Raw genomic sequence first — 842,178 nt, 5'->3', positions numbered from 1 at the left:
CGGTAACCCTCTTCGCGCAGCGCCTTGCAGGCCTGGGCCCCGGAGTAATCAAACTCGCACGCCTGCCCGATCACGATGGGGCCGGCGCCCAGGATCAGGATGCTTTGGATGTCGGTACGTTTTGGCACGCTTCCCTACTCAGATTACAAACAGCTCCACAAATTCTTGGACCGGGGTATTCTCCAGTGTTTGCTGGTCCTTACATAGCTTGAAGATAGCGCTACATCGATGTGCTGGGAAGCGGGTTGCCAGGTTTGTACTAAATTTTTTCTCAAGCAGGGGCATACCCTCTTTTCGCCTTCTGCGATGACCGATCGGGTATTCAACTGCAACATTGTCAGTACTGGTGCCGTCGTTGAAAAACACCTGGATCGCGTTCGCAATGGAGCGTTTCTCGGGTTCAAGGTATTCCTGCGTGTACTTCTTATCTTCCACAACTTCCATTTTATTACGCAATTCATCAATGATTGGGCTTGACTCGTGAAAACTGTCTTCATAATGCTCCGCAGTGAGGCTACCAAATGCCAGGGGCACTGCAGCCATGTATTGCAGGCAATGATCCCGGTCCGCGGCGTTCGCCAGCTTTCCGACCTTAGAAATGATTCGAATCGCCGATTCATGGGTAGTGATGACGATTTTCTTAATGTCCTTGAGCCGGTCTTTCACTTCGGGGTGGAGTGAAACTGCCGCTTCGGCCGCAGTCTGAGCATGGAATTCTGCCGGAAAGGAGATTTTGAACAGGACGTTCTCCATCACGTAGGAAGCGAACCCCTGTGGTAGTGAGAATTCACGTTTTCCTTCCGGTTTGAGTTTCTGGTCTTTGTTGGATTTACTGAACAGCACATCGTAGAAGCCCCACTGCGGAGCAGTGAGTACACTTGGAATGCCCATCTCACCCCGCATGGCGATGTCAACCAGCCGCACGGCTCGGGATGTTGCATCGCCCGCTGCCCAGGACTTCCGTGAGCCAGCGTTCGGGGCGTGGCGATAAGTTCTAAGTGACTGGCCATCTACCCATGCGTGCGACAGGGCCGACAACATTTGTTCGCGGTCTGCTCCCATCAGTTTTGCGGTAACGGCTGTGGAGGCAACCTTCACGAGAACCACATGATCCAGCCCCACCCTATTAAATGAGTTCTCCAGTGCCAGAATGCCCTGAATTTCATGGGCCATAATCATGGCCTCCAGAACGGTTCGCATGGTTAAGGGTTCTTTGCCTTCGGCAACCCGTTTCTGGGAGAGATGGTCCGCGACACCCAGTATGGCACCGAGATTATCGGAGGGGTGGCCCCACTCCGCAGCCAACCAGGTGTCGTTGTAATCCAGCCAACGAACGATACAACCGATATCCCAGGCTGCTTTAACTGGATCAAGCCGGAAAGACGTTCCGGGCACCCGGGCACCATGGGGCACCACGGTCCCATCAACAATGGGACCAAGGTGTTTCGTGCACTCCGGGAAGCGCAGAGCCAAAAGACCGCACCCTAGAGTGTCCATCAGGCAATAGCGAGCGGTGTTCCAGGCTTCTTTGCTGGTTATTTCATAGGTAAGGACATAGTCCGCGATTTTCTGCAAGACTTCGTCGTAGTCGGGACGTTCGTTAAGATCAAATGTTGCAGACATAAGGGAGCCTCCTTGCCCCCACTATAGATTCCGTCAGAAGCTATCGCCAGGCACCCTAACCCAACCTTCCATCAATACTCGCGCACTTCGGCTCATAATGGCTTTGGTTGCGGTCCACTGACCATCGATTTCCTTCGCTTCCGCGCCCACACGCAAAGTGCCGGAGGGGTGACCAAAGGTCACATGAGTTCGGTCGCCACCGCCAGCGGCCAGGTTCACCAGGGTTCCCGGAACGGCGGAAGCGGTAGCGATAGCGACTGCAGCCGTGCCCATCATAGCGTGGTGAAGCTTGCCCATGGACAGAGCACGAACCAGGACGTCCACATCCCCTGCCCCGATGCTCTTCCCGCTTGAGGATACGTATTCAGACGGTTTTGCCACGAAAGCCACTTTCGGAGTGTGCTGTCGATTGGCGGCTTCTTCGATGTTCTGGATCAGGCCCATCTTCACCGCACCGTAGGCCCGGATGGTTTCAAACCTGGCCAGGGCTTTGGGATCGGAGTTAATGTCATCCTGCAGCTCCGAGCCTTTGTAGCCGATATCCTCGGCGTTCACGAAGATGGTCGGGATGCCAGCATTGATCATGGTGGCTTTCAGGGTGCCTTCGCCCGGCACTTCCAGGTCGTCCACCAGGTTGCCGGTGGGGAACATGGAACCTTCGCGATCGGCCGGGTCCATGAATTCCACCTGCACCTCGGCGGCCGGGAAGGTGACACCATCCAGCTCAAAATCGCCGGTTTCCTGCACCTCACCATTGGTGATGGGCACGTGGGCGACGATGGTTTTGCGGATGTTGGCCTGCCAGATGCGCACGGTGCAGGTGCCGTTCTCCGGAATCCGGTCTTTGCCGACGAAACCGCCGTTGATGGCGAAGGCGCCCACGGCTGCTGTCAGGTTGCCGCAGTTGCCGCTCCAGTCGACGAACGGCTTGTCGATGGAGACCTGCCCGAACAGGTAGTCCAAATCGTGATCCGGCTGGGTGGGCTCCGCAAGGACCACAGTTTTGCTGGTGCTGGAGGTGGCGCCACCCATGCCGTCCGTCTGCTTCTGGTAGGGATCTGGGCTGCCGATCACGCGCAGCAGGAGTTTGTCCCGGGCTTCGCCCGGGCTCTGGCAGGCTTCCGGCAGATCCTTCAGCCGGAAAAAGACGCCTTTTGATGTGCCGCCACGCATGTAGGTGGCGGGGATTCTGATTTGTGGCTTGCGTGTCATGCCGCACCTTCCGATTGCAGGAAATCCTCGGCAAACCGCTGCAACACACCACCGGCGCTGTAGATAGACACTTCCTCAGCGGTATCCAGGCGGCAGACAACCGGAATGCGCTCGGTGCTGCCGTTCTTCCGATGGATCACCAGCGTGAGCTCGGCGCGGGGCGCCGGGGTGCCCTCTACGTCGTAGGTTTCGGTGCCGTCGATGCCAAGAGTCTTACGCGTTGTGCCTTCCTCGAACTGCAGGGGCATTACACCCATGCCGATCAGGTTGGTACGGTGAATCCGCTCGAAGCCTTCAGCCACAATCGCTTCTACACCGGCCAGTGCGACGCCTTTGGCGGCCCAGTCACGGGAGGAGCCCTGCCCGTAATCAGCACCTGCGATGATGATCAGCGGCTGCTTGCGCTCCATGTAGGTTTCGATGGCTTCCCACATGCGGACAACTTTGCCTTCCGGCTCGATTCGGGCCAGGGAGCCCTGCTTCACGTTGTCGTTTTCGTCCCGGACCATTTCGTTGAACAGTTTCGGGTTGGCAAAGGTGGCACGCTGGGCTGTCAGGTGGTCGCCCCGATGGGTGGCGTAGGAATTGAAGTCTTCCTCCGGTACACCCATTTTGTGCAGGTACTCACCGGCGGCGCTGTTCATCATGATCGCGTTGGATGGCGACAGATGGTCAGTGGTGATGTTGTCCGGCAACACCGCCAGCGGACGCATGCCCTTGAGGGTTTTCTCACCGACCATGCCACCTTCCCAGTACGGCGGGCGACGGATGTAAGTGCTCTGCGGGCGCCACTCATATAGCGGGTTGGTGTTGGCCTGGGCATCCCGGGTGATGTCGAACATCGGGATGTAGGTGCTGCGGAACTGTTCTGGCTTCACGCTGGACTTCACGATGGCATCGATTTCCGCGTCATCCGGCCAGATGTCCTTAAGGGTGACGGGTTTGCCGTCCTGGTCGTAGCCCAAGGCATCTTTTTCGATGTCGAAGCGGATGGTGCCAGCAATGGCGTAGGCAACCACCAGCGGCGGCGAGGCCAGGAATGCCTGTTTGGCATAGGGGTGAATCCGGCCGTCAAAGTTCCGGTTACCGGACAGCACCGCAGTGGAAAACAGATCGCGATCCATGATTTCCTGGGCGATTTTCGGATCCAGGGCACCACTCATGCCGTTACATGTCGTGCAGGCGAAGGCCACCACGCCGAAGCCGAGTTGTTCAAGCTCGGGCAGCAGTTTGGCTTCTTCCAGGTACATCTTGACGGTTTTGGAGCCCGGAGCCAGGGAGGTTTTTACCCAGGGCTTGCGGGTCAGGCCCAGCTTGTTGGCGTTACGGGCAATCAGGCCGGCAGCCACCATGTTGCGGGGGTTACTGGTGTTGGTGCAGCTGGTGATGGCTGCGATGATGCACGCGCCATCCGGCATTTTGCCTTCTTCCTGCTCCCATTCACCGGCAATGCCGCGTTCTGCCAGCTCGGAAGTCGGCAGATGCGCATGGGGGTTGGATGGGCCAGCCAGGGTGCGCGCCACTTTGGACAGATCAAACTTCAGCACGCGCTCGTATTCGGCGTTTTTCATGCGGTCGGCCCAAAGGCCGGTTTCCTTGGCAAAGGTCTCTACCAGGGCAACCTGATCGTCTTCACGACCGGTCAGCTTCAGATAATCGATGGTCTGGCCGTCGATGTAGAACATCGCTGCAGTGGCCCCATACTCCGGAGTCATGTTGGAGATAGTCGCGCGATCGCCCACGCTGAGGCTGTCTGCGCCTTCGCCATAGAACTCGAGGTAGGCGCCTACCACTCTTTCCTTACGCAGGAATTCAGTGATGGCGAGGACCATATCGGTACTGGTGATGCCCGGTTGGAGTTTACCTGTCAGCTCAACGCCAACAATGTCCGGCAGACGCATCATGGAGGCACGCCCCAGCATAACGCTCTCGGCTTCCAGACCACCCACGCCCACGGAAATAACGCCCAGGGCATCCACCATCGGGGTGTGGCTGTCAGTGCCAACACAGGTATCCGGGAAAGCAACGCCATCGCGGTTCTGAACCACCGGAGACATCTTTTCCAGGTTGATCTGGTGCATGATGCCGTTGCCGGGAGGAATCACATCCACGTTCTTGAACGCGGTCTTGGTCCAGTTGATGAAGTGGAACCGGTCGTCGTTACGGCGATCTTCGATCTGGCGGTTCTTCTCAAACGCGTCCTTCTCGAAGCCGGCGTGCTCCACGGCCAGCGAGTGATCCACGATCAGCTGTGTGGGGACTACCGGGTTGACCTTCGCAGGGTCGCCGCCTTTCTCGGCAATGGCGTCACGCAAACCTGCGAGATCCACCAGAGCGGTCTGGCCGAGGATGTCGTGGCAGACCACACGGGCCGGATACCAGGGGAAATCCAGGTCACGCTTGCGTTCGATCAGCTGCTTAAGGGAATCCGTAAGCACCTCAGGATCACAGCGACGAACCAATTGTTCCGCCAGTATTTTGGAGGTGTACGGGAGTTTGTCGTACGCGCCGGCCTGGATGTCTTCCACGGCCTGGCGGGTATCGAAATAGTCCAGGTCGGTGCCTGGGAGCGGTTTGCGGTAGTCGGTGTTCATGGGCGCTCCTCAATCGGTACCCACTTCGAATCCGCCGGGCCGGTGTAATCGGCGCTTGGGCGGATGATGCGGTTGTTCTCACGCTGCTCTTTCACGTGGGCGGTCCAGCCCGACACACGAGACATCACAAAGATCGGGGTGAATAGCTCGGTCGGGATGCCCATGAAGTGGTAGGCAGACGCGTGGAAAAAATCGGCGTTACAGAACAGTTTCTTCTCGCGCCACATAACGGCTTCACAGCGCTCGGATACCGGATACAGCACGGTATCGCCCACTTCTTCCGCCAGCTTCTTGGACCACTGCTTGATGATGGCGTTCCGCGGGTCGGACTCTTTGTAGATCGCGTGGCCGAAGCCCATGATCTTTTCCTTGCGCTCGAGCATGCCCAACAGGCCTGATTCAGCTTCCTCTGGAGTCTGGAAACGCTGGATGAGCGCCATAGCGGCTTCGTTTGCGCCACCGTGCAGCGGGCCCCGCAGGGTGCCAATGGCACCGGTAACGCAGCTATGGATGTCAGACAAGGTGGACGCACAGACGCGAGCAGTGAAAGTGGAAGCGTTGAATTCGTGCTCCGCATAGAGAATCAGGGAGACGTTCATCACCTTCTCGTGCAATTCGCTGGGCTTCTTGCCGTGCAGCAGCTCCAGGAAATGGCCGCCGATGGAGTCCACGTCGCTTTCGGTTTCGAGCCGAACGCCTTCGTGGGCGAAGCGGTACCAATAGGTAATGATGGATGGGAACACCGCCAGCATGCGGTCGATCTTGTCGTCCTGCTCGCTGAAGTCTTCTTCCGTCTCCAGGTTCCCCAACATGGAGCAGCCGGTGCGCATTACATCCATCGGATGGGCGTCTTTGGGGATCTGCTCGAGCACGGTTTTCAGGGCAGCCGGCAGGCCGCGGAGGCTCTGGAGCTTTTTCTTGTAGGCGTCCAGTTCCTGGCGATTTGGCAGTTTACCGCGCAGCAGCAGGTAGGCGATTTCTTCAAACTGGGCTTTTTCGGCCAGATCGGCGATGTCATAGCCACGGTATGTCAGGCCGGCACCGCTTTTGCCAACGGTACACAGGGCGGTTTCGCCAGCTACCTGGCCACGGAGGCCTGCGCCGCTCAGTTTTTTTGCTTCAGCCATTGTTGTCTCCCATCTTTATCTTGTTTGGAGTGTCGGATTACGGCTTTGCCTAATCCGACCTACTGATATTTTGCTTGATATTAGGGCGCCTGTCGGATTATGCCTGCGGCTAATCCGACCTACGTTACCAATGCCGGAATTTCTGTAGGTTGGATTAGCCGAAGGCGTAATCCAACAAACCAAGTTAACCCTTGCTCTGCTGGAACAGCTGGTCCAGCTTCTGCTCGAAATCGTGGTAGTTCAGGAAATCGTACAACTCCATCCGGGTCTGCATCATGTCAACCACGTCTTTCTGGTCACCCTTCTCCAGAATGTTCTGGTAAACCGTCAGGGCGGCCTTGTTCATGGCGCGGAAGGCGCTCAGCGGGTACAGAACCATGTCGGCGCCGGCTTCGGCCAGTTCCTTGCGGTTATACAGCGGCGTGGCGCCGAATTCGGTAATATTGGCCAGGATGGGCACGTCCAGGGCTTCCGAGAAGGCCTTGTAGTGCTCGAGCTCCGTAACCGCTTCGGCAAAGATGCCGTCGGCGCCGGCTTCGATGCAGGCCTTGGCGCGCTCAATGGCGGCTTCGAGACCTTCTTTCTGGAACGCGTCGGTACGCGCCATGATGAAGAAGTCTTTGTCTTCTCGGGCATCCACGGCGGCTTTGATGCGATCGACCATCTCCTCCTGAGATACGATTTCCTTGTTCGGGCGGTGACCACAGCGCTTCTGGGCAACCTGGTCTTCAATGTGGACAGCGGCTGCACCGGCACGTTCCATCTCGCGGATGGTGCGGCCAATGTTGAAGGCGCCGCCCCATCCGGTATCGATGTCCACCAGCAGTGGCACGTCGGTAGCTGCGGTAATGCGTCGAACGTCCTCGACCACGTCGTTCATAGAGGTCATGCCCAGATCCGGCAGACCGTAGGAGGCGTTGGCAACGCCGCCACCCGAAAGATAAATGGCCTGATGACCCACTTTCTCGGCCATCATGGCGGCGTAGGCGTTGATGGTGCCGACGATCTGCAGGGGCTGGTTGTCTTTGAGCGCCTTACGGAAGCGGGCGCCGGGGCTGAGTTTGTTGGACATGGTGTTGGCCTCTTTCGTTAAATGGAGATTTCGCCTTCCTGGATCTTTTTCTCGATGTTCTGTCTTGCTGCGTTGATATGGCGTTTCATCAGAAATTCGGCGAGTTCGCCGTCGCGCTGGGCGATGGCCTCGACGATACGGCGGTGTTCACCGAGAGCCCGCTGGGGGCGCCCGGTAGAGGTACTGAGACGGTATCGGTACATCCGTACCATGTAATAAAGATCACCCAGCAGCATCTGGGCAAGTTTGGTGTTGCGGCTGCCGGTCGCGATTCTGTGGTGGAAGTCGTAATCCCCTTCGGCCTGGTAATAGGCTTGGCCCTGGGCCTCATCGATCATGCGTTCGTGGGTGTCGAGGGTGGCCTGAAGGTCGGCAATTTCCTGGTCGGTCATGCGCTCGGCGGCCTGTCGGGCGGCTAAGCCTTCCATCACTTCGCGGATGCGGTAGAGCTCCATCAGCTCGGAGGCGCTGACTGAGACAACCTTTACGCCGGCATGGGGGCGGCGCACCAGAAGGCCCCGGGATTCAAGACGGCCGAGTGCTTCACGCAGAGGACCGCGAGTAAGATCGAACCGTGAACACAGTTCCAACTCGCCGATCTTTTCGCCGGGCGCCAGCTCACCTTTCACGATTGCCGTTTGCAGACAATCAAAAGCCTCATCGGCACGGGTGTAGGTAGTAGACAGTAACTCAGCCATAGGTTGTCAACAAAACCGGGTTTATTTTGAGCAAAGCTACGCCCGAGCGGTCATATTGTCAACAATATTGGCTAAATTGAGCTGAAGATTGTTTACAATAGATAGAACCAATCAGTAGATCTGGCGTTCGGAGACCGTTGGCGGAGTGTACTGATATAGCCAGGTCTCCGTCAGCGGCTCGCCGCCCAGCCTGAGGTACAGGCGGATATTGATAGGTTCAATGGAATCATCTGGCACAAGATCAAACATGGCCCGGTAGCCGTCGATTGCAGACAATGGTCTTGCGGAAGTGATTTCAACCTCTCCGCGGCTCACAGCTATGACCGGCTCCACCTCTGCATCCTTGGCGAGCATTTCAAGCGCGCCGCCGGCGAAATCAACTGCAAAGCGCCAAGAGAAATAGGTGCGCTCCTGGCCCACGACACCGCCCAGCCCAGTCCTGGTTGCCTGCACCGTGGCTAATTCATAAGGTCGCAACGGAGCGTGCTCGCCCCAGTGCAGGCGGTAGCTGTAGAGGTATTCCCGGCCTGGCAACAGAGGTTCCTGCGGGTGCCAGAAGGCGACGATGTTGTCGAAGGTTTCATCCACGGTCGGGATTTCCACCAGATCAACACTGCCCCGCCCCCAGTCTCCCCGGGGTTCCACCCAGAGGCTGGGCCGGCGATCGTAAAACACACCATCATCCTGGTAGTGGTCGAAATCCCTGTCCCGCTGCAGCAGGCCAAAGCCGACGGGATTGTTACCCTGAAAACTGTTGAACTGGAGATTGACGGGATTTACCAGCGGCCGCCACAACCACTCGCCGTTGCCGTTGCGAATGGCCAGGCCGTCAGAATCGTGAATTTCCGGACGCCAGTCGTAGCCCATGCGATCATCATTTTCGCCCACCTGGTACATGCTGGTCAGCGGTGCAATGCCTGCCCGGGCGATTTCGGTTCTGGGATAAAGTGCCGCATCGACATCCATGACCATATTGCGACCCGGATCAAGCACAAACGCGTAGGCACCAGTGATACTGGGGGAATCCAGGAGCGCCCATACCCGGAGTAGCTGGCTGCCCGGTGCCGGCTTCTCCAGCCAGAACTCAGAAAAACGGGAAAACTCTTCTTTGCGGTCCATGCCGGTATCAATGGCCAGCCCCCTGGCCGACAGGCCGTACTGCATCTCCGAACCCACCGCTCGGAAGTAACTGGCGCCCAGGAAGGCAGCCAGATCCAGGGCGAAGTTGTTGTGGTAGTGAACCCGAAAACCGGCGTAGCCCAAATCCTCTGGCAGATCGCCGAGGGGCTGTTCTCCGCCGTATCGGAACAGATCCTGTTGATAGGCCAGTTCAGTTGCCTCGCCATCAATGACTTCATGAATTTTGACGGGTTGCTGGAAGTACAGACCAAGATGGAAGAGCTGGACCTGGAAAGCGGTATCGTCGTCGCGCCAGAGCGCCCGATCGGCCCGGAAAGCGATGGCCTGGTAGTCATCCCAGGAAATGGATTTCAGAGATTGGGGCAGTTCACCGTGATGGGAGACATATGCCTCAGCTGCCAGTGCCCGGGCCCGACCTTTGAGCCAGGCGTAGCTAAAGGCACGGGGACTGCTTCCAGATACTTTTTGGAGGCCGGCACCGTTAACCAGGGGCGACAGTGGTAAGGCGCCGGCACTTACCAGTGCTCCCAGCCCCTTGATCAGCGTTCGTCTGTCCATTGTTCTCGCCCCTCCTGTAACGGGCTATAGATTGCCATAGAGAAGATCACGTGGACTATGTACGAACAATAAAAGCTAGAGAGCCTATTCGGGCAGGGAACCTACGCTGGCCGAATCGCACCAAATAGGTGCAAGGAGGCAAGAGGGATCGCACAAACAAACCTCTGATCAGAGAAATTTTCGGTGTTGATGACCTTGAAGAAACCCTCCCCTAGCAGGCCACAGCTCTTTGCTAGACCTTACAATTTCCAACACGCCCCTGCATTTGTCGTTACAACTTGGGTAAACTCGGCACACTTTGTGATAGAACAATTGTTCATACGCTTACGCAGAGACGTTGAGCAGCCCACAGGCCGTGAAACCGACCATCAAAGGACGAATGATATGATCAAAAAATGCCTGTTTCCCGTCGCCGGCTACGGCACCCGTTTTCTTCCGGCAACCAAGGCGATGCCCAAAGAAATCCTGCCGGTGGTGAATAAACCCCTGGTTCAGTATGGCGTTGAGGAGGCTGCCGAGGCCGGTATTCACGAATTTGGCTTTGTGACCGGTCGGGGCAAGCGGGCCATCGAGGATCATTTCGACATCAGCTACGAGCTTGAGCACCAGATTGCCGGCTCCGGCAAAGAAGACCTGCTGAACTCAATCCGTGAACTGATCGATCACAACAGCTTTGCCTTTACCCGACAGAATGAGATGAAGGGCCTCGGCCACGCCATCCTCACAGGCCGTAACCTGGTAGGTGACAGCCCATTTGCCGTCGTGCTGGCCGATGACTTCTGCATTGGCCCCGATGGTGAAGATGGCGTGCTGGCGCAGATGGTGAAGCTCTACAACCAGTTCCGCTGCTCTATTGTTGCCATCGAAGAAGTACCGGCTGATGAAACCCACAAGTACGGGGTGATTGCCGGTGAATCCATGAAAGATGGCCTCTACCGGATCACTGACATGGTAGAAAAGCCGGCTCCGGAAGATGCGCCCAGCAACCTCGCAATTATAGGCCGCTATATTCTCACGCCGGATATCTTCGACATTATCGAAAAGACCCCGGCGGGCAAGAACGGTGAAGTCCAGATCACCGATGCCCTTCTCGAGCAGGCGAAAAACGGTTGCGTGCTGGCCTATCAGTTCAAAGGGCGCCGGTTCGATTGCGGCAGCATTGATGGCTTTGTGGAAGCCACCAACTACGTTTACGAGAATATCTACAAGAAAGGCAAGTAAGAAACCCGGGGCGGGATCAGCTGCCCAGGATTTGCAGAATCATTCGCCGGTTTTCCGCACTTGTCCTGCGGAACCGGCGAAGAAGCTCCACTTCTTCCGTGGTCAGTTGGACCTTCTCGAGGACTTGCTCCAGCTCATCCAGCGATTCCAGAAGTTCGTCGCTCTTATCCAGGGCAATACCGGGCAGTTCAAGTTGCCCATGGTCCTCAGGCTTTTCTGGCTCCCAGTGCTGAATGGGTTGCGCATGCTGCATGGCCACTTACCTCGTCATCCAAGCCGGGATACTGGTCCCGATAATGCCCTGCGAAGTGAATCAATCTGGAAATGTAACGTACATATAGCTTTGCACACAATCTGCCTATACTGAAGATGGCAACAACCAAACAGGCTATTTATGGCGGCAAGAACCCTGGATATCGACTCGGCATGGGAGTTGGTGCTTAGCGCAGTTAACCGCAGCAATGTGACACTGCCATTGCCGGGAACCGACAAAGAAGCGGTAAAGCTCAACGGCCACGGGGCGTGGCACCTGATGCAACCGGCCACGGGTGAGGCGAAGGATCTGCTCTCGGTATTCCTACCCCTTTGCCGGCCCGTGCCAGACAATGGCAGCCCAAAAGTTATTGGTCAGCTGGGCCAAAGCCTGGACGGACGCATTGCCACAGTTACCGGTCGCTCCCGTTTCATCAATGGCGACGATGGAATTACCCATCTGCACCGGATTCGCGCAGTGTCGGATGCGGTTGTTGTCGGGGCCGGAACCGCCACCACCGACAATCCCCGTTTGACCGTTCGCCGCACCAGTGGCCGCAACCCTGTGCGCGTGGTCATTGACCGTCACCATCGCGTACCGGACAGCCATCACCTGTTCACCGATGGCGAAGCTCCCACCCTGCGGTTGGTGGCAGGTACCTACGAGAAAGCGAAGAATCCATCAATCGGTCCCGGGGTTACTGAGATTCCCTGTCTCGGGGATGCCGAATCCGAAGATGCCGTCGATCCGAGAGTGATCCTTGAGGTTCTCGCAGACCTGGGGCTAAAAAAGGTCTTTGTGGAAGGGGGTGGTGTTACCGTTTCGTGCTTCCTGAACGCTGGCTTGCTGGACCGCCTGCACGTGATGGTCGCACCCATGATCATCGGCAGCGGCAGACCAGCCTTCTCGCTTCCGGAGATCGATTTTCTGGATGATGCCTTGCGGCCCCGCGCCCAACTTATAAACCTCGGCAGCGATATGCTGTTCGACCTCGATTTCACCCGACATACGTAGGTCGGATTAGCCGAAGGCGTAATCCGACAAACAATCCGAATTCACCCCTTCTCCGGCCGGCCAGGGAACAAAAAAACCGCCCCGGGCAAACTGGAAATCAACACCAATGCCCCATACCCCACACTCAGTGCTACGCCCTGCTCCGCAGGCAATCCCGCCATCGGCCAGAGTACGGCTGCAGCGCCCTCCCGGATGCCCCAGCCGGCAACCGTCAGCGGTACCACCATGCTCAGCAGCAGGATACTGCCCAAACTGACTATGATGGCCGCCGACTCGGTACTTTCGATATAGCCCGCGCCCCAGGCCAGGCAGAGAAACACCCCAAGATAGCTCGCCAGCACCAGTAAAGATGAGCCGACCTGAACCGGCAACACCCTTCGGTTTAGCAAAGACTCATAGAGATCCCGCCTAAGCCGCTGCAGATAGACCGCCAACCCGGTCTTCAGGGCCAACCAGAGAGCGAGAACCACCGCAATAACGCCAACGCCCAGCCAGAGCCCACCATTCCATTGAACAGCCGTGACCCTTCCCGAACCGAGTAGCCAGCTGACCGAAATGACAACCACCAGCGCCAACACCAGTTGGCCCGAAAGTCGCTCTATGGCCACCCCGTGCACAGCTGCGAGGCGCTCTCCCGCGCCACTACCATGTCGCCAGGCCCGGTTTACGTCTCCAAGCACACCTCCCGGCAACACCTGGTTCAGAAACGTGGCCAGATAATACTCCCGCACGGCTCCACCATAGGCCAGGGGTAGCCCGAGCCGCTCCACGGTGTACCGCCATCGCCAGGCAGACAACGCCACCTGAAAGACCGTAAGCGCCAGCGCGGGCACCAGGAAATAAGGAGAAAAACGGGCAAGCTCCTGCCAGAGCACCCCTGCATCGATCGAGCGGATCACGAATCCGATAACAAGGACCGTTAAAAACCAACGGGCCGCCAGCCGCATCTGCTTTTGACGCAATTCGGTCAAGGCAATGCCTCGGGCGGCAGCGCCAGCAGATCCAGATGTCTCACAACAATCGTCAGATTCCCTTCAGATAACTGGTGTTTGCGTGTCTCCAGCCAGCGTGCCAATCGGTCCGCCTCATGAGGTGACTGCTCAACGGCCGCGTCGATCCAGCCCCGCATCAGCATTTTGGCCAACGCGTGATCCACGCCATCCAGCATCCAGGGAGATTCCGCCAGTTCAACCCGGTAACCTTCGGCAACCAGCAGGTCTTTCAACACACTGCTGGCTTCGGGCCCGAGCGCGGCACCAATTCCCTTGTCGCCGTGCTGATCCCGATTCACCAGGGTCTTCACCAACTCATCATCGGGATGCTCGGGAGACAGCTCAAAGTGCCCGGCGTAGCTCAGAACAATGAGCATCGCGGACTTTCTTCCTGCGGCTGCGAGGGCTAACGCGTTCAGCCATGGCTCTGAAACCAGATCAATGAGTGCCGACGCTGTTATCAGATCCGCCTCACGGGGCAGTTGTTGCTCCATGTTTTCCGACGTCAGCTGAGCCGTGCGGGTTTCAAGCGGCACATCCAGAGAGTCCACACGCTGTCCGGCTTCCCGCAATAACGCAGAATCCTGATCCAGTGCCAGCCAGGTTTGCGGCACCTGCAGCGCAGGCACCAGGAAAAGCGCGTTGGAGCCACGACCGGTTCCAATGTCGACAATTTGCATGGGGTAGTGGCTCTCGGGCGACAAGCCATCATAGCGATTCAGTAACCATTGATTGAGCTGATCGGTCAGCCCTTGTGATCGAGCCCGGTGATCCGCTGCTTCCCGGGCGGCCAGCCACGTGCTCTCGAATTCCGAATGCTGGTGCAGATGCGTGGAAAGGCCACTGAAGTAGTGCAGTGCTTCTGTGACATCTTTGCCGGTATCCGCCCATGAGCGGATTCGGCGGGATTCCCTGGCGGCAAGCTTACGGGCGTGCTCAAGCTGTTCCGGGTGTTCCAGCCAGTTCCTGAGGCGCGCCTCAAGGGCCCTGACATCGCCCGCACAATACTGAACCACACCAGGCCTGGCAGACGTGTTGGCAAGGGCGCCGCCATCGGAGGAGATAACGGGGAGCCCTTCCGCCAGTGCCTCATCGATCACCATGCCATAGCCCTCGTACAGGGAGGGTAATACAAAGAGATCCGCCTCTCGGTAGAGGTCCGCCAGCCCGGATTCTTGCACTTCTCCTGCCAGCGCAATCCTGTCGTCAAGACCCGCGTCTGCAATCGCCCGACGAACCTGTTGGCTGTATTCCGGATCACGATTGTCAGATCCTGCCAACGTGCATTGCCACGGCACGCCCCTTAAGTTTTCCAGCGCCTCCACAAGTTGGTGCTGGGCCTTTCTCGGTGACAGATGAGCAACGCACAGAATATGAGGGATATCGGTTTGCGACGACTCATCACGGCCTCTTGGGGTTGCGGCTCGGGTGACGCCCGGCTCGGCAACCCTGATCATCTCAGCGGGCACCTCGTAATCCGCCAGACGGGCGGCCGTGTGTTGGCTGGTGGTGATCACCCCGTTTACAAATCCGAGCGCGCGTTTTTCGGAATCAAAAAACCACTGCCTGTTGGCTTCGCTGATACCTGTTTCGTCAGCCAAGGGGTGGTGTACAAGCGCGATCAGGTTGAGGCGTTGGGAATGCTTTTCAACAATCTCCGGCAGCCCCCCCATGGCAAGACCATCGAGTGCCACAGAAGTGCCATCAGGTAGGCTCGCGAGTTTCTTATCCATCCCATTATGGGCGACCCTGTCCGGGCGTGGGAACTGCCCGGGCAAACCACTGACCCGGGCATTGCAACCCGCCTCGCCCAGGGCATCCACCAGCTTACGGACATACCGGTAGCCGCCCGTGTTCTGTTCCGGATCACCCGGAACAAGAAACTCCAGGAAGCCCGGTTTGTCAAATTTCGGCATGGTAGCTCGCCCAGGCAATGTGAGATTCCGAGAGGGTGACTTTCAGGCTGGCGATCCCTTTTCCTGTCTCGCCGAGACGGCCACCATGAATGGCTGCCGCCATACGATCGAAAACCAGTTTGGCCATGAATTCAGTGGTGGTATTCCGGCCACGCAGTTCCGGCAGCTCGTCCAGGTTCTGCATATTGAATTCGGAGAGAATGTTTTTGAGAAGCTCGGACGCCAGGCCGATGTCGACGACCAGGTCGTCCTTATCCAGTTGGTGACGCTCAAAGGTCACGTCGACCACATAGGTGGCACCATGGACCTTCTGCGCAGGACCGAAGATCTCTCCGTTGAAGCTGTGGGCAATCATCATGTGGTCCCGGACCGTCAAACCGAACATAGTCTCTCCTTAGCAGGCAATTTTGGATTATCAGTAAACAACGCGATGGCACAGAGTATCCCGGCCATCAATCAGAATTCGCGCCATGGATTTAGGCAAATCATCAAACTTGCACTCGCCGGTAATCAGCGCATCCAGGGTATCGTCCTGGAGCAGCTCCAACGCCAGTGCCAGGCGTTTGCCGTAGTCCCATCGGGGCACTCTGGAGGGCGCAATCTGGCCCACCTGACTGGATTTCAATGTCAGACGTCGTGGATGGAAAGCCGCACCGAGAGGCGCGGATACCAGCTGATCTCCGTACCAGCTCATTTCCACAATGGTCGCCTCCTGCCCTGCCAGTCCAAGGGCGGTCTCCAGGCCCGAGGGGTGGCCACTGGCATGGATAACGAGGTCGTGATCATCAGCGGCCGATTCGTCACTGAAGGTCAAACCGAGCTGCTCGGCAACCGCTTGCCTCTCTGTGTTCGTGTCGATTGCGGTAACACGGGTTCCCGGGATACGACTCGCCAGCCAGGCGACGAGCAGGCCAACCACACCGAGCCCAACCACGGCAATGCGGTCACCGACTGCTGGCGCTCCATCCCAGAGGCCGTTTACAGCGGTTTCCATGTTGGCGGCAAGTATTGCTCGCTCGGCGGGCAGGTCTTTGGGCAAAAGCGTCAACGCCGACGCCGGCACCCGGTAGCAATTCTGGTGCGGATAAAGGCAGAACACCGTCTGCTCCACTAACTCGGCAGGCCCTTCCACAACTTTGCCGACGCTGGCATAGCCGTACTTTACAGGCCAGGGAAAATCACCCTGCTGAAACGGCGCCCGCATTGCAGCGTATTCGCTCTTTGGAACCCGGCCGTGGAAAACCAGTGATTCCGTGCCCCGACTTATGCCCGAATACAGCGCCTGAACCGTGACCAATTCGTCTTTCTCATCATCACCGGAGGTCGCCAGTGGCCTTTCCAGAATCTCGCCCTTCCCGGCGCCGGTTACCCACCAGGCCCGGACCATCGATTCGGTGTTCGGTTCATCAGGGTCGCGATGCAAAAGGAGCTCCTTTTTGGCAGTCTTCTCAAACGTACTGGTCGTCGCCCTTCCCGGGCTGAACCTTCAGGTCTGAACACGGTCAATGCTCGTAAGCATGTTCAGCTGTATCAACTATAGTCAGTGTACAGCGCATTCGGGGTCTTTGATGCCTGCAAACCTATACGCTGGAGTTCAGTGATGGATTCTAACGGCCATTCAGCTTCGCAAAGGATGCCACTTACCCTGGATCTCGTCTGGGGCTTTGGGCTTGTCGTCCTGTTCTGCGCAGCCACCGGCTGGTTAACCCAGCCCCCCGTTCTTTTCTACTTGCTGGCAGCGGCGCTTTACCTGGCGGTTTGTGCCCTGATCATCCGGTTCTGGCCCGAGGCCCGGGATTTCGGGTGGGCAAATCGGGCGACTCTGCTGAGAGGCAGTCTGGTGATAGTCCTGGTGGCTATGGCCCCCTTTGCTGACCACGTGACTGACAGCCTCTGGCTCTATGGCTGGATGGCATTGCTGGCGCTGATTCTGGATGGCGTAGACGGCAAAGTCGCCAGAGCCACCGGCTCCCAGAGCGAATTTGGTGCCCGCTTCGACATGGAGCTGGATGCCCTGTTTATTCTCGGCCTCAGTGTTGCTGCCCTGGCACTGGGCAAGGCCGGTCCCTGGGTTCTGGCCCTGGGCCTCATTCGCTATGCCTTCGTTGCTACCAGTCACTTCCTCGATTGGCTGAACGCCCCGCTACCGGACAGTTTCAGACGCAAGACGGTCTGCGTTTGGCAGATCGTTACCCTGCTGGTGGCCGTGTTGCCGCCGTTCAATGCGCTGTTCGCCAGTATCACACTTGCAACTGCTCTCGCACTGCTTGTGTGGTCGTTTTTCCTGGATATTCACTGGCTTTATCAAAGGAGACATCACCATGATGTTCATTAACCGGAAAACCCTTACCCGCTCCGCTATTGCGCTCCCTGCTGCCCTCGCATTGAGCCCGGGAGCCATGGCCGAGCCGAGAAACTTTGTCGTCGACGACGAACACTTTTCAATGTTCTTCGAGATCATGCACATCGGCTACGCCCCGGTGATGGGGATGTTCCGCGAAGTCGAGGGCAAGTTCGTTTACGACGAGCAAGCCAGGGAGCTTAAATCCGGCCAGTTGGTGTTCCAGAGCGACAGTGTGTACACCAACCACAAGAAACGTGACGAACACGTTCGCAACGAGGATTTTCTCGACGCCGACGAGTATCCGGAGATTACCTTCACTGTTACCGACTTCGAAACGACCGGCGAAAACACTGGCAAAGTAACGGGCGATCTGGAGTTACTTGGCCAGACACGGCCCGTGGTGCTGGATGTGACCCTCAACAAGGCAGACATTTACCCCTTTGGTCATGAGGAATACACGCTAGGCATCAGCGCTTCCACCACTCTGAAACGCAGTGAATGGGGCATGACCTACGGCATTGATGGCGCGATGGTCGGCGATGAAGTCAAATTGCATTTTGGCTTCGAGGCCATCCGGGAATCCGGCATTTTCTGATGACTGGCTAATTGGAATGTGACCCGCCGCACAACGCGGACACATTCTGTTACACAAAGAGCCCGGATTTTTGGGGTGCGGCGGAAATCCCGTTATCTTTAAAGCTACAACAATAATCGAGGGAACTGCCGCATGCCGGGCAAGGTCGCTCTTCTTCTGACACTTGTAACCGCTGGCGTGGCTGGCACGGGGTATCTGCTCTCCGCTGACAACCACAAAAATTTCAGCTGGTTTACGAAGGTGGCTGACTCGGCCGAGACGGCTTCCGTTCAAAACGCAGGTCCGGCAAAGCAGTCTTCTGCCGATCCCTCGGCTGAGCCGGAACCACCCTCTGATAACGCCCTTGGGTTCATGCTGGCCAGCGTTGCAGATCAATACGCTGAATCTACGCGATACCCGCCATGGTCTGTACCTCTCTCCCCGGAACAGGCGAACGCCTATCGTGGCAATTACTACGAGCCGGTCAGTCTGCCCCTGGAAGGAGACGGGCAGTTCACCGTAACGCTGGAAAAATACCGGTTTACAGCGGGTGAACAAATTCTTGTTGCAGCGGCTATCCAGGGTTCACAGGTGGTCGGCCGCTCGCTGTCTGCAACGCTGGAGAGGCCAGAAAGCCGGGATGCCGTCGCCAGCACCGCATTGGAAGAGGCGGGTTCCCCGGGTTACTTCGAGGGCGCTCTGTCCGCCGACGAATCACCGGGTGAATATCGGCTGATCGTCGAGGCCCGGCTTGATGGCAAGCCGGTTCGCCATGTCTCAACACTGGCCATTGAACCCTACCTGGGCGAATTCGAGGGGCTTGGCGATGCCCGTATCCAGGGCAACAACCTGATAATTCCCGTTCGTTTCTCCCCGGAAGATTCCGGCTATTACGCGCTTGCAGCGCAGCTGTTCGTTGGCCAACGCCCGGTTGCTCAACTGCAGATGGAGAAGAGGCTGGACAGCACCTCGAACACGATCAATCTGAAGGCACACGGCACAGTGTTGGCCAATGAGACGGTGGACGGCCAGCTGCAGCTGAAAAACCTGAAAATTCGCCAGCTTCCCGCCCAGCCGGGTGACCGGACCAATTACGCCTTCGGCCCCGACGAGGGCTACGCTTTCACACCGCCGGATCTCGGCAGTCTTACCGATACACCGGCGGTGAATCCCGAATCAGAACAGCGCGCGGCTCTGCTGCGGCAGCTTGCCGACAAGTTCTGATGGCAGGGCGCAAGCTCTGCGCCGGCTAACGCCGGGCTGTACCGCCACAAGTGGCGGATAAACGTCTTGTGACAACAATAAAGCAGCAAAGACGGAGCAACTATGAAAACAACAAAGATCGGAATTGCCTGTAAGGCCGCCTTGGCGGTCGCTATCACCGGCAGCTTGTTTGCCGGCACCGCCCAGGCTCAGCTGGCCGGGCACAACGTGATCCTGGTTCACGGATTCCAGCAAGAAGACCTGGCCAACCCTCCTGCCAATCTGCAAGACGTGAAGACTGCCGGCGAGGACTATTGGCGTACTTTCTGGCTCTCCCGGGCCGAAGCCCGTATCGACTGGGGCAGTGATGGGCGCGTTGAAGGGGGTATTGCCCAGCAGGCCTATGAACAGATGCGTCAGATCAGTCAGCAAGGCCTGTGCAATGACTTTTGCATCGTCGTCTCTCACTCCACCGGGGATCTCGTTACCCGGTATCTGCTGGAAAACCAGGCACGCTGGCTTCAATCCGAGGGCCTTCAGCCGCTGAAAATCCTGGCAACCCTGGATTACTCCGGCGCCGGCGGTGGCACTGAACTGGCCAACCTGGCACTCAGCCTTGCCTACAACGACAGTTGGTACAACTGGCCCCTCCGAGCGGCAGTAGAAGCCTTCACCGGCATCGAGCCGGAACCGGGCAAGCTGGGGGTGGTAAACGACCTGCAAACCAACGCAGCGCGTAACCTCGCAGTGAGCCCGAATGGAATCCCGAGACTGCGTTTCGTGGCGGGTGGCTCGTCTTATGGCGGCATCACCAAACCGTTCATCGCCGGCACGGACGATGGCGTGGTACCCACGCATTCGGCCTGTGGTGCCACCTCCGCCGCCGGGATCGATTCCTGCTCTTCCAGCATCAGCCTGGCGGGCAAGGTAACGAGTCAGGATGGCCCGGCCGCTCTTTACTTCAACCACTATCCGGTACTGATGAACGAGGGCGTCACCCACAGCGGCGTGCTCGGCTCCGAGACGGGCAACATCTCCGTGCCGGTGGTCAACAACACCACACTCGGCGGTTTGCAGGTGGATTTCGCCAGCCGCACCTACAACAAGCGCGCCTGGTGGCAATGGTGGGGTTCCGGTGACCGGTACATTGAAGTGCCCGGCTCAGATCAGACGGATATGTCGAATCTGGTTTACACAACCCTGAATAACTGAACGTACACCGACAAATACTGCAAAGGGCTCAGGGAAGAGCCTCTTCTCACCTCGGTAGTTCTACCCATCTTTCCTTTTTAGTTCGCAAACTATACATTGGTTCGCTTTCGCCATTCGATTCAACCACTGCCGCCAAGCGATATCCGATGTCTGATACTCACAAATCCGATCTTCTACTGGTTGTTGTCACCCTGTTCGCAGCCATCAGCTGGATGTTCTCCAAGGAAGCGGTACTGCTAATGCCGCCTCTGATGTTCATGGCGGCCAGGTTTCTAATCGCCGGCACGGTACTGGCGTTTTTCGCTCGTCGCTCGCTGATGAACCTGAGCGTGGATCAGCTTCGCCGAAGTGTGGGTGTCGGGCTGGTGTTCGGCACGGCCATGACCTGCTGGGTGATGGGACTGGTTCATATAACCAGTTTGGGCGAAGGCGCCTTTTTGACCAGCCTGGGTGTGGTGATAGTGCCTATTATTGCACGTCTGGTGTTCAAGGAGCCCCAACCGCCAAGTACATGGCTGGCCATTCCGATTGCCGTTGCCGGGCTCGCGCTGCTTTCCCTTGAAAACGGATTTCGTCCCGAAGCAGGCCAGATTTTCTTTGTCATGGCAGCGACGATTTTCGCCCTGTATTTCAATCTCAATACCCGGGCAGCCAACCAGAGAACGGTGATAAACCGGCTAGGCAAGACGGTGGAAAAGCACCGCGTACCCGCCCTGCCCCTGACAGCCATTGCGCTGCTGACGGTCGGCATACTCACCCTGGTTGAATCCATGATTACGGAGCCCTGGCGGCCCACCCTGAATAACCTCTCATCAATGCTGGTCTGGTGGGTGGTGGCCAGTGCCGTGATTGGCACAGCCGGTCGTTTCCTGCTTCAGACTTTCGCCCAGAGCCTGTCTGCAAACAGTCATGGCGTGGTGATTCTGGTACTGGAGCCGGTGTGGGTTGCTCTGTTTGCGGCAGGATGGTTTGGCGAGTCTATGACCGGCATTCAACTGGCCGGCTGTGGCCTCATCTTTGCAGCCCTGATCGTCAACCGCTGGGCCGTGCTGAGCAAAGCCATCAAGGAAAAACTCCGCAAGCGGAAAACCGCATAAAAGTGGTTGACCAGCATCGGCTGAATCAGTATATTTCGTCCCCGTTGCAGGACATAGGACCATAGCTCAGTTGGTTAGAGCGCTACCTTGACATGGTAGAGGTCCCCAGTTCGAATCTGGGTGGTCCTACCAATTCTGCAAGAAAAAGAGTCACTCAGAGCGAAAGCCGAGTGGCTTTTTTTGTGTCTGGCCATCTGTGCCGTTGCGCTAGGAATTTGCCGCCATTCTCACCCTGGCGGGAACGCCTATGCCAGTTCGCGGCCCGCCGTTGCTTAGAGGCGCCACAATCAAACGTCGCTGATCGTGGCGCCACTTCTTGCCATGCCTCAGTTACCGTCGAAAGGCTCTGTGTCGATCGAAGAAATGCCGAATTCCGCCGGCGGTACACCACCGAGCCACTCTTCCACGACTTCCGGCATCGGCACGTGCAGCGCAATGAGAATAATCCGCTCGTGCTCAATGTGTTCGAAGGTAAACGGTGCCTTGAAACTGTTCATATGGCGCAGAATGCGTAGCCCATATTGACCGCCATCGGGAATATTGTACTTCTTCCTCAGTTTGCCGATTTCCTCCTCAAAATCAATCATTTGCCTCACGATCGGGTTAGCGCCCAATACCTTCTCCACCAATTGGTCGATGGGGCCCCCGAGGAAGCTCACCTTGGCGCTGTGCCAGTCGTTTTCCACCGGCGCCATTGGGGCGTTGTCGAGGTTCAACTCCAGCCAACTGGTCCAGTTATCACGCTGGGATGTGCCGAGGGTGATAGACTTGATGAGCTGGCCGCGCAGCACACCTTTGACCAAAGGCCCATTCTTGGTCTCACCGTCGACGTCATAGACACCGTAGGCTTCGAAATCCACTTCGCCGTACTGACTGACTTTCAGGATATCTTTCAGCCCCTTGGGAATGGCGAGCTCCGGACCCGAATCCTTCTTGGGATATAGCAGACGCATGCGCCATTGATCGGTAGGGTTCTTCCAGTAAGGGGCTGATGCATCCACCTGGCGCAGTTCCGGAAATTCGGAAAGCTGGATGACTACGCCTCTGTCGTAAGGATTTTCAGTCGGCAGGTCATCTGGCACCTGGTAGCCACGCTCGCGCAGGTAATCCGCCAGAGAACGGGCTTCACCGACGGCATTGATACTGAAGCTGGAGAACTCAGTACCATCAATCTGTACATCTGGTATCCCAAAATCACGGATGCCGTCCAGAGTCGACCTTGCGCGCTTCCATGAGAGTTCCGTGTTATAGGCATCTGAACCTGTTTTGCTGGTATAGGCAGCCGTTGAGTATGTGCCCAGAGCAGTGTTCTCTGTCATCAGGTGGCTGGCTGCTTGCAGGCCTTCCTTGTGGCCTGGTTTTAGCTTGCCGGATTCCACTGCAAAGTTGATCAGTATCAGCTCCCAAGCCCCGTAACCCAGCTCAGCCAGGAAGTAATGCGGTGCCTGGGATTCCAGTCTCCTCTGCTCTTCCACTTCTGCTGCAGTTGGCTCCGATGCGCCGGGCGTGGTGCCGGCTTGGCCTGATTCTCCACCCTTGTCAGGGTTCTTCACAGTAACGGTTCTGGAGCCGTCGGCGTCTTGCTCTGTGACGGTGACATCCTTGTCCTTGCCAAAGTTGTCGACAATGGATTTTGCACGGTCAGAGACGCCTTTGGCGGTTTTCTTACCCATCTCCGCAGCTTCTTTGCGCAGGGCTGCCTCGCCGTCTTCTTTTGAAATGGAGCCTTTTTCGACAGCGCGGTCTACAGCAGCGCGCTTCTTGTCAAAGTTCTTGCCGGCATCGCTTTCGGCCTTGAGCTCGGCAAGGCGCGCCTGAAGCGCAAAGCCACCAAATTGGCTGGCCAGGTTGGAGGCTGCATTCATGGCACCGAGGGCGTTCTTTTGCGTGCCTTCGAGGCCAGCCATGTCCCGGAAGGCACCGCTGCTGCCCAGAACACCCATGATGTCGCCAAAGCCCTGCGGTGCAGGAGCCGCCGGGGCATTCTGAAGATTGATGATAGAATCCGGCATGTCGGTAGGCGTCAGATTCTGGGGCTGACTACGGCGGGAGTCGAAGAAGTCACTGGGGAAATCTGCCAGTGCCGGATCTTTATCGTTTAATACCCAGTCGGTGGATCCCTCGTGCTCCTCGCAGGCATTGCACTCGTCCATAATAGCCTGGGCATAGAGACCATCAGTCGGCAGGCTGATGCGCATGGGCGCACTGGGCGCACCCTCGCCCTTGTAATAGTTGAAAGCCTCCTCGTAGCTATCGTGCCCATTCACTCCCAGGAAGGCCCCCGCTGCCACACGGAATACCAGGGCATTGCCCATGATGGCGATGGGGTTGCGCTCAACCACGGAGGCAATGGAGCGACCGTCGCTGGCGGAAATGGAGAAACCGTCCAGAAGCATGTAGAGCTCGTCGCGGTCCATGGTCCACCAGATAACCTTGTGGTAGTAATGCAGGTTGTCATTGATGTGCTCCAGAATCTTGCGATTTGCCTTTTCCGCTTCCCGCCGCATGTCCTGGTCTTCCCAGTTACTGGCATTGAAATCAAGCGTGGCTGTTTCGGTTGGGGCTGGTCGGGTTGTCTCATCGTCATTCCAGGCGGGCGGTGAAATGAGGTCGTGGGTGCCTCTCGGAGCTCTGACCCGCCGTTGATAGTGAGTCGTGCGGAAGTTAATGGTTGCGCCCGTGACGTTTGCGACAGAGCCTTTGGGCAGGTGCTCAGTTGCCGAGAGGATCAGCTTTTCAATTTCGGTACGCTTGGTGTCCGAAACTGAATCTGACGGTACGGTAAAGTCGATTCTTACGGTCCGGTTAAAGCGGTATTCACCCACCAGTGTAAAGTCCGCGCCCTCCAGTTGGCCGCTATCGTTATCAATCCGAAGGCGGTCGGCCCAGCGGCGGGCCATGGCAGGGGCAATCTCTTTCTGAAAATACGTGTCTCGCTGAGCGGCAGAATAGCTGCGAATTCGAGCCACAATCTGCCCGACCGGGAATGGGAGCAGGCCGGCGTAGGTCTGCCAGACCTTGGTGGTAACCCGCTCACCCACGGCGCCATCTTCAGAAAGCTGGTCGTCTATTTCACCGGAGACCACTTCATCCCTTGGCCGCTCGATGCCCAGCTTGATATAGATCGACCCGCTCAGGCTTTCCAGAAATTGATCCTTTCGGGGACCTGCTGGAACTTCCGAACCGTTCCATCCGTTTATGATGTCGTCTGAGTATTTCAGGGCCCAGCGAAGCTCCCGTTTTTTCAGATAGCGCTCAAACACGTCTCGCCAGCGGGCCACCCGAGAGAAGGTGAATGGGCGTATTGAAAAGGGTACAAAAAGACATTCGCGCACCCCCGCCAACACCGTGTCCACACGAATGTGGCGCAGTATTTCGTGGTAAATAACCGTCAGCGAATGGCAGTAGTTAGAGTTGCGAACCACTTCAGAAACGCCCTCAACGGTTTCCTCCTGGCTAACCTCCGTGACCACGGTGCTTTCGAACTGGCGCAGAGAATCACCGAACTGCCTGACTGAGTCTCTCAGGCTTTGCTCTTCGGCGGCGGCGACGCTGCGCCCCCCCTTTTGCCAGCTGCTGGAACTGGCGCGACCATGGGCTGCACCACCGCCGATTACGACAGGACCCATGGCAAAGCCAATACCCCCGGCGACGCCGGTTTGCTGGGATTTGCTACCACCCTTGCTCCATTCATTCAGGTTGGATCGTACGGCGTCACTGTAATCGCGCTCGCTAAACGTGCCTTGCTCTACCTGTTCCGAGAACTCAGTTCGCTCGCTGCGGGAGCTTGCCTCACGGCGGCGCCAGTCCATTTTCACAATGCGCCGGGTTTGTCGCGGTGCCAATGTGAGCGTGTGGGCCACATCACCGAGGGAATAGCCATTTGAGCGCCATTGGAGGCGCCATTCCATTATGTGACCGCCCGCCACAGACAGCGCCTGGTATTGAGTGGAATCTCCGTCCCAGTCGATAGGGTTGTCTGGCCCGACAGGTTCCCGGCGATTTTGCCAGATCAACCCAGGTAACGGGAGGAAATCAATGGCTTTAACCGGTGGCATTACCGAGGCTCTGTCTCTCGGAACGAAGCGGTTAAAGCCACGGTCGTTATAGACATCAAGCGGCCCGATCGCGTTGTTCGCCATGGTGGCACGGCCAGTATTATCAACCATTGCACTCATCAGAATGGTATTGCCGAATGAGTCTTTGGGATGAATCAGCCCTTTGTAATCGGGTTTGTTGTTAGAGGTTGATTCAATTTCCGGTTGCTCGACGCGAAAGACTGTATGGAAGCGACGCTCACCCAATATTCTGGCGGGGTTACTGAATGGCCGACAATAGGACCCCGGATCATCACCAAAAAGATCAGGGTCGTGCAGCAGACTGTCTTCATCAACATCCAGCGGTGGATTGCCCGATGCCGCATCGGAGGATGAGGAATCCACATCTTCGTCAGCGCCTGGCTTGATGTCCTGCCAAGGCAGCATGATCCGCAGGCCATTCAGGGGCTTTGACAGAGAAGGATCTTCACGGTAACCGATAATGAGATCAGGGCCATTCAAGAGCCAGGCCCAACCCTGTGCTTCGGTGCGACTGTTAAAGGGGCGCTGGATGTGGAAAGAGCCATCAAACTTGAGGTCGGCGCCGGTAAGAGAAAAAGCACCGAGCTCTTCAGCGGACGCAGCATCCAGTGGCGCGTGTCCGGCATTATTTGCCAACTCACGGTCAGGGTTCAGTCCCATAAGGGAACGAAGCGCAGATGCTTTAGCAGCCGAGTCAACCAGATCCACACTGAGAGTGTAGTTGTCAAAGCGCCTTTCCGGCTGGCCCAGGCTTACAAATCGGCCAGACCGATCCAGCACAGGTTGTTCCTCTGGCGAGTTTCTTTCCAGTGCGGGTTTTAGATCTGCGGCGGAAATAGTAAGCGTGGCTGGCTCGCCTTCAGCAGCATGACCGATGTCGATACTACCAAGTGGGGCCAGTTCCAGGCCCTGGCGGTTCTCCAGAACGGCCGTAGCCGGCTTGTTGAGAGCAATGGGCCTAATGGTGACTTTTGCGCTAGCCCTGGAATCAAGGCGCACGAGATGGCTTGCCGGACGAAAGGAGACTTCCTCATCTTCGTTCTGAACCGGAATTTCATAGCTGATTCGAACCTGAAGCGACTCAGCACCACTAGCCTGGGGGGCCTGTTCGGGTTCGATCTGGAGTTCGAGCTGGTCTGACATGGTCTTGGCCTGTGGTTGCTTTGCGTCCCAGTCGCCCTAAGCAAACGCACCGGGGATACTCTGCATGCAATACAACCAGACTCGACCAATGGCAGGCCATTGGGGTGAGACAACCTTGTCTGTCAGGGCATCAGCGTGTCGTAATGGCTTGTGCCAGCGACTTCCTGAGGCGAAACTTACTTCCTTACAGGTAACAGTCTTGTCGCTAAACCTTCGTTTGTAAAATCTAAGATTAAACGGGATCGTTGCGAATTTCGCCGATCAGAACGTAATCCGGAGCCAAGCGAAGCATGGCCTGGGTGGCTCGGGCATAGTCAAGATCATGAGACAGGCCGACCTGCATCTCTATTCCGCGAGGGACTGGTCGACAATAATCAGTTCCTCCAAATCAAACCCCTCTGCCCCGGCCCGATCCTTGAACGCCTCAATCGCCTCCTCACTAACCTCCGGGGTACGCGAGAGAAACCAGAGGTAGTCGCGGTTGTAGCCGGTCACATAGGCATAGGAATATTCATCCTTATCCAGCTCGAACACCACATAAGAGGCGTAGAAAGGTCCGAAGAAAGACACCTTCAGGTGGCCCGTGTTTTCATCCTCCACAAACACCGCTCGGCCGTCAGCCTCCTCCCATTTCTCTTTTTCAAAGTTATAACCACGGTTGATTACCTCGATGCTGCCGTCATCGCTACGATTGTATTCGGCGCGCACATTGCTCAGGCCTCGCTCAAAGGAATGGTCCAGACGGGCGATTTCATACCAGGTGCCCAGGTAGCGATCACTCTCAAAACCGGAGACTGGCTCAACACCCTCTGGAAGACCGGTGCAGCCGGTCAGGCCAATAAGCACGGCTATCAGAAACCATCTTTTAAACACTGCCATCATCGCCAATGCTCCATTTTCGAGTCCCAGATACGAGAAGGGCCAGCAGTTGCTGGCCCTCTTTTATACGTTGTAGAAGTCCCGATACCAATCTACAAACCTGGCAATACCCTCCTCTACGGGGGTAGCTGGCTTGTAACCCACATCGTCGATCAAGTCATCGACATTGGCGTAGGTGGCCGGTACGTCGCCCGGCTGCAACGGAAGCAGGTTTTTCTCGGCCTTCTTCCCGATTCGCTGCTCGATAATTTCGATGAAGCGAGACAGCTCAACCGGGTTGTTGCTGCCGATGTTGTACAAGCGATAAGGCGCTTTGCTGGTACCGGGATCCGGGGTTGCTCCGCTCCACTCGCCGTTGGGCTCGGCAACGTGGTCCAGCGTTCGAATCACGCCTTCGACGATGTCGTCGATGTAGGTGAAATCCCGACGGTGGTGACCATGGTTGAAGACGTCGATGGGCTCCCCGGCAAGGATTTTTTTGGTAAAGATAAACAATGCCATATCCGGCCGGCCCCAGGGGCCATAGACGGTAAAAAATCGCAGGCCGGTGGTTGGCAGGTTGTAAAGATGGCTGTAAGTGTGGGCCATGAGCTCGTTGGCCTTCTTGGAGGCCGCGTAGAGACTCAGCGGATGATCCACGTTGTCGTGCACCGAGAACGGCATGGTCTCGTTGGCGCCATACACCGAGCTGCTGGAGGCATAGACGAGGTGTTTTACCCCGTTGTGCCGACACCCTTCAAGGATGTTCATGAACCCAACGAGGTTGGCGTCCACATAGGCGTGGGGATTCTCGATGGAGTACCGGACACCCGCCTGGGCCGCAAGGTGCACTACCCTCTCAGGTTTGTGCCTGGAAAAAACCGCTTCCATGGTGGCCCGGTCAGCCACATCCTCACGGACTTCGGTGAAGCCTGCCTTGCCAGTCAGCCGCTGCAGCCGGGCTTCCTTCAGGTTCACATCGTAGTAATCATTGACGTTATCAACGCCAATGACTTCATCACCCCGGTCAAGCAGACGATGAGCCAGGTGTGAGCCGATAAAACCGGCAGTTCCGGTAACAAGAATCTTCACGTGTCTCTCCCTGAAAAGACTGCCGGCCTCAGAACGATACTCCGGCACTCACAAACGGTCCGCCAATCTCTATATCTAGACGGTCATTGCCGTCTTCGTAATCAATGGACATCTGCCGGTAGCCCGCACGGAACTGGATCAGTGAGATCTCGTACTGACCGTAGGCGTTAAAATCGTGCAGGGAATCGCCGTCGAAGCTAATGAAGTTGCCCTCAGCACCCACGGAAACACCGGTGAGCGGCAGGTCGAAACGCGCTGCCAGATAACCCATGGGAATAACCGCATCGACCGTTGTTTCGTTAGATGGCGTACCCGTTAAGGCTTCTTTGACAATAAGCTCTCCGGACAGGTTCCGAGCGGTAAGGCCCAAGTCCAGGTTCACCCAATTATCAAGAACCTCGTAGTAAAGAGTCAGGTCCAGTTGCTCTAGGTCGAGATCAGACTGAACATCGAGTCCACCAAAATTCACGCCGCCAAAGTTGCCATTTACCTGACCACGACCACTCTGCTGAACCAGAGTGTAGTTCAATCGAACATTGGGAAGCACCGGAATCGGATGCTCGAAATACAGGGACGCATTGGCATTCGAATCGCTATCGAGGTTGAGGTCATTTTCGACATCAACCACGTCACCATTGTCTGCAGCCTGGCCGGAGAGATCGGAGTCCCAGTAACTCACGCTGGCACCCAGACCAACGACATCTGCCTGTGACACAGGCGCCACCAGGAACAGTGAACCACCTACAGCAAGCATCAGTTTACGCATGACACACCTTTTGAATTTGTTATCAGTTTCAGTCAGTCGAACTGGATTCCCAGACGGCGGCCGACTTCTTCGTACGTTTCGATCACTTCACCAAGCCCCTGGCGGAAACGATCCTTATCCATTTTCTTGCGGGTTTCCTTGTCCCAGATCCGGCACCCGTCCGGACTGAACTCGTCACCCAGAACGATCTTGCCTTCGCAACGACCGAACTCTAACTTGTAGTCGACAAGCAGCATGCCGGCCTCGTCAAACAGGGCCTTGAGCACATCGTTAACCCGATAGGTCAACGATTTCATCTGCTCCAGCTCATCCGCTGCGGCCCAGCCAAAGCTGACGGCCAGGGATTCGTTGACCATGGGATCGTGGAGCGCGTCGTTCTTCAGGAACAGTTCATAGGTGGGCGGATTCAGTTCCTGCCCTTCTTCCACCCCAAGGCGGCGGCAGAGGCTGCCGGCAGACACGTTGCGAACCACGCATTCAACCGGAATCATGTCCAGCTTCTTGACAAGAGATTCGGTGGAAGACAGCAACCCTTCAAAATGGGTCGGTACACCTGCCGCTTCCAGCTGCTCCATGACGAATGCATTGAACTTGTTGTTCACCATGCCCTTGCGATTGAGCTGTTCCTTTTTCTCACCGTCGAAGGCGGATGTGTCATCACGGAATACCAGCACGAAACGTTCGGGGTTGTCGGTACGGTAGACGGATTTTGCCTTGCCGGCGTAGAGTTCTTCGCGTTTTTCCATTGGGGTCTCCGAAAAGCGGCCGCCTCTGGCGGCCTCTTCCTGAATCAGTATAGGTAATCGAACAGTTGCTCGAGCAGATCCGGCGTCGTCCGGCTGCCAGTGTAACCCGGAACGCCCTCTGCAGAGATGACAATGGCGTCGCTCTGCTGGCTGAGGTTGACTGTGTGGGTATGCTGCGGTGCGTCCTTGTCGCTGAACCAGCTGAACCAGCCCGGATCCCGCTCGTCTTCGGTGCGGAAATCAACATGGAACCAGCCTTCGCTGCGGTTGAGATCGACAACAGGAATGCCGGAATCTGTGAGCGCACGGCTGACTTCTGCCCAGGAGCGACCGTAATCAAGTTCCATGCGGATCGCGACGGCTTCATCGTTTTCCGAGATCAGACGAACCAGAGGGTCGCTGACCATTCCGGATGCCGCCCGGGAAAAGGACTTGGTTTCTTCCCGCGCCCTGAGAAAGTCACCCAGATCGGAGAGCAGTCGCCTCTGCAGTTCCAGAGCCTGTTCGGAGGGATCAGAAACGCCGGTCCAGGGAACCAGCTCGTCCGGCTGGTCTTCAACGTTCAACCGGCGTACCTGCACCTCTGTGGTCTTGCGTCGCACACCGGGGGCCATTCGAACTTGAAGAACAACTTTCTGCTCGCCGGCAGAAGGGTTATCCGACAGCTCCACAAGGTTTCGGGCACGCTTGCTGAAATTGGCAAGTTCGGTCTGCAGGATACCCAGTTGGGGGCTGTCGAAGCCAACGCCAAGGCCCCGCTCGGACAGGTAGCTGTTTACCGCAGGCCAGATTCTGCCTGGCACGTCGTTGACCAGCAGCCAGAGCCGACCATCCAGCTCTTCGATGACGTAGTTTTCATCGAGGATGTCCGATGTCATGTCAGGCGGACTCGGAATATCGGACGGATACATTTTGCTGGCATCGGCCGGCCGGACATCACGGATGGGCATGGTCTGACTGAAACGGGAATCGTCGGCGGTCTCCGGCAATTCCAACGGTTTTCCTTCCGTGGCATTCACATAACGTTCGGAGCGGTCTTCAACCAGACTGCAGCCCGAGGCTGCTGCCAGAAGCAACAGCCCGGATGCGAGCAAAACGGGTTTGAACATCAGGGTACTACCGGTTCCTCTTAGAACCTGCATCAGGTTACTCCGGTGATGGGATGATTTAAGCAAACTCAGAGTACACCTGAGGCCTTGAGGGCATCTTCCACTTCGCCATGGAACTTTTCGCTGAGTACGGTCAGCGGCAGGCGGATGCCTTCCCCAATCATTCCCATATGATGGAGCGCCCACTTCACCGGGATAGGGTTCGCTTCAAGAAACAGCTTCCGGTTGAGGGGCATGAGCAGTTCGTTCAGACGCTCGGTCTCTTCGCGATTTCCGGCAACGGCCGCGTCGCACAGCTGGGACATTGCCTTCGGAGCGACGTTCGCAGTGACGGACACGTTGCCCTTGGCACCGGCCAGCATCAGTTCCGCTGCCGTAGCGTCATCACCTGAGTAGACAGCCAGACGGCCATTCAACGCTTCGATCAGTTCGGCGCCTCGGGGAATGTTGCCGGTGGCGTCTTTGATGCCCACGATATTCGGAATATCGGCAAGCCGAAGCACGGTCTCGTTCAGCATGTCGCAGGCGGTCCGGCCGGGCACGTTGTACAGCATCTGGTTCATGCCGGGGACGGCTTCGGCAATCGCCTTGAAGTGCTGATACAGGCCTTCCTGGGTCGGCTTGTTGTAGTAGGGAACAACGAGCAGGCAGGCATCTGCGCCAAGCTTGTGGGCCTCGGCCGTCAGCTCAATGGCCTCACGGGTGCTGTTGCCGCCGGTGCCCGCAATAACCGGGATGCGACCATTAACACGTTTGATGATGTGGCCAATGGTCTGGCAATGCTCTTCCGGGTCGAGCGTTGCGGATTCGCCGGTGGTGCCCACAGCAACGATGCCGTGCGTGCCGTTTTCGATATGAAAGTCTACCAGCTTGTCCAGATCCTCCCAGTGGATGTCACCGTTTGGATGCATGGGCGTGACCAGTGCGACAAGGCTACCCGTAATCATAAAAGCTCCGTCCGAATAAAACCGATATGGTAATGTTGGGCACGAACTGACACAAGGGAATTAAAGGAGATGTCATGCCATCCGTTGAGTTAAACAAACCGGTTCCGGATTTTGAAGCACCCGCCACCGGAGACCAGACCATTCGTCTGGACGATCTGAAAGGCCAGAATGTAGTGATTTATTTCTATCCGAAAGACAACACCCCTGGCTGCACCACCGAAGGCCAGGACTTTCGGGACCGGATGAAAGAGTTTGAAGAGCTGGATACAGTCATTCTCGGGGTATCACGAGACGGCCTGAAAGCCCATGAAAACTTCCGGGCCAAGCATGAATTTCCCTTCCACCTGATTTCTGACAAGGACGAAGCCCTTTGCAACCTCTTCGACGTTATCAAGCTGAAAAAGCTCTACGGCAAGGAATACATGGGCGTCGATCGCAGCACCTTCCTGATCGACAAGGACGGCGTATTGAGCGCTGAGTGGCGCAGCGTGAAGGTCAAAGGCCACGCCGACGAGGTCCTGGATGCTGTAAAAGCGCTCTAAGCGCTTTTCAGGCGTCGCTGGTTTCGGTCAGCGGCGCAGACTCCTTCACCGGCCAGGCGGCAAACACGGCCTTGAGCATCGTTGCCAGCGGAATGGCGAAGAAAACGCCCCACAAGCCCCAGATTCCCCCGAAGAACAACACCGCGACAATAATCGCCACCGGGTGAAGGTTGTTCACCTCCGAGAAGAGAATCGGCACCAGAACGTTACCGTCCAGAGCCTGGATGACGCCGTACACCACCATGACCCAGATGAAGTGACTACCCCAGCCAAAGGCGAACAGGGCAATCACCGCAACAGGAATGGTCACGACAGCGGCGCCAATGTAGGGAATCACCACACTAAGACCCACCAGCAGTGAGAGCAGCGCGGCGTAGGGCATGCCCAACAGTTTGAAGCCAATGTAAGTAGCACCACCAACGATCAGAATCTCGACCGCCTTGCCACGGACATAGTTGGCACACTGAAGATTCACCTCGTGCCAGATCTGCAGCATCATCGGGCGCTGGGGTGGCAGCAGTTTGGCGATGGAGTTGAGCAGCACCTCCCTGTCCTTCAGGAAGAAAAACACCAGGATGGGCACCAGCACCATATAGATCAGTAACGCCACCAGATCGGGAATACTGGACAGCGAGAAAGACACCAGCCATTGGGTCATGTGGCCCACTTCGGTACTTACCTGACTATAGACCGTGCTGACGGCCTCTCCGGAGATCAGATGCGGATACTGCTGCGGCAGCAGCTCAAGATAAGACTGCAGCTCTCGAATAATTCGCGGCGCCTCACCGGCCAGATTACTCAGCTGTGTCCAGATCAGCGGAAGCAGGCCGAACAGGAACCCCACAAGCACACCAAGGAACACCAGGAAAACCCCGATGATCGAGATCGTTTCCGGCACACCCAGCTTGTTGAGCTTGGTGACCAGACCCTGCAGAATAAAGGCGACAATCAGCGAGGCAATGGCCGGTGCAAGCATGGCACCGAACCAGATAACAAAGATGGTTCCTGTCACCAATATCAGAAACAGGATGACCGCTTCTTCATCCGAGAAGTATTTGTGCGCGAGACCGCGTAATGTCCTGATCATTTACAGCTCCGAAACCTTAACCGCCGCACTTTATCACAAACCGGTACTGCCCGGCGGTTTCAGAACTGCTCATCAACTTGTGATCGGACATCTGCAGAAAGGCCGGAATATCCCGGGCGGAACCTGCGTCTGTCGCAATCACCTCGAGTTCTTCACCGGGCGCCATGCTGTTCAGCTCCAGCTTTGTCTTCAGCAGCGGCATCGGGCAGCGCAACCCTGAGGCATCAAGCGTTCGATCAACCATACTAGCGATACACCATCACAAAATAATAAGCGGATTTAACAAGCAGGCATTATGCCGACAGTGATAATGTATTGCATCACAATCCTCTTCAACCAGGGGATCAGAACTTTTTATCGTAAACCGCTGTCAAACCGGCGATTCAGACCACAGGCACCCGGCTCTACATGATTGCTATCCAACCCAGATCCCGAACGCTACCGGCAATGGCCATCACCGCCCTGCTGGCCCTGTTGCTCGTTACAATGCCGGGCCACGCTCAGGAGAGCAGGCTGCCGAGCATTGGCGGTACCGGTGGGGGCCTGATTGCGGGTCAACAGGAATCGGATATCGGCCAGCAAGTGATGGTATCTATCCGCCGATCGGCGCCCAGGATCAGCGACCCCCTGGTTTATGACTACCTGAGCGCCATAACCTATCGCCTGGTGCCCTCGGCTCCACTCCAGAATCGGGACCTGACCCTGGCGTTGATCGACAGTCCTGCTATCAACGCATTTGCCGTGCCCGGCGGCATTGTAGGCGTCAACGGCGGTCTGTTTCTCAATGCTGCGACCGAGCAACAATTTGCGTCCGTTCTCGCCCACGAACTGGCCCACCTCAGCCAGCGGCATTTTGCACGGCGCATGGAGCAGCAGGAAACCAGTGCGCCGCTCACACTCGCGGGCATGATTGCCGGCATTGTGTTGTCGGCGGTCACCCAGTCTGATATCGGTTTTGCCGCCATTGCAGGAACCCAGGCGCTGGCTGCACAGAACATGCTCGCCTACAGCCGCTCCCACGAACAGGAAGCCGACCGGGTCGGTCTGGACATTCTGGCCAGCGCCGGGATGGACCCGCGTGGCATGCCGGAAATGTTTGAAATCATGATGCGCCAGAACCGCATGCAGGGAAATCGACTGCCCGAGTATCTCTCCACACACCCGTTAACCCAGAGCCGGGTGGCCGACACCCGGAATCGTGCCGAACAGTATCCAGACGAAAACATCCGGGACGGCCAGGAATACCATCTGATGCGCAGCCGGCTGCAGGTGCATTACGCGCCCTCCCCCGACGTAGCCGTCGAAACCTTTGAAGCCTACCTCGATCGACCGGATGCCCGGCGAAACGATGCCATCCGGTATGGCTTGTCGGTGGCCTACCTTGAGGACCGGCAATACGAGAAGGCAGTGGATATTCTGAACGACCTGCTGGCCAACAACCCGGGCAGAATCACCTTCCAGGTAACCCTCGCAGAAGTCAGGCTTGCACAAGATCGTATGGACGAGGCTCGATCCATTCTGAAAGACGCGCTGGCGAGAAATCCGGGAAACTATCCGATCACCCACACTCTCGCCCTCACGGAAATAGCCGATGGCAATGGCGCCGCGGCGGCTGAGCACCTGAAACAGCTGACCCGTCAACTGCCCGGACAGGAGCATCTGTGGCTGAAACTGGCCGAGGCCGAGGGCATGGCAAGGAATATTGTGGGCGTGCATCGTGCCCGGGCAGAATACGATGTTCTGATGGGCGATCTGGAGTCTGCCCAGCGTCAGCTAAGGCAGGCTCAGGAGAAGTTACCCGCCGGCGCCCCTCAACGGCAGATCGTGACAGAGCGACTGGCGGAAATTACCAGTCGCCTGCACGCGCGGGCGAACAGCTGATCATGCGTTACCGGCAGCCTTCAGGTTCATGTTCGCAGTGAAATCCAGCATGCGCTGCAGCGGCTGCAATGCCTTTTCTCTCAGCTCCGGGTCCACAAGCACTTCCTGATCGCCCTGCTCCAGCACCTGAAGAAGATTCTTCAGGCCGTTCATGGCCATCCACGGGCAGTGGGCACAGCTTCGGCACGTGGCACCATTGCCGGCCGTAGGCGCCTCAATCAGCGTTTTATTGGGAGCCAACTGCTGCATCTTGTAGAAGATGCCGTTGTCGGTAGCCACAATGAACTTTTCATTGGGCAAGTTCTGGACAGCGTGAATCAGCTGCGAGGTTGAACCCACAACATCCGCCATCTCAACCACGGCATCGGGTGATTCCGGGTGGACCAGTACCGCCGCGTCCGGATAAAGAGCCTTCAAATCCTCCAGCCCGCGGGATTTGAATTCCTCATGGACAATGCAGGAACCGTCCCAGAGCAGCATATCAGCACCCGTGGTTTTCTGGACGTAGTGCCCCAGATGCTTGTCCGGCGCCCAGAGGATTTTTTCGCCGCGGGTGTCCAGATCTTCAACAATTGCCTGGGCACAGCTTGAGGTAACCACCCAGTCTGCCCTCGCTTTCACTGCAGCTGAGGTATTGGCATAAACGACCACCGTGCGATCCGGGTGCTGGTCGCAAAACTCGGCGAACTCATCCGCAGGACAGCCCACATCCAGAGAGCAGGTTGCTTCAAGCGTTGGCATCAGAACACGCTTTTCAGGATTCAGGATCTTGGCAGTTTCGCCCATGAACCTCACGCCGGCAACCACGATGGTGGAGGCCGAGTGTTGGTTGCCAAACCGAGCCATCTCGAGGGAGTCCGCAACACAGCCACCGGTTTCCTCGGCAAGACGCTGGATATCGGGATCGGTGTAATAGTGGGCCACAAGCACCGCATCCTGCTTCTTCAGAGCCGATTTGATACGAGCCTCCAGCTCGGACTTTTCGTCCGCGCTGAGCGGCTTTGGCTCGGCAGCATGCGCCAGGTGCTCTTGAACAAGGATACGGTCTTCAGCGTATGTCATTACTGCGTCTCTGTATTGCGTGAACCCGGGCATTATAACATTCATGCCCGGGCTTAATGTTTCTGAAACAGTGCTATCACAAAGTTGTGTTTGCTTTGTCTGTTACCTGTTTACCTAGGTAAGAACGTATACGCAAAAAAAAAGAGCCCGGAGGCTCTTTTTTCACAAAAACCCGCAGGTTTCTGTTATTTGGTGGGTCGTGAAGGATTCGAACCTTCGACCAATTGGTTAAAAGCCAACTGCTCTACCAACTGAGCTAACGACCCGCAACTGGCGACCGAAGCCTTGGCTTCAATCAATACCGAATGACTCAGCCCACCCGGTATTTCGTGATTGGTGGGTCGTGAAGGATTCGAACCTTCGACCAATTGGTTAAAAGCCAACTGCTCTACCAACTGAGCTAACGACCCAAACGAGGCGCATATAGTAATGATTTTTGGCCGTTGATCAACCCCTTTTTCTCAGGTTTCTCAACATTTTTGCCGCGCCAGACAATCAGCCGTTCTGGGACTCGAGAAACTTCCGTGCGAGGTCAGCAGCACTGCTGGACGGGTAATCCTCGATCACGGTTTGCATGCTGCGCCGGGCCTGTTCCTTTTCGCCGAGGCGATCATGAGTCACGCCCAGCTTGTAGACCGCATCCGGAGCCTTGCGATGGTCGGCAAAACGGGTAGCGACAATCGTAAACGCCTGTTTCGCCTGTTCGAGCTGCGGCTTGACCAGATAAACCTCGCCGAGCCAGTAATAGGCGTTAACAGTCAGATCCCCTTCCGGATATTCATCGATAAATTCGTATATCCGGCTAATGGCCTCATCGTATTTTTTCTGATTACGAATCAGGTCCTGGATCTGCTCGTAGGCCTTACGCTCTTCCGCATCGGGCTGTCGATATTCCCTGGTCTCCCGGGCCTGGCCTGAAGCAGCAGAGCCAACACCATCGCTGGCCTCGGGAGCCGGCTGTGATGCCACCTTTTCGGAGAGGTCCAGAATACGCTGGTCCAGATCGATATAACGGTCGCGCCCTTGCTGCTGCAGGCGGTTAATCAGGTGCCTCTGCTCCTCCACTTCGCCCTGGAGCCGCCTGACTTCACCCTGAAGCTGCTGGATCATATAGAACAGTTCCGCCGTCGCCTGGCTGCTGTTGGCGTTGCGCTGACCGTCCTGGGCTGATTGCGCCAGAGTGACTCCCGCCTGCCCGAGGGCAAGCGGGAGCACCACTGTCGCCATGAGGATTTTTCTCATGGTCGTTCCTGTGTGATTACTCAAATACGAGTTCTACACGACGATTCTGGGCCCAGGCACTCTCGCTGGAACCCATCACGGCCGGCTTCTCTTCACCATAGCTTACGGTTTCAAGCTGGCCACGTGAAGCGCCATTGACGATCAGGAAGCGCTGTACCGCGTTGGCGCGACGTTCGCCCAGAGCCAGGTTGTATTCCTTGGTGCCGCGCTCATCGGCGTGACCTTCGATACGTACGCTCTGACCGGGGTTGTTGGCGAGAAAACGGGCATGGGCCACCAGGACATCGCGGGCTTCCTGCTTGATTTCAGCCGTATCGAAATCAAAGTAGAAGGTGGTGATTTCACGCAGTGCCTGTTGTTCGGCTTGCTTGCGAGCTTCCATACGCTCTTCTTCGGTCATGGCTGAAGAAGAAACACCACTCTGATCGTCACCACCGTACACAGTAGATCCACCTTCCTGATCTACAGCAGCCACGTCGGAACCATACTCGCCGCCTTCTTCTGAGGTACTACCGGTAGAGCTACAGCCCGCTACCAGACCGACGGACAACAACAGTGCGAAAGCTTTTGATTGAGCTGAAAAATTCATGTTTTCTTCCTTTCAGTTGAGTGACGTAATTACTTGAACAATGGCCAACACCGGAAAGCTCCGGCAGTCAGCGAACCAAAGGTCCCCAGGCGGGCTCACGGACATCGCCCTCGGATGCCGGCAAGCTGTACGCTGCTCCACCATCCGCGGAAATAACCGTGAGCACGTTGCTGCCATTCTGTCGGGTAGCGTAGATCAGCATCCGGCCGTTGGGCGCAACACTGGGAGACTCATCAGACTCGGTACGGGTAAGGATCGTTTCCTCCCCGGTTTTCAGTTCGGTACGGGCAATATGAAATGCCCGATCGCGCTGGTGAACGTAATACACATAGTTACCGTCATTGTCGGGCCTGGGTCGGGCGTTGTAACGGCTGCCGAAGGTGATACGACGAGGCTCCGCACCCGGTGTATCCATGTGGTAAATCTGAGGCCCTCCGGACCGATCCGACGTAAAGAAAATGCCCTTGCCACTGGCGTCATAGCTCGGTTCGGTATCAATAGCCCAGTGGTTGGTAAGCTTGGTCAACTGCCGGGTATCCAGGTTCATCCGGTAGATCTCGGCGTTGCCGTCTTTCGAAAGGGTCATCAGCAACGATCGGCCATCGTCCGACCAGGCCGGCGCCGAGTTGAGCCCCGGAAAATCTGCCACTTTGGTGCGATTGCCGGTTGCAAGCTCATGAATAAAAATCACCGGCTTCCCGGTTTCGAACGACACATAGGCCAGCTTTTCCCCGTCTGGCGACCATGCCGGTGACAGGATGGGCTCCTGGCTTTCAAGCCGGATTCTGGCGCGCTTGCCGTCCACGTCACTGACCTGCAGACGGTAACGGGGTTTGCCATTGGCGGTATCAAGCGTGATGTAGGCCAGTTTCGTTGAGAAGGCACCGGGCACGCCCGTGATGGCCTCATATACCTTGTCGCTGATGTGGTGAGCGAGCGAGCGCATATTGGAGGCAGGCGCCGCCGCAGTTTCACCGAGAATCCGCTCCTCGCGGTTTACATCGAACAACTCATACCGGGCCTGAACACGATCACCGCTTCGGCTGAGTGCCCCCACCAGGACATAGCGCTGGCCGAGCAGGCGCCAGTCCCGAAAATACACTTCCTCCCGACTGGATGGCAGGCTCAGCATCTTCTCCGGAGGCAGGGTCCGGAATTCGCCCGTCATGGTCAGATCCGCCTGGACAATGCTGCTGACCTTGTCTCCAGCGGGCATCTGTCCAGACTCGGCGAAAGGCACCACTGCAACAGGAATGGCGGAGTCCGCGCCTTCAGTAATCCGGATCAACAGCTCCGCCCGGGCTGCCGAGACCGCGAAAAGGATCAAGGCCGTGGCGGCAAGAAGCGTTCTGGACGGTTTGTACCAAATCCGATGTGTCATGGTGTTATCCGCATCCTTATCTCAACCGGCGTGGGTTGAATTCAATCGTAAACTGTCGGAAATACCGTTCAAAGGTATCCCGATCATTGGGTATCGGGTAACGACTCAGGGAACGCACCGCGCCCAGAGCGGAGTTATCGAACGCGGTATTCCCGCTGCTACTGACCAGCCGCACCCCGGCAAGCTCACCCGTCGGTAACAGGGTAATCTGGAGCCGCGCGGTCATCTCTTCAGTAGCCGAACTCGGCGGATACCACGCCTGGCTCAAGCGCTCACGAATCAGAGCCTGGTACTTCTCACTCTCCGACAGCATCTGGGCTTCTCGCGCTTTCGCAGCAGCCGCCTCTCTCTGACGCCGCGCTTCCTCTTCCCGCGCCCTTTGAGCCGCGTCAGCCTGGGCCTCAAGCTGCTGCTCCCGGAGCTTGCGCTCTGCCTCGAGGCGCTTGCGCTCAGCTTCCTGGCGCGCCAGTTCCTCCTGGCGCTTGCGTTCGGCCTCTTCCCGCTTTCGCTGCTCTTCCTGGCGCCGTTTCTCTTCTTCAGCTTTTCGTTTTGCCTCTTCCTGACGGCGTTTTTCTTCCTCAGCTTTCTGCCTGGCCCGCTCCTTGGCTTCCGCTTCCGCCTTCTGACGGGCAGCCTCCGCATCACGGGCTTTGCGGGCTTCGAGTTCTTTCGCCTCTGCTTCCTGACGCTCCTGCTCTTTCTGCTGCTGAAGCCGTTTTTGTTCTTCCTGCCGCTTCTGCTCTGCAATACGACGGGCTTCTTCCTCCTGCCTTTGTCGTTCTGCTTCTTCCTTGCGACGCTGCTCTTCAGCCCGGCGTTCTTCGTCCCGCTTTTGCTGATCGACCGGCTCTACCACCGGGCTCGGTTCCGGCTCCTGCTGGGTAATCAGCCGGGCCGATATACTCCTGGGTGGCGGCTCGTGATCGGTGCTGGTCCATGACCAACCCGCAAGCGCGATACCCAGAATCAACAGGTGCAGCGTTACCGAGAGCGCCACCGGTGATTTCCACGGTGGCACGCCAGTTGTGGTTACTTCGCGCTGGTGATCTCTCACAACACTCCTGCCCGCACCACTGTCAATTGTCGTCCCGGGGTGATTCGGTGATCAGGCCGATACTGCTGGCCCCGGCACCCTGCAATTCCGCCATCAGCCGAACAACTGTGCCGTAGGTAACATTTTCATCGCCGCGAACCAGAATCTCACTGGAGGCCCGTTGCGAGAGGATCTTGGAGACCTGGGCCCGCAGGTCAGACAGCGTCATGGGATCACTGCCCTCGTCTCCGATCTCGACGTAGTACGCTCCGTTCGCATCAACCGAAACAATAATGGACTCAACATCCTTGTCAGCCTGAATAGGATCGGAAGTCGTCTGGGGCAGATCAACCTTCACCCCTTGCGTCAGCATCGGGGCGGTGACCATGAAGATGATCAGCAGCACCAGCATCACGTCAATGTACGGAACCACGTTAATCTCCGACATTGGCTTGCGCCGGTTTTCCGGCATCATTCCCATGCCTTTCATAAAGCTGTGCTCCTAGGCTGATTCCTGCCTCTGATTACCGACCGCATCATGCAGCGCCTTTGTCGCTTTGGTGGACGCGGCGATGAAGGATGCTGGAAAACTCATCCGCAAAGGTTTCATAGTTCTTCAGCAGGGCATCAGACATGGCCGAAAAACGGTTATAGGCAATAACCGCTGGTATTGCGGCGAACAAGCCCATGGCCGTTGCGATGAGGGCCTCAGAGATGCCGGGCGCCACCGTGGCCAGCGTCGCCTGCTGAACCTGAGCCAGCCCCCGGAACGAATTCATGATGCCCCAGACGGTACCAAACAGGCCGACGTACGGACTGGTGGAGCCAACCGTTGCCAGAAACGGCAGGCTGGCCTCCAGTCGCTCGTGCTCCCGGGAAAAGGCCACCCGCATTGCCCGCTGGGTACCTTCCATGACCGCATCGGCATCCCGGCTTTGCTGGCGCAACCGCGAAAACTCCTTGAAACCGGCCCGGAACAGGGATTCCATACCGGAAAACGGTGTTGGATCGGCGTTCACCTCCCGGTACAACTGCCCCAGATCCATGCCGGACCAAAAACGCTCCTCAAACGCCAACTGGGCCCTCTTGGCCTTCCGGAATACCTGTAGGCGCTGGAAAATCAGGGCCCAGGACATGATTGACGCCAGGGCCAGCAAAAGCATGACCAGCTGTACCAAGACACCGGCATTGGCAATGAGGTACCAGACTGAAAGTTCTGAATCCACTTCTTACTCCTGGCTCGTTCTGTTTAACGTTTCGGTGGACTGGACATTCCTGGCCAGCAATTCCTGCATATTCGTCGGTAACCGGCGGGGACGACCGGAATCAAGCGCTACGCAGGCTACCCGCACATCACTGTCACTCAGCAACTTTCGGTCTTCAGCCCGCATCACACGCTGACGGAAATCCATCCAGACCCTACCAAAAGCCACCGGCTCCGCAGTAACCAGCAGTTCGTCATCAAGCTTCGCCGGTACCGCATAATGAATGGTCAGCCGCTGCACCACATAACTGATGTTGTCTGCCAGACCCGCCCTGAGGCCAACGCCGCAACTGCGCACCCATTCGGTTCTGGCCCGCTCCATGTAATGGAGATATTTGGCGTGAAATACGATGCCACCGGCGTCGGTGTCCTCAATATAGACCCGGATCGGCAGTTCGAACCTTCCCTCTGGCGCCTGTTCAACCAAAAAGATCGTCCTCCCTCCCCGACTTCGGCGGAATCACGCCGAAGTGCTGATAGGCATTGGAGGTCACCATCCGCCCTCTGGGGGTCCGGACCATATAACCCTGCTGGATCAGGAAGGGCTCAAGCACATCCTCAATGGTGCCGCGCTCTTCACTGATTGCCGCCGCAAGGCTCTCGACCCCCACTGGGCCACCGTCGAACTTTTCGATCATGGCCAGCAGTAAACGCCGGTCCATATGGTCGAAACCCTGGTTATCCACTTTCAACATATTCAGGGCCTGATCGGCTATGTCGGAAGTGATCCTCCCGTCGGCGCGGACCTCCGCAAAATCCCGCACACGGCGCAACAGGCGGTTGGCGATACGCGGGGTGCCCCGGGACCGGCGGGCAATTTCGAACGCGCCTGCCTCATCGACGGCTACCGAAGACAATCGCGCGGAGCGCAGAATGATGCTGGTGAGATCTTCAGTGTTATAGAACTCCAGCCGCTGCACGATGCCGAAGCGGTCCCGCAAGGGCGATGTCAGCAATCCCGCGCGGGTTGTAGCCCCGACAAGGGTGAACGGCGGCAGGTCCAGCTTGATGGAGCGGGCAGCCGGGCCCTCACCGATCATGATATCTAGCTGGTAATCTTCCATCGCGGGATACAGCACTTCTTCGACTGCCGCGCTGAGACGGTGGATCTCGTCGATGAAGAGAACGTCACCTTCTTCGAGATTAGTCAGCATGGCTGCCAGGTCGCCGGCTTTTTCAAGCACCGGGCCAGACGTTGTCTTGATGGATACGCCCATCTCGTTGGCGATGATATTGGCCAGGGTTGTCTTGCCCAGACCGGGCGGGCCAAAGATCAGAACGTGGTCCAGCGCTTCCTGACGACCCCGGGCGGCGGATATGAAAATATCCATCTGCTCACGGACCGTGGGCTGGCCAACATACTCGGCCAGCAGGGTCGGGCGAATGGCCCTGTCCTGTACTTCCTCATATTCACCGGCCCGGGCCGAGATCAACCGGTCGGATTCGATCATGGCATCACCCATAGTGTGGGAATCAACATCGTGCCTCACGTTTGCCCGCTATTCCAGCGCAGCCCCAATTGTACAAAGGGGTTAGCAGGTGTCACGTTACGCTCTCTACAGGTTCTGACGATCAGGCCGGGATCATGTTTCGCAGGGCCAGACGTATGAGCGTTTCACTGCTCATGCCCTCCTCGGCCACTTTGCTGATCGCCTTGGCAGCCTCCTGTGGCTTGTAACCCAGAGCAATCAGTGCGGCTTCCGCCTCTTCAGTGGCCGCCGGCCCGCCAGCGGGGCCTTGTCCGCCCGACTGCCCCACGCCTGTCGTCTCGGGCGACGTTGGCACAAATTGCCCTTCAAGTTGCCCTATCCGGTCCGCCATTTCAATAAGAAGCCGTTCTGCGGTTTTCTTGCCAACGCCGGGGAGCTTGACCAGTGAGGCCAAGTCTCGGTTCTCGACGCAGCGAATGAACTGCTGTGCGTCCAATCCGGAAAGAATGCCAACTGCCAGCTTCGGACCAACCCCATTGACCTTGATCAGCAAGCGGAACAGGTCCCGGTCCAGGCTGGAAGCAAAGCCGTAGAGGCTCTGGGCGTCTTCACGGACGGCAAAATGGGTGTGCAGGGTAACTTCATCGCCGGTTTCCGGCAGATGAAAGAAGGTGGTATAGGGGATGTCGACTTCGTAGCCCAGACCGGCGCACTCAACCAGCGCCTGGCCCGGAGCCTTTTCGACCAGAATACCTCGGATACGACCAATCAAGCTGAATCTCCTGTCGCTCCTGTGAGCGGTTTATTGTTGTCGCACGCGACCGCTTCGGACCTTTCCGGCGCCACTGGCCACCCGCAGAATACTCTGACTCATGTGGGCATGGCACATCGCGATGGCGAGCGCATCGGCCGCATCGGCCTGAGGTTTGCGTGAGAGCGAAAGCAACACCTGAACCATGTGCTGAACTTGGGATTTGTCAGCGCCGCCCTTGCCGACCACCGCCTGCTTTACCTGCCTCGCCGAGTATTCATGAACCGCCAAACCACTGTTGGCGGCACTGACGATGGCCGCGCCGCGGGCCTGGCCGAGTTTCAGAGCCGAGTCGGGATTGCGGGCCATGAACACCTGCTCGATGGCAAACTCTTCCGGCCGATACTCTCCGATCAGGGTGGCAAGGCTCTGGAAGATGGTCTGAAGGCGTTCGGCCATGGGCTTCTCGCCCACCCGGATACAACCACTGTCGATGTACTCGATGTGTCGACCATCCGCCCGGATAACGCCGTAACCGGTAATTCGTGACCCCGGATCAACGCCCAGAATTATCGCCACATCAATGCTCCTGACTGGTCAAAGCGATTCCATGATCTCGCCGGAGATATCCGCGTTGTGGTAGACATTCTGAACATCGTCCAGATCTTCGAGCATATCAATGAGCTTGAGGATGGTTTCCGCGCCGTCCCGATCCAGCTCAACCCGCGTGGATGGAACCATGGTTACTTCGGCATTGTCCGGTACCAGTCCCGCATTGACCAGCGATTCCTTGACGTCCAGAAACTGCTCGGGTGTGGTTACGATTTCCCAGGAACCGTCTTCCTGGGCCGCAAGGTCTTCGGCACCGGCGCTGAGCACCGCTTCCACCAGTCTGTCTTCTTCCCACTCCGGACCGTAGCTGATGATGCCCTGCTTGCTGAACAGGTAGGCTACCGATCCGTCGGTACCGAGATTGCCACCCATCTTGTTGAACGCATGGCGAATTTCGGCCACAGACCGGTTTTTGTTGTCGGTCATGACTTCCACGAATATCGCCACACCACCCGGGCCATAGCCTTCGTAGGTCAGCTCTTCGTAGTTGTCATCATCGCCACCACCGGCGCCACGCTCAACCGCGCGCTCGATGGTGTCTTTTTTCATATTGGCGGTGAGCGCCTTGTCGATGACCGCGCGGAGACGGGGATTATCGTCTGGATCCCCCCCGCCCTGACGCGCGGCCACGGTCAGCTCACGAATGATTTTGGTGAAGATCTTGCCCCGCCTGGCATCCTGTGCCGCTTTGCGGTGCTTGATGTTGGCCCACTTACTGTGACCCGCCATACAGCTCCTCCCCTAAATCACTGACTTACTCGTTGCCCTCTCCGGCTTCCGCCTTGTTGCCTTCAACCGGCTTTGACGGCTTGCGCAGGCGGATGTGCAACTCACGCAACTGCTTCTCGTCCACTTCGCCGGGCGCCTGGGTCATCAGGCAGGTGGCACTCTGGGTTTTCGGGAATGCGATGACGTCACGGATGGACGTAGCACCAGTCATCAGCATGACCAGTCGATCCAGGCCGAACGCCAGACCACCATGGGGCGGGCAACCAAATTTCAGGGCATCCAGCAGGAAGCCGAACTTGGCCCGGGCTTCTTCCTCGCCGATACCCAGGATGCGGAACACCGCTTCCTGCATTTTCTCATCGTGGATACGGATTGAACCGCCGCCCAGCTCGGTACCGTTCAATACCATGTCGTAAGCACGGGACAGTGCATTGGCGGGATCTGCGGCCAGATCTTCCGGGCTGCAGGAAGGCGCGGTGAACGGATGGTGAATCGCGGTCAGGCCGCCGTCCGGGGTTTCCTCGAACATCGGGAAATCCACAACCCAGAGCGGTGCCCACTCGGACGTCAGCATGTCCAGATCGTGACCGATCTTGATTCGCAGTGCGCCCAGGGCTTCGTTGACCACGTTGGTTTTGTCTGCACCGAAGAATACGATGTCGCCGTCTTCAGCACCCACACGCTCCATGATCGCCAGGGCCACGTCATCACCCAGGAACTTGATGATCGGAGACTGCAGACCCTCTACGCCCTTGGACAGATCATTGACCTTGATATAGGCAAGACCCTTGGCACCGTAAATACCGACAAACTTGGTGTAGTCATCAATCTGCTTGCGGGTCAGCTCACCACCCTTCGGCACACGCAAAGCCGCCACACGACCCTTTGGATCCTTGGCGGGACCGGCGAAGACCTTGAAGTCCACGCCTTCAACCAGATCGTTCACGTCCAGCAGTTCCAGCGGGATACGCAGATCCGGCTTGTCGCTGCCGTAGCGCTGCATTGCCTCGGCATAGGGCATCTGCGGGAAAGACGGCAGTTCAACATCGAGTACATCCTTGAACAGGGAACGAACCATATCTTCGTTCAATCCCATCAGTGTCTCTTCGTCAATGAAGGAGGCCTCAATGTCCACCTGGGTGAATTCCGGCTGACGGTCCGCACGCAGATCCTCGTCCCGGAAACACTTGGCAATCTGGTAGTAACGGTCAACACCAGACACCATCAGCAGCTGTTTGAACAGCTGGGGCGACTGCGGGAGCGCGAAGAAGGAACCTTCATGAGTGCGGCTTGGCACCAGGTAATCCCGCGCACCTTCCGGCGTGGCGCGGGTCAGGATGGGGGTTTCCACATCCATGAAGCCGTTGCTATCGAGGTAGTTACGGATATAGCTGGTTACCCGGGAGCGGAAACGCAGGCGGTTGATCATCTCGGGGCGACGGAGGTCCACAAAACGGTAGCGCAACCGCACGTCTTCGCCAACGTCTACGTGCTCGTCCAACGGGAACGGCGGCGTTGCTGCGGCATTCAGGATGCTCAGCTCCTTACCCAGAAGCTCAACCTGCCCGGTCGGCATGTTGTTATTCTCCGTGCCGGCAGGACGACGACGCACTCGGCCGGTAACCTTGATCACGAATTCGCTGCGTACTTTTTCCGCGAGCGCAAAGCTCTCAGGGGTATCAGGGTCAACAACCACCTGAGACATACCATCCCGATCCCGCAGATCCAGGAAGATAACCCCACCGTGGTCACGGCGGCGGTGTACCCATCCGCAAAGTGTGACTTCCTGATCGATGTGGGATTCGTTGATCCCACCGCAATAATGACTGCGCATACCGGTTCCCGTTACGTTTAATGTGTTCAAATATGGTGCGTGTTCTGGATCGCTTGAAAAATGGAGCGACCATAGCGGAAAAGCCGCCCATTATAAACACAATGACTCCGAAAATCAGGCGTGCTGACACGCAAATCAGGCAGTCGGGTGACTGCTGGTTAACCGGCAGCTAGAATGCCGTCTTTCATACCAAACAGATGGAGCCTGAACTTGGCCACCAGAGCGGAACAGAAACTGAAAACCCGTCGGGCGCTTATGGATGCCGCACTCTCGCAGCTAAGCGCGGACCGGGGGTTTGGCAGTCTCAGTTTGCGGGAAGTTGCCCGGGAAGCCGGGATCGCCCCTACCTCTTTCTACCGGCACTTTGCCGAACTCGATGAACTGGGTCTGGCTCTGGTGGATGAAGGCGGCGTTGCCCTGCGGCAACTTATGCGACAGGCCCGCAAACGGATTGCCCGGGACGGTGGCAGCGCTATTTCGACATCCGTGGAAACGTTCATGGAGTATCTGGGCAACAACGCAAACCTGTTCCGGCTGATGCTACGTGAGCGGACGGGGGTGTCGAAGCCCTTCCGGACAGCGGTAAAGGCCGAGATTGATCACTTTGTCACCGAACTGGCGGATGATCTTCGGCGAATCGCCGATGAACAGAACAAGCCACTTTCGGAGCCGAGACTGGTGGCCGAAACCATGGTAACACTGGTTTTCAACCAGGGGGCCGAAGCATTGGATGCAACGCCCCCGGAGCGTGAGGAGCTGAAGGCCAAGCTAAAAACCGAACTCAGAATGATACTGGTCGGCTCACAGACTCTGGCAAAACGGCACTAACCTGCCCTAACGACTAAACTCCTGCCTGAAGCTCGGCAAGCACCGGCGCCAGTCGTTGTCGAACCTGCTGCAGCTCCTCCTCGGAATAAGGTACCGGCGCCTGCTTGCCCCACACCGGGCCCGGCCAGGCCGGGTCGCCCTCGAAGCGCACGATATGATGGAGATGGAGCTGAGGCACCATGTTGCCGAGAGCGGCGACGTTCATTTTGTCGCCGCCGAACGCGTCCATCATGGCTTCACTGAGCACCGACGACTCACGGACCAATTGGTGCTGCTGATCCGCCGACAACTGATAAACTTCCCGAATCCCGGCCACCGCCGGCACCAGCAGCACCCACGGCCAGGTGCTATCGTTCATTAATCGGATCTCACACAGCGAGGTGCTTCCAAGGCCCACAGTGTCGGCCTCCAATCGCTCATGTAACCGAAAAACCACCGGCTCACTCATGATCCCCTCCCGTTATCCGTATATCACTCCGAGTGAAACTGGGTGCGGCCACGGCCGATGGCGTAGTAGATAAGCCCGTAGCGCTCCAGCATTTCCGGCTCGTACAGGTTGCGGCCGTCAAAGACCACAGGCTCACGAATGGCCGCGGCAATGGATTCAAAGTCCGGCGAACGGAATTCCTTCCACTCGGTGCAGATAGCCAGTACATCCGCACCCTTGAGCGCCTGCTCCTTAGTGCCGCAAAGAGTCAGGCCATCCTGATCACCATAGATACGCTGGGCTTCTTCCATGGCCTCCGGGTCAAAGGCCTGGACCCGGGCGCCAGCCTTCCAGAGATCTTCCATCAGGGTACGAGCAGACGCTTCTCGCATATCATCCGTATTTGGCTTGAACGCCAGCCCCCAGAGCGCAACGACCTTGCCGCTCAGATCGCCGCCGAAATAATGGCTGATCTTGTCAAACAGCACGTGCTTCTGGGCGTAGTTCACCGATTCAACGGCATTCAGCAAGTGTGCGTCGTAACCGCAGTCGCTGGCGGTTCGGGCGAGGGCCTGAACGTCTTTCGGGAAACAGGAACCGCCGTAGCCACAACCGGGATAGATGAAGTGATAACCAATCCGCGGGTCGGAGCCAATGCCCCGGCGCACGGCTTCGATATCAGCGCCCAGTCGCTCTGCCAGGTTGGCGATTTCGTTCATAAAGCTGATCTTGGTGGCCAGCATGGAGTTGGCTGCATACTTGGTGAGCTCTGCGGACCGCAAATCCATAAAGATCATACGGTCGTGACTGCGGTTGAACGGGTAATAGACCTCTCTCAGAAGCTCAACCGCCCGCTCGCTATCGGTCCCGACAACAATGCGATCAGGCTTCATGAAATCGTTGATGGCCGCCCCTTCCTTGAGAAACTCCGGGTTGGACACCACATCGAAATCCAGTTCCAGGCCACGACGATCCAGCTGGGCGCGAACCGCAGCCCGGACCTTGTCGCCGGTGCCGACCGGCACCGTGGACTTGTCGACAACTACCTTGTAGTCCTCCATGTGTTCACCAATGGAACGGGCTACAGCAGTTACATACTGGAGGTCGGCAGAGCCATCTTCGTCCGGGGGCGTGCCCACGGCGATAAACTGGAGTGTGCCGTGACGAACGGCCTCTTCGGTATCTGTCGTGAAGGACAGGCGGCCCGCCTCAACGGTGTGCTTTACGATATTATCGAGGCCCGGCTCATAGATGGGAATCTGGCCATTCTTGAGCTTTTCAATTTTGCCCTGGTCCACGTCCATACAGAGAACGTCGTGGCCAACATCCGCCAGGCAAGCACCAGTCACCAGGCCAACATAACCGGTTCCAAAAATCGTTATTTTCATCCTTTAAATCCCGATACAAATACAGAAAAGTTATTGGGTGTCGTCAGCTTTTTTCTTCTGCCAGATTGCTTCCCACGCCAGCGCCGTGCCAACAATGGTATCCAGATTGTCGTAGTCCGGCTGCCAGCCCAGGGTCTGGCGAATAAGCGTGTTGTCCGCCATCAATGCTGCCGGGTCGCCGGCGCGGCGGCCGGTTTCGGTGACCGGAAAATCAACGCCGGATTGCGCCTTGACCACATCAATCACTTCCCGGACCGTAAAGCCGCGACCATAACCGCAATTCATGACCTTCGAATGACCTCCATCTGCCATGTAGTCAAGCGCCATCACGTGAGCCTTGGCCAGGTCTTCCACGTGGATGTAGTCGCGAATGCAGGTGCCGTCCCGGGTATCGTAATCGGTGCCGAAGACACTCATACCTTCGCGCTGTCCCGTCACGCACTCGCAGGCCACCTTGATCAGATGCGTGGCCTCAGGTGTGGCCTGTCCCAGCAGCCCTTCCGGATTCGCGCCTGCCACATTGAAATAACGGAGAATTACATAGTTGAGGCTGGAGGCTGCGGCCAGATCCATGATCATCCGCTCGCTCATCATCTTGGACGCGCCATACGGGTTGATCGGCGCCAGCGGCAGATCCTCGGTGAGCACCGTTTGCTCAGGCATGCCATAAACCGCCGCAGTGGATGAGAACACCATGTAGGGCACCTGGTGCTTTTCGACCGCTTTCAGGAGGTTCAGGGTATTTCGGGTATTGTTGCTGTAGTACTTCAGGGGGTTGGCGACAGACTCCGGCACCACAATATTGGCCGCGAAATGCAGAACCGCCTCAAACCGGTGACGGGAGAACAGAGCCTCGACTGCTGCCTCATCAGCCAGATCCCCGACCACCAGTTCGCCGGCGGTCACCGCCCAGCGGTAGCCTGTGGAGAGATTATCGAACACCACGATATCGTGACCAGCCTGGCCAAGCTGACGAACCACATGACTGCCAATATACCCGGCTCCGCCGGTAACGAGGACTTTCATAGGCGAGAACTACTCCTTCCCTGAATTTCGTTTGCGCAGACGCCGGATTTCTGCCCGCCGCCGGCTGAAAAACTCACTGATCACCTGACTGCACTGGTCTGAGAGAACACCGCCAACCGCCGTCACATCCCAGTTAAGATGGGGCTCCTCAAGCGTTCGGCGTGCAGACTCTATTGCACCGGCCTTGGGCTCACTGGCCCCGTAGACAAGACGACTGATGCGGCCATGAACGATGGCACCCACGCACATGGTACAGGGCTCCAGAGTAACGTAAAGCGTGGCATCGGGCAGCCGATAATTGCCCACCCGGGCGGCGGCATCGCGCAAAGCCCGGATTTCCGCATGGGCCGTGGGATCACAACCGGAAATCGGCGCGTTAAAACCAGCGCCGATTTCCTTGCCATCAAGGACCACGACAGCACCAACAGGCACCTCTCCCTTTGCTGCAGCCTCAACAGCCAGCTGGAGCGCGCGATTCATCCAAAATTCGTCAATTTCATTACGGTCAGGCATTGAATGCGGCATTCCGTCGATTATTCACAATCGGCACTATTTGACCATGCCCTGTCAGGCAACGGCAGAATACCGTCCGCCTTTCCGGATTTCCACTTGAATACAAAATTCGATTGGCCAGCCGTCGCTACCTTGAATAAGCTTTCGCCGACGCCTTCGGAACCAGCCCTTCCCGCTATTTACGTTTGCTGCGCCTGCACCATGTGCCGTAGCCACCTAAAGGCGTCAAGCGGGCGGGCGATCACCTAGCCCCAGCCTCTTTTGCCCGCCCCAATCGCTTTGCCGCCGATCCTGTTTCGTGCGGATTCACGATAGCGAAGCAATTTCCTTCCGCCCTAGAATCAACGCTCACGCAATCCAGCGTCGAACTGTGTTGTGAAATATCTTGACCATGCCGAATAAGAGATCGACCTATCACAGCAGACTGGATGAAGCGCTTGCCTACATCGCACGACACATGAAAGAAAGAATCCAGCTCGGTCATCTTTCTGAAGCGTCTGGTGTAAGCAAGCGAACGCTCGGTTATCTTTTTCTGCGCACCTATGGCATCACACCAATGGCCTTCTTAAAACGGGAACGTTTGAGAAAAGCCAATATGCTACTTCAGCATGCCGAACCGTCTATCACCACAGTTTGCAGTGTCGCGCGCGAGTGCGGCTTCGCACATATGGGCCAGTTTTCGCTCGACTACAAGCGGCTGTTCGGAGAATCACCTTCCGATACCTTGCACCAGAGCCAGACAGGTGAGGAGAGCCCGGAGCGTTCATAATCGACTGTCGACGCGCCCGTTCCGATAACGCTATGCGCTTTCTTGATAGCGTCCGTACAGCTATAGAGGAATAGTCAGACTATGAACATGGAGGATGACCTTGGGCTCGAGAAGTCGAAAGCATCAATTCCGTAAAGCTTGACGTTGGGGTCTCGAAAAACAGCTATTAGGGCGACTTGGATTGGCAATACGAAGGCGCTGGCATACCTCAGATTCGATTTCTAAGAGCTGTATTCGATTAAAACGAGTGCCGGAGCAGTTTTGATTTTCACACCGGATGTTATCAACTTCACGAGGTTCGATTGATGAAAAGCTTCCAACAACTTTCCTTAGCTGGATTGGTTTTCTGTGCCAGCCTGGCTAGTTTACCCAGCCAGATCGCCACTGCGGCAACTCCGAGCGACGGCTCAGTATCAGCAAGCGTTACAAAACCCTCGTTTTCGGCCAGCCAGACCCGGACGGTCAGAGCTGTCGTAAAATCCATTAACTACGAGACTCGTGAAATCACCCTGATCGACGACATGGGTGAAACGCAAACGCTGATCGCCAGTGACAGTGTCCGCAACCTGAAACAGGTTTCACCCGGAGACACTCTCGTTGCAGAGCATGTCCGAACCATTTCCATTGAAGTCATGGCGGGAGACGGTCTTGGACCAGATCAGGCCGAAATACTGGCAGCTGCACGTGCCGATGAAGGCGAGATGCCGTCAGGCATGGCTGTGGATTCCGTTGTCATTGTTTCGGTCGTAAAAGCCATCAATCTTGAAGATAACACCTTCATTCTCGAAGGGCCTGACGGAGAATTGCAGGAATATGTTGCGAGAAATCCCGAGAACCTCAGGCGAGCTGAGGTCGGCGATATCGTTGCGTTAACGATTACTGAGTCTCTGGCAGTCGCCGTAGAGAAGGCCAAATAAGAGTCACGAAAACGCCCGCTAAAACCGACTGGCGCAAGGATTACGCATACACCCTCGCCGGAGAACCGATGAAGAATTCAAAGCTACTTCTGCTAGCCCCCCTGGCCTTTCAAAGCGCAATGGCAGGCGAAGTCACTGGTGATTGGCAATTTCAGTTAACGCCCTACCTTTGGTTGCCAACGATCAGCGGCAAGCTGAACTATGACCTCCCCAGCAACAACAATAATGGTGGGTCCGCACGGGTTGATGTGGGACCGACCGACTGGCTTGACCTGCTGAACGGCGCGTTCCTCCTCCAGGGAGAAGCCCGAAAAGAACGCTTCCTTATTTTTTCAGATGTTATTTATCTGGGGCTGGAATCGGATGACGACCGAGTTGTGTCAGTCTTGTCAGGAACAGGCGACCGTCTTCCTGTAGATGCAAGCACAAACCTGAACACCAGGACCGACATCGATGGCTTCGCTGTGACTCTGGCAGGTGGTTATAACCTGCTCAAGGATGCTCGCTCATCGCTCGACGTTTTTGCAGGTACCCGTTACTTCAGCATTGAAGCAAAAACCAGCTGGAACCTCAGCGTTGACGTTGAGTTGCCAGGCGGAGGAAGCGTTTTGGATCGACAAGGATCCGTCGATTCCGACCAGGAATTCTGGGATGTGCTCGTTGGCACCAAAGGTGCGACCAACATTGGTAACGGCAACTGGTCTTTGAATTACTATCTTGATGTCGGAACCGGCGATGCTGACCTTACCTGGCAAGCACTGACCGGCGCATCCTACGCATTCGGGTGGGGAGGCCTGATGATCAGCTATAGACACCTGGAGTATGATCTCGGTTCACAGGGTCTTATGCAGGATTTCAGTTTTAGCGGGCCCATGTTTGGCGCCCGCTTCTCGTTCTAGCGACGAACCCTCGAACCTCTGGTAGGGACAGCAAATTCCGCTCCAGTATTAAGGCACGATCATTCCCACTCAATCGTTGCCGGCGGTTTGGAGGAAACATCATATGTCACCCGGGATACACCGGTGATCTCATTGATGATCCGGTTCGAAACAGTCTCAAGGAGATCGTACGGCAGATGCGCCCAGCGTGCGGTCATGAAATCGATGGTTTCCACAGCGCGGAGAGCCACCACGTATTCGTAGCGGCGGGCGTCACCTACCACGCCCACCGACTTGACCGGCAGGAACACCGCAAAGGCCTGGCTCGTCTTGTGGTAGAAATCCGCCCGATGAAGCTCTTCCAGGAAGATGGCATCTGCCTTACGCAAGATATCGGCGTATTCCTTTTTCACTTCCCCAAGAATACGCACCCCAAGGCCCGGTCCCGGGAACGGGTGCCGGTAAACCATGTCGTACGGAAGGCCAAGCTCAAGGCCGATCCGGCGCACTTCGTCCTTGAACAATTCGCGCAGGGGCTCCACGAGCTTCATCTTCATGGTTTCCGGCAGGCCGCCCACGTTGTGGTGGGATTTGATCACATGGGCCTTGCCCGTCTTGGAAGCGGCAGACTCGATGACGTCGGGATAGATCGTACCCTGGGCCAGCCAGTTGACGTCCCGGATGTTGGCCGCTTCGTCGTCGAACACGTCGATAAAAGTATTGCCGATGATCTTCCGTTTCTGCTCGGGATCATTGACGCCTTTGAGCTTCGACAGAAACAGGTCTTCGGCATCAACCCGAATTACCTTAACGCCCATGTTGCTGGCGAACATGTCCATCACCTGATCGCCTTCGTGCAGCCGTAACAGCCCATTGTCCACGAAGACGCAGGTCAGCTGATCACCGATCGCGCGGTGCAGCAGCGCAGCCGTCACCGACGAGTCGACACCACCGGACAGGCCAAGCAGTACCTTGTCTGTGCCGACCTGCTCGCGAATCTGCCGAACCGCGTCATCAACGATCTTGGCCGGTGTCCAGAGAGCCTCGCACTTACAGATAGTCAGAATGAAATGCTCGAGAATCCGCTTGCCCTGGAGGGTGTGGGTGACTTCGGGGTGGAACTGAACGCCGTACAGGTTCCGGCTGAGGTCCTGCATCGCAGAAATTGGTGCGCTCTCGGTGGAGGCCAGCAGCTCGAAGCCTTCCGGCATCGCCACCACCTTGTCACCGTGGCTCATCCACACGTCCAGCAATGACTCTCCAGCCGGAGTCAGATGATCGGTGATATCCGCCAGCAGTGGACCCTTGGCCCGGACCTTAACCTGGGCATAGCCAAACTCGCGCTTCTCGGAACTGGCAACGCGGCCCCCGAGCTGCTCCGCCATGGTCTGCATGCCATAACAGATGCCGAGAATCGGAATGCCGCGGTCAAACAACCCTTCCGGCGCCCGGGGACCGCCCAGTTGAGTTACCGACTCCGGACCACCTGCAAGAATAATCCCTTTGGGATTGAACTCATTGAGCTCTTCATCGGTGATATCGAACGCCTTGATCTCACAGTAAACGCCGATCTCGCGAACACGGCGGGCAATCAGCTGGGTGTACTGGGAACCGAAATCGAGAATCAGGATGCGGTGGTCGTGGATGTTCTGGGCCATGGAGTCCTCGGGGCTGAATAAACAACGCGGCCCTCTGGGGGCCGCGTCTGGTAGGGCAATGGTTAACCGATACGGTAGTTGGGCGATTCTTTGGTGATGGTCACATCGTGTACGTGGCTCTCACGCATACCCGCGTTGGTGATGCGCACGAATTCAGGCTTGGTGCGCATTTCTTCCATGGTAGCGCTACCGGTGTAGCCCATGGCAGCCCGCAGACCACCAACCAATTGGTGAACGATGTTGCGCATCGGACCTTTGCAGGCAACGCGGCCTTCGATACCTTCCGGGACCAGTTTCTCGATACCTTTACTGGCATCCTGGAAGTAACGGTCGCTGGAGCCCTGGCCCATCGCGCCGATGGAGCCCATGCCACGATAGGCCTTGTAGCTGCGGCCCTGGAACAGCTCCACTTCGCCAGGTGCCTCATCGGTACCTGCCAGCAGGCTGCCGATCATGACGCTATGGGCGCCAGCGGCAATGGCTTTGGCGATATCACCGGAGAAACGGATGCCGCCATCTGCAATTACCGGGACTCCGTGTTCCTTAAGAGCTGCTGCCACGTTGGAAACCGCGGAAATTTGGGGCACGCCAATACCCGCCACGATGCGGGTGGTGCAGATGGAACCGGGGCCAATGCCTACCTTGACAGCATCCGCGCCGGCTTCGGCCAGGGCGAGCGCCGCGTGTGACGTGGCGATGTTGCCGCCAATCACCTGAACATCGGGGAAATTCTTTTTGATAAAGCGAACGCGTTCGATAACGCCACGGGAATGACCGTGAGCCGTATCCACCACGATCACGTCGACCCCGGCTTCGGCCAATGCCGTGATTCGGGCCTCGGTGTCGCCACCGGTGCTGACGGCCGCGCCGACTCTCAAACGGCCCTGGTCGTCTTTACACGCCAGCGGGTAATCTTTCGCCTTCTGGATATCCTTGACCGTGATCAAGCCGCGCAGCTCGAAGTTATCGTTGACGACCAGAACCTTCTCGATCCGGTGGCGATGCAGCAGCTCTTTCACTTCCTCGAGACAGGCGCCTTCCTTGACCGTAACCAGCTTTTCCTTCGGTGTCATGATATCCCGAACCAGCGTGTCCATCCGGCTCTCAAAACGGATGTCTCGGCCGGTTACGATGCCGATCAGGTCGTGGCCATCCACCACCGGAAGACCGGAGATGCTGTTCGCCATGGTGATATCAACCAGTTCGCGAACGGTTGTTTCGGGCGAAACGGTAATCGGATCCTTCACGACACCACTTTCGAACTTCTTGACCTTACGCACAGCCGCCGCCTGTTGCTCAACGGTCATGTTCTTGTGCATGATGCCGATACCGCCTTCCTGCGCCATGGCAATGGCCAGCTCTGCATCGGTAACGGTATCCATTGCAGAAGACAGAAGAGGGATATTGAGAGTGATACCCTTGGTCAACTGGGTCTGCAGGCTGACCTCATGGGGCAGGACTTCTGAATATCCGGGAACCAGCAGAACGTCATCAAATGTGAGGGCTTCTTCGGCAATTCGCAGCATTGGGATCCGCCTTTTGATCGTGCTAAGTTGGGAATTTCCGTGCCGTACCCGCGGCGGTACGACAAAGCAAAATCCTTAATCGATCTATTATAATGGGGCTCTCGAGGACAGTAAACCGGCCCTTTTTTAAGGTTCGATTGCATCTTTTTGAAATTTGGCTATTTTTACCCTCCCTCTTTTCGGCTATTGCGTATGTATAACGACGGATCAGGACCGGCGACGCCGCATCTTCAGGACACCCGCCCCCGGGCACTCAGCGTTAGCGAGCTCAACCACCAGGCCAGACACCTTCTGGAGTCGAGCTTTATGCAGGTGTGGGTGGAAGGTGAACTCTCCGGATTTTCTCGCCCCTCTTCCGGCCACTGGTACTTTTCCCTGAAAGACCGCAAATGCCAGGTGCGGTGTGCCATGTTCCGGGGCATGAACCAGCGCATCCGCACACCGCCGAAAGAGGGCGATCAGGTACGGATCCGCGGCAAGGTCACCCTTTACGAGAACCGCGGCGACTTCCAGATTATCGTTGAGCACATTGAGCCAGCGGGGCTCGGTGCCCTCCAACAGGCCTTCGAGGAGCTCAAACGCAAACTGCTGGCCGAAGGGCTGTTTGACCAGGCCCGCAAGAAACCGCTGCCCTCACTGCCCAGGCACATTGGCGTTGTCACCTCGCCCACCGGCGCTGCGATCCACGACATACTCACCGTTCTCGCCCGGCGGTGCCCTGCTATACCCGTAACGCTCTACCCCACTGCCGTTCAGGGCAAGGCGGCTACCGCTGACATCGTACGAGCCATCGAAGCCGCACAGAACCACGGCGTTGCCGATGTTCTGATTATTGGCCGTGGCGGTGGCTCCCTGGAGGATCTCTGGTGCTTCAACGAGGAGGCGGTCGCCCGTGCCATTTCCGCTTGCCGGATTCCCACGGTCAGCGCGGTTGGTCACGAGGTGGATGTGACCATTGCCGATTTCGTAGCGGATCTTCGGGCTCCGACACCTTCGGCTGCCGCTGAAAAGATTTCGCCAGATCAGTCAGACTGGCTCAAACAGCTGCAAGAACGGGAATTCCGCCTGTCCAACGCCATCGGGCTCGCCCTGAAGCGTCTGCGCACCCAGGTCGGACATCTGAGCGCCCGGTTGCGCGACCCCAGAAGGGAGCTTCTGGAGAAAGCACAGCGAATGGATGAGCTCGAGATGCGCCTCCAGAAAGTCATTCGCCAACGCCTGACAACCGTTGGCGTGCGCAATGATCATCTACGCCAGAGACTGGTAATGCAGTCACCCCGCCGCCAGCTTTCGGACAGTCAGGACGCTCTGCGGCGCGTAAGCGAGCGATTGGTTTCTGTGATGCAACACGAACTGAAACAGCGCCGCGACAATCTGGAACACGCAGCGCAGACTCTGAATGTGGTCAGCCCCCTTGCGACGCTTGGACGAGGGTATTCGATCGTACGCGACAGCGAAGGACAGATTCTGCGGGATACCTCAAACGTTAACCCGGGCGACACCATCTCAGCCCGCGTTGCGCAGGGTGAAATGACTGCGAAGGTGACTTCAGTCAAATCTGCAGAAGAAACTGGCCCCTAGACCCCCAAGACTAAGCCAATGGTCTACTAGTCCATGATTTCAAACGGCCTAAAGTTGTCAGGAAAGGTATTAAAACAACAACAGGCACGATGAGGTGGAATGTATGGACTACCACTCAGAGTTCCGGCGGTCGATAGACAAACCGGACGACTTCTGGCGTGAACAGGCGGAAAAGATAGACTGGATTGAACCGCCGAAAACCATCTGGCAGCCAACCGACAATGGCCACGGGCAGTGGTTCCCCGACGGTACCCTGAACACCTGCGATGTCGCGCTGGATGCCAACATCCGTGCAGGCCGTGGTGACCAGAAAGCCCTGATCTACGACTCTCCGGTTACCGATTCCCAGCGCTCCTACACCTACAACGAACTGACCGATGAAGTGGCCCGTTTCGCCGGTGCCCTGAAGGAACGCGGTATCACCAAGGGTGATCGGGTCATCATCTATATGCCTATGATCCCGGAAGCCGTCATTGCGATGCTGGGCTGCGCGCGGATTGGGGCTATTCACTCTGTGGTCTTTGGCGGCTTTGCTGCCCACGAACTGGCCGTACGCATTGATGACGCCAAACCAAAGGCCGTGATTACCGCCTCCTGCGGTATCGAAGTCGCCCGGGTGATCGAGTACAAGCCTCTGGTCAACAAGGCCATCGATCAGGCCAACCACAAACCGGAGACCTGCATCGTTTACCAGCGCCCACAGGCGAAGGCCGACCTTCAGGCTGGCCGTGACTACGACTGGAACGAGTTGATGGGAACGGCCGAACCGGCCGACCCGGTGCCCGTCAAGTCAACAGACCCGCTCTATATTCTTTACACTTCGGGTACCACCGGTAAACCCAAAGGTGTGGTGCGCGACAACGGTGGTCACGCGGTTGCGCTCAACTACAGCATGAAGCTGGTCTACGATGCCAAACCCGGTGATGTTTACTGGGCCGCCTCTGACGTTGGTTGGGTCGTTGGCCACAGCTACATCGTTTACGCCCCATTGTTTGCGGGTTGCACCACCATCATGTACGAGGGCAAGCCGGTGAAAACGCCGGATGCCGGTGCCTTCTGGCGGGTGGTTCAGGACCACAAAGTGAACATGCTGTTCACTGCCCCGACCGCATTTCGGGCCGTCCGCAAGGAAGATCCGGAAGCAGACCAGCTGTCACGCTACGACATCAGTTCACTGAAACGACTGTTCCTGGCCGGCGAGCGGCTCGATCCGGCCACCTATGAGTGGTTGAAGGAGCACACTGGCCTGCCGGTTCTCGACCACTGGTGGCAGACCGAAACCGGCTGGGCCATTTGCTGTAATCCGGTGGGAATCGAGTTAATGGCGACCAAGCCAGGCTCGGCAACCGCACCCTCCCCCGGCTACAACGTTCAGGTAGTAGACATGAACGGCAGTCAAATGCCCGCCGGCGAGCAGGGTCAGATTGCCGTAAAACTGCCACTGCCACCCGGCTGTATGACGACCGTCTGGGGCGACGATGAGCGCTTCCGCAAAACCTACCTGGAACCGATATCGGGATTCTACAGCTCCGGCGACGGGGGCTTCATTGACGACGACGGGTACGTGTTCGTCATGGGCCGTACCGATGACGTTATCAATGTCGCCGGCCACAGGCTTTCCACCGGCGAGATGGAGGAAGTGGTCGCCTCCCACCCGGCCATAGCCGAATGCTGCGTTGTGGGTGCGCACGATGATATGAAGGGACAAATCCCCATTGGACTGGTTCTGATCAAGGACGGCGCAACCATCGACCATGACGAACTGGAAGACGAGCTGGTGGAGATGGTTCGAGACAAGATTGGTGCCATCGCCTGTTTCCGGCGCGCCCTGGTGGTTGATCGCCTTCCCAAGACCCGTTCCGGCAAGATCCTCAGACGGGTTATCCGCCAGATCGCCGATGGCGAGGAATACTCGGTGCCCAGCACCATTGATGACCCTGCCATTCTGGAGGAAATCAGCGAGCAATTCCGTCGCTGACAGAGCCGCCCTGAATGCTGCCCGCCCCTCCTGGACCGGGGGCGGGCAATTTTTGCCCAATCAAATCCCAACCTGTTGTTTTTGACGGCAATAAAACCTTCACGAAAGGTGCAAAAATTTCGTTGACGCCCCCCAAAGTCGGTCTATACTGAAATTGCTGTGAAAATACAGCGGTATTTGGTGAATGCGTTTCAACGTCCTGCCGAAGTGCTCTTCGTTGCCCCTTCCTCAGTACTCTCTGGATTTCTCAGCAACGATTCCGTGTGGAATTTTGAAGGTCCCGTGAGGGCAAATTACAGAAAGACAGGAAAGATCAATGTCCGATACTAAAACCGGCCACGTTAAGTGGTTTAACGAGTCCAAAGGCTTTGGCTTCATTGCTCAGGACGGTGGCAGCGACGTGTTTGTTCACTACAGCGCAATCAATGCAAGCGGTTTCCGCACCCTGACCGAAGGCCAGCAGGTGCAGTTCACCGTAACACAGGGCCCGAAAGGCCCGCAGGCGGAAAACGTTACCCCGGTCTGAGGGTCTACGCTCCGTCCTTTGCCCCTCACGGGCATCGGAAAACCAACAAGCCGGCATTCGTGCCGGCTTGTGTCGTCAGGACGGCAGGTTTTCAGGCACCCGCGGTTTCAGGCTCCGCTTCCGCCTCAGGCATTTCGATACCCACTGCCTGGGCGACTGCCGAAAACAAGGCCTGCAAGGTGGCAGACGTAGTGTCTTCTGCCAGGGCCGCAGCGCTGCAATGTATTCCGCTTGCGGTCAAGCGAATACACGCCAGTGCGTTGGCATTGGTGCCCTCACCCAGCGCAAACTCGTCATAAGCCTCGACTGCAATGGAGATACCAAAACGCTTCTCCAGCGCCTCCGATACGGCCTCCACAGCGCCCAGCCCATGGCCATCCAGACGAACCGGCGACGCATCGCGACCGACCGACACTTCGGCGTGCACACCCTCTTCGTCCCGATGCAGGTCGTAGGAGCGCAGCGCCCAATCGTCGTGGACTCTCAAATAGCGATCCTCGAACAGGCGATGAATGGTCAGTGAGTCAATCTCGCCGCCGTTGGTTTCCGCCTCTCTCTGGACAACCTTGCTGAACTCGATCTGCAACCAGCGTGGCAGGCTGATGTTGTAATCCCGCTCCAACACATAGGCGACACCGCCCTTGCCAGACTGACTGTTGATGCGAACCACTTCCTCATAGCGGCGGCCGACATCGAACGGGTCGATGGGTAGATACGCGACATTCCAGGTTTCTCCATCCTTGCGACGGGCCAGACACTTGCGAATGGCGTCCTGATGGCTGCCTGAGAAGGCGGTGAAGACCAGTTCGCCAGCGTAAGGATGACGGGGGTGGGTGGAAATCTCCGTACAGGCCTCGACCACCTCGGTGATCTCTGCCATGCCGGACAGATCCAGCGTGGGATCAATGCCCTGGGAGTATAGGTTCATGGCCATGGTCACCAGATCCATGTTGCCGGTGCGCTCACCGTTGCCCATCAGGGTGCCCTCGACCCGGTCGGCTCCGGCCATGACCGCCAGTTCGGCAGCGGCCACGGCGCAGCCACGATCATTATGGGTGTGCACACTGATGCTGATGTGTTCACGGCGCTGGATGTTGTCGCAAATCCACTCGATCTGATCCGCGAACACATTCGGTGTCGCCATTTCAACGGTGGCAGGCAGGTTGATGATCATCGGCTGACCCTCATCCGGGCGCCAGACCTCGCTCACGGCATCAATCACTTCTGCGGCGAAATCCAGCTCGGTACCGGTAAAGCTCTCCGGTGAATACTGGAACGTCCACTCGGTCTCCGGGTGGCGGGCGGCAATGTCGCGAACCAGTTTGGCACCATTGACGGCAATGTCCCTGATGCCGTCCCGATCCAGACCAAATACCTGCTCCCGCTGAACCGTGGAGGTGGAGTTGTAGACATGCACGATTGCCTTTCGGGCGCCGGCCAATGCTTCATAGCTGCGCTCGATCAACTCGGGACGGGCCTGGGTCAGCACCTGGATCTTCACATCCTCGGGAATGCGGTTTTCTTCAATCAGCTTCCGGCAGAAATCGAAATCCGGCTGGCTGGCAGCGGGAAAACCGATCTCGATTTCCTTGAAGCCCAACTTCACCAGCAATTCGAACATCCGCGTTTTCTGTGCGACCGACATGGGCTTCACCAGTGCCTGATTACCATCCCGAAGGTCTACGGCACACCAGGCTGGCGCCTTATCTATGACCTTGTCCGGCCAGCGGCGGTCGGTTTTGGCAACAGGTTTGAACGCAACGTATTTGCGATGATCGAAAGCCATGCGTGTAATTCCTTGCGGTTTCGGGAATGAATTCTTCTATGGGTACAGGTTAACGCGATAAAGCTGCTATTTGATTGCGAACTTAGATGGGAAAGCGTATTTTCTAATCTATAAATTGCCCGATAAATGGAATTCTTGGAATTTTATGACCGAGAAACAGAAAACACTCGCCAAAATTGACAAGATGGACCGTCGAATCCTCGAACAGATCCAGCAGGATGGCTCCCTGACCAACCAGGAACTGGCAGAGAAAGTTGGCCTATCTCCTTCACCCTGCCTCCGTCGTGTGCGGGCGCTTGAGGATGCCGGTATCATCGTCAGAACCGTCACCATTCTGGACCACAAGAAACTTGGCCTCTCACTGACGGCGATCATCCTGATTGGCATGGACCGGCATACGCCCGAGCGTTTCGCCGCGTTTGAAGAGCAGGTTGCAGAGTACCCAGAGGTGCAGGAGTGCTATCTGATTACCGGCCAGGACGCCGATTACATGCTCAAAGTGGTGGTACCCGACATGGACCACTACCACCATTTTCTGTTGAACCGCATTACCCGCATTCAGGGCGTCAGCGGAGTGCACTCCAGCTTTGTACTCCGGCGAGTCATCGACAGTACTGCCCTGCCACTGGGGTACCTTTCCTGATTCAGGCGACAAGCTCTCGGACGTAAGCCCTTGCCATACATTTAAGCTCTTCCACCAGTTGCCGACCCTGGGCGTCGGGCAGAGTTACCGCCAGCCGAAGTACAGTGCCGGCGGACCGTGGCAGCAAAAGGCTTGCGGTCCAGCGTCGATCATCAGGAATCCGGGGACACTCCTCTTTGAGTTTCTGGTCCAGATCGCGAGCGTTGGTGTAAAGCTCTCTCAGATCCAGCTCCCTCAACTCCGGCATTGCCTCCACGCCACTCCAGATCGCCGAGTAGGCGGGCTCATGACGGTAGAACTCGTAAAACTGATCAATGAGAACGTCTACCGCATCGCTAAGGCTCAATTCCTGCAACCGTTCCCGCAGAGCCTGCTCCATCTTTTCCACGTGTTGTTCGGCAATGGCATGGACGATGGCCGCCTTGTTAGGAAAATAACGGTAGAGGGAAGCGAGTGACATGCCCGACTGTCGGGCAATGGCTGACATGCTCGCGGCATCGACACCGGTCTCATGAAAAATGGCGGCGGCATGGCGAAGGATGGTGTTGACGCGCTCCCGGCTGCGTGCCTGAACCGGCCTACGCCGCGGTGCGACATCAATAGATTCGTCGGTCATCATCTGTACCTTGTGCAACAGGCTCCGTACAATAATGGCCACTTTACGACAAATAAAGGCTCCGGCGGGCCAACCGCCGCCTGTCCATTAGTCTAACACTTCAGATTTATTACAAACGGAAGACACGATGCGAGCAAGCCGCTACCTGATTGCCACCCAGAAAGAGACCCCCGCCGACGCCGAGATCATCAGCCATCAGTTGATGTTGCGTGCCGGCATGATCCGCAAACTGGCCGCCGGGTTATACACCTGGTTGCCGATGGGCCTGCGCACCCTGCGTAAGGTTGAGCGAATCGTTCGCGAAGAAATGGACAAGAGTGGCGCTCAGGAAGTGTTGATGCCTGCGGTCCAGCCGGCCGAACTCTGGGAGGAATCCGGACGCTGGACCCAGTACGGCGGCGAACTGCTGCGAATGAAAGACCGTCATGGCCGTGATTTCTGTTTCGGACCGACCCACGAAGAGGTCATTACCGACCTGATCCGGAATGAGATCAGCAGCTACAAGGAGTTGCCCGCCAATTTCTACCAGGTCCAGACCAAATTCCGGGACGAGCGTCGCCCCCGGTTCGGCGTTATGCGCGCGCGGGAATTCCTGATGAAGGACGCTTATTCCTTCCATCTGAACGCCGAATCCCTGAACGAAACCTATGAACTGATGCACAGCACCTACTGCGCTATCTTCGACCGGTTTGGCCTGGATTACCGTGCCGTACAGGCAGACTCCGGCGCCATTGGTGGCAGTGCATCCCACGAATTCCACGTACTCGCGTCCTCCGGCGAAGACGACATCGTGTTCAGTACAGAAAGCGATTATGCGGCCAATATCGAGAAAGCAGAGGCGGTAGCTCCGATTGGCACCCGCCCTGCTCCGGCTGAGGAGATGAAGGAAGTCGCTACTCCGGATCAGAAAACCATTGAGGCGGTGTCAACGCTGCTAGGCATTGATGCTACCCGCACGGTCAAGACCCTGCTGGTGAAGGCGGAAGCTGACGAAGATGGCAATTCCGGCCTGGTTGCACTGGTTCTGCGTGGCGATCACACCCTGAACGAGATCAAGGCCGAAAACCTGGCCGGCGTTGCCGAGCCTCTGACCATGGCCACCGATGAAGAAATCGAACAGGCCGTTGGCTGCAAGGCCGGATCGATCGGACCGTTAAAACTCAACGTGCCCGTCATTGTCGACCGCAGTGCCGCGCATCTGGCCGACTTTGTCTGCGGCGCCAACCGGGAAGGTTTCCACCTGACCGGGGTGAACTGGGAGAGAGACGCAGCGCTTGAACGGGTGGAAGACCTGCGCAACGTGGTTGAGGGAGACCCCAGCCCGGATGGCAAGGGCTCTCTGGAGATCCGGCGCGGCATTGAAGTGGGCCACATCTTCAAACTTGGAAACAAGTACAGTACTGCCATGAACGCCACGGTTCTGGATGAGAACGGCAAGACCGTGACCATGGAGATGGGTTGCTACGGCCTGGGCGTGTCCCGGGTTGTTGCCGCAGCCATTGAGCAGAACCACGACGACAACGGCATCATCTGGCCCGACGCCATTGCGCCTTTCCAGGTGGCTATCGTCACGCTTAACGCCCACAAATCACCCACAGTTGCGGAAGCCGGCGAAAAGCTTTACGAGCAGCTCCGCCAGGCCGGTTATGATGTGCTTCTGGATGACCGCAAAGAGCGCCCGGGTGTGAAGTTCGCCGATATGGAACTGATCGGTATCCCGCACAGGTTCGTGGTGTCCGAGCGCGGTCTGGCCGCAGGAACCCTGGAATACAAGGGTCGAAGGGATGCGGAAAAACAGGATATTCCGGTAGCCGAAGCGCTGCCATTCCTGGTGAACGCCTCGCCCCGCAAAGGGCTCTGAAGCCTATCCCCATTTGAAGACAACCCCTGGACGGCACTGGCGTGAAGCCGTGTCGTCAGGGATTTTCCCTTCCTGAACCACCCACGATGCCTGGCTCCATTTCCAGGGTTATGCCGAACCGCTCAACCACTGATTGGCAAACCTCTTTGGCAAGCTCGAGTATGTCGGCACCTGTGCCGCCCGAGTGGTTAATCATAACCAGCGCCTGTCGGTTATGAACGCCCACCCGGGCATTCCTGAAGCCTTTCCAGCCACTTTGATCGATCAGCCAGGCCGCTGCCAGTTTGACACCATGCACCTGGGGATAGGCCACAATATCCGGGTGTCGCTCTCTAAGTGCCTCGAACGTCTCTCGGTCAACCACCGGGTTCTTGAAGAAACTCCCGGCATTCGGAATCATATCCGGGTCCGGCAACTTTCGTCGGCGAATAGCCATCACGGCCTCTGCTACCTGCAGCGGGTCGAGGGCGGTTTCCGCCGAATCACCGAGGTACTCCCGGAGATCCCTATATCCGAGCACAAGAGGACGTGAGCGGGACAGACCCAAACGGATTTCGGTGATCACATAGCGGCCCGGCGTCTGCTTGAACAGGCTGTCGCGATAGGCAAAACGGCACTCGGCATTACTGAGAGCAACCAGCTCACCCGAACTGCGATCCAGTGCGGTGACGGATTCCAGACAATCGCCGAGCTCGACACCGTAGGCACCAATATTCTGCACGGGCGCCGCACCGGCCGTCCCCGGGATCAACGCCAGATTCTCGATGCCGCGATAACCGGCCCGGGCCGCATACAGAACCGCCTCATGCCAGTTCTCACCGGCTCCAAGCACCAGGGTGGCCCTGTGGCCTTCGATGTGCTCCCAACGGCGGCCACGAATGGCCAGACGGACCACCAGCCCCGCGAAGTCACCCGCGAACACAAGATTGCTCCCGCCACCCAGAATCAGCACTTCCTGATGCTCCAACGAGGCCCATTCCAGAGACTGAGAGAGCTCATCTGCGCTGTGAACCTCGGCAAAAAAACGGGCTCTGGCCGGCACGTGCAGGGTGTTCAGCGCTTCCAGCTCGATGTTTTCCCGAATTTCCGGCTGCTGACTCAAGCCAGACGCCCCCGGATGTCCGCCAGCAGGCCCTCGCCGGCTTCCTGAATCAGGTCAAGCACGGTTTCGAAACCGTCATCACCACCGTAATAGGGATCTGGCACCTCCTGATGGGGCGACTGGCCGTACTCCAGAAACAAGGCCGGCCGGGTGCCGCCATTCTGATGCCATGCGTCCTTGATGTCCGCCAGGTTCTGGCGATCCATCACCAGCACGTAGTCAAAGGTTTCCAGATCGTCCGGACTGAACTGGCGGGCCCGCAATCCACTGATATCGATGCCCCGGCGACGGGCAGCCTCCTGGGAGCGGCCGTCGGGACTCTTGCCAATGTGCCAGTCGCCGGTGCCACAGGAATCGATGTGGACCTGCTCTGCCAGGCCCGCCTGCTCTACCAATGAGCGAAACACACCTTCGGCACTGGGCGATCGACAGATGTTACCCAGGCACACGAAAAGAACGTTTACCGGTTCAGTCATTCTCGTTTTTCCTCCTCTCCAGCCAGCTTCGGACCCGTTGCAAATCCGCGTCGGTATCAACGCCGCCCGGCGGGTTCACGGCAGCCACATCCACGTGGATACGGGCACCATTATAGAGTGCCCTCAACTGTTCCAGAGATTCGGTAACCTCGGTTGGAGCAGGCGCCCAGCTGACAAACTCGGCCAGGACGGAAGCACGGTAACCATAGATGCCGATATGCCGGAAATACCCGACATTATCCGGCAGGGAGGTATCCAGTCCCGTCAAAGGTGTGCCCTCTCGCCACTGATCCCTGGCCCACGGGATCGGCGCACGACTGAAATAATGGGCGATCCCCCGGTGATCGAACACAACCTTGACCACATTGGGATTGAACACGTGCTCCGGGTCGTGGATCCGCTCACACAGGGTGGCAATGGCAGCTTCCGGGTAAAACTCCAGATTGTCCGCCACCTGGTTGATCAGTTCAGGCGGGATCAGGGGTTCGTCACCCTGGACGTTAACTACCCGATGATCAGGCCCGAAACCCAGCACCCGTGCCACCTCCTCGAGGCGGTCGGTGCCGCTGGCGTGGTTGGGTGATGTCATGACCACTTCTGCACCAAAGCCTTCGCAAGCAGTCCGGATCCGATCGTCGTCCGTGGCAACAACTACCCTGTCTGCCCGGCTTTCAGCAGCACGCTCACAGACATGCTGGATCATCGGCTTTCCGGCAATGTCTGCCAGAGGCTTGCCCGGGAGGCGGCTGGAAGCATAGCGGGCCGGAATCACAACGGTAAAAGACATGTGGTAACCACCTGGCTGACTTGGATTTAGCGCTTGTGCAGACGCTCATCGGTGGACAGGGTCCGGGCTTCGGTGGCCAACATCACGGGAATCCCCTCGCGGATCGGGAACGCCATGGCGTCCTGATAACAGACCAGTTCGGTTCTGTCCTCGTTGAGTTTCAGGTCGCCCTTGCAGACCGGACAGGCCAACAGCGCCAACAGTTTTTTATCCATGTTGCTTACTCACTTGATATCAGGAAGTTAACGGCTCGGAACATTGGCGAACCCGGGCCAGAAACGCGTCACGGAACGGCCCCGGCAATCTGGCCTCAACTGTGAGGCTCCAGGCATTCTCGGGCGCAAATTCCCGGCATTTCACCGCGTCTTTTGCCGTCATGACTATCAACTCATCGGTATCACTGGTCAGATCCTCAGGGCGAAAACGATGGTGATCCGGAAAGGCCGCCTCGGCAACATCCGCGCCCAGGATTCTGAGTGTATCGAAAAACCGGGCCGGGTTTCCGATCCCGGCCACTGCCCTCACGGCCTTGCCCCTGAGATCGCCAACTGCCCTCGACTCCCCTGTTCTGAGGTGAACAAGGGTTGCAGGCTCAAGAACCATGGAAAATATGGCGGGGTGGTCAACACCGACAAAACTTTCCAGGGCCTGCTCTGAAAGCTCTTTGTCATTTACGATAACAAAATCCACAGAAGCGAGTCGCGAAACCGGCTCCCGCAGCGGGCCAACGGGGATCAAGGCGCCGTTACCGATGCCCCGTTGCCCATCAAATACCGACAGTTCCAGGTCTCTGGGCAACTTGTAGTGTTGAAGGCCATCGTCACAAATCAGCACATCACCCAGGTTTTTCTCAAGGGCATAGTCGGCGCCCCGCCGGCGTCGGGGATCAACAACAACCGGACATCCGGTGCTCAGCGCCAGCATGACAGGCTCGTCGCCGGCTTCGGCAGCACTCGTCTCTGCCGTGACTTCCAGTGGGTATCGGCCAGCATCACCACCATAACCCCTGCTGAGAATGACCGGCCGCCAGCCATCGGATGCCAGTGCAGAAACCAGCCAGGCGGTAAGCGGAGATTTGCCAGTTCCACCAGCAGTGATGTTGCCAACAACAATGACCGGAACCGGGAGCGACGCATCCCTTGCATCCCAGGCGGCCCGCCGGCGGGCTTCTGCGATGCTCCGGTACAGCCATGACAGCGGTGCGAGAAAGGCCAGAGGGCGCTTGCTGCTATACCAGAGACGCTCAACCAGCGAACTCATGGCAGATTGCACCGCACTCATGACTGCTCGCTAAACTGCATCTGGTGCAACTGAGCGTAGGCGCCGCCAGCGGCAAGGAGTTCGTCGTGGCGGCCGGATTCGGCGATGCGGCCATTGTCCATCACCAGGATTCGGTCCGCTTTCTCGATGGTGGACAGGCGATGCGCAATGACCAGAGTGGTGCGGCCCTGCATAACCGTTTCCAGCGCTTCCTGGATGTGGCGTTCAGATTCCGTATCCAGAGCCGAAGTGGCCTCATCAAGGATCAGAACCGGAGCGTTCTTGAGCAGCGCCCGGGCGATGGCGAGCCGCTGTCGCTGCCCACCGGAAAGCATGACCCCGTTGTCACCGATCATGGTATCCAGGCCCTCGGGCATACGATCAATAAATTCGAGCGCATGAGCCTTGGCCGCGGCCTCGCGGATTTCCTCCGGTGTACAGTCTCTCAGGGCACCATAGGCGATATTGGCAGCGATGGTGTCGTTGAACAGGACAACGTTCTGGGTCACCAGAGCGATCTGTTTACGCAGGGCCTTCAGAGAGAAATCGCGCAACGAGTGCCCATCGATTCGGATATCGCCGCCGGTGTACTCATAAAACCTCGGCAACAGGCTCACCAACGTCGATTTACCGCTGCCGGAACGCCCAACCAGCGCCACACTTTGCCCGGCAGGAATGCTGAGCGATATGCCTTCCAGAACATTGTCCAACTGGTCACGGTACCGAAACGCCACTTCGTCAAACTCGATGTCGCCTTCAACGCGATCCGGCGAATACGTACCCGGATCCTGCTCCGGCGACTCGTCGATGGTTTCGAACACATCGTAAGCCGCGGCAACGCCCTTCTGGATCTTGGCGTGAACAGAGGTTACCTGGCGGATCGGTTTTGCCATGGTCGTCGCTGCTGTAATGAATGCCACCAGCTGACCGGTGGTCATTTCACCGCGAATTTCCGGCGCCAACATCATCCAGACAAGTCCGGCAATGGCGATGGCCACCAGCACCTGAATCACCGGAACGCTGATCGCCTGCGTCGATGCCATCTTCAGACTTTGCTTGAGGTTTTTATTATTAACCTCTTGAAAACGCTGGCGCTCATAATCCTCCCCACCAAAGGTACGAACAACCCGGTAGCCGGTAATGGATTCGGAAGCCACGTGGGTGATATCGCCCATGGAACCCTGGATACGCTTGCTGATCTTGCGGAAGCGCTTGCTGGCATAGCTGACCACTGCGGCAATAAGCGGTCCCACTGCCAGAAAAATCAGCGTCAATTTCCAGTTGGTGTAGAACATGTAGCCCAGCAAACCGACGATGGTCAGACCTTCCCGGAGCGTGATGGTCACGGCGTTGGTCGTCGCCTCCGCCACCTGCTCGACGTTAAAGGTAAGCTTGGATACAAGGCGTCCCGCCGCATTGTCATCGAAATAGCGGGAGGGCAGCGTCATCAGTCGATCGAACACATCATTGCGAAGCGCATTGATGACCTGCCGACCGACATAGCTGATGAAGTACTGGCTCAGGAACGTGCCCAGCCCACGGAATGCGAAGACGCCAACGATAACCAGCGTCAGCATCAGACGATTCTGCTCGGTCGGGTTCTCGATCGCCGCAATGACGTATTCCATGGCTGCCGCCATACCGGTCGATGCAGCCGCATAGATAATGTTACCGAGTACCGCGAGGGAGAAGGCCAGCATGAAGGGCTTAACATAGGCGAGCAGGCGCTTGTAGGTATCCCAGCTGCCCGCCGGCAGGCCGGCCGCGGGGTCTGGTAAAGGCTCGGGTACCTTCACTGGTTCTCAGCCTCCCGCTCAGTGGTGATGCTCAGCTTGGCGAACCCCAAACGTCCGGCAACGTCCATGGCACGAACCACAAACTCGTGAGGCGTGCGGGCATCAGCGGTGATGATAAAGGGAAGCGAATTGTTGCCTTCAGCCAACTCACGCACACCCCGTTCCAGCGTCTCGCGCCGGTTATTGACCAATGTCCGGTCATTCAGAATGTACTGCCCCTCGGCATTGATCACCACGTCGATCTGCTGCACCTCCGACGCCGGCGCGGGCTCGCCACTGGCTTCGGGCAATTCAACCTGCAGATGGCTCTCGCGGGTAAAGGTCGTGGAAACCATAAAGAAAATCAGCAGCAGAAACACCACGTCGATCAGTGGTGTCAGGTCTACCCCGACTTCCTGGCTCCTCTGGCGCTTGAACTTCACGGCGTTCAGGCTCCTTCCACGTCGATTTCGCGGTCTCCGTGCACTACCTCAACCAGCTTGATGGCTTCCTGCTCCATGCCGACGACCAGCTCATCCACTCTGCGGATAAAGTAGCGGTGGCAGATAAGTGCCGGGATAGCGACGCTCAGGCCAGCAGCCGTTGTAATCAGGGCTTCGGAAATGCCACCGGCGAGGTTGCCGGCGTTGCCAACGCCAGCCAGCTGGATCTCGGCAAATACCTTGATCATGCCGATGACGGTGCCCAACAGACCCAGCAGAGGAGTGATCGTCGCAACCGTGCCCAGCGGATTGAGGAAACGCTCCAGATCGTGGATGACCTGGCTCGCCTCGTGCTCGATGCTCTCTTTCATGATTTCGCGGCCGTGCTTGGCGTTAAGCAGGCCACCGGCAAGAATCCGGCCCAGGGGCGATGACCCCTGCAGGGCTTTCAGTTTCCGGCCATTGAGTTCTTTCTTCTTGATCCAGCGCCATAACTCATTAATGGTCTGGGGGGGCGCGACCCTGGAGGCGCGGAGGGTCCAGAAACGCTCCAGAATGATGGCCAGCGCCAGAATGGAGCAGGCAACAATTGGCACCATCAGAATGCCACCGGCTTTCAACAGCTCGAACACGCTTGGTCTCCCTGATTGTTTGCAAGCCGCGCTACTTTAGCATAGCTACCGGTGGAGGCCACACCTGCAATGTCACGGTATTTTACATTGGTCACGGGCAAGCCCCGGACCACCGATCCAGAACGACGAGCCATCCCGCATTTCCTTGAATGCCAGCTGTTTACCGACAACGGTCATCACGATGCTGCCTGAACATGCAGTGTTCAGAGGAATCGCTCCGACCCCGGCGTAGCGGGCGGTGACCGTCGGGTGGGGATGACCGTACCGGTGGCGATAGCCAGCGGTATAGATGATCCGGTCTGGACTCAGTACGCGGACCCAGGGTTCGGAAGATGAGGTTTTGCTGCCGTGGTGCGGCGCAACGAGCACACGGATTGAAGGAACCGGAACATCCGCGCGGCCAGCCATGTAAGCCAGATACTCTGCCTCCATGGGTTCGGTAATATCTCCCGGCAAGAGCCACTCAGCTCCGGAGTCAGGGTGGTAGATACGCAACACGCAGGAGGCGTCGTTACCCTCTTTTGCGCCCTCACCCTGCCAGAACTCGAGGACCAACCCTCCCAGCCTTTCTTCAGTCTGCTTGCAGGCTTGCACGGGCAGTTCGGCAACCTGCTGCCTGACCGCCGAGGGCTCGCCAGCAATTACACGCCCGATCCTGACGTTCCGGGAAAGCTCCGCGATGCCCCCCGCATGATCGCTGTCGGCGTGGCTAATCAAGAGAGTGTCAATACGCTTGATTCCTTCGGCCGCCAGATTGGGCAAAAGCGTGGACTCGACAGCCGAGAACACGCCCGGGACGGCGGGACCCGTATCGTAGACAAGAACCTCGCGTCCGTGCCGGACCAGAACCGAAAGCCCCTGCCCAACATCCCATACTCTTATCACTGGCGCTGCCACATAAGAGTTCCTTTCTGGAGAAGGGGCCGGATACACCAGCCACAACACGGCCGAAAGAGCCGCCACAAGGCGGAACATGGCGAACGGCATACACAATAACGCGATGGTCAGCAACGCCCAGCCTACAATCTCCGGGACGCCGGCCGAGATATCCGGAGCCTGCCACTGCGCGAGCCACATCAGCAATTGCCAAAGCACACCGAGCGTGAGATCAAACAATGGTACGAAGAGCTGAGCGGCATCTGGCAATGCCGCGGCAAGCAACCCACCCGTGACAAGCACTGGCATTACCACAAGGGATACCCAGGGAATGGCGACCAGGTTGGCCAACAGCCCCACCAGGGGCTGACCCTGCCCCAGTATTTCGAGGATTGGCCACAATCCGCCAAAGACCGCGAGCTGGGCCAAGACGAGTCCTTTCAGCCACCCGGTTCCAGCCAGCCGCGCCGAGAATACAGTGATCAGCGTGCCAACCGCAGCGAACGAAAGCCAGAACCCCTGATCCAGGGGCGCAAAGGGATCCAGCACAAGAACGGCAGCCAACGCGGCCAGAAAGGCGTGCCAGACCGGGGCCTGACGACTCATCAAGACCAGCCAGCCACCGGCCACAACCATCACCAGAGCTCTCCGTGTCGGAACGGTAAATCCTGCCGCCAGGGCATAAACCAGACAACAGAGGATAACTGCCACGAAGACGAACCAACGCCTGGAGCTGTCACTGACTATCTGTGCCGGAAAGATCAGCAACAGGCGCCGGCACAGAAACCCTGCCCCCAGGGCGATCAGGCCCAGGTGAAGGCCCGATATCGCCACCAGGTGAATGGTGCCGGTCGCCTTGAGCACATCCCAGTGCTTCTGTTCCATGTGGCCGCGATGACCTATCAGAAACGAAGAAACCAGCGGAAAATGACGTGCAACGCCAAATTGCTCGATGGTCCATTGGTGAAGCGAGAGGTGCAGTTCCCGGTACTGGCAATGGACGAAACACCCGACATCCCGGTCAACCTTGAGACTGCGGACGCTACCCGTGGCCCGGTAACCTTTGCGAAACAGCCAGTCCTCGTAGCGAAAGCCGGCGGGGTTCAGGGTGCCATGGGGGCGCTTGAGCACAACTTCCAGACGCAAACGGTCACCCGGGAGCTGGTCCATTCCGTGACCGTACCAGGACAACCTGAGCAGGTCCGGCATCCTTGCTTCCTCTCCGGTCGGGATGGGAAGGTTGTGCCACTGGGTGACACAGAAACTGAAACGTAAACTGTTGAAGCTTCCGGGTGAAGGAATGTCACACAGGTACCCCGAGACGGAAAGACGCTCGCGTTCCAGGCTCGCCGGCAGAACAGATGAAAGCCGATCATTGGCATGCCACGATGCCCAGGAGAGTCCGACGACGAGGCCAAGCGCAGATACGAATGCGAAGCTGGCAAAGGTCGCGGAATAGAAGATCCGGCCGAACGCCAGCAGAGGTATCACGGCGACCAACCACGCGGGAGGTGGCAGTATCGACAACCAATACAGTAAGATAACGCCACAAGAGAAGGCGATAACGCCCAGCGCTTCGGAACCGGAGTCGCCCGAAGGGCGCACCGGTCTGTTGATACTTCCGGACAATCCTTGTCCTCCTGTATGTCACAAACACCGGCAACATCCGATGGGCCGGTCTACTAACTCCGTCTAAAGGCAGAACTTCCAATGCCAAAGAAGTTCATGAAACGCTATCTGCCCTCACCAGAGAAGGTGCAAGCGATGCAGTCGCTGAGCTTTCTGGGCGATATCCTTCATGAACCGAACCTGTGGCACATCAACCGTCACAGTGTTGCGCGGGCCTTTCTCGTCGGCATCTGGTTCTGCTTTATTCCCATGCCCTTCCAGATGCTCGCTGCCGCCTTTTTTGCTATCTGGTTCAATGCCAATCTGCCACTGTCGGTGGTTCTGGTCTGGATCAGCAACCCGGTGACCATGCCGCCGATGTTCTATTTCAACTACAAAATCGGGGCCTGGGCCCTGGACCGTCCGGTGCTCAGTTTTGAGTTTGAACTGTCCTGGTCCTGGATCAGCGAGCGATTACTGGATATCGGTATTCCCCTTTACCTGGGATCCCTGGTGGTCGCAACGATTTCCGCCTGCGTTGCCTACCTGATCATCCAGTATCTCTGGCGCCGGAAGATTCGCTCTGACTGGCAGGTGCGGCGGACCAATCGCGTAAGACGCCGCCGGTCCGCTGATCAGACTTCCTGAATCAGGCGACCCTGCTCAAGCCGCATGACCCGACCCAGGCTTCGGGCCATTTTCATGTCATGGGTGACCATGACAAAGGCAATACCCAACTGATCCCTCAGGGACTCTATCAGCGCCTGCACGCCCTCGCCGGTGTGTTCATCCAGGTTGCCCGTCGGTTCATCCATCAGCACGCAGTCCGGCTCGTTGACCAGTGCCCTGGCAATGGCCACCCGCTGGCGTTCGCCACCGGACAGCTCGCCGGGTTTGTGGTCCAGCCGTTCGGCAAGGCCAACCCGCTCCAGCAAGCTGCTCGCCTTGTCCCGGGACTTCGAGACCGCCATACCACCCAATGCACACGGCATCATCACGTTTTCCAGAGCGGTAAACTCCGGCAACAGGTGGTGGAACTGATAGACAAACCCGAGATGGGCATTCCGGAACCGGGCGCGCCGCGCCTCGGAAAGCCGGTGAATGTCTTCGCCACAAATGGAAATCTGACCGGAAGACGGCTTGTCGAGCCCGCCCAACAAGTTGAGCAACGTGGTTTTTCCGGCACCGCTACTGCCCACAATGGCAACGGTTTCCCCCTGGGCAACTTCCAGCGAGATATCCGAAAAAATGGTTAGCTTTCCGGGGCCCTCGTTATAGGTCCGGGTAACCTGACGGCAGTCTATTACCAGCGCACGGGGTGCCATTGCGGATTGTTCCTTACTCATAACGAAGCGCCTCCGCCGGATCCACTCTGGAAGCCCGCCAGGCCGGATAAATGGTTGCCAACAGACTCATGGCGAGGCCGGCGCCACTGATGATAAACACGTCCTGCCATTGCAGCTGGGAGGGCAAATAGCTGATGAAGTACACGTCCGCGCTCAGGAACTGGTGGCCAAGCGCCCCCTCCAGCCAGGAAATAAAGGCGCTGATGTTGAGCGCTCCGAAAACGCCCAGCGCGGTGCCGACAATGGTTCCGAAGATACCGATGACCGCCCCCTGAACAATAAAGATCCGCATGATGCGGCCCGGCGTTGCCCCCATGGTCCTGAGGATGGCGATGTCACCGGTTTTATCGGTAACCACCATCACCAGCGTGGACACGATATTGAAGGCGGCGACAGCCACGATAAACATCAGCAACAAGCCGATCATGGTTTTCTCCATGCGGATGGCCTGGAACAGGTTGCCGTGGGTGCGGGTCCAGTCGGATACGTAATACCGGCCGCCCAGAGACTCAGCAGCCTGCTGCGACACCTTCGGCGCGGCAAAGAGGTCATCCACCAGCAGGCGAACACCCTCGGCCTTGCCCCCGGTCCGCATGAGCTTGGCTGCATCATCCATGTGAATCAGGGTGTAGTTGCCATCCAGTTCTGCCCCGACACTGAAGATGCCCTTGACGGTAAAGCGTTTGAGCCTGGGCAGGACCCCAGCCGGCGTAACCGAAGCTTCCGGCAGGACCACGGTTACCTTGTCACCGATCTGAAGTCGCAGGCTGGCCGCCATCAACCGACCGATGATGATGCCGAATTCGCCCGAAACCAGATCGTTGAGACTCCCTTCAACCATATGGTTCTCAATGATGGAGACCGTACGCTCCTCGTCAGGAAGAATGCCGTTAAGCATGACCCCACGAACATTTCCGCCGCCGGTAACCATACCCTGCCCCTGTATGAAAGGCGCAGCAGCCAGTACGCGGGGATGTTGCTGCACCCTCGCGTCGATTGATTGCCAGTCGTCAAGCGGCCCGGCTCCCTGAATGGTCGCGTGGGGCACCATCCCGAGAATTCGCTGCTTGAGCTCCCGATCGAAACCGTTCATGACCGACAGCACGATAATCAGAACCGCAACCCCCAGCATCAGCCCGATCATGGAGGTCAGGGAAATAAAGGAAATGAAGTGATTGCGGCGTTTGGCGGCCGTGTAACGCAAGCCAATATAGAGTGATAAGGGTCTGAACATTGAGAGGTGCCTGTTGCTACCTTCCGGTCTGTCGTGGTCTGGTTTTCCCGGGTACCTTCCAGCACGACGGGAAACTGCTAAACTGTTCTGTACCAAATAAAAATTCAGCCTTCCGGAGCCGCGATGCAGTCGTCCGACATCCCCAACGAACCGGTGGACTATTCACCCGAACGGCGGGACTTTTTCCGCATTGAAGACCGGATCGGCCTGGAGATCCGCAAGCTGGCGCCTGGCACCGCAATGGAAGAAGATGCCTTCGACGGCGACCATCTTGAGAGCCTGAAAGCTGAATTCAGACGGCTGGATCAGGACGTAAAATCCCAGCTTGCCAGCCTTGCCGAAAAAGACCGGCTGCTTATCGGACTGATCAAATCCCTGAACGGCAAGCTGGACACGCTTGCGCGCATTATGGCCTTTGAGCAAAATCCGTTGCAACCTGAGGACTGGCAGGAAGTAACCCTGAGCGAGGGTGGGCTGTCGTTCTCAAGTAGCACCCCTGCCTGGCAGCCGGGAGACCGGCTCGCTGTTCGAATGACCCTCCCCCCCGAACTTTTCCAGCCCCGCGCGATTGCCCGAGTTATCGAGGTACACCCCGATGCGTCAGGCGGAGCAAGGGTCCACACCGAATTCGCCCGGATTGATGACAGCGATCGCCAGCAAATCGCACGACATGTGATGCGGTGGCAGATTCGACAGCGTCAAAAGGAGTAGACTGGGGAAAAACGGGTGACTTTTGCTAATCTTTTTCGGATATTACGCTTTATCCATGTCCTTCCGAGGACATCAGTTTTCATGGAGACCCATCAATGAGCAAACAAACTACCCTGTTCGGCGCACTGGCAGTGACTGCCACACTGGCCCTTTCCCCGATGATGTCCGCGGTAGCTGAAGAGGTCCGCGTGCCAGTCGGCACCCAGGCCGATCGCGACCTGGCCAGCTTTCCCGGCTCCGGCATGAGCCAGTCATCGGTGCGCGCTTCCTGGGGTGCACCTATGGAAATTGAAGGTCCGGTCGGCCAACCGCCGATCACCCAGTGGCACTATCAGGGCTTTATCGTGTATTTCGAAGGCGACCGGGTCATCCACACCGTTCTCAAGCCGAATCGCTGAGGGCCCGAGGGGCCTTTCCACGCTGGAAATTCCCTTCCCATGTCCTGACGTTCAACCAATCGTTGGTTAGAATGGCGTCTTTTATGATTCAAGGTGACGTAGTGACAACCAAACGAGTGTTGCCCGCAGAATGGGCGCCCCAAAGTGCCGTCGTGCTGACCTGGCCCCACCCGGGAACCGACTGGGCAGGGTTGATCGACGAAGTTGAACCGGTGTTCCTCGACATCGCGAAAGCCGTCCTCAGATACCAACACCTTGTCATCAGTTGCGAACACGTCGTCCGCCTGCAGGAGCTGGAACGGGACCTCAATCGCTACGCCCGGGACAATGGTTTTCCGGGCCGTGTGAAATCGGTTCCGGCACCGGCAAACGACACCTGGGCCCGTGACCATGGACCAATCACCATTCTCACCGATGAAGAACCGACACTGCTGGATTTCAGGTTCAACGCCTGGGGCGGAAAGTTTCCCTGGGAAAAAGACGACGCGTTAAACAATCACCTGCTCAATGCCGGCGTCTTCGGCACGACCAGGATGCAGCAGGTTGGTTTTGTGCTGGAAGGGGGTTCCTTTGAATCGGATGGCCAGGGCACCCTGCTGACCACATCCGAGTGCCTGCTGACGCCTACCCGAAACCCGGCCATGGATCGCACGGCGATTGAACAACTGCTTTCCGAGGTGCTGGGAGTCCAGCGGATTCTCTGGCTCAACCACGGCTACCTTGCCGGGGATGACACCGACAGCCACATAGATACCCTGGCCCGATTTTGCGCCCCGGATCACATCTGCTATGTGGCTTGCCCCGACGTGGCGGATGAACACTACAGCGCGCTGGCGGCCATGGAAGAGGAACTTCAGGAGTTCCGCCAGGCCGACGGCACTGCATACAAGCTGACACCCCTTCCCTGGCCCGATGCCATTCATGATGAGGACGGTGAGCGTCTTCCGGCTACCTACGCCAACTTCCTGATCATCAATGAGGCGGTTTTGCTTCCCGTTTACGGCGTTGATCAGGATCAGGACGCTATCGCTGTCATGAAAGATATCTTCCCGACACGAGAAATAGTGCCGATCAATTGCCGGCCCTTGATTCGTCAGCATGGCAGCCTTCACTGTGTGACCATGCAAATTCCCGCCGGAGTAGTCAGTTGATGAGCAGTGAATTGCGCAAAAGCCAAATCAATGTTGCCGCCATCCAGCAGGCCTGCAGCAGCGATAAGGCCGCCAGCCTGGCCACTACCGAGAAACTGGTCCGTGAAGCCGTAGCCAGTGGCGCCAACCTGGTGGTCCTCCAGGAACTTCACGCCACCCTGTATTTCTGCCAGACCGAGGAAACGTCTGTTTTCGAGCTGGCAGAGCCGATTCCCGGCCCTACCAGCAAGCGCCTGTCTGACCTGGCCCGGGAACTGGGTATTGTTCTGGTTGGATCCATTTTCGAACGTCGTATGAACGGCGTGTACCACAACACGGCAGTTGTGTTTGAGAAAGACGGCTCCATGGCAGGGCTGTACCGGAAAATGCACATTCCGGACGACCCGGGTTTCTATGAAAAATTCTACTTCACGCCCGGTGACGCCCAGTTCAACGATGGCCGCAGCGGCTTCACGCCTATCGATACGTCTGTCGGCAGGCTCGGCGTGCTGGTTTGCTGGGACCAGTGGTACCCCGAGGCCGCAAGGCTGATGGCCCTGTCTGGTGCCGAGATACTGATATACCCCACTGCAATCGGCTGGGATGTAACGGATGACCCCGATGAACAGGCGCGTCAACTGGACGCCTGGGTCACCGTGCAAAGGGGCCACGCGGTTGCCAACAACCTGCCTGTCGTGGCTCCGAACCGGGTAGGCACGGAACCCGACCCCTCCGGGCACAGCGACGGCATTCGTTTCTGGGGCAACAGTTTTATCTGTGGCCCACAGGGCGAGTTGCTCGCCCGGGGCGATGACAGCTCCGAATGCATCCTTGCCGTTACCCTTGATCGCAACCGTAGTGAATCGGTTCGCCGTATCTGGCCGTATTTGAGAGATCGCCGAATAGACGCCTACGGCGACATCCTTAAACGCGTAAGAGACTGAGCCCCGCATGAAAAAACTGGTTGATACCGTCGTCAGTGAGCTGAACCAGATACTCCTGGGTAAAGACCAGCAGGTCCGCCTGGCCCTCTGTGGGCTGCTGGCTCGAGGGCATCTGCTGATTGAAGATATCCCCGGCATGGGCAAGACCACCCTCTCTCACGCCCTGGCCAAGGTGATGGGGCTGACTTACCAGCGCATCCAGTTCACCAACGACCTGCTTCCGGCGGATGTGCTGGGCTATTCCATGTACGACAAACAGGCTGGCAGCCTGGTATTCCATCCCGGCCCAATTTTCGCCCAGGTGGTACTGGCCGATGAGATCAACCGGGCCTCTCCGCGGACGCAGAGCGCACTGCTCGAAGCCATGGAAGAACGGCAGGTATCCATCGAGGGCGAGACCCGCCCACTGCCGCACCCATTCTTTGTTATAGCCACCCAGAACCCCATCGAACAGGGCGGCACCTACCCCCTGCCCGAATCGCAACTGGACCGGTTCCTGATGCGATTGCGCCTGGGCTATCCGGACCCACGGGCCGAGCGCGAACTGCTGGAGGGTGAAGACCGTCGCATCATGACGGAGAAACTCCCTACCCTGCTCTCCCAGGCCGATCTGAAAACCCTCCAGGAAGGCGTCACACGAATAACCGCCAGCCCGGCGTTACTGGATTATGTGCAACGATTGCTGGAGCAGAGCCGGAGAATGCCCGGCCTTCTTTACGGGCTTTCGCCTCGGGCGGGATTGGGACTGGTACGGGCCGCCAAGGCCTGGGCCCTGATGCAGGGACGTCATCACGTACTGCCTGACGATATCCAGGCCGTGTTCCCTGCAGTGGCAGCGCACCGCCTCGAGCAGGGCGAATCCGGCAAAAGCGCGGAGCGTGTGCGCCAGCTACTGGCAACCGTTTCCGTGCTTGAGTAAATAGCAAGGTTTTATAAGCGGAATTGGCCAAAACGAATGGCAGACCGCGCCTTTCATGTTAGCCTTTCCACCTTTCCCCGAAGCGTCTGGCCCTGAAAACGGGCCCGGCAACGTACGGCTTTTTCAGTGAGAGAATTCCCAATGAGCGACACCAAACATTCCCGACTGATCATCCTCGGTTCCGGCCCCGCAGGCTACACCGCTGCTGTCTACGCAGCCCGCGCCAACCTGAACCCGACCCTGATTACCGGTATTGAAGTCGGCGGCCAGCTCACCACCACCACCGACGTCGACAACTGGCCCGGCGACAACGACGGCGTTCAGGGCCCGGAGCTCATGCAGCGCATGCTCGCACACGCCGAACGCTTCGAAACCAGCATCGTCTACGACACCATCAACGAAGCTGACCTGCGTAACCGCCCCTTCCGGCTCAAGGGCGACGGCGGTGAATACACCTGCGACGCCCTGATCATTGCTACCGGCGCCTCCGCCATGTATCTCGGCCTCGAGTCTGAAGAGAAATTCAAAGGCCAAGGCGTCTCCGCCTGCGCCACCTGCGACGGTTTCTTCTACAAGAAGCAGAAAGTTGCCGTTATTGGCGGCGGCAACACCGCTGTCGAAGAAGCTCTGTACCTCTCCAACATTGCCGACGAAGTCACCCTGGTGCATCGCCGCGACAGCCTGCGCGCCGAAAAGATCCTGCAGGACAAACTGTTTGAAAAAGCCGAAAACGGCAACGTCAAGATCGTCTGGGACCACACCCTCGACGAAGTCCTCGGCGATGGCACCGGAGTCACCGGCATGCGTATAAAAAGCACCAAAGACGACTCCACCCAGGAAATGGACCTGGCCGGCGTATTCATCGCCATCGGTCACAAGCCCAATACCGACCTGTTCCAGGGCCAACTGGACATGGAAAACGGCTACATCCGCATCCGCTCCGGCCTCGAAGGCATGGCCACCCAGAGCAGCATTCCCGGCGTATTCGCCGCCGGCGACGTAGCCGACCATGTTTATCGCCAAGCTGTCACCTCCGCCGGCTTCGGTTGCATGGCCGCCCTGGATGCGGAAAAGTTTCTGGATCAGCAAGACTGATTGTGCTTGAGTAAAGGAAAGGAATGCGAACTCAAGAGTTTGCATAGGCCGGCGGGAACCCGCTTCTGAAACTGTGCGGAGCCATGGATGGCGGAGCCAAGCCTACATGGATGTATTCACGGCGTGTTTCAGAAGCGGGTTCCCGCCGGCCGAAACTCCCAAGGCCCGAAACACTGCAGTAATTGCCGGAGAAGGATGACCTCACTACCCTGGCTAGACCCGGACCAACTCTGGTTCCCCCCCGCCAACGAAGCCCTGGACGACCCGGACGGCCTTCTTGCCCTCGGCGGCGACCTTTCCACCGAGCGACTCATACTGGCCTACCGGAACGGCATCTTCCCCTGGTACAGTGACGACCAGCCCATTTTGTGGTGGTCACCGAATCCGCGGTGCGTCCTGTTTCCGAACGAAATCCACGTTTCACGGAGCCTGCGCCGAACCCTGAACCAACAACGCTTCCAGGTAACCGCAGACAGACACTTCGGACGAATCATCCGCCTGTGCGCCTCAACCCGTGCCGAAGGTACCTGGATTACCGAGGAAATGATTGCCAGCTACTCAGAGCTGCATCGCATGGGCGTCGCCCACTCCATCGAAATCTGGAACCAGCGTGGTGAATTGGCCGGTGGCATGTACGGACTGGCCATTGGCCGGTGTTTCTTCGGTGAATCCATGTTTTCTCTGGAAACCAACGCGTCCAAAGTTCTCATGGTTCACCTGGCGCACCAGTTACAGCTCTGGGGCTACCGGATCATGGATTGCCAGGTAGAGAGCCGGCACCTGCTTACCATGGGCGCACGGACTATTCCACGGGAAGAGTTTTTATCTATACTCAGGATGAGCATCGATCAGAAACCGGATCAGACCGACTGGACCTTCCGATGGCGTTGGCCCGGGCCGGAGGCGTGAATGAGCAATCTCAGAACCCTGGTGTTCTTCGCGACACCACCGCACGATTGCAGCTACCTGCCAGACCGCGAGGCCACCACCATGTTCGTGGATCCGCGGGCTCATATCGACAAAAAGCTTTACAGCCAACTCACGGCTCTCGGCTTTCGCCGCAGCGGATCCCACTACTACCGCCCTCACTGTGAGCAGTGCAATGCCTGCATACCGGTTCGATTGAAAGTTGATGATTTCAAGCCGGACAGAAGCCAGCGGCGGGTTCTCAGGAAAAACATGGATCTGCGGTGCACCATGGTGCCCGCCACCTTTGCGGAGAGGTATTACCAGCTCTACGCCAATTACATCGAAAAAAGGCACAAGGACGGCGATATGTACCCGCCGACCCGGGAACAGTTCACCTCGTTTCTGGTGGAGGGGGCAACCGATTCCTGGTTTCTGGAAATCCACCAGGGTGACCGGCTGGTAGGACTGGCAGCCGTGGATCTTCTGGATGATGGCCTTTCGGCCATCTATACAGTTTTCGACCCCGATCTGGAGGACCGCAGCCTGGGCACCTACGCAATCCTCTGGCAAATTGAGGAAGCCCGCCGCAGGGGGCTGCCCCACCTGTACCTCGGTTACTGGATCAAGCAGTGCCGAAAAATGAACTATAAAACACGCTTCCGACCCATCGAGGCACTGAGAGACGGGCACTGGCGTGAACTGGACCCAGGCTAACTTTGCCAAACGCCGATAAATCAGGCAGAATTGCGCAATTTAGAATTACGAGAAGCATATCCAAACGAGGTTTCTACTGAATGCCGAAATCAGATGCCATTGAAATGGAAGGCGTTATTATCGATACCCTTCCAAACACCATGTTCCGCGTTGAGCTTAGCAACGGCCATGTTGTGACAGCCCATATCTCCGGAAAGATGCGCAAGAACTACATCCGCATCCTGACAGGTGACAAGGTCAAGGTTGAGCTGACTCCCTACGACCTGAGCAAGGGCCGGATCGTATATCGCGCCCGTTGATGCTCCCATGACATCTAAAAGCCCCTTCGGGGGCTTTTTTCGTCAGGGCACAAAAAAACCGCTGCTGGTTACCCGGGCAGCGGTTTTTCTTTAATCGAGCACGTCAGACCGCCTCTGCAGGCTCGTCCTCATACTCGAACACCAGCTCATCATCACGCAAGTGGATGAAGACATCCCCGCCCTTCTCTGAAAGGCGCCCGAACAGGATCTGCTCGGCCAGCGGCCGCTTGATCTTGTCCTGGATCAGACGGGACATGGGACGGGCACCCATGGTGACGTCGTAGCCCTTCTCGGCCAACCAGGCTTTCGCCTCATCATCCACATGCAGAACGACATGCTTCTCGTCCAGCTGCGCCTGCAGCTCGGTCAGGAACTTGTCCACCACGTGGGTGATGGTGTCGATCTGCAGGTCGCCGAACTGGATGATACCGTCCAGGCGATTGCGGAATTCCGGCGTGAAGGTCTTGCTGATGATTTCCATGCCATCGGTGCTGTGATCCTGCTCGCTGAAGCCAATAGAGCGACGGGCCATGCTCTCGGCACCGGCGTTGGTGGTCATCACCAGAATCACGTGGCGGAAATCTGCCTTGCGGCCGTTGTTATCCGTCAGCGTGCCATGATCCATGACCTGCAGCAGGAGGTTAAACACTTCCGGATGAGCCTTTTCGATCTCATCAAGCAGCAATACACAGTGCGGATGCTTGTTTACCGACTCGGTCAACAGGCCGCCCTGATCGTACCCAACGTAGCCCGGCGGCGCACCGATCAGACGTGATACGGTATGGCGCTCCATGTACTCCGACATATCAAACCTTACCAGTTCGATACCCAGCACCTTGGCCAACTGCTTGGTCACCTCGGTTTTACCGACACCGGTCGGCCCGGCGAACAGGAAGGCACCCTCCGGCTTCTCGGGCGCTTTCAGTCCGGCACGGGCCAGCTTGATGGCGGTGGACAGCGATTCGATGGCCGGATCCTGGCCAAAGACAGTCATCTTCAGATCCCGCTCCAGGTTCCGCAGCAGATCCTTGTCGCTGGTGGACACGTTCTTCGGCGGAATGCGGGCAATATTCGCGACCACATCTTCAATCTCGGTGACATCAACGGTCTTCTTGCGCTTGCCCTCCGGTTGCAGCCTTTGGCGCGCACCCGCTTCATCAATGACGTCAATGGCCTTGTCCGGCAGATGACGGTCGGTAATGTAACGGTCGGACAGCTCTGCGGCTACCCGCAGGGCCTTGTCGGTGTATTTGAGATCGTGGTGCTTCTCGAAATTCGGCTTGAGGCCTTTCAGGATCTGATAGGTGTCCTCAACGCTAGGCTCATTTACATCAATCTTCTGGAAACGGCGAGCCAGGGCGCTGTCCTTCTCGAAAATTCCCCGGAACTCCTGGAACGTGGTTGAACCAATGCAACGGATCTCGCCCGAACTGAGCATGGGCTTCAGCAAGTTCGACGCATCCATCACGCCACCGGAGGCAGAGCCTGCTCCGATGATGGTGTGGATCTCGTCGATGAACAGAATCGCGTGGTTTTCTTTCTTGAGTTCGGCAAGCAGACCTTTCAGACGCTTTTCGAAATCACCGCGATACTTGGTTCCGGCAAGCAGAGCACCCAGATCCAGCGAGTAGACCACCGCGTCGGAAATAATATCGGGCACCTGTCCGTCGACAATACGCTTGGCGAGCCCCTCCGCGATGGCGGTTTTGCCAACACCGGCCTCGCCGACCAACAGCGGATTGTTCTTACGCCGGCGCACAAGGATCTGCACCACCCGCTCGACTTCGTGTTCACGACCGATCAGCGGGTCAATGCGGCCCTGACGGGCCTGCTCGTTCAGGTTGGTGGCGTAGCTTTCAAGGGGCTTGGACTGACCGCCTTCTTCGCCAGCCTCATCATGAGATGCCTGGTCAGGGCTCTCCTGGTCCTCAGCGCCCTGTACCCGGGAGATACCGTGGGAAACAAAGTTGACTACATCAATGCGGGCAATACTCTGTTTCTTGAGCACATACACCGCCTGACTTTCCTGTTCACTGAAGATGGCTACCAGCACATTAGCGCCGGTTACCTCTTTCTTGCCCGAGGACTGCACATGGAACACAGCCCTTTGCAGTACACGCTGGAACCCCAATGTTGGCTGGGTTTCACGCTCGCTGTCGCTGCTGGGAATCAAAGGTGTGGTGGAGTCCACGAATTCGACAAGCTCTTCCTGAAGCCGCTTGAGGTCTGCACCACAGGCTTTCAGAACGCCCACTGCCGATTCATTATCCAGTAGGGCCAGCAACAAATGCTCCACAGTCATGAACTCATGACGCTTGTCCCGGGCATTCTTGAAGGCCGTATTCAGCGTAATTTCTAGATCTTTGCTCAGCATGGGCCACCCCAACGTCTATCAGTCCGCACGTTCAATCTCGCAAAGGAGCGGATGTTCGCATTCCGAGGAATACTGGTTCACCTGTGCCGCCTTTGTTTCCGCGATGTCCCGGGTATATACCCCGCATACAGCTTTTCCCTGTGTATGGACGAGCAGCATCACCTGCGTCGCCTTTTCTTCATTCATTCCGAAGAACTTCATCAACACATCCACCACAAAATCCATGGGCGTGTAATCATCGTTCAGAAGCACCACCCTGTAACGCGCCGGGCGCTTGAGAGCAGGCTTCTCGGGAGCAACGCTGAGGTCATCCTGTCGCCCCGGTTGTTCGTCCTCCCCCTGATTGAATACTAGTAGAGAATTTTCGATAGTCCGCATCATTCCTTACCGGTTTATCGGTGCTCCTGTTAAATGTGGATGTCCGCCCCGGGGTTTTCAAGCGGGGCATGCGATATTTATCAATACGAACATGATACCGCTTCCAGACTGCGTTCAACCACACATTCCCGGCATAGAAACTATTGACTCATCGCCATGATTGGTCGAAAGTTAAGTTGCAATGTAAAATAATGTAAATCCATGCAAGATTTGTGTAACAGGATTCGGACCGGCTGTGCGACGGCGCCGATAGGCACACAAAGAACCAATAAGAACAGAGACAGCAAAAGAACAGGGGAGTTCATCATGCCAAGAGGCAAGGTCAAGTGGTTCAACAATGCCAAAGGGTACGGATTCATCATCGAGGATGGCTGCAGTGACGACCTGTTTGCGCACTTCTCTTCGGTGCAAATGGACGGCTACAAGACCTTAAAAGCCGGCCAGGCCGTAACCTTCGACAAAAAGCCCAGCGACAAGGGCATTCACGCAGTCAACATCGTTCCCGACGAGTTGCCTGCCAGCAAGGCACAAACTGACGCCAGCAGCGACTCTGCCGGAAAATCAGGCCAGCAGGAATCAGGCAGGGACGGCTATCCGCCCCGTGCAGTCAACGCCTGATCTATCCTGGTAACGCAAAATCACACCCACCGGTCGTCTGCTGGTGGGGCTCTTTTTTTTTGCCCTTCAAAAAACTTCGCATAACAGGTTTCCTCGGTCGCTGGCGTCCGCTCGACTTTGCCAGCCTTCCTGTTTGCAGTACGCTGCACTGCTCAAAGACAGCGGATATCCGGGAAAAGACCAGCGCATGGCCGAACTCGTGCTTTTCAACAAACCCTTTCAGGTTCTGAGCCAATTTACCGACGATGGCGCTTCCGGAAGCAAACCACCTCGCGCCACCCTGGCGGATTACGTGCGCATCCCGGGTATTTATCCAGCCGGACGCCTCGATTACGATTCCGAGGGTCTGCTCCTGCTGACCGCTGAAGGCTCCCTACAACACCGCATAGCGTCACCATCGCTGAAGATGCCAAAGACCTATTGGGTGCAGGTAGAGGGAGACATTTCTGAAGAAGCACTGAGACACCTGGCTGCCGGTGTGCAGCTCAAGGATGGTCTGACCCGGCCGGCAAAAGCCGACAGAATGGCTGCCCCGGCGGTCTGGCCGAGAGTGCCTCCGGTGCGACATCGAGATACCATTCCGACGAGCTGGATTGAACTGACTATAACCGAGGGCAAGAACCGGCAGGTACGTCGAATGACTGCTGCCGTGGGGTTTCCGACACTTCGCCTGATCCGGTACCGGATCGGTGACTGGACCCTTGACGGTCTGGAATCCGGGGCCCATCGAACGGTCACCGTCAATCTGCCCGCTCCGCCAAAACCAACCCGCCGCGGCAACGCCGCCGGCGCCCGAACCAGGAGAAACCGGAAATCATGACCTGGACACCCCATGCTACCGTGGCCGTTATAGTCGAGGATGAATCCGGCCGTTACCTGATGGTTGAAGAAGTCAGCGGCGGCAAGGTTGTTTTCAACCAGCCTGCTGGCCACATCGAGGAAGATGAAGCCATTCTGGATGCCGTTCGGCGGGAAACCCTTGAAGAGACGGGCTGGAACATAGAACCCTTACACTTCCTTGGCATCTACACCTACAAGGCTCCGGCCAACGGCGTTACCTACTATCGTTTCTGCTATGCCGCTCGTGCTCGCGACCGGGTCACTGAACAACTGGACGATGGCATCATTTCTGCCCACTGGCTAACCCTGGATGAAATCCGCGCGCTGGGGGACAAACTGCGCAGTCCGCTGGTCATCCAATGCATAGAAGATTACCGAAACGGCCGGCAATACCCGCTGGACGTGGTGGTGGACGCGCAGACGGCGCCCTCAGAAAGATGATAAACTCGCGGTTTTTTAGCCGGTAACGAAGCTGTCATGACCAACGCACCCGAAGCCTCCTCTCCAAACAGCAACGCCAGCACGCGCGTGATCGTCGGCATGTCCGGCGGCGTGGACTCTTCAGTGGCCGCCTGGCTTCTGAAAGACCAGGGCTACCAGGTTGAAGGCCTGTTCATGAAGAATTGGGACGAGGATGACGGCACCGAGTACTGCACGGCCATGACAGATCTGGCCGACGCCCAGGCCGTAGCCGATGCCATCGGCATCAAACTTCACACCGCCAGTTTTGCGGCCGAGTACTGGGACCGGGTTTTTGAGCACTTCCTCTCCGAATATCAGGCCGGACGAACCCCCAATCCGGATATTCTTTGTAACAAGGAAGTGAAATTCCGGGCTTTCCTGGACTATGCCATTACCCTTGGTGCCGACTATATCGCAACGGGCCACTACGCCCGGCAACGGCCGATTGCTGGTTCCGCGGGCAAGGCCCAACTCCTGAAGGGACTGGATCCGAACAAGGACCAGAGCTATTTCCTGCATGCAGTCTCCGGCGACCGCATAGCGCGGACCCTTTTCCCGGTCGGCGAGCTGGAAAAACCCGAAGTCCGCCGTATTGCCGAACAGCAGGCTTTCGTTACCCATGATAAAAAAGACTCCACCGGCATCTGCTTTATCGGAGAACGCAAGTTCAAAGACTTCCTGAAGCAATACCTTCCGGCCCAGCCCGGCGATATCGAAACACCGGACGGCCAGATAATTGGCCGGCACCAGGGTCTTATGTATCACACCATCGGCCAGAGACAGGGCCTGGGCATTGGCGGTCTCAGTGAATTCGGGGACGAGCCCTGGTATGTGGCGGAGAAAGACCTCAGCCGCAATGTGCTTGTTGCGGTTCAGGGCAAACACCATCCCCTGCTCTTTTCCCGTGGCCTGGTATCCGGCCCGATCGACTGGGTTGCCGGAGCAGCACCTGCTGGACGTTTCCGCTGCAAGGCCAAGACCCGTTACCGCCAGCCGGATCAGGATTGCCAGGTTCTGTTGATCGACGGCGGTGTCCGCGTCGATTTTGACGACGCCCAGCGGGCTGTCACGCCCGGGCAGTCCGTGGTTTTCTACGATGGCGAGGTATGCCTCGGTGGCGGCGTTATTGAGCAGACCTGGCGTGACGGGGAACCGCTTCCAGCCCGTCTGACCGGCACCCGTTCCGAGGAACAGACCGTATGAGCCGCTCACTCAAGGATCAGACCCTGGCGTTGGCCGGGGTATTCCAGGCCGCCAACCTGGTCCAGCAGATTGCCCACAATGGCCAGTGCAACGAAGCCAGCCTCGAAACATCTATCCAATCCCTGTTTGCCACCAACCCCGAGAATACACTGGACGTCTACGGAGGCGAGCTTCGCGACATCCGTGAAGGCCTCGTCACCCTGTCGTCGGTGCTCAGCCAGCAGTCACGGCAGCAGGACATCGAGGTTCTTCGCTACGCTCTCAACCTGATCCAGCTCGAATCCAAACTGAATCGCCGTTCTGACATGCTGGACGTGATTGGCAGCCGCATTGATCAGGCCAGGCACACCGCCAGCCACTTCGGGTACACACACACAAACCTGATCAGCAATCTGGCCTCCGTCTACGCCGATACCATCAGCACATTTCGCCAGCGTATCCAGGTGAGCGGCAACCCCTCTGTGCTCCAGCGCGAGGAGAATGCGGCGAAAGTCCGGGCACTGCTGCTGGCGGGTATCCGCTCTGCCGTGCTCTGGCGCCAGACCGGCGGCCGACGCTGGCAACTGATCTTTGCCCGCAAGAAAGTGATCGGACTTGCCGGCGAGCTGGCCGAAGAAGCCAATCGCTCCCTCTACCACTGACGCGCTGATTCAGAGCCAGCGGTGGTGTATGATGTCCACCCCTATTTTCTTTTTGATCCGATTCTTTGATGACTTGAGAGGTTTTCGATGGAACTCACCGCCCTGACCGCCATTTCCCCGGTCGATGGACGCTATGGCAACAAGGTCAGCGTCTTCCGTGAAATTTTCAGTGAGTATGGCCTGATCAGGAACCGGGTGACCGTCGAGATCCGCTGGCTGCAGAAACTGGCTGCTCACCCCGGCGTGACCGAGGTTCCCGCGTTTTCCGCCGACGCCAACGGCTTCCTGGACCGTCTGGTGAGTGAATTCAGCCTGGAGGACGCCGAGCGCATCAAAGACATCGAACGCACCACCAATCACGATGTGAAAGCGGTGGAGTACTTCATCAAGGAAAAAATCGCCAGCGTTCCCGAGCTGCACGCCGTCACGGAATTTGTTCACTTCGCCTGCACCTCTGAAGACATCAATAACCTCTCCCATGCACTGATGCTGCGGGAAGGCCTCGACCACGGCCTGCTCCCGGCCATGGACCGTGTTGTCGATAAGCTGGCGCAGCTTTCTCATGACCACGCCGAACAGCCGATGCTGTCGCGCACACACGGCCAGACCGCCTCCCCCACGACCGTGGGCAAAGAGCTGGCGAACGTCGTTCACCGTCTGCGTCGCCAGGTAAAACAGATCCGGGAAACCGAGCTGTTGGGCAAGATCAACGGCGCCGTGGGTAATTACAACGCCCACCTTTCCGCCTATCCGGAAATCGACTGGGCCCTGAACGCACGGGAGTTCATCGAGAGCCTCGGGCTCGACTGGAATCCTTACACCACCCAGATCGAACCGCACGATTACATTGCCGAGCTGTATGACTCTGTCGCTCGCTTCAACACCATCCTGATCGACCTGGACCGTGACATCTGGGGCTACATTTCCCTAGGCTACTTCAAACAGAAAACGGTGGAAGGCGAAGTGGGCTCTTCGACCATGCCCCACAAGGTCAACCCCATTGATTTCGAGAACTCCGAGGGCAACCTCGGCATCGCCAATGCGCTGTTCAGCCACCTCTCCGCCAAACTGCCGATATCACGCTGGCAGCGCGATCTGACCGACTCCACCGTGCTGCGCAACCTGGGTGTTGGCTTTGCCCACAGCCTGATTGCCTACGAAGCCTCCCTCAAAGGCCTGGGCAAACTGGAAATCAATCCGGCCAGACTGGATGAAGACCTGGACCATGCCTGGGAAGTGCTTGCCGAGCCGATTCAGACCGTGATGCGCCGTTACAACATTGAAAAGCCCTATGAAAAGCTCAAGGCATTGACCCGTGGCAAGGCAATGACGCCGGAAGTGATCAAGAATTTCGTTGAGAGCCTCGATATTCCGGAGCAGGCCAAGGCCGAACTGATGGCTTTGACGCCGGGCCGTTACATCGGTAACGCAGTCGATCAGGCACAAAACATCTGAAACCGGGAGTAACACCCATGGACATGCTTGGCGGACTAACACCCTCTGAATTTCTGCGGGACTACTGGCAGAAAAAGCCGCTGGTTATCCGTCAGGCGTTTCCCGATTTCCAGTGCCCGGTCAGCGCCGATGAGCTGGCCGGCCTGGCCTGTGAGGAAGGCGTGGAATCCCGGATTGTGATCGAAAATGACGATGGCAAGCCCTGGCAGCTCCACAACGGCCCCTTTTCGCCGGATCGGTTCAGCAGCCTGCCCGACCAGGACTGGACGCTGTTGGTGCAGGGACTGGACCACTGGGTGCCTGATATTGCAGATTTGCTTGAACACTTCCGCTTCATTCCCAATTGGCGCCTGGATGACATCATGGCCAGTTTTGCCCCGAAAGGCGGCAGCGTTGGCCCCCATTATGACCAGTATGATGTATTCCTCCTCCAGGCCCAGGGCCACCGCCGGTGGACGTTTGGAGGCCATTGCGACCATAGCTCGCCCCGGGTGGAGGGCACTCCGCTGCGCATTCTGAGCAGCTGGGATGGCGAAGAAACCGTTACTCTGGCACCCGGTGACATGCTGTACCTGCCGCCGGGTATCGGCCACCATGGAGTGGCCGAGGATGACTGTATCACGCTGTCGGTGGGCTTCCGTGCACCCACCATGGATGACATTCTGACCGGGTTTACCGACTTCCTCTGCAGCCAATCAGACGCCTCGGCTCACCTGAACGATCCGGACCTGGAGGTACAGGACAATCCGGGCACGATTCAGCCGGATGTAGTTGATCGCCTAGAAACCGTTATCCGGGAAAAACTTGAGGACCGCCGGCAACTGGCCCTCTGGTTTGGCCAGTTCTCAACGGCGCCCAAGAGCATGGATATTGTCGTGCCCGCGGAGGAGCCAGCGTCCACAGGAGACGTCGCCGAAGCAATACACGCGGGCGAGCAGCTGCGCTGGAACGAAGGCTCCCGTTTCGCCTACTATGAGTTTGCCAGTGAAACCGCCCTGTTTGTGGACGGCGAGCAGTTCCTGCTCAAGGGCGATGCCCAGCCGTTTGCTCCGCTTCTGTGCTCGGGGGCCCGCGTCGATATGGCGACCCTCGCCCGGCTCTCCGAAGACGAAGCATTGCTTGGGCTTCTGACCACGCTCTACAATCAAGGCTCGGTTTACTTCGAATAGGCGTTATGAGCATCCGGTTTCGCAAATACAGCTGGCAACTGGCCCCGGCATCCATACGGGATATCCGCCAGCAGGTGTTTGTTGAAGAACAGAAAGTCCCGCCGGAGCTGGAGTGGGATGAAACCGACGAAATTGCCGATCACTATCTGGCAGTGCTGCCAAACAACACCCCCGTTGGGGTAGCCCGGCTGTTTTCGACCCTGGAAGAAACCGGCCACATCGGTCGCATGGCGATTTTGCCTCGGTACCGTGGACAGGGTATCGGGGAAGCATTGCTTAGACACCTGATTGCAGAATCCGCCGACCGGTTTTCCGAGCTCAGGCTGTCTGCCCAGGAGCACGCCATCCCCTTTTACCAGCGCTCAGGCTTCCACATCTGTTCGGGCGTTTATGACGACGCTGGCATTCCCCACTTTGACATGCGCTGCCTGGCACCGGATCTTGCCGCCGAGAGTCTCGGGGCCAAGGACCAGCCGATGATTCTGGGCAGCGACACGGACTCCTGGCTGTTTGATACCGAGGCGAGGCTTCTGGGGCTGATGGATTCGGTGGTTGGCCAGGCCGGCCAGCGTATCTGGCTGTATGACCGCCTGCTCGAACATGATCTGTATGACCGGCATCGTTTCCGGGAGCTGATCTCCGCCCTGGCCCGTCGGCACCGGCTCAGCGAAGTCAGGCTGCTGATCCATGACGACAAGCCGCTGGTGAAACGTCGACACACACTGGTCGAACTGATGCGACGGCTGCCGAGCCGCATGGAACTTCGACTGGTCAACGAGGACTACCCGATTGAGGACCAGCCCTTCATTATCGCGGATCGTGAAGGCGTGGTGTACCGACACGACTTCTACAAGCCCGAAGGTTTTGCCAAGTTCTCGGACGGTGGCCGCGTAAAGCTGCTGTCGGAAAGCTTCCAGCGCATGTGGGATGCGGCACGCCCTTCCCTGGAACTCCGGGAACTACCGCTCTGAGTGATGGGCCTGGGGCGCATCCGGCGCTTCGAACCTGGCCCCGAACGGAGCAAACTCGGTATCTACCTCGGTGGCCACCTCAGCAATCAGTTTGCGCAGCCATTGGTGATCTGCATTGTGCTGCAACAACGGGCTCCAGGCCATTTTCAGTTCAAACGGCGGAATCTCGAACGGCGGTACCTTGACCACGAGGTTCGGATTGTCTTTTTGCAGCCAGGCTGCCCGGGATGGCAGCGTGGCAATCAGGTCGTGTTGCTCGGCAAGCAGCATCGCAACCTGATAGTGACGGGTGAATACGGAAATCTGACGCTTGCGACCCATTCTGGAAAGCGCCTCATCAACCCAGCCCAGCCGCTGGACATCCTTGGGGTTTACACCAACACCAACACCAAACCCGGTCTTGCTGACCCAGATGTGACTGGCGTCCAGATAGGTATCCAGGGTAAACGGCTCTCTCAGTACCGGATTACGGGCGTTCATCAGACAGGCAAAGTACTCGGTCCAGAGGGTCTTCTGGTGAAAGGACTGCGGGATCTTGTCGAACCGGTTGATGGCCATGTCGAGGCGCCCCTGCTCGACATCCAGAAAGCTGACGTCACTGGGCGTGAGCACGTCCAGGGTTACATGGGGCGCTTCCTGGCGGATCCGGCGCAGAACCCGTGGCATCAGACAGGATTCGGCATAGTCACTGGCCATGATCCGGAACACACGCTGGCTTTCCAGAGCCGAGAACGGTGTTTTCTCCTGCACTGCCTGTTCAATATCCGACAGGATTCCCCGCACCAGCGGTTGCAATTCCCGCGCGCGCTCTGTGGCCGTCATACCCTCACTGGTGCGAACCAGCAGAGGGTCACTGAACAGGTCGCGTAACCGCCTCAGACCATTGCTCATGGCGGGCTGGGTAATACCCAGGTGGTTGGCGGCCTTGGTCACATTGCGCTCACGCAGCAGCACGTCCAGGTAGACGAGCAGATTCAGATCAACACGGGAAATATCCACAAAAACTCCGGAACGCCAAAAAAACAGGAAAAGCGAGGCTCATTCACGAGAGCAATATACATGATAGCGAGGATTCACGTAATCAATCAGCAACACGAACTTTCACATTTGAAAACGGATCTGGAGCGGTATTTCTGCTAGTCTTTCGGATACTTGCTGAATAATATCGGTGATTTGAGGCCGGTTGATACACCCGCCATCATTTGATCCTGAAGCCGGAGTCGTTACTGACAAAATGAATACCACTACGATCGTCCTTCTGCTGGCGGCCATCGTTACCGTCTCGATTGTCGTTATTGTGCTCAGCCAGATGCGAGAGCGCGCCCGTATTGAGCGGACGCGCAAGATTACAGCCCAGGAAGATGCTTATAAAAGGGCCAACCGACTGCTGACCGAAATTCCGGGCCAATACCTGACGGCCGATCTGAAACTGCTGTTGATCAAACGCATGGAAGAGGCCTGTGCGGCGCTGGCCAGCCTGAAATCAGACCTGCCGGTCAAGGATTGGCAGAACTCCGCCGCCGAGCTGAAAACACAGATCCTTGAGAAACGAGACACAACCACCCCGGTTAAAATTGATTCCGCCGAAAAGTCCAATTACGTCAAGGAATTGCTTCAGAATCTGTTCAAGATGATCGAAGCCATGCACAAGAGCGGGCGGATTGATTCGGCCAGCGCCAAGAAAAACCTCAAGTATGTGCTCTTCCTGGTCCACAAGACCCACGCGGATCTGCATGTGTTTCAGGCCAGGGACTATGTTCGTCAGAACCAGATCCGGAAGGCGATCCATGCCTATCATCTGGCCAGTACCGAAATGGGCAAATCCCGCGACAATCCCCTTGCCATGAAAGCAGTGAAGAGCTTCCGGACGCGCATTCAGGAACTTGAGGCCATAAGTGCAGAGGGTAAGGAAAGCCCGCAGGGAGAGTCCAAACTGGACCGTGAGTGGGATACTTTTCTCCACGACGACGAGTGGAAGAAAAAGGCCGATTACGACGACTGAAGGTACCGAACGGGTCGCTATAAAAGGCCCGTCAACAGGGACAGTGCAAACCCGTGAGCAACGGCTTCAAACAACGGCTTTCCTATCGACTGACTCGAGACACGGTACTGGTTGCCATGGCCCTCGGGCTGGTGCTGAATGTGGTCCAGATTACCCTGGACTACTTTAGCGCGAAGGATTCCATGGAGAAGGAAATCCATGCGCTGATCGACATCAGCAACAGCCCGGCTTCCCAGATTGCCTACAACATCGACGTCCGTCTGGCGGAAGAATTACTCGACGGCCTGCTTCGCCATCCCGCTACCATTGATGCCCGGATTACCGATAATGACGACGAGACCATGGCAGCATCCAGCAAGAGCAGCCCGGTCTCGCCCTATCGATGGGTCAGCGATCTCCTTTTCGGCCCGGATCGCGTATTTCGACAGGAGCTCCGGGTTCCTCAGCTTGAGGATCTGCCACTTGGGCATCTGATCGTCACCATTGACACTTATCACTATGGGGCGCTCTTCCTCCAACGAGCCGGATACACTCTGATCAGCGGGCTACTGAAAAGCCTGACCCTGTCTGCAGCACTCCTTGCCATTTTCTATTTTGTGCTTACCCGCCCCATGCTTAATGTGATCAGTGCACTGAGCCAGGTGCGGGCTACCTCTCCGGAAAAGGTAAGACTTCCGATCCCGGCAAACCATCGGGAAGATGAGATCGGGACCATGGTAGGTATCATCAACCAGCACCTCGAAACCATCGATTCGAGCCTCGCCCAGCTCCGGCACGCCGAGAGTGCCATGAAGAACTACTCCACCCAGCTTGAGCAGGAGGTGGCAGACCGTACCCGGGAAATCTCCGAAAAGAACGACGCTCTGCAACGTGGTAATCGCGCCCTGGTCAAAGCCAAGGAAGATGCGGTTCGCCGGGCACGGGCACGCGCCAATTTCCTGGCCAGCATGAGCCACGAGATCCGAACCCCGCTCAATGGCGTTCTCGGGATGCTTGGCCTGGCACTTGAGGGCGAGCTGGACCCTGCCCAGCGCAACAGGATGGAAATTGCCCTGAACGCCGGTGAAAGCCTGCTCGGGTTGCTTAACGACATACTCGACATCTCGAAAGTCGAGGCTGGCAAACTCAGCCTGGAAAACATCCCCTTCAGTGTCCGACACCTGATCGAGGAGTGCGCGACACTCCATGCCCAGCAGGCGGGCCTCAAGCGCATTCACCTGGTCACCGAAATCGATCCGGACCTGCCTGAAGACTTTCTGGGAGATCCAACACGGGTACGCCAGGTGCTCAATAACCTCCTGAGCAATGCCATCAAATTCACGGACGAAGGCAGCGTGAAATTAAAGGCAGCCTACTCCGGGGGTAGCCTGAGAGTCGATGTCGTTGACACCGGGATCGGTATGTCCACCGAGGGCCTGCACCGAATTTTCTCCCCCTTCTCCCAGGCTGATGCAGAGACTACGCGGCTTTATGGAGGCACAGGTCTTGGCCTGACTCTCTGCCGTCAACTCGTCGAACGCATGCATGGCCAGATTCTGGTGGACTCCCGGGAGGGCAGCGGCACCCACTTCACCGTTACCTTGCCACTGCCGGTTCATGAAGCCGGCGCAGAACGCGATCTGCCCCGCATGGATTCCCGGCTCAAGGACATTGGTATAGCGATGGCAATACCACCGGACAACCCACATCGGCCTGTGATCGAAGCCCAACTTCGCAAGTGGGGCATCCCGATACGCGGCGCGAGCAGACACCCGGATGGAATTTTGCTTGCACTTGCCAACGCCGGGGATGAAGAAACCCTGGCATTCGTCGGCAACTGGCAAGGCGCCGGCGTCGTGCTTGTGGACTCTTCCGGCACCATGCCCCCCGCCTTGGGCCAGCAACAGCTGCTCTCGTTGCCATTGCGACGGGATGAATTGCTACGCTGCCTCCTTATGGCCGCGGGGCTGCTGAACAGCGACGAACAACCTGCTAACGCCGTGGAAGACCTTGAGCAAACCGGCACGGAGGCTTCCTTGACCATCCTTCTGGTAGAGGACAATCAGGTCAACCAGATGGTGGCCGCCAGCCTGCTCAAGAAACTCGGCCATCGCACAGATCATGCAGAGAACGGCCTCAAAGCCATACAGGCACTGGAACACAATCACTATGACCTGGTGCTGATGGATTGCCAGATGCCGGTTATGGACGGCTACGAAGCAACACAGAGGATTCGGCAAAACCCGGAATGGAAAGACCTGCCAATTATTGCTGTTACCGCGAATGTGATGCAGGGCGACCGCGAGGACTGCCTTGCCTCAGGCATGAACGACTACATTACCAAGCCGTACAAGCGCGAAGAGCTTCGGACGGTCATCGACCGCTGGCGCCCCGCGATTTGACCGTGGCCTTCAGGCCGGTAACAGTTTCTCGATGTCGGCCCGAATGTCCTCCGGCTTGGTGGTGGGCGGATAACGACGTACGACCTTGCCATCGGGAGCCACCAGGAACTTGGTGAAGTTCCACTTGACCTTTTCCGACCCCATCAGTCCCTTGGCCTCATGCTTGAGAAAGCGAAACAGTGGGTGGGTGCCATCACCGTTGACTTCGATCTTGGAGAACATGGGGAAGTCGACCCCGTAGTTAAGACTGCAAAACTGGCTGATCGTATCCTCGTTGCCCGGGTCCTGATTAAGGAACTGGTTGCAGGGAAAGCCCAGAACCTCAAACCCCTTACTCCCCAATTCGTTGTGAAGGGACTGCAGGCCTTCGAATTGTGGCGTGAAACCACATTTACTGGCGGTGTTCACGATCAAGAGCACCTTGCCCCGGTACTCTGCCATGCTTTTCTCATTACCCTTGATATCCCTTACCGTAAAATCGTAGACCGTCTCACGTGCCATGGGGACTCTCCCTTTGATGTTTGCGTTAGTCGTAACTCCATTGTTCACAACACAGACCAAAAAACCATGGCAATGCAGGCACCACGGCGATCATTTTTAAAAACCGGTTCAGGTTTGTGGGCTAAATATGCCTTAACACGACACAATTCATCATAATTCCCCTGTTGCCGCCGGCCCTCGCTCCGCTAGAATAAAGGCCTCTCGTATTGGCAGGTGCCATTTTTCGATCTCAAAAGAAGGACGTCCGGGTCTTATGCAGAACTACTACAAATCCGCCAAGCTGGATAACGTGTGTTATGAAATCCGTGGCGTGGTTCTGCGGGAAGCACGCCGGCTCGAGGAAGAGGGTCACCGGGTACTCAAGCTCAATATTGGCAACCCTGCAGCGTTCGAGCTGGATGTCCCGGAAGAAATCCAGCAGGACGTCATCTACAACATGCACCAGGCCCAAGGCTATGTGGAGTCGAAGGGGTTGTTCTCCGCCCGCAAGGCGGTCATGCACTACTGCCAGCAGCGGGGTATCGACAAGGTCGATATTGACGATATTTTCCTGGGCAACGGCGTCAGCGAGCTGATCGTCATGACCATGCAGGCCATGTTGAATACCGGCGATGAAGTGCTGATCCCGGCGCCCGACTATCCCTTGTGGACCGCAGCGGTCACACTTTCCAGCGGCAAGCCCGTACACTACCGCTGCGATGAACAGCAGGACTGGTTTCCGGATATTGACGATATCCGCAAGAAAATCACCCGGCGGACCCGCGCCATTGTGCTGATCAACCCCAACAACCCGACCGGGGCGGTGTATTCAAAGGAGCTTCTGGAACAGGTCATTGAACTTGCCCGCAAACACAACCTGATCATTCTTTCGGACGAGATCTACGACAAGATCCTCTACGATGGTACCCAGCACATTTCCACCGCCTCACTGGCCGACGACGTGCTGTTCTTTACCTATAACGGCCTGTCCAAGAATTACCGTGCAGCGGGTTACCGCTCTGGGTGGATGATCGTCAGTGGGGCAAAACACCGGGCGAAGGATCTGATCGAGGGCATCGACATGCTCTCCAATATGCGCCTGTGTGCCAATGTTCCGGCGCAACTGGCCATTCAGACAGCGTTGGGAGGCTATCAGTCCATCAACGATCTGGTGGCGCCGGGCGGACGTCTTTACGAGCAGCGGGAAACCGCCTGGCGTATGCTCAACGACATTCCGGGGGTGAGCTGTGTCAAACCCCAGGGGGCGCTGTACCTGTTCCCGAAACTGGATCCCAAGCACTTCCCCATCGTGAACGACGAGAAACTGGTTCTGGACCTGTTGTTACAGGAGAAAATCCTGCTGGTGCAGGGGTCTGCTTTCAATATCGATGACAGGCAGCACCTGAGAGTCGTGTTCCTGCCCAGGGAAGATACCCTCGAGGACGCCATGGGCCGGCTCGGCAATTTCCTTGGCCAATACCAGCAATAACGGGGAAAACCATGGCGGATATTCACGTCGAGGAATTCTACAAGGATGCGGCCATTGGCCTGGTGCAGTTATACGGCGCCTTTCCCAGGCGCATCAACCTGTTCGTTGAGGACATTGCCGGTCCGGATGAGCCGGACGAATTTGGCCTGCACAGCAAGCGACACATGGCCTGTTTCGGCGCCCTGCTCTGGCTCGCAGAGGAAGGCCTGCTCCGGTACGTCGACACCATCCGTCAGGAAGCATTGGACCAGGCGGTTCTTACAAGAGACGCCTTTATCCGCCTGAGCGCGCCGGCGCCAAAGACTCTGACCAGCGAATTCGGAATCCCCGAGGAAACTGCTGCCAGTAATCTGCCTCCTTCCGTTCAGGAGGATCTTTCTACCCACATCCACCTGATCCGCAAGGCGCTGCGCGGGGGGAACTCCGCCCGAATCAGCCAGATCATGCAGGCAACCTTTTTTGCCGACCGCGACAATTATTAAATCACCGTAAACTCGTTGATTGATTGAACCGCGACCGCATATAACGGTCTGAATAGCGGCTTTATTTTCTTTGACGAACTGATCAGGGAACCAACATGCGTATTCTGCTGTTTCTGGCAACCAACCTTGCTGTCATCCTTGTCGCCAGCTTTACACTGCGACTGTTGGGCGTGGATAGCTACCTCGCCCAGAATGGTATTCAGTATGGCTCTTTGCTGGCCTTCGCGGCGGTCTTCGGATTTGCCGGCGCCATCGTGTCTCTGCTGATATCCAAACGAATGGCCAAGTGGAGCACCAAGGCCCGAGTTATTGATTCCCCGAGAACACCTGCCGAGCGCTGGCTGGTGGATACCGTAGCCGAGTTGGCGAAGAACGCCGGTATCGGGATGCCGGAGGTGGCCATTTTCCCGGCGTCCCAGTCCAATGCTTTCGCAACAGGCTGGAACAAGAACGATGCGCTGGTGGCTGTCAGCGAGGGCCTTTTGCATCGTTTTAACAAGGATGAGATCCGGGCGGTCTTGGGCCACGAAATCGGCCACGTTGCCAATGGTGACATGATCACACTGGCTTTGATTCAGGGTGTGGTGAATACCTTCGTCATCTTCGCGTCCAGGGTCATCGGCTCCTTTGTCGACCGGGTGATCTTCAAGAATGAAAGCGGGCACGGCCTTGGGTTTTTCGCCGTCAGCATCGTTGCCGAGATTGTCCTCGGCATCCTGGCCAGCACGATCGTGTTCTGGTTCTCCCGTCGCCGGGAATTCCGGGCGGATATCGCCGGTGCCCAGCTGGCGGGCCGTTCAGCCATGATCAGTGCACTGGCGAGGCTGAAGCAGGAAAGCGAGGTGCCGGATCAGATGCCGGACTCCCTCCAGGCATTCGGCATCAATCGCGGAGCCCGGGGCGGCCTGAGTGCCCTGTTCATGACGCACCCGCCCCTGGAAGACCGGATACAGGCATTGCAGCACGCCAGGTTATAAGAAAAACGGGGCCCTGGGGCCCCGTTTCCTGTTGTACAGTTGTGACTTGTTCAGATCTTCAACTTGAATCCAATGGCCCGGAAACTGTCCTGCAGCGATTTGCTGGTTCCCTTGAGCTGAATCTTGAGACTGGAGCACTCCCGACGTACCGGGTAATCACGACGCAGCCGGTCAAAGGCCGCACCTCGCTCTTCAACGGATCCCGTCATGGCATTACGCAGCCGGGCATCGTCGGGACGAGGGTCATAGCAGGCCCTCAGCGCAATGCGGATAGCATCTTCTTCGTCGGCCGAGCTGGTAAAGGAAATCTTGCTAAGCGCCGGCTCGGGTAGAAACTGGCCGGCTTTTTTGCGAACCGGCAAGCCCAGAAACTGGCTCAGAGCCTGGTAGATCATTTCCGTTCCCTGAACCTTGCCTTCCAGGCTGTACCCGGCGATGTGCGGTGTCGCCAGCCAGACCCGATCAACCATTTCGGGCTGAATCCTCGGCTCCTGTTCCCAGACATCCAGCGCCACGGCAGGCGCATTGCCCTGCTCCAGCCGGGCCAGCAATGCTGACGAGTCGATGACTTCTCCACGACCAGCATTTATGAGGAGCTGGTTTGCACCCAGAGCCTCAAGCTCGCGATGACCGATCATATGCAGAGTGGGATGGTCCCCTCCCCGGGTCAAGGGTGTGTGCAGGGACACCACATCACACTTCATGGCTTCTTCCAGCGACACAAACTCCTGGTCGTCGTCTTCCCGGTCCGCCCTGGGTGGATCACAGAGGCGCACATCAAATCCAAGGCGCTCCAGCTTGTGGGCCAATTCGCAACCAACATTACCGACCCCAACAATACCAACGCTGAGCTGGGACCAGTCAGCCAGGCCACGCCGCTCGGCATGCAGTGAAAGCACGGACAACACGTACTCGGCAACACTGTTGGCGTTACAGCCCGGCGCCGCCGAGAATCGAATACCCGCACCCTTGAGCCAGTCGAGATCGACATGGTCGGTACCGATGGTGGTTGTGCCGACAAACCGGACCCGACTGCCCTCCAGGAGCTCACGGTTTACCCTGGTGACGGAACGAACCAGCACGATATCGGCATCCCGAACATCCTCATTCGACATGGAACGGCCGGATACCCGGCGAATCTCGCCGATATCGCCGAAAAAGGAATCCAGTAAAGGAATGTTTTCGTCTGCTACGATCAACATGGTGATATCCGGCCCTGTCAGTTCCTGCGCTGACGCTGATTGCGCCCACCCTGACCACGTCCACCGCCCCCCTGCGGGCGACGACCGCGCTTGCGGGTAATTGGCGGATTGTCCATCGGCGCCATGAGCGCCTCATCGGGCACGGCAGTCTTCAGCTTCTGGCTGATGTAGGTTTCGATGGCTGGAAGCGCGAACGAGTCATCCTCACCGGCGAAACTGATGGAAACCCCATGCTTGCCAGCCCTGCCTGTGCGGCCAATCCGGTGCACATAATCTTCGGCATTATCAGGCAGATTGTAGTTGAAAACGTGGGTGACGCCGTTGACGTGAATGCCTCGGCCAGCCACATCAGTGGCCACCAGGACCTGAATGCTGCCTTTTTTGAACTGGTCCAGGGTTTTGAGGCGTTTGTTCTGGGCGATTTCGCCCGACATCAGAGCCACCTTGACGCCCTGATTCCTCAGGTCTTCTTCCAGGTCGCGGCACTGGTCCCGGCGGTTGGCAAATACCAGCGCCTTTTCCACTTCCGGCCGCTTCAGGAAATTGACGAGCACCGGCAGCTTTTCATCGTCGCCCACCAGGTAGACGGTCTGCTCAACCCGCTCCGCCGTTTTTTGCTCCGGCTCAATTTCGACAAACTCCGCGTTGCTCGTCCACATGGAAGCGAGGTTCAGCACGTCCTGGTTGAACGTGGCACTGAACAGCAGGGTCTGGCGTTCCTCTTTGGGTGTGCATTTGCGGATAATCCGCTTCACATCGGGAATGAAGCCCATGTCCAGCATGCGATCAGCCTCATCAAGGATCAGGATGTCGAGCTGGTCCAGAAATACGTCCTGGGATCCGAGGAAATCGATCAGGCGGCCCGGGGTGGCAACCAGAATGTCAACGATCTCATTCTGCAACTGATCGCGCTGCTTGTCATAGTTCATGCCACCCACAACTGTTACTACGTTGTGACCGGTATGCTGACACAGTTGCTCAGCGTCTTTCGCGATCTGCATCGCCAGCTCCCGGGTTGGCGCCAGGGCCAGAACCCGAGGCTCAGAGGCAAAACGGTCCTTTTCGGGAATCGGGGTTTCCAGCAAACTCTGGATCGCCGTAATCAGAAACGCAGCGGTTTTGCCGGTGCCGGTCTGCGCCTGACCAATCAGATCTTCGCAGGCCAGTGTCCAGGGCAGTGTTTCCGCCTGAATGGGTGTGCAGTATTCAAAACCAATGGCCGTAATGGCATCCAGCAAACGTTTGTCGAGGTTCAGATCGCTGAATCTCAGATCGCCGGTGTGTTTTGGGTCAGATGTCATAAAGTCTCAGTTTTCCTGGGAATGTCCTGATTCAGAATATAGCGGAGCGATACGTCGGGCATCTTCATGCCAGCGTTCTTCTAGGATTTCTCCGGTACCGTAAAATGTGGCCAGCGAGTCAAAAAATCTTTGGGCCCGGGGCGGCAACCCCCGTTCCAGATACTCACTTGCCTGGTCTCTGACGCCCTGCCGGAACCGCTCTTCATCGGCGGCGCCAACGCCGGAGAGGTTGTCCACGCTGATGTGAAAACGGGACCCTGCAGCCACCGAAAACAACCACTCAATGGCCTGGGGCTTGACCTCAACCTGCTCGAACGCCTGTTGCTGCTGCAGTGTCCGGCCATCCGGACAGTACCAGTAACCATAGTCACGAAGTGTGCGCCGGTGCTCACCAGCAATACACCAGTGGCTTATTTCATGCAAAGCACTGGCATAATAGCCATGAGCGAAAACGACCTGTGCGAGACCTTCCGGACCGCTGGCAGGCAAGTATTCAGGTTCATCACTGCCTTTGACCAGAACTGTCCGGTATGCTTCCCGGAAAAGGTCATTAAACAGCATGATAAGATCATTTGGACTGTGATTCATTGGGTGGCTATTGTGCGACTTTACCGCCCCCAATACCAGAGGGAACTTTGACAGTCACGTCGTGTCCATGGCTGGCGTGCGCCGGCGCCGATTGCGGTGTAACAGTCCCACTTGAAAAGACTCTGAACAGAGAGACACCAACCGGGAAATCTTACAATCAATGATGGCTTTTGCTGCAGTAACGACGATAAAACGCCAATGGGTAAATCCACTGAGCCTGATTCTGGCACTCACCCTGGTGTGTTTGACTTCTCCCTCCGCCTGGGCACTCGGCGGCAATGGGGGCTCGCTTTTCGGTGGCCAGGGTAGCGACTTTCTGCCTGTCGACGAAGCGCTGCCCTTCAGTTTTTCGACCGACGCTGACACTGTGGCTCTCTCCTGGAATATCACGCCCGGGCACTACCTGTATCGCGACCGGATCAGTATCACCGCTACGAATCCCGATGTAGGCCTGGGCGAACCGGCTTTCTCGGCGCCAGGCACAGTGACCGAAGACGAGTTCTTCGGCAAAACCACCGTTTTCTTTGATCCCGTTGAAGCCCGCGTGCCGGTCACACTTCCTGCTGGCATCGGGGAAGCCGAACTTCAGGTAACCTACCAGGGCTGCGCCAAAGCAGGCTTGTGTTACCCGCCCCAGACCCGGGATGTACTCTTCTACCGGGGTAGCGGCGGATCCGGCTCTCAGACCGCCGCAACAGCGGGTTTTGCGTCAGGCGACAGTGTTTCCGTCGACACGGAAACCGCCACCGGCCTGGCCGGCTTTCTGGCCCAGCAATCCACCCTGGTCATTGCCGGTGTATTTTTGCTCCTCGGGTTGGGACTCACCTTCACCCCCTGTGTACTGCCCATGGTCCCGATTATTTCCTCGCTGGTTTCCGGCAGAAACACCCGGACGACCGGCCATGCCCTGCTCCTGTCCGGTAGCTATGTGTTGGGCATGGCACTCACATACGCTGCGGCCGGCGTGCTGACTGGCTTGCTGGGGGCCAGCTTCAATCTTCAGGCGCAATTGCAGTCACCCTGGGTTCTGAGCGTCTTTGCGCTGCTGTTTGTCGTTTTCTCATTGTCTATGTTCGATCTGTTCGAAATCCAGCTGCCTCGCTTTATTCGCGAACCACTGAATGATGCCAGTCACCGGCTTACGGGGAGTCGGGTATTCAGTATTTTCGGTATCGGCGCCCTGTCAGCGCTGATCGTATCGCCCTGCGTATCGGCGCCACTCGCCGGCAGCCTGCTGTATATCTCGACGACCCAGGACGCCGTAATCGGCGGGGTTGCTCTGTTTGCGCTTGGACTTGGAATGGGCATTCCGCTGATTCTGGTGGCGGTGGGTGGCCGGAAACTGCTACCAACGACCGGCCACTGGATGACCGCCGTGAAGCACTTCTATGGTGTGATGTTGCTTGCCGTAGCCATCTGGCTGGTTGAACGCCTGGTGCCGGGTTGGCTGGCACTGACCCTGTGGGGTCTTCTCGTCGCCATTACCGGCGTTCAACTGGGAGCCTTTGACGCTGCCAAGGCGGGCTGGGAGCGCACTCGTAAAGGTCTGGGCCTGGTCCTCTTCGCCTATGGTCTGGCGTTGCTGGCGGGCGCCGTGGGTGGCGCCAATGACCCATTGAAACCTCTGGCGCCATTCACCATCGCTTCAGCGTCGTCAGGTGGCATCGGGACCGCTGGGATCCAGCACGCGGATTTCGTGCGGGTCGAACGGCCGGCGGAAATTCAGGCGATGCTAGAACAGGCTCGTGAGCAGGGCCGGCCCGTGCTTCTCGATTTCTACGCCGACTGGTGCATCTCCTGCAAGGTGATGGAACGCAATGTGTTCAGCAAACCGGATGTAATCCAGGCGCTCAGCCCCTTCACCCTGCTTCAGATCGACATGACGGATAACACCCCTGAACAGCAGGCCATGCTGGACGAACTGGGCCTGTTCGGGCCGCCAGCCATACTATTTTATGGCAGCAGCGGGGAAGAACTCGCCCAACGACGAGTGCTGGGCGAAATGGATCGGGAGGAATTCCTTGGTCACCTGCAGACGCTGCGGCCGGAAGTGTGACCGGCAAGATCGCTATTGCCCCCGACGTATCAGGTAGATAAACAGGTCATCTTCCTCCACCTGTTTCACCAGTTCGTGGCCTAGAAACTGGCAGAATCTGGGTATGTCTCGGGTGGTAGAGGGGTCGGTCGCCACAACCCGCAACACGCCACCGGGCTGAACATCGTTGATGCGATTGTGAAGCATCATGACCGGTTCCGGGCAGAAAAGGCCGCGGGCGTCCAGCTCAAGGTCGTAGTCGGTTGCGGTCACACTTCGTCTCCTGTCAATGAACCTGATTTTTCGTGAAAACCTGCTAAATTATTGTTTATAACAGTTAAACCACTTGGAGGTTTCTCATGATCCGGGTTCTGATCGAACGCCATATTGCCGAAACCCTTGAAACAGCCTACGAAGAGCGGTCGCGCAAGGTTCTGCAGCAGGCTGTCAGTGCCCCCGGTTTCATTTCCGGCGAAACCCTGCTCGACAGCCACGACCCCAATCACCGGATAACACTGGCGAACTGGCGCTCCGAAGCAGACTGGGATCGATGGTTTCACTCCGATGAGCGCCGTGAGCTCATGCTGGAGCTTATCCCCATGATGGACGAAGAAGAGCACATTACAGTGCTGGAGCAAAGCGCCTTTTAACCCGTCCGCTCGATGAAACAGGTTATTTCTTCCCTGTCATGGTAAAGGTGGCGGGCTTTAAGGCGAAAACCAATGCCCGCCTCTTTCAGGCCGTTAACGAGAATGTCCCGGCAGATCAGCCACTCGTCATAGCGCTTTTTCATGGGCAACTTCAGGTTGAAAACCGTGTAACGGCAAAGACCTTCACCAAGCCAGGTCACAGCCAATTTTGCCGTTTTCCGGGGCTGATCCACAATGTCGCAGACCATCCAGTCTATGCCGCGCCTCGGCCGCCAACCATAGCCATCCGCCTCCACATGCTCCACCTGCCCAGAGGCCATCAATTCGGGATTCATTGGGCCATTGTCGACTGCGGTTACCATCATCCCCTGACGCACAAGCTGCCAGGTCCAGCCGCCCGGGGCGGCTCCGAGATCCGCGGCCTTCTTGCCACCTCCGAGGTAGTCCAGTTCCTGTTCCGGAGGCAGAAACACCTTCCACGCCTCTTCGAGCTTGAGGGCAGAGCGACTGGGTGCTGATGCCGGCAGCCGCAGGCGCGGGATGCCACCGACATACCGTGCCCGGTTATCCGCCAGACTGAAACCGACGACCGCCGACGTAAAATCCGGGAGAAAAACCTCCAGACGCGCCGGCGCAGGAGCATTCTGGTCAGCCTTCAGGAGGCCGGCTCCGCGCAAACCGCGGGAGAGCGGAGACACCCACTTGCGGGCAAAGTTTCCAAGGTCTCCATCCGCGTTGTTTTCCGGTAGCCGGACTTCCAGCCGCGCACAACCCGGAAAACCGCGCCCAAGTCCACGGATTCCCTCGATAACGGCACCGACCCTGTCAGTCTCTGGCAAGCTGAATTGCCCGAGAACGACAATCCAGTCACGGACGAAGACCAGTTCCTCGAGAGGCAGACGAGCCATTACATCATCGGCGGTTTCCGGAGCCGCCGGGTAGAAGCGCGCCAGACCCTGGTCTTTCAGGGGCTCGAAATACCCGAAAATACCTCGCTCCGAGGCTGAGTCGGTCATTTCACGGCCGGCTTCGGTTTCAAAGCCTGGCCTGCAAAACACAAGAATCTGTTCCATGCATGTCCTGAATCAGGGTCGGAAACCAACCCGTAAAAGTTGAAACTGTTTAACAGCTTAGATTGTCTTCTCTGGCTACACTTCCCGCTCTGATAACCGCGGGAAGCCATGAATGTCGTTCGTTTTGCGCTTGATTGCCATTCTCTGCCTTTTGCTGGCCCCTGCCCTGGCGCTGCCAGACACGGGTGCGGTGCCGTCGGACTGCCCTGTGCTTGAGGCCACCGATACTGCTGCCCGCGCCTCCCTGATGCAGTACGTGTGCTATTACAGTGCGCCGCCGGGGGCGCCCGGACATGAAGCAAGGAATCCGGACCAACTCCCCCGAAATATCGAGTGGACCGCGGCAAACGGCCGGGACCTGGTATTCAGCCACACCAAATCCGTTTACTGGGTACACCTGCACGTCAGGAACTCAGGCGCTGAGCGGGCCGCCTGGTACCTGAAACTCAACTACCCCCTGCTGGACGAAGTCACATTCTGGCAGGCGGGTAATGATACTACAGAGACACTGGTTACCGGAGATCAGCGGCCTTTCCGGTCCAGGGCGGTAGACTACCGGTACTTTCTGCTCCCCGTCACACTGGATGGCGGTGAAACCCGGTCTCTGACGATCCGCATCCACAGCAATGGCGCACTGAACGTGCCGCTCAGCTTTGAAACCCCGGCGGAGGTCATTGCCCGCAGTAATCATCTGACGCTGACCCACGGGCTATTCTACGGCGCGCTCCTGGTATTTGCGGTCTTCAACCTTCTGCTGTTTTTCAGCTCCGGGACCGGCTATTACTTCTACAACGCGTTTTACCTGGCAGCACTCGGACTCTTTCTTTTCGCCATGGGCGGCTTCGCAAACCAGTACTTCTGGCCAGACAACCCAAGCTTTGCCAATACATCCATCCCCCTGTCTTTGTCGCTTTGCGCCCTGGCCATGATCCTTTTCGGCCGGTCCTTTCTGGAAGTAGATCGCGGAACCATCTCGGAAACGGTCCTCAAGGGGCAGGCCTGGTTCTGCATTGGCTTCCTGGGGCTGACACTGATTCTGCCCTACAACAAAACCATTCTGCTCAATACCGTTCTTGCGCTGACGGTTATTTCAAGCCTGTTCATCATCGCAGCGGTTAGATGGAAACAGGGGTATCAGCCGGCCATGTGGTATCTGCTGGCATGGCTGATCATGCTGGTTGGTGGTCTGATCTATGCACTGGCGGCTTTTGGCTATCTGCATGACTTTCTTGCACGGGAGGCGCTGATGCAATCAGCAGTGGGGGGACAGGTGATCCTGCTGAACTATGCGATGGTGCAAAGATGGCGCCTGCTGAACCAGAAGCTTCTGGACGTGGAACACAATGCAAGGACAGAACTGGAATTCAAGGTGCATGAACGCACCGCGCAGCTGCGGAACACCATGCGGGAACTGGAAAAGGCCAACCGCAAGCTATCGACACTGAGCCTGAATGACGCCCTGACCGGCCTTTACAATCGCCGGCACCTGAACAACATATTCCCCGAGCTGTGCGCCGAAGCGCGGCGCACGTCCCAGCCACTAACCCTGGCGCTGGTCGATGCCGACCATTTCAAGAACATTAACGACACCTGGGGCCATGGCTTTGGGGACAGCTGTCTTCAGTTCATCGCCGAAATGCTGACCCGGCACGTAAAACGCCCCCGGGATGTCGCCATCCGATTCGGTGGTGAAGAGTTTGCATTACTCTTGCCCGGAACCGATGCGACTGGTGCTTTCAATGTCTGTTCCGCACTTCTGCAAGACATCGCCAAGAAGCCACTACTCTCCCCGGACGGCAACAAAGTGAGAATAACCCTCAGCGCAGGTATCGCATCGCTCAACTCCGGCGAGACCCAGAACCAACTGTTCGAACGAGCAGATGAGGCCCTGTACTGTGCAAAAAGCAAAGGCCGCAACCGGGCTGAGCTCTCTGAGGCTATCGGGGTCCAGTAGAGATCAGGCTCAAAGCCGCTCATCCACAAAGATCCGGGTTTCCCGGGCAGCCGCCGCGATCAGTTCACTTTGAGTCTGTACCTGGCTTTTCAGCGGCTGGAAATCGTGATTGCCCCCTTCCAGCCAGTGCAACCGGATTCCCTCCAGCTCCTGCTCATGGCCGGCCATCTCGGAAGGCTTCCCAAAAGGATCCCGGGTTCCCTGAAGCACCAGCATGGGGCAGCTCACATCCTGGAAATGTGCGGTACGCCAGCGGTCGAGCTTCCCGGGCGGATGGAAGGGATAACCAAAGCAGGCGACACCATCAATACCTTCCCGGCGGCTGGCCAGGATGCTGGCCATGCGTCCACCCATGGATTTGCCACCCACCAGAACCCTGCAGGCAGCTCCGCAATCTGATCGCACCTGGTCAACCACCCGGGTAAAGCAGTCCAGCAACACGTGCTCTCTGTCGGGCGGTCGCTTCTTTCCATCCAGACGCCTTTTCTGCATGTACGGGAACTCAAAACGTACCGTCGCAATGCCCTCACGCTCCAGCGCTGCCGAAAGCTCTTCCATGAAAGCCGAATCGGCCGGCGCACCGGCGCCGTGCGCCAAAATCAGTGCAACTTTGGACCCATTCCCATAGCCTTTGGTCTTAATCAACTCCACAGAATTCACCTCATCCAGTTAAGCGACTATCATTGCTCTCAGGCAACACACATTCCCTACGCTGAAATAACTCCAATAACGGCACTGAAAAGGAAGCCATGTTGCTGATTTCGGCGCATTTGACGGATGTCAGGAGTTGACCTGAGTCATTGCAAACAGCTAATCCTTTCTCCATACTTGCGCCCGCATATTTCCCCACTTTAAACCCATTGGTAAGGCTATGAGCACAGTAAATGCAAACCTGACATACAACTACAAGGTGGTGAGACAATTCGCCATCATGACGGTGGTATGGGGTATTGTAGGTATGTCGCTGGGTGTGCTGATTGCAGCGCAACTGGTATGGCCATCCCTCAACCTCGACCTGCCCTTTACCCACTTCGGCCGAATCCGGCCGCTGCACACCAACGCCGTCATCTTCGGCTTCGGTGGAAGTGCCTTGTTCGCTACCTCCTACTATGTTGTGCAACGGACCTGTCAGGCGCGCCTGATTTCGGATGGCCTCGCTGCATTCACATTCTGGGGTTGGCAGGCGATTATTTTGTCGGCCGCCATCACGCTCCCGCTCGGCCTTACCTCCTCCAAGGAATACGCTGAACTGGAATGGCCAATTGATATTGCCATCACGGTTGTCTGGGTAATCTACGCTCTGGTGTTCTTCGGAACCATCACGAAACGTAGCACCCCACACATCTATGTGGCCAACTGGTTCTACGGTGCTTTCATCATCACGGTTGCTGCCCTGCACATCGGTAACAACCTGGCGTTGCCAGCCACTGCATTCAAGTCCTATTCCGCCTATGCAGGTGTCACCGATGCCATGATGCAGTGGTGGTATGGACACAATGCCGTAGGTTTCTTCCTGACCGCAGGCTTCCTGGGCATGATGTACTACTTCGTCCCCAAGCAGGCCAACCGTCCGGTTTATTCCTACCGCTTGTCCATCGTTCACTTCTGGGCGTTGATTGCGACGTACGTCTGGGCCGGCGGTCACCACCTGCACTACTCTGCCCTGCCAGACTGGGCCCAGACTGCAGGCATGGTTATGTCACTGATTCTGCTCGCGCCTTCGTGGGGCGGCATGATCAACGGCATGATGACCCTGTCGGGTGCATGGCACAAACTGCGTACCGATCCAATCCTGCGGTTCCTGGTGGTTTCTCTGTCCTTCTACGGCATGTCTACCTTTGAGGGTCCGATGATGGCCATCAAGACGGTTAACGCGCTGTCTCACAACACTGATTGGACCATCGGCCACGTTCACTCCGGTGCTCTGGGCTGGGTCGCCATGATCAGCATCGGTGCCATGTATCACCTGATCCCCAAACTGTGGGGTGTGCAAGCCATGTTCAGTACGAACCTGATCAACGTTCATTTCTGGCTCGCAACAGTTGGTACTGTGCTCTACATCGTAGCGATGTGGGTCAACGGCATCATGCAAGGCCTGATGTGGCGGGCTGTTAACCAGGACGGCACTCTGACCTACAGCTTTGTAGAAGCGCTGGAGGCCTCTTATCCGGGCTATTTCGTTCGGTTCATTGGTGGCGCCATCTTCCTGAGCGGTATGCTTATCATGGCCTACAACGTGTACATGACCATACGCCAGAAGGAAGCGGTTGCGCAGGATAATGCGGCGACACAGCCTGCGTAACGGGAGAGAGATCAAATGAAGCACGAAATTGTTGAAAAAAATATTGGTCTGATGATCGTCTTGATCATCCTGACTATCAGCGGTGGCTTTCTCGCAGAGATAGTGCCTCTTTTCTTCCAGAAAAGCGTGAATGAGCCTGTGGAGGGCCTTGAGCCTCTCTCGGCTGTTGAACTGGAAGGTCGGGACATTTACATCCGCGAAGGCTGCCACGTGTGCCATACCCAGCAGATTCGTCCTTTCCGGGCGGAAACTGAGCGGTATGGTCATTACTCCGTTGCGGGCGAATTTGTTTATGACCGTCCGTTCCTGTGGGGATCCAAGCGTACCGGCCCGGATCTGGCTCGCGTTGGTGGTCGGTATTCCGATGCATGGCAGCGCCAGCATCTGTACAACCCACGCAGTGTAGTTCCCGAGTCAAACATGCCGGCATTTCCCTGGCTGTTTGAAGATCGGGTAGACCATACCAAGACCGCCGCGAAGATGGAGACCCTCCAAACACTGGGCGTGCCCTACACTGACGAGCAGATTGCAGAAGCTTCGGCTCAGGTTGAAGGCAAATTCGAAATCGAGGCTCTGGTCGCGTACCTGCAACAACTTGGTACCGTGATATCAGAAAGACGGTGAACTAATGGATATTAATGAGTTACGCGGCATTCACACACTTCTGGTAATGGCGGTTTTTTTTGGAATCGTCTGGTGGGCCTACAGCGCTCACCGCAAGAAAGCCAACGATGAGGCAGCGCACCTGCCTTTCGATGACGATGACGTGGAACAGCGTACGCTCGAACAGGAAAAAACGGAGAATAAACAATGAGTACCTTCTGGAGCATCTGGATCAGTGTGATCGTGCTCGGTACAGTGTTTGGCTGCTGGTGGCTGCTGTGGGCGACTCGAAAGAGCCAGACGACCGATTCCGAGACCGATCGCACAACAGGCCATTCCTTTGATGGCATCGAAGAGTATGACAACCCGCTGCCAAAGTGGTGGTTTTACCTGTTCCTCGCAACCTGTATTTTCTCGCTTGGCTATCTCGCCCTCTACCCGGGCCTTGGCAACTTCAAAGGGCTTCTGGGCTGGACTTCCACGAATCAGTGGGAAGCCGAGGTTGCGGCAGCCGAGGAGAAGTATGGCCCCATTTATGCCCAGTACGGCCAGACTCCGGTTCCCGAGTTAGCAGAAAACGGCGATGCCATGAAAATTGGCCAGCGTTTGTTTGCTAACAACTGTGCGGTCTGCCACGGCTCGGCGGCTCGTGGTCAGGTTGGCTTTCCCAACTTGACTGACGACGACTGGCTTTGGGGCGGCACGCCGGAAGCAATCCTGGAGACCCTGCACAACGGTCGTATGGGCAACATGCCTGCAAAAGGCACCATGCCCAGCATGACCAACGAGCAAGTCGATCAGGTTGTTAACTACGTTTTGAGCTTCAGTGGTCGGGAAAAAGACGCCGAAGCCGCCAAGGCTGGCGAGCAGGTCTTCGCACAGGCCTGCGTGGCCTGCCACGGTCCTGAGGGCAAGGGTATGCAGGCCCTGGGAGCTCCCAACCTGACAGACAATACCTGGCTTTATGGTTCGACCTATGAATGGATCAAGGAGACCGTGATGAACGGTCGCCAGAACCAGATGCCTGCCCAGGATCGTCTGCTTTCAGACGATCAGATTCAAATTCTTGCGGCTTACGTATACAGCCTCTCGAACTGAGTCAGCCGGCCGGGATATAGCCCCGGCCCGGTCTTTTCAACCCTGTGTCTGCGATGCGGGCACAGGCTTAAAAAGATCAGCAGCCTAACGGCCTGTTGCCCCGCATTATCATTTTTCTGGAGGTAACGATGAGCAGTGAGATTCCGGTCAAACAGGTTGACCCATCCTCTGACCCCTCCGACAACAACAATAAATCCGGAACCGTCGAGCTATACGCCAGCCGCAAGAAAATTTACGTGAAGGAAGTCAAAGGCTTCTTTCAGCGTATCCGTAATGTCAGTCTTTTACTGTTGATGGGCATGTACTTTGCCTTTGTCTGGTTCACCCTGGACGGACAACCGCTGATTCATTTCGACCTTCCTGCCCGTGAATTCCATCTTTACGGAGCGACTTTCTACCCGAAAGATTTTATCTTGCTCTCGGGAATGCTGATCATCAGCGCTTTTGGTCTGTTTTTTATTACCACGCTATTTGGCCGGGTCTGGTGTGGCTACACTTGCCCCCAGACCGTGTGGACCTTCATATTCATGTGGGTTGAAGAACGGATCGAAGGAAGCCGAAACAAGCGTATGAAGCTGGACAAGGCCCCGCGATCCACTGAAAAGGTTGTCAAAAAATCCGCCAAGCATGCGGTATGGCTGCTGATCGCGTTGGCCACTGGTCTGACTTTCGTCGGCTATTTCTACCCCATTCGCGAATTGATTACCGATCTGTTCACCCTACAGGCCAATGGCTGGGCCTATTTCTGGGTTGCCTTTTTCACCGTAGCCACCTACCTCAATGCCGGATGGATGCGTGAGCAGGTTTGTCTATACATGTGCCCTTATGCACGTTTCCAATCGGTGATGTTTGACCCCAACACCCGTGTGGTCTCCTACGATCCCAACCGCGGCGAGCCCCGGGGCGGACGCAAGAAAGGCGTGGATCCGGCGGAGGCCGGGCTGGGCGACTGCATCGACTGTGGCCAGTGCGTTCAGGTATGTCCGACTGGTATCGACATCAGAGACGGGCTGCAGTACGAGTGTATCGGCTGCGCCCTGTGCATTGATGCCTGTGACGAAATCATGGACAAAATGAATTACCCCAGAGGGCTGATCCGTTACACCACAGAGAATGAGTTGGAGGGCAAAACCTCGAAGCTCCTGCGGCCCAGAACCTTTGGCTACGGCGCCGTGCTGTCGGTTATGATTGCTGCGATTATTTTCACGATTGCCACCCGGGTTCCCGCCCAGATGGATGCTCTGCGTGATCGCGGCGCGCTGTTCAGCTTCAACGGTGAGGGTCGTATCGAGAATTCCTACACCCTCAAAATCGCCAATATGACAGAGGTTCCTCAAACCTTCTCCCTGTCGGTAACCGGACTGGAGGGAATTCGTATCCTGACTGACAACTCGGTGACCGTAGAGAGTGGTGAAAACCGTTCGTTGCCGACTGTTGTCGATGTGCCACCGGAATCCATTGCCGAATCCAATAACGACATTCTGTTCAGGGCTCAATCAGAGTCAGATTCTTCGCTGAACCTGGAAACCGAAAGTCGATTCGTCGGTCCAACGCGCTGATCAGCGATCGCGTGCGGATCCGAACGTTTAAACGAGATAGAGATATATGACTACTGAAACACCCGTTGCCCCGTGGTATCGCCAGCCCTGGTTCTGGTTCCTCCTGATTTTCCCGGGTGCGTCAATTATTTATTGCGCCATTGCAATCACCATCGCTATCAACACGGAAAACTCAATGGTGACGGACGACTGGTCCAAGGAAGGCCGCGGGATCAATATGTCCATCGCGAGGGACCAGAAAGCATTGGACCTTGGCATGGAAGCTCAGATTGACTTTCAGAACCGGAACGTCACGGTCAACCTGAATACCGTGGAAGGTCCGGCTGACTTCCCATACCTGATTCTCAACCTTTTCCACCCGACACTCTCGGACAAAGACCGCACTATCCAGTTCCAGCAGATCGCCCCAGGGCGATTTGCCGGGAAACTTCACAGCGACATCGACGGCCGTTGGTACTATGACCTCCGGGGCCCGGCCAATGAATGGCGCCTTAAAGGTGAAACCTGGTTACCCACTGAAAGCGGCATTACCATCAAGGCCGGGGAGTCTGCCCAAGGTTGACGCACCTGGATTGCTTCCACTGCGGTGAACCGGCAGACGGTGAGCCGCCCATCACCCTTGAGCTCGATGGCGCAATCCACCACTTCTGCTGCCAGGGCTGCAAGGCGGTTTGCCAGACCATCCATAGCGAGGGTCTGACCGGTTTTTACGATTTCCGGACCAAGCCGGCTGTCACACCAAAGCAACTGACAAACGCCGAAGTGAACCGCCTGAGGGAGCTGGACCATCCCCTGGTTCAGGAATCCTTTGTCGCCCCTGTCAAAGGCGCACAGGAAGCCCAGTTGCTGATTGGAGGTATCACCTGCGCTGCCTGTATCTGGCTGCTTGAAAATCACATGAAGCAGCAGCCGGGTGCCGTGTCTTTTTCGGTGAATCACACCACACAGCGTGCCCGTCTGATCTGGTCCCAGGACCAGGCGCCGCTGAGCGACCTTCTGATTGCCATCCATGAGCTCGGCTATTCGGCCCGACCATACCAGGCAGACGAGGCAGAACAGGCTCTAAAGGCAGAGCACCGTTCCATGCTGATCCGGGTTGCCATCGCGGGCATAGGCTCGTTCCAGAGCATGATGCTGGCATTCCCATTGTACTTTGAACTGGTCAATGACCTGTCAACGGAGTTTATAAGCTTTTTCCGCTGGTTCAGTCTGCTGGTCGCTACCCCTGTGGTTCTTTATAGCGCCGCCCCCTTTTTCCGCAACGCCCGCCGGGATCTCCTGAGCCGGCACCTGACCATGGATGTACCGGTTGCCATTGCAATCGGGCTTGCCTACCTCGCCAGTGCCTGGGTTACGATCGTTGGTGGGGACGAAGTCTACTTCGAGTCCGTGTGCATGTTTACGTTCTTCCTGCTGCTGGGTCGTTATATCGAAGTTCAGGCCCGCTACCGTGCCGGGCTGACCGGTAATGCCCTTGCGGGGTTCCAGCCGACCGTTGCCACACTGGTGAGCGGTGATGATACGGACATCGTCCCGTCCCACCAGATTCGGCCCGGCGATGTCGTTCGGGTTCGGCCCGGTGAGACTCTGCCAGTGGATGGAGAGATCGTCCGGGGAGAGTCCACCCTGAACGAGGCGGCGTTGACGGGAGAATATCTGCCAGAAACCCGTTATCCCGGGGACACGGTTCATGCCGGCAGTGTGAACGGCGAGAATCCTCTCGATGTCCGTGTGGTAAAGGCGGGCGCGCAAACGCGGCTTTCAGGCATTCTCAGGGTATTGGACCGGGTACAATCCGAAAAGCCCCAAGTCGCGATGATGGCCGACCGGATGGCGGGGAAATTTGTCGGACGGGTACTGATACTGGCACCCGTCGTCTGGATCGGCTGGTGGCTGGCCGGCGCCGACAACGCCTTCGATATCACCCTGTCGGTACTGGTGGTAACCTGCCCCTGCGCTCTTTCGCTGGCAACGCCGACCGCGATCACCTCCGCTACCGTCAGGCTGCGCCGTCTCGGGTTTCTGCCCACCCGGGGCCATACCCTCGAATCAATGAACACCATCGATACCGTAGTGTTCGATAAAACCGGAACATTGACGCGCGGCGAACTCAGCCTCACCGGTGTCGACATTGTTGGCAGCATGGATAAACCAACCTGCCTGAAGCTCGCCGCCGGGCTCGAGAAATATTCCGAGCACCCCATTGCCCGTGTATTCCATCGGCGCACCACTGCCGCCGTCGAGAACGTGCAAAACCACGTCGGTGGGGGTCTCTCTGGCCAGCTGGAAGACAGGCCGGTTTTCATCGGCCACCGGGGTTTTGTCCAGCAGCACATCAGTGCACCCGCGCCCAGCGCCGAACCTCATCAGGGCATGGAGATCTGGCTGGCATCGGATCGCGAATGGCTGGCCTGCTTTCGGTTGGACGACCAGCCCCGAGCCGACGCCCGTGCGGCGATCAGAGCTCTTCAGGACGCTGGTATTCGCACATTGCTCCTGAGTGGCGATCGGTCCGGACATGTTGAGCAGGTAGCAGGCATGCTGGGCATTGACGAAGCGATAGGACAGGCCTCTCCGGAGGAAAAACTGGCGGTACTTCAGAATTTTGAATCTGAAGGCAGGCGCATCATGATGGTCGGCGACGGGCTGAACGATCTTCCGTCCATGGCCGGGGCGGGAATCTCGGTCGCCATGGGCACTGCTGCGGATCTGACCCAGCTCAAAGCCGATGCGGTACTTTTGAATGGCCAATTGCTGCAGTTGGTTGAGGCTCTGAAAACCAGCCGTCAGACCCGGCGCATCATCCGCCAGAATCTCTGGTGGGCCCTTGCCTACAATGTCTGTGCGCTGCCCCTGGCTGCCGCAGGCATGGTGCCACCCTGGCTGGCAGCGATCGGGATGTCCCTCAGTTCCCTGGTGGTAGTGTTAAATGCGCTTCGGCTTGGCAAAGCGCCTGACCAACCGCATCAGGATAATCCCCCGGTTGGCGCACAGGCCTTGTCCTGATACCGTAGTTTTATACTCATTTTTTGAGGGTTCGCTGTGAAAATCGTAATGTTCCTCGTTCCGGTGATGCTCATCCTGGTAACTCTGGGCGTCGTGCTTTTTTCATGGGCGGTCAAGAACGGCCAGTACGATGACCTGGAAGGCCCTGCCCATCGGATACTTTACGATGATGACAAAGATATGATTCCGGACGATGCTCGCACTGACAAGACGGCCACAGAGAACTCATCCCCAGAGCAAGCCGTTCACGTCAGCGAGGCTGACAAGCCGGATGAGGATAAACCGCAAAAAGGATGAGCCCGGAACTTTACCTCAGCTATCCGAGCGCCTTCCTCATAGGACTCCTTGGCAGCACGCACTGCCTTGGCATGTGCGGTGGCATCAGCGCTTCCCTCTCAATGGCACTGCCTGTAGGCCGGGGTTTCCGGTTACGACAGACGGTCATGCTGCTGGCATTCAACTTTGGGCGCATCGGTAGCTATGTGTTGATCGCCACACTGGTCGCGCTGGCCAGTACCACGGCGGCCAGTCAGTGGAGCACGGCCGGTCTTGTGCTTCGTAGCCTGGCCGGGGTTTTGCTGATCTTCATGGGATTGTCCATGGGGCAATGGTGGCAGGGGATTCGTTACGTCGAACGGGTCGGCGCTCCAGTCTGGGCTCGTCTCTCTCCACTGACGCGTCGCTTCCTGCCGGTAAATCACGGAGGACAGGCGCTTGCCCTCGGAGCGCTCTGGGGCTGGCTGCCCTGTGGTCTGGTCTACAGCACTCTCGGGTGGGCTGCGCTACAACCGACGGTGGGCTCGGCCGCACTAACCATGCTGTTTTTCGGGCTTGGCACCCTTCCTTCCATGCTCGCAACAGGTTTTGCGGCCAACTGGATCCGAGGCTTGCAGAGCCACCAGTTGTTCCGGAAGGTCACCGGTGGGCTGCTTATCCTCTTCGGGCTATGGACCCTGCCTTTCCTGCATCTGTTCGGACACTAGTGTCCCGTCTGGTTAATTCGCTGACCTACTGAGCCACTGAGAGCCTTGAGAGCAAGGCGCGATGGCGAAGGTTTGGTGGTTCCAAATCGAGTCAGCGCAACGCGGCTATCAAGGCTCTCAGTGGCTCCCGAAGGGCGCGGCGCTGAGGCCCCTGGCCGGGTGTTGCCAGCACTTGATGTGGAACCACCACACCTGCGTACTGGCGCCTTGGCCAGGGGCCTCAGCGCCACGCAGTAGGTCAACGAATTAACCAGACGGGACACTAGCTACCTAGATATTCAACACGTCCAGGCGACCGAAGTCAGCAGTGGCCTCAGGTTCGGCAGTGTGAACGGCCTGGCGTTTACCGCCGAGGCGCCTTCCTTCCCGAAAATCGTAGAGGTTGGTATCAGCCAGGTGCGACGGCTCCACATTGCACATGGCCCGGAACATGGTCTCCAACCGGCCGGGGTGCTGCTTGTCCCAGCTCTGGAACATGTCCTTGATAACCTGGCGCTGCAAATTCTCCTGTGAACCACACAGGTTGCAGGGAATGATGGGGAACTCTCTCAGACCGGCGTAGCGGGCGATATCCTTTTCGCGGCTGTAAGCCAGCGGCCGGATAACAGTATTGCGGCCATCATCACTGTGCAGAACTGGCGGCATGGACTTCAGTTTGCCGCCATAGAACATGTTCAGGAACAGGGTTTCCAGCATATCGTCCCTGTGGTGACCCAGCGCAATCTTGGTCACTCCGTGCTCTTCGGCGAAATTATAGAGAATTCCGCGACGTAGCCGACTACACAGACCGCAGGTAGTCTTCCCTTCGGGGACTTTTTCCTTAACAATACTGTAAGTGTCCTTTTCGATGATGTGGTACTCGATACCCATGGCAGACAGGTATTCGGGCAACACCTCTTCCGGAAAGCCGGGCTGTTTCTGGTCAAGGTTGACGGCAATCAGCTCAAAAGAGACAGGGGCGCTCTTCTGCAGGTTCAGCAGGATATCGAGCATGGCGTAAGAGTCTTTGCCGCCGCTGAGGCAGCACATGACTTTGTCACCGGCCTCAATCATCGAAAAATCGGCAATTGCCTGCCCGACTTCGCGGCGCAGACGTTTCTGCAGCTTGTTCAACTCCAGCTTCTGGCGGCGCTCCCGCTCTGGGTTGAGGGATTGTTCGGCACTGGCGATCATTGCTTCGGACATACCAACTACGTTCATAGGTTAAATGGACGTGGGATTATACGCGTCACATGGATTCAGGGACAGGATACCAACATGGATACGTTGCAATCGAGTGAAGAGGCCGCAGGTAAACGGGAACAGAACCGCATCCGGAACCGGAGAGCTATCCTTCTCGCGGCAAGGGAATGTTTTCGCGAGCGGGGGTACGAAAAATCGACCATCCGCGACATCGTACGCCGAACCGGTCTTGCCGCCGGTACCTTCTACAATTATTTCTCCAGCAAGCAGGACATCTTCGCCGCCCTGCTCACTGACTTCCTGACCAATCTGAACGACAACCTCACCCGCCACCGACGTGCTGCGGACACCACAGAAGATTTTATCCACTACGCCTACATGGCTTTATTCACCGCGACCGCCCGGGATCCACTGGTTTACGAGCTCGCGCACCGAAATGATCGAGCGCTACGGGAGCTGTTTGGTTCGGATATTCTCGGTCTGACCATGCTGTCACTGGAAGACGATGTTCGCGAGGCGATGGCGCGGGGGCTACTTCCCCGGATCGATCACGAATACCTGTGCGCCGCTTTCTTCGGCGTCGCCTATGAGACCAGCCTGACGCTTGCCAGGCGAGCCCACAGGAACCCGGATTCAGCGGAGGCTGAAGCGATGACCGCAACCAAATTCTCTACCGCCCTGTTTATGGGCGGGCTTCCCCGACTGGCTGCACTTCCCTGATGGCCGGGAGTGCCCTACCATGGACTCCATGACCGAAAGCCAAGCCCCGATCAAAACGTCTTACCCTGGAGCGGTGAACGAAGATGACTGCCTGGAGCAGCAGATTCAGCACCTGCTGGTGGCCGTTGAGCATGAAATCCGGTCAACGCCAGCGGGTATGAACGAGCTATCGCTGATCAAGGCGCTCCAGGGGCAACCGTGGGAGCTGCTCGGAGACGTTGTTTTCAGCGAACCCGAAAAACTCTATCCGGTTCATTTTCTGCTATTCCACGTGCTCTACCGTCTTCGGGACCAGTTGTCCGAGGCCGGCGAAAGCCTCCAGATATCGCCTCTCAATATACGTATCGAAGAGCAGACTGTGGTCAGTGGCGAGGGTGTTCCGGACAGTATCGACACGCTTCGTCAATTCTACCTGGATCTCTCCCAGTACCGTCTGCCGGAGGAAGCGATCCAACAGATGATGAATGATTTCTGGGCCGGCGCTCCCGGGCAGGCACCGGCGCAGGCCGAAACACGGGAAGCAGCGGAAATACTGGGCTTCCAGGCTGTTCCTTCTGATTTCCCGACCGTCAAGAAGCGTTTCCGCCGGGCAGTTATGAACGCTCACCCGGACCGCGGAGGCAAGACCGAAACCATTCAGGATCTGAATCAGGCCTTTGCCGTACTCAAAGCACACTTCCGTCACAGCATCTGACCGGCCGGTTTGATCGGGCCGGAGCGAAGAAACACAGGAGACGATATGCCGCTCAAAGCATTCCTGAAAATTTCCTTGGCCGTCGTGGTTATGTCGACCGCGACCTCAGCCCGGGCAGACCTCGTTGTCCTTCAGTATCATCATGTCAGCGATTCCACACCGCCAGCGACCAGCACGTCTGTGTCCCTGTTTGAAGGCCAGCTGGACATGATTTCGGATCTGGAACTGGACGTTGTGGATCTGCAGAAAGGTACTGAATCAACACTGGCTGGCGCAGGTGGAAAGGGCAACCGCATTGCGATTACGTTTGATGACGCCTATGACTCCGTCTACCAGACCGCGGCACCGCTGCTTGCTGAAAAAGCCTACCCTTACACAATTTTTGTCAACACCGAAGCGGTTGGCCGTAAGGGCTATATGACCTGGGAGCAGATCAGGGAACTCGCCGAACGACCGGGCGTAACCATTGCCAATCACAGCGCCGACCACGATCATCTGGCGCGTAAACCGAACGAAAGCGAAAGCCACTGGCAAGCCCGGGCGACCAACAGCCTGGATGCGGCCCAGGAGACCCTTGTCCGTGAGCTGAAGGCGCCTGCGCCCATGTTTGCGTACCCTTATGGAGAGTTTGATGCAGCTTTGGAGCGGAAAGTCGCAGAACGCGGCTGGTACGGTTTCGGTCAGCAGTCAGGCGCGATAGGGCCCAAAACCGCGAACACGCGATTGCCCCGCTTTCCGATGGCGAACGCCTACGGCCAGTTGGGAAGTCTTGAAAACAAACTTCGCAGCAAAGCATTTCCGATTGATACGGGAAAGCTGCCCGACGGCGTGATCTCCGAGAATCCGCCCACCCTTACTTTCCCGCTGGTTGAATCCATTGGAGCCGACCGGCTGACGTGCTTTGCCTCCGGTCAGGGACGCATCGACTTTGAGGTGGTTGATGGCGCCGTTGAAGTGCAGGCACCTGCGGCGTTCAGCAGCCGTCGATTCCGTTACAACTGCACCCACCCTGCAAGCGATGGTAGCTACTACTGGCTGTCGCAACAGTGGCTGGATCTTAGCAGGCCAGAGGACTGAAACCTCATTCCTCCGCCTGCATCAGGCCGATTTCACCGTGCCTGCTGTGGGGGATTTTGCGGGGGCCGGCGTCGGTTTCGATAACGGTCTGACCGTTCAGGTCTTCATCTCGTGTAAACAGAACCAGCCAACGCTCTTCCTGGCCCGGGAAAGCGGGAACCCATGCTTCCAGGTAGCCCCGCCGATGCCAGTTTTCCGGGGTAAAATCCATCACCAGGTCTGTTACCAGCCTCAACGGCGCCATTTTCTCATCCAGAAACACCAGCGAGGGCACGAACACACCGTCTTTGGCATAGGAGCGCAGGCGGATGACCAGACTGCGATGCATGTCCGCGTCCGGGAGTTCAATCAATTGATAGGGGCTGGTGCCGGTGACAAACGGGTGGCTGGCTGAGTCGTCAGAGAGGGTAACGCCGAATTCCCTTCCCGATTGCCAGCTTTGCCGATCAGGGACGTCCATGGATTCACAACAGCTGGCTGAAAACCGGGTAAAAAAGTCATCGGTTTGAGCTTCAATACCCAGTATCGCGAAGGCGTCCGGGTCATACCCCTCTACTGGAGCTGCGCCCTCTCCAGCGGGGCCTGCCTGGTAAACGCTGGCTTCAGTGATCTGAACCGGTGGTTCAACCAGCCCTTTCTCAAGGTCAGAGCGGGTATCCGGCCGGTAATAGCTGACCCGGACATTGCCCTCGGCGTCACGCCAGGTGAAATAGGGTTGCCGCTCTCCCGGCCGAACGTAGCCGTCTTTTTCAAGCTCCCCGGCATCCGGATAGTTTTCAAGTGTGTACTCGTTTTCTTCCTTCAGGCCCGACCCAGGGCTGGCCCCATCATCTGACTGCGTTGGCTCTTCCGCGGACCCCGAATCGCTGAGCGCTCCAGCATCCTTGGCAGTCTTATTATTCGCGGCTCCTGCGATGGGGGAATACCGCACCCTGCCCTGCTCGTCTACCCAGGTAAAATAGCCCTCTCGCTCGGATACCGTGGACCCGCCAACCTGGCAACCTACCAGAACCGCTACCAGAAAAAGACACAAGGCTAATTTCAGTAAAGAGCCGCTAATCACTGCGAATGACTACCCTTTGGTTAATGGCACCACTCAGAACTTGGTCCGGAAACTGAGGCCCGCCATGACAACCCGTAGCGAGGTTTTGACATCCAGACCTGCATAGGGGTTGTAGATAATGTTAGTGATGTTGTCGCAGTTCAGGTTACAGCTGGTGTCCGCGGGAATCGACTCTACCGAGTGAAGGTAGCTGAGATTCATGTCAATTTGAGTGTCCTTGTCCCACTGGTACCCCATACCGATGCTGTACAGATTTGCCCCACCGAACGGCGCCATTACCTGTCGCTGATCATCCGGGATAACGGAATCCCGGATTTCCACACCGGCACGCAGGTCCAAACGGGAAGACGCATGAAACTCCATGCCAAACGCCCAGTTCCACTGGCTCTTGAAACCCAGCGGCAGCCTGAGGGTATTCGGCGTGGCATTGTCCGGTGACAGGATCCGCGCCGCATTGAGGAACTCCAGGTTGCGGTCGAACCGGAAAACGAAGGCATCCCACTGTTCGTAATCGGTCCAGCCGATGTCGGCGTTTAGGGTCAGCTTTGGATGCACATCAACGCTGATGCCGGTCTGGAAGTGTTGAGGGTACACCAGATCCATACTGACGTTGCCGGATTCCTTGGGCGCACCGGACGGAAGACTCAGGATCGCCGAGGTAATCGCACCCAGTACGGATCCGTTGACGCTCTGCCAGAAGCCAGACCAGTCGTCGGTGTACTGGATTTCGAAGGTGCCCTTCATGTTCATTTCAGCTTCTGAGGTGTAACTTGCGCCCCAGCTGAACCAGTCCGTCGGCTCCCACATGACGCCCAGTGCATAGGTGGGGGACAGGGTTTCCTGGACGTTGATACTCAGAGCACCGATATCATCCCAGGGGCCGACGTTACCGCCGCAAAGCGCCAACCAGGGCTGGAGGGGCTCGTCGCCGCTTTCACAGTTGAAGGCGTCCTGAAGCACTTCCGCGACACCCAACAGCAGGTTGGGCGCGCGCATGTATTGGTCTGCCGCGATACCCATATGGGACAGGTGGATACCGGCACCCACGGACCAATCGTCGTTGATCTCGTAACCAACCGTGGGTGAAAGATAAGTCGTACGTTGCAGCGCCGTGGCCTGGGGCTGGTAACGGCCAGGGTCGTCCTTGTCGCGATAAAAGCCGGCCGCCAGCGGCAGGTAGAACGCGTTACCAAAGGTCAGTTTCGAGCCCGGCGGGTTGATACTGATCCCCGCTGAAGGGGCCAGGGCCGGTCCGGGAGGCGCGCGAAGAATACCGTATCCGGGCAAATACAGAGCGACGTTGTTGGTGTGGCTGTGAGTATTGGCAACCGGGTCCCGTTGCTTTCCGGTCAGTGGATCCGTTTCGAGGCCATCGATACCGAAAATTTCATACCCTTCCGGCGCTGTGAAGTCCGCGTCAATGTCGAGATAGACGCTCATCAGGTTTACTTCCAGCTGGCGCCCGTCCAGTTTGGTCAGGCCCGCTGGATTGTAGTGAATCGCCATGATCCCGGGCGGATCGGCTGTGACGGCATTGCCGAGCGCCAGCGCCTTGGGATGAATGGTCAGGTTCTGCGCCAGCTGGGCCTGGGCACCACACGATAGGGTCGTGGCGATCAGCGCCGCGAGAATCTGACGGTTGTGGCTTCTCTGTCCCATGAAATCCTTCCCTTCCCGTAGATCGTTAACGACACCAATCACTCTTTGAGACCGGAGAAGTTAATGGGTAGGGAGACCCCGAGGGAAAAGTCCGGAGCGTCCTCGGTGAGACCAATCCCGAGACTGGTATTCACTATGGTGGTATCGCTGACACGGGTACCCAGTGACATACTCAGGAAACCGGTCATCTGGTCCTGGGCAACGGCCTGGTCGCCATTAGAGAAGGTCAGAATGGTTTCATCGCTGTAGCTGAGCTGAGCGGAAATACTCAGTGAAATATCGTAAGACAGGGAATAGGCAAAACCCGCCGAACCGGACAGCCCGAACCCTGGATCCACCTCTTCAAGAAGCCGTGCGCCCCTTACCTGCTGCAGGTTTTCGGCCGGCAAGTTATAGGTGGCACTGACCGATCCGAAGATCACCACCGGATCGAGGACTTTGGAAAGGCTTGCGCCGCCACCGATCGAATAGTAACCGCTACCAGTAGACAGCTGCTCGTTGATATCGATCTCGTAGGGGCTGACGCCGGTCTTGGTGGACAGGGTTCCAAACAGCGTGGTCGACATCTTGCCGGGGACATAGGCGAACGGCTGCCAGCGCCCGGTAAATGAGATATCCCCAAAGTCATAGACGTTGAGCTCATCCTGAGTGTCGTATTTGACCACCAGCGGAATTCGGGTTCCGACCGTCAGGTTGTCCAGCAGGCCATAATCGTAGGAAAAGGAATTCGTAAAACTGTGGGTCGCCGATGGCACCACATCCAGATTTCTCACCGATCCATTGGTAATGGCCAGGTCAAGGCGCTGGTCCGCGGTGTAGGAATAGTCGAACGAGTAATTCAGGGAATGAGAGCCCTTTTTCTGCAACGAATAGTTCTTCTCGGCAGCCTGGAACACTTCCTCCAGTTGTTGCGAAGCATCTTCGTCGCCTTCTTGTTTGGCCAGGGCTTCCCGCGCCTGATCCACACTCCCTTCCTGCGCCAGGGCCATGCCCGGAAGCAGACCTGCCGTGGAAACAAGGATAAAACCTCGCACAAACCAACGATTCATCCTGACTCCCTTATTTTATTTGTAGTGTTCCTGACCCGGGACTACCCGGTGAATTAGTTCCGACGGTAGTGCAACTGCTTGCGGGTGTTTTCCACACTGCCGTCGGGATTGTTTTTCTGGCGTTCGAGCAGATTCTGGATCCGCCGCTGGGTGGACTCGTGAAACGCCGGTATTCTTTCCAGCGCCAGAAGGGTCATTGTCTGGTCATCCACAAAGCGAAGGTCTTCTTCCTTCAGCTCGAGATTGTCCAGTGGCTTATCGCTGCCCGGGAAGACGATGAAGAGCACATTGTCGTCCCACTTCTCCTCGAACTGGGCCAGCGTGAAGGAGATGTTGCCTACCGAGGGGTCTGCCAGATAGGCACGTCCGTCACGAATCGTCCTCAACACCACGAAATGTTTGAAACCCGCGTGATGGATGGGCACGATCGCCGGGTGGTCAAGATCCTTGAGGTCATCAATCGTCGCCCGGAAGCCGCCTGAGGGATAACCGAGCGCTGTCACCAGTCGCTTCATATCCAGCATGGAAAACGCGCGACGTTCCACGATGCGTTCGCTTTCGCCGTAATGAAGCAGCCCCTCCATGACCTGACGTTCCGACAGGGTCCGACCCAGGTAGAAATTCAGCACGGTGGTCAACGCCGCACTGCCGCAGCTGTAGTCATAGGCCTGACGAACGATGTTGCGGAACTTCTGCTCCACCAGGGGCTCGACCCTGGCATCCGATCGCAACTTTATCGGGCTCGAATCTACGTCCTGCTCAATAACAATCTGACCCTTCTCAAAAGGCTCCACCACGGTGGCTTCCTGCACCATGGTGAATGTAAGAATGGATCCAGCGAGCACCAGCAGCATGTCAGACGAAGTCCCTGTTTTTATTGGCCACGTTATTGAGCGGGTTACATGTTGTTACGGTAAGATACCGAAAAGCCTGCGCCCTTAAAGATAACTGTGCCTCAAATCTGTCGCTGCAGGAGGGGCCTTACGGAGGGGAATTGAGAACTGTTTCATGACATCGGTGGGAATCGGGATGCAGGCCCGGTTGCCGGGCCTGCCACTCAGAGGGTAAAGACTGCCCCGAGTAACAGATAGCTCAGGACAGTCACTACAACTATACCCGCGAGGTTCAAAGCAAAACCGGCTCTGATCATGTCACTGATCTGCATATGGCCACTGGAGAACACGATGGCATTGGGTGGCGTAGCCACCGGCATCATGAAGGCGCAACTGGCGGCAATTGCAGCCGGCACTGTCAGCAGCAACGGCGACACCCCCTGACTCAGGGCCAGCGCCCCCAGCAACGGCAGAAACGCCGCTGCAGTCGCCGTATTGCTGGTAACTTCCGTCAGAAAAATGATCACGCCCACCACCAGCAAGATCATGACGAGAGTCGGCAGGGTGCCGGCCACTCCAAGACTTTGGGCGATCCACTCTGCAAGGCCGGAACTGCTGATCACGCCCGCCATGGCCAGCCCCCCGCCAAAAAGTAGCAGTACGCCCCAGGGAATACCCTTTGCGGTTTCCCAGTCCAGCAGAAACTCACGGTTGCGGGTATTCACCGGGATCATGAACATGGCGATGGCCGCAGCAATGGCAATGCCGGTGTCGCTTAGCCAGGGCATCAATCTGTCGGATAATAAAGGCCTGAAGATCCAGGCACTTGCAGTGATAAGGAACACCAGCGCCACAAGTTTTTCGCCCTTGCCGAGCGAGCCCAACGCATCAAGCTCTTGCCGTATGGCCTCGCCACCATCGCCAGAGCTGCCAAGACCGAAGTCCCGGCGGGTCAGCCACCACCATGCCAGCACCAGCATTACGATCGTTACCGGAACGCCAAGAAGCATCCATTGGGCAAAGCCCACGGAGACCCCCTGATTTTCGCTCAGGTAGGCGGCCAGCAAGGCATTTGGCGGTGTGCCAATGAGTGTGGCAATGCCACCGATGCTGGCAGAATAGGCGATAGCCAGCAGCAGGGCCGTGGCATAACGCCGAACGCCCTCGGGGTTATCATTGGTATCCATCATGGCTACCACCGACAGACCAATCGGCAGCATCATAATGGCGGTTGCCGTATTGCTGACCCACATGCTCAAAAAGGCCGTGGCCAACATGAATCCGGCAATCTGGCGTCGGGGCTTGCTACCCACGGCCTTTAGCGTCATCAGGGCGATTCGCCGGTGCAAGTTCCACCTCTGCATCGCAAGCCCGAGGGTAAATCCCCCCAGGAACAGGAAAATGATTGGATTTGCATAGGGCTCGGTGGCTTCACCAACTGTTCCAAGCCCGAGCGCGGGAACCAGCACGATCGGTAACAGGGCGGTGGCGGGGATCGGAATGGCCTCGGTGGACCACCAGGTCGCCATGAGCAGCATCAATCCCAGGGCGGACCATGCTTGCCCAGACATGGTTTCAGGAGGTGGAAGGATAATAGTCGCCAGAAGAAACGCGGCTCCGAGGGTGAGCCCGATCACCTGGCTGCGGGGCAATCCCTCCGATTGGTTGTCAGCATTGAGTTCTTCCGACATACAGTTCTTTTCCATTAATCAGGCTTTCCACTCCAGCTGGCGGCACAGCGTTATAGCTCCTGAAGCTGACGATCATGAAAACGCCCGAGCAGGATAAGGGCCAGGATGGCCCCGGACAACGCCCAGGCCATATCCGACTGAGTGTCCCAGACATAACCCTGGGTGCCCAGAAATGCCTCGGCGGCTTCGTCGCTGAGCAACGCCACCCACCATTCGATCAACTCGTAAAAGGCGCTTACCGCGAGACAGAAGCAGACAATAAAAAACGCAGCCCAGCGGCGACTCGAGAACACCTCGAAACGAATGACCACTTCCCTGGCGACCATTGCGGGGATAAAACCCTGCGCCAGATGGCCAAGCTTGTCGTAGTTGTTACGCTCCCAGTCAAACCATTCCCGAAACCAGTCGAACAAAGGTACTTCCGCATAGGTATAGTGCCCGCCAACCATCAAAATGATGGCATGCACCAGAATCAGGCCATAAACCAGCGGCGTGAGTGGGTAACGGAAGAAACACCAGACAACCGCTGCGAAACCAATGGCGGCAGGCAGCACCTCCAGAACCCAAGTAGCCCGATCTTTTGGCTCAATCGCGGACCAGATAAATACCGCAAGGAAGACCAGTACCCAGGCCGAAGGCGCTAATCGCAGGCTCATGCTTTTCCTCTCGTGCACAACGATCAAGCCGTGCCGGATCGAAGGAAACGACCGTAGCCGGGCTTCCTGCCCAGATCGGGTTCCACCTCGCCGCCCGTCACTGCCGGCCGTCCATTGATCAACACCTCTCTGACACACCCGGGCACCCGGTTAACCATTCGTTCCAGCCCGAAGTTTTCCATCTCGCCCCATTCAACCTGTTCCAGATCCTGATCAAGGCCACGGGGGTCAAGTATCGTTATATCGGCCCGGTCCCCTACCCTGATATGACCTGCATCAACACCAAGCCAATCTGCCTGTTCGCCGGTCAATCGGTGCACGGCACGTTCGAGGGACATGATCGGCTCGCCCTCGCCGTGGCTTTCATTAACCAGCTTCAGAAACCGAAGCGGCAGGTTGTAGAAGGCCATATTCCGGATGTGCGCGCCGGCATCGGAGAAGGTGATCAGCGCGCCCGGATTGGTCACCATTTTTCGGAGCCTATCCTTTCTGTGATTCCCCACCGTGGTAAACCAGCGCAGCGAACGTCCATGGGCGACCACCATGTCGAGGAAGAAATCGACAACATGGATGCCGCGGTCTGCCGCCAGTTCAGCGAAGTTTCGCCCGACGACACTCTTGTCCGGGCAATCGAGAATGACAGCATCACCGAAATCCCGCTGCCAAACGCGCGGAGAGAGCTTCTCCTTATAAAATTTCCGGAATTTCCGGCGGTACTGTTCGTCCTTGAGGAGTTCGTTACGCTCGAGCTGATCCCGGATATCCAGGGCCATTTCACCGGCACCGAATTCTTCGAACAGCACGATATCCATGCCATCGGCATAGACCGTGAACGGTGTCGGCAGCAGCTGCCAGCGAAAATTACCGCCAAAGCTGTTGGCCAGCCATCCCACCAGACTGGCCATGGGTTTGACCGTGGGGTTACCCTTAAGGTCGATCATCGCAATCAGGGTTGTTTTCAGGGGCTTTCTCAACCAGCCCAGGGTTTCTTTCAGGTATTGAGTTACCTGCAGCGGATTGGCCGCATTGGGGGCGCCCTGGTGCACCCGCCCGTAACGGCGCAAGATGGCATTCAGACGGCTGACCTCCCGCCAGCGGGCGTAAGTGCTCGGCAGGCTCTTGGACCACTCCCGATCACCGTCCACCTTGTCCCATTTAAGGCACATGGTGGAAAGACCGAGGAACCCTTCCTTCAGGGCCTCCTCCAGCAAAGCCTCCATTTTTTGCTGTTCTTCGGCAGTTGGCGTCACGTTCCTGTCGGTGGCGCGATGAAGACCCATGACGGCGGTTCTCAGATCACTGTGGCCAAGAAAACTGATTACATTAGGCCCCAGTGGATGCTGATCCATGAACGCCACCCACTCTTTTGGTGTCTGCCAGGACTTGTGCTGCTTCAGAATGGGTAGCACTTTTTCTCTCGGGACCGTTTCCACCCGGGTAAAAATATCCGAGGCGTCCTCCGGATCGGAACAGATCATGCTCAGGGAACAACTACCGATCAGCACGGTGGTGACACCGTGACGCACGGATTCAGACAGGGACGGCGCTACCAGCAACTCGGCATCGTAATGGGTATGAGTATCAAGAAACCCCGGCGTCACCCAGCAACCGCTGGCGTCAATCGTGCGCGTCGCAAGGCCGGGGTCGGGCTGCTCATCAAAGACTCCGGCAACCCGCCCATCTTTGACGCCAACATGGGCTATGCGTGAGGGTCCGCCGGTACCGTCAAAGTAGCGACCACCGACAATAAGAGTATCGAACTGGTTCACCGTGCCAGTCTCCTTTTTGTTTTTATCTGCCGTCAGTCTAGCCAGCCAAACGTGATATGTCCTCTCATTTTAGCCCGCGGATCTTGCAATGCAGGCCATTAACGAAGTCGGATTCGGCTGCCGTCTTCAAGTTGACGGTCCGGGTGTCGGACGACGCTGTCTGCCTCGGTCAATCCTTCCTGGATCACTGTATGAAACCCGTTTGTGCGACCGACCGACACGTCTGTCAGAACCGCAATGTCATCGACAACGCGGAATACCTGATGCTGCCCATCAGTGACAAAGATGGCGGATTCCGGAACCTGAAGGACATTGTCGGAACGCCAGAGCAGAAACTCGGCGTCCACCCGATAGCCGTCCCCCAGGCTTTGCCAGGCATCAGCGGGACTGGTGATATCCGCGACCACCTGTACCCGTCTTTCTTCCACGCCCAGAGCCGACACGTCCTCGAATCCAACCGGCTCAACGCGCCGGACGGTAGCGTCAAGAGTGCCGCCACCCCACCCAGTGAGACGCGTCGCCATACCGGGTTGGAGATTCACGGCATCAAAACTCAGAACATCCACAACCACCTCTAGCGCCCCGGGATCCCCCAGTTCCAGAATGGCTTCACCGGCCTGAATCACACCCTCGCTTTTCCTCACAACTCCCAACACAGAGCCGTTTACAGGGGACCTGACCGACACACGTTCAACGGGTCCATCACCATTCGCCCGCGCGGCAGACACCTCAAGGCGGGTTCGGGCCGCTGCCAGTTCGTGGGCCATCACTTCTTCGTCAAAGCGTGCGGAACGCAGAATGGCTTGGGTTCTGGCCGCAGCGGCCCGGGCCTGCTGCAGACGCTCGTCGGAAACAAAACGATCATCACTGAGAGCCTGTAGGCGGGCCAGCTCACGAACGGCGAGGTCTGCTTCAGCCTCGGCGGCCGCCACTTTTTGACGAGTGGAGTTCAGCGCCGAACGGGCCGACTTTACCTTGGCCTCCGCTTCGGCCCGACTTCGGGCATCAAGGGTACTGGCAGGCATGGGGTCTACCTCCGTCAGCAGCTCTCCCGGAATCACCGGATCCCCCACTTCCATCAATACCCTATGTAAATAGCCGGCAACCGGTGATGAAACCACATATCGGTCACGCACCCGCGTTTTGCCTTCCTCCTTGATGGTGATTTCCATGGGTCCACGGGTTACCGGCGTCAGATCCACCCAGACCGGATCGGGTCGGATCGTGACCACAACTGCAAGACTGGCGAACAGAACAAACACCCCCCAGAACAACCATTTTCCGGCAAACCCTTTTTTCGCCATAATCCCTGTTCACTCCCCGGTTGCTCTCGCACCTATTCCCGTGTTTTCAACACCGCTACCAGATCCAGCGCTCTCAGGCGCCACCAGGCAATAACCCCGGAAGCGACCGCCGATACCACCACGACCAACGCGGACATGCCAAGCGTCTGGCTGGTGATCGTCAAGGGCACCCGGTACAGCTCGGTTTGCATGGCAGTAACAATCATTAGCGCCAGACCCTGGCCTATCAGCCAACCGAGAGGAATACCCAGAAACAGCAAGAGCGCAACCTCTCCCAACAATATATGCGCAACTTCGTTATGGGTGTATCCCAGCACTCTCAGGCTCGCCAACTCCCGACCTTTTTCCGCCAGGGAAATCCGGATGGTGTTGTAGACCACTCCAAAAGCGATGATTCCGCCCATCAGGCTATTAAAAAAGGTGAACGTCAGGAAGGTTCTCGCCAGGGTGTCGTAGAAGCTGTCGAGCATGGCCTGCCGGATGCTCAGGCCAAGCACTCCCGGGGTTTCACGAAGACTGTTATAGACTTCCGAAGCCTTGTTTTGGTCCAGGTTTATCAGGACCTGATTGATCAGCGGCCCGTCCCCCAGTGCCCGGTTCAGGGCATCCAGATCCATGTAGGCACCGACCCCGAGAAACTCGCTGGTGATACCGGCGACCGGAACCATAACCGTTCGCCGGTCACCTTCGAGCAGCTCCAACTGCAGAACATCCCCTGGACCGACACCAAGCTCATCGGCCAGGTAGTCGGTTAACAGCAGCCCTTCGTTTGGCAGCGGCACCGGTTGAAGATCACTGTCGATGACAAATTGCAGCCGGGCATGGGCGGGTATTCCCGTGACCGCACTTCGCCACTCCCGATGGCCGAAAACCAGACGTGCCGGCACCGAGCGGCGACCCTCAACGTACCGGATCCCGGCCTGCCTCTGTAAGCCAAACAGAGCTGCGCTATTCACCGGTTCAATAAAGGTCGCGGCCAGATCCTGCTGCTGCACCCGTGCAAACTGCGTGTGCACCATCAGGGATACCGAATCGAACTGGAAGTTACCCACCATCACGATAGCGGTGGCCATGGCGACCCCACTCATTGATAACAGGGTCCGGACCGGACGACGGGAGAGTTGGCGCACGATCATTCGGGAGGGCTGGGCGAAACGGATTCCCGAGAGCAGCTTTTCCACTATGGTCACCCGGTATCTGGCCGGCCCCTCAGGCCTCATGGCTTCAGCGGGAGGCAGTGCCGCTGCCTGCCTGATGGCTCGCCAGGCACCGAGCCAGGCGACCACAATCGTCATCAGGCCCAGCAGCACAACCCATACGGGGTCAATGCGAAACAACAGCCCCGGAAAGCGGTAATAATCCATGTAAAGTTCACCGAGAGAGCGTCCAAGCCATAGGCCAAGGGCAAGCCCGGCCAGCAAACCGATGACGGCGATCACGATGACCAGTTTGCTGTAATGCCAGGCAATCTGACGGTTGCTATAGCCGAAGGCCTTGAGTACGGCGACGATATCCCGTTGGGTGCTGATCAGACGACCAATCACCACATTCAACAAAAACATGGCCACACTCATGAAAATGAGGGGGAAAACCGTCGCCATGGCTTTCAGCTGATTGAGCTCGTCACTCAGAAAGCGGTGGGAAAACTGGTCGTCCCGACCAAAAGCCCCCGTTGCCCCATACCGGGCCAGCAATCGATCCAGAGCGTCAATGACAGAAGCAACAGAATGGCCCGGTTTGAGCGTCACCACCAGGCTGTTGAAAGCGCCCCGCATATCCATCGCGGATTCCAGGGCCTCCCTGTTCATCCAGAGCACGCCATACCGCTGATAGTCCGGCAGCATACCGCCCGGAGGAATGACATAGATAAATTCCGGTGACTCAACAATGCCGATTACCGTGAGAACCTGCCGACGGCCGTTGATAATGGCTTCAAACTGATCCCCCAGAGCCAACTCATGCGCGTCGGCAAAGCTTCCGATAACTGCGACCTCCTGGCTTCGACCAGTAGCCGGGAGCCGTCCCTGACGAATAAAAAGGCGGTTGACTTCAGGCTGACCTTCCGGCGGAACAGACACCAGGCGAGCCGACACCGGATCCGGGAACCCGGGTATTGCCAGTTTCGCAGCGCCTTCGACCCTCCCCTCGTACCTGGCGATACCAGGCAGCGCAGCGATGTCCTTGAGAGTATGACGTGGAGCCCGTTTAACCGGCGCAAAGACTTCGGCAAACTCGTGTTGGTCGTAATACTGGGCTCTGGTTGCCAACAGCGATGAATAGTTCACAAGAGACATCACGCACACGCCCACGCCTCCGGCAATAACCAGTGCGATGGCCACTACTTGACCGCGCATCTGCCAGAGTTCCCGCCGTAACTTTACGTTCAGAACCGTGTTCAATCCCTTCGGGAACATCGCTGTTTCTCTTCAGTGCCGTTACCAGGACAATGTGCGAGGATCCTGACGACATTCATTAAGGCGCTCACCGCTGATATTGCCGTCCGAGAGCGTTATCACGCGATCCGCCATGCCGGCGATGGAAGCATTGTGGGTAATGATGACGGTAGTCGTGCCCGTCTCCCGGTTGGCTTTGTCCAGTGCCTCGAGCACCAGTACGCCGGTGGCGGAATCGAGGGCGCCGGTTGGCTCGTCGCAAAGGAGTACATCCGGTCGTTTGGCAATAGCCCGGGCAATGGCAACGCGCTGCTGTTCACCACCGGAAAGCTGGGCCGGAAAATGGTCAATGCGGCTCTTGAGCCCAACCAGTTCAAGTGCCTCTTCCGGTGTCATTGGATTGGTCGCTATCTCGGTAACAGCCGCTACATTTTCCCTGGCGGTAAGGCTGGGAATGAGATTGTAGAACTGGAACACGAAACCAACGTGTTCACGGCGGTAACGGGTCAGTTCGCGGTCGCCGGCAGCACTGAGATCAATATCCCGATACCGGACCTCGCCGGTCGATGGCACATCCAGCCCGCCAAGAATGTTAAGAAGTGTGGATTTACCAGAACCGGAAGCGCCCAGCATGACGACCATTTCGCCACCATAGAGATCCAGATCCACGCCACGAAGCGCATGAACCTGAACCTCCCCCTGATCATAGGTTTTCGTCAGGCCCCGGGTCTGGAATACGGCTGAGCCGGTCCTGGATGCCTGCAATGGCTCCATGGTGTCACTCAGTCTGCGGCACAGTCCACGCAAACCGTGGTATACGGCAGAACCTGCAAGCGGCGTGGGTCGATGGCCTCGCCGCAGGATTCGCATTGGTCGCCCACGCCGTTATCGATCCGAGCCAGTGCATGTTCAATCTGAGCGAGTTCAGAACGGGTTTCGGTTTCCAGCGAGTCGACCACTTCGTCGTTCTGGGTCTGGGTAGCCTGCTCCTCGAAATCCTTGTCTAACGCGCCCCCTTCCCGATGCTGATGCGCCTCATAACGGGAAAGCCTGGCCGTCAGGTCGGCTCTCAGTGTTTCAAGTTCGGATTTCCGGTCAGTCATATGGCGCCTCCTGCCTTGCCGGGAAAACATGTTCCTACAGTAAAGCATAAGCTGAACCCGGGATTGATGCTTGTCAAAATTGCGTCACGCAGGATGAGGCAGAATAGAATTCCATCAAACCTGTACGCAAAGGAGTTGTGACCATGAACACCGAGCTTTTCGAAAAAGCGACCCGCCTGAACGAGACCCTGTTCGAGCAGTTTGGCAAGGCTGCGGAAATGCAGATGAACGCCTTCCGACGTTATGCCGATGTCACCATGGAGCAGGCTAAAAAGGTGTCCGAGGTCCGCGATCTGGAGAGCCTGAAAAGCGTGACCGGCGACCAGGCGGAAACCCTGAAATCACTGAGCGAGCAGTTCACCGCAGACTGGAAAGCCTGGCAGGATTACTTCAACGAAAGCAGGGAGCAGATTCAGAAGGTGTTCGAGAAAGCACCTGAGGCATCGGCCAAAGCCGGCCCGAAAACCGCCAAATAAGGGATAGTCATGTTCGGTCTGGATACGCTCGGGAAAGCCGTTGGTCAGCTCGTCAACGGCTTCGAAACCAACGTCCGTAAGGGACAGCAACAACTGGAGAAAGCGTTGGGAGATGCAGGCGTCCTGGATGCTGCAACGCTCTCCACGATAACGGAAATGTCCGATGCCTACCGCACGATGGCGGAGGACCTGCTACTCCACCCGCTCCGATTTGCAGGAGCGGAACTCGATCTTGCCCGCAAACATTCCGCGCTGGGGTATTACACCCTTGCCCGGCTCGTGGGCAAGGACAAGAAGCCCGTTGTCGAACCAGAGCCCGACGACCGACGTTTCCAGGCCGAGGACTGGCACAAGCATCTGCCTTTTGATGTTCTCCACCAGGCCTATCTGATCAACTCACAGGCCTTTCTGAACTGGGCGGCCGGCATGGAAGGGATTCCCCCGGCAGGACGGGACCAGATGCTGTTCTACGCCCGGCACCTGACCAGCGCACTGTCGCCGTCGAATTTCCCCGCCACGAATCCGGAAGTGCTCAGGATTACCTGGGAGCGCAAAGGGATGAACCTGATCGACGGTGGACGGCAGCTGATCGAAGACCTGCGCCAGAATCCTTCCTTGTTCAATGTTGGGATGACCGATCGCTCTGCCTTTGAGGTAGGACGTAACCTGGCAACCACCCCGGGCAAGGTCGTGTTCCAGAACGAACTGATGCAGTTGATCCAGTACTCGCCAACAACAGAAACCGTCAGCAAACGCCCGTTGCTGATTGTTCCGCCCTGGATCAACAAGTATTACATCCTGGACCTCACCGCCAGGAACTCCTTTATCCAGTGGTTGGTCAACCAGGGACAGACTGTCTTTATTATTTCCTGGCGAAATCCCGGGCCCTCCCTGCGGGACAAAGGCTGGGAAGACTACATGGAACTCGGGCCACTGGCTGCCATGAATGCGGTTACCGAAGCCACCGGCGAAGATCAGATGAATGTGATCGGCTATTGCATCGGTGGCACCCTGCTGGGCTCAACACTGGCCTGGCTCAAGAAAAAAGGCCGTAATCCGGTAGCCAGTGCTACCTACCTGACGACACTTCTGGACTTCTCCGACCCTGGCGGAATCGGTGTCTTCATCAACGATCACTCGATCCGGGGCATTGAGAAAATGCTGGAGCGCAAGGGCTACCTGGACGGTCGCGCTATGGCGTTCACGTTTAACCTGTTGAGGGAAAACGAGTTGTTCTGGTCGTTCTGGACCAATAACTACCTCAAAGGCCAGAAGCCTGCGGCTTTTGACCTGCTGTACTGGAACACCGATGGCACCAACCTGCCAGCACGAATGCACAGTTACTATCTGCGCCAGATGTACCTCAACAATCGTCTGGTACAGCCAGACTCCCTGAGCCTGCTCGGCGAGTCCATCAATCTGTCCGAAATCGATGTGCCCTCTTTTTTCCTGTCCGCCAGACAGGATCACATCGCTAAATGGAAAACTACCTACAAAGGGGCGCTGGCCCACGGCGGTGATGTCCGCTTTGTGCTCTCCGGCTCCGGACATATCGCTGGCGTAATCAACCCGCCCTACAAGGAAAAGTACGGCTACTGGACCAATGACACCCTGGTGCCGGATGCAGACGCCTGGTTCGAGGGGTCCGAACACCATCCGGGATCCTGGTGGCCCCACTGGCTCGAATGGATTGCTCGCTTTTCAGACGGCGACGTGGATGCTCGCATCCCCGGCGAAGGGAAACTTCCTGCGATTGAGGACGCACCCGGCAGCTACGTCAAAGTCAAAGCTTCGGAGGCTCTGAAGCAGTAGACCTCTGGGTGGCCCGCGTTCCTGCGGGCCACCGGATCTCGCCCCGCCTCCGCCGTTGTGGCACTATTGCCCGCTCGATGAACGGCGGAGAACCTCCCGATGTTTTATACCACTCTCGCGGCGATTGCGGTCGCCATGATCCTGTTTGCCTGGCTCGGACTAAGAGCCCGTCTCGCCGACGGCGGACTGGATGACTATGTAACGGCAAGGAACAGTCAGGGAGCCAGGGCCCTCGGACTTTCTTTCCTCGCCTCCGGCATGGGCGGCTGGATTCTGTTTGCCCCGCCTGAGGTGGGCGCACTGGTCGGCCCGCTGGCTCTGGCTGGCTATGCCCTGGGTGCCGCGTTGCCGTTTATCGTGTTCGCCTTCTGTGGCCCCGCTATTCGCCGCTTCCTGCCCGAGGGACGCAGCATCGGCGAGTTTGCCAACGCCTGTTATGGCAATGGCGTACGTCGCTACGTTTCGATGATCTCGGTGCTCTATATGCTTTGCTTTCTCACCGCGGAGCTCACTGCCATTGGTGCCATAACGTCGTTGCTTTCCGGTATCGACGGCGGCGTTGTGGTCATTGGCGTTGCCATAACCACACTGGTGTACACCGCTGTCGGTGGTCTCAGGGCCAGCATCGTCACCGACCAATGGCAGGCGCTGTTACTGATTGGCTTGCTGGCTATCGTCAGTTTTGTTGCCGTAGGCAAGCTGCCGGACGCAGCACCCGCAGCCCTGCCGGATATCCCCGCGTCGGCGGCCCTGAGCGTGGCGCTGACCCTGGTGATTGCTGTCACCGCCGCCAACCTGTTCCACCAGGGATACTGGCAGCGTTTATGGTCGGCTCGCGATACGGACGCTCTGAGCCGCGGAGCGTTGCTGGGCGGCGTGGTTACCATCGCCGTTGTCGCTGTGGTTGGCGGGCTGGGAATACTGGCGGCCATGAGCGGCGCCGACCTTGGCAGCCCGCCAATCCCCTTCTTTGCCTTGCTCGCGGATGCCCCGGCCTGGCTGGCTTTACCGGCCCTGATCCTGGCCATCACCCTGGTCGCTTCCTCGGTGGATACCCTGCAGAATGCGCTCGCTTCCCTGGCGGTTACCGAAAAACAGGGGTTGTCCATTGTCAGTGCCCGATGGTTTACCGTGCTGCTGATGATTCCTGTGGTTCTGGTGGCACTTCAGGGGATTTCCGTACTGCGGCTATTTTTGATCGCCGACCTGCTTTGCGCCACGGCGGTTCTGCCTGTACTGATGGGGCTTTGGGGAAAAATATCCACGAGGGCGGCGATCCTGGGCTGTCTGGCGGGACTTTTCGGGGCGATTCTGCCCGGATGGATTTCCGGTGGCAGCCTGATAGCCGGCCTGGAAGCTGCAAGCTTCCCCGGCAGCATTCCCACCCTGATGCCTTTCGTTGGTGCCCTGGCGGGCTCCGGACTGGTCAGTGTCGTGGTCGTGGTCGCGGCCACGACCCGGAAACGCTAAGCGGCATCCTTGCTGTCCAGCTCTTTAGCTGGACAGCAATTCTATCGGATAACGGATCTTGGTTTGGTCAACGCCCGGTCGGGCCCCGAAATCTACCAGCCTCAGACGATTGCAGATCTTGCTCTCCAGTGCTGGCTCATTGAGTGTAGATTCCACCACCGAGCAACTCGATACCGCACCGTTCGGCTCAATAACCAACTCCGGGGTAATACTTCCCTGCAGCGATGGTTTGCGCCGAAGCTCCCGGTTGTAGATGCTGTAGATGGCGGATTTATTGGCATCCATGGTCCGGCGCAACTCTTCCTTGCTCCGGGTTCTGGCAGCGGTTTCCTGCTGTTCCTTGCGTGCTGCCTCTTTGACCGCAGCAACCCTCTCTGCTTCCGCAACTTCCGCGCGCTGGCGCTCGGCCAGAGCAACCTGACCGGCCTCCCGATTGAGCACTTCCTCGTTCACCCCACTGCTCTTCGCGCTCGCTGTTGCGCGGGAGGCCAAAGTATCACCGGTTTTGCGGGCAATAGGCTCCGCTGTATTGGCAACCGGGCCATCCAGCTTGACCGACTCCGCCAGCGAACTGAGTTTCTTCAGTTCGTTTCCCATTGCCAGAATACCGGTGTTCTTTGCCTTTTCCCGCGCCTTGGCGACCTCTTCGGGCTTGGGTTCTGGCTTGGGCTCCGGTTTTTCGGCTACCTGAGGCTCCGGCTCGGGTTCCGGCATCACCGGTTCAGGAACCGGCTCCGGCTTGGGCTCAGGTTTAGCCTGTTCCACCGGCTTCTCCTCAGGCTTCGGCGGTTCGGGCTCCGGCTCGGGCAACACCGGTTTTGGCGGCTCCTTTTTCTCGATGATCAGCTTGGCCAGCTGAGGCGGCAGGGCTTCCTGTTCCTGCCTGTCACGTTCTGGCAGCTCTATCCAGCTGACATAACCTGCAAATACGAGGAATAATGGCACCACAAAAACAGCGGCGACCAACAACCGCCTACGTTCACCACGCTCCTGATTCCAGGGCAATCCGTACCGATAATCCATCATGATCAGGCTCCCTGTTCCGCACGCTGATTAACCGCCAGGGAAATACTGGCGTAACCGGCATCCACACAGGTGGACATGATTTTTTTCAGCAGCTCATAGGGCAATTCGCGGTCTGCAAGAATGGTAATGGGTCGCCCCGCATCCGGCGCAGGTGCCGACGAGCGACTGGCCTGATAGTCCAGTTCCTGCTTCAGGGAAGGCTCCACCTGTCCGTCAAACGTCTGGAACGCGTCGCGTTTCACGACCAGCCGACCGTTTACCAGGATATCCCGGTCCGTGACGGTCAGGGCCAAGACATCACCAGGAGGTTGCTGAGCGGTGGAATCCGGCAGTTTGATGGTGTTGTTCTGGTTCAATACCTGTACGTCGGAGGAGGAGTTCACCATCAGGAAGAACACAAGGATGGTGAAGATATCCATCAACGAGACCAGGTTCATCTTTCCCTGGCTTTTATTGCGCCGGTAATGGCGTTTCTGGCGGCGGGCCTTGGCAGATTCTTTCATGAACTCACCTCCGCGGATCCCGAAGGCTGGGCGGGCGCATCGCCGAGAGAGATCTCTGGGAACAGCTCCGCTTCCACCACACTACCAGCCACCACCGCCTCGTATGAGCGCACCGTGTCCATTACCGAGACCAGAGACTGATAGGACGTCTGCCGGGACGGCATAATAATGACATCCTTCTTGTCCGGCACACGGCTCTTGATTTCCTTCATGACATCCTTGAGCAGAACGAAATCATACTCGCCCTCGCGCTGGGGGATATTCTTGATAACGCCGCCCTGGTTGTCCGCAACGACCAGGCGATCCTCATAGATCACCACCTGGATCTGCAGCTCTTCCGCCTGCTCGGCCGACAGGCTCTCACCGGTCGGGAAGTTGAGTTCCAGAACGCTGGTGTGGGCGAACACCATATTCAGCAGCAGTACCGGCACCAGCACAATCATGAGGTTCATGAAGGGCGTGATGTCGAGATCGGCCTCACTTTGTAGGCGACGATGTTTCCGTCTCATGGCCTGACATCCTTCTGGCTGGTTATCAGGCCGGGCTACCGGCCGGAGTCGCTACCTGTGCCGGCGCAGCGGCATTCTGTCCCTGTGGTTGAGCTCCGGTCTTACTGCCGGAACCATCGCTGAGGAGGTTCAGGACCTTGATGCCCGCCATCTCAAAGCTGTCGACGATCTCATTGGTCTTGGTCTGCAGCAGTGAGTGGATCAGCAGCATTGGAATAGCAGACATCAGGCCGAAGGCGGTGGTGTTCATAGCAACCGAGATACTCTGGGACAGGAGGCTCGCCTTCTGGGCCGGATCCGCTGCAGCTACCGCCGTAAACGCTGCAATCAACCCGATAATGGTACCCAGCAGACCAAGCAGCGTGGCAATGTTGGCCAGCGTTGCCAGATACTGGGTGCGCTTTTCCAACCGCGGCATCACATCCAGCAACCCCTCTTCCATCGCGTATTCGATCTCTTCACGACCCTGGCGGCGGGCCAGGCGCTGGAGGCCGAAGCCGATCATGGTCGACATGGCACTACCGGATTCCTGGGTGTAGTTCAGGGCGCCCTTCAGGTCACGCTTGGCGATCATCTGATGCAGGCGGTTGAAGTCCCGACGGTTGGTCAGTTTCTGGGCGGAAAGGTAAACGTAACGTTCAATGGCAACAATGAGTCCGACAATCAGCACAACAGCAATCGGAAACATAAAAAAGCCACCTTCCTGGAAGAAGCGAACGGCGGTATCGATCATTTTCTGGGCACTCCATGGTCCGGTTTTCAGATCAGTTTAAGCGCGTCACTCCCCTGCAAGGGTAAGTTCGCGAAAGTCTGTGTGAGGGTTTGTTTAATCTTGCGCAGGAACACACTCAGGACGTGACAGGCATCACACTCTACTGCCCTGTGTTGGCCTGGGTCTGTTTGATGAACGCTTCGTGATACTTGATAAAACGCTGGAACTCATAGCGCTCCAGTGGCCGAAGGCCCTGATCAACCATCAGGCGCTCTTCTGGCGCACGCAACTCGTCCACTTCCGGTGGCTGCCAGGGCACCAGATACATCACCGTGGGCACTTCCTGATCACCACGGATTCGCGTGCCCTCAATAGTAACCACACCCGGGGCGTCCTGGGCGAAGACCATCGGCGCCGTGGGCAACAGCGCGGAAACTGCCAGAGCGATCAGCGCAAGACGTTTCATATCACATAGTCCACATCAGATTCTGTTTTTGGCATCGAAGATCCAGTCTTCCAGTCTGGGGTGCGGCTCGCTGGCCGCCGACTGATAACGCTCATAAAGGTCAACCGCCTCGGCAGGTTTACCCAGGTAGATATCAAGCAGGAAGGCCAGATTAAGGATCGCAGGCGCGTAATTCGGATCAGCAGACAGTGCCGCGCGATAATACCGTTCTGCTTCATCGAATTCTCCGGCGCTCCGGGCAATCACTCCCAGATGATTCAACGCCTGGACATGTTCAGGACTCACCGCCAGCGCGCGTTCAAACCAACTTTTCGCGGTCTCGGTATCCTCTTCCTGGAAAGCAATAATGCCAAGGTTGGCCATGGGGCCGGCTTTTCCGGGATAGTCGCTCGCCAGTTGCTCGAACCGGGTTTTTGCTTCGGCAAGACTTCCCTCCTCCATGGCACTCACGGCCTTGGCGAATGACGCTTCCAGTGCAGCCTGCTCAACTTCTGCCTCAGACTCCGGCGGCGCCGGCGCCGTCACACACCCTGAAAGCGACAACATCACGAAAAGACAGAGTCCGCAGGCCTTAATCGAGCTCATAGACAACCCCCTGGGTAACTTCTTCTTTCCGGTAACGTCCGGGCAACAGGGCTTTCAAGGCCTCGTAGCTGCGTTTGACCCATTCATCGAAAATGCCCTCCCGGGCCCGCCGGATATTCTGCTCGTGGATGTCGATGGCGTTGTCTTCAAACGGGTAGGCCTGCTCTTCCAGGAGAAGCTCGTACTGCGCGAGTTCAAGCTCGCTCAATCCGGTGGGCCGCTCCGAGTCCATGAGATCGGCACCCAGGCGCGCATAGATGTGGGCGATCTGGTAACCGGCTTCGGTTGCAAACGATGAAAGGCCATAGCTGGCCGTCTTCTTGTAAGCGTTGACCGCTCTTTCAAGTGCATTGGTCTTCGCTGTCATACTCTGGTTGAGTGGCAAAGTCAGCCTGATGCTGTCATACCGGGCAAGGGCATCGCGGGCGAGGATTGCAGAGGCTGACGCCGCAAGGTACCGCATGCGATCGTCCGCGGCGTCCGGGTCCCGGTCCACCGTTTCCATCTGCTTTCGCAACCAGTAATCCCTGCTTTCGGCATCCCCGTCTTCCTGATAGAGCTCAGCCAGCCGATTGGCCGCTTCCATGTAGACGTCCGTCGGCTCGGGGTGGCTGTTGGCGTAATTTCGCCAGGTATCAATCGCCTTTTCCCGGTTACCGGCCTGATCGTAGAGCTCTGCTGCAATCAACAGATTTTCCCTTCGCTCTTCCGGCGTTTTAGCGAGGGATACCATTTGCTGGAGTTCGTCGGCGGCTCGCTCCCACTGCTCAGTTTCACGGTAGGCCAACGCCAGTTTTGCAGGGACTGTGTCAATCAGCTCGTGGTCCGGGAAAGACCGCCTGAAACTGGTCAGCACACCGATGGCCTGCTCCCAAAGATTGGCAGTGATAAGAAGCGAGGCAGCATCGTATTCGGCGTTTGCCCGCAGAGCGGATTCTGGAACGGCCGTGCCGACTCGCAGGAATTCGCTCACCGCAGCCTCCACATCTCCGGCATCAGCTAACTGCTCCGCCTGTCGATAGACCGCGGCGGCCAGATTTTCACGCACGCCGCTTCTGCGTTCATCGTCTTCGGCCATTGTTGCGAGGGCGTCACGATAAGCCTGTTCCGCCTCGGCGTATCGGGCCAGTTCGGAGAGGCTGTGCCCGGATAACAGCAAAGCTTCCGTCGTCAATTCAGCCGGAGGAGTGGGCTGCCAGGTAACAAGTCGCGCCGCCATATTGACGGTCTCTTCCCAGTTGTTCAGGTCAAATTCACGCTGCAGCGCAATGTAATACACCGCAGGTGCCCGGGCGTCGCCGGGGAACGCATTTGCAAACCGCAGCCGGTTCAGTTGTTGCAGCTCCTGATAGGCCATCCACTCCGATACCGGTTCACTCTCCCAGGTTTTCGAGTACTCACGGAATGCCAGTACCGAGGCATACCCGGCTTCAGCTGCCCGCTCGGCCACAGCGTCCTCAGGGTAGTCATAGGCCACGCGTTCGAAAGCTGCGATTGCTGCCGGCCAGTCTTCCAGCTCCAGATAAGTCTCACCCAGAAGGAACAGACGCTCGGGTGTGCGGGGATGGTCCGGGAAGGTAGCCGCAAATTCGGCGTAATAACTGGCGGCATTGCGGTAATGATCGTCCGCCTGCTGATCATCCGTCGCCTCTCCTGCCAGCAGGTACTGGCGGTCCGCCAGTTCCGGCAACAGTTGTTCCAGTTGTTGCTCGATAAAGCCAATCGCGTCGGGGCCCGCTGACTGCCAGTAATCGCTGTAAATTCCGTAAAGGCTGACAAAGCCGGCCTTTCGTTCAGGGATCGTACGGGTGAAACCGGCCAGCTCAAGGGTATCGATGATCCGGATGTGGTAGCGCGGCGCCCAGGGACTCGCCGGATGGTCTTCTATGTAAGCCTCGAAGACATCGATGGCATCACTGTATTGCTCTCTCTCGAGCAATAGCTCGCTATAGCGGTCGTAGACCAGTATTTCGTATGGGCGACCACCCGTTTGGCGGAAAAGCGCCTGGAGGGTTTCCGCTCCGTCAAGGTACGACAGGGACAGCCCTACTACCCTGAACAGATCCTCGATCAGCGTCTGGCTCCGCTGATCCACGTCCGCCACCGGCTGCCCCTCAGGCATCACAAGATCAAGCACTTCTACGTAACTGAAGAGCGCTTCCTGGTATTGCGCCTGCTTAAACAGACTCCAGCCTTTCATGTAATGCGCGTTCACCAGGAACGAGGCATCGGCCCTGCGTTCCTGGCTGGCGAGGGTGACCTCGTCGAAGGCCTGCTCCGCTTCCCGGTATCGGCCATCGATAAACAAAAGATCGGCGCGGCGGAATTGGGCCTCAATCCAGTATTCCGAATCCGGGTAGCGGCGGACCAGTGTATTCAGGGCATCGAGCTGCTCGGGTGTCGCACCCCTAAGCTCCCAGGCTCTGGCAAGCTGATAATAGATCTGGTCATTGCCCTCGCGCTCTGGGTATTCCGACAGAAGACGCTGGTAGGCATCGATGGCTCCGGAAAGTTCATCGACAGCCGTATCCGCCATTTTCCGCTCCGCCCGCTGGAATTCCAGATCGGCCAACCGATGTCTGATGGTAACCTGCTTCCGGGGATCCTCTACGAGTGGGAAGAGCGCCTTGTAGCTGTCCATCACTGTTTCAATGGAAACATCTTCCGCGGGGCCGCTGCCGGCCTCTACATCTGGACTTTCCTGCCGCGTTTCGATCGCCGGAAGCGCAGCCAGAGTGCCCTCACGGACTCCCGGCATTTCTTCGCCACCGGCAGGCATCATCGACTGCAACATCTGGCAGCCACTGGCCATTACAAGGGCCCCAACAATGAGAAGGCCTTTGACAGTCTTACCGGCCATCCGATTATTCATCACCGGCACCTGCATTTTGCGATGCGCGGAACAACTGGTCTGCCAGCCTCGCCTGGGCGTGGCGCGAGGCCAGCAAGTATCCATTAAGCTCCTTTTGCTGGGCCGCCAGCATCCCGTCGACCTGAGCCAGGAGTATTTGCCGGGCACTGCCTAATGCCTCGGACACCTCTGTTCCAAGGGTCGCGAGCTCCCGTTCGCTGGCAGCGATGCGCCGAGCCAGTTCCGCATGGCGGGCATCATCGGCCATCAGGCTTTCAACCCGTTGCCGCTGGGCCTGAAAGCGCTCCATCTCGCGATCCAGTTGCATGAGCTGTTTTTGCGCCGCCCAGCGATTGATTCCATAGTCATCCGCAATCCACCAGTCGAAGTAGGCACGCATCCGTCGATAGGTCGCACGCTGGCTGGAGGTCGTCGCGTCGTCGGGCAAATCCGCCAGAGTTTCCTCAACCTCATCGAGCTTGTCTCTGAGCGCCTTTTGTTGCGAGGTCATGAAGAACCCCGCATCCTCGTCTGCCAGCGCCGAGGAAATCCTGTCCGTGAAGCCCCCATGCAACTGCTGCCACTGGTCTGCCTGTTGGGTTTCGAGGGCCCTACGGGTCTCGGCAATACGAATCTGCCGTTGCTGCTCACGGGTCTCCAGCATGATCCGGAACGATTCGAACCTGGACTGCCGCTCGGCGATGAAGGACTGCATTCGGTAGAGTTCGTTCAATTCAGCAAGCGCCTGCTGGAACGTCTCCGAAGCCAGCACTTCCGCCATACCAGAATCGACGGGCTGCACGCGCAGCCGCCCATAGGAATCTGTGAGAATCCCGTCGCTGTCACGGCTGAACTCGAGCTGGGCCATCAGATTTTCTTCATTGAGCCGATCCCGGATATTGTCGAGCTCCTTGATACGGGCCTCGTAATGGTCGGCTGCCTGTTTAAACGCGGGCAATGCTCGCTGCGGAGTATTCATCTGCTCAAGAACATAGGCCCGGGCAAAGGGAACCTGCTGGCGCCAGGGCAAAAACAGATCACGGCTCGCGAGAGTATCAAGGGCGTCGAGTGCCCTCTCCGGCCTGCCCTGGCCCGCCGCGGCAACGGCGTAGTCAAAGAGAGCCTGATCGGCGAACACTCCGGTCAGGGGCATGGCTCCCAGGACCTCCAGAGCTGCCTCAAACTGGTTATCACGCAGATACAGACCCGCAAGCGAGAGGCGAGCGCGGCCCAGCAGGCCCTCCCGTTCGGCATCTGGCTCGACGGAGTCAATGGACTCGTCGAGGATGGCGATGAGCTTTTTCAGTTCCTCTTCGGCGGCAACTCCGTCTGCCGCATCGAGAGCGGAGACCGCTGAATTGTACCGGAGGTAAAGGGACCAGATGTCCGTTTCGTCCAGCTGCTCCCTAAGCGAAGCCAGTTCGGGTTCATCATCAGGGCGGGCAGACATCATGACCAGCCGGGAGCGCAGATAAATCCATTCGCGAAAAAGATCGTGGTCGGCCTCGGCCAGTATCTCGCCATCGACACGATCGAGGTTCTCACGTGCGAGCGCCTGATTCCCCTCGAGGTAGAACACCTTACCGAGATAGAACCAGGCCTGGTTGCGAACATCAGGGGACAGATTACTGCCGGCGCCATCGGCCCCGAGTAGCTGCCTAAACAACCTGCTCGCCTCTCGGGTCATCCCCCAGGACAGCATGAGCCCGCCCTCGACGAGAGCCGGATGATCTCCGTGTCCTTCGATGCCGCCCCGTTCGCGCGCCACGGCCAGCTGGGTCAGAGCCTCGAAGGCGTTACCCTGATGGTATTCGTACAGCGCCCAACCATAACGAAGGTCCTTCGCCCGCTCGGGTTGCGCCTCGTCGGCATGGACCGGGGCTATCATCATCAGCCACAGTAGGGCACCCGCGTAAATGAACGGGCGTCGAACTGACGGCTGGCTTGCTTTCAATCCCACGACGCGGCTTACTCCCACTCCACGATGGATACGGAGGGTTGGTAGTTGGAGGAGCGATCTTCAACACGGATTTCCAGAGCGGCTGTTCCAGTGCCCTTCTCAAACTCCAGGGAGGCCGCCTGCTTGTATGGCCGCTGATCCGGCCCGATCCCTTCAACGAACGCCGTCATCTCATGGACTCCGGTTTTCAGGTTGCCGACGTATAGCCGCTGCATGCCGCCGCGCTCCAGGGCGGTCACCTGTCGCTCCGTATACAGGTGGGAAGCAACAATCTCGTCGTCGACTTTCAGTTTGACCGCATTCAGCTTCAGAAACTTCCCGGCATCAACGCTTAGAAACACCGCGACCTGGGTATTGGCCGGAAACAGCAGATCCTCCTCGAGGATAAACAGATCCCGGTTCAGGCGGATCACCTTCTTTTTGAGCGCCTCCACCTGCTCGGCGACTGCGGAGTCATCGGTCTGCGCCTCAGGATCCGTCTGGGCAAAAGCGGAGGCTGTTAAAGCGAGGGTCAGTGCCGCCAAAAACGCCGGAAATCGATGGGTCAAGCAAGTGGCCATGGTCGTTCTTCCTGCATGCTCAGTATTCAAGAATCAACGACGCCCGGGTTACGTAGGCATCGAAGGAATAAAGGGGTTCTTCGCCAGGGAGAAAATCCCCGGCTGCGGTGACATCCCGGAAGTTGTCATATTCAAAATTCAGCCAGTCCACCAGTAAGCTGAACTGCAGGCGATCGATCCCGGGAAGCGACGTCTGCTTCCATTCGTACACCGCGCCCACCGCCAGGGTTGTCCCGGAAAGGGAGCTGAGTTCCTTGTCACGGGCCAGGTGTGTCTGGGAGTTCTCGAATGGGAAAAGATCGCTGTAAAAGTCCGCCTCGCTCTGGCTGTAGTAACGAATGGAACCCTCAAGGGTCCAGTGCTGGTTCAACCCGTGCACATATCCCAGCTCGACCGTATGGGCGTTGATGCCCCAGGTATCGGAAAAATAGCGGTATTCACCGCGTATTGAGGCGCGATACGGCAGATAGTAAAGGGCGCGCAGAGCCACGGAGGTACTGGTTCGGGTTTCCGGATAACGCTCCGGTTGATACAGGAACGCCGTGGAATCGTTGGGATCGATGTAGCGGTTTTGTCGGTAAGGGTTCTGCAGGAAGCCCTCATCCGTAACCACCTCAAGATCCAGGCCTACCAGACTGTTGCGGGTGACGACCTGGCTCAGTCCAAGCTGATAGTTCCGACGATCGGCTTCCTCGCTGAAGGAATCGTTACCAACCCGGCCCACTTCGTCCCAGCCGCTGGCATAGCCCATGGTTACTGTGGACATCCCTCCGAAAAACTCCTGGCTGAGCGAGAAGTAAACGGTATTGGCTTCATAGTCGTTTTCGGTGCTGTTGGTGAAGCCCAGGCTCAGAATGGATTTATCGTGCAGGTAATCGACGCCGAAGGTGTACTCGTTGCGCTCTTCCTCATAGGGGCTCGCCGTGGCCAGAACGTCTACCGAGGCAGCCGAAACGGAGTCGACATAGTACTGGCCGGAAAACGAAACCTGGGAGCCGATACCCTTGCGCACCAGAACTGATGGGCCGTCAATGACCATGCCACCGCCATCATAGCGGTGGTAGAGAACATCCACGTTATCCACTGGCAAGGTCGCCGCAATCGCCTGTTGCCCGATCACCATCAGCGCGAACAGAACGCAAGCGGAGCGCACTAACCTTTTGCCGTCAGTTACAGCCACAACCACCCCCAGAACCGCCTTCTGCTCCCCGCGCAGACTCCCGGGACTGATAGACGTGATGCATGTAGGAATCGGCTTTGCCATGACGGCTGAGACTCATGACCGGATCCGCCAGATTATCCCGTTCATAGGGTTTCACCCACGGCTTGATTGAGCTGCATCCAGAGATCGTGAAGGTCGCGACCAAAAGAGCAGAGGCAGTGACGATCGACAAATTACGCATAAACGTTCCGTCCGAAAATTACTCGCGCACCAGCTCGCGAATCTGCTGTTCGTACTCGTCTTCGTAACCCGGCTGATAGCCGTAGTGGAGATACCGGGCATTACCATCGCGATCGATCATCACGGTCGTTGGCATGGCCTGCACTTCATAAAGCTCGCTCACCGAACTCTCCGGATCGTAGAGAATCGGGTAATTCACGGGCACCTTGTCCAGGAAGCGATGAGCCTCTTCCCGATTTTCATCCACATTGACCGCCAGAATCGTGAAGCCGAGATCCTTGTACTGGCTGTACAGCTCATCCATCAGCGGCATTTCCTGGCGGCAGGGACCACACCATGACGCCCAGAAGTTCAGCATCACCACTTCGCCACGATGGTCCTCCAGCCTCAGATTTTCGCCGGAACGGCTCTCCAGAGTGAAATCCGGGGCCGGCACATTGATGGCCTCGGCGCCCGCCATGGGGCTAAGACAGGCCAGGACGCCCGCCACCGCCAGTGATTTTATGGATGCTTTCATAAACAATGCTCCTGTAATCAGAAAAAGACCGACAGGCCAGTGCTGACCTCGGTGTTCATGGAGGTTTTCTCGGCCCCAAGAACATCTATTCGGTAATAGTGCTGCCGCACACCAATCTGAACTGCAACGCTGTCCGTCAATAGAACCTGATAGCCCGCACCGGCATTCAGTGTAAACCGGGTATCTCCCGCAAAATCGGTAGCGCCAGCACCTGCGATCAGGTAGAAATTGGTGTTGAACGCATAGTTCTCGGTGAGGAAGGCCTCGCCCGGAAGCACGTTGTAACCCAGGTTGATGTTGTAATAGCTGTAATCCCGCTCACTGTCGGTGAGCACCTCGACGTTACCGGCCAGCTTCTCGAAACTTGTTTCGCCGCCCTCCGCGAAGCCGACTCCGGCCTCGAAAAAGAAGGACTCGCTGAGGTGGTAGGTGAGCTTGCCGCCATACAGCAGCGACGACTCGAAGTCCTCGATATTGAGCACGCCCATAAAAGCGCCGATTTCAAAGTTCTCGGTGTCAATCAGCGCCTCGGTGACCGGCACCGGGGTAACATCCGGCTCGATCAGCGGCCGATCATCCTGGGCCTGGGCGGCCGCGGCTGCGCATAGCCCTGCCCCGAGGCACAGCGTTTTCAGAAAAAGATGCTTAGTCCGATTTTCCATTCTGTCGCTTCTTCGTTGGTGGACCGGGTAGTGAACACTTTGTAGTCCTTCACTTCGGCACGGATGAAATATCGATCGGTGATGTAGGCGCGGATACCAAGCCCTGCATGGCCAATACTGTTATCCCGCTCTTCGGGCTGAGCCAGAGTGGCCTTGGGATCAACCCAGATATGCCCGACCCCGAGGGTAAAAAAGGGAGATACCCGCCAGTCAGGAAATGGCTGATGCACCAGATTCGCATTGACCATTCGAATTTCCGAGGCGCTGCCCAGAATCTGAGAAGCCCAAAGCTCGGCGGACAGGTTCCGGGTCATCCAGAAGCCGCCGTAGCCTGCCGTTACAGCGGCACCATCAAATTCTCCCATCATCAATCCGGCTTCCACCCGCCGGCTTCCAAAGGACTCAAAATCGGGCACCTGAAGATCCACACGATTACCCGTGGCATCCACCGTTTGTGCAATATCCGCAACCGCTATCCAACCCTCCCGGCCACGGGTATCCGTCACTTTGATCCAACTTGTCTTGCGCTGAAGAATGGTCAGCCATTCCCCTTTTTCGCTGGTATGAAAAACCGGATAGCCCGTTGCCGGTCCGGTTCGCCAGGAGACATAGGGCTCCATTACCTGCACTTGCAATGCATCGTCTTCGGCCTGCCCCCACAGCCAGCCAGCCCAGCTCTGGGTCGGTAGGAACAAAAGAAACATAAGAATGGCGATGGGCATGGCGCGAGTTTCAGTCCTTGGATCAGTCTTCCGGGGCGTCGAACGGATTGTTGAAATACTGGCCGCCGATATCCAACCACTCTGCGATCAGTCGCAGTTCGGCGGGCGAGAGGAAATCCCTGTGTGAACCGTCGTCGGCGAATACGTCGAAGAAACTACTGGCACCGGCGCCGTTGACGGACATCGAGGCCTGCACCGGCACTGTTACCAGGATCGGTTGCTCGTCTCCGTTGGCATCCAGAATGGGATTGCCTTCTTCGTCCCTCAAAACCTCCCCGGAGTCCACGAGCACATCGATCAGTGCGCCGTTCACGAGTTCCTGCTCGCTGTCCGGGAAGAGCAGTTCTCTGTAGGCGTTGAAGTGTAGCGGTTCATCGGGTGACGGGCCATCGCCCAGATCCAGTTGTCCAGCCGGCACTTGCTGAGCGTCTGCCGCATCGGTGTCGGTATGGCAACTGGTACAGGTGTAGTCATCCACGACCGCCATGGTGTCCGGGTCCAAAACCTCCCGATTGACGCTCCACAGCGGATGAATATGCTGCTCGTAGTTAATCACGATCCGGCAATTCGGCGCCCAGTCGGTGGCACAAACGCCGGATATAGGGGGCGGAGTCTGCAGATCGGCGTAGGCGTATGCAAAACCCTCTGGTTTGGGGTCTACCACAGCACCGGACCACTCATCGGCATAGATCACATCCGGCGTCGGGCGACGAATTTCGTTGATGCGGGCGAACACCTCGGCCATGGTTTCACCCATGTCGGTAAAAAGACTGGAGTCGGTATTGGGGAACGCAGTACCCGTAGTTGCTGCCCCGCCCCACACAGGTTCCGGGCCAGCATCTGGTCTGCCGTGCGGTGTCGGATTGTTCGGGTTATGGCACCCTGAACATTCGAGGGTCTCGCCCGGGCGCACCGTGAGCCAGTTCTGATGCCGGTTGCCCATAGCGCCGCCAACACGCTGCCCCTTCTCATCGAGAATACTAATGGCAAAAGCAACATTGGCGGGCACCGCCACCTTCACTGAACCATCGGGCTCTATCGGCACATAGCCCAGTATCTCCCGCATTAGCTGAGCCCGGCTGCGGCCAAAGGCGCTGTTGTCGAAATCCCGGACGTTCTCATCGGGGATGGCCACGGGCTTTTCCAGTCGAAGGAATCTGGCTGGGCGATCCTCCGGTGGCGTTTGCAGCGGATCGGCCATTGCAGCAATACCAGCCGGTGTGGTGTCCAACCCGTCAATATCGTAGACACTGCGAATGTGCAGAACTCCGTAGCCGGCATCGCCGAGGGCCCCCTCATCACCCGTGAACTGAGATTCCGGAATGAACCCTTCCAGGGGCCGTTCCTTCATCAGGACTGCCTCATCAAACTGAACGCCCTCTACCGGCGGGACCACCGGCCGCTGGGTTTCGCTGTTGATATCCAGAAGCCACAAACCGTAAACGGGCTCTGCGGGTTGATAGTCTTCGGATTGCAGGCGATCTTCCGTGCAGTTCACAATCCGGTCGGTCGCTGTTTCACGCAACCGGCAGGGTGTCCAACTGACCAGGTAGCGGTTGGTACCATCAAGCAGTGGTGAAATCGATGCGTAACTGCCTTTCAGCGACAGCTGCCCATCCAGGCCTACACCGGGCACAAGCGAGCGCTGACCAGAACCTTCGGTCCCATCAATGCGCAGATTCGCCTCAACAAACTGCTCAATATCCACTTCCGCCAAGACCGACGCGTAATCGTCGGTCTCGAAGGGCCTTAGCTGCACCAGCAGATTACCGCTGTCTGATTTGCGTGGCTGCAGATACTGGATGTCGTTGGATTCCGGCACCGAATCGTGGGAGTGCCGACCGTAGAGATAGCTCAGGCCGGTGCCATCAGGGTTCACGCGATAGAGGTTTACACCGTTGTTGCGGGTCTGGCCCGCATTGTCCCAGCGACTGAACACGATGGTGCCGTCGTCTGCCACCATTGGGTCGAGGTCGTGGCTCTGGTTAAACGTGATCTGCTCAATGTTCTGGCCATCGTCGTCCATCACATGCAGAACAAACCCGGGGCTGTCACCCTCCTCGTCCAGACCGGAATACTGGGGCTTGCCTTCATCAAGCAGCACCGCCTTGGAAATCCGCTGACGGGTTGAGGAGAAAACGATCCTGCCATCGGGCAGATAGGCTGGCGCAACGTCCTGCCCGGCCCGGGCAGTGACGTCTGAATCGATGATCCGGCGCAGGATGTCGGTACTAACGTCGTATTCCCAGATATTCCAGGTTGGCTGATCCTCGTCGTCTGCGTCCTCGATTTCCGGCGCACGCATGGCGAAAAGCAGTCTGGAGCCGTCGTGGGAAACGTGGAGATCTTTCACGTCGTAACGCAACTGGCCACTGTCATCGAGGAATTGCGGCCCCGCGAATGCTCTGGAGGCAATATCCCGCGTCTCGGCGTCTGCAGTGGCACTGGCCTTCAGAAACAGCCGCGCTCCGGGGCGGAAAGCGCTCGGGTCGGCCAGGTTGTCCTCGACCAGGGCCCCGGTGTTTTCGTCAAAAAGCAGAGCCCGTTCGACATAAGCCACAGGGTTCTCGACGACAACCGGATCCGCCTGCTGACTGTCGCTGCTCGAAAGACAGCCAGACAGAACAGCAAGCGAGCCGAGTGCGATAGCCAGGCGAGCACAGCGGGAGATGTTTAGATTGGGCGACTTAATTTCCAACGTGAGAAACCCTGTTTCGGATGACATTCCATGACATAAATTAAGTCGGTTCCGCTGGCAGGCTCCAAGGGTTTTACGTAACGCAATGTAATAACGTGGCCCACGGCTCAAAACGAAGGATATAGCAAGCCGTAAACTTTTAACAATTGTCAAAAAGCATTAATGTGCACATGCTATCGATCACCGAGGGAAAGGACATGACCGCCCGGAACAGGATCAGAAGCCTGCTTTGCAAGGCTTGCAGTACCGCAGTTCTCGTCGCACTGATATCTGGACAGGCAAGCCTTGTTCAGGCCGGGCCCAGGGAGCAGGCCAAACGAATTCACGACCGGATCGCCGGCGTGCCCCCTTCCGGCGACGTTCTCGACGAAATGGAAAGCGATATCATCTCGGGCAACACGATTGATGCCGCCTTCACTGCCATGGAAGACAGCGCTTTCTATGACGTCACCCTGAAGAATTTTGCAGCACCCTGGACCAACGAGGCGATGTCAAAGTTCGTGCCCCTTAATGATTACATCGCCACGGTTATTGGCCTGGTGCGAGACGGGGAAGATTTCCGCAAAGTTTTGTATGACGATATCCTGTACATCGGAGATCCTGCCCTGAATCTGCCAAATTACTCCACGAGCAACAACAATCATTACGAATCTCTGGAGAACAGCGGCGTCAGCCTCAAAAACAACCTGGTGAGCGTAAATCAGTCCACCTACACCGGCCTTCCCCCCTCTGCTACCGCCGGCGTGATCACATCAAGGGCTTCAGCCCGGGCATTCTTCAGTGCCGGCACCAACCGGGCGATGTTCCGCTTCACACTGATCAACCACATGTGCAACGACCTGGAGCAGGTTGCAGACGTTACTCTGCCGCCGGACCGCATTCGCCAGGATGTTTCCCGCAGCCCGGGTGGTGACAGCCGGGTATTCCTGAACAACTGCGTTGGCTGCCACACCGGCATGGACCCCATGACCCAGGCGTTTGCCTACTACGACTACGAGTATGACGCGAATACCGACCCCGATGGAGAACTGGGTAGGTTGGTCTACAACGCCATTGGCGAAACGGACCCGGAGACCGGCTCCAGGGTTCAGGCCAAGTACCACATCAATTCTGCAACCTTCGAGCAGGGCTATGTGACACCCGACGACAGCTGGGATAACTACTGGCGCCAGGGCGCCAATCGCCGCCTGGGATGGGATTCCTCACTCCCGGGCTCCGGCAGCGGTGCCAAGAGCCTGGGTATGGAATTCTCGCATTCCGAAGCCTTCGCAGAGTGCCAGGTCAAGAAGGTGTTCGAGAATGTCTGCCTGCGACCTCCCTCCAACAGTGCAGACCGTTCGCAGGTAAGCAGTATGGTTGCCAGCTTCGCAAGCCAGGGTTACGACCTGAAGCAGATATTCGCAGAATCCGCCGTGTATTGCATGGGGGAGTGAGGACGCTATGAAAACACTTAAAGGAATTTCCATGAGCTCCCTCAAATCAGCCATCGCAGTCACTGCCCTGGCTTTCCTGCTTTCAGCCTGCGGCGGCGAATCCACGGAACAACTGCCGAATACCTCACAAAATTCAGGCACGGTTACCTACAACGGGCCGGTTCCCTCGACCGATGACGTGGCCAACTTCAAACGCACGGTGTGGGACAACCTGGTCACCCAGGATAAATGCGGCGCGTGCCACGGCTCCAACGGCCAGGCACCGACATTCGTCAATGAGCAGGACGTGAACCTTGCTTATGCCCAGGCGGGCTCTATTGTAAACCTGTCTGATCCATCCCAGTCCACAATGGTGACCAAGGTAGCCGGTGGCCACAATTGCTGGCTCCAGAGCACGTCAGCTTGTGTGGACATTCTCACCACCTATATTTCCAACTGGGCAGGCGGCTCAGAAGGCTCTGCCAAAACCGTAGAACTGCGCGCTCCAGCGCTCAAAGAACCGGGCGCCACGGTTGCCCTACCCGACGACACTGGCCTGTTTTCCACCACGGTATACCCCGAACTCAGAGAGTATTGCAGCGACTGCCATGCTGATGGTGGCCAAACCCCTTACATTGCCAGTGCCGATGTCACCACTGCCTACGATCAGGCGAAAAGCCGTATTGACCCTATGAATCCGGGCGCATCCCGACTGGTTGAACGTCTGCGCTACGACTTCCACAACTGCTGGGATGACGACTGCGAAGCCTCAGCCGATCTGATGGAGCTGAAGATTCTTGAAATGGTCCAGGACCTGAGCGCCCAACCCGTAGACCCGGCAATGGTTGCCAGCAAGGCACTCAACCTACAGGCAGACGGCCTCCTCGCAAACTCCGGTGGCCGGTTTGAAGACAACGTGATTGCCCTCTACGAATTCAAGTTTGGTGAAGGTCAGACCGCTTTCGATACCAGCGGCGTATCCCCAGCGCTGGATCTGACCCTGAGCGGAAACGTTGACTGGGTTGGCGGCTGGGGCATCGACCTTGGCCCGGCGGGCGAAAACGAGCAGGGCTTCATGATCCCTGCCGGCAAAGCCCAGGGCAGCACCACCGCCAGCCGAAAACTGCATACCCTACTGACAGGCTCTGGCGAATACAGCATCGAGGCCTGGGTTGCCCCTGGCAACATCACCCAGGAGGATGCCCGGATCGTGACCTATTCGGGTTCATCCACCACCCGCAACGTCACGCTCAGCCAGTCGCTCCAACGTTACGAGGTACTGCATCGCAGCACCACCAGTGACGAAAATACGCCTTTCGCGACCCAGGACGCCGACATGCTCCTGCAGGCAACCCTCCAGCACGTGGTGGTTAACTACACCCCGGCGACCGGGCGCCAGATCTTTGTGAATGGCGCTCCGACTGGCGATGTCGACCCGGACGACGGCGGACTGCTGACCGAATGGGACGACAGTTTTGCCCTGGTCCTGGGCAACGAGACCGATGGCAACTCGCCCTGGCAGGGCGCGATCCGGATGGTCGCCATCCACAATCGCGCGCTGACACCGGAACAGGTCCAGGCCAACTTTGAGGTGGGCGTTGGCCAGAAGTTCTATCTTCTGTTCGGGGTCTCTCACCTGATCGACGTGCCCGAGAGTTTTATCGTGTTCGAAGTCAGCCAGTTCGATAGCTACGCCTACCGATTCACCAGCCCCTTCTTCATCAGCCTTGATGACTCCGCCGAGCCATCGAACATCCCGCTGCGTGGCATGCGACTGGGCATCAATGGCAAAGAAGCGACCGTCGGACAGGCCTGGGCCAACCTGGACGTTGTCCTCGACAGCGGCAGTTATGAACCTGGCACCGGACAAGCGCTCTCCTCTCTGGGTACCATCATTGCGTTGGAAAACGGGCCCGGGAACGACGAGTTTTTCCTGACGTTCGACCAGCTGGGCGGCAACAACTTTGCCCGCTCCGAGCCGTCGCTGCCGCCTCAACCGGAGCCAGCAGACCTGCCACCGTCATCGGAGATCGGCTTGAAAACTTTTGACGAGATAAACGAGTCCATGTCGCGGATGACCGGTGTTCCCACAACCAACCAGGCTGTATTCAACACATACACCACCGTAAAGCAGCAATTGCCCACGGTAGAGACTATCCAGGGTTTCCTGTCTTCCCATCAGATGGCGGTTACCCAGATGGCCATCCAGTATTGCGATGCTCTGGTCTCAAACCCGCAGCTTCGGGATCAGATGTTCCCTGGGTTCGATTTCTCCGCCCCGGCCAGCACCGCCTTCGACCACGGTGGCAAGAGCCTGGTTACCGGGCCATTGCTGTCGCGGTTCGTAGGCAGCAACCTGGCATCACAGCCTGGTGACAGCGAAATTGAAACGGAGCTCAGCGAGCTCGTGGATAGGCTGACCAGCTGTGATGCAGGGTGTGAGCCTGACCGCACAGAAACGGTCGTGAAAGCAAGCTGTGCCGCCGTGCTTGGCAGCGCCACCACCCTGGTTCAGTAGAGGAAGCCGATCATGTTTATACGCAAATCACGTAAGAAGCCTCTGGCCAACGGCAGCCCTCTGCTCCATGACGACCATGGCAAGCCGAGGACACGTCGCGAGTTTATCGCGCAAGGCCTGATGGCTGGCTCTGCAACTGTGTTCGGAGCCTCTCTGTTCAGTCTGTTCGGCAATCCAAGAATGGCGTCCGCGGCGCTCTCCTCGGACCTGGAAACGCTGAAGTCAAGCTGCGGTATCGCTGTTCAGGGTGCCGGCAAGATTCCTTTTATCTGCTTTGACCTGGCAGGGGGGGCCAACATTGCCGGCTCCAACGTGCTAATGGGCAAATCTGGCGGGCAAATGGACTTTCTGAGCACCGCAGGCTACAACAAGCTCGGCCTGCCGGGTGACATGCTGCCCAACGATCCCTCGTTCGTGAACACGGAATTGGGCCTGGCGTTTCATTCCGACAGCGCCTTCCTGCGAGGCATCCTGCAGAGCACCAGTGCCGGCACTCGGGCGGCAACCGATGGCGCCATTATTGCCGCCCGTTCGGAAAACGATACCGGCAATAACCCACACAACCCGATGTATGGCATCCATCACGCCGGGGCCGACGGCTCCCTGCTCTCTCTTGTCGGCTCCCAGAGCTCAGAATCCGGCGGTAATTCACTGGCACCGATGAACCTGATTAATCCAGAGGTACGCCCCACCAAAATTGACCGGCCATCGGACGTTACTGGTCTTGTGGACGTAGGCGACCTGATAGGCATTCTGGATCAGCAAGATGCTGTCGCCGTCATGGAATCCATCCAGCGCATCAGCGACGCCAAGATGAACCAGGTCAATACGGGCATCTCTACGGATGAAGTCGTCAAAGACCTGGTTCGTTGTGGCTACGTAAAGAGCGCCGATCTCGCCGACCGATTCGGCAACCCGGCGGATCTCGATCCGGAGCTGGATCTCGAGATCGTTGGCCCCACCGGCATCTTCAGCCGCGATGAATTCAACAACAACCGCGAATTCCGCAAGACCGCATCCGTGATGAAGCTGGTGCTGAGCGGCTACGCCGGTGCTGGCACAATCACCATGGGCGGCTACGACTACCATACGGGTGAGCGCGGCACCGGCGAACGTCGCGACGAGCAGGCAGGCCGCTGCATGGGCGCCTGTCTGGAATACGCAGCCCGGGTGGGCATGCCGTTGATGCTCTATGTGTTCAGCGACGGCTCGGTGTCGAGTAACGGCCGGATTGACGATTCCATGGACGGTCGCGGCAAGGGAGAATGGACTGGCGACAACCAGCAGACGGCTGCCTCCTTCTTCATGGTTTACAACCCGGCGGGTCGCCCTACTCCGATTCGCAGGCAGATCGGCTTTATGCGCTCTGATGCGTCCGTGGAAACGGCCTCCAGCCCTGCGGCCAACAACGTCAACCAGCTGGTCCAGACCGTGTTGCTCAACTACATGGCATTGCACGGTGAACAAAACCAGTTCGGCACCCGTTTCAACGGGCACGGGCTGGGCAATGGTACCTCCCAGGACAGCCTGATTGCGTTCTCCAACGTGGTGAACGGCACTATCGGAAATTGACCGAAACCACTCGTTCCGCCCCTAGTCTGATTGGGGCGGAATGAGGCCCTCTGAAACGTGCATCATCCGCTGATCATCGATAACCACAACATCGATACCTTTTAAACGCTCGATCATCTCCAGTCCCTTTTGGGGTCCGAGCACAAAAACCGCCGTGGAAAGGCCGTCGGTTGTCAGCGCATCCTCGCCGATAATGGTTACGCTTTGAACACCCTGAACCGATTTTCCGGTCTCAGGCGACAGAATGTGATGGACCCTTTCTCCCGCTTCATCCACGAAGAACCGCTCGTAGTCGCCGGAGGTGGAAACCGCCACGTCCTCCAGCGGCAGAACCACCGCATTGCGCCGTTCTGAACGGGGGTCCCTGATACCCACGTACCAGGGGCGGCCCCGCTTGTCACCCAGCAGCCGCATGTCGCCGCCGGCACTCAGCCGGGCATGGCGAATGCCAAAACTGACCAGACGCTCGATTCCCAGATCAACTGCGTACCCTTTGGCGATGCCACCGAGGTCAACCAGAATCCCTTCTTGCCGGTATACGATCGTCTGATCATCCTGATCGAGAATCACATCCCGGAAATTCACCCGCGGCAAGCCGGATCGAAGCTCCTCGTCCGTGGGCTTTTTGCCGGCTCTGAAGTCATACAGGTAACCCACTGAGCCAAAGGTAATGTCGAAGGCGCCGTCGCTGAGTAGCGAAACCTCCCGTGCTTTCTCGATCACCTCGAACAACCCGTCACTGACTTCTACTGGCCCGCTGGGGGCATTGCGGTTGAGCCTGGAAACCTCCGAATCCTCCCGGTAGCGACTCATCTGTTCATCAACCTGATGAAAAACCGCCAGTACCTCTTTCCCAACCCGGTCCGCCAGCTCTTCATCTTCCGCCCAGAACTCCAGTTCGATAGGCGTGGTCATTGCAGTATCCGAAAACCGATACCACTCGGCGCTCGCCGACATCGGGACGATGACAAGCCCCATTGCCGCCACGAGAGACGAAAGAGTCGATCCTAGTTCGAATTTGCAATGCTTCATAGTTACCAAAACCCACAAAACTTCATTGGCTGCAGCGAGGCCCAAACCGGGCAATTCCGGAAAGTATATCCATTTCTTCGACTGCAGCCGAACCGATTCGTCGGGGCAACATGGACCAGACTAGATCCAGATCACTAACCTACAATTTGTTACCCAAAATTCCACTTTAGTCCCATTGTTGGCTCCATAATCAGCAGGGACACTAGCTGTGCTTAACAAATAATCAAAACAATGATTGGCAGCCCTTTTCTCCATTGGCGCTGCAATTCCGGAGGCCAACCTGAATGAACGTCAGAAAAGTGCTCTTTTCTGCTTGTCTGCTGTTGCTGGCGAGTACCACTGTGTATGCCGAAACTCTTAAAATCGGCCTGAATTATCCACAAACCGGTCGTTACAAGGATCAAGGTCTGCAACAGCGTCTTGGTGCCTTCCTGGCGGTTGACGAAATCAACAAGGCCGGTGGCGTGATGGGTCGCCAGCTGGAACTGGTGATCAGGAATACACGAGGCGAACCGTCCCAGGGCGCGGAAAACACTGCAGAGCTTATCGACCGCGAAGGCGTCCAGATGGTGTTCGGCGGAGTCTCCAGCGCCGTTGCCATTGCCTCTGGCAAAGCTGCTCGGGATCGTAACCGGATCTACTTCGGCACGCTCACGTACTCGAACGCCACCACCGGCGCCGAAGGCCATTCACATATGTTCCGTGAGCCCTACAACGCCTGGATGACCGCAAAGGCACTGAGTCAGTATCTGACCACCAATCATGCAGACGACGACTACTTCTACATTACCGCCGACTACACCTGGGGCTGGTCTGTGGAGGAGTCTGTTCGCAAGTTCTCGGGAACCGAAGACACCGACCGCCATCAGGGCGTCAAAACGCCTTTCCCCCGGGCACTCATTACCGATTTCAGGGAGGCGCTAGAGCAGGCAGACGCCAGTAATGCCAAGGTCCTGATGATGGTCCTGTTCGGCGACGACATGGTGCGAGCACTGAATGTTGCCTACGAAATGGGCCTCACCAAGAAAATGCAGATTGTTGTGCCCAACCTGACCCTTGGCATGGCTAGGCAGGTCGGCCCCACCATTATGGAAGGCATAATCGGCGGATCGCCCTGGGTCTGGAACGTGCCCTACGAACTCAACTACCCCCGGGGCAAGGAATTTGTCGAGGCCTTCTCAGCGCGGTATGAAATGCGGCCCTCTACCGCTGCGGCCTCAGCCTACAGCATCGTCTATCAATACAAGGATGCAGTGGAACGTACCGGCACCACCAATACCGCCAGCCTCATCAGGGCTCTGGAGGGACACAGATACACGTTCCTGAAGGATGAGCAATACTGGCGGGAATTCGATCACCAGAATGTTCAGACGGTGTATGTGGTCAAGGTGAAACCACGCAACACCATCATTGCTGACGAATACAGTTCCGATTATTTCAGCATCATTGATTCCATGCCCGGTGATCAGGCCGCCCAAACCCGGGAAGAATGGGAAGAGCGGCGCCAGGAGGCTGGCAAGCCCCTCCGGCTCTGAACCCGTCAAGGAAGATCCGGCAATCAGAACAGGTAGTCGGTTGTCAGGATCTTCGAGCATCTTCCGCGGACGATACCGGTCACCAGGTCCCTGTTGCTGTCACTGGACTTGGTGGCCACCGTTGTGCGGATTGAGAAAACCCTAAGGGCATCCGATACCGACAGCGTACCCTCAGCGGAATCCTTTCGTCCGTTAAACGGCAGGGTATCCGGCCCCCTCTGGCACTGGGCATTCAGGTTGATCCGGCCGACCTGATTGGCAAGCAGATCAATCAGCCTGCCCACTGTGTCGGAATCCGAACCGAAGATACTTAGCTGCTGGCCGTAGTTGGAATCCCGAACGTGCGCAATTACTTCCTGCTCGTCGGAGAAGGCAGCAACAGGAATGACCGGACCGAACTGCTCCTCATGAAAGATGCGCATATCGGCGGTTACCGGGTAAAGGACGGCAGGGTGAAAATACGTGCCGTTGACCTCACCACCGCCCTCATTGATCACCGATGCCCCCTTGGCAACGGCGTCATGCACCAGTTCCCTGAGGAACCCGATCTTGCCCGGCTCAGGCAATGGCGTTAGCGATACGTCCTGCTCCCAGGGCATTCCCGCAACCAGATCGTTAACGCCTACCGATAGCTTCCTGACAAAGCTGTCCGCAAGAGACTCGTGAACAAACAGCAACTTCAGTGCGGTGCAGCGCTGGCCATTGAAAGACAGCGCGCCGGTAACGCACTCGCTGACGGCAAGCTCCAGGTCCGCATCCGGCAGCACAATCGCCGGATTGTTGGCATCCAGCCCCAAGACAGCCTTCAACCGATGCGGCTTCGGATGCATCTGTTTAAGCGCTGACGCGCCCCGGTGTGTTCCGATAAAGGCGAACATGTCGACTTTGCCGCTTTTCATCAACGGCCCAACCGTATCCCTGCCCCGCCCGAAAATAATGTTGATCACTCCGGGCGGAAACGACTTCCGGAATGCTTCCATCAGAGGGCCTATCAGGAGCACACCGTACTTGGCGGGCTTGAACACCACGGTGTTGCCCATGATCAACGCCGGAATCAGCGTCGTGAAGGTTTCATTCAGCGGGTAATTGAACGGCCCCATGCACAGGGCTACACCTACCGGTAAGCGACGCGTCTGCGCTACCACGCCACCGACGATTTCGAATCTTGATGACCGGCGATCGAGCACCTTCAGCTCATGGATCGTATCGTTGATGTAGTCGCAGGTCCGGTCGAATTCCTTGCAGGCATCTTTCCGGGTCTTGCCGATTTCCCACATCAGCAGTTCTATCACGGCCTCTCGATGGTTGCGCATTTCCACGAGGAATTGCTCCACGTGTTCGATTCTCCGTGCAACGGAAAGACTCGGCCAGTCGCCGCTGCCCTGACCGTAGGCCTGTACCGCCGCATCGAGGGCTTCCAGTGCTGCGGCCTCCTCCATCAGCGGCGTTCGGCCAATCAACAGAGGCTGAGGCGCGTCTTCTCCCGGCACCGTTGTGCAGATCGGACTTCTAACGTCCGCATAAGCCCCTTTCCAGGGACGCAGTTCACCACCCACGAGAGTGTGATTCAGTTCCACGCCGCCCTGGCGGAAGTGTTCGGGCACGTGAGCGTCTTCGGGGAAAAACTCCCTTTGCATCCAGCGTGTTTGCTGCATCTACATCTCCATCAATTAGTTTCACATTCGCCGGCCAGAATGCCGGAAGCCTCAGCCAGGGCTCCGGCGATCGTTCCGAATTCATCCGCGTGCAATGAGGCACCGCCAATCAAGCCACCATCAACGTCGGCAAGACTGAACAGCTCATAAGCATTGGCAGCCTTGACGCTGCCCCCGTATATCACTCGCAGCTCCTTGCTGATGTCGTCGGATGCCTCAGGTGCGCTTCTGGCAATGAACTGGCGGATTTGCTGATGCACCTCGGAAACCTGCTCCGGCGTTGCGGTTTTGCCCGTTCCGATAGCCCATACCGGTTCATAGGCGATGACTCCGTTCGCCATCGCCGCCAGGCCGACCTCGTCAATCACCGCCTGAAGCTGCTGTTCGATAATCAGACCGGTACGGCCGGACTCTCTGTCTTCAAGAGTCTCACCAACGCAAAGCACCGGTGTAAGCCCGGCGGCAAGAACCGAGCGATAGCGCGCTGCGACCTCCTGGCTGCCTTCTCCAAACAGTAACCGGCGCTCGGAGTGCCCTACCAGGACATAGCGGCAGCCCATCTCCTGGAGCATGGTGGCGCTGACCTCGCCGGTGTAAGCGCCGGAGACAAATCCGGACGCATTCTGGGCACCCAGCATGATGCCGGTGTAGCCCAACAGATCCCGAACCTGAAACAGGTACGGATGTGGGGGACATACGGCCAGATCAATGGACTTTCGGAACATCCTCAGACGGGGCAGCACACGGACCATCAGAGCCTGGTTGGCCTGCAGGCTGCCGTTCATCTTCCAGTTTCCAATCAGAATCGGTTTTCTCATGATGTTTCTCCCGAAAAGCGGTTTCAGGTGTCCAGGGCGCAACGAATCGCGCCGACACCGGGATAAAACGCGTGAGCGCCAAGGTCCTGCTCGATACGCAGCAGGCGGTTGTACTTGGCAACCCGGTCTGATCGGCAGAGAGAGCCGGTTTTTATCTGGCCTGATCGCGTTGCCACGGCCAGATCGGATATGAAGGTATCTTCGGTTTCGCCGCTACGGTGGGAAATCACCGTGGTGTAGCCGGCATCCTGAGCCATGCCGATAGCGTCCAGGGTTTCGGTCAGGGTCCCGATCTGGTTGAACTTGATAAGCACCGAATTGGCAATGCCCTTCTTGATACCCTCAGTGATGATCGCGGTGTTGGTCACGAAGAGGTCGTCGCCCACCAGCTGTACCCGTTCGCCGAGTTTCTCGGTCAGCAGTTTCCAACCGTCCCAGTCGCTTTCATCCATGCCGTCTTCAATTGAGGCGATGGGGTACTTCATGGCCAGGTCGAGCAGGTAATCCGAGAACTCTTCGGACGTAAACTGCTTTCCAGCGCCCTTCAGGTTGTAATGGCCGCCTTCATAGAATTCCGACGCGGCGCAATCGAGGGCAAGGACTACATCGGATCCGGGCCGATAGCCCGCCTTTTCGATGGCCGCCAGAATCAGATCGAGGGCTTCCTCGCTGGAACGCAAATTTGGCGCGAAGCCACCTTCATCGCCAACCGCGGTGGAAAGGCCGTTTTTGCGGAGCAACGCCTTCAGGGCATGGAAGGTTTCCACTCCCATGCGGAGCGCCTCACTGTAACTGGGCGCCCCGACGGGCTGAATCATGAACTCCTGGATATCAACGTTGTTGTCTGCATGGGCGCCGCCGTTGATGATGTTCATCATGGGCACCGGCAGGATGCTGGGGCCGTTGCAGCCGTATAGCTCGGCAAGATACCGGTACAGAGGCTGTTGCCGGTAATTGGCCCCGGCGTTGGCCGTGGCCAGGGACACGGCAAGAATCGCATTGGCGCCAAATTCTGCCTTGTTGGGTGTGCCATCCATCTCGCACATGAGCCGATCCATTACCAACTGATCAAACACCACGCGCCCCTCAAGGGCCGGTGCGATGCGCTCGTTAACAATCCGAACAGCCTGCAGAACACCCTTGCCATTGTACCGGCCGTTGTCACCGTCCCGCTTTTCCAGCGCCTCCCGGGTACCCGTGGAGGCCCCGGACGGCACCCGGCCCTGTCCGACCACGCCGTTACGGAGTTCAACGTCCACTTCCACTGTGGGAAATCCCCGGGAATCCAGAATTTCCCGGGCCGTCACTTTCTTTATATGTTCCATAGTGTCGTTCCTGTCACGTCATTGTTGTTTGCGAATTTATTTTTTGATAACGAACATTAATTCCATCTTAATATTCGTAAACGAACATCTTCAAGCGAAAACCACCGACCAATCAGACAATTTTGTTATATGGAAACGAAAGTTACTTGGTCAGGGGGTTGGTCAATAAATGACAAAGAAAGCCGTCAGTGACTTTAGATTTGTGGAGCCAATGCCCGACAAAAGACTTTCAGGGATTCAAAAAGGGCCGGCAGGGTTGGCCCCGGGAGGGGCTACCTTGAAATGCTTGAAAGGGGGGAACTAAAAGCAACCGGCCAAAACCCACCGTGACAACGGCGCTCTGCCTGCCGCGACCAAAGGGGGTCCTGTTGCGGCAGGCATTGCTCTTCAGGAACTCAGCTCGCCTTAGCGCGCCTCTTCCCAAGTTTTCAGCAGCTCGTCATAGGCAACGGTTTTGCCCTGCGGCTTCTCGTTTGCCAGCTTCGGCTTGGGCGCACCCGGCTGGTCCAGCCAGTACTGCGGATCGCGCGGATCGTTCAGCTTCGGACCACAGGTCGGCTGCACGTTGGCCCGCTCAAGGCGCTCCATGACCCGGTCCTGTGCCTGGGCAAGGCCGTCGAGGGCTTCCTGCGGAGTGGCTTCACCACTGGCGGCCTGGGCGATGTACTGCCACCACAGCTGAGCCAGCTTCGGATAGTCCGGCACGTTGGTGCCTGTCGGGGACCACTGCACCCGGGCCGGGCTCCGATAGAACTCAACCAGACCACCGAGTTTCGGAGCCATTTCAGTCATCGCGTCAGATTCGATATCAGACTCGCGGATCGGAGTCAGACCGGCGATGGTTTTCTCCAGGGACACGGTCTTGGCTACAGTGAACTGGGCGTACAGCCACGCTGCAAGACGACGCTTCTCGGGCGTTGAGTCCAGGAAGGTCCAGGAGCCCACGTCCTGATAACCAAGCTTCATGCCTTCTTCCCAGTAGGGACCACGGGGAGACGGTGCCATGCGCCACTTGGGCGTGCCATCTTCATTCACAACCGGCAGTCCGTCCTTGATCATGCTCGCGGTAAAGGCGGTGTACCAGAAGATCTGCTGGGCAACATTACCCTGGGCAGGAACCGGGCCGGCCTCGGAGAAGGTCATGCCCTGGGCTTCGGGTGGCGCATACTCACGCAGCCAGTCCACGTATTTCTCGGTGGCATAAACGGCAGCGGGACCATTGGTTGCACCGCCACGGCTGACGCTGGAGCCGACCGGGTGGCACTCTTCAACCCGAATACCCCATTCGTCTACCGGCAGGCCGTTAGGCAGGCCCTTGTCGCCAGCACCCGCCATGGAGAACCAGGCATCCGTAAAACGCCAGCCCAGAGACGGATCTTTCTTGCCGTAGTCCATGTGACCGTAGACGCGCTCACCGTCAATTTCCTTCACGTGAACCGAAAAGAACTCGGCAATATCCTCGTAGGCTGACCAGTTAACCGGCACACCCAGATCGTACCCGTAGATTTCCCTGAACTGCTTCTGCAGGTCTTCACGCTCAAACCAGTCGGCCCGGAACCAGTAGAGGTTGGCAAACTGCTGGGAAGGCAGCTGGTAGAGCTTGCCGTCAGGCCCGGTGGTGAAATCGAGCCCGATGAAATCGTCGAGATCCAGGGTGGGCAGGGTGAGATCTTTACCGGCACCATTCATGATGTCCTCAACCGCCACCACCTTGCCGTAACGGAAATGGGTGCCAATCAGGTCTGAATCGTTCACGTAGCCGTCGTAGATGTTACGTCCGGACTGCATCTGAGTCTGGAGTTTCTCGATGACATCGCCTTCCTGAATCAGCGTGTGGGTAAGGTTAATCCCGGTGATTTCGGAAAACGCCTTGGCCAGAACATTGGACTCATACTCATGAGTCGCTATGGTTTCGGAAACCACGTTGATGTCCATGCCACGGAACTGCTCAGCGGCTTTGGTGAACCACTCCATTTCCTTGAGCTGCTCTTCCTTGCTCAGAGTAGAGTTCTTGAACGCTTCATTAACCCACTTTTCAGCCGCTTCACTGTACTGATCGGCGCTGACATGCAGGCTCAAACCCATGCTCGCTACACCAACGGCGGCGCTCAGCAACAGGGTTCTCGGATATTTATTGTTGTTGAACATATCCAACCTCGTTCGTCTTTTTATGAATGGAACGAAACAGCCGGGTTTCGTTTCCGCATTTATAGCGCTCTGGTCGCTATTCTCTTCACCGGAATCATCGATGATCGATTCCGATCATTAAAGTAAAAATAGTTCGTTTGCGAAATCATTACAAGTTTCTTGGCGATTTTTTAGAGCCAAATGTTCGCGAAAAAAACATAACGAACATCCGGTTCCAGATTCACCCCCAGCGCAACAACACCAGTAGCCAGGCCACCGATACCGCAAGCGCCACCCAGAGGGTGATATCGCTGACCGCCAGGAAGGTCAGATGTATGTACGCAGCCGATAGCAATCCGATAAACAACCGGTCACCGCGAGTGGTGGCAATCGGCAGAAAGCCCTTCCTCTCGGTGCACGGGGAGACAATTTCGAAAACCGTCATTACCGCCAGAATCCCCGCAATCACTGCAAAGAAGATGGCGACGGTGGGCGTCCAGTTCATCCAGGCAATCATAAAACGTCTCCTTACACGCGTCCGAGGGCGAAACCTTTGGCAACATGGTTACGAACAAACCAGATCACCAGCAGGCCGGGAATGATGGTGAGCGAACCGGCGGCAGCCAGAACACCCCAGTCGATACCACTCGCCCCTATCGTTCGGGTCATGATCGCTCCGATCGGCTGGGCATCCACGGACGTCAGCGTCCGGGCCAGCAGCAGCTCCACCCACGAGAACATGAAGGCAAAGAACGCCGTCACACCGATGCCGGAGCGAATCATCGGCAGGAATACCTTCACGAAGAATTTCGGAAAACTGTAGCCATCAATATAGGCCATCTCGTCATACTCCCGGGGCACCCCGGACATGAACCCTTCCAGAATCCAGACAGCCAGGGGTACGTTGAACAGGCAGTGAGCCAGTGCCACCGCAATGTGGGTATCAAAAAGGCCAATGGATGAATACAGCTGGAAGAATGGCAGCAGGAAGACGGCCGGTGGCGCCATCCGGTTGCTCAGCAGCCAGAAGAAGAGGTGCTTGTCACCCAGGAATTTGTAGCGGCTGAACGCATAGGCCGCTGGCAACGCCACGAGCAACGTGATGACCACGTTTATGGACACATAGATCATCGAGTTGATGTAGCCGTTGTACCAGCTGGGATCGGTGAAGATCACAGCATAGTTATCGAGGGTGAAATTCTGGGGCCACAGGGTGAGCCCCCCGAGAATTTCCTGGTTGGTCTTGAACGACATGTTCAGCAACCAGTAGATCGGTGTCAGGAGCAACAGAATGAACAGTGTAATCCCGACATTTTTTGAACGTGTCTGTCTCATCACACTCTCCTTATTTTTCTTTGTCGGCGTGCGTAATGGCGGTAAAGAAGAGCCATGAAATCAGCAATACAATAAGGAAGTAGATCATCGAGAACGCAGCCGCGCGCCCCAGATCAAACTGCCCGATTGCCATAGTCGTCAGGGTCTGGCTCAGGAAGGTGGTGGAGCTACCCGGGCCGCCACCGGTTAGCACGAACGGCTCAATGTAGATCATGAAACTGTCCATGAAACGCAGCAGCACCGCGATGATCAGAACACTTTTGAGCCTCGGGAGCTGAATATACCGAAACACCGCCCACTTTGAGGCGCGATCAATTTCCGCCGCCTGGTAGAAAGCTTCCGGAATTGCCCGCAACCCGGAATAGCAGAGCAAGGCAACCAGCGGCGTCCAGTGCCAGACGTCCATCAGCAGAACCGTCAGCCACGCATCGAGGGTGTCGCCGGTGTAGTTGTAATCAATCCCCAACTGGTTGATGCCCCAGCCGAACAGACCGATGTCGCCACGGGCGAAGATCTGCCAGATGGTGCCAACCACGTTCCAGGGAATCAGCAGCGGGATGGCCAGCAGAATCAGGCAGAGCGATCCCTTGATGCCGGATTTGGGCATCATGAGGGCAACTCCGATCCCGAGGGGGATCTGAATCAAGAGGACCGCGCCAGAGAATATGAACTGGCGAATCAGGGAATCCTGCAGGCGCTCGTCGGTCAGCACCTCCCTGAACCATTCCGTGCCTACGTAGAACGCCTGGCCCGGGCCGAAGATATCCTGGACCGAATAATTCACGACCGTCATCAGCGGAATCAGTGCCGAGAAGGCAACGAGCAGAAATACCGGCAGCACCAGCCACCAGGCTTTGTTGTTTTGTACCTTTTGCATCACTGTTGCTCCTGTACCAGGAATTCATCCACATACAGCTTCAGCCATTGCTTCGGGAACGAAAGATGAACCCGGCTGCCGATCGATGCGGCGAACTCCTCGCTCTGCCGGACTTTCATGTTCTCGTGGTCAAGCTGAACGGTAACAATCTTGTAGGTGCCAAGATCCTCCACATCCAGAACCTCGGCCTCGAAGGTGTCATCCGAGGCAACGGATGACACTTCCACAAACTCCGGCCGGATGCCGATCTTGATATTGGTGGATTTGGTCCGCTGGAGGACATCAACCTGCCAGGGCTCAAGTGCCACAACTGTGCCCCCGAAACACACGCCCCGGGGACAGCGCTGCACCTCGATGAGATTCATGCCGGGGCTGCCGATGAAGAACCCCACAAAGGTGTGGTTGGGCTGCTCGAACAGTTCGGTTGGGGTGCCAAACTGGACAATTTGCCCGCCGTACATCACGGCTATCTTGTCGGCAAAGGTGGAGGCCTCGAGCTGGTCGTGGGTGACGTACACCATGGTGATGTCGAACTGCTCGTGAATCTGCTTGAGCTTGCGACGCAGCTTCCACTTGAGTTGCGGATCGATCACTGTCAGGGGCTCGTCGAACAGAATCGCCGAAACGTCTTCCCGAACCAGACCCCGGCCCATGGAGACCTTCTGCTTCTCATCCGCGGTCAGATTCTTCGCCTTCTTGTAGAGCTTGTCCTCGATTTCCAGCACTTCGGCGATCTCGTGAACGCGGGCCTTGATCTTGGACGCGGGCACCTTGTTGTTCTTGAGGGGAAACGCCAGATTGTCGTAGACGGTCATCGAGTCGTAAATGACCGGAAACTGGAAAACCTGGGCAATATTCCTGTCTCTCGGCGACAGCTCGTTAACACGCTTGCCGTCGAACAGGACATCCCCCTCGGAGGGCTGAACCAGGCCGGAAATGATGTTCAGCATGGTGCTCTTTCCGCAACCGGACGGCCCCAGCAATGCGTAAGCCCCGCCCTTGTGCCAGACGTGGTCGAGCTGACGGATGGCGTAATCATCCGGCCCTTCCGGCCTATCACTGTAACTGTGGGCAAGTGACTTCAATTGAATTTCAGCCATCAGACAGACCCTCCTGATACCTGGGACGGTGTGTGCACCAGTTGCTCGTCGTTGTCGAAAACGAAAAGCTTATTGATTGGCAGGTAAACCTTGATGGGTGAACCTGTGTGGTACTGATGCACGCCCATCAGTTGCAGCACCATTTCAAAGTGGCTGTTCTCAACGTGCATGAAGGTCTCAGAACCACTGATCTCACTGAGCTCCACCTCCATGGACATCTCCAGATCATCATCACTGGTGGGCACCAGACCGATATGACTGGGACGAATCCCGAACCAGTAGTCACCCGGCTTCAGCTTCGCCAGTTCTTGCGTCAGTGCGTGATGGGAGTATTCGTCGAAGGTCACCTCGGTTTCGGAAACCCGGCCCCGAATCATGTTCATCGGAGGCTCGCTGAACAACTGTGCAGCCAGGGTGTTCACCGGTGCCCGATAGACATCCATCACCGGGCCGGTCTGCACGACCTGCCCCTCATGTAGCAATGTCGTCGTACCGCCCAGTGCGAGGGCTTCATTGGCCTCAGTCGTCGCGTACACCGCTATACACTGACGCTCGCGAAACAGATCCCGAAGTTCCGCCCGAAGCTCTTCCCGCAGTTTGTAATCGAGGTTGACCAGCGGCTCATCGAAAAGCACCAGGGTGGCATCTTTAACCAGCGCCCGGGCCATAGCGGTTCGCTGCTGCTGACCACCTGACAGCTCCAGGGGGTAGCGTTTCAGCAGCGGGTCAATCCGGAGCATCGACGCAGTTTCCTTTACCCGGCGATCGATTTCGGATTCGGTCATCTTCGCCAGTCGCAGGGGCGAGGCAATGTTCTCGTAAACTGACAGATTGGGGTAGTTGATGAACTGCTGATAGATCATCGAAATATTACGGCTCTGCACGCTCTGCCCTGTGACGTCCTCGCCGTTGTAGATCAGACGGCCGTTATCGGGCTTGTCCAACCCGGCCATCAATCGCATCAGCGAGGTTTTTCCGGCCAGTGTCCGGCCGAGCAGAACGTTAAAGGAACCTGCCTCAAAGGTGAGGTTGGCATCCCGTATGTAGTCGACACCGTCGACCTCACGGGAGAGATTCTCCAGTGTTAAGGACATAGGCTTTCCTTTTTGTTCTTGTGGAAACGCGCTTCGAGACCGGCGTACACCGACCACGAAAATTCGATTTCGAATCCACTAACGCAAACGGTATACCAGTTCTTTATTGTTCATAAGCACCTCTACCTATAACACTGTTTTTTAAGTATTTTTATTTATCTCGCGATTTCCTATCCGAAAAAACAAATGTTCGTTTACCAATACTTTGTTCAAAATGAACATTGACGTGAACAGCATTTGCACAGATGATTGAGCAGCAGAAAGGACACATTTGCCCGACTTAGCCGCTCGAATCGTCAACCAGAACAACAAACGAAAACCTGAGTGACGCCTGATGAGAAAAAACGAATATTCGGATTATCGAAGCGTGATTGCCGATTCCTGGAACCGCTGTATTGCCTGGGGCCTTGATCACGATCATGAGCCGGCACCGTTGAAACCGGAGCCGGCCAGGCTGGAGGAAATAAACCGACAGCACAGCGAACTGCTTTCGGTGACCGAAGCGGAAGTCTTGCCCTATTACCGGAACGTACTATCCAACAGTCGGTGCCTCATCCTGCTTGCCGATCAGCACGCAACCGTACTCAACAGCTGGGGTGATGAACGCATCACCGAGACCCGCCTCAAACCCTGGTTCCAGACCGGTGCAAACTGGCAAGAGCAGAACTGCGGTACCAACGCTATTGGCACATCGATTGCCGTGGGGGCCCCCGTTCAGATTCAGCGTAATGAACATTTCCTGAAAACAAACCGGAGCATCATCGGCTCTGCCGCACCGATATTCGATGCTCACCGGCAGATAGCCGGTGTTCTGAGCGTGTTCAGCGACGCCTACCTGCCTCAGGCCCACACATTAGGCATGGTGCGACTGCTGTCCCAATCTGTGGAAAACCGCCTGATCAATCGTCAGTTCGGGCCGGATCACTTCCAGATCACCCTGAATACAACGGCGGACAACTTCGATAGCCCCTGGTCCGGCATTCTTGTGTGTGATGATTCCGGTCAGGTGATCGCCAGCAACCAGAGGGCAGACCAACTGCTGGGAATGAACACCGTCGAAGCCAGGCTGGATGAGCTATTTACCCGCCACCGGAATCACATCCTCGGCCACCCTGAAACAGAAACCCTGCAACTGACCACCCGGAGCAAGGTCCGTCTTAGCGCCCGGATCAAACGCCCCACCCGAATCCCCGAGGCCAACGGAAAAACAGAGCCGTCTCCAGTACCGGAGGACCTCCGACAATCCGCCCAACCGCTCGATATCGACAACCTTGATTACGGCGATTCCGCGGTCAAGCGCTGTGCTACGCAGAGTCTCAAGGTTCTGGAGCGGGGTTTACCGGTACTCATCACCGGCGAGACGGGGGTCGGCAAGGAAGTTCTGGTGAAAGCTCTTCACCGCGAATCCCACCGCAAGGACCAGCCGCTGGTCGCGGTAAACTGCGCAGCCATTCCACCGGAGCTGGTCGAATCGGAATTGTTCGGTTACGAAGCTGGTGCTTTTACCGGCGCAAGAGCGCAGGGATCACTGGGGTTCATACGAAAAGCGCACAAAGGCGTTCTGTTTCTCGACGAGATCGGCGAAATGCCTCTTTCGGCGCAGTCACGGCTATTGCGGGTTCTCCAGGAACGGGTCGTTACACCGGTGGGATCCACCGACAGCGTTCCGGTCGATATCCTGTTGGTTACGGCAACCAATCGACCGCTGACTAACCGTATCGAGAACGGCCACTTTCGGGCCGACCTCTACTACCGGATCAACGGGTTGTGCGTGGAACTCCCGGCCCTTCGAAACCGCGCGGACAGACGCATGCTGATACAAAGCCTGTATGCCCGGCATCGCGACCCGGGGCAGTCCGCGCAGCTATCGCCCAAAGTCCTTTCGGCTCTGGAGAACCACCCGTGGCCCGGTAACATCCGCCAGCTGGTGAATGTTCTGAGGGTCGCCATCGCAATTGCGGACGGCGAGGAGGTGCAGGTCTGGCACCTGCCGGAAGATTTTCTTGCAGAGTTCGAGGCCAATCCGGTTGAAGAAAGAGATCCACCAATCCCGGAACAACCTGTTTCCGGATTCGAAGTAGAACCTGAGGACACCCTCGCGAGAACCCTGCAGGTTTACCGAAAATGCACCGGCAATATCTCGCAGGCAGCCAGAGAACTGGCCATCAGCCGTAACACCCTTTACAAGCGCCTGCGAGAGCTGGGCGTTCGTTAACGTCCGTTGCCGCGATGGCCCTGTTGTGTCAAAGCTTTTGAACCGCCTTGCTCCAGCCGTCGTAGAGCTTGTCCCGATGCTCTTTGGTCATGACGGGCTCAAAATTCCGATCGCACCGCCACAGGTCCGAAAGCTCCTCAAGAGAGCCATAGACCCCGGCTTCCAGACCTGCCAAGTAGGCGGCGCCCAGTGCTGTGGTTTCAATCAGTGACGGGCGATCCACCCGGGCGCCGAGAATGTCTGCCAGGAACTGGAGTACCCAGTTATTGGCCACCATACCACCGTCGACTCTCAGGTTGACCGGGCGAATGCCGTCCTTTTCCATGGCTTTTTGCAGATCCTTGGTCTGATAGCAAACCGATTGCAGACCTGCCGTGACAATCTCTTTGATACCGGTGTCACGAGTCAGGCCGAATATCGCGCCTCTCGCATTGGGGTCCCAATACGGTGCCCCGAGCCCGGTAAAGGCAGGCACCAGATACACGCCGTGATCGACCGGGGTCCCCTCAGCCAGAGGCTCCGTTTCGCAGGCATCCCGGATTAGCTGAAGTCCGTCCCGCAGCCACTGTATGGTGGCCCCGGCGATAAAAATACTGCCCTCGAGGGCATAAGTAGGCTTGCCATTCACCCGGTACGCCACCGTCGTGAGCAAACGGTGTTTTGACTGCAAAGCCTTGTCGCCCGTATTGAGCATCAAGAAGCAACCAGTGCCGTAGGTGCTCTTCGCCATGCCAATACCAAAGCAGGTCTGACCGAACAGGGCCGCCTGCTGATCGCCGGCCACGCCCAACACCGAAGTACCGTTGAGTGCCCCGCCCTCGGTAATCTGCCCGAACTGATCGGCGGAGTCCATCACCTCCGGCAACAACGATTCGGGAATGTCAAAGAGCTCCAGTAGTTCTGGATCCCATTTCTGGTTGTGTATGTTGAACAACAGCGTACGGCTGGCATTGGTAGCGTCAGTGCGATGCTCACGGCCACCGGTCAGTCGCCACAACAGAAAGCTGTCAACCGTCCCGAACGCGAGCTCTCCTCGCTCCGCCCGCTCCCGCACTCCAGCGACATTCTCCAGTATCCAACGGAGTTTGGTAGCGGAGAAATAGGGATCAATGAGCAATCCCGTCTTGCTGCTGACCCACGGCTCAAGCCCCTCACTCTTAAGGGATTCGCAGTAGGATGCAGTTCGTCGATCCTGCCAGACGATGGCGTTGTAAACGGGTTCTCCGGTTTTACGATCCCAGACTACGGTGGTCTCGCGCTGGTTGGTAATGCCCACGGCAACCACTTCACCGCGATCACCGCATTCCTTGGCCATGACCTCATCGCAGGTCTGCTTAACGGACGACCAAAGGTCCTCCGGGTTATGCTCAACCCAGCCACTGGCCGGGAAATGTTGCGGAAACTCTTGCTGGCGGGTGGCGTGTATGTTGCCCTGCAGGTCAAAGAGTATGGCTCTGGAACTGGTGGTTCCCTGATCAATCGAGAGTATGTACTGGCTCATAGAGTTTCGACCTCGGTTTCTTATTTTTTCGTATTTTTACTTTTTTGAACATAAATGCCAAGTGATTTTCACGACAAGCGCGCATACGCTCAACCAATCCGTGCAAAAAAGCTGCATAACCCGCTGAAAACCACTAAACTTTGGGATTGTTTTCGGACGCACAGTATTTCGCATGAGAAAAATGACAGCGCGGAGGAGGTTTTAATGGCACAGCGCCGCCGACAGGATCTGATCATGGAGCTGATCCAGCAGAACGGTTTCGTCACAACCGAACAGCTGGTAGACCAGTTCAAGGTAACGCCCCAAACCATCCGCCGGGACCTGAACGAGCTTGCGAAACACAAAAAGCTCCGTAGACACCATGGTGGCGCAGGCATCGACTCCAGCACGGTCAACACCGCTTACCAGGCTCGGAAGATCATGGACCTGGAAGCCAAGGAGCGGATTGCGGAAGCACTGGTAGCGCAGATTCCGGATAACTCTTCGATGTTCATCAATATTGGTACCACCACCGAGACCATCGCCAAGGCTCTTCTTGAAAAGAACAACCTGCAAATCGTTACGAACAACCTCCATGTGGCATCGATCCTGTCGGCAAAAGAAGACTTCCATGTAATCATTGCCGGCGGTGAAGTACGCAACCGGGACGGCGGCATTGTTGGTGAAGCCACGAGGGACTTCATTAACCAGTTCAAGATGGACTTCGGCATCATCGGCATCAGCGGCATCCATAACGATGGCTCCCTGCTCGATTTCGATTACCGCGAAGTCCGCGTCGCCCAGGCAATCATTGCCAACTCCAACCAGGTTCTTCTTGCCGCCGACCACTCCAAGTTCGGGCGCAACGCCATGGTGCGCCTCGGTAGCATTTCCCAGGCTGACCACGTGTTTACTGACCAGCAACCCCCGGTCGAGATCCGCCAGTTGCTAACCGAACACAACGTACAACTTCATATCGTCTGATTTCTTTTCGATCCCCTCCTATCCGAAAACGTGAACGCCTCGCTCTTTTCGTTTTTTTTCTATTTTTTCCTTTACGAATATCTTTGCCTTTCGCATAATAGTTCTATACCGCATATTGAACATTGAAAAGTGCGCATCACAACAAAGCGTCTTTTCCAGTGGCGTCAGGAGATGACCAACAATGACTATGGAGCACGAACAGTTTGACGTTATTGTCGTTGGCGGCGGAGTCAACGGCACCGGCATTGCAATGGACGCAGCCGGGCGAGGTCTGAAAGTCCTGCTTTGTGAAATGAATGATCTGGCTTCGGCCACCTCATCCAGCAGCAGCAAGCTGATACACGGCGGACTTCGGTATCTGGAGCACTATGAATTCCGACTGGTCCGGGAAGCACTGGCCGAGCGCGAATCCCTGCTTCGTAATTCACCCCACATCATGTGGCCAATGCGCTTTCGGCTGCCCCACCGCCCTCACCTGCGGCCGGCCTGGATGATCCGCACCGGCCTCTTTCTCTATGACCATTTGGCAAAGCGCGAAATCCTTCCGGGCTCACGCTCGATCAAATTCGGGGCAGACGATCCGCTCAAACCCGATATCACCAAGGGCTTTGAGTACTCAGACGGCTGGGTCGACGATGCCCGCCTGGTGGTTCTGACCGCAAAAAAAGCCCAGCAGTTCGGGGCGCAGATACTTACCCGCACCAAATGCGTTAAGGCAGAACAGGGCGCGAAGGAATGGAAGGTCACCCTTCGTGACATGACCACCGAAACCGAAAAAACGGTGTCGGCGAAGGCCATTGTGAATGCCTCTGGCCCCTGGGTAAGCAAACTGTTCGGCGAGACTCTCTCAATGCCGGCGCCCAAGATGATTCGGATGGTGAAAGGCAGCCATATTGTGGTTCCGCGCATGAACAAGGGTACCGAGGCCTATATCCTTCAGAACGAGGACGAGAGGATCGTTTTCGTCATTCCCTACGAGGACGAATTCTCACTGGTAGGCACCACCGACGTGGACTACGAAGGGGATCCGAAAAAAGCGAAGATTTCGCCGGAAGAAACTGACTACCTGCTGAACATCGTGAATTCCCACTTCAAGCGACAGCTGGAACCATCGGATGTTGTCTGGTCCTATTCTGGCGTCCGTCCCCTGATGGACGATGAGCAGGAGAATGCCCAGAAAGCGTCACGAGACTATTCCTTTGAAGTCAACAGTGAAAAAGGCAAGGCGCCGCTCATTTCCGTTTTCGGGGGGAAAATCACCACCTATCGGAAGCTGGCCGAAGCCGCCACTGACAAGCTGTGCCAGTTTTTTCCCGAAGCCGGCGGGCGCTGGACCAAGAAAGGGGTTCTACCAGGCGGCGACTTTGCCGACCACGAGGCCCTGGAGGAAACCCTTCATCGCGAATTTCCATGGCTCTCCGAGAAGGTCATCAGCCGCTATGTTCGCACTTACGGCACAACCAGCTATGACATTCTCCAGGATTGCACGTCTATGGAAGACCTCGGTCTTCATTTCGCCGGAACTCTCTATCAGCGTGAGGTCGAACACCTGATCAAGAACGAGTGGGCCATGACGTCGGAGGATATTCTCTGGCGCCGGACCAAGCAGGGGCTTTACGCAACCGAGTCCAATGTGGAAGCCCTGGAACGTTTTCTGATGAAAACGGTCACTACCGATACCCGCAAGACTGGTCTCCACCACAGCGCCTGAAGCTCTCTCAGGCATCTTTGCTCCGGCCGGATAAGCTCCGCCCGGAGCTTTTTTACGTTGGAGTATACGGACAGGGGGAGGAAGCTTTGTGCATAACCTCAACAAAAAAAGGTCGAGGGAGTAAACCTCAACCTTTTTTGCACCGGCTTTCGAGGGTGCTTGCCTCTGTTTGAGACAATCAGAACGTCAGCTGCGAACCAAAGATGATCGCATCGTATTCGCCCTGCCCGTTACCGGTACCCAACGTGGTGTATTCAGCCATCAGGGTCAGATGATTGGTTGCCGCATAGCGGGCAAACAGCATGGTCAGATCGGTATCGTCACCGTCGCCTGCGATGAAGTCATCCTCGCCTTCACCATAACTGACACCCAGTGTGGTCCGGTTGATCTCATAGGTGGTTTCAACATACCACTGGCTTGCGTCTTCTTCGTTCGGGTCCAGGCGGGCGGCAAACACACCGTTGCCTGTGCCCTGGGTGATGCCGTAGTTGCCACGAACACTCAAACCACCGAGCGAGACGGAACCACCGAAATCGATACCGGACATGGTGTAGTTATCGAAGGTGCCGGTTTTTGAGTCCACATCCTGGGTAAAGCCACTGGACCAAAGGGAGAAGTTGTCGCCGGAATAGACCACGTTCGCTTCGATGCGGGGCATGGTGTACTCGGCATCAGTAACGCCGTCCACTTTTGAAGGGCTAAACAGACCAACCTTGAATTGCAGGCCACCCAAGTTGTTGGAGGTGTACATCACGCGGGGTGTGAAGTCGGCGTAGAAGTAGCCGTTACCGATGCGCCCGGCAGTGGCCGCCACCTGGTCAGGGCCGCCGATCAGGCCGACACCCAGTGCGCTGCCGTTATCGCCAATGGCGGGAACCCCATAGATACCGAAGCCTTTACCGATATTAACCTTGCCAAACTCACCGGCTACGGCAATCTCCGAGACCCGACTGCGGAACTCCGTATTGGCATCACCGGGCGCAATATTGGCATTCATCTGGAAGTGGCCTGACACCTCCAGGCCGTTCTGGGTTGGCGCATAGATGTTCGTTTGCAGTGTTGCGGGGTTAAAACCGGTCGTGATGGTGAAAGAATCCTCATCGGTTGGCTCGTCATAGTTTCCGAACACCGCAAAGATCGGAATATGGCCGTTGAAGCCGGCCTTCCACCCATTGTCGGACTCGAAAGAAACTTCCGCCATGACTGGCGAGGAGACGCCTGCCACCAATAGCAGTGCGGCTGCCAGTGGAGCTTTCCGGAAAGAACGGTTGTTGGACGACATAAAAACGTTGTTATTTTCGATCATGTTAGTTTCCTGTTTTTGTTAGCGCTGAACTTTAGCCAGCCGACCGAAACGCCTCACCAAAAGCCTTGGCCGCGGCCAGGCGCGTGGCAGCCAACTGCGTTAACGAACCGATTTATTTTCGCTTTAAGCCAAAACAGTTCGAAACAGCACAAATCTAGCGCCGAAAATTCCAAATGAAAAGTTTATGATCGAAAAAATTTTCGTTTAGTCCAAATAAATAAAAGCAAAAAACTGACAAAAAAATGCTAACAAGCTGTCTTTATTGGTCTTTTAACCACTTAGAGTAATTTCTAAATTTTTCGTTGACGAACCTTTAAACGAACCATATGATCGTAAATTGTACGAAAAGCAACAAAAACAAGAGACGATCATGAACAAACTCGCGTTGTTAATCGGCCTGGCACTGCTGATTGGCCCACCGTTAACCGCCGGGCCTCTTTTCGAATCGCTTTCTGTGGAGAAGCAATCGCAGATCCGCGCGCTCATCGAAGACCATTTCCCGGATTCGACCCTGTCCGAGGATGAACAGGCGGAAGAGCTGGCCTGGTTTGCCCATGCGGCCTCTGAGCTACAGGGAACAAAGATCTCGGTTCTGTCCGAACAACTGCCGACCCATGACTACGAGGCAGAAGTCCTGGCACCTGCATTTTCCGAGCTGACGGAGATTCCGGTAACACACGACAGAAAGCCAGAGGGCGAAGTCATTCGCCAGATCAACCTCCAGCGAATCATGGCAGCCAAGGGCCGATACGATGCATTCGTTAACGACTCAGACATGATCGGCACTCACTCCCGCAGCGGCTGGGCTCTCGCGCTCAGCGATTACATGGAAGACGCTGGCAAGGCATTTACGCTGCCCACCCTGTCACTGGAGGATTTCATTGGCCTGGAATTCGTCACTGGGCCGGATGGCAAGATTTACCAGCTACCCGATCAGCAGTTCGCCAACCTGTACTGGTTCCGATACGACTGGTTCCAGCGACCGGAACTGAGAGCTCGGTTCATGGAACGTTACGGTTACGAGCTTGGCGTGCCCGTGAACTGGTCCGCCTATGAAGACATCGCGGAGTTTTTCACGGTACATGTACGGGAAATTGATGGTGAACGGGTTTACGGCCACATGGACTACGGCAAACGTGATCCCTCCCTGGGATGGCGCTTCACCGACGCCTGGTTTTCAATGGCGGGCGCGGGTGACCGGGGTATTCCCAACGGACTGCCCGTCGATGAATGGGGCATTCGTATGGAGGGCTGCCATCCTGTTGGCTCTTCTGTCAGTCGCGGCGGTGCCACCAATAGTCCTGCGGCGGTCTACGCACTGGAAAAATACATTGACTGGTTGCAGCGCTTCGCGCCTCCGGAAGCCGCGAACATGACGTTTTCAGAAGCCGGGCCCGTACCGGCCAGAGGCCGGGTAGCACAGCAGATTTTCTGGTACACCGCCTTTACGTCCGACATGGCGAAAGAGGGCTTGCCCGTCGTTAATGAAGACGGCACACCGAAGTGGCGCATGGCGCCCTCACCTCGCGGCGCCTATTGGCAAGATGGAATGAAACTGGGATACCAGGACGTTGGCGCCTGGACCATCCCCCGGGCCATGGGTGCGAACCAGCAGAAAGCAGCCTGGCTTTATGCCCAATTTACCGTCTCGCGTACGGTGTCACTCCAGAAGACCCTCTACGGGCTCACCCCGATTCGGCTCTCAGACCTGGAATCGCCGCAAATGCAGAAAAAAGCGCCGGCACTGGGAGGCCTGGTCGAGTTCTATCGGAGTCCTGCGAGGACAGCCTGGTCGCCGACCGGTGTGAACGTGCCAGACTACCCTCGCCTTGCCAAACTCTGGTGGCCAAACATCGCCGATGCGGTAACAGGCAAAGTCACCCCTCAACAGGCACTCGATAACCTGGCCGCGGCGCAGGACAGGACCCTTTCGGTCATTGAGCGTAATTTCCTCGCCGGTGATTGCGGCCCGAAAATGGCAGAGGAAGAGCAGGTAAAGGGTGCTGACTGGTGGCTGGCCCAGCCCGGTGCGCCCAAGCCACGCCTGAGCAACGAGAAGCCACCGGGCAAAACCATCCGCTACGAAGATCTACTCAGGCAGTGGAATGTTGCTGCCAAATGATCACGGGCCAAATGATGGCTCCTGCGGACGTTGCCAGCTGAGAACGCCGGCTATCCGCATTCGGGCTCAAGAAGACGAGCCACCCGGCGCTGAAGTTCGGGCACGACCTCACTTTCGAACCATGAGTTGCGACGCAACCACAGGTTATTCCTGGGGCTCGGGTGAGGCATCGGCAGAACGTCCGGCCAATATTCCCGCCAGTGCTGAACATTGGCTGTTACTGACTTACGACAGTCAGGAAGGTGCCAGGCATGGGCATACTGCCCAATAACCAGCGTAAGCCCAACATGCGGCAGACGATCCAGCAGCAGGTTACGCCAGGCTGGCGCGCACTCCGGCCGCGGCGGAAGGTCGCCGGACTTGCCTGTGCCCGGATAGCAAAATCCCATCGGCAGGATCGCGAGCTTCTGCTCGTCATAGAAGGTATCCCGGGTAACCCCCATCCATTCTCGAAGCCGATCGCCGCTGGGATCGTTGAAGGGTAGCCCGGTTTCATGCACGCGCCTGCCCGGAGCCTGCCCGACTACGAGAATTCCGGCGCTTTCAGATATCTGTATGACCGGCCTCGGCCCGCGTGGAAGAACGTCGGCGCAAATCGTACACGCCCGCACGCGCCGAACCAGGTCATCGAGGGGAAGCCGGGAAAGGTCCTCTGTCATGAGCGTTCCGTTATAAGGGTGATTGCATATACCGTCATTTCCCGTAACGATAGAGGCACAATCACGACACAACAAGTCTCGAAGGAAACATCATGAATGCGAAAGCAGGCTCTCTCCCGCTGCCGGAAATCGATATCGAAGAGTTCCGGAAAGTTGTTCGCACGCGCCGCTCCATCAGGCGCTTCACCGATGAGCCGATTCCTGAGGCAGTGCTTGAAGATTGCCTGGAACTGGCAACCCTGGCTCCCAATTCCAGTAACCTTCAGCCCTGGGAATTTTTCGTTGTTCGCACTCCGGAGCTCAAGGCAAAACTCGCCCACGCCTGTCTTGGCCAGAATGCAGCGAAAACCGCCGCTGCGCTGATCGTAGTGGTTGCCCGACCGGATAGCTGGCGGGCTCATGCACGGCAAGCGCTGGAGGACTGGCCGGAAGAAAAACTGCCGCCGATCGTTGAAAAATACTACCGCAAAGTCGCCCCCATTCATTACAACCAGGGACCGCTCGGTATTCTGGGTTTAGCGAAAAAAGCGGCAGGCCTTGCGGTGGGAATTACCCGGCCGGTGCCCCGGGGGCCCTACTCCAATTGCGAGATGAAAATCTGGGCTACCAAATCCACAGCTCTGGCTGCCCAGAACCTGATGCTCGCGCTCCGGGCCCACGGCTATGATTCCTGCCCCATGGAGGGTTTTGACGAGCATCGCGTTAAGAAGCTGATTAATCTGCCAGGGAAAGGACTGGTAACCATGGTGCTGGCAGCAGGCCGACGGGCAGAAAACGGCGTGTATAACCTCCAGTACCGTTTCGATCAGCGCCAGCTGGTGCATTACCTCTAATCCGGCAAGGGCAATCCGGCGTCATACCTCCGGATTACCCAATGCCTCAGCAGCCCCCAGCAGACCGGTGTAGGGCTCACTGACCACGTAAACCGGTGTAAATTCCAGCAGCGGCCGCATTCTTCCTTTATCTTCGAAGCCGTTACGGAACGGGCTTTCCAGAAAAAACTCGAGGAAGCGCGGCAGGATTCCGCCGCAAAGGTAAACCCCGCCGGTGCTCCCGAGGGTCAAAACCCCGTTGCCGGCTACCCGGCCCAGGATTTCACAGAAGTGGCGCAGCGTGTGATGAGCCAGGCTATCGGTGTTTGCTACCGCAGCCGCGGTGATTTTCTCCGGTGCATCCAATGGAGCGGCCACACCCTGAATTTCTGCGTGGGCCTGATAGAGATTGAGGAGGCCCTGGCCACATAGAATCCGCTCTACCGAAACCCGGCCAAATCGCGCCTTCAGAATCCGAAGAACTGCCATTTCGGTTTCATCTGTCGGGGCGAAATCCACATGGCCACCTTCAGTCATCAGAGGTACCCAGCCATGCTCGATGGGCACCAGGCCTGAAACACCGAGCCCGGTTCCAGGACCCATAACCAGTCGTGGTCGACGGCTGTCACCCGGGCCGCCACAAACATGAACCAGATGGTCGTCCGCAACGTGGGGGACGCCGAGGGCCATAGCGGTAAAGTCATTGATCACCTTGAACCTGGACCAGCCAAACTGTGCCCGGACTTCTTCGGTATCAAAACGCCAGTGGTTGTTGGTCATCCGAACCTGGGTACCGCGAACCGGCGAGGCAACTGCCAGGCAGGCCCCATCCACCTCCGAAACCCCAACCCGAGCCAGGTAATCTCGCACGGCGTCATCAAGATTCGTGTATTCCCCGCACGGGAGAACCTCGATAGCACGAGGCTGCACGTTGCCCTGCTCTACCAGGGCAAAACGCGCATTGGTGCCGCCAATATCGCCGACCAGTGAGTACTGCGCTGCTGTCATGCCTCATGATTCCAGAAAAAGCTGGCCCCTTCCTCGGGATTGCTGGCAGCGCGACGCATCCAGCCAAACAACTCCCGACCGTAGCCGTGATGATAACCGGTCAGGTCGGCTTTTTCAGATTCCCGGCCGGCGAACTCCTGTTCATCCACGCGGATGGCAAGAACACCGCTTTCGGCATCCAGACAGACCGGATCACCATTCTTGACCTTCGCCAGGGGACCGCCATCCAGTGCCTCCGGGTACACATGGATCGCCGCGGGTACCTTGCCCGACGCGCCGGACATCCGACCATCGGTCACCAGGCCCACCTTGAACCCGCGATCCTGCAACACGCCAAGGTAGGGGGTGAGCTTATGCAGTTCCGGCATGCCATTACTCTTCGGGCCCTGGAAACGGACGATCACAATGCAATCCCTGTCCAGGTCGCCAGCCTCAAAGGCTGCCTTGAGTTCGTTCTGGTCGTTAAACACCACGGCCGGTGCTTCAACTTTTCGATGTTCCGGGGCAACGGCAGAAACCTTTATGACGCCACGACCAAGATTGCCATCAAGCACCCTCAGCCCCCCATCCGGTGCAAACGGTTCCGCGACCGGGCTGAGTACATCCGGGCGAAGGCTTTTTTCCGGCGACGGCTTCCACACCAGCTTCTCATCCACCAACTCCGGCATCTCGGTGTAGCGCTCCAGACCATAGCCAACCACCGTGTTCACGTCATTGTGCAGGTACCCACCGCTCAGCAGCTCTCTGATCAGGAACGGGGTTCCGCCGGCCTCGTGGAAGGCATTCACGTCTTCCTGTCCGTTGGGGTAGATCCGGGTCATGGACGGAACCACGGAAGAAAGCTCGGCATAGTCGTTCCAGTCGATGATGATCCCCGCGGCTCGGGCAATAGCGATCCAGTGAATGGTGTGATTGGTGGAACCACCAGTAACCAGCAACGCCACCAGGGCATTGACGATGCTCTTTTCATCAACCATGTCGCCCAGGCCGAGCTCGCCACCGTGAGGCTTCGACAGTTTGATCACCTGCTCGGTCGCAGCACGAGTTAGCTCATCGCGCAGCGGCGTATTGGGATTTACAAACGCCGACCCCGGCATGTGCAGACCCATGACCTCCACCAACAGCTGGTTGCTGTTGGCCGTGCCGTAAAACGTACAGGTGCCCGGGCTGTGATAGGACTTGCTCTCGGCCTCCAGCAGTTCGTCCTTGCCAACCTTGCCCTCGGCGTAAAGCTGGCGAATCCGCTGCTTTTCCTTGTTCGGCAGCCCTGAAGGCATGGGGCCTGCAGGAACCAGGATGGTGGGAAGGTAGCCAAAGCTCAGCGAGCCAATAAGAAGGCCCGGCACAATCTTGTCACAGATACCCAGGAGCAGCGTGGCATCAAACATGTTGTGACTCAGGGCCACGGCGGCACTCATCGCGATGGTGTCCCGGGAAAACAGGCTCAGCTCCATACCCGGCTGGCCCTGGGTTACACCATCACACATGGCGGGCGTGCCACCGGCCACCTGAGCCACGGATCCCATGCCCCGGGCCGCATCCCGAATAAGATCCGGGAACTTTTCGTAGGGTTGGTGGGCCGAAAGCATATCGTTATAGGCCGTTACCATGGCCACGTTGGCCTTGTTCATGAACTTCAGGGTGTCTTTGTCGCCCTGATTACAGGCCGCAAAACCGTGGGCCAGATTGCCGCAGGACAGAGAACTCCGGTGCGGGGATTGGGCTTTGAGAGCATTCATGCGGTCCAGGTAGTCCTGCCGCGTTGAGCGACTGCGCTCGATAATTCTCTGGGTAACCTTGTCTACGGTCGGGTGCATGGTGGGCTCCATTGCATGATTTATTAGAGTGGTCGCTTTTAGACGTAATTTTACTTCCTTTTTTTGGTATTTCCACCGTTGAATCGTTCATTTCTTCTTTTTTTGTTGTTATATTTACTACATTACTAAGGTTGAACGAACAAAAAACGACCACCCAAGGAGTCAGACGATGACAATCCGCATCGCAATCAACGGTTTTGGCCGCATCGGTCGCAATGTTCTCAGAGCATTGTATGAAAATAACTACCGGAGCCAGCTCCAAGTTGTTGCTATCAACGACCTTGGCGACGCCGAGACCAACGCCCATTTGCTCAAGTATGACAGCGTTCATGGCCGATTTAATGCCGACGTCAGTCACGACGCCGAATCCCTGACCGTCAACGGGGACAGGATTGCCATTACCGCTCTTCGCAATCCCGAAGAACTGCCCTGGAACGATCATCGTGTTGATGTTGTTTTCGAGTGTACCGGCCTTTTTACCAAACGCGACAAGGCAGCGGCACACCTGAAGGCCGGCGCCCGCAAGGTCATCATCTCGGCGCCCAGCCCCGATGCGGATGCAATGATCGTTTACGGTGTGAACCACGAAACATTGACCGCCGACCACGACATCATTTCCAACGCGTCCTGCACCACGAACTGCCTGGCACCGGTTGTTGAAGCCCTGCAAAAGACCATTGGCATCGAGAGTGGCCTCATGACCACGATCCACTCCTACACCAACGATCAGAAGCTGAGCGACGTTTACCATTCCGATCTCTATCGGGCACGCTCTGCCACCCAGTCGATGATTCCAACCAAGACCGGCGCTGCCGCCGCCATTGGCAAGGTTATTCCGGAGCTCGAGGGCAAACTTGATGGCCTGGCGGTTCGGGTACCCACCATTAACGTATCACTGGTGGATTTCGGCTTCATTGCCAGCCGGGAAACAACCGCAGACGAAGTGAACGAAGCGGTCAAAGCAGCCGCCGAGAAAAGCCCGGTTCTTGGCTATAATGTGGAGAAACTGGTCAGCGTCGACTTCAATCACAACGCGCTGTCCAGCATCTATGACGCCAACCACACCCGCGTTCTGGGTCGTCACGTAAAAGTCATGGCCTGGTACGATAATGAATGGGGCTTCTCGAATCGCATGCTGGATAATGCCCTCGCCCTCATCAAGGCCGGCCAGTAAATCTGGCCGTTTCGGCTGATTCCGCTACTCTGTTCGAGACCATTTTTAAGAATCAAAGGACACCAACCATGCTCAGGCGTACCAAGATTGTCGCCACCCTCGGCCCGGCCACCGACTCACCGGAATCCCTCGCGGCTATTATCGCCGCCGGTGTGGATGTCACCCGACTCAACTTTTCCCACGGCAGCGCCGAAGAGCACATCGGCCGAGCCCGCCGCGTTCGAGAAGCCGCAGCGGCTCAGGGTCGGTTCGTCGCACTGCTGGCCGATTTGCAGGGCCCCAAGCTGCGCATCGCACGGTTTTCGGAGAACAAGGTCACCCTCAAGGCAGGCCAGACGTTCATACTGGATGCCGCTATGGACAAGGAAGCGGGTACCGAAGAACGTGTTGGTATTGACTACGAGCAGCTGATACAGGATGTGGAACCAGGAGACATTCTGGTTCTGGACGATGGCCGCATCGAGATGGAAGTTCAGTCGGTCAGCGACCACAGCATCACCTCCACCGTTCTGATCGGCGGCCCGCTCTCAAATAACAAGGGTCTGAACAAGCGCGGGGGCGGCCTGTCCGCCGAGGCGCTGACAGAAAAGGACAAGCAGGACATCGTCACGGCCGCCAAATTGGGCGCGGATTACGTGGCCGTCTCTTTCGTCCGCACCGCCGAGGATATGCACATCGCCCGGCGCCTGCTGAAAGAGGCAGGCTCCGACGCCGGTCTGGTCGCAAAAATTGAGCGCGCGGAACTGGCCGACGATGTGGAAGCCCTGGATGCGGTAATCGAGGCATCCGATGCGGTCATGGTTGCCCGTGGCGACCTGGCCGTGGAAATCGGCGACGCCCAGCTGGTTGGCGTACAGAAGCACATCATCTCCCGGGCCCGCGTGCTTAACCGTGCGGTAATCACAGCCACGCAGATGATGGAGTCCATGATCACCAGCCCTATGCCAACGCGAGCCGAAGTCTCAGACGTTGCCAATGCGGTGATGGACTACACGGATGCGGTGATGCTGTCTGCGGAAACCGCTGTGGGTGATTATCCGAAAGAAGCCGTGGAAGCCATGGTTCGGATCTGCCTGGGTGCAGAGAAGCATCCGTCCATGCACCAGTCCAAGCACCGGATTCACGAGAGCATGGAAGCGGTGGACGAGGCCATTGCCCTGTCGGCCATGTACGCGGCCAATCACCTTGAGGGTGTCTCGGCCATTATCTGCATGACCGAGACGGGTGCCACACCGAGGTTGATGTCCCGCATCAAGTCAAGCCTGCCAATCTTTGCGTTTTCGCGCCATCACTCCACTCAGCATCGAGTTGTCATGTTCCGTGGCGTTCAGACGGTTCCTTTCGATTCAGCGAAGATTCCGAACGAGCGGACCAATGCGTTGGCGGTGTCGGAATTGGTGAACCGTGGGGAGGTCAAGGACGGTGATCTGGTGGTGATTACCAAGGGTGATTATGTGAATGCCCAGGGTGGTACCAATACCATGAAGATTGTTCGGGTTGGGTCGGATATTCGCTGATTGTAAGCCTTCTTTCCAGCCCTTAGTCGATTGGCGCATGGCCTTTTAGCCTGCGGCAATGTGCGAATCGGCAGTGGGGTCTCCCTTTCCAAAAACCGCTACGAGCACATCCATGTGCGCTTGGCTGTGGCCATCCCTGGCCACAGACATTTTTGGAAAGGGAGACCCCACTACCTCCTTCAGAATGTTGCAGTTATCTCAATCTGACTGCTTCTCGAATATTAAGACAGTAGGATGTAGGTCGGATTAGCCGCAGGCGTAATCCGACGGACGTCTCTTGGCTTTCCGAGATTGATTGTCGGATTACGCCTGCGGCTAATCCGACCTACGAAGTTACGACGAATACTCGCGTTATCGGTAGTTTTGCCAAGCCCTGCCCCAAAGAGCGAAAACTCCCAAGAAGCAGGCTACGCGGGCAATTAACACAATCAGAGGTCAGCGAGGCTCCCCCGCGCAATCTCCGTAACCTGCGACCAGTCTTTAGCCGCCACCACATCCGCAGGGGTCAACCAGGTGCCACCAACGGCCTGGACGTTGCCCAGGGCCAGATAGTCTGCCGCGGTGTTGCGGCGGATGCCGCCGGTGGGGCAGAAGGTGACGTCCGGGAATGGTCCGCTGAAGGCTTTGAGGGCCGGGATGCCGCCGGCGACTTCGGCGGGGAAGAATTTGAAGTCGCGGTAGCCGAGATTGTAGCCGACCATCAGTTCAGAGATGGTGGCAATGCCCGGCAACAGCGGGGCTTCGGAGGTTACGCCGAATTCGAGGATGGCTTCGGTCACACCCGGGGTGATCACGAACTGAGCGCCCGCGGCCTCTACCTCGCGGTATTGGGCAATGCTGGTGACGGTTCCCGCTCCGACCCACGCATCCGGGATGGCCTTGCGGACTTTTTCGATGGCTTTAAGGCCGTGTTCGGTCCGCAGGGTGATTTCCAGGACGTTGATGCCGCCATCAACGAGCGCCTGACACAGCGGCACGGCGTCTTCGAGATCTTGAATAGCGATCACAGGCACCAGGGGTGAGGATTGCAGTACTGCCCTGACGCGCTCACGATGGTAATCGGAAAGTTGGTTCATGATTTTCTCCATAACAAAGGTCAGGCGTTTCAGGGGCTCCAGAACACCTGGAGGCCAGGCTTCAGGAAAGCTCTGATGGGCATTTCGAGCACCTTGTCCGGTTCGGACATGGCCCGCTCGAGCGTATGCAGCTTGTCCTCGCCCTTCAGATGCAAGGCGGTGAAGCTGGCATCTCTGAGTGGTGGCCAGGTCAGGGTGATGCGTTTTTGGGGTTGCGACACGGGCGTGGCGGCCGCAACGATTTCCTGACATTCCGGATCCATGGCACCCTCCAGCTCCGGTGCGTCCGGGAACAGCGACGCCGTGTGGCCGTCGTTGCCCATGCCCAGAATAAGCACGTCGATGGGCAGGGCCAGATCCGCTAGCTCGGCCTTCACCCGCTCAAGCCCCTCGGCAGGCGTAGCGCCGGGCTGTTTGAGGGACAGGAAGCGGGCCGACGCAGCCTTGTTCTGCAGCAGATGCTCGCGAACCAGGCGGGTATTGCTGGCGTCGTCGTCTTCATCCACCCAACGCTCATCCGCCAGCAGAACGTCTACCCTGCCCCATTCCAGATCCTTGCCCGAGAGCGCCTTGAAAAATGGCAGCGGCGTAGAGCCTCCGGATACCACCAGGCTCGCCCTGGGCGCCTCTCTCAGGCGGACAGCCAGGAACTCGGCGACCGCATCCGCAAGATTCAAGGCCACGCTCTCGGGCGTTTCTCCTGAACGGTCGCTGACCCCCTCTGGCAAGCGAAGATCAAACATCTTCATACCAGCTCCTCCCGTCCCGGGTAATCATGGCAATGGAGGCAACTGGCCCCCAGGTTCCAGCGGCGTAGCGCTTGGGTGGTTCGCCGCTGTCTTTCCAGTTCTGGATAACCTGGTCTACCCAGCGCCAGGCATATTCCACCTCATCCCGGCGGACAAACAGGTACTGGTTGCCCTTCATCACCTCCCACAGCAGACGCTCATAGGCGTCGGGAATTCGGTCGGTGGCAAACGTCTCTGAAAAAGTCAGCTCCAACGGGCCCTGGCGAAGGCGCATGCCCTTGTCGAGACCCTGATCCTTGGTGAGAATCTTCAGGGCCATGCCCTCGTCCGGCTGCAGACGGATGATCAACTTGTTGTTGGCCAGGTGTTTCTGGTCCGGATCAAAGATGTAGTGCGGCGCAGGCTTGAAGTGGATGATAATCTGCGACAGTTTCTCGGGCAGGCGTTTGCCGGTACGGATATAGAAAGGAACCCCGGACCAGCGCCAGTTGTCGATCTCGGCCTTGAGTGCCACAAAGGTCTCGGTGGCACTGCCCTTGTTCGCACCCTCCTCTTCGAGGTAGCCGGGTACCGGTTTGCCGTTGCTGGTCCCGGCCGTGTACTGACCGCGCACAACATAGCTGTCCATCATGTCCGGCGTTACCTGCTTCAATGCCTTGAGCACTTTTACCTTTTCATCGCGAATGCTGTCGGCGGATAGATCCGAGGGCGGGTCCATGGCAATGAGGCACAACAGCTGCAGCAGATGATTCTGGATCATGTCGCGAATCTGGCCGGCCTTGTCGAAATAACCCCACCGGCCCTCAATGCCAACACTTTCAGCAACCGTAATTTCCACGTGTGAGATGTGGTTCTGGTCCCACTGGGAGGCAAACAGGTTATTGGCAAAACGCAGAGCGATCAGGTTCTGGACCGTTTCCTTGCCCAGATAATGATCAATACGGAAGAGCTGGTTCTCGTTGTAAACCTCCCCCAGCTCATCGTTGATAACCTTCGACGACTCCAGATCGTGACCGATCGGCTTCTCGACCACCACCCGTGTCTTTTCGGTACAGCAACTCGCGGAACGCAGGTTCCGGGCTATGACGCCATACATGGACGGCGGGGTTGCCATATAAACAATAAGCTGATTATTGGCGTCATCACGCCACTCGTTGAGCACACCGAAAGCGTCGGGTTGGTTAAAATCCAGAATCTGGTAATCAACCCGCTTCAGAAAGGACTTGGCCAGCTCGGCATCAAACTCTTCCGGCTTTACATGCTGCTTCAGCCTGTCAAACAACTGCTGGCGCACAGTCTCGGTATCGGCCTCTGTGCGGGCAATGGCAAGCACCCGGCTGCCATCGGCCAGAAGGTTGGCGCGCTCCAACTGGTACAGCGCCGGAAACAGTTTTCGCTGGGCAAGGTCACCCAACGCTCCGAATAGCATCAGGTCACAACGGGTGTTGATCTTGTTGACCATTGGTTCCTTCTCTCTGGTGGGCAGTCCGTCGCAAAAACTCGACGACAGGACTCAATGTAGTAATTTTAAACAAATAATGACATCCAAGAATCGATTTTCCAAGAAAAAACTGCATTTTGTGATACTTTTACTACCCCAAAACCGGTAAAAAAGCGGTATAATCACCGCGTTTTCAAGACAACGACCGCCCATGATTCAGGGAGTACCATTGATGGCCGCGAACCAGGCGCACCGTGACGACAATCTGCTTGAGGACATCCAGTCCAGGCTGGAGACCCTTAACAAATCTGAGCGGAAAGTGGCCGAGGCCATTCTCCGCGATCCAAGTGCAGCCACCCGTTACAGCATAGCTGCCCTGGCCCGCGCCGCCGACGTCAGCGAACCCACAGTCAACCGTTTCTGCCGTGGCTTTTCAGCCACAGGCTTTCCGGATTTCAAGATACGCCTGGCGCAGAGCATTGCCACCGGCACCCCCTATATCGGACAGAACGTAGAGCCGGACGACACCGTTGCCGAATTCGCCGACAAGATCATGCTCAGTACCATTGCCAGCCTGGATAAAGCACGGCAGGCGCTCGACCCGAAAGCTCTGGCCACCGCGATCGATTACCTGATCCAGGCCAAGCAGATCAACTTCTTTGGCATGGGCGGCTCTGCTGCTGTGGCTATGGACGCCCAGCACAAGTTTTTCCGCTTCAATATCCCGGTTATGTCCTACGACGACGCTCTGATGCAGCGCATGGTTGCGGCCGGCGCAAATGTGGGTGATGTTATCGTGCTCATTTCCTACACGGGCCGCACCCGGGAAACCGTGGATATCGCGCAACTGGCGCGAGCCAACGGTGCTACTGTGATTGGCATCACCAACCCCGATTCCCCCCTGGCGGAAAGCTGCACGGTGGTGCTGGGCGTCACCGCTCCGGAGGACACTGAAGTCTATATGCCAATGTCCTCTCGCATCATTCACCTGAGCGTTATCGACATCCTGGCAACCGGGGTAACCCTCAAACGCGGCGCAGATTTCCTCGGGCACCTCAAGAAGATCAAGGAAAGCCTCAAGCCTACCCGCTTCCCGCCTATCTGAGCCTCAGTGTCACAATAGAAGGGGGACGCAGATACAAGAAAGCCCGGGCAGTCGCACCGGGCTTCTCGTTGCTCGCACGGCGCCATTCGGCGCCTTTTTCATGAGGCGGATATCAGGGTCTCTCGACCTCCGCACGATTTCGCAGGAACTGCTGATAAGCGGCGTATTCCCTTTGCCCTTCAAGAGATGCCAGGAATTCGCGAAGCTGGTTCAGTTCGGCGCCATCTTCTGAGACCTGCCCGTCCGTGACCGCGTCCAGCGCAATCACCGCGGCAGAATCGGCCGTCACAGCTTTGCCAAACCGGGCGCCATCCGCCGGGCGCGGCAAAGAAAACACCTGCTGCAGAATGGCGGGACCTGCCTCGGAGGCATTCCTTGCCAGCCCTTCATAGCTGGACCACTCACCGAAACCCTCAAGACTCTCGCCTGACTCAAGGTCAGCGATAATCGTGTCAGCCCTCTCAGAAAGAGCTTCCCGTGTCTTGCGCTGCTCCAGCGTCGCCCGGATCTGAGCGCGAACCTGATCCAGCGGCAGCTGCTCGGCCTCATGGTATTCGCGAACCCGCGCGACAACGGACACATTGTCACCAACATCAATCAACTCGGTATTGTAGCCGGCTTCCAGCACATCCTCGGAGAACAACTGACGTACCAGACCGGCGTGGTCGAACGGGGCCTGGCCACCGTCACGGGTAACGCCGCTGGCCTCGCGCACCTCAAGCCCGAGCTCTTCGGCAGGGCCGGCCAGATCATCGGCGGCATACGCGGAGTCGGCAAGCTCTGCCCGGACTTCTGCAAACTGTTCACGGGCTTTTTCACGGGCCAGCTCACGACGTAGCTGGTCTTCCATTTCGTCCAGAGACGGCACCTCTGACTCCCTGACATCCTCCAGGCGAATAAGATGAACCCCGAAAGACGTTCGAACCGGCTCGGAAATTTCACCTTCCTCAAGGGCAAACAGAGCGTCCTCGAAGGGCTCGGCGTAAATTCCACGACCGGCATAGCCCAGGTCGCCGCCGTCCTCGGCCGAAACGGTATCAATGGAATACTCCCTCGCCAGGTCAGCAAAGGACTCCCCGGCCGCCAGACGTTCCTGGATCGTTGCCATGGTGTCGTCCGCGTCACTGCCCTCTTCGATCAGGATGTGGGACGCCCGACGCTCCTCACTGGCCAGATCAGAGGCCTGCTGCTCGTAGTAGGCCTGAAGCTCCGCATCGTCAATTTCAATGCTCTCGGCAAGGGCACCCAGCGAAAGCGTGATGTAGGCAGCGTCTACGCGCTCTGGCTGCTGAAACGCACCTGAGTTCTCTTCATAGAAGGCTTCAACGTCCGCATCAGTAACCGATACCGTGTCCGCCACTGCGCTGGCAGAAATATCCAGCACCCGGAAACTGCGTGTCTGGTTCTGAATCTGGAGCAGCTGCTCGGCATTCTCATCGGCGACCAGGCCACTCTGAACAATACCTGCACGGATCTGGTTTACCACATATTGCTTTCGCATGGCCTCGCGAAACTCGCCTACGCCCATGCCCATATTCCGGACTGTGGCCACAAAGCGGTCGCGATTGAACTGGCCGTCCACCTGGAACTGCGGCATCTGGGTAATCAACGCATCGATATCAGCATCATTGAGTTCCAGTCCCTGAGCGTTGGCATCCTGAATCAGGACCTGCTCCTGGATCAGAGAATCCAGCACGTCTGTGCGAATCTGGTCTTCGTCAAGCATCGAGGGGTCCGGGTTTTCCATTCTGGACAGCCGACGCTGGCTCTCCATCTGGACCACGCGGAGAAACTCCCGCTCGGTAATATCCTCGCCGTTGACGGTTGCCACCTCGGGCTCGCCGGAGAAGCCGCCAACAATGGCGTCCATCCCCCAGATGGATAGCGACACAATGAGAAGACCAATGATGACCTTGGCGATCGTGCCCTGGGCATTGTTCCGAATATCTTGAAGCATGTTTCTCCCGGATCCCTGTTCAAGGTGGTGCAGTGTTATTCGTTTCAGCGCGCGGCGACGGGCGGACCTAACGTAAAAAGGCGCACCCGGTGTGGAATGCGCCTTGAATTCTTCTTGGGTGGCTTCCTGCGACAGAAGCCACCGGAGAAAGAACCGTTACTTAACGGCGTCTTTCAGGGCCTTGCCTGCTTTGAACCCAGGCACTTTGGAGGCCGGAATCTTGATCTCGGCACCAGTCTGCGGGTTACGACCAGTACGAGCAGCACGCTCTTTAACGGAGAAGGTACCAAAACCGATCAGAGTTACCTGATCGCCTTTTTTCAGGGCACCGGTGATGGAGTTGGTCATTGCGTCCAGAGCACGGCCAGCGGCGGCTTTGGAGATATCTGCGGACTCTGCAATTGCATCGATAAGTTCGGACTTGTTCACACTAAACCCCTTCGATTTCAGGTTGAAGATGTTATAGGTTGGTTTGTTTTTTCTCGGACGTTCTCGACTATCGCATAAGCGGTCGGAGAATTCCATTCTTCACTTTTCTTATTCCTTTCGGCTTTAAACCGGCATTCGGAATAGGCACTAACTGCGCGGGAGCCCTTGGTATTGGCTGCTTCACGGCGAAACAGTTATACCAATGGGCTCTCAGGCATGTCAACAACTCATCAAGGCTTTAATGTGTATTTATGCGCTCTGCCCCGTCGCCTTCTTCATCACGCGGCTTGCCAGAACCCGTTTCCGGAGAGGAATCCTCGGTCCTGGGCTCGGGTGGGTAGGCCAGTGCAATATCCAGCACTTCGTCAATCCACTTCACCGGGCGAATCTCCAGCGATTCCTTGATGTTTTCCGGTATCTCTTTGAGATCCCTGACATTTTCGTCCGGGATAATCACTGTCTTGATGCCACCGCGATGCGCCGCAAGCAGCTTTTCCTTCAAGCCACCGATGGCAAGAACGCGGCCACGCAGGGTAATTTCACCGGTCATCGCAACGTCGGCACGAACCGGAATCTTGGTCAGTGAAGAAACCAGCGCTGTGCACATACCGATACCGGCACTGGGGCCATCTTTCGGTGTCGCACCCTCCGGAACGTGCACGTGAAGATCGTGCTTCTCGTGGAAATCATCAGCAATTCCAAGGCCGGGTGCCCGGCTACGTACCACCGTCAACGCCGTCTGGATGGACTCCTGCATGACATCACCCAGAGAACCGGTCTTGACGACCCGGCCCTTGCCCGGCGTGAGGGCGCACTCAATGTGCAGCAATTCGCCACCCACCTGGGTCCATGCCAGACCGGTCACCTGACCAATCTCGTTCTTTTCCTCGGCGAGGCCGTACTTGAATTTCTTGACCCCCGAGTAATCTTCGAGCATGTCCTGCGTGAGGGTGACCGAGACCTTCTCTCCACTCTCCACATGGTCACGTACCACCTTGCGGCAGATCTTCGCAATCTCGCGCTCCAGACCACGCACACCCGCTTCACGGGTGTAATAGCGGATCAGGTCGCGAAGGGTGTCCTCTGGCAGTTTGAGCTCGTCCTTGCGCAGGCCGTTGGCCTTGATCTGCTTGGGCAACAGATACCGCAGCGCAATGTTGACCTTCTCGTCCTCCGTATAACCCGGGATACGGATGATTTCCATCCGGTCCAGCAGGGCTGGAGGAATATCCATGGAGTTGGAGGTACACACGAACATCACATCAGACAGATCGTAATCCACTTCCAGATAGTGATCATTGAAGGTGTGATTCTGTTCCGGGTCGAGAACCTCCAGCAATGCTGAGGCCGGATCACCACGATGGTCCATGCCCATCTTGTCGATTTCATCGAACAGGAACAGCGGGTTCTTCACGCCCACCTTGGACAACTTCTGCAGAAGCTTGCCCGGCAAGGCACCAATGTAGGTTTTCCGGTGGCCGCGGATCTCGGCTTCATCCCGAACGCCGCCGAGGGCCATGCGGGTGTATTTCCGGTTGGTAGCACGGGCGATGGACTGCCCGAGAGAGGTTTTACCAACACCGGGAGGCCCAACCAGGCAAAGAACCGGGCCTTTGACCTTCTTCACACGGCTCTGAACCGCAAGGTACTCCAGAATACGCTTCTTTACCTCATCCAGACCGTAATGGTCCCTGTCGAGGATTTCGCGCGCTTTCTCTATGTCGTGACGGACACGGCTGCGCTTCTTCCAGGGAATGGCCAGCATCCAGTCGATGTAACCACGTACCACGGTCGCTTCCGCAGACATCGGCGACATCATCTTGAGCTTGTTCAGTTCCGTTTCGGTCTTCTTGCGGGCTTCTTCCGGCAGTCCGGCTTCTTCGAGCTTCTGCTCGAGTTCCTCGAAGTCGTTGTTGCCCTCACCCAGGTTACCCATTTCCTTCTGGATGGCCTTCATCTGTTCATTCAGATAGTACTCGCGCTGGCTGCGTTCCATCTGCTTCTTCACGCGGCCACGGATGCGCTTCTCAACCTCGATCAGGTCGATCTCGCCATCCAACTTGCCCAGCAGCAGGTCCACGCGCTTGCGGATATCCAGCGCCTCAAGAAGCTCCTGCTTTTCCGGAATACGCATTTCCAGGTGAGCGGCCATGGTGTCGGCCAGGCGCTCAAGCTCTTCAATACCGGTGAGCGCATTAGAGACTTCGGAAGGGACCTTTTTGGACAGTTTCACGTACTTCTCGAACTCGTCCATCAAGGCCTTTACAAGAACCTCCTGCTCGCGATCTGGCAGCCCTTCTTCATCCATCAGGACAGCGCCGCCAGACAGGTACTCACCCTCGGAAATATCGCTGATGGTGGCTCTAGCGTTGCCTTCTACCAGCACCTTGACGGTGCCATCGGGCAGGCGAAGCATTTGCAGGACCGTAGCCAGGGTGCCCATATCGAACACATCCTTCGGACCAGGCTCATCAGTAGAGGCGTCTTTCTGGGCTACCAGGAGGATTTCCTTACTTCCTTCCATCGCGGCTTCCAGAGCCTGAATGGATTTTTCTCGGCCCACGAAAAGCGGGACCACCATGTGCGGAAACACCACTACGTCACGCAGCGGGAGCAGCGGGTATTCTTGCACGGCATTTTCGGGTATACGGGTCATTGGGAATCCTCTGACGGTATTTACTTCAGCATATCACCCTTCATTGGGGCGCCCGCAAAAATTGCAATCTTTTTACCAAACGAAACAGGGCGGGAATATCGCGATACAAAACGCGAAAAGGGGCGTTGCCGCCCCTTTTCATTTCAACCGCTAACCTAGACTCAATCCTCGGGCACAGCCTTGGCGTGATCACTGCTGGCGTAGATCTTGAAGGGCTCGGAGTCCCCGCTGATCACGCTCTCGTCGATCACCACTTTGGTCACGTCATGCTCAGAGGGAATCTGGTACATCGTATCCAGAAGCGTCGCCTCCATAATGGAACGCAGACCACGCGCGCCTGTCTTCCGCTCCATAGCCTTGCGGGCGACAGCCCGAAGCGCATCGTCGCGAAAATCGAGCTCGACCCCTTCCATATCAAACAGTTTCTGGTACTGCTTGGTAAGAGAGTTCTTGGGCTCGGTCAGGATCTGCACCAGCGCCTCTTCATCAAGTTCGTTGAGGGTTGCCACTACCGGCAAACGACCAACAAACTCCGGAATCAGACCGTATTTCACCAGATCCTCGGTCTCGACGTCCTTAATAACGTCGCCGGTGTTCTTGGCATCGTCCTGGCTGGCCACCGAAGCAGAGAAACCAATGCTGTTCTTCTCGGTACGCTCGCGAATCACCTTGTCCAACCCTGCAAAGGCACCACCGCAGATAAACAGCATATTGCCGGTATCAACCTGCAGAAATTCCTGCTGCGGATGCTTGCGACCACCCTGCGGCGGAACCGACGCAACGGTACCCTCGATCAGCTTCAACAGCGCCTGCTGAACACCCTCACCCGAGACATCCCGGGTAATCGAAGGGTTGTCAGACTTGCGGGAGATCTTGTCGATCTCGTCAATGTAGACAATGCCCCGCTGGGCCTTGTCTACATCGTAATCGCATTTCTGCAGAAGCTTCTGGATAATGTTTTCGACGTCTTCACCAACGTAACCGGCTTCAGTCAGCGTAGTGGCGTCGGCGATCGTAAAGGGCACGTTCAGCATCCGCGCAAGAGTCTCGGCCAGCAAGGTCTTGCCACTACCGGTCGGACCGATCAGCAGAATGTTACTCTTGCCCAGTTCAACATCGCCCTTTCCTTCTCCGTAACGGAGACGCTTGTAGTGGTTGTAGACCGCCACTGACAAGACCACCTTGGCGCGATCCTGACCAATCACGTATTCATCAAGGGTATTGCGGATCTCGGCCGGTGTAGGAAGGCGATCGCTCGGCTCTTCCTGTGCATTCTCCTGGATTTCCTCCCGGATAATGTCGTTGCACAGGTCGACACACTCGTCGCAGATGAAAACCGAGGGCCCTGCAATGAGCTTTCGGACTTCATGCTGGCTCTTTCCACAAAACGAGCAGTAGAGCAACTTGCCGTTATCGTCGCCCCTGCCGTTTCTTTCATCTGCCATTGAAATACCTCTGATCTCGTTTTGCCGGCGTCACTGCCTGATACGCCGGCCAAGTATGATGCGATTACTTCCAGTATTATTTATTCGGTACGCGCTTATCAAGTATTGAATCAATCAGCCCATACTCTTTCGCCTGAGCCGGATCCATGAAGTTGTCACGGTCCGTATCCTTGGCGATAGTCTCAAGATCCTGACCGGTATGATGGGCCAGGATGGAATTCAGGGTATGCCTGATCTTCAGGATTTCACGGGTGTGAATCTCGATATCCGTTGCCTGACCCTGATAGCCACCCAGCGGCTGGTGAATCATCACTCGGGAGTTTGGCAGACACGCCCGCTTCCCGGCAGCACCACCAGCCAGCAGGAAGGCACCCATGCTGGCCGCCTGGCCAACACAGAGGGTGGCTACATCCGGTTTGATGAACTGCATGGTGTCGTAGATAGACATGCCTGCAGTGACCGAGCCGCCCGGGCTATTGATGTACAGATGGATATCCTTGTCCGGGTTTTCAGACTCAAGGAACAGGAGCTGGGCAACGATCAGGTTCGCCATGTGATCCTCGACCGGACCGACCATGAAGATAACCCGCTCTTTGAGCAGACGGGAGTAAATGTCGAACGACCGCTCGCCGCGAGCTGTCTGCTCGATAACAATCGGTACCAGTCCGGAATTGGTAACCATTGCGGGACCATCGATTGGTTTCTGCGTCATGATGCGCCTGAACTCCTTATGGACAATGGGTCGTGGACTCGCGCCACGGCAGTTTCAATAATGTTGCACCCCATACTTTGCCAGCAGCGGCCCCAGATGAAAACAGCCGGGCATGCCGGCTGTTCTCGGGGTCGGCCTTCGGGACCGGCTTCTACTCCGATCCCGGGCAAAATCAGCGCTGGGGCTGACCGGCCTGAACGGCCTCTTCGTACTTGACCTTTTTCTCTTTGACCTCGGCCTGCTCCAGCACATGGTCAACAACTGCATCTTCCAGGACTGAAGACTCAATCTGGGACTTCTGCTCCGGATTGCTGTTGAAGTGTGCAACAACTTCCTCAGGCTGTTCATACGTAGACGCGATCTCCTGGATCTTTTCGTCTACCTTCGCCGGGTCGGCTTTCAGGTCGTTCTTCTTGACCACTTCCTGGAACAGCAGGCCGGTCTTCACGCGGCGCTCAGCTTGCTCCTGGAAAATTTCCTTCGGCAGCTGCTGGAAATCAACCTGGCCGCCGAAACGCTGGACGGCGTCCTGACGTAGACGATCGATTTCCTGGTCAACCAAAGCAGCCGGAATATCCAGCTCCGTGGTTTCCAGCAGTCCGTCAACAACGTCGTTCTTGACCTTGTTGGAGACCGCCTGCTTGAGCTCGCGCTCCATGTTCTTTTTGACTTCTTCACGGAAAGTCGCTTCATCTTCGGCATCGATACCGAACTTCTTGAAGAATTCGGTGTCGAGTTCCGGCAACTGCGGCTCTTCGACCTTGTGAATCTTGATCTCGAACTTGGCCGGTTTACCTGCCAGATCTTCGTTGTGGTAATCCTCCGGGAAGGTAACCTCGATTTCCATGTCTTCGCCGGCCTTACCACCAACGATGGCCTTCTCAAAGCCTGGAATCATCTGATCAGAGCCCAGGGTCAGACGATGGCCTTCAGCGGCTCCACCTTCGAATTCCTCACCGTCTATGAATCCTTTGAAGTCAATGGTCAGCACGTCCTTGTTCTTGGACTTGCGCTTGACTTCTTTCATCGTGGCCTGCTGACGACGCAGGTTGTCGATCATGTTGTCGACGTCTTTATCGGTGATCTCGGAGGTCAGCTTTTCAACAGAGATCTTGCTCAGATCGCCCAGCTCGATTTCTGGCAGTACTTCGAAGATGGCGACGAATTCGAGATCCTTGCCCTCTTCCATGGTCTTAGGCTCAAACTTCGGCCAACCTGCCGGATTGATATCCTGTTCCTGCAGTGCCTTGATGTAGTTGTCGCGCATAACCTCGCCGACGATTTCCTGACGGACGCTGTCACCGAAACGACGCTTGACCACGCTCATGGGCACCTTACCCGGACGAAAACCGTTAAGGCGCACGGTACGCGCGGTTTCCTGCAGGCGTTTCTGAACCGCCTGATCGATTTCTTGGGCGGGCACACCAATCGTCATGCGACGCTCGATGTTGGAGGTCGTTTCAACAGACACTTGCATGGAAGATCCTCAAATTACAGGTTCAGTATGTGAATGAATTTAAAATAAAAGTCCGTTTCCGGGCGAATTCCCGCAAAAGGACCGAAAATTAAAAGGCGGTAGTTTATCACGGTTTGACCCGCTGAGAGAATCACCAGCTACAGACGGCATCGTTGGATTCTTATCACACCGCTTTATCATCCGGAAAAAGAGATGGGGACTAAAATCAAAAAAGAAAGGGGCGGAAACCCTCAATGCCCCAAGGTATGCTCTTGGACCCTTCCATTAGCCACAAAAAAACCCTCTCAGGGATACTGAGAGGGTTTTCGTATTGGTACCTCGGGAGGGACTTGAACCCCCACGCCTTGCGGCAACAGGACCTAAACCTATCGTGTCTACCAATTCCACCACCGAGGCTTTTAACCAAAATTCTAAACTTGTCGCTGAACAGACTCAACAACCAGCTTTACCGATTCCCATGCTTGTTCATGAAACGTCGCAGGGTTACGCCGTTCTGAAATTCAACAGAGTCGCGAATCAAAACAAGGGGAAAGTGGGGTGGACGAAGGGGATCGAACCCTCGACCGCAGGAGTCACAATCCTGAGCTCTACCAACTGAGCTACGTCCACCACATCAGGACATACCTTTCGGTATTTTCATAACATCAACTTTGCTGGTTACGGTCGCTCCGGCGCGGACCAAGCCAACGACTTGATGGCGCGCCCGGCAGGACTCGAACCTGCGACCACCCGCTTAGAAGGCGGGTGCTCTATCCAGCTGAGCTACGGGCGCTTGACCGTTCGCCCACCTGAACATTCAGAATTTTGGTCGGGGTAGAGAGATTCGAACTCCCGACATCCTGCTCCCAAAGCAGGCGCGCTACCAGACTGCGCTATACCCCGTCTGAACTGAACAACAAGTGCCTCAGCAAAGTTGGCGCGCATATTACCGGCGGCGGAGGGTCCCGTCAACACGTATTTCGAAATTCCCTGAAACAACAGCCTTTTCAGTGACAAAGCGCCCTCACGAAAGCTCCGGCGCACCCCGCCCAATCAACCGTCCAATTGGAGTTCCGATGGAAGCATGAGACAATGCCCAACCTTCAATTTACCGACGCCCAACCGACAAGACGAGACATGACCGCCAAACTGATCAACGGAAAAGAAATTGCCGCCGAAGTAAGACAGCAGGTCGCCGCCGGGGTAGAAGCACGAACACAACAAGGATTGCGCGCTCCCGGACTGGCCGTGGTACTGGTCGGCAACGATCCCGCGTCCCACGTGTATGTAGGCAACAAACGCAAGGCCTGCGACCAGGCAGGCATCCTCTCTCTCTCATACGATCTGCCGGAGGACACCTCCCAGGAAGCCCTGGAAGCGCTGATCGATGAACTGAATGAAAATCCGACCGTGGACGGAATCCTGGTACAGCTTCCATTGCCCGCTCATCTGGACGCAGATCCGATTCTGGTCAAGATTCGCCCGGACAAGGACGTTGACGGCTTCCATCCCTACAACATTGGCCGCCTGATGCAGCGCAAACCGACCCTGCGCCCCTGCACACCGGCTGGTATTATCACCCTGCTGGACAGCATAGAGACTCCCTACAAAGGCCAGCATGCGGTGATCGTGGGCGCTTCCAACATAGTCGGGCGCCCCATGAGCATGGAGCTGCTATTGAAGGGCGCGACCACAACGGTCTGTCATCGATTCACACCGGATCTGGAGAAATTTGTTCGTGAAGCGGACATTCTGGTTGCTGCTGTCGGCAAACCGGGCCTGATCAAGGGAGACTGGGTAAAACCGGGGGCAACCGTCATTGACGTAGGTATCAACCGGATGGAAGACGGGAAACTGCATGGCGATGTGGACTTCGCAGCCGCTTCTGAACGCGCCGCCTACATAACGCCGGTTCCCGGCGGCGTAGGGCCGATGACCATCGCCACCCTGCTGCAGAACACCCTGTACGCTGCTGACGTGCTGCACAAGGACTGAATTCGACAAGCCACAAAAAACCCCGCCGAAGCGGGGTTTTTTATGCGCAGAGCTTACTGCCCGTACTTGGCTTTCGCCTTCAGACGGTAAGCGTGCAGCAGCGGCTCGGTGTAGCCGTTCGGCTGCTCGCGACCCTTGAGGACCAGATCCAGCGCTGCCTGGAACGCGACGCTGTCATCAAAGTTCCCGGCCATTGGGCGGTAGGCCGAATCACCGGCGTTCTGTTTGTCGACCACTGCAGCCATGCGCTTCATGGTTTCCATGATCTGCTCTTCGGAGCAGATACCATGGTGCAACCAGTTGGCCAGCAGCTGTGACGCGATACGCAGAGTTGCACGGTCTTCCATCAGGCCGACATCGTTGATGTCCGGCACCTTGGAGCAACCAACACCCTGGTCGATCCAGCGCACAACGTAACCGAGGATACCCTGGGCGTTGTTGTCCAGCTCCTGCTGGATCTCTTCGGCGCCCAAGGAAGCCGGATCATCCATCACTGGCACTGCCAGGATGTCTTCCAGCGCTGCACGGGTGCGGCTTTCCAGCTGCTTCTGGACGTCAGCCACGCTCACCTGATGGTAGTGAGTGGCATGCAGCGTGGCGGCAGTCGGAGACGGAACCCACGCGGTGTTCGCACCGGCCTTCGGATGACCGATTTTCGCCTCCAGCATGCCGGCCATAAGATCCGGCATGGCCCACATGCCCTTTCCAATCTGGGCAACACCACGGAAACCAGTTTCCAGGCCGATGTCCACGTTCCACTGCTCGTAGGCGTTAATCCAGGTCGCCTGTTTCATCGCACCTTTGCGAATGAACGGTCCCAGTTCCATGGAGGTGTGAATCTCGTCACCGGTGCGATCCAGGAAGCCGGTATTGATGAACACGGCGCGCTCTTTCGCGGCGTGGATACAGGCTTTCAGGTTAACTGTGGTGCGACGCTCCTCGTCCATGATGCCGACCTTCAGGCTGAAGCGCGGCAGGCTCAGTGCATCCTCTACACGACCGAAAAATTCGTTGGTGAATGCCACCTCTTCCGGCCCGTGCATCTTGGGCTTCACGATATACATGGAGCCTTTGGTGCTGTTCTGGAACTTGCCGTTACCCTTCATATCGTGGATGGCGATCAGTGAGGTGATCAGACCGTCCATCAGACCTTCCGGCACTTCGTTGCCGTCTTTCAGAAGGATGGCCGGGTTGGTCATCAAGTGACCAACGTTACGGATAAACATCAGGCTCCGGCCTTTCAGGCTAAGCTCGCTGCCGTCTGCCGCGGTGTAGGTGCGATCCGCATTCATCTTGCGGGTCAGCTGCTCGCCACCTTTTTCGAAGGTTTCCTGCAGGTCGCCCTTCATCAGGCCCAGCCAGTTACGGTAAGCCAGCGCCTTGTCGTCGGCATCCACGGCGGCTACCGAATCTTCGCAGTCCATGATGGTGGTCAGCGCAGACTCCATCAGTACGTCTTTGACGTTGGCGCCGTCGTCTTTGCCAATCGGGTGACTGGCGTCAATCTGGATCTCGAAGTGCATGCCGTTCTTGACCAGCAGCACGCCGGTAGGCGCATCCGCGGCACCGGTGTAGCCAACAAAGCCGGCCTCGTCTTTCAGGCCAGTGGACTCGCCGTTCTGCAATTTGACGACCAGCTTGCCACCTTCAACCACATATTTGGCGGCGTCTTTGTGACTGCCAGACGCCAGCGGCGCTGAGCTGTCGAGGAGATTGCGGGCCCACTCGATGACTTTGGCACCGCGCACCGGGTTATAACCACGCCCTTTATCAGCGCCGTTTTCCTCTGAAATGGCATCGGTACCGTACAGGGCATCGTACAGGCTACCCCAGCGCGCGTTCGCCGCATTGAGGGCAAAGCGGGCATTCATGATCGGAACCACAAGCTGCGGGCCGGCCATGGTTGCCACTTCCGGGTCGACATTGGAGGTGGAGATCTTGAACTCGGAAGGCTCGTCAACCAGGTAACCGATGTCTTTCAGGAAAGACTTGTACCCGGCCATGTCCAGCTTCTGGCCCTTGTGGTCGCGGTTCCAGCTGTCCATTTTTTCCTGGATAGCATCACGCTTGGCCAGCAACTCACGGTTGCGTGGCGCCAGCTCGTTCACGATCTTGTCAAATTCTGCCCAGAATTTATCGGCATCGATTCCGGTGCCCGGGATCGCTTCGTTGTTCACGAAATCATACAGATTCTTTGCGACCTGAATGCCGCCGACTTGTACGCGTTCTGTCATCGTTGTCTGCCTCAGTGGGTTACGTTTCCCGACTCCCCCTTCATCTTGAGGGGGCATTCTAATTTGAGCGCCGCATTGTAAGGGAAAATCCTTACAAGATCATGCCTGCAGCCGCAAAACTGGTCTGACCAACCAGCAGCTCCCCGAAATTCAGGCCTTACGCCAGGTCGTCCCCTCCCGGGAATCGTCCAGAATAATACCTTTTCCGAGGAGCTCGTCGCGGATCCGGTCGGCCTCGGCAAAATTCTTCGCCTTGCGGGCATCAGCCCGGGCCTGGATCAGCGCTTCAATGTCCTCGGCACTGAGCTCGCCACCCGTATCCGCCTGGAAGAACGCCTCGGGGTCCTGCTGCAGCAGGCCAAGCACTCCGCCAAGTCTTACCAGAACCGCGGCACTGCGCTTCGCGTCTTCTTCACGACCGTCCCGACGATGCTGATTGATCTCGTTGGCCACAGCGTGCAAGACGGCAATGGCACCCGCGGTGTTGAAGTCATCGTCCATGGCCTCGGCAAACCGCTGGTCGTGCTCGGATTCCGGCACATCAGCTGCCTTGGCAGGCACAACTCCGCGCAGCGCGTGATAGAGCCTGGTCAGCGTGCGGCCAGCCTCAGCCAGGTTTTCCTCGGAATAGTCCACCTGGCTGCGGTAGTGGCTGGATACCAGGAAGTAGCGAACCACCTCCGCCGGGTAGGTCTCCATGATTTCGCGAATCGTGAAGAAATTGCCCAGAGATTTGGACATTTTCTCCTTGTTTACCCGGATGGCACCCGCGTGCATCCAAGTGTTCACGAAGGTATGGCCGGTGGCGCATTCGGATTGGGCAATCTCGTTCTCGTGGTGCGGGAACAGCAGATCCGGGCCACCACCGTGGATATCAAAAGTGTCGCCGAGGCAGCAGGTGGACATAGCGGAGCACTCGATGTGCCAGCCGGGACGACCATCGCCCCAGGGCGAGGGCCAGCTGACCTCGCCCGCCTTTGCCGCTTTCCACAGCGCGAAATCCGCCGGGCTACGCTTGGCTTCCTGGACGTCTACCCGCGCACCCGCCAGCAAATCTTCCAGCTTTTTCTTGCTGAGCTTGCCGTAGCCATCAAAGGAATCAACGGCAAAGTAGACATCACCGTTATCCGCCGCGTAGGCGTGGCCGCTGGCAATCAGCCTGTGGATCATCGCAATGATTTCGTCAATAAATGCGGTGGCCCGGGGCTCGTCATCCGGAGACAGCACGCCGAGGCGGGCTTCATCCTCATGCATGGCCTTGATCATACGATCAGTGAGCTCGGTGTACGGCTCGCCGTTCTCATCGGCACGACGCAAGATCTTGTCATCAATGTCGGTGATATTGCGGACATAGTTCACTTCATAACCGTGATGGCGCAGGTAACGTGTGATCACGTCAAATGCCACCAGAACCCGGGCATGGCCCAGATGACAGTAGTCGTAAACCGTCATGCCGCAGACATACATCCGGACCTTGCCCGGCTCGATCGGCCGAAACTCTTCTTTCTGCTGGGTCAGCGTATTGTAGATGCGGATCACTTGCCCCCCTTACCCCAGGAATCCCTGAGCGTAACCGTGCGGTTGAATACCGGTCGGCCAGCGGCTTCAGTATGAGCCTCATCACAGAAGAAGTAGCCTTCCCGCTCGAACTGATACGGCAGATCCGTAAGGGGTGAGGCCAGGCTTTTTTCGACCCGCGCGCCTTTCAGAACCACCAGCGATTCCGGGTTCAGATGATCCATCAGATCACCTTCCTTGTCGCTGTCCGGCGATTCATGGTTGAACAGGCGGTCATACAGGTTGATGTCCGCTTCCACGCTATCGGTGGCCGAAACCCAGTGGATAACACCGTTGGGCTTATAGCCTTCAGGATTGACGCCCAGAGTGTTCGGGTCGTATTCGCACTTGAGCTCCACAATCTCACCGCTGTCGTCGCGGATCACTTCCCGACAGGTCATTACGTAGCCACCCCGCAGGCGCACCGCCTGATCCGGTGCCAGCCGCTTCCACTTGCGCGGCGGCTCCATTTCGAAGTCCTCCCGATCAATGAACAGGGTCTGGGTCCAGGGCACTTCACGCTCGCCCATCTCCGGGTTTTGCGGGTGAACCGGCAACGTCAGGGTTTCGCCCTGGTCAGTCGGGTAGTTAGTCAGCGTCACCTTCAGCGGGCGCATTACACACATGGCCCGAGGCGCACGACTGTTGAGATCTTCCCGGATGGCATGCTCCAGCATGCCCACATCCACGGTACCACCAGCCTTGTTCACCCCGATCATGTCGCAGAAGGTACGAATGGATTCCGGCGTGTAGCCGCGCCGGCGCATGCCGGAAATGGTTGGCATGCGCGGATCGTTCCAACCATCAACCACACTTTCATCCACCAGCTTCTTGAGCTTCCGCTTGGAGGTGATGGTGTAATTCAGGTTCAACCGGGCAAACTCGATCTGACGCGGATGGCAGGGGCCGGAGATGTTATCCAGAACCCAGTCATACAACGGCCGGTGATCCTCGAATTCCAGGGTGCACAGGGAGTGGGTAATCCCTTCCATGGCATCGGAAATGGGATGGGTAAAGTCATACATCGGGTAGATGCACCACTTGTTGCCAGTCTGATGGTGTTCCGCGTAACGGATGCGATAAAGAATCGGATCCCGCATGTTGATGTTGGGAGATGCCATATCGATCTTGGCCCGCAGCACCAGCTCACCGTTCTGGTACTTGCCGTCCCGCATATCGCGGAATAGCTGCAGACTCTCTTCCACCGGCCGGTCCCGGTAGGGGCTGTTTCTGCCCGGCTCTTTCAGGCTGCCCCGGTACTCGGCCATTTCATCGGCCGTCAAGGCGCACACATAGGCCTTATCCCGGGTGATGAGCTCCTCGGCAAATTCATAGAGGGCATCAAAGTAATCGGAGGCGTAACGCACCTCTCCTGCCCACTCGTAGCCAAGCCACTCAACATCCTGCTTGATCGCGTCGATGTATTCCTGGTTTTCCTTTTCCGGGTTGGTGTCGTCAAACCGCAGGTTACAGTCGCCGGAAAAGGTCTCGGCGATGCCAAAGTTCAGGCAGATCGATTTGGCGTGACCAATATGCAGGTAGCCGTTGGGCTCCGGCGGGAATCGGGTGACCACCTTGCCGGTATGCTCTCCGTTGGCGATGGCGTCTTCGATCAGGCTCTGGATAAAGTTGTGGGCTTTCTTCGACTCGGCGCTCATACAATCTCTGTTAAAAGGGGAGTGAATCTTAAACCGCGTATTATACTCACAAATCCTTGCCGGACTCATGCATAGCGGGAAACTCTTGAGTACAATGGGCGCGTTAACGTACCTAACCTTTCTGAACAGGAAAACCTGATGATTCTGCTGACAACGAACTACGGTGACATCAAGCTGGAACTGGACTACGACAAGGCACCGGAAACCGCCAAAAACTTTGAACAGTACGTTCGCGACGGTTTTTACGATGGCCTGATTTTTCACCGTGTGATCAGCAATTTCATGATTCAGGGCGGCGGCTTCGAGCCGGGCATGACCCCACGCAAAACCCGCGATTCCATCCAGAACGAAGCCGATAACGGGCTGAGCAACATGCAGGGCACCATCGCCATGGCGCGCACCATGGACCCGCATTCTGCCACCGCGCAGTTCTTTATCAACGTCGAGAACAACGGCTTCCTGGACCACACCGCCAAGAACGCAGAAGGCTGGGGCTACTGCGTGTTCGGCAAAGTGATCGAGGGCATGGACACGGTCAACGCAATCCGTGCGGTTCGCACCACCATGCGCGCCGGCCACCAGGATGTGCCCGCCGATGACGTGGTCATCGAGAAGGCCGAGGTTCTGGAGGACGCGTGACCACGCTGTTTATTTCAGACCTCCACCTCGAAGAATCCCGCCCGGATATTACTGAGGCGTTTCTGGGATTTCTCGACGGAAAAGCGAGCGGTGTTGAACAGCTGTATATCCTCGGCGATTTTTTCGAGGCCTGGATCGGCGATGACGAGCGCACGCCGCTCCAGGAGCAGATTGCGGCTGCCCTGCGAAAACTGAGGGACAGCGGCACCGGGATTTTTCTGATGCACGGCAACCGGGACTTTCTGATCGGCCAGGACTTCTGCGACCGGGCCGGCGCGACGCTGCTGGACGACCCGACGGTGATTGATCTGCACGGCACCCCTACCCTGCTGATGCATGGCGACAGCCTTTGCACCGCCGATGTGGAATACCAGAAGTTCCGGGCCAACATGCGCAACCCGCAGTGGCAGCAGATGATACTCCAGCGTCCCCTTGAAGACCGCCAGCAGATGGCCCGCCAGCTTCGGGAAATCAGCATGGCGAAAAATCAAGGCAAGGAAGAATTCATCATGGACGTAACGCCCGAGGAAGTGGTCAGGGACATGGAAACACACGGTGTCCAGCGAATGATCCATGGCCACACCCATCGCCCCGCGGTGCATGAACTGACTGCTAACGGGGCGCCTGCGAAGCGCATTGTTCTGGGGGACTGGGACAAGAATGTCTGGTGGCTGGAGGCGAAGCCGGGCGAAGAGCCCGAGCTGAACAAGCAGCCGTTGTAAAAAAGCCGGGCAAATGCCCGGCTTTTTTAGCCTTGGCTTCAGTGCGCCAGTATCTGCTGGAGGAACTTCTGAGTCCTGGCTTCCTGTGGATTTGTGAAAAACTCGTGGGGTGGCGCCTCCTCCACAATCTCACCTCCATCCATAAAGATAACCCGGTCAGCTACCGTCTTGGCAAAACCCATCTCGTGGGTTACGCAGAGCATGGTCATACCGCTTCCCGCCAATTCAATCATTACGTCCAGCACTTCCTTGATCATCTCGGGATCCAGCGCTGACGTTGGCTCATCGAACAGCATAATCTTGGGCTTCATGCATAGCGCCCTGGCGATCGCCACACGCTGCTGCTGACCGCCCGAAAGCTGCCCCGGGAATTTGTTGGCCTGGTCCGGAATCTTGACCCGCTCCAGATACTCCATCGCCGATGCTTCCGCTTCCTTTCGGGGCGTTTTGCGCACCCAGATGGGCGACAGGCAGCAGTTCTCGAGAACCGTCAGGTGTGGGAACAGGTTGAAGTGCTGAAACACCATGCCGACTTCCCGCCGAACCGTATCAATATGGCGGACATCATCGGTCAGCTCGATACCATCAACAATGATTTTGCCCTGCTGATGCTCCTCCAGCCGGTTGATGCAACGGATAAAGGTGGATTTTCCCGAGCCTGATGGCCCACAGATGACAATTCTCTCGCCCTGATCAACGGTCAGGTTGAGATCTTTGAGAACATGGAAGTCCCCGTACCACTTGTGCATGCTCTCAACCCGGATGATGCCAGGCTTTTTATCCGACTGGTCCTTTGGCGGGGTCTGCATTTCTGAGGTTTGTGTTTGGTCTGTCATAGGATTACCCATCAGGTCTTATGACCAGTGTCGAGTTTTCGTTCAAGGTTCTGGCTGTATCTGGAGATGCCAAAGCAGAAGACCCAGAAACAGAACGCCACAAATACATAGCCTTCAATGGCAACATTCTGCCAGGCGGGATCGGTAACCGTGGACTGGACTGTGCCGAGGATATCGAACAGGCCGATAATCAGCACCAGCGTGGTGTCCTTGAACAGGGAAATGAAGGTGTTCACGATACCCGGAATAACCATCTTCAGAGCCTGTGGCAGGATGACCAGCCCCATTTTGCGCCAGTATCCCAGACCCAGAGCATCGGCAGCCTCATACTGGCCCCTGGGAATGGCCTGCAGGCCACCGCGAATCACTTCCGCCATGTAAGCGGACTGCCACAGGGTTATACCGATCAGCGCCCGTGCCAGTTTCTCGAAGTTCACACCCTCCGGAAGGAACAGTGGCAGCATCACCGAGGCCATGAACAGAACCGTAATCAGCGGCACCGCCCGCCATACCTCGATAAAGACCACACAGATCCCACGGATGATCGGCATCTCGGAGCGACGACCCAGCGCCAGCAATATGCCAATGGGCAAGGACGCAATGATACCGATGTAAGCCAGGATCAACGTCAGCATCAGGCCGCCCCATTTCGAGCTCTGCACTTCTTCCAGGCCGAAACTGCCACCGGGAATCAGAAAGTAGCCAACAATGGGTAGACCAAAGATACCGAAAAGCCCGAGCCATTTGCGGCCGGGGAATCGCTCAATGAACTGGGGAATAAAGGCAACGGCCAACAGCAGGAACATCGTATCCACACGCCACTGCAGTTCATCGGGGTAGAATCCGTAGATAAAGAAGTTCAGCCGCTGACTGATAAAGAGCCAGCAGGCACCAGCGCCCGTGCAGTCGCTCGCGTCACTGCCAACGAAGTTCGCGTCGAGGAAAAACCAGTTGAGCAAAGGCCCCACACTGGTCACAAGCAGATAAGCCACACCCAGCGTCAACACCGTGTTGAACCAGCCTGAGAACAGGTTCTCCCGCATCCACTTGACCGGCCTGAGCGCCTTCTTGGGTGCTTTCATGGTTGACTCGGTCATCATCGCTCCTTAATGGCCACAGCCCGGTTGTAGATGTTCATGAACAGCGAGATCAGCAGACTGATGGTGAGATAGACCGCCATGGTAATGGCGACAACCTCTACTGCCTGCCCCGTCTGATTCAGCGTAGTGCCCATGAATACCGCCACGAGATCCGGATAACCAATGGCGGTGGCCAGCGACGAGTTCTTCACCAGATTCAGATACTGGCTGGTGAGAGGCGGAATGATGACCCGCATGGCCTGTGGTATCACCACCAACCTGAGGGTAAGGCCGTTGGGCAGTCCCAGAGCCTTCGACGCCTCGGTCTGGCCCTTGCTCACCGAGAGAATACCGGAGCGCACAATTTCAGCGATGAAGCTGGCCGTGTACAGAGACAGTGCAATCCACAGCGCTGCCAACTCGGGAATGATGGTAATGCCGCCACCAAAGTTGAAGCCCCTGAGTGCCGGCAGATCCCACTCCAGAGGCCGACCGGCCACGAGATAAGAGATCACCGGTGCGAGCACCAGAATAGCCACGCCAACCTTGAAGGTCGGGAAAATCTGCCCGGTCGCCAACTGGCGTTTTTTGGCCCATATCCGGATACCAACGACAGCGGCGATGGCAAGCAGAATACAGCCCCAGACAAAGCCGAACCCCTCCTGTGTGACAGGATCAGGCAGGTAAAGGCCCCGGTTATTCAGGAACAGTGCGCCGCCGACATCAACACTCTGGCGCGGTGACGGAAGGTTGCTGAGTACGGCAAAGTACCAGAAGAAAATCTGCAGAAGCAGCGGTATGTTGCGAATCACCTCGATGTAAACCAGCGCCATTTTGGCCACCAGCCAGTTACTCGAGAGTCGCGCAACACCAATGATGAAACCGAGAATGGTGGCGGCAACGACACCCATTGCGGAAACAAGCAATGTATTGGTCAAACCGACCCAGAAGGTTCGGCCATAAGACATGGTTGCATCATAAGGCACCAGATTCATGATGATCCCGAACCCGGCGGTTTCATCCAGAAAACCGAAACCGGTGCTGATGCCACGGCTTTCCATGTTGGAAAGCGTGTTATCGACGAGAACCCATCCGCCCCAGAACACGAGGGCAATGGCTACCGCCTGAAAGAAGAGTGAGCGGACCCGGGGGTCGTACCAGGGCTTGGGCCCTGCAGGTCGGGTATCGATTGTTTGTTTTTTCATGGAGTATCCTGAAGAGCTTCCCTGTGGTTTACAGCATCAGAGATAACGGCGAAGCCTCCCTACAGGAGACTTCGCCGTGTGCCTTCAGGTCTTATCGGACCGGCGGCGCATACAGAACGCCACCATCAGTCCATAGCGCATTGATTCCGCGATCCAGACCCAGCGGGGTATCCGGTCCTACGTTGCGCTCATACATTTCGCCGTAGTTACCTACCAGCTTGATTGCCTGATAACCAAAGTCATCCGGCAGTCCAAGCTTGGCACCCATGTCACCATCAGTACCCAGCAGGCGCTGGATATTCGGGTTGTCGGACTTCAGCATGTCATCGGCATTGGCGCTGGTCACGCCCAGCTCTTCGGCGTTGATCTGCACGGAGAGCACCCACTTGACGATGTTGAACCACTGATCGTCACCCTGGCGAACGACCGGACCCAGCGGCTCCTTGGAAATGGTGTTCGGCAGGATCTTGGCTGAATCCGGATCAGAAAGCTTCGACCGAAGTGCCGCAAGCTGCGAACGGTCCGAGGTCAGAACGTCGCAACGACCCGCTGCAAAGCCCTGAACGGTTTGCTCTGAGGTATCGAATACGATCGGCTTGAATTCCATGCCCTTGGCACGGAAGTAGTCCGACAGGTTCAGCTCGGTGGTGGTACCGGCCTGGATACAGATGGTGGCACCGTCCAGTTGGGTGGCATCGTCCACGCCAATACCTTTGTTGATCAGGAAGCCCTGACCGTCGTAATAGTTCACGCCGGCAAAGTTCAGACCCAGGGAAGCATCTCGAGTCAGCGTCCAGGTGGTGTTACGGGAGAGCATGTCGATTTCGCCGGACTGCAGGGCGGTGAAACGCTCTTTTGCAGTCAGCGGTGTGAACTCAACCGCGCTTGCATCACCGAAGATGGCTGCGGCTACCGCTCGGCAGGTATCGACGTCGATACCGGTCCAGTTACCTTTTTCATCAGGCTGCGAGAAGCCCGGCAAACCACTGGTCACGCCACACTGCAGGTGGCCCTTCTCCTTGACGTTCTCCAGAGTCGTGGCTGCCATGGCACCAGTCGCCGTGAACGTACCTACGGCCAGAGCAATCCCCAGGGCAATCGATTTCGTCTTTCTCATTGTCTTTTCTCCGAACATCAGTTGGTTTTATCGCGACGAGTGTAATCAGCAATTTGCAAGCCACTCGGCGTAACCCGATGATTTATATTGTTTTTATCAATCACCGGTGCGTTTCAGGCGAATCTGGAACGAAGTAATACCACTTCATGCACCAACTCGGCGCTTTCGCTCCAGGCCCATGCGCCAAAAAAAGGCAGACCAAGGGCCGCGCCTATTAAAAGTAGAACAAGGTTCGGGAAATGAACTAGTTTTTATGCAAAATTATTTGGAAATTTTGAAGACGGGGGGCTCTTTGTAGGTCTCGAGGCGCTTCAGCCAGCCCGGCAGCCAGCGCTCCCGCTCGATCGGATTCTCTGCGTTTTCAGCTCGCCGCGTCAGAACGTTGCCGGCGGCTTCCCGAAATTGCACGAGGGCGCTCTGATCTGGCGAACCAGACATTTCCAAAAGCACCTGCAGCAGACCCCAGCCCTGATCGTTGTAGCGCTCCGTCGGCGAAAGCCCCTCGCCCTTGAAATTCACATAGTCGATGATGGCGTAAACGCCGCCAGGGGTCTGACTCAAAGCATCCAGCCTGTCAGCCACTTCTGAGGTTCGACCATCCGGAGCCGCCTCAACAATGCTTCCGAGCGATTGCCTGGCGCGACGGAAAATAAATTCGGCCTGGATACCCTGAGTTCCTGCCAGAAACTCCCGCAACTCTGCCACTCGGGGCGAATCGTCTACGGCCAGAAAGTCTGCTTTTTCACTCCAGGGAGCATCAAAGGGCTCCAGCGCTCGCAACCACTCGGGCATGTTAACCTGACGTTGCTCCATGTACTCCATCAGGGCCGGGAAGCTCTCGACGAATCGCCCCTCAACGCCCTCCGGATACCAGATGAAGTGCCCAATTCCAAGCGACGGGAACGCCTCACCATCGTTCCAGTGGACCAGGCACTGGAAACGACTGGCACACTCGTTCCGGAAAATCTGTTGGCCTACCCAGTCCAGTTGGGCGGAAGTCAGTGCCAGGGAGACATCGACATCCGGGCCCGTGGGTGAAATAAGATGCGGGCTTTCTGATCCGGCTGCCTTGTCCTCATCGGTGGAATCACAGCCAGTAAGTGCGAAAACACCCATCAGAGAAAACAGTACAAAGAATTTTCCAAACACCGGCGCCTCCGGGAGAGTCAGAATTGTGCGCGATCACTCTACCGCATGTTCGGTCAGCCTGGCTTTTATGTCCCCCGGGATCGGCAGCGCTTTCTCGGTTTCATAGTCGAAATGGATCAGCACGGCAACACCCCGGGCAATCTGCTTACCCCCCTGCCAAGCCTCCTGAACCACATGAAACGAGGAATTACCGATCTTACCGATGCCTGTTTTGATCTTGACCGGAATATGCCAGTAGCTCTGTGCCATCAGATCAATCTCCAGCCTGGCAATGATCAGCGGCCACGTCTCGGCTTCAAGAGTCGGATGAAAAATACGGAAAACCGGCGTCCTGGCCTGCTCGAACCAGACCGGCAGAGTGGTATTGCTGATATGCCCGAGGGCATCGGTATCGCTGAAACGTGGTTCCAGTTCCAGATGAAACATAGCGGCTTCCCTCTTTCTGAAAACCGCCTACTATACACCGGCCGGGCCCAAAGACCCCAGAACTGAGACTAAGGCAGGATACGCAGAATCCGTCCATCCGCACTGTCAGTGAGCAGATACACTGCGCCATCAGGCCCGGTAGCCACATCCCGGACCCGTTCGCCAAGCGCTTGGAACAATGTCTCCACGTCGCTTGCCTGGGGGGCTTTCAGCATGACGCGGTGCACGCTTTTATCAGCAAGGGCGCCTACCAGGAGGTTTCCCTGCCAGTCCGGAAACAGGTCACCCCGATAGCGGGTCATGCCTGAAGGGGCAATTGAAGGAGTCCAGTGCAACAACGGTTGCTCCATACCCTCCCGCTCAACAAACGGCGTGATCATCGCTCCGGTGTAGTCGATGCCGTGAGTGATCACCGGCCAGCCATAGTTGTGACCCGGCTCGATAATGTTGATTTCATCCCCACCACGTGGCCCATGTTCATGGGCAATCAAGACGTTTTCGACGGAATCGAACACCAGCCCCTGAACGTTGCGGTGCCCGTAACTGTAGATTTCCGGCAGAGCGTCTTCCCTGCCAACGAAGGGGTTGTCGGCGGGAACACTGCCATCCGGGTTCAGCCTCACGATCTTGCCCAGATGACTGGACAGGTTCTGCGCCTGCTCCCGATAGTCAAATCCGTCTCCCAGGGTCACGATCAGCGTACCATCCGGAAGCCAGGCCATTCGGCCACCATAATGGGCGCTGCCTTCCTTTGCAGGCTTGGCACGGAATATCTCGACAACGTCCGTCAAGGCGTCCGCCTGCAGCTGACCACGGGCCACGCACAGGTGATTCGCAGAGGCAGTTCCGCATGCGTAGGCGAGAAAGACCAGCTGATCATTCTCAAAGTCCGGCGACAGCAGCACATCGAAAAGGCCTGCCTGGGCATCATTGAAAACGGGCGGAACCCCAGTAATCGGCGCCGGGCCCAGCTCCCACTCCCCTGAAATCTGCCGCAATCGCCCTGCCCGCTCCGTCACAAGGGCGCCACCGCCGGGAAGAAACGCCAGAGACCAGGGATGCTCCAACCCGGAGGTCAACGTCTCGACGATATAGTCGTCCGAAGACTGGGCCTGTGCCGGACCTGGCAGCGAGCCGAGGCCCGCTGCCAGGCAAAAGACCAACAGGGGGCCCGAGGCGCGGCTACTGACCCAGGTGACCGGCCTGGCAGTAAGTCTGGCGAACAAGGCGCCGGCAAATGCCGCAGTTAACAGCATAGCGAGCAGACCTCCCTCGGTTCGGGTCGCCGCAATAAGCGTTGGCATAGGTGCCAGGGCATTGACAGTCATTAGCGAAACCCACAGCCCGGCGGCCCCAGCCAGGGCGAACAGTGTTATCCGAAGTCCACGACCCACAAAACGGGAAACGGCCGCGGCGGCGCCCTGGGAAACAAGGAAACTGACCCCGAAAAGGATCAGGTAGAGCGGCGCAAAAGAGACCAGATCATGCCCGGTGGCGGAAACGCGGGCGTCAAGCCCAACCGCCACCCCCATAGCCTGAAGGGCCCACAGGTTTAGCTGGGTCTGAACCACGGTGCCAAGAACCACCCCGACCGCCAGAGCCACCAAAAAGCTGATGATGTTTTTCTTCGTTAACTGCCGCCCTGTCATTGCTCCGCCTCCAAAACCCTTTGCCGTTTATACGACCAATCCTTCCAGATACAAACATAAAAAAGCCGGAGCATCACGCTCCGGCTTTTCTTCGAGGCGGATTCAGCCCGCAAACTCACTGCTCCACAAAGGCCCGCTCAATCACATAATGGCCCATGTCGCCACCGCGGGCTTCCTTGAATCCCATATTGTTCAGGATGGCGCAGGTGTCCTTGAGCATACTTGGGCTGCCGCAGATCATGAAACGATCGGTCTCCGGATCAAAATCCGGCAGGTCCAGATCACGGGTGATTTTTCCGGTCTCCATGGCATCGGTCAGCCTCCCCTGGTTGCGGAACTCTTCCCGCGTCACAGTCGGATAGTAGACCAGCTTGCCTTTGACCATTTCGCCGAAGTATTCGTTCTCCGGCAGCTCCTCGATCTCCGTCTGATAGGCCAGCTCGGAGACGTAACGAACGCCGTGGGTCAGAATAACCTTGTCGAACGCCTCGTATACTTCCGGGTCCTTGATGATACTCATGAAGGGCGCCAAACCGGTGCCGGTGCTGATCAGCCACAGGTTCTTTCCGGGCAGAAGGTTGTCCAGAATCAGGGTACCTGTCGGCTTGCGGCTCACCAGAATTTCATCGCCTACCTGAATTTTCTGAAGACGGGATGTCAGTGGGCCGTCCTGGACCTTGATCGAGAAAAACTCAAGCTCTTCCTCATAATTGGCACTGGCGATACTGTAGGCGCGCATCAAAGGCTTACCCTCGGTTTCCAGGCCGATCATGACAAAGTGCCCGTTCTTGAAACGGAACCCCGGATCCCGGCTCGTGGTAAAGCTGAACAGGGTATCGTTCCAGTGATGGACGCTGGTAACTTTCTCTTTGATCAGGTTGCTCATGTAAACCTCTTGCCTGTTCGTTACGCTTTTTTACGGCGAATGATTCAACTTTGGATTGCGCTCAGTCTAACCCGACACTAACCTATCGGGAAAATGGGATATTCTCATAACCTTATTCGAGTGAGCCGATTAAGAGCGAAAAGTTATGAAGTACAGTTTTCGACAGCTGGAAGTTTTCCTGGCAGCCGCCCAATACCAGAACATTACCCGTGCTGCCGAATCGCTGGCCATGTCGCAATCGGCGGCCAGCAGTGCGCTGAAAGAACTGGAAAACCAGTTCGATATCCAGCTGTTCGACCGTGTTGGCAAACGACTCCAGTTAAACGAGCTTGGGCGGCTTTACCGCCCCAAGGTGGAGGCCGTCCTCGCCCAGGCCAATGAACTGGAGCAGGCGTTCAGCAAGCACACCGAAGTGGGCGCCCTGAAAGTGGGTGCCACGCTTACGATAGGAAACTATCTGGCCGTAGGTGTCATGGCCCAATACATGAATACCCCTACCCGCCCCAGAGTCTCCCTCGAAGTCGCCAATACCAGCACCATCGCAAAACGTGTGAGGGACTTCGAGCTGGATATTGGCCTGATTGAGGGGGAACTTCAGTCGTCCGAGCTGGATGTGCTGCCCTGGCGAGGTGATGAATTGGTGATGTTCTGTTCACCCAGCCATCCTCTGGCCAGCAAAGCGTCCCTTTCAGATGAGGACCTGCGCAACGCCACCTGGATCATGCGTGAGCAAGGCTCAGGGACGCGCCAAAGCTTTGAGCGAGGCATGCACGGCCTGCTACCGGATCTGAACGTGCTACTGGAACTGGAACACACCGAAGCCATCAAGCGGGCGGTAGAGGCAGACCTCGGCATTGGCTGCCTGTCGGAGGTAGTCTTGGCCGACGCGTTCAAGCGAGGCAGCCTGGTTCCGCTCACGGTCCCTGCGCACCGACGGTTTGATCGCCAGTTCTACTTCATCCTGCATAAACAGAAATACCGCAGCGCTGGCATTGATGCGTGGATAGAGCTGTGCCGGCAGCTACGCTGAAATCGGCCCACTGTGGAACCGGAACTCGGTATCCGGATTCTCGATCAACGCTTTCTCAAGCGCCAGAAAATCACCCACGCGCGCCTCGATCGGCCCACCGGCGGCCTGCTCTGCCAGAGTCAGATAATCCTGATAATGCCTCGCTTCAGATTTCAGCAAACTGGTGTAGAAATCCGCCAGCTTCTCATCCAGGAACGGAGCCAGGGCGGCAAAACGCTCACAGGAGCGCGCTTCGATAATGGCGCCCACAATCAACACATCCACCAGACGCCCGGGATCTTCTGCGCGGACTTCCTGTCTCAACCCTGCGGCGTATCGGGCCGGGGTAAGGTGACAATAGTCCACGCCGCGCTTGTTCATGATCGCGAGCACCTGCTCGAAATGCCGGAGCTCCTCACGGGCCAGCCGGGACATCTTGTTCAGCAGATCGGTGTTGTCCACGTACCGGTACATCAGGCTGAGCGCGGTGGAGGCGGCCTTTTTCTCGCAATGGGCATGATCGATCAGCATCAGGTCCTGGTTCGCCAGGGCATTGTCGATCCATTGCTGTGGGGTCCGGCACGGCAGGAAGTTGTGAATCTCTTGCAGGGCGTCGTTCATGGTCGAATACAGTTGTTGGTTTGCGGCCGGCGAGTATAGCGCACCTAACAGATCTCTCCGACCTCTGTCCAACTTAACTTTATAAGGGGTTTCCTATAGAATGCAGCGCCAGAATAAGGAGTCTCTGAATAAACCCTGAAACCCCATCGGTGATTTGAGGCATTATTCAGAGGCTCCTGCGGCCTTTCCGCCAAAACCTCCCGCCAAGGCATGAAGCCAACGGCGCGGGACATTCCAACTGATGAGGGTCCATATCGTGTTAGAAGCCTATCGTGAACACGTTGCTGAACGTGAAGCCCTGGGTATTCCTCCCAAGCCCCTGAACGCCGAGCAGACCGCTGCTCTGGTCGATCTGCTCAAAAATCCGCCGGCCGGCGAGGAAGATACCCTGGTGTATCTCCTGGAAAATCGCGTACCGCCGGGTGTCGATGAAGCCGCTTATGTAAAGGCTGCGTTCCTGACCGCCATCGTAAAAGGCGAAGCCTCTTCTCCGCTGCTGGACAAGCAGACAGCGGTCAAGCTGCTGGGCATGATGCAGGGTGGCTACAACATTGAGACCCTGGTTGACCTTCTGGACGACTCCGAACTGGCCGAACTTGCCGGTGAGCAGCTGAAGCGCACCCTGCTGATGTTTGACGCCTTTAACGACGTGAAGGAAAAGATGGACGCAGGCAACCCGGTTGCCAAGGCAGTCGTCGAATCCTGGGCCAATGGCGAGTGGTTCACCAACAAGAAGAAGGTACCCGAGAGCACCAAGATGGTGGTGTTCAAGGTCACCGGCGAAACCAACACCGACGACCTGTCACCGGCTCCGGATGCCTGGTCCCGTCCGGACATCCCGCTGCACGCCCGCGCTGCCTACAAAATGGAACGCGACGGCCTGAAGCCGGAAGAGCCGGGCGTAACCGGCCCGATGAGCCAGATCGACGAGATCAAGTCCAAAGGCCTGCCGGTTGCCTTCGTGGGTGATGTTGTCGGTACCGGTTCTTCCCGTAAGTCGGCCACCAACTCCGTTCTGTGGTTCTTCGGTGACGACATTCCGGGCGTGCCGAACAAGCGTGCCGGCGGTGTCTGTATCGGTAACAAGGTTGCTCCCATTTTCTTCAACACCATGGAAGATGCCGGCGCCCTGGTTTTCGAAGCTCCCGTCGACGACATGAACATGGGCGATGTTATCGAGATCCGTCCGTATGAAGGCAAGATCCTGAACGAGGCCGGCGAGACTATCTCCGAGTTCAAGTTCAAGTCCGAGGTAATCCTGGACGAAGTTCAGGCCGGCGGTCGTATCCCGCTGATTATCGGCCGCGGCCTGACTGCCAAGGCTCGTACAGCACTGGGCATGGGCGCGACCGACCTGTTCCGCCTGCCGAAAGATCCCGAAGCCGGCACCAAAGGCTTCACCCTGGCCCAGAAGATGGTCGGCAAAGCCTGTGGCCTGGAAGAAGGCAAAGGCGTTCGTCCGAACACCTACTGCGAGCCACACATGACCACCGTTGGCTCCCAGGACACCACCGGCCCGATGACGCGGGACGAGCTGAAAGACCTGGCATGTCTGGGCTTCCAGGCCGATCTGGTCATGCAGTCTTTCTGCCACACCGCTGCCTACCCGAAGCCGGTTGACGTGGAAATGCAGCACACCATGCCGGACTTTATCCGTACCCGTGGCGGTGTTTCCCTGCGTCCGGGCGACGGTATCATCCACTCCTGGCTAAACCGCATGCTGCTGCCGGACACCGTGGGCACCGGTGGTGATTCCCACACCCGGTTCCCGATGGGTATTTCCTTCCCGGCCGGCTCAGGCCTGGTGGCGTTTGCCGCGGCTACTGGCGTTATGCCTCTGGACATGCCGGAATCCGTTCTGGTTCGCTTCAAGGGCGAAATGCAACCGGGCATCACCCTGCGCGACCTCGTACATGCCATCCCGCTTTACGGCATCAAGCAGGGCATGCTGACCGTCGAGAAGAAAGGCAAGATCAACGAGTTCTCCGGTCGCATCCTGGAAATCGAAGGTCTTGAGCACCTGACCGTTGAGCAGGCGTTCGAGCTGTCCGACGCTTCCGCTGAGCGCTCTGCTGCCGGTTGTACCATCAACCTGTCTGAAGAATCCGTGGCCGAGTACCTGCGCTCCAACATCACTATGCTGCGCTGGATGATTGCCGAAGGTTACGGCGATCCTCGCACCCTGGAGCGTCGCGCCCAGCAGATGGAAGAGTGGCTGGCCGATCCGAAGCTCATGCGTGCCGACAAGGACGCAGAGTATGCCCACGTTGTGGAAATCGACCTGGCCGAAATCAAAGAGCCGATCGTTTGCTGCCCGAACGACCCGGACGACGCCCGGACTCTGTCCGAAGTGGCCGGCGACAAGGTAGACGAGGTATTCATTGGTTCCTGTATGACCAACATCGGTCATTTCCGTGCCGCCGGCAAGCTGCTGGCGCAGAACAAGGAACCCCTGAAAACCCGCCTTTGGATGTCACCTCCCACCAAGATGGACCAGGCCCAGCTGATGGAAGAAGGCTACTTCAACATCTACGGCACCGCCGGTGTTCGCACCGAGATGCCGGGCTGCTCCCTGTGCATGGGTAACCAGGCCCGTGTGGCAGCCAAGAGCACCGTGCTGTCAACCTCCACCCGTAACTTCCCGAACCGTTTGGGCGATGGTGCCAACGTGTACCTGACCTCCGCGGAACTGGCAGCGGTTGGCGCGGTACTGGGCAAACTCCCCTCCGCCGAGGAATACATGGAGTACGCCAAGGACCTCAACAGCATGTCGAAAGAGATCTACAAGTATCTCAACTTCGACCAGATGGAGAACTACACCAAGAAGGCTGCTGAGGCGAATGTTGCCTGAGCACTAACCTTCAGGGTTTAGCTCCTCGGAAACGCCGGCCTTCGGGCTGGCGTTTTTTTATGCGCCATTGCCTACCCGGGATGGGCCCGTGCAATCCTTCCCGACAATTAGTAAATAATCAGCCTCACCAGAATCGCCGCCACCATGACCAGGGTAATCCCCTTGATCCAGCGTGCTCCGCGCTTGCTCATGTTGACACGGGTAGCAATGAAAGCGCCGGTAATGTTGCCCAGTGCCAGGGTCAGACCCACACCCCAGCGAACCTGATCGTTAAGGGCGAACACCACCAGTGCTGCAAATGTAAACGGCAATACAATCGAGACCTTGAGCACGTTCACCTGGCGCAAGTCGATCTTGAGCATGTGGTACAACACCACAAGAAAAAGTACCCCGACACCGACCTGGATGAATCCGCCATACATTCCAACGACAAACATCGCCAGATAGACAGCCGGACCGAGACGCTCGGGCGTTAATGGACGGGTATTGAGTACGGGCTGTGGCAACAGCATGAAGACCGAGGCTCCGATCATGGCCGACACCAGCACCCATTCGAACACCGTGTCAGATACCCAGGTAGCGACCCAAGCACCCACCAGAGAGCCCAGAACCGCCGGTAACGCCAGGTGCAGGCTGACTATCAGATTGCCATGACCCATCCGGTAGAAGCTGCCGACGGCAGTGATACTCTGCAGGGTTATCGCCACCCGGTTTGTGCCGTTGGCGACCTGTGGCGGCAGACCCAGAAACATCAACAGGGGCAGAGTCAGCATGGATCCGCCAGCTGAGAGAACATTAATAAACCCGGCAATGCCGCCGATCGACAGTAAAGCCAGGATTTCCGGAACAGTCACTCATCGCGCTCCATCGGAGATTGGAGGATTCGAAAGGAGGAGACCCCCGATCCGGAATCATTATGACCAAAAAAAGGACTCCCGGAGGAGTCCTTTTCACTACATTTGACGGGTTTCAATCGTTCGTCTTTACCGCTCGATATGCTGATACTCACCAGCATCGGCAGTGACACTGCTCACCACCAGTATCGCGATCATGGAAGCGATGAAGCCTGGAATGATCTCATAGACTCCGGGGCCACCCATGAACTCGCCGTTCCAGCCCAGTGAAATCCAGATCATAACGGTGGCGGCACCAATCACCATACCCGCGATGGCTCCGGCGCCATTGGTACGCGACCACATCAGCGAGAGGATAATCAGCGGACCAAATGCGGCACCAAACCCTGCCCAGGCATTTGCGACCAGCGCCAGGACCTGAGAATTCGGATCGGAGGCGATGACGGCAGCGACCAGGCCGACGAGGACAACGCACACACGGCCAATATTCACGCATTCCTTGTCGCTTGCTTCCTTACGCAGGAACAGGCGATAGAAGTCCTCTGTCAGCGAAGAAGACGACACCAGCAACTGACTGGAGATGGTACTCATCACCGCCGCCAGCAGGGCCGCATACAGGAAGCCTGTAATCAGCGGATGGAACAGCATGTCTGACAGGATAATAAAGATGGTTTCCGGATCCTGTACGTCCATGCCATTGCGGATGGCGTACGCGCGGCCGAACACACCCAGTGAAATCGCGCCGATCAGAGAAATCAGCATCCAGCTCATACCGATGTTCCGGGCCACCGGTACATCTTTCAGGGTGCGGATGGCCATGAAACGCACAATGATGTGCGGCTGACCAAAGTAACCCAGGCCCCAGGTAACCGCAGAGAGCCAACCGATGAAGGTTAGCCCTTCCGTCCAGGACAGCAGTGTGGGATCCACTTCATTCAGGGTTTGCGACGCCTGGGCAAAGCCCCCGCCGCCTTCACCGAAGAGTACAACCGCCGGCATGATAACCAGCGCCAGCATCATGATACAGCCCTGAACAAAATCGGTCAGACTCACGGCCAGGAAGCCGCCCACCACGGTGTATGCCAGAACCACACCGAGAGTGATCACAATACCTACGGCATAATCGCTCAAACCACCAAAGTTGAAAATTCCGGAAAACGCGCTTTCGAACAGCTTGCCACCGGCAACGAGGCCGGATGCCGTATAAACCGCGAAGAAGATAACGATGACGATGGCCGAAACCGTACGCAGGGACATGGCCTGTGTCGGAAAGCGGTTCGCCAGGAACGATGGAATGGTAATCGCGTTACCGTAGTGAACCGTCTGTTCGCGAAGACGCGGCGCGACCAGCGTCCAGTTGAAGAATGCCCCCACGAGCAGACCAATACCGATCCAGGCCGACCCCAAACCCGACGCAAACAGCGCCCCGGGCAGACCCAGGAGCAACCAGCCACTCATGTCAGAAGCGCCAGCCGAAAGTGCTGCCACCTTTGGACTCAGGGCGCGACCGCCCAACATATAGTCCTCAGATGAAGACGTCGCTCTGCGCATTGCGAAAACGCCAATGGCAATCATGAGCGCGAAATATAAAAAGAGACTTATCCAAACACCAATAGCCATAGGGGCTCCTCCGGTTTAATGAGTCGGACTAGGTCCGCTCGCAAAGCACATGGCTGACCTGACGCCAACTCGCTGTACTGTTCTTCTTTTCTTTCCGAGGTCCATCTCGATTGAAGCAGGAATTTTCCATGTAACAACTTCCTGAACCTGAGCACGCAAAGAAGGTTTGCGACTCGCACCCCGCACGCATGGCGTGAGACCGGGCTTCAGTCGCTATAACTTAGTATTAGTACGGATTCCGGGCTTACGAAATCCTACGATTCTTTTGCACAATCCTACGGGACTGTGGAGCCGGCAGGCCAAATCAGGCCACTCGGTCGCCAACCTGCAATCGTGAGGGCGTAGTCCCTTTGTATTTCCGAAGTGCATTTGTCAATGCGCTTTGAGACGAGAAACCGGTTCGGTAACTGATTTCAGAGACCGTAAGGGTCGTTGCAGTGAGGAGGGTGGCGGCCTGATCGAGACGTGTCTGTAACAGGAACTGGTGGGGCGTAATACCAGCCACCTCTCTGAATACCTCATGGAAACGGCTGACACTCAGGCAAGCCTCTCCTGCCATATCTTCAACGGTGATCTTTTTGTGGAGATTTTTGAGAATATAACGACGGACTGCTTCAGGGCTGATGGCATTCCGGTTTGAGGGGAACGAGCGGCTCTCGGTGATACGATCGGCCATGCAGTACAAAATGCTCGAAGCAAGGTGCTGTTGAAGCGTAATATGATCTGGGGCGCGGTCAAACTCGCCGGCCGCAAACTGGACCAGCCCGTGCAAACGACTGTCCATTTGCAGGGTCCGCGGCTTTTCAAAAACCCGCATCATGCGCTCGTAATCGGCGTGTGCTGGCGAGTTGACGGCCGGACTAAGCGGATCAAGATTGATCACAAGAACATGGTTCTTGTCGTTACCGCGATAATCGTGGCAAGCTTCCGTGGGCACCAGATAAGCTCTCCAGGTGTCCAGTTGAGCCCCAGCCCCATCGACGCTTAACTCGGCTTCGCCACGCACCCCAATGACAATCTGGTGGTGTTCATGCCGGTGCTGGTGCGCGGCCATGGGAAGCTTCAGAAGTTTCGCGTTAACCATTAAAACTGCCAGCGTTTAACTGAGAATGTTCCTCAATTAAAGCAGAACATTACAGAAAGTGCACGAATGGAACTGAAACTCAACGGAAAACCCACAGTTTTCAGTCAGCCTCTGAACGGCTTAACCAGTGACTCAACAATCCCGAAACCTGCCCGGAAACCTCGGCCAGCGGGCGGGCAGCGTCAATCACGTGATACCTGGAGGGCTGGGCCATGGCGCGAGCGAGATAGGTCTCCCTGATTCGCTGAAAGAATTCCATATCCTCCTGTTCAAAACGATCGAGGTCGCCCCTCTTTCGGGCTCTGACCATCCCGGTGTCCACGGGGGCGTCCAGGACAATCACATGGTCTGGACGGATATCACCCTGAACCAGTGTTTCAAGCAGGGCAATTCGCTCCTCCGGAACACCGCGCCCCCCGCCCTGATAGGCAAAGGTCGCATCGGTGAAACGGTCGCATAAGACCCACTGGCCCTGTTCAAGCGCAGGCAGGATTCGGGTATGCAGATGCTGGGCCCTGGCGGCAAACATCAGCAGCAACTCGGTGATTTCGTTGACCGGTTCATCCCGGGGCGCCAGCAAAAGCTCGCGAACAGCCTCAGCCATGGGCGTGCCGCCCGGCTCACGGGTGACGATATAATCGACGCCCAGTCCAGCGAGCGTGTCGGCTGCATTCGTCAGCTGGGTCGATTTACCAACCCCTTCCGTGCCTTCGAAGGTTATGAACTGCCCTCGCACTGTCATCCGGCATCCTCATCAGAATCACTGTTTTTTGGCGCCGGTGAAGAGCGGTAGTCTTCACGCCTGTTTAACTGAAACTCACGTACGGCTTTCTGATGCTCTGCGAGCGTGCGCGAGAATTTGTGGGTGCCATCCCCCCGGGCAACGAAGTACAGGGCGTCACCGTCATCCGGGTGCAGGGCCGCATGAATAGCTTCGCGGCCAGGCAGGGCGATGGGAGTCGGAGGTAAGCCATTGATTCGGTATGTGTTGTAGGGCGTGTGCGTGCGCAGGTCCTTACGCCCAATCCGGCCCTGATAGCTGTCACCCATACCGTAGATAACCGTGGGGTCGGTCTGCAGTCGCATTCCCTTCTGCAAACGGCGGACGAACACCCCTGCCACCTGCTCCCGCTCATGGGGCGCACCGGTTTCGCGTTCTACGATAGATGCCATGATCAGGGCTTCGTAGGGATTGTCATAGGGCAGCCCCTCTTCCCGAGCCGCCCATTCCTCGGCCAGTACTGTCTCCATCCGGTTGAAGGCCCGCTTCAACAAATCCAGATCGGTCTCGCTACTGGTAAAGGCGTAGGTATCGGGGAAGAATCGACCTTCGGGATGCTCACCCTCGGCTCCAACAGCCGCCATGACCTGCTCGCTGGTCCACTCGCCGGTGACCTTCTGAAGTCGCTCGGCCTGCGCCAGAGCGGCTCGCATATCCTTGAAGGTCCAACCTTCTATAAACTGGACGTACCAGTGCTTGGTGTCTCCCGACACCATGACACCGATCATGTCCCTGGGGCTCATGCCATCAAGAAGCTCGTACTGACCGGCCTTGATCCGCGTCTGCTCGGGCTCCAGCCGACCGTATAACCTCAGCCAGAGCCGGTCTGAAACCAACCCCTCAGCTTCGAGTCGACCAACGACTTCAATAAATGAACTGCCCTGGGGAACATCAAATAGCAGCGGTTCTTCAAGCACCACCGGCTTTTTCAAGCCTTGCAGCCCCTGCCATACCCACAGCCCGGTTCCCGCAGAGGCGAGGACGGCGACACAAACGCACGCAAGCAATAACTTCTTGAGCAAACGATTTATTCCAGTGTTTCGAGAGGATTAAAGATTGTCGCAAGTCCGCTATCCGCAGGCAAATGATGGCCGGCAATAGTGAGAACCGGAACAATTCCCAGAACGCTGTTCAGGAGAAACATTCCCTGACAATCGGGACCCAGTACATCGGGCACAGTGACGGGACGCTCTGTTACCGGTTCGCCTCTCTGCCTCAGACGCTCCAGCAGCCACTGCCTGAGAACACCTGCAACCGCCAGACTCGACGCCGGCGGCGTCACCCATCCATCAGCCTGCCGCAGCAGGATATTGGTACGAGTGCCTTCGACCAGGTTTCCCTCACGATCAGCCATGATGACCTCGAACAGCGATGGCTTGAGCTCTGCGGCCGCCAGGACCTGCTCCATCCGGTTCAGCGACTTGACCCCGGCCAATAACGGATTAACCGCCAGAGTTACCTTGGAGAAATCAACGGCGACACCATCCGGGTCCGGTGTCGGCGGCAAAGCCGATGCCGAAACCAGCAAATTGGGCTCCATCCCCGGATCAGGGCGATACCCCCGACCGCCACTGCCGCGGGTCAGGGTCAGCTTCAGAACCCAGCCGTCGCCCTTGAAGCGGTCCGCAAAACGTTGCCCCGCCTCGACGCAAACGCTGGCAAGCTCTTTGCGCGACACCTCGATACCCAATCGGCCGGCATCGCGCGCCATTCGTTCCAGGTGGCGGGATAGCAGAACCCCCTTCTGACCGGACATCCGAATGGTTTCGAACAGCCCGTCTCCATAGGCCAGACCCCGGTCATTGGCGGGCAAGCCACCGTCGTCAGCCCAGAAAAGACGAAACACGGCGAGGGTCAGCCTTCGTAGCGACGGAAAATCAGGGTGCCGTTGGTACCACCGAACCCGAAGGAGTTGGATAGGGCTACCCGCACATCCGCCTGACGGCTCGTGTGGGCGACGAGATCCAGATCGCATCCTTCATCCGGATTGTCCAGGTTGATGGTGGGCGGCAGGACGCCATCCCGAATCGCCAGAACAGAGAAGATCGCTTCGACGGCGCCGGCAGCTCCAAGCAGGTGACCTGTCATGGACTTGGTGCTGCTCATGGCCAGCTTTTCGGCATGCGCGCCAAATACCCGACGAACAGCGGCCACTTCGGCCACGTCACCCACCTGTGTGGAGGTGCCATGGGCGTTGATGTAGTCAATTTCTTCCAGATCAAGGCCAGCGTCACGTACTGCGTTGGCCATGGATCGGGCTGCCCCCTCACCATCTTCGGGCGGCGCTGTAATGTGGTGGGCATCATCACTCATACCAAAACCAACAACTTCGCCGTATATGGTGGCGCCCCGCTCCTTCGCGTGTTCGAGCTCTTCAAGAACCACGACTCCGGCACCATCGCTGAGCACAAAGCCGTCCCGGTCTTTATCCCAGGGGCGGCTGGCCTTTTCCGGTTCGTCGTTGCGGGTAGACAGAGCCCGCGCAGCCGAAAACGCAGCCATACCGGTACGCGTCGTCGCCATTTCCGAACCACCGGCCAGCATGACATCGGCGTCGCCATAGGCAATCGTGCGTGCCGCGTAACCAATGTTGTGGGTGCCGGTAGTGCAGGCTGTCACGATCGCAATGTTCGGGCCACGGTATCCGAAACGGATCGCGGCATTGCCGGAGATCATGTTGATGACAGAGGCAGGCACGAAAAACGGAGAGACCTTTCGGGGCCCCGACTTGTCCATGGTCAGGACGCTTTTCTCTATGTACTCAAGGCCGCCAATCCCGGAACCGATAGCAATACCCACTCGCTCCCGATCAAGCTTCTCAAATGACTCCAGGCCACTGCTGTCAACGGCCTGCTGCGCAGCAATCAAGCCATAATGGATAAAGGCGTCAAGCTTTCTGGCATCCTTCGGGGACAGGTAGGATTCCATGTCCAGATCCCGGATGGCCCCACCAATTCTGGTGTTGTAGGCAGACGCGTCAAAGCGGTCGATCATACCGATCCCGCTGCGCCCGGCCTGAATCGCTTCCCAGGACGACTCCACGCTATTGCCGACTGGAGACAGCATGCCCATACCTGTGATGACAACTCGCCGTTTAGTCATAACCTGTTGCACCTGATCTTGTCCGAATGAATCTGAACGCCGATTGAACCTGATTTTCGGCCAATAAAAAAGCCGTCCCTCGCTATTTCACAAGGACGGCTTTTTGCCTGGCTTTCTTAAATGCAGAGTATCAGGTGTGCGCGACGATGTAGTCGATCGCGTCCTGAACACTTGTCAGCTTCTCGGCTTCCTCGTCAGGAATCTCGGTTTCAAACTCCTCTTCAAGTGCCATAACCAGCTCAACGGTGTCCAGTGAGTCAGCGCCAAGATCCTCTACAAAAGAAGATGAGTTCTGAACTTCGGACTCTTTAACGCCCAACTGTTCACAAACGATCTTCTTCACGCGCTCTTCAACTGTACTCATAATGTCCTCACTTTGTGTGTCAACCAAGCAACTCAAGTGCTGCCAGTTTAGTTTAAACCCTACCTGCAAACAAGCAGGGATTCTGATAAACATGTTGTGCGACAAGGAGTTGCGCACAGACCCCGACTGGGGCTTATCCCATGTACATTCCGCCGTTCACGTTGATGGTTTCACCCGTCACGTAACCGGCTGCATCTGATGCCAGGAAGGCAACCACGGCTGCCACTTCTTCCGGCTCACCCAGACGACCCGCGGGTATGATTTCCAGCATAGTCTCGCGCTGCTTGTCGTCCAGTTTTTTTGTCATATCCGTGTCAATAAATCCGGGAGCCACACAATTTGCGGTGATTCCCCGGTTCGACATTTCTTTGGCCAGGCTCCGGGTAAACCCTTCAACCCCTGCCTTGGCAGCGCAATAGTTGCCCTGCCCCGGATTGCCCATACCGGCAACCACGGAACTGATATTGATGATCCGACCCCATTTCGCCTTTGCCATACCGCGAAGCACTGCCTTGCTGGTGCGGTAAACGCTGGACAGATTGGTCTCCAGGACTGACGCCCAGTCCTCGTCCTTCAAACGCATCAGCAGGTTATCACGGGTAATGCCGGCATTGTTGACCAGAATCAGCGGTGCGCCGGATTTTTCCGTCAGCGCCTTCAGACCCGCGTCAATGCTGGCGGGATCTGCAACGTTCATGACCATGCCATAGCCTTTGTAACCGGCCGATTGGAGATCATTGGTGATGGACTCGGCACCGGCCTCACTGGTCGCCGTACCGACGACTTCAGCACCCTGCGCAGCCAGCGCACGGGCAATCGCCTGGCCAATACCGCGGGTTGCACCGGTTACCAGTGCGGTTTTACCTTCCAGAGACATGAATAACTCCCTTTCGTTTCAGGACTGGCCGAAGGCGTCCAGCGCCTTCGCCAGCGAATCCTGGTCTTCGATACTGTGAACGGCCAAAGCCCGGTCGATACGTTTGGCAAGCCCTGCCAGGACCTTGCCAGTACCGCACTCAACGGCGACTTCGACATCATTGGCAACGAGAGTACGCACAGAATCCGTCCAGAGGACCGGTGAATAAAGCTGCTTGAGCAGATTGGCCTTCAGTGTAGCGGATTCGGTCTCGGCGGCAGCGTTAACATTTTGTATAACCGGGATGACAGCATCATTAAAACGCACATCTTCCAACGCTTTTGCCAATTCCTCGGCAGCGCCCTTCATCAAAGCGCAGTGGGAAGGCACGCTGACCGGCAGTGGCATGGCCTTGCGGGCGCCTTTTTCCTTGCAGGCGTCAATGGCGCGCTCAACCGCGGCTGCCGAGCCAGCAATGACGACCTGGCCGGGCGCATTGAAGTTAACCGCAGAAACCACATCACCTTGCGCAGCGCTTTCGCAGGCCGCAACAACGTCATCGTCCTCAAGACCCAGGATAGCGGCCATTTTTCCTTCCCCTGCCGGCACGGCATCCTGCATAAGCTCACCGCGCAGACGAACCAGTTTCACGGCTTCAACAAAGTCGAGGCTCTCGGCAGCAACTAGGGCGCTATACTCGCCCAGACTGTGACCGGCAAGGAAATCCGGCGCACTGCCACCCGCCACAAACCACTGCCGCCACAGGGCTACACTGGCCGTAAGCAGCGCAGGCTGGGTAACCATGGTTTTATTGAGCTCCTCGGCCGGGCCCTTCTGGCAGAGCGCCCAGAGGTCGTAGCCAAGCACATTGGAGGCTTCAGCAAAGGTTCTGTTGATAATGGGCCAGGCTTCAGCGGCAGCCGAAAGCATGCCCACTGATTGCGACCCTTGTCCTGGAAAAATAAAGGCTGATTTCATAAGCGGGATCTTATCGTCATTGGGTGGTTACGTGAGATTAGCCAATAGTACAAGTTAGGCCAATTATCCGCGAACGCGTGACCAAACCGGGACAGACTTTAGTCTCAGGCACTCAAAGCATGAGATCGTCGAGACGCTCATTGATACGGCGAGGCACTTCCAGCTCCACTTCCCTGACAGCCTGGCGAATGGCCGACAGCATAGCGCGTTCGTTGGCGTTGCCATGGCTTTTGATCACCACGCCCTGGAGGCCGAGCAGACTGGCACCGTTGTGCCGGGAAGGATCCATCAATTGCAGAAGCCGACCGATAATCGGCCGGGCAAGCAGGCCAACCAGCCTGCCGTAGAGGTTTCGGGTAAAAGCCTGCTCCATCAGCTCAATCAGCAGTCCGGCAACGCCCTCGCCGGTTTTCAGGGCAATGTTGCCGACAAAGCCATCACAGACCACCACATCGGCCACGTCCCGGAACAGATCACTGCCTTCCACATAACCGATATAGTTGATGGTATCGCACTGGGCCAGCATATGAGACGCCAGCCGGACCTGCTCATTGCCCTTGATCTCTTCCTCACCGACGTTCAGAAGAGCGACCCTCGGTTCAGCCTGGCTGCAGATCGCAGAGGCCATCAGGGATCCCATCAGGGCGTACTGATAGAGGTTCTCGGCGGTTGAGTCGACATTGGCGCCGAGATCAAGGACGTGACAACGCCCCCGAAGCGAGGGAATCAGTTTGGCAATGGCCGGGCGCTCGATACCCGGATACATGCGGATAATCGTACGGCCGAACGCCATCAATGCACCGGTGTTACCGGCACTGACACAGCCTTGGGCTTCGCCATCGCGAACAAGGCTGAGAGCGATGGCCATAGAGGAGTTCTTCTTGTGGCGAAGGGCGTGGGAGGGGCGCTCGTTCATCCGAACCACGTCCGCCGCCTCGACAATGCGAATTCTGGCGTGCCCTTCACGCAACAAAGCCTCAAGCTCGCTCCGGATTCCCACCAGAACGATGCTCAAGGCTTCGTTTTCGCGCACTGCCCGCAGCGATGCGGCAACCACGACGGCAGCGCCGCGGTCGCCACTCATTGCATCAATCGCGATGGTGACCGGCTTCACCGTTCTGCCATCTGATTCGGGGCGGTGCATAGCGGCAACGAGATTACTCGTCGCGTGCTTCGATTACCTGCTTGCCGCGGTAGAAGCCGTCCGGAGACACGTGGTGACGACGATGAACTTCACCGGTAGTCGCGTCGGTGCTCAGAGCAGCGGCGCTCAGGGCGTCGTGCGAACGGCGCATGCCACGCTTGGAACGGGTCTTTCGGTTTTGCTGTACAGCCATGATTATGCTCCTGACCTGTTAACGTAAACTTGTATTGCTCAATAAGTAACGTCTGTTCGTTAAATGTGCGCCGGTCTCCCGAAGGACAACCCACGCCCGGTTAATGCTTTGTCTTCTTGAGATCCGCCAGGACACTGAACGGATTCTCACCCGACTTTCTCACCGGCTCTGCCCCGGAGCTGTCAGGCTCGTAGGCTTCCAGATCTTCCCGGGCAGGACACTGGTCCCGTTCGTGAAGCGGAAAAGGTGGCAACACCAGCAACAGCTCGTCTTCCACCATTGACCAGAGGTCCGCCGTAAAATCATCGGTCAAAAACGGCTCAAGCTCTTTCGGCAGCTGTTGCGCCTGCTCGTCACTGGTAACAAGACCCAGCTTGAACTCGGAGACCAGAGTCACGCTCATGGCGCCCATGCACCGCTGACACTCCAGATCAACCGGAACCGCCAGCTCGCCCGAAACAACGCGACGACGCTCACCATCCATGAAAAAAGACAGTTTGACCCGGCACGCAGCGCCTTCCGAAAACCCGAGGACGGCTTCTCGAAAACGGCCAAGCCCGCTGATGGGAATCACTCCCTCCAGTGTGCTGTTCTGTTCCGCTAACCGGTAAGGATCAACAGATTTGGGCAACTCGGCGTTGGACGCGTTTGACATAGGCGCGCAATTTTAGGGGCGCAGCCCGCCGCTGTCAAAGACTTCGTTGCTTTTTAACGGGGGTTCCAGTGCAGATAGGTGTAATTTACGATAAACGCACAACAGATGCACCGGCCAGGCACTTAAAGGACTCGACCAATGCCCCCAAAACCGCTTTTACTGGCATCTTCATCACCGTACCGGAGAGCGCTCCTGGAACGGCTTGGCTTGCCGTTCACCTGCGCCAGCCCGAATATCGACGAATCACCCCATCCAGGCGAGACCGGAGAAGCCCTGGCGACACGTCTGGCCGAGAGCAAGGCCCGCGAATTGGCGGACCGGTTCCCCGACCACTGGATCATCGGCTCGGACCAGGTCGCCTGCCTGCCCGACGGCTCGGTACTGAGCAAGCCCGGCAACCACGAAAGGGCGACAGGACAGTTACGCCAGAGCAGTGGTCACAGGGTACTGTTTCTTACAGGCCTGGCGCTGCTCGACTCCGATTCCGGCAAAATCGACAGCCTTTGCGAGCCGTTTAACGTCAGGTTCCGGGAACTGGCTGATGAGGAGATAGAAGCCTACCTACTGCGGGAGAAACCTTACGACTGCGCCGGCAGCTTCAAGATGGAAGGCCTCGGTATTACTCTGTTCGAGGCCCTTGAGGGCCGGGACCCGAACAGTCTGGTAGGCCTCCCTCTTATTGCCCTGAACGATCTGCTGAGGCAATGGGGCCGGAATCCCCTGCTGGAAAACCGGCCTGCCTCATAAGGCATTACCGAAGCTCGAGCCGGGACTCGACCAGTTGACTGGCGAAACCCTCGCCAAAGGCGACACCAAGCTGATCAACAATATCCTGGAACGGCGATTTGCGACGGCTGTAGTCCACCAGTTCCTCCTGACCTATGATCTGCCGGGCAACGTGTGATGCGCTGCCGAGCCCATCAGCCAGGCCAAGTTCAACGGCCTGCTCGCCACTCCAGACCAGCCCACTGAACAGGCGCTCATCATCGGCCAGGCGATCACCACGCCCTTGCTTGACCGCTTCGATAAACTGCTGGTGGGTGTTTTCAAGGACACTCTGCCAGAACGTGACTTCCTCTTCCTGCTCCGGCGAAAACGGATCAAGGAACGCCTTGTTCTCACCGGCCGTATAGAGACGGCGATCCACGCCGATCTTCTCCATAACCTCGGTAAACCCGAAACCGCCAGCCACCACCCCAATCGAGCCGACAAGGCTGGCCCGGTTGGCGTAGATTTCATCCGCTGCCGCAGCAATGTAATAGGCACCGGAAGCGCCGATGTCCGAGATCACGGCGTAGACCTTTTTCTCGGGATATTCTTCCCGCAGGCGCTTGATCTCATCGTAGACGTACCCTGACTGAACCGGGCTGCCACCCGGGCTGTTGATGCGCAAAATCACGGCTACCGAGTTTGGCTCTTCGAAGGCTGTTCGCAGAGAACCTACAATATTGTCGGCACTGGCCAGTTCGTCGGCAGCGATCGGACCGTTTATCTCTACCAGCGCCGTGTGTTTTCCGGTTACACCCTCCAGTGATTCACCCAGGGGAAACTTGATCAAAAACAGCAATGCGATCAGGTAACCAAACGTCAGGAACTTGAAAAAGATGCCCCAGCGCCGGCTCTTGCGCTGCTCAGACTGCAGCGACATGACGAGTTTTTCGATGAGCTTCCAGTCACGTCCTGACTCGGGCGGAAGCTTCGGTGACTTGCGCCCGAAAAACGGCTTGCTTTCTTTTTCAGGCTCCACCGGTTTGTCACCCCAATCGGCAGACTTGTCAGATTCCCAGTCACTCATGTGCGCATCCTGTCAGCAACGTCAATGAATTCGGTCTGTTTACAGCCCCAGCACCCGCCGGAGGTCTGGCACGGATTCAACAATGGCATGGGGCGAATAGTCACCCAGCACATCCCGCTTGTGCACACCCCACTCAACGCCGATGGAGGGCATACCAATACGCCGGGCCATTTCAAGATCGTATCGGGTATCGCCAATCATCACTGCTTCGTCGGGCTCAATACGATAGAAACGAAGAATCTCCTCGAGCATGGCCGGATCGGGCTTGGACCGCGTCTCATCGGCACAACGGGTGATCTCGAAGTGGTCACCAAGACCGCTGGAAACCAGGGCAAAATCCAGCCCGCGCCGACTCTTGCCGGTTGCAACGGAACAAATGCGACCGGATCCTCGCAGATCCGCGACCACATCGGCCATACCCTCGAACACGTTTTGGGGTGTTGTCACCTTGCTGAAGAAATAGCGTCCGTAACCGTCGCGGATTCTGTTCATTTCTTCCCGACTAATGCCCGGATAAAGCTTCTCCAACGCCTCGACCATGCCAAGCCCAATGATATCCCGGTAAGCCTCACGCTCCAGGGCCGGAAAGCCCAGCTCGGTTGCTGCCTGATGCAGGCTGTCAGCAATATGCTCAACCGAGTCCACCAGGGTGCCGTCCCAGTCAAAAATTACTACTCTGACGTTCATTGATCGTTTCCTTTAAGACGCCCGGAAAGCTTCCTGAGCACGTCATTGAATGCATCGTCGTAAGGCGCTTCGAGGCGCATCGCTTCACCCGAGACCGGCAAGGTAAATTCCAGGGCCCGTGCGTGCAGCATCAGCCTTTGCCCGCCAATGGACCGGAACGCCTTGAGGCTGACATCATCCATATACTTGTCGTCACCCGCAATCGGATGACCGGCCCAGGCGCTGTGCACGCGGATCTGGTGTGTACGACCGGTAATTGGCGACGCCTCGACAAGGCTGTAGCCCGCATAATGCTCGAGGCAGCGGAACGTCGTCAGGGACGCCTTGCCGGCGGTATCAACCTTCACCCGACGCTCGCCATTGGGCATCTCGTAACGCAGCAGAGGCACATCCACGCGGTCAACGCTTGCCGGCCAGTCGCCGGCAACCAAGGCATGATAATACTTGCGGATTCGTTTCTGCCGCAGCTCATCCTGAAGATAACGCAGCGCCGACCGCTTCTTGGCCACCATGACCAACCCGGACGTATCCCGATCCAGACGGTGAACGAGCTCCAGAAACTTTGCCGAGGGGCGAGCGGAACGAAGCACCTCGATCAACCCGAAACTCAGCCCGCTGCCGCCGTGAACGGCGATACCGGACGGCTTGTTGACCACCAGCATCTGCTCGTTCTCGAAAACAACCGCTGATTCCATCACGCCCTGCACCCGGGACCCGGGCGCCACCTGATCAGGCTTTTCCTTTCGGGTGATCGGCGGGATACGCACCTGATCACCAGTTTTAACCCGGGAATCCGGCTTGACCCGACCTTTATTGACCCGCACCTCGCCTTTGCGGATGACGCGATAAATAATGCTCTTGGGCACACCACGGAGCTGGGCAAGAAGGAAGTTATCCACCCTCTGACCGTCGTTGTCTTCGTCCACAGTCACCCACTGGACGCCCTGACGGACTTCTCCACGAACAGCCTGACTCTCACTGCCGGCCCTGCTGGGTTTTTTTGCCCTTTCGGGCTTTGGTCGGGCTGACTTTCTGCTCGCAGACTTTCGAGTCATGAACTTCCTTGGCTGCTGGAGTGACTGCAGGATTGAACGGCTGCATGAATACTGTTATATTCCGGCGTGATTTGCCGTTTGTCTACGGCCTGACCAACTCAAGTCAGAAGCCGGAGCGGCAGAAGTATACCGACACTATTCGAGAGTTTGAACGCCGTGCACCCAATCACTACCGGGAACGGCGAGAGAAATGCTCCCGGAGGATCAGGACAGATCTTCAAAAGACTGCATCCTGTACCCGGGGGAGAGACAAACCGCGCGGAAAACCGCGGGCGACATCGCGAAGAATCACTGCCACCCAGGGCCGGGCCGTCCAGCATACGAATACGACGTGAGACCCAGGCACCTGAGTGAACCTGAAAACGGATAACATGCGTCAACAGACACGAACCTTACACGACCTCTCCCTGCTCACAGGCAGCCGGATCGTCGGCGTTGGTCTCAGACCTAAAGGATCAAACCCCAGAAGGGTCTGATTCGTCTGGCCGCCGGTCCGCTCTTGAAGTAACAGGGCCCGCGGCACGCACATCCTGCTTCGCTGATGCGATCCCCTCCGGTTTTCTGTCAAATTAAACGACAGGAACTCTTTCTTTCCATGAAAAGAATGCTTATCAATGCAACTCATCCCGAAGAGTTGCGCGTCGCCCTGGTTGACGGCCAGCGTCTGTTCGACCTTGATATCGAATCCAGCTCCCGCGAGCAGAAGAAAGCCAATATCTACAAGGGCCGCATTACCCGGGTCGAGCCCAGCCTTGAGGCCGCGTTTGTGGATTTCGGCGCCGAGCGCCACGGCTTTCTGCCGCTGAAGGAAATTTCCAAGGAATACTTCAAGAAGTCGCCTGGCCAGATCGAAGGCAAGATCAACATCAAGGACGTTGTTTCCGAAGGCCAGGAAGTGATTGTGCAGGTCGACAAGGAAGAACGTGGCAACAAGGGCGCAGCCCTGACCACGTTTATCTCCCTGGCTGGCCGCTACCTGGTGCTGATGCCCAACAACCCCCGTGCCGGCGGCATTTCCCGCCGCATTGAGGGCGATGAGCGGGCGCAGCTCAAAGAAGCGATGAACGATGTGCAGGTGCCGAAATCCATGGGCATCATCGTTCGTACCGCCGGCATTGGCCGTACCACCGAAGAACTCCAGTGGGATCTGGACTACCTGGTGCAATTCTGGGAGGCCATCACACAGGCCGCCGGCGAGCGCAAGGCCCCTTTCCTGATTCACCAGGAAAGCAACGTGATCATCCGTGCGGTTCGTGACTACCTTCGCCAGGATATCGGCGAGGTTCTGATTGACGCCAACGGCGTCTATGAAGACGTTGTGAATTTCGTTCGTGCAGTCATGCCCACCTTCGAAAACAAGATCAAGCTGTACAAGGACGAAATCCCCCTGTTCAGCCGCTACCAGATCGAAGGTCAGATCGAGACCGCCTTCCAGCGGGAAGTGAAACTACCCTCCGGCGGCTCCATCGTGATTGACCCTACCGAGGCTCTGGTTTCCATCGACATCAACTCTTCCCGCGCCACAAAAGGCCAGGATATCGAGGAAACGGCTCTCCAGACGAACCTGGAAGCGGCAGAGGAAATCGCACGCCAGCTGCGCCTGCGTGACATGGGCGGACTGATTGTCATCGACTTTATCGATATGACGCCTGCCAAGCACCAGCGCGAAGTCGAGCAGAAGATGCGCGAGGCCCTGGAAATCGACCGGGCCCGGGTTCAGGTCGGCAAGATCTCTCGCTTCGGTCTGCTGGAAATGTCCCGTCAGCGCCTGCGCCCCTCCCTGGGCGAGACCCGTAGCGAAGTGTGCCCCCGCTGTGAAGGTCAGGGCACCATTCGTGGCATCGAGTCACTCGCCCTGAGCATCATGCGCCTGATCTACGAGGAATCGTCAAAGGACAAGACCGGGGAAGTACGAGCCGTTGTCCCGGTTTCCGTCGCCACTTTCCTGCTCAACGAAAAACGCAAGCAACTGGCCGACATTGAAGCCCGCCAGGAAGTAAGCGTGGTTGTGGTGCCGGTTCCGCACATGGAGACACCACATTTCGAAATCATCCGGATGCGCCAGGATGAAACAACGCCCGAACACATTTCCAGCCATCAGGTGGCCCAGGAATACAGCGAGCGCGAAGAGGAAATCTTTGAGGCCCCGACCCCTGAGAAGCCGGCACGCGAACAGGCTGCGGTGAAAGCCATCCGGCCCAGCGCACCCGCGCCTGCCCCGGCCGCACCAAAGGCTGATGAAACCGTCGAGCAGGAGGAAGGCCTCCTCCGCAGACTCGGTCGCAAGATCTCCGGCTTCTTCAGTGGCGAGGAAGAGCAGAAGATCGAGAAAGGTGAACAGAGCCAGAGCCAACGCGAAGATCTTCGTAATCAGGGCCGTCAGGACCGTCGCAAATCCCGGGTAGCCCGTGGCGATGACCAGCGTGCAGGCGGCAACCGCAGTGGCAACGACCGTCGCCAGGGCGGCCAACAGAGCCGTGGTGAGGACAACCGTGGCCGCGGGCGCAACCGCAACGACGACCAGAACCGTGGCAATCAGAGTCGCCAGGCATCCGAAAACAAAGGCCAGGATAATCGCGGAGGCGACAACAAGAGCGCCGACAACAAAGGCTCTGACAATCGCCGTGACAACCGTCGCGACAACCAGGGCCGAGGCCGCAGCAGGCCCCAGCGGGACCAGAAGGATAACCGCGATCAGACTGACCAGAAGGATCAGGGCCCGCAGGATAATGCGGCCAAGTCCGGGCCAGCAGACAAGACCGGTTCAGAAGAGAAGCGCAGAAAGCCACGTCGCCAGCGCAACCGCGACGGCTCTCCTTCGGAAGCACCGGCGTCCGCTCCAGCTGATCGAAAAGCCGCTCGTAGCGAGAGGCATCAGAAGGACACACAGCCGGAAAACGGTGGTGACGATGCCAAGCCCGAGGTGAAAGCCGAGCAGGCGAAGGAAGCCGTCAACATGGCGTCTGACAAGCCCGAAACCAGAGCCGATACTGCGCCGGCGGCCATCGAAGCACCGAAACCCGCGGCTGCTCAGAAAGAGCCGGCAAAAGAGGCACAAGAGCAGAAGCCCGAGAAGGCATCCGCAGACAAAGCGCCCTCGGCCAGCAAGCCCGAGGCTCAACCGGCAACGGACACAAAACCCGCTGCCGACAGGCCAGCTAAAAAGCAGGAAGCTGTTCAGGCGCAAACTGAAAAAGCCGAGCCGGCCAAGGCAGAACAAAGCTCAGAACCTCACCAGAAGCCTGAGGAAAAGAGCGAAAAAGTTGCCGACCAGGCTCAAGAAGCAGCCGCAGACAAAGGTCCTACCAAGAGCACCGCGGCCACTGATGAGCCAAAGCCGGTGACGGACCAGGCTCCCGAGAAAGAGGCAGCTCCGAGGCCAAAGCCGGAATCCAGGGCCACGGCCGACGGTGAACAAGCGCCGCGGGCGAAGAAGCAGCCGGCGAAGCCCAAGGAAGCGCCAGCCGCCAAGGTAGAACCGGAGGAGGCACCACAACCCGAGAAGGTCGAAAAGCCAGCGGATGAGAAGGTAGCACCCGAGCGCAAGAATCCCGAGGCTCAACCGGAACCAAAGCCGCCGGAAGCAGCTCAGGCCAACCCCGAAAAGGCCGAGCCCAAGAAAGCCGAGCCCAAAACAGCAGAGCCCGCGAAGGAAGAGAAGGCCTCCGCTCCGGAGGCAATGGCCAAGGACAAGCCTGCGGACGCCCCGGCAGTCGACGTTCCGGTAACGCCAGGCCGCGCTTACAATGATCCTAGAGAAGTCCGCAAGCGCCAGAAGGCTGCGGAAGAGGCCAAAAAGGCCGGGAGTAACTAACTGATGCTATCGAACTCCGACATAGAAGCGCTGGAAGACATCCTCTTTGCCGAGCCCTGGGGCGATGATGCCCTGGATTTCTTCGGTTTCCATGGGGTAGTCTGCGCCAGCGTCGTCGGCCCGGCTGAAGTGAGCGCGGAAGAAATCTTCCGCCTCGCCACGGGCACCGATCAGGTGCCCGATACCGGGATACCCGAGGTGTTCAGGCGCTGCTCGGCCCAGCTGGCCAATGACATGGCCCATTCCCTGGACATGGGGCAGGCCCTGGAACTTCCGGAGCCGGAGGATGGCGACCCGATGAACGCACTGGAAAACTGGTGCGCCGGGTTCGTGGACACCTTCCTTGAACACGAAGAAGAATGGCTCGAAGCGGCCAGCGAAGAAGAAGCGGCCGATCTGATGGTGCCAATGCTGACACTCTCAGGACTGTTCGATGACGAGGATTTCCAGAAGGTTCGCAACAGTGACAAGCTATCCAGGCAGATGGCAGAAGCCATCCCGGACTCACTGACGGATCTGTACCTGCTATTCCACGCGCCGGATTAAGCCGGCGCCGAACTCAGAACAGGTTGTCTGAACGAATGCCAGACCGGCTCGAGCCCGTCTGGCATTTTCATGATGCGGCCAAGCTCACACCAGGGAGCGCCGGGAAAGTGGAAATCACTGCCCTGGGATGCCAGCAATTTCTCTTTCCAGCACAGCTCTGCAAGAAAACCCAGATCACCACTGGATTGGCCTGAGGTAGACACCTCAATTGCCTGCCCCCCTGCCCTTCGGAAATCCGCGGTCAGTTCCCTGAGTTTGGTTGCTGTAAGCTGATATTTTCGGGGATGAGCAAGAACCGCAACGCCACCCGCCTCGGTGATCCAGCGTACGACTTCTGGAAGCTCCGGCCAGAAAGCCTTTACATCACCGGGCTTACCGTTACCCAGATATCGCTTGAATGCCTGTGCAGCATTGCGAACCACGCCAGCCTCTGTCAGAACCTGGGCAAAGTGGGGCCGTCCGGGCACGTCGCCACCGGCCGCCTCGGCGGCCTTACCGAGAAGATCATCAACACCAAGCTTGCCCAGGCGCTCCGCGATCATTCGAGCACGAGCCCAGCGATTGTCGTTCTGCTGCTCCAGCGCCTGCCTGAAACCAGCCTGCCCGGCATCAAAATCCAGGCCGACGATGTGGATGGTTCGGCTTTTCCAGAGACAGGAAAGCTCAACCCCCGGAATCAGGACGATACCCTGCGCTTGCGCTGCCGCTTCGGCTTCGGCAAGGCCCGCGATGGTGTCGTGGTCAGTCAGGGCCAGGTGGGTGACACCCCGACCGGCAGCGCGTTCGACCAGCGCTGCCGGTGATAGCGCGCCATCGGAAGCCGTGCTGTGGCAATGCAGATCAATGCACAAATGCGGGTCTTGCGGTATAGTCACAAAATATCCTGAATCTTCAGATAACTGGCGGCTTGCCAGGGTTTAACAGTGTACCAGCCAACCCTTGCACGACACGACCGCTGATTGTCTGATCAACTATCCTGTCTTTGAAAACCAGTTCGGAGAGCTGAATGTACTACGCCATTATCAGTGAAGATGTCGAGAACAGCCTGCCGTTGCGTCAGTCCGCGCGTCCCGCTCACATCGACCGACTTCAGGCCTTGAAAACCGAGGGCCGATTGCTTGTCGCTGGCCCTCATCCGGCGCTGGATACTCCAGAGCCCGGCGATGCCGGCTTTACCGGTAGCCTGGTAATCGCAGAATTTGACTCGCTGGAAGCGGCCCAGGCCTGGGCGGATGCCGATCCTTATGTGGAGGCAGGCGTCTATGAAAAGGTTGTGGTAAAGCCTTTCAAAGCTGTCCTCCCGTGAGCAGGCCTTGGGGGCCCATGAGTTTATTGTAATGATGGCGCGCTTGCACGGCGGGGCATCTGTGACAAAATTGCGCTTTTAATCAGACTCAGATTTCAACCGCAGAATTTCAGGGAACGTAACCAGTGACGCTTTTTCGTCTCGCAATCAGTGTGTTATTCGCAGTGTCCTCCATTGCTGCTGCCCAGGCCAAGACTGTCTGGGTTGACGACCAGTTGTACCTACCGGTGAGGTCCGGCGCAGGTTCTCAGTTCCGGATCATCGAAAACGCGGTTCCCAGTGGCACGCCGCTGGAAGTCATTGAGGCCTCCGATTCCGGATACACCCTGGTTCGCACCCCCAAGGGCACCGAGGGCTGGGTTTCCAGCCAATACCTGAGCGAGACACCCATTGCCGCAGATCGCCTGCGCACGGCCAACCGTCAGCTGGAAGAAACGCGCGCTGAGCTCGCCCAGGTAAAAGAACAGTTGTCTAACGTCGTCAGTGAGCGCAACTCTCTGGAAACCTCCGAGGCCTCGCTTTCTGACCGTTCACAGGAGCTCCAGGAAGAGCTACAGCGGATCAAGAGTATCGCCGCCGATTCCATCAATCTGGAACGTCGCAACCGCGAGCTGCGGGAAGAGAACCAGAAGATTCGCAACGACCTTGAAGTGCTCACGGCTGAAAACGAGCGTCTGGAAGCCAGCAAGGAATACGATTTCATGTTGCTGGGCGCCGGCCTCGTTCTCGGAGGCGTTTTGCTGGCACTACTCATTCCGATGCTCAAACCGACAAGAAAAACCGACAACTGGGCCTGATGCCATGAAGGATTATTCGGAGAAACGCGATTTCCACCGTATGCAGGTGAATTCGGAGATCGAGATCAGCGACAGCCAGGGCAACCGCTTCAAAGGGATCTGCCGTGATCTGAGCGCGACCGGCATGCAACTCTACGTTGAGCAGGCCGTGAGCGTTGGCGAGGAACTTCACACGGTTCTTCACTCCAGCAGTGATCAATTCCCGCCGCTGGAGACTGTGTGCGAAGTCATTCGCTGCGAACCGGAGGGAGACGGATTCCTTCTGGGAACGAACATCAGCGAAGTCACTCGCTGAACGAAAAACGGCGGCCATTGGCCGCCGTTTTTGTCTCTTCCGGGAAAAGCCTCAAACCAGAGGCTTCTCAGAAACAATGATGCCGTTGTTATCGGCATAGACATAGTGTCCGGGGTGGAAGGTAACGCCGTGGAAGGTGACCGGAACATTCAGGTCCCCCAGGCCACGCTTCTCGCTCTTTCTGGGATGGGTACCAAGGGCCTGCACACCCAGGGCGGTGTTGCCAATCTCATCCACGTCGCGCACGCAACCATAGATGATCAGGCCGGCCCAGCCGTTGCTCGCAGCTTTCTCCGCAAGCATGTCGCCCAATAGCGCATGGCGCTTTGAAGCGCCACCATCCACGACCATTACACGACCGTTCCCAGGCTGGCCAACCTGCTCTTTCACCACGGAGTTATCTTCAAAACACTTCACGGTCACAATCTCACCGCCAAACGCCTTGTTGCCACCGTAGTTATTGAAGCCGGGTTCCACAACCAGCACTTCCGGAAATTCATCACACAGGTCCGGGGTAATTATCGTAGTCACGTTGTCGCTCTCCTTATCCTGGAAATAAACTCAGTCGATTTTTTCGTCGGCCAGGAAGAACCAGGTGTCCAGTACCGAATCCGGGTTCAGTGACACGGTATCAATGCCCTGATCCATCAGCCACTTGGCAAGGTCCGGATGATCCGATGGCCCCTGCCCGCAGATACCGATGTACTTGCCGGCCTTCTTGCACGCCTGGATGGCGTTGGAAAGCAGTGCCTTGACCGCATCGTTACGCTCATCGAAGAGGTGCGCGATGATGCCCGAATCCCGGTCCAGACCCAGGGTCAGCTGAGTCAGATCGTTGGAGCCGATGGAAAAGCCGTCAAAGTGCTCCAGGAACTGATCCGCCAGCAGCGCATTGGCCGGCAGCTCGCACATCATGATGACCCGCAGACCGTTGTCACCACGCTTGAGTCCGTTCTCCGCCAGGAGATTCACTACCTGTTCCGCCTCACCCACAGTGCGCACAAACGGGACCATGACTTCCACATTGGTCAGGCCCATTTCATTACGTACTTTTTTCAGGGCGCGACATTCCAGCTCGAAGCAGTCCCGGAAGGTATCGGAGATGTAGCGGGAGGCCCCCCGGAAACCGAGCATCGGATTCTCTTCGTCCGGCTCGTACAGGGTGCCGCCGATCAGGTTAGCGTATTCGTTGGATTTGAAATCCGACAGCCGCACGATCACTTTCTTGGGCGCGAACGCAGCCGCCAGGGTAGAGATGCCCTCCACCAGCTTGTCGACGTAGAAATCCACCGGCGAACTGTAGCCGGAGATGCGCTTTTCGACGGTCTGCTTGATATCACGGGGCAGCCCGTCAAAGTTCAGCAGTGCCTTGGGGTGGACACCGATCATCCGGTTAATGATGAACTCCAGCCGCGCCAGCCCCACGCCCTCGTTCGGCAGCGCCTGAAAATCGAAGGCGCGGTCCGGGTTGCCCACGTTCATCATGATCTTGAACGGGATGTTGGGCATGGAGTCGACGGTGTTCTCCCGTAGCTCGAAGTCCAGGGCACCCTCATAGATCATGCCGGTATCACCCTCGGCGCAAGACACGGTCACTTGCTGGCCGTCGGTGAGCAACTCGGTGGCATCGCCGCAACCAACCACGGCCGGAATGCCCAGCTCGCGGGCAATGATTGCAGCGTGGCAGGTACGGCCACCACGATCGGTAACAATGGCGGAAGCCCGTTTCATGACTGGCTCCCAGTCCGGATCGGTCATATCCGTTACCAGCACATCGCCGGCCTGAACACGGTCCATTTCCTTGATGCTGGTGATGATCTTCACCGGGCCGCTACCGATCTTATGGCCGATACTCCTGCCTTCGACCAGTACTTTACCGGTTTCATTCAGCAGGTACCGCTCCATGACATTAGCGGATGCGCGGCTTTTAACGGTTTCAGGGCGGGCCTGAACGATATAGATCTTGCCGTCATCACCATCCTTCGCCCATTCAATATCCATGGGGCGCTGGTAGTGCTTTTCGATAATCATGGCCTGGCGGGCCAGGTCTTCCACCTCCGCGTCTGTGATGCAGAATCGGTTACGGTCTTCCTGCTCAACCTTGACCGTTTCCACGAACTCGCCTTCACCGGGCTTGGTGTGATAGACCATCTTGATGGCCTTGCTGCCCAGATTGCGCCGCAGGACGGCTGGACGATTGGCTTCCAGAGTAGGCTTGTGTACGTAGAATTCATCAGGGTTTACAGCACCCTGAACGACGGTCTCACCCAGACCGTAAGAGGCCGTCACAAATACCACGTCCCGGAAACCGGACTCGGTATCCAGCGTGAACATCACGCCACTGGCCGCCGTTTCGCTACGCACCATCTTCTGGATGCCCGCTGAGAGAGCGACCATCTTGTGGTCAAAACCGTGGTGCACGCGGTAGGAAATAGCGCGGTCATTGAACAGCGACGCAAACACTTCCTTTACAGAGGTGCGTACCTGCTCGAGGCCCACGACGTTCAGGAAGGTTTCCTGCTGGCCAGCGAATGAGGCGTCCGGCAGATCTTCCGCCGTTGCGGAGGATCGAACAGCAACGGCCATATGCTCGTTACCATCCTGTAGCGCTGCAAAGGACTCTTTCAGCGCATTTTCCAGAACGTCCGGGAATGGCGTTTCAATAATCCACTGGCGAATCTTCGCCCCAACCCGGGCGAGTTCGTTGACATCGTTGATGTCCAGGGCATCCAGAGCCTCGTCGATCCGGCCCTTCAGGCCGTCGGTAGCCAGAAATTCACGATAGGCGTGCGCTGTGGTGGCGAAGCCACCCGGAACGGTAACACCTGCGTTGGCGAGATTACTGATCATTTCGCCGAGTGAGGCGTTCTTCCCGCCTACCCGATCGACATCGGACATTCCCAGGTGATCAAACCAGATAATGTAATCTTCCAAAGCATGTCTCCCTTGAGTCTGTAAAGCTAAGAGCAAAATCGGGCCAGCGGTATCAAGCAGTAAAAGCAGACAATATCCACTGCGGAGTCTCGAACTTGGCGTGTATGATACTGTAACCTGCGGAAATTACCTAGGCCACCAGGCCAGGAATAAAGGAACCAAGGAACCGGACGATACAGCATGAAACGCACTGCTTTTTTCATTTCTGATGGCACCGGCCTGACAGCCGAAGCACTGGGGCACAGTCTTCTGGCCCAGTTCGAAAAGATCGAATTTGAACGGGTCACCGTTCCCTATATTGCGGATGAAGAAAAAGCCCGGGAAATGGTCACACGAATCAACAAGGCGGCCGAGACAGACGGCGCACGGCCGCTGGTGTTCGATACCATTGTAAACAGTGATATCCGGGAAATCATCGCCACCGCCGAGGGTTTCATGGTGGACATCTTCGGTACCTTTCTCAGCCCCCTGGAGCAGGAACTTCAGTCCTCCTCTTCTTATACCGTCGGTAAATCCCATGCCATCAACAATGAAGGCAGCTATGAACGCCGGATCAATGCCGTCAATTTCGCGCTGGATAATGACGATGGCGCACGCACCCGGCATTACGATGAAGCAGACCTGATCCTCGTTGGGGCCTCTCGAAGCGGGAAAACCCCCACCTGTCTCTATCTGGCACTGCAATATGGCGTGAAGGCGGCGAACTATCCGATTACCGAAGAAGACCTGGCAGACCAGCAGATCCCGAAAGCCCTGAAACCTTACAAAGAGAAAATTTTCGGGCTGACTATCGAGCCGGAGCGGCTGGCAACCATCCGCAACGAACGCAAACCAAACTCTCGTTACTCATCCATCAAGCAGTGCATGTACGAGATTGAGGAAATCGAGTTGATGTATCGGCGTGAGCGGATTCCGTACCTGAATACCACGGCCTATTCGGTTGAGGAGATCTCCACCCGAATCATGGTGACAACCGGTCTGAAGCGGCAACGCTAGAGGCAGAGAAGGCTAGAGGGCGTCATCGGGGCAAAATAAGAAATGACTCACGCTAAAAAGAGGCCAGATGAGCATTTCATCTGGCCTCTTTTTATATCGGTTTTACAGTTCCTGAATGGTCAGACCAAGCTCCTCGGCCCTGGCCCGGTTTTCCGGGCTGGTTACCACGGCCGTACTGGCTTTCTCCGGCACCAGCCAGGTTCTCGCCACACGCTTCAGATCATCCAGTGTGACCGACAGCACACGCTCCCGGAACCTCGCCCGCTGTTCCGGGCTGCGGCCAAACAACTTGTTGTGGAAGGCATGACGAGCCGCACCCGCCGGGGAACGGGGCCTGTCGAGTTGACCAATTACACCAAGAATCGACTCTTCGAGCTCCTGATAGTCGTGGTCATTGTCCTGAAGCCACGCAAGGGCCGCGTCGAAATCGTCCAGCGTTTCCTCCAGGCGCGGATCACGGTAGGAGAAGAACCGGAACGTGCCGTTCACGCTGTCCTGCCCGGCGCCGCCGCCGTAGGCTCCACCCTTCTCCCGAATGGCGCGGTGCAGGTAACCATTACGCAAGAAACCACCCAACACCGTCAGTGCCGCCGCATCGGGATGATCGACAGCGACAGTGCTGTAGGCCCTGGAACAGAAGTTGACCTGAGTGGAGGTCAGCCACGCCTCACGGGTTGTGTAATTGACCGGTTCCATTTTCCAGCCTGCAATCCCCGCTTCCGAGGCATCACGCCAGCAGGATTTCAGATCATCAACCATCGCCGGGAGCTGATCCTCTTCTCCAATCACCAGGAACTCCCGCCCCTGTTTGCCGATCTTCTCGTGCAATGCAGAAAGCTTGTCACAGAGCGCCGTCAATTCCTCTGGATCTTTCAGGGCCTGATCCAGCTGCTTGGTGCCGCGAATACCGGCGAGACCACCCAGCCGGAAAGAAAGCCAGGCGCCTGGGCTCATACCCTGTGAAGCCGCGCCCATGGCCAGGGCATGGCCACTGCCGGTTACGGCCTGCTCGCGACGGGCCCGGATCTGCGCAATGATCTCCCGGATTCGCTCTTTCTCATCAAAGCGGGCATTGGTGTAGACATCCCGTAGAAGACGGGTCAATTCACTGCGGTTACGGGCCAGTGCCTTGCCGCTGAAGATGATGTGTCCTGACAACGCCTGAACATCATCAATACGGCCTTTGGCGCTGAACGCTGCGCCGATACCACCAGACTCCGCAGAGATACGGTCCTGCATCTGCAGGTAGTCCAGATCACCGCAGCCCACTTCGGAAATCAGGGTGGTGTAGTAAGGCACAAGCAGCAGCTCCTCTTCGGTCAGAGCCGGCACCGGGACAACTATCTGCTCGTAAACCAGACCATTGGTACCACGTGCATAAACGGTCGCTGAAATGTCGCCGTCATAACGCCCGTCCGGCTCAGGCATCTGCAGAGGCACATCAGATAAATCCACCTTTGGCAGAATGGAGTCATCGTCCTTGTGCATCTGGCGCTCTTCCAGCGCCCTTGCCCGGTCAACAATCATCCGGACCTCGTCATCGGTCAGCTCGGCCTTGCGACGGGCCAGCGCGTCACGGATGGCTTCCTGCCGGCGAGATTCGAGCTTTTCATCCGGCCGCAGGGTCAAGGTGACCCGATGCGGGTTCTCAAGAAGCTTACGGCGGATCAGATCCGGCACGTACTGCGGGTCCCGGATTTTTTCCCGGAGCGTTGCCAGGACAGGCTCCAGATCGAGCAATTCAACAGGATCACCGCCGTGCACCATGGGTGCGATGGCGCTCATGATCAGCTGCAGGCCATATGGGAACTGGTCACCAGCAATTTCCCGCTGGTGCAGTTCGAGCTGATGCAGGATGGCCTCCAGACGTTCCTGGCTGACGCCGTCCTCCATCACCTTGAGCAGCGTGGACTCAAGCAGTGCTTCCAGATCCTTGTGTTTGTCCGGCTCACTACCTTCGATGCCGCAAACAAAGGTCATTTCACGGTTAGAGTCTTCCAGACCACACATGGGCGAAGGTGCATGCCCAAGGTCCGTGGTTTCCAGGGCTCGCATCAGTGGTGAAGCACTGTTTTCCAGCAGTACCGCAGAGAGCAGCTGGCCCTCCAGGTTCTCCTGCAAATCAAAGCTGTGGCCGAGCAACCAGCCAACAACGATGTGGGTCTTGTTGTCGGTATCCTCGCCTTCGTTGACCGCATAGCCCTGCTCTACCCTGACCGGAGCGAACATGCGCTTCTCGTCGCGAACCGGAAGATCGATGTCCAGCCGGTCGAACCGTTTCAGCGCCAGCTCTTCGAATTTCTCATGATGCTCATGAGCCGGGATATCGCCGTAGGTAGCAAATATCGCGTTGCTGGGGTGATAGTGGTGGCGGTAGAACTGCAGCAGGTCATCGTAGCTCAGGTCCACAATGTGATCGGGCTCGCCGCCACTGTTGTAGTGATAGGTAGTGGTCGGGAACAGGTGACTGCTGAGGTTCTGCCACAGCTGGGAAGTAGGCGAACTCATGGCGCCTTTCATCTCATTATATACAACACCCCGGTATACCAGATCCGTGGACGGGTCTTCCGGCTTATCGAACTCAAGGCGGTGACCTTCCTGCGCAAAATCCAGCGGATCGAGCTTGGAGAAAAACACACAATCCAGGTAAACCGACAGCAGATTGTCGAAATCCTTCCGGTTCATGCTCGCAAAGGGATAGGCCGTCCAGTCGCTGCTGGTGAAGGCGTTCATGAACGTGTTCAGTGACCGCCGAATCATCATGAAGAACGGGTCGCGAACCGGGAAACGCTCGCTGCCACACAATGCCGTGTGTTCCAGAATATGAGCCACCCCGGTGGAATCCATCGGGAAGGTACGCAGGGCCACGAAAAACACATTCTCGTCGTTGTCGGCTGCCAGATGCAGATGGCGGGCGCCAGTCTTCTTGTGGCGATACTCCTCGACCTCGAGGTTGAGTGTATCGATCCGGTGACTGCGAAGTTTCTCAAAGGCCGGATGGGTTGCGTTGTCGATCACTGCAGCCATTCAAACTATCCTGTCTTTAAACAATTGGAGAATTGTAGGGTAACACGTAGTATCGCTTATCATGCATCACTCCAGAAGCTATAGGGTACCGCGCCGTACATGACAACACCTGCACCCCAACCTAAGGCCGTTGAGGCCCCGGAAGTAGCCGCCTACTGGGCAGAACGTCGGCGCTACCTTGAGCGGATCCGGAAAGTACCGGAAGTCAGACAGCGCTTCTGGCGGGAAGTTGCGCTTTATCTGCTCCGCCGATTGCTCTGGTCATTCGGGTTCTTCCCGATATTCATCGCCTTCTGGGTGCCACTGGTGATGGCCAGCTTCAACCCCGTTGCGATGGCATCGGATCTGATTCCGGTGTTGCAGAATTTCGTCAACTCGAACCCGGAGGTACAGGCAACGACCATCAGCACCCTGGCCATCGCCTGGGCCTCCATCGGATTTTTCTTTCTCGTCTTCGATTTCGTGCTAACCCCTTTCAAATCGCCTTATCAATACGAAGCCGACGTGTACATGAGATCATGGGAGCAACTCAACCATGACCAGCTTCCGGATAAAGTGTGATTTGGCCTGCATTCTCGGTAACTCCCCGTCACTTTCTGTTACATAGCGTTGCACTCACTGGGTAAGATGAACCGGTAGACAGAATTCCAAGAATGCAGGATCAAGAGGTTCCGTCATGGTCGATTTCAGACCGCTTCTGTTCGTAAATGCCCTGGCACTCATGCTGCTCGTGACCGCCGGGTTCGCCTCGGTTCGGGAAGACCTCCAGATGGCAGAAGCCTTCGAACCACCCTCTACAGATCAAGTTGTTGCCTCTATTACTACCGAGCCCGAGCCGGCCCCTGAACCTGCTCCGGAGGCATCCGCCAGAACCGAACAGGCTGCCCGGGATTCGCGCCCACCCGTGGTGGAGGCCACTCCGTTTACCGTTCCATCCATGCCGGAAAACCCGGAGGTTCTGGCGGTGGCTGAACCGCCATCGGTAATGGCGACCGGAACAGACATCGCCCCGGCAAATCCGCAAAAACCGGAAAAACAACAGCAAACGCAGCCACCGACGCAGGCGCTGCTGGTGCTACGCTCAAACGTTGTCGGCGATCAGGTCACCATCAACGGCAAGGAATATGGCGCGACCCGCCTGGATCTTGAGCTGGATCCGGGCCGCTACGAGGTCACTATCACCAAGCCGGGCTTCAAACCCTGGAACCGCTCCATTGCCCTGGAAGCCGGCAATGAGAGGACCCTGGTGGGCGAACTGGAAGCTTTGACCACGGTGAATTTCCGGGACGGGATCTGGGTCGGCGGCGTGAAGACCGGCGATGGCACCTACCAGGACAAAGAAGGACTGCGCTACGAGGGCCATTTCGTGGACGGCGAATTCCACGGCCAGGGCACCGCCTGGTATCCCGACGGCGGCCGCTACGAGGGAGGCTGGTCTGCAGGCAACCGCGAGGGCGAGGGTGAATGGCGCAGTGCCGACGGCTCGCGCTACTCCGGCGAATTCCGGGACAACCAGTTCAACGGCAAAGGCACGCTTACACTGGCAAACGGCGACATACTGACCGGCCACTGGAAGGACGGACAGCTTAATGGCCACGGTTCCCTGACCACCGCGGATGGCATGCTCTACGTCGGCGGGTTCCGGAACGACGAATTTCATGGCACCGGCACGCTGACCTACCCCGACGGTCGACATTATGAAGGCGAATTTTCCAACGGCGCCTTCCACGGCACGGGGGCCGAGGTCTTCGCCAGCGGCAAGAAATACGAGGGCGAATACATTGAAGGAAAGTTCCACGGCAAGGGCTTGCTCAAAAACCCCAACGGCAGCTCGATCGAAGCCACATTCCGTCATGGCGAGCCTTACGGACAGGTACGACTGACCACAGCGGCAGGGGAGATTTTCACTGCCCGAACCACTGAACCCGGTGTCTGTTATCGGGACAAGAGCTACCGGGCCACAGAGTGCCCGAAACTGGAAGGCTGGTAATCATAACGGCCCGATAACAAACGCGTTTGCAGTAAACGATTGAGGTAGTGACATGGCGATCAAAAACGCTCTGCTGGTAGACGACTCCAAGGTGGCCCGATTTGCCCTGAGCAAACTGCTGGAAAGTCGCGATATGGAAGTCAATATGGCTGGCTCGGCCGAGGAGGCCCTGGATTTCCTGAACAGCCAGGGGCGTCCGGATGTCATCTTCATGGACCATCTGATGCCGGGCATGAACGGCGTGGAGGCTACCAAAGCCATCAAGGGCAATCCGGAGACCGCCGGCATCCCCATCATCATGTGTACATCCAAAAAGTCGTCATCCTTCATGGAGGAGGCCAGGAACTTCGGTGTTTACAACATCCTGACCAAACCACCGCAAACCGAGGGTCTCAAAGACGTTCTGGACCAGCTGGCCAGTGATGTCACAGGTGGAACCTTACCGGAGCCACCGGTCCAATCTGAGCCCTCTGCCGCGGAGGAGGACGAACTGCTGAACGTACCTGCGGATGCATCAGTGGAACTGTCGCCCAAGGCTGGCGATTCAGCAAGCCGGAGCAACCCGCAAGCCAATGTGGTGCCCTTGACCAGCGAGCTGATTGAGCAGATCGCCCGTTCCGCGGTCAAAACCCACATCAACAACCGCCTTCACGAACTACTCAGTTCCCTCTTTGACGAGCAGTTCGATCACCTGAAGCGGGCTCTGGATGAATCCCGCAGCAAACAGGACGCGGTGATCGAGGAACGCCTGAACGCCGTCACCGAGATGGTCGACGAGCGGACCAAAAATCTGCGTGACGAAGTTGCCGCAGAGGTCAACCTGAACCTTGGCAGCGAACTTGCCGTGCTCAGGAAGGAGCTGACAAAGAATTCCGGCTTCACGAGCGAGCATATGGCCGAGCTGAAAGATCACATCACGAGTGTGCAGACGATTGATACCGAGTTCTGGCAAACCCTGCAGTCCGAGGCTATTCAGCAAGCCCACGAGATCTCGAGGGAAACCGCCGAAGATATAGCCCAGCGCACAATCGACCTTTTCGTTTCGCAGCAGCGCTCGGCATCTTCCCGGGTCTACACCATTGGACTTGCCATAAGTCTCGGCATTTTCAGCGTCGGGATTGCCTGGCTGTCTGGCCTGTTCGGTTGAGCAGCGCCCTGATCCTCTGCCAGTCTGCCGGGGTGTCCACATCATCGTGGATCCCCGGAATATCTACCCGGGTTGCCCGCACCTCTGCCAGCAATCGCCCGGCGCCCTTATCCCCCTCCAGATCCAAAACCAGCGGCCAGAGCCATCTGGGCAAATAGGCGGGCACACCCGGCCGGCCACCATAATCTGCGGCAATGGGCTGGTCCGGTACACACCGTGCCGCCTTGCCAAAGGCCTTCAGGGCGTTCAGATCCAGTAACGGCTGGTCCGCCACCAGAACAAACACGCCTTTTACGGCTGGACCCAGGCTGCGAAGACCCGCTGACAGCGACGCCGACATGCCCTCCTGCCAATCCGGCGCCCGCAACCAGGAAGAAGGTTGTCGCCGACAACGAAAGCGTATGAGGGGGTACCAGGCGCCACACACCACCCGAACGTCCGGACTGAGAGTCCGGGCCTGGGAAATGGCGGCGTCCAACAGCGTACGATTCCGGGAGTCCGCATCCGCCCCATCACCAGAAGCCAGCGGCAGGAGGGTTTTCGGCCGACCAAGGCGGCTCGAGGCACCGGCAGCCAGTACCAGTGCCGGAAATTGCTGATCGAAGTGCGAGTCGAGGTTTAAAATGATAAGTCCGATAGCAAAAAGAAATGAAGCAGTGGCCAACCGCCAGACTGCTGTATTCGGTGATTTTTGCTAGAATTCGGCCATCAATCAACCATACCCGCCTGGAAATTTGATGAACCATCTGTTTGTAGACAACCTGACCGTTATCGATTTTGCCTACCTGGACCCCACCCGTGGGCTGGTGGGTGAAAGCTGGATCGCGGATGTGGTGCTTGGCGGGGAGCTGGACGAACAGGGCATGGTGTTCGACTTCAGCAACGTGAAACGCACCATCAAGAGGGTGATCGATGAGCGTGTCGACCATCGCCTGGTGATTCCCCGTGGCTATCAGGGGCTCTCCTGGGCCGAGGAGCAACCGGACACCTTCACCTGGGCACTCACAGACGGCAGCCAGATTGTTCACCGATCGCCCGACGAGGCCATTGTCTGGTTGTCCGCTGACCGGGTTGTGCCCTCGGCCGTGGCATCCCTGCTGGAACGGGAGATCAAGGCTGTGCTTCCGGCCAACGTGATTTCCGTAGAGATCAATCTCCGGGAGGAGGAAATCGACGGCGCCTACTACCACTACGTGCACGGACTGAAGAAGCATCTTGGCAACTGCCAGCGCATTGCCCATGGCCACCGCTCACCGATTCGTATCGACCGGAACGGTCACCGTGATTATGACCTGGAGCGTCGCTGGGCAAAACTCTGGCGGGATATTTACGTGGGCTCCGAGGAAGACGTGATCCGGCGCCACGTGGGCGAGGACGGCGTTCGATACGTCACCTTCGAATACGAGGCCAATCAGGGAGAGTTTGCACTGACCCTGCCAGAAGAGCGCGTATACATGCTGGATACCGACACCACGGTGGAGCTGATTGCCGCCCACATTGCCGATAAGCTCAAGGTGGAGTTTGCGACAGACACCATCCGGGTGAAGGCTTATGAAGGTGTTGGCAAGGGGGCCATTGCTGAGCGATGAGAGAAAACGGGGTCAGATGAACTTTTCATCTGACCCGACATTCAGGCACAAAAAAACCGCCCGAAGGCGGTTTTTTTGATGGCTTTCCGGTGGACTAAACCGTCAAGCCGTATTGGCGTCCCCTAGGGGGTTCGAACCCCTGTTGCCGCCGTGAAAGGGCGGAGTCCTAGGCCACTAGACGAAGGGGACTAGAAATTGGTGGAGCCAGGCGGGATCGAACCGCCGACCTCAACACTGCCAGTGTTGCGCTCTCCCAGCTGAGCTATGGCCCCTCAACGGCTGCGTATATTAAGGATCCGCCCTATGGCCGTCAACCTCTGAAACACACTTTTTTTCAGTTTTCTGAACATCCCTGTTCAAGCCGTTTATTAATTCACCAAAGCGGTCAATGAATACCCAGAGCGCCGTATTCTTTTTCCACCTTCTTGGTTTCCTTCTTGGAGAAACCGCCCATCACTTCCAGCGCATGCCGAAGCCTTGAACGGGTCATGTCCGGGCCCAGCAGTGCCATGGAGTCCATCACGGACCAGGAATTCGGCGTGCCGGCAATCGCCACAAAGATGGAGAACATGAAGTCACCCATCTTCAGGTCCATGGCTTTGGCCAAAGCCTTGATGTCCGCGAAGATAGTCTCCTTGCTCCAATGACGCTGAGCTTCAAGCTTCCAGAGCGTAAACTGCAGAACCCGCTTGATCTGTGCTTCTTCCAACTTGTTGTGAGCAAAGTCTTCCGGCTTCTGGTTGAGCATACCGGAGAACATGAACTGGGCCATGGGTGCCACATCCGAAAACACCTCTGCCCTGCCCTTGATGTGTGGCACCAGAGCACGCAGGGCATCCTCGTTGAACCACCACTGTCGCATGCGTTCCATGAACTGCTCTTCGGTGAGCTCTTCACGCAGCCACTGGCCGTTCAGCCAGCGAAGCTTCTCCACGTCAAACACCGGGCCACCAAGGGACACACGCTGGATATCGAAGTTCTCGATCATTTCATCCAGGGTGAACTTTTCCCGCTCGTCCGGCATGGACCAGCCCATGCGCCCGAGGTAGTTGGTGACGGCCTCGGGCAGAAAGCCCATGCGCTCATAGAAATTGATGCTGGTCGGGTTCTTGCGCTTGGACAGCTTGCTCTTGTCCGGGTTGCGAAGCAGCGGAAGGTGACACAGCACCGGCATATCCCAGCCAAAATACTGATACAGCAGCTTGTGCTTGGGCGCCGAGTTGATCCACTCCTCACCACGCAGAACGTGGGTGATTTCCATCAGGTGATCATCAACCACGTTCGCCAGGTGATAGGTGGGCATGCCATCGGACTTCAGCAGAATCTGGCAGTCCACCTGAGCCCAGTCGATCTCAATGGTGCCCCGAAGCATGTCGTCGATCTCGCAGACTCCCTCATCGGGCACTTTCATACGAATCACATATGGCTCGCCTGCGTCGAGGCGGCGCTTCACTTCGTCCTCGGGCAACTCCAGATTGCCCTTGATGCCCGGATTCATACCCTGGGCCTTCCGCTCTTCCCGAATGGCTTCCAGCTCTTCCGGTGTGCGGAAGCAATAAAACGCGTGCCCGGCCGTGACCAGGTCCTCGGCATACTGGCGGTAGGAGTGCTTGCGCTCGGACTGGCGATAGGGGCCGTGACGGCCACCTACATCGGGACCCTCATCCCAGTTCAGACCGAGCCAGCGCAAAGCCTTGAGAATGTCCTGCTCGGATTCTGCGGTACTGCGGGCCTGGTCGGTGTCTTCGATACGCAGGATGAACTGGCCGCCGTGCTGGCGGGCAAAGCACAGGTTAAACAGGGCCACGTAGGCGGTACCAACGTGAGGGTCTCCAGTGGGTGACGGAGCAATTCGGGTACGTACAGTCATGAAACCTTCCTGAAAAATCGGTGGCCGTTTGATAAAGCGGGCATTATACCGGCCAACGGCAGGTTTCGCATGATCAGGAAGTTAACGAACACACCAGAAATTGCACGTAGAAAGTTTCTTTTGCCGCCCTCGGCCTAATTTGTTACATTATAACATTACACATTGACATCGCAGGATCTCATTTATCATGCGCGTTACCGGAAAAGCACTTACTCTGGCATTCGGCGCCGGCACCCTTTTGTTTCACAGCGCTCTGCAGGCCGAGACCCGTATTGTTACTTCCATCAAACCGGTTGAACTGATCGTCAGTGCGATCGCCACGGAAGACATGCAGACGACGAGCCTCGTACCGCCCGGCTCCAGCCCCCACAACTACACCATGAAACCTTCCCAACGACGGGCACTGGAAAACGCCGACGTCATATTCTGGGTCGGGCCCGATATGGAAACCTTCCTCTATCGACTACTTTTGGGCGAGGAATTCAGCAGTCGAACGGTCGCCCTCATGGATGCCGGGCACGAATCCGGAGAACCCTCGCACGATGAGCCTGCGCATGGTGAACAGACAGAAGACCATCATGAGCATGCTCATGGAGAGGAGGCCATGGAAGAGGAAAGCCACGAAGAAGTACACGGACACGGCCATGATCATGGTGACGGCGAAGACCCGCACATCTGGCTGGATCCCGAGTTGGCTATCGAAATGGCCGAAGAGATCCGCGACGCCCTCTCGGCATTGCAGGGCGTTGATGCTGCCGTATTAAACAAGAACTTCGAGCAGTTCAAAGCCGGCGTTCGAGCAACGGATGCCAATATTCGGCAACGTCTCACACCGGTTGAGGACATCAGTCTGTTCGCCTACCACAACGCCTTTACGCGGTTTGCTGAACACTACGATCTGAAACTCGAGGGCGTTCTGACACTGAACCCGGAGCTGTCGCCGGGGGCACGGCATATCGCGGAAGTGCAGGAAAAACTGCGCAACGCCAACCGCCCATGCCTGCTTACCGAACCGCAGTTCAACCGGCAGTGGTGGCGCTCGATCACGGAGAACCTGGACGTTACCTTCAGCACATGGGACCCTCTGGCCACGGACATTGAAGCAACGCCGGAGGGTTACAACAACTTCCAGCAAAGTATTGTCGACGCGGTACTCGAATGCCTACCAGAGAATACTGAGCATTAACGGTATGGTGACGATGGCCAGCAAGGTCTGGCCACTGATGATGCCCGCCATCAGGGGGGCATCGCCACCAAGCTGGCGAGCCAGAATGTAAGCAGAGGTGGCCGTGGGAAGCGCCGCCAACAGCACCGCCACCTGCACCATCATTCCCTCAAGCCCCAGCAACAACGCCAGCCCCGCAGTCATCATCGGAAATCCGACCAGCTTCAGTGCGGACGAAACAATAAACGGCAGTGAGGCGCCTCTGAGGGCCTTGAGCTGAAGCCCGGCACCAACTGTCATCAGCCCCATCGGTAACGCCAGATTACTGAGAGGCTCGAGAATTCCGCCGATCAACGGATGAAACCCGATCTCGAAGAAACTCCAGACCACGCCAATCACCGAGCCTACAATCAGAGGATTGGTCACAATCGCCTTGAACACCGGCACCAACCTTACCGGCCCTTCCGTGGCCACCAGCGAAAACATCAGTATGCAGAGCAGATTCAGCAACGGCACCATGATGGCAACCGCAATCGCCGTGAGGGACAGACCCTGATCGCCGAGCAGCATGCCGCCAGCCGCCAGACCCACATAGGAATTGAACCGGATAGCTCCCTGGTAAACCGAAGAGAAAACCGGACCAGACCAGCGCCAGAACCACTGGGCAATCGCCAGGACCAGCGTCATCGCCATCAGCATGGAGCCGATCAGCAAAGCAATATCGCCATAGGCGGAGGCTGGCAATCGAGCCTGCCCCAGTTTGAAAACCAGCATGGCCGGAAACAGCACGTAGTAGGTAAACCGCTCCGCCTGTGGCCAGAAATCGCCGCCCGGGAAGTCAATGCGGCGAAACACATGCCCCAGCATGATCAGGACAAATACCGGCAGCAGGGCCTGTATCATCAGCGGCATACGTTCAGACTCCGGGTAAAGTTGATAGGTCCGGCTTTACGGGACTACAGTTAGAGAAGCACAAAAGCATAGCAGAAGGAGTGCCATTGCTTCAGGGAGGTTTGTTCTATGGACGCGCCAAAGCCGAAGCTTTGCAGACTTATTTATTTCAGCAGCGTTTCTCCACATCTGGAGGAGTCCGATGTGGAAAATATCCTTGCGGAATCCGTCAAAAGAAACGAACAATGCGGTATCACCGGCCTACTGGCCTATGACCAATTCAATTTTATGCAAGTTTTGGAGGGTGAAGAGGATGCTGTCAACAAGCTCTATCTCGACATCGCAGCTGACGCCCGCCATTATGATGTTCGGCTCATTCAGTACGAGCAAATAGAGAAGCGCCAGTTTGAAGATTGGGCAATGGCGCTTGCGAAACTTCCCGAGGTTCCCGGCAATTACATCAACAAACTCTATGGGGGATTCAAGCCGCAGCTGTTCACCACCCGCGACGCTCTTATCTACTTCAATTATCTCCGCAACTATTTAAAACGCGCGGCCTGATGCCCTGCATGCTGTCCGCAGGTTTGCTCCAGTTAATTAGTTCGGCACAGTAACTCCCAACCAAGCCGCCCCCCGAACCCCACTGGAATCCCCGTGAATCGCCCGCCTGATCGGGGTCTTGCATTCACCGCCAAACACGTAATCAGATAGGCGACCCGGGAGTTCTTCGTAGATTTGCTCGGCATTACTCATTCCGCCACCCAGCACAATGATATCGGGGTCCAGCACGTTAATAACAGCGGCCAGGCCACGAGTCAGGTGCTCGAGGTAACGGTTCATTGTCTCGCGGGCCCTGGGGTCGCCTTCGCGGGCCTGCTCAACGATTCGGCGCGCTGAATGTTTCTGGCCAGTCATCAGCCGGTGGGTGAGAGATAGTCCGGTTCCGGAGAGGAAGGTTTCATTGCAGCCATTGCGACCGCAGAAGCATGGGCGCTGTTCCAGTTCTTCCTGCGATATCCAGGCCAGAGGGTTGTGACCCCATTCACCGGCCACGCCATTAGGGCCTTCGAGTATCTGGCCGTTGATACTGACGCCAGCGCCACAGCCTGTCCCCAATATGGCTGCAAATACCGTGTTGTGATTCGTTCCCGCGCCGTCTGTCGCCTCGGACAATGCAAGGCAGTTGGCATCATTGGTGAGCGTTACCGGCCGCTGTAGCAGTTCCCGAAGATGCTGCTGCATAGGTTGGCCGTTGAGCCAGGTGGAGTTGCTGTTCTTAATGCGCCCCGTAACCCTGGACACACTGCCGGGTATGGCAATCCCAACGGGCAAGCAGCCCTCGCCAGCTTCTGTTTCGGCCTGAAGCACGAGTGCCCTGATAGTTTCCAGGGTAGCCTGGTAATCACCGGCGGGTGTCGTTAAGCGCGTCCGGAAGTGCTCTGTGCTTTGCCGGTCCATGAGGATCACTTCGGTTTTGGTGCCCCCCAGGTCAACGCCTACAAGCCAGTTAGTGTTCATCCAGCCCTCTGTTCAGAGAATTTGACTAAACATACGGCTTTGTCGGCTCCAAGGAAACTCCGCCACAGACAAGTAGCGTTGCGCAAGGTAACGCATTTCGCCAAAGCCCTACGGAAATCGGAGGCCGATGCCTGTTAAACTACCAGCCACTTTTCGCTGTAACGATTTACGCAACACGTTTTTGGTTGATAACAGGTACCGTAATGTCTGGAACACCATCTCAGGACACCATGCTGCACAACTCCGGCCCTTCACGCCGCTTCTGCGTGGCCCCGATGATGGACTGGACCACCAGTCACTACCGTTATCTGGCGCGCCAGCTTAGCCGGCATACCCTGCTCTACACCGAGATGGTCACTACGGGCGCGCTGATTCACGGAGATACTGCACGCTTTCTGCGCCACGATGAGGCCGAGTACCCTCTGGCCCTTCAACTTGGTGGCAGCGATGCCGGCGAACTTGCCCACTGCGCCAGGCTGGCCCAGCAATATGGCTTCGATGAGGTTAATCTGAACGTCGGTTGCCCCAGCGACCGTGTTCAGAACAACATGATCGGTGCCTGCCTGATGGGCCATCCGGACAAGGTGGCAGAGGGCGTGCGAGCCATGATTGAAGCAACCGATCTGCCGGTAACGGTAAAACACCGCATCGGTATTGATGGGCGGGAGTCCTGGGAGGATCTCTGCGAATTCGTGGAAAAAGTTTCAGAAGCTGGTTGCCGGACATTTATCGTGCACGCCCGGATCGCGATTCTTGAAGGCCTGAGCCCCAAGGAGAACCGGGAAGTCCCTCCGCTTAAATACGACTGGGTCTACCGGCTGAAAGCGAAATACCCGCATCTCGAAATCATCATCAACGGCGGCATCAAGACCTTCGATGAGTGCCACGAACATCTCCGGCATACCGACGGCGTGATGCTGGGTCGGGAGGCGTACCACAATCCCTGGCTGCTGGCGGGGGTTGATCCGGAGTTTTTCGGGCAGGCGGCACCGGTGGAAACCCGACATCAGGCACTTCGTGCCATGCTTCCCTTTATCCGGAGCGAACTTGAGCGCGGCGTATTCCTGACCCACATGTCCAGGCACCTTCTCGGCCTGTTCCATGGCCAACCTGGCGGTCGGCAGTTCCGTCGTTATATCAGCGAGAACGCCCATAAATCCGGTGCTGGCCTGGAAGTGATCGAAACAGCTCTGGAAAAGGTACATGAACCGGCGGCGCCGGAGATTGCCGAAGCTTAATCGCAGGCAATTGCTACCATACCTTTTGTTGTCTTGTTCCTGTCAGAGCGGCCCGTTATTGTAGGCATATAGCCAGAGCCCGGGATTCGGGCGCACCAATAACAGATCAACCGGGACGACAGGACGAATGACCAGCAAGCTCGACCAACTGAAGACCATGACCACGGTAGTGGCAGATACCGGCGATATCGAAGCCATTGCGAAGTGGCGGCCGGAAGATGCCACCACCAATCCATCCCTGCTGCTCAAAGCTGCCGCTTCCGACGCTTACCGGCCGATGCTGGACAAGGCTGTGGCAGAAGCCAGGCGGCATGGCGGCTCAGACGCCGAGCAGCTGACCATGGCCACTGATATGCTGGCCGTACTCGCCGGGCGAGAAATCCTGAACCTGATTCCTGGTGTGGTTTCGACAGAGGTGGATGCCCGGTTGTCCTTTGATACCGCAGGTACGCTCGAGCGCGCCCGCCGCCTGGTTGAGCTGTATGACAAACAGGGCATCGACACCAGTCGCGTACTGATCAAGATCGCGTCGACCTGGGAAGGAATCCGGGCCGCCGAACAACTGGAGAAGGAAGGCATTCATTGCAACCTGACGTTGCTGTTTTCTTTCATTCAGGCCGCTGCCTGTGCCCAGGCCGGGGCGTTCCTGATCTCGCCCTTTGTTGGTCGAATTCTGGACTGGCACCTGGCCAGCACTGGCCGGGACAGCTACCCGGCTTCAGAGGACCCGGGGGTGCTTTCAGTCTCTCGCATCTACAATTACTACAAGGCCAACGGCTTTAAAACGGTGGTGATGGGTGCCAGTTTCCGAAACACCGGCGAAATTGAAATGTTGGCTGGCTGTGACCGTTTGACCATCAGTCCCGCCCTGTTGCAGGAGTTGCAGGATGACCATGGCGATTTGCCCAGGCAACTGGTCGCTGAAACGGCCAGCTCACCGGATCGGTTTGGCACCATCGACGAGAAACTGTTCCGCTGGGAATCCAACGAGGACGCCATGGCGACCGAGAAGCTGGCCGATGGCATTCGCCGGTTCACAGCCGACCAGATCGAACTGGAAAACCGGGTCCGGCAGCTGGCCAAGGCCGCCTGACGCAAAGCTTCAAACCAAACATAGAAGTGGGACTGTCCGATCATGATCGAGAGCCTGAAAAAACTGTTTGCGGCACCGGAAGCTGAGAGCGAGAAACCCGATAACCATCAGCTCGCTGTGGCTGCCACGGCATTGATGGTTCAGCTTTCCCGTGTCGACCAGGATGAAGACGAGCGCGAACTTCAGGCCATCGTTGATGGCGCAGTGAAGGCACACCAGGTAACCCGGGCTGAAGCCGAGGAAATTCTGGAAGACGCCCTCGGCCACGCAGACGATGCCACTTCGCTCTATGAATTTACCGGCCAGATCAACGAGTACCTGGACCAGGAAGGCAAACAGGCCCTGCTTGAGAGTATCTGGCGCGTGGCCTTTGCGGATGGTCGCATCGACAAGTACGAAGAACACCTTATTCGCCGCATGGCAGACCTGCTGCACCTCAATCACCGGGAGTTCATGCAGGCGCGGCACCGGGCGCAGGAAGCCGGTTCTTAAAAGGAGACTGTATGCTAGCCATTCTTCATCCGAACACCGCTCTGGACAGCGAAGAATATCGACAGACCATGCACTACCTCGAGAATCTTCCGAACGTTTCGGTGCGGGTTCACGAGGTTCAGGGCGCCACCCAAAGGCTGACCGAAATCTATCTTCTCGGGGACACCAAACCCCTGAACAAGGAAGAAATCGAAGCCCTGCCTGCGGTCGAGCGGGCCATACGCATTTCGGACGACTACCGTATTCTCGGCCGCCACCGGGACGACCGACGGCAAAGCGGCTTCACCTACAACGGTGTCGAGTTCAGTCAATCCAATCTGAACATCTTTGCCGGCCTGTGCGCGGTTGACGTGCCCGAGCACGTCGACATGATGATGCAGGCCCTGGAAGACAATGGTGAAGTCTGCACACGAATGGGCGCCTATAAGCCGCGCACCAACCCCTATTCATTCCAGGGCCACGGCAAGGGTTGCCTCCCCTGGGTGTTTGAAAAAGCGGGCAAACACGGCATTAAGGTGATCGCCATGGAGATCACTCATGAGAGTCACATTGAGGAAATCGATAACTGCCTCGAAAAGCTCGGCCGTCCCACCGGCGTAATGCTTCAGGTGGGCACCCGCAATACCCAGAACTTCGAGCTGCTCAAGGCCATTGGCCGCCAGAGCACCTATCCGGTGCTGCTCAAGCGCGGGTTCGGGATTACTCTGAATGAATCCCTCAACGCCGCCGAATATCTGGCCAGCGAAGGCAACGCCAATGTCATTTTCTGCCTGAGGGGCATGAAAACCGAGGCCGGCCAACCCCATCGGAACATGGTGGATTTCGCCCATGTACCGGCGGTTAAGCGCCTCACCCGTATGCCGGTCTGTGTGGATCCTTCCCATTCGGTTGGTAGCCGCGAGCAGTCTCCGGACGGCATTCTTGATGTCATGCACGCGACCGCCCAGGGCGTCGTCGCCGGCGCCAACATGGTGCTGGTGGATTTCCACCCGAAGCCGGAAAAAGCCCTGGTGGACGGCCCCCAGGCCCTGCTGATGGACGAACTGCCGGCGTACCTCGAAGACATACGCCTTTGCCATGACACCTGGAAGAAGCGCCAGGCCATTTACCAACGCTTGAAGGATGATGTAGCGGAATGATTGTCTACGGACACAGAGGCGCGAAGGGAGAGGCCCCGGAAAACACCCTTCCGGGATTCATGCATGCCTACCGGCATGGTATCCGGCATTTTGAACTGGATCTGGTGCTGTCCAAAGACGGCAAGCCGGTACTGGTGCATGATCTTTCGGTAGACCGCACCACCAGCCAGAAAGGCAGCATCAGCCAGTACACCGCTGCCGAACTGGCGGCTATGGACGCCCGGCGCAACACCAGCTCTTGGCCCACTCCCACCGGCATTCCGACACTCGAAGACCTGCTGGATCAGTTCGACGACATCGAGCATTTGCAGCTGGAAGTCAAAAAAGACAGTCGCCAGCGGCTCAATATCCTGTGTAACCGGCTGACCGAGGTCATTCAGCGCCGGAACCTCTATCAGACTGCGGCAATCACCTCTTCAGACATCTGGTTTCTGAAGCAGATACGGCGGCGCAACAGGAACATCCGCCTTGGCCTGGTAGCCGAACGAAAATTCCCACGGCCTCTCAGTATGGCAAGCCGTTTGGGCTGCGAGTATCTCTGCATAAACTGGAAGTTGTGTTCAAAAGCGCTGGTGGAACAGGGGCATCGACGTGGCATGCACGTGTCCACGTGGACTGTGAACCGCATTCACGACATGCTGCAGCTGGAAGAGATGGGGGTGGACAGCATCATTACTGACTACCCCACAAGTACCCGTATCTTTTTCGACAACAGGGCGAGGTCCGCCCTGTCCTTGCCCCAGAGCCGAGAATCAACCTCTCTCAACAGTGAAGCAGTGTCTACTAGCTGAAATCGCGGGCTTGGGGTCAGATGAAAACATTCATCTGACCCCGTTTTCGTAGATGGCTCAGAAGATCCGGTTCAGGCCGTTCAGTGCCGCGACCCGGTATGCCTCAGCCATGGTCGGATAGTTGAACGTGGTGTTGATGAAGTAGTTCAGAGAGTTAGCCTCCCCTTCCTGATTCATGATCGCCTGGCCGATGTGGACGATTTCTGCTGCCTGGTCACCGAAACAGTGGATGCCCAGAATCTGGCGGGTCTCCCGGTGGAACAGGATTTTCAGCATACCTACTGCCTCTCCAGTGATCTGTGCGCGTGCCAGATCCTTGAAGAAGGCCTGCCCAACCTCATAGGGCACCTTGGCTTCTGTCAGTTCGCGCTCGGTTTTGCCAACGGAACTGATTTCCGGAATGGTGTAGATACCGGTCGGCACGTCGGACACAAAGCGGAAGTATGCATCGTCCACAATGTCCGAAGATGCAGAACGGCCCTGGTCATAAGCGGCGCTTGCCAAACTCGGCCAGCCGATCACATCGCCCGCCGCATAGATGTTTTCCACCTCGGTGCGGTAGTGCTCGTCAACGGCCAGTTGCCCACGGCCATTGGGTTCCAGACCGATATTTTCGAGGCCAAGCTTCTCGGTGTTCCCACTGCGACCATTGCACCACAGGAATGCATCCGCACGGATTTTCTTGCCCGACTGTAGCGACAGCACCACACCGTGGTCATCACCCACAACCGACTCGTACTGCTCGTTGTGGCGAACCAGAACGCCGTTATTCCGTAGGTGATAGCTGAGAGCGTCGGAGATCTCGTCATCAAGGAACGACAACAGCCGGCTACCCGGGTTGATCAGGTCGACTTTTACACCCAGGCCCGCAAAGATCGAAGCATACTCTGAACCTATGACGCCAGCGCCATAAATAATCAGTGTGCGGGGCGTGTGAGACAGGTTCAGAATGGTGTCGGAGTTATAGATCCTGTGATGGCGGAAATCCACATCGGGCGGCAGATAGGGTCTGGAGCCGGTGGCGATGATTGCCTGCTTGAAGTGCAGAGTCTCGGAGGACTTGCTGCCACGGACTTCAATACGGTTCTGGTCGACGAAAAAGGCTCGACCGTTGATCAGATCAACCCGATTGCGGGAGTAGAACTGAGTCCGGAGCTTGACCTGCTTGCCAATGACCTTTTGGGCATTCTGAAGCACTCGAGGAAAAGAGAACCAGCGGGGTTCACCGATATCCCGGAACATCTGGTTGGTGTTGAAGGTGATGATCTGTTTGACGGAGTGACGCAGCGCCTTGGACGGTATGGTGCCCCAGTGTGTGCAGTTCCCGCCAACGGTAGGCTTGTCCTCGATGATCGCGACACGTTTGCCGTGTTTCGTCGCATTCATCGCCGCGCCTTCGCCGGACGGACCGGCGCCGATAACGACGACGTCGTAATGATGTTCTGCCATGCGCGCAGTGACTCCTTATCTACGTCGTGAAAAGATGGTTCTGGTTGTCAGAAACAGATCAGTGCTTGCTGGTCTGGCTGGCGTCGTAAGCCAGAGCCTCGGGCTCTTTACCTTCACTGGCCAACCGTTCGTTTTCTTCTTCGCACTTCTGGGTATTACCACCGCAGATATCACAGGACTGGCTGATTCCGAGCGCGCCAATCCCACCGCAGGTTCCACTGATGGGCTTACGCCCCAGAATTACGCCGATGGACATGGCTGCAACCAGCAGCACCACAATAAACAAAACCAAAAGAAAGGTACCCATTTTGCCCTCCCCTCATTGAGTCACGTAGGACGAAAAGGCCGGCGTCTGGTGCGTCTCGAAGCCTTCATCCGTCCTGACAATAAAATAGGCCGGGATATTTTCCCTCACCGCGAGCTCATTGGCCCGCTCGTAGCCCATCACATTAAAACCGGTTGCCAGAGCATCTGCTGTCATACAATCGTCCGCGATAACGGTGACCGATGCCAGTTTGTGAGCAATTGGCTCACCCGTTTCCGGATCTATTGTATGGGAATAACGACGCCCTTCCGATTCGTAATAGTTACGATAATCACCGGATGTTGCCATAGCGCGTGATTCCAGCGCCACGACGCGGTTTACTGCGCGCCCCTCGGCCATCGGCTGTTCTATGGCCAGGCGCCACGTGCTGCCATCAGGTTTACGGCCATTGACGCTAACCTCTCCGCCAATCTCCACCAGGTAAGCTTCGACGCCTTCCCTCTCGAGAAAACGGGCAACCGCGTCGACGCCGTATCCCTTGGCGATGGCCGACAGATCCACATATTGCGTTGGTGTCGCACGCACGGCGGGCGGATCCACGCGCAGCTCGAGCTTCTCGAAGCCAGTCGCAGCAAGAGCCCTGGAGAGAGATTCTTCTGATGGAATCTGCTCCGGGCGTGCCTGAGGGCCGAACCCCCAAAGATTTACCACCGGGCCGATGGTCACATCGAAGGCGCCATCGGTCATCGTTGAGATCTCTTCAGCCTTCTGAAGAACCCTGAGCAAGCCCGCTGACACCGGAACCCACCCGGATTGATCGGATAGTTGATTGAAACGGGATAACTCCGAATCCTCGCGCCAGGTCGACATTGACGCATCAACCCCCTCGAGCACCTCATCAATACCGCTGGCCAGAGTTTCAAGCCTCTCCTGATCCTCGGTCAATACGACATTGATGTGGTAACTGGTGCCGAAGACAGGGCCGGAGATTTCCCAGATTTTTTCCTCTGGCTCAAACGAACAACCCGCCAGAACGGCAAAGACCAGCGCTGTAAAAGCGCTGGCCAGGGCCACCCTGGCGGGTCGTACCATGCTGAATGTCATCAGAACTGCTTAGCCTCCAAAGTCATCCAGCATAATGTTTTCATCCTCTACACCCAGATCTTTCAGCATCTTGATGCAGGAGGCGTTCATGATTGGGGGCCCACACATGTAGTACTCACAGTCTTCCGGAGCCGGATGGTCCTTCAGATAGTTCTCGTACAACACATTGTGGATGAACCCTGTGGGGCCTTCCCAGTTGTCTTCCGGCAGTGCATCGGAAAGAGCTACGTGCCACTCGAAGTTGTCGTTCTCTTCCTGCAGCCCGTCGAAATCTTCTACGTAGAACATCTCGCGAACGCTTCGGGCACCGTACCAGAAGCTGATCTTGCGCTTGGAGTTCAGGCGCTTGAGCTGATCGAAGATATGGGACCGCATGGGCGCCATACCCGCACCGCCACCGATGAATACCATTTCAGCGTCAGTCTTCTTGGCGAAGAACTCACCGAAGGGCCCCATCACGGTCACCTTGTCACCCGGCTTCATGTTGAACACGTAGCTGGACATGATGCCCGGATTGTGGTCGGTGCCAGGAGGCGGCGTAGCGATACGGATGTTGAACTTGAGAACACCCTTCTCTTCCGGATAGTTCGCCATGGAATAGGCCCGGATGGTCTCTTCCTTGTTGACCGCCTTGTAGCGCCAGATGTTGTGCTTGTCCCAATCTTCGTGGAACTCTTCCTCGATATCGAAATCCTTGAAGTCGATCTCGTAAGGAGGACACTCGAGCTGAACGTAACCACCGGCCCGGAAGTCAACTTCCTCGCCTTCAGGCAGCTTGAGCACCAGCTCTTTGATGAAGGTGGCCACGTTATGGTTGGAGATAACCTCACATTCCCACTTCTTGACCCCGAAGAACTCCTCCGGCACTTCCACCTTCATATCCTGTTTGACAGGAACCTGACAGGACAGGCGCCAGCCCTCTTTCTCTTCACGGTTGGTGAAGTGGGTCTTCTCCGTTGGCAGCATGGCACCGCCGCCGTCGAGAACCTTGCACTTGCACTGGGCGCAGGTACCACCGCCACCGCAGGCAGAGGACAGGAAAATACCACTGTTTGCCAGAGTACCGAGCAGCTTGCCGCCGGCTTCGGTCTTCAGCGTGTGTTCTGGATCATCGTTGATCTCAATGGTCACATCACCGGTGCTTACCAGCCTGGACCGGGCCGCAAGAATCACTGCGACCAGGGCCAGAACGATAACGGTGAACATGACCACGCCGAGAATAATTTCTGTATTCATGGTCTCGCCTTTTCGTTAAACCGAATCACCGGGTGAATTACAGTGAGATACCGGAGAAGGACATGAAGCCCAGGGACATCAGACCAACGGTAATGAAGGTGATACCCAGGCCACGCAAGCCTTCCGGAACGTCACTGTACTTCAGCTTCTCGCGGATACCCGCCAGGGCAATGATTGCCAGGGCCCAGCCGAGGCCGGCACCGAAGCCGTACACCACACTCTCGCCGAAGGTGTAGTCACGCTCCACCATGAACAGCGAGGCACCGAGGATGGCGCAGTTCACCGTAATCAGTGGCAGAAACACACCCAGAGCGGCATAGAGCGCCGGGATATACTTGTCCAGTACCATTTCCATGATCTGGACAATCGCCGCGATTACCCCAATGTACGTCAGCAATCCGAGAAAGCTCAGGTCAACGTTCGGCAGACCTGCCCAGTCCAGGGCACCTTCGCGCAGAATGCTGTTGTACAGAAGGTTGTTCACCGGAACGGTCACAGTCAGTACGACCACGACGGCGATGCCAAGACCGGTTGCTGCCTCGATCTTCTTGGAGATTGCCAGGAAGGTGCACATCCCCAGGAAGAAGGCCAGCGCCATGTTTTCAACGAAAACAGCCTTCAGAATCAAGCTGATATAATGTTCCATCAGAAGGCCTCCTTGGCGACATGGCGGGACATTTTGTAGTCCGGCTCTTCAACCTGCTCCGGCTTCCAGGTCCGCAGACCCCAGATCGCCAGACCGATAATGAAGAACGCGCTCGGCGGCAGCAGTAACAGACCGTTCGGAATGTACCAGCCACCTTCGTTCACCACCGGCATCAGGGAGACACCGAACAGGGAGCCGGCACCCAGCAGTTCACGGAAGAAAGCAACGAAGATCAGGAGTACGGAGTAACCCAGACCGTTACCAACGCCGTCGAGGAAGCTCAGCCAGGGGCCGTTCTTCATGGCGAAGCCTTCCGCGCGGCCCATGACGATACAGTTGGTGATAATCAGGCCAACAAACACCGACAGCTGCTTGGAAATCTCGTAGGCATAAGCCTTGAGTAACTGATCAACCACGATTACCAGTGAGGCGATAATGGTCATTTGCACGATGATCCGGATACTGCCCGGAATCTGGGTACGTACCAGCGACACCGCAAGGTTGGAAAATGCGGTAACGGCAATAACCGCTGCACACATAACAAGAGTAACGTTCATGCTGGTGGTTACCGCCAGCGCTGAACAGATGCCCAGGATCTGCAGGGCAATCGGGTTATTGCTGAAGATCGGTTCGAAGAGAACCTGTTTGGCTGATGCATCTGCCATGATCAGACCTCCCCTTCACGAAGTTTTTGCAGGAACGGCGCGTACCCGCGGTCGCCCATCCAGTAGTTGACCAGTTGCTCAACGCCGCGGCTTGTCAGCGTAGCACCGGACAGAGCATCAACCTTGTGCTCCTTGTCCTGTGCATCGGCGCCAACACCGCCCTTGACCAATCGCACCTGGGGCTCGGAACGGTCTTCGTTGTAGACCTCCTTGCCAACCCACTGGCGCTTCCAGCGCGGGTTGTCCACTTCACCACCAAGACCCGGAGTTTCTGCATGTGCATAGAAACCCAGACCTTCGATGGTGTTCAGATCACCCTCAAGAGAAATGAACCCGTAGAGCGTGGACCAGAGACCGTAACCGTGGATCGGAAGAACCACGCGGTTGATCTGGCCGTTCTCGCTCATAGTGTAGACCTTGGCAACATTCGGACGGCGCTTGATACCGGCCTTGTCTTCAGAAGACGGAATGTTGGTGGACATCTCGGGGTCCGAAGCAGCCTTGTACATGTCGTACTTCATGGGGTCCTGGACACCCACGTCGGAAGGCTCGACGAATTCACCCGTGTCCAGGTCAACCAGCCGGACATCAAAGCGTGCGAACGCCTCTTCGATCTCCTCTGCGCTGGAGCCAGACTCCAGCATGCCGGCCGAAGACAGAATATTGGTCTTGATATCCAGGTTCTGGTTCTGGATCTGGGCCGGTCGAAGCAGTACCGCTGCAGTGGACACCACCACAGAGAAGGCAATACTCAGAACCAGCGCAACAACCAGAGTGCGGGAGACGGTTTCTTTAGCTTTAGCCACGAGCGAGCCTCCGTTTGATGTTGGCCTGGACCACGTAATGGTCCATCAGCGGCGCAAACAGGTTGGCGAACAGAATCGCCAGCATGATGCCCTCGGGGAAGGCCGGGTTGATGACACGGATCAGGATTGTCATGACCCCCACCAGAATGCCGAAACACCAGCGACCAGTGTTGGTCATCGCCGCGGACACCGGGTCGGTTGCCATGAACATCATACCGAAGGCAAAACCGCCCATAACCAGGTGCCAATGCGCAGGAATTGCGAACATCGGGTTGGTCTCGGATCCGACGACATTAAGCAGCAAGGACATACCGATCATACCAATCAATACGCCGCCGACAATCCGGTAGCTGGCAATCTTCATGACCAGCAGTATCAGGCCGCCTATCAGCACCGCCAGGGTCGAGGTTTCACCCATGGAGCCCTGAATGGTTCCCACGAAAGCGCTCATCCAGCCAATCTGGGTTTCCAGGGCTTCCAGACCGCCACTTGCGGCCCAGCTCAGCGCCGTAGCGCCACTGAAACCGTCGACCGCGGTCCAGACCGTGTCACCGGAGATCTGCGCCGGGTAGGCAAAGTACAGGAACGCGCGACCTGTCAGGGCCGGGTTCAGGAAGTTCTTGCCGGTACCGCCAAACACTTCCTTGCCGATTACGACACCGAAGGTAATACCCAGCGCCACCTGCCAGAGCGGGATGGTCGGCGGGCAGATCAGTGCGAAGAGCACCGATGTAACGAAGAAGCCTTCGTTCACCTCGTGACGACGCACCGTGGCAAACAGCACTTCCCAAAAACCGCCCACGATGAATGTGACAGCGTAGATGGGAATAAAGTACGCCATTCCATATATGAAATTATCCAGAACGCCAGCACCTGCTCCGGTAGAGGCGAGTGCGGTTATGAAAGCGGTACGTAAGCCGCCATCACCGACCATGGCATCCGGAGTGGTTGCCAGGTAGCTGTTAGCCTGGAAACCAATGTTCCACATACCGAAGAACATTGCCGGGAAGGTACACATCCACACCGTGATCATGATGCGCTTCAGGTCCACCCCGTCGCGAACGTGAGCAGTGGTGGAAGTCACCTTACCTGGCGTATAGAAAATGGTGTCTACGGCTTCGTACAACGCATACCAGCGTTCGTACTTGCCACCCTTTTCAAAGTGATGCTCGATTCCATCGAGAAACTGTCTGATAGCCATCGTATTAGCCCTCGATCTCGATTCGGGTCAGGTTCTCGCGGAGAATCGGACCATATTCATATTTGCCCGGGCACACGAACGTGCACAGCGCCAGATCTTCTTCATCCAGCTCCAACGCTCCGAGCTTCTGTGCCATCTCTGTGTCACCGACAATCAGCGAACGCAGCAGCTGCGTCGGAAGAATATCCAGAGGCATGATCTGCTCGTAAGCGCCAACCGGAACCATCGCCCGCTCACTGCCATTGGTAGTGGTGGTAAAGTTGAAAAGCTTCCCACTGGTCAGCTTGGACAGGTAAATGTTCAGTACCGAGAACCGGTTCGGGCCCGGAGACAGCCATCCCATGAACTCACGCTTGTTGCCCTCTTCAAGTACCGATACCTGATTGGCAAAGCGGCCAAGGTAGGCGCATGGGCCATCGCCGCGGCGACCACCGAACACAGACCCCGAAATCGGCCGGATCTCGCAATCTGTGGCAACTTCGCCCTCCAGAAGTTCCTCGAGGCTGGCACCCAGACGGGTACGAACCAGGCGCGGCTTCAGGGCCTTGGGGCCACCAATCGCGACAATACGCTCCACCGGGACTTCTCCGGATTCAAACAGTTTGGCGATGTCGATGACGTCCTGATAATTGATGCTCCAGACCGTTTTGCTGCCGGACACAGGATCCAGGTGATGGATATGGGTACCAACGTTGCCCGCCGGATGCTTGCCATCAAACTGGTGCACCTCAACAGCGTCGGATTTGGGAACCGCCACGTTGGATCCGGGCTTGCCGGTAACAAACACTTTGCCCGTGGTCAGCTTGGTGAGGAGCGTCAGGCCTTTTTCAAACGCCTGGCTGTTCTCGCCAATGATCACCGTCGGGTCCGCTGCCAGCGGGTTGGTGTCCATAACCGACACGAAAATGGAGTGAGGGGCGGAGTCGATCTCCGGAACCTTGCTGTAGGGGCGCGTTTTGAACGCCGTCCACAAACCGGATTCCACAAGATTATCAACCACCTGCTGGCGTTCCAGGCCGGCAAGATCCGCTTCGCTGTAGCGGGCAAATGTCTCAGCCTCGTCGCCATCAATTTCGATAACGATCGACTGGAATACCCGACGCTCACCACGGTTAATCTCTTTCACCACGCCTGCAGCGGGTGAAGTATAACGAACGCCTTCGGTCTTCTTGTCCGTGAACAGCAGCGTACCGCGCTTGACACGGTCCCCCTCTTTCACAGCCATCGTCGGCTTCATGCCGATATAGTCAAAACCGATCAACGCCACGTGGCGAACGGGTTTGCCGTCTGTAATGGTCTGTTCGGGAGCGCCGCTGATGGGAAGATCCAGGCCTTTTTTGATCTTGATCATTAGCCTCATCCAATCATCAGAAACTTTTCAATGGATTCGTAACGCCCGACACCTGCGGCCCAGAAAAACCATGAGAAACGTAGTGCCAGACGTACCCAAAATCGCGCCAATTATAGAGATTAAGGAATCCTATTTCCACCAGAAACCGGAACGGGTTACGCGCTGGCAGCTAATCGAGCCGACCAACTGGCCATAAAAGCAAAAACCCCGGCAGCGGTTGCTGCCGGGGTTTTTTAATTACCGTTACCTCACCAGATCGGCGCGTTCCGGTCAGTCTCTCGCACGTTTGGGGAAGATCGGGTAATTTACGCCCGCCATCTGGTTAACCACGCGCACGACCTGGGCGCTGTAGCCGAACTCGTTGTCGTACCAAACGTACAGAATCAGGCGTTTGCCACTGGCGATAGTTGCCTGGGCGTCAACAATGCCGGCATGGCGGGAACCGACAAAGTCGGTAGAGACCACTTCCGGGGAATTGACGAAGTCAATCTGCTTCTGCAGCTCTGAATGCAACGCCATATCGCGCAGATATTCGTTTACGCCTTCCACATCAACGTCTTTCTTGAGGTTGAGATTCAGGATCGCCATGGACACGTTCGGCGTCGGCACGCGAATGGCATTACCGGTCAGCTTGCCCTTGAGCACCGGCAGCGCCTTGGCGACGGCTTTGGCTGCGCCTGTCTCGGTAATTACCATGTTCAGGGCGGCACTGCGTCCGCGACGACTACCCTTATGGTAGTTGTCGATCAGGTTCTGATCGTTGGTGTAAGAGTGAACAGTCTCAACGTGACCGTCTTCGATACCGTACTCGTCCTCAATCGCCTTGAGCACCGGCGTAATGGCATTGGTAGTACAGGACGCTGCTGACAGGATCTTGTCGTCGTCAGTGATCCAGTCGTTATTGATACCATAAACGATGTTCTTGATATCACCCTTGCCCGGAGCGGTCAGGATAACGCGGCTGACACCCTTCGATTTCAGGTGCAGGCCAAGCCCCGCCTCGTCACGCCACTTGCCGGTGTTGTCGATCACAATGGCATTATTGATGCCGTACTCGGTGTAGTCCACCTTGTCCGGACCATCGGAATAGATAACCTTGATGTAGTTGCCGTTGGCGATCAGGGCTGATTCTTTTTCATCAACCGTGATGGTGCCATCGAACGGCCCATGCACAGAGTCACGTCGCAGCAGGCTGGCACGCTTCTCGAGATCGTTTTCCGCACCACCCTGGCGAACGACGATCGCACGCAGGCGCAGGTTGTTACCGCCGCCGGCTTTCTCAATCAGGATACGCGCCAGCAGACGACCGATACGGCCAAAACCGTAAAGCACAACGTCTTTGGTGTCGTTATTGGCGTCTTCCTCGGACTGCGCTGCGTACTGCCCCACCACCGAGCCAATTTCACGCTTGAGGAAATCGGTCAGGTCGCCGCCTTCCTCTTTGAATTTAACTGCAAGCTTACCGATATCCACATGGGCACGACCAAGATCAAGCTTGTCCATAGCCTGCAGGATCGGCAGGGTGTCATGAACAGAGAGCTCGCTGTCTTCAACCTGGCGCACAAAGCGGTGGGCGCGGATGATGTCGATAACCGACTGGTTGATGATGGCGCGGCCGTATACAGAAGTAACCACATTATTTTTGCGGTAGAGGCGGCCGATCAGCGGAATCATGGCTTCCGCGGTGGATTCTCTTTCTGTCCAGTTGGACAGGTGCTGATTGATCTGTTCGTGACTCACGCTTGGACCTCTGCAATTGGCACTTGGAATTTGGGGCGCACATTATCCAATTTAATCCGGTCGACCGCAAATACGGCGCCCCCTGACCTTCGTATAGGACGCGCCGGTCAATTACGCAAACGCCGACCGCGGCGCCGGCGCCATGACAGTGACGGGCGCGAGCGTTAGAATACGCGCCTCACCGCCTCCCGGACATCCACAGCAGGAGAAACAGACCGCCCATGAGCCAAGGTGCCAGCACACGCCCGTCACCCCTCCCCCTGATTGCCCCCGAATTTCCGACTCGGCCGGCCGATCACCGAACATGGGGTCAACTGCACGGCAGCAGTGAGGCGCTGGCCATCTGCGAAAGTGCGCGCGCCCACAAGGGGCTGACTCTGGTCATAACCCGCAGCACCGCCGATGCCATCCGGCTTGAGCAGGCCATGCGCTTCTTCCTCGGACTACCCCCGGAAGAAGACGGCCCGGCGGTCAGCGAAGACGGGCTGGAACTGCTTTCGCTGCCCGACTGGGAAACCTTGCCCTACGATCTGTTTTCGCCCCACCAGGACATTATTTCCCGGCGAATCCGGACCCTGCACCGCCTGCCCGCAACCAGCCATGGGGTTCTGGTGGTCCCTGCACGCACGCTGATGCACAGGCTGCCGCCGGTAAATTACCTCCAGGGCAACACCCTGCTTCTGGAAGTGGGACAGTCCCTGGATATCGAGAGCTGGCGAATGCAGCTTGAGGCGGCGGGTTACCGGCATGCAGAGAACGTTTACGAGCACGGCGAATACGCGGTCCGGGGCGCCATACTGGACATTTTCCCCATGGGTGCCAGCCAGCCCTACCGGATTGACCTGTTCGATGATGAGATCGAAACGCTCCGCACCTTTGACCCCGAGACTCAGCGCTCAATCGACCGGATCGAACGCATTGAACTGCTGCCCGCGTTTGAATTCCCCTGGCACAAAGAGGCGCGCTCCGGATTTCGTAGCCGCTGGTTCGAGCAGTTCCCGGATGCAGACAAGGACACTCCGATATACCAGGACGTGACTCACGGCATCACCCCGCCCGGCATTGAATACTATCTGCCCCTTTTCTTTGACGAGACGGCAACTCTATTCGACTACTTGCCCGGAGCAACCCATGTTTTTACCGCCGACGGTCTGAACGATGCGGTCAGCCACTTTGACAGTGAAACCCGCAACCGGTACGAAGACCGTCGTCACGATCGCCTGCGGCCGATTCTGCCACCCACGCGCCTGTTCCTGCAGCAGGAAGAGCTGTTCGGACAGCTGAAGGCCTTCCCGAGGGTAACCGTCTCCGCCGAGCCAAAGGATGCCGCGGGAGCGGTTAACTGCCCCACGACAACCTTGCCGGATATCGCCATGGACGGTCGGGCCGCAGACCCTGCCGGTCGCCTCAAGCGGTTTCTCGGAGAGTTCGACGGTCACGTGCTGATTTGCGCCGAATCGTCCGGTCGGCGCGAGGCACTGATGGAGAACCTTGGCGAGCAGGGTGTGGAATTGAAAACCCTGTCCGGCTGGCAGGCTTTTCTCGACGAAAAGGAAAGCCCCGTGGCCATTACCATTGCTCCGATGGAGCAAGGCCTGGTGCTGCCCGAGCATTCCGTTGCCCTGATCACCGAGACGGCCCTGTTCGGCGAGCGGGTACTGCAGCGGCGGCGCCGGGACAAGCCTACGGAAACCGACGATGCCGGCTTCCGGGATCTGTCGGAATTGCGGATTGGTGCGCCGGTGGTTCATATCGACCACGGTGTTGGCCGTTACCTGGGCCTGGAGACCATCACGGTAGAGGGCGAGGCGAGCGAATTCCTGATGCTTGAGTACGCCGGGGGCTCAAAACTGTATGTGCCAGTCTCCAGTCTGCACCTGATTTCCCGCTATGCCGGCAATGACACCGAACACGCGCCGCTTCACAAACTCGGGACGGACCGCTGGAGCACAGCGAAACAGAAAGCCCTGGAGAAGATCCGTGATACTGCCGCCGAGCTGCTGGATGTGTACGCCCGCCGGGAGGCGCGCAAAGGCTTCAGCTTCGAGGATCCGAAGGAAGCCTATCGCGCCTTTGCTGCCGGTTTTCCGTTCGAGGAGACACCAGACCAGCAGGTTGCTATCCAGTCGGTGTTCGAGGACATGACCAGCGAACAGCCAATGGATCGCCTGGTCTGTGGCGATGTGGGCTTCGGGAAAACCGAGGTTGCCATGCGTGCGGCGTTCCTGGCCACATGGTCGGGCAAACAGGTGGCGGTTCTGGTCCCCACTACCCTGCTCGCCCAGCAACATTACGAATCCTTCCGGGACCGTTTCTCGGATACCCCTGTACAGATCGAGCTGCTCAGCCGGTTCCGCACCGCTGGCCAGACCAGCAAGGCGTTGGAGGCCGTGGAGAACGGTAGGGCCGACATCGTCATCGGCACCCACAAACTGCTGCAGGGCGACATCAAGTTCAAGAATCTTGGCCTGGTCATCATCGACGAAGAGCATCGCTTTGGCGTTCAGCAGAAGGAGAGACTCAAAGCGTTGCGGGCAGAAGTGGACATGCTCAACCTGACCGCCACCCCGATCCCGCGGACCCTGAACATGGCCATGGGGCATCTGCGGGATCTGTCAATTATCGCCACCCCTCCGGCCCGGCGGCTCTCAGTGAAGACCTTCGTGCGCCAGAAAGACAACGCCATGGTCAAGGAAGCCATACTGCGGGAAATTCTCCGCGGCGGTCAGGTCTACTTCCTCCACAACGATGTGGCCACCATCGAGAAGACGGCCGAGGATCTTCGTTCACTGATTCCGGAAGCCCGGGTGGGCGTCGCCCACGGGCAGATGAGAGAGCGTGATCTGGAAAAGATCATGTCCGACTTCTACCACAAACGCTTCAACGTGCTGGTGTGCACAACCATCATTGAGACCGGCATCGACGTTCCCAGTGCCAACACCATTATTATCGAGCGGGCAGACAAGTTCGGTCTGGCACAGCTGCATCAGCTTCGGGGCCGTGTCGGCCGATCGCACCACCAGGCCTATGCCTACCTGCTCACGCCACCGCCAAAATCCATCACGGCGGACGCCAAAAAGCGTCTGGATGCGATTTCGGAGGCGCAGGACCTGGGCGCCGGCTTCATGCTGGCCACTCACGACCTGGAAATCCGCGGTGCCGGGGAGTTATTGGGGGAAGAACAGAGCGGGCAGATCGAAAGCATCGGCTTTACCCTTTACATGCAGCTGCTGGACGAGGCCGTCAAGGCCATTCGCGAGGGCCGAACCCCGAACGCCGACCTGCCCCTTAGCCACGGCACCGAAATGAACCTTAGAATCCCGGCCCTGATCCCCGAGGATTATCTGCCGGATGTCCATAACCGCCTGATGCTCTATAAACGGATTGCCAGCGTGGACAGCCCGGAAGCATTAAAAGAACTTCAGGTTGAAATGATCGACCGGTTCGGATTATTACCGGATCCGGCCAAAAACCTGATCCGCCAGACCGAACTTCGATTGCGGGCAGAAGCCCTGGGCATCGCGAAAGTCGATGCCGGCAAGGAATGGGCGCGGCTCGAGTTTGGCGGCTCGACACCGGTGGATCCCCTGGTTCTGGTTAAAAAAGTGCAATCCGCACCCGACCAGTACCGGCTCGAAGGTGCCAACAGCTTCCGTTTTCGGCTGAAGGATGCCACAACCGGTGGTAAACTCGACGGCATTTCCCGGATGCTTGGCGAGCTGGAGCCAGCAAAAAATGACGCGTCCGGCTCATGAACGGCCGACCAACATGTGGAGTACGACCCTTGCAAATTGATGGAATTCGCTGGTGCCGATACCCGACCCGGGCCATCCTGGCAGCTCTGCTTCTGAGCTTTTCTCTCACAGGCGCCGCACAGCAGCCTGACAGGGCAACCTTGCCGATTGCGCCCGGCACGCCGGTTCCCGATGACTATTACCGGGCCGAGTTTGTCATTCTTGAGCGGATTGTAGAGCCGGAAGCTGTGAACGAGCGGATGTCTGATCGCTCGGTAGAGCCGCCCGTTGAAACCGAAGAGGTTCTCTGGTCATCGCTGGAGGATGGCACCACGGAAACCACCATGGAACTGGCGCCCCAAAAGGATCTTCATCTTGCCAGCGCCGCGGCCAGACTTGAACGCAGTGGCCGTTACCGTGTGCTTGTGGCTGCCGGTTGGTACGAGGCGTTTCCACCGGATTACGAAGGCACACCCTTGCGGGTTGAAGCAGGCGACTGGCTGAACGAGGCTCGCACCCGGGAAGTTGAGGGGCACATCACCATCGACCGGCAACGCTATTTGCACGTCAATGTTCATCTCAACCACTGGCAACTGGCGGAAGAGTCATCGGAGCTGCCTGCAGAGGCTGAGACCGACCTCTCTCTGGAAACACCCTCCGCTGCGGACGCACCTGACGCCAATGACTCCGCCCCAATGTCAGCAGCAACCGGAGAAGCAGCCAGTCAGCAACTGCCCATTCTGGCTGAACCCGCGCCCCTGGAATTGTTGACCTGGATTCGGGAAACCCGCCGGATGCGCAGTGAGGAAATCCACTTCCTGGATTCCCCCACGATCGGCGTGCTGGTGTTTTTCAAGAAGATTGAGGCAACGGAGTAAGCACCCCAAGGCCAGCCATCGAGACTTCGAGGATCCGTTTGACCCCGGACATTCCCTGCTCGATGGCCGCCTCAATCTCTTCCATGGTGATAATGTGGTCGGACTTTCCGGCCGCCCAGTTCACCACCAATCCGAGACAGACATAACGCATTCCAAGTTCCGCCGCCAGAGCCGCTTCCGGCATACCGGTCATTCCCACGAGATCGCAGCCATCCCGCTCCATTCGAACGATCTCCGCCGCGGTTTCCAGCCTCGGGCCCTGGGTTGCGCCGTACACTCCGAAACCGGAAAACGGCACGTCTTCTGCGCCGGCGGCATCGATCAGGATCTGACGCGCACTCTCATCGTAGGGCCAGGTGAAATCAATGTGGGTCGCCGAGTCCAGGCTGCCCTCGAAAAAGGTGCTGGCACGCCCCCATGTGTAGTCAATAATCTGATCGGGAATAACCACATGGGCAGGCCCCATATCTGCATGAATACCGCCCACGGCGTTGACACCAACCACCGTTCGGACACCGGCGTCGTATAGGGCCTTGAGATTCGCCCGGTAATTCACCTGATGGGGTGGAATACGGTGTGGGTTACCATGGCGCGACAGGAATATCACCGGCTGATCACCCAAGCGCCCCTCAACCAATGGCGCGGAAGGCATGCCCCAGGGCGTTCCGGCTTTATTCTCGCCGGTGATTTCCAGGCCAGACAATGTGGTCAGGCCTGTACCCCCGATAATCCCGACAGGGTGCATTTTCTCCGGTGACGTCATTCTGAATCTCCTGAGTCTTCCACATCTCCGGTTGTCTGGCGATTCTGCGACTTCTCTGCGCTTTTTCCGGAGGAGGCTTCCCCACTCTGATCTGCCGAACCATCGGATTGCGATCCGGACAATCGAACCCCCTCGGGCAGGTGCAGAGTCCGGGTCGGGAAGGCCACCTCGGCTCCGTAGCCTTCAATAATATCGCTGATTTTCAGCAGCACATCCTGTTTGATTTCATGGAACGGGACCCACTGGGTTGTCTTGGTAAAGGTATAAACCATGATATCCAGTGACGACGCATTGAAGGCCAGGAAGTTCACAATAAGGGTTTGATCGCTGTCGATGTCCTCATGCTGCTGCAGCATGCTCTTGATGTCCTCGACAATGGTCGCCATCTGACCGACATCGGCATACCGGATGCCTATCGTTTCGTAGATCCGACGATTGGTCATGCGGGAGGGATTCTCCACCGCGATGGTAGTGAACGCAGCATTCGGGACGTAAAGCGGTCGTTTGTCAAAGGTACGGATAGTGGTCAGACGCCAGCCAATATGCTCAACCGTGCCCTCAATATTGCGATCCGGTGAACGCACCCAGTCCCCTACTTTAAACGGACGGTCGAGGTGAATGATGAATCCCCCGAAGAAATTGGCCAACAGGTCCTTGGCGGCGAAGCCGACTGCAATACCACCCACGCCACCGAATGCCAGAACCCCGGAAATGCTGTACCCGAGGGATTGCATGGCAATCAGCACCGCCGTAATGATAACCACCGCCCGGGACAACTTGCTCACCGCGTTAACGGTGGTGTAGTCCATGGGCTCTTTCATTTTTAGGGGCGATACCAGAATCCCCTCGGCCTCCTTGACCAGGCGCAGAACCGACCACACCAGAACAAATATGAAACCGATCTGCAGCACAGACTCATTGGCCTTGAAGATCTCTGCTTCCGAGTACCTGTGAGCCACTTCCGCAGCCCAATAGACACCCTGAAGCCAGACAAAAGCCACAACCGGTTTGCGTGCTGCATGCAATAACGCGTCATCAAACAGGTTTTTGGTCTGGCTGAATTTTCGCTCGAGGGCACCGATGATATGACTGACGATGTAGGCCACCGTCGCGGTTCCAAAAACCAGCGCAAAGACAACAATTCCAACGCGCCAGGCTTCAGACAGCAGCCCGAAATTCTCGATCCAGCCATTCACCATGGCCATAACATCCCCGATCATCGGATCCCTCTGGTCTAGACAGTTTTATCGAATGGAAACGGCCGTTCCCGGCCTGACGCGATCAAACAGATCAATAATGTCTGCGTTACGCATCCGCACACAGCCATGGGACAACGGCACGCCCATGGGCTCGCTGTCCGGTGTGCCGTGAATGTATATGAAGCGGCGGAAAGTATCGACACCCGGGCCCCTGTTTTTGCCCCACTCGCGACCGCATAGCCAGAGAATCCGGCTCAGTATCCAATCGCGATCGGGATGAAGCCGGGCGAGATCCACGCTGTAGGTTTCGCCGGTGGGGCGCCGGGCACGGAATACCGTTCCAACATTAAGACCGGCGCCAATACTGGCCCGAACATAGTGTTCACCCCGCGGAGTGCAGCCACTGCCATCATTCTCTCCCGGCCCGTTCAGGCCGGTGGAAATCGGATAGGAGGCAACAACCTCTCCGCCTTCGCTTTTCAGCTGCAAGCGCTGGAGGGTCAGGTCAATATCGATTCGAACAGATGCGGAGTGCGTCAAGACCGGCCAGGCTCCCTTGGAGGTTCAGAGGGAAGCCTAACCGAGAGAGAGGAATTCAGGCAACCGAGACCTTGCTGCCAGTTGGCGGGATCAGCATCGCGTCTTCGGCCTGCATGCCGGCCGCCAGGAAAGGTACCAGGCGGGCAGCAATTTCCTGGACGGTGGTTTCCACGCCCAGCTTGTTCTGAAGAATATCGCGAAGCGCATCGCTGCTGGACATGGTGAACGCCGTTGCCCCCAGCATGAACTGGATTCGCCAGTAGCGATCCACCGAGGAAAGCTGAGGAGTCGCTTCCTTGAGCAGCCGCATGAATCGGCTGAACGGCTCGCTGTACTCTTGCTCGAGGAACTTGCGCAGATGGCCCTGTGACTGGGTATAGGCAAGCCCCAGCAGGCGCATAAATATCGAGATACCCTTTTCGTTGCGCTGGGGCATACGCACCGCGCTCTCCGTAAGCGCCCAGAGCGTCTGGTTCAGGGTTGGCGGTTTGCCGCTGCAGCGCTCTTCCAGCTCATCAAACGCGTTTTCCAGTGTGGCGGAAAACGGTGTCAGAAAGCGCGCGAATACCGCATGAATCAGTGCGTTCTTTGAACCAAAGTGGTAATTGACAGCGGCCAGATTTACTTTAGCCTTACTGGTAATCATTCGGAGCGAGGTTTCCGAAAAACCCCGGTCAGCGAACAGCTCTTCGGCTGCATCGAGAATCCGGTCAACGGTATCAGACTGCGCCATTTTGTTATCAATGCCTCTAGCAAACGTCTGTTTGAAACATACGTTTGAAGCGCATCTGTGTCAAGTTCTCGGCTCAGGCTCTGCCGCGACCCCTTCCCAGCCCTGATCAATCGCCTCCTGATTACCCTCAAAAAAGGCTTTCTGAACGCGACTGTACGCCTTCTCTGCCTCCAGCAGGTAAATCAGGTAAAGGCGCACGTGCTCCCGGCGAGTCAACTGCCGCGAAAGGACCCGGTTCTCCGACAACCTCAACAGGTGGCCGAAACGCGTATTCTTCAGCGCAGGGTTAAAATCCGCCATCCGGGCACATTGCCAGATAAGGCCATCCGAACCCTCCAGGTGGGCAACGTGCTGTCTTGCCTCACGGAGCATCCGTTGCCGGGTCATGATCAGGTCAAGATAGGAGGGTTTTGTTGTGTAGATTCGGCGCACCGCCGGTATTCCGAGCAACAGAATGATCACAAACGCACCGAAGCCGCCGCCTGCAATCCAGGCAGGCACAAACCCGGTCAGCCCACTCAGAAAGATGGCTGCCGCAATCAAGGCACTGAACAACCAGAGGTCTCGCCCCCGACGCGCCTCAGCCATCGTAAAGTTGTCCGGCCAACCGTTCATCGCCAGCAGGTCAAAGTCCATCAGCAGCACCCGGTCGCATTGACGAAGCATCAGCCGGAGTTTGCGTTGCCGGGATTCCGCCAGAATCCTCTCGGGTTTGCTGCTGCCAGCGTCCTGATGCTGATCCCTGCCTGAGGCTGCCTCGGAACCGGTTGCGGTATCCGGCACCTGATCAACGGGCGGCGTTTCCGCGCCTTTTGCGGCGTCCGCACCAGCAGCCGGCGTCGAAAGCTGGCTTCCCGTCTCCAGGGGTGCCGGCACAGGATCAGCCGCCCGACCAGGGCGCAGCACAGGGGCCTGCGCCGGGCCGTTTGCCTGGGTGGCAGCCTTACTCTGATTTTCAGCCATGGCAGATTGTCCGCATTCAGGGGTTATAAAGAGTATCGACCATTACGCAGGATACTTGAATGTCTACCCCTGCATCCCGACATCAGTCGGGCCTTGGCATCAGTCAGCCCGCTCGCTATCCTTGGCGCACCTGCCGCAAAGGCACCCCATACCACATTGAATGAGGTCAGGCTTATGTTCACAGGCATTGTCCAGGGCATTGCAACCATTGAAGACGTCACTGCAGAGCCCGGGCTGAGCACTTTTGCTATCCGCCTCCCGGCAGATAAGGCAGATGGCGTGTCCATCGGCGCCTCGGTGGCAATCAACGGGACCTGCCTGACCGTCACACGCCAGGAAGACAGCGTGCTCTATTTCGATGCCATGCAGGAAACCCTGAGACTTACCACGCTGGGTGAGCTGACAACCCGGGACCGGGTCAATTTCGAGCGCGCCGCCCGGATTGGGGATGAAATTGGTGGCCACCTGCTCTCCGGCCATATACACACGGCGGCCAACATCGTCGAAATCCTGCGTACAGAAAACAACGTCACGCTGTGGTTTGAGGTGCCCGAGGAATGGGCCCGCTACATCTTTCCCAAAGGCTACATCGCCATCAATGGCGCCAGCCTGACCATCGGCGAGGTACGGGGCAACCGGTTCAACATCCATCTGATCCCGGAGACCCTACGGGCCACAACCTTTGGGTCCTGTGAAGAGGGCCAACGGGTGAATATTGAAATAGACAGCCAGACCCAGACCATCGTGGACACCCTGGCCCGACTCGGGTATGACCGCCCGGCGCCAACACTGTAATCCCGGAGGTTCTTCAGCGATTGCCAGCCCGAAACACCACGAACTTGGGGCTGGCGTCCAGCTGTTGAACTGACGAAAAGTACCGACCCAGACTCCGGTGATAGCCAAGGTGGCGATTTCCTACCAGGAGCAGGCGACCGCCCGGCCTGAGGTGTTGCGAAGCCTGTTCGAATAACCGAAGGGCGATGTGATCACCGACCACACCACCTTCGTGGAACGGCGGGTTCAGAAGTATCAGATCAAAACCTCCCAGGGCGGAATCAATGCCGTCACAATGGGAGAAAGTTGCACTGGCATCCGGAAACGCTTTTTCAACGTTACGGCGGGCACTGAGCACGGCCTGGCTTGAAACATCGCTGAAAACCAACTGCAGATCCCGTCGCTCCGCCAGCGCCGCCAGGCCCAGTACGCCATTACCGCAGGCCAGATCAAGCACCGAACCGCCAGCCCTGGCCGTCGACACCTCGTTGGCCACATGCGGCAACACCAGGCGGGTGCCGATATCCAGCTTTTCCCGGGCGAACACCGCCGGCAATGCCGCTATGTCCACATCACCTTTTCGGTCGCCCAATGGGTAGCCTTTCCAGGTCGCTGACCAATCCGTCAGATTCGCAGTACCCTTGGCACAACGAATCACCCGCGCCTTTTTTCGCGCCGGCAGTACCTGCTCTGTTTGCACCGCTTCGGCGAACACATCAACGCTTCTTGCCGGAAGATGCTTGATCATGCCGCCTGCCAGCAAGACTCCCGAGTCTGCCATCACGCAATTGAGCCAGCGCAGCAACCAGGCCAGATAATCGGCCTGGCGGGGTATTCTCAGTACCACCAGGTCAAACGGGCCCTGGGGCGGACTTATCCAGGTAAAAACAGATTCAGGTGGAGCGACTTTCGGGTTCAAAGAAGCATTGCGTGCCAAGGCAACAGGCAACACAGCACTGTCGGCCACCACGGTCGGCGAAAGCGCTGAGAGTCCCAGTGACAGGGACCCGAACTGGTCATCCACCACCAGAACCCGGGGCGCACCCAGGGCTGATGCAGCGCCAATGGCTTCCTCCAGCAGAAGTTCGTCAGCCGCATCCCATGCCCTCAGCGTCGGATCACCGGTGCCAGGCCGGGCAAGAATCAGCGAGCCTTCGGAGAAATCGAGTTCGGCAGTTGTCATTTCGGGCATGCTGGGGGCCTTTTTTCACAAAAGCGCCATTCTAGGCTGTTTATTCTAGAAATTAACCCTAACGTGAAAGGTGTTCACGCTGAACATCCCTTTTCCGGTTGGCTCCGTTGTTCTGGACGCGAACCTCTTGCCCCTCACCCCAGGGGCTTTTTTCGTTCAGGAACGCCGAAAAGCGCGATAAACGGTAAAACGCTGATTCTCCCGCAATCGTTCAACCGGGCCGATACAGCGCTTCATCAATGGCTCGTAGGGCAGAAAGCTGTTCGCCACCAGGCGCACCTCACCACCCGGCGCCAGATGACGCACCACCTCCCGAAGAAAACGCTCGGTCATCGACAGGTCTGTTCTGACACCGGAGTGGAAGGGTGGATTACTGAGAATAACGGGCCATGTGCCCTCGACGCCCGGAAGGCCGTCCGAGGCCATGATCCGCCCGGAAACGCCGTTGCGCTCATAAGTGGCCCGGGCACAGATAACCGCCTGGGACTGAACATCAATTCCATCGATCGTTAATTGGGGAAAGCCCTGCCGCTCTTGCCAGCGATGGAGCCAGGCACCAAGAACACCCGCACCACAGGCAAAATCCAGAATCGGGCCAGACCGTATAGGCGCCCCGTCCAGCGTTTCCATCAGCAAGCGGGTACCGTCGTCCAGCTCACCAAGACTGAAAATACCCGGCAGTCCGGCAACATCCAGATGAACCGACTGGCAGTCAATCCCGGTCCAGGTCATCCACTCCCGGAGCGAGAATTCTGGAAGAGGTTCGATATTCTCTGCGCACCAGACCTGGCAATGCCGGGCGCTGTCGGTCTTGTTAGCCTGCGGCGCCACGGCCTTGAGTTGTTTCACTGCCCCGGCAATGCCTTCTTTCTTCTCACCTACGAGCACCAGTAGAGCGCTGGGGGCTGCCAACCAGCGCGCCAGGGCAAGACGCAGGTCAAGCTCCGCCCGGGCCTTGGGAAGAAAAACCACAAGTGTGTCAAAGGTACCGGCAGCCAGAGCAGGATCGTCGTAGCCAAAACAGACCTGCCAGCCGTCTCGCCCGCCGAGCGAGGCACACACACCGGCATGCTCACTCATTGCCATACCGCCAGCGGGCAAATCCGACAGCAGCTCACCAGCGGATACGCCCAAAAGGGCCAACCTCCCCTGCAAAAGGTGGCGGTTTCGCAACAGGACTTCATGAGAATTGGGCAATGACATTGATGGGCTTATCCCGAGTGGGTAATTCAAAGACGGGATATGCTAACCGGAATGAGCCCTCGCGTCTCCCTTGAAAGACGGAGAACGAAGGGCTTTCAGAGGGCAAATACCATGGAATTCTCAATCACTTGTAACGGGCAACCGTTCCAACCCTCAGAGCGTCCTCCGGCGACATACCCCAGTCCTCGGACCGACCGGCATCAGACGATTTCCGACTCCGTCCCCGTGGTTCCGTGCTGGCCGTGGCATCTTTCCGCTGGTTCAGAGCTGTCAGGGCTTTTTGCATCAATTCTTTCATGGTCACACTCCTCGCTTACTGCAGGATCTACTCTAGCAAAGCGTGAGGTGACCAACTGTGATGACGCCGAGGGTCAGGAAGTGACGCCCTTCACGAATTTTTGACGCAATTTTACATTTTTCACTGCCTGGTTTTCTGACGCCCAGAGCGTACCGGTCTCTGAACCAGCTCATCAATGCTGTTCTGCCGCACCCGCTCACGATCTTCCTCGCAGGCTACCGACAACCCCATATCCCGCAGAACCCCATCCGAGACATCGTAGACAAAGCCATGAACCGTGAGGGGCTGCCCCCGCCGCCAGGCTTCCTGGACAATGCTGTTCTGGCAAACATGCCCCACCTGCTCAACCACGTTGAGTTCGCAGAGGCGGTCGACCCGATCCTGGACGCCCGGCAGGGTGTCCAGTACTTTCTGATGCCGGTCACGGACATCCTGAACGTGTCGAAGCCAGTTGCTGATCAGTCCGAACCCTTCATTGAGCAATGCCGCCCTGACGCCGCCACAGCCATAGTGGCCAACCACCAGGACATGTTTGACCTTCAATACGTCGATGGCGAACTGTAGTACCGACAGACAGTTAAAATCCGTGTGGACAACCACGTTAGCCACGTTCCGGTGAACAAAAAGTTCCCCCGGCAGAAGATCGACGATCTGGTTGGCGGGCACGCGGCTGTCTGCGCAACCAATCCACAGGTATTCCGGTGCCTGCTGATTCGACAGGCGGGTAAAAAACTGCGGATCCTGGGCCTTGATACCGTCTGCCCAGGCCCGGTTTTTTTCCAGAAGATGGTCAAGCTGACCCATTATCCCACTCCGTTTGATGATTCCCGTCCGGCGATTGAACGGGAATACGCATCCCAAAGCAATACTCAGTTGGTCTGCACATCCACCTCCGCATGGGGCTGATGCATGGTGCTCTGAGCCAGATCCAGCAATTCACGCAGCGCCACCGAGAACATGGCGTACTCTGGCTCACGCACACCCTTGAGCTCGGAAAGCATGGATTTCCAGCGATCGATCATGTGCTGATGGCGGGACAGCCACGCCTCCACGCTGGCCGGCACGTCGTCCGGCTTTTCTGCCAACTTCAAGACACCGGTGGTTAGCGCCCGCTGCTGCCAGTCCAGGTCTTCACGGAAACTCTCCCTGGCCAGGGCCTGCCAGTGTGAGGCAGGTTGCAGCGCTGCAATGGCGCTCGCGAACCAGTTCAGATCGAGGCGATCACCCAGCTCATAGTAGAGGTTGGCCACGGTCTTCAGTGGCATGCCAGAGGCTTCATGGGCCTCGATGATACCCAGAGACGAGTACAGGTGACCGGTACCCGAAACCACGGACGCCAGCTCTGAGGGCAGCCCGGCATCCACCAGAGCCTGATGCCGCTTTTCCCAGGTGGTTTTGGCCTGGTCCCCAAGATACTCGGGCAGCCCCGCAGTAATTGCCCAGACGCTGTCGGCAAAGCGCTCCATGTGGTGCTGAATGCTCAGCTCCGCCCGACGGTTGCGTAACAGCCAGCGCACCGAACGGCGCATCAGGCGCATCAGGTCCTGCATCAGCTCCATCTGTAGCTGGGCTGAGACATGGAAATCCAGGGCTTCAATCCTGTCCCACCAGTTGTCAATGCGGAACACGTCACGGGCAATAATCCAGGCCAGTGCAATTGAGGCCGCATCGGCCCCCGTAGACTGGTTCAAACGCTCCACAAAGGTGATCCCCATGTGGTTGACCATGTCGTTGGCAATCTGTGTTGCGATGATTTCACGCCGCAGCTGATGCTCTCCCAGCTCCTTCGAGAATTTCTGGGTCAGATCCCTGGGAAACACCTTGTACATTTCACCAGCCAGTAAGGGATCGTCAGGCAGGGTGCTGTCGATCAGGGTCTGCTTCAGATCGCCCTTCACATAGGAAATGAGAACCGACAGTTCCGGCCGGGTCAGCCCTTTCTTGTCCAGCTTGCGCTCGGACAGGGTTTCGTCATCGGGCAGGAACTCCAGGGCACGGTTGAGCTTGCCCTCACTTTCAAAGGTATTCATCAGCCGGCGATACTCTTCCAGCCGGGTCGCCGCATCCTCGCTGGCAATACTGATGGCCTGGGTCTGCCGGTAGTTGTTCTTGAGCACCAACTCCGCGACGTCATCGGTCATCTCCTCAAGCATGACGTTGCGTTGCTTGTTGGTGAGATCGCCCATGACAACGGCCCGGTTGAGCAGGATCTTCATGTTGACCTCGTGGTCAGAACAATCCACACCGCCGGAGTTGTCAATAAAGTCAGTGTTCAGGCGCCCGCCCTTGAGCGCAAATTCAATGCGACCGAGCTGGGTAAGACCAAGGTTGCCGCCCTCACCGACTACCTTGCAGCGAAGATCCGAACCGTTGATCCGCAGACCGTCGTTGGCCTTGTCGCCGACATCACTGTGGGATTCACTGGCGGCTTTCACATAGGTGCCAATGCCACCGACCCAGAGCAGGTCGACCTGGGCTTTGAGGATGTGCGAGATCAGCATGTTTGGTGGCACCCGATCCGATTTGATACCCAGCAGTTTCTTCATTTCCGGGCTGACCGGGATAGATTTCGAATTCCGGCTGAAAACCCCGCCTCCCTTGGAAATCAGCTTGCTGTCGTAATCGGTCCAGGCGGATCGCGGAAGTCCGAACAGACGCATACGTTCCTTGTAGCTCTTCTCCGGATCCGGTGAAGGGTCGACAAAGATATGCACGTGGTTGAAAGCGGCCACCAGTTTGGTCTTCTCTGAGCACAACATACCATTGCCGAAGACATCACCACCCATGTCGCCAATGCCGATGGCGGTGAACTCATCCAGCGCCGGGTTGATGCCCATTTCCCGGAAATGCCGCTCTACAGAGACCCAGGCACCCCGGGCCGTGATGCCCATTTTCTTGTGGTCGTAACCATTACTTCCACCGGAGGCGAAGGCATCGCCCATCCAGAAACCGTATTCAGCGGCCAGACCATTGGCAATGTCCGAGAAAGTTGCCGTGCCCTTGTCAGCCGCCACGACCAGGTAATGGTCGTCGTCGTCATGACGAATCACCCGCTCCGGCGGCGCAATGCCGGCATCCACCAGATTGTCGGTGATATCCAGCAACCCCCGGATAAATGTTTTATAGGCTTCGATGCCCTCGGCCTGGAAAGCCTCCCTGTCCGACGGATCCGGCAGGCGCTTGGCCACAAAGCCACCTTTGGCGCCGACCGGCACGATAACCGCGTTCTTGACCTGCTGGGCCTTAACCAGCCCCAGAATCTCCGTGCGGTAATCCTCAAACCGGTCTGACCAGCGCAAGCCGCCGCGGGCAACCTTGCCACCCCGCAGGTGTACGCCTTCGACGCGCGGCGAATACACGAAAATCTCGAACATCGGCATGGGCAATGGCATGTCCGGAATCCGGGATGGATCGAACTTCACGCTGATGTATGGCTTGGGGCCACCGGACTCGCCATGCTGGTAGTAGTTGGTACGCAGGGTCGCCTGGATCAATTCCAGGTAGAGCCGAAGCACCCGGTCCTCACTGAGGTTCTCCACATTTTCGAGACCGGCATTGAATTCGATTTCCAGTTTCTGCTGCGCCGCCTGGCTCTTCCCGGAGCTCTGGTAACGCTCCGGATTGAAACGTATTTCGAAAAATTCCAGCAGCAGGCGAGTCAGTTCAACGTGGTTCACCAGCGTGTTGGAGATAAAGGTCTGACTGTTGGAAAAGCGTATCTGACGCATATACCGGGCGTAAGTCCGCAGCAGCGCGATTTCCCGCCAGCTCATGTAGGAAGAGAGCAGCATCCGGTTGAAGGCGTCGTTTTCCGCTTCTCCGTACCACACCCGGCGGAACAGCTCCTCAAAGATCGGGCGGATACGATGAATATCGACAACAGTCCCCTGGTGAGCCTGGAGCGTGAAGTCGTGAATCCAGACCGTTTTGTTGTGCCGGTCGATGACCTCGAAGGGGTGTTCGCCGATAACCCGGAAGCCGAGGTTGTCGAAGATCGGCATCACATCGGAAAGCGGCAACGGTTCGTCCGGGTAGAAAAGCTTGAAATGCAGCGTGCTCTCGTCTTCTTCCAGAGCCCGGTAGAAGCTCATGGCAAGGTCATGATTGTTCGCCGATGAAGCGATATGCTCCAGGTCGATCGCAGCTCGCCTGGGCGAGAACATATCGGTGTAGCTGGCCGGAAACCCGCCCGCCCACAAGCGATAGAGCTCATTGCCCTGCTCTTCGCCCCAGGCCTCGCTCAGGGCTTCGGACAGCCCATCACGCCAGGACTGGGCAAGCTCGATAACCTTCTCCCGGATCTCCGCCGTGGGCAGTTGGCGGTTCTCGACCTGGGGTACCCGGATAGTGAACTGGACCCGCGCAAGGACCGACTCGGAGAAGTGGGTGACAAACTCGACGTCTTCCGCGCCCAGCCGGTCAACCAGCACCTGCTCGACTTTCAGCCGTAGTTCGGTGTTGTAGATGTCCCTCGGAAAGAACGCCAGACAGGTAACGAACTGGCCATAAACGTCTTCCCTCAGGAATAATTCGATACGGCGACGCTCCTGAATGTACAGGATACTTTTGGCCACCTTGAGCAGTTCGTCCTGCTCGATCTGGAACAGTTCGTCCCGGGGATACACTGTCAGGATCTGCTCGAGTTCTTTACCGGCGTAGTCGTCACGCAGAAAACCGGACCGTTTCATCACGCTCTGGAATTTACGGCGCAGCAGGGGAATCTCGTCCGGCCGCTCGTTATAGACGCGGGCGGTGTAAAGGCCCAGGAACCGCCGCTCACCGACCACCTCGCCTTTGCTGTTGAATTTCTTGACTGCGATGTAGTCCGGGTAGGCGGGCCGGTGCACCCGCGAGCGCTGGGCCGATTTGGCGAAGATGAAAATATCATCGCTTCGGGTCATCTCGTGGCGCGTGCGCTGGGGCAGTTCGTTCAGGCGAACCCGGTCCGGGCGCTCGTTGTTGACCCGGAGGATACCCAGTTCGGAATTCTCTACCCGACGCACCACCATGCCGCTCTTGTCCTTGGCAAAGTCGTACTCGTCGTAGCCGAGGAACGTAAAATGGTCCCGGGCGAGCCATTCCAGAAACGCCCTGGCCTCTTCTTTCTGCTCTTCGTTAATGCCCGCCGTGGTGTTGTCCAGCTCACCAAGAATCTCGTTCACCTTCTCGGTAACTACCGGGAAGTCGCTGACAGCGACCCGCACCTCATGAAGCACGTTCTGCAGGGTGTCTTCCAGATCACGGAGATCCTCGGGATTACTGTGCCGATCAATCTCGAGGACAATGAACGCCTCGTAGTCAGAGCAGGACGCTTTCTTTTTCGACGTATGCAGCTTATTGAGTTTGCCATCCTGGTCGCGTTCCACCTGCAGGATCGAGTGCTGGATGGAATGGGTACCGATCTCACGCTGGTTAATAGCAATGCGCAGGGAATCAATCAGAAACGGAATGTTCGGGTGCAGGATAAAAACAACGGTATGGGTCGATTGCCAACCGTCACTCTCCAGGTCGGGGTTGAAAACAGCAACCGAAGTTTCCTCGGCAGACCGCTTCTGCAGAAACTGCCAGGCTGCCAGAACGGCACCGTAGGTATCCGCAAATCGTCGACTGACCAGCTCTTCGAGGGGAATATGAGCATAATGCTGCTTGGCAAATTCGCTGATTTTTTTGGCTTCGGTTTTGGAAATCTTCTTTGCGAAAGCGTCAGCCAACTGTTCAAAGAATTGATCCTTGCTGGCCACTGTCAGCGCATTCATGGTCGACCTCAGTTAGTGTGAAATAAACGTAATCGGCGTATCGTCACATAAGCATAGTCAAACCCTTGATTTTTGCCGGCCAGACGCCAAAACTTCGGCAACTACCTACGCACGATACGGGTTTCTCCGGAAAATCCTCAGATACAGAGAGCAGTCATTTCCAATGTCGCTACAGCATACGTTCGGTGAGTTACGGGAACAGTTAGCCAAACGGATAATCGGGCAGGAAAAACTGGTGGATCGTCTGCTGATCGCGCTCCTTGCCGACGGCCACCTGCTTGTCGAAGGCGCCCCGGGGCTGGCAAAAACCACGGCTATCAAAGCGCTTGCCGACCATCTGGAAGGCGACTTCCACAGAATCCAGTTTACGCCGGACCTGCTGCCCTCCGACGTCACGGGCAGTGAAATCTACCGCCCGGAAACCGGGCAGTTCGAATTCCAGCGCGGCCCCATCTTCCACAACCTGGTGCTTGCGGATGAAATCAACCGTGCGCCTGCCAAGGTGCAGTCTGCCCTTCTCGAGGCCATGGGCGAACGCCAGATCAGCGTGGGGATGCGTACGTTTCCGCTGGACCGGTTGTTCCTGGTGATGGCAACCCAGAACCCCATCGAGCAGGAAGGTACCTACCCGCTGCCCGAAGCCCAGCTGGACCGCTTCCTGATGCATGTGGTTATCCACTACCCGTCGGCGGAAGCGGAGAAGGCCATTCTGCAACTGGCCCGGAACGATTATCGTCACGGCCTTCCGAAAACGGACCTTCGCCTGACGCCAGACCAGGTGTTTGATGCCCGCGCGGAAGTCGCGAACATCTACATGGCGGAACCCGTCGAGCAATATTTGTTGGCCCTGGTGCTGGCAACCCGCGACCCGGCGGCACTGGATCCGGAACTGGCCCGCTGGACAGCCTTCGGCGCCAGCCCCCGTGGCACCATCGCCCTGGACCGCTGTGCCCGGGCGCTGGCCTGGCTAGATGGCCGGGATTACGTAACGCCCGACGATGTCCGAGCCATGGCCTTCGACGTGCTGCGACACCGCATCCTTCTCACGTTCGAAGCAGAGGCCGAAGGCATGACCGCTGACACGGTTATCGAACGGCTGATCGAACGTGTTCCGGTGAGCGCCTGAAGCCATCGACGGAAGCAATACACGGGAGCCGTCAGGCATGGGCAACACCGAAGCAATAACGCACATCGGCCTACCGGATCTGATCCGCCTGCAGGCAGACGCACGGGCACTGAAACTGCCCTCTGCTCGCCCCGTGCGAACGCGCCAGGCCGGCTTGCAGCGCTCGCCGCAACGAGGCCGGGGCATGGCGTTTGCCGAAGTACGGCTGTACCAGCCCGGGGACGACATCCGCAGCATCGACTGGCGGGTAACGGCGCGGCGTCAGGAGCCCCACACCAAGCTTTATGAGGAGGAACGGGAACGGCCCGTGCTTCTTCTTTGCGACCTCGGCCCCAGCCTGTTTTTTGCCAGTACCGGCGCCTTCAAACAGGTTCGTTGCGCACAGATTGCCTCCATTCTGGCCTGGCTGGCACTCTGGTCAGGTGATCAGGTGGGTGGCATTGTCTTCAACGGCGAGACCCTGAGAGTTCTTCGCCCGGCGCGGCGGAAGAAATCAGTGCTGCGACTGCTGGACACTCTTGATGAACTGCAAAGAAGGGATAATCGAGGGCCGGAACAAAACGAGCCGTCCGATCAGAGCCGCCTGGACATGGCACTGACCGAGGCTCGCCGGGTGGCCCATACCGGCAGCCGGATTTTCGTGATCAGCGATTTCCTGGATATCTCACAGGAGACCGGCACCCTGCTCGGCGCGCTCGCCCGCCATAACGGCGTCAGCGCCCTGAGGATCGTGGACCCATTGGAAAAAGAGCTGCCCAAAAGCGGACGCTTTGCGGTGGCCGGCCCGGACGGACCGGTGTGGTTCGATGCCGGAAACCCCCGGTTCCAGAGGGCCTGGCACGAGAAAGTCACCAACCATGAACACCGGCTCGCGGAGTGTTTCCGTACCTCCGGCGTTACCATGGCAGAAGTGTCCACGGCGAACGACCCCGCAGCGACCCTCAAATTGCTGCTGGGGCCCGGAGGCCGGATCGGATGAACCCGCAGGATCCACTCAGCAAGTTACGGGACATTCACCTGCCTGAAACGGGTGGCCTCTGGCCTCCGGCACCGGGCTGGTGGGTTCTGGCAATCCTGCTCATTGCTGTTCTTGCCGTCCTGGTCTGGCTGTTTCTCCGGCGGAGACAAAGAAACCGCTGGTTCCGCTCCGCGCGGGCCGAACTCGCCAGACTGGAACGATCAGCATCCACTACCCCCGCGTGGTTCGCACAACTGAACACCCTGCTGAAGCAGGCCGCCCGGGAGCGCTACCCGGAACAGCACCCGGAAGCACTGACCGGCGATGCCTGGGTGGAATTCCTGTTAAAGACTGTCCCGAAGGACCGGGTTGCCTCCAGACCGGTTGCCGAAGCGCTGGTTCACAGTGCCTGGCGACCTCAGGTTTCAACCAAGCCGGCCGACGCCCTGGCGTTCGCCCGACTATGGCTGGGAGGTCAGAAATGCTGAATCTTGCCTGGCCCTGGGCACTGGTTATGGTGCTGCTGCCCCTGATTCTCAAATGGCGTAAACCCGGAGCGCAATCGGTCGACGCGCCCGTGTTGCCGGTTGGCCACTGGCTGTCGGACCTGCCCGGTGTCAGTCGTCGTGGCAATGCCGTGCCGCTCTGGCAGCAGCTGTTGCTGTTCCTGATGTGGACGCTTCTGGTGATTGCTCTGGCACGGCCGCAGCATGTGGGCGAGCAGGTTCAGATGCCGGTTTCCGGCCGGGATCTCATGCTGGTCGTCGACATCTCCCCCAGCATGGACGAGCAGGATATGGTCCTTCAGGGCCGGAGCATTAATCGATTGCAGGCGGTCAAGCGCGTGCTTGATGACTTTATCTCCCGCCGCCAGGGTGACCGGCTCGGTCTGATCCTGTTCGGCACCGAGCCCTACGTGCAGGCTCCCCTCACCTTCGATTTGGAAACCGTCAGAACCCTGATGCGTGAGGCGGGCCTTGGCATGGCGGGGCGAGCCACGGCCATTGGCGACGCGGTGGGCCTGGCAACCAAGCGGTTGAGAAACCGGCCCCAGGACCAGCGCGTTGTGGTACTGCTGACCGATGGCGCCAATACTGCGGGCGAAATCACCCCCGACAAAGCCACCGAAATCGCCGCGGCCGCCAGCATTCGTCTGTACACCATTGGCATTGGCGCCGAGTCCATGGTGCAGCGTGGCCTGCTGGGATCGCGCCGGGTCAACCCATCCAGGGATCTGGACGAAAACCTGCTGACCCGAATGGCCCAGCAAACCGGCGGGGAGTATTTCCGAGCGCGCAGCCTACCCGAGCTGGAGCTTATCTACGAAAGCATCGATCAACTGGAACCGATCGAGCTTGAAGGCAAGTTCTATCGACCGGTAACCGAGCTCTATGTCTGGCCCGCGGGGCTTGCGATCATTCTGTGGTTGGCCCTGTTCCTCGTCCGCCACGGGCGGGAACTTGTTGCTGAAAGCCGCCGGAACAAGGAGGAGGGAACCCATGTGGGCTGACTTCCATTTACTGCGCCCGCTCTGGCTGCTGTTAATCCTGCTGATACCGTTACTGTACCTTGCATTCCGGCAACTTCGCATGGGCGACAGCGGATGGTCCCGACTTATTCCCACCCGCCTGCTCTCGCCACTGATTCGCCACAACGGCAGCTCGGGCCAATCAAACAAATCACCTCTGGTTCCGGCCACTGCGGCCCTGATCATTCTGGCCCTGGCCCTGGCCGGGCCGGCCTGGCGGGAGGCACCGACACCGCTGAAACAACCCGGTGACAGCCTCGTGATCGCACTGGACCTTTCAATGTCCATGCTGGCAACGGACGTGGAACCTGATCGCCTGACCCGGGCCAAACGGAAAATCCGGGATATTCTCGAGCTTCGGGAAGGCAGCCTGACCGGCCTGCTCGTCTTTTCCGGCGATGCCCACGTGGTGACACCGCTGACCGACGATGGCCGTACCATTGAGGGCATGCTCAACGTGCTGGACCCGGTGATCATGCCGGCGACAGGCAACCGGGCGGATCTCGCCGTTGCCCGCGCAAAGGCATTGCTTGAACAGGGCGCGCCGGGCGAAGGTCGTATCCTGTTAATCACAGACAGCATCAACGACGACTACGAAGGAACCATCCGGGACACGCTTTCCGGCACCGGATACGCGCTGAATACCCTGGTCGTCGGCACCGAGAACGGTGGCCCCATCCCCCTGGCCCGGCGCGGTTTCATACGGGAGAACGGCGACATTGTCATCAGTCGCGCCAACCCGGAAGCGCTAGCGGCACTTGCCCGCAGCACCGGCGGCCAGAGCCATGAGCTGACCCTGGACGACACTGATATTGGAGCGCTCGACCTGAGCCCGAGGGACAGTGACGACTGGCAGGATTCCGAGGACGGCCTGACAGTCAATCGCTGGCAGGATGACGGCTACTGGTTGCTCTGGCTCGCCCTGCCACTGGTTTTGATGGGCTGGCGCCGGGGAGCTTTCAGTGCCCTCGCGTTGATCCTGTTGCCGGTCTGGCCGCAGCCGGCTGCCGCCATAAGCTGGGAAGAGCTCTGGCAAAGGGAAGATCAGCGAGCTCCCGCCTTGATTCAGGACAACCCTGAAACAGCCGCCCGCCAGCTTGAAGACCCGGAATGGCGGGGCTCCGCGCTCTATCGTTCAGGCAAGTTCGAGAGCGCCGCCGATGCGTTTTCCCACAAGCAGGGCCCCCGTGCCAGCTACAACCGGGGCAATGCCCTGGCCCGCGCCGGAAAACTGGAAGAGGCCCTGGCCGCCTATGATGCGGCGCTGGACAAAGCGCCGGACATGGAAGACGCCCTTCACAACCGGAAAATTGTCGAGGAACTTCTGAATCAAAAGCAGGAGGGCCAGGACGGCAACCAGAACAACAACCAACAGGATTCCCGGGACTCCCAGGGCGACGGCAGCAATCAGCAACAAAACCGTCAGGATCAGAACGGAAACAGTGAAAGCGAGAATCCCGGCAGTCAGGGGAACAGTCAGCCGCAGAACCCTGAAAACAGCGAGTCGTCTTCCGACACGGAGAATCCGCAAGGCAGCCAGACGGCTGAACAGAATCAACAGCAGGCGGGCGAGCGCGGAGATCCCGAGCAGGCTTCCGGGGAGCAGGAAACCCGGTCCGGCCAGTCACAGGCACCCGCCCCTATTTCTGAAACGCCGCTGACCCAGAGCCAGGAGCAGTGGCTCAGGCGGGTCCCCGACAATCCGGGCGGCTTATTGCAGCGCAAATTCCTGCAGCAGTATCAACAACGCCAGACTCCATCCGATGAGGGCGATACACCATGGTAAAACGGCTGATGATACCCGCCGTCTGTCTGTTTCTTCTGACGGCACTCTGGCTGCCGGCCCAGGCACAAACCCATACACAGGCACGGCAACTGACGGTCGAACCGGACCGGACCCGTCTCTACGAGGGTGAGGTCCTGACACTGACGGTAAAGGGCAGCATGGAGATAGATATCAATCTCGGAAACCTGTTTGACTTCGACATGACCAGCCTGCCCAAGCCGGATATCGAGAAGGTGGAACCCGATTTTGAAATCCTGGCCCAGAACCAGCAGTACAGTATCCGCACCGTAAACAGTCAGATGGTGGGTGAAATCACCTGGACCTACCAGCTGGCACCGAAAACCACCGGCGAACTGACCATTCCTGCGCTCACCTTCAAGGATGCTGTTTCGGAGCCGGTTAACGTGGAAGTCGTCGACGGCTCACCGCCGGACCAGGCCGCGCCTGGACGGGACAGTTTTATCGAGCTGTCCGCCGACAAGGATGAAGTCTATGTGCAGGAGCAATTGATCCTGACAGTGCGGCTTTTCTTCAGGGGCAACCTCATTCGCGGCGAGCTGTCTGAGCCGACCCATCCCCATGTGATTATCGAATCCCTGGGCAGGCAGCAGGAATTTTCACGCTATCGCGACGGTGTGCGATACCGAGTGGTGGAGCGGCGTTACGCGATCTTCCCCCAACGACCCGGAACCTTGAAGCTGCCCCCCGTACGCTTCGAGGGACAGGCCAGAGATGCCTCTGGCAGCCTCCGTTTTCTGAGGGACAGTGAGGAGCTTTTTGAGGTGCCGGTCAAGGATGTCCCTGCCCAGTTCAGTGGCGATACCTGGCTGCCGGCAACAGGTTTGTCGCTTGAGGAGTCCGGGCTTCCTCCGTCACTGGAAGTCGCGACCGGCGAAAACATTACCCGAGAGATCAGGCTGACGGCGGCGGGCTTGCCCGGGGAGGCGCTGCCACCCTTACCCGATACGGTCCCGGACGGACTGAGAAGTTACCCGGAAGAGCCAGAGCGGCAGACCGAAACAACGCCGGCGGGCCTGACCTCCTCGCTGAAGCAATCCGTGGCTCTGGTACCGGTTGAGGCTGGACAGATGACGTTGCCAGCCATTCGCATTGACTGGTGGGATACCGCAGCGGATCAGGAACGTGTTGCCGTCATTCCGGAGAAAACCCTGACGGTGACAGACCCGAATGCCGTCGCCGCCGAACCGCCGCAACCCATTAATGGAGAATCGGCCCCTGAACCGGACACGGCCAGCCCGGAATCATCAACTGATCCGACATCACGGGAGGCCGGGCTGTGGCAGTGGCTCACTCTGGCGTTCGGGATACTCTGGGCCGGAACTTTGATGGCATGGTGGTGGTCGCGCAAAAGCGCTAAGAACGCTCCCGACTTTACTCAGCACAATGACGATGAGGATGCCGCCTTCGACCGCCTGATCACGGCCGTGAGAAGCGGCTCAGCCCGGACACCGGAGCTGCTGGTGGCGTGGGCCAATCGCCACAGACCCGGCGAACACTTCCGTTCTGCGTCTGACGTTGTCCACCACTTCAAGGACGAGACCATGGCAACCGAGCTCGGGAAGCTCCAGGCCCGGTTTTTTGCGCCAGACCATGGCAACGAAAACTGGGATGGACGCCCGCTGGCCCGGACTCTTGAGGCCAGCCGGAAGCGAAAACAGACGCGCGCAAATGCCGATCTGCCTCCGCTTTATCCCGAGGGCCTGTCCTGAGGGTCAGTCAATCAGTTGCTGATCGATCACCACCGCTACCGGCGCTTCCTGGCTTTCGCTAACGGCTACAGGAACGTCGGTGCTGCCCTGCCAGTCTCCTGCCTGGGCGGCCACATTGCCGGAACGACTGAGACGGGCTGTTACAACCACCTCGTCAACACTGGAAATGGTGGCTTGGGGTGACATGGCGTACCTGTCGTCCAGCCGGATTTCCACCGGCAACTGGTCTGCCGTCAGCCGCGCTACTGCCAGAGGCGGACCCTGCTGGACATTGGGCTGGCGGGCAAACAGGAACAGCGTGGTATCTGCAGGCACCTGATTCTGGAAGTCCTCGGAAAGCGTTACCCGAACCGTAACCCCAGCACCGGAAGTTTCGGGTGCGGCCACCTGTGCTGGTGGTTCCTCGCCGAGACGGGTGTAGGCTTCACGAATCCCTTCCTGAATGGAGCCAATCTGGGGGTGGTCCGGTGCGACGGTTTCGATTCGTTCCCAATACTCGATGGCTTCCCGATAGTTCTGCTGGCTGAAGGCGTTGATCCCCAGCAATCCGAGGGCATTCACTTCATCCGGGTTCAGCTCACGGGCCTGTTCAATGGCCGCCGTAACCTCTTTCGTCATGGCGCCCTGGCTACCGAAGAACAGCGCCTGGGCAGACAGACCATAGGCAACGGCTCGCGCCCGGCTATCGTCATTTACACTATCGGCCAGTTGCCGGAATGCCCAAGCCGCATCGTCGTAGCGCTCCAGACGCATGTAGGTGCGTCCCAGCATTGCCCAGCCTTCCGGGTTATCCGGGCTGGCTTCCAGCCGCTCCCTGAGCTGTCCGGAAAGCTCTGTCATCTGGGCCTGCCTGGATCCTTCAGTAGTTCCCATCTCCTGCATGGTAATGAACTGTTCAACCCGGTCCATTGCACCCCAGCGCTCATACAGATAAACGGTGGCTGCGGGGATCAGTAGAATCGATACCAGAGCGACTGCCATGGCACTCCTGCGGCCACTGATCACGGGCCTCACCTGGTCCTGCTCTGGAACGTCATCGAGCATGCTTCCTGCAAGCTCTTCCTTGAGTTGCCGGTAATTTTCGTCGTCCAGAATACCGGCCTCGTATTCGTTGTCGAGCTCCTTCATCCTGGAGCGATAGGCCATCAGATTCTGGTTTTTCAGGTCTGTCTGCTTCCTCGCGCCGAGCCGATGGAAAAAGACCGGGTACAACACAAACAACAGGGCAAGAACGATCAGTACCGTTGCGGCAATCCAGAAAATGTCAGTCATGGAGTTTCAGTCACAGGTTCAGAATTAAGAATGAGGTAGCGGCCAGGACATGCCTGAAAATGCCGGCTTCAGGACGATCTGTCCTGTTCTGCCAGCATTTTGTCGACACGGGCTTTCTCTTCAGTGCTCAACGCCGGGCCTGACGGCCCCGCTCGCCGGGAACGGATCACCACACCGGCAACCACCAGAAACCCGCCGAATACCGCAATGGCAGGTGTCGCCCATAGCAGGAACGTCCGGCTGTCCAGCTCGGGTTTGTAGCGAACAAACTCACCAAACCTGCCAACGAGAGACTCAACGATTTCCTCGTTACTGGACCCGTCTTTCATCATCCGGTAGACGACATCCCGCATGTCCTTCGAGATAGGCGCGTTGGAATCGGCAATGTTCTGGTTCTGGCATTTCGGGCAGCGCAGTTCCGAAATCAGGTTCTGGTAACGCTGCTCCTCGGCCCGATCCTCAAAATCGTATACGTCAGCTACATCGGCTGCAGCAAATCCGGAAAACAGAAGCGCAAAAACCAGGTAGAGGATCCGGAGCATCAGCCATTCCCCCGAACGTCTTCGATGACCGGGAGCAACTTCTCCTCCCAGACCGTTTCATTGACGACCCCCACGTGGCGATAGCGGACAACGCCGCCGGCATCAATCACGAAGGTCTCCGGTGCTCCGTATACCCCCAGATCGAACCCGAGCGTGCCGCGGGGATCATAGATGGTCTTGCGGTAGGGATTGCCCAGGCGGTCAAGCCAGACCAGTGCATCCTCGCGGTTATCCTTGTAATTGAGACCGATGATATTGACGCCTTTCTCTTCGGCCAGCCAAATCAGGTCGGCGTGCTCATCCTTACAGGCGGGACACCAGGTTCCCCAGACATTCAACAGGCTGACCTGGCCGCGGAAAAGGCTCTGGTCCAGCATGGTCTCAGGGTTGTGCAGGTCCTTCAGGCTGAATGCCGGCACTGGCTTGCCGACCAGCACCGACTCCAGTTTGGTGGGATCCTTGCCAATACCCGCGAACAGCACCACACCGACTACAAGGGCGATCAGCAGCGGCAGAAAGAGCAGGAACCGCTTCATGAAGTTGCTCCGGCGGACGTCGCAGAGCCAGGCTCAGGCACCGCAGGTCCGGCCTGCACCTTCTGGTCGGCGCCCTCCCGGATTCGATACCGGCGATCCGAGATGGCCAGGAAGCCTCCGGCCGCCATAAACAGAGAGCCCAGCCAGAGCCAGCGTACAAGGGGCTTGTATTGCAGGCGAATGGCCCAGGCGTCGTCAGTGATGCGTTCACCAATAGCCACGAAGATGTCCCGGAACAGGCCGGCGTCGATGTCGGCCTCGGTCATAACACTCATGCCGACTGAATACTGGCGCTTTTCAGGATGGAGCACGGAAACTCGCTCGCCATCCAGCATGACATCAAAGGTGCCGTATTGAGCAGTAAAGTTGGGGCCCTGACGCGCACCTATGTCCTGGAACACGAACTGATAATCCCCGACGGTCGCGACATCACCAGGCACCATGCGTACATCCCGCTCAATACCGTAGTTCGAAACCACCGTTGCACCGGCCATGGTAATAGCCAGGCCAAGATGCCCGAGCACCATGCCGAAGTAGCTGCGGGATTGGCGCTTGAGCCCATGGATGCGGCCTTTTCGGGAAGAGGACTTGTCCCAGAGATCCCAGAAGGTGGCAACCGTTACCCACATGGCGGAGAAAATGCCCAGGAACGCCCAGGGCTTGAAGCCGCCGTAACCGATCAGGACGGCCGTGGTAGCCACAATGCTGATTGCCAGGGGCCAGAGCAGCTTTCGCGCCAGCCAGCCACCATCGGTTTTCTTCCAGCGGGAGAAGATGCCGGCACCCAACAACAGGCCCGTCGCCACCGCCAGCGGACTGAAGGTCAGGTTGAAGAACGGTTCCCCGATCGACAGCTTGCCCAGATCCAGGTAATCAAGGACCAACGGATACAAGGTACCGACGGCAACCAGAAGCGTCGCTGATACCAGGAGCACGTTATTGAGCAGCAGGAACACTTCCCGCGATAGCGAGCCATAACGGGAGCGGACGTGCACCACAGGTGCCCGGAATGCGTAGAGCGCAAGACTTGCGATCACTGTTACTGCAAGCAGGCCCAGCAGGAAAGTGCCCCGCTCCGGATCAGAGGCAAAGGCGTGAACCGAGGTCAGCACCCCGGATCGAACAAGGAACGTGCCAAGCAGGCTGAGAGCAAACGTGACAATCGCCAGCAGCACTGTCCAGCTTTTGAACACGCCGCGTTTCTCTGTCACTGCCAGCGAATGCATCAACGCAGTACCGGACAGCCACGGCAACAGCGAAGCGTTCTCCACCGGATCCCAGAACCACCAGCCGCCCCAGCCAAGCTCGTAGTAGGCCCACCAGCTTCCGAGCGCGATGCCAAGGGAGAGAAACGCCCAGGCAACCGTGGTCCACGGGCGCGACCAACGGGCCCAGGCAGCATCAAGCCGGCCATTGATCAGGGCGGCGATTGCAAAAGCGAAAGCCACTGCAAAACCGACATAGCCCATGTAGAGCATCGGCGGGTGAACAATCAGCCCGAAATCCTGCAGCAACGGGTTAAGATCCGCGCCATCGGCAGGCACATTGGGCAGCAGGCGGTCGAATGGATTCGAGGTTAGAACAATAAACAGCAGGAAGCCCACACAGACCATACCCAATACCGAGAGCACCTGGGAGATCATCACCGCTGGCAGGCGGCGGCTGAACACAGCGACCGCCAGTGTCCAGCCAGCCAGCATCAGTATCCAGAGCAGCAGTGAACCCTCGTGACCGCCCCAGACCGCACTGAATTTGTAGTACCAGGGCAGCAGGCTGTTGCTGTTATTGGCAACATAGGCCACCGAAAAGTCGTCGGTCACGAACGCGTGGGTCAGAACTGCGAAGGCAAGACCGATGAAAACAAACATGCCGGACGCCAGCGGCCTGGCAAATGCCTGAAGATTGTCCCTGCCGGTCAGGGAACCGGCGAGGGGGACTACGGAAAGGAGCACTGCCAACAACAGCGCGAGAATCAGTGCAAGCTGTCCGAGTTCGGGATACATCAAAGGCCTCCAGAAACCAGGCTGTTAGATAAAACGGTTAGTAGGATACGGTTTCCGCGCTGCCACTGGCTTTTTGCTGGCCCTTCGCGGCCTTCTCCAGCGCATCCGCAACTTCCGGCGGCATATAGTTTTCGTCGTGCTTGGCCAGGACCTGATCGGCCACAAACCGACCGTTACTGTCCAGTCTGCCCATGGCGACCACACCCTGCCCTTCGGCAAACAGGTCCGGAAGAATACCGGTGTACTGGATCGGCACGGACGCGTTGAAGTCGGTCACCTTGAACTCAACCATCAGGCTGTCCGGATCACGGAGGACCGATCCCTCCTCGACCATGCCACCGGCGCGGATTCTCACATCCACCGGCGCCTCGCCTGCGGAAATCTGGGTGGGGTCGTAGAACAGATTGATGTTCTGGCGCAACGCGTAGGTCGTAAGACCCACAGCAATGCCCAGTCCCACCAGGAGGAACAGGACGATTGTCAGTCGCTTTTTTCGGATTGGATGCATCAGCTATCTGCCTTTCAGTCTTGGGAAACCTTGACGCGGGTGAAGGATGCTGCCGAAGCCGATGCAGCCTGCTGGTCCTTCCGCCCGGCCTGGAACTCGTAACCCCGACGGCAGGCCTCAATGGCCGCTTTTCGACGGCGCAGGGACCAGACCATCAGGCCAATCATCAGCAGGAAAAACGCAGCATAACAGGACCACACATAGGGCCCGTGGCCTTCCATCACAATAAATGCCGAAAAGGAATCAAACGCCATACTTCAGACCCTCCCGGCCAACACGTAATCTTTAACCCAGCGCGTTCTCTGTTCGCGTAACAGAATCTCTGTCTGCATACGCAGACAGGCAAGCCAGCCAAACAGCAGATAAAGCCCCAGCACGGACAGGAGCAACGGCACCCACATTTCTGCCGGCATGGACGGCTTCTCCGTCAGTTTGAACGTCGACGGCTGGTGTAGCGTATTCCACCATTCAACGGAGTACTGGATAATCGGTATATTTACCACCCCGACCAGCACAAGCACCGCTACCGCCCGTGCCGCAGACTTTTCATCATTGATCGCCCTGTCCAGGGCAATTACGCCGCCATACAGGAACAGCAGGATCAGCATTGACGTCAGACGCGCATCCCACACCCACCAGGTTCCCCAGGTAGGCTTACCCCAGACGGCGCCGGTAAACAGGGAAAGAAAGGTGAGTACCAGGCCAACTGGCGCAACCGACTTCACGAACACATCAGCCAGTTTCATGCGCCAGACCAGAGTGACAACACCTGCCACAGCCATCATTACGTATACCGACTGGGCGAGAAAGGCCGTGGGCACGTGAATAAAAATAATGCGGTAGCTATTACCCTGAAGGTAATCTTTCGGCGCAAAGGCCAGCCCCCATACAATGCCCGCCATTAACAGCAGGATGCCGCCTACCAGGAGCCAGGGCATCAGCCGGGCCGCAATCCCGAAGAACCATTTGGGAGAACCCAGCTTGTGAAAAATTTGCCACATCAGATGGTCACCGTTCTACCGTTACCTTGATTTACCCGTTAGACAGGCTGATACGCAGCGCCGCTGCCGATGCGAAGGGCGCCAGAGTCAGTGCCAGCACCAGGAATGCCCCCATCAAGGCGACATACGCACCCACAGGCGCGCCCTCCGCAGCCGAAGCCACCGTGCCCGTCCCAAAGATCAGGACGGGAATGTACAGCGGAATGATCAGCAGGGACAAGAGTACGCCCGCTGACCGTAATCCAAGTGTCAGTGCCGCGCCAATTGACCCGATCAGGCTCAACACCGGTGTACCGATCAGCAGCGTTAGACACAAAACTCCGATGGAGTTCCCGTCAAGATGAACCATTACGCCCAAAACCGGCGTCAGTACCACCAGCGGCAAGCCTGTTAATACCCAGTGCGCCGCCGTTTTTGCCAATACCAGCAGAAAAAGGGGCTGGGGCTGAAGCACCAGTTGCTCGAGCGTGCCGTCATCAAAATCATGGCGAAACAGATGGTCCAGTGACAACAACACCGACAGCAAAGCCGCCACCCAGAGGATACCGGCTCCGGCCTCCCGCAGGAATGACACTTCCGGGCTAACCCCCAGAGGAAAAAGGGTTACGACCATGACAAAGAACAAGAGCGGATTGAGCAGATCCTGCCGCTGCCGGAAGGCCACCTTCATATCCCGGGCGAACACAGCCTGCATCGCCGCCAGCACTCCGACGGCGTCCTTCTGCAAACTCAGCGCCGGCCGGCAATCAGCATTCATTGATCGCACCTCCACCCAGAACAATACGCTTCATACCGGGTAAATTGAGGTCGTGGTGGGTTGTTACGACCACCGCACCTCCCTCCTGGGCTCGCTGTTGAAGCAGTTCCTCAATGGCGCTGACACCGCCCGAATCAATGGCCGTAAAGACCTCATCCAGCAGCCAGAGCGGCTCATCGGCGATCAACAGGCGTGCCAGGGCCACCCGTCTTTGCTGACCTGCGGAGAGATTCCGGCAGGGAACATCCTGAAAACCGGTCAACCCTGTACCGTCAAGCGCCTCGCGCAGAACCGGATCCGGCAGCGGCCGACGACCTGCGGTCAGTGCCCGGAGATTTTCCAGGGGCGTCAGCAACGGTTTGATGCCCGGCCGGTGGCCAAGATACAGGGTATTACGGAGGAATTCTTCACGCTGCCCGGACCTGGGCTTGCCACACCAGAGCAGGTTGCCGGACCAGGCATCATTCAGACCGGCCAGCATCCGCAGAAGAGTGGTCTTGCCGGTGCCGTTCGGGCCCTCGACACGGGTGACCGTACCGGGCAGTATGGAGAACGACAGGTCACGGAACAGGATACGTTCATCCCGTTCGCACTGCAGATCGACAGCCTGTAATAACGGCTCAGACATCAGGGCCCCGTAACCAGGACGATGCGCGTGAAGACGGCATCGGGTGCATTCGTGACAGCGGCGGCCATGAACATTGTTCGCTCGTGACCTGCCGGCGCGGCGTATTATAACGAAAGCGCCGGCGGATTACTCTTGTCCAACATCAAATCAGTGACGATGAAACTACCCAGCGGACAGCAGCCACCGACACCTCCTGCCCAGCCTGCAACGCAGACTTCCCGGCCCGCGGTCACAACCGAAGCGGCCCGAGAGCCTGTGGCCGCCTCAGCCCGGCAGCTGCTCGACCAGATGCAGTTGGCCAACAGGGAAACCACCCTGGCCCGGGTCGCGGAGATCATCAACCGCCAGGGCGGCAACAACGCGGATCTTTTGCTGGACATCCGGGGCAAATCGCTTCTTGTACAGGCCACTGTCGGCAAGACCGAACTGGGGCCCGGTGACTGGGTAAAAGTGATGCGTGCCGGCAATGAACTGCAGCTGATGGGTAAACTGGCGCCTGCACCCGAGGCCGGGATTGCCCGTGCCCTGGCCCAACGTCTTCCCTGGCAGCAAACTCTGGACGGCGGCCTGACCAGACTACTGGGCACACTGACACAAGGCTTGCGTCAGGAACCACTACCGGGGCAACTGCCGTCATCGCGAAGTCCTCAACCACTTCCGGAAGCCGCCAGGCAGGCCATTGAACAATTGGTGTCGAGACTGCCTTCGGGAACCAGCCTGACCCCCGGTTCAGGCGGCCAGGACGCAACACCTCAGCAGGTCCGCCAATGGCTATCGGAAAGCGGCCTGTTCGCCGAGTCACGCCTGGCCCAGACACCGTCTTCCCAGCTACCCGATCTCAAGCTGGCGCTGGGCAGGGTGATCACCGCATTGCTTGCCCAACAGGGAAGCACTCCGGAACAGTTCAACCGGCTGACGCCGATTTCAACGCCGGAGCTGATGCAGGCGCCACTGCAATTTCCCCAACCCCTGGCAACACCCCAACCCCCTGGCAGCGGTGACGCGCCCACCGTGGGGCAAATGCTTCGCCTGCTGGCTGGGATGCTCAACCGGATCACCGTCAATCAGTTGCACAGTCAGGTACTCACGGCAAGGGGTGGTGGCGAGGCTCCGGGCCCGGCGCCCGCGTCTACCCTGGTACTTGATCTGCCTTGGCTGACCCCCCAGAACGAACCGAGACTGGCTCAGGTCCGGATCGAACAGTATCCCGAAGACAGAGAGTCAGAAACCAGGTCCGCGAAAACCACCACGGCCGAATGGCGGCTGTCACTGACCATGGACCTGGATGAGGCGGGCCCCCTGCACTTCGATGTTTCCCTCCGCCAACAGGCGGTCAGCGCAAGGGTCTGGGCCGAAAAGCAGTCAACCCTGCGCCAGGTGAACCAGGAGCTTCCCGCATTGCGGCAAAGCCTGAGCGATCTGGGCCTGGAAGTCACTGATCTGGACTGCCGCCGTGGCACTCCCCAGAGCAGTGTTACCCGACTCGAACACAGACTGGTGGATACCCGGGCATGACCTCAGAGACAGAGCAGCAAAGCAGAGCCGCCGTTGCGCTCAAGTACGATGGCGAGAAAGCGCCAACCATCAGCGCCACCGGCACCCATGAGCTGGCGGAAGAGATCATCCGCATCGCCCGGGAGCACAACGTTCCCCTCTATGAAAATGCGGAGCTGGCCAGCATTCTGGCGCGCCTGTCACTCAACGAAGAAATTCCCGAGTCGCTGTACCGGGTGATTGCCGAAATCCTGGCGTTTGCCTTCCACATCCGGGGGCTGGCTCCCGAAGATCGGAAACCGGGGACGCCACCGGATGGCTCAGTGAATCAGTGAGCGCAGCGCCCAGGCCTGCTGCCAGTTATCACCACGCCTGGGCGCCACGGTGGTTTCAAAGTAATGACGCAGCCGGCGCCGGTCCTCGGGCTGGTCCTTGAGGGCTGAACCGATGATGTGGTGCATTAGCTGCTCCACCGTGATACTGCCCCCGCCGTAATACCAGGCGTTCAGGCTGGCTGCGTGGGCCACAGAAACCGCTTCCGCCGTCGACAGCGCCGAACCTGCGAGACGGTCGGTACTGCGTCCATCAAGGGTCTGACCATTGCGCAGCTCATGGAACATGGTCACCAGTATCTCGATGACCGATTCTTCAAGGGCCACCTCAATCCCGGCCCGGCTGTTGGCCCTGCCAACCTCCCGGAGAACCACATCCATCTCGTCGGCCAGATTGCGGATCGGGCGGATTTCCTCGAAGTCCATGCGCCGTTTCAGGGCGGCGCTCATCCGGTGCACGCCCTCATCGATACTGTTGGACGTGGCGATGACGTTGAAGCCTTCCCGTGCAAGCACCACACCGTCGTCGCCCGCCAGCTCGGGAATCACCACAACCCTGTCGGACAAAACCGAGAGCAGCGCATCCTGGAGCGCCTGTGGACAGCGGGCGATCTCTTCAAACCGCACCATTCGCCCCTCCATCATGCCCCGCAGCAACGGGCTAGGTACCAGCGCTTTCAGACAGGGGCCCTCGGTGTGCAGAACTGCCTCGTTCCAGCTGTACAACAGTTGCCCGACGCTGCTCACCGCCCCGCCCTGCAAGGTTAACGTGGAGCTTCCCGAAATGGCGGCAGCCAGCAATTCCGACAACCAGGATTTGGCGGTACCCGGCTCGCCGACCAGAAGGCAGCCGCGACTGGTGCACAGGGAAATGATGATCCGGACTACCATGGCCCGGTCGGCAACGAACTTCCGTTCAATGCCGAGCTTCTCATCCCCCATAACGAACTTTTCCACCGCCCGCGGCGACATCTGCCAGCCGGGTGGCACAGGGCCATGATCCATCCCTATCAGTTTGTCCAGCTCAGCGGCATAGACCACTTCTACCGGTTCCCGCTGGGCTGCCTTTGTAACCGATTGCTTGTTGCTCATTCCTGACTCCTGCGGCCGCCGCGAATTTCCGGTGCCATGCGCTCTCTCGGGAGAATACGGGGCAGTTCGGACAGTGGAATTATGCCTTCAATCACATGGTCCAGGGCACTGTCCCGCATGGTCACCAGTCCGGCATCGAGAGCGCGCCAGCGAAGCTCACCGATGGGCGGTTGGCTGGAAATGGCATTCCGGATGTCCGAATCAACCTCCATATACTCGACGATCGCCACTCGCCCCTGGGTGCCACGGCCGTTGCACTTATCGCAACCGGCGCCCTGAAAACACCGGAAATCCGCGGGCGGGCCGTCGGGAAACACCTCGGACAGAATCACCGGGTCTGGCTCTGCAGGCTGGCTACAATGCTTACAGATGCGCTTGGCCAGCCGCTGGGCGATGACAGCCAGCAGCTCACCGGCAATGGAATTCGGGTGGATACCCAGATCATACAGGCGCTGCAGTGAATCCACCGCGTCGTTGCAGTGCAGCGTGGACAGAACCACGTGGCCGGTCTGAGAGGCCCTTATCGCTTCCAGAGCGGTTTCCTGGTCGCGGATCTCGCCCACCAGAATCACATCCGGATCTTCCCGGACAAACGCCCTCATGGCATCGGCGAAACCGAAGCCAATTTCTGATCTGACCCGGGTTTGTTGAATGTTGTCGATGGAGTACTCGATGGGGTCTTCCACCGTGATAACTTTCCGGCGGCCATCATCGGCAAGGGTCTGCAGCCCCGCATACAGCGTGGTGGACTTGCCTGACCCGGTCGGACCGACCACCAGCACCAGTCCGGCCGGGTTATCCAGCAAGCGCTGGTAACGGGCACCGATCATGGATGACATGCCAAGTTCGGCAATGGTCATGGCGCGGCCGGTCTGCGGCAGCAGACGTATAACGGCATGTTCGCCATGGAGCGAAGGCTGGGTCTGGATCCGCAGATCGTAGGCCATATCGCCGAGCTGCAGCCGGGACCGCCCACCCTGGGGCAGCCGGTGCTCGGCGATGTTCAGCTCTGCCCGCAGCTTGATGACGTTAATCACCCCTTTCATCTCCCGGGCCGACAACTGATACTGGGGCAGATCATGGAGATCGCCATCCACCCGAAGGCGAATGCGAATCCGGTCACCGTACTGTTCTATATGGATGTCGCTGGCTTTTTCGCTCACAGCGTCCATCAGAATGGCTTCGTAGACAGACACCAGGTAGGGGCTGACGTGCTTGTTTTTCGGATCCTTTCCGAGAAGCTGGTCCTTGCTGCCAGCCGGGTCCGACGCCTGGTCCGGGGTTGGTTCCAGATCTGCTGCAAAGCGGCGCCCTTTAGCCGTCAGATCAAGAGCTGACCAGAGTCGGCGAAAGTCTGTCGGTGTAACCAGCAGGCAGTCAACCACCTGGTTAGGACTCAACCGCTCGAGCTGATCGGTGCGCGCATCTGGATCGTCGGTCACAACCGTGATTCGGCCATCTTCCTCGGCGATGGGTATAAGTCGTGAGAGATCCAGAAACGTTCGGGAAAATCGCCGGAACAGCGCCGGATGGAGATCTGGCAAAAGCTCGTCCGCGTCGGTGAAGGTCATGCCCCGCTGGCGGGCAAGAGAACGGTAGAGGTCAATCTCTTCAAGATTCAGTTTACGCCGGAGCACATCCAGCAGCCGGCAATTCTGCTTCGCTGCCTCCGCCTTTGCCTCGGACAGGATCGCTTCGTCCACGAGGCCCTGATCAATGAGAATCTGCTCGACGTTACGGTTGAAATCGACCCAGCCCAGGGTGCGCACCCGCTTGAGCTTGGCACCTTGTTTTTCGAACATGGCCAGACTCGGAACGGGTCCCGCCCGCCCCTCAAGACAGACCAGGTGGCCACCCTCACGAACCAGGTGCGCCAGAGCACTCTGGTCCCTGATAAACGAGGTGCACAGCACGAGATCACAGAGTGGATCAGGCTCGGGCGCCCCTTCCGCACTGGCAACAACGACATCCACATTGTGCATACCCAGACGGACAAACCGCTCTCTGGCAGCCTCGGCGACAACGGCATTCCGCTCCACGTACAGGACCCGATGGGCCAGCCCTGACAGCACAGCGGCAAAATAGCCGGAGCCACCGCCCACGTGCATCACCATCTGATCCGGTTCTATTTCCGGAAGCAGAGAGAGAATGTGGCTAACGGTTTCTTCGCGGGGAATGGAGTGGCCGGTTATAGAGGCAACCAGGTCGGAACCGGAGACAAAATCATGGCGGGATACAGATCGAAGGGCCTCAAGGGCCCTCGGATAGACTCTCTTCATTCAACAACGTCCGTAACGGCATGGTATCAGGCCGCCTGACGTTTTCTGAGTGCTGACACCAGCTCGGCCTCGGGACGGGAAATTCCGCACGTGTTCATAAGATCGTCGATATCGGCGCCGAGATCAACCAGTCGAGACGCTTCATCGTAAGAGATTCGCAGCGGATCGTTCTGGCGCATTTCATCGAGCGTGGTCCTCAGTTCGTGCAGCTGACGCTCACAGCTGACCAGCCGCTGCCCCACCCCCATGCTGCCACTGGTGGTGGCATGCAGTTCCCGGCCAAGGGTATCACAGCGCTCTTTCAGCGTTGCTCTCAGGCTGCGCACCTGGCGACCGAGAACCAGACCCTGGACGAAAACCAGGGACAAGGCGGCAACGGTCAGCGCCCAGGGGAGGTATGAAGGAATTTCTGCAAACATGACGGATGTCTCCCGTTAATTGCCACGGAAGGCATCCATCTTGAGGCCTGCAGCGGGTTGCCCCGGATCACAGTGCCGCGATTTCAGCCCACTCGTGGTCTGACAGCATCTTGTCGAACTCAACCAGAATGATCAGTTCGCCATCCTTGTTGCACACGCCCTGGATAAACTTGGCACTTTCCTCGTTACCCACGTTCGGTGCAGTCTCAATTTCGCTGGCTTTCAGATACACCACCTCGGCGACGGAATCCACCAGAATGCCCATTACCTGGTTGGCAGATTCCATAACCACAATCCGGGTGGCATCGGTTACTTCCGCATCCGCCAGGCCAAAGCGCCGGCGGGTGTCGATAACGGTAACCACGTTACCCCGGAGGTTGATGATACCAAGCACATAATCCGGGGCCCCCGGTACCGGAGCAATCTCCGTGTATCTCAGCACCTCCTGAATCTGCATAACGTTCAGACCGTAGGTCTCATCATCCAGCCGGAAGGTAACGTACTGCAGTACCTGATCGTCCTGGGCCTGATTGGTTTGTCCGCTCGGGGATGCCATAGCGATGTTTCTCCTCTTGGGCTGCCCGGCGGGCAACCTGATCGTCAAAAAAATATCATCAGTGCCCAATACTATAGTTAAGGGCACAAACCGTGCCAGCACGGCTCGGTTTCATTCAGTAACCATTGTTTGCGTCAGCTCAGATCCAGATGGTGCTCTCTTTCCGCCCTCACCAGCAAGTCTGCCATGGTGCGCACATCAATCAGCGCGCACATGTGGTCAATCACCGTGCCGGCCAGCCACGGACGCTTGCTGCGGGCTGTGCGCCAACGCACTTCGTCCGGCCGGAGGGTGAAGGACTGGGCGACGTCATCGCAGGCCAGTCCCCAGTCGCTGTTATCCAGCCGGATCACGAACCGATAGTTGTCCCGGGCATCGGGCGGCACCCGCCCTGCCATGATCCATTCGGCGGTATCCACCACCCTCAGGTTCTGATCCCGGTCCGGGCGGATCCCCATGTACCAGCGTGGACTTCCCGGGATGGGCCGAATCTCTTCTTCAATGCGGTGAATGGCTCCGAGCAGAATCAGAGGCACCGCCAGCTGCAGACCGGCCACCGTAAAAATGAGGCACTCAAAGGGCTGTTCTGACCACTCCGGACGGGACGGCGGCGCGGCCGGCTCGGGCGCAGGCTGAGCTTCAATCCTTGCCTTCGGCACCGGCGCTTCCGGCGACTGTCGCACCACTGGCCGCACTGGTTCCGCAGGCGTTTCCCGGACCCGTTTGGGCGGTTCAGGTCTTGCCGCCGGTTTTTCGACGGTTGGCACAGGAGCCGGTTTCGTGCGCGCTACCACCCGCGGTTCCGGAGGTGCAGGTTTCACCGGTTCCGGCGCTTCGATTTCCTCCCGGAGCGCCGTATCAGTGGCCGTATGCAGCAATTCGTCGAGATAACTGGCAATGGCGGTTTCCGGATCTGCCAGCCGTGTCAATTTATCGTCAGCCATGCTGACGCTCCTTCACCCTGCCGACCCGGGCCATGAGATCATCCAGCAGATGACTGTAGGCGCGGACACCGTGGGTTTCGGCATCCAGCGCGGACGGCGTTATTCCACCCTGACTGGCATCCCGGAACTTGGTGTCCACCGGAATCGCAAACTGCCAGAGGGACTCGCGGTAAGTCTTCCGCAACAGGTTCAGGCTCTTCACCGATGCCTGAGTCCGACGGTCATACAAGGTGGGCACAATGGTGTAAGAAAGTTCGTTTTTCTGGGAACGCATGATCATCTTCAGGGTATGGAGCATGCGCTCCAGGCCCTTGATGGCCAGAAATTCGGTTTGCACGGGAATGATCAGATGCTGCGCCGCTGCGAGGGCGTTGACCATCAGAACCCCCAGAGAGGGAGTATTGTCCAGCAGGACATAATCAAAGTCGTCCCAGAGCTGAGTCAGGGCCCGGGAAATGATCAGCCCCATTCCCTCCACGCCGATCATTCGCCGCTCAAGGGTGGCCAGGGCGGCACTCGCCGGCAAAAGGGACAGGCCCTTACAGCTGGTCTCCGTAATCAGTTGGGCAGGTAGCCCTTCCGGAACCTTGCCCTGGTGCTGGAACAGGTCGAAAACACTGTGCGCGATAGTGTCCGGATCGTACCCGAACCAGCTGGTGAGCGAGCCATGAGGGTCCAGATCCACAACGAGAACACGCTTACCGCGTTCGGCAAGCAAGCCGCCCAGGGCGACCACACTCGTGGTTTTACCGACACCACCTTTTTGATTGGCTACTGCCCAGATTCGCACGCTTTGATTCTCCAGAGAATACATCGGTGTGGCCGGCAATTAACCTTTGCCACAGTCCCGTTTATCGGCCATTCCCCGGGCAACTTGAACCAGTCCTCGGAAAATTCGGCAAGCTGTTGCCGGCGCCTTTTGTTAACGGGGAGTAATACAGGAACCATGCCAATGGCTCTATACGCATCTGCCGACGATCGGGTCAGCGCATGGCACCGCGAATACTGGCGTCACGGGAAATCAGCAACACCACCCGGCGGTTTCTGCGGCGCCCTTCTTCGGTGTCATTCCGGGCAACCGGCTGATACTGGCCATAGCCGACGGCCGCCAGACGTTCCGGCTCGATGCCCTCCATCACCAGCATCCTGACCATGGCAGCCGCCCGGGCGGCTGACAATTCCCAGTTTGACGGAAAACGGGAGGTACTGATCGGCTGATTATCGGTGAAGCCTTCAACTTTGACGGCGTTGTCCCGGTTGTTCAGAACCGTTGCGATTTTATCGACTACCTCGAACGCATCGTAGTGGGGCTCGGCATCGCCGCTGCCAAACAACAGACTGTTGGGCAGATTCAGCTCCAGCCACTGGTCGCTGGTCTCAAGCGATACCACGCCCTGGTTAATCAGCTCATCAAACTCCATCGACAGCTGGTCAGCCATGGCTCGCAGCGCTTCGGTCCGCGCCTGAGCATCCATCTCCGGATTTCGGGGCGCTTCGGTTACAGCCGGCGGGATAACGTTCTCGGCAGGCGCATTCAGTGATCTCTGGGGCTGGTCGCCAATCTCGATCGGCTGGAAGGAGCGCTGGGGCGCATTGAACACACCGGTCAGGGTTTCAGAAAGGACTTTGTATTTGCCTTCGTTAACGGACGATACCGAGTACATCACGACAAAAAAGGCGAACAGCAGGGTGATGAAATCCGCGTAGGAAATCAGCCACCGCTCCTTGTTGTGCAGATCGTCCTGGGGTTGCCTACGGCGCCGCATAAGTTGGCCTGCGCATACTTACTGCAGGAAGCCCCGCAGTCGCAATTCGATGGATTTCGGGTTTTCACCCTCGGCGATGGCAATCAGACCATCGATCATCATGTCCTCATAGCGGGTGCGCTCCCGCACGATGCCGCGCATCTTGTTGGCAACCGGGAAGAACAGAAGGTTGGCGAGCGCCACACCGTAGATGGTCGCTACAAAGGCGGTTGCGATCCCGCTACCCAGGGACTGGGGATCCTCGAGATTGGTCATTACCTGGATAAGGCCCATGACAGCCCCGATGATGCCGATGGTTGGCGAGTAACCACCCATGGCCTCGAACACCTTGGCCGACTCCAGATCCCTCTGCTCACGGGATTCCAGGTCGACTTCCATGATGCCCCTGATGGTCTCGGTTTCGGCACCGTCGACCAGCAACTGCAAACCCTTGCGGGCAAAGGGCTCCGGCTCCCGCTCGGCAAGCCCCTCAAGGCCCAGCAAGCCCTGCTTCCGGGCTTTGACGCTCCAGTCAATGACCTTGCCGATGCCGTCTTCAAGGTTGATAAACGGCGGGAAAAAGACCCAGCGTACCTGAGTAAAGGCCCGTTTGAGCATGGGCCAGGACGTCTGCAGGATGGTCGCTGCCAAAGTGCCACCGATGACGATGATGGCTGCCGGCCCATTGAACAGTGAGCTAACCGCTCCGCCCTCCAGCAGGTTACCGCCAAGAATCGCGGCAAAGGCCAGTATGACCCCGAGCAGGCTCAGTATATCCATCAGCAGACACCTTCGGCGAGGCGTGGCCCGATCTCGTCCAGGGACAATACGTCATCCGTCAGACCTGCCTTGGCAACTGCCATCGGCATGCCGTAGATCACAGACGATTTTTCATCCTGGGACCATATATCCGACCCGCTCTGCTTCATCATCCGACAGCCTTCTTTGCCGTCCGAGCCCATGCCGGTAAGGATGACACCCAGGGTCTTGCCCGGAAAGCTCCGGGCAAGGGAACCGAAGGTAACGTCCACGCAGGGTTTGTAGTTGAGCCGCTCGTCTCCGGGCAGGATACGGATCCTGGCCTGTCCGCCCCGATTCTCGACCATCATCTGTTTGCCACCGGGCGCCAGCAAAGCCAGACCGGGCCGCAACACATCACCATCCTCAGCCTGCCGGACTTCAATCCGGCAGAGTTTGTTGAGGCGTTCGGCGAAGGCCGGCGTAAAGCTCGCTGGCATATGTTGCACCAGAACAATCGGTGCCGGAAAGGTCGCGGGCAACACCGTCAGTACCCGCTGCAGGGCAACCGGGCCGCCGGTTGAGGTTCCGATACCAACAACGGCGTAATGCTTGGCCGGCCCACGGCGGCCATGGCGCCTGGGAGCCTCCGCTTCGCCCGGAGCACTTGCGGGCGCTGCCGGCGCTCGGGTATCAGGACGCTGACGCGGTGCTGGTTCCGGACGCGGGCGCCCTGCAGGAACCGGCGCCCGGGAGGCCGGAGCTGACGGTTCCGCGCGGGAAGGCGCAGGAGCACGGTTACCGGGGCGACTGCCGGCCACATCCAAAATCCGCTCAATCAGGATTTTCTGCAGCTGACTGTTGTCCCGGGCAATTTCTTCGAAATTCTTGGGCAGAAAATCAACGGCGCCAGCCTCGAGCGCATCCAGTGTTACCCGGGCGCCCTCATAGGTGAGCGATGAGAACATGAGCACCGGTATCGGATGTTTGCGCATGATTTCGCGCACGGCGGAGATGCCATCCATGACCGGCATCTCATAATCCATGGTGATTACGTCGGGACGCAGTTTCTCGGCCAGCTCAACGCCTTCCCGACCGTTGGTCGCAGCACCCACCACTTTGATCTGGCCGGAGCTGGTCAGGATTTCCGTCAGCCGTTTGCGAAAAAACCCTGAATCGTCAACGACCAGGACAGAAACTGTCATCCACTTCTCCTACCCAATCCATCGTTCTTCGGCCTTCTCTGGCAAAAATCGCCGCAAGGTCCGGCTCAGCCGTAATGTTGCAACAGGCTTGGAACATCAATAATCAGTGCAATCCGGCCATCACCAGTGATGGTGGCACCGGCCATGCCCGGCGTACCCTGGAGCGCTCGACCGAGGGGCTTGATAACCACTTCTTCCTGACCAACCAGCTGGTCGACCACGAACCCGACCTGCTTGGTACCCATGGCAACAATGACAACATGGGCGTTATCGCGCACCTCCTGGGCAGTGCCGCCACGAACCAGCCAGCGCTTGATGTGGAATAGCGGGAAGACTTTATCCCTGACCACAATGCATTCGCGCCCATCGACGATGTTGGTCTTGGTCAGATCCAGATGGAAAATCTCGACCACGTTTACCAGCGGCAGTGCGAAGGATTGATCGCCCAGCATGATCATCAGGGTGGGCATGATGGCGAGCGTCAGCGGAACCTTGATGACAATGCGAGAGCCCTTGCCCAGTTCGGATTCGATACTCAACTGACCATTGAGCTGGCCAATCTTGGTTTTCACCACATCCATGCCGACGCCACGACCGGAGACATCGGAAATCTGCTCCTTGGTGGAAAAGCCGGCGGCAAAAATCAGGTTGTAGCACTCCGAATTGGTCAGCCGGTCCGCGGCGTCCTGGTCGTAGATACCCTTTTCGACGGCTTTGCGGCGCAGGACCTCCGGATCCATGCCAGCCCCGTCATCCTCGATGAACAACAGAATATGATCTCCCTCCTGCTCGGCAGACAGGGTAACAATGCCCTGGCGGGGCTTCCCGGCTTTCTCGCGGACGTCGGGAGCTTCGATCCCGTGGTCCACCGAATTCCGCACCAGGTGAACCAGCGGATCAGACAGTGCTTCAACCAGGTTCTTGTCGAGATCGGTTTCCTCGCCATGCATCACCAGGTTCACCTCTTTTTTGAGGTTTCTGGCAAGATCGCGCACAACGCGGGGGAACCGGCCGAACACCTTTTTGATCGGCTGCATGCGGGTCTGCATGACGGCGGACTGAAGATCGGTCGTAACCACATCCAGATTGGATACCGCCTTGTGCATGTGTTCATCTTCGCTTTCGGCACCCAGACGCTGCAAGCGGTTACGCACCAGCACCAGCTCACCCACCATATTCATGATGTCGTCGAGTCGCTTGGTGTCGACACGAACCGTCGTTTCCGCTGCCGGAGCGTGCTCGCGGGCAGGCATCGCCGGTGCGGCCGCGCCTTTGGCTTCCGGCTTCTCGGCCGGCTTCGACTTCTCGGGCTGTGGCGTGGTTGCTTTCGGCGTAGCCGGCTCTTTCGGAGATTCAGGCGGTTTGGGAGCTGCAGGCTTTTTCGGCACTGAGGGCTTTTCAGGGGCTGAAGGCTCACCCCCCGCAGTCGGACTTCCGCCCTTGCCGTGAAGATCGTCCAGCAGTTTCTCGAATTCGTCGTCGGTGATCAGGTCATCGCTGCCACTGCCTTCCGCCTTGGCAGCCGGCTTGTCTTCTTTGCTGACGGCCTCTTCCTCGCCAGCTGGCGCACCCGCAAACTGCCCTTTTCCGTGCAACTGATCCAGCAGCGCCTCGAATTCGTCGTCGCTAATTTCGTCGTCCCCAGAACTTTCCTGTTCACCGCCGGCCGACCCGGCGCCTGAAGCCGAGGGAGCCTCCTCCGATTTTTCGTCCTGCAATGCGTCCAGAAGCTGCTCGAATTCGTCGTCGGTGATGTCGCCACCGTCTTCTGCCGGTTCGCTCTCTTCCTGCTCAGGCTGAGCGGCAGCGGCAGGTGCCCCCTCGCCTTCCGGCTGGGCCAGGGCGTCCAGACGGGCAATCAGTTCGTCCGGGGCCGGCGTCAGCTCCTCATGATTGCGGACCTGCTCAAACATGGCATTGACGTGGTCGAGGGCTTCGAGAACCACGTCCATCAGTTCGGAGTCCACCTTGCGCTTGTGGTTACGCAGGATGTCGAAGACGTTCTCGGCGGAATGGCAGCAGTTCACCAGGGCTTCAAGCTGAAGGAAGCCGGCACCGCCTTTCACGGTATGGAAACCACGGAAGATGGCGTTGAGCAGATCACTGTCGTCAGGATGTTGCTCAAGATCTACCAACTGCTCTGACAGCTTTTCGAGGATCTCGCCGGCTTCTACCAGGAAGTCCTGCAAAATCTCTTCATCAGCATCAAACGCCATGCGTTACCCTCATTGTTCAGAAACCGAGACTGGACAACAGGTCGTCTACGTCGTCCTGTCCCGAAACTACATCTTCACGCTCATCGGCCTTGATCTGGGGCCCGACGCCCTTCTCTGCAGACTCTTCTTTTTCTTCAATCTGGTGCACCGTGCCCGTGAGCTGGTCCACATGACTGGCCATCACCACCAGGCTGAGCATCTGCTCCTCAACCTCTTTCACCAGGGCGGTGACCTTCTGGATGACCTGCCCCGTCAAATCCTGATAGTCCTGAGCCAGCAGTATTTCCGACAGGTTGCTGTACATGGTGTCGGCATCGGTCGCCATGCTGGCGAAAAATCGATCAATCCGGCCGTACAGCTCGCGAAACTCGGCCGGCTGCATTTCCCGGCGACGCAGGCGCTGCCACTCATCACGCAACGCGGCGGCCTCGTCTCTGAGGGCATTGGCCAGCGGCATGGTTTCCTCAACCAGATCCATGGTCCGGTTGGCTGCCTCGCCCGTCATCTGCACAACGTATTCGAGACGATCGGAGGCATCTGTCATCATGGACAGTGCTTCCTGCTGTTCGGCGTTACGGGGATCAATCTGGAAGTTCCGGATTGCTTCGTGCAGGCTCCGGGTCAATCGCCCTACCTCACGATACAGACTCTGATCCCTGACCTCGCTGAGTTCATTGATCAGGGTCATGGCTTTGGCATAATCACCCGCATCAACACTCTCGGCCAGTTCTGCTGCCTGCCGCTGGAGCTTTTCCGTCACCTCCGGTTCAAGGCCCCGATGGTTCTTTCTGCTATCGCTCATGAGAGCCATCCGACCTCTGGTTACTGGATTCTTTCAAAGATTTTCTCAATCTTTTCCTTGAGCACGGCAGCGGTGAACGGCTTGACCACATAACCGTTCACGCCCGCCTGGGCAGCGGCAACGATCTGGTCGCGCTTGGCCTCAGCGGTTACCATCAATACCGGCAGGGTTTTCAGATTCTCGTCCGCCCGAACGGCCTTGAGAAGATCGAAGCCTGACATGCCCGGCATGTTCCAGTCGGTCACCAGAAAATCGTATTTGCCGCTTTTAAGCATTGGCAGCGCTGTGTTGCCGTCGTCAGCTTCATCGGTGTTGGTGAAGCCCAGATCACGCAGCAGGTTCTTGATGATCCGTCGCATTGTGGAGAAGTCGTCCACAATGAGGATTTTCATGTTTTTGTCCAATGGGACCTCCAGTTAGTAACACCCGGAATTCGTTTGACCTTTGCGTTCAAAGTCTAGCAGGCCGCTGTTTTAACCGCTTATTGTCAGACCTTTGCTTCGGTTGTAAAGCATCGGTTACCAAAAACTACAGACTACCTCGTTGCCGACACAGACTGAACGCTGTCAGCTGTCCGATTCCTGGCGCCAATCCGAGAGCCGGCCTCGAAGGCGCAGGGCTGCCTGGCTGTGAATCTGGCTTACCCGGCTCTCACTGACCCCAAGCACCGCACCAATCTCCTTGAGGTTCAGTTCTTCCTGGTAGTAAAGGCTCAACACCAGCTTTTCCCGCTCCGGCAGGTCTTCAATCGCCTCAGCGAGGCTGCGCCGGAAGGCATCGGAGGACAATCCCTCTAGGGGATTATCCTGCGTCTCTGTTTGTTCTATCGGCAGCTCTCCGGATTCATTGAGCTCGTCGAGGCTAAAAAGTCGACCGCTGTTGGAATCGGAAAGGTAGGAGTGATATTCGGCCAGCCCCATACCCAACTCTTCGGCCACTTCCTGGTCCTGGGCTTCTCGGCCGAGTCGATCTTCAACGGCCTTGATGGCCTGGGAAATGCGACGGGCGTTGCGATGCACAGAGCGTGGCACCCAGTCACCCTTGCGGATTTCGTCCACCATGGCACCGCGAATCCGGATACCGGCGTAAGTCTCGAAGGTAGCACCTTTGGTGGAGCTGTAACGCTGGGCGGCCTCGAGCAGACCGATCATGCCGGCCTGCATCAGGTCTTCAAGCTGGACGGACGCCGGCAGGCGGGCCAACAGGTGAAGGGCAATTTTCTTGACCAGCGGCGCGTGCTGCTCAATGAGCTGAGCCGGCTTCTGCGCACTTGACTGGTTATAGATTCCGAGGTTTTTCGCCAATGTCATGTATCCGGTTTTTTGTTTGACTGGATCCGATTCAGACTTCGACGAGCCGCTCCACAAAAAATTCCAGATGCCCGCGGGGAGAGGACGGCAACGGCCAGCTATCTACCTTGTCCGCCAGCGCCTTGATGGCCAGTGAAGCTTTCGCCCTGGGATAGGCATCCAGCACCGCACGCTGTCGCTGAACGGCTTTCTTCACAGCCTCATCGTAGGGGACTATTCCAACGTATTGTAGTGCCACATCGAGGAAGCGCTCGGTGACCCGGGTCAGTTTTTCAAACAGATGCCGGCCTTCCTGCTCATTCCGGACCTGATTGGCAAGAATGCGGAACCGATTCGTACCGTACTCGCGGTTCATGAGCTTGATCAGGGCGTAACAGTCGGTAATGGACGTGGGCTCGTCACACACCACCAGCAACAACTCCTGGGATGCCCTGAGAAAACTGACAACCGATTCGGAGATACCGGCAGCGGTATCCACAATCAAAACATCAATCTGGTCCCCAAGCTCACTAAACGCGTTAATCAACCCGGCATGCTCCATGGGGCTAAGCTGGGTCATTCTCTGGGTACCGGAAGAGGCTGGGACAATCTTGATGCCGCCGGGACCATTCACCAGAACGTCCTTGAGATCACAGTCGCCTGCCAGAACATCCTGGAGGTTACGGTTGGCGGTAATGCCCAACAATACATCGATATTGGCCAGCCCAAGGTCGGCGTCGAGCAGCACCACTCTCCGGCCTTTCTGCGCCAGGGCAATTCCGAGGTTAACCGACACGTTACTCTTGCCGACACCACCCTTTCCGCCGGAAACTGCTATCACCTGTACCGGATGTGCTCTGCTCATACTGTTTTTGGTCTCTCGCCACGTTTCGCCGGCTGTTTCTCCGACGCCTGCTGTCAATCTGTCCGGTCTCAGGCGTGCTCTTTCAGGCCCTCTGCGACCGCTTGCTGTTGCTGGAGTGTTTTCAGCCGATCCACGGCCAGCCGCACCAGCGGAACGGCTTCTGCGTGGTGCAGGTCTTCAGGAATCTTCTGCCCGTCTGTGTAATAGGCTACCGGCAGACCGGTTTCCATCACAAACCCGAGAGACTCGCCCAGCGTCAGGGCCTCGTCGATTTTGGTCATCACACAGCCCGCAAGATTTGCCATCTTATAGCAATGCCAGACGGATTTCATGATGCGAGGCTGACTGGTTGCCGAGACAACCAGATGGGTCTTGATATTGTGATGGCTGCGAGCCAGTTCGGCCAGCTGTTCCTGATAGCCTTTGTCCGCACTGGTCAGTCCGGCGGTATCAATCAGCACCAGATGACGGTCTGACAGCTCGTCCAGAATATCGTCCAGACTGTGGCTCTCATCCACGACCCGAACCGGCACATTCAGAATGCGACCGAACACAAATAACTGCTCGTGCGCCGCCACCCGATAGCGGTCGGTGGTAACCAGGGCCACGGAATCGGAGCCATGCTTGAGCACGTAGCGAGCGGCGAGCTTGCCGATGGTGGTGGTTTTCCCGGAGCCTGTCGGACCCACCAACGCGTAGGCGCCGCCCTCATCCAGCCACTCCATGCGAGAGGTCCGGACGCCCGTACACAGCATTTTGAGGGACTGTTTCCAACCGTCTTCCAGTCGCCCCGCCTTGTGACGACGGGAAATTGACCCCGCCAGATCATTGCCGAGGCCGAATTCCTGCAAGCGTTCGGCAAGCCTTTGCTGCACGGCGGTGGTCGCAGAAACCTCCGGCTCTGGTTGCGGCTTCCGGCCCTGCATCATGTCTCTGAGCGAGCTGATCTCGGCCCGCATCTGCGCCAGCTCATCGGAATAGGCTTCTCGAGACGCCTGCGGCAGAGGTTCAATGTCACCAAAACCACCGCTCACCTCTTCCTGAACGGCAGCGAACGACGAGCCGGCGTAGCTCGTGCCCTGGGATGCCCGCTTTTCCCGGACTTCACGGATGCGATCCCGGGACCGGCCCAGCTCGTCTTCAAGACGCCTATGCTGGTCGGCCTGCATCTCGGCAAGGCGGGACCCGTTGGTGGCTTCTTCCGCCTGGTTGCCCAGTCGCTGGCGCGCCATGTTCTCGTCATAGTCCAACGCCGTCACGATTTCGACGCCGCCATCGACCCGACGGTTGGAAAGGATCACGGCGTCCGGCCCCATCTGTTCACTGACCTGCTTGAGCGCCTCGGCCATGGTCTGAGCAAAAAACCGTTTTACTTTCATGATGCCTCTTCCTCCACCGGCAACGCCGTGCCGGCGCTGTCCGCTCTGTCATCCGCGCCGTTACTGGCCAACGGACGCCACGATCGTAATCTGTTTGTTATCCGGAATTTCCTGGTACGAGAGCACATGCAGGCGCTCTACACCGTAGCTGGCGAACTTCGCCAGCACCGGCCTCAGGGGCCCGGACACCAGCAGAATGGCCGGCTTGCCGAGCATTTCCTGACGCTGGACGCTCTCCTGAAGCGAGCGCTGGAGCTTTTCAACCATATTCGGCTCCAGGACCAGGCCAATATCTTCCTGTCCGCCGGATTGTTGACTCTGCTGAACTGACTTTAGCAATAACTGTTCCAGATCCGGGTCCAGGGTGATTACCGGTATCTCCGATTCGTTGCCGCAGATACTCTGGACAATCATGCGGCGCAGGGACTGCCGCGCAACGGTGGTCAACAGTTTCGGATCCTGACTCTTCGGATGCACGTTCACGATGGCCTCGGCAATGGACCGCATATCCCGGATCGGCACTTCTTCCTTGAGGAGGTTCTGGAGCACTTTCAGCAGCAGACTGATGGAAACGGTGGTAGGCACCAGCTCCTCGGCCAGCTTCGGAGAAATCTTCTCAAGCTGATCCAGCCACTTCTGGACTTCCTCGTGGCCCAGCAGCTCGTGGGCGTGTTTCTGCAGTACCTGGTTCAGATGGGTGGCGACCACCGTACTGGCATCGACCACGGTGTAGCCGAGCGTCTGGGCCTGGTCTTTCTTGTCCGGCTCAATCCAGCTGGCATCCAGACCGAACGCCGGATCCTTGCCTTCAATGCCCTCTATCTTTCCGAATACCTGACCGGGGTCGATGGCCAGTTCGCGGTCCGGATGGATTTCGGCCTCGGCAATGGTCACGCCCATCAGGGTAATGCGATAGACGTTGGGCATCAGATCGAGGTTGTCTCGAATGTGCACCGAGGGCATCAGGAAGCCGAGATCCTGGGACAGCTTTTTACGAACACCCTTGATACGGCTGAGCAACTGGCCACCCTGTGACTTGTCCACCAGCGGAATCAGTCGGTAACCCACTTCCAGACCGACAATATCGACAGTGGAGACGTCGTCCCAGCCCAGCTCCTTGGTCTCTCCGGGGGCCGGTAGCTGACGACCCTGGTCGCCGCCTGCATCGCCGCCTGGCGGCAGATCACGCCCCGCCGGTCGTGGAGCCGCACCGCCAGCGCCCCGCACCGGGAATGCGCCCTCTTCCTCAACGGTCTGTCTCTGATGCTTCCAGATATACCAGGCAGCGCCGCCAGCCAAGGCGCCCAGGCCAAGGAAGGCCACGTGGGGCATGCCAGGAATCAGGCCAAGGATAATCAGGATCGCAGCAGCAATGGACAGGGCCTTGGGCGCGCTGAACATCTGCTGGAGGATCTGGCCGCCCATATCCTGGCTGGAGGTTACCCGGGTAACCATGATCGCAGCGGACGTGGACAACAGCAGCGAGGGAATCTGTGCCACCAGACCATCACCAATGGTCAGCAGCGCATAGCGCTCCACCGCCAACCCGAAATCCAGGCCGTGCTGGAGCATGCCGATGGCAATACCGCCGATGATGTTGATGGCAAGAATCAGCAGGCCGGCAATGGCGTCGCCTTTAACAAACTTGGAGGCACCGTCCATGGAGCCGTAGAAATCCGCTTCCTGGGCAATCTCGGAACGACGATGCTTGGCCTCCTCCTGATTGATCAGGCCGGCGTTCAAGTCCGCATCAATCGCCATCTGTTTGCCGGGCATGGCATCCAGGGTAAAACGGGCGCTCACCTCGGACACGCGGCCGGCACCCTTGGTCACTACCAGGAAGTTGATGATCATCAGAATCGCGAACACCACCAGACCCACGGCGTAGTTGCCGCCGATCAGAACGGCGCCGAAGGATTCGATCACTTTACCGGCTGCGTCACCGCCTTCATGGCCGTTAAGCAGCACAATCCGGGTGGAGGCTACGTTCAGGGCGAGACGCAGAAGTGTGGCCACCAGCAGGACTGTGGGAAAGGACGCAAACTCCATCGGCCGCAAGGCGTAAACACACACCAGCAGAATGACAATCGACAGGGTAATGTTGAAGGTAAAGAACACGTCCAGGAGGAACGCCGGCATGGGCAGAATCATCATGCCCAGCAAGCCCATCAGCATGATGGGAATGCCCAGATTGCCCCGCGTCAGGGTTTTGACGTTATTGAGGACTAAAGCTCTGTCCATGCCGGATACTTCTCCGATTGGCCGCGCCTGCAGGCGTTTTGAAGGTCGAAAATCTGACACCGGAGCGTCGTTTGGAAGGGTTATCGCAAGATCCGTACCACCCCTTAGGGGATTTCCGTTAAGAAGCCATTTGCGGCCTGACTCGCCTTGCCAGATGCGGTATCCTTGCGCCATTTGATCGCGACGCCAAAACTCCAACCAGACACACAGGTGACCCCATGCCAATCCACGAGGTAAAACACCCTCTTATCCGCCACAAGCTCGGCATCATGCGCCGTGCGGATATCAGCACCAAGAATTTCCGGGAGCTGGCACAGGAAGTCGGTGCACTCCTGACCTACGAGGCCACCAAAGACTTCAATCTGCAGGAAAAGACCATCGAAGGCTGGGCAGGGCCGGTTAACGTGGAGCAGATTCACGGCAAGAAAGTCACCATCGTTCCAATCCTGCGGGCCGGCCTTGGCATGCTTGACGGTGTCCTCAGCCTGATTCCGGTGGCCCGGGTCAGTGTTGTCGGCCAGATCCGCAATGAGGAAACCCTCGAGGCCAGCACCTACCTTGAAAAGCTGGTGGGCGAACTGGACCAGCGCATGGCCGTGATCGTCGATCCGATGCTCGCCACCGGTGGCTCCATGATCTCCACCATTGATCTGCTCAAGAAAGCAGGCAGCACCGAGATCCGGGCCCTGGTTCTGGTCGCAGCGCCTGAAGGTGTTGAAAAGGTGCTTGAGAAGCATCCGGATGTATCCATCTACACCGCCTCCGTTGATGAGCGCCTCAATGACAAAGGCTACATCCTTCCGGGTCTCGGCGATGCCGGAGACAAAATCTTCGGCACCAAGCAGAAGGACGTTTAAGAATGCAGGACCAATCCAACGATCCGATCTGGAAACAGGCCATTGCCGGCTCCCAGATGCTGCTGGTGGCCTTTGGCGCGCTGGTTCTGATGCCACTAATTACCGGGCTGGATCCCAACGTGGCCCTGTTCACCGCCGGGCTCGGCACCCTGATCTTCCACGTGGTGACAGGCGGCCAGATCCCGATTTTCCTGGCGTCGTCCTTCGCCTTCATTGCTCCCGTGATTGCTTCCAAAGGCAAATTCGGCATGGAAGAAACTCTTGGCGGCCTGATGGCGGCGGGTATTCTCTATATTTTCCTCAGCGGACTGGTCCGGCTGCGGGGCACCGGTTTTGTCCGCCGCCTGCTGCCGCCGGTGGTTATCGGCCCGGTGATCATGACGATCGGTCTCGGCCTGGCACCGGTTGCCGTTCACATGGCCTCCGGCCGCACCGGTGATGGCGCAAACCAGCTGATTCCCTACGACACTGCCATCTGGATCGCCATGATCTCTCTGGCCGTAACCATCATCATGTCGGTCTGGTCCAAGGGCATTTTCCGGCTGATTCCGATCATGTTTGGCGTTATCACCGGCTACGTCCTCTCCGCGTTTGCCGGCATTGTCGATACCACGCCAATCCAGGAAGCCGCCTGGTTCGCCGTTCCCAACTTCGTTGCGCCGGAATTCAGCTGGGGCGCCGTGCTGTTCATGATCCCCGTAGCCATTGCCCCGGCCATCGAACACATTGGTGATGTGCTGGCCATCGGCAACGTGACCCGCAAGAACTATCTGGAAAAGCCGGGCCTGCACCGCACCCTCCTGGGTGACGGCCTGGCCACTAGCGCTGCCTCGCTGCTCGGCGGGCCGCCCAATACCACCTACTCGGAAGTCACCGGCGCGGTTATGCTGACCAAGAACTTCAACCCGAAGGTCATGTGGTGGGCTGCCTGCATAGCCATCGTGCTGGCATTCGTTGGCAAATTCGGCGCAGCACTGCAAACCATCCCGGTGCCCGTCATGGGCGGCATCCTTTGCCTGCTGTTCGGCTCCATTGCCGTGGTTGGCCTTAACACACTGATCCGCCACCAGGTGGATCTGTCACAGTCGCGGAATCTGGTTATCGTGGGCGTTACCCTGGTGTTCGGTATCGGCGGCATGGTGCTCGGGCACCTGGAAGGCATCGCGTTGTGTGCAGTGGCTGCCATCATCCTGAACCTGATACTCCCCGGCAGCCGCGAGGCATGGGGTAAAGCCGTTTATGAGCAGAAAGCCGACTGACAGCTCCGGCATCAGTTTTACCGCCCTGTATACCGGTGCCGTCTGGCACCGGTACGGGCTTTCTGACGACACCCTCGTCACGGAAAAAGGCCGCTGGCTCTATCGCCTGATGACCCCGTTCGAAGCCGCCAGTCAGGCGGCCATCGGCGGAAACATCCGCACCTTCCTGCTGCAACGACATCTGATTATCGACCACCTGATTGATCAGGCCATCCGCGACAAGGGCATTACACAAGTGCTGGAAATCGCCTGCGGCATGTCGCCCCGGGGGATTCGCTTACGGCAGAAACACCCCCTGCTCCACATGGTCGAAGCCGACCTGCCCGACATGGCGGCTCGCAAAGCACTGCGCCTGATGGCCACGGGCCGCCTCGGCGACCACCATCAGGTTACACCCATCGATATCCTCGCCGACTATGGCGAGTATCAGCTGGAAAAAGTGATCGACCGCGTATTCGAGAACAGCCAGCCGGTGATCATCGTCACCGAAGGCCTGACCAGCTATTTTTCACTGGAAACGATTTCCGATTTCTGGCGCCGGCTGGCCGCCGCCATGGCCAAACGCCCGGGCTCGGTTTACCTCTCCGAAAGCTACTACCAGCCCCGCCAGCCGTTCCTGAACACTACCCTAAAAGCACTTGGTGGCGTCCTCGGGGCCGTCACCCGCAGCGAGGTATCTTTCCACTTCAAGACCGACGAAGAGGCAAGGGAGCATTTCCTGTCCTGTGGGTTTGCCTCCGCCACAGTGCACGATCCGCGATCCTGGTATGGGATTCTGCCAATCCCCGAAAGTCGCGGAAAGCCGATGGTTCGGGTTATTGAGGCTGGCTGCTGACTTTCTGGAATTGCAGCCTGCTAGTTTGAGGGATGCGTGGTGGTGAAAGGCCTTTCCAGGACACGCTACGAGCACATCCATGTGCGCTTGGCTGTGGCCATCCATGGCCACAGACAGTCCTGGAAAGGCCTTCCACCACCACTTGTCATAACCTCCAGATATCGCTCTGGATTTATTTTTGCCTGGTTGAAAGTCTCGCCATTAACCAGGATTAAAACGCAGGTTGGATTAGGCGCAGCCGTAATCGAGCCTACGATTCTCGGTTTTAATGCGATATCGAATGGCTCAGAAGCGGGTTGTCGGGTGGGCCTCCCAAAAATGTCGGCGGCCATGGATGGCCGACGCCAAGCGCACATGGATGTGCTCGTAGCGGTTTTTGGGAGGCCCACCCGACAACCCGCCAGCACCCAAACCCGCAGGCTACTTTCAGGAACCCAACTCCAAACTAAACGTCGCGCCGCAAATCCGAGGGAATCGGGAACTCCGGCATACCAGGCTTAGGCCCACGCCCCTTGCGGAACTGCCGCAGCTGGAAAACATAGGCGAGCACCTGGGCAATGGCCATGTAGAGGCCATCGGGAATCTCCTCGCCGATGTCGGTGTTGTGGTACACCGCCCGGGTCAGCGGCGGCGTTCTCAGGATCTCGACTTTGTTCTCCCTGGCAATCTCCATGATCTTGAAAGCAATCTCATCGGCGCCTTTGGCGACAACAATCGGCGCAGCATTGGCTTTCTGGTCATATTTCAACGCCACGGCGTAGTGGGTCGGGTTGGTGATCACCACATCTGCGGTGGGCACGTCCTGCATCATCCGGCGCTGGGCCATTTCACGCTGGAGCTGGCGGATCTTGCCTTTGACCTCCGGCTTGCCCTCGGTGTCCTTGTACTCGTCTTTCACTTCCTGCTTGGTCATGCGCAGTTTTTTCTGGTGATCGTAGATCTGGAAGGGTACATCGATCGCCGCGATGATGATGGTGGCGCAGGACAGCAGGAAGAAGCTCCAGGCGATGGTCCAGAGTACATGTTCCATGGCCGGCACCACCGGTTCTTCGGCGATAGCCAGCAGATCTTCGGTGCGAAGATCGAGAATGAGGATGGCCAATACCATCACGAGACCGACTTTTGCGATAGCTTTGACCAGCTCGATCAGGGAACGCAGGGAGAACATGCGACCCAACCCCTTGAACGGATCCATACGATTAAGCTTGGGCGCGACGGCCTTCCCGCTGATCAGCAGGCCTCCGATGCCGATAGAGCCGAAGATGGCGGCAATCAGCAGCAGCAGAAGTATCGGCGAGAGAGCCCAGGCGGCTTCCTTGGAGGATTCGATGAGCTGGACGCTCATGTGGCGCATATCGAAGATGGCAGAGCGTTCGATCACGAAGCTGTCACGCATAATGGCTTCTAGCGACGCACCGAGGCTGGCGCCAAACACGAGCATGCCGCCGGCGCCGGCCAGGAGCACTGCCATGGTGGCCAGCTCCTTGGAGCGCGCAGTCTGGCCGTCCTCCTTGGCTTTTTCGAGCCTTCGGGGGGTGGCCTCTTCCGTTTTTTCCTGACTGTTATCGTCTTCTTCGGCCATGAATCTTTACGGTTGCCCCTGCAGTCCCCGCATGAAATCAAAAGTCTCCCGGGCGTACTGATCGAAGTGCGGCAGAAAATTGGCGTGCAGCACCCATATGGCAAACAATCCAAAAATCAGGCCAATCGGGAAACCGAGGGCGAAGATGTTCATCTGGGGTGCAGCACGGGTCATGACGCCGAAGGCGATGTTCACGATCAGCACGGCCGTAACCGCCGGCAATGCGAGGAGCATCGCCGAGGCAAACATCCAGCTGATTCGGTGGGCCAATTCCCAGACCCCGGCCTGGCCCAGGCCTTCCATGCCGATGGGCAGGGTCCGGAAGCTTTCGATAAAGACTTCAAAGGCAACCAGGTGGCCGTTCATGGCCAGGAACAGCAGGGTGATGGTGATGGTGTAAATCTGGGACAGCACGGGGACATTCACGCCGTTGGCCGGGTCGACCATTGACGCAAAGCCCAAACCCATCTGCATGGCGATCATCTGGCCGGCAATCACGAACAACTGCCAGAGTGCGGTCAGCGCAAAGCCCATGCCGACGCCAATGAGTATCTGCTGCAGAGTGATGACCACGGCATCGGCGCTCAGGGCTTCCACCTGAGGAACGGGCGGGATCATGGGCGCGATGAGTATGGTCATCAGCAAGGCCAGCCCGAGACGGACCCGGGCAGGCACCAACTGGGTACCGAAAATGGGGATCACCATCAGGAAGCTGGCCAGACGGAACAGGGGCCAGAGGTGCTGACCGACCCATTGGCCGATCACATCCGCGCTGATCTCCGCCGGTATCATCCGTCAGCCGATCAGGTAAGGTATGTTGCCGAACAACCGGTTGGCATGATCCAGCAGCTGAGTGAGCATCCAGGGTCCCCAAACGATGATGACGATCAACGTAACCAGCAGGCGCGGCAGGAAGCTCAGGGTCTGCTCGTTTATCTGGGTGGCGGCCTGAAAGGTACTGACCACCAGACCAATCACCAGCCCCGGGCCGATGATGACTGAGGCTAGGAGAACAATCATCCACAAGGCTTCGCGCAGGATGTCGATAACGGTTTCCGGAGTCATGGGGCCTCCTATATTCCGTAACTGGCGGCGAGTGTGCCCATGATCAGGGCCCAGCCGTCCACCAGAACAAACAGCATGATCTTGAACGGCAGCGAGATGATGATTGGTGACAGCATCATCATACCCATGGCCATGAGAACACTGGCCACCACCATGTCGATAATCAGGAACGGGATGAACAGGATAAACCCGATCTGGAACGCGGTCTTGAGTTCACTGGTGACGAATGCCGGCATCAGTATCCAGAAGGACACGTCCTGCGGCGTTTCGTACTGCGTGTCGGAGATCCTCATGAACAGGGCCAGGTCACTCTCGCGGGTCTGTTCCAGCATGAATTTACGGAACGGTTGGCTGGCCAGCTCGACCGCCTCCAGGGAGGTCACTTCCTCCTGCATGTAGGGTTGCAGCGCCACCTGGTTGGCCTCCTCCAGCACCGGTTTCATGATGAAGATGCTGAGAAACAGAGCCAGGCCGAGAAGAATCTGGTTCGACGGCGTGGATTGCAGGCCAATCGCCTGACGCAGGATGGCAAACACAACGATGATGCGGGTAAAAGACGTCATCATCATGAGCATGGCCGGCAGGAACGTCAGCGCTGTCATCAGCGCCAGGATCTGCAGGGTTACCGAGTATTCCTGAGCGCCCTCGCCTTCTCCGGGCGTCACGGTGAAAGCCGGTATACCGGGGATGCCGGAAGGTTCCTGAGCCAGCGCCAGTGGAGCCCAGACAAAGCCCGCCAATAAAATCAGGGATGGAAGCAGTCGCTTGATGGTTGCCGCAAGCATTAGGCTAGTCGTTCCTTGTCGGGGAAGTCCAGGATTTGCCGATCATGCCCTGCAGTCGCCGGGCAAAATCACTGGAGCCGGCACTGCCAGCCTCGACAACCGGCTCGTCAAACACATGCAGGGTCCGGATCGCCGATGGGGTAATACCCAACAGGATCTGCTGGCCGCCCACCTCAATCAGGGCGATACGCTCGCGAGCACCGATGGCCATCACCGACACCACCTTGATGGCGTTGTTATTCATGCCGGTCATGCCGTTCATACGGCGAATAATCCAGGCGCAGCCATAAATGACAGCAATCACTGCCACCAGCCCCAACCCCAAACTGACAATGGTGCCGAGGGTATCCGGCGCACGCACAGGGGAATCAGGGGCAACCGTCTTGGCAGTTTCCTGGGCAAAGGCCGGATTGATCAGCAGCAGCGCCAGTACCGCAATGAATTTGGACCACATTTTACTTCTGCAACCGCTTGATACGTTCGCCCGGGCTGATCACATCGGTGAGACGGATGCCGAACTTTTCATTCACCATGACCACCTCGCCATGGGCGATCAGGGTACCGTTTACCAGCACGTCCAGGGGTTCACCCGCCAGGCGGTCAAGCTCGATAACCGAGCCCTGGTTCAGTTGCAACAGGTTCCGTATCGGAATCTCAGTGTTACCCACCTCCATTGATATGGTGACCGGAATATCAAGAATGACGTCGATATCCGGAGCCGGACCACCACCCTTGGCGGGCTCGCTTCCGTTATCAAATTCCTCCATGGGCGCTGCCTGAACATCGTCCTCGGCTTCACCGGTTTCGCCGGCCTCTGCCATTGCAGCGGCCCACTCGTCCTCGCGTTCGCCCTCATCCCCGGACTCTTCCATGGCGGCTTCCCACTCGGCAGCCAGCTTTTCGTCCTCGCTGAGTTCCTGCTCGTCTTTCTTGTCGTCGTCAGCCATTGTTTCCCACCTTGAATTGTTTCTTCACCTTGGGCCTTGATGCCCGCTCATGAATCCGCAGTGCCAGTTTCCCGTCACGAGTCCCCAGAGTTGCCTTGTAAACGGGGATGCCGTTGGCGGTGACCGTCAAATGCTCGGGCACCTCCACTGGGATAATGTCGCCAGCCTTCATCTTGGCGATATCCCGCAGTGAGATACGCCGACGACAGACCGTTGTGTTGATCGGTACGTTGACCTCTTTGATGTCTTCCTGAAGCGCGTTCACCCAGCGCTCATCAACATCGTCAATATCACTCTGAACCCCGGCATCGAGCACGTCGCGGATGGGTTCGATCATGGAATAGGGCAAGGCAAAGTGCAGTTCACCGCCGCCACCGTCGAGCTCAATGTGGAAGGTGCTGACCACAACCACTTCACTGGGACTGACGATGTTGGCCATGGCCGGGTTCACTTCCGAGCTCAGGTACTCGAAATCCACCTTGAGTACCGCGTGCCAGGCTTCCTTCATATCGTGGAACACCTGATCCAGAACCATCTGGACGATGCGGGTCTCGGTCGGGGTGAACTCGCGACCCTCAATCTTGGCGTGCCGCCCCTCCCCACCGAAGAAGTTGTCCACCAGCTTGAAAACCAGCTTGGCATCCAGCACGAACAGGGAGGTGCCTCGAAGCGGGCGAACCTTACACAGGTTAAGACTGGTGGGCACGTAAAGGGTGTGAATATACTCGCCGAACTTCATGATCTGGACGCCGCCGGTGGAGACATCGGCGTTGCGACGCATGAGGTTGAACAGGCTGATCCGGGTGTAACGGGCAAAGCGCTCGTTGATCATCTCCAGGGTCGGCATCCGGCCCCGGACAATGCGGTCCTGACTGGCAAGGTCATAGGACTTTATACCGGTGTCATCGGTCTCTTCGTAGGTATCAATGTCACCGTCGTCCACCCCGTGGAGGAGCGCATCGATTTCGTCCTGTGACAACAAGTCCTGCATACTTAGTCCTGCCCCTGACGTACCGTGGCCCGTGCGCTATTGCACGACAAAATTTCTGAATAACACCCGCTTGATGGCGGGCTCGCCTTCCTGCTCCAGCACCTGATTCACCGTGGTCAGCATCCGCTCGGCCAAGCCACTCCGGCCCTCGGGTGTCTGCAGCTCGTTGAAGTTACTGCTTCCCAGGACTGTCACCAGCTGGCTTCGAATCAGAGGCATGTGCAGCTTGGCAGCTTCAAGCGCCTGTGGGTCGGTGGACTCCAGCGCCAGATACGCCTGGGCGTAGCGTTGGCGACCCTCGGCCTGAACCGTGGTAACGATGGCTTTTTCGATCAGGTAGTAGCTGCTGGGAATAAAGGTTTCCTCGGCAACCTCGGTTGCGTCGCCCTCTTCCTCACCCATGCCCGGAAGACCGCCGCCCAGGAACCACAAGGTACCCACCACAGACAGCACAATGGCCAGGATCACCACCACAACCAGCATGATGATCAGCTTCAGTTTTCCCTTCTTGGCAGGAGCCGCTTCAGAATCGTTATTTTCAGCCATAATGTTCGCTTTGCCAGAAATCCGTCACGGGGAGTAATTTTCCGCGACTTTTCAGGATTGGATGCAAAGGGCGGGCCAGAACACCCAACCTTCCCGTTCAGAACAGCAGTTTAGCGTTGCCGGGAAGGATGGGCAAAGGAGATTGGAAGAGAATATCGAAGGGTATCAGGCGAAGATGTCTACTTCGCCTTTCCAGCTGAGATCAAGGCTGCCGGAGCTAATGCCTTCATCGTCCTGATCGCCAGCAATCAGCGATGCCGAGCCGCCACCGGAGCCATCATCATTTCCAGCGCCCTGTTCGCCGGTCTGCTGGTGAGGCGAATCGGAAACATCGAAGCCCGCCAGGGACAGACCCTGCTCACCCAGCATATCCCTGAGCCGGTGGGAATGCAGTTCAAGCTGGTCACGGACCACGGGATTGGCCGAATGGACCGTAATATTCGCCTGTTCGTTCTGCACCCGGACCTTGACCTCCATGGGTCCCATGTCCGGCGGTGTCAGGTGGATTTCGGCAACCGACATGTTGCGGGCGGTCAGCCAACTGAGCTTGCCTACCAATTTGTCACCCCACTCTGCATGGCCAACCGGCACATCAATGGACGTAGCATAACCTCGCAACGGTGCAGCGTTCTCGGCCATCAGTTTCGCTGCCCCATTGGCATTATTGGCCGCTTGCTGGGACACCAGATCCATGGCGGACTGGAAGCGGCCAGAATTGATCAACGAGCCGGAATCCGCATTGCGGCCCGTCTCGGTGAGCACTGAGGCTTTCATCGCGTCTGTCAGTGTGGCATCGCCGGTGACACCACCGGATGCGGACTGAGCTTTCTGACCCGGGGCCCCTGAGAGAAGGCCACTGAACACTCCGGCAACCGAATTCGTTTGGCCCGAACCACCGCTGGCAGCGTTGGCGCCAGCTCCCGGCACTGTAACTGACATGGTGGACTCACCAGCACCTCCGGCTTTTGGGTTCAGCCAGGACTGCAGCTCGACAAAGGTAAGCGGAAGCGCCGTCGGCTCTGATTTGCCATCACCGGCAACAGCGGCCTCGCCCGCTTCCCGTGATTCAGCATCCGTGGCAGCGTCGGCTTTATCGCCACCCTTTGGATCAGCGTTCGCGTTTGCTTCGGTTTTCGTCTCTGAAGACGTGTCCCGGGCCGCCCGGGATTCATCGGCAGATTTGGCCTCGGCGTTCCGGTCCGCCTTCTGGCGATCGAGCCGCTTTTGCTCCGCCTGGGAGACAGAGTCAAAATCGTTTTTCCTGTCAGCCGGATCCCGGCTGGTTCCGGACTTGGACGGGCCGGGATCTTTCTGCGTCCCGGGCGCGGGGGTTTGGGGAAGAACCATCTGGGCCATGGCAACCTCTTGCCGCTTTTATCGCATTGTCGCCCTCACCTTGCCGAACCTGGCCGGTGCATGGGCGGTGAATCCACTCAATGCGAAGGACAAAGCAATTGTGATGCCAGCGCACACCTGCTTCGTCTGACAAACGGCCTGAATCAATCTGATTCACCCCACCATCAAACCATCCAGGCCCACGATTACCTGTTCGAATTCCCGGGTGATGTCATCGAGCAACCCCGAGGCATCGTCCAGCCGGGACTCCTTTCCTGCCATTTCCGCCTTCAGGCAGAGATGGCCAAGCCGTGGGGCGCCAATATTGATACAACTGCCCTTGAAGCTGTGTGCCGTCTTGGCAAAGGCGTCACTATCGTCAGCTCTCAGGGCTTCTTGCAGTCCCCGAATTCTGTCCCGGGAATCTGCAACATAGGTCTGTATCAGCACTTCGAATTCGTCCTCCATGACGTCTCGAAGCTCAGCCAGTGCCTCCTCGTCCAGGTGTGGTTTATCAGTCATTTCGATTCTCCGCTGTACGGGCGAACTGCCAATCATAGACAATTTCAACATGATTGCCCTGTTCATGAAACCTGATGGTCTCCGCCAGACGTTTCAACAGCAGCAGGCCCCGCCCCGCATAGCGCCCGCTCGTCGTTGGGGAACTACCGGGGGCCACGCTGGGATGATTGCGGAAATCAAACCCCTGGCCGCTGTCCTCACAGATAACACGAAGCCGGCCTCCATCCGGTTTCAGGGAATGGTGCAGTGTGAACCGGATGTAGTGGCCCTCCACGTCGGCCAGGCGCCGATTGCGCTCCGCGTAGTAGCGGCCAAAGCCCTCCGGTGAGTGTTTCCATTCTGATGGGAGCTCCAGGACACCGTGTTCCAGCGCGTTGTTGTAGAGTTCCGCCAGCAGGGTATAGATTTCGCCGCTCTTCCGCCGGAGGCCCGGCACCTCCATGCAGATATGAAGCAACAGAGGTAGGGGGCTGAACTCTCCGAGGGTCCTTTCCCGAATTTCATAGGTGCACCGCCATTCCGCCGGCCCGGCAAGAGCAGACGGTGCGGCACGATCTGGCAGGGTAGCCAGACCCGCCTCGTCCATCATTTCCAGACAGCAGAGCGTCAGGTCATCGCCATCCTCAAAGTTGCCGGTAAAACGGTGAACCGCGGACACCATGGCATCAAACGGATGGTCACCACGGTCGAGCCGATCAAGCGTGCCGGTAACGCCCTGCTCACCGAACACATTGCTGGCGCTGTCGGCAGATTCCAGAAAGCCGTCGGTCATCATCAACACCCGGTCACCGGGGGCGGCACCAACCCTCTCGAAATCGGCATTGAACTGATCCGGCGCGAGGATACCGAGGGGAAGATGCCGTGATGGCAATGCCAGCTGCTCTCCCGAGGTCCGGATCAGCCAGCCATCGGGCAGACCGCCGTTCCAGATCTGCACCTGATTAAGCTTGAAATCCGCCTCGATCATGGCGCCACAGCAGAACATGCCCGTGGGCAGAATCCGTTTGAGTTTCTGGTTGATCTCGCGTAACACGTCCTGGCCATTAAAGCCCTTATTGGCCATGCCGTAGAAGATCTCTGCTACGGGCATGGCGCCGATGGCAGCCGGCAGACCATGGCCGGTGAAATCCCCCATGAAGATCAGCATCCCGCCCGCCGGCCGAGGCGAGGCAAACAGCACATCACCATTGAAAATGGACTGGGGCGAAGCGTGATAGCGAATATTGGGGGCATCAAGGCAGCCGGAATGGGCCACGTTATCGAAGACCCGCTTGGCGATTTCCTGCTCTTCGGTGAGTTGTCGGTTCCGCTCACGGATGAGATCCCGCTGATCGGAGAGGGTCCGGTGCATCAATCGCATTCGGTTGAAGGCCTTGATCTTGGCTTCAATGATGATCCGGTTATAGGGCTTTCCCAGAAAGTCATCGCCACCGGCCTCCAGGCATCGGGCCAGGGCCCCGGCTTCAGACAGGGAGGTCAGAAAAATCAGGGGGACCAGCCGTTCGCCGGCCAGGAGCTTGATCTGACGGGCCGCTTCCATGCCATCCATAACCGGCATCAGGGCATCCAGCAGCACCAGATCCGGCGCCTCCCGCTGGAAAACAGAGACCGCATCCAGCCCGTTTGCCACATCGAGGACCTCATGTCCCAATCGCTTCAGCAGTGTTTTGAGGATCAGGCGATCGCTGTCTGAATCGTCAGCGATAAGTATTCTCAGGGGACGGCTATGTTCTGCAACGGAATCATCCATGAGTACTCCGGCAGTCCGCGAGCATCAGCGGATATTGAAAAGTTGCTCGAAATTGGAGATGGAAAGAATACGACGGACATCGTTATTGCAGTTTTCGATGACGATTCGGGCACTGTCGCCTCCGGCGTAATCACGGAGCAACAACAGCATTCCCAAGGCCGAGCTATCCAGGTAGGTGGTGTCAGAAAGGTCCACAATGTAATTCCGGATGTGCGGATCACCGTGCTCGTAGGCATCACGGAACGCCTGATGGGTACTGAAGTCGAAACGCCCCTCTATCCTGATAACAAGAGTCTGACCGTCATCATCGCGGCGCGTCTGGATCGGCATTCCAAAACCTCCCGGGCTATCAAGAGCAGCATTTGACCGGCGTATTACACCAGCCCTACATCCGATAAGGATAGCTGAGTGGTCTGATTTTGCATCTGTATTTGCTTGATGCGAAGCAAGATTCAACGTCGACGTTGGTTGAAGGCCCGGCCCGCTGCCTCGTCGGAGAGCTTCTGCTCCCGGAGATCCTGCTCCCTCTGCTCCTGCTGGCGGCAGGTTTCGATGTACTTTTCCATGCCCCGCCGACGCTCCCAGGCCTGCTGCCATTCCTTTTTGCGCGCCTCGAAGACCTTTTCCGCCTGCTCCAGCTGCTTCTGCTGCTGCCGGATTACCTGATCCAATTGCGCAATAAAAGCCTGCCACGCCTGGAGTCTGGACACCTGCACAACGCCCTGCTGGCTGTTGCGAATCTGATCCCGATACTCCTGCTGGTAGCGATTCAGGTTCTGGACCTGTTCGCGCTGCTGCTCCGCCAGCGTTCTGGCCTCGCCCATTCGCTCCAGGGCTTCCTGCTCCTTGCGCTCCTCCAGGGAGAGAACCACTTCCAGGCGCCGGGAACGCAGCATCAGGCATCACCTCCGCCACCGGCTGCCGGATTCGGCACGGCCGACTTGCGCCGATCGGGGGAGCGACGCTCTGGCACCACCGCCAGCAACTGGTCGACGCTCTCCTTCAGCGGTGCACTCTCATTCAGCCCCTGCTGCAGGAACTGGCGCATATTGCCGATGTGAGTGATGGCGAAATCGGTCTCGGGATCGGAACCCTTCACGTAAGCGCCGACAGAAATCAGATCCCGGGCCTGCTGGTAGCGGGAATACACCTGCTTGAATCGCTGGGCCCTGGCAAAATGTTCGGTCTCGGTAACCTGCGGCATCACCCGGCTGATCGACGCCTCCACATCAATGGCGGGGTAGTGTCCTTCTTCAGCAAGCCGGCGGGAAAGTACGATGTGGCCATCCAGAATCGCCCGCGCAGCGTCTGCGATCGGATCCTGCTGGTCGTCGCCTTCGGTAAGCACGGTATAAAACGCTGTGATAGAACCACCTCCGGGACGGCCATTGCCGGTTCGCTCCACCAACTGGGGCAGTTTGGCGAACACCGAGGGCGGGTAGCCTTTGGTCGCCGGCGGCTCACCCACGGCAAGTGCAATCTCCCGCTGGGCCTGGGCGTAACGGGTCAGGGAATCCATCAACAGGAGCACGCGTTTGCCCTGATCCCGGTAATACTCGGCAATCCGGGTGGTCAGCATGGCGGCGCGCAACCGCATCAGTGGCGAATCGTCCGCGGGCGCGGCCACCACCACCGAGCGGGAAAGGCCCTCTTCGCCCAGGATGTCTTCGATAAACTCCTTGACCTCACGGCCCCGCTCACCAATCAGGCCGACCACGGTGATGTCGGCATCGGTAAAGCGGGTCATCATGCCCAGCAACATACTCTTGCCCACGCCACTGCCGGCAAACAGACCCAGGCGCTGACCCTGGCCGACGGTCATCAACGCATTGATCGCCCGAATACCAACATCCATCGACTGCCGCACCGGGGCGCGGTTCAGCGGGTTGATAATATCGCCGGTGAGCGCGACGCGGGCTTCGGCCTGCAAGGGGCCTTTACCGTCCAGGGGCTCGCCACTGCCATCGACCACCCGGCCAAGCAACTGGGGGCCGACCGGCACCCGGCTTGCGGCAGACAGAGGCACAACTCTGGCACCGGGCTTGAGTCCCTCGATTGCTGTCAGGGGCATCAGATACACCCGGTCGTCCTCGAAGCCCACCACTTCCGCCTCAACATTACCGGTGTTCTGGCCAAAGATGACACAGCGGTCACCGACCACCATGGGGCAGCCGACACATTCGAGGGTGAGGCCCACCATGCGGGTCAGTCGGCCGGAAAGTTCAGGTTCGGGCTCGTTTCCCAGGAAGCCCTGAAAGCGATTGAGGCGATCAGCGAGGCTCGATGTCATCACCGTCACCTGTATTTTGCGCCGGCTTCGGATCGTCTGAGGGTTCCCCGGTCTCCGTGGAATCCAGCACGTCCCGATGGAAACCGGTCAGGTCTTCCATCATGGAATCCAGTTCCTCGGTTTCTCCGCCCTCACTGTCGCTCATCTGCTGGTCCAGCATGCTCTGCACGGCCCGCTGGAAGCGTTTTTCGACCGTGAAATCCACCAGGCTATGGCGGGTTTCCACCTTGCAGCCACCGGGCAGAACACTGGCGTCTTCAATGACGGAAGCGGACGCTTCAACGCGGGCGGTCACCTCGCGGACCATTTCACAGTCTTCCGGATTTATGTGGATGCGGATGTTTTCAGCGGTGGAGGGTAACGCCTCCATGGCGCGGCGAACCACGTGAAGGATCTGGGACGAGTCGATGGTCAGTTCACGATAAACCACCGCCCGTGCCAGAACCGTGGTCAGGTTCACCAGAGAGGTTTCAAGTTCGTCCTCGTGGCGTTTGATCGGCAGCAGCAACTCACCGAGCAGATGTTCGAGACGGTCAAGCTTGGTGTCGATTTCCTTGCGTGTATCGTCGTAGCCCTGGCTTTTGCCCTTCTCCCTGCCTTCTGCCAGGCCGGTTTCCAGCCCCTCCTGATGACCTTCCTCCTTGCCGGCCTTCAGGCCATCCTGGTAACCCTGTTCCCGGCCCTCGTTATAGCCGTCTTCCCGGGCCGCCTCGCGGATCTCGTCAATGTCGGCGGCGGTCAGGGGTTTGACCTCGCGCTCCTCTTCCCGCGCTACTTCATTGCCACGGGCATCCAGCAGGGGCAGCTCCCACCGTTCATAGGCGGTCAGCTGTTCCTTGGGAATGCGATTGACGTCACGGGTGGAATCTTTCATTACATCATTTCTTCGCCGGCACCGCCGAGGGAGATTTCACCGGCCTCGGCCATACGGCGTGCAATGGTGATGATGTCTTTCTGGGCGGATTCAACTTCGCTGACCTTGACTGGCCCCTTGGCCTCAAGATCATCCTGCAGCAATTCCGCAGCGCGTTTCGACATGTTCTTGAAGATCTTGTTCTGAACCTCCTCGTCGGCGCCCTTGAGGGCCACCACCAGCACTTCCGAGGACACTTCCCGCAACAGCGCCTGGATTCCGCGGTCGTCCACTTCCTTGAGGTTGTCGAACACGAACATCAGGTCTTCAATGGTGCTGGCAAGGTCCGGATCCATATCCTTTATGGAATCCATCAGATTGCCTTCGATGCTCCGATCCATGAAGTTCATGATGTCCGCTGCCCGCTTGACCCCGCCAATGCGGCTGGTCTGGGAGGCGGCGCCACCCGAGAACTGCTTCTCCAGGATATCGTTGAGTTCCTGCAAGGCCTGGGGCTGGATACTCTCCAGTGACGCAACACGCATCATCACATCAAGGCGGACCTTTTCGTCCAGGGTGCCAAGAATTTCAGCGGCCTGATCCGGATCCAGGTAGGAAATAACAATGGCCTGGATTTGCGGGTGTTCATAGCGAATGATGTCGCCAACGGCCCGGGGCTCCATCCACTTGAGGGTGTCGAGGCCGGTGGTATTGCCGCCAATCAGGATGCGGTCGATCAGGCTCGATGCCTTATCGTCGCCGAGCGCCTGGGTGAGCATCGTCCGGATATACTCGTCATTGCCTACGCCAAGCCCGGTCTGGCCACCGACGGCATCAACAAACTGGTTCATCACGTAGGTGACTTCGTCCTTGCTGACATCTTTCATCTGGGCCATGGCCACACCCACACGCTGAACCTCTTTTGGGCCCATGTGCTTAAGGATTTCTGCGGCATCCGCTTCGCCCAGTGACATGAGCAGAATCGCAGCCTGCTCCACACGCGGAATTTTCCGCTGCGGCTTTGACGGCTCACCGCCACCCTGTTGATTGGCTTGCTCAGTCATCGACGTTCACCCACTGGCGCATTACCTGTGCGACCCGCGCCGGGTCTTCGGCAATCAGCCCTTTCAATGCGTTCAGCTGCCTATCATAACCGTCTGTAGCACCCGGCAAAAGCAGATCATCCTGGGCGGACATGGCCTTGCGAAGCTCATCTCCGCCCTCGATGTCATCAAGGCCGCCGTAACCGCCGCCACTGCCTGAGCCGGAATCCAGGCCGCGTTCCCGCTGGCCACCGCCGGACAGGCTTTTGAGCGTCGGGCGCAGCAACCCCAACACAAGCACCAGAATCACCAGGCCTGCAAGCACTTGCTTCATCAGATCCCAGAACCAGGGCTGCTCCCAGAAGGCCGGTGCCTCGAATTCAACGGATTCTTCCGGCGCAAATGCGGTATTCATTACCGTAACACTGTCACCCCGGGCAGCTGAATAGCCCACAGCATCCCGAACCAGCATGCTAAGCCGTTGTAACTCCTGCTCCGGCCAGGGCTCGTAGCTGACGTCGCCCGTCTGCGGATCCACCACTTTCATGTCGTCCACCGCCAGAGCCACGGTCACTCGTTTGACTCTGCCGAGCTCCTGACGTCGGTAGCTGACGGTACGATCCATTTCGTAATTCCGCGTGGATTCACGGCGCACGTTGACCGGTGCCGGCGCGGCCTGCTCACCATCACCCCCGGCAGCCTGTTCTGGAACCGTTGCATCGGCCGGCGGCTGGTTTGCCAGCGCTCCGGGAATGCCGCCCTGGGCGCCGGCAGTGCGCTGCTCGGTAAGCTCGCGTTCACTGCGGACCGCCTGCTGTTCAGGGTTGAACAATTCCTCTGCCTGCTCCACCGAGGAAAAATCCAGATCCGCCGACACTTCTGCACGATAGCGGCCATCGCCCACTATGGGTCCGATGAGAGAGGCAACCCGACGTGTCAGTCGCTCCTCAACTTTGGATGTGTACTCGTACTGGTCCGCCATCTGATCGGCGTTACTCTGGCTTTCCTTGCCGGTCAAAAGATTGCCGTTCTGGTCAACTACAGTCACGTGCTCCTTGCTCATCATGGGAACGCTGCCGGCAACGAGGTTCACAATGGCGTTGATCTGCTCCTGTTCCGGGCGCCGGCCAGCAAACACTTCAAGAAAGACCGAGGCAGACGGATCGCGGGCATCGCGAACAAACACGGAGCGCTCCGGGATTGCCAGGTGCACGCGGGCATTCCGAACGCCACGCATGCTGGCAACGGTGCGCGCCAGCTCGCCCTCAAGCCCGCGGCGGTAGGAGATGGTTTCCATGAACTGGGAGGTACCCAGACCACGCTCCTGGTCCAGCAACTCGTAGCCCATGGTTTGACGATCTGTGACCCCCTCCGCTGCCAGTTTCAGGCGCGCGTCATAGACCTGATCGGAGGGCACCAGCAACGCGCCGGTGCGGGGATCCATCTTGTAGTCGATTCCGCTGCTGTCGAGGATACTGGTGACGTCCTGCGGGTTATAGGAAGACAGATCGCCGACCACCGGCTGGTAGTTCGGCTCCTGAGCCCAGAGCACGACCGCCAGCCCCAGCGCCACGCTGGCGGCAAGCCCAACCATCAGGCCGATCTGGCGCAGCAGGTTGAGCCGGTTGAACCCCATAAACAGGTCGCTACGACTCTCTGGCGCGTCGCCCTCGCGGGCCGCCGGCATGTTGGAGGCGTTGGTTTCTGCAGGTACGCTGGCCATGACTCTGCTCCGTTATCAGATCGGCATGTTCATAATGTCTTCGTAGGCCCGAACCACCCGGTTACGTACCTGGGTCAGCGCTTCGAAGGAGACAGAGGATTTCTGGGCGGCAATCATCACGCGGGTAATGTCCACGTTCGGATCGCCCATGTCGTATGCGGTTCGCAGATCCCCCGCCGTTTTCTGGAGGTCGTTCACGTTGTTCACCGCGTTGCTCAGCATGTCATTGAAGCTGGGCGTCTCCTGGGTTTCCTGAACCTGGCGAGGGCCGTCTATGCGACCACGAACCGATTGATCCTGCTCGACCCGCTGGTTCTGCATCATCTGTGAACGCAGGGACCGAATATCGGACAAAACACTGTTGATGTCGGCACGCTGAACCATAACTCTCTCCTGGCTCCGCCCTCCCAGGGACGGAATTGCTCTTGGGATGATCTTAGCTTCGATTAAGCAATTGGCAGGCCAATTAGATTTTAGTTATTAATATCAGCTAGTTATGGATATGAAAATGGAGTCATGAAAGTTCCATGACGGACTTTTGACGACAGACAAGATGCCCGCACAGGCATGGGGAACGGAAGTTAAAAAAACGGCACCCCGAGGGGTGCCAATGAAGGAGTTCGTCTTGCAGGGGGTCAGACCAAGGCCATTTCGGCGTCCAGATCGATTCCAGCGTCGCGCATCTGGGCCAGCTTATACCTGAGTGTGCGGGGGCTTATCCCCAACTGCTCTGCGGCCCTGTTGCGACGCCCACGCTCTTTCCGGAGGGTCTGAATAATAATACGGAATTCCTGCTGCCTCAGATCATCTCCCAACGAAACCGCGCCATCCGGATCGTCACCCTGCCCTTGAGACGGCTGTTCGAAAGAGGAACTTCTAGAGTCTGAAATGTCCGCCTCGCCTGTTGTGCTGGCAACGGTTTCGGGTTGCGAAACCGGCTCCAAGCTGCGTATATCCGGACGCCCGGTGATGCCCAGCTCCAGACACAGATCGCCGGAATGAATGACATTACCCTGGTGCAGCACCAGAGCTCGCTGGATGGCATTATCCAGCTCGCGGACATTCCCCGGCCATTGATGGTGCATGAGTGCGCTCTTCGCATCCTGGGCGAAGGTAATCCCGGTCAGCTTCATTTTACGGCAGTGCTTTTTTAGCAGCGACGTGGCCAGCGGCATAATATCCAGCGGCCGCTCCCGAAGCGGCTGCCAGTGCATCGGGAACACTGTCAGACGGTAGTAGAGGTCTTCCCGGAACTTCCCCTCTCGCACGTAGTCCGCCAGATCCCGGTTGGTGGTCGCTACGACACGGACATCCAGACTGATGGTCTTGCGACCACCAACCCGCTCCACTTCCCGCTCCTGCAATACCCGCAATAGCTTGGACTGAAGCCCCAGATCCATCTCCGAAATCTCGTCCAGCAGAATGGTGCCGCCGTTGGCCTGCTCGAATTTGCCGGGTGAGGAGGCGACGGCACCGGTAAAGGCACCTTTTTCATGACCGAACAGGATGGCCTCCAGCATGTTTTCCGGTATTGCGGCACAGTTGATGGCCACAAATGGCTGCTCTGACCGCGGGGACTGCTGGTGAATAAACCGGGCAAGGACTTCCTTGCCGGTTCCGCTTTCCCCCGAAATCATGACGGTGGAGTCGCTGCCGGCCACTTTAGTCGCCAGCTGGAACATCCGCTTGCTGATGGGGTCTTCTGCCACCGGCTCATCACTGGCTTTCTCGCGCCCACCGCCAACAACCTTGCTAACGGCATCCACCAGAAACCGAGGTTCGAATGGCTTCACCAGATAATCGATAGCGCCGGCCTGCATGGCCGATACCGCATCGCTGATCTGGCCATAAGCCGTGATCAGCATCATTGGCAGCCCCGGATAGAGACGCTGAACCTCAGCCAGCAACTGATGTCCTGACAGACCCGGCATATTGACATCGCTGACCACCATATCCACCGGGGACTCCGCCAGTCGCTCTAGGGCTTCGCTGGCATTCGACGCTTCCCGCACCCGGAATTTTGCCAATTCAAGGGTGGTTACCAGCGCTTCACGCAGGTCATGGTCGTCCTCAACAATCAGAATCTGGGCCTTGGCCATGGTTGCCTCCGATCAGTGTCTGTTACGTAATTGCGGCAAACGCAGGGTGGCAACAGCACCGCCCTGCTCCGGCGATTCAATGGAAAACCGTCCCTGGTGCGCCTTGATAACGGCCTGCACCACAGCAAGGCCGAGACCCGTGCCATGAGACTTGGTTGTATAAAAAGCTTCGGTCAGCCGGGCAGCGTCCGAGGACTCAAAACCCGGGCCGTTATCCACAACCCGAATCACCAGTTCCCCGCTTTCCTCGGTTACCCGAATTGCAACCTGGGTAGCGCCGGCCTCAAGGCTGTTATTAACGAGATTGGTACAGGCGCCAACAAGGGCATCCCGATTACACATCAGCCGGCAGTCGCTGGAGATTTCGTTCTCGAGATTCACGTTTGCGCCGGGAGCCAGCTTCAGCCCCTCGACTGCCGAAGCCAGTGCCGAGACCAATTTGCCGGCAGACAGCTCCTCTGCCAGCCGGGTCTCGCCGCGAGCGAAGATCAGCATATCCCGCACCTGCTGCTCCAGGTGGGTCAGGCGAGACATCAGTCGGGAAGCACAGCGCTGACGCATTTCTTCGTCCAGGTCTTCCTGGCTTAAATGACCACCGTACAGAATGGCCGCGGACAGCGGGGTACGGATCTGGTGGGCGAGGGACGCAACCATCTTGCCCATGGCAGACAGACGCTGGGCGTGAGCCAGCTGCGCCTGCAGATGCCGGGTTTCGGTGAGGTCGGTCAGCAAAATCAACTGGCCGGGCTGGTTTTCCATGGTCCGGATCTCGATGCTGACCCTGCGGCCATCCTTCAGAGACACTTCGTGACCATCGTCCCGCCGGGGCGCAAAACAGCGATGGATGACATCAACCCAGCGGGCACCGTCGAGGGGCTCCCCGAGAAGCGCAATGGCTGCCGGGTTGGTCTGCGTTACCACGCCCTGACTATCCAGAACCACAACGCCGGCAGGCAGTGCGTTCAGCAAGGTAGACAGACGATCTGCCAGCTGTTCTTTTTCTTCAAGCTCCTGCTGACGCTGGAGCGATTCCTGGTTCAGCTCACCGGAAAGCTGGTTGACCCGGGATTCGAGGGTCCGGTAGGAGTCAGTGATCTGTCGCGACATCCGGTTGAACAATTCCAGGGCGGTATCCACCGCCTCATCGTCCTGCTCCGGAAACAGGGCGGTAACCTTGTCGTTGACGTCCGCCGCCGCGTTGGTCTTTGTGCCGCCCGCGCCGGACTGAAGAACAAATTGTGCCTGACTCATAACCTGACTCCCCGATCGGCCCGTCGGTTCGGGCCTCATAGTTCGGATACTTCGTTTGCAGGTTGTTAAGCCAGCACCGTGCCAACTTGATTTTTTCTATATATTTCAGGAGGAAAGAGAATGCAGCAAGAGAGTGATGCCAATTTTACGTCGGTCAGAAACGGGAACGGCGCCTCAGGTTACGAACCTTTGACGCCGCTACAGGAGCTTTAAAATCCGGACGATCCGGCTCAGGACTCCTCGGATTCCTCTTCCCTCAGCCCGTACTTGCGAACCTTCTCTACCAGAGTAGTGCGTCGGATCCGCAGCTTCTCGGCAGCCCTGGCCACAACGCCGCCGGCCTCGTCGAGCGCCTGCTGGATCAGCTGTTTCTCGAGGTTGGAGAGATAATCCTTCAGGTCGATACCGTTCACCGGCAGCAATGCCGGGGCATCCAGGCCCACCAGGCCAGGAATACCGGAAGGCATCCCGGTGTCCTCCACCGGGCGGTTCTCATCATAGTCGTCAACGTAGCGAAACTTCTTGGGCAACTCCTGCACGCCGATGACACCGTAGGGATGCATGATCGACAGGCGTTCGACAAGATTCGCCAGTTCACGCACATTGCCGGGCCAGTCGTGCCGGCACAGGCTCATGATGGCTGCGGAATTCATCCGCAGCGATCCACGCTTCTCTTTTTCCATCCGGGAAATGAGTTCGTTAATCAGCAGGGGAATGTCTTCCACCCGGTCACGCAGGGCCGGCATCTCGATGGGGAACACATTCAGGCGATAATAGAGGTCTTCCCTGAAATCCCCGGACTCAATCATGTCTTCCAGGTGCTTATGGGTGGCGGCGATTACCCGTACGTCTGCAGACAGGGTGCGATTGCTGCCCACCCGCTCGAAGGTGCGCTCCTGCAGAACCCGGAGAATCTTGACCTGCATGTTAAGCGGCATGTCTCCGATCTCATCGAGAAACAGGGTGCCACCCTCGGCCATCTCGAAGCGCCCTACCCGGGCCGTGATGGCTCCGGTAAAGGCGCCTTTTTCGTGGCCGAACAGCTCGCTTTCCAGCAGCTCCGCCGGAATGGCGCCACAGTTCACCGGTACAAAAGGCTTATCCCGTCGGGAAGAATGGTAATGCAGATTTCGGGCGACGACCTCCTTGCCGGTACCGGACTCGCCGGTGATAAGAACGCTGACGTCCTTATCCGCCACCTGCTCCATCAGCTGGCGCACCTGCTGGACTTTTCGACTGGTTCCCACAAGGCTCCGGAAGAGCTGCAAGCCGCGCTGCTGGCCACGCTCCCGGGAACGGCTGAACTGATCCCGATAGATCTGGGCACGGTAGAGCGAATCCACGAACTTGGTGTAATTGAGCGGCCATTCCATGCGAGCGATAATGCGGCCGCTAGCCTCGTCGGACAGCCCCTTGAGCTCAGGGTGATCAACGACCAGAAACGGAACGCCCTGAACGGCATCACACACAGCGCTAATCGCCTCGGTGACTCCTGCATCCTCGCCGTTCACCACCGCGACTGCGATATCTGCAAGGCTTTCCTCATCACCACTGCTCAAAAGTGCCCTGGCTTCATCGCCGGCAAGGACCTGCTCCTCGCCAATGAAATCAAGAATGGTGACTATGTCCCGCAATCTTGAATCATCCTCGCTCAGCACCAGCACTTTGTTATTTTTAGACATTCAACCGAATCTCTTGGGGGATTTGTGCGGTATTTAAGACTGTAAGAACCCCAGAGTCAATTTTATGACGCTATTTTGGTCGATTCGAAGAAACGTTCTGGTAGGCCTTGGCCGCACTCCGGTTCCTGTTTACACCCTTCAGGCCATCTTCCGCCTCCTTGCGGGCCATTCTGGCCGATTCATCAGCTGCGTCAATAAACTGCTGCAGCTCCTGCAAGCGGAGCCTCACCGGCTCCGCCTCGACCTCTCCCGCTTCCAGCGCAGCCATCAGGGGCTCGACTGCCGGCTTCACCTTCTCGTTAAGACTGGTCATCGCTTCCCAGTTTTTGTCTGCGAGAGCGCGACCAAGATCGGCGATCAGCTGATCGAGATGATCAAGGTGAGTGTGCGGGTCTGCCATGTCGGTCTCCTTGGGAATCAACGGCGGGCAGCACGACGGGCGGCTGAGGCAGTAAATTCACTGCCCCGGAACCCGGGGGCGAAATCGTACGCCGGGAATCCATCATCAAGTCCATCAACGTAATAACGCTCCGCCTTCAGGTCATAGGTCATTTCCATGGTAGTCCAGAATACCGGCTCACTGTAATAGCTGATGTTGTGAGCTTCCGACACCCGCCACAGGTTCCCGTCTGCATCGTATTCCTCGGACGCCAGGATCTGCCAGCTGTCTTCATCCAGGTAGAACACGCGGCGGTCGTAAATGTGACTGATACCAGTACGGCGCTTTGCTTCGACCACCCAAACCCGATGCAGTTCGTAGCGGGTAAGCTGCTGGTTGATATGGCCCGGACGGATCACGTCGTCGGCTTCGATTTCCGGCCCGTGCAGCTTGTAGGCATTGTAGGGCACGAACAGCTCTCGCTTGCCTTTGAGTTCCCAGTCGTACTGGTTGGGCGCACCGTTATACATGTCTTTTTGGTCGACGGAACGCAGTGAGGATGAATTCGGCAGGTCGGTTTCGTAGGCCAGGTTGGGCGACCGGCGAAGACGACGGGAACCGGAATCGTACCGCCACGCAAGACGCGGCGACCGCACCTGATCAAGCGTTTCATGCACCAGCGTGATGGTGCCGGCCAGTGACGACGGCGAGATAGTGTCCGTCTTCAGGTAAAAAATCTTGTTATCGATTTCCGCCAGCTCCGCGCCCCTCTGGCTGTAGGCGAAGAAGTAGTCGTAATCATTGACCACAGGGTTGTAGGAGCCATCCCTCTGGGGCGTTGCGGACGCACTACGCAGCGAAATCTCTTCGCCCCGATAGCGCAGGATATGGTTCCAGATAACCTCCAGACCATCCTTTGGAATCGGGAAGGGGCTGGTCATGATGGTGTCGCGAACGCCGTTACCGTTATCCAGCAAATGCGCTGTCAGAGCGTTCTCGCGAAACTTGTCGTAGACATGCTCGGGAAACGCGGCGGTCCGTCGGGTCTGGTAAACCGGCATGAAAAAGTCGGGCCCATACTTCTCCAGCATGGCAATGTGACCGTCTGAAAGCTTGTCCCTGTATAGCTCCAGGTTGTCGGAGGTAATAACGAAAAGCGCCTCATCTTCGGGAAACGGGTTAATTTCCACTTGCCCTTCACGCCAACCATCCGGCGGTGTGGCCATACCTCCGGTCCATTCGGGTATGCTGCCTGAGCGGTTGCCCGCCTTTTCGGCTCCGACCGGCGTGAGTTCACCACCAAGCCGTTGGGCCTCGGCGGCCGTGACCTTGGACAGAGCCTGTCCGGAAAACCCGAGAAAAACCAGTGCGACACCTGCAACAAGTTGGCTTCGCATCCCTTACACCTCCAGAAGTTCATGCTGTTGGGCAGCCGGCACGAGCAGAACTCGCACAGCCGGGCGCCTTTTTGCCAAATTGAAACGGTCGTTTCAAGTGATTGTTTGTATTTTATTGTGAAACCTGCCCGCACAGACAGTGGAAGAAATTTGATACCGAAAATGGTAGAGTGAGAGATTAATTTTCCGGGGTTACACCCGCGCTGGGGGATTGAAGGTATTCCATGGCCTCGCAATGGCACTCACTGGTTTCTCAAAAACTCTTTCTCGCCCGCACGCTGCTTCAGCCACTCGACCGGCCCACAGCCGAGGGTCAAGAACAACGTCCCAACGAAGCGGAGCAGGCGCTGCGCCGAGAAGCCGCTATTCAGGGATCGATCGAGCTGCTTCTGCGGTCTCGAAAACTGTTGCTGGTCATGATCGCCAGGCTTTACCAGAGAAAATCAGAGGAGCCTTCAACCCTGGATGAGCTGGTCGCTCTTATCGGGCCAGAACCGAGTGAAATTGGCCGCCTGAAGGAGCTGGAGCAGCGATCAGGAAGTTGGTGGAACCATCTGGTGCAACTCGAACGCTCTCAAAGCAGACCCCCGGCGACCAAAAAAACCGTGAGCGAAGAGAACATCATTGCGGTGTCAGCCGACTCCGGCCCGGATCGATCGTCGTCCGCGTTGATGAAAACGCTGACTGCCGTCAAACATTTTGCCGATGATCTGGAAGAGCAGCACAGCGAGTGGTAAGCCACTCCAAGCTCCGGTTATTCAAATCGTATTAACTTGAAGGTTTATTGAATGTCACCATCGTTTTTTGAAATCGTGCAATTGACCAATGGCGATTACGCCCTGCGCCGCATTGATGATGACAGTGCGCCACTGGTAACAATCTCTTTTTCGGAAGAAGCCCGGGAAATGATGGAAGACCGGGATATGTCGGTTGCCAAAGCAATGATTGCCGCTGGCATTGAGGCCGTAGGCAATGTTGCCCACGATATCGACTGGGAAGATGACGAACTGGACGCCTCAGACGCCCAGCCCTCCTACACTCTGCATTGATCGGTTAACGCTGCCTGAGAACAACGCCGTGGCTATTACCCTCGGCCGAGGCTCTTTGCAGGGATTCGAAGGCAGTGCGGCCCAGTTTACGGGTCCACATAACCACCGCGTGACAGGTACCGGCACTGAGGGCTCGCTCTGCCAGGTCCTGGGCGGGATAATCCGGTGTTGAACGCAGCACCAGCAATTCGCCGGCGACAATCCCGTGCATTTTTTGCCACTTGCTGACCAGCGCCTGAGGCGGATCGATCCAGGCCAGCCAGCGCTTCTCCTGATTCAGCTGGGTCAGCATTGGCAACAGCAGCTGGAAATTTTCTACCTGACCTTCCGGCAGAATGATTTCCGTCACATTGCCACAGACTTTGGGTTCTCTGGTTTCCGGAGAGCGTCGGGCGCGAATGACGGAACGTCGCTCGCGGGCGGCGGTTGCCGGCACTGAACAGGACAGAGCATTGGGATTGTAGGCCAGATTCTGATTAAAGCTCATTTGTTCCATAATTCACCCGTTATTCAATCTATCTGAGGCTATCCGAACCGCTCAGTGCAGGTCAGAGCGGCGGATAACACCAACACCCAGACCCTCGATGAACAGCTCCTGTTCGGTCAGGTCCACTTCGATCGGTGCGAATTCTTCGTTCTCGGCAATCAGGTAGACTTTCGAACCTTCCTTACGGAAGCGTTTTACCGTGACCTCATCGCCAACCCGGGCAACAACCACCTGGCCGTTGTGAACATCCTGGGTGCTGTGAACTGCCAGCAGGTCGCCATCGAGAATACCGATATCCTTCATGCTCATGCCCCGGACCCGCAGAAGATAATCTGCAGACGGCGAAAAGAATTCCGGCTGCAGTGTGCAGTGATCCTCGATGTGCTCCTGAGCAAGTATCGGACTACCGGCTGCAACCTGACCAATAACCGGAAGACCCAGATCCTCCTCCGCCTCAGGCAAACGGATGCCGCGACTGGCTCCCGGCACCATCTCGATGGCACCTTTCCTTGCCAGAGCCCGAAGATGCTCCTCCGCGGCGTTGGCCGAACGGAAGCCCAGTTCTGCCGCGATTTCAGCACGAGTTGGCGGGTAGCCGGTCTCGTCGACGTATCGGCGTATGATATCCAGTACCTGGGACTGTCTTGCTGTCAGCTTCATCAAGCTACTCCGCTATATCGGGATCGGGCCGCTGCAAACATTTTCGTCTCGGAAGAGTTGTTCCAGCCGCCCTGTTTTTTTATACAGTAAACTGACTATATACAGTGTTTTATCCAGTGTAAAGTCAGCTCCCTGATTTTCTTGCATCTGCTTAATAATGAGGATCAACAGCGGTGTGATATGGTTAGGGCACGATTCCTCACGAACCAGGGAGCACCATGACCCAAGTCAGTGCCTGCAGGATGCCTGACATCCTAGAGACGAACGAAGGGAAGGAACGCCGGGTTGGCGTCGAGATCGAACTGTCTGGCCTGGGCTACGATGAGCTGGTTACATTGGCGGCGAAGATGCTGGAGGGCACTCCCGAACTAAAGTCACGCTATGTAACAACTTTGCAGACAGCCCTTGGCGACTTTACGGTTGAGCTTGATTCCGATCCGATCAAGGATCTTGATCTGGCGGATGAGCGCCTCCCCGAATCCATTCGTGAACTCGGTGGACAGGCGATGGATGTGATCGACGCCGCGGCCGAGCGCGTGGTACCCCTCGAGATCATAAGCCCGCCTCTGAAGTTTTCCAGCGTCGAGGTGATTGAAACTCTCGTCGACAAGCTCAGAAACGCCGGCGCCCTGGGCAGCCGCGATGCCATCTATTTTGCGTTTGGCCTGCAGCTGAATCCCGAGTTGCCCGATCTCAGCCCGAAGACCCTGGTTCGTTACTTCCAGGCGTTCGCGGCCCTGTACGAATGGCTCAAGCACCGGCATCAACTGGATGTCAGCCGCAAATTCACCACCTATATTGAACCCTGGCACGGCCGCTACACCGAGCTCCTGATGGAAGACAACTATCATCCAAACATCGGGGAGCTCATGGAGGATTACCTGGAGTTCAATCCCACCCGCAATCGCGCGCTTGACTTGCTTCCGCTGTTTGCCCACCTGGACAAGGAACGCCTGGAACGCCATGTTCAGGATCCCAGGATAAAAAGCAGGCCAACCCTGCATTACCGGTTGCCGGATTGCGACATCGACAATCCCGGCTGGCATTTCTCAACCGTGTGGAACGACTGGGTCGTTCTGGAGCAGTTGGCCAACAACCCCGACGACCTGGCCGACATGCGTCGGCTATTCCGGGAAAGGCGGAAACTGAATCTACACAACCTGACCCACAGCTGGCGGGAAACCACCGACGACTGGTTGGCCAAGAACGGGTATGTCTGAAGAGTCCAAAGAACAGGAACTTGAGGTTCCGGGCCTGACGATCGGCATCAGCGGTCCCGCTCGCAAAAGCCTTGCCCATCGCCTGATCAGCCTTGGCCTGCGTCTCCACGGTGCCCGAACCCACTACATTCGCCCCGGGGCGCGGGTCGCCGTGGCCATGCTTGATGGCCTGGTGCTGTCAGGCGGCACCCACGTCCATCCGGAGCGTTATGGGCAGGAGCCGCAGGTGACCGCAAACTATGACCGCAAGCGGGATAAAACCGATCAGTCGCTGCTTGAGCAAGCTGAGGCCATTGGCATTCCCGTACTCGGGATTTGCCGCGGCGCCCAGCTCATCAACGTTTTCCACGGCGGATCCCTGTGCCAGAATGTGACACCACTGAGGGTCAATACCCGGCATCGCCCGCTGCTGTTGCCCTTGCAAACCGTGCGTCTGGTAACGCACAGCCGGCTTGAGCAAGCCATGCGCTCCCCGGTGATCGGCGCCAACCGGATTCACAGCCAGGCCATCAAGCGCCTGGGCCGAAACCTGCGTGTGACTGCAGTGGATAATGATCTGTTTGTACAGGCTATTGAAAGCACCGGACGCCAATGGCTCACGGGCATCCAGTGGCACCCGGAATACCTGCTCTACCATGGCGGACACCGACGCATCTTTGGCCAGTTTGTGGATGCCGCCCGCCGATACAAACTGGCGCGTCTGGAACCGGATTCCAACAACGCCTGACCCACCAACGGTTTCCAAAGGAGGCACTACCATGAACGGACGGAATCGCAAGCTCCGTTTAAACCTGAAGTCCGGCTTTCTTCTCCCTCTCGCTCTCACAGTACCTGCCCTGGCAATGGCGGGCGAAGTGACGCTCACCGGCGAGGGCAGTGTCCGATACGAGCCCGACAGCGCCAGACTCCAGTTCACAGCAAGTGCCGAGCACGAACTTCCCCAGAAGGCCACCGAACGGGTAGCGGCTCTGATGGAGCAGTGGCGCGAGGGGATTACCGAGTACCGGGATCAGCTCAATGACTACTCAGACGCGTCGGTGAACCTTTACACCCGAACTCTGCCCGCATCGCAAAGGGAGGAGGAGCCCCGCAAGCAGGCCGTCGCCTCCCAGACCATCAGCTTCAGCATCAGTGACCTTACTCTGCTCAATCCCCTGCTTCAGCAGGCCCAGGCTGTGGGCCTGGATTACCGTCTCGGCCCTCACCAGTTCTTCCACTCGGATGAGCCAGGTATGGAACAGGAAGCACTTGCCAGAGCTATCGCAGACGCCCAGGCCCGGTGCCGATTCGTGGCCAGTCAGCTCGATCAGACCTGCGGTGATGTGGTCACCATCAATATCAATGGCGGACACCGCCCGGCACCCATGATGATGGCGGAGGCAAAGTCCATGTCGGATACGGTTTCAAGCGTGGGTGAGCGGGAAATCCAGGCCTCAGTGAGCGCCACCTTCGAGCTGGACTGAACTCAGAAATCCCGGGTGTAGAAAATATCCAGGGAGGCCGCCAGCCCGCTGGCAGCCTCCAGATAGAAGTAGCGGCCCAGATCGTAGCGAAGAGCGACCGTAGTGATCGGCTCGAAGATGCCGACACCATAGCGAACACTCAACTCATCCGTCAGATAGCCACTCGCCACCACCGAGGTTTGATCGCCGGAGCCCTCCGCTTCCAGGGTTAGCTGGCGAATGCCAAACTCTTCGCCAATTTGCCCCGTCACCTTGTTGGCCTGGGTCAGCCCCAGTGACAGCGCCGCACGGCTCATCTGGCCCTCATCGCCCCGGCTCTGGGGCGCCCTACCAAGAATGACATAGGAAAGCGCGTCCGTCTGGGGCATATCGGGGTTGGAGAATACTTCCGTCTGGGGCGACTGCACAGGGCCGGTCAGACGAATACCGGCAACAACGGTATCCACGGTACGGACGGCCTCGATGTCCAGATAGGGTTGGGTAAGGTTGCCCACGAACAACAGTCTTGCCCGCCTGAGCTCGAGCTCCTGGCCATAGGCTTCATACTGGCCATTGACCAGCTGGAGCGTGCCGCGGGTATCCATGTCATTGCCAATGCGAAGAGACCCCTTCAGATCACCGGTCACGCCGAAGGCGGCAAAGGTCACCTGATCTTCTCCAACGACCACGGTCACATCCATGTTCAGCGATCGCACAACGGGCTCTTCCCGCTCCACGCCGACAATGACCTCGTCCTCCGACACCGACACGGCCTGCTCGGGCAAACCTTGAATCTTGATGTCGCCTCGTGGCACTCCGACCTGTCCGGATACCTCCAGGGCACCCTCACTGAAAACGATGGTCAGGTCCGGCTCCACCTCAAGCTGCGCATAAGGCTCCAGGTTGAATGGCACACGGCTGCCGGAAATCGTGATTTCCCCCCGGGGAGACTGTTGCCAGTCAATTTCGCCATCCACTATGGTCTGGCTTCGCGCATTGCTCCGGATCCTGCCACTGATCTCAGCCGAGTAGCCGGCGAACTGAACGCTTGCGATCATCTCCTCGATCGGTACCGGCAAGCGGGGATCGGAAACACGTCCATTCACAAGGTGCAGTTCGCCGGTTACGGCCGGCTTCATCAGCGGGCCGGAAAGCTGGCCCTGGCCGTTCACGCGACCGGCAACTTCATCCAGCCCCGAAAGCAGCCCTGCAAGGGCAATATCCAGACCCTCGAGACTGAAGGAACCCATGACGTTGCGGTCCTCCGAGTTCGGATCCAGCTCCATGTCCAGCGTGAAATCGCCAAGCTCCGGGCCGGAAAGACGGACCGCAAGATCGGCTTGTTTCGGCTTCAGGCCGACCTCGGTCGTCAGGGTATTGTAGGCGAGAGACTCCCACTCCCCGTCCACCAGCAGCTGGAATTGTCCTTCGCCAGCGTCCAGGAAAACGCGTCCGTCCGGGCCGTAGCCGGTGGTGGTGAAATCAACCTCTCCGTTGATCCGGCCGTCCCAGCGCAAAGTCTCTGGCAGCAAGGGTGCCAGGGCCACAGCAGGGAAACGGTCGATACGATAGGCAATGCGGGGGACCGGGAGCAGTGTCTGGTCCTCAGCACAAACCGTACTCTCGTCCCAGCGCCAGCAATGATTGCCAAATGTGAGTTCACCATCGGCTTTGTAAGCCAGGGTCGCCGGGGCCTGCAGCCGCCATTGCTGGGACTGTTCCGGAAGGTCAATCACGCCCCGAGACAGCTCTCCCTGCCAGGTTTTCCAGTCTGCGTCGGCCCCTCCTGCGAAACCCAGCTCAAGGTCAGCCTCGGCATGACGTGCTCCGATGCTCACGGTGTGCTTTCCCTGGGTGCCATTGGCTTCCAGAGTGAGCGTTTCAAGCTCTTGCCCGAACCCTTTGAGGCTTTCCGCCTGCAAACGGCTGACAAGGCGCATCCCCTCCTGCAGGTCGGCCTCAAGACTCAGGGTTTCAAGGGCAAGCTCATCCTGCCAGGCCAGGTTTTTGCCATTCGCTCTCAGCTGTCCCGTCGGGCGCTCTGGTGTTCCCTTCGCCGTCAGACTGGCTTGCAGGTTCCCCGTCAGGCCGGGCAGAACAATCTCTGGCGCGGGCAGATTCAGAGCCAGATCACCACGCAGCACATCGCCCCAGGTACCGTTGCCCTCAATACGGTTTTCGCCCACCAACAGCCTCAGGTCGGATAGTTCCCAACTGCCGGATGAGGTATCAAGCCGGCCCTGCAGAGACGCCGGATTGGAACGCCACTCGCCCTCAAGATCCCATCCGGCGTTCATGGCGGGTACCGGACCATCCCCTAGCTGTCCCTCGGTCGTCACATCACCGCTGAGACTTGCTTCCAGAACAGGTACCCAATAACCGGGATTGAAATCCTTGAGGCTCAAGGCCGCCTGCCAGGAAAGCGGTCCGGAAAAGTTCACCGATCCGTTTCCGGTAAGAGACCCCGCGCCTGTGCTGACGGTCAGGTTGGTCAGTGTGGTCTGCCCGGTATCACCATCCACCGTGGTGGCCAGTTCCGCGCTGCCCTGAGGACCATCGACACCGGCTTCAAGTTCTGCGTGGTAGCTCCCCTCACGCCAGGACACGGTGCCATCCAGGGAATGAAGGGTTACCACTGGCGGCTCGAGACCCGGGATCAACGTATACCAGGGAAATCCGCGCAAACGGATATCGGCACTGGCTTCGAGGCCCTGGCTCCAGGAAACATTGCCATTGGCCACCACAGTGTCCTGCCCGGCCCCGCTCTCCCGCCTCGCGGCCAGCTCGATCCGGATGTTCTCGGCCGCGCGAGTCGTCGCCAGGCCCTCCAGCGTCAGCCGTACCGGGCCTGCCGTGCCCGGAAGTGTGGCTTGCCCCCGGGTACGAAAACCCTCCTGCAGGCTACCCCGGGCGTCCACAGACCAATCATTGAGCACAAGGGTCTCAGGCAGCGCCTGCGCTGCGCGGAACTGATCCGAGGTTAGCCTCAACTGTGCCGGCAGGGCTGGATCGAGCGGCTCCACTTCCCCCGAGAGTTCAGCATTCAGGTAGCCACGACTGGATGCAGCGACCATCAGATCCCTAACGCTGCCGGAGAGTCGGGCATCAATAAGCCACTCATCTCCATAAGGCGGCGGTATGTCGGCTTTGACTTCCAGATTGACAGGCCAGTCCCTGCGGGTTTCTATCCGGCCAGCGGCGGACACCGTGTACTCGCCCAACTGATACCAGGCGCGCGTTATGTTCCAGTCGGCGCCCGATCCCCCGGCGTCCAGCTCAAACCGGTCCCAGACTCTGTTGCCGTTGAAGGTAAAAGGCCCTACCCGGACGCCACCGATATTCAGCGCCAACGGTAGGTCCACGCCAGGCAGTGTGATGGGGCTGCCGCCTTCGGATTTGTCAGCCGGGGGTAACTGGGTGACTTCGAGCGTCTCTGCCTCCAGATTCTCAATACACAGCTGTTTTTTGAACAGGCAGGAAGGCGACCAGTCCACGAGTGGCGACTCAACAACCACTTCAACCCCGTACCCCCGCCACTGCAGATGGTCTGCCTGCCACTGACCAAACAGCGATCCCCGGTCATTTTCCACCTGAAGGCCTGGCACCTGTTCTATAACCCAGGCTGTCCCCGTCTCGGAGCGCAGGGCCAGCAAAACCGCGGCCACCACAAGAACAGGCACGAGAATCAATACCGCCAGCCCTACCAGCAGCCAGAACCGAAGGCGGCGCGGGCGTGCCGGCTGCTCGTGCGGCCTGTCGTCTGATGTTTCCTGTGTCCTCGTCACAGCTCAGGCCCCATGGAAAAGTGAATGCGCCAATCCCCGCCAAATTCCTGATCCAGTCCTTTGGCAATGTCCAGCCGCAGCGGCCCGACCGGGCTGATCCAGCGTATGCCGACACCGGCGCCGGTGGCCAGCGGGTCGCTCAGGTTGTTGATCGCGTTGCCATGGTCGACGAACACGGCGGCGCGCCATTTATCCGCAAACTGGTACTGATACTCGCCACTGCCAACCATCAGGAAGCGGCCGCCCACCGGCACGCCATTGTCGTTCTCTGGCGATAGGGTCTCATAGCCATACCCTCGCACGCTCTGGTCACCGCCAGCGAAGAAACGCAAGGATGGAGGCACATCTGAAAACCGGTTGGTTGCCACAGCCCCCGCCTGCAGACGGCCCAGAAACCGGTGCTTGTCCGCCAGCGTAAACAGTCCCTTGACCAGGGCGCTTACATGGAGGATATCCACATCGGACAGCACCGCCCGATGCGAACCGGTGACATCGAACTGCAAGCGATAGCCCCGGGATGGGTCCAGTGGGGAGTCTGCGTGAATTTTAGAGTAGCCAGCGCCCGGGAGCAGAAGCGTGCTTGTACCTTTCTCGTCGTTACCGATGTTGAAACGCTCGCCTTCCCAACTAAGCGACAGGACCTGCAGCCAGCCGTTGTCCAACTGATGCTGCCACTGCTGCCCGAACGTCAACAGTTCTGACTCGACATTCTCTATGTCTTCCCGCTGATAGCCGGCGGTGAGCCGGATCAGATCAGTCATGGGCGGATCCAGGGGCAACTCGTACCAGGTACTCAGGTTCTGCCTGGGTACCGAGAGTTCTGTCTCGGCGCCCCGCTTGTGTCCCATGGGATTGATCCAGTGTTCCCGCCAGTTTCCACGGAATCTGGGCCCGACGTCAGTCGAAAAACCCACGCCCGCCGCCACGGAGCGGGCCTCTCGCCTGGTGAGATCAACGCGCACGGGAATCACGCCGTCCTCGGCACTGCCCGGCGATGCATCGATATCCACCACACTGAAGTACCCGCTGTTCTGAAGATCCCGATTCAGTCTGGCCACCTCATCTGAATGGAAGGGAATGCCGGGTTCGAACGTGACGAACTGCTCCAGGAGGCCAAGCTCGAACCAGTGGCCTTCCTGAAAGGTAACCTTTCCAAGACGATACCGCTCGCCACTTTCATAGATCAGAGTGACGGTAGCACTTCGGGTTGCCGGATCCACTTCCAGGGTGCGGGTAACAAATTTGCCGTCAAAATAGCCACGCCGCCTGGCACGGGTCTGGATGGTGTCGCGGAGATTGGCATATTGGCCATGATTGAGAATATCCCCTTCGGCAGGCTGCGCAGGGAGGTTGGATGTAAACCGGTCATCATCGGCTGCCGGGCCCCTGATCTCAACGACACGGGACTTGACCAGCACCGGCTCACCGGGGGTAATCGACAAGATCAGCGTGGCGGTAGAATCCGAATCGCCCTGCTCGAGACGCCAGTCAATCATGGGACTGTAATAGCCGAGAGCCCGCAATGCCCCCCGGGCTTGGTCCACAGCCGTGGAGGCGTAACGCCTGAGGTTGCCCGCACTTCGACCTTCAACCTCACCTATGAACGCTTCGGCATTTGATTTCAGATTCGGATAGTCTCCTTCCATGTTCACAACCACCTGTTGCGCGCAAACCCAAGCAGGCATGCAGCACAGCAAAGTAATCAAAAGCCGGACCCGGCCCGAATTCAAGACTTGGTGTATTGATGGCATCCGGCTATTTCAATGTTGGTGGTAACAAGAAGGAATTCCATTCAAGCGTGGGAGTTTAATGGCAGACGGTCAAGTTAATCCATGGTTGGCCTTTCGGCCTGCTCTGGGCGGCTCGAGGGCGAGTCGTTTGTGGCGTTGAAATAAGCTAACCTGTCAGATACTTAGCAACAGACCGGACCCTGGCGAATGCTGAAGATAAATCGAGAAAACCTGAAATCCAGCCACCAGCTTGTCTGGTTCATCATTGATTTCCTGATGCTCGGCCTGCTGATCATCAACCTGGCGTTCATCATCTGGGACTCGATCTATAACTTTGTGGCCGTTCAGAATCTGATGAAAGAGCATGCTCCGGCCATACAGTCGGCCTACCATCCCATCCACGAACGCTTCATTTTTTACGATCTGATCTTCGTCAGCATATTCCTGACCGAGTTCTTCGTCCGCTGGGGTTACGCTATCAAGGCGAAAGTCTACGACCGCTGGTACTTCTACCCGTTTATTCACTGGTACGACCTGGTGGGCTGCATCCCGGTGGGAAGCTTGCGTTTCCTCCGTATCCTGCGGGTGATCTCCATCATCTATCGCCTGCATCAGTACAAAATCATTGATATCACGAATACCAAGATCTACCGCTTCGTGAACTTCTATTACGAAGCCTTTATGGAAGAGCTCTCCGATCGCATCGTACTCAAGGTACTCAGCGGCGTACAGCAGGAGGTCAAACGGGGCTCTCCCCTGTTCGACAAGATCCAGGAGGACATTCTCTACCCCCGGCGAGACATGCTCTCAGACTGGATCTCCAAGCGGGTCGCCGAGGCGGCCCAGGAAGGCTACGTGCCCAATCGCGGCGCCCTCAGGAGCTATCTGGAAGACAGGGTGGACAATGCCCTGAAACAGAATCTGGAACTGTCACGACTGAAGTATCTTCCCGTGGTGGGTCCAACGATCCAGGAAACCCTGGAAGAAGCCGTCGGCGACATCGTTGCCCACGTTATTCACCAGATTCTCGAAGACCTGGCTTCTGCCTCTAACCACGCCTTCATTGAGGACATCGTGAACGTATTTCTGCCTACTCCGGGTGGAGTAAGGGCCGATGATGCCCAGAACGAAGCGCTGATCAATCTGATCCTTGAGATCATCGATGCAATCAAAGGGCAGGTAAAGGTAAAACACTGGCGATCCGAATTGCCCTGATCTGGCGATCTTTCAAAAACCAACAACAACGAGACCATCCATGGATGCATCGCAATTGCCACTGCACTATCAGTCTGCCCATGAACTCTTGAAACAGCTTGAGGCTGGCACCCTGACCAGCGAGGCACTAACAACGGCCTTGTTGAAGAGGATCCGCGAACACAATCCGACTATCAATGCCGTCGTGACCCTCGATGAACAGCGGGCGCTCGACAGCGCCCGGAGAGCTGATGAAGAACGTGCAGCCCGCTCGGTAAGGGGCCCCTTGCATGGCCTGCCCCTAACCCTGAAAGACACCTGGGAAGTGGCGGGCATGACCTGTACCGCGGGAGCCCCACCCCTGAAGGATCACAAACCTGACCGCCACGCCGATGTCGTGCAGCGGCTGGAAGACGCCGGAGCCATTATCCTGGGCAAGACCAATGTGCCCATCTACGCCACCGACCTCCAGAGCTACAACAAACTGTTCGGGGTAACCAACAACCCCCACAATCACGCGCACACCCCCGGTGGTTCCTCAGGTGGTGCTGCAGCCGCCCTGGCCGCAGGCATGACGCCCCTTGAAGTGGGCAGCGACCTGGCCGGCTCCATCCGCATACCCGCGCACTTTTGTGGTGTGTTCGGCCACAAACCAACCCGCTCACTGGTGTCGTTTCGGGGTCACATCCCGGGGCCACCGGGAACCCAGTCCCGACCGGACCTGGTCGAGGGCGGCCCGATGGCGCGCAGTGCCGGCGACCTGGAGCTCCTGCTGAGAGTCATTGCCGGCCCCCGGCCAGCCGAGGAGCGCAGTTGGGCCCTGGCAATGGCACCCTCGGAATTAAACAGCCTCGATCAGGCCCGAGTGGGCATGTGGCTGGAAGATCCCTTATGCCCGATAGAGCAGGAGCTGACCGAGGGTTATCAGAACCTGGGCAAAGCATTGTCTGAACGGGGTGCATTGGTCACTGAGGCCCGCCATCCTTTGCTGAGCCTTGAACACACCCTCCCGGCTTATTTCAATCTGCTCGGGGCCCTGCTAAGCACCTCACTGAAACCCGCCCAGCGCCGACAGATGAAATGGATTGCCCGGCTGGAACCCTGGCTTAAATTTCTAGGACCGATGACGCCTTTCATTGGTGAGTACGGACGAGGTGTGAACCAGCCGGTCTACCAGTGGATGGCCTGGAGCGAAATGCGCGAGAAGATGCGGGCTGAGATTGAATCGTTATTTCAGGAAGTGGATGTTCTGCTGACACCGGTGACACCGACCACCGCCATCCGGCATGACCACAGCCATCCAGTCTTCAAACGCCGAATCACAGTCGCCGGTCAGCCAAGGGCGTACATGGACCAGTTCTGCTGGATCGCCTTCGCCACCCTGCTGGGCCTGCCCGCCACCTCCGTACCCATCGGACGGACGAAAGAGGGCCTGCCATTCAATGTTCAGGTGATTGGTGCGCCGGGGATGGATCTGACCACGATCGGGTTTGCGGGACTACTGGAAGACGCCGGGCTGGCTGGGTTTGTTCAGCCGGAAGGATTCTGAAAAACGTGGAAGCGAAAAAAAGCCGGCACATGGCCGGCTTTTTTCAATGATGGTAGCGGGGGCTGGATTCGAACCAACGACCTCCGGGTTATGAGCCCGACGAGCTACCAGACTGCTCTACCCCGCATCAAACTGGTTGTTTCTCAGGGAACCCCTGATCAACGTGGCGCGCATGATAAGGGGTGTGATCGACACTGTCAAAGGAAAGTTTCGGATTTCCGAAAACTCACCTCTCCAGAATCGCAGTGACCCCCTGTCCGCCCGCGGCGCAGATCGAAATCAGGCCTCGACCGCTGCCCTTCTCCTCAAGCAACTTGGCCAGAGTCGCAACAATTCGGGCGCCGGTGGCCGCAAAGGGGTGACCGGTTGCCAGACTGCTGCCTTTTACATTGAGCTTGTCGCGGTCAATGCTGCCCAGAGGCTTATCCAGGCCCAGACGCTCCTTGCAGAAGGTCGGATCCTCCCAGGCCTTCAGGGTACAGAGGACCTGTGAAGCAAAAGCTTCATGGATTTCGTAAAAATCGAAATCCTGAAGGGTCAGCCCCGCCTTCTCCAGCATCCGGGGCACCGCATAGGCAGGTGCCATCAGCAGCCCCTCTTTCTTGTCCACAAAATCCACCGCCGCATTTTCAGAAAACGTCAGCCAGGCTTTCACCTCGTGATTGTTGGCCTTCGCCCATTCCTCACTGGCCAACAACACGCAAGAGGCGCCGTCCGTCAACGCCGTGCTGTTGGCCGCGGTCATGGTGCCGTTTTCCCGATCAAAAACCGGCTTGAGCGTGGCCAGCTTCTCCAGAGTGGTATCCGGACGCAGAATATTGTCCTTCTCCAGCCCAGCCATCGGTGTCAGCAAATCGTTGAAGAACCCCTCGTCATAGGCTTTGGCGAGTTTCTGATGGCTCTCCCAGGCCAGTTTGTCCTGATCCTCCCGGGCAATATCCCACTCCTTCGCGGTCACCTGTGCATGCTCGCCCATCGACATTCCCGTGCGAGGCTCGCCATTCTGAGGCACCTCGGGCTTCAGATGTCCGGGCCGAAACCGCCCCAGAATCTTCAGCCGTTCACCTGCGGTCTTGGCCCGGTTCAGATCCAGCAAAATCTCCCGAAGCCCCTCACCCACGCCAATCGGTGCGTCGGACGTGGTGTCGGTTCCCCCGGCAATGCCACACTCAATCTGCCCCAGGGCAATCTTGTTGGCCACCAGAATCGCCGCCTCCAGCCCGGTGCCACAGGCCTGCTGGATATCGTACGCCGGCGTCTCCGGCGCCAGCCCACAACTCATGACCGCTTCCCGGGTCAGATTAAAATCCCGCGAATGCTTGATAACCGCCCCCGCAGCCACCTCACCCAGCCGCTGACCCTCCAGACCATACCGATCCACCAGACCCCTCAGCGCCGACGTCAGCAACTCCTGGTTACTGATCTTGCTGTAGACCGTGTTCGACCGCGCGAACGGAATCCGGTTACCACCCAGCACCGCAACGCGACGAATCGCCGAAGGGGCGGCGCTGGTCTTTTTTGACGTAGCGGTTTTCTTTTGAGTCGTTTTCGGTGCCTGTGCCATGATCAATCCATTCCTTTTGTGAGATATCTGAGATGTCCAAAGGAGCAATGGGGTTGGGCTTCCCAAAACCGTAGAGCGCCAGGGATGGCGCGACCGAGCCCTACAGGGACGTATTCACGGGCGTGTTTTGGGAAGCCCAACCCCATTGCTCCCTGCACCCAACCTGAAAACAAGTTTAGCGAGAACACCAAGTGCCTCATTGGCACCCCTGACAACACCCTACAGGCATTGAGTCAATCCAAAAACTATCCGATTCTTTACCCTGTAGGACGATTCGCATCCAGCAACCCGAATGCAAACACAAGGAAGCCAACCATGTCTGACCTCTATCTTAGAATAGTTAATACCCCGGTAGGTAAAACCGCCGCACAATCCCTGGGCCTGCCAGCACCCGTGCCCCTAAAGCGCCTCAAACGCACCGACCAGCCATTTATCGAAGGCGACGTACTCGTTGGTGCAGCCGGCGGAGGCAAAGCCATCGCGGCAATAGGAAGCACCCTCAGCGCCAGTGCAGCCACATTGCACCACGCCAGCGGGAATGAACGACTGAAAGACTCATCCAAGGCCGGCAACAAAGCCCGACCCATGGACCTGAATTCGGAAATCGACTGCAAATTCTCGGCCCTGGTGTTCGACGCCACCGGGTTAAAAGGACCCGACGACCTCCGGGCCCTTTACGATTTTTTCCACCCCACCATCAAAAAACTCGGCGGCAACGCCCGGGTTCTGGTCATTGGTCAAAACCCCGCCACTTGCAGAAAGGCGCCCCAGGCCGCTGCCCAACAGGCCCTGGAAGGCTTTGTTCGCAGCATCGGCAAGGAAATCGGAAAGAAAGGCTCTACCGCAAACCTGCTATGGATGGCACCGGGCGCCGAGCAGCAACTGGAATCCAGTGTCCGGTTTTTCCTCTCCGCGCGCTCTGCCTACGTGTCCGGCCAGGTGGTCAAGATCGGCAAAAGTGATTCATTACCTGCAACCAACCCCGTCGCTCCCCTGACTGGAAAAGTTGCCCTGGTTACCGGGGCCTCCCGTGGCATCGGCGCAGCTATTGCAGAAACCCTCGCAAGAGACGGCGCCACGGTTATTGGACTCGACATTCCGCCTGCCATGGAAGATCTGCAAAGAGTCACATCCGCCATCAACGGCAAGGCACTGGCTTGCGATATTACTGACGAAAAGGCGCCGAAGCTCATCGCCGACTTCATCGATGAACATTTTGGCGGAGTGGACCTGGTCATTCACAACGCTGGGATTACTCGTGACAAAACCCTTGGCAATATGCCCGAGCACTTCTGGGATATGACCATTGCCGTAAACCTGTCCGCCGAGGAATTGATCGACGAAGAGCTGGCCAAGCGAGAACTGATGAAAGAGAACGGCCGCATCGTCTGCATCTCCTCCATCAGCGGCATTGCCGGGAATTTCGGGCAGACCAACTACTCAACCGCCAAGAGCGGCGTGATCGGCTACGTGGAAGCCATGGCCCGGCAACTGAAGAATGGCGTAACCATCAACGCTGTTGCCCCGGGTTTTATCGAAACCCAGATGACCGCAGCCATGCCGGTGACCATCCGCGAGGCCGGTCGCCGGATGAACAGCCTCTCCCAGGGCGGGCAACCCGTTGACGTGGCCGAAGCCATCGCCTGGTATTGCAGTCCTGCGTCCAACGGGGTGAACGGCAACGTGGTGAGGGTCTGCGGCCAGTCGTTGATTGGCAAATAAAAAAAGGGCCGATCCTTTCGGATCGGCCCTTTTCGGAATTTTGGTGGGTGGTACTGGGATCGAACCAGTGACCCTCGCCTTGTAAGGGCGATGCTCTCCCAGCTGAGCTAACCACCCGGGGATACTGCTTAAAAATGGCGGAGCGGACGGGACTCGAACCCGCGACCCCCGGCGTGACAGGCCGGTATTCTAACCAACTGAACTACCGCTCCGCATCAATTCCGACCCTCGGGCCCGAACCTGAAACCGGATGGGGTTATCCGGTGATGCATTTGAAAGTGGTGGGTGGTACTGGGATCGAACCAGTGACCCTCGCCTTGTAAGGGCGATGCTCTCCCAGCTGAGCTAACCACCCACTTTCAAGCCTTTCAAAGGCGCTCACTTGCCTGGCAGCGATGCTGTCTCAACCAAGTGAGAGGCGCATTTTAAGCATTTGGCTGGCGGTGTCAAATATTTTCCCGGAATTTTATAGAAAAACCTGCAAGCCATTAAAAAGCGTACAGTTTTTAAGCAAACCTACTTCCTTGCAGCGGTCTTACGCGTCGCTTTTACAGCCCGCGGGGCCGGGCGATCCTGCCCCGCCTGCTGGGCCTTCTCCTGCAAAGAAAGTTCGCTGACACGGCTGCGCCGGTCGTCCGGAACCGCTCGGTTGGCAAGAGAGCAGTTCAGATCGTCCAATCGTTTCTGCAGGTCACCCCAGCTATCCAGCAGCTGGGGAACGACATCATCCGCCAGTTTTTCGAATCTGAGTCGAAGAGAATCCTTGAGAGCCATTGTTTTTAATTTTCCCGAGTCATTCACCTGCCATCAGTGTAGTCAGCACTCAGAAAATCCACCAGCCGCCTCCAGATTCTGCTTCTTCTTTGCGCTCTCGCTCCATCTCCAACTCCGCGTATTCCTGCTCCAGCTTCTTAATCTTGCGATCGGCTTCAAGTGGCACGGCTGGGCCACCACCGAACGGCCAGAACCAGGAAGTCGATTCGTACTTGCCCTCCTCCTTCAGGCGCTCGATCTCGAGCTCACGCTCCTCCTCCAGCAGCACCAGTTGCCGCTCGTAATCCAGGTCTTCATTGACTTCGACGATCGAGGTAGCTGCATGGTTCGGCGCCAACAGATCACTGTTAAGAAAACGGGTGGAAACAATCTCCTCTGCCTGCATGGCATATTCCCGCGTCACCAGTTGGAGGTCACCTTGCGCCAGAGGGTGATCCGGATCCAGATCCGGATGCCGTTGGCCCGGTTCCGAAAGCTCGTTATAACGCAGGTAATAGATCTGGCCTGGCTCAACGTCCAGCGTGGCATCGGCGATCAGGCTCAGACTGAAGGAGTTCATACCCTCCAGGCCCAGCAAAGGTCGGCGCATAGCAATGTGGCGCTCTCCGGGGCTTACCTCCAGCCAGGTGAAGCTGTCGTTACGGATGTTGAAATAGTGGGTGTCGTCTATGTAAACACTGGGCGCTTCGATTTCATCAGCCGCCCATTGGGAGTGTGTCCTGTAGAAGTACAGCACCGCGTTGCGACGATCCCAGCTATCGTTGTCGATATGAACGAAATCATGCCCGGAAACCGGATGCAGGAACGACCCGACGCTTTTGCCGATGGACTGATAAACCGTACAGCCCGACAACGCCAGCAACAGCCACACCACCGCCAGCAGCCGGGGAACGAGAAAAACGGAAGGCACTCGGGTTTTCATTGTTGTTAACTCTTCATCCTGATTGCGAGTTGCCTGATCTTAACAACTGCACAAAAACAGAAATGAGAGCTACCGCAAGGGATGGCTACAAACCGTTACAAAACCCGAAATGCCGATTACTGGAACGCGCTACCGGCCAATTACTGCCCGCTGATCTGGCTCCGCAACTGATTCACTTCTTCAGACAGCCGAACCAGACGGGAGGTCAGTTGCGACCGCGAGGCATCGATAGACTCAACCGTGCGCTTGAGACTGGCCACCTCATTACGAAGTGCCTGAGCCCGGCCATCATCGGCCAGCTCATCGGTCTCCCGCTCCAGGGCCGAGATCCGGCCCTCCATGCCGCTGATTCCCAGCTTCTGCTCCTGCTCAAAACGCCGGATACGGCTCTCGATCACCTGATCCACATCCGCCAACTGCTGACTCAGTTTCGTCAACTGATCCGTCGCCTGCCGGTTGGAATCCTGCAGCGCTGCAATCGACGTCTCCGTTTGTTGTTTCAGGGCTTCCATATCGGCGGAAAGCGACGACCGGACCTTTTCGACAGACGCCTCAAGCGAACCAATGGCCTGTTTGCCCTCCGCAAGGCCGGATTCCAGCGCGGCAATCCGCTCCTGCTGTTCATCCAGGCGCTTCTTGTTGCGTTCATTGGCAATGGCCCAGAGTTTCCGGATCTCACTGTCCGCCGTATCAAGCCGCTTGGTGTGTGCCGCTATCTGCTCCTCCAGGGTCGCTCCCCGTTCCTGCAGATTCTCGCCCGTCTCCGAAAGCTCACCCTCAAACCGCGCCAACGCCAGCTTACTCTGCCGCGCCCAGTAATCCGCCTCCTCGAGCTGTCCTTCCAACGCCTGAACCCGTTGCTCCTGCGAATACCAACCAGCCCCGGCCGCCACGGCCAGCACGATCAACAGCACCCACAGCATCGCCGAGCTGCCGCGACCATTGCCGCCGCTACCCCCGTTACCGCCCTTGCCACCTTTGGGAGGCTGCGCAGGCGCCGACGGTTCGCCTTTCCTACTTGAAGATGGCCTGGGCTTTCTCTCTGCCGGCTTCTTCGGCTCGGCACTACCAATCGGTCGTTCAGCCCTCAACTCATCATCATCTGGACGGATGGGTTCCATTACAGCTCCTGACTATGGACGGTTAAAACAATAAGGTCTGATAATACCTGTACTTACTCGCAGGTAAAAATGAAGCTGCGCTCATGCCGAATCTCCCAGAGCGCTCGGGGCGGAGTTGTGAGGCCTTTTCCGGAAATGTCTGAAGCCAAGGATGGCTTCAGACAAGCGCACAGGGATGTGCTCGTAGCGGTTTCCGGAAAAGGCCTCTCAACTGCGCCTTCCGCCGAGCTTTGTTGCATGGTAAGTAGGCAAAACATACAATGGCCGGCTTTCCAATTATCACAGGACTGTTGCATATGCAGCCGCTTGTAGGACTCATCATGGGCTCCAAATCCGACTGGCCCACCATGGAACACGCCGCCACCATGCTCGAAAAACTTGGCGTGGCCTATGAAACCAAAGTCGTCTCGGCCCATCGTACCCCGGATCTGCTGTTTGACTACGCCAAATCCGCCGCAGACCGCGGTTTGAAAGTCATTATCGCCGGCGCCGGCGGCGCAGCGCATCTGCCCGGCATGGTTGCCTCACAAACCGCCCTGCCGGTCCTGGGAGTACCTGTTCAGTCCAAAGCCCTGAACGGCCTGGATTCACTGCTTTCCATCGTCCAGATGCCAGGCGGCATCGCTGTCGGCACTCTGGCCATTGGCAAAGCCGGCGCCACAAACGCAGGCTTGCTGGCAGCACAGATTATCGGCACCTCAGACGACAGCGTACGCAAAGCTGTTGAGCAGTTCCGGGCCACACAGACCGAAACGATTCTGGACAACCCTGACCCGCGGGACCAGTAAGGCAATATTCGAGCAATGCCTGGCACAGGCAGGAGACCACACATGAGAATTGGTGTACTGGGCGCCGGCCAACTGGGACGAATGCTGGCACTGGCCGGATACCCACTGGCCAAGACCTTTGTTTTCTATGACATGTCCGGCAGCCCCAGTGCCGGCCTTGGTGAAGTCATCATCGATCGCGAGGGCCAGTACCTGGATGATTTCCTCTCCCGGGTCGACCGCGTTACCTATGAGTTCGAACACCTGCCGGTAGACGTGGCCGAGAAAATTGCTGCTCATAAACCGGTTCACCCCTGCCCCCGAGCGTTGCAGGTGTGTCAGAACCGAGAAGCGGAGAAGACCCTGTTCGGCGAGCTTGGCATCCCCACGCCAGAATGGAAAATTGCCGATAGCGCCGCCTCATTGAAAGCTGCGGCCGAGGAACTTGGCTGCCCGGTGGTAGCGAAGTCCAACACCGAAGGTTATGACGGCAAAGGCCAGGCAGTCCTCAAATCGCCTGAGGAAGCCGAGGCCGCCTGGGCCTCCATCGGCCACCCTAGCCTTATCGTGGAGAAGTTTGTCGACTTCCACCGGGAAGTGTCGATTATCGCCGTTCGCGCTGAAGACGGTGAGCTGGCGTTCTACCCGATGGCGGAGAACACTCACCATGAGGGGATTCTGCGCTACTCCATTGCGCCTGCTCCGAAGCTCGAGAAGCACGTTCAGGAAGATGCGGAGCGGTACATCAAGGCACTACTGAACGAATTGGACTATGTCGGCGTACTAACGCTTGAGTTGTTCGAGACAACCGATGGCCTGGTAGCCAACGAGATGGCGCCCAGGGTTCACAACTCGGGGCACTGGACCATCGAAGGCGCGATGACCAGCCAGTTCGAGAACCACATCCGCGCGGTAAGCGGGCACCCTCTTGGCAATGTTGCGCCACGTGGTTTGAGCTGCATGATCAACATCATCGGAGAGCACGGCGACATCGAGCGAATCCTCGAACTGCCCTATGCCCATGTTCATCTCTATAATAAAGGTGAACGTCCGGGCCGGAAGCTGGGCCACGTGAACATACTGGCCGACAGCTACGAGGAGCTTGTATGGCGGGTAAAGAACTGCGCGCAGTTCCTGCCTGGCAGCCCCGAGTTTAAAAGTTCTTTAACACCAAAGGGTTGATCTGACTCAAATCGACCCTATATTGGGGTAACGCACATCAACATAAACAGAGAGACAGGGAGAACGACCTCATGGCATTTGAACTTCCCGCACTGCCTTACGAAAAGAACGCACTGGAACCGCACATCTCTCAGGAAACGCTTGAGTACCATTACGGCAAGCATCACAACACCTACGTCACCAAGCTCAATGGCCTGATCGAAGGTACGGACAACGCCAACAAATCTCTTGAAGACATTATCAAGAGCGCCAGCGGCCCGCTGTTCAACAACGCCGCACAGGTTTGGAACCACACCTTCTACTGGCATTGCCTGAGCCCGAACGGCGGTGGTGAGCCCACCGGTGCTGCCAAGGAAGCCATCGAGAAGGCTTTCGGATCTTTCGAAGATTTCAAGAAAGAATTCAATGACAAAGCCGCCAACAACTTCGGTTCTGGCTGGACCTGGCTGGTGAAAAAAGCGGACGGCACCGTTGCCATCGCGAATACCAGCAATGCTGAAACGCCGTTGACCGGTGCCGACAAGCCGGTACTGACCGTCGACGTCTGGGAGCACGCGTACTACATTGACTATCGCAACTCCCGCCCGAACTACCTGGAAGCTTTCTGGAACCTGGTGAACTGGGATTTCGTAAACGAAAACCTGGCCTGATCCCGGCCTCGCTTCCAGACACAGTCTAAAGCGACTGTGATCAAGCGCCCGCTTCTGGCGGGCGTTTTTGTGTCTGCATTACCCAAGCAATTACAATTTGATACAAGCACACTCTGAAATCTTTGGAAAAATCGCCGATACTCCATGAAGATATCGCGAACCTGAACCATACTTGGAAACAACAATCAGGGTGAGCCCCCACGCACATCACCCAAAGTGCGACACCTTTGCCCTGAACCTTGCAGACCCAGCGGCTCTGCAAAAACCGGAACAAGACAGGCTTGAATGCAAAACTCCTTCGAGGTTGAACATCGCCTGGGCTATCGAATCTTACGGTGGATTCTTGTGGTGGCCCTTGTCAGTGGCGTCGTTGTCAGCGCCATACAGGTCATCCTGGACGCCCAACGTGTGTCCAGAGGATTGGATAGCGATGCCAAGCAAACCATCGCGATGGTGAAAGACGCAGCCACCCAGGCAGTGTTCAGCATTGACGCCGAACTTGCACAACAAGTCGTGGACGGCCTCTTTGCCAAGGAGGCCGTCTATATGGCCCGCATCGTCCACCCTGACGGCGACCCGCTGGGAGATCGCAGCCGTCCACTCCAGGAAACTGCTTTCCGCCCGGTAACCGATCCGATTTTTGACGCCGATCGGCTCTATCGGGAACCGCTTTTCCGTGAGGGTAACCCGGAAGACGTCTACGGCTTTCTTGACGTTCACTACGACACCGCGGCAGCAGCCCGCACCTGGCTGGACAGGGCTGCTGTCACTTTCGCTTCCGGCATAGCGACAGCTCTCATTCTCGGGATGGTGTTGTTCTATGTATTCCACCTGCTTCTGACGCGCCCCCTCCTCAGAATTGTCAATTCCGTGAGACAGGTGGATCCTGCCCACCCAGATGACCGCCTGGTCACCACGCCATCCGGCCACCAGAGTGACGAACTTGGCCTCTGGGTCAACGCAACGAACAACCTTCTGGTCGCCATTGGCGACAGCCAGAAACGCCATCGCGAAGCGGAGGACCGGGTAAGCCGTCTCTCACGTTACGACCAGCTCACTGGCCTGCCCAGCCGGGATACCTTCATGGAGTTGCTGGTGCGAGATATTGAGGACGCCGCCAAGCGCAACGCCCAACTGTCGCTGATCGTCTGCGGCATCGACGATTTCAAGTCGGTGAACGAGCAGTGCGGTTTCCGGTCCGGGGACCTTATTCTACAGAGCGTTGCCGACCGGCTGACCAACAAACTGGATAATGCCCGCTTCACCATTGCACGCCTCGGCAGCGACCAGTTCGTGGTTGTCCAAAAAGGGCTTCGGGACGGGTTCCAGGCTGCAGATACAGCTGAGCGAATCCTGGCCTGTGTCAATGAGCCCATGCTGGTTGAAGACCAGAACATCTCAATCAGCGCCACCCTGGGGGTCGCCCTGTATCCCTCCGACACCAGCAAGGCGGACCGACTGCTTCAGAGTGCCGAGCAGACCATGACGCTGGCCAAGCAGAACGGCCACAACCACTTCCAGTTCTATGTCGCCAGCATTGACCAGGAAATCCGGGACCGGAAGCAGCTGGAAAAGGATTTGTCCCAGGCTCTTGGCAATCACCAGCTTCACCTGGTTTACCAGCCCCAGATTAATCTGGAGAGCAAACGGGTAATCGGGGCAGAGGCATTGTTGCGTTGGGAGCACCCGACTCGTGGCACGGTCCCCCCCGACTTCTTCATTCCAGTGGCCGAAGCAAACGGCTCTATCGTAGAAATTGGCCAGTGGGTTCTGGACCAGGCCTGTTGGCAGGCGGCGCGCTGGGCCTCGGACGGCTCGCCGCTTCGTATTGCTGTTAATCTCTCGGCCGTTCAGCTGCGCCAGGAAAGCATTGTCGATGATATTCTCGATACCCTGCGACGACACAAGATACCGGCCGGTCGGCTGGAGCTGGAGGTAACAGAAACCAGCTTCATGACGAACCTGTCAGACGCCGTAGCCAAACTCCACAGGCTCAACAAGGCGGGGATAAGCATCGCGGTGGACGACTTCGGAACCGGCTATTCGTCCCTGACCTACCTCAAACAGATGCCGGTACAGCATCTGAAGATCGACAAACAGTTTATCCGGGATCTGCTGGTCAATGAGGAGGATACCCGAATTGCCAACACCATCATCGATCTAGGCAAGAGTCTGAATCTGTCAGTGGTTGCTGAAGGGGTGGAAACGGCAGAACAGGAATACTACCTGAGTCAGCGCGGCTGCCAGCTGGCCCAGGGTTATTTCTTCAGCAAGCCATTGCCGCCGCGTGAATTTGAGACCTTCGTTAAAGGTTTTCACGAGCAGATCGTGGAAAATAACCTCTGAACCACTACCTCTAGGAGTTGCCATGGGAACCACCGTTATCGGCCTGATCGTTATCGCCGTCGTTGTTTTCTACCTGGTCTTTATCTACAACCGCCTGGTTTCCCTGCGCAACCAGTTCAAAAACGGGTTTGCCCAGATTGATGTTCAACTGCAGCGTCGGCACGACCTTATTCCGAACCTTGTGGAAGCGGCAAAAGCCTATCTGACCCACGAAAAAAGCACCCTCACTCAGGTGATGGAAGCCCGCAACAATGCGGTCAGCGCCCAGAAAGATGCCGCCAAGGACCCCGGTGACGGAACCAAGATCCAGCGCCTGGGCAGCGCCGAAAATCTGCTCACCAAGGCGCTCGCAAATTTCTACGCCGTAGCTGAGAACTATCCGGAGCTGAAGGCCAACGAAACCATTCAGCAACTGATGGAAGAACTCTCCAGCACCGAGAACCGGGTCGCCTTTGCTCGCCAGGCCTATAACGACGGCGTCATGAGCTACAACATTTTCCGGGAGCAGTTCCCCAACAATGTTGTCGCCGGCATGTTTGCGTTCAAGGAAACGTCGCAACTGGAACTGGAATCGCCGGAAGCCCGCCAGGCACCGAAAGTGGCCTTCTGAGGCCCTGAGGTATGGCTCATCCCGGTTTCTTTCAGCGCCAGGCCCATGCCCGGCGCAACACCACTCTTCTGGTATTCCTTTTCCTGACGGCGGTCGCGTTCATTACGCTCGCCGTCTGTCTTGTCGGTTATTTCGTGACCCGCAGCGAATCTTCGGGCCTCGCCTTTCACCACTGGCTGCTCTCCAACCATGGCCTGCTAACGGCCGTTACCGTGGTGGCGCTCATTGTTCTGGGCTCTCTGCTCCGTTGGGTTGACTTGGCCGGCGGTGGCGACCGGGTGGCCAAAATGGTCGGCGCCAGGCCCATTGACCCCGACACCCGGGACAGTGACGAACGCAAGCTGCGCAACATCGTTGAGGAAATGGCCATTGCCAGCGGTGTCTCGGTACCGGAACTCTATGTGATGGATCAGGAGACCGGCATCAACGCTTTTGTCGCGGGCTATACGCCGGGCGAAGCCGTTATGGTCGTCACCCACGGCGCTATTACCCAGTTGTCGCGGGACGAACTCCAGGGTGTGGTCGCTCACGAGTTCAGCCATATTTTCAACGGGGACATGCGGCTGAACGTCCGTCTCATTGCCTTGCTCGCCGGCATCCTGATGATCGGACAGATTGGCGGCTTCCTGCTGCGCGCTTCCTTTTACCGCGGCCACCGGGTGGGCCGATCGCGGGACGGACGGGCCCAGGCGGCCATGGGCATCATTGGCATCGCCCTATTCGTGATTGGCTATGTGGGGGTATTCTTTGGCCGGCTTATCCAGGCGGCAGTATCCAGACAGCGGGAGATGCTGGCAGATGCATCCTCAGTGCAGTTTACCCGCAACCCCGAGGGTATCGCCGGGGCCCTGTTCAAGATCGGTATGAAGGGCGGTTACCTGGACACCACCAGCCACGCCAGTGACATGAATCACATGTGTTTTGGCGAAAGTGCGCGGATGAAGTTTACCTCTTTGCTGGCATCTCACCCGCCGATTGATGAGCGAATCAATGCCATTCAGCCCGGCATGCTGGCCAGATTACGCAGCCGGCTCAGGGATACCGAACCAGGCGCCGACCTCTACCGTGGTGGCTCTGCGCCAGCACCGGAAGCAGGCGCTTCGGGGTTTACTGGCGCGGCAACCGACATCCTCGGGCCGGTTACCGGCCGGAGTGGCAGAACCTCACCGCTTGCATCCAGCCCGGAAAAGACCATAAAGCCTGCCCGGAAATTTTCAGATCAGGTCGGAACTATCAACCGGCAAAGCGAAGATTTCGCTCTGCGTTTTCTGGAGCGCCTGCCAGCCACCTTCCGAAACCTGCTGTACACCCGGGCCGGGGCCACGCAGCTCTGCTATGCCATGCTGATCAGTGAACTGCCGAGTCCACAGCAAACGGAACGGCTGAACCTGCTGCCGGCACACCCGGTATTGGGCAGCCAGCCGGATTTACTTGAGAAACTGCTGCCGGCACTGAAAACCATCGGCGATGGCGTCCGTTTCCCTGCCCTGGAACTGGCCATGCCTGCCCTTCGCAAGCTGGACCCGGAAGAGCGGGAGTTGCTCATTACCAATGTCCAGAAACTGGTGGCGGCGGATAACCGGGTTACCCTGTTTGAGCTTGCCCTGACAAGCTTCCTGTCACGCCATCTGGGCGACGAAGCGGCCAGGGTGGTACCCGTGCGTTACAAGAGCTACAAACCGGTCATGCCGGCCCTGAAGAGGCTCCTGAGCCTGATGGCAAGGGCTGGGTCTGCGTCCCAATCTGACGCCGAGAAGTTGTATCGGGAGGCCATGGCCGGCTTCATGAATGCCAAGGATGGAGTGGAGCCGGTTCTGGAGAAAGTCACCATGCGCCAGCTACGGGAAGCGTTGACTGCGTTGAACGGTCTCTCACCGCTGCTGAAACCGGCAATCATTGATGCCTGTGGGCACTGCATTACCCGCGACGGCAAAGTGGAAACCCGGGAGTACGAACTGATGCGGCTGGTGGCGGACCAGATGGATTGCCCGATGCCGCCACTGGCTCTCTGAGCGCTTACTGTACCCGGGTGCTACCGTCTTCAAACAGGGCGTCCACTGTCGGACGCTGCTCTTCGGTGGGGATGCCGAGCTTCTCCCGGATGTTCAGATTGACATCCCACAGCTGATTGAACTTGTCGGAGGTAGCCGCAACGGCCTCTTCCTTGCCCAGCATGATTTTGGGCCGCAGGAACACCAGCAGGTTGCGCTTAACCCGGCGCTCGGATTCCGAGGAAAACAAACGCCCGATAAACGGAATGTCACCCAGCAGGGGCACCTTGCTCTTGTTGACCTGATAATCATCCCGGGTCAAACCGCCCAACACAATGGTCTCGCCATCATCCGCCAGTACGGTGGTCTTGATTTCCCGCTTGTTGGTGACGATATCCGAGGCGTTCTCGATGCTGTCTGCCACGCTTTCTGTGGTCTGCTCTACCACCAGACGTACCAGGCCATCGGCACTGATAGTCGGGGTTACCTTGAGGGTCAGGCCGATATCGCGACGCTCGATGGTGGTGAACGGGTTGGTGGTGCCATCGCCGGTGACGGTGGACTGGCCAGTGCGGAAAGGCACGTTCTGGCCAACGATAATCTCGGACTCCTGGTTATCCAGGGTAATGATGCTTGGCGTGGACAACAGATTCGCTGCGGCGGACGTGGACAGCGCCTGGAGGAGGACTCCCCAGCTCACACCATTTTCGTTCCGTTGGCCGGCGCCGACCGTGATGCCGCCGGTGGCAGGTGTAATGGCTGAGCCGGTCAGAATTGCGCTCAGCACCTCGCCGAGGCTGCGACCCACATTACCAAAGTTGGAACCGATCACCGGCGTGGATTCACCAGACTCGTCAGCCACAGCAATCTGTACGCCCAGATCCTGGCCCAGTTCGTCACTGATCTCGACAATGGCTGCCTCAATCATCACCTGGGCACGACGCACATCCAGCGCTGCGACAATCTGTTCGGCCTCCTGCATCAGAGACGGCTCACCGCGAACCACCAGCGCGTTCAACCCCTCATCCGCAAACACGGCAAAGCTGCTTTGCGGTTTGGCGGCACCGCCGCCTCCCGAACCTGTTCCCTCTTTAACCAGCTCACCCATGACACCCTTCAGAATCTCAGTCAGGTTTTTGGCATCGGCGTGTTTCAGTCTCAGGACCTTGGTGGTGCCGCCGGTGGCAGACGGCTGGTCCAGTTGTCGAATCAGGCCGCGCATCTTTTCGCGGAAGGTCTCATCGCCTCGCAGAATAAGGCGATTGCTGCGCTCATCTGCGGTGACGCTGTATTTTCTGGCGGCATTGTCACCGCCGGCCCGGCCGAGTTCATCCGGAGCCAGTTCCTGCAGCAGGGTCACCATATCACCCACCCAGGCTTCCTGAAGCTGGATGACTTCCACTTCGTATTTGGACGGGCTATCCAGCTCCCGGACAATCTGTTCGATACGCTGAATGTTGGACGAATGGTCGCTGATGATTAGCGCGTTGGCGGCGGCCACCCCGGCCAGATGGCCGTATTTCGCCACCAGCGGGCGCAGAATCGGCACCAGCTCCAGAGCGTTGGCGTTGTCGATCTGGATAACCCGCGTGATCAGCTGCTCGGAGGGGGTTTCGGGAAAGCGCTCCAGACTCTCCGCCGACTGTTTGGCATCAACCTGCTGAACCACCTTGATCACTTCCTGTCCGGGGATGGCGGTAAAGCCGTGAACATTCAGAACCGCCAGGAACAGATCGTAAATTTCGTCCTTGTTCATGGGCGCGCTGGAAAGCACCGTCACCTTGCCCTTCACCCTTGGATCCACCACAAAACTGTAACCGGTAATGTCGGCCACCTGGGTCACGAAAGCCCGGATATCGGCGTCTTTCAGGTTCAGCCGCCATGTCTCGGCTTCCTGCCCATGCGCCATGGACATAAAGGGAAGGAGAACAAGCAGGACAATGGCCCGCAAAACATTGATCTTGTGGTTATACATCTGGCGATTTCGTCCTGTTTCGATGAACCCGGTCAGCGCCACTGCTCGGGTATGGCATAACTGATGGTGAGGATGGATCCGTCACGCTCGATTTCTATCTCCAGCTGGGCCTGGCCGCGCCAGTTCTCAAGCAGGGCCTTATCCTGGCTGATATCGCCCAGCCGCTGTCCGTTGATAGCCGTTATCACGTCTCCGGCCTGCAGGTTGACGGCGTTGAGCATGGCGTTAGAGCCGTCGTACACATAACCGGACATGCCGCTGTTGTCCACCGGGCTCAACCCGAAAGGCGCCAGCGCGGCAATGCCCTGGCTATCAATCTGTTCACGGGCGCTGGCCAGGAACTCATCCGGTGATGATTCTGCCGGCTCCTCGGTCACTTCTGCAACCAGTTCGGACGACTGTTCCTCGAAAGTCAGGGATTCGTATCGCCCACCCCGACGAATCAGAACACGCCCGGGTTCCACTTCCGCCAGCTCGGCATTGCCGGGTAACACTTCCCCAACCCGGTAATACGCGGTTTCACCATTGCTTCCAGCAACTATAGCACCAGAGTCCTCCGGGCGCTGTGCTACCAGTACCCCTTCCAGTCGAAGCCGAAGACGAGTCTCCGGGGCCGAGCGGCGAACGGCTTCAGCCACCTCGACCGGTCGCTCAGACCGCCCGAAGAAATCGTAAACGGCCATGGACGTCGTCAAACGGCTACCGCCGGGCAGACTGCCTGCCCCGGCTGCGACCGGAGCGTCTGGAACCGGCCTGTCATCCCAGGCATACAACCAGGTCATCCGGGCGAGAGTAATGGCCAGATAAACCACCAGCACCAGCAGCAACAGATTGGCCAGGATCCGGGAAATGCGGCCCTGGGCCGGAATACTCAACAACGCCATATCATCGCGCCCCCGGTATGAGAGGCTGGCGTACCCGGAATACGACATCGCCGGGGCTGGCAGAATCCGGCCAGGGCTGGCCCGCGAGATCCACCATACGCTTGTAGACACGCAGTTCCATCATTCCGTTCCAGAACACGGTGGCATCTGCTGCCGGCCCCTCCCCGCCCTGCTCGGACACGGTCAGCGCCACACCACCCTGGGAGGTATCCATCGTTGCCTGCATGGGCGGAAACTCGGCCTGCCCCCGCTGATCTCCCATAGGCCAGGTCACCAGGCCGCCATCCCAGCGACCCAGGCCTTCCGCCCGGGTAATCCGGTTATCGGCCCATGCCATAGTCAGCCGGTCGATCATGACGTCGCCTTCAATCATGGCGCCGCCGCTCTTGCGGATCAGTTCTTCAAACTCGGCCACCGTGACACGTCCACTGGCATCAAGCTGGGCACTCGCCGGCCAGCCGACCGTAACATCGCCTTTGAGCGAGGACTGCGATGATTCCAAAGAAATTCGGGCTGGCCATTCGAGGCTGGTGACCGACGGCATATGAAGACGCCAATCGACACGCACCGGGAAACCGGCGACCACAACCCCGGCTTCGCCATCCCAGAGTTTGCCGGCAACCTGCTGAACTTTTACCTGGGGAGGCAGAGATACATGGGCAGAGGCTTGCTGCCAGACCCATCCCGCAGGTACCAGAAAGACCAGTGACAGCAGATAAACCAGAGCGCCCAGCAGCAGGAGCAGAAATACCTTGCCGGGGCGGAGAAAGGATTTGGGTTCAGCGTCACTCATTCGGCGTTGCACAGATAATGGACCGGAAGCCGAGTCTAGCAAAGGCATGGGGCAAGTTCATGACAAAAAAACAAAAACCCCGCGTTAGCGTGAACCAACGCGGGGTTTTTTAGGGGCCAGGATCAGGCCGGCATTACATCATGCCGCCCATGCCTCCCATGCCGCCCATTCCGCCCATGTCCGGCATACCGCCGCCGGCAGACTCGTCCTGCGGCTCGTCCGCAACCATCGCCTCGGTGGTGATGATCAGGGAAGCAACAGAAGCAGCCGCCTGCAGCGCGGAACGGGTCACCTTGGCAGGATCCAGGATACCCATTTCCAGCATGTCGCCGTAGGCCTCGGTCGCAGCGTTGTAGCCGAAGGAGCCTTCGCCGTCGCGAACCTTGGCAACCACTACAGAAGACTCACCGCCTGCGTTGTATACGATCTGACGCAGGGGAGCTTCCATGGCACGGCGCAGGATGTTCACACCGGCTTTCTGCTCATCGTTGATAGCATCTACCTTGTCCAGAGCCGCGATGGCACGGATCAGGGTAACACCGCCGCCCGGCACAATGCCCTCTTCTACCGCAGCGCGGGTAGAGTGCAGCGCGTCTTCAACGCGGGCCTTCTTCTCTTTCATTTCCACTTCGGAACCGGCACCAACCTTGATCACGGCAACACCGCCAGCCAGCTTGGCAACGCGCTCCTGCAGCTTTTCCTTGTCGTAGTCGGAAGAGCTGTCTTCGATCTGCTTGCGGATCTGCTCAACGCGAGCTTCGATGTCCGCTTGTGCACCAGCACCGCCGATGATGGTGGTGTTTTCCTTGGTGACGTTAACGCGTTTGGCTGTGCCAAGGTCATCCAGGGTGGTGTTCTCAAGAGTCAGGCCGACCTCTTCAGAAATCACGGTGCCACCGGAGAGGATCGCGATGTCCTGCAGCATTTCCTTGCGACGGTCACCAAAGCCAGGCGCCTTAACGGCGTTGACCTTCACAATGCCACGCATGTTGTTCACTACCAGAGTGGCAAGTGCTTCGCCTTCGATATCTTCTGCGATGATCTGCAGTGGCTTACCAGCTTTGGCAACAGATTCCAGCACCGGCAGCAATTCGCGGATGTTGGAGATCTTCTTGTCTACCAGCAGGATGTACGGGTCTTCCAGCTCGGCAGACATGCTGTCTTGGTTGTTAATGAAGTACGGAGACAGGAAGCCACGGTCGAACTGCATACCTTCAACCACGTCCAGCTCGTCTTCCAGGCCGCGGCCTTCCTCAACAGTGATCACGCCTTCCTTGCCAACCTTCTGCATCGCATCGGCAATGATCTTACCGATGGTCTCGTCGCCGTTGGCAGAGATGGTGCCAACCTGAGCGATCATCTTGCTGTCGTCGCAGGGCTTGGCCATCTCGCGGATTGCCTTCACAGCTTCGGTAGTGGCCTTGTCGATGCCACGCTTCAGATCCATCGGGTTCATGCCGGCAGTAACTGCCTTCACGCCCTCGTTAACGATGGACTGAGCCAGAACGGTTGCAGTAGTCGTGCCGTCACCAGCTGTATCGTTGGCCTGGGAAGCCACTTCTTTCACCATCTGGGCGCCCATGTTCTCGAACTTGTCAGACAGTTCGATTTCCTTGGCGACGGAAACACCATCTTTGGTGATGGTCGGCGCGCCGAAGGACTTTTCCAGAACCACGTTACGGCCTTTCGGGCCGAGGGTCACTCTAACCGCGTCTGCCAGTACGTTGACGCCTGCGACCATGCGCTTACGTGCGCTATCACCGAATTTAACGTCTTTTGCTGCCATGTCTTCTATTCCTGTTCGTTAAACCGAAGTTCTTGAATCAATCGGATTAATGAGAGTTCGTGCGATTCGCCTCAGCGATCACTCAAGCACGCCGTAGATGTCGCTCTCGCTCATGATGAGGAGCTCTTCGCCGTCGATCTTGACGGTGTTACCGGCGTACTGGCCGAAGACCACGGTGTCACCCACCTTGACCGCCAGTGAGCGGGTTTCGCCGTTATCAAGGATGCGACCGTTACCAACGGCAATCACCTCGCCCTGGGAGGGCTTCTCTTTGGCGTTACCCGGCAGCACGATGCCACCTGCAGTTTTCTCTTCTTCTTCCTTACGGCGCACGACAACACGATCGTGTAGCGGACGAATTTTCATTGCTCGGCTTCTCCAATAGTCAGATTAATGTGGCAATGACATTGTTGATGTAAGTCGGATCAGCTAAGCCTGATCCGACAAATTGCCCGGCTGGATAACCAACTGTTTTCAGTGGAAATCAGCCCGCAGCGAACTTGTGGTTTCTATTTGGGGTAGCTGGTAGGTGTTTTCAACACCCGGGAAAGAAATTTTTTCACTTTTTTTCGATCCGGTCCCGATCGGTTTCGGTCTCGTCCTGATACTCGCCTTCGATGATGTCGCCATTGCTGTCCCGATCAAAAGGCCGCTGCCGGCCGAACGGATTCTCCTGGCCGCCAAACGGATCCTGCCCGAACGGATTGGAACCGCCGCCGGCGCGAAAATAGAAGCCGCTGCCACGGCTTTGACCCGCAACGACCATGCGCTTGAGCGCCTGTGCTGCGAGCCAGTGGCGAGTGCCCGGGATCAGGCACAAAAACCCGACCGTGTCGGTAATAAAGCCAGGTGTTAGCAACAGTGCACCACCAATCGCCAGAATCAGACCTTCGGCAACCTCTTTGGCCGGCAATTCGCCACTGTTCAGACGCTGATTGGCCTTCAAAAGCGTTGCCAACCCCTGCTGACGAAGGAGCCAGGCACCGATCACTGCAGTCAACAACACCAGCCCGACGGTATTGAGCACACCAATCATGCCACCCACCTGGATCAATACCGCCATCTCGGCGATTGGCATGATAATGAAGAGAAAAAGGAAAACGGACAAAGTGCCTCCATTGGTTCAGATACTGTCGGGTGACGCTTCGCTAACCCGACAAGGATAAAACCCCACCATAGTCGTATTTGATATACTCCGCGCACAAAAATAACCGCACAGACGCACAGCAACCGTAAAACCACCTGATAACAGTAGTTAGGGCAAAACATGAAACTTCAAGATTCCGTGATTGCAATTACCGGCGGCGGCCAGGGCCTGGGCCGCGCCATGGGTGAATACCTTGCGGCCAAAGGCGCAAAAATCGCGCTGATCGACCTGATGCCTGAGAAGCTGGACGAAGCCGTCACCGCCTGCGTGGCCGCGGGCTCAGAGGCCAGAGCCTACGTCTGCAACGTGGCCAAAGAAGAAGACGTTGAGAAAACCTTTGAAGCCATCGTAAAAGACTTCGGCCACCTCAACGGCCTGGTCAACAACGCCGGCATTCTCCGAGACGGCCTGATGGTCAAAGTGAAGGATGGCGAAGTTGAGCGCCGCATGGAGTTGTCCCAGTGGCAGGCCGTTATCGACGTCAACCTCACCGGCGTCTTCCTCTGCGGCCGCGAAGCCGCCACCCAGATGATCAAGAATGGCGATCAGGGTGCGATCATCAACATCGCCTCCATCTCTCGCGCCGGTAACATGGGCCAGAGCAACTACTCCGCTGCCAAGGCCGGTGTCTCTGCCCTGGTTCCGGTGTGGGCCAAAGAACTCGCCCGCTACGGCATCCGCTGCGCCGGTATCGCCCCCGGGTTCATCGAAACCGAAATGACCGCCTCCATGAAACCGGAAGCCCTGGAAAAAATGGCCGCCGGCATTCCACTGAAGCGCATGGGCAAGCCCGAAGAGATTGCCTCGGCTGCGGCGTTTATTTTCGAGAACGACTATATGTCCGGGCGGATGCTTGAAGTGGATGGGGCTCTGAGGCTGTAACCTGGTAGCAAGGCTGAGCGACAAGTGTCGGATTACGGCTTCGCCTAATCCGACCTACTCTCAATCCAATTTATGGTTGCTTTGCCTATTCCGGCCTACGGTTGCCATTGGAATCGGCGCATGGGGACTCGGCCATTGGTGACCTCCACGCCCTCACTCTTCAATCTGCCAACCTGAGTTTCATAGGCATCCGAGCGTTCCGGAAACGCGATCTGGCCGTTGCTGCGGATAACCCTGAACCACGGGATATTATGACCGGCAGGCAATTTTCCAAGGGCCCGGCCTATGTACCGGGCCTGGCGACCCAGGCCGGCCATGGCAGCTATCTGGCCGTAGCTGGCTACCTGGCCAGCCGGGATTGCGGCGACGACTTGCCAGATTTTTTGGTCCTTTGTTGGTTCGGACATGATTTAGGCGTCTCGTTTCTTGTCGGATTACGCTTCGCTAATCCGACCTACTTTCTGCTTCTGCATCAGGCTTTGATTCATGCCTTGGCGCCAACACATCCAGTCGATGGCCATTTCGGATCATGAAAATGGCCAACAGAATGGCAGGCACGCCCATTATGCCGGCCACCAGGAAGAATTCCGCATAACCGAAGCCCGCCACAACAATGCCGGAGAAACCACCCAGAAACTTGCCTGGCAGGGTCATCAGGGAACTGAACAGTGCGTACTGCGTGGCCGTAAACGAGGCACTGGTCATGCTGGAAAGCCAGGCAATCAGGGCAACATTGGCAATACCGCCACTGAGGTTATCGGCGCTCACTACGGCGGCCAGGGTAACGATGTTGGGCGGGTATTGGGCCAGAACGACAAACAGAAGGTTGGTGGCGGCGGTCATGATCGCCCCCAACAGAAGAATCCGGCGAACCCCGTAGCGAACCACCATAACCCCGCCAACCAGCGAGCCGGCAATGGTCATGAAGAAACCGAAGATCTTGGTCACGTCCGCGACCTGGGTTTTGCTGAAGCCCATGAAGTCCAGGTAGAAGGGATTGGCCATAACGCCCATGGCGATGTCGGAGATCCGGTAAACGGCAACCATGAGCAGGATGACCAGAGCCAGCTCCTTGTACCGGCGAAAGAAATCCAGGAACGGGCCAGCCACGGCGGCGTAGAACCAGCCAACCAGCCTCGCCAGGCGGTGATTCAGATGGGTGCGTTTGGCGGCCTCCTGCTCGATCTTGTGAGCAATGTCCTGGGCGGCGGCAAAGTGGTTCACGGTCGGCTCGCGAACGATCAAAACCGTCAACGCCCCAACGCCCACGAGGGCCGCCATCACTTCGTAAGAGACCTGCCAGGACCAGAATTCCGCCAGGTACAAAGCACCGGCGCCCGCCACCAGAAGCGCCAGACGGTAACCGAAGATGTACGTCGCAGCCAGGGCGGCCTGGAGCCGCTCCTCGGCAATCTCGATGCGATAGGCATCAATGGCCACATCCTGGGTGGCGGACGAAAAAGCCACCAGCAAACCACAGAGGGCCATCATTTCCGGCGCTGCCGTGGCATCCACATGGGCCATCAGATACAGCCCCGTGGCGATCCCCGCCTGCGCAAAGATAATCCAGCTTCGTCGTTTGCCCAGCAGCCGGTCGAGCAGCGGCAGTTTCAGGCGGTCCACAACCGGCGCCCAGAAAACCTTGATGGAATAGGTAATACCAAGCCAGCTGAAAAACCCGATAGTGGCGGTTTCCACCCCGACATCCGCCAGCCGCGCATTCAGCGTGGAAAACACCAGCAGGAACGGCAAACCCGCCGAAAAGCCCAGGAATAGCAGGGCAATCACCTGCCAACGGGTGTAGGTGTGGAGCGTGTCCCGGATCAGGGTCAGGCGGGTGCCGGTTAAGATGGCGAAGCCTCCGGATCAGTCGCGGAAATTATTGAACTGCAGCGGGATATCCAGCTCAGCTTCCCTGAGCATGGCAATGGCTTCCTGGAGATCGTCCCGCTTCTTGCCGGTCACTCGCACTTTGTCGCCCTGGATACTGGCCTGGACCTTCATCTTCTGGTCCTTGATCATCTTCACAATCTTCTTGGCCATATCGGTTTCAATGCCCTGCTTCAGCAGCAGGTGCTGTTTGACCAGCTTGCCGGACTTGCTGTCGCCATCTTCCGCCAGGGCACGGGCGTCGATCTTGCGTTTTGCAAACGCCATCCGCAGCATGTCCATCAACTGCTCCAGCTGAAACTCCTGCTCCGCACTAATAGTGATGCCCTTGTCATCCAGCTCGATATTCGCCTCGACATTCTTGAAGTCCCATCGGGTTGCCAGGTCTTTCTTGGCCTGATCCACCGCATTGGTCACTTCGTGCATATCGATTTCTGAAACAATGTCAAAAGAAGGCATGGTCGTTATTCTCCGTTAAGCTAAGCGGGTATACTGACAAATTGCTGAAAACGGGGTCAGATGAAAGCGTTCATCTGACCCCACCTTCGGCGCCCGATTGATTTGCAGGGAATCATACCAACCTGCAGCATACACCGCACCTGACAACGGACTGCTAAAAGTAGATAACAATGCCAAATCTGGACCTTCCCATCCTGGTAGTAGACGACGCGAAATTCAGCAGTATGGTGGTTGGCCGCACGCTGCGAAATGCCGGATATCGCGACGTACGCATCGTGAATAACGCACCGGAAGCCCTGCAGTTAATCGAACAGCGCCCGGTAAGCGTTCTGATTGCCGACTGGCTGATGCCCGAGATGGATGGCCTTGAGCTGACGGACCAGGTGCGACAACAGGACGAGCAGAACAATCACTACACTTACGTGATCCTGCTCACTGCCCGGGAAAGCGTCGAGGCCCTTTCGGAAGCTTTCGACCGGGGCGTGGACGACTTCATCTACAAGTCCGACATGACCAAGCAACTGATCCCCCGCATCTTTGCGGCAGACCGAATGGCAGACCGCCAGAACACCCTGCTCCGCGCCAACTCGCTGTTGATCGAGAACAACCGGGAACTGGAATCCACCAACATCATTGATCTGGAAACCGGCCTCTGCAACACCAAATACGGTCGCGAGCGGCTGACCAAGATGCTGCGCCACTCTGAATCCCGCGGCGGCTGTTCTGCCTATGTACTGTGCGGCATTCGCAACTGGCAGGAGCTCAAGCGCAAGCACCCGCCTACGGTGATGAGCGAACTGGCCATCGGCATTGCCCGCCGACTGAGCACCCTGATTCGCCCCATAGATGCCCTGTGCCGCGTTGGCGACAACCAGTTCGCCATCATTGCCTACTTCCCCACCAGCGATCACTGCACCACCACCGCTTTCCGGCGCGTGTTCGATGGCATCAACCACAAGGCCCTGAAAACCACGGCCGGCTATATCTCCGTGGAAGCCGGCATGGTGCTGTGCAAAGCCGACGCCCAGAACGGCACACCCTCGATCCAGGATATGGAGCGGGCAGCCGTGCAGGGGCTGGTGGATGCCTATGATACGCGTCGGTTTACCGAGACTGCGCCAGAAGTCAGTGCAACGGCATAATCTGACTGTCGGATTAGCGAAGCGTAATCCGACATCAACGCTCCATTTTCGCGACACACTCCGTAACACTGATACACACTTCACAAACAGACAGGAAGGCACGCAAGCTTTATTCTGCAATTGTGGATTTAAGCAGTATCCCCCATGGTGGAGGAGCCGAGTAGTACCTCCGCCGCCATATGGGGAATCGAATCCACCGGATTAACGAATTTTTCAGGCACTTTCGTTCTTTCCTTGTTTTTTTAGGCCAGCTTTTTAGCTGGCCTTTTTATTTTCCGCTCCAGACGTTTCCGCACCAGTTCCGTTATACTCCAACGATAACGACTCCAAAAACAGTGCTGTAACCATGAAAACCCTCGGAACCGCATCCGTCGCCGCCCTTCGCCAATACGTTCGTGCTGCCGAATCTGCCGGCGTGGATATCAATCGCCTTTTCGACCAGGCCGAACTGGACCCGAACATCCTCGACACCGATGACGGCCGCATCAACGGGGAGCAGTTCCAGCACTTTATCCATTTATTGTGCGAACAAACCGGCAACCCGATCCTGGGCCTGGAAACCGGCGACTTCGTTCAACCTGGCTCCTACAGCGTACTTGGCTACATCACCATGAGCTGCGCCACCCTGGGCGAAGCCGTGGCACGCATTGCGCCGTTTGAGAAACTGGTGGGGGATATGGGAACCACCAGCCTCGCCATGAAAGGCGAAGACATCAGACTGACCTGGAACTGCAACTACACTGATCCCCTGGTCCGCCCGCAACTGGTCGACAACGTCTTCGCCTCCTGGGTGAACTACGCCCGCTGGCTGGCAGATAACCAGGAGGCGTCGCCAAGCTCCGTAAAACTTCGCCGTGCATCTCCGGGTTCAAAGTTTGAAAGGGCCTACCAGGAGCGCTGGCAGTGCCCGATCACTTTTTCAGCCGATGAAGACAGCATCACCCTCAAGAAAAGCCTGCTGGAAACCCGACTGAGACAACCCGATCCCCTGCTCCGAAAAACCCTGGAAGCCCATGCCTTGAGCCAGCTGGCCTCCCTGGATACCGACAGCGACTTAACCTCAAAGGTCCGCCATAGCATTCAGCAACAGCTGATGCACGGCATTACCAGACAAGACATGGTGGCCGAAGATCTGGGCATGACCAGCCGGACTCTCCAGAGAAAACTCGGCCAGGAAGGCGTGTCTTACCAAAAATTGTTGGATGAGGTGCGGCAGAAAATGGCTGAAGACTATCTCCGCAACAGCGAGCTGGCCATTCCGGATATTGCACTGCGGCTGGGATACAGTGAAACCACATCGTTTCACAGGAAGTTCAAAGCGGTAACGGGGAAGACGCCCGGAGAATTCCGGGCGTCCGTAGAGCAGACTTAAAGCTTGCGGCCTTTGCCAGCAGCAATCCGCAGACGCAGAGCGTTCAGCTTGATAAAGCCTTCCGCATCCTTCTGATCGTATGCACCCTGATCTTCTTCAAAGGTAGCAATCTTCTCGTCAAATAGAGAATCCTCAGACTTACGGCCAACCACATCCACATTGCCCTTGTAGAGCTTCAGACGAACGGTACCGTTCACATAGTGCTGTGTCTGATCAATCAGCGCCTGCAGCGCCTCACGCTCTGGTGACCACCAGTAACCGTTGTAGATCACCTCGGCGTAGCGCGGCATGATACTGTCTTTCAGGTGCGCCACTTCGCGATCCAGGGTGATGGACTCAATGGCACGGTGGGCACGCAGCATGATGGTACCGCCCGGGGTTTCGTAACAGCCGCGGGACTTCATGCCCACGTACCGATTCTCGACGATATCCAGACGGCCAATGCCGTTGGCACCCGCCAGCTTGTTCAGGGTTTCCAGAACCACGTGGGGCTTCATGTCCTGACCGTCGATGGCAACAATGTCGCCCTTCTTGTAGGTCAGCTCAACGTAGGTCGGCTCACCCGGCGCGGCTTCCGGAGAGACACTCCAACGCCACATATCTTCCTCGGCTTCCGCCCAGGGATCTTCCAGGTTGATGCCTTCGTAAGAGATGTGCAGCAGGTTGGCATCCATGGAGTACGGGCTCTTGCCCTTCTTCATTTCCACCGGGATATTGCGCTCTTCGCAGTACTGCAGCAGCTTCTCGCGGGAATTCAGATCCCACTCACGCCAGGGTGCAATCACCTTTACACCCGGCTTCAGCGCGTAGGCACCAAGCTCGAAACGCACCTGATCGTTGCCCTTGCCGGTTGCACCATGGGAAATGGCATCGGCGCCGGTTTCATTGGCAATATCTATCAAGCGCTTGGCAATCAGAGGACGGGCAATCGATGTACCCAGCAGGTACTCACCTTCGTAGATGGTATTCGCGCGGAACATCGGGAACACGTAATCGCGCACAAACTCCTCGCGCAGGTCCTCGATGTAGATTTCCTTAACGCCCAACGCCTCGGCTTTCGCCCGCGCCGGATCGACTTCCTCGCCCTGGCCGATGTCGGCGGTAAACGTTACCACCTCACAGTTATAGGTATCCTGCAACCACCGAACGATGACGGAAGTATCCAGGCCACCGGAATAGGCCAGCACCACCTTTTTGATATCAGACATGCCCTTGCTCCAGACTGAACAGAATGGATGTGTTGAAAATAAGGGCGGTATTGTACGGGAGAGCGGGGGGAATGGCTATTGGGCCGAGGTATAACGCAAACCTCGCGATGATAACGGGACCAGATGAAAGCTTTCATCTGGTCCCAACTTCAGAGAAGCAGATAGACCGGTTTAGACAGCCTGTTGCTGGCCAACAGCTTCTTCACGAATACCATCCCAACCTTCTTTGATGGCACGGAGCAAATCAGCAACTTCATCAAGCTTGGCGGCATCATTCTTGGCATTCGCCTCAAATAGAGTGCGCTCCATGTAGTCATAGAGACCTTCCAGTCGAACGGCCAGATCACCACCCTTCTCAAAGTCCAGGAAACTGCGCAAGCCGCCGATAATCTCAATCGCCTTGGAGATCAGCTTGCCCTTGCCTTCGTAATCCTTCGCCTGCATACGCGCCTTTGCCATGTTAATGCGTTCAAGAGCACCGTTGTACAAAAGCTGAATCAGCTTGTGGGGATCGGCATCGGTGATGCTGGTTTGGGTGTTTACGCGCTGGTATGCCTGTAAACCGTTCATATCAGACCTCTTCGTTCGCTAACCGGCTACCGCCGATCAGTTGTTGTTCCGGTTGTTTTGGGGTGCAAGCGCGGCAAGCTGCTGGCTTACGTAATCCTGGGTACTGTTCAATCGGGCAATCAGTGAGTCTGCAGCCGAAAACTGGGCTACCAGGCGCTCACGATAAGACTCAATGCGTAAATCAAGCCGAGCCCTATCCTCCGAAATACGCTCAAGATCTTTTTGGAGACCGTTTGTCTTGGCTTCGAGAGAACCATCCAGGCCAACAATACTGGAAATCAGATCGACTGAACGATCACCGACGCCTTGAATGAAGTTAATATCTCCTCGGCTTCCAACAGATCCACCGGTAACCCGTACCTGCATGCCGGCAGCACCGCCGGTGCCTTCCACAAACAAGACCCGGCCTTCCCCGGTTGCACGCTGTCCATTGACGGTTCCGGCAACATCCTGGCCCGCAGTACCAGTCGAAACATCCAGCCCCAGAATAGCGGCGGAATTAGTATCCACGGAAGTGAGGCTGACATTAGACTCGCTTCCAAAGGCTTCGGACCTAAACTTGAAGGCGCCAGCACCTGCATCAAATTCAGCCGTCACCGAGCGCCCAGTTGCCGCAAGTGCGGAACTGTCATTCAACTGCGTCTGAATTTCTGCGGCCAGGGCCTCCCGCGTATATGTGCCAGCCGTCAACTGGATAGATACTGAAGTCTCACCATCTACCCGAAAGGTCAGCTCATCGTTGTCGGCATCAATCGTTACATCACCAGTACCAACATTTGAGCCGGACAGTGAACCCTGGGTTGCCAATTGGGAGATATTTACTGAATAGTTGCCAGGCTCGGTATTGACGCCGCTGCGGATGAACTCGATTTGTTCGTCAGAAGCACGCCCCTGTTCCGCAAAAAGGGCCGTTACATCGTCCGGGTTGGCCTGTAGCTTTTCGGTAAATTTGGCACGATCAAAATCAAGCCCACCCGTTTCGTAATTCGTGGTGATGCCAACATCCGCAAGGGTTCGTACAGACGCGTTCTCCAACCCGGGCACAACACGCCCCATAATCTGGCGCATCTGATTCTGAATCCCACGGATGGCCGAATCGCCCGAGAGAATGCCTCCCTGACCGGTTTCCGCATTAAACCCGGAAAGCCCTTTGATCGTCTGCTGGAGCGCGTTAAATTTTTCAACGAACGCTCCAACCCGATCTGCAACCTTGCCAAGATCCTGACTCACCTTGACCGTAGAGGTGACGCCCGCCTCAGAAACCTCGAGTGAAACGCCATCAATTAGGTTCTCGATACTGTTCGTCGGCCGGCTGATAGAAATGCCATTCACCTGAACGACCGCATCCTTTGCTTCAACCGTTTCGCTAAGATTGTTGGTGACGCCATCAAAGGCGAACTGCGACAGGCCGGCAGTATCCGTGTTGTTCCCGTCGGCATCATTGACGGCTATCGATATGGCATTGTCGGCCCCGGTCTTATCAGATGACAGAACCAGCCTGTAACCATTACCTGTATCTATAATGCCTGCGCTGGCACCGGTATCTGCATCATTGATAGCTTGCGCGATGCCTTGCAGCGTGTTGTTGGAGCTGTCGATTTCCAGGGTGGTGGTTTTGCCGCCAACAGAGATCGTCAACGAACCACTACCGACTGCCGTCGAGTCACGATCAGCAAAGTTGCCGGATGCAAGAGACTGAGCTTGGGCAAGACTGTCTACGGTGACCGTGTAGGTACCCTGGCTGGCATTCGCTGAATCAACGCTAACACTCACACCATCGTTGGACGAAGAACCAGAAAATGCCTTGAGGTTATCCGGAGCACTGAGCTGCCGCATCGGCAAGCGGAGATCGGTGATCGCACTCTTCAGCGTTCCATAGGCAGAAATCAACGCCTCAGTGCGCTGCTGATTAAAATTGAGGCGCTGTTCCGTCGGTTGGCGCTCTGCCGAAACCAGCTGATCCACGAGGTCCGAATTAAGAACCCCGGATCCAATGCCTAATGAAGATATTCCTGCCATAACTATGTCTCCTCAAGGGAGCAAACTTGTCTATTGATCAATGTATCGGCAGAAAGCGGCAAAACTTTGCCCTTTTCCCTCGCCGATTTGTAACAACTTGTAAAACGCTAAAGTAATCCATAAAGCAGAACACCGCCGGACCCTCTCGGGTGCGGCGGTGCTGAAAAGCCATTGTTTCATCAACGCAAAAGCGGCAAGGCTTTACACTTTGATGTTAAACAACGTCAGCGGTTCATCCTGCAGCAAGTTCTCTGCCAACCTCAATGCCACTTCGTCCGGAATCTGGCGAATCACTTTCTGAGTCTGCTGATCAACCACCTTCACGATCGTCTGCCCCAGATCATTATCCACTTCAAACTGCAGATCCCGCTGCACATTCTGAACAAAATCGTTCAGCTGACTGACCGCTTCATCCAACTCTTCTCTCTGTGCTTCGTTCCGTACCTGCAGCTTTTCAGCCTTGGATACTTCTGAAGCGCCGTGTGAGTTTTGAGCCCGGCTTGCGGCGGCAGACGAAACAGCAAGGTCGGAGGCATTCCTGCCTTCGGCCTGAGATGACGAAATTGCCCGAGCCGGAGATTGCTCACTGGAGCGAACCAGCTTCAGATCCGGGTTGTTCAGGTTAACGTCATTCATAGCTCACCTCGCTATCCTTTACGGCGTACAGCCGGGACCCGAAGGTCCCGGCCATTACCGCTAGCCCCTTACTGCAGGAGGGACAGAACCTGCTGCGGACGGGCGTTCGCCTGTGCCAGAACAGAGATGCCAGCCTGCTGCAGAACCTGAGCTTTGGACAGCTTGGCAGTTTCTGCTGCGAAGTCTGCGTCCAGGATACGGCTCTGGGCTGCAGAGAGGTTCTCGGAGGTGGTCGCAATCGCTTCAATGGTAGAGGTGAAGCGATTTTGAATGGCACCGAGATCCGCGCGCTGGCTGTTGATGGAAGTTAACGCAGCGTCGATGGCCTCAATTGCAGAATTCGCTCCACCTGTAGTAGTGATGTCAATCGCAGCCACACTTTGCAAGCTTCCGCTCTCTCCCCCACTGCTAACAATCTCATCATTGTCACCGACCAGGGAGAAGGCAGAACTGGAGCTGAATGTCACCTCGCCCTGCACCAGAGTGCTATCGTTGCCGGTAGTCAGCAAACTTGCTGTGGATCCGTCGCCAGATGTGACCGTTACGTTCGCGTTTGCATCAGCAATTCCGATGTCATCCCCCGCATCGCTTCTCAACAGAACGTCGCCAGATTCATTGAGCTGTGCTGTAACGCCTGTGGTTGCGGAGGCATCATTAACGGCCGCTACCAGAGCGCTATTGTCACCAGCTTCAACAGTGGCAGAAATCGTTACTGCACTACTATTCTCTGCAGTCAGGGCGAACGAGAACGTGCCAGCGCTCAGGCCAGAGATAGTCGCTTCAGTAAATGCATCGGCGGAGACACCTGTCTCGGCAGTCAGCTCGTTAACAGCGCCAGCAATATCGCCCGCAGTGGCATTAGCTCCATAGGAAGCAAGCTCGGTCGCACCATTACCGGAAATCGTAATGTTTGCTTCAGAAGTCCCATTGCCGGCAGGCACATCAGTAGCGGCAGCCGTCAGGTTGCCCGACAGCGTACCGTTATCGGTGTCAGCAGTGTAGTTACCGATATCAGTTGCCCGGGCACTACCCAGTGTCACGTTGATAGTCTGGTTGGCGTTGGCGCCAACCTGGAACTGGGCGTTGGTGAAATCACCATTCAGAAGGGTACGCCCGTTAAAGTTCGTGGTGTCTGCAACGCGATTGAGCTCAGCCTGAAGCTGGGTAACTTCTGCCTGCAGTGATTTACGATCCGTGGATGAGTTCGTATCGTTAGCGGACTGAACGGCGAGCTCACGAATGCGCTGAAGAAGATCACCAGCTTGGCCGAGTGCACCCTCTGCCGTTTGGGCAAGAGAAATGCCATCATTGGCGTTCCGCTGCGCCACGCCCAAACCTCGGACTTGAGCTTCGAACCGTGAGGAAATTGCCAGACCTGCCGCATCGTCTTTTGCGGAGTTGATCCGCAGACCAGAAGACAAACGCTCCAGGGCCTGATCAGACAGAGACTGAGACTTGGTCAGATTATTTTGGGCAGACAGAGATGCCACGTTGGTGTTAATTCCGAGAGCCATATTGCTTCCCCTTTCGACATTTGTCGTCTTTGCATGGAAAAGGTCTGGCGCTCTTTCTGATTGATGGAAGCGCCGCCCTGTACCCGATTTAACGGCACCCCTGCGGGTACCTTTAGGAAAAGTGAGAAAAAAATTGTAAATGAATGTAAAAACGGCAAATTGGTGCCAGGAAACCGGCAACAGCCCACATTCATGATTTATAAACCATCCGGAAAATCAGCCCAACCAATTGTATTTAATGATTTATTTAACACTGGCACAGCATTCGCTTTGCAATCCGCAAACGAGCAATCTTTGCCGGTACTTGATCCCTTTTAAACAATCGAGCATCGGTATCTCAGAGCTGGGAGAAACGCCATGCCACAAATTATCAATACCAACATCGCTTCACTGAACGCCCAACGAAACCTGAATGCGTCACAGAGAGACGCAGATACAGCCCTTCAAAGGCTGTCATCAGGTTTGAGGATCAATTCGGCAAAAGACGATGCTGCAGGGCTGGCAATCTCCGAGAGATTTACCTCCCAGATCCGCGGTCTTAACCAGGCGCAGCGAAATGCCAATGACGGCATTTCACTGGCCCAGGTTGCGGAGGGCGCCCTTGATGAGTCAGGACAGGTGCTGCAAAGAATTCGAGAACTGGCGATCCAATCGGCAAACTCGACGAACTCAGCCTCTGACCGAGCTGCACTTCAATCGGAGGTAAACCAGCTCAAGCAAGAATTGCAGCGGATCGCTGAGACCACCGAGTTCAACGGTCTCAAACTTCTTGACGGCTCTTTTCAGGCTCAAAGCTTCCAAGTTGGAGCAAACGAGAATCAGACAATATCCGTTTCAGTGACTGGTGCAACAAACCAGGACCTGGGCAACTATGAGATCAGGGAGTCAAGTTCCGTAGACAATGTCGGGGCAGGGTCGCCTTCCACAGCCGAATCCAATCTGACCGTAGCCCAGGCGAACCATCCAGTAGGCGCGCAGAATCTCACAGTAGCCAGCGCCCTTGGTCAGGAAACCTTCGCGATAGACGCCGGATCAAGCGCGAGGACCATTGCGGCAGAGGTAAACGAGCGATCTGAAAGCACTGGCGTTTCCGCAACCGCCAGGACTACCGCGGAAATCTCAACCGATGCGGCCGGAACGATTTCCTTCGATCTGGTGAGTCCCAATGGAGAATCATCACGGATTACCGCGACGGTCTCTGATCCTGACGACCTGAGCGAACTTGCTTCAGTCATCAACAGGGCAGCCGGACAGACCGGCATCAATGCAGAAGTTGACGAAGGCACCATCAAACTGACCCAGGATGGTGGCGATGACATTCAGATCGACAACTTTACGCACAGTGGGCCGGGCAACCTGACGGTTTCGGGAGCTGAGGGGAGCGGTGCTTCTACAGACCTGATCGGGGATGATCCAGCTCAGGATGCCATGGTCGTAACGGGTGTAGTGGACTTCTCCTCATCGGATGCATATACCGTATCTTCCGATGCTGAAAACGACGCTACCGAGAAGTCCATTTTCAATGTCGCCGCTGACACGCCTGTTGGCTCTGAGAAACTTACCGTTGCTACAATAGACATCAGTACCGTTGATGGAGCTGGCGCCGCAATATCGGTTGTCGATGGCGCGCTTGCTGTTGTCAATGGAATCAGAGCAGATCTGGGTGCAGTTCAGTCAAGGTTCGAGTCTACCATTGCCAACCTGAGTACTACCTCGGAAAACCTCAGTGCAGCAAGATCCCGGATTCAAGATGCCGACTTCGCCGCTGAAACCGCTGAACTGGCAAGGACTCAGGTGCTCCAACAGGCAGGTCTTTCGATCCTTGCACAGGCAAATGCTCGTCCTCAGCAGGTGTTGCAGCTGCTACAGGGCTAAACTTTGTTCGCGTGTAGCCGGGTGCCATGATCACCCGGCATACGCTTACTTATCAGACTTCGAGGCTTTAACAACGTGTCAATTTTCTCTCTGGAGCAAAAAGTCCTCGTACGAGATGATGCAGCGTTTAAAGAAGAGTTTTTTGAACTACTGGATGAAATAGAGCGCGGAAAACTGGTCATGGGAGGGCAACGACCTACCAATAATGGAAGCGCCCATCAATCATCAGGAATATACCCGTTAACGCTTGACGCCTCGTTTTTTGATAACCAGAACGCCGTTCAGCGCTTGGCCACGGCAATCACGGCTCTTTTATGCTCGCCCTCTCTGGAACTGTCCGAACAGGAAATCCGAAAGCTACTGTTTTATAAGACACACCTGACTGACATCTTCTATTTATCCGACTTCGGCAACATGGATCATATCCTGGCCTACCGGAACCTTTGGCGTCATGACACTGGCCTGACCCTCAAATCCGACTCCGATATCTTTCTACTGCTGATATGCTGGACAATGAACAGTCATATCAAACTGCCCTTCAGCGTGTTGCTAGAAAAAATCCCACAGCAGCTATTTTTTACACTTACGGCCGCGCTCTACCAATTCGAACAGGTTCAGACCAAGCAGGGCTTCGATAATTTTCGTGAAGTATTCAATCAATTCCTTGAGTTACCCGAAGCCATTGATCTGTCTGCCTGCCAGGTGATGTTGGTCAACATCTGGATGGGCTGCTCGTACTGGGACATACCTGACCGACACGAGATTAAGAAGAAAATCAATTTACTGATTAGAGCAAACTTTCATAACATTGAAGATGTAACTCCGGGAAAAGTATCTGATCGACCGCGAATTGCCATCTTGGTTGAGCGCTACCGCTCAGATCATGCGATGTACCGTTGCTTTCACACACGGATCGCTGAGCTCAAACAGAGTTACCGCACCTGCCTCTTCTCGGCAGAGGGCGATGTCGACGATATCAGTCGGAACGATGCGCATGAATGCATTGTTTTTGATCCGAAACAGGAAAATCTCGGCAGAATCGCAAAGCGGGTAAAAAAATTTCAACCCGACATTATCCTTTACCCGTCACTGGGCATGAATATCTGGACTGTCTGCTTGGCAAACTTCAGACTCGCTCCAATACAGGTTATGGGGTACGGTCACCCAGCTTCCGCTCATATAGACAAAATTGATTTCGGTCTTCTCGTTGGGTTTATCAATGGGCCTGACTACCAAAAGTTCTGTACCGAGCAGGTGATTCAATTCCGTACGGACGAAGAAGGAGATCTGGGCCTGCATCCTCAAAGCGACCTCTGTCTGTTTTCACCGCCGATAACCACGGAGGACGAGGTAATTCGGATCGCGGTAAACAGCTCCTTGATGAAAATTAGCGACCGCGTACTTCAAATCTGTAAATTGCTGATGGATAGCAGCACGCGACGCCTGGAGTTCCATTTTTTCCCGGCGCACCGCAGGGGCTTCAAGCTTCTGGCTTTCCAGCGCAAACTGATGGGCATTTTGGGCGACCAGATCGTCGTTCATGAACCTTACCCGTATCCCATTTACCAAAAAGCGCTGGCACGATGTCATTTTGCTATCGGGTCAACACCATTTGGTGGCACCAACACCAACACAGACTCGGTACTCCTCACCCAGCCCAAGCTCTACATTCTCGGCAAGGCTGAACTGGCCGAATCCACCGACTACAACGATTTCTCCCGGTACAATGAGTCGGCAGGATTCATGTTCACAACCGAGATAGAGTTGATTGCTAAAGCCATTATGTGGATCCACAATCCCCATGAATTTGGCGACGCCAAACGCATGGCTGAAACGATGCGAGAGACTTTGCTCAATGTATTGAGCTCTACTTCAGAAAAAGCAACGACTAGGCAGAATAATCTGACCTTCCTGAGGGGAATCGCAGCACTTTCTTCCGGGAAGCAGGTGGAGAATTTGATTTAAGCGTAAGCCTTGAACTTTGGCAAAACCAAACTGCAAGAGGTTAATCAATGGATCCAGTTCAAGATTGGTTGAATAAACGCGGATGTTATTAAATGAGCCCTCTCCAGAAATTACTCATTTTCCCTATCGACATGCCGCAGGCCGAAGAAGTCGCACGAAATGCAAAAATTCTCGGAATGCAGGTCCTCGGCGCAAGTTCAGAGGCGAGCCAATCTCATTGGGTGGACAAGGTCATCTATCTGCCTTACGTTACTGCTTCCGATTTTCCATCGGCCCTTACAGCTGCATTAGAAAAACATCGCATCGATCAACTTCACACCGATCATCCTGCCGTCTGGTCGTTTCTGGACAGTTGGCGCCACCAATTGGCTCAGAGAAACGTTCGTTTCAATTCCGCTTACCCCTACGACAACCTCACGCGACGTTACGAGCCAAGTTTCATCTGGGCAGAACATACCGCCGACTGGGATTTATTTGGGCACGCTGATATCGGCCAGTCAGAACCGAGCTCGGACAAAATCCATAAACTGGCCGGATTACATTTCTTCTACAACTGTATTCCTGGCGAAAGTGATGACGCTAAACTCGCCACACTGTACAAGCTGGCGTTTAAAGTACCTGCAAATTCCGATTGGGTGGAGATAGGATCGTTGTATGGAAAGTCAGCCTATGCACTCGGCTGGCTGGCGAGCAGAATTGGGCAGCATTCACTCGTTTGCGTCGACCCTTGGGCAACCGACAAATCCGAAGACCAAGGCCAGCAAGCAGACCTCATCAATCGTCAACGCACTCGTTTGGATACCGAAAGCGTTTTTAACATTTTTCTCGCCAACGCCTCTCAATTAGAGAATGTGAGTCATATTCGAAGCACCTCCCAGAATGCCGCCTCCGATTATCGACAGATGTCTGAAGAACCCCAAGGAGACAACAGGCCCGGCAACAATAGCGGCGCTCAGGTTCGAGGACGGATTGGCCTCCTTCATATTGATGGCAACCACAGCTATGAATCAGCCAAACTAGACATCGAATGTTGGGCGCCTTTGATGGCAAAAGGCGGTTGGATGATTGTGGATGATTACCGCTGGAGTTTCGGGGACGGGCCTAAAGTCGCTGCGGACGAGTTCCTGGAAAGTGGCCGAGCAGATCTTGCGTTCGCTGTTGGTGACACCCTTTATATGCGAGTACTGTAATGAGGTCCTGTTCAAACCCCATCAACTGAAAAGCCCTCTCGCTGAAAGTTCCCGCACTGTGGAGTAATAGCCATAGGTCAGATTGGGATAGGATGCCCTGCTCCGCATCAAGCGGCTGAGCTTGCCCAAATTGTAATAGGGAACTCCGGGGTACATATGGTGCTCGACATGGTAATTCATGCTCGCATAGAAGAATTCAAACACTGGACCAAGCTTAACGGTGCGACAGGAATTCAAGAAGTCTCGAGGACCCTGTGAGCGCAGATCATAATGCTGGCTGATTGCCAGCATGCGATTGAAAAACGTTACGCAAAATGGAGCCAAATTTACCGCCAGGATCAACCAATATCGTCCCAGCATGGCAAACGTGAGGAATAACAGTGCCTGAACCAGAAGAACCGTTCTCGCGCCCGCGATCAGTTCGGCTTTTTGGCGACTTCCCTCAGGAAACATTGAGGCACCTGCTCTGCCGCCAGGGACAGTCCCCAACGCGTTAACAGAAAGAATTCGCAAACGTCGGAAAAAACCAGGTGCATCGAAAGTTAATAACCAAAATATCCCTATTAAAGAGATACTGGGGTGCTTTTCTCCCTCCGCATCATCTTTCTCAAGGGTATGCCGGTGGTGGTACGGATGACTGACCTGAAAGTAGGCGAAGTTATTCCAGGTCAAAACGGAGAACAGCCTAAAGAAGAACGTATTCACCCGTCGGCTTTTAAAAACCGAATTGTGAAATAGCTCATGCCCGATCCCAGCCCACCCGAGAAAGACCATCGCCGCACAATGGGGTGCCAGTACCAGCAGTCCCAAAATAACGCTACCGCTATTAAACAGATACATGCTCGCCACGACAAAAATGACATGAAATAATAATCGCAAGGTTAAATGCGTTGCGGCAATACGGTTATTGCGCCGTTTAAACGCCAAAATTTCATCGCGGCTGATGAGTTCCATAATGCACTCTGAGTCTAAAATGGGCTGGTCCTGCTCTTTATTGCTCGCTCGAACCAACGACAAGGAAATCGTCACGACAAGATCCGAATAGCGCAAATGCCAGCATGGTGTGCTGCACGTGCAGCACACCATGCGCGTTTGCATAAGTCTTCAAAAAATCCGTAACATCCGAGTGAATCCCGGATGCGAAATCATGCCATACAATGACACCGCTTTTACCAATCATTTCCTCTGCTTTGCGAGTATCGGAAACAATTGTTCCCATATCGTGTCCTCCATCCACAAAGACAAAGTCCACCGTGCCTTCAAGGGCATTTGCAGCAGTGTCCAGCTTTCGACTGTCGCCATGCAGTAAGTGAAGCCTTTCTTCTTCCACCTCCGACAAGGTACGAAGATAATGCGGACCACGTGTGCCTTGAACGTATCTCAAATAATTGTCGTTCTTCTCATCATCTGTCACTAAATCTTGTCGTGAATAGCTGCCCGCATCCGTGTACTGATCCACTTCGTCACCCAAGTCTATAGAGTACACCTCAGACTGGTTGGGGGCATTTCTGACAAAAAGCGCAGTCGAATAGCCCAAAAAGGTACCGAACTCAAAGATCCGTTTCGGGCTCGTAAGCCGAATCAGTGACACAAGAGCCGACGCTTCCAGTAACGTTATACTGCCGATACCACTTGAGGGAACCTGCAGCTTCATGTCCGTGGGCTCCGGGAATGCAAACTCAATCTTGGAGAACAACACTTTGGGTTTGATCGTGAAAATGCCATTCGTTTTTGAACGGAGCGCGTTTGCCAGTTCGACCGGTGTTTCAATCACTTCTTCTGGTTCGCTTGTGGGCGGGATAGACATACAGAGTCCTCAAGATTAAACGGGCTAAATCCGGCAAAAGCTATGGAACAAAATACATGACAGATTCCGACCAGCCCTCGGTGTAATGACGCAAATAAACCTTGTAGTCCGGGTGAAGTGACAGAACGAACTCGGGGATCTGCCAAAAATCTGAAATATGATGGTAGACCGCTATCGCGAGTATCGGCTTGTCGTTTTGGATGTGACGCTCCGCGCCTTTTAAAGCTCGGCTTTCCCAACCTTCCAAGTCCATCTTGACGAAAGACAATCGATCATCAGTATAGTGGTCCAACGACACCAAACGGATTTGCGAATCTCCCACGTCAGACACCGCACAGGCGGAACCTGAGCCAGAATCGAAATTCAGGACTTCCTCATGGTCAGATACACCCAGAGGTACGAATTCGATGTCCCGCACCCGATCCAGCCGGGCTTTGGCTTTGTCGATATTCGTAGCAGAGGGCTCGAAAAGAAAGACCTTCCTGTATTGGGGGTAGCGACGGACGAACTCCTCGGTGGTGTCACCATCAAAGCCGCCACAATCCACGAAAGTTGAGTCATTCAGCGCTCCAAGAAAAGGCTCAAAATACTGATCGCTCAGGCGGGTAACATAAGACTCCATAAACCGGTAATCACCGGTAAGCCTATATGACATCAGATCATTGAAAACCCGACGGGATTCAGCGTCTGAAAGCGACGAATGGACCCATCGCAACTCCACTTCTCGATCGCTCAACTCTGCCCGTGCTTCACGTACAAAATCCGGTGGAGCCACCGGGGAGCCACTTGGTCGGTACAGATCCGCAAGCATAACGCAAGAGACACCCGGGACTGACCGGATTCGCCGGTCCGCACTAACAGGGCTTATAGACGTAGAACAGTTTACAACACAGGCACCGGGCGGCAGCTCGCATGAACTGATAACCGGCAAACCACGCCATCTCTCCCCCAGCGCACCAAAATCATCTACAACGCCCAAAATGCCAACGTGCTCAGTTAACGCCAAAGTGTCTTCATTCCGACCCATAGCATAACAGGACACTTCATGCTGCCGATTCAACAACGCAGTCACTTCTTGCGGTGCAGCTGGTTTATCGGAATGAAAGTTACTGATAATCCGTTGAAAATCGATTAAGGCGCCCCTTCTATCAGCTGACTCTTTCACGCCAACTTGTCGCGATACGCCGGCTCCTCGATCTTTAAATGTCATAGTTCCCAACCCCGATGCGACTACTCGCTCCGCTGATCCAGGATAATATCGGCAAGACCACCCACAGTGCTGAAACCAGCCCGATTGAAGTCTTCGTCCTGAAACATCAGTTCGCATTTGTTTTCAATTTCGGTGATGAATCCCAACAATGCCAGGGAATCGATTTGCCCCGACGCAATGAAGTCAAATGACTCTAACTCAGCTCCCTCGGGCAAGGGGCCTTTTTTTTCAAGCTCTGCCACAATGACGGCCACCACCTCGGATCGCGATAGTTCAGTCTCGGTTTCGTTCCGGATCATCATTCTGTCCCTCCTGCGGTTGTATATGGATCCATTTCTCCTCCCGAGCAGAGCACACAATAGCTTCCAGAAGTGTCATGCCCGCAGCGGCATGACTAACACCAAAAACATGGGGAGAATTTGAAGGACGGCCATTGCGAAAAGCCAGTACCGCGTCTGCCAGATCAACGTAGAGATTACCGAAAGCTTCGATAAAACCGGCAGGGTGGCCCGCCTTGAAGCGTTCATATCGGGACATACCGGAAAGACGCACGCTCCCGGCCCGATCCAGTATTTCTCGCCGACCGTCAGTGTGATTGACAAAGAGCTCCTCAGGATTCGTCTGCAACCATTCCGCACTACCTCTTCGCCCAAACACCCTCACTTTCAGGCCATTCCGATACCCCAGAGCTGACTTGCTGTACCACATGTGACCCTGCATACCATCGTCATAACGCAGCATGCAGGAAACATTATCTATCACGCCATCGAACCAGCCGTGACTGTCCTGATCGGCCACCACCTTTACCGGGTGTCGACCTGTCAAAAAATAGTTGAGGTGGTGGAGATGAACCGCAAGATCGAGATAAATAGTCGGGATGGTCCCGTCCTGCAGTCGCCAGGACTGTGGTTGTGGTCGCTCACCGCCTGCACCCGTACGTATAAAACCTTCCTGTGGCATCTCCACCAGGATCTGCAGAATCTCCCCCAGATCGCCGGCCTGGATTTTCTCCCTCAACTCACGGAGCATGGGGTAGCCACTGTAATTATAAGTGACCGCCAGAAAGCCCTCAGCGGATTCCACGACCTTCTGAATACCGAGCACCTCCTCTCTGGTGGTCGCCAGCGCTTTCTCGCAAATCACCGGGAAGCCTGCCCTCAACGCAGCTTTAACAATCTCGGCATGGGAGGGCGTCGGCGTCAGAACCACCACTGCATCCACCCGCCCCTTTTCTTTACGAAGCAGTGCCTGCCAATCCGCATAGACTCGATCTGGAGATAGCCCCCAACGCTCCCCTGTCTCCTGATTGATCACCGTCCGCGTACTGAAGCATCCTGCAACAAGTACCCAACGGTGGTCCATCTGGCTAGCGACATTGTGGGTATAGCCCACCGCAGAGGCAATCGAACCGCCTATAAAGGCTAATGACAAGGGTTTTGGCTGGGGTTGCGACACACTCATACCTCAAAGACAGGTTTCATCTGACCAGCGATTTTCTCAATGGCTCGTCGGTCCACTTTTGAAAGACCGCTGCGGGGAATCACTTCAAACCGGTAAAGTCTGCGGGGCTGCTGGTAGTCACTGAGTTCACGAGCGCAGAGAAGGCGCAGTCTGCGAATCAGGCGGGAGTCGAGATCATCAGCGACCACCGCAACAGCGACGGCCTCACCCAGAACCGGGTCCGGGACAGCAAATGCAGCGCAGTCACGAACATCGGGATCACTGCTGACCAAATCCTCGATATCGCGGGGGTAAACATTGATGCCACCCGTGATGATCGTATGTTTCTTGCGCCCGAGGAAATACAAAAAGCCGTCCTCATCAAGGTAACCCAAATCTCCAGTCCGGAAATAGTCTTCATGATGCGCGGCAGCCGTCTCTTCCTGTCGCTCGTAATAACCACTGAACGCCAGGGGAGTGCGGACCTCGATCTCCCCCGATTCACCAACTGAAGCCACGTTTCCTGCGGAGTTCACAACTCGGAGATCCACTCCCGGCATTGGCAACCCTACTGAGGCCCATTTTTCCGGATTAGCATTGGCATTCAGATCCGACACTGTCGCCACTTCTGATGCGCCGTAACACTCGTGAAACTGGCCATGGAACAGCCCCAGAACGCTGATCTTGCTATCCACAGATAGTTGCTCTGAGGAGGACACCAAGGTTCTCAGGGTCGCCGGGAAACGGCGACCACTCGCCTGACAATGTTCGAGAATGCGTCTCACCTGGGTCGATACAATGATTGAGAATGTCACCCCATATAGCTCAACATCGTCTAGCCAGCGCTCGGCCGCAAAGTGAGGCTGGAGCACACAGGTGGCGCCGGTCATTAGCGGTAATAACACCAGCCGCTCAGCAAGGGAATGGTAAAGTGGAGTAGCTGCCACAATGACATCTTGCTCGGTGAGCCCATAGGCCTCGATTGCACTCTGGGCCCGGGCAATCTTGGTTTGCTGGCTTAAGACGATCGGCTTGGGGTCACCCGTGGAGCCAGACGTCAGGGTCAGGATGTAGGAAGTGTCGTCGTCATCCTGACTGATCTGGGGCACGTGGGCTGGTTCTGCCTCACTCTCTCCCTCAAGCTCCAGGTACGGATACCCCTCCTTTTGGCCCCCTACCACATACCAGGCAAGCCCACTTCCCTCGAAGGCTGACTCCAGGTCCCGTAGGCGAGCGTGCCAGATCACGCAATGCCGAACTCGTGTGTGTTCGAATACTGTTGATAGCGCTCGGGCTCCGAGGCTCATGGAGTGAGGAACCAGTACTAGCTCCATACGAGCAGCGGCCAACATCAGAACAACAAACTCTCGGCAATTCGGCAATAACACACCAAGGTGATCACCCTTCTGAAGCCCCCAGGCGGCAAGCTGCACGGAACATGCTTCTACCGCCTGGTAAAGCTGCCGATAGGAATCGGCCCCGCCAACGGCAATCAGAGCAGTTTTGTCCGGCTGACGCACTACTTGCTGCAGAAACCGGCAGTAAATCGGACCGCTCATACCACCCCCAGCAGTCTAAGAAAGGTTTCGCTTCTGAGACGATGCTTGATTGCCCGCTCAGACAGAAACACGGCTCCTTCAGATGAGCTGTCGGCAAGAAAAGTGTTAGCGGCCACGAACGTTTTTTCTCCCACACTGATTCCATGTGCTGCTGAGGCATTCATTCCGAACACACAGCCGTGCCCCAGCTGCACCTCACCACCGATGGCAACACCACTATTGAGCCAACAACCATCCGCCATCAAGGTGCCATGCCCGAGATTAACGTTGCTTCCGATAAAATTTGCAGAGCCGACCTGGCTGCCCGGATGCAACACCGCATACTCCAGAATCACATTGTTATCACCGAGATCCGTTGAGGGGTAAAGACGTGCTGTTTTATCAATATGGTTGATAAGTTTGTAGCCTCTAGCCCGTGCCGCAGCTGCCCGCTCCAAGCGAATACTGTTCATCCCCACGTAGCCGACAGCAATCAGCATCGAGCATCGCGCAGGTGGAAATAAAGTTTCGACCCCATCGAAAGGCACGAGAGGAAGACCGCAAAATTCAGGTCGAGAAATCAGCTCCCTGTCGACAGTAAAAGCCACTGTTTCATAGGACGACGACACGATCTCTGCCAGCATCCGGGCCATATGGCCGTTCCCGTAAATGACCAGTTGAGGACGTTTCACAGAACAGATTCCAGAGTTGAAGGAGTGGAGCTAACAACATCGCAAATATGGTCAACCTGAGTGGTCGAAAGACCAAAAAAGATGGGAAGACAAAGAATTCGGTTCGCGAACTCAACGCCAGCTTTTGTGATTTCTTTGGTATACAGGCCGAGTGACCCCAGAGCGGGCGAAAAATAGGCACGGCTTTCTATGCCGTTTGCTAGCAGGTGGCGCTGAACCCTTTCCCTATGGCCCGCATTCCGGCATAGCACCGGCATATAGGCGCCGTTGGCACTGGCATCGGCCGAAAAGACCGGGAGTTCTATTCGTCCTGAAAGCCGTTTACGGTAATGGTCCTGAATAGCCATTCGGCACTCAATGATTTCGTCGATAGCCTCTAGCACCGCCAAACCTACAGCAGCATGCATCTCACTCATTTTGGCGTTGATTCCAATCCTTACGGGCGCACCATTATCAAGACCAAAATTAATCATTGAACGAGCCTTTTCCAGAAGTTGTGGATCCCGGAATACGATGCCACCGCCTTCTGCTGTGTGAAAGAGCTTGGTTGCGTGCATGCTGATAGTCGCCGCATCCCCCCAGTTCAGAAGACTCTGACCGTTAAGCTGCACACCAAAAGCATGGGAAGCATCGTAAATCAGTGGCACGCGAATTCTGTTCGCCAGCATTCTGAAGCTTTCAACATCACAGGGATTTCCGTACGTATGGACTGGCAATATGACACGGGTATCTCGAGTGACTGCCTTTTCAGCAGCAAGCGGATCTAAGTTAAGCGTATCAGGATCGATTTCGGCATATTGAGGCTCCACTCCCTGCCATGCGAGAGCTGAGCTGGTCGCAGGAAATGTGAAAGGGGTAGTCAGTCCTCTTCCTTGCTTTATTCCGAGGGTCGTCAAAGCCAGCTGGATTGCCAAGGTCCCATTTGCCACCAACAACAAGTTTCTGACACCAAGGTAATCCTCAAGTCGTTCAGTCAGCTCTCGCACGAGCGGACCCTCATTAGTAAGCCGGCGAGAAGCGTACACCCTGTCTAGATAGTGGTTCAAACGGTCGCGGGGAGGTAGGTAGGGCTCAGTGACTTGAATCATATTCTGCCACAATTTCTCTGACATACTGGCCATAGCCATTACCGGCAGCAAAAGCTGTAGACTCCCGCAAATAATCGGTGGAAATCCATCCTTGATTTAGAGCGATTTCCTCCAAACATGCAATTTTAAAGCCTTGCCGTTTTTCTATGGTTTCGACGAACTGGGCCGCCTCCAGTAAACTCGCATGCGTCCCGGTATCGAGCCAGGCAAACCCTCTAACCAGTCTCTCGACCACCAGTTTTTCTCGTTCAAGATACACTTGGTTGATGCTGCTGATTTCCAATTCCCCCCGCTCGGATCGCTCCACATGCCTGGCTATGTCGACGACATCGTTATCATAGAAGTACAGCCCAGTAACTGCGTAGCTTGAACGAGGCCGTAGGGGTTTTTCCTCAATAGATATTACCCGCTGCTCTTCATCGAATTCCACTACCCCAAAACGCTCTGGATCACGCACCTGGTACCCAAAAATTGTCGCGCCCACTTCCCGAGCTGCAGCATTACGCAGCTTTGGCGAAAAGCCCTGACCATAGAAAATGTTGTCACCGAGAACAAGGCAAACTCTATCCCCACCAATAAACTCCTCCCCTATCAAAAAGGCCTGCGCCAATCCCTCTGGCACCTTTTGTACAGCATAGGAAAGCCGAATTCCGAATCCGCTACCGTCGCCCAGCATGCGTTCAAAGCTCTTCCGGTCCTCCGGCGCAGTAATGATCAGGATATCCCGTATACCCGCAAGCATTAACACGGACAAAGGGTAGTAAATCATCGGTTTGTCGTATACGGGCAGAAGCTGCTTGGAAACACCCGTAGTAATTGGATACAGGCGAGTCCCGGTGCCGCCAGCCAGAATGATACCCTTCATACCCCGATATCTCCGCCAAGTCCCAGACGCTCACCGTTCGTCTCTTTGGCTTCCAGCCATCGGAAGTTAGCCAGATACCAGCGGACCGTATTCTCCAGCCCGCTTTCAAACGATCTGAGCGGCCTCCAGCCCAGCTCTCTCTCCAAGCCACCCGGATCAACCGCGTAGCGGCGATCATGCCCCGGACGGTCACCCACGAATTTGATCAGACCTTCGTACCCGTTTTCCCTCGGCTGGCACTTTTGAAGAATCTCACAAACACCCCGGACGACCTCAAGATTGGTTCGCTCTGCACGCCCACCAACGAGATAGGTTTCGCCATTCCGACCGTCAATCATGATTTTCTCGAGAGCGAGGGCGTGATCCTCCACATAGAGCCAGTCACGAATCTGTTGGCCATCGCCATAGACTGGCAACGACCGACCCGTCAGTGCCCGCATTATAGTTAGAGGAATCAACTTTTCAGGATACTGGTAGGGACCATAGTTATTGGAACAGTTACTAACAACGAACGGCACTTCGTATGTACGCCCCCAAGCCCTGACCAAGTGGTCCGCACTGGCCTTGCTTGCTGAGTAGGGTGAGCTCGGACGATAGGAGGAATATTCGCTGAACGGCACATCTTCCAGACCGAGATCACCAAAAACCTCATCAGTGCTCACATGATGAAAGCGACGAAGCCGGCCCGTTTCACGCTGATATCGAAGCGCAACATCAACCAGATGAAAGGTGCCCATTATATTGGTCTGAATACATGTCTCGGGGCCATCAATGGAGCGATCCACGTGGGATTCCGCAGCGAGGTGTACCACCATATCCGGCGCATGCTCAGCAAATATCCGCGTTAAACTCGCACGATCACAAATGTCGACCTGTTCGAACATATAATCCGGAGACCCACTGATGTCGGCCAACGAATCAGGGTTTCCCGCATACGTCAGCTTGTCGACATTCACAACCTGATAGCCCCCATCACTCATCAGGTGACGGATGAATGCAGAGCCTATAAACCCAGCTCCACCAGTTACGAGAACTTTCATAAGCGACGGCCATTTGACGGTAAAGTGACATCTTGAACTCTATACGCAAATAACATGCCTTTTCCACACTCGGTATCTTGGCACATCTTTCGCAACGCCACCCTCAAAGCACGGCAAACAGTCTAAAAAACTGCAGACCTTTGCCGCTTCCAACTGCGGCTGTATCCACGAGGTGTCCCATGCAAGCCAAGCATCAAGTCCAGGTATCCCAATCCCAACAGGCCCAGGTTGCCCGCCTGCTTCTGCAGGCCAATCTTGCCTATGGGGAGTCCAACAGCAACGGTCTCAGCCATATCCAGCGGCTGAAGGCCCGGCAGGAATGTCGGGGTTACCTGAACGAAGCGCTGGCTCTGGAGCCGGAGAATGCCAGTGGGCTGGGGTTGCTTGGCCGCGTAGAGATGGACGACGGGCAGCTTGAGAAAGCCCACACCCTGTTTAATGCCAGCCTCGACCATCAGCCGGGCCAGGCGCAGCAGTATTGCAACCTGGGCTACTGGGCCCTGAAAACCGAGCGGCCGGCGCTTGCGGAGCAGTATTTCCTGCAGGCTCTGGACTGCGAGCGGCAATCTGCCGCCGCTTTCTGCGGCGTTGCCCACGCCAAGCGGTTGCAGGGCCAGTTCGATGTGTCCTACCTGCATTACCGCAAGCTGTTGGAAACTGGCGCCGAATGGGATTCCGTCTACAGCGGCATGCTGACCTGCGCCCAGCACCTGGAAGTAAACAAGGCGGATTCCGCCCTGGCCCAGGATGCTATCGCCCTTCTCCAGCGGGATGGTCTGCCGCATCAGGAACTGGGCAGGTTTGTCGGCGCGATCATTCATCAGCAGTACGGCCTGGATAACCCGGACGCACAGATTTCCCTTGAGGTCGCCAGTGAAGACGATCTGCTGATCCTTGCCCTCCAGAAAACTCTGATGCCCAATCCTGCGGTGGAAGAGCTGGTTACCCTGCTGCGCAGGGCGATCATTGCCGAAGTCGCACAAACCGTTGAACTTCGCGACGAGCTGCAGCGCCTGACACTGGCCATCGCTCAATACGCCGACAGAACCGGCTATGCCCTGGCAGCAGAAGACGATGAAGAGCGACTGGTCTCAGCCATCAACGACAGCATCCAGGCCCAGTTCGCACTCGGCGAGGAGCAGGACGGACTCATCGGCTCACTGATGATCAGCGCCATGTATGGCGCCCTCTTTCATCAGCCGTTCGCGGTTCAACTTGGCCAGTGGAACCTGGTGGACTGGCCTCTGGCATTGCAGCCAGTCTTGGCCGCCAGCTATTACGACCGGGCCGAAGAGGAAGCCATCAAGCAGAATTTCGATGAGAAGGCCGAGGAACTCTGTCTGGATAAGACCGATGTTCCCCAGGCTTGGCCGTCCTGGTCTCGGTTGGCCTACCGCACCGAAAGCGGCCTTAAAACACTGATGGCCACTGAACTGGGGCTGGACACCGAAAATCTCCCGGCCACCCTTCGCATCATGGTGTGCGGTGCCCAGTCGGGCCAGCGGGCGATGGAACTGGCCAGTTATCTGGACGATGTGGAAGTGATCGCGGTGGATGAATCCCTGGCCAACATCGCCAAAGCCACGCGCATGGCGACCGAGATGGGTATGGACAACATCGTGTTCTGGCCCTGGTCCATTGCCCAGCGTTTCGTGGCCGATGGCCACCAGGTTCACTGGATCGAAGTCGGTCGCCTGCCCTCACCGGCCATGACCACCCTGTCTCTGGCGGCTCTGGTTAACCAGGCCACCGGCTCCGGCGCTGTGGTGCACATGCACACCGCTATTGCCGAGCAAACGTCCGGCGACAAACAGATTCGCAAACTGGTTGCCGAGCATAAGCTTCAGCCCACTCGTCAGACGCTGCGCCAGCTCCGCCGAATGGTCCTGGCCAACCGAAACGATGCCGCCTGGCAGGAATTGACCGCCGACGCCGATTTCTACAGCCTCGGCGGCTGCCGCGACAGATGGTTCCGGCCGCAGGACACAGCCCAGTTGAAAGAGCTGATGGCCATGGCGAGTAACGAGGTGGAATGGAAGCTCGTGAAAGCCCGGGATGTGGATGGCCACAGTCTGGCAACCGGGCCGGTTCAGCAGCAGATTCAGGCGGAGGCACTGGGGAGCGAGGTGCAGAGTCTGATGGGGCAAAATTTGAGCGTTTATTTCGTGAAGCGGCGGTGAGTGAGTTCCAGGCTTGGGGGTCGGATTAGGCGAAAGCCGTAATCCGACAAAAAGCGCCTTCTCTTGCAGGCGAAGGCGCAGTAAACAATGGCGGCTCCAACGGAGCCAACATCCTTATCAGATATAAGGAATCAAAGACTCCCCATACAAATGCAAATCCTCAAGAATATGCCGCCTCTCCGGCGTCAATTCCGGGTCTGCTGCCAGGCGCTGTAGTTCCTGGGCATAAGCCTCCAAAGACCGCCAGCCCTTCTTCGGGTGCATTAACCTTTGGCTGCGAAACTCCTCCCATCGCTCCAGTTCCTCACCCATCAGGCTGCCCGGATAGTTCCGCGCCCGATAACGAAACAGCAGCTCCTGCAGGCGATCGTCTTCAAAGGTCACCTCCAGCTCGCCAAGCGTCTCAATCGGCTGTTCCAGCACCCAGTTCATCTTCTCCCGGTCAGTTTTGCTGATAAAGCCACCTGCATAGAGCTGTTCATCCGGGTCTGTCAGGTCGCTTTCGTGGGGCTGGTCGAAGGCCTCGGCAATTCTGGCGGGCAAATCCGGCGCCTTGCGCAGCATGGCCAGGTTGGCTCGCAGCGTATCCCCGTCCAGGGCCAATTCTTCGAGGCGCTCCGGAGAAAGGGTGGATAGCATATTCGCCGGCGCCAGCACCGGGCACTTGTTCAATTGCACGCCTTTCAGAGGAAAGCGACTGACGCCCTCCCCTAGTTCCGCCTGGGAAGTAAACACCCGCTCACGAATCTGCTCAGGGCTGGCGTTGATCAGCTCGGAGGGGTCTTCACGCAGGTCGTAGACAATCACCAGGTTCTTGTTGGTGGGGTGCTCGGCCACCGGGGCCACCATCGCACAGCAACCCCGGCTGGCCGGGTACTTGGCGGATATGTGGAAGACCGGCTTCATGGTGGCGGTGTCCAGCATGGTGCGGGCGGAATGTTTGTCTTTGTTCTGCAGAACAAAATCAAAGAGCTTTGGCTGTTTCTCCTTGATCAGTTTGGCCACCGCAATAGTTGCCTCAACATCCGACATGGCATCGTGGGCCGCTTCGTGAGCGATGCCGTTGGCAACCGTCAGTTCCTCCAGTTTGAAACTGGGGCTGCCATCTTCCTTGCGGGGCCAGTTGATACCTTCGGGGCGCAGGGCGTAGGTCAGGCGTACCATATCGATGATATCCCAGCGGGAATTGCCGTTCTGCCATTCTCGTGCGTAGGGATCGCGCAGGTTGCGGTAGAGGGTGTGGCGGGTCACTTCGTCGTCGAAGCGCAGGCTGTTGTAGCCCACCACACAGGTGCCGGGCTGGCTGAAGGCCTCGTTGATCTGGGCAATAAACTCGGCCTCCGGAAAACCGTCTTGCAGGGCTTTCTGAGGCGTAATGCCGGTGATCAGGCAGGCCTCTGGCGCTGGTAAGTAGTCATCGGCAGGCTTGCAGTAGATTACCAGCGGTTCTTCGATGATATTGAGATCCGCATCCGTTCGCACGCCGGCAAACTGGGAAGGCCTGTCGTGAACCGGGTCTACCCCGAAGGTTTCGTAATCGTGCCAGTAAAACGAGCGGATCAAGGGACTAAGCTCCTGCCGAATGGGTTAAACACTGGCAGGAGTTTAGCATTTAAAACAATTGGGTACCCATATCGTCCCGATGGGTCTGTAGCCGATCCACGCCTTGGGTAATCAATTGGCTCATATCCACTTTCATACTCGTGGGCAGATTGATAAACACGCCTTTGCCAGCGTTGATGACATTGGCACCGTCCGGGCTCTGCCAGTCCACCCCTTCGCGCTGGAAACCAATAAAGAAATCGCTGGTGAAATCGGTCACGCCATCAGCGCCCTCCTCGCCCACGTACAGCGACTGCAGGTGGGTCAAGGGTGCGCAGTTGGTGCCCGAGGCACAGTCCGCCGTTCCATCGTCGATGCCGATATGGCTGGCCCGGTAATTGGTGGCCTGAGTGTTCGCATCAAAGAGCGTGGCATCGTACTCCTGGCCGCCACTCATCAGTTTCAGACCGATATCGCCACTGAAACTGCTGGTCAGCGAGGAAACCGACCCTCTCGCCTGTCCAAACCCCATACGAAAGCCGGAAAGCTTCCCCTCGGCGGGGTCTTCCGCCAGCTCGATGTAAGGCTTGAACGCCTCGAAATGAACGGTGTCGTCGGCACTGTAGGTGCGGCCGTTGAATTGCTCACCGTCATTACGAGCAATATGGCCCAACGCCACGTGCTGTGCGGCAAAGTCCACGCCGCCATCAATCTCGCCGGCTTGCACGTCATCCACGTTCATTCGGGTTTCCACATCCATGGTCAGCGTCATGCGCGTGAACTCATGAGGATTACCCGGTATATCCTGGATGTTCTCGATCTGCATAAAAGCCTGCCCGGTCACCTCACCCATTGTTTCCTCAGAAATGGGCTTCAGCTCGGCCTGGGCAACGGGCGCAATACCCAGGCAGAACAGGGTGACGGCAGCGTATCCATACGCTCGCTGTCTCATATTGTTGCGTCTCTGAAGTAAAATTTTAGAGCCAGTTTCCGACGCCCGACCCTACTGCAGCCCGGATTGTTTTTGGTTTTCCCGGTGCTCACAGGCGGCAGTGTTTTACATTATTTTTTATTTGCCGCAGACACACTATAACCAAGGCAGATCGGCCAATAGAGTGAGCAGAGTCACATTCGCCGTTTACAATTCAGTAATACTCAACCAACTTTGAATACAGTCACAAAACCTTTGGCTTAAAATACTTACAACGCCTTACCCATTGTTACGAATGCTGTAGCAAACGTGTACATAACAAATACTACTGGTATACTTTCGCACCTTATGACCAACCCTCTACGGCCCCATCAATGACCACCCGCATTCTGATCTGCGACGATTCTGCCCTTGCCAGAAAGCAAATGGCCCGGGCGCTGCCGGAGGGATTGCGCGGAGTCGTCAGCTTCGCAAAGGACGGTGTGGAAGCGCTGGAAAAATTGCGCGGGGGCGAGGCAGAGCTGCTGTTCCTGGATCTGAACATGCCAGAGATGGATGGCTATCAGGTGCTGGAGCAGGTTCGAAAGGAAGACCTGCCGGTCATGACGATTGTTGTTTCCGGCGATATTCAGCCCGAAGCCCGGGAGCGGGTCAAAAAGCTTGGCGCCCTCGACTTCATCAAGAAGCCGACAGAAACCTGCACCGTGCTTGATCTGTTGGTGGAATACGGGGTGTACCGCCCTGGTGAACTCGAAGATTCGGCGCTGCAGGACACCAGCCTGAAGAACACAGGCAGCGCCGCTCCGGAGCTCTCCGTTTCCCTGAACGACTACCTGCAGGAAATCTCCAACGTCGCCATGGGCCGGTCCTCCGATCTGCTGGCTCGGTTGTTACGTGTTTTCGTCAAGCAGCCGATTCCCAAGGTCGCCTTCCTGGCCAACTCCGAACTGCACATGGCCATTTCCTCGGTCAGCGACAGCGACACGTATTCGGCCGTGTGCCAAGGGTTCACCGGCGCCGGTATCGCCGGAGAGGCTCTTCTTCTGTTCGCAGACGCCAGCTTCCGGGAAATGGCGGAAATGCTTCACTACGACACCCTTGAGGGTGAGGCGGTGAATGTGGAAGTGCTGATGGATATGTCCAGCATACTCTTCGGCGCCTTCCTCAAAGGCATTGGCGACCAGTTGGACCTGAAACTTGGCCTTGGCCACCCCACGGTGCTGGGGCAACACCGCCAAATTACCGAATTGCTGGAACACCACAGCGCCCGTGAAGAACAGCTGCTGTGTATCGAAATCTGCTACGCCCTGGAAGACCGGGACATCGAATGCGACATGCTGATCCTCCTTACCGAGGATTCAGTGCCTTTTCTCGAAGATCGCCTGCAATATCTGGTGGACTGACTCATGGCCATAGAAGAATCTGAAGCCAACTCCTTTCACTGGCTGATGGACATGCTGGAATCCGTGGAAGTCGGCCTGGTGGTCCTGGATCTGGATTTTAGAGTTGAAGTCTGGAACGGATTCATGGAGAACCACAGCGGAATCACGGCAAGCAGGATCCAGGGTCAGGTATTGTTCGATGTATTCCCGGATATCCCCCAAGCCTGGCTGACCCGAAAAGTAGACGCCGTGGCCTTACTTAACACCAAAGCGTTTACCTCCTGGGAGCAACGCCCTTACCTGTTCCAGTTCCGCAATACCCGGCCCATCACCGGCACCGAAGAGTACATGTTCCAGAACCTCACCATCAGCCCACTCTCCGGCACCACGGGCGAAGTCAACAAAGTGTGCCTGATGGTTTACGACGTTACCGACATTGCCAGCAGCAAAATGGCCCTGGAACGGGCCAACGAACAGCTGGCCAAACTGAGCATGACAGACCGCCTGACCGGCTTGCTCAACCGGGGCACCTGGGAAAACCTGGTGGACGCCGAGTTCGAACGTTTCCGCCGCTACGGCCACACCACCAGCCTGGTGATGTTTGATATTGACCACTTCAAGCCGGTTAATGACACCCACGGCCATCTGGCAGGGGACGAAGTGATCAAACACACCTCTAGTCTCACCCGCAATGCCATCCGCCAATCCGACAGCGCTGGCCGCTACGGTGGTGAGGAATTCGGCATCATACTTCCGGAAACCGACGCCGAAGGCGCACGCATCATCTGCGAACGGATACGGGAAAGCATTGAACAGAGCGTTGTGGAAACCAGCGTGGCACCAATCCGCTATACCATCAGCATTGGCATTGCCCAGTTAACGGAAGAGCCTGAAAACTATATGCAGTGGATGCAGAAGGCGGACGAGGCGTTGTATGCGGCAAAGGAAGGTGGTCGAAACCGGGTTGTGGTTGGTTAACAGCCCCTCTCCCTGAAAGGAGAAGGGCCAGCTGATATCAGTCCTGCTGCCAGCTCTGTACAGCTTCCTTACCGTGCTTCTGACGCCATTCGTTCAGCGTCTTGTGATTGCCACCACGGGTCTTGACCACTTCACCGGTGTGCGGGTTCTTGTAAGTCTTCATCGGGCGCTTCGGGCGGGTGCCAGCGGTTGAATCGGCCTTCGCCCCAGACACTGAGGGATCAATTGCAGAAAGAATCTGCAGTACGTCCTTCGGTGACTTGTCATACTCCTTCATCAAGGCACGAACCTTGTTTTCAAACTCCAGTTCACCTTTCAGAGCCTGATCTTCTTCAAGCTTTTCCAGCTCTGCAGCAAGCTTTTCCATAAGCTGTTTTTTCTGGTAATAATCGTTAATCTTTGCCATGGAATTAAAACCTTATTCAAATAGGGGTTTTAAAAACTTAATTGGAGTTGACCAAAAGTCCGGAAAATAATAAATGAATAGTCCGTGCATCGCAAAGTTTATTTATTTAAGAGTCATTAACTCCGAAAATCCTGGAATTGATTTAACTGTCAGCAGGAATCAAAACATTGGAGTATCCAAGTCTGTCCAGCTCCTGTTTAAATATATGCTTGGCGCTTTTATCTCCGTGAACAATGCGGATTTCACTTGGGCCTTGTGAAATACTCTTGATAAACCGGAGCAAATCCGATTGCCCCGCATGGGCCGAATATCCGCTTACTTGATGAATCCGAGCCTGGATATCATACCGATCACCATCGAGCTGAACCCATCCGCCTCTGGGACCGTATTTCAAAATATCACGCCCTGGAGTACCTGCAGCCTGATATCCCACGAACAACACATCGTTTCGCTTATCACCCAGCATCACCTTGAGGTAATTCATTATGCGACCGCCCGCACACATGCCTGAGCCGGCAAGAACCACGCAGGGACGATGGGAGCGGGTCAGATAATCCACAGCATTCAGGTGATCTTGGTGAGAATTGATGACCGTAAGTTGCTCAAAAGAGAGCGGATGCCGGCCTTGGCGCACCAAGTCTGTAGCCTCGGAATCCCAGTAGGGCTTCAAATCCCGATATATCCGCGTGAACTCTGCGGCCAGAGGTGAATCCACGACTATTTCCAGGTTATTCCAAAGCTCTCCGCCAAACTCATGAATCAGACTTTCAATCTCATAAAGCAGCTCCTGCGTCCGGCCAATACTGAACGCAGGCACCAAAACCGTCCCACCATCTTCAAGGGCATGCTCCAATACTCCCTTCAACCGGTAACGGCGCGTTTCCCGGCCCTCGTGATCCTTATCGCCATAAGTACTCTCAATCACCAGCCGATCCGCCCGTTCCGGCGATTGCGGGGCTGGTAACAATGGCGCGTGAGGCGCTCCAAGGTCACCGCTGAACACAACCCGCTCCTCAATCTCCCCTTCATGGGCATCGCACTCCACATACGCAGAGCCAAGAATATGCCCAGCTCTCTGAAGCCGAACCGACAGCGAGCAATCACCCTCAGCAAACACCGAATGCCACTGGCCATAAGGCACCGGCACCAGGCGGGAACGAATCAGTCCCAGAACCCGTTCAATCAATTGCCGGTCACGGGTGAAGCCGATTTTCAGGGCATCTTCCAGAATTTCCGGCAGCACAATGGCCGAGGGTTCGGAACAAATGATGGGGCCGTCAAACCCCGCTGCCAGCAAATAGGGGATGCGCCCGACATGGTCGATATGCACATGGGTGACGACCAAAGCCCGGATATGATCAATGGGGAAATCAATGGAAAGATCAGAAGCGGAAGCCCCGCGGCCCTCGTCCTGGCCCTGAAACAGGCCGCAGTCGATGAGAATGCCACTCTTTTTGGAACCCTTAGCCAGGGACAGCTCATGGCACGAGCCGGTTACGCCGGAGGTGGCGCCGTGATGGGAAATACTGATCATTTTGACATCCTTGTCGGGGTTGGCTTCCAAGCCAGTAACGGTTTTACCAGGTACCTCTGGTATCCACGATAATGCCTTGCTGTGGCCTCACCCGCTTGAACTCCGCGTGATCAACCAACAGAACGTGTATATCTGCCTCTTTCAGGGCGTGATCGACGGTAACCAGCTTTTCTCTGGCGAGCCACTCGGGGAGCCTTCGTATATTTGGCTCCACCAATTGAACAGGGCCACCGTGCTCAGCGAGCAAGGCCCGGGCAATGTTCAATGCCGGACTTTCACGCAGATCATCAATATCAGCCTTAAAAGCCAAGCCATAACAAGCCACGGTCACATCGCGGATGCTCTTATCGGGATTATCACGCAGATAATCAGCAATCGAAGCTTTGACCTGGTCGATCACCCATCGCGGCTTGTCATCATTCACGTGACGGGCAGTCGTAATAAGGCGGCTCTCTTCAGGCGCGCTACTCACAATAAACCAGGGATCAACCGCAATGCAGTGCCCACCAACACCCGGGCCGGGCTGCAGAATATTGACCCGGGGATGTCGATTCGCCAGCCGAATCAGTTCCCAAACGTTTATATCCAACGCGCCACAAATAACCGATAGCTCGTTGGCGAAGGCGATATTGACATCGCGGAAGCTGTTTTCAGTGAGCTTACACAACTCAGCGGTGCGCGCAGTGGTGAGTACGCATTCGCCTTTAAGAAACACTTTATAAAGATCGGCGGCTGCAGCGGCACACCGCGTTGTCATGCCACCAATAACCCGGTCATTCTGCACCAACTCACGCAAAATCTGGCCAGGCAAGACACGCTCCGGGCAATGGGCCACGCGAATATCGGAACTCTCACCAACTTGCTGGGGGAATGTCAGGTCTGGCCTTTCCTCTGCAAGCCAGGCGGCAACCTGTTCTGTTGTGCCCACAGGAGAAGTGGATTCCAGAATAACCAAATCCCCTTTCTTGAGAGCTGGCGCAATCTTTCTGCTCGCGGCTTCCACGTAGGAGAGATCTGGATCGTGACGATCGCCCTTGAAGGGCGTTGGCACCGCAATGAGAAACGCATCCGCCGGCTCTGCCTCAGAAGTGGCCCGCAGATACCCCTGCATTACAGCGGCATTCACCACCATGTCCAGATCGGGCTCTACTATGTGAACCTCACCCCGGTTTATCGAGTCCACCACCTCCTTGTTCACATCCAGACCAAAAACCTTGAACTTTCGGGACGCAAACACGGCCGCCGTAGGCAGGCCTATATACCCAAGCCCTACAACGCAAATCGTACCAACCGCCATATCTTTAACCTCTCTACCATTCCCTGTGTGACAGGACTTCTACAATGCGATCACTGGCCTTGCCATCCCCGTATGGGTTGTGGGCAAAAGCCATTTCCTTGTACGCCGCCTCGTCGGTCAGCAGGCGCTCGACCTCACTTACAATCAAATCGACATCAGTACCCACCAGACGAACCGTGCCCGCATCCACCGCCTCAGGGCGCTCTGTGGTTTCACGCATCACCAGAACCGGCTTGCCAAGAGAGGGTGCCTCTTCCTGTATACCGCCTGAATCGGTCAGGATTATGTGAGACCTATTCATTAAATAAACAAACGGTAAATAGTCCAGCGGCTCAATCAACCGAATGTTATCAATGCCCCCAAGCAGCCGCCGTACAGGCTCCTGGACATTGGGATTCAAATGAACCGGATACAAGATCTGGCAGTCCGGGTATCGTTTCGCTACTTTCGCAAGCGCCTGGCAAATTCGCTCGAACCCTCCGCCGAAGCTTTCTCGTCGATGGCCAGTAACCAGAATCAGCTTCTTATTGCTGTCCAGAAAATCGAAGCGCTCTTCAAACCCCGAACGCAACTGGTGATCAGCATCCACGCGCGCAACCACTGTCAGGAGCGCATCGATGACCGTGTTTCCGGTAACCTCTATGTGGGAAAGTGGAACACCTTCCCGTGTAAGATTTTCAGCCGATTTAGGCGTGGGCGCAAAATGTAGCCGTGTGAGCACGCCTGTCAGCTTACGGTTCGCCTCTTCCGGCCATGGCGAATAGAGGTTGCCCGTGCGCAATCCCGCCTCCACATGTGCTACCGGAATCTGTTGATAATAGGCAGCAAGTGAAGCCGCGAAAGTAGTAGCCGTGTCGCCGTGAACCAGCACGATGTCCGGCCGAGCCTTCGAGAGAACGTCTCGCATTCCCGTCAGAATACCTGTCAGCACATCGGTGAGATCCTGCCCGGGCTTCATGATGTTCAAATCAAAGTCGGGCTGAATGCAGAAGAGTTCCAGCACCTGGTCCAGCATTTCCCGGTGTTGGCCAGTTACACAAACGCCCGCATCAAAGCGGGCGTCGGCGGCTAGTTTAAGTGCAAGCGGAGCCATCTTAATGGCTTCAGGGCGAGTTCCAAATACACAAAGAGTTTTGATCTTATCCATAATCAAGCGATGCGTTCCAAAAGCGAACATCTGCCAGCAACGACTGCCAGTCCCTGTTCAGTTACCTAACGAACTCACTGATGAAGCTGTCTCACCTTTTCTACTTGAAAGGGTATGACATCTTTGGCGCCATTGCACCACACAAGATCGGCAACACTTCCATTTGGCGCAAAACCAGTGGGCGCATTTTTCAGGATATCGACAATGCCCTGGCAATCGAATTCATGACTGGCCCGAATCAATCCGTTGAGCGTCTGCTCCACTTCCTCCCACGGCATAGAAGCTTCTCGAGCCATCATGATTCGGGGATGGGCAGTGCCTTGAGGATTATCGCCAATCAACAACTCCTCATACAGCTTCTCTCCCGGCCGCAGTCCGGAGAACACAATCTCAACATCTCCATCCGGTCGGTCATCCGTCTTCTCCACGAGACCCATAAGATGAATCATTTTGCGAGCCAGATCCGCAATCTTCACGGGCTCGCCCATATCCAGCACAAACACCTCTCCACCCTGGCCCATACTGCCAGCCTGCAAAACCAACTGGCTCGCCTCCGGGATGGTCATGAAATAACGAATGATGTCCGGGTGCGTTACTGTTACCGGTCCGCCGTCACGAATCTGGTCTCGAAATAATGGAACCACAGAACCGGATGAGCCGAGGACATTCCCAAAACGGACCATAGAGAAAATGGTCCCGGACTGTCTTTGAGCCAACCCCTGAAGCACCAACTCCGCCATCCGCTTGCTGGCACCCATAACGTTGGTCGGGCGCACTGCCTTGTCCGTAGAGATCAGGACGAATCGGTGCACTCCAGCTGCGATTGCAGCCTCCGCCACGTGGAAAGTACCGAAAACATTATTCTGAACACCCTCAATCACATTATGCTCAACCAGTGGCACATGCTTGTAGGCAGCGGCGTGGTAAACCGTTTCAATGCCAAAGCTCCGCATGACCGTTTCACAACGCCTGCGATGGGTAACACTTCCAAGCAAGGGGTTTATCTCCACCCCTAACCCCTCAATGGAGTTCAGTGCCTGCAGCTCACGCTCGATGGCATAAAGTGAGAACTCCGATTGTTCAAAAAGCACTAAACGAGCCGGCCTGTGACGAATAATCTGCCGACAAAGTTCGGAACCGATGGAACCACCTGCACCCGTAACCAATACAGACCGGTTATACAGGCTTGCAGCCACCTGGGCGTTGTCTGGCTGAACGGGATCCCTGCCCAGAAGGTCTTCTATCTCCAGATCCCGGATATCGTTGATTCGTGCCTGTCCTGCCACCAACTCTGACATGGTGGGAACGGTCTGCACAGGAATGGCCAGAGGCTCAAGCCTCTTGAGTAACCGCTTGCGATCAATGCCTGAGTCAGCATCCAAGGCCAACAGTAACCTTTTAATTCGGTGATCTTTTACAACGCGCTCAATATGGCTGATGTCGTAAACCGGGATACCATTAACAAGTGCTCTGTGATTCGCCTTCAAAAGAGAGATAAACGCGCACGGATGGTACTCCGTGCCCTGGTCAAGCGCGTTAGCGAGCTGGAGCCCGGTTTCTCCGGCACCCACAATGCCAACATACTGCTTATTATTGTGCTTCGGTCGGTTCACCAACATGCGCACTGTCATGCGAGTACCGCTCACGAAGATAAACGCCAGTGCGCCGTAAATTATGGGAACGGAGCGAGGCACCAGCACCTCAAGCCAGTACCCAAGCAAAATCAGGGTAATCGCAGATACAAAGACACCAGTGATGACCGTGATAAAAGCCCGGTCGCTCAGATAACGGATCACCGCCCGATAAAGACCCAGCTTAACGAATACCGCAATGGTAATAGCGACGGTGAGACCCGAGACGATGAGCTGGCCCCGGTCGGGCACCCAGAACTGCTGGTCCAGGCGAAGCGAAAACGCTGCCCAAAGAGCAAAAAACAGCACGGCGACATCTGCGAAGACCGAAATCAGTCTCTTGTGAACCCGGGAAAGATTCAGAAATCTCTGGAACATGGTTTTCCTTTACCAGCTAAAAAATACAAGGCACTCGATATTATAAGACACAAGGAGCGCAAACGATGCTTTGAACCAGCCAATCAGTGTTTTCCGGGCACCCTGTCTCCGGCGCCCTTCCCTGAAACAGTCATCAAAATATATTTGAAGTAGGCCGACACAGTCAGATTCTGAAGCATTTTCTGATCCGTCTCTGCCAGGAGTGTTGGCGTAGACATATCAATGTCGTTCACCTGGGCAAGTCCAGTAATACCCGGCCTGGCTGCCAAAACACCGCGTTTTTCACGCTCCATAATGAGCTCTTCCTGATTGAAGAGACACGGCCTCGGGCCCACAAGGCTCATTTCGCCTTTCAGCACATTCCATAACTGCGGCAGTTCATCCAACTTGGTTCGTCTCAGAAAGCGACCGAATGGTGTAATCGCAGCAGGGCTGGCAAGGTGACTGGCTACAGACAGTGTTTCTTTGCTCATCGTGCGGAATTTAACCAGGGTGAACGGCTTTTTGTTTCGGCCCACCCGCTCCTGCATGAAAACAGGCGAGCCCGTGTCAAAGAGCCCGACAACAACCAGTAGAAGCAGCAAAGGAAGGCCAACAACCAAACCTAGTAGCGCAAAAAAAACATCGAAAGCACGAATCACGTAATCTCCTTGGTGACGGAAGGAACAAGCTCCAATCGGTTCTGTTCCCGATTAATCACTGCCGAACAAATCGCGAGTGTAAACTCTATCTTGAATATCTGATAATTCCGGCACCATGCGATTGGAAATGACTACATCGCATCTTTGCTTAAATTGATCCAAATCGTTTACGATCTCCGACCCATAAAACTGATCTTCATCAATCACCGGCTCATAAACGACTACCTCAATCCCTTTGGCCTTGATCCTCTTCATAACACCCTGGATCGCCGAAGCTCGGTAATTGTCCGACCCTGACTTCATGATCAAACGATAGATACCAACACAGTTAGGCTGTTTCTTTATTACGGCCTCCGCAATAAAGTCTTTTCTCGTGGTGTTGGCATCTACTATCGCCTTGATCAAATTCTGAGGCACATCCGAATAGTTAGCCAGCAATTGCTTTGTGTCCTTTGGCAGACAATAGCCTCCATATCCGAATGAAGGATTGTTGTAGAAGTCGCCAATCCGTGGGTCGAGGCATGCTCCATTGATAATCTGCCGACTATCCAACCCATGCGTCTCCGCATAGGTATCCAGCTCATTAAAAAAAGCGACTCGCATGGCGAGGTAGGTGTTGGCAAAAAGCTTGATGGCTTCAGCTTCTGTAGATTCTGTAAATAGTGTTGGGATGTCTTCCTTCAGCGCACCATCGCAAAGCAACTTGGCGAAGATTTCAGCCCTCTCCGAGCGCTCGCCGACGACGATCCTTGAAGGGTATAAATTGTCGTAGAGGGCCCGACCCTCTCGCAGAAATTCGGGAGAAAAGACGATATTTTCCGTTCCGTACTTCTCTCTAGCCATCGCGGTAAAACCTACCGGAATAGTGGATTTGATTATCATCAGCGCCCCCGGATTTATTTCGAGGACATCCGAAATCACCGACTCCACGGTTTTCGTGTTGAAATAATTTGTTTCAGGGTCGTAATCTGTCGGCGTCGCAATTATGACAAAATCGGCATCCTCATAAGCGAAGGTCTTTTCGGTGGTGGCCTTGAGGCTGAGCTTTTTGCTTATCAAAAAAGACTCAATTTCTGGATCCTCTATCGGCGACAGCCTCTCATTCACCATGCCAACGCGCCTGTCATCGATATCCAGAGCAATGACATCGTTCTGCTGAGACAGCAAGACCGCATTTGATAAACCAACGTACCCTGTGCCAACCACTGCAATTTTCATTTTCATTTGGGTCCTAATTCAAAATTCGTTTCGATCACTGAGACTCGTAAAAGAGTTTGCCGACTGTCTCCAGTTCTGACCTGGTATTTTCGCAAGGAGCCCATCCAGCAAGCCTTCTCGCCTTCTCATTGTCGATCTCCAAATCGCAGAAAAGCTGTGTGTACATTTCTCGCTTCCCTAACAACCTCAAAGCAATAGCCACAAGCGACGCCGGAACGGGAATGAGCCTTTCGGACCTATTCATTCCACGCCTCAGAGCCGACACGATATCTGCGGTTGAGACGGCTGAGGAATCCGCTACAACGAAGGCCTGGTTTCCAGCTTCGGTGCTCTGAATGCAGGCAATAAGGAAATCTGCCAAAGTCGCCACAGATATCAGACTGCGGCGGTTTGAACACTTACCAAAAGGGAGCGGAGCAGGAGAATTCGCGAGCCGAAGAAGACTTCCAAAGTTCCCCGGCGCTTTCGCGCCATAAACAAGCGGAGGGCGAACAATTGCAAGTTCAGAAGAACCAACGCCATCGAAAAGGCGGACTAGCTGCAGCTCTGCCTCCATTTTTGATTGCGTATAAGGAGAGGCGGGGCTAAATGGCGTGTTCTCAGATATTGCCGCCCCCTTGGTCGCCGTCCCGTGCACGCCAATCGAACTGACAAACACGAAACGCCGAACACCGGCTTGAATCGCTGCCTCGGCGAGCCTGATCGTCACATTCACATTGGCTCGCCTGAAGCCATCCAGTTCCTGACGTTCGCTACCGCCCTTCCCATGTGCCTGGCCAGCCAAATGAACAACCGCATCGATACCCCCTGAAAACAGGTGTTGCAGATCGTCCGTTTCCAGATCCAACTTTCGATATGCCAAACCTGAGAGGCCTTTTAAGTCGCCGCCGCGGCCAACCGCCACAACGTCCTTTCCAGCAGACGCCAGTCGGGCGCATAGCTCCCGCCCGACGAATCCCGTAGCACCGGTAACGAGAACCCTATTTGTCATGGAACAACTCAGTCCAGATCTTTAATTGAGAGCAAATCATCGAAATAGGTAATTGTTTTTCGCAGGCCGTCATCAAGCTTAATCGCAGGTTCCCAACCCAGTTCGGCACGCGCAAGTTCAATGTTCGGCTGACGCTGTTTTGGGTCGTCTTGTGGGAGGGGTTTGAAAATCAACTCGGAAGACGAACCAGTCAATTCAATCACGCGCTCCGCGAGCTCTCTAATAGTAAATTCACCTGGGTTACCCAAGTTAACCGGGCCGGTGAAGTCTTCCCGTGAATTCATCAAACGAACGAAACCATCGACCAGGTCATCGACATAGCAGAAGCTGCGGGTTTGCTGCCCTTCCCCATAGATCGTTATGTCTTCTCCTTTCAACGCCTGAACAACGAAGTTACTGACGACACGTCCATCGTTGGGATGCATCCGAGGACCATAGGTGTTGAAAATCCGGGCCACCTTAATTGGAAGGTTATGCTGCCTGTAGTAATCAAAGAACAGCGTTTCTGCGCATCGCTTCCCTTCGTCGTAGCAGGACCGTATTCCGATTGGGTTAACTTTACCCCAATAACTTTCGGGCTGGGGGTGTACCTCCGGGTCGCCATACACTTCGCTGGTAGACGCTTGGAAAATCCTCGCTCCCAATCGTTTTGCAAGACCCAGCATGTTGATCGCGCCGTGAACACTCGTCTTCGTAGTCTGTACCGGGTCGTGCTGGTAGTGTACCGGAGAGGCGGGGCACGCCAGGTTATAAATCTGGTCGACTTCTACATAAAGAGGAAACGTAACGTCGTGCCTCATCACCTCAAAGTATGGATTACTCATAAGATGGGCAATATTTCGTTTTCGCCCGGTAAAGAAGTTATCCACACACAATACATCGTGCCCCTCCTGAAGCAAACGTTCACACAAATGAGACCCCAAAAATCCAGCACCACCAGTAACCAAAATTCTCATGCTACATTCCTTTTTTAAAAAACCTGAAATACACGCCGCCCAAAACATGGGACGCCGTAAACAAAAGCGATGTAAGAGGTCCTCTACCTTTAAAATTATTGTGAACCATGAAAACCTTCTTCATCATCCTGAGCTTTGATCCAGATATCTGGCCTTCACTTCTTCTATAATAAAGAAGTGGTTCTTTTATCTTTTTACAACGAATACCTGAATTTAAAATACGAAGCCAACAGTGAAAATCTTCAACTGCTTTATAATCCGGAGATTCTTCGAAAGGAAACTTTTTGAGCAGACTTTTGGACACCAGAACACTCGAAGTCGGAATCTTCGCCCGCAAAGATTGACTTATAAACCTGACACTTTTAACAGTAATTTCAGATACGTCCTGAAACGCGATAACCGAATCATCCACAAAATCGACCATTGATGAACATGAAAACGTTTCCTGACTTGAATCGACAAGCTCAATTTGCTTCTCAAGTTTCTGAGGGTGCCAAATGTCATCAGAGTCCAAAAAAGCGATGCAATCAAAACGGGCATTCTGAATCCCAACATTTCTAGGCCCAGCCGGCCCCCCAAAATTCTTGTTTAGTCTCACCAAACGAATGCGACTATCCTCTTTAGCAAGCGCCTCAACGAGCTCACACGTCTCATCAGAAGAAAGATCGTCAACGACTATCAGCTCCCAACCATGAAAGGTCTGATTCTGAACTGAGGAGATAGACCGAACAATGAATTTGGCAGCGTTATAGGCCGGCATTATGACACTAATCATTCCCATACCAGTCGAACCTTTCACGAATTAACATAAAACTGACGACAATCAGAAGTTTTTCGCCTAAAGAAAATATAAAAAACTATCATGTAGAACCCATAGTCAAATAAATTGAAAAAATAGACCACATCGAGGACGCTTCGCAAATAGACAACAAAAAACAATGACAAAAACAAAAATTTTCGATCTTTTATCAAGAAAACCAAAGAAAGAGCGGACAATAAAAAAACAACAAAAATGCTAAAACCCAAATGACTGTGAAGACGAAGCAAAGAATTGTGAGGATTGCCATCATATATTTCATACTCCTCAATCAAACTCAGATCCCTACCAAAAATAACCTCATATACATTAATCGTATGAAAGTAGGCTAAATTTAACGCCACCCTCGGCGTTTCAAAACCAGACTCAAAATTCGTATTTGAGGCGATGTAGACTAAAATTTCTGAAAAAAAGTAGGCGGATCCAAAGATAAGTACCAATATCGAAAAAATAAGAAAAAGAATTCGCTTCTCCGCGATTGCCACTATGAGAAGAATCAGAAGACTTATAACAATTCCAGTCCTCCCAAAAAGAAAGAAATTTGCGACAACTTGACCGATAATGGGTAGCAAATTGACCTCGCGCCCACGGACTCTTCTGCTCACTATGTACCCAATAGTCAAAGCAATAAGTATCGCCGACAACACATTCCTACTTGAGCCTGCCAGAAAATCGTTAAAGCTTTCTGGATCGTAACCAAAGAAAGCACCTAAGACAATAATCCATACCAAAAGAATATAAAAAGGAAGCTCTAAAGCTAAATATGAAACTCTCGCATCAATAATTGCATACACAACAATAAAATTAGATGCCATCACCAGAAAAGTAAAAAGGGACTTAAAATTTGTGGAATACCAATTGAAAGACGAAAATATAAAACAAATTGCAACGAGAAGAAGAAGCAAAGACTGATTATTAAATCTCAATCTTCTACCGAATACAGAAAAAGTTGTTAATAGAATTACTACGGAAAGTATTGCAGCAACCCTAAAATATAACTGCCCCCAAAAAAAGGATAAGAATGCCAAGGTGACGTATAGAAGCAAAGTTACGATCACACTGAATCTAAATATATTTACTTTAGACACCGCCTTGGTCACCGCAACCTCATTAAGCGGCCACCAGCTTCAACAGCATTGCATAGCGTTTCCTGAATTTTCAAAGCTTCATATACATGTACAACACTAAAAAACCGCTTTTCATCAAACGACTTGCAACCCGTAATATCAAAATAAAATACATCAACTCCATTGAATTTTTCTAGAATAAGAAATATCGCGGTAGAATAAAATGAAGCAACGACCTTTGGGAAATTGTCAAGCCGCGACTCAAGGAAATCCTCAACACTATTTTCGCTACGCATGATAGAAACATCCCCATTAACTAGAGGGACATATTCTTCACGATGAGGAAAATAAAATATATTTGAAAAACCTTTTTCTTTTAACCCCAAAACAACCTCTTCAATACACAGCTTATGATCTTCTTTCGAAAGAACACCGCATTCTGAGAGTGGAGCTCCGACGATAAGGGCATAATCCGAGAATTTGGCGTTATTTTTAATAAACGGAAAATAAATTATATTTTCCGACTTTTCGGCTAAAATCCTGAATCTAGTTATCCAAGTAGCACCTTCATCTTTTAAACCATCAACTTTTTGTAAAGCCGAAAAGCTATACGCCCCATCATCAACAAAATAGAGTGGGCCGCTCAATATAGGTTTGACTAAACGATAAATAATGCTCCTCTGATCACCAACGACCACGTTACTCGCACGAGTAAAGTAAAAACTGACGATCGCTAACACATATATAACTAAGAAACCTTTTGAAAGACCCTTCTTCGGTAACCTGACAGCCGTATATTTGATTCGGTTCGCTGTCGCTACTTGGAGCATTTCGTTATCATTCTTTTTCACACCATTCAACCGAATGATGTAATGACAACTCGAAATGCCTCGACTCGATAAAAAATCGAGCGCATTTCTTAACTGGAAAGCGGACTCTACATATACCGACCAATCTAACAAATCGTTTTTCCTTTCCATAACAAAAAAAGCTTAGCGAACACGAGCATCGTCAATTCAACTGAATGAGGAGTGAGCCCATATAAACCAGAAACAGCATCTTTCATTGCAATAGCTAAATCTATTTCTTAGAGAAATTGTTAGCTATCACTTCAGCTAACTGAAAGTCGAGCTCTGTATCAATATCTATTGAGTTTATAGACTTCATGATATAAGCCTTCGACTTTATGCCTTCACTATATATCTTGCCTAGCTGCTTAGCCACGGAGGATTTACAAAAATAAATTGCTCCGTTCAAGCGATAGTAAATATCAAGCTCTTGGGATCTCTTAATGTCAATAGATTTAACGAAACCGGTTAGAGAATGGTCAGGTGGAAGCGTGTTACACAATTGAATCGGATGCTCCATTTCACACACCGAAACTACGGCATCTAAGTTTTCTGATGTCAAAAGCCTCTCTGAATTAATAATATCCCCAGCTGTCCGCAATGGCGAGGTAGGTTGCAATAGACATACATAATTGACCGTACATCCCTCTGTCTTCTCAAAGACATCGATAAAATTGGCGAGTGCGCCCGCTGTCGTCGATGTATCTGAGGCGAACTCTGCCGGGCGCATGAACGGCACTTCGGCACCAGAGCGCAAAGCGATGTTTGCTATTTCTTCGCTATCAGTACTGACGCAAACTCGATCAAATACCTTACTCTCTACGGCAGCATCAATGGTCCATTGTATAAGAGGCTTTCCACCAAGTAATTTAATATTCTTGCCGGGAAGACGTTTACTACCCCCTCTTGCTGGAATCACAGCCAATCTCATAAGCGATCCACTTCTTTCTGCGCCCGTCTGAAGTCGTCCATCCTTCCTATATCCAACCAATATTCATGTACCGGGAACATGGATACCTTTTTTCCAGCAGCCATCTGTTTTTCGAGAAGTGTCGGCATATCGACCCGCTCTCCTGGATTGACTTGCTTTAATAGTTCAGGGGAAACCACGTAAATGCCAGCGTTGATAAAGCACTTCTGAACGGGCTTCTCCTCCATGCTCCGGATATAGCTACCATCTGTCTGCACAACACCGTATGGGACTTGGTGCTCATACTCCCGTACGCACATTGTCGCCACGCTGTTATGTTCTACGTGAAAGTCGAGGAGGCCTCGGTAATTTACGCTTGTGAGTAAATCACCATTCATCATGATTAACGGGAGATCAACCTCATGCTTCGGCAACAAGCCCAAAGCACCTCCTGTCCCAAGTGGATCCTCTTCATGAACGTACTCTATATTAACGCCCCACTGGGAACCATCGCCGAAATGATCTCGTATCATTTCAGGTAGATAATGGGTGGAGATGAAAAAGCGATAAAATCCTGCGTTAGCCAAGCTTTCAAGAATAAGTTCCAGAATTGGCTTATCACCGACCTTGAGAAGGGGTTTCGGGCATTCATTAGTCAGAGGCCTCAGGCGCGTCCCAAAACCGCCCGCCATTAGGAATACCGGATTGGCAACCGTTCGTCTCTCCATCAATCCGTGCAATGTTTCTAGACCGACCACACGATGTTCTTGGTCTAGCAATGGGATCTGGAGCAATTCTAAGTCTTCCATTACGGCGAGAATTTTCTCTTTAGACCAACCTATCTCTGCAACGTGAGGCGTCGAACACATTACCTCGCTAACAGGCGCATCCAGCCGCACATGCTTTAACAGGGCGCGACGGATATCCCCATCGGTCAGAGTACCCTTTAGCCGCTCAGCCTCATCCACTATCAAAGCGATTCGAAGTCCGCCTCTATCGAGAACGGCAATGGCGTCTTCGAGCGGTAAATTCGGCTGAATTAGAATGTTCTGCCACTTTTTCATGTGTCAAGTAATCCGTTTGCAAAATAATGTTGGTGTTGCGGTGCTTAAATAACGTCTTTGGCTGTCAAAGACCCGGCTTTGATAAATGTTCTTGGCGCCACGGTCACTCCGTGGGTAATCGTTGCGCCGGCACCAATAAAGCTACCGGCACCAACACTTACATCGCCACAAAGGGTAGCGCCGGGAGCCAGGTGGCAATGCTCCCCTAGACAGGAATCATGGTCGACGGAACTGCGGGTGTTAATGATCGTATTAACTCCGACACGTGCGCCCGGCTGTACAACACATCCCGCCATAAGCTGAACGCCATCGCCCAGGGAAGCGTCGTGAGACAGCCAGGCAAAAGGATGGACGAGGGATGGGAAGTGAAAGCCCATTGCTGTAAACCGCTCGAACACTCCCTGACGAATGCGGCTTCCTGGCATCATCCCAATTCCATTGAGTAACAGAACTTTTTGAGGGTTTACCTCGGACAGATATTCATCCCCTCCGAGAGCCTTCAAACCATTCCAGATCTCGTTGCATGCTCCCTGAAACTTCGGATCGCAGACGCCGAGAATATTGGCACCGCACAGTTCAGCCAGTTCCCGAACAACCTTCGCATGCCCGCCCGCCCCGATTAAAATACAATCTCTCGACGTGAGGTCGGCTGCCAACATTTGGGTCACTCTGGCACATCTCCCTCTGAGTGGGATTCTGAGGCAACTTTGCCCACCATATCCCAAAGCCCCATCGGAGAAACCCCTCGTCCACAGCGGGCCGTGGATAATGCGCCTCGCTCGATTTTTTCGCCTTTTCTAACTGGCTCGCAAAAAATCACCTGCTGCCGTGCTGCCTCGCGGGTATCCCACTCGCTGGGCTGCGGTTTCTTAATACCGTTACCGAGGGCCCGCTCAACATCTCGTACGGTGCGCACCAAATCGCAAAGCTCATCCGGCTCAAGAGAAGCCCTGTGATCCGGGCCTGGCAATGTGCGGTCCAGCGTGAAGTGCTTCTCAATAATGGTTGCTCCGAGTGCTACGGCAGCTGTAGGTACAACCAGGCCCTGCGTGTGGTCAGAGTAGCCAACAGGCAAACCGAAAGCGTTTGCGAGAGTCCCCATTGCTTTGAGGTTTACTTCCTCCATCGGCGTGGGGTATTGCGAAGTACAATGAAGCAACGAAACCTTGCCTTGCAGAGACGCCTGAACCTCCGGATTGCTCCAGAAGCGCCACACCTGCTCAAGGCCTTCCGGCTCTTCTTCGTGAGCATAGCCAAATGCGACGATGGCAAGCGCCTGCTCAATTTCGCTCAGCGTCGCCATGCCTGTAGAAATGATCAGTTCCTTGCCAGTTTGGGCAAAAGCCAGCAATAGCGGACCATTGGTAATCTCCCCAGAAGGGATCTTGTAATAGGGAAGGTCCAGTGTTTGCAGAAAAGCCAGGCTCTGGAGATCAAAGGCCGTTGATATAAATGTTATATCCAGTTCCCGTGCGTAGCGCTGGAGCTCGAAATGCCACTCGGTTGGCAATTCCAGTTTTTTCAGCATAGCGAACTGGCTTTCGAGCGCATCCGTGGTCGCTTGCTGATATTTCGCCTTTGGCGCCGTAAGGGCGGCCAATCGTTCCGCGTTGAAGGTCTGGAATTTTACGGCATCGGCACCTGAATCTGCTGCCACTTTGACCAGCTGAAAGGCCATGTCGCGATCGCCGTTGTGGTTAACTCCTGCTTCTGCAATTACTCTTACCATTCAAATCATTCCTCATGGGCCCAGGAAATGTCATGAAAGCGTTTCGCCCCAGTGGCCCGCTGACTTTTCAGAACATCGACAATCCTCGTCGAAGTATCACCACTGCCATAGGGATTCTCGCAAGTCTCTGAAGTCTTCTTGGCTGAAGGTGAAAGTGCCTGACGGATAGCCCCGATAATGCTATCTCGAGATGTTCCAGAATGAATGACTGAGTCTGCTGCAAGCCTTCCTTTTTGACGCACACCAATATTCACCGTGGGTCTTTTGAGAGAGGGAACCTCAATGACACCACTGGAAGAATTTCCGATCACACCGTCGCTAAGGTCAACCGCGCTCAGGTAGCACTGCATACCAAGCGAGGGTACCGCGAACACTCTGTCGGGGTGCGCAGTAGCGAATTGTTCGAGCATCTGAATCAAACGGTGCCCGCCATTGTCGGAATTGGGATAGGTGAGCAAAACCTGATGATCCGGAAATTCGTCAAGGGCTGACAAGAGGTTTCTGAAGGTATCTTCGCTATCCTCATTCCCCGCAGTTACCGGATGATACGTCACGAGGAAAAACGGCTGTTTGAGATCAGTCTGAAATTTCTGGTTAATGGTGTTCAACGGAACACGCGGGACCGTGCAGATATTCTCAATTCCCAATGCTCCTACGTTCCAAACGTGCGCGGGGTCCTCGCCCATCTGAATGACCCGTAGCCTGTACTCTTCGGAAGCGGCAAAATGAAAATGAGACAGCTTGGTAATCGCATGCCGGATCGGGTCATCATACGCGCCCTCCGTTAGCTCGCCCCCATGGAGGTGAGCAATTGGAACGCGCATCACCGCAGCCACTTGCGCAATTGCAAGCGCTTCATAGCGATCACCCAGAATCACCAGGCAGTCAGGCTGGAGTCGCTCCAACGCATCTGCAAACCCAAGGACCCCGACACCCATAGATTTGGCAACGCCACAGCTGGTGTCAGATGCCAGCAACATTTCTATCTTGGCATCAATAGTAAACCCATCGTCCTCTATCGTTCGCCAGGTCTCTCCAAACTGAGGTGAGAGGTGCATACCGCTTACGATCAACTGCAAGTGCAGCTCTGATTGCTGCTCCAGTTTTCTGAGTAAGGGGTACAGCAAGCCATACTCTGCCCGGGTTCCGGTGAATACTGCGATCTTTTTCATTTCTGAACCGGCTTGACGCTGCTGGGAAGATTAACCAGGCGCTCGGCGATGCTCCTTGAGGTGCGCAGATCTCCCCGAGTGCAATGGGCGTACATTGGAAGGTCGCACATGAGTTGCCAGACTGGGCGGGTCATTACGTTGCTGGCATTAGTAAGCTCAAGCAGGTGATCTCTTGATGACTGGTCCGGACAGAGCACCGCGTTCAACCAGAAGTTGCTCCTGCATCCATCCGGCTCGTCTACAAACTGAAACTCGGTGTCTTTGAGGAGCTGTCTATACTCCCCTGCCAGGGCCCTCTTCTCAGCCAAAAACTCCGGTAATTGCTCCATTTGGGCAACACCCAACGCAGCATTGATGTTGGGCAACCGATAGTTAAAACCTACCTCATCATGAACATATTCATAGGGGTGCGGCTTTTTGGCGGTTGTCGTGAGATGCTTAGCTCGCCGGCCTGTTTCCGCATCACAGAGAATCATGCCACCACCACCGGTAGTAATGATCTTGTTTCCGTTAAAGCTCACCGCTGCCAGTTTACCGAAGGAGCCGGTGTGACGGCCCTGGTAAAAGCTTCCCAGCGATTCTGCAGCATCCTCAACCAAGGGAATGCCCCATTCTTCGCACACGCGCACCAGTCCGGCGAGGTCAGCCGGGTGGCCGAAGGTGTGCATGGGCATGCATGCGGAAATCTTCCTGCCGGACGCCCGAACAATGCACTCCTCCGACTCATTCTTGCTGGCGAAGTGTTCCAGCCAGCTTTCTAGAGCAGCAGGACTGAGCCCGAGAGTCGCCTCATCCACATCTATGAACAGTGGTTCTGCATCGCAGTAGCGTATGGCGTTACACGTGGCGACGAAGGTCAGTGCCTGAGTAATTACAAGGTCTCCCGGTGAAACGCCAGCCAATCGGAGGCTCACGTGGAGTGCTGCGGTTCCATTTACTGTAGCGACCGCTGCTTCTGTGCCAGTGTAAGCAGCCATATCCTGCTCAAAGCGATTGACAAACTCCCCAACACTGGAAACAAATGTCGAATCGATTGTGCTGGCAACATAAGCCTGCTCGCTTCCCTTGAACACCGGCGCGTGCAGCGGAATGAATTCGTTGGTTCCGTAGTGGTTCTTCACGAATTCAACAAGCCGATTTACCGACACTTCAGACATTATAAATTCCAGCCTTGTAGTGCTTCAGATTGTCCGGGTTTGTAAACCACTCTACGGTTTTCCTCAAACCCTCCTCAATTGAATGCTCGGGGGTAAAGCCGGTCAGATTTCGGATCTTGGCGTTCTCTCCCCACAGACGGAACACCTCCGATTTTCCCGGGCGAATTCGCTGTTCATCGGTAATGAATTCGACATCGCTTTGCATAATCTCGCGAATCAGCTTCAGGGTATCGCCGACCGAAATCTCGAAGTTCGAGGCAATGTTAACCGTTTCACCGATTGTTTTCTCAGAGTTCGCCAGCGCCAGAAAGCCCCGGCAGGTGTCTTCCACATAATTGAAATCCCTGGTGGGCGACACATCGCCGAGCTTGATTGACTTCTGGCCAGCAGCAATCTGGGTAATAATAGTGGGAATCACCGCTCTGGCGGATTGCCGCGGACCATAGGTGTTAAATGGGCGGGCGACAGTCAGCGGCAGGTCAAACGCATTGTAGAAACTCATCGCCATCGCATCAGCGGCGATTTTGGATGCACTGTAGGGAGACTGAGGCTGAACCGGGTGTTTCTCATCAATCGGAACATACTGGGCAGTGCCATACACTTCACTGGTGGAGGTGTGAATCACTCGCTTCACACCATTTTCAAGCGCTGCCTGGCAAATATTCAGTGTTCCTTTAATGTTAGTATCTACATAACTATCCGGTGCTACATATGAGTAGGGAATCGCAATCAATGCGGCCAGATGGTAAACAATATCTACACCCTTGGTGATATGCTTGCAGTAATGTGGGTCACGAACATCACCGTTAAGCACCTCTATCTGGTCCAAGCAATCGATATTCTCAAGCCAACCCCAGTAATTGAAGGAGTTATATTGAGATAAAGCCTTTACTTTATAGCCTTCTCGAACAAGAAGTTCAGTAAGGTGAGACCCGATAAACCCATCAGCGCCGGTTACCAAGACAGTTTCTTTCATCATAATAAGGATCCAATTCCGAGATTCCAGAAGCAAGCTTTATGCGAGCAGAAGTTCTCTGCGCGTAGCGAGCCATTTCCAATATTTCAGGGCTGTTGCAGTAGCACTCCCAACAAGCATTGCAACAGTGACAGCCCAATATTCAGAGTGCGAAGCCAGTAGGAATAGTGTCAGTGCCGCAACTATTAAACCTGTAACGTTTGCGGCAATGATGCTGCCATCCCTTGTCGTAGTGTAGAGCCCATACTGAAATACATAGCCAATGATAAAAATGGCCATTGCAACGATCACTGCTGCGAATAAAGGAAGGTTTTCAGCGTAGACTCTTTCCTCAAGGAGAGGAAAAACTGTAATTCCCGCCAGCCCGGCACCGGCCGTCAAAACCGCAAGCCATAAGACCGACTGCCTTGCCAACTTTCGGTACGACACCTGAAACTCTCCAAGATTTTTCTCTTTGTACGCCTTCATCATTCTCGGGTAATAGAAAACAAAGACACCTGACTCCATAAAAGAGAGCATCGCGGAGGCAACTCCCATGTAGACACTGTACGCCCCCAGGAGCGCTAACCCGTTCAGCGCCTCGAAAGCATAGCGATCGAAAGTAAACAAAGACCTGACGGCAACTGAAGACAAGAGCAAGGGGACCGCAATGATCACCCCGGTTCTTACCCAACGCCAATCTAGCCTGGAGAATGCCCCCGTCCAATCGAGCTTCAACAGTGGCCACACGCCAATAAGTATGCTGCTGAAAGTACCTATAATCCAGAACAGCAGCAGATCAGAAATATTTCTGAATTCCGGGTCCAGCCACATGGCGAATGTGAAGCATATCGCCCAAAGTGCCTGCTTTATAAAGATGATCAGAGTTGCCAATAAGGGCTTTTCAATTGCAACCAGCAGCCGCATCAATTCGGTTGAAAGATGCTCCAGAACGATCAGAAAGACGAAAGACGCCATCACTGCCCAGGGGAGCATTCCCATCACAAAAAGAATGCTAGAGGCTGGCAGGACGACAAGATACATCAGGCAAAAGAAGGCCAATTGACTAGTCAGTAGACCCGACCACTCGGACTTTGGCCTCGCGACCATGTCGCGGGTACTGTATGCATAAAACTCGAAACCTACAAAGTAAATGGAATAAAAAACTGTGACTGTAATCAGGCCGTACAGTCCGACTTTTTCGGGTGGTAGAAACACGGCCAACGACAGAATAAAAACGAACTTTACAGCTAATGTCAAAGCCCTAAGGCTCAGATTGAGCAGACGGATCCTCATGCGTGCTGATCGGTCTCTCTAACCGTCTGTCTTGGTCCATTCGCTACAAAAAAATACGCAAAAACCATAACGACGCCCAACATCGCCCCTAACATCACCGAAAGCACAACAATCAGACCGCGTTTTGGCTCACTCTTCTCTTCGGGAATAACGGGAGGATCGACGGTCTCAAATACATATTCTTTCTGAGCATTTGCCAACATCACCGTGCGGGTTTCACTCTCGATCAACTGGTAAAACACCTGCTGCATTCCAGCAACGTTCGTATCATTCAATTTGTCTTCGAGATAGGAAATCCTCGCGTTCGATTCAGCGACATCTTTGCGACGCATGTGCTCATTGATATCCGCAACCAGCCACTCAGCCCATTGCTGCGAAGCTACCGGAGATAGACTTCTCACTTTTAAGGTGATCATTCCATTATCTTTATTTTCGCTGACACCGATATGCTCCTCTTTAAAGACTTTCACAAGCTCCCAGTCACTGGGCTTGAACGTTTTTCCTGATTCATCTGCGAGCCACTGGTCGGTGTCAGGATCGTACACATCTCTGTCGTAGATCCAGGATTTACTGGTTTCACTCCAGCCCAAGGTACCGAGCAGAGGTACTTCAAGCTTGTGACGCTTTACAAAATCAGTAAGAAACGCCCTCGATTGCAATACCTCTTTTGCAATCACTGTCTGGTTTGAACTGCCACTACCAATGTTTATGCCAGCGAGGCTGGCCAAACCACTCAGCTGACCGCTGATACCGCTTAAAGACCCTTCCTCATTCGCAGGTGCCAGCAAAACGCTGGACTGATATATGTTGGGTTTGTAAAGAGCATAGGCAATGCCTGCAACTGCAAAGACCAGAGTAACCCCGAGGATTAACCACTTACCTGCCCAAAGCGTTGTAAAGACGACGCGAAGGTCGATTTCATCATCTCCGCGCGGCCGTGCCTCGGGTGCCTCTTTTATTCTTTCATAGCCAGACATTACAAATTCCCCACTGCTGCAGCACCAAGAGCCATCTGGTAAACGATTTGGCTAACATTGGACCAAAGTTCAAGCTGATTCAGACGGTCTACGTCAATCGGCATGATAATCGTATCCCCCGGTTCCAACTGCTGGCTCCGGCTTCCGAACCATCGGCTTTTCTCAGGAAGCATTACCGACCCGTCTGCCTTCACAACGTACACCCTGCTCTTATCGGCCTGGCGCGTCGGCCCGCCGGACCGATCAAGGTAGTCATCCACGGTCAGGCCGGCCTGGTGCAGGTGGCTGGTGGGGAATTGCACCTCTCCGAATACGGTGACTGACTGGGGAATCGTTGGAACGGTCAACGTATCGCCGTCCTGAAGGCGGATCGCCTGATAGCCCTCGTCGCTCACAACCGCCTCAAGGTCAACCACCATGCGGCCAACCGGGCGGCTGCTTTGAACATCTTCAAGCAGTTCCTCAACCTGCTGCGCCCGGTCAGCACTCTGGCCACTCAGCCCATCGCCTTCAAGCTGAACACCGAGGAGATCTCCTTGCAGGCGCTCTTCCGCCTCACGCAGTCGCTGTGCTTCCAACTGACGCAGCTTGGCCCGGGTAAATACCGCGCCTCTCGGGAAGGCGTTGTCAGTAAGGCCGCCAGCACGTTCAATCACTTGTTTCAGGGTCTCCCCATCCCGGAATGTGTATTCGCCCGGGTAACGTACCTCACCTTTCAGCTCAATAGTGCTAGTTTTCGCGAACTCCGGGATAGATTTGATCAATATCCGGTCGCGACTCTGGAGGACAAGGGTGCCATTACTGTCCATGGCATCGGCCAGATTCACGTTGAGGATCTTGGTCTTGCCGATGCCATCGTCATCGGTGGTGTAACGCGCCACTTCTGCATTGGAGAGCGATGCCGAGTCCTTCAAACCTCCGGCTACGAAAACTGCATCCGCAAGCTGCCTGGAGGCTGGTAGGGGATATTCACCAGGATATCGAACGGGCCCTGTTATCTGAATGGTCCTTTGTGGCGATGAAGGTGTTGCTTGGCTCTTCAAGCGACGAATCACTGGTTCAAAAAGACGTTCACGAGTGAACTCGCGCCGTTCTTCATCCTCGATCTCGTCGCTCTTCTCGGGAAGCTCCTCTTCGCGCTCCACTTTTCCAGCATCGGAGAAGATCAGCAGCTTATCTTTTTCCTCCAGCTGGAAATCGAACTCACTACCCGGATTTTGGACGGCTTTTCTCAACCTCAGGTTCAGCACTGAAATCGTATCAGTGGATTTGTCGGTGCGAACAATAGCCGCGTAACGCTTGTCAGCCATGGGGGTCAGATCCGCATCAATATTCCTGATAACTGAACTCACCCGCATACCGGGCATCCAGGCAAAACGGCCCGGGCGCGTGACCGCACCGGCGATCTCAACGTATTGACCAGTGATATCGGAGATTGACGGAATATTCACTCTGTCACCGGCCTGGATTCTTGCTTTCTTTCCTTTGGCAACTGTGTAATCGGCCTCAGCGATGATCCTGAGAAAATCTTCGTTAGTCCGCTCTATATTTATGCGCTGGGGATAGGCCTGCGAGGTAAGGCCACCGGCCATGCCAACGAGGTCCGCCAGAGTGTTTTCGTTTTTTAGCTCGTACAATGCGGGGCGGTATACTTCACCATCAATGCCAGCGCGCTTGCCCACCGGTGGGATAAAGATTACGTCGCCCGGCTGCAGGCGGTTATCGTTGGAACTGTCACCCTCGAGCAGTAACTCATAAAGATCCAGCGTGCCCACAAGCTTGCCGTCGCGTTTGTGTTGAAGGTTCCGCAAGGAGCCGGTTTGTTTGATGCCACCAGAGACGTACAAGGCATTGGTAATGGTAGAGAGAGAACTGACTGAATAGGAACCGGGGTTACGGGCCTCCCCAAGCACGAACACCCGCATGCTGCGCAGTTCGCCCAGGGAGACACTGGCCTGGACACCAATGTATTGCTCAGATACCTGCTTGCGGATTTGCTGCCGCGCTTCATCAAAGCTTAGCCCTGCTACGCTCATGGGGCCGGACTGGGGGAAGCTGATGGTGCCATCCCGGCTGATGGGCAGGTCCAGACTCTGGTTTTCCTTACCCCAAAGCTGGATTCGCAATACGTCACCCGGGCCGAGTGTGTACTCGGAAGGAACAGGGATCTCTGTCACCGGGGCGAACGTGGTTGGGCTGCCTCTGAAGAGGTCATAGCCGAATGGTTTCAGGCCTCCGTTTTTATCCGCAGCTTCCTGCTCATTCTCCTCCTCTTCTCTATCTCTACTCGCCCGACCCCTCTCCTCGTCCGTAATACTTGCAACCGGCTCTACTACCTGAACGTCTCGAGGGCGCTGATTGCGCTGCCCCGAGGATTGTATCTCGTCCAGATCGACACCGTACTGCCTGGCCAGCGCTTCCTGCTGGGCCCGGGGCAGGCTTTGGAACTGTTCGATCTGGGACTGGCTGATGGACTGGGCGGTTGCTGCTACGGGGAGCAGCATGGCCAGGGGGAGTAAGAGATTCTTAAGCTTCACAATTAGAGATCCGGCGTTTTGGTTCAATCAGTTTAAAAACGGTAAGTCCAGGTCGCGCCGAGAGACCATTGGTCTTTCTCGCCACCCAGGTACTGAATTTTTTTGTCGGTGGCCTGGAGGTTCAGGTCCAGCCAGCCGCTAAGCAATCGCGTTCCGTAGCCTACATCGAGGATGGTTACATTCTGATCAACGTCGGGCACGGCATAAAAGATATCGTCGTTCGGCACCACAATGCTAATACCGCCCTCTTTGTTGAGCCGTGCGAAACTGACTTTAGCACTGAGATTCGTCCCGTTGTCGAAGAAGTTGAAGGCCCCGAGAGTAACGGCTTCGGCGTCACCATCAAAGCTGGCACCCATGCTGCGGCCGTAATAGCGGTAGCCGGAACGGTAACGGGAATGTTCGTAAGTAATGTTGGGCATGGATTCACCCAGGAAATCGTCAGCCAGGGTATTGGTGTACTCAATAAACCATTGCTGGTCGGCTTCGAACAGCTGAGTGGTCCAGTCTGCGCCCAGCAGCCAGGATTTTCGGGCCGGGAAGGCGCCGGCTTCGTCCTCACCCATCATCTGGCCGTATAAGCCCATGGATTGTTCACCAATCGCGAATCCGTAGCGCGCGTCGATGCCTGCAAGCTGGTTGCCAGGGTCGTTTTCCTCAAGCTGCCCGTTATCACGGCCTATCAGGGCGTTCCAAATGGTAGACGCGCCTTCCGGCCGCCCTTCTCCGCCAAACATGATCGCGCGGGAGAGACCGATATCCAGGCCATCAATGGGGCGAAAGGTGAAGCGCATGCCAATGAGTTTGGCATCGGGAACTGCGCGATCACTTTCATATTGACCGGCAAGCGTTGTGAACTGCCAGGGGCCGATCCAGCTCAACCAGGGAGTTTCAAAGGCGTAGGTGTTGTTGCGATTAACCCAAAGCGCCGGCATCGGACGGGCGTTGTTCGAATAAATCAGGCTGGACTGCCAGCCGGGGCCCCACCAGCGGTCAATGGCGCCGGCACCAAATACCCAGTTGCCCGCCGTTGCCGCAAGATAGGAGCCATCCAGGCGCAGCTCGTCATCATCATCAGGGTTATGGGCATAGGCGGGGTTGAGCCCAAGGGCCCAGACTTCGCCCTGCCATTGAAGGTCGATTGCGGTTTCGGCCTTCGCCAGGGAATTCTGATCAAACCCCCGGATACCGGGAATCTCGCTGCTGCCATACAGACTGAACTCACCGCGAAAGCCCGGCTGTGCCTGCTGTTCCTGCTCGAAACGCAGATAAGCCGCGGCGGCACCCACAGACGCTTGATCCGAACTCACACTGGGCTGAACACCACTGTGAACCGCACTCCACATCAGTGGCCAGGTGCTAACAGTACGGTCCATATGGCCACGATCGGCCAACTTCTGAGCGGCAAACCTGGCCCGCGAATCCCCCGGCTCAAGCCAGGGCGCCGCAGAAAGGAGAGAACTGCTTAAGCACGCTACCGCCCCACCGACCAGGGCCCAGTGTTTTAAGGTCATAGAATAAGATTATCTGAAAGGTGACAGGGAAACGGCAATACGAATGGGAACAACTGAATCCCAACTATTTCCTTGTCGGTAGATGAATGTTCTGTTTCAGAAGCGTGACGATTCTACGGGATCGCCTGTGACAAGCAAGTGACAAAAAGTCTGACAGATGCGGTTTCAGGGACTTACTGAGGTAAAGAATTGTTAAAGCATCGGAAATGCAAGGGAATCGCCTACGAATCAGTCACTCTGGCCTTTACAAGGCTCGCGAACTCTACGAAAAAACTAAGAAAGACTCCCCCCATCAAACCAAGCATGCCGGCCAAAGCAATTATCAAGCTTCGCGCAGGCCCATTGGGCTCTGATTTTTTTCGGCTTGAAGCAAGAACCTCCATTGGCAGAATCGAGTCCAACGTCGCCTCGAGAGACAAACGTTTTTCAACTGCTGCGGCGATTGCTACGCCGGCATCCTCGTAACCCTCAAGCACCTCAACCATCCCCGACAGCGATTCAATCCGCCCCTTAAGATTCTGTTTCAAGCTCGACACGGCAGCCGATTGTGCTTGCTCGAGCTCTTCTATTAATTGCACATGGGCGTTTTCCACCGCATCAGACTGGCCAACTGATGCCTCTGAAGACACTCGAATCAAAGCCGTACTCTCCGGGTTTTCAAAGCGAACCTCAAACGGCATGACTTCATTGTGTTCCGCGTAATAAACGGACTGATACTCTGGAAGCCAGCGATTTTCCAAAGTCGCAATCACAGTAATTGGCTTCTCGATAGGAGTGCCAGCATCCTTCTCAGCAAGCTTGACGAGGCTGACGTAATCGTATTTCTGCGGCATAAAAAAGGCGTAAAGAAGCCCTAGCGATAGTACAGAGATGAATACAATGTAAAACACCCTCCGATGCTTAAGAAACGTTGAGATCAAATCTACTAGACTGATCTCGTCATCGGATTCTGGCTGGGGCTGTCGATGCATCTCCGTCATCTATACTCCGTTTTTGTTATTCCAAATCAGTGAGAGTTAGGACCTTCCATTTGAAACAACTGATTGCAGATCGGCTCAACCAGCCCACTCTACTATTTCCTTATAGCAGATACTGGAACTTTCACTCTCTGCTGCATCTGCATAAAGTTAATAAGCACAACAGCCCGTTCTTCGCCGTCGTAGGCCTGAAAAATTGCGTTGATGCCTTCAAACGGACCTTCACTCAGGTGAACCGACTGCCCAGGCTTGATGCCGCCCTGCTCTGCTACGGAATCGAGACTATCCTTTATATGCTGGATCACATCGTCACCGATGGCCGCAGGCTTGTTGGCAAAACCCACAACCCTCAACACACCGCGAGTAGAGCGCAGCTTTGCCCACATAGGATCAGTTTGTTCCAAATTCACGAAGAGATAACCGGGGAACAAGGGCTCCAGTTTTTTGGTGCGCTTGCCGGCTTTGATCTTCTCTACTGTGATTTTCGGGTAGAAGCAGGCAATGTCCTGATTCTGGAGGTGCGTCAGGGCGCGGTCACCCTGGGCGGGTTTGTGTTGGAGTGCGTACCATGTCATGGCTCGGGAATATACCAGCTTCCTGTAGCGATGAAATACGGATTTAACACATCTTGTTTACCGTATTTCAACGGCTTGCCATCCAGCGTTTCCACTTTTCCGCCAGCCGCCATCAAAACGGCCTGCGCAGCACCGGTGTCCCACTCACAGGTAGGCCCCAGGCGGGGATAGGCGTCGGCATGGCCTTCGGCGATACGGCAGAACTTGAGAGAACTGCCGGCCTGAACCAGCTCATGGTCACCGAGCTTTTCCGTAATGAAAGCTTTCGTTTCCTCGTTCAGGTGGTTTTTGCTTGCCACTACACGCTTTACCGCTTTGGGTTCCGTCACCCGGATCCGGTGAACTTTGCCCGTGCGGTCCCGCATATGGGCGCCTTCTCCCACGATTCCCCAGAAAGCCTCTTTCAGGGCAGGCGCGATGACGACGCCCATCACTGGCTGGCCATCTTCGATCATGGCGATATTTACCGTGAACTCGCCAGTGCGCTGGGTAAAATCCTTTGTGCCATCCACGGGGTCCACCAGCCAGAAGCGCCGCCAGTGTTTGCGCTCTTCCCAGGGAATGTCCTTGCCTTCTTCGGAGAGGATTGGGATATCCCGGCTGATGCTGCGCAGGCCGTGAGTGATGATGTCGTGGGCGGCAGTGTCGGCAGCGGTGATGGGCGAATGGTCTTCCTTATAGTTCACCTTGAAGTCGGATTGATAAATATGCAGCACTCTCTCGCTGGCCTGGTCGGCCACTTTGATGACATCCGGGAGGATCGAGCTGTAATGCATGTGATTCGCTTCCTGCTTCAGGTCAATTCGTTATGAACTATGATAGGCCATAGTAACACTCCTTAAATAAAGAACGAGAAGGATGCCCTTATGAAACTTCGCTTCCTTGGCGGCACAGGAACCGTTACCGGCTCGCGCTACCTGCTCTCCGACGACAAGCACCGGGTACTGGTGGACTGCGGCATGTACCAGGGCGTGAAAACCCTGCGCAAGCGCAACTGGGCGAAGTTTCCGGTGGATCCGTCCACCATTGATGCGGTGGTGCTCACCCATGCCCACATTGACCATTCCGGCTACCTGCCTGCCCTGGTGAAGAACGGATTTAAAGGCAAGGTCTACTGCACCAAGGCGACCCACGAACTATGCAAGGTTCTGCTGCCAGATGCCGGCTTTTTACAGGAAGAAGACGCCAAGTACGCCTTCCGCAAGAAATTCTCCAAGCACGAAAACCCGGAACCGTTGTTTACCGAGAAAGACGCCTGGGAAGCACTCAAGCATTTCGAATCCCTGCACTACCATGAAACGTTCGAGCCGGTGAAAGGATTCCAGGTAACGTTTACCCCGGCGGGGCACATTCTGGGCTCTTCCTGCGTGCATGTTCATCACAAAGGTGCCGACCGAACGGTTGTGTTCAGTGGTGACGTGGGGCGGCAGAACGACATCATCATGCGCCCACCTGAGCCGCTTCAAAAAGCGGATGTGCTGTTGTGTGAATCCACCTATGGAGATCGCGCCCACGGTGAGACGGATCCGGAGGCCGAGCTCGCAGAAATCATCACCAAAACGGCTGGTCGTGGCGGCATCGTGCTTTTACCGGCGTTTGCGGTGGGGCGCGCGCAAATGCTGTTGTACGTGATTCACAAGATAATGGGCGAAGGGAAAATCCCCAAACTGCCTGTGTTCCTGAACAGCCCCATGGCAATCAAAGCCACAGAGATCTTCTGCAAGCATCACAAAGAACACAAACTCAGTGCGGCGCAGTGCGAGCTGATTGATGAGAAAACCAATTTTGTGCGCAAGGTGGAGGAATCCATTGAGCTGGATGCAGTGCGCTACCCCTGCGTGATTATTTCCGCCAGTGGAATGGCCAGTGGTGGACGGGTACTACACCACCTGAAAACGCTACTACCCAATCCCCGCAACAGTGTGGTTTTTGCTGGCTTTCAGGCACCGGGTACTCGCGGGGATGCATTGGTGAATGGTGCAGAATCGGTGAAGATTCATGGTGAGTACTGGCCGGTGAAGGCTGAGATTCATAACCTGGACTCGCTATCCGCGCACGGGGATTACAACGAGATCCTGGCGTGGCTGGAGCAGGGCTCATTAAAGCCCGAGAAGGTTTACGTCACTCACGGGGAGATGGTTGCGAGTGACGTCATGCGGAAACGGATTCGCGAGAAATTTGGCTGGGATGTTGAGGTGCCGGAGTTGTTCGAGGAGGTGGAGGTTTAAGGCTGGGTTGCCCTCAGCCTCTCAGCCATCGCTTCCTTGGCATTCTCGATCCTGACTCCGGTCAGGGTCTTACCCCGAATGGAAAGCCCTTCCTTGATGCACGCCTGAAGCTTCGGCAGATCTGATGTCGCAGCCAGCCCTTTCTCCCGAACGTGGTCGATCATGAAAGGCGCCGAACCAGGATATCGGCGAGCCGTTTGTGTCGCTACATTACAAGCATCTTCCAGTCTATCGGCCATCAGATATAGCGAGTATTGGCGCAGCATTACAAGGTCACGTGCCTGCCAGTGGGCAACCCGTTCGACTTCGTCCAGTTGACCTTCCAGATCTACGGTAACAGGAGCGAACTCTCGATAGCGCCAGAGTGATGTGTAGGGGCCAAGTAAGCCATGCTCGCTCAAAACCATTATCTGCATGAAGTCATCAATGTCATGGTCTTCCTTCAAAGCAATACGCGCGAACGAAGCGTAACTGGTGCCCACGCTGATAAACATTATCAGGGTAATCAGGAGACACACCCCACCCACGAAGGGTTTGGTTCGCGAGCTGTCGTTTTCGAGCAGACGGTTCTCATAGAGAGGCAATAACAAAAGCCCGAACAGCATTAAGAACCAGGCATACCAAAGCGGAAATTCAAGGTTACTATGTATCAGGAGCAGGCCTACGGCTCCCGCCAAGAACAACCTGTTGGTATCTACAGGGCGCTTTAGTACCTGCCATCCAATCGAGACAAGTATGGCCAGAAAAACCGCCAACCCGATAAAACCGGTCTCAATAAAGAGCATGATGAAGATATTGTGAGCATTACCCCAAGTGCCATTATCCAATGACTCAACCGAGACCCTATGATCGTTTTCTGAAGAAAAGCGAGCGTATTGCCCTGGGCCAACGCCCACCAGCAGTTCTTTTACCGACATTTCCGGCACGGCTGAAGCCGCTTTCTGCCACTCCGATGACCGGAACTTGTCGTTCAACGCATCCCGCTCCAGCAAGGCTTGAGTGGTGCTCCGGTTTACAATTCCCTGCTCCGTCAGCCATTGGTTGAGGGGCGCGTTAACAAATGGGGTTAAAACAAGCAAAGCCACAACAGCGAGCACCGAACCCGCCAATAATTTTCTTTTGGGCAAGGTTTCGGACAAGCGAAAAGGTGGCAGGCTCGCGCAAATCACCCACAACAAAAGACCTGCCGTAAACAACCACGACACGCGCGAAGCGGAGCAGGCAATACCCCAACCAAACAAGAGTACCGAGCCTGCCAGCTTCCAGCGTTGTTGCTGCCAACTGCAGCAGAAAACTGCCGCCAGCAGGCCTAGCCACAAGGTGATGTTATTCAGGTTGGCTTGAGTCCACATACCCCCCATACGCTCCTCGGCCGGCTTAAGCGAGGGGATCACTCCCTGGAGGGCGCCGTAATATCGTAGCAAGCTGAAAATGGCGTAGAAGGTTGCACCGTACCAGAGAACGCGCATTAACAGCGCGACAAATTGATCGGTACCTAACTGCTCAAGGGCCTCAGTCATACCGAAGAGAAACAGCGCCGAAAAGCCAAGGAAAATGAGGTACCAGTGCCAGGCTGCGGAGACAGCATAGCCGTTAACCGCAATGGATAACCCCAGCGCCAGAATAAAAAGGAGAAGCAATCCTAAGGCCGGCGATAGTGCGAAACGGCTGGCGTCTGAGCGCAACAGCATGACGCTACCCAGCAGGCCTCCCATCAACAAGGCGAGCCCGTCGGAAAACGCAGCCGCTATCGGCCAAACCTTCACCAACAAAGCCGAGGGCACCAGCATAAAGAGCAGCAATAGTACGCTTATTGTTTTCCTACTGCTGCGATACTCCATTCCGTCAATAAATCCCTCAGTAGTCAAGAATCAAGACCAGCGCCAACCTGGCACTGTTCATCGGTAATAGGTGCTACCCCAGTCATTACATAGTTAACGGTGCCGGTGTCTTCAACAGTCGCAACAAGGTTACAACCTTCATTTATCATGGTGATGGCAGAGGTTGTGCCAACCGCTGCACTCGGCGCGATGCTCAGGTCTGCCTCCGCTGCGATCTCCGAGTTCAACGTTTGGCAACCGTTGCCTGTTTGGGTGCACACCTGCAATTTAATCACAAAGGGCGTCGCCGACTTCATCGCCGCACCGCCATGTGCGCTTGCCACATAGGTCTGGTACGCAGGTATTGCAACCGCCGCCAGGATGCCAATAATCGCGACCACGATCATCAGTTCGATCAGGGTAAAACCACGGTGTTTGTTCATGAGCAGGAACTACTCCACTTCAGATCAGGACTAAAGTGAATGCTGCAAACTCCGCGCCAATTAGCTTTTTGCAGTAAAAACAGTACGGTTGCGCTACATCAGTCTGCAACTTGCTGTCGAGGAAAGTCACCATGTGACCAAAATCGGGGTGAATAGATCGATCCTTGGCCCTTATAGGTCAATCGGTCTTCCATGTTGTCTTGATAGTAGCGCCAGACCTCCTGCATCCACAGGGGACCAACAGCCAACACTACCAGTAACGCGAGCCCCGCTGATAACCGGACCATTGGGCGAGCTGGAACAGACGAGCGCGGAGAGTCACCCTGTAGCGGCGCCTGGAGCAAGGCCAGGAACAAGGTTAGAACCAGAAATCCTGTGAGCATGGATGCCGGCGCCATAAACACTGCCGAAAAGCCACTATGCACACCGGCAGCCACGACCGATGCGGTAAACCCAGCCATAACCGTGGCATTCCGGCCTTTTTCGACGTAGGTCGAACTGCGAACCAGCAATGACCTCATAATGCCTGCGACCGCGATAGCCAGAGCCGCGAGACTGATCCATCCGTATTCGGCAGCCCATAGTAAATACATATTATGCGGATGACCGTAGGATTTTGAGTTGGCGTATGCATCGCTAATGATGGAATGCGTCAGCCATGACTGAGGGCCCAACCCAAACGGGAAATTAACCAGGCTCATTTCCCAGGCTTCCCGCCAAAGAGGCATCCGGCCAGCCGAGTCAGCATCAATTTCTCGTAGGTCGGCAGCCCCAAAAAAGAACCAGGGGAGAAGCACGGTCAATACCAGCCACAGAGTCCCACCACCTAGCAGTTGGATACCAAGCGAACGCAGCCAGCCCAGTGTATGCCGTTTGAAAAGCACAGCTACGATCAGCGATCCAACCAGAAGCCCGAGGGCAGACCCTCTGGCGGATGTAGAAAATAGCATCCACCACCACAGCGATCCGGCAAGCACAAACATCCCCCGGACAACAGGCAACGTCGACAGGCTTCCGGAACGCTGCGCAGCAGCAATCAGCGGAATCAACCATGTGGCCAGATGGCTCCAATACCTGATATTAGGGAAACCCCATGTCACCGTTGTGTCGATATCCGTATTGCCATCACGTAGTGCAAGACCGTAGTTCATGAGCGCAATGAATCCATAGATCAGCGCAAGGAACGCAATAACTGTGAGAATTCTACCCGAGTGCTGCCAAAGACTTCCCGACTCAGACAGGTGGCCGCTGAACAGGCAACAGCCCAGAAATAAGAAGGCGAACATCAGGGGCTCGACGTGGTAAACCGCTGGGTAGAGTTCACCGGACAGGAACACAAGAATGAAAGGAAGCAACCAGGGCAGCCACCCAATCCTCGCGGTCTGGTGGCGATGGGCGACGATCTTGGCAAGACAAAGGCAAACTGCCAGCCAGATCACTAAACACAGGAGAAAACGCTGCTCAGCATAATTGCCAGCGCCAGCCGGTATAAGGCCTGAAAACAGAGAAAACCCGACCAGTAGGAGGCTAGAGGCAACCAGGATCATATACATTGCTCCCAAATAAAAAAACCCCTGTGTTATCACAGGGGTTTTTTACAACCTTGACTCTTTGCGATTTTCTATCGCATCCGTCAGCCGACCTTAGCTATCGAGGCCAGCACCTTCTTCACACTGCGCTGTCGTGACCGGGGCAACACCGGCCATGCTGTAGGTAACGCCACCGGTAGTCCCGATCGTAGCGGTCAGCGCGCAACCCTCGTTGGTCCAGACCAGATCACCGCCAGTGTTAATGTCGAAGGTTGTGGCGGAGCCAGCCATCGCATCTTCCGCACCAATTTCGCTATTCAGGTTGGTACAGTCAATGCCAGTTTGAACACAAACCTGCGCCTTGGAAACGTACGGAGTAACACCCTTCATGGTAGCGCCACCCTGGGAGGTGCGCACATATTCCTGATAGGCAGGAATCGCTACCGCTGCAAGGATACCGATGATCGCTACAACGATCATCAGTTCGATAAGAGTGAAACCCTTCTGAACTGTTTTCATATTTTATCTCCGAAAGATGGTCAGTCTCGCCCTGGACGCAGAGCGGCCTGCCATGTAACAAGCAGACACCGTGCCAATCTTTAAGCACCGGAATTTTTCACTTTAAATACAATCCCGTAGGCAACAAACATCACACCAACATAGAAGCGCCACTTCCGTTTGCCTAGTCGCAATTGGTCACTCGGTGACAAATTTTGTCAGCTGCAGGTTAATTACATGCATGCTTTCCAAAGACATCCTGTGCATCTAAACTCTGCTTTAATCACTCTGAACGCCGTTTCAGCAACTTATAAGACACTCTTGAACGTTCCTATGGCAACTGACAGCAGCAAAGTTACCCTCACAGGCTTGGCCAGACGCTTTGTGGATGACGGACTTCTGGACGAGGCAACTGCGAAAGATGCCTTTCTCCAGGCCTCCCATAACAGAATCCCCCTGATCACCTATCTTGTTCAGAACCAGTTGGCAGATAGCAGCGGGCTGGCTTTCTCCGCAGCCATGGAGTTCGGGGTCTCGGTTCTGGACCTCTCCGCTTTTTCCACGGAGATGATTCCCGAGAAGGTCGTCGACGAGAAGCTGATCCGTAAACACAACGCGCTGCCAATCTACAAGCGTGGCAACCGGCTGTTTATCGCTGTTTCTGACCCGACCAACATTCAGGCACTTGATGAATTCAAGTTCAATACCGGCCTGAGTACCGATGCAATACTGGTAGATGACGCTAAACTTCGGGACTCCATTGAGAAGTACCTGGAATCCCAGGACACCTCCATGGGGAACCTTGAGGACGCAGACCTGGAAGGTGTGGAAACCGAGGGTGGCGAACAGGAAGACGAAAATGCCGTTACTGCCAGTGAAGTGGACGACGCACCCATCGTTAAGTACGTGAACAAAATGCTGCTGGATGCGATTCGCGGTGGCGCATCGGATGTTCACTTTGAACCTTATGAAAAGGTCTACCGGGTTCGCTACCGCACGGACGGTATCTTGAAGGAAGTGTCACGACCTTCCATAAAGTTGGCGCCGAAGATTTCTGCCCGCGTAAAAATCATGGCTCAGCTGGACATATCCGAGCGGCGTGTGCCTCAGGATGGCCGGATAAAGATGAAACTGTCCAAAACCAAGGCCATCGACTTCCGGGTGAACACACTACCCACCCTATGGGGTGAAAAGATCGTATTGCGGATACTGGATCCGAGCCAGGCCAAGCTGGGCATTGACGTTCTTGGTTATGAGGAAGACCAGAAGCAGATTTACCTTGAGGCCCTCGAACAACCCCAAGGTATGATTTTGGTAACCGGGCCAACCGGCTCCGGTAAAACGGTTTCTCTCTATACCGGCCTGAACATCCTGAACACTGCCGAAAGGAATATTTCTACTGCCGAGGACCCAGCCGAGATTAACCTCGAAGGTATCAACCAGGTTAACGTGAACACCAGAGTAGGGCTTGGCTTCGCGGAAGCGCTCCGGGCGTTCCTTCGTCAGGACCCCGACGTTATCATGGTGGGTGAGATCCGTGACCTGGAGACGGCGAACATCGCCATCAAGGCGGCCCAAACGGGCCACTTGGTTCTTTCCACCCTGCACACCAACAGCGCTGCCGAAACGCTCACTCGGATGATGAACATGGGCGTTCCGTCGTTCAACATCGCAACCTCCGTGAGTGTAATTATTGCTCAACGACTGGGAAGGCGGCTGTGCAACAGCTGCAAACAGGCCGCGGATGTCCCCAAAGACGTGCTTTTGGCGGAGGGGTTCACACAGGAACAAATTGATACAGGCTTCACGTTGTACCGCCCAAAGGGCTGTGATAAATGCAATGGAGGATATAAAGGCCGCGTCGGTATTTACGAGGTGGTCAAGATTACCGACGAGCTGGCTAACATGATTATGGAAGAGGCCAGCTCCATCAAAATTGCAAAACAGGCTCAGGCCGAGGGTTTCCGAAATCTACGGCAGGCAGCGCTTCTGAAAGTGATTCAGGGTGTGACCAGTCTTGAGGAAGCCAATCGCGTGACGAAGGACTAGACATGGCAGAGAAAGCACAAAAGCTCCAGGCATTCGTTTGGGAAGGCAAAGACCGAAAAGGTAATAAGACGACCGGTGAAGTTTCCGGCACCAACCTCGCACTAGTGAAAGCTCAGCTTCGCAAACAGGGCATTGTGCCGAGCAAGGTGAAGAAAAAGTCAAAACCACTGTTCGGCGGCAGTAAGAAGATCACCCCCTTCGACATTGCAATGCTCACCCGCCAGCTAGCCACCATGATGAAGGCAGGCGTCCCCCTCGTTCAGAGCTTTGACATCGTCGCGGACGGACAGGAGAACAAGGGGCTTCAGGAGCTGGTTCTGAATATCAGGAATGACATAGCTGCAGGCACCAGTTTTGCGGGTGCGCTTCGGAAGCACCCTCGGCATTTTAACGATCTCTACTGCAGCCTTGTGGATTCCGGTGAAAAAGCGGGTGCGCTTGAGCAGATGCTTGATCGAATTGCTACCTATCTGGAAAAGAGCGAGTTGCTGAAGAAAAAGGTCAAAAAGGCTATGACCTACCCTGCAGCCGTTGTCGTTGTCGCAATCATCGTTACTGCAATTTTGCTTGTGAAAGTTGTTCCGCAGTTTGAGGCTCTGTTTACTGGCTTTGGAGCAGACCTTCCGGTTTTCACACAGATGGTGGTAAACCTTTCAGAATGGATGCAGAAATGGTGGTTTATTGTACTACTGGGAATTGTTGGCTTCTTTTTCCTTTTCAAGGAAGCAAAGTACAGGTCGAAGAAGTTCTCAGATGCGGTTGATAAGTACACACTGAAAATTCCGGTTATTGGCGAGGTTCTCGATAAGTCGGCGGTTGCCAGGTTCGGGCGAGTTCTGTCAACGACATTTGCCGCCGGGGTGCCTTTGGTAGACGCGCTCGAATCTGTGGCTAATGCAACAGGCAACGCGGTCTATCGGGATGGGATCAACAACATTAAAGATGAAGTCGCAAGCGGTACCCAGTTGCAGGCGGCCATGCGCAATGCAGACATCTTCCCGGTAATGGCTGTTCAGTTGACTGCCATCGGTGAAGAATCCGGTAACCTCGACGAGATGCTCTCCAAGGTTGCCGATCACTACGAAGCGGTAGTTGACGATCTGGTTGATAACCTTTCGTCCCTTATGGAACCTTTGATCATGTCGGTTCTGGGCGTGCTGGTGGGTGGCCTGATCATCGCTATGTACCTTCCGATCTTCCAGATGGGTAAGGTGGTTGGCTAAGTGCTTGATCTTGAAACGTTGCTTGGCACCCCCTGGCTACTTTACCTGTCGGTTATTCTTGTATCCCTCTGCATGGGCAGTTTCCTGAATGTTGTCATTCTGAGACTGCCCAAAATGATGCACCAGGACTGGCGCTGCCAGTGCGAGGAGTTCCTGGAACTGCCTGAAAAACAGCGCAAGGAGGAAGACCGGATTACCCTAGCCAAGCCGGCTTCCACTTGCCCTTCCTGCGGCCATGGCATTCGGGCCTGGGAGAATATTCCAGTCGTCAGCTGGCTGGCTCTTCGAGGCAAATGCGCTTCGTGCAAGGCGTCCATTTCGCCCCGCTACCCGATCATTGAGGCAGTCACCGCGATTTTCTCGGTGGTGACCATTGCTGTCATCGGGCCGAACGAGTCGGCGCTTTGGGCCCTTTTGTTGGTTTGGGCTCTGGTGGCTTTGACGGTAATTGATTTCGACACTCAATTACTGCCAGACAGTATTACCCTTCCACTGATGTGGCTTGGCCTAGTGCTGAACTACTTTGGCGTGCTGACCGATTTTAACAGCGCATTCTGGGGGGCAGTGGTCGGTTATCTGGCTCTGTGGTCCGTCTACTGGTTGTTCAAGCTGGTAACCGGCAAGGAAGGCATGGGGCATGGAGACTTCAAGCTGCTTGCCGCACTCGGCGCCTGGCTGGGGTGGCAGTTGTTGCCAGCGGTTATCTTGCTTTCCTCGGTGGTTGGCGCCGTCGTGGGTATCAGCCTGATGGTGTTCAAGCAGCATGGGCGCGAGGTGCCGATTCCGTTCGGGCCCTATCTGGCGACTGCCGGGCTGCTCTGTTTGTGGTTCGGGACTGAGATTCAGGCGTTCTGGTACGGATTCCTGGGAGTCTGACTCATGAAGATTGCTGGCCTGACCGGCGGCATTGGTTCCGGGAAATCCACGGTCGCTCGCCTTTTCGGCGAACTTGGCGTGCACTGGGTGGACGCCGATGATGTTGCCCGCGAAGTGGTCGAGCCGGGTACACCAGCGCTTGCTGAGATTGCAAAGCACTTTGGGGAGAAGATTCTCACTTCCGACGGCGCTCTGGATCGTTCACAGCTTCGCGCAATTGTCTTTCAGGAGCCGGAAGAGCGGGTTTGGCTGGAGTCGCTGTTGCATCCGATCATCCGCGAGGAATTGATCCGGCAGCTGAACCCGGAAAACTACCAGCTTCCCTACGTGCTTCTGGTCTCCCCTCTCCTTCTAGAGACCGACCAGCACGAACTGGTTGACCGCATTATCGTGATTGACGTACCCAAGGACGTTCAACTCGAACGCACCATGGCCCGTGACACCAATTCCCGGGAGCAAGTTGAGCGGATCATCGCGGCTCAGATGTCACGCGAGGATCGGCTGGCGCGGGCGGATGAGGTGATTGATAATGACCGCCCTCTGGATGATGTATCGCGTCAGGTGCGGGAGCTGCATGAAAGGTTGCTGGTGGACTTTGACTGACTGGTTTTCCCGCTATCGTATTGCAGGCCTTGCGGCTGCACTTTCTCTCACGGTCTCTTCTCCAAGCTACAGCATCGAGCCGGTGTTTGAGGTTCGGGAACGTTCAGTGGCTGAGATGCTGTCTCCGGCTGAGCTCCCGATTGGGTTCTATACGTTTGAGCCGGACGAATACTGGGCGGATCCACGGGATTCCTACTGGCTCAAGTTCAGCAATTGGGTGCTACGGCAGGAGCGCCTTCACGGGCAGAAGATCCAGTCTGTTGGCCAATGGGCAGACCGTACCTTGTCCGGCAGCGCCCAAAGCCTGCCCAACAATGAGAGCTATCTGCGAGTTGGCTTTGCGACGGAATCCGAGTACGGCGACCCGGCACAGTTTGAGCCGGAGGCTCGATTCCGGCTGGATATTCCCACCACCCGTCGGAAACTGCGCCTGGTTATCGAAAGCGAGAGCGAAGACCTGATTCCTCTCGGGGAGCGCCAGCGGGACCGCCAGCTTACTGAGCCGGAGCGTTCCGATACGGAAGCCACGGGCGCCCTGCGCTATCTGACCCAGATTGGCGATGCCATCAATTTCTCCAATGATGTGGGTGTGCGCCTTCGGCTCCCTCCGGATGCGTTTTGGAGGGCAACGGCCGAGAAGCGCTGGCGCCTGGACGACAAGTGGGTGCTGAACGCTCAGCAACGGTTTTATTATTTTCATCAGGACGGTTGGGGAGAGCGAACCTGGATTGGCGCAGGCCGCCCGGTCGGGGATGGTTGGTATTTCCAGTCGTCCTCCGAACTGGAATGGGTGCACAACGACAAGGAATTTGTGGCGGGCCAGATATTCAGCATGCGTAAGCGCATGAATAACCGCCTAATCGTAACACCGAGGCTGGGCCTGCTGGGGGAAAGCAAACCTTCCTGGCGCACCACCTCCGCGTTTACAGATCTTACCTTTCGCTACCGACTCCACAGCAACTGGCTATACGCGGAGCTGATCCCCGCGCTGGAATTCCCACGGGAGGAAAGCTTCAAAGACCGGGCTTCTGTGGTGTTCCGTGTGGAGATGTTTTTCTCCGGTATTATTGAGGATGATCGTTTGTAATGCCAAGACACCCCTCGAAGCCCGCGACCGAGGCCCTTACCCTCACGCCGATTGCCATTACACGCTCCTGCTTCCAGGACAAGTTCGGGGTACCGCGCCAGCCAGGTCTGACCCGACATGCCCGGGCCGACCTGATCATCCAGCCACCGTTTGACCGGGAAGATGCCTTCCGAGGACTGGAGACCGCCAGCCACCTGTGGCTGACCTTCCAGTTTCACGAAGCGGTGCGCGCTGAATGGCGGCCAGTGGTGCGCCCTCCCCGCCTGGGCGGCAACCGAAAAATGGGCGTGTTTGCCAGCCGTTCTCCGTTTCGCCCAAACAGCCTCGGCCTGTCGGTCGTTCGCAATGAGGGATTGGTGCGAAAAGATGGCCAGCTCATCCTCCGCATCAGCGATCATGACCTGATCGAAGGCACACCGATTCTCGATATCAAACCCTACCTTCCCTTCGCCGATTCCGTGCCTGAGGCCACCCTGGGCTGGGCAGATTCTCCGCCAACGGAACGGCTGGAGGTGGTTTTTCTGCCGGAAGCGGAGGCGCAGATCCGTCAGCTTTCATCGGAAGACTATCCGGAACTGCGCCCGCTGATCGAGGATGTGGTCGCTTACGATCCACGCCCCTCGTTTCGCAGAGGGCGGGATGAAGAGCGCATTTACGGCGCGCATCTGTACGATCTGAACGTCCGATTCCGATTCGTGAATGATCATTCACGGAAACGTGTCGAAGTGCTGACGGTCTGTTAAACTGCTTTTGGTGATTTTGTAGTCGACACAGGGAATATGTGCCTTGCCTTCAAAGCGGTTCTTCAAACGATTGGGAATACGGCCATTGGCGGCAAGGTTGCTCGCCTACGTATTACTGTTCAGCCTGTTTCTGTCTCTGGTGGCAACGGGCGTTCAGCTAATCGGAGAGTTCGAGCGGCGCAAGAACGATCTGTTGAATGACCAGACACGAGCCGCCGAGTTGGTCTCCGGGAGTATGAGCAACAACATCTGGCTGATGAATTTCAGCGAGGTGGCTAACAGCCTGGATGATATGCAGGCAGTGCCCGCTGTCCAGTACGGTCGGGTGGTGACCAGCACCGGCGAAACCTTCAGCACCGGTACTTACCCTGAGGGTCGGGTCATTTCGCAGACCTTTCCACTAATATTCGACCGCTCCAACAACCGCAGCCCCGAAAATGTCGGCACGCTCACCGTTACCTCCTCCATTGACCAGATTTACACAGACCTACGTAACCGCGCGCTCCTGAACCTGCTGTTTCAATCAATTGTTGTCATGCTGGGCACCCTTGGCTTGCTGGTGATCGTTCGTTTGACGCTGTCCCGACATCTGGAATCCATGGCCGATTACGCCGCCCGTCTGAACCTGGACGCGCTGGTAGACCCGCTGAAGCTCAAGCGCAAACCCCGCAAGACGCCGGACGAACTCTCCGAACTGGAGCAGGCCCTGAACAAGATGCGCCTGCAAATTCTTGAGGACACCCGTTCCCTGCGCCAGACCACGATCCAGTCCCAGGGTGAGCGGGACGAGGCGGTGCGGGCCAATCACGCCAAGAACCAGTTTCTGGCGAATGTGAGCCACGAACTGCGCATTCCACTGCAATCGGTGCTGGGCTACGCCAACCTGCTTACCGATACACCCCTGGATCAGGAGCAGCGGGAATACGTCCTGACCTTGCTGAGCGCCTCGGAAAGCCTCTCTGCCATCATCAACGACCTGCTGGATATTTCCAGCATGGAAGCGGGCAAGCTGGTGCTGGACGACATTCCCTTTGACCTTCGGGAAACCCTCAATGATCTGGTGCACATGCTCGGCTCTCGCGCCCGGGAGAAAGGCCTCGCACTGGAGCTTCGGATTGACGAAAATCTGCCCTGGGCCCTGAAGGGTGACCCGGTTCGCATTCGCCAGATATTGTTGAACCTTACGTCCAATGCCATCAAGTTTACCGATTCTGGCCATGTGCTGATCAGTATCGAGTTGTTGGGCCGTCGGGACGATAAGGCTCGCCTGCGCATTGCCGTGGAAGACACCGGCGTGGGCATCAACCCGGAAGATGTTCCCCTGGTTTATGAACCCTACGTGCAGCTTGGCCAACAGTTCCAGCGTCAACTGCCCGGCGCAGGCCTTGGCCTTACCATCTGCCGTCAACTGGTAGGCCTGATGGACGGATCCATGGATTTGGAAAGCCGCCCCGGTGAAGGCTCGACCTTCTGGATGGAACTGACTCTGCCCGTGGCCCCGGAGAACGCAGCCCGGGTTCGGCCAGATACCCGGATGGTGAAACACCGCCGGATTCTGGTGGTGGATTCCTATGAGCTCTCCCGCAAGATCACGCTGGAGATGCTGTCCCGCCACGAGGTGCACATTGAAGCGGTGAAATCCGCTGGCGAGGCACTCACGTCCCTGCGTACGGCGTTCGATGGCCAGCAGCCTTTCGATGCCATTATTCTGGATGGTTTTGTGCCGGATATGGACAGCGACCTGCTATGCAGACAGATACGGAGCAATCCGCTTTGGTCGGATATGCGCCTTCTGATCCTGTCGTCCAACCCCCAACGGGGCGATGCCGAACATTTCCGCCAGGCCGGCGCCGATGCCTTCCTGAGCAAATCTCTACGAGAGTCCTGCCTGACGCCCATCCTCAACCAGTTGTTTGCCGATGCCGCCAAAGAAGAACGGCGTTTCCTGACCCGATTCTCGCTTCAGGCTACCACCGATACCGCCCGGCACCGGGAGCTTCCCTGCGGCCGCATGAGGGTGTTGCTGGTGGAAGACAATCCCGTGAACCGCACCCTGACCCGTCGGCTGCTGGAGAAGCTGGGCTGTGACGTGATGACCGCCAACGATGGCGAGGCTGCGGCCAGCCTTTGGCAATGGCATCCGTTCGATCTGGTGTTCATGGATTGTGTGATGCCCCGCGTGGATGGCTTTGAAGCCACCCGGCGCCTGCGGGAATGGGAGAAAACCCACAACCGCCTGCGCATCCCCGTGGTCGCCCTCACCGCAAGCGCCATGGAAGAAGACGAGGAACGCTGCCGCCGATGCGGTATGGATTCTTTTGTTGCCAAGCCTGTCAATATTGAAATGTTGCGGGCAGTACTGGAACAATATTGTCAGGCGTCTGCTGCCTCCTGAGAACTGCTTACCGAAATACGGGCACAGACATCCAGACACGTTTCCAATACCCGAAGGCAACCATGAACGTTGAATGCCCAACCTGTAAAAAGTCGGTGGAATGGACCGAGACCAACCCCTGGCGCCCTTTCTGTTCCGAGCGTTGCAAACTGATCGATCTGGGGGCCTGGGCCAACGAGGAATACCGGGTACCCGCAGAGAACGCATCACCGGAGGATCTGGACCAGGGCGGCGAGACCACCCGGCACTGATCTGCGAAAAATGAAAGTTAACGGGGACTTACTGGCATTTAAGTTGAGTGCTTCCGGGCGCCCCGTTACCATACCGCCAATCCAGCTAATAACTTACGAAGGTGCAAAACTATGAAAGCGTCCCGGATTTCCCTGATGGTTCTCTCACTGGCTGCCGCGCCTGCCTTTGCGGGTGACGTCGACCTTAGCCTCACCAACGACTCGGTGAAGGGCCAGGTGAATTTCTTCGGCACCAACAACGATATCCAGGTTGGCACCGGTTATACCTACCACGAAGGTGGCCGCGATATTTTCAACGCCGATTTCCATGCCCAGGGTCGCACTGCTATCGGTAACCTGCCGACCACCGCCGGCATCGGTATGCGTGGCATCTTCTGGGATCAGAGCCGTGCAGATGGTGGAGCTCTCGGTCTCGGTGGTTTCGCAACCGTCAACATTCCGAACGTGCCGGGCTTGTCGTTCACCGGCGGCCTGCATTACGCGCCCAGCATTCTCTCATTCGGCGATTCCGATGACATGACCAGCCTGGAGCTTCGTGGCAGCTATCGCGTGATCCGCAACGCGGAGATTTTCGCCGGCTACCGTTACCTGAACACCGAAATCGAGAATTCCTCACGAGACCTCAATCTCGATGAGGGCGTTATGGCGGGCATGAAGATTTTCTTCTGATTAATGCCTGATCTGGAACGGGCCCATTTTCCGGGCCCGTTTCGCTTTCCTTCCCTGACTCTTTCGTGCTTTTCCTCACGCTTTCCCGAGAATCCGACTGTTAGACTGTCTACCTGTATTTTCTGCACGGATAGCCAGGCATGCGATTCACACTCGGTTTACTCCTCTCCTCTACTCTAGTGCTCACCGCGGGATGCGGAAGTGGCGAAGATGCCATTGCGGGCGCGGCCAGCCAGCCCAATGACTTCGCGGGAAACAAGAACCCGGTCGATGATTTCAGTTCGGGCAGCACCGGCGATTCCTCGAACAGCGGCGGCCTGGCCAGTAATGAAGTCCGGGTAACCATGGAAGTGCCGGGCGGTGTCACCAGCGAGGGCGAGCCTACCCGCCGTAACCTGAGAATCGTGCAACCGGACAGGGTGAGTGTTTACTACACCAACCCGGCCCTGCAGAACCTGGGTGAGCCTCCCATTTCCAGCCGCACCGACAGCGAAGGTTTCACCATTATCGAATTCACCGAGGGCCTGCCCCTTGGGCCGGATGTGATTATCGATACCAGTTACGGCAACACCCGCATGCGTGCCCTGGCCGCTGATGCGGATCGGGATGTGAAGGTAAATCCTTTTGCCGAGTATCTGGTGCGTAACACGCTCAGCAGCTACACGGCAGGCGAGTTCCAGACCATTATGGATTGCGTTGCCGATGAAGGTGGCGAGCTGTGCCTGAACAAGTATGTGTGGTCAACCCTCGCTGATCAGGTGCACGACTTTGAAATTGATATCCCGTCCAATGTTGGCCTGAGCGGTGCCCTGGATATTTTGGAAGATCGGGGAGACTTTGCCCGTTACGTGAGCGCCATGGCCGACTACGCGGTGCTCGATGAGACCTCCTCGGGCAAGATCAGCGCCAGTTCCGCAGACTACAATTCCGTATTCCTGGGCATTGAGTTGGGGCAGACCTTTCTGGAGTCGACCCTGAGCGGGTCCGGACAATGGGGTGTTCGAACGGCCCAGGAAGAGGTGCTTACCGATGATAATGGCACCGGCTATGTTTATCCGGCTCTGACCCTGACCAGCTTTGATGCGTTCAACATCCGCGTGACCTCTCTGGCCAACGATATCCCATACGATCGCGAGGCTCTGATTCATCAGGAGGGTAACGACTTCTTCGTGCGGGGCTCCGAATACTGGGAGCGGAATACCCACTCATCATCCCCTGGAGCAGCCACGCTGCTGGAAGACACTCGCCTGCTGGCAGGCCGGGCGCTGTATCAGAGCATTACCGGCCGGGGCAGTTCAAAAATTATTGGCTGGACTCGCAATCCCTACTATCTGGACGCCTTCACCAGCGCGCCTGTGGATGAAACCACGGGGCCGGACCGGGTGATCAGCGGCTATTTCAGCGCTGGCAAGGCTATCGAGCTGGAAGCAGACGGCGACCAGTTGCGGCGGCTGGGCACTCTGGAGGATCAGTATCTGTCGGTTCTTGAGGTCAACCTCCTCAGGAAGGAGGGGTTCGACGCAGACAGTCTGAATGGCCGCGGCTACAACATGCTGTACCTTGGAACCCGATTCAGCGATGAGGCAACGCCTCTCACTATTGAAGCAGGCGTTGGCCAATGGCAGATTACTGGCGGCACGGTTAACCAATCCCAGAACTTTACGTCATTACAGCGAGACAGTTCAGGCACTGTCTCGACGGACTCCACCGGTACCCGAACAGAATCCTGGAGCCTGAGCAACCGAACCTCGCGGCTTAGCACAGGGGATGTGGATATCGGCCGCCTGAACCTTGACATAACCACCGCTTCCGGTGATTTCCAGCGGCCCGATATCGGTGTCGGTGCCAGCACCCCGGATGGCACCCTGATGGCATTCAACCTGGATGATAGTCCCTTGGGCGACGGTATCCTGATTGCCGCGGAACAAACCGCGAACACCGCACCGGCTGCGGGACAGTTCAGGCTTCAGGGCTTGGCCCTGGCCCTGACATCGCAGACGAACCGCCTCCGACATTTTGACAATGCCCTGCTGACCATCGAATCCTCAAGCTCGGCAACACTCTCGCCGATTTCGCTGACCAGCACCCATTCCGTTGATAACGAGACCGTGACGAAACCGGCGCTGGAGAGCCTGGCGGACATCGACCTGGCGTTCAGCCAACTAGGCGACGGGAGGGTGCAGTTCACCGCCGGCAACCTTGTACTTGAGGGTTTTCACACCGCCAGTCAGGACCAGTTCTATTTGCGTTTCCGAACCACAGAGAGTGGTGAGGAACAGATCGGCTTGCTGGTTGCAACACGACTGCCCTGACGGCATTGGCATCCGACAAAACCCAACTGGCAAACGCTCTCGTATAACCTGTTATAATCATTGCTATATCGATTGAAACGAGAGGTTTTATGTCTGCGGGTAAACGGGCCGCCATACTGATCATCCCCTTGATTGCGTTTGCGATCGGCGGGGGCTTTTATACGCCACAGGCCAGTAATAACCGGATCAACTCCGATAACACAGGCTCCGAACCCGCACTGTCCTCTCTGCCTCCGCTGCCCACTTGGGCCAATGACGACCTGCCGGATTTTTCTGAGTATCAGGACACCACGGAGAAAAAGGCCGCTTTCTTCTCGTTTCTCTACCCAAGGATTGTTCTGGCCAACTCACGGATTCTGATTGAGCGCGACTACCTGGACAGCCTTGCCGGCAAGGAAACCCTGACCAGCAAGGAGTACAACTGGCTGAACCAGCAATCCGAGCGGTTGAGGGTCGACGCCGAACCCGGGAGCGACGAGCAGTTTGCCCTGCTGCGCAAACGCCTGGATGTGATTCCTCCGTCTCTGATCCTGGCACAGGCCGCCAACGAATCCGCCTGGGGCACCTCACGGTTTGCCACGAAAGGTAATAACCTTTTCGGCCAGTGGTGCTTTTCCCAAGGCTGCGGGCTTGTGCCCCGCAGCCGGGCCGAGGGCGCGAGCCATGAGGTGGCCAAGTTCTCCTCACCCTATCGGTCGGTTCGTGCGTACATCCAGAACCTGAATCGCCACCCAACCTATCAATTGTTGCGGGATGTCCGTCTCAGAGACCGCCGTGACAACGCCCCTCTCTCAGGCCTGGAGCTTGCAGAGGGTCTGCTCGGCTACTCCGAGCGCGGAGAAGAATACATTGAAGAGATCCGGGCAATGATTCACTACAACAACCTGGAATTTTACGACGACGATTTCCGCAGCGTGGTTCGAAACCTCGAGCCCGGCAGCCTTGAACAGCTGGCCTCCACCGAAGCGGAAACCGGTTTACTTCCCCGCCAATCATCACTGAAAACCAATCCGGCTGAAGGTTAGAGACCCTACCCCATGCTCAATTTTCTCCCCGCGCCGCTGAAGGGGACTTTAGCGGCCCTGTTCATCCTGTGTAACACGTTGGTACTGATTCCGTTTCTCCTCGCAGTCGCCCTGCTTAAACTCGTTCTGCCCATTACCGCCGTACGTAAGGGCTGCACGGTGATCCTCAACACCATCGCGTGGGTCTGGATTGGCTTCAACAACCTGTTGATGGATCTTCTGCACAAGGTCGACTGGGATGTGAGGGGCGTGGAGAACCTCAGCCGGGAGCACTGGTATTTTGTCACCTGCAACCACCAGAGCTGGGCCGACATTCCCGCCATTCAGTATGTGCTGAACAGCCGAATCCCCCTGCTGAAGTTCTTCCTGAAGCGACAACTGATCTGGGTGCCGTTGCTCGGGGTTGCCTGGTGGGCGCTGGATTTTCCCTTTATGCACCGCCATACCAAGGAGCAGATCGCCAAACGCCCGGAGCTGAAGGGCAAGGATGTGGAGGCCACCCAGGCTGCCTGCGAGAAGTTTCGCTACACCCCGGTGACGATCTTTAACTTCATGGAAGGCACCCGGTTTACACCTGAGAAGCATGATCGCCAGAATTCACCCTACAAGCACCTCTTGAAACCAAGAGCAGGAGGAACGGCTTTTGTACTGGGCGCTATGGGCGAAATGATCCACACCATGCTGGATGTCACGATCGTGTATCCGGAAGGCAGGGCCGGCTTTTGGGATTACCTTTGCGGGCGCATCCGAAGGATTGTTATTGACGTTCGGACGCGGGAAATTCCAGGCGAGTTTCTGGGAATGGATTACGAAAACAACCGGGAAACCCGGATTGCGTTCCAACGCTGGGTGAGTGAGCTCTGGGCCGAAAAAGATGCGCGAATCGATGAGCTCAAAGCAGCCCAAGCTCCCGGGCCCGGACAATAGCCTGGGTTCGGGATTTCACTTCCAGCTTGGCATTGATTCTGCGCGCGTGGGTTTTCACCGTGTGCAGGGAAATGTGCAGCTTGTCAGCTATTTCCTGGTTTGAAAGCCCTTTTGCAATCAGCTCAAGCACGCCCTGCTCCCGCTCACTGATGGGTTCCGCCAGGGTGTCCAAGGTACCCGCGACCTCACGGAGCTCAAACACCTCGCCCAGCGCTTCTTTGAACGCACTTTCGGGGAACTGACCAAAGCCCTTCCTCATTAGCTCCTGCAACTCATTCCTGAGCTCCCGGAAAGGACTGATGAAGTGCTCTGCAGCAGCCTCATTGACGACGGTAGACAGAACCTTCAAGGCAACTACCGGTCCCTTTTCATCGAGAACGATCACTGCCTCAAGCAAGCGCATGTGGAGCTCCACGCCCCATGGAATGGCCCCCTCATACCGTTCACGGATACCCAGGAGGGTTTCCCGGGCTTTTATCAGGTCACCGCGGGCCAGGTCGACCCGAACCTGAAGGCAGTCCAGCAAGCCCGGCATCATGGGGAAGAGCTCCGGCACGCAGCCGGCTTCCCTGTAGGGAGCAAGTTTTCGAACCGCCTGATCGGCACTATCGATCTGGTTCTGGCACAACCAACAGTTGGCTTTCAGGGCCTCGAGAACCGGCACGAACAGTGATTCGTCGACTTGCCAGGAATGCATGGTACGCTCGGCCCGACCAATCCAGACAAACGCATCCTCAAGTCGACCCTGGGTCCGACACATCAAGACACGAATGGTCATCGCCAGCAGCAGACCAAGATCCCTGGTCTGTTCAGCATGGCGCCCGCAGGTGACCAACAGGCGATCTGCTTCGGCTTCACGGCCCTGATGCCAGAGCACCAGCACCAGATTCAGCTGCAGGCGGGTTTCACCAATCCGTGCGGGACGCGAGAGTTCCTGCATGGCGGTATCGAGACCGGTGCGCAACAATTGCTCTGCATGCTTCAGGGCGCCTTTGCCCAGTTCGATCCGGGCATGGGCATAAACCGCCAGAGCTTCCGAACCGGAATCGCCCGCTTCCCTTGCGAGTCTCGACGCGGCACGGTTTGCTTCCCGAGCCTCCGGGAATCGACCCGCCGCGCACAATGCACTGGAACGGACCATCTGCGTCACAAGCTGGCCCTGAGTGCTGAGTTCCCCGTCAGCCAGAGCCTGATCAGCCATTTCCAAAGCCGGCCCAACACTGCCCTCGCCCCGCAGGATAAAGGCTTTCAAGGCACAAATCCGTGCAGCCTGCTCCTTTCGGTCAGTCTCGGCCAGACCGTCAATCAGGGCCCGAGCCTGGCGGAACTGGCCGCCAATTGCATGAACCCAGCTATAGACAATTCTGAGACGCACGCTTCGTTCCAGGAGCTGGGCCGGCAAGCTCTTGCGAAGGCGCAGGAGCGATGCGGTATCCTGACCCAAGAGCAAAGCCTCTGATCCCTCAGAGGCGATGCGGATGACTTCCTCGGCATCTCCAGACAGTAGCGCGTATTTCAGTGCTTCCGGGAACTGGTCGCGCACGCCAAACCATCGACTCGCCTGCAACATCCGCTCCGAATACCCGGCCATTACGGGCGACTTCAGCCATTCCTGCAACAGCGGATTTATCCGGAACCAGCGACCACGACCCGGCATCGGCTTTAGGGGCAGCCCCCGCTCGGCAGCCTGAGAGGGAACAAAGCCGGTTTCAGGCAGGAGCGGCTCCAGCGCGAGGAACAGTTCATCGGAGCACAGTTCAAGCTCGGCAATACCCCGCATGGACCGCATCTGCCCCGGGGTCAGATTGCCAAGCACCGATTCCTTCAGGAACCTCTCAACGCTTGGTGTTTCCTGAATCGGTTTGCGCTCAATATTCTGAGCAACCTCCCGGCGATACAGGGCCAACGGGGTCGCCCATCCCTCGGTCATATAATAGAGATTGTCGACAGCAACACTGGTGAGTTCGCTTTTTGCCGTGGCGGAACGGAAAAACTCGAAGGTTTCTGAACGGGAAAACTCGAGCGTTTCAGACCCGAGGCGGGTGAATCGGTTTTCCAGCTCGAGGCTGTGTGTTTCGAAAGGCAGTGCCTTACGGGAAATGAGAACGATGGAGGAACCGGCCGGGAATTTCATTACCAGTTGTTGAAGCAGGTCCACTACGGCGGGGTTGCTGAGATTCTGGAGGTTGTCCAGCACCAATACCCGTGGGTGACCAGAATCCTCGCGCGCCAAAGCGACCTGCATCATCGAAAGGGTATCCGAGAAGGTGGCGCCGCTCTGGAGCCCCTGATCCGGGGTTTCGGGTAGATCCAGGGCAATGGCAAGCAAGGTCAGGAAACGGGATGGCGCATTGTCCTGGGAGTTCAGCGTAATCCAGCGTACTTGATCGGCAGCCATTTGGGCGCTGACCAGGGCGCTGACCACCGCGTGGGATTTGCCGTAACCACAGGGCGCCTCCAAAAAAAGAACCCCTCTGGAAGTCAGTGCTTCGGAAATCCTGGTATCGAGCTTTGGCCTAACCATTGAATCGGAGGGAACCGGGGGAATATGAACCCGTTGTCTGAGCAGGTCCCTGATTAACTCACCCCGTTGAAGACCACTGTTCGCTGACTGGAATTCGTCGTTGGCTGCACAGCCATCATTGAATGGTTTCACGCACTGCCCCATTTAGCTCCGGCTCGCACTGCCTTGCACCGCCGGAAAAGTGGATCTTGCACTGACTCTTAGGTGGCGACCGACATCGGGTACGCCTTTAGTATGATAAGAAGGTTAAACCAATTGAGGGGTGGGCTGCAAAATTTTGACGTGAAAGGGTTTTCTAAGGTGTAAAAAAAACGGCGGGCCGTCAGGCCCGCCGTTCTTGAGTCTTCTGCAGAACCCTTACCGGGTACCAGCGCGACGCAGTGCGGCCGGCGTGTAATCCCTGGAGCGGCGATCAACGCCGAACTCATACGGGTTCTCTTCCTCGTTGGTCAGACCAAGCGCGAGGTAGCGACCAGAGAGCAGATCGTACAGAGTCTCAATGGCGTACCAGGGCACGTTCTGATCATAGAACTGCATATTGTGAGCTTCTGCAACACGCCAGAGTTCGCCACGACCGTCGTAGTGATCAATGACGGATGCCTGCCAGGAGTCCTCATCAATGTAGAAGTCGCGCTGGGCATAGATGTGGCGGGCCCCTTCTTTCAGTGTTGCGCGAACATGCCATACACGGTGCAACTCGTAGCGAGTGTAATCCTGATTGATATGACCAGCCTTAATGATCTGGTCGTAGCTCAGACTGCGATCGGTCAGCTTGTAGGAGTTGTACGGAATGTACATTTCCTTCTTGCCAACCAACTCCCAGTTGTAGCGATCCGGAGCACCGTTGAACATGTCGAAGTTATCCGAGGTACGCATACCGTCAGACGCGGTACCCGGTCCGTCATACGCAACCTGCGGTGCCCGGCGAACACGGCGCTGACCGGCGTTGTATACCCACGCACGGCGAGGCTCGGCTACCTGGTCGATGGTCTCGTGGACCAGCAGTACGTTACCGGCCAGACGCGCTGGCGCGGTGATGGCCTGCTTGAAGTAAAACAGAACGTTGCCATCCTCATCCGGATTGTAATCCGAGAGATAGGTACGCCAGGTAAGCTCGTCCTGGAATTTCACAACCGAGAAGTCACCACCTTCGGTCGGCGTCACCTGACCAACTGTGCGCTGTACAGAACCACCCCTGTAACGGGTAATGTGGTTCCAGATTGCCTCCAGACCATTCTGAGGAATCGGGAACGGAGTGGCGGACTGATAGTTACCCAGACCGTTACCGTCTTTGATCAGCTCAACCGTGGTTGCGTTTTCAACGGTCTGCTCCATGACCTCGTCGGGGTAGGCAGCGGTACGATGGGTTTCGTACACCGGCATGAAGTAGTCATCATAGCGCTCGATCATAGCAACCTGGCCCGGGGACAGATTGTCTTTGTACTGCTCGACGTTGCTCTGATCGATGGTGAACTTGGGCTGCTCATCCGCGAACGGATTTAAATAGATACCATCATTCTTATAGCCGGAAGGCGGCGTTGTCAGACCACCCGTCCAGGCAGGAATAGCGCCACCGTTGCCAGCTTTTTCTGCACCCATCGGCGTCAGCGAGTTACCCAGCTTGGCCGCTTCTTCAGCAGAAACCGCACCCCAGGCCTGGCCGGCAAACATGCTCGCTGCCAGGACGCCTGTGGCCAGTAGTTTCTTGTTTAGTTTCATTTAAATTCCCTCGTTCAACGAATTCTTTCCGGGTTCAGAATGAGTATGAAACGCTAGCACTCACGAAATCGCGGTCAGTCAACTCGTTATACGGCTTTCCGCCGAAAAAGTTTGTGTAACCGATGTTGCCGGTAATCTTGTTCTGGTACACCGCCTGCAGCGACAGGCCGATGGCCTTACTGCCTTCGTTGAAAGCACCACCTGGCTGCGGGCTGTACCCCTGCACATCATGGCTCCAGGCCAGCTGCGGTGACAGGTTCACACCGGCCAGCGCGTTCGGGTAATCCCAAACCAGGCGTGCACGATAACCCCATGAGAAGTCGGTTGTGAAGCCTTCGTTTTCGCAGTAGTTGGTGTTGATATTCAGGAGCGGACAAGCGTCGACGCCGCCGGCACTGGGAACAGGGCCTACACCAAAGGTACCAGAGCGACCGTAGCGCGCCTCGTCGTAACCAGGCAGGTCGTGAATGTAAGTCGCGCCGAATTCAGAGATCAGGGAGAGGCGACTCGCACCCATAACCTGGTCGAAGAACTTGATCAACGTAAACTGCGCCTGGGACACATTGAAACGGTCGTTACCAGCAACGCTCACGCCCGGCTCCAGTGTACCGCCGGCCTCTTCAAGCCTTTGCTTTTCGAGCAAACTGACCGGAGTGCCGTCGATAGGATTACGCAGCTGGGTGCCGCCATACAGCAGTTCAAACGCGTTCCACTGGAGGGGAACCTTGTCCCTGAAGGAGTATTCCGCGCCGAGAGACCAACCGCCCGGAGTTGTTGTGTTAATGCTGATACCGTAGAGGTTAATACCTTCAGGATACTCTATAAAGTACTTCGGGAACTGCTCACCGGTGTCTTTAATTGTGCCACTGACATAAGGAAGGCGGCTGTTATACTTGATGTAATAGAAGCCGAGTTCCGAGTCATTGAGTTCCGGAACGTACCACCGCAAGGCAACGCCGAACTGGTCTTTCGAGTCCGCTTCCTGATCACCAATTCGCGGTGCCACAAATCCCTGCGCAAGGGCTTGTGAATCGGAGAGCTGCCCTGCCAAAAGCACGGGACCACAGCCATCAGACGCAAAATCGTTGGTTGAGAAGAACGTGCCACAATCATCTGGACGAATCGGTTCCCAATCGGCCTGAACAAACGTTTCGACGGTTACATTCTCGGTAATGCCGGCAGACATGTAGAACATTTCAACCGGAAGCAAGGCATCTTTCAGTTCTGAACCCGGTGCGCGGAAGGCCGGGACATCAACAGGGTTGATGACGTTGATACCACCCGGGATAAAGGTACTCTCACCCCAGCTTAAAACTTGCTTACCATAACGAAGACTCACTGGCACATTTCCGAAGTACCAATCGGAGAAGACATAGGCGTCGAGGATTTCACCACCCGAGGCATTATCTTTTGCTTCAGGGTTCAGCTCCCGCTGCTGGCCGACGTAATCTACAGCCCTGCTCTCGTCTTTCAGTTCGAAGTCGTACCAGTAGCGACCACGGAGCAGGCCGCCGACACGAGTCAGATAGGGGTTATCAACGTAATAATTTAGGTAAAGTTCGCTGTTACCCTTGACGATTTTGGAGTAGGTGTCTCCGCTTTCGAAGTTAAGGTTACCGTCGTCGTAGTTGTTGGTGGAGGAGCCAATATTTGCCAGAGAGCCGCCGGGCGCGTACTCCGGGCCGAGGTTGCCTTGAGCAATCAGGCGCTTGTCTCGATCTTCTACCCTCCAACCCACACCTGCGGAGAGCGTGGTGTTGAACTGGGCTTCCACATCACCCACATAGAACGAATAGGCTGCTGCCTGACCGGACACGCCGGCCGCAACTGCCACGGCAAGCGGTAATTTGGTCCAACGCTGCCATTGATGTGTTTTTCTTGTCATTGGAAGGCTACTCCATTGTTGTTCTGAGTCGCTGCTCTGATTATTGGTTTTCACGATGTATTGGAGGCTTCATGCACAGTGCTCGTGATGTTGGCACTATAGCTAACGCCTTCGGGCGCTTTGATCAGTCAAAAGTATGATTTTGCTCTCACACCTCTATTACCGCCGATTGCTGCAGGGTTTCTTCGCACAGAATCACTATAGACAACAAATTTGGATGCAACCACTTTGGTTTTGGTGGTTTTTTTCGGCGGCTGTTAGTTGCGAGGAGCGCCAAGGTGGCGATGGTTCCTCCGAGAACCGCTACTAGCACATCCATGTGCGCTTGGCGTCGGCCATCCATGGCCGCCGACATTCTTGGAGGAACCATCGCCGCCCCGGCCAGACTCCGAAGCTCAGAGCATCTCGATCGCCATGGCAGTAGCTTCGCCACCGCCGATGCAGAGGGCCGCGATGCCTTTCTTTTTGCCGTACCGCTGGAGGGCGTACATGAGGGTTACCAGCAGGCGGGAGCCGGTGGAGCCGACGGGGTGCCCCTGGGCGCACGCGCCGCCGTGGATGTTGACTTTCTCGGGGTCGAGGCCGAGTTCGCGAATCGGCATCATGGCGACCATGGCGAAGGCTTCGTTGATCTCAAACAGGTCAACATCGTCCCTGGTCCAGCCGGTTTTGCCGAACAGGGTTTCGATGGCACCAACCGGGGCGCAGGTGAACTCGGACGGATGCTGGGACTGGGTGCTGTGGCCAACAATGCGGGCGAGCGGCTTGAGGCCGCGCTTTTCGGCTTCAGACTCGCGCATCAGGAGCAGCGCAGAAGCGCCGTCGGAGATTGATGAGGCGTTGGCAGCTGTAACGGTGCCATCTTTGGCAAAGGCCGGGCGCAGGCTCGGGATCTTGTCGATGTTGGCGTTGTGAGGCTGCTCGTCGTCCTCAACGACCACCTCGCCTTTGCGGCTTTTCACGGTTACCGGGACGATCTCGTCTTTCAGTAGGCCTTCTTCGATGGCTTTCTTGGCCCGGGTCAGAGAGGTGATGGCGTAATCGTCCATTTCTTCACGGGTATAGCCTTTCTTGTCGGCCATTTCCTGAGCGAAGGCACCCATCAGGCGACCGGTTTCGGCGTCTTCGAGGCCGTCCAGGAACATATGATCCTGGGGTGCCTGGCCGGGGCCCATGCGGTAGCCGCTGCGAACACCCTGCAGGATGTAGGGAGCGTTAGACATGCTTTCCATGCCACCGGCAACCATAATGTCGTTGCTGCCGGCTTTGATCAGGTCGTGGGCGAACATGGCGGCTTTCATGCCGGAGCCGCAGAGTTTATTAATGGTGGTGGCGCCGGTGTGATCCGGAAGACCGGCCTTACGCATCGCCTGGCGCGCCGGGCCCTGCTTGAGTCCGGCGGGCAGGACGTTGCCCATGATGACTTCCTGCACATCCACAGGCTGCAGGCCGGCGCGTTTCACGGCTTCAGCGATGGAAAGGGCACCCAGGTCGGTGGCACTGACACTGGCCAGGCTACCCTGGAATCCACCCATGGGGGTGCGAACCCCGCTCACGATGACTACGTTATCTGTGCTCATTTCTGAATCTCTCTGTTGGTTGTCTGGTAGGTTTTTGTCGGATTAGCAACGCGTAATCCGACGCCACTTATGGTTTATGCGGTGCTTCGAGGTATTCCCGGGACTGCATTTCCAGCAAGCGGGATTCGGTGCGCTCGAATTCGAAGCCGAGGCGGCCGCCAGTATAGAGCTCCGTGATGGGCGCCGCCGCGGAGATAATGACTTTGACGTTGCGGTCGTAAAATTCGTCGATCATATTAATGAACCGCCGGGCCTGGTCGTCTTTTTCTTTGCCCAGAACAGGCACGTTGCTGACGATGATGGCGTGGAACTGCCTGGCCATTTCGATGTAATCGTTCTGGCTTCGGGGGCCGTCGCAGACGTCTTTGAAATCAAACCAGACGACGTCGTCTGCGTGCGCCTGGGCCGGAATTTTGCGACCGTTGATCTCCATGGTTTTACTGTGTTTTGCTGCCTCGACCGCAAGGCCATCAAAGCTTTTGCGGAGACTGACGTCCGCTTCTTCGTCCAGAGGCGAGTGGAAAAGTTCCGCCTGCTCGAGCGTCCGCAACCGGTAGTCTACGCCGCCATCAACGTTGACCACGTCGGTGTGCTTTTTGACGAGTTCAATCGCGGGCAGGAACCGAGCGCGCTGGAGGCCATCTTTGTAGAGACCATCCGGCACGATGTTGGAGGTACACACCAGGGTGACGCCGCGACTGAACAAACCATCCATGAGAGCGGCAAGGATCATGGCGTCGCCAATGTCGGACACGAAAAACTCGTCGAAACAGATAACCCGGGTTTCATCGGCAAACTTCTTGGAAACCAGCTCCAAAGGGTTTTTCTCGCCCTTGAGCGATTTGAGTTCGCTGTGGACCCGCTGCATGAAACGGTGGAAGTGAACCCGCATCTTGCGGTCAAAAGGCAGCGCCTCGTAAAAGGTGTCCATCAGGTAGGTTTTGCCGCGGCCTACTCCGCCCCAGAAATACAGGCCCTTGACCGGCTCTTCCTTGCCTTTTTTGAGCTTGCGAAAAAGTTTGGCCTTGGGCTTGCTGCGATCCCTTTCGGCTTCCACCAGTTTGTCGTACAGTGACTGAAGGCGCTTGACCGCATCTTCCTGGGCCGAGTCCTTCTGGAAATCCGGGCGTTCAAGATCCTTCTGGTAACGTTGCCAAGGGGTCATGGTCGCACTGGTTTCGGAGGACATCGCAGCTGTCATCAAGGTATTCCCGGAAGTTGATCGTAAATTTGGGCGCCGTATTGTCTCGCATTTGGCGATTTTTCGCCACGTTGGCCGCCTGGGCAGCAATACGACGATTGGCGCAGGCCACAATCATGGGATGATGGAGCCTGGGGCGTTATACTCGTCTGCCAGGGGCTTGGCTCACTTCAAGGTAAAAGGACGACACAGCATATGACAAACCTGATTCTGGCAGCGATTGCCGCATTGGTTGTTGGCATTGTCATCGGGGTATTTGTTGGCCGTTCCGGGCAGGGAACGTCGCTTCGGCAGCGCCGGGCGGAACAGCAGATTGAGGAACTGAGAAGCGAATATACCCGCTACCAGGCCCAGGTGAACGAGCATTTCATGGAGTCGGCCCATTTGCTGCGCCGCTTCAATGATGCTTACCGCGATGTGAACCAGCACATGGCCCGCGGTGCCAATCGTCTTTGCAATGACGAAGACTGGATGGAAGAGTTGGCGCAGGAGACTTCCAAGAAGCGCCTGGAAGAGGTCCGCGAGGACGCTTCCGAGCCGCCCAGGGACTATGCGCCGAAGACGGATCCCAAGGATTCCGGGACGCTTGCTGAGGACTTTGGGCTCAAGAAGGGTGATAAGGCTCAGCAGGCCTGACTCATATAGATCTGGCAATTCGGATCGTTGCAGGACTGATGGTTTCGGAGAGAGGGCATGGTGTGCGCCTCTTTCCGGGAACCGCTTCGAGCACATCCATGTGCGCTTGACGCCGGCCATCCATGGCCGCCGACATTCCCGGAAAGAGGCGCACACCACGCACCATCAATCTGGGTGAAATTCTCAACGACCGAAAAGCGATCCTGCTAACGCATCAAACAGGATTATCGCAATCGATGAATTTGTGGGAGATCCCAAACTCCTCTACTAGCGCTTTCCCCAGAGCCTGAACGCCATAACGCTCGGTCGCGTGATGACCAGCCGCGTAGTAGTGGATACCACACTCTCTGGCCGTGTGCGTCGTCGGTTCCGAGATTTCCCCGCTAATATAGGCGTCCAGGCCTGCATCCAGAGCCATATTGATAAACCCCTGCGCTGCACCGGTGCACCACCCTACCCGTTTGATAGCTGCCGGACCGTCGCCGACCCAGAGCGGCTCGCGATGGAGCTGTCTGGCGATGTGAAGACTGAATTCCTCGGGAGACATTGCCTCTTCCAGCTCGCCTTCCCAAACCAGACCACCTAACGGACGGGGATTCTTGATGTTGAGAATATTCGCAAGCTGACGGTTATTACCGTATTCGGGATGGTCATCCAGCGGAAGGTGGTAGGCGACAAGATTGATGTCGTTGTCGAGAAGCTGTTTCAAGCGTTCACGTTTCATGCCCTGGATTCGCTGGTCCTCACCTTTCCAGAAGTAACCATGGTGGACCAGAATCATATCAGCGTTCGCCTCGATCGCAGCTTCGATCAGATCCTTTGAGGCAGTTACGCCAGAAATGACGGTTTTAATTTCGGACGTGCCTTCGACCTGCAGGCCATTGGGACAGTAATCCTGGAAGTTCTCTGGCTGCAGCCATTCGCCGATTTTCTTAAGGATGTCGTTTCGATTCGCCATAAAGCTACGCTCCGACTATTTCATGGAAGCTAGACGAGCGGGGTAGGTGCCCCTCTTCGGGAATGTCGGCGGCCAAGGATGGCCGACGTCAAGCGCACATGGATGTGCTCGTAGCGGTTCCCGAAGAGGGGCGCCTACCCCGCTCTACCCGCCAATACGCAGGCTAGAGTGATTCGAGGCCAGCAATCAAAGCATCATTCTGCTCAACAGTGCCAATGGTAATGCGCAGGAATTCGCTGATTCGGGGCTTGTTGAAGTGCCGAACGATAATGCCCTGCTCACGAAGGCTCTTCGCCAAAACCTCACCCGGCTGATCTTTATGACGGGCAAAGATAAAGTTTGCCTTTGAGGGCAACACCTCGAAACCCAGCCCCTCGAGAGCGGCCGTTACGCGCTCCCGCTCGGAGATCACGCCATCACAGCACTTACGGAACCAGGCTTCATCCTCGTAGGCCGCCTTCGCGCCGGCCAGGGCCAAGCGGTCCAGCGGGTAGCTGTTGAAGCTGTTCTTCACCCGATTCAGGGCCTCGATCAGGTCCGGGTTGCCGACGGCAAAACCTACCCGCAAACCGGCCAGTGAACGCGCCTTGGAGAGCGTCTGGGAGACCAGCAGGTTCGGGTATTTGTCGACCAGGGTGATTGCCGACTCACCGCCGAAATCGATGTAGGCCTCATCCACCACCACGACGCGGTCCGGGTTAGCCGCCAGGATCTCTTCAACATGCTGCAACTCGAGGTATCGACCGGTTGGCGCGTTCGGATTCGGGAAAATCACGCCGCCGTTGGGTTGCTTGAAATCGTCCGGGTTGATTTCAAAGCTGTCTGTCAGCGGTATTTTTTTGCTCTCGATGTTATAGAGGCCACAGTAAACCGGATAGAAGCTGTAGGTGATGTCCGGGAACAGAATCGGCTCGCCGTGCTGGAACAGGCCAAAAAAGATGTGGGCCAGGACTTCATCCGAGCCATTGCCCAGGAAGATCTGTTCCGGCTTGACCTTGTGGTACGCCGCGATCGTCTGGCGCAGGCTTTCGCCTTCCGGATCCGGATAGAGGCGCAAGCCGTCGTTCAGTTCGGCCTGGATGGCTTCGATGACTTTTGGTGAGGGGCCGAAGGGGTTTTCGTTGGTGTTCAGCTTCACCAGGTTAGCCATTTTTGGCTGTTCGCCTGGGACGTATGGAACCAGATCGTTTACCAGGGGGCTCCAGAATTTGCTCATCGCTTTTGCACTCCGTTTGGTGCAGACGGGCGACAGGCAGGTCAATCTCCGAGAACCGCTACGAGCACCCGCAAGCGGGTCCGGCCAGCAATCGCAGATTGCTGTCGTGTGGCTATCGCATGAAGCTCCGCTTCATCATCGCTCTGCCACACCCATGTGCACTTGGCGTCGGCCATCCATGGCCGCCGACATTCTCGGAGATTGACCTGCCCGCCGCCCTGCATACTTTGGGAGATAAACCACGATCGGACTACGGTTTTCCGCATCCGACAATGAAACCTAATTTCTAATACGATATTCCGCCGACCGGGCGTGAGCGGTTAAGCCCTCGCCACGTGCGAGAACCGACGCCACCCGACCCATGCGGTCTGCACCGGCAGCGCTGAAGCCGATGATGGAGGACCGCTTCTGAAAGTCGTAGACGCCCAGAGGTGAGGAGAACCGTGCGGTGCCGCTGGTGGGCAGCACGTGGTTCGGACCGGCGCAGTAGTCACCCAGGGCTTCGGCGGTGTAGCGGCCCATGAAGATGGCGCCGGCGTGGCGAATGTCATCGAGCATGGCCTCAGGATCTTCAACCGAAAGCTCCAGGTGTTCCGGGGCAATTCGGTTGGAAACCTCGGCGGCTTGTTTCAGGTCGGCGACGTGGATCAACGCAGCGCGGTCGGTCATGGAGGTGCGGATGATGTCGGCACGCTCCATGGTTGGCAGCAGTTTGTTGATGCTGGCCTCGACAGCGTCCAGGAATTCGGCATCCGGGCTGATCAGGATGGACTGGGCCTGCTCGTCGTGTTCTGCCTGGGAGAAGAGGTCCATGGCAATCCAGTCAGGGTCGGTTTGGCCGTCACTGATCACGAGGATTTCCGAGGGCCCGGCGATCATGTCGATGCCGACAACGCCGAAGACTTCGCGCTTGGCGGTGGCGACGAAAATATTGCCGGGGCCGACGATTTTATCGACGGCCGGAATGGTCTCTGTCCCGTACGCCAGTGCGCCAACGGCCTGCGCGCCGCCAACAGTGAATACACGATCCACTCCAGCAATGGCTGCGGACGCCAGCACCATGTCATTCACAACCCCATCCGGTGTCGGAACGACCATCACCACTTCGCTGACACCCGCGACCTTTGCGGGAATGGCGTTCATGAGCACGGATGACGGGTAAGCGGCCTTACCGCCGGGCACATACAAACCAGCCCGATCCAGAGGCGTTACCTTCTGGCCAAGCACGGTGCCATCTTCGTCCTCATACTGCCAGGACTTCTGGTTCTGCCGCTCGTGATAGTCACGGATCCGCTCAGCCGCTTTCTCCAGGGCAACACGCTGGTCCTGGGGAATCGCTTCCAGAGCCTTCTGCAGTCGGCTCTGGTCCATTTCCAGCTCGGCGACAGAGCCAGCCTTCAGGCGATCGAACTTCTCGGTAAATTCCAGAACCGCCTGATCACCGCGGGTTTTCACCTCATGCAGGATATGGCGCACCGACTCGTTCACCTGATGATCAACGCTGTCGTCCCAGGCCAGCAGTTTGGCCAACGCATCATTAAAGTCACTTTGGGAGGCGTTCAATCGGGTGATCTTGGCGGTCATAACTCAAATCCTGTATGGGATTAACAACTAACTGACTCTGGCCGGCTCTGGCATTAGGTCCGGCGTTTATCCACAGCTGCGGACATCTTTTCAATTATGGGGTTAATACGCTCGTGTTTCATCTTCATGGAGGCACGATTGACAACCAGCCGGCTGCTGATGTGCTCAATCAGTTCTCGGGCTTCAAGGCCGTTTGCCTTCAGCGTGTTGCCGGTATCGACAATGTCGACGATCTCGTCGGCCAGGCCGAGAATCGGAGCCAGCTCCATGGCGCCGTATAGCTTGATGATGTCTGCCTGACGTCCCTGAGCCGAGTAATATCGGCGGGCCAGGTTCACGAATTTCGTTGCCACCTTGATACGACCGGATGGCGGAGTTTGATCTTTGGGGCCGGCTGTCATAAGGCGACACCGGGAAATGTTCAGATCCAGTGGCTCATACAGCCCTTCCCCACCATGCTCCATCAGCACGTCCTTGCCGGTCACACCAAGGTCCGCCCCGCCGTACTGAACATAAGTCGGCACGTCTGTAGCCCGGATAATCAGAACCCGAACATTGGGGTCCGTTGTCGGGAACACCAGTTTGCGCGACTTCTTGACGTCGTCGATCAGTTCGATTCCCGCCTCCGCCAACAGCGGCAGGGTTTCTTCCAGGATTCGTCCCTTCGACAAGGCGATGGTTATGGAATCTGTCATGGATTCTTCCGGTTTCCCGTAGTGTCTGTATGGATGTCTTTCACGCTGGCAGGCGGCGGATGGTGGCACCCAGCAACTGCAGTTTCTCTTCAATACATTCGTACCCGCGGTCAATGTGATAGATGCGGTCTACGATGGTATCGCCGTCGGCCATGAGGCCGGCAATGACGAGGCTTGCCGAAGCCCTGAGGTCCGTGGCCATCACCGGCGCGCCGGTGAGATGGTCCACGCCCTTGATGATCGCGGCATTGCCCTCAAGCGTGATATCCGCACCCATGCGGATCAATTCCTGCAGGTGCATGAACCGGTTCTCGAACACGGTTTCCACAATGGTACCGGTGCCTTCGGCCACGGCGTTCATCGCAGCGAACTGGGCCTGCATGTCGGTCGGGAAGGCCGGATATGGCGCTGTGCGCAGGCTAACCGCTTTCGGGCGATTACCCTTCATGTCCAGTTCAATCCAATCCGGGCCGGTGTTGATATGGGCGCCAGCCTCTTCAAGCTTAAGTACAACGGCTTCGAGCAGGTCTTCACGGGTATCCTTGAGCTTGACCCGCCCCCCGGTTGCCGCCGCAGCCACCAGGTAAGTCCCGGTCTCAACCCGGTCTGGCAGCACGTTGTAATGGCAACCATGCAGGCGCTCAACACCGTTGATTTCGATGGTGGCGGTACCGTGACCTTTGATGTCTGCGCCCATGGCGATCAGACACTCGGCGAGGTCAACGACCTCTGGCTCGCGGGCCGCGTTTTCCAGGATGGTTTTTCCGTCGGCCAGGGCAGCCGCCATCATAAGGTTTTCCGTACCGGTTACAGTGACCGTATCCAGGAAGATGTGGGCGCCCTTCAGGCGACCGTTGGTCTTAGCCTTGATATAGCCATTCTCAACCTTGATGTCCGCACCCATCATTTCCAGGCCGTGGATGTGCAGATTCACCGGGCGACTACCGATCGCACAGCCGCCGGGCAGGGATACTTCTGCTTCGCCGAAGTGGGCTACCAGAGGACCCAGCACCAGAATGGAGGCCCGCATGGTTTTCACCAGCTCGTAAGGCGCATGAAAGTGTTTGATGGTGTTGGCGTGGATTTCCACGCTCATTTTTTCATCAATGATCACTTCAACACCCATGCGGCCCAGAAGCTCGATCATGGTGGTTACGTCGTGCAGGTGCGGCAGGTTGCCGACGGTTACCGGCTCATCCGCCAGCAGAGTTGCTGCCAGGATCGGCAGTGCGGCGTTCTTGGCACCGGAAATCCGGATTTCACCATCCAGAGGCTTGCGGCCTCTGATCAGAAGTTTATCCACAATAAATATCCTGTTTTGTCCGGGCCGTTCAGCCCTGGCGCTCAGCCCATTCGGCCGGAGTAAATGCTTTTGGATGAAGGGCGTGAATCGAGCCATCCATGATCTGCTGGAACAGCGCCTTGTTGATCAGCTGCTGGCGCTTGATAGTCGGCAGGCCTTCGAATACATCACCCACCACGACGACCAGGTAATGGGTACCATCAATCTGTACCTGAACTTCACAGCCGGGCAACGCTTCCTTGACCAGCTCGGTGACTTGGGCGGCATCCATAGAAAATCCTCGGGTGTTTTGAAATCAGGGGCGAGATTGTAACCAATTCCGGCGCTCGGGTCAGCTTTAGCGTCCGGTAATCAAAGGGCGCAAGGCCGGAAAAATCAATGGGCGGGATGGACGGCTTCCGGACCAAACCCCTCGAGTTGATCATCAAGATTACTCAGGGCTGCCAGCGAGGCCAGACGGCCGCTGACGCCACGAAACGATAGGGCAACGCCCGCCTGATGCGCCAAACGCTGCCAGCAGAGCAGCATGGAGAGAACAGCACTGTGGGCCGTCACCAGCCCATCGAGGTCCACCACCAGATCGGCAGAGGCCGAACGTATCAGCTTCTCACCCTGCTTTCTCAAGCTGATCACGGTGTCTGTGTTCACTTCACCGGTAACGACGAGCGCGCCGTCCATGAGCTGAACCACCGGCGAGCCGCTTGTCATGATTTGTTGACTTCCTGATCGAGGTTCAAACTTTCAACAGCGTCGCTCCAGCCGTCAATCACCGCCTGGATCTGGCCGCGGTTTTCTTCCATTTCCTGGCCGAAACGATCCCGGAAAGCCAAGCCAATGTTGACACCCTCAACAATGACATTTTCCATGAGCCACTTGCCGTCGCCGGTTTTGTACATTGAGTAGGTCACCGGATAACGATTACCGGAGGCACTGATCACTTCCATCTGCACAGAGGCTCGATCGTCGCTCTGGGGGTTGATGGTCGCTTCTTTAACCTGGATCTCGAAGTCTTCGGCACTCACCAGGGCCTGAGCGTAGCTGTCAAAAAGACTGCGCTTGAACTTCACCACAAACGCGTCCCGCTGTTCGGGCGTAGTCTGACGTGCGTAGCGACCCATCACCCTGGCAGCGATGCGACGGAAGTCCACGAAATCAGTCAAAGCCTCATCCATGCTTTTATAGAAAGCCTCTGGATCCCGCTCATAGAGTCCCCGTTCTTCGTTCAGCTTGTCCACCAGCCGCTGGGTATTGGCTTCCACATACTTGCGAAGCTCCTCGGCTTCGCTAGCCTGGGTCGGCGCGACCAGAGCCATGGCCATGAAAAGGCCGATCAGAATGTGGTGTTTCAGTGCAAACATCAGGATCTCCTGTTTGATCTTCCCGGCCCGAATCAACGGCCCGATGCAAAGTTGCTGATCAGCCGCTCCAGGTTCATGGCAGACTGTGTGGAATAGAAGGTATCGCCTTCTTTCAGCGAATCCATTTCGGCCCCTATCGATATATCAATGTACTGCTCGCCGAGCAGGCCGGATGTACGTATAACTGCGGAACTGTCTGACGGGATATTGTCCACATCTGAATGAATCGACATCTCCACCCGTGCCTGGAAGGTTTCCTTATTTAGACTGATGGCTTCAATGGTGCCAACCGTTACACCGGCCATGGAGATGCGACCGCGGGGCGTGAGCCCGCCCGTGTCGTTGAAATTGGCGTAAATGGTGTAGGTGCTCTCGGCCGACTTCGGCGACAGCCCGCTAACCTGCAGCGCCAGGAAAAGCAGCGCTGCGCAGCCTGCGATCATGAACAGGCCAACTACGATTTCAGTGGTTCTCTGTGCCATTTCCGGCTCCGGTATTTTCTCGTTGATCGATGTTTCAGAAATCGCCAAACATGACAGCGGTCAGAACAAAATCCAGTCCCAGAACCGCCAGCGATGAGTACACCACTGTCTTGGTGGTCGCCGAACTGATCCCTGCCGATGTTGGCACACAGTCATAGCCCTGGAAGACCGCGATCCAGGCGCAGACAAAGCCAAAAACAACGCTTTTGATGACGCCGTTCAGGACATCATCTACAAAATCCACCGACGACTGCATGTTGCCCCAGAAGGAGCCTTCGAACACGCCCAGCCAGTCCACCCCCACCAGCATACCGCCCCAGATGCCGACCACCGAGAAAATCACCGCCAACACCGGCATGGCAATAAACCCGGCCCAGAGGCGAGGCGCAATGACACGTCGCAACGGGTCCACGCCCATCATTTCCATACTGGATAGCTGCTCGGTGGCTTTCATCAGGCCAATTTCCGCCGTCAGCGCCGAACCCGCCCGGCCCGCAAACAGCAATGCTGTCACCACCGGGCCAAGCTCACGCACCAGGGTCAGCGCAATCATCTGGCCGATGGCCGCTTCCGAGCCGTAGTCGCTCAGAATAGTGTACCCCTGAAGCCCCAGCACCATGCCGATAAACAGGCCCGACACCACAATAATGACCAGAGAAAGCACGCCAACGGCGTATAGCTGCTTCAGCAGAAGCGGGAAGCCGGTGGCCGGCCGGGGCACACCGCCCAGAACGCCCGCCAGAAAGCGACCGGAACGGCCGAATGACGAGACGATATCCAGCCCGAGGCGCCCGAATGCCGCTATTCTGTCCATCAAGAGGCACCTCCCGACAGGCCGAAGTCCCGGGCAGCACCGTCCGCCGGGTAATGGAATGGCACCGGCCCATCCGGCTGCCCCTGAAGGAATTGCTGAACCTTACCGGAAGGATGCGCCCGCAGCTCCTCCGGCGTGCCCTCACCGATTACCTTGCCATCAGAAATAATGCAGGCGTAATGGCAGATGCTCAGGGATTCGGGTACATCGTGGGAAACCAGCACACTGGTCAGTCCCATGGAACTGTTCAGATCCCGTATCAGCTTGACCAGCACGCCCATGGCAATCGGATCCTGACCGGCGAAGGGTTCGTCGTACATGATAAGTTCGGGATCCAGGGCGATACTGCGGGCCAGGGCAACCCGGCGGGTCATCCCACCGGACAATTCCGAGGGCATCAGCTGGCGGGCGCCGCGCAGGCCGACAGCTTCCAGCTTCATCAGAACAATGTCGCGGATCATGTCTTCCGGCAACTCTGTATGCACGCGGAGCGGAAAGGCAACGTTCTCGAAGACATTCAGGTCGGTAAATAGCGCCCCGCTCTGAAAGAGCATACCCATCCGTTCGCGAAGACTGTAGAGAGCCTTGCGCTTGAGTTTTGGCACCTCGTGGCCGTCCACCACAACACTGCCGGAATCCGGCTTGAGCTGACCACCAATAAGACGCAGCAGCGTGGTTTTACCGGTTCCGCTGGGCCCCATAATGGCGGTAATTTTGCCGCGTGGAATATCCAGACTGACACCGTCGAAGATACGGCGCCCTGAACGGGAAAACACGACATCCTTGAGCGATATGTAAGCCGGTGAATCCATAATCCCTACCTTTCAAAGAGGCGCTACATTATGCCATGGAGCGCCCGAGCTCAATCCAAAGAGCGCAAAATGTACTGATAGCAATGATCAGTTTGACTGAACTTCCTGTAACCGGGCATCGTTGCCGGGGGAAAATGGTATACTCTGCCCAACATTTTCAATGTCCCGATAGCCAGGCCCGTAGCCCGATGACCGAACAGACTGCCCACGATTTCCGATCTTCTGCCATCCGCGCCATTCGCATCGAGCGTGACGCCATTGACGCACTTGAAAGCCGGATCGACGACCAGTTCACCCGAGCCTGCGAAGTCATCATGAACTGCAAGGGCCGCGTTGTGGTGACCGGCATGGGCAAATCCGGCCACATCGGCAACAAGATAGCGGCTACCCTCGCCAGTACCGGCACACCGTCGTTTTTCGTGCACCCCGGAGAAGCAAGCCACGGCGACATGGGGATGATCACACCACAGGACGTTGTCATCGCCATTTCCAACAGCGGCAACACCAGCGAGGTGGTCACGATTCTGCCGCTGATCAAACGCATGGGCGCTCCGCTGATCAGCATGACCGGCAATGCCGCGTCCACCCTGGCCCGGGAAGCCGTCGCCAACCTGGATGTCAGCGTTATGGTGGAAGCCTGCCCCCTGGGCCTGGCGCCCACCTCCTCAACAACGGCCACCCTGGTCATGGGCGATGCACTGGCAGTCGCACTGCTTGAGGCCCGCGGATTCAGTGCCGAGGATTTTGCGTTCTCCCATCCCGGAGGCAGCCTCGGCCGCCGGCTGCTGCTGCGGGTTTCCGACATCATGCATACGGGCGATCAGATCCCCGTTGTTAACGAGGGCACGCTCCTGAGCGGCGCTCTCCTGGAAATCTCCCGTAAGGGGCTGGGTATGACCACCGTCGTAAACGAGGAAGGCACCCTTACCGGAATATTTACGGACGGTGACCTGCGCCGGACTCTGGACCGGTCGGTTGATATTCATAATACGCCCATCAATGAGGTGATGACGCGGAATGGCAAAACCATCCAGGCTGATCATCTGGCGGCAGAAGCGCTGAATATCATGGAGGAAATGAAGATCAATGCCCTGCCCGTGACAAACGATAGCGGTGCCCTCATCGGCGCGATCAACATGCACGACCTCCTGCGGGCCGGCGTAATCTGATGGGCCATGAGGAGCCATTCAACATGAAACACCAATGGCCGGACCCACTGCTGGCAAAAGCCGCCAAAATCCGACTGATCGCACTGGATGTGGACGGCATCATGAGCGATGGCAAGCTTTACTTCAGCGCCAACGGTGATGAACTCAAGGCGTTCAACATTCTGGACGGCCTCGGACTCAAGCAACTCATGGCGGCCGGCATTACTGTGGCCGTCATTACCGGTCGAAAGTCGCCCCTGACCGAAAAGCGCATGCGTGATCTGGGCATCCCGCATCTTATGCAGGGGCGTGAGGACAAAAAAGTGGCCCTGCAGGAACTGGTCAGCACCATGGATATCAGCCCTGAGGCCATTGCTTACATGGGCGATGATCTGCCAGACCTGCCGGCGCTCCGGTTCGCCGGGCTGGGAATCACCGTGCCCAATGGCTACTGGCTGGTGCAGCAACATGCCGACTACTGCACCCAAGCACGTGGTGGTGAGGGCGCGGTTCGGGAAGCCTGCGACCTGCTGCTGACTGCCCATGGAAAGCTTGATTCTGCGCTTGCGCCCTATCTGGAGCTCAAGGCGTGAACTGGCTCCCGGACCGGCCCTGGCTGCGAACACTGGCGCTGGCTGGCACTTTGGTAGCAGCGGTCTTTTTGCTCTGGCAAAGCGATGAGCCGCCGGTCATTGATGATGAAGCAGCGGCGCTGAGGGGCGATGCCGAGCCGGACGGCTTCGTGGTGAATGGCAAGTACACGTCATTTGACGAATCGGGCAAGCTGAAAATCCGGTTCTCCAGCCCCCGCATTGAGCAGTTTGAGGAAGGTAACCTGGCCACCATGGAGTCTCCCCGTGCCGAACTGTATGGCGGCGACAATGTCCTGCCCTGGATTGTTGAAGCTGAGAATGGCAGCCTGCTGCAAAACCAGAACCTGGTCTATCTCACTGACAATGTCCGGATTCAGCGCAGTATTGGTGAACGGGACGCCACTCTGACAACATCAACACTGACTCTGGATAACGACCGGGGCATGGTATATACAGACGCACCCGTAGAAATACGCGACGTTACCGGAGTTACCCGGGCCACGGGCATGAAAGCGTGGATTGACGAGCGGATTCTGGAACTGAACTCCCAGGTGGAAGGACGCTATGAAACCGGAAACTAACCGATACCGGAGCCTGCTGGTTGCCCTGCTGACAGTCGCAGTGGCTGGCCCGGTGGCCGCTTTCGACCTTGATTCCGACATCCCCATCAAGGTCACCGCCGACAACGCCCGCCTGGACGATGGCCAGGGCATTGCTACTTACACCGGGGATGTGGAGCTCGAGCAGGGCAATACCCGCCTGAATGCGGAGCGTGTGGTCCTGTACCGCACAGAGGACGGCCTGAGCCGGATCGAGGCTTCCGGAACCCCCGCAAGATACAGGCAGCCGGCGCGCGAGGGTGAGGGTGAAACCGACGCCCGCGCCCTGAACATTACCTGGTCTGCTACCGACAGCCAGCTGACCTTTGAACGAGAAGCTGTCATTGAGCAGAATGGCAACCTGTTCCGCGGCGACGTGATTCACTATGATACCGCTGGACGTGTTGTGACCGCAGAGGGCGGCGCCGACACGGGCGATGGCAGTGGCCGGGTAGAAATGGTGATCCAGCCGCGCAGCGCCGACAGACGCACTGACAAACAGGAAACCGATGGCAGTTCTGAGAGCCAGTAACCTGGCAAAGAGTTACAAACAGAAAAAAGTGGTTATCGACGTTTCCCTGGAAATTCGAAGCGGAGAGATTGTCGGACTGCTAGGCCCCAACGGCGCAGGGAAAACCACCTGCTTCTACATGATCGTAGGGCTAGTACCCGCAGATCACGGCCGGATAACCATCGACAGCCGGGATATTACGCCGCTGCCGATGCACGGCCGGGCCCGCCAGGGCATCGGCTATCTGCCACAGGAAGCCTCGGTGTTCCGCAAACTGTCTGTGCGCGACAACATCATGGCGATCCTTGAGACGCGGCAGGGCCTGAGCAAGGCAGACCGGCAGAAAAAGCTCGAGGAGCTGCTGGAGGAATTCCACATCACCCATATCCGGGACAGCGTTGGAATGTCCCTGTCCGGTGGTGAACGGCGACGGGTGGAAATTGCTCGGGCCTTGGCCATGGAGCCGGCTTTCATCCTGCTGGATGAGCCCTTCGCCGGCGTTGACCCTATATCCGTCAGCGACATCAAGCACATCATCCGGCATCTGCGGGACAAGGGGATTGGCGTGCTGATCACCGACCACAACGTGCGCGAGACTCTCGATATCTGTGAGAACGCGTACATTGTTTCTGGCGGGCACATCATCGCCTCTGGCAATGCCGATGCGATTCTGGCCAATCAACAGGTCAAGGAAGTTTACCTCGGGGACGAATTCAGGCTGTGACAGTGAATGGCTCATTGTTTTGATGATCTGTAGCAAGTAAACTCGGCAAAGAACTTGCTAGGGTAAATAAAAACCGCGGCAAGTAACCGGCATATAAAGATTTTTTCAAGACCTATGACACAAAGCGCTGATGAGTGACGGATCCTGAACCATGGTTATGAAAGCCTCCTTACAGTTAAAGCTGGGTCAAAGCCTGACCATGACACCCCAGCTGCAACAGGCGATCCGGCTTCTCCAGCTCTCTACCCTCGACCTCCAACAGGAAATCCAGCAGGCACTGGAATCCAACCCCATGCTGGAGACATCCGAGGACGACGATCAGACCGACACGGCCACCGAGAGTGACGAGCGCGAGGCCAACGCTGCCGAGTCTGCTGCGGAGACCACGCCGGAACCGTCCAGCGACTGGGACGAATCAGAAAACGGCCCCGACTGGTCGTCGGAAAACGATATCCCGGATAACATTCCGGACGACCTGCCGGTCGACACCGCCTGGGACGACATTTACCAGTCCGCGCCCGCTCCGGCAGCCCGCAATGACGACGAGAACGATCACGATTTCGAGACCCGCAACTCACCCACCGAGACGCTTCAGGATCACCTGGAATGGCAGCTCAACCTGACTCCCCTGAGTGAGCGGGACCAGGCCATTGCCCACGCCCTGATGGACGCTGTGGACGAGCGGGGCTATCTCACCAGCCCGCTGGAAGAAATCCACGCCGGACTGCTGGATGAGAACGAGGAAGACCCCCTTGAACTGGATGAAGTGGAAGCCGTCCTGCATCGCCTTCAGCACTTCGACCCCCCCGGCGTGTTTGCCCGGGATTTGCAGGAATGCCTGCTGATCCAGCTTAACCAGCTGCCGCCGGACACACCCTGGCTCGCCCAGGCACGCCTGGTGATCACCCACTACATCAACCTGCTGGGCAACCGTGACTACGCCCAGTTGTTGCGTCGCAGCCGCCTGAAAGAAGATCAGCTCAGGGAAGTCCTTGCGTTGATTACCGGCCTCAATCCGCGCCCGGGCGACGTGATTGATCGCGCCGAGCCCGACTACGTGATTCCTGATGTCATCGTTCGCAAGCACAATGGCCGCTGGCGTGTTGAGCTAAATCCGGAAATTGCACCGCGCATCCGGGTGAATGCCAGCTATGCTTCACTTATACGGCGTGCAGACAGCAGTGCAGACAACACCTACCTCCGCGATCAGTTACAGGAGGCCAAGTGGTTTATCAAAAGCCTGCAGAGCCGCAATGAGACCCTGCTGAAAGTGGCGACCCGTATTGTCGAGCACCAGCAGGGGTTCCTGGACTACGGCGAGGAAGCAATGAAGCCGTTGATTCTCTCGGACATTGCCCAGGCGGTGGAAATGCATGAATCAACGATTTCACGGGTAACCACCCAGAAATACATGCATACCCCCCGGGGTATTTTCGAACTGAAGTATTTCTTCTCCAGCCATGTAAGCACTGATGAGGGCGGAGAATGCTCCTCCACGGCCATCCGCGCGATGATCAAGAAATTGATTGCCGCCGAAACACCCAAAAAGCCGTTGAGCGACAGTAAAATTGCAGCCATGCTAGGGGAACAGGGTATCAAGGTTGCGCGACGCACCGTTGCCAAGTATCGGGAGGCCATGCACATTCCGCCGTCCAACGAACGCAAGCGGCTGGTCTGAATACCCCGGGACGGGACGCAACACCGTATTCGCCGGCGCACAATGCGCCAGCACCCAGACCGGCTCCCGGGAGCCGGCATGATGACGACAGGAGACGCCTATGCAACTCAATATTTCAGGCCATCACGTAGAACTGACTCCCGCACTGAAGGATTACGTTTCAGAGAAGTTCGAGAAGCTCGAGCGTCACTTTGACCACATCAGCAACTGCCAGGTGACCCTGGAAGTGGAAAAGGTGCGCCAGATTGCGGAAGCCACATTGCACGTGGTCGGTGGTGAGATTCACGCAAAGGCAGAAAACGAGGATATGTACGCAGCCATTGATGCCCTTATCGACAAGCTGGACCGTCAGATCCTCAAGCACAAGGAAAAGAATGTCGAACGGATGCACGGAAACGGCTCTCGCTAACGGGCTGTTTTCATGTACTTCATCTAATCGAGCTGCGACACGAGTAACGTGTCGCAGCCTTTTTTTAACGGAAATGCAGTCGATCTATGAGCGACACATCCCTGACCATAGACAACATTCTTGCTCCGGAGCTCACCCTCTGCAGGGTAGCTGCGTCCAGTAAGAAACGGGCCCTGGAGTTTATTGCCGAGCAAATAAACCATCAGGACAACACGCTCAGCGAGACCCAGCTCTTCAATAACCTGATTTCCCGTGAGCGCCTGGGCAGCACCGGCATTGGCCAGGGAATCGCCATTCCCCACTGCCGCCTGGAAGGACTGGACCACGTGGTGGGTGTGCTGATGACGCTTGAAGAAAGCGTGGAGTTCGATGCTATCGACAATCAGCCGGTAGATCTGATCTTTGCCCTGATCGTTCCAAAAGAGGCAACCAGCGAACACCTTGAGCTGCTCAGCCAACTGGCCGAGAAGTTCAACGAGCGGTCATTCTGTGATCGCCTCCGGCAATGCGAGGACGCCAGCACGCTGTACCAGCGCATGACCGCCTCAGGCGGCTGATATTCACTGCAGTGGAGGTAAGGTGGTCATGAAGCTGATTATCGTCAGTGGCAGGTCCGGTTCGGGCAAGAGTACCGCACTTCATGTGCTGGAGGACCTCGGGTTCTATTGCATCGACAATCTTCCTATTGGCCTGCTCTTCCCCCTGACACGGGAAGCTGCCAGCCAGACCAGGCCTGGCCGACTGGGCAAGATGGCCGTCAGTATCGATGCCCGAAACCTTTCCGGGGAGTTGGCTAATTTCGAGGAGATATACCGGCGCCTCCAGGAAACCGGGGTTACCGTTGAAATCATCTTCCTGGACGCCGACGAGCAGTCGCTTCTGCAGCGTTTCCACGCTACCCGCAGAAAGCATCCGTTGAGTGACGACAAGACCTCTCTCCGGGAAGCCATTACCAGCGAAAAGAAACTGCTGGAGCCCCTCTCCAAACTTTCCGACCTGTACGTGAATACCACCGGCATGTCCATGTACGAACTCCGGGATATGGTGAAGCAACGGGTGGTGGGCCGGAAAGATCAGGAGTTGGCCCTGTTATTCCAATCATTCGGCTTTAAACACGGTGTGCCGCTGGATTCCGACTACGTCTTCGATGTCCGCTGCCTGCCCAACCCATACTGGGATACCAGCCTCCGGAAATACGTGGGTACGGATCAGCCGGTTATCGAGTTTCTGGAAAAAGAACCGGCAAGCCGGAAGATGATCGAAGACCTGAAATCATTCCTGGATACCTGGCTGCCCTCTTTCGCAGACAGTAACCGCAGCTACATGACCATTTCCATTGGGTGTACTGGCGGTCAGCACCGGTCTGTGTACGTGTGCGAGCAGTTGGGTGAGTACTTCCGGCAACGTTACAGCAATGTGCAGGTACGCCACACCGAACTGCCACACCTGCAGACTCGGGAAGAGATCTGATCGAACCATGATTCGCCGCCCCATTACCATTATCAACAAACTGGGCCTGCATGCGCGCGCTACGGCGAAGCTCGTCAACACGGCATCCGAATTCGACAGCAGCGTGCGTATCAGTGGCAAAGGCCGGGATGTGGACGCGAAGAACATCATGCAGGTGATGATGCTGGCCGCCAGCAAAGGGACCGATGTGGAACTCATTGCCGAAGGGCCGGACGAAGAACAGGCCATTGAGGCACTGGTGGAACTGATCAACGACTATTTCGGTGAGGGCGAGTAATTCCCTTTCCGTACGGCATTCACCTACAACTCTTTCTCACCGATAGCGGCTAACTCCGCTATAATACAGGCGTTTTCTGACGCCGGGTGATTCATGACCGATATTCTGGAAAAAAGCCAGGCTCGCCAGCGCCTTCGTTCCCTGAGCGAAGCCCTGGACAGTGGCGCACTGAAGCAGGTTGCCCGCATCCTGAACGGTGGCCTGAGCCCCAGTGATATTGCCCATCTGCTGGAGTCCTCACCGCCCCGGCAGCGTGCCCTGCTGTGGAATCTCGTCGACAAGCAGCTGGAAGGGGAAGTTCTCCAGTACCTGAGCGACGATATCCGTGGTTACTTCCTGAGCCAGCTGAACGCTCAGGAACTGGCGGATATCATCGAGGATTTCGAGTCGGACGACCTGGCCGACTTGCTGCAGCAGCTGCCGGATACGGTGATCCAGGAAGTTCTGGACACCATGGACGAGCAGGACCGCCAGCGCGTGGAGGAAGTTCTCTCCTACCCGGAGGACACCGCCGGCGGTCTGATGAACACGGACACCATTACCGTGCGTCCGGACATCAGCATCGACGTTGTACTACGTTACCTGCGCCGACATCGCAATCTACCGCCGATGACCGACAACCTCATCGTGGTCAGTCGCCGCGATGATTTCATTGGCATGCTGCCAATTACCAAAATGCTGGTATCGAATCCTGCCTCTACCGTGCGGGAAGTAATGGATACCGACATCGAGCCTATTCCCGTGAGCCTCTCCGACACCAAGGTAGCGACATTGTTTGAGCGCTACGATCTGATCTCGGCGCCGGTGGTAAATGAGGAAGGCCGACTGCTGGGTCGCATCACCATCGATGACGTGGTTGACGTTATCCGGGAGGATGCGGACCACTCCCTGATGAGCATGGCGGGTCTGGATGAAGACGAGGACACTTTTGCGCCGGTGTGGAAAACCACCCGTCGCCGTGCCGTCTGGTTGGGCATCAACCTGATTACGGCACTGACCGCATCCGGCGTCATCGGGCTATTTGAAGACACGATCGCCAAAGTGGTGGCGCTCGCAGTACTGATGCCAATTGTTGCTAGTATGGGCGGCATTGCCGGCAGTCAGACGCTTACACTTGTGATTCGCGGCATGGCCGTGGGTCAGATCAGCGGCGCCAACGTGGGCTGGCTGCTGAACCGGGAATTTCTGTCAGGGATATTGAACGGCCTGCTCTGGGCCGCCGTGGTGGCCGGTGCCGCCATGCTCTGGTTCCAGGAGGTACTGATTGGCGCGATCATCGCCGCTGCGCTGGTGATCAATCTGGTTGCCGCAGCGCTGGTGGGCACGGTTCTGCCACTGTTTCTCAAATCGCGTAATATCGACCCGGCCCTGGCAGGCAGTGTGATTCTCACGACCGTTACCGATGTGGTCGGGTTCATGGCCTTTCTTGGCCTCGCGACGATTTTTTATGCTTGACCGGGTGTCGGATTACGCTTCGCTAATCCGACCTACGGCGGGCGGGAATTTCTATACCTGATCGGGTGTCGGATTACGCTTCGCTAATCCGACCTGCGGTTGGGTGATCTTTTTTTGTAGGTCGGGTTAGCAAAGCGTAACCCGACAATCAGGCTGAGCTTATGAAAGACAACCACGACAACGAAACACCCGAATACGACGGTCCCAGCAAATCCCAGCTGAAACGGGAAATGCATGCCCTGCAGGATCTGGGCAAGCGGATGCTGGACCTGAGCAACGATCAGCTGGAAACGCTGCCGATCAGCGACACCCTTCATGCTGCCATTGAAGAATCCCGTCGTATTCGCCAGAACGAGGCCAAACGACGACACCTGCAATACATCGGCAAGGTCATCCGACAGGAAGATGATCCCGAAGCCCTGGCGAAAGCCATCGACGCCTTCGATGCCGGTAGCGAGGAACACACCCGCAGACATCACCTGGCGGAACGCTGGCGGGACCGGATGATTGCCGAAGGCGATTCTGTTGTTGGCGAATTCTTCAGCTACTGCCCCAGTGCCGATATGCAGCACCTGCGTAACCTGGCGCGCAATGCCCGAAAAGATGTAGAGAAACAGAAGAACACCGGCCAGGCCCGGAAACTGTTCCGCTATCTTCGTGAATGCATCGACGACGCTGAGGCCATGTGAATTTCAGCCTTTGAGCCGACGATGCCCCCACACCGGCATACGGGTACGCAGATTGGCTACCTGATCTGAATCCAAATCGGCGCTAACCAGACCCGGGCCTTCTCCCATTTCCGTCACCACCCTGCCCCAGGGATCACAAATCAGACTGTGGCCATAGGTGCGACGGCGCTCGCTGTTCTGTCCACCCTGGCCGGGTGCCACTACCCATACCTGATTCTCGATCGCGCGCGCCCGGATCAAGGGGTACCAGTGGGCATCACCGGTCTGCCAGGTGAAAGCGCTTGGCAGGCAAATCCAGTCGACGTCCTGCTCTCGCAGTAGCCGGAACAGTTCCGGAAAGCGCAGATCGTAACAGATAGCCAGCCCCAGCTTTCCCGCGGGCGTATTCACGGTCACTATCTGTTCGCCGGGCTCGAAGGTGTCCGATTCACGGTATTGACCATGGGCGTCTTCCACCATGGCATCAAACAGGTGAATCTTGTCGTAACGGGCAACTTCCTTGCCCTGGTCATCAAAGACAATGCAGGTTGCCCTGACCCGATCCTCCAGATCTGAGCCGTCCGGTCGTTTGGCAACGGGCATCGATCCGCCAACGATCCATAGACCCAGTTTCCGGGCCTGTTCGGCCAGGAAGGTTCTGATGACAGGCTCGGGACCCGCTTCCTGGCGACCACGATCAATCATCTGACTGGTGGCCAGAACCGCAAAATTCTCGGGCAGTACGGCAACCGAGGCGCCCTGCTCGGCAGCCCGGGCCAGCAGCTGTTCCGCTTCGCGCAGATTGGCTTCGATGTCATGACCGCTGACCATCTGGATGGCTGCGACCCGGTTGGAAACACGCTTGTTCATGACTGCCTCCGATATTGCCAAACAGAAAAGTTATTCGCCGGTGTCAAAAACCCGCTGAAGATTCACTTCCGGCTCGTCCCACGTGCCGGTCACGCTGTAGGTTGCGCTGGTCAGCCTGCTCAAAGGATCGCCCAGAATCTTGTCCAGCACAAACAAGGCGCCGCCGATCGGCGCACCGGCACCCATGAGCAGTGCCGCCAATGGCAGATTCTGGGTCAGGGGTAACACAACCACAAGCCGCATATCCAGCTCCTCGCTGGCCATATTGGTCGTACCACTGAGTTTGAAGGCGCCGGATGGGCCCACTATCTGCAGTTCCGGATCCATGGTCAGCAAGCCATTGACTATCTGCGCCTTGCCCGAGATCGCGTCAAATGCCACACCCCGCTCATACAGATCGGAAAAGTCGAGCTTCAGCCGGCGCCATAGGGTGTCAGAGTTCAGCAGATTGAACACCCGGAACAGTTGGGCCGTGTTGTTTCGCTCCAGGATCACACCCTCATCCAGCCTGAGACTGACCGAGCCACTGAGATCCGGTATGGAAAGCTCATCCGGACGGCCGGGCCAGTCCAGATCCAGTTCGATATTGGTACCCTCGTTGGTGACCGGCATCTCTGTGTCGAGGAGCTCGTTCAGATCTGCAAGGGCACCCCCGCTGATGGACCCTTTAAACCGGCTGGTTTCCCGGTCCCCGACGATGCTCCAGCTCATGTCGCCCAGCAGTGTCAGGGAGTTCAGGCGCCCCTCGATGCCATTCACCTGCAACCGGAAAGGTTCCGGGCGAAGCTGGAAGGCCCACTGCCCCAAAGATTCCTCGTTCAGTTGCAGTTCAGCAATCGAGACATCGATATCCGGCCAGTTTCCCATATCCAGCGCACGGAACGCCTCCAGCTGCTCTTCCAGGGTCAGTAATTCCGGCGAATCCTCAGGGGGTGTCTCGTTGCGTACGAGCCGTAACACCTGAAAATCGGCCTTCACCGTGTCGCCATTTTGCGGAATTGTCAGTCGGCCTTCAGCGCGTTGCGAGCTGGTGGTCACCACCCACCGGTCACCAAGATCGAGGGCATTGATATCAATATCGTTCAACACCTGCGGGCCAAGGTGCAGGCGTCCAAGGCGCAAATCGAACCCGGTCTCTTTCCATAGCAGATCGAACGTTGCGCGGTTTTCCCAGTCGCCCGCAATGCCAAGCCCACCGGCGGCCGAGGGATTGATGGTTGCCCGCAGCGGTGCGGCCTCATCCGCCGTTTTTGACAGTGGCTCCGGCCAGTCAACCGCCAGCCCCTCAAGAGTGGACCGCACGCGGATGCCCGACGTTGAATCCGATCCCACGTCCAGGTCCGCGGTATAGGTAACACTGCCCTGCAAACCAAAACCCGAACTGCTCCCAAGCCCCGTCCGCTCAAATACCCCGGGCACCGGCAGCGTGCCCGACTGGCGGATGGTAAGGGCATTGCTCGCCCGGGACTTGCTGAAGGCGATGGTTACCGGTTCATCGAAGAATTCGGCAGCCAGTGGGCCACCGGAGAAGCCGTTTTCACTGTGGTAAGTCAGCTCACCCTGAACCGACTGCCAGGCCAACCCTGCGGAAGGATAGGAGACGGAGCCTTCCTGAACGGCAATGTTTGCCTCAACCACGGGGGGCTGCTCCGCCCCCAATGACAGGTCAATACCGAGATCCAGCTGATACTGACCACCATACTCAAGTTTCTGGGCCTCTGTGCCTGCCATATCACCCAGGGGGCTGTTTTCCATCCAGAAACCAACCGACTCACCGGGCACCCGAGCCGAGGTGTCCACCCTTATCCGGGTGCCTTGATCCGAGGGCACCACGCGAACCGTCCCGGGATAGAGATCGAGGCCCCCGGTCTGACCTGCTTCTAGTCGGACCAGCGTGTCGCCATTGTGAACCCTGACGCTGCCCCGGGCACCCGTGACCTCCGGCCAGGCGTCATCGTAGCGGACAGATGCCTGATCGAATTCATAGATCATTGAGGTGACGAAGGAGCCCCGGGGCGCCCCAGAACCTATCTGGCCATGGCCGAAAAACGTCCCTGAGGTAATATCGGCCTCGAGAATGGCCGTCGTAAGCCAATCATACAACCCGGGGTTTACCGCCTTTGCCGGAACGAAATCCGCCAGCATGTCGGCGTTGCCGTTTTTCACCGACACCTTCAGCCCCAGATTGTCCTCACCCTCTCGATCCATCCTCAGATCAAAAGCACCGTCCAGTTCGGTGGTCTCGCCGTAACGCATCCGGACGCCATCCGAAAACACGCGGGTAATAGCGCCATCCAGCAGCCAGGCCACTTCGCCCTCAAGTACCGGGAATGACCAGGCACCCTCGAAAAGCTCCGGGAAATCCAGTGAAACAGGCGACTCGCCGGCGGCAACCCGGACATATCCTCTGTTCCGGTCCAGAGCGATGTCTCCGTTTACAGAGGTGACGCCGGGCGCGCCGCCATGGGCCCGGACACTGACGTCACGCAATCGGCCGGAAAGCTGAAAGTCTTCCGGGGCGCCCTCGGGAAAGAAAATTCTCAATTGGTCCAGAAAGCCACCGGGCCGATAGTCTTGCAGGGCCCGGAGTGCACGCTCTGGCAACAACGGAAGCCGCGCCGCCAGGCGACGCGTAGGCGCAAGCGGCAGGGCGTCGGCAATGACTGACATACCTCCCTCCGAGGGCGCCAGTCTCAGACTGAAAGGTGAAACCACATCGCCGTCCCAGGTCCACTGGAGCTGTTTGAGATGCCATTCGCCAAGGGCGAAGGCCCCGGATTCGACCACAGTCTCGTCGGTCATCACCGTATCGTGGCGACGCCAGCCAAATCTCGCCCGGATGTCTTCCAGTGGCGCCAGAGATTCGGAGCCGACACCCAACTGCAGATAGGGGGTCCGCACCGTACCGGTCACCTGCTGGAGCAGACCGTTGCGGAACGTAAGCCAGGCTTCCCCGCCAAGATCGAAGCCTTCCACCCGAAGGGATCGCCACTGGTACTCGTCAATCAGTCCGTCGAACAGCCGGCCCGAATCCACACCAAGGTACAACTGGCCGGTAAAGTCGCCCCGGAAAAAGTGCTGGCCCACGAGGGAAAAACTGGCCAGCTGCTGAGTGGTGCCAGACCGCATGGCACGGCCTGACGCGTGGAACAAGCCACGGCGGTAGTCGAGATCCAGCTGGGGAATATCAAGGTGACGAAGGTTGCCCTGATTATCCCGGAGACCAAGATTGACGCGAGTAATCTTGACGTAAGGATCGGAGAGCCAGTCGCCGGCAAGCTCCAGCCACTCCTGCAACTGATTGCTGACCGGTTCCGGTATTTCTGCGCCTCTCACCGCCACATCACCGCCGCGCTCCTGATTCACGGTCAGCTCCAGGCCGTCTGCCTCGAAGTCCTCGAAGACAATCCTCAGGCGCGTTAGCGAGGCCAGCGCAGCAAAGCGGATGTTCAGATGCTGGAGGTTGGCAACAACAATTCCGGTGTCAGGGTTGGTGACCTGAATGTCGCTGGCCGTAAAGGCGGGGTCCAGCCAGTACCACTGGGATGAAAGACCACCGATACTGACATCATGGCCCAGTCGGTCTGACAGCTCACGAGCCAGATCATCGCGAAAGCTGTCCACATTCTGGGTCAGTTGACGGCCAAGACCGGCGTACAGGGCCAGCAGCACCAGAAGTGTCAGCAGCATCCACCAGATCAGGCTGGAGAGCCTCGCCAAAAGCCGAACCGGAGGGCTCTCGGGCAGATTCTCCGGAAGCGGCGGTTCGTGGTCAGCGGAGGGCATTCAGACCCCTTAACCCGGTAACCGGCGAAGTTTCCCGGGATCAGAGCAGAACAACATCGTACTGCTCCTGACTGTAGAAGGGCTCCACCTGGAAGCGAATGGTCTTGCTGATAAAGGTTTCAAGATCGGCCACGTTGTCGGATTCCTCATCCAGCAGGCGATCCACCACGCTCTGGGAGGCCATCACCAGATAGCTCTCGGCATCATAGGCACGATTTACCCGGAGAATTTCCCGGAAAACCTCATAGCAAACGGTCTCGGTGGTTTTCAGAAAACCCCGCCCATCACAAATGGGGCAGGGTTCACAGAGCACCTGACCAAGGCTCTCGGTGGTACGTTTGCGGGTCATTTCCACCAGGCCCAACTCGGAGACGCCAGTGATCTTGGTCTTGGCGTGATCTCGCTCCAGCATCTTCTCCAGCATCCGGTGTACCTGCCGCTGGTGCTCGGGATCTTCCATGTCGATAAAATCGATGATGATAATGCCGCCCAGGTTTCGCAGGCGCAGCTGACGACTGATGGCCCGGGCCGCTTCCAGGTTGGTCTTGAAGATGGTCTCTTCCAGATTCCGGTGCCCGACGAACGCCCCGGTATTGATATCAATGGTGGTCATGGCTTCGGTCTGGTCGATGATCACATAACCACCGGACTTGAGCTGCACCTTTCGGCTCAGGGCCTTCTGGATTTCGTCCTCGACCGAGTAAAGGTCGAAAATGGGACGCTCGCCCGGGTAATACTCGACCTTGTCGGCAAATTCCGTAACAAACTCTTCGACAAACTCCATCACCCGTTGATGGCTCTCGCGGCTGTCGATACGTACCTTTTCGGTCTGGGGCCGGATCAGGTCCCGGATGGTGCGGATAAACAAGGGCAGATCCTGATACACAACCGCCGGCGCCTGAACCCGGGTAATGCGCTCGTGGATGGACTGGCTCAACCGGTGCAGGTAGGCCATGTCGCCAATCAGATCCTCAGGTGGAGCCGCTTCTGCGGCCGTCCGAATAATGTAGCCGCCCTGAACATCCTGATCCTCGGCGGCGGCCTCCTCAACGAGGGTTTTCAGGCGGGCCCGCTCGGTGTCGTCCTCAATTCGCTGCGAAATACCAACGTGGCTGACACCAGGCATAAACACCAGATACCGCGACGGAATTGAAAGCTGGGTGGTCAGACGGGCCCCCTTGGTACCGATCGGGTCCTTGGTAACCTGGACGACCAGTGACTGCCCTTCCCGAAGCAGGCTTCGAATATCGGGAACGGTTTTCGGCGTATCGACGGGCTCATCGCCATTGGACTGACTCGGAACCACATCGGACGCATGGATGAATGCAGCCCGTTCCAGACCAATATCGACGAACGCCGCTTCCATGCCCGGCAAAACGCGCACCACCTTGCCCTTGTAGATGTTGCCGACAATGCCTTTCCTGCTGGTGCGCTCTATGTAGGCTTCCTGCAGCATGCCGTTTTCAACCAGGGCCACCCGCGTTTCCACCGGGGTGACGTTGATAAGAATCTCTTCGCTCATAATGTTTGGCTCTCCAGACTGCGCGGCCAGTTTTTCCAGACCGGGTAACCGGCACCAGCCAGCAATGCAGCGGTTTCCTGCAGCGGCAGACCAACCACGGCACTGTAGCTACCCCGGAGCTCATTAACAAAAATACCACCAAGGCCCTGAATTCCATAACTTCCGGCCTTGTCCATGGGTTCGCCACTGGCCACGTAGGCATCGATCTCGGCATTGGAAAGCTGCCTGAAACTTACCTCTGTAATGACCAGGGTTGAGTGACATTGGCCGGTTGTGGCCAGTGCCACGGCCGTTATGACGTGATGCGTCGCACCGGAGAGACGGGCCAGGGTTTCCCGGGCGTCTGCCGGATCTGACGGCTTACCGAGTATCTCTCCATTGAGCACCACGGAGGTATCCGATCCCAGGACCAGACTGTGCGGGGAAGAGTCAGAGACGGTCAGTGCCTTTTCCCGCGCCAATCTTTCGACATAGTGTTCCGGGGTTTCATTGGGCTCCGGGGTTTCATCTATGTCCGCCGGACGAACCGAAAAATTCAGGCCGATTTGCTGCAACAGCTCCGCCCGGCGTGGCGAAGCCGAGGCGAGAATGATTGATGGCATGGCTAACCCAGTTTGCGGTTAATGTTGTCCAGGAGAATACAGAATATGGGCCATACCAGCGCGCTGGTCAGGGCCGGCCAGAGGTAGCTGAATCCGGCGTCATCGGCGCCCAGCAACTGCTTCACAAAATGCACCAGCATCTGATTAATCCCCAACAACAGGAACACCATCAGGCACTGCTGGGGCATTGGATACATGCGCAAACGCTGATGGATAGTAAGCACCAGGAAGGCGATCAACGCCATGGCCATGGCATTCACGCCGAGAGGCGTGGCTTCCAGCACATCCAGAAGCAGGCCCAGGCACCAGGCCAGCAGGATACCGAACTGGGCCGGTGCCCGGAACGTCCAGTAGAAAACCACCAATCCCAGCCACTCCGGGCGGAACTCGAACCAGTCCACCGGAAACAGGGAAATACTGAACACCAGGGCAACGATCACGGAAAGCACGAAGACCGGATAGCTGATTACCGATAACATCAGTCCTGCCCTCCCTGGCTGGCATCTTCGGCGACGTTGGCAGCGGACGCGCCCTCAGCCTCGTCGGTTTCGATCGGAGCGGCATTCTCCGGAGGGAACACCACCAGCACCAGACGGCTCTGGTTCAGTTGGGCCTTGGGTGTGGCTTCAATGGAGACAAACGGTTCGCCCGGCTCCTTGGAAATCCGGCTGACTTCCGCGACCGGATAGCCCCTCGGAAAACGGCCCCCCAGACCAGAACTGACCAGCAGATCGCCCTCTCGAATATCCGCCGTGTCCGGCACGTGAACGAGATCCAGTGTATTGGTGTCGCCGGTACCCAGCAGGATGGCGCGCAAACCGTTACGCACAACCTCCACCGGGACGGCGTGACTGCTGTCGGAGACCAGCAAGACGCGGGAGGTAATCTGGCTGCTCTGCACCACCTGGCCCATCAGACCATGGGCATCCAGAATGGCCTGGCCCGGCGACAAGCCGTCACTGCGACCCTTATTGATAATGACCTCATGGGAAAAGGGATCCGGAGAGACACCGACCACCTCGCCAACGATAACGCGGTCATCCAGTACCTCTGACGAGTTCATCAGGCGGCGCAGTTCGTTATTCTCGGAAGCGAGGGCGGCGTATTTCAGGGCGCGACGTTCGAGGATCAGCAAACGGGCCCTGAGATCTTCATTCTCTTCCTGAAGATCCTGTTTGTTTTCAAATAGCCCGGCGAACCAGTCGGAGAATTCGTAGGGCGCATTGCCCAGCCAGTACACTGGCGCCAGACCGGTTGCAATGGTACTTCGCACGGTTGAGAGCTTGTCGAAACGCGCATCGGCAACCACCAGGGCTGCCGATACGAGAAGAACGATGAGGAGTCTGAAGCCGGGAACAGGCCCCTGGACGAAGATGGTTTTAATGGCGAGCCCTCCCCACAGGATTATCCCTCCTGGGAGAACATTCCGATGCCACCCCGATCAATCACTTCCAGCGCCTTGCCGCCGCCACGGGCAACACAGGTCAGCGGGTCTTCAGCGATAATCACCGGCAGGCCGGTTTCCTCGCTGATCAGCTTGTCTAGCCCGCGCAACAGGGCGCCGCCGCCAGTCAGAACGATACCACGCTCGGCAATGTCGGATGCCAGCTCGGGCGGCGACTGCTCGAGAGCGCTCTTGACGGTCTGAACGATCTGCGCCAGAGATTCCTGCAGCGCGTCGAGAATTTCTTCGCTGTTGAGGGTGAATGCCCGGGGCACACCTTCGGCAAGATTGCGACCGCGAACATCGATCTCGCGGATTTCGAGACCTTCGTAGGCACAGCCAATTTCGTGCTTGATACGCTCGGCGGTAGAGTCACCGATCAGGCTGCCGTAGTTGCGGCGAACGTAGGTAACAATGGCTTCGTCGAACTTGTCACCGCCCACCCGCACAGACTCTGCGTAGACGATGCCGTTCAGGGAAATAATGGCAATTTCGGTGGTACCACCGCCAATGTCCACGATCATGGAGCCGCTGGCTTCTTCGACCGGCAGACCGGCACCGATGGCGGCTGCCATGGGTTCTTCAATCAGGAACACTTCCCGGGCGCCTGCACCAAGAGCGGATTCGCGAATGGCTTTCCGCTCTACCTGGGTAGACTTGCTGGGCACACACACCAGTACTCTCGGGCTCGGAGTAATGAAGCTGTTTTCATGCACCTTATGAATAAAGTGCTGGAGCATTTTCTCGGTTACAACAAAGTCTGCAATCACGCCGTCTTTCATGGGGCGGATGGCAGTGATATTGCCCGGCGTACGGCCGAGCATGCGTTTGGCTTCTGCGCCAACAGCGGCAACCATTTTCTGGGAGTTGTTGGTGCGAATGGCCACTACCGAGGGCTCGTTCAGCACGATTCCGCGCTCACGCACGTAGATCAGGGTGTTGGCGGTGCCCAGGTCGATGGACAGATCGCTGGAGAAGATGCCTCGGAGTCTTTTTATCAACATTCGTGTAGTTTCAACCTGAGAGTTGCAGTCGCAAAGAAAAGATGCGGCAACTTTAGCAGTGAGCACCCCTGCAGGCAAGGCGCTAACGGGCCTCAAGCCTTACGGTTCACACATTTACCTTATGGGCTGGGGCCTCCCGCCATTGTTCGAATCTGTTACCATACTCGCTTTGGTTTTCTGGCCTTGGTGAAGGGCCATTCGGGGAATCCTTTTCAAAACACGCTACGAGCACATCCATGTGGGCTTGTTTCGGGCCATCCATGGCCCTCTACAGTTTTGAAAAGGATTCCCCGAACGGCCCCCAAGCTCAGGATTGGCCCGCTTTTTCAAAAGATTTATTACCGACATTTCATTTATCTGGGAGGCAATGCGTGACCATTTCCCGTGACGACATTGAGAAAGTCGCTGTGCTCGCCCGCATTCGTGTGGATGACGAGCAGGTTTCGGCTCTGGAGAAGGATCTGGGCAACATTCTGGATCTGGTGGATCAGCTGGGTGCCGCCGACACCGATTCGGTTGAGCCCATGGCCCACCCGTTGAATGCAGTCCAGCGCCTGCGCGCTGACGAGGTCACCGAGACCAATCAGCGGGAAGCGTTCCAGGCGATTGCGCCGGCTACCGAGAACGGGCTTTATCTGGTTCCCCGAGTGATTGAGTGAAAGGACACGTCATGCATAACAAATCCGTAGCAGAGCTTTCCCGGGACCTCGATAGCGGCCAGGTCTCCAGCGTGGAGCTGACCCAGGAGTTCCTCGACCGCATCAAGCGGGAAGATTCGAAGTACAACAGCTTTATTACCGTGACCGAAGAGCAGGCGCTGGCCGATGCCCGCGTGGCGGATGAGCAGCGGGCGGCTGGGAATGCGACACCCTGGACGGGCGTTCCTTTCGCGCACAAGGACATTTTCTGCACCAACGGCGTTCGCACTACTTGCGGCTCGAAGATGCTGGAAAACTTTGTACCCCCTTACGATGCGACTATAACTGCGAATTTCCGAGAGGCAGGTGCGGTGTGTCTGGGCAAGACCAACATGGATGAGTTCGCCATGGGGTCGTCCAACGAGAACAGTTATTTTGGCGCAGTGACCAACCCTTGGGGCCTGAGTGAAGGCAATAAGCGGGTGCCAGGCGGTTCATCGGGCGGGTCGGCTGCGGCGGTTGCGGCTCGACTGATTCCTGCGGCTACCGCCACGGATACTGGTGGCTCGATCCGTCAGCCGGCGGCGCTGTGTGGTGTTACTGGCCTGAAGCCCACTTATGGCCGGGTGTCCCGGTACGGGATGATTGCCTTTGCGTCCAGTCTCGACCAGGGCGGCACCATGGCTCGCACAGCAGAAGACAATGCGCTGATGCTGAATGTGATGGCCGGTTTTGATCCGAAGGACTCGACGTCCATTGACCGCGAGGTGCCGGATTACACGGCCACTCTGAACGAGCCCCTTAAAGGTCTGAAGATCGGCCTGCCGAGGGAGTATTTCAGCGATCAGCTAAGCCCGGCGATGGAGCAGCAGGTTCGCAACGCGGTAAAGGAATACGAGAAACTGGGCGCCACGGTTAAAGAGGTATCGCTGCCAAACGCGAAGCTCGCAATTGCTGCCTACTATGTAATTGCTCCAGCAGAGGCATCCGCCAACCTGTCCCGTTTTGACGGGGTTCGCTATGGCTACCGCTGCGAGGATCCCAAGGACCTGATGGATCTTTACACCCGCTCCCGCGCGGAAGGTTTTGGCGCAGAGGTGAAGCGTAGGATTCTCGTGGGCACCTACGCTCTCTCCGCCGGCTATTTCGATGCCTATTACCTCAAGGCCCAGAAAGTTCGGCGGCTGATCCAGCAGGATTTCATCAATGCCTTCAAGGAAGTGGATGTGCTGATGAGCCCCACCACGCCCTCGCCTGCGTTTATTCAGGGTGAAAAAACCAGCGATCCTGTGACCATGTACCTCGAGGATGTGTTCACTATCGCCATCAACCTGGCGGGCGTTCCGGCCATGTCTGTACCGGCCGGTTTCGTGGACGGTCTCCCGGTGGGTCTGCAGATCATTGGGGATTATTTCTCCGAGGCCCGTTTGCTAAACGCCGCCCATCAATTCCAGCAGGTGACCGACTGGCACCAGCGTGAACCGCAATAAGCCCGGGACAGGAGAAAGACTATGCAGTGGGACATTGTGATCGGGCTGGAAATTCACGTTCAGCTCGCCACCAAGACCAAGATTTTTTCAGGCTCCAGCACCGCTTACGGCGCAGAGCCCAATACGCAGGCCAACGCCGTTGACCTGGCCATGCCTGGCACCCTGCCGGTGCCCAACGAGCAGGCTTTCCGCTATGCGGTCATGTTTGGTCTGGCAGTGAATGCCGAGATCGAGCGCCGTTCGGTGTTCGAGCGGAAGAACTATTTCTACCCGGATCTGCCCAAGGGCTACCAGACCACCCAGCTGGAGCGTCCTATTGTCGGCCCCGGTTATGTCGATATCGATCTGCCGAGCGGTGAAACCAAGCGTGTGCGCATCCATCACGCCCACCTGGAAGAAGATGCCGGCAAATCCCTGCACGAGGATTTCCATGGCATGACAGGCGTGGACCTCAACCGGGCGGGCACACCGCTGATCGAAGTGGTCACCGAGCCCGACATGAACAACTCGGAAGAAGCGGTGGCATTCGCGAAGAAGCTTCACGGCATTGTGACTTCGCTGGGCGTCTGCGATGGCGATATGTCTCAGGGCTCCATGCGTTTCGACGTGAATATTTCATTGAAGCCGAAGGGCTCCGACACTCTCGGCACACGTACCGAAACCAAGAACCTGAACTCCTTCCGCTTCATGGAACAGGCCATTGCCCACGAAGTCGAGCGCCAGATGGACATTCTGGAAGACGGCGGCAAGATTGTTCAGGAAACCCGCCTGTACAACGGCGACCGCGACGAATCCCGCTCCATGCGCACCAAGGAAGAAGCCAACGACTACCGCTACTTCCCTTGCCCCGACCTGCTGCCGGTGGAAATCGATGATTCCTTTATCGAGGAAGCCCGCAACAGCCTTCCTGAGCTGCCGGATGCGCGTAAGGCGAGGTTCATGGACCAGTACGGCCTGAACGACTACGACGCCGGATTGCTGACTGGTGATTCCAGACTGGCAGCCTTCTTTGAAGCTGCTGCTGAGCGCGGCAAAGACGCCAAGCTGGCATCCAACTGGGTTCAGGGTGAATTTTCTGCACGGCTCAACGCAGAAGAGAAGACCGTTGCCGACTCGCCAATTTCGGGAGCCCAGCTGGGCGACCTGGTCGTACGGATTGCCGACAACACGATTTCGTCTGCCGGAGCCAAGAAGGTGTTCGAGGCGCTTTGGTCAGGTGAAAACGACAGTGTGGACGCGATTATCGACGCCAAGGGTCTGAAGCAGGTGTCTGATACCGGCGCCCTGGAGGCGATGGTCGACGAGGTTCTGGCCGGCATGCCGGATCAGGTGGCCCAGTACCAGAATGAAGAGGATCCGAAAAAGCGCAAGAAGATGCTTGGCGGCTTCATGGGGCCTTTGATGAAAGCCTCCAAGGGCCAGGGGAATCCGAAGCTTTTCAACGAAATTCTTGTGAAGAAGCTTGGGGGTTAACCCGCTGGCTCCGGGTCGTGGCGTTTTGCTACGGCCCTAGCCTGTCTGGACTGTAGACTGTAGGTCGGCCTAGCGAAGCGTAAGCCGACATCTTTGGGAGGCACACCCCGCCAAGGCCCACCCCCACATTCAGAAGCTAGTTGCCCAAGCCGATCAAACAAGCCGAGCCCAAAGATCATGCTCGTCGGCGTGTTCAACAACGGCCTGAACGATTTCGCCTGGAACAAGGTCGGTTTCATCATTGAGATAAACCATACCATCGATCTCCGGCGCATCCGCCTTGGAGCGACCAATTGCGCCTTCCTCGTCGACCTCATCAATCAGCACATCGATCGTCTGACCGATTTTGGCCTGCAGGCGGGCTGCGGAGATCTTTGCCTGTTTTTCCATGAAACGGGCCAGGCGCTCTTCTTTGACTTCCTCGGGAACCGCACCTTCCAGTTCGTTGGCTTTAGCACCCTCCACCGGGCTGTATTTGAACGCGCCAACACGATCCAGTTGAGCCTCGTCGAGCCAGTCCAGCAGGTACTGGAAGTCTTCCTCGGTTTCACCGGGGAAGCCGACGATGAAGGTCGAACGAATGGTGAGCTCGGGGCAGATTTCCCGCCATTTGCGGATGCGCTCCAGGGTTTTGCTGTCGTGGGCCGGGCGCTTCATGGCCTTTAGTACCTTCGGGCTGGCGTGCTGGAACGGGATGTCCAGGTACGGCAGGATTTTTCCCTCGGCCATCAGCGGAATAATGTTGTCCACATGGGGATACGGATAAACGTAGTGTAGGCGCACCCACACGCCCATTTCGCCAAGCGCTTCGCACAGTGACTGCATCTTGGTCTTGAGCGGTCGCCCCTGCCAGAAGCCGGTGCGGTATTTGGTGTCGACGCCGTAGGCGGAGGTATCCTGGGAGATGACCAACAGCTCCTTCACACCGGCATCCACCAGGCGCTGGGCTTCGTCCATTACATCGCCAATGGGCCGACTGACCAGATCACCGCGCATGGAGGGGATGATGCAGAAGGTGCAGCGATGATTACAGCCCTCGGAGATCTTGAGGTAGGCGTAGTGCCGCGGGGTCAGTTTGATTCCCTGCGGCGGAACCAGATCGGTGAACGGATCGTGCTGTTTTTTCTGCGGAACGAACTGGTGAACCGCGCCGACCACTTCTTCATAGGCGTGCGGGCCGGAAACCGCCAGAACACCGGGGTGAGTATCGCGAATCTTGTCGGCCTCCACACCCATACAACCGGTAACGATCACCTTGCCGTTTTCGCTGATAGCCTCACCGATCGCGTCCAGCGACTCCTGTTTGGCGGCATCGATAAAACCGCAGGTGTTGACCACAACGATGTCGGCGTCGTCATAGGTCGGGACAACATCGTAGCCGTCCAGCCTGAGCTGCGTGAGAATGCGCTCAGAGTCGACGAGAGCCTTGGGACAACCGAGGCTGATGAAACCGACTTTGCCGTTACCGGACGATGCGGGGATCTGGGTGTTATCTGTCATAGAAGGCTTGGAATTCCCGGAGCTCAGCGCGAGCCCACAAATGAGTGAAGGGCGATATTTTACACCAGCTCAGGGACCGCCTGCAGCAAAAGTCCGACGAGTATTGGAACGGATGGAAACTGACGGACGTCAAAATTTGTGACGTCTTGTTCAGAAAGATTTAACAAATCTGCCACTATAGGCGGCAGGCTTCTTGCTGATCACAAAGTAAACAACTACACTTTCATTCGCTTATCATGCGTTTAAGTGTTTCTCTGGAAGGGATTTATGGGAAAGGCAGCATCATTCGCAACCAGACACGCCAGAAGAGTCAACATGAAACCTGTCGCCGCCAAATTGAATTTGCGCAACCAACAGCGAGTGGACGTAGCCACCGACATTACTATTGAGAAATCGGACGGTTGCTGCCTGACCTGCTCGGTATCCAATCTCTCCCGCACGGGCGTGATGATTTCCTGCAATCAGGAAACGGTGAAGCAGCTCATTCCCGAGCAAAAAGCCCCGGCTCCAGGACACTGGATTTCCGTGAAGACGCGATTTGCCGTACCGGTCGTTGCAACGCAACCGGTTTCCATTATTGCCGACGGCAACATCGTTCACATGCGGCGCATTGCAAGGGATGAATTTCAGCTCGGCATCCAGTTCGCAGAGTTTGAAGGCAACGGCTTCGATTACGTCGACCGCTACGTTGCCAAACTGCTGGCCGACTCCCGCAATCCGGTCTGAGCTCTACCTGCCGGCTGACGAACGCCCAAGGCCCACCACTGCTATATTGTTATAACGCCAATGTCTAGTTGGCCGTCTTCTTATGCCCTTACCCCCTCTGGTATAGTTGCCGTATTCATTCGCACAGCCAAAACGGCCCGCACGGCGGCAACGGATTATCATGACCACATACAATCTCACGCACCTGAAACAGCTGGAAGCGGAAAGCATCCACATCATCCGGGAAGTGGCAGCCGAGTTCGACAATCCGGTAATGCTGTACTCCATCGGCAAGGACTCCGCGGTAATGCTCCACCTGGCCCTGAAGGCCTTTTATCCGGGTAAGCCACCCTTTCCGTTGATGCACATTGATACCACCTGGAAATTCCGGGACATGATCAAGTTCAGAGACAATGTCGCTGAAAAGTTTGGTCTTGACCTGATTGTGCACACCAACCAGGAGGGCGTGGATCAGGGAATCGGGCCGTTTACTCACGGCAGCGCGAAACATACCGATGTCATGAAGACCCAGGCCCTGAAACAGGCACTCGACAAGTACAAGTTTGACGCAGCCTTCGGCGGTGCCCGTCGAGACGAGGAAAAATCACGGGCCAAGGAACGCGTGTATTCGTTTCGGGATGAGTACCATCGCTGGGACCCCAAAAATCAGCGTCCCGAGTTGTGGAACATCTACAACGGCAAGATCAACAAGGGCGAGAGTATCCGGGTGTTTCCGCTGTCCAACTGGACGGAACTGGATATCTGGCAATACATCTACCTTGAGAACATCGACATCGTTCCGCTCTATTATGCCGCCGAACGTCCGGTCGTTGAGCGCGATGGCACCCTGATCATGGTGGACGACGACCGCATGCCATTGAAGGAAGGCGAGAAACCGATGATGAAATCGGTTCGCTTCCGGACCCTGGGCTGCTACCCGCTGACGGGCGCCATCGAATCCGAAGCCAACACGCTTCCGGATATTATCCAGGAAATGCTGCTGGCAAAGAGCTCCGAGCGCCAGGGTCGGGTAATCGATCACGATTCAGCCGGCTCCATGGAACAGAAAAAGCGGGAAGGGTATTTCTAAGATGTCACACCAGTCTGATCTGATTGCAGAAGATATTCAGGCCTACCTGAAGCAGCACGAAAACAAGGAACTCCTGCGCCTGCTCACCTGTGGCAGCGTGGACGACGGCAAGAGCACCCTGATCGGCCGCCTGCTCCACGACACCAAGATGATCTACGAAGATCACATGGCCAGCCTGAAAACCGACAGCGCCAAAATGGGAACAACGGGCGAGAAACTCGACCTTGCCCTTTTGGTCGACGGACTGCAGGCGGAGCGCGAACAGGGCATCACAATCGATGTGGCCTACCGGTACTTCTCCACCGACAAGCGCAAGTTCATCATCGCTGACACCCCGGGCCATGAACAGTACACCCGCAACATGGCCACCGGCGCATCTACCGCCCAGGTCGCGATCCTGATGATCGACGCCCGCCACGGTGTGCTGACCCAGACCCGTCGGCATTCCTATATCGCTTCCCTTCTTGGTATCCGCCATATTGTCGTGGCGGTGAACAAGATGGATCTGGTGGATTTCAGCGAAGAACGCTTCAACGAAATCAAAGACGATTATCTGGCGTTTGCCGCCAAGCTGGGCCTGAAAGATATCCGTTTTGTACCGCTGTCCGCCCTGGAAGGCGACAACGTGGTGAACAAGAGCGAGAACACGCCCTGGTTCACCGGCCAGCCGTTGATGGAAATCCTGGAGACTGTAGAAGTAGGCCGGGACAAGAACCTGGAGCACTTCCGCTTTCCGGTTCAGTATGTGACCCGACCGAACCTCAATTTCCGGGGCTTCTGCGGCACCATCGCCTCCGGCGTGATCCGCCCGGGCGAACAAGTGATGGCCCTGCCCTCGCGGCGCACCAGCACTGTCAAAGGAGTCGTCACGTTCGATGGCAACCTGGAAGAGGCCTACATTGACCAGGCGGTTACGCTCACGTTGACCGACGAAATCGACATCAGCCGCGGCGATATGCTGGTCAAAGTCGAGGACGAGCCGGAAGTGGGCAACCGCTTCAATGCCAATATCGTCTGGATGACCGATGCACCCCTGGAAACCGGCCGCCTGTATGACATCAAGCTGGGACCGACCTTTACCTCCGGTACGGTGAAAAAGATTCACCACCAGACCGACGTGAACACCCTCGACCAGCAGGCCAATCCGAGCCAGCTCCAGCTCAACGAAATTGGCCTGTGTGAGCTGACGCTGAACCAGCCGATCGCCTTCGATGCCTACCAGCGCAACCATGCCACCGGCAGCTTCATCGTTATCGACCGGCTGTCCAACGTCACCATCGGTGCAGGCATGGTGGCTGGTTTGGCCGATTCTGGCGAATCTCTCGACCCCGTTTCGGTCGAAGAACGCGAACGCCGACTGGCCCAGAAACCAGCCATTATTGCCTGTAATGGCCGTCAGGCACCGGCACTGGCACTCGCTGTTGAGCGTGCCCTGTTCGACCAGGGCAAGACCGCGGTTGTGGTCACCGAAGAAAACGCCGGCGATGCTGACGAACGCCGCCGCGTTGCCCAGCTTCTGACCTCCCACGGCCTGGTTGCCATTGCCGTTAACCTCGGCACTGATATCGCCAACGCGGCAACAACCGCCGACAGCGAGCAGGAGATTCCTGAGGCTGTGAGCAAGCTTGTTCAGGAGTTGATTCGCAGTAAGCGGGTCTAAGCTTTGAACTGACTGGAGATATCCCTACTTCGGTGGCTGGCGCCGGGGTGGGGGTATCTTTTTCTTTGTGAAAAGCAACTCGCTTCGCTCAGACATCTTTTCCCGGCAGAAAAAGATACCCCCACCCCGTCGCCGACATACCTTGGTGTTAATTCCCAAAACCAAAGTACGGTAAACCACCGGTTCTTTTTTGGCGGACCACTGAAAGGCCCGTGGACGTGGGGTAGGTTATTCTTTTTCTCTAGAAAAAAGATGTCTGAGCGAAGCGAGTTGTTTTTTCGTAAGAAAAAGAATGACCTGCCCTGCGGCCCTCCCGCAAACCTTCAGGCTACCAATGAATCCGCCACCAAATCGTGGCAGAATCCCGCCTCTCTGAGTTAATCGAAACAACGAACAGGAGCCAACAATGGCCATCAAACACCTCCGCACTGCCTTCGCCAGCCAGTACCAGCCGGGTCAGCCTGCCCGCCTTGTGACCGGTGAGGCCCTGCAGGAGCCCGGTGGCGATTACGAAGGCCTGCACAAGCAGATGAAGCGGCTGTTCAACAGCAAGCCCGGCAAGAAATACGGCCGGTTTTCCGAAGACCTGGGCGAGTGCCCGTTCAGCGCCTGGCTGAAAGACTACCTTGAAGACAAGCAAACCTTTGGTGCCATGACCGACCGCCTGTTCGGACAGTGGCAGGAACTGCTGACCGGCAGCCAGGAAGAATTCGATGGTCATTTGATGATCGTCCACGATGCCCTGGCAGACGCCGAAGTGGTTTACCTGTTTATTCTGGAAACCGACAGCGCCATGCGTTTCGATGGCAACCAGTCACTGGATGCCACCGACGTCCTCAGCCTTTCCCGTTTGAACCTGGCCGTTCGCATCGAGCTGGACGACTGGCGCAGCAACAACGCGGCTGAAAACTATCTGACACTGGTTCACGGCCGTGGCACCGGGGAGCCCGGAGAGCTGTTTATCCGTTTGTGCGGATTTACCAATCAGGTGGATGTGGAAAAGGAAACCATGACCTTCCTGGATGCGGTAGAAGCTTTCGCCAAGTCCTCGGAGCCAGAGAAAGCCGGCGAGGTTCGCAACAAGGCTTATGAGTTTTGCAAGGAGCAACATGCCCTGGGAGAGCCGGTGGAAATCGAGGCGCTGTCGGGCTATCTAGACGAAAGCGAGCCGCAGCGGTTCAAGGAGTTTGCGTCGAAAACCGCCGAACTGCCGGAAAGCGGCGTGCTGCATCCGGATCATCGCAAGGTGAAGAAGCTGGTGCGTATTGCCGGCTCCGGGGGTGGCATGAGCGTGTCGTTTTCTTCCGACCTGGTGAATCAGGCGGTTTACTATGACCGTGACAAAGATGCTCTGACGATTACCCGGCTTCCCAAGGCTTTGCGGGAGCAGCTTCAGCGGTATCTTGAGGCTCGCGAGGAATGACATTTCCCGGGTCATCCCACCTGGGGCGATTGGCCCGCAGCTTTCGGACTTCCTGCATCCAACCCACCCCATCGATCAGTTCCCCGGTTTCAGGGTCGATTGGCGGGTAAGGCAGATTGCGGTCGTCGCAGTAGCGTTTGACTGTTGGTTGGCACCAGCGGAATAAAAGGCGGTTGTATTCGTCATCCGGCAATCGGCGCAGATCGAACATACCGGCCAGTTTTCTCTGCCTCTGGGCTTCGGACAGGATAATCGCGCAGGCAGAGGAAACGTTGAGCGACTCCACCATGCCCATCATCGGGATCACGATGTGTTCGTCGGCCTGGGCCGCGGCGTCGGCGCTGACGCCATCCACTTCGTTACCCAGGATTATCGTGCACGGCAGGGTGTAATCCACATCCCGGAAATCAATGGCCCGGTCGGATAGCTGTGCGGCGTATAGCTTGTGGCCCTGCCCTTTCAGCGCGGAAACCGCTTCTTCCATGCTCCGGTGGGTGTGGGTGGTGACCCAGTTGTAGCTGCCTCCGGCGGTTTTCCGGAAAGCCCGAAATCCTTCCTTGGGCCAGACCACGTGCATGTTGGCCAAGCCGAAAGCATCGCAGGAGCGAATGATGGCGGAGAGGTTCCGGGGCTTGTGAACCTGGTCGGTGAGGACGCTCAGATCCGGTTGCCGGGTGTTCAGGGTTTGTTTGATCCGGGAGAGGCGTTCGGGGGTCATTTTGGTGTTTGGGTATTAGGTTGAAGGATTTATCGTGAGGCTCGTGGAAGCGATTGGGGAGGAGCTTTCCAAAAACGTGGAGCGCCAGGGATGGCGCGACCGAGCCCTACAGGGACGTATTTACGGGCGTTTTTTGGAAAGCTCCTCCCCAATCGATTCAGCCCCGAAACCATAAGCCACAAATAATACCACAAGCGGACTAGCAACTAGCCGAGACAAAGGTGGTTGAAGTTTAAGCACCCCGTTATAATACGCAGTTACTTTTTGCTGGCGCCTCGTTTCAAACATCCAGTTCCCGGCGCAACATCCATCAGATTACGTGAGACCCATGGCCAAAAAGCTGTACATCAAAACCCACGGCTGTCAGATGAACGAGTACGATTCTGCCCGCATGGCAGACCTGCTCAAAACTGGTGAAACCGTCGAAATGACCGATTCACCCGACGACGCCGACATCCTGCTGCTGAACACCTGCTCCATTCGGGAAAAAGCCCAGGAGAAGGTGTTCCACCAGCTTGGCCGCTGGAAAAAGCTGAAAAGCAAAAAGCCGGAAATGATCATCGGTGTGGGTGGCTGTGTGGCTTCCCAGGAAGGCCAGGCTATCATTGACCGCGCACCTTACGTGGACATGGTCTTCGGCCCGCAAACCCTGCATCGCCTGCCGGACATGATCACCGAAGTGCGCGCAAAGGGTAACGGCGTTGGCGTTGTGGATGTCAGCTTCCCGGAAATTGAGAAATTCGACAACCTGCCCGAACCCGGCGCAGACGGACCCTCGGCGTTCGTTTCGATCATGGAGGGCTGCAGCAAGTACTGTACATTCTGTGTGGTGCCCTACACCCGCGGGGAAGAAGTCAGCCGACCAGCCGACGACGTGATCGCCGAAGTGGCCCACCTGGCCGGCCAGGGTGTTCGTGAAGTGAATCTCCTGGGCCAGAACGTGAACGCTTACCGGGGCGAAACCCACGACGGCGACACTATGGACCTGGCGGAGCTGATCGAACTGATCGCAACCATCGAAGGCATCGACAGGATCCGTTACACAACGTCGCATCCGGTGGAATTCTCAGATGCCCTGATTGATGTGTACGAGCGGGTTCCTGAGCTGGTAAGCCACCTGCACCTGCCTGTCCAGAGCGGTTCGGACCGGATCCTGGCGGCTATGAAGCGAGGCCACACGGCGCTGGAATACAAATCCAAACTCCGCCGGCTCCGCAAGATCCGCCCGGATATCAGTTTCTCGTCAGACTTCATCATCGGTTTCCCGGGTGAAACCGAGAAGGACTTTGAAGACACCATGAAGTTGATCAATGACATTGGCTTCGACATGTCCTTCAGCTTCGTCTACAGCGCCCGGCCCGGAACACCAGCATCGGACCTGCCGGACGATACACCGATGGATATCAAGAAACAGCGCCTGAGCATCCTGCAGGATCGCCTGAACCAGAACGTGATGGACATCAGCCGTAAGATGGTTGGTAGCACCCAGCGGATTCTGGTGACTGGCCTGTCCAAGAAAGACCCTGGTGAGTATGCGGGGCGTACCGAAAACAACCGGATTGTGAATTTCCGGCATGAGAATCCGGAGGTTGTTGGGCACTTTATTGATGTCGATATTGTGGAGGCCTATCCCAATTCTCTTCGCGGGGTGCCTGTGAGCTCGGAGTTGTTTTAGGCCTGGTTTCGTATTCGTCTGAGGCTTGGTGTAGGGAGAGTGATGCGGCTCCCCTCCCAAAAACCGCTACGAGCACATCCATGTGCGCTTGGCGTCGGCCATCCTTGGCCGCCGACATTTTTGGGAGGGGAGCCCCACCACTCTCCGGCGGCTGCACAGCCGTCTGCCTGAGCAAGCTTCGCATTCGTGAGTTTGATTAGTTCGTAGATTGGATTAGACGAAGCCCTAATCCAACAACATGGCTAGAGCGAGGAAATCTGTCGGATTACGCCCCCGGCTAATCCGACCTACTTGTTTTTTGACATTCGGACCTGCACATAGACTGATCAGGGCGAGGGCCGGAAGGTGTTTCCAAAAACGTGGAGCGCCAGGGATGGCGCGACCGAGCCCTACAGGGACGTATTTACGGGCGCTTTTTGGAAACACCTTCCGGCCCTCGCCCGTTTCACCAACATCAGATACTCGTTCTCCCAAACCAAAACGGAGCACTTTTGAACGCCAACGATCACAGACAATTTGACCTGCACCCGGTGGACCAGCGCCGGCTGGCGACGCTTTGTGGCCAGTTTGATGAAAACCTTAAGATGATTGAAAAGCGCCTGCATGTGAAAGTCGGCAGGCGTGGCCATCATTTCAGGGTTGAGGGTGAGACCGAGCATGTGGCGGCGGCCGTTGAGGTTATCCGGCATCTTTATCGGGAGACCGAGGCCACCGACGACCTTCCTCCGGATACCGTGCATCTCTTTATCCGGGAAACCGGTTTTGAACGCCTGCCCGAAGACGTGCCCTACGATGGCGCCGTGACGGTTATCAAGACGCCCAAACTGCAGGCCAAGCCGCGGGGTGCCAACCAGCAGAAGTATGTTCATAACATCCGCACCCACGATATCAACTTCGGGATCGGGCCGGCGGGCACCGGCAAGACCTGGTTGGCAGTGGCCTGTGCCGTTGAGGCCCTGAAAGACGAGCAGGTGAAGCGGATTTTGCTGGTTCGACCAGCGGTCGAGGCCGGCGAGAAGCTTGGCTTTCTTCCCGGCGACCTCGCGCAAAAGGTGGATCCGTACCTTCGCCCGCTGTATGACGCGCTGTATGAAATGCTTGGGTTTGACCATGTCACCAGGCTTATCGAGAAAAGCGTGATCGAGATTGCGCCGCTGGCGTTCATGCGGGGCCGTACGCTGAACAACTCGTTCATCATTCTGGACGAAAGCCAGAACACCACCCGGGAGCAGATGAAGATGTTCCTGACCCGGATCGGTTTCGGCTCCACTGCGGTGATCACCGGTGACACCACCCAGGTGGACCTGCCCCGTGGCCAGAATTCCGGGCTGATTCATGCCGCAAGTGTTCTGAGCAAGGTGCCGGGGATCGGGTTTACCCGGTTCGAAGCAAAAGACGTTGTTCGTCACCCGCTGGTCCAGCGCATTGTTGAAGCCTACGATTCCTTTGACGACGGGAGTGCAACCGGCCAGTGAACAAGCTGACTGTGGATCTTCAGCAGGTTTTTGAGGCGCCGGGGGTACCCGATGAGGCGCAGGTTCAACAATGGGCGCAACTTGCCTGGCAGGGCGAGGATCCGTCCGAGGTGACGGTCCGTATTGTCGGAACCGAAGAAAGCCAGGTCCTGAATCACCAGTACCGGGGGCGGGACTATCCGACCAACGTGTTGTCCTTCCCATTTGAGGCGCCAGCCGGTATAACGGTGCCATTGGCCGGAGATCTGGTGATTTGTGCACCGGTTGTCGAGAAAGAGGCCACGGAACAGGACAAAACCCTGGTCGCCCACTGGGCGCACATGGTGGTGCACGGCATGTTGCATCTCCAGGGTTTTGATCATATTGAAGACGAAGATGCCGAGGTCATGGAAGCCCTCGAAGTCCGGCTGCTTGCGCAGCTCGGATTCGGCAATCCCTACGAAGCAGAGGAAACGGAACAAGACTCATGAGCGACGATCAGTCGAGTCGCAGTCAGGGCGGCAAGTCCTGGCTGGAACGTATATCCCAGGCCTTCTCCAGCGGGCCTGAGTCCGTTGAGGACGTGCTGGAAATCCTGCGGGACGCCGAGTCCCAGAACATCATCGATGTTGATGCCATGAGCATTATCGAAGGTGCCATGCAGGTGATCGACATGCGGGTGGATGAGATCATGATTCCCCGCTCACAGATGGTCACCGTCAAGGCATCCCAGGAGCCCAAGGAGTTCCTGGGCGAAATCATGGATTCTGCACATAGTCGGTTCCCGGTCATCGGGGACAGCCAGGACGACGTGATTGGCGTTCTTCTGGCCAAAGACCTTCTTCCCCTGGCCCTGAACAACGACCTCAATTGGAACCGTATCCGGGAAATTCTGCGCCCGCCCACCTTCGTACCCGAGAGCAAGCGTCTGAACCAGCTACTCAAGGAGTTCAAGGAAAACCGTAACCACATGGCGATTGTGGTAGACGAATACGGTGGTACGGCCGGCCTGATCACCATTGAAGACGTGCTGGAACAGATTGTGGGCGAAATCGAAGATGAGCACGATTTTGATGAAGAGACCCACATCAAGGCCCGGGGCGATGGCAGCCACGCCGTAAAAGCGGTAACACCCATTGACGATTTTAATGAGTTCTTCGAGACCGAACTGGACGAAGAGGAATTCGACACCATCGGTGGCGTGGTTCTCAAGGAATTCGGACACCTGCCCAGACGGGGCGAATCGGTTGAATTCGGCGGTTTGCGCTTTACCATTGCCAACGCCGATAACCGTGTAATCCGTCTGCTGCAGGTAACCCGAAGTGAACAGTGACGCGAAAAATACCAGAGCGTTAAAGACCCCTCTTTCCTCAAACGCATTACTTGGCGCGGCAACTCTTCTGGTTGCCGGCGCCATGCAAACCCTGACCTTTTCACCGTTCAACCTCTGGTGGCTGGGGCCGGTTTCAGTTCTTCTTATTCTCCTCGTGACGGTTCCTCTGGCTCCGGAGAAACTCTTCCGGGCAGGTTGGCTTACTGGCCTGGGGCTGTTCGGCAGCGGCGCCAGCTGGGTCTACGTCAGTATCAGCGAACACGGTAATACCGCAATTCCGATTGCCGTATTGTTGACGGTTCTTTTTGTTGCAGGGCTGGCGCTGTTCCACGGTCTGGCGTTCTGGTTCTGGGGCAAGCTTGCCAAGGAGAGCCCGGCCAGGCGTCTCATGTTATTTCCCGCTATCTGGATACTTGGCGACTGGCTTCGGGGCTGGCTGCTTACCGGTTTTCCCTGGCTGTATCTGGGCACAGCACACACGGACGGCCCGCTCGCCGGGCTGGCACCTCTGACCGGCGTGCATGGCATCACTTTCTGGATAACAGCCACAGGGGCCGCACTCTACGGGAGTTGGTGGCTCCTGAAACACGCCAAGCCGGTCGCTGCAGGCGTCACTCTTGCTGTGGCGCTGATTCCCTGGCTGATTGCCCCGGCCATTAACCGTGTCGAGTGGACGGAGCTAAACGAGGAGCCTACCTCGTTTGCCGCCATGCAGGGCAATATTCCCCAGCAGATCAAATGGGATCCCGAGTTCCTGAAGGATCAGATCGTCACCTACCTCGGCATGACCGAGGATCACTGGGATACGGATCTGATCCTATGGCCCGAGACCGCCATTCCGATCCCCCAGGACCAGGCTGGCAAGATCATTGATCACATCAGTGAACAGCTGGGCGACAACAGTACGCTGATTACCGGAATACCCTGGTACGGCTTCAGCGACCGTATTGAAGATTTCACGTTTCACAACAGCATCATGGCCATCGGCAATGGCGAAGGGATCTACCACAAGCAGAAGCTCGTGCCTTTCGGCGAGTACGTGCCACTGCAAAGCGTGTTGCGGGGGCTGATTGGTTTCTTCGATTTGCCCATGAGCGATTTCAGCCGGGGACCGGCGTGGCAGGACCCACTCAAGGCCAATGGCGTCAATGTGATGCCATTCATTTGCTACGAGGTCGCCTACCCGGATTTTGTCGCCTTCAACGCCCGGGGCGCGGGCCTGCTACTGACCATCAGCAACGATGGCTGGTTCGGCGACTCCATTGGCCCGTTGCAGCACCTGCAGATTGCCAGAATGCGGGCACTGGAGACAGGTCGCTACATGCTCCGCGGCACCAACAATGGCGTCACCGCGATCATTAACAACCGGGGCCAGCTGACCGAAACCATCCCCCATTTTGAGCGCGCCACCCTGACTGGCGAGGTATTCACCGCCACCGGCAGCACGCCTTACATGCAGACTGGCTCCTGGCCCGTACTGACCCTGGCGGTCATTTTGATTGTCTTTGTCCGGGAGCGGGTCATTCCTCCTGTTTCGGCCAGCGGCTCGTAACCCGCTCGTAGTAGTGGGAGCCGCAGGCTTCACAGGGTTCCAGGTGGCTGGTGGCTGTCAGGCAGCGCATATGCCCGCAGTTCAGACACTGGAACATACCTGCAGTGGCCACCTCGCCTGAGATGTACTGGCCCACTTCCTTGTTTTCCAGTTTCTGTTTGAGTTCCAGGAAGTCGACGACGGTTTTATCAGCCACCGAGAACAAACTGTCCGCCAACTGGTGTTCCAGCAGCGCGATATCAAGCTGCAACCATTCGCTCAGGCCCTCACCGGTCTCCTCGACAAAATGCAGCAGGTGTTCAAGATCCCGCTGCAGATAAGCCCCGAGAAGATTTGCCTCATCCCGGGTCATTTCCTCCAGTTCGTACTCGAACTCCACCGCTTTCTGGACCTCTTCTTCGAGGTTCTGGAGCGATGTTTCTTCCAGATCATGGAGACGCGTTTTTACCCGTTCCAGCATACGATCATAGACTTCCAATGCCTTGCCTGAGAGATGACTTCTTTCTGGTTGTGTCATATCGACTCCTTGATTACCGCAGTTGGGTGCAAGATCTCCGCCAGAACCTTCCCCATAGCTGTAAGTCTGGCACAAGAACAGAAAATTGGCAGACTACCTGTAAAGGCTAGTGTGCGTTAGAATGTTCGGCCCGCTCCGGACGTGATTTTTTGATACAGGCTTTTATTTTTCCACACAAGGTAATTTCGGTAATGGCAGGAATGGACGAGCAATACAATCCCCGTGACGTAGAACAGAATGCCCGTGATTTCTGGGAAGAGAACAAGACCTTTATGGTCAAGGAAGAGCCGGGCAAGCCCAAGTACTACTGCCTGTCCATGTTCCCCTACCCCAGTGGCAAGCTGCACATGGGGCATGTCCGCAACTACACCATCGGCGATGTAATTTCCCGCTATCAGCGCATGCAGGGCAAGAATGTTATGCAGCCCATGGGCTGGGATGCATTTGGTCTTCCCGCCGAGAACGCCGCCATTGCCAACAAGACCGCGCCGGCCAAGTGGACCTACGCCAATATCGAATACATGAAAAACCAGCTCAAGCAGCTGGGCTTCGGGTACGACTGGGATCGAGAGCTGGCGACCTGCAAGCCAGATTACTACCGTTGGGAGCAGTGGTTCTTCGCCCGCCTGTACGAAAAGGGCCTGGTGTACAAGAAAATGTCCACGGTGAACTGGGACCCGGTGGATCAGACGGTTCTGGCCAACGAGCAGGTTGTGGATGGCAGGGGCTGGCGTTCCGGGGCCCTGGTGGAACAGAAGAAGATTCCCCAGTGGTTTATCCGCATTACCGATTACGCCGAAGAGCTGCTGAACGATCTGGACCAGTTGGAAGACTGGCCCGAGCAGGTCAAGACCATGCAGCGCAACTGGATCGGCAAATCTGAAGGTACCGAGCTGACCTTCCCGCTGAAAGACCGGGACAGTGGCCTGACCGTTTACACCACGCGCCCCGACACCCTGATGGGCGTGAGCTACATGGCCGTGGCCGCCGAACACCCGCTGGCGAAAGAGGCGGCGGAGCGTCATCGTGATGTGGCTGAATTTGTCGAGGAGTGCCGCAACAGCAAGACCGCGGAGGCCGAGCTGGCCACCATGGAGAAGCGCGGCATCGACACCGGTTTCAAGGCGGTTCATCCGCTGACCCAGGAAGAGATTCCGATCTGGGCCGCCAACTTCGTGCTGACTGACTACGGCACCGGCGCCTTGATGGCGGTTCCGGGCCACGACGAGCGGGACCATGAATTCGCCCGCAAATACAAGCTGCCCATCAAGCAGGTTATTGCCGCCCGCGATGGCCGTGAGATTGATGTGCAGGAAGAGGCGTTTACCGAAAAAGGCACGCTGGTGTCTTCTGGCAAATACAGCGGCCTGACCAGTGAGGAAGCCTTCGACGAGATCGCCAGCTACCTGGAAGAACACAAAATCGGCAAGCGCACCGTGAACTACCGCCTGCGCGACTGGGGCGTATCCCGCCAGCGCTATTGGGGCGCGCCGATCCCGATGATGACCCTGGAAGATGGCACAGAAATGCCGGTGCCCGATGACAAGCTGCCGGTACGTCTGCCGGAAGATGTGGAAATGGACGGTGTCCAGTCGCCCATCAAGGCCGACCCCGAGTGGTGCAAGACGGAGTTCAACGGCCAGCCGGCGACCCTGGAAACCGACACCTTTGATACGTTCATGGAGTCCTCCTGGTACTACGCCCGATTCTGCAGCCCGAATTACGACCAGGGCATGCTGGACCCGTCCGCGGCCAACTATTGGCTGCCGGTGGATCAGTATATCGGTGGTATTGAACACGCCATCCTGCACCTGCTCTACGCCCGCTTCTTCCACAAGCTCCTGCGGGATGTCGGGCTGGTAACCAGTTCAGAGCCATTCAACCGGCTGCTTTGCCAGGGCATGGTTCTTGCGGAGACTTATTACCGCGACGACGGCAAAGGCGGCAAGGTATGGATTTCCCCCGCCGACGTAACCGTCGAGCGTGACGAAAAGGGCCAACCCGTTCAAGCAGTGCACAGGGAAGATGGCGAGCCGGTGGTTTCCGGCGGCGTCACCAAGATGTCGAAGTCCAAGAACAATGGTATCGATCCCCAGGCTATTATTGATGAGCACGGCGCCGATACAGTTCGCCTGTTCATGATGTTTGCGGCCCCGCCAGAACAGTCCCTGGAGTGGTCGGACAGCGGTGTCGAAGGCGCACACAGGTTCCTCAAGCGGGTCTGGCGTCTGGTGAACGAACACGCCGCCGCTGGCCCGGCACCCGCTCTCGACGCGGCAAGCCTGGACGATGACCAGAAAAACCTGCGGCGCAAGACTCACGAGACGATAACCAAAGTCAGTGACGACATCAGCCGTCGGCTGACCTTCAACACGGCCATTGCCGCCGTGATGGAGCTGCTTAACGAGGTCGGCAAACTGCAGGGTGACGAACCCCAGACCCGGGCGGTACGCCAGGAAGCACTGGACACCGCAGTGCTTGTGCTGTCGCCGATCGTTCCGCACATCTGCCACACCCTCTGGCAGGCGCTCGGCCACCAGGAGCCGGTGGTTGATGCACCCTGGCCAAAAGCCGATGAAGCCGCCATGGTTCGCAGCCAGATCCAGGTGGTACTGCAGGTGAATGGCAAGGTGCGGGCCAAGGAAGATGTGCCTGCAGACATCAGTAAGGCGGACCTCGAAAAGCTGGCCCTGGAAAACGAGAATGTCATGCGCTTTACCGAGGGAGCGACGGTGCGCAAGGTTATCGTGGTCCCCGGCAAACTGGTGAACGTGGTGGCCAACTGATATGTCCCGGCACTCCGCTCTGAAATCGTCGGCACGCCTGCTGCTGACCGCTGTAATGGCGGCGCTGCTTGGTGGTTGCGGATTCCAGTTGCGGGGCGCCCCACCGGTTTCCTCGGCCCTCGAGCCTCTTGCTGTGGATTGCTCATCACAGGTGCCCGACACCCTTTGTCGTTCCTTGCGTGAACAGCTGAACCTGGGCAAAATCCGTGTGGTGCCAGTTGCAGAGGCCGACTACATTTTGCGGTTGAAGAACTTCGAGCAGGATCGTCGCGCAAGTGCCATCACCGCCCAGGCCGCAGCCGCCGAATACACGCTGCGGCACTCCGTTGACCTTGAAGTGATCAGCGCGGATCGGGTGCCCATGGTAGGCACAACACGCCTGACCACCAGCGAGAGTTACCGCTACGATGAAACCAATGTGCTGGCAAGACAGAGGGAAGAAGAGACCCTCCGCCAGCAAATGGACGATCGTCTTGCGCAACAGGTGATATTCCGGCTGGCCCCATTGACCCCGCAGCGAATCGACGCCATCCGGGCAGAGTACCAGCGTGAACAGGAAGCCGACGCCCCAGCCACAGGCCAGCCATGAAGACCAATCCGGGCCAGTTATCCCAGCTTCTGAAAAAGGGCCTTGCGCCCGTCTATCTCATATCCGGGGACGAACCCCTGCTGGTTCAGGAATGTTGTGATCAGGTTCGCAAGGCCGCAAAAGACGCCGGTTTTCATGACCGCCTGACCTTTCACGCTGACCACCAACTGGACTGGAACGCCGTTGCCGAAGAATTCAGTGCCATGTCCCTATTTGCGGAAAAACGGCGCATCGAGATTCACTTGCCAACCGGCAAGCTGGGCGACGGCCGCGCGGTACTGGAACGAGTCCTGGCCGACCCTCCCGACGATATCATCCTCGTGCTCATCAGTGCCCGTCTGGACGCGGCGGAAACCCGCCGCAAATGGTACAAGGAGCTTCAAGGAAAGGGCGTGCACGTGCCAGTGTGGCCCGTCGATGCCGACAAGTTCCAGGGTTGGCTACAGCAGAGGGCCAGCAATCGCGGCCTCAGCCTAACCCGGGGGGCCCTGGCCATCATGAGCGAACGCCTCGAGGGCAATCTGCTCGCCGCCAGCCAGGAGCTCGACAGGCTGTCACTGCTCGCAAACGGCAATACCATTGATGAGGAAACCGTTGAACAGGCGGTCCAGGACAGTTCCCGGTTCAATGGCTTCGAACTCGTGACCGAGCTGATCAGTGGACGTGCGCCTCACGCCGGTAAGATGATCACTGTGCTTCAGCAAGAGGGAGAAAACCCGCTGGGCCTGCTGTCGGTTCTCAGCCGGGATCTGAACCTGCTTCTCGAGTTGAAGTCTGCGGCCGGCCAGTCGGAAAATCCCGCCGCATTCCTGAAAAAACGGGGCGTATTCCAGCCGCAACGTGCCCGTGCAATGGAACAGGCCGCTCGCCGGCTGAACCGGAACCAATTGAATGAGGCCATCACCCTGTGCAGCCAGATCGACCGCGCGGCGAAAGGCTTCGATTCCCTCTCCCCGTGGCACTATTTGCGGGATATGTCGGCCCTGCTCGCCGGCCGTTCCTGATCTGCATCAAACTCAGCCTTCGTTGTGCCCGGTTGCCACTGCCGGCCCCTTGACAGTTTTTTACAAACGGGCGCATTGTAAGCACACCAACAATCCAAGGAGGTGCTTGATATGAGTCTTCAAGAAGATCTCAAGAAGCTGTCGGAAAAAGTAAAACAATACCGGGATGAGGCGCGCGTCCAGATGCATCTGGCCCGTGAAGACGTTAAAGACGAATGGGAGGATCTCGAACAGGACTGGGATCGTTTCAGAAGCAAGATCGATGAAGTTCTGCACGATGCTGAGGACGCGTCCCAGGAAGCTCGTCAGACCGCATCAAAACTTGGCGAAGATCTGAAAACCGGTTACCAGAACATTCGCAACAAACTGAAGTAATACTGTTAACCCGTTAACATTACGCCACAAATTTCTAGCTTGGAGGCTCCGTGGTTTGGAGCCTCTGTGCCATACTTCACAGTATCCGTGAACAAAGCGTCATAGTTTTGACCCGCTTGATCAGATCCTGACCAGTGAGGCCCGAATTGACAGGGTGCTTGAACACACTGCGAGGTATAAAAGGCGTATGAAACGATTCTTACTGATACCCACAGCACTTGGCCTATTGCTCACCACTACCCTCGTGATTGGCCAGAATACCCGGTTCAGTGATCCCAAAACCGTTGTTTCCGATCACTTCTGGGGTGACCTTTACGCCAGTGGCGGCAATTCCTTCTTCTGCAACACCGCCTTTACAAGCAAAGGGTTCGTTCTGACGGACGGTTATGTCTACCCATTGGCAGATGTCCGCAGCGCCCTCGACTGTGGCACATCGCGTCAATGTGAACAGGATAACCGCTACCGTCAGATCGCGTCCGACATGCACAACATGGTACCGGTGCGCAGCCGGACGGAGATGGGCCGGCGAAACGCACGTTACGAGGACCTGGGCTCGTCAGTAAGCGAAGACGAATGCGGCATTCGCCAGAGCGCCCAGTTCTTTGAGCCCCCGGTGCGGGTCAAGGGAGATGTGGCGCGCACGGTGGCCTACATGGTAGACACCTATGACCTGCCCTGGCTTGGATCCTCAGCGGTGTTCAAGGGCTGGAACAGAATGGACCCGCCGGATGATAGCGAGCTGACCCGTCATGGGCGCATTGCCAAAATCCAGGGCAATGACAATCCCTTTATTACCAATCCAGAGAGAATGGAGCGACTTTGAGAGTCCGGGAAACTTGGCCTGCTGACCAGTAAACCATAAAAAAACAGGCCCGAGGGCCTGTTTTTTTATGCCTGAGTCTTGCTGGATAATCAGAACTCTTCGGCAGTCAGCGCCATCATGGAGTCGCTGCCGCTGCGAATACCCTCAGCCAGCGAAACGGTCTTTGGCAGCAGGCGGTCAAAGTAGAAGCGCGCTGTCTTCAGTTTACCGCTGTAGAACCCGGAGGTATCTGAATCCGCCTGGGGCGCAGCCGCTTTGACGATCTTCGCCCACATATACCCCAGGGCGGTCAGGCCGAACAAATCGAGGTAGTCCACAGACGCTGCGCCAATGGCATTCGGGTTATCACCAGCCTGCCTGATCACATGCTCGGTCACGTCATCGAGACGCTCGACCGCTGCAGCAAGCGGCTCAAGAAACGGGCGCAGATGCTCATTACCACTGTTCTCCTCCAGGAAGTTTGCGACGTCCTGGGCAAACAGTTCGTAAAGCTTGCCCTGGGTACCGACCACTTTCCGGCCCATCAGATCCAGTGCCTGGATTCCATTGGTCCCTTCGTAGATCTGGGTAATGCGGCAGTCGCGAACCAGCTGCTCCTGACCCCACTCGCGTATGAAACCATGACCACCAAAGACCTGCTGACCCATGATGCAGGCATCTAGGCCGCGATCCGTTAGAAATGCCTTGGCCACCGGTGTCAGCAACGCCACCATACCTTCGGCGTGTTTGCGACGGTCATCATCCTCGGCGTACTTGGCGATATCCAGCCACTGGGCCACGTAGGTTGAGAAGCTACGACCGCCTTCCACATAACCTTTCATCGTGAGTAGCATGCGCCGGACATCCGGGTGCACGAGGATTGGGTCTGCTGCCTTCTCAGGCTGTTGGGCGCCGGTTGGTGCACGGCTCTGGATACGGTCAAGGGCGTATTCCCGTGCGCTCTGCAGAGAGGCTTCGGCAGCGCCGATACCCTGGATACCAACGCCCAGGCGTTCATAGTTCATCATGGTGAACATCGCCGCCAGCCCCTTGTTCTCTTCGCCGACCAGCCAGCCTTTGGCGCCATCGAAGTTCATCACGCAGGTCGCCGAGCCCTTGATGCCCATTTTCTTCTCGAGGGAACCACAGCTGAAGCTGTTACGCTCGCCCAGGGAACCATCGTCATTCACCAGGAACTTGGGGACCAGGAACATGGAAATGCCCTTGGGACCTTTCGGTGCATCCGGCAGTTTGGCCAGCACCAGGTGGATGATGTTCTCCGCCATGTCGTGCTCGCCCCAGGTAATAAAGATCTTGGTACCCGTAACGTTGAAGGAGCCGTCATCATTAGGATCCGCCTTGGTGCGGATAATACCGAGATCCGTGCCGGCGTGGGGCTCGGTCAGATCCATAGCGCCGGACCAGACACCGGAATACATGTTGGGCAGGTACTTTTCTTTCAGCTCATCACTTCCGTGGGCGTCCAGCGCCAGGCAGGCGCCGGCCGTCAGCATAGGGGCCAGCCCGAATGCCATGTTGGCGCCCTGCATCATTTCCTCGAACTGCGCAACGAGGGTCTTGGGCATGCCCATGCCGCCGAAGTCCGGATTGCCGCCGAGACCGTTCCAACCACCTTCAACGATGGTCTGGTACGCTTCCTTGAACCCCTCCGGAGACGTCACCTCACCATCGTTCCATTTGCAGCCCTGCTCGTCACCCTCGCGGTTCAGGGGCGCAAGCACTCCGCTGCTGATCTTCCCGGCTTCTTCAAGAATGGCGTCCGCCGTTTCCGGGTCCACATGCTCGGCAACCTTGGGCAGTGAGGCCCACAGCGCGGGGGCATCGAAAACCTCGTTCAGAACAAAGCGCATGTCACGTAGGGGTGCCTGATAATCAGCCATCTAAAACTCTCCAAAAATTCTGTCAGTCTGTTCAGGTGGCAATAAGGCCTCTGTCTGGGCCGGTCACACCTGCTCGGGCTATGTGTCCGCTGAAGATTATTTTTATAGGCGCCTATTCTAACCTAAAAGCGGACCGCAACTCATGAAAAAAGCCCGCCTCCGGGGAGCGCGGGCTTTCTGTCCTCTGGAACCGTCCTTCGGTGCCCGCGCCTTAGATGGCGAAGGCTTCCTCCGGCATGTCCATCAGGCTGTCAGCGCCAGCCAGCATGCTCTCAGCGTGTCCCTTGGCCCGGGGCAGCATACGCTTGAAGTAGAAGCGCGCGGTCTGGATCTTGGCGTTGTAGAACATTTCCTCGGTAGTACCCTCAACCATCTTGTCCAGGGCAACCTTGGCCATACGGGCCCACAGGTAGGCAAACACTGCGTAACCTGAGTACATCAGGTAGTCCACGGAGGCCGCGCCCACTTCCTCACGGTTCTTCATGGCAGACATACCAATCTTGGTGGTCAGCTCGCCCCAATCCTTGTTCATCGCCGCCAGCGGCTCAATGAATTCCTTCAGTTGCTCGTCTTCCGCGTTTTCCTTGCAGAACAGGTGCACCTGCTTGGTGAATCCTTTCAGGGATTCGCCCTGGGTCATCAGAACCTTGCGGCCCAACAGATCCAGCGCCTGAATACCGGTGGTGCCTTCGTAGATCATGCCGATACGGGCATCACGAACGTTCTGCTCCATGCCCCACTCGGAGATAAAGCCGTGACCACCAAAGACCTGCATACCCAGGTTCGCTGCCTCGTAACCGATTTCGGTCAGGAACGCCTTGGCGATCGGTGTCAGGAAGCCCAGGGCTTCATCGGCCGCCTTGCGCTCTTCTTCGGTCTTGCCGCTTTTTACAACATCAGCTTGCTGTGCAGTCAGATAAATCAGGGCACGAGCACCTTCGGCAACGGCTTTCTGGGTCAGCAACATGCGACGCACGTCCGGATGCACAATAATCGGATCAGCAATGCCTTCCGGGTTCTTCGGGCCACTCAGGGAGCGCATGGCCAGACGCTCCTTGGCGTATGCCAGAGAGCCCTGGAAGCCTAGCTCGGCGGCACCAAGACCCTGAATTGCGGTACCAATTCGGGCCACGTTCATGAAAGTGAACATGCAGTTCAGGCCTTTGTTCTCGGGCCCGATCAGCCAGCCTTTGGCGCCATCGAAATTCATTACGCAGGTGGCGTTGCCGTGGATACCCATCTTGTGTTCGATGGAGCCACAAGAAACCGCGTTGCGCTCGCCGGCGGAGCCATCTTCGTTCGGCAGGCATTTGGGCACGATGAACAGGGAGATACCCTTGGTGCCTTCCGGTGCGCCCGGCAGACGTGCCAGAACGATATGGACGATGTTGTCGGCCATGTCGTGCTCACCGGCGGAGATAAAGATCTTTGTACCGGTGATGGCGTAAGTGCCGTCGGCGTTCTGCTCTGCCTTGGTGCGCAGGGTGCCGAGATCTGAACCGCAATGCGGCTCTGTCAGACACATAGTGCCGGTCCACTCACCACTGATCAGCTTGGTCAGGTAGGTCTGCTTCTGCTCTTCAGTACCATGCTCTTCGATGGTGTTGGTTGCACCGTGGCTCAGGCCCGGGTACATGCCAAAGGACCAGTTGGCGGTACCAACCATCTCGCTCATGACAATACCCAGGGAACCCGGCAAACCTTGCCCACCATAGTTGGGGTCGGCGTTCATAGATGGCCAGCCGCCCTCAACGTATTGCTGATAGGCTTCCTTGAAGCCAGTCGGCGTCTTGACGCCGTCTTCACTCCAGGTACAGCCTTCTTTGTCACCTACCTGGTTCAGAGGAGACAGAACCTGCTCACAGAACTTGGCACCTTCCCCGATAATGGCATCCACCATATCCGGAGTGGCGTCTTCGGCACCTTCCAGGTTGGCGTAGTGCTGCTCGCTGTTCAGCAGCTCGGTCATTACGAATTTGATGTCACGCAGGGGCGCTTTGTACTCAGGCATGGAATCCACCTCGGTTCTCGGTCTCAGCTGAATCAGGTTTGACAGCTTCTGGCCTTGGGTTTGCTCAGACACCGCAACGCTCTGCGTTGCAGCCTTAATTAAACACTTGTTTGAAACATACGTTTACAGGCACAGAATTGTCAATAGCCGGATGCAAAATTTGTGTTGCGAACTGTCACCGGATCACGCGCCACAGCAGCGCACAGAGCCGGATCACACCTTAAGTGCCGGATATCTATGGAAGGACCTGGATGTTGGAAAATAACCGGTCAGGCAGACACCGGCTCGAAGGAGGAAACACGGTTTTCGTCACCGTTCTGATCAGACTCTCCCATGGCGGAGACTTCACGATAAGCATCGCTTGCGGTTCTTGATGAAGTGCCCGTTTCGGCGGCCAGCTCCGACTGGGCCTGAAGCATGATCTGCATCGCCTGGGCAGCCACCGCTCGATCCTGACCTGACGGCTCCGCCGGCGCCATGGCCGCCGACCGGACAATCCGCATCTTCTCGATGGTCGCCTGGGGATCCCCCTGCACGGGAGACAGATCGATAGAGACTTCCCCACCTACTGCATACTGTGCCCCGTCCGGCCCACGCTGATAGGTGAAGGACATGGCGCCTGCATACTGGCCCCCAACCGCCTGGTGCGCGGCCTCATGGGCACGGACTTCACGGTCCCGCGCTTTCAGCTCAGTCAGTTGTTTCAGCTCTTGTTCAGACAGCCCCTGAGGATTATCGCCTCCCCTGTCACCGGCTTTGGACTCGGGATTTTCCCGTGCAGACTCGGATTTGCCCGACGCCTCAGTGGATCTGGCTCCGGAGGTCGGCGCCTCTGGCTCAGCCGCTGCTGAGCCCGGGGTCTGAACGCGCGGAGAAACCTGGCCTTGGAAAGAAGCCCCGGGAAAAGGAGGAGGAACAGGAGGGAGAGATGAAAGCACGAGCCAGGCGCCCTTTCAGTAATCAGGCCATAATATCAAGAAGCGTTCCCAGTGTTTCATCGGCGGTTTTTACCACCTGCGCGGACGCTTCAACACTGCGCTCATATATCTTCAGATCAATAATCGGTTCAACGAGGCTGCCCGCACCTTCTGCGGTTCCCTGAGGGCCGTCAGCGCCGCCACGGGCAATCTTGCGAGCGGCATTTTCCATGCCGACCATGCCATCCTGGATGCCCTGAATCCCAACTGCGAGAGTGTTATTGATCATAACTGCGCTGCCCGATGACCATAAATTAGCTTAATTAAGCCACAAATCTGGTCAATTTTCAAACAGCCTGTCGATATTCAGATAACCAGCCAACATTTCCGGCCGCGCCTGCGCCAGCCACGGAAGAATACCCAGGCAGGGCGCTCCCATGTGGTTAACCAGGTAGTTCAGGGTGTCCTGTTCGCAACTCATGGGCTCAGGCTCTGTACGGTTGGCGACCCACCCTGCCACTTTCAGACCGTCACTCCTGATGGCTTCCGCCGTCAGCAGAGCATGGTTGATACAGCCCAGGCGGAGTGAAACCACCAGGATAACCGGCATGTTCAGTTGGCGCGGAAACTCCGAATAGGTTTCCCGGTCGTTGAGAGGGACCCGCCAGCCGCCGGCGCCCTCCACCAACAGCAGGTCTGCCGGACGAATCTGCAATCCGCGGCAGAATCCGACGAGGCGATCAGAGGTAATGTGTCGCCCGGCCTGTTCAGCCGCAACATGCGGCGCAATGGCAGGCTCCAGCGCCACCGGGTTGATCAACTCGTAGGCCAGTGGCTCAGTAATGGCGTTCTGCAGAATCAGGGCATCTTCGTTGCGGAGGCCTTCCGGAGTCCGATCGCAACCGGACGCGATGGGTTTCATAGCCAGGGTGTGCTTGCCCATGATCCTGGCCGCATGAAGAATGGCTGCAGATACCAGAGTTTTTCCAACCCCTGTGTCGGTGCCAGTTACGAAAAAGGATTGCTTGGCCATTATCGTTTCCAGTTAACGAGTCTTATGGTTTCTGCCAGTACACCCAGGCAGCCTCATAGCTTGCCATGATAGTGCCGTCCGGCTCCTTGGGGTACTGTCTGCACATTTCCCGCATCCGCCCGGGTGCCGTGGCCGCTCGTCGCCGGCCAGCGCCGCGGAAGCCCGCGCCAAGATGGCGAAGCTCACCCGCCAGGGCCATCGGCGACTCGTAGGGTAGTCTGATAGTGCGCTCCTCAACAACGGCATCCGGCAACTCGGCACGCACCTTGGCCTGCAAGGCAAGGTCAGTCTCGAAGCGATTTACATGCTGATGACCAGGGTCCGCCGCCTGCCACGCCGTTTGCAACTCACGAAGCGTACCGTCAAGGAGCGTGGAGACCATCAGATACCCACCGTGACGCAGGATACGCCGGCATTCCCGGAGCACCGCACGGGGGTCATCACACCACTGAATCATGAGATTGCTGAAAATTACATCGACGCTTCGATCCGGCAAAGGCAAGTGTTCGGCATCGCCCACAATCCAGCTGATTTTCCCAGGGCCCTTCTTCCGAGCCTGCTCCAGCATACCCGGTGACAGATCAAGCCCGCTCAGCGACTCAATCTGCTCAAAATCTGCGAACTTTCGAGTGAACCAACCGGTGCCACACCCCAGGTCCAGCACTGTTAAATCGGGATCGTGGTTTTGCCGGAACTCAAATTTCTGCAGCATGGTATTGCCCATGAAACGCTGCAGTCTGGAGGCATTTTCATAGGTGCCACTGGCCGTGCCAAAACCCCGGGCAATATCGGACTTTCTGGTGTCGGAGACGCCAGCCCAGGCTGACGCGTTGGGCGAGATACTCATAACGCCCATGACAATGCCTTTTGCGAGGCAAAAAACGCCTGTATCGCCTCCCAGCAATCCGAAGCCGAGCAGCCACCCGGCCAGTGTGCCATGCCCGGAACGAGCGCATGGCCGCTTGAAGTCGGGAGCACAAGATCATCCGCCCACGTTCTGACCACAATATCATTTTCACCCATCACATGAAGGGCCGGCGTGGCGAGTGAACGCCATAACGCCCTCTGATCCCCGCTTTCCAGCCAGGCAAGACTTTTGACCAGGTGTTCGTGCGAAACCAGAGTGCCTTTTTCAAGCCAGGGCTTGAGCCTCTGCCGCTCCTGTTTTTCATCCGCAACACCATTGATCATCAACAACAGGAAATGCAGCCAGTAGCGTTGTGGGTCTCGGCGGATACCAAGGGCAAACGCCCGAAAGTCCCTTTCCGCCATACCATTGAGCCAGCGGTCGTCCGCAACAAACTTTGGAAAACCACCGAGGGTGATCGCACAGGACACTGCACCGGTCTCACGCCCGGCAGCCTCCATCACAACCTGGCTGCCCAGCGACCATCCCATCCACACTGACGGCTCCGGATAAAGTGACAACAGCTCGTCCGTCACCTCCGAGAGCGACTGGCAGCGGCTCAGCAGCTCATCATCCAGAGACACGGGAACCACCTCCCCCGGCCAATAGCCATAGAGCCCAGCTAACATCTCTGCACGAACGCCCCAGCCAGCAACCACCACCAGACGCGGACAGACCCTGCAGGAACTCATACCGCCATGTCCGCTTTTTGAACCAGATGCCGGCAGTCTGACAGCGCGGTCAACAGACAATCCAGGTTCGCCTGGGAATGAGCGGCACTGAACGTAACCCGCAAACGCGCCTCCCCCGCGGGAACCGTCGGCGGGCGAATAGCCGAGACCAGCAAACCGCGCTCCTCCAATGCCTGACTGAGCGCCAGCGCGTCGTGATTGTCGCCAACCATAATCGGCTGGATCGGAGTACGTGAAGCCATCAATTCATACCCCATGGCCGATGCCTCCCGACGAAATCGCGAAATCAGACCCAATACATGCTCACGACGCCCCTCATCCCGCTCAATAAGATCCAGACTCGAAAGGGTTGCCATGGCAAGGGCCGGCGGCATCGCCGTCGTATAGATATAGGTCCTGGCCTTCTGAACCAGATAATCCATCAGCATCGATGGCCCGGCCACGAATGCGCCACTGGTTCCGACCCCCTTGCCCAGGGTGCCGATCAGCACGGGGACATCCTCTTCGGACAACCCCGCTTCAGCGACACTGCCCCGCCCCTCAGGTCCGAGTACGCCAATTCCGTGAGCATCATCAACAACCAGTAACGCATCGTGGATCCGGCAGACCCGGGCCAGTTCTGCGAGAGGCGCAATATCACCGTCCATGCTGAACACCCCGTCTGTCACCACCAACTTGTGCCCGGAAGTCTCGGCCAGCATCGCCTCCAGCGCCGCGACATCTCCATGGGCATAACGGCGAACCCGGGCCCGGCTCAGGATACAGCCGTCGATGATGGACGCATGATTCAGCCGATCCGAAAAAATCGTATCGCCTCTCCCGGCCAACGCTGAAATAACCCCCATATTGGCCATGTAGCCGGTGGAGAAAAACAGCGCCGAACTGCGCCCGGTAAACTCCGCCAGACGTAGTTCAAGCCGGTGATGGGCATCATGGTGACCACAAATCAGATGAGAAGCCGCGCCCCCAAGACCAGTCTCGGGAAGTGCATTACGCAGTGCCTCGATATTGGCAGGGTTATTGGCAAGACCAAGGTAATCATTACTGCAGAACGACAACAAAGGTTTGCCGTCAGCAATGAGAGAGGGCCTCTGAGGACCGGCTACATGCCGACGCGTCCGGTACAGACCGGCCTGTTTCCGCTCTTCAAGTTCAAGGGCAAAGTCCCGCACGATAGCACCTGGAGGTTAACTCAACGGTCCGGGCAACGAGCGGGTAAGGCTCCCCGGGATTGTAGAGGGCCAAGGATGGCCCGAAACAAGCGCACATGGATGTGCTCGTAGCGTATCCCGGGGAGCCTTACCCGCTCGTTGCTTCCCCAGGATCAAATACTCAGGCAGATTCCCGCGTAGCGTCGTAGAACATGTGACGGGTCGCCTCATACTCCACGGCCTCGGCAATCGCCTCCTCTTCCTGCTCCTCCGACGCACACTGCTCCCGCTGCTCTGGGCGAATACCCAGGCGTTTGAACAACAGCATATCGGCATCGGCCTCCGGGTTGGCGGTGGTCAGGAGCTTCTCGCCGTAGAAGATCGAGTTGGCACCAGCCATGAAACACAGAGCCTGCATCTGCTCATTCATGTTTTCACGCCCAGCCGACAGGCGAACATGGGAAGCCGGCATCAAGATCCGCGCCACCGCAAGAATCCGGATAAACTCGAACGGATCCAGATCCTCAACGTCCTCCAGAGGCGTGCCTTTCACCTTCACCAGCATATTCACCGGCACACTTTCCGGATGGTGGGGCAGGTTTGCGAGCTGAACCAGCAGCCCAACCCGGTCATCCTCGTCTTCGCCCATGCCCATAATGCCACCGCAACAAACCTTCATTCCGGCCTTGCGAACATTGTCGAGGGTGTCCAGTCGATCCTGGTAGGTCCGGGTGGTAATGATATGGCTGTAATACTTTTCGGAGGTATCCAGATTGTGGTTGTAGTAATCGAGCCCGGCATCAGCCAGTTCCACAGCCTGCTCTTCCTTCAGCATGCCAAGGGTCATGCAGGTCTCCAGGCCAAGGGATTTGACCTGCTTGACCATGTCCAGAACATACGGCATGTCTTTCCTGGAGGGACTGCGCCACGCAGCGCCCATGCAGAACCGGGAAGCTCCCTTTTCTTTCGCGGCCCTGGCCTCAGCCACCACCTTTTCGATTTCCAGCAACTTCTCTTTCTCAAGGCCGGTGTTGTAATGACCGCTCTGGGGACAGTATTTGCAATCCTCCGGGCAGGCGCCGGTCTTGATCGACAGCAAGGTGCTTACCTGCACCTCATTGGGATCAAAATACTGGCGATGCACGCTCTGGGCACGGAACAGTAGATCGTTAAAAGGGAGTTCGAAAAGCTCGCGAGCTTCCTGCAATGTCCAGTCGTGGCGGAGTTCTGTAGCTGTCATGTAAAAGTCCTGTTAACCTTTCCCGGTCTCTGGGTTTACGGATGAATCAGATGATAAAGGGACTGGACTGGCTGTCAACCTTCATGGACAAAAAGGTTAACAGCGTGAGGCGCGGCGGGCTCTGTGTCGCCTGCCTTTCCTCACACGCATTCAACGGCTTATGCCAGCCTTGCCGGGGCGACCTGCCAGTGAACCGCTGGCACTGTCGCTGCTGCGCCCTGCCTCTGGCTTTTCCCTCGTCGGAGCTGCTCTGCGGTGACTGCATGAAACACCCGCCGGATTTCGATACTTCTTTTATTCCCTGGCGCTACCAGTACCCGCTCGACGGCATGATTGGCCGATACAAGTATCGGGGCCAACGCAAGTTCGGAAGACCATTGATGGCGGATTTTGCTGACTTGGTGCAGAAGGCTCGGTCCGATGGTGCTATCGCAATGCCAGAGGTACTGGTACCCGCGCCAATGGATGCGCGGCGACGTCGGCAACGCGGGTTCAATCAGGCCCAGGACATTGCAGAGACGATTGCCAGCGCCCTTAACGTCCCGGTCGCCAACGGACTTGTCAGAAAGGTTCGCCGTGTCCGGTCGCAACGCGAGTTGAACCGGGAGGCGCGACTGGCGAATCTTCGGGGGGTATTTGAGGTCATCTCGCCAGTGCCAGAGAGAATAGCCATTGTGGATGATGTGGTGACCACCGGCGCGACCGTCAGGGTTTTGTCATCAGCACTTCGGGAGGCCGGGGCCCGGGACATTCAGGTTTGGGCGTTAGCCCGGACGCCAGGTTAAGACAGCATAGCTTTTACACGTTCAGCAATTGCCAGACAGGATGTTAAACCGGGCGATTCGATACCGAACAGATTAACGAGTCCCGGCAAACCGTGCGTCTCTGGACCATCAATTCGGAAATCCGCAAAGCCGCCATCAGGGCCTTTAAGCTTCGGTCGGATGCCAGCGTAGGCAGGCTGAAGTCGGGACGGCTCGAGGCCTGGCCACCATTGGCGGATGCCTCTGGCGAAGCTTTCCTGGCGCCTGCGGTCGACGGTGTAGTCTTCCTTTTCGATCCACTCTACATCCGGACCGAAACGCGCCTGGCAGGCGAGATCGAGAGTCAGGTGGATGCCGAGGCCACCAGGTTCAGGAACCGGGTAGATCAAGGTCTTGAAAGGTGTTCGACCGCTGTAGCTGAAGTAAACGCCCCTCGCGAACCATTGCCGGGGAATGCAGTCGTCGGGCAGGCCTGCCCAGTTTGTTGCCAACGGGACGGCGCCGAGCCCGGCGGCGTTTATGACATTTTTCGCTTCCAGAATTAGCGGGGTTTCGCCTGCTACGTTAAGACGGTGCCGATGGCTATCCGATTCAGCGGCCGCTACCGGCGAGCGGAGAACGAGCTGGCCGCCGGCATCATGGAGTTCGCCGAGCAGTGAGAGCATCAGCCCGTGGCTGTCGACAATACCGGTTTCGGGGGACCAGAGCCCCGAGCTGGCGCAAATACCCGGAACGCCTCGGGCAACTCTTTCGGCATCACACAGGTCAAGTTCAACGCCGTTGTTGGCTGCCGCAGCCTGAATATCAAGGAGCTTGTCATTCTGTGCCTCGTCGACGGCGACAATCCACTTCCCGCATTTACGGTGCCCAACCTTGTGCGTCAGACAATAATCATAAAGCTGCTGTCGACCCTCAACACACAATTCCGCTTTCAGTGACCCTTGGGGGTAATAAATGCCGGCATGAACCACTTCGCTGTTTCGTGAGGAGATACCCTCACCAAACCGGTCTGAGCTTTCCAGAACGATGACCTCATGTCCGGCTCTCGCCAGAGCGCGGGCAATAGCCAGCCCAATGACACCGGCGCCGATTACAACGGTTTGTATTTCAAAGTTTTCTTGGTGCACTCTGGTTCGCCTTCACCCCACTACCGAGATATAGAGAATACCCCATTCTAATACCTTCAAGAACGTCGTCCTGTCCTTGCAACCCATTACTAGTGGAAAGATAACGGTTATACTTGGCTGAGACCGGAAATACTTGCCTTTTCCGCACTGGCATTGTCCGCTGGGAGCTGGATGAAAACTGGTACCATCTGCAAACCATGAAATCCAAATACGACACAAGGCTCTGAAACGTCCCTTTATGACCCATGACCCATCACTTGCGGCATCCACCCACCCCTACGATTCCCTGACGCCGGATGTCATTCTGGATGCGATGGAGGAGGCCGGGTTTGCGGTAAGTGGCCGGCTGTTCGCGTTGAACAGCTATGAAAACCGAGTCTATCAGGTAGGTCTGGATGAAGGCGCCCCGGTAATTACCAAGTTCTATCGGCCAGGCCGATGGAGCGAAGCGGAAATCCGTGAGGAGCATACATTCACCCTGGAACTCCTGGAAGCGGACATTCCGGTTGTAGCACCCATGAAACTGGCGACCGGAGACACTCTCGGGCGCCATGGCGAGTTCCTGTTTTCGGTATTTCCGCAGCGTGGCGGGCAAGCGCCAGACACCAGTGTCACCGATACCCTTTACCGGCAGGGGCAATGGCTGGGCCAAATCCACAACATTGGCGCCAAAAAACCTTTTGCCCATCGCTCCGGCATGGATTTGCTAGAGGGCATCGAGGCCAGCAACCGGCTCCTGTTACAGGGCGACTGGATTCCGGCGGATCTCAGGCCCGCCTGGGACAGCCTGATTCCTGATCTGCAAAGACTCTGCGCTGCTCGGGTTGATGAAGCAGGCCCGGTGGAAACCCTGCGCCTCCATGGCGACTGCCATGCCGGCAATATTCTGTGCCGGGACGAACAGATGCTGTTTGTGGATCTGGACGATTGCCGCACAGGCCCCGCCATTCAGGATATGTGGTTGCTACTGAACGGAGACGACTTCGAGCGCGGTGCCCAACTGGGAGAATTGCTGGAAGGCTATGAAATGTTCCGTGATTTCAATCGCCGTGAGCGTCATCTGATTGAGCCGCTACGCTGCTACCGGCAGATTGCGCATTGCGCCTGGCTGGCAAAGCGCTGGGATGATCCTGCATTTCCGCGCTTCTTTCCCTGGTTTGCCCAGGCACGATTCTGGTCAGACCAGATTCTCTCGCTCCGGGAGCAGTTATCAGCCTTGCAGTCACCGGCCATCACGTTGCCCGGGCAATACTGACCAAAACTTTTAATACGTTTGATTCGAGGTATGCATGAGCCAGAATGAGGCCCGTTACACCGTCCGTAGCCTGATCGTAACCGCCCTGGTTGCGGCTATTGGCACCGTTCTTGTATTGGAAATGAGCGGCAGGATCAGTCACAGCGAAAACAAGGATCACATGCCTGTTGGCGATTTCCAGGCCATCCATGTAACCGACGATGATCCGTTCCGGATGTCACCCAAAGCCTCTGAACTACACGCCGTTTGCGAAAATGGTTACCTGGCGATCGCCGCCGACGTGGATCCCTCGTTCCGGGGAATCCTGGTGGACTATAAAAATCGCGGCGTACGATGCTCCAGACCCTCCCCGACAGGACCTGCCGTCCCGCCAGCTCCAGAGGCACCCGACGCCAATGAATAAACCCCGAAAGCCGTCGGAGGCACCAGAGCAGGTGACGGACCGGCTGTTTGCCACAGAACGCCGGCCCGAGGACTTCCGATTCGACGCATCTGTGGCCAGGGTGTTCCCGGACATGATCCGGCGCTCGGTGCCGGGCTACACCACCATCATTCCGATGATCGAGGTTATCTCTGAGCAATATGCCCAGCCCGCCACCAACTGTTATGACCTGGGTTGCTCCCTGGGCGCTTCCACCCTTGCAATGCGCCACGGTATCGCCCATGCAGACTGCAACCTGATCGGGGTGGATAACTCAAGCGCCATGATCGAACGCTGCGAGCATTACATTGCCCTGGACGACAGCCCGCTCCCCGTTACCCTCAGGTGCGAGGATATTCTGGACACCGAACTGAGCGACGCCTCGGTGATCACTCTGAACTTCACCTTGCAGTTTGTCGATCCCGAGAAGCGGGCCGGCCTGCTTGAGCGAATTGCTGAAGCCACTCGTCCCGGCGGTGTCCTGATCCTGTCGGAGAAAGTTCGCTTTGAGTCCGACGACGAGCAAGCTATTCAGACCCGACTGCATCACGAGTTCAAGCGAGCCAATGGCTATTCGGATCTTGAAATCAGCCAGAAACGCACAGCCATAGAACAGGTGCTGATTCCCGAAACGCTGGCTGCGCACAAGGCGCGCCTGTTGTCGGCAGGCTTCGATAACGTGGTGGTGTGGTATCAGTGCTTCAACTTTGTTTCCATGCTCGCCATAAAAGCAAACCAAACCGCCGAATGACCATGGCAGACTTTGACTGGAAAGCCCGGTTCGGGCCAATCATCAATGAACTTGCGGAGGACGGCCTGGATCACTGGTCGGCGCAACTCCAACATCAACTGGCCCACCGCTTTGAGGACCGCCCCCATGGCGATCTCGATCGCTGGCAAGCTGCCCTTGACCAGTTACCCAACCTGGAACCGGTAGAGGGTCAACTGGACCAATCCGCCGTAACCCTGACGTCCATGCAACCCCTGACCGTGGCACAACAGGAACAACTGGAACTCGGATTACGCGGCCTGATGCCCTGGCGCAAAGGCCCCTTCGACTTCTTCGGTACCTACATCGATACCGAATGGCGCTCTGACTGGAAGTGGGACCGCGTGTCGCCCCACCTTTCAGATCTTTCCGGTCGCCGCATACTGGATGTGGGTTGTGGCTCCGGGTATCACTGCTGGCGCATGTTGGGAGAGGGCGCGGGCCGGGTGATCGGCATCGACCCGGGACTGCTGTTCCTGTTCCAGTTCTTTAGCGTCAAGGACTACCTCGGGGATGTCCCGATAGACCTGCTGCCCGTTCGGATGGAAGACCTTCCCGCCGACCTTGAAACCTTCGACACCACCTTTTCCATGGGGGTTCTTTATCATCGGCGCTCACCGCTCGATCATCTGCTTGAACTGAAGGGAACGCTTCGCAGGGGCGGGGAACTGGTGCTGGAAACACTTGTGGTTGAAGGCCCTGAGGGCTTCAGCCTGATGCCCGAGGATCGCTATGGGCAAATGCGGAACGTCTGGTTCCTGCCCTCCTGTGACACACTGCTGCGCTGGCTGGACCGCACCGGCTTCCGGAATGCCCGGGTGGTCGATGTCACCGCTACGACCACAGAAGAACAGCGAAGCACCGACTGGATGCGTTTCAACTCCCTCCAGGACTTTCTGGATCCGGACGACTCCTCAAAAACCGTGGAGGGATACCCGGGGCCATTGAGGGCTACCATAATTGCCGAGAAGCCCTGAAAACAAAAAAACCGCCGTGCCGTTCGGCAGGGCGGTTTTTTTACGTTGGCGATTACTCGCCGAACGGGTGACGCAGTGTAATCGTCTCGATACGATCCGGACCAGTGGAGATCACATCGATCGGCGCTTCAATCTGCTCTTCCAGGAAACGGATGTAGGCCTTGGCGTTCTCCGGCAACTGATCGACGCTGGTCAGGCCAACGGTGCTTTCACTCCAGCCGGGCAGTTCCTCATAAACCGGCTCGATGTCCTTGTAGCTGTCGCAGCCGATGGGCGGCCGGAAAATCTCGCCGTTCGGCGTCTTGTAGCCGACACACACCTTCACGGTCTCGAGTCCGTCCAGAACGTCGAGCTTGGTCAGACAGATACCGGACACACTGTTGATCTGAATAGCATGGCGCAGAGCCACCGCATCGAACCAGCCACAACGACGGGCACGCCCGGTTGTGGTGCCGACTTCGTTGCCCTTCACTGCAAGGTGATTGCCCATATCGTCGAACAGTTCGGTCGGGAATGGTCCGGAACCAACACGGGTGGTATACGCCTTGGTGATCCCCAGCACATAGTCGAGGAACAGCGGGCCGAAGCCGGAACCGGTGGCCGTGCCGCCAGCGGTTGTGTTGGAGGAAGTCACATACGGATAGGTGCCCAGATCGATATCCAGCAGCGAGCCCTGGGCACCCTCGAACAGGATGTTCTCTCCACGCTTTCGGAAATCATGCAGCATGTCGGTCACGTCTGCCGCCATGGGTAAAATTTCCTCGCCCATCTGCTTCAGTTCTTCCAGTGCGGCATCAATGTCCTCAGCCTCTTCCTTGAAATACTCGGTCAGGATGAAGTTGTGGTACGACATGATCTCCCGGAGCTTCATTTCAAAGTCGGCGGGATTGCACAGATCGCCCAGGCGCAGGCCGCGGCGGGAAACCTTGTCTTCATAGGCCGGGCCAATACCGCGACCGGTTGTGCCGATCTTGTCGACACCACGAGCCCTTTCCCGCGCCTGATCAATTCGAACATGAGTACGCAGAATGATCGGACACGCCAGGCTGATGCGGAGGCGATCGCGAACCGCGACGTCATTGGCTTCCAGCTCGCGCACTTCTTTCAGCAGAGCCTCGGGCGACAGGACAACACCGTTGCCGATAAGGCAATAGACGTGTTGCCGCAGGATACCGGAAGGAATCAGGTGAAGCGCTGTTTTCTTGCCGTCAATTACCAGGGTATGACCGGCATTGTGCCCGCCCTGGAAGCGAACAACCGCTGCAACCTTGTCGGTCAGCAGGTCAACAATCTTACCCTTGCCTTCATCACCCCACTGGGTGCCCAGCACAACAACATTTTTACCCATGATTCTCTCTCAATGCGGCTGCCCCGCAGGACAGGCGTTTCGCAAGTTTACCTGTAAATGAATTCACCGAGGCCCCGGGGGCATCAGCCCAGCTTCTGCACGACCCATTGGCCACTCTGCTTGACCAGCTCACGGTCACAGCCTCTGGTAGCAGGATTAACGCCCTCGTCTTCGGGAAGGGCACGAACAACGATTTCCGTCATTCTCAGACCGGAGATCACGCCTTCCAGGGCAGGGTCGTCATCGGCCGGCGCCCAAACAGCGCCGGCACTGCGAGTCACACGCTCGCCAAGAGAGACGAGCGAGCGAATATCAAGACTGAACCCGGTTGCCGGGCGAGCCCGGCCAAAGTCACTTCCGATGGCATCGTAACGGCCACCCTTGGCCACGGAATCGCCATGGCCCGGTACATAGGCTGCAAACACCAGGCCCGTGTGGTAGTTGTAGCCACGAAGCTCACAGAAATCGAACCCGAAGCTGATATCCGGGTAATCCCGTCCCAGCATGTCAGACACACGCCCAAGCTGGTCGAGTGCCGCGTCCAGGCTGTCAGACGCACCCTGCAGGATCCGGCGGGCCTCGTTCAAGGCTTCCGGGCCACCACTGACCCGGGCAAGCTCACGCAAACGAGCGCCCGCAGAGCCTGAAGGGCATTGACCGAGCAGCTGATCAAGCTCCGGCACCGATTTACGGGCCATGGCGTCAAAAATCGCGCTTTCTGTATCCCGATCAAAATCCGCCTCGCCGATCAGACTCTCATAGATGGCTACATGGGCCAGATCCAGATGGATACGTGGCAAGCCGGCCACCCGAAGGGTTTCCAGCATCAGGCTGATCACTTCCATATCCGCCGCTTCGGAGCCACTGCCAAACAGTTCGCAGCCGGCCTGAATCGGTGTTCGACCTGTCAGCATGTGCCTTGGGCGGGTGTGGAGTACGTGCCCGGCATAGCAAAGACGGGTGATCCCTTCCTGGCCCAGGGTATGGGCATCAATGCGCGCCGCCTGAGGCGTCATATCGGCGCGAACACCCATCATCCGCCCGGTCAACTGATCGGTGAGCTTGAAAGTCTGAAGCTCCAGATCGTTTCCGGTTCCGGTAAACAAGGATTCGAGATATTCAATGAGCGGTGGGATTACCAGCTGGTAGCCCCAGCGCTGGCAGGTATCCATTACATCCCGACGCAGGGATTCGATCCGTCCGGCCAGTGGGGGAAGAATATCCTCTACCCCGTCTGGCAGTAACCAGCGATCAGATACTGTCATGAGATTCCGTTGTCCGTTATATCCGCTTCGGCACAGTCGGCCGGGGGATCACACAGGATTTAAGGCGGCACTCGGTAAAAGCCCGACACAAAACCGGCAGAATTTTACACGGTTGCCGGGCACAAAAAAACCGGAATACAGAGGTATTCCGGTTTTTGGTCTCAACGTGCAGGGTTAACGGGCACCCTGCGGATCGTTCAGGAACCTCATGAACGCACTGTTGGAATCGATCACCATGATGTCATCCTTGCTCATGAAAGTATTGCGGTAAGCCTGCAGACTCCGGTAGAAGCTGTAGAAATCCGCGTCGGAGCCATAGGCATCGGCGTAGATTCTGGCCGCTTGACCGTCACCTTCACCCCGGGTCTCTTCTGACTGGGAGAAAGCTTCCGCAAGAATAACTGTTCTCTGACGATCCGCATCGGCACGAATACCTTCGGCCAACTCGCGACCCCGTGAACGGAACTCCTGAGCCAGTTTCTCCCGCTCGGTCGCCATCCGACGGTAGACGTTTTCGCTCACCTGACCCGGGAATTCGATGGCCTTGACCCGGATGTCCAGAACCTCGATACCGAATTCATTCTGGGCGGTCTGATTTACGCGATCCCGCAGGGTGTGCATCAGCTCATCCCGCTGGCCGGAGACGACTTCGACCATGGTCCGGATACCGAACTCGTCCCGAAGCCCGTTATCAACACGGGAGGACAACAGGGACTGAGCGCGGAACTCGTCACCGCCGGTTGCCCGGTAGAACTGGTCCACATCGCGGATCTTCCAGGCGATGTACGAATCCACATCCAGCGGCTTCTTCTCCACGGTCAGATACTGCCTTGAGGGCAGATCCATGGTGAGAACCCGGATGTCGAATTCACGAACCTGGTCGATGACCGGAACCTTGAAATGAATACCGGCCTGGATATCGGTCTCTACCAGCTCACCGAACCGGAGCAGAACACCCCGATGAGTTTCCGGAATGATGTACACACTGGACAGTACCAGCAGGACGACGATCAGGGCGCCTGCAAGGCCCACTACACCTTTAGGTCCCATAATTATCTGCTCCTCCGAACGGTAGTATCCTGCCTGCTTCGCAGTTCCTGAAGAACCTGATCAGTCAGGGTCTGGATGTCCACGTTGCCCTGGTTGTTGCCGGAGGATGATCCACCGGTACGGGGCAGCGAGCCCTGAGTCAATCGATCAAGCGGCAGGTACATCATGTTGCCACTGCTCTCTGTATCCACGAGGATCTTGCTGCTGTTGGCCAGGACCTGCTCGACCGTTTGCAAATACAAGCGCTCGCGCGTAACTGTCGGGGACATCTGATAGACGGCCAACAGCTCGAGGAAACGCGAGGTCTCACCACGTGCCCGCTCGATCACCTCTTCCTTGTAGGCGTTGGCTTCTTCGATCATGCGCTGGGCCTCACCACGAGCCTCCGGAACGATCCGGTTGCGGTAGGTTTCAGCTTCTTCCTTCACCCGCTGCTCGTCCTCACGGGCCCTCTGAACTTCACGGAAGGCATCCTGGACCGCTGGTGGTGGCTGGGTGCTTTCAACGTTAACCCGCACCAACTCCAGGCCGGTGCCGTATTCCCGCAGGAACATCTGAAGCCTTTGCTCGACCCGCACGGCCAGTTCTGCTCGACCTTCGGTCAGCACGTCGTCGAGTGTCGAGCTACCGACCTCATGACGGATCGCACTATCGGTTGCGAAAGCGAGTGCCTGGTTGGAGTCACGCACATTCAGCACATAGGCTTCGGCGTCGCCAACGCGGTACTGAACCTGCAGGTCAACCGTTACCAGGTTTTCGTCCTGGGTCAGCATCTGGCCACTGGACTCAGCGGTACGCACGTTAGTCACACGAACCTTGGTGACACTATCAATCAGCGGCACCTTGAATCTCAGGCCGGGATTCTCGGTCTGGTGGTATTCACCGAAACGGAGAACCACCGCCCGCTCCTGTTCGTCCACGGTATAGAAGGACTGGAAGATGACATAGCCGACCACCAGTATGGCTGCCAGTGCGAGAATCGCTCCGAAACCACCGGCACTACCGCCGCTACTGCCACCGCTGCCGCCGGACTTTCCACCCTTGCCGCCCAGCATTTTGTTGAGCTTGTCGAGACCTTTTTTCAGCGCCTCATCGAGGTCTGGCGGCCCCTGATCATTGCCGCGTCGACCACCACCGGTACCCCAGGGGTCATTGTCGTTACGGTTTCCACCCGGTTCGTTCCAGGCCATAGTGCTCTCCGTTACTGACTTATAAATAGAATGGCTGCAAATACTAGGGATTTATCTCCGCCCCGGCAATAGCCGCTGCGGTTTCAGGCGTGACCAACGTCCAGCCTGACTGACTTTTCATTCACACCGGCGCGGCTCAGCAGCTGATGCCAATCCCGGTTCTGTAATCGCACCTCAACCACCGTGTCGCCGGTATCGCGATATTCCTCGCTGATCACCGATCCTGCCTCATGCAACAGTGCACGTAGCTTGCCATCCGCAGGACCCAGCAGGACGAAGTGGTGAACGACATCTTCGGCCACCCGCTCCACAATCGCATCGAACAATCCGTCGAGGCCTTCCCCAGTAACCGCGGAAACCCAAGCCCTCACCGGGATACCCTCTTCATTGCGCTCAACCCGAGGCGTGAAATTTTCAAGCAGATCAATCTTGTTGAACACCTGCAGCATGGGAATGTCGTCTGCCCCGATCTCCGCAAGCACTTCCTCAACCTGCTCAATGTTCTCCTCGCGGCGCGGGTCATGACTGTCGATGATGTGAAGCAGCAGCGTTGCCTGCGTTGTTTCCTCAAGCGTCGCCCGGAACGCTTCAACCAGCTTGTGTGGCAGATGCCGGATGAAGCCCACGGTGTCCGCCATTACGACCGGCCCGACATCCGGAAGTTCCAGCCGCCGCAACGTCGGATCCAGTGTGGCAAACAGCTGGTCTGCAGCATATACGGAAGAAGTGGTAATACGGTTGAATAAAGTGGATTTACCAGCGTTGGTATATCCAACCAGCGATACCGTGGGAATGTCAGCCCGCTGACGGGCCCTGCGACCCTGGTTCCGCTGGCGACGAACTTTTTCCAGACGCTTGTGGATAGACTTGATCCGCTCCCGCAGGAGCCGGCGGTCAGTTTCCAGCTGGGTTTCACCGGGCCCGCGAAGCCCGATACCGCCTTTCTGTCGCTCAAGGTGGGTCCATCCCCGAACCAGGCGCGTGGACATATGCTCGAGCTGCGCCAACTCCACCTGAAGCTTACCTTCGTGAGTCCGCGCCCGCTGAGCGAAAATATCAAGAATGACACCGGTGCGGTCCAGCACACGGCACTTGAGCTCATGCTCAATGTTGCGCTCCTGACGTGGGCTCAGGGCATGGTTGAACAACACAACATCTGCTTCGTTCGCCGCTACTGCATCACGAATTTCTTCCAGCTTGCCCTCGCCAACGAAAAACCTGGGGCTGGGCTGCTTGCGGGACCCGGTAACGGTGGAGACAGACTCAACACCGGCAGAGGTGACCAGCTCCCGGAACTCACCGGGGTCTTCGGTGCCATCGTGGGCAGTAAAATCGATGTGGACGAGGACCGCGCGCTCACCGACATCAGGACGTTCAAACAATTGGCATCAACTCCGGGGTAAACAAATGATGAGGGTCATAAAAACAAACACCCGCGGCCACAAGACCCCTTGGAGGGATCCTCTGGAACGCGGGTGGCAAGATCGGGAAACGGACGGATCAGTCTTCAGACTCGTCCTCTCCTCCCGGAGCCTGCTGCGGAATGCGAACATTACGGGCAGGAACCACGGTGGAAATAGCGTGCTTGTAGACCATCTGGCTGACAGTATTTTTCAGCAAAATCACGAACTGGTCGAAAGACTCGATCTGGCCCTGAAGTTTGATACCGTTGACCAGAAAGATGGAAACCGGAATGCGTTCCTTGCGCAATGCATTAAGGTAAGGGTCTTGTAACGAATGCCCTTTTGACATGTGTTTTCTCCTGTTTTTAGTAAATGCAGATCGTCATTTGTCAAAGTTAAATGTGGTGCGAAGTCGGATTTTTTTCAAGGCTGCCTCAGCGATATGTTCATCGTCGCTGTCCAGCCAGTCCACATCGGACCACTTGCGCAACCAGGTCAACTGCCGCTTCGCCAGTTGGCGTGTTGCTGCCACTCCCTTGCTGACAAATGTCTCGTAGTCGTCTTTCCCGGACAAATAGCTCCAGGCCTGGCGATATCCGACACAACGCATGGAAGGGAGATCAGGGTGCAGGTCGTCCCGGATCATCAGTGCCCGAACTTCATCAACGAAGCCCGCCTCCAGCATTTTCAGAAACCGCAGGCGAATCCGCTCATGAAGCACCCGCCGCTCAGGCGGCGTCATGGCAAGTTGAATCACAGTATACGGAAGCAAAGATGTTTCGTCTGCCTGCCAGCGAGTGAAATAGGTGTAATCCTCAATGTCACCGTCCTGCCCCACTGCCGTCGCTTGCTCACCCGCCCCCGCCTCGGCTCGCCAGAACCCCGAAATCGGCTTACCGGTAAGGCGCAATACCTCCAGGGCCCGCATCAGACGCTGCCGGTTGTTCGGATGGATCCGCTCGGCCGCCACCGGGTCACTGCCCCGCAACTCTTCATGTAAAGCGTCCCAACCCCGCTCCTCAGCCTCCTGCTCCAGCGCCCGTCGCACGGCCGGACTGGCTGATGGCAAACCGGACATTCCATGAAGCAGCGCTTTGAAATACATCATGGTGCCGCCGACGAGCAGCGGGATCCTGCCTGCAGCCGTTATTTCGGCCATCGCCGCCAGCGCGTCCCGACGGAAATCCGCAGCGGAGTAGGTTTCCGCCGGATCGCAGATATCAATCAGCCTGTGGGGCGCCCGCGCGAGCTCTGCGGCAGTCGGTTTGGCAGTCCCGATATCCATGCCCCGATAGATCATCGCGGAGTCCACGCTGATGATTTCGCAAGGCAGGTGGTCGCAGAGCGCCATGGCCAGGTCGGTCTTACCGGAAGCCGTGGGACCCATCAGAAAGATGACAGGAGGCAGTGACACCTCAGCGCCCCCGGAGAAACAGCTTGTCCAGCTCAGACATGGTCACCAGAGTCCAGGTCGGCCGGCCGTGATTGCACTGACCACTCCGTTCGGTCGCCTCCATGTCCCTGAGCAGCGAATTCATCTCCGGAATGGTCAACTGCCGGTTGGCACGCACCGAACCATGGCATGCCATGGTTCCGAGCAGCTCATGCGTCACCGCCTCGACGCGGTCACTCTGGCCGTGCTCAATCAGATCCGCCAGAACGTCACGCACCAGCTGTTCTGTGTCAGCACCACGCAGAAGCGCGGGCACCTGCCGCACGGCAAGGGTTTCCGGACCAATTCGCTCGATCTGGAGACCGAGTTTCTGCAGTTCCTCACCGTGACTCTCGGTCAGGGCTGCTTCTTTCTGGCTGACCGCCAGCGACAGAGGCACCAGCAATGGCTGGCTTTTCAGGTCCTGCTCGGCAAGCGCCCGCTTCATTCGCTCATAGGCAATGCGTTCGTGGGCCGCGTGCATGTCCACCACAATGAGCCCCGCCCTCCCCTGAGCAAGAATATAGATCCCATGCAGCTGGGCGATGGCATAGCCGAGCGGCGGCTCCTGGTCACTGTCCGCAGGCGGTGTTGGCATTGGCGTGGAGACGCCATCGCTGGCGGGCATGACTTGTTGTCCGTCACTTCCGCCACCGGCATTCAGGGACTGATAAAAGGCCATCTGATCGCTGGCGCGCCACTCCTGTTGCGGCTGTGACTGTCCGCCAAAGCCGGCGCCTGAGCCGCCGGGGTAACCATAATTGGACACCGATGGCTGGCCGTTCCAGCCCGCCTCTGCAGGGGCACCGGTTGCCGGCACTGCTTCCTGACCCTGGGTCGCGGCTTCACGACCAAAAGACTGCGCCACGGCGCCGCGGAAATGATCGTCCGGTCGGACATCGGCCAGCGCCTTGTGCAGGGTTCTGAAAATGAAATCGTGAACCAGCCGGCCATCCCGAAACCGGACCTCGTGCTTGGTCGGGTGGACGTTTACATCGACAGTGGCAGGATCGACTTCCAGATACAACACAAACGCCGGATGCCGGTTGTTGTAGAGTACGTCCCGATAAGCCTGGCGCACGGCATGAGCCACCAGCCGGTCACGGATAACGCGACCATTGACGAAGAAATACTGGAGATCGGCCTGGCTGCGCGAAAACGTGGGAAGAGCGACCCAACCCCAGAGCCGCAACCCGGTGGCCTCTGCATCAATGACTACGGCGTTGTCGATAAACTGCTGGCCGCACAGGGAACCAATACGACGCTCGCGGTCGAGGGCCGATTCCGCTGGCCTGAGGCTTTGCACGACCCGCTGATTATGGCGCAACGTGAAGCCGGCATCGAAACGGCTCAGCGCCTGACGCCGAACACATTCTTCGACGTGATTGAATTCTGTCTTTTCAGTACGGAGGAATTTGCGGCGAGCCGGAGTGTTAAAAAACAGGTCGCGCACTTCAACAGTCGTTCCGACAGGGTGCGCTGCAGGCGAAATTCTCGCGTCCATTTCCCGGCCCTCGACCTCGACACGCGAGGCCGCTTCCTGCGACTCGGTCCTTGAGGTCAAGGTAAGCCGGGAGACAGAGCTGATACTGGCAAGCGCTTCTCCGCGAAAGCCCAGGGACGCCACGGCTTCCAGATCGTCCAGACTGGCAATCTTGCTGGTCGCATGACGGCTCAGCGCCAGGGGAAGATCGTCTTCCTCAATACCACTGCCGTCATCCCGAACTCGAATCAGTTTGACGCCGCCCTGCTCTACCTCAACATCGACGCGATTGGCGCCGGCATCCAGGGCATTTTCAACCAGTTCCTTGACGACAGACGCGGGGCGCTCCACCACCTCACCCGCGGCAATCTGGTTCGCGAGCCGCGGTGACAGCAATCGAATGGGGGGCATGTTACGGAAAAACCTCTTGATCAGGACGCGGGAATACGAATGGTTTGCCCTACCATAACACGGTCGTCCCGAAGGTCGTTAAACTGCATGAGCTCACTGACGGTCGTCTGGTTTTTCCGGGCGACGCCAGAAAGCGTGTCTCCCCGCTGTATCCGGTAGTGGCTGATGCTGTTTCCACCCTGGCGGCCATGTTTCTGCCAAGCCAGCAGGGTTCCAGGCGGTGGCGTTTTCTGGAAGTAGTCATCAATGCCTTTCATGATGGCGCCGGCCAGCTTGTTGCGGTACCACTCAGTGGCCAGGTTTTTCTCTTCCTGGGGATTCGATATGAAGCCCGCTTCCACGAGGATGGAGGGAATATCCGGTGATTTCAGAACCGCAAAAGCGGCCTGCTCGACGCCAGGCTTGTGCAACTTCGCCACGCCGCCCAATTTGCCCAGGACCGAACTGCCAACCCCCAGACTGGCGTTGATACTGGCCGTCATGGAGAGGTCCAGCAGAACACCGGCAAGCATGTCGTCACGGCCATCGAGGGACAGCCCGCCGGCACCGCCGATCAGATCCGACCGGTTCTCGCTGTTGGCCAGCCAACGGGCGGTTTCACTGGTGGCACCACGTTGGGAGAGGGCGAAGACCGAGGCACCCTTGGGCTGTGGTGTACGGAAGGCGTCAGCATGGACCGAGACGAACAGGTCGGCGTTGTATTTCCTGGCCAGAATCGTGCGATTGCGAAGGCCAATGTAGTAGTCCCCGGTTCTGGTCAGCTTGGCGGTATAACCCGGCCGATCATTGATGAGGTTGGCCAGGGTTTTCGCCATTTTCAGAACCACATCCTTTTCACGGGTTCCCCGCGGACCCGTAGCACCCGGATCTTCTCCGCCGTGCCCGGCATCAATGACCACAATAACGTCCCGCTTCCCGGATGAATCCTGGGTCATGGTGGGGGTGGTCGCCTTTTCCAGCCGACTGCCGCTTTCATCAATCAGGTCGACCACCAGTCTGTGGCCATACTGCTGATTCGGCTCGAGCTGAAAACTCCGCGGCTTGATGCCAGCCTTCAGGTCCAGGACGACGCGCAAATCGTTGCCGTTCCTGGGCGCACTGCGGATTCGCTTGATCGGACTGCCGGAAAGGTCCAAACCGGAAAAATCGGTCTTCAGGTTGGCATTCTTGAGATCAATCACCAGCCGCGCCGGGCTGCTCAGGGAGAAGATGTTGTGCTCCACCTGCCCGCCGGTGTCCAGAACCAGCCGGGTATGATCGGGCGCGGGCCAGATACGGGCACTCTCGACCTGCGTCGCTGCCGAACCGTGAAACGCCAATGTCGCGAGCAATAGCGCAATCGGCCACACCAGTTGTTTACTCAGCTTTTCACAATTCATAAAGCTTACCTGCCAGTTTATTCCCGGTTCCGGGCTCGCTATTGCGCCGGACCAATCAATTCCAGTTCGTTCAGCACCCTGGCGCCCAGCTCTGAGCGGGCCCTGAGGACCACAGAGCGCCCTTCTCCCCGAGTTTCGAGATGAACCTCCAGGTCCGGCTCGGGCAATATGCCCTTGCCTCGCTCGGGCCACTCGATCAGGCACAGGTTTTCTGCGGAAAAATAATCGCGGATGCCCATGTATTCCAGTTCTTCGGCGTCGCCCAGGCGATAAAGATCAAAATGGTATGTCGGTGGATTCAGAGTCTCGTAGGGCTCTACCAGGGTATAGGTCGGGCTCTTTACTGCCCCCTCATGACCCAACCCGCGCATGACGCCCCGACTGATGGTGGTTTTCCCCATGCCGAGCTCGCCATCCAGATAAACAACCAGGCCATGGCCAGACTCCACGACGGTCCTGGCCAGCTCCCGACCGAGATGCTCGGTTTCGGCCTCGTTCTCCAGAAAAACCCGACGCTCGTTACCCATTATGCTCATGACAATTCCGCCCCCGGACTCCTTTCAGATTCCCGAAACACCAACGGCAGCGCATCGATTACATCGGTCGGTATCAGTCCAATAAACCCTGTGGTTCTCGCAGCACGGTCAGCCGCAGCAAGGTGCACGGATGCACCCAGCACTGCCGCTTTCTGTCCGTCACCAATCTGAGCCAGAACAGCCGCGACAATACCTGAGAGCACATCACCCATTCCGCCAGTCGCCATTCCGGGGTTGCTGCCACTGATGACATCCAGGCCGCCGTCCTCAGACGCGACAACGGTGCCGGCGCCTTTCAAAAGCACCGTGCCGCCATACAGCGCCTGCAGCTTTCTGGCGGCGGCCATCCTGTCTGCCTCAACCTCAGGCACCAGGCAATTCAGCAACCTGGCCGCCTCGCCCGGATGAGGAGTCAGGATGTGATTATCCGCTGGCATAGCTACCCGACCAGACAACAGGTTCAACGCATCCGCGTCCAGCACCCTCGGCTTGCCGCTGGCGATCACCTGCTCGAGCATCTGCTGGCCCCAGGCACTTCGCCCGATCCCCGGGCCACAGACGACAACCGAGGCAGCATCAAGCAACGTCGGCAACTCCGAGCCATGGATAAGGCCATGAACCATGACGGATGGACACCTTGCCAGGGCCGCTGTCACATGCTCAGGGCGGGTCGCCAACGACACGAGCCCGGCACCCGATCGCGCCGCAGCCTCTGCCGCCAGAAGACCGGCGCCGCCGAACCCGCGATCACCCGCAACCACCAGCACATGCCCGAATATTCCCTTGTGGGCATTGGCGGGCCTGGGCGGTAGCCAGGGCATCACAGAACCCCAGTCACGACGGCGGGCGATGGGCTTCTGGCCACTACCGGCGATACCCTCGTCGGCATCCAGAGATTCGAAAACCACCTCGCCGGATACTGCTGCACCTTGCCCCGTGAACAGGCCAGCCTTGAGCCCGATAAAGGTCACTGTCCTGGCCGCATTGACCACATCTCCCTCGGCCGCTCCAGTGGTCGCATTCAGCCCGGAGGGCAGATCCACCGCAAGGACTGGCGCTGAAGCGCTGTTACACCGGCTTATCAGAGTCGCAAACGGTTCCCGAGGGGCACCGGACACGCCAGTACCGAGCATCGCATCTACAATCAGCCCGACACCCGCAAACAGATCATCCCGTGATGATTCGCTGAGAGCCTCCAGTTCGAAGACTTCAACACCGTCCGCCAGGGCTTTCTGCCAGGCTTTGCGGGCATCACCAGAGAGCTTGCCCGTTGGCGCAACCGCGACACAGCTGACATCCAGACCGTGCCTCTTCGCACTTGCTGCGACCAGATAACCGTCACCACCGTTGTTACCCGCACCGCACAGGACCAGCACCGAGCCGCAGTTCGGCCAGCTCCGGACCAGACAGCGAAAAGCGGCGTGGGCAGCAGACTGCATAAGCTCAAAACCATCAACGCCTTGTTGATCAATCACATAGCGATCAATCTGCCTCACCGCATCGGCGGAAAACAGTGCGTCTGGTAAACTGTGCCCAGCGGACGGCGGCATGAACCTTTGCTCCCGTTACAGAAACCGGTTTAAGAAAATTGGCCAGATACCTGTAAAGCATAGCAAAACAGTAGAAAAGGTCATAACTTAATCAGATTAAATATCCGTACACGGGTTCAGCAGCGAACTCCAGCATCGGCAGTCACTATGAGCACCACATCAACCTGGACCACGACACACCCGGAACTTGCTGATCTGCCGTCGCTTATCCGGCATTGGGCAGCTGAACTCGGTTTTGCCGCTGTGGGCATTACCACAGCGGACACCGGCGAGCACGCCGACCATCTGCAGGACTGGCTTGCGGCAGGTTACCAGGGCGAGATGGATTACATGGCCCATCACGGGGACAAGCGCTATACGCCCACCTCTCTGGTGCCGGGCACCACGCGGGTCATTTCCGTGAGAATGGACTATTTGCCCTCACCGGACAGCCCGAAAGAAGCGCTTACTAACCGGGAAGGTGCCTATGTCACGCGTTATGCGCTTGGTCGGGATTACCACAAACTGATCCGAAAGCGACTTGCGCAACTGGCAGCGAGGATTGATGAGGCCGTTAGCGGACACGATTACCGGGCTTTTGTAGACAGCGCTCCGGTGCTGGAACGCGCACTGGCGCAGAGAGCGGGTCTCGGGTGGATCGGCAAGAACAATATGCTGATTCACCCGAAGGCCGGCTCGTTCTTTTTCCTCGGGGAAATCTTCACCAGCGCCCCCCTGCCCATCGATGAACCCTTTGAAACCGATCATTGCGGCAGCTGTTCCGCCTGCCTCGACCTTTGCCCAACGGACGCCTTTGTTGGCCCGCACAAGCTTGATGCCCGACGTTGCATCAGCTATCTCACCATCGAGCTGAAAGGGAGTATTCCCGAAGAACTGCGACCACTGATGGGCAACCGGGTTTTCGGTTGCGATGACTGCCAGTTGGTGTGTCCATGGCAGAAGTTCAGCAAACCGACGAGCGAAAGGGATTTTCAACCCAGGCACGGGCTGGACAACAGTTCTCTGGCAGAGCTTTTTCTCTGGACCGAGGAGCAGTTCCTCAAACGCACCGAGGGCTCTGCGATTCGGCGAACAGGCTACCAGGGCTGGCTGCGCAACCTGGCAGTCGGGCTGGGCAACGCGCCCTCAACCATCCCGGTAATTGAAGCCCTGAAAAAGCGGGCAGACCACCCTTCCGAGATGGTCCGCGAGCATGTCCAGTGGGCGCTGAAGCGGCACGGCCTATAACTTGAAGAACTGCTCCCGGTAATGGCGCAGTTCGTTGATGGAGTCCCGGATGTCGTCGAGGGCAAGGTGGCTACCTTTCTTTTTTACCCCGGCGAGGACATCCGGGCGCCAGCGCCGGGCAAGTTCTTTCACCGTGGATACATCGAGATTCCGGTAATGGAAGAAGTCTTCCAGTTCGGGCATGTATTTGACCAGGAACCGGCGATCCTGGCCAATGCTGTTGCCGCACAGGGGTGACTGGCCCTTTTCTACGTGTTTTTTCAGGAATTCGATGGCCTGCTGTTCGGCTTCAGACTCGGAGATATTGCTTTCCTGAACGCGTTTGGTGAGTCCGCTTTCACCGTGGGTACGGGTGCACCATTCGTCCATGGAGTCCAGGAAGGATTGTGGCTGATGGACGGCAATAACCGGTCCTTCCGCGACAATATTGAGTTCTGAATCGGTGATAATTGTGGCCATTTCGATGATCCGTTCTTTTTCCGGATCGAGGCCTGTCATTTCCAGATCGATCCATACGAGGCGATTGCTTTCTGCCATTTTGTTCCCAGCCTTCTGAGTGCGGTGATAGTGGGGCTGGGTCCGGCTTTCCGGAAACCGCTACGAGCACATCCCTGTGCGCTTGGCGTCGGCCATCCATGGCCGCCGACATTTCCGGAAAGCCGGACCCAGCCCCACTGCGAAATCAGGTGATATACCTTTAACGTCTCGGCATTGCCCAAGCCGATTAACTACGATTGCAGTATGATGGCACACCAAAGGCAAAACTTTCATCTGGTTATCCGGGACATAAATGGCAAAACGGCGACTGAACAAACAGCAACAATTCCGTATCAAGAAAGTCCAGGAAGAGCGTGCGGCCCGGGCGGCGCGCAAGGAGAAGAAGGTTCAGGAGCAGGCCGACGCCGGCGAGCTCGGGCCAGAGCAGGAAGGGTTGGTCATTGCTCACTACGGGCAACAGCTGGATGTCGAAGCGCTTGAAGGCGATCAAGTCGGTGATGTGGTTCGCTGCTTTGTTCGGGCCAACATTGATAGCCTGGTGACTGGCGACAAGGTTGTCTGGCGGCCGGGGAAGAATGAGACGGGCGTTATCGTTGCCCGCAGTGAGCGCCGCAATCTGCTGCAGCGACCGGATAATTTCGGTGCCCTGAAGCCGGTCGCTGCCAATATCGATCATATTATTCTTGTGATCGCGCCGGAGCCGGAGCCGCACGATAACCTGATCGACCGGTATCTGGTGGCATCCGAGATCACGGACATTCCAGCGGTGATTTTGCTGAACAAGACGGACTTGATCACCGACAGCAACCGGGAGAATATCGACGCGCTTCTTGCTCGGTATGAGGCTCTGGGCTATGAGGTGGTTCGAACGTCTGCCGCTGAGTCTGGTGACAAACCTTCTCCAGAGGTTGAGGCACTGGTGAAGGATCAGACCAGTGTGTTCGTGGGTCAGTCCGGGGTGGGCAAGTCATCCATTATCCAGACTCTGATGCCGGATGAAGCCATTCGCGTTGGGGCTGTGTCGGAGAGTACCGGCAAGGGGATTCACACCACAACCACTGCCAAACTATTCCACCTTCCGCTCGGTGGTGAGTTGATTGACTCGCCGGGCATCCGTGAGTTCGGGCTCTGGCATATGACAGCGCAGGAGATCGAGTATGGCTTCCGGGAAATCCGTGAGGTGATCGGCACCTGCAAGTTCCGCAACTGCCGGCACATGGGTGACCCCGGTTGCGCCATCGACAGGGCTGCAGAGGAAGGGAAAATCAGCCCGGAGCGGCTGAAAAGCTTTCACCGGATCCTTCAGGATATGACGGAGCAGCAGGCCCGCGGGCTGAAGCTGGACTGACGGACCCGGACCGCCTTACCAGTTGAGTTCGCCAGGCGCGGGTTCTTCTTTTTCCTGCAACCATTCCCCGCTTTCCAGACGCTCACGGGCCGCTTCCTGTTCCGCCTCGGTCGGCTGGGTCAGATCAATCAGGGGCTCATCTGACTGGCCGGCGCTACTCTGGATGTTATCGACGGTTTTCTTGTTGAGAACAATAATGGAGATACGGCGATTCACCGGCGCGTTCGGGTCTTCCTTGTCGAACAGCACAGAATCGCTCAGACCAACCACGCGGGCAATCTGCTGCTGACGAACACCCCCGGCAACCAGGGCTCTTCGGGCGGTATTTGCCCGATCTGCCGACAACTCCCAGTTGGTGTAGCCGGGCCGGCCGCTGAACGGCGTGGAGTCAGTGTGCCCGGTAATGCTGAGTTTGTTGTTCACAGAGCCAAGGGTTTTCGCCAATTCGAACAGAATATCCTGAGAGTAGTACTTCAGCTCTGCCCGCCCGCTGTCGAACATGGGGCGGCCCGAGCGGTCGACGATCTGGATTCGCAAGCCTTCGTCGGTGATATCAATCAGCAGCTGGTCCTTGAACTCCTGCAGGGTCTGGTTCTGCTCGATACGATCCTTCAGCTCCTGGAACAGCTCTTCCATCCGCCGCTGCTCCAGGGTTTCGGACAGCTCATCCACCACCTGGTCCTCGATCTGGATCTGGCTGGATTCGATATCCGGGCTCGCCTCGTTGACCACAGAAGCGCTGCCCTCGAGGTCCACAGGGTTTGGAGAACCACCCTCGGTAAAGCCAACGGGATCCCGGAAGTAACCCTCAACCGCTTTTTTTTGCTCCGGCGATGCCGTAGCGGTTAACCAGAGAACCAGAAAGAAAGCCATCATGGCGGTCGCGAAATCGGCAAACGCGACCTTCCAGGAGCCACCGTGATGGCCACCTGCAACAACCTTTTTCCGTTTGATGATGATCGGCTGTTCTTCCACGAATCGGCTCCGGGTTCAGATGAGGGCGGTATTACTTGGAACGAACGTGATCATTAAGCTCCTGGAACCCAGGGCGCTTATCCGTGGGCAAGGCCTTGCGGCCAAACTCAATGGCCATTTGCGGCGCTTGCCCGGAAACCGTCGCCACAATCGCTGATTTGACGCACTCGTAAGCCTTCAGTTCGTACTTCGCAGCGTGCTCCATGGCGATAGAAGCAGGACCCACAAAACCATACCCCATGAAAATACCCAGAAAGGTACCCACCAGTGCTGCAGCCACACTGAGACCAATCTTTTCTGGCCCTTCAGTGAGAAAGTTCATGGTAATTACGATACCCAGCACCGCAGCGACGATACCAAGCCCCGGCAGCGCATCGGCGATTTTGTTGACCGCGTGAGCAGGCTCCTCAAGTTCGTGCTGACGACTGTCGATCTCATTTTCCATCATGCCTTCCAGCTCGTGGGTCGCCATATTTCCGGAACTGATGATGCGGAGATAGTCCGTGATGAACGCGAGCAGTTCCTTGGACTTCATGACGGCTGGATATCGACTGAAGATCTGGCTTGCCTCGGGATTATCGATGTCCTCCTCGATCGCCATGACGCCTTGTTTACGGGATTTATCGAAGATCTCGTAAAGCAGACTCAGCAGATCCATGTAGAAAGCCTTTTTATAGGGTGAGCCTGTCAGTAACTGGACTCCCTTACCAAAGACTTCTTTGAGCGTATGGACGGGGTTAGCAATGATGAACGATCCCAGAGCTGCCCCGAAAATGATTAACACTTCGGTTGGCTGCCAGAGCACCATCAGATTGCCGCCGTGGAGGACATAGCCAGTCAATACGCTGGCCAGAACAATAATCGAACCGACGATCAGTAACATAGAATCTACGCACGCCTTATTTTCTTGGTTATCGGCCGGAGCCGGAAGCTGTCACGCAAAAGGTGACACGATAATAGCAAGGCCGCGTCATAACCGCGAAGCCATGAAACAATTTCTATACAGGTAGCAGTCTTTGGTAAACTTCGCGCCTTTGAGCGCAAAGGATCACATCTAATGTTCGACAAGCTTTTTGTTCTTAGCCAGTACATCACGCCGCAACTGGGGGTATCCAACCTGGCCGGTCGTCTGGCGGACAATGACCGCTCCCCCGCGCTCAAGAACCGGGTTATCAAATGGTTTATCGGCCGCTATGGCGTTGACATGAGCGAAGCCGCCGAACCAAACCCTGAAGCCTACGCCACGTTCAACGATTTCTTCACCCGGGAGCTGAAGCCTGGCATCCGTCCCCTGGCTGACGGCGAAAAAACCCTGGTCAGCCCCGTTGACGGCGCCATCAGCCAGCTCGGCCAGGTCACTGGAGACCGGGTTTTCCAGGCCAAGGGCCAGTCGTTCAGCCTGAGCGAGCTGCTCGGTGGCGAAGAGGCGACCACAGCCCCGTTTGCCGATGGCGAGTTTTCTACAATCTACCTTTCGCCCAAGGACTATCACCGCATCCACATGCCTATGGCGGGCACGCTTCGACAGATGATCCATGTTCCCGGCAAGCTTTTTTCGGTCAACCCGGTAACCGCCGAAAATGTCCCGAATCTGTTCGCCCGCAATGAGCGGGTTGCCTGCATCTTCGACACCGATTCCGGCCCCATGGCTCTGGTGCTGGTTGGCGCCATGATTGTGGGCAGCGTGGAAACCCGCTGGGCAGGCGTTGTTGTGCCCGGCAGTAAACAGGTAACCTCAACCCGATATGAAGGCGAGCAGGCCATCAGCTTCGAGAAGGGTGAAGAAATGGGCCGGTTCCGCCTGGGATCCACTGTCATTATGGTTATGCCCAAAGGCTCCGTCAGCTGGAACAGCGATCAGGTGGCCGGCAAAGCCGTTCGCATGGGCGAGGCGTTCGGCGCCCTGGCGTGATCACGTTCGGCAGGCTCAAGCTCGCTCGAACGGAAACGCCAAGACCTCAACGATGTCCTGAACCCCTAGCTTGAGCATCAGCAGTCTGTCCAGCCCGAGCGCCACACCGGAGCACTCGGGCAAGCCCTGATCAAGCGCGGCAAGAAAGGCTTCATCCATTGCCATTTCAGGCTTACCGGAGCGCCTGCGCAGCTCGTTATCCGCCTCAAAGCGCAACCTCTGTTCTCGTGGATCGGTCAATTCCCAGTAACCGTTACAAAGCTCCAGACCATCAACATAGAGTTCAAAACGATGCGCGGTCTCATAGCCGTGCGACTTTGAAACTCTGGCCAGTGAAGCCTGCGAGGCCGGATAGCCCGTTATGAACACGGGCCTGCCCCGGCCCAGATTCGGCTCCACGGCAAAACTCATCAGCAGATCAAGGCAGCCATCCCGACCAAGGTCAGCCAATTGCTCTGGCTCCAGCCACTCCTCACAGCGGCGCATCAGTTCAAGGTCGGTCGCTGCGAACGGGTCAATGTCCGCCCATCGCCTGAGTGCGTCGCGATACTGAATGATTTCCGGCCGCTCGCAGCCCAGCCAGTCACAGACAAGGTCGGACACCTCAGCCATGAGCGCCATGTCATCAAAGCCTGTCCGATACCATTCGAGCATGGAGAATTCAGGGTTGTGACGACGCCCCTGTTCGCCATTGCGGAACACCCTGGAGATCTGAAAAATGGATCCACAGCCGGCCGCAAGCAGGCGCTTCATGTGGTACTCGGGAGACGTCTGGAGCCATCCGCTTGTGCGGGTGCCGGCAGAAACCTGCGCGGGGATGCCGGCAAGATTGACATCAGTAACGCCACACCTCCCAAGTACCGGCGTCTCGACTTCGAGCACCCCTCGCTTCGCAAAAAAGCCGCGCACAAACGCCAGTTGTTGTGCGCGGCTTTTCAGGGCAGCCTGCGAGGCAGAAGGCTGCCAGACAGGTTCGCGGGTCATGACCGGATCAACTGCTCTTTACCCGGCTCACGTACTCGCCAGAGCGGGTATCAACCTTCAGGACTTCGCCAATGGTGATGAACAGGGGTACGTTGACAACCGCACCGGTAGAGAGTGTTGCCGGCTTGGAACCACCCTGGGCGGTGTCGCCTTTCATGCCCGGATCGGTATCAACTACCTCCAGTTCAACGAAGTTGGGGGGCGTTACGGACAGCGGCGCGCCGTTGTAGAGCGTTACCGTGTAGACGTCCTGCTCTTTCAGCCACTTCAGCGCATCGCCAACTGCCTTGGCATCAGCCGGGTACTGCTCGAATGAACCGTCAGTCAGCATGAAGTGCCAGAACTCACCGTCGGTATAGAGGTATTCCATATCCTGATCAATGACATCCGCAGCTTCCAGACTTTCGCCGGACTTGAACGTGCGCTCCCAGACCCGGTTGGTCATGAGGTTACGCAGCCTTACGCGGTTGAAGGCCTGCCCCTTACCGGGCTTTACAAACTCGTTCTCGAGAATGATGCAGGGGTCGCCATCCAGCAAAACCTTAAGACCGCCGCGAAATTCGTTGGTAGAATATGAAGCCATGAAATGTCCACCTGACAAAATGCTGTTTAGAATTCGAAAGGCGCCATGATACAGCGAACCCCCGCCCGTATAGAAGCCCACCTTTCCGACCACGAACAACGCAGCTGGCAGCAATTGCTGTCGGAGTCTGTGACGTCGCCGGAAGTGCTGCTCCGGCGCCTGGGGCTACCGGAGGAAAAATGGCTTTCAGGTGCAGAGCAAGGCCACCGGCTTTTTCAGATCCGGGTACCTGAACCCTTTCTCGCCCGGATGGAGAAGGGCAATCCGGCCGACCCTTTGCTCAGACAGGTGCTTCCGCTGGTGGACGAAGTCGGCCACGCGCCCGGTTTTGTCAGCGATCCCCTCGAAGAATCTGGCGCCATTGCCACTACCGGGCTTATCCGCAAGTACCGCAGCCGGGCCCTGCTCATGGTGACCGGACAGTGCGCAATCAACTGCCGTTACTGCTTCCGCAGGCACTTTCCCTACGAGGAACAACGCCTGAACCCTAACGACCGACAGCGGGTAATTGACACCCTTGCCGCCAGCCCGGAAATCAACGAAGTCATCTTCAGCGGCGGCGATCCCCTGGCCGTCAATGATCGCCTGCTAAGCCAGTGGGCAAGCGCTATCAGCGGCATCCCCCACATCCGCCGTCTGCGCCTGCATACCCGCTTGCCAGTTGTGATTCCCCAGAGGGTTTGCGATGAGTTGCTGAAGTGGCTGTCGACGACTCCGCTCCAGGTAGTGATTGTCCTGCACATCAATCATCCGGCAGAGATCGACGGCCCCACTCGCCGTGCGCTCGGACACCTCCGAGCCGCAGGCGCAACGCTGTTGAACCAGAGCGTGATCCTCAGGGGTGTAAATGATCGAACGGCGGTGCTTGAGGACTTGAGCGAGACCCTGTTTGCAGCGGGCGTCCTGCCCTATTACCTGCACGCATTTGACCCGGTGACAGGCGCTCACCATTTCGACGTGCCAGATGCTGAGGCCCGAAATCTGGTGCGTGAGCTGCTGGAGCGCCTGCCCGGTTTTCTGGTGCCGAAGCTGGTCAGAGAAGAGCCCGGCAAGGAAAGCAAGACCCCGATCAACCTGTTCCCGTGACCGGTTTCGCAAAAAACGGCCCAAATTCACTTGTCAAAGATTGTCAACTCATGATCTTCTCGCTTTTTACGACTGGTTTGCTACTTTAAAGTCCAGTACCGTTAACGATAAAAACATGTATTTACGGCGTTTTCCTGACAGGCCGGCGGACACTCGGTAACCGCCAGCCAGGCAGGGCCAACCCCGGAATACCACCTGTGGTCCAGACATTGGCATGCATTCATGGAAGGTAAGACCCTGAAACCTGATCTCCGCGTTCCCGAACAGAAAACGGCCAGCCTGTCGTTCTGTGACACGACGCCCAAGGCGTTCCGGGTCTGGATAGACCAATTGCCGATGGCCAATATCGGCGAGGTGTCACGACAGCTTTACCACGCCATTATCGAACTGAATCACCTTTTCCTGGCGCCCCAGCAACGCATGCAGTTCCTGGAATTGATTCGGGAAAAGATTCATTTTGTCTGTAATGAGCTCTCCCGCCACTATCTCGGTCTTGCCGTGGCGCTGCCCGAAAAACAAAGGAAGATCGCCAATCTGTCCCAGGCGCTTCAATTGCATCTCGCGGGCGGCTACAAACTGTGCGTTCTGGAGTTTATCGACAACGGTGGACTGGACAAAAATCGCCGCCAGATTGCCACAGCCGCGCATCGGGCCATTTCCGAGCTGTCGGCAACCATTCTGAGATCGCACCAGCTTTACTGCCCGAGCCCCGCCCAGAGCTGGCTGGAGTGTCACCGGTTATTCCGGTTTGCAAACCGCAACAAGCTCTCCGCGGTTCAGGTGGAGGACGACACGCTACAGCATCGTCGCACCAGCTCGGTCGCCGACAGCTACAAGCGTATCCTCCTGCTGGGCTGTGCGCGCCCGAATCAGCTGCGACAGGCTGAGCTTCTGCACGTCTATGAACTCTTCGAATCCTGGACTGACCATACCCAATGCGGACCGGACGTTGAGGACGACAGCTTGTTTGTGATCAACATGGAACGGGACAACCCGCCGGTCTACCGCAGCCTTCTCGAACAGAAGCCCGGGGACGACAGCTTCGGCTTTGATACCCGGGATCTCTCGGCGATGCTTTCGGAGACGCTCCATGCGCGTCGCGAGCACAAAGAAACCGATCACGAACTTCGGGTGCCGGCGAAGGTAAGCGATACCCTGCTCACCCATCTCAGCCAGGCCCTCGGCATTCTCGCGAAGCGGAACTTCAACCGCATCGCGAGCCAGGGGTCCCTTGAAGTCTGCGTAGGCCTCACAGCCGCGCACTACTTCATTGCCGGCGAGAAAACCTTTACAGAATTCGTGAATGGCAACGACAACGGCCATCATGAGGAAGAAAACCTGTTCGTACGGTCTTCGCGCCAGAAGCAGGACGCCTGGTCAGGCGCCCACGACGCCAGTCCCAGCGACGAACGGCTTCACGCCGGCGACACGCCGATCAACTTCAAGGGTTCCTACGGCAACTCCCAGGCCCCGTCGACCGACCGGAACCGGCCAAAGTCGCACCACTCGCTCCTGATCAACACCAGCCCGGGTGGCTACTGCGTTGCGTGGGAAAGCAATGTGCCTCCGTCATTGCAGGCCGGCGAGGTTCTGGGCGTTCGTGAGCAAAGCTCACATCCCTGGAGCGTGGCTGTGGTGCGCTGGATTCGCCAGATCAAGAACCAGGGCACCCAGGTGGGCATTGAGCTGCTCGCACCGAGCGCTTCACCCTGCGGTGTGCGCCTTATCCAGAAAGTGGGCAACAGCAGTGAATACCTGCGTGGCCTGCTGTTACCGGAAATCAGCGTAGTCAACCAGTCCGCCACACTGATCACGCCCCGCCTGCCATTCCAGTCGGGGAGCCGCATTTCCCTGCTCCATGATGGTCGGGAAGATCAGGGTCAGTTGTCTCGCAAGGTGTCCTCCACTGGCAGCATCAGCCAGTTCGAACTCAAGCTGCAGAACGCGGCAACGCTGAATGCTGGCGCGCCGCCTGCATCGTCCGGAGCCAGCGAGGACGAATTCGACTCGCTTTGGCCATCTCTATAAGGTCTCCAAACTGAGACACCGGAAGCCCGCGGAGGGTTGTTATTGATCGGCAACCCCTGCATCATTCAGCGTTAGTGAATGAACCGTGTATCACGAGATGCCCTTCGAATGCAGAAAAAGAACGCGACCGTACACCTGCTGATTCTGGATCCATCGCAAAACGATGCAGAATCGCTGGTCAGCCTGCTCCGTAACTCCGGCAAGGCTACCCGAGCCCACAGAATCACCTCGGAAGAAGATCTGGAAGAGACGCTCAAGGCCGGAAACTGGGATCTCCTCCTGGCCCGCGATCTGGAGCAGGAATTCTCGGCCGACGACGCCCTCGCCATGATCCGCCGGATGGACAAGGACATTCCGTTCATCCTCCTGACGGAAGAAGAAAGCCGGGAGCGCACGGTAGGAATGATGAAGGCCGGCGCCCAGGATACGGTGTCGTTCGAGCACACCGATCTTATTGTGCTGAAGGTCAATCGTGAGCTGGCAGCTCTTGACGAACGTCGCCGACGCCGTATTCTCGAGTCCCATCTGCGGGAAGCGGAACAGCGGTGCCAGTTGCTGCTGGAAAGCTCCAAGGATGCGATTGCCTACATCAATGATGGCATGCACATCTACGCCAACCAGTCGTACATGGAGTTTCTCGGGTACGATGACATCGACGATCTCATCTGCGTTCCGGTGCTGGACACCCTCACCCCGGAAAGTCAGGAGAAGTATAAGGAGTTCATGAAGTCGTTTGCCGAAAAGGGCGAAGACGGCATGACCATGAACTGCACGGCTCGACGCAGTGACGACCACGAACTGAACGTGACCATGTCGGTCTCGGCCGCCACCTACGACGGCGAGGAATGTACGCAGATTGTTCTGCAGCCGGAACACAGCGATGCAGAGCTGGAAGAAAAGCTGCGCCAGATCAGCAGCCAGGACCTTCTGACCGGACTGTATAATCGTCAGTATCTGATGGATGCGCTGGCTGAAGCGATTGCCAACGCCGGCAAGAAGAATGAGACCGGTGCACTCGCCTACATCGCCCTGGATAATTTCATGAGCATGAAAGGCCAGGTGGGTATTTCCGGCGCAGACCTGCTGCTTGGCGATCTGGCCAACCTGCTGAAGGAGCAGGCCGGTGAGGACCTTGCCCTGGCCCGATTGAGCGACGATGCCTTCAGTCTGCTGTGCCAGCCCTGTGATGAATCCACCATGGCAGGGCACGCCGAGCGCATCCGCAAGGCGGTTGAAGACCATCTGTTTGATATCAATGGCCGCACGGTCCAGCTGACTGTGAGCATTGGTGTCGCCGCGATTACCGAGAATTCGCCGAAGGCCGAGGAACTCATGGCCAGGGCCCATACGGCATCAGCGGAAGTGCGAAAGCTCGAAGGTCATGCCGAGGGCAACGGTGTGGTGGTCTACAACCCCGCCGACTTCGAGGCTCTGGATCAAAGCAATTCGGTGGAAGCGATTCAGAAAGCTCTGGAAGAAAACCGCTTCCGGCTGCTGTTCCAGCCGATCATCAACCTGCGTGGCGAAGGCGAGGAACATTACGAGGCCTTCGTGCGCATGCTCGATAAGGACGATGAGGAAGTCTCACCCTATGACTTCCTGCCGCCAACAGGTCCCAGCGACACCGCGATCAAGATTGACCGCTGGGTCATCCTGCAAACCATCAAGCAGCTTTCCAGCCATCGCTCACGGGGCCACGATACCCGCCTGTTCCTCAATGTAACGGCTGAAACCCTGCAGGATAAAACCTTTACGCCCTGGCTGAGTGTTGCCCTGAAAGCCGCGCGCCTACCGGGCGATTCCCTGATCTTCCAGATACGGGAAGGCGATGCCAACAATTATATGAAGCAGGCGAAGGACTTCACCAAAGCGGTCCACGAGCTTCACTGCAAGGTATCCATCGCCCAGTTCGGCTGCGCCCTGAATCCGTTCAACACCCTGAAGCACATCGATACGGACTATGTGAAGATCGATGGCTCCTTCACGGAAGAAATCCAGAAGAGCGACGAGGCCAAGGAACAGGTCAAGGAAATGGTCAAGAGCCTGCAGTCAAGCGGCAAGCTCACCATCATCCCGCTGGTGGAGAATGCCGGCGTTCTCGCCACACTCTGGCAGGCTGGCGTGAACTATATTCAGGGCTACTACCTGCAGGCACCAGTACCTGAAATGAACTACGACTTCGGCGACAACTGAACCTGAACGGCTCAGAAGTCGGCGTTTTCCAGACCCTGGTTGGTTTCGCTCTCACGGAAACCAATCAGATAGAGGATTGCATCCAGCCCCAGCGTAGAAATCGCATGGCGCGCTGATTCCTTGACCAGGGGCTTGGCGCGGAACGCCACACCCAGGCCGGCCTGGCTCAGCATGGGCAAGTCATTGGCGCCATCACCGACGGCAATAACCTGTTCCCGGGAAATATGCTCTTTCTCGGCGATCTCCAAAAGCAGTTCCGCTTTTCGCTTGCCGTCGACAATCTGCCCGGAGACCTTGCCTGTGACCTTGCCATCCTCAATCTCGAGTTCGTTGGCGTAGATGTAATCGATACCGAGTTTGCGCTGAAGGTGGCGGGCAAAGTAGGTGAAGCCGCCCGACAGGATGGCGGTGCGATATCCCAGCGCCTTGAGACTGAGGATCAGGTGCTCTGCACCCTCGGTCATCCGTAGCCGCGAGGCAATGCCCTCGAGAACCGATTCATCCAGGCCTCTCAGAAGTGCCAGGCGCTCGGCAAAACTCTGGCTGAAATCCAGCTCGCCCAGCATGGCCCTTTCGGTAATCTCTGCCACCTGTTCCCCGACTCCGGCCTCCGTGGCCAGCTCGTCGATCACTTCGGCTTCGATTAGCGTGGAATCCATGTCAAAGACCACCAGCCGACGATTGCGGCGGAAGATGGAATCTTCCTGGAAGGCGATATCCACATTCATTTCGCCAGCGATATGCAGAAAATCCGCCCGCAGCTTCTCAAGATCTGATGGTGTGCCTCTTACCGAGAACTCGACACAGGCGATACGATTGTCTGCGGCATTCAGCGAGGGCCTGGCAGACAGCCGTGAAATGTTATCGATGTTCAGACCATGACGCGCCGTGATGGCAGAAACCCGGGCAATCTGCTCGGCTTTGATATCCCGGGCAAGCAGGGTCACGATATAACAGGCCCGGTTCCGGGCCGCGGCCCAGGACTGGTACTCCTCGACGGTGATCGGCGCGAACCTGACCTGCAGATCCAGGGCATGGAGCCGGAACAGCAGGTCACGAATGACGGGCGAGGATTTGGATTCATCCGGAATCTCGATCAGGATGCCCCAGGTGAGATGATCGTGGATGACCGCCTGACCAATATCCAGGATCCGCACATCGTAGCGACCCATGATGCCCGTGATCTCCGACGTCAGACCCGGCTTGTCACGCCCGGAGACATTAATCAGTACCAGTTCACTCACTGTCGGCACCCTCGCTATCAGAGCCCGCCTCTTCCTGCGCCCGGGCGGCAGACGGAATCACGTCAATACCATCCACCCGTTGCAGCCCTCTGGGCAGCTTGTGTCCGCGACGGCCTCGTTCACCCAGGTAGTGTTCAAGATCACTGAACTGTAGCCCCATCTTGCGCTTGCCAGCTCGTATCTCCAGCTGGTCGTCCTCGGCAAATACTGCTACTGCCACCACATATTCTTCACGGTTCTGAACCCTGGCAGAGGGAATGCTGATGATCTTGTTGCCTTTACCCTTGGCCAGTTCCGGCAATTCGCTCAGCGGGAACACCAGCATCCGTCCCTCGTTGGACACCGCCCCCAGATACAGCGTTTTCTCGGTCGTCGGTATGGTCAGCGGAGGCATGATCCTCGCACCCTTGGGGACACTGACTACTGCCTTGCCATTGCGGTTCTTGCTGATCATGTCATTCAGCGACGTAACAAACCCGTAGCCACCGTCGGTAACCAGCAACGCCTTACGGGACGGATCGCCCATCAACAGGCCTGAGAAGCTGGCACCGGAGGGCGGGTTGATGCGCCCGGTCAGCGGCTCACCCTGGCCTCTGGCAGATGGAAAACTGTGCGCCATCAAGGAATAGGCGCGCCCGGTAGAATCCAGGAAAATCGCCTGCTGATTGTTCCGTCCCCGGGCCGCGAGGGAGAAACGGTCACCGGCTTTATAGCTCAGACCTTCCGGCTCAATGTCATGCCCCTTGGCGGCGCGAACCCAGCCTTTTTCAGACAGCACAACCGTGACAGGGTCGTTCGAGATCAGGTCCACTTCACTGAATGCCTTGGCCTCCTCACGCTCGACTATCGGCGAGCGACGGTCATCGCCAAAGGTCTCGGCATCCGCTTGCATCTCGCTCTTGATCAGTTCGCGCAGGCGATCCTCGGAACCCAGAATGGATTGGAGCTCATCCCGTTCAGCCGCAAGCTCATCCTGCTCGCCCCGGATTTTCATTTCCTCAAGCTTGGCCAGGTGGCGCAACTTGAGTTCGAGGATGGCTTCCGCCTGGTCCGGGGACAGACCGAACCTGGCCATCAATTCGGCCTTGGGCTTGTCTTTCGTACGAATGATCTCGATCACCTCATCAATGTTGAGATAGGCGATCAACAGGCCTTCCAGAATGTGCAGGCGGGCAAGCACCTTGTCCAGGCGGTGCTGGAGCCGGCGGATCACAGTGGTGCGCCGGAAGGTCAGCCACTCGGTAAGGATCTGGTGCAATCCCTTCACACCCGGCCTGCCATCGTTGCCAATCACATTGATGTTGACCCGATAGGTTTTCTCCAGATCGGTACTGGCGAACAGGTGCGCCATCAAACCATCCAGATCGACCCGATTGGATCGGGGCACGATCACCAGACGGGTCGGGTTTTCATGATCGGATTCGTCACGAAGGTCCGCCACCATCGGTAGCTTCTTGGTTTGCATCTGATGGGCAATCTGCTCCAGAACCCGGTTGCCAGAGACCTGGTGCGGCAGATCCGTAACCACGATCTCACCACTCTCCCGGATCCAGCGGGCCCGCATCCGCAGAGACCCGCGACCAGTTTCGTACATCTGCCGGATGTCTTTTCGGGGGGTAATGATTTCCGCCTGGGTCGGAAAATCCGGGCCCTTGATGTGCTCGCAGAGTTCATCAACCGTCGACTCCGGCTGGTCCAGCAGGCGTATGCAGGCTGCGGTGACTTCCCGTACGTTATGCGGCGGGATATCCGTGGCCATACCAACAGCGATACCGGTGGTGCCATTAAGCAGTACATGGGGCAACCGGGCCGGGAGCACTGACGGCTCATCCATGGTGCCATCAAAGTTGGGCACCCAGTCCACCGTACCCTGCCCCAGCTCTCCCAGAAGCACTTCCGCAAACGGCGCCAGGCGGGATTCGGTGTAGCGCATGGCGGCAAAGGACTTGGGATCGTCCGGGGAGCCCCAGTTACCCTGCCCGTCCACAAGAGGGTAGCGGTAGGAAAAAGGCTGGGCCATGAGCACCATGGCCTCATAACAGGCGCTGTCGCCATGGGGATGAAATTTACCCAGCACATCACCCACAGTACGGGCAGACTTCTTGTACTTGGAGGTGGATTTCAGTCCGAGCTCGGACATGGCGTAGACAATCCGCCTCTGTACCGGTTTCAGGCCATCGCCGACATTGGGGAGTGCCCGGTCAAGAATGACGTACATGGAATAATCGAGATAGGCCTTTTCCGTGTAATCCCGGAGCGAAACCCGCTCGAAGCCTTCATCCGTTGTCTGAAACTCTGGCATGGATGCCTCTTTGATTGCCTGTATTGCCTGATTTGAATAGTGTCGGTGATCCTGCTTCCCGGGCCGGGAATAATCAACGCCGAAACAGGAGCGGACATTATATGGAGCACGGCGCCGATACACCAACAACCGGCGGATTTATTGGCCAAAACCGTCACACCCTCGCACAGGCGTCTGATTCCAATAGCGGAATTCCCGCATGGAGAGTCCGTAAGGTGGGCCGTATTCTCCTTTTCAGTGAATAGAAGACCGTTTTTCTTCTCTAACAAGCGGAACACTATGAAACCCAACATCAAAGCCTGCGGGCAAGCCATGGTTACAGCCCTGGTAAATGCGGTTCTGGCGGTGACGCTGATGCTACTGGTTGAGTTTGCAATCAGCGGCAGTTTCCAGATTCCCGAGACCTATCTCTGGGCAGGGTTGCTCATCTGGGCCGTTATTTTCGCGGGACAGTTCTGGCGCCAGAGGCACCTTTGCCAATCCGGTGACACCCACCGGGAATCACCTGACCCTTCCAGATAACCTGTCCACGCTCCCGGCGCGTCACTTCTCATTGACCGGGAGCAATTACTCTACTGTTTCTCAAATCAATCGTCTTCCCGGTGCTATATTGGCAATAAGCCATTCTGGCAACACGGGAGAGACGTATGGATTTTGGTAAGCGCCTGGGGCTCCGGGTGAAAATTGCTTTGCCTTTCGCTATCACGGCTGTCGCTCTGGTTGTTATAGGACTGTTCGCCGTCAGTACTGTCCGAAACCTGGTATCCGACACTGACAATATTGCCGACACCTACCTGCCTTCCGTCAGCGAAATCCTCAACGGCGACCGGGATCTCTACCAGGCGCTGGTTGCCCAGATGGCCTATGTGGACGCCCAGTTCAACAATGAGGAAGGTGAGAATTACCTGGCCAGTTTTGACGAGAATGCCGGCCAGGCCCTGGACCGCTTCAACACAGCAGTTGGCAGACTTGAGGGTACGGGCGTCTCCGACGTTGCTCGAGGATTCGATGCTGCCTATGAGCGCTGGCTGGGATCAGCCCAACGGGTTCTTGAGCTGGCAGAAACAGGGGCCCCGGAGCAGGCAAGAGCCCTGGCAGCCAGTGAAACCAATAACCTTTTCGACAATCTCAGAAATTACTTCGACGAGGTCGGCGCTCACGCTGATGCCCAGGCCCAGATTCGCGCTGGTGAAGCCTCTTCGGAGGGCCAGAGCAGCTCGGTCACCATTCTGCTAATCACAGCCGCCGCTATCCTGATCAGTATCGGGCTGTTTGCTGTGTTCCTGAAAATGATCATCGGCTCTATCGCGGCGCTTCGGGATCAACTGGACAATATTGCCCAGGGTGAAGGCGATCTGACCCAGCGGATTCCTGTGGAGATGGATGATGACCTGGGCAAACTCGCGAAAAGTTTCAACCTGGTTCTGGAGAACCTGCAATCCATGATTGGCTCCATCCAGCAGTTGACCCGGGAGCTTGGCACCGGAGCTACAGATCTCGCCCGGGCGGCGAAGGACAACAATGATGGCGTGACTCGACAGACAGACTCCATTTCGATGGTCGCCACAGCCATCAACGAAATGCAGAGTGCGATCGAAGAGGTTGCCGGTAATGCCTCAAGAGCGGCCGAGATTACCCGCGACGCCGAAGAAAAGGGCAAGAACGGCGCACGAATTATCCGCAACTCCTCAGAGCAGGTGCACCGGTTGGCCGCACAGATTTCAAAAGCTGTGGAGGTTATCCGGAAGCTTTCTGACGATTCCGACAACATCACATCCGTGCTGGACGTTATCCGGGGCATCGCAGAACAGACCAACCTGCTGGCACTGAATGCTGCCATTGAGGCGGCGCGAGCCGGGGAGCAGGGACGTGGCTTTGCTGTGGTTGCCGATGAAGTGAGGACCCTGGCGCAACGGACCGGCCAGTCGACGGAAGATATTCAGAAGATGATCACAACGTTGCAGGCTGGCGTTGCCGACATCGTGTCGGTGATGGAAACGGGCAGCAAAGAGGCGAGCGAAACCGAGAAGCTGGCCACCGATGCGGAGTCTGAGCTCAAGGCCATTCTTGAAGCCATGGCAAACATTGCAGACGTGAATACCAGTGTCGCGTCTGCCACCGAGGAACAGACTCAGGTGGTGGATGAGATCAACCGCAGTATCACCGAGATCAACGATCTGGCCACAGAGAGCGCGAGCCGGTCGAGGGATATCGACGGCATCAGTGAATCCCTGGAGGGCTATGCGAGAGAATTGGAAAGTCAGACCGGCAGATTCCGGGTCTAGGCCCGGAATCTGACAGTGGCAGGGTCAGCCGGTATTACTGCCGGATGCCCTCGACAGAAATGATGATCTCTACGGTCTCAGAGGCCTTTCCCAGATCCATCGGGATGCCAAAGTCTTTAAGGCGAAGCTCGGTTTCAGCTTCAAACCCCATGCGGTAGCCACCCCAGGGATCTTCCCCGTGGCCCAGCATTTCCGCGTCAAGGGTCACTTCTTTGGTCACACCACGGAGGGTCAGGTCGCCGATGATGTCGGCCTCACCTTCTTCATCCAGAACAACGCGCTTGCTCTTGAAGGTTGCCTCAGAAAACTCGTCGACGTACAGGAAATCTTCACTGCGCAGATGCTTGTCCCGCTCGGCGTGATTGGAATCCACGCTCGCGGTGTCAATCGTGACGTTAACGGTGCTGTTTTCCGGGTTCTCGGCGTCATACACGAATTCGCCGTCGAAATCGTTGAATCGACCGTAAAGCCAGCTGTAGCCAAGATGAGAAATCTTGAAGGTTATGAACTGATGGGCGCCCTTTTTATCAAACGCATAGGTGCCGCTGTGTTCGTTGGCATTAACTGCACCTACAAGCGCCATCGACACGGCCGAAGCAAGCAGAACTTTTTTCATGGTTATCTCCCTTATTGCATTGGTGCCCGACTTCCGGGCGTTAGACGATAAATAAACGGCCGGCCAGTCACTTCCCTAACATACGCCGTAATGTGCGGTCGCGATCAAGAAGATGATGTTTGAAAGCGCCAGCCGCGTGAATGGCAGCAAGACCGACTATTGCCCAGGTGGACCAGTAGTGAACGGTTCCAGCGGTGTCTTCCATTCCCTTTATCTGGCCAGTGACCGAGGGCACTTCAAACCAGTCGAACACGCTGATGGAAGAACCGTCGGCGGTCGATATCAGATAGCCGCTGACCATGGCGACGAAAATCAGCACATACAGGAGAAGGTGGGCCACATGGGCGCTTCGAATCTCCCATCGCTTGTGCCCGGCCAGAGGATCCGGCGAAACATTCACCGCTCTCCAAACCACCCGGAAAAGCATCAATAAAAACAGCAGTATGCCAATGCTGCGATGGATATCCGGTCCACGACGGTACCAGTCGTCGTAATAGGACAAATCCACCATCCAGAAGCCAAGCCCGAACAGGCCGAAGACAGCCAGAGCAACCACCCAGTGATTAACGATGGATACAAGACCGTAGTTGGCTGAAGTATTCCTGATTTGCATGATGAGAATTCACCCTGTTCCCTGGTTACATCGTCAAAACCAAGTCTAGAAACTTGGCTCTGTGAAAAAAATCAAAATCTTTTGCAGCGCTACATCAGAAATTCTGATCATCCATCCGGGCTTTTGCCTTTGGTAGCATAGGGGTTTTACGGATTGTTCAAAATTATAGCAACGATAGAATTGAGCCATACTTCAATGCCCCGTCTGGGGCCTCATTGACCGAGAGGACAGGACATGGAACTCGAATTCGACGAAAGCGTGGTTGTACCCAGTAATAACTGATTCTCTGGCGGTCCGTTCGGACCGCTGGGCTCCCCCCCTCCTTTCCTCTTGCAGACCGCCAAAGATACAAACCGTTTCCAGTTTCTACATGAAACAGTGGTAATAAACGCGTTTTTTTGGCAATCTTCCGTCCAACTATCAGTAACTTCGCGATTTTTTAGCGAAACCTGTACTGATAAAAGACAGTTCAGGCGCCAGACTGGGGCGACTGATGCGTTCGTTAAATCAACCAGAATCATCTATGTCGAAACGCCTCCCTGAAAAGCTGACAGCTCCGGAAGTGGAACTGTTGTCTCCTATGCTGAACAGGGACGGTGACACATGGACCGCAGATTTTCGCGGACTGACGCTGCGAACAGCGCTCCAGCCGATTTACAGCATTTCACACAAGCGTATCGTCGGCTATGAGGCTCTGATCCGGGCCTTTGATACGGATAACTCCGCAGTACTGCCGCTGCACCTGTTCCAGCTACCGGCCTCCGAGGCGGAGAACCTTCTCCTTGACCGCCTTTGCCGCTATCTACACATACGCAATTACAGCGGCATCCGCGATCAGCTGAACTGGCTGTTTCTGAATGTTTCGCCGCAGGTGGTTACCAGCGGCAGCCAGGCCGATTCGTTCTTCGGACAGCTTCTGGCCAAAACTGGCCTACCTCCACATCGGATTGTCATGGAGATTGTTGAGCAACCCACATACGACGCTGAAAGGCTTCGGGAAACGGTTGCCTACTACAAGAAACTTGGCTGTCTGACGGCCATTGATGATTTCGGTGCCGGCCACTCCAATTTCGAGCGAATCTGGAACCTGTCACCCGACATCGTGAAGCTGGATCGAAAACTGCTTACCCGTGCGACAGACGATCACAAGGCACGCCAGATTCTGAACGGCATCGTGTCACTGCTGCACCAGTCCGGCTGCCTGGTTCTTCTGGAAGGCGTGGAAACCCGGGATCAGGCAATGATTGCGATCGATGCGGGCGTGGATTTCGTTCAGGGCTTCTATTTCCGCAGACCGAGCACCGACCTGGATCAGCTGACCCATGCGCCCGCGGACTTCGACCACCTGTTGCAGGAATACAAGACCCGCAACCAGGTTACCCTGGACCCGACACGGCAATTGGTGGATTTTTTCAGTGGCTTTTTCGACCATGCCATCACGAAGCTTCGCAGCGGAATGAGTATGCAACAATCCTGTCTGGAGCTGTTGAATCATCCTGCGGTCTCCCGCTGCTATCTGGTCGATGACAAGGGCGTCCAGATGGATGACACCCTGGTTTCCGACGCCGGCACCCGCAGCATGGACCCGCGCTTCAAACCCCTGGAAAGCACCAGCAGCGCCGACTGGTACCGCCAGCAGTACCTTCGCCAGGCACTGGCCCAACCGGAAAGCCTGCACGTTACCGCCCCCTACCTCTGCGTTACCGGGGCCTATATGTGCGTGACCCTGTCACTGGGGTACTATCAGGATGGAAAGCTTCAGGTGCTGTGCTGCGACATTCTCGCCAACCCGACGGAACAGCGCTCATAGACCGGGAGTGATGTCGTAGACCACGGCAATAACCACAACGGTAACGGCACCAACAAACACGTTCATGGGTAAACCGACCCGAACAAAATCACTGAACCGGTAACCACCAGGCCCGAATACCATCATGTTGGTCTGATACCCCAGCGGCGTGGCAAAGCTGGCGGACGCGGCCATCATCACCGCGATCACAAACGGCTCAGCGGCCACGCCCATACTGTTCGTCATCGACAGAACGATGGGAATGACCAGGACCGCCGCCGCATTGTTGGTAATAACCTCGGTCAGGACCGACACCACGAGATAAACCAGCAGGATCGTTAACAGGACGTCGCCCTGACTGAATTCAAGGATGCCTGCAGCCACAAAGCCTGCCGCTCCGGTCTGCTCCAGGGCCGCGCCCATGGCAAAGGAAGCCGCAATGGTAAGGATCACCGGCACATCCACGGACTTCTGGGCCTGGCCCACCGAGCAGCAGCCGGTGAGGATCATTCCTGCGGCGCCCAGCAGGGCCGCGTTAAGCATACTCAGGGTGCCACAGGCAGCGAGACCCACCAGCACCAACAGGATCCCCCAGGACAGCCACGCCCGGTCATGCCGGGGCGTCTCGGTTTCCAGGTCATTAATAAGCAGGAAGTCCTTGTTATAGCGCTGCCGGCTGACAAACGCGGGACGAGCTTCGAGAAGCAGCACATCGCCAGGTTTGAGGCGGATATTCCCCAGGTTGCCGGAAACACGCTCCCCACCCCTGGCAACGGCCAGCACAACAGCACCGTAACGGTCCCGGAACCGGGCGTCGCGAATGGTCAGCCCCAACACATCGGACTGGGGCGATAATGCCGCTTCAACCAGACGTCGTTCCGCCCGATCCTTGCTCAAACTCGGCTCGTCTTCATGGACTGACGGGACGATACCGTTTATCCGCAGGAGGTCGGAAATGGCCTGGGTATCACCGGCAAACACCAGACGATCGCCACCCCTGAGCCGCTCCTCCGAGGGCACCGCTGTAACCACGCTGCCATCGCGTTCGATCTCGACCAGATACAATCGCTCAAGCTCCCGGAGCCCGGCTTCACCAACAGTTTTGCCGACCAGCGGTCCGTCGAACGACACCGCGACCTCCAGGGTAAATTCCCTCATGGAGCCAAATTTCTGCTGATCCTTACGATCCGGAAGCACCCGGGGCATAACCAGCAGCAAAGCCGCCACGCCAATGACCGCCACCGGCAGCCCGACCGCCGTGATCGAGAAAATGGAGAAGCCCTCTTCGCCGGTCAACTGCTGGTACTGACCATTGACGACCAGGTTGGTGCTGGTGCCGATCAGCGTCAGGGTACCCCCGAGGATGGCGGAATAGCTCAGGGGAATCATCAATTTCGACGGTGAGATACCGATCTTCCGGGACCATGCATGCACCGCCGGAATCATGGTGGCGACAACCGGGGTGTTGTTGAGGAAACCACTGAGAAGGGATACCGGAAGGGCAATCCGTGCCTGGGCAGAACGGACGGTCTTGGGATTGCGAAGCAGATGATGCACCAGCAGATCGACACCGCCGGAATGATGAATGCCTGCAGCCACCACAAACATGGCAACCACGGTGATCAGACCACTGTTACTGAACCCGGCGAGCGCCTGATCCGCGGATACAATCCCGCTGGCACTGAGCACCACGAGCACACCCATCATCACCAGATGGGGCGCAAATCGCCCTGCACTCATCAGTATCAGCGCGGTGCCTGCGAGGCCCAGCGCAAACCAGCCCTGCCAGTCCATCAACGGTTCTTCCCGATCAGAAAACTGGCAGGATAACGACTTTGCAGAATACAGAGAAAGAATAAAGGATGCTTTTTATAGCACCTTATAGAATATTAAACTTCAATGTCCGCCATATTGCCGTAGGTCTCGAGCCACGCCCTTCGATCGGATGCACGCTTCTTGCCCAGCAACATGTCCATGCGGCTGTCGGTGTCGTCACCGTCCTCGATGGTCAGCATGACCAGGCGACGGGTGTCCGGGGCCATGGTGGTCTCACGCAGCTGGAGCGGGTTCATCTCACCCAGGCCCTTGAAGCGGGTCACCGAAATCTTGCCTTTGCGCTTCTCAGCCGCAATACGGTCGATAATGCCCTGCTTTTCGTGCTCATCCAGGGCGTAGAAGGTTTCCTTGCCCAGATCTACCCGATAAAGCGGCGGCATCGCCACAAACACATGGCCGGCGGCAACCACAGGGCGGAAGTGTTTTACGAACAACGCGCAAAGCAGCGTGGCAATGTGAAGGCCATCCGAGTCCGCATCAGCGAGGATGCAGATCTTGTTGTAGCGAAGGCCATCGAGCTGGTCCGAACCGGGATCCACGCCGATGGCAACCGCAATATCATGCACTTCCTGGGACGCCAGGATTTCGCCGGAGTCCACTTCCCAGGTATTGAGAATTTTGCCTCGCAGCGGCATAACCGCCTGAAACTCCCGGTCCCGGGCCTGTTTGGCAGAACCGCCTGCAGAATCACCTTCCACCAGGAACAGCTCTGACCGGGCAGTATCGCCGCCAGAACAGTCCGCCAGCTTGCCCGGAAGCGCGGGGCCCGAGGTGACTTTCTTACGGGCCACCTTTTTGCTGGCTCGCAGCCGACGCTGAGCATTGCTAATGAAGAGCTCGGCTAGTGCTTCTGCCACATCGGTATGCTGGTTGAGCCACAGGCTGAAAGCATCCTTGACCACACCGGAGATGAAGGCCGCCGCCTCCCGTGAGGAAAGACGCTCCTTGGTCTGCCCCGAGAACTGAGGCTCCTGCATCTTGAAGGACAGAACATAGGCTGCCCGCTCCCAGATATCCTCCGGAGAGAGTTTAACGCCACGGGGTAACAGGTTGCGGAATTCGCAGAACTCGCGCATGGCTTCCAGCAGGCCGGTGCGCAACCCGTTCACGTGGGTTCCGCCCTGGGCCGTGGGAATCAGGTTAACGTAGCTTTCCATGATCGCTTCGCCGCCTTCGGGCAGCCACTGGATGGCCCAGTCCACCGCTTCCTTGTTACCGGAAAAGCTGCCGGTAAACGGCTCCAGTGGCACCACGTCGATATCGGCCAGGGCAGTGCGCAGGTAGTCGCGCAACCCGTCCTCGTAAAACCATTCGTCTTTCTCGCCGGTTTTTTCCTGGAGGAAGGTGACTGTCAGGCCCGGACAAAGAACCGCCTTTGCCCTCAGGTTGTGGCGAAGCCGGCTAACGGAAAAGTTGGGGCTGTCAAAATAGGTAACGTCGGGCGTGAACTTAAGGCGGGTACCGGTGTTCCGCTTGCCCACGGTATCAATCACCTCAAGCTCAGACGCCTTGTCGCCGTTGGCGAACGTCATCCGGTGCAATTGGCCATCGCGCTTGATGGTCACTTCCAGATGGGTGGACAGTGCGTTTACTACGGAAACACCGACACCGTGGAGACCACCGGAAAAGTTGTAGTTGCCCTGAGAGAATTTGCCGCCGGCGTGGAGGCGGGTGAGGATCAGTTCAACGCCAGGCAGGCCTTCTTCTTTGTGCAGGTCCACCGGCATGCCCCGGCCGTCATCCTCAACGCTGAGCGAGCCATCATTGTACAACACCACGTCGATACGTTTGGCGTGCCCTGCCAGCGCCTCATCCACACTGTTGTCGATAACTTCCTGCGCCAGGTGATTGGGCCGACTGGTGTCTGTATACATCCCCGGCCGCTTACGCACCGGATCCAGGCCGCTCAGTACTTCAATAGCATCGGCGTTATATTGTTGCTGGCTCATGGGCAGGAACTGACTCCGCGATTGATATGAAAAGCTGAGCCATAGCTTAGGGATTCGTGAGGAAAGATCAACGGTTGTTTTCGGCGCGGGTGATCTGGATATCGTCCCAGCCTTCAGCGGTCACCGCGATGACCGCGCAGGGGGTGGTGAGCGCCTGGGTGACGATGGTTCCAGAGGCCGGCTCGGTCACTCTGACCCTCAGCTCCAGGGTCCCGCCACGAATCTCAGAGGAGTCAAGGGTGACACTGTAGCCGCCGGTTGGCTTCTGACCAATTGAAGCCAAAACGATGTGCTCTCTTTCAAACTCAATAGTTTTGAGTGCCTCGAGAGAGAGATTTCGCCCGGGCAACGCTTCCAGCCTCTGAACCTCCTGACGGCTTGTCAGGTGAACATGACCGGGAGCCGTAAGCCCACAGTGCGCCGACTGGGTGATCTGGCGTGCTAGCGGCCCACCTTCTGCGGTTTCCGAGCGACTGCTTGCACATCCGAATAGCATCAGCGTTGCTGCCAGCAGACAGACAGCACGAAAGTGAACGGGCATCAACGATTGGCCTCCAGGTTTCTCACCGGCTCAGCAGCTGTTTTCCCATAATTTTTCAAACGATAGCCTTCGAAGCCGATGCGAGGCAAACCCATGGAAGCAATGGTCGGGCGCCGGAAGCTTGTGCTGAGACTGACTCCGGTGGCCCGTTCTTCCCCGATAACGATCTTCTCTGGCAGACCATTTACCGGGTACTCGGCACAAGCCTCACCGCTCTCACAGATAAAGCCGTTGTTGTCCATGTCCGTTCCAGCCACCAGAAAGTATTCACCTGGCTCTATGTCATCGAACGAGAAGCTGTAACTGCCATCACGGGCAGTTACAACGCTCTGCTCTATGGTTTCACGGCTTTCATCAGGGCTTACCAGCAGTACGTAATGGCGACCTGCGTCTCGCTCATCAGCCAATTCCCTGAGGTCTATCGAAACTGGAACCTCCAGGGTTCCGGTGTCGCCACCGGCACTGTAGTCAATCTGAATCGTCGTCGCATAACTCTGCCCGTCAACGACATTTTCCCCCACCACCGAGACGGCCACCGAGCTCGGCAGAGGACTGTCAGCCGAAAGCGCCGGATCGAGAGAGATCAGATCGGAATCGAAGGCAATGCCATTTACCACGACCGATTCGCCTTCGGGGTAAACAGTAAAATCAAGCTCGCTATTGAAGCGCGCACGATCAAACTCGATCGCGGAAGGCGAAGAAAGGACTATCGTGCTCACGGATCCATCCAGGGCCGCGTCGACTGACTTGAGCGCGTTTATCAGACCAGCCCCATATTCGGTACGGTTGCCCACGTTCTCTGTCAGCACACCGCTGGCCAACCAAGCCCGAAACTGGCCGGGATTAACTGCTTCAGAGTTTGCCCCTTTCATCAATGCATAGACGCCTGCAACGTGCGGAGCAGCCATTGAGGTACCCTGTAATCCTGCATAGGAACGGATAAAGTCACCACCATCATCAACCCCCCAGGTGCTGATGACCAGGTCGGCGTTACCATCCAGATTCGCGTCTCTGGTCGCATCACCACCCGGGGCAACAAGATCCACTGAACCACCAAAATTGGAGTATGAGGCGCGCACCTTCCCCGCATCGACTGCGCCAACGCCAATGACTCGCTCAAAGGCCGCTGGATAGGTCAACTCATCTGTACCCTGGTTGCCCGCCGCAGCGACGACCAGCTTTCCGTTTTCATCAGCCCGGTTTATGGCTGCTTCCAACACTGTGCTTGGACCAACGCCCCCAAGGCTCAGGTTTATGACATCGATATCGGGGTTGTCGCCAGCCCAATTCACCGCTGCAACAAGATCATCCAGAGTGCCAGCACCATCCCGCCCAAGCACTCTGACAGGCCAGAGTGTTGCCGCCGGCGCAACGCCGTCCACGCCGGCAGAATCCCGCAGCGCAGCTACAATGCCCGCAACATGAGTTCCATGGAAGTTACTGCTCTGAGGTTTACCGTCACCCGGATCAGCCGGGTTGTTGTCATAGCCCAAGGGGTCATTGAACTGTGGATCGATATCCACTTCAGCAGACACATAATCGAGAATTCGTCCGGAATTGAACGGAATGACATTGGTGTCCAGGTCCAGGTGCCAATCGCCATAGGTTTGCGGCGTGGATGTGAACAGGCCGGTATCCATCACAGCCACTCCAACCGAGTTACCAAGGGTCGGCGCCGCTTGCCAGGCAAGGGGCGTGCTGATGAGAGGCAGATTCCATTGCAAAGATGACAGATCCCGGTCCGCCTGAGCCCGATAGATATAGTTTGGCTCTGCCACCTGCACGCCCGGCTGCGACTTCAGATTGGTAATCCAACGAAGCGTCTGGTCACGCTGGCCAGAGGAAGCACCGTTCGATTGCGAGGCGACGACGCCAACAGGATCACGCCGGACTAACCAGGCGCCCTGCCCCAGAGACTTCGCAGAGGAGGCCGACAAGACTCCCGCTACGCCCTGGGGATTCACACGTCCCTGTTCTTCTGAGGACATCAGCACGATGGCCTCGTCCGGCACAAATTCCGGTTGGCCGTAATGAGAGCTCTGAAAATTAGTGACGCCAGTCGTCGAAACAGACAGCACATATCTAAAGGGCCCGCCACCAGTGGTCCTTACACTGATCACTGAAGGGCCTGCATCGGGCGAAATTACTGTAAGAGGGGGATTGCCCGTCCCGGAATCCGAGTCCTGGAGTGCGCCGTCCTGGAAAACCGAGAGTGTAATCGCGGGGGGCGCAAAAGACGGGTCCCTGAAAACCTGAACGGCAATCATGCTGCCCGCTGCGAGCTCGGCGCGAAATGTATCCTGCCCATCAATTACATATCGGAAGACAAATTCGCCGGAATCGGGATAGGTGCCCGAGGTAGCACTCAAATAGCCGCCCAAAATACCTGTTGAAGGCACTAACTGGGCCGTACTAAAAGAATCGTTGGACACTGCTTCATTGAGACGACTGTCATCAGCCGTATCCGAATCCACTCTCGTTCCACTTTCAATAGAAATAGTTCCGCCCAGCCCGGGCTCCTGCGAATCAAGGCTGTCGCCACCGCCGCCTCCTCCGCAACCCACGAGGAGAAATAGAGCTGAAAAAACTGAGATTAATTTTGATGAGACATCAAAAGGCATAGTTCAGGCCACTGGCAGAAGATCGATTTCATTTACTAGGGTATAACAAACACGTTCCTTGCGAGTGTTCGGTTTCGTTCAAACTACGTTTCCTCTTGTATTACAGATGCAAAAAGCCGCCTGAAGTTTCCCTCAGGCGGCCCTCTTTATAACAATTCAACATTACAACGCGTAGAACAGCATTGGCACAAAGGCCACGAACAACAGTGTGGGGCCCATCACGGCCAGAGGCAGCAGCAGCCGTTCATAGCGATGCCAGAACGAACCGGTGCGCTCTGCCGCCAGCACTTCCGTCTCACCCACAACCTGACGGGTGAGCAGGTGGTTCAATGCCACTGGCGGGCTCAGATAGCCAAGCTCGAACGCCACCAGGCAGACAATCCAGAAATGCAGCGGATCGATACCCAACTGGATCGCTGGCTGAGCAATGGTGGCCGACACCAGGATTACCGCGCCGAACGGGTCCATAACCATGCCGATTACCGTGAGCATAACCACAATCACCAGCATGGCGATCCAGGGACTGGTCAGGTCCTCCGGGAAAAGCGCATGAACGATATCGGAGCGCTCCAGGATTCCCCCGAGACAGATGGAAAATCCGATCAACGCCAGCAGCGCGCCAATGTGCACTGCCGAATCGCTGGCAGCGGCCGAGCTGCGTGCCCAGAACACCTGGGAACGGGTCTGGCCCTGCTCCTCACTGCTCCGGCCGGAATCCAGCAGCACCAGCGCCAGCATAACCAGTGGCAGGATCAACGGGGCGCTGTACTCGTTGAACTTCAAGCCGAGAACAACCCAGATGGACAGGATAACCAGAGCCGCCACCGCCACATAAGGCAGCAGGGCCCGGCTTTCCGAGAGAGCAGCGCGGAAGGCGCCCGGCGCCGGACGGGGCTTCCAGTTTCCCTGGGTCTTGCACACAATCAGAGAAAACAGCGTTGCCGACATAATGAATACCCAGAAGCCCCAGCTGTACATCTCTGTGGTCGTGACTTCTTTATTAAGAGCCGCCACGACAACAATAAGCAGGCATGGGTTTAGGACCACCCCGAGGCTTCCCGACATGGCAGTCGTTGCCAGGGACAGCTGGCGCCCTGCACCAGCGCGGCGCAGCTCATCATAGACAACACCGCCTACGGCCAGGATGAAAATGCCGGATGCGCCGGTAAACGCGGTTGGAAACGCGGTTGCGAAGATGATCACCGAAGCCAACATTGGCGCTGGCAGATTGAAAGGTTTAATGAGATTCAGCAGAAGCTCGGGAATCCTGGTCTGCTTCAGCATCATACCCACCAACACATACAGGCCGATGTTGATGAACATGGACGACAGGTTGGACATCATTCCGAAATAGATAGCCAGCCCCGAGGCGTAACCGTCTACCAGGAAGAAGTAGCTCATGGCGATCAGGCCCATGGCGCAATACAGCGGAATCACCAGGCCAGAAGATGCGGAAAGACCGCCGGGGCGAATCCGTTCAGGAACATTCAGGAAACGGACGGCATTAATCACCATGAACAGGCCGAAGACCCCACCCCAGGCATACTGCAGACTCATGGTGCCTTCCGAACCCGGCGACGTGGCCAGTTTCCCAAGATAGGCGTTCAGCGACAGCAGCATCAGGCCATTAACCACAAACTGCACACCCTGGCTCAACCGCCATTCGGCACGGTTTCGAGGCAGGCGAAGTGCAATATGGTCGGTATCCAGTGCAGCGATCGCCGCAGCCATCGCAAACATCGCGATGAACAGGTACTTGGTAAGCCCAATGTTCTCGAGCAGGAAATTCGCAAGACCCTGCTCTACGGTCTTGAAGGCCCCGAGAGCTGGCGTGGCGTGCGCAAGGTTCTGCTCATAGACATCGTATTGCTGCTGGCAGAGTTCCAGATTGCTCTGGAGGGATTTGCGAATGGCTTCCGGATTAGGCGGTGAACTGAACAGGTCATCCGGATCCGGCTTGTAATTGGCTACCCGCCGGGCCACCTCGGAATCAATATCTATCTCCAGCTGACACGACGGCTCCGTGGCATCCGGATTCAGCAAATAGTAGTTTGGCCACGTTTGTTCGCCGACCCAAAGCAGTCGGGAATGTAGCGAATTGCCCATCCCCAACAGCAATGTAAACATCAGCAAGAGCAGCAGAACGGCCCCATACATCCGATGTACGGGGTAGAGAGTCCTTGCAGCCGGAGCGGTGATTGCTCGCCAGTTCATGAGGGTTCCGCCCTGTTATTCGCGGTTGGCCGCAGTGCACTCGGCAGCAGCGGGGTTACTTGCACAGCGGATCTTGCTGAGCAGCCCCATCATCTTCGGGTGATACACATCCGGCGCGCCGTTCAGGCCATCGCGCATCTCGATGCGGTTCTCCCGGAACATTTCCTGGTAGCCACGGATGTCTTTCTCAGGAATGCGTACCCATTTTTCTTCGGGAATGGCCGCTTCCTGACCTTCAATCAGCCCCATGGCTTGCGGGAACATATTCCAGGCGACTTCCCGGGCTTTCTGGCCGGTATCGTCATCCAGGACGTCATCACGGGCGACAATCTGAAGTGTTAGCTGTGCCAACGGATAGTCCACCACACCACCGTTCTCACCGATGCCCTTGTAGAGTTCCAGAGCTTCGTAAGCAAAGGCTGGCGCATAGGCAGTATCCACCGAACCGTTGTTGAACTTGCCGGCGAAATTGGTGATGTCGGACGGCACCACCGTGGCCTTGACGAAGTTCACCATGTGGATCGCGTCTTTCTGATAATCGAGGGTCGCCATCCGCTTGCCCGCCAACTCACCGGCGGTATCAATACTGCGGTCATTTACAAACAGATAGCCGGCACCCACCGGAATGATCCCGAGCACTTCGTACCCGTTATCCTTCATCAATGGCGCTGCTTTCGGCTGTGCCAGCGTCGCCAACAGGGTTTTCAGGTTGTCGTAGGTGGGCAGCGCTCCCACGGCGCTGATGCTGCCCGTGAACTTGTTGAATGGACGAATCCGGATATCCGTGGCGGCAACCGCATCGCATTGCCCGGCGTTAAAATCACCAATCGCCACGCCCTCGTCGGTGTAAGGTTTCAGCTGGAAATCCACGCCGTGACCTTTCATTTCCAGAGCATAGTCTTTGACGAAATTGTAGAAGTCTCCGTTCGCACCGATGACATCGAACACACACATGGATACAGACTGCGCTGATGCAAAGGGGGCGGCGGCTACGAGGGCCATGGCAGTCAGGGATTTGCGGATCATAACGACCTCCGGGTCATTCTTGTGTTTGTCAGTTTTCAGAGGATGTCGGCAACCTGCTTTAAAGCAGGTCGTCCAGATTCATGGTTTCAACATTTTCGGTTTGCCGCTCCGGGCTCATCCTGCCGAAGAAGGATTGCGGCGTCCGATAGCCGTAGTTGGCGGTCCAGTGTTTGTCAGAAGAAAAGCGCACCACGCCCGTCGCGACTTCGTCCACCAGACGGTACTCGTCCCAGACCTCAATCGTTGCATCGGCCTCGGCGAAACTCGCGATGGCTTCCTCAAGCTTTTCCGGCCGGCCAAAGGTTTCGGCGGCGACAGCCTGGAGCGCGTGCGGAACCCGCATACCTTTCTCAACGCCCAGTTCCCGGCTGTGTTCCAGCACCTGCCAGGGATCCGGTGCCAGAGCCGGACGGGTGTCTGGCAGCAGCAGCCAGACCAGGGCCCGGATGGCGTTTGGCATACCGCCCCACTTTTCGTTGTCCAGGCAGGTAGCGGCACGCTCGGCCTGGGGAGCAATGTTCCTGGGCACTCCGGCCATGGCGCCAGAATTGGCATCGTTCACGATCGCCTGCATACCGGTCAGCAAGCCCAGCAGGAAGGTAATTTCGTCTTGCTCGGTGAACAGGAAGGGGCACTCAAGGGGTTCAGCGGCGGGATCAAACTCATAGGCAGCCATCGCTCTCTCAAAGGAGGCATACCGGCGTTTCGCGGTCAGCGCATTCAATCGCTTCGCCACTTCCCTGGCGTCCTTGGCCGCTTCCACATCCCCCTCGTAGTTGGCCCTGAGATAGGCGAGCTCAGCCTCCCAGGCCTTGTACTCCGCACAATTGCCTGCCAGAAGCATCAGTAAGGATCCGGTAGTGTCAGGCGCATCGGTAACCCGTGAGAAGGAATAGAGCAGCGGATCCACGCCCTCACCCAGCGCACAGGCCATCTGGACGTCGGACATCTGCAATACGTAGGGCGTGGCTTCGCCCTCCGAATAGCTGGAAAGTACAACGCCGGTGGTGGTGTAGATGGGGTTGGCCGAGCAACCTGCGAGTATGGCAACCGCTGCCAGCGAGAGAGCCTTGAGGCGAGCCGCAAAGACATGCGGTCCGAGCTTTGCCAGAGAGGAGATCATATTTCACCCTGCATCACGTTGTTTTTGTTTGCCCGATCTGAACTCGGTTTTTGTCAACGGGTGCAAGAATGCGGTGAAAACTGTCCTACAAAAATGGCTCGAATGCCGATTTGGTTATGCCGATCGGGCCAATGGCCCGGAAGGAAAGGAATCTATCAGAATATTGTTGATATAAAACAATGACTTTTGAAAACGTCAATCCGTTTACAGAGCCATCATTGCCATTACCTGATCGGTCAGGCCATCCAGTGTCAGCCCTCCGCGCTCCGGTTTGTACCAGGTTACTGTCCAGCTGAGAGCGCCAGTCAACATCCGTCGAACCACGAAGGGATCCGCCTCCAGCGCGCCCTCGCGCTTCAATGATTCCAGCACATCCAACCACAATTTCTCGTAGATGTCCCGAAGCTCAAGCACGTCGCCCTGGGACGGGGCCGACAGACTCCGCCATTCAAATACCAGGACCGCCATGGCCTCGCCGGTCTGGCCATTGATGGATTCAAGTTCCGCGCGAATCAGTCCACGAAGCTTCTGCCTGCTGGTATCGGCGGCCTCCAAAGCTGCCTGCATGAGCGCGGTGTTCAGCCGGATGGTTTCTACCATCACTGCCTTGAGGATCTCTTCCTTGGTTCGAAAGTGGTGGAACAGACTACCGGACTGAATACCCACGGCGGCGGCAAGATCGCGAACCGTTGTGCGCTCGTAGCCTTTTTCCCGGAACAGCCGCGCAGCCTCAGTGAGCAGACGGCCGCGGGCGCCTTTGGGATCTGACACAAGGTTCTCGGCGATCAGGGACTGGAGGATCTGGTTCTGGCTCACTAAGGAAATCCGGTTGGCAAAAGAGGCCTTTAATTCTACCTGAAACTTGCCTGTTTACAAACCAAGCGCTTGCTTGGTATTGTCATCTTCATCGTGTGGCAAAACCGCGACCGCTACCGCTTTCAATCAGCAATCATTTACAGGGCACAGGAAGATGGCTGAATCCCCCAACACTGTTCGCATCGGATGCTCCGCCGCCTTCTGGGGCGACACGGAAACGGCTGCCGCGCAGCTGGTCCACAAAGGCAATATCGACTATCTGGTGGCCGACTATCTGGCCGAAATCACCATGTCGATCATGGCGGGCCAAAAAATGAAGGACCCGTCCCAGGGGTATGCGCGGGATTTCGTACAGACGGTCATGGGCCCCTTGCTCGGAGACATCAAGGAAAAGGGCATTCGAGTGCTGGCCAACGCCGGCGGCGTCAATCCGGTGGCCTGTCGTGACGCCCTCCAGGCTCTCTGTGAAAAAGCCGGCGTGGACATGAAGATTGCCCTGGTTCTGGGCGACGACCTTCTGATGAAGAAGAAAAACCTCTCTGATATGGGCATCACGGAGATGAGTTCCGGCCAACCGATGCCGGCAATGATGGTCAGCCTGAATGCCTATCTGGGGGCGCCAGGCCTGGTTACGGCTCTGGAACAGGGCGCGGACATCGTTATTACCGGCCGGGTGGCAGACAGTGCCCTGGTATTGGCACCGCTGGTGCACGAATTCGGCTGGAGCTGGCAAGACTACGACAAACTGGCTCAGGGCAGCCTGGCGGGGCATCTGCTCGAGTGCGGCGCCCAGTCCACCGGCGGCAACTTCACCGACTGGGAAGCGGTAGCCGGTGGCTACGCCAACATGGGCTTTCCGATCGCCGAAGTGAGTACCGACGGCGGCTTTTCAATCACCAAACCGAAGGATACCGGCGGGCTGGTAAGCCGTGGCACCGTGGCGGAACAGCTGGTCTACGAAATTGGTGACCCAAGGGCCTACCTGCTCCCGGACGTTACCTGCGATTTCACAGGTGTCGAGCTTGAGGAAACCGGAAAAGACCAGGTAGAGGTGCGGGGCGCGCGGGGGCTGCCACCCACCGATAGCTACAAGGTGTCGGGCACCTGGCCGGACGGTTTCAAGTGCACGGTCACCTTCCTGCTGGCAGGCATGAATGCCCGGGCCAAGGCTCAGACCGTCGCACAGGCCATTCTGGCCAAGACCTCACGCATGTTCAGCGAACGTGGCCTGCCCGATTACAGCGAAACCAGCATTGAGCTTCTGGGCACGGAAACAACCTATGGTCCTCATGGCCGTGGCGAGGATTGCCGCGAAGTGGTGGTCAAGATCAGCACCGCCCATCCCAAGAAAGAGGCCCTTGTGCTGTTTTCCCGGGAGATTGCCCAGGCAGCCACGGGTATGGCACCGGGCATCACCGGGATTGTGGGTGGCCGGCCGACCGTGTGGCCAAAGATCCGGTTGTATTCATGCCTGGTGCCGAAAACAGAAGTCGATGTGTCCGTGGATCTGGATGGCGAGCGGAAAACCGTTGAGGTTGAAACCAGCGGCGGTTTCGATAACAGCGATCTCCAACCCCAGTCGTTCACACACGTGACAGGCGACACGCATACCACTGTGCCACTGGTGAAGCTTGCCTGGGCCCGGAGTGGTGACAAGGGTGACCACACCAACATCGGCGTGATTGCCCGGAAACCGGAATTTCTGCCGTTTATCGAGACAGCATTGACGGAAGCGGCCGTTGCGGACTGGATGGCCCATACCCTGAACCCGGAAACCGGCCGGGTGACCCGCTGGGCCATGCCCGGGTTGCATGCCATCAATTTCCTGCTGGAGCACAGTCTGGGCGGCGGCGGCGTTGCCAGCCTGCGGATTGATCCCCAGGGGAAGGCGTTTGCGCAGCAGCTACTGGAGTTTCCGGTGCCTGTTCCTTCAAAAATCATCGACTAATAAACCATGGAGCACGCGCTCGGGCCGTTGGCCCCTCCCGGGACACGCTGTGAATACGTCCCTGTACGCTTGATCGCAGCATCCCTGCTGCTCACAGTCCCGGGAGGGGCCAACGACCCGAGCGCCCGAACATTGGAAAAGGTTTTCGAGATATGAGCTATCAATCTGTTTTTAATCCGGGCCTGTTCAAGGACCAGGTGTTTATTGTTACCGGTGGTGGTTCTGGCATTGGTCGATGTACCGCCCATGAGCTTGCTGCCCTGGGTGCGCGGGTTGCCCTGGTCGGTCGCAAGGTCGAAAAAGTGGAATCCGTAAAAGCAGAGATCATCGAGGACGGCGGCATTGCGTCCGCCCACGTCTGTGATATCCGCGAAGAGGAATCGGTCAAAGCCACGGTGAAGGCGATCATTGCCGAGCACGGAGGCCTGAATGGTTTGGTGAACAATGCCGGCGGGCAGTTTCAGGCACCGCTGACGGGGATCAACCAGAAGGGCTGGGAGACCGTGGTGCGTACCAATCTGACCGGCGGCTTCCTGATGGCCAGGGAAGCCTATACCCAGGCGCTGTCCAAGACCGGGGGCGCCATCGTCAATATCGTGGCCGATATGTGGGGCGGTATGCCTGGCATGGGGCACTCGGGCGCAGCCAGAGCCGGCATGGTGAACTTCACCCAGACGGCCGCAGTTGAATGGGGCGCTTCTGGCGTCCGGGTTAACGCGGTTGCCCCGGGCTGGATTGCCTCCAGCGGTATGGACAACTACCCCGAGCACATGAAGCAGTGGATCCGCAGCCTTGGCGACAATGTTCCTATCAAGCGAATGGGCACCGAATCCGAAGTCAGCTCAGCCATCTGTTTCCTGCTCAGCCCGGGTGCAGCGTTTATCAGCGGCGACTGCCTGCGAATAGATGGGGCCGCCTCCCAGGGTGGCCGGGTCTGGCCAATGCCGAAAGCCAAGAACAACGAGCCCTACAACGGCTTTCATCGGGCTGTCACCCCGAAAGTTCTGAGCGACGACTGAGGAGCCGATCATGCAGGTACTTGAATCCACCGTGGGCTCCCAATCCGAGGACTTCCGCACCAACGCTGAGGCCATGGAAGCGCACATCACCACATTTCGGGATGTGGAGCAAAAGGTCCTGGATCTGGCGGAAGCCGCCCGTGAGAAGTTTTTCAAGCGGGGCAAGCTGCTTCCGAGGGACCGCATTAACCGGTTGCTGGATCGGGGAACACCCTTCCTCGAGCTCTGCTCCCTGGCCGGCTACAAAATGCATGACGACAAGGACGGCAGCCAGGCCGGCGGCGGTATCATCGCCGGCATTGGTTATGTGAGCGGCATCCGCTGCCTGGTGGTGGCCAGCAACAGCGCCATCAAAGGCGGCACCATTACGCCAGCCGGCCTGGACAAGACCCTCCGGCTGCAGCAGATCGCCATGGAGAACAAGCTCCCCGTGGTCTCCCTGTCCGAAAGCGGCGGCGCCAACCTTAACTACGCTACCGACATTTTTGTGCTCGGCGCCCGGGGGTTTGCCAACCAGGCCCGCATGTCAGCAGCAGGAATTCCTCAGGTAACCGTGGTCCACGGCAACGCAACGGCAGGCGGAGCCTATCAGCCAGGACTGTCCGACTATGTGATCGTGGTTCGCGAGCAGGCCAAGATGTTCCTTGCAGGCCCTCCGCTTCTGAAAGCGGCCACAGGTGAAGTCGCCACCGACGAGGAACTCGGTGGCGCGGAGATGCATGCAACGGTGGCGGGTACAGCCGAGTACCTGGCCGAAAACGATGCCGACGGCATCCGCCAGGCGAGAAACATCCTCGAAGCCCTACCTTGGAACGAGCAACTTCCACCCCGACGCGAGCTTCAATGGGAGGAGCCTCTCTACCCGGCCGAAGAACTGTTGGGCGTGATTCCGGCAGATTCCAAAAAACCCTATGACGTTCGCGAAATCCTTGCCCGTATCGCCGACGGTTCAAAGTTCATGGACTTCAAGAACGAGTTCGACGACCAGACCGTCTGCGGCACCATCCGGGTCGAAGGTCATTCAGTCGGCATCATCGGCAACAACGGCCCGATCACCCCGGCTGGATCCGCCAAGGCCGCCCAGTTCATCCAGCTCTGCGACCAGGCCGGAACACCACTTTTGTTCCTGCATAACACCACCGGTTTCATGGTGGGCACCCACTCGGAGCAGAACGGCATCATCAAACACGGCTCAAAAATGATCCAGGCCGTGGCCAATTGTCGAGTGCCAAAGGTCGCAATTGTCATTGGCGGTTCCTATGGTGCAGGTAACTACGCCATGTGCGGGCGGGGTCTGGACCCAAGGTTCATCTTCGCCTGGCCCAACAGCCGAACCGCGGTCATGGGGCCGGCGCAGGCAGGTAAGGTGATGCGCATCGTGGCCGAAGACAAGCAGCGCCGCGGCGGCATGGAGCCGGATCCGAAGACACTGGATTTTCTGGAGCAGGCCACTGCGAAGAAACTGGAGGAAGGCTCAACGGCGCTGTTTGGAACGGCCAGATTGTGGGATGACGGGCTGATCGACCCGCGGGATACGCGGCGCGTTCTGGCTCTGGTTTTCGATGTATGCCGAGAGGCAGAAGCTCGACAGTTGCGGCCTAATACGTTTGGGGTGGCCCGCCTGTAGGCCTTCGAGCTTTGGGGCTGGAACCGGGGCGGAGGGCTTCCCAAAAAACGCCCGTAAATACGTCCCTGTAGGGCTCGGTCGCGCCATCCCTGGCGCTCCACGTTTTTGGGAAGCCCTCCGCCCCGGTTCGGGTCAACCACGAGTTATCGTTTTGGAAGAACAAAACTGCCAGCAGGCAGCAACAAATTTACAGACATAGGCAGGTGTGTGGGGCCGCTTCCAGAAAATGTCGGCGGCCAAGGATGGCCGACGCCAAGCGCACATGGATGTGCTCGTAGCGGTTTTCTGGAAGCGGCCCCACACACCTGCCGCCAAGCTAAAGAACGTGCACCAAAACAAATACGGCACGAACTCTCTACCAGCAGGAGAACAAAAACGTGAAATTCACAGCCGAACATGAAGCCCTTCGAAAAACCGTCCGCGATTTCGTGGAGAAGGAAATCAATCCCCACTGCGACGAGTGGGAAGCCGCCGGGGAATTCCCGATTCATGAGCTGTTCAAAAAGCTCGGCAACCTGGGAATCCTGGGCATCCAGAAGCCGGAAGAATACGGTGGCATGGGGCTGGATTACAGCTACAACCTGGTAGCGGCTGAAGAACTGGGCATGGCCCATTGTGGTGGTGTTCCGCTTGCCATCGGGGTGCAGACCGATATGTGTACTCCGGCTATTTCCCGGTTTGGATCTGATGAGCTGAAACGCAGCTTCCTGGCGCCGGCCATTGCTGGTGATATGGTGGGCTGTATTGGCGTCAGCGAGGTTGGTGCAGGTTCTGATGTGGCGGGAATGAAAACCACTGCCAAGAAAGACGGTGACGACTACATCATCAACGGCTCCAAGATGTGGATCACCAACAGCCCCAAGTCGGACTTCATCTGTCTGCTGGCCAACACCTCGGACGACAAGCCTCACAAGAACAAGTCTTTGATCATCGTGCCCACGAAAACGCCGGGCATCTCCTTCAGCCCGCATCTGAACAAGCTCGGCATGCGCTCTTCAGAAACCGCGCAGATTTTCTTTGACGACGTCCGTGTGCCCCAGCGCTACCGGATCGGCGCCGAGGGCACCGGCTTTATGATGCAGATGCTACAGTTCCAGGAGGAGCGGATCTGGGGTGCGGCGAACGTTATCAAGGCGCTGGAGAACTGCATCACCAAGACCATTGAGTATTGCCGCGAGCGGAAGACCTTCGGCCAGCCACTGATCGACAACCAGGTAATCCACTTCCGCCTGGCCGAACTGCAAACCGAAGTCGAGGCCCTGCGTGCCCTCACCTACCAGGCCTGTGAACTCCACGTTGAAGGCAAGGATGTGACCCGCCTGGCTTCCATGGCCAAGCTCAAGGCCGGGCGTCTTGGGCGTGAGGTTACAGACAGCTGCCTGCAGTACTGGGGCGGTAACGGTTACATGTGGGACAACCCGATCTCCCGGGCACACCGGGATGTTCGGCTGGTCTCCATCGGCGGTGGTGCCGACGAAATCATGCTGGGAATTATCTGCAAGATGATGGGCACCCTTCCGGGCAAGAAGCGCGACTAACAAACGGACGGTGGAGTCACTTATGGACCAGGTACCGCATTGCGAAACACTGCTTCTCGAAAAACAGGGCCCAACCCTGTTTATCACCATCAACCGACCGGACGTGCGCAACGCCATGAGCCTCGAGATGGTGGCGGAACTGTCCGCGGTGTTCACCCAGATTGAAAACGACCTGCACATTCGCGCCGTCGTCATCCGGGGCGCCGGTGGGCACTTCTGCGCCGGTGGTGATATCAAAGACATGGCCGGAGCCCGCGGCCAGAAAGCGGCCGAGGGTGAGGCGGACCCGTTCTATCGTCTGAACCGCGCCTTCGGTCAGATGATTCAACAGGTCAACGAATCCTCGAAAGTGGTCATCGCGATCACCGAAGGCGCCGTCATGGGCGGTGGATTCGGTTTGGCCTGCGTTTCCGACGTCGCCATCGCCGGGCCGAGCGCCAAGTTCGGCATGCCAGAAACCTCTCTCGGCGTAATTCCCGCGCAGATTGCGCCGTTTGTGGTTGAACGAATCGGCCTCACTCAGGCCCGACGACTGGCCCTGCTGGGTTTGAGAATCGATGCGAACGAAGCATGCAGTCTTGGCATTGTTCACCAGGCGGCTTCTTCAGAGGATGAACTGGAAGAGATGCTAACAAGCGCTCTGGATCGTGTCCGCCACTGTGCACCGGTTGCCACGGCAGTAACCAAAGCGTTGCTACACAGGGTTGGCCATGAACCCATGAGCGGTTTGCTGGACAGCGCGGCTGAAAAATTTGCGGAAGCCATCCGGGGAAGTGAAGGCACGGAGGGGACAATGGCCTTCATGCAGAAACGCCCACCAGCCTGGGCAGAATCCAACGACTGAGTTACGGGGGAGCGAGTGGGTTTGGGGTGGCTTTCAGGAAATGTCGGCGGCCAAGGATGGTCGACGCCAAGCGCACAGGGATGTGCTCGAAGCGGTTTCCTGAAAGCCACCCCACAGCCGCTCGCGGACTGGCACCAATAGATGAGACCAGCACCATGTTAAGAAAACTGTTAATAGCCAACCGAGGCGAAATCGCAGTCCGGATCATCCGCACAGCCAAAGCACTGGGATACCGCACCGTAGCCGTCTATTCCGAAGCCGACGCCAAAGCCATGCACGTGGAACTGGCCGACGAAGCCGTATGCATTGGCCCGGCACAGGTCTCAGCCTCCTACCTGAACAGCGATGCAATTCTCGAAGCCGCCCGCAAAACCGGCGCCGACTGCATCCACCCTGGTTATGGCTTCCTCTCCGAGAATGCCGCCTTCGCCAACGCCTGCAAAGAAGCCAGTTTGGTGTTTGTTGGTCCGCCCGCCTCGGCCATCGAACTCATGGGTAGTAAGCGCCGCTCAAAAATCGCCATGCAGGAAGCCGGCGTGCCAGTAGTGCCTGGCTATGAAGGCGACAACGCCAGCGATGACGAACTGATCGCCGCCGCCAAAGACATCGGCTACCCCCTGATGATCAAAGCCTCCGCCGGCGGTGGTGGCCGCGGCATGCGCCTGGTTGAAAGCGAGTCCGAACTGGCCGACAACATCAAACGGGCCCGTTCCGAATCAAAACAGGCCTTCGGCGACGACGAACTGATCCTAGAGAAAGCCGTGATTGAGCCCCGCCACGTGGAAATCCAGGTGTTTGCGGATCGCCACGGCAATGCGGTCTATCTGGGCGAACGGGACTGCTCGGTACAGCGCCGACACCAGAAAGTAGTGGAAGAAGCACCCTCCCCGTTTGTCACGCCGGAACTACGCCAGGCCATGGGTGAGGCTGCGGTCAAAGCGGCTCTGGCCTGCAATTACGAAGGTGCCGGCACCGTCGAGTTCCTGGTGGACAAACACCGGAATTTCTATTTCCTGGAAATGAACACCCGACTGCAGGTGGAACACCCTGTGACCGAGCTCATTACGGGCCAGGACCTGGTCGCCTGGCAGCTCAACGTGGCCGAGGGACGCCCGCTGCCACTCGCCCAGGATGATATTCACCTGAATGGCCATGCCATTGAGGTTCGACTCTATGCAGAAGATCCTGCCCACGGATTCACACCCCAGACCGGGCCGCTATACGCCTTTGAACCAGCCGAAAGCGAAGGTTTACGGTTTGATACCGGGGTACGATCGGGAGATGCGATCACTCCCCACTACGACCCCATGCTGGCCAAAGTAATTGCCTGGGGACAGAACCGCGACGAGGCCCGCCGGCGGCTGGTGCGCGCGCTTGAGGACACGAACGTGTTCGGTGTGACCACTAACCGCCATTTCCTGAGCCGGATCATCGCCGACGACACCTTCGGCGCCGGCGAGGCGACTACGGCCTTCCTCCAGCAGGCCTTCAGGGACGATCCGTCCCTTCAGCCGCAAACCTTGACCATTCGCCAGCTGGCCCTGGCCGCCTGCGTGCTCGACCATGGCAGTTCAGGCCAGAGCGCCTGGAGCAATGCGCCGGCCACCATGACGCCCATCAAGCTGGAAACCGGCGACACCACTGTCGAGCTACTGGTGACCCGCAGCGGCAACCGGTTGTCTGTCAGTATGGGCGAAACCCGGCATTCCCTGGTACTTGAAAGCCAGAGGGGTAGCCGTTTGTGCATTATCGACAACGGCGTACGTCAGACTTGCCAATATCACCGCCAGGGCGATTCCCTATATTTGCAGGCGTTCGGACAATCCTGGTCGGTGCGCGATGTTACTCACCAACCGGCCAGGACTGCCGGCGGTGCGGGCAGCGGTCGCATCCAGGCGACCATGGATGGCGCCATCATTGATGTGTTGGTTGAGGCTGGTCACAGCGTTCACCAGGGCGATACGCTGGTGATACTGGAAGCCATGAAAATGGAACATCCGGTGAAAGCCGACCGCGACGGTATTGTTAGCGCGGTCCAAGCCAGCAAAGGTGACCAGGTGAAACGAAGCCAGTTGCTGGTTGAGATTACTGCCAACGAGACGGCCGAACAGGAGAGCAACGCATGAGCACATTGCGGAACCGCACCGTTTTTATCACCGGCGCCAGCCGGGGCATTGGCCGGGCCATTGCCCTCGCCTGTGCCCGGCAGGGCGCCAACGTGGTGATTGCTGCCAAATCGGACACACCGCACCCGAAACTGCCCGGCACGATTCATACGGTGGCCGAGGAAGTGTGTGAAGCCGGCGGCCAGGCACTGCCACTGGTCCTGGATGTCCGTGATGAGAAGCAGATTCGCCAGCGTATCGATGAAGCTGGCGAACATTTCGGCGGCATCGACGCCCTTGTGAACAATGCCGGCGCCATCCGACTGACGGGCGTAGAAAACCTCAAGGTCAGTCGATATGACCTGATGCATCAGGTCAATGCACGGGCGGTGATGGCCTGCAGCCAAGCGGCCCTGCCCTGGCTGAAGGAGTCTGACCAGGCCCATATCCTGAGCCTGTCGCCGCCTCTCAACCTGAATACCCGGTGGTTCGCCCAGTATGGGCCCTACACCACCACAAAATACGCCATGACAATGCTGAGTCTGGGCATGGCCGAGGAATTCAAGCGTTATGGCATCGCGGTTAACACGCTGTGGCCAAAAACGCTGATTGCCACGGCAGCCATCGAATTTGAAGTGGGCGGCCCCCAGATGATGGCCCAGGGCCGAAAGCCGGACATCATGGCCGATGCCGCTGTCAGCATCCTCAACCGGTCGCCTGAAACCATGACTGGTCAGAACCTGATCGACGAGGTGCTGCTACGGCAGGACGGTATCACCGACTTCGAGCATTACCGGTACGAGCCGGGCGATAAGCCCCTGATGCCGGATCTGTTTCTGGACTGAGCCCGCGGCATGCGTTGTTCCGGGCTCAACGTCCACACAATAAAAGGGACCAATGGAAAAACCATGAGCCAAGACAACGTATCCGCATTGGACATTGCCCGCAGCCTGCCCGGAATATTCCGGCGCTTGCCGGCGATAACACGGGGGCTGTATTACTACGCCCTGAAAAACGAGAACCTGGAGCTTACGCTCGGCACTCTTATCGACAACAACGCTAAGAACCTGGGCGCCCGGCCCGCCATTCTGTTTGAGGACCGCTCGATCACCTGGAGCGAGTTGAATGACTGGGCTAACCGCATCGCCCGCTACTTGCAGGACCAGGGACTCGCCAAAGGGGATGCCATCGCGATATTCCTTGAAAACCGCCCCGAACTGCTTGCCGTGGTAGCCGGCGCTGCGAAACTCGGCGTCGCCTGCGCCATGCTCAACACCTCCCAGAAAGGCGAGGTACTCGAACACAGCATCAACCTGATCGAGCCCAAAATGGTGGTGGTTGGCGAGGAACTGGTTGAGGCGTTCGACGGCATAAAGGCACATCTCAAGACGGGCCATCCCAAGCCATTCCAGTTTGTGGCAGACACCAACACGCTGAACGCCTTTGGGGACGCACCGACCGGTTACGCCAACATGGGCGCGCAGGTCAGCACCTTCAACAGCGACGCCCCGGTTCTGAGCGATGCGCCGAAAATGGGGGATACCGCCATCTACCTGTTCACCTCCGGCACCACCGGCCTGCCCAAGGCCGCCCCGGGCTCACACCGCAAATTTATAATGGCCTACGGCGGGTTTGGCCTGATGTCTCTGGCCATGAAGCCGGAGGACGTTCTTTACTGCACGCTCCCCCTTTATCACGGCACCGCACTGCTGGTCTGCTGGGGCTCCGTCCTGGCCGGCGGCTCCGCCATTGCCCTGCGCCGCAAGTTCTCCGCCAGCGCCTTCTGGGAAGACGTTCGCTACTACCACGCCACCACCTTCGGCTACGTCGGCGAACTCTGCCGCTACCTGCTGAACCAGCCACCCAGCGAACAGGACCGGAACCACAGCCTCACAAAAATGATCGGCAACGGCCTCCGCCCGTCCATCTGGAAGGAATTCAAGCAGCGCTTCGGGATAGAGACAGTCGCAGAGCTCTATGCCTCCAGCGAGGGCAACATCGGCTTCAGTAACTTTTTCAATATGGACAACACGGTAGGCTTCTCTACCGCCCCCTACAAACTGGTGAAATTTCACGACGGCACACGGGATCCAGTTCGTAACGAAAAAGGATTCATGCAGGAAGTGGCTAAAGGCGAGCCCGGCCTGTTGATCGGCGAGATCACCAAGAAATGGTCGTTCGAGGGTTACACCCAGAAAGAGGCCACGGAAAAATCGATCCTCCGCAACGCTTTCAAGAAGGGCGACGCCTGGTTCAACACTGGCGATGTCCTGAAGGAAATCGGGTGCGGCCACCTGCAGTTCGTCGACCGTATGGGCGATACCTACCGCTGGAAGGGCGAGAATGTCTCAACGACGGAAGTGGAGAACATCATCGACGGCTCAGGATTGGTTGAGGAAGCCATCGTCTACGGCGTCGAAGTCCCCGGCACCAATGGCAAGGCTGGCATGGTAACGCTGGTTCCGAAAAGCAACGGCGCCCCGTTCGACGTCAACAAACTGTTCACGTATCTCCGGGATAACTTGCCGGCCTATGCCGTTCCGGTGTTCGTTCGAGTAACCCACGCCATCGAGAAAACGGGGACCTTCAAGTACCGGAAAGTGGATATCCAGAAGCTCGGGTATTCGCTTCGGAACGACGAGGAGGTCTATGCCTGGCTGCCTAGAACCAAGGGTTATACCTTGCTCACACCGGAGTTGGTTTCGAAGATTGATGGCGGGAAAGTCAGTTTTTGAGATCAGGCATGTTGTCGGATTACGACTGCGTCTAATCCGACCTACGGACTATAACTCCAAAGCTGGATGGTGAGAGTGGGCGGCCCCTCCCAAAAATGTCGGCGGCCATGAATGGCCGACGCCAAGCGCACATGGATGTGCTCGTAGCGGTTTTTGGGAGGGGCCGCCCACTCTCACCCACTCCAAGCCCCAGAAGGCTGGGGCAGGAGCCAGACCAGACTCAGGAGCCGACCTTCAACACCACCTTGCCGGTCGCTTTCCGCTCGGTCAAAGCCCCCAGTGCCTTTGCGTAATCCTCAAATTCGTAAACCGCACTGATCTTGGGATCAATCTTGCCCTCTGCATAGAGCTTCATCAGCTCCATCATGTTCTGGGCACTGGCTTCCGGCTCGCGTTGTGTGAAACTGCCCCAGAATACGCCGACCACGGAACAACCCTTCAGAAGAGTCAAATTTGCCGGAATTTTCGGAATGTCACCGGCCGCGAAGCCGATGATCAGGTGACGGCCATTCCAGCCCATGGCTCGGAGAGCCTGTTCCGTGAAGTCACCGCCGACGGGGTCGTAGATTACATCCACGCCTTTGCTGTGAGTGAGTTTCTTCACGGCGTCTTTAAGAGGCTCTTCAGAGTAATTGATCAACTCATCGGCGCCGGCTTCCTTGGCAACCGCAAGCTTTTCGGCCGAACTGGCGGCTGCGATAACCTTGGCGCCCATCGCTTTGCCCAGCTCAACCGTTGCCAGGCCCACGCCACCGCTGGCGCCCAGAACCAGAAGAGATTCGCCAGGCTGGAGGTTGCCACGCTGCTTCAGTGCGTAATAGGAAGTTCCATAAACCATGGTGAAGGCCGCTGCCTTCTCGTCAGACATGCCGTCGGGAACCGGGAGAAGATTCTGCTCCGGCACGATGACTTCTTCGGCAAAGGCGCCATAACCCGTCAGCCCGGCAACACGATCGCCTACTTTGAAACGAGTTACTTTGTCGCCAACCTCGATAACCTCACCCGCCATTTCGCCACCCGGGGAAAAAGGCAGGCTCGGCTTCAACTGATATTTGTTCTCTATGATGAGGGTGTCCGGGAAATTCAGGCCGGCGGCTTTGACGCGTACTTTTACACCGCGGCCTTTCACTTCGGGACTTGGGACTTCTTCGATGACCAGCTTCTCGGCCGGACCATATTCCTTGCAGAGGATGGCTTTCATGAGCGCTCCGTTTTTGTTTGATCGGATTACAGGCTACGTTCTCCTGTGATGGTTATCCGTCAAGCTAAACAGAGTCTTATCATGAAGCAAATAAAGTTCTTTTATCTAAACGCATAAGCGGCGTTTATTTCTTACAGCAAATCCATCAGAGCATTGTCCCGCCGATCACCAGAGCCCCTACCAGAACCAGGCCGGCCACAATCAGGCCCACTTTCATCCCGGAAGACAGGACCTGAGGCGCATTGCCGACAGACTTGGGATCATCACGGTTAGCCACATTCTGATTCTGGCTGGAGTTGCGCACGAGCTCTATCATCGTCTCACACTGTTGCGAAGTGAACGAAGACGGGTTAAAGGATTCGAGTCCCTGATCGTCCAGAAATGTCCGAACGTCCCTCGAGAGCGGCACGTATTTCATGGACCAGTTACTGAACGTTCGGTTCTTCAAAGGTTCTTCTATTAAAGTGACGATGTTGCGATGGCGGTCGTCCTTAAGGATCCTGTCATAAGTGCGACGCACTGCATCCTCTTCACCTTCCAGATACTGGAAAAACCGGTCGTTTCCGTAATATAGGCCACCAACCAACTGATCTTTGGCATTGTTCTTACGGGAAGTCATCAGAATTCGTGCAACGTGGGGCTCGACACCCTTTTCTACCGGTTTGGCTTCGAACGTGGCTTCACTGGCATAGGCCAGGCGCATCAAGGACATAGCAACTCCGTACAACAGGATACAGGTAAGTTGAATGCAAGATACGTACAGAACTGTCGCTATGGATCACAGTCCGGATCGGTCGCTTCCTGGCAGTTCTCTGGCCTCAGGTGAAAGCCATCGGCTTTTTCGCTATCCTGCGCGCTTTCGCTTTAGGCATTCGGCCACTCCTGGCCTATCTCGGGGCTAGCCATGATCGACATCATCTACGTGCTTGAAATGGTTGGAATCGTCGCGTTTGCGATTTCCGGCATGATTGTGGCGCGCTCCAAAAATATGGATCCTGTGGGCGTATTTACTATCGGATTCATCACGGCACTCGGTGGTGGCACCCTGCGTGACCTGATTATGGACAACCACCCTCTTTACTGGATCAAGCACGAAGAGCAACCGATGCTGATTCTGGCCATAGCGGTTGTCTTCAGCTATTGGAAAAAGGCAGAGCGGCTGCGGGAATCCAGAATTGTGTTCCCCGACGCCATCGGGCTGGGCGTTTTTTCCATCCTTGGCGCCCAACTGGCCCTGGATTTGGGACATTCGTGGTTTGTCGCTTCACTTCTCGGAGTGATGACAGGCACCTTTGGCGGCGCCCTGCGGGATACCCTCTGTAACGAAGTACCCTATATCTTCCGCAAAGACCAGATCTATGCCTCGATCTCCTTTGCCGGATGCTGGCTATACTTTGTCTGCCAGTGGTTCCTCGACAACGAAGCCCTGCCTCTGACCATTGGCCTGCTTTTTATCGTGATTGTGCGGATGCTGGCGGTCCGCTTCGATATCCGGCTCCAGCGTGACTCCCACAGCAACTAGCACCACATTCACTTTGACGGAGTGTCAATCATCCCTTGGCCTGAGGAGGCTGAGCCGGTAACATTGCCGTTTTTTCACGCAATCCAAGAATTCCGCCCAGACCAGACTCCTAAACACAAACCTTCAGCATCCTGTGAGGCAGACACCCGTCATGCTTGAACGACTGTTCCAACTGCAGGCCCACGGCACCACTGTTCGTAAAGAAGTGGTTGCGGGCATTACCACCTTCCTGACCATGGCGTACATCATTGTGGTCAACCCGAGCATACTGTCATCCACCGGCATGGATTTCGGGGCTGTGTTCGTTGCTACCTGCCTTGCAGCCGTGATCGGCACCCTGATCATGGGGCTGTGGGCCAACTACCCGATCGCCCTGGCGCCAGGCATGGGGTTGAACGCCTTTTTCTCCTTCACAGTCGTTGGCAGTATGGGCTACAGCTGGCAGGTGGCACTGGGGGCTGTGTTCATCTCCGGCTTCCTGTTCTTCCTGCTCAGCATTTTCAAGGTCCGCGAATGGATCATAAACAGCATCCCCATGTCCCTGAGGTTCGGCATCTCCGCGGGCATCGGCTTCTTCCTGGCCCTGATCGCCCTGAAGAATGCCGGCATTGTTGTGGATCATCCCGCCACGCTTGTAGGCCTGGGCGAAGTGAAGGTTGCAGAGAGTCTTCTTTTCTTCGGTGGCTTCGTGTTGATTTGCGCACTGTCCTTCCGTCAGGTAACCGGCGCCGTCATGATTGGTATTATTGCGGTTACCGGCGTAGCCATGGCACTGGGAATGGTGGAGTACAACGGTCTGGTTTCAGCACCCCCGAGCATAGCGCCGACGTTCATGCAGCTGGACCTGGCGGGCGCCCTGAATATCGGCATGATCAGCGTGATCTTTGCGTTTCTGTTCGTCGATCTGTTTGATACATCCGGCACCCTGATCGGCGCTGCACAGCGAGGCGGCCTCCTCGACAAGGACGGCAAACTGCCGCGCCTCGGCCGGGCCCTGATGTCGGACTCGGTTGCGACCATGTCCGGTGCCGCCCTCGGTACCTCAACCACCACCAGTTACATCGAATCCACCGCGGGCATCTCCGCCGGCGGGCGAACCGGCCTGACTGCTGTGGTTGTTGCCGCACTGTTTCTCGCGTGTTTGCTGCTATCACCGATCGCCAGCATCATTCCTGCCTACGCCACGGCCCCGGCACTGCTTTATGTGGCGGTTCTGATGGCCAGCGGCCTCAAACTGATTGACTGGGACGATGTCACTGACGCAGCCCCTGCTGTGGTCACCGCCCTGATGATGCCTTTGACCTTCTCCATTGCCAACGGCATCGCCCTGGGATTCATCACCTACGCCATCCTGAAGGCACTCAGTGGCCGCTGGGCAGATCTGAACGCCAGTGTTGTTATCATTGCTGTTGTTTTTGTTCTGAAATTCATTTTCCTGGACGCGGCCTGATCCGCCTCCAGGGCATTAACCGGAACGTTTATGGATTATTTTTCTGAAAGCATCAAAAAGGCCATTCGTACGGTCCCTGACTGGCCAAAGCCAGGCGTGGCCTTTCGCGATATAACCACGGTACTGCAGGACAAAACCGCCTTCCGGAAATTGATCGATGCCTTCGTACACCGCTACCACGGCCACAAGATTGATGCCGTGGCAGCGGTGGATGCCCGCGGCTTCATCATCGGCTCGGCCCTGGCCTATGAGCTCAACGCGTCCCTGGTGCTGGTCCGCAAGAAAGGCAAGCTGCCGTTCGATACGCTGGTGGAAGACTACGAGCTTGAATACGGCACTGCCTCCGTGGAGCTGCACAAGGATGCCTTCAAGCCGGGCGATAAAGTGGTCCTGGTGGACGACCTGATTGCCACCGGTGGCACTATGCTGGCGGCTACCCGCCTGATCCGCAGGATCGGAGCGGAGATTGTGGAAGTGGCAGCCATGATCGACCTTCCGGATCTCGGTGGCTCGCGCAAGCTGCAGGACGAAGGTCTTCAGGTTTATACTGTTTGCTCGTTTGAAGGGGAATAATCAACAGCAACCAGGAGGCGACCATGCCGGATTACCAACACCACTGGAAAGATGGGACACCCGTCCATCTGCCGCTGGGAAAGATCGTCTGCATTGGTCGCAACTACGCCGAGCACGCCTGGGAGCTCAATAACCCGGTGCCGGATGAACCACTGCTGTTCATCAAACCCGCAACCTCTGCGGTGCATATTACCCGCCCCCTGGATTTTCCGAGAGACGAGGGGGCGGTTCACTTCGAGACCGAACTGGCGGTTCTGATCGGTCGCCCCTTGACCCGGGCTTCAGCCAGTGAGGCCGAATCCGCGATACTGGGCTACGGTCTGGCGCTGGACCTGACTCTGCGAGACCTGCAGAGCAAACTCAAAGAGAAGGGCCAGCCCTGGGAAAGAGCGAAAGGCTTCGATGGTGCCTGTCCGCTTTCGCCGTTTGTTGCGGCCAATAAGTTTTCCGATGCCCCCATTCACTTCACAATGGACATCGATGGCAACCGCCAGCAAACGGGCGATACGGGCGATATGCTCAATCCCATTATTCCCCTGATCGCCCACATCAGCAGCCAGTTCACCTTGCTGCCCGGCGATGTGGTGCTTACGGGAACGCCCAAAGGCGTTGGCCCGCTGATTTCTGGCCAGACCCTGTCGCTTGAACTGGAAGACCTGCTGTTCGTGGAGACCAAAGTGGTTTAACGTGCAGGGCCGGCTAAACCCAAATCCGGTCAAAGGCGTACATCTGTTTATGGCAAAGAAACCGGTAACCTCCCGACGTGGTCGCTTCTTCAAACTCGCTGGCATGACGGCCTCTGTAGCAGGTCAGTATGCTGGTCAGCGCGCGCGTCGACTATTCCGCTCAGAAAATGACGAGGGCGCCCAGAGCGAAAGCTACACCCGCATGGCCGACCAGATTGCCGATACCCTCGGCGAACTGAAAGGGGCGGTCATGAAAGTGGGGCAGATCGCTTCCCAGACCCAGGACTTTCTGCCCAAGGAATTCTCGGACGCGCTGGAGAAACTCCAAAAAGAAGCGCCGCCCATGCCGTTCGAGGTCATCGTGGGGCAAATCGAATCGGAACTGGGCAAACCGGTCTCCGAGCTTTTTGAGTACCTGCAGGAGACGCCCTACGCTGCGGCCTCCATCGGCCAGGTGCATCGCGCCCGGCTTCACGATGGCACAGATGTTATTGTGAAAATTCAGTACCCTGGCGTTGACGAATCCTGTGATTCAGATCTCAAGCAACTGCGCATGGCGCTGAGACTGGGCGGCCTGCTGAAAATGCCCAAGGAGTCGGTCGACCGGCTGTTCGCTGAAATCCGGGAGCGGCTGAAGGAAGAACTGGATTACGAGAACGAAGCACGGAACATTGAACTCTTCCGGGAGTTCCACAAAGATCAGCCCTGGGTTCTCATCCCAGCTGTGGCGAAGAGCCATTCAACCCGCCGGGTTCTGACGCTGGAACTGGTTGAAGGGGATCACGTCAGCAAGATTACGAAAGACCGGTACGATCAGGACACCATCAACCTGATCGGGCACCGGATCTTCACGCTCATGGCGGACCAGCTTTTCCGCTTCCAGTGCATACATGGTGACCCCCACGCCGGCAACTTCGCCTACCGGCCCGATGGCTCCATCGTCATGTACGACTTCGGCTGCGTGAAAAAGCTCAAACCGGAGATCATCGAAGCCTACCGGAATGCCCTGGTTTCAGCACTGGAGGAGGATTACGAAGCGCTGGATCGGCACCTGATCGACCTGGGCGCAAGGGTCGGCAGCCAGCCTGCCGTGGATGAAGCCTACTACGCCATGTGGCGGGATATTCTGGTGGTACCCTTCGAACAGCGTGATGTGCCCTACGACTTTGCCGAGGCGGACATCCACAAACGCGTGGCAGAGAAAACCAGCACCGTTTTCAAATACCTGGATTACTTCAAGCCACCGGTGGAAAGCATCTTTATAGACCGGATGATTGCCGGACACTACTGGATGCTGAAGCGGTTGGGCGTTCAGGCCGCTTTCAGAGAAGAGCTGGAGAGATATCTCCTAGACCCATTGCCAAACAGCCAGATAGAGACGACGAAACGTTAATACGTCGAGCGAGGGGCACCCCACACCTTGAGCTCAGCAGAAATAATAGCCAAGTATGCGGTACTTATTCGACCAGCCTCAGATGCAGGCATCGCCTCCCTTGTAACATTTCATTCGCAGACCTTTAAATATTGCAAAATGTTCTCAACGACTCTATTTCCCTTTGTTCTGGATCTATACGATTACGCGGCGGTTTATTAATACATATTAAGAATCAGGAAAATGGAGCACAAATGAACACCAAGGGAATATTTTCACTTGCTATTGTTTTCAGCATCTTGACAGGATGCGTGGCGGCCCCGATTGAGCGCCAGACTGGAGAGCTGGATTTAAAATATGAGTCTGAAAGATCATCCAAGACTCATCCACAAACAATTGCGATCGTAAGTCCTAAGCTTGCCGGGTACGAATCAACTCAAGCAACCAGCTACAACGGAATGCCACTCCCTCAGACCACTGCAGACTTCAACCAGCGCTTTTATCAGGGGCGGTACCCGAACACTCTGGAAACAGCACTCGGCGAGGGCTTTCAGAAGCTCATTACTGACAAAGGATTCCGCTTTGTTGGCCCGTACCGGAGTTTCGACGAGATTACATATACTGACAAGAAGGACACCTACCTCGCCATCATTCCTTCTCTTGATCTGGAATTCAGCAAGGCCGCTTCTCGCCCCGATTGCTCTGGCGCTCGCTGCGTCGAGGAAGGCCGCTTCTCCATCAGCGGCGATTTTTCGTTCAAGCTAGTTGAACCACTCACCATGCAAACCTTTATGACCAAGCGAATCTCGCTTCAAGATCTCGATATTTCAAAGGAATACCGAGCTATTTTCGACAATCCTGGTCATAACAAGAACGACCTTGTCGGTCTTGCACTGAATACTGCATTTGAACAAATTGAAAAAGCCAGCAATCAGGGACAGGTCGACAATAGTAAGAATATCGACACCAGCGACAAGGCCCTTGCTGAGGCAGTAAACGAGTTTTACGCCGCCGCAATGGGCCGCTTGGACACCTACCTTCAATCAGAGGAAATTCTGAGCTTCTCCAGAGACGTTGAGGCATTGAAGGATCGCAAGCGTTATTAATTGAATCCCCACAGTTGAAAAGCAGGGGGCGAACAGCCCCTGCTTTGGCCCCATTCCAAATGGAAAAAAAATGGAAAAAGTAAAAGCAGCCTTGGCGTTTTCAGCCCTAGCAACAATAAGCGGTTGTTCGGTGATTGGCGGCGGAAGCGGAACGAACTATGAGAACTATGAGAGCAACGCCTGCGACATTGAGGTGAGGAATGAAGGATCTTTCCTCTCTGGGCATCATATCGAAGGCGTTACTGGCCGACGCGAAATACACAACGAACACATGGAACGGATGGCAGCCTACCTGATGGCAGAGGGTTACGACATTCGCACCAAGAATCGTGAAAACCAATTCACCGGCGTATTCTTTTCCAATGGCAAGCAGTACCACATGGCCATTAGTGTCGACAAGCAGCCTTCAAGCGAAGAACGACTGAAACTCACTTTTTCGACACCTCCCTTTATCGGTCTTCTAACCAGCCAGGTTCGAGAGGAATTCTGCAAAATAGAAGCAACAGCAGCGTTCGGAACTACAACCCGCTAACCCACTCGGCAACACCCTCAACGGCACCCTTGCGGATAAACCGGGCCCGTGACACTGAAGCCGGCTCGCCTGGGTCGATCACAGTGATGGGCACGTCCCTGTCCACTTCGTACACCAGCCCGGCCGCCGGGTATACCTGCAGAGACGTTCCCACAATCAGCAGGTGATCGGCCGTGCGGACAACGTCGGCAGCCTTGTCGAGCATGGGCACTTCCTCGCCAAACCAGACAATATGAGGACGAAGCTGGGCGCCACGGTCGCAGGTGTCGCCCAGGTTGATATCACGATAACCGATGTCGTAAACCAGCTCCGGATATTTTGAACTGCGCGCCTTGGTAAGCTCACCGTGAAGATGAATGACGTTGCTCGCACCACCCCGTTCGTGAAGATCGTCCACGTTCTGGGTGACCACGGTAACCCGGTAGCGCTGCTCAAGCTCCGCCAGCAGCTGATGGGCCCGGTTCGGTTGGGCGTAGGCAAGCTGGCGGCGGCGGTCATTGTAGAACCGCAGCACCAGCTCCTGATTGCGCGCAAACGCCTCGGGCGTGGCCACATCGTAGACGCTGTGCTGCTCCCACAACCCGCCGTTGTCCCGGAAGGTTGAGAGACCACTTTCGGCGCTTATGCCTGCGCCTGTCAGCACTACGATATGATCCTGCATCAGTCGAAAATCTTGCCGGGGTTCATGATTCCGTTGGGATCGAATACCTGCTTGATCCCTCTAAGGTAGGCGATTTCCGCCTCGCTGCGCGTGTACTTCAGATAAGGCTTCTTGGTCATGCCCACGCCGTGCTCTGCAGAGACACTGCCCTGATAGCGCTCGACTATTTCGAACACCCATTTGTTGACCTGCTGGCACTTCTCGAAGAAATCCTCGTTGGCCATATCTTCCGGCTTGAGGATGTTGAGGTGCAGGTTGCCATCACCGATATGGCCGAACCAGATAATCTCGAAGTCCGGATAATGCTCGGTGACAACCGCGTCGATTTCCTGCAGAAAGCCCGGCACCTTGGAAACGACCACGGAAATGTCATTCTTGTAGGGCGTGCGGGGCGCAATGGATTCGGAAATGCGCTCGCGCAGTTGCCACAGGTTCTGGGCCTGAGTTTCACTCTGGCTAATCACGCCATCCAGCACCCAACCGTTCTCCACGCATTGCTCAAAGAGGGCCATGGCATCGTCCATCACCTGATCGGAGACAGCTTCGAACTCCAGCAGCGCGTAGTACGGCGCCTCGGTTTCAAACGGCGCCTGAACCTGACCATGGGCCAGTACGTGTCCCATGGCCTGATGGGAGAAAAACTCATAGGCGGTGAGGTCGATCTTTTTCTGGAAGGTCTGCAGCACGTCCATGGTGTTGGTCAGGTCGTTCAGACCCAGTACCAGTACCGTCAGGTTATCCGGCTTACGGGACAGCTTCATGGTGGCTTCCGTGATAAAGCCCAGTGTGCCCTCCGCGCCGATGAACAGATGCCGCAAATCGTACCCGGTGTTGTTCTTCTCCAGATCCTTGTTCAGATCCAGGATATCGCCCTTACCGGTCACGACCTTGAGACCGGCAACCCAGTCCCGGCTCATACCATAGCGAATTACCTTGATACCGCCAGCGTTGGTAGACAGATTACCCCCGAGCTGGCTGGAACCGGCGGAGGCAAAATCTACCGGGTAATAGAGACCGTTCTCCTCGGCTGCATTTTGCAACTGTTCCGTCACAACGCCAGCCTGGCATCGAACCGTGCGGTCACTGGCGTTGAAATCCAGGATCTGATTCATGTTGTCGAACGCCACAACCACTTCCCCGTTGGCAGCCACTGCGCCGGCACTCAAGCCTGTGCGGCCGCCGGAGGGCACCAGTGCCACCTGATTCTCGTTGGCGAACTTTACCAGTGCCTGAACCTGCTCCGTGGTCTTGGGTAACGCGATCGCCAGGGGCTTGGGTGGGTAAATCTTGGTCCAGTCCTTGCCGTAAGTGTCCAGATCCGCCGGGTCGGTCAGTACCTTGCCGGGCGCGTCGCCGGTGGCCATCAGGTCTTTGAGGGAAGCAATGATCTGTTCAGAATTCATGGATTTTTCGGTCTCGTCAGGTTTGGGCCGGAGCATCCTGCAACAGGAATCACAGACAGTTGATTCAGGCAAACCGGCGCGCTGTGAAAATCTTGGTTTATGGTATCATACCGCCCCTGTTCTGTGAGCCAGCCCCGACGATCACTGGCCACGGGTCATTTCACGTGACGAAAGGTTCGGAAGCAAGCCCATGTCAAATACGTCTCTTGAGAAGAGCAAAATCCGTATCCTGCTGCTGGAAGGCGTGCATCAATCTGCCATTGATACGCTGAATGCTGCGGGCTATACCAACATTGAGTACCTGTCTCACTCGCTGGCCGAGGAAGAGCTGATCGAGAAGATTGCCGATGCGCACTTCGTCGGCATCCGTTCCCGCACTCAGCTGACCGAGAAAGTATTTGAAGCCGCCAAAAAGCTGGTGGCCGTGGGTTGCTTCTGTATTGGCACCAACCAGGTGGATCTGCAGGCGGCCACCCGGCGCGGTATTGCCGTTTTCAATGCGCCCTTCTCCAACACCCGGAGCGTCGCCGAACTGGTTCTCGCCCAGGCCATTCTGCTCCTGCGCGGTGTCCCGGAGAAAAACGCCAAGGCCCATCGCGGCGAGTGGCTGAAATCCGCCAAGGACAGCTATGAAATCCGTGGCAAAAAACTGGGCATTATCGGCTACGGCAACATCGGCACCCAGTTCAGCGTCCTGGCCGAGGGCCTGGGCATGGATGTTTACTTCTACGATGTCGTCTCAAAACTGTCGATCGGCAACGCCACCCAGGTAGGTACGCTCCAGGAGCTGCTTAACATTGCCGATGTGGTCAGCCTGCACGTACCGGAAACCCCGGCCACCAAGTACATGTTCAAGGCCGAGCAGTTCGCCCAGATGAAACCCGGCAGCATTCTCATGAATGCCTCCCGCGGCACCGTGGTGGACATCGACGCCCTGGCCGATGCGCTGGGCAGCGGCAAACTGCTGGGTGCTGCCATTGACGTATTCCCGGTTGAGCCCAAGTCCAACGACGAGGAATTTGTCTCTCCGCTGCGGGAGTTCGACAATGTCATACTGACCCCGCATGTTGGCGGCTCCACCATCGAAGCCCAGGCAAACATCGGTCGGGAAGTGGCGGAAAAACTGGCCATGTACAGCGACAACGGCACCTCGGTTTCTTCCGTGAACTTCCCGGAAGTCGCTTTGCCGTCACACCCCAATCAGCACCGTCTGCTGCACATCCACGAAAACGTGCCCGGCGTGATGTCCGAGATCAACCAGGTGTTTTCGGAGAATGGCATCAACGTTTGTGGCCAGTATCTGCAGACCAAGGAAGACATCGGCTATGTTGTCGTCGACGTGAACAAAGAGTACGGCGAACTGGCACAGGAAAAGCTGCTCAAAGTGAAAGGGACCATTCGCTGCCGCGTACTGTTCTGATTCACTGACAGAAACAAAAAAACCGGAGCCTTTGCTCCGGTTTTTTTATGGCTGCGAACGCCCTGCTTACTGCATGGGCACCAGCGTCAGCTCAACACGACGGTTTTGCTCACGGCCGGCCGCGGTATCATTGGAGGCAACCGGGTAGCGTTCGCCGTAGCCAACAGCCCGGGTACGCTTCGGCTCAATACCCTGGTTCAGGAGGAAGTCACGCACGGATGAGGCGCGACGCTCACTGAGCAGCTGGTTGTAGCTGTCAGAGCCGGAGCTGTCGGTATGCCCCTCGATCTGGATGATGGTCTTGTCATACTCCTTCAGCACCAGAGCCACGGATTCCAGTGTTCCGCTGAATGACGGCTTGATGCTCGATTCATTCAGATCAAAGGTAATATTGCCTGGCATCACCAGCTCGATCTCATCGCCGTTGCGCACCACGCGAACACCAGTGCCCTCCAGCTGGCGACGCAGCTCGGCTTCCTGTTTGTCCATGTAGTAACCAACGCCACCACCAATGGCCGCGCCGCTGGCTGCGCCAATCAGCGCACCTTTTCCGCGATCACTCTTGCTGGAGGTTGCCGCACCGATAGCCGCACCACCAATAGCGCCGATGATGCTTCCCTTGGTCGCATTCGAAGTTTTCTCTTCACCGGTGTAGGGGTCATAGGTCATACAACCGCCGAGACCGAAAGTTGCCACCATAAATACAAGAATCATCTTCTTCACAGCTTTCTCCTGTGCCTGGTTTCTTCAGCCAACCCGATTTAACGGGTCTTTTCCGCCGAATTCGTGAATGTATCAATAATGGTATTGAATACGGTTGCCTGCAAATCCTGAGCTTCGTTCACAAGATGATGACGTCCGTCAGGGATTTTCCGTTCCTCAACCGAGGAAAATTTATTCCGGATAATACGCAGATTGTGCTGCCAGTCGACTGTCAGATCCTTCTCACCTTGCACGACGGTCACCGGAAAGTCGACAGGCCGCGCAGATTCGATATGGGGCACCCATTTTCGAAGTGCGCTTACCCAATCGACATGCACTGCCCTCGCCTGGAGCGGGTCATACTCCCGCAAGAATTTGAGAAAACGACTGTTGCTACTGTTCTCGGCGAACACTCGGCGCCAGCGGGATATAAACGGTTTTGCGATGCTATGAAGCACCTTTGCTCCTAACCAGCCCGCAGGTCTTACGAGAGGAGCGAGAAGCACCACTCTCCGGAAGTCGGAAGTCTGCTGGTTGTGCTGGTTGGACAACAGGTAATCAATCAGGATCGCCCCACCGGTGCTCTGTCCGACCGCGAACCAGGGCTGACGCAACTTGTCCCTGACCTCGGCCATCACGTCTGACAGAACGCCCTGATACTCCAGGAAACTGCCAATGGCTGCGGGCGTGCCGCTGGAAAGGCCATGGCCGGGCTGATCGTAAGCGAGCACATCAAATCCGGCTCCCAGGCACCGATCGATCAACTGGCTGTACAACCCGACGTGGTCAAAATAGCCGTGCAGAATAAACACCGTGCCACGTTCTGTCGACTCGTCCGGCAACCGGAAATAATGCACCATGACTTCATGACCGCAAGCTTTGACGTAACCCTGATGATAAGCAACGTCCGGATGTTCCACCCAGAGATCCAGCCCATAAAAACGACAATAGGCCACCATTTCATCACTGAGATCACGCGAGCATGTCGGGTCGAAGAGTTCGAGTCTGTCCAGGAGTGAGTGCCTGTCCCAGTCCGGTATTTCTATGGTATCCGTTTTCCAGTACACGTAGAGTTAAACGCCTGTCATGAATGAGTTATCGAATTCGGGCTTTCAATCCTAACCTATAGCGGGCCTAACCCATAGCAGGGGAAAGACACAGATGTTGCAACACGTATTAGAGAGTGCGTTGCGCCAGACCATGAACCGGCTGGTCAGACCGGTCCTTAACCCGGCGGTACCGGTGCCACTTCAAAGACGCATTGTGCGCCAGGCTTACCGGAGTTCGACACCGCCGAGAGGCGCGAAATTCGAGAACACAACCGTTGGGGGCGTGCCGGCAACCCGGACAACCTTCGGCAACGATCACCAGAGCGCCGTTCTCTATCTGCACGGCGGAGGCTACATCATCGGCTCCTCAAGGACGCACCGCGGCATAACCGGGCACCTGGCGAAAACGACCGGCTGCGCCATCGTTACACCGGATTACCGGCTGGCGCCCGAGTTTCCATTCCCCGCCGCCCTGGATGATGCCGAAGCCTGTTGGAACGGGCTTCTGGAGGCTGGCCTGAAACCGGACCAGATTGCCGTCGCCGGCGATTCCGCTGGCGGGGGGCTCTCCGTTGCCCTGGCTATGCGACTGCGAGATAAGGGCCTGCAGCTTCCGGCATCACTCACGGTGTTTTCACCCTGGGTAGACCTGACCCAGGAGCAGCTCTACGCACCGGAATGTGAACCGGTACTTCAGGCCAGCTGGACCAGCAAGGCCGCGAGGCTGTATGCCGGAGAGGAATCCCTTACCAATCCGTTGATCTCACCGATATTCGGAGACCTGAGCGGCCTGCCACCCTTGTTGATCCAGGTAGGCAGCCAGGAAATCCTGCTGAACGACGCCGAACGGCTGGCCGAGGCCGCAAACCGGCACGATGTGGAAGTCCGTCTTGAGGTCTATAACAGTCTTTGGCACGTTTTCCAGGTACACAGCGGTCAGCTGGATCGGGCCACTGCCGCGATGGAAACCACCGGCGAACACATCAGACGTCATCTGGCAGACTGAGCTCGCCCCGGGCCAGGGCCTCTTTCCTGGGTCGGGGCCATTGTTTGATGTGCCACTCCAACCGTGACGCTCGGCTCCTGTCCCCGGCCGCAGCACTGAACACCAGTTGCAGAGGTCCCTTGCCCCTCAGGCTCCGAGCGCCCCTGGGGGCACCGGCCTGATGCTCGTGGAAACGCCGCTCAACGTCAGTGGTTATGCCGGTATAGAGCGAACCTCTGGCGGTTCGAACCATGTAGACAAACCAGTCAGCCAAGGTTCAGGGCCTCTTCACGATCCTTCACTTTTTTCTGCTGAATCCATAGCCCCATCATGATCAGAACCAGGCCAATGTAGGTGGAGGGCAGGATATGCTCGCCCAGAATGAAATAGATGAATACCAGCGAAAGGAACGGAGAGATAAAAATCAGGTTGCTGACCTTCGAAGTGTTCTCCGCCTTTTTCATGGCATAGGACCAGAGCACGAAAGCGATGCCCATCTCGAACACGCCTACATAGACCGCTGCAGCCAGCGACGTTCCCGGAGCAAAGCTGAGCCCCTCTGTCCACCAGCAAATGAGCAGAATCACCGGCAACCCGCACAGGAAATTCAGGAACAGGCCAACCACCGGATCCCGGGTATCCCGTGTGGCAATAATCCAGTAGGACGCCCAGACCACTGTGCTTCCGAGGGCAAGAGAAACCCCAAGTGGATCCTCGAAGCTTAGCGAAGTGACAGCCCCGCGCGTGGCAATCACCACGACCCCGGCATAACAGATCAGGCCCGCAACAATATCCAGTTTGCGCAGCCGGTGCCCCAGAAAGGGTACCGACATATAGGCCAGCACCAGAGCCCAGGTGTAGTTCAGCGGTTGCGCTTCCTGGGCGGGTAGTCGGTCAAAGGCACCGAACAACAGAAAATAGTACAGGCAGGGATTGATCAGCCCCATGCCAAAAGATTGGGCATACTGTTTGCGGCTGAGAGAAAACACCAGATGCCAGCGCCCCTGTAGCATCAGAATCACGGCCATTACAACCACCGACGCGCTGCACGCAATCAGCAGCATCTGAACGGGCGCGAGCTCCCTGAGGGAGAGCTTGAACGCGGTTGCCACGGTGGACCACAACAGCACCGTGCCAAGTCCATAGAGCATCGCCTGCTTCTGGTTTGTCATTCCCGGCCTCCTGCCAACCACAAAAACTCCATGAACTCTCTCCTTTATGCACTTGATCGTCTGGCTCGACAGTGTAATTCAATACAACCCCGTAACCCACGGCAGTGCGCATTCTTGTGTTACCTTGTATGGCAATATCAACCAAGGATCGAGAAAACTGGAGTTCCCGTTATGCCCACTGTCCGCTTCAGGTTCTGGCCATTGAGCCTGGCATTGGCCATTGCACTGACCGGTTGTTCAGACAGCCAGACCAGCGGTGGGGACGAGACCGCCGATGCGCCGGAGCCCCCCGATTATCCGGTTACCTGGCGTTTTGCCCTTGAGGAGATAGAGGGTAGCGTTCAGCATGCTTATGCCAAAGCGTTGAAGGAACGGATCGAGGAGCGTTCCGACGGCAGGATCGAAATCGATATTTTTCCCTACGGTTCACTGGGAACCTCGGCCCAGCTTACTGAACTGGTCCGCAATGGCTCGATAAGCTTGGCGTTCGCCTCTCCCGGACATCTTGCCAACACCGTCCCGGAAGTCGGTCTTTTCACACTGCACTATGTTCTTCCGGACGACGAAGACGTTACCCGAGAGATTCTGGCCAGTACAGAATTGCTCGGATTGTTTGAATCACCCTATGCCAATCAGAACATGAAACTGCTGGGTTTCGTGCCTGAAGGCTGGATGGCCTGGACAGCTAACAAGGCGCTGCGCTCGACGGAGGACTTCAACGGACAGCGAATCCGAACCATGACATCCGACATGGCGGAGGAAACCTTCCGGGCCTATGGCGCCGAGCCCAGCCAGATTCCCTATTCCCAGGTTTACAGTGACCTGCAGCTGCGCAAGATCGATGGCCAGAGCAATCCAGTTTTCGCCATTGAGGAAATGGATTTCTATGAAGTACAGACCACCATGACCCTGGCGCGACCGGCCCAGTTCGTCGCTTCCGTGGTTTCAAATCTTGAGTGGTACAACGCCCTGCCTGAAAACCAGCAACAATGGCTCGACAACGGACTCAAGGACGTCGCGCAGATTGCCTGGGAGACCCAGGAGGAACTGAATCAGACCCGGCTTGAGCAGATGCTGGAAGAGGGTCAAATGAAGGTCGTTCGCCTTACCGATTCAGAACGTGAGGCGTTTCGGGAAGCCAGCCTGCCGGTACGTGACATTTACCTCGAGCGCACCGGCGAGAGCGGGCAGCGCATTCTCGGCAGGCTGCATCAATTGATTGAGGAAACAGAAACCGGCAAGCAAAGTTCAGGGGTTTCCGGTGACGGGGGCTGAGACAAACCTGACGCCCTCTGAAGCCAAAGCACTTGCGCCCTTTGCTGTCAGCTCGGAAATAAACCGAAACTGATCCTTCAACTCTATCGGGTAGGCCTTAAGCCGGTAACACATGCCCCACGGTTTGTTGGAGACCACCACAACGACGGGCCTGAACGTGCGGGTAAGAGGACAGGTGTAGGCCACATCCCGCAGCAGTCCCATAACCCGGCTGACGTCATGGTGGGGTTCGAGGTTGAACTCCGCCACACACATCAGGTTATCCGTTCCGTTGTTGGCGTTGGCAATGAGCGACGCCCAGAGTTTGCTGTGGGGTACCACCACCACGGTATCATCCGGCGTAACAAGCTCCGCGGCCCGGGTGCCAATCGAGCGGACCTCTCCGTACTGCCCGTCCACCTCGATCCAGTCGCCAGGCCGGTACGGCATTTCGTAGAGGGTTACGATTCCGGCAATCAGGCTGTTCGCATAATCCTTGAAGGCAAACCCGAGAGCCAACCCCAGGGCTCCAAAAATGGCAACCATGTTCTCGAACGAGGGCTCCACCAGGATCGGAACCACGATGATGATGGTCACCACGATAATGATCAATCGCAACAGGGGCACCGACGCCAGGATATAAAACCGGGGCTTGCCCCCGAGTTTTCCTGCAATTCTCGGAAGCAGCTTCTGAATTACGATGGTCAGGCCCGTCGCCAGCAGCACAACGATTAATGATTCCAGCAACGCTTCCGACGTAATCGCTGAAAACGCCTCCCGAATACCAAGATCACCCATCGCTCATCTCCTAGAATGTGTCGACTGGAAAGCCCCAGCTCTGCAGGTGTCGACGGATCGAAGGGTATCCCTGAGCGGTGACTTTCCAGCAACCACCAGTTGGCTCCTGCTCAATGAGATCCGCGCGGGCCAGACGCGCCAGTACAAACCCTGCCTCATGTTCCGCGACTCCTGTCACCAACTGCAGATGAGAGGCGTCCAGTCCATCGTGCAACAGCAGGGCATGCAATAGCAGGCCGATGTTGTCGCCCTGGCTCTGGGGTACCGCTGGCAAACCCAGTTGATCAAAAGGGATAACCCAGGCCCGGGCGACTGAACCGCTGTCTGCAGAAACCTGGCCGGACTCCTCAGTGGCCGCCTCTTCTTCCGGACGAGCTCTCAGCGCGCGGCGCCAGATGGCCAGCGCAACGCCCGGATTACCTCTTGCCACCGAGGCGAGATCCCGGAGAAAGCCACTGTGTTTGCGTCTTTTGCCGTCATTTCCTTCAGCCATCGGTAATACCCATAGGCCATCGTCTGCCATTCGGGCCGTGATTGACTGATCGCTATCACCGGCAGCAAGGGATTCGAACCATTCACCAAGTTCCACTGCTGCCATCGGCGAGGGTGTCATCGGCGAAAAGTGCGCATCCCTGAAGTAAGAGGACCAGAATTGCCAGCACCAGCTCGAGCAACCAATAACGCCAGGAGCCAGGCCTCCCGTGGCAACCCGACGGAGTAATTCCCGAACCAGAGCCAGCCCGGACAGATGGCGCAACCAGAAATCAGCCATCTCGGGAATAACCCACGGCCTGGAAAGATCCTGCTTGTCCCACCACTCCCTGGCGCCTTGGTCATCAACAAGCAGGTTCTCGGGTGGCAGGATCAGCGACCACCGGTCTGCCTCGCCCTCTTGCTGCAATTCAAGTTCGGGAAAACACTCAAGGGCAGAACGAATACCCGAGAACGGTGGAGCCACTAGTAAAGCGACTCTCTTGGCGGAGTCGTGATTGGGGCCGCGCCATTCAAGAGCCTTTGAGAGCGTCTCCGCGAGCGATCTCAGCGCGGGCCGGGGTGCAAAGGATTCAAGTCGGGCGGTTGAGAGCTCCGGAAGGTTATCGAGGCTTTCAAACACTTCCTTTTCCGCCACTATGCCCGCCCGAATCTGGGCGAGGGCATGGCGCAACGCATCTTTAAGTGAACGTCTCACGGATGTTTCAGGCACTTTCCACTGCTCAACCGGAATCAGACCGCCGGGCATCCACGTGGATTCTGCCTTGTGTACTGGCTTACCCTCCAACCTCATCACTCCCTCGCGTACTGTCCCTCCAACTACTCTGGAACCAGCCAACCAATATCGTGAGACAGATTCAAAACGTCCGACCCGGCAACATCGCTCATCATTGCGGCAAACCGGGAGTCAAAACCCCAGGGTGGGTTTACCACCAGAATGCCCGATCCGACCATACCTCGCTCCGGCGGATTATTCAGATGCACCTCACTGCACAGTATCTTACGCGCATCGGCACCCCTGACCGCATCTTTCAACTGTTCCTGGAGGCCACTGGTCAGTATCGGGTACCAGACAAGATAAACCCCATGGCGACACTTATGCCATGCTTTCCCCAGAGTTTGCGCCACTTCAATGTAATCGGTTTTGACCTCGTAAGAGGGATCAATCAGCGTCAGCAGGCGCGGCTGTCTGGGAGGCAACTGCCTTAGCAGACCTGCCAGGCCGTCCTGTCTGAGCACGCGAATCGGAGCCTCGGAAGCCCAGCCCGCCAGTTGCTCGCCCTCGGAAGGATGAAGTTCAAAGAGCGTCAGCGCATCTCCATCCCGGAGAAAATGCTGAAACCAGGCAGGAGAACCCGGATAAACGGACAGCTCGCCACCGCCGGCATTGAATCCTGTCAGCACGTCCAGAAACGGCTTCCAATCATCGGACAACAGCCGATCTTTCGCACCCCAAAGTCTCTGAACACCGTGGTCGGCTTCCCCGGTCTTGCGGGCCCGCTCACTCCGCAGATCGTATATGGCACTCCCGGCATGCGTGTCGAAACAGGCAATACCGGAGGCCTTCGCCTGCATCATGGTGTGGACCAGTGCCAGGGCTCCATGTTTCTGGACATCGGCGAAATTGCCGGCGTGGAAGGCGTGCAAATAACTCAACATACAAGAAAGCTCCCTGGTGACGGGGCCATTAAGCCCGATCACGGTTGCCCAGGGCAAGAGCACTGTCATCAATGCGGATCAATCGTGTCCTTTTCCCGCTTGCGTTTCAATCAAACGGCACCCATAATGCTGAACGCAAATGTTTCGCATTCGCATCATTATTACCATAACTTGGAGAAAGGAATGACGTCCATGTTTCGTCCAGCCCCGCTGGCATTGACAGTTACCGTTCTGCTGACTGCAGGCTGCGCTAATCATCCCTGGTCCGCCAAGGACCCTCAGCCGGCAACCAAAGACTCAGTAGTCGATCACTACGCCGATCTGGCTTATGCCAATTACGAAGATGCCCTGATCACCGCCCGCGCGCTGGACCAAGCCACTGACCGCTTGATCGCAACCCCATCCGAAGCCAATCTGGCCGCCGCAAAAGAAGCCTGGCTGGCTGCGCGTGTCCCCTATCAACAGACCGAAGTGTTTCGTTTCGGCAACGCTGTCGTCGATGACTGGGAGGGTCAACTGAACGCCTGGCCTTTGGACGAAGGCCTGATTGATTATGTGCAGGCTGACGACTACCAGCACGAACTCGGTAATGCCGGCGCCACGGCCAACATCATCGCCAGCAACCGCATTAATGTTGGTGGCGAGAACCTGGACGTAGCTTTCCTGTCTCCGGAATTGCTGGCCGATCTGAACGAAGTGGGCGGATCTGAAGCCAACGTGGCCAGCGGCTATCATGCGGTTGAGTTCCTCCTCTGGGGCCAGGATCTCCATGGCTTCGAAAACGGCGCCGGAGAGCGGCCGGTCACCGATTATGCCAAAGGCTCTGATTGCACCAACGGCCATTGCCAACGCCGTGGTGAATACCTGGATGCAGTAACGGACCTCCTGGTTTCCGATCTTGAGTGGATGGTGGCCCAGTGGGCACCGGGCGCCAGCGACAACTACCGCGCCCAGCTGACAGGCGCTGATGCGAACGAGGGTGTTCAGAAAATGCTGTTCGGCATGGGCTCCCTTTCCCTGGGCGAACTTGCAGGTGAACGCATGAAGGTCGCCCTGGAGGCCAATTCCTACGAGGACGAGCACGATTGCTTCAGCGATAACACCCATAACTCTCACTACTACAATGGCCAGGGAATCCAGAACGTCTACACGGGTACCTACCATCGCGTGGATGGCAGCCTGGTGACCGGCCCTTCCCTGTCTGATCTGGTTCAGCAGAGCGACCCAGAGCTGGACGCCCGCCTTAACAACCAGCTGGACGCCTCCATGGAAGCCCTGGCGCTGATGAAGGCCCGTGCGGAGAGCAGCGAAAATTCCATGGCTTTTGACACCATGATTGCACCCGGGAATGCCGAGGGAACTCGTATCGTCAACGGCGCTATCATGGCACTGGTCGCACAGACCGGTTCCATTGAGCAGGCTGCGCGCGACCTGGGTATTGAAGCCCTGTCTCCCGATGATGCCGGCCACGCGTTCTGAGCATGATGAAACCGCTTGCCTTAGTCGGGGCGCTGGCGATTGCCAGCGCCCACGTATGCGCCCAGACTCACGCGGGCTATCGGATCCAGACATCTCCGGCCTCAGGTGGTGAGGGCACCGTACAACAGTCAGACACCAATGCCTACTCGCTTCCCCAGGGCAATCTGTCCATGACCAAACGTCTGGATTTCAGTGTCGGCAACAGTTTCTTCCGGAACCCCTGGGTCGAAGCCCCGGCAAGCACTGACGCCCGTGACGGCCTGGGCCCGCTGTTTAATACCAACTCCTGCCAGGGATGTCATATCAAGGATGGTCGCGGACACCCACCCGGTGTCGACGAGCCGCCGGTCTCCCTGTTTTTGAGACTGGCAGTCCCTGCTGATCCGGAGCTGGACGCAGACATTCTGCGCAAACACGGTTTTAAACCGGCGCCAGTATATGGCAGCCAGCTCCAGACAGCCGCGCTTCCTGCAGCGAAACCAGAGGCTGATTTGATCGTCGAATGGACGCCAGTGAAGAAAACACTCGCGGATGGGACGGTGGTGGAACTGCGCAAGCCTGTATACCGCATTGAGAACCCAAATTATGGGCCACTGCCGGAAGACCTGCTGGTGTCACCCCGGGTAGCACCCCAGATGATCGGAATGGGTTTGCTGGAAGCCATCCCCATCGAAGATTTGCAAGCCCTCCAAGACGCTGACGATGCAGACGGTAACGGAATTTCCGGAAAGCTCAACCAGGTCTGGGATCTGACAACGAAACAGACGCTGCCCGGCCGTTTCGGCTGGAAGGCGGCCGAGCCGGATGTCCGCCAGCAGAGCATGGGAGCGTTCGCCGGAGATATGGGCCTGACCTCGACTCTTAAGCCCACAACCGACTGCATGCCCGAGCAGAATTGTGAGCGGTTTACCCATGGCGGCGAACCTGAGGTAAGCGACAAGGTCGCCAACTTCGTGACCTTCTACGCGAAAAGTCTGGCAGTACCTGCCCGTCGCAACCTTGAGTCCGAATCCGTCCAGCAGGGGGCAAGGGTGTTCAACGAAAGTGGCTGCGCTGGCTGCCATACGCCGAGACATCATACCGGCGAGGTTGCCGATCGCCCGGACCTTAGCAACCAGACTATCTGGCCCTATTCGGATCTGCTGCTGCACGACATGGGTCCTGCCCTGGCCGATGGCCGCAACGAATTCCTGGCCAATGGCAATGAATGGCGAACCCCGCCACTCTGGGGCATTGGCCTCGCCCAAGTGGTGAACCCACAAGCCGGGTTCCTGCACGACGGCCGTGCCCGAACTCTGGAAGAAGCCGTGCTCTGGCACGGTGGCGAGGCTCAGGCGGCCGCCGACCGATACCGCCAGATGTCGCCCGAAGATCGTTCCGCTCTGATCGATTTTCTGAATTCACTCTGAGGATCAGCCATGCAACGGATCACCAGACTGCTATGCACATCTATCCTGGCACTAACCTCGCCCCTGGCGTGGGCAAGCGATGCCAACACCCAGGCCCGCCAGCAGTGGTATGGGGGCATTGGGACCGGCTATCCAGCGTTGACCACAGAATCGGATGAGCTGGCTGAATCCGTCCGTGACTACTGCCAGAATCCAGCCGAGGGAAGCCGGGATCACCTGGAAGCCGCCTGGCTGGATGCCTTCCTGGCCTGGCAGAAGGTACGCTTTGTCGATTTCGGCCCGGTCGAGAACAACAACCTTTCCTGGCAGTTCCAGTTCTGGCCGGACCCGAAGAATCTGATCGCACGGAAAGCGGCTTACCTGATCGGAAACGATGAACCGATCACCCCGAACGTGATCAATCAGTCCGGTGTCGCTGTGCAAGGCTTCCCGATGATGGAATATCTGCTGTTCGATCAAGAGCTCAATGCCGGGGAAACTTCACTCCCCGTCGCCCGGACCTGCGAGCTGCTGACGAACGTCGCCGGACACGTGAAAAGCAACAGCGACGAGTTGATGGCTGGGTGGCAGGCTTTCAGGCCGCACTATCTGGAAACCGAGCAGTACTTCGACACCACTATCCGAGCGGGTATGGCAACGCTGGAAATCCTGGAAGAAAGAAGGCTGGCCCAACCTATGGGACTTCGCGGCAGTAACAAACGCAACCCTTACATCGCGGACGCCTGGCGCAGCGGCAAAAGCCTGCAGACTGTCGCGGCGACGGTCGACGGCCTGAACCGGTACTTCTTACCGGGGCTCGAAATTTCGCTGGAAGCAAAGGGGGCGTCCGACCTGGCAGACCGCATTCGCAAACAATTCAACGAGGTTCAGCAGAACTTTCCCGGTGCCCACCTGCCCATGGCAACTGCTTTGAAAGAAGAAGACCAGTTCCGGGCTCTGCAGAGCCTTTACGTTGATATTTCCCAGTTGACCACTTTGGTGAATGACCAGGCGGCAGTCGCACTCGGCGTAGTAAGGGGCTTCAACTCGAGCGATGGCGACTGAGGAAGCTGATCTTATGCTTTTGAACCGGAGAGCCCTTCTCAAGGTGTCCATTGCCGGCGGCGTTGCCGTGGGCCTGACCGGCTGTTCCCTGCTGCCCCGAAAAGCGTCAGTCCAACCTGATGGCTATGCCGGCGCCGTCGGGTTCCCAGATGGCAGTTTTGGAGTCAGCGCATTCAACCGCAACGGCCGGATACTGTGGCAGGCGCCTGTCGATTCCCGCTGCCATAGCGGCTGCAACCGACCGCACCAGCAAGAGACCCTGTTTTTCGAACGCCGCCCGGGTTGGTCATTCTACGTTTTCGATAGCACGACAGGTGACCGGAAACACCATATTTCAGCCGAGCCGGGAGAACACTTTGTTGGCCACGGTGTGTTCTCGACCGATGGCCGACGCCTATACGTCACCGCCAGCCGGTTCGATCAGGGCGCGGGGATCATCGCAGTCTACGATGCCGAAAACGGTTATCGGCGGACCAAAACCTTTGATCTGGCGGGAATAGGCCCCCATGAGCTGACCTTGCATCCCGACGGCGAAACCCTGGTGATCGGGCTCGGAGGCATCCTCACTCATCCGGATTACGACCGCATAAAGCTGAATCTGGACACCATGGATCCAGCCCTGCTGCTGATGAATCGTCACTCCGGCAAAATCGCTGGCCGTTTCAGGCCGCCCCACCACCAGCAAAGCGCCCGCCATGTCAGCGTCAGCGGCGGTGACCGCGTGTACGTGGCCTATCAGCACCAGGGCCCACTCTACGAAACGCCGCCCTTGTTGGCGCGTCTTGAAGAGGGAAAACTGCGGGAATACCGGTTCGATGAGGACACCCAGAGAGCGCTGGCCAACTACATTGCCAGCGTGGTTGCCCATCCGGAAAACGACCTCGTAGCTGCTGCTTCGCCGGTTGGTGGAACGGCCATTATCTTTCGGGGCAAGACCGGTGAGCTGGTCAACCGCGTGCACCTCCCCGATTGCGCCGGCATCCAGGCCCTTGCCGGAGGGGACTTTCTTGTTTCCTCCGGACGGGGAAAACTGATTCGGCTCGGCGCCGATACACCCGCGAGGGAACTCTCAGAGCTATCCGTTCACTGGGACCACCATCTGGTCTGATCGCTCGCAGTTGCCGTAATCCGGACTTAAGGATACCGGGCCACACTGGTATCCTTTCGACACATTTTCCGGAGGATAGCGGTTTGCCTGAGAGCAGAAAGGACACCATCGAACAACTTTATGGCCTGATTGCCAACGAAGAAGATGCCCGGGTCTGTAAGGACATTCCCGAAGAGGCATGTCGCGAGGTACCCCGCAACTTTTTCCTAATTCTCGCCAGTAACGTGCTGACCAAGCTGGGCGATCTGCTGATCAGTCCCAAAACCGTGCTGGCCTGGTTGATGAGTGCCATAGGTGCTCCCGCGCTGGTGGCCTGGCTGGTTCCGATCCGCGAGTCTGGCTCTCTCGTTCCACAAATGGTCATCGCTGCCTGGGTGCGCCGCAAACCGGTTCGCAAGTGGTTCTGGACGCTTGGCAGTTTCGGACAGGCCGCCAGCGTGGTCGCGATGGCGGCCAGTGTCTGGTTCTTCGAGGGTTATGCAGCCGGTTTCGGGATCATTGCCGCTCTCATTGTGTTTTCCCTGGCCCGCGGATTTTGCTCCGTCTCCATGAAAGACGTTCAGGGCAAATGCATTCCCAAGACCCGCCGGGGCAGGCTTGGCGGGCTGGCATCCACCATCGGTGGCACGGCAACCGTTGTTTTAACCGGCCTGTTATTTTGGGAACGCGGCGACCCCACGATTACCTTTTACACAGTGTTGCTGCTTCTGGCAGGCACACTTTGGGTAATTGCCGGATTTCTGTTTGCCGGAGTTCAAGAGCATGAAGGTGAAACCGGTGGCGGTGGAAACGCCATCAACGAGGCGTTCCGGAGCCTGTCCTTGCTCCGTGATGACGTCCCCTTTCGTAATTTCGTGATCACCCGGGCCCTGCTTCTATGCTCTGCCTTGGCATCTCCCTATTTCGTGGTCCTGGCACAAAAGGAGTCCGATATTGGCTGGATGCTGGGTATCTTCCTGCTCGCCAGCAGTCTCGCCAGTTCCCTGAGCGCAAGTTTCTGGGGTTGGGCAGCGGACACCTCCAGCCGAAGGGTGATGATCCGTGGCGCGGCAATGGCCAGTGGCACCTGCCTGATCGTCGGCAGTGCAGCACTTACCCTGGGGCAAGACATTGGCAGCGTGTGGTTCTATCCAGTGGCATTCTTCGTGCTGAGCATCGCACACGCGGGTGTCAGGTTAGGGCGTAAAACCTATCTGGTGGATATGGCAGGAGGAAATAAACGTACCGACTACACAGCAGTGAGCAACACGGTCATTGGCGCTTTGCTGCTTGTTACCGGCGGCCTCACGGCACTGGTATCAATGATCTCCCCAGTCGCGGTCATTATGGTTCTTGGCCTGATGGGACTGGCCGGGATGTTCTGCGCGATGCGACTGAAGGAAGTTACGGAAGAGTGATCTGAGGCACCCTATCAGGAGGGCGCCTTGCCGTCATTCAGGGCGAGCGCCCCTTTGACAATCCGGTAAATAATCCAGATCGAAATACCGAGGATAATAAACCAGCCGATAATCAGTGGCGTGGTAACAATACCGATCACGGTCCAGAGCAGGCCTATCCAGAACGTACGAATCTGCCAGCGGAAATGCCGCTCTACCCAACTATTGCGGACGTCGTCCAGTTTGACGTAATTGATGATCACGCCCACCAGACCGGTAATGCCTCCAACAAAGAATGAAAGCGCCTGAAGGATGTAAACCACCACCGCCAGGTTACGGGCAGGGTCTGAACGACGGGACGCGGGATCCGAGTCGGCAGGAATAAACTCCGGTTCAGTCAAAGCAGGTCTCCTATTCGACGATTAACCTGAGTCTACCACAGCGGTCATGGCCGGAAATCCGCAGGCGGTCAGTGATTGTCCGGACGATAACCTACCCGGAATCCACCCCAGTGCTTGCCATTCACATAGATCGGCACGGAGAGGTCATGCATGATTTCACCGGTATCCCGACGATAGGTTTGCAAGAGCATGTTTTCTGTATGCTGACCACAGCGAATACCGGTACGGTCGTTGAACAGCCGCTTGCTCCTGCTCTTGACCAGATCCACCTTGGGATCGCCGGTTGGCGCATGGGCGAAATCGCGGTTGTGGGTGGGTACGTATCCGTCAGGGGCGGCGGCAATGGCAAAGACAATCGCCTCGTGAGCATTTTTCACCTGCTCCTGAATAGCAGGCAGATATTGGTCGGTAAACTTGTCAAAGGTGCTGGAGTACTTTGGCGGATGAGTATTGGGGATCGGCTTACGGGACTTGTCGAACAGCGCACTTTCGGAGAGTTTGCCGTCGCGGATCGCCTGCTCGAACATTCGGCCAATCTGGTCGGCCCCGGCTCTGGCCTGATCGAAGAACGGCCGGTGATAACTGGCTTCGCTGTTCAATGCAAATGACGCGTTGGCTTTTTCCGCAAGCTCCATCAGCGTAGCCGCCTGCTCTGCAAGCGATGAAACGCTGGTATCGCTCTCGGAAATCTGGTCGCGCACTGTTTCAATCGCGGAGAAAACCTGGCCCAGACTCTGCTCGTTGTTCTGGTCAATCTCGGCGATCCTTGCAACCTGCTGCTGCACACGTTCCGACTGATCGCTGATTTGTTCCAACCTCTCTCCAACGCTCTCCACCGAAGTCAGCCCCTCCTCGATGCTGCGGGCCAGGTCTTCAATACGGGAAACGATCAGCGTAGTGTCTGAGCGTATTTCCTCCAGGGTTTCTGCGACTTCACCGGTTGCCTGGGCCGTCCGACCAGCGAGCTGGCGCACTTCGTCGGCGACTACCGCAAACCCGCGCCCCTGGTCGCCAGCCCTCGCCGCCTCAATGGCGGCATTGAGTGCAAGCAGATTGGTCTGTTCAGCGATACCCTGGATGGTGGTGGTCACACCCTGGATCTTGTTGGACTTCTCGTTCAGCTCCTGAATCAGCCGCAGATTTTCCCCGGACTGCTGGTGCACAGTCCGCACACTGTCGATAGCGGAGATCAGGGCTTCACGACCCTCGGTGCTTACCTGCTTGTTCTGCAGCGCCATGGTGGCTGCATCGGTGGCCTGCTCCGAGGATTCCCGCACGGTTTCAGTAATCTGCCCCGCGTAATCGGCCATTTGCGCAGTTTCTTCAACCTGGCGATCCAACCGTAGCTTCAACTGGTCGGCCGCGAAAGACACCTGGGCCGCGGAGATCGCGTTCCTGTCAGCGCTACCGGAAAGCGTTTCGACGAGCGCGCGCCCAGCCCTGGCATCGGCGAGCAGCTGGTGACATTGGCCATGTAGCGGGTGATCATCCGTCAGGCTGCCATCATTCAAAGCCTTGAGCCCGCGCTCGGTCGGCTCCAGGACGCGAACAATCATGAATCCGCCAGCAGCCACGAGACCTACGACAAGCCCTATGAGCAGTGAGGTAATTTCAAGACCTAGCAACGGCGCCACCGCTGCGCAGATGACTGCAAGAATCCCGGCAACCGCCATCCCCCATAAAATTGAAGCCCTGTCCAGTAACCCCATGGAAACCTCTTCTTTTTTGTTGTTTCTGCAAGCATCTTGTTATTAAAGGCCATTGTGGAGACTAAAGAATTGACATGAGTTTATAACTCATACTTTAGTGTATTTAATATTCATATCGGCGGGGAACAGCGTTTCTGAAACAAAAAACCGCAAACCCGACTCACTCTGTTACCGAGTGGGCCGGGTTTGCGGTGTTCAGATGACTACTTTGGCGTTGGCTCAGGCGCCGATGACGCCACCGTCGTCCTTGGTAACGATCACAGTTGCATCGCGGGGGCGCGGATCATTGGAATCCGGCCAGTTACCTTCCGGGTGCTGGATATTGACGAACATGGTTTTCACATCCGGCGTGGAAACAACACCCGTCACCTCACAGCCCTGGGGACCTACGAAGAAACGCTTGATCTCGCGGGTCTCTGGATTGGCAGCCAGCATCATATTGTTCTGATAGGGCGCGGCATCGGAGCCATCGGTCTGGATCCAGAGACGACCGTTGTAGTCGAACCAGAGGCCATCCGGGCTGTTGAAGATATTGTCGTCGGTCAGCGAGACGATAACCTCGTCACCCACTACGGTTTCCGTGCCCTGCTCACCGGCAAAGACGAAAATGTCCCAGTCGAAACTGGTGGCGGTGTGATCGTTGCCTTCTTCGCTCCAGCGGATGATGTGGCCCGTGCGGTTGTTGGCATTCGGGTTGGCCGCGTTAACCTGTTCCTCGGTACGACGAGAATTGTTGGTCAGGGTGAAATAAACCTGGCCTGAATTCGGGTCAACCGCACCCCATTCCGGGCGGTCCATGGGGGTTGCACCCGCGATATCGGCGGCCAGGCGTGTATTCAGAAGAACGTCAGCCTGGTTCTCGAAGCCGTCGAAGGCAATGTCGCCAACGGTCGTACCCACTGCAGCATCAACCTTGGCCTTGAATTCAGCATCATCGAGGTCCAACGACAACCAGTCGCCGGAGCCGTCGTCATTGAAGCGGGCTACATACAGAGTGCCTTCGTCGAGGAGGTATCCACCGGCTGTGGCGGCATAGTATGGCTTCGACGATACAAACTTGTAGATGTACTCGAAACGGGAGTCATCGCCCGAGTAACATACCACCGGCTCGCCTTCCTTGGCCGGCGCGAAGATGACACCTTCGTGACCGAAACGACCCAGTGCAGTGCGCTTTTGCGGTTTGCTTTCCGGAGTGAACGGATCGATTTCGACCATGTAGCCGTAGGTGTTGGCTTCGTTGCGGTAATCATCGCCAGCTGCTGCGCCAATCGTGCTTACGTTGAATCGAACATACTGATCCTGGGCGCTATCAGCCAGCTCCCAGTCATAACGGCTGGAACTACCCACGCCGTGGCGAGTTTGCTCCCGCGGCTGCGTTGCGTCGCTGTTGGCAAAGTAGCCGTGCCAGTTCTCTTCAGCGGCCAGGTAAGTTCCCCAGGGCGTCGGACCCATGGCACAGTTGTTGAGCGTACCGCGGGTCTCGGTAGCGTCCGGGCTGTACTTGGTGATCAGCTTGCTGTGGCCGCGAACCGGGCCGCGAATATCCATTTCGGTGTTGCCAGTAATGCGGCGGTTGAAGGGGCTTCCAAAGACAATGTCCCATTTACCACTGGTGTCGCGCTTGATGTGAACCACGGAAACACCGTGTGCAGCGATTTCTTTACGCACCTCATCCGCAGGACGCATGTCGTTTACGTAGGTGGCTCCGTTGGCATGCAAAGCGCCCTGGTTGATGTACTCATGGTTCATCACCAGAAGGCCTTCCGTCGAACTATTGCCACCAGCCTTCTGATCTATCGAGAAGAAATGCACGCCGTCGTGGTGCATGCCCATCTGCTGTTCCTGGTCCGCACCGGTATTTGTGCCATCTGGCTTGTACTCTGGGTAGGAGCCGGTAATCGGAGTGCCCCACGGCAGGAACGCCTCAGTAGAGTATCCTTCGGGAACAACCACCTCGTTGGCCGTTGATGTCGGTACCGCCTTGAAGCCGATATCGGTACTTGAAACATTGCTGCTTGTGGTGCTGTCGTTGCTATCGCTGCCACAACCAGCCAGCCCCAGACCCATCACACTGGCAAGAGCAGCACCAACGCTGCCTTTCATCACAGTGCGCCGTTGCATGCGCGCGGCCAGGACTTGGTGGAAGGGGGTGTTTTCAGTGTGGTTAACTACCGGCTCGTAGTTGGGATCCAGGTAATTGGGATCAAGGTCATGCTTAGCCATGTTGTTGCCTCTCTCAAAGAACAGCGGGTCGATGTTGTTGAGAGGCCAGTTTCGGCGGGAAATGTGACAGTAATCGTAAGGTTAGAAGACAAATGCGTTAACGTTATCTTACATGGGTGAACGATGAAGAGCTGACCGCCCCCAAACACCATGGTTCAGCAGGCGGCCAGACCACCCAGTTACTGCTGGGTGGCTTCTTCGTAGCCTTCTTCGATGGAATCGCCTGCTTCTTCAGCAGCATCGCCCATCGCATCGGCGGCTTCCTCTGCGCCTTCCTGCAACTCGCCCATGGCACTTTCATCCTGGCCAGTCGCCTCTTCGACAGTCTCCTCTGTGGAATCGGCCGCGTCCTCCATCATGTCTCCGGCGTTATCCGCAGCCTGCTCGACATCGACGCCTTCGTTGTCTTCCGAACTGCAGGCTGCAAGGCCGAGTGTCAGAACCATCAAAAGTGCACTCAGTGTGAGCTTGTTCATACCATATCCCTCTGTTGGTAAGTATTTACAACGGTGCACAGAGTACGGGGCGGTTGGCCCCGGGGCAATTACCGGCCAATTACCCTTTCGTTAACCCGCACTGTCCGAGAGCAACTGGCCATCGATGGTAATAACGTGATCGAACGGGAGCATGGTTCCGCGCCCAAGCAGCAGAAAATCCTGCCCGGCGCGACTGAAGAGATCGCGAATAACATCATGAACGAGACAGATCTGACCGGCGCTGTCACGGTAAACAACTTCGGTAAGCCTGCCGGAAGACAAGTACTCCCGAATTATTCCCTGAACAGAGTATGAGGCGGTCGCAGACGACGGATTGGGCATGGCTGATTCTTCCTTGTGATCAGACTCTTCTTGTTCAGATGAGTTTGGCCCAGAAACCTGTTTTCTGCCAAAGAAATGGTGTTTGTCATTTTGAGCCAAGGTTTCAACCAACTGTCGACGACCGTTGCATTGTTGGATTGTCCGACATAAATTGCAATGACGCGCACAGCAAGGGAGACAACAATGAACGCCAAAACCCCAGATAACCTGCAATCACACAAAATCTCAGCGCCTGCCGAACAAGACGCCCCTGGCAACTGGAAGGACCCGAAGCGCTACATGTGGCTACTCGGTCCCGCACTGCCAGGAATCGGACTGGCCGCACTGACCGGCTATGCCCTGGCCCCAAAAAAACTGAAGGCCCTGGCGTGGACCGGCCCGGCACTGGTGCACGGCATTATTCCTGCCCTGGACCGTGCTATCGGTGAGGATCAGAGCAACCCACCGGACTCTGCTGTCAAGACACTGGAGCAGGACAAATACTACGACCGGATTGTGAAGGCGTTTATTCCGACCCAGTACGTCATGACCTTCATGGGTGCCTGGCTTGCCAGCCGTAAAAGCACGCCCCTGGACGACAAGATAGGATTGACGCTGACAGTTGGCGCCATCAATGGCGTCGGGATCAACACGGCCCATGAGCTGGGCCACAAGTCCAACAAACTGAACAAGTTGCTGGCGATGGCAGCCCTCGCCCCCACCGGCTACACCCACTTTGTTGTCGAGCATAACTTCGGCCATCACAAACGAGTGGCAACGCCGGAGGATCCGGCCAGCAGTCGTATGGGGGAGAGTTTCTGGAAGTTCCTGCCGCGTACGGTGTTCGGTGGTATCAAATCATCCATCAAGATCGAGAAGGCGAGGCTTGCCCGCAAGGGCAAGAACTTCTGGAGCCTGGACAACGAGCTGCTGCAGGGATGGGCCATGAGCGCCGGGTTCTTTGGCGCCACAACGCTGGTTTGCGGCCCGAGGGCGGTTCCGTTTCTGGCGGCCCAGGCGGTTTACGGTGCCAGTTTGCTCGAAAGTGTGAACTACATCGAGCACTACGGCCTGCTGCGCCAGAAGGACAAGAACGGCCAGTACGAGCGCACCCAGCCGGAGCATAGCTGGAACAGCAACCACATTGTGACCAATCTGTTCCTGTATCAGCTCCAGCGGCATTCAGACCATCACGCTCATCCGCAGCGCAGTTACCAGGCTCTGAGGCATTTCGAGAAGGCTCCACAGTTACCCGGTGGTTATGCCTCGATGCTTCTGCCAGCCTATCTGCCCCAGTGGTGGTACGAAACCATGGATAAGCGGGTGATTGATCACTACGAGGGAGATCTGAGCAAGATCAACTGGGATCCGGACCGGAAAGAGGAGCTGATGGCCAGGTATGCGGACTACGCTGCTGAGGTAGCTGCTGAAGCGAAGGCTCGCCGCGAATCCGCGAATTCCGAGGCTGCCTGAATATAGCCGCCTGCCAGCTCGGGCCCCAACCTTCAGGGTCGAGTGCAGGCGGCCGACCAATCACCCCTGCCGGGAGACGCCGTAAACCCATCCATGGGGGCTTGATCGCAGCATCCATGCTGCTCACACTCCCGGCAGGGGTCAGCGGTCAGCCGCAGCCAGTTCTGGTGGGGTAGTCCTTACTCCTGAGGCGCACAGCCTAACGGCCCTTGAACACCGCCTCTCGCCTCTCCAGGAAAGACTGAATCCCTTCTTTGACATCCTCACTGGCCATAACCGGCTGGAGATCCGGGAACAAACTCTGCTTCGCAGCCTCCTGCCCTTCGCTGACAGCAATTTTTGAGGATTTAAGACTGCCCTGGACACCCAGTGGCGCCGCCCTGGCAATTTTCTCGGCAATTCCCAACGCGACGTTGAACTGCTCGCCGGGTTCCACCAGTTCCTGAATCAACCCCCACTGATACGCCTGATCAGCGGACCACTCATCGCCAGTCAGCAGGTAACGCTGGGCATTGCCCCAGCCGATTTCACGCTGCAGGCGAATGGTGGCGCCGCCGCAGGCAAAGATGCCCCGCTTTACCTCCAGTTGCGCGAAGCGGGTGCCTTTCGCTGCGACGCGCACGTCGGTATTGAGCATCATCTCGACGCCACAGGTGAAACAGATGCCCTGCGCCGCAAAGACCACCGGTTTGCTGAGGGCCTGGCCGGTGATGTGGAAAGGATCCAGTTCGCCGTCACCCGGCTCGATGCCCTTGCCGTTGGCAAACACGCCCGCCCAGTCGTCCAGTTGCAGGCCGCTGGTGAAGTGGTCGCCTTCGGCATACATCAGGCCGACCCGCAGTTCCTGGTCGTTCTCAAGCTGGTGATACGCCGCCGCGATCTGGTGGTACATTTCGCGGTTCATGGCGTTCATTTTCTCCGGGCGGTTCAGCCCGATCAGCAAGATGTGATTTTTCTTCTCAACGTTTACCAGAGCCATTGCTCTCACCTAATCTATCTTATTTCTTGTCCGCGGGGTGCACCCAAGTCTGGGCGCAAGCGGCTGGGATCGCTTTCAGGGACCGTCTGTGGCCAAGGATGGCCACAGCCGAGCGCACAGGGATGTGCTTGTAGCGTGTCCCTGAAAGCGATCCCAGCCGATTGTGCCTGCTCCGACGTCAGAACCACTCAGACTTCATGTTCAGGCAAGTATCGTCCTGATTCCGCAGCAGAACCAGATCCTGGGCTACGGTTGGCAGTTCCCAGTGGAAGAAGTACTGGGCCGCCTGCAGTTTGCCCTGGTAGAAGTTGCGCTCGTCATCGGTGTTCGCCGAACCCAGGGCGTGGGCTGCGGCGTTGGCCTGACGGAGCCACATCCAGGCCACTATGATGTGGCCGAACAGGTGCAGGTAGCAGGATGCGTTGGCCAGGGTTTTGTCGGGATCTCCTTCCATGAGGGATTTCCCCAGGCTCTGGGTAACCTTCACTGCCTGCTGCAGGGTTTCACTGAGGGACAGGGCCCACTGCTGGCAGCGATCGGTGGTGGCAGCCTGAAGATCCACCTGCATTTCCTGCATGAGCAGTTGCAGACCGTGGCTCTGATCCTGCCAGATCTTCCGACCCAGCAGGTCGAGGGCCTGGATGCCGTTGGTGCCCTCGTGAATCGGGTTCAGGCGGTTGTCACGCCAACATTGCTCCGCGGGATACTCCCGGGTGTACCCCGCACCACCGTAGACTTGAATAGCCAGGTCGTTGGCCTTGGGGCCGTATTCAGATGGCCAGGCTTTGATGACCGGAGTAAGCAGGTCCAGCAGCTTTCCGGCTTCCTGGCGCTTCTGTTCGTCCGGATGGGTATGCTGGTCATCCATCAGTCGGGCGCCGTAGAGGCAGAGAGCCAGACCACCCTCGCTGTAGGCTTTCTGGGCCAGCAGCATGCGACGGACATCGGCGTGATCAATGATAGGCACCTGTGGGGATTCCGGGTTCTTCTCGCTGGCCTTGCGGCCCTGCAGCCGGTCTTTGGCGTATTCCAGACTGTGCATGTACCCACGATAACCGATTACGGCAGCGCCGAATCCGACGCCAACCCGCGCCTCATTCATCATCTGGAACATGTACTTCAGGCCTTGATGAGGTTCGCCAACCAGATAGCCGTGGCAGGGAGCATCATCACCGAAGCTCAGGGCGGTGGAGGTGGTTCCGCGGTAGCCCAGCTTGTGAATCAGGCCAGCGAGGCTGACGCCATTGCGTTCTGTGGGATTACCTTCGTCATCCACCAGAAACTTGGGCACGATGAACAGGGAGATACCCTTAACGCCCGCTGGTGCGCCTTTGATCTTGGCCAGCACCATGTGAACGATGTTGTCAGTGATGGACTGCTCGCCACCGGAGATATAAATCTTCGCGCCCTTGATCAGGTAGTGGCCTTCATCTGTGGGCGACGCCGAAGTCCGGATATCCGCCAGTGAGGAACCGGCATGGGGCTCGGTCAGGGCCATGGTGCCGCTGAAACGACCGCTGAGCATGTTCGGAAGGAAGGTAGTTTTCTGTTGATCGTTGCCAAAAACCCGGATCAAGTTGGCGGCGGCGGTGGTGAGGAACGGGTAACCCGCGGTGCCCGGGTTGGCAGCTGTGAAGAAACCGTTGCAGGCGGCCATGACCGATTCAGGCAACTGCATGCCACCCAGTTCATAGTCGTAGCGTCCTGCGATAAAGCCGGCCTGCGCATAGGCGTCGAAGGCTTCCTTTACCTGCGGAAGCATTTCGACCTGGCCATTGACGAACTTCGGTTCGTCTTTGTCGGCGGCGCTGTTATGGGTCGCGAATTTCTCCCGGGCCATCTTGTCAGCGGTTTCAATGACGGCATCGAAGGTGTCGCGGTTGTGTTCGCTGAAGCGCTCGCGGGTGGTGAGGTTTTCGGTATCGAGGACTTCGTATAGCTGGAACGCCAGGTCACGGCGGTCGATCAGGGTGTCGGTCATGCTTGGTCTCCTGTTTGTTGTCGACAGCCTCTCACAACTGGTTTTTTCTGGGAACCGGCGTTTATGACATAATTATGGTCATTATTGCCACGGCCTGGTCATCTTTAGGCTTATCCATTGCTCGCCGACCGGCTATGGGATGGGAACGTCTGGCCGGGACACGCCGTGAATACATCCATGTAGGCTTGGCTGCAGCATCCATGCTGCAGACAGTCCCGGCCAGACGTTCCCACCCCACAGCCTACTTTGGAGAACATATGCGAACGGTTTCTGTAATCGGTTTTGACGGGGCACTTGCCAGTGCTATTACCGGCATTATTGATCTTTTCCGTCTTGCCGGAGTCACTTGGGCGCGGATCAACGATGAAACGCCGACGCCTCAGTTTACGACCCGCCTTCTGACTAAGGACGGAGCCCCCTGTCGCTGCATCAACGGGCTGACCATTCAGCCAGACGGGGCCTGGAATGATCTGCTGCCGGGCGACGACAGTGATCTGGTGGTAATACCGACTATTGGCGGGCCGATTGATGTCGTTCTGGCGGGAAATTCGGAGCTCATTGAGTGGCTCAGCACTTTTCGGTCTTCAGACGCCGGGCAGGTGCGGGTGGCGAGTAATTGCACCGGTGCGTTTATGCTTGCCGAAGCGGGGCTGCTCGATGGTCGTCAGGCGACGACGCATTGGGGCTTCAGCCATCAGTTCCGCCAGCGCTTTCCGGCGGTGAACCTTCAGCCGGACAAGCTGGTAACGGTGGACGGCGACATTGCCTGTGCCGGGGGCGGTATGGCCTGGTGGGATCTGGGAATTTATCTGGTAGAAAGATATGCGGGGGCACAGGTCGCGCGGGAGCTGGCGAAAGCGTTTGTGATTGATGCCGGGCGGACCAGCCAGGCTCCCTACGGTGCCTTGCAGGCTCGGCGTTACCATTCCGATGCTGCCATTCTCACACTGCAGGACTGGCTGGACAGTCATTACAGCGAACCCGTTACCCTGCAACGCCTGGCTTCACTCTGCGGACTTACCGAGCGTTCTCTGATTCGCCGATTCAAGGCAGCCACCGGCGACACGCCCACCGGGTATCTGCAGCTGCTGCGGATTGAGGTGGCACGTCAGCATTTGGAGAGATCGCGGTTACCGATTGATGAAATCACCCAGTTGGTGGGATACGAAGACGTGAGTTCGTTCACGCGTCTGTTCCGCAAACATACCGGACTGTCCCCGGGCGCCTATCGATCCCGCTTTGTCAGGTAATGTGAGGATGCACCCGAATGGCCCGGGTTATGCATCGGTTTCCAATGAAGGCCAATGTTCGGCTTGAAACGTAAAGAATACCGACAGGTGTCACTATGGGGAGGTCCGCCATGAACGCACCAATCAGACAGAGCCAGGCAGACATTCTGAGCAAGTTATACGACATGAAGCGCAAGCAGATCGAGCAGGCACTGCATCAGGGAAACAGCTTTAGATGTCAGGTACTTGAAGCGGAAGCCGAGGCGATTTCCAATGCCTTGAAAGCCGCCCGCTAACGATTTTAAATCCTTCTATCCGGAGCCATACTTCTTCAGACGGCGGCTCCATCGCTGCTTCGCATACCGGCGAAGGTTCGAGACATTATCGGTTTCATCCATGATTTCCGTGCCCAAAAGTGTCTCCAGTATGTCCTCCAGCGTCACTATTCCCAGCCAGGTTCCCAATTCGTCATAGACAACGGCCAGGTGTTGCCGCTCTCTGAGCATGTCCGAGAAAAGAAATTCGATGTTGGTGTTGCCTTTGACCCGCTTTATTTTTCGCATGTGCTCCAGCAGGTCGACATCGCCATCGAGATTGATCAGGTCTGCACGATGCAGGTATCCGAGCGCCTCGCCGTCTTCATCGATTACCGGATAGCGGGAGAACGGTGATTTTCTGACCTGCTCCCGAAACTGGTCGTAGGTGATGTCCGGGTCAACGTATTTGCAAACCGTCCGTGGCGTCATCACGGAACTGACCTTGATTTCATGGAATCGCAGAACGTTTTGGATCATCCGCCGTTCGTCTTCATCCAGGGCTTGCTGATCCTTTCCTATCTCTGCCAGGGCGCTGATCTCCGCGCGGATATCAACGTCCGCCTCGCCGGATCCAATTCGACGGGTTACCTGTTTGGACAACCAGATAAACGGCAAAAGCGCCTTGATCATGAAGCCCAGGATTGCCGGCAACCGTGGCGCAATGCTCCGCCAGTACTTGGCACCGATGGTCTTGGGAATAATTTCCGAGAAGATCAGGATGGCAAGCGTCATAACAGCAGAAGCAATGCCCAGCCAGGCCTCACCAAAAACCACCGTCACCTGGGCGCCAACACCCGTGGCGCCGACGGTGTGGGCAACCGTGTTCAGTGTAAGGATTGCAGACAGCGGATCGTCCACATCATCTTTCAGTTTTCGCAACCGGGCGAACAGCTTCGGCTTCTCTTTTTTCAGTGAGGCGATGTAGCTCGGAGTCACCGAAAGCAGGGCCGCCTCAAGAATGGAGCACAAAAAGGAAAAGCCAATCGAAAGCACTGCGAAGGCGATAAGTAATGTCATAGTTTAGCTGCGACTTCCGTTCCCTGCCGGATGGCCCGTTTTGCGTCCAGTTCTTCGGCGACGTCTGCACCGCCAATCAGATGTGCGGTCACCCCAGAGTCCGATAACTGGTCGAAAAGTTCCCGGTAAGGTTCCTGGCCTGCGCAAATAATCACATTGTCCACAGCCAACACCCGGCTCTCCGTGACCTTGCCGTCTTTGTCGGTCAGGGAGATATGTAGCCCCTGGTCGTCAATCCGGTCATAGCGACAGCCCCTCAGCATTTCTACTTCACGGTGCTTCAGGCTGTTGCGGTGAACCCAACCTGACGTCTTGCCCAGACCGCCACCGACCTTGCCGGTTTTTCGTTGCATCAGGTAAATCTTTCGGGGCGAAGGTGTTGGATGGCGCTCGGCCAGTCCTCCGGGGCCATCAAAGTGCGGGTTAACGCCCCACTCTGCCTGCCAGTCGGCAACGCTGACCTGCTCGCCTTCGGGATGATGGCTGAAATCATGGGTCAGAAATTCGCTGACATCAAAGCCAATGCCGCCAGCTCCAATCACGGCCACATTCTTCCCAACGGATTTGTTGTGGCGAAGGACATCGAGGTAACCGAGCACCTTGGGATGATCGATGCCTTCGATTGCCGGTGTTCTTGGCTTCACGCCAGTGGCGATCACCACGTCATCAAAACCCTGCGACTTCAGTGATTCCGCGTCCACGCGAGTGCCAAGCCTCAGGTCAACCTCCAACAGCTCTATCTGGCGCTGGTAATAACGAAGGGTTTCGTAGAATTCTTCCTTGCCCGGGATGCGCTTGGCGTAGTTGAACTGGCCGCCAATCTGATCATCCGCGTCGAAGAGGGTTACTTTGTGGCCCCGTTTCGCGGCGGTTGTCGCTGCTGCCAGTCCCGCAGGCCCGGCGCCTACCACTGCAACCCTGCGCACAACCGGCGCCACCGTCAACACCAGCTCGGTTTCGTGACAGGCCCGCGGGTTTACAAGGCACGATGCCCGCTTGGCCTGGAAGGCATGGTCAAGACACGCCTGGTTGCAGGCAATGCAGGTGTTGATTTCGTCACTGCGCCCCTGCTCGGCCTTGCGCACAAACTCGCTGTCCGCCAACAGAGGTCGAGCCATCGACACCATATCCGCCTTGCCGGCGGCAAGAATTTCTTCCCCTTTTTCAGGGGTATTGATGCGGTTGGTGGTACACACCGGGATATCCACTTCGCCGTAGAACTTGGCGGTGACATCCGCGAAGCCGCCCCGGGGAACCGAGGTAACGATGGTGGGCACCCGGGCTTCATGCCAGCCAATCCCGGTATTAATGATGGAGGCTCCCGCCTGCTCAATGGCCTTGCCCAGTGTCACGATCTGATCCCAGGTCTGGCCACCCTCGACCAGGTCCAGCATGGACAACCGGTAGATAATGATGAATTCAGGCCCAACAGCTTCGCGCATTCGGCGGACAATCTCCACGGGCAGGCGCATGCGGTTCTCATAAGGGCCACCCCACTTGTCCGTTCTCTTGTTGGTCCGCTCACACAAAAACTGATTAATGAAATAGCCCTCGGAGCCCATAACTTCCACGCCGTCATAACCGGCGAACTTTGCGAGTTTTGCGGCACTGACGAAATCGTTGATCTGACGTTCGATCCCTTTCGAGGAAAGGGCGCGTGCCTTGAACGGGCTGATTGGTGCCTTGGTTGCCGACGCCGAGACAATCAACGGCTGGTAGCCGTAGCGTCCAGCGTGCAGGATCTGCATGCAGATCTTGCCACCCGCCTCATGCACCGCCCCCGTGACGTGACGATGTAACAGAGCCGTAGCCCGGTTGTTCATGGTTGAGGCAAGGGGAGCCAGCTGCCCAACCAGATTGGGCGAGAAACCGCCCGTCACCATAAGCCCCACGCCGCCTTCTGCACGCTCCGCAAAATAACGCGCGAACTTGTGGATGTTCCAGAACCTGTCTTCCAGGCCCGTGTGCATGGACCCCATCAGCACCCGGTTCTTCAGTTCAGTGAAGCCGAGATCCAGGGGTTTCAGAAGGTTGGGATAGGTGTCGCTCATGGGACTCTCTCAATAAATATTTATCGCGAGTATACACTTGATCAATGGCAAGTTGACTTGACCTTCCAGACGGGGCACGTATCATCGGCAATCAAGTTTAACTGACGGAGCAACCATGACCGCAAGGTCCTTCGGCTGCACAAGAGTGACCCGCCCACCTGTTACCGCTGACATCGCGCGGCACCGGGGACGTCTTCCATACTTCCCGGACCCGCCTGCCTTCTGCTGATCCACCCCGCCCTTCATGCCGTAAAGGCATCGTCATTCCTTATGCAGGGTGGCCGGCCGGAGACTAGACTCAGGCAAACATGCCTTCAATACTCACGTAAAAGAAAACCAATAACGAGGTTGCGATGTCGCTACCGCTGGTTGTTTTACTGCCTTTTCTGGGTGCCATAGCCGCACCTCTTTTCGCCCAGGGCGGCAGAACGGCGATTGCCGTTGCATCTTCTGTACCCGCATTGATCGCACTCGCGGCCCTTTTTCCGCATTGGGAAACCCTGGCTGATGGCGGCGTTGTGCTGCACAGCTACGAATGGCTTCCTGCACTCGGACTCTCCTTCAGTTTCCGCCTGGACGGGCTGTCCCTGCTGTTCGCTCTGCTGATCCTGATCATCGGGCTACTGATTATTCTTTACGCCCGCTATTACCTCAAAGCCCATGAAAACGTCGGCAAGTTCTACGCCCTGCTGCTGTGTTTCAAAGGATCGATGCTCGGCATCGTGCTCTCGAGCAACCTGCTCCTGATGATGATTTTCTGGGAACTGACCAGCCTGACCTCGTTCCTGCTCATCAGTTTCTGGACCCATAAACAGGACGCCCGCCGTGGCGCCCGGATGGCACTCGCGGTCACCGGCGGCGGCGGCCTTGCACTGCTCGCCGGCATCCTGATCATCGGCAACATTGTTGGCAGCTTTGAACTCGACGATGTGCTGGCGGCTGGAGAGCAGATCAAGGCACATGCCATGTACCCGGTGGCCCTGACTCTGGTTTTGCTAGGCGCTTTCACCAAATCGGCCCAGTTCCCGTTCCATTTCTGGCTACCCCACGCGATGCAGGCGCCTACTCCCGTCTCGGCATACCTGCACTCGGCCACCATGGTCAAAGCCGGCATCTTCCTTATGGCCCGGCTTTATCCGGCCCTGGCGGGCACCGAGCAGTGGTTCTATATGGTCAGCTTTACCGGGATGGCCACCTTGCTGATCGGCGCCTACGTCGCCATGTTCAAGCATGACCTCAAGGGATTGCTGGCTCACTCAACAGTCAGTCATCTCGGCCTGATCACCCTGCTTTTCGGCATGGGCACCCAACTTGCAGCCGTTGCAGCGGTCTTCCACGTAATTAACCACGCGATTTTCAAAGCCTCATTGTTCATGGCCGCCGGCATCATCGACCATGAAACCGGGACCCGGGATATGCGCCGCATCAATGGCTTATGGCGCTATATGCCTCACACCGCAACTCTGGCCATGGTCGCAGCCTCCTCCATGGCCGGCGTCCCACTGCTGAACGGCTTCCTGAGCAAGGAGATGTTCTTTGCCGAGTCTCTGGAGCTTAATCTGCCGGGGCTCCTGGCCTGGCTGCCACCCATTGTTGCAACCCTTGCCGGGGTCTTCGCGGTGGCGTATTCGGCCCGCTTTGTCCACGATGTTTTCTTCAACGGCAAGCCTGTGGATCTCCCGATTTATCCACCCCATGAACCGCCGCGCTACATGAAGTTTCCGGTGGAGATCCTGGTGTTCGCCTGCATCATGGTAGGCGTTTTTCCTGCTGTTTCTGTCGGGCCGCTGCTCTATCTGGCAGCTTCAGCCACCCTCGGCGGTGATGTGCCTGAATACACGCTTTCAATTTACCATGGCTTCAACCTTCCGCTATTCATGAGCTTCGTGGCGTTTTTCGGCGGATTGCTCATGTACAGCCAGCGGCAGCGCTTCTTCGATTTCCATGCCCGATTCAAGGAAATCGACGAGAAGGCCGTGTTCGAAGCTGTCGTCTTGCGCATTGTCGATCTGGCCAACAGGTTTACCGCGCGAGTAGAGAACGGCTCACTCCAGCGATACGCTTTGCTGTTGTTGGTCAGCGTGCTGGCAGTCGCGTCCGCCCCTCTCCTGAACCTTGGAATTTTTGTCGGAGAGAACGGACTCAGCCCGGTGGATTGGCCAACCGCGATTGCCGCCGGCGTGCTGATCCTGTGTGCACTGACAACAGCCATCCTGCACCGGCAACGGTTCTATGCCCTTGTTCTGCTGAGCGTGGTCGGCCTGGTCGTGGCCCTCGCTTTCGCCCGCTTTTCAGCACCAGACCTGGCCATGACGCAACTGTCCGTGGAGGTTGTGACCATCGTCCTGCTTATGCTGGCGATCTTCTACATGCCGTCGTGGACGCCAATCGAGACACCGATGAAACGTCGGCTGCGGGACATTGCCATTGCGGCGGTTGCCGGGATTGGGATGACACTGGTCACGCTGGCCATGCTAACCCAACCGTTCAGCTCGATTTCTGATTTCTTCCTCGAAAACAGTAAATCCGGCGGTGGCGGTACCAATGTGGTCAACGTAATCCTGGTGGACTTCCGGGGCTTCGATACCCTGGGTGAGATCACCGTTCTTGCTATCGCTGCCCTTGGTATCTACGCCATGCTGAAGGACACGGCCCTGACGCCTCCTCCCAGCGATGGCGAGGGCCATGCATGGACGCGGGATTCCCACCCGCTGATGCTAAGGTTGATTGCCCGGCCCATGCTGCCATTGGCACTGATGGTATCCGCATTCATTTTCCTGCGGGGCCACAATTTGCCCGGTGGCGGCTTTATCGCCGGCCTGGTCACTTCGGTTGCCCTTATCCTCCAGTACATTGCCAGCGGGATGGACTGGACCGAAGACCGAATCACTTTCCGTTACCACAACGTGATCGGCCTTGGGCTGCTCTTCGCAACGGTTGCCGGCGCGGGAAGCCTCGCTTTTGGCTATCCGTTCCTGACCTCCACGTTCGATTACATAACCTGGCCCGTGGTTGGCAAATTCGAGGTCGCGTCTGCACTGATATTTGATCTGGGCGTCTATCTCACCGTGATCGGCGCTACCCTGCTTGCGCTGGTCAGTATCGGCCGGATATCTCCCCACTCCGCCATAAAGAGTAAAAAGGAGGGTGCATAATGGAGCTTGTGTTTGCGCTGGTCATTGGTGCCCTGACGGCATCCGGCGTTTATCTGATTCTGCGGGCTCGCACCTTTCCTGTGGTGGTGGGACTGACCATGCTGTCCTACGGCGTGAATCTTTTTCTCTTCTCCAGCGGTCGCCTGGCAACCGGCCAGCAACCTGTCCTCGGTACCGCTGCAAGCTATTCCGACCCTCTGCCACAGGCACTGGTACTGACGGCTATCGTGATTGGCTTCGCCATGACCGCGTTCGTTGTCGTGCTGTCACTGCGCAACCTGGCAGACAACGAGGACGACCATGTGGATGGCAAACAACCGTACAAATCGCCTGCCCCGGAAGAAGAGGAGGTAACCGGTAAATGAACCACTGGCTTACCGCTCCTGTTCTGATTCCTCTGTTAGGCGGCATTCTTCAGGCTTTCATGGGCTACGCGCCCATCAGTCTTCGCCGCACGCTGGCACTGGCTACAACCGTCCTGATGCTGGTTTCTGCCATCGTGCTGCTGGTAATGGCGGACGACGGCAGCTATCGAATCTATGCATTCGGCAACTGGCAGCCACCATTCGGTATCGTATTGGTCCTGGATCGCCTGGCGGCCCTGATGCTGATCATGACAGCGGTTCTGGCCCTGTTCTGTCACATCTATTCGATCGGCGGTGCCGACGACGGCAATCGGCAGTTTCATGCACTTTTCCTGTTCCAGCTGATGGGGCTGAACATCGCATTCCTGACCGGTGACCTGTTCAACCTGTTTGTTGCTTTCGAGGTACTGCTTATTGCCTCGTACGGTTTGCTAATGCATGGCGGTGGCACAATAAGGACCGTTCCGGGCCTCCACTACGTTGTGCTGAACCTGATTGGCTCCGCCGTGTTCCTGATCAGTGTCGGCATGATCTACAGCGTCACCGGCACTCTCAACATGGCAGACCTGGCCGTCAAGATTCCGCAGGTTTCCGGGGAAGGTCTGAACATCGTCAAAGCCGGCGGCATGATGTTGCTGGTTGTTTTCGGTCTCAAGGCCGCAATCCTTCCCCTATGCTTCTGGTTACCGCGTGCCTATTCCAAAGCCACGGCGCCCGTGGCCGCGCTGTTCGCGGTTATGACCAAAGTTGGCATCTACGCCATTCTTCGGGTCTATCTCCTGATCTTCGGCGATGACGCTGGCGAACTTGCCAATCTGGGCATGGACTGGCTATTCCCCATTGCCCTGGCCACCCTCGCCATGGGGGTGATTGGCGCGCTGGGATCCGGCAGCCTGAAAACACTGGTCGCATGGCAAGTCATCATTTCCGTGGGCACATTGCTGGCGCCAATCTCGCTCGGGTCCGAAGCAGGTCTGTCTGCTGCCTTGTTCTATCTTTTGAGCACCACCTGGACGGTTGGCGGCCTGTTCCTGGTATCGGAGCTGGTGGCCAACCAGAGGGGCTCCGCCCGGGACCGAATCGTTACCGCCCCCCAAATGCAGAACCGCACCTTCCTGAGCGTGCTGTTCCTGGTCGGTGCCGTTGCAGCAGCTGGCCTACCCCCTTTGAGTGGCTTTTTCGGCAAGGTACTGATTCTGCAATCCGTGCAGTCGGGAACCGAAATGGCATGGCTCTGGTCAGTACTTCTGATCGGTAGTTTCCTGACCGTTATCGCGTATAGCCGCGCTGGCAGTATCGTTTTTTGGCGCACGGTGGATGGTCATCTGGAAAAGCCAGATCCGCTCAACGGCCGGATTTCTGTCGCAGCCGGTGCCCTGACTGCACTGGCAGTGGTGATCGTTGTACTGGCTGGCCCGATTACCCGCTACACCGATGCCACGGCAGAACAGTTGCACAACAAGGATGCCTATATTGAGATCCTGCAAACCAAGATGGTCAGGGAGGACAGCTGATGCTTGATCGCCTGAGTTTTCCCCAGCCCTGGCTGAGCCTTACCCTTTTTATCACCTGGCAGTTCCTGAGTGACGGAATAAGCGGCGGCAGTGCGGTATTGGGCCTGATCCTGGCGTGGGCAATACCGCAGATAACCCAGGGCTTTTGGCCTGATCCGCCGGCATTCATCAAGGCCTGGAGAGTGCCCGCCTACCTTCTGCGCGTTGTCTGGGATATTGTTATCGCCAGTGTTGAAGTGGCACGGCTCATCCTCAGCCCGCGGCCGGCACGTCCTGCATTTGTCTGTTATCCCCTGGAGCTGGAGCACCCTCTGGCCATCACAATTCTGGCCAGCACCATCTCGTTGACACCCGGCACCGTGAGCGCTGACGTCAGCGATGACAACAAGCTGCTACTGATTCACGCGCTTGACGCGGAAGATGATCAGACAGTTATCGACACGATCAAAACCCGCTACGAGAAGCCTCTGCTGGAGATGTTTCAATGATAGTTACCGCCCTCTACATCACCATTGCCATGGTCACTGTGGCGGCGCTTTTGAATGTATACCGTCTGATCAAGGGACCGGATGCGCCCGATAGAGTGCTGGCACTCGACACGCTCTACATCAACGCCATTGCTTTGATTATCCTGCTGGGCCTCACACTCGGAACACGCATGTACCTTGAGGCGGCCCTTCTGATTGCTGTAATGGGCTTTGTTGGAACCGTCGCCATGGCCAAATATCTGAAGCGGGGCAGCGTCATTGAGTAAGCCCACACCCGGCAAACAAATGCTCCAGGAGGAAACACCCGATGAACCCCTACGCTGAATTCGCCATCTGCCTGCTTTTGATCATCGGCGGCGCATTTACCCTGATCGGCGCTATTGGCCTGGCTCGCCTACCTGACTTCTTTACTCGCCTTCATGGCCCCACCAAAGCCACCACGGTTGGAGTGGGCGCTATCGTGATCAGCTCGGTGATCTACTTCAGCACACTTGGACAGGGTATTGGTATCGAGGAATTCCTGATCACCGCCTTTCTGTTCATGACGGCGCCTGTGAGTGCCAACTTCCTGGCAAAAGCTGCCATGCATTTGAAGGTTAACACCACAGAAAACACCCGGGGCCATCCCTGGGACCAGTAATTCAATCAACAATTCCAAGAACTTTTTGTGCCAAGGAATCGTATTAAATACTGATTATAAAAACCGCCGTTAACTGCAGGACGTTTTAACTTGGGTCTTAAAGGAGCACCCTTGAATGATGTTACTGGCTGTGCTTTCGGGATTTTTGCTGGCTGTGGCGGTTCCCGCGCTCTATCGCGTGGCAGGCAAACACATTGGCTGGGTGCTGGCCCTTCTCCCCGCGTTGCTCACGGCCTATTTTGCCAGCCTGATCCCGGCGGTCAGCGGCGGTGAAACTCTTCTGATTCGTAACCAGTGGATGCCCGGACTCGGCGTCTCGCTGGATTTCATGGTTGATGGCCTGGCACTGGTCTTCGCGCTTCTGATCAGCGGTATCGGAACCTTTATCCTGATCTATGCCGGTTCCTACCTCCAGGGCCACAAGGATCTCGCCCGATTTTACGTCATCATGCTGTCGTTCATGGCGTCGATGCTGGGGCTGGTGTTATCCGATAACCTCATCACTTTTTTCGTGTTCTGGGAACTGACCAGTATCACGTCCTACATGCTGATCGGCTTCAACCATGAAGATGCAGAAGCCAGGAAATGCGCCCTGCAGGGACTCTTCGTCACAGCGGGAGGCGGCCTGGTACTGATGGCCGGTCTGATTCTCCTGATCTTCATCACAGGGAGCTATTCGTTCTCCGAGATACTGGCATCCGATCTCGCCATTCACGACCATGGTTACTACACCGCGGCGGCGGTTTGCATACTCATCGGAGCCTTCACCAAATCTGCGCAGGTACCATTTCACTTCTGGTTACCCAATGCCATGGCTGCGCCTACCCCCGTTTCTGCCTACCTGCACTCGGCGACCATGGTCAAAGCCGGCGTCTATCTGCTGGCCCGCCTGAATTCATCCATGGACGGGGATGCGCTGTGGAGCAACTCCCTGATGTTTTTTGGCGCTGCAACCATGCTCACTGGCGCCTACCTGGCCTTCAGTAGCACCGGCATCAAGAAGGTGCTCGCATACTCGACGGTCATGGCGCTGGGCACCCTCACCATGCTCATCGGAATCGGCACAGAAAAGGCGATCATCGCTTTCGTCTGCGTTCTGGTGGCGCACTCGCTGTATAAGGGCGCCCTGTTCATGCTTGCGGGCGCACTGGACCACGAAACAGGCACCAAAGACATCACAAAAATGGGCGGGCTCTGGCGCAGCATGCCCAGGACCGCGGTTATTACCGGGCTGGCTGCATTATCGCTGGCGGGGCTTCCGCCACTCTTCGGTTTCGTTGCCAAGGAATTGATGTTCGAGTCGGTTATCAACTCGCCGGTATGGCCCTGGGCGCTCCTGACAGCGGCTGTCGCTTCTTCGATTCTGGTCGTGGCCGTAGCGGGACTGGTTTTCCTGAAGCCGTTTTTCGGCCCCGTTCGCACCACTCCGAAACAGCTCCACGACGCGCCCGTCGCCATGTTGATAGGCCCGGCAGTATTGACCCTTCTGGCGCTGATTTTTGGCGTGGCGCCGTTTTTGCCCGCAATCTTCGTACTGGATGCCACAGTCTCATCCGTCTATGGCACTGGGGTAAAGACGGCTCTGGCCCTGTGGCACGGAGTGAATGTTCCATTGATGCTGTCTGGCGCCAGCCTCCTGGCGGGCTCCCTGCTTTTTGTAACCTGGCAGCGACTGCATCCGACGCTTTACGCTGTCAACACGACCACCAGCCGCTTTGGTCCGGAGGCGGGCTATTTCCGATTCATGCTCGGGATCACCCAGGTTGCAAGCTGGCAAACCCGAGTGCTGCAGAACGGGGTTCTAGGCATCTATCTGCTGATCCTCGTTCTGGTCACTTTCGGTCTGACGGGCTACACGCTGTTCACCCGCCACGGCTTTCAGCTGGATTTCGATTTCAGCAATGGCTACTTCTACGAGTTTGGCATCGCTCTTCTTATTGTCGCAGCAACCGTCTTTGCCAGTGTCACCCGGTCCCGGCTGGGTTCCGTTGCCTCAGTCGGCGTACTGGGTTTCGGGGTGGCCCTGATATTCATCCACTTTAGCGCTCCGGATCTTGGCATCACGCAGCTCCTGGTGGAGACCCTGACAGTGATATTGCTGGTTCTGGTGCTCTTCAAACTGCCGCCTTTCGTCAACCTCTCATCGCCATGGGAACGTTATCGGGACCTGGCGGTGGCGGTCTTTGCCGGCGCGATCATGACCCTGCTGATGCTTGCGGTACTGGATATCCAGTACTTCGACAGTATCTCCGGTTATTACATTGAAAACAGTTATGGCCTGGCCTTCGGCAAAAACATCGTCAATGTGATTCTGGTGGATTTCAGGCAGCTAGACACCCTGGGGGAAATCTTTGTTCTGGGCCTTGCGGCTATGGGTGTCTACTCGATGGTCAAACTCAGGGCGGAGGACCAGCACAAGCCATGAAAACCAACACGCTCATACTCCACACCGCCGCTCTAGCGATTATGCCGCTACAACTAATGTTTTCGGTGTTCCTGCTTTTGCGCGGGCACGACGAACCCGGCGGCGGTTTTATCGGTGGACTGGTGGCGGCAAGTGCTTTTGTGCTTTATGCCTTCGCTTTTGGTGCTGAATCAACACGCAAGCTGCTGCGTGTCAGCCCTCGGGATATTCTGGCGGCCGGGTTGCTCTTCGGTCTCGCCTCTACAATCCCTGCCTTCTGGACTGGCCAGGCCATGCTTACCGCACTCTGGTGGGAGGTTCCACTCCCCGGTGAAGGCTATCTGAAACTATCAACCGTTCTGATTTTCGACATTGGCGTGTACCTGGCCGTCCTGGGCACGCTGATGACCTTTGTGATCAGCCTGATGGAGTCGGAAGAATGAACCGTGCATTCATTGACAGGGAGGGGGCTCAGTTATGGAAACCTTGATGGCCTATGTCGTTGGGCTGCTTTTTACAGCCAGCATATACATGATGCTGCGCCGCTCTATCGTCAAACTCGTCATTGGCCTGATCATTCTGAGCAATGCGGCCAACCTTCTGATTTTCGTCGTCGCGGGTTTGACCCGGGGCGCGCCACCGCTGATTCCCGAGGGGGCTAGTGAAGTCGTTGGAGCAGTGGCCGATCCACTGCCACAAGCCCTTATTCTCACCGCCATTGTGATTGCTTTCAGCGTCCTGGCGTTTGCCGTGGTTCTGATCCGTCGTGCCTACGAAGTGGTCGGAACCGATGACCTGGACAAGATGAAGGATACGGATACTTGAACCCGGAACTCGTTCTCCCGATCCTGATCCCCCTGACAGCCGGAGCTCTATCCCTGGCATTCTGGCGCTCTATCACGCTTCAGCGGGTACTTGCAGTTGTTGCCACCGGGCTGTTGCTGGCGGCCGGCATCTGGCTCATGCGCTCAACCATTGATCAGGGCTTTCTGGTGGTGGAAATGGGCAGTTGGCCTGCGCCCTTCAGCATCGTGCTGGTGTCCGATGTTCTTGGCGCCATCATGATTGTGCTAACCGGCATTATCGGCCTTGCCATCGCAATCTATTCGCTGGCCTCAACGCCGAAAGGTCATGAAAAATTCGGTTATTACCCCCTGATGCACCTGCTGCTCGCCGGCGTGGCCGGAGCCTTTCTGACTGGCGATATATTCAACCTGTTCGTCTGGTTCGAGGTGATGCTGCTCGCATCGTTTGCCCTTCTGACCCTGGGCGGAGAGCGAGCCCAGATGGAAGGCGCCATCAAGTACGTGACCCTGAACCTGTTCTCGTCGGCTATTTTTCTCTCCGCCGTCGGCCTGCTTTACGGAATGGTGGGCACCCTGAACATGGCGGACATCGCCCAAAAACTGAACAGTGTGGAAGACCCTGGCATGGTGACGGTGGTCTCCCTGATGTTCATGGTATCGTTCGGCATCAAGGCGGCGGCGTTCCCCCTGTTTTTCTGGCTCCCTGCCTCCTATCACACGCCGCAAGTCGCCGTCTCAGCGCTGTTTGCAGGGCTGCTGACCAAGGTCGGGGTTTACGCGCTCTATCGAGTATTTACGCTGATCTTCACGCAAGATGTCGCCTACACACACACCATACTGCTTTGGGCCGCTGCCCTGACAATGCTGACCGGCGTTCTCGGCGCGGCGGCGCAGTTCGAATTCCGGCGAATCCTGTCTTTCCACATTGTCAGCCAGATCGGCTACATGCTGCTCGGGCTGGCGCTATTCACGCCTCTGGCCCTGATTGGCGGTGTGTTCTACATCATGCACCACATCATTGTGAAGACGAATCTGTTCCTGGTCAGCGGCATCACCTACCGTCTCCTTGGGAGCTATGAGCTGAAGAATCTGGGCGGAGTTTACCGTCAGCGCCCGTATCTGGCTCTGTTGTTTTTGATCCCGGCGCTGTCGCTCGCCGGTATTCCGCCTTTGTCCGGCTTTTTCGCCAAGTTTATTGTGGTGAGAGCAAGCCTGGAAGCCAGTGAATATGTGGTCTCGGCCATCGCTCTGCTGGTTGGTTTGCTGACCCTGTATTCAATGATCAAGATCTGGGCGGAAGTCTTCTGGAAAAAGGTTCCCGACCATGTGACCGATGTCCGCAGGCTCAATGGCGAGATAAAAGACGCGCACAACTGGGCCTACTATGTGCCGGTGGTCGGGCTTGCGGCTTGCACGCTCATTATTGGTCTATACGGGCAGCCCATTTACGTTCTGGCCGAGACGGCCGCAGACCAGTTGATGAACCCGCAGCTATACATAGAAGCAGTTCTTGGAGGGATGCCGAAATGATCGGTCTGTTCTGGAACCTGCTGCTTGCAATCGCCTGGGTGGTTCTCAGTGGCAGCGTCACTGCCATGAACCTGCTGGCCGGTTTCTGTTTTGGCTACATTGCGCTCATGGTTCTACAAAACCAGGTGCCTGCTTTGAAGGGCTACTCCCGGAGAATTCCGAGATTGATCGCCTTCCTGGCCTTTTTCCTTAAGGAGCTGGTGAAGTCCAACCTGCGGGTTGCCTACGATGTCGCCACGCCGGTTTGGCACATGAAGCCCGGTGTGATTGCATTTCCGCTACAGGCACGTACCGATATGGAAATCATGTTTGTCAGTAGTGTTATCTCCCTGACACCGGGGACCCTCAGCCTGGATGTGTCCGATGATCGACGGGTGCTGTTCATCCATGCCATGTTTCTTCAGGACGAGGAGCAGCTCAGAAATGACCTGAGAGAACTGGAACACCGAATCCTCAAGGTTATGCGCTAGGAGGCCACCATGCTTGGAATCGCCATTAATATTGTTTATCTCATGCTGTCCCTGGCGTTACTTTTTGCCTTCATCCGGTTAACCCGGGGCCCTTCCCTGGCAGACCGCGTGGTTGCACTTGAGCTGATTGCATCCGTGGTGGTTGGCTATGTTGGGGTTCATGCCATTGATACCGGTGTTTCCAGTTTTCTTGATGTGGCTATCGTGATATCCCTCACCGCTTTCCTCGCGGCAATAGGGTTCGCCAGGTTCCTGGAGCGCGGAGGCGTCAAGGATGAGTGAAATTTTCGTTTCCATCCTCTTGCTGGCAGGGGCCGCGTTCATGGTGCTTGCAGCCATCGGCATCGTAAGGTTGCCGGACCTGCCAACACGCATGCATGCATCCACCAAAGCGGGCGCGATGGGCGCCATACTCACGATGGCCGGGGTGGCGCTGCATTTCTCCGACAGCGCCGTCGCCGCAAGGGCGATCGCGTTCATCGTATTTATCCTGTTAACGGCACCGATCGCTGCTCATGTCATAGGGCGGGCGGGTTATTTCACCGGTATTTCGCTTTGGAGCGGTACCACCAAAGACGAACTGCGGGAACGGTACGATCCAGACACTCACAAGCTTTACAGCGGACTTGAGACTGAAACAGAGCGACCAATATCCCACAACGGTAAGGACGCCTCAGACTGATTATTTTGTCATTGGAAGTGCACAAAATTCCCGTATAGTAGTCGCCCAAACTTATTCCAGGAGCCCAGCACATGCTGCAAGTAAATGAATATTTCGACGGCCAGGCCAAGTCCATTTCTTTCCAGACCTCGACCCTGCCAGCCACCGTTGGTGTGATCAGCCCGGGCGAGTATGAGTTCGGTACCAGCAAGAAAGAAACCATGACTGTCATAAGCGGTGCGCTCACCGTGCTGCTCCCCGGCATGGAGGAGTGGATGACCTACGGAGCCGGCGAGAGTTTTGACGTAGCCGGGCAGGCTAGCTTCAAAGCAAAGACCGACATCGATACCGCATACCTCTGCACTTACGAGTAATACTGCCGCCCTGACGGGCACGTCCGCAGAGCGAAACGGACATCACATCTAAGCTACCGTTCGCTCTGCATTTTTTCACTGTTACCGGTTCCTGTTTCAGCCAATCTGTGTCAGATTTATTCCTGTTTCTCGCGATAACACCAACAACTGGGAAAGAGGAAACAAGTAATGGCACAGACCCGCATCCTATCTCCGGCTGACAACGCCTATCAGTACCCACTTTTGATCAAACAGCTCCTGCTTTCCGGCCCTCGCTATAATCCGGATCAGGAAATCGTCTACTCTAACCGCAGCAAGTACACCTATACCGATCTGGTTGAGCGCATCCACCGCCTGGCAAACGCCTTGACCGATGCCGGTGTAAAACCGGGTGATACGGTTGCAGTGATGGACTGGGATACACCCCGGTACCTGGAGTGCTTCTTTGCCATTCCGATGATTGGTGCCATTCTGCACACGGTCAATATACGGTTGTCCCCGGACCAGATCGTCTACACCATGAACCACGCCGAGGACGATGTGGTTCTGGTGCACGACGACTTCCTCCCGATCATTGAGGCCGTCAAAGACGAGATCAAAACGGTCAAGACCTGGATTCAGCTCACCGACAGCGATGCCGCGAAAAAGGCACCTGTTGATGCTATCGGGGAGTATGAGAGCCTGCTCGCCAAGGCCAATGACAAGTTCGACTTCCCCGATTTCGACGAAAACAGTGTGGCGACCACCTTCTACACTACGGGAACCACAGGCAACCCGAAGGGCGTTTACTTCAGCCACCGCCAGCTGGTACTGCACACGCTGGCCATGACAGGCACCGTGGCGTCATTCGACGAGATGCCGCTGATGCGTTCCTCGTCGGTTTACATGCCAGTGACGCCCATGTTCCATGTGCATGCCTGGGGTGTACCCTATGCCGCCACCATGATGGGCATCAAGCAGGTTTACCCCGGCCGCTATGAGCCGGAGCTGCTGGTCGATCTGCTCAAGGAACACAAAGTGACTTTCTCTCACTGCGTGCCCACCATCATGCAGATGATGATGGCCACCGAATCCATCAAGACGGCCGATCTGAGCAACTGGCACGTATTGATCGGCGGCAGCGCCCTCACCAAAGGCCTGTGCGATGCCGGGGCCAAGCTCGGAATCAAACTGTACACTGCGTACGGCATGTCTGAGACCTGTCCGTTGCTCTGCGCCTCCCACCTCAAACCGGAAGACATGGAACTGCCTCTTGAACAGCAAACTGCGATCCGGGTAAAGACCGGCATTGCGACGCCCATGGTTGAGATGGAAATTGTGGACCCCGAAGGCAATCCGGTCCCCCACGATGGCGAGGCCAAAGGCGAAATCGTGGCCCGCGCGCCCTGGTTGACCCAGGGTTACTTCAAGGAGCCCGAGAAAGGCGAACAGCTCTGGGAAGGTGGCTGGCTTCACACCGGCGACGTTGCCTCGATGGAGCCGGACAACACCATCACCATCAAGGATCGCATCAAGGACGTGATCAAGACCGGCGGTGAGTGGCTGTCTTCACTGGACCTGGAAAACCTGATCAGCCAGCACCCGGCCGTCGCAGGCGCTGCCGTGGTGGGTGTGCCTGATGAAAAATGGGGCGAACGGCCGCACGCACTCGTCACCCTGAAGCCGGGTGAGCAAGCCAGTGCCGGGGATATCCAGAACCACCTGAAGCAGTTTGTGGAAAGCGGCGAAATCAACAAATGGGCAATCCCGGAGCATATTGATTTCGTGGAAGATATTCCGAAGACCAGTGTTGGCAAGATCAACAAGAAACTGATTCGGGATCAGCTGCAGTAGACTGTACCGGAGCAGGAAAAAGGGGTTAGATGAAGGGGTTCATCTGGCCCCTTTCAGTTTTATAGACCGGAAAACGTAAAATCCACCTCCGGCTTGCGGCCGTCAATAATGTCCGCAAGGGCCGCGGCGGAACCACAGGAATGGGTCCATCCCAGGGTACCGTGTCCGGTATTCAGGTAGAGGTTGGCGAAGTGGCTCTTTCCGATGTACGGAACGTTGGAGGGCGTCGCAGGCCGCAAACCGGTCCAGAATTCGGCCTGATCCCAATAACCTGCTTCGGGCATGACTTCCGCTGTGCGGCGCACGATAGCGCGGCAGCGGGTGTAGTTCAGTTTCCGGCTGTAGCCGTTAAGTTCGGCCGTGCCCGCCACACGCATGCGATCACCGAGGCGGGAATAAACCAGCTTGTACTCGTCGTCAGTGAGGCTGACATTGAACGCCGCCTCCTCGTTCTTCACGGGTACCGTAATCGAGTAGCCTTTGGCCGGGTAAATGTTGAGGAAAATACCCAACTGCCGGGCAAGTGCCGCACTGAAGCTGCCCATACTCAGCACATAGGCATCCGCACGGAGGGTCTCATAGCCCCCGTCATGGAGAGTCTGGACCCCGAGTACCCGCTCGCCGGCACGCTCAAAACTCAGGATCTCAGTACCGTACCGGAACTCTACGCCGGCCTCCGCGCAACGCTTTGCGAGATTCTGGGTGAATAACCGCGCATCACCAGATTCGTCTTCAGAGGTGTAGGTTGCTCCGGCAATCCGGTTGCGGATCGGCTTGAGTGCCGGTTCCAGCTCAACCGCACGGTCTGCATCGATAATCTGCCGATCACAACCCAGATCCTGCATGATCCGGGTAGGCTCGATAGCGCCATCAAACTCGGCGGGATTGGTGTAGAAATGCAGGATGCCCTTCTCTAGGTGGTCATACTCTACGCCGGCCTCCTTACGCAGAGTCTGCAATTGGCTTCGGCTGTAGGTGCCAAGGTTCACCATCTGGCGAATATTGTGAGCGGCCCTGGCCGAGGTGCATTGGCCCAGGAAAGAAAGCGCCCAGCGCCACTGGTCTGGATCGAGCCTTGGCCTGAACAACAAGGGTGCGTCCGGGCGGGTGAGCCATTTCAACACTTTCAAAGGGGCTGAGGGATTGGCCCAGGGCTCGGCATGGGATACGGAGATCTGGCCACCGTTGGCATAACTGGTTTCCAGGCCGGCCTGATTCTGGCGATCCACCACGGTTACCTGGTGTCCCTGCTTTTGCAGATACCAGGCCGAGGTGGTGCCTACAACGCCTGCGCCCAAAACCAGTATATGCATGCCTGCCTCCGGTCGAACGGAACCCGCCATCCCTCAGGATATTCCCGGGGAGTTCCGGCCAGATTCCGGTTGATGTGAAACTCGGGATTCGTTATTCGCGGACTCTATTGTAACGTGAGCATGCGGGAATTGCGTGTTATACCATCAGCCACCAGCGCGCTTGACGGTCCAACCCTTCTGTTCAAGCAATGGAACCAGCAGGTCGCGCTGATCACCCTGGATTTCGACCACACCGTCTTTTACCGTACCACCGGTGCCGCACTTGGCTTTCAACACCTTGGCGTAGGCTTTGAGTTCTTTGTCATCCAATGGAATGCCGGTGACCAGGGTTACACCTTTGCCTTTGCGGCCTTTGGTTTCCCGGCTCACCCTGACGACACCGTCTCCGGCAGGCCGTGATGGTGCGGTGCAGCTGCATTCATTCATCGGGTTGCGGCAATCGGGGCACATTCGCCCCTGCTCGGTCGAAAAAACCAGACCGCCCTCAGATCGCTTCTTCATTCCGTCTCCCTGCTATTCCTGTCTTGCCCGGTCTTTCAATCAAGACCGGGGGGATACTTGGTGAACATTTCAGTCACGACCTCGTCGATCAATTCTCTCCGGGTCTCGGGTGACTGGTTTTCATTGAGATAGCGTCGGCTGGCTGCACGCCAGACAACTTCCTTGGACTTGCTGTCCGCCAGTTCTACCACCAGCTTGCCTTCTTCAATCTCACGCACCGGTGGTGGCGCGGACAGTGCCCAGCCGAAGTTACCGCTGCCAAAACCAAACCCGAGTCCCACGCCGGTCTGCTCAAGCCGCTCTTCCGGCACAATCTGCCAGCTGACCAGCAAATCCGCCTCCGCCTCGGGCACCTGTCGCAGCGCCTTGCGATTCAGCTCTCTCTCAACGGCACTGCGTACCCGAGTGCCGTCGAGTGATGTAAAGGATGACGAGTCGGTACCACTGGCAAACGCCCAGGATGAATAATTTCCAAAAACCACAGACGAGTTGTAGTCGGTCACCACATTGCTGGCGCAACCGGTCATAGCCAAGGTAACAACCGCTAACATCAGAAAACGCATCATGATTTTTGTCCTCAATTGAGAAGATCGCTATTCAAACAGTATACGCCTCACGGACGCGCAACGATGCCCCTGGGATCCGTCACCTTTCAAAACTGTAATCCAGTTTATGGGCATCGCAGAACGCCCCGAACGCTGTCATCTGCTCCTCCGGAACCAATACACGGGCGCGAACCGACGCCCCGTAGTCCACCGATTCCACCGACGCACCGTTCACCTCGCACCAGTGACGCAGAGGTTGCTCGTCGGCAAAAGACAGGTAAACCAGCGCGTCCGCCATGGGTTGCTGGACCACACGATCAACGGCCGACAGCACGCTCTCTGCCGCTCCGGCATAGGCTCGCACCAGGCCTCCGGCACCCAGCTTGATACCACCAAAGTACCGGATCACCATCACCAGGACATCACCCATATCCTTGTGCTGAATCACGTTAAGAATCGGCTTCCCGGCCGTTCCGGACGGTTCACCATCATCGTTCATGCCAGCCTCGGCGGCAGAACCGGGACGCCCGATCTGGTAGGCCCAGCAGATATGCCGGGCGTCCGGATGGTCCCGGTGAGCCTGTTCCAGCCAGTCCTTCACCTCCTCCCGCGAACTCACCGGGGCTACCCGGGCAATAAACCGGCTTTTCTTCACTTCCGTTTCACGCTCAAGGTATCCTGCGGGAACGGGGTAATCTTTTTTCATGGACAACGACCTATGGCCTCTGAAGACGAATACAACAACCCGGGCACGGCAACGCCCGCAAAGATTCGAAAAGCGGCCTGCGGTATCCGGTTTGACGAGGACGAGCTGCAGGAGGGTATCGACTTTTCCGGCGCGGAAAAACTGAAACCTTCCGACCCGGAGCCGGAATCAGCCGCCTCCGAAAAACACCGGAAGGCGAAGCGTCACCCGTAAGCCACCACTTTCTCCCGCCGCTGCCCCTATCACACCATCGTGGGCCGCTACGATATCTCTGGCAATGGCCAGGCCAAGCCCCCAGCCCGTGCCTCCGCGAGACTTATCCGCCCGGAAGAACGGCTCGAAAAGCTGGCCGATCAGTTCATCCGGAACGCCCGGTCCCTCGTCATCAACCGTTAGCCTCAACCAGTCATCGGCCACCGTCACGGCAAGATGAACAGCCCTGCCAGGTGGCGTGTGATCGAGGGCATTCTGGAGGATGTTATCGATGGCTCGCTGTAAAAGCCCTTCATCACCCAGCACCGACGCCCGTGAACTTTCCGGTGACACCACGAGTTTGCAGTCCACACCCTGGTGTTCGGCATAGTCCGCGGCATCCTTGAGGACCTGATTGATCACATGCACCAGCCGGAGTGGCTCGCGCTCGATATCGCCACCGGCTTCGGTAACCCGGTATAACGTCAGTATCTGACCCGTCATGGTTTCAAGCCGTTCGTTCTGGCGCAGAATGCTTGCCATCAGCTCTTCGTCCGCACCGGCCTCGCTTGCCAGCTCAATGGCGATACGCTGGCGGGTGAGCGGTGTTCGCAGATCGTGGGAAATATCCCGAAGCAGGTGCTTCTGGCGTTCCAGCAGACTGCAGAGCTGTTCGGTCATGGCATTAAAGGCGGTTGCCAGCTGCCCCACCTCATCCCGGCGTTGGGCGATATTTTCGCTGACCCTGAGAGAATTATCTCCGGCCGCAATCGCCTGGGCCGTGCTTTCCATGTGTTTCAACGGTCGCGATACCAGGCGGGCGATCCACCAGCACGCCAGAGAAATCATCAGCAGGGCCAGCCCGAGCTCGATAGCCCTGAAGAATCTGGGATTGAGCCAGCCGGCACCCTGTACCCGAGGCCAGGCCACCAACCGGTAACCGCCTCCCACGTCCAGAACCGCGGGTTTCTGCGGGTACCAGCCAGATTTCATGCGGTCGCGGATGAACGAAGGCAGCTTGCCATCGTTTTCATCCTGTTCGAGCAACACCAGAAACAGTTCAAGACGCTCGCCTTCGTCCCGCAGAAAGCGCCACGCTTCGCCACGATCACCGGCCTCGCGGATTGCGATGGCTTCTTCGGCCAGATCCCTGAGACCTGCCTGGCGCTCGATGGCTTCACGCTCCCGGTCCAGAAGCATCCTGGTTGCGAGGTTACTGGCCACCACGGTGACCGCCATGGCCAGCCAGATCGACAGGAAGATCCGCCAGAACAGAGGAAACATGGGGCGCCGCCTCATTCCGGCACCCGATAGCTGTAACCCAGCCCCCGTACGGTTTCGATTCGGGGCGGGTCGTCATTGCCCAGTTTTTTGCGAAGGTTGCTGATGTGCATATCAAGGGTACGGTCGTAAGCTTCAAGGCGCCGCCCAAGTGCCCATTGCATGAGATCAGTTTTACGGACCACGCTGCCTGCGTGCGCCAGGAGAACCTGCAGAACCTCGTATTCGGTGGCGGTCAGCTCCATCGCCACATCGTCCTGGTAAATACGGCGATGGCCCGGTTCGACGCGGAGATCGCCATAGGTCCGGGCCGCATTGACTTCGGTTTTCTGGTCCCATGCAATTCGTCGCAAGAGCGCCTGAAGCCGGGCCACCAGCTCACGGGGATTGCAAGGTTTCGGAATATAATCATCGGCCCCCACCTCGAAACCGACGATCCGATCCGTTTCGTCGCCCCGGGCGGTCAGCAGTACCACGGGCAGATGGGTCTCTGCCCTCAGTTCCCGCAATACCTCGAGGCCACTGATATCCGGCAGCATGATGTCCAGCACGACAATATCGCAGTCCTGACCCAGCGCCAGCGCGAGGCCGTCCCGGCCATTGCCGGCTTCCCGAACGGTAAATCCCTGATTGGTCAGGTAACGGGCAAGCAATTCCCGCAATTCATCATCGTCCTCGACCAGTAACACCCTGTTCTGCATGTCGCTTCTCCACCTGTCGTGCCGGCCACGGTTGCTGCCTGAAGTCTAACACGCTACCCGCAAGCCACTGATTCGGGCCAGGCCACTTTGCAGAACCTTTACACTGGCCCCGGGGTGATCAAAACCCGTCTTCTGACGTATGGTATCGAGTACATAAAGGAGTTTTCCCTCACCATGTCAGAATCCGGACCAGCGACTCTCACACTGGAAACCTGCACCAGCATCAACGACATTCCCGCCCGTGAGTGGGAGCGGCTGGCTGGGCATACCAATCCATTTCTTCGCTACGAGTTCTTCCAGGCACTCGAAGCTTCCGGCTGCACATCCCCAGAGACCGGATGGTCGCCAAGTCACCTCGTGTTCAGAAAGGCTGGCAGAGTCGTTGGCCTGGCGCCGGCTTTTCTGAAGAGCCACTCTATGGGGGAGTATGTGTTTGACTGGGCCTGGGCCGATGCATACCAACGGCATGGGCTGGCGTACTATCCAAAACTACTGATCGCCATTCCCTTCACGCCCTCCGCAGGGCCAAGGCTACTGCTGGATCCGGAGATTCGACAACAGTTGATACCGGAGCAGATTCACCACCTGTTGGACAGGCTGACTGAGGAACTGGGAGCCCACTCCTGGCACCTGCTGTTTGCGGACAGCGAGGATCAGAAGCTGCTCCTCCACGAGCGGGCGTTACACCGTATCGGATGTCAGTTCCACTGGCATAACCATGATTACCGTAATTTCGAGGACTTTCTGGCAGCGCTGACTTCCCGCAAGCGCAAGTCTATCCGCAAGGAACGTCGCCAGGTTGCGGACCAGGGCATTTCCTTTGCGCGCTTTCACGGCCGGGATATTCCGGCGCATGTGCTTTCCGCGTTCTACGTTTTTTATCAGGCGACCTATCTGAAGCGAGGCCAACGGCCATACCTCAACAAGCGTTTCTTTGAGCTGCTTCTGGAACAGCTACCCGAACATGTACATCTGGTGATGGCAGTGCGTGACGGCGAAATGATTGCCGGTGCCCTGTTCCTGGCGGGCAAAACCACCCTCTACGGGCGTTACTGGGGATGTCTTGACGAATACAACCACCTGCACTTTGAAACCTGCTACTACCAGGGCATTGAGCTGGCGATGGACCTGGGCCTCAGCCATATTGACGCCGGCGCCCAGGGCGAACACAAACTGGTACGTGGCTTTGAGCCGGTAATCACCCACTCCTGGCATGGTGTTTTGCACCCCGGCTTCCGCGAAGCCATCGAAAACTTCACCCGTGAAGAGGCAGACCAAGTGCGTGCTTATTTCAGCGATGCGGAATCCGCCCTACCCTTCCGACAGCAGACGCCGGATTAACTTCTATACTAATAGACCCAGACTGGATTTAAGCGGGGGTCAGACACCATGGATACAGACCCATTGTGGAGCATGTTATCGGCAGGCGGCCTGCCGCTTCTGCTTTCGGCGGCAGCCCTGGGCCTGGCCGTGATTGCCCTATTCATCGGATCGGGCGCTCGCCAGCGCAGCCATGACCAGTTGACCGCATTGCGAGAGCGTTCCGATACCCTGTGGAGGGAAGTTGACGACATACGGGTGGCACAATTCAATCGTCCCGGTGAGGCCGGCAATAGCGCTTCGGGCTCCCCAGTGGAAGAAGCCCGCTATCAAACAGAGGTGGAAGCCTACGCCAAGATCTGGCCCCAGGTATGGCATCTTCACGAACGCCTGGGCATGTTCCTGAGGGCAGTTGAAGCCGGCGAGGCGGCCGGTGAACTCAGACTGGAAGCTCGTAATGCGGCCCTGGAGGCCCGAAATCTGCTTAACCGAAACCGCCCCTTCTGCACGGAGTCCGTCGATGAACTGGTTACCCGGCTGATCGATGCCGAGATCAAGGCGCATCTTGCGGCCTGCCAGTACCTGGACCTGCTCAAAGATGTCTCCAGTGCTTCATCCAATCACGACCGGCGGGTATTACAGGACAAATGCCACAGCCTGCATGAGGGGGAAGCCCGAGAACTGATGAACCAGCTGGTTTCGTCCATTCGGCACCGGGCAATTCGGAGCAGCTAAAAGGCGCCCATTCAGCTGTTGACGATACGGAACCCTACTTTCATCACGACCTGATAGTGCCCAACCTTGCCATCAACGATATGGCCGCGGGTTTCGGTTACCTCAAACCACTCCATATTGCGGACGCTTTTTCCACACTCCTCGAGTGCGTTCTCGATGGCATCTTCAATGCTCTTCCTGGAAGAACCGACAATTTCCACTTTTTTATAAACGTGATGGTCAGACATAGAAGACTCCTGAAAATTGCAACTTGTACCCCTGAGCCTAGAAGACAAGCTTCCTCCCGGCAAACCACAGCCAGGTACATGCCTCATCCGCCAACCCACGGCTGGCGTATCTGTCCCCTATAATCCAGGTAGTCATCCGGAACTTTCTGTCACTCACAGGGTCCCGTCTACCCCAAGCTTCGGACTGAGTTCATGAAACGATTTTTCAGATACACCGGCTGGTTCTTCGGCGCCGTGCTATTGCTGCTGTCTGGCCCGATTCTGCTTGCCACCAGTGGCAGCCTGCAGGGAGCCGAGAGCTGGCAAACAGCGACCCGTGAGAGTGCCCGGATTGCGCCCCTGCCGGAACAGGCGGAGGAAGCCATCGTTCAGGTATACGGCGCCCGGGCCTGGAGTTGGCGAGGTTACTTTGCCGTCCATACCTGGATAGCCACCAAGGAAAAAGGGGCCAATCACTACCGGGTGCATGAGGTCATCGGATGGCGCAGCTACGTGGTCAATTCCCGGCCCGGTGAGCCAGACAGGCACTGGTACGGCGCAAAGCCAGACCTCTATGCCGACATCCGCGGCGAAACTGCCGAAAAGCTGATTCCCGACATCTACCAGGCAGTGGCGTCCTACCCCTATCCGACCGAGTACGAAGCCTGGCCTGGCCCGAACAGCAACACCTTCGTGGCCTGGGTAATCAGGGAGGTTGAGGGTCTCGATGTGGCTCTGCCGAACCACGCGATCGGCAAGGACTACCTCGGCGACAATATTGTCGCAGCGGTTCCGGGTGGCGCGGGTTATCAGGTCTCACTGGGTGGGTACTTTGGCGTGCTGGCAGGTATTCGGGAAGGCCTCGAGCTGAACCTTCTGGGCCTATCCTTCGGTATCAACCCGCTGGCTTTGGGGATCAAACTGCCAGGCATCGGCGAGTTAGCGCTTAGAAACCCCAACCCGATAGCTGAAAATTCCCCTTAGGTTTGGGAAACAGGCGGGCAGGGCCTCCCAAAAATGTGCGGAGCCAAGCGTACAGGGATGTATTTACAGCGTTTTTTGGGAGGCCCTGCCCGCCTGTTTCATGCTCCGAGGCTGAAAATCAAAGACTGGCAAACTCCAGATACCGGCTCGCCGCCTGCTTCTTTTCGTCCTGGCTGTTCAGCATTTCCAGACGCATCTTGTCGATCAGCTTCAGGTAATCATCAAGCGGTGATTCGGGCTTGCCAGCGTCTTTGGATTCTTCGATAAACGCCTTCTGCTTTTCGCGGATTTCATTCAGCTTCTCGAGCGCTGAACGTATCGCTTCCACCCTGGCCTCCACCAGGCCATTTCCGCCTCGGTCTGGCGAGCCACGCTCCGTGTTCAGGACCGTCTCAGCGGCCGGCGCTTCGACGGTATTCTGTTCTGCAAGGTCGATTTCTTCCAGGGTGCGGACCTCACCGTCGGTGCTCAGATAGATTCCCGACCCCTTGATCTGGCCCAGCGGCACACCCTGACTGTTAGCCAGCGTGAAGCGGTCTTCCACATTGTCCACATAAAGCGCCTGAACGCCGACTTCTGAGAGGGATTTCAGAGCCTGTAAGCCGTCTGCAGTCTGGACCCACACCGACAACGACTCGAAGATCTCATCGTTGGCATCAATCCAGCGGTTGCCGTCGTCATCAAAGCGGGCCAGCTCGCCAAAACCGGAGCCGCTCCGGGGACCAAACAGCTCGGAGCCATCGTCCACCTTGCCATTGCCATTGCGGTCCAACACCAGGTAGCCGCTACCGCCGCCCAGGGTGGCAAACTGTCCGGTTTCACCGTTACCGTTCAGATCGAACTCGAACAGGGTATCGGTCAGGCGGGCCGTGGCGGTGCCGAAGTTGATAACCAGAGGGTCGGTGAGCGGCCGCTCCTGGATCTGCACCAGTTCCGAGTACTCGTAGGTTCGGGACTGGGACTGTCGCAGTGACAACGTGAAGTCGATGGTCTCGCCATTGTCCAGCGCGATGGTGCCAGTGGAGGCAAAGCTTCTGGATTCGCTCTCCGAGTAAAACATATAGCGTCCGGCTGAAATCGAGAGACTGCCCCGACCCTCGACACCCGCATCACCACCGAGCGCGGCGCGGCTGACGCTCAGCGCCTGCCCGCCCATCAGAAACAACTCGGTGGTTTTCTCGGCAAGCTGTGCACTGGCAAATACGCTCTGCTGACCGCCATCCGTCACCGTGCTGCTGCCGCTGAAGGCGAGCTGCTCCTGGCTGGTGTAACGATAGGCAGCCTGGCGCATGAGCGTAAGCTCAGAGCCAACCGCGTTCTCATTGGCCTGCGGCGCAGCGGCAGATTGCCGGTTGATGCGGAGCTGCGTGCTGTCGAAAGCCGATACCTGGCGGGAACTGTCCTGGAAAAGCGAAATCTGGCTGGAGGAAATCATGGCTCTGGGCACCTGTAATTACTACACAGGTGTATCGGCCGCAAACTCCCGGACTTGAGCAGTTTTTAATCACCTCAGATTCGAGAGGTTAGGCCAGAAACCGTACGATTCCGGCGGCGGCAATCCCGGCGGCAATGGCTGGGAGAGGTTTACGCAACGCCAGCATGGTAACCGCAGTCGTGGTCAGGGCCGCCAGCGCACCGGCGTCCCCCGTCACCGCCATGGGCACGATGATGGCGATCAGGACCGAGCTGGCCATGGTGTTGATAAAGCTCTCGATGCGAGGATTGATCTTCACGAACGACATGATGAACACGCCGCCAAAACGGGTTACCAGAGTAACGGCGGTCATGATCGCAATCAGGAACAGAATACCGGCCGTGGTGGTCTCAACGGTCATGGGCGCTGTCCTCCGCGTCAGAAGCAGGAGCAGGCTTTCGCTCTAGCCAGAAGAACCCGATTGCACCACCGGCCAGCGCGCCCACGACGACATGGGTATTCGCTGGCAGCCATTTCCAGGCCGCCAATGAAGCCAGCGCCGCAACGGTCCAGGCCACGAGCACTCTCGGGGATTTCTTGCCGCCCAGCGCCATGGCCAGGAGGAAGCAGCCGAGAACCATGTCCAGGCCCAGGGATTTGGGATCCTGCAGAAGGCCACCAAAATAGACGCCCAGACCGGTCCCGATGATCCAGGCCAGCCAAAGTGCCAACCCGCCACCAAGGATAACCTCCAGGTTTCGCCGACCACTCTGGTATTCCTGGGCCGAAACAGCCCAGTTGGCATCGGTCAGCAGTAGCAAGAGGCCATAGCGCTTGCCCGGAGGAACGTCCCTGAGCATCGGGTAAAGCGAAGCGCCCATGAGCAGATGGCGGGAATTGATCGCAAAGACCACAGCGATCATCGGCAGCACAGATACCTCGGTGCCCCACATATCGACGGCGGCAAACTGAGAGGCCCCGGCAAACACCGTCGCACTCATCAGCACCGCCTGGAGCGGTTCAAGGCCTTTCTGGGTAGCCGCCAACCCGAAGGCAGCGCCAAACGCCACCACAAACAATGAGATGGGAAGCAGCCGGAAAAACTCCACCCTTACCCGGGCCGGCTGTAGCTGATAAGAATAGGAAGCGACAGACATCCGGAGAAACTAGGTCAGTTTCCCCGATCCGCGTATAGGTAGTTACCGCAGAAAGGGGCACACCTGCGACTAATGGACCAGATCTGCCCAACACATGAAGGCATTTAACCTCATGATTGCCCCGAATGTTTCCCAGGGGGTCGCCTGAATCCGTGGATGAGCCCTGTATTGGATAGTTCGCTTTTGCATGTTGACGTTAACGTCAATTGCCGCTAGTTTGTTTTTCGTCCAGCCCCAAAAGGGCACTTTCGGTGGGCCACACCCCAGCGGACATACCGGACACCTGAAATCGTAACGCCGGCCACAAGCCGGCAGACAAGAACAAGATACCCGCTCATGCCGAGATCCGGCCCAGTGGGAGAGGATTTCACAATGCTATTCAGCCACCCCGAGTTCGATAACCACGAACATCTGTCCTTTTTTTGCGATCCCGAAACCGGTCTCAAGGCCATCGTAGCCATCCACAACACCTCCCGAGGCCCTGCGCTGGGCGGTTGCCGGATGTTCCCCTATGCCTCTGATGAAGCCGCGCTGCGCGATGTGTTGCGACTGTCTCGAGGCATGACCTACAAATCCGCCCTGGCCAACCTGGACCTGGGTGGCGGCAAGTCCGTGATTATCGGCGATCCCCGAAAACAGAAAACCGAAGCGCTGATGGAGGCCATGGGCCGCCATCTGGAGAGTCTTGGCGGGCAGTACATTGCGGCGGAAGACTCCGGCACCAGCGTACCGGACCTCAAAGTCATGGGCCGACACACCGACCATGTCGCCGGAATCGCTTCCCGCACTGGCTTCGACGGCAACCCCAGCAACGGCGACCCATCACCGGCAACCGCCTACGGCACCTTTATCGGCCTCAAGGCAGCGGTAAAACACCAGCTCGGCCGGGATAATCTCAGTGGGCTGAAGGTTGCTATTCAGGGCATCGGCAATGTCGGGTTCCGTCTGGCCAGACACCTCAAGGATGCCGGGGCTGATCTCTGGGTCTATGACATCCATGAAGAGAACATGCAGCGGGCCGTTGATCAGCTGGGAGCCAAGCCAGCGGCTGCCGAGGACATACTGTCACTGCCTGTCGACGTGGTCGCGCCCTGTGCCATGGGGGCGGTACTGAACGATCACAGCATTCCCCAACTGAAGGCCCGGATCGTCGCCGGCGCCGCCAATAACTTGCTGGAACACCCCGAGCACGACGCCATGCTGCGGGGCCGGGGCATTCTCTATGCTCCGGATTTTGCCATCAACGCCGGCGGCATCATTGATGTCTTCTACGAACGAACCGGGGCCGCACCGGAAACGGTTCGTGCCCACGTCGAGACCATCGGCGATACCCTGACCGAAATCTTCAACCGTTCCGACCGCTCGGGGCGCCCCACCGGGGAGATCGCCAACGAACTGGCCGAAGAACGGTTCAAAAAGCACACCGCCGGAGCCAGCCTGGCGCCCGAGCGGTTGGCTCGCACCGGCTGAGCTGACACCGGCGCACCCACCAGGAGGCTGCGGGTGACTGCAGCTTCCCTTTATAACCCTGACACAAAAACAAATACTCCAGGAGATAGTTATGTCTGTCACTTCATCAGATTCCGCCAGCCATTCGGGAGCGCTCGAAGGCTCATCGGCGGCACTTGAAGGTTCAAACGCCAAACGCGGGCTCTGGTCATCACGCCTTGCCTTTATTCTTGCCGCCACCGGCTCCGCCGTGGGCCTGGGCAATATCTGGAAATTTCCCTATGTGACCGGTGAGAACGGGGGCGGTGCCTTCGTGCTGGTTTATCTGCTGTGCATCGCGGTCGTCGGGATTCCCATCATGATGGCGGAAGTCATGATCGGCCGTCGCGGTGGCCGAAGCCCTGTCAGGAGTCTTAGCCTGATCGCCGAGCGGGACCGACTCAAGCCAGCCTGGAAACTGGTTGGTGCCATCGGCATTCTGGCGGGTTTCCTGATTCTTTCGTTCTACTCGGTCATCGGCGGTTGGGCGATTTCCTACGTAGGCACTACGGCCAGCGGTCAGCTTGCCGGGCAGTCTGCCGACGCCGTAGGCGCGATCTTCTCCGGGTTGCTCAGCGATCCCACCACCCTGCTGGCCTGGCATACCCTGTTCATGGCATTGGTGATGGTTGTAGTTGTGCGGGGCGTTCGCTCGGGGCTTGAGCGGGCTGTCAGCATTCTTATGCCGGCCCTTTTCGTGTTGCTGCTGATTGTGGTGGGCTATGCAATGACAACCGGGCACTTCGGGCAAGCCGCAGCGTTCCTGTTCCAGCCCGATTTCTCCAAGCTCACAACGTCGGGAATACTGGTAGCGCTGGGTCACGCGTTCTTCACCCTGAGCCTCGGTATGGCGGTCATGATGGCTTATGGTTCATACCTGCCGAAGAACATTTCCATTGCCAAGACCTCGATCACCGTATCGGTCATCGACACCGGCGTAGCGCTGCTCGCAGGCCTGGCCATTTTCCCGATCGTGTTCGCCAATGGTCTTGAGCCGGGAGCGGGGCCGGGGCTGATCTTCCAGACCCTGCCGCTGGCCTTCGGTCAGATGCCCATGGGCTCCCTGTTCGGCACCCTGTTTTTTGTGCTTCTGATCTTCGCCGCCTGGACGTCGGGGATTTCGCTGCTGGAGCCGATTGTGGAGTGGCTGGAAGAGCAGAAAGGCATGAACCGCACCGTAAGCACACTGGGCGCGGGCATTGTGTGCTGGGGGCTGGGCATTGCCTCCATCCTCTCCCTGAACCTGTGGGCGGATTTCGCACCCCTGGGCTTTGTGCCCATGCTGGAAGGCAAAACCATCTTCGACCTGCTGGACTTCTTCACCGCCAACATCATGCTGCCCCTGGGCGGACTGCTGGTTGCCCTGTTTGCGGGCTGGGTGATGTCACGTCAGGCCATGGAGCGTGAACTGGCCTTGTCACCGGCCATGTTTAATCTGTGGCTGATCACCGTACGCTTCGTTACCCCGGTTGCCGTGGCTGTCGTATTCATCTACAACCTGATGTAACCCGCTGTTATAACTGATCGAGGGAGGCCCTCAGGGTCTCCCCGATCCTCGCGTTCAGCTTCAGATCCACCAGATCTTCAGCCCGCGTCCGCCCCAAGTTCAGGGTGGCAATGGGCTTGTTCCATTCGTTGGCGTACCGGCAGAAACGGAACCCGGAATACACCATCAACGACGAACCGATTACCAAGAGGCCATCACTGGCCTTCAGCGTATCCAGGGCCGAATACACCCGGTCTTTTGGGACAAAATCACCGAAGAACACCACATCCGGCTTCAGAATCCCTTCGCACTTCGGACAATCCGCCAGCCGGAAATCCTCGAAATCCACATCCAGATCGGCATCGCCATCCGGCGCTGTCTCGGCGGTGTATTTCTGGAACCCCGGGTTCAGATCGGCGCAGCGATCGTGCACCTCATCCCGCGGGCACCGGTAGCCGCAACTCATGCACACCACCTCATCGGCCCGCCCGTGCAGGTCCGTCACCGCCCGGGTGCCTGCCTTCTGGTGCAACCGATCCACGTTCTGGGTGACCACCAGGCTGCTGTGGTTCAGCAGCTCAAGATCGGAGATGTAGTGATGGGAAGGGTTCGGTCTGGCATTACGCATAACCGGCCAGCCAATCAGGCTCCGGCCCCAGTAGCGCTGGCGGGTGTAGAAGTCTTCCATGAAAGCCTTGTGCTGAACCGGCTGCTTGCGCTTCCAGGCGCCATCGCCGTCCCGGTAATCCGGGATGCCCGAATCCGTACTGACCCCCGCGCCGGTCAAAACCAGCAACCGGGGATAGCGATGGATAAACTCCGCCAGCAACGCCCCGGCTTCCTCCGGCTCATGCAAAACCGGCGGCTGGTCCGGCTCCGGCAGACGCTGGCTGGAGCTGAAGGGTCGGCTGCGGTGCGTGGTTACAGGCATACAGACTCCGGTTTCTCAGCCCGGCTTACGGGCCACATATACGGTGTTGAACGATTCCCTGTTCTGAAATGGATTGAAGAAGGATACGACATGGCAGGCCACATCGGTGAACACCTCGTTGAGAACGGCCATGAACTCGTCATCCTCGCCCTCGTTCGACCACATGGCGAACATCCCTCGGGGCGTCAGTTGCCGGGCCATCAGGCGCAGATTGTTGGCGGTGTAGAAGCTGGCACTGGAATCGTGCAGAAGAGCCCTGGGCGAGTGGTCGATATCCAGGAGAATGGCATCGAATTGTTTACCGGGGCTCTCCGGATCAAAACCACCAACCTCAGGATCGGTAACGGCAAGGTCGAAGAAACTGCCATGGACGTAACGGTTCCGTGGATCGCCGTTCAGGTCCTTACCCAGAGGCACCAGCTCCTGCTGATGCCAGCCGATGACCGGCTCCAGGTATTCAACCACCAGCAGCTCGGCAACCCGCTCATGCCTGAGCGCCGCCACAGCGGTGTAACCCAGGCCCAGACCACCAACAACGACACTGAGATCGTCGCCCTCAGTTTCGCCCAGTCCGATATCAGAGAGGGCTACTTCTGCATCCACAAACATGCTGGACATCAAGAATTCCTCGCCCAGCTTCACCTCGTAAATATCCCGGTCACCAATGGCCGGAATCCGGCGCCGGCGCAGAGTGATCTCGCCGATTACCGAAGGCTGGCTGTCAATCTGTTCGAAAAGCAGTCCCATCTGTTCAGACCTTGCGAGTGGATTCATCAAGACAGGAACGCAGAATACTCCGCATCTTCTCCGAGCCCAGCTCGTTCATCAGTTCAATGTTTCTCTGCGGGATCCCATCCACATCAGGATAACTGTCAATCGCCGCTTCCAGACTGGCTTCCCGCAATAGGTGCAGCATCGGAAATGGCGACCGATTGGTGTAGTTCTCCACCGCATCGGGCTCGGTGCCCGCAAACTGGTAATTCGGATGGAAACTGGCAATCTGGTACACGCCTTCCATCTCCAGATACGCCAACAAACCATCTGCCGCATCAAGAAACTCATTGTAGGGCCCGAAATCCTGCAATACACCCGGATGAATCAACAGGGTAGTTTCAATCTCCGGCTCGTCTTCCATCCTCTGAAGCTCCGAGTGCAGAGCCTGTAACAGCTCGTCTTCCGTTTCGGCTTCCGACACCACAAACCGAACCCGGTTCCTGACCAGCTCCCGTTTGGCGAACGGACAAAGGTTGTAGCCGACGACAACGTCTTCGACCCATTTGCGGGTTGCGTTAATTATTTCGGTCTCGCCCATGCTTATCTGTACCCGTTGCTTTGTTTGAGGCTTCTGCTCAGGTTAGAGCGGCCGTGTGGGACTGGCTTTACAAAACTGTGCGGAGCCATGGATGGCGGAGCCCAAGCGTCACAGGGATGTGCCGCAAGGAGCGTGTTTTGGAAAGCCAGTCCCACATGGCCGCCAGCACCCAAGCCTGAGTCTCAGAGGTACCCCTGACTCCGAAGATAATCATCATAGTTGCCACTGAAGTCAGTCACCCCATCAGCCTTGAGCTCAATAATTCGAGTCGCAAGCGAAGAAACAAACTCCCGATCATGGCTGACGAAAATCAGTGTACCCGGATAGTTCTCCAGCGCCAGGTTCAACGCCTCGATGGACTCCATATCCAGGTGGTTCGTGGGCTCATCCATCAGCATCACATTGGGCTTCTGCAGGATCAGCTTGCCGAACAGCATCCTGCCCTGCTCGCCGCCCGAGATCACCCGCACCGATTTCCCGATATCATCGCCGGAGAACAGCATGCGGCCCAGAGTACCGCGCACCAGCTGCTCGCCACCCTTGGTCCACTGGGACATCCAGTCGGTCAGGGTTTCATCCTCGGCAAAGTCCGCCGTGTGGTCCTGGGCGAAATACCCCACTTCCGCACTGTCGGTCCACTTCACCTCGCCACTGTCGGGCTTATAGGCCCCTGACATGCATTGCAGAAGCGTTGTTTTGCCGATGCCGTTGGGACCGATGATGGCTATTCGCTCGCCGGCTTCTACCTGCAGGTTCAGATTCTTGAACAGGGGCTTGTCATCAAATCCCTTGGTCATATTTTTCAGGGTCACCGCCTGGCGGTGCAGTTTCTTGCTCTGTTCAAAACGGATAAACGGGCTCACCCGGCTTGAGGGCTTCACCTCTTCCAGCTGAATCTTATCGATCTGGCGGGCACGGGAGGTGGCCTGTTTGGCCTTGGAGGCGTTGGCCGAAAAGCGGCTGACAAACTGCTGAAGTTCGGCGATCTGAGCCTTTTTCTTGGCGTTGTCCGATAGCATGCGCTCGCGGGCCTGGGTGGCGGCGGTCATGTATTCGTCGTAGTTGCCGGGGAACAGGCGCAGCTCGCCATAGTCCAGGTCCGCCATGTGGGTGCAAACGCTGTTCAGGAAATGGCGATCGTGGGAAATGATGATCATGGTGCTGTTGCGGGCCACCAGGATGTTTTCCAGCCAGCGAATGGTATTGATGTCCAGATGGTTGGTAGGCTCGTCCAGCAGCAACACGTCGGGATCGGAAAACAGGGCCTGGGCCAGCAGTACCCGCAATTTCCAGCCCGGTGCCAGGGCACTCATGGGGCCGCTGTGCTGCTCCAGCGGGATATCGAGACCAAGCAACAGCTCGCCGGCGCGGGCATCGGCGGTATAGCCGTCCATTTCGGCGAACTGGACTTCCAGGTCTGCCACGGCCATGCCGTCTTCTTCGCTCATTTCCGCGAGGGAATAGATCCGATCACGCTCTTTCTTGACGTTCCAGAGTTCCTCATGGCCCATGATCACGGTATCGATGACCGAGCAATCCTCATAGGCAAACTGGTCCTGACGCAGTTTACCCAGCCGGACATTGGGTTCCAGCATAACCTGGCCGGCGGACGGCTCGAGGTCGCCACCCAGGATTTTCATGAGTGTGGACTTGCCGCAGCCATTGGCCCCGATCAGTCCGTAGCGGTTGCCGTTACCGAATTTGGCGGAGACGTTTTCAAACAGGGGTTTAGCCCCGAATTGCATGGTGATATTGGCAGTGGAGATCAAGAAACAAACCTGTCGATGTGGGGCCGGGCGAACGCCGGCGAAAAGAAAGCCGGCATTGTACAGGTTTGCCGGGTGGACTGTGAGGCCGCAGAAACACGGATAAAAAGGGCTTGCCTCTGACGAGCTCTGCGGGCAGCATTCCGGTTCTGATGTATACATTCATCCGACACAAGGACATTGATCATGGCACAGGCTACAGCGCGCCACATTCTGGTAGACAGCGAAGCGAAATGCGAAGAACTGAAAAAGGCGATTGAAGGCGGACAGGACTTTGCCGAAGTGGCAAAGCAGCACTCCTCCTGCCCCTCCGGTCGCAACGGCGGAGACCTTGGCTCCTTTGGCCCGGGCCAAATGGTTCCCGAGTTCGACAAGGCGGTTTTCAACGGTGAAGTGAACACCGTTATCGGTCCGGTCAAGACCCAGTTCGGCTATCACCTGCTGGAAGTGACCAGCCGCAGCTGATGACTCCTGGTTTCATACCGGGAATGCAAACCACCGGCCGGCGACTACCGCTGCTGGCCGGTGCCGCTTCTCTGCTCATCGCGCCTTTCCTGTTTGTCGGCGGGCCTGACTGGGCCTCCGGGCCACTCCTCAAATCGGCCTGGAACCTTGGCCACATCCTTCTGTTTGCACTACTTACTCTGGCGGTCAGACCCTGGCAGTGGCTAGGCGGCTGGCGTCTCTGGCTTGCGGTTACCGTCGTCTTGCTGGTGCTCGGAATTGGTATCGAGTTGATCCAGGGCGGACACAATCGCGACATGGATGGGAGGGACCTGCTGCGCAACCTGATTGGCAGTTGGCTGGTTATCGCGTGGCACCCATTTCTTACATCAGAGCGGCGAACCTCTTTCAGCAAGGGCTTGATGGCTGCATCCGTTACGCTGCTATTGTGTTTTGAGCTGGGGGCTACCGGCATGGTGGCTGCCCGACAGTGGCAGGTACACCAACAACTCCCCCTGCTATACGATTTCAGCCATCAGGATCCCGGCGCGTTCTGGACTGGCAGGCTCACGGTCTCTGCCGATCACTCGCTGAATAATGCGCAGAGCCTGAAACTTGATCTGGGTACTGAAACCTACTCGGGGGTCTCGCTCAACAATCTCCCGGCGGATTGGCGCGGTTACGAAAAACTGAGCATTACCCTGTTCAATCCCTCAACCGCTACCCTGGCGCTGACGCTTCGAATCAATGACGTGGCCCATGACCGCAGCGACCATGCCTACAACGACCGCTACAACACCCGCCTGACCCTGGGCCCGGGCTTTCATACCTTCACCCGGAAACTGACCGACATCGAAAGCGCTCCCGATGGCCGGACCATGGACATGTCTCAAATCAGAAGAATGGGACTTTTTGCGGTTCGCCTGCCCGAGCCACGTACTGTTTACCTGTTGGATCTGAGACTGAATTAAACGAGCGTCCAGGGATTGTCGGTCATCGGTTCGGCCCCGCCTTCAGTGACAAGAATCGTTTCGCTACACCCAATGCCCCATTGCCCCGGGATGCGCAAACAGATGGGCAGGTGGAAAACCATGCCCGGGCGAAACTCCACATTGCCACCCCTGGCGATAAAGCCCGAACCCTCCACCCAGGACGGCGGGAACTGGGCGCCTACCGTATAGCCAAATACACCGGAGAAAAACACCTTGCCTGCCAGCGGCTGGAGCGCCTTCTCGGCGTTCTGTGCGGCCTGGTCGAAAGTAACCCCCGGGCGGATCGACGTCAGCAGGGTGTCCACAATCCGACGGCAGCCATCATGGACCCGACGCATTTCAGCCGACGGCTCGCCACCAGCAACCACGGTCTGCATCATGGGTGCCGTATAGCGGTTCCAGGCCGACCCGAATTCCAGAAAAACAGGATCGCCTTTCTGCACCACCGTACGTTTGTGATTGCAGTGGATCACGCTGCTGCGCCGACCGGTAACAACAATTGGCTGCATGCTCATGAATTCACTGCCGGTCGCCAGCAGCGCCCTGGCGCCTTCGGCGGCAATGTCATTGTCGGTGACACCCGGCTGGACCGCGGCCACGGCCGCCCTGAAACCTTCGGCTGTTATCCGGGCGCTTTCACGCAGGCACCGGATTTCGGCATCGGACTTTACGATCCGGATCTGCTTCAACAGACCGCCGTTGTTCAGAAATCTTACTCCGGGCATCCGAGCTTGCAGGCCTTCCAGCACGCCCTGGCGCAGAGAGCCATGCCAGGCATCAATACCCACGGTCTCCACGCCGTCGTTCAGGGCCTGAACCAGTGGTTCCAATACCTCGCCGATGCCTTCCCACCGGTATCCGCTGACCCGGGCGACCCGGGTTGTCATCATCGCAGGCCCCATTTCGATGGACGGCACCTGCAAAAGCAGGTCCTCCTGGGTAACCACCAGGGCCACGTGAACGGATACTTCAAAGGTGCTATAACCGGTCAGGTAGAAAATATCCGAAGGATCGGTCAACAGCAGGGCGCCAAAATCCTCCCGGGCCATCCCATCCCGGACACGAGCAAGACGATCGTCGAACTCCTGCTCCGGAAACGGACACTCCAGCCCCCTCAGTTGTGAGGACAAGGCTTTCTGATAGGCATTGAAATCCATAACGACACTCCTCACTCGCATATACTAGGGAGATTGGACCCTATTCTGGCTTTGCACAAACCCCGAGCAAGGAATTATTCGAGCATCACATTTGCGCAGAACGGCAACGGAAGGGATTCACTGACCGCCTGGTGATTCCGGACTGAGAAACCGGGACATCTGCTTGCCGATGCTCTCCACCGGCTCTGTGATCGCCTGCTGGATGCTGTTGGTCACAACCTTCGAGAAAGCCGCGCCGGCAGAGCTCTCCAGGAACTCCAGGTAGAGATCCATCTCCTGGGCACCGATGTTCTGGTAGGTATACAGATAGCTGTCGTAAACCTGCTGCCCAACCACGCCCCTGAGCATGCTGCGCTGGCTTTCGATGCGCTGACGCAACTGTTCGTAATTGGCCGAATCACTGCTGAACGCCGCCATTGCCGTTGCCAGGCCCAGCTGCACTGCGATCGTTGTATCCACCGCGCTCTCTGTAGCCCGCGCAGCCCGATCAAACCGATCGAACATTTCCGCTTTGCGCGTACCCTTGTACCGGCTGTTCAATTCCGCGGCACTGGCCTGGATCTTCGGCCAGGCCGAGGGTTCCGAAGCTGCAATCTCGGCCGAGGAAATCTTTCTGGCCACAGGGGTTTCGTACCAGTCATGGACTGCCTGGAGCTGCGAATCCGTGAGTTTGGCTTGCAGATCGTTAATGATCTGCTGCTCGATATCCACGGAGTTGAAACCGCTGCTCACGATGTTCCCGATGGTATTGGCCACCATCGGAGGAAGCTGACCATTCTGCTTGAGCCCTTCCCGGATTCCCTGGCTCATCATGGCGGGGTAACGGGCCACGATATCGTCAACAGGCGATACTTCCAGGACCTGGCGGGCATCCGGCGCTGCCTGGGCAGTGCCGGTAACAAGAAGGGCTGTGATTAAAAGAGGTTTAATTATGGGAAATCGCGTCATTTACCTATCATCCCGGATGAATCATTGATTCCCTTATGCCATGGGTCCGATGCATGCAGCAAGCAATCCCTGGGCCTCGGAGATGACGGTTTGGTAGGAATGCGAAAGAAACGTCCCCGGAAGACCCAAAGTCGGCGATCGGCTCTGGATACCTGGAAAAGCCGGGCGAGATGGTATGGGCTTCCGATGCTGGGGTTGCTGATGGGCCTCTGGGCGACGCTTCGCTTCAGTCTGCTGGCACCGGATCCCCCGGCAAACCCCGAGGACGTCTGCGAAATCTTCCGGGAACACCCAGTCTGGTACGACTACGCCAACGAATCCAGGCAACGCTGGGGCACACCCATCGCCACCCAGATGGCGTTTGTCTATTACGAGTCTTCATTCCGCAGCCATGCCCGTCCGCCACGCACCCTGCTCTGGGGCTTTATTCCCTGGACCAGGCCCACAACGGCATTCGGTTATGCCCAGGCCCTGGACCCGGCCTGGCGGGAATACCTGCAGGCCAACGGCGAAGGCTGGTTTACCGTGCGCACCGATATGGAATACGCGCTGGATTTCGTCGGCTGGTACAACCAGCTAAGCCACCGGCAGCTTGGCATTCCCTTCTCGGCCCCCCGTAAGCTCTACCTTGCCTACCATGAGGGCCGGGGCGGATATGCCCGCAGAAGTTTCGAAAAGAAGCCTGACGTCATGGATCTGGCCGCCCGGGTACAGACCCGGGCCTTCCGATACGACAACCAGCTCCAAACCTGCGCTCAGGAATTCCAGTGTTGGCGCTGGTATCAGTTCTGGCCTTTCTGCGGCTGACGCTCGTCAGAAAGCGGAAGAAATCTCCATCTGAGGCTCCAGTGACTGCAGGCGTTCCACCAGATACTCCATAACGATACGGACCCGGGCCATTTGCTGGGTATCCTGGTTCACATGCAGCCAGAGATCCACGCTCTCACCCTCCAGCGGGTCCGACAGGCGGCGGAGTTCACGAGTGCTCTCACCCAGGTAGCAGGGCAAAACCGCCAGGCCGGCACCGGCTTTCGCCAGCGCGTGCATGGATTGCAGGCTGTTGCAGCGAATGAAAGAGGTAACGTTCTTCAACTGCTTTCTGTACCACCGGCCCGTCGCCAGATGGCTGAAGGTTTCATCAGGTATGATCCAGACGCAACCTTCCGGACGGTTTTCCACGTCCATTTCGCGATGCCGCCGACAGTAGCGGGCCGACCCGTAAACGGCGGATTCGATGGAGGCGATTCGCTCGCCTTCCAGAGTTGCCTGCGGCTTGTTCTCGGGCCGCAAGGTCAGATCCGCTTCCCGATGGCTGAGGTTCGCGACATCGTTGTCAGTAAGCGTTTCCAGCTCAATATCCGGGAACTCCCGAACCAGCTCGGCGAGGATCGGGCTGAGCAGTGCGCTCATCATTGCGTCTTCCGCCGCCAGCCTGACTTTACCCACCGGCGCAGAATCCTGCCCGACCAGTTTGCGCTCGAGATTTTCCATCTCGATGGCCAGCCGATCCGCCTCCCGGAACGCGGTCTCCCCCACGGGGGTGAGCTGCAGTCCATCCCGACTGCGTTCAAAAAAATGTACACCCATCGACTCTTCCATCTGGTCGAGTCGCCGTAAAACTGTGGTTTGGTGCACACCCAGTAATTCGCCGGCCTTGGCAAGCGTTCCGCCTATTGCCAGAGCCCTTATATATCGAAGATAATCCCAATCCATAGTTACTGCATATTTGCAACGTGAGTACGGATTTTAACGTATTCAAACTGCAAATAAGAACCCTTAAAATTGTTTCTACATTAAAGGTAGATCCCTAACTAATCTACCTACCAAAATCAATACACCCGTTAAAAAGGAGGAAGGCGCTATGACTCAGAACCATATCGCAACCGTAAACTCGCTGCCGTCCAGTATCCTCCACAACAGTGCTGAGGTCAGGCGCCAGTATACCCGTGCTGCGGCAAAGCAGGCGGTACAGTTTTTCAGTCGCAAGATGCGGAGCTTCAACCGGAAAGCAGCAAACGTTGCTCCGGACATGAGCCAGATGCAGGGCGGCCACTAAACCGGCAGCCGAATCTGGCATGAGCGCGGAGATCGCTCAGGCTGAGAACAGAAAGAACACAAGGATTTGAAAACGCCGGTGGCTCCCAGGGAACCACCGGCGTTTTACGTTAGCGGATCAGAACTCCCAAACGACTTTCTTCTTCTGGCTGAACCAGTCGTCCATCTTCTGGTTGTAGAAATCTTCTATCACATTCCGCTTGATCTTCATGGTCGGCGTCAGCATGCCGTTTTCCATGGTCCAGGGCTCCCGAACCACCACAACAAAAGCGACCTTCTCGTGGGACTCGCACTCCGCGTTCACCGCCTCCAGTTCCGCAGCAAGTTCCTGCTCCAGCTCACCGCGATCCACTCCGGTTTCCAGTTCATCCCTGGCCTCTTCCGACAGCAGGACCATCAGGCAAGGCTGCGGCTGGTTGGCACCGGCTACACAGACCACTTCGGCCTTGGGATGATTAAAGCGGTTTTCGATGGGCACCGGCACCACGTATTTGCCTTTGGACGTTTTGAACAGATCCTTTACCCGGCCTGTGATCCGGAGGGTGCCGTCCCGATCGATCTCGCCCATATCTCCGGTTTTCAGGAAACCATCCTCGGTGAGGTCCTCTTTGGTTTTCTCCTCATTCTTGTAGTAACCCAGCATCTGGCCCGGGCTTTTCACCTGGACTTCGCCGCCCTCTCCGATGCGGTGCTCGACCCCCGGATTCGCCATACCTACCGAACCGGCGCGAGCCTGGCCTGGTCGGTTGGCGTGGGAATAGCCGAAGTTTTCCGACATCCCGTACACTTCCAGCAGCTCCAGCCCAAGGTTGCGATACCAGTTAACGATGTCCGCTGACAGCGGCGCCGCGCCGGTCAGGGCTGCCCGGCAATAATCCAGCCCGAGCTGTTTCAAGACCTTCTTCTTCACCAGGCCACTGATAATGGGGAGACTGAAGAGCAGCTTCTGCTTTTTTGGCGGCAGTTTGGCGTTTACACCAAGATAGAACTTCATCCAAAGGCGCGGGACCGAGAAAAACAGCGTCGGCCTTGCCCGCTGCAGGTCCTCCTGGAAGGTGTCCAGGGAATTCGCAAAATAGAGATGGAACCCATAGTAGAGGGACTGCGTTTCAACGGCGGCCCGCTCAGCCACGTGAGCCAGTGGCAGGTAAGAGAGCATTCGCTCGTCAGACGAAACCGGGAACAACTGCTGCAGGCCATCAGCTACTGAAATCATGGTCCGGAAGCTGTGCATGACGCCCTTGGGGCGGCCTGTGCTGCCGGAGGTATAGACAATCGTGGCCAGGTTATCCGGATCCGGCAGCTTGGGCTGCGCTGGCGACTGTTCGGCCACAATCTCCGACCACTTGGGCGTATCATCCCGTGGCGACAGGGGCAGGGAAATGAGCGGCAAGTCTGCCGGAATGTGGTTCTTGATGTCGTTCCAGCCGTCCGCGGTACCATCCAGTTTTCCGAGGAACAGGAGCTTTGCCTCACTGTGCTCGAGAACGTAGGCGGCAGTATCTCCGTTGAGCGTGGGATAAAGTGGTACCGAAACATGGCCTGCAGCCCAGATCGCCAGATCGGCCAGTATCCAGTGCGCGCTGTTTTTGCCGAGGATACTGATATTGCTGGGTTCCGGAAGCTTCAGGCTGTCCAGGTAAGCCGCCATGCGTGATACCTGATCGGCGGCTTCTCTCCAGGTAATATCTTCAACCCGGCCATCCGGGTAAGGCTGAGTAAGGTAAACGTTGTCAGGGGTTTCCTCTGCCCAGTAATAGAGGCAATGGAGTGAGGTCTGCTTCCGGGGGTCTACCGCCATAAACGGCTCCTTTTTGTTATTGTCCTTCGTGTTTAGGTCATGCCATTGCGATTCATACTAGCGTCATTTCAGACCTGCTCAATAGCAATTAGTGCCCGCGCCATTGGCAAATTAATCCTCGCCCGAGAACTGTTACTCAAAATTTTTCGTAACATCTGTCAAGTTTGAGCTAGTGTGAAGGTTGTACACCTTCCTTTTCGAGCAAATTGGATGTAGCCATGAGCAAACCAAAACGTTCGTTTTTGATTTTCCCGGCCTGGGGCATCATTCTTCTGGGTTCCGGTGCCTTTTTCTATAGCGCCTATGCGGGCATGCTGGGCAGCTGACCCCGGAAAACCGTTTTAACGGCGAAACCGGGTTTCGAGGACAACGGCAGAGTTGGTTCTCTCAACTCCCTCAAGATTGCCGATGTCATCCAGCACCGCGCTCAGTTCCTCCAGGGACTGGGCCTGAACAATGGCAATAAGGTCGTACTCCCCACTGACGGAAAACAGCTGCGATACCTGGCTGATTTGCTCCAGGGCGGCATTGGTTCTGCCGGTCAGCTTCTGGAACACCTTGATCGATACGTGAGCCTCCACCTGGCTTGCCGAAAACTCACCCCCCAACTGCACCGAGTAACCCCGGATGACACCGCTGGCCTCCAGCCGCGCTATACGGTTCTGCACCGTCGACCGTGACACATGCATGGCTTTGGCGAGTTCGGTGACACTGGCACGGGCATTCTGCCGCAGCAGCATTAGCAATTTCTGATCCTGTGAATTAATCATACTGCCAAATCTCTTTTACATTTTGCATAAATTATAGATCATTTCGATCATTTTGCAGCTGCATTCTGGCGCTGACGGCTTTCATACTGGGCCCAAAACAATGCCCAGGAAGATCGCCATGATAATTCGACCGATTACCCCCGAAGATCTTGATGCCCTGATGCAGATCGCAATGGAATCCGGCCCCGGCTTCACCTCACTGATGCCGGATCGCGATGCCCTGAGCAGAAAAATCGATCATTCGGTCGAGAGCTTTGCGCGGACCGTGACCACTCCCGGCGATGAGCATTATCTTTTCGTGCTTGAGGACAGTGCGACCGGCCAGATTATGGGGACCACCGGCATTGAAGCTGCTGCTGGCGTATCCCGTCCGCTCGTGCATTTCCGCCGTAACGCGGTTATCCATCACGAGGAAGATCCCCGGAAACGTCAAGCTGAGGAAAGCCTTACCCGATGCCAGTATTACACCGGTTGCACCGAGGTTTGCTCGCTGTATCTTCGGCCCGGATTTCGCCGGGCCAATGCGGGCAAGCTCCTGTCCCGGGTTCGCTTTCTGTTCATGGCTCTGCACCCCGAGCGTTTTGCGGATACCGTTATTGCAGAAATGCGCGGCGTTTCCGACCATGCCGGCCAATCCCCTTTCTGGGACTGGCTCAAACACCAGGTGGCGGATCTTGATTTCATGTCGGCGACACAGCTGGCCTGCTGTGGCCAGAGCGGCTTTGTTGAACGCTTTATCCCCGCCACGCCATTATTTACCCGGCAGATGACCGATGCAGCCAGGGCGGTTATCGGCCAGGTCCATGAAGATACGCGCCCTGCCCGGCACATGCTGGAGCACGAAGGTTTTCGTCACCGGGGCTTCGTGGATCTTCTGGATGGCGGGCCAACACTGGAGTGTGCCAGATCCGACATCGCCAGCGTGCGCGATACCCTTCTGACCCGCACAAGGCTCCAAAAAGGCAACCGGAGTTCCTGGAATTTTGATGGAAACACCACTGGATCCGCTATAGTTGCCAATGCCGGCTGTTCAGAATTCAGGGCTACGGTAACCGAGCAGGTCTTCTCGAGCCCCGATGCCAATAGCCTGTCAGTGCCAGAGCAACTGGCGAACGAACTGAATCTTGGCGGATATAGCGTGGCCTGCTACCTGCCACTGAGAAAGTCCAGGGAAGAGTCAGAGGGGCGTCAACAGCCCTGCCAAAAACCGGTTACTGAGGAGATTCGCTATGCATACTGATCCGGACACCCTGTTTGCGAGGCTCTGGGAGTCCTACCGCCAGGTAACCCCTTCGGCCGATCGCATACATAAGATCCTGGGCGCCGAAGAGGGGCAGGCCATCGTCAATGACCATATTGCGCTTCGCACCTTCAACCTGGACCCTGTTCGGCTGGACTCTCTGGCAGAGCACTTTCTCAGCCTCGGCTACGAAGAAGGTGGCGAATACCACTTCCAGGCCAAAAAGCTTTATGCCCGCCACTATGAGCACCCCTCCCGGGAACTGCCCAAGGTGTTTATTTCCGAGCTGCTTGTAGAGCAATGCTCACAAGAGCTGCAATCGGTGGTGAAAAGTCTTGTCGGCCAGGTAAAGCCAGAGGCGGTTACTGCCGATGATTTTCTCTATTCGGGACGCCATTGGGAGATCGACTACGACGCCTACCGCCAGCTGATGAAGGAAAGCGAGTACGCCGCCTGGATGGCCGCCTGGGGCTACCGCGCAAACCATTTCACGGTCAGCATCAACCATCTGGAACAGTTCGGTTCGGTTCCGGAAATCAATCAGTTGCTGAAAGATCATGGCTATACGGTGAATTCATCCGGCGGTGAAGTAAAAGGCTCCCCGGAAGACTTGCTGGAGCAGTCGTCAACCATGGCCGATCGGGTGCCGGTTACCTTTTCCGATGAGACCGTGACCATACCCAGTTGTTTCTACGAGTTCGCCCTGCGTTATCCGAAACCGGATGGCCAGCTTTACTCGGGCTTCGTAGCGGCATCGGCCGACAAGATCTTTGAGAGCACGAACGCGGGCAGCTGAGTCTGCGTGACAAGACTCGCGGTCACGACCACCCCTGTTCACCGAGCAGGGGAACGAACCGGACCGCGCCCAGGTCCTCGGTCCGGAATTCGTCCTCCGTCAGCCGGGTAATGCGCACCAGCGACTGGACCGAATGCTCCGACCCCACCGGTATGACAAGGTGCCCGCCAACCGCCAGCTGATGCTTCAATGATTCCGGCACCGCTGGCGCACCGGCAGCCACGATGATGCCATCGAAAGGCTGGCGCTCGGGCCAACCCATCGTGCCGTCGCCACAGCGAACCTGAACATTGTCAAAGCCCTCGGCGGCCAGCGTTCGGGCTGCACGATCAGCCAGCTCCTGAACCCGTTCGATGCTGAACACTTCGCTTGCAATACAGCCCAGAACTGCGGCCGCGTAACCCGAGCCTGTCCCTATATCCAGAACCCTTTCTCCACCCTCCAGATCCAGTGCTTCCGTCATCAGCGCCACGATGTAAGGCTGTGAAATGGTCTGCCCCGCTCCTATCGGAAGGGGACCATCATCGTAGGCGCAGTCCTTCATGCGCTCGGGAATGAAGTGTTCACGCGGCACCCGGCCCATGGCCTCAAGCACAATAGGCGACTCGATTCCGCGTGCACGGAGCTGAAAATCCACCATGGACGCTCTTTGAAACTCAAAGCCATTGTCCTGATTCATTGCTCTCTTCCTTCCCCTGGTCTGGCTGCTTACCGCCCGTTACAAAGCAGTAACTTTTTTACAACGGCGCGCTTGAGATTATCTGTCTACTTTTTAGTCACCGGCAATGACAGATACAACCACCGAATGCCAAAAACAACAAACGGACAACGGGGCGAAGAACCGGGAAACCCGTTGCCGAGGAGGAGAAATGTCGACATCCGTAAACCACCTCGACGAGCGCACGCGGGACTCCGCAGACCTGCTCGAGGAGATCATGCCCTCTGCCATTACCCTGGCCATGATGCTTCGCCACCGGAAAATGGCCGCCTGGCTGCGCACCGAATTTGACGGGTACCAGGACGTTGCTGCCGCACCGCCCTATCGTAGACAGTTGCACGGCCACATCGTTGCCAAATCGCCCCAGTACGGGTGGATTCCCGCTCCGGTAGACGACCAACAGAAGGAGGAATTCGGCTACATGGATCTGCTCGAGGGCGTGAAGGGTCTGGAGAAAACCTGTGTTAACTGCAAGAAGGGCAACGGCAATCGGGTGTTGCTGGAAAAGGATGAGATGGCCGTGCTGCAGAAGCAGATAAACCTGACCGCCGAGCTTGCCATCAACCTGAGTCGAGACGTTTATTGCCGGCTCCTCAGGACCGTTCGGGCTGCAATCTACCTCTGGACCCAGGAACTGATGGCTGAGGGCATGGCCGGGGAGCACAACCACTACAGTCCGGACGAGCGCGCAAAAGTTGCGCATCTGGATGAACCCGAGAAGTTCTGGCGACGGGCCATGGAAGAGGTCGACAGCCTGCCGATACCAGACGTGAGGGTGACCGGTTTCTTTGAACGGGTATTCGGGCGCGCAGGCTGAGCCTCGCGCCCTGGCGGCTACCAGAGCACGCTGACAATCCCGACGCTGCTCACCAGCAGCAGCACCGTCCCCAGCAGACGGAAGAACACTGGAGTCTCCGCTTGGAGAATACGGTCATGGGCGTAGAGCCCGATGACGTGGCCCACAGCTGCGCATGGTAGCAGCCATAGGTGATGGATAAGTTGCAGATCGACGCCGGCCCAGACAAAAGCGGCCATCTTGATCAGCACCAGAATGAACCAGAGCGCGAACAAGGTATCCCGCAGTTTTTCTTTGGGCAGGTGCTGGGCTGCCACGGCAATGATCAGGGGCGCACCGATCAGGGAAGTGCCACTGATGTACCCGCCCACCATGAGGAATATCGCGTCGACCGTTTTGCTGCCACTGCGAAACGGTCGGTTGATGATGTAGGAAACGGAATAAAGCGCCACGATAACGAAAATAATGGCGCTCAGGATGTCGCTGGGCATGGTGATCAACCCGAATACACCAATCAGCTTGGGCACAATCATGATGGCGAGGATCCGCCACAGGTATTGCCAGTCGACAGTGCCCGAGCCCGCCTCACGTTGCGCGCCGGCCCTGGTGCGATTGTTCATCCATATTGTCAGGGATGAAAACACCAGAAGGTGGACCGCAATGATCGGCAGAAAGACTAGCGGTTGATCAAGAACCAGCAACAGAAATGGCAGGGACAGAACGGCACCACCGAATCCCAGCCCGGAGCGGACAAAACCACTCCAGACGAAAATCAGGGCAATCAGCAGATACTGGTAAATCGCGAGATCAAACATGGATTCCCGGTTGTCGTCAAAAGGGCCGTCGTTTATCCGGAACTGGTCTAAGCTCAGTTAGTTGCGAAGAAAAACAACATCGTCCGGAGGATGTGAATGGCCCTGTCATGGAAACAGAAGTTCCTGCTGTTGATTGTTGCCACGCTGATCGGTCTGGCGATTGCCACTCTGGCCTCCCTGAGCGGGCTCGGCAAGGTATCTGACGCTTATGAGGCCCGAAGTGAGGCAAGAGCCTACGAATCCGCGTCCCTGACCCTGCTGAACGACTGGCTGGCACTCGAGAGAACGAGTGAAAATCTGGAACCGAACCAGGTTGAGAGCTATCGGGAGAGACTGGCGTCGCTCGCGGCCCAGTCATCGGCGCTCAGTGAATCCGCCGGAACCCTGCCGGGTGACGCGATAAAGACCACAGCACAACAAATCCAGGAACAGGTTGCGGAGTATACCCGACTTCGCACCGAATGGCTGGCCCTGAATCAACAGCTGGGCCTCACTCCGTCCAGCGGTTTGAGAGCAACAATGTCCGAAGCCATTAACGAAAGACTGCGGCAAATCAGCATTTCCATCTTTAACGACGACATCAACACCATCGCGTCCACCTACCGCGACTACCTGTCGACCTTCGACACGACTTATGCCCAGTCAACCCGCGAGGCCTTGGCGCGGATGCAGGCCACCGTCACCGAGATGGACTGGCAGGAAATCGACATCGGCCAGGCCGTCCAGGCGTTCGCCACTGCCTTTTCCGATGCCGAATCGCTGATCGCCGATCTGTCTGCCATAGAGAACCGGCTGTCTGCCACCGGCACCCGTATTCGCGACCTGATTGCCGAGCAGAATACCCTGCTCCGCCAGGATATTATTGTGGCAACCAGCCAGCAGGCCGAAGAGGCCCGCGCCGCCTCGACCTGGCTGATCATTGCAACCGCTGCTGCGGTGGTCATCATCCTTATCCTGACCCTGACGACCGCCTCCAGAACCCTGGTGAAACGACTCAATGAGACGGTAAACCTGCTCACCCGGGTTGCCGGTGGTGACCTCAGTCAGCGCCTTGAGCCGGGCAGGAATCCGAATGATGAATTCAATCGCCTGGGCGAGGCGGCAAACAAGATGCTGGACGATGTCTCGGACGTTATCGGGCAGGTTGTCGAGGGTAACCGCACGCTGTCATCGCTTCAGGTTGAACTGGACGCTTTGGTAGAACAGATGGGCAGAAACGGCGAGCAGGTTGAAGACGAGACCGAGCAAACCGCCACTGCGGTTCAGGAAATCTCCCACACGGCGGTGGATATTGCCCAGTACACCCAGTCGGTCAATGACGCTGTTCAAAGCGCAAACGGCGCCGCCCATTCCGGTGCCGAGGTGGTCAGGCAAAGCGCAAAAACCATGACCGAACTGGCCGAAAGAATCCAGAAAACCCACGATCAGGTCAGCCAGCTGAGCAAAACCGGCGAGAAGGTCAACTCCATCGTTGGCGTAATCAACGGCCTGGCTGAACAGACCAACCTGCTGGCATTGAATGCTGCGATTGAGGCGGCAAGAGCCGGTGATGCCGGACGCGGTTTCTCGGTTGTTGCCGACGAGGTTCGGTCCCTCGCAGAGAAGACCGTATCGGCAACCAACGGGATTGCTGAGATCGTGGAATCGCTTAACCGTGAAACCCAGGCCATTTCCAGACTGATGAAAGAAGGCCTGACTTCCGCAGGTGAAGGAGAGGAAAGCTCGAGAGAGGCCGCGCACTCGATCGAACAGATCACCGGCTCGATACAACAACTGGCTGGCGACATGAATCAGGTGGTGTCCTCTGTTGAGGGGATATCAACGACCACCGAGGAAATCGCCCAGAAAGTGGAACAGATTCACGGGCACACCCGGGAAACCTCGGATATCCGCCAGAAGCTCAACGCCCACATCGGACGACTGTCATCCCAGGTAACCACCCTGACCCAGGCCTCACAGGGCTTCCGTCTGTAACAATGTGCCCGGGACAGGTTGCACGGTTGGGTTCCAGGCGTTAGCATGCTCGATACTGTACATTTAAACAGTGTCGAGCATGCCCATGAAAACTCGCGCCACCGCCCTGAATCCCCACAACCGATTCCAGCCCATTGTCACTGACCGGCAGACAGACCATGACTGGTATCACGATCCAGAAGACGACCTGAACCCTGATACGCTCGCTACGGAAGTCGTCCTTGAGACCGCAAAATCCATAATCAGTCGAAATACGTCACCGGACGTGCCGTTCGACCAGTCGATCAATCCATACCGTGGCTGTGAGCACGCCTGCATTTACTGTTTCGCCCGCCCTACCCACGCCTATTGGGATATGTCACCAGGGCTGGATTTCGAAACCCGGCTGATCGCCAAACCCAACGCCGCCGCCCGCCTGAGAGAAGAGCTCGATAGGCCCGGCTACCGGGTGTCGCCCATCGCCCTGGGCGTCAATACGGATGCCTACCAGCCACTTGAACGGGACCAGAGAATTACCCGCCAGGTCCTGGAAGTTCTGGCCGAGTATCGCCACCCGGTGTCCATCATTACCAAGGGCGCTCTTATTCTCAGGGACCTTGATCTGCTGGGCGAAATGGCTTCTGATGGGCTCTGCTCCGTGCGCATCAGCCTCACCAGTTTGAGCAACGATCTGAAACGACGCATGGAGCCCAGGACAGCGGCTCCGGCAACCCGCCTCAAGATGATCAGGCAGCTCTCGGAGGCCGGCATTCCGACCGGTATCATTCTCGGGCCGGTAATCCCCTTTATCAACGATCACGAAATCGAGTCGATTCTGGAAGCCGCTGCAGAGGCGGGCGCCACCCGTGCCAGCTGGATTATGCTGCGGTTACCCCATGAACTGGACGAGTTGTTCCAGGACTGGCTGCAGCGGCACTTCCCGCAAAGGGCCGAGCATGTGATGAACCGAATGCGCGACCTCAGGGGCGGCAAGAGTTATGACGCCACTTTCGGCCGCAGAATGACGGGCACGGGTCCCTACTCGGACCTGATTCGCCAGCGTTTCACCAAAAAAGCACGGCGTTTGGGACTGAACCTCCATGCAGAAGAACCGTTGCGGGACGATCTTTTCCGGCGGCCAGGTGGGGAACAAATGCCGCTGTGGTAGCATCAGACTATTGCTACCTTACCACCGTGATTAACGCCTCTCAGGGATGAGGTGGAGAACACCCATGCATGGAATCAGACGTTTTTCCCTCGCCACAACATTGGTTGCCCTGTTTGGCGCCCTCTGGCAACCCGTTTGCCTGGCAGCAGATGAAGCCATTGTTGCCAGGATTGAGGCCATGGAGGCCGGCTTCCCCGTGCAGGTGCTCGGAAGCCGGTTAATGGCCCACAAGGCACTGTCAGCCTTTTATGGGGCCAACGGATACCAGCCAGCATGGAAATCGGCTGAGCTTCGTCGGCAGTTGATTGATTCGGTTGAACAAGCCAGTCATGACGGTCTGAACCCGGCTGACTATCACGCGGATATTCTCTCGGGGCTCGCACTCAGACCCATGAGCGATTTCTCTGAAGACCTGAGGGCCGATCTGGACCTGCTGTTCTCTGACGCTTTTTTGATGCTCAGCTCACACATGCTGGTCGGCAAGGTCAACCCGCAGACGGTTCACGCCGAATGGACCGCCAACAGGCGTCAGCGCCAGATGGAATCCGTTCTGAAGGATGCGCTGCAGCGCTCGGATATCACCGGCACGCTGGATTCGCTGCGGCCGGCAGATCCCGCTTACCGGAAGTTGATGAATGCAAGGCAGGACCTGACCAGACTGCTGGGCCAGCCCTGGTTACCTCTGGTCTTGCGCCCGACCATTCGCCCCGGCGACAGGGATGAGCGACTGAATGAGGTCCGCCGACGACTCTCTCTGTTGGGAGAGCTTGCAGAGATACCGGCAACGGTCACAGATCCGCGTGACTACGACGCGGAGCTTGAATCTGCAGTCATGCGCTTCCAGGCCCGACATGGGCTTGAACCCGATGGCCTTATCGGGAAGGAAACCCTGACAGCGCTGAACCTGATTCCGGTGGAACGCCTGCGCCACATTGACGCCACACTCGAACGATGGCGGTGGCTGCCGGAATCCCTTGGCGACACCTATGTCTTGGTCAATATTGCCGGATTTGAACTGAAGCTGGTGGAAAACGGCAAAGAAGTACTGCGCAAACGAGTGATCGTCGGCCAGCCTTTTCGCCAAACGCCGGTGTTCAGCGATCGCATCCGGTATCTGGTGTTCAATCCCACCTGGACCGTACCGCGAACGCTGATGATTCAGGATCAACTGCCCCGGATTCGCCGCGATCCGGACTATCTCTCCCGACTCAATATCAGCGTTTACCGTGGCTGGGGCGCTGACCGGGAAAGAGTGGAGCCGCTGGACGTTGACTGGCCATCACTGAATCGGAACAACTTCCCGTACCAGTTGGTGCAGGAACCCGGCCCCCAGAATGCCCTGGGGCAGATCAAGTTCATGTTTCCGAACCAGTACGATGTTTACCTGCACGACACGCCGGGTCGCGGCCTGTTCTCCCGGGCCGAGCGATCATTCAGCTCTGGCTGTATCCGGGTTGAGCAACCCTTTGACCTTGCAGAGCGGCTTCTGGCGTCGGCGCCCGACTGGTCCCGGGAAAAGATTGACCGGGTGGTTTCCGGGGCAGAACCCCAGACTGTCGTGCTACCGGAGCCGGTGCCGGTGCATATCCAGTACTGGACCTCCTGGGTGGATAACGAGGGAAGGCTGCAGTTCCGCAATGATTTATACAACCGCGATGCCCGCCTGATCGATCAGCTCCGGGGAACCGCCGACGGGGATACGCGCTACAATACACCGGTAGCCGGCTCGAGCCCGGCACAGGACAAGCTCTGAAACAGGATACGCGCATCAGTTGAGGGGATATCATGAAACAGACCCTGCTCGTGGTTTTCGGGATACTGTTACTCCAGGGATGCCAGTCGCTGCCTCCCTCCCAGGACGGGATTGACGCAGACACTGTCTTCGTCAGCGCCAGTCATTGTCTCAACGAATACCTGGATGATCTTGAGAAGGTGCATTACGGCCCCTGTCTCAAGGTCATCGCTATCAACGGCGAGGAGCCGGATGTCAGAGAAGACGGATTTGTTGAGCTACCGGCAACCACCGCGCTGACCATCGGAGTGAGCTGCGTTTATCGCCACGCAGACGGCTCACCTATTCCGGCAACCATGGAAAACGTAGACTTTGCCGTGAGCAAAAACACGTTCGCAAAAGCCGGCCTACGCTGGTATCTCCACGCCCATAAACAGGCCCGTGGTGTTGTCGGCTGCGAGCCCACTCTGTCGCGCTCGGTCTATCCCACCTACGACACGGACTGATTCTTCATGACCAACAAAATCGATATTCACTATTGCACCGGTTGCCGCTGGCTTCTGCGCTCGGCCTGGATGGCACAAGAGCTGCTGACAACCTTCGAAAGCGAGATCAGTGAATTGAGCCTGCACCCCGGCAATGGCGGCATTTTCGAGGTATGGGTCAATGACAAGCGGGTCTGGTCCCGCAAGCAAGACGGCGGCTTCCCGGAAATTACCAGACTCAAGCAATTGGTTCGCGACCAGGTTGCACCGGAACGCTCTCTTGGCCATTCCGACACGAAGACCGGCGCTTCAGAATAATCGTTCAAAAATACTGACAGGCTGTGTCGATATTCTTCGCTTTTAGAGAAGGCGCTGCGCCCCGATAGTACACCCGTTAAATTCAACAACATGAAAGGGTATCTATGAGCGACGTGATGCAATCCATCAAATTCAACACCATCGAGGTACCTAATCGATTCGCCCTCGCACCAATGACACGCACCAGTGCGGAGCCAGACGGCACCCCGAATGCCTTGATGGCAGACCATTACGAAGGCTACGCCAGGGGCGGCTTTGGTCTGGTGATTACCGAGGGCACCTATACCGATGACAAGGCAAGCCAGGGCTATGCCAATCAGCCCGGCATCATCAACGAAGCCCAGATAGATGGCTGGAAGACCATTGTTGATCGGGTGCACGCGGCAGGCAGCAAAATCTTCGTTCAGTTGATGCATGCCGGCGCGCAGTTCCAGGCCAATCGTTTCACCGATCAGCCCCAGGGGCCCAGCGAAGTCCCACCCAAAGGCGCCCCCCTCGGTTTCTACGGTGACCAGACTGAGTGGCAAACCCCCAGCGCCATGACCAAGGCCGACATTCAGGCGGCTGTTGATGGTTTCGCACAGTCCGCCGCCAATGCGAAAGCCGCAGGTTTTGACGGTATTGAGATTCACGGTGCCAACGGCTATCTGTTGAATCAGTTCCTGAGCACCTACTTTAACTGCCGCGACGATGAATATGGCGGAGCACTGGAAAACCGGCTGCGCCTGGTGGTTGAAGTGGTCCGGGCGGTTCGCGGGGCCGTCGGCGAGGACTTCACCGTAGGCATTCGCCTGTCCCAGGGCACAGTGACTGACCCGGACTATCAACTGCCCGAAGGCGAACCCGGATTCCGTCAGATTGTAGAAGCCGTGCGCGATGCCGGTGCTGATTTCGTCCACACAACCGACGGTGACGTTAACCGCAAGCATCTTGCGGCAAGCAATGAAAGTCTGGCTGGCGTGGCCGCCAGCGTTGAAGGGATCGGTCTTATCCTCAATGGCAACATTGATGAAACCAACTGCCAGGATGTGGCCAACCAGTTCCCGGACACACTGCTTGCGGTGGGCAAGAAGGCGCTCGCAAACCCGGACTTTGTGCAGCGCCTCAAGGACGGCAAAGAGATTGCAGACATCGATTTCGCGATGCTGCAACCGAAGGCCACCATTTCCAACGAGCTGGCCTGGCGCAAGCAGAACGCCGCCTGATCTCCTTGCTCTCCCAAGAAATGCAGCCGGAGGAACCCACAGCGGGGCCTCCGGCGTAGCTACTTCAAGCTGCTATGCTGACATCACAAGCCAACGGGAGACTGAATGACTTCTGACATCAGTATTGTCTGGCTGGGAACCATTGCCAGCCTGCTGGCGGGCCTTGCCAGTGGCGTGGGCGCCCTGGGTGTGTTTCTTGTCCGTACCCTCACCCATAAACTGCAGGACGGTATGCTGGCTTCAGCCGCGGGCGTGATGTTGGCGGCTTCGTTTTTTTCTCTGTTGCTACCTGGTCTCGAGTACGGCGAACAGATTACTGGCGAAACCTGGACCTCCGCGCTGATTGTTATCTTCGGGCTGCTCTCCGGTGCCGCTGCGCTCTACTTTGTGCATCAGAAACTGCCGCACCAGCATTTCGAACTGGGCCGTGAGGGATCCGACGCCTCCTATATTCGCGGCATATGGCTGTTCATTGTTGCCATCACGCTTCACAACTTTCCCGAGGGAATGGCTGTCGGCGTCGGTTTTGCGGGCGGAGATGTGAATAACGGTTACGTGCTGGCCACAGGCATCGGGCTTCAGAACATCCCGGAAGGACTGGCCGTGGCGTTTTCACTGCTTGCCATCAACTATTCCCGGCTCAAAGCCTTCGGCATCGCCCTGATGACCGGCCTCGCCGAGCCTCTGGGCGGCCTGTTCGGTGCCACCCTGGTATGGCTGGCCGAGCCTCTGATGCCCTGGACCCTTGGCTTTGCAGCAGGCGCCATGCTGTTCATCATCAGCAACGAAATCATCCCGGAAACTCACCACCGGCAGTGGAAAATCATGTCCACCTTCTGCCTGATGGGCGGTTTCGCCGTGATGATGTTCCTGGATGCTACGTTGGGCTAACAGCCCAGACGCCCGCCAGGGCTTCCAGCGCCTCTGCAATCAGGGGCTCGTCCTGGCGGTCGCCGCGCCATATGAAGCTGAGCGCGCAAGGCAACTGCACACCATCGACAATTTCCAGGCCGGTTTCCTGCCGCTCAGCCATGGCAAGCGCATCCCGTGCGAGGCTCAAACCCACACCGGCCCGAACCAGGTCCAGCATACAGGCCTCCTGATCGACCTCGGCTACCCCCCGGGGCATTAACCCAAGGGGCTCCAGAGTGCCTTTGAGCAGCCGGTGGTGAACGGAGTCTTCTGGAGTCACAATCCAGGGCATGGTGGCCAAGTCGGACCACTGGGCGGACCGAAGCCTCGACCCCCAACCCGCCGGCGCAACCACATAGTAGTGAAACCGGGTTAGCTCACGGTGAACCACATCCGGCGCCAGTGCACCCGGCCCGACGCCGGGCGGCGCCAGAAAAAAACCGACATCGAGGCGGCCATCCCTGACCTGTTCCAACACGCTGCCACTCATACCCTGACGCAGTTCGGTTTCCAGTTGTGGCGCCCGTTCCACCAGGCGGTGGAGAAACGCCCCGAGACGGATAAATTCCGGATCCACGATGGTGCCAATCCGCAGCCGCCCTCGAAGGGTGTTATGCAATGCCCGGGCGCTCTGCTCAAACGCCGCCATGGCGGCGAGTGCTTTTTCAGCCGATGGCAAGAGAGCCTGACCATCGGGGGTCAACACCAGACCCTGGGGCTTACGCAGGAACAGTTTTAGTTCCAGTTCGTCCTGCAGTTGCTTGAGCTTGAGGCTGACGGCGGGCTGAGTCAGATGGAGGCGAGTGGCAGCGCGGCTTACACTGCCCTCACGGGCGACAGTAACGAACGCCCGAAGGCTCTGAAGGGGGTACATAAGCGTCTCGTTTCAGGTTCTCGATATAAGATTACCTTATATCTGGCTTTTGAAAATCTCAATTGCTTTGCCTCTTTGCCACGCCTAACCTGTATGATCAGTTACTATACAACGCTCCTCCGTGGCGCATGGCAGAACGCATTTCCGCCACTTTAAGCGCTCAAACGAGATAGAACAGAGGCATCCATGACCAACGCAACCATCCAGCATTATATCAATGGCGAAATATCTCTCGGCACATCCAGCCAGTCTCAGGAGGTGTTCAATCCTGCCACCGGACAGGTCACAGGCCGCGTAGCGCTGGCCGGCCGTGAGGACGTAGACGCTGCTGTTGCCGCCGCCGATGCTGCATTCCCCGCCTGGGCAGACACACCGCCCATTCGCCGGGCCAGGGTCATGTTCAAGTTTCTGGAACTGTTGAACACCCACAAGGATGACCTGGCCCGCGCCATCACCGCGGAGCATGGCAAGGTATTCACGGACGCCCAGGGCGAAGTAGCCCGGGGCATCGACATCGTCGAGTTCGCCTGCGGCATTCCCCAGCTGCTGAAAGGCGATTACACCGAGCAGGTGAGCACGGGTATCGATAACTGGACCACCCGCCAGCCCCTGGGCGTAGTCGCTGGCGTTACCCCGTTCAACTTCCCGGCGATGGTGCCCATGTGGATGTTTCCGGTAGCCATCGCGGCAGGCAACACCTTTGTCCTTAAGCCCAGCCCTCTGGACCCGAGCGCTTCCCTGATGATTGCCGACCTGCTCAAACAGGCCGGCCTGCCGGATGGCGTGTTTAACGTGATTCAGGGCGACAAGGAAGCGGTGAACGCGCTGATCGAGCACCCGGACGTCCAGGCCCTGAGTTTTGTCGGGTCCACCCCGATTGCCAACCTGCTCTACGAGAAAGGCGCCAAACACGGCAAGCGCATTCAGGCCCTTGGCGGGGCCAAGAACCACATGGTGGTAATGCCGGACGCCGATCTCGACAAAGCGGTCGATGCCCTGATCGGTGCCGCCTACGGCAGTGCCGGCGAGCGCTGCATGGCCATCAGTGTGGCGGTGCTTGTCGGGGATGTTGCAGACAAGATCATGCCAAGGCTGGCCGAGCGGGCCCGAAGCCTGAAAGTGAAGAACGGCGAACAACTGGATGCCGAGATGGGCCCGATTGTTACCGCCGCCGCACACCAGCGCATTACCGGCTACATTGACAAGGGTGTGGCGGAAGGTGCCGAGCTGGTCGTCGATGGTCGGGAGTTCGATGCATCGAACACCGGCGATGGCTGCGCCGATGGTTTCTGGATGGGCGGTTCACTGTTTGATCATGTCACGCCCGATATGACGATCTATCGTGAAGAAATCTTCGGACCGGTTCTGGCCTGTGTCCGGGTACCCGATATCGCCACGGCGATTCGCCTGATCAACGACCACGAATTCGGCAACGGTGTCAGCTGCTTCACCGAGAGCGGCAGCGTGGCCCGGGAATTTGGCCGCCGAATCCAGGTCGGCATGGTCGGGATTAACGTACCCATTCCCGTACCCATGGCCTGGCACGGCTTTGGTGGCTGGAAGCGCTCGATGTTTGGCGACACCCACGCCTACGGCGAAGAGGGCGTAAAATTCTACACGCGCCAGAAATCCATCATGCAGCGCTGGTCCGATTCCATTGATGCCGGTGCGGAATTTGTGATGCCAACCGCCAAGTAACAACAGAACCAGCTGCGGAGAAAACGCCATGTCCGACAACAACAATGCGACGGGACATCAGGAGTTCGACTACATCATCATCGGCGCCGGCACTGCCGGCTGCCTGCTCGCCAACCGCCTGAGCGCAAACCGGGAGAACCGGGTGCTGCTTATCGAGGCTGGCGGACGGGATAACTATCACTGGATTCATATCCCGGTGGGCTACCTGTACTGCATCGACAATCCGCGAACAGACTGGCGTTTCCGTACCGAGCCCGATCCGGGCCTGAACGGCCGATCCCTCATCTACCCCCGCGGCAAAACCCTGGGTGGCTGCTCCAGCATCAACGGAATGCTCTACATTCGTGGCCAGGCCCGGGACTACCAGCAGTGGGCCGAAATTACCGGCGAGGACGCCTGGAACTGGGACAATTGCCTTCCCGATTTCATGCGCCACGAAGATCACTACCGCCTTGATGAGGGCGGCGATGCCGACCCGGATCACCACAAGTACCACGGTCACGGCGGAGAATGGCGTGTGGAGCATCAGCGCCTGAAGTGGAAAGTGCTGGAGGACTTTGCCACTGCCTGCGTCGAGGCGGGCATACCCCGGACCCGGGATTTCAACCGTGGCGACAACGAGGGCGTCGACTACTTTGAGGTGAACCAGCGCTCCGGCTGGCGCTGGAATACGTCCAAAGCGTTCCTTCGGGGCGCGGAAAAGCGCCCCAACCTGACCCTGTGGCACTCAACCCACGTATTGGGGCTCGAGACAGAAAACGCCGGTTCCGGACCTCGCTGTGTCGGCGTTCGGGTCGAGCGCCCTGGCGGCGATGACGTTATCGCCCGAGCAAACCGGGAAGTCATCCTGTCCGCAGGCGCCATTGGCTCCCCGCAATTGCTCCAACTCTCGGGCATTGGTCCCGCCGACCTCCTTAAGGAACACGGCATTGATGTGGTTGCCGACCTGCCCGGCGTTGGCGAGAACCTCCAGGATCACCTGCAGATTCGGTCTGTGTACAAGGTGCAAGGGGTTACAACCCTGAACACCATGGCCAACTCCCTGATCGGCAAGGCCAGGATCGGCCTGGAATACCTGCTTACGCGCTCGGGGCCGATGAGTATGGCGCCCTCACAGCTTTGTCTGTTTACCCGCAGTTCCGAGGAATACGATTACGCCAACATCGAATATCATGTGCAACCCTTGAGCCTGGACGCCTTTGGGCAGCCTCTTCACAACTTCCCGGCCATCACCGCCAGTGTCTGCAACCTTAACCCCACCAGTCGGGGTACGGTACGCATCCGCAGCAACGATCCAAAACAGGCACCGGCGATATCCCCCAATTACCTGAGCACGCCGGAAGACCGGAAAGTTGCCGCAGACTCTTTGCGGGTGACGCGTCGAATCGCCGAACAGCCTGCCTTCATGCAGTACCAGCCAGAGGAGTTCAAACCCGGCCTTGAGTACCAGACCGACGACGAGCTGGCGAAGCTGGCGGGCGACATCGGCACCACGATCTTTCACCCGGTGGGCACCACCCGTATGGGGCGAGCCGATGATGAACAGGCAGTGGTGGACCCTCATCTGAGGGTCCGGGGCGTGGCGGGACTGCGAGTGGTGGATGCCGGGGTCATGCCCACCATCACCAGCGGCAACACCAATTCTCCAACCCTGATGATTGCCGAGAAGGCCGCCCGCTGGATTCTCGCGGGTGATTGAGCATTGAACTGATTGCAGTTTCCAGGTTTTTACCGGCGGACAGGCTGCTAGAATCGGCAGCCTGTTTCCATTGCAAAGGACTGACCTACCATGACGCTTGCAACCTGGCTGACCGTGGTCACCATCTGCATTCTGGGCGCTATGTCCCCGGGACCCTCGCTGGCACTGGTGCTCAAGCAGACGCTCACCGGTGGTCGGCGCAACGGCATCATCACCGCTCTTAGCCACGGCATCGGTGTCGGCATCTATGCCTTTCTGAGCATCCTCGGGCTCGCCGCCATCATCACCGCCTCGCCAACGGCGTTTTCAATGCTGCAGTGGGGTGGCGCCCTGTACCTGGCCTGGCTGGGCGTGAAAGGACTAATGGCAAAGCGGCAAACGGATGACGAACTGCCCGAGCCGCCCACCACCAAAAGTGCGGCCCGTGACGGTTTTCTGATTGCCTTCTTCAACCCGAAAATCGCGGTATTCTTCCTGGCCCTGTTCAGCCAGGTCGTGGGCACCGACACCAGCCTGATGGCCAAGTTCGGCTATGCCGCAACGGCTCTTGTCATCGATACCAGCTGGTACCTGATCGTTGCCTGGCTGTTCTCAAACCCGAAATGGCTGACCCTGCTCAGACAGAAAGCCGTGTGGTTCGAGCGTATTTTTGGCGCCATTCTCGTGGGCCTGGCCGGCCGTATGGTCGTCGGCATTCTGAACGGCAAATAGCAGGCTCAGTCCGCCAGCTGGACAATCTCATCGTATTCGCGAGTCTGGACCACCCGCTCGGCGGCGGGCTCTGACGCCAGACCGCAGGCTTCATTGACCATGGCGCTGGCCACCGTTTGCGCCTCAATGCCGCGGTATTTGTCCAGGGGACCGATCAGCAGGCGGTTAACCAGCGGCATCGCTTTTATGCCCAGAGCCTCGGCGGTGCGCTGTTCTTTCCGGTCGCCCAGTAAAAGACTTGGGTGATAGATGGACAGGTACGGGTAGTCGAGATCTCTCAGGGAATCTTCAAGCTCGCCCTTTACCCGGTTATAGAAAATGGTCGACTTGGAGGAGGCACCAATCGCTGACATCAGGATAAACGCCCGTACTCCTTGGGAACGGCCCAATTCCCCTGCTTTCAGGGGATACCCAAGATCCACTTTTCGAAACTGCTCCTGTGAGCCCGCTTTTTTGATGGTGGTTCCCAGGCAGCAGATAATCACATCCACATCGAACAGTTCGGCGTGATCCTCCAAGCGATCGAAATCGACTTCATGCTGTGCCAGTTTGTCGTGCAACGTCGGCAGTTTGTGCCTCACCAGCGCCACCACCTGCGAAACTTCATCCCTGCCCAGCAAACCCTGCAGCACTTTGCCACCAGTCAAACCGGTAGCGCCCAGCAACATCACCCTCATAACCGTCTTTCCCCAAGATTCATCTGCTTCCATCCTACCAAAGACCCATCGAAACGGGTTTATCGTCGTATGTAACACCGGAGCAACCCATGTTGCACTGATTCCTTGCCGTCCAACAACAGGAGAATAACCATGACAACAGCCTCCACCACTCTCCGAGACCTGAAAGGGCTCGGTCATTCGCCTTCCGCACTTTCTGAATCAGCACTGATCATGATCGACTGCCAGAACACCTATCGCGAAGGCATCATGAAACTTGAAGGGGTAGAGAACGCTCTGGAGGAAGGGAAAAAGTTGCTGGAAAGAGCCCGCGCCAGGGGCATTCCGATCTTCCACATCCGCCATGATTCGGGCCCTGGCTCGCCCTACGACATCAACGATCACATCGGAGCAATAGCCGATATTGTCGCGCCCATCGAGGGCGAACCGGTGATTACCAAGAACTTTCCGAATTCGTTCGTACAGACTGACCTCGATGAGCAACTCAAGGCGAAAGGCGTAAAAAATATCATTCTTGCGGGCTTCATGACCCACATGTGCGTTAACTCGACAGCTCACGGCGGCTTCAATTTGGGATACGCGCCCACGGTCGCAGCCAGCGCCACAGCCACCCGTCCGTTGCAGGCTGCCAATGGGAAAGTATTGTCCGCGCAGGAGGTGCACGATGGCGCCCTTGCGTCCACGCGGGATCTTTATGCGGCTGTGGTGGATAATGTGGCGGATTTGCCGGACTGATCAGACATAAAAAAGCACCGGGCGTGGCCCGGTGCAAAGACTGACAGCAGATCGTCAGGTGGGAGTAGTCGTGGCAAGCCTAGTCGCTGACGGGACTCTCTTTCATCGCTGCATTCATTCGCCGACGCAACAATGGGCCAACCAGGTAGGGTAGGATCAGCCCCAGGCCTGCAACGATCCAGAGACCCATCGCAAGCGGGCTTGCCCACAGCACGCTCCACTCGCCATCCGAAAGCACCAGGGCATGACCGAGGTTCTTTTCCATCTCGGGCCCCAGCAACAGGCCAAGGATGATGGGCACCAACGGTATTTCCAGCTTGCGCAGAAAATAGCCGGCAACCCCGAATGCCACCATGAAATACAGATCGAAAGTGCTGTGACTGATGGAGTAGATGCCCACGAACGCCACCATGGTAACGATGGGCAGCAGATACATTGGTGGCACCGAGAGCAGCTTCACGAAGAAACCCACCAGTGGAATATTGAGCACCAGCAGCAGCACATTACCGATCAGGAGCGCAGCAATAACACCCCACACGATATCCGCGTTCTGGGTGAACATTAGCGGCCCGGGTGTGATATTGAGGGAAATCAGCATCGCGAGCAGCACCGCGGTAGTGCCGCTTCCCGGAACCCCGAGGGTCAGCATCGGCACCAGGGCACCGGAAGACGCGCCGTTATTGCCGGCTTCCGGCGCAACCACGCCCCGGATATCACCTTCACCAAACTTGCCCTTCTTGCCAACCACCTGCTTTTCCAGGGTGTAGCTGATAAAGCTGCCTAGTGAAGCACCGGCCCCTGGCAAAACGCCAGATATAAAACCAAGCACACCACCACGCAGTTGGGTCGGGATCGTCATCACCAACTCTTTCATGGTCAGAGTCAGCTTGCCCACGTTCATCTTGTCACGGCCTCGGCCCATGCGGGATTCTACAAAGAACAGCAGCTCGGAGATGGCGAACAGCCCGACAATGGCCAGGATGAAATCGATACCCTCATACAACTCAAGAATTCCGAAGGTATAGCGCTGGGTTCCGGTCGAGATATCGATGCCCACGGTGGAGATCATGATCCCCAGGGTGGCGGCGACCACGGTTTTCACCGGGTTCTTGCCGGTAATTCCGCCCAGAGTGGCAAACGCCAAAAGGAACAGCGCAAAGTACTCCGCCGGCCCAAAGGTAAGGGCAAACTTCGCCAGCACCGGGGCCAGCATAATCAGACCAATGGTGCCAATCAGACCGCCAGCGAAGGATGCGATCGCCGAGACCGCCAATGCATCCGCTGCCCGCCCCTTCTGGGCCATGGGGTAGCCATCCAGGCAAGTCATCATCGCTGGTTCGTCACCCGGAATGTTCAGCAGAATCGAGGAAATCCGTCCACCGTACATGGCGCCAGCGTAGACAGCTGTCAGCAGGATCATCGAGGTTTCAGGAGGCAAACCAAGGGTAAAGGCCAAAGGAATAAGAATGGCGACACCATTGGCAGGCCCCAGACCAGGCAGGCACCCGATCAACGTGCCCACGAAAGCACCGAACAGAGCAAACATCAGGTTGTACGGAGTCAGGGCTACCGCAAAACCGTCCATCAAGAAGCCTAGAGTTTCCATCAGTGCACCTCCAGCAAGCCGGCCGGAAGACTCAGAGACAGGCCATAATTAAACAGCACGAAGACCACGACGGCGCTCAACAGACCGGTGAGGAACGCCGGCCTCGGCGCTGCGCCCATGCGCCAGCTCAGGGTACCCACAGCCAGGGTAGTCGCGATGACAAAGCCAAGGGGTTCCAGCAGCAGCGTATAGACCACAAGAACCACCAGCGAGATCAAAAGCTCAACGGCGGACTTGCCAACCGGCCATTGGGCATCTGGATCTGGCTTAATCATCAGGTAGAGACTGCCTGCCACCAGGACGACTGCCAGCATGGTAGGAAAGGTCTCAGGACCCACGGTCTCGGCGCCACCGAAAGGCTCGGGCCACTGCTGGGCAGCCCAGCCATAGGCAACGGCGAGAACCAGAAGGCCCAGGCCGAGAATGCGATCACCGAGGCTGGTCATTTCAGCAACCCGATTTCACGTGAAAGGTTCTCGATGTCCTGTACCTGGTTGCGCACGAACTCATCGAACTGGCTTGCCGGCGGATGAAACGGGATCAGGCCGTTGCTCTTCATGACCTTTTTCCACTCTTCACTCGCGTACAGCGTATCGACGGCCTCCACCCAATAGGATTTGGCTTCTTCACTGGCACCTTTGGGCATGTAGAAGCCACGCCAGTTGGGACCAACCGCATCAATGCCCTGCTCCTTTGCGGTGGGAAGGTCGCTGAATTTGCCCGGCAAACGCTCCTCGGCGAGCACCGCGACGACTCTCAGGTCACCAGATTCGAGAAAGCCGGTGGCTTCGGAGATATCTCCGGTGAAAGCATCCACTTGCCCACCAACAACCTGACTCATGGCTTCACCACCATTGTTGTAGGAAAGGTAGGGAATGGAGGGGAGCTTGTCGGCGCCGGCCGCCTTGGCCGCAATCAGCACCTTGAGGTGGTCCCAGCCGCCACGGGCGCTGCCACCGGCGAATTTCACGGATTTAGGGTTGGCTTTCACTGCGGCCATCAACTCGCTGAGGTTCTGGTACTCGGAATCCTTGCCAACGGCAATGATGCCGTAGTCGGCACCCAGGGCCCCGACCCAGGTAACCATATCCGCGTTCATGCCCGGGAACTGCTTCTGGGCCAGACGTGTTGTGGTAGCCGTTGAAGCAGCCACCAGCAGCTTGTTGTCTTCGGCCCGCTTGCTCACGGTATGGGCATAGGCCACGCCACCGCCGGCCCCGGCCATGTTGACGGTCTGCACGCTACCATCAACCAGGCCGAGGTCCTGCAGGACATTGCCGACGCTGCGACAGGTAAAGTCCCAGCCGCCGCCGGGGTCAGCCGGGGCAAGACATTCCACTTTTCCGGAGGGCTGCCAGGCCATGGCAGACATGGAGACGGCCGCAGCCGCCACAAAAGACAGGGTTCGTTTGATAATCATGGTTGTCACCTCATCAACTTGTTTTTGTGATCACTCCTGAGGCAGGACCTTGTTGGCCAGGTCCCTGGCTATGGCAGGCCAGAGGAGCGATTGCAGGCAGGTTAATAGGTGAAACCCGAGACCCGGAAGCTTGTGCACGTAACGCCTTTAAAGGGCTTAACGGGCATTTTGTTCATATTGATTACGGGCAACCCGGGCGATCATGCAGTACCCTGAAAACCAAACGACAACAAGCCATGACCAATCCGTGTTCCGAAAAACCAAACTCAAAACCCGAATGATCCTCACGCTGGGTCTGCTCGGCGCGCTACAGACCATACTCATTGGTGGCTTTGCCGGCTATTACCTCAGCGATTCCCTGTACGATGAGATCGGCCAACGGGCACTTATGGTCGCAAAGACCGTGGCCGCCACCCCCGCCGTCATTGATGGCGTGCGCTCACGCGATGTGGATGGTCTGAGCCGCCTCGCCACGCGACTGACGGAGACAAATGAGGCTTTGTTCATTGTGATTGGCGATCACGAAGCCGTGCGCCTGGCGCATCCGGACCCGGGCCGTATTGGCCACTCAATGGGTGATGATGATGGCGACTTTGGCCGCAAGGCCCTTGTGGAAGGAAACGCCTATGTGGCGCTTGCCAAAGGCAGCCTCGGCGAATCCATGCGCGGCAAGGCACCCATAACCATTCCAGAGACTGGAGAGATCCTCGGCATCGTGTCGGTCGGCTACAGCCTTGGCCAGGTCGAAGCCACGATTCAGCGCTACAACTTTGTGCTCTATGGCGTGGTAGGACTGATGCTGTTGGTCACTATCCTGTCGGCCATTGTCATCGCCGGCCGGTTCAAGCAGGCCATCTTCGGGCTGGAGCCGGAGGAAATCGCCCGGCTATTCCGGGAACGAGAGGCAACACTCCAATCGGTGCGGGAAGGGATCATTGCCGTCAATCGGGACGGCATAATCACCACAGCAAACCGCGCCGCCTATGAAACACTGGATCTGCCAACCGACAATCCACTTGCCGGCAGACCTATTCTGGAGGTTCTGCCAGAAAGCAGTCTGATGTCGGTACTGGAATCCGGTCACCCGGATTTCGATCGAGAGATTTGGCTGCGTGGGCGCCAGATGGTGGTTAACCGATTGCCCGTTCGACAGGGCAACGAGATCATTGGCGTGGTTGCCAGCTTCCGCTTGCGTAACGAACTGGATCACGTCAGCCGCCAGCTCACCCGGATTCAGCAATATGCGGATACCCTGCGCAGCCAAACCCACGAGTATTCGAACAAACTCCACACCATTGCCGGGCTCATCCAGATCGGCGCCACCGAAGAAGCCTTGAGCCTGATTGGCAGTGAGGTGAGTGATCACCAGGCTCTTATTCACCTGCTGCTGGAGGCCGTGCCTGATCCGGTTATCGCTGGCTGCCTGCTCGGCAAATACAATCGCGCCAGGGAAATGGGATTACGGCTGGACATTGATCCTGACAGTCAGATGGCAGACCTGCCAGCCACCCTGCCCCGGGATCAGCTTGTCAGCGTTCTTGGCAATCTGATCGACAATGCCCTGGATGCCACGCGCCTTGAAGAAGGTGCCGGTGGCCGGGTGCTGCTTTCCATGACCGATCTCGGCCAGGAGCTGATTTTCGAAGTGCAGGATCAGGGGCCAGGCATTCCGGAGTCTGAACGACAGCGGATTTTCGAGAAAGGGGTAAGCAGTAAGGAAGGGGAAGCCCGTGGCTATGGCTTGCATCTGGTCCAACAGTTCCTGGGGTACTGGGGCGGCTCGGTAACCGTCGATAACATCCCGGAAGGCGGCAGTCGCTTTACCCTATACTTACCGAAAAAGCCCGAGCGGAGGTTCGAACATTGAACACCATTCGCCTGCTGATCGTCGAGGATGACCGGAAAATCGCCGAAATACAGCGACGTTTCGTTGAACGGCTGGAAAACGTTGAACTTTGCGGCATCGCCCATACGCTTGCCGATGCCCGGGACCAGATCGAGATACTGGCACCCGATCTAATTCTGCTGGATGTTTACTTTCCCGATGGCAATGGACTCGAACTGCTTCGCGAACTGCGGGCTGAAGACAGCGGTAGCGATGTCATCCTGATAACCGCCGCAAAGGAAGTCGAAACCCTGCGCAGCGCTTTGAGAGGCGGTGTTTTCGACTACATATTGAAACCCCTGGTTTTCGAGCGTTTGCAGGAGGCGGTCAGCCGCTACCGCGACCACATGGAGCGCTTATCATCACTGCACCATGTTGCCCAGAAGGAGGTGGATGCTCTGCTTCCAAGAACCACCAGCGAAAGCACTCAAAGCACAGAACAGCGATTGCCCAAGGGTATTGATGCCCTGACCCTGGACAAGATCCGGGCGGTGATGGCAAGCGGCCGCCACCTGAGTGCCGAAGATGTCGGTGGTGCCATCGGGGCCTCCCGAACGACCGCCCGGCGTTACCTGGAATACCTGGTGGGTACCGAAGAGCTGTCCGCTGAAGTGACCTATGGTAGTGTCGGACGCCCGGAGCGACGATACTGTGCTCCAACCCCCTGTTCCTGAGCGAAACCGGAGTTCTGCTTGAAGCCGCTGATTCTGAGTCTCGCAGCCCTTGTTCTCCTGACCGGCTGCCAGGAATCCCCTACCGGCCGGAACCGCCTGGCCCTGGTTCCCGACGCTGTTCTGGCGGACATGGGCCAGGACAGTTTTGAGCAGATGAAACAGCAGAACACCGTGATCACAAGGCCGGACATCAACCGCCTGGTACAGTGCATCACGGAGGCCCTGGTCAGCGCGGCCCAGGCCCGGTATCCGAGCGCGCCAATGCCCGATTCCTGGGAAATTGCGGTCTTTGAAAACGCCACGCCCAATGCCTTTGCCCTCCCCGGAGGCAAGATCGGCGTGCATTCAGGGCTACTTGAACTGGCCGAAAACCAGGCCCAGCTGGCCACGGTCATTGGTCACGAAATCGCCCATGTTCTTGCCGACCATGGCAATGAACGCCTGACCCAGGAACTGGGCCTGCAAGCAGGAATGCTGCTGGTGGGCCTGTTCACCGAAAGTGAAATTGCGGAGAACCAGATACAGCAGGCTCTGGGCATTGGCGCCCAACTGGGTATTACGCTGCCGTTCAGTCGTGCCCATGAGGAGGAGGCCGATTTGATGGGGCTGGAAATCATGGCCCGGGCGGGTTTTGAACCGGGCCAGAGTGTCAGGCTCTGGCAGAACATGGCGCAGGCTTCGGGCGCACAACCGCTGGAATTTCTCTCCACCCATCCGAACCACGACACCCGTATTGCCTCTCTGCAAGATCAGCTGGCGGCGGCCCGCTCGGTTTTCGAGACAGTTCCTCCAGCCAACTGTCAGATCTGATCAAGTCGCACTCACCGTATAATTGACTATCATCAAGTCTAGCGGCGCGTTAAAACTGAGGCAGATTCCATGGTGGAACGCTTGCCACATCCGGATGGTTTCCGGCTGGTCCTGACCCCCAACCGTTCCCTCAGCTGGCATGGCAATGTCAGGATCTGGGCAGCTCTGTTTGTGCTTTCAGCCCTCATAGCCACGGGCTTCACGCTTATGGGCGCCTGGGTGATTATTCCGTTTGCCGGGCTGGAGCTGATTGCGCTCGCTTGCGGCATCTACCTGACCTCGCGGGAGTGCCAGCGGCAGGAGGTGCTGTCCATCGACGATGAGGACATTCATCTGGAGAAAGGCAGAAAGCGCAAGCAGGCCGAGTGGACCCTTCCCACCCGTTATGCGCGGCTCAGGGTTGCCTCACCGCCGCACCCGTTCACACCGGCGAAGCTCTCTCTCACCCACCGGGACACCGAAGTTTCGATCGGCGGCTTCCTGAACATCGAGGACACCGAAAAGCTCATTGGCATGCTGGAGAAAAACGGGTTGCTGATCGAACGCAAAGAGCCCGATCCGCAGATCGGGCTCTGGTTCTGATAATTCCGCCCATCCCTGATTGCTTACTCGTAGCTTGCTGCAATTCTTTCGATTTCTCCGGCCTCACGAGCCTCATCAAGCGCCTGCTGGAGATCCTCGATCACGGCCGGATCGGTGTTGTTGCTGAACGCCAGATACATGGGCGTTTCCCGGAATACCAGCACCGGCTGCAGCCCGGTAATCCCGTGCTCTTCTTCTGCCATCAGGGGGCCAACCAGGCCGTCGGTCACCCACAGATCCGCCTGGCCCAGGGTAAGGCGACGGGTGTTTACATCACCGGAAACCCCCATCACCACGTTGAATCCCTGATCAACCAGGTACTCGGACATCACATCGCCCTTGTACCCGGCGATTCTCAGGTCTTTGGCTTCTTCCAGGGAGTCCAGAGTGATATCGGAGTCTGGCGCGGCAAACAACGTCCATTTGATTGATGCCAGAGGACCTACCCATTGAAACTGATCTTCCCGCTCGTCGGTGCGCGCGGTGCAGAACAGACCATGATTTTCGCGATCCTGTACCCAGTTGTAGGCGTAGCTCCAGTCCCGCATTTTCATCACGTAGTCATAGTCGACCCGGGACAGCATCGCCTTGACCATATCCGCACAGATGCCGGTTATGTCGTCTTCATTGTGGGCGAACCCTTTTCCGGTTTCAGAGGCATTATAGGGAGGGTAGTTTTCCGTAAAGATATACAGGCGCTCGGCCGCAAGGGCCGGGAGGCCAATGGCCGACAGGGTCAACGCGATGAGGCCGGTTTTAATGCCTTTGATTAACTTCGAGGAGACCGATGCAGTTTCTGTGGGCATTCTCTAGTCCTTTTCGACGATTCAGCTGGAACGGAAGTCAGGCGGCCGCATTGGGTGGCCATAAACCAGGGACATGATTGCAAAAGCGACACACTGGCATTTAATGTCAGCCTTCTTGGTTGATTATGCCAGCAAAACCCATGATTGCGCTTCCTGCGGAAAAAGTCAGTGACAAAACGTATCTGAAAGCCCGCCAGCTTTTTTTGCGGAACTCAGATGGCACCAGAGACATCGTCTCCACCGCCACCGTCGGCAGCAGTGCTGACAATCCTGTCACCAATCACACGCAGGGAGGCACGATAAAAGACTACGTCGAGAGGCGCACTGGAGACCACATTGCCGCTGGCAGGACCGTCGCCGCCCCGGAATTGCAAATCGACCAATAAGCCATGGTGCTTGTCTCTGCCCCCCTGCTCCAGCACAATTCCTGCGACCATTCCCCCAAAATAATGAACAACAAGGCAAGCGCGATGGATTTTGTCAGAACCCCGGAAAACTGCTTTGAAAGACTGCTGGACTATCCGTTTGAACCCCACTACGTCGACGTTGGTGGTCTGCGAATGCACTACGTGGATGAGGGACCTGCCGAGGCAAGCCCGGTTCTGATGATGCATGGTGAACCTTCCTGGTCCTACCTCTACCGTCATATGATTCCGGTATGTGCGGCGGCCGGGCACCGGGTTATCGCTCCGGATCTGATCGGTTTCGGCAAATCTGACAAACCCACGGCTATCGACGACTATTCCTACCGGCAACACATGGACTGGATGCAGTCGTTCCTGGATCAACTGGGCCTGACCAATATCACCCTGGTGTGCCAGGATTGGGGCTCGCTATTAGGGCTGAGACTGGCGGCAGAGAACCCCGACCGATTCCGGGCCATTGTGGTTGGTAACGGCATGCTGCCTACGGGCGATCAGAAAGCGCCGCCCGTGTTTAAGATCTGGAAAAATTTCGCCCAGCACAGCCCCTGGTTTCCCATTGCACGGATCATCAACACCGGCTCTTTCCGCAAGCTGGGGCCCGATGAAATGCGGGCCTACGACGCGCCCTTCCCCGGCAAGAAATACAAAGCCGGCGCCCGGGCCTTCCCTAGACTGGTGCCGATGCACCCGGACGATCCTGCCAGTGAGGCTAACCGGAACGCCTGGAAAGTTCTCGAACGCTGGGAAAAACCGTTTCTGACCACCTTCAGCAACGGCGATCCGATCACCCGGGGTGGGGATGCGTATATGCAGAAGCGGATTCCGGGCGCAAAAGACCAGCCCCACGTAACCCTCAAGGGTGGCCACTTTCTCCAGGAGGATTCGCCCGTGCCCTTTGCCCGGGCCATCAATGACCTGCTCGCTACCCTCTCCTGAGTGACGTAGCCCTAGAGGTGGCCGACTCAATCCTGGCCGACCGGCACCCGTGGCCGGTAGTGCCAGGAAGACCAGCTGTACAGCCCCAGTGCGATCCAGATCACTACGAAACTGATCAACTGAACATCACTTAATGGCTCACCAAAAACCAGCAGAGCGATGAAAAACTGCAGAGTGGGGTTGATGTACATCAGGAAGCCCACGGTCGCCAGCCGCAGGCGCCGGGCAGCGCCTGCAAACAGAAGCAGCGGAATGGCAGTCACGATGCCGCTGGCCATCAGCAGGCCGCCGATATAAGCGCTTTCGCCGAAGTGGGACATGCCCTCACTCGCCAGCCAGCCAAAAGTCAGCAGACCAACCGGAAGCAGCAACATGGTCTCAACGAACAGACCGGACAGGCCATCCAGCATCACCTGTTTTCGAACCAGGCCATAGGTGCCGAAACTCATGGCAAGGGCCAGGGAAATCCAGGGCAGCTCACCAAGAAGCGCCAACTGGATAAGGATTCCGATACCTGCCAGCACCACGGCGGCCATCTGCCACGGGCCCATGCGTTCGCGAAGCACAAGCATACCGAGAGCAACATTCACCAGCGGCGTCAGGAAATAGCCCAGACTGGCTTGGAGAACATGGCGGGTTTCCACGGAATAGATGTAGATACCCCAGTTGGCGGCAATAAGTAACGCACAGGCAAGTACCCGCCAGAGCTGGGTCGGATTCGCCAATGCCGCCCGTACAGCCGGCCAGCGACGCAGGCCACTTATGACCACGGCCAGGAACACACAGGACCAGATGATCCGGTGAATCAAGATTTCAAAGGCCGGCACACCCTCAAACAGGGCAAAGAACAGAGGAAAACAGCCCCAGATCGTGTAGGCACTCAGGCCATACCAGACCCCTTTGGTCGCATCCGTCATGTATTAGCCACTCCCGGACACCCTTCCTAGGCTGGTTTTTTCTGGGTGGCAACCAGAGCCACACCAACGATAGCGATGAGCCCGCCTGTCATTGCCAGTCCTCCAAGGCGCTCATCGAACAGCAGATACGCTTCCAGCGCGGTAACCGGAGGCACCAGGTAAAACAGGCTGGCCACCTGGGAAGCAGCACCCTGGCGTATCAGCCACATCAGAAGCAGGACGGCGCCGGTGGATAAGCCAATCACAAGCCAGGCCATGGACAACTGCAACTGCAGGCTCCACTCAACCTCTCGGGTTTCGAGGGCGAAGGCTCCAATGGCAAACAGAGCGGCCGCTGCCGCAAATTGAATCAGCGTGCCGGCCACCAGATCCGCGCTGGCGCCGAAGCGTTTCTGGTAGACCGTGCCCATGGAAATTCCAGCGAGGGCAAAACCCGCCCAAAGCAGGCTCCAGGGAGAGAAGCCGGAGGCCTGACCACTCATGCCGAACTTTTCGAGGAGGACAAGCGCCACACCGACCAGCCCCAAAATAAGTCCAATCCACTGACGTCCGCTGACTGTTTCCTTGAGGATTGCCACCGCCGCCGCCGCCGTCACCAGGGGTTGCAGCCCCACAATCAGGGAAACAATCCCGGACGCCATGCCGTCCTGAATTGCGTAGTAGACGCCGCCCAGGTAGCAGCCATGCACCAGCATCCCGGTGACCGCAAGATGTCCGGCACCGCGCCAGCCCGGCCACCGGGTTTTCATGAGCCACGCCAACCCGCCTAGCACTACCAGTGTCAAAAGCATGCGGATCAGCAGCAGTGTAAACGGCTCCGCAAACGGCAAACCATACTTGGCGCCGATAAAACCGGTACTCCACAGCCAGACGAACAGCGCGGGCACGAAGAACGAGAAAAACAGTGAGCGCATGAAACTCAACCGGATTCGATGTATTTGTCAGTCAGCTTACTTTATAAGTTAGCAGGCAAACAAAACAGATACAGAAAACCGTTTTCCTGACCGGTACAGTTTGTCAGGCACCAGTCTCCGGAAGCCTGACCTCGATATCAGGTTCATCGTTGTGCCAGTTGCCCTCCCACGTTACTTCGGGGGCCTCACCCGGCCTTGGCGTAATGGTAATCGACACGGTTCCGAAACTGGTCGGTGCCGGACCAAAGCGGATTGGCTGGTCCTGTTCCAGCCAACGCGGAGGAATACCGGCACAGAGAATCAGGCGATCCCCCTCCTCCCGAACAAAGCAGTTGCGCACCATCAACACCCATTCGGCAGACGCCCAGACGTGGTGACCATCACCCATGCAGCCGCCGCCGGTCGCCGGATGAATCGCTTCCGGCCATTGTCCGGTGGGCGATGCCAGTCTGGCAACGGCATCCACCAGCTCCAGAAACCGTGGATCACCCGCGCGCAGAAGCACCTGTGCCACATGCAAGGTCAGGTAGGCGTTAAGGCCCGAGTGAATCATGTCCTGATAAAACGCCCCTTTCACAAAGCATTTGTCGAGTAGGAACTCGACACAGTCGAGCAACCTGGGGTCATCCGGTTCGCACAATTGTGTGGGGTAACCCATGGCCAGAGAGCCAATGGCGCCGGCATCCAGGCGGCGATAGGGCGAGGCTGGCATGCCCGGTCGCTTGAGTCGCTGCTCACAGGTTGCCAGGCTGCGATCCACCGTCTGGCTAAACTCCCGGGCACCGGCGCCAAAATGCTCGCCGGTTTCCCGGTCAATCGGGGCAAACAATGATTCAGCGGCCTTGAGGCCAGCGATGCCCCAGAAGTCGTCCCAGTAGTAATAGTCATTGGGCCCAAGATGCTCGGCACTGAATCCGGCAGGCAACAGGCCGGCGTGAGGCTCATCGATGTTTTCACTCAGGCGTTTATTCTCTATCCAGCGAGCGCCCTTCCGCACTGGCTCCTGCCATTCGCGGTGCAGCGGCCGGCCGGTGAGCTCATGGAACCGCCTCAGAATCCATAGCACTTCACCGTTGGCATCCCATTCGCCTTCCTGGGAGCGGAAGTAGCCGTTTTTCAGTTGCCGCGCGGGAAACTGGTACAGCGCCCGTTCGGCCCGATCGGTCAGACCTGCGCATAGCAGGGCATGGATAATGAAGGCGGCATCACGAAACCAGAAACGCTTGTAGGTATAAGGCCCGGGGTACACGTCCTCCGGAGAGTGCAGTACGAGGGAATTCAGGGCGGCGTCATAGAGGAACTGCCAGTTTTCATCCGGGCAATCAAGCCGGGCGTAGCCTTCAAGGGCACTCTCCCAGCCATCCGGACTAATGATTGGCGCCGATTCATCCTGCAGCGGCACCCTGAGCCTGAGTTCCGATTCCTCACCGGCTTCAACCCGGAACAGGGCCGCCGCCGTGACCATGCCAACGTCGCACTGCCCTTCGCTCTGGTCTTCCTTGTCCTGCAGGTGGATCCGGACATCACCCTGGCGGTAGTTCGACACATGGTGACGCTCTGGCGGCCGACTGAAAAACACCGCCTGCTTGCCATCCACGGTCCAGGCGTCTCTTTGCTCGGACAGCCGGACCTTGTTGATAAAACTGATGCCTTCAGGATTGGCCGGCCGCAAGGATATAACCAGGGAGCCTGTCGTCTCAGACCTGGCCTTAACAACCATCTCGCAAACCGGCCGGCCATTTTCGACCACAACCTTGGAACGACTGGTCAGCGCCAGCCCATCCAGTTCCGACTCCGTGACCACGCAGGGGCCATCGTCCAGTTCCTGGCGCTGCCGGGCCGTCTTGCAACGTGAGGGCAGAAGACACCGGCCATCATCTGCCAGCAGCCATGCATCCAGTGACCAGCCGTCATGGAATGGGGTCAGCAACCCGCGGGGATCGACCACCGGCAGCTCATCGACATCAGGCTGACCAATGGCCGTCCAGTTACGGTTACTCAGATTGATGTGGGTGATGGAAAACGCCCGGGGAATAAAGGCAATATCTTCGGGGTCAAACTGACGCTCCACCCAGTAAGGCCAGACCCAGTCAAGGTTATGCTGGATGACCCGACTGTTGATCAGACCCCGCGCGTGGAAAACCACGCCGGCCCTGAGCAGTTCGATAGGCTCGCCGACTTCCGACGGCTGGGCAAAACTGTGCAGTTTCCCGAGCAGCGCGATCGGATCCAGAAAACCATGGCGGTGGGCCACGCGTTTTACCAGATAACGCCAGGGCAGCCACTTCATCCAGCTCATTCGTTTGCCTCCTGTTCTGTTGGCTCAGTCTCGACCTTGTAACGGGCCAGTGCCCGACGAGCGAGGCGATTCAGAAACACGACCGCCAGTACCGTGCCTACGAAGCCGGCACCATAAATGGCCCACTCCAACGGAGTGCGACCGGTTTCCCGCGCACCCAGGGTAGAGAGGTCGGCGGCAAGCGAGCCGAGATACACGTTGTGCAGGGAAAAGGGAATCACGCCGAAAAAGGTGCCGACAACGAAACCGCCGAACGAGAAGTTGGTGAGACCGAACAGGAAATTGGACAGTTTACCTGGGAAGAAAGGGATCAGACGGGTAAGCAATACGATTTTCCAGCCGTGGGGCGCCATTTCGTTGCTGACTACAGACAATCGTGCACGGCTGCGAATATACACACGGGCGTGCTCACCCAAAAAGTGCCGGGCAACCAGAAAGGCAATGGCCGAGCCCAGGGTAGTACCCACCACCACGTAGGCTGTGCCCTCCAGCACGCCGAACACAAAGCCGGCCCCGGTGGTCAGCAACACCCCGGGCAGAAGCAGCACCATGGCCAACACCATGATGCCGATAAACAGGAAAGCCGCCCAGGCCCCCTGGGTATCAAACCAGTGCAGAAGCTCAACGACCTGCTGATGCACACCGAGGGCATAGAGCAGACCGACAATCAGCCCGACGGCGGCAATACTTCCTCCCATCCAGAGGACGGGCGACTTCTTCCAGTTGCTCATGGCCTCACCCTAACGCGGGAGGGCACCCGGTCTCAAAGGCCGGGCAGATCATCCGCGCTTCATGAGCTGCTGAGAATCGACTGGAGTTTTTGGGTCAGCTCTACGGCTTCTGCTCCGAGCGGAGTAAGGTAGCCGCCGTCTTTCTGGCTGATCAGCCCCTTGGCATGAAGGCTTTCGGCCGCCTTCACGGTTTCCGCGGCCGCCGAATGGGCATGCACCTTCAACCCTTCCTGGGTTGAGGTAGAAGGAAACTGGCCCAGCAGATTGAGTTCGGCAAGGTGATCAACAGAGAATGGCATGGCATTTCCTCGTATTATTATCGGGGGTTTACATTCAGCATAGCCGATTAACACCATGAAGCTTTCCCGAATTCTCAGCAACCGGAATGGCGTCAGTCGACGTCAGGCCAATTTCCTGATCGCGTCCGGTCGTGTGGTTGTGAATGGAGACATCTGCAGGGAGCCGGCTGCCGAGGTGGACCGATTCTCCAGCGTCCGGGTGGACGAGGAGATTGTTCAGACCGGGGAGCACCGACTCTACCTCATGCTCAATAAACCGCAGGGCTTTCTCAGTGCAACCGCCGACGACATTCATCAAACCGTGATGGACCTGATCGCCCCGGACATACACCCGGATCTGCATATTGCGGGCAGGCTCGATCGGAGCAGTACCGGCCTGCTGATTCTCACCAATGATGGCTGCTGGTCACGCCGGCTCACCGAACCCCGCATCAAAATCCCGAAAGTCTACCGGGTGAACACCGCATATCCGATTTCGCCCGAGACCCCTGAACGATTCGCGCGGGGCATCTGGTTCGAGTTCGAGCAACTCACCACGACACCCGCTCACCTGGAACTTTTAAGCCCCTGCACAGCCAGAGTGACCATCTATGAGGGCCGCTACCACCAGGTCAAGCGTATGTTCCACGCCGTCGGCAACCGCGTGACGGCCCTGCACCGTGAACGTATGGGTAAAATCCGGTTGGACGATACGCTGGCAGCCGGCGAATACCGCTCGCTTACTGCCGAGGAAATCAACTTGATGCCCGATTGATCTGCCTCACAATCCCACTTCAAACATGGGCTATGCTTGCGTAAGGCAATCTCAATGGAAACAGGGACGATTCACGGCAATGCCAAACCAGGCGAGCGATCTCTATCCCCGACCACTTCGGCATCTCAGCAGCTACCTCTCGGGTCTCGTGCAGGGCAAACTCTGGCTGAAGGTTCTGATTGGCATGTTCCTGGGCCTGATTACGGGCACGCTACTCGGTCCCTCCGTCGGGCTCGTGGAACCCGATACCGGCACGTTGATCGGTAACTGGCTGGCCTTCCCCGGGCAATTGTTCCTGGCAACCATCCAGATGATTGTCATTCCCCTGGTCATTGCCTCTGTGGTCAGAGGGCTCGCTGCCAGCGAAGACCTGGAACAGTTGCGAAAACTGGGCCTCAGAGTCACCGCCTTCTTCGTTGTTACGACAGCCATGGCGGCGTCCATAGGCCTTTGGATCGGCGACCTGATCAACCCCGGCAGAATGATGACGGGGCTGGGCACCCCACTTGCGGCCGGAGAAAACAGCGTACCTGTGGCGTCAATGCCGGGTGTGGATGAGTTGCCCAAGACCCTGATCGGGTTGCTACCTGGCAACCCGCTCGATGCCATGGTTGAAGGCCAGATGCTCCAGGTCGTGATCTTCTCCATCATTGTCGGCATCGCCCTGGTAAGCATGGCCCCCGAAAAATCCAGGCCCATGCTGGACCTGCTCGATTCCCTCCAGCAAATCTGCATGACGGTCGTGCGCTGGGCAATGCGCCTTGCGCCGATTGCCGTGTTCGGCCTGATGGCCCAACTGACAACCACCCTCGGGTTCCGGGCAATGTTGGGCATGGCCTCCTACGTTGCAACTGTCATTGCGGGCTTGCTGGTGCTGCTGGGCGTTTACATGCTGATCCTGAAGCTACTCGCTGGCAAATCTCCCGTCCGCTTCCTGAAAGACACTCGGGATGTGCTGCTGCTGGCCTTCTCCACCTCCAGCTCAGCGGCCGTCATGCCCCTCTCGATAAGGACCGCCGAAGACAAGCTGGGAGTGCGGCCATCGGTTTCCCAGTTTGTAATTCCACTGGGTGCCACCATCAACATGAACGGCACGGCACTCTATCAGGCCGTTGCCACCATTTTTCTGGCACAGGTCTACGGCATTGATCTCAGCATGGGCAGCATGGCGCTCGTGGTCGCCATGGCCGTCGGTGCCTCTATCGGCTCGCCGGCCACGCCCGGGGTGGGCATAGTGATCCTTGCCATGGTTCTGCAGACCGTGGGCATTCCGCCCAGCGGCATTGCCCTGATCATGGGTGTCGATCGGATTCTGGATATGTGCCGGACCGCCATCAACGTGACCGGAGACCTGGTCACCTGCCAACTGATGGAGAATTTGGCGGGAAAGAGACTGCCGTCCGAACCAGTACCTGAGGAAACTTCCTGACCGGACGGAAGTGAAATGATCAGATTAACGTCAGATCAGATGCTGTCGGAGCGTTTTCCGGCGTCCTCATCCAGCTCCTTCTCAGTGTTGTTCCATTGTTCAGAAAGCGCTTCATAGGCATCGGAGAATCCCTTTCGAGCTTGTTCCCAGGCGGATGCCGAGCTGTCTTTCAGTTCCTGATACCAGCTTTGGACACGAGCCCTCTGTTCCCGCAACGACTCAAGGCTCTTCTGGGACCGCTCCCGGGCAGTGTCACTCATGTCGTCCCAGTTTTCGGAGAGTTGTTGCTCAAGCTCATCGATACGTTTGTCCAGGGCCGACAGTGTTTTGTTGATCGAATCCTCCGCTTGCTCTTTCTGGTCAGAACCATACTCCTGAAGCGCCTCGCCCAACTCACGGGTTTCCTGTTTAAGCGACTCAACAGAAGAATCCGGGGAAGAATCCTCCGGTGACGTTTCGGCCAGAGCCGTCCCTGAAAACAGTCCAACAAAAGCGATCGCAAGTGCGTAAGTCCAGTTCTTCATCGTTCAGTCCTCCCAACACGTCCTCGGACTGTAGCAGCGAGGTCTGGCCGGATGCACCTTAACTTAACCTAATACTGGGGCTCACAGTGGTTGTGAAGTAAGGCTCTCGACCACCGCCTCGCAGACCTGATCCTGATTAAGACCTGCCCCCTTCACCGCCAGGTCCGCATACCGGGAATACAGCTCGAGCCGTTCTTCGAACAAGGCTTCCAGCGACTGATCCGGCCTGCGGGAAATGCCCCGCATGCTGTGATCGCCGATTCGCTCAATGACGAGCTCAAGCGGGATATCAAGAAAAACGACGGTACCATTGGTCTTGAGATGTTCCATGGCGAGAGCACTGTAGACGGCACTGCCGCCCGTGCTGATAACCTTGTGCCGGACATCCAGCTTGAGAAGCACCTGTTCTTCTATTCGGCGCAGGGCTTCGTAGCCGTCGTGGTCTACAATTGCCTGGAGAGTACGACCGGCTTCTTCCTGAATGAGCAAATCGGTATCGACAAACCCGAGGCCCAGGCGTTTGGCCAGCAGCACACCCACCGTGCTCTTGCCACTGCCGGGCATACCGATGAGAACGAGGTTGTCTATGTCGGTCGGGTTAACCATGATGCTCTAGAGGGACCTCTCCGGAGAATGAGAACTGGCCGGCATTAAACGCAGAACGTAACACTTTTACGACACAGCGCGCGCTTTATTCCGACCCGCAAGCCCGTATAATTCAGCCAACGGCGGTTTTCAAAGAATACCTGAAGCCGGCCACAGACGGCATCTTTCGCGAGTGAGTAATGAACATCGGCAGATCTCTTCTGATCCCATCCATCGCAGCTCTTGTGCTTGCCCTGTCCGCATCTGCCCTGGCGGACGGCATCAAGCGTATCGTGCACCCGGATGGCACTGTCGAATTCACCAACGTAAAAAGTGCCAGCCAGCCCAGAGCCTCCAGCGGCAACGACACCGTCTACCGCTACACCGATGACAACGGCGTGGTTGCCTACAGCAGTATGCAGCCGGCTGCTGCCGAGTTCGACGTTATCCGTTTCCACTGCTACGCCTGCGACCCTGAATCCAGCGTCGACTGGCGCAAAACGCCGCTGTTCACCAAACCCTTCAATTCAGAAATCCAGACCGCGGCACAGGAGTTCGGGGTTGATCCCGCTCTGGTCCGCGCTGTGATTCACGCCGAATCGGCATTCAATGAAAAAGCCCTCTCTCCGGTGGGAGCCCAGGGGCTGATGCAACTGATGCCGGGCACGGCTGAAGAGCTGGGTGTGCGGAACGCGTTGGCGGCTGCCGAGAACATCCGTGGCGGCGTCCATTATCTGGCCAAGATGCTCGACCGGTTCAACGGCGACATCCGGCTGGCCACCGCCGCCTACAATGCGGGGCCCGGCGCCGTCAGTCGATACCAGGGTGTACCGCCTTACGCCGAAACAAAAGCCTATGTCGAAAGGGTTGGCATCCTTCACGAGCGCTACGCCGCGCTGTAGGCCCCTCAGAGGTCCGATAACCGATGAATTTCAAGCGTCTGGAGACCTTCATCTGGGTTGCGACGCTTGGCAGCTTTCGCAAGGCTGCCGAGCACCAGCACACGACCCAGCCGGCCATTTCCAACCGTATTGCCGCGCTTGAAGACGAGCTTGGCGTCAGGCTGTTCGAGCGGGAATCCGGGCACAGCAAACTCACGAGCAAGGGGCAGGAGCTACTGCCCTATGCCGAGAAAATTGTCTTCATAGCCCAGCAGCTGCGCAAGCGCGCAGACCGGGGGGCCTCGCTCTCCGGCATTCTCAGGCTCGGGGTTTCCGAAACCATTGTGCACTCCTGGCTACCGCGTTTTTTCCGGGAGCTGCACGAAACGGCCCCCAATCTGGATGTGGAAATTACCGTGGATGTCTCCGGCAACCTCCGATCCGGTTTGCTGGACCGGAGCCTCGACCTGGCCTTCCTGATGGGGCCCGTATCTGAGCCGAAAATCGAAAACCGGGCGCTTTGCAGTTTCCCACTGATCTGGGTCGCCAGTCCCGAGCTCAACCTTCCGGACCAGCTCCTGGCTCTGAAGGACCTGGCCGAATGGCCCATCATTACCTACGCCCGAAACACCAAACCCTTTGCTGAAATCAGCCAAAAATTCAGCGAACTGGATGAACTGCCGGCACGCTTCTACTCCTCAAGCTCGCTGGCAGCCTGCCGGCAGTTAACCCTGGACGGGATTGGTATCTCCACGCTTCCGCTAAGCGTAATCAAACATGAACTGGAAAGCGGTCGTCTTGTCCAGCTCAACACCTCGTGGACGCCCTCCGAACTCTCCTTCACCGCGTCTTATTCCGGTGCCCCTTTCAACCCGATTGCCGAACTCGCGGCAAACCTTGGCGTGATGGTTTCCGACGAATACGACCGAACAACACATCACGAAAAGTTATCGCCGGACCTAAAAAACGATAATTAGACTTTTTCACCAGCCGGTATACCCTGAAATTTAGTTGTAAAAAACAATTTCAATCAGGGGTTACCGTCATGCACACCGGTGCGTATTCCGATTTCAAGAACAACCTGCTTGATCAGGCCTCAGAATTACGCGCCCGCATTCGTTCGGGCGCCCACACAGCGCCCACAAGTGGCCTGGCCAACAGCCTCTTGCAGGGAAACGTAGTCATCCTGCCGTCCGAATGGGCCGGCGATTTTCTCCTATACTGTCAGAATAACCCGGTTGCCTGTCCCCTGATCGGCATGTCTCAACCCGGGGATCCCAGCCTCCCTGACCTGGGACACGATCTGGATATCCGTACCGATGTGCCCGAATACCAGGTTTTCAGAAATGGCGAGCGAGCGGAGAAAGTCACTGATCTCAAGAGCCTTTGGCAGGACGACCTGGTGACGTTTGTCCTGGGTTGCTCGTTCTCGTTTGAAGATGCCCTGATCAGGGCCGGTCTCTCGGTCCGGAACGTGGACGAGGGGCGGAACGTTTCCATGTTCCGCTCGAACATTGCCACCCGGCCAGCCGGCCGTTTCAGCGGCAACATGGTGGTCTCGATGCGCCCGTTCAGCGGTGCTGATGCCATCCGCGCCATACAGATTACGACGCGCCTGCCAAAGGCCCACGGTGCACCGGTTCACATCGGCGATCCGGCGCTCATTGGCATTCAGGACGTTAACCAACCTGATTTTGGAGATCCGGTAACGATAAGGCCGGGCGAGCTTCCGCTGTTCTGGGCCTGTGGGGTTACCCCGCAACTCGCCCTCGAGAACGCGCGCCTGCCTTTCGCAATAACCCATGTACCGGGAAAAATGCTGCTTACCGAGCGGCTCAATGAAGAACTGGCGGTACTCTGAAGCCCCAGTTCCGTTTAAACGATAAAAAACAGAAACACGGGAGATTCGCTATGTTCAAAAGACTCGCCACAGCCACCCTGGTTACCGGGGCGCTGCTTACCTCAGCCGTTCAGGCCGATCAATGGCACATGCCAACGCCCTACGGCGACGCCAACCTGCCTACCCAGATCGCCTACGGTTTTGCCGAAGATATCAAAAACGGCACCGATGGTGACCTCACCATCACTGTTCATTCCGGCGCTTCGCTGGTAAAGCACCCGGAAATTCCCCGGGCGGTAAGAACCGGGCAGGTGCAGCTGGGTGAAATCTTCATCGGCATCATGGGCAACACCCATCCGGTGTTCAAACACGACAACATTCCGTTCCTGGCAACCAGCTTCGAAGATGCCAAAAGACTCTGGGAAGCCGCCAAGCCCCAGATCGAAAAGCAGCTGGACAAGGAAGGTATGATCCTGCTGTACACCGTCCCCTGGCCCGCCCAGAGCCTGTATACCAAAGCTCCGGTCAACACCCTGGAAGATCTGGAGGGCCTGAAAATGCGGGCTTATAGCCCTTCCACATCGCGTCTGGCTGACCTGATGAACACCACCCCGACAACCGTTCAGGTACCCGAGATTCCCCAGGCGTTCAGCACCGGCATCATCGACGCCATGATCACCTCACCGTCAACGGGCGCCAACGGGCAGGCCTGGGATTACCTCTCCCACTACACCGATATCAAGGCCTGGATTCCCAAGAACGTTGTGGTCGTCAACAAGCGTGCTTTCCTTCGCCTGAGCGATGAACAGCGCCAGGTGATCCTGGATGCGGCTGCCGCTGCCGAGGCAAAAGGCTGGGAAGGTGTTCGCAAGACCGCCGCAGAAGACACCGCCACCCTGGCGGAAAACGGCATCACCGTTTCCGAACCGTCTGATGAACTGATGGCCGAACTCCAGAAGATCGGCGACATCATGGTGAAAGAGTGGGAGCAGGAAGCACCGGAAGAAGTCGGCGCTATCCTCTCCAACTACCGCTAAAAGTTCAATCAACGGAAGCCTCCCGAGTGTTCGGGAGGCTGTTCCGGGAGGCATCCGTTATGAACTCTCTCCGAGAGAAGTTTTATCTGGCATCCGGCTACGCTGCTGGTTTCTGCATCGCCCTGATCATGGTCGTCATCCTGGCGCAGATCGTCGGCCGCCTGTTCGGCTTTATCATTCCCTCAGCGGAAGACGTGTCCGGCTGGGCGCTTGCAGCCTCCACCTTCTTCGGTCTTGCCTACACCTTTCATAACGGCGGCCATATCCGGGTCACCCTGGTGATCCAGAAGTGGTCGGCACGGCCAAGATTCTGGCAGGAGCTTGTCGTCCTCATTTTCGGGTTCGGGCTCGCCTGCTACATGACGTTCTATTGCTGGCACATGGTGTGGGAATCCTACATCTTCGAGGAGGTGTCCCACGGCTATATTCCCGTTCCCATCTGGATACCACAGGTTCCGGTTGCTCTCGGGATGACGGCACTCAACATAGCTATTCTTGACGACCTGGTCGCCGTGATTCGCAAGCGCACACCCTCCTATCAGCAGCATGAAGACGAGCTGAACCTGGAGGACGTATAATGGATATCGCGTTTCTCTCCATTGTCCTGGCAGTGTCGATGATCCTGATGCTCGCGGTGGGCGTGTGGGTGTCTCTGACGCTGGTGGGCATCGGCGTCCTGGGCCTCCTACTGTCCGGCAACGATCAGATCGGCCTGCTGTTCGCCACGTCGAGCTGGGGCGCCAGCACCAGTTGGTCCCTGACGGCCTTGCCCATGTTCATCTGGATGGGCGAGGTTCTGTTCCGTACACGGCTTTCCGAAGATCTTTTCAAGGGCCTGGCACCCTGGATGGCCGGACTGCCCGGCAAGCTCCTCCACGTCAACATTCTGAGTTGCGGGATTTTCGCGGCGGTTTCCGGCTCATCCGCTGCGACTGCCGCAACCATTGGGCGAATGACCCTGCCGGAACTGAAGGCTCAGGGTTACAGTGACAAGATGGCAGTAGGCACCCTGGCGGGCTCCGGTACGCTCGGACTCTTGATTCCGCCCTCCATTATTCTGATTGTTTATGGTGTGGCCGCGGAAGTTTCCATTGGCCGCCTGTTTATCGCCGGTGCCCTGCCCGGCCTGATGCTGGTCGCCATGTTCATGGGCTACACCATGATCTGGGCCAAGCTCAACAAGGATCAACTTCCGACTACCAAAAAGGAAAACCTCACGTTCTCGGTCAAGGTCAAGGCACTCCGTATGCTGCTCCCGATCGTTGGCCTGATCATTTTCGTGCTCGGTTCTATCTATACCGGCTTTGCCACCCCCACAGAGGCAGCCGCGCTGGGAGTGTTCGGAGCCCTTATCATTGCGGCTGCAACCGGTTCACTAAGCATTCAGAGTTTCAAGGACAGCCTGCTGGGCGCGGTGAAAAGCTCCTGCATGATCGGCCTGATTCTCGTCGGTGCCCACTTCCTGACCCTGGCCATGGGCTTCCTGGGCATTCCGCGGGAACTGGCCGCCTGGATCGGCAGCATGTCCCTGTCACCGTTCGAACTCCTGATTGGCCTGACGGTGCTCTTCGTCCTTCTCGGCTGTTTCCTCGACGGGATTTCGGTCGTGGTTCTGACCGTGGCGGTTGTCATGCCGATGGTTCAGCAGGCTGGCATCGACTTGCTCTGGTTCGGGATCTTTATTGTGCTGGTGGTAGAGATGGCACAGATCACGCCCCCGGTGGGCTTCAACCTGTTCGTCATCCAGGCTCTGACCGGCAAGGACATACTGTATGTGGCTCGGGCAGCCCTGCCGTTCTTCCTGCTGATCATGGCAGCACTTTTCCTGATTGGCTGGTTCCCGGAGATTGTCACTTACCTGCCCCAGACCATGAGCCGGGGATGACGCAGGCAACAACGTTTTTCGGAGGTACACAATGAAACTCAACTGCGATATGGGTGAGAGCTTCGGCACCTGGACCAAGGGTATGGACTCTGAAGTCATGCCTTACATCGATATGGCCAGTATTGCCTGCGGTTTTCATGCGTCCGACCCACTGACCATGGACCATACCGTCAAGCTCGCACTGGCCCAGAACGTCACCATCGGCGCCCACCCCGGCTACCCGGACCTGCTCGGTTTCGGCCGCCGGGACATGGACTGCCGCCCGGACGAGCTCAAGGCTATCCTGGTTTACCAGATGGCGGCGCTGAACGGCATCTGCCAGGTGCATGGCACTTCGATCTCCTACGTGAAGCCCCATGGCGCGCTGTACAACCGGATGATGGTCGATAACACCACCTTGTCCGTGGTTATGTCCGCCGTTCGCTCCTACGCACCAAAGTGTCCCCTGGTGGTCATGGCAACGCCGGACTGGCAACAGGTCAAGGATCGGGCGGACGAATACGGCATTGAGGTCTGGTTCGAGGCATTCTCTGATCGCGCCTACAGCGACGAGGGCAGACTGGTAAAACGGTCGATTCGCGGTGCCGTCCACGAGACCACCGACGCCATTGAGGCGCAGGTTACCCAGATTATCCGTGAAGGAACCGTCACCTCGATCTCGGGCAAACATATTCCGATCAAGGCGGATACCATCTGCATTCATGGCGACAGCTACCATGCCGTCGACGCTGCACGGCATATGCGTCAGGTTGTAGAAGCGCTATGAGGATCGAGTCGGTCAACGAAAACACCTGCATGGTGTATTTTGGCGACCAGATCGGAGCGGAATCCGCGGGCCTGGTCAAGCGGGCCACGGACCGGCTGCGGCGCGACATGTCCGACCTCATCGTCGACCTGGTCCCCTCATACACCTCAATTCTGGTGACCTGGGATCTGGAACAGGCTGACCGGTTTGCCATCGCCCGCAAGGTGGGCGCAGCGATCGACTCCGAGGATGATGATTCCACCGGGGACGACTCTGCCCGCATCGTCGAGCTGCCCGTCTATTATGATCCCGAAGTGGGTCTGGACCTGGAGGATGTCTGCGAACATGCCGGCCTGCCCCGGGACGAGGTCGTTCGCATTCACAGTGAACAGCTTTATCAGGTCTACGCCATCGGCTTCGCTCCGGGGTTTGCCTACCTGGGAAGTACCGACGAACGGATTGCCATTCCGCGGAAATCCACGCCCCGACTTAAAGTCCCTACCGGCAGCGTCGGTATCGCAGGCACTCAAACCGCAATCTACCCGAGCTGCACGCCCGGTGGCTGGCAGATCATTGGCCGCACACCGCAGAAAATGGTTGATTGGGACAGCGACTCCCTGGCCCTGGTACAGGTAGGCGATCAGGTGCGCTTTCGCGCCATAAGCCGGGACGAATTCCTCGAGCTGGGAGGCAACCTCGATGAGCTTTGAAGTCCTCGAACCTGGAATGCTGGCCCTTGTTCAGGATGCCGGCCGCCACGGCTACCAGCATATGGGCGTGACCACCGGCGGTCCCATGGACGAGTTTTCGTTTTTCTGGGCGAACCGTTTGCTGGACAATGATCTCAATGCCCCTCAGATCGAAATCACCTTTGGCAGATTCAGCCTGAAGGCGAACCATGATGCCTGCATTGCCATTACCGGCGGCGATCTGGGCGCCCGCATCAACGATCGTGCCGTTGAACCCTGGCGAACCCATCACATCAGCAAAGGTGACCGACTGGACTTCAACGCGCCCGTGAGCGGCTTGCGGGCCTACCTGGCGGTCAGCGGCGGATTCAAGCCAGCCATGAAGCTGGGCAGTTGCGCTACCGTGGCACGCGAGGGCCTGGGTGGCCTCGATGGCAAGGGCGCGAAACTGGCCAAGGGCGATAAGCTGGAGTTTGAGAAAAACGCATCGTTTGTTGAGGCATTTCTTCCCGAACCAGAAATCCCCGATTATCAACAGCACCTTCGCCTGGGTGTCATTCCAGGCTATCAATATCAGAGCTTCCCCGCGGTTCAGCGAATGAAGTTTTTCTCGTGCGATTATGAAATCAGCCAGAATATCGATCGCATGGGGTATCGCCTGAAAGGTGACGCCATCTATTCGGATCTGGACGGGATTGTTTCGGAAGGGATCGCCTACGGTGCTATTCAGGTACCGAAAGATGGCCAGCCAATTGTTCTGATGAAGGACCGGCAAACCATCGGCGGCTACCCGAAAATCGGCTGCCTGAGCGCCCTGGATGCAGGTCTTCTGGCCCAGAGGGGGCCAGGATCACCGGTGAGCTTCTTCCTCTCGGACGTTGCCGAGGCCGAAGGCCGCCGAATGCTGTTTAACCAGAGGCTGAAAACAGGCGCGCCCGGCGTCAGGACTACCTGAGGCCGGGCGCGTTTGGAACCGATTGTCGCCGCTTATTCCGAGGCGGCAATCAGGCTGGCGTTACCACCGGCTGCCGTTGTGTCGACACATAGATGGCGTTCGATCACAAATCGCTGATCCAGCGTGTGCTCTGTAATCAGCGGTAGCAACGCGCCATCACGCTTGGCCAATGCCTCGCGATAGGCTTTCAGCAGGGGTTGATCGCCGCAGCTGACAACTGCCTCGAAGCCATCAATGGTTGCCAGTGCCTCCGGCTCCAACAGACCCTCGGCGCCTGCGATCGGCAGCCCGGCCTTGTTCGCTTTATCGACCACATCCTGAGTCCCTGGTGCAATCACCACAACCTTGTTGCCCTGTGACAACGCGGTGCCGGCCTGCTCCAGAGCGGTTTCCTTGTCTGGTCCCAGACACAGCACAACGCCACGGGCATGGTTGGACAGGCGGTTGGTCTCACCCGTTGGCCCGGGCAGCGCTTCCACGTGAGCGTCCAGCGGCTCCGGAACGTTTCCAAAGATGGCCCTGACGGCGTCCATACGGGCTTCCGGCCTGGCCGCCTTCAGTTTGTCCAGCTGCCCGATCAGTTTCTGCAACTGCTTGGCATCCGCCTTCTTGGCGTTCGAATCCGCCTCGCGCTCGACTGTTTCACCTTTCAGGAAACGACGAACATACTGCGGACCACCGGCCTTGGGGCCGGTGCCTGACAGGCCTTCACCACCGAATGGCTGGGAACCCACGATGGCACCGATCTGGTTGCGGTTCACGTAGGTGTTGCCTACCTTGATCCGACTGGTAATGCGCTCAACCCGGCGATCAACCCGGCTGTGGATACCGAACGTCAAACCGTAGCCCTTGGCGTTGACGTCATCCACCACCTTATCGATGTTCTTCGCCTCGAACGTCGCCACATGCAGTACCGGGCCGAAGATTTCCTCCTCCATTTCCTCGATGCCACTGACGCTGAGAACCGCCGGCGAAACAAACAGCCCTTTCTCGGGGACCTTCATCTTCTTCAACAGCTTGCCGTTGCGCTCGAACTTCTCGCAGTGGTCCACGATCTTCTTGCGGGCGTTCTCGTCGATCACCGGGCCCACATCCGTGGACAACAACCAGGGGTCGCCGATGCCGAGTTCTTCCATTGCTCCGTAGAGCATTTCCAGAAGGCCATCGGCAATGTCTTTCTGCACATAGAGCATGCGCAGGGCTGAACACCGCTGACCGGCACTCTGGAACGAGGAGGCCAGCACGTCACGGACAACCTGCTCCGGCAATGCCGTGGAATCCACGATCATCGCATTCAGGCCGCCAGTCTCTGCCACCAGCGGCGCGTCCGGTGCCATATTCTCGGTCATCACCTTGTTGATGCGCTGGGCTGTCGCGGTAGAGCCGGTGAAGCACACGCCACTAACCCGCGAATCGGAGGTCAGGGCCGCACCCACGGTGGCGCCGGTACCTGGCACCAACTGGATGGCATCGGTCGGGATACCCGCCTGATGCATCAGTTCCACAGCGCGAATGGCCAGCAGGGATGTCTGCTCAGCCGGCTTCGCCACCACGGTGTTGCCCGCCGCCAGGTTGGCCAGAATCTGCCCGGTGAAGATCGCCAGCGGGAAGTTCCATGGCGAAATACAACACATCACGCCGCGGGCATCGCCGCTGTCTTTATAGCGAATAGCCTCGTTGGCGTAGTACTGGGAGAAATCGACCGCTTCACGGATCTCAGCAACCGCATCCAGCAGGGATTTGCCGGCTTCACGGGTAGTGAGCGCGAACAGCTCGGCGTAGTTCTCCTCGTATAGGTCGCCCACCTTGCGGACGCAGGCAGCACGCTCTTCAGCCGATTTGGCAGACCAGCTCTCGAACGCAGCCGCCGCGGAGGTAATCGCAGTGTCTACATCGGCATCGGAGGCCTGAGTGACGTGGCCAACCAGATCGTCCGGATCGGCCGGGTTACGTACCACCTGCACTTCGGTACCGGCCACCTCGCCAGCAATCAGCGGACCACCCTTCCATCGATAATCCTTGTAGGCTCCGCGACCTTTCTCGATCTCGTTCACGGTGACCGGATCGGTGATATCCCAGCCTTTGGAGTTGCGACGCTGATCGCCAAACAGCTTGAAAGGATGCACGATCGCCTTGCTGGAAATGTTACTGCCCATCTCCTCAACACTGACAATCGGGTCCTTGGCAATCTCTTCCGGCGTGATGCGCTTGTCGACAATCTGGTTCACGAAGGAGCTGTTGGCGCCGTTCTCCAACAAACGACGCACCAGATACGCCAGCAGATCCTTGTGCGGGCCAACCGGCGCATAAATGCGACAGGGCACACCACTGACCTTCAGAACCTCATTGTGCAGGGACTCGCCCATGCCATGCAGGCGCTGGAATTCATAATTGTCCACCCCCTTGGTCTTGGCCATTTCAAGAATGGCGGATACCGAATGGGCGTTGTGAGTAGCGAACTGCGGGTAGATCCGGTTCGTCATATTCAACAGTTTGGTGGCGCAGGACAGAAACGATACGTCACTGCAGGCCTTGCGGGTAAACACCGGAAAGCCGTCCAGGCCCATTACCTGGGCACGCTTGATCTCGGCATCCCAGTACGCACCTTTCACCAACCGCACCATGAACTTGCGGTCGTACTTCTCGGCCAGCCCGTACAGCCAGTCGAGAACGAACGCCGAGCGCTTTCCGTAGGCCTGAACGACCACGCCGAAGCCATCCCAGCCGGCAAGCTCGGGATCGGCTACCAGCTCCTCGATCACATCCAGGGACAGATCCAGACGATCTTGCTCTTCGGCATCGATATTGAAGCCCATGTTCGCAGCCGCGGCCTTTTTAACCAGCTCGCGGGCCCGGGGCAGCAACTCGTTCATAACCCGCTCTTTATTACCGTACTCGTAGCGGGCCAGCAGGGCAGAGAGCTTGACCGAAATGCCCGGGTTCTTGCGGACATCGCCCTTGCTCGCCTTGGCAATGCTGTCGATAGCGTTGGAATAGGAGTCGTAATAACGCTTGGCATCATCATCGGTGCGCGCGGCTTCACCCAACATGTCGTAGGAGTAGGTGTAGCCCTTGTCCATGTACTCTTTGGCTTCATCCTGGGCTTCATCAATATCGCGACCCAGCACAAACTGGCGGCCCATTTCCTTCATGGCCTGCCCGGCAACAGTTCGGATAACCGGCTCACCAAAGCGCTTGAGCAGCTTACGAAGGGTTTCGCCGACGGTGTTGCGTTCGGAGTCCTTCAGTAGATTGCTGGTCATCAGCAGGGCAACAGTGGCAGTGTTGATCAGTGAAGACGACGCCTTGCCCACGTGAGTGCCCCAGGCGCCTGAGGTGATCTTGTCTTCGATCAGTTCATGGATGGTTGTATTGTCGGGCACGCGCAACAGCGCCTCGGCCAGACACATCAGGGCCACGCCCTCTTTGGTGGTCAGCCCATACTCAGCCAGGAACTTCTCCATGATGGTGGACTTGGCGTTCTTGCGAACGCCGCGTACCAGTTCAGCCGCACGAGCGGAAATGGCGTCGCGCTCGGCTTGGGACAACTGGGCACCAGCAATCATCTCGTGGATAACTTTGTGCTCGTCAGCGAGATAATAATCACGAATCGCCTGCCGGCTATCGACAAGCTCGGGCGTCTGTGATTGCTGCGGTCTCATAGTTGTACCCTCTTAGTTGTTTGTCTCTCCGGCATTCTACCGAGATCGACAAAGACTATTTCGCTATAAATTCAAGGCAAGCGTGCCATTACGTCTTTAATACATCACAAAAAATTAATAATTTTCTCCGAAAAACATGATTTTCGGGCACTTTGCCTGTAGTCGTCCGACTATGCGGCTTTCAATGCCAGCTCTCTGAGCACTCCATGAGCCACCGAGAAAACGGCACAATCCACGTGATTGGCGGCCTGCATGTCGTTCAGCATCCGCTCCCAGCGGGCGAGTAACATCCGCTTGTTCCCCCGCCACGCCTCGATCCGCTTCTCCGGCGTTCCATCGCCATCAACGGGCTCAGAAAACACGCTGAGCGTGAGGTTCCGTAACTGATGGTCCAGCTCGTCCCTGAAATGAATGGTCGCCAACACCTGCCAGTGACCATTTGCCCGGAAGGCCCGCATTTGCCGGTCCAACCAGGTCAGGTTCAGGCTTTCACCGAGCGTGAAATACACCCAGGCCACCGACTCCAGCTCTTCGTCCAGCTCACGGGCGATCTCGACCATGTCCATCAGCCAGTAGCGGCTTTCCGCGGAAGCGCACCAGGCGGATAAATCTTCCGGGACCTTCCGCTCACAATATTCAGCATAGCGTTCATACCACCGACTTGCAGGAATCACCGATTCAAGTCGGCTTTTCGAAGCCAGCACATCCGCCATGGGAGCCCGGTAATGGTCGATACAGGAAACCGGGTCCAGCGCCTGCCGGCGGTTTTGTAACAGCCAGCTGGTGCTCCGTGTCACCAATCGAATGGCATCGGCGAACAGGTCTGCCTGAACACCGGCGTCAATGTTTCCATCCAGTGATTCCATACCCTCCCAATGAGCGTCTACGTCATGTATTCGCAGGGAGATCAGGTAGGCCGAGGCAATCCGTCCAGCGTCAGCCCCGGTAGCACTGCGTATCCGGTCAAACCAGGTGATCCCCATGCGATTGACCATATCGTTGGCAATCTGCGTGGCCGAGATTTCTGCACGCAGGGGATGTGCTCCCACCGCTTCCGGGAAGGCGGCCAGCAGAGAGGCCGGGAAGGCCGAGTGCAGCGCCGAATTGAATCGCGGGTCGTGGACGATCGGTGATGCGACCAGAGCCTGCTTGAGTTCAATTTTTGCGTAGGAAACCAGTACCGCCAGCTCAGGGCGCGTCAGGCCGCCACCGTGCTCCCGGCGAGCCTGCAATTCCTCATCAGGCGGAAGAAATTCGAGACTGCGGTCCAGTTTGCCTTCTGTCTCAAGCCTGCGCATCAGTCGTTCGTACTGGTCTGCGGTGGCAACTGCCGGGTTCTGGGCAAGACTCAGCGCCATCGCCTGTCGGTAATTGTTGCGCAGCACCAGTTCCGCCACCTCAGGGGTCATGGCCCTGAGCATCCGGTTGCGCTCCGGAAGCGACATCAGTTGTCGGTGCACCAGGTCATTCAGCAGGATCTTGATATTCACCTCATGGTCCGAGCAGTCGACGCCACCGGCGTTATCGATGAAATCACTGTTCACGGAGCCGCCACGACGAGCGAAGTCGATCCGCGCCTTCTGGGTAACACCCAGGTTCCCACCTTCTCCCAATGCCTTGCATCGCAGTTCGTTACTGTCGATTCGAAGTGCATCGTTGGTCTTGTCGCCCACATCCTCATGGGACTCCGAAGGTGCCTTCACATAGGTCCCGATACCACCATTCCAGAGCATGTCTACCGGCGCTTTCAGCAAAGCGCTGATCAGATCCGCAGGCGACAGGCTGCGTGCCTTGATGCCCAACACCTTGCGCATCTGTGACGACACCGGAATAGACTTCATGGATCGGGAGAAAACGCCGCCCCCGTCGCTGATCAGCTGGGTGTCGTAATCGGCCCAGGATGAACCGGCCAGCTTGAAAAGCCGCTCTCGCTCGCGAAACGAGGCCGCAGCATCCGGATCCGGGTCGACGAAAATATGCTGATGATTGAATGCTCCGATAAGGCGAATTCGGTCGGATAGCAGCATGCCGTTGCCGAACACATCGCCACCCATATCGCCGATACCGACCACGGTAAACTCATCGCTTTGGGTATCGGTGCCTTTCTCCAGGAAGTGCCGTTTCACCGACTCCCAGGCGCCCCGGGCTGTGATACCCATTTTCTTGTGGTCGTAGCCCTCACTGCCCCCGGAGGCAAAGGCATCGCCCAGCCAGAAGTTGTACTCTGCCGCCAGTGCGTTGGCGATATCGGAAAACGTAGCTGTGCCCTTGTCGGCGGCGACCACCAGGTAGGTGTCATCGCTGTCATAGCGAACGACATTGGCAGGAGGGACCACCTGGCCGTCATCAAGGTTATCTGTGATATCCAACAGCCCCCTTATAAAGGTCTGATAGCAAGCAACCCCTTCTTCGCGAACTGCCTCCCGAGAGCCATCCCTTGGCGGCTGCTTGACCACGAAGCCACCCTTGGCGCCTGCGGGCACGATCACCGAGTTCTTGACCTGCTGGGCCTTCACCAGGCCAAGAATCTCCGTGCGGTAATCCTCGATCCGGTCGGACCAGCGAAGGCCACCCCGCGCCACTGGTCCGGCACGAAGATGGACACCTTCGATTCGGGGCGAGTACACAAAAATCTCGAACTTTGGCCTTGGGCGCGGTATGTCAGGGATCGACGACGGGTCCAGCTTGAGCGACAGATAAGACGGAAACCCACCGTCCTCGCGAACCTGGAAATAGTTGGTTCTCAGCGTTGCCCGGATGAGCATGAAGAAACGCCGCAGAATACGATCGTCATCAAGGCTAGCCACCGCTTCCAGCGAGTCCCTCAGCTCTGCCTCAAGCTTTTCTGTCCTGGACTTACGTCCTTTTGCCCCGGGCTCGAACCGATTGAAAAAGAAGGCCACAAGCCGCGAAGTGATATCCGGATGCCGGGCCAGTGTTTCTGCAATGAACGGCTGACTGAACCCGAATCGCAGTTGCTTCACATAACGGGCATAGGCTCTGATCAGCGCCACTTCCCGCCAGCCCAGGCCGCAGAGCATGATCAACTGGTTGAAATCGTCGTTTTCTGCAAAGCCGTTCCAGATTTCCCGGAACGCCGACTGGATCAGCGGTCTTGCAGTACTCAGGTCGGCTTGCCGGCACCGGTCGTGGAGTTCGACGGTAAAATCGCTAACCCCGAAATTTTCGCCATCCCGGCGACGAACCCGGTACGGGTGCTCGCCCAGAACCCGCATACCCAGGTTCTCCAGAATCGGAATCACATCTGACAGGATAACCGGCTGGCCTTCGCTGTAGAGCTTGAAATGGAATCCGGTTTCGGAGGGATCTCGAGGTTGGTAGAACCGCATGGGCACATCGGTGCTCACGGCAATGGACTGGATCTGCTCAATATCAGCAAGTGCCTCCGACACCGGAAACCTCGCCCGGTAGGCTGAAGGAAACCCACCACTGAACACCTGGGCATAGCGCCCGCCAATCGAGTCGCCGAAACTCCGGACCAGTTCGCCGTGGAGGTCGTCATCCCAGGATCGGGACTCCTCCACCATCCGGGCCACGATTTCCCGGAGTTCAAGGGAGTCGTCGTTATCGGACGCCTGGTTCTGGAGGACATCGGCAAGCTGTTCCAGCAGGGTTTGTTTTTGTAATGCGCGGGAATCGGTCATCGAAACTCTCCGGACTTGGCAAACGTTCTTACTGGGCTGATGAACCTACCAGTATACGCAAGCCCGGAAAGTCACTTAGACCATATAGTTTCGGATTAGAGGAGTTTCGATTATATTTGCCATATGATTTAGCCGTTAATTCAACCTGGAACAGACAACATGGCCGAATTGGATCGAATTGACCAATCCATTATTCGCGAGCTACAGAAGAACTCCCGAATCACGGTAACCGAGCTTGCGTCCCGGGTGGGCCTTTCCAAAACGCCTTGCCAGGTGCGTATGCGCCGGCTGGAGGAACACGGTTATATCACCGGTTACACGGCCCTGGTTAACCAGACCAAACTTGGTCTCAGCCACATTGCCTTCGCACAGGTCACCCTGAACGACACCAGCAGCGGCGCTCTTACAGCCTTTAACAAAGCCGTTCAGAGCGTCTCGGCGGTGGAGCAGTGCCACATGATTGCCGGAAACTTCGACTATCTGTTAAAAGTCCGAACCCGCAACATGCAGGAATACCGGCAGGTTCTGGGGGAGGAAATTTCGGCTCTGCCCCACGTGCTGCAAACCAGCACGTTTGTGGTTATGGAGAACGTCAAGGACGCCGGACTGTAAGAGCGATCTCCCGGCATCCGGCGCCGATCCTTATTCGGACTGCTCGTACTTGGGCTTGTAACCACTGGCGTCCACTCGGGGCCGATCCGTCTCGGCTTCTGCCAGCGGCTGGACCTCCTCAAGGCTGGCCAGGGAACGAAGCGTGAGTCGCTGGTACTCTTCTGTGCCTTTTCTCTTCCAGGCGATTTCTTTGTCGCTCAACATGCGCATAACCTTGGCCGGTGAGCCAACGATCAGCGATCCCGGCTCACAGGTAAACTTCGCTTTAACGAACGCGCAAGCGCCAACAATGGAGCGGGGTGCAATATGCGCCTCATCCATCACCACCGCATTCATGCCCACCATGGCGTCTTCGCCGACAACGCAGCCGTGCAGGATTGCGCCATGGCCGACATGCCCGTTTTTCTCGACAACCGTATCCATCCCGGGAAAGGCATGCATTACACAAGTGTCCTGAACATTGGATCCCTGTTTCAGAATGATCCGCCCGAAATCTGCCCGCAGCGAAGCCGCGGGCCCCACGTAGCAATCCGGTCCGATCCAGACATCGCCAATCAGAACGGCGGTCGGATGCACATAGGCGGACGGATGAACAACAGGAACAACGCCTTCTATACTGTAGCTGGGCATAACGGTCTCCTTCGCAGACGGGCCTGACAGCGCTCCTCCAAACGACAGGCTGAACGTGGGACCCGAAAAGTCATTGTGATTCATTTTCTGTATCACATTATCCTTTTCCGGGAGATTTTTCATACCATAGCCCCTGTTTTGAGACGTGAATCCACCGCTGCAATGGCTCAAAGCCAAGAACGCTGATAAATTTTTACCGGATATTCAGCAATATAGACGAAGCAGACAATTACATCCGACCAAAGTGATACAGAACCAAGCCAGCACAATCCTTGACGAGTATCAATTCTAAGATATACTCATTTTCCACATTCGATAGCAGTGTGCCGATTCAACACACCTTTCACGCTATCCCCCTACAACAAACAACAGGACATACCGCCATGACTCAGCCGAGCATTCTTCTTGAAATCGATAAGGGCGTGGCTCTGCTTACCCTGAACCGTCCGGACAACCTGAACAGTTTCAACGTTGAAATGCATGAGCGCATGCGCGATGCCATCAGCACCGTGCGCAAGGATGAGTCTGTCCGTGTACTGGTCATCACCGGCTCCGGCCGGGGTTTTTGTGCGGGGCAGGATCTCTCCGACCGCAGCGTCTCACCAGATCAGGAAATGCCGGACCTGGGCGCCTCCCTGGAGAACTATTACAACCCGCTGATGCGCAGCCTGCGGGATCTGCCGATGCCCGTGCTCTGTGCCGTTAACGGGGTGGCCGCTGGCGCCGGCGCCAATATTGCCCTGGCCTGCGACATCACCCTGGCAGCCCGTTCTGCGAATTTCGTCCAGGCCTTCTGCAAACTGGGGCTGGTACCCGATTCCGGCGGCACCTGGACTCTGCCCCGAGTAGCGGGCATGGCCAGAGCCAAAGGCATGGCACTTCTGGGCGACAAGATCAGCGCCGAGCAGGCCGAGAACTGGGGCATGATCTGGCGCTGCGTTGATAACGAGCAACTCATGGAAGAGACCATGAAACTTGCCCGCCATTTCGCGACCCAACCGACCAAGGGCCTTGCACTGATCAAGCGGGCACTGCACGCCAGCGCCAGCAACACCTTTGAAGAACAGATCAATCTGGAGCGCGATCTGCAGCGCATGGCCGGACAGACCGAAGACTACCGTGAGGGCGTTGCCGCCTTCATGGAAAAACGCACGCCGAACTTCAAGGGGAAATAAGCCATGCCGGCACTGGATACTCAAACCAAAGTTGCCGTCGTCGGCGCCGGCGCCATGGGCTCCGGCATTGCCCAGGTGGCCGCCCAGGCAGGCCACCAGGTTTACCTGCACGACCAGAGAGAGGGTGCCGCCGAGGCGGGCCGTGACGGTATCGCCAAACAGCTTCAACGTCGTGTCGACAAAGGCAAGATGCAGCAGCAGGAGCTGGACGATGTTATCGGCCGGATTCAGCCCGTCGCGAATCTGGATGACGTCGCCGATGCTGGGCTGGTGATCGAAGCCATCATCGAGGATCTCCAGATCAAACGTCAGCTGCTGGCGAACCTTGAAGATCTGTGTACCGGCGATGCGATCCTCGCCACCAACACCTCCTCCATCTCTGTTACCGCCCTCGGTGCTGACATGAGCAAACCGGAGCGTCTGGTGGGCATGCACTTCTTCAACCCGGCACCTCTGATGGCGCTGGTCGAAGTGGTCATGGGGCTGGCGACCAGCAAGACTGTTGCCGATACCGTCCATGCGACGGCCACCGCCTGGGGCAAGAAGCCGGTGTATGCGACGTCGACTCCGGGCTTCATCGTGAACCGCGTGGCCCGTCCGTTTTACGCGGAGAGCCTTCGCCTCCTTCAGGAACAGGCCACCGATGCCGCCACACTGGATGCCATCATCCGCGAAGCCGGCCAGTTCCGCATGGGCGCATTCGAACTGACCGACCTGATCGGACACGACGTCAATTACGCGGTTACCAACTCTGTTTTCAATTCCTATTACCAGGACCCGCGCTTTCTGCCGTCACTGATCCAGAAAGAACTGGTGGAAGCGGGTCGCCTGGGACGCAAGAGCGGCCAGGGGTTCTATCCCTACGGCGAGAGTGCGGAAAAGCCACAGCCACAGACCGAGCCGGCACATCAATCCGATGAGTCCGTGGTCATTGCCGAAGGCAATCCCGGTGTAGCTGCACCGCTGCTGGAGCGACTGAAGGCCGCCGGCCTGACCATTATCGAGCGCGATGGCCCGGGCCAGATTCGCTTCGGCGATGCGGTACTGGCACTGACCGACGGCCGGATGGCTACCGAGCGTGCCGCCAATGAGGGTGTTGCCAATCTGGTGCTGTTTGACCTGGCCTTTGACTACAGCAAAGCAAGCCGACTTGCCCTGGCGCCTGCCGATCAGGCGTCCGACGCAGCGGTTTCCTGTGCCTGTGCTTTACTACAAAAAGCGGGTATCGAAGTCAGCCTGATCGCGGACCGGCCCGGCCTGGTTATCATGCGTACCGTCGCCATGCTGGCGAATGAAGCAGCCGATGCGGCTCTTCACGGTGTAGCAACGGTCGCCGATATCGATCTGGCAATGAAAGCGGGCCTGAACTATCCCGACGGCCCCCTGAGCTGGAGCGACCGCCTTGGCGCGGGCCACGTGTTCAAGGTACTCACCAACATCCAGAACAGCTACGCAGAAGACCGTTATCGCCCTGCCCTGCTGCTCCGGAAGAACGCATTTGCACAGAAGGGGTTCTATTCATGAGCGAGATGGATCCGCAAACACTCGCCGAAGAATGCGCGAAAGCCATGTTCGCGCGGGACCGCGCCAGCCAGAAGCTGGGTATGAACATTGAATCTGTCGCCCCCGGCAAGGCGGTCATTACCATGACCGTGACCGGCGACATGATCCAGGGCCACGGCTCATGCCATGGCGGCTACCTGTTTACCCTGGCCGATTCGGCATTCGCCTTTGCCTGTAACAGCTATGACCGGGCCACCGTTGCCTCCGGTTGCAGCATTGATTACATGTACGGCGCCAAAGAGGGCGACCAGCTGACCGCTACCGCCGAGGAGCAGGCCCGCGGCGGCCGCACCGGCGTTTACGACATCACATTAACTAATCAGGACGGCCGCAAGGTTGCCCTGTTCCGGGGCCGTTCCTACGAGGTTCGTGGCACCGTACGCAATTCGGAGGAAACTGCATGAGCACCGACAACACCCTTAAAGACGCCTACATCGTCGATGCCATTCGCACCCCAGTCGGTCGTTATGGCGGAGCCCTTTCCGCCGTACGCGCAGACGACCTGGGCGCCATTCCCATCAAGGCGCTGACCGAACGCCACCCGGATCTGGACTGGTCGAAAGTTGACGACGTTCTTTATGGCTGCGCCAACCAGGCCGGTGAAGACAATCGCGACGTTGCTCGCATGTCCCTGCTGCTGGCAGGCCTGCCGGTGGACGTACCGGGCAGCACCGTCAACCGTCTGTGCGGTTCCGGTATGGATGCGGTCGGTAGCGCCGCCCGGGCCATCCGCACCGGCGAAACCCAGCTGATGATTGCCGGAGGTGTCGAATCCATGTCACGGGCTCCCTTCGTGATGGGCAAGGCCGAGTCTGCATTCAGCCGCAAGGCGGAGATTTTTGACACCACCATCGGCTGGCGCTTTGTAAACCCGCTGCTGAAAAAGCAGTACGGCATCGATTCCATGCCCGAGACGGCCGAGAACGTCGCAGCCGATTTCGGTATCTCCCGGGAAGATCAGGATGCGTTCGCCCTGCGCAGTCAGCAGCGCACCGCGGCTGCCCAGAAAGAAGGCCGACTGGCCAAAGAGATCACGCCAGTGACCATCCCGCGCCGCAAGCAGGACCCGCTGGTGGTGGATACCGATGAGCATCCCCGGGAAACCAGCCTTGAGAAACTCGCCTCGCTGCCAACGCCGTTTCGTGAAAACGGCACGGTCACGGCCGGCAATGCGTCCGGTGTGAATGACGGAGCCTGCGCCCTGCTGCTGGCCGGAGCCGACGCCCTCAAACAGTACAATCTCAAGCCCCGCGCCCGGATTGTTGCCATGTCAACGGCTGGTGTGGAACCACGGATCATGGGCTTCGGCCCGGCACCGGCCACCCGCAAGGTTCTGGCCACGGCCGGCCTGGAACTGGCGGATATGGACGTGATTGAACTGAACGAAGCTTTCGCCGCCCAGGCCCTCGCGGTAACCCGCGACCTGGGCCTGCCGGATGATGCCGAGCACGTAAACCCGAACGGTGGCGCCATTGCCCTCGGCCATCCCCTGGGCATGAGCGGCGCTCGGCTGGTGACCACCGCCCTGAACGAACTGGAGCGCCGTCATGCCGCGGGCCAGAAGGCCAGGTATGCCCTGTGCACCATGTGCATCGGCGTTGGCCAGGGCATCGCCCTGATCATTGAACGGATGGACGCGGTGGCCTGAAGCCACCCGCCAACAAGAACAAAGACCCTTATTCGACAAGAACAACGCAGGACAGAACCATGACCTTACCACTGCAAAAACTGGGCAAACTTGATCGCATGGAAACCGCCAGCATTGATGAGCTGCGCCACGAACAGCTACAGCGTCTGCGCTGGAGTGTCGTCCATGCCTACACCAACGTGCCTTTTTACCGCAAAGCGTTTGATGACCAGGGCCTGAAGCCCATGGACATCAACTCCCTGGATGACCTGGCCAAAGTGCCATTTACCACCAAGGCGGACCTGCGGGACAACTACCCGTTTGGCATGTTTGCCACACCCATGTCCGATGTGGTGCGGGTGCACGCCTCCAGTGGTACCACCGGCAAGCCAACCGTGGTCGGTTACACCCAGAGTGATATCAACACCTGGGCCGACATTGTGGCACGGTCCATCCGGGCCGGTGGCGGCTCCCGTGGCGACAAGGTCCATGTAGCTTACGGCTACGGCCTGTTCACCGGCGGTCTCGGTGCCCACTACGGCGCCGAACGCCTTGGCTGCACGGTCATTCCGATGTCTGGCGGCCAGACCGAGAAGCAGGTCCAGCTGATCAAGGACTTCGAACCGGACATCATCATGGTGACGCCGTCCTACATGCTGAACATTGCCGACGAAATGGAGCGTCAGGGCATTGACCCCCATAAACTGCCCCTGCGGCTCGGCATTTTCGGCGCAGAGCCATGGACCAACGCCATGCGATCAGAGATCGAGGAGCGCCTGGGCATCGAGGCTCTCGATATCTACGGCCTGTCGGAAGTCATGGGCCCGGGCGTGGGCATGGAATGCATTGAAACCAAAGATGGCCCGACCATCTGGGAAGATCACTTCTATCCGGAAATCATCAACCCGGAAACCGGCGAAGTGCTGCCTGACGGTGAATACGGTGAGCTGGTCTTCACATCATTGACCAAGGTGGCCCTGCCGATTCTGCGCTACCGCACCCGGGACCTCACCCGTCTGCTGCCGGGTACCGCGCGCCCTATGCGCCGGATCGACAAGATTACCGGTCGCAGCGACGACATGCTGATTATCCGTGGCGTCAACGTGTTCCCGAGCCAGATCGAGGAGCAGGTGCTGAAGTGCGAAGCTCTCGCCCCGCACTACGAGATCGAGGTATACAAGGAAGGCAACCTGGACTGCGTGGACATCCGGGCCGAGCTGAAACCCGGCGCAACTGACACTCCGGAAAGTCGTGCCGCGGCAGCCAAGGAACTGACCCACCACATCAAGTCCTACATTGGCATCAGCACCCGTGTCGAAGTGGTGGAAACCAACCGTCTGGCCCGCTCCGAAGGCAAGGCCAAGCGCGTGTTTGATCGCCGTAACAAGTAAATCTGACCGACCAGCAGAGAGTCAGCACGCAGCGGATGCCGCTGACTCTTATTGCTTTTCCCACCGCCAGACCCCGCAATCACCGATTTAAAATTGCTTTCCGTTTGCTGATCTCAATAGCATTTGCTCACGTATCACTTTTTTTATTATGCAAATCAGCACTATAAGACCTTATAAAGAATCTTTCAGATATAACATGACACACAAAGACTGTTCTTGATATTTATTCAGTATCATATAATATGGAGTTAATGGCCTTCGGTCCTGACTGAAGGCACTTGTTCACGGACAACAGAACAACAAGCCCGATCCGGAGGTATTTGTTTATGTACGCCCAGCTCGTTGAAACCGGCGCCAAGCGCCTGAAGACCAAAGAAGAGATGTCGCCTGAAGAGCGCGAATTTCAGGAAAAGGTCGACGCCGAAACCAAAATTGAACCCAAGAACTGGATGCCCGAAGGCTACCGGAAGACCCTGGTTCGCCAGATTTCCCAGCACGCCCACTCCGAAGTGGTCGGCATGCTGCCGGAAGGCAACTGGGTAACCCGCGCTCCGACGCTCAAGCGCAAGCTCCAGTTGATGGCGAAGATCCAGGACGAGGCGGGCCACGGCCTGTATCTGTACAGCGCCATGGAAACACTGGGCGCTGACCGTGACGAAGAGATCGAAAAGCTGCATCAGGGCAAAGCCAAGTACTCCAGCATCTTCAACTACCCGACCCTGAACTGGGCGGATATGGGTGCGGTTGGCTGGCTCGTCGATGGTGCCGCCATCGTGAACCAGGTGGTGCTGCAGCGTACCTCTTACGGCCCCTACTCACGCGCCATGATCCGTATCTGTAAGGAAGAAAGCTTCCACCAGCGTCAGGGCTACCAGATCCTGCTGGACATGATGCGCGAAGGCACCGAGGAGCAGAAAGCCATGGTGCAGGACGCCATCAACCGTCTGTGGTGGCCGGCCCTGATGATGTTCGGACCGCACGATGACGAGTCTCCGAACTCCCAGCAGTCCATGGCCTGGAAGATCAAGCGCAAGAGCAACGACGAACTGCGTCAGATGTTTATTGATCAGACCGTTCCGCAGCTTGAATTCCTGGGTTGCACTGCGCCCGATCCGGACCTGAAGTACAACGAAGAAACCGGCCATTACGATTTCGGTGAAATCAACTGGCAGGAATTTTACGACGTTCTCAAAGGTGACGGCCCCTGCAACCGGGAGCGCATCAAAACTCGCAAGAACGCAATTGACGGAGGCGCCTGGGTCCGTGATGCGGCCGTCGCCTACGCCGAAAAACAAAAACAGCGCGCACAAGCCGCTTGATACCGGAGGAATACAACATGTCTGAATGGCGCCTTTACGAAGTCTTTGTGCGGTCCAAGCACGGCCTGAACCACAAGCACGTGGGCAGCGTGCATGCCTCTGACGCCGAGATGGCCATGGAAAATGCCCGCGATCTGTACACACGCCGCAGCGAAGGCGTGAGCATCTGGGTGGTTCCCTCCGACACCATCACGGCGTCCGCGTCCGACGAGAAGGAAGTACTTTTCGATCCGTCGGAAGACAAGATTTACCGGCATGCTTCCTTTTACAAGCTGCCCGATGAAGTCGGACACATGTAAGGAGCGGTTTCCATGACACAAGCAGAAGCATTACAGGAATACCTGCTGCGCCTGGCAGATTCGGACATGATCCTCGGCCAGCGCCTTTGCGAGCTGTGCGGCAGGGCCCCTGCGCTTGAGGAAGAGATGGCACTGATGAACGTTGCCCTCGACCTCGTCGGCCAGGCCCGCAACTGGTACGAGTACGCCGCCGAGCTGATCAACGATGGCCGGGATGCCGATAAGCTGGCATTTCGTCGCGATGCGCATGACTACCGTAACCTGCTGCTCACCGAACAGCCCAACGAGGATTACGCTGTCACCATGGGCCGTCAGTTCTTCTTCGACGTGTGGCACTACTTCACGCTCAAGAGCCTGACCGAATCCAGCGACGAGCGCATTGCCGGCATCGCTGCCAAGGCTCTGAAAGAGGCGACCTATCACTTGCGTCGTTCCTCGGAGTGGGTGAAGCGTCTGGGCGATGGCACCGAAGAGAGCCACGGTCGCATGCAGGATGCTGTCGATATCCTCTGGCGCTTTACCGGCGAGCTGATTACGCCGGACGACACCGATCGTGTGATGGCCGAGGCGGGCATTGGCCCGGACCCTGACCAGCTGGCCAAAGACTGGCGCGGTATGGTCAACGAGGTGCTCACTCAGGCAACCCTGACACCTGGCGCGGAAGACGCCTGGATGTACATGGGTGGCAAGCACGGCGAGCACACCGAACACCTCGGTTTAATCCTGGCAGAAATGCAGTTCCTGCAGAGGGCCTATCCCGATGCCACAACATGGTGATTCAGACAGCCGGTCAGCTGTCGACATTCTGATTGCCAGTGATCGGGTGCCGGCAAATGCCCGCCCCGATCTGCTGACAGAAGACGACATCTGGGCACTTCTCGAAGAGGTCAAAGACCCGGAAGTGCCGGCAGTCAGTGTCGTGGAGCTCGGCATTGTCCGGGCGGTGCACTGGGACGGCAAAGAGCTGTCCATCGATGTGACCCCGACCTACTCCGGGTGCCCGGCCACCGAACTGATTGAGGAACTGATTGCGGAAGCGCTGCGCGCTGCAGGCTTCCGGGATCCGACAATCAATCAGGTGCTGACCCCTGCCTGGACCACCGACTGGATCACAGACGAAGGCAAAGAGAAGCTTCGGGCATTCGGAATCGCGCCACCCGTTGGCAGCTCAAGCAAGATGAGCCTGCTCGGGGAATCGGAAGTCCTTACGTGCCCTCACTGCGGCAGCAAGGACACCGAGCGGGTCAGCGAGTTCGGATCCACCGCCTGCAAAGCCCTTTATCGTTGCAAGGAATGCCTCGAGCCCTTCGACTATTTCAAATGCATCTAGAGCCGATACGATCATGAACAAATTCTACTCACTGACCCTCAAAGAGGTCAGACCTGAAACAAGAAACGCCGTATCACTTGCTTTTGACGTGCCAGCAGACCTGGCAGACAAGTTCCATTACCAGCAAGGCCAACACCTGATCGTGCGGACCAAGCTGGATGGCGAGGAAGTTCGCCGCTCCTACTCAATCTGCCGGAGCGTCAACGATCAGGAGCTGCGGATTGCCATTAAACAGGTTCCGGGCGGCCGTTTCTCTACCTATGCCAACGAGATGCTAAAACCGGGCGAGACCCTCGAAGTCATGCCCCCACAGGGTCATTTCTCTGTCGATCTGGATCCGGAGCGAGAAGGCAATTACCTGGCCGTTGCCGCCGGCAGTGGTATCACCCCAATCCTGTCGATCGTCAAGACCACCCTGGAGACCGAGCCGAAAAGTGAAGTCACTCTTTTCTACGGCAACAAGGCGACCAGCAGCACCATGTTCCGTGACGAGCTTCAGGATCTGAAGAACGAGTACATGTCGCGCCTGAATCTGGTGTACATCTTTACACGCGAAGAGCAGGACATTGACCTGTACAACGGCCGCATCGACCACGACAAGTGCGACAGGCTGTTCGATCACTGGATCAATGCCAAAGATCTGACTGCAGCCTTTATCTGTGGCCCCCAGCTGATGACCGAGACCGTGCGGGACTCACTGCTGAACCACGGCATGGAAAAAAGCAGAATCCATTTTGAGCTATTCACCCCGGCTGGTGGCGTTCCTCAGGCCCGGAAGGACCGCGATCCCGCCCACGTGGACCCGCAGTCCGTCAGCGAAGTGACCGTCATTGCCGATGGCCGCTCCCTGACCTTCCCGCTGGTACGCGACACCAAGAGCATTCTGGACGCCGGGAATGAGGAAGGCGCTGATCTGCCTTACTCGTGCAAGGCGGGCGTCTGCTCGACCTGCCGCGCCAAGGTGGTGGAAGGCGAAGTGGAGATGGACCAGAACTTTGCTCTGGAAGACTACGAAGTGGAAGCCGGTTACGTGCTTTCCTGCCAGTGCTACCCGATCAGCGACAAGGTGGTTCTGGACTACGACGAGATGTAGTTTCCAGCCCAACATCAAGATAAGAGCAAGGCAAGTCCCGTAACAACGGGGCTTGCCTTCGCGTTTCAGAAACGAATGGAGTTTCCCATGTCAGTCCTGAAAAGTTTCATTGCCGGCCAGTGGGTTGGCGAAAAGCCCGCCAAGGCCCTGCCCAGCGCCATTAATGGCGAGATCGTCGCCAACACTCACGACGATACCCTCGATTTCAAAAACGCCGTCGACTATGGCCGCAAGGTTGGTGGCAAGAACCTGATGGCCATGGATTTTCAGGAGCGCGCCCTCGCCCTGAAGGCTATGGCGATGTATCTCCAGGAACACAAGAAAGAGCTGTACGCCCTGTCCATGCACACCGGTTCCACCAAGGGCGATAACGGCATCGATATCGACGGTGGTTTCGGCACCCTGTTTTCCTACGCCAGCATGGGCCGGCGCGAACTTCCCTCTGGCAACGTGGTTCATGAAGGCCCGGTGACTCCGCTGGGCAAGAACAACCACTTTGCGGGCACTCATATCCTGGTGCCCCGCGGTGGCGTTGCGGTTCACATTGATGCTTACAACTTCCCGGTGTGGGGCATGCTCGAAAAGTTTGCGCCCACCTTCCTGGCGGGCATGCCGTCCATCGTGAAGCCGGCCACCTCCACCTGTTACGTAACCGAACTCGCCGTCCGCCTGATGCAGGAATCCGGCGCGCTTCCGGAAGGCAGCCTGCAGTTGATCATCGGCAGCACCGGCGACCTGTTTGACCACCTGGAAGAGCAGGACGTAGTCACGTTCACCGGCTCGGCAGCAACGGCACGAAAGCTCAAGAACCATCCGAACATCATCAACCGTTCGATTCCGTTCAACGCCGAAGCGGACTCCCTGAACAGTGCGATTCTGGCGCCGGACGTTACCCCTGAGCACGAAGAATTCGACATCTTCGTGAAAGAAATACGCCGCGAAATGACCGCCAAGGCCGGTCAGAAATGTACCGCCATTCGTCGTATCCTGGTGCCGAAAGACCAGGTGAACGCGGTCTGCGACAAGCTCAAAGAGCAGCTCTCCAAGATCAGCGTTGGCGATCCCTCTGTCGAAGGCGTTCGCATGGGCGCACTGGCCTCCATCGACCAGCTGGAAGATGTGAAAGCCAACATCCAGGAATTGCTCAAGACCAGTGAGCTGGTTACGGGTGGCGAAGGCAACTTCAAGGCTACCGGCGATGGCACCGAAAAGGGCGCGTTCATCGAACCGCACCTTCTGCTCTGCCGGAACCCCCAAAACGGCTGTGGCGCGCACGATATTGAGGCATTCGGCCCAGTTGCTACCGTAATCCCTTACGACACCATTGAGGACGCGGTTGAGCTTTGCTCCAGGGGCCGCGGTTCACTGGTCACGACTCTGACCACCCGTGAGCCAGCCATTGCCGGCAAGATCGCCCCACTGCTCGCAGCCTTCCATGGCCGCCTGCACCTGCTGGATGCCGAAGCTGCGAAGGAATCCACCGGACACGGCTCTCCCCTGCCCATGCTCAAACATGGCGGACCCGGCCGCGCCGGCGGTGGTGAGGAACTGGGCGGTATCCGTGCGGTTCATCATTACCTGCAGCGCACCGCGATCCAGGGCTCCCCGAGCATGCTGGCTGCGGTTACCCGCGAGTATGTGCGCGGTGCCGATCTGATCGAAACCGACGTGCATCCGTTCCGTCGCCACTTCGAAGACCTGCAGATCAACGAATCGCTGCTGACTCACCGACGCACCGTTACCGAAGCCGACATCGTCAACTTCGGCTGCCTGTCCGGTGATCACTTCTACATGCACTTTGATGAAATCGCAGCGCGGGACTCCCAGTTCGGCAAGCGTATTGCGCACGGCTATTTCGTGCTGTCCGCGGCGGCCGGCCTGTTCGTCTATCCGGGCGAAGGCCCCGTGCTGGCTAACTATGGTCTGGACACACTGCGCTTCATAGAACCGGTTGCCCCGGGAGACACCATCCGGGCGCGCCTGACCTGCAAGCGCAAGATCGATCAGGGTCGGACATCTCCGGACGGACATCCTCAGGGTGTCGTGGTCTGGGACGTCCAGGTTCACAACCAGAACGACGAAATGGTTGCGAGCTACGACATCCTGACACTGGTTGCCAAGAAGCCCGAGTAACACCGGGCTTTCCTGTTTTCTCCCTGTCTTGGACCCCAGGGAGAAAGCGTCAGGCAAATAAAAGGGGGACAGGTCGCAAGACCTGTCCCCCTTTTATTGGTGAAAGGAAAATTCCGGGCAACTTTACATACCCAGATAAGCCTCTCGAACCTTCTCATTGCTGAGGAGCTCACGGCCAGTGCCTTCAATTACCACCTTGCCGGTCTCCAGCACATAGCCACGATCTGCGAGGGCCAGCGCCTGGGAGGCGTTCTGCTCTACCAGGAAGATGGTAATGCCCTCTTCCTTCAGTTCCTTGACGATGTTGAAGATCTCTTCGATGATCAACGGCGCCAGCCCCATACTGGGCTCGTCCAGAAGCAGCAGCCTCGGCTTGGCCATCAGGGCGCGGCCCATTGCCAGCATCTGCTGTTGCCCTCCGGACAGCTCACCCGCCAGGTTATGACGCTTCTGACGCAGGATCGGGAACTTGGTGTACATCCGCTCCAGATCGTCCATTACCTCGGGGGTTTTGCCCCGGGTATAGGCACCCAACAGCAGGTTGTCGTGAACGCTCAGGTCCTTGAACACCTGCCGGCCTTCGGGCACCTGAACAATACCATCAGCCACCCGTTGATCGGCGCCGATCTTGGACAGATCCTTGCCTTCAAAGGTGATGGCACCGCGGTCTGTGGGCTGAAGACCCGAGATAGTCATCAACAGTGTGGATTTGCCGGCGCCATTGGCGCCTACCAGTGACACGATCTCACCACTGTTGATATGGATGTCCACATCATGCAGCACTTCAATCTGGCCGTAAGACGTCACCAGTCCCTTGATGGACAGCATCTCTTCTTTAGCATGAGGCGCAGTCACCCGGTCTGCGTGCTTCAGGCCGAGACCACCGAATTTCTCGGGGGTATAACTGACAATCTGGTGCCGCAATTCCCGGAATTCCTCCCGGACGCGCTCACCGAACAGCGGATCGTTTTCCACGTCCCGCGCTTCAATGATCTGCTGCCAGTCTTCCTCGGTCAGGAGTTTACGGGCCCGTGGAATGACCACGCCCTCTTCCTTGCGAATGTGTTTGCGCAAGGCTTCCGTGAAACGGGCCAGAGCATGGCTGAACTCTTCGCGACCTTCCGGCCAGCCTTTTTCGCACTCAGCCAACAACTGGCGCAACTCCACCAGCTTTTCATGGCCAATTACGTAGCCCTTGGCCAGCTTCTCCAGCAGAGGCGCTGTCTCAGGAGACTTCTCACTGAGCCGCTTGTAGAGCTCAATGTCAGTGGGCGTGCTATGAACCCGCTGCGAAAAGTGCTGAATGTAATTAAAAATTGTCGTCAGCAGCCGCTCATCTGGCCGCTGGTCGTTGAGGTTCATATCACTCAGAAGCTGATCCAGCAGATCCAGAATCCGCCACAGCGCCTGGTGTTCATGAACAATAATCCGTACGGCCTGCTCACTGCGTGACTGGGCAGGCGCCATTTCAGTGTTTTGCTCGCTCATGTGAAATGTCTCCTTGCTCAGCCACCCAGATAGGCGGCGATAACATCCGGGTTCTGGCGGATTTCCTCAGGGGTTCCTTCAGCCAGAACGCGGCCGTAGTTGAGCACCAGCAACCGGTCGGATATGCCCATCACCAGTTTCATGTCGTGCTCAACCAGCATTACCGTGGTGCCCTGATCCGCAATTTTCCGGATCAGATCTTCCAGGGCAGCCGTTTCAACCGCGTTCAGGCCAGCCGCCGGCTCGTCCAGGAGGATAACCTTGGGTTCAGCGGCCAGCGCCCGTGCGATCTCCAGACGCTTGAGCGCGCCATAGGACATGGCCGAGGCTTCGGCATCCAGGTAATCACCACAGCCCACGTATTCCATCAGCTCGGCAGCACGCTTACGGGCGGCGGCTTCATTGCGACGCAGGGACGGCAACCGGAACAGTGTGGTGAACAGGCTGCTTCTGAGCTGCAGGTGGCGCCCCAGCATGACGTTTTCGATGGCGGTCATGTTCATGCAGATCTGCATCTGCTGGAACGTGCGGCACATACCCCGCTCAGCCAACTCATTCGGCTCCAGTCTGGCGGTGCTCTCACCGTTCAGCAGAATCTCGCCTTTGGTCGGCGTATAAAGCCCGGTAATCAGATTAAACAGCGTTGTCTTGCCTGCGCCGTTGGGGCCAATAACCGAATAGACCTGCCCGGCCTCCACGGCGAAACTGACGCCTTCCACCGCGTGCACACCACCAAAGGCCTTATCCAGTCCTTTAACTTCAACCAGGGCTGTCATGCCTCACCTCCCTTTTTCTTGCCCAACCTTTTGGAAACCACCGCAACCAGTGTTGGGAGCAGGCCCTTGGGCATGAAAATCATGGTCAGCATCAAAATCAGGCCGAACATCACAGTCTCCAGCTCCTGAAAATCAGCCAGAACCTGCGGCAACAGCTTCAGTACCACGGCGCCGAGAATCACGCCGAAGGTGGAACCCATTCCGCCCAGCACAACCATGGTGATAAAGAGGATGGAGAATTCAAAGCTTGCTACCGCGGGCGTGATAAAGCCCTGGAAATGCGCGTACAGGCTACCCATCAGGCTGGCGTATATGGCAGAGATCACGAACACCAGGCTTTTGTATTTCGCCGTATTCACACCAACCACACTGGCTGCCACTTCCGAGCCGTGAACCGAGCGCAGTGCCCGGCCAATTGGCGACTCAATAAGGTTCAGGGCAAACCAGACCGCTACCAGAAGCACAACGCTGGCAAAGATATACCAGGCCTGGAAGCCTTCAATCTCGATGCCAAACAGTGAATAGCTACCGAAAGCACTCAGTTCCCAGCCAAACACTTCGAACGCGGGAACCGGCATGCCGTCTGGCCCACCCGTGAGTGCCCGCTCGTTATTCAGGATAATGGCAATAATAAAGCCCACGGCGAGGGTCGCCATGGAAAGGTAGTGGCCCTTCAGACGCAGAATCGGACGGCCGACGATCCAGGCAATAAAGCCCACAACGATTGCTCCCACCACCAGCGCAGGCACTGAAGACCAGCCGTAGGTGCCGGTCGCGATGCCGGTAAAGTAGGCGCCAAGACCGAAAAAGCCAGCATGGCCAAGACTGATCTGGCCAGCAAAACCCACCAGGAGATTGAGGCCCACCACCGTGGCAGCAATGATCGCCATCTGGGTGACCAGCTCATAATGGAACGGATTACCAAGAAAAGCGGGAAGAATGATGAGAATAAGGGCGAGAATCACCAGTCCCCGGAGACGCGACTGCATAAACGTATTCAACATCAGACGCGCTCCACTACCTTGGCACCAAACAACCCTCGGGGCATGAAGAAAAGCACCAGCAGGATCATGGAAAATGCCACGGCATCCTTGTAGTCGGATGAGATGTAGCCCGCCGCCATGGCCTCAACAATACCTAGCGACAGTCCACCAACAACTGCACCAACACCGCTGCCAAGACCACCAATGGCCGCAGCCACAAAACCTTTGAGGCCTAGAATGATGCCGATGTCATAAGAGGTAAACGTGATTGGAGCCACCACAATGCCGGCTACAGAACCGAGTAGCGCAGACACCATGAACGCCAGCATCAGAACCATCTGGGTACGGATACCCACAAGGCGCGCGGCTTCCTTGTTCATGGAAGTGGCCAGGATTGCTTTACCAATCAGTGTCTTGGTGAAGAACAGCACCAGCCCAACCACCATGATCGCACCAATACCCAAAACCCAAAGACTCTGGCTGTTTAACACTGCGCCAAAAACCTCAATGGGCTGGTCTGTGCTGAAATTCTGCATCACATGGTATTCCTTGCCCCAGACAACCTGGGCAATACCACGGATAAAGATCGACGCGCCGATGGTGATAATGATCAGGGTAACGACGTCTGCCTGTTTGGCAGGTGCAATCGCGAACCGCTGCAGGGCGATGCCAAGAATGCCGGCCAGAATGACCGCCAACACGACCGCCAGGATCATGGGCACGCCCATGGCCGTAAGCGAAACCGTAGCCATGCCTCCAATCATCAGAAACTCGCCCTGGGCGAAGTTGATGACGTGACTGGCGTTGTAGATGAGGGTAAAGCCGAGGGCTATCAGGGCGTAAGTCGCACCGATAGTAATCCCGGTGAACAGGTACTGTAAGAATTCTGCGAGCATAGCGGTGGTTCCGGTCGAACATCGGCTGGCGACTTACCCTGAAAAGGGGTCGTCGCCAGCCGCGAGACAGGTTAAAGGGGTATCAGTCGATCAGTTTCCATTCGCCGTTCTGGACTTCCAGAATGCGGAAGGATTCCGGGTCAAGGCCGTTGTGGTCTTCCGGTGACATGTTGAACACACCGGTGACGCCGACATAGCCCTGGATGTTTTCCAGCGCGTTACGAACCGCTTCCGGATCGGTAGAGCCGGCCTCTTCCATAGCGCGGACCGCCAGCATCAGGCCATCGTAGGCGTAGGCACCGAAGGTGGACACCTTGGAATCCCAACGGGCTTCGTATTCAGCCTTGTAGTTCTGAACCACTTCTTTCTGGGGATCGTCGTTCGGCAGGGAATCCGGCACCAGCAGCGGGGAAGCCGGCAGGCGAAGGCCTTCTGCAGACGAACCGGCGAGTTCGAGGAAGCTGTCGGATGCAACACCGTGGGACTGATAGAACGGAAGTTCCATGCCCAACTGAGCATAGTTGCGGGTTACGATTGCCGGGCCCTGACCAAAACCGAAGTTCAGCACCGCTTCCACACCACTCGTGTTACGGATATTGGTCAGCTGGGCGGTCATGTCTGTATCAGATCCGCTGTAGGTAACATCGGCCACCACTTCCATACCCATCTGCTCGGCTACTTCAAGAGTCTGGGTACGACCAGAGCTTCCGAAACCACCTGTGCCGGAGATAAGGCCAAACTTGGTAATGCCGCGACCCTTCATGTCGGTCAGAATACGCTCTGCCGCCATGCGGTCGGTTTGAGGAGTCTTGAATACCCACTTTTTGACCGGGTTGGTGATAACCACAGCACCGGCCAGGGAGATGAACGGCACTTCTGCCTGCTCAATCAGCGGTACCGCCGCCATGGTAGCACCGGTAGTACTGCCGCCAACGATGATATCAACCTGGTCCGAGCGGATCAGACGACTGGCAAAGTTACGGGCAGAGGAAGCGTTGCCAACGTCGTCATAGTGGATCAGCTCCAGTTGACGACCAAGGACACCGCCTTCTTCATTAATTTTTTCAACGTACATCTCGAGCGTTTTCAGCTCGGGATCACCAAGGAACGACGCCGGGCCTGTCACTGACAGGAACGAACCGATCTTGATGGGTTCAGCTGCCTGAGCGCTCATCATCATGAGACCGGCGGCTGCAACGGCTGCGCACTTTCCTGCGCGACGAATCACTGTTTTAAACATTGTTTTTGTTCTCCCGAATTGTGCAGGGGCATGAGTATGTTTTTGTTTCATCGTCCGTGACTACGACAGTCCTTATTCTTCGCTCCCGGTAAAATTCGATACCATTGACGAATATCAAACGAAGTTATTGTATCATAACTCTCGTGTCAACCGATTTCAGAAGGTCGAGTCACGGCTCTTTCAGTAAAGCCGACACTGCCGCAGGGCGCCAGTATGGCTAACAGAAAGACAAGCCTTTACCTGACACGTAAGAACCGGATAATAAGCGCAACATGTTTCATTGATTCTTATTTGCGAACTCAGGCCATGACTGCAAAAAGCCAGCTAGAACTGCTCGTCAAGAATTTCCAGAAGAAGCGGCCGCTGCGTGCAGGCTCCCTCATCATTACCATTTACGGTGATGCCATCGTTCCCCGCGGCGGCAATGTCTGGCTCGGAAGCCTGATGAAGCTTGTTGAACCCATGGGCATCAGTCAGCGGCTGGTTCGCACCTCGGTGTATCGCCTGGTTCAGGAGTCCTGGCTGCAAACCGAGAAAGTAGGCCGTTGCAGCTACTACAGCCTCACCGGCCCAGGCCTGCGCCGGTTCGAACAGGCTTTTCAACATGTCTACAATCTCGATACCGAAGAATGGAGTGGAAGCTGGTGCCTGGTGTATCTGAACCAGCTGTCACCGGAACTTCGGCAGAAAGTCCGGGAAGAACTAAAATGGCTTAGCTTTGGCAGCATGGCACCCGGCCTGATGGAACACCCCCGGTTCACTCGCAACGAACTGATTCCAATGCTTCAGGAATGGGGCGCCCTGGAAGACACTATCGTTATGCAGACCATGCCCATGGAGCAGAAGAGCCCGAGAGCGCTGAGGCTGCAGGTTCGCGAAAGCTGGAACCTCGATGAGCTGGGCGGCCGGTACAGGCGGTTCCTGAGTCAGTTTCGCCCCCTCTGGCGCGAGCTTCAGTCTGAAGACACTCTGAGCCCTGAAGAGTGCCTGATTCTCCGGATCCTGCTGATTCACGAATACCGCAAGATCCTGCTGAGGGATCCGCTGCTGCCGGATGAACTGTTACCCGGAGACTGGGAAGGCCGCAGCGCCAAGCAGCTGTGTCGCAACCTGTATCGGCAGATCTATGTGCGCGCCGAGCAATGGCTGGACGCGAACCTCGAGAACGCCTCTGGCCCCCTTCCGGGTCCCGGTGAGAAGTTCTATAAGCGCTTTGGTGGCCTGAGAGATACGGCGGCCCAGACTGATCTGAAGACTGAACCGGAAATGCTATAACTGACGGTCAGTCAGGTGACTGACCGTCAGCGGAAGAGAGCTGTTTTCTGGTTGCCAGGCGCCCCTCCCGACGGATCTGTGCGTTTTTGAATCGGCGCCGCTGCTCATCCGTTTCCGGAATCACATCCGGCACCGCTACCGGGCTGTCATGTTGGTCCAGTGCAACAAAGGTGAAAAAGGCCGAGAGAATATGCCGGGTATCGCCGGTATAGCTGTTCTCCGCCTCCACCTTCGCCCCGATCTCCATGGACGACCCCCAACTCCGGTTCAGGGACAGGCTGAACAACAGCGTATCGTTACCCTTCGCCGGCGCCCTGAAATGGATTGAATCCACGGCAGCCGTCACACAGACATGGGCAGAATGCCGCTCTGCCACAACCAGCGCCAGCCGGTCGCATTTCGCCATGATCATCCCGCCGAACACCGTGTTGTGGGAGTTCATATCGTTCGGAAACACCTTGTACACGTGTTTCTCGATCGCAGATGCGGAGACGGGCTTTGAAGGCTTGTCAGCCATTAACGATCCTCTTTTTCCGGTTCCGATGAAGCGATAACCTCTCTGACGACACTCGCACTGTGCAAGAAAGCCGCCTGCTCCTTTTCATCCAATCGCGGGTGCAGAACTCGCTCAATGCCGTTGCGACCAACAACCGCAGGCAGGCTCAGGCAAACATCATCCACACCGAGAAAGCCATCAACGCGAAGACTGACCGGTAGCGTATGCTTCGAATCATTTGCAATGCATTCAATAATTTCTGCCGCCGCCAGGGCAACCGCATAGTTGGTACAGCCCTTGTGCTTCAGCACCTCAAAACCCGCACGGGACGCTCTCTCGAACAAAGCATACCGGCCGGGCGTAGCGTCGAGTGTTTCGCCACCAACATCCGCGCAACTCATGGCGGGAAACTGGCTATCCCCGTGCTCACCCAGAATGTAAGCGCGAATATCCTCACTGTGGATGCGAAGCTCTTCTGCCAGTAATTGGCGAAATCTGCTCGAATCCACCAATGTGCCGGTTCCGATAACCTGATTCGGGCGAAAACCGCCAAACTCCAGAGCATAATGCACCAGAACGTCTACTGGATTCGACACCATCACGATCTTGCAGTCCGGCGACAGCCGGGCCAACTCTGGCATCAGCTCCTTCATCAGTTCGACATTACCCTGCGCCAGTTCGAGCCGACTACCCATGTTTTTCGGTGTAGGAACTGAGGCGCAGACGGCGATCACATCCGAGCCGGCAGTGTCTGAAATCGTTCCGGCAGTAACCTGGGCAGGCGTGTTCACGAACAATTGACCGTGCCGTAGATCAAGCACATCACCCAACACGGATTCTTTACTGCGGCCAACCAGAACCAGTTCACTGATTATATTCTTCAACGTCAGCACGAAAGCCAGCGTTGACCCGACATTACCCATGCCAATGACTGAAACTTTCATACCTCTTTGCTCCCTCTGTGGAACTGCGCATAGAACGGACCTGAAATACTGGTTTACCTGAAATGATGTATTAAGATGGCCCCTGACTAACTGATTCAGGGATGATCAAGGCATGGTTAAGCAACATTTCCGCTATTCCGCCAGTATTCTGAAAACCGGCCAGCTAGTGGGCGCGCTAGGCGCACTGCTGGCCTTCATGCTGGGCAGCCTCCTCCTGCTGGAATTGCCAAACCTCAGCGAAATGGACCCCGCACAGATCTACAGGGATGACTATGGCAACGTCCATTTCGAGTTACAGATATTTGTGATCGTTTCGCTGATCGGCGCGCTGGTCGCAGCAGCCAACCGCAAAGTGAAAGTGACCCTGGACAGTGAGACCGTGAGCATCAAAATTCCCAAACTGACCGGGCTTGGGTTGATGGGACTGACCACGGGCGAGCATCGAATCCCGCTGCACACCATACGGAAGATCGAGCTTACCCCGGTGACGGGCTTCCGGAATATGGCTCAGGCTATTCAGCAATCGCGGCTCAGTCTCGTTACTGACAGTAAAACCTACCTGCTTCAACCCTACAACTTTTTGAGGGTTGGCGCCCCGGATCATCGACTGGGGCTTGCCGGAGCTTTCGGGAAACCAAAGGCGCGGGTAGAAACCATAATCAGTGAATCGCCCCTCGTAAGGGCCCTGTCGGAAGCAGCAGTTGAAGCAGATGTTGCCTCGACGCCCGTTGATCGTTCCGGGCCGCTCGCCAAACATTTCAACCTGCTCAAACACCGGGGCATGGTGATCGAGCTGACGTTGTTGGCCTTCCTGGGCGCCTATGCACTGGCTGACTATCTGATGCTCACCAATTACCTGGTTCTGGGAGATTTGCCCATGTGGCCATTTGTCTCGGCGGGCCTACTCGCCGGCGCGATGGGAATCCGGCTTGGCAGAGGTGCTCCCGGGCCTGAGCGACTGGGTGTTGCCGCGATGCTCTGCATCGTGGCTATAGCAGCAACTTACCCGGGAATACAACGCTATACCCTCATCGTTTCAACGGAGCCCGTCCCCGTTGCCTACAGTATGACTGAGCCTGCTTACTTTGAGCATTCGAGCTACCCTGCGATTGATCAACGAAACAGCAATATTCAGGAATATTGGCAAAGCCTGGAGACGGGAGCAGACGTCGTTTTCCCGGTTCACAAACCGGCACTGGGCTTTGCTCTGGTTGATATGTCTCGCGTTTACGAGAAAAGCCGCGCTTTTTACCGCACGAGGCAACAATAGGCTTCTCGAACGAATGGCACTGGAACAATGCAACGATCGGGATTAACGAGAAAGCGCAGGCTCGGCCTCTCTCTCCTTCGCCCGCCTTGCCAGGTGAAGCATCAAAACGCCCAACGCCATCACCACCAGGGTCAGCCAGAGGCCGTTGATGTAGTTGCCTTCCACATCAGCGAGATAACCGACAACTGCCGGCGCCACCATCTGTGCGATGCCATAGCTGAAGGTAAGCCGACTCATGGGCCGGGAAGGGTTTTCCGGGAAAACCCGCCCAACCATTGCCAGCATCATACTGACGATACCGATAAAGCTGGCGCCGTAAATCACCGAACTGAGCATCACACTGGCCAGACTCGTATTCACGATCAGCATCAGGATACTCACAGAATTCAGGACGTAGGCCAGATAAAGCGCCAGCCACTGCCCCCAGCGGCGCGAAAAGACATCCCACAACCAGCAGGCCGGCGTGGCGGCAAGACCTGCAATCAGCCAGACCAGCCAGCCCTGCCCCTGAAGCTCAGGCATGGATTCAGCAATCGCGACCAGAAAGGTGGCGGTCACCACATAGCCCACACCGGCACAGAAATACGCCAATTGCAGGATACGAATGAATCGGCTGCGCTCGTCGCCACCACTGCCGGCACCAGTCCTGGGCAAGGCACAGGCGCGGTAATCGGGCATCCAGCGCCAGGCGGGGACCAGCAACGCCAGGGCCACCAGACCATAGATCACCCATTGCTGATCCCAGGTAAACGGATCCTTGATCAGCTCCGCTGTAACAGCGGTCAGAACAATCCCGAGCCCGATGCCGGAAAAGAACACGCCAAGCTCGGACTTCTGGTTGTTCTTGATCAACCAGCTCATCAGCAGACCGGCGCCAAGCAACATGCCCGCGGAAGTGCTCAACCCGGAGATGAAGCGCAGAATGAACCACAGCCACACGTTGGTGGTGTACCCCATGAGAACCGTCGAAACTACGGCGACCACTAGCCCAAGCTGGTAGAGCCTTACCTTGAGACCGAGATCGCTGATCCGGGTAATAAGCACCGCGCCGGTCAGGTAGCCGGCGTAGTTCACAGTTGCCAGCATGCCGACAACGGATTTGCTCAGCCCCAGCGCAGCCACCATTTCCGGGATCATTGGCGTGTAGGAAAACCGGGCAATTCCCACCATGACCACAACGGCGATCACGCTGGCTATCAGGACTTTTATTGTTTCTATCGGTTTCACGGCGTGCCCTTACTTCAGAACGACTTCGGATCAGGCGCGGCCCAGGAACTTGCGCTCCTCCACGTTGATGCGAATGCGATCCCCGGTGGAAATGTGCTCGGGAACCTGAACGACCAGCCCCGTGGCAAACCGGGCAGGCTTGGTTCTGGCCGTTGCAGAGCCACCCTTAACGGACGGATCGGTCTCTTCAATCACCAGTTCAACGGTGGGCGGAAGTGCCAATGACACCGGCGAATCCTTCAACAGGATAACCATCACGCCCTGGGTATCTTCGGAGATGAACAGCAGCTCGTCGGCAATGGCCTCACGGTTCAGGCTGTACTGGGTGAAGTCCTCGGTATCCATGAAGACATACTCATCGCCATCCGCGTAGGAAAACGTAGCTTCCCGACGCGTGAGATCGGCCAGGTTGAGCATGTCCGAATCCTTGAAGGTCTCGTCCAGCTTTTGGTTGGTCACCACATCGTACATCCGCATTCGGTACAGACTGCCGCCAGCCCGACCCTGGGGAACTGAACGCTCGATGTCCTTTACAAAATACACCCTACCATCGTATTCAACGGCGGAGTTCTTTTTGACTTCACTGGCTCTGGGCATGTCTTCTGTTTCCGTAAAAATTGGGGTTTTGGGGCTGCTGATATACCACGACTTCGCCCCGGAATCGATAGCTCTTAGCTAACAAGGGCACGCACATCTGACAGGAAGCGGTCTACCTGTTCATTGGTCGTTGCCCAGGAACACATCAGGCGGGCACTGCCACCGATAAAGTTGTAAAAACGCCAACCCTTCGCCCGCAGTGCTGCCTGCAAAGGCTCAGGCATTTCCACGAAAACACCGTTCACCTGCCTCGGGTAGCGTAGCTGGATGCCGGGAAGTCCCTCCAACCCCTGGGCAAGGCGCTGGGCACAGGCATTGGCATGGCGGGCGTTCTGTAGCCAAACATCGCCCTCAAGAAGCCCGCACCAGGGTGCCGAAATATAGCGCATCTTGGAGGCCAGCTGACCGGCCTGCTTACAACGCCACTCGAAATCCTCTGCCAAAGAACGGTTGAAGAACACCACCGCCTCACCGAGCGCCAGACCATTCTTGGTGCCGGAAAAGCAAAGGACATCGACACCAGCCTTCCAGGTAATGTCAGCAGGGTGAGCGTCTAAAGCAGCCACCGCATTGGCGAAGCGGGCACCGTCCATATGGATGTTGAGCTTATGCCGGTCAGCCACGGCCCGAATGGTCCTGAGTTCCTCCGGCGTATAAACCGTGCCCACCTCCGTGGCCTGGGTGAGGCTGAGCGCTTTGGGCTTGGGGTAGTGAATATCGGTCCGCTTGGTCACCAGGTGTTCGATGCTCTCCGGTGTCAGCTTGCCGTTCTCGCCCTGCCCCAGAAGCAGCTTGGCGCCGTTGGAGGCGTACTCCGGGCCGCCGCATTCATCGGTTTCAATGTGGGCCAGCTCATGGCAGATCACGCTGTGAAACGACTGACCGATCGAGGCCAGGGCCAGAGAGTTGGCTGCAGTGCCATTGAACACGAAGTAAACGTCACAGTCCGTATCGAACAGCGCCCTCAGACCATCCGCTGCCTTCTGCGTCCAGCTGTCCTCGCCGTAGGCTGGCTCATCCATCCGGTTGGCCGCTTCCATGGCTTTCCATGCCTGCGGGCATACACCACTGTAGTTGTCGCTGGCAAACTGCTCGGACTGGGACAAAATTCACTCTCCTTCCATTTGAATTGCTTACTCTCACTGATCAAGAACCTTCAGGCGAAGCCCCGCACAGGTCTCGCACTTCCCTGGCCCATTCGAGCCAGCTTTCCGTTGCCATGATTCCGCGCCGGAGAGCAAGATACTGCAATTTATAATGCCGCGGCAGCGTTTGCACATCCTGGAAATAGTCCTGCTCTATCTCGCGATATCGCTCCAGCTCTTCCTGCCAGTCGAGTTCATAGCGAGAAAGCTCCTCGAAAAGCCTGTCGTGCGACCAGAGATCTCCTGCAAACAGCTTGAGCAGCAGCGGGTCTCTGGTGGCCGGTCGTGGGGAAAAGCCATTCACCCATTCCCCCAGTTCAGCTCTTCCTGAATCAGCGAGATGGTAAACCTTGCGATCCGGCTTGCCAGACTGCTCAACCAGCTCAACCTTTACCAGGCCATCATCGAGCGCCTTTGCCAGCTCTCGGTAAATTTGCTGGTGGCTGGCATTCCAGACATTGCCCATCCGTTCTCTGAACCGTCGGGTCAACTCATACCCGGTTGCGGGTGATTCATAAAGACTCGCAAGTAATGCATACCGAAGCGCCATTCTCAATCCTCCAATATGCGCATTGTTGCATATAGCAACAAAGACGCGCTACCATGTGCAACAAGTTGCATATAGGAGCAATGCCATGAATCTTGAGCCTTTGACCAACACATCGACTGCCATTCAGCTTCACGTTATCGCAGCGGTTCTGGCATTTACGCTGGGCCTTCTACAATTTTTCCTCAGAAAGGGCACAGCGCACCACAAAATGGCCGGCTGGGTATGGATCGGGCTGATGGCCGCTGTTGCGTTGTCATCCTTCTTTATCCACACCATTCAGTTAGTGGGCCCATGGAGCCCTATCCACCTTCTCTCTGTTTACACGCTGATCATGCTTTGGTGGGGAGTGCGCCAGGGCCGGAAAGGAAATTCGAGGGGGCATGGCATCACCATGGCATCCCTCTTCGTTTTCGCCCTGATTGGCGCCGGGGTTTTTACCCTGCTACCAGGCCGGATGATGCATACGGTGGTTTTCGGCTGAAAACCTTCAGCGCTGCAGGCATCACCGATTTATGCCTGACTTGCACTCCATCTCAATTCGGGTGGAGCCGGGGGAATGACAAACCCCGATACTTTATACTCGTGCCTCTGAAAGCCAGCAGAACAAGGACTCTCCCGCCATGAGGCGCTTCAATATCGCCAGCATTCCTGGCCGGATCATCACCGCCATCCTCGCAATTGCCTGCCTGGCCGGCAGTTATTACACCATGACCACCGGTCTCAGCCAGCTCACTGAGGCACGGCAACTGGAACGGCTACCTGAAACGCCCGTCGGCGCTTTGACCACGGGCCCCTATGTGATCGCAGGCGAAGTCACGGATCAGTTGGGAACTCTCGAAACGCCCTATTCCAAAACCAAGGCCGTCTACTATCGCTACAAACTCGAGGAGGAATATCGTGACTCCGACGGTGATCTGCGTATCCGCACCCTGGATTCCGGCGCCCGCGGCGGCGACTTCCAGCTCAGGGACCAGACCGGCTCGGTCATTGTGGCTCCGGGCAGCGATCTGGAGGGGGTCGAATGGAATCTGGAGCGAACCTATCGCAATCAGTCCGGCCGCAGAATCTACTCGGAGTGGGCGCTCATTCCCGGACACACGGCCCGCGTAACCGGCCAGTACAGCAGCGAAATCGGTGCAGTTACCTTCTATGGCCTCGAGGACTTCAGCCTGCCGGCCATGGTTTCCCGGAACACGCTGGCCGTGGACAGTGGCGACCGCTTCTTCGACGCCGCCATCCGCATTTCCATCGCAACTGGCCTTCTGGCTCTCGGTATCGCGCTCTCGCTTCCTTTGATCAGAATTCACCGGTTCTGGGTCTATGTTCTGGTAATGACCATTGCGGTGTCCGGCACGCTCTCGGTGCTTGGCATCAACAAACTCCGGCAGGAATGGTCTGCCATCGCCGATTTGTATGAAGCCCGCTATCAACAGATTGACGAAGCCGACAACCGCTCGCTGGTGCTTGCCGACGTGTCTGCTTTGCAGCAACTGATCCGCCAAAGTACGAGCGGCTGGCTGGATCGCTGGATTTTCCGGAGCGTGGTTCAGAATCGCCTGCCCGTTCCCGAGCTTGATGAGCAGACCGCCAGCATTGCCCGTTCCATCGTGGCCAGCCAGCCCGAGGGCCGATACCAGCACGCCTGGACCAGCCGAGGGCTTGCAGCAGCCAGTATCATAGCCGCCCTGCTGCTTTTGTGGTTGTCGATCCGGACCGTCAAGTTCAAGCGCCTGATCGAAGCGGTACCTACCAGCAGCACCCGGGGACTCAGTTTTGGCGTCTCGGAGCTGAAGGCGATGGTGGATATCGATGAAGACCACCCTCCCCTTCGGGATCCACTGAAAAACGAGAAATGCGTGGCCTTCGACTACAAGGTGGAAGAAAAGCGGGGTTCCGGAAAAAACGAAAAATGGCGGGTTATTGAGCATCGGGAAGAACGAGCGCCTTTCTGGCTGGAAGACAGCGAGGGAAAGGTTCTCGTCCAGCCAGACGGTGCGAAGATCGAATACCCGCAGTACCATTCGGAGCGCCGGGGCGACAGGCGTTACACCGTCCGCTTCCTCGACACCTTCGTGAACGTCTACTGCCTGGGCTTTGCCGGCCTGGATCGCGATCAGCCGGACCGGCTCACGATCCAGAAGGATGATGCCTCACCCTTCCTGATCAGTGGTAACGAAGAAGAGGACATTGTGCTGGATCGGGGGGCACGGGGTTTCGCGGGCATTGCCCTCACACTCGGCCTGTTCCTGTTCTCCACTACCGCCCTGTTTGCAGCAGATGGGGGCTTCAGCCCGGACAACCTGATTCTGTCTGCCCTGACGGTACCGATCGTCCTGCTCGCGTACACCGGAATACTGCACTACAACGACATTGTCTTTCTGAAGAACCGCGTTGATCGGGCAGCGGCCAATATCGACACCATTCTCCAGCAACGCCATGAGCTGTGGCCCAACCTGGAGAAAATCGTAAAGGCGTCTCTGGCCCACGAAAAACAGCTGCTGAAAGCCATTGCCCAGCTACGCAGCGCGGACCCCGTCGAGATGAGTTCGAAGGGCCAGGCGGACAAGCTTATCCAGTTTGAAAAGAAGGTGACAACTGCGCTTCAGGCCCGGATCGAGGGATATCCGGACCTGAAGAACAATGAGGTTATTCAGAAGTTCATGTCGATCATGGCAGAGACGGAAAACTACCTTTCGCTCTTGCGAAACAGCTACACCGAGAGCGCCATGATCTACAACACTCGGATCCAGTCCTTCCCGGACGTTATCCTGGCAAAACTGTTCCGTTTCCGCGAAGCGCCGCCGTTCAGTTCGGAAACGTGAACTAGCCGTTCAGGCCAAGGTGCTCGGCATCCTGCTCGATACAACGATCCAGCAGCGCCAGATAGTCCGCTTTGGCCTTCACCTTGGTTTCGCGGTGGGCGCGCATGTTCAGGGTTTTGAAATGCTGCGCCAGCTCGGTGGCCCGCTCAACCAGTTTGTCCTGGGCAACCACCTCATCCAGGAAGCCCGCCTGCACGGCCCCTTCCGGGTTGTAGATCTCAGCGTTCACGACCGAACGGTAAAAGTGGGCCGGCGCCAGTCGATGGCGGGCAATTTCAATCCCGGCGTGGTGCATGGTCATGCCGATTGCCACTTCGTTCAGGCCAAGCTTGAAGGGCCCTTCAATACCAATGCGGTGATCCACTGACAGCAGAATGAATGCGCCCTTGGCAATGGCATGGCCGCTACAGGCACCAATGATTGGCAACGGGAATGCGGCCAGACGCCGGGTAAAGCTGGACCCCGTTTTTACCAGCGCTGCTGCTTCTTTCGGCCCCTTCTGCATTTCTTTCAGGTCATATCCGGCAGAGAACACGCCTGGCTGCCCGGTCAGGATCACAACGGCCTTGTCCTGCTCGGCCCGATCCAGCGCCGCGTTGAGCCCCTCGAACACTTCCTGGCTCAGGGCATTGGCCTTGCCATTGCTGATGGCAATCGTCGCAACACCGTCTTTCAAGTCATAACTTACCAGCTCAGTCACCTGTTCTACCTCTCTACCGGAATTAAAGTGAGCGTTTGTTTACTTCGATGAACCTGATTGTGGGTTAGGCGCGCTAGAGATTCAATATCCATCGGTCATGTCGCCAAAACCTGGCCGAAATTTGAGATAGTCAAGTATCCGGTAAGGTCGCAAAGCGAACATTCAGGCGCATAGACCAACACTTTTCCTTGGAGAAGTTGAGCCTCTTTGAAGGAATGCCCGCAGTATCGGGATAGAATCCCGTTGATCCCAGCTTGATCAAAGTGCTGCTTCCGTAATAGCTCGGCAGCTGGGAATTACCTTCCGATGGCGAACCTCACTAACTCAGGAATCCTCCTGAATAAGAGCAACAAGATCATGTCTGATCTCTTCAGCCTTCAGATCAGGTCGAATTAACAAGCGGGCGCTGCCGTCCCGATCAAACACATAGATCGCACTGCTGTGTGACACCGCATAATTTCCGTCGGGGCCAGGTTCGTCATAACCAAAGGTTGTCCGATAGCGTTTGGCCAATTCGCGAAGCTGAGGTTCGGTTCCGGTGAGCCCCACAATGTTGTCGCCGAAAAAATCTACGTATTTTGCCAAGCGCTCTGGTGTGTCACGTTGCGGATCGACACTCACAAACAGGGTTAGCACTTCATCCTCAAGCTCGGGGGCCAGGCTACTGGTTGCCTGATTGAGTTTTTGCAGGGCGGTTGGGCAAACATCGGGGCATGAGGTGAATCCGAAAAACAGCATACGAACGCGGCCACTGTAATCGCTTCCAGACACGGGCTCGCCCTGACTGTTAACAAGATCGAATTCCAACTCGGGCATCAGGCCGCTGATGTTTTTTCCGTGCCAGTCCTCATCGTTGCCAAAACAACCGGTAAGCAGCATTGTCATGACAAACATTGAAATCAATGAGAGCGCCTTGGTGCGATGTCGCCAGAAACGGATACTCATGACGCTTTTCCCTCAAGATTTTTGGAATGATTCGTGTATTTCCCGTCCTCGTGCATGGCACGACGGAGGATAAGTAGAATGCCGATAATGCTCATCATAGCCGGGGGAATGTAGGTCAGTAGACCGCCGAGGAATTGGTCAACCTCCGGGTCCAGAGGCCAAGCGCGGCCACAGACCTCGTAAACGTCGTAGACCATGTCACGCGAAAACACGATCCACGCCCCCAGGATCATCTGAAGTACACCGGCTACAGCCAGGATCAGCATGCGTTTGCCATATCCCAGCGATGAGGTGATCGCCGGCGGTCTTGGATCAAAGATCAACCACCAGAACAGCAGGCCATCCAGCAACATGCTCCAGTTCATAACCCAATACAGATCCCGGCTGAGCATGGCGTCGAAATGGATTGATGGCCACAGCCAGAAATAAATAAGTCCGACAAACAGGAACAGGGCGATAAAGGGCTGTTGCAGAACGTTATAGACCCAGCCCAGAGGCCTGAGTGTCTGCTTCCAGCCCGGGCTTATTTTTGCGAACCAGAACCGCATGACCGGCAAGGGATTGGACAGCGCAATTAGAATAGGCCCAATGTGATGAAGAATCAGATGCTGGCCCCGATGGACGAAGAACATGTATTGCGCGTAGTAATCGAAGCGGGTCTGCATCACCGCATAACAGATCAGTACCCCCAGGGTGAACGCAAAGATCCGCAGCGCTCCTGGCCGATCCTGATCGGGCATCCGAAGAAGCCCGATGCCATAGAACCCCATCACGAGCATGTAGCTCAGCACGGTCAGCGGCGAGAAATCATAGGGTAAAAGATAGTCAAGCAGTGACATAGCGTTGCCGGTTGTTTTGTTGTTATTTCAGTGACTCTACCTTGGATGTCACCAGGTCGTACAGTTCCTGAGGCCCCAGGCGGCTCAAGGTGTCTCCGTTAACGTAGAATGTTGGGGTTCCGGAAATTCCAACCGCCTTAACATCCGCAGCATCCTGTTGAATAATGCCGTCAATCTCGGGTGAGTTCATACCGGCCCGAGCGGATTCTACGTCAAGCCCGGCTGACGCCGCCGCATCCCATGCTGCGGTGACCTTTGGATCATCGTGCCATTTCGGCTGTGCTTCCATAACAGCGTCAAGCACCGGTTCATAGATTCCCTGTTCACGGGCGGTTTCCAGGATTCTGACAGCCTCTTCCGAGCCTTTATGAAACAGCACGTAGCGTAATACGAGGCGCACTTTGTCCGGGTAAGCCGCCATAATCTGTTTTACATAGGGGTACATAGCCCGACAGCCTTCGCAGGATGGGTCGAAGAACTCGACAATCGTTACCGGCGCATCCTCAGGGCCGATAATGGGAGAGTAATCCCTCACCAGCGGCGTTTCTTTAACAACGGCGGGTTCATCCGTGCCCTGAGAACGATCGTAATAAACAAAAGCGGCAGTGAAGACAGCCAGACAAAAAAGAACGAGAGTTATGACCAGGTTTCGGGTACGCACGTAATACTTTCCTATTCTAGATGAGTTTAAGGAGTGTCAGATTTTTCAGGTATTTGGTAGCAGCCTACTGGGCACCCACCTCAGATAAAACATCATTCCAAACAGTTCCACCAGGGACTGCACGACAATCACCACGACAGCCGCAGCCCAGGCCTCTGGCAGTGACAGTGCCAAGGGTAACACCACGAAGGAGTTGCGCGTGCCAAGGCTGAAGATGACGGTGCGCCCGGTTGCTACCGGTAATCGAAAGACCCGGCGCAGAGCTTTTCCGACCAGGGCCGCCGCTAGCAGGTAAGCCGGGAACAGAACCATCAAGGGCCAGATGAGAGGGCCGGTACTGTCGATCTGGCTGACCTGTGTCATCGAGATGATGAACAGTACGACGGTCAGCAGCGGGACCGGCATCAAGCCCATCGACTGAACCAACCCGGTCGCTTTTTCGGACTTTTCCGCCCATTTTTCAGTCAGAAATGCCAGGATGAGCGGGACAATAATCAGCCCCGTAAAGGCTGGCAGCAGGTGTCGCCCAAGCTCCAGATTTACGTTGAACTGATCGCCCAGGAAAAGCCAGAGATAGAGTGGCAGAAGCGCCAATTGAGCAATCAACAGAACCGGCGTTGCTGCGATGGCTCGGGTGCTGTCCCCCTTGCCAAGATGGGTGAAGGTGACAAACCAGTCGGTACAGGGCATCAGCAATACCAGGAGCACACCCAGCTTCAGTGCGTCATTATCCGGCAGTGCCAACACCAGCAAGGCAGTGATCACCGGCATAATCAGGAAATTGCCGGTGAGCAAGGCACTCATGAACCGACGATCCCGGAACACATCAGACAGGTGAGTCAACGGTGTTTGAGTAAAAGTGGCATAGAGCAGAACCCCGAGTAACGCCCAGATCAGGCCATCCGGCACCCTGTCGCCGAGGGAAGATGTCCAGCCCCCAACCAGGCCGAAAACAACAGCGATGAGGTAGGCCCAGACCTGATGGCGTTCGATCGTTTCTCGCATGGAGTTCCTGGCCTTGTTGATTCGAAAATCAGATGGATGATGAATGATGCGCTATCTCACGCAGTAACTTGCGCCACCGCCGCTGGCGATATCGGTACAAACCGTGAGCGTAGAGCCATACCACTATCGTGAAAATCCCTGCCTCTATGTTCACCTCATCACTGTACGTGCTGGTACGGTTTCCGTCTGGGACTACCTGAATGACGTGGTTCCAGACGGGGACCAGGCCTCCGCCTTCCTCGGTCGCCAGAATTCGCTGATCGTCGTCGATCCTTTCAAACCTCAGTGTGTGTTTCCATGCCGGAACGCAGCCAAAAAACATCAGGCGTGTGACTTCTATGCTTCCCTCTCGCCATTGTTGAGGAAAGCGCTCTGAACCCCCAAAACCCAGAAGGCCCTTGCAAACAAACAGCAGCGTACCGCTTTGTTTGACCAGCGCCCAGACCTGATCAGCGGGCGCTGGAAAAGTCGTTGTCAGTGTCAGCTTCACGCTCACATTCCTTATCAGTGAGCGTGCGTTCCGCAGTGTGCAGCGGTCGGGCATTGTTCGTCACCGCGCTCCCACTGGATGGTCGTGTGCTGGATGCCAAAATGCTGATTCAGCATTTCAGCAGCCTCACTGATAACCCGGTCGTCACTCTCTGGGTCGGGTTTCACCAGATGAACGGTCAGCGCGTTTTCGGTGGTACTCAGAGCCCATATATGGAGGTGATGGGCCGATGTTACTCCCGGCAAACTTTCAAGACGTTCATGGACAGCCGAAGGATCAATTCCCTTGGGGACAGCATCCACCGCCAGGTTTACGGAGTCCTTCAGCAACTGCCAGGTGCCCACAAAGATCACCACGGCAATAACGAGACTCACGATCGGATCGATCCAGGTTATATTGGTGAACATCAGTATCGTGCCGGAGATCACGACGCCGACCGACACTGCGGTATCTGCGGCCATATGCAAGAAAGCGCCCCGGATATTGATGTCCCCTTTCTGCCCTTTGAGAAAGAGCATCATGGTTGCGCCATTGATCAACACGCCAATCCCCGCCACGATCACCACGGTCAACCCGGCGACGTCGGCAGGATCTGTCAGGCGCTGAATGGCTTCCCAGGTAATGCCACCAACAGCGGCGATCAGAATCAGAGCATTAAACAGGGCCGCCAGAATGGTGGTTTTCTTCAGGCCATAGGTCTTGGCGTAGGTTGCCGCTTTGCTGGCCAGCCAGCTGGCTGCCCAGGCCATGATTAACCCCATGACATCGCTGAGGTTGTGGCCGGCATCCGCAAGCAGTGCCAGCGAGCCGGATATAACCCCGTACACCGCTTCAATGACGACAAACAGGATGTTGAGAAACACAGCAATCGCAAAAGAGCGGTTATGGGTGTCGAAATGATGACTATGGTCGTGACCGTGATCGTGCATTTTTTGCCTCTATCAATGATCAACAACGATATTGGTCTAGTTATGAAGCCTGTAGCAACTACAGGGTCAAGGGTTTGCCACTTATTTTTCGGTACGCTTTGAGTAATCCTACTGATCGCGCGCTTTTCCCAGCACCTCTGTCAGATCCTCGGGCACCGGCATGGGTGCAAACGCGCTGACGTTCGCGCGACCGGTGTTTCCGACCGGAACCCAGATTCGGGAAAAGACCAGGGCGGCAATGGTTCGGGTCAACTGCCCCAGCACCTCACGAACGTCTCCTGTCCGCCAACCCAGTCTGAGCATCCGCAGGTGGGTTGCAGCGTGCGCCAGAGCAAATTTCTGGCTGAGGATATGGGCACGTTCCAGATGAGTGAAGGCTGTCTGGAAATCGCCCGCCCCTTCCGCCCTTCGTGCCGATTCAAGCTCCGCAAGATAGGATTGCTTCAGTTCACTGTGCACTGATGTTTACTCCCCGTAGATTGACAACGGCAAGCCGATAATCGACCGCCTGCCCCCGAAAGGATCAGCCTTTCAGTGCCTCGCGGATCCGGTCCTCGAAGGATGATCTAATTTAAAACCCTTTAGCTACTCCAGGGTCAACAGTTAAACATCGGCGTAATACGAGACTCATGATTTAGCCGATATCAAGCGGGACAATGGCAAGCCCCGGATATACGAGACGCCCAGAGTTGGAAATATCTGGGTCAAAATCACAACTAAATCCAACGGAGAAATAAGGGGCACGAACGTTCGCTTTTGTATAGGAGTCGCGTGGGATGCGGGCCGGTCACAAAACGAACTTTTAGATCCGAGTCGCCAAGGCCCCGTTTGAAGCTGAGAAATGTCATGCGTATCGGGGGAAGTCCAGCTTTGGACTTACCCCGGTGCAAAAGGTCCGCTTTGTGGTCATTCAATCGTTTCTGAATGTCCGCTTTTGCTTAAGTAGTGCCCTGGATGCGGCTCGATCGCAAAGCGGACATTCTGGTACGACGCCCGGAAAACCTCTTGCATGCCTGGCGGATGGACAAACCGACCGTCAATCACTTCAACGATCCGGCCGCGGCAATTTGGGTAGTATGGCCTCCACGTCAATCGTGTAGGTAGAGAAAAAAGCTTCCGCCGCTTCAATTAAAGCAGTCTCGTTTTCAAGTATCCCAAGATAGACCGGCCACTCGGCGTCTATCAGTTCCGTGCTGTAAAGCTCCGGATCGACGCTCCCCAGCTGTGCAAGAAACCGGAACTCCGTTTCGTTCATGACGATATAATCGCACCGTTTGTGCAGAAACATTTGCAGCATCTGCTGGGCATTGTAGCCGTCATGGCGCACCAGATGGCTCCCGATCCGCGCCTCAAGTCGATCACTGTAGACAAACCATCTGCGAAGACAGATACCTCCCTCGAGGTCATCGAAGGAGTCCGGTTGTCGGCCAGGTTGCGCGAATACACGGTCACGCCAGGTCAACAGCGGCCCTACGGCGTGCATTCGTTCCGGCAAAGGCATCCAAAGCGGGTTGGCGAACACGGCGTTGGCTAGCCCTCGTTCCAGAGCCCATGCCTGGCGTTTGCGCGCCATCGGGAGGAAATCGGCTGCGATACCGGTCTCCATGGTGAAGTCATTGATCACCTCCACCAGAATGCCCTCGTTGAGGTCGTTGCCGTAATAAAACGGCAGAAAGCCCTCGTCCGAACCCATAATCTGAAGCGTTTGGGAAGAAGCTGGGAGGAGCCAGAATGCCATGATGATAAACAGGACTACTCTCATTCGGTCCTCGTTGAAGTGATCAATCGGGTAAGGCCGTCGCTTGCCCGACTATGCCTTGCTAGTTACAGACAGTTTGGCTCGAATTCTGGCCACACGCCATGAGAAAGTCGATGTCGCTGCAACGTCAGCTTTACCCACAAAAACTGTGGATAACTTTGTGGGAACAGCTCGGATAGGTGCCTTCAGCCCTGCAATGGCAAGGCCTCAGCAATTGTGGCGTTTTAATGACCGGCCAGCGAATAAATGGCCTTATCAGGCTAGCGAATACCCTTCGACTGCAGCCACTGAGTGATCTGCGCCTGATTCATGGCGCCGCTCTGGCGGGCCACTTCCCGGCCACTCTGGAACAGGATCATTGTGGGGATGCTGCGAATGCCAAACTGGCTGGCCGGACCCTGGGCCTGCTCGGTGTTCAGCTTGGCAAAGCGGACCTTGCCCCGCCAGTCTTTCGCGGCCTGCTCAAACTGAGGCGCCATCATCTTGCAGGGGCCACACCAGCTTGCCCAGAAGTCCACCAGCACCGGCAGATCACTGCGTCCGGTATGGGCAGCAAAGCTTTGATCCGTAAGTTCCAGAACCTGATCCGGCCACAACGGCTGCTTGCAGGCACCGCAATTACCGCCGGATGACAGTTTATCCGCAGGCACGCGATTTACCTTGTGACAGTGGGGACAGACCAGGTGTCGGATGTCAGTCATGATTGATTAGCCTCAGGTTGTGTACTGCTAGCAAAGATCGGGGCAGAGAAAGAGAAATCAAGCGACGCGCCCTCAGTCCGTTGTCGCCAGCGCGGGCGTTTATGCACATAATGGATAGCAAACATTGGCTGGCAACAGGAATGCTGGGGGTCAGGATGAAAAGACTTGATGGCAAGACCGCGCTGATCACCGGCGCGGCCCGCGGTATTGGTGAGGCAATCGCTATTCAGTTCGCCGAGCAGGGAGCAACGGTCATCGTATCGGATATCGATGACCAACGGGGCCAGGCACTGGTTGATGGTTCGGAACTGGACATGCACTATCTTCACCTCGACGTCAGCGATGAGGCCCAATGGATAAGCTGCGCCCGTTCCATTGAAGATCAGTTCGGGGGGCTGGACATTCTGGTGAACAACGCCGGAATCACCGGTTTCCTGGAGAGTGCCGGACCCCACGATCCGGAAAACCTTGACCTGTCTTCCTGGCACAAAGTCCACGCTACAAACCTGAACGGTGTTGCTCTCGGCTGCAAGTATGCGATCAAGTTGATGAAGGGCTCCAAGTCCGCCAGCATCGTGAACATCTCCTCGAGGTCCGGCATTGTGGGCATTCCCGGGGCGGCGGCTTACGCATCCAGCAAGGCCGGCGTTCGGAATCACACCAAGTCAGTCGCGTTGTACTGTGCCGAGAAAGGCTATCCGATCCGGTGTAACTCCATACATCCCGGCGCCATCATGAGCCCCATGTGGGAAGCGATGCTTGGAGAGGGAGAGGCAAGAGAAGCCGCGATCGCCGAGGTAGAGGCTGGCGTTCCAGTCGGAAGGATGGGAAAACCCGAGGATGTTGCCTATGCGGCCCTGTACCTCGCCTCAGACGAATCAAACTACGTAACTGGCATTGAGCTGAACATCGACGGAGGAATACTGGCCGGAAGCGCCTCAGCTCCGGCCAGACGATAAAAGCCGTCTTCAGAAATCGGACATCACATCCTGAAGATCCTGCTTGAGCTCTGCCGGTTCGGTGATCCATACCGTTTTATCGAGGCCGGGAAACACACCCACATCAAGTCCATCCCTGGTTAAGCCTGGAACCCATTTCCGAAAGAAGTCTGGCAGTGAAATACTGCGGGGAGTCAGCTCCTCGCCGCCGTTGGCGTACTCGGCGGCAAACGCCGAAGCCGGCCACACGGGCAGGTATTCCACATCGCCGTCTTCCGAGGCGATCTTGAGGAATTGGCTCTCACCATTAACCAGAATCCAGATTTCCCGTTCCTCGGCCACCTGGCTCAGGAAGTAGTCGTACCGCTCTTCACCATCCATTTCCATTACTTGATTGAGGTCTTCACCGCTCATGTCAGGTACGCCACTCCAGTCGTTTGCTTTTGGGTATTTGCCGGAGACTAACACGTATTTGGCAGAGACTGGCGGCCGCTTTTCCAAAACAGTACCAGCAGCGCTGCAAGGGCCAAGTTGCCGAAGAGTATGAAGGGGTACATTTCAGGGGAGATTCGCAACCATTCACCGGTGAAGTTCATCATGGCGTGGAAAATCAGGGCCGCCAGAATGCTTCTACCGGTGCGGTTATAAACGAGCACAATCAATAACGTATGGCAGATGATCATCGGCATCCACCAGTAAAGCTCGGGGTGAAACGTGGTGTTGGCGTAATACCCGGGAAACCAGACGAAGGGTGCGTGCCAGAACGCCCAGACTGCGCCATTCACCAGGCCAGCCACAACCGGGCTGAAACGTTGTTGAAGGGCGTCCAGATAAAAACCGCGTAACCCCACCTCTTCCACTGCCGGAAACACGAAGGACAACAGGAACAAAAACAGCAATGGCCACGGATTCAGAAACAACTGCCAGTTCGTATCAAGCGGCTCGCCAGTAACGCCCAGAAGCACCGCCAGACCGGCCATGGCAAGATCGTACGCCAGCCAGAAGAACAGGATAATCAGCCACCAGCGACCGGGAATCCGACGCCAGTCGGTCAGGCGCCGCCACAAGTCCCTTAATTGCCTTTTGCCACCGTTTGCCGCCGCCAGACCAAGACCTGCAACAACAGGACTGGCCCCGCCGAGCAAAAACCAGATCAGATTAGGAAATGCCCATACCGAGGAATCCGATAGCAGCACCGGTATCCAGAAAAGGTAAGCCCACCCCAGGTATACCAGGGGAAATGCTATTAACGGTTGCCTGATCAATGGCCCTATTCTCCGTGAATTGTCGTTTCGGGCAGTATTCCCTCAATCCGCCAGCCTTTGTTGATATATATCAAACAGGCATGAAATTCGTGATGAGCGGAGGGCTTCCCACTATCCTCGCCTCTACTCTTCTGGATATCATCATTATGCAGCGGAAACGGCGCACTCCACAGCCGCCCTCAATACGGACACCCGACAATGCCCTCTGCAGATCAGATCACGCAACCTGAGGCCGTTCCGTTTCGGTCGATAACCCTGTTTCTGTTGCTGACCTTCGGCATCGCCTGGGGAATCCTGGCTGCCTTCATCTTTTTTCCTGAAACCATGGTTGGACTGTTCGGCGAAATCACCGGCGAACACCCGCTTTTCTATCTCGCGGTCTGGGCCCCGGCCATCTCGGCCTTCATTGTGATTGTTCGGTGGTCCGGGCTGGAAGGATTGCGACGGCATTTGGGGCGCGCCCTGCTGTGGCGCTGCTCATGGCCCTGGTATGCGTTCCTGCTTCTTGGCGTGCCCTTGGTGTTCTTCGTGGGGTCGTTCTTAAAGGGCAACCTTTCAGAGACTGCCTTCCCATTCCCATCTGCGTCCTCGTTTCTGGTTGCACTTTTTTTTATTGCTATCAAAGGCCCCATTGAGGAGTTCGGCTGGCGAGGCCTGGCACTCCCCCTCCTGCAACGCAAGATGACGCCAATATGGGCCGCACTTGTCATTGGCGTGATCTGGGGGCTTTGGCACACGCCAGCTTTTCTGCTGAGTGGTACCGAGCAGAGCGCCTGGTCATTCCTGCCATTCTTTACGGGCACCATTGCACTGAGTGTGATTGTCACCCCTCTGTTCAATGCCTCCCGGGGCAGCATCTTCCTCCCCGCACTCTTTCACTTCATGCTCATCAATCCAGTCTGGCCCGACGCCCAACCCTATGACACCTATATTTTCGCGTTGATTGCCATTGTCATCGTCTGGTTACATCGGGACAGTATGTTCACGCGCACCAATAGCGTTACCGAGGTCGTCCCGGACAAACAGTGAACGCATTGATGACTTTGCGAAAAGGGCCGGGTTCCGGCCTCAAAACTTTAATTCTGGTGAGCCTGCTCTGGTTGACCGCCTGCCTGGCCAGTCCTCAGCGGGCAGCCAATACGCCCCTGGAGGCCGCATTCTCAGATGCACTGGAGCGGTTTCAGAGCGAGTACGATTTCCCCGGCATAACCGCCAGTTACGTGCTTCCTGATGGTTCTTCGCACTCAGCAGCAGCCGGTTGGGCCGATGCAGAACTTCGCGAGCCAATGACGCCGGAGTCGAGAATGCTGGCCGCGAGTATCGGCAAGACATTCGTTGCCGCCACCATGGTGTCGGTCGCCCAGGAACGCGACATGGATCTGGACGCCACCGTATCGACATGGCTGGGCCGGAACAGCTGGTTCCGGCGGCTGCCAAACCATCAGAGCCTGACTGTTCGCCAGCTGCTTAATCACACATCGGGCTTACCGAACCATGTGTACCTGCCAGCCTTTGCAGAAGCAGTCTCACAATGCTGGCCGGAACCCGGAAACTCATTCACACCCGAAACACTGGTCGGTTTCGTTCTGGACGCAGAAGCACTGTTTCCAGCGGGCGAGCAATGGGCTTACACAGACACCGGGTATATTCTTATCGGACTGGCCATTGAAGCGATCACGGGGCGAACTTACTACCAAGAGGTTGACGACCGTTTTCTCGAACCACTGGAGCTGACGGCAACAGCAGCATCGAACAAACGCTGGCTTCCGGGCCTGGCGGCTGGGTATGTTACTGCCGACAATCCCTTTGTCTTCCCGGCAAAAACAACAGATAAGAACGGCGTTATGGTATGGAATCCAGCGCTGGAGTGGACCGGCGGCGGACTGATCAGCACTTCCCCTGACCTGGCACAATGGGGAGCTGCCCTGTTTGGCGGACAAGGAGTGTCAGAGGAGATCCTGAACACAATGCTTCAGCCTGTTCCGATTGGCGAAGACATGCCCGGGACCTATTATGGCCTCGGCGTCGCCATTTCCCGATCGGGTCCGCTTTCACCGGTTTTCGGCCATGGTGGCTGGATCCCTGGCTACAGCTCAAGTCTCCGTCATTATGCCCGGAGTGGGATTACCATTGCCTTCCAGATCAACAGTGATCGTATCTCTCACCAACACCTGTCTGACATCGAACTATGCCTTGCCGCTGTAGTCATATCAGGTGGCAAAGAAACCAACTGTGTACCCTGAGCACATCGCCCCCGACTAGTCGCTAACACGGAGCTGAAAAATGAAAAAACACCTCGCCCTCCCGATCCTGTGCATCGCGATGCCTGTCTTCGCGCAACCGGCGCCTCCTCAAAAGGGGTTCAGTGGTGAAGTCTCGCTAAATGCCGGGATCATCTCTTCAACGTCCAACTTTAACGTCGATGGCGACCGAACCATCAGCTCTCTTGAGAACAAGGCAGACAGCGAGTCAGAGGGCCTGATCGCTCCACTTGGCAACGTTGCCTACACCTTTGGCGATGGACTGAAACAGCAGATTTACTTCGGTACCACACGGGAAGATATTGCGGTCGGAACCCTGGCTGTGCAACTGGGGTATAAACACAAGCTCAGTTCCGGCACGGTAGTGGATGTTTCCTTTTTGCCCACGGTGATTTCGGGAGAAACCTGGCAAAATCCTTATCAACTCAACACGCCCAGGAAAGAAACAGACGTCTCGGGCAATGCCTACCGCCTACAACTTAACAGCATTTCCGGCTCCGCCTTCAGCCTCGATCTTGCCTTTGCGACGGCGGATGTTGAGGACGACCTGACCGCAGGGTCAGACCTGGCTCGCGATGCCGACATTTACTACGCCAAGGGCAGTTACCGTTTCACCCTCTCTCCGACCAGCTTTGTATCTCCCTCTGCCCTTTACATCCAACATGATGCCGATGGCAGTGCCAGCACCTTCGATGCCTATGGCGCCGAAGTAAGCTGGTTCAACATTCTGGGCAGGCACAGCCTGGTTTTGACTGCAGGCTTCACCAGACGGGACTACGACAGTGCCAGCACGTTGTTCAATAAGAAGCGCTCGGATGATGAGCTCAACTTGTTCGCGGCCTACGAGTACCCGGAATTTATGGGTTGGAAGGATTGGTCGTTTATTTCGTTTGCAGGCTACGGCGACACCCAGTCCAACCTGACCTTCTACGATGAATCTTCGTACCTGTTTGCAGTGGGGCTGAACTACAAGTTCTGATCAGCCCCGGTTTTGATCGGCTGCCCCCTAGGATCGAGCCCTCGCCATGCGAAACAGGGCCTCTGGCGAGATTCGCTTGATCCAGAGGGCAGCCATTTCCTTGCCCTTACCCACCGGGATTTCGCGTTTCTTTGCCGTTAACCCCTTGAACACCACCTCCGCGCACTCGGTCACGTCCATGCCGCCTGCAATATCCTCATCTTCCTTGCCGTAGGCTGATCCGTCACCGGCAAGGGCATTGCGGGAAATATCCGTGCGAATGAAGCCGGGGGTGATTGTCGACACGCTCACTCCCTGGCCTTCCACCTCGGCGCGTAACGCATCGAAGAATCCCATAACGGCATGCTTCGCGGCACAATAGCCGGTACGCATGGGGGCGCCGACCTTGCCGGCAACGCTGGAGGTCACGGCAAGGTGGCCGGAGCCACGCTCGAGCATATGGGGAAGCACCGCTTTGGTCAGCGCAATCTGGCCCATGACATCCACATCCATGAGCTTTTGGTAAACGGACATGTCGGTGTCCTTGCACAGGGACCGCTGCGAAACGCCGGCGTTGTTCACCAGCAGATCGATGGTACCGAACTGAGCCAGGACCATCTCAACCTTGCCTGGAAGTGAATCCCAGTCGGTAATGTCCAGCGGGAGTACCAGTACTTGCCCAGTTGCTGTCCCGGCGACAGCCCGGCAACGTTCGGCAACACGCTCCAACTCATCTTCCCGGCGAGCGGAAAGCACCAGACGGTCACCATTCTTCGCAAACTGCAAAGCAAGTGCTTCACCGATGCCAGAGGAAGCACCGGTTATCCAGACGGTTTTGGCAGACATGCAGGGTCCTCGAGAAATCTCAGTTTTCCACCATCCGGGCCCGAAGCCTAGGTAGCTGAGCCGGGTAGTGTTCCTGAATGAAGGTTACCATGCCCTCCCGGACCGCACATCTCAGGTCCCAGTTCTTGCTGGAGTTGGCGGCGCTCATCAAAAAACGCACCTGGATGGCCTGATCACTGGAATCGGTCACCTGCACCGAGGAAAATTCGCCATCCCAGAGCCCCGATTCATTGAGCAGACGAGTGAATTCCTGCCGGAGCGGTTCGACCGGCATGGTGTAGTCGACCCAGATAAAGACAGTTCCCAGCAGCTCTGCGGTATTCCTGGACCAGTTCTGGAACGGGTTCTCGATAAACCATTGCAGCGGAACAACAAGGCGGCGGAGATCCCACACGCGCAGGACCACATAAGTGGCAGTCACTTCCTCGACCCAACACCACTCACCCTGCACGTAAAGCACGTCGTCTATACGGAAAGGCTGAGTCAGAGCGATCTGCATGCCAGCCAGCAGGTTGCTGAGCACAGGACGGGCCGCGAAACCGAGAATCAGGCCGCCGACACCCGCGGAGGCGAGAAGGCTGGCGCCCATGTGCTGAACCGATTCAAAGGTCATCAGGGCAGCGCCGAGACCGATGATCACGATGAGAATGTTAAGTGCGCGGACCAGGAATCGGGTCTGGGTTTCGACCTTGCGGGCTCGCTTCCACTGCCCTTCCAGCACCGGATTGAGCGCAACAATGACTTCGCCAATAGCCGAGGTCAGTCTGACTGCCGCCCAGGTGATGGCAAGGATGAGCATCAGGGTGGCGACCTGCTGAATGGCTGAGATCAAGGGCAGATCCGCTGGCGCGGCGGCCAGGGAACCGACCAGGGTAAGCAGGCAGAAAACGACACCCAAAGCCCGGGCAGCGGCATCCAGGAACAGCCGGATGACCGTTCTGGACTCTGAGAAATGCCGGAACACAGCGAGGGCCAGACGGTAAACGATGTAAGTAACCGCAACCGCAAGAATCGCCGAAGACCCCGGCCACAACCAAGCCGTGAAACCGGCTTCAAACGATTCCAGCATCAGCCCTCCAGGAGCTTTCGATCAGAAGAGTTCGCGGGGAAGAACGTCCCTGTCCCGCTGTGTTCCATAAAAGCCTAGACCAGCCCTTGCTCACGCGCCATTGCCATAGCGGCTTTGGGCCCGGTCCAGAGCGAAGGAAGGATAATCAGTGAAACCGGAATAGCCGTCAGCACAATAAACTGCTGTAACACACCGATCTGGCCCGCTCCCATGTATAGAAGGATCGCCGCCATCAATGCCATAGCACCCCCCCAGAAGACACGGATCCACGGGTTCGGTTCGTCATGGCCTGCCCCGACCATGGCAATGGAATAGCTCATGGAGTCGCCGGTGGTGGCCACGAAAATGGTTGTCAGCAGCAGAATCGCAGCCGCCATCCAGGTGCCGCCAGGCAGGGCCTGAGCCACGGTGAGGGTGGCCACATCAAAGCGGAAGTTGTTCAGTGCTTCGGTCAGGTCGAAGGTGCCGGCAAGCTGGTGGTAAATGCCGGAGCCACCCAGCAGGGTGAACCAGATGGTGGTCGCAATGGGCGCCAAAACGGCCACCGCCAGCACCATTTCCCGAACCGTGCGGCCCCGGGAAATTCTGGCGACGAAGACCGCCATCAAAGGCGTGTAGCCAATGAACCAGGCAAAGAAGAATACCGTCCACCATTTCATCCACCAGGCCGGCGCCGTTTCGGCGGTCATGGTAGCCATGGCAAAGAACGAGGTGACGTATTCACCCATCGACTGGGTGTAGGTGTTGGCCAGGAATAGCGTGGGGCCGAACACAAAGATGACCCCGGCAATGATCAGCGCCAAAATCACATTGAAACGGCTTAGCAGCTGAATGCCCTTGTGCAGGCCGGTCATGGCGGAGGTCATGTAGACGCCGGCCAGTACCACCAATACCGTCAACTGGGTGCCATATCCGTCCGATACGCCAAACAGCTCATGCAGCCCAAAGCTCATCTGGGTGGCCAGAAAACCGATGGGGCCAACCGTCCCCGCTACCACGGCAATCACACAGAAGGCATCGATAACACCGCCAAGGCGCCCCTGAATGACTTTCTCACCAAACACCGGGTATAACAGGGTTCTCGGCTGCAGGGGTTTGCCCTGGCCGTAGTGAGCCCGGGTCAGCACCAGAGCCGTGAGGGAGCCGAGCACTGCCCAGGCCAGGAACCCCCAGTGAGTGAACGACTGGGCCATGGCGGGCGCGACCGCTGCAGCGGATCCCGCTTCGGTATCAAACGCCGGCGGTGTAACAACGAAGTGGTAAACCGGTTCCCCGGCAGCAAAAAACACTCCGCCCCCGGCCAGCAGGGTGCACATAATCATCGACAACCAGCGAAACCGACCAATCTCCGGCCGATCCAGTCCGCCGATTCTGGCAGCGCCGGCCCGGCTCAGGGCTGTTCCCATAGCGATGAAAAACGTGAGTAGCAGCAGCACCTGGAAAAAAGAGCCCAGATAGGTTGCAGTCCACGCAAACCCGGCTCCGATCAGGTCGGCCACGTATCCGCTGTCGACGATCGAGGCACCCACGAAAAGAAGTATGAAGCCGATCGTGAGCACGAGAACAACGGGATCACTGTCTGTAAGCGGCCCGCTTCGGGCTCGCGGGAGAGATTGGGATTGAGCGGTCATAAGGTCTGCCTCCGGAAGAAAAAGCCGCGCAGGCTACAGGAAGTGAATGGATCATGCACGGGGATTTCTGAAAATACGCATGGTCTGATGAAATATGCCACCGTACTGTTAGGATTCTATCTTTCGAGGAGATCGCTTTTGTCGCATCTGCACCTGGCCATACTGCTGGGCATGACCGTGGCACTCGGGCCATTGGCACTTGATGCCTACTTGCCCGCTTTCCCGGACATTGCTGACGGCCTGGGCATTGATCACGGGCACGTGGGGCTCACGCTCAGCGCCTATGTCACCACATTGGGTCTTGCTCAACTGGTGGGTGGCCCCCTGTCTGACCGATACGGTCGCAAACCGGTGCTTTTCGGGGGGCTACTGATCTTTATGGCAGGCGCGGTCATGGTATCGATGGCGGATAGCCTATCCGACATGGTGTTCTGGAGGATAGCGCAAGGCATTGGTGGCGCCTTCTGTGCGGTGTCGGTTCCTGCGATTGTTCGCGACGAAGTCAGTGGACAGGACGCTGCCCAGCTGTTCGGGCTCATTGGCCTGATCATGTTCATAGCGCCCGCTGCGGCGCCGTCGCTGGGTTCACTGATGCTTGCACTGGGTGAGTGGCACTGGATATTCCTGATGCTGGCCGGTTATGCCGCGTTTCTTGTGCTGACTCTCCAGCTGGCGCTTTTTCCAAGGCTTCAACCGCGCACACCGACAACCACGCCCATTCGCTCCCTGGTGACCAATTACCTGCTGGTGCTCAAACACAAAACCACCATGCGTTTTATCGGCATTCAGGTTCTGTGTTTCAGCACTATGCTCTTGTTCATCACCCACTCCTCATTTATCTACCAGGAATGGTACGGGCTCTCCAACAGCACCTTCGCCCTTCTGTTCGCCGCCAACATTGCGTTCATGGCTGCCCTGAATCTGACCAATCGTCCGCTGCTGAGGCGATTTTCCTCGGTGCAGTTGGTGCGTGCCCAGGTTATTGCACAATGCCTGGCTCTTGTCGCCCTGGTTGCCAGCGTGCAGTTCCAGGGGCCCCTCTGGCTGGTGGCAGGGTGCATTATTGTTGCCATCGGCTGCCAGGGCGGCATCGTGCCCAACAACATGGCGAACGCCATGGAGTTCTTCCCGAATCTCAGCGGCACTGCGGCGGCTCTTCTGGGCGCATCGCAGTTCACCATTGCCGGGGCAGTCAGCACCCTATCCTCTGTCTCTGGAGACCAGACACTCCTGAGCATCGCAGTTTCAATGCTTGCCTGTTCATCGGGTGCCGTTCTTCTTGCACTGGGCGCGCCCCGGGCGGTAGCTTTGGCCAAAGAATCCGGCTTGTAACAATTTCAGCAAAGGAATCGTCTGAACAGTTTTAGGGGGAAATTGAACCATCCCCTACCCACAAGACGTATTGCTGTTAGCAAACACAACAAAGGACGTGTCCAGAAATGACAATGCCAATACCGGAAGTGCAGTCCTCCAGCCGAGCCCTCAAACCCGGAGTCGGCCTGCTCAGAACGCCGGATCTGAGTATTGGGTCTGTGGAGGACAAACGCGCCGAAATCGCTTCCTACTTCACCAACACCTTTGACACCTACACGCGCCTCTTCGACTGCCTCGCCGATGAGTCGGGCTATTTCCAGAAATCGATTCCCCTGAGACACCCTCTCATTTTTTACCTAGGCCACACCGCAACTTTTTTCGTCAATAAACTGGTGCTGGCCAAACTCATTCCAGAGCGCATCGACCCTCACATGGAGTCGATTTTCGCGGTGGGCGTTGATGAGATGAGCTGGGACGATCTGGACGAAGATCATTACGACTGGCCCACCGTTGCCGAGGTGCTGGATTACCGCGCTAAAGTCCGCGCCACCGTTCTGGACCTGATTGAAACACTCCCGCTCAGCCTGCCGATCAACTGGGAGCATCCCTGGTGGCCGATCGTTATGGGTGTTGAGCACGAACGCATCCACCTTGAGACCTCGTCCGTGCTGATCCGGCAACACGACCTCTCAAAGGTGCGGCCGCAGCCAGAATGGGAGCCGATTCGCGAGACTGGGGAAGCACCCGAAAACGAACTTTTCACCGTGCAAGCCGGCACAGTTTCCATTGGCAAACCCTACGAAGACGCCTTCTACGGCTGGGACAATGAGTACGGCGAACACGAGGCCCAGGTTGATGAATTCAGGGCCAGTCAGTATCTCGTCAGCAACCAGGAATTCCTGGAGTTTGTTGAAGCCGGTGGTTACCAGGAAGATCGATTCTGGAATGAGGAGGGTTGTGCCTGGCGGCAATTCGCCAGGGCAAAGCATCCGACTTTCTGGCGCTGGCAGAACGGTTGGCATCTGCGCCTCATGACTGAAGAGGTCGAGATGCCCTGGGACTGGCCCGTCGAGGTGAACTACCACGAGGCCAAAGCGTTTTGCGAGTGGAAACGGGAGCAAACCGGCCAGCCAATCCGCCTGCCAACCGAGGACGAGTGGTACCGCCTGTGCGCCGAGGCCGGCATCGAAGAAGTGGGCCATGATCCCGCAAATGCCAACCTGCATCTCGACCATGGAGCATCTTCTTGCCCGGTTACCCGGTTCCGGCACGGTCAGTGGTTCGACGTTGTTGGCAACGTCTGGCAATGGACGGAAACACCGACCTATCCGTTCGATAATTTCAAGGTGCATCCGCTGTACGACGATTTCACAACGCCGACGTTCGACGGGCAACACAACCTGATCAAAGGCGGTTCGTGGATTTCCTGCGGAAACGAAGCCCGGTTATCGGCTCGTTATGCTTTCCGGAGGCACTTCTTTCAGCATGCCGGCTTCCGCTACATCGCCTCCGAAAGCGAGGCCGTGCAACCCAACGCTTACTATGAAAGCGACCGGTTGTTGACTGAATACGGGGAATTCCACTTCGGTGACACCTGGTTTGGTGTCGAGAACTTCCCGAAAGCCCTGGCGGATCTTGCTCTGGATGCCATGAAGGGCAAACCAACCGGAAAAGCACTGGACTTGGGCTGTGCCTGTGGCCGTTCCAGCTTTGAATTGGCAAGGCGCTTTGACGAGGTGGAAGGCGTCGATTTCTCGGCCAACTTTATCAGGCTGGGCGTGGAGATGGCCGAACAGGGCTCCATTCGCTATGCGCTGGCAGAGGAAGGTGACTTGGTCAGCTATCACACCCGGACACTCAAAGAGCTGGGCCTTGAGGAATGCTCAGATCGGGTAAGCTTCTACCAGGGCGATGCCTGTAACCTGAAACCGCAGTACTCGGGCTACGACCTTGTTCTGGCGGCCAACCTCATTGATCGCCTTTACCGCCCAAGGCGCTTCCTGGACAGCATTCACGAGCGCATTAACGACGGTGGCCTGTTGGTTATTGCCTCTCCGTACACGTGGCTGGAGGAACACACGCCGAAAGAAGAGTGGATTGGCGGTTTCAAAAAGGATGGAGAGAATCACACCACGCTGGATGGCCTGAAAGAACACCTTTCACAGCATTTCCGCCTGGTCAGTGAGCCCAGAAAGGTGCCTTTTGTTATCCGCGAAACCCAACACAAGTTCCAGCATACCCTGTCGGAAGTGACTATCTGGGAGCGGTTGCCGCGCTGATCAGCGCGGTGATTTCCTCACTGATCGCCCCGTGGTCCACCAACTGATCGAACCAGTTGGTGGCCACTTGGTCGGTCGTCAGGCCCAATAGCGTCCCCAGCACGATGCCTCTGTGAACGTTATCGCCACCCAGGTTGGTGTTCATGCGCAGCGCAAGCCATGGATCGTTCCGGTATTTGTAGGCCAGGTACAGAACAACCGGCCAGGAGTCGGAGATATAACACGCCGGCGAATACATCCTGCCCACGACCTGGTTGTCGGGCAGGTTCCGCTTGACCAACCCCGCGACATCCAGCTTGCCAGCCTCTGAAAGCAGCGCCTTGATACCCTCCTCATCGGGACCTTCGAGCAGACCACAGAGGAGTTTCACGTAGCGGTCGCACACCCTCATCAAGCTCTCATCCGGATGGGTCAGCGCAAGATGGTCCCGACAATGGGCCTGAATGCCGGGTACGTCCCTGCCACGGAGTCGCTCTGCAAACACCAGTGCGGCAATCGTCACCAGGCCACCGATGGAAGGCGTATCGTGGGTAACCATGGCACACTGCTGCGCCGGTAAACCCTTCGCATAATTGGCGAAAAACCCTCGATGGTAGGATTCCGCATAGGTGTCCGGATGGGCCGGTGGATCAGCGGTCATAAAGCCGATGTACGCCGAGAGAAACGCCTGAGAACTGTATTCACCGTTCCCGTCCGCCAGGCAACGCATGAGCACGCGGCTGCAATGGGCATTCAGGGTGTTCTCGCCCGCACCCATGCCTTGGTGATAATGCACGTTCGGTACATTCCAGAACTGGTCGCGGCCCTTGAGGATAACCTCGCCCACAATTTGCGGCTCTGCCTCAGCATTATGACCAGAACGGCGACCACCACTGCGGGTGGAATGCAAAGACATGATCGATGAAGGATGGAACTCCGGTGCGGCCTCAAATCGCTGGACCCCTCCCGGAAACGCCTTTTCGATGTCCATCGGGTTGTAGTACCAGTGGACGGGCATGGCGAGGGCATCAGCAACGAACTGTGTTTTCAGTGCGCTCGCAATTCGGGATACATAGTTGGAATCAACGCTCATCACATCATCTCCTGACACAAACGCCTCGTAATCCCGTTGCTGTCAATTACAGACAGTTTTCTGAGGCACACAAAAAAACCGCGCCCCGGAGGGCGCGGTTATGATCAGACAATCTAATCACTGCACTTGCTCGAAGTAACCGGTCAGCCGGTCCTTATTCGTTGCAGCGGCTGCAGTGAGCTTATCCACCGCGGCTTTCGCAGCGTCATAATTGACCGCTTCACCTACCTGAATCACACCAGCCATGTTCAAAGCAGCGTGGGGCGTGCACTTATACACATATACGCCCTCTTCACTGAGCGTTACGGTAACACCCTGATTCATGGCACCCTGCCAACCTTCCGCGCCCTCAGGCACTTCTACGGATACTGAATTATGCGCCGGATCAACCAGCACGAATTTGACAGTATCGCCGGGCTCAGCTTTGACGAATCCGGGTTCAAAAACCATGGCACCGTCAGCGCCGGAGTTCTTCATTTCAACGACGTGTTCGGCAGCCATTGCAAAGCCAGAAATCATACTTAAAGCGGCTGCGGCGACGGTATGTTTGAACGATAACTTCATAGTGACTTCACCTCATTGGTTGGCCATCGAAAGTATTTAGTATTACGCACCCTACCCTCTCCAAGATCCCTTTCGACTCTAAGGGCATATCCTTATGGGAATGACACTCCTGGTTTGCCAAGGATCATTTCTGAGAACCAATGAGGGTCTGTTTCGTAGAAACTGCCATAGTGTCTACGGATATTGAATGATGGCGGAACTACAGATCGACGGGATACACCACCAGCAGCTCTCCCACCTTGGAGTGAGCAGGCAGTTCGAGCAGGAGCTGCGTTGCAGTCATGCGGGAGAAACCGGTGCCGTGTGGATTTACCGGGGAATTCTGGCTACGCGACCCCGAAAAGAGCTGCTGGATTTTGCAACGGAGCACCTGGCCTCGGAGAGCGAGCATCTGCGCTTCTTTAACCAGCTTCAGTGCTGTTATCGCCCGAGCCTGCTGCTGCCACTGTGGCGCCTGGCCGGCTTTTTGACCGGTCTTATCCCGGCCTTAATGGGAAAACAGGCGGTTTTCGCCACGATCGAAGCCGTGGAAACCTTTGTTGACCTGCACTACCAGGAGCAGATCAAAACGCTTTCCCCGCATGCATGGCGCGAGTCGGAGCGGGCTATACTTGCAGGATTCGAGACATGCCGGCTCGACGAAGTCCACCACCGTGACGAAGCCGGGCAATATCGATCCGCTGAGGCGAGTCTTCTTCTGAGGCTATGGACAGGGCTCGTGGGGGCCGGTTCCAAAGCGGCTGTCCAGTTTGCCCGACTGATTTGAGAGTCATTCCATGAGCCTGATATCCAAACCCTTTGATGACAGCGGCGTTGAAATGGTGGACGAGATCGCCCAGTACGGTACTGCCATCTCGAAACGGCTCGAACAATTCCGATCTAAACGCCAGCTTCGCCACGACTCACCCGGCGGCTACTCCGGCATCGTGATCGCGGCTTCCATCTGCAGTGCGATGGGAAACATCATCGAACGCTCGAACCAGGAGCCTTTTCGTGACGGGTACGCCCGAGCGGCCCAAACGTTTTTCTTTGAACACGTCTCCCCGGATGCACCATCAATCCCTGCAACTGTTGAGGATTGCCGCTCTTCGCCCGAGCTCCTGCAGGTCATCAACGCCTTATTGGCAGATGACCAGATACTGCCCGCGGATGGCAGCGTTTCACTCCAGACTGTCATGATGGCTCTGGTCTGGTCGGCACTGACCTTTGCAATGGAGTCTCTACCGCCGGAGCAAGCTCGCTCCTATGTGCAACAGCAGATTTTGAACGGAGACCGGGAATCGGCTCGCCATTAGGCAAAAGGGGTTTATGCAACAAAAGACGATCACTGACGAAACCTTGAGGATGGGCGTTGACGTCCTGACTGAGAAAGATCCCGACCTTTACGAGGTGCGAGCCCGACTTGGATACCCGCCAACCTGGACTCGCGAACCCGGGTTTGCATCCTTGGTCCACATCATTCTTGAACAACAGGTCTCGATCAAAGCCGCCGCCACCATGTTCCAGCGGCTCGAGTCCCACCTTGAAACGGTAACGCCTGACTCTGTGAGGGGCGCCGGCGAGTCCGGGCTCAGGAATGTCGGGCTCACACGGCAGAAATCCCGGTATTGTGTTGGGCTGGCCAACCGGATAGCGAATGGTGAGCTCGACCTCTCCCGGCTCTCAACACTTGACGATGCCGAGGGCCGAAGCCACCTTTTGGGTATACCCGGTTTGGGGCCCTGGACCGTCGATATCTATTACATGATGGCCTTGGGCAGGCCGGACGTCTGGCCCCAGGGCGATCTGGCACTGGCATCCGCAATACAGGACATCAAAAAGCTCGATGCCCGACCGACAAAGAATGAGCAGTTGGCCTTTGCCGAACAATGGGGGCCGTGGCGCGCGGTAGCGGCTCGTATGCTCTGGATGCATTACCTCGACGCCCGAGGTCAGTGAAGGAGGAATTGTGATCTACGAAACTGAAATGAAACACCTTGCCCGCTGCGTGGAACTGGCTTCAATGGCCGTTGATAGCGGGAACCCGCCGTTTGGCTCTGTGCTGGTGGATGAGACCGGTGCCGTCAGGTACGAAGGACACAACGAAACCGCTGGCGGTGATGAGACCCGCCACCCGGAGTTCGAGATAGCCCGTTGGGCGGCTGCCAACATGACCCCGGACGAGCGAGCAGCTTCAACGGTCTATACCTCTGGCGAACACTGCCCGATGTGTGCGGCTGCCCATGGTTGGGTGGGCCTCGGCCGCATCGTCTACGCAAGCTCGTCAGAGCAGCTTTCAACCTGGCTGGACGAACTGCATGTGGCGCCACCGCCCGTTGCAACCCTGCCAATCAACCAGGTGGTTCCGGGCGTTCCCACCGAGGGCCCCTTCCCCGCGCTGGCAGACGCAGTGCGCGAGCTACACCAGCGTTATGCTTTGGCCGATCGAAACAAAACATAATTTCCCAGCAGGGCCAGTGATGCGCCCAGCACCGCGGTTGCTGTCCATTCAAAACCCTCGAGCCAGGTCGACACACTCAGGGCGACCACCGGGAAGAGCACGGTGGCGTAGCCAGCCTTGTCGGCCCCGAGAGTCTGGATAACGGTGATGTAGCAATAAAAGGCAATGATGGAGCCGGGCACCGCCAGGAAGACGGTTGCCCCCCAGAATGTCGCCGCAGTGGGGACCACCCATTCCACACCCTGAATCAGGCACCAGATGCCAAGAATCACCGCGCCGTAAACCATGGCCCATGCGTTGGCGAGGAAGAGCGGCACCTTTGACATCCGCACCTTGATGCTGACCAGGTTACCCATGGAAAACCAGAAGGTTCCGGCAATCGCGAACAGAATGCTGGTCGCCGTGGCATTGCCAAGCTGCAGATCATGCCAGAACAGAAGGGCCACGCCCGTGATACCCAGAGAAATTGCCGGATAGAGCCGGGCAGTCGGTCTCAGGCGCAACCAGAGCCAGCCATTCAGGGCGTTAAACAGAGCGGCCAAAGAAAACACCACCGCCAGCAAACCGCTTGTCATGGATTCAGCTGCACGATAAATCAGCAGGAAGTTGATGCTGTACAGGGTTGCCCCCTGCAGCACCAGCCAGCCGTGCTGTTTGAGGGTCAGTTTTTCCAGCCTGCGCACCAGAGTTACAACCAGCAATGCGACGGCAGAGGCCATGACGAATCGGTAGAAAACGGATATATCGACCGGCGCCGCTTCAACCTGCAAACGAATCGCTGTCCAGGTGAGTCCCCAGATCAGTACCGTCAAACCATAGTGAACAGAGATGGGCATGGCGTTGATTCCTGTTGCTATCGGGAACAATCGTTGAGCAGCGACCAGCATAGGGCTCAAACCACACCAAAACTTGTCAGATCCTGCTGAACCATGGATGATTCTTGCGGAGGTTCCCTATGCAGACTGATTCCGAACCCATGCCCGAATGCCCAAAACAATTGCAGTCGGCCAATCGCGACATTGTCGATACCCTGAGAACGGCTGGCGTCGCTCCGCAGCGAATGCTGGAACTGGATCAGGGACGGGCTCTGGCGCAATGGCAGAATCGTCAGGGCGAGGTGCGTTACGAGCGGCCAAGACACCATGCTCTGAGCATCTACATAGACAAGGGCGAGCAGGCCCGAAGGGTATTGAACGGAAAGGTTGTAAGCCAGGGCTTTCCGGGCGCCGTTTGCCTGTTCCCGGCAGGCAGCCGCTCACGTTGGCAAATCAGCGGACAGTTCGAATTTTTTCATCTCTATTTCAATGATCTGGACGTCGCCCGGTGCGCCGAACAGACCTGGGATGCCGATCCGGACAAGCGTCAGCTTTCCGAGCTGTACCACGCCGAGGATCCGGTTCTCGCCCAGGCCGGCAAGCTACTGGCACTCAGCGACTGGCAAGCTCCCGGCCAGACCATGGCCATGGACCACCTGGCACAATGGCTTCTCCTCCAGGTTGTCAGCCGCCATTCCAGCGTCCGACAGACACTGCCGGAAGTCACAGGGCAGTTGTCACTTCGGTACCGCAGAATGCTGCAGGAACGCATCCACGCTCATCTGGATCAGTCATTAACGCTTGCCGACATGGCCAGTTGGGTCAACCTGAGCCCCTATCATTTTGCCAGGCTTTTCAGGGCAACGTTCGGTTGTGCGCCTTATCAATATGTTCAGGAACAGCGATTGGTCCACGCCCGAGAACGGCTTGGAAATAGTAGAGACAAGATCACGGCTATTGCGCTGTCATGCGGGTTCAATGATTCCAGTCATTTCAGCCGGGCATTCAAATCCAGGTTTGGAATAACGCCATCGGCCTGCCGAGCAGAAGCCCACTTTAACCACTGACCCTGGAGACCTATGCGCATTCGCATAACGCACCAACGGATTACTCTTGCTCTGCAATTGATACTGCTTGGTGAAGCAGTGTTTGCCGTCTGGGGCCAACGATGGTTCACCGCTTTCTTGACGGCAATGATTATCGCCATCACGTTCTTCCCCCTACTGTTTGAACGCCGTTTCCGTATCCACATTCCCCCGGAGTTACAGCTGGCCGCCATCGGGTTTGTGTTTGCTTCCCTGTTTCTCGGAGAGATCCGCGATTACTACACGCGATTCTGGTGGTGGGACATGGCGCTGCACACCACGTCAGGATTCTTGTTGGGTATTTTGGGTTTCCTCCTGGTGCACATCATGAACGAGACCGAAAAGATTCACGTGCACATGAATCCTGGCTTTGTCGCATTTTTCGCGTTCATGTTTGCACTGGGCGTGGGCGCACTGTGGGAGGTTTTCGAGTTCACCATGGATTCCCTGTTTGGCATGAATATGCAAAAACCCATGCTTGATGATCCTTCCGGACTGACGGATACCATGTGGGACCTGATCGTGGATGCGACAGGGGCACTGGTCATTTCAATATTGGGATGGCGCTACCTGAAGAACCCTGACAAACGTTCCTTTCTGGAGCGCTGGATTGACTCTTTTATTGAAAGAAATCCGAGATTTTTCAAACGTTAATGATTTTAAGGAAATGACATGCAAGTCTGATGACCCCGTCAGAGAGGGCGTGGCGTCATGACCTGTCAAATGGGATAATGCGTGCAAATTCAAATCCGTCGAACGAAGCCATTCATGTTTTTATCGTGTAAGAACATCTCAGACTCACAAGGCTTTACCCTGATCGAGCTGGTTCTCGTCATCGTGATACTTGCGGTATTGGCTGCGTTTGCGCTACCCCGTTTCTCGGACCTCTCAACCGATGCCCGCCTGGCCGCACTGGATTCACTGGCAGGCACGATGAAAAGCACCATTGGAATTGTAAGAAGCAAGGCCTATGCTCAGGGGCTGTCCCCTGCAGCAACCAATCCTGGCGGGAATCAGCAGACTGGTTACGTAATAGAAACCGAAGCCGGTCGTTCAGAGGTGGACTGGCGCAATCTTTGTCCTGAAAGCCGGGCCGAGGCCGCAGATTCGCTAACAATGCTTGATTACATCTCGGTGGACGCCAACGATGCCTCCCTGGAGACGTTCGTTGACAACCAGTACACCCGCGTAGGGTTTTCTTTGCCTGCCGGATCTGGCGCCGGCCCGGGCTGCTATGTCGAATACGATTCCTTCGGCGATCCAGAATGCACGGTGACCCAGATAACCTCGGAATGCTGACACACGTTTTCTCTAAAAATCGTTGGAATGTGGCCTACTTTACCAAGCCTGAACGGGGCGCAAGGCAAGCCATCGCCGTGAGCGAAACATCCCGAAAAGTCGCCTCTGAAGCAACAACACTCGGGAATCGATCGTAAAGCATCCGACGGCAAGTAGAGGTTCTTGCCTCGGCTTTTTCGACGCAATCAACGTGGGCCTTCGTGCCACTGCCCTCGCCCGTGGCGTCTGAACAGAAGTCCGGAATCTGGGTAAAAATCCAGTCAACTGCAGCACTGAGTTCAACAGGATTGGCCCGCAGATTGGTCAGGCGGTTTGCATCGATGGGGTCGGGCTGTTCACGGGTCTGGTCCCATAGAACAAACAGCAGGGCGGCAGATACCAGTGCAACAGTGACCTTGGGAAACTTCATGGGCGCCTTTTCAATCCGGTGAATCAGATCGCCGATCATAAACGCTCAGGCATCTGCTGTCCCGGTTTCCTATACTAATCTGGATTTCACACAAATGGGCTTTCCAAGGAAAGCGCCCTGCCGATCAAACAACCCTGTCGCTTAAGCCAAAAGGAGTTTTGCAAATGACCACACTGATCGTTGGTCTCATTCTGTTTCTGGGAATTCACTCACTTTCCATTATTAACGAGCCACTGCGTAACAGGCTGAACGCGTCCATGGGCGAGGGAGCCTTCAAAGGACTGTATTCCGTGGTGTCCCTCGTCGGTCTGGTTCTCATCGTCTGGGGTTACGGCGCCGCCCGGATGGATCCGTCGGTGATCTACGTGCCGCCCGGCTGGCTCAAACACGTGGCTTTCCTGCTTCTCGTTCCGGTGTTCCCTTTGCTGTTCGCCACCTACCTCCCGGGCAAGATCAAGGCGAAACTTAAGCACCCCATGCTCGTTGCCGTCAAACTCTGGGCTCTGGCTCACCTGCTGGCCAACGGCATGCTCCACGACCTTCTGCTGTTCGGCTCCTTCCTTGCCTGGGCCGTAGCCGACCGGATCTCCATGAAGCGCAGAACCCAGCGAGCCATCGCAACGCTGCCAACCACAAAGGTCAATGACGTCATTGCGATCGTTGGCGGGCTGGCAGTGTATGTGGTTATGGTGGTCTGGGCGCACCAGTGGCTCTTTGGCGTGGCGCCGGCCTGAACGACCGGCGCTCAACCGGATTAAAGCCCCTGGGCTCCACGGCGCAACCAGTCATGCACGAACGCAAGCTTGCGTTGCGCCGTTTCCGAGAGAACAAAAGGATACAGGTCGGAAAGGCCCATGGAGCGGTTCACATGGTTAACCCGAATAGCCAGCGACGCAGCTACGTTTATCAGCATTGCCGTATCGGGTTCCGAGTAAGGATCCCAGCCATGTCGGGGCACCTCGGGCGATGTCAGGCCGGATGACACAAGACTGTCTGTGATGTCTGTCAGGTGCAGCAGATGCGCAGCGGTCTCGGCCCAGTCTTCGTGAGGGTGTGCCGAGGCATAGCTGGTCAGGTAAAACAGTCGCCAGTCTTGCGGCGGACCGTTATGGTAGTGATGCTCAAGCGCCGCAGGATAATCAGCGCGTTCATCACCGAACATCTCCCGGAACGCATCCAGAAAATCCTCCCGCAAACTCAGGCGCCACCAGAGCATATGGGAAATCTCATGGCGCATATGGCCGACCATGGTTCGATAGGGTTCGTCCAGGGCCTGCCTCCGGGTGGCACGAACCACGGGATCAGCTTCGGCGACACTGATCGTCACCACACCGTTTGCGTGCCCCATGGCAACCGGGGTCAACCCCTCGGCCAACATGTGAAACATCGGGCGCGTGCCGGGATCTTCGGGCCGAAACCAGTGCCAACGACCGAGATTGTCGAGTACCCAACGCTTTGCTGCCTCGGTTTTCGCCCAGTTTGGCATGGCATGCGGAATATTGGGATCAGGGGCCAGCGCTGTCATCGAACAGGAACGGCAGAACGCCCCCTGCTCCGGGGCGATCCAGTTACAACCAATAATGTCACGATTGACACAAAACGGCGGCATGGGAACGAACGACCGCGCCTGGGGATCGTAGGCGACCGGTGTGCCCTGTGCCGTGGTGAGATTGTCAAACCACAGATTTCCGGAACCAACCGGGTTGGAAAAAACCTTCATTGAGCTGGTGCTCCTCTTGAACGGCAGTAAGCTCGAAAATGTGTTGCCGTTCTTCCGAACCTATACCCTATAGACAAGGAACACCAGCCAGACCAACAAATCGACCGGGTATCACTTACACGCTGATCACCAGATCGTCGTAATCAAAGCGCACTTTCGGTAGGCCTGAACTTCGGTCACGGGTACTGCGGTAACCCAAAGCAACGATGGCAGTAGTCTCAAGGCCCAGTTTTGCCAGTCCAAGTACGTCATCGTAGGCTTTGTGATCGAAACCGGTCATCGGGCAGCTATCTACGCGCATTGAGGCTGCCGCAGTGAGCAGGGTCCCCAGGGCAATATAGGCCTGCTGATGCGCCCAGGCCTGCTTTTCCGCCCGGGATTTGGCCGCAAGAGCCTGTTTCATATGTTCAACATAGCCCGAGATGTCGTCGGCAGGCACGCCCCGGGTTTTCACAAACTGGGTGACATACCGGTCCACTGTGTGATCGCCAATATCCGTCTGGGCCGCAAAAACAATCAGATGCGAGCAGTCCAACACCTTCTGCTGGCCGAAAGAATAGGCCAGCAGGTCCCGCCGAACCGCTTTGCTCTCAACGACAAGGATTTTGTAGGGCTGCAGTCCATACGAAGAGGCGCTCTTGCGAGCCGCATCAACCAGTGTTTCCACGGTGTGGCTGTTCAGCTTTTCGGGCGAAAATTCACGGACGGCATAACGCCAGTCCAGGGCTTCGTGTATGTTCATAACGCTTTCTCCAGGAAAATTAGTCCAAGACCGGTGGTTATCGAGCCGAGGTATAAGGTATTGCGATGGGCCGTAACGGGGCCGCGTCGCCGCCGCGAATCTTCAGGGGTGTTCCAATGAAGGCAAACTCGTAGACCTTGTCTCGTGCCAGCTGTTCAAGGTTGACCAATTCCATAATCGTGACGCCCTGCTGGGCCAGCAAATAGGTGTGCACAGGCACATAGTTTTCACTGTCTTCTGAAGGGAAAGCTTCAAAGCTGAGATTGTCGGCGCCCAGCGACAATGCCTGTTTCTCGCCAGCCAGAAAGCGCGCTGCTTCCATGCCAAGCCCAGGGGCATTGGCCATAAATCGGCTTCCGTCACTGTAGTGGCGCATGCGACCGGTGCGAATAAGCACGACATCGCCTGGTGCAATGCTGGTTCCCTGGGCGGTCAACGTATGTTTAATGTCGTCTCGCGTGATTCGATAACCGGGAGCAAGTTCATCAAGCCCTTTTGCTGTCGGAATATCCAGAAGCACGCCTTTGGCGATGATCGGGGGCATTTTTTCAACGCCTGTCCGATTCCAGCCCCGATCCCCGAGATGCTCCTCGGCGGAAAAGTGATTCCAGACCTTGCCGTTCAGGCCGAAATGATTGAGTGCATCAATATGGGTACCGGTATGCGCATACATCGAAAACGCGGATCCGGTGTAACTGACATGTGCGTTCATCTCGTCGCCTACCGACAAGGGGTCGTCGACCACAGTGCCTTTGGGGGTATGGGTCATCCACATCTGGAAATGTGGATCGCCTGCTGCCTGCCAACTGGGCATCCCGATGTAGAACTCGACACTCAGGTCATAGGTTTTCTCTGGATTCAGGTTCTCGAGCGCCGCTTTTCGCGATTCCGGGGTGATCATGTTCAAGCGACCAATTTCATCATCCGGCCCCCAGGGGCTGGAAGCCACATCGGCGCCCAACACCATGGCGGGCGCCAGAAGCATGGCAAGAAAGGTAGAGCGGTAAAGTGCAGTTCGATGGTTCATAGAGTTGCCTCCTTCGGGTTGAAGTAGCAACTCTAAGAGACCAGAAAGGATCAAAAAACGGACGGAATAGAACTATATATTTTCCAGAAAAGAAATAGTAAGAAATAAGCCCACCTGGATTGGCTCTATTCCCAGTATGGTCTGCGTCCAAGTTGCTGATCGAGATGGTCAAGCAGCAGCCGGACCTTTGTGGGTTGCTTGCGCCCCGGCGGAAACAGCGCGAATACGGTGTAGGGTTTTGGTGGGAAGCCTGAAAGCAGAGGAATCAAAGCGCCTTTATCAATATCTTTCTGCACCAGAAAATGCGGTACGAATCCGATGCCAGTTCCCCTCAACAGACTCTGGCGGATCGCCAAGCTGCTGTCTGTCCGATAGTTGCCACTTACAATGACTTCCTGATCGCCCAGCTCCCAGACCCTGGGCCTGTCGTGAAGCGAAAACGTCAGACAGTTATGCTGCAACAGGTCTTCCGGAGCATGAATCGCAGGGGCACAGGCCAGATACTCCTGTGATGCGCACACGATATTTCTGGACGTTCTCAGTGGCCTGGCCATAAGGGTCGAGTCGACCAAAGAGCTTCGAATCCGAATGGCAATATCGACGCCCTGCTCCACCAGATCGACCATGCGATCGCTGAGCTGAAGGTCGATATCAATTTCAGGATAGAGGCCGAGAAAACTGTCGATAGCTTCTGTTATGTGGGTCAAGCCGAACGACATGGGCACGTTCAGCCTTATCGTGCCTCGCGGCTCCGCCTGGAACCCTCTTGCCTCCAGCTCTGCGTCTTCCAACTCATCCAGCAAGGCCTGTGTGCGTTTCAGAAAGGCGAGCCCGGCATCGGTCAGGTTCATGCGGCGAGTAGTGCGGTTGATCAGCCTCGTGTCCAGATCCCGTTCCAGAAAGGCAATGTGTTTGCTGACGGTTGCCGCAGTAACTTCCAGGTCATCTGCTGCTCGGGTAAAACTGCCCAGCTCAGCTACGCGCCTGAAGATGTTCATCGCGACCAGCTTGTCGGTGGCCACTGAATACTCCCGATTATTTCTGATTTGGAAGGAGTATTGTTCGAATGCAGCCAATTATCAACTTAATTAATTGCGGCAAACTGGCTCCTGGTGATACCCCACAACCCGGAGCACCCAATGATGATAGCCTCAACGCAGCGTGCAATTCTCCCACCCCAGGCCGCAGTTTGGACCCTCCTGCTGGCCAATGGATTCCTGATCGCCTTGATGCTGGCGCTGGCAAAAGCAGCAACATCCCAGGGTATGCCGGCCGTCACTTATGCCTTCTGGCAAACGCTTATTGCAGGAGCCGTTCTGCTGTTGTGCTCCCAGAAACGCCGCTCTCTGCTGGAACGTCGCCTGAGCCGCTATTTTCTTATCAGCGGTTTAACCGGTATTGCGGTCCCGAATGTCATCGGATTTTATCTGGTGACAAAACTGGGGGCAGGATTCACGGGCATTATGTACGCCTTGCCACCGATATTTACGTTTCTGATCGCCACTGGCATGGGGCTCGAAAAACGCAGCTGGATCAAACTGGCCGGGCTATCAATTGCGGTCATTGCCTGCGCCTGGATCGTACTGCAACGTCATTCGGAGATCAGCAGCCCCAACCTTCTTTGGTTTGCCATGGGCCTGATCATCCCGGCCATGCTGTCGATCGGTAACGTCTACCGTTCAGTGGCATGGCCTGATGCAGTAAAGCCCATGATCCTCGCATCAGGCACGCTACTGGCATCCGCTTTAACGCTTGGCCTGTTCGCAGGCCTGACGGGGACGCCCATTTTTCCGGAAAGCACAGGTTTCTATCTCCTCGGTATTGTCGTTCTGCAAGGCCTCCTGACCGCGCTGACCTACCTCTGCGCCTTTGAACTCCAGCGGCGCTCCAACCCGGTTTTCTATAGCCAGCTTGGCGCAGTAGCTGCTGTGTTTGGCTTGCTGATTGGCGTTGTCTGGTTCAGGGAAGACTACTCGGTAAGCATCTGGCTGGGAGCATTCATGGTTATTCTTGGGCTCAGGATCAGCAACAGGACAACAGCTCAAACCGCGACGACCTGAATCCATCAACCAGATTCATAACCAACCCTCAAACAAATTCATTTGCCTCATCCGGGCACCGTTCCTAGGATGGTGACTTCTGTCGCCCAAAATAAGAATCACACCCCGGGGAACCAGGCATCATGACTTTCCGCTCCGTACTGATAGCCAATCGCGGTGAAATCGCGATCCGCATTGCCAGAGCCTGCAGCGAACTTGGTATACGGGCAGTAACCGTGTTCTCTGAAGACGATGCCACCAGTCTGCACACCCGTATGGCCGATAAGGCAGTAGCTTTAACGGGGCGTGGCGTGAAGACCTACCTTGATGGGGCGCAACTGGTAGATGTGGCAAAGGCCCATGGCTGCGATGCGGTCCATCCGGGCTACGGATTTCTGGCGGAAAACGCCGATTTTGCCCGCCAATGCGCACAGGCCGGACTGGTCTTTATTGGCCCGTCGCCAGACGTGTTGGAGGGATTTGGCGACAAATCGGCAGCCCGGGCTCTGGCGGAGCGCTGCGACGTTCCGCTGATCAAGGGAATCAACAAGTCGGTGAACCTGAGTGAAGCCCGGGCTTTCCTGAATGAGCATGGAGCCCTTATGCTCAAGGCGATTGCCGGTGGCGGCGGCCGGGGCATGCGGGCGGTTCACACCGAAGCGGAGCTAGAGCAGGCTTTCCAGCGCTGCCAGTCCGAGGCTCAGTCAGCCTTCGGCAGTGGATCGCTCTACATTGAGCAGCTGATTGGTCGGGCGAGACACATTGAAATCCAGATAGTCGGCGACGGCACCGGAGCCGTCAGCCACCTCTGGGAGCGCGATTGCAGCCTGCAAAGGCGTAACCAGAAGCTGATCGAGATTGCGCCGAGCCCTTCACTGGAAACCTCGATCCGGGATGCCATGATCGACTGCGCCCTCAGGCTCGCCAGATCCATCAACTACCGTGGCCTTGGAACGTTTGAGTTTCTGGTGGACCAGGACCAGCCGGGCCGTTTCTATTTCATGGAGGCCAACCCCCGCATTCAGGTTGAGCACACGATCACCGAAGAGATCACCGGTGTTGATCTGGTGCAAACCCAGCTGAAGCTCCTTGCGGGCCACAGCCTCGCTGATCTGGCACTGGAATCTGCACCACCAGTGCGAGGATTCGCGATTCAGGCAAGGATCAACAGCGAGACGCTTCACGCTGATGGTCATGCCACCGCGGCTACCGGCACACTCCGCACCTACGAGCCACCCTCGGGCCCCGGTTTACGAGTCGATGGCTATGGTTACGCCGGCTACGGCATCAGCCCTTCGTTTGACTCCCTGCTCGCCAAACTGGTTTCCCACGGTAGCGATTATCCATCAACACTCCGACGGCTGTATCGGGCCCTTTGCGAGTTCCGCCTCAACGGTGTAAGCAGCAATATTGGCCTGCTCCAGAATCTGATCCGCCACCCAAGCGTTGAATCCTGGGCTGTTACCACACGCTTTGTCGAAGACCACCTGGAACCCCTGATCCCTGAAGAGACCAGTACGGCCCATCCGACTCTGCACTTTAGCAACACTTTCGCGGCAGAGGCCGCCGAGAGCCCGAAAGCCAAACCCGCGCCGGCAGGCACGATCGGCATTCAAGCCCCCAGTTCCGGCACGGTTGTCAGTATTGATGTCGTACCGGGAGATGCAGTTGCCGTGGGCGACCCCATCGCGGTGCTCGAAGCGATGAAAATGGAATTCGTGGTCAAGGCAACGCAATCCGGCATCGTCCACACAGTTGCCGCAGAACCAGGCGCAACGGTGAACGAGGGGCAAGCGCTGGCGTATCTGGAACCGGCCGAAGTGGACGCCAGAGGCATTCAGAGCGAAGAGGCGGTTGATCTGCAGTATGTCCGTGCCGATCTGGCGGAAGTGCTAGAACGTCATGACCTTCTGACGAATGAACGCCGCCCGGCGGCAGTCGCAAAGCGACGTAAGAACGCCCAGCGAACCGCCCGTGAAAACGTTGAAGACCTCCTCGATCCGGACAGCTTCAACGAATACGGGGCACTGGCACTGGCGGCACAACGGCGCCGACGTTCGGTGGACAAGCTGGTTGAAATGAGCCCGGCGGATGGCCTGATTACGGCCATTGGTAGCGTGAACGCCCGGGACTTTGGAGCGGAAGCGGCACGCTGCGCAACCATGGCCTACGATTACACCGTATTTGCCGGCACCCAGGGGCTGGCCAACCACCGCAAGGCAGACCGAATACTGGCTCTGGCGGAGCAATGGCGGATTCCGCTGGTTCTCTTTGCGGAAGGCGGTGGTGGTCGACCATCCGACACCGACACCAATGGCGTGTCCTTTCTGGACTGTCATACCTTTGTCAGCATGGCTCGTCTCTCCGGGCGGGTGCCTACGCTCGGTATCGTGTCCGGTCGATGCTATGCGGGCAATGCGGCCCTGCTCGGCTGCTGCGACACCATCATTGCCACTGAAGATGCCAACCTGGGCATGGCAGGGCCCGCGATGATTGAGGGCGGCGGCCTTGGGCGGTTCAGCCCGGAAGAAGTGGGGCCAGTTTCGGTTATGGGCCCCAACGGGGTGATTGATGTCCTGGTTGATAACGAAGCAGAAGCCGTACGCGTGGCGAAGCAATACCTTTCTTACTTCCAGGGCCCTTTAGAGGACTGGCAGTGCGAGGATCAACGCCGCCTACGCCACCTGATCCCGGAAAACCGCATGCGGGTTTATGATATCCGCCAGGTCATCGAAACCTTCGCCGACCAGAACAGCGTTCTGGAGCTCCGACGGCAATTTGCGCCAGGGCTGATCACGGCGCTGGTTCGTATTGAAGGCCGTCCCATGGGCCTAATCGCCAACAATCCTGCCCACTTGGGCGGGGCGGTCGATGCCAACGCAGGGGACAAGGCTGCCCGCTTTATGCAGCTGTGCAACGCTCACAACCTGCCGATCCTGTCACTGTGCGACACACCGGGCTTCATGGTGGGGCCTGACGCCGAAAAGCAGGCCACTATTCGCCACGTTTCACGAATGTTTGTGGCTGCAGCCAATCTTACTGTGCCTTTCTTCACCGTGATTCTGCGCAAGGCTTACGGTCTCGGCGCCCAGGCCATGGCGGCGGGCAGCATGCTCACGCCTTTCTTCACCGCAGCCTGGCCCAGCGGTGAGTTCGGGCCCATGGGCTGGGAAGGTGCCGTGCGTCTGGGCTTTGCCAAAGAGCTGGCCGCCCAGCGTGACGAAGAGTCACGAAAAAAGATGTTCGATGCCTTTGTGGCCAAAGCGTATGAGCAGGGCAAGGCGCTCAACGTGGCCAGCTACCTGGAGATCGATGCGGTCATCGACCCTCAGGAAACGCGGGCCTGGCTGGTCAGGGGGCTTAATTCCACGTCCGCCGGAGACCCTGGCGGACGTGGAAATGGGCGGTTTGTGGACACGTGGTAAACGTCAATCTCAACAGCTTGTGACCTTGGTCACCTTGACGCGAAACTCGCGTGCTGCACAGGGCAAGGTCTCGGGCACTTCCTCTGTGTCACCGTAGCAACCGTTCACATTGTTCAACATCGTGTCCATAACACCACGATGCTGAACACTTGCGGAGCCCGGGCAATAGACTTCGAAATAGACATCAAGGCATCCCACCTCTTCCGGCTTGATGCTTGGGACAGTTCCGAAAACGTGCTTTGAGGGACCCGGACAAGATCGGCCATAGAGTTTTATACCCTGCTGCATTGTTGCCAGATAAGCCGCCCGACGAGCCTCGCGCTCTGCCTTTTCACGCTCTCGCGCACGCTGGCGCTCCAGTATTTCCTGCTGACGTGCCAGTCTCCGAGCCTCCTCAGCCTGACGGCGTTCTTCTGCTCTTTGGCGGGCTTCTTCCTCAGCCTGTCGGCGTGCCTCAAGCCGTCGCCGCTCCTCTTCCGCGAGCTGTCGCCTTTCGATCAGTTCAGCTTCCCTACGTTCTGCCTCGGCAAGCTGTTGAGAGCGTCTACGCTCCATCTCCCGCCGCTGTTGCTCCTGCTGACGTTTGATGGCCTCCTCACGGCGCCTTTGCTCTTCATACATACGCTGTTGCATCTCAAGCTGCTGCCGCTGCTGAGCCAACTGGTTTTCGGTGAACTGTTTGAACTGCTGAACGGTCTGATTGAGCATTAGCATCGTGTTGTTGGAACTGGAACTGGAAGGCTGATCATAAGAGGGCTCACGGCAGTACCTCGGATTCTGGTAACCGTCGACGCAATCTTCGTATTCTTCCCGAATCGGGCAATTCGCACTGCATTCCTGAATCCGGCGCTCCATCGCCAGGCGCTTTTTCTCTTCCTCGGCAATTCTGTGCATTTCCTGTCGATAGTCCCGGGCTTCTGCCAGACGTTTCCGGGACGGTTCATCGAAAACCAGTCTCTCCGCCTCTTTGAGCTGCCGATCCGCGCAGGAAAAATTCCCTGTGTCCACACATTCATAGGCCTTGTCGACGGCGGCGCTGAAGTCCTGACGATCCAGCTGATCCAGTTGCTCAAGCATTTCAAGCTGTTTCAACATCTCTTCCATGTTGTCACCGCCAGGTTTTGGCTGATTGGCTGCGACTGTCTGGACAAAAACAGCCAAAACAAGTGCAAACAGAAAAGGGGACTGGCGAACGGTCTTCATTACAGCGTCCTCAGGTAGGCAAGGTTTTCGTGGGTCTGTTCGATTTCAAGACTGAAATTTCTCAACGCCCGGACACTCCCGTGCCCCTCGGGCAGCCAGTCGTTTACCAGCCGTTTGGCAATGACCAGAGATCCAGGCTGATCGCAGTCTGTCCCGACCGATGGAAACAGCTGCATGAATTCGGGGCCTGGTATTCCCTTCGACACCGGCAAACGCCCCTGAAGCTTCCGAACCGGTTGCAGGACACACTGTTCAAGCCACCGCCGATGGGTATCGTGCTCCATCTCATTCAAACCGTTCTGAAGCGAAGCCATAATCTCCGGGTCGCCTAAAAGGTTCATCAGTGATTGGAGCCGGGCCTGTTCAAGGCCGATCAGGGCCCTTTCCTCCAGCAGCAAATGAGCTTCCCTGGCATGCTGGTCATAGGCGTAAACTTCCAATAGCTCGTCGGATTTCAAAGCGATCAGCAGGCGCTTCTTGGCCGGTGTGCTTAAGTATTCATCAAGTGATGAGGGAGAATTCCAGCCCGCAGTCTGGCTGACCAGTTCGAACGCCCGTTCGTAATAGGGACGGGTGCTGGAAAAGTAGAATCCTTCCTGCTCCGCCCTTTCCAGAGACTCGAGAACACGGTCGTCAGCCAGTTCGCTGCGCCTGAGCGCTTTGAAAAAAGAGTCGGGGCGTAGATACCCCGTTTCCAGATTACCGGCTACGGTGGGTTCATCTGACGCCTGTTCCACGAGGGCTGCCAGAGTGTCTTGCAGGAGGGTTGCACAATTATTCGTGAAAAAGCGGTAGTTACCCCTGAAGCTCCAGTGAATCTCCGACAACTCTCGCACCACTTGTTCGGTCTGTTCAGGGCGCAAATTCAGGGGAATTGAGAACAGGTTTCTGTCCGCAAGTAAGGTATTGGTTCGGTAAGCTTCCATAAAGGAAAAGCCGGTCAGATGGGCGTCGTATCCGCCGAACGCGCCTTTGATCAGGCTCATCTCAAGTTCATTGATTCGGGCAACGTAGCCAAGAACCACATGATCGAAAATGTTTTCGTTGCACTCGGCATCACTCGAGGACCTGGAGGGGCAGACGATGAGTCGAATAGAAAGATGACCGAATTGGGAGGCAACCGACTCGCCTGGTGAGGCAAACATTATGTGTATGCTGCGGACAAGGTCCGGCGCTACGGAGAACTGATATCCGCCTTTCTCACGATCCAGCAGATAAAAAGGGACGGTTGGAGGGCACTCTCTATAGTCCAGGGACTCACCCAGCCTTTGTGAGAAATAGTAGGCATAGGCCGGGTGCCGACATTTATAGGACGTATCGGAGCGGTGCTTCGTTAGTTCAATCAGGAAGTCTGCATCACTGCCCTGCTTTCCTGTCACCAGCCTGCTCAGATCCGAAAAACGGTCATCGGGTTCTATCGCTGCTGCACGAGAGCCATCCAACTCAAGCGTGCTTAAGCTGGAGCAGCCTCCCAACGCCAAAAGCGCCAGGCCAGAAAGAAGCAGGCGGAATTTCACAGCGAAGAAGCGTCAGAGTTTGTCCGCGGCCCTCGCGACCAGAGAGTCAGGGTTCGCCCAGCGGGCCGCAGCCGTTTGGCGACGCAATGTTTCCAGCCTGCTGTCCTTAATCTGTTGGTCAGTGGTCGTTACCGGTGTCGAAAGCAGTTCAGCCGTGAACGTTGGGGCTACAATCCATGGCGCCGAAATAATTTGGGAAGAGCCCGGGTCATCACCATAGATCCCGAGAAGCGCGGACTCAGACATCGCAAAATATTCCATCTTGCTGGCCTCGAGATCATCGATCTTTTTCTGACGCTCCGCCTTCGCTTCCCATTCGGAAGCTGTCTGCGCGTTGTCGGGCACACCATTCCCTGAACGATACCTCTGTGCCATGCGCTCCATTGCGGCGGCATTTCCAGCCCGAGCACTCGCCAGATCTTTCTCCAGTTGCTCCTGCGCGGCCTTTTGAGCGGCAATCCGGGCCTGTTCCCGACGTCGCTGTTCTGCCTTTTCTGCTGCCATTCTGGCCTCTTCCTTGCGCAGGGCTTCCTGCTTCTGCCCATAAGCTGTCAGGGTTTTATCCGGCAGGGAAACACGAACCCGCTCAGGCACTCCGGCACGAAGCTCAATTCTTTTGACGAATACCTGTTCAAATTCCCGACCGACCGGACGAACCACTCGCAGCTCATGGGCGCCTGCGGTTGTCAGAATTGGGAGTTTTGCATAATCCTCGCATTCGAATTGATAGGCACCGTCGAGGTAGACGGCCGCACCGTTTGTATCTTCCTGGCAATCAATGCGAACAAGGGAGTTAGATGCGAATACAACCGAGGAGAAGGCGAATAGCAGGAAACCCAACAACAACTTCATTTTTTTTACCTTTGCGACATCAGGACCTGATTACATATCAGTAATGTGATCATGGATTGGCCAATTGATCAATATCAAGTTGGCTCAGAACCGGCTCCGGCCCCTCAACAGAACCTGAAAATCATCAATACTTTCGTCGCCATCCAGGGGAAAGGCGAAGTCGAGGTGCAGCATGCGCTGCACCTCGATCCGACTGGACGCCAGCCGTATGCCGAAGCCAACATCCTTCAGCACGCCTTCGTCCGACCCACTGTTCCGGTCGTCAGTGAACCAGGCCCGGCCGACGTCGGTGAAGAGTACACCACCTACCCGAAACAGCTTGAACGGATGCCAGTCCGGGAAATAGCGCCGCTCCAGGGTCCATAGTACCCGGCGGTTACCCTGCTGGTATTCGCTGGGATAGCCACGCAGACCGTTCTCCCCGCCAATCAGCAGTTGCTGATCCGCTGTCAGATTGTGCGCTGCGGTGAACGCGAGGTTGGTGTACCAGCTGTTCCAGCGCTCCGAGCCGCCATGGAAGTACTGAACGCTCACTGTGCCCAGCAGGTTTTCAACCCGATCCTCGTCAAAACGGTAAGTGCCGCTCTGGCTGAGGGAATAGCTGGCGTAGTTGGTCTCCGAAGCGTGCAGCGCATCCTGGAAATCCATGTTGAGAACCACCCGATCTTCCGTGGCGCCCAACCCGCTGCCCGAGTAGCCCAGCTCGGTTCGCCATATAAAACCGTCTCGCACGTCCTCCACCCGCTGGAGCCGGGTGAGGTTGGTCATTTCACGGAAACGGTTCTGGCGGTAATCAAAGCCAACCCAGGGGTAACTCAGGGTCCGGTCGTCCGGGAGGATGTCGAGATCGGGTTCGTTGGGCAAACGGTCGAACATGAGTGCATCGTAGCGGTATCCGGCGAGCAACCTCAGTTGCCGGCTGTCTCTCTCAGCCAGGCGCCAGCCTCCATCGATACTGAAGAACTCCTGGCTGCGCCGATAATCGGCAATGGCCTCCGCTCCAACGTAGCGGGATTCCTCCCGTACGTCATCGATGCCGCTCAGGCCAAACCGCCAGTCGGTGGTCTCACTGAAGAAAGGCCTCTCAAGGTAGGCGCCTCGGCCCCGGCCGTCGCTTCTCTCGTCGAACGAGAACCCCGCCTGCCAATGCGAACCCAGTACGTTCGGGTCATCAAAATACAGACTGGTTTCGGTGCGGTCCGGGTCCTTCGCATAGCCGATTCCGAAGCTCTTGCCTGATCCGGCAAAGTTGGGGTCAGACAACCCGAAGTTGGTGGTATTTTCGCCCCCGGATCGGGATACCCCCACGCTCGGGAACAGTGTCCAGGTATCCCTGGTAAGCACGCTTACCTCAACTTCATCGCCACAAACACGGGTTACGCCTACCCAGGCAGCGGTCAAATACTCACGCTGGCGCAGCACCCGCTCGGATTCGGAGATAAGCTCGGGCTCGTAGACATCTCCTTCTTCAAACACCAACTGGGCACGCAAGGCGGACTCCCAGGTAGGCGTGTTGAGCGCGTTCAGAGTTCGATAGAGCGCGTTGTTCTGCTCAGGGTCGGTGGTATCAAAGATCGGGCGGCGAAGAATTCGGATGTCGCCGATGCGCGCATCTTCCGGAATCACCAGATCGTTCTGGCGGGCGAGCAGATCTCTCGGCTTGTCCAGATCAATGGCTTCCGGCTGGATACTGCTGGCAATGCAGTCGCCCTGGCCCGATTCGGCGGCCAGGCAGGATCCGGCAAAAACCATTCCCGAGACAACAAGCGTTTTCCTGAACACCATACTGACCTCTACAGCCGCATAGACAATAATTTAGCCCAGCGTTACTGCACTGTCAGCGGTCGGGCGGTCGCCATATGGGAACATCCTCCTGTTTTGGTTCTTCCCAGTCCCGATGCATGGCGCTGCTAAGCGCTTCTTCAAGCTTCATGAAGAGTTCACCATAACGGGGGCTGAACCGGATGCCTTCCTCGATTTCCTTCCAGGCGTCGAACAGCTCATCCTCGTGGGCTTTTTCATTGTCGAGGAAGGCCCAGGTCATCTGACGGGCACGCATCGGGTGCACACCCATGGCGGTCAGGGCATGACCGCCGAGCTCAAGTGCCGAATGATAGGTTTCACTCACCACATCATCGGCCCCGGCCTCTCGCAATCGGTATCCGTGGCCTCTGTCGAACGCGCGGGCCAGCACCCAGACACCGGGGAAGAACTGCTTCACGTGCTCCACCATCTGCACCGAACGGTCACGGTCGTCGATAGCCACCACCAGCAGCCGGGCCTGTTCGATGCCTGCGGTTTCCAGCAAATCCGGGCGACTCGCATCCCCGAAAAAACTCTTGATATTGATCTGCCGGAGGTTCTCGATCTGTTCTATCTCATGGTCCAGCGCCACGATGGGAACCTTATTGGCCCGCAACAACCGACAGACAATCTGGCCGAAACGACCGACACCGGCCACAATAACGGGCGCCTGCTCGTCGATGGTATCCGCCTCACGGTCATCGTTCTGTGAACGACGATAACGGGGCAAAACAATCCGGTCGTACACGATAAACAGCAACGGCGTCAGGAACATCGACAGCGCTACCACCAGAGAGAGGACTTGGGACGTTTCCACGGGAATCACGTTGTTCTGGACACTGTAGGTCAGAAGCACAAAGCCAAATTCCCCGGCCTGGGCCAGGGACAGCGTGAACAGCCAGCCATTACTGCCATGCACTCTGAACAGCAACGCCAGGCCGAGCAGTATCGCAGCCTTGACCGCGATCACGGCGACCGCAAGTGAGACCACCGTGCTCCATTGCGCCGACAACACATCGAAATTGATCCCGGCGCCAACGGTGATGAAGAACAGGCCCAGCAGCAGTCCCTTGAAGGGTTCGATATTTGCTTCCAGCTCATGCCGGAATTCACTGTTGGCCAACACCACGCCGGCCAGAAAGGCCCCTAGAGCTGGGGAAAGGTTCACCAGACTCATCAGGGCCGCAATCCCGATAACCAACATCAACGCCGTGGCTGTGAACACCTCACGCAGGCCTGATTGCACCACATAACGAAACAGGGGGCGGCTCAGATAGTGACCACCCACAACCACCGAAGCGATAGCCGCCACCACAACCAGGCCGTGGGCCCAGGCAGGAAGACTGTCCACCAGGCTCAGGTTGCCACCATGACCATCGGAGGTGCTCGCCGCGCCCATGAGCTCCGGCAAAGCCAGCAAGGGAATCAGCGCAAGCATGGGAATGACAGCGATGTCCTGAAACAGCAGAACCGAGAAAGCACTACGACCACCTTCGGTTTTGACCAACCCCTTTTCGTTGAGGGTCTGCAAGACAATCGCCGTAGATGACAGCGCAAAGATCAGGCCGACCGCAAGCGCCGTCTGCCACTGCAGCCCGAGCCAGACAGCCACAGCCATACCGGCTGCCGCCGTCAGCACCACCTGCAGCCCACCCAGACCGACCAGGCGCACACGCATGGCCCAGAGCGCCCTGGGGTCGAGTTCCATACCCACCAGGAAGAGCATCATTACCACGCCAAACTCGGCAAAATGCTGGATGGTATTGGCTTCCTGCCCCACCAGCCCCGTGACCGGACCAATCACCACACCGGCCACGAGATACCCGAGGACAGAGCCAAGCCCCAGGCGTTTTGCCAGGGGCACAGCGATTACCGCTGCCACCAGGTAGATAAAAGCCTGGACGAAATAAACTGTCATCAATGATTTCCTTGATTCAAAGTCGGGCGGCTAGAGGATATGCAAAATAGCATTCCCGGCAGGTCCGTTTAGCGTAGACCGAGGAATGCTTCTTTGACATGCGAGGCAAGCGCGTCATTAAGGGGATTTGAACCCCGGCGCACCAGCGCGAGCTGATAGAAGCCGATTTCTGGCAGGGTATCACCGGCTACCTCTTTCAGAGGCGGACGGATCAGGCTTTGCGGAAACGGGGCCACGGCCAGATCTGCCAGCATGGCGGCCTCCTGGCCGGAACAATGCTCACAGGTGTAGGCAATCCTGTAAGGAATACCCGCTTTGTCCAGTGTCCGAAGGGTCATACGCCGCCAGGCACATCCTTCATGGGCCATGGCAATCGGCAGCGGAGAACGCTGGTAAGCCGATGAGCCCTCTCGCCCGGCCCAGACCAGCGGTTCCTCGTGGACCACCTCACCGCGGGGAATACGGCCCTCATCGGCCACAGTCACGAGGGTCATATCCAGTTCACCGGCATCCAGGCGCGCGAGATTCTGTTTGCTCGAGCCAACCACAACGTCCACCAGCACGGCGGGATAGGATCTGGCAAATTCTGCCAGAACTTCCGGCAGAATTCGGGTACCAACATCGTCGGAAGTGCCAATACCCACTTTCCCCTCAAGGGTTGGCGAAACGAAATACTGCACGGCCTCTTCATTCAGGCGCAACAATCGGCGCCCATAATCAAGAAGAACCTCACCTTCTGCGGTTAACGTGACTCGCCTGGGTTCGCGAACAAAGAGGGTTTTCCCAAGGTTCCGCTCAAGCTGTTTGATCTGCATGCTCAGGGCGGAAGGTGTTCGGTGAACGGCTTTGGCGGCGCTGGTAAACGTGCCATGTTCCGCAATGGCAACAAAACTCCGGAGCACATCGTTATCAAGCAGAGGCATATTCATGGACGGACCTTACGGATAGATTTATGGCCGGCAACTGCCTTAAGCATAACTGAACGAGATCTTAAATTCTTTTCGTTTGATTGAAGGCAAAGAGAATACCAGAATAGCGGCTGTAGGCACCCGTAAGCGAGTTACACAACGTCTCCAAACGAGCTGCTGCAAGCCATTCACCAACAGTCGGGGCCGTAGACATGTTGAAGAGCACAGAGCATCACGCAAACTCCGCAATGCAGCCGATCACCTCCTGGATTGAGGGATATTCCAGACGCCAACAATTCCGCCGTATGGCAGAGTCATTGCTAAAAGAGAAAGATGATACGCTTTCGGATCTAGGCTATGACCGCCATGACCTGGAAGGCGCCTTGCACCTTCCCATCCGGAACGATGCGATGCAATACATCGAGGCACGTCGTTCCAGACGTGCCGTGGAAGCGCGCAGAACCAAAAGTCCTCGACTCGCCGGCTAACTGCGGGCCAATTCCGAGAACCGTACCAGGTTATACTCGCCTGTCAGCACATCGGCCAAGTGGCTGATGTGCTCGGGCGTGATTTCACAACAGCCGCCAACGACACCTGCGCCGTCCTCCAACCACTGTTTTACCTGAAGCCCATACACCCCGGGAGAAACGTCCGGCCTGGCTTCCAGTTCATCCACCAGCGCTCCGCCGGCCATTGGTTCAACCGTTTTGAACGCGTTAGCGTAACCACCCGTGCATGGGAAAAGGCCGGTCAGTTCAGGCATTGCCTGCGAAATCACCTCCGGGTCGCAGCAATTGAGCATGATCGCCGTTGGCCCGAATGGCTTCACTGCTTCGACTGCCTGGGCAAGCGTTTCCCCCGACCGGAGCTTGCCATCCGTTTCCAGCCTGAACGCCACCCCAAAGGGCTTGCCTGATTCACCGGCGGCGGCACAGGCGGCTTTCGCCTCCAGGGAGTTCGTCATGGTTTCGATGAGGAAGACATCTGCCCTTCTCTGCAGTTTAACGAGGATATCGAACTCCGACTTCAAATCCTCGAAAGTCCGGGCAGGTTGGCTCCGGTAGCTACCAACCAGGGGTGGAAGGCAACCGGCGATATCAACGTCTGCGCCCGTTAGCTCGATGGCGCGCTCCAATACCTCAAACGCCCGTTGATGGATTGCACCAATCTCGTCACCAAGGTCTTCTCTGGCCAGTCGTGTGGGCGTTGCGGCATAGGTGTTCAGTGTCAGGGTACGGGCGCCGGCCCTGATAAAGTCAGCATGGACATCGGTAACAACGTCCGGCTGCTCCCGCATTACCGCCACTGACCAGAGCAGTGACGTAACGTTCATGGCCCTGCGGTAGATTTCCTGGCCCAGGCCGCCATCGAGGAGTGCAACAGATTTCATAAAGTACTCATCAGGGTGTAACGATATTGAACCGGCCCTGAGGCTTGTCCAGCATGCTGAAGAAGCCTATCAGGTCGAGCCTGCTTCCCTCAAAGCTGATCTCGTCACTGAACAGAAGTTCCTTCAGCCCTGCCCGTCCAATCAACAGGTCTACAAACAGAGGCCGCGTCAGACGCAATGTGGCATCAGCGGGAGTGCCCTCACTGACCAGACGGTTATGAAGCACTGAATGTTTCAGAGTCAGCAAATAACTTTCCTGCAGATCGGTGAATACAATCTTGATGGTAGTGTTCTCGCCCTCTGCGTCTTCGGCCTTCAACCGCACCGCCATGCTGTCGAAGAACAGCGATACTGGCGTATTCAATAGCACCTCTCTCATCATCGCCGGTTTGATGCCCTCTTCCGGCGAGCCGTGACGCAGCTCATAGGCCCCCGTCAGATAGAAGTCCCGCCAGGGGGCGGATTCCGCCTGATAACCGAGCTGATCATAGACTCTGGCCAATAGTTGTTTGGCATCGTCGTTATCCGGCTCGGCGAAGACGACATGATTGAGCAATTCCGCCAACCAACGGTAGGTATCACGCCCCTTGGCCACTCCCATGTCCGATGCCGCCTCGAAATCCTGAAGAGCTTTTTCCAACACTTTGTCCGCACCGCCCATCATCGCCACATAACGTCTGGCAGATTCGCTTTCGGGCAATGGATCAAGCTGAGCCGGATTCCCGGTAAACCAGCCCAGGTAATGCTGATACACCGCTTTGGCATTGTGGGACACGGTGCCGTAGTAGCCCTGGTTGTGAAACGCCTGGTTCAGTTCTGGCGGCAGCGACAACTGGTCGGCGATCTCACTGGGCGTGGCGCCCCGGTTCATCAAACGCACTGTCTGATCGTGGATGAACTTGTAGGTATCCCGCTGCACCCCCAGGAAGTCCTGGATGTTCTGCTGCCCCCACAACGGCCAGTGGTGACTACCGAAATAAATATCGGCGTCGGCAAACAGGGTCTTTGCCTCGTCGATAAAGCTGCTCCATAGACGGGCATCCCGAACCTTCGCGCCCCTCAGGGTGTAGATGTTGTGCATATTGCGGCTGACCAGCTCGGCACCGCAAAAGGCCTTATGCTCGGGAAGATAGAAGGTGAACTCTGCCGGCGCCTCAGAACCAGAGACGATCTGGAAAACCATTGGCACACCGTCCACCGTCAGCTCCGCGCCGGTTTCGCTGATCAGATCCGTCGCCGGGGCAAAACCAAAGGTGCCGAACGCGGGCCCTTTACCCAGGCCAGTGCCAACATGGCCGCGTTCATCCCGCTCCAGGCGCTTGCCATACATAAACATCGCCCGCCGCGTCATCGCGGGGCCGGCGATGATGTTCTCACTGGTTGCTTCTTCCTCGAATCCGGCTGGCGCGATAATGCGCAGATTGGCTTTTTCTTCATCCGAAAGGTGCTGAAGAATGCCTTGCACGCCACCAAAGTGATCAATGTGGCTGTGAGTAAAGAGAATCGCACGCACCGGCTTTTCGCCGAGGTGTTCCCTGGCAAACAGGAAGGCTTTGCTGGCAGTCTCCCGGGCGGTCAAAGGATCCACCAGAATCCACCCGGTATCGCTCTCGATAATCGACATATTCGCCAGGTCGTAACCCCGGATCTGGTAAAGCCCGTCGGTAACCTTGAACAAACCATGAATGTTATTGAGCGCAGCCTGACGCCAAAGGCTTGGATTGACCGAAGCCGGAGCGTTTTCTCCGTTCTCATCGATAAAGTCGTAGGCCGGCATGTTCCAGACCTGGCCCCCCTCAAGATGATCAATGACCAGCTCCGGATCCTGGGCAATCAGACCGCGCCGCGCGTTCTCGAAATCGTCACGATTATCGAATGGTCGCTGATCAAGTACCTTCTGATTGGCCTGCCCTGTAGTGGCCGTCGGCGCACTGTGTCCTGCACTATTGGCTGCCGATGAATCCGGACCGGAATCACACCCGGTCAGGGCCAGCGCAATACCTAACAGAGGGGCAAGGAGAATCTTCGCGGCTGGAGACATGCGGGAAACCTATCGAGCTGTTGTTATTGGTTAACCCAAGCTTACTCCAGAGTCGGCCAGAGTCTGCGTAAGTCAGGCAAAATACTCCTGAATCCACTCGAACAGTTTGGTTGCTGACATATCGCCAAGCGCCATCTGCTGGAAGTCGTTGCCTACTTCATCTTCGATGGTCACGAACTGGTACAGAAGAATGCCGGGCTGTTCATCGTGCAGTATGAGCGTAATCCTTCGGCGGGTACGCAGACAGTCGATGGTCATCACATCCGCCGGTATACCGGCATCACGCATACCACGGCGCACCTCTACCACCGGATTGATGTGCTGATGGGTTGCCTGGATGCGGGCATGGGCATCGCTGGCAAGGTCGGACAGAGTTTTCAAAGGGTCTTCAGACATGGTGCAGATTCACTCCGGTTATTCATAGACATCATGCAACGTCAGCATTTTGAAGTCCGGAACCACACCGAGTCCAGGGCGATCGCTGAGTGTCATTCGCCCACCGGAGACCTCCGGGGCACCTGTCGCCAGCTGGGTGGTGTTATAGTTGTGTAGATCGGTCGTATTGAGCAACGCCCTTGTAGGGGTACTTGCCGCCAGGTGCGCGTAAGCGGCGGTTGCAATACCACTGCCCCATGCGTCTTCGATAGTCATGGGTATGCCAGCGTCCGCGCACACATCGCGGATAATCCGGGATGGGGTAAGTCCCCCAAATTTGCTGACTTTAAGGGCGATGGCATCCATGGCGTCATCCCGCAAAGCACGCTGTAAATCGGCGAGAGAGTTCAGGCTCTCGTCCAGTTTGACAGGGTGTCGGACCCGCTGGCGAACCGACTGGCATTCCTCGTATCCTCTGCAGGGCTGCTCCAGGTATAAGTCCACATCCTCAACAGCACGGGAAAAACGCAAGGCCTGATCCCGCCGCCATGCCCCGTTTATGTCACCAATCCAGAGCTCGTCAGATTGCTTCAGCTTGCTGAGGGTTCGAACCAGTTCAATGTCTTCCTCCACATCGTGCCCGAGCTTGATCTGGATATGGCGAAATCCCTCCGAGCGGTATTGGCGCAGAGACGCCTGCATATCGATCGGATCGGCCAGAGGAACAATCCTGTGCAAGGGCATGGACGGTGTCTGCAGACCACCAAGGAGGGTGTAAACCGGAAGGCCAGCCGCCTTGCCAAGAATGTCCCAGCAGGCGATATCAATGGCCGCTTTTGCAACAGCCTGGCCCGTAAGGGCCTGATTCATCCGCTCATGGAGGCAGGAGATTTCCCTGGGATCCTCACCAATAATCGCAGATGCCAGCAAAGAGAGGCAGGACGGAATCCCCTCGGCAAAAGCCGGCATATAGTTGGGGCCGCATGGACAGACCTCGCCGTAACCTTCCAGCCCCGTATCCGTTGTTAAAACCACAACCGTGCTGGTGAAGACCTGATGGGAACGGCCACCGGCAAAGGCATAGGCTTTGCCGGTGTACTCAAGATCTGCGGTGTAGGCTGCAATACTGGTTATACGCATGATTGGCCTCGGGCTTAGCCCCTGAGAATGATCCGCGGTACATCTGATGCATTGTAGTCTTTGCTTCCCGTTTCGCTCGTCATAAATATCGACAGGTTAAACACCGGTTGGTATCAATCCGTGCCACACGGGCAGAGCCATATCTTCAGGATCATCATTCGGGCCACCAGTGCGGCTTTTGAAGGCCCCCTCTTCAATCGGTACCCGGAATAAGGCCGTTGCCTTTCTTTCCTTGTCGCTCGGCGCCCTTACCTGCTCCCACCGCCCCGGCTCGATCTGGTTGATGATGGCACGGAACGCGGCATCAAAGGCGGCATGGTCCGTGACCGGCACAGCATGGCCATACAACACCAGTGACTCGTAGTTGGCACTGTGGTTGAACGCCGATTTGGTCATCACCCATTCATTTGTCACGGCGAACGAAATGCAGAGCAATGCGCCCGACTCCAGACGTCGGGATAACCGTCCGCCATTCAGCGTATGCACGTATAGATCATCCCCAACTCGCCAGGCGGTGATCGGGATGATACGAGGCTCGCCATCTTCGACAAACCCCACATGAGCCGTTTTGAGCCGATCAATCAGCCTGTAAGCTGTTTCCCTGTCATAGCTTGCTCGCTTTACCGCCCTCTGCACCCTGCTGCGTGGACAGAAAGTCAGTGGGGACGCGTTGGTCCCGGTCAAATCAGTCGTTGTCATCAGAAGCTCCTTTCCGGTCTTGCACTTCACAAAATGTACTTCTATTGAAAGGCACTTCTGATACCATCGAAAGATCCAGATTGTGACTTTTGATAGGACCAGTTGATGTGATCGATGATATCCGGCTAGACAGCACGCACCCGCTGCAACACCAGCTGTATCAACGATTGTCCGAACGGATACTCGATCAGCGCTACCCACCCGGGCGTCAGATGCCGCCGAGCCGCCAGATGGCTCAGGACCTGGGCATAAGCCGCAACACGGTGAACGCTGTTTATGAACAGCTCAAAGCGGAGGGCTTTCTTCAAAGCCGTGCCGGCAAGGGTGTCTTTGTCCATGAAGACATCAAATCAGCCGTGACCCCCTCAGGGCCAGGCCTGAACAACCCTGTTGACGATTCCATGAAACTGCCACCACTGCCTGCACTTCCACGGGGAAAGTCGAAGCCGGTAGAAGACGCCAGTTTGCCATTCCAACCGGGCCTGCCGGACCTGGATGCGTTTCCCATACGCAGCTGGAACCGGATCCTGCACCACCAGGAAAGCCGGCGGACACTGCGAGGATATGACAGCATCCAGGGGTATCAGCCCCTGAGACGCGCCATCGCCACCTACCTGAGAACCTCCCGCGGTGTTCGCTGCGAAGAGCATCAAGTCATCATCACCAATGGCGCACAACAGGCCCTCTCGCTTCTTGCCGACGTTTTTCTGCAACGGGGCGACAGTGTCCTGTGTGAGAATCCCGGATACCGCGGCGCCCGGAACGCGCTGGGCCGGCTGGGCAATCCAGTGATTCCAATCCCCCTCAGGAACCAGGTCCTGGATGTGGAAGCGTTGCCGGGCCTTGAACCTGCCAGGGCCAAGCTCCTGTTCTGCACGCCCACGCACCAATACCCCATGGGCGGCATCCTCGACCTGTCACAGCGAATGGCGCTGGTGCAATGGGCCCAGCAAAACGGATGCTGGATCATCGAGGACGACTACGACAGCGAGTTCCACTTCCACAACAAGCCTTTCGCTGCCATTCAAGGCCTGTACGAGAATTCGCCCGTGCTCTACATGGGCAGTTTCAGCAAAACGCTGCTACCCGCATTGCGCGTTGGCTATCTGGTGGTCCCGGAGGCGGTGGTCGAACCCTTACTCTGGGCAAAGCAGATTAGCGGTGGCGAGACGCCCCTTCTTTCCCAGGCAACCATCGCCGAATTCATTGAGAGTGGTCAGTTCACACGCCATCTGCGGCGCATGCGCCAGCTATACCGGGACAAGTGGCAACTCTTCCAGAGCGAGGTTACGAAAAAGCTCGGCGGACTTGCTCAACCGGTGGCGGAAAGCGCGGGGATGCACCTGGTACTTGAAGGAGATTTTGACGACCTGGCGCTCAGCCAATGGCTGAAAACCAGGGGATTTGGCAGTACACCGCTGAGCGCGCACTTTCTGGGAGATGCCTCCAGAACCGGTCTGGTAATGGGATTTGCGAGCGCCAACGAGCGCGAGATCAACGAATGCGTTGCCGATCTTCGGGACAGGCTAACGAACCAAACTCTGTCGAATTAGCTTTCAGATTTCCCGTAATACTCGGAAAGCTCAGCGGCCAGAAAATCAAAAACCGTCCGAACCCGAAGGTTCATCCTGAGTTCCCGATGTGATACTAGCCAGACATCGCCTCCGAAAACCTTATCCTCGAAGACTCTCTCTACTTCAGGCTCTGCATCACCCAACTCAACGGGCATCATGCCAATACCGATACCAGCCCGAGCCATTCGCCAATGAACCAGATGGCTGTCCGTCCTTGCAACGAATTGCTCTTCCCGCAGCTTGAGGCCACGCTGCGCCAGGGCTCCCACGTATCTCTCATTGTTTGAAAGAAAGCCTATGAATGGGGCCTTACAAAGATCCTCGGTCAACGGCGATGGCAGATCAGCCAGGATTTCGGGTCTGGCGTAGAGAGTCGCCGAGAATCCCCCCACCTTGCGGGCAATCAGATCGGGTTCTGTGGGTCGAAAGTTCCGGATTGCAATGTCTGCAGCACGGCGGCGAAGATCGCTGGCCTCATTGGAGGCAACAAGGTTGATACGTATTCCGGGATACTGGTATCGAAGCCTTTGAAGAATTGGCGGCAGAATGTAAGCGGCGGTGATTTCAGATGCCGAAATCGCAATCTCGCCCTCAATGGACTTCGCCTGACCCGTTGCCGCAAGTGAAAGGCTGCTTGCGGCCTCTCCCATCGCTCGGACATAGGCAAGCAGTTCGAGGCCATTCCGAGTCAATTCCAGCCCACGACCTCCCCGCTCAAACAGCGCCGTAGAAAGTTCCTCTTCCAACGCCGCAACCTGTCTTCCGAGGGTCGGCTGCGAAACCCCCAGAGCCTTTGCAGCAGCAGAGAGGGATCCTTCCTCGGCTGTGACCAGGAACGCACGGGCTCGGTTCCAATCGAAGTTAACGGTTCGCCAATTCATTCAAATATGCATATCTGCAATAAATTTCTGTCGATATTACCAACAGAAGTGAAGAGATAGAATCGGTTCCCGGAACTAAATCAACCGCCCTGAGAGACGAACTCATGAACTCATCCATCCGTTTCTGGAACCGCAGTGCTGCTCGATACGCCCGCCGTCCCATCCCGGACCAAAACGCCTATCTGAGAAAGATCGCCCTCACCCAGAAATATCTCAATCCGGAAATGGATGTTCTGGAGTTCGGCTGTGGTACGGGATCAACGGCACTCATTCACGCGCCCAGAGTATGCAGCTACCTGGCAACCGATGCCTCTTCCCGAATGATAGACATCGCCCGAGAGCGAAAGGCAGAAAAAGTCGCTGACAACCTTCGCTTTATGGTTGCCACACTTGAGGACATGCAACATCGGCAGCAAGCGTTCGACGCGATCCTGGGGTTGAACATCCTGCACCTCCTCCGACACCCCGAAGGTGCGATACAAGGGGTTTTCGGCATGTTGAAACCTGGCGGAGTGTTCATCAGCAACACCGCCTGCCTTCAAGATACTTGCCCCTATTTGAAACCAGTCGCTTCCCTGGCCCGAGGTCTGCGACTCGCGCCCTATGTAAATTTCTTGTCCCGTTGTCAGTTGGAGAGGCATCTGGAGTACGCCGGATTCCAGATTGATTATCGCTGGGTGCCTGAAACCTCAAAAGACGTTTACTTCCTGATCGCCAGGAAACCAGACTAGGGCTGAGGTCATCATCAGAAGAGCAATGTCGACCAATGAAGACAACACTTTCCCTAATCGCCCTCATCGCATTGACCACCGGCTGCAGTCAAAGGGCTGTCTATGAGAACGTTCAGACAAATCAAAGAAACGAATGCGCCAACGAGCCACCATCGACCTACTTCGAGTGCCTGGATCGCACGAACAAACCCTTTGACAAATATCAGCGTGAAAGGAAAGAACTGTTGGAAAAACCAGAAGCGGATGGCAAGCTTCCCTGATCCCACGGCAAGCTGTATTTCAGCGCCAATCAAAAAGGAGCATTAAATGGGAAGTTCAAAGCTGGTCGGTATCGTTTTGCTGGTGGTTGGCGTCGGACTGCTCTATTTCGGCTATCAATCAACACAGTCTCTGGGAAACCAGCTTACCGAGACGGTCACAGGCCGATTTACCGACGACACCATGTGGTATCTGATCGGCGGGGCGGCCGCGGCTGCCGCCGGCGCTTTCCTGGCATTTTTCAAGAAATAAGCCTGCCTGTTTTTCACCGCTCGGGCCTGACCACAAACCAGCTGGCCAGGACGAGCGCTCCGAAAACCGTGTACGCCAGAATAAACACCCAGTCCGGTGCACTGTAATACAGAATGGAATGCAGCCAGTGCTGGATGAACGATCCCTCATAGCCTGCCTCCCCGGCCTTTGCCCGAAGCGCCATTTCCCAGGTCGTAAGCGGGCATAGCACACCCAGCCACGACTGCAGAACCACAATAACAATCACAGCCAGGTGGCTGAGACGGAACCAGACATTGCGAACCCAGCGCCACTGGAGGAAAAAGCCAGCGAACGTCGCCACCAGCCCCAGGATCACGAAGGCCACCAGCATCGTGTGCAGGATCAGGAGCACATCAGCAAAGATCAGTAACCATTGGCTGTCCATCGCTACTCTCCAAAGACTGCTGAGCTGCTAGTTTTGGTCTATTGTACAGGCACGTCAATCTCTGCCAGTGAGGGAGCGATCAATGAGCCATACACCGCCTCCAGCCAGACTCGGATTCCTCTATCCGGGCCATGCGGCCGAAGATGATTACCCCCTGATGGGTTCCATGGTGAAGCCTCCGGCACAGGTAACTCTCATTCACACCGAATTCCTGGAGGACGCCCATACCGTTGAAGCCCTCAGTGAAATGGGCAGCATCAGCCGTCTCTCCAAAGGTGCAGAAAAACTGGCTGACTCAGGGATTGAGTCGGTGATGTGGACCTCGACCAGCGCGAGCTTTGTGCTCGGCCTCGATGGTATTCGCCAGCAGATTGACACGCTCGAGAAACTGCTGGGCGTACCCGCTTCCACAACCGCAATGGCATTCGCCAGAGCAGTGAAAGCCATTGACGCCAAACGGGTGGCCATCGCTGCCACCTACCCCGATGGTGTCGCACAGCGATTCCGGGCGTTTCTCAATCATTTCGATATCGAAGTTGTGCATCTGGCCAGCCGCGGCATCATCACAGCCGCGGAAGTCGGTCTACTTGAGAAAGACGCGGTTATCGAATTCGCTCTGGCTAACGTCAGGGAAGAGGCCGACGCCCTGCTGATGCCAGACACAGCGCTCCACTCTTCAGCCTGGCTCACGGATCTGGAGCAGGCAATCGGGCAGCCGATACTGACAGCTAATCAGGTCAGTTTCTGGGAGGCCTTGCGACTGTGCGGCAAGCTCACTCCCCAGTCGGGGCTGGGCAGTCTGTTCGAACACATGCCCGAAGACTAGGCCATTACATAACGGGCGCGGCCCTGTTTTTTCGCGCAATATAGAGCTTCGTCGGCCCTTCGGATCATGTCGTCGATCGAATCAAACTCGTTGGCCAGGCCCTGACAGACCCCGATGGAACAGCTGAGCACCTTGCTATCGGGGCTGTCCTCGTTTGGCACCGCACTCTCCTGCCATTGTTTCAGAACCTCCGCAGCAAGCAGCTCAAACCGGTCGGCATGCTCGCCCTCAATCACAGCCATGAACTCCTCGCCACCATAGCGTCCGAGGATATCTGTCTGCCGTTTGAATACCTGCCTCATGATGTCCGCCTGCAAACGAATAGCTCGATCACCCTCCTGGTGGCCATACCGATCGTTGAACTGCTTGAAATGATCCAGATCCATCATGAACACGGCGAGCCGCTGATTGGAACGCCGCTGCAAGGCAAACAGGCGCTCCGATTCACTCATCAATGCTCGCCGGTTGAATAACTCCGTGAGACCATCCAGGGTACTCAGGCCAACCAACTGCTCATTGGCATCCTCCAGCTTCCCCAGCAATCGATCAATCCTGTGCCTGCCAATCACACCGACAAACAGTGATCCAACCACGAACCCGGCGTTCATCCAGGTTCGCTCGCCGTAAACGGAATCCAGGAACATCAAACCGACAAAGCCAAGCGAACTGATCAGCATCGCTGTTAACGCGTAATAGAACTTCATTCCGAAAACAAAGAAACCGAAGAAGGCATACAGTAACGTACCCTCGTAAGGAAAGCTGAATGCTGCCTGCTCCCATGCCACGTGGATGAGGTAGTAATTGGCGTAGGTGATGCTGAGAACGGTCGCCAGGAAGGCCGTTTGTGCGAAACGGAGAAATTGGCGCGCGAAGGTGAGAGCAAGCAAGCCAGCAAGAATCGGAAGTTGAATGAGGGCTCTGCTGGTGATGTAAGAGCCCGCCAGTTCAGGCGGAATCAACTGAAGGTCACCAATCATGAACAAAGATATCAGAATGCCACCCACCACGATGGAGAGTCGCAGCATGAGCATGTCGCGGGGGGATACGGTATTTGATTCAACCGAAGGAGTCGGCATAAAAAGAGCTCACAGCGCACTTAGTTCCCTGTACATGCCGAATCTAAACAAATTCTCGCTATGACCACCAGTAAACAAGCGTATTAAAAGAGATACCACTGTTACAATTTTGGCGCAGGCCTCACTCGAAAATCAGAATTTCGACCATTCGACGGGCCGGATCTTCAGATTCATCGGAGTCATCCGAAAGCGCCTCACCAGTGCCATCAATCGTAATCAAAGGATTGCCGGTCTGATCCGACTCTGCCAGCACGGCATCGATATATCGTTTAACAGCCGCGGCCCGGCGTAGCGAAAGCAGGTAATTGTAGGTTTCCTCACCAACAGCATCAGCCTGGCCCCTGAGAGAAATGAGAGCGCCTTCACTCACTCTTTCCATCAGACGATCAATCCGGTCTTTCGCCTCGTCACTGAGTGAACTGTCGTTGAGGGCGAAAAATACCGTTTCCCGAGTCAGCATTCTGCGACCACAGTCTTCACCCCGGCAGATGGCGGCCTCGAAACGATCCAGGCGTTCAGATAAGGCGTTGATCGCATCGGCATTTTCCCGCTGTAACGACTCCAATCTCGCCAACCTGTCACTCAACGCTTCCAAACCCGGACTTTGAAGCTGCGGTTCCGACTCATCAGGGGTATCCGGATCTGTATAGATGTAACTGCCAGTGTCCGACTCAATCGCAACGATACGCGCGCTCAGGTTGGTCCACAGAACGTAAAAGGCTATGGCGACCAGTATGAACCCGATCATGGTCAAAGCACTTCTCATGGCAACTACCCCGTTATACCGGCAGGAAAAAACAAGTCAGAAACCGCGCTGCCCCTGATCGCTGACGCTGCACATTCGAATGCATGACAGCCAGATCCTTGCCCAAGGCTCGAATCTGGACACCGCTTCGGTACACGTTCCGGAAATTCAGATTGGCGTGCATCTCGAAACGGGTGGTGGTCTGCCATGCGAGTAGCTGATCGGGGCTGTTACTGGGACTTTCTTGACCATCGGTGCCATCGCTGCCCCGGGCAGACAGCAACAAGGTGCCATCGCTCGGTGCATCCGGGTCCACGCAAGCAACCACATAAAACATTCGACCAAACACCAAAGAAGCCAGTTGCCAACTGTACCTCGTGCGTATATCGATGCTATCGCTCATGCCCACAAACTGCTTCCAGGAAAAAATCACAGCATCACCCGGTTTGAGGGTCCAGACCACAATACGCTCATCAGCAGGCAAGCGCCGGTATGGCGCCGCCCCGACAACACGGGCGCCTGTCCAGATACGGTTCATATGCCAGGCACCGCGCAAGAACCGAGAGAAGAAAGCCCTTTGGGCCTGGGGAGTCACCTCATCAGGCGGCGCATTGGTAAAATCATAGCGTTTACTGACGTACATCAGTTCACCCATTTCAGGGCTCAGTTCGAGTCGGTCAGGCACATCCCTTACCCGACCAGGCTGGCCGGGCTCCGGCCCCGATTCAAACTGAATCATTCGCTCGCCATTGGCCTGCGCTCCGAAAAACACCCGGGCAAAAATGTACATCAGGCTTTTGATGACAACGAGGATCAAGACAAACCAGGAGACCCAGGCATAGATATCAACAACAGCGTAGATCACACCCAACTGCTTCTTTATCACCGTTTCCATATCGTGGAAAGTCGAGCTCAAGTCCTCTCGGGCAACGTCAACAAGGTTGGCGGCGCCGGTTCGGGCAAGCTCCGCATAACCCTGCGTTGTTCGATCCAGACTCTCGCGCTCCGCCTCGCGCCTTTCGGCATAGGCTTCATTCAGCGGTTCCTTGACCGACGTTTCTGCGCATGACGCTGTCTGGAAAACCCAGGGCAGAAAGCCACTGCACCCCGGTGGCGCCATTTCTGGCTCGATATCTGGCAATGTCTCGGGTACCTCTGTTTCATAAAACGACATAATTGCGGCAGCGACGGCTTTCGGGGCCGATTTTGCCTGGGCATCCAGGCTGTCGAGCATTCCGAAAGCGGCCTGTTCCTGCTCATCAAAATAGGCGCTGATGGCACGATCGATGTTCTGCCTCCGGGGTGCGTCGAGGTCTGCACCCGACATGATTTCCAGGTTGTAGAGGTGGGCATCTATTGACCGATTGACTTGCCAGGACGCTGCCAGACCAGCCGCCAGCAACATCAGGAAGGGCAAATAAAAGATAATCGTTTTACGAAAAGTCTTCAGCAGAAACGATCCCGACTGCCTGCGAAGCAAAGGGCCGTTTTCCTGAACCAGCAATCTGGCAATGCGTAGGCCGAAACAAAGCATTAGAAACTGAACAATCAGCCACAGCCGGTAGCCCAGGGCACCTTCTGCGTAGAGCAGTGCGGCAAGCAGTGAAGCTCCCAGAAGTGACAGGTAAACCGGAGACGCGATGGAAAAAGTCCAGAGCAAAACGACTAACACAGCCAGGCAGAGCGCTTTGTACACCATGGATACCTGCCACGCTTTGTAAACGTCACTTGCCCACAGATAGGTCTGTATTCTTGCATCCAGGTTCCGAAGCTCTGCCAGGGCCCCCGCTGAGCGTGCACGCGCCTCTTGAAGCGTCGACAACTCTACCCTGAGTGCTCGGCGCTTTGACTCAAGGGCATCGCGGTGGCGCACCACCTTGGCTCGCCCTTGCTTTAGCTTGTCCCCCACTACCTTGTCTGCGAGCCCGAAGCTGAAACGCGAGGCAATGGCCAGATCGCGCAATGCCTTATCTATGACTCGGATATGCGCGTTCGCTTGGGCGATCTTTGGTTTCAGTGCGTTGATCTGAGCGGCAATCTTTTTCGTCCGTTGATTACCGTTGTTGCCCCATTCAGCTCCCTTTTCCGACAGTCGGTTCAATTCCTCGTGCAGTTCTTCACGCTCGAATCGGAAAAGGCCGGTGTCGGTATGGCTGATGTCGCCAATCCTGTCACGAAGCCAATCGATGCCGGGCAGTTCGCCACTCTCTCTGGCAACATTTTCATTCTCATAAAGCTTTTCCTGCGCATCCCAGGCGCTGGGCAGCTGATCGGTCAGTCGTTCAGCCGGGTAGAACACCAGGGCCAGCCACGGCAAAAGCAGTGGCATCAGGACAAATCTCCGCAGAAAAACACAGGCCGCGATTCCCAGAAGAAAGACAACCAGACAAAGCTCTGAAGACAAGAAAATCAGGCTTTCAATCTCAAGCCCGAATCGAGTGCCAAAACTGGCAAAAGGGGATATGTGGCCGGTAACGACGACCGGCACGATGCCGAGCGCGATGGCAACCCATAGGGCAATGCTGGCACCGCGTCTGGTCATGGGGGAGTTTCCTTCCCGGCAAGCAGGTAGCGAGAAGTCTAGTCCAATTTATCACCTGTGAGGTAATCGCTCAGAGCTGGGTGCACAACCCGCCCCTTGTCTCTGCCGCTTTTAGACGGCTCGGTGTCGTATTGGATTTACCTGCCATTAGCAATTAGAGCCACATTGATTAAAGGCCCTGCCCGAAATGCGGCAGCGCGGTGGCATTCAATGCAGGTAGAGGGGACCCAAAATGGCACAACTACCGAAACGGGCAAAAGTCGTAATCATTGGCCAGGGCGGTATCGTTGGCTCGTCGGTAGCGCACCACCTGATCGAACAAGGCTGGGATGATATCGTGGGCTTGGAAAAGTCCGCCATTCCCACAGATATCGGGTCCACATCCCACGCTTCGGATTTCTGCTTCACCACCTCCCACGACAAGTTGAACATTTACACCACCAAATACAGCCAGGCGTTTTATGAAAAACGCGGCAATTACGTGAAATGCGGTGGAATGGAAGTGGCCCGTTCGGATGACGACGAGCGAATGGACGAGCTTCGTCGCAAGGTGGGTTCCGGAAAAGCGTTCGGCACCAATGTCAGCATGATCTCGCCCAAACAGGCAAAAGAACTGTTTCCATTGCTGGACGAAAGTCAGATCCAGGGCGCGATGTGGGACCCGGATGCCGGGCTGGTGGTGCCCCGCTCCCAGAGTGTTGCCGGCGACCTGGTGGAAGAAGCTGTGGCCACGGGCAAGCTGCAGGCCTTTGCCTACACACCGGCCATCCGCATTGATGTCGAGGATGGCCAGGTGCGTGGCGTTGAAACCCACAAGGGCTACATTGAGACCGAATACGTTGTGCTCTCAATGGGGATATGGGGGCCGCTGATGGCAAACACCGCCAACTCACCATTGCCACTGATGCCTCTGGAACACCCGTTGCTATTTTTCGGCCCCTACGAGGAACTCAATGGCACCGGCAAACAGATCGTCTATCCGCTGTTCCGCGACCAGGGCAACTCCGCCTATGTCCGGGACACCGGCGACCCGACCACCACCGAAGGCGGTCGCATCGAGTGGGGCTATTACGAAGCGGAGAACCCGCGGCTGGTCTACCCTGGCGCCATTGCGGAGCCCGGTGATGCGCGGATGTCCCCCTCAATGCGGGATCTTTCACTGGACCAGGTCATGGATGCCTACGAAAAGGCCATTGAGATGACGCCGATTCTCGGCGAGCTGGGGTGGGAGGAGAAACACTCTTTCAATGGCCTGCTGTCAGTGACGCCGGATGGCGGTTCACTCATGGGCGAATCCCCGGAAGTCCGTAATCTGTGGTTCTGCGAGGCGGTCTGGGTGAAAGACGGCCCGGGTGCGGGCAAGTTACTGGCCGACTGGATGACCCGTGGCTCCCCTGAGATGGATCCTCACAGTATCGATATCGCACGCCATTACCCCCTGCAGAAAACCCCGGACTACGTGTATAACCGCTGCTACGAGACGGCCAAAAAAATCTATACCCCAGCGGTTCACCCCCGTGAACCTTACCTTACCGGTCGCAAGATGCGAACCAGCCCTTTCTACCTGCGGGAAGTCGGACTGGGTGCCTACTTCATGGAGGCCGCGGGCTGGGAGCGTGCTCACGGTTATGCGGCCAACGAGTCCACCCTGCTGGCGAAATATCGCGACCGGATCCCGGTGCGGGAACATGAATGGGACGCCCGACACTTCTGGGAGGTATCCAACGCCGAACAGCTCGAGATGAGCGAATCCGTGGGTATGATCAATCTGTCCCATTTCGCCATATTCGACATCTCCGGTGACAACGCGGAAGCGCTGTTGGAATATCTGTCCGTTGCCAAAGTCGGCGGTACCACGCCCAACGGCAAAGGTGTCTACACCCATTTCCTCGACGAGCGCGGGGGCATACGTTCCGACCTGACCATCATTCGGCGGAGTGCGCAAGACTATCGGGTAATCTGCGGCGGCGACACCGGCCACCGGGATTACTGCTGGATCACCCGTATGGCCCGGGAGAAGGGGCTGGACAAGATCCAGGTGCATGACCGCACGGACGAACTCGCGACCCTCGGCCTTTGGGGTCCCAAGGCCCGGGAGACACTGGCCCAGTTCGTTACCGACCCAGACCAGTTGTCCGCGGACAATTTTCCGTTTGCCACCGCCCGCGAACTGAACATTCAAGGGGTCCCGGTCTGGGCCTTCCGGATTTCCTATGTGGGCGAGCAGGGCTGGGAGCTCTATTTCCCTTTCAGTTACGGCTTGAGAATCTGGGACCTGCTCTACGATGCGGGCGTTACGCCGGTGGGCATTGAAACCTACGCCAATACCCGTCGCCTGGAGAAGAGCCTGCGACTGCAGAACGTGGACCTGGAAACGGAATACAATCTCTACGAAGCCGGTTTACAACGGCCCAAGGTCAAGGAAGCCGATTTTCACGGCAAGGCCGCGTATCTGGAACAGCGGGAGTGGCCCCGGCAATCCGCCTACCTCTGCACCATGACCATGACAGACCACCGGGATGCGAATGGCGTTCTGCGCTATCCGGTCGGCCAATGGCCGATTCTGGATCCGCAAACCGGTGAAGTGCTGGTGGATAGCCAGGGGCGCCGCTCCTACAACACCAGTGCGGCCTGGGGGCCTTCGTTGGGGAAGATCATCCTGCTGGGCTACATCCCTGCCGAGTACGCTCAGGAAGGCCGGGAACTGACCCTGGAATACTTTCAGGAACACTACCCGATCCGAATCGAGGCGGTGGGTTACCGGGCGCTGTTTGATCCGGACAACGAACGGACCAAGTCCTGAACGAAAGCGGGGCGCGCTGAGTCTATAAAGGCATGCTCCATGTCGCTTATAGACCACTGACATTCAGAATACCGCCTTAGAATGAAATCGATGTGGAACTGATCACTTATTGCACGATCAAAGTGCAACGGCTAGTGTTCAAATTGTGGTAGTCGGTACGGAAATTCGCGGTATTGGCTAACGCTGCTGGCCCAGGCAGGGCAAAGGGGGTTGTTTATGACCACTGATACCGGCTCGGAAACACACAAGCCCATCCAACAGCCCTATCGGGTCGGCTTTCTGCTGATCGACAACTTTACCTTGATTGCCCTTGCCACTGCGGTTGAACCCCTGCGAGTGGCCAACCAAATGGCAGGCACGGAACTCTATTCATGGAAGCTACTTACGGCTGATGGCAGTTATGCGTGCGCCAGTGACGGTGTCACGATGGTGCCGGATGCCTCCATTCAGGAAGAACACAGCTTCGACCTGGTGATCGTTGTCGCTGGTATTGATGTCACCCGCAGCTTTTCACGTCATGAAGTCCAATGGTTAAAACGGATGGCGCGGCGGCACGTCCTGATGGGGGCCGTGTGCACCGGGCCTTATGTATTGGCCAGTGCCGGACTGCTGGACGGCCATGCCTGCAGTGCCCATTGGGAGTGTCTCGAAGCCATGCAGGAAGACTTTCCCCGGGTTCAGACCAACAACCGCCTGTTTACTGTCGAGCGTGAGCGCATGACCTGCACCGGTGGCACCGTGCCGATGCACATGATGCTCAGCTTCCTGGCACGGCGGCATGGCCAGGAACTCAGCAATGCCATCTCCCACATGTTTGTCTGCGACCGGGTACGGGAAGAGAGTGAGCAACAGCCCATGCCCATGCATCCGGGCCTGGCCCGCGCGCAACCCAAGCTGGCGGAGGCCGCCCAGTTGATGGAGTCCAATATCGACGAGCCGATTGAGCTGCAGGAACTGGCAACCCTGGCCGGCATTTCGCGCCGGCAACTGGAACGGCTGTTCCTGAAACACATGGGGTGCACGCCGTCTCGCTACTACCTCCGGGTACGGCTGAACCGCGCACGCCGGCTACTCAAGCAGACCTCTTGCTCCATCGTTGAGATTGCCTCCATGTGCGGATTCGTCTCCGCTACTCACTTCAGCCGTTGCTATCGCAAAACCATGGGACGCGCACCCAAGTACGAACGGATGGGAGTTTTCACTCCGGCAAGGACGGACAGCTTCCTGACAACCACCATGGCAAGTTTGCCGTCCTCATCCCTGCAAGCCCTGAAGCGGGCCCGGACCGAGCCCACTTTCGGAACTTTTGAGGATACCCCCGAACACACTGTTTCAGGTTAACCCCACCACCAGGCCATTAGCATCCAGGGCGATATCCAGGGCGGCGGGCCGCCTTGGCAGACCCGGCATGGTCATGATGTCGCCACAGACCGCCACCACGAATCCGGCGCCGGCTGCCAGGCGCACTTCCCTCACCGGCAACATATGTCCGGACGGGGCGCCCTTCACCGACGAGTCCACCGAGAAGCTGTACTGGGTCTTGGCAATGCACACGGGAAGGTGGCCAAAGCCCAGGCTTTCGTATTCCTCCAGCTGTCGTTTGGCGACCGTTGTGAACTCCACGCTGCCCGCACGGTAGATACGGGTAGCAATGGTGCGAATCTTATCCGCCAGGGGCAGGCTGTCCTCATAGAGAAATTCCACCTCCGGTCTGCCCTCGTCCATTTGGTCGAGCACAGCCTGGGCCAATTCAGTGGCACCTTCACCACCGGTTGCCCAATGATCGGCGGGCACTGCCCGTACGCCTAGCTCCTCGCTGATGGACTGCACCAGAGCCATCTCCTCCTCGGTGTCATCCGGGAAACGGTTGATACATACCACCGGGGTCAGACCAAACTGCTGCAGGTTGCGGATATGCCGCTCAAGGTTGGCGGACCCTCTGCGCAGCGACGCCAGGTCAGAAATGCCAAGTTGACTGCGGGGTATACCGCCCTGCATTTTGAGGGCCCGAATGGTGCAGACCACTACGGCGGCATCCGGGCGCAACCCTGTGTGTCGGCACTTGATATCAATGAACTTTTCCGCGCCAAGGTCGGCGCCGAAGCCGGCCTCGGTAACCACCACATCATTCAGGGCCAGCGCAGCCCGGGTGGCAGTGACGGAATTGCATCCGTGGGCGATATTGGCAAACGGGCCACCATGGATAAACACCGGATTGTGCTCCAGGCTCTGCACCAGGTTCGGCTGCAGTGCTTCTTTCAGCAGTACGGTGAGTGAGCCCTCCACGCCCAGATCACGAACGGTCACCGGCGACATGTCCGAACGCCGTCCAACGATGATATTTCCCAGGCGCTGCTTCAGGTCCGCCCGGCCGTCTGCCAGGCAAAGGATGGCCATGATTTCCGATGACACGGTGATGTCGAAGCCGGTTTCACGGGGCACGCCGTGTGCCGCCCCGCCCAGTCCACAGACCATGTTTCGCAGGGACCGGTCGGTTATATCCATGACTCTGCGCCAGCTTATGTAACGCGGATCCAGTCCGGTTTCATTGCCCCAGTGAATGTGGTTATCGATCAGTGACGCCAGCAGGTTATGAGCACTGGTGATGGCGTGGAAGTCACCATTGAAATGCAGGTTGATGTCTTCCATCGGAATCACCTGGGCCCGGCCTCCGCCGGCGGCCCCGCCCTTCATGCCAAAGCAGGGTCCCAGGGACGGCTCCCGCAGACACACGGAGGAGCGCACACCCAGCCGATTTAAGCCGTCGTTCAGCCCTACACTGGTTGTGGTTTTCCCTTCCCCCGCGGGGGTTGGCGTAATGGCGGTCACAAGGACCAGCCTGCCTCTGGGTGCCGAGTCGGACGTATCCACATAGGCCATGTCCAACTTTGCTTTGTAGTGGCCAAAAGGCACAAGACTCTCGGCCGGCAAGCCGAAGCGCTGCTGCGCCAACAGCAGGATAGACTGGGGCTGGACCGAACGGGCAATCTCGATATCCGGAGTGCCCGGTGGCGGAAACTCGGCCGTCGCTGGCGTGTCGGGTGTCAGTTTACTGTACTGAAGACTCATGGCACTGCCTCCCTTTTCTCTTCGGAGGGCCCACTGTGTTCCCGAATCCATTGCGCTGACTGACGCAGGCCTCCGAGCGGAAACAGATGGATGCCCCGCAGCAGGGTCTCCGGATTTTCCAGGCAATACTGCACCAGAGCCCGGACCATGTCGTCGGGTTTCCAGGCACCCAGCATCCGGGCGCTGCCAGGGCGACGGAGCAGCATACGTGCGGATGCACCTACCCCACACATGGCGGCATAAGCGATGAGCGTTTTGATCCGTGTTGGGCCCGCCATGCCGATATAGACGGGCACCTCCTCCAGCATGTTGCCCAGGCTCTGCAGCCAGTCGATTACCACCTCAGCATCGAAGGTGAACTGGGTAACCACCCAGAGCCTCGTAGCGGTAGTACGGGCGTATTCACGCTTGATGCTCAATGCCTGCGCCAGGGTTGCCCGATCCGCCATGGGGTGGCCGTCCGGATGAGCCGCAACACCGATACCGTGGAACCGGAACTGGGCCAGCAATCCCGATTCGAGTACGGCCAGGGTATCGGGGAAAGGGCCGGCCACCGCATCGCTGTCGCCCGCGATCAGCAGCAACCGATCCACCCGGCTTTCATCCAGCTGGGCCAACCAGTCCCGCAGCTGCCCTCGGCTCTGAGCCATGCGGGCAGGCACATGCGGTACTGGCTGCATCCCCAGGTCCAGCAGACGACGTGAAGCTTCCAGCGTATCGCTGAACTGCCCCTTTGGCAGGAACGGTACGTACACGCAGGTGCCAGCCGGCAGAAGGTCCGGCAGATGCTCTGCCGTCAGGATCTGGCGGGGTGTCGCCTCGATGGAGGCCGAGCGCACCAGATCACGAAATCTCGCTGCTGCCTCCTCATCGGGCCAATTGAACGCCTGTTTTTCGCTCATCATTGTCATAAACCGCGCACCCCATTGCTAACGGTGTCAACCAGGCAGCTGCTACCGACGGATCTTCCCGCATTGTTAATCGGCGAAGTCGATTCCCTTCGCCCTGGCTCTTTCACGGGCGTTGGGGTTCACCGAGGGTCGGAAGGGCACTTCCACCACTTCAGCCTCCACAGCGGTCGAACCATCCGCGGCAGCATATTCCACAGGAAGATGCACGGTCAGCCGCGTGCCGACAGCACGAAGATCAAACGGCACATAGGCCAGCGCGATGTTGGTCTCAAGTTCCGGCGAGTACCAGGGGGAGGTAACGTAGCCCTCCGCTTCGCCACCCTCAGGGCCGCTGATCAGCCAGAAATCATTGGAGTAATCCGTCACCTGGCCGCCGCCAAAGCGGATGCCAACCATGATGTGGCTGAAAGGCGGACGCCCGGCTTCCATTTGCTCACGGACCATCTCAAGCCTTTGCTTGCCGATGTAGTCGGCGTCCTTGTTACGCGGCACCTGGTAGGCCAGATTGCACTGGAACGGCAGGGTCTCCTGGTCCACATCCTGCCCCCAGGAAAGAATGCCCGCGGCAATCCGGCGATGGTGGGCAGGCGCTATGACCCGAAGGTTATGGGGCTCACCCGCAGCAAGCACCCGGTACCACAGGTCCTCGGCGTATTTGGTCGCTTCCTTAAGGTAAATCTCGTAACCCTTCTCTCCGGTAAATCCGGTCTGGGAAACGATCACGTCGTGGCCGGCCACCTGGCCTTGCATCAAGCCGTAGTAGGGAATGTCCCGAACCGCATCGCCAAACAGATCCGCCATGAGCGCTTCGGACTTGGGACCCTGAATCTGCACCGGTGCCACATCGATTTCCGCAATGGTGACATTGAAGCCCATACCGATGTTCACGCCCCGCATCCAGAGCTCCAGATCGCTGTCGGAGAGGGAGAACCAGAACTCATCTTCGGCGACCCGCAGCAGAACCGGGTCATTGATGATGCCGCCCTCTTCGTTGCACAGGATGACGTACTTTCCGCGCATGGGTTTGATCTTGGTCGCATCCCGGGTGATCACGTAATTCACAAAGCGCTCTGCATCCGGGCCTTTGACCTGAATCTGGCGCTCGACCGCCACGTTCCACATGGTGACATCGTGGATCAGCGACTCGTACTCCCGCATGGCGCCGCCGTCTTCCGGGCGAATATACCCCCGCGGGTGATACATACGGTTATAGACCGTCGCCCGCCAGCAGCCCGCCTCATAGGCAAGATGCCAGTAAGGTGACTTACGGACCCGCGTGGAAATCAGCATCTCCACCGGCGTGGGGCCGGATTGACGCAGGTTGATGGGAACGCGCCGATCAGACTGGTCGACGCTGCCAGGCTGGCGTGCAGCACCGGCCCGTTGTTGTGGATAATCCAGAAGTGCTTGCTCGAATTTGACGGCCATTGCTATCTCCCCCTTGGCGGGTTGTCGATAGCCCTAATGTGGCCGTCTTTGACTTTTCCGGGAGGAACCAATACGACACTGAGGCGACTAAAAACGGCAAGCTGATAGGCGGTCCTCTGGCAAAGCGTTTCAAAAAGACGACTTCAGGCAATCACGCACCAAATGTGCAAATCACCCGAAAAATCGCACCATATGAACGCATTTAGTCCCCCACCTGATAATCTGCGATCAGGATCCTGTGCAAATTGCACAATCTAGAGGCGACTACTTGGCACAAATCGGCCGGAAAAACGACCATGGCACAAACGTTGCCAACTCCCTTCGTGTTACCTACGACACGGAGAGATCGTCATGACCACTGAATCTACACCCAAAGAACAGGATTATCCCTTAAGCCCGGTCCCCATGGATCAGCGCAAAAGCGTCTGGTCCATGGGGCTGGTACTCCTTGGCTTCACTTTCTTTACCGCCACCATGTGGGCTGGTGGCAGCGTTGGTGTTGCCTTCGACTTTTCCACAATGCTGATGGTTCTGGCGGTCGGCAATCTGCTGCTGGGGCTGTACGCAGCAGGGCTGGGTTATATCGCCGCGAAGACAGGCCTGAACACAGCCCTGATGAGCCGGTTCACCTTTGGCGAGCTGGGCAGCAAGCTTTCCGACTTTATTCTGGGCTTCACCCAGATTGGCTGGTACGCCTGGGGTACGGCCACCATGGCAATTCTGCTGGTCAAACTCACGGGGATGCCGGAAGGGATGACAACGCCGCTGATGGTGCTGTTCGGTTTCGCCTTCTGTATTACTGCGTTTATCGGTTATCAAGGCCTGGAGTGGCTATCGAGGGTTGCCGTGCCCGCCATGATTATTCTGGTCGCCGTCAGCATGTCCATTGCCACATCCGATGCCGGCGGCCTGTCCGGGCTGCTGGCCATCACCCCGACCAATGAAATGAGCGTTGCAGCGGCAATCACGCTGGTTTTTGGCACCTTTGTCAGTGGCGGCACCCAGGCCACCAATTGGACCCGCTTCGCGAAATCCGGCAAAACCGCTGTGATCGCCACATTGCTTGCGTTCTTCCTCGGTAACGGTCTGATGACCCTGATCGGCGCCTTCGGTGCCCTCGTCTACCAGCAAGCCGACATCGTCGACATCATGGTCGCCCAGGGCCTGGCAACACTCGGTATCCTGATGCTGTTCCTGAATCTCTGGACCACCCAGGACAACACGGTTTACAACTTTGCGGTCGCAGGCTGCAACCTGATCCGTACCCGCCGCCGCAAGTCGGTGACCATTGCTGGTGCCGCGATCGGGACAGTACTGGCGGTACTGGGTATGTACGAGTGGCTGATCCCGTTCCTTGTTCTGCTCGGCACCTTTATCCCGCCAATCGGTGGCGTCATCATGGCCAGCTACTTTGTCGGCTATAAACGCCAGTATCCGGACCTGACAACGGTTACACTGCCAGCCTTCAACGTTCCGGGGCTCGCGGCCTACGCCATCGGCTCCGCAGCCGCCTATACGTCTCCCTGGATCGCACCCATTGTGGGTGTCATCGTCGCGGCCCTGAGCTACAGCCTCATTCTGGTTGTCAGCGAAGCGGTCCGTGAGCGCAAAGCCCAGGTGATGGGAGCGATCTGAGTGACCCTGCGATGCCGGAACGTGCCACACCTCCCCGGCCTGGATGCCATTCGGCTCCGGGGCGGGGAGTCCGCCGGGGATAACCCGGTACGCTGGCCCTATGTAGCGGAAAACCGCTCGTTCAAAAGCTGGGTCAAAGGTGGCGAACTCGTATTTGTTACCGGCATCAGCCGGCATCGCAGCCCTCAGAATCTGGCGGAATGCCTGTATGAGAGTAAGGAATGCAATGTCTCCGGACTCGTTGTCCTGACCGGAGATGCTTACATCGGTCAACTACCGAACACGTTATGCCGGCTGGCCGACGAACTTGCCATACCACTTTTTGAGCAGCCCTATTCTTTGCCCATGGTGGAGGTCACAGAGGCCATCGGCAGGGCCATTGTCTGGTCCGAACATACATCGGTCGAGCAGATGGACCATGACCTTCTGGCCGATTCTGCCGACTTGCTCGATGCCTGGATCGCCTGCCGGGGCAACCAGAGTGCCATGGCAGAAGCATTAGGCTGCCACAGAAACACAATACGCAACCGAATGAACCAACTCAGTGAATCAATGCTTGGCCAGGGCACCCCGACAGAACAATTCAGAACACTGTTACTGGCACACCTGCTACTGAAACCATAGATGCGGGTTAGCCACTGACCGGAGATAAAATGACTAAACCATTGAACGCAATAGCGAACGCACGTCTACAGGGCCGGGATGGGCTATTCCGGCTTGAGATCAGCAACGGACGCTTTTCAGGTATCACCGCCCAAGCCGAAAATACCACCGTCAATGAAGGCGAACTGGATGCCGGAGGAAATCTGGTCACAGCCCCTTTCGTGGAGCCACACATCCATCTCGACGCCGCGATGACCGCCGGGGAGCCGCGCTGGAACAAGAGCGGCACCCTGTTTGAAGGCATTGAATGCTGGTCCGAGCGCAAGACAACCCTGAGCCACGACGATGTGATCAGTCGCGCCAGCCAGACGCTGAAGCTCTTTGCCGCCCATGGCATCCAGTACGTGCGTACTCACGTGGATGTGACTGATCCGAACCTGACTGCCCTCAAGGCCATGCTTGAGGTTCGCGAACAGACCGCAGCCTTCATTGACCTGCAGATCGTCGCGTTTCCCCAGGAGGGCATCTGGTCTTTCAAAAACGGGCGTGAACTCATGGAGGAAGCCGTGCGTCTCGGCGCTGATGTGGTTGGTGGCATTCCCCACTTCGAGTTTACCCGGGATTACGGTGCGGAGTCGGTTCGCTGGCTGATGGAGCTTGCCCATAAAAACGACCGACTGGTGGATGTTCACTGCGACGAAATTGATGATCCGGAATCCCGGTTCCTCGAAGTTCTGGCCGCCGAGGCCCTGAGACTCGACTACGGTTCCAGGGTATCCGCCAGCCATACCTGTGCCATGGGCTCCTATAACGATGCCTACTGCAGCCGCCTGTTTCGATTACTGAAAAAGTCCGGCCTGCGCTTCCTTTCCATGCCCACTGAAAGCCTGCATTTGCAGGGCCGATTCGACAGCTATCCCAAACGCCGTGGCATAACCCGGGTCCCCGAGTTGCTTGATGCCGGCCTGAAGGTCGCCTTTGGCCAGGACTCAATTCGCGACCCCTGGTATCCAATGGGCAATGGCAACATGCTCCGGACCCTTGATGTCGGCCTGCACGCCTGCCATATGCTGGGTATGAGCTGGATCGACCGTTCACTGGAGCTGATCACCGAGAATGGCGCGGCTGCGCTTGACCTTGATGAGTATGGCCTTGACGAAGGGATGCCAGCACGGTGCGTGGTTCTTCAGGGGGCCACGCCCTATGAAGTGCTACTTGGGCAGC

The 842,178-nt window shown here is 57.1% G+C and carries 771 protein-coding genes, 13 tRNA genes and 1 pseudogene (1 of these 785 cut by a window edge); 313 read left to right on the top strand and 472 right to left on the bottom strand.

The features are described from left to right. The 8 genes from ACWJ62_RS05880 to ACWJ62_RS05845 form a co-directional block, all read right to left on the bottom strand. Window positions 1-128 (bottom strand): carbamoyl phosphate synthase preATP-grasp domain-containing protein (locus ACWJ62_RS05880; RefSeq protein ID WP_449285363.1); only part of this gene is annotated, 128 nt, incomplete at its 3' end. Window positions 129-138: 10 nt separating this feature from the next. Further along, entirely contained in the window at window positions 139-1,623 is a 1,485-nt protein-coding gene (prpD, locus tag ACWJ62_RS05875; RefSeq protein ID WP_449285326.1) for a 2-methylcitrate dehydratase, read from the bottom strand. A gap of 33 nt (window positions 1,624-1,656) precedes the next feature. Then, window positions 1,657-2,835: a 2-methylaconitate cis-trans isomerase PrpF gene (gene prpF / locus ACWJ62_RS05870; protein WP_449285325.1), complete on the bottom strand. Its 1,179-nt coding sequence runs from the start codon at window positions 2,833-2,835 to the stop codon at window positions 1,657-1,659. Next, a complete protein-coding gene (gene acnD / locus ACWJ62_RS05865; RefSeq protein WP_449285324.1) occupies window positions 2,832-5,429 on the bottom strand; it encodes a Fe/S-dependent 2-methylisocitrate dehydratase AcnD in 2,598 nt (865 codons plus the stop codon). The genes prpF and acnD overlap by 4 nt, the downstream gene beginning before the upstream one ends. Next, window positions 5,426-6,556, bottom strand: coding sequence for a bifunctional 2-methylcitrate synthase/citrate synthase (gene prpC / locus ACWJ62_RS05860; protein ID WP_449285323.1), 1,131 nt, complete (start codon window positions 6,554-6,556; stop codon window positions 5,426-5,428). Before prpC ends, acnD begins: the two co-directional genes overlap by 4 nt. 184 nt (window positions 6,557-6,740) lie before the next feature. Then, on the bottom strand, window positions 6,741-7,628 hold the full coding sequence (prpB, locus tag ACWJ62_RS05855) for a methylisocitrate lyase (RefSeq protein ID WP_104270119.1): 888 nt from the start codon (window positions 7,626-7,628) through the stop codon (window positions 6,741-6,743). 17 nt (window positions 7,629-7,645) lie between these two features. Continuing rightward, window positions 7,646-8,326, bottom strand: coding sequence for a GntR family transcriptional regulator (locus tag ACWJ62_RS05850; protein WP_449285322.1), 681 nt, complete (start codon window positions 8,324-8,326; stop codon window positions 7,646-7,648). 111 nt (window positions 8,327-8,437) lie between these two features. Next, window positions 8,438-10,024, bottom strand: coding sequence for a glucan biosynthesis protein (locus ACWJ62_RS05845; RefSeq protein WP_449285321.1), 1,587 nt, complete (start codon window positions 10,022-10,024; stop codon window positions 8,438-8,440). 384 nt (window positions 10,025-10,408) lie between these two features. On the opposite strand from ACWJ62_RS05845, the gene galU reads away from it, so the two are divergent. Beyond that, window positions 10,409-11,245, top strand: a complete 837-nt coding sequence (galU, locus tag ACWJ62_RS05840; RefSeq protein WP_449285320.1) for a UTP--glucose-1-phosphate uridylyltransferase GalU — start codon at window positions 10,409-10,411, stop codon at window positions 11,243-11,245. 16 nt (window positions 11,246-11,261) lie between these two features. On the opposite strand, the gene ACWJ62_RS05835 is transcribed toward galU, so the two are convergent. Beyond that, complete coding sequence (locus tag ACWJ62_RS05835) at window positions 11,262-11,498, bottom strand: hypothetical protein (RefSeq protein WP_449285319.1); 237 nt, start codon at window positions 11,496-11,498, stop codon at window positions 11,262-11,264. A 141-nt stretch (window positions 11,499-11,639) separates the two neighbouring features. On the opposite strand from ACWJ62_RS05835, the gene ACWJ62_RS05830 reads away from it, so the two are divergent. Next, window positions 11,640-12,512, top strand: a complete 873-nt coding sequence (locus ACWJ62_RS05830) for a RibD family protein (RefSeq protein ID WP_449285318.1) — start codon at window positions 11,640-11,642, stop codon at window positions 12,510-12,512. Between the two features lie 41 nt (window positions 12,513-12,553). Here the strand turns inward: ACWJ62_RS05830 and ACWJ62_RS05825 are convergent, their stop codons facing one another. From ACWJ62_RS05825 to ACWJ62_RS05810, 4 genes are read right to left on the bottom strand one after another with little or no spacing between them, the layout of a single operon-like run. After that, window positions 12,554-13,483: a lysylphosphatidylglycerol synthase transmembrane domain-containing protein gene (locus tag ACWJ62_RS05825; protein ID WP_449285317.1), complete on the bottom strand. Its 930-nt coding sequence runs from the start codon at window positions 13,481-13,483 to the stop codon at window positions 12,554-12,556. Continuing rightward, the gene (locus tag ACWJ62_RS05820; protein ID WP_449285316.1) at window positions 13,480-15,420 is read right to left on the bottom strand and encodes a glycosyltransferase; all 1,941 of its coding nucleotides are present in this window, start codon (window positions 15,418-15,420) and stop codon (window positions 13,480-13,482) included. The genes ACWJ62_RS05825 and ACWJ62_RS05820 overlap by 4 nt, the downstream gene beginning before the upstream one ends. Next, window positions 15,407-15,805 (bottom strand): 6-pyruvoyl trahydropterin synthase family protein, encoded by a 399-nt coding sequence (locus ACWJ62_RS05815; protein WP_449285315.1) that lies wholly within the window; start codon window positions 15,803-15,805, stop codon window positions 15,407-15,409. Before ACWJ62_RS05815 ends, ACWJ62_RS05820 begins: the two co-directional genes overlap by 14 nt. A 30-nt stretch (window positions 15,806-15,835) precedes the next feature. Continuing rightward, entirely contained in the window at window positions 15,836-16,843 is a 1,008-nt protein-coding gene (locus ACWJ62_RS05810) for a zinc-dependent alcohol dehydrogenase (RefSeq protein ID WP_449285314.1), read from the bottom strand. 177 nt (window positions 16,844-17,020) lie between these two features. On the opposite strand from ACWJ62_RS05810, the gene ACWJ62_RS05805 reads away from it, so the two are divergent. The 6 genes from ACWJ62_RS05805 (at window position 17,021) to ACWJ62_RS05780 (ending at window position 21,982) form a co-directional block, all read left to right on the top strand. Further along, the gene (locus ACWJ62_RS05805; protein WP_449285313.1) at window positions 17,021-17,755 is read left to right on the top strand and encodes a CDP-alcohol phosphatidyltransferase family protein; all 735 of its coding nucleotides are present in this window, start codon (window positions 17,021-17,023) and stop codon (window positions 17,753-17,755) included. Further along, entirely contained in the window at window positions 17,742-18,359 is a 618-nt protein-coding gene (locus tag ACWJ62_RS05800; RefSeq protein WP_449285312.1) for a YceI family protein, read from the top strand. The genes ACWJ62_RS05805 and ACWJ62_RS05800 overlap by 14 nt, the downstream gene beginning before the upstream one ends. Window positions 18,360-18,491: 132 nt before the next feature. Continuing rightward, window positions 18,492-19,562: a hypothetical protein gene (locus tag ACWJ62_RS05795; RefSeq protein ID WP_449285311.1), complete on the top strand. Its 1,071-nt coding sequence runs from the start codon at window positions 18,492-18,494 to the stop codon at window positions 19,560-19,562. A 102-nt stretch (window positions 19,563-19,664) separates the two neighbouring features. Then, on the top strand, window positions 19,665-20,753 hold the full coding sequence (locus ACWJ62_RS05790) for a hypothetical protein (protein ID WP_449285310.1): 1,089 nt from the start codon (window positions 19,665-19,667) through the stop codon (window positions 20,751-20,753). Between the two features lie 146 nt (window positions 20,754-20,899). Next, window positions 20,900-21,850 (top strand): DMT family transporter, encoded by a 951-nt coding sequence (locus tag ACWJ62_RS05785; protein ID WP_449285309.1) that lies wholly within the window; start codon window positions 20,900-20,902, stop codon window positions 21,848-21,850. A gap of 55 nt (window positions 21,851-21,905) precedes the next feature. Continuing rightward, window positions 21,906-21,982, top strand: a tRNA-Val gene (locus ACWJ62_RS05780). Window positions 21,983-22,176: 194 nt separating this feature from the next. On the opposite strand, the gene ACWJ62_RS05775 is transcribed toward ACWJ62_RS05780, so the two are convergent. The 7 genes from ACWJ62_RS05775 to dapA form a co-directional block, all read right to left on the bottom strand. Then, window positions 22,177-27,072, bottom strand: coding sequence for an OmpA family protein (locus tag ACWJ62_RS05775; protein ID WP_449285308.1), 4,896 nt, complete (start codon window positions 27,070-27,072; stop codon window positions 22,177-22,179). A 345-nt stretch (window positions 27,073-27,417) separates the two neighbouring features. Continuing rightward, window positions 27,418-27,954: a lipocalin family protein gene (locus ACWJ62_RS05770; protein WP_449285307.1), complete on the bottom strand. Its 537-nt coding sequence runs from the start codon at window positions 27,952-27,954 to the stop codon at window positions 27,418-27,420. A 60-nt stretch (window positions 27,955-28,014) separates the two neighbouring features. Beyond that, window positions 28,015-29,022, bottom strand: a complete 1,008-nt coding sequence (locus tag ACWJ62_RS05765; RefSeq protein WP_449285306.1) for an NAD-dependent epimerase — start codon at window positions 29,020-29,022, stop codon at window positions 28,015-28,017. A 28-nt stretch (window positions 29,023-29,050) separates the two neighbouring features. Beyond that, window positions 29,051-29,788, bottom strand: coding sequence for a TIGR04219 family outer membrane beta-barrel protein (locus tag ACWJ62_RS05760; RefSeq protein WP_449285305.1), 738 nt, complete (start codon window positions 29,786-29,788; stop codon window positions 29,051-29,053). A 32-nt stretch (window positions 29,789-29,820) separates the two neighbouring features. Beyond that, window positions 29,821-30,534, bottom strand: coding sequence for a phosphoribosylaminoimidazolesuccinocarboxamide synthase (purC, locus tag ACWJ62_RS05755; protein ID WP_449285304.1), 714 nt, complete (start codon window positions 30,532-30,534; stop codon window positions 29,821-29,823). Between the two features lie 44 nt (window positions 30,535-30,578). After that, window positions 30,579-31,676: an outer membrane protein assembly factor BamC gene (gene bamC / locus ACWJ62_RS05750; RefSeq protein WP_449285303.1), complete on the bottom strand. Its 1,098-nt coding sequence runs from the start codon at window positions 31,674-31,676 to the stop codon at window positions 30,579-30,581. Window positions 31,677-31,711: 35 nt separating this feature from the next. Continuing rightward, the gene (dapA, locus tag ACWJ62_RS05745) at window positions 31,712-32,590 is read right to left on the bottom strand and encodes a 4-hydroxy-tetrahydrodipicolinate synthase (RefSeq protein ID WP_449285302.1); all 879 of its coding nucleotides are present in this window, start codon (window positions 32,588-32,590) and stop codon (window positions 31,712-31,714) included. Window positions 32,591-32,664: 74 nt separating this feature from the next. Here dapA and ACWJ62_RS05740 point away from each other — a divergent pair, with 74 nt between their 5' ends. Next, window positions 32,665-33,132: a peroxiredoxin gene (locus ACWJ62_RS05740; protein WP_449285301.1), complete on the top strand. Its 468-nt coding sequence runs from the start codon at window positions 32,665-32,667 to the stop codon at window positions 33,130-33,132. A gap of 7 nt (window positions 33,133-33,139) precedes the next feature. On the opposite strand, the gene ACWJ62_RS05735 is transcribed toward ACWJ62_RS05740, so the two are convergent. After that, window positions 33,140-34,219 (bottom strand): AI-2E family transporter, encoded by a 1,080-nt coding sequence (locus tag ACWJ62_RS05735; RefSeq protein ID WP_148607263.1) that lies wholly within the window; start codon window positions 34,217-34,219, stop codon window positions 33,140-33,142. 16 nt (window positions 34,220-34,235) lie between these two features. Beyond that, window positions 34,236-34,463: a sulfurtransferase TusA family protein gene (locus ACWJ62_RS05730; protein WP_008169116.1), complete on the bottom strand. Its 228-nt coding sequence runs from the start codon at window positions 34,461-34,463 to the stop codon at window positions 34,236-34,238. A 164-nt stretch (window positions 34,464-34,627) separates the two neighbouring features. On the opposite strand from ACWJ62_RS05730, the gene ACWJ62_RS05725 reads away from it, so the two are divergent. Further along, the gene (locus ACWJ62_RS05725; RefSeq protein ID WP_449285300.1) at window positions 34,628-36,100 is read left to right on the top strand and encodes a M48 family metalloprotease; all 1,473 of its coding nucleotides are present in this window, start codon (window positions 34,628-34,630) and stop codon (window positions 36,098-36,100) included. On the opposite strand, the gene nadA is transcribed toward ACWJ62_RS05725, so the two are convergent. The 15 genes from nadA to aspS all read right to left on the bottom strand — a co-directional run bounded on the left by nadA (window position 36,101) and on the right by aspS (window position 48,027). Continuing rightward, complete coding sequence (nadA, locus tag ACWJ62_RS05720; RefSeq protein ID WP_449285299.1) at window positions 36,101-37,162, bottom strand: quinolinate synthase NadA; 1,062 nt, start codon at window positions 37,160-37,162, stop codon at window positions 36,101-36,103. Window positions 37,163-37,352: 190 nt separating this feature from the next. After that, window positions 37,353-37,428, bottom strand: a tRNA-Lys gene (locus ACWJ62_RS05715). A 68-nt stretch (window positions 37,429-37,496) separates the two neighbouring features. Continuing rightward, a tRNA-Lys gene (locus tag ACWJ62_RS05710) sits at window positions 37,497-37,572 on the bottom strand. A gap of 85 nt (window positions 37,573-37,657) precedes the next feature. Continuing rightward, the gene (gene ybgF / locus ACWJ62_RS05705; protein WP_449285298.1) at window positions 37,658-38,404 is read right to left on the bottom strand and encodes a tol-pal system protein YbgF; all 747 of its coding nucleotides are present in this window, start codon (window positions 38,402-38,404) and stop codon (window positions 37,658-37,660) included. Between the two features lie 16 nt (window positions 38,405-38,420). Continuing rightward, window positions 38,421-38,993, bottom strand: coding sequence for a peptidoglycan-associated lipoprotein Pal (gene pal / locus ACWJ62_RS05700; RefSeq protein WP_449285297.1), 573 nt, complete (start codon window positions 38,991-38,993; stop codon window positions 38,421-38,423). Window positions 38,994-39,060: 67 nt separating this feature from the next. After that, the gene (tolB, locus tag ACWJ62_RS05695; RefSeq protein ID WP_449285296.1) at window positions 39,061-40,374 is read right to left on the bottom strand and encodes a Tol-Pal system beta propeller repeat protein TolB; all 1,314 of its coding nucleotides are present in this window, start codon (window positions 40,372-40,374) and stop codon (window positions 39,061-39,063) included. Between the two features lie 16 nt (window positions 40,375-40,390). Next, entirely contained in the window at window positions 40,391-41,371 is a 981-nt protein-coding gene (tolA, locus tag ACWJ62_RS05690) for a cell envelope integrity protein TolA (protein WP_449285362.1), read from the bottom strand. Between the two features lie 79 nt (window positions 41,372-41,450). Then, window positions 41,451-41,897, bottom strand: coding sequence for a protein TolR (gene tolR, locus ACWJ62_RS05685; RefSeq protein WP_449285295.1), 447 nt, complete (start codon window positions 41,895-41,897; stop codon window positions 41,451-41,453). A 46-nt stretch (window positions 41,898-41,943) separates the two neighbouring features. Beyond that, on the bottom strand, window positions 41,944-42,633 hold the full coding sequence (gene tolQ / locus ACWJ62_RS05680; RefSeq protein ID WP_014577389.1) for a protein TolQ: 690 nt from the start codon (window positions 42,631-42,633) through the stop codon (window positions 41,944-41,946). Between the two features lie 3 nt (window positions 42,634-42,636). Then, entirely contained in the window at window positions 42,637-43,098 is a 462-nt protein-coding gene (locus tag ACWJ62_RS05675; protein ID WP_449285294.1) for a YbgC/FadM family acyl-CoA thioesterase, read from the bottom strand. Then, the gene (ruvB, locus tag ACWJ62_RS05670) at window positions 43,091-44,122 is read right to left on the bottom strand and encodes a Holliday junction branch migration DNA helicase RuvB (protein WP_449285293.1); all 1,032 of its coding nucleotides are present in this window, start codon (window positions 44,120-44,122) and stop codon (window positions 43,091-43,093) included. Before ruvB ends, ACWJ62_RS05675 begins: the two co-directional genes overlap by 8 nt. A gap of 121 nt (window positions 44,123-44,243) precedes the next feature. After that, window positions 44,244-44,873, bottom strand: a complete 630-nt coding sequence (gene ruvA, locus ACWJ62_RS05665; RefSeq protein WP_449285292.1) for a Holliday junction branch migration protein RuvA — start codon at window positions 44,871-44,873, stop codon at window positions 44,244-44,246. A gap of 30 nt (window positions 44,874-44,903) precedes the next feature. Beyond that, window positions 44,904-45,431, bottom strand: coding sequence for a crossover junction endodeoxyribonuclease RuvC (gene ruvC, locus ACWJ62_RS05660; RefSeq protein WP_014577393.1), 528 nt, complete (start codon window positions 45,429-45,431; stop codon window positions 44,904-44,906). An 18-nt stretch (window positions 45,432-45,449) separates the two neighbouring features. Next, the gene (locus ACWJ62_RS05655; protein WP_449285291.1) at window positions 45,450-46,193 is read right to left on the bottom strand and encodes a YebC/PmpR family DNA-binding transcriptional regulator; all 744 of its coding nucleotides are present in this window, start codon (window positions 46,191-46,193) and stop codon (window positions 45,450-45,452) included. Between the two features lie 25 nt (window positions 46,194-46,218). Beyond that, the gene (gene aspS / locus ACWJ62_RS05650; RefSeq protein WP_449285290.1) at window positions 46,219-48,027 is read right to left on the bottom strand and encodes an aspartate--tRNA ligase; all 1,809 of its coding nucleotides are present in this window, start codon (window positions 48,025-48,027) and stop codon (window positions 46,219-46,221) included. Between the two features lie 210 nt (window positions 48,028-48,237). On the opposite strand from aspS, the gene fabR reads away from it, so the two are divergent. Further along, window positions 48,238-48,855 carry an HTH-type transcriptional repressor FabR gene (gene fabR / locus ACWJ62_RS05645; RefSeq protein ID WP_449285289.1) on the top strand — a complete coding sequence of 206 codons (618 nt, stop codon included), beginning with the start codon at window positions 48,238-48,240 and terminating at the stop codon, window positions 48,853-48,855. A gap of 13 nt (window positions 48,856-48,868) precedes the next feature. Here fabR and ACWJ62_RS05640 read toward each other — a convergent pair whose 3' ends face one another. From ACWJ62_RS05640 to tadA, 4 genes are read right to left on the bottom strand one after another with little or no spacing between them, the layout of a single operon-like run. Further along, window positions 48,869-49,303: an HIT domain-containing protein gene (locus ACWJ62_RS05640; RefSeq protein WP_449285288.1), complete on the bottom strand. Its 435-nt coding sequence runs from the start codon at window positions 49,301-49,303 to the stop codon at window positions 48,869-48,871. A gap of 23 nt (window positions 49,304-49,326) precedes the next feature. Beyond that, window positions 49,327-50,670: a UDP-glucose dehydrogenase family protein gene (locus ACWJ62_RS05635; protein WP_449285287.1), complete on the bottom strand. Its 1,344-nt coding sequence runs from the start codon at window positions 50,668-50,670 to the stop codon at window positions 49,327-49,329. Window positions 50,671-50,700: 30 nt separating this feature from the next. After that, complete coding sequence (galE, locus tag ACWJ62_RS05630; protein ID WP_449285286.1) at window positions 50,701-51,696, bottom strand: UDP-glucose 4-epimerase GalE; 996 nt, start codon at window positions 51,694-51,696, stop codon at window positions 50,701-50,703. Window positions 51,697-51,705: 9 nt separating this feature from the next. Continuing rightward, window positions 51,706-52,209 (bottom strand): tRNA adenosine(34) deaminase TadA, encoded by a 504-nt coding sequence (gene tadA, locus ACWJ62_RS05625; RefSeq protein ID WP_449285285.1) that lies wholly within the window; start codon window positions 52,207-52,209, stop codon window positions 51,706-51,708. A 391-nt stretch (window positions 52,210-52,600) separates the two neighbouring features. Here tadA and ACWJ62_RS05620 point away from each other — a divergent pair, with 391 nt between their 5' ends. From ACWJ62_RS05620 to ACWJ62_RS05610, 3 genes are all read left to right on the top strand, one after another. After that, complete coding sequence (locus tag ACWJ62_RS05620) at window positions 52,601-52,978, top strand: helix-turn-helix domain-containing protein (RefSeq protein ID WP_449285361.1); 378 nt, start codon at window positions 52,601-52,603, stop codon at window positions 52,976-52,978. 302 nt (window positions 52,979-53,280) lie between these two features. Further along, window positions 53,281-53,895: a hypothetical protein gene (locus tag ACWJ62_RS05615; protein ID WP_449285284.1), complete on the top strand. Its 615-nt coding sequence runs from the start codon at window positions 53,281-53,283 to the stop codon at window positions 53,893-53,895. A 68-nt stretch (window positions 53,896-53,963) separates the two neighbouring features. After that, on the top strand, window positions 53,964-54,794 hold the full coding sequence (locus tag ACWJ62_RS05610) for a hypothetical protein (protein ID WP_449285283.1): 831 nt from the start codon (window positions 53,964-53,966) through the stop codon (window positions 54,792-54,794). Window positions 54,795-54,853: 59 nt separating this feature from the next. Here the strand turns inward: ACWJ62_RS05610 and guaA are convergent, their stop codons facing one another. Together guaA and guaB are read right to left on the bottom strand one after the other, a co-directional pair. Next, window positions 54,854-56,431 (bottom strand): glutamine-hydrolyzing GMP synthase, encoded by a 1,578-nt coding sequence (guaA, locus tag ACWJ62_RS05605; RefSeq protein ID WP_449285282.1) that lies wholly within the window; start codon window positions 56,429-56,431, stop codon window positions 54,854-54,856. A gap of 62 nt (window positions 56,432-56,493) precedes the next feature. Continuing rightward, window positions 56,494-57,957, bottom strand: a complete 1,464-nt coding sequence (gene guaB, locus ACWJ62_RS05600) for an IMP dehydrogenase (RefSeq protein ID WP_449285281.1) — start codon at window positions 57,955-57,957, stop codon at window positions 56,494-56,496. Between the two features lie 192 nt (window positions 57,958-58,149). Here guaB and xseA point away from each other — a divergent pair, with 192 nt between their 5' ends. The 3 genes from xseA (at window position 58,150) to ACWJ62_RS05585 (ending at window position 62,042) form a co-directional block, all read left to right on the top strand. Continuing rightward, window positions 58,150-59,538, top strand: a complete 1,389-nt coding sequence (gene xseA / locus ACWJ62_RS05595; protein WP_449285280.1) for an exodeoxyribonuclease VII large subunit — start codon at window positions 58,150-58,152, stop codon at window positions 59,536-59,538. A gap of 103 nt (window positions 59,539-59,641) precedes the next feature. After that, complete coding sequence (locus ACWJ62_RS05590; RefSeq protein WP_449285279.1) at window positions 59,642-61,516, top strand: propionyl-CoA synthetase; 1,875 nt, start codon at window positions 59,642-59,644, stop codon at window positions 61,514-61,516. A 316-nt stretch (window positions 61,517-61,832) separates the two neighbouring features. Then, a complete protein-coding gene (locus tag ACWJ62_RS05585; RefSeq protein WP_008169155.1) occupies window positions 61,833-62,042 on the top strand; it encodes a cold-shock protein in 210 nt (69 codons plus the stop codon). Window positions 62,043-62,133: 91 nt separating this feature from the next. Here the strand turns inward: ACWJ62_RS05585 and leuA are convergent, their stop codons facing one another. Then, on the bottom strand, window positions 62,134-63,828 hold the full coding sequence (gene leuA, locus ACWJ62_RS05580) for a 2-isopropylmalate synthase (protein WP_449285278.1): 1,695 nt from the start codon (window positions 63,826-63,828) through the stop codon (window positions 62,134-62,136). Window positions 63,829-63,973: 145 nt separating this feature from the next. On the opposite strand from leuA, the gene ACWJ62_RS05575 reads away from it, so the two are divergent. Then, the gene (locus ACWJ62_RS05575; protein ID WP_449285277.1) at window positions 63,974-64,471 is read left to right on the top strand and encodes an Lrp/AsnC family transcriptional regulator; all 498 of its coding nucleotides are present in this window, start codon (window positions 63,974-63,976) and stop codon (window positions 64,469-64,471) included. Window position 64,472: 1 nt separating this feature from the next. On the opposite strand, the gene ACWJ62_RS05570 is transcribed toward ACWJ62_RS05575, so the two are convergent. After that, window positions 64,473-65,087: a TetR/AcrR family transcriptional regulator gene (locus ACWJ62_RS05570; RefSeq protein ID WP_449285360.1), complete on the bottom strand. Its 615-nt coding sequence runs from the start codon at window positions 65,085-65,087 to the stop codon at window positions 64,473-64,475. A gap of 127 nt (window positions 65,088-65,214) precedes the next feature. Between ACWJ62_RS05570 and ACWJ62_RS05565 the strand changes: the two genes are divergently transcribed. Next, window positions 65,215-66,948 carry a proline--tRNA ligase gene (locus tag ACWJ62_RS05565; protein ID WP_449285276.1) on the top strand — a complete coding sequence of 578 codons (1,734 nt, stop codon included), beginning with the start codon at window positions 65,215-65,217 and terminating at the stop codon, window positions 66,946-66,948. Between the two features lie 55 nt (window positions 66,949-67,003). On the opposite strand, the gene murB is transcribed toward ACWJ62_RS05565, so the two are convergent. The 9 genes from murB to ACWJ62_RS05520 form a co-directional block, all read right to left on the bottom strand. Continuing rightward, window positions 67,004-68,050, bottom strand: a complete 1,047-nt coding sequence (murB, locus tag ACWJ62_RS05560; RefSeq protein ID WP_449285275.1) for a UDP-N-acetylmuramate dehydrogenase — start codon at window positions 68,048-68,050, stop codon at window positions 67,004-67,006. Further along, window positions 68,047-68,526 carry a low molecular weight protein-tyrosine-phosphatase gene (locus ACWJ62_RS05555; RefSeq protein ID WP_449285274.1) on the bottom strand — a complete coding sequence of 160 codons (480 nt, stop codon included), beginning with the start codon at window positions 68,524-68,526 and terminating at the stop codon, window positions 68,047-68,049. Before ACWJ62_RS05555 ends, murB begins: the two co-directional genes overlap by 4 nt. Next, a complete protein-coding gene (gene kdsB / locus ACWJ62_RS05550) occupies window positions 68,519-69,313 on the bottom strand; it encodes a 3-deoxy-manno-octulosonate cytidylyltransferase (protein ID WP_449285273.1) in 795 nt (264 codons plus the stop codon). Before kdsB ends, ACWJ62_RS05555 begins: the two co-directional genes overlap by 8 nt. 26 nt (window positions 69,314-69,339) lie before the next feature. Then, window positions 69,340-69,528, bottom strand: coding sequence for a Trm112 family protein (locus ACWJ62_RS05545; protein ID WP_008169170.1), 189 nt, complete (start codon window positions 69,526-69,528; stop codon window positions 69,340-69,342). 19 nt (window positions 69,529-69,547) lie between these two features. Beyond that, window positions 69,548-70,594, bottom strand: coding sequence for a tetraacyldisaccharide 4'-kinase (gene lpxK, locus ACWJ62_RS05540; RefSeq protein WP_449285272.1), 1,047 nt, complete (start codon window positions 70,592-70,594; stop codon window positions 69,548-69,550). After that, entirely contained in the window at window positions 70,591-72,369 is a 1,779-nt protein-coding gene (gene msbA / locus ACWJ62_RS05535; RefSeq protein WP_449285271.1) for a lipid A export permease/ATP-binding protein MsbA, read from the bottom strand. Before msbA ends, lpxK begins: the two co-directional genes overlap by 4 nt. Beyond that, on the bottom strand, window positions 72,366-72,791 hold the full coding sequence (locus ACWJ62_RS05530; protein WP_064230166.1) for an ExbD/TolR family protein: 426 nt from the start codon (window positions 72,789-72,791) through the stop codon (window positions 72,366-72,368). The genes msbA and ACWJ62_RS05530 overlap by 4 nt, the downstream gene beginning before the upstream one ends. A 5-nt stretch (window positions 72,792-72,796) precedes the next feature. Beyond that, complete coding sequence (locus ACWJ62_RS05525) at window positions 72,797-73,423, bottom strand: MotA/TolQ/ExbB proton channel family protein (protein WP_008169179.1); 627 nt, start codon at window positions 73,421-73,423, stop codon at window positions 72,797-72,799. A gap of 72 nt (window positions 73,424-73,495) precedes the next feature. Then, window positions 73,496-75,928: a DNA internalization-related competence protein ComEC/Rec2 gene (locus ACWJ62_RS05520; protein ID WP_449285270.1), complete on the bottom strand. Its 2,433-nt coding sequence runs from the start codon at window positions 75,926-75,928 to the stop codon at window positions 73,496-73,498. Between the two features lie 81 nt (window positions 75,929-76,009). Between ACWJ62_RS05520 and ACWJ62_RS05515 the strand changes: the two genes are divergently transcribed. Continuing rightward, window positions 76,010-76,555, top strand: coding sequence for a DUF2062 domain-containing protein (locus tag ACWJ62_RS05515; RefSeq protein WP_148607298.1), 546 nt, complete (start codon window positions 76,010-76,012; stop codon window positions 76,553-76,555). Here ACWJ62_RS05515 and lolD read toward each other — a convergent pair. Next, complete coding sequence (lolD, locus tag ACWJ62_RS05510) at window positions 76,543-77,232, bottom strand: lipoprotein-releasing ABC transporter ATP-binding protein LolD (RefSeq protein WP_449285359.1); 690 nt, start codon at window positions 77,230-77,232, stop codon at window positions 76,543-76,545. The genes ACWJ62_RS05515 and lolD overlap by 13 nt on opposite strands. A 13-nt stretch (window positions 77,233-77,245) precedes the next feature. Further along, window positions 77,246-78,487, bottom strand: coding sequence for a lipoprotein-releasing ABC transporter permease subunit (locus tag ACWJ62_RS05505; protein WP_449285269.1), 1,242 nt, complete (start codon window positions 78,485-78,487; stop codon window positions 77,246-77,248). Window positions 78,488-78,610: 123 nt separating this feature from the next. Between ACWJ62_RS05505 and ACWJ62_RS05500 the strand changes: the two genes are divergently transcribed. The 9 genes from ACWJ62_RS05500 to infA all read left to right on the top strand — a co-directional run bounded on the left by ACWJ62_RS05500 (window position 78,611) and on the right by infA (window position 85,606). Beyond that, complete coding sequence (locus ACWJ62_RS05500; protein WP_449285268.1) at window positions 78,611-79,198, top strand: PilZ domain-containing protein; 588 nt, start codon at window positions 78,611-78,613, stop codon at window positions 79,196-79,198. 95 nt (window positions 79,199-79,293) lie between these two features. Further along, window positions 79,294-79,596 (top strand): hypothetical protein, encoded by a 303-nt coding sequence (locus tag ACWJ62_RS05495; RefSeq protein ID WP_449285267.1) that lies wholly within the window; start codon window positions 79,294-79,296, stop codon window positions 79,594-79,596. 101 nt (window positions 79,597-79,697) lie between these two features. Next, entirely contained in the window at window positions 79,698-80,747 is a 1,050-nt protein-coding gene (locus ACWJ62_RS05490) for an agmatine deiminase family protein (protein ID WP_449285266.1), read from the top strand. Next, complete coding sequence (locus ACWJ62_RS05485) at window positions 80,747-81,670, top strand: carbon-nitrogen hydrolase (protein WP_449285265.1); 924 nt, start codon at window positions 80,747-80,749, stop codon at window positions 81,668-81,670. The genes ACWJ62_RS05490 and ACWJ62_RS05485 overlap by 1 nt, the downstream gene beginning before the upstream one ends. Window positions 81,671-81,677: 7 nt before the next feature. Further along, a complete protein-coding gene (locus ACWJ62_RS05480) occupies window positions 81,678-82,589 on the top strand; it encodes an AAA family ATPase (protein WP_449285264.1) in 912 nt (303 codons plus the stop codon). Window positions 82,590-82,730: 141 nt separating this feature from the next. Continuing rightward, window positions 82,731-83,684 (top strand): thioredoxin-disulfide reductase, encoded by a 954-nt coding sequence (trxB, locus tag ACWJ62_RS05475; protein WP_449285263.1) that lies wholly within the window; start codon window positions 82,731-82,733, stop codon window positions 83,682-83,684. A gap of 195 nt (window positions 83,685-83,879) precedes the next feature. Further along, window positions 83,880-84,593 carry a leucyl/phenylalanyl-tRNA--protein transferase gene (aat, locus tag ACWJ62_RS05470; protein ID WP_421864004.1) on the top strand — a complete coding sequence of 238 codons (714 nt, stop codon included), beginning with the start codon at window positions 83,880-83,882 and terminating at the stop codon, window positions 84,591-84,593. Next, window positions 84,594-85,307 carry an arginyltransferase gene (locus ACWJ62_RS05465; protein WP_449285262.1) on the top strand — a complete coding sequence of 238 codons (714 nt, stop codon included), beginning with the start codon at window positions 84,594-84,596 and terminating at the stop codon, window positions 85,305-85,307. A gap of 80 nt (window positions 85,308-85,387) precedes the next feature. After that, a complete protein-coding gene (gene infA, locus ACWJ62_RS05460) occupies window positions 85,388-85,606 on the top strand; it encodes a translation initiation factor IF-1 (RefSeq protein WP_008169200.1) in 219 nt (72 codons plus the stop codon). A gap of 103 nt (window positions 85,607-85,709) precedes the next feature. On the opposite strand, the gene clpA is transcribed toward infA, so the two are convergent. Beyond that, complete coding sequence (gene clpA / locus ACWJ62_RS05455; protein WP_449285261.1) at window positions 85,710-87,980, bottom strand: ATP-dependent Clp protease ATP-binding subunit ClpA; 2,271 nt, start codon at window positions 87,978-87,980, stop codon at window positions 85,710-85,712. 18 nt (window positions 87,981-87,998) lie between these two features. Next, entirely contained in the window at window positions 87,999-88,358 is a 360-nt protein-coding gene (clpS, locus tag ACWJ62_RS05450; protein WP_008169202.1) for an ATP-dependent Clp protease adapter ClpS, read from the bottom strand. 306 nt (window positions 88,359-88,664) lie between these two features. Here clpS and ACWJ62_RS05445 point away from each other — a divergent pair, with 306 nt between their 5' ends. The 8 genes from ACWJ62_RS05445 to ACWJ62_RS05410 all read left to right on the top strand — a co-directional run bounded on the left by ACWJ62_RS05445 (window position 88,665) and on the right by ACWJ62_RS05410 (window position 95,717). After that, entirely contained in the window at window positions 88,665-88,976 is a 312-nt protein-coding gene (locus ACWJ62_RS05445; protein WP_449285260.1) for a cold shock domain-containing protein, read from the top strand. 187 nt (window positions 88,977-89,163) lie between these two features. Then, the gene (locus tag ACWJ62_RS05440; protein WP_449285259.1) at window positions 89,164-89,796 is read left to right on the top strand and encodes a pseudouridine synthase; all 633 of its coding nucleotides are present in this window, start codon (window positions 89,164-89,166) and stop codon (window positions 89,794-89,796) included. Further along, entirely contained in the window at window positions 89,793-90,257 is a 465-nt protein-coding gene (locus ACWJ62_RS05435) for an NUDIX hydrolase (protein ID WP_449285258.1), read from the top strand. The genes ACWJ62_RS05440 and ACWJ62_RS05435 overlap by 4 nt, the downstream gene beginning before the upstream one ends. A 36-nt stretch (window positions 90,258-90,293) precedes the next feature. Beyond that, a complete protein-coding gene (mnmA, locus tag ACWJ62_RS05430) occupies window positions 90,294-91,481 on the top strand; it encodes a tRNA 2-thiouridine(34) synthase MnmA (RefSeq protein WP_449285257.1) in 1,188 nt (395 codons plus the stop codon). Further along, entirely contained in the window at window positions 91,478-92,122 is a 645-nt protein-coding gene (gene hflD, locus ACWJ62_RS05425) for a high frequency lysogenization protein HflD (RefSeq protein WP_449285256.1), read from the top strand. The genes mnmA and hflD overlap by 4 nt, the downstream gene beginning before the upstream one ends. Before the next feature lie 87 nt (window positions 92,123-92,209). Beyond that, a complete protein-coding gene (purB, locus tag ACWJ62_RS05420) occupies window positions 92,210-93,577 on the top strand; it encodes an adenylosuccinate lyase (RefSeq protein WP_449285255.1) in 1,368 nt (455 codons plus the stop codon). 17 nt (window positions 93,578-93,594) lie between these two features. Next, on the top strand, window positions 93,595-94,746 hold the full coding sequence (locus tag ACWJ62_RS05415) for a JmjC domain-containing protein (protein WP_449285254.1): 1,152 nt from the start codon (window positions 93,595-93,597) through the stop codon (window positions 94,744-94,746). Between the two features lie 5 nt (window positions 94,747-94,751). Next, the gene (locus ACWJ62_RS05410; RefSeq protein ID WP_449285253.1) at window positions 94,752-95,717 is read left to right on the top strand and encodes a GNAT family N-acetyltransferase; all 966 of its coding nucleotides are present in this window, start codon (window positions 94,752-94,754) and stop codon (window positions 95,715-95,717) included. Here ACWJ62_RS05410 and ACWJ62_RS05405 read toward each other — a convergent pair. Further along, window positions 95,706-96,716, bottom strand: a complete 1,011-nt coding sequence (locus tag ACWJ62_RS05405) for a LysR family transcriptional regulator (RefSeq protein WP_449285252.1) — start codon at window positions 96,714-96,716, stop codon at window positions 95,706-95,708. The two genes, ACWJ62_RS05410 and ACWJ62_RS05405, sit on opposite strands and share 12 nt — an antisense overlap. Before the next feature lie 235 nt (window positions 96,717-96,951). On the opposite strand from ACWJ62_RS05405, the gene ACWJ62_RS05400 reads away from it, so the two are divergent. Both ACWJ62_RS05400 and ACWJ62_RS05395 read left to right on the top strand, forming a co-directional pair. Further along, entirely contained in the window at window positions 96,952-97,719 is a 768-nt protein-coding gene (locus ACWJ62_RS05400; protein ID WP_449285251.1) for a hypothetical protein, read from the top strand. Window positions 97,720-97,772: 53 nt separating this feature from the next. Beyond that, window positions 97,773-100,100: an ATP-binding protein gene (locus ACWJ62_RS05395; RefSeq protein ID WP_449285250.1), complete on the top strand. Its 2,328-nt coding sequence runs from the start codon at window positions 97,773-97,775 to the stop codon at window positions 100,098-100,100. Between the two features lie 9 nt (window positions 100,101-100,109). Here the strand turns inward: ACWJ62_RS05395 and ACWJ62_RS05390 are convergent, their stop codons facing one another. Next, complete coding sequence (locus ACWJ62_RS05390; RefSeq protein ID WP_449285249.1) at window positions 100,110-100,601, bottom strand: glutathione peroxidase; 492 nt, start codon at window positions 100,599-100,601, stop codon at window positions 100,110-100,112. A gap of 253 nt (window positions 100,602-100,854) precedes the next feature. On the opposite strand from ACWJ62_RS05390, the gene ACWJ62_RS05385 reads away from it, so the two are divergent. From ACWJ62_RS05385 to htpX, 3 genes are all read left to right on the top strand, one after another. Next, on the top strand, window positions 100,855-102,069 hold the full coding sequence (locus ACWJ62_RS05385; protein ID WP_014577437.1) for a pyridoxal phosphate-dependent aminotransferase: 1,215 nt from the start codon (window positions 100,855-100,857) through the stop codon (window positions 102,067-102,069). Window positions 102,070-102,080: 11 nt separating this feature from the next. Further along, complete coding sequence (locus ACWJ62_RS05380; protein WP_449285248.1) at window positions 102,081-102,551, top strand: hypothetical protein; 471 nt, start codon at window positions 102,081-102,083, stop codon at window positions 102,549-102,551. A 95-nt stretch (window positions 102,552-102,646) separates the two neighbouring features. Next, a complete protein-coding gene (gene htpX / locus ACWJ62_RS05375) occupies window positions 102,647-103,528 on the top strand; it encodes a protease HtpX (RefSeq protein WP_449285247.1) in 882 nt (293 codons plus the stop codon). Window positions 103,529-103,578: 50 nt separating this feature from the next. On the opposite strand, the gene pdxB is transcribed toward htpX, so the two are convergent. The 3 genes from pdxB to ACWJ62_RS05360 are packed head-to-tail and all read right to left on the bottom strand — an operon-like array spanning window position 103,579 to window position 106,592. Then, on the bottom strand, window positions 103,579-104,730 hold the full coding sequence (gene pdxB, locus ACWJ62_RS05370; protein WP_449285246.1) for a 4-phosphoerythronate dehydrogenase PdxB: 1,152 nt from the start codon (window positions 104,728-104,730) through the stop codon (window positions 103,579-103,581). A gap of 17 nt (window positions 104,731-104,747) precedes the next feature. Then, window positions 104,748-106,031, bottom strand: coding sequence for a DEAD/DEAH box helicase (locus tag ACWJ62_RS05365; protein WP_053112247.1), 1,284 nt, complete (start codon window positions 106,029-106,031; stop codon window positions 104,748-104,750). Window positions 106,032-106,037: 6 nt separating this feature from the next. Next, window positions 106,038-106,592 (bottom strand): elongation factor P hydroxylase, encoded by a 555-nt coding sequence (locus ACWJ62_RS05360; protein ID WP_449285245.1) that lies wholly within the window; start codon window positions 106,590-106,592, stop codon window positions 106,038-106,040. 187 nt (window positions 106,593-106,779) lie between these two features. On the opposite strand from ACWJ62_RS05360, the gene dsbD reads away from it, so the two are divergent. Continuing rightward, window positions 106,780-108,675: a protein-disulfide reductase DsbD gene (gene dsbD / locus ACWJ62_RS05355; protein WP_449285244.1), complete on the top strand. Its 1,896-nt coding sequence runs from the start codon at window positions 106,780-106,782 to the stop codon at window positions 108,673-108,675. A 12-nt stretch (window positions 108,676-108,687) separates the two neighbouring features. On the opposite strand, the gene tusA is transcribed toward dsbD, so the two are convergent. Next, a complete protein-coding gene (gene tusA / locus ACWJ62_RS05350) occupies window positions 108,688-108,927 on the bottom strand; it encodes a sulfurtransferase TusA (RefSeq protein ID WP_449285243.1) in 240 nt (79 codons plus the stop codon). 86 nt (window positions 108,928-109,013) lie between these two features. Here tusA and ACWJ62_RS05345 point away from each other — a divergent pair, with 86 nt between their 5' ends. Further along, window positions 109,014-109,304, top strand: coding sequence for an antibiotic biosynthesis monooxygenase family protein (locus ACWJ62_RS05345; protein ID WP_014577445.1), 291 nt, complete (start codon window positions 109,014-109,016; stop codon window positions 109,302-109,304). Here ACWJ62_RS05345 and rlmM read toward each other — a convergent pair. Continuing rightward, window positions 109,301-110,377, bottom strand: coding sequence for a 23S rRNA (cytidine(2498)-2'-O)-methyltransferase RlmM (gene rlmM / locus ACWJ62_RS05340; protein WP_449285242.1), 1,077 nt, complete (start codon window positions 110,375-110,377; stop codon window positions 109,301-109,303). The genes ACWJ62_RS05345 and rlmM overlap by 4 nt on opposite strands. 112 nt (window positions 110,378-110,489) lie before the next feature. On the opposite strand from rlmM, the gene ACWJ62_RS05335 reads away from it, so the two are divergent. Next, window positions 110,490-112,331, top strand: coding sequence for a sensor domain-containing diguanylate cyclase (locus ACWJ62_RS05335; RefSeq protein ID WP_449285241.1), 1,842 nt, complete (start codon window positions 110,490-110,492; stop codon window positions 112,329-112,331). A gap of 9 nt (window positions 112,332-112,340) precedes the next feature. Here the strand turns inward: ACWJ62_RS05335 and ACWJ62_RS05330 are convergent, their stop codons facing one another. After that, entirely contained in the window at window positions 112,341-112,982 is a 642-nt protein-coding gene (locus ACWJ62_RS05330; protein WP_449285240.1) for an alpha/beta family hydrolase, read from the bottom strand. 220 nt (window positions 112,983-113,202) lie between these two features. On the opposite strand from ACWJ62_RS05330, the gene ccoN reads away from it, so the two are divergent. The 9 genes from ccoN (at window position 113,203) to ACWJ62_RS05285 (ending at window position 121,882) form a co-directional block, all read left to right on the top strand. Further along, window positions 113,203-114,633, top strand: coding sequence for a cytochrome-c oxidase, cbb3-type subunit I (gene ccoN / locus ACWJ62_RS05325; protein WP_449285239.1), 1,431 nt, complete (start codon window positions 113,203-113,205; stop codon window positions 114,631-114,633). 15 nt (window positions 114,634-114,648) lie between these two features. After that, entirely contained in the window at window positions 114,649-115,257 is a 609-nt protein-coding gene (ccoO, locus tag ACWJ62_RS05320) for a cytochrome-c oxidase, cbb3-type subunit II (RefSeq protein WP_349518375.1), read from the top strand. Window positions 115,258-115,261: 4 nt separating this feature from the next. Further along, window positions 115,262-115,447 (top strand): cbb3-type cytochrome oxidase subunit 3, encoded by a 186-nt coding sequence (locus ACWJ62_RS05315; protein ID WP_349518374.1) that lies wholly within the window; start codon window positions 115,262-115,264, stop codon window positions 115,445-115,447. Then, window positions 115,444-116,334, top strand: a complete 891-nt coding sequence (gene ccoP, locus ACWJ62_RS05310) for a cytochrome-c oxidase, cbb3-type subunit III (protein WP_449285238.1) — start codon at window positions 115,444-115,446, stop codon at window positions 116,332-116,334. Before ACWJ62_RS05315 ends, ccoP begins: the two co-directional genes overlap by 4 nt. Window positions 116,335-116,462: 128 nt before the next feature. Beyond that, complete coding sequence (ccoG, locus tag ACWJ62_RS05305) at window positions 116,463-117,893, top strand: cytochrome c oxidase accessory protein CcoG (RefSeq protein ID WP_449285237.1); 1,431 nt, start codon at window positions 116,463-116,465, stop codon at window positions 117,891-117,893. 46 nt (window positions 117,894-117,939) lie between these two features. Then, window positions 117,940-118,455 carry a FixH family protein gene (locus ACWJ62_RS05300; protein WP_449285236.1) on the top strand — a complete coding sequence of 172 codons (516 nt, stop codon included), beginning with the start codon at window positions 117,940-117,942 and terminating at the stop codon, window positions 118,453-118,455. Then, complete coding sequence (locus tag ACWJ62_RS05295) at window positions 118,452-120,899, top strand: heavy metal translocating P-type ATPase (protein WP_449285235.1); 2,448 nt, start codon at window positions 118,452-118,454, stop codon at window positions 120,897-120,899. The genes ACWJ62_RS05300 and ACWJ62_RS05295 overlap by 4 nt, the downstream gene beginning before the upstream one ends. Before the next feature lie 36 nt (window positions 120,900-120,935). Further along, the gene (ccoS, locus tag ACWJ62_RS05290) at window positions 120,936-121,196 is read left to right on the top strand and encodes a cbb3-type cytochrome oxidase assembly protein CcoS (RefSeq protein ID WP_449285234.1); all 261 of its coding nucleotides are present in this window, start codon (window positions 120,936-120,938) and stop codon (window positions 121,194-121,196) included. Then, window positions 121,193-121,882 (top strand): sulfite exporter TauE/SafE family protein, encoded by a 690-nt coding sequence (locus ACWJ62_RS05285; protein WP_219120244.1) that lies wholly within the window; start codon window positions 121,193-121,195, stop codon window positions 121,880-121,882. Before ccoS ends, ACWJ62_RS05285 begins: the two co-directional genes overlap by 4 nt. Window positions 121,883-122,152: 270 nt before the next feature. On the opposite strand, the gene ttcA is transcribed toward ACWJ62_RS05285, so the two are convergent. Further along, window positions 122,153-123,067 carry a tRNA 2-thiocytidine(32) synthetase TtcA gene (ttcA, locus tag ACWJ62_RS05280; RefSeq protein WP_449285233.1) on the bottom strand — a complete coding sequence of 305 codons (915 nt, stop codon included), beginning with the start codon at window positions 123,065-123,067 and terminating at the stop codon, window positions 122,153-122,155. A gap of 72 nt (window positions 123,068-123,139) precedes the next feature. Between ttcA and ACWJ62_RS05275 the strand changes: the two genes are divergently transcribed. Genes ACWJ62_RS05275 through ACWJ62_RS05265 form a run of 3 tightly spaced genes read left to right on the top strand, consistent with a single transcriptional unit; the run spans window position 123,140 to window position 125,555 of the window. Continuing rightward, window positions 123,140-123,784 carry a TetR/AcrR family transcriptional regulator gene (locus tag ACWJ62_RS05275; RefSeq protein WP_449285232.1) on the top strand — a complete coding sequence of 215 codons (645 nt, stop codon included), beginning with the start codon at window positions 123,140-123,142 and terminating at the stop codon, window positions 123,782-123,784. A 19-nt stretch (window positions 123,785-123,803) separates the two neighbouring features. After that, entirely contained in the window at window positions 123,804-124,478 is a 675-nt protein-coding gene (locus ACWJ62_RS05270) for a DNA-J related domain-containing protein (RefSeq protein WP_449285231.1), read from the top strand. Between the two features lie 45 nt (window positions 124,479-124,523). Beyond that, on the top strand, window positions 124,524-125,555 hold the full coding sequence (locus ACWJ62_RS05265; RefSeq protein ID WP_449285230.1) for a polysaccharide deacetylase family protein: 1,032 nt from the start codon (window positions 124,524-124,526) through the stop codon (window positions 125,553-125,555). Between the two features lie 4 nt (window positions 125,556-125,559). Here the strand turns inward: ACWJ62_RS05265 and ACWJ62_RS05260 are convergent, their stop codons facing one another. The 11 genes from ACWJ62_RS05260 to ACWJ62_RS05210 all read right to left on the bottom strand — a co-directional run bounded on the left by ACWJ62_RS05260 (window position 125,560) and on the right by ACWJ62_RS05210 (window position 139,075). Next, entirely contained in the window at window positions 125,560-126,588 is a 1,029-nt protein-coding gene (locus tag ACWJ62_RS05260) for a MalM family protein (protein WP_449285229.1), read from the bottom strand. A 63-nt stretch (window positions 126,589-126,651) separates the two neighbouring features. After that, on the bottom strand, window positions 126,652-128,277 hold the full coding sequence (locus ACWJ62_RS05255; protein ID WP_449285228.1) for an OmpP1/FadL family transporter: 1,626 nt from the start codon (window positions 128,275-128,277) through the stop codon (window positions 126,652-126,654). Window positions 128,278-128,315: 38 nt separating this feature from the next. Further along, on the bottom strand, window positions 128,316-129,326 hold the full coding sequence (locus ACWJ62_RS05250) for a transporter (RefSeq protein WP_449285227.1): 1,011 nt from the start codon (window positions 129,324-129,326) through the stop codon (window positions 128,316-128,318). Window positions 129,327-129,379: 53 nt separating this feature from the next. Continuing rightward, window positions 129,380-130,180 carry a C39 family peptidase gene (locus ACWJ62_RS05245; protein ID WP_449285226.1) on the bottom strand — a complete coding sequence of 267 codons (801 nt, stop codon included), beginning with the start codon at window positions 130,178-130,180 and terminating at the stop codon, window positions 129,380-129,382. A gap of 203 nt (window positions 130,181-130,383) precedes the next feature. After that, window positions 130,384-131,850 (bottom strand): SLC13 family permease, encoded by a 1,467-nt coding sequence (locus ACWJ62_RS05240; protein ID WP_449285225.1) that lies wholly within the window; start codon window positions 131,848-131,850, stop codon window positions 130,384-130,386. A 50-nt stretch (window positions 131,851-131,900) separates the two neighbouring features. Beyond that, window positions 131,901-132,506 carry a DUF2238 domain-containing protein gene (locus tag ACWJ62_RS05235; protein ID WP_449285224.1) on the bottom strand — a complete coding sequence of 202 codons (606 nt, stop codon included), beginning with the start codon at window positions 132,504-132,506 and terminating at the stop codon, window positions 131,901-131,903. A 23-nt stretch (window positions 132,507-132,529) separates the two neighbouring features. Then, window positions 132,530-134,275, bottom strand: coding sequence for an N-acyl-D-amino-acid deacylase family protein (locus ACWJ62_RS05230; protein ID WP_449285223.1), 1,746 nt, complete (start codon window positions 134,273-134,275; stop codon window positions 132,530-132,532). Window positions 134,276-134,373: 98 nt separating this feature from the next. Then, entirely contained in the window at window positions 134,374-135,579 is a 1,206-nt protein-coding gene (locus tag ACWJ62_RS05225) for an efflux RND transporter periplasmic adaptor subunit (protein WP_449285222.1), read from the bottom strand. Between the two features lie 32 nt (window positions 135,580-135,611). Next, window positions 135,612-137,933, bottom strand: a complete 2,322-nt coding sequence (locus ACWJ62_RS05220; RefSeq protein ID WP_449285221.1) for an ABC transporter permease — start codon at window positions 137,931-137,933, stop codon at window positions 135,612-135,614. A gap of 81 nt (window positions 137,934-138,014) precedes the next feature. After that, the gene (locus tag ACWJ62_RS05215) at window positions 138,015-138,746 is read right to left on the bottom strand and encodes an ABC transporter ATP-binding protein (RefSeq protein ID WP_449285220.1); all 732 of its coding nucleotides are present in this window, start codon (window positions 138,744-138,746) and stop codon (window positions 138,015-138,017) included. Window positions 138,747-138,754: 8 nt separating this feature from the next. Continuing rightward, window positions 138,755-139,075, bottom strand: coding sequence for a TraR/DksA family transcriptional regulator (locus tag ACWJ62_RS05210; protein ID WP_449285219.1), 321 nt, complete (start codon window positions 139,073-139,075; stop codon window positions 138,755-138,757). A gap of 143 nt (window positions 139,076-139,218) precedes the next feature. On the opposite strand from ACWJ62_RS05210, the gene ACWJ62_RS05205 reads away from it, so the two are divergent. From ACWJ62_RS05205 to ACWJ62_RS05195, 3 genes are all read left to right on the top strand, one after another. Next, a complete protein-coding gene (locus tag ACWJ62_RS05205; protein WP_449285218.1) occupies window positions 139,219-139,551 on the top strand; it encodes a phasin family protein in 333 nt (110 codons plus the stop codon). A 9-nt stretch (window positions 139,552-139,560) separates the two neighbouring features. Beyond that, a complete protein-coding gene (locus ACWJ62_RS05200) occupies window positions 139,561-141,363 on the top strand; it encodes a PHA/PHB synthase family protein (RefSeq protein ID WP_449285217.1) in 1,803 nt (600 codons plus the stop codon). Window positions 141,364-141,462: 99 nt separating this feature from the next. Next, the gene (locus ACWJ62_RS05195; RefSeq protein ID WP_449285216.1) at window positions 141,463-142,833 is read left to right on the top strand and encodes a sodium:solute symporter; all 1,371 of its coding nucleotides are present in this window, start codon (window positions 141,463-141,465) and stop codon (window positions 142,831-142,833) included. 24 nt (window positions 142,834-142,857) lie between these two features. On the opposite strand, the gene ACWJ62_RS05190 is transcribed toward ACWJ62_RS05195, so the two are convergent. The 15 genes from ACWJ62_RS05190 to ACWJ62_RS05120 all read right to left on the bottom strand — a co-directional run bounded on the left by ACWJ62_RS05190 (window position 142,858) and on the right by ACWJ62_RS05120 (window position 158,006). Continuing rightward, window positions 142,858-143,859, bottom strand: coding sequence for an AgmX/PglI C-terminal domain-containing protein (locus tag ACWJ62_RS05190; RefSeq protein ID WP_449285215.1), 1,002 nt, complete (start codon window positions 143,857-143,859; stop codon window positions 142,858-142,860). A gap of 2 nt (window positions 143,860-143,861) precedes the next feature. Next, a complete protein-coding gene (locus ACWJ62_RS05185) occupies window positions 143,862-144,362 on the bottom strand; it encodes an ExbD/TolR family protein (protein WP_349518356.1) in 501 nt (166 codons plus the stop codon). Next, window positions 144,359-144,871 (bottom strand): ExbD/TolR family protein, encoded by a 513-nt coding sequence (locus ACWJ62_RS05180; RefSeq protein WP_088556998.1) that lies wholly within the window; start codon window positions 144,869-144,871, stop codon window positions 144,359-144,361. Before ACWJ62_RS05180 ends, ACWJ62_RS05185 begins: the two co-directional genes overlap by 4 nt. A 25-nt stretch (window positions 144,872-144,896) precedes the next feature. Further along, complete coding sequence (locus tag ACWJ62_RS05175; RefSeq protein ID WP_449285214.1) at window positions 144,897-145,604, bottom strand: MotA/TolQ/ExbB proton channel family protein; 708 nt, start codon at window positions 145,602-145,604, stop codon at window positions 144,897-144,899. Between the two features lie 139 nt (window positions 145,605-145,743). Continuing rightward, a complete protein-coding gene (locus ACWJ62_RS05170) occupies window positions 145,744-146,049 on the bottom strand; it encodes a hypothetical protein (protein ID WP_449285213.1) in 306 nt (101 codons plus the stop codon). Window positions 146,050-146,064: 15 nt separating this feature from the next. Next, window positions 146,065-146,634, bottom strand: a complete 570-nt coding sequence (locus ACWJ62_RS05165; RefSeq protein ID WP_449285212.1) for a tetratricopeptide repeat protein — start codon at window positions 146,632-146,634, stop codon at window positions 146,065-146,067. Beyond that, the gene (locus tag ACWJ62_RS05160) at window positions 146,621-149,506 is read right to left on the bottom strand and encodes a tetratricopeptide repeat protein (protein WP_449285211.1); all 2,886 of its coding nucleotides are present in this window, start codon (window positions 149,504-149,506) and stop codon (window positions 146,621-146,623) included. The genes ACWJ62_RS05165 and ACWJ62_RS05160 overlap by 14 nt, the downstream gene beginning before the upstream one ends. Beyond that, entirely contained in the window at window positions 149,499-151,445 is a 1,947-nt protein-coding gene (locus ACWJ62_RS05155) for a hypothetical protein (RefSeq protein ID WP_449285210.1), read from the bottom strand. The genes ACWJ62_RS05160 and ACWJ62_RS05155 overlap by 8 nt, the downstream gene beginning before the upstream one ends. Before the next feature lie 8 nt (window positions 151,446-151,453). Further along, window positions 151,454-152,005, bottom strand: a complete 552-nt coding sequence (locus ACWJ62_RS05150) for an AraC family transcriptional regulator (protein ID WP_449285209.1) — start codon at window positions 152,003-152,005, stop codon at window positions 151,454-151,456. A gap of 19 nt (window positions 152,006-152,024) precedes the next feature. Beyond that, window positions 152,025-153,185, bottom strand: coding sequence for a DUF3570 domain-containing protein (locus ACWJ62_RS05145; RefSeq protein ID WP_449285208.1), 1,161 nt, complete (start codon window positions 153,183-153,185; stop codon window positions 152,025-152,027). Next, entirely contained in the window at window positions 153,172-153,408 is a 237-nt protein-coding gene (locus ACWJ62_RS05140) for a DUF4266 domain-containing protein (RefSeq protein WP_449285207.1), read from the bottom strand. Before ACWJ62_RS05140 ends, ACWJ62_RS05145 begins: the two co-directional genes overlap by 14 nt. An 18-nt stretch (window positions 153,409-153,426) precedes the next feature. Further along, a complete protein-coding gene (locus ACWJ62_RS05135; RefSeq protein WP_008174663.1) occupies window positions 153,427-153,924 on the bottom strand; it encodes a TlpA family protein disulfide reductase in 498 nt (165 codons plus the stop codon). A 17-nt stretch (window positions 153,925-153,941) separates the two neighbouring features. Continuing rightward, window positions 153,942-154,586, bottom strand: a complete 645-nt coding sequence (locus ACWJ62_RS05130) for an outer membrane beta-barrel domain-containing protein (protein WP_449285206.1) — start codon at window positions 154,584-154,586, stop codon at window positions 153,942-153,944. Beyond that, complete coding sequence (locus tag ACWJ62_RS05125; protein ID WP_449285205.1) at window positions 154,556-155,308, bottom strand: SH3 domain-containing protein; 753 nt, start codon at window positions 155,306-155,308, stop codon at window positions 154,556-154,558. The genes ACWJ62_RS05130 and ACWJ62_RS05125 overlap by 31 nt, the downstream gene beginning before the upstream one ends. 22 nt (window positions 155,309-155,330) lie before the next feature. After that, the gene (locus tag ACWJ62_RS05120) at window positions 155,331-158,006 is read right to left on the bottom strand and encodes an HzsA-related protein (RefSeq protein WP_449285204.1); all 2,676 of its coding nucleotides are present in this window, start codon (window positions 158,004-158,006) and stop codon (window positions 155,331-155,333) included. A gap of 197 nt (window positions 158,007-158,203) precedes the next feature. Here ACWJ62_RS05120 and ACWJ62_RS05115 point away from each other — a divergent pair, with 197 nt between their 5' ends. Genes ACWJ62_RS05115 through ACWJ62_RS05105 form a run of 3 tightly spaced genes read left to right on the top strand, consistent with a single transcriptional unit; the run spans window position 158,204 to window position 163,508 of the window. After that, window positions 158,204-159,439 carry a hypothetical protein gene (locus tag ACWJ62_RS05115; RefSeq protein ID WP_449285203.1) on the top strand — a complete coding sequence of 412 codons (1,236 nt, stop codon included), beginning with the start codon at window positions 158,204-158,206 and terminating at the stop codon, window positions 159,437-159,439. A gap of 31 nt (window positions 159,440-159,470) precedes the next feature. Beyond that, on the top strand, window positions 159,471-161,936 hold the full coding sequence (locus tag ACWJ62_RS05110; RefSeq protein ID WP_449285202.1) for a LamG domain-containing protein: 2,466 nt from the start codon (window positions 159,471-159,473) through the stop codon (window positions 161,934-161,936). A gap of 12 nt (window positions 161,937-161,948) precedes the next feature. Then, window positions 161,949-163,508 carry a hypothetical protein gene (locus tag ACWJ62_RS05105; protein WP_449285201.1) on the top strand — a complete coding sequence of 520 codons (1,560 nt, stop codon included), beginning with the start codon at window positions 161,949-161,951 and terminating at the stop codon, window positions 163,506-163,508. Window positions 163,509-163,529: 21 nt separating this feature from the next. On the opposite strand, the gene ACWJ62_RS05100 is transcribed toward ACWJ62_RS05105, so the two are convergent. Next, the gene (locus ACWJ62_RS05100; protein WP_449285200.1) at window positions 163,530-164,423 is read right to left on the bottom strand and encodes an FAD:protein FMN transferase; all 894 of its coding nucleotides are present in this window, start codon (window positions 164,421-164,423) and stop codon (window positions 163,530-163,532) included. 401 nt (window positions 164,424-164,824) lie between these two features. Between ACWJ62_RS05100 and ACWJ62_RS05095 the strand changes: the two genes are divergently transcribed. Further along, a complete protein-coding gene (locus tag ACWJ62_RS05095) occupies window positions 164,825-166,075 on the top strand; it encodes a substrate-binding protein (protein WP_449285199.1) in 1,251 nt (416 codons plus the stop codon). A gap of 23 nt (window positions 166,076-166,098) precedes the next feature. Here ACWJ62_RS05095 and ACWJ62_RS05090 read toward each other — a convergent pair whose 3' ends face one another. From ACWJ62_RS05090 to ACWJ62_RS05050, 9 genes are all read right to left on the bottom strand, one after another. Then, on the bottom strand, window positions 166,099-167,730 hold the full coding sequence (locus ACWJ62_RS05090; RefSeq protein WP_449285198.1) for an NADP-dependent glyceraldehyde-3-phosphate dehydrogenase: 1,632 nt from the start codon (window positions 167,728-167,730) through the stop codon (window positions 166,099-166,101). A gap of 11 nt (window positions 167,731-167,741) precedes the next feature. Next, window positions 167,742-168,548 (bottom strand): triose-phosphate isomerase, encoded by an 807-nt coding sequence (gene tpiA, locus ACWJ62_RS05085; protein WP_449285197.1) that lies wholly within the window; start codon window positions 168,546-168,548, stop codon window positions 167,742-167,744. Between the two features lie 23 nt (window positions 168,549-168,571). Further along, window positions 168,572-169,873: a phosphopyruvate hydratase gene (gene eno / locus ACWJ62_RS05080; RefSeq protein ID WP_449285196.1), complete on the bottom strand. Its 1,302-nt coding sequence runs from the start codon at window positions 169,871-169,873 to the stop codon at window positions 168,572-168,574. A 405-nt stretch (window positions 169,874-170,278) separates the two neighbouring features. Further along, window positions 170,279-172,021 (bottom strand): ABC transporter substrate-binding protein, encoded by a 1,743-nt coding sequence (locus ACWJ62_RS05075; protein WP_449285195.1) that lies wholly within the window; start codon window positions 172,019-172,021, stop codon window positions 170,279-170,281. A 220-nt stretch (window positions 172,022-172,241) separates the two neighbouring features. Beyond that, window positions 172,242-172,517, bottom strand: coding sequence for a DUF2160 domain-containing protein (locus ACWJ62_RS05070; protein ID WP_449285194.1), 276 nt, complete (start codon window positions 172,515-172,517; stop codon window positions 172,242-172,244). Window positions 172,518-172,528: 11 nt separating this feature from the next. Continuing rightward, entirely contained in the window at window positions 172,529-173,335 is an 807-nt protein-coding gene (locus tag ACWJ62_RS05065) for a carbohydrate ABC transporter permease (protein ID WP_008174643.1), read from the bottom strand. 10 nt (window positions 173,336-173,345) lie between these two features. Further along, window positions 173,346-174,212 (bottom strand): carbohydrate ABC transporter permease, encoded by an 867-nt coding sequence (locus ACWJ62_RS05060; protein ID WP_449285193.1) that lies wholly within the window; start codon window positions 174,210-174,212, stop codon window positions 173,346-173,348. Beyond that, the gene (locus tag ACWJ62_RS05055; protein WP_449285192.1) at window positions 174,212-175,312 is read right to left on the bottom strand and encodes an ABC transporter ATP-binding protein; all 1,101 of its coding nucleotides are present in this window, start codon (window positions 175,310-175,312) and stop codon (window positions 174,212-174,214) included. Before ACWJ62_RS05055 ends, ACWJ62_RS05060 begins: the two co-directional genes overlap by 1 nt. Continuing rightward, window positions 175,312-176,406, bottom strand: coding sequence for an ABC transporter ATP-binding protein (locus ACWJ62_RS05050; protein ID WP_449285191.1), 1,095 nt, complete (start codon window positions 176,404-176,406; stop codon window positions 175,312-175,314). The genes ACWJ62_RS05055 and ACWJ62_RS05050 overlap by 1 nt, the downstream gene beginning before the upstream one ends. A gap of 334 nt (window positions 176,407-176,740) precedes the next feature. On the opposite strand from ACWJ62_RS05050, the gene ACWJ62_RS05045 reads away from it, so the two are divergent. Beyond that, window positions 176,741-178,621 (top strand): sigma-54-dependent Fis family transcriptional regulator, encoded by a 1,881-nt coding sequence (locus ACWJ62_RS05045; protein ID WP_449285190.1) that lies wholly within the window; start codon window positions 176,741-176,743, stop codon window positions 178,619-178,621. Between the two features lie 28 nt (window positions 178,622-178,649). Here the strand turns inward: ACWJ62_RS05045 and glpK are convergent, their stop codons facing one another. Beyond that, a complete protein-coding gene (glpK, locus tag ACWJ62_RS05040; protein WP_449285189.1) occupies window positions 178,650-180,122 on the bottom strand; it encodes a glycerol kinase GlpK in 1,473 nt (490 codons plus the stop codon). Between the two features lie 204 nt (window positions 180,123-180,326). Here glpK and ACWJ62_RS05035 point away from each other — a divergent pair, with 204 nt between their 5' ends. Further along, entirely contained in the window at window positions 180,327-181,085 is a 759-nt protein-coding gene (locus tag ACWJ62_RS05035) for a DeoR/GlpR family transcriptional regulator (RefSeq protein WP_449285188.1), read from the top strand. 181 nt (window positions 181,086-181,266) lie between these two features. After that, window positions 181,267-182,796 carry a glycerol-3-phosphate dehydrogenase gene (gene glpD / locus ACWJ62_RS05030; RefSeq protein ID WP_449285187.1) on the top strand — a complete coding sequence of 510 codons (1,530 nt, stop codon included), beginning with the start codon at window positions 181,267-181,269 and terminating at the stop codon, window positions 182,794-182,796. A 178-nt stretch (window positions 182,797-182,974) separates the two neighbouring features. Here the strand turns inward: glpD and ACWJ62_RS05025 are convergent, their stop codons facing one another. Next, entirely contained in the window at window positions 182,975-184,102 is a 1,128-nt protein-coding gene (locus tag ACWJ62_RS05025; protein WP_449285186.1) for a porin, read from the bottom strand. A 370-nt stretch (window positions 184,103-184,472) separates the two neighbouring features. On the opposite strand from ACWJ62_RS05025, the gene ACWJ62_RS05020 reads away from it, so the two are divergent. Continuing rightward, window positions 184,473-186,224 carry an ABC transporter substrate-binding protein gene (locus ACWJ62_RS05020; protein WP_449285185.1) on the top strand — a complete coding sequence of 584 codons (1,752 nt, stop codon included), beginning with the start codon at window positions 184,473-184,475 and terminating at the stop codon, window positions 186,222-186,224. Window positions 186,225-186,274: 50 nt separating this feature from the next. On the opposite strand, the gene ACWJ62_RS05015 is transcribed toward ACWJ62_RS05020, so the two are convergent. Next, the gene (locus ACWJ62_RS05015) at window positions 186,275-186,883 is read right to left on the bottom strand and encodes a uracil-DNA glycosylase family protein (protein WP_449285184.1); all 609 of its coding nucleotides are present in this window, start codon (window positions 186,881-186,883) and stop codon (window positions 186,275-186,277) included. 92 nt (window positions 186,884-186,975) lie between these two features. Between ACWJ62_RS05015 and ACWJ62_RS05010 the strand changes: the two genes are divergently transcribed. Continuing rightward, window positions 186,976-187,716, top strand: coding sequence for a nitroreductase family protein (locus ACWJ62_RS05010; RefSeq protein ID WP_449285183.1), 741 nt, complete (start codon window positions 186,976-186,978; stop codon window positions 187,714-187,716). Between the two features lie 21 nt (window positions 187,717-187,737). On the opposite strand, the gene ACWJ62_RS05005 is transcribed toward ACWJ62_RS05010, so the two are convergent. Together ACWJ62_RS05005 and edd are read right to left on the bottom strand one after the other, a co-directional pair. Then, complete coding sequence (locus tag ACWJ62_RS05005) at window positions 187,738-188,703, bottom strand: glucokinase (RefSeq protein ID WP_449285182.1); 966 nt, start codon at window positions 188,701-188,703, stop codon at window positions 187,738-187,740. Next, the gene (edd, locus tag ACWJ62_RS05000) at window positions 188,700-190,520 is read right to left on the bottom strand and encodes a phosphogluconate dehydratase (protein ID WP_449285181.1); all 1,821 of its coding nucleotides are present in this window, start codon (window positions 190,518-190,520) and stop codon (window positions 188,700-188,702) included. Before edd ends, ACWJ62_RS05005 begins: the two co-directional genes overlap by 4 nt. A 169-nt stretch (window positions 190,521-190,689) precedes the next feature. Between edd and gap the strand changes: the two genes are divergently transcribed. Continuing rightward, window positions 190,690-191,694: a type I glyceraldehyde-3-phosphate dehydrogenase gene (gene gap, locus ACWJ62_RS04995; RefSeq protein WP_449285180.1), complete on the top strand. Its 1,005-nt coding sequence runs from the start codon at window positions 190,690-190,692 to the stop codon at window positions 191,692-191,694. Window positions 191,695-191,762: 68 nt separating this feature from the next. Beyond that, window positions 191,763-193,211 (top strand): pyruvate kinase, encoded by a 1,449-nt coding sequence (gene pyk / locus ACWJ62_RS04990; RefSeq protein ID WP_449285179.1) that lies wholly within the window; start codon window positions 191,763-191,765, stop codon window positions 193,209-193,211. A gap of 428 nt (window positions 193,212-193,639) precedes the next feature. On the opposite strand, the gene ACWJ62_RS04985 is transcribed toward pyk, so the two are convergent. Genes ACWJ62_RS04985 through zwf form a run of 3 tightly spaced genes read right to left on the bottom strand, consistent with a single transcriptional unit; the run spans window position 193,640 to window position 196,498 of the window. Continuing rightward, window positions 193,640-194,287: a bifunctional 4-hydroxy-2-oxoglutarate aldolase/2-dehydro-3-deoxy-phosphogluconate aldolase gene (locus ACWJ62_RS04985; RefSeq protein ID WP_449285178.1), complete on the bottom strand. Its 648-nt coding sequence runs from the start codon at window positions 194,285-194,287 to the stop codon at window positions 193,640-193,642. Window positions 194,288-194,316: 29 nt separating this feature from the next. Beyond that, window positions 194,317-195,030: a 6-phosphogluconolactonase gene (gene pgl / locus ACWJ62_RS04980; protein WP_449285358.1), complete on the bottom strand. Its 714-nt coding sequence runs from the start codon at window positions 195,028-195,030 to the stop codon at window positions 194,317-194,319. Next, complete coding sequence (gene zwf / locus ACWJ62_RS04975) at window positions 195,023-196,498, bottom strand: glucose-6-phosphate dehydrogenase (protein ID WP_449285177.1); 1,476 nt, start codon at window positions 196,496-196,498, stop codon at window positions 195,023-195,025. Before zwf ends, pgl begins: the two co-directional genes overlap by 8 nt. Before the next feature lie 211 nt (window positions 196,499-196,709). On the opposite strand from zwf, the gene ACWJ62_RS04970 reads away from it, so the two are divergent. Next, window positions 196,710-197,582 carry a MurR/RpiR family transcriptional regulator gene (locus ACWJ62_RS04970; protein ID WP_449285176.1) on the top strand — a complete coding sequence of 291 codons (873 nt, stop codon included), beginning with the start codon at window positions 196,710-196,712 and terminating at the stop codon, window positions 197,580-197,582. 112 nt (window positions 197,583-197,694) lie between these two features. Here the strand turns inward: ACWJ62_RS04970 and ACWJ62_RS04965 are convergent, their stop codons facing one another. From ACWJ62_RS04965 to ACWJ62_RS04920, 10 genes are all read right to left on the bottom strand, one after another. Beyond that, window positions 197,695-199,539: a SurA N-terminal domain-containing protein gene (locus ACWJ62_RS04965; RefSeq protein WP_449285175.1), complete on the bottom strand. Its 1,845-nt coding sequence runs from the start codon at window positions 199,537-199,539 to the stop codon at window positions 197,695-197,697. A 156-nt stretch (window positions 199,540-199,695) separates the two neighbouring features. Then, entirely contained in the window at window positions 199,696-199,968 is a 273-nt protein-coding gene (locus ACWJ62_RS04960) for an HU family DNA-binding protein (RefSeq protein WP_008174603.1), read from the bottom strand. A 238-nt stretch (window positions 199,969-200,206) separates the two neighbouring features. Beyond that, window positions 200,207-202,624, bottom strand: a complete 2,418-nt coding sequence (gene lon, locus ACWJ62_RS04955) for an endopeptidase La (RefSeq protein ID WP_449285174.1) — start codon at window positions 202,622-202,624, stop codon at window positions 200,207-200,209. A gap of 161 nt (window positions 202,625-202,785) precedes the next feature. Further along, on the bottom strand, window positions 202,786-204,069 hold the full coding sequence (gene clpX, locus ACWJ62_RS04950; RefSeq protein ID WP_449285173.1) for an ATP-dependent Clp protease ATP-binding subunit ClpX: 1,284 nt from the start codon (window positions 204,067-204,069) through the stop codon (window positions 202,786-202,788). Window positions 204,070-204,145: 76 nt separating this feature from the next. Next, window positions 204,146-204,781 (bottom strand): ATP-dependent Clp endopeptidase proteolytic subunit ClpP, encoded by a 636-nt coding sequence (clpP, locus tag ACWJ62_RS04945; RefSeq protein WP_039882061.1) that lies wholly within the window; start codon window positions 204,779-204,781, stop codon window positions 204,146-204,148. Between the two features lie 172 nt (window positions 204,782-204,953). Continuing rightward, complete coding sequence (gene tig, locus ACWJ62_RS04940) at window positions 204,954-206,258, bottom strand: trigger factor (RefSeq protein WP_449285172.1); 1,305 nt, start codon at window positions 206,256-206,258, stop codon at window positions 204,954-204,956. A gap of 311 nt (window positions 206,259-206,569) precedes the next feature. Next, a tRNA-Leu gene (locus ACWJ62_RS04935) sits at window positions 206,570-206,654 on the bottom strand. Between the two features lie 137 nt (window positions 206,655-206,791). Continuing rightward, a tRNA-His gene (locus tag ACWJ62_RS04930) sits at window positions 206,792-206,867 on the bottom strand. Window positions 206,868-206,953: 86 nt separating this feature from the next. After that, window positions 206,954-207,030, bottom strand: a tRNA-Arg gene (locus tag ACWJ62_RS04925). 33 nt (window positions 207,031-207,063) lie between these two features. Further along, window positions 207,064-207,140, bottom strand: a tRNA-Pro gene (locus ACWJ62_RS04920). Window positions 207,141-207,374: 234 nt separating this feature from the next. On the opposite strand from ACWJ62_RS04920, the gene folD reads away from it, so the two are divergent. Then, window positions 207,375-208,232: a bifunctional methylenetetrahydrofolate dehydrogenase/methenyltetrahydrofolate cyclohydrolase FolD gene (gene folD, locus ACWJ62_RS04915; protein ID WP_449285171.1), complete on the top strand. Its 858-nt coding sequence runs from the start codon at window positions 207,375-207,377 to the stop codon at window positions 208,230-208,232. A 53-nt stretch (window positions 208,233-208,285) separates the two neighbouring features. On the opposite strand, the gene ACWJ62_RS04910 is transcribed toward folD, so the two are convergent. The 3 genes from ACWJ62_RS04910 to ACWJ62_RS04900 all read right to left on the bottom strand — a co-directional run bounded on the left by ACWJ62_RS04910 (window position 208,286) and on the right by ACWJ62_RS04900 (window position 213,681). After that, a complete protein-coding gene (locus ACWJ62_RS04910) occupies window positions 208,286-210,466 on the bottom strand; it encodes a malate synthase G (protein WP_449285170.1) in 2,181 nt (726 codons plus the stop codon). Between the two features lie 150 nt (window positions 210,467-210,616). Then, window positions 210,617-212,005, bottom strand: coding sequence for a cysteine--tRNA ligase (gene cysS, locus ACWJ62_RS04905; protein WP_449285169.1), 1,389 nt, complete (start codon window positions 212,003-212,005; stop codon window positions 210,617-210,619). Continuing rightward, on the bottom strand, window positions 212,002-213,681 hold the full coding sequence (locus ACWJ62_RS04900) for a glutamine--tRNA ligase/YqeY domain fusion protein (RefSeq protein ID WP_449285168.1): 1,680 nt from the start codon (window positions 213,679-213,681) through the stop codon (window positions 212,002-212,004). The genes cysS and ACWJ62_RS04900 overlap by 4 nt, the downstream gene beginning before the upstream one ends. A gap of 138 nt (window positions 213,682-213,819) precedes the next feature. On the opposite strand from ACWJ62_RS04900, the gene ACWJ62_RS04895 reads away from it, so the two are divergent. Further along, window positions 213,820-214,320, top strand: coding sequence for a peptidylprolyl isomerase (locus tag ACWJ62_RS04895; RefSeq protein WP_449285167.1), 501 nt, complete (start codon window positions 213,820-213,822; stop codon window positions 214,318-214,320). Next, window positions 214,317-215,042, top strand: a complete 726-nt coding sequence (locus ACWJ62_RS04890) for a UDP-2,3-diacylglucosamine diphosphatase (protein WP_449285166.1) — start codon at window positions 214,317-214,319, stop codon at window positions 215,040-215,042. The genes ACWJ62_RS04895 and ACWJ62_RS04890 overlap by 4 nt, the downstream gene beginning before the upstream one ends. Window positions 215,043-215,080: 38 nt before the next feature. Here the strand turns inward: ACWJ62_RS04890 and ACWJ62_RS04885 are convergent, their stop codons facing one another. From ACWJ62_RS04885 to ACWJ62_RS04850, 8 genes are all read right to left on the bottom strand, one after another. Then, window positions 215,081-215,791 carry an amino acid ABC transporter ATP-binding protein gene (locus tag ACWJ62_RS04885; RefSeq protein WP_449285357.1) on the bottom strand — a complete coding sequence of 237 codons (711 nt, stop codon included), beginning with the start codon at window positions 215,789-215,791 and terminating at the stop codon, window positions 215,081-215,083. Window positions 215,792-215,889: 98 nt separating this feature from the next. Continuing rightward, window positions 215,890-216,975, bottom strand: a complete 1,086-nt coding sequence (locus ACWJ62_RS04880; protein WP_449285165.1) for an amino acid ABC transporter permease — start codon at window positions 216,973-216,975, stop codon at window positions 215,890-215,892. Continuing rightward, window positions 216,975-218,162 carry an amino acid ABC transporter permease gene (locus ACWJ62_RS04875; RefSeq protein WP_449285164.1) on the bottom strand — a complete coding sequence of 396 codons (1,188 nt, stop codon included), beginning with the start codon at window positions 218,160-218,162 and terminating at the stop codon, window positions 216,975-216,977. The genes ACWJ62_RS04880 and ACWJ62_RS04875 overlap by 1 nt, the downstream gene beginning before the upstream one ends. A gap of 91 nt (window positions 218,163-218,253) precedes the next feature. Next, entirely contained in the window at window positions 218,254-219,279 is a 1,026-nt protein-coding gene (locus tag ACWJ62_RS04870; RefSeq protein ID WP_449285163.1) for an amino acid ABC transporter substrate-binding protein, read from the bottom strand. A 261-nt stretch (window positions 219,280-219,540) separates the two neighbouring features. After that, the gene (locus ACWJ62_RS04865; RefSeq protein WP_449285162.1) at window positions 219,541-220,428 is read right to left on the bottom strand and encodes a hypothetical protein; all 888 of its coding nucleotides are present in this window, start codon (window positions 220,426-220,428) and stop codon (window positions 219,541-219,543) included. A 33-nt stretch (window positions 220,429-220,461) separates the two neighbouring features. After that, on the bottom strand, window positions 220,462-220,854 hold the full coding sequence (locus tag ACWJ62_RS04860; protein WP_449285161.1) for an acyl-CoA thioesterase: 393 nt from the start codon (window positions 220,852-220,854) through the stop codon (window positions 220,462-220,464). A gap of 68 nt (window positions 220,855-220,922) precedes the next feature. Further along, complete coding sequence (locus ACWJ62_RS04855) at window positions 220,923-222,503, bottom strand: PQQ-dependent sugar dehydrogenase (RefSeq protein ID WP_449285160.1); 1,581 nt, start codon at window positions 222,501-222,503, stop codon at window positions 220,923-220,925. Between the two features lie 115 nt (window positions 222,504-222,618). After that, window positions 222,619-223,389, bottom strand: a complete 771-nt coding sequence (locus ACWJ62_RS04850) for a ferredoxin--NADP reductase (protein ID WP_449285159.1) — start codon at window positions 223,387-223,389, stop codon at window positions 222,619-222,621. Window positions 223,390-223,534: 145 nt separating this feature from the next. Between ACWJ62_RS04850 and ACWJ62_RS04845 the strand changes: the two genes are divergently transcribed. Beyond that, on the top strand, window positions 223,535-224,419 hold the full coding sequence (locus ACWJ62_RS04845; protein WP_449285158.1) for a LysR family transcriptional regulator: 885 nt from the start codon (window positions 223,535-223,537) through the stop codon (window positions 224,417-224,419). On the opposite strand, the gene miaE is transcribed toward ACWJ62_RS04845, so the two are convergent. After that, window positions 224,411-225,019 (bottom strand): tRNA isopentenyl-2-thiomethyl-A-37 hydroxylase MiaE, encoded by a 609-nt coding sequence (gene miaE / locus ACWJ62_RS04840; RefSeq protein ID WP_449285157.1) that lies wholly within the window; start codon window positions 225,017-225,019, stop codon window positions 224,411-224,413. The two genes, ACWJ62_RS04845 and miaE, sit on opposite strands and share 9 nt — an antisense overlap. A gap of 256 nt (window positions 225,020-225,275) precedes the next feature. Between miaE and ACWJ62_RS04835 the strand changes: the two genes are divergently transcribed. Beyond that, a complete protein-coding gene (locus ACWJ62_RS04835; RefSeq protein WP_449285356.1) occupies window positions 225,276-227,870 on the top strand; it encodes a bifunctional aconitate hydratase 2/2-methylisocitrate dehydratase in 2,595 nt (864 codons plus the stop codon). A gap of 107 nt (window positions 227,871-227,977) precedes the next feature. Here the strand turns inward: ACWJ62_RS04835 and ACWJ62_RS04830 are convergent, their stop codons facing one another. The 13 genes from ACWJ62_RS04830 to ACWJ62_RS04770 form a co-directional block, all read right to left on the bottom strand. After that, window positions 227,978-228,724 (bottom strand): sulfite exporter TauE/SafE family protein, encoded by a 747-nt coding sequence (locus tag ACWJ62_RS04830; RefSeq protein WP_449285156.1) that lies wholly within the window; start codon window positions 228,722-228,724, stop codon window positions 227,978-227,980. A gap of 129 nt (window positions 228,725-228,853) precedes the next feature. Further along, a complete protein-coding gene (gene putP / locus ACWJ62_RS04825; RefSeq protein WP_449285155.1) occupies window positions 228,854-230,344 on the bottom strand; it encodes a sodium/proline symporter PutP in 1,491 nt (496 codons plus the stop codon). 304 nt (window positions 230,345-230,648) lie between these two features. Continuing rightward, window positions 230,649-231,428, bottom strand: a complete 780-nt coding sequence (locus ACWJ62_RS04820; protein WP_449285154.1) for an AraC family transcriptional regulator — start codon at window positions 231,426-231,428, stop codon at window positions 230,649-230,651. 100 nt (window positions 231,429-231,528) lie between these two features. Then, entirely contained in the window at window positions 231,529-232,170 is a 642-nt protein-coding gene (tmk, locus tag ACWJ62_RS04815; protein WP_449285153.1) for a dTMP kinase, read from the bottom strand. Next, window positions 232,167-233,231, bottom strand: coding sequence for an endolytic transglycosylase MltG (gene mltG / locus ACWJ62_RS04810; protein WP_449285152.1), 1,065 nt, complete (start codon window positions 233,229-233,231; stop codon window positions 232,167-232,169). The genes tmk and mltG overlap by 4 nt, the downstream gene beginning before the upstream one ends. Window positions 233,232-233,236: 5 nt before the next feature. Then, complete coding sequence (gene pabC, locus ACWJ62_RS04805) at window positions 233,237-234,055, bottom strand: aminodeoxychorismate lyase (protein WP_449285151.1); 819 nt, start codon at window positions 234,053-234,055, stop codon at window positions 233,237-233,239. A gap of 8 nt (window positions 234,056-234,063) precedes the next feature. Further along, on the bottom strand, window positions 234,064-235,311 hold the full coding sequence (gene fabF, locus ACWJ62_RS04800; protein ID WP_449285150.1) for a beta-ketoacyl-ACP synthase II: 1,248 nt from the start codon (window positions 235,309-235,311) through the stop codon (window positions 234,064-234,066). Window positions 235,312-235,441: 130 nt separating this feature from the next. Beyond that, window positions 235,442-235,675 carry an acyl carrier protein gene (gene acpP, locus ACWJ62_RS04795; protein ID WP_008174976.1) on the bottom strand — a complete coding sequence of 78 codons (234 nt, stop codon included), beginning with the start codon at window positions 235,673-235,675 and terminating at the stop codon, window positions 235,442-235,444. A 133-nt stretch (window positions 235,676-235,808) separates the two neighbouring features. Continuing rightward, window positions 235,809-236,552 (bottom strand): 3-oxoacyl-ACP reductase FabG, encoded by a 744-nt coding sequence (gene fabG, locus ACWJ62_RS04790; protein WP_230707334.1) that lies wholly within the window; start codon window positions 236,550-236,552, stop codon window positions 235,809-235,811. A gap of 18 nt (window positions 236,553-236,570) precedes the next feature. Beyond that, window positions 236,571-237,509: an ACP S-malonyltransferase gene (fabD, locus tag ACWJ62_RS04785; protein ID WP_230707333.1), complete on the bottom strand. Its 939-nt coding sequence runs from the start codon at window positions 237,507-237,509 to the stop codon at window positions 236,571-236,573. 112 nt (window positions 237,510-237,621) lie between these two features. Continuing rightward, window positions 237,622-238,623 (bottom strand): phosphate acyltransferase PlsX, encoded by a 1,002-nt coding sequence (gene plsX, locus ACWJ62_RS04780; protein WP_416376641.1) that lies wholly within the window; start codon window positions 238,621-238,623, stop codon window positions 237,622-237,624. A gap of 43 nt (window positions 238,624-238,666) precedes the next feature. Then, window positions 238,667-238,846, bottom strand: a complete 180-nt coding sequence (rpmF, locus tag ACWJ62_RS04775) for a 50S ribosomal protein L32 (protein ID WP_008174968.1) — start codon at window positions 238,844-238,846, stop codon at window positions 238,667-238,669. Between the two features lie 100 nt (window positions 238,847-238,946). Further along, window positions 238,947-239,501, bottom strand: coding sequence for a YceD family protein (locus tag ACWJ62_RS04770; RefSeq protein WP_449285149.1), 555 nt, complete (start codon window positions 239,499-239,501; stop codon window positions 238,947-238,949). 138 nt (window positions 239,502-239,639) lie between these two features. On the opposite strand from ACWJ62_RS04770, the gene ACWJ62_RS04765 reads away from it, so the two are divergent. Further along, window positions 239,640-240,248: a Maf family protein gene (locus tag ACWJ62_RS04765; protein ID WP_449285148.1), complete on the top strand. Its 609-nt coding sequence runs from the start codon at window positions 239,640-239,642 to the stop codon at window positions 240,246-240,248. A 4-nt stretch (window positions 240,249-240,252) separates the two neighbouring features. Here ACWJ62_RS04765 and ACWJ62_RS04760 read toward each other — a convergent pair whose 3' ends face one another. The 3 genes from ACWJ62_RS04760 to rluC are packed head-to-tail and all read right to left on the bottom strand — an operon-like array spanning window position 240,253 to window position 243,038. Then, window positions 240,253-241,296: a S49 family peptidase gene (locus ACWJ62_RS04760; protein ID WP_449285147.1), complete on the bottom strand. Its 1,044-nt coding sequence runs from the start codon at window positions 241,294-241,296 to the stop codon at window positions 240,253-240,255. Between the two features lie 39 nt (window positions 241,297-241,335). Next, window positions 241,336-241,983, bottom strand: coding sequence for an HAD family hydrolase (locus tag ACWJ62_RS04755; protein WP_449285146.1), 648 nt, complete (start codon window positions 241,981-241,983; stop codon window positions 241,336-241,338). Further along, window positions 241,980-243,038 (bottom strand): 23S rRNA pseudouridine(955/2504/2580) synthase RluC, encoded by a 1,059-nt coding sequence (gene rluC / locus ACWJ62_RS04750; protein ID WP_449285145.1) that lies wholly within the window; start codon window positions 243,036-243,038, stop codon window positions 241,980-241,982. The genes ACWJ62_RS04755 and rluC overlap by 4 nt, the downstream gene beginning before the upstream one ends. A 595-nt stretch (window positions 243,039-243,633) precedes the next feature. On the opposite strand from rluC, the gene rne reads away from it, so the two are divergent. Then, window positions 243,634-246,852 (top strand): ribonuclease E, encoded by a 3,219-nt coding sequence (gene rne, locus ACWJ62_RS04745; protein WP_449285144.1) that lies wholly within the window; start codon window positions 243,634-243,636, stop codon window positions 246,850-246,852. Between the two features lie 3 nt (window positions 246,853-246,855). Continuing rightward, entirely contained in the window at window positions 246,856-247,398 is a 543-nt protein-coding gene (locus ACWJ62_RS04740) for a YecA/YgfB family protein (protein WP_449285143.1), read from the top strand. On the opposite strand, the gene ACWJ62_RS04735 is transcribed toward ACWJ62_RS04740, so the two are convergent. Beyond that, on the bottom strand, window positions 247,395-248,273 hold the full coding sequence (locus tag ACWJ62_RS04735; protein WP_449285142.1) for a PHP domain-containing protein: 879 nt from the start codon (window positions 248,271-248,273) through the stop codon (window positions 247,395-247,397). The two genes, ACWJ62_RS04740 and ACWJ62_RS04735, sit on opposite strands and share 4 nt — an antisense overlap. A 131-nt stretch (window positions 248,274-248,404) precedes the next feature. Here ACWJ62_RS04735 and ACWJ62_RS04730 point away from each other — a divergent pair, with 131 nt between their 5' ends. From ACWJ62_RS04730 to ACWJ62_RS04720, 3 genes are all read left to right on the top strand, one after another. Next, window positions 248,405-248,704: a YciI family protein gene (locus tag ACWJ62_RS04730; protein WP_449285141.1), complete on the top strand. Its 300-nt coding sequence runs from the start codon at window positions 248,405-248,407 to the stop codon at window positions 248,702-248,704. Between the two features lie 125 nt (window positions 248,705-248,829). Next, window positions 248,830-249,501, top strand: coding sequence for a TIGR04211 family SH3 domain-containing protein (locus ACWJ62_RS04725; protein WP_449285140.1), 672 nt, complete (start codon window positions 248,830-248,832; stop codon window positions 249,499-249,501). Window positions 249,502-249,505: 4 nt separating this feature from the next. After that, window positions 249,506-249,796 (top strand): PilZ domain-containing protein, encoded by a 291-nt coding sequence (locus ACWJ62_RS04720; protein ID WP_449285139.1) that lies wholly within the window; start codon window positions 249,506-249,508, stop codon window positions 249,794-249,796. A 51-nt stretch (window positions 249,797-249,847) separates the two neighbouring features. Here the strand turns inward: ACWJ62_RS04720 and rraA are convergent, their stop codons facing one another. Beyond that, window positions 249,848-250,327, bottom strand: coding sequence for a ribonuclease E activity regulator RraA (rraA, locus tag ACWJ62_RS04715; RefSeq protein ID WP_008174943.1), 480 nt, complete (start codon window positions 250,325-250,327; stop codon window positions 249,848-249,850). A gap of 30 nt (window positions 250,328-250,357) precedes the next feature. Beyond that, on the bottom strand, window positions 250,358-252,694 hold the full coding sequence (ppsA, locus tag ACWJ62_RS04710; protein ID WP_449285355.1) for a phosphoenolpyruvate synthase: 2,337 nt from the start codon (window positions 252,692-252,694) through the stop codon (window positions 250,358-250,360). A 216-nt stretch (window positions 252,695-252,910) separates the two neighbouring features. Here ppsA and ppsR point away from each other — a divergent pair, with 216 nt between their 5' ends. Next, complete coding sequence (gene ppsR, locus ACWJ62_RS04705) at window positions 252,911-253,726, top strand: posphoenolpyruvate synthetase regulatory kinase/phosphorylase PpsR (protein WP_449285138.1); 816 nt, start codon at window positions 252,911-252,913, stop codon at window positions 253,724-253,726. Between the two features lie 102 nt (window positions 253,727-253,828). Here the strand turns inward: ppsR and ACWJ62_RS04700 are convergent, their stop codons facing one another. Next, a complete protein-coding gene (locus ACWJ62_RS04700) occupies window positions 253,829-256,753 on the bottom strand; it encodes an insulinase family protein (protein ID WP_449285137.1) in 2,925 nt (974 codons plus the stop codon). A gap of 99 nt (window positions 256,754-256,852) precedes the next feature. Here ACWJ62_RS04700 and ACWJ62_RS04695 point away from each other — a divergent pair, with 99 nt between their 5' ends. The 3 genes from ACWJ62_RS04695 to ACWJ62_RS04685 all read left to right on the top strand — a co-directional run bounded on the left by ACWJ62_RS04695 (window position 256,853) and on the right by ACWJ62_RS04685 (window position 259,890). Further along, the gene (locus tag ACWJ62_RS04695) at window positions 256,853-257,314 is read left to right on the top strand and encodes a hypothetical protein (RefSeq protein WP_449285136.1); all 462 of its coding nucleotides are present in this window, start codon (window positions 256,853-256,855) and stop codon (window positions 257,312-257,314) included. Window positions 257,315-257,429: 115 nt separating this feature from the next. Further along, window positions 257,430-258,743, top strand: a complete 1,314-nt coding sequence (locus ACWJ62_RS04690) for an MORN repeat-containing protein (RefSeq protein WP_449285135.1) — start codon at window positions 257,430-257,432, stop codon at window positions 258,741-258,743. Window positions 258,744-258,795: 52 nt separating this feature from the next. Next, the gene (locus ACWJ62_RS04685; RefSeq protein WP_449285134.1) at window positions 258,796-259,890 is read left to right on the top strand and encodes a response regulator; all 1,095 of its coding nucleotides are present in this window, start codon (window positions 258,796-258,798) and stop codon (window positions 259,888-259,890) included. Here the strand turns inward: ACWJ62_RS04685 and ACWJ62_RS04680 are convergent. Continuing rightward, entirely contained in the window at window positions 259,850-260,554 is a 705-nt protein-coding gene (locus ACWJ62_RS04680) for a nucleotidyltransferase family protein (RefSeq protein WP_449285133.1), read from the bottom strand. The genes ACWJ62_RS04685 and ACWJ62_RS04680 overlap by 41 nt on opposite strands. A gap of 73 nt (window positions 260,555-260,627) precedes the next feature. Between ACWJ62_RS04680 and ACWJ62_RS04675 the strand changes: the two genes are divergently transcribed. Continuing rightward, window positions 260,628-261,479, top strand: a complete 852-nt coding sequence (locus ACWJ62_RS04675; protein WP_449285132.1) for a 6-carboxytetrahydropterin synthase — start codon at window positions 260,628-260,630, stop codon at window positions 261,477-261,479. Window positions 261,480-261,592: 113 nt separating this feature from the next. Here ACWJ62_RS04675 and ACWJ62_RS04670 read toward each other — a convergent pair. The 3 genes from ACWJ62_RS04670 to gltX all read right to left on the bottom strand — a co-directional run bounded on the left by ACWJ62_RS04670 (window position 261,593) and on the right by gltX (window position 263,349). Further along, window positions 261,593-261,668 (bottom strand) — tRNA-Glu (locus tag ACWJ62_RS04670). A gap of 7 nt (window positions 261,669-261,675) precedes the next feature. Continuing rightward, window positions 261,676-261,751, bottom strand: a tRNA-Ala gene (locus ACWJ62_RS04665). A gap of 113 nt (window positions 261,752-261,864) precedes the next feature. Continuing rightward, complete coding sequence (gltX, locus tag ACWJ62_RS04660; protein WP_449285131.1) at window positions 261,865-263,349, bottom strand: glutamate--tRNA ligase; 1,485 nt, start codon at window positions 263,347-263,349, stop codon at window positions 261,865-261,867. Window positions 263,350-263,536: 187 nt separating this feature from the next. Between gltX and ACWJ62_RS04655 the strand changes: the two genes are divergently transcribed. Next, entirely contained in the window at window positions 263,537-264,535 is a 999-nt protein-coding gene (locus ACWJ62_RS04655; RefSeq protein WP_449285130.1) for a zinc ABC transporter substrate-binding protein, read from the top strand. On the opposite strand, the gene ACWJ62_RS04650 is transcribed toward ACWJ62_RS04655, so the two are convergent. Further along, entirely contained in the window at window positions 264,512-265,426 is a 915-nt protein-coding gene (locus tag ACWJ62_RS04650; RefSeq protein WP_449285129.1) for an AEC family transporter, read from the bottom strand. The genes ACWJ62_RS04655 and ACWJ62_RS04650 overlap by 24 nt on opposite strands. 108 nt (window positions 265,427-265,534) lie before the next feature. Between ACWJ62_RS04650 and ACWJ62_RS04645 the strand changes: the two genes are divergently transcribed. Next, window positions 265,535-265,966, top strand: coding sequence for a BLUF domain-containing protein (locus ACWJ62_RS04645; RefSeq protein WP_449285128.1), 432 nt, complete (start codon window positions 265,535-265,537; stop codon window positions 265,964-265,966). Window positions 265,967-266,002: 36 nt separating this feature from the next. Here ACWJ62_RS04645 and ACWJ62_RS04640 read toward each other — a convergent pair whose 3' ends face one another. Further along, the gene (locus ACWJ62_RS04640) at window positions 266,003-266,923 is read right to left on the bottom strand and encodes an ROK family protein (RefSeq protein WP_449285127.1); all 921 of its coding nucleotides are present in this window, start codon (window positions 266,921-266,923) and stop codon (window positions 266,003-266,005) included. Between the two features lie 203 nt (window positions 266,924-267,126). Between ACWJ62_RS04640 and dusA the strand changes: the two genes are divergently transcribed. The 5 genes from dusA (at window position 267,127) to ACWJ62_RS04615 (ending at window position 271,676) form a co-directional block, all read left to right on the top strand. Then, window positions 267,127-268,161 (top strand): tRNA dihydrouridine(20/20a) synthase DusA, encoded by a 1,035-nt coding sequence (gene dusA, locus ACWJ62_RS04635; protein ID WP_449285126.1) that lies wholly within the window; start codon window positions 267,127-267,129, stop codon window positions 268,159-268,161. A gap of 127 nt (window positions 268,162-268,288) precedes the next feature. Further along, window positions 268,289-269,254: a transaldolase gene (gene tal / locus ACWJ62_RS04630; protein WP_449285125.1), complete on the top strand. Its 966-nt coding sequence runs from the start codon at window positions 268,289-268,291 to the stop codon at window positions 269,252-269,254. A gap of 42 nt (window positions 269,255-269,296) precedes the next feature. After that, window positions 269,297-269,746: a tellurite resistance TerB family protein gene (locus ACWJ62_RS04625; protein ID WP_449285124.1), complete on the top strand. Its 450-nt coding sequence runs from the start codon at window positions 269,297-269,299 to the stop codon at window positions 269,744-269,746. Between the two features lie 11 nt (window positions 269,747-269,757). Next, on the top strand, window positions 269,758-270,885 hold the full coding sequence (locus tag ACWJ62_RS04620) for a 3-deoxy-7-phosphoheptulonate synthase (protein ID WP_449285123.1): 1,128 nt from the start codon (window positions 269,758-269,760) through the stop codon (window positions 270,883-270,885). Then, window positions 270,882-271,676, top strand: coding sequence for a glycerophosphodiester phosphodiesterase (locus ACWJ62_RS04615; protein ID WP_449285122.1), 795 nt, complete (start codon window positions 270,882-270,884; stop codon window positions 271,674-271,676). The genes ACWJ62_RS04620 and ACWJ62_RS04615 overlap by 4 nt, the downstream gene beginning before the upstream one ends. Window positions 271,677-271,733: 57 nt before the next feature. On the opposite strand, the gene sthA is transcribed toward ACWJ62_RS04615, so the two are convergent. The 10 genes from sthA to ACWJ62_RS04565 form a co-directional block, all read right to left on the bottom strand. Then, a complete protein-coding gene (gene sthA, locus ACWJ62_RS04610; protein ID WP_148609685.1) occupies window positions 271,734-273,125 on the bottom strand; it encodes a Si-specific NAD(P)(+) transhydrogenase in 1,392 nt (463 codons plus the stop codon). A 58-nt stretch (window positions 273,126-273,183) separates the two neighbouring features. After that, a complete protein-coding gene (nqrM, locus tag ACWJ62_RS04605) occupies window positions 273,184-273,432 on the bottom strand; it encodes a (Na+)-NQR maturation NqrM (RefSeq protein ID WP_449285121.1) in 249 nt (82 codons plus the stop codon). Window positions 273,433-273,444: 12 nt separating this feature from the next. Continuing rightward, the gene (locus ACWJ62_RS04600) at window positions 273,445-274,494 is read right to left on the bottom strand and encodes an FAD:protein FMN transferase (protein ID WP_449285120.1); all 1,050 of its coding nucleotides are present in this window, start codon (window positions 274,492-274,494) and stop codon (window positions 273,445-273,447) included. A gap of 9 nt (window positions 274,495-274,503) precedes the next feature. Continuing rightward, entirely contained in the window at window positions 274,504-275,730 is a 1,227-nt protein-coding gene (gene nqrF, locus ACWJ62_RS04595) for an NADH:ubiquinone reductase (Na(+)-transporting) subunit F (RefSeq protein WP_449285119.1), read from the bottom strand. A 37-nt stretch (window positions 275,731-275,767) separates the two neighbouring features. Then, window positions 275,768-276,376, bottom strand: coding sequence for an NADH:ubiquinone reductase (Na(+)-transporting) subunit E (gene nqrE, locus ACWJ62_RS04590; RefSeq protein WP_064228854.1), 609 nt, complete (start codon window positions 276,374-276,376; stop codon window positions 275,768-275,770). Next, complete coding sequence (locus tag ACWJ62_RS04585; RefSeq protein ID WP_449285118.1) at window positions 276,376-277,041, bottom strand: NADH:ubiquinone reductase (Na(+)-transporting) subunit D; 666 nt, start codon at window positions 277,039-277,041, stop codon at window positions 276,376-276,378. Before ACWJ62_RS04585 ends, nqrE begins: the two co-directional genes overlap by 1 nt. A 2-nt stretch (window positions 277,042-277,043) precedes the next feature. Then, a complete protein-coding gene (locus tag ACWJ62_RS04580) occupies window positions 277,044-277,847 on the bottom strand; it encodes a Na(+)-translocating NADH-quinone reductase subunit C (RefSeq protein WP_148609680.1) in 804 nt (267 codons plus the stop codon). Beyond that, on the bottom strand, window positions 277,840-279,048 hold the full coding sequence (locus tag ACWJ62_RS04575) for an NADH:ubiquinone reductase (Na(+)-transporting) subunit B (protein ID WP_449285117.1): 1,209 nt from the start codon (window positions 279,046-279,048) through the stop codon (window positions 277,840-277,842). Before ACWJ62_RS04575 ends, ACWJ62_RS04580 begins: the two co-directional genes overlap by 8 nt. A 4-nt stretch (window positions 279,049-279,052) precedes the next feature. Beyond that, complete coding sequence (locus ACWJ62_RS04570; RefSeq protein WP_424006411.1) at window positions 279,053-280,399, bottom strand: Na(+)-translocating NADH-quinone reductase subunit A; 1,347 nt, start codon at window positions 280,397-280,399, stop codon at window positions 279,053-279,055. A gap of 270 nt (window positions 280,400-280,669) precedes the next feature. Continuing rightward, window positions 280,670-282,124 carry a glyceraldehyde-3-phosphate dehydrogenase gene (locus ACWJ62_RS04565; RefSeq protein WP_449285354.1) on the bottom strand — a complete coding sequence of 485 codons (1,455 nt, stop codon included), beginning with the start codon at window positions 282,122-282,124 and terminating at the stop codon, window positions 280,670-280,672. A gap of 236 nt (window positions 282,125-282,360) precedes the next feature. Between ACWJ62_RS04565 and mfd the strand changes: the two genes are divergently transcribed. Continuing rightward, the gene (gene mfd / locus ACWJ62_RS04560) at window positions 282,361-285,894 is read left to right on the top strand and encodes a transcription-repair coupling factor (protein WP_449285116.1); all 3,534 of its coding nucleotides are present in this window, start codon (window positions 282,361-282,363) and stop codon (window positions 285,892-285,894) included. Between the two features lie 29 nt (window positions 285,895-285,923). Continuing rightward, entirely contained in the window at window positions 285,924-286,751 is an 828-nt protein-coding gene (locus ACWJ62_RS04555; RefSeq protein ID WP_449285115.1) for a CsiV family protein, read from the top strand. On the opposite strand, the gene ACWJ62_RS04550 is transcribed toward ACWJ62_RS04555, so the two are convergent. The 5 genes from ACWJ62_RS04550 to ACWJ62_RS04530 all read right to left on the bottom strand — a co-directional run bounded on the left by ACWJ62_RS04550 (window position 286,726) and on the right by ACWJ62_RS04530 (window position 290,949). Further along, complete coding sequence (locus ACWJ62_RS04550) at window positions 286,726-287,514, bottom strand: S-methyl-5'-thioinosine phosphorylase (RefSeq protein ID WP_449285114.1); 789 nt, start codon at window positions 287,512-287,514, stop codon at window positions 286,726-286,728. The two genes, ACWJ62_RS04555 and ACWJ62_RS04550, sit on opposite strands and share 26 nt — an antisense overlap. Further along, complete coding sequence (locus ACWJ62_RS04545; protein ID WP_449285113.1) at window positions 287,511-288,734, bottom strand: mechanosensitive ion channel family protein; 1,224 nt, start codon at window positions 288,732-288,734, stop codon at window positions 287,511-287,513. Before ACWJ62_RS04545 ends, ACWJ62_RS04550 begins: the two co-directional genes overlap by 4 nt. Before the next feature lie 24 nt (window positions 288,735-288,758). Beyond that, window positions 288,759-289,223, bottom strand: coding sequence for a L,D-transpeptidase family protein (locus ACWJ62_RS04540; protein ID WP_449285353.1), 465 nt, complete (start codon window positions 289,221-289,223; stop codon window positions 288,759-288,761). Between the two features lie 85 nt (window positions 289,224-289,308). Beyond that, window positions 289,309-289,986 (bottom strand): TetR/AcrR family transcriptional regulator, encoded by a 678-nt coding sequence (locus tag ACWJ62_RS04535; RefSeq protein ID WP_449285112.1) that lies wholly within the window; start codon window positions 289,984-289,986, stop codon window positions 289,309-289,311. Window positions 289,987-290,046: 60 nt separating this feature from the next. Further along, window positions 290,047-290,949, bottom strand: a complete 903-nt coding sequence (locus ACWJ62_RS04530; RefSeq protein WP_449285111.1) for a hypothetical protein — start codon at window positions 290,947-290,949, stop codon at window positions 290,047-290,049. Window positions 290,950-291,123: 174 nt separating this feature from the next. Here ACWJ62_RS04530 and ACWJ62_RS04525 point away from each other — a divergent pair, with 174 nt between their 5' ends. After that, window positions 291,124-291,744 carry a riboflavin synthase subunit alpha gene (locus ACWJ62_RS04525; RefSeq protein WP_449285110.1) on the top strand — a complete coding sequence of 207 codons (621 nt, stop codon included), beginning with the start codon at window positions 291,124-291,126 and terminating at the stop codon, window positions 291,742-291,744. A 13-nt stretch (window positions 291,745-291,757) separates the two neighbouring features. Here the strand turns inward: ACWJ62_RS04525 and ACWJ62_RS04520 are convergent, their stop codons facing one another. The 5 genes from ACWJ62_RS04520 to ACWJ62_RS04500 all read right to left on the bottom strand — a co-directional run bounded on the left by ACWJ62_RS04520 (window position 291,758) and on the right by ACWJ62_RS04500 (window position 300,172). Continuing rightward, window positions 291,758-292,906 (bottom strand): class I SAM-dependent methyltransferase, encoded by a 1,149-nt coding sequence (locus tag ACWJ62_RS04520; protein WP_449285352.1) that lies wholly within the window; start codon window positions 292,904-292,906, stop codon window positions 291,758-291,760. 165 nt (window positions 292,907-293,071) lie between these two features. Then, window positions 293,072-294,118 carry a methyltransferase gene (locus ACWJ62_RS04515; RefSeq protein WP_449285109.1) on the bottom strand — a complete coding sequence of 349 codons (1,047 nt, stop codon included), beginning with the start codon at window positions 294,116-294,118 and terminating at the stop codon, window positions 293,072-293,074. Window positions 294,119-294,242: 124 nt separating this feature from the next. After that, complete coding sequence (locus ACWJ62_RS04510) at window positions 294,243-294,416, bottom strand: hypothetical protein (RefSeq protein WP_449285108.1); 174 nt, start codon at window positions 294,414-294,416, stop codon at window positions 294,243-294,245. A 120-nt stretch (window positions 294,417-294,536) separates the two neighbouring features. Continuing rightward, entirely contained in the window at window positions 294,537-295,220 is a 684-nt protein-coding gene (gene can / locus ACWJ62_RS04505) for a carbonate dehydratase (protein ID WP_449285107.1), read from the bottom strand. Window positions 295,221-295,285: 65 nt separating this feature from the next. After that, on the bottom strand, window positions 295,286-300,172 hold the full coding sequence (locus ACWJ62_RS04500; protein WP_449285106.1) for an NAD-glutamate dehydrogenase: 4,887 nt from the start codon (window positions 300,170-300,172) through the stop codon (window positions 295,286-295,288). A 163-nt stretch (window positions 300,173-300,335) separates the two neighbouring features. On the opposite strand from ACWJ62_RS04500, the gene ACWJ62_RS04495 reads away from it, so the two are divergent. The 6 genes from ACWJ62_RS04495 to ACWJ62_RS04470 are packed head-to-tail and all read left to right on the top strand — an operon-like array spanning window position 300,336 to window position 307,300. Beyond that, complete coding sequence (locus ACWJ62_RS04495; RefSeq protein ID WP_014577587.1) at window positions 300,336-301,298, top strand: AAA family ATPase; 963 nt, start codon at window positions 300,336-300,338, stop codon at window positions 301,296-301,298. 37 nt (window positions 301,299-301,335) lie between these two features. Further along, on the top strand, window positions 301,336-302,277 hold the full coding sequence (locus ACWJ62_RS04490; protein ID WP_449285105.1) for a DUF58 domain-containing protein: 942 nt from the start codon (window positions 301,336-301,338) through the stop codon (window positions 302,275-302,277). Continuing rightward, window positions 302,274-302,744 carry a DUF4381 domain-containing protein gene (locus tag ACWJ62_RS04485; RefSeq protein WP_449285104.1) on the top strand — a complete coding sequence of 157 codons (471 nt, stop codon included), beginning with the start codon at window positions 302,274-302,276 and terminating at the stop codon, window positions 302,742-302,744. The genes ACWJ62_RS04490 and ACWJ62_RS04485 overlap by 4 nt, the downstream gene beginning before the upstream one ends. Then, window positions 302,738-303,766, top strand: coding sequence for a vWA domain-containing protein (locus ACWJ62_RS04480; protein ID WP_449285103.1), 1,029 nt, complete (start codon window positions 302,738-302,740; stop codon window positions 303,764-303,766). Before ACWJ62_RS04485 ends, ACWJ62_RS04480 begins: the two co-directional genes overlap by 7 nt. After that, entirely contained in the window at window positions 303,756-305,570 is a 1,815-nt protein-coding gene (locus tag ACWJ62_RS04475) for a VWA domain-containing protein (RefSeq protein ID WP_449285102.1), read from the top strand. Before ACWJ62_RS04480 ends, ACWJ62_RS04475 begins: the two co-directional genes overlap by 11 nt. Beyond that, a complete protein-coding gene (locus ACWJ62_RS04470; protein WP_449285101.1) occupies window positions 305,564-307,300 on the top strand; it encodes a BatD family protein in 1,737 nt (578 codons plus the stop codon). The genes ACWJ62_RS04475 and ACWJ62_RS04470 overlap by 7 nt, the downstream gene beginning before the upstream one ends. 3 nt (window positions 307,301-307,303) lie before the next feature. Here the strand turns inward: ACWJ62_RS04470 and ccmI are convergent, their stop codons facing one another. The 9 genes from ccmI to ccmA all read right to left on the bottom strand — a co-directional run bounded on the left by ccmI (window position 307,304) and on the right by ccmA (window position 314,547). Beyond that, window positions 307,304-308,572, bottom strand: a complete 1,269-nt coding sequence (ccmI, locus tag ACWJ62_RS04465) for a c-type cytochrome biogenesis protein CcmI (RefSeq protein ID WP_449285100.1) — start codon at window positions 308,570-308,572, stop codon at window positions 307,304-307,306. Between the two features lie 68 nt (window positions 308,573-308,640). Continuing rightward, window positions 308,641-309,114: a cytochrome c-type biogenesis protein gene (locus ACWJ62_RS04460; protein ID WP_449285099.1), complete on the bottom strand. Its 474-nt coding sequence runs from the start codon at window positions 309,112-309,114 to the stop codon at window positions 308,641-308,643. Beyond that, window positions 309,114-309,650 carry a DsbE family thiol:disulfide interchange protein gene (locus ACWJ62_RS04455; protein WP_449285098.1) on the bottom strand — a complete coding sequence of 179 codons (537 nt, stop codon included), beginning with the start codon at window positions 309,648-309,650 and terminating at the stop codon, window positions 309,114-309,116. The genes ACWJ62_RS04460 and ACWJ62_RS04455 overlap by 1 nt, the downstream gene beginning before the upstream one ends. Further along, window positions 309,647-311,653 carry a heme lyase CcmF/NrfE family subunit gene (locus tag ACWJ62_RS04450; protein WP_449285097.1) on the bottom strand — a complete coding sequence of 669 codons (2,007 nt, stop codon included), beginning with the start codon at window positions 311,651-311,653 and terminating at the stop codon, window positions 309,647-309,649. The genes ACWJ62_RS04455 and ACWJ62_RS04450 overlap by 4 nt, the downstream gene beginning before the upstream one ends. A 37-nt stretch (window positions 311,654-311,690) precedes the next feature. Beyond that, the gene (ccmE, locus tag ACWJ62_RS04445) at window positions 311,691-312,161 is read right to left on the bottom strand and encodes a cytochrome c maturation protein CcmE (RefSeq protein WP_014577598.1); all 471 of its coding nucleotides are present in this window, start codon (window positions 312,159-312,161) and stop codon (window positions 311,691-311,693) included. Window positions 312,162-312,175: 14 nt separating this feature from the next. Next, complete coding sequence (gene ccmD / locus ACWJ62_RS04440; protein ID WP_449285096.1) at window positions 312,176-312,415, bottom strand: heme exporter protein CcmD; 240 nt, start codon at window positions 312,413-312,415, stop codon at window positions 312,176-312,178. A gap of 3 nt (window positions 312,416-312,418) precedes the next feature. Further along, a complete protein-coding gene (gene ccmC / locus ACWJ62_RS04435; RefSeq protein ID WP_449285095.1) occupies window positions 312,419-313,162 on the bottom strand; it encodes a heme ABC transporter permease CcmC in 744 nt (247 codons plus the stop codon). A 31-nt stretch (window positions 313,163-313,193) separates the two neighbouring features. Next, window positions 313,194-313,919 (bottom strand): heme exporter protein CcmB, encoded by a 726-nt coding sequence (gene ccmB, locus ACWJ62_RS04430; protein ID WP_449285094.1) that lies wholly within the window; start codon window positions 313,917-313,919, stop codon window positions 313,194-313,196. After that, complete coding sequence (ccmA, locus tag ACWJ62_RS04425) at window positions 313,909-314,547, bottom strand: cytochrome c biogenesis heme-transporting ATPase CcmA (protein ID WP_449285093.1); 639 nt, start codon at window positions 314,545-314,547, stop codon at window positions 313,909-313,911. Before ccmA ends, ccmB begins: the two co-directional genes overlap by 11 nt. Before the next feature lie 132 nt (window positions 314,548-314,679). Between ccmA and fliK the strand changes: the two genes are divergently transcribed. After that, window positions 314,680-316,062 (top strand): flagellar hook-length control protein FliK, encoded by a 1,383-nt coding sequence (gene fliK, locus ACWJ62_RS04420; RefSeq protein ID WP_449285092.1) that lies wholly within the window; start codon window positions 314,680-314,682, stop codon window positions 316,060-316,062. After that, window positions 316,059-316,376, top strand: a complete 318-nt coding sequence (locus ACWJ62_RS04415) for an EscU/YscU/HrcU family type III secretion system export apparatus switch protein (protein WP_449285091.1) — start codon at window positions 316,059-316,061, stop codon at window positions 316,374-316,376. The genes fliK and ACWJ62_RS04415 overlap by 4 nt, the downstream gene beginning before the upstream one ends. Here the strand turns inward: ACWJ62_RS04415 and ACWJ62_RS04410 are convergent. From ACWJ62_RS04410 to flhA, 16 genes are all read right to left on the bottom strand, one after another. Further along, window positions 316,362-317,465, bottom strand: coding sequence for an ATP-binding protein (locus ACWJ62_RS04410; protein ID WP_449285090.1), 1,104 nt, complete (start codon window positions 317,463-317,465; stop codon window positions 316,362-316,364). The two genes, ACWJ62_RS04415 and ACWJ62_RS04410, sit on opposite strands and share 15 nt — an antisense overlap. Then, entirely contained in the window at window positions 317,462-319,744 is a 2,283-nt protein-coding gene (locus ACWJ62_RS04405) for an ATPase, T2SS/T4P/T4SS family (RefSeq protein ID WP_449285089.1), read from the bottom strand. Before ACWJ62_RS04405 ends, ACWJ62_RS04410 begins: the two co-directional genes overlap by 4 nt. Window positions 319,745-319,770: 26 nt before the next feature. Further along, window positions 319,771-320,163 (bottom strand): DUF2802 domain-containing protein, encoded by a 393-nt coding sequence (locus ACWJ62_RS04400; RefSeq protein ID WP_053112462.1) that lies wholly within the window; start codon window positions 320,161-320,163, stop codon window positions 319,771-319,773. Between the two features lie 67 nt (window positions 320,164-320,230). Beyond that, complete coding sequence (locus ACWJ62_RS04395; RefSeq protein WP_008173094.1) at window positions 320,231-320,719, bottom strand: chemotaxis protein CheW; 489 nt, start codon at window positions 320,717-320,719, stop codon at window positions 320,231-320,233. Between the two features lie 134 nt (window positions 320,720-320,853). Continuing rightward, the gene (locus ACWJ62_RS04390; RefSeq protein WP_449285088.1) at window positions 320,854-321,663 is read right to left on the bottom strand and encodes a chemotaxis protein CheW; all 810 of its coding nucleotides are present in this window, start codon (window positions 321,661-321,663) and stop codon (window positions 320,854-320,856) included. Then, window positions 321,656-322,453, bottom strand: coding sequence for a ParA family protein (locus tag ACWJ62_RS04385; RefSeq protein WP_039881985.1), 798 nt, complete (start codon window positions 322,451-322,453; stop codon window positions 321,656-321,658). The genes ACWJ62_RS04390 and ACWJ62_RS04385 overlap by 8 nt, the downstream gene beginning before the upstream one ends. Before the next feature lie 193 nt (window positions 322,454-322,646). After that, window positions 322,647-323,429 carry a flagellar motor protein MotD gene (motD, locus tag ACWJ62_RS04380; protein ID WP_449285087.1) on the bottom strand — a complete coding sequence of 261 codons (783 nt, stop codon included), beginning with the start codon at window positions 323,427-323,429 and terminating at the stop codon, window positions 322,647-322,649. An 18-nt stretch (window positions 323,430-323,447) separates the two neighbouring features. Continuing rightward, a complete protein-coding gene (locus tag ACWJ62_RS04375) occupies window positions 323,448-324,188 on the bottom strand; it encodes a flagellar motor protein (protein WP_449285086.1) in 741 nt (246 codons plus the stop codon). Then, a complete protein-coding gene (locus ACWJ62_RS04370) occupies window positions 324,188-325,351 on the bottom strand; it encodes a protein-glutamate methylesterase/protein-glutamine glutaminase (RefSeq protein ID WP_449285085.1) in 1,164 nt (387 codons plus the stop codon). The genes ACWJ62_RS04375 and ACWJ62_RS04370 overlap by 1 nt, the downstream gene beginning before the upstream one ends. Before the next feature lie 65 nt (window positions 325,352-325,416). Next, complete coding sequence (locus ACWJ62_RS04365) at window positions 325,417-327,567, bottom strand: chemotaxis protein CheW (protein ID WP_449285084.1); 2,151 nt, start codon at window positions 327,565-327,567, stop codon at window positions 325,417-325,419. Window positions 327,568-327,583: 16 nt separating this feature from the next. Next, the gene (locus ACWJ62_RS04360) at window positions 327,584-328,369 is read right to left on the bottom strand and encodes a protein phosphatase CheZ (RefSeq protein ID WP_449285083.1); all 786 of its coding nucleotides are present in this window, start codon (window positions 328,367-328,369) and stop codon (window positions 327,584-327,586) included. 20 nt (window positions 328,370-328,389) lie between these two features. Beyond that, window positions 328,390-328,773 carry a chemotaxis response regulator CheY gene (gene cheY, locus ACWJ62_RS04355; protein WP_008173086.1) on the bottom strand — a complete coding sequence of 128 codons (384 nt, stop codon included), beginning with the start codon at window positions 328,771-328,773 and terminating at the stop codon, window positions 328,390-328,392. 162 nt (window positions 328,774-328,935) lie between these two features. Next, entirely contained in the window at window positions 328,936-329,679 is a 744-nt protein-coding gene (locus tag ACWJ62_RS04350; RefSeq protein ID WP_449285082.1) for an RNA polymerase sigma factor FliA, read from the bottom strand. Window positions 329,680-329,710: 31 nt separating this feature from the next. Beyond that, entirely contained in the window at window positions 329,711-330,523 is an 813-nt protein-coding gene (locus ACWJ62_RS04345) for a MinD/ParA family protein (protein WP_088559149.1), read from the bottom strand. Between the two features lie 68 nt (window positions 330,524-330,591). After that, window positions 330,592-331,902, bottom strand: a complete 1,311-nt coding sequence (gene flhF, locus ACWJ62_RS04340; protein WP_449285081.1) for a flagellar biosynthesis protein FlhF — start codon at window positions 331,900-331,902, stop codon at window positions 330,592-330,594. Window positions 331,903-331,962: 60 nt separating this feature from the next. Further along, window positions 331,963-334,143 (bottom strand): flagellar biosynthesis protein FlhA, encoded by a 2,181-nt coding sequence (gene flhA, locus ACWJ62_RS04335; RefSeq protein ID WP_449285080.1) that lies wholly within the window; start codon window positions 334,141-334,143, stop codon window positions 331,963-331,965. A gap of 218 nt (window positions 334,144-334,361) precedes the next feature. Here flhA and upp point away from each other — a divergent pair, with 218 nt between their 5' ends. From upp to ACWJ62_RS04320, 3 genes are read left to right on the top strand one after another with little or no spacing between them, the layout of a single operon-like run. Then, a complete protein-coding gene (gene upp, locus ACWJ62_RS04330) occupies window positions 334,362-335,000 on the top strand; it encodes a uracil phosphoribosyltransferase (protein WP_449285079.1) in 639 nt (212 codons plus the stop codon). Window positions 335,001-335,002: 2 nt separating this feature from the next. Further along, window positions 335,003-336,259, top strand: coding sequence for a uracil-xanthine permease family protein (locus ACWJ62_RS04325; protein ID WP_449285078.1), 1,257 nt, complete (start codon window positions 335,003-335,005; stop codon window positions 336,257-336,259). Continuing rightward, complete coding sequence (locus ACWJ62_RS04320; protein ID WP_449285077.1) at window positions 336,240-337,094, top strand: class I SAM-dependent methyltransferase; 855 nt, start codon at window positions 336,240-336,242, stop codon at window positions 337,092-337,094. Before ACWJ62_RS04325 ends, ACWJ62_RS04320 begins: the two co-directional genes overlap by 20 nt. Window positions 337,095-337,539: 445 nt before the next feature. On the opposite strand, the gene flhB is transcribed toward ACWJ62_RS04320, so the two are convergent. The 23 genes from flhB to ACWJ62_RS04205 form a co-directional block, all read right to left on the bottom strand. After that, the gene (gene flhB, locus ACWJ62_RS04315) at window positions 337,540-338,676 is read right to left on the bottom strand and encodes a flagellar biosynthesis protein FlhB (RefSeq protein WP_449285076.1); all 1,137 of its coding nucleotides are present in this window, start codon (window positions 338,674-338,676) and stop codon (window positions 337,540-337,542) included. A gap of 6 nt (window positions 338,677-338,682) precedes the next feature. Further along, on the bottom strand, window positions 338,683-339,468 hold the full coding sequence (gene fliR / locus ACWJ62_RS04310; protein ID WP_449285075.1) for a flagellar biosynthetic protein FliR: 786 nt from the start codon (window positions 339,466-339,468) through the stop codon (window positions 338,683-338,685). 3 nt (window positions 339,469-339,471) lie between these two features. Next, window positions 339,472-339,741: a flagellar biosynthesis protein FliQ gene (gene fliQ, locus ACWJ62_RS04305; protein ID WP_148609633.1), complete on the bottom strand. Its 270-nt coding sequence runs from the start codon at window positions 339,739-339,741 to the stop codon at window positions 339,472-339,474. A gap of 8 nt (window positions 339,742-339,749) precedes the next feature. Beyond that, window positions 339,750-340,526 carry a flagellar type III secretion system pore protein FliP gene (fliP, locus tag ACWJ62_RS04300; RefSeq protein WP_449285074.1) on the bottom strand — a complete coding sequence of 259 codons (777 nt, stop codon included), beginning with the start codon at window positions 340,524-340,526 and terminating at the stop codon, window positions 339,750-339,752. Between the two features lie 4 nt (window positions 340,527-340,530). Further along, window positions 340,531-340,980: a flagellar biosynthetic protein FliO gene (fliO, locus tag ACWJ62_RS04295; protein WP_449285073.1), complete on the bottom strand. Its 450-nt coding sequence runs from the start codon at window positions 340,978-340,980 to the stop codon at window positions 340,531-340,533. Between the two features lies 1 nt (window position 340,981). Further along, complete coding sequence (gene fliN / locus ACWJ62_RS04290) at window positions 340,982-341,473, bottom strand: flagellar motor switch protein FliN (RefSeq protein ID WP_088556883.1); 492 nt, start codon at window positions 341,471-341,473, stop codon at window positions 340,982-340,984. Continuing rightward, window positions 341,466-342,464, bottom strand: a complete 999-nt coding sequence (fliM, locus tag ACWJ62_RS04285; protein WP_449285072.1) for a flagellar motor switch protein FliM — start codon at window positions 342,462-342,464, stop codon at window positions 341,466-341,468. The genes fliN and fliM overlap by 8 nt, the downstream gene beginning before the upstream one ends. A gap of 36 nt (window positions 342,465-342,500) precedes the next feature. After that, entirely contained in the window at window positions 342,501-343,010 is a 510-nt protein-coding gene (locus tag ACWJ62_RS04280) for a flagellar basal body-associated FliL family protein (RefSeq protein WP_449285071.1), read from the bottom strand. A 165-nt stretch (window positions 343,011-343,175) separates the two neighbouring features. Then, complete coding sequence (locus tag ACWJ62_RS04275; RefSeq protein WP_449285070.1) at window positions 343,176-344,366, bottom strand: flagellar hook-length control protein FliK; 1,191 nt, start codon at window positions 344,364-344,366, stop codon at window positions 343,176-343,178. A gap of 153 nt (window positions 344,367-344,519) precedes the next feature. Next, on the bottom strand, window positions 344,520-344,867 hold the full coding sequence (locus ACWJ62_RS04270) for an Hpt domain-containing protein (RefSeq protein ID WP_449285069.1): 348 nt from the start codon (window positions 344,865-344,867) through the stop codon (window positions 344,520-344,522). Beyond that, window positions 344,860-346,617: a PP2C family protein-serine/threonine phosphatase gene (locus ACWJ62_RS04265; RefSeq protein ID WP_449285068.1), complete on the bottom strand. Its 1,758-nt coding sequence runs from the start codon at window positions 346,615-346,617 to the stop codon at window positions 344,860-344,862. Before ACWJ62_RS04265 ends, ACWJ62_RS04270 begins: the two co-directional genes overlap by 8 nt. A gap of 24 nt (window positions 346,618-346,641) precedes the next feature. Next, on the bottom strand, window positions 346,642-346,947 hold the full coding sequence (locus ACWJ62_RS04260) for an STAS domain-containing protein (RefSeq protein WP_449285067.1): 306 nt from the start codon (window positions 346,945-346,947) through the stop codon (window positions 346,642-346,644). 122 nt (window positions 346,948-347,069) lie between these two features. Beyond that, the gene (fliJ, locus tag ACWJ62_RS04255; protein ID WP_449285066.1) at window positions 347,070-347,513 is read right to left on the bottom strand and encodes a flagellar export protein FliJ; all 444 of its coding nucleotides are present in this window, start codon (window positions 347,511-347,513) and stop codon (window positions 347,070-347,072) included. Next, a complete protein-coding gene (fliI, locus tag ACWJ62_RS04250; protein ID WP_449285065.1) occupies window positions 347,513-348,907 on the bottom strand; it encodes a flagellar protein export ATPase FliI in 1,395 nt (464 codons plus the stop codon). The genes fliJ and fliI overlap by 1 nt, the downstream gene beginning before the upstream one ends. Continuing rightward, on the bottom strand, window positions 348,888-349,781 hold the full coding sequence (locus ACWJ62_RS04245) for a flagellar assembly protein FliH (RefSeq protein ID WP_449285064.1): 894 nt from the start codon (window positions 349,779-349,781) through the stop codon (window positions 348,888-348,890). Before ACWJ62_RS04245 ends, fliI begins: the two co-directional genes overlap by 20 nt. Beyond that, the gene (gene fliG / locus ACWJ62_RS04240; RefSeq protein WP_008173060.1) at window positions 349,781-350,824 is read right to left on the bottom strand and encodes a flagellar motor switch protein FliG; all 1,044 of its coding nucleotides are present in this window, start codon (window positions 350,822-350,824) and stop codon (window positions 349,781-349,783) included. Before fliG ends, ACWJ62_RS04245 begins: the two co-directional genes overlap by 1 nt. Then, window positions 350,817-352,526 (bottom strand): flagellar basal-body MS-ring/collar protein FliF, encoded by a 1,710-nt coding sequence (fliF, locus tag ACWJ62_RS04235; RefSeq protein WP_449285063.1) that lies wholly within the window; start codon window positions 352,524-352,526, stop codon window positions 350,817-350,819. Before fliF ends, fliG begins: the two co-directional genes overlap by 8 nt. Window positions 352,527-352,541: 15 nt before the next feature. Next, window positions 352,542-352,910, bottom strand: coding sequence for a flagellar hook-basal body complex protein FliE (gene fliE, locus ACWJ62_RS04230; protein WP_008173058.1), 369 nt, complete (start codon window positions 352,908-352,910; stop codon window positions 352,542-352,544). 251 nt (window positions 352,911-353,161) lie between these two features. Next, window positions 353,162-354,625, bottom strand: a complete 1,464-nt coding sequence (locus ACWJ62_RS04225; RefSeq protein ID WP_449285062.1) for a sigma-54-dependent transcriptional regulator — start codon at window positions 354,623-354,625, stop codon at window positions 353,162-353,164. 12 nt (window positions 354,626-354,637) lie between these two features. Further along, window positions 354,638-355,876 carry a sensor histidine kinase gene (locus ACWJ62_RS04220; protein WP_449285061.1) on the bottom strand — a complete coding sequence of 413 codons (1,239 nt, stop codon included), beginning with the start codon at window positions 355,874-355,876 and terminating at the stop codon, window positions 354,638-354,640. 230 nt (window positions 355,877-356,106) lie between these two features. Beyond that, window positions 356,107-357,558 (bottom strand): sigma-54 dependent transcriptional regulator, encoded by a 1,452-nt coding sequence (locus tag ACWJ62_RS04215; protein WP_449285060.1) that lies wholly within the window; start codon window positions 357,556-357,558, stop codon window positions 356,107-356,109. Between the two features lie 70 nt (window positions 357,559-357,628). Beyond that, the gene (locus ACWJ62_RS04210) at window positions 357,629-357,958 is read right to left on the bottom strand and encodes an SOS cell division inhibitor (protein WP_449285059.1); all 330 of its coding nucleotides are present in this window, start codon (window positions 357,956-357,958) and stop codon (window positions 357,629-357,631) included. Between the two features lie 17 nt (window positions 357,959-357,975). After that, window positions 357,976-359,334: a DUF1329 domain-containing protein gene (locus ACWJ62_RS04205; RefSeq protein ID WP_449285058.1), complete on the bottom strand. Its 1,359-nt coding sequence runs from the start codon at window positions 359,332-359,334 to the stop codon at window positions 357,976-357,978. A gap of 224 nt (window positions 359,335-359,558) precedes the next feature. Between ACWJ62_RS04205 and ACWJ62_RS04200 the strand changes: the two genes are divergently transcribed. Together ACWJ62_RS04200 and ACWJ62_RS04195 are read left to right on the top strand one after the other, a co-directional pair. Continuing rightward, window positions 359,559-360,071 (top strand): DUF6586 family protein, encoded by a 513-nt coding sequence (locus tag ACWJ62_RS04200; protein WP_449285057.1) that lies wholly within the window; start codon window positions 359,559-359,561, stop codon window positions 360,069-360,071. Window positions 360,072-360,122: 51 nt separating this feature from the next. Then, complete coding sequence (locus ACWJ62_RS04195; protein ID WP_449285056.1) at window positions 360,123-360,383, top strand: hypothetical protein; 261 nt, start codon at window positions 360,123-360,125, stop codon at window positions 360,381-360,383. Window positions 360,384-360,387: 4 nt separating this feature from the next. On the opposite strand, the gene ACWJ62_RS04190 is transcribed toward ACWJ62_RS04195, so the two are convergent. Then, window positions 360,388-360,879: a cell division inhibitor SulA gene (locus ACWJ62_RS04190; protein WP_449285055.1), complete on the bottom strand. Its 492-nt coding sequence runs from the start codon at window positions 360,877-360,879 to the stop codon at window positions 360,388-360,390. A 42-nt stretch (window positions 360,880-360,921) separates the two neighbouring features. Continuing rightward, a complete protein-coding gene (lexA, locus tag ACWJ62_RS04185; RefSeq protein ID WP_008177448.1) occupies window positions 360,922-361,533 on the bottom strand; it encodes a transcriptional repressor LexA in 612 nt (203 codons plus the stop codon). Between the two features lie 215 nt (window positions 361,534-361,748). Here lexA and ACWJ62_RS04180 point away from each other — a divergent pair, with 215 nt between their 5' ends. The 3 genes from ACWJ62_RS04180 to ACWJ62_RS04170 are packed head-to-tail and all read left to right on the top strand — an operon-like array spanning window position 361,749 to window position 364,213. Then, window positions 361,749-362,750, top strand: a complete 1,002-nt coding sequence (locus tag ACWJ62_RS04180; protein ID WP_449285054.1) for an amidoligase family protein — start codon at window positions 361,749-361,751, stop codon at window positions 362,748-362,750. Continuing rightward, window positions 362,743-363,477: a gamma-glutamyl-gamma-aminobutyrate hydrolase family protein gene (locus ACWJ62_RS04175; RefSeq protein ID WP_449285053.1), complete on the top strand. Its 735-nt coding sequence runs from the start codon at window positions 362,743-362,745 to the stop codon at window positions 363,475-363,477. The genes ACWJ62_RS04180 and ACWJ62_RS04175 overlap by 8 nt, the downstream gene beginning before the upstream one ends. A gap of 31 nt (window positions 363,478-363,508) precedes the next feature. Beyond that, window positions 363,509-364,213, top strand: coding sequence for an SIMPL domain-containing protein (locus tag ACWJ62_RS04170; protein ID WP_449285052.1), 705 nt, complete (start codon window positions 363,509-363,511; stop codon window positions 364,211-364,213). Window positions 364,214-364,215: 2 nt separating this feature from the next. On the opposite strand, the gene ACWJ62_RS04165 is transcribed toward ACWJ62_RS04170, so the two are convergent. Continuing rightward, window positions 364,216-367,977 (bottom strand): translocation/assembly module TamB domain-containing protein, encoded by a 3,762-nt coding sequence (locus ACWJ62_RS04165; protein WP_449285051.1) that lies wholly within the window; start codon window positions 367,975-367,977, stop codon window positions 364,216-364,218. Next, window positions 367,974-369,623, bottom strand: a complete 1,650-nt coding sequence (locus tag ACWJ62_RS04160) for an autotransporter assembly complex protein TamA (RefSeq protein ID WP_449285050.1) — start codon at window positions 369,621-369,623, stop codon at window positions 367,974-367,976. Before ACWJ62_RS04160 ends, ACWJ62_RS04165 begins: the two co-directional genes overlap by 4 nt. A 291-nt stretch (window positions 369,624-369,914) precedes the next feature. On the opposite strand from ACWJ62_RS04160, the gene ACWJ62_RS04155 reads away from it, so the two are divergent. Both ACWJ62_RS04155 and ACWJ62_RS04150 read left to right on the top strand, forming a co-directional pair. Beyond that, entirely contained in the window at window positions 369,915-370,922 is a 1,008-nt protein-coding gene (locus ACWJ62_RS04155; protein ID WP_449285049.1) for a hypothetical protein, read from the top strand. Window positions 370,923-370,962: 40 nt separating this feature from the next. Then, entirely contained in the window at window positions 370,963-372,450 is a 1,488-nt protein-coding gene (locus ACWJ62_RS04150; RefSeq protein WP_449285048.1) for an amidase, read from the top strand. Between the two features lie 50 nt (window positions 372,451-372,500). On the opposite strand, the gene ACWJ62_RS04145 is transcribed toward ACWJ62_RS04150, so the two are convergent. Both ACWJ62_RS04145 and ACWJ62_RS04140 read right to left on the bottom strand, forming a co-directional pair. Further along, window positions 372,501-372,577: transfer RNA gene (locus ACWJ62_RS04145), tRNA-Met, on the bottom strand. A 99-nt stretch (window positions 372,578-372,676) separates the two neighbouring features. After that, a complete protein-coding gene (locus tag ACWJ62_RS04140) occupies window positions 372,677-374,014 on the bottom strand; it encodes an acetyl-CoA C-acetyltransferase (RefSeq protein ID WP_449285047.1) in 1,338 nt (445 codons plus the stop codon). 315 nt (window positions 374,015-374,329) lie between these two features. Between ACWJ62_RS04140 and ACWJ62_RS04135 the strand changes: the two genes are divergently transcribed. Beyond that, entirely contained in the window at window positions 374,330-375,736 is a 1,407-nt protein-coding gene (locus ACWJ62_RS04135) for a 3-oxoacyl-ACP reductase (protein WP_449285046.1), read from the top strand. Window positions 375,737-375,777: 41 nt separating this feature from the next. On the opposite strand, the gene ACWJ62_RS04130 is transcribed toward ACWJ62_RS04135, so the two are convergent. From ACWJ62_RS04130 to ACWJ62_RS04105, 6 genes are all read right to left on the bottom strand, one after another. Continuing rightward, a tRNA-Val gene (locus tag ACWJ62_RS04130) sits at window positions 375,778-375,853 on the bottom strand. An 18-nt stretch (window positions 375,854-375,871) separates the two neighbouring features. Further along, window positions 375,872-375,948 (bottom strand) — tRNA-Asp (locus ACWJ62_RS04125). Window positions 375,949-376,015: 67 nt separating this feature from the next. Then, window positions 376,016-376,091: transfer RNA gene (locus ACWJ62_RS04120), tRNA-Val, on the bottom strand. Window positions 376,092-376,252: 161 nt separating this feature from the next. Continuing rightward, window positions 376,253-376,510, bottom strand: coding sequence for a hypothetical protein (locus ACWJ62_RS04115; protein ID WP_449285045.1), 258 nt, complete (start codon window positions 376,508-376,510; stop codon window positions 376,253-376,255). Window positions 376,511-376,559: 49 nt separating this feature from the next. Continuing rightward, a complete protein-coding gene (locus ACWJ62_RS04110) occupies window positions 376,560-377,432 on the bottom strand; it encodes a DUF2846 domain-containing protein (protein WP_449285044.1) in 873 nt (290 codons plus the stop codon). A 140-nt stretch (window positions 377,433-377,572) separates the two neighbouring features. Continuing rightward, window positions 377,573-378,553, bottom strand: coding sequence for a hypothetical protein (locus tag ACWJ62_RS04105; protein ID WP_449285043.1), 981 nt, complete (start codon window positions 378,551-378,553; stop codon window positions 377,573-377,575). A gap of 296 nt (window positions 378,554-378,849) precedes the next feature. Between ACWJ62_RS04105 and purE the strand changes: the two genes are divergently transcribed. From purE to ACWJ62_RS04075, 6 genes are all read left to right on the top strand, one after another. Further along, entirely contained in the window at window positions 378,850-379,341 is a 492-nt protein-coding gene (gene purE / locus ACWJ62_RS04100; RefSeq protein WP_449285042.1) for a 5-(carboxyamino)imidazole ribonucleotide mutase, read from the top strand. Between the two features lie 42 nt (window positions 379,342-379,383). Next, window positions 379,384-380,502 (top strand): 5-(carboxyamino)imidazole ribonucleotide synthase, encoded by a 1,119-nt coding sequence (locus ACWJ62_RS04095; RefSeq protein ID WP_449285041.1) that lies wholly within the window; start codon window positions 379,384-379,386, stop codon window positions 380,500-380,502. A gap of 71 nt (window positions 380,503-380,573) precedes the next feature. Continuing rightward, window positions 380,574-381,152 carry a superoxide dismutase [Fe] gene (gene sodB / locus ACWJ62_RS04090; protein WP_008171376.1) on the top strand — a complete coding sequence of 193 codons (579 nt, stop codon included), beginning with the start codon at window positions 380,574-380,576 and terminating at the stop codon, window positions 381,150-381,152. A gap of 285 nt (window positions 381,153-381,437) precedes the next feature. Continuing rightward, window positions 381,438-383,498, top strand: coding sequence for a putative bifunctional diguanylate cyclase/phosphodiesterase (locus tag ACWJ62_RS04085; protein WP_449285040.1), 2,061 nt, complete (start codon window positions 381,438-381,440; stop codon window positions 383,496-383,498). 22 nt (window positions 383,499-383,520) lie between these two features. Then, window positions 383,521-384,108, top strand: coding sequence for a LemA family protein (locus tag ACWJ62_RS04080; protein ID WP_449285039.1), 588 nt, complete (start codon window positions 383,521-383,523; stop codon window positions 384,106-384,108). Between the two features lie 11 nt (window positions 384,109-384,119). Next, window positions 384,120-386,120, top strand: coding sequence for a M48 family metallopeptidase (locus tag ACWJ62_RS04075; protein WP_449285038.1), 2,001 nt, complete (start codon window positions 384,120-384,122; stop codon window positions 386,118-386,120). A gap of 4 nt (window positions 386,121-386,124) precedes the next feature. Here ACWJ62_RS04075 and gspD read toward each other — a convergent pair whose 3' ends face one another. The 6 genes from gspD to ACWJ62_RS04045 form a co-directional block, all read right to left on the bottom strand. Beyond that, the gene (gene gspD, locus ACWJ62_RS04070) at window positions 386,125-388,074 is read right to left on the bottom strand and encodes a type II secretion system secretin GspD (protein WP_449285037.1); all 1,950 of its coding nucleotides are present in this window, start codon (window positions 388,072-388,074) and stop codon (window positions 386,125-386,127) included. Between the two features lie 32 nt (window positions 388,075-388,106). Further along, the gene (locus ACWJ62_RS04065) at window positions 388,107-388,958 is read right to left on the bottom strand and encodes a type II secretion system protein N (RefSeq protein WP_449285036.1); all 852 of its coding nucleotides are present in this window, start codon (window positions 388,956-388,958) and stop codon (window positions 388,107-388,109) included. Between the two features lies 1 nt (window position 388,959). Next, on the bottom strand, window positions 388,960-389,751 hold the full coding sequence (gene gspN, locus ACWJ62_RS04060) for a type II secretion system protein N (protein WP_449285035.1): 792 nt from the start codon (window positions 389,749-389,751) through the stop codon (window positions 388,960-388,962). A gap of 133 nt (window positions 389,752-389,884) precedes the next feature. Continuing rightward, a complete protein-coding gene (gene groL / locus ACWJ62_RS04055; RefSeq protein ID WP_449285034.1) occupies window positions 389,885-391,537 on the bottom strand; it encodes a chaperonin GroEL in 1,653 nt (550 codons plus the stop codon). Between the two features lie 78 nt (window positions 391,538-391,615). Next, window positions 391,616-391,903, bottom strand: coding sequence for a co-chaperone GroES (gene groES, locus ACWJ62_RS04050; protein WP_053112533.1), 288 nt, complete (start codon window positions 391,901-391,903; stop codon window positions 391,616-391,618). 193 nt (window positions 391,904-392,096) lie between these two features. Further along, complete coding sequence (locus ACWJ62_RS04045; protein ID WP_449285033.1) at window positions 392,097-392,645, bottom strand: FxsA family protein; 549 nt, start codon at window positions 392,643-392,645, stop codon at window positions 392,097-392,099. A gap of 159 nt (window positions 392,646-392,804) precedes the next feature. Here ACWJ62_RS04045 and ACWJ62_RS04040 point away from each other — a divergent pair, with 159 nt between their 5' ends. Continuing rightward, window positions 392,805-393,566, top strand: coding sequence for an SDR family oxidoreductase (locus ACWJ62_RS04040; protein WP_449285032.1), 762 nt, complete (start codon window positions 392,805-392,807; stop codon window positions 393,564-393,566). A gap of 95 nt (window positions 393,567-393,661) precedes the next feature. Here the strand turns inward: ACWJ62_RS04040 and ACWJ62_RS04035 are convergent, their stop codons facing one another. The 3 genes from ACWJ62_RS04035 to ACWJ62_RS04025 all read right to left on the bottom strand — a co-directional run bounded on the left by ACWJ62_RS04035 (window position 393,662) and on the right by ACWJ62_RS04025 (window position 395,915). Next, window positions 393,662-393,973 (bottom strand): MGMT family protein, encoded by a 312-nt coding sequence (locus ACWJ62_RS04035; RefSeq protein WP_449285031.1) that lies wholly within the window; start codon window positions 393,971-393,973, stop codon window positions 393,662-393,664. 37 nt (window positions 393,974-394,010) lie between these two features. Next, window positions 394,011-395,354 (bottom strand): AmpG family muropeptide MFS transporter, encoded by a 1,344-nt coding sequence (locus ACWJ62_RS04030; protein WP_449285030.1) that lies wholly within the window; start codon window positions 395,352-395,354, stop codon window positions 394,011-394,013. 78 nt (window positions 395,355-395,432) lie between these two features. Next, window positions 395,433-395,915, bottom strand: a complete 483-nt coding sequence (locus ACWJ62_RS04025) for a YajQ family cyclic di-GMP-binding protein (protein ID WP_449285029.1) — start codon at window positions 395,913-395,915, stop codon at window positions 395,433-395,435. A gap of 170 nt (window positions 395,916-396,085) precedes the next feature. Here ACWJ62_RS04025 and ACWJ62_RS04020 point away from each other — a divergent pair, with 170 nt between their 5' ends. Together ACWJ62_RS04020 and ACWJ62_RS04015 are read left to right on the top strand one after the other, a co-directional pair. Beyond that, window positions 396,086-397,057 (top strand): response regulator, encoded by a 972-nt coding sequence (locus tag ACWJ62_RS04020; RefSeq protein WP_449285028.1) that lies wholly within the window; start codon window positions 396,086-396,088, stop codon window positions 397,055-397,057. A gap of 346 nt (window positions 397,058-397,403) precedes the next feature. Next, on the top strand, window positions 397,404-398,429 hold the full coding sequence (locus ACWJ62_RS04015) for an AraC family transcriptional regulator (RefSeq protein ID WP_449285027.1): 1,026 nt from the start codon (window positions 397,404-397,406) through the stop codon (window positions 398,427-398,429). Here the strand turns inward: ACWJ62_RS04015 and ACWJ62_RS04010 are convergent. From ACWJ62_RS04010 to ACWJ62_RS03990, 5 genes are all read right to left on the bottom strand, one after another. Then, a complete protein-coding gene (locus tag ACWJ62_RS04010) occupies window positions 398,426-399,637 on the bottom strand; it encodes an argininosuccinate synthase (RefSeq protein ID WP_449285026.1) in 1,212 nt (403 codons plus the stop codon). The genes ACWJ62_RS04015 and ACWJ62_RS04010 overlap by 4 nt on opposite strands. Before the next feature lie 171 nt (window positions 399,638-399,808). After that, the gene (gene fliS / locus ACWJ62_RS04005) at window positions 399,809-400,207 is read right to left on the bottom strand and encodes a flagellar export chaperone FliS (protein ID WP_449285025.1); all 399 of its coding nucleotides are present in this window, start codon (window positions 400,205-400,207) and stop codon (window positions 399,809-399,811) included. A gap of 36 nt (window positions 400,208-400,243) precedes the next feature. Then, window positions 400,244-402,226 (bottom strand): flagellar filament capping protein FliD, encoded by a 1,983-nt coding sequence (gene fliD / locus ACWJ62_RS04000; RefSeq protein WP_449285024.1) that lies wholly within the window; start codon window positions 402,224-402,226, stop codon window positions 400,244-400,246. Window positions 402,227-402,427: 201 nt separating this feature from the next. Further along, window positions 402,428-402,862 (bottom strand): flagellar protein FlaG, encoded by a 435-nt coding sequence (locus tag ACWJ62_RS03995; protein ID WP_449285023.1) that lies wholly within the window; start codon window positions 402,860-402,862, stop codon window positions 402,428-402,430. Between the two features lie 68 nt (window positions 402,863-402,930). Beyond that, entirely contained in the window at window positions 402,931-404,556 is a 1,626-nt protein-coding gene (locus ACWJ62_RS03990; protein ID WP_449285022.1) for a flagellin, read from the bottom strand. A 177-nt stretch (window positions 404,557-404,733) separates the two neighbouring features. On the opposite strand from ACWJ62_RS03990, the gene ACWJ62_RS03985 reads away from it, so the two are divergent. The 3 genes from ACWJ62_RS03985 (at window position 404,734) to ACWJ62_RS03975 (ending at window position 409,406) form a co-directional block, all read left to right on the top strand. Beyond that, window positions 404,734-406,251, top strand: a complete 1,518-nt coding sequence (locus ACWJ62_RS03985; protein WP_449285021.1) for a flagellin — start codon at window positions 404,734-404,736, stop codon at window positions 406,249-406,251. A gap of 75 nt (window positions 406,252-406,326) precedes the next feature. Next, window positions 406,327-408,216: a hypothetical protein gene (locus tag ACWJ62_RS03980; RefSeq protein WP_449285020.1), complete on the top strand. Its 1,890-nt coding sequence runs from the start codon at window positions 406,327-406,329 to the stop codon at window positions 408,214-408,216. Between the two features lie 92 nt (window positions 408,217-408,308). After that, entirely contained in the window at window positions 408,309-409,406 is a 1,098-nt protein-coding gene (locus tag ACWJ62_RS03975; protein ID WP_449285019.1) for a class I SAM-dependent methyltransferase, read from the top strand. 21 nt (window positions 409,407-409,427) lie between these two features. On the opposite strand, the gene ACWJ62_RS03970 is transcribed toward ACWJ62_RS03975, so the two are convergent. Genes ACWJ62_RS03970 through rfbB form a run of 10 tightly spaced genes read right to left on the bottom strand, consistent with a single transcriptional unit; the run spans window position 409,428 to window position 419,086 of the window. Next, entirely contained in the window at window positions 409,428-410,360 is a 933-nt protein-coding gene (locus ACWJ62_RS03970) for a fatty acid desaturase family protein (RefSeq protein WP_449285018.1), read from the bottom strand. A 37-nt stretch (window positions 410,361-410,397) separates the two neighbouring features. Then, window positions 410,398-411,213 carry a class I SAM-dependent methyltransferase gene (locus ACWJ62_RS03965; RefSeq protein ID WP_449285017.1) on the bottom strand — a complete coding sequence of 272 codons (816 nt, stop codon included), beginning with the start codon at window positions 411,211-411,213 and terminating at the stop codon, window positions 410,398-410,400. A gap of 40 nt (window positions 411,214-411,253) precedes the next feature. Then, window positions 411,254-412,423, bottom strand: coding sequence for an FkbM family methyltransferase (locus tag ACWJ62_RS03960; RefSeq protein WP_449285016.1), 1,170 nt, complete (start codon window positions 412,421-412,423; stop codon window positions 411,254-411,256). 20 nt (window positions 412,424-412,443) lie between these two features. Next, complete coding sequence (locus tag ACWJ62_RS03955) at window positions 412,444-412,725, bottom strand: hypothetical protein (protein WP_449285015.1); 282 nt, start codon at window positions 412,723-412,725, stop codon at window positions 412,444-412,446. Further along, a complete protein-coding gene (locus tag ACWJ62_RS03950) occupies window positions 412,697-413,878 on the bottom strand; it encodes a Gfo/Idh/MocA family protein (RefSeq protein ID WP_449285014.1) in 1,182 nt (393 codons plus the stop codon). The genes ACWJ62_RS03955 and ACWJ62_RS03950 overlap by 29 nt, the downstream gene beginning before the upstream one ends. Window positions 413,879-413,880: 2 nt before the next feature. After that, window positions 413,881-415,422, bottom strand: a complete 1,542-nt coding sequence (locus ACWJ62_RS03945) for a class I adenylate-forming enzyme family protein (protein WP_449285013.1) — start codon at window positions 415,420-415,422, stop codon at window positions 413,881-413,883. After that, window positions 415,419-416,054, bottom strand: a complete 636-nt coding sequence (locus ACWJ62_RS03940; protein WP_449285012.1) for a hypothetical protein — start codon at window positions 416,052-416,054, stop codon at window positions 415,419-415,421. Before ACWJ62_RS03940 ends, ACWJ62_RS03945 begins: the two co-directional genes overlap by 4 nt. Window positions 416,055-416,089: 35 nt before the next feature. Further along, window positions 416,090-417,181, bottom strand: coding sequence for a DegT/DnrJ/EryC1/StrS family aminotransferase (locus ACWJ62_RS03935; protein WP_449285351.1), 1,092 nt, complete (start codon window positions 417,179-417,181; stop codon window positions 416,090-416,092). Further along, the gene (rfbA, locus tag ACWJ62_RS03930; RefSeq protein WP_449285011.1) at window positions 417,165-418,046 is read right to left on the bottom strand and encodes a glucose-1-phosphate thymidylyltransferase RfbA; all 882 of its coding nucleotides are present in this window, start codon (window positions 418,044-418,046) and stop codon (window positions 417,165-417,167) included. Before rfbA ends, ACWJ62_RS03935 begins: the two co-directional genes overlap by 17 nt. Continuing rightward, window positions 418,043-419,086, bottom strand: coding sequence for a dTDP-glucose 4,6-dehydratase (gene rfbB / locus ACWJ62_RS03925; protein WP_449285010.1), 1,044 nt, complete (start codon window positions 419,084-419,086; stop codon window positions 418,043-418,045). The genes rfbA and rfbB overlap by 4 nt, the downstream gene beginning before the upstream one ends. Before the next feature lie 179 nt (window positions 419,087-419,265). On the opposite strand from rfbB, the gene ACWJ62_RS03920 reads away from it, so the two are divergent. Further along, the gene (locus tag ACWJ62_RS03920; RefSeq protein WP_449285009.1) at window positions 419,266-421,266 is read left to right on the top strand and encodes a hypothetical protein; all 2,001 of its coding nucleotides are present in this window, start codon (window positions 419,266-419,268) and stop codon (window positions 421,264-421,266) included. 117 nt (window positions 421,267-421,383) lie between these two features. Here the strand turns inward: ACWJ62_RS03920 and sbcB are convergent, their stop codons facing one another. Next, window positions 421,384-422,829 (bottom strand): exodeoxyribonuclease I, encoded by a 1,446-nt coding sequence (gene sbcB, locus ACWJ62_RS03915; protein WP_449285008.1) that lies wholly within the window; start codon window positions 422,827-422,829, stop codon window positions 421,384-421,386. Window positions 422,830-422,878: 49 nt separating this feature from the next. After that, the gene (locus ACWJ62_RS03910; RefSeq protein ID WP_449285007.1) at window positions 422,879-423,760 is read right to left on the bottom strand and encodes a hypothetical protein; all 882 of its coding nucleotides are present in this window, start codon (window positions 423,758-423,760) and stop codon (window positions 422,879-422,881) included. A 353-nt stretch (window positions 423,761-424,113) separates the two neighbouring features. On the opposite strand from ACWJ62_RS03910, the gene ACWJ62_RS03905 reads away from it, so the two are divergent. Together ACWJ62_RS03905 and ACWJ62_RS03900 are read left to right on the top strand one after the other, a co-directional pair. Then, window positions 424,114-425,142 (top strand): response regulator, encoded by a 1,029-nt coding sequence (locus ACWJ62_RS03905; RefSeq protein WP_449285006.1) that lies wholly within the window; start codon window positions 424,114-424,116, stop codon window positions 425,140-425,142. Window positions 425,143-425,145: 3 nt separating this feature from the next. Next, complete coding sequence (locus ACWJ62_RS03900) at window positions 425,146-426,099, top strand: diguanylate cyclase (RefSeq protein ID WP_449285005.1); 954 nt, start codon at window positions 425,146-425,148, stop codon at window positions 426,097-426,099. A 37-nt stretch (window positions 426,100-426,136) separates the two neighbouring features. Here ACWJ62_RS03900 and ACWJ62_RS03895 read toward each other — a convergent pair whose 3' ends face one another. The 26 genes from ACWJ62_RS03895 to cysQ all read right to left on the bottom strand — a co-directional run bounded on the left by ACWJ62_RS03895 (window position 426,137) and on the right by cysQ (window position 454,669). After that, entirely contained in the window at window positions 426,137-426,505 is a 369-nt protein-coding gene (locus ACWJ62_RS03895; RefSeq protein ID WP_449285004.1) for a histone-like nucleoid-structuring protein, MvaT/MvaU family, read from the bottom strand. 142 nt (window positions 426,506-426,647) lie between these two features. Next, window positions 426,648-428,039 carry an MBL fold metallo-hydrolase RNA specificity domain-containing protein gene (locus tag ACWJ62_RS03890; protein ID WP_449285003.1) on the bottom strand — a complete coding sequence of 464 codons (1,392 nt, stop codon included), beginning with the start codon at window positions 428,037-428,039 and terminating at the stop codon, window positions 426,648-426,650. 43 nt (window positions 428,040-428,082) lie between these two features. Next, complete coding sequence (wecC, locus tag ACWJ62_RS03885; protein WP_449285002.1) at window positions 428,083-429,336, bottom strand: UDP-N-acetyl-D-mannosamine dehydrogenase; 1,254 nt, start codon at window positions 429,334-429,336, stop codon at window positions 428,083-428,085. A gap of 13 nt (window positions 429,337-429,349) precedes the next feature. Further along, the gene (gene wecB, locus ACWJ62_RS03880) at window positions 429,350-430,483 is read right to left on the bottom strand and encodes a non-hydrolyzing UDP-N-acetylglucosamine 2-epimerase (protein ID WP_449285001.1); all 1,134 of its coding nucleotides are present in this window, start codon (window positions 430,481-430,483) and stop codon (window positions 429,350-429,352) included. Between the two features lie 74 nt (window positions 430,484-430,557). Further along, window positions 430,558-432,492 (bottom strand): polysaccharide biosynthesis protein, encoded by a 1,935-nt coding sequence (locus ACWJ62_RS03875; protein WP_449285000.1) that lies wholly within the window; start codon window positions 432,490-432,492, stop codon window positions 430,558-430,560. 83 nt (window positions 432,493-432,575) lie between these two features. Further along, the gene (locus ACWJ62_RS03870; protein ID WP_449284999.1) at window positions 432,576-433,133 is read right to left on the bottom strand and encodes a sugar transferase; all 558 of its coding nucleotides are present in this window, start codon (window positions 433,131-433,133) and stop codon (window positions 432,576-432,578) included. A gap of 51 nt (window positions 433,134-433,184) precedes the next feature. Then, window positions 433,185-434,351, bottom strand: a complete 1,167-nt coding sequence (locus ACWJ62_RS03865) for a nucleotide sugar dehydrogenase (protein WP_449284998.1) — start codon at window positions 434,349-434,351, stop codon at window positions 433,185-433,187. Window positions 434,352-434,385: 34 nt separating this feature from the next. After that, window positions 434,386-435,342, bottom strand: coding sequence for an NAD-dependent epimerase/dehydratase family protein (locus ACWJ62_RS03860; RefSeq protein WP_449284997.1), 957 nt, complete (start codon window positions 435,340-435,342; stop codon window positions 434,386-434,388). 8 nt (window positions 435,343-435,350) lie between these two features. Then, on the bottom strand, window positions 435,351-436,298 hold the full coding sequence (locus ACWJ62_RS03855) for a UDP-glucuronic acid decarboxylase family protein (protein ID WP_449284996.1): 948 nt from the start codon (window positions 436,296-436,298) through the stop codon (window positions 435,351-435,353). A 1-nt stretch (window position 436,299) separates the two neighbouring features. Further along, complete coding sequence (locus tag ACWJ62_RS03850; protein ID WP_449284995.1) at window positions 436,300-437,079, bottom strand: glycosyltransferase family 2 protein; 780 nt, start codon at window positions 437,077-437,079, stop codon at window positions 436,300-436,302. Window positions 437,080-437,093: 14 nt separating this feature from the next. Then, complete coding sequence (locus ACWJ62_RS03845) at window positions 437,094-438,215, bottom strand: hypothetical protein (protein WP_449284994.1); 1,122 nt, start codon at window positions 438,213-438,215, stop codon at window positions 437,094-437,096. Further along, window positions 438,212-439,144, bottom strand: coding sequence for a hypothetical protein (locus tag ACWJ62_RS03840; protein WP_449284993.1), 933 nt, complete (start codon window positions 439,142-439,144; stop codon window positions 438,212-438,214). The genes ACWJ62_RS03845 and ACWJ62_RS03840 overlap by 4 nt, the downstream gene beginning before the upstream one ends. A gap of 118 nt (window positions 439,145-439,262) precedes the next feature. Then, window positions 439,263-439,961, bottom strand: coding sequence for an acylneuraminate cytidylyltransferase family protein (locus tag ACWJ62_RS03835; RefSeq protein ID WP_449284992.1), 699 nt, complete (start codon window positions 439,959-439,961; stop codon window positions 439,263-439,265). Continuing rightward, entirely contained in the window at window positions 439,958-441,004 is a 1,047-nt protein-coding gene (locus ACWJ62_RS03830; RefSeq protein WP_449284991.1) for a nucleotidyltransferase family protein, read from the bottom strand. The genes ACWJ62_RS03835 and ACWJ62_RS03830 overlap by 4 nt, the downstream gene beginning before the upstream one ends. Before the next feature lie 44 nt (window positions 441,005-441,048). Further along, complete coding sequence (locus tag ACWJ62_RS03825; protein ID WP_449284990.1) at window positions 441,049-441,663, bottom strand: acetyltransferase; 615 nt, start codon at window positions 441,661-441,663, stop codon at window positions 441,049-441,051. 5 nt (window positions 441,664-441,668) lie between these two features. Continuing rightward, on the bottom strand, window positions 441,669-442,733 hold the full coding sequence (gene neuB / locus ACWJ62_RS03820) for an N-acetylneuraminate synthase (RefSeq protein ID WP_449284989.1): 1,065 nt from the start codon (window positions 442,731-442,733) through the stop codon (window positions 441,669-441,671). Between the two features lie 5 nt (window positions 442,734-442,738). Continuing rightward, window positions 442,739-443,905, bottom strand: a complete 1,167-nt coding sequence (gene neuC, locus ACWJ62_RS03815; protein ID WP_449284988.1) for a UDP-N-acetylglucosamine 2-epimerase — start codon at window positions 443,903-443,905, stop codon at window positions 442,739-442,741. Further along, the gene (locus tag ACWJ62_RS03810; RefSeq protein WP_449284987.1) at window positions 443,902-445,062 is read right to left on the bottom strand and encodes a LegC family aminotransferase; all 1,161 of its coding nucleotides are present in this window, start codon (window positions 445,060-445,062) and stop codon (window positions 443,902-443,904) included. Before ACWJ62_RS03810 ends, neuC begins: the two co-directional genes overlap by 4 nt. Continuing rightward, a complete protein-coding gene (locus ACWJ62_RS03805; RefSeq protein ID WP_449284986.1) occupies window positions 445,055-446,041 on the bottom strand; it encodes an NAD-dependent 4,6-dehydratase LegB in 987 nt (328 codons plus the stop codon). The genes ACWJ62_RS03810 and ACWJ62_RS03805 overlap by 8 nt, the downstream gene beginning before the upstream one ends. A 36-nt stretch (window positions 446,042-446,077) precedes the next feature. After that, complete coding sequence (locus tag ACWJ62_RS03800) at window positions 446,078-447,313, bottom strand: lipopolysaccharide biosynthesis protein (protein ID WP_449284985.1); 1,236 nt, start codon at window positions 447,311-447,313, stop codon at window positions 446,078-446,080. After that, window positions 447,310-448,290, bottom strand: a complete 981-nt coding sequence (locus ACWJ62_RS03795) for a Wzz/FepE/Etk N-terminal domain-containing protein (RefSeq protein WP_449284984.1) — start codon at window positions 448,288-448,290, stop codon at window positions 447,310-447,312. Before ACWJ62_RS03795 ends, ACWJ62_RS03800 begins: the two co-directional genes overlap by 4 nt. Beyond that, window positions 448,290-450,827 carry an SLBB domain-containing protein gene (locus ACWJ62_RS03790; protein WP_449284983.1) on the bottom strand — a complete coding sequence of 846 codons (2,538 nt, stop codon included), beginning with the start codon at window positions 450,825-450,827 and terminating at the stop codon, window positions 448,290-448,292. The genes ACWJ62_RS03795 and ACWJ62_RS03790 overlap by 1 nt, the downstream gene beginning before the upstream one ends. A gap of 32 nt (window positions 450,828-450,859) precedes the next feature. Next, window positions 450,860-452,203: a capsule assembly Wzi family protein gene (locus ACWJ62_RS03785; RefSeq protein WP_449284982.1), complete on the bottom strand. Its 1,344-nt coding sequence runs from the start codon at window positions 452,201-452,203 to the stop codon at window positions 450,860-450,862. A gap of 359 nt (window positions 452,204-452,562) precedes the next feature. Then, on the bottom strand, window positions 452,563-453,321 hold the full coding sequence (locus tag ACWJ62_RS03780; RefSeq protein ID WP_449284981.1) for a Wzz/FepE/Etk N-terminal domain-containing protein: 759 nt from the start codon (window positions 453,319-453,321) through the stop codon (window positions 452,563-452,565). A 92-nt stretch (window positions 453,322-453,413) separates the two neighbouring features. Beyond that, the gene (gene rfaH, locus ACWJ62_RS03775) at window positions 453,414-453,893 is read right to left on the bottom strand and encodes a transcription/translation regulatory transformer protein RfaH (RefSeq protein ID WP_449284980.1); all 480 of its coding nucleotides are present in this window, start codon (window positions 453,891-453,893) and stop codon (window positions 453,414-453,416) included. After that, window positions 453,890-454,669, bottom strand: coding sequence for a 3'(2'),5'-bisphosphate nucleotidase CysQ (gene cysQ / locus ACWJ62_RS03770; protein WP_449284979.1), 780 nt, complete (start codon window positions 454,667-454,669; stop codon window positions 453,890-453,892). Before cysQ ends, rfaH begins: the two co-directional genes overlap by 4 nt. A 90-nt stretch (window positions 454,670-454,759) precedes the next feature. Here cysQ and ACWJ62_RS03765 point away from each other — a divergent pair, with 90 nt between their 5' ends. Beyond that, complete coding sequence (locus tag ACWJ62_RS03765) at window positions 454,760-456,121, top strand: MBL fold metallo-hydrolase (RefSeq protein ID WP_449284978.1); 1,362 nt, start codon at window positions 454,760-454,762, stop codon at window positions 456,119-456,121. Here ACWJ62_RS03765 and ACWJ62_RS03760 read toward each other — a convergent pair. The 4 genes from ACWJ62_RS03760 to ACWJ62_RS03745 all read right to left on the bottom strand — a co-directional run bounded on the left by ACWJ62_RS03760 (window position 456,118) and on the right by ACWJ62_RS03745 (window position 460,432). After that, on the bottom strand, window positions 456,118-457,962 hold the full coding sequence (locus ACWJ62_RS03760) for a Wzy polymerase domain-containing protein (RefSeq protein ID WP_449284977.1): 1,845 nt from the start codon (window positions 457,960-457,962) through the stop codon (window positions 456,118-456,120). The two genes, ACWJ62_RS03765 and ACWJ62_RS03760, sit on opposite strands and share 4 nt — an antisense overlap. A 23-nt stretch (window positions 457,963-457,985) precedes the next feature. After that, on the bottom strand, window positions 457,986-458,384 hold the full coding sequence (locus tag ACWJ62_RS03755; RefSeq protein WP_449284976.1) for a pilin: 399 nt from the start codon (window positions 458,382-458,384) through the stop codon (window positions 457,986-457,988). A gap of 98 nt (window positions 458,385-458,482) precedes the next feature. After that, window positions 458,483-459,931 carry an O-antigen ligase family protein gene (locus ACWJ62_RS03750; protein ID WP_449284975.1) on the bottom strand — a complete coding sequence of 483 codons (1,449 nt, stop codon included), beginning with the start codon at window positions 459,929-459,931 and terminating at the stop codon, window positions 458,483-458,485. A 96-nt stretch (window positions 459,932-460,027) separates the two neighbouring features. Further along, entirely contained in the window at window positions 460,028-460,432 is a 405-nt protein-coding gene (locus ACWJ62_RS03745) for a pilin (RefSeq protein WP_449284974.1), read from the bottom strand. A gap of 312 nt (window positions 460,433-460,744) precedes the next feature. Between ACWJ62_RS03745 and pilB the strand changes: the two genes are divergently transcribed. From pilB to ACWJ62_RS03685, 12 genes are all read left to right on the top strand, one after another. Beyond that, complete coding sequence (gene pilB, locus ACWJ62_RS03740) at window positions 460,745-462,460, top strand: type IV-A pilus assembly ATPase PilB (RefSeq protein WP_449284973.1); 1,716 nt, start codon at window positions 460,745-460,747, stop codon at window positions 462,458-462,460. A 2-nt stretch (window positions 462,461-462,462) separates the two neighbouring features. Continuing rightward, window positions 462,463-463,683 carry a type II secretion system F family protein gene (locus tag ACWJ62_RS03735; protein WP_449284972.1) on the top strand — a complete coding sequence of 407 codons (1,221 nt, stop codon included), beginning with the start codon at window positions 462,463-462,465 and terminating at the stop codon, window positions 463,681-463,683. Next, complete coding sequence (locus ACWJ62_RS03730; protein ID WP_449284971.1) at window positions 463,684-464,559, top strand: prepilin peptidase; 876 nt, start codon at window positions 463,684-463,686, stop codon at window positions 464,557-464,559. It abuts the gene before it with no gap. Window positions 464,560-464,562: 3 nt separating this feature from the next. Continuing rightward, on the top strand, window positions 464,563-465,162 hold the full coding sequence (gene coaE, locus ACWJ62_RS03725; protein ID WP_449284970.1) for a dephospho-CoA kinase: 600 nt from the start codon (window positions 464,563-464,565) through the stop codon (window positions 465,160-465,162). After that, on the top strand, window positions 465,155-466,249 hold the full coding sequence (locus tag ACWJ62_RS03720) for a hypothetical protein (protein ID WP_449285350.1): 1,095 nt from the start codon (window positions 465,155-465,157) through the stop codon (window positions 466,247-466,249). Before coaE ends, ACWJ62_RS03720 begins: the two co-directional genes overlap by 8 nt. After that, the gene (gene tsaA / locus ACWJ62_RS03715) at window positions 466,249-466,992 is read left to right on the top strand and encodes a tRNA (N6-threonylcarbamoyladenosine(37)-N6)-methyltransferase TrmO (protein ID WP_449284969.1); all 744 of its coding nucleotides are present in this window, start codon (window positions 466,249-466,251) and stop codon (window positions 466,990-466,992) included. The genes ACWJ62_RS03720 and tsaA overlap by 1 nt, the downstream gene beginning before the upstream one ends. A 43-nt stretch (window positions 466,993-467,035) precedes the next feature. Continuing rightward, window positions 467,036-469,387 carry a response regulator gene (locus ACWJ62_RS03710; protein ID WP_449284968.1) on the top strand — a complete coding sequence of 784 codons (2,352 nt, stop codon included), beginning with the start codon at window positions 467,036-467,038 and terminating at the stop codon, window positions 469,385-469,387. Between the two features lie 62 nt (window positions 469,388-469,449). Beyond that, window positions 469,450-469,638 carry a DNA gyrase inhibitor YacG gene (gene yacG / locus ACWJ62_RS03705; protein WP_008170214.1) on the top strand — a complete coding sequence of 63 codons (189 nt, stop codon included), beginning with the start codon at window positions 469,450-469,452 and terminating at the stop codon, window positions 469,636-469,638. A gap of 111 nt (window positions 469,639-469,749) precedes the next feature. Beyond that, a complete protein-coding gene (locus tag ACWJ62_RS03700; RefSeq protein ID WP_449284967.1) occupies window positions 469,750-470,307 on the top strand; it encodes a YfaZ family outer membrane protein in 558 nt (185 codons plus the stop codon). A gap of 140 nt (window positions 470,308-470,447) precedes the next feature. Then, entirely contained in the window at window positions 470,448-472,619 is a 2,172-nt protein-coding gene (locus ACWJ62_RS03695; protein WP_449284966.1) for a hypothetical protein, read from the top strand. Window positions 472,620-472,708: 89 nt separating this feature from the next. Then, window positions 472,709-473,644 carry a glucosaminidase domain-containing protein gene (locus ACWJ62_RS03690; RefSeq protein ID WP_449284965.1) on the top strand — a complete coding sequence of 312 codons (936 nt, stop codon included), beginning with the start codon at window positions 472,709-472,711 and terminating at the stop codon, window positions 473,642-473,644. A 12-nt stretch (window positions 473,645-473,656) separates the two neighbouring features. Then, window positions 473,657-474,571 (top strand): acyltransferase, encoded by a 915-nt coding sequence (locus tag ACWJ62_RS03685; protein WP_449284964.1) that lies wholly within the window; start codon window positions 473,657-473,659, stop codon window positions 474,569-474,571. Here ACWJ62_RS03685 and ACWJ62_RS03680 read toward each other — a convergent pair. The 5 genes from ACWJ62_RS03680 to zapE all read right to left on the bottom strand — a co-directional run bounded on the left by ACWJ62_RS03680 (window position 474,537) and on the right by zapE (window position 483,444). Further along, complete coding sequence (locus ACWJ62_RS03680; protein ID WP_449284963.1) at window positions 474,537-477,239, bottom strand: LuxR C-terminal-related transcriptional regulator; 2,703 nt, start codon at window positions 477,237-477,239, stop codon at window positions 474,537-474,539. The two genes, ACWJ62_RS03685 and ACWJ62_RS03680, sit on opposite strands and share 35 nt — an antisense overlap. A 213-nt stretch (window positions 477,240-477,452) precedes the next feature. Further along, on the bottom strand, window positions 477,453-478,814 hold the full coding sequence (locus ACWJ62_RS03675; protein WP_449284962.1) for a DUF1329 domain-containing protein: 1,362 nt from the start codon (window positions 478,812-478,814) through the stop codon (window positions 477,453-477,455). 34 nt (window positions 478,815-478,848) lie between these two features. Further along, complete coding sequence (locus ACWJ62_RS03670) at window positions 478,849-480,699, bottom strand: DUF1302 domain-containing protein (protein ID WP_449285349.1); 1,851 nt, start codon at window positions 480,697-480,699, stop codon at window positions 478,849-478,851. A 395-nt stretch (window positions 480,700-481,094) separates the two neighbouring features. Continuing rightward, window positions 481,095-482,279 carry a thiolase family protein gene (locus tag ACWJ62_RS03665; RefSeq protein WP_449284961.1) on the bottom strand — a complete coding sequence of 395 codons (1,185 nt, stop codon included), beginning with the start codon at window positions 482,277-482,279 and terminating at the stop codon, window positions 481,095-481,097. A gap of 67 nt (window positions 482,280-482,346) precedes the next feature. Continuing rightward, window positions 482,347-483,444, bottom strand: coding sequence for a cell division protein ZapE (gene zapE, locus ACWJ62_RS03660; protein ID WP_449285348.1), 1,098 nt, complete (start codon window positions 483,442-483,444; stop codon window positions 482,347-482,349). Between the two features lie 231 nt (window positions 483,445-483,675). Between zapE and ACWJ62_RS03655 the strand changes: the two genes are divergently transcribed. After that, window positions 483,676-484,116: a YhcB family protein gene (locus tag ACWJ62_RS03655; RefSeq protein ID WP_008170195.1), complete on the top strand. Its 441-nt coding sequence runs from the start codon at window positions 483,676-483,678 to the stop codon at window positions 484,114-484,116. Window positions 484,117-484,330: 214 nt separating this feature from the next. Here ACWJ62_RS03655 and ACWJ62_RS03650 read toward each other — a convergent pair whose 3' ends face one another. The 12 genes from ACWJ62_RS03650 to ACWJ62_RS03595 all read right to left on the bottom strand — a co-directional run bounded on the left by ACWJ62_RS03650 (window position 484,331) and on the right by ACWJ62_RS03595 (window position 493,338). Continuing rightward, on the bottom strand, window positions 484,331-485,074 hold the full coding sequence (locus tag ACWJ62_RS03650; RefSeq protein WP_449284960.1) for a Nif3-like dinuclear metal center hexameric protein: 744 nt from the start codon (window positions 485,072-485,074) through the stop codon (window positions 484,331-484,333). 163 nt (window positions 485,075-485,237) lie between these two features. Beyond that, window positions 485,238-486,290: a histidinol-phosphate transaminase gene (gene hisC, locus ACWJ62_RS03645; protein WP_449284959.1), complete on the bottom strand. Its 1,053-nt coding sequence runs from the start codon at window positions 486,288-486,290 to the stop codon at window positions 485,238-485,240. A 41-nt stretch (window positions 486,291-486,331) separates the two neighbouring features. Beyond that, window positions 486,332-486,466 carry a hypothetical protein gene (locus ACWJ62_RS03640; protein ID WP_449284958.1) on the bottom strand — a complete coding sequence of 45 codons (135 nt, stop codon included), beginning with the start codon at window positions 486,464-486,466 and terminating at the stop codon, window positions 486,332-486,334. A 103-nt stretch (window positions 486,467-486,569) separates the two neighbouring features. Further along, window positions 486,570-487,874, bottom strand: coding sequence for a histidinol dehydrogenase (hisD, locus tag ACWJ62_RS03635; RefSeq protein ID WP_449284957.1), 1,305 nt, complete (start codon window positions 487,872-487,874; stop codon window positions 486,570-486,572). A gap of 53 nt (window positions 487,875-487,927) precedes the next feature. After that, a complete protein-coding gene (hisG, locus tag ACWJ62_RS03630; protein WP_014577730.1) occupies window positions 487,928-488,569 on the bottom strand; it encodes an ATP phosphoribosyltransferase in 642 nt (213 codons plus the stop codon). Window positions 488,570-488,609: 40 nt separating this feature from the next. Beyond that, window positions 488,610-489,872 (bottom strand): UDP-N-acetylglucosamine 1-carboxyvinyltransferase, encoded by a 1,263-nt coding sequence (gene murA / locus ACWJ62_RS03625; protein ID WP_014577731.1) that lies wholly within the window; start codon window positions 489,870-489,872, stop codon window positions 488,610-488,612. Between the two features lie 28 nt (window positions 489,873-489,900). Then, complete coding sequence (locus ACWJ62_RS03620) at window positions 489,901-490,143, bottom strand: BolA family protein (RefSeq protein ID WP_296934749.1); 243 nt, start codon at window positions 490,141-490,143, stop codon at window positions 489,901-489,903. A 104-nt stretch (window positions 490,144-490,247) separates the two neighbouring features. Continuing rightward, window positions 490,248-490,580, bottom strand: coding sequence for an STAS domain-containing protein (locus tag ACWJ62_RS03615; protein ID WP_449284956.1), 333 nt, complete (start codon window positions 490,578-490,580; stop codon window positions 490,248-490,250). Continuing rightward, complete coding sequence (locus tag ACWJ62_RS03610) at window positions 490,577-491,230, bottom strand: MlaC/ttg2D family ABC transporter substrate-binding protein (protein WP_449284955.1); 654 nt, start codon at window positions 491,228-491,230, stop codon at window positions 490,577-490,579. The genes ACWJ62_RS03615 and ACWJ62_RS03610 overlap by 4 nt, the downstream gene beginning before the upstream one ends. Window positions 491,231-491,262: 32 nt before the next feature. Next, window positions 491,263-491,712, bottom strand: coding sequence for an outer membrane lipid asymmetry maintenance protein MlaD (gene mlaD / locus ACWJ62_RS03605; RefSeq protein ID WP_449284954.1), 450 nt, complete (start codon window positions 491,710-491,712; stop codon window positions 491,263-491,265). Window positions 491,713-491,746: 34 nt separating this feature from the next. Further along, complete coding sequence (mlaE, locus tag ACWJ62_RS03600; RefSeq protein ID WP_449284953.1) at window positions 491,747-492,526, bottom strand: lipid asymmetry maintenance ABC transporter permease subunit MlaE; 780 nt, start codon at window positions 492,524-492,526, stop codon at window positions 491,747-491,749. After that, window positions 492,526-493,338 carry an ABC transporter ATP-binding protein gene (locus tag ACWJ62_RS03595; protein ID WP_449284952.1) on the bottom strand — a complete coding sequence of 271 codons (813 nt, stop codon included), beginning with the start codon at window positions 493,336-493,338 and terminating at the stop codon, window positions 492,526-492,528. Before ACWJ62_RS03595 ends, mlaE begins: the two co-directional genes overlap by 1 nt. Window positions 493,339-493,526: 188 nt before the next feature. On the opposite strand from ACWJ62_RS03595, the gene ACWJ62_RS03590 reads away from it, so the two are divergent. From ACWJ62_RS03590 to yjgA, 12 genes are all read left to right on the top strand, one after another. Further along, on the top strand, window positions 493,527-494,507 hold the full coding sequence (locus tag ACWJ62_RS03590; RefSeq protein ID WP_449284951.1) for a KpsF/GutQ family sugar-phosphate isomerase: 981 nt from the start codon (window positions 493,527-493,529) through the stop codon (window positions 494,505-494,507). A gap of 23 nt (window positions 494,508-494,530) precedes the next feature. Further along, complete coding sequence (kdsC, locus tag ACWJ62_RS03585; RefSeq protein ID WP_449284950.1) at window positions 494,531-495,079, top strand: 3-deoxy-manno-octulosonate-8-phosphatase KdsC; 549 nt, start codon at window positions 494,531-494,533, stop codon at window positions 495,077-495,079. Next, entirely contained in the window at window positions 495,076-495,660 is a 585-nt protein-coding gene (gene lptC, locus ACWJ62_RS03580; protein WP_449284949.1) for an LPS export ABC transporter periplasmic protein LptC, read from the top strand. The genes kdsC and lptC overlap by 4 nt, the downstream gene beginning before the upstream one ends. Then, window positions 495,644-496,210: a lipopolysaccharide transport periplasmic protein LptA gene (gene lptA, locus ACWJ62_RS03575; RefSeq protein WP_449284948.1), complete on the top strand. Its 567-nt coding sequence runs from the start codon at window positions 495,644-495,646 to the stop codon at window positions 496,208-496,210. Before lptC ends, lptA begins: the two co-directional genes overlap by 17 nt. Then, window positions 496,188-496,913 carry an LPS export ABC transporter ATP-binding protein gene (lptB, locus tag ACWJ62_RS03570; RefSeq protein ID WP_449284947.1) on the top strand — a complete coding sequence of 242 codons (726 nt, stop codon included), beginning with the start codon at window positions 496,188-496,190 and terminating at the stop codon, window positions 496,911-496,913. The genes lptA and lptB overlap by 23 nt, the downstream gene beginning before the upstream one ends. Window positions 496,914-497,064: 151 nt before the next feature. Continuing rightward, window positions 497,065-498,591, top strand: a complete 1,527-nt coding sequence (locus tag ACWJ62_RS03565; protein WP_449284946.1) for an RNA polymerase factor sigma-54 — start codon at window positions 497,065-497,067, stop codon at window positions 498,589-498,591. Between the two features lie 100 nt (window positions 498,592-498,691). Then, window positions 498,692-499,000 carry a ribosome hibernation promoting factor gene (hpf, locus tag ACWJ62_RS03560; RefSeq protein ID WP_014577741.1) on the top strand — a complete coding sequence of 103 codons (309 nt, stop codon included), beginning with the start codon at window positions 498,692-498,694 and terminating at the stop codon, window positions 498,998-499,000. Between the two features lie 86 nt (window positions 499,001-499,086). Beyond that, window positions 499,087-499,557 carry a PTS IIA-like nitrogen regulatory protein PtsN gene (gene ptsN / locus ACWJ62_RS03555; protein ID WP_014577742.1) on the top strand — a complete coding sequence of 157 codons (471 nt, stop codon included), beginning with the start codon at window positions 499,087-499,089 and terminating at the stop codon, window positions 499,555-499,557. Between the two features lie 28 nt (window positions 499,558-499,585). Next, window positions 499,586-500,470, top strand: a complete 885-nt coding sequence (rapZ, locus tag ACWJ62_RS03550; protein WP_219120404.1) for an RNase adapter RapZ — start codon at window positions 499,586-499,588, stop codon at window positions 500,468-500,470. Window positions 500,471-500,477: 7 nt separating this feature from the next. After that, window positions 500,478-500,747 (top strand): HPr family phosphocarrier protein, encoded by a 270-nt coding sequence (locus tag ACWJ62_RS03545; protein ID WP_148609500.1) that lies wholly within the window; start codon window positions 500,478-500,480, stop codon window positions 500,745-500,747. A 93-nt stretch (window positions 500,748-500,840) separates the two neighbouring features. Beyond that, the gene (gene mgtE, locus ACWJ62_RS03540; RefSeq protein ID WP_148609499.1) at window positions 500,841-502,202 is read left to right on the top strand and encodes a magnesium transporter; all 1,362 of its coding nucleotides are present in this window, start codon (window positions 500,841-500,843) and stop codon (window positions 502,200-502,202) included. A gap of 161 nt (window positions 502,203-502,363) precedes the next feature. Next, on the top strand, window positions 502,364-502,891 hold the full coding sequence (gene yjgA / locus ACWJ62_RS03535; protein ID WP_449284945.1) for a ribosome biogenesis factor YjgA: 528 nt from the start codon (window positions 502,364-502,366) through the stop codon (window positions 502,889-502,891). Window positions 502,892-502,894: 3 nt separating this feature from the next. Here yjgA and ACWJ62_RS03530 read toward each other — a convergent pair whose 3' ends face one another. The 7 genes from ACWJ62_RS03530 to ACWJ62_RS03500 are packed head-to-tail and all read right to left on the bottom strand — an operon-like array spanning window position 502,895 to window position 512,095. Beyond that, on the bottom strand, window positions 502,895-503,740 hold the full coding sequence (locus ACWJ62_RS03530) for a carbon-nitrogen hydrolase family protein (RefSeq protein WP_449284944.1): 846 nt from the start codon (window positions 503,738-503,740) through the stop codon (window positions 502,895-502,897). Window positions 503,741-503,770: 30 nt separating this feature from the next. After that, window positions 503,771-507,526 carry a YhdP family phospholipid transporter gene (locus tag ACWJ62_RS03525; protein WP_449284943.1) on the bottom strand — a complete coding sequence of 1,252 codons (3,756 nt, stop codon included), beginning with the start codon at window positions 507,524-507,526 and terminating at the stop codon, window positions 503,771-503,773. 40 nt (window positions 507,527-507,566) lie between these two features. Further along, window positions 507,567-509,048, bottom strand: coding sequence for a ribonuclease G (gene rng / locus ACWJ62_RS03520; protein WP_449284942.1), 1,482 nt, complete (start codon window positions 509,046-509,048; stop codon window positions 507,567-507,569). Continuing rightward, window positions 509,045-509,650 carry a Maf family protein gene (locus tag ACWJ62_RS03515; RefSeq protein ID WP_449284941.1) on the bottom strand — a complete coding sequence of 202 codons (606 nt, stop codon included), beginning with the start codon at window positions 509,648-509,650 and terminating at the stop codon, window positions 509,045-509,047. Before ACWJ62_RS03515 ends, rng begins: the two co-directional genes overlap by 4 nt. 2 nt (window positions 509,651-509,652) lie before the next feature. Beyond that, window positions 509,653-510,129 (bottom strand): rod shape-determining protein MreD, encoded by a 477-nt coding sequence (mreD, locus tag ACWJ62_RS03510; protein WP_449284940.1) that lies wholly within the window; start codon window positions 510,127-510,129, stop codon window positions 509,653-509,655. Next, window positions 510,129-511,025 (bottom strand): rod shape-determining protein MreC, encoded by an 897-nt coding sequence (gene mreC, locus ACWJ62_RS03505; protein WP_449285347.1) that lies wholly within the window; start codon window positions 511,023-511,025, stop codon window positions 510,129-510,131. The genes mreD and mreC overlap by 1 nt, the downstream gene beginning before the upstream one ends. 29 nt (window positions 511,026-511,054) lie before the next feature. Beyond that, on the bottom strand, window positions 511,055-512,095 hold the full coding sequence (locus ACWJ62_RS03500) for a rod shape-determining protein (RefSeq protein ID WP_008170134.1): 1,041 nt from the start codon (window positions 512,093-512,095) through the stop codon (window positions 511,055-511,057). A 374-nt stretch (window positions 512,096-512,469) separates the two neighbouring features. Here ACWJ62_RS03500 and gatC point away from each other — a divergent pair, with 374 nt between their 5' ends. Genes gatC through gatB form a run of 3 tightly spaced genes read left to right on the top strand, consistent with a single transcriptional unit; the run spans window position 512,470 to window position 515,699 of the window. Further along, a complete protein-coding gene (gene gatC / locus ACWJ62_RS03495; RefSeq protein ID WP_449284939.1) occupies window positions 512,470-512,757 on the top strand; it encodes an Asp-tRNA(Asn)/Glu-tRNA(Gln) amidotransferase subunit GatC in 288 nt (95 codons plus the stop codon). A gap of 11 nt (window positions 512,758-512,768) precedes the next feature. Then, window positions 512,769-514,226 carry an Asp-tRNA(Asn)/Glu-tRNA(Gln) amidotransferase subunit GatA gene (gene gatA / locus ACWJ62_RS03490; protein WP_449284938.1) on the top strand — a complete coding sequence of 486 codons (1,458 nt, stop codon included), beginning with the start codon at window positions 512,769-512,771 and terminating at the stop codon, window positions 514,224-514,226. 21 nt (window positions 514,227-514,247) lie between these two features. After that, entirely contained in the window at window positions 514,248-515,699 is a 1,452-nt protein-coding gene (gene gatB / locus ACWJ62_RS03485; protein ID WP_449284937.1) for an Asp-tRNA(Asn)/Glu-tRNA(Gln) amidotransferase subunit GatB, read from the top strand. A 153-nt stretch (window positions 515,700-515,852) separates the two neighbouring features. Here gatB and rimO read toward each other — a convergent pair whose 3' ends face one another. Beyond that, window positions 515,853-517,199, bottom strand: coding sequence for a 30S ribosomal protein S12 methylthiotransferase RimO (rimO, locus tag ACWJ62_RS03480; RefSeq protein ID WP_449284936.1), 1,347 nt, complete (start codon window positions 517,197-517,199; stop codon window positions 515,853-515,855). Window positions 517,200-517,514: 315 nt separating this feature from the next. On the opposite strand from rimO, the gene ACWJ62_RS03475 reads away from it, so the two are divergent. The 4 genes from ACWJ62_RS03475 (at window position 517,515) to ACWJ62_RS03460 (ending at window position 522,077) form a co-directional block, all read left to right on the top strand. Then, a complete protein-coding gene (locus ACWJ62_RS03475) occupies window positions 517,515-517,925 on the top strand; it encodes a PilZ domain-containing protein (protein WP_449285346.1) in 411 nt (136 codons plus the stop codon). A gap of 160 nt (window positions 517,926-518,085) precedes the next feature. Next, a complete protein-coding gene (cysD, locus tag ACWJ62_RS03470) occupies window positions 518,086-518,994 on the top strand; it encodes a sulfate adenylyltransferase subunit CysD (protein WP_014577758.1) in 909 nt (302 codons plus the stop codon). Between the two features lies 1 nt (window position 518,995). Next, window positions 518,996-520,654, top strand: coding sequence for a sulfate adenylyltransferase subunit CysN (gene cysN, locus ACWJ62_RS03465; protein WP_449284935.1), 1,659 nt, complete (start codon window positions 518,996-518,998; stop codon window positions 520,652-520,654). A 406-nt stretch (window positions 520,655-521,060) separates the two neighbouring features. Then, entirely contained in the window at window positions 521,061-522,077 is a 1,017-nt protein-coding gene (locus tag ACWJ62_RS03460; protein WP_449284934.1) for a nucleoid-associated protein, read from the top strand. Here the strand turns inward: ACWJ62_RS03460 and trmH are convergent. Beyond that, complete coding sequence (gene trmH / locus ACWJ62_RS03455; RefSeq protein ID WP_449284933.1) at window positions 522,013-522,795, bottom strand: tRNA (guanosine(18)-2'-O)-methyltransferase TrmH; 783 nt, start codon at window positions 522,793-522,795, stop codon at window positions 522,013-522,015. The two genes, ACWJ62_RS03460 and trmH, sit on opposite strands and share 65 nt — an antisense overlap. 328 nt (window positions 522,796-523,123) lie before the next feature. Between trmH and miaB the strand changes: the two genes are divergently transcribed. From miaB to lnt, 5 genes are all read left to right on the top strand, one after another. Continuing rightward, window positions 523,124-524,470, top strand: coding sequence for a tRNA (N6-isopentenyl adenosine(37)-C2)-methylthiotransferase MiaB (gene miaB / locus ACWJ62_RS03450; RefSeq protein WP_449284932.1), 1,347 nt, complete (start codon window positions 523,124-523,126; stop codon window positions 524,468-524,470). Window positions 524,471-524,961: 491 nt separating this feature from the next. Further along, window positions 524,962-525,945: a PhoH family protein gene (locus tag ACWJ62_RS03445; RefSeq protein ID WP_449284931.1), complete on the top strand. Its 984-nt coding sequence runs from the start codon at window positions 524,962-524,964 to the stop codon at window positions 525,943-525,945. Beyond that, a complete protein-coding gene (ybeY, locus tag ACWJ62_RS03440; RefSeq protein ID WP_449284930.1) occupies window positions 525,942-526,415 on the top strand; it encodes an rRNA maturation RNase YbeY in 474 nt (157 codons plus the stop codon). Before ACWJ62_RS03445 ends, ybeY begins: the two co-directional genes overlap by 4 nt. After that, entirely contained in the window at window positions 526,412-527,257 is an 846-nt protein-coding gene (locus ACWJ62_RS03435; protein ID WP_449284929.1) for an HlyC/CorC family transporter, read from the top strand. Before ybeY ends, ACWJ62_RS03435 begins: the two co-directional genes overlap by 4 nt. Beyond that, window positions 527,247-528,809, top strand: a complete 1,563-nt coding sequence (lnt, locus tag ACWJ62_RS03430) for an apolipoprotein N-acyltransferase (RefSeq protein ID WP_449284928.1) — start codon at window positions 527,247-527,249, stop codon at window positions 528,807-528,809. Before ACWJ62_RS03435 ends, lnt begins: the two co-directional genes overlap by 11 nt. On the opposite strand, the gene ACWJ62_RS03425 is transcribed toward lnt, so the two are convergent. Continuing rightward, window positions 528,778-529,326 carry a zinc ribbon-containing protein gene (locus ACWJ62_RS03425; RefSeq protein WP_104320207.1) on the bottom strand — a complete coding sequence of 183 codons (549 nt, stop codon included), beginning with the start codon at window positions 529,324-529,326 and terminating at the stop codon, window positions 528,778-528,780. The genes lnt and ACWJ62_RS03425 overlap by 32 nt on opposite strands. Before the next feature lie 200 nt (window positions 529,327-529,526). Between ACWJ62_RS03425 and leuS the strand changes: the two genes are divergently transcribed. From leuS to ACWJ62_RS03400, 5 genes are all read left to right on the top strand, one after another. Next, window positions 529,527-532,112 carry a leucine--tRNA ligase gene (gene leuS / locus ACWJ62_RS03420; protein WP_449285345.1) on the top strand — a complete coding sequence of 862 codons (2,586 nt, stop codon included), beginning with the start codon at window positions 529,527-529,529 and terminating at the stop codon, window positions 532,110-532,112. A 1-nt stretch (window position 532,113) separates the two neighbouring features. Further along, complete coding sequence (locus ACWJ62_RS03415) at window positions 532,114-532,701, top strand: LPS-assembly lipoprotein LptE (protein ID WP_449284927.1); 588 nt, start codon at window positions 532,114-532,116, stop codon at window positions 532,699-532,701. Next, window positions 532,698-533,705, top strand: coding sequence for a DNA polymerase III subunit delta (holA, locus tag ACWJ62_RS03410; protein ID WP_449284926.1), 1,008 nt, complete (start codon window positions 532,698-532,700; stop codon window positions 533,703-533,705). Before ACWJ62_RS03415 ends, holA begins: the two co-directional genes overlap by 4 nt. Window positions 533,706-533,816: 111 nt before the next feature. Then, window positions 533,817-534,080, top strand: a complete 264-nt coding sequence (locus ACWJ62_RS03405; RefSeq protein WP_449284925.1) for a hypothetical protein — start codon at window positions 533,817-533,819, stop codon at window positions 534,078-534,080. A gap of 187 nt (window positions 534,081-534,267) precedes the next feature. Beyond that, complete coding sequence (locus ACWJ62_RS03400) at window positions 534,268-534,903, top strand: endonuclease (protein WP_449284924.1); 636 nt, start codon at window positions 534,268-534,270, stop codon at window positions 534,901-534,903. A gap of 89 nt (window positions 534,904-534,992) precedes the next feature. Here the strand turns inward: ACWJ62_RS03400 and ACWJ62_RS03395 are convergent, their stop codons facing one another. From ACWJ62_RS03395 to bioB, 9 genes are all read right to left on the bottom strand, one after another. Further along, entirely contained in the window at window positions 534,993-536,783 is a 1,791-nt protein-coding gene (locus tag ACWJ62_RS03395; RefSeq protein ID WP_449284923.1) for an acyl-CoA dehydrogenase C-terminal domain-containing protein, read from the bottom strand. Window positions 536,784-536,994: 211 nt separating this feature from the next. Further along, a complete protein-coding gene (locus ACWJ62_RS03390) occupies window positions 536,995-538,794 on the bottom strand; it encodes an acyl-CoA dehydrogenase C-terminal domain-containing protein (protein ID WP_449284922.1) in 1,800 nt (599 codons plus the stop codon). A gap of 269 nt (window positions 538,795-539,063) precedes the next feature. Next, window positions 539,064-539,732 (bottom strand): putative metalloprotease CJM1_0395 family protein, encoded by a 669-nt coding sequence (locus ACWJ62_RS03385; RefSeq protein ID WP_449284921.1) that lies wholly within the window; start codon window positions 539,730-539,732, stop codon window positions 539,064-539,066. 22 nt (window positions 539,733-539,754) lie between these two features. Further along, window positions 539,755-540,000 (bottom strand): flagellar basal body rod C-terminal domain-containing protein, encoded by a 246-nt coding sequence (locus tag ACWJ62_RS03380; RefSeq protein ID WP_349518063.1) that lies wholly within the window; start codon window positions 539,998-540,000, stop codon window positions 539,755-539,757. Between the two features lie 51 nt (window positions 540,001-540,051). Continuing rightward, entirely contained in the window at window positions 540,052-540,744 is a 693-nt protein-coding gene (gene bioD, locus ACWJ62_RS03375; RefSeq protein WP_449284920.1) for a dethiobiotin synthase, read from the bottom strand. A 22-nt stretch (window positions 540,745-540,766) separates the two neighbouring features. Further along, complete coding sequence (gene bioC, locus ACWJ62_RS03370; protein WP_449284919.1) at window positions 540,767-541,600, bottom strand: malonyl-ACP O-methyltransferase BioC; 834 nt, start codon at window positions 541,598-541,600, stop codon at window positions 540,767-540,769. Then, the gene (locus ACWJ62_RS03365; RefSeq protein WP_449284918.1) at window positions 541,588-542,343 is read right to left on the bottom strand and encodes a carboxylesterase; all 756 of its coding nucleotides are present in this window, start codon (window positions 542,341-542,343) and stop codon (window positions 541,588-541,590) included. The genes bioC and ACWJ62_RS03365 overlap by 13 nt, the downstream gene beginning before the upstream one ends. Continuing rightward, the gene (gene bioF, locus ACWJ62_RS03360; protein WP_449284917.1) at window positions 542,340-543,515 is read right to left on the bottom strand and encodes an 8-amino-7-oxononanoate synthase; all 1,176 of its coding nucleotides are present in this window, start codon (window positions 543,513-543,515) and stop codon (window positions 542,340-542,342) included. Before bioF ends, ACWJ62_RS03365 begins: the two co-directional genes overlap by 4 nt. 160 nt (window positions 543,516-543,675) lie before the next feature. Then, window positions 543,676-544,734 carry a biotin synthase BioB gene (bioB, locus tag ACWJ62_RS03355; RefSeq protein WP_449284916.1) on the bottom strand — a complete coding sequence of 353 codons (1,059 nt, stop codon included), beginning with the start codon at window positions 544,732-544,734 and terminating at the stop codon, window positions 543,676-543,678. A 41-nt stretch (window positions 544,735-544,775) separates the two neighbouring features. Between bioB and ACWJ62_RS03350 the strand changes: the two genes are divergently transcribed. Then, complete coding sequence (locus ACWJ62_RS03350) at window positions 544,776-545,519, top strand: ComF family protein (protein WP_449284915.1); 744 nt, start codon at window positions 544,776-544,778, stop codon at window positions 545,517-545,519. On the opposite strand, the gene ACWJ62_RS03345 is transcribed toward ACWJ62_RS03350, so the two are convergent. Continuing rightward, window positions 545,516-546,625 (bottom strand): NAD(P)/FAD-dependent oxidoreductase, encoded by a 1,110-nt coding sequence (locus ACWJ62_RS03345; protein ID WP_449284914.1) that lies wholly within the window; start codon window positions 546,623-546,625, stop codon window positions 545,516-545,518. The two genes, ACWJ62_RS03350 and ACWJ62_RS03345, sit on opposite strands and share 4 nt — an antisense overlap. A 238-nt stretch (window positions 546,626-546,863) precedes the next feature. On the opposite strand from ACWJ62_RS03345, the gene ACWJ62_RS03340 reads away from it, so the two are divergent. Genes ACWJ62_RS03340 through cmoB form a run of 4 tightly spaced genes read left to right on the top strand, consistent with a single transcriptional unit; the run spans window position 546,864 to window position 550,047 of the window. Beyond that, window positions 546,864-547,880 carry a serine/threonine protein kinase gene (locus ACWJ62_RS03340; RefSeq protein ID WP_449284913.1) on the top strand — a complete coding sequence of 339 codons (1,017 nt, stop codon included), beginning with the start codon at window positions 546,864-546,866 and terminating at the stop codon, window positions 547,878-547,880. 34 nt (window positions 547,881-547,914) lie between these two features. Continuing rightward, window positions 547,915-548,283, top strand: coding sequence for a kinase (locus tag ACWJ62_RS03335; RefSeq protein ID WP_449284912.1), 369 nt, complete (start codon window positions 547,915-547,917; stop codon window positions 548,281-548,283). Continuing rightward, window positions 548,276-549,052 carry a carboxy-S-adenosyl-L-methionine synthase CmoA gene (gene cmoA, locus ACWJ62_RS03330; RefSeq protein WP_449284911.1) on the top strand — a complete coding sequence of 259 codons (777 nt, stop codon included), beginning with the start codon at window positions 548,276-548,278 and terminating at the stop codon, window positions 549,050-549,052. Before ACWJ62_RS03335 ends, cmoA begins: the two co-directional genes overlap by 8 nt. 2 nt (window positions 549,053-549,054) lie before the next feature. Then, on the top strand, window positions 549,055-550,047 hold the full coding sequence (gene cmoB / locus ACWJ62_RS03325; protein WP_449284910.1) for a tRNA 5-methoxyuridine(34)/uridine 5-oxyacetic acid(34) synthase CmoB: 993 nt from the start codon (window positions 549,055-549,057) through the stop codon (window positions 550,045-550,047). 52 nt (window positions 550,048-550,099) lie between these two features. Here cmoB and ACWJ62_RS03320 read toward each other — a convergent pair whose 3' ends face one another. The 11 genes from ACWJ62_RS03320 to ACWJ62_RS03270 all read right to left on the bottom strand — a co-directional run bounded on the left by ACWJ62_RS03320 (window position 550,100) and on the right by ACWJ62_RS03270 (window position 563,094). Beyond that, window positions 550,100-551,395, bottom strand: coding sequence for an adenylosuccinate synthase (locus ACWJ62_RS03320; protein WP_008170068.1), 1,296 nt, complete (start codon window positions 551,393-551,395; stop codon window positions 550,100-550,102). Between the two features lie 83 nt (window positions 551,396-551,478). After that, window positions 551,479-552,660 (bottom strand): ATP phosphoribosyltransferase regulatory subunit, encoded by a 1,182-nt coding sequence (locus ACWJ62_RS03315; RefSeq protein ID WP_449284909.1) that lies wholly within the window; start codon window positions 552,658-552,660, stop codon window positions 551,479-551,481. 174 nt (window positions 552,661-552,834) lie between these two features. After that, window positions 552,835-553,710 (bottom strand): protease modulator HflC, encoded by an 876-nt coding sequence (gene hflC / locus ACWJ62_RS03310; protein WP_449284908.1) that lies wholly within the window; start codon window positions 553,708-553,710, stop codon window positions 552,835-552,837. A gap of 2 nt (window positions 553,711-553,712) precedes the next feature. Next, the gene (gene hflK / locus ACWJ62_RS03305; RefSeq protein ID WP_349518049.1) at window positions 553,713-554,900 is read right to left on the bottom strand and encodes an FtsH protease activity modulator HflK; all 1,188 of its coding nucleotides are present in this window, start codon (window positions 554,898-554,900) and stop codon (window positions 553,713-553,715) included. 83 nt (window positions 554,901-554,983) lie between these two features. Continuing rightward, window positions 554,984-556,282, bottom strand: coding sequence for a ribosome rescue GTPase HflX (gene hflX / locus ACWJ62_RS03300; protein ID WP_449284907.1), 1,299 nt, complete (start codon window positions 556,280-556,282; stop codon window positions 554,984-554,986). Window positions 556,283-556,400: 118 nt separating this feature from the next. Continuing rightward, on the bottom strand, window positions 556,401-556,652 hold the full coding sequence (hfq, locus tag ACWJ62_RS03295; RefSeq protein WP_417566335.1) for an RNA chaperone Hfq: 252 nt from the start codon (window positions 556,650-556,652) through the stop codon (window positions 556,401-556,403). Between the two features lie 33 nt (window positions 556,653-556,685). Continuing rightward, complete coding sequence (miaA, locus tag ACWJ62_RS03290) at window positions 556,686-557,690, bottom strand: tRNA (adenosine(37)-N6)-dimethylallyltransferase MiaA (RefSeq protein WP_449285344.1); 1,005 nt, start codon at window positions 557,688-557,690, stop codon at window positions 556,686-556,688. 28 nt (window positions 557,691-557,718) lie between these two features. Continuing rightward, window positions 557,719-559,629 (bottom strand): DNA mismatch repair endonuclease MutL, encoded by a 1,911-nt coding sequence (mutL, locus tag ACWJ62_RS03285; protein ID WP_449284906.1) that lies wholly within the window; start codon window positions 559,627-559,629, stop codon window positions 557,719-557,721. A gap of 20 nt (window positions 559,630-559,649) precedes the next feature. Then, window positions 559,650-561,008, bottom strand: a complete 1,359-nt coding sequence (locus ACWJ62_RS03280; RefSeq protein WP_449284905.1) for an N-acetylmuramoyl-L-alanine amidase — start codon at window positions 561,006-561,008, stop codon at window positions 559,650-559,652. Window positions 561,009-561,046: 38 nt separating this feature from the next. Beyond that, window positions 561,047-561,544, bottom strand: coding sequence for a tRNA (adenosine(37)-N6)-threonylcarbamoyltransferase complex ATPase subunit type 1 TsaE (tsaE, locus tag ACWJ62_RS03275; protein ID WP_449284904.1), 498 nt, complete (start codon window positions 561,542-561,544; stop codon window positions 561,047-561,049). Then, window positions 561,541-563,094: an NAD(P)H-hydrate dehydratase gene (locus ACWJ62_RS03270; RefSeq protein ID WP_449284903.1), complete on the bottom strand. Its 1,554-nt coding sequence runs from the start codon at window positions 563,092-563,094 to the stop codon at window positions 561,541-561,543. Before ACWJ62_RS03270 ends, tsaE begins: the two co-directional genes overlap by 4 nt. Before the next feature lie 147 nt (window positions 563,095-563,241). Between ACWJ62_RS03270 and queG the strand changes: the two genes are divergently transcribed. Then, a complete protein-coding gene (gene queG / locus ACWJ62_RS03265; RefSeq protein WP_449284902.1) occupies window positions 563,242-564,321 on the top strand; it encodes a tRNA epoxyqueuosine(34) reductase QueG in 1,080 nt (359 codons plus the stop codon). On the opposite strand, the gene orn is transcribed toward queG, so the two are convergent. Further along, a complete protein-coding gene (orn, locus tag ACWJ62_RS03260) occupies window positions 564,316-564,858 on the bottom strand; it encodes an oligoribonuclease (RefSeq protein ID WP_449284901.1) in 543 nt (180 codons plus the stop codon). The two genes, queG and orn, sit on opposite strands and share 6 nt — an antisense overlap. 253 nt (window positions 564,859-565,111) lie before the next feature. Between orn and rsgA the strand changes: the two genes are divergently transcribed. After that, entirely contained in the window at window positions 565,112-566,167 is a 1,056-nt protein-coding gene (gene rsgA / locus ACWJ62_RS03255) for a small ribosomal subunit biogenesis GTPase RsgA (protein WP_449284900.1), read from the top strand. A 15-nt stretch (window positions 566,168-566,182) separates the two neighbouring features. Here the strand turns inward: rsgA and motB are convergent, their stop codons facing one another. Then, the gene (motB, locus tag ACWJ62_RS03250) at window positions 566,183-567,142 is read right to left on the bottom strand and encodes a flagellar motor protein MotB (protein ID WP_349518041.1); all 960 of its coding nucleotides are present in this window, start codon (window positions 567,140-567,142) and stop codon (window positions 566,183-566,185) included. Between the two features lie 31 nt (window positions 567,143-567,173). After that, window positions 567,174-568,025, bottom strand: coding sequence for a flagellar motor stator protein MotA (gene motA, locus ACWJ62_RS03245; RefSeq protein WP_008174118.1), 852 nt, complete (start codon window positions 568,023-568,025; stop codon window positions 567,174-567,176). 174 nt (window positions 568,026-568,199) lie between these two features. Here motA and asd point away from each other — a divergent pair, with 174 nt between their 5' ends. Next, window positions 568,200-569,054 (top strand): archaetidylserine decarboxylase, encoded by an 855-nt coding sequence (gene asd / locus ACWJ62_RS03240; protein WP_449284899.1) that lies wholly within the window; start codon window positions 568,200-568,202, stop codon window positions 569,052-569,054. Between the two features lie 15 nt (window positions 569,055-569,069). Here the strand turns inward: asd and epmA are convergent, their stop codons facing one another. Next, window positions 569,070-570,038: an EF-P lysine aminoacylase EpmA gene (gene epmA / locus ACWJ62_RS03235; protein WP_449284898.1), complete on the bottom strand. Its 969-nt coding sequence runs from the start codon at window positions 570,036-570,038 to the stop codon at window positions 569,070-569,072. A 7-nt stretch (window positions 570,039-570,045) separates the two neighbouring features. Continuing rightward, the gene (efp, locus tag ACWJ62_RS03230) at window positions 570,046-570,621 is read right to left on the bottom strand and encodes an elongation factor P (RefSeq protein ID WP_088556717.1); all 576 of its coding nucleotides are present in this window, start codon (window positions 570,619-570,621) and stop codon (window positions 570,046-570,048) included. A 45-nt stretch (window positions 570,622-570,666) separates the two neighbouring features. Here efp and epmB point away from each other — a divergent pair, with 45 nt between their 5' ends. The 3 genes from epmB (at window position 570,667) to ACWJ62_RS03215 (ending at window position 575,928) form a co-directional block, all read left to right on the top strand. Next, window positions 570,667-571,707, top strand: a complete 1,041-nt coding sequence (gene epmB, locus ACWJ62_RS03225; RefSeq protein ID WP_449284897.1) for an EF-P beta-lysylation protein EpmB — start codon at window positions 570,667-570,669, stop codon at window positions 571,705-571,707. A gap of 222 nt (window positions 571,708-571,929) precedes the next feature. Further along, a complete protein-coding gene (locus ACWJ62_RS03220) occupies window positions 571,930-573,735 on the top strand; it encodes a GTPase (protein WP_449284896.1) in 1,806 nt (601 codons plus the stop codon). Between the two features lie 108 nt (window positions 573,736-573,843). Continuing rightward, window positions 573,844-575,928 carry an EAL domain-containing protein gene (locus ACWJ62_RS03215; protein ID WP_449284895.1) on the top strand — a complete coding sequence of 695 codons (2,085 nt, stop codon included), beginning with the start codon at window positions 573,844-573,846 and terminating at the stop codon, window positions 575,926-575,928. Window positions 575,929-575,939: 11 nt separating this feature from the next. Here the strand turns inward: ACWJ62_RS03215 and serB are convergent, their stop codons facing one another. Together serB and parC are read right to left on the bottom strand one after the other, a co-directional pair. Further along, window positions 575,940-577,172, bottom strand: coding sequence for a phosphoserine phosphatase SerB (serB, locus tag ACWJ62_RS03210; RefSeq protein WP_449284894.1), 1,233 nt, complete (start codon window positions 577,170-577,172; stop codon window positions 575,940-575,942). Then, window positions 577,165-579,474: a DNA topoisomerase IV subunit A gene (gene parC / locus ACWJ62_RS03205; RefSeq protein WP_449284893.1), complete on the bottom strand. Its 2,310-nt coding sequence runs from the start codon at window positions 579,472-579,474 to the stop codon at window positions 577,165-577,167. Before parC ends, serB begins: the two co-directional genes overlap by 8 nt. Before the next feature lie 279 nt (window positions 579,475-579,753). On the opposite strand from parC, the gene ACWJ62_RS03200 reads away from it, so the two are divergent. Further along, window positions 579,754-579,996 carry a hypothetical protein gene (locus tag ACWJ62_RS03200; protein WP_449284892.1) on the top strand — a complete coding sequence of 81 codons (243 nt, stop codon included), beginning with the start codon at window positions 579,754-579,756 and terminating at the stop codon, window positions 579,994-579,996. Between the two features lie 125 nt (window positions 579,997-580,121). Beyond that, on the top strand, window positions 580,122-581,759 hold the full coding sequence (locus tag ACWJ62_RS03195; protein WP_449284891.1) for a methyl-accepting chemotaxis protein: 1,638 nt from the start codon (window positions 580,122-580,124) through the stop codon (window positions 581,757-581,759). Window positions 581,760-581,793: 34 nt separating this feature from the next. Here the strand turns inward: ACWJ62_RS03195 and ACWJ62_RS03190 are convergent, their stop codons facing one another. Together ACWJ62_RS03190 and ACWJ62_RS03185 are read right to left on the bottom strand one after the other, a co-directional pair. Continuing rightward, window positions 581,794-582,375, bottom strand: coding sequence for a YceI family protein (locus ACWJ62_RS03190; protein WP_449284890.1), 582 nt, complete (start codon window positions 582,373-582,375; stop codon window positions 581,794-581,796). A 67-nt stretch (window positions 582,376-582,442) separates the two neighbouring features. Beyond that, on the bottom strand, window positions 582,443-582,988 hold the full coding sequence (locus tag ACWJ62_RS03185; protein ID WP_449284889.1) for a cytochrome b: 546 nt from the start codon (window positions 582,986-582,988) through the stop codon (window positions 582,443-582,445). Window positions 582,989-583,511: 523 nt separating this feature from the next. Between ACWJ62_RS03185 and ACWJ62_RS03180 the strand changes: the two genes are divergently transcribed. Then, a complete protein-coding gene (locus ACWJ62_RS03180) occupies window positions 583,512-584,798 on the top strand; it encodes an EAL domain-containing protein (protein WP_449284888.1) in 1,287 nt (428 codons plus the stop codon). On the opposite strand, the gene ACWJ62_RS03175 is transcribed toward ACWJ62_RS03180, so the two are convergent. The 8 genes from ACWJ62_RS03175 to ACWJ62_RS03140 all read right to left on the bottom strand — a co-directional run bounded on the left by ACWJ62_RS03175 (window position 584,793) and on the right by ACWJ62_RS03140 (window position 596,912). Beyond that, window positions 584,793-586,571: an SLC13 family permease gene (locus ACWJ62_RS03175; RefSeq protein ID WP_008174090.1), complete on the bottom strand. Its 1,779-nt coding sequence runs from the start codon at window positions 586,569-586,571 to the stop codon at window positions 584,793-584,795. The two genes, ACWJ62_RS03180 and ACWJ62_RS03175, sit on opposite strands and share 6 nt — an antisense overlap. 95 nt (window positions 586,572-586,666) lie before the next feature. After that, entirely contained in the window at window positions 586,667-588,562 is a 1,896-nt protein-coding gene (gene parE, locus ACWJ62_RS03170) for a DNA topoisomerase IV subunit B (RefSeq protein ID WP_449284887.1), read from the bottom strand. Window positions 588,563-588,629: 67 nt separating this feature from the next. Continuing rightward, on the bottom strand, window positions 588,630-589,103 hold the full coding sequence (locus ACWJ62_RS03165; protein ID WP_449284886.1) for a protease complex subunit PrcB family protein: 474 nt from the start codon (window positions 589,101-589,103) through the stop codon (window positions 588,630-588,632). Further along, entirely contained in the window at window positions 589,103-591,472 is a 2,370-nt protein-coding gene (locus ACWJ62_RS03160) for a S8 family serine peptidase (protein ID WP_449284885.1), read from the bottom strand. The genes ACWJ62_RS03165 and ACWJ62_RS03160 overlap by 1 nt, the downstream gene beginning before the upstream one ends. A 414-nt stretch (window positions 591,473-591,886) precedes the next feature. Then, a complete protein-coding gene (locus ACWJ62_RS03155; RefSeq protein ID WP_449284884.1) occupies window positions 591,887-593,938 on the bottom strand; it encodes a TRAP transporter large permease subunit in 2,052 nt (683 codons plus the stop codon). Between the two features lie 15 nt (window positions 593,939-593,953). Beyond that, window positions 593,954-594,964, bottom strand: a complete 1,011-nt coding sequence (locus ACWJ62_RS03150) for a putative solute-binding protein (RefSeq protein WP_148609429.1) — start codon at window positions 594,962-594,964, stop codon at window positions 593,954-593,956. 58 nt (window positions 594,965-595,022) lie between these two features. Then, entirely contained in the window at window positions 595,023-596,087 is a 1,065-nt protein-coding gene (locus ACWJ62_RS03145; protein WP_449284883.1) for a hypothetical protein, read from the bottom strand. A gap of 204 nt (window positions 596,088-596,291) precedes the next feature. Continuing rightward, on the bottom strand, window positions 596,292-596,912 hold the full coding sequence (locus ACWJ62_RS03140; protein WP_449285343.1) for a TetR/AcrR family transcriptional regulator: 621 nt from the start codon (window positions 596,910-596,912) through the stop codon (window positions 596,292-596,294). Window positions 596,913-597,057: 145 nt separating this feature from the next. Between ACWJ62_RS03140 and ACWJ62_RS03135 the strand changes: the two genes are divergently transcribed. From ACWJ62_RS03135 to ACWJ62_RS03100, 8 genes are all read left to right on the top strand, one after another. Then, complete coding sequence (locus tag ACWJ62_RS03135; RefSeq protein ID WP_449284882.1) at window positions 597,058-598,851, top strand: acyclic terpene utilization AtuA family protein; 1,794 nt, start codon at window positions 597,058-597,060, stop codon at window positions 598,849-598,851. 152 nt (window positions 598,852-599,003) lie between these two features. After that, complete coding sequence (locus tag ACWJ62_RS03130; RefSeq protein ID WP_449284881.1) at window positions 599,004-599,870, top strand: SDR family oxidoreductase; 867 nt, start codon at window positions 599,004-599,006, stop codon at window positions 599,868-599,870. Between the two features lie 10 nt (window positions 599,871-599,880). Then, window positions 599,881-601,497, top strand: a complete 1,617-nt coding sequence (locus tag ACWJ62_RS03125) for an acyl-CoA carboxylase subunit beta (RefSeq protein WP_449284880.1) — start codon at window positions 599,881-599,883, stop codon at window positions 601,495-601,497. 377 nt (window positions 601,498-601,874) lie between these two features. Further along, entirely contained in the window at window positions 601,875-603,035 is a 1,161-nt protein-coding gene (locus ACWJ62_RS03120; RefSeq protein ID WP_062781787.1) for an acyl-CoA dehydrogenase family protein, read from the top strand. 22 nt (window positions 603,036-603,057) lie between these two features. Continuing rightward, window positions 603,058-603,879, top strand: a complete 822-nt coding sequence (locus ACWJ62_RS03115) for an enoyl-CoA hydratase/isomerase family protein (RefSeq protein WP_449284879.1) — start codon at window positions 603,058-603,060, stop codon at window positions 603,877-603,879. Window positions 603,880-604,034: 155 nt separating this feature from the next. Further along, window positions 604,035-606,005, top strand: a complete 1,971-nt coding sequence (locus ACWJ62_RS03110; protein WP_449284878.1) for an acetyl-CoA carboxylase biotin carboxylase subunit — start codon at window positions 604,035-604,037, stop codon at window positions 606,003-606,005. After that, complete coding sequence (locus tag ACWJ62_RS03105; protein WP_449284877.1) at window positions 606,002-606,829, top strand: SDR family oxidoreductase; 828 nt, start codon at window positions 606,002-606,004, stop codon at window positions 606,827-606,829. Before ACWJ62_RS03110 ends, ACWJ62_RS03105 begins: the two co-directional genes overlap by 4 nt. Window positions 606,830-606,892: 63 nt before the next feature. Continuing rightward, window positions 606,893-608,719 carry a long-chain-acyl-CoA synthetase gene (locus ACWJ62_RS03100; RefSeq protein ID WP_449284876.1) on the top strand — a complete coding sequence of 609 codons (1,827 nt, stop codon included), beginning with the start codon at window positions 606,893-606,895 and terminating at the stop codon, window positions 608,717-608,719. Window positions 608,720-608,939: 220 nt separating this feature from the next. On the opposite strand, the gene ACWJ62_RS03095 is transcribed toward ACWJ62_RS03100, so the two are convergent. Further along, window positions 608,940-609,920, bottom strand: a complete 981-nt coding sequence (locus ACWJ62_RS03095; RefSeq protein WP_449284875.1) for an NADPH:quinone oxidoreductase family protein — start codon at window positions 609,918-609,920, stop codon at window positions 608,940-608,942. Between the two features lie 145 nt (window positions 609,921-610,065). Next, the gene (locus tag ACWJ62_RS03090) at window positions 610,066-610,632 is read right to left on the bottom strand and encodes a BLUF domain-containing protein (RefSeq protein ID WP_449284874.1); all 567 of its coding nucleotides are present in this window, start codon (window positions 610,630-610,632) and stop codon (window positions 610,066-610,068) included. Window positions 610,633-610,824: 192 nt separating this feature from the next. On the opposite strand from ACWJ62_RS03090, the gene ACWJ62_RS03085 reads away from it, so the two are divergent. The 7 genes from ACWJ62_RS03085 to ACWJ62_RS03055 all read left to right on the top strand — a co-directional run bounded on the left by ACWJ62_RS03085 (window position 610,825) and on the right by ACWJ62_RS03055 (window position 617,161). After that, on the top strand, window positions 610,825-611,442 hold the full coding sequence (locus ACWJ62_RS03085; RefSeq protein WP_449284873.1) for a trimeric intracellular cation channel family protein: 618 nt from the start codon (window positions 610,825-610,827) through the stop codon (window positions 611,440-611,442). 151 nt (window positions 611,443-611,593) lie between these two features. Continuing rightward, entirely contained in the window at window positions 611,594-612,892 is a 1,299-nt protein-coding gene (locus ACWJ62_RS03080; RefSeq protein WP_449284872.1) for an NCS2 family permease, read from the top strand. A 30-nt stretch (window positions 612,893-612,922) separates the two neighbouring features. Continuing rightward, entirely contained in the window at window positions 612,923-613,465 is a 543-nt protein-coding gene (locus ACWJ62_RS03075) for an adenine phosphoribosyltransferase (protein WP_064228603.1), read from the top strand. A gap of 23 nt (window positions 613,466-613,488) precedes the next feature. Then, entirely contained in the window at window positions 613,489-614,151 is a 663-nt protein-coding gene (locus ACWJ62_RS03070) for a fumarylacetoacetate hydrolase family protein (protein WP_449284871.1), read from the top strand. Window positions 614,152-614,200: 49 nt separating this feature from the next. Continuing rightward, complete coding sequence (locus ACWJ62_RS03065; protein ID WP_449284870.1) at window positions 614,201-615,544, top strand: ABC1 kinase family protein; 1,344 nt, start codon at window positions 614,201-614,203, stop codon at window positions 615,542-615,544. A 233-nt stretch (window positions 615,545-615,777) separates the two neighbouring features. Beyond that, window positions 615,778-616,629: a hypothetical protein gene (locus tag ACWJ62_RS03060; RefSeq protein ID WP_449284869.1), complete on the top strand. Its 852-nt coding sequence runs from the start codon at window positions 615,778-615,780 to the stop codon at window positions 616,627-616,629. Window positions 616,630-616,699: 70 nt separating this feature from the next. Beyond that, window positions 616,700-617,161 (top strand): hypothetical protein, encoded by a 462-nt coding sequence (locus ACWJ62_RS03055; RefSeq protein ID WP_449284868.1) that lies wholly within the window; start codon window positions 616,700-616,702, stop codon window positions 617,159-617,161. Here ACWJ62_RS03055 and ACWJ62_RS03050 read toward each other — a convergent pair. Beyond that, window positions 617,148-617,822: an SIR2 family NAD-dependent protein deacylase gene (locus ACWJ62_RS03050; protein ID WP_449284867.1), complete on the bottom strand. Its 675-nt coding sequence runs from the start codon at window positions 617,820-617,822 to the stop codon at window positions 617,148-617,150. The genes ACWJ62_RS03055 and ACWJ62_RS03050 overlap by 14 nt on opposite strands. After that, entirely contained in the window at window positions 617,822-619,225 is a 1,404-nt protein-coding gene (locus tag ACWJ62_RS03045; RefSeq protein WP_449284866.1) for an FAD-binding oxidoreductase, read from the bottom strand. Before ACWJ62_RS03045 ends, ACWJ62_RS03050 begins: the two co-directional genes overlap by 1 nt. Before the next feature lie 190 nt (window positions 619,226-619,415). Here ACWJ62_RS03045 and serA point away from each other — a divergent pair, with 190 nt between their 5' ends. After that, entirely contained in the window at window positions 619,416-620,645 is a 1,230-nt protein-coding gene (serA, locus tag ACWJ62_RS03040) for a phosphoglycerate dehydrogenase (protein ID WP_008174043.1), read from the top strand. A gap of 66 nt (window positions 620,646-620,711) precedes the next feature. Here serA and ACWJ62_RS03035 read toward each other — a convergent pair whose 3' ends face one another. Together ACWJ62_RS03035 and ACWJ62_RS03030 are read right to left on the bottom strand one after the other, a co-directional pair. Beyond that, window positions 620,712-621,359: an OmpA family protein gene (locus ACWJ62_RS03035; RefSeq protein ID WP_227507921.1), complete on the bottom strand. Its 648-nt coding sequence runs from the start codon at window positions 621,357-621,359 to the stop codon at window positions 620,712-620,714. A gap of 47 nt (window positions 621,360-621,406) precedes the next feature. Next, window positions 621,407-622,414, bottom strand: coding sequence for an alpha/beta hydrolase (locus ACWJ62_RS03030; RefSeq protein ID WP_449284865.1), 1,008 nt, complete (start codon window positions 622,412-622,414; stop codon window positions 621,407-621,409). A gap of 94 nt (window positions 622,415-622,508) precedes the next feature. Here ACWJ62_RS03030 and ACWJ62_RS03025 point away from each other — a divergent pair, with 94 nt between their 5' ends. After that, on the top strand, window positions 622,509-623,402 hold the full coding sequence (locus tag ACWJ62_RS03025) for an alpha/beta hydrolase (RefSeq protein WP_449284864.1): 894 nt from the start codon (window positions 622,509-622,511) through the stop codon (window positions 623,400-623,402). Here ACWJ62_RS03025 and ACWJ62_RS03020 read toward each other — a convergent pair. Together ACWJ62_RS03020 and ACWJ62_RS03015 are read right to left on the bottom strand one after the other, a co-directional pair. Then, window positions 623,380-623,634: a GIY-YIG nuclease family protein gene (locus ACWJ62_RS03020; protein WP_449285342.1), complete on the bottom strand. Its 255-nt coding sequence runs from the start codon at window positions 623,632-623,634 to the stop codon at window positions 623,380-623,382. The genes ACWJ62_RS03025 and ACWJ62_RS03020 overlap by 23 nt on opposite strands. A gap of 13 nt (window positions 623,635-623,647) precedes the next feature. Continuing rightward, on the bottom strand, window positions 623,648-624,553 hold the full coding sequence (locus ACWJ62_RS03015; RefSeq protein WP_088827530.1) for a DMT family transporter: 906 nt from the start codon (window positions 624,551-624,553) through the stop codon (window positions 623,648-623,650). Window positions 624,554-624,724: 171 nt separating this feature from the next. Here ACWJ62_RS03015 and ACWJ62_RS03010 point away from each other — a divergent pair, with 171 nt between their 5' ends. Next, window positions 624,725-625,828: a TRAP transporter substrate-binding protein gene (locus ACWJ62_RS03010; RefSeq protein ID WP_449284863.1), complete on the top strand. Its 1,104-nt coding sequence runs from the start codon at window positions 624,725-624,727 to the stop codon at window positions 625,826-625,828. On the opposite strand, the gene ACWJ62_RS03005 is transcribed toward ACWJ62_RS03010, so the two are convergent. Genes ACWJ62_RS03005 through ACWJ62_RS02995 form a run of 3 tightly spaced genes read right to left on the bottom strand, consistent with a single transcriptional unit; the run spans window position 625,802 to window position 628,756 of the window. Next, complete coding sequence (locus ACWJ62_RS03005; protein ID WP_449284862.1) at window positions 625,802-626,605, bottom strand: mechanosensitive ion channel domain-containing protein; 804 nt, start codon at window positions 626,603-626,605, stop codon at window positions 625,802-625,804. The genes ACWJ62_RS03010 and ACWJ62_RS03005 overlap by 27 nt on opposite strands. 10 nt (window positions 626,606-626,615) lie before the next feature. Further along, complete coding sequence (locus ACWJ62_RS03000; RefSeq protein ID WP_449284861.1) at window positions 626,616-627,890, bottom strand: hypothetical protein; 1,275 nt, start codon at window positions 627,888-627,890, stop codon at window positions 626,616-626,618. Between the two features lie 26 nt (window positions 627,891-627,916). Continuing rightward, entirely contained in the window at window positions 627,917-628,756 is an 840-nt protein-coding gene (locus tag ACWJ62_RS02995) for a 23S rRNA (adenine(2030)-N(6))-methyltransferase RlmJ (RefSeq protein ID WP_449284860.1), read from the bottom strand. 192 nt (window positions 628,757-628,948) lie between these two features. On the opposite strand from ACWJ62_RS02995, the gene ACWJ62_RS02990 reads away from it, so the two are divergent. From ACWJ62_RS02990 to ACWJ62_RS02970, 5 genes are all read left to right on the top strand, one after another. Further along, window positions 628,949-630,235 carry an imelysin family protein gene (locus tag ACWJ62_RS02990; protein ID WP_449285341.1) on the top strand — a complete coding sequence of 429 codons (1,287 nt, stop codon included), beginning with the start codon at window positions 628,949-628,951 and terminating at the stop codon, window positions 630,233-630,235. Between the two features lie 2 nt (window positions 630,236-630,237). Beyond that, on the top strand, window positions 630,238-631,644 hold the full coding sequence (locus ACWJ62_RS02985) for a di-heme oxidoreductase family protein (RefSeq protein WP_449284859.1): 1,407 nt from the start codon (window positions 630,238-630,240) through the stop codon (window positions 631,642-631,644). 9 nt (window positions 631,645-631,653) lie between these two features. Further along, a complete protein-coding gene (locus tag ACWJ62_RS02980) occupies window positions 631,654-632,688 on the top strand; it encodes an imelysin family protein (protein WP_449284858.1) in 1,035 nt (344 codons plus the stop codon). Window positions 632,689-632,701: 13 nt separating this feature from the next. Beyond that, complete coding sequence (locus tag ACWJ62_RS02975) at window positions 632,702-633,796, top strand: DUF1513 domain-containing protein (RefSeq protein ID WP_449284857.1); 1,095 nt, start codon at window positions 632,702-632,704, stop codon at window positions 633,794-633,796. A gap of 83 nt (window positions 633,797-633,879) precedes the next feature. After that, window positions 633,880-635,193 carry an MFS transporter gene (locus ACWJ62_RS02970; RefSeq protein WP_449284856.1) on the top strand — a complete coding sequence of 438 codons (1,314 nt, stop codon included), beginning with the start codon at window positions 633,880-633,882 and terminating at the stop codon, window positions 635,191-635,193. Between the two features lie 14 nt (window positions 635,194-635,207). On the opposite strand, the gene ACWJ62_RS02965 is transcribed toward ACWJ62_RS02970, so the two are convergent. The 5 genes from ACWJ62_RS02965 to ACWJ62_RS02945 form a co-directional block, all read right to left on the bottom strand. Beyond that, a complete protein-coding gene (locus ACWJ62_RS02965) occupies window positions 635,208-635,573 on the bottom strand; it encodes a DUF4870 family protein (RefSeq protein ID WP_449284855.1) in 366 nt (121 codons plus the stop codon). A 68-nt stretch (window positions 635,574-635,641) separates the two neighbouring features. After that, complete coding sequence (locus tag ACWJ62_RS02960) at window positions 635,642-637,282, bottom strand: methyl-accepting chemotaxis protein (protein ID WP_449284854.1); 1,641 nt, start codon at window positions 637,280-637,282, stop codon at window positions 635,642-635,644. Window positions 637,283-637,501: 219 nt separating this feature from the next. Continuing rightward, window positions 637,502-639,505, bottom strand: a complete 2,004-nt coding sequence (locus ACWJ62_RS02955; protein ID WP_449284853.1) for a PhoX family protein — start codon at window positions 639,503-639,505, stop codon at window positions 637,502-637,504. A gap of 179 nt (window positions 639,506-639,684) precedes the next feature. Further along, window positions 639,685-639,981, bottom strand: coding sequence for a hypothetical protein (locus tag ACWJ62_RS02950; RefSeq protein ID WP_449284852.1), 297 nt, complete (start codon window positions 639,979-639,981; stop codon window positions 639,685-639,687). Window positions 639,982-640,071: 90 nt separating this feature from the next. Continuing rightward, the gene (locus ACWJ62_RS02945) at window positions 640,072-640,323 is read right to left on the bottom strand and encodes a hypothetical protein (RefSeq protein WP_041645413.1); all 252 of its coding nucleotides are present in this window, start codon (window positions 640,321-640,323) and stop codon (window positions 640,072-640,074) included. Between the two features lie 183 nt (window positions 640,324-640,506). Here ACWJ62_RS02945 and ACWJ62_RS02940 point away from each other — a divergent pair, with 183 nt between their 5' ends. Further along, the gene (locus tag ACWJ62_RS02940) at window positions 640,507-641,775 is read left to right on the top strand and encodes an alkane 1-monooxygenase (protein ID WP_449284851.1); all 1,269 of its coding nucleotides are present in this window, start codon (window positions 640,507-640,509) and stop codon (window positions 641,773-641,775) included. Window positions 641,776-641,974: 199 nt separating this feature from the next. Here ACWJ62_RS02940 and ACWJ62_RS02935 read toward each other — a convergent pair whose 3' ends face one another. Together ACWJ62_RS02935 and ACWJ62_RS02930 are read right to left on the bottom strand one after the other, a co-directional pair. Continuing rightward, the gene (locus ACWJ62_RS02935) at window positions 641,975-642,754 is read right to left on the bottom strand and encodes a crotonase/enoyl-CoA hydratase family protein (RefSeq protein WP_449284850.1); all 780 of its coding nucleotides are present in this window, start codon (window positions 642,752-642,754) and stop codon (window positions 641,975-641,977) included. Between the two features lie 178 nt (window positions 642,755-642,932). Continuing rightward, window positions 642,933-644,735, bottom strand: a complete 1,803-nt coding sequence (locus ACWJ62_RS02930) for an acyl-CoA dehydrogenase (RefSeq protein ID WP_449284849.1) — start codon at window positions 644,733-644,735, stop codon at window positions 642,933-642,935. Window positions 644,736-644,992: 257 nt separating this feature from the next. Between ACWJ62_RS02930 and ACWJ62_RS02925 the strand changes: the two genes are divergently transcribed. Together ACWJ62_RS02925 and ACWJ62_RS02920 are read left to right on the top strand one after the other, a co-directional pair. Further along, window positions 644,993-645,985 (top strand): GlxA family transcriptional regulator, encoded by a 993-nt coding sequence (locus tag ACWJ62_RS02925; protein WP_449284848.1) that lies wholly within the window; start codon window positions 644,993-644,995, stop codon window positions 645,983-645,985. A 110-nt stretch (window positions 645,986-646,095) separates the two neighbouring features. Further along, a complete protein-coding gene (locus ACWJ62_RS02920; protein WP_162851874.1) occupies window positions 646,096-646,260 on the top strand; it encodes a hypothetical protein in 165 nt (54 codons plus the stop codon). A 15-nt stretch (window positions 646,261-646,275) separates the two neighbouring features. On the opposite strand, the gene ACWJ62_RS02915 is transcribed toward ACWJ62_RS02920, so the two are convergent. Then, window positions 646,276-647,298, bottom strand: coding sequence for a hemolysin family protein (locus ACWJ62_RS02915; RefSeq protein ID WP_449284847.1), 1,023 nt, complete (start codon window positions 647,296-647,298; stop codon window positions 646,276-646,278). After that, the gene (locus ACWJ62_RS02910; protein ID WP_449284846.1) at window positions 647,295-649,349 is read right to left on the bottom strand and encodes an FAD-dependent oxidoreductase; all 2,055 of its coding nucleotides are present in this window, start codon (window positions 649,347-649,349) and stop codon (window positions 647,295-647,297) included. Before ACWJ62_RS02910 ends, ACWJ62_RS02915 begins: the two co-directional genes overlap by 4 nt. A gap of 353 nt (window positions 649,350-649,702) precedes the next feature. On the opposite strand from ACWJ62_RS02910, the gene ACWJ62_RS02905 reads away from it, so the two are divergent. From ACWJ62_RS02905 to ACWJ62_RS02835, 15 genes are all read left to right on the top strand, one after another. Continuing rightward, entirely contained in the window at window positions 649,703-652,504 is a 2,802-nt protein-coding gene (locus ACWJ62_RS02905) for a monovalent cation/H+ antiporter subunit A (RefSeq protein ID WP_449284845.1), read from the top strand. Continuing rightward, on the top strand, window positions 652,504-652,869 hold the full coding sequence (locus tag ACWJ62_RS02900) for a Na+/H+ antiporter subunit C (RefSeq protein WP_088827508.1): 366 nt from the start codon (window positions 652,504-652,506) through the stop codon (window positions 652,867-652,869). The genes ACWJ62_RS02905 and ACWJ62_RS02900 overlap by 1 nt, the downstream gene beginning before the upstream one ends. After that, entirely contained in the window at window positions 652,866-654,383 is a 1,518-nt protein-coding gene (locus ACWJ62_RS02895; protein ID WP_449284844.1) for a monovalent cation/H+ antiporter subunit D, read from the top strand. The genes ACWJ62_RS02900 and ACWJ62_RS02895 overlap by 4 nt, the downstream gene beginning before the upstream one ends. Beyond that, on the top strand, window positions 654,383-654,871 hold the full coding sequence (locus ACWJ62_RS02890) for a Na+/H+ antiporter subunit E (RefSeq protein WP_014577867.1): 489 nt from the start codon (window positions 654,383-654,385) through the stop codon (window positions 654,869-654,871). Before ACWJ62_RS02895 ends, ACWJ62_RS02890 begins: the two co-directional genes overlap by 1 nt. After that, window positions 654,868-655,137, top strand: coding sequence for a K+/H+ antiporter subunit F (locus ACWJ62_RS02885; RefSeq protein WP_088827505.1), 270 nt, complete (start codon window positions 654,868-654,870; stop codon window positions 655,135-655,137). Before ACWJ62_RS02890 ends, ACWJ62_RS02885 begins: the two co-directional genes overlap by 4 nt. 41 nt (window positions 655,138-655,178) lie before the next feature. Further along, on the top strand, window positions 655,179-655,511 hold the full coding sequence (locus ACWJ62_RS02880) for a Na+/H+ antiporter subunit G (protein ID WP_014577869.1): 333 nt from the start codon (window positions 655,179-655,181) through the stop codon (window positions 655,509-655,511). Window positions 655,512-655,626: 115 nt separating this feature from the next. After that, a complete protein-coding gene (locus tag ACWJ62_RS02875) occupies window positions 655,627-657,936 on the top strand; it encodes a putative monovalent cation/H+ antiporter subunit A (protein ID WP_449284843.1) in 2,310 nt (769 codons plus the stop codon). Beyond that, the gene (locus tag ACWJ62_RS02870) at window positions 657,933-658,358 is read left to right on the top strand and encodes a Na+/H+ antiporter subunit B (protein ID WP_062781697.1); all 426 of its coding nucleotides are present in this window, start codon (window positions 657,933-657,935) and stop codon (window positions 658,356-658,358) included. Before ACWJ62_RS02875 ends, ACWJ62_RS02870 begins: the two co-directional genes overlap by 4 nt. 34 nt (window positions 658,359-658,392) lie before the next feature. Beyond that, window positions 658,393-658,740: a Na+/H+ antiporter subunit C gene (locus ACWJ62_RS02865; RefSeq protein ID WP_014577872.1), complete on the top strand. Its 348-nt coding sequence runs from the start codon at window positions 658,393-658,395 to the stop codon at window positions 658,738-658,740. Then, window positions 658,737-660,251 (top strand): Na+/H+ antiporter subunit D, encoded by a 1,515-nt coding sequence (locus tag ACWJ62_RS02860; protein WP_449284842.1) that lies wholly within the window; start codon window positions 658,737-658,739, stop codon window positions 660,249-660,251. The genes ACWJ62_RS02865 and ACWJ62_RS02860 overlap by 4 nt, the downstream gene beginning before the upstream one ends. Further along, window positions 660,248-660,721, top strand: coding sequence for a Na+/H+ antiporter subunit E (locus ACWJ62_RS02855; protein ID WP_014577874.1), 474 nt, complete (start codon window positions 660,248-660,250; stop codon window positions 660,719-660,721). The genes ACWJ62_RS02860 and ACWJ62_RS02855 overlap by 4 nt, the downstream gene beginning before the upstream one ends. Window positions 660,722-660,730: 9 nt before the next feature. Further along, window positions 660,731-661,003 carry a monovalent cation/H+ antiporter complex subunit F gene (locus tag ACWJ62_RS02850; protein ID WP_014577875.1) on the top strand — a complete coding sequence of 91 codons (273 nt, stop codon included), beginning with the start codon at window positions 660,731-660,733 and terminating at the stop codon, window positions 661,001-661,003. Beyond that, the gene (mnhG, locus tag ACWJ62_RS02845; protein WP_449284841.1) at window positions 660,996-661,403 is read left to right on the top strand and encodes a monovalent cation/H(+) antiporter subunit G; all 408 of its coding nucleotides are present in this window, start codon (window positions 660,996-660,998) and stop codon (window positions 661,401-661,403) included. Before ACWJ62_RS02850 ends, mnhG begins: the two co-directional genes overlap by 8 nt. A 71-nt stretch (window positions 661,404-661,474) precedes the next feature. Next, a complete protein-coding gene (gene ppnP / locus ACWJ62_RS02840; protein ID WP_088827498.1) occupies window positions 661,475-661,756 on the top strand; it encodes a pyrimidine/purine nucleoside phosphorylase in 282 nt (93 codons plus the stop codon). Between the two features lie 168 nt (window positions 661,757-661,924). Then, window positions 661,925-663,568, top strand: coding sequence for a fatty acid--CoA ligase (locus tag ACWJ62_RS02835; protein ID WP_449284840.1), 1,644 nt, complete (start codon window positions 661,925-661,927; stop codon window positions 663,566-663,568). Between the two features lie 59 nt (window positions 663,569-663,627). Here the strand turns inward: ACWJ62_RS02835 and ACWJ62_RS02830 are convergent, their stop codons facing one another. The 4 genes from ACWJ62_RS02830 to ACWJ62_RS02815 all read right to left on the bottom strand — a co-directional run bounded on the left by ACWJ62_RS02830 (window position 663,628) and on the right by ACWJ62_RS02815 (window position 666,633). Further along, window positions 663,628-664,911 (bottom strand): D-amino acid dehydrogenase, encoded by a 1,284-nt coding sequence (locus ACWJ62_RS02830; protein ID WP_275898192.1) that lies wholly within the window; start codon window positions 664,909-664,911, stop codon window positions 663,628-663,630. 114 nt (window positions 664,912-665,025) lie between these two features. Beyond that, window positions 665,026-665,382, bottom strand: coding sequence for a translation initiation factor Sui1 (locus ACWJ62_RS02825; protein WP_449284839.1), 357 nt, complete (start codon window positions 665,380-665,382; stop codon window positions 665,026-665,028). A 35-nt stretch (window positions 665,383-665,417) separates the two neighbouring features. Continuing rightward, window positions 665,418-665,945 carry a DUF4136 domain-containing protein gene (locus ACWJ62_RS02820; protein ID WP_205424954.1) on the bottom strand — a complete coding sequence of 176 codons (528 nt, stop codon included), beginning with the start codon at window positions 665,943-665,945 and terminating at the stop codon, window positions 665,418-665,420. Window positions 665,946-666,027: 82 nt separating this feature from the next. After that, entirely contained in the window at window positions 666,028-666,633 is a 606-nt protein-coding gene (locus tag ACWJ62_RS02815; protein WP_449284838.1) for a YigZ family protein, read from the bottom strand. Between the two features lie 12 nt (window positions 666,634-666,645). Here ACWJ62_RS02815 and ACWJ62_RS02810 point away from each other — a divergent pair, with 12 nt between their 5' ends. After that, window positions 666,646-666,846: a hypothetical protein gene (locus tag ACWJ62_RS02810; RefSeq protein WP_449284837.1), complete on the top strand. Its 201-nt coding sequence runs from the start codon at window positions 666,646-666,648 to the stop codon at window positions 666,844-666,846. Here ACWJ62_RS02810 and ACWJ62_RS02805 read toward each other — a convergent pair. Together ACWJ62_RS02805 and ACWJ62_RS02800 are read right to left on the bottom strand one after the other, a co-directional pair. Continuing rightward, window positions 666,802-668,124: a sensor histidine kinase gene (locus ACWJ62_RS02805; RefSeq protein ID WP_449284836.1), complete on the bottom strand. Its 1,323-nt coding sequence runs from the start codon at window positions 668,122-668,124 to the stop codon at window positions 666,802-666,804. The genes ACWJ62_RS02810 and ACWJ62_RS02805 overlap by 45 nt on opposite strands. Continuing rightward, window positions 668,121-668,807, bottom strand: coding sequence for a response regulator transcription factor (locus ACWJ62_RS02800; RefSeq protein ID WP_449284835.1), 687 nt, complete (start codon window positions 668,805-668,807; stop codon window positions 668,121-668,123). Before ACWJ62_RS02800 ends, ACWJ62_RS02805 begins: the two co-directional genes overlap by 4 nt. 174 nt (window positions 668,808-668,981) lie before the next feature. On the opposite strand from ACWJ62_RS02800, the gene ACWJ62_RS02795 reads away from it, so the two are divergent. Together ACWJ62_RS02795 and ACWJ62_RS02790 are read left to right on the top strand one after the other, a co-directional pair. Then, window positions 668,982-670,148: a GNAT family N-acetyltransferase gene (locus ACWJ62_RS02795; RefSeq protein ID WP_449284834.1), complete on the top strand. Its 1,167-nt coding sequence runs from the start codon at window positions 668,982-668,984 to the stop codon at window positions 670,146-670,148. Window positions 670,149-670,196: 48 nt separating this feature from the next. Continuing rightward, window positions 670,197-670,862, top strand: coding sequence for a hypothetical protein (locus ACWJ62_RS02790; protein ID WP_449284833.1), 666 nt, complete (start codon window positions 670,197-670,199; stop codon window positions 670,860-670,862). Between the two features lie 11 nt (window positions 670,863-670,873). Here ACWJ62_RS02790 and ACWJ62_RS02785 read toward each other — a convergent pair whose 3' ends face one another. Further along, window positions 670,874-671,089 carry a dodecin gene (locus tag ACWJ62_RS02785; protein WP_449284832.1) on the bottom strand — a complete coding sequence of 72 codons (216 nt, stop codon included), beginning with the start codon at window positions 671,087-671,089 and terminating at the stop codon, window positions 670,874-670,876. Between the two features lie 192 nt (window positions 671,090-671,281). On the opposite strand from ACWJ62_RS02785, the gene ACWJ62_RS02780 reads away from it, so the two are divergent. Further along, window positions 671,282-672,052: a DUF3750 domain-containing protein gene (locus tag ACWJ62_RS02780; RefSeq protein ID WP_449284831.1), complete on the top strand. Its 771-nt coding sequence runs from the start codon at window positions 671,282-671,284 to the stop codon at window positions 672,050-672,052. Window positions 672,053-672,170: 118 nt separating this feature from the next. On the opposite strand, the gene ACWJ62_RS02775 is transcribed toward ACWJ62_RS02780, so the two are convergent. From ACWJ62_RS02775 to ACWJ62_RS02765, 3 genes are all read right to left on the bottom strand, one after another. Further along, complete coding sequence (locus ACWJ62_RS02775) at window positions 672,171-673,487, bottom strand: hypothetical protein (RefSeq protein ID WP_449284830.1); 1,317 nt, start codon at window positions 673,485-673,487, stop codon at window positions 672,171-672,173. An 88-nt stretch (window positions 673,488-673,575) separates the two neighbouring features. After that, the gene (locus ACWJ62_RS02770; RefSeq protein WP_008173928.1) at window positions 673,576-673,887 is read right to left on the bottom strand and encodes an AzlD family protein; all 312 of its coding nucleotides are present in this window, start codon (window positions 673,885-673,887) and stop codon (window positions 673,576-673,578) included. After that, window positions 673,877-674,623: an AzlC family ABC transporter permease gene (locus tag ACWJ62_RS02765; RefSeq protein ID WP_449284829.1), complete on the bottom strand. Its 747-nt coding sequence runs from the start codon at window positions 674,621-674,623 to the stop codon at window positions 673,877-673,879. Before ACWJ62_RS02765 ends, ACWJ62_RS02770 begins: the two co-directional genes overlap by 11 nt. A gap of 372 nt (window positions 674,624-674,995) precedes the next feature. Here ACWJ62_RS02765 and ACWJ62_RS02760 point away from each other — a divergent pair, with 372 nt between their 5' ends. Both ACWJ62_RS02760 and ACWJ62_RS02755 read left to right on the top strand, forming a co-directional pair. After that, entirely contained in the window at window positions 674,996-676,093 is a 1,098-nt protein-coding gene (locus ACWJ62_RS02760; protein WP_449284828.1) for a Leu/Phe/Val dehydrogenase, read from the top strand. A 91-nt stretch (window positions 676,094-676,184) separates the two neighbouring features. Beyond that, a complete protein-coding gene (locus ACWJ62_RS02755; RefSeq protein WP_449284827.1) occupies window positions 676,185-677,618 on the top strand; it encodes a sodium-dependent transporter in 1,434 nt (477 codons plus the stop codon). 7 nt (window positions 677,619-677,625) lie between these two features. Here ACWJ62_RS02755 and ACWJ62_RS02750 read toward each other — a convergent pair whose 3' ends face one another. The 4 genes from ACWJ62_RS02750 to ACWJ62_RS02735 form a co-directional block, all read right to left on the bottom strand. Next, entirely contained in the window at window positions 677,626-678,528 is a 903-nt protein-coding gene (locus tag ACWJ62_RS02750; RefSeq protein WP_449284826.1) for an NAD-dependent protein deacetylase, read from the bottom strand. 15 nt (window positions 678,529-678,543) lie between these two features. Further along, on the bottom strand, window positions 678,544-679,275 hold the full coding sequence (locus tag ACWJ62_RS02745; RefSeq protein ID WP_449284825.1) for a spermidine synthase: 732 nt from the start codon (window positions 679,273-679,275) through the stop codon (window positions 678,544-678,546). 4 nt (window positions 679,276-679,279) lie between these two features. After that, window positions 679,280-679,840, bottom strand: a complete 561-nt coding sequence (locus ACWJ62_RS02740) for a DUF1415 domain-containing protein (RefSeq protein ID WP_449284824.1) — start codon at window positions 679,838-679,840, stop codon at window positions 679,280-679,282. A gap of 182 nt (window positions 679,841-680,022) precedes the next feature. Next, on the bottom strand, window positions 680,023-681,609 hold the full coding sequence (locus ACWJ62_RS02735) for an ABC-F family ATPase (protein WP_449284823.1): 1,587 nt from the start codon (window positions 681,607-681,609) through the stop codon (window positions 680,023-680,025). A gap of 183 nt (window positions 681,610-681,792) precedes the next feature. Here ACWJ62_RS02735 and ACWJ62_RS02730 point away from each other — a divergent pair, with 183 nt between their 5' ends. Both ACWJ62_RS02730 and ACWJ62_RS02725 read left to right on the top strand, forming a co-directional pair. Next, window positions 681,793-682,071 carry a peptidylprolyl isomerase gene (locus tag ACWJ62_RS02730; RefSeq protein ID WP_088556638.1) on the top strand — a complete coding sequence of 93 codons (279 nt, stop codon included), beginning with the start codon at window positions 681,793-681,795 and terminating at the stop codon, window positions 682,069-682,071. 23 nt (window positions 682,072-682,094) lie between these two features. Next, complete coding sequence (locus ACWJ62_RS02725; RefSeq protein WP_449284822.1) at window positions 682,095-683,021, top strand: succinyl-CoA synthetase subunit beta; 927 nt, start codon at window positions 682,095-682,097, stop codon at window positions 683,019-683,021. On the opposite strand, the gene ACWJ62_RS02720 is transcribed toward ACWJ62_RS02725, so the two are convergent. Continuing rightward, window positions 683,018-684,199: a M24 family metallopeptidase gene (locus tag ACWJ62_RS02720; protein ID WP_449284821.1), complete on the bottom strand. Its 1,182-nt coding sequence runs from the start codon at window positions 684,197-684,199 to the stop codon at window positions 683,018-683,020. The two genes, ACWJ62_RS02725 and ACWJ62_RS02720, sit on opposite strands and share 4 nt — an antisense overlap. A gap of 117 nt (window positions 684,200-684,316) precedes the next feature. Next, a complete protein-coding gene (locus ACWJ62_RS02715; RefSeq protein ID WP_449284820.1) occupies window positions 684,317-685,147 on the bottom strand; it encodes a DUF2059 domain-containing protein in 831 nt (276 codons plus the stop codon). Window positions 685,148-685,246: 99 nt separating this feature from the next. On the opposite strand from ACWJ62_RS02715, the gene ACWJ62_RS02710 reads away from it, so the two are divergent. After that, window positions 685,247-685,954 (top strand): transglycosylase SLT domain-containing protein, encoded by a 708-nt coding sequence (locus ACWJ62_RS02710; protein WP_449284819.1) that lies wholly within the window; start codon window positions 685,247-685,249, stop codon window positions 685,952-685,954. Window positions 685,955-685,960: 6 nt separating this feature from the next. Here the strand turns inward: ACWJ62_RS02710 and ACWJ62_RS02705 are convergent, their stop codons facing one another. Continuing rightward, entirely contained in the window at window positions 685,961-686,860 is a 900-nt protein-coding gene (locus ACWJ62_RS02705) for a LysR family transcriptional regulator (RefSeq protein ID WP_449284818.1), read from the bottom strand. 148 nt (window positions 686,861-687,008) lie between these two features. On the opposite strand from ACWJ62_RS02705, the gene ACWJ62_RS02700 reads away from it, so the two are divergent. Then, a complete protein-coding gene (locus ACWJ62_RS02700) occupies window positions 687,009-687,203 on the top strand; it encodes a hypothetical protein (protein ID WP_449284817.1) in 195 nt (64 codons plus the stop codon). A gap of 117 nt (window positions 687,204-687,320) precedes the next feature. Here ACWJ62_RS02700 and ACWJ62_RS02695 read toward each other — a convergent pair whose 3' ends face one another. Then, the gene (locus tag ACWJ62_RS02695; protein ID WP_449284816.1) at window positions 687,321-689,003 is read right to left on the bottom strand and encodes an AMP-binding protein; all 1,683 of its coding nucleotides are present in this window, start codon (window positions 689,001-689,003) and stop codon (window positions 687,321-687,323) included. A gap of 341 nt (window positions 689,004-689,344) precedes the next feature. Continuing rightward, window positions 689,345-689,773 (bottom strand): Lrp/AsnC family transcriptional regulator, encoded by a 429-nt coding sequence (locus ACWJ62_RS02690; RefSeq protein WP_449284815.1) that lies wholly within the window; start codon window positions 689,771-689,773, stop codon window positions 689,345-689,347. A 118-nt stretch (window positions 689,774-689,891) separates the two neighbouring features. Here ACWJ62_RS02690 and ACWJ62_RS02685 point away from each other — a divergent pair, with 118 nt between their 5' ends. Together ACWJ62_RS02685 and ACWJ62_RS02680 are read left to right on the top strand one after the other, a co-directional pair. Then, window positions 689,892-691,013 (top strand): arginine N-succinyltransferase, encoded by a 1,122-nt coding sequence (locus ACWJ62_RS02685; protein WP_449284814.1) that lies wholly within the window; start codon window positions 689,892-689,894, stop codon window positions 691,011-691,013. Continuing rightward, entirely contained in the window at window positions 691,003-691,809 is an 807-nt protein-coding gene (locus ACWJ62_RS02680) for a 2-oxoadipate dioxygenase/decarboxylase family protein (protein WP_449284813.1), read from the top strand. Before ACWJ62_RS02685 ends, ACWJ62_RS02680 begins: the two co-directional genes overlap by 11 nt. Window positions 691,810-691,831: 22 nt before the next feature. Here ACWJ62_RS02680 and ACWJ62_RS02675 read toward each other — a convergent pair whose 3' ends face one another. After that, on the bottom strand, window positions 691,832-692,488 hold the full coding sequence (locus ACWJ62_RS02675; RefSeq protein ID WP_449284812.1) for a protein-L-isoaspartate(D-aspartate) O-methyltransferase: 657 nt from the start codon (window positions 692,486-692,488) through the stop codon (window positions 691,832-691,834). 190 nt (window positions 692,489-692,678) lie between these two features. On the opposite strand from ACWJ62_RS02675, the gene ACWJ62_RS02670 reads away from it, so the two are divergent. After that, window positions 692,679-693,344: an AbiTii domain-containing protein gene (locus ACWJ62_RS02670; RefSeq protein WP_449284811.1), complete on the top strand. Its 666-nt coding sequence runs from the start codon at window positions 692,679-692,681 to the stop codon at window positions 693,342-693,344. Window positions 693,345-693,361: 17 nt separating this feature from the next. On the opposite strand, the gene ACWJ62_RS02665 is transcribed toward ACWJ62_RS02670, so the two are convergent. Beyond that, on the bottom strand, window positions 693,362-694,138 hold the full coding sequence (locus ACWJ62_RS02665; RefSeq protein WP_449284810.1) for a TSUP family transporter: 777 nt from the start codon (window positions 694,136-694,138) through the stop codon (window positions 693,362-693,364). A 96-nt stretch (window positions 694,139-694,234) separates the two neighbouring features. Here ACWJ62_RS02665 and ACWJ62_RS02660 point away from each other — a divergent pair, with 96 nt between their 5' ends. The 7 genes from ACWJ62_RS02660 (at window position 694,235) to ACWJ62_RS02630 (ending at window position 701,890) form a co-directional block, all read left to right on the top strand. After that, window positions 694,235-696,112, top strand: a complete 1,878-nt coding sequence (locus tag ACWJ62_RS02660; RefSeq protein WP_449284809.1) for a methyl-accepting chemotaxis protein — start codon at window positions 694,235-694,237, stop codon at window positions 696,110-696,112. 85 nt (window positions 696,113-696,197) lie between these two features. Next, on the top strand, window positions 696,198-697,259 hold the full coding sequence (locus ACWJ62_RS02655) for a PA0069 family radical SAM protein (protein ID WP_449285340.1): 1,062 nt from the start codon (window positions 696,198-696,200) through the stop codon (window positions 697,257-697,259). A 64-nt stretch (window positions 697,260-697,323) separates the two neighbouring features. Then, window positions 697,324-699,012: a L,D-transpeptidase family protein gene (locus ACWJ62_RS02650; RefSeq protein ID WP_449284808.1), complete on the top strand. Its 1,689-nt coding sequence runs from the start codon at window positions 697,324-697,326 to the stop codon at window positions 699,010-699,012. Between the two features lie 32 nt (window positions 699,013-699,044). Next, entirely contained in the window at window positions 699,045-699,497 is a 453-nt protein-coding gene (locus tag ACWJ62_RS02645) for a hypothetical protein (RefSeq protein ID WP_449284807.1), read from the top strand. 6 nt (window positions 699,498-699,503) lie between these two features. Then, the gene (locus ACWJ62_RS02640; protein WP_449284806.1) at window positions 699,504-699,794 is read left to right on the top strand and encodes a SelT/SelW/SelH family protein; all 291 of its coding nucleotides are present in this window, start codon (window positions 699,504-699,506) and stop codon (window positions 699,792-699,794) included. A gap of 104 nt (window positions 699,795-699,898) precedes the next feature. Beyond that, entirely contained in the window at window positions 699,899-700,999 is a 1,101-nt protein-coding gene (locus ACWJ62_RS02635) for an oxidoreductase (protein WP_449284805.1), read from the top strand. A 105-nt stretch (window positions 701,000-701,104) separates the two neighbouring features. Beyond that, window positions 701,105-701,890: a ZIP family metal transporter gene (locus ACWJ62_RS02630; protein ID WP_449284804.1), complete on the top strand. Its 786-nt coding sequence runs from the start codon at window positions 701,105-701,107 to the stop codon at window positions 701,888-701,890. On the opposite strand, the gene ACWJ62_RS02625 is transcribed toward ACWJ62_RS02630, so the two are convergent. Then, window positions 701,877-702,785, bottom strand: coding sequence for a LysR family transcriptional regulator (locus tag ACWJ62_RS02625; protein WP_449284803.1), 909 nt, complete (start codon window positions 702,783-702,785; stop codon window positions 701,877-701,879). The genes ACWJ62_RS02630 and ACWJ62_RS02625 overlap by 14 nt on opposite strands. Before the next feature lie 186 nt (window positions 702,786-702,971). On the opposite strand from ACWJ62_RS02625, the gene ACWJ62_RS02620 reads away from it, so the two are divergent. From ACWJ62_RS02620 to ACWJ62_RS02610, 3 genes are all read left to right on the top strand, one after another. Then, window positions 702,972-704,483, top strand: coding sequence for a CoA-acylating methylmalonate-semialdehyde dehydrogenase (locus ACWJ62_RS02620; protein ID WP_449284802.1), 1,512 nt, complete (start codon window positions 702,972-702,974; stop codon window positions 704,481-704,483). Window positions 704,484-704,511: 28 nt separating this feature from the next. Continuing rightward, window positions 704,512-706,182 (top strand): GMC family oxidoreductase, encoded by a 1,671-nt coding sequence (locus ACWJ62_RS02615; RefSeq protein WP_449284801.1) that lies wholly within the window; start codon window positions 704,512-704,514, stop codon window positions 706,180-706,182. 90 nt (window positions 706,183-706,272) lie between these two features. Further along, window positions 706,273-706,893, top strand: coding sequence for a LysE family translocator (locus ACWJ62_RS02610; RefSeq protein WP_449284800.1), 621 nt, complete (start codon window positions 706,273-706,275; stop codon window positions 706,891-706,893). A gap of 5 nt (window positions 706,894-706,898) precedes the next feature. On the opposite strand, the gene ACWJ62_RS02605 is transcribed toward ACWJ62_RS02610, so the two are convergent. Further along, entirely contained in the window at window positions 706,899-707,570 is a 672-nt protein-coding gene (locus ACWJ62_RS02605) for an NAD(P)H-binding protein (RefSeq protein ID WP_449284799.1), read from the bottom strand. A gap of 132 nt (window positions 707,571-707,702) precedes the next feature. Between ACWJ62_RS02605 and ACWJ62_RS02600 the strand changes: the two genes are divergently transcribed. Beyond that, window positions 707,703-708,305 carry a cysteine hydrolase family protein gene (locus tag ACWJ62_RS02600; RefSeq protein ID WP_449284798.1) on the top strand — a complete coding sequence of 201 codons (603 nt, stop codon included), beginning with the start codon at window positions 707,703-707,705 and terminating at the stop codon, window positions 708,303-708,305. Between the two features lie 79 nt (window positions 708,306-708,384). On the opposite strand, the gene ACWJ62_RS02595 is transcribed toward ACWJ62_RS02600, so the two are convergent. Genes ACWJ62_RS02595 through ACWJ62_RS02585 form a run of 3 tightly spaced genes read right to left on the bottom strand, consistent with a single transcriptional unit; the run spans window position 708,385 to window position 711,331 of the window. Beyond that, window positions 708,385-709,911, bottom strand: coding sequence for a tripartite tricarboxylate transporter permease (locus ACWJ62_RS02595; protein ID WP_449284797.1), 1,527 nt, complete (start codon window positions 709,909-709,911; stop codon window positions 708,385-708,387). Then, complete coding sequence (locus tag ACWJ62_RS02590) at window positions 709,911-710,357, bottom strand: tripartite tricarboxylate transporter TctB family protein (protein WP_449284796.1); 447 nt, start codon at window positions 710,355-710,357, stop codon at window positions 709,911-709,913. The genes ACWJ62_RS02595 and ACWJ62_RS02590 overlap by 1 nt, the downstream gene beginning before the upstream one ends. Continuing rightward, entirely contained in the window at window positions 710,354-711,331 is a 978-nt protein-coding gene (locus ACWJ62_RS02585) for a Bug family tripartite tricarboxylate transporter substrate binding protein (RefSeq protein ID WP_449284795.1), read from the bottom strand. The genes ACWJ62_RS02590 and ACWJ62_RS02585 overlap by 4 nt, the downstream gene beginning before the upstream one ends. A gap of 247 nt (window positions 711,332-711,578) precedes the next feature. Here ACWJ62_RS02585 and ACWJ62_RS02580 point away from each other — a divergent pair, with 247 nt between their 5' ends. From ACWJ62_RS02580 to ACWJ62_RS02565, 4 genes are all read left to right on the top strand, one after another. Then, window positions 711,579-713,198, top strand: a complete 1,620-nt coding sequence (locus ACWJ62_RS02580; RefSeq protein WP_449284794.1) for an ATP-binding protein — start codon at window positions 711,579-711,581, stop codon at window positions 713,196-713,198. After that, complete coding sequence (locus ACWJ62_RS02575) at window positions 713,195-713,890, top strand: response regulator (protein WP_449284793.1); 696 nt, start codon at window positions 713,195-713,197, stop codon at window positions 713,888-713,890. Before ACWJ62_RS02580 ends, ACWJ62_RS02575 begins: the two co-directional genes overlap by 4 nt. Window positions 713,891-713,908: 18 nt before the next feature. Continuing rightward, window positions 713,909-714,700 (top strand): M48 family metallopeptidase, encoded by a 792-nt coding sequence (locus ACWJ62_RS02570; RefSeq protein ID WP_449284792.1) that lies wholly within the window; start codon window positions 713,909-713,911, stop codon window positions 714,698-714,700. 69 nt (window positions 714,701-714,769) lie between these two features. Next, window positions 714,770-715,282 carry a DUF2244 domain-containing protein gene (locus tag ACWJ62_RS02565; RefSeq protein WP_008173864.1) on the top strand — a complete coding sequence of 171 codons (513 nt, stop codon included), beginning with the start codon at window positions 714,770-714,772 and terminating at the stop codon, window positions 715,280-715,282. Between the two features lie 23 nt (window positions 715,283-715,305). Here the strand turns inward: ACWJ62_RS02565 and ACWJ62_RS02560 are convergent, their stop codons facing one another. Beyond that, entirely contained in the window at window positions 715,306-716,088 is a 783-nt protein-coding gene (locus ACWJ62_RS02560) for a substrate-binding periplasmic protein (RefSeq protein WP_449284791.1), read from the bottom strand. 212 nt (window positions 716,089-716,300) lie between these two features. Continuing rightward, window positions 716,301-716,525: a hypothetical protein gene (locus ACWJ62_RS02555; RefSeq protein ID WP_449284790.1), complete on the bottom strand. Its 225-nt coding sequence runs from the start codon at window positions 716,523-716,525 to the stop codon at window positions 716,301-716,303. A gap of 33 nt (window positions 716,526-716,558) precedes the next feature. Between ACWJ62_RS02555 and ACWJ62_RS02550 the strand changes: the two genes are divergently transcribed. Next, a complete protein-coding gene (locus ACWJ62_RS02550) occupies window positions 716,559-717,449 on the top strand; it encodes a haloalkane dehalogenase (protein WP_449284789.1) in 891 nt (296 codons plus the stop codon). 26 nt (window positions 717,450-717,475) lie between these two features. On the opposite strand, the gene rarD is transcribed toward ACWJ62_RS02550, so the two are convergent. From rarD to ACWJ62_RS02525, 5 genes are all read right to left on the bottom strand, one after another. Continuing rightward, window positions 717,476-718,366 (bottom strand): EamA family transporter RarD, encoded by an 891-nt coding sequence (gene rarD / locus ACWJ62_RS02545; RefSeq protein ID WP_449284788.1) that lies wholly within the window; start codon window positions 718,364-718,366, stop codon window positions 717,476-717,478. Window positions 718,367-718,392: 26 nt separating this feature from the next. Beyond that, entirely contained in the window at window positions 718,393-719,280 is an 888-nt protein-coding gene (locus ACWJ62_RS02540; protein WP_449284787.1) for a DMT family transporter, read from the bottom strand. Between the two features lie 103 nt (window positions 719,281-719,383). Beyond that, complete coding sequence (locus ACWJ62_RS02535; protein ID WP_449284786.1) at window positions 719,384-721,579, bottom strand: hypothetical protein; 2,196 nt, start codon at window positions 721,577-721,579, stop codon at window positions 719,384-719,386. Further along, window positions 721,576-722,310, bottom strand: coding sequence for a TVP38/TMEM64 family protein (locus ACWJ62_RS02530; protein ID WP_449284785.1), 735 nt, complete (start codon window positions 722,308-722,310; stop codon window positions 721,576-721,578). The genes ACWJ62_RS02535 and ACWJ62_RS02530 overlap by 4 nt, the downstream gene beginning before the upstream one ends. 59 nt (window positions 722,311-722,369) lie before the next feature. Next, window positions 722,370-722,609 carry a TIGR02647 family protein gene (locus tag ACWJ62_RS02525; RefSeq protein WP_449284784.1) on the bottom strand — a complete coding sequence of 80 codons (240 nt, stop codon included), beginning with the start codon at window positions 722,607-722,609 and terminating at the stop codon, window positions 722,370-722,372. Window positions 722,610-722,664: 55 nt separating this feature from the next. Between ACWJ62_RS02525 and ACWJ62_RS02520 the strand changes: the two genes are divergently transcribed. Both ACWJ62_RS02520 and ACWJ62_RS02515 read left to right on the top strand, forming a co-directional pair. Continuing rightward, a complete protein-coding gene (locus tag ACWJ62_RS02520; protein WP_449284783.1) occupies window positions 722,665-723,363 on the top strand; it encodes a pseudouridine synthase in 699 nt (232 codons plus the stop codon). Between the two features lie 79 nt (window positions 723,364-723,442). Then, window positions 723,443-724,792: a dicarboxylate/amino acid:cation symporter gene (locus ACWJ62_RS02515; protein WP_449284782.1), complete on the top strand. Its 1,350-nt coding sequence runs from the start codon at window positions 723,443-723,445 to the stop codon at window positions 724,790-724,792. Window positions 724,793-724,827: 35 nt separating this feature from the next. Here the strand turns inward: ACWJ62_RS02515 and ACWJ62_RS02510 are convergent, their stop codons facing one another. After that, the gene (locus ACWJ62_RS02510) at window positions 724,828-725,316 is read right to left on the bottom strand and encodes a hypothetical protein (RefSeq protein ID WP_449284781.1); all 489 of its coding nucleotides are present in this window, start codon (window positions 725,314-725,316) and stop codon (window positions 724,828-724,830) included. 81 nt (window positions 725,317-725,397) lie between these two features. Then, window positions 725,398-725,922 carry a shikimate kinase gene (locus tag ACWJ62_RS02505; RefSeq protein ID WP_449284780.1) on the bottom strand — a complete coding sequence of 175 codons (525 nt, stop codon included), beginning with the start codon at window positions 725,920-725,922 and terminating at the stop codon, window positions 725,398-725,400. A gap of 179 nt (window positions 725,923-726,101) precedes the next feature. Between ACWJ62_RS02505 and ACWJ62_RS02500 the strand changes: the two genes are divergently transcribed. The 9 genes from ACWJ62_RS02500 (at window position 726,102) to ACWJ62_RS02460 (ending at window position 733,933) form a co-directional block, all read left to right on the top strand. Further along, entirely contained in the window at window positions 726,102-726,803 is a 702-nt protein-coding gene (locus tag ACWJ62_RS02500) for a lytic transglycosylase domain-containing protein (RefSeq protein WP_449284779.1), read from the top strand. Between the two features lie 23 nt (window positions 726,804-726,826). Continuing rightward, window positions 726,827-727,759: a LysR family transcriptional regulator gene (locus ACWJ62_RS02495; protein ID WP_449284778.1), complete on the top strand. Its 933-nt coding sequence runs from the start codon at window positions 726,827-726,829 to the stop codon at window positions 727,757-727,759. A gap of 68 nt (window positions 727,760-727,827) precedes the next feature. Then, window positions 727,828-728,643 carry a putative hydro-lyase gene (locus tag ACWJ62_RS02490; RefSeq protein WP_449284777.1) on the top strand — a complete coding sequence of 272 codons (816 nt, stop codon included), beginning with the start codon at window positions 727,828-727,830 and terminating at the stop codon, window positions 728,641-728,643. A 50-nt stretch (window positions 728,644-728,693) separates the two neighbouring features. Continuing rightward, window positions 728,694-729,659 (top strand): TRAP transporter substrate-binding protein, encoded by a 966-nt coding sequence (locus ACWJ62_RS02485; RefSeq protein WP_449284776.1) that lies wholly within the window; start codon window positions 728,694-728,696, stop codon window positions 729,657-729,659. A 59-nt stretch (window positions 729,660-729,718) separates the two neighbouring features. Continuing rightward, window positions 729,719-730,237 carry a TRAP transporter small permease gene (locus ACWJ62_RS02480; protein WP_449284775.1) on the top strand — a complete coding sequence of 173 codons (519 nt, stop codon included), beginning with the start codon at window positions 729,719-729,721 and terminating at the stop codon, window positions 730,235-730,237. Continuing rightward, window positions 730,237-731,544: a TRAP transporter large permease gene (locus ACWJ62_RS02475; protein WP_449284774.1), complete on the top strand. Its 1,308-nt coding sequence runs from the start codon at window positions 730,237-730,239 to the stop codon at window positions 731,542-731,544. Before ACWJ62_RS02480 ends, ACWJ62_RS02475 begins: the two co-directional genes overlap by 1 nt. Before the next feature lie 31 nt (window positions 731,545-731,575). Then, window positions 731,576-732,310 (top strand): 5-oxoprolinase subunit PxpA, encoded by a 735-nt coding sequence (locus ACWJ62_RS02470; RefSeq protein ID WP_449284773.1) that lies wholly within the window; start codon window positions 731,576-731,578, stop codon window positions 732,308-732,310. Beyond that, the gene (gene pxpB / locus ACWJ62_RS02465) at window positions 732,307-732,999 is read left to right on the top strand and encodes a 5-oxoprolinase subunit PxpB (protein WP_449284772.1); all 693 of its coding nucleotides are present in this window, start codon (window positions 732,307-732,309) and stop codon (window positions 732,997-732,999) included. Before ACWJ62_RS02470 ends, pxpB begins: the two co-directional genes overlap by 4 nt. Then, window positions 732,989-733,933 carry a 5-oxoprolinase subunit C family protein gene (locus ACWJ62_RS02460; protein ID WP_449284771.1) on the top strand — a complete coding sequence of 315 codons (945 nt, stop codon included), beginning with the start codon at window positions 732,989-732,991 and terminating at the stop codon, window positions 733,931-733,933. Before pxpB ends, ACWJ62_RS02460 begins: the two co-directional genes overlap by 11 nt. 32 nt (window positions 733,934-733,965) lie before the next feature. On the opposite strand, the gene putA is transcribed toward ACWJ62_RS02460, so the two are convergent. Together putA and ACWJ62_RS02450 are read right to left on the bottom strand one after the other, a co-directional pair. Next, window positions 733,966-737,595: a bifunctional proline dehydrogenase/L-glutamate gamma-semialdehyde dehydrogenase PutA gene (gene putA, locus ACWJ62_RS02455; protein WP_449284770.1), complete on the bottom strand. Its 3,630-nt coding sequence runs from the start codon at window positions 737,593-737,595 to the stop codon at window positions 733,966-733,968. A gap of 170 nt (window positions 737,596-737,765) precedes the next feature. Continuing rightward, window positions 737,766-741,260, bottom strand: coding sequence for an NAD-glutamate dehydrogenase (locus ACWJ62_RS02450; protein WP_449284769.1), 3,495 nt, complete (start codon window positions 741,258-741,260; stop codon window positions 737,766-737,768). A 159-nt stretch (window positions 741,261-741,419) separates the two neighbouring features. Here ACWJ62_RS02450 and ACWJ62_RS02445 point away from each other — a divergent pair, with 159 nt between their 5' ends. Then, complete coding sequence (locus tag ACWJ62_RS02445; protein ID WP_008173814.1) at window positions 741,420-741,872, top strand: Lrp/AsnC ligand binding domain-containing protein; 453 nt, start codon at window positions 741,420-741,422, stop codon at window positions 741,870-741,872. A gap of 30 nt (window positions 741,873-741,902) precedes the next feature. Here ACWJ62_RS02445 and paaY read toward each other — a convergent pair whose 3' ends face one another. Further along, window positions 741,903-742,502, bottom strand: a complete 600-nt coding sequence (gene paaY / locus ACWJ62_RS02440) for a phenylacetic acid degradation protein PaaY (RefSeq protein WP_449284768.1) — start codon at window positions 742,500-742,502, stop codon at window positions 741,903-741,905. Between the two features lie 383 nt (window positions 742,503-742,885). Between paaY and paaG the strand changes: the two genes are divergently transcribed. The 11 genes from paaG to paaZ all read left to right on the top strand — a co-directional run bounded on the left by paaG (window position 742,886) and on the right by paaZ (window position 754,432). After that, the gene (gene paaG / locus ACWJ62_RS02435; protein WP_449284767.1) at window positions 742,886-743,677 is read left to right on the top strand and encodes a 2-(1,2-epoxy-1,2-dihydrophenyl)acetyl-CoA isomerase PaaG; all 792 of its coding nucleotides are present in this window, start codon (window positions 742,886-742,888) and stop codon (window positions 743,675-743,677) included. A 3-nt stretch (window positions 743,678-743,680) separates the two neighbouring features. Further along, the gene (gene paaH / locus ACWJ62_RS02430; RefSeq protein ID WP_449284766.1) at window positions 743,681-745,201 is read left to right on the top strand and encodes a 3-hydroxyacyl-CoA dehydrogenase PaaH; all 1,521 of its coding nucleotides are present in this window, start codon (window positions 743,681-743,683) and stop codon (window positions 745,199-745,201) included. Further along, complete coding sequence (gene paaI / locus ACWJ62_RS02425; protein ID WP_449284765.1) at window positions 745,198-745,644, top strand: hydroxyphenylacetyl-CoA thioesterase PaaI; 447 nt, start codon at window positions 745,198-745,200, stop codon at window positions 745,642-745,644. The genes paaH and paaI overlap by 4 nt, the downstream gene beginning before the upstream one ends. Continuing rightward, window positions 745,641-746,888, top strand: coding sequence for a 3-oxoadipyl-CoA thiolase (pcaF, locus tag ACWJ62_RS02420; protein ID WP_449284764.1), 1,248 nt, complete (start codon window positions 745,641-745,643; stop codon window positions 746,886-746,888). The genes paaI and pcaF overlap by 4 nt, the downstream gene beginning before the upstream one ends. Before the next feature lie 59 nt (window positions 746,889-746,947). Then, window positions 746,948-748,258, top strand: a complete 1,311-nt coding sequence (paaK, locus tag ACWJ62_RS02415; protein WP_449284763.1) for a phenylacetate--CoA ligase PaaK — start codon at window positions 746,948-746,950, stop codon at window positions 748,256-748,258. Window positions 748,259-748,584: 326 nt separating this feature from the next. Continuing rightward, window positions 748,585-749,577, top strand: a complete 993-nt coding sequence (gene paaA / locus ACWJ62_RS02410) for a 1,2-phenylacetyl-CoA epoxidase subunit PaaA (RefSeq protein ID WP_449284762.1) — start codon at window positions 748,585-748,587, stop codon at window positions 749,575-749,577. A gap of 17 nt (window positions 749,578-749,594) precedes the next feature. Then, window positions 749,595-749,876, top strand: coding sequence for a 1,2-phenylacetyl-CoA epoxidase subunit PaaB (gene paaB, locus ACWJ62_RS02405; protein ID WP_449284761.1), 282 nt, complete (start codon window positions 749,595-749,597; stop codon window positions 749,874-749,876). Between the two features lie 12 nt (window positions 749,877-749,888). Continuing rightward, the gene (gene paaC, locus ACWJ62_RS02400) at window positions 749,889-750,653 is read left to right on the top strand and encodes a 1,2-phenylacetyl-CoA epoxidase subunit PaaC (RefSeq protein ID WP_449284760.1); all 765 of its coding nucleotides are present in this window, start codon (window positions 749,889-749,891) and stop codon (window positions 750,651-750,653) included. After that, the gene (gene paaD / locus ACWJ62_RS02395; RefSeq protein WP_449284759.1) at window positions 750,637-751,206 is read left to right on the top strand and encodes a 1,2-phenylacetyl-CoA epoxidase subunit PaaD; all 570 of its coding nucleotides are present in this window, start codon (window positions 750,637-750,639) and stop codon (window positions 751,204-751,206) included. Before paaC ends, paaD begins: the two co-directional genes overlap by 17 nt. A 13-nt stretch (window positions 751,207-751,219) precedes the next feature. Further along, window positions 751,220-752,299: a 1,2-phenylacetyl-CoA epoxidase subunit PaaE gene (paaE, locus tag ACWJ62_RS02390; RefSeq protein ID WP_449284758.1), complete on the top strand. Its 1,080-nt coding sequence runs from the start codon at window positions 751,220-751,222 to the stop codon at window positions 752,297-752,299. 87 nt (window positions 752,300-752,386) lie between these two features. After that, window positions 752,387-754,432 carry a phenylacetic acid degradation bifunctional protein PaaZ gene (gene paaZ, locus ACWJ62_RS02385; RefSeq protein ID WP_449284757.1) on the top strand — a complete coding sequence of 682 codons (2,046 nt, stop codon included), beginning with the start codon at window positions 752,387-752,389 and terminating at the stop codon, window positions 754,430-754,432. A 123-nt stretch (window positions 754,433-754,555) separates the two neighbouring features. Here the strand turns inward: paaZ and ACWJ62_RS02380 are convergent, their stop codons facing one another. The 6 genes and pseudogenes from ACWJ62_RS02380 to ACWJ62_RS02355 form a co-directional block, all read right to left on the bottom strand. Next, window positions 754,556-755,260 (bottom strand): ABC transporter ATP-binding protein, encoded by a 705-nt coding sequence (locus tag ACWJ62_RS02380; protein WP_449285339.1) that lies wholly within the window; start codon window positions 755,258-755,260, stop codon window positions 754,556-754,558. 210 nt (window positions 755,261-755,470) lie between these two features. Next, a pseudogene (locus tag ACWJ62_RS02375) lies at window positions 755,471-755,899 on the bottom strand (hemerythrin domain-containing protein); the annotation flags it as partial. 38 nt (window positions 755,900-755,937) lie between these two features. Next, the gene (locus ACWJ62_RS02370) at window positions 755,938-756,696 is read right to left on the bottom strand and encodes an ABC transporter ATP-binding protein (RefSeq protein WP_449284756.1); all 759 of its coding nucleotides are present in this window, start codon (window positions 756,694-756,696) and stop codon (window positions 755,938-755,940) included. Then, window positions 756,693-757,700 carry a branched-chain amino acid ABC transporter permease gene (locus ACWJ62_RS02365; RefSeq protein WP_449284755.1) on the bottom strand — a complete coding sequence of 336 codons (1,008 nt, stop codon included), beginning with the start codon at window positions 757,698-757,700 and terminating at the stop codon, window positions 756,693-756,695. The genes ACWJ62_RS02370 and ACWJ62_RS02365 overlap by 4 nt, the downstream gene beginning before the upstream one ends. Continuing rightward, window positions 757,700-758,575, bottom strand: coding sequence for a branched-chain amino acid ABC transporter permease (locus ACWJ62_RS02360; RefSeq protein WP_349517855.1), 876 nt, complete (start codon window positions 758,573-758,575; stop codon window positions 757,700-757,702). The genes ACWJ62_RS02365 and ACWJ62_RS02360 overlap by 1 nt, the downstream gene beginning before the upstream one ends. 82 nt (window positions 758,576-758,657) lie before the next feature. Then, window positions 758,658-759,815: an ABC transporter substrate-binding protein gene (locus tag ACWJ62_RS02355; RefSeq protein ID WP_449284754.1), complete on the bottom strand. Its 1,158-nt coding sequence runs from the start codon at window positions 759,813-759,815 to the stop codon at window positions 758,658-758,660. A gap of 306 nt (window positions 759,816-760,121) precedes the next feature. Between ACWJ62_RS02355 and paaX the strand changes: the two genes are divergently transcribed. Further along, window positions 760,122-761,090 carry a phenylacetic acid degradation operon negative regulatory protein PaaX gene (gene paaX, locus ACWJ62_RS02350; RefSeq protein ID WP_449284753.1) on the top strand — a complete coding sequence of 323 codons (969 nt, stop codon included), beginning with the start codon at window positions 760,122-760,124 and terminating at the stop codon, window positions 761,088-761,090. Window positions 761,091-761,097: 7 nt separating this feature from the next. Here the strand turns inward: paaX and ACWJ62_RS02345 are convergent, their stop codons facing one another. Together ACWJ62_RS02345 and ACWJ62_RS02340 are read right to left on the bottom strand one after the other, a co-directional pair. Continuing rightward, on the bottom strand, window positions 761,098-761,607 hold the full coding sequence (locus ACWJ62_RS02345) for an acyl-CoA thioesterase (protein WP_449284752.1): 510 nt from the start codon (window positions 761,605-761,607) through the stop codon (window positions 761,098-761,100). Beyond that, entirely contained in the window at window positions 761,607-762,530 is a 924-nt protein-coding gene (locus ACWJ62_RS02340; protein ID WP_449284751.1) for a malate dehydrogenase, read from the bottom strand. Before ACWJ62_RS02340 ends, ACWJ62_RS02345 begins: the two co-directional genes overlap by 1 nt. 112 nt (window positions 762,531-762,642) lie before the next feature. Between ACWJ62_RS02340 and ACWJ62_RS02335 the strand changes: the two genes are divergently transcribed. Then, window positions 762,643-763,800 (top strand): hypothetical protein, encoded by a 1,158-nt coding sequence (locus ACWJ62_RS02335; RefSeq protein ID WP_449284750.1) that lies wholly within the window; start codon window positions 762,643-762,645, stop codon window positions 763,798-763,800. 42 nt (window positions 763,801-763,842) lie between these two features. On the opposite strand, the gene ACWJ62_RS02330 is transcribed toward ACWJ62_RS02335, so the two are convergent. The 4 genes from ACWJ62_RS02330 to ACWJ62_RS02315 form a co-directional block, all read right to left on the bottom strand. Then, on the bottom strand, window positions 763,843-765,027 hold the full coding sequence (locus ACWJ62_RS02330; RefSeq protein WP_449284749.1) for a YbfB/YjiJ family MFS transporter: 1,185 nt from the start codon (window positions 765,025-765,027) through the stop codon (window positions 763,843-763,845). A 30-nt stretch (window positions 765,028-765,057) separates the two neighbouring features. Further along, complete coding sequence (gene efpL / locus ACWJ62_RS02325) at window positions 765,058-765,624, bottom strand: elongation factor P-like protein EfpL (RefSeq protein ID WP_449284748.1); 567 nt, start codon at window positions 765,622-765,624, stop codon at window positions 765,058-765,060. Between the two features lie 74 nt (window positions 765,625-765,698). Continuing rightward, the gene (locus ACWJ62_RS02320) at window positions 765,699-766,733 is read right to left on the bottom strand and encodes a threonine aldolase family protein (RefSeq protein ID WP_449285338.1); all 1,035 of its coding nucleotides are present in this window, start codon (window positions 766,731-766,733) and stop codon (window positions 765,699-765,701) included. Window positions 766,734-766,770: 37 nt separating this feature from the next. Beyond that, a complete protein-coding gene (locus tag ACWJ62_RS02315) occupies window positions 766,771-767,319 on the bottom strand; it encodes a PadR family transcriptional regulator (protein ID WP_449284747.1) in 549 nt (182 codons plus the stop codon). Between the two features lie 85 nt (window positions 767,320-767,404). On the opposite strand from ACWJ62_RS02315, the gene ACWJ62_RS02310 reads away from it, so the two are divergent. Together ACWJ62_RS02310 and ACWJ62_RS02305 are read left to right on the top strand one after the other, a co-directional pair. Next, entirely contained in the window at window positions 767,405-767,800 is a 396-nt protein-coding gene (locus ACWJ62_RS02310; protein ID WP_064228170.1) for a DUF2306 domain-containing protein, read from the top strand. 139 nt (window positions 767,801-767,939) lie between these two features. Then, window positions 767,940-770,141, top strand: coding sequence for a LemA family protein (locus ACWJ62_RS02305; RefSeq protein WP_449284746.1), 2,202 nt, complete (start codon window positions 767,940-767,942; stop codon window positions 770,139-770,141). Between the two features lies 1 nt (window position 770,142). On the opposite strand, the gene ACWJ62_RS02300 is transcribed toward ACWJ62_RS02305, so the two are convergent. The 10 genes from ACWJ62_RS02300 to trxC all read right to left on the bottom strand — a co-directional run bounded on the left by ACWJ62_RS02300 (window position 770,143) and on the right by trxC (window position 778,170). Further along, window positions 770,143-770,841: a crotonase/enoyl-CoA hydratase family protein gene (locus tag ACWJ62_RS02300; RefSeq protein WP_064228168.1), complete on the bottom strand. Its 699-nt coding sequence runs from the start codon at window positions 770,839-770,841 to the stop codon at window positions 770,143-770,145. A 324-nt stretch (window positions 770,842-771,165) separates the two neighbouring features. Further along, window positions 771,166-771,786: an SCO family protein gene (locus ACWJ62_RS02295; protein WP_449284745.1), complete on the bottom strand. Its 621-nt coding sequence runs from the start codon at window positions 771,784-771,786 to the stop codon at window positions 771,166-771,168. Continuing rightward, window positions 771,783-772,625, bottom strand: a complete 843-nt coding sequence (locus ACWJ62_RS02290) for a cytochrome c oxidase assembly protein (protein WP_449284744.1) — start codon at window positions 772,623-772,625, stop codon at window positions 771,783-771,785. The genes ACWJ62_RS02295 and ACWJ62_RS02290 overlap by 4 nt, the downstream gene beginning before the upstream one ends. A 22-nt stretch (window positions 772,626-772,647) precedes the next feature. After that, the gene (locus ACWJ62_RS02285) at window positions 772,648-773,286 is read right to left on the bottom strand and encodes a DsbA family protein (RefSeq protein ID WP_449284743.1); all 639 of its coding nucleotides are present in this window, start codon (window positions 773,284-773,286) and stop codon (window positions 772,648-772,650) included. Window positions 773,287-773,331: 45 nt separating this feature from the next. Beyond that, window positions 773,332-774,291: an arsenic resistance protein gene (locus ACWJ62_RS02280; RefSeq protein WP_449284742.1), complete on the bottom strand. Its 960-nt coding sequence runs from the start codon at window positions 774,289-774,291 to the stop codon at window positions 773,332-773,334. 28 nt (window positions 774,292-774,319) lie between these two features. Next, entirely contained in the window at window positions 774,320-774,781 is a 462-nt protein-coding gene (locus ACWJ62_RS02275; RefSeq protein ID WP_449284741.1) for a hypothetical protein, read from the bottom strand. A gap of 14 nt (window positions 774,782-774,795) precedes the next feature. Next, window positions 774,796-775,710: a cation diffusion facilitator family transporter gene (locus ACWJ62_RS02270; protein WP_449284740.1), complete on the bottom strand. Its 915-nt coding sequence runs from the start codon at window positions 775,708-775,710 to the stop codon at window positions 774,796-774,798. Window positions 775,711-775,818: 108 nt separating this feature from the next. Further along, complete coding sequence (locus ACWJ62_RS02265) at window positions 775,819-776,169, bottom strand: DUF3703 domain-containing protein (protein ID WP_449284739.1); 351 nt, start codon at window positions 776,167-776,169, stop codon at window positions 775,819-775,821. 586 nt (window positions 776,170-776,755) lie between these two features. After that, the gene (locus tag ACWJ62_RS02260) at window positions 776,756-777,472 is read right to left on the bottom strand and encodes a substrate-binding periplasmic protein (protein WP_449284738.1); all 717 of its coding nucleotides are present in this window, start codon (window positions 777,470-777,472) and stop codon (window positions 776,756-776,758) included. 257 nt (window positions 777,473-777,729) lie between these two features. Next, window positions 777,730-778,170 (bottom strand): thioredoxin TrxC, encoded by a 441-nt coding sequence (trxC, locus tag ACWJ62_RS02255; RefSeq protein WP_449284737.1) that lies wholly within the window; start codon window positions 778,168-778,170, stop codon window positions 777,730-777,732. Window positions 778,171-778,325: 155 nt separating this feature from the next. Between trxC and ACWJ62_RS02250 the strand changes: the two genes are divergently transcribed. After that, window positions 778,326-779,129 carry an SDR family NAD(P)-dependent oxidoreductase gene (locus ACWJ62_RS02250; protein ID WP_449284736.1) on the top strand — a complete coding sequence of 268 codons (804 nt, stop codon included), beginning with the start codon at window positions 778,326-778,328 and terminating at the stop codon, window positions 779,127-779,129. A gap of 9 nt (window positions 779,130-779,138) precedes the next feature. Here ACWJ62_RS02250 and ACWJ62_RS02245 read toward each other — a convergent pair whose 3' ends face one another. After that, window positions 779,139-779,522, bottom strand: a complete 384-nt coding sequence (locus ACWJ62_RS02245; RefSeq protein ID WP_449284735.1) for a DUF2750 domain-containing protein — start codon at window positions 779,520-779,522, stop codon at window positions 779,139-779,141. A gap of 47 nt (window positions 779,523-779,569) precedes the next feature. Continuing rightward, window positions 779,570-780,175, bottom strand: a complete 606-nt coding sequence (locus tag ACWJ62_RS02240) for a CPBP family intramembrane glutamic endopeptidase (protein ID WP_449284734.1) — start codon at window positions 780,173-780,175, stop codon at window positions 779,570-779,572. Window positions 780,176-780,571: 396 nt separating this feature from the next. Here ACWJ62_RS02240 and ACWJ62_RS02235 point away from each other — a divergent pair, with 396 nt between their 5' ends. Genes ACWJ62_RS02235 through ACWJ62_RS02225 form a run of 3 tightly spaced genes read left to right on the top strand, consistent with a single transcriptional unit; the run spans window position 780,572 to window position 783,613 of the window. Further along, window positions 780,572-781,402, top strand: coding sequence for a CPBP family glutamic-type intramembrane protease (locus tag ACWJ62_RS02235; RefSeq protein ID WP_449284733.1), 831 nt, complete (start codon window positions 780,572-780,574; stop codon window positions 781,400-781,402). Beyond that, a complete protein-coding gene (locus ACWJ62_RS02230) occupies window positions 781,399-782,616 on the top strand; it encodes a serine hydrolase domain-containing protein (protein WP_449284732.1) in 1,218 nt (405 codons plus the stop codon). The genes ACWJ62_RS02235 and ACWJ62_RS02230 overlap by 4 nt, the downstream gene beginning before the upstream one ends. 40 nt (window positions 782,617-782,656) lie before the next feature. Continuing rightward, window positions 782,657-783,613: a DUF2860 domain-containing protein gene (locus ACWJ62_RS02225; RefSeq protein ID WP_449284731.1), complete on the top strand. Its 957-nt coding sequence runs from the start codon at window positions 782,657-782,659 to the stop codon at window positions 783,611-783,613. A 27-nt stretch (window positions 783,614-783,640) separates the two neighbouring features. On the opposite strand, the gene ACWJ62_RS02220 is transcribed toward ACWJ62_RS02225, so the two are convergent. The 3 genes from ACWJ62_RS02220 to ACWJ62_RS02210 form a co-directional block, all read right to left on the bottom strand. Beyond that, window positions 783,641-784,438, bottom strand: coding sequence for an SDR family oxidoreductase (locus ACWJ62_RS02220; RefSeq protein WP_449284730.1), 798 nt, complete (start codon window positions 784,436-784,438; stop codon window positions 783,641-783,643). A 19-nt stretch (window positions 784,439-784,457) separates the two neighbouring features. Beyond that, complete coding sequence (locus ACWJ62_RS02215) at window positions 784,458-785,507, bottom strand: mechanosensitive ion channel family protein (RefSeq protein ID WP_449284729.1); 1,050 nt, start codon at window positions 785,505-785,507, stop codon at window positions 784,458-784,460. A 74-nt stretch (window positions 785,508-785,581) separates the two neighbouring features. Next, window positions 785,582-787,138: a BCCT family transporter gene (locus tag ACWJ62_RS02210; protein WP_449284728.1), complete on the bottom strand. Its 1,557-nt coding sequence runs from the start codon at window positions 787,136-787,138 to the stop codon at window positions 785,582-785,584. Window positions 787,139-787,276: 138 nt separating this feature from the next. Between ACWJ62_RS02210 and ACWJ62_RS02205 the strand changes: the two genes are divergently transcribed. Continuing rightward, window positions 787,277-788,470 carry a multidrug effflux MFS transporter gene (locus ACWJ62_RS02205; RefSeq protein ID WP_449284727.1) on the top strand — a complete coding sequence of 398 codons (1,194 nt, stop codon included), beginning with the start codon at window positions 787,277-787,279 and terminating at the stop codon, window positions 788,468-788,470. Window positions 788,471-788,577: 107 nt separating this feature from the next. Next, the gene (gene ovoA / locus ACWJ62_RS02200) at window positions 788,578-790,731 is read left to right on the top strand and encodes a 5-histidylcysteine sulfoxide synthase (RefSeq protein WP_449284726.1); all 2,154 of its coding nucleotides are present in this window, start codon (window positions 788,578-788,580) and stop codon (window positions 790,729-790,731) included. On the opposite strand, the gene ACWJ62_RS02195 is transcribed toward ovoA, so the two are convergent. Next, the gene (locus ACWJ62_RS02195) at window positions 790,706-791,803 is read right to left on the bottom strand and encodes an ADP-ribosylglycohydrolase family protein (RefSeq protein ID WP_449284725.1); all 1,098 of its coding nucleotides are present in this window, start codon (window positions 791,801-791,803) and stop codon (window positions 790,706-790,708) included. The two genes, ovoA and ACWJ62_RS02195, sit on opposite strands and share 26 nt — an antisense overlap. A 117-nt stretch (window positions 791,804-791,920) precedes the next feature. Continuing rightward, window positions 791,921-792,367, bottom strand: a complete 447-nt coding sequence (locus ACWJ62_RS02190; protein ID WP_449284724.1) for a pseudoazurin — start codon at window positions 792,365-792,367, stop codon at window positions 791,921-791,923. A 187-nt stretch (window positions 792,368-792,554) separates the two neighbouring features. Between ACWJ62_RS02190 and ACWJ62_RS02185 the strand changes: the two genes are divergently transcribed. From ACWJ62_RS02185 to ACWJ62_RS02170, 4 genes are read left to right on the top strand one after another with little or no spacing between them, the layout of a single operon-like run. Beyond that, window positions 792,555-793,133, top strand: coding sequence for a demethoxyubiquinone hydroxylase family protein (locus ACWJ62_RS02185; protein WP_449284723.1), 579 nt, complete (start codon window positions 792,555-792,557; stop codon window positions 793,131-793,133). A 10-nt stretch (window positions 793,134-793,143) separates the two neighbouring features. Then, the gene (locus ACWJ62_RS02180; protein ID WP_148609269.1) at window positions 793,144-793,662 is read left to right on the top strand and encodes a hypothetical protein; all 519 of its coding nucleotides are present in this window, start codon (window positions 793,144-793,146) and stop codon (window positions 793,660-793,662) included. Window positions 793,663-793,675: 13 nt separating this feature from the next. Further along, the gene (locus ACWJ62_RS02175; protein WP_449284722.1) at window positions 793,676-794,305 is read left to right on the top strand and encodes a DNA-3-methyladenine glycosylase family protein; all 630 of its coding nucleotides are present in this window, start codon (window positions 793,676-793,678) and stop codon (window positions 794,303-794,305) included. A 10-nt stretch (window positions 794,306-794,315) separates the two neighbouring features. Next, window positions 794,316-794,807, top strand: a complete 492-nt coding sequence (locus ACWJ62_RS02170) for a nucleoside deaminase (protein WP_227499637.1) — start codon at window positions 794,316-794,318, stop codon at window positions 794,805-794,807. Here ACWJ62_RS02170 and ACWJ62_RS02165 read toward each other — a convergent pair. Further along, the gene (locus ACWJ62_RS02165; protein WP_148609267.1) at window positions 794,777-795,643 is read right to left on the bottom strand and encodes a DMT family transporter; all 867 of its coding nucleotides are present in this window, start codon (window positions 795,641-795,643) and stop codon (window positions 794,777-794,779) included. The two genes, ACWJ62_RS02170 and ACWJ62_RS02165, sit on opposite strands and share 31 nt — an antisense overlap. Before the next feature lie 119 nt (window positions 795,644-795,762). On the opposite strand from ACWJ62_RS02165, the gene ACWJ62_RS02160 reads away from it, so the two are divergent. The 3 genes from ACWJ62_RS02160 to ACWJ62_RS02150 all read left to right on the top strand — a co-directional run bounded on the left by ACWJ62_RS02160 (window position 795,763) and on the right by ACWJ62_RS02150 (window position 798,006). Beyond that, complete coding sequence (locus ACWJ62_RS02160) at window positions 795,763-796,689, top strand: helix-turn-helix domain-containing protein (RefSeq protein ID WP_449284721.1); 927 nt, start codon at window positions 795,763-795,765, stop codon at window positions 796,687-796,689. A 12-nt stretch (window positions 796,690-796,701) separates the two neighbouring features. After that, entirely contained in the window at window positions 796,702-797,361 is a 660-nt protein-coding gene (locus ACWJ62_RS02155; protein ID WP_449284720.1) for a hypothetical protein, read from the top strand. Window positions 797,362-797,475: 114 nt separating this feature from the next. Next, complete coding sequence (locus tag ACWJ62_RS02150; protein ID WP_449284719.1) at window positions 797,476-798,006, top strand: pilus assembly FimT family protein; 531 nt, start codon at window positions 797,476-797,478, stop codon at window positions 798,004-798,006. 34 nt (window positions 798,007-798,040) lie between these two features. Here ACWJ62_RS02150 and ACWJ62_RS02145 read toward each other — a convergent pair whose 3' ends face one another. Continuing rightward, the gene (locus tag ACWJ62_RS02145; protein ID WP_449284718.1) at window positions 798,041-798,454 is read right to left on the bottom strand and encodes a hypothetical protein; all 414 of its coding nucleotides are present in this window, start codon (window positions 798,452-798,454) and stop codon (window positions 798,041-798,043) included. A 125-nt stretch (window positions 798,455-798,579) separates the two neighbouring features. On the opposite strand from ACWJ62_RS02145, the gene ACWJ62_RS02140 reads away from it, so the two are divergent. Beyond that, window positions 798,580-799,149 (top strand): NnrU family protein, encoded by a 570-nt coding sequence (locus tag ACWJ62_RS02140; protein ID WP_449284717.1) that lies wholly within the window; start codon window positions 798,580-798,582, stop codon window positions 799,147-799,149. Window positions 799,150-799,169: 20 nt separating this feature from the next. Here the strand turns inward: ACWJ62_RS02140 and ACWJ62_RS02135 are convergent, their stop codons facing one another. From ACWJ62_RS02135 to ACWJ62_RS02120, 4 genes are all read right to left on the bottom strand, one after another. After that, a complete protein-coding gene (locus ACWJ62_RS02135; RefSeq protein WP_449284716.1) occupies window positions 799,170-800,135 on the bottom strand; it encodes a zinc-binding metallopeptidase family protein in 966 nt (321 codons plus the stop codon). Between the two features lie 115 nt (window positions 800,136-800,250). Continuing rightward, window positions 800,251-800,877, bottom strand: a complete 627-nt coding sequence (locus tag ACWJ62_RS02130) for an NAD(P)H-dependent oxidoreductase (protein ID WP_449284715.1) — start codon at window positions 800,875-800,877, stop codon at window positions 800,251-800,253. A gap of 37 nt (window positions 800,878-800,914) precedes the next feature. After that, window positions 800,915-801,904 (bottom strand): cyclase family protein, encoded by a 990-nt coding sequence (locus ACWJ62_RS02125; protein ID WP_449284714.1) that lies wholly within the window; start codon window positions 801,902-801,904, stop codon window positions 800,915-800,917. A 125-nt stretch (window positions 801,905-802,029) separates the two neighbouring features. Beyond that, window positions 802,030-802,926, bottom strand: coding sequence for a LysR substrate-binding domain-containing protein (locus ACWJ62_RS02120; RefSeq protein ID WP_449284713.1), 897 nt, complete (start codon window positions 802,924-802,926; stop codon window positions 802,030-802,032). 117 nt (window positions 802,927-803,043) lie between these two features. Between ACWJ62_RS02120 and ACWJ62_RS02115 the strand changes: the two genes are divergently transcribed. Next, entirely contained in the window at window positions 803,044-803,964 is a 921-nt protein-coding gene (locus tag ACWJ62_RS02115) for a DMT family transporter (protein WP_449284712.1), read from the top strand. A gap of 122 nt (window positions 803,965-804,086) precedes the next feature. Further along, on the top strand, window positions 804,087-807,368 hold the full coding sequence (locus tag ACWJ62_RS02110) for a carboxyl transferase domain-containing protein (protein ID WP_449284711.1): 3,282 nt from the start codon (window positions 804,087-804,089) through the stop codon (window positions 807,366-807,368). Window positions 807,369-807,377: 9 nt separating this feature from the next. Here ACWJ62_RS02110 and ACWJ62_RS02105 read toward each other — a convergent pair whose 3' ends face one another. From ACWJ62_RS02105 to ACWJ62_RS02080, 6 genes are all read right to left on the bottom strand, one after another. After that, complete coding sequence (locus ACWJ62_RS02105; RefSeq protein WP_449284710.1) at window positions 807,378-808,472, bottom strand: hypothetical protein; 1,095 nt, start codon at window positions 808,470-808,472, stop codon at window positions 807,378-807,380. Window positions 808,473-808,570: 98 nt separating this feature from the next. Continuing rightward, on the bottom strand, window positions 808,571-809,950 hold the full coding sequence (locus ACWJ62_RS02100; RefSeq protein ID WP_449284709.1) for a lipoprotein N-acyltransferase Lnb domain-containing protein: 1,380 nt from the start codon (window positions 809,948-809,950) through the stop codon (window positions 808,571-808,573). Window positions 809,951-810,100: 150 nt separating this feature from the next. Further along, complete coding sequence (locus ACWJ62_RS02095; protein WP_449284708.1) at window positions 810,101-810,940, bottom strand: hypothetical protein; 840 nt, start codon at window positions 810,938-810,940, stop codon at window positions 810,101-810,103. An 84-nt stretch (window positions 810,941-811,024) separates the two neighbouring features. Continuing rightward, on the bottom strand, window positions 811,025-812,725 hold the full coding sequence (locus tag ACWJ62_RS02090; protein ID WP_449284707.1) for a BamA/TamA family outer membrane protein: 1,701 nt from the start codon (window positions 812,723-812,725) through the stop codon (window positions 811,025-811,027). Window positions 812,726-812,777: 52 nt separating this feature from the next. Continuing rightward, window positions 812,778-814,661 carry a monovalent cation:proton antiporter-2 (CPA2) family protein gene (locus ACWJ62_RS02085; protein WP_449284706.1) on the bottom strand — a complete coding sequence of 628 codons (1,884 nt, stop codon included), beginning with the start codon at window positions 814,659-814,661 and terminating at the stop codon, window positions 812,778-812,780. Window positions 814,662-814,729: 68 nt separating this feature from the next. Further along, a complete protein-coding gene (locus ACWJ62_RS02080; protein ID WP_449284705.1) occupies window positions 814,730-815,590 on the bottom strand; it encodes a LysR family transcriptional regulator in 861 nt (286 codons plus the stop codon). Between the two features lie 191 nt (window positions 815,591-815,781). Here ACWJ62_RS02080 and ACWJ62_RS02075 point away from each other — a divergent pair, with 191 nt between their 5' ends. Beyond that, window positions 815,782-816,057, top strand: a complete 276-nt coding sequence (locus tag ACWJ62_RS02075; protein ID WP_449284704.1) for a hypothetical protein — start codon at window positions 815,782-815,784, stop codon at window positions 816,055-816,057. Here ACWJ62_RS02075 and ACWJ62_RS02070 read toward each other — a convergent pair. From ACWJ62_RS02070 to ACWJ62_RS02050, 5 genes are all read right to left on the bottom strand, one after another. Continuing rightward, window positions 816,054-816,959, bottom strand: a complete 906-nt coding sequence (locus ACWJ62_RS02070; RefSeq protein WP_449284703.1) for a homocysteine S-methyltransferase family protein — start codon at window positions 816,957-816,959, stop codon at window positions 816,054-816,056. The genes ACWJ62_RS02075 and ACWJ62_RS02070 overlap by 4 nt on opposite strands. Before the next feature lie 10 nt (window positions 816,960-816,969). Further along, a complete protein-coding gene (locus ACWJ62_RS02065) occupies window positions 816,970-819,000 on the bottom strand; it encodes an alkyl/aryl-sulfatase (RefSeq protein WP_449284702.1) in 2,031 nt (676 codons plus the stop codon). A 72-nt stretch (window positions 819,001-819,072) separates the two neighbouring features. Next, complete coding sequence (locus ACWJ62_RS02060) at window positions 819,073-819,396, bottom strand: hypothetical protein (protein WP_449284701.1); 324 nt, start codon at window positions 819,394-819,396, stop codon at window positions 819,073-819,075. 18 nt (window positions 819,397-819,414) lie between these two features. After that, window positions 819,415-820,515: a mandelate racemase/muconate lactonizing enzyme family protein gene (locus tag ACWJ62_RS02055; protein WP_449284700.1), complete on the bottom strand. Its 1,101-nt coding sequence runs from the start codon at window positions 820,513-820,515 to the stop codon at window positions 819,415-819,417. Window positions 820,516-820,611: 96 nt separating this feature from the next. After that, a complete protein-coding gene (locus tag ACWJ62_RS02050; protein WP_449284699.1) occupies window positions 820,612-821,214 on the bottom strand; it encodes a pyridoxamine 5'-phosphate oxidase family protein in 603 nt (200 codons plus the stop codon). A gap of 107 nt (window positions 821,215-821,321) precedes the next feature. On the opposite strand from ACWJ62_RS02050, the gene pdxR reads away from it, so the two are divergent. Beyond that, the gene (gene pdxR / locus ACWJ62_RS02045) at window positions 821,322-822,767 is read left to right on the top strand and encodes a MocR-like pyridoxine biosynthesis transcription factor PdxR (protein WP_449284698.1); all 1,446 of its coding nucleotides are present in this window, start codon (window positions 821,322-821,324) and stop codon (window positions 822,765-822,767) included. On the opposite strand, the gene ACWJ62_RS02040 is transcribed toward pdxR, so the two are convergent. Next, on the bottom strand, window positions 822,764-823,669 hold the full coding sequence (locus tag ACWJ62_RS02040; RefSeq protein ID WP_449284697.1) for a LysR family transcriptional regulator: 906 nt from the start codon (window positions 823,667-823,669) through the stop codon (window positions 822,764-822,766). The genes pdxR and ACWJ62_RS02040 overlap by 4 nt on opposite strands. Before the next feature lie 104 nt (window positions 823,670-823,773). On the opposite strand from ACWJ62_RS02040, the gene ACWJ62_RS02035 reads away from it, so the two are divergent. From ACWJ62_RS02035 to ACWJ62_RS02025, 3 genes are read left to right on the top strand one after another with little or no spacing between them, the layout of a single operon-like run. Further along, a complete protein-coding gene (locus ACWJ62_RS02035; RefSeq protein ID WP_449284696.1) occupies window positions 823,774-824,400 on the top strand; it encodes a class I SAM-dependent methyltransferase in 627 nt (208 codons plus the stop codon). A 35-nt stretch (window positions 824,401-824,435) separates the two neighbouring features. After that, window positions 824,436-824,660, top strand: coding sequence for a hypothetical protein (locus tag ACWJ62_RS02030; protein ID WP_449284695.1), 225 nt, complete (start codon window positions 824,436-824,438; stop codon window positions 824,658-824,660). Window positions 824,661-824,706: 46 nt separating this feature from the next. Then, on the top strand, window positions 824,707-824,910 hold the full coding sequence (locus ACWJ62_RS02025) for a DUF3185 family protein (protein ID WP_449284694.1): 204 nt from the start codon (window positions 824,707-824,709) through the stop codon (window positions 824,908-824,910). A gap of 13 nt (window positions 824,911-824,923) precedes the next feature. On the opposite strand, the gene ACWJ62_RS02020 is transcribed toward ACWJ62_RS02025, so the two are convergent. Continuing rightward, window positions 824,924-825,316 carry a DUF2784 domain-containing protein gene (locus ACWJ62_RS02020; RefSeq protein ID WP_449284693.1) on the bottom strand — a complete coding sequence of 131 codons (393 nt, stop codon included), beginning with the start codon at window positions 825,314-825,316 and terminating at the stop codon, window positions 824,924-824,926. Between the two features lie 82 nt (window positions 825,317-825,398). On the opposite strand from ACWJ62_RS02020, the gene ACWJ62_RS02015 reads away from it, so the two are divergent. Beyond that, complete coding sequence (locus tag ACWJ62_RS02015) at window positions 825,399-826,142, top strand: maleate cis-trans isomerase family protein (protein WP_449284692.1); 744 nt, start codon at window positions 825,399-825,401, stop codon at window positions 826,140-826,142. Here the strand turns inward: ACWJ62_RS02015 and ACWJ62_RS02010 are convergent. The 3 genes from ACWJ62_RS02010 to ACWJ62_RS02000 all read right to left on the bottom strand — a co-directional run bounded on the left by ACWJ62_RS02010 (window position 826,139) and on the right by ACWJ62_RS02000 (window position 830,505). Further along, on the bottom strand, window positions 826,139-827,218 hold the full coding sequence (locus ACWJ62_RS02010; RefSeq protein ID WP_449284691.1) for a GGDEF domain-containing protein: 1,080 nt from the start codon (window positions 827,216-827,218) through the stop codon (window positions 826,139-826,141). The genes ACWJ62_RS02015 and ACWJ62_RS02010 overlap by 4 nt on opposite strands. A gap of 121 nt (window positions 827,219-827,339) precedes the next feature. Beyond that, complete coding sequence (locus tag ACWJ62_RS02005; protein ID WP_449284690.1) at window positions 827,340-827,984, bottom strand: OmpA family protein; 645 nt, start codon at window positions 827,982-827,984, stop codon at window positions 827,340-827,342. A 13-nt stretch (window positions 827,985-827,997) separates the two neighbouring features. Further along, window positions 827,998-830,505, bottom strand: coding sequence for a hypothetical protein (locus ACWJ62_RS02000; protein WP_449284689.1), 2,508 nt, complete (start codon window positions 830,503-830,505; stop codon window positions 827,998-828,000). A gap of 232 nt (window positions 830,506-830,737) precedes the next feature. On the opposite strand from ACWJ62_RS02000, the gene ACWJ62_RS01995 reads away from it, so the two are divergent. Together ACWJ62_RS01995 and gbdR are read left to right on the top strand one after the other, a co-directional pair. Next, entirely contained in the window at window positions 830,738-833,308 is a 2,571-nt protein-coding gene (locus ACWJ62_RS01995; RefSeq protein WP_449284688.1) for a GcvT family protein, read from the top strand. A gap of 216 nt (window positions 833,309-833,524) precedes the next feature. After that, window positions 833,525-834,649 (top strand): choline metabolism transcriptional regulator GbdR, encoded by a 1,125-nt coding sequence (gene gbdR / locus ACWJ62_RS01990; RefSeq protein WP_449284687.1) that lies wholly within the window; start codon window positions 833,525-833,527, stop codon window positions 834,647-834,649. Here the strand turns inward: gbdR and ACWJ62_RS01985 are convergent. From ACWJ62_RS01985 to ACWJ62_RS01975, 3 genes are all read right to left on the bottom strand, one after another. Beyond that, window positions 834,641-836,377, bottom strand: coding sequence for a formate--tetrahydrofolate ligase (locus tag ACWJ62_RS01985; RefSeq protein WP_449284686.1), 1,737 nt, complete (start codon window positions 836,375-836,377; stop codon window positions 834,641-834,643). The two genes, gbdR and ACWJ62_RS01985, sit on opposite strands and share 9 nt — an antisense overlap. Beyond that, window positions 836,374-837,288 carry a methylenetetrahydrofolate reductase gene (locus ACWJ62_RS01980; protein WP_449284685.1) on the bottom strand — a complete coding sequence of 305 codons (915 nt, stop codon included), beginning with the start codon at window positions 837,286-837,288 and terminating at the stop codon, window positions 836,374-836,376. The genes ACWJ62_RS01985 and ACWJ62_RS01980 overlap by 4 nt, the downstream gene beginning before the upstream one ends. A 66-nt stretch (window positions 837,289-837,354) precedes the next feature. Then, window positions 837,355-838,716 carry a glycine cleavage T C-terminal barrel domain-containing protein gene (locus tag ACWJ62_RS01975; protein WP_449284684.1) on the bottom strand — a complete coding sequence of 454 codons (1,362 nt, stop codon included), beginning with the start codon at window positions 838,714-838,716 and terminating at the stop codon, window positions 837,355-837,357. A 351-nt stretch (window positions 838,717-839,067) separates the two neighbouring features. Between ACWJ62_RS01975 and codB the strand changes: the two genes are divergently transcribed. The 3 genes in view from codB to codA are tightly spaced (at most 29 nt apart) and all read left to right on the top strand, a layout consistent with a single transcriptional unit that may run on beyond the window. Beyond that, entirely contained in the window at window positions 839,068-840,351 is a 1,284-nt protein-coding gene (gene codB, locus ACWJ62_RS01970) for a cytosine permease (protein WP_449284683.1), read from the top strand. Then, entirely contained in the window at window positions 840,352-840,975 is a 624-nt protein-coding gene (locus tag ACWJ62_RS01965) for a PucR family transcriptional regulator (protein WP_449284682.1), read from the top strand. Window positions 840,976-841,004: 29 nt separating this feature from the next. After that, window positions 841,005-842,178, top strand: the 5' portion of a protein-coding gene (gene codA / locus ACWJ62_RS01960; protein WP_449284681.1) for a cytosine deaminase. It continues 83 nt past the right edge of the window; only the first 1,174 of its 1,257 coding nucleotides appear in the window; it begins with the start codon at window positions 841,005-841,007; its stop codon lies off the right edge, out of view.

It is taken from the genome of Marinobacter sp. PE14 (genome assembly GCF_053566155.1).
The sequence above is the reverse complement of the archived record's forward strand: the minus strand, read 5'-3'. Positions and strand labels throughout refer to the sequence as shown.

What these genes read in the sequence shown, in the direction of transcription:
- ACWJ62_RS03830 (WP_449284991.1), bottom strand. Translation starts at nt 441,004, where the DNA reads ATGAAAAAGTGGCAGAACATTCTAATTCAGCCGAATTTACCGCTCGAA.
- eno (WP_449285196.1), bottom strand. Translation starts at nt 169,873, where the DNA reads ATGGAACATATAAAGAAAGTGACGGCCCGGGAAATTCTGGATTCCCGG.
- ACWJ62_RS04110 (WP_449285044.1), bottom strand. Translation starts at nt 377,432, where the DNA reads ATGAAAACCCGAGTGCCTTCCGTTTTTCTCGTTCCCCGGCTGCTGGCG.
- fabF (WP_449285150.1), bottom strand. Translation starts at nt 235,311, where the DNA reads ATGACTAAACGGCGAGTTGTCATCACAGGTATGGGCATGCTGTCTCCA.
- ACWJ62_RS04625 (WP_449285124.1), top strand. Translation starts at nt 269,297, where the DNA reads ATGATCGAGAGCCTGAAAAAACTGTTTGCGGCACCGGAAGCTGAGAGC.
- ACWJ62_RS05385 (WP_014577437.1), top strand. Translation starts at nt 100,855, where the DNA reads ATGCAGAACTACTACAAATCCGCCAAGCTGGATAACGTGTGTTATGAA.
- tal (WP_449285125.1), top strand. Translation starts at nt 268,289, where the DNA reads ATGACCAGCAAGCTCGACCAACTGAAGACCATGACCACGGTAGTGGCA.
- ACWJ62_RS02585 (WP_449284795.1), bottom strand. Translation starts at nt 711,331, where the DNA reads ATGATTATCAAACGAACCCTGTCTTTTGTGGCGGCTGCGGCCGTCTCC.
- ACWJ62_RS02065 (WP_449284702.1), bottom strand. Translation starts at nt 819,000, where the DNA reads ATGTCTCCAGCCGCGAAGATTCTCCTTGCCCCTCTGTTAGGTATTGCG.
- nqrM (WP_449285121.1), bottom strand. Translation starts at nt 273,432, where the DNA reads ATGGGTACCTTTCTTTTGGTTTTGTTTATTGTGGTGCTGCTGGTTGCA.
- ACWJ62_RS03640 (WP_449284958.1), bottom strand. Translation starts at nt 486,466, where the DNA reads ATGGCCGACGCCAAGTGCACATGGGTGTGGCAGAGCGATGATGAAGCG.
- ACWJ62_RS03415 (WP_449284927.1), top strand. Translation starts at nt 532,114, where the DNA reads ATGTCCCGGCACTCCGCTCTGAAATCGTCGGCACGCCTGCTGCTGACC.
- ACWJ62_RS03075 (WP_064228603.1), top strand. Translation starts at nt 612,923, where the DNA reads ATGGATTATTTTTCTGAAAGCATCAAAAAGGCCATTCGTACGGTCCCT.
- ACWJ62_RS04985 (WP_449285178.1), bottom strand. Translation starts at nt 194,287, where the DNA reads ATGAACCAACTTTCCGATTACCATCGTGAGCGCGTCAGGGCAGTACTG.
- zapE (WP_449285348.1), bottom strand. Translation starts at nt 483,444, where the DNA reads ATGACCCCTTGGCAACGTTACCAGAAGGATCTTGAACGCCCGGATTTC.
- mreD (WP_449284940.1), bottom strand. Translation starts at nt 510,129, where the DNA reads ATGTTATCGGTAATCAGCTATCCGGTCTTCGTGCTTTCCGTGATCGTT.
- ACWJ62_RS04570 (WP_424006411.1), bottom strand. Translation starts at nt 280,399, where the DNA reads ATGATCAAGATCAAAAAAGGCCTGGATCTTCCCATCAGCGGCGCTCCC.
- ACWJ62_RS04860 (WP_449285161.1), bottom strand. Translation starts at nt 220,854, where the DNA reads ATGTTTCATCTGGAACTGGAACCACGTTTCAGCGATACCGATGCCCTC.
- ACWJ62_RS02245 (WP_449284735.1), bottom strand. Translation starts at nt 779,522, where the DNA reads ATGAGCGGTGAAGACCTCAATCAAGTAATGGAAATGGATGGTGAAGAG.
- ACWJ62_RS03985 (WP_449285021.1), top strand. Translation starts at nt 404,734, where the DNA reads ATGCCACAAATTATCAATACCAACATCGCTTCACTGAACGCCCAACGA.
- ACWJ62_RS03065 (WP_449284870.1), top strand. Translation starts at nt 614,201, where the DNA reads ATGGCAAAGAAACCGGTAACCTCCCGACGTGGTCGCTTCTTCAAACTC.
- paaG (WP_449284767.1), top strand. Translation starts at nt 742,886, where the DNA reads ATGACTCAGCCGAGCATTCTTCTTGAAATCGATAAGGGCGTGGCTCTG.
- codB (WP_449284683.1), top strand. Translation starts at nt 839,068, where the DNA reads ATGACCACTGAATCTACACCCAAAGAACAGGATTATCCCTTAAGCCCG.
- ACWJ62_RS04410 (WP_449285090.1), bottom strand. Translation starts at nt 317,465, where the DNA reads ATGAGCAACAAGCAATCGGTTACAAAGGCAGCCCAGCGGGAACCGGTA.
- ACWJ62_RS05005 (WP_449285182.1), bottom strand. Translation starts at nt 188,703, where the DNA reads ATGACAGCAGCGCAGTACTCACTGGTCGGCGATATTGGCGGCACCAAT.
- ACWJ62_RS03855 (WP_449284996.1), bottom strand. Translation starts at nt 436,298, where the DNA reads ATGAGAATTTTGGTTACTGGTGGTGCTGGATTTTTGGGGTCTCATTTG.
- ACWJ62_RS03935 (WP_449285351.1), bottom strand. Translation starts at nt 417,181, where the DNA reads ATGATTCAAGTCACTGAGCCCTACCTACCTCCCCGCGACCGTTTGAAC.
- ccoP (WP_449285238.1), top strand. Translation starts at nt 115,444, where the DNA reads ATGAGTACCTTCTGGAGCATCTGGATCAGTGTGATCGTGCTCGGTACA.
- ACWJ62_RS02445 (WP_008173814.1), top strand. Translation starts at nt 741,420, where the DNA reads ATGGCCGAATTGGATCGAATTGACCAATCCATTATTCGCGAGCTACAG.
- ACWJ62_RS02055 (WP_449284700.1), bottom strand. Translation starts at nt 820,515, where the DNA reads ATGCGTATAACCAGTATTGCAGCCTACACCGCAGATCTTGAGTACACC.
- ACWJ62_RS05360 (WP_449285245.1), bottom strand. Translation starts at nt 106,592, where the DNA reads ATGCTGTTTAATGACCTTTTCCGGGAAGCATACCGGACAGTTCTGGTC.
- ACWJ62_RS02145 (WP_449284718.1), bottom strand. Translation starts at nt 798,454, where the DNA reads ATGATCGGCGATCTGATTCACCGGATTGAAAAGGCGCCCATGAAGTTT.
- ACWJ62_RS02505 (WP_449284780.1), bottom strand. Translation starts at nt 725,922, where the DNA reads ATGGTTAACCCGACCGACATAGACAACCTCGTTCTCATCGGTATGCCC.
- ACWJ62_RS02725 (WP_449284822.1), top strand. Translation starts at nt 682,095, where the DNA reads ATGCAAACCACCGGCCGGCGACTACCGCTGCTGGCCGGTGCCGCTTCT.
- ACWJ62_RS03190 (WP_449284890.1), bottom strand. Translation starts at nt 582,375, where the DNA reads ATGAAAAAAGTTCTGCTTGCTTCGGCCGTGTCGATGGCGCTTGTAGGT.
- miaA (WP_449285344.1), bottom strand. Translation starts at nt 557,690, where the DNA reads ATGGGTCCCACGGCTTCCGGTAAGACCGACCTGGCCATGGCGCTCTGC.
- ACWJ62_RS02740 (WP_449284824.1), bottom strand. Translation starts at nt 679,840, where the DNA reads ATGGGCGAGACCGAAATAATTAACGCAACCCGCAAATGGGTCGAAGAC.
- ACWJ62_RS03765 (WP_449284978.1), top strand. Translation starts at nt 454,760, where the DNA reads ATGAAACTTCGCTTCCTTGGCGGCACAGGAACCGTTACCGGCTCGCGC.
- ACWJ62_RS02610 (WP_449284800.1), top strand. Translation starts at nt 706,273, where the DNA reads ATGACGCTTGCAACCTGGCTGACCGTGGTCACCATCTGCATTCTGGGC.
- ACWJ62_RS03270 (WP_449284903.1), bottom strand. Translation starts at nt 563,094, where the DNA reads ATGCCGCCGTCCGCTGGGCACAGTTTACCAGACGCACTGTTTTCCGCC.
- ACWJ62_RS02005 (WP_449284690.1), bottom strand. Translation starts at nt 827,984, where the DNA reads ATGAGAAGTGCTTTGACCATGATCGGGTTCATACTGGTCGCCATAGCC.
- ACWJ62_RS03665 (WP_449284961.1), bottom strand. Translation starts at nt 482,279, where the DNA reads ATGAGCACAGATAACGTAGTCATCGTGAGCGGGGTTCGCACCCCCATG.
- glpD (WP_449285187.1), top strand. Translation starts at nt 181,267, where the DNA reads ATGACTATGGAGCACGAACAGTTTGACGTTATTGTCGTTGGCGGCGGA.
- ACWJ62_RS02810 (WP_449284837.1), top strand. Translation starts at nt 666,646, where the DNA reads ATGGCCTCTGAAGACGAATACAACAACCCGGGCACGGCAACGCCCGCA.
- ACWJ62_RS04655 (WP_449285130.1), top strand. Translation starts at nt 263,537, where the DNA reads ATGCGCGTTACCGGAAAAGCACTTACTCTGGCATTCGGCGCCGGCACC.
- ACWJ62_RS02815 (WP_449284838.1), bottom strand. Translation starts at nt 666,633, where the DNA reads ATGAAAAAAGATTACCCCGTTCCCGCAGGATACCTTGAGCGTGAAACG.
- ACWJ62_RS05265 (WP_449285230.1), top strand. Translation starts at nt 124,524, where the DNA reads ATGCCGCTCAAAGCATTCCTGAAAATTTCCTTGGCCGTCGTGGTTATG.
- nadA (WP_449285299.1), bottom strand. Translation starts at nt 37,162, where the DNA reads ATGACATACGCTGAAGACCGTATCCTTGTTCAAGAGCACCTGGCGCAT.
- tmk (WP_449285153.1), bottom strand. Translation starts at nt 232,170, where the DNA reads ATGACAGTGCGAGGGCAGTTCATAACCTTCGAAGGCACGGAAGGGGTT.
- ACWJ62_RS02775 (WP_449284830.1), bottom strand. Translation starts at nt 673,487, where the DNA reads ATGATTTCCTCCAGCCAGATTTCGCTTTTCCAGGACAGTTCCCGCCAG.
- ACWJ62_RS04150 (WP_449285048.1), top strand. Translation starts at nt 370,963, where the DNA reads ATGGATGCATCGCAATTGCCACTGCACTATCAGTCTGCCCATGAACTC.
- ACWJ62_RS04220 (WP_449285061.1), bottom strand. Translation starts at nt 355,876, where the DNA reads ATGAGTCAGGCACAATTTGTTCTTCAGTCCGGCGCGGGCGGCACAAAG.
- ACWJ62_RS03595 (WP_449284952.1), bottom strand. Translation starts at nt 493,338, where the DNA reads ATGGATTCACCGGCTTACATATCGCTCAAGGATGTCGTGTTTTCCCGT.
- ACWJ62_RS02380 (WP_449285339.1), bottom strand. Translation starts at nt 755,260, where the DNA reads ATGCTGTCCATCAAGGGACTGGTGACGTCTTACGGCCAGATTGAAGTG.
- ACWJ62_RS04325 (WP_449285078.1), top strand. Translation starts at nt 335,003, where the DNA reads ATGCAGGACCAATCCAACGATCCGATCTGGAAACAGGCCATTGCCGGC.
- mutL (WP_449284906.1), bottom strand. Translation starts at nt 559,629, where the DNA reads ATGCCCCCCATTCGATTGCTGTCACCGCGGCTCGCGAACCAGATTGCC.
- ACWJ62_RS02450 (WP_449284769.1), bottom strand. Translation starts at nt 741,260, where the DNA reads ATGACCGATTCCCGCGCATTACAAAAACAAACCCTGCTGGAACAGCTT.
- ACWJ62_RS04875 (WP_449285164.1), bottom strand. Translation starts at nt 218,162, where the DNA reads ATGAAAAAACAAACAATCGATACCCGACCTGCAGGGCCCAAGCCCTGG.
- ACWJ62_RS03380 (WP_349518063.1), bottom strand. Translation starts at nt 540,000, where the DNA reads ATGATCAATAACACTCTCGCAGTTGGGATTCAGGGCATCCAGGATGGC.
- ACWJ62_RS02885 (WP_088827505.1), top strand. Translation starts at nt 654,868, where the DNA reads ATGATAGTTACCGCCCTCTACATCACCATTGCCATGGTCACTGTGGCG.
- ACWJ62_RS02660 (WP_449284809.1), top strand. Translation starts at nt 694,235, where the DNA reads ATGGCCCTGTCATGGAAACAGAAGTTCCTGCTGTTGATTGTTGCCACG.
- ACWJ62_RS02160 (WP_449284721.1), top strand. Translation starts at nt 795,763, where the DNA reads ATGCAGACTGATTCCGAACCCATGCCCGAATGCCCAAAACAATTGCAG.
- ACWJ62_RS05015 (WP_449285184.1), bottom strand. Translation starts at nt 186,883, where the DNA reads ATGACAGAGGACCTTTCCCGGCTTCCCCTCGATGACCTGGTTCGGCGC.
- hflC (WP_449284908.1), bottom strand. Translation starts at nt 553,710, where the DNA reads ATGGGACCTAAAGGTGTAGTGGGCCTTGCAGGCGCCCTGATCGTCGTC.
- ACWJ62_RS02940 (WP_449284851.1), top strand. Translation starts at nt 640,507, where the DNA reads ATGAACGCCAAAACCCCAGATAACCTGCAATCACACAAAATCTCAGCG.
- ACWJ62_RS05035 (WP_449285188.1), top strand. Translation starts at nt 180,327, where the DNA reads ATGGCACAGCGCCGCCGACAGGATCTGATCATGGAGCTGATCCAGCAG.
- rfbA (WP_449285011.1), bottom strand. Translation starts at nt 418,046, where the DNA reads ATGAAGGGTATCATTCTGGCTGGCGGCACCGGGACTCGCCTGTATCCA.
- ACWJ62_RS03905 (WP_449285006.1), top strand. Translation starts at nt 424,114, where the DNA reads ATGACCACCCGCATTCTGATCTGCGACGATTCTGCCCTTGCCAGAAAG.
- ACWJ62_RS04025 (WP_449285029.1), bottom strand. Translation starts at nt 395,915, where the DNA reads ATGCCTTCTTTTGACATTGTTTCAGAAATCGATATGCACGAAGTGACC.
- ACWJ62_RS04195 (WP_449285056.1), top strand. Translation starts at nt 360,123, where the DNA reads ATGTCACCATCGTTTTTTGAAATCGTGCAATTGACCAATGGCGATTAC.
- ACWJ62_RS02130 (WP_449284715.1), bottom strand. Translation starts at nt 800,877, where the DNA reads ATGAACATACACGAAGCCCTGGACTGGCGTTATGCCGTCCGTGAATTT.
- ACWJ62_RS05180 (WP_088556998.1), bottom strand. Translation starts at nt 144,871, where the DNA reads ATGAGACGGAAACATCGTCGCCTACAAAGTGAGGCCGATCTCGACATC.
- ACWJ62_RS04700 (WP_449285137.1), bottom strand. Translation starts at nt 256,753, where the DNA reads ATGGCTGCAGTGATCGACAACGCAACCCATCCGGCCTTTGAGAAACTT.
- ACWJ62_RS02640 (WP_449284806.1), top strand. Translation starts at nt 699,504, where the DNA reads ATGACCAACAAAATCGATATTCACTATTGCACCGGTTGCCGCTGGCTT.
- ACWJ62_RS05770 (WP_449285307.1), bottom strand. Translation starts at nt 27,954, where the DNA reads ATGATGGCAGTGTTTAAAAGATGGTTTCTGATAGCCGTGCTTATTGGC.
- ACWJ62_RS02980 (WP_449284858.1), top strand. Translation starts at nt 631,654, where the DNA reads ATGCAACGGATCACCAGACTGCTATGCACATCTATCCTGGCACTAACC.
- ACWJ62_RS05435 (WP_449285258.1), top strand. Translation starts at nt 89,793, where the DNA reads ATGACCTGGACACCCCATGCTACCGTGGCCGTTATAGTCGAGGATGAA.
- ACWJ62_RS05100 (WP_449285200.1), bottom strand. Translation starts at nt 164,423, where the DNA reads ATGACCACGCCTATCGAACTGGAGTTCTGGGCGGAAGATGAAGAGCTG.
- ACWJ62_RS04020 (WP_449285028.1), top strand. Translation starts at nt 396,086, where the DNA reads ATGCCAAATCTGGACCTTCCCATCCTGGTAGTAGACGACGCGAAATTC.
- ACWJ62_RS04015 (WP_449285027.1), top strand. Translation starts at nt 397,404, where the DNA reads ATGAAAACCCTCGGAACCGCATCCGTCGCCGCCCTTCGCCAATACGTT.
- ACWJ62_RS02125 (WP_449284714.1), bottom strand. Translation starts at nt 801,904, where the DNA reads ATGAACCATCGAACTGCACTTTACCGCTCTACCTTTCTTGCCATGCTT.
- dusA (WP_449285126.1), top strand. Translation starts at nt 267,127, where the DNA reads ATGTCTGGAACACCATCTCAGGACACCATGCTGCACAACTCCGGCCCT.
- ACWJ62_RS05070 (WP_449285194.1), bottom strand. Translation starts at nt 172,517, where the DNA reads ATGATTGCCTGGATGAACTGGACGCCCACCGTCGCCATCTTCTTTGCA.
- ACWJ62_RS02485 (WP_449284776.1), top strand. Translation starts at nt 728,694, where the DNA reads ATGTTCAAAAGACTCGCCACAGCCACCCTGGTTACCGGGGCGCTGCTT.
- ACWJ62_RS03685 (WP_449284964.1), top strand. Translation starts at nt 473,657, where the DNA reads ATGCTCAATTTTCTCCCCGCGCCGCTGAAGGGGACTTTAGCGGCCCTG.
- miaE (WP_449285157.1), bottom strand. Translation starts at nt 225,019, where the DNA reads ATGAACGACGCCCTGCAAGAGATTCACAACTTCCTGCCGTGCCGGACC.
- ACWJ62_RS03185 (WP_449284889.1), bottom strand. Translation starts at nt 582,988, where the DNA reads ATGCAAATCAGGAATACTTCAGCCAACTACGGTCTTGTATCCATCGTT.
- ACWJ62_RS02035 (WP_449284696.1), top strand. Translation starts at nt 823,774, where the DNA reads ATGAACTCATCCATCCGTTTCTGGAACCGCAGTGCTGCTCGATACGCC.
- ACWJ62_RS02780 (WP_449284831.1), top strand. Translation starts at nt 671,282, where the DNA reads ATGAAACGATTTTTCAGATACACCGGCTGGTTCTTCGGCGCCGTGCTA.
- ACWJ62_RS04690 (WP_449285135.1), top strand. Translation starts at nt 257,430, where the DNA reads ATGGTCGATTTCAGACCGCTTCTGTTCGTAAATGCCCTGGCACTCATG.
- ACWJ62_RS03970 (WP_449285018.1), bottom strand. Translation starts at nt 410,360, where the DNA reads ATGGAACTCATCAGCCGCGATGAAATTTTGGCGTTTAAACGGCGCAAT.
- ACWJ62_RS05215 (WP_449285220.1), bottom strand. Translation starts at nt 138,746, where the DNA reads ATGGAGCCATTGCAGGCATCCAGGACCGGCTCAGCCGTATTCCAGACC.
- ACWJ62_RS05725 (WP_449285300.1), top strand. Translation starts at nt 34,628, where the DNA reads ATGATTGCTATCCAACCCAGATCCCGAACGCTACCGGCAATGGCCATC.
- ACWJ62_RS04275 (WP_449285070.1), bottom strand. Translation starts at nt 344,366, where the DNA reads ATGGCCCAGATGGTTCTTCCCCAAACCCCCGCGCCCGGGACGCAGAAA.
- ACWJ62_RS04320 (WP_449285077.1), top strand. Translation starts at nt 336,240, where the DNA reads ATGAGCAGAAAGCCGACTGACAGCTCCGGCATCAGTTTTACCGCCCTG.
- ACWJ62_RS04455 (WP_449285098.1), bottom strand. Translation starts at nt 309,650, where the DNA reads ATGAAGCGGTTCCTGCTCTTTCTGCCGCTGCTGATCGCCCTTGTAGTC.
- ACWJ62_RS03655 (WP_008170195.1), top strand. Translation starts at nt 483,676, where the DNA reads ATGACAAACCTGATTCTGGCAGCGATTGCCGCATTGGTTGTTGGCATT.
- kdsB (WP_449285273.1), bottom strand. Translation starts at nt 69,313, where the DNA reads ATGTCTTTTACCGTTGTGATTCCGGCCCGCTATGCTTCCAGCCGCCTC.
- tpiA (WP_449285197.1), bottom strand. Translation starts at nt 168,548, where the DNA reads ATGAGAAAACCGATTCTGATTGGAAACTGGAAGATGAACGGCAGCCTG.
- flhA (WP_449285080.1), bottom strand. Translation starts at nt 334,143, where the DNA reads ATGGACAGAGCTTTAGTCCTCAATAACGTCAAAACCCTGACGCGGGGC.
- ACWJ62_RS02135 (WP_449284716.1), bottom strand. Translation starts at nt 800,135, where the DNA reads ATGAAGGTTTTTTCCAACCCGGTTGGTTCCGGAAATCTGTGGTTTGAC.
- ccmC (WP_449285095.1), bottom strand. Translation starts at nt 313,162, where the DNA reads ATGTGGCAAATTTTTCACAAGCTGGGTTCTCCCAAATGGTTCTTCGGG.
- trxB (WP_449285263.1), top strand. Translation starts at nt 82,731, where the DNA reads ATGAGCGACACCAAACATTCCCGACTGATCATCCTCGGTTCCGGCCCC.
- rsgA (WP_449284900.1), top strand. Translation starts at nt 565,112, where the DNA reads ATGGCAAAACGGCGACTGAACAAACAGCAACAATTCCGTATCAAGAAA.
- rfbB (WP_449285010.1), bottom strand. Translation starts at nt 419,086, where the DNA reads ATGAAAGTTCTCGTAACTGGTGGAGCTGGGTTTATAGGCTCTGCATTC.
- ACWJ62_RS02315 (WP_449284747.1), bottom strand. Translation starts at nt 767,319, where the DNA reads ATGGCGCTTCGGTATGCATTACTTGCGAGTCTTTATGAATCACCCGCA.
- ACWJ62_RS03805 (WP_449284986.1), bottom strand. Translation starts at nt 446,041, where the DNA reads ATGATGAAAGAAACTGTCTTGGTAACCGGCGCTGATGGGTTTATCGGG.
- ACWJ62_RS04495 (WP_014577587.1), top strand. Translation starts at nt 300,336, where the DNA reads ATGTCGCTACAGCATACGTTCGGTGAGTTACGGGAACAGTTAGCCAAA.
- ACWJ62_RS02880 (WP_014577869.1), top strand. Translation starts at nt 655,179, where the DNA reads ATGAACCCCTACGCTGAATTCGCCATCTGCCTGCTTTTGATCATCGGC.
- ACWJ62_RS02210 (WP_449284728.1), bottom strand. Translation starts at nt 787,138, where the DNA reads ATGACCGCTCAATCCCAATCTCTCCCGCGAGCCCGAAGCGGGCCGCTT.
- purB (WP_449285255.1), top strand. Translation starts at nt 92,210, where the DNA reads ATGGAACTCACCGCCCTGACCGCCATTTCCCCGGTCGATGGACGCTAT.
- ACWJ62_RS02650 (WP_449284808.1), top strand. Translation starts at nt 697,324, where the DNA reads ATGCATGGAATCAGACGTTTTTCCCTCGCCACAACATTGGTTGCCCTG.
- ACWJ62_RS02540 (WP_449284787.1), bottom strand. Translation starts at nt 719,280, where the DNA reads ATGCGCTCACTGTTTTTCTCGTTCTTCGTGCCCGCGCTGTTCGTCTGG.
- neuC (WP_449284988.1), bottom strand. Translation starts at nt 443,905, where the DNA reads ATGAAAAAGATCGCAGTATTCACCGGAACCCGGGCAGAGTATGGCTTG.
- ACWJ62_RS02690 (WP_449284815.1), bottom strand. Translation starts at nt 689,773, where the DNA reads ATGATTAATTCACAGGATCAGAAATTGCTAATGCTGCTGCGGCAGAAT.
- ACWJ62_RS04475 (WP_449285102.1), top strand. Translation starts at nt 303,756, where the DNA reads ATGTGGGCTGACTTCCATTTACTGCGCCCGCTCTGGCTGCTGTTAATC.
- ACWJ62_RS01975 (WP_449284684.1), bottom strand. Translation starts at nt 838,716, where the DNA reads ATGGCCGTCAAATTCGAGCAAGCACTTCTGGATTATCCACAACAACGG.
- pal (WP_449285297.1), bottom strand. Translation starts at nt 38,993, where the DNA reads ATGAATTTTTCAGCTCAATCAAAAGCTTTCGCACTGTTGTTGTCCGTC.
- paaA (WP_449284762.1), top strand. Translation starts at nt 748,585, where the DNA reads ATGTACGCCCAGCTCGTTGAAACCGGCGCCAAGCGCCTGAAGACCAAA.
- ACWJ62_RS04500 (WP_449285106.1), bottom strand. Translation starts at nt 300,172, where the DNA reads ATGAATGCGCTGACAGTGGCCAGCAAGGATCAATTCTTTGAACAGTTG.
- ACWJ62_RS02195 (WP_449284725.1), bottom strand. Translation starts at nt 791,803, where the DNA reads ATGAGCGTTGATTCCAACTATGTATCCCGAATTGCGAGCGCACTGAAA.
- ACWJ62_RS03795 (WP_449284984.1), bottom strand. Translation starts at nt 448,290, where the DNA reads ATGTCTGGCTATGAAAGAATAAAAGAGGCACCCGAGGCACGGCCGCGC.
- ACWJ62_RS04360 (WP_449285083.1), bottom strand. Translation starts at nt 328,369, where the DNA reads ATGAGCGATAGCAGAAAGAACCATCGGGGCCTTGAACCGGAGGTGACG.
- ACWJ62_RS02475 (WP_449284774.1), top strand. Translation starts at nt 730,237, where the DNA reads ATGGATATCGCGTTTCTCTCCATTGTCCTGGCAGTGTCGATGATCCTG.
- bioD (WP_449284920.1), bottom strand. Translation starts at nt 540,744, where the DNA reads ATGGCCAAGCAATCCTTTTTCGTAACTGGCACCGACACAGGGGTTGGA.
- fliQ (WP_148609633.1), bottom strand. Translation starts at nt 339,741, where the DNA reads ATGACTCCGGAAACCGTTATCGACATCCTGCGCGAAGCCTTGTGGATG.
- ACWJ62_RS03315 (WP_449284909.1), bottom strand. Translation starts at nt 552,660, where the DNA reads ATGACAGTATCTGATCGCTGGTTACTGCCAGACGGGGTAGAGGATATT.
- ACWJ62_RS04460 (WP_449285099.1), bottom strand. Translation starts at nt 309,114, where the DNA reads ATGCTCCGGATCCTCTACCTGGTTTTTGCGCTTCTGTTTTCCGGATTT.
- ACWJ62_RS03400 (WP_449284924.1), top strand. Translation starts at nt 534,268, where the DNA reads ATGAAACGATTCTTACTGATACCCACAGCACTTGGCCTATTGCTCACC.
- ACWJ62_RS04415 (WP_449285091.1), top strand. Translation starts at nt 316,059, where the DNA reads ATGACCTCAGAGACAGAGCAGCAAAGCAGAGCCGCCGTTGCGCTCAAG.
- ACWJ62_RS05130 (WP_449285206.1), bottom strand. Translation starts at nt 154,586, where the DNA reads ATGGAAAATCGGACTAAGCATCTTTTTCTGAAAACGCTGTGCCTCGGG.
- ACWJ62_RS04880 (WP_449285165.1), bottom strand. Translation starts at nt 216,975, where the DNA reads ATGACCGAGTCAACCATGAAAGCACCCAAGAAGGCGCTCAGGCCGGTC.
- prpD (WP_449285326.1), bottom strand. Translation starts at nt 1,623, where the DNA reads ATGTCTGCAACATTTGATCTTAACGAACGTCCCGACTACGACGAAGTC.
- tadA (WP_449285285.1), bottom strand. Translation starts at nt 52,209, where the DNA reads ATGCCTGACCGTAATGAAATTGACGAATTTTGGATGAATCGCGCGCTC.
- ACWJ62_RS03785 (WP_449284982.1), bottom strand. Translation starts at nt 452,203, where the DNA reads ATGGACCGTACTGTTAGCACCTGGCCACTGATGTGGAGTGCGGTTCAC.
- gltX (WP_449285131.1), bottom strand. Translation starts at nt 263,349, where the DNA reads ATGACTGTACGTACCCGAATTGCTCCGTCACCCACTGGAGACCCTCAC.
- ACWJ62_RS02365 (WP_449284755.1), bottom strand. Translation starts at nt 757,700, where the DNA reads ATGTTGAATACGTTTATGCAGTCGCGTCTCCGGGGACTGGTGATTCTC.
- ACWJ62_RS04620 (WP_449285123.1), top strand. Translation starts at nt 269,758, where the DNA reads ATGCTAGCCATTCTTCATCCGAACACCGCTCTGGACAGCGAAGAATAT.
- ACWJ62_RS05575 (WP_449285277.1), top strand. Translation starts at nt 63,974, where the DNA reads ATGACCGAGAAACAGAAAACACTCGCCAAAATTGACAAGATGGACCGT.
- ACWJ62_RS05345 (WP_014577445.1), top strand. Translation starts at nt 109,014, where the DNA reads ATGATCCGGGTTCTGATCGAACGCCATATTGCCGAAACCCTTGAAACA.
- ACWJ62_RS03435 (WP_449284929.1), top strand. Translation starts at nt 526,412, where the DNA reads ATGAGCGACGATCAGTCGAGTCGCAGTCAGGGCGGCAAGTCCTGGCTG.
- ACWJ62_RS03745 (WP_449284974.1), bottom strand. Translation starts at nt 460,432, where the DNA reads ATGAAAACAGTTCAGAAGGGTTTCACTCTTATCGAACTGATGATCGTT.
- ACWJ62_RS04140 (WP_449285047.1), bottom strand. Translation starts at nt 374,014, where the DNA reads ATGGCACAGGCACCGAAAACGACTCAAAAGAAAACCGCTACGTCAAAA.
- acpP (WP_008174976.1), bottom strand. Translation starts at nt 235,675, where the DNA reads ATGAGTACAGTTGAAGAGCGCGTGAAGAAGATCGTTTGTGAACAGTTG.
- ACWJ62_RS02335 (WP_449284750.1), top strand. Translation starts at nt 762,643, where the DNA reads ATGGTTAAGCAACATTTCCGCTATTCCGCCAGTATTCTGAAAACCGGC.
- ppsA (WP_449285355.1), bottom strand. Translation starts at nt 252,694, where the DNA reads ATGTCCGATGTCGATCGGGTAGGCGGGAAGAACGCCTCACTCGGCGAA.
- fliF (WP_449285063.1), bottom strand. Translation starts at nt 352,526, where the DNA reads ATGGCCAGCGTACCTGCAGAAACCAACGCCTCCAACATGCCGGCGGCC.
- cysD (WP_014577758.1), top strand. Translation starts at nt 518,086, where the DNA reads ATGACCACATACAATCTCACGCACCTGAAACAGCTGGAAGCGGAAAGC.
- hisG (WP_014577730.1), bottom strand. Translation starts at nt 488,569, where the DNA reads ATGACAGATTCCATAACCATCGCCTTGTCGAAGGGACGAATCCTGGAA.
- ACWJ62_RS02790 (WP_449284833.1), top strand. Translation starts at nt 670,197, where the DNA reads ATGGATACAGACCCATTGTGGAGCATGTTATCGGCAGGCGGCCTGCCG.
- ACWJ62_RS05170 (WP_449285213.1), bottom strand. Translation starts at nt 146,049, where the DNA reads ATGAAACGTCTTGCGCTGATCGCTCTGGCAGTTTCCGCGCTGTTGCCC.
- ACWJ62_RS02635 (WP_449284805.1), top strand. Translation starts at nt 699,899, where the DNA reads ATGAGCGACGTGATGCAATCCATCAAATTCAACACCATCGAGGTACCT.
- ACWJ62_RS05365 (WP_053112247.1), bottom strand. Translation starts at nt 106,031, where the DNA reads ATGACATCTGACCCAAAACACACCGGCGATCTGAGATTCAGCGATCTG.
- ACWJ62_RS05635 (WP_449285287.1), bottom strand. Translation starts at nt 50,670, where the DNA reads ATGAAAATAACGATTTTTGGAACCGGTTATGTTGGCCTGGTGACTGGT.
- ACWJ62_RS02945 (WP_041645413.1), bottom strand. Translation starts at nt 640,323, where the DNA reads ATGCCCAATCCGTCGTCTGCGACCGCCTCATACTCTGTTCAGGGAATA.
- ACWJ62_RS04080 (WP_449285039.1), top strand. Translation starts at nt 383,521, where the DNA reads ATGGGAACCACCGTTATCGGCCTGATCGTTATCGCCGTCGTTGTTTTC.
- ACWJ62_RS05505 (WP_449285269.1), bottom strand. Translation starts at nt 78,487, where the DNA reads ATGTTCAGACCCTTATCACTCTATATTGGCTTGCGTTACACGGCCGCC.
- ACWJ62_RS05800 (WP_449285312.1), top strand. Translation starts at nt 17,742, where the DNA reads ATGATGTTCATTAACCGGAAAACCCTTACCCGCTCCGCTATTGCGCTC.
- ACWJ62_RS04365 (WP_449285084.1), bottom strand. Translation starts at nt 327,567, where the DNA reads ATGGCGTTTGATGCTGATGAAGAGATTTTGCAGGACTTCCTGGTAGAA.
- ACWJ62_RS05110 (WP_449285202.1), top strand. Translation starts at nt 159,471, where the DNA reads ATGAGCTCCCTCAAATCAGCCATCGCAGTCACTGCCCTGGCTTTCCTG.
- ACWJ62_RS02805 (WP_449284836.1), bottom strand. Translation starts at nt 668,124, where the DNA reads ATGAGGCGGCGCCCCATGTTTCCTCTGTTCTGGCGGATCTTCCTGTCG.
- ACWJ62_RS02525 (WP_449284784.1), bottom strand. Translation starts at nt 722,609, where the DNA reads ATGCCATTCTCTGTTGATCACCTTGCCGAACTCAATCTGCTGGGCCAG.
- ACWJ62_RS03690 (WP_449284965.1), top strand. Translation starts at nt 472,709, where the DNA reads ATGTCTGCGGGTAAACGGGCCGCCATACTGATCATCCCCTTGATTGCG.
- purC (WP_449285304.1), bottom strand. Translation starts at nt 30,534, where the DNA reads ATGGAAAAACGCGAAGAACTCTACGCCGGCAAGGCAAAATCCGTCTAC.
- ACWJ62_RS04155 (WP_449285049.1), top strand. Translation starts at nt 369,915, where the DNA reads ATGCTGAAGATAAATCGAGAAAACCTGAAATCCAGCCACCAGCTTGTC.
- fliN (WP_088556883.1), bottom strand. Translation starts at nt 341,473, where the DNA reads ATGGCTGACGACGACAAGAAAGACGAGCAGGAACTCAGCGAGGACGAA.
- ACWJ62_RS04010 (WP_449285026.1), bottom strand. Translation starts at nt 399,637, where the DNA reads ATGTCTGATATCAAAAAGGTGGTGCTGGCCTATTCCGGTGGCCTGGAT.
- ACWJ62_RS03525 (WP_449284943.1), bottom strand. Translation starts at nt 507,526, where the DNA reads ATGCCCTCCGCTGACCACGAACCGCCGCTTCCGGAGAATCTGCCCGAG.
- ACWJ62_RS03835 (WP_449284992.1), bottom strand. Translation starts at nt 439,961, where the DNA reads ATGAGATTGGCTGTGATTCCAGCAAGAGGGGGTAGTAAACGTCTTCCC.
- ACWJ62_RS03095 (WP_449284875.1), bottom strand. Translation starts at nt 609,920, where the DNA reads ATGAAAGCCATCCTCTGCAAGGAATATGGTCCGGCCGAGAAGCTGGTC.
- ACWJ62_RS05165 (WP_449285212.1), bottom strand. Translation starts at nt 146,634, where the DNA reads ATGAGCTCGATTAAGGCCTGCGGACTCTGTCTTTTCGTGATGTTGTCG.
- ACWJ62_RS03100 (WP_449284876.1), top strand. Translation starts at nt 606,893, where the DNA reads ATGAGCCAAGACAACGTATCCGCATTGGACATTGCCCGCAGCCTGCCC.
- ACWJ62_RS02025 (WP_449284694.1), top strand. Translation starts at nt 824,707, where the DNA reads ATGGGAAGTTCAAAGCTGGTCGGTATCGTTTTGCTGGTGGTTGGCGTC.
- ptsN (WP_014577742.1), top strand. Translation starts at nt 499,087, where the DNA reads ATGAGCGACACATCCCTGACCATAGACAACATTCTTGCTCCGGAGCTC.
- ACWJ62_RS03960 (WP_449285016.1), bottom strand. Translation starts at nt 412,423, where the DNA reads ATGACATTTAAAGATCGAGGAGCCGGCGTATCGCGACAAGTTGGCGTG.
- ACWJ62_RS03080 (WP_449284872.1), top strand. Translation starts at nt 611,594, where the DNA reads ATGCTTGAACGACTGTTCCAACTGCAGGCCCACGGCACCACTGTTCGT.
- ACWJ62_RS04180 (WP_449285054.1), top strand. Translation starts at nt 361,749, where the DNA reads ATGACCCAAGTCAGTGCCTGCAGGATGCCTGACATCCTAGAGACGAAC.
- ACWJ62_RS02280 (WP_449284742.1), bottom strand. Translation starts at nt 774,291, where the DNA reads ATGCGAGAAACGATCGAACGCCATCAGGTCTGGGCCTACCTCATCGCT.
- edd (WP_449285181.1), bottom strand. Translation starts at nt 190,520, where the DNA reads ATGCACCCGACCGTAGACAAGGTTACCCAGAGAATTATCGAGCGCAGT.
- kdsC (WP_449284950.1), top strand. Translation starts at nt 494,531, where the DNA reads ATGAAACACCAATGGCCGGACCCACTGCTGGCAAAAGCCGCCAAAATC.
- ACWJ62_RS04585 (WP_449285118.1), bottom strand. Translation starts at nt 277,041, where the DNA reads ATGGCAGATGCATCAGCCAAACAGGTTCTCTTCGAACCGATCTTCAGC.
- ACWJ62_RS05400 (WP_449285251.1), top strand. Translation starts at nt 96,952, where the DNA reads ATGAATACCACTACGATCGTCCTTCTGCTGGCGGCCATCGTTACCGTC.
- ACWJ62_RS04970 (WP_449285176.1), top strand. Translation starts at nt 196,710, where the DNA reads ATGGCCGCGAACCAGGCGCACCGTGACGACAATCTGCTTGAGGACATC.
- ACWJ62_RS03610 (WP_449284955.1), bottom strand. Translation starts at nt 491,230, where the DNA reads ATGTTTGCACTGAAACACCACATTCTGATCGGCCTTTTCATGGCCATG.
- ACWJ62_RS03860 (WP_449284997.1), bottom strand. Translation starts at nt 435,342, where the DNA reads ATGACAAATAGGGTTCTCGTTACCGGTGCTACGGGATTCGTCGGGCGG.
- ACWJ62_RS02990 (WP_449285341.1), top strand. Translation starts at nt 628,949, where the DNA reads ATGTTTCGTCCAGCCCCGCTGGCATTGACAGTTACCGTTCTGCTGACT.
- ACWJ62_RS03010 (WP_449284863.1), top strand. Translation starts at nt 624,725, where the DNA reads ATGCCCACTGTCCGCTTCAGGTTCTGGCCATTGAGCCTGGCATTGGCC.
- ACWJ62_RS04190 (WP_449285055.1), bottom strand. Translation starts at nt 360,879, where the DNA reads ATGGAACAAATGAGCTTTAATCAGAATCTGGCCTACAATCCCAATGCT.
- cysQ (WP_449284979.1), bottom strand. Translation starts at nt 454,669, where the DNA reads ATGCATTACAGCTCGATCCTCCCGGATGTCATCAAAGTGGCCGACCAG.
- ACWJ62_RS02215 (WP_449284729.1), bottom strand. Translation starts at nt 785,507, where the DNA reads ATGCTGGAATCGTTTGAAGCCGGTTTCACGGCTTGGTTGTGGCCGGGG.
- ACWJ62_RS02855 (WP_014577874.1), top strand. Translation starts at nt 660,248, where the DNA reads ATGATCGGTCTGTTCTGGAACCTGCTGCTTGCAATCGCCTGGGTGGTT.
- ACWJ62_RS03545 (WP_148609500.1), top strand. Translation starts at nt 500,478, where the DNA reads ATGATTCGCCGCCCCATTACCATTATCAACAAACTGGGCCTGCATGCG.
- ACWJ62_RS04390 (WP_449285088.1), bottom strand. Translation starts at nt 321,663, where the DNA reads ATGGCTGACGATAAATTGACACGGCTGGCAGATCCGGAAACCGCCATT.
- ACWJ62_RS02495 (WP_449284778.1), top strand. Translation starts at nt 726,827, where the DNA reads ATGAATTTCAAGCGTCTGGAGACCTTCATCTGGGTTGCGACGCTTGGC.
- ACWJ62_RS02530 (WP_449284785.1), bottom strand. Translation starts at nt 722,310, where the DNA reads ATGAGCAACTGGAAGAAGTCGCCCGTCCTCTGGATGGGAGGAAGTATT.
- ACWJ62_RS02535 (WP_449284786.1), bottom strand. Translation starts at nt 721,579, where the DNA reads ATGAGCTGGATGAAGTGGCTGCCCTGGCGTTATCTGGTAAAACGCGTG.
- ACWJ62_RS02765 (WP_449284829.1), bottom strand. Translation starts at nt 674,623, where the DNA reads ATGTCTGTCGCTTCCTATTCTTATCAGCTACAGCCGGCCCGGGTAAGG.
- ACWJ62_RS04650 (WP_449285129.1), bottom strand. Translation starts at nt 265,426, where the DNA reads ATGCCGCTGATGATACAGGCCCTGCTGCCGGTATTTGTCCTGATCATG.
- ACWJ62_RS02345 (WP_449284752.1), bottom strand. Translation starts at nt 761,607, where the DNA reads ATGGCTGACAAGCCTTCAAAGCCCGTCTCCGCATCTGCGATCGAGAAA.
- ACWJ62_RS04280 (WP_449285071.1), bottom strand. Translation starts at nt 343,010, where the DNA reads ATGGCTGAAAATAACGATTCTGAAGCGGCTCCTGCCAAGAAGGGAAAA.
- ACWJ62_RS02755 (WP_449284827.1), top strand. Translation starts at nt 676,185, where the DNA reads ATGTCTGTCACTTCATCAGATTCCGCCAGCCATTCGGGAGCGCTCGAA.
- ACWJ62_RS03900 (WP_449285005.1), top strand. Translation starts at nt 425,146, where the DNA reads ATGGCCATAGAAGAATCTGAAGCCAACTCCTTTCACTGGCTGATGGAC.
- ACWJ62_RS03565 (WP_449284946.1), top strand. Translation starts at nt 497,065, where the DNA reads ATGGTTATGAAAGCCTCCTTACAGTTAAAGCTGGGTCAAAGCCTGACC.
- ACWJ62_RS04730 (WP_449285141.1), top strand. Translation starts at nt 248,405, where the DNA reads ATGTACTACGCCATTATCAGTGAAGATGTCGAGAACAGCCTGCCGTTG.
- ACWJ62_RS05045 (WP_449285190.1), top strand. Translation starts at nt 176,741, where the DNA reads ATGAGAAAAAACGAATATTCGGATTATCGAAGCGTGATTGCCGATTCC.
- ACWJ62_RS02030 (WP_449284695.1), top strand. Translation starts at nt 824,436, where the DNA reads ATGAAGACAACACTTTCCCTAATCGCCCTCATCGCATTGACCACCGGC.
- ACWJ62_RS04520 (WP_449285352.1), bottom strand. Translation starts at nt 292,906, where the DNA reads ATGACAACTGCCGAACTCGATTTCTCCGAAGGCTCGCTGATTCTTGCC.
- ACWJ62_RS02935 (WP_449284850.1), bottom strand. Translation starts at nt 642,754, where the DNA reads ATGGCTCTGGTAAACGTTGAGAAGAAAAATCACATCTTGCTGATCGGG.
- ACWJ62_RS02910 (WP_449284846.1), bottom strand. Translation starts at nt 649,349, where the DNA reads ATGAGCGACACCTATCCCAACCTTCTGAAACCCCTGGATCTCGGCTTC.
- fliR (WP_449285075.1), bottom strand. Translation starts at nt 339,468, where the DNA reads ATGATACCGGCGGAGATCAGCGCGGATGTGATCGGCCAATGGGTCGGT.
- trmH (WP_449284933.1), bottom strand. Translation starts at nt 522,795, where the DNA reads ATGACCCCCGAACGCCTCTCCCGGATCAAACAAACCCTGAACACCCGG.
- ACWJ62_RS04040 (WP_449285032.1), top strand. Translation starts at nt 392,805, where the DNA reads ATGAAACTTCAAGATTCCGTGATTGCAATTACCGGCGGCGGCCAGGGC.
- ACWJ62_RS05020 (WP_449285185.1), top strand. Translation starts at nt 184,473, where the DNA reads ATGAACAAACTCGCGTTGTTAATCGGCCTGGCACTGCTGATTGGCCCA.
- parE (WP_449284887.1), bottom strand. Translation starts at nt 588,562, where the DNA reads ATGAGCCAGCAACAATATAACGCCGATGCTATTGAAGTACTGAGCGGC.
- ACWJ62_RS02600 (WP_449284798.1), top strand. Translation starts at nt 707,703, where the DNA reads ATGACAACAGCCTCCACCACTCTCCGAGACCTGAAAGGGCTCGGTCAT.
- ACWJ62_RS03460 (WP_449284934.1), top strand. Translation starts at nt 521,061, where the DNA reads ATGGCCATCAAACACCTCCGCACTGCCTTCGCCAGCCAGTACCAGCCG.
- upp (WP_449285079.1), top strand. Translation starts at nt 334,362, where the DNA reads ATGCCAATCCACGAGGTAAAACACCCTCTTATCCGCCACAAGCTCGGC.
- ACWJ62_RS02560 (WP_449284791.1), bottom strand. Translation starts at nt 716,088, where the DNA reads ATGCCCACAGAAACTGCATCGGTCTCCTCGAAGTTAATCAAAGGCATT.
- ACWJ62_RS02500 (WP_449284779.1), top strand. Translation starts at nt 726,102, where the DNA reads ATGAACATCGGCAGATCTCTTCTGATCCCATCCATCGCAGCTCTTGTG.
- ACWJ62_RS05050 (WP_449285191.1), bottom strand. Translation starts at nt 176,406, where the DNA reads ATGTCCTTAACACTGGAGAATCTCTCCCGTGAGGTCGACGGTGTCGAC.
- ACWJ62_RS02020 (WP_449284693.1), bottom strand. Translation starts at nt 825,316, where the DNA reads ATGGACAGCCAATGGTTACTGATCTTTGCTGATGTGCTCCTGATCCTG.
- tig (WP_449285172.1), bottom strand. Translation starts at nt 206,258, where the DNA reads ATGCAAGTGTCTGTTGAAACGACCTCCAACATCGAGCGTCGCATGACG.
- ACWJ62_RS03735 (WP_449284972.1), top strand. Translation starts at nt 462,463, where the DNA reads ATGGCAGAGAAAGCACAAAAGCTCCAGGCATTCGTTTGGGAAGGCAAA.
- ACWJ62_RS03780 (WP_449284981.1), bottom strand. Translation starts at nt 453,321, where the DNA reads ATGACGGAGATGCATCGACAGCCCCAGCCAGAATCCGATGACGAGATC.
- putA (WP_449284770.1), bottom strand. Translation starts at nt 737,595, where the DNA reads ATGAGACCGCAGCAATCACAGACGCCCGAGCTTGTCGATAGCCGGCAG.
- fliD (WP_449285024.1), bottom strand. Translation starts at nt 402,226, where the DNA reads ATGGCAGGAATATCTTCATTAGGCATTGGATCCGGGGTTCTTAATTCG.
- ACWJ62_RS04870 (WP_449285163.1), bottom strand. Translation starts at nt 219,279, where the DNA reads ATGAGAAAGACGAAATCGATTGCCCTGGGGATTGCTCTGGCCGTAGGT.
- galU (WP_449285320.1), top strand. Translation starts at nt 10,409, where the DNA reads ATGATCAAAAAATGCCTGTTTCCCGTCGCCGGCTACGGCACCCGTTTT.
- rarD (WP_449284788.1), bottom strand. Translation starts at nt 718,366, where the DNA reads ATGACGGATGCGACCAAAGGGGTCTGGTATGGCCTGAGTGCCTACACG.
- ACWJ62_RS03800 (WP_449284985.1), bottom strand. Translation starts at nt 447,313, where the DNA reads ATGAGGATCCGTCTGCTCAATCTGAGCCTTAGGGCTTTGACATTAGCT.
- ACWJ62_RS04225 (WP_449285062.1), bottom strand. Translation starts at nt 354,625, where the DNA reads ATGGCCAAGGCCCAGATTCTGATTGTTGAGGACGACCATGACCTGCGT.
- ACWJ62_RS03280 (WP_449284905.1), bottom strand. Translation starts at nt 561,008, where the DNA reads ATGAATTGTGAAAAGCTGAGTAAACAACTGGTGTGGCCGATTGCGCTA.
- ACWJ62_RS05830 (WP_449285318.1), top strand. Translation starts at nt 11,640, where the DNA reads ATGGCGGCAAGAACCCTGGATATCGACTCGGCATGGGAGTTGGTGCTT.
- groES (WP_053112533.1), bottom strand. Translation starts at nt 391,903, where the DNA reads ATGAAAATTCGTCCGCTACACGATCGTGTTGTCGTGCGCCGTAAGGAA.
- ACWJ62_RS04105 (WP_449285043.1), bottom strand. Translation starts at nt 378,553, where the DNA reads ATGGAACCCATCCGTCCAGATGATGATGAGTTGAGGGCTGAACGACCG.
- ACWJ62_RS05390 (WP_449285249.1), bottom strand. Translation starts at nt 100,601, where the DNA reads ATGGCACGTGAGACGGTCTACGATTTTACGGTAAGGGATATCAAGGGT.
- ACWJ62_RS05250 (WP_449285227.1), bottom strand. Translation starts at nt 129,326, where the DNA reads ATGAATCGTTGGTTTGTGCGAGGTTTTATCCTTGTTTCCACGGCAGGT.
- ACWJ62_RS03670 (WP_449285349.1), bottom strand. Translation starts at nt 480,699, where the DNA reads ATGACAAGAAAAACACATCAATGGCAGCGTTGGACCAAATTACCGCTT.
- mgtE (WP_148609499.1), top strand. Translation starts at nt 500,841, where the DNA reads ATGACCGATATTCTGGAAAAAAGCCAGGCTCGCCAGCGCCTTCGTTCC.
- nqrF (WP_449285119.1), bottom strand. Translation starts at nt 275,730, where the DNA reads ATGAATACAGAAATTATTCTCGGCGTGGTCATGTTCACCGTTATCGTT.
- ACWJ62_RS05095 (WP_449285199.1), top strand. Translation starts at nt 164,825, where the DNA reads ATGAACGTCAGAAAAGTGCTCTTTTCTGCTTGTCTGCTGTTGCTGGCG.
- ACWJ62_RS05175 (WP_449285214.1), bottom strand. Translation starts at nt 145,604, where the DNA reads ATGATCGATACCGCCGTTCGCTTCTTCCAGGAAGGTGGCTTTTTTATG.
- ACWJ62_RS03675 (WP_449284962.1), bottom strand. Translation starts at nt 478,814, where the DNA reads ATGAAACTAAACAAGAAACTACTGGCCACAGGCGTCCTGGCAGCGAGC.
- ACWJ62_RS03395 (WP_449284923.1), bottom strand. Translation starts at nt 536,783, where the DNA reads ATGGCTGATTATCAGGCACCCCTACGTGACATGCGCTTTGTTCTGAAC.
- rng (WP_449284942.1), bottom strand. Translation starts at nt 509,048, where the DNA reads ATGAGCGAAGAGATTCTTATCAACGTCACCCCGGTGGAAACGCGGGTG.
- ACWJ62_RS02930 (WP_449284849.1), bottom strand. Translation starts at nt 644,735, where the DNA reads ATGACCGACACCCTGATCGACCGCCGTGACCTGGCGTTCCAGCTATAC.
- lon (WP_449285174.1), bottom strand. Translation starts at nt 202,624, where the DNA reads ATGACCCGTATACCCGAAAATGCCGTGCAAGAATACCCGCTGCTCCCG.
- hisD (WP_449284957.1), bottom strand. Translation starts at nt 487,874, where the DNA reads ATGACCGCCAAGATCACCCGATTGAACGCCTCCCAAAGTGACTTTAAT.
- ACWJ62_RS02370 (WP_449284756.1), bottom strand. Translation starts at nt 756,696, where the DNA reads ATGACAGCCCTGGTTGAAGTTAAAGGACTGGATAAGGCCTTTGGTGGT.
- ACWJ62_RS03320 (WP_008170068.1), bottom strand. Translation starts at nt 551,395, where the DNA reads ATGGGTAAAAATGTTGTTGTGCTGGGCACCCAGTGGGGTGATGAAGGC.
- ACWJ62_RS02250 (WP_449284736.1), top strand. Translation starts at nt 778,326, where the DNA reads ATGAAAAGACTTGATGGCAAGACCGCGCTGATCACCGGCGCGGCCCGC.
- wecB (WP_449285001.1), bottom strand. Translation starts at nt 430,483, where the DNA reads ATGGATAAGATCAAAACTCTTTGTGTATTTGGAACTCGCCCTGAAGCC.
- ACWJ62_RS02155 (WP_449284720.1), top strand. Translation starts at nt 796,702, where the DNA reads ATGCGCATTCGCATAACGCACCAACGGATTACTCTTGCTCTGCAATTG.
- clpP (WP_039882061.1), bottom strand. Translation starts at nt 204,781, where the DNA reads ATGACGCAGAAACCAATCGATGGTCCCGCAATGGTTACCAATTCCGGA.
- ACWJ62_RS02835 (WP_449284840.1), top strand. Translation starts at nt 661,925, where the DNA reads ATGGCACAGACCCGCATCCTATCTCCGGCTGACAACGCCTATCAGTAC.
- cysN (WP_449284935.1), top strand. Translation starts at nt 518,996, where the DNA reads ATGTCACACCAGTCTGATCTGATTGCAGAAGATATTCAGGCCTACCTG.
- mfd (WP_449285116.1), top strand. Translation starts at nt 282,361, where the DNA reads ATGAGCCAAGGTGCCAGCACACGCCCGTCACCCCTCCCCCTGATTGCC.
- ACWJ62_RS04350 (WP_449285082.1), bottom strand. Translation starts at nt 329,679, where the DNA reads ATGACATTGGCGAAAAACCTCGGAATCTATAACCAGTCAAGTGCGCAG.
- ACWJ62_RS02480 (WP_449284775.1), top strand. Translation starts at nt 729,719, where the DNA reads ATGAACTCTCTCCGAGAGAAGTTTTATCTGGCATCCGGCTACGCTGCT.
- ACWJ62_RS05220 (WP_449285221.1), bottom strand. Translation starts at nt 137,933, where the DNA reads ATGCGCGGTCAAGTAGTGGCCATCGCACTGGTTATTGCCGGAGGCGTG.
- ACWJ62_RS05440 (WP_449285259.1), top strand. Translation starts at nt 89,164, where the DNA reads ATGGCCGAACTCGTGCTTTTCAACAAACCCTTTCAGGTTCTGAGCCAA.
- ACWJ62_RS02550 (WP_449284789.1), top strand. Translation starts at nt 716,559, where the DNA reads ATGGATTTTGTCAGAACCCCGGAAAACTGCTTTGAAAGACTGCTGGAC.
- tolR (WP_449285295.1), bottom strand. Translation starts at nt 41,897, where the DNA reads ATGAAAGGCATGGGAATGATGCCGGAAAACCGGCGCAAGCCAATGTCG.
- ACWJ62_RS04375 (WP_449285086.1), bottom strand. Translation starts at nt 324,188, where the DNA reads ATGGATATACTGAGCCTGCTCGGGGTCATACTGGCCTTTGCCGCGATT.
- pgl (WP_449285358.1), bottom strand. Translation starts at nt 195,030, where the DNA reads ATGTTTGATCTTCGCTTGCCAGAGGGGGTCAGCGACCGTTCAGGAGAA.
- ACWJ62_RS05315 (WP_349518374.1), top strand. Translation starts at nt 115,262, where the DNA reads ATGGATATTAATGAGTTACGCGGCATTCACACACTTCTGGTAATGGCG.
- ACWJ62_RS02260 (WP_449284738.1), bottom strand. Translation starts at nt 777,472, where the DNA reads ATGAGAGTAGTCCTGTTTATCATCATGGCATTCTGGCTCCTCCCAGCT.
- paaI (WP_449284765.1), top strand. Translation starts at nt 745,198, where the DNA reads ATGAGCGAGATGGATCCGCAAACACTCGCCGAAGAATGCGCGAAAGCC.
- gbdR (WP_449284687.1), top strand. Translation starts at nt 833,525, where the DNA reads ATGACCACTGATACCGGCTCGGAAACACACAAGCCCATCCAACAGCCC.
- ACWJ62_RS02975 (WP_449284857.1), top strand. Translation starts at nt 632,702, where the DNA reads ATGCTTTTGAACCGGAGAGCCCTTCTCAAGGTGTCCATTGCCGGCGGC.
- ACWJ62_RS03115 (WP_449284879.1), top strand. Translation starts at nt 603,058, where the DNA reads ATGGACCAGGTACCGCATTGCGAAACACTGCTTCTCGAAAAACAGGGC.
- fliG (WP_008173060.1), bottom strand. Translation starts at nt 350,824, where the DNA reads ATGACTGAGCAAGCCAATCAACAGGGTGGCGGTGAGCCGTCAAAGCCG.
- ccoN (WP_449285239.1), top strand. Translation starts at nt 113,203, where the DNA reads ATGAGCACAGTAAATGCAAACCTGACATACAACTACAAGGTGGTGAGA.
- hflK (WP_349518049.1), bottom strand. Translation starts at nt 554,900, where the DNA reads ATGGCCTGGAACGAACCGGGTGGAAACCGTAACGACAATGACCCCTGG.
- ACWJ62_RS02595 (WP_449284797.1), bottom strand. Translation starts at nt 709,911, where the DNA reads ATGGAAACTCTAGGCTTCTTGATGGACGGTTTTGCGGTAGCCCTGACT.
- lpxK (WP_449285272.1), bottom strand. Translation starts at nt 70,594, where the DNA reads ATGAGTGCGGTGCAATCTGCCATGAGTTCGCTGGTTGAGCGTCTCTGG.
- ACWJ62_RS03125 (WP_449284880.1), top strand. Translation starts at nt 599,881, where the DNA reads ATGCAGGTACTTGAATCCACCGTGGGCTCCCAATCCGAGGACTTCCGC.
- galE (WP_449285286.1), bottom strand. Translation starts at nt 51,696, where the DNA reads ATGAAAGTCCTCGTTACCGGCGGAGCCGGGTATATTGGCAGTCATGTG.
- rluC (WP_449285145.1), bottom strand. Translation starts at nt 243,038, where the DNA reads ATGACTCGAAAGTCTGCGAGCAGAAAGTCAGCCCGACCAAAGCCCGAA.
- ACWJ62_RS03650 (WP_449284960.1), bottom strand. Translation starts at nt 485,074, where the DNA reads ATGGCGAATCGAAACGACATCCTTAAGAAAATCGGCGAATGGCTGCAG.
- ACWJ62_RS05140 (WP_449285207.1), bottom strand. Translation starts at nt 153,408, where the DNA reads ATGCGTAATTTGTCGATCGTCACTGCCTCTGCTCTTTTGGTCGCGACC.
- ACWJ62_RS04765 (WP_449285148.1), top strand. Translation starts at nt 239,640, where the DNA reads ATGCCCCCAAAACCGCTTTTACTGGCATCTTCATCACCGTACCGGAGA.
- ACWJ62_RS04270 (WP_449285069.1), bottom strand. Translation starts at nt 344,867, where the DNA reads ATGACTGATAAACCACACCTGGACGAGGAGGCACTGGCTGAGCTTCGA.
- neuB (WP_449284989.1), bottom strand. Translation starts at nt 442,733, where the DNA reads ATGGTAAGAGTAATTGCAGAAGCAGGAGTTAACCACAACGGCGATCGC.
- ccmA (WP_449285093.1), bottom strand. Translation starts at nt 314,547, where the DNA reads ATGTCTGAGCCGTTATTACAGGCTGTCGATCTGCAGTGCGAACGGGAT.
- ACWJ62_RS02015 (WP_449284692.1), top strand. Translation starts at nt 825,399, where the DNA reads ATGAGCCATACACCGCCTCCAGCCAGACTCGGATTCCTCTATCCGGGC.
- ACWJ62_RS04265 (WP_449285068.1), bottom strand. Translation starts at nt 346,617, where the DNA reads ATGGATGATTCCGTTGCAGAACATAGCCGTCCCCTGAGAATACTTATC.
- ACWJ62_RS02800 (WP_449284835.1), bottom strand. Translation starts at nt 668,807, where the DNA reads ATGCAGAACAGGGTGTTACTGGTCGAGGACGATGATGAATTGCGGGAA.
- ACWJ62_RS03000 (WP_449284861.1), bottom strand. Translation starts at nt 627,890, where the DNA reads ATGAGGTTGGAGGGTAAGCCAGTACACAAGGCAGAATCCACGTGGATG.
- fabD (WP_230707333.1), bottom strand. Translation starts at nt 237,509, where the DNA reads ATGAAATCAGCCTTTATTTTTCCAGGACAAGGGTCGCAATCAGTGGGC.
- hisC (WP_449284959.1), bottom strand. Translation starts at nt 486,290, where the DNA reads ATGAGCAAATTCTGGAGCCCCCTGGTAAACGATCTGGTTCCATACGTC.
- queG (WP_449284902.1), top strand. Translation starts at nt 563,242, where the DNA reads ATGAGCACCACATCAACCTGGACCACGACACACCCGGAACTTGCTGAT.
- ACWJ62_RS04900 (WP_449285168.1), bottom strand. Translation starts at nt 213,681, where the DNA reads ATGAGCGCCGAGTCGAAGAAAGCCCACAACTTTATCCAGAGCCTGATC.
- ACWJ62_RS05235 (WP_449285224.1), bottom strand. Translation starts at nt 132,506, where the DNA reads ATGAGCCTGCGATTAGCGCCTTCGGCCTGGGTACTGGTCTTCCTTGCG.
- rpmF (WP_008174968.1), bottom strand. Translation starts at nt 238,846, where the DNA reads ATGGCTGTACAGCAAAACCGAAAGACCCGTTCCAAGCGTGGCATGCGC.
- lptB (WP_449284947.1), top strand. Translation starts at nt 496,188, where the DNA reads ATGGCAGTTCTGAGAGCCAGTAACCTGGCAAAGAGTTACAAACAGAAA.
- ACWJ62_RS02625 (WP_449284803.1), bottom strand. Translation starts at nt 702,785, where the DNA reads ATGTACCCCCTTCAGAGCCTTCGGGCGTTCGTTACTGTCGCCCGTGAG.
- gap (WP_449285180.1), top strand. Translation starts at nt 190,690, where the DNA reads ATGACAATCCGCATCGCAATCAACGGTTTTGGCCGCATCGGTCGCAAT.
- cmoA (WP_449284911.1), top strand. Translation starts at nt 548,276, where the DNA reads ATGAATAAACCCCGAAAGCCGTCGGAGGCACCAGAGCAGGTGACGGAC.
- ACWJ62_RS05415 (WP_449285254.1), top strand. Translation starts at nt 93,595, where the DNA reads ATGGACATGCTTGGCGGACTAACACCCTCTGAATTTCTGCGGGACTAC.
- ACWJ62_RS02905 (WP_449284845.1), top strand. Translation starts at nt 649,703, where the DNA reads ATGTCGCTACCGCTGGTTGTTTTACTGCCTTTTCTGGGTGCCATAGCC.
- gspD (WP_449285037.1), bottom strand. Translation starts at nt 388,074, where the DNA reads ATGTATAACCACAAGATCAATGTTTTGCGGGCCATTGTCCTGCTTGTT.
- ACWJ62_RS05545 (WP_008169170.1), bottom strand. Translation starts at nt 69,528, where the DNA reads ATGGATAAAAAACTGTTGGCGCTGTTGGCCTGTCCGGTCTGCAAGGGC.
- ACWJ62_RS02745 (WP_449284825.1), bottom strand. Translation starts at nt 679,275, where the DNA reads ATGGGACTGCTTTTCGAACAGATTGACAGCCAGCCTTCGGTAATCGGC.
- ACWJ62_RS04820 (WP_449285154.1), bottom strand. Translation starts at nt 231,428, where the DNA reads ATGGTTAACGCGAAACTTCTGAAGCTTCCCATGGCCGCGCACCAGCAC.
- pilB (WP_449284973.1), top strand. Translation starts at nt 460,745, where the DNA reads ATGGCAACTGACAGCAGCAAAGTTACCCTCACAGGCTTGGCCAGACGC.
- ACWJ62_RS02515 (WP_449284782.1), top strand. Translation starts at nt 723,443, where the DNA reads ATGCCAAACCAGGCGAGCGATCTCTATCCCCGACCACTTCGGCATCTC.
- ACWJ62_RS03195 (WP_449284891.1), top strand. Translation starts at nt 580,122, where the DNA reads ATGGATTTTGGTAAGCGCCTGGGGCTCCGGGTGAAAATTGCTTTGCCT.
- ACWJ62_RS01985 (WP_449284686.1), bottom strand. Translation starts at nt 836,377, where the DNA reads ATGAGTCTTCAGTACAGTAAACTGACACCCGACACGCCAGCGACGGCC.
- ACWJ62_RS05785 (WP_449285309.1), top strand. Translation starts at nt 20,900, where the DNA reads ATGTCTGATACTCACAAATCCGATCTTCTACTGGTTGTTGTCACCCTG.
- ACWJ62_RS03155 (WP_449284884.1), bottom strand. Translation starts at nt 593,938, where the DNA reads ATGAACTGGCGAGCAATCACCGCTCCGGCTGCAAGGACTCTCTACCCC.
- ACWJ62_RS02115 (WP_449284712.1), top strand. Translation starts at nt 803,044, where the DNA reads ATGATGATAGCCTCAACGCAGCGTGCAATTCTCCCACCCCAGGCCGCA.
- ACWJ62_RS02760 (WP_449284828.1), top strand. Translation starts at nt 674,996, where the DNA reads ATGCTATTCAGCCACCCCGAGTTCGATAACCACGAACATCTGTCCTTT.
- paaD (WP_449284759.1), top strand. Translation starts at nt 750,637, where the DNA reads ATGCCACAACATGGTGATTCAGACAGCCGGTCAGCTGTCGACATTCTG.
- ACWJ62_RS03965 (WP_449285017.1), bottom strand. Translation starts at nt 411,213, where the DNA reads ATGTCTATCCCGCCCACAAGCGAACCAGAAGAAGTGATTGAAACACCG.
- epmA (WP_449284898.1), bottom strand. Translation starts at nt 570,038, where the DNA reads ATGACCCGCGAACCTGTCTGGCAGCCTTCTGCCTCGCAGGCTGCCCTG.
- bioB (WP_449284916.1), bottom strand. Translation starts at nt 544,734, where the DNA reads ATGACAGCTACAGAACTCCGCCACGACTGGACATTGCAGGAAGCTCGC.
- ACWJ62_RS02060 (WP_449284701.1), bottom strand. Translation starts at nt 819,396, where the DNA reads ATGTCTGAAGACCCTTTGAAAACTCTGTCCGACCTTGCCAGCGATGCC.
- ACWJ62_RS04085 (WP_449285040.1), top strand. Translation starts at nt 381,438, where the DNA reads ATGCAAAACTCCTTCGAGGTTGAACATCGCCTGGGCTATCGAATCTTA.
- epmB (WP_449284897.1), top strand. Translation starts at nt 570,667, where the DNA reads ATGATACAGCGAACCCCCGCCCGTATAGAAGCCCACCTTTCCGACCAC.
- ACWJ62_RS04845 (WP_449285158.1), top strand. Translation starts at nt 223,535, where the DNA reads ATGAAGTACAGTTTTCGACAGCTGGAAGTTTTCCTGGCAGCCGCCCAA.
- ACWJ62_RS02925 (WP_449284848.1), top strand. Translation starts at nt 644,993, where the DNA reads ATGCGAACGGTTTCTGTAATCGGTTTTGACGGGGCACTTGCCAGTGCT.
- fliJ (WP_449285066.1), bottom strand. Translation starts at nt 347,513, where the DNA reads ATGCTGCGTTCCCGGCGCCTGGAAGTGGTTCTCTCCCTGGAGGAGCGC.
- ACWJ62_RS02520 (WP_449284783.1), top strand. Translation starts at nt 722,665, where the DNA reads ATGAAGCTTTCCCGAATTCTCAGCAACCGGAATGGCGTCAGTCGACGT.
- hpf (WP_014577741.1), top strand. Translation starts at nt 498,692, where the DNA reads ATGCAACTCAATATTTCAGGCCATCACGTAGAACTGACTCCCGCACTG.
- zwf (WP_449285177.1), bottom strand. Translation starts at nt 196,498, where the DNA reads ATGGTCAACAAGATCAACACCCGTTGTGACCTGATGCTATTCGGAGCG.
- ACWJ62_RS02490 (WP_449284777.1), top strand. Translation starts at nt 727,828, where the DNA reads ATGCACACCGGTGCGTATTCCGATTTCAAGAACAACCTGCTTGATCAG.
- ACWJ62_RS03695 (WP_449284966.1), top strand. Translation starts at nt 470,448, where the DNA reads ATGCGATTCACACTCGGTTTACTCCTCTCCTCTACTCTAGTGCTCACC.
- ACWJ62_RS05775 (WP_449285308.1), bottom strand. Translation starts at nt 27,072, where the DNA reads ATGTCAGACCAGCTCGAACTCCAGATCGAACCCGAACAGGCCCCCCAG.
- ccmD (WP_449285096.1), bottom strand. Translation starts at nt 312,415, where the DNA reads ATGGCGTTTGATTCCTTTTCGGCATTTATTGTGATGGAAGGCCACGGG.
- ACWJ62_RS03150 (WP_148609429.1), bottom strand. Translation starts at nt 594,964, where the DNA reads ATGATCCGCAAATCCCTGACTGCCATGGCCCTCGTAGCCGCCGCCCCC.
- clpS (WP_008169202.1), bottom strand. Translation starts at nt 88,358, where the DNA reads ATGCGGACTATCGAAAATTCTCTACTAGTATTCAATCAGGGGGAGGAC.
- paaB (WP_449284761.1), top strand. Translation starts at nt 749,595, where the DNA reads ATGTCTGAATGGCGCCTTTACGAAGTCTTTGTGCGGTCCAAGCACGGC.
- ACWJ62_RS05255 (WP_449285228.1), bottom strand. Translation starts at nt 128,277, where the DNA reads ATGGGACAGAGAAGCCACAACCGTCAGATTCTCGCGGCGCTGATCGCC.
- ACWJ62_RS03005 (WP_449284862.1), bottom strand. Translation starts at nt 626,605, where the DNA reads ATGGGTGATCTTGGTATTCGGGAGGCGTTTTCAGCGATTACGTCGGAA.
- ACWJ62_RS02820 (WP_205424954.1), bottom strand. Translation starts at nt 665,945, where the DNA reads ATGCGTTTTCTGATGTTAGCGGTTGTTACCTTGGCTATGACCGGTTGC.
- efp (WP_088556717.1), bottom strand. Translation starts at nt 570,621, where the DNA reads ATGGCTTCATATTCTACCAACGAATTTCGCGGCGGTCTTAAGGTTTTG.
- ACWJ62_RS05200 (WP_449285217.1), top strand. Translation starts at nt 139,561, where the DNA reads ATGTTCGGTCTGGATACGCTCGGGAAAGCCGTTGGTCAGCTCGTCAAC.
- ACWJ62_RS03475 (WP_449285346.1), top strand. Translation starts at nt 517,515, where the DNA reads ATGAAACCTGTCGCCGCCAAATTGAATTTGCGCAACCAACAGCGAGTG.
- ACWJ62_RS04035 (WP_449285031.1), bottom strand. Translation starts at nt 393,973, where the DNA reads ATGTCCGAACCAACAAAGGACCAAAAAATCTGGCAAGTCGTCGCCGCA.
- hfq (WP_417566335.1), bottom strand. Translation starts at nt 556,652, where the DNA reads ATGTCAAAAGGGCATTCGTTACAAGACCCTTACCTTAATGCATTGCGC.
- ACWJ62_RS02310 (WP_064228170.1), top strand. Translation starts at nt 767,405, where the DNA reads ATGAATCTTGAGCCTTTGACCAACACATCGACTGCCATTCAGCTTCAC.
- ACWJ62_RS05025 (WP_449285186.1), bottom strand. Translation starts at nt 184,102, where the DNA reads ATGATCGAAAATAACAACGTTTTTATGTCGTCCAACAACCGTTCTTTC.
- ppnP (WP_088827498.1), top strand. Translation starts at nt 661,475, where the DNA reads ATGCTGCAAGTAAATGAATATTTCGACGGCCAGGCCAAGTCCATTTCT.
- mlaD (WP_449284954.1), bottom strand. Translation starts at nt 491,712, where the DNA reads ATGGCACAGAGAACCACTGAAATCGTAGTTGGCCTGTTCATGATCGCA.
- gatB (WP_449284937.1), top strand. Translation starts at nt 514,248, where the DNA reads ATGCAGTGGGACATTGTGATCGGGCTGGAAATTCACGTTCAGCTCGCC.
- aat (WP_421864004.1), top strand. Translation starts at nt 83,880, where the DNA reads ATGACCTCACTACCCTGGCTAGACCCGGACCAACTCTGGTTCCCCCCC.
- ACWJ62_RS02510 (WP_449284781.1), bottom strand. Translation starts at nt 725,316, where the DNA reads ATGAAGAACTGGACTTACGCACTTGCGATCGCTTTTGTTGGACTGTTT.
- prpB (WP_104270119.1), bottom strand. Translation starts at nt 7,628, where the DNA reads ATGTCCAACAAACTCAGCCCCGGCGCCCGCTTCCGTAAGGCGCTCAAA.
- ACWJ62_RS05410 (WP_449285253.1), top strand. Translation starts at nt 94,752, where the DNA reads ATGAGCATCCGGTTTCGCAAATACAGCTGGCAACTGGCCCCGGCATCC.
- ACWJ62_RS03050 (WP_449284867.1), bottom strand. Translation starts at nt 617,822, where the DNA reads ATGCAGGATCATATCGTAGTGCTGACAGGCGCAGGCATAAGCGCCGAA.
- ACWJ62_RS02105 (WP_449284710.1), bottom strand. Translation starts at nt 808,472, where the DNA reads ATGGAAGAGATGTTGAAACAGCTTGAAATGCTTGAGCAACTGGATCAG.
- ACWJ62_RS03215 (WP_449284895.1), top strand. Translation starts at nt 573,844, where the DNA reads ATGCAGAAAAAGAACGCGACCGTACACCTGCTGATTCTGGATCCATCG.
- yjgA (WP_449284945.1), top strand. Translation starts at nt 502,364, where the DNA reads ATGAAAGACAACCACGACAACGAAACACCCGAATACGACGGTCCCAGC.
- flhB (WP_449285076.1), bottom strand. Translation starts at nt 338,676, where the DNA reads ATGGCCGAAGAAGACGATAACAGTCAGGAAAAAACGGAAGAGGCCACC.
- ACWJ62_RS03145 (WP_449284883.1), bottom strand. Translation starts at nt 596,087, where the DNA reads ATGATCTCCTCTCTGGCAAAGCTCGGACCGCATGTCTTTGCGGCTCGC.
- ACWJ62_RS02040 (WP_449284697.1), bottom strand. Translation starts at nt 823,669, where the DNA reads ATGAATTGGCGAACCGTTAACTTCGATTGGAACCGAGCCCGTGCGTTC.
- ACWJ62_RS05565 (WP_449285276.1), top strand. Translation starts at nt 65,215, where the DNA reads ATGCGAGCAAGCCGCTACCTGATTGCCACCCAGAAAGAGACCCCCGCC.
- ACWJ62_RS02080 (WP_449284705.1), bottom strand. Translation starts at nt 815,590, where the DNA reads ATGAATATGCCTCTGCTTGATAACGATGTGCTCCGGAGTTTTGTTGCC.
- flhF (WP_449285081.1), bottom strand. Translation starts at nt 331,902, where the DNA reads ATGAAAGTAAAACGGTTTTTTGCTCAGACCATGGCCGAGGCGCTCAAG.
- ACWJ62_RS02730 (WP_088556638.1), top strand. Translation starts at nt 681,793, where the DNA reads ATGGCACAGGCTACAGCGCGCCACATTCTGGTAGACAGCGAAGCGAAA.
- ACWJ62_RS05465 (WP_449285262.1), top strand. Translation starts at nt 84,594, where the DNA reads ATGAGCAATCTCAGAACCCTGGTGTTCTTCGCGACACCACCGCACGAT.
- ACWJ62_RS05585 (WP_008169155.1), top strand. Translation starts at nt 61,833, where the DNA reads ATGTCCGATACTAAAACCGGCCACGTTAAGTGGTTTAACGAGTCCAAA.
- ACWJ62_RS02010 (WP_449284691.1), bottom strand. Translation starts at nt 827,218, where the DNA reads ATGCCGACTCCTTCGGTTGAATCAAATACCGTATCCCCCCGCGACATG.
- asd (WP_449284899.1), top strand. Translation starts at nt 568,200, where the DNA reads ATGTTCGACAAGCTTTTTGTTCTTAGCCAGTACATCACGCCGCAACTG.
- ACWJ62_RS03760 (WP_449284977.1), bottom strand. Translation starts at nt 457,962, where the DNA reads ATGGAGTATCGCAGCAGTAGGAAAACAATAAGCGTACTATTGCTGCTC.
- ACWJ62_RS05160 (WP_449285211.1), bottom strand. Translation starts at nt 149,506, where the DNA reads ATGAATAATCGGATGGCCGGTAAGACTGTCAAAGGCCTTCTCATTGTT.
- ACWJ62_RS04855 (WP_449285160.1), bottom strand. Translation starts at nt 222,503, where the DNA reads ATGACAGGGCGGCAGTTAACGAAGAAAAACATCATCAGCTTTTTGGTG.
- ACWJ62_RS02295 (WP_449284745.1), bottom strand. Translation starts at nt 771,786, where the DNA reads ATGAGTATCCGTTTCTGGCGACATCGCACCAAGGCGCTCTCATTGATT.
- ACWJ62_RS04755 (WP_449285146.1), bottom strand. Translation starts at nt 241,983, where the DNA reads ATGAACGTCAGAGTAGTAATTTTTGACTGGGACGGCACCCTGGTGGAC.
- ACWJ62_RS02955 (WP_449284853.1), bottom strand. Translation starts at nt 639,505, where the DNA reads ATGGCTAAGCATGACCTTGATCCCAATTACCTGGATCCCAACTACGAG.
- ACWJ62_RS03920 (WP_449285009.1), top strand. Translation starts at nt 419,266, where the DNA reads ATGCAAGCCAAGCATCAAGTCCAGGTATCCCAATCCCAACAGGCCCAG.
- ACWJ62_RS05655 (WP_449285291.1), bottom strand. Translation starts at nt 46,193, where the DNA reads ATGGCGGGTCACAGTAAGTGGGCCAACATCAAGCACCGCAAAGCGGCA.
- guaA (WP_449285282.1), bottom strand. Translation starts at nt 56,431, where the DNA reads ATGGCCCAGAACATCCACGACCACCGCATCCTGATTCTCGATTTCGGT.
- ACWJ62_RS05115 (WP_449285203.1), top strand. Translation starts at nt 158,204, where the DNA reads ATGACCGCCCGGAACAGGATCAGAAGCCTGCTTTGCAAGGCTTGCAGT.
- holA (WP_449284926.1), top strand. Translation starts at nt 532,698, where the DNA reads ATGAAGACCAATCCGGGCCAGTTATCCCAGCTTCTGAAAAAGGGCCTT.
- ACWJ62_RS03890 (WP_449285003.1), bottom strand. Translation starts at nt 428,039, where the DNA reads ATGATCAGTATTTCCCATCACGGCGCCACCTCCGGCGTAACCGGCTCG.
- purE (WP_449285042.1), top strand. Translation starts at nt 378,850, where the DNA reads ATGCAGCCGCTTGTAGGACTCATCATGGGCTCCAAATCCGACTGGCCC.
- ACWJ62_RS04170 (WP_449285052.1), top strand. Translation starts at nt 363,509, where the DNA reads ATGAACGGACGGAATCGCAAGCTCCGTTTAAACCTGAAGTCCGGCTTT.
- ACWJ62_RS03590 (WP_449284951.1), top strand. Translation starts at nt 493,527, where the DNA reads ATGACCGAACAGACTGCCCACGATTTCCGATCTTCTGCCATCCGCGCC.
- ACWJ62_RS05515 (WP_148607298.1), top strand. Translation starts at nt 76,010, where the DNA reads ATGCCAAAGAAGTTCATGAAACGCTATCTGCCCTCACCAGAGAAGGTG.
- ACWJ62_RS02110 (WP_449284711.1), top strand. Translation starts at nt 804,087, where the DNA reads ATGACTTTCCGCTCCGTACTGATAGCCAATCGCGGTGAAATCGCGATC.
- miaB (WP_449284932.1), top strand. Translation starts at nt 523,124, where the DNA reads ATGGCCAAAAAGCTGTACATCAAAACCCACGGCTGTCAGATGAACGAG.
- ACWJ62_RS02605 (WP_449284799.1), bottom strand. Translation starts at nt 707,570, where the DNA reads ATGAGGGTGATGTTGCTGGGCGCTACCGGTTTGACTGGTGGCAAAGTG.
- paaX (WP_449284753.1), top strand. Translation starts at nt 760,122, where the DNA reads ATGACTGCAAAAAGCCAGCTAGAACTGCTCGTCAAGAATTTCCAGAAG.
- ACWJ62_RS02865 (WP_014577872.1), top strand. Translation starts at nt 658,393, where the DNA reads ATGGAAACCTTGATGGCCTATGTCGTTGGGCTGCTTTTTACAGCCAGC.
- ACWJ62_RS05445 (WP_449285260.1), top strand. Translation starts at nt 88,665, where the DNA reads ATGCCAAGAGGCAAGGTCAAGTGGTTCAACAATGCCAAAGGGTACGGA.
- ACWJ62_RS04075 (WP_449285038.1), top strand. Translation starts at nt 384,120, where the DNA reads ATGGCTCATCCCGGTTTCTTTCAGCGCCAGGCCCATGCCCGGCGCAAC.
- fliO (WP_449285073.1), bottom strand. Translation starts at nt 340,980, where the DNA reads ATGTGGTCCAAATTCATTGCGGTACTGGCGCTGCTGCTGATCAATCCG.
- ACWJ62_RS04535 (WP_449285112.1), bottom strand. Translation starts at nt 289,986, where the DNA reads ATGGCGCAGTCTGATACCGTTGACCGGATTCTCGATGCAGCCGAAGAG.
- ACWJ62_RS02655 (WP_449285340.1), top strand. Translation starts at nt 696,198, where the DNA reads ATGAAAACTCGCGCCACCGCCCTGAATCCCCACAACCGATTCCAGCCC.
- ACWJ62_RS04215 (WP_449285060.1), bottom strand. Translation starts at nt 357,558, where the DNA reads ATGTCTAAAAATAACAAAGTGCTGGTGCTGAGCGAGGATGATTCAAGA.
- ACWJ62_RS05500 (WP_449285268.1), top strand. Translation starts at nt 78,611, where the DNA reads ATGCAGTCGTCCGACATCCCCAACGAACCGGTGGACTATTCACCCGAA.
- lptA (WP_449284948.1), top strand. Translation starts at nt 495,644, where the DNA reads ATGAAACCGGAAACTAACCGATACCGGAGCCTGCTGGTTGCCCTGCTG.
- ACWJ62_RS05495 (WP_449285267.1), top strand. Translation starts at nt 79,294, where the DNA reads ATGAGCAAACAAACTACCCTGTTCGGCGCACTGGCAGTGACTGCCACA.
- mnmA (WP_449285257.1), top strand. Translation starts at nt 90,294, where the DNA reads ATGACCAACGCACCCGAAGCCTCCTCTCCAAACAGCAACGCCAGCACG.
- ACWJ62_RS04545 (WP_449285113.1), bottom strand. Translation starts at nt 288,734, where the DNA reads ATGATCGGGGATGTTATGGCCATGGTGAATGGCTGGATCGAGAATTTC.
- ACWJ62_RS04850 (WP_449285159.1), bottom strand. Translation starts at nt 223,389, where the DNA reads ATGAGCAACCTGATCAAAGAGAAAGTTACCAGCGTCCATCACTGGAAC.
- xseA (WP_449285280.1), top strand. Translation starts at nt 58,150, where the DNA reads ATGTATAACGACGGATCAGGACCGGCGACGCCGCATCTTCAGGACACC.
- groL (WP_449285034.1), bottom strand. Translation starts at nt 391,537, where the DNA reads ATGGCAGCAAAAGACGTTAAATTCGGTGATAGCGCACGTAAGCGCATG.
- tolB (WP_449285296.1), bottom strand. Translation starts at nt 40,374, where the DNA reads ATGACACATCGGATTTGGTACAAACCGTCCAGAACGCTTCTTGCCGCC.
- fliP (WP_449285074.1), bottom strand. Translation starts at nt 340,526, where the DNA reads ATGCTTGCGGCAACCATCAAGCGACTGCTTCCATCCCTGATTTTATTG.
- ACWJ62_RS02090 (WP_449284707.1), bottom strand. Translation starts at nt 812,725, where the DNA reads ATGGTGTTCAGGAAAACGCTTGTTGTCTCGGGAATGGTTTTTGCCGGA.
- ACWJ62_RS05135 (WP_008174663.1), bottom strand. Translation starts at nt 153,924, where the DNA reads ATGAAAGCATCCATAAAATCACTGGCGGTGGCGGGCGTCCTGGCCTGT.
- ACWJ62_RS05275 (WP_449285232.1), top strand. Translation starts at nt 123,140, where the DNA reads ATGGATACGTTGCAATCGAGTGAAGAGGCCGCAGGTAAACGGGAACAG.
- ACWJ62_RS04510 (WP_449285108.1), bottom strand. Translation starts at nt 294,416, where the DNA reads ATGAAAGAATTGATGCAAAAAGCCCTGACAGCTCTGAACCAGCGGAAA.
- ACWJ62_RS04205 (WP_449285058.1), bottom strand. Translation starts at nt 359,334, where the DNA reads ATGCGAAGCCAACTTGTTGCAGGTGTCGCACTGGTTTTTCTCGGGTTT.
- ACWJ62_RS03020 (WP_449285342.1), bottom strand. Translation starts at nt 623,634, where the DNA reads ATGGTTCGAACCGCCAGAGGTTCGCTCTATACCGGCATAACCACTGAC.
- ACWJ62_RS03995 (WP_449285023.1), bottom strand. Translation starts at nt 402,862, where the DNA reads ATGAATGACGTTAACCTGAACAACCCGGATCTGAAGCTGGTTCGCTCC.
- putP (WP_449285155.1), bottom strand. Translation starts at nt 230,344, where the DNA reads ATGGCTATTGGTGTTTGGATAAGTCTCTTTTTATATTTCGCGCTCATG.
- ACWJ62_RS02875 (WP_449284843.1), top strand. Translation starts at nt 655,627, where the DNA reads ATGATGTTACTGGCTGTGCTTTCGGGATTTTTGCTGGCTGTGGCGGTT.
- ACWJ62_RS04645 (WP_449285128.1), top strand. Translation starts at nt 265,535, where the DNA reads ATGGACGCGCCAAAGCCGAAGCTTTGCAGACTTATTTATTTCAGCAGC.
- ACWJ62_RS02665 (WP_449284810.1), bottom strand. Translation starts at nt 694,138, where the DNA reads ATGTTTGATCTCGCGATTTACCAGTATCTGCTGATTGCCCTGATTTTC.
- ACWJ62_RS05090 (WP_449285198.1), bottom strand. Translation starts at nt 167,730, where the DNA reads ATGCAGCAAACACGCTGGATGCAAAGGGAGTTTTTCCCCGAAGACGCT.
- ACWJ62_RS04965 (WP_449285175.1), bottom strand. Translation starts at nt 199,539, where the DNA reads ATGCTTCAAGATATTCGGAACAATGCCCAGGGCACGATCGCCAAGGTC.
- ACWJ62_RS02000 (WP_449284689.1), bottom strand. Translation starts at nt 830,505, where the DNA reads ATGACCAGACGCGGTGCCAGCATTGCCCTATGGGTTGCCATCGCGCTC.
- ACWJ62_RS05620 (WP_449285361.1), top strand. Translation starts at nt 52,601, where the DNA reads ATGCCGAATAAGAGATCGACCTATCACAGCAGACTGGATGAAGCGCTT.
- ccmB (WP_449285094.1), bottom strand. Translation starts at nt 313,919, where the DNA reads ATGAATGCTGATTGCCGGCCGGCGCTGAGTTTGCAGAAGGACGCCGTC.
- ACWJ62_RS03615 (WP_449284956.1), bottom strand. Translation starts at nt 490,580, where the DNA reads ATGACAAGCGGCTCGCCGGTGGTTCAGCTCATGGACGGCGCGCTCGTC.
- ACWJ62_RS03045 (WP_449284866.1), bottom strand. Translation starts at nt 619,225, where the DNA reads ATGAATTCTGAACAGATCATTGCTTCCCTCAAAGACCTGATGGCCACC.
- ACWJ62_RS05610 (WP_449285283.1), top strand. Translation starts at nt 53,964, where the DNA reads ATGAAGAATTCAAAGCTACTTCTGCTAGCCCCCCTGGCCTTTCAAAGC.
- ACWJ62_RS03165 (WP_449284886.1), bottom strand. Translation starts at nt 589,103, where the DNA reads ATGCCCGTTCACTTTCGTGCTGTCTGTCTGCTGGCAGCAACGCTGATG.
- ACWJ62_RS04575 (WP_449285117.1), bottom strand. Translation starts at nt 279,048, where the DNA reads ATGGCTATCAGACAGTTTCTCGATGGAATCGAGCATCACTTTGAAAAG.
- ACWJ62_RS02715 (WP_449284820.1), bottom strand. Translation starts at nt 685,147, where the DNA reads ATGACGCGATTTCCCATAATTAAACCTCTTTTAATCACAGCCCTTCTT.
- ACWJ62_RS03620 (WP_296934749.1), bottom strand. Translation starts at nt 490,143, where the DNA reads ATGGATGCCGCCCAAGTCACCGAGCTGGTCAAGGAAGCGTTGCCCGGC.
- ACWJ62_RS03975 (WP_449285019.1), top strand. Translation starts at nt 408,309, where the DNA reads ATGAGCCCTCTCCAGAAATTACTCATTTTCCCTATCGACATGCCGCAG.
- ACWJ62_RS02355 (WP_449284754.1), bottom strand. Translation starts at nt 759,815, where the DNA reads ATGTTTAAAACAGTGATTCGTCGCGCAGGAAAGTGCGCAGCCGTTGCA.
- ACWJ62_RS02340 (WP_449284751.1), bottom strand. Translation starts at nt 762,530, where the DNA reads ATGAAAGTTTCAGTCATTGGCATGGGTAATGTCGGGTCAACGCTGGCT.
- ACWJ62_RS04245 (WP_449285064.1), bottom strand. Translation starts at nt 349,781, where the DNA reads ATGAAAGATTCCACCCGTGACGTCAATCGCATTCCCAAGGAACAGCTG.
- ACWJ62_RS02185 (WP_449284723.1), top strand. Translation starts at nt 792,555, where the DNA reads ATGATGGCGGAACTACAGATCGACGGGATACACCACCAGCAGCTCTCC.
- ACWJ62_RS02620 (WP_449284802.1), top strand. Translation starts at nt 702,972, where the DNA reads ATGACCAACGCAACCATCCAGCATTATATCAATGGCGAAATATCTCTC.
- ACWJ62_RS05805 (WP_449285313.1), top strand. Translation starts at nt 17,021, where the DNA reads ATGGATTCTAACGGCCATTCAGCTTCGCAAAGGATGCCACTTACCCTG.
- paaK (WP_449284763.1), top strand. Translation starts at nt 746,948, where the DNA reads ATGACCTTACCACTGCAAAAACTGGGCAAACTTGATCGCATGGAAACC.
- ACWJ62_RS04910 (WP_449285170.1), bottom strand. Translation starts at nt 210,466, where the DNA reads ATGACAGAACGCGTACAAGTCGGCGGCATTCAGGTCGCAAAGAATCTG.
- ACWJ62_RS02555 (WP_449284790.1), bottom strand. Translation starts at nt 716,525, where the DNA reads ATGGTCGCAGGAATTGTGCTGGAGCAGGGGGGCAGAGACAAGCACCAT.
- ACWJ62_RS02825 (WP_449284839.1), bottom strand. Translation starts at nt 665,382, where the DNA reads ATGAAGAAGCGATCTGAGGGCGGTCTGGTTTTTTCGACCGAGCAGGGG.
- ACWJ62_RS02795 (WP_449284834.1), top strand. Translation starts at nt 668,982, where the DNA reads ATGTCAGAATCCGGACCAGCGACTCTCACACTGGAAACCTGCACCAGC.
- ACWJ62_RS03875 (WP_449285000.1), bottom strand. Translation starts at nt 432,492, where the DNA reads ATGTTCCAGAGATTTCTGAATCTTTCCCGGGTTCACAAGAGACTGATT.
- wecC (WP_449285002.1), bottom strand. Translation starts at nt 429,336, where the DNA reads ATGGCGGTTGGTACGATTTGCGTTGTAGGGCTTGGGTATATAGGCCTG.
- ACWJ62_RS04095 (WP_449285041.1), top strand. Translation starts at nt 379,384, where the DNA reads ATGAGAATTGGTGTACTGGGCGCCGGCCAACTGGGACGAATGCTGGCA.
- ACWJ62_RS02565 (WP_008173864.1), top strand. Translation starts at nt 714,770, where the DNA reads ATGGTGGAACGCTTGCCACATCCGGATGGTTTCCGGCTGGTCCTGACC.
- ACWJ62_RS03700 (WP_449284967.1), top strand. Translation starts at nt 469,750, where the DNA reads ATGAAAGCGTCCCGGATTTCCCTGATGGTTCTCTCACTGGCTGCCGCG.
- ACWJ62_RS03810 (WP_449284987.1), bottom strand. Translation starts at nt 445,062, where the DNA reads ATGTCTGAAGTGTCGGTAAATCGGCTTGTTGAATTCGTGAAGAACCAC.
- mnhG (WP_449284841.1), top strand. Translation starts at nt 660,996, where the DNA reads ATGAGTGAAATTTTCGTTTCCATCCTCTTGCTGGCAGGGGCCGCGTTC.
- ACWJ62_RS03755 (WP_449284976.1), bottom strand. Translation starts at nt 458,384, where the DNA reads ATGAACAAACACCGTGGTTTTACCCTGATCGAACTGATGATCGTGGTC.
- ACWJ62_RS03945 (WP_449285013.1), bottom strand. Translation starts at nt 415,422, where the DNA reads ATGAGCGGTCCGATTTACTGCCGGTTTCTGCAGCAAGTAGTGCGTCAG.
- ACWJ62_RS02235 (WP_449284733.1), top strand. Translation starts at nt 780,572, where the DNA reads ATGCCCTCTGCAGATCAGATCACGCAACCTGAGGCCGTTCCGTTTCGG.
- efpL (WP_449284748.1), bottom strand. Translation starts at nt 765,624, where the DNA reads ATGCCCAGAGCCAGTGAAGTCAAAAAGAACTCCGCCGTTGAATACGAT.
- ACWJ62_RS05245 (WP_449285226.1), bottom strand. Translation starts at nt 130,180, where the DNA reads ATGCTGCTGGTGCTCGCTGGATCCATTCTTACATTCACCATGGTGCAG.
- coaE (WP_449284970.1), top strand. Translation starts at nt 464,563, where the DNA reads ATGAAGATTGCTGGCCTGACCGGCGGCATTGGTTCCGGGAAATCCACG.
- ACWJ62_RS03035 (WP_227507921.1), bottom strand. Translation starts at nt 621,359, where the DNA reads ATGATTCTTGTATTTATGGTGGCAACTTTCGGTCTCGGCGGTTGTATG.
- yacG (WP_008170214.1), top strand. Translation starts at nt 469,450, where the DNA reads ATGAACGTTGAATGCCCAACCTGTAAAAAGTCGGTGGAATGGACCGAG.
- clpX (WP_449285173.1), bottom strand. Translation starts at nt 204,069, where the DNA reads ATGGCAGATGAAAGAAACGGCAGGGGCGACGATAACGGCAAGTTGCTC.
- ACWJ62_RS04685 (WP_449285134.1), top strand. Translation starts at nt 258,796, where the DNA reads ATGGCGATCAAAAACGCTCTGCTGGTAGACGACTCCAAGGTGGCCCGA.
- tsaA (WP_449284969.1), top strand. Translation starts at nt 466,249, where the DNA reads ATGCCAAGACACCCCTCGAAGCCCGCGACCGAGGCCCTTACCCTCACG.
- rne (WP_449285144.1), top strand. Translation starts at nt 243,634, where the DNA reads ATGAAAAGAATGCTTATCAATGCAACTCATCCCGAAGAGTTGCGCGTC.
- ACWJ62_RS04885 (WP_449285357.1), bottom strand. Translation starts at nt 215,791, where the DNA reads ATGCACAAGTGGTACGGGGACTTCCATGTTCTCAAAGATCTCAACCTG.
- ACWJ62_RS01995 (WP_449284688.1), top strand. Translation starts at nt 830,738, where the DNA reads ATGGCACAACTACCGAAACGGGCAAAAGTCGTAATCATTGGCCAGGGC.
- ACWJ62_RS04135 (WP_449285046.1), top strand. Translation starts at nt 374,330, where the DNA reads ATGTCTGACCTCTATCTTAGAATAGTTAATACCCCGGTAGGTAAAACC.
- rlmM (WP_449285242.1), bottom strand. Translation starts at nt 110,377, where the DNA reads ATGGAACAGATTCTTGTGTTTTGCAGGCCAGGCTTTGAAACCGAAGCC.
- ACWJ62_RS02900 (WP_088827508.1), top strand. Translation starts at nt 652,504, where the DNA reads ATGGAGCTTGTGTTTGCGCTGGTCATTGGTGCCCTGACGGCATCCGGC.
- hflD (WP_449285256.1), top strand. Translation starts at nt 91,478, where the DNA reads ATGAGCCGCTCACTCAAGGATCAGACCCTGGCGTTGGCCGGGGTATTC.
- sthA (WP_148609685.1), bottom strand. Translation starts at nt 273,125, where the DNA reads ATGGCAGAACATCATTACGACGTCGTCGTTATCGGCGCCGGTCCGTCC.
- ACWJ62_RS03110 (WP_449284878.1), top strand. Translation starts at nt 604,035, where the DNA reads ATGTTAAGAAAACTGTTAATAGCCAACCGAGGCGAAATCGCAGTCCGG.
- htpX (WP_449285247.1), top strand. Translation starts at nt 102,647, where the DNA reads ATGCGTATTCTGCTGTTTCTGGCAACCAACCTTGCTGTCATCCTTGTC.
- ACWJ62_RS03850 (WP_449284995.1), bottom strand. Translation starts at nt 437,079, where the DNA reads ATGGGAATGATTAGTGTCATAATGCCGGCCTATAACGCTGCCAAATTC.
- parC (WP_449284893.1), bottom strand. Translation starts at nt 579,474, where the DNA reads ATGCCAGAGTTTCAGACAACGGATGAAGGCTTCGAGCGGGTTTCGCTC.
- ovoA (WP_449284726.1), top strand. Translation starts at nt 788,578, where the DNA reads ATGACAATGCCAATACCGGAAGTGCAGTCCTCCAGCCGAGCCCTCAAA.
- ACWJ62_RS03130 (WP_449284881.1), top strand. Translation starts at nt 599,004, where the DNA reads ATGAGCTATCAATCTGTTTTTAATCCGGGCCTGTTCAAGGACCAGGTG.
- ybgF (WP_449285298.1), bottom strand. Translation starts at nt 38,404, where the DNA reads ATGAGAAAAATCCTCATGGCGACAGTGGTGCTCCCGCTTGCCCTCGGG.
- ACWJ62_RS04405 (WP_449285089.1), bottom strand. Translation starts at nt 319,744, where the DNA reads ATGAAGAGAGTCTATCCGAGGGCCCTTGAGGCCCTTCGATCTGTATCC.
- ACWJ62_RS02830 (WP_275898192.1), bottom strand. Translation starts at nt 664,911, where the DNA reads ATGGCGGGTTCCGTTCGACCGGAGGCAGGCATGCATATACTGGTTTTG.
- ACWJ62_RS02220 (WP_449284730.1), bottom strand. Translation starts at nt 784,438, where the DNA reads ATGTCTGCCAAAACCGTCTGGATAACCGGTGCTTCCTCTGGCATCGGT.
- paaZ (WP_449284757.1), top strand. Translation starts at nt 752,387, where the DNA reads ATGTCAGTCCTGAAAAGTTTCATTGCCGGCCAGTGGGTTGGCGAAAAG.
- ACWJ62_RS03090 (WP_449284874.1), bottom strand. Translation starts at nt 610,632, where the DNA reads ATGTCCTTGATGCGCCTGGCCTATGCCAGTGAAGCCACGTTCGAAGCC.
- ACWJ62_RS04160 (WP_449285050.1), bottom strand. Translation starts at nt 369,623, where the DNA reads ATGGAAGGAGACTATCCGAATCTGAAATCAAATGCCGAAGCGTTCATA.
- ACWJ62_RS05590 (WP_449285279.1), top strand. Translation starts at nt 59,642, where the DNA reads ATGGACTACCACTCAGAGTTCCGGCGGTCGATAGACAAACCGGACGAC.
- ACWJ62_RS04065 (WP_449285036.1), bottom strand. Translation starts at nt 388,958, where the DNA reads ATGGCGTTGTTGAGTATTCCGGCCCAGGGCCGCATTTCCCGGATCCTG.
- ACWJ62_RS05820 (WP_449285316.1), bottom strand. Translation starts at nt 15,420, where the DNA reads ATGCCGAAATTTGACAAACCGGGCTTCCTGGAGTTTCTTGTTCCGGGT.
- ACWJ62_RS02850 (WP_014577875.1), top strand. Translation starts at nt 660,731, where the DNA reads ATGCTTGGAATCGCCATTAATATTGTTTATCTCATGCTGTCCCTGGCG.
- ACWJ62_RS03825 (WP_449284990.1), bottom strand. Translation starts at nt 441,663, where the DNA reads ATGTTGGCAGCCGACCTCACGTCGAGAGATTGTATTTTAATCGGGGCG.
- ACWJ62_RS03200 (WP_449284892.1), top strand. Translation starts at nt 579,754, where the DNA reads ATGAAACCCAACATCAAAGCCTGCGGGCAAGCCATGGTTACAGCCCTG.
- ACWJ62_RS05380 (WP_449285248.1), top strand. Translation starts at nt 102,081, where the DNA reads ATGGCGGATATTCACGTCGAGGAATTCTACAAGGATGCGGCCATTGGC.
- ACWJ62_RS02685 (WP_449284814.1), top strand. Translation starts at nt 689,892, where the DNA reads ATGATAATTCGACCGATTACCCCCGAAGATCTTGATGCCCTGATGCAG.
- ACWJ62_RS04470 (WP_449285101.1), top strand. Translation starts at nt 305,564, where the DNA reads ATGGTAAAACGGCTGATGATACCCGCCGTCTGTCTGTTTCTTCTGACG.
- ACWJ62_RS04525 (WP_449285110.1), top strand. Translation starts at nt 291,124, where the DNA reads ATGTTCACAGGCATTGTCCAGGGCATTGCAACCATTGAAGACGTCACT.
- aspS (WP_449285290.1), bottom strand. Translation starts at nt 48,027, where the DNA reads ATGCGCAGTCATTATTGCGGTGGGATCAACGAATCCCACATCGATCAG.
- cmoB (WP_449284910.1), top strand. Translation starts at nt 549,055, where the DNA reads ATGGCAGACTTTGACTGGAAAGCCCGGTTCGGGCCAATCATCAATGAA.
- ACWJ62_RS03060 (WP_449284869.1), top strand. Translation starts at nt 615,778, where the DNA reads ATGAACACCAAGGGAATATTTTCACTTGCTATTGTTTTCAGCATCTTG.
- ccmI (WP_449285100.1), bottom strand. Translation starts at nt 308,572, where the DNA reads ATGACTGACATTTTCTGGATTGCCGCAACGGTACTGATCGTTCTTGCC.
- ACWJ62_RS02750 (WP_449284826.1), bottom strand. Translation starts at nt 678,528, where the DNA reads ATGCCTGTAACCACGCACCGCAGCCGACCCTTCAGCTCCAGCCAGCGT.
- ACWJ62_RS03365 (WP_449284918.1), bottom strand. Translation starts at nt 542,343, where the DNA reads ATGAGTTCCTGCAGGGTCTGTCCGCGTCTGGTGGTGGTTGCTGGCTGG.
- ACWJ62_RS04345 (WP_088559149.1), bottom strand. Translation starts at nt 330,523, where the DNA reads ATGAGCAGAGCACATCCGGTACAGGTGATAGCAGTTTCCGGCGGAAAG.
- ACWJ62_RS04485 (WP_449285104.1), top strand. Translation starts at nt 302,274, where the DNA reads ATGAACCCGCAGGATCCACTCAGCAAGTTACGGGACATTCACCTGCCT.
- ACWJ62_RS04760 (WP_449285147.1), bottom strand. Translation starts at nt 241,296, where the DNA reads ATGAGTGACTGGGAATCTGACAAGTCTGCCGATTGGGGTGACAAACCG.
- ppsR (WP_449285138.1), top strand. Translation starts at nt 252,911, where the DNA reads ATGAAACGCACTGCTTTTTTCATTTCTGATGGCACCGGCCTGACAGCC.
- ACWJ62_RS04550 (WP_449285114.1), bottom strand. Translation starts at nt 287,514, where the DNA reads ATGACGTCACCGGAGAAAATGCACCCTGTCGGGATTATCGGGGGTACA.
- ACWJ62_RS02720 (WP_449284821.1), bottom strand. Translation starts at nt 684,199, where the DNA reads ATGGATTTCAATGCCTATCAGAAAGCCTTGTCCTCACAACTGAGGGGG.
- ACWJ62_RS02705 (WP_449284818.1), bottom strand. Translation starts at nt 686,860, where the DNA reads ATGGATTGGGATTATCTTCGATATATAAGGGCTCTGGCAATAGGCGGA.
- ACWJ62_RS04615 (WP_449285122.1), top strand. Translation starts at nt 270,882, where the DNA reads ATGATTGTCTACGGACACAGAGGCGCGAAGGGAGAGGCCCCGGAAAAC.
- ACWJ62_RS04115 (WP_449285045.1), bottom strand. Translation starts at nt 376,510, where the DNA reads ATGGCTCTCAAGGATTCTCTTCGACTCAGATTCGAAAAACTGGCGGAT.
- ACWJ62_RS05010 (WP_449285183.1), top strand. Translation starts at nt 186,976, where the DNA reads ATGAATGCGAAAGCAGGCTCTCTCCCGCTGCCGGAAATCGATATCGAA.
- pxpB (WP_449284772.1), top strand. Translation starts at nt 732,307, where the DNA reads ATGAGGATCGAGTCGGTCAACGAAAACACCTGCATGGTGTATTTTGGC.
- ACWJ62_RS02995 (WP_449284860.1), bottom strand. Translation starts at nt 628,756, where the DNA reads ATGTTGAGTTATTTGCACGCCTTCCACGCCGGCAATTTCGCCGATGTC.
- prpF (WP_449285325.1), bottom strand. Translation starts at nt 2,835, where the DNA reads ATGACACGCAAGCCACAAATCAGAATCCCCGCCACCTACATGCGTGGC.
- leuA (WP_449285278.1), bottom strand. Translation starts at nt 63,828, where the DNA reads ATGGCTTTCGATCATCGCAAATACGTTGCGTTCAAACCTGTTGCCAAA.
- sodB (WP_008171376.1), top strand. Translation starts at nt 380,574, where the DNA reads ATGGCATTTGAACTTCCCGCACTGCCTTACGAAAAGAACGCACTGGAA.
- ACWJ62_RS03680 (WP_449284963.1), bottom strand. Translation starts at nt 477,239, where the DNA reads ATGGGGCAGTGCGTGAAACCATTCAATGATGGCTGTGCAGCCAACGAC.
- ACWJ62_RS02695 (WP_449284816.1), bottom strand. Translation starts at nt 689,003, where the DNA reads ATGGCGGTAGACCCCCGGAAGCAGACCTCACTCCATTGCCTCTATTAC.
- ACWJ62_RS05300 (WP_449285236.1), top strand. Translation starts at nt 117,940, where the DNA reads ATGACTACTGAAACACCCGTTGCCCCGTGGTATCGCCAGCCCTGGTTC.
- folD (WP_449285171.1), top strand. Translation starts at nt 207,375, where the DNA reads ATGACCGCCAAACTGATCAACGGAAAAGAAATTGCCGCCGAAGTAAGA.
- ACWJ62_RS05335 (WP_449285241.1), top strand. Translation starts at nt 110,490, where the DNA reads ATGTCGTTCGTTTTGCGCTTGATTGCCATTCTCTGCCTTTTGCTGGCC.
- ACWJ62_RS05075 (WP_449285195.1), bottom strand. Translation starts at nt 172,021, where the DNA reads ATGTTCAACAACAATAAATATCCGAGAACCCTGTTGCTGAGCGCCGCC.
- ACWJ62_RS03530 (WP_449284944.1), bottom strand. Translation starts at nt 503,740, where the DNA reads ATGAACAAGCGTGTTTCCAACCGGGTCGCAGCCATCCAGATGGTCAGC.
- ACWJ62_RS02460 (WP_449284771.1), top strand. Translation starts at nt 732,989, where the DNA reads ATGAGCTTTGAAGTCCTCGAACCTGGAATGCTGGCCCTTGTTCAGGAT.
- ACWJ62_RS05205 (WP_449285218.1), top strand. Translation starts at nt 139,219, where the DNA reads ATGAACACCGAGCTTTTCGAAAAAGCGACCCGCCTGAACGAGACCCTG.
- ACWJ62_RS04400 (WP_053112462.1), bottom strand. Translation starts at nt 320,163, where the DNA reads ATGTTTGCAGAAATTCCTTCATACCTCCCCTGGGCGCTGACCGTTGCC.
- ACWJ62_RS04895 (WP_449285167.1), top strand. Translation starts at nt 213,820, where the DNA reads ATGATTCTGCTGACAACGAACTACGGTGACATCAAGCTGGAACTGGAC.
- fliS (WP_449285025.1), bottom strand. Translation starts at nt 400,207, where the DNA reads ATGAACGGTTTACAGGCATACCAGCGCGTAAACACCCAAACCAGCATC.
- paaH (WP_449284766.1), top strand. Translation starts at nt 743,681, where the DNA reads ATGCCGGCACTGGATACTCAAACCAAAGTTGCCGTCGTCGGCGCCGGC.
- bioC (WP_449284919.1), bottom strand. Translation starts at nt 541,600, where the DNA reads ATGGGCGTTATGAGTATCTCGCCCAACGCGTCAGCCTGGGCTGGCGTC.
- ccoO (WP_349518375.1), top strand. Translation starts at nt 114,649, where the DNA reads ATGAAGCACGAAATTGTTGAAAAAAATATTGGTCTGATGATCGTCTTG.
- ACWJ62_RS05835 (WP_449285319.1), bottom strand. Translation starts at nt 11,498, where the DNA reads ATGCAGCATGCGCAACCCATTCAGCACTGGGAGCCAGAAAAGCCTGAG.
- ACWJ62_RS05640 (WP_449285288.1), bottom strand. Translation starts at nt 49,303, where the DNA reads ATGAGTGAGCCGGTGGTTTTTCGGTTACATGAGCGATTGGAGGCCGAC.
- ACWJ62_RS05795 (WP_449285311.1), top strand. Translation starts at nt 18,492, where the DNA reads ATGCCGGGCAAGGTCGCTCTTCTTCTGACACTTGTAACCGCTGGCGTG.
- ACWJ62_RS04210 (WP_449285059.1), bottom strand. Translation starts at nt 357,958, where the DNA reads ATGGCAGACCCGCACACTCACCTTGATCATCTCGATCAGCTGATCGCC.
- ACWJ62_RS05195 (WP_449285216.1), top strand. Translation starts at nt 141,463, where the DNA reads ATGTTTTATACCACTCTCGCGGCGATTGCGGTCGCCATGATCCTGTTT.
- ACWJ62_RS02985 (WP_449284859.1), top strand. Translation starts at nt 630,238, where the DNA reads ATGATGAAACCGCTTGCCTTAGTCGGGGCGCTGGCGATTGCCAGCGCC.
- ccoG (WP_449285237.1), top strand. Translation starts at nt 116,463, where the DNA reads ATGAGCAGTGAGATTCCGGTCAAACAGGTTGACCCATCCTCTGACCCC.
- rfaH (WP_449284980.1), bottom strand. Translation starts at nt 453,893, where the DNA reads ATGACATGGTACGCACTCCAACACAAACCCGCCCAGGGTGACCGCGCC.
- ACWJ62_RS04450 (WP_449285097.1), bottom strand. Translation starts at nt 311,653, where the DNA reads ATGTATCCCGAACTCGGACAGCTTGCACTGATTCTCGCGCTGTTGTTG.
- ACWJ62_RS02360 (WP_349517855.1), bottom strand. Translation starts at nt 758,575, where the DNA reads ATGCTCGCAGAATTCTTACAGTACCTGTTCACCGGGATTACTATCGGT.
- motA (WP_008174118.1), bottom strand. Translation starts at nt 568,025, where the DNA reads ATGTTACTGATCGTCGGTTCGATTATTGTTCTGGCCAGCGTATTGACT.
- trxC (WP_449284737.1), bottom strand. Translation starts at nt 778,170, where the DNA reads ATGACTGACATCCGACACCTGGTCTGTCCCCACTGTCACAAGGTAAAT.
- pdxB (WP_449285246.1), bottom strand. Translation starts at nt 104,730, where the DNA reads ATGTTGATCGTAGCAGACGAAAACATTCCTTTACTGGATTCCTTTTTC.
- ACWJ62_RS02290 (WP_449284744.1), bottom strand. Translation starts at nt 772,625, where the DNA reads ATGTCACTGCTTGACTATCTTTTACCCTATGATTTCTCGCCGCTGACC.
- ACWJ62_RS02890 (WP_014577867.1), top strand. Translation starts at nt 654,383, where the DNA reads ATGCTTGATCGCCTGAGTTTTCCCCAGCCCTGGCTGAGCCTTACCCTT.
- ACWJ62_RS03425 (WP_104320207.1), bottom strand. Translation starts at nt 529,326, where the DNA reads ATGACACAACCAGAAAGAAGTCATCTCTCAGGCAAGGCATTGGAAGTC.
- ACWJ62_RS04395 (WP_008173094.1), bottom strand. Translation starts at nt 320,719, where the DNA reads ATGGCATCCCCGAGCGGACAAACCAATCAGGCCCAGGACGATCAGGTA.
- ACWJ62_RS05850 (WP_449285322.1), bottom strand. Translation starts at nt 8,326, where the DNA reads ATGGCTGAGTTACTGTCTACTACCTACACCCGTGCCGATGAGGCTTTT.
- ACWJ62_RS04515 (WP_449285109.1), bottom strand. Translation starts at nt 294,118, where the DNA reads ATGTCATTGCCCAATTCTCATGAAGTCCTGTTGCGAAACCGCCACCTT.
- ACWJ62_RS05570 (WP_449285360.1), bottom strand. Translation starts at nt 65,087, where the DNA reads ATGACCGACGAATCTATTGATGTCGCACCGCGGCGTAGGCCGGTTCAG.
- ACWJ62_RS05105 (WP_449285201.1), top strand. Translation starts at nt 161,949, where the DNA reads ATGTTTATACGCAAATCACGTAAGAAGCCTCTGGCCAACGGCAGCCCT.
- lolD (WP_449285359.1), bottom strand. Translation starts at nt 77,232, where the DNA reads ATGGCACCCCGTGCGCTGGTAATAGACTGCCGTCAGGTTACCCGGACC.
- ACWJ62_RS02165 (WP_148609267.1), bottom strand. Translation starts at nt 795,643, where the DNA reads ATGCCCATCTCTGTTCACTATGGTTTGACGGTACTGATCTGGGGACTC.
- ACWJ62_RS04175 (WP_449285053.1), top strand. Translation starts at nt 362,743, where the DNA reads ATGTCTGAAGAGTCCAAAGAACAGGAACTTGAGGTTCCGGGCCTGACG.
- dsbD (WP_449285244.1), top strand. Translation starts at nt 106,780, where the DNA reads ATGATGGCTTTTGCTGCAGTAACGACGATAAAACGCCAATGGGTAAAT.
- ACWJ62_RS04640 (WP_449285127.1), bottom strand. Translation starts at nt 266,923, where the DNA reads ATGAACACTAACTGGCTTGTAGGCGTTGACCTGGGGGGCACCAAAACC.
- ACWJ62_RS03335 (WP_449284912.1), top strand. Translation starts at nt 547,915, where the DNA reads ATGAGCCAGAATGAGGCCCGTTACACCGTCCGTAGCCTGATCGTAACC.
- ACWJ62_RS05555 (WP_449285274.1), bottom strand. Translation starts at nt 68,526, where the DNA reads ATGACTGAACCGGTAAACGTTCTTTTCGTGTGCCTGGGTAACATCTGT.
- ACWJ62_RS02070 (WP_449284703.1), bottom strand. Translation starts at nt 816,959, where the DNA reads ATGAAATCTGTTGCACTCCTCGATGGCGGCCTGGGCCAGGAAATCTAC.
- ACWJ62_RS02870 (WP_062781697.1), top strand. Translation starts at nt 657,933, where the DNA reads ATGAAAACCAACACGCTCATACTCCACACCGCCGCTCTAGCGATTATG.
- ACWJ62_RS05285 (WP_219120244.1), top strand. Translation starts at nt 121,193, where the DNA reads ATGAGCCCGGAACTTTACCTCAGCTATCCGAGCGCCTTCCTCATAGGA.
- ACWJ62_RS02270 (WP_449284740.1), bottom strand. Translation starts at nt 775,710, where the DNA reads ATGCACGATCACGGTCACGACCATAGTCATCATTTCGACACCCATAAC.
- ACWJ62_RS02190 (WP_449284724.1), bottom strand. Translation starts at nt 792,367, where the DNA reads ATGAAGTTATCGTTCAAACATACCGTCGCCGCAGCCGCTTTAAGTATG.
- ACWJ62_RS02645 (WP_449284807.1), top strand. Translation starts at nt 699,045, where the DNA reads ATGAAACAGACCCTGCTCGTGGTTTTCGGGATACTGTTACTCCAGGGA.
- leuS (WP_449285345.1), top strand. Translation starts at nt 529,527, where the DNA reads ATGGACGAGCAATACAATCCCCGTGACGTAGAACAGAATGCCCGTGAT.
- ACWJ62_RS04490 (WP_449285105.1), top strand. Translation starts at nt 301,336, where the DNA reads ATGGGCAACACCGAAGCAATAACGCACATCGGCCTACCGGATCTGATC.
- ACWJ62_RS03135 (WP_449284882.1), top strand. Translation starts at nt 597,058, where the DNA reads ATGGCTGAATCCCCCAACACTGTTCGCATCGGATGCTCCGCCGCCTTC.
- rapZ (WP_219120404.1), top strand. Translation starts at nt 499,586, where the DNA reads ATGAAGCTGATTATCGTCAGTGGCAGGTCCGGTTCGGGCAAGAGTACC.
- ccmE (WP_014577598.1), bottom strand. Translation starts at nt 312,161, where the DNA reads ATGCATCCAATCCGAAAAAAGCGACTGACAATCGTCCTGTTCCTCCTG.
- ACWJ62_RS02770 (WP_008173928.1), bottom strand. Translation starts at nt 673,887, where the DNA reads ATGACCGTTGAGACCACCACGGCCGGTATTCTGTTCCTGATTGCGATC.
- ACWJ62_RS05485 (WP_449285265.1), top strand. Translation starts at nt 80,747, where the DNA reads ATGAGCAGTGAATTGCGCAAAAGCCAAATCAATGTTGCCGCCATCCAG.
- paaE (WP_449284758.1), top strand. Translation starts at nt 751,220, where the DNA reads ATGAACAAATTCTACTCACTGACCCTCAAAGAGGTCAGACCTGAAACA.
- ACWJ62_RS04600 (WP_449285120.1), bottom strand. Translation starts at nt 274,494, where the DNA reads ATGACATTCAGCATGGTACGACCCGCCAGGGTGGCCCTGGCCAGCGCT.
- ruvB (WP_449285293.1), bottom strand. Translation starts at nt 44,122, where the DNA reads ATGATCGAATCCGACCGGTTGATCTCGGCCCGGGCCGGTGAATATGAG.
- nqrE (WP_064228854.1), bottom strand. Translation starts at nt 276,376, where the DNA reads ATGGAACATTATATCAGCTTGATTCTGAAGGCTGTTTTCGTTGAAAAC.
- ACWJ62_RS02150 (WP_449284719.1), top strand. Translation starts at nt 797,476, where the DNA reads ATGTTTTTATCGTGTAAGAACATCTCAGACTCACAAGGCTTTACCCTG.
- ACWJ62_RS02225 (WP_449284731.1), top strand. Translation starts at nt 782,657, where the DNA reads ATGAAAAAACACCTCGCCCTCCCGATCCTGTGCATCGCGATGCCTGTC.
- paaY (WP_449284768.1), bottom strand. Translation starts at nt 742,502, where the DNA reads ATGCCCAGCTACAGTATAGAAGGCGTTGTTCCTGTTGTTCATCCGTCC.
- ACWJ62_RS02140 (WP_449284717.1), top strand. Translation starts at nt 798,580, where the DNA reads ATGACCACACTGATCGTTGGTCTCATTCTGTTTCTGGGAATTCACTCA.
- ACWJ62_RS04740 (WP_449285143.1), top strand. Translation starts at nt 246,856, where the DNA reads ATGCTATCGAACTCCGACATAGAAGCGCTGGAAGACATCCTCTTTGCC.
- ACWJ62_RS02785 (WP_449284832.1), bottom strand. Translation starts at nt 671,089, where the DNA reads ATGTCTGACCATCACGTTTATAAAAAAGTGGAAATTGTCGGTTCTTCC.
- ACWJ62_RS03015 (WP_088827530.1), bottom strand. Translation starts at nt 624,553, where the DNA reads ATGACAAACCAGAAGCAGGCGATGCTCTATGGACTTGGCACGGTGCTG.
- ACWJ62_RS04675 (WP_449285132.1), top strand. Translation starts at nt 260,628, where the DNA reads ATGAACCATCTGTTTGTAGACAACCTGACCGTTATCGATTTTGCCTAC.
- ACWJ62_RS01980 (WP_449284685.1), bottom strand. Translation starts at nt 837,288, where the DNA reads ATGACAATGATGAGCGAAAAACAGGCGTTCAATTGGCCCGATGAGGAG.
- ACWJ62_RS02050 (WP_449284699.1), bottom strand. Translation starts at nt 821,214, where the DNA reads ATGACAACGACTGATTTGACCGGGACCAACGCGTCCCCACTGACTTTC.
- ACWJ62_RS04480 (WP_449285103.1), top strand. Translation starts at nt 302,738, where the DNA reads ATGCTGAATCTTGCCTGGCCCTGGGCACTGGTTATGGTGCTGCTGCCC.
- motD (WP_449285087.1), bottom strand. Translation starts at nt 323,429, where the DNA reads ATGCGGCGCCGTAGGCAACCCCAGGACGATCTGCACAACAAGGAGCGG.
- ACWJ62_RS03105 (WP_449284877.1), top strand. Translation starts at nt 606,002, where the DNA reads ATGAGCACATTGCGGAACCGCACCGTTTTTATCACCGGCGCCAGCCGG.
- ACWJ62_RS02630 (WP_449284804.1), top strand. Translation starts at nt 701,105, where the DNA reads ATGACTTCTGACATCAGTATTGTCTGGCTGGGAACCATTGCCAGCCTG.
- ACWJ62_RS04260 (WP_449285067.1), bottom strand. Translation starts at nt 346,947, where the DNA reads ATGCCGATCCAGACGCGCCGCGATGATGACGGTCAGACTCTTGTTATC.
- ACWJ62_RS05845 (WP_449285321.1), bottom strand. Translation starts at nt 10,024, where the DNA reads ATGGACAGACGAACGCTGATCAAGGGGCTGGGAGCACTGGTAAGTGCC.
- ACWJ62_RS02950 (WP_449284852.1), bottom strand. Translation starts at nt 639,981, where the DNA reads ATGAACAAGCTCACACTGAGTGCACTTTTGATGGTTCTGACACTCGGC.
- ACWJ62_RS02590 (WP_449284796.1), bottom strand. Translation starts at nt 710,357, where the DNA reads ATGACCAGCCTCGGTGATCGCATTCTCGGCCTGGGCCTTCTGGTTCTC.
- fabG (WP_230707334.1), bottom strand. Translation starts at nt 236,552, where the DNA reads ATGTCTCTGGAAGGTAAAACCGCACTGGTAACCGGTGCAACCCGCGGT.
- ACWJ62_RS02075 (WP_449284704.1), top strand. Translation starts at nt 815,782, where the DNA reads ATGTTGAAGAGCACAGAGCATCACGCAAACTCCGCAATGCAGCCGATC.
- fliM (WP_449285072.1), bottom strand. Translation starts at nt 342,464, where the DNA reads ATGCAGGACTTGTTGTCACAGGACGAAATCGATGCGCTCCTCCACGGG.
- ACWJ62_RS04720 (WP_449285139.1), top strand. Translation starts at nt 249,506, where the DNA reads ATGAAGGATTATTCGGAGAAACGCGATTTCCACCGTATGCAGGTGAAT.
- ACWJ62_RS05815 (WP_449285315.1), bottom strand. Translation starts at nt 15,805, where the DNA reads ATGTTCGGTTTGACGGTCCGGGACCACATGATGATTGCCCACAGCTTC.
- ACWJ62_RS02710 (WP_449284819.1), top strand. Translation starts at nt 685,247, where the DNA reads ATGCGAAAGAAACGTCCCCGGAAGACCCAAAGTCGGCGATCGGCTCTG.
- ACWJ62_RS03515 (WP_449284941.1), bottom strand. Translation starts at nt 509,650, where the DNA reads ATGCCATCAATCATTCTCGCCTCGGCTTCGCCACGCCGGGCGGAGCTG.
- dapA (WP_449285302.1), bottom strand. Translation starts at nt 32,590, where the DNA reads ATGATTACGGGTAGCCTTGTCGCACTGGTCACGCCCATGCATCCAAAC.
- ACWJ62_RS03340 (WP_449284913.1), top strand. Translation starts at nt 546,864, where the DNA reads ATGACCCATGACCCATCACTTGCGGCATCCACCCACCCCTACGATTCC.
- paaC (WP_449284760.1), top strand. Translation starts at nt 749,889, where the DNA reads ATGACACAAGCAGAAGCATTACAGGAATACCTGCTGCGCCTGGCAGAT.
- ACWJ62_RS02085 (WP_449284706.1), bottom strand. Translation starts at nt 814,661, where the DNA reads ATGACAGTTTATTTCGTCCAGGCTTTTATCTACCTGGTGGCAGCGGTA.
- ACWJ62_RS03910 (WP_449285007.1), bottom strand. Translation starts at nt 423,760, where the DNA reads ATGAGACAGCGAGCGTATGGATACGCTGCCGTCACCCTGTTCTGCCTG.
- ACWJ62_RS05150 (WP_449285209.1), bottom strand. Translation starts at nt 152,005, where the DNA reads ATGGCCACTTGCTTGACCCATCGATTTCCGGCGTTTTTGGCGGCACTG.
- can (WP_449285107.1), bottom strand. Translation starts at nt 295,220, where the DNA reads ATGGGTCAGCTTGACCATCTTCTGGAAAAAAACCGGGCCTGGGCAGAC.
- ACWJ62_RS03085 (WP_449284873.1), top strand. Translation starts at nt 610,825, where the DNA reads ATGATCGACATCATCTACGTGCTTGAAATGGTTGGAATCGTCGCGTTT.
- rimO (WP_449284936.1), bottom strand. Translation starts at nt 517,199, where the DNA reads ATGACAGATAACACCCAGATCCCCGCATCGTCCGGTAACGGCAAAGTC.
- ACWJ62_RS02675 (WP_449284812.1), bottom strand. Translation starts at nt 692,488, where the DNA reads ATGAATCAGGACAATGGCTTTGAGTTTCAAAGAGCGTCCATGGTGGAT.
- ACWJ62_RS02920 (WP_162851874.1), top strand. Translation starts at nt 646,096, where the DNA reads ATGAACGCACCAATCAGACAGAGCCAGGCAGACATTCTGAGCAAGTTA.
- prpC (WP_449285323.1), bottom strand. Translation starts at nt 6,556, where the DNA reads ATGGCTGAAGCAAAAAAACTGAGCGGCGCAGGCCTCCGTGGCCAGGTA.
- ACWJ62_RS02680 (WP_449284813.1), top strand. Translation starts at nt 691,003, where the DNA reads ATGCATACTGATCCGGACACCCTGTTTGCGAGGCTCTGGGAGTCCTAC.
- ACWJ62_RS04370 (WP_449285085.1), bottom strand. Translation starts at nt 325,351, where the DNA reads ATGACAGTTTCTGTCCTGGTCGTTGACGATTCAGGGTTTTTTCGCAAA.
- glpK (WP_449285189.1), bottom strand. Translation starts at nt 180,122, where the DNA reads ATGAGCCAGTACATACTCTCGATTGATCAGGGAACCACCAGTTCCAGA.
- ACWJ62_RS03940 (WP_449285012.1), bottom strand. Translation starts at nt 416,054, where the DNA reads ATGGCCCGGATGCTGGCAGAGATCGTGTCGTCGTCCTATGAAACAGTG.
- ACWJ62_RS04530 (WP_449285111.1), bottom strand. Translation starts at nt 290,949, where the DNA reads ATGGCTGAAAATCAGAGTAAGGCTGCCACCCAGGCAAACGGCCCGGCG.
- ACWJ62_RS02700 (WP_449284817.1), top strand. Translation starts at nt 687,009, where the DNA reads ATGACTCAGAACCATATCGCAACCGTAAACTCGCTGCCGTCCAGTATC.
- ACWJ62_RS05055 (WP_449285192.1), bottom strand. Translation starts at nt 175,312, where the DNA reads ATGGCTGAAATTCAATTGAAGTCACTTGCCCACAGTTACAGTGATAGG.
- fliE (WP_008173058.1), bottom strand. Translation starts at nt 352,910, where the DNA reads ATGGTTCAGCGTGCCGACATCAACAGTGTTTTGTCCGATATTCGGTCC.
- ACWJ62_RS04695 (WP_449285136.1), top strand. Translation starts at nt 256,853, where the DNA reads ATGACAACACCTGCACCCCAACCTAAGGCCGTTGAGGCCCCGGAAGTA.
- ACWJ62_RS02960 (WP_449284854.1), bottom strand. Translation starts at nt 637,282, where the DNA reads ATGGGGTTACTGGACAGGGCTTCAATTTTATGGGGGATGGCGGTTGCC.
- ACWJ62_RS02175 (WP_449284722.1), top strand. Translation starts at nt 793,676, where the DNA reads ATGCAACAAAAGACGATCACTGACGAAACCTTGAGGATGGGCGTTGAC.
- mlaE (WP_449284953.1), bottom strand. Translation starts at nt 492,526, where the DNA reads ATGGACAGAATAGCGGCATTCGGGCGCCTCGGGCTGGATATCGTCTCG.
- orn (WP_449284901.1), bottom strand. Translation starts at nt 564,858, where the DNA reads ATGGCAGAAAGCAATCGCCTCGTATGGATCGATCTGGAAATGACAGGC.
- ACWJ62_RS03955 (WP_449285015.1), bottom strand. Translation starts at nt 412,725, where the DNA reads ATGATGATCCGGAACGAAACCGAGACTGAACTATCGCGATCCGAGGTG.
- ACWJ62_RS03025 (WP_449284864.1), top strand. Translation starts at nt 622,509, where the DNA reads ATGTTGCAACACGTATTAGAGAGTGCGTTGCGCCAGACCATGAACCGG.
- gatA (WP_449284938.1), top strand. Translation starts at nt 512,769, where the DNA reads ATGCATAACAAATCCGTAGCAGAGCTTTCCCGGGACCTCGATAGCGGC.
- ACWJ62_RS03070 (WP_449284871.1), top strand. Translation starts at nt 613,489, where the DNA reads ATGCCGGATTACCAACACCACTGGAAAGATGGGACACCCGTCCATCTG.
- pcaF (WP_449284764.1), top strand. Translation starts at nt 745,641, where the DNA reads ATGAGCACCGACAACACCCTTAAAGACGCCTACATCGTCGATGCCATT.
- ACWJ62_RS05480 (WP_449285264.1), top strand. Translation starts at nt 81,678, where the DNA reads ATGAAAAAACTGGTTGATACCGTCGTCAGTGAGCTGAACCAGATACTC.
- ACWJ62_RS03175 (WP_008174090.1), bottom strand. Translation starts at nt 586,571, where the DNA reads ATGGACTGGCAGGGCTGGTTTGCGCTGGGCCTCGCAGGCACCGCGCTG.
- ACWJ62_RS03750 (WP_449284975.1), bottom strand. Translation starts at nt 459,931, where the DNA reads ATGATCCTGGTTGCCTCTAGCCTCCTACTGGTCGGGTTTTCTCTGTTT.
- tsaE (WP_449284904.1), bottom strand. Translation starts at nt 561,544, where the DNA reads ATGAGCATAATGGGTAACGAGCGTCGGGTTTTTCTGGAGAACGAGGCC.
- ACWJ62_RS02670 (WP_449284811.1), top strand. Translation starts at nt 692,679, where the DNA reads ATGTCGACATCCGTAAACCACCTCGACGAGCGCACGCGGGACTCCGCA.
- ACWJ62_RS02915 (WP_449284847.1), bottom strand. Translation starts at nt 647,298, where the DNA reads ATGACATTACTTATCGCCTTCGCAGTGCTTTCGATTGGCTTTTCCTTT.
- ACWJ62_RS02470 (WP_449284773.1), top strand. Translation starts at nt 731,576, where the DNA reads ATGAAACTCAACTGCGATATGGGTGAGAGCTTCGGCACCTGGACCAAG.
- ACWJ62_RS03405 (WP_449284925.1), top strand. Translation starts at nt 533,817, where the DNA reads ATGAGTCTTCAAGAAGATCTCAAGAAGCTGTCGGAAAAAGTAAAACAA.
- ACWJ62_RS04200 (WP_449285057.1), top strand. Translation starts at nt 359,559, where the DNA reads ATGGCCTCGCAATGGCACTCACTGGTTTCTCAAAAACTCTTTCTCGCC.
- ACWJ62_RS03865 (WP_449284998.1), bottom strand. Translation starts at nt 434,351, where the DNA reads ATGAAAATTGCAGTGGTTGGCACAGGGTACGTTGGTTTATCAAATGCG.
- ACWJ62_RS03390 (WP_449284922.1), bottom strand. Translation starts at nt 538,794, where the DNA reads ATGCCTGAGTACAAAGCGCCCCTGCGTGACATCAAATTCGTAATGACC.
- ACWJ62_RS03055 (WP_449284868.1), top strand. Translation starts at nt 616,700, where the DNA reads ATGGAAAAAGTAAAAGCAGCCTTGGCGTTTTCAGCCCTAGCAACAATA.
- ACWJ62_RS05185 (WP_349518356.1), bottom strand. Translation starts at nt 144,362, where the DNA reads ATGAAAGAATCTGCCAAGGCCCGCCGCCAGAAACGCCATTACCGGCGC.
- ACWJ62_RS05270 (WP_449285231.1), top strand. Translation starts at nt 123,804, where the DNA reads ATGGACTCCATGACCGAAAGCCAAGCCCCGATCAAAACGTCTTACCCT.
- ACWJ62_RS05190 (WP_449285215.1), bottom strand. Translation starts at nt 143,859, where the DNA reads ATGATGGATTATCGGTACGGATTGCCCTGGAATCAGGAGCGTGGTGAA.
- ACWJ62_RS05065 (WP_008174643.1), bottom strand. Translation starts at nt 173,335, where the DNA reads ATGAGACAGACACGTTCAAAAAATGTCGGGATTACACTGTTCATTCTG.
- ACWJ62_RS05240 (WP_449285225.1), bottom strand. Translation starts at nt 131,850, where the DNA reads ATGTCGGAAGAACTCAATGCTGACAACCAATCGGAGGGATTGCCCCGC.
- pyk (WP_449285179.1), top strand. Translation starts at nt 191,763, where the DNA reads ATGCTCAGGCGTACCAAGATTGTCGCCACCCTCGGCCCGGCCACCGAC.
- ACWJ62_RS02180 (WP_148609269.1), top strand. Translation starts at nt 793,144, where the DNA reads ATGAGCCTGATATCCAAACCCTTTGATGACAGCGGCGTTGAAATGGTG.
- ACWJ62_RS02895 (WP_449284844.1), top strand. Translation starts at nt 652,866, where the DNA reads ATGAACCACTGGCTTACCGCTCCTGTTCTGATTCCTCTGTTAGGCGGC.
- ACWJ62_RS03895 (WP_449285004.1), bottom strand. Translation starts at nt 426,505, where the DNA reads ATGGCAAAGATTAACGATTATTACCAGAAAAAACAGCTTATGGAAAAG.
- ACWJ62_RS05125 (WP_449285205.1), bottom strand. Translation starts at nt 155,308, where the DNA reads ATGCCCATCGCCATTCTTATGTTTCTTTTGTTCCTACCGACCCAGAGC.
- ttcA (WP_449285233.1), bottom strand. Translation starts at nt 123,067, where the DNA reads ATGTCCGAAGCAATGATCGCCAGTGCCGAACAATCCCTCAACCCAGAG.
- ACWJ62_RS05730 (WP_008169116.1), bottom strand. Translation starts at nt 34,463, where the DNA reads ATGGTTGATCGAACGCTTGATGCCTCAGGGTTGCGCTGCCCGATGCCG.
- gspN (WP_449285035.1), bottom strand. Translation starts at nt 389,751, where the DNA reads ATGAGTGACGCTGAACCCAAATCCTTTCTCCGCCCCGGCAAGGTATTT.
- ACWJ62_RS05740 (WP_449285301.1), top strand. Translation starts at nt 32,665, where the DNA reads ATGCCATCCGTTGAGTTAAACAAACCGGTTCCGGATTTTGAAGCACCC.
- ACWJ62_RS03350 (WP_449284915.1), top strand. Translation starts at nt 544,776, where the DNA reads ATGAATCAGATGATAAAGGGACTGGACTGGCTGTCAACCTTCATGGAC.
- acnD (WP_449285324.1), bottom strand. Translation starts at nt 5,429, where the DNA reads ATGAACACCGACTACCGCAAACCGCTCCCAGGCACCGACCTGGACTAT.
- infA (WP_008169200.1), top strand. Translation starts at nt 85,388, where the DNA reads ATGCCGAAATCAGATGCCATTGAAATGGAAGGCGTTATTATCGATACC.
- fliI (WP_449285065.1), bottom strand. Translation starts at nt 348,907, where the DNA reads ATGACATCGAGCCTCGCTGATCGCCTCAATCGCTTTCAGGGCTTCCTG.
- guaB (WP_449285281.1), bottom strand. Translation starts at nt 57,957, where the DNA reads ATGCTGCGAATTGCCGAAGAAGCCCTCACATTTGATGACGTTCTGCTG.
- ACWJ62_RS02095 (WP_449284708.1), bottom strand. Translation starts at nt 810,940, where the DNA reads ATGAAGTTGTTGTTGGGTTTCCTGCTATTCGCCTTCTCCTCGGTTGTA.
- ACWJ62_RS05790 (WP_449285310.1), top strand. Translation starts at nt 19,665, where the DNA reads ATGAAAACAACAAAGATCGGAATTGCCTGTAAGGCCGCCTTGGCGGTC.
- bamC (WP_449285303.1), bottom strand. Translation starts at nt 31,676, where the DNA reads ATGCAGGTTCTAAGAGGAACCGGTAGTACCCTGATGTTCAAACCCGTT.
- ACWJ62_RS05760 (WP_449285305.1), bottom strand. Translation starts at nt 29,788, where the DNA reads ATGCGTAAACTGATGCTTGCTGTAGGTGGTTCACTGTTCCTGGTGGCG.
- ACWJ62_RS05735 (WP_148607263.1), bottom strand. Translation starts at nt 34,219, where the DNA reads ATGATCAGGACATTACGCGGTCTCGCGCACAAATACTTCTCGGATGAA.
- ACWJ62_RS05210 (WP_449285219.1), bottom strand. Translation starts at nt 139,075, where the DNA reads ATGACTGACCGGAAATCCGAACTTGAAACACTGAGAGCCGACCTGACG.
- ACWJ62_RS05060 (WP_449285193.1), bottom strand. Translation starts at nt 174,212, where the DNA reads ATGCAAAAGGTACAAAACAACAAAGCCTGGTGGCTGGTGCTGCCGGTA.
- ACWJ62_RS02305 (WP_449284746.1), top strand. Translation starts at nt 767,940, where the DNA reads ATGAGGCGCTTCAATATCGCCAGCATTCCTGGCCGGATCATCACCGCC.
- serA (WP_008174043.1), top strand. Translation starts at nt 619,416, where the DNA reads ATGTCAAATACGTCTCTTGAGAAGAGCAAAATCCGTATCCTGCTGCTG.
- clpA (WP_449285261.1), bottom strand. Translation starts at nt 87,980, where the DNA reads ATGCTGAGCAAAGATCTAGAAATTACGCTGAATACGGCCTTCAAGAAT.
- ACWJ62_RS02615 (WP_449284801.1), top strand. Translation starts at nt 704,512, where the DNA reads ATGTCCGACAACAACAATGCGACGGGACATCAGGAGTTCGACTACATC.
- ACWJ62_RS03220 (WP_449284896.1), top strand. Translation starts at nt 571,930, where the DNA reads ATGGAAGGTAAGACCCTGAAACCTGATCTCCGCGTTCCCGAACAGAAA.
- ACWJ62_RS03180 (WP_449284888.1), top strand. Translation starts at nt 583,512, where the DNA reads ATGTCGAAACGCCTCCCTGAAAAGCTGACAGCTCCGGAAGTGGAACTG.
- ACWJ62_RS05225 (WP_449285222.1), bottom strand. Translation starts at nt 135,579, where the DNA reads ATGGCGAAAAAAGGGTTTGCCGGAAAATGGTTGTTCTGGGGGGTGTTT.
- ACWJ62_RS04770 (WP_449285149.1), bottom strand. Translation starts at nt 239,501, where the DNA reads ATGTCAAACGCGTCCAACGCCGAGTTGCCCAAATCTGTTGATCCTTAC.